831 protein-coding genes, 8 tRNA genes, 3 rRNA genes, 2 other RNA genes and 6 pseudogenes (2 of these 850 cut by a window edge) are annotated in these 909,618 nt (G+C 72.0%); 364 read left to right on the plus strand and 486 right to left on the minus strand.

The window, feature by feature from the left end; genetic code table 11:
• From ACSMTC_RS13875 to ACSMTC_RS13885, 3 genes are all read right to left on the minus strand, one after another.
• Positions 1–1,205, minus strand: partial view of a beta-N-acetylhexosaminidase gene (locus ACSMTC_RS13875; RefSeq protein WP_436559996.1) — the 5' portion only. Its footprint begins 442 nt before the window's first position; only the first 1,205 of its 1,647 coding nucleotides appear in the window; its start codon is at positions 1,203–1,205; its stop codon lies off the left edge, out of view.
• 79 nt (positions 1,206–1,284) lie between these two features.
• Positions 1,285–1,557, minus strand: coding sequence for a DUF3039 domain-containing protein (locus tag ACSMTC_RS13880; protein WP_436559997.1), 273 nt, complete (start codon positions 1,555–1,557; stop codon positions 1,285–1,287).
• A 54-nt stretch (positions 1,558–1,611) separates the two neighbouring features.
• Positions 1,612–2,181: a YqgE/AlgH family protein gene (locus ACSMTC_RS13885; protein ID WP_436559998.1), complete on the minus strand. Its 570-nt coding sequence runs from the start codon at positions 2,179–2,181 to the stop codon at positions 1,612–1,614.
• A 281-nt stretch (positions 2,182–2,462) separates the two neighbouring features.
• On the opposite strand from ACSMTC_RS13885, the gene murA reads away from it, so the two are divergent.
• Positions 2,463–3,803: a UDP-N-acetylglucosamine 1-carboxyvinyltransferase gene (murA, locus tag ACSMTC_RS13890; protein ID WP_436559999.1), complete on the plus strand. Its 1,341-nt coding sequence runs from the start codon at positions 2,463–2,465 to the stop codon at positions 3,801–3,803.
• A 94-nt stretch (positions 3,804–3,897) separates the two neighbouring features.
• Here murA and ACSMTC_RS13895 read toward each other — a convergent pair whose 3' ends face one another.
• The 9 genes from ACSMTC_RS13895 to ftsE all read right to left on the minus strand — a co-directional run bounded on the left by ACSMTC_RS13895 (position 3,898) and on the right by ftsE (position 14,755).
• A complete protein-coding gene (locus tag ACSMTC_RS13895; protein ID WP_045303480.1) occupies positions 3,898–4,179 on the minus strand; it encodes an HU family DNA-binding protein in 282 nt (93 codons plus the stop codon).
• A 493-nt stretch (positions 4,180–4,672) separates the two neighbouring features.
• Positions 4,673–6,145 (minus strand): NAD-dependent malic enzyme, encoded by a 1,473-nt coding sequence (locus ACSMTC_RS13900; RefSeq protein WP_436560000.1) that lies wholly within the window; start codon positions 6,143–6,145, stop codon positions 4,673–4,675.
• A gap of 682 nt (positions 6,146–6,827) precedes the next feature.
• Positions 6,828–9,173, minus strand: a complete 2,346-nt coding sequence (locus ACSMTC_RS13905) for a HelD family protein (protein WP_436560001.1) — start codon at positions 9,171–9,173, stop codon at positions 6,828–6,830.
• Positions 9,174–9,477: 304 nt separating this feature from the next.
• Positions 9,478–9,856: a transfer-messenger RNA gene (gene ssrA / locus ACSMTC_RS13910) on the minus strand.
• Positions 9,857–9,970: 114 nt separating this feature from the next.
• Positions 9,971–11,275 carry an alpha/beta hydrolase gene (locus tag ACSMTC_RS13915; RefSeq protein WP_436560002.1) on the minus strand — a complete coding sequence of 435 codons (1,305 nt, stop codon included), beginning with the start codon at positions 11,273–11,275 and terminating at the stop codon, positions 9,971–9,973.
• A gap of 80 nt (positions 11,276–11,355) precedes the next feature.
• A complete protein-coding gene (gene smpB, locus ACSMTC_RS13920) occupies positions 11,356–11,832 on the minus strand; it encodes an SsrA-binding protein SmpB (RefSeq protein ID WP_436560003.1) in 477 nt (158 codons plus the stop codon).
• An 85-nt stretch (positions 11,833–11,917) separates the two neighbouring features.
• Positions 11,918–13,021, minus strand: coding sequence for a S41 family peptidase (locus ACSMTC_RS13925; protein WP_436560004.1), 1,104 nt, complete (start codon positions 13,019–13,021; stop codon positions 11,918–11,920).
• 82 nt (positions 13,022–13,103) lie between these two features.
• The gene (gene ftsX / locus ACSMTC_RS13930; RefSeq protein ID WP_436560005.1) at positions 13,104–14,012 is read right to left on the minus strand and encodes a permease-like cell division protein FtsX; all 909 of its coding nucleotides are present in this window, start codon (positions 14,010–14,012) and stop codon (positions 13,104–13,106) included.
• A 53-nt stretch (positions 14,013–14,065) separates the two neighbouring features.
• Positions 14,066–14,755 carry a cell division ATP-binding protein FtsE gene (gene ftsE, locus ACSMTC_RS13935; RefSeq protein WP_436560006.1) on the minus strand — a complete coding sequence of 230 codons (690 nt, stop codon included), beginning with the start codon at positions 14,753–14,755 and terminating at the stop codon, positions 14,066–14,068.
• A 364-nt stretch (positions 14,756–15,119) separates the two neighbouring features.
• Between ftsE and ACSMTC_RS13940 the strand changes: the two genes are divergently transcribed.
• Positions 15,120–15,314, plus strand: coding sequence for a hypothetical protein (locus tag ACSMTC_RS13940; RefSeq protein WP_436560007.1), 195 nt, complete (start codon positions 15,120–15,122; stop codon positions 15,312–15,314).
• Positions 15,315–15,426: 112 nt separating this feature from the next.
• Here the strand turns inward: ACSMTC_RS13940 and prfB are convergent, their stop codons facing one another.
• The 3 genes from prfB to ACSMTC_RS13955 form a co-directional block, all read right to left on the minus strand.
• Positions 15,427–16,539: a peptide chain release factor 2 gene (prfB, locus tag ACSMTC_RS13945; RefSeq protein ID WP_436560008.1), complete on the minus strand. Its 1,113-nt coding sequence runs from the start codon at positions 16,537–16,539 to the stop codon at positions 15,427–15,429.
• Between the two features lie 35 nt (positions 16,540–16,574).
• Complete coding sequence (locus tag ACSMTC_RS13950) at positions 16,575–17,882, minus strand: serine/threonine-protein kinase (RefSeq protein ID WP_436560009.1); 1,308 nt, start codon at positions 17,880–17,882, stop codon at positions 16,575–16,577.
• 158 nt (positions 17,883–18,040) lie between these two features.
• Entirely contained in the window at positions 18,041–19,948 is a 1,908-nt protein-coding gene (locus ACSMTC_RS13955; RefSeq protein ID WP_436560010.1) for a serine/threonine-protein kinase, read from the minus strand.
• Between the two features lie 402 nt (positions 19,949–20,350).
• Between ACSMTC_RS13955 and ACSMTC_RS13960 the strand changes: the two genes are divergently transcribed.
• Together ACSMTC_RS13960 and ACSMTC_RS13965 are read left to right on the plus strand one after the other, a co-directional pair.
• The gene (locus tag ACSMTC_RS13960; protein ID WP_436560011.1) at positions 20,351–23,212 is read left to right on the plus strand and encodes an FtsK/SpoIIIE domain-containing protein; all 2,862 of its coding nucleotides are present in this window, start codon (positions 20,351–20,353) and stop codon (positions 23,210–23,212) included.
• A gap of 112 nt (positions 23,213–23,324) precedes the next feature.
• Entirely contained in the window at positions 23,325–24,173 is an 849-nt protein-coding gene (locus ACSMTC_RS13965; protein ID WP_436557617.1) for an IS5 family transposase, read from the plus strand.
• A 418-nt stretch (positions 24,174–24,591) separates the two neighbouring features.
• Here the strand turns inward: ACSMTC_RS13965 and ACSMTC_RS13970 are convergent, their stop codons facing one another.
• From ACSMTC_RS13970 to ACSMTC_RS13985, 4 genes are all read right to left on the minus strand, one after another.
• On the minus strand, positions 24,592–29,538 hold the full coding sequence (locus ACSMTC_RS13970; protein WP_436560012.1) for an NAD-glutamate dehydrogenase: 4,947 nt from the start codon (positions 29,536–29,538) through the stop codon (positions 24,592–24,594).
• Between the two features lie 369 nt (positions 29,539–29,907).
• Positions 29,908–30,564 carry an HAD family hydrolase gene (locus ACSMTC_RS13975; RefSeq protein ID WP_436560013.1) on the minus strand — a complete coding sequence of 219 codons (657 nt, stop codon included), beginning with the start codon at positions 30,562–30,564 and terminating at the stop codon, positions 29,908–29,910.
• Positions 30,565–30,615: 51 nt separating this feature from the next.
• Positions 30,616–31,125 carry a DUF6912 family protein gene (locus ACSMTC_RS13980; RefSeq protein WP_436560014.1) on the minus strand — a complete coding sequence of 170 codons (510 nt, stop codon included), beginning with the start codon at positions 31,123–31,125 and terminating at the stop codon, positions 30,616–30,618.
• Positions 31,126–31,322: 197 nt separating this feature from the next.
• Complete coding sequence (locus ACSMTC_RS13985; protein WP_436560015.1) at positions 31,323–32,561, minus strand: patatin-like phospholipase family protein; 1,239 nt, start codon at positions 32,559–32,561, stop codon at positions 31,323–31,325.
• A gap of 327 nt (positions 32,562–32,888) precedes the next feature.
• On the opposite strand from ACSMTC_RS13985, the gene ACSMTC_RS13990 reads away from it, so the two are divergent.
• Positions 32,889–33,533: an Rv3235 family protein gene (locus tag ACSMTC_RS13990; protein ID WP_436560016.1), complete on the plus strand. Its 645-nt coding sequence runs from the start codon at positions 32,889–32,891 to the stop codon at positions 33,531–33,533.
• Between the two features lie 271 nt (positions 33,534–33,804).
• Here ACSMTC_RS13990 and secA read toward each other — a convergent pair whose 3' ends face one another.
• Together secA and ACSMTC_RS14000 are read right to left on the minus strand one after the other, a co-directional pair.
• Positions 33,805–36,582, minus strand: a complete 2,778-nt coding sequence (gene secA / locus ACSMTC_RS13995; protein ID WP_436560017.1) for a preprotein translocase subunit SecA — start codon at positions 36,580–36,582, stop codon at positions 33,805–33,807.
• Positions 36,583–36,787: 205 nt separating this feature from the next.
• The gene (locus ACSMTC_RS14000; protein ID WP_436560018.1) at positions 36,788–37,150 is read right to left on the minus strand and encodes a hypothetical protein; all 363 of its coding nucleotides are present in this window, start codon (positions 37,148–37,150) and stop codon (positions 36,788–36,790) included.
• An 81-nt stretch (positions 37,151–37,231) separates the two neighbouring features.
• Between ACSMTC_RS14000 and ACSMTC_RS14005 the strand changes: the two genes are divergently transcribed.
• Complete coding sequence (locus ACSMTC_RS14005; protein ID WP_436560019.1) at positions 37,232–38,494, plus strand: winged helix-turn-helix domain-containing protein; 1,263 nt, start codon at positions 37,232–37,234, stop codon at positions 38,492–38,494.
• Between the two features lie 129 nt (positions 38,495–38,623).
• Here the strand turns inward: ACSMTC_RS14005 and ACSMTC_RS14010 are convergent, their stop codons facing one another.
• The gene (locus ACSMTC_RS14010) at positions 38,624–39,391 is read right to left on the minus strand and encodes a response regulator (protein ID WP_436560020.1); all 768 of its coding nucleotides are present in this window, start codon (positions 39,389–39,391) and stop codon (positions 38,624–38,626) included.
• Positions 39,392–39,621: 230 nt separating this feature from the next.
• The gene (hpf, locus tag ACSMTC_RS14015) at positions 39,622–40,326 is read right to left on the minus strand and encodes a ribosome hibernation-promoting factor, HPF/YfiA family (protein ID WP_436564679.1); all 705 of its coding nucleotides are present in this window, start codon (positions 40,324–40,326) and stop codon (positions 39,622–39,624) included.
• Positions 40,327–40,685: 359 nt separating this feature from the next.
• On the opposite strand from hpf, the gene ACSMTC_RS14020 reads away from it, so the two are divergent.
• Positions 40,686–41,525, plus strand: coding sequence for a ComF family protein (locus ACSMTC_RS14020; protein ID WP_436560021.1), 840 nt, complete (start codon positions 40,686–40,688; stop codon positions 41,523–41,525).
• A 249-nt stretch (positions 41,526–41,774) separates the two neighbouring features.
• On the opposite strand, the gene ACSMTC_RS14025 is transcribed toward ACSMTC_RS14020, so the two are convergent.
• From ACSMTC_RS14025 to mtrA, 3 genes are all read right to left on the minus strand, one after another.
• The gene (locus ACSMTC_RS14025) at positions 41,775–43,772 is read right to left on the minus strand and encodes an LpqB family beta-propeller domain-containing protein (RefSeq protein WP_436560022.1); all 1,998 of its coding nucleotides are present in this window, start codon (positions 43,770–43,772) and stop codon (positions 41,775–41,777) included.
• The gene (gene mtrB, locus ACSMTC_RS14030; RefSeq protein ID WP_436564680.1) at positions 43,744–45,894 is read right to left on the minus strand and encodes an MtrAB system histidine kinase MtrB; all 2,151 of its coding nucleotides are present in this window, start codon (positions 45,892–45,894) and stop codon (positions 43,744–43,746) included. The genes ACSMTC_RS14025 and mtrB overlap by 29 nt, the downstream gene beginning before the upstream one ends.
• A gap of 70 nt (positions 45,895–45,964) precedes the next feature.
• Positions 45,965–46,642, minus strand: coding sequence for an MtrAB system response regulator MtrA (gene mtrA / locus ACSMTC_RS14035; protein ID WP_436560023.1), 678 nt, complete (start codon positions 46,640–46,642; stop codon positions 45,965–45,967).
• Between the two features lie 251 nt (positions 46,643–46,893).
• Here mtrA and ACSMTC_RS14040 point away from each other — a divergent pair, with 251 nt between their 5' ends.
• The 5 genes from ACSMTC_RS14040 to ACSMTC_RS14060 are packed head-to-tail and all read left to right on the plus strand — an operon-like array spanning position 46,894 to position 52,476.
• The gene (locus tag ACSMTC_RS14040; protein ID WP_436560024.1) at positions 46,894–48,210 is read left to right on the plus strand and encodes a DUF7847 domain-containing protein; all 1,317 of its coding nucleotides are present in this window, start codon (positions 46,894–46,896) and stop codon (positions 48,208–48,210) included.
• 5 nt (positions 48,211–48,215) lie between these two features.
• Positions 48,216–48,911 carry a DUF4129 domain-containing protein gene (locus ACSMTC_RS14045; protein WP_436560025.1) on the plus strand — a complete coding sequence of 232 codons (696 nt, stop codon included), beginning with the start codon at positions 48,216–48,218 and terminating at the stop codon, positions 48,909–48,911.
• A complete protein-coding gene (locus tag ACSMTC_RS14050; RefSeq protein WP_436560026.1) occupies positions 48,908–50,131 on the plus strand; it encodes a DUF4350 domain-containing protein in 1,224 nt (407 codons plus the stop codon). Before ACSMTC_RS14045 ends, ACSMTC_RS14050 begins: the two co-directional genes overlap by 4 nt.
• Positions 50,128–51,123 carry an AAA family ATPase gene (locus ACSMTC_RS14055; protein ID WP_436560027.1) on the plus strand — a complete coding sequence of 332 codons (996 nt, stop codon included), beginning with the start codon at positions 50,128–50,130 and terminating at the stop codon, positions 51,121–51,123. Before ACSMTC_RS14050 ends, ACSMTC_RS14055 begins: the two co-directional genes overlap by 4 nt.
• A gap of 42 nt (positions 51,124–51,165) precedes the next feature.
• Positions 51,166–52,476, plus strand: a complete 1,311-nt coding sequence (locus tag ACSMTC_RS14060; RefSeq protein WP_436560028.1) for a DUF58 domain-containing protein — start codon at positions 51,166–51,168, stop codon at positions 52,474–52,476.
• 48 nt (positions 52,477–52,524) lie between these two features.
• Here ACSMTC_RS14060 and ACSMTC_RS14065 read toward each other — a convergent pair whose 3' ends face one another.
• Positions 52,525–53,088, minus strand: coding sequence for a GNAT family N-acetyltransferase (locus tag ACSMTC_RS14065; protein ID WP_436560029.1), 564 nt, complete (start codon positions 53,086–53,088; stop codon positions 52,525–52,527).
• Positions 53,089–53,197: 109 nt separating this feature from the next.
• Here ACSMTC_RS14065 and ACSMTC_RS14070 point away from each other — a divergent pair, with 109 nt between their 5' ends.
• Complete coding sequence (locus ACSMTC_RS14070) at positions 53,198–53,749, plus strand: putative glycolipid-binding domain-containing protein (RefSeq protein WP_436560030.1); 552 nt, start codon at positions 53,198–53,200, stop codon at positions 53,747–53,749.
• Between the two features lie 58 nt (positions 53,750–53,807).
• Here ACSMTC_RS14070 and rrf read toward each other — a convergent pair.
• The 4 genes from rrf to ACSMTC_RS14090 all read right to left on the minus strand — a co-directional run bounded on the left by rrf (position 53,808) and on the right by ACSMTC_RS14090 (position 60,499).
• A 5S ribosomal RNA gene (gene rrf, locus ACSMTC_RS14075) occupies positions 53,808–53,924 on the minus strand.
• 81 nt (positions 53,925–54,005) lie between these two features.
• Positions 54,006–57,116, minus strand: a 23S ribosomal RNA gene (locus tag ACSMTC_RS14080).
• Positions 57,117–57,400: 284 nt separating this feature from the next.
• Positions 57,401–58,924: ribosomal RNA gene (locus ACSMTC_RS14085) — 16S ribosomal RNA — on the minus strand.
• The 16S, 23S and 5S rRNA genes sit together here, the layout of an rRNA operon.
• Before the next feature lie 570 nt (positions 58,925–59,494).
• A complete protein-coding gene (locus tag ACSMTC_RS14090; RefSeq protein ID WP_436560031.1) occupies positions 59,495–60,499 on the minus strand; it encodes a stage II sporulation protein M in 1,005 nt (334 codons plus the stop codon).
• A 288-nt stretch (positions 60,500–60,787) separates the two neighbouring features.
• Here ACSMTC_RS14090 and ACSMTC_RS14095 point away from each other — a divergent pair, with 288 nt between their 5' ends.
• Positions 60,788–61,744 carry an RDD family protein gene (locus tag ACSMTC_RS14095; protein WP_436560032.1) on the plus strand — a complete coding sequence of 319 codons (957 nt, stop codon included), beginning with the start codon at positions 60,788–60,790 and terminating at the stop codon, positions 61,742–61,744.
• Between the two features lie 44 nt (positions 61,745–61,788).
• Here ACSMTC_RS14095 and ACSMTC_RS14100 read toward each other — a convergent pair whose 3' ends face one another.
• The 7 genes from ACSMTC_RS14100 to ACSMTC_RS14130 all read right to left on the minus strand — a co-directional run bounded on the left by ACSMTC_RS14100 (position 61,789) and on the right by ACSMTC_RS14130 (position 68,883).
• On the minus strand, positions 61,789–62,427 hold the full coding sequence (locus ACSMTC_RS14100) for an SDR family oxidoreductase (RefSeq protein ID WP_436560033.1): 639 nt from the start codon (positions 62,425–62,427) through the stop codon (positions 61,789–61,791).
• A gap of 93 nt (positions 62,428–62,520) precedes the next feature.
• Entirely contained in the window at positions 62,521–63,969 is a 1,449-nt protein-coding gene (gene ahcY, locus ACSMTC_RS14105; protein WP_436560034.1) for an adenosylhomocysteinase, read from the minus strand.
• A 245-nt stretch (positions 63,970–64,214) separates the two neighbouring features.
• The gene (locus ACSMTC_RS14110; RefSeq protein ID WP_436560035.1) at positions 64,215–65,213 is read right to left on the minus strand and encodes a cation diffusion facilitator family transporter; all 999 of its coding nucleotides are present in this window, start codon (positions 65,211–65,213) and stop codon (positions 64,215–64,217) included.
• A 102-nt stretch (positions 65,214–65,315) separates the two neighbouring features.
• Positions 65,316–66,539 carry an SIS domain-containing protein gene (locus ACSMTC_RS14115; RefSeq protein WP_436560036.1) on the minus strand — a complete coding sequence of 408 codons (1,224 nt, stop codon included), beginning with the start codon at positions 66,537–66,539 and terminating at the stop codon, positions 65,316–65,318.
• Between the two features lie 87 nt (positions 66,540–66,626).
• Entirely contained in the window at positions 66,627–66,809 is a 183-nt protein-coding gene (locus ACSMTC_RS14120) for a Trm112 family protein (RefSeq protein WP_436560037.1), read from the minus strand.
• 121 nt (positions 66,810–66,930) lie between these two features.
• Positions 66,931–68,316 (minus strand): phosphomannomutase/phosphoglucomutase, encoded by a 1,386-nt coding sequence (locus ACSMTC_RS14125; protein ID WP_436560038.1) that lies wholly within the window; start codon positions 68,314–68,316, stop codon positions 66,931–66,933.
• Positions 68,317–68,415: 99 nt separating this feature from the next.
• Positions 68,416–68,883, minus strand: coding sequence for a DUF3499 domain-containing protein (locus tag ACSMTC_RS14130; RefSeq protein ID WP_436560039.1), 468 nt, complete (start codon positions 68,881–68,883; stop codon positions 68,416–68,418).
• 145 nt (positions 68,884–69,028) lie between these two features.
• Here ACSMTC_RS14130 and ACSMTC_RS14135 point away from each other — a divergent pair, with 145 nt between their 5' ends.
• Positions 69,029–69,376, plus strand: a complete 348-nt coding sequence (locus ACSMTC_RS14135; RefSeq protein ID WP_436560040.1) for a metallopeptidase family protein — start codon at positions 69,029–69,031, stop codon at positions 69,374–69,376.
• A 94-nt stretch (positions 69,377–69,470) separates the two neighbouring features.
• On the opposite strand, the gene ACSMTC_RS14140 is transcribed toward ACSMTC_RS14135, so the two are convergent.
• From ACSMTC_RS14140 to ACSMTC_RS14150, 3 genes are all read right to left on the minus strand, one after another.
• Complete coding sequence (locus ACSMTC_RS14140) at positions 69,471–71,177, minus strand: DUF5719 family protein (RefSeq protein ID WP_436560041.1); 1,707 nt, start codon at positions 71,175–71,177, stop codon at positions 69,471–69,473.
• Between the two features lie 9 nt (positions 71,178–71,186).
• Positions 71,187–75,038, minus strand: coding sequence for a glycosyltransferase (locus ACSMTC_RS14145; RefSeq protein WP_436560042.1), 3,852 nt, complete (start codon positions 75,036–75,038; stop codon positions 71,187–71,189).
• A gap of 341 nt (positions 75,039–75,379) precedes the next feature.
• The gene (locus ACSMTC_RS14150) at positions 75,380–75,652 is read right to left on the minus strand and encodes a WhiB family transcriptional regulator (protein WP_436560043.1); all 273 of its coding nucleotides are present in this window, start codon (positions 75,650–75,652) and stop codon (positions 75,380–75,382) included.
• 850 nt (positions 75,653–76,502) lie between these two features.
• Between ACSMTC_RS14150 and ACSMTC_RS14155 the strand changes: the two genes are divergently transcribed.
• The 3 genes from ACSMTC_RS14155 (at position 76,503) to ACSMTC_RS14165 (ending at position 79,339) form a co-directional block, all read left to right on the plus strand.
• On the plus strand, positions 76,503–77,006 hold the full coding sequence (locus ACSMTC_RS14155; RefSeq protein WP_436564681.1) for a cysteine dioxygenase: 504 nt from the start codon (positions 76,503–76,505) through the stop codon (positions 77,004–77,006).
• A gap of 87 nt (positions 77,007–77,093) precedes the next feature.
• Positions 77,094–78,053: a 2-phospho-L-lactate transferase gene (gene cofD, locus ACSMTC_RS14160; RefSeq protein ID WP_436560044.1), complete on the plus strand. Its 960-nt coding sequence runs from the start codon at positions 77,094–77,096 to the stop codon at positions 78,051–78,053.
• Positions 78,050–79,339, plus strand: a complete 1,290-nt coding sequence (locus ACSMTC_RS14165; protein ID WP_436560045.1) for a coenzyme F420-0:L-glutamate ligase — start codon at positions 78,050–78,052, stop codon at positions 79,337–79,339. The genes cofD and ACSMTC_RS14165 overlap by 4 nt, the downstream gene beginning before the upstream one ends.
• A 165-nt stretch (positions 79,340–79,504) precedes the next feature.
• Here ACSMTC_RS14165 and ACSMTC_RS14170 read toward each other — a convergent pair whose 3' ends face one another.
• Positions 79,505–80,413, minus strand: coding sequence for a DNA-3-methyladenine glycosylase family protein (locus ACSMTC_RS14170; RefSeq protein ID WP_436560046.1), 909 nt, complete (start codon positions 80,411–80,413; stop codon positions 79,505–79,507).
• A gap of 116 nt (positions 80,414–80,529) precedes the next feature.
• On the minus strand, positions 80,530–81,699 hold the full coding sequence (locus ACSMTC_RS14175) for a peptidoglycan recognition protein family protein (RefSeq protein ID WP_436560047.1): 1,170 nt from the start codon (positions 81,697–81,699) through the stop codon (positions 80,530–80,532).
• Positions 81,700–81,802: 103 nt separating this feature from the next.
• Between ACSMTC_RS14175 and ACSMTC_RS14180 the strand changes: the two genes are divergently transcribed.
• The 3 genes from ACSMTC_RS14180 (at position 81,803) to ACSMTC_RS14190 (ending at position 85,958) form a co-directional block, all read left to right on the plus strand.
• Entirely contained in the window at positions 81,803–82,594 is a 792-nt protein-coding gene (locus ACSMTC_RS14180) for a TIGR03089 family protein (protein WP_436560048.1), read from the plus strand.
• Between the two features lie 37 nt (positions 82,595–82,631).
• The gene (locus ACSMTC_RS14185) at positions 82,632–84,089 is read left to right on the plus strand and encodes an LCP family protein (protein ID WP_436560049.1); all 1,458 of its coding nucleotides are present in this window, start codon (positions 82,632–82,634) and stop codon (positions 84,087–84,089) included.
• Between the two features lie 222 nt (positions 84,090–84,311).
• A complete protein-coding gene (locus ACSMTC_RS14190; RefSeq protein WP_436560050.1) occupies positions 84,312–85,958 on the plus strand; it encodes an LCP family protein in 1,647 nt (548 codons plus the stop codon).
• 31 nt (positions 85,959–85,989) lie between these two features.
• Here ACSMTC_RS14190 and ACSMTC_RS14195 read toward each other — a convergent pair whose 3' ends face one another.
• Entirely contained in the window at positions 85,990–86,601 is a 612-nt protein-coding gene (locus tag ACSMTC_RS14195; RefSeq protein ID WP_436560051.1) for an acyltransferase, read from the minus strand.
• A gap of 124 nt (positions 86,602–86,725) precedes the next feature.
• The gene (locus tag ACSMTC_RS14200; protein ID WP_436560052.1) at positions 86,726–87,769 is read right to left on the minus strand and encodes a glycosyltransferase family 2 protein; all 1,044 of its coding nucleotides are present in this window, start codon (positions 87,767–87,769) and stop codon (positions 86,726–86,728) included.
• A gap of 175 nt (positions 87,770–87,944) precedes the next feature.
• Here ACSMTC_RS14200 and ACSMTC_RS14205 point away from each other — a divergent pair, with 175 nt between their 5' ends.
• Entirely contained in the window at positions 87,945–89,621 is a 1,677-nt protein-coding gene (locus tag ACSMTC_RS14205) for an LCP family protein (protein ID WP_436560053.1), read from the plus strand.
• Between the two features lie 135 nt (positions 89,622–89,756).
• Here ACSMTC_RS14205 and ACSMTC_RS14210 read toward each other — a convergent pair whose 3' ends face one another.
• The 4 genes from ACSMTC_RS14210 to ACSMTC_RS14225 all read right to left on the minus strand — a co-directional run bounded on the left by ACSMTC_RS14210 (position 89,757) and on the right by ACSMTC_RS14225 (position 94,264).
• Positions 89,757–92,324 carry an ABC transporter permease gene (locus ACSMTC_RS14210; protein WP_436560054.1) on the minus strand — a complete coding sequence of 856 codons (2,568 nt, stop codon included), beginning with the start codon at positions 92,322–92,324 and terminating at the stop codon, positions 89,757–89,759.
• A gap of 13 nt (positions 92,325–92,337) precedes the next feature.
• The gene (locus tag ACSMTC_RS14215; RefSeq protein ID WP_436560055.1) at positions 92,338–93,126 is read right to left on the minus strand and encodes an ABC transporter ATP-binding protein; all 789 of its coding nucleotides are present in this window, start codon (positions 93,124–93,126) and stop codon (positions 92,338–92,340) included.
• 294 nt (positions 93,127–93,420) lie between these two features.
• On the minus strand, positions 93,421–93,999 hold the full coding sequence (ssuE, locus tag ACSMTC_RS14220; protein WP_436560056.1) for an NADPH-dependent FMN reductase: 579 nt from the start codon (positions 93,997–93,999) through the stop codon (positions 93,421–93,423).
• Positions 94,000–94,177: 178 nt separating this feature from the next.
• Positions 94,178–94,264 (minus strand): putative leader peptide, encoded by an 87-nt coding sequence (locus tag ACSMTC_RS14225; RefSeq protein WP_436564682.1) that lies wholly within the window; start codon positions 94,262–94,264, stop codon positions 94,178–94,180.
• A 163-nt stretch (positions 94,265–94,427) separates the two neighbouring features.
• On the opposite strand from ACSMTC_RS14225, the gene ACSMTC_RS14230 reads away from it, so the two are divergent.
• A complete protein-coding gene (locus tag ACSMTC_RS14230; RefSeq protein ID WP_436560057.1) occupies positions 94,428–95,765 on the plus strand; it encodes an LCP family protein in 1,338 nt (445 codons plus the stop codon).
• Between the two features lie 85 nt (positions 95,766–95,850).
• Here the strand turns inward: ACSMTC_RS14230 and ACSMTC_RS14235 are convergent, their stop codons facing one another.
• Positions 95,851–97,014 carry an acyl-CoA dehydrogenase family protein gene (locus tag ACSMTC_RS14235; RefSeq protein WP_436560058.1) on the minus strand — a complete coding sequence of 388 codons (1,164 nt, stop codon included), beginning with the start codon at positions 97,012–97,014 and terminating at the stop codon, positions 95,851–95,853.
• Positions 97,015–97,128: 114 nt separating this feature from the next.
• A complete protein-coding gene (locus ACSMTC_RS14240) occupies positions 97,129–98,289 on the minus strand; it encodes an LCP family protein (RefSeq protein WP_436560059.1) in 1,161 nt (386 codons plus the stop codon).
• A 225-nt stretch (positions 98,290–98,514) separates the two neighbouring features.
• On the opposite strand from ACSMTC_RS14240, the gene ACSMTC_RS14245 reads away from it, so the two are divergent.
• Both ACSMTC_RS14245 and ACSMTC_RS14250 read left to right on the plus strand, forming a co-directional pair.
• The gene (locus tag ACSMTC_RS14245; RefSeq protein ID WP_436560060.1) at positions 98,515–99,858 is read left to right on the plus strand and encodes a UDP-glucose dehydrogenase family protein; all 1,344 of its coding nucleotides are present in this window, start codon (positions 98,515–98,517) and stop codon (positions 99,856–99,858) included.
• Between the two features lie 29 nt (positions 99,859–99,887).
• Complete coding sequence (locus ACSMTC_RS14250) at positions 99,888–100,295, plus strand: CoA-binding protein (RefSeq protein ID WP_436560061.1); 408 nt, start codon at positions 99,888–99,890, stop codon at positions 100,293–100,295.
• Between the two features lie 95 nt (positions 100,296–100,390).
• Here the strand turns inward: ACSMTC_RS14250 and ACSMTC_RS14255 are convergent, their stop codons facing one another.
• From ACSMTC_RS14255 to ACSMTC_RS14265, 3 genes are all read right to left on the minus strand, one after another.
• Positions 100,391–101,590, minus strand: a complete 1,200-nt coding sequence (locus ACSMTC_RS14255; protein ID WP_436560062.1) for a dipeptidase — start codon at positions 101,588–101,590, stop codon at positions 100,391–100,393.
• A gap of 181 nt (positions 101,591–101,771) precedes the next feature.
• Positions 101,772–102,305: a 5-(carboxyamino)imidazole ribonucleotide mutase gene (purE, locus tag ACSMTC_RS14260; RefSeq protein WP_436560063.1), complete on the minus strand. Its 534-nt coding sequence runs from the start codon at positions 102,303–102,305 to the stop codon at positions 101,772–101,774.
• On the minus strand, positions 102,302–103,441 hold the full coding sequence (locus ACSMTC_RS14265) for a 5-(carboxyamino)imidazole ribonucleotide synthase (RefSeq protein WP_436560064.1): 1,140 nt from the start codon (positions 103,439–103,441) through the stop codon (positions 102,302–102,304). The genes purE and ACSMTC_RS14265 overlap by 4 nt, the downstream gene beginning before the upstream one ends.
• A 247-nt stretch (positions 103,442–103,688) precedes the next feature.
• On the opposite strand from ACSMTC_RS14265, the gene ACSMTC_RS14270 reads away from it, so the two are divergent.
• Positions 103,689–104,210, plus strand: coding sequence for a GtrA family protein (locus ACSMTC_RS14270; protein WP_436560065.1), 522 nt, complete (start codon positions 103,689–103,691; stop codon positions 104,208–104,210).
• Between the two features lie 165 nt (positions 104,211–104,375).
• Here the strand turns inward: ACSMTC_RS14270 and ACSMTC_RS14275 are convergent, their stop codons facing one another.
• Both ACSMTC_RS14275 and ACSMTC_RS14280 read right to left on the minus strand, forming a co-directional pair.
• Positions 104,376–105,617 (minus strand): ATP-binding protein, encoded by a 1,242-nt coding sequence (locus ACSMTC_RS14275; RefSeq protein ID WP_436560066.1) that lies wholly within the window; start codon positions 105,615–105,617, stop codon positions 104,376–104,378.
• Between the two features lie 68 nt (positions 105,618–105,685).
• Positions 105,686–106,360: a response regulator transcription factor gene (locus ACSMTC_RS14280; RefSeq protein ID WP_375930273.1), complete on the minus strand. Its 675-nt coding sequence runs from the start codon at positions 106,358–106,360 to the stop codon at positions 105,686–105,688.
• Between the two features lie 792 nt (positions 106,361–107,152).
• Here ACSMTC_RS14280 and ACSMTC_RS14285 point away from each other — a divergent pair.
• Positions 107,153–108,661 (plus strand): peptide MFS transporter, encoded by a 1,509-nt coding sequence (locus ACSMTC_RS14285; protein ID WP_436560067.1) that lies wholly within the window; start codon positions 107,153–107,155, stop codon positions 108,659–108,661.
• A gap of 87 nt (positions 108,662–108,748) precedes the next feature.
• On the opposite strand, the gene hutI is transcribed toward ACSMTC_RS14285, so the two are convergent.
• The 5 genes from hutI to ACSMTC_RS14310 form a co-directional block, all read right to left on the minus strand.
• Entirely contained in the window at positions 108,749–109,918 is a 1,170-nt protein-coding gene (gene hutI, locus ACSMTC_RS14290) for an imidazolonepropionase (RefSeq protein ID WP_436560068.1), read from the minus strand.
• A gap of 217 nt (positions 109,919–110,135) precedes the next feature.
• Positions 110,136–111,491 (minus strand): formimidoylglutamate deiminase, encoded by a 1,356-nt coding sequence (locus ACSMTC_RS14295; RefSeq protein ID WP_436560069.1) that lies wholly within the window; start codon positions 111,489–111,491, stop codon positions 110,136–110,138.
• On the minus strand, positions 111,479–112,681 hold the full coding sequence (locus ACSMTC_RS14300; RefSeq protein WP_436564683.1) for an allantoate amidohydrolase: 1,203 nt from the start codon (positions 112,679–112,681) through the stop codon (positions 111,479–111,481). The genes ACSMTC_RS14295 and ACSMTC_RS14300 overlap by 13 nt, the downstream gene beginning before the upstream one ends.
• A 20-nt stretch (positions 112,682–112,701) precedes the next feature.
• Positions 112,702–114,393, minus strand: coding sequence for a urocanate hydratase (gene hutU / locus ACSMTC_RS14305; RefSeq protein WP_436560070.1), 1,692 nt, complete (start codon positions 114,391–114,393; stop codon positions 112,702–112,704).
• Positions 114,394–114,591: 198 nt separating this feature from the next.
• Positions 114,592–115,329, minus strand: coding sequence for an SDR family oxidoreductase (locus tag ACSMTC_RS14310; protein WP_436560071.1), 738 nt, complete (start codon positions 115,327–115,329; stop codon positions 114,592–114,594).
• 120 nt (positions 115,330–115,449) lie between these two features.
• Here ACSMTC_RS14310 and ACSMTC_RS14315 point away from each other — a divergent pair, with 120 nt between their 5' ends.
• Entirely contained in the window at positions 115,450–116,076 is a 627-nt protein-coding gene (locus ACSMTC_RS14315) for a TetR/AcrR family transcriptional regulator (RefSeq protein ID WP_436560072.1), read from the plus strand.
• 24 nt (positions 116,077–116,100) lie between these two features.
• Here ACSMTC_RS14315 and ACSMTC_RS14320 read toward each other — a convergent pair whose 3' ends face one another.
• The 3 genes from ACSMTC_RS14320 to hutH all read right to left on the minus strand — a co-directional run bounded on the left by ACSMTC_RS14320 (position 116,101) and on the right by hutH (position 119,474).
• Positions 116,101–116,481, minus strand: coding sequence for a hypothetical protein (locus ACSMTC_RS14320; protein ID WP_436560073.1), 381 nt, complete (start codon positions 116,479–116,481; stop codon positions 116,101–116,103).
• Between the two features lie 200 nt (positions 116,482–116,681).
• The gene (locus ACSMTC_RS14325; RefSeq protein WP_436564684.1) at positions 116,682–117,551 is read right to left on the minus strand and encodes a MurR/RpiR family transcriptional regulator; all 870 of its coding nucleotides are present in this window, start codon (positions 117,549–117,551) and stop codon (positions 116,682–116,684) included.
• Between the two features lie 348 nt (positions 117,552–117,899).
• On the minus strand, positions 117,900–119,474 hold the full coding sequence (hutH, locus tag ACSMTC_RS14330) for a histidine ammonia-lyase (protein ID WP_436560074.1): 1,575 nt from the start codon (positions 119,472–119,474) through the stop codon (positions 117,900–117,902).
• A gap of 208 nt (positions 119,475–119,682) precedes the next feature.
• Between hutH and fdhD the strand changes: the two genes are divergently transcribed.
• The gene (gene fdhD / locus ACSMTC_RS14335) at positions 119,683–120,594 is read left to right on the plus strand and encodes a formate dehydrogenase accessory sulfurtransferase FdhD (protein WP_436560075.1); all 912 of its coding nucleotides are present in this window, start codon (positions 119,683–119,685) and stop codon (positions 120,592–120,594) included.
• Here the strand turns inward: fdhD and ACSMTC_RS14340 are convergent.
• Entirely contained in the window at positions 120,579–121,775 is a 1,197-nt protein-coding gene (locus ACSMTC_RS14340) for a macrolide family glycosyltransferase (protein ID WP_436560076.1), read from the minus strand. The two genes, fdhD and ACSMTC_RS14340, sit on opposite strands and share 16 nt — an antisense overlap.
• A 126-nt stretch (positions 121,776–121,901) precedes the next feature.
• On the opposite strand from ACSMTC_RS14340, the gene ACSMTC_RS14345 reads away from it, so the two are divergent.
• Positions 121,902–122,501, plus strand: a complete 600-nt coding sequence (locus tag ACSMTC_RS14345; RefSeq protein WP_436560077.1) for a TetR/AcrR family transcriptional regulator — start codon at positions 121,902–121,904, stop codon at positions 122,499–122,501.
• A gap of 15 nt (positions 122,502–122,516) precedes the next feature.
• Here ACSMTC_RS14345 and ACSMTC_RS14350 read toward each other — a convergent pair whose 3' ends face one another.
• The 4 genes and pseudogenes from ACSMTC_RS14350 to ACSMTC_RS14365 all read right to left on the minus strand — a co-directional run bounded on the left by ACSMTC_RS14350 (position 122,517) and on the right by ACSMTC_RS14365 (position 127,197).
• Positions 122,517–122,876 carry a hypothetical protein gene (locus tag ACSMTC_RS14350; RefSeq protein ID WP_436560078.1) on the minus strand — a complete coding sequence of 120 codons (360 nt, stop codon included), beginning with the start codon at positions 122,874–122,876 and terminating at the stop codon, positions 122,517–122,519.
• Between the two features lie 730 nt (positions 122,877–123,606).
• A pseudogene (locus ACSMTC_RS14355) lies at positions 123,607–124,767 on the minus strand (GGDEF domain-containing protein); the annotation flags it as partial.
• 229 nt (positions 124,768–124,996) lie between these two features.
• Positions 124,997–126,031, minus strand: a complete 1,035-nt coding sequence (locus tag ACSMTC_RS14360) for an adenylate/guanylate cyclase domain-containing protein (RefSeq protein WP_436564685.1) — start codon at positions 126,029–126,031, stop codon at positions 124,997–124,999.
• A 272-nt stretch (positions 126,032–126,303) separates the two neighbouring features.
• Complete coding sequence (locus ACSMTC_RS14365; protein ID WP_436560079.1) at positions 126,304–127,197, minus strand: biotin--[acetyl-CoA-carboxylase] ligase; 894 nt, start codon at positions 127,195–127,197, stop codon at positions 126,304–126,306.
• 320 nt (positions 127,198–127,517) lie between these two features.
• On the opposite strand from ACSMTC_RS14365, the gene ACSMTC_RS14370 reads away from it, so the two are divergent.
• The 5 genes from ACSMTC_RS14370 (at position 127,518) to ACSMTC_RS14390 (ending at position 133,061) form a co-directional block, all read left to right on the plus strand.
• Entirely contained in the window at positions 127,518–129,107 is a 1,590-nt protein-coding gene (locus ACSMTC_RS14370; protein WP_436560080.1) for an acyl-CoA carboxylase subunit beta, read from the plus strand.
• A gap of 52 nt (positions 129,108–129,159) precedes the next feature.
• Positions 129,160–129,378, plus strand: coding sequence for an acyl-CoA carboxylase subunit epsilon (locus ACSMTC_RS14375; RefSeq protein WP_436560081.1), 219 nt, complete (start codon positions 129,160–129,162; stop codon positions 129,376–129,378).
• A 457-nt stretch (positions 129,379–129,835) separates the two neighbouring features.
• Positions 129,836–129,964: a morphogenic membrane protein MmpB gene (mmpB, locus tag ACSMTC_RS14380; RefSeq protein WP_436560082.1), complete on the plus strand. Its 129-nt coding sequence runs from the start codon at positions 129,836–129,838 to the stop codon at positions 129,962–129,964.
• A gap of 91 nt (positions 129,965–130,055) precedes the next feature.
• Positions 130,056–130,652, plus strand: a complete 597-nt coding sequence (locus tag ACSMTC_RS14385) for a nucleoside triphosphate pyrophosphatase (protein ID WP_436560083.1) — start codon at positions 130,056–130,058, stop codon at positions 130,650–130,652.
• 627 nt (positions 130,653–131,279) lie between these two features.
• Positions 131,280–133,061: an acetyl/propionyl/methylcrotonyl-CoA carboxylase subunit alpha gene (locus ACSMTC_RS14390; RefSeq protein ID WP_436560084.1), complete on the plus strand. Its 1,782-nt coding sequence runs from the start codon at positions 131,280–131,282 to the stop codon at positions 133,059–133,061.
• 194 nt (positions 133,062–133,255) lie between these two features.
• On the opposite strand, the gene ACSMTC_RS14395 is transcribed toward ACSMTC_RS14390, so the two are convergent.
• Both ACSMTC_RS14395 and ACSMTC_RS14400 read right to left on the minus strand, forming a co-directional pair.
• Positions 133,256–134,182 carry a DeoR/GlpR family DNA-binding transcription regulator gene (locus ACSMTC_RS14395; protein ID WP_436564686.1) on the minus strand — a complete coding sequence of 309 codons (927 nt, stop codon included), beginning with the start codon at positions 134,180–134,182 and terminating at the stop codon, positions 133,256–133,258.
• A 235-nt stretch (positions 134,183–134,417) separates the two neighbouring features.
• Entirely contained in the window at positions 134,418–135,926 is a 1,509-nt protein-coding gene (locus ACSMTC_RS14400; RefSeq protein ID WP_436560085.1) for an NAD(P)H-quinone dehydrogenase, read from the minus strand.
• A gap of 123 nt (positions 135,927–136,049) precedes the next feature.
• Between ACSMTC_RS14400 and ACSMTC_RS14405 the strand changes: the two genes are divergently transcribed.
• From ACSMTC_RS14405 to ACSMTC_RS14415, 3 genes are all read left to right on the plus strand, one after another.
• On the plus strand, positions 136,050–136,487 hold the full coding sequence (locus ACSMTC_RS14405; RefSeq protein WP_436560086.1) for a gamma-glutamylcyclotransferase family protein: 438 nt from the start codon (positions 136,050–136,052) through the stop codon (positions 136,485–136,487).
• Between the two features lie 285 nt (positions 136,488–136,772).
• Positions 136,773–137,606, plus strand: a complete 834-nt coding sequence (locus ACSMTC_RS14410; protein ID WP_436560087.1) for a purine-nucleoside phosphorylase — start codon at positions 136,773–136,775, stop codon at positions 137,604–137,606.
• A 242-nt stretch (positions 137,607–137,848) separates the two neighbouring features.
• Complete coding sequence (locus ACSMTC_RS14415) at positions 137,849–139,552, plus strand: phospho-sugar mutase (RefSeq protein WP_436560088.1); 1,704 nt, start codon at positions 137,849–137,851, stop codon at positions 139,550–139,552.
• A 481-nt stretch (positions 139,553–140,033) separates the two neighbouring features.
• On the opposite strand, the gene ACSMTC_RS14420 is transcribed toward ACSMTC_RS14415, so the two are convergent.
• The gene (locus ACSMTC_RS14420; protein ID WP_436560089.1) at positions 140,034–140,720 is read right to left on the minus strand and encodes a PH domain-containing protein; all 687 of its coding nucleotides are present in this window, start codon (positions 140,718–140,720) and stop codon (positions 140,034–140,036) included.
• Positions 140,721–140,980: 260 nt separating this feature from the next.
• Between ACSMTC_RS14420 and deoC the strand changes: the two genes are divergently transcribed.
• From deoC to ACSMTC_RS14445, 5 genes are all read left to right on the plus strand, one after another.
• On the plus strand, positions 140,981–141,967 hold the full coding sequence (deoC, locus tag ACSMTC_RS14425) for a deoxyribose-phosphate aldolase (RefSeq protein ID WP_436560090.1): 987 nt from the start codon (positions 140,981–140,983) through the stop codon (positions 141,965–141,967).
• A gap of 4 nt (positions 141,968–141,971) precedes the next feature.
• Complete coding sequence (locus ACSMTC_RS14430) at positions 141,972–143,453, plus strand: aldehyde dehydrogenase family protein (protein WP_436560091.1); 1,482 nt, start codon at positions 141,972–141,974, stop codon at positions 143,451–143,453.
• The gene (locus ACSMTC_RS14435) at positions 143,446–144,348 is read left to right on the plus strand and encodes an aldehyde dehydrogenase family protein (RefSeq protein ID WP_436560092.1); all 903 of its coding nucleotides are present in this window, start codon (positions 143,446–143,448) and stop codon (positions 144,346–144,348) included. The genes ACSMTC_RS14430 and ACSMTC_RS14435 overlap by 8 nt, the downstream gene beginning before the upstream one ends.
• 205 nt (positions 144,349–144,553) lie before the next feature.
• Positions 144,554–144,967 carry a hypothetical protein gene (locus ACSMTC_RS14440; RefSeq protein WP_436560093.1) on the plus strand — a complete coding sequence of 138 codons (414 nt, stop codon included), beginning with the start codon at positions 144,554–144,556 and terminating at the stop codon, positions 144,965–144,967.
• Positions 144,968–145,024: 57 nt separating this feature from the next.
• Entirely contained in the window at positions 145,025–145,666 is a 642-nt protein-coding gene (locus tag ACSMTC_RS14445; RefSeq protein ID WP_436560094.1) for an ATP-binding protein, read from the plus strand.
• A gap of 36 nt (positions 145,667–145,702) precedes the next feature.
• On the opposite strand, the gene ACSMTC_RS14450 is transcribed toward ACSMTC_RS14445, so the two are convergent.
• A complete protein-coding gene (locus ACSMTC_RS14450) occupies positions 145,703–146,689 on the minus strand; it encodes a zinc-dependent alcohol dehydrogenase family protein (protein WP_436560095.1) in 987 nt (328 codons plus the stop codon).
• A gap of 156 nt (positions 146,690–146,845) precedes the next feature.
• On the opposite strand from ACSMTC_RS14450, the gene ACSMTC_RS14455 reads away from it, so the two are divergent.
• Complete coding sequence (locus tag ACSMTC_RS14455) at positions 146,846–147,796, plus strand: AraC family transcriptional regulator (RefSeq protein WP_436560096.1); 951 nt, start codon at positions 146,846–146,848, stop codon at positions 147,794–147,796.
• A 205-nt stretch (positions 147,797–148,001) separates the two neighbouring features.
• Here ACSMTC_RS14455 and ACSMTC_RS14460 read toward each other — a convergent pair whose 3' ends face one another.
• On the minus strand, positions 148,002–148,934 hold the full coding sequence (locus tag ACSMTC_RS14460; protein ID WP_436560097.1) for a SigE family RNA polymerase sigma factor: 933 nt from the start codon (positions 148,932–148,934) through the stop codon (positions 148,002–148,004).
• 274 nt (positions 148,935–149,208) lie between these two features.
• Between ACSMTC_RS14460 and ACSMTC_RS14465 the strand changes: the two genes are divergently transcribed.
• Together ACSMTC_RS14465 and ACSMTC_RS14470 are read left to right on the plus strand one after the other, a co-directional pair.
• Positions 149,209–149,892, plus strand: a complete 684-nt coding sequence (locus tag ACSMTC_RS14465; RefSeq protein ID WP_436560098.1) for a response regulator — start codon at positions 149,209–149,211, stop codon at positions 149,890–149,892.
• A gap of 111 nt (positions 149,893–150,003) precedes the next feature.
• The gene (locus ACSMTC_RS14470) at positions 150,004–151,623 is read left to right on the plus strand and encodes an ATP-binding protein (protein WP_436560099.1); all 1,620 of its coding nucleotides are present in this window, start codon (positions 150,004–150,006) and stop codon (positions 151,621–151,623) included.
• Here ACSMTC_RS14470 and ACSMTC_RS14475 read toward each other — a convergent pair.
• Positions 151,616–151,762: a hypothetical protein gene (locus ACSMTC_RS14475; protein WP_436560100.1), complete on the minus strand. Its 147-nt coding sequence runs from the start codon at positions 151,760–151,762 to the stop codon at positions 151,616–151,618. The two genes, ACSMTC_RS14470 and ACSMTC_RS14475, sit on opposite strands and share 8 nt — an antisense overlap.
• 522 nt (positions 151,763–152,284) lie before the next feature.
• Here ACSMTC_RS14475 and ACSMTC_RS14480 point away from each other — a divergent pair.
• A complete protein-coding gene (locus ACSMTC_RS14480; protein ID WP_436560101.1) occupies positions 152,285–152,905 on the plus strand; it encodes a VanZ family protein in 621 nt (206 codons plus the stop codon).
• 151 nt (positions 152,906–153,056) lie between these two features.
• Positions 153,057–153,239 (plus strand): PspC domain-containing protein, encoded by a 183-nt coding sequence (locus ACSMTC_RS14485; RefSeq protein WP_436560102.1) that lies wholly within the window; start codon positions 153,057–153,059, stop codon positions 153,237–153,239.
• A 158-nt stretch (positions 153,240–153,397) separates the two neighbouring features.
• Here ACSMTC_RS14485 and ACSMTC_RS14490 read toward each other — a convergent pair whose 3' ends face one another.
• The 3 genes from ACSMTC_RS14490 to ACSMTC_RS14500 all read right to left on the minus strand — a co-directional run bounded on the left by ACSMTC_RS14490 (position 153,398) and on the right by ACSMTC_RS14500 (position 155,775).
• On the minus strand, positions 153,398–153,820 hold the full coding sequence (locus tag ACSMTC_RS14490) for a hypothetical protein (RefSeq protein ID WP_436560103.1): 423 nt from the start codon (positions 153,818–153,820) through the stop codon (positions 153,398–153,400).
• 276 nt (positions 153,821–154,096) lie between these two features.
• Positions 154,097–155,245, minus strand: a complete 1,149-nt coding sequence (locus tag ACSMTC_RS14495) for an adenosine deaminase (protein ID WP_436560104.1) — start codon at positions 155,243–155,245, stop codon at positions 154,097–154,099.
• A 110-nt stretch (positions 155,246–155,355) separates the two neighbouring features.
• The gene (locus tag ACSMTC_RS14500) at positions 155,356–155,775 is read right to left on the minus strand and encodes a MarR family winged helix-turn-helix transcriptional regulator (RefSeq protein WP_436560105.1); all 420 of its coding nucleotides are present in this window, start codon (positions 155,773–155,775) and stop codon (positions 155,356–155,358) included.
• Positions 155,776–156,015: 240 nt separating this feature from the next.
• Here ACSMTC_RS14500 and ACSMTC_RS14505 point away from each other — a divergent pair, with 240 nt between their 5' ends.
• Positions 156,016–157,209 (plus strand): MFS transporter, encoded by a 1,194-nt coding sequence (locus tag ACSMTC_RS14505; RefSeq protein ID WP_436560106.1) that lies wholly within the window; start codon positions 156,016–156,018, stop codon positions 157,207–157,209.
• Positions 157,210–157,233: 24 nt separating this feature from the next.
• On the opposite strand, the gene ACSMTC_RS14510 is transcribed toward ACSMTC_RS14505, so the two are convergent.
• A complete protein-coding gene (locus ACSMTC_RS14510) occupies positions 157,234–158,187 on the minus strand; it encodes a LysR family transcriptional regulator (protein ID WP_436560107.1) in 954 nt (317 codons plus the stop codon).
• Positions 158,188–158,253: 66 nt separating this feature from the next.
• On the opposite strand from ACSMTC_RS14510, the gene ACSMTC_RS14515 reads away from it, so the two are divergent.
• Positions 158,254–159,567 carry an MFS transporter gene (locus tag ACSMTC_RS14515; RefSeq protein ID WP_436560108.1) on the plus strand — a complete coding sequence of 438 codons (1,314 nt, stop codon included), beginning with the start codon at positions 158,254–158,256 and terminating at the stop codon, positions 159,565–159,567.
• The gene (locus tag ACSMTC_RS14520; RefSeq protein ID WP_436560109.1) at positions 159,564–160,118 is read left to right on the plus strand and encodes a Uma2 family endonuclease; all 555 of its coding nucleotides are present in this window, start codon (positions 159,564–159,566) and stop codon (positions 160,116–160,118) included. Before ACSMTC_RS14515 ends, ACSMTC_RS14520 begins: the two co-directional genes overlap by 4 nt.
• Positions 160,119–160,160: 42 nt before the next feature.
• On the opposite strand, the gene ACSMTC_RS14525 is transcribed toward ACSMTC_RS14520, so the two are convergent.
• The 7 genes from ACSMTC_RS14525 to ACSMTC_RS14555 form a co-directional block, all read right to left on the minus strand.
• Positions 160,161–161,444 (minus strand): thymidine phosphorylase, encoded by a 1,284-nt coding sequence (locus tag ACSMTC_RS14525; RefSeq protein ID WP_436560110.1) that lies wholly within the window; start codon positions 161,442–161,444, stop codon positions 160,161–160,163.
• Positions 161,445–161,652: 208 nt separating this feature from the next.
• Complete coding sequence (locus ACSMTC_RS14530) at positions 161,653–162,048, minus strand: cytidine deaminase (RefSeq protein ID WP_436560111.1); 396 nt, start codon at positions 162,046–162,048, stop codon at positions 161,653–161,655.
• Entirely contained in the window at positions 162,045–163,316 is a 1,272-nt protein-coding gene (locus tag ACSMTC_RS14535) for an ABC transporter permease (RefSeq protein WP_436560112.1), read from the minus strand. The genes ACSMTC_RS14530 and ACSMTC_RS14535 overlap by 4 nt, the downstream gene beginning before the upstream one ends.
• Positions 163,313–164,464 (minus strand): ABC transporter permease, encoded by a 1,152-nt coding sequence (locus ACSMTC_RS14540; protein ID WP_436560113.1) that lies wholly within the window; start codon positions 164,462–164,464, stop codon positions 163,313–163,315. Before ACSMTC_RS14540 ends, ACSMTC_RS14535 begins: the two co-directional genes overlap by 4 nt.
• 3 nt (positions 164,465–164,467) lie before the next feature.
• Positions 164,468–166,021 (minus strand): ABC transporter ATP-binding protein, encoded by a 1,554-nt coding sequence (locus tag ACSMTC_RS14545; protein ID WP_436564687.1) that lies wholly within the window; start codon positions 166,019–166,021, stop codon positions 164,468–164,470.
• A 335-nt stretch (positions 166,022–166,356) separates the two neighbouring features.
• The gene (locus ACSMTC_RS14550; RefSeq protein ID WP_436560114.1) at positions 166,357–167,418 is read right to left on the minus strand and encodes a BMP family lipoprotein; all 1,062 of its coding nucleotides are present in this window, start codon (positions 167,416–167,418) and stop codon (positions 166,357–166,359) included.
• A 311-nt stretch (positions 167,419–167,729) separates the two neighbouring features.
• On the minus strand, positions 167,730–168,995 hold the full coding sequence (locus tag ACSMTC_RS14555; protein WP_436560115.1) for an amidohydrolase: 1,266 nt from the start codon (positions 168,993–168,995) through the stop codon (positions 167,730–167,732).
• Positions 168,996–169,387: 392 nt separating this feature from the next.
• On the opposite strand from ACSMTC_RS14555, the gene ACSMTC_RS14560 reads away from it, so the two are divergent.
• Positions 169,388–171,463: a S53 family peptidase gene (locus tag ACSMTC_RS14560; protein ID WP_436560116.1), complete on the plus strand. Its 2,076-nt coding sequence runs from the start codon at positions 169,388–169,390 to the stop codon at positions 171,461–171,463.
• Positions 171,464–171,527: 64 nt separating this feature from the next.
• Here the strand turns inward: ACSMTC_RS14560 and ACSMTC_RS14565 are convergent, their stop codons facing one another.
• The gene (locus ACSMTC_RS14565; RefSeq protein ID WP_436560117.1) at positions 171,528–173,117 is read right to left on the minus strand and encodes an acyl-CoA mutase large subunit family protein; all 1,590 of its coding nucleotides are present in this window, start codon (positions 173,115–173,117) and stop codon (positions 171,528–171,530) included.
• 150 nt (positions 173,118–173,267) lie between these two features.
• Here ACSMTC_RS14565 and ACSMTC_RS14570 point away from each other — a divergent pair, with 150 nt between their 5' ends.
• A complete protein-coding gene (locus ACSMTC_RS14570) occupies positions 173,268–174,011 on the plus strand; it encodes an SDR family oxidoreductase (RefSeq protein ID WP_436560118.1) in 744 nt (247 codons plus the stop codon).
• A gap of 326 nt (positions 174,012–174,337) precedes the next feature.
• Positions 174,338–174,940, plus strand: a complete 603-nt coding sequence (locus ACSMTC_RS14575; RefSeq protein ID WP_436560119.1) for a 2-oxo-4-hydroxy-4-carboxy-5-ureidoimidazoline decarboxylase — start codon at positions 174,338–174,340, stop codon at positions 174,938–174,940.
• A 28-nt stretch (positions 174,941–174,968) separates the two neighbouring features.
• On the opposite strand, the gene ACSMTC_RS14580 is transcribed toward ACSMTC_RS14575, so the two are convergent.
• Complete coding sequence (locus ACSMTC_RS14580) at positions 174,969–175,691, minus strand: hypothetical protein (protein WP_436560120.1); 723 nt, start codon at positions 175,689–175,691, stop codon at positions 174,969–174,971.
• A gap of 246 nt (positions 175,692–175,937) precedes the next feature.
• Here ACSMTC_RS14580 and sdhC point away from each other — a divergent pair, with 246 nt between their 5' ends.
• From sdhC to ACSMTC_RS14600, 4 genes are read left to right on the plus strand one after another with little or no spacing between them, the layout of a single operon-like run.
• Positions 175,938–176,318 carry a succinate dehydrogenase, cytochrome b556 subunit gene (gene sdhC, locus ACSMTC_RS14585; protein WP_045305386.1) on the plus strand — a complete coding sequence of 127 codons (381 nt, stop codon included), beginning with the start codon at positions 175,938–175,940 and terminating at the stop codon, positions 176,316–176,318.
• A gap of 5 nt (positions 176,319–176,323) precedes the next feature.
• Positions 176,324–176,815: a succinate dehydrogenase hydrophobic membrane anchor subunit gene (locus ACSMTC_RS14590; protein WP_436560121.1), complete on the plus strand. Its 492-nt coding sequence runs from the start codon at positions 176,324–176,326 to the stop codon at positions 176,813–176,815.
• A 34-nt stretch (positions 176,816–176,849) separates the two neighbouring features.
• Positions 176,850–178,592 carry a succinate dehydrogenase flavoprotein subunit gene (sdhA, locus tag ACSMTC_RS14595; RefSeq protein ID WP_436560122.1) on the plus strand — a complete coding sequence of 581 codons (1,743 nt, stop codon included), beginning with the start codon at positions 176,850–176,852 and terminating at the stop codon, positions 178,590–178,592.
• Positions 178,592–179,365: a succinate dehydrogenase iron-sulfur subunit gene (locus tag ACSMTC_RS14600; RefSeq protein ID WP_436560123.1), complete on the plus strand. Its 774-nt coding sequence runs from the start codon at positions 178,592–178,594 to the stop codon at positions 179,363–179,365. The genes sdhA and ACSMTC_RS14600 overlap by 1 nt, the downstream gene beginning before the upstream one ends.
• 78 nt (positions 179,366–179,443) lie before the next feature.
• Here the strand turns inward: ACSMTC_RS14600 and ACSMTC_RS14605 are convergent, their stop codons facing one another.
• Entirely contained in the window at positions 179,444–179,689 is a 246-nt protein-coding gene (locus ACSMTC_RS14605) for an SCO4848 family membrane protein (protein ID WP_436560124.1), read from the minus strand.
• A 137-nt stretch (positions 179,690–179,826) separates the two neighbouring features.
• Between ACSMTC_RS14605 and ACSMTC_RS14610 the strand changes: the two genes are divergently transcribed.
• Positions 179,827–181,056 carry a D-alanyl-D-alanine carboxypeptidase family protein gene (locus ACSMTC_RS14610; RefSeq protein WP_436560125.1) on the plus strand — a complete coding sequence of 410 codons (1,230 nt, stop codon included), beginning with the start codon at positions 179,827–179,829 and terminating at the stop codon, positions 181,054–181,056.
• Positions 181,057–181,132: 76 nt separating this feature from the next.
• Here the strand turns inward: ACSMTC_RS14610 and ACSMTC_RS14615 are convergent, their stop codons facing one another.
• The 5 genes from ACSMTC_RS14615 to ACSMTC_RS14635 all read right to left on the minus strand — a co-directional run bounded on the left by ACSMTC_RS14615 (position 181,133) and on the right by ACSMTC_RS14635 (position 188,343).
• Positions 181,133–181,999 (minus strand): class I SAM-dependent methyltransferase, encoded by an 867-nt coding sequence (locus ACSMTC_RS14615; protein WP_436560126.1) that lies wholly within the window; start codon positions 181,997–181,999, stop codon positions 181,133–181,135.
• A 57-nt stretch (positions 182,000–182,056) separates the two neighbouring features.
• The gene (locus ACSMTC_RS14620; RefSeq protein WP_436560127.1) at positions 182,057–182,968 is read right to left on the minus strand and encodes a YihY/virulence factor BrkB family protein; all 912 of its coding nucleotides are present in this window, start codon (positions 182,966–182,968) and stop codon (positions 182,057–182,059) included.
• A gap of 130 nt (positions 182,969–183,098) precedes the next feature.
• Positions 183,099–184,853, minus strand: a complete 1,755-nt coding sequence (locus ACSMTC_RS14625; protein ID WP_436560128.1) for a hypothetical protein — start codon at positions 184,851–184,853, stop codon at positions 183,099–183,101.
• Positions 184,854–185,038: 185 nt separating this feature from the next.
• A complete protein-coding gene (locus ACSMTC_RS14630) occupies positions 185,039–187,111 on the minus strand; it encodes a hypothetical protein (protein WP_436560129.1) in 2,073 nt (690 codons plus the stop codon).
• Between the two features lie 215 nt (positions 187,112–187,326).
• The gene (locus ACSMTC_RS14635; protein WP_436560130.1) at positions 187,327–188,343 is read right to left on the minus strand and encodes a glycosyltransferase family 2 protein; all 1,017 of its coding nucleotides are present in this window, start codon (positions 188,341–188,343) and stop codon (positions 187,327–187,329) included.
• Between the two features lie 317 nt (positions 188,344–188,660).
• Here ACSMTC_RS14635 and ACSMTC_RS14640 point away from each other — a divergent pair, with 317 nt between their 5' ends.
• The 3 genes from ACSMTC_RS14640 (at position 188,661) to ACSMTC_RS14650 (ending at position 195,682) form a co-directional block, all read left to right on the plus strand.
• A complete protein-coding gene (locus ACSMTC_RS14640) occupies positions 188,661–189,326 on the plus strand; it encodes a class I SAM-dependent methyltransferase (RefSeq protein WP_436560131.1) in 666 nt (221 codons plus the stop codon).
• A 131-nt stretch (positions 189,327–189,457) separates the two neighbouring features.
• Complete coding sequence (locus ACSMTC_RS14645) at positions 189,458–193,045, plus strand: bifunctional glycosyltransferase/CDP-glycerol:glycerophosphate glycerophosphotransferase (RefSeq protein WP_436560132.1); 3,588 nt, start codon at positions 189,458–189,460, stop codon at positions 193,043–193,045.
• A gap of 249 nt (positions 193,046–193,294) precedes the next feature.
• Positions 193,295–195,682 (plus strand): CDP-glycerol glycerophosphotransferase family protein, encoded by a 2,388-nt coding sequence (locus tag ACSMTC_RS14650; protein ID WP_436560133.1) that lies wholly within the window; start codon positions 193,295–193,297, stop codon positions 195,680–195,682.
• A gap of 73 nt (positions 195,683–195,755) precedes the next feature.
• On the opposite strand, the gene ACSMTC_RS14655 is transcribed toward ACSMTC_RS14650, so the two are convergent.
• The 6 genes from ACSMTC_RS14655 to ACSMTC_RS14680 form a co-directional block, all read right to left on the minus strand.
• Positions 195,756–196,313 (minus strand): 2'-5' RNA ligase family protein, encoded by a 558-nt coding sequence (locus ACSMTC_RS14655; RefSeq protein ID WP_436560134.1) that lies wholly within the window; start codon positions 196,311–196,313, stop codon positions 195,756–195,758.
• Between the two features lie 7 nt (positions 196,314–196,320).
• Entirely contained in the window at positions 196,321–197,358 is a 1,038-nt protein-coding gene (trpS, locus tag ACSMTC_RS14660) for a tryptophan--tRNA ligase (protein WP_436560135.1), read from the minus strand.
• A gap of 30 nt (positions 197,359–197,388) precedes the next feature.
• The gene (locus ACSMTC_RS14665) at positions 197,389–198,702 is read right to left on the minus strand and encodes a hemolysin family protein (protein ID WP_436560136.1); all 1,314 of its coding nucleotides are present in this window, start codon (positions 198,700–198,702) and stop codon (positions 197,389–197,391) included.
• Between the two features lie 141 nt (positions 198,703–198,843).
• Positions 198,844–199,833, minus strand: a complete 990-nt coding sequence (locus ACSMTC_RS14670; protein WP_436560137.1) for a malate dehydrogenase — start codon at positions 199,831–199,833, stop codon at positions 198,844–198,846.
• Between the two features lie 205 nt (positions 199,834–200,038).
• Positions 200,039–200,467: a DUF3017 domain-containing protein gene (locus ACSMTC_RS14675; protein ID WP_436560138.1), complete on the minus strand. Its 429-nt coding sequence runs from the start codon at positions 200,465–200,467 to the stop codon at positions 200,039–200,041.
• 5 nt (positions 200,468–200,472) lie between these two features.
• Entirely contained in the window at positions 200,473–201,330 is an 858-nt protein-coding gene (locus tag ACSMTC_RS14680) for a bifunctional methylenetetrahydrofolate dehydrogenase/methenyltetrahydrofolate cyclohydrolase (protein WP_436560139.1), read from the minus strand.
• 248 nt (positions 201,331–201,578) lie between these two features.
• On the opposite strand from ACSMTC_RS14680, the gene ACSMTC_RS14685 reads away from it, so the two are divergent.
• The 3 genes from ACSMTC_RS14685 (at position 201,579) to ACSMTC_RS14695 (ending at position 203,297) form a co-directional block, all read left to right on the plus strand.
• Positions 201,579–201,989: a hypothetical protein gene (locus ACSMTC_RS14685; RefSeq protein ID WP_436560140.1), complete on the plus strand. Its 411-nt coding sequence runs from the start codon at positions 201,579–201,581 to the stop codon at positions 201,987–201,989.
• 23 nt (positions 201,990–202,012) lie between these two features.
• On the plus strand, positions 202,013–202,435 hold the full coding sequence (locus ACSMTC_RS14690; protein ID WP_436560141.1) for a DUF2752 domain-containing protein: 423 nt from the start codon (positions 202,013–202,015) through the stop codon (positions 202,433–202,435).
• A 151-nt stretch (positions 202,436–202,586) separates the two neighbouring features.
• Complete coding sequence (locus ACSMTC_RS14695; protein ID WP_436560142.1) at positions 202,587–203,297, plus strand: RDD family protein; 711 nt, start codon at positions 202,587–202,589, stop codon at positions 203,295–203,297.
• Between the two features lie 97 nt (positions 203,298–203,394).
• Here ACSMTC_RS14695 and purH read toward each other — a convergent pair whose 3' ends face one another.
• Both purH and purN read right to left on the minus strand, forming a co-directional pair.
• Positions 203,395–204,975: a bifunctional phosphoribosylaminoimidazolecarboxamide formyltransferase/IMP cyclohydrolase gene (gene purH / locus ACSMTC_RS14700; RefSeq protein ID WP_436560143.1), complete on the minus strand. Its 1,581-nt coding sequence runs from the start codon at positions 204,973–204,975 to the stop codon at positions 203,395–203,397.
• Complete coding sequence (gene purN / locus ACSMTC_RS14705) at positions 204,972–205,631, minus strand: phosphoribosylglycinamide formyltransferase (RefSeq protein WP_436560144.1); 660 nt, start codon at positions 205,629–205,631, stop codon at positions 204,972–204,974. Before purN ends, purH begins: the two co-directional genes overlap by 4 nt.
• 467 nt (positions 205,632–206,098) lie before the next feature.
• Between purN and ACSMTC_RS14710 the strand changes: the two genes are divergently transcribed.
• Positions 206,099–206,749 carry a hypothetical protein gene (locus tag ACSMTC_RS14710; protein WP_436560145.1) on the plus strand — a complete coding sequence of 217 codons (651 nt, stop codon included), beginning with the start codon at positions 206,099–206,101 and terminating at the stop codon, positions 206,747–206,749.
• A gap of 358 nt (positions 206,750–207,107) precedes the next feature.
• Here the strand turns inward: ACSMTC_RS14710 and ACSMTC_RS14715 are convergent, their stop codons facing one another.
• Positions 207,108–208,559 carry a cell division protein PerM gene (locus tag ACSMTC_RS14715; RefSeq protein ID WP_436560146.1) on the minus strand — a complete coding sequence of 484 codons (1,452 nt, stop codon included), beginning with the start codon at positions 208,557–208,559 and terminating at the stop codon, positions 207,108–207,110.
• Positions 208,560–208,676: 117 nt separating this feature from the next.
• Here ACSMTC_RS14715 and ACSMTC_RS14720 point away from each other — a divergent pair, with 117 nt between their 5' ends.
• Positions 208,677–210,287 carry a sigma factor-like helix-turn-helix DNA-binding protein gene (locus ACSMTC_RS14720; RefSeq protein ID WP_436560147.1) on the plus strand — a complete coding sequence of 537 codons (1,611 nt, stop codon included), beginning with the start codon at positions 208,677–208,679 and terminating at the stop codon, positions 210,285–210,287.
• 97 nt (positions 210,288–210,384) lie between these two features.
• On the opposite strand, the gene sucD is transcribed toward ACSMTC_RS14720, so the two are convergent.
• From sucD to ACSMTC_RS14745, 5 genes are all read right to left on the minus strand, one after another.
• Positions 210,385–211,275 (minus strand): succinate--CoA ligase subunit alpha, encoded by an 891-nt coding sequence (gene sucD / locus ACSMTC_RS14725; protein ID WP_436560148.1) that lies wholly within the window; start codon positions 211,273–211,275, stop codon positions 210,385–210,387.
• A gap of 16 nt (positions 211,276–211,291) precedes the next feature.
• A complete protein-coding gene (sucC, locus tag ACSMTC_RS14730) occupies positions 211,292–212,467 on the minus strand; it encodes an ADP-forming succinate--CoA ligase subunit beta (RefSeq protein ID WP_436560149.1) in 1,176 nt (391 codons plus the stop codon).
• Positions 212,468–212,811: 344 nt separating this feature from the next.
• A complete protein-coding gene (locus ACSMTC_RS14735) occupies positions 212,812–214,041 on the minus strand; it encodes a VWA domain-containing protein (protein ID WP_436560150.1) in 1,230 nt (409 codons plus the stop codon).
• Positions 214,042–214,336: 295 nt separating this feature from the next.
• Positions 214,337–216,862: a DUF5682 family protein gene (locus tag ACSMTC_RS14740; RefSeq protein WP_436560151.1), complete on the minus strand. Its 2,526-nt coding sequence runs from the start codon at positions 216,860–216,862 to the stop codon at positions 214,337–214,339.
• Positions 216,863–216,893: 31 nt separating this feature from the next.
• Complete coding sequence (locus tag ACSMTC_RS14745) at positions 216,894–218,030, minus strand: ATP-binding protein (RefSeq protein ID WP_436560152.1); 1,137 nt, start codon at positions 218,028–218,030, stop codon at positions 216,894–216,896.
• Positions 218,031–218,267: 237 nt separating this feature from the next.
• Between ACSMTC_RS14745 and ACSMTC_RS14750 the strand changes: the two genes are divergently transcribed.
• Both ACSMTC_RS14750 and ACSMTC_RS14755 read left to right on the plus strand, forming a co-directional pair.
• Positions 218,268–219,593 (plus strand): SWIM zinc finger family protein, encoded by a 1,326-nt coding sequence (locus ACSMTC_RS14750; RefSeq protein ID WP_436560153.1) that lies wholly within the window; start codon positions 218,268–218,270, stop codon positions 219,591–219,593.
• 136 nt (positions 219,594–219,729) lie between these two features.
• Positions 219,730–221,385: a DUF5691 domain-containing protein gene (locus ACSMTC_RS14755; protein WP_473965316.1), complete on the plus strand. Its 1,656-nt coding sequence runs from the start codon at positions 219,730–219,732 to the stop codon at positions 221,383–221,385.
• 121 nt (positions 221,386–221,506) lie between these two features.
• Here ACSMTC_RS14755 and ACSMTC_RS14760 read toward each other — a convergent pair whose 3' ends face one another.
• Positions 221,507–221,914, minus strand: a complete 408-nt coding sequence (locus ACSMTC_RS14760) for a coenzyme B12-dependent isobutyryl CoA mutase small subunit (RefSeq protein ID WP_145790664.1) — start codon at positions 221,912–221,914, stop codon at positions 221,507–221,509.
• Positions 221,915–222,360: 446 nt separating this feature from the next.
• On the opposite strand from ACSMTC_RS14760, the gene ACSMTC_RS14765 reads away from it, so the two are divergent.
• Complete coding sequence (locus ACSMTC_RS14765; protein WP_436560154.1) at positions 222,361–223,161, plus strand: esterase/lipase family protein; 801 nt, start codon at positions 222,361–222,363, stop codon at positions 223,159–223,161.
• 55 nt (positions 223,162–223,216) lie between these two features.
• Here ACSMTC_RS14765 and pcrA read toward each other — a convergent pair whose 3' ends face one another.
• Positions 223,217–225,847, minus strand: coding sequence for a DNA helicase PcrA (pcrA, locus tag ACSMTC_RS14770; protein WP_436560155.1), 2,631 nt, complete (start codon positions 225,845–225,847; stop codon positions 223,217–223,219).
• A 291-nt stretch (positions 225,848–226,138) separates the two neighbouring features.
• On the opposite strand from pcrA, the gene ACSMTC_RS14775 reads away from it, so the two are divergent.
• Entirely contained in the window at positions 226,139–227,170 is a 1,032-nt protein-coding gene (locus ACSMTC_RS14775) for a C40 family peptidase (protein ID WP_436560156.1), read from the plus strand.
• Positions 227,171–227,290: 120 nt separating this feature from the next.
• On the opposite strand, the gene ACSMTC_RS14780 is transcribed toward ACSMTC_RS14775, so the two are convergent.
• Positions 227,291–228,796, minus strand: a complete 1,506-nt coding sequence (locus ACSMTC_RS14780; protein WP_436560157.1) for a glycosyltransferase family 39 protein — start codon at positions 228,794–228,796, stop codon at positions 227,291–227,293.
• Positions 228,797–228,845: 49 nt separating this feature from the next.
• On the minus strand, positions 228,846–230,093 hold the full coding sequence (locus ACSMTC_RS14785; protein ID WP_436560158.1) for a hypothetical protein: 1,248 nt from the start codon (positions 230,091–230,093) through the stop codon (positions 228,846–228,848).
• 211 nt (positions 230,094–230,304) lie between these two features.
• On the opposite strand from ACSMTC_RS14785, the gene ACSMTC_RS14790 reads away from it, so the two are divergent.
• On the plus strand, positions 230,305–231,603 hold the full coding sequence (locus ACSMTC_RS14790) for an acyltransferase family protein (RefSeq protein WP_436560159.1): 1,299 nt from the start codon (positions 230,305–230,307) through the stop codon (positions 231,601–231,603).
• A gap of 74 nt (positions 231,604–231,677) precedes the next feature.
• Here the strand turns inward: ACSMTC_RS14790 and ACSMTC_RS14795 are convergent, their stop codons facing one another.
• Entirely contained in the window at positions 231,678–232,409 is a 732-nt protein-coding gene (locus ACSMTC_RS14795) for a LuxR C-terminal-related transcriptional regulator (protein WP_436560160.1), read from the minus strand.
• Positions 232,402–233,850 (minus strand): PspC domain-containing protein, encoded by a 1,449-nt coding sequence (locus tag ACSMTC_RS14800; protein WP_436560161.1) that lies wholly within the window; start codon positions 233,848–233,850, stop codon positions 232,402–232,404. Before ACSMTC_RS14800 ends, ACSMTC_RS14795 begins: the two co-directional genes overlap by 8 nt.
• A 135-nt stretch (positions 233,851–233,985) precedes the next feature.
• Here ACSMTC_RS14800 and ACSMTC_RS14805 point away from each other — a divergent pair, with 135 nt between their 5' ends.
• Together ACSMTC_RS14805 and ACSMTC_RS14810 are read left to right on the plus strand one after the other, a co-directional pair.
• Positions 233,986–235,596: a PspC domain-containing protein gene (locus ACSMTC_RS14805; protein ID WP_436560162.1), complete on the plus strand. Its 1,611-nt coding sequence runs from the start codon at positions 233,986–233,988 to the stop codon at positions 235,594–235,596.
• Complete coding sequence (locus tag ACSMTC_RS14810; RefSeq protein ID WP_436560163.1) at positions 235,593–235,796, plus strand: hypothetical protein; 204 nt, start codon at positions 235,593–235,595, stop codon at positions 235,794–235,796. The genes ACSMTC_RS14805 and ACSMTC_RS14810 overlap by 4 nt, the downstream gene beginning before the upstream one ends.
• Before the next feature lie 22 nt (positions 235,797–235,818).
• On the opposite strand, the gene ACSMTC_RS14815 is transcribed toward ACSMTC_RS14810, so the two are convergent.
• From ACSMTC_RS14815 to ACSMTC_RS14865, 11 genes are all read right to left on the minus strand, one after another.
• A complete protein-coding gene (locus ACSMTC_RS14815; protein WP_436560164.1) occupies positions 235,819–236,847 on the minus strand; it encodes a Rieske 2Fe-2S domain-containing protein in 1,029 nt (342 codons plus the stop codon).
• Positions 236,848–237,007: 160 nt separating this feature from the next.
• Positions 237,008–238,582, minus strand: coding sequence for a glutamine-hydrolyzing GMP synthase (guaA, locus tag ACSMTC_RS14820; RefSeq protein ID WP_436560165.1), 1,575 nt, complete (start codon positions 238,580–238,582; stop codon positions 237,008–237,010).
• A 991-nt stretch (positions 238,583–239,573) separates the two neighbouring features.
• Positions 239,574–241,340, minus strand: a complete 1,767-nt coding sequence (locus ACSMTC_RS14825) for a GMC family oxidoreductase N-terminal domain-containing protein (RefSeq protein ID WP_436560166.1) — start codon at positions 241,338–241,340, stop codon at positions 239,574–239,576.
• A gap of 42 nt (positions 241,341–241,382) precedes the next feature.
• Positions 241,383–243,014, minus strand: coding sequence for a succinic semialdehyde dehydrogenase (locus ACSMTC_RS14830; protein WP_436560167.1), 1,632 nt, complete (start codon positions 243,012–243,014; stop codon positions 241,383–241,385).
• Between the two features lie 86 nt (positions 243,015–243,100).
• Complete coding sequence (locus ACSMTC_RS14835) at positions 243,101–244,873, minus strand: serine/threonine-protein kinase (protein ID WP_436560168.1); 1,773 nt, start codon at positions 244,871–244,873, stop codon at positions 243,101–243,103.
• Between the two features lie 209 nt (positions 244,874–245,082).
• Entirely contained in the window at positions 245,083–246,186 is a 1,104-nt protein-coding gene (locus ACSMTC_RS14840) for a protein kinase family protein (protein WP_436560169.1), read from the minus strand.
• Positions 246,187–246,285: 99 nt separating this feature from the next.
• Entirely contained in the window at positions 246,286–248,160 is a 1,875-nt protein-coding gene (locus ACSMTC_RS14845; RefSeq protein ID WP_436560170.1) for a serine/threonine-protein kinase, read from the minus strand.
• Between the two features lie 386 nt (positions 248,161–248,546).
• On the minus strand, positions 248,547–249,674 hold the full coding sequence (locus ACSMTC_RS14850; protein WP_436560171.1) for a GuaB3 family IMP dehydrogenase-related protein: 1,128 nt from the start codon (positions 249,672–249,674) through the stop codon (positions 248,547–248,549).
• A gap of 322 nt (positions 249,675–249,996) precedes the next feature.
• Positions 249,997–251,499 (minus strand): IMP dehydrogenase, encoded by a 1,503-nt coding sequence (gene guaB, locus ACSMTC_RS14855; protein WP_436560172.1) that lies wholly within the window; start codon positions 251,497–251,499, stop codon positions 249,997–249,999.
• Between the two features lie 284 nt (positions 251,500–251,783).
• Positions 251,784–252,470, minus strand: a complete 687-nt coding sequence (gene shbA / locus ACSMTC_RS14860; RefSeq protein ID WP_436560173.1) for an RNA polymerase sigma factor ShbA — start codon at positions 252,468–252,470, stop codon at positions 251,784–251,786.
• A 305-nt stretch (positions 252,471–252,775) separates the two neighbouring features.
• On the minus strand, positions 252,776–253,387 hold the full coding sequence (locus tag ACSMTC_RS14865) for a response regulator transcription factor (RefSeq protein WP_014136228.1): 612 nt from the start codon (positions 253,385–253,387) through the stop codon (positions 252,776–252,778).
• A gap of 536 nt (positions 253,388–253,923) precedes the next feature.
• On the opposite strand from ACSMTC_RS14865, the gene ACSMTC_RS14870 reads away from it, so the two are divergent.
• Complete coding sequence (locus ACSMTC_RS14870) at positions 253,924–254,256, plus strand: WhiB family transcriptional regulator (RefSeq protein ID WP_436560174.1); 333 nt, start codon at positions 253,924–253,926, stop codon at positions 254,254–254,256.
• Positions 254,257–254,341: 85 nt separating this feature from the next.
• On the opposite strand, the gene ACSMTC_RS14875 is transcribed toward ACSMTC_RS14870, so the two are convergent.
• From ACSMTC_RS14875 to groES, 3 genes are all read right to left on the minus strand, one after another.
• The gene (locus ACSMTC_RS14875; RefSeq protein ID WP_436560175.1) at positions 254,342–255,364 is read right to left on the minus strand and encodes a LysR family transcriptional regulator; all 1,023 of its coding nucleotides are present in this window, start codon (positions 255,362–255,364) and stop codon (positions 254,342–254,344) included.
• Between the two features lie 269 nt (positions 255,365–255,633).
• On the minus strand, positions 255,634–257,262 hold the full coding sequence (gene groL / locus ACSMTC_RS14880) for a chaperonin GroEL (protein ID WP_436560176.1): 1,629 nt from the start codon (positions 257,260–257,262) through the stop codon (positions 255,634–255,636).
• A gap of 96 nt (positions 257,263–257,358) precedes the next feature.
• Entirely contained in the window at positions 257,359–257,667 is a 309-nt protein-coding gene (groES, locus tag ACSMTC_RS14885) for a co-chaperone GroES (RefSeq protein WP_436560177.1), read from the minus strand.
• A gap of 261 nt (positions 257,668–257,928) precedes the next feature.
• On the opposite strand from groES, the gene ACSMTC_RS14890 reads away from it, so the two are divergent.
• Positions 257,929–258,363 (plus strand): DUF6234 family protein, encoded by a 435-nt coding sequence (locus ACSMTC_RS14890; RefSeq protein WP_436560178.1) that lies wholly within the window; start codon positions 257,929–257,931, stop codon positions 258,361–258,363.
• Positions 258,364–258,395: 32 nt separating this feature from the next.
• Positions 258,396–259,586, plus strand: a complete 1,191-nt coding sequence (locus ACSMTC_RS14895; protein WP_436560179.1) for a class I SAM-dependent methyltransferase — start codon at positions 258,396–258,398, stop codon at positions 259,584–259,586.
• A gap of 94 nt (positions 259,587–259,680) precedes the next feature.
• On the opposite strand, the gene ACSMTC_RS14900 is transcribed toward ACSMTC_RS14895, so the two are convergent.
• Genes ACSMTC_RS14900 through tsaB form a run of 5 tightly spaced genes read right to left on the minus strand, consistent with a single transcriptional unit; the run spans position 259,681 to position 263,167 of the window.
• Positions 259,681–260,559, minus strand: a complete 879-nt coding sequence (locus tag ACSMTC_RS14900; protein WP_436560180.1) for a polysaccharide deacetylase family protein — start codon at positions 260,557–260,559, stop codon at positions 259,681–259,683.
• Between the two features lie 50 nt (positions 260,560–260,609).
• Positions 260,610–260,870 carry a hypothetical protein gene (locus ACSMTC_RS14905; RefSeq protein WP_436560181.1) on the minus strand — a complete coding sequence of 87 codons (261 nt, stop codon included), beginning with the start codon at positions 260,868–260,870 and terminating at the stop codon, positions 260,610–260,612.
• Complete coding sequence (gene tsaD / locus ACSMTC_RS14910) at positions 260,867–261,949, minus strand: tRNA (adenosine(37)-N6)-threonylcarbamoyltransferase complex transferase subunit TsaD (RefSeq protein ID WP_436560182.1); 1,083 nt, start codon at positions 261,947–261,949, stop codon at positions 260,867–260,869. The genes ACSMTC_RS14905 and tsaD overlap by 4 nt, the downstream gene beginning before the upstream one ends.
• Positions 261,942–262,457, minus strand: a complete 516-nt coding sequence (gene rimI, locus ACSMTC_RS14915) for a ribosomal protein S18-alanine N-acetyltransferase (protein WP_436564689.1) — start codon at positions 262,455–262,457, stop codon at positions 261,942–261,944. Before rimI ends, tsaD begins: the two co-directional genes overlap by 8 nt.
• A gap of 56 nt (positions 262,458–262,513) precedes the next feature.
• Positions 262,514–263,167 (minus strand): tRNA (adenosine(37)-N6)-threonylcarbamoyltransferase complex dimerization subunit type 1 TsaB, encoded by a 654-nt coding sequence (gene tsaB / locus ACSMTC_RS14920; protein ID WP_436560183.1) that lies wholly within the window; start codon positions 263,165–263,167, stop codon positions 262,514–262,516.
• A gap of 133 nt (positions 263,168–263,300) precedes the next feature.
• On the opposite strand from tsaB, the gene ACSMTC_RS14925 reads away from it, so the two are divergent.
• Entirely contained in the window at positions 263,301–263,897 is a 597-nt protein-coding gene (locus tag ACSMTC_RS14925; RefSeq protein ID WP_436560184.1) for a L,D-transpeptidase, read from the plus strand.
• A gap of 159 nt (positions 263,898–264,056) precedes the next feature.
• Here the strand turns inward: ACSMTC_RS14925 and ACSMTC_RS14930 are convergent, their stop codons facing one another.
• The 6 genes from ACSMTC_RS14930 to ACSMTC_RS14955 form a co-directional block, all read right to left on the minus strand.
• Positions 264,057–264,242 carry a hypothetical protein gene (locus ACSMTC_RS14930; protein WP_436560185.1) on the minus strand — a complete coding sequence of 62 codons (186 nt, stop codon included), beginning with the start codon at positions 264,240–264,242 and terminating at the stop codon, positions 264,057–264,059.
• A gap of 190 nt (positions 264,243–264,432) precedes the next feature.
• Positions 264,433–264,939, minus strand: coding sequence for a tRNA (adenosine(37)-N6)-threonylcarbamoyltransferase complex ATPase subunit type 1 TsaE (gene tsaE, locus ACSMTC_RS14935; RefSeq protein ID WP_436560186.1), 507 nt, complete (start codon positions 264,937–264,939; stop codon positions 264,433–264,435).
• Between the two features lie 92 nt (positions 264,940–265,031).
• Positions 265,032–266,408, minus strand: coding sequence for an alpha/beta fold hydrolase (locus tag ACSMTC_RS14940; protein ID WP_436560187.1), 1,377 nt, complete (start codon positions 266,406–266,408; stop codon positions 265,032–265,034).
• The gene (gene alr, locus ACSMTC_RS14945) at positions 266,405–267,598 is read right to left on the minus strand and encodes an alanine racemase (RefSeq protein ID WP_436560188.1); all 1,194 of its coding nucleotides are present in this window, start codon (positions 267,596–267,598) and stop codon (positions 266,405–266,407) included. Before alr ends, ACSMTC_RS14940 begins: the two co-directional genes overlap by 4 nt.
• A gap of 249 nt (positions 267,599–267,847) precedes the next feature.
• Positions 267,848–269,359: an NAD(P)H-hydrate dehydratase gene (locus tag ACSMTC_RS14950; protein ID WP_436560189.1), complete on the minus strand. Its 1,512-nt coding sequence runs from the start codon at positions 269,357–269,359 to the stop codon at positions 267,848–267,850.
• Positions 269,360–269,374: 15 nt separating this feature from the next.
• Positions 269,375–269,773 carry a holo-ACP synthase gene (locus ACSMTC_RS14955; RefSeq protein ID WP_436560190.1) on the minus strand — a complete coding sequence of 133 codons (399 nt, stop codon included), beginning with the start codon at positions 269,771–269,773 and terminating at the stop codon, positions 269,375–269,377.
• A gap of 60 nt (positions 269,774–269,833) precedes the next feature.
• Here ACSMTC_RS14955 and cspE point away from each other — a divergent pair, with 60 nt between their 5' ends.
• Positions 269,834–270,043: a transcription antiterminator/RNA stability regulator CspE gene (cspE, locus tag ACSMTC_RS14960; RefSeq protein WP_436560191.1), complete on the plus strand. Its 210-nt coding sequence runs from the start codon at positions 269,834–269,836 to the stop codon at positions 270,041–270,043.
• A 94-nt stretch (positions 270,044–270,137) separates the two neighbouring features.
• Here cspE and glmS read toward each other — a convergent pair whose 3' ends face one another.
• Entirely contained in the window at positions 270,138–271,994 is a 1,857-nt protein-coding gene (glmS, locus tag ACSMTC_RS14965; RefSeq protein ID WP_436560192.1) for a glutamine--fructose-6-phosphate transaminase (isomerizing), read from the minus strand.
• A gap of 100 nt (positions 271,995–272,094) precedes the next feature.
• On the opposite strand from glmS, the gene coaA reads away from it, so the two are divergent.
• Positions 272,095–273,084, plus strand: coding sequence for a type I pantothenate kinase (gene coaA, locus ACSMTC_RS14970; protein WP_436560193.1), 990 nt, complete (start codon positions 272,095–272,097; stop codon positions 273,082–273,084).
• A 73-nt stretch (positions 273,085–273,157) separates the two neighbouring features.
• On the opposite strand, the gene glmM is transcribed toward coaA, so the two are convergent.
• The 4 genes from glmM to ACSMTC_RS14990 all read right to left on the minus strand — a co-directional run bounded on the left by glmM (position 273,158) and on the right by ACSMTC_RS14990 (position 277,560).
• Positions 273,158–274,522 carry a phosphoglucosamine mutase gene (gene glmM / locus ACSMTC_RS14975; protein ID WP_436560194.1) on the minus strand — a complete coding sequence of 455 codons (1,365 nt, stop codon included), beginning with the start codon at positions 274,520–274,522 and terminating at the stop codon, positions 273,158–273,160.
• Between the two features lie 177 nt (positions 274,523–274,699).
• Positions 274,700–275,203 (minus strand): 30S ribosomal protein S9, encoded by a 504-nt coding sequence (gene rpsI, locus ACSMTC_RS14980; RefSeq protein WP_436560195.1) that lies wholly within the window; start codon positions 275,201–275,203, stop codon positions 274,700–274,702.
• A 48-nt stretch (positions 275,204–275,251) separates the two neighbouring features.
• Positions 275,252–275,695, minus strand: coding sequence for a 50S ribosomal protein L13 (gene rplM, locus ACSMTC_RS14985; RefSeq protein ID WP_436560196.1), 444 nt, complete (start codon positions 275,693–275,695; stop codon positions 275,252–275,254).
• A gap of 206 nt (positions 275,696–275,901) precedes the next feature.
• Positions 275,902–277,560, minus strand: coding sequence for an ABC-F family ATP-binding cassette domain-containing protein (locus ACSMTC_RS14990; RefSeq protein ID WP_436560197.1), 1,659 nt, complete (start codon positions 277,558–277,560; stop codon positions 275,902–275,904).
• Between the two features lie 106 nt (positions 277,561–277,666).
• Between ACSMTC_RS14990 and ACSMTC_RS14995 the strand changes: the two genes are divergently transcribed.
• Positions 277,667–278,806 carry a hypothetical protein gene (locus ACSMTC_RS14995; protein ID WP_436560198.1) on the plus strand — a complete coding sequence of 380 codons (1,140 nt, stop codon included), beginning with the start codon at positions 277,667–277,669 and terminating at the stop codon, positions 278,804–278,806.
• Positions 278,807–278,851: 45 nt separating this feature from the next.
• Here ACSMTC_RS14995 and truA read toward each other — a convergent pair whose 3' ends face one another.
• The 38 genes from truA to rfbB form a co-directional block, all read right to left on the minus strand.
• Positions 278,852–279,766 carry a tRNA pseudouridine(38-40) synthase TruA gene (gene truA / locus ACSMTC_RS15000; RefSeq protein WP_436564690.1) on the minus strand — a complete coding sequence of 305 codons (915 nt, stop codon included), beginning with the start codon at positions 279,764–279,766 and terminating at the stop codon, positions 278,852–278,854.
• Positions 279,767–279,851: 85 nt separating this feature from the next.
• Positions 279,852–280,334: a 50S ribosomal protein L17 gene (gene rplQ, locus ACSMTC_RS15005; RefSeq protein WP_436560199.1), complete on the minus strand. Its 483-nt coding sequence runs from the start codon at positions 280,332–280,334 to the stop codon at positions 279,852–279,854.
• 125 nt (positions 280,335–280,459) lie between these two features.
• On the minus strand, positions 280,460–281,482 hold the full coding sequence (locus ACSMTC_RS15010) for a DNA-directed RNA polymerase subunit alpha (RefSeq protein ID WP_030263446.1): 1,023 nt from the start codon (positions 281,480–281,482) through the stop codon (positions 280,460–280,462).
• Positions 281,483–281,631: 149 nt separating this feature from the next.
• Positions 281,632–282,039: a 30S ribosomal protein S11 gene (rpsK, locus tag ACSMTC_RS15015; RefSeq protein WP_014136257.1), complete on the minus strand. Its 408-nt coding sequence runs from the start codon at positions 282,037–282,039 to the stop codon at positions 281,632–281,634.
• Positions 282,040–282,110: 71 nt separating this feature from the next.
• The gene (gene rpsM, locus ACSMTC_RS15020; protein WP_436560200.1) at positions 282,111–282,491 is read right to left on the minus strand and encodes a 30S ribosomal protein S13; all 381 of its coding nucleotides are present in this window, start codon (positions 282,489–282,491) and stop codon (positions 282,111–282,113) included.
• A gap of 174 nt (positions 282,492–282,665) precedes the next feature.
• Positions 282,666–282,779, minus strand: coding sequence for a 50S ribosomal protein L36 (gene rpmJ / locus ACSMTC_RS15025; RefSeq protein ID WP_003956441.1), 114 nt, complete (start codon positions 282,777–282,779; stop codon positions 282,666–282,668).
• A 35-nt stretch (positions 282,780–282,814) separates the two neighbouring features.
• On the minus strand, positions 282,815–283,036 hold the full coding sequence (gene infA, locus ACSMTC_RS15030) for a translation initiation factor IF-1 (protein WP_003956442.1): 222 nt from the start codon (positions 283,034–283,036) through the stop codon (positions 282,815–282,817).
• Positions 283,037–283,207: 171 nt separating this feature from the next.
• Positions 283,208–283,633 carry a large conductance mechanosensitive channel protein MscL gene (mscL, locus tag ACSMTC_RS15035; RefSeq protein ID WP_436560201.1) on the minus strand — a complete coding sequence of 142 codons (426 nt, stop codon included), beginning with the start codon at positions 283,631–283,633 and terminating at the stop codon, positions 283,208–283,210.
• Between the two features lie 101 nt (positions 283,634–283,734).
• Positions 283,735–284,574: a type I methionyl aminopeptidase gene (map, locus tag ACSMTC_RS15040; RefSeq protein WP_436560202.1), complete on the minus strand. Its 840-nt coding sequence runs from the start codon at positions 284,572–284,574 to the stop codon at positions 283,735–283,737.
• 131 nt (positions 284,575–284,705) lie between these two features.
• Positions 284,706–285,365, minus strand: a complete 660-nt coding sequence (locus tag ACSMTC_RS15045; protein ID WP_436560203.1) for an adenylate kinase — start codon at positions 285,363–285,365, stop codon at positions 284,706–284,708.
• Positions 285,365–286,672 carry a preprotein translocase subunit SecY gene (gene secY / locus ACSMTC_RS15050; protein ID WP_436560204.1) on the minus strand — a complete coding sequence of 436 codons (1,308 nt, stop codon included), beginning with the start codon at positions 286,670–286,672 and terminating at the stop codon, positions 285,365–285,367. The genes ACSMTC_RS15045 and secY overlap by 1 nt, the downstream gene beginning before the upstream one ends.
• A 264-nt stretch (positions 286,673–286,936) precedes the next feature.
• On the minus strand, positions 286,937–287,389 hold the full coding sequence (gene rplO, locus ACSMTC_RS15055; RefSeq protein WP_436560205.1) for a 50S ribosomal protein L15: 453 nt from the start codon (positions 287,387–287,389) through the stop codon (positions 286,937–286,939).
• Position 287,390: 1 nt separating this feature from the next.
• Positions 287,391–287,573: a 50S ribosomal protein L30 gene (rpmD, locus tag ACSMTC_RS15060; RefSeq protein WP_030300409.1), complete on the minus strand. Its 183-nt coding sequence runs from the start codon at positions 287,571–287,573 to the stop codon at positions 287,391–287,393.
• On the minus strand, positions 287,573–288,193 hold the full coding sequence (gene rpsE / locus ACSMTC_RS15065) for a 30S ribosomal protein S5 (RefSeq protein WP_045305885.1): 621 nt from the start codon (positions 288,191–288,193) through the stop codon (positions 287,573–287,575). Before rpsE ends, rpmD begins: the two co-directional genes overlap by 1 nt.
• 48 nt (positions 288,194–288,241) lie before the next feature.
• A complete protein-coding gene (gene rplR, locus ACSMTC_RS15070; protein WP_030280785.1) occupies positions 288,242–288,625 on the minus strand; it encodes a 50S ribosomal protein L18 in 384 nt (127 codons plus the stop codon).
• A gap of 3 nt (positions 288,626–288,628) precedes the next feature.
• A complete protein-coding gene (gene rplF / locus ACSMTC_RS15075; RefSeq protein WP_436560206.1) occupies positions 288,629–289,168 on the minus strand; it encodes a 50S ribosomal protein L6 in 540 nt (179 codons plus the stop codon).
• Positions 289,169–289,190: 22 nt separating this feature from the next.
• Positions 289,191–289,598 (minus strand): 30S ribosomal protein S8, encoded by a 408-nt coding sequence (gene rpsH / locus ACSMTC_RS15080; RefSeq protein ID WP_436560207.1) that lies wholly within the window; start codon positions 289,596–289,598, stop codon positions 289,191–289,193.
• A 258-nt stretch (positions 289,599–289,856) separates the two neighbouring features.
• Complete coding sequence (locus ACSMTC_RS15085) at positions 289,857–290,042, minus strand: type Z 30S ribosomal protein S14 (RefSeq protein WP_344634811.1); 186 nt, start codon at positions 290,040–290,042, stop codon at positions 289,857–289,859.
• A gap of 4 nt (positions 290,043–290,046) precedes the next feature.
• Complete coding sequence (gene rplE, locus ACSMTC_RS15090; RefSeq protein WP_207810339.1) at positions 290,047–290,616, minus strand: 50S ribosomal protein L5; 570 nt, start codon at positions 290,614–290,616, stop codon at positions 290,047–290,049.
• Positions 290,616–290,927, minus strand: a complete 312-nt coding sequence (gene rplX, locus ACSMTC_RS15095) for a 50S ribosomal protein L24 (RefSeq protein WP_436564691.1) — start codon at positions 290,925–290,927, stop codon at positions 290,616–290,618. The genes rplE and rplX overlap by 1 nt, the downstream gene beginning before the upstream one ends.
• A gap of 15 nt (positions 290,928–290,942) precedes the next feature.
• Positions 290,943–291,314: a 50S ribosomal protein L14 gene (rplN, locus tag ACSMTC_RS15100; RefSeq protein ID WP_030232481.1), complete on the minus strand. Its 372-nt coding sequence runs from the start codon at positions 291,312–291,314 to the stop codon at positions 290,943–290,945.
• A gap of 103 nt (positions 291,315–291,417) precedes the next feature.
• Positions 291,418–291,690 (minus strand): 30S ribosomal protein S17, encoded by a 273-nt coding sequence (gene rpsQ, locus ACSMTC_RS15105; RefSeq protein ID WP_014136278.1) that lies wholly within the window; start codon positions 291,688–291,690, stop codon positions 291,418–291,420.
• The gene (gene rpmC, locus ACSMTC_RS15110; RefSeq protein ID WP_403062834.1) at positions 291,690–291,914 is read right to left on the minus strand and encodes a 50S ribosomal protein L29; all 225 of its coding nucleotides are present in this window, start codon (positions 291,912–291,914) and stop codon (positions 291,690–291,692) included. Before rpmC ends, rpsQ begins: the two co-directional genes overlap by 1 nt.
• Complete coding sequence (gene rplP / locus ACSMTC_RS15115; protein WP_344634813.1) at positions 291,914–292,333, minus strand: 50S ribosomal protein L16; 420 nt, start codon at positions 292,331–292,333, stop codon at positions 291,914–291,916. Before rplP ends, rpmC begins: the two co-directional genes overlap by 1 nt.
• A 4-nt stretch (positions 292,334–292,337) precedes the next feature.
• Complete coding sequence (rpsC, locus tag ACSMTC_RS15120; RefSeq protein WP_344634814.1) at positions 292,338–293,159, minus strand: 30S ribosomal protein S3; 822 nt, start codon at positions 293,157–293,159, stop codon at positions 292,338–292,340.
• Entirely contained in the window at positions 293,159–293,506 is a 348-nt protein-coding gene (gene rplV / locus ACSMTC_RS15125; RefSeq protein WP_030232471.1) for a 50S ribosomal protein L22, read from the minus strand. The genes rpsC and rplV overlap by 1 nt, the downstream gene beginning before the upstream one ends.
• Positions 293,507–293,574: 68 nt before the next feature.
• Positions 293,575–293,856 carry a 30S ribosomal protein S19 gene (rpsS, locus tag ACSMTC_RS15130; protein WP_110670521.1) on the minus strand — a complete coding sequence of 94 codons (282 nt, stop codon included), beginning with the start codon at positions 293,854–293,856 and terminating at the stop codon, positions 293,575–293,577.
• 11 nt (positions 293,857–293,867) lie between these two features.
• Positions 293,868–294,704, minus strand: a complete 837-nt coding sequence (gene rplB / locus ACSMTC_RS15135) for a 50S ribosomal protein L2 (protein WP_436560208.1) — start codon at positions 294,702–294,704, stop codon at positions 293,868–293,870.
• A 43-nt stretch (positions 294,705–294,747) separates the two neighbouring features.
• On the minus strand, positions 294,748–295,068 hold the full coding sequence (gene rplW, locus ACSMTC_RS15140) for a 50S ribosomal protein L23 (protein ID WP_436560209.1): 321 nt from the start codon (positions 295,066–295,068) through the stop codon (positions 294,748–294,750).
• Positions 295,068–295,745, minus strand: a complete 678-nt coding sequence (rplD, locus tag ACSMTC_RS15145) for a 50S ribosomal protein L4 (RefSeq protein ID WP_375930655.1) — start codon at positions 295,743–295,745, stop codon at positions 295,068–295,070. The genes rplW and rplD overlap by 1 nt, the downstream gene beginning before the upstream one ends.
• A 4-nt stretch (positions 295,746–295,749) precedes the next feature.
• Entirely contained in the window at positions 295,750–296,397 is a 648-nt protein-coding gene (rplC, locus tag ACSMTC_RS15150; RefSeq protein ID WP_436560210.1) for a 50S ribosomal protein L3, read from the minus strand.
• Positions 296,398–296,411: 14 nt separating this feature from the next.
• Entirely contained in the window at positions 296,412–296,720 is a 309-nt protein-coding gene (gene rpsJ, locus ACSMTC_RS15155) for a 30S ribosomal protein S10 (protein WP_012785157.1), read from the minus strand.
• Positions 296,721–297,195: 475 nt separating this feature from the next.
• The gene (locus ACSMTC_RS15160) at positions 297,196–298,503 is read right to left on the minus strand and encodes a hypothetical protein (protein WP_436560211.1); all 1,308 of its coding nucleotides are present in this window, start codon (positions 298,501–298,503) and stop codon (positions 297,196–297,198) included.
• 44 nt (positions 298,504–298,547) lie between these two features.
• Positions 298,548–299,429 (minus strand): glycosyltransferase family 2 protein, encoded by an 882-nt coding sequence (locus tag ACSMTC_RS15165; protein WP_436560212.1) that lies wholly within the window; start codon positions 299,427–299,429, stop codon positions 298,548–298,550.
• Complete coding sequence (locus ACSMTC_RS15170) at positions 299,430–300,230, minus strand: glycosyltransferase family 2 protein (RefSeq protein ID WP_436560213.1); 801 nt, start codon at positions 300,228–300,230, stop codon at positions 299,430–299,432.
• Positions 300,227–300,592, minus strand: a complete 366-nt coding sequence (locus tag ACSMTC_RS15175) for a DUF2304 family protein (protein ID WP_436560214.1) — start codon at positions 300,590–300,592, stop codon at positions 300,227–300,229. The genes ACSMTC_RS15170 and ACSMTC_RS15175 overlap by 4 nt, the downstream gene beginning before the upstream one ends.
• A gap of 224 nt (positions 300,593–300,816) precedes the next feature.
• The gene (rfbD, locus tag ACSMTC_RS15180) at positions 300,817–301,674 is read right to left on the minus strand and encodes a dTDP-4-dehydrorhamnose reductase (protein WP_436560215.1); all 858 of its coding nucleotides are present in this window, start codon (positions 301,672–301,674) and stop codon (positions 300,817–300,819) included.
• The gene (rfbB, locus tag ACSMTC_RS15185) at positions 301,671–302,657 is read right to left on the minus strand and encodes a dTDP-glucose 4,6-dehydratase (protein ID WP_436560216.1); all 987 of its coding nucleotides are present in this window, start codon (positions 302,655–302,657) and stop codon (positions 301,671–301,673) included. The genes rfbD and rfbB overlap by 4 nt, the downstream gene beginning before the upstream one ends.
• Positions 302,658–302,753: 96 nt before the next feature.
• Here rfbB and rfbA point away from each other — a divergent pair, with 96 nt between their 5' ends.
• Together rfbA and rfbC are read left to right on the plus strand one after the other, a co-directional pair.
• The gene (gene rfbA / locus ACSMTC_RS15190; RefSeq protein WP_436560217.1) at positions 302,754–303,629 is read left to right on the plus strand and encodes a glucose-1-phosphate thymidylyltransferase RfbA; all 876 of its coding nucleotides are present in this window, start codon (positions 302,754–302,756) and stop codon (positions 303,627–303,629) included.
• A complete protein-coding gene (rfbC, locus tag ACSMTC_RS15195) occupies positions 303,626–304,216 on the plus strand; it encodes a dTDP-4-dehydrorhamnose 3,5-epimerase (protein WP_436560218.1) in 591 nt (196 codons plus the stop codon). The genes rfbA and rfbC overlap by 4 nt, the downstream gene beginning before the upstream one ends.
• A 92-nt stretch (positions 304,217–304,308) precedes the next feature.
• Here rfbC and tuf read toward each other — a convergent pair whose 3' ends face one another.
• The 5 genes from tuf to ACSMTC_RS15220 all read right to left on the minus strand — a co-directional run bounded on the left by tuf (position 304,309) and on the right by ACSMTC_RS15220 (position 309,703).
• Positions 304,309–305,502, minus strand: a complete 1,194-nt coding sequence (gene tuf, locus ACSMTC_RS15200; protein WP_436560219.1) for an elongation factor Tu — start codon at positions 305,500–305,502, stop codon at positions 304,309–304,311.
• A gap of 195 nt (positions 305,503–305,697) precedes the next feature.
• Positions 305,698–307,803, minus strand: coding sequence for an elongation factor G (gene fusA, locus ACSMTC_RS15205; protein WP_436560220.1), 2,106 nt, complete (start codon positions 307,801–307,803; stop codon positions 305,698–305,700).
• Between the two features lie 39 nt (positions 307,804–307,842).
• Complete coding sequence (rpsG, locus tag ACSMTC_RS15210; RefSeq protein ID WP_030457432.1) at positions 307,843–308,313, minus strand: 30S ribosomal protein S7; 471 nt, start codon at positions 308,311–308,313, stop codon at positions 307,843–307,845.
• A 2-nt stretch (positions 308,314–308,315) separates the two neighbouring features.
• Positions 308,316–308,687 carry a 30S ribosomal protein S12 gene (gene rpsL / locus ACSMTC_RS15215; RefSeq protein WP_014144289.1) on the minus strand — a complete coding sequence of 124 codons (372 nt, stop codon included), beginning with the start codon at positions 308,685–308,687 and terminating at the stop codon, positions 308,316–308,318.
• Positions 308,688–309,061: 374 nt separating this feature from the next.
• A complete protein-coding gene (locus ACSMTC_RS15220) occupies positions 309,062–309,703 on the minus strand; it encodes a DUF1707 and DUF4190 domain-containing protein (protein ID WP_436560221.1) in 642 nt (213 codons plus the stop codon).
• A 250-nt stretch (positions 309,704–309,953) separates the two neighbouring features.
• On the opposite strand from ACSMTC_RS15220, the gene ACSMTC_RS15225 reads away from it, so the two are divergent.
• The 3 genes from ACSMTC_RS15225 (at position 309,954) to ACSMTC_RS15235 (ending at position 313,892) form a co-directional block, all read left to right on the plus strand.
• Entirely contained in the window at positions 309,954–310,868 is a 915-nt protein-coding gene (locus tag ACSMTC_RS15225; protein ID WP_436560222.1) for an ABC transporter ATP-binding protein, read from the plus strand.
• Complete coding sequence (locus ACSMTC_RS15230) at positions 310,865–312,478, plus strand: transporter (RefSeq protein ID WP_436560223.1); 1,614 nt, start codon at positions 310,865–310,867, stop codon at positions 312,476–312,478. The genes ACSMTC_RS15225 and ACSMTC_RS15230 overlap by 4 nt, the downstream gene beginning before the upstream one ends.
• Positions 312,479–312,617: 139 nt before the next feature.
• Positions 312,618–313,892 (plus strand): DUF2786 domain-containing protein, encoded by a 1,275-nt coding sequence (locus ACSMTC_RS15235; RefSeq protein WP_436560224.1) that lies wholly within the window; start codon positions 312,618–312,620, stop codon positions 313,890–313,892.
• Between the two features lie 112 nt (positions 313,893–314,004).
• Here ACSMTC_RS15235 and ACSMTC_RS15240 read toward each other — a convergent pair whose 3' ends face one another.
• The 16 genes from ACSMTC_RS15240 to ACSMTC_RS15315 all read right to left on the minus strand — a co-directional run bounded on the left by ACSMTC_RS15240 (position 314,005) and on the right by ACSMTC_RS15315 (position 334,190).
• Positions 314,005–315,213: a cytochrome P450 gene (locus tag ACSMTC_RS15240; RefSeq protein ID WP_436560225.1), complete on the minus strand. Its 1,209-nt coding sequence runs from the start codon at positions 315,211–315,213 to the stop codon at positions 314,005–314,007.
• 172 nt (positions 315,214–315,385) lie between these two features.
• Complete coding sequence (locus tag ACSMTC_RS15245) at positions 315,386–316,066, minus strand: response regulator (protein WP_436560226.1); 681 nt, start codon at positions 316,064–316,066, stop codon at positions 315,386–315,388.
• Between the two features lie 44 nt (positions 316,067–316,110).
• Complete coding sequence (locus tag ACSMTC_RS15250; RefSeq protein WP_436560227.1) at positions 316,111–317,397, minus strand: sensor histidine kinase; 1,287 nt, start codon at positions 317,395–317,397, stop codon at positions 316,111–316,113.
• Between the two features lie 100 nt (positions 317,398–317,497).
• The gene (locus ACSMTC_RS15255; RefSeq protein WP_436560228.1) at positions 317,498–318,181 is read right to left on the minus strand and encodes a DUF4097 family beta strand repeat-containing protein; all 684 of its coding nucleotides are present in this window, start codon (positions 318,179–318,181) and stop codon (positions 317,498–317,500) included.
• A gap of 217 nt (positions 318,182–318,398) precedes the next feature.
• On the minus strand, positions 318,399–319,172 hold the full coding sequence (locus tag ACSMTC_RS15260; protein ID WP_436560229.1) for an SIR2 family NAD-dependent protein deacylase: 774 nt from the start codon (positions 319,170–319,172) through the stop codon (positions 318,399–318,401).
• Between the two features lie 163 nt (positions 319,173–319,335).
• A complete protein-coding gene (locus ACSMTC_RS15265; RefSeq protein WP_436560230.1) occupies positions 319,336–323,229 on the minus strand; it encodes a DNA-directed RNA polymerase subunit beta' in 3,894 nt (1,297 codons plus the stop codon).
• Positions 323,230–323,328: 99 nt separating this feature from the next.
• Positions 323,329–326,805 carry a DNA-directed RNA polymerase subunit beta gene (gene rpoB / locus ACSMTC_RS15270; protein ID WP_436560231.1) on the minus strand — a complete coding sequence of 1,159 codons (3,477 nt, stop codon included), beginning with the start codon at positions 326,803–326,805 and terminating at the stop codon, positions 323,329–323,331.
• A gap of 734 nt (positions 326,806–327,539) precedes the next feature.
• The gene (rplL, locus tag ACSMTC_RS15275; RefSeq protein WP_436560232.1) at positions 327,540–327,923 is read right to left on the minus strand and encodes a 50S ribosomal protein L7/L12; all 384 of its coding nucleotides are present in this window, start codon (positions 327,921–327,923) and stop codon (positions 327,540–327,542) included.
• A gap of 93 nt (positions 327,924–328,016) precedes the next feature.
• Positions 328,017–328,580, minus strand: coding sequence for a 50S ribosomal protein L10 (gene rplJ, locus ACSMTC_RS15280; RefSeq protein ID WP_436560233.1), 564 nt, complete (start codon positions 328,578–328,580; stop codon positions 328,017–328,019).
• A gap of 566 nt (positions 328,581–329,146) precedes the next feature.
• Positions 329,147–329,965 carry an SCO4651 family lipoprotein gene (locus ACSMTC_RS15285; protein WP_436560234.1) on the minus strand — a complete coding sequence of 273 codons (819 nt, stop codon included), beginning with the start codon at positions 329,963–329,965 and terminating at the stop codon, positions 329,147–329,149.
• Between the two features lie 29 nt (positions 329,966–329,994).
• Entirely contained in the window at positions 329,995–330,921 is a 927-nt protein-coding gene (locus ACSMTC_RS15290) for an SCO4651 family lipoprotein (RefSeq protein ID WP_436560235.1), read from the minus strand.
• Between the two features lie 225 nt (positions 330,922–331,146).
• Positions 331,147–331,869 carry a 50S ribosomal protein L1 gene (gene rplA / locus ACSMTC_RS15295; protein ID WP_436560236.1) on the minus strand — a complete coding sequence of 241 codons (723 nt, stop codon included), beginning with the start codon at positions 331,867–331,869 and terminating at the stop codon, positions 331,147–331,149.
• 81 nt (positions 331,870–331,950) lie between these two features.
• Positions 331,951–332,385: a 50S ribosomal protein L11 gene (rplK, locus tag ACSMTC_RS15300; protein WP_207809812.1), complete on the minus strand. Its 435-nt coding sequence runs from the start codon at positions 332,383–332,385 to the stop codon at positions 331,951–331,953.
• A gap of 159 nt (positions 332,386–332,544) precedes the next feature.
• Entirely contained in the window at positions 332,545–333,399 is an 855-nt protein-coding gene (gene nusG / locus ACSMTC_RS15305; RefSeq protein WP_436560237.1) for a transcription termination/antitermination protein NusG, read from the minus strand.
• Positions 333,400–333,607: 208 nt separating this feature from the next.
• Positions 333,608–333,967 (minus strand): preprotein translocase subunit SecE, encoded by a 360-nt coding sequence (gene secE, locus ACSMTC_RS15310; protein ID WP_436560238.1) that lies wholly within the window; start codon positions 333,965–333,967, stop codon positions 333,608–333,610.
• Positions 333,968–334,117: 150 nt separating this feature from the next.
• A tRNA-Trp gene (locus ACSMTC_RS15315) sits at positions 334,118–334,190 on the minus strand.
• Positions 334,191–334,449: 259 nt separating this feature from the next.
• Here ACSMTC_RS15315 and ACSMTC_RS15320 point away from each other — a divergent pair.
• Both ACSMTC_RS15320 and ACSMTC_RS15325 read left to right on the plus strand, forming a co-directional pair.
• The gene (locus tag ACSMTC_RS15320; RefSeq protein ID WP_436560239.1) at positions 334,450–335,715 is read left to right on the plus strand and encodes a pyridoxal phosphate-dependent aminotransferase; all 1,266 of its coding nucleotides are present in this window, start codon (positions 334,450–334,452) and stop codon (positions 335,713–335,715) included.
• Positions 335,716–335,806: 91 nt separating this feature from the next.
• Positions 335,807–336,826, plus strand: coding sequence for an adenosine deaminase (locus ACSMTC_RS15325; protein WP_436560240.1), 1,020 nt, complete (start codon positions 335,807–335,809; stop codon positions 336,824–336,826).
• 142 nt (positions 336,827–336,968) lie between these two features.
• Here ACSMTC_RS15325 and ACSMTC_RS15330 read toward each other — a convergent pair whose 3' ends face one another.
• From ACSMTC_RS15330 to ACSMTC_RS15355, 6 genes are all read right to left on the minus strand, one after another.
• The gene (locus tag ACSMTC_RS15330; RefSeq protein WP_436560241.1) at positions 336,969–338,009 is read right to left on the minus strand and encodes a UDP-N-acetylmuramate dehydrogenase; all 1,041 of its coding nucleotides are present in this window, start codon (positions 338,007–338,009) and stop codon (positions 336,969–336,971) included.
• Positions 338,010–338,128: 119 nt separating this feature from the next.
• Positions 338,129–338,551: a MaoC family dehydratase gene (locus ACSMTC_RS15335; RefSeq protein WP_436560242.1), complete on the minus strand. Its 423-nt coding sequence runs from the start codon at positions 338,549–338,551 to the stop codon at positions 338,129–338,131.
• 5 nt (positions 338,552–338,556) lie between these two features.
• Positions 338,557–339,015, minus strand: coding sequence for an FAS1-like dehydratase domain-containing protein (locus ACSMTC_RS15340; protein WP_436560243.1), 459 nt, complete (start codon positions 339,013–339,015; stop codon positions 338,557–338,559).
• Positions 339,016–339,167: 152 nt separating this feature from the next.
• Positions 339,168–339,332 carry a 50S ribosomal protein L33 gene (rpmG, locus tag ACSMTC_RS15345; protein WP_006604855.1) on the minus strand — a complete coding sequence of 55 codons (165 nt, stop codon included), beginning with the start codon at positions 339,330–339,332 and terminating at the stop codon, positions 339,168–339,170.
• A gap of 82 nt (positions 339,333–339,414) precedes the next feature.
• Positions 339,415–339,487: transfer RNA gene (locus ACSMTC_RS15350), tRNA-Met, on the minus strand.
• 43 nt (positions 339,488–339,530) lie between these two features.
• A tRNA-Thr gene (locus ACSMTC_RS15355) sits at positions 339,531–339,603 on the minus strand.
• Positions 339,604–339,859: 256 nt separating this feature from the next.
• Here ACSMTC_RS15355 and ACSMTC_RS15360 point away from each other — a divergent pair.
• The gene (locus ACSMTC_RS15360; protein WP_436560244.1) at positions 339,860–341,161 is read left to right on the plus strand and encodes an amidohydrolase family protein; all 1,302 of its coding nucleotides are present in this window, start codon (positions 339,860–339,862) and stop codon (positions 341,159–341,161) included.
• Positions 341,162–341,508: 347 nt separating this feature from the next.
• On the opposite strand, the gene ACSMTC_RS15365 is transcribed toward ACSMTC_RS15360, so the two are convergent.
• From ACSMTC_RS15365 to ACSMTC_RS15380, 4 genes are all read right to left on the minus strand, one after another.
• On the minus strand, positions 341,509–343,551 hold the full coding sequence (locus ACSMTC_RS15365; RefSeq protein ID WP_436560245.1) for an APC family permease: 2,043 nt from the start codon (positions 343,549–343,551) through the stop codon (positions 341,509–341,511).
• Positions 343,552–343,804: 253 nt separating this feature from the next.
• Positions 343,805–345,676, minus strand: a complete 1,872-nt coding sequence (locus tag ACSMTC_RS15370; protein ID WP_436560246.1) for an APC family permease — start codon at positions 345,674–345,676, stop codon at positions 343,805–343,807.
• A gap of 437 nt (positions 345,677–346,113) precedes the next feature.
• Complete coding sequence (locus tag ACSMTC_RS15375) at positions 346,114–346,515, minus strand: hypothetical protein (protein ID WP_436560247.1); 402 nt, start codon at positions 346,513–346,515, stop codon at positions 346,114–346,116.
• Between the two features lie 10 nt (positions 346,516–346,525).
• The gene (locus ACSMTC_RS15380) at positions 346,526–347,107 is read right to left on the minus strand and encodes a universal stress protein (RefSeq protein ID WP_436560248.1); all 582 of its coding nucleotides are present in this window, start codon (positions 347,105–347,107) and stop codon (positions 346,526–346,528) included.
• Between the two features lie 940 nt (positions 347,108–348,047).
• Here ACSMTC_RS15380 and ACSMTC_RS15385 point away from each other — a divergent pair.
• Entirely contained in the window at positions 348,048–349,340 is a 1,293-nt protein-coding gene (locus ACSMTC_RS15385) for a PIN-like domain-containing protein (RefSeq protein WP_436564692.1), read from the plus strand.
• 59 nt (positions 349,341–349,399) lie between these two features.
• Here the strand turns inward: ACSMTC_RS15385 and ACSMTC_RS15390 are convergent, their stop codons facing one another.
• Together ACSMTC_RS15390 and ACSMTC_RS15395 are read right to left on the minus strand one after the other, a co-directional pair.
• Positions 349,400–350,086 (minus strand): HAD family hydrolase, encoded by a 687-nt coding sequence (locus ACSMTC_RS15390; RefSeq protein WP_436560249.1) that lies wholly within the window; start codon positions 350,084–350,086, stop codon positions 349,400–349,402.
• The gene (locus ACSMTC_RS15395; protein ID WP_436560250.1) at positions 350,083–350,931 is read right to left on the minus strand and encodes a GntR family transcriptional regulator; all 849 of its coding nucleotides are present in this window, start codon (positions 350,929–350,931) and stop codon (positions 350,083–350,085) included. The genes ACSMTC_RS15390 and ACSMTC_RS15395 overlap by 4 nt, the downstream gene beginning before the upstream one ends.
• Positions 350,932–351,495: 564 nt before the next feature.
• Between ACSMTC_RS15395 and ACSMTC_RS15400 the strand changes: the two genes are divergently transcribed.
• The 16 genes from ACSMTC_RS15400 to ACSMTC_RS15475 all read left to right on the plus strand — a co-directional run bounded on the left by ACSMTC_RS15400 (position 351,496) and on the right by ACSMTC_RS15475 (position 362,114).
• Entirely contained in the window at positions 351,496–351,783 is a 288-nt protein-coding gene (locus tag ACSMTC_RS15400) for a hypothetical protein (protein WP_436560251.1), read from the plus strand.
• A gap of 79 nt (positions 351,784–351,862) precedes the next feature.
• A complete protein-coding gene (locus ACSMTC_RS15405) occupies positions 351,863–352,888 on the plus strand; it encodes a DUF2637 domain-containing protein (protein ID WP_436560252.1) in 1,026 nt (341 codons plus the stop codon).
• Positions 352,885–353,223 (plus strand): hypothetical protein, encoded by a 339-nt coding sequence (locus tag ACSMTC_RS15410; protein WP_436560253.1) that lies wholly within the window; start codon positions 352,885–352,887, stop codon positions 353,221–353,223. Before ACSMTC_RS15405 ends, ACSMTC_RS15410 begins: the two co-directional genes overlap by 4 nt.
• A 44-nt stretch (positions 353,224–353,267) precedes the next feature.
• The gene (locus tag ACSMTC_RS15415) at positions 353,268–353,597 is read left to right on the plus strand and encodes an RRQRL motif-containing zinc-binding protein (RefSeq protein ID WP_436560254.1); all 330 of its coding nucleotides are present in this window, start codon (positions 353,268–353,270) and stop codon (positions 353,595–353,597) included.
• 17 nt (positions 353,598–353,614) lie between these two features.
• Positions 353,615–353,881: a hypothetical protein gene (locus ACSMTC_RS15420; protein ID WP_436560255.1), complete on the plus strand. Its 267-nt coding sequence runs from the start codon at positions 353,615–353,617 to the stop codon at positions 353,879–353,881.
• A 206-nt stretch (positions 353,882–354,087) separates the two neighbouring features.
• The gene (locus ACSMTC_RS15425; RefSeq protein ID WP_436560256.1) at positions 354,088–354,222 is read left to right on the plus strand and encodes a hypothetical protein; all 135 of its coding nucleotides are present in this window, start codon (positions 354,088–354,090) and stop codon (positions 354,220–354,222) included.
• The gene (locus tag ACSMTC_RS15430) at positions 354,215–355,252 is read left to right on the plus strand and encodes a hypothetical protein (protein ID WP_436560257.1); all 1,038 of its coding nucleotides are present in this window, start codon (positions 354,215–354,217) and stop codon (positions 355,250–355,252) included. The genes ACSMTC_RS15425 and ACSMTC_RS15430 overlap by 8 nt, the downstream gene beginning before the upstream one ends.
• 12 nt (positions 355,253–355,264) lie before the next feature.
• Positions 355,265–355,729, plus strand: coding sequence for a hypothetical protein (locus ACSMTC_RS15435; RefSeq protein WP_436560258.1), 465 nt, complete (start codon positions 355,265–355,267; stop codon positions 355,727–355,729).
• Position 355,730: 1 nt separating this feature from the next.
• Complete coding sequence (locus ACSMTC_RS15440; protein ID WP_436560259.1) at positions 355,731–356,867, plus strand: hypothetical protein; 1,137 nt, start codon at positions 355,731–355,733, stop codon at positions 356,865–356,867.
• Positions 356,868–357,129: 262 nt separating this feature from the next.
• A complete protein-coding gene (locus ACSMTC_RS15445; protein ID WP_436560260.1) occupies positions 357,130–357,366 on the plus strand; it encodes a hypothetical protein in 237 nt (78 codons plus the stop codon).
• Positions 357,367–357,420: 54 nt separating this feature from the next.
• Positions 357,421–357,552, plus strand: a complete 132-nt coding sequence (locus tag ACSMTC_RS15450) for a hypothetical protein (RefSeq protein WP_436560261.1) — start codon at positions 357,421–357,423, stop codon at positions 357,550–357,552.
• Entirely contained in the window at positions 357,549–357,908 is a 360-nt protein-coding gene (locus ACSMTC_RS15455) for a hypothetical protein (RefSeq protein ID WP_436560262.1), read from the plus strand. Before ACSMTC_RS15450 ends, ACSMTC_RS15455 begins: the two co-directional genes overlap by 4 nt.
• A 17-nt stretch (positions 357,909–357,925) precedes the next feature.
• A complete protein-coding gene (locus ACSMTC_RS15460) occupies positions 357,926–358,201 on the plus strand; it encodes a hypothetical protein (RefSeq protein WP_436560263.1) in 276 nt (91 codons plus the stop codon).
• Between the two features lie 75 nt (positions 358,202–358,276).
• On the plus strand, positions 358,277–360,271 hold the full coding sequence (locus tag ACSMTC_RS15465) for a YfjI family protein (RefSeq protein ID WP_436560264.1): 1,995 nt from the start codon (positions 358,277–358,279) through the stop codon (positions 360,269–360,271).
• A 257-nt stretch (positions 360,272–360,528) separates the two neighbouring features.
• Positions 360,529–360,714, plus strand: coding sequence for a helix-turn-helix transcriptional regulator (locus tag ACSMTC_RS15470; RefSeq protein ID WP_436560265.1), 186 nt, complete (start codon positions 360,529–360,531; stop codon positions 360,712–360,714).
• Positions 360,714–362,114 carry a tyrosine-type recombinase/integrase gene (locus ACSMTC_RS15475; RefSeq protein ID WP_436560266.1) on the plus strand — a complete coding sequence of 467 codons (1,401 nt, stop codon included), beginning with the start codon at positions 360,714–360,716 and terminating at the stop codon, positions 362,112–362,114. The genes ACSMTC_RS15470 and ACSMTC_RS15475 overlap by 1 nt, the downstream gene beginning before the upstream one ends.
• 166 nt (positions 362,115–362,280) lie before the next feature.
• On the opposite strand, the gene ACSMTC_RS15480 is transcribed toward ACSMTC_RS15475, so the two are convergent.
• Positions 362,281–362,361 (minus strand) — tRNA-Tyr (locus ACSMTC_RS15480).
• 226 nt (positions 362,362–362,587) lie between these two features.
• Here ACSMTC_RS15480 and ACSMTC_RS15485 point away from each other — a divergent pair.
• On the plus strand, positions 362,588–363,076 hold the full coding sequence (locus ACSMTC_RS15485) for a YajQ family cyclic di-GMP-binding protein (protein WP_436560267.1): 489 nt from the start codon (positions 362,588–362,590) through the stop codon (positions 363,074–363,076).
• Between the two features lie 160 nt (positions 363,077–363,236).
• Here the strand turns inward: ACSMTC_RS15485 and ACSMTC_RS15490 are convergent, their stop codons facing one another.
• Entirely contained in the window at positions 363,237–363,710 is a 474-nt protein-coding gene (locus ACSMTC_RS15490; RefSeq protein ID WP_436560268.1) for a hypothetical protein, read from the minus strand.
• A 219-nt stretch (positions 363,711–363,929) separates the two neighbouring features.
• Here ACSMTC_RS15490 and mug point away from each other — a divergent pair, with 219 nt between their 5' ends.
• Entirely contained in the window at positions 363,930–364,490 is a 561-nt protein-coding gene (gene mug, locus ACSMTC_RS15495) for a G/U mismatch-specific DNA glycosylase (RefSeq protein WP_436560269.1), read from the plus strand.
• On the opposite strand, the gene ACSMTC_RS15500 is transcribed toward mug, so the two are convergent.
• Entirely contained in the window at positions 364,424–365,368 is a 945-nt protein-coding gene (locus ACSMTC_RS15500; protein ID WP_436560270.1) for a LysR family transcriptional regulator, read from the minus strand. The genes mug and ACSMTC_RS15500 overlap by 67 nt on opposite strands.
• A 136-nt stretch (positions 365,369–365,504) precedes the next feature.
• On the opposite strand from ACSMTC_RS15500, the gene ACSMTC_RS15505 reads away from it, so the two are divergent.
• Positions 365,505–366,506 carry an NADP-dependent oxidoreductase gene (locus tag ACSMTC_RS15505; protein ID WP_436560271.1) on the plus strand — a complete coding sequence of 334 codons (1,002 nt, stop codon included), beginning with the start codon at positions 365,505–365,507 and terminating at the stop codon, positions 366,504–366,506.
• A gap of 15 nt (positions 366,507–366,521) precedes the next feature.
• Here ACSMTC_RS15505 and ACSMTC_RS15510 read toward each other — a convergent pair whose 3' ends face one another.
• From ACSMTC_RS15510 to ACSMTC_RS15530, 5 genes are all read right to left on the minus strand, one after another.
• Positions 366,522–366,893 (minus strand): nuclear transport factor 2 family protein, encoded by a 372-nt coding sequence (locus tag ACSMTC_RS15510; protein WP_436560272.1) that lies wholly within the window; start codon positions 366,891–366,893, stop codon positions 366,522–366,524.
• Between the two features lie 266 nt (positions 366,894–367,159).
• The gene (locus ACSMTC_RS15515) at positions 367,160–368,062 is read right to left on the minus strand and encodes a squalene/phytoene synthase family protein (protein WP_436560273.1); all 903 of its coding nucleotides are present in this window, start codon (positions 368,060–368,062) and stop codon (positions 367,160–367,162) included.
• Positions 368,063–368,185: 123 nt separating this feature from the next.
• The gene (locus ACSMTC_RS15520; protein WP_436560274.1) at positions 368,186–368,587 is read right to left on the minus strand and encodes a YccF domain-containing protein; all 402 of its coding nucleotides are present in this window, start codon (positions 368,585–368,587) and stop codon (positions 368,186–368,188) included.
• An 87-nt stretch (positions 368,588–368,674) separates the two neighbouring features.
• Complete coding sequence (locus ACSMTC_RS15525; protein WP_436560275.1) at positions 368,675–369,151, minus strand: hypothetical protein; 477 nt, start codon at positions 369,149–369,151, stop codon at positions 368,675–368,677.
• A 169-nt stretch (positions 369,152–369,320) separates the two neighbouring features.
• Positions 369,321–369,728 (minus strand): BlaI/MecI/CopY family transcriptional regulator, encoded by a 408-nt coding sequence (locus tag ACSMTC_RS15530; protein WP_436560276.1) that lies wholly within the window; start codon positions 369,726–369,728, stop codon positions 369,321–369,323.
• Positions 369,729–370,118: 390 nt separating this feature from the next.
• Between ACSMTC_RS15530 and ACSMTC_RS15535 the strand changes: the two genes are divergently transcribed.
• The 4 genes from ACSMTC_RS15535 to ACSMTC_RS15550 all read left to right on the plus strand — a co-directional run bounded on the left by ACSMTC_RS15535 (position 370,119) and on the right by ACSMTC_RS15550 (position 372,456).
• Positions 370,119–370,694: a TerD family protein gene (locus ACSMTC_RS15535; RefSeq protein WP_436560277.1), complete on the plus strand. Its 576-nt coding sequence runs from the start codon at positions 370,119–370,121 to the stop codon at positions 370,692–370,694.
• A gap of 66 nt (positions 370,695–370,760) precedes the next feature.
• Positions 370,761–371,384, plus strand: a complete 624-nt coding sequence (locus tag ACSMTC_RS15540; RefSeq protein ID WP_436560278.1) for a hypothetical protein — start codon at positions 370,761–370,763, stop codon at positions 371,382–371,384.
• A 64-nt stretch (positions 371,385–371,448) separates the two neighbouring features.
• On the plus strand, positions 371,449–371,838 hold the full coding sequence (locus ACSMTC_RS15545; RefSeq protein WP_436560279.1) for a hypothetical protein: 390 nt from the start codon (positions 371,449–371,451) through the stop codon (positions 371,836–371,838).
• A gap of 159 nt (positions 371,839–371,997) precedes the next feature.
• Positions 371,998–372,456 carry a DUF7144 family membrane protein gene (locus ACSMTC_RS15550; RefSeq protein WP_436560280.1) on the plus strand — a complete coding sequence of 153 codons (459 nt, stop codon included), beginning with the start codon at positions 371,998–372,000 and terminating at the stop codon, positions 372,454–372,456.
• 33 nt (positions 372,457–372,489) lie between these two features.
• Here the strand turns inward: ACSMTC_RS15550 and htpX are convergent, their stop codons facing one another.
• The 11 genes from htpX to ACSMTC_RS15605 form a co-directional block, all read right to left on the minus strand.
• Positions 372,490–373,353: a zinc metalloprotease HtpX gene (gene htpX / locus ACSMTC_RS15555; protein ID WP_436560281.1), complete on the minus strand. Its 864-nt coding sequence runs from the start codon at positions 373,351–373,353 to the stop codon at positions 372,490–372,492.
• Between the two features lie 234 nt (positions 373,354–373,587).
• Positions 373,588–375,135, minus strand: a complete 1,548-nt coding sequence (locus tag ACSMTC_RS15560) for an NADH-quinone oxidoreductase subunit N (protein WP_436564693.1) — start codon at positions 375,133–375,135, stop codon at positions 373,588–373,590.
• Between the two features lie 51 nt (positions 375,136–375,186).
• On the minus strand, positions 375,187–376,737 hold the full coding sequence (locus tag ACSMTC_RS15565; protein WP_436560282.1) for a complex I subunit 4 family protein: 1,551 nt from the start codon (positions 376,735–376,737) through the stop codon (positions 375,187–375,189).
• A 52-nt stretch (positions 376,738–376,789) separates the two neighbouring features.
• Complete coding sequence (locus ACSMTC_RS15570; protein WP_436560283.1) at positions 376,790–378,808, minus strand: NADH-quinone oxidoreductase subunit 5 family protein; 2,019 nt, start codon at positions 378,806–378,808, stop codon at positions 376,790–376,792.
• The gene (gene nuoK / locus ACSMTC_RS15575; RefSeq protein WP_436560284.1) at positions 378,805–379,173 is read right to left on the minus strand and encodes an NADH-quinone oxidoreductase subunit NuoK; all 369 of its coding nucleotides are present in this window, start codon (positions 379,171–379,173) and stop codon (positions 378,805–378,807) included. Before nuoK ends, ACSMTC_RS15570 begins: the two co-directional genes overlap by 4 nt.
• A gap of 6 nt (positions 379,174–379,179) precedes the next feature.
• Positions 379,180–379,863 (minus strand): NADH-quinone oxidoreductase subunit J family protein, encoded by a 684-nt coding sequence (locus ACSMTC_RS15580; protein ID WP_436564694.1) that lies wholly within the window; start codon positions 379,861–379,863, stop codon positions 379,180–379,182.
• A gap of 5 nt (positions 379,864–379,868) precedes the next feature.
• Positions 379,869–380,441 (minus strand): NuoI/complex I 23 kDa subunit family protein, encoded by a 573-nt coding sequence (locus ACSMTC_RS15585; protein WP_436560285.1) that lies wholly within the window; start codon positions 380,439–380,441, stop codon positions 379,869–379,871.
• Positions 380,441–381,394 (minus strand): NADH-quinone oxidoreductase subunit NuoH, encoded by a 954-nt coding sequence (nuoH, locus tag ACSMTC_RS15590; protein ID WP_436564695.1) that lies wholly within the window; start codon positions 381,392–381,394, stop codon positions 380,441–380,443. The genes ACSMTC_RS15585 and nuoH overlap by 1 nt, the downstream gene beginning before the upstream one ends.
• Before the next feature lie 2 nt (positions 381,395–381,396).
• The gene (locus tag ACSMTC_RS15595) at positions 381,397–382,632 is read right to left on the minus strand and encodes an NADH-quinone oxidoreductase subunit C (RefSeq protein ID WP_436560286.1); all 1,236 of its coding nucleotides are present in this window, start codon (positions 382,630–382,632) and stop codon (positions 381,397–381,399) included.
• Entirely contained in the window at positions 382,629–383,291 is a 663-nt protein-coding gene (locus ACSMTC_RS15600; protein WP_436560287.1) for an NADH-quinone oxidoreductase subunit B, read from the minus strand. The genes ACSMTC_RS15595 and ACSMTC_RS15600 overlap by 4 nt, the downstream gene beginning before the upstream one ends.
• Positions 383,282–383,689, minus strand: a complete 408-nt coding sequence (locus ACSMTC_RS15605; protein WP_436560288.1) for an NADH-quinone oxidoreductase subunit A — start codon at positions 383,687–383,689, stop codon at positions 383,282–383,284. The genes ACSMTC_RS15600 and ACSMTC_RS15605 overlap by 10 nt, the downstream gene beginning before the upstream one ends.
• A gap of 312 nt (positions 383,690–384,001) precedes the next feature.
• Here ACSMTC_RS15605 and ACSMTC_RS15610 point away from each other — a divergent pair, with 312 nt between their 5' ends.
• Positions 384,002–385,201 (plus strand): sensor histidine kinase, encoded by a 1,200-nt coding sequence (locus tag ACSMTC_RS15610; protein WP_436564696.1) that lies wholly within the window; start codon positions 384,002–384,004, stop codon positions 385,199–385,201.
• Between the two features lie 106 nt (positions 385,202–385,307).
• Here ACSMTC_RS15610 and ACSMTC_RS15615 read toward each other — a convergent pair whose 3' ends face one another.
• The 4 genes from ACSMTC_RS15615 to ACSMTC_RS15630 all read right to left on the minus strand — a co-directional run bounded on the left by ACSMTC_RS15615 (position 385,308) and on the right by ACSMTC_RS15630 (position 392,820).
• Complete coding sequence (locus ACSMTC_RS15615; protein WP_436564697.1) at positions 385,308–386,405, minus strand: S1C family serine protease; 1,098 nt, start codon at positions 386,403–386,405, stop codon at positions 385,308–385,310.
• A 322-nt stretch (positions 386,406–386,727) separates the two neighbouring features.
• Positions 386,728–387,870 carry a glycosyltransferase gene (locus ACSMTC_RS15620; protein ID WP_436560289.1) on the minus strand — a complete coding sequence of 381 codons (1,143 nt, stop codon included), beginning with the start codon at positions 387,868–387,870 and terminating at the stop codon, positions 386,728–386,730.
• Positions 387,867–390,773, minus strand: coding sequence for a bifunctional glycosyltransferase/CDP-glycerol:glycerophosphate glycerophosphotransferase (locus ACSMTC_RS15625; protein WP_436564698.1), 2,907 nt, complete (start codon positions 390,771–390,773; stop codon positions 387,867–387,869). Before ACSMTC_RS15625 ends, ACSMTC_RS15620 begins: the two co-directional genes overlap by 4 nt.
• 424 nt (positions 390,774–391,197) lie before the next feature.
• Positions 391,198–392,820, minus strand: a complete 1,623-nt coding sequence (locus ACSMTC_RS15630; protein WP_436560290.1) for a glycosyltransferase family 2 protein — start codon at positions 392,818–392,820, stop codon at positions 391,198–391,200.
• Between the two features lie 229 nt (positions 392,821–393,049).
• Here ACSMTC_RS15630 and galE point away from each other — a divergent pair, with 229 nt between their 5' ends.
• Positions 393,050–394,033, plus strand: coding sequence for a UDP-glucose 4-epimerase GalE (galE, locus tag ACSMTC_RS15635; protein WP_436560291.1), 984 nt, complete (start codon positions 393,050–393,052; stop codon positions 394,031–394,033).
• Positions 394,034–394,129: 96 nt separating this feature from the next.
• Here galE and ACSMTC_RS15640 read toward each other — a convergent pair whose 3' ends face one another.
• Positions 394,130–396,409: an outer membrane protein assembly factor BamB family protein gene (locus tag ACSMTC_RS15640; RefSeq protein ID WP_436560292.1), complete on the minus strand. Its 2,280-nt coding sequence runs from the start codon at positions 396,407–396,409 to the stop codon at positions 394,130–394,132.
• 337 nt (positions 396,410–396,746) lie between these two features.
• On the opposite strand from ACSMTC_RS15640, the gene ACSMTC_RS15645 reads away from it, so the two are divergent.
• Positions 396,747–397,388, plus strand: coding sequence for a TetR family transcriptional regulator (locus ACSMTC_RS15645; protein WP_436560293.1), 642 nt, complete (start codon positions 396,747–396,749; stop codon positions 397,386–397,388).
• A gap of 178 nt (positions 397,389–397,566) precedes the next feature.
• Here the strand turns inward: ACSMTC_RS15645 and ACSMTC_RS15650 are convergent, their stop codons facing one another.
• The 6 genes from ACSMTC_RS15650 to ACSMTC_RS15675 all read right to left on the minus strand — a co-directional run bounded on the left by ACSMTC_RS15650 (position 397,567) and on the right by ACSMTC_RS15675 (position 403,437).
• The gene (locus ACSMTC_RS15650; RefSeq protein ID WP_436560294.1) at positions 397,567–398,508 is read right to left on the minus strand and encodes a beta-ketoacyl-ACP synthase III; all 942 of its coding nucleotides are present in this window, start codon (positions 398,506–398,508) and stop codon (positions 397,567–397,569) included.
• A gap of 381 nt (positions 398,509–398,889) precedes the next feature.
• The gene (locus tag ACSMTC_RS15655; protein WP_436560295.1) at positions 398,890–399,816 is read right to left on the minus strand and encodes a L,D-transpeptidase family protein; all 927 of its coding nucleotides are present in this window, start codon (positions 399,814–399,816) and stop codon (positions 398,890–398,892) included.
• A gap of 147 nt (positions 399,817–399,963) precedes the next feature.
• Positions 399,964–401,127 (minus strand): aminofutalosine synthase MqnE, encoded by a 1,164-nt coding sequence (gene mqnE, locus ACSMTC_RS15660; protein WP_436560296.1) that lies wholly within the window; start codon positions 401,125–401,127, stop codon positions 399,964–399,966.
• A gap of 47 nt (positions 401,128–401,174) precedes the next feature.
• On the minus strand, positions 401,175–402,137 hold the full coding sequence (locus ACSMTC_RS15665; RefSeq protein WP_436560297.1) for a threonine ammonia-lyase: 963 nt from the start codon (positions 402,135–402,137) through the stop codon (positions 401,175–401,177).
• Between the two features lie 17 nt (positions 402,138–402,154).
• Positions 402,155–402,616, minus strand: a complete 462-nt coding sequence (locus tag ACSMTC_RS15670) for an Lrp/AsnC family transcriptional regulator (RefSeq protein ID WP_436560298.1) — start codon at positions 402,614–402,616, stop codon at positions 402,155–402,157.
• A gap of 179 nt (positions 402,617–402,795) precedes the next feature.
• Positions 402,796–403,437 (minus strand): UbiX family flavin prenyltransferase, encoded by a 642-nt coding sequence (locus tag ACSMTC_RS15675; protein ID WP_436560299.1) that lies wholly within the window; start codon positions 403,435–403,437, stop codon positions 402,796–402,798.
• 156 nt (positions 403,438–403,593) lie between these two features.
• Between ACSMTC_RS15675 and ACSMTC_RS15680 the strand changes: the two genes are divergently transcribed.
• Together ACSMTC_RS15680 and ACSMTC_RS15685 are read left to right on the plus strand one after the other, a co-directional pair.
• Complete coding sequence (locus tag ACSMTC_RS15680; RefSeq protein WP_436560300.1) at positions 403,594–404,334, plus strand: cyclase family protein; 741 nt, start codon at positions 403,594–403,596, stop codon at positions 404,332–404,334.
• Between the two features lie 57 nt (positions 404,335–404,391).
• Positions 404,392–405,102, plus strand: coding sequence for an MOSC domain-containing protein (locus ACSMTC_RS15685; protein WP_436560301.1), 711 nt, complete (start codon positions 404,392–404,394; stop codon positions 405,100–405,102).
• A 68-nt stretch (positions 405,103–405,170) separates the two neighbouring features.
• Here the strand turns inward: ACSMTC_RS15685 and ACSMTC_RS15690 are convergent, their stop codons facing one another.
• From ACSMTC_RS15690 to ACSMTC_RS15700, 3 genes are all read right to left on the minus strand, one after another.
• A complete protein-coding gene (locus ACSMTC_RS15690) occupies positions 405,171–405,548 on the minus strand; it encodes a VOC family protein (protein ID WP_436560302.1) in 378 nt (125 codons plus the stop codon).
• Positions 405,549–405,630: 82 nt separating this feature from the next.
• Entirely contained in the window at positions 405,631–406,524 is an 894-nt protein-coding gene (mqnP, locus tag ACSMTC_RS15695; protein ID WP_436560303.1) for a menaquinone biosynthesis prenyltransferase MqnP, read from the minus strand.
• The gene (locus ACSMTC_RS15700; protein ID WP_436560304.1) at positions 406,521–407,972 is read right to left on the minus strand and encodes a menaquinone biosynthesis decarboxylase; all 1,452 of its coding nucleotides are present in this window, start codon (positions 407,970–407,972) and stop codon (positions 406,521–406,523) included. Before ACSMTC_RS15700 ends, mqnP begins: the two co-directional genes overlap by 4 nt.
• Positions 407,973–408,051: 79 nt before the next feature.
• Here ACSMTC_RS15700 and ACSMTC_RS15705 point away from each other — a divergent pair, with 79 nt between their 5' ends.
• The 3 genes from ACSMTC_RS15705 (at position 408,052) to ACSMTC_RS15715 (ending at position 410,857) form a co-directional block, all read left to right on the plus strand.
• On the plus strand, positions 408,052–408,453 hold the full coding sequence (locus tag ACSMTC_RS15705) for a PLD nuclease N-terminal domain-containing protein (protein ID WP_436560305.1): 402 nt from the start codon (positions 408,052–408,054) through the stop codon (positions 408,451–408,453).
• A 527-nt stretch (positions 408,454–408,980) separates the two neighbouring features.
• Positions 408,981–410,582: an acyl-CoA carboxylase subunit beta gene (locus tag ACSMTC_RS15710; protein ID WP_436560306.1), complete on the plus strand. Its 1,602-nt coding sequence runs from the start codon at positions 408,981–408,983 to the stop codon at positions 410,580–410,582.
• A 65-nt stretch (positions 410,583–410,647) separates the two neighbouring features.
• Positions 410,648–410,857 carry an acyl-CoA carboxylase subunit epsilon gene (locus tag ACSMTC_RS15715; protein ID WP_436560307.1) on the plus strand — a complete coding sequence of 70 codons (210 nt, stop codon included), beginning with the start codon at positions 410,648–410,650 and terminating at the stop codon, positions 410,855–410,857.
• A 93-nt stretch (positions 410,858–410,950) separates the two neighbouring features.
• Here ACSMTC_RS15715 and ACSMTC_RS15720 read toward each other — a convergent pair whose 3' ends face one another.
• From ACSMTC_RS15720 to hemL, 7 genes are all read right to left on the minus strand, one after another.
• A complete protein-coding gene (locus tag ACSMTC_RS15720; RefSeq protein WP_436560308.1) occupies positions 410,951–411,337 on the minus strand; it encodes a hypothetical protein in 387 nt (128 codons plus the stop codon).
• Between the two features lie 125 nt (positions 411,338–411,462).
• Positions 411,463–412,602 (minus strand): c-type cytochrome biogenesis protein CcsB, encoded by a 1,140-nt coding sequence (gene ccsB, locus ACSMTC_RS15725; protein WP_436560309.1) that lies wholly within the window; start codon positions 412,600–412,602, stop codon positions 411,463–411,465.
• Between the two features lie 3 nt (positions 412,603–412,605).
• Complete coding sequence (resB, locus tag ACSMTC_RS15730) at positions 412,606–414,486, minus strand: cytochrome c biogenesis protein ResB (protein ID WP_436560310.1); 1,881 nt, start codon at positions 414,484–414,486, stop codon at positions 412,606–412,608.
• 3 nt (positions 414,487–414,489) lie between these two features.
• Positions 414,490–415,281, minus strand: coding sequence for a cytochrome c biogenesis CcdA family protein (locus ACSMTC_RS15735; protein ID WP_436560311.1), 792 nt, complete (start codon positions 415,279–415,281; stop codon positions 414,490–414,492).
• A complete protein-coding gene (locus ACSMTC_RS15740; protein WP_436560312.1) occupies positions 415,278–415,877 on the minus strand; it encodes a TlpA family protein disulfide reductase in 600 nt (199 codons plus the stop codon). The genes ACSMTC_RS15735 and ACSMTC_RS15740 overlap by 4 nt, the downstream gene beginning before the upstream one ends.
• Positions 415,878–416,023: 146 nt before the next feature.
• The gene (locus ACSMTC_RS15745) at positions 416,024–416,671 is read right to left on the minus strand and encodes a histidine phosphatase family protein (protein WP_436564699.1); all 648 of its coding nucleotides are present in this window, start codon (positions 416,669–416,671) and stop codon (positions 416,024–416,026) included.
• A 26-nt stretch (positions 416,672–416,697) separates the two neighbouring features.
• The gene (gene hemL / locus ACSMTC_RS15750) at positions 416,698–418,032 is read right to left on the minus strand and encodes a glutamate-1-semialdehyde 2,1-aminomutase (protein ID WP_436564700.1); all 1,335 of its coding nucleotides are present in this window, start codon (positions 418,030–418,032) and stop codon (positions 416,698–416,700) included.
• 436 nt (positions 418,033–418,468) lie between these two features.
• Between hemL and ACSMTC_RS15755 the strand changes: the two genes are divergently transcribed.
• A complete protein-coding gene (locus tag ACSMTC_RS15755; protein WP_436560313.1) occupies positions 418,469–419,077 on the plus strand; it encodes a hypothetical protein in 609 nt (202 codons plus the stop codon).
• Between the two features lie 503 nt (positions 419,078–419,580).
• Here the strand turns inward: ACSMTC_RS15755 and ACSMTC_RS15760 are convergent.
• A complete protein-coding gene (locus ACSMTC_RS15760) occupies positions 419,581–419,967 on the minus strand; it encodes an alpha/beta hydrolase (protein WP_436560314.1) in 387 nt (128 codons plus the stop codon).
• A 42-nt stretch (positions 419,968–420,009) separates the two neighbouring features.
• Entirely contained in the window at positions 420,010–420,576 is a 567-nt protein-coding gene (locus ACSMTC_RS15765; RefSeq protein WP_436560315.1) for an alpha/beta hydrolase, read from the minus strand.
• A gap of 346 nt (positions 420,577–420,922) precedes the next feature.
• On the opposite strand from ACSMTC_RS15765, the gene ACSMTC_RS15770 reads away from it, so the two are divergent.
• A complete protein-coding gene (locus ACSMTC_RS15770) occupies positions 420,923–421,054 on the plus strand; it encodes a hypothetical protein (RefSeq protein ID WP_436560316.1) in 132 nt (43 codons plus the stop codon).
• A gap of 22 nt (positions 421,055–421,076) precedes the next feature.
• On the opposite strand, the gene ACSMTC_RS15775 is transcribed toward ACSMTC_RS15770, so the two are convergent.
• The 3 genes from ACSMTC_RS15775 to ACSMTC_RS15785 all read right to left on the minus strand — a co-directional run bounded on the left by ACSMTC_RS15775 (position 421,077) and on the right by ACSMTC_RS15785 (position 424,139).
• Positions 421,077–422,192, minus strand: coding sequence for an alpha/beta hydrolase (locus ACSMTC_RS15775; protein WP_436560317.1), 1,116 nt, complete (start codon positions 422,190–422,192; stop codon positions 421,077–421,079).
• A 325-nt stretch (positions 422,193–422,517) separates the two neighbouring features.
• Positions 422,518–423,594, minus strand: coding sequence for an alpha/beta hydrolase (locus ACSMTC_RS15780; RefSeq protein ID WP_436560318.1), 1,077 nt, complete (start codon positions 423,592–423,594; stop codon positions 422,518–422,520).
• Entirely contained in the window at positions 423,591–424,139 is a 549-nt protein-coding gene (locus tag ACSMTC_RS15785; RefSeq protein ID WP_436560319.1) for a SigE family RNA polymerase sigma factor, read from the minus strand. The genes ACSMTC_RS15780 and ACSMTC_RS15785 overlap by 4 nt, the downstream gene beginning before the upstream one ends.
• A 201-nt stretch (positions 424,140–424,340) precedes the next feature.
• Between ACSMTC_RS15785 and ACSMTC_RS15790 the strand changes: the two genes are divergently transcribed.
• Positions 424,341–424,508, plus strand: a complete 168-nt coding sequence (locus ACSMTC_RS15790; RefSeq protein WP_436560320.1) for a hypothetical protein — start codon at positions 424,341–424,343, stop codon at positions 424,506–424,508.
• A gap of 252 nt (positions 424,509–424,760) precedes the next feature.
• On the opposite strand, the gene ACSMTC_RS15795 is transcribed toward ACSMTC_RS15790, so the two are convergent.
• Positions 424,761–425,276 (minus strand): GNAT family N-acetyltransferase, encoded by a 516-nt coding sequence (locus tag ACSMTC_RS15795; RefSeq protein WP_436560321.1) that lies wholly within the window; start codon positions 425,274–425,276, stop codon positions 424,761–424,763.
• Between the two features lie 254 nt (positions 425,277–425,530).
• Between ACSMTC_RS15795 and ACSMTC_RS15800 the strand changes: the two genes are divergently transcribed.
• On the plus strand, positions 425,531–427,771 hold the full coding sequence (locus ACSMTC_RS15800) for an FUSC family protein (protein WP_436560322.1): 2,241 nt from the start codon (positions 425,531–425,533) through the stop codon (positions 427,769–427,771).
• Between the two features lie 50 nt (positions 427,772–427,821).
• Positions 427,822–428,697, plus strand: a complete 876-nt coding sequence (locus ACSMTC_RS15805; protein WP_436560323.1) for a DMT family transporter — start codon at positions 427,822–427,824, stop codon at positions 428,695–428,697.
• 64 nt (positions 428,698–428,761) lie between these two features.
• On the opposite strand, the gene ACSMTC_RS15810 is transcribed toward ACSMTC_RS15805, so the two are convergent.
• From ACSMTC_RS15810 to ACSMTC_RS15830, 5 genes are all read right to left on the minus strand, one after another.
• Positions 428,762–429,040 carry an acylphosphatase gene (locus ACSMTC_RS15810; RefSeq protein ID WP_436560324.1) on the minus strand — a complete coding sequence of 93 codons (279 nt, stop codon included), beginning with the start codon at positions 429,038–429,040 and terminating at the stop codon, positions 428,762–428,764.
• Entirely contained in the window at positions 429,037–429,816 is a 780-nt protein-coding gene (locus tag ACSMTC_RS15815) for a DUF72 domain-containing protein (RefSeq protein ID WP_436560325.1), read from the minus strand. Before ACSMTC_RS15815 ends, ACSMTC_RS15810 begins: the two co-directional genes overlap by 4 nt.
• Before the next feature lie 19 nt (positions 429,817–429,835).
• Positions 429,836–431,104: a diaminopimelate decarboxylase gene (gene lysA / locus ACSMTC_RS15820; protein WP_436560326.1), complete on the minus strand. Its 1,269-nt coding sequence runs from the start codon at positions 431,102–431,104 to the stop codon at positions 429,836–429,838.
• Between the two features lie 441 nt (positions 431,105–431,545).
• A complete protein-coding gene (locus ACSMTC_RS15825; RefSeq protein ID WP_436560327.1) occupies positions 431,546–433,204 on the minus strand; it encodes an RICIN domain-containing protein in 1,659 nt (552 codons plus the stop codon).
• A gap of 306 nt (positions 433,205–433,510) precedes the next feature.
• Entirely contained in the window at positions 433,511–433,762 is a 252-nt protein-coding gene (locus ACSMTC_RS15830; protein WP_436560328.1) for a chaplin, read from the minus strand.
• Between the two features lie 287 nt (positions 433,763–434,049).
• Between ACSMTC_RS15830 and ACSMTC_RS15835 the strand changes: the two genes are divergently transcribed.
• The 4 genes from ACSMTC_RS15835 (at position 434,050) to ACSMTC_RS15850 (ending at position 435,794) form a co-directional block, all read left to right on the plus strand.
• Positions 434,050–434,292, plus strand: a complete 243-nt coding sequence (locus ACSMTC_RS15835; protein WP_436560329.1) for a chaplin — start codon at positions 434,050–434,052, stop codon at positions 434,290–434,292.
• A 331-nt stretch (positions 434,293–434,623) separates the two neighbouring features.
• A complete protein-coding gene (locus ACSMTC_RS15840) occupies positions 434,624–434,887 on the plus strand; it encodes a chaplin (RefSeq protein ID WP_436560330.1) in 264 nt (87 codons plus the stop codon).
• A gap of 97 nt (positions 434,888–434,984) precedes the next feature.
• Positions 434,985–435,287 carry a chaplin gene (locus ACSMTC_RS15845; protein ID WP_436560331.1) on the plus strand — a complete coding sequence of 101 codons (303 nt, stop codon included), beginning with the start codon at positions 434,985–434,987 and terminating at the stop codon, positions 435,285–435,287.
• A 120-nt stretch (positions 435,288–435,407) separates the two neighbouring features.
• Entirely contained in the window at positions 435,408–435,794 is a 387-nt protein-coding gene (locus ACSMTC_RS15850) for a hypothetical protein (RefSeq protein WP_436560332.1), read from the plus strand.
• 106 nt (positions 435,795–435,900) lie between these two features.
• Here the strand turns inward: ACSMTC_RS15850 and ACSMTC_RS15855 are convergent, their stop codons facing one another.
• Complete coding sequence (locus ACSMTC_RS15855; protein WP_436560333.1) at positions 435,901–436,569, minus strand: hypothetical protein; 669 nt, start codon at positions 436,567–436,569, stop codon at positions 435,901–435,903.
• Positions 436,570–436,897: 328 nt separating this feature from the next.
• Here ACSMTC_RS15855 and ACSMTC_RS15860 point away from each other — a divergent pair, with 328 nt between their 5' ends.
• Together ACSMTC_RS15860 and ACSMTC_RS15865 are read left to right on the plus strand one after the other, a co-directional pair.
• Entirely contained in the window at positions 436,898–437,242 is a 345-nt protein-coding gene (locus tag ACSMTC_RS15860; RefSeq protein ID WP_436560334.1) for a rodlet layer protein, read from the plus strand.
• Positions 437,243–437,363: 121 nt separating this feature from the next.
• Entirely contained in the window at positions 437,364–437,711 is a 348-nt protein-coding gene (locus ACSMTC_RS15865; protein ID WP_436560335.1) for a rodlet layer protein, read from the plus strand.
• 286 nt (positions 437,712–437,997) lie between these two features.
• Here the strand turns inward: ACSMTC_RS15865 and hemB are convergent, their stop codons facing one another.
• From hemB to ACSMTC_RS15900, 7 genes are all read right to left on the minus strand, one after another.
• Entirely contained in the window at positions 437,998–438,978 is a 981-nt protein-coding gene (gene hemB, locus ACSMTC_RS15870) for a porphobilinogen synthase (protein WP_436560336.1), read from the minus strand.
• 61 nt (positions 438,979–439,039) lie between these two features.
• Positions 439,040–440,689, minus strand: coding sequence for a bifunctional uroporphyrinogen-III C-methyltransferase/uroporphyrinogen-III synthase (locus ACSMTC_RS15875; RefSeq protein ID WP_436560337.1), 1,650 nt, complete (start codon positions 440,687–440,689; stop codon positions 439,040–439,042).
• A 73-nt stretch (positions 440,690–440,762) separates the two neighbouring features.
• Complete coding sequence (hemC, locus tag ACSMTC_RS15880) at positions 440,763–441,761, minus strand: hydroxymethylbilane synthase (RefSeq protein WP_436560338.1); 999 nt, start codon at positions 441,759–441,761, stop codon at positions 440,763–440,765.
• A gap of 41 nt (positions 441,762–441,802) precedes the next feature.
• Positions 441,803–443,212 carry a glutamyl-tRNA reductase gene (locus ACSMTC_RS15885; RefSeq protein WP_436560339.1) on the minus strand — a complete coding sequence of 470 codons (1,410 nt, stop codon included), beginning with the start codon at positions 443,210–443,212 and terminating at the stop codon, positions 441,803–441,805.
• 55 nt (positions 443,213–443,267) lie between these two features.
• Positions 443,268–444,164 carry a redox-sensing transcriptional repressor Rex gene (locus ACSMTC_RS15890; protein WP_436560340.1) on the minus strand — a complete coding sequence of 299 codons (897 nt, stop codon included), beginning with the start codon at positions 444,162–444,164 and terminating at the stop codon, positions 443,268–443,270.
• A gap of 125 nt (positions 444,165–444,289) precedes the next feature.
• A complete protein-coding gene (locus tag ACSMTC_RS15895; RefSeq protein WP_436560341.1) occupies positions 444,290–444,763 on the minus strand; it encodes a 3'-5' exonuclease in 474 nt (157 codons plus the stop codon).
• A 147-nt stretch (positions 444,764–444,910) separates the two neighbouring features.
• Complete coding sequence (locus ACSMTC_RS15900) at positions 444,911–445,186, minus strand: glutaredoxin family protein (RefSeq protein ID WP_436560342.1); 276 nt, start codon at positions 445,184–445,186, stop codon at positions 444,911–444,913.
• Between the two features lie 117 nt (positions 445,187–445,303).
• Here ACSMTC_RS15900 and ACSMTC_RS15905 point away from each other — a divergent pair, with 117 nt between their 5' ends.
• The 4 genes from ACSMTC_RS15905 to ACSMTC_RS15920 all read left to right on the plus strand — a co-directional run bounded on the left by ACSMTC_RS15905 (position 445,304) and on the right by ACSMTC_RS15920 (position 450,637).
• Positions 445,304–446,278, plus strand: a complete 975-nt coding sequence (locus tag ACSMTC_RS15905; RefSeq protein WP_436560343.1) for an HAD family hydrolase — start codon at positions 445,304–445,306, stop codon at positions 446,276–446,278.
• A 519-nt stretch (positions 446,279–446,797) separates the two neighbouring features.
• Entirely contained in the window at positions 446,798–447,685 is an 888-nt protein-coding gene (locus tag ACSMTC_RS15910) for an ECF subfamily RNA polymerase sigma factor, BldN family (protein WP_436560344.1), read from the plus strand.
• Positions 447,686–447,935: 250 nt separating this feature from the next.
• Positions 447,936–449,198, plus strand: coding sequence for a DUF5667 domain-containing protein (locus ACSMTC_RS15915; RefSeq protein ID WP_436560345.1), 1,263 nt, complete (start codon positions 447,936–447,938; stop codon positions 449,196–449,198).
• Positions 449,199–449,374: 176 nt separating this feature from the next.
• Entirely contained in the window at positions 449,375–450,637 is a 1,263-nt protein-coding gene (locus ACSMTC_RS15920) for an ISL3 family transposase (RefSeq protein WP_436557592.1), read from the plus strand.
• Positions 450,638–450,691: 54 nt separating this feature from the next.
• Here ACSMTC_RS15920 and ACSMTC_RS15925 read toward each other — a convergent pair whose 3' ends face one another.
• The 9 genes from ACSMTC_RS15925 to proC all read right to left on the minus strand — a co-directional run bounded on the left by ACSMTC_RS15925 (position 450,692) and on the right by proC (position 458,575).
• Complete coding sequence (locus ACSMTC_RS15925) at positions 450,692–451,711, minus strand: lysophospholipid acyltransferase family protein (protein ID WP_436560346.1); 1,020 nt, start codon at positions 451,709–451,711, stop codon at positions 450,692–450,694.
• A gap of 7 nt (positions 451,712–451,718) precedes the next feature.
• On the minus strand, positions 451,719–452,768 hold the full coding sequence (locus tag ACSMTC_RS15930; protein ID WP_436560347.1) for an NAD-dependent epimerase/dehydratase family protein: 1,050 nt from the start codon (positions 452,766–452,768) through the stop codon (positions 451,719–451,721).
• Between the two features lie 218 nt (positions 452,769–452,986).
• The gene (locus tag ACSMTC_RS15935) at positions 452,987–453,103 is read right to left on the minus strand and encodes a 30S ribosomal protein bS22 (protein ID WP_425311139.1); all 117 of its coding nucleotides are present in this window, start codon (positions 453,101–453,103) and stop codon (positions 452,987–452,989) included.
• Positions 453,104–453,205: 102 nt separating this feature from the next.
• The gene (locus tag ACSMTC_RS15940) at positions 453,206–453,415 is read right to left on the minus strand and encodes a helix-turn-helix domain-containing protein (protein ID WP_344634926.1); all 210 of its coding nucleotides are present in this window, start codon (positions 453,413–453,415) and stop codon (positions 453,206–453,208) included.
• Positions 453,416–453,531: 116 nt separating this feature from the next.
• Positions 453,532–454,386 (minus strand): phosphatase, encoded by an 855-nt coding sequence (locus ACSMTC_RS15945; protein ID WP_436560348.1) that lies wholly within the window; start codon positions 454,384–454,386, stop codon positions 453,532–453,534.
• A complete protein-coding gene (locus ACSMTC_RS15950) occupies positions 454,383–455,582 on the minus strand; it encodes an acetoin utilization protein AcuC (protein WP_436560349.1) in 1,200 nt (399 codons plus the stop codon). Before ACSMTC_RS15950 ends, ACSMTC_RS15945 begins: the two co-directional genes overlap by 4 nt.
• Positions 455,583–455,757: 175 nt before the next feature.
• Positions 455,758–456,930 (minus strand): MFS transporter, encoded by a 1,173-nt coding sequence (locus tag ACSMTC_RS15955; protein ID WP_436560350.1) that lies wholly within the window; start codon positions 456,928–456,930, stop codon positions 455,758–455,760.
• A 139-nt stretch (positions 456,931–457,069) separates the two neighbouring features.
• Entirely contained in the window at positions 457,070–457,726 is a 657-nt protein-coding gene (locus tag ACSMTC_RS15960; RefSeq protein ID WP_436560351.1) for an HAD family hydrolase, read from the minus strand.
• Positions 457,727–457,750: 24 nt separating this feature from the next.
• Entirely contained in the window at positions 457,751–458,575 is an 825-nt protein-coding gene (proC, locus tag ACSMTC_RS15965) for a pyrroline-5-carboxylate reductase (protein ID WP_436560352.1), read from the minus strand.
• Between the two features lie 229 nt (positions 458,576–458,804).
• On the opposite strand from proC, the gene ACSMTC_RS15970 reads away from it, so the two are divergent.
• The 3 genes from ACSMTC_RS15970 to ACSMTC_RS15980 all read left to right on the plus strand — a co-directional run bounded on the left by ACSMTC_RS15970 (position 458,805) and on the right by ACSMTC_RS15980 (position 460,341).
• Positions 458,805–459,191 carry a VOC family protein gene (locus ACSMTC_RS15970; protein ID WP_436560353.1) on the plus strand — a complete coding sequence of 129 codons (387 nt, stop codon included), beginning with the start codon at positions 458,805–458,807 and terminating at the stop codon, positions 459,189–459,191.
• Between the two features lie 176 nt (positions 459,192–459,367).
• A complete protein-coding gene (locus ACSMTC_RS15975; RefSeq protein ID WP_436560354.1) occupies positions 459,368–459,817 on the plus strand; it encodes a hypothetical protein in 450 nt (149 codons plus the stop codon).
• Between the two features lie 101 nt (positions 459,818–459,918).
• The gene (locus ACSMTC_RS15980) at positions 459,919–460,341 is read left to right on the plus strand and encodes an SCO2583/SCO2584 N-terminal domain-containing protein (protein ID WP_436560355.1); all 423 of its coding nucleotides are present in this window, start codon (positions 459,919–459,921) and stop codon (positions 460,339–460,341) included.
• Between the two features lie 36 nt (positions 460,342–460,377).
• Here the strand turns inward: ACSMTC_RS15980 and ACSMTC_RS15985 are convergent, their stop codons facing one another.
• From ACSMTC_RS15985 to ACSMTC_RS16005, 5 genes are all read right to left on the minus strand, one after another.
• Entirely contained in the window at positions 460,378–460,869 is a 492-nt protein-coding gene (locus ACSMTC_RS15985; RefSeq protein WP_436560356.1) for a hypothetical protein, read from the minus strand.
• 159 nt (positions 460,870–461,028) lie between these two features.
• On the minus strand, positions 461,029–462,873 hold the full coding sequence (gene ilvD / locus ACSMTC_RS15990) for a dihydroxy-acid dehydratase (RefSeq protein WP_436560357.1): 1,845 nt from the start codon (positions 462,871–462,873) through the stop codon (positions 461,029–461,031).
• Positions 462,874–462,992: 119 nt separating this feature from the next.
• Positions 462,993–463,775, minus strand: coding sequence for a class I SAM-dependent methyltransferase (locus tag ACSMTC_RS15995; RefSeq protein WP_436560358.1), 783 nt, complete (start codon positions 463,773–463,775; stop codon positions 462,993–462,995).
• 31 nt (positions 463,776–463,806) lie between these two features.
• On the minus strand, positions 463,807–464,610 hold the full coding sequence (locus ACSMTC_RS16000; protein ID WP_436564701.1) for a sugar phosphate isomerase/epimerase family protein: 804 nt from the start codon (positions 464,608–464,610) through the stop codon (positions 463,807–463,809).
• Positions 464,611–465,347: 737 nt separating this feature from the next.
• Entirely contained in the window at positions 465,348–466,304 is a 957-nt protein-coding gene (locus ACSMTC_RS16005) for a Ppx/GppA family phosphatase (protein WP_436560359.1), read from the minus strand.
• A gap of 187 nt (positions 466,305–466,491) precedes the next feature.
• On the opposite strand from ACSMTC_RS16005, the gene ACSMTC_RS16010 reads away from it, so the two are divergent.
• Complete coding sequence (locus ACSMTC_RS16010) at positions 466,492–467,247, plus strand: alpha/beta fold hydrolase (protein WP_436560360.1); 756 nt, start codon at positions 466,492–466,494, stop codon at positions 467,245–467,247.
• Positions 467,248–467,389: 142 nt separating this feature from the next.
• Here ACSMTC_RS16010 and ACSMTC_RS16015 read toward each other — a convergent pair whose 3' ends face one another.
• The 3 genes from ACSMTC_RS16015 to ACSMTC_RS16025 all read right to left on the minus strand — a co-directional run bounded on the left by ACSMTC_RS16015 (position 467,390) and on the right by ACSMTC_RS16025 (position 472,361).
• Entirely contained in the window at positions 467,390–468,703 is a 1,314-nt protein-coding gene (locus ACSMTC_RS16015) for an SUKH-4 family immunity protein (RefSeq protein ID WP_436560361.1), read from the minus strand.
• Positions 468,700–471,855, minus strand: a complete 3,156-nt coding sequence (locus ACSMTC_RS16020; RefSeq protein ID WP_436560362.1) for a toxin glutamine deamidase domain-containing protein — start codon at positions 471,853–471,855, stop codon at positions 468,700–468,702. The genes ACSMTC_RS16015 and ACSMTC_RS16020 overlap by 4 nt, the downstream gene beginning before the upstream one ends.
• A 143-nt stretch (positions 471,856–471,998) precedes the next feature.
• The gene (locus ACSMTC_RS16025; RefSeq protein ID WP_436560363.1) at positions 471,999–472,361 is read right to left on the minus strand and encodes a WXG100 family type VII secretion target; all 363 of its coding nucleotides are present in this window, start codon (positions 472,359–472,361) and stop codon (positions 471,999–472,001) included.
• Between the two features lie 309 nt (positions 472,362–472,670).
• Between ACSMTC_RS16025 and ACSMTC_RS16030 the strand changes: the two genes are divergently transcribed.
• Positions 472,671–473,465 (plus strand): DUF3109 family protein, encoded by a 795-nt coding sequence (locus tag ACSMTC_RS16030; RefSeq protein WP_436564702.1) that lies wholly within the window; start codon positions 472,671–472,673, stop codon positions 473,463–473,465.
• A 109-nt stretch (positions 473,466–473,574) separates the two neighbouring features.
• Here the strand turns inward: ACSMTC_RS16030 and ACSMTC_RS16035 are convergent, their stop codons facing one another.
• A complete protein-coding gene (locus ACSMTC_RS16035) occupies positions 473,575–474,738 on the minus strand; it encodes an NADH-quinone oxidoreductase subunit D (RefSeq protein ID WP_436560364.1) in 1,164 nt (387 codons plus the stop codon).
• 10 nt (positions 474,739–474,748) lie between these two features.
• The gene (locus ACSMTC_RS16040) at positions 474,749–475,756 is read right to left on the minus strand and encodes an SAM-dependent methyltransferase (protein ID WP_436560365.1); all 1,008 of its coding nucleotides are present in this window, start codon (positions 475,754–475,756) and stop codon (positions 474,749–474,751) included.
• A gap of 105 nt (positions 475,757–475,861) precedes the next feature.
• Between ACSMTC_RS16040 and ACSMTC_RS16045 the strand changes: the two genes are divergently transcribed.
• From ACSMTC_RS16045 to ACSMTC_RS16110, 14 genes are all read left to right on the plus strand, one after another.
• The gene (locus ACSMTC_RS16045; protein WP_436560366.1) at positions 475,862–477,052 is read left to right on the plus strand and encodes a sensor histidine kinase; all 1,191 of its coding nucleotides are present in this window, start codon (positions 475,862–475,864) and stop codon (positions 477,050–477,052) included.
• A gap of 47 nt (positions 477,053–477,099) precedes the next feature.
• Positions 477,100–477,789, plus strand: a complete 690-nt coding sequence (locus ACSMTC_RS16050) for a response regulator transcription factor (RefSeq protein WP_436560367.1) — start codon at positions 477,100–477,102, stop codon at positions 477,787–477,789.
• A 159-nt stretch (positions 477,790–477,948) separates the two neighbouring features.
• Positions 477,949–478,896, plus strand: a complete 948-nt coding sequence (locus tag ACSMTC_RS16055; protein ID WP_436560368.1) for a Rossmann-like and DUF2520 domain-containing protein — start codon at positions 477,949–477,951, stop codon at positions 478,894–478,896.
• Positions 478,896–479,804: a pantoate--beta-alanine ligase gene (panC, locus tag ACSMTC_RS16060; protein ID WP_436560369.1), complete on the plus strand. Its 909-nt coding sequence runs from the start codon at positions 478,896–478,898 to the stop codon at positions 479,802–479,804. Before ACSMTC_RS16055 ends, panC begins: the two co-directional genes overlap by 1 nt.
• Positions 479,805–479,899: 95 nt before the next feature.
• Positions 479,900–480,373, plus strand: coding sequence for an aspartate 1-decarboxylase (gene panD, locus ACSMTC_RS16065; protein WP_436560370.1), 474 nt, complete (start codon positions 479,900–479,902; stop codon positions 480,371–480,373).
• A gap of 17 nt (positions 480,374–480,390) precedes the next feature.
• Positions 480,391–482,061 (plus strand): L-aspartate oxidase, encoded by a 1,671-nt coding sequence (locus ACSMTC_RS16070; protein ID WP_436560371.1) that lies wholly within the window; start codon positions 480,391–480,393, stop codon positions 482,059–482,061.
• A 246-nt stretch (positions 482,062–482,307) separates the two neighbouring features.
• The gene (gene nadC, locus ACSMTC_RS16075) at positions 482,308–483,273 is read left to right on the plus strand and encodes a carboxylating nicotinate-nucleotide diphosphorylase (RefSeq protein WP_436560372.1); all 966 of its coding nucleotides are present in this window, start codon (positions 482,308–482,310) and stop codon (positions 483,271–483,273) included.
• Positions 483,274–483,461: 188 nt separating this feature from the next.
• Positions 483,462–484,250: a type III pantothenate kinase gene (locus ACSMTC_RS16080; protein ID WP_436560373.1), complete on the plus strand. Its 789-nt coding sequence runs from the start codon at positions 483,462–483,464 to the stop codon at positions 484,248–484,250.
• A gap of 177 nt (positions 484,251–484,427) precedes the next feature.
• Positions 484,428–485,183: a hypothetical protein gene (locus ACSMTC_RS16085; RefSeq protein WP_436560374.1), complete on the plus strand. Its 756-nt coding sequence runs from the start codon at positions 484,428–484,430 to the stop codon at positions 485,181–485,183.
• A 409-nt stretch (positions 485,184–485,592) separates the two neighbouring features.
• Positions 485,593–487,176, plus strand: a complete 1,584-nt coding sequence (lysX, locus tag ACSMTC_RS16090) for a bifunctional lysylphosphatidylglycerol synthetase/lysine--tRNA ligase LysX (protein ID WP_436560375.1) — start codon at positions 485,593–485,595, stop codon at positions 487,174–487,176.
• 5 nt (positions 487,177–487,181) lie between these two features.
• Positions 487,182–487,352 (plus strand): hypothetical protein, encoded by a 171-nt coding sequence (locus ACSMTC_RS16095; protein ID WP_436560376.1) that lies wholly within the window; start codon positions 487,182–487,184, stop codon positions 487,350–487,352.
• A 105-nt stretch (positions 487,353–487,457) separates the two neighbouring features.
• Entirely contained in the window at positions 487,458–487,892 is a 435-nt protein-coding gene (locus tag ACSMTC_RS16100; RefSeq protein ID WP_436560377.1) for a BlaI/MecI/CopY family transcriptional regulator, read from the plus strand.
• Between the two features lie 9 nt (positions 487,893–487,901).
• Positions 487,902–488,438 (plus strand): amino-acid N-acetyltransferase, encoded by a 537-nt coding sequence (locus ACSMTC_RS16105; RefSeq protein ID WP_436560378.1) that lies wholly within the window; start codon positions 487,902–487,904, stop codon positions 488,436–488,438.
• A gap of 115 nt (positions 488,439–488,553) precedes the next feature.
• Positions 488,554–488,904: a histone-like nucleoid-structuring protein Lsr2 gene (locus tag ACSMTC_RS16110; RefSeq protein ID WP_436560379.1), complete on the plus strand. Its 351-nt coding sequence runs from the start codon at positions 488,554–488,556 to the stop codon at positions 488,902–488,904.
• An 8-nt stretch (positions 488,905–488,912) separates the two neighbouring features.
• Here the strand turns inward: ACSMTC_RS16110 and ACSMTC_RS16115 are convergent, their stop codons facing one another.
• Positions 488,913–489,431 (minus strand): hypothetical protein, encoded by a 519-nt coding sequence (locus tag ACSMTC_RS16115; protein WP_436560380.1) that lies wholly within the window; start codon positions 489,429–489,431, stop codon positions 488,913–488,915.
• Positions 489,432–489,891: 460 nt separating this feature from the next.
• Here ACSMTC_RS16115 and ACSMTC_RS16120 point away from each other — a divergent pair, with 460 nt between their 5' ends.
• Entirely contained in the window at positions 489,892–492,408 is a 2,517-nt protein-coding gene (locus ACSMTC_RS16120; protein ID WP_436560381.1) for an ATP-dependent Clp protease ATP-binding subunit, read from the plus strand.
• A 384-nt stretch (positions 492,409–492,792) separates the two neighbouring features.
• Complete coding sequence (locus tag ACSMTC_RS16125) at positions 492,793–495,153, plus strand: immune inhibitor A domain-containing protein (protein ID WP_436560382.1); 2,361 nt, start codon at positions 492,793–492,795, stop codon at positions 495,151–495,153.
• A gap of 93 nt (positions 495,154–495,246) precedes the next feature.
• On the opposite strand, the gene ACSMTC_RS16130 is transcribed toward ACSMTC_RS16125, so the two are convergent.
• Positions 495,247–496,401 carry a threonine aldolase family protein gene (locus ACSMTC_RS16130; protein WP_436560383.1) on the minus strand — a complete coding sequence of 385 codons (1,155 nt, stop codon included), beginning with the start codon at positions 496,399–496,401 and terminating at the stop codon, positions 495,247–495,249.
• Between the two features lie 622 nt (positions 496,402–497,023).
• Between ACSMTC_RS16130 and ACSMTC_RS16135 the strand changes: the two genes are divergently transcribed.
• Positions 497,024–497,998 carry a peptidoglycan DD-metalloendopeptidase family protein gene (locus tag ACSMTC_RS16135; protein ID WP_436560384.1) on the plus strand — a complete coding sequence of 325 codons (975 nt, stop codon included), beginning with the start codon at positions 497,024–497,026 and terminating at the stop codon, positions 497,996–497,998.
• A 53-nt stretch (positions 497,999–498,051) separates the two neighbouring features.
• Here the strand turns inward: ACSMTC_RS16135 and ACSMTC_RS16140 are convergent, their stop codons facing one another.
• Positions 498,052–498,660, minus strand: coding sequence for a TetR/AcrR family transcriptional regulator (locus ACSMTC_RS16140; RefSeq protein ID WP_436560385.1), 609 nt, complete (start codon positions 498,658–498,660; stop codon positions 498,052–498,054).
• A 243-nt stretch (positions 498,661–498,903) separates the two neighbouring features.
• Between ACSMTC_RS16140 and ACSMTC_RS16145 the strand changes: the two genes are divergently transcribed.
• Positions 498,904–500,496: an MDR family MFS transporter gene (locus ACSMTC_RS16145; RefSeq protein ID WP_436560386.1), complete on the plus strand. Its 1,593-nt coding sequence runs from the start codon at positions 498,904–498,906 to the stop codon at positions 500,494–500,496.
• Between the two features lie 73 nt (positions 500,497–500,569).
• On the opposite strand, the gene ACSMTC_RS16150 is transcribed toward ACSMTC_RS16145, so the two are convergent.
• Entirely contained in the window at positions 500,570–501,463 is an 894-nt protein-coding gene (locus ACSMTC_RS16150) for an HhH-GPD family protein (RefSeq protein WP_436560387.1), read from the minus strand.
• A 357-nt stretch (positions 501,464–501,820) separates the two neighbouring features.
• On the opposite strand from ACSMTC_RS16150, the gene ACSMTC_RS16155 reads away from it, so the two are divergent.
• The gene (locus ACSMTC_RS16155; protein WP_436560388.1) at positions 501,821–502,669 is read left to right on the plus strand and encodes a hypothetical protein; all 849 of its coding nucleotides are present in this window, start codon (positions 501,821–501,823) and stop codon (positions 502,667–502,669) included.
• 147 nt (positions 502,670–502,816) lie between these two features.
• On the opposite strand, the gene disA is transcribed toward ACSMTC_RS16155, so the two are convergent.
• From disA to ACSMTC_RS16180, 5 genes are all read right to left on the minus strand, one after another.
• On the minus strand, positions 502,817–503,923 hold the full coding sequence (gene disA / locus ACSMTC_RS16160; RefSeq protein WP_436560389.1) for a DNA integrity scanning diadenylate cyclase DisA: 1,107 nt from the start codon (positions 503,921–503,923) through the stop codon (positions 502,817–502,819).
• Between the two features lie 127 nt (positions 503,924–504,050).
• Complete coding sequence (radA, locus tag ACSMTC_RS16165; protein WP_436560390.1) at positions 504,051–505,571, minus strand: DNA repair protein RadA; 1,521 nt, start codon at positions 505,569–505,571, stop codon at positions 504,051–504,053.
• Between the two features lie 130 nt (positions 505,572–505,701).
• Positions 505,702–506,406 carry a GAP family protein gene (locus ACSMTC_RS16170; protein WP_436560391.1) on the minus strand — a complete coding sequence of 235 codons (705 nt, stop codon included), beginning with the start codon at positions 506,404–506,406 and terminating at the stop codon, positions 505,702–505,704.
• Positions 506,407–506,431: 25 nt separating this feature from the next.
• Entirely contained in the window at positions 506,432–507,769 is a 1,338-nt protein-coding gene (locus ACSMTC_RS16175) for a DUF1254 domain-containing protein (RefSeq protein ID WP_436560392.1), read from the minus strand.
• A gap of 65 nt (positions 507,770–507,834) precedes the next feature.
• Positions 507,835–509,157: a DUF1254 domain-containing protein gene (locus ACSMTC_RS16180; protein ID WP_436560393.1), complete on the minus strand. Its 1,323-nt coding sequence runs from the start codon at positions 509,155–509,157 to the stop codon at positions 507,835–507,837.
• Between the two features lie 295 nt (positions 509,158–509,452).
• On the opposite strand from ACSMTC_RS16180, the gene ACSMTC_RS16185 reads away from it, so the two are divergent.
• On the plus strand, positions 509,453–510,454 hold the full coding sequence (locus ACSMTC_RS16185; protein ID WP_436560394.1) for an NAD-dependent epimerase/dehydratase family protein: 1,002 nt from the start codon (positions 509,453–509,455) through the stop codon (positions 510,452–510,454).
• A 115-nt stretch (positions 510,455–510,569) separates the two neighbouring features.
• Here ACSMTC_RS16185 and ACSMTC_RS16190 read toward each other — a convergent pair whose 3' ends face one another.
• The 4 genes from ACSMTC_RS16190 to ACSMTC_RS16205 all read right to left on the minus strand — a co-directional run bounded on the left by ACSMTC_RS16190 (position 510,570) and on the right by ACSMTC_RS16205 (position 514,753).
• Positions 510,570–511,328, minus strand: coding sequence for a bestrophin-like domain (locus ACSMTC_RS16190; RefSeq protein ID WP_436560395.1), 759 nt, complete (start codon positions 511,326–511,328; stop codon positions 510,570–510,572).
• A 206-nt stretch (positions 511,329–511,534) separates the two neighbouring features.
• Complete coding sequence (locus ACSMTC_RS16195) at positions 511,535–512,584, minus strand: family 2 encapsulin nanocompartment cargo protein polyprenyl transferase (protein WP_436560396.1); 1,050 nt, start codon at positions 512,582–512,584, stop codon at positions 511,535–511,537.
• A 187-nt stretch (positions 512,585–512,771) separates the two neighbouring features.
• Positions 512,772–514,199, minus strand: coding sequence for a family 2B encapsulin nanocompartment shell protein (locus ACSMTC_RS16200; protein ID WP_436560397.1), 1,428 nt, complete (start codon positions 514,197–514,199; stop codon positions 512,772–512,774).
• 320 nt (positions 514,200–514,519) lie between these two features.
• Positions 514,520–514,753 carry a hypothetical protein gene (locus ACSMTC_RS16205; protein WP_436560398.1) on the minus strand — a complete coding sequence of 78 codons (234 nt, stop codon included), beginning with the start codon at positions 514,751–514,753 and terminating at the stop codon, positions 514,520–514,522.
• A 208-nt stretch (positions 514,754–514,961) separates the two neighbouring features.
• Between ACSMTC_RS16205 and ACSMTC_RS16210 the strand changes: the two genes are divergently transcribed.
• Both ACSMTC_RS16210 and ACSMTC_RS16215 read left to right on the plus strand, forming a co-directional pair.
• A complete protein-coding gene (locus ACSMTC_RS16210; RefSeq protein ID WP_436560399.1) occupies positions 514,962–515,498 on the plus strand; it encodes a DUF6197 family protein in 537 nt (178 codons plus the stop codon).
• 208 nt (positions 515,499–515,706) lie between these two features.
• Positions 515,707–516,330 (plus strand): TetR/AcrR family transcriptional regulator, encoded by a 624-nt coding sequence (locus ACSMTC_RS16215; protein ID WP_436560400.1) that lies wholly within the window; start codon positions 515,707–515,709, stop codon positions 516,328–516,330.
• A 61-nt stretch (positions 516,331–516,391) separates the two neighbouring features.
• Here the strand turns inward: ACSMTC_RS16215 and ACSMTC_RS16220 are convergent, their stop codons facing one another.
• Positions 516,392–517,618: an FAD-dependent oxidoreductase gene (locus ACSMTC_RS16220; protein WP_436560401.1), complete on the minus strand. Its 1,227-nt coding sequence runs from the start codon at positions 517,616–517,618 to the stop codon at positions 516,392–516,394.
• A 222-nt stretch (positions 517,619–517,840) separates the two neighbouring features.
• Between ACSMTC_RS16220 and ACSMTC_RS16225 the strand changes: the two genes are divergently transcribed.
• Complete coding sequence (locus ACSMTC_RS16225; protein ID WP_436560402.1) at positions 517,841–519,046, plus strand: 4-hydroxybenzoate 3-monooxygenase; 1,206 nt, start codon at positions 517,841–517,843, stop codon at positions 519,044–519,046.
• A gap of 88 nt (positions 519,047–519,134) precedes the next feature.
• Here ACSMTC_RS16225 and ACSMTC_RS16230 read toward each other — a convergent pair whose 3' ends face one another.
• The gene (locus tag ACSMTC_RS16230) at positions 519,135–519,821 is read right to left on the minus strand and encodes a response regulator (RefSeq protein ID WP_436560403.1); all 687 of its coding nucleotides are present in this window, start codon (positions 519,819–519,821) and stop codon (positions 519,135–519,137) included.
• Positions 519,818–520,942 carry a sensor histidine kinase gene (locus ACSMTC_RS16235; RefSeq protein WP_436560404.1) on the minus strand — a complete coding sequence of 375 codons (1,125 nt, stop codon included), beginning with the start codon at positions 520,940–520,942 and terminating at the stop codon, positions 519,818–519,820. The genes ACSMTC_RS16230 and ACSMTC_RS16235 overlap by 4 nt, the downstream gene beginning before the upstream one ends.
• A gap of 313 nt (positions 520,943–521,255) precedes the next feature.
• Between ACSMTC_RS16235 and ACSMTC_RS16240 the strand changes: the two genes are divergently transcribed.
• The 3 genes from ACSMTC_RS16240 to ACSMTC_RS16250 all read left to right on the plus strand — a co-directional run bounded on the left by ACSMTC_RS16240 (position 521,256) and on the right by ACSMTC_RS16250 (position 525,495).
• Complete coding sequence (locus ACSMTC_RS16240) at positions 521,256–521,948, plus strand: ABC transporter ATP-binding protein (RefSeq protein ID WP_436560405.1); 693 nt, start codon at positions 521,256–521,258, stop codon at positions 521,946–521,948.
• A gap of 71 nt (positions 521,949–522,019) precedes the next feature.
• Entirely contained in the window at positions 522,020–524,380 is a 2,361-nt protein-coding gene (locus tag ACSMTC_RS16245; protein WP_436564703.1) for an ABC transporter permease, read from the plus strand.
• Between the two features lie 146 nt (positions 524,381–524,526).
• Complete coding sequence (locus ACSMTC_RS16250; RefSeq protein ID WP_436560406.1) at positions 524,527–525,495, plus strand: nuclease-related domain-containing protein; 969 nt, start codon at positions 524,527–524,529, stop codon at positions 525,493–525,495.
• 98 nt (positions 525,496–525,593) lie between these two features.
• Here ACSMTC_RS16250 and ACSMTC_RS16255 read toward each other — a convergent pair.
• Positions 525,594–525,667, minus strand: a tRNA-Thr gene (locus tag ACSMTC_RS16255).
• 298 nt (positions 525,668–525,965) lie between these two features.
• On the opposite strand from ACSMTC_RS16255, the gene ACSMTC_RS16260 reads away from it, so the two are divergent.
• From ACSMTC_RS16260 to ACSMTC_RS16270, 3 genes are all read left to right on the plus strand, one after another.
• On the plus strand, positions 525,966–527,057 hold the full coding sequence (locus ACSMTC_RS16260) for an ABC transporter ATP-binding protein (RefSeq protein ID WP_436560407.1): 1,092 nt from the start codon (positions 525,966–525,968) through the stop codon (positions 527,055–527,057).
• A gap of 259 nt (positions 527,058–527,316) precedes the next feature.
• Positions 527,317–527,754, plus strand: coding sequence for a peptidylprolyl isomerase (locus ACSMTC_RS16265; RefSeq protein ID WP_436560408.1), 438 nt, complete (start codon positions 527,317–527,319; stop codon positions 527,752–527,754).
• A 101-nt stretch (positions 527,755–527,855) separates the two neighbouring features.
• Entirely contained in the window at positions 527,856–528,602 is a 747-nt protein-coding gene (locus ACSMTC_RS16270; protein WP_436560409.1) for a nucleotidyltransferase family protein, read from the plus strand.
• 208 nt (positions 528,603–528,810) lie between these two features.
• Here ACSMTC_RS16270 and ACSMTC_RS16275 read toward each other — a convergent pair whose 3' ends face one another.
• The 7 genes from ACSMTC_RS16275 to ACSMTC_RS16305 all read right to left on the minus strand — a co-directional run bounded on the left by ACSMTC_RS16275 (position 528,811) and on the right by ACSMTC_RS16305 (position 535,954).
• On the minus strand, positions 528,811–530,607 hold the full coding sequence (locus ACSMTC_RS16275) for a DoxX family membrane protein (protein ID WP_436560410.1): 1,797 nt from the start codon (positions 530,605–530,607) through the stop codon (positions 528,811–528,813).
• A 152-nt stretch (positions 530,608–530,759) separates the two neighbouring features.
• Entirely contained in the window at positions 530,760–531,752 is a 993-nt protein-coding gene (gene rlmB, locus ACSMTC_RS16280) for a 23S rRNA (guanosine(2251)-2'-O)-methyltransferase RlmB (protein WP_436560411.1), read from the minus strand.
• Between the two features lie 156 nt (positions 531,753–531,908).
• Entirely contained in the window at positions 531,909–533,303 is a 1,395-nt protein-coding gene (gene cysS / locus ACSMTC_RS16285; RefSeq protein WP_436560412.1) for a cysteine--tRNA ligase, read from the minus strand.
• Positions 533,304–533,399: 96 nt separating this feature from the next.
• A complete protein-coding gene (locus ACSMTC_RS16290; RefSeq protein WP_436560413.1) occupies positions 533,400–533,792 on the minus strand; it encodes a PPOX class F420-dependent oxidoreductase in 393 nt (130 codons plus the stop codon).
• 130 nt (positions 533,793–533,922) lie between these two features.
• Positions 533,923–534,411 carry a 2-C-methyl-D-erythritol 2,4-cyclodiphosphate synthase gene (gene ispF, locus ACSMTC_RS16295; protein ID WP_436560414.1) on the minus strand — a complete coding sequence of 163 codons (489 nt, stop codon included), beginning with the start codon at positions 534,409–534,411 and terminating at the stop codon, positions 533,923–533,925.
• Positions 534,401–535,156 carry a 2-C-methyl-D-erythritol 4-phosphate cytidylyltransferase gene (ispD, locus tag ACSMTC_RS16300; RefSeq protein WP_436564704.1) on the minus strand — a complete coding sequence of 252 codons (756 nt, stop codon included), beginning with the start codon at positions 535,154–535,156 and terminating at the stop codon, positions 534,401–534,403. The genes ispF and ispD overlap by 11 nt, the downstream gene beginning before the upstream one ends.
• Positions 535,157–535,471: 315 nt before the next feature.
• The gene (locus tag ACSMTC_RS16305) at positions 535,472–535,954 is read right to left on the minus strand and encodes a CarD family transcriptional regulator (RefSeq protein ID WP_014136563.1); all 483 of its coding nucleotides are present in this window, start codon (positions 535,952–535,954) and stop codon (positions 535,472–535,474) included.
• Between the two features lie 471 nt (positions 535,955–536,425).
• Between ACSMTC_RS16305 and ACSMTC_RS16310 the strand changes: the two genes are divergently transcribed.
• Positions 536,426–537,088 (plus strand): DUF461 domain-containing protein, encoded by a 663-nt coding sequence (locus ACSMTC_RS16310; protein WP_436560415.1) that lies wholly within the window; start codon positions 536,426–536,428, stop codon positions 537,086–537,088.
• 65 nt (positions 537,089–537,153) lie between these two features.
• Here ACSMTC_RS16310 and phoP read toward each other — a convergent pair whose 3' ends face one another.
• Positions 537,154–537,849 carry a two-component system response regulator PhoP gene (gene phoP / locus ACSMTC_RS16315; protein WP_344634991.1) on the minus strand — a complete coding sequence of 232 codons (696 nt, stop codon included), beginning with the start codon at positions 537,847–537,849 and terminating at the stop codon, positions 537,154–537,156.
• Positions 537,846–539,129 carry a sensor histidine kinase gene (locus ACSMTC_RS16320; RefSeq protein ID WP_436560416.1) on the minus strand — a complete coding sequence of 428 codons (1,284 nt, stop codon included), beginning with the start codon at positions 539,127–539,129 and terminating at the stop codon, positions 537,846–537,848. The genes phoP and ACSMTC_RS16320 overlap by 4 nt, the downstream gene beginning before the upstream one ends.
• Positions 539,130–539,438: 309 nt before the next feature.
• Between ACSMTC_RS16320 and phoU the strand changes: the two genes are divergently transcribed.
• Both phoU and ACSMTC_RS16330 read left to right on the plus strand, forming a co-directional pair.
• Positions 539,439–540,119: a phosphate signaling complex protein PhoU gene (gene phoU / locus ACSMTC_RS16325; protein ID WP_436560417.1), complete on the plus strand. Its 681-nt coding sequence runs from the start codon at positions 539,439–539,441 to the stop codon at positions 540,117–540,119.
• Between the two features lie 221 nt (positions 540,120–540,340).
• A complete protein-coding gene (locus ACSMTC_RS16330) occupies positions 540,341–540,517 on the plus strand; it encodes a hypothetical protein (protein WP_436560418.1) in 177 nt (58 codons plus the stop codon).
• A gap of 88 nt (positions 540,518–540,605) precedes the next feature.
• Here ACSMTC_RS16330 and ACSMTC_RS16335 read toward each other — a convergent pair whose 3' ends face one another.
• Positions 540,606–541,193: a lytic polysaccharide monooxygenase gene (locus tag ACSMTC_RS16335; RefSeq protein WP_436560419.1), complete on the minus strand. Its 588-nt coding sequence runs from the start codon at positions 541,191–541,193 to the stop codon at positions 540,606–540,608.
• A gap of 409 nt (positions 541,194–541,602) precedes the next feature.
• Positions 541,603–542,361, minus strand: coding sequence for a phosphoglyceromutase (locus ACSMTC_RS16340; protein WP_436560420.1), 759 nt, complete (start codon positions 542,359–542,361; stop codon positions 541,603–541,605).
• A gap of 145 nt (positions 542,362–542,506) precedes the next feature.
• Here ACSMTC_RS16340 and ACSMTC_RS16345 point away from each other — a divergent pair, with 145 nt between their 5' ends.
• Entirely contained in the window at positions 542,507–543,805 is a 1,299-nt protein-coding gene (locus tag ACSMTC_RS16345) for an MDR family MFS transporter (protein ID WP_436560421.1), read from the plus strand.
• Between the two features lie 55 nt (positions 543,806–543,860).
• On the opposite strand, the gene ACSMTC_RS16350 is transcribed toward ACSMTC_RS16345, so the two are convergent.
• Both ACSMTC_RS16350 and mshA read right to left on the minus strand, forming a co-directional pair.
• Positions 543,861–544,427: a type III secretion system chaperone family protein gene (locus ACSMTC_RS16350; protein WP_436560422.1), complete on the minus strand. Its 567-nt coding sequence runs from the start codon at positions 544,425–544,427 to the stop codon at positions 543,861–543,863.
• Positions 544,428–544,531: 104 nt separating this feature from the next.
• On the minus strand, positions 544,532–545,902 hold the full coding sequence (gene mshA, locus ACSMTC_RS16355) for a D-inositol-3-phosphate glycosyltransferase (RefSeq protein WP_436560423.1): 1,371 nt from the start codon (positions 545,900–545,902) through the stop codon (positions 544,532–544,534).
• Between the two features lie 213 nt (positions 545,903–546,115).
• Here mshA and ACSMTC_RS16360 point away from each other — a divergent pair, with 213 nt between their 5' ends.
• A complete protein-coding gene (locus tag ACSMTC_RS16360) occupies positions 546,116–546,937 on the plus strand; it encodes a class I SAM-dependent methyltransferase (RefSeq protein WP_436560424.1) in 822 nt (273 codons plus the stop codon).
• A 157-nt stretch (positions 546,938–547,094) separates the two neighbouring features.
• Here the strand turns inward: ACSMTC_RS16360 and ACSMTC_RS16365 are convergent, their stop codons facing one another.
• On the minus strand, positions 547,095–547,661 hold the full coding sequence (locus ACSMTC_RS16365) for an O-acetyl-ADP-ribose deacetylase (RefSeq protein ID WP_436560425.1): 567 nt from the start codon (positions 547,659–547,661) through the stop codon (positions 547,095–547,097).
• 530 nt (positions 547,662–548,191) lie between these two features.
• Between ACSMTC_RS16365 and ACSMTC_RS16370 the strand changes: the two genes are divergently transcribed.
• Positions 548,192–549,754 carry a PP2C family protein-serine/threonine phosphatase gene (locus tag ACSMTC_RS16370; protein WP_436564705.1) on the plus strand — a complete coding sequence of 521 codons (1,563 nt, stop codon included), beginning with the start codon at positions 548,192–548,194 and terminating at the stop codon, positions 549,752–549,754.
• Positions 549,755–549,855: 101 nt separating this feature from the next.
• Here the strand turns inward: ACSMTC_RS16370 and ACSMTC_RS16375 are convergent, their stop codons facing one another.
• From ACSMTC_RS16375 to ACSMTC_RS16385, 3 genes are all read right to left on the minus strand, one after another.
• Positions 549,856–550,185, minus strand: a complete 330-nt coding sequence (locus tag ACSMTC_RS16375; protein ID WP_436564706.1) for a DUF2516 family protein — start codon at positions 550,183–550,185, stop codon at positions 549,856–549,858.
• A 244-nt stretch (positions 550,186–550,429) separates the two neighbouring features.
• Positions 550,430–550,972 carry a hypothetical protein gene (locus tag ACSMTC_RS16380; protein ID WP_436560426.1) on the minus strand — a complete coding sequence of 181 codons (543 nt, stop codon included), beginning with the start codon at positions 550,970–550,972 and terminating at the stop codon, positions 550,430–550,432.
• Between the two features lie 89 nt (positions 550,973–551,061).
• Positions 551,062–551,475, minus strand: a complete 414-nt coding sequence (locus ACSMTC_RS16385) for a helix-turn-helix domain-containing protein (RefSeq protein ID WP_436560427.1) — start codon at positions 551,473–551,475, stop codon at positions 551,062–551,064.
• Between the two features lie 274 nt (positions 551,476–551,749).
• Here ACSMTC_RS16385 and ACSMTC_RS16390 point away from each other — a divergent pair, with 274 nt between their 5' ends.
• Positions 551,750–552,400 (plus strand): class I SAM-dependent DNA methyltransferase, encoded by a 651-nt coding sequence (locus ACSMTC_RS16390; protein ID WP_436560428.1) that lies wholly within the window; start codon positions 551,750–551,752, stop codon positions 552,398–552,400.
• 33 nt (positions 552,401–552,433) lie between these two features.
• Here the strand turns inward: ACSMTC_RS16390 and ACSMTC_RS16395 are convergent, their stop codons facing one another.
• Positions 552,434–552,637, minus strand: coding sequence for a hypothetical protein (locus ACSMTC_RS16395; RefSeq protein WP_436560429.1), 204 nt, complete (start codon positions 552,635–552,637; stop codon positions 552,434–552,436).
• Positions 552,634–556,371 carry an SNF2-related protein gene (locus ACSMTC_RS16400; protein ID WP_436560430.1) on the minus strand — a complete coding sequence of 1,246 codons (3,738 nt, stop codon included), beginning with the start codon at positions 556,369–556,371 and terminating at the stop codon, positions 552,634–552,636. The genes ACSMTC_RS16395 and ACSMTC_RS16400 overlap by 4 nt, the downstream gene beginning before the upstream one ends.
• 161 nt (positions 556,372–556,532) lie before the next feature.
• Here ACSMTC_RS16400 and ACSMTC_RS16405 point away from each other — a divergent pair, with 161 nt between their 5' ends.
• Positions 556,533–557,123, plus strand: a complete 591-nt coding sequence (locus ACSMTC_RS16405; protein ID WP_436560431.1) for a DinB family protein — start codon at positions 556,533–556,535, stop codon at positions 557,121–557,123.
• Between the two features lie 173 nt (positions 557,124–557,296).
• Positions 557,297–557,911 (plus strand): YceI family protein, encoded by a 615-nt coding sequence (locus tag ACSMTC_RS16410; protein WP_436560432.1) that lies wholly within the window; start codon positions 557,297–557,299, stop codon positions 557,909–557,911.
• A gap of 128 nt (positions 557,912–558,039) precedes the next feature.
• On the opposite strand, the gene ACSMTC_RS16415 is transcribed toward ACSMTC_RS16410, so the two are convergent.
• Positions 558,040–559,005 carry a LysR family transcriptional regulator gene (locus ACSMTC_RS16415; RefSeq protein ID WP_436560433.1) on the minus strand — a complete coding sequence of 322 codons (966 nt, stop codon included), beginning with the start codon at positions 559,003–559,005 and terminating at the stop codon, positions 558,040–558,042.
• Positions 559,006–559,155: 150 nt separating this feature from the next.
• Between ACSMTC_RS16415 and ACSMTC_RS16420 the strand changes: the two genes are divergently transcribed.
• Together ACSMTC_RS16420 and ACSMTC_RS16425 are read left to right on the plus strand one after the other, a co-directional pair.
• Positions 559,156–560,397: an MFS transporter gene (locus ACSMTC_RS16420; protein WP_436560434.1), complete on the plus strand. Its 1,242-nt coding sequence runs from the start codon at positions 559,156–559,158 to the stop codon at positions 560,395–560,397.
• A 10-nt stretch (positions 560,398–560,407) separates the two neighbouring features.
• The gene (locus tag ACSMTC_RS16425) at positions 560,408–560,902 is read left to right on the plus strand and encodes a macro domain-containing protein (protein WP_436560435.1); all 495 of its coding nucleotides are present in this window, start codon (positions 560,408–560,410) and stop codon (positions 560,900–560,902) included.
• 38 nt (positions 560,903–560,940) lie between these two features.
• On the opposite strand, the gene ACSMTC_RS16430 is transcribed toward ACSMTC_RS16425, so the two are convergent.
• Positions 560,941–561,474, minus strand: coding sequence for a GNAT family N-acetyltransferase (locus ACSMTC_RS16430; RefSeq protein WP_436560436.1), 534 nt, complete (start codon positions 561,472–561,474; stop codon positions 560,941–560,943).
• A 234-nt stretch (positions 561,475–561,708) separates the two neighbouring features.
• Here ACSMTC_RS16430 and ACSMTC_RS16435 point away from each other — a divergent pair, with 234 nt between their 5' ends.
• Positions 561,709–562,551 (plus strand): TetR/AcrR family transcriptional regulator, encoded by an 843-nt coding sequence (locus ACSMTC_RS16435; RefSeq protein ID WP_436560437.1) that lies wholly within the window; start codon positions 561,709–561,711, stop codon positions 562,549–562,551.
• A 98-nt stretch (positions 562,552–562,649) separates the two neighbouring features.
• Here the strand turns inward: ACSMTC_RS16435 and ACSMTC_RS16440 are convergent, their stop codons facing one another.
• From ACSMTC_RS16440 to ACSMTC_RS16460, 5 genes are all read right to left on the minus strand, one after another.
• Positions 562,650–563,930, minus strand: a complete 1,281-nt coding sequence (locus ACSMTC_RS16440) for a GNAT family N-acetyltransferase (protein WP_436560438.1) — start codon at positions 563,928–563,930, stop codon at positions 562,650–562,652.
• Between the two features lie 171 nt (positions 563,931–564,101).
• On the minus strand, positions 564,102–565,349 hold the full coding sequence (locus ACSMTC_RS16445) for a C40 family peptidase (protein ID WP_436560439.1): 1,248 nt from the start codon (positions 565,347–565,349) through the stop codon (positions 564,102–564,104).
• A 248-nt stretch (positions 565,350–565,597) separates the two neighbouring features.
• Positions 565,598–566,785: a hypothetical protein gene (locus ACSMTC_RS16450; RefSeq protein WP_436560440.1), complete on the minus strand. Its 1,188-nt coding sequence runs from the start codon at positions 566,783–566,785 to the stop codon at positions 565,598–565,600.
• A 54-nt stretch (positions 566,786–566,839) separates the two neighbouring features.
• On the minus strand, positions 566,840–568,612 hold the full coding sequence (locus ACSMTC_RS16455; protein ID WP_436560441.1) for a threonine/serine exporter family protein: 1,773 nt from the start codon (positions 568,610–568,612) through the stop codon (positions 566,840–566,842).
• Between the two features lie 118 nt (positions 568,613–568,730).
• Positions 568,731–569,378, minus strand: coding sequence for a DedA family protein (locus ACSMTC_RS16460; protein WP_436560442.1), 648 nt, complete (start codon positions 569,376–569,378; stop codon positions 568,731–568,733).
• A 156-nt stretch (positions 569,379–569,534) separates the two neighbouring features.
• Between ACSMTC_RS16460 and ACSMTC_RS16465 the strand changes: the two genes are divergently transcribed.
• Positions 569,535–570,215, plus strand: coding sequence for a DUF6445 family protein (locus ACSMTC_RS16465; RefSeq protein ID WP_436564707.1), 681 nt, complete (start codon positions 569,535–569,537; stop codon positions 570,213–570,215).
• 405 nt (positions 570,216–570,620) lie between these two features.
• On the plus strand, positions 570,621–570,857 hold the full coding sequence (locus ACSMTC_RS16470) for a hypothetical protein (protein ID WP_436560443.1): 237 nt from the start codon (positions 570,621–570,623) through the stop codon (positions 570,855–570,857).
• Between the two features lie 142 nt (positions 570,858–570,999).
• Here ACSMTC_RS16470 and ACSMTC_RS16475 read toward each other — a convergent pair whose 3' ends face one another.
• The gene (locus ACSMTC_RS16475; RefSeq protein ID WP_436560444.1) at positions 571,000–572,169 is read right to left on the minus strand and encodes a TetR/AcrR family transcriptional regulator; all 1,170 of its coding nucleotides are present in this window, start codon (positions 572,167–572,169) and stop codon (positions 571,000–571,002) included.
• A gap of 253 nt (positions 572,170–572,422) precedes the next feature.
• Here ACSMTC_RS16475 and ACSMTC_RS16480 point away from each other — a divergent pair, with 253 nt between their 5' ends.
• Positions 572,423–573,580: an acyl-CoA dehydrogenase family protein gene (locus ACSMTC_RS16480; protein WP_436560445.1), complete on the plus strand. Its 1,158-nt coding sequence runs from the start codon at positions 572,423–572,425 to the stop codon at positions 573,578–573,580.
• 118 nt (positions 573,581–573,698) lie between these two features.
• Entirely contained in the window at positions 573,699–575,390 is a 1,692-nt protein-coding gene (locus ACSMTC_RS16485) for a class I adenylate-forming enzyme family protein (RefSeq protein WP_436560446.1), read from the plus strand.
• A 65-nt stretch (positions 575,391–575,455) separates the two neighbouring features.
• On the opposite strand, the gene ACSMTC_RS16490 is transcribed toward ACSMTC_RS16485, so the two are convergent.
• Positions 575,456–575,728, minus strand: a complete 273-nt coding sequence (locus ACSMTC_RS16490; RefSeq protein ID WP_436560447.1) for a hypothetical protein — start codon at positions 575,726–575,728, stop codon at positions 575,456–575,458.
• Positions 575,729–575,882: 154 nt separating this feature from the next.
• On the opposite strand from ACSMTC_RS16490, the gene ACSMTC_RS16495 reads away from it, so the two are divergent.
• Positions 575,883–576,227: a cupin domain-containing protein gene (locus ACSMTC_RS16495; RefSeq protein WP_436560448.1), complete on the plus strand. Its 345-nt coding sequence runs from the start codon at positions 575,883–575,885 to the stop codon at positions 576,225–576,227.
• A 46-nt stretch (positions 576,228–576,273) separates the two neighbouring features.
• Here ACSMTC_RS16495 and ACSMTC_RS16500 read toward each other — a convergent pair whose 3' ends face one another.
• Positions 576,274–576,861 carry a TetR/AcrR family transcriptional regulator gene (locus ACSMTC_RS16500; RefSeq protein ID WP_436560449.1) on the minus strand — a complete coding sequence of 196 codons (588 nt, stop codon included), beginning with the start codon at positions 576,859–576,861 and terminating at the stop codon, positions 576,274–576,276.
• A 383-nt stretch (positions 576,862–577,244) separates the two neighbouring features.
• On the opposite strand from ACSMTC_RS16500, the gene tatA reads away from it, so the two are divergent.
• Positions 577,245–577,529, plus strand: coding sequence for a Sec-independent protein translocase subunit TatA (tatA, locus tag ACSMTC_RS16505; RefSeq protein WP_436560450.1), 285 nt, complete (start codon positions 577,245–577,247; stop codon positions 577,527–577,529).
• 111 nt (positions 577,530–577,640) lie between these two features.
• On the opposite strand, the gene ACSMTC_RS16510 is transcribed toward tatA, so the two are convergent.
• The 3 genes from ACSMTC_RS16510 to ACSMTC_RS16520 all read right to left on the minus strand — a co-directional run bounded on the left by ACSMTC_RS16510 (position 577,641) and on the right by ACSMTC_RS16520 (position 581,678).
• Positions 577,641–579,308: a protein kinase domain-containing protein gene (locus ACSMTC_RS16510; RefSeq protein WP_436560451.1), complete on the minus strand. Its 1,668-nt coding sequence runs from the start codon at positions 579,306–579,308 to the stop codon at positions 577,641–577,643.
• 553 nt (positions 579,309–579,861) lie between these two features.
• On the minus strand, positions 579,862–580,803 hold the full coding sequence (locus tag ACSMTC_RS16515) for a hypothetical protein (RefSeq protein WP_436560452.1): 942 nt from the start codon (positions 580,801–580,803) through the stop codon (positions 579,862–579,864).
• Entirely contained in the window at positions 580,800–581,678 is an 879-nt protein-coding gene (locus ACSMTC_RS16520; RefSeq protein WP_436560453.1) for an RNA polymerase sigma factor, read from the minus strand. Before ACSMTC_RS16520 ends, ACSMTC_RS16515 begins: the two co-directional genes overlap by 4 nt.
• 278 nt (positions 581,679–581,956) lie before the next feature.
• On the opposite strand from ACSMTC_RS16520, the gene ACSMTC_RS16525 reads away from it, so the two are divergent.
• Positions 581,957–582,613, plus strand: coding sequence for a hypothetical protein (locus tag ACSMTC_RS16525; protein WP_436560454.1), 657 nt, complete (start codon positions 581,957–581,959; stop codon positions 582,611–582,613).
• Positions 582,614–582,713: 100 nt separating this feature from the next.
• Here the strand turns inward: ACSMTC_RS16525 and ACSMTC_RS16530 are convergent, their stop codons facing one another.
• The 3 genes from ACSMTC_RS16530 to ACSMTC_RS16540 form a co-directional block, all read right to left on the minus strand.
• The gene (locus ACSMTC_RS16530) at positions 582,714–583,286 is read right to left on the minus strand and encodes a GNAT family N-acetyltransferase (RefSeq protein ID WP_436560455.1); all 573 of its coding nucleotides are present in this window, start codon (positions 583,284–583,286) and stop codon (positions 582,714–582,716) included.
• Between the two features lie 101 nt (positions 583,287–583,387).
• A complete protein-coding gene (locus ACSMTC_RS16535; RefSeq protein ID WP_436560456.1) occupies positions 583,388–583,882 on the minus strand; it encodes an NUDIX domain-containing protein in 495 nt (164 codons plus the stop codon).
• A 137-nt stretch (positions 583,883–584,019) separates the two neighbouring features.
• Positions 584,020–584,295: a hypothetical protein gene (locus ACSMTC_RS16540; RefSeq protein ID WP_436560457.1), complete on the minus strand. Its 276-nt coding sequence runs from the start codon at positions 584,293–584,295 to the stop codon at positions 584,020–584,022.
• Positions 584,296–584,494: 199 nt separating this feature from the next.
• Here ACSMTC_RS16540 and ACSMTC_RS16545 point away from each other — a divergent pair, with 199 nt between their 5' ends.
• Entirely contained in the window at positions 584,495–586,879 is a 2,385-nt protein-coding gene (locus ACSMTC_RS16545; RefSeq protein ID WP_436560458.1) for a lysylphosphatidylglycerol synthase domain-containing protein, read from the plus strand.
• 55 nt (positions 586,880–586,934) lie between these two features.
• Here ACSMTC_RS16545 and ACSMTC_RS16550 read toward each other — a convergent pair whose 3' ends face one another.
• Together ACSMTC_RS16550 and ACSMTC_RS16555 are read right to left on the minus strand one after the other, a co-directional pair.
• Entirely contained in the window at positions 586,935–587,165 is a 231-nt protein-coding gene (locus ACSMTC_RS16550) for a hypothetical protein (protein ID WP_436560459.1), read from the minus strand.
• A gap of 153 nt (positions 587,166–587,318) precedes the next feature.
• Positions 587,319–588,320 carry a helix-turn-helix transcriptional regulator gene (locus ACSMTC_RS16555; protein WP_436560460.1) on the minus strand — a complete coding sequence of 334 codons (1,002 nt, stop codon included), beginning with the start codon at positions 588,318–588,320 and terminating at the stop codon, positions 587,319–587,321.
• A 75-nt stretch (positions 588,321–588,395) separates the two neighbouring features.
• Between ACSMTC_RS16555 and ACSMTC_RS16560 the strand changes: the two genes are divergently transcribed.
• Positions 588,396–588,653, plus strand: coding sequence for a hypothetical protein (locus tag ACSMTC_RS16560; protein ID WP_436560461.1), 258 nt, complete (start codon positions 588,396–588,398; stop codon positions 588,651–588,653).
• 55 nt (positions 588,654–588,708) lie between these two features.
• Here ACSMTC_RS16560 and ACSMTC_RS16565 read toward each other — a convergent pair whose 3' ends face one another.
• The 9 genes from ACSMTC_RS16565 to ACSMTC_RS16605 all read right to left on the minus strand — a co-directional run bounded on the left by ACSMTC_RS16565 (position 588,709) and on the right by ACSMTC_RS16605 (position 596,933).
• Positions 588,709–589,407, minus strand: coding sequence for an alpha/beta hydrolase (locus ACSMTC_RS16565; protein WP_436560462.1), 699 nt, complete (start codon positions 589,405–589,407; stop codon positions 588,709–588,711).
• 53 nt (positions 589,408–589,460) lie between these two features.
• Complete coding sequence (locus ACSMTC_RS16570; RefSeq protein ID WP_436560463.1) at positions 589,461–589,715, minus strand: hypothetical protein; 255 nt, start codon at positions 589,713–589,715, stop codon at positions 589,461–589,463.
• Positions 589,716–589,817: 102 nt separating this feature from the next.
• Positions 589,818–590,630, minus strand: a complete 813-nt coding sequence (locus ACSMTC_RS16575; RefSeq protein WP_436560464.1) for a helix-turn-helix transcriptional regulator — start codon at positions 590,628–590,630, stop codon at positions 589,818–589,820.
• 79 nt (positions 590,631–590,709) lie between these two features.
• On the minus strand, positions 590,710–591,726 hold the full coding sequence (locus tag ACSMTC_RS16580) for a DMT family transporter (RefSeq protein WP_436560465.1): 1,017 nt from the start codon (positions 591,724–591,726) through the stop codon (positions 590,710–590,712).
• A 203-nt stretch (positions 591,727–591,929) separates the two neighbouring features.
• Positions 591,930–593,720, minus strand: a complete 1,791-nt coding sequence (locus ACSMTC_RS16585) for an FAD-binding protein (RefSeq protein WP_436560466.1) — start codon at positions 593,718–593,720, stop codon at positions 591,930–591,932.
• A gap of 31 nt (positions 593,721–593,751) precedes the next feature.
• Complete coding sequence (locus ACSMTC_RS16590) at positions 593,752–594,072, minus strand: (2Fe-2S) ferredoxin domain-containing protein (protein ID WP_436560467.1); 321 nt, start codon at positions 594,070–594,072, stop codon at positions 593,752–593,754.
• 16 nt (positions 594,073–594,088) lie between these two features.
• On the minus strand, positions 594,089–594,961 hold the full coding sequence (murI, locus tag ACSMTC_RS16595; protein ID WP_436564708.1) for a glutamate racemase: 873 nt from the start codon (positions 594,959–594,961) through the stop codon (positions 594,089–594,091).
• A gap of 170 nt (positions 594,962–595,131) precedes the next feature.
• Entirely contained in the window at positions 595,132–596,106 is a 975-nt protein-coding gene (locus ACSMTC_RS16600) for a TauD/TfdA family dioxygenase (protein WP_436560468.1), read from the minus strand.
• A gap of 149 nt (positions 596,107–596,255) precedes the next feature.
• On the minus strand, positions 596,256–596,933 hold the full coding sequence (locus ACSMTC_RS16605; RefSeq protein ID WP_436560469.1) for a DUF3050 domain-containing protein: 678 nt from the start codon (positions 596,931–596,933) through the stop codon (positions 596,256–596,258).
• Between the two features lie 238 nt (positions 596,934–597,171).
• On the opposite strand from ACSMTC_RS16605, the gene efeU reads away from it, so the two are divergent.
• The 4 genes from efeU to ACSMTC_RS16625 all read left to right on the plus strand — a co-directional run bounded on the left by efeU (position 597,172) and on the right by ACSMTC_RS16625 (position 602,660).
• On the plus strand, positions 597,172–599,172 hold the full coding sequence (gene efeU, locus ACSMTC_RS16610) for an iron uptake transporter permease EfeU (RefSeq protein WP_436560470.1): 2,001 nt from the start codon (positions 597,172–597,174) through the stop codon (positions 599,170–599,172).
• Positions 599,172–600,458: an iron uptake transporter deferrochelatase/peroxidase subunit gene (gene efeB / locus ACSMTC_RS16615; RefSeq protein WP_436560471.1), complete on the plus strand. Its 1,287-nt coding sequence runs from the start codon at positions 599,172–599,174 to the stop codon at positions 600,456–600,458. The genes efeU and efeB overlap by 1 nt, the downstream gene beginning before the upstream one ends.
• 252 nt (positions 600,459–600,710) lie before the next feature.
• Complete coding sequence (locus ACSMTC_RS16620; RefSeq protein WP_436560472.1) at positions 600,711–601,829, plus strand: helix-turn-helix domain-containing protein; 1,119 nt, start codon at positions 600,711–600,713, stop codon at positions 601,827–601,829.
• A 183-nt stretch (positions 601,830–602,012) separates the two neighbouring features.
• Entirely contained in the window at positions 602,013–602,660 is a 648-nt protein-coding gene (locus ACSMTC_RS16625; protein WP_436560473.1) for a ScbR family autoregulator-binding transcription factor, read from the plus strand.
• Positions 602,661–602,972: 312 nt separating this feature from the next.
• Here ACSMTC_RS16625 and ACSMTC_RS16630 read toward each other — a convergent pair whose 3' ends face one another.
• The 11 genes from ACSMTC_RS16630 to ACSMTC_RS16680 form a co-directional block, all read right to left on the minus strand.
• A complete protein-coding gene (locus tag ACSMTC_RS16630; protein ID WP_436560474.1) occupies positions 602,973–604,343 on the minus strand; it encodes an MFS transporter in 1,371 nt (456 codons plus the stop codon).
• 359 nt (positions 604,344–604,702) lie between these two features.
• Positions 604,703–605,905, minus strand: a complete 1,203-nt coding sequence (locus tag ACSMTC_RS16635; RefSeq protein WP_436560475.1) for a 3-hydroxybenzoate 6-monooxygenase — start codon at positions 605,903–605,905, stop codon at positions 604,703–604,705.
• Positions 605,906–606,169: 264 nt separating this feature from the next.
• On the minus strand, positions 606,170–606,493 hold the full coding sequence (locus tag ACSMTC_RS16640) for a response regulator transcription factor (protein ID WP_436560476.1): 324 nt from the start codon (positions 606,491–606,493) through the stop codon (positions 606,170–606,172).
• Between the two features lie 55 nt (positions 606,494–606,548).
• Positions 606,549–607,523, minus strand: a complete 975-nt coding sequence (locus tag ACSMTC_RS16645; protein ID WP_436560477.1) for an amidohydrolase family protein — start codon at positions 607,521–607,523, stop codon at positions 606,549–606,551.
• Positions 607,524–607,551: 28 nt separating this feature from the next.
• Complete coding sequence (locus ACSMTC_RS16650; RefSeq protein ID WP_436560478.1) at positions 607,552–607,899, minus strand: hypothetical protein; 348 nt, start codon at positions 607,897–607,899, stop codon at positions 607,552–607,554.
• Complete coding sequence (locus ACSMTC_RS16655) at positions 607,887–609,770, minus strand: anthranilate synthase family protein (protein ID WP_436560479.1); 1,884 nt, start codon at positions 609,768–609,770, stop codon at positions 607,887–607,889. Before ACSMTC_RS16655 ends, ACSMTC_RS16650 begins: the two co-directional genes overlap by 13 nt.
• Positions 609,771–609,787: 17 nt before the next feature.
• Positions 609,788–610,444, minus strand: a complete 657-nt coding sequence (locus ACSMTC_RS16660) for an isochorismatase family protein (protein WP_436564709.1) — start codon at positions 610,442–610,444, stop codon at positions 609,788–609,790.
• 58 nt (positions 610,445–610,502) lie between these two features.
• Positions 610,503–611,273 carry a 2,3-dihydro-2,3-dihydroxybenzoate dehydrogenase gene (locus tag ACSMTC_RS16665; RefSeq protein ID WP_436560480.1) on the minus strand — a complete coding sequence of 257 codons (771 nt, stop codon included), beginning with the start codon at positions 611,271–611,273 and terminating at the stop codon, positions 610,503–610,505.
• Between the two features lie 42 nt (positions 611,274–611,315).
• A complete protein-coding gene (locus tag ACSMTC_RS16670) occupies positions 611,316–612,488 on the minus strand; it encodes a 3-deoxy-7-phosphoheptulonate synthase (RefSeq protein WP_436560481.1) in 1,173 nt (390 codons plus the stop codon).
• Positions 612,489–612,548: 60 nt separating this feature from the next.
• Positions 612,549–613,037 (minus strand): cupin domain-containing protein, encoded by a 489-nt coding sequence (locus tag ACSMTC_RS16675; protein WP_436560482.1) that lies wholly within the window; start codon positions 613,035–613,037, stop codon positions 612,549–612,551.
• A gap of 29 nt (positions 613,038–613,066) precedes the next feature.
• Positions 613,067–613,825: an SDR family NAD(P)-dependent oxidoreductase gene (locus ACSMTC_RS16680; RefSeq protein WP_436560483.1), complete on the minus strand. Its 759-nt coding sequence runs from the start codon at positions 613,823–613,825 to the stop codon at positions 613,067–613,069.
• Between the two features lie 191 nt (positions 613,826–614,016).
• Here ACSMTC_RS16680 and ACSMTC_RS16685 point away from each other — a divergent pair, with 191 nt between their 5' ends.
• Positions 614,017–614,412 (plus strand): SRPBCC family protein, encoded by a 396-nt coding sequence (locus ACSMTC_RS16685; protein WP_436560484.1) that lies wholly within the window; start codon positions 614,017–614,019, stop codon positions 614,410–614,412.
• Between the two features lie 356 nt (positions 614,413–614,768).
• Here ACSMTC_RS16685 and ACSMTC_RS16690 read toward each other — a convergent pair whose 3' ends face one another.
• The 10 genes from ACSMTC_RS16690 to ACSMTC_RS16735 form a co-directional block, all read right to left on the minus strand.
• Positions 614,769–615,965 (minus strand): MFS transporter, encoded by a 1,197-nt coding sequence (locus tag ACSMTC_RS16690; protein WP_436560485.1) that lies wholly within the window; start codon positions 615,963–615,965, stop codon positions 614,769–614,771.
• Between the two features lie 38 nt (positions 615,966–616,003).
• On the minus strand, positions 616,004–616,795 hold the full coding sequence (locus ACSMTC_RS16695; RefSeq protein WP_436560486.1) for an arylamine N-acetyltransferase family protein: 792 nt from the start codon (positions 616,793–616,795) through the stop codon (positions 616,004–616,006).
• Between the two features lie 21 nt (positions 616,796–616,816).
• On the minus strand, positions 616,817–617,833 hold the full coding sequence (locus tag ACSMTC_RS16700; RefSeq protein ID WP_436560487.1) for a 3-oxoacyl-ACP synthase III family protein: 1,017 nt from the start codon (positions 617,831–617,833) through the stop codon (positions 616,817–616,819).
• An 848-nt stretch (positions 617,834–618,681) separates the two neighbouring features.
• Positions 618,682–619,368 carry a hypothetical protein gene (locus ACSMTC_RS16705; protein ID WP_436560488.1) on the minus strand — a complete coding sequence of 229 codons (687 nt, stop codon included), beginning with the start codon at positions 619,366–619,368 and terminating at the stop codon, positions 618,682–618,684.
• On the minus strand, positions 619,365–623,450 hold the full coding sequence (locus ACSMTC_RS16710) for a CHAT domain-containing protein (protein WP_436560489.1): 4,086 nt from the start codon (positions 623,448–623,450) through the stop codon (positions 619,365–619,367). Before ACSMTC_RS16710 ends, ACSMTC_RS16705 begins: the two co-directional genes overlap by 4 nt.
• 108 nt (positions 623,451–623,558) lie before the next feature.
• Complete coding sequence (locus tag ACSMTC_RS16715) at positions 623,559–624,695, minus strand: hypothetical protein (protein ID WP_436560490.1); 1,137 nt, start codon at positions 624,693–624,695, stop codon at positions 623,559–623,561.
• A 9-nt stretch (positions 624,696–624,704) separates the two neighbouring features.
• Positions 624,705–625,379 (minus strand): histidine phosphatase family protein, encoded by a 675-nt coding sequence (locus ACSMTC_RS16720; protein WP_436560491.1) that lies wholly within the window; start codon positions 625,377–625,379, stop codon positions 624,705–624,707.
• Between the two features lie 10 nt (positions 625,380–625,389).
• Complete coding sequence (locus ACSMTC_RS16725; protein ID WP_436560492.1) at positions 625,390–626,385, minus strand: nucleotidyltransferase domain-containing protein; 996 nt, start codon at positions 626,383–626,385, stop codon at positions 625,390–625,392.
• A 34-nt stretch (positions 626,386–626,419) separates the two neighbouring features.
• On the minus strand, positions 626,420–627,322 hold the full coding sequence (locus tag ACSMTC_RS16730; RefSeq protein WP_436560493.1) for a phosphotransferase: 903 nt from the start codon (positions 627,320–627,322) through the stop codon (positions 626,420–626,422).
• Positions 627,319–628,029 carry an ATP-binding protein gene (locus ACSMTC_RS16735; protein WP_436560494.1) on the minus strand — a complete coding sequence of 237 codons (711 nt, stop codon included), beginning with the start codon at positions 628,027–628,029 and terminating at the stop codon, positions 627,319–627,321. Before ACSMTC_RS16735 ends, ACSMTC_RS16730 begins: the two co-directional genes overlap by 4 nt.
• 17 nt (positions 628,030–628,046) lie before the next feature.
• Here ACSMTC_RS16735 and ACSMTC_RS16740 point away from each other — a divergent pair, with 17 nt between their 5' ends.
• From ACSMTC_RS16740 to ACSMTC_RS16755, 4 genes are all read left to right on the plus strand, one after another.
• On the plus strand, positions 628,047–628,193 hold the full coding sequence (locus tag ACSMTC_RS16740; protein WP_436560495.1) for a hypothetical protein: 147 nt from the start codon (positions 628,047–628,049) through the stop codon (positions 628,191–628,193).
• A 364-nt stretch (positions 628,194–628,557) separates the two neighbouring features.
• Complete coding sequence (locus tag ACSMTC_RS16745) at positions 628,558–629,832, plus strand: helix-turn-helix domain-containing protein (protein ID WP_436560496.1); 1,275 nt, start codon at positions 628,558–628,560, stop codon at positions 629,830–629,832.
• Positions 629,829–630,380 carry a flavoprotein gene (locus tag ACSMTC_RS16750; RefSeq protein WP_436560497.1) on the plus strand — a complete coding sequence of 184 codons (552 nt, stop codon included), beginning with the start codon at positions 629,829–629,831 and terminating at the stop codon, positions 630,378–630,380. Before ACSMTC_RS16745 ends, ACSMTC_RS16750 begins: the two co-directional genes overlap by 4 nt.
• A gap of 3 nt (positions 630,381–630,383) precedes the next feature.
• Positions 630,384–630,794, plus strand: coding sequence for an NUDIX hydrolase (locus tag ACSMTC_RS16755; protein ID WP_436560498.1), 411 nt, complete (start codon positions 630,384–630,386; stop codon positions 630,792–630,794).
• Between the two features lie 69 nt (positions 630,795–630,863).
• Here the strand turns inward: ACSMTC_RS16755 and ACSMTC_RS16760 are convergent.
• Positions 630,864–631,418, minus strand: a pseudogene (locus tag ACSMTC_RS16760) (mobilization protein); the annotation flags it as partial.
• 846 nt (positions 631,419–632,264) lie between these two features.
• Between ACSMTC_RS16760 and ACSMTC_RS16765 the strand changes: the two are divergent.
• Positions 632,265–633,083 carry a DUF5655 domain-containing protein gene (locus ACSMTC_RS16765; RefSeq protein ID WP_436560499.1) on the plus strand — a complete coding sequence of 273 codons (819 nt, stop codon included), beginning with the start codon at positions 632,265–632,267 and terminating at the stop codon, positions 633,081–633,083.
• A 214-nt stretch (positions 633,084–633,297) separates the two neighbouring features.
• Here ACSMTC_RS16765 and ACSMTC_RS16770 read toward each other — a convergent pair whose 3' ends face one another.
• The 6 genes from ACSMTC_RS16770 to ACSMTC_RS16795 all read right to left on the minus strand — a co-directional run bounded on the left by ACSMTC_RS16770 (position 633,298) and on the right by ACSMTC_RS16795 (position 638,888).
• Entirely contained in the window at positions 633,298–634,113 is an 816-nt protein-coding gene (locus ACSMTC_RS16770) for a tetratricopeptide repeat protein (RefSeq protein ID WP_436560500.1), read from the minus strand.
• 148 nt (positions 634,114–634,261) lie between these two features.
• The gene (locus ACSMTC_RS16775; RefSeq protein WP_436560501.1) at positions 634,262–635,077 is read right to left on the minus strand and encodes an SPDY domain-containing protein; all 816 of its coding nucleotides are present in this window, start codon (positions 635,075–635,077) and stop codon (positions 634,262–634,264) included.
• Between the two features lie 168 nt (positions 635,078–635,245).
• Complete coding sequence (locus ACSMTC_RS16780) at positions 635,246–635,809, minus strand: hypothetical protein (RefSeq protein ID WP_436560502.1); 564 nt, start codon at positions 635,807–635,809, stop codon at positions 635,246–635,248.
• 19 nt (positions 635,810–635,828) lie between these two features.
• Positions 635,829–636,662, minus strand: a complete 834-nt coding sequence (locus tag ACSMTC_RS16785; protein ID WP_436560503.1) for an SPDY domain-containing protein — start codon at positions 636,660–636,662, stop codon at positions 635,829–635,831.
• A gap of 117 nt (positions 636,663–636,779) precedes the next feature.
• Positions 636,780–637,655, minus strand: coding sequence for a hypothetical protein (locus ACSMTC_RS16790; RefSeq protein ID WP_436560504.1), 876 nt, complete (start codon positions 637,653–637,655; stop codon positions 636,780–636,782).
• A 459-nt stretch (positions 637,656–638,114) separates the two neighbouring features.
• Positions 638,115–638,888: a DNA-methyltransferase gene (locus ACSMTC_RS16795; RefSeq protein WP_436560505.1), complete on the minus strand. Its 774-nt coding sequence runs from the start codon at positions 638,886–638,888 to the stop codon at positions 638,115–638,117.
• 722 nt (positions 638,889–639,610) lie between these two features.
• Here ACSMTC_RS16795 and ACSMTC_RS16800 point away from each other — a divergent pair.
• The 58 genes and pseudogenes from ACSMTC_RS16800 to ACSMTC_RS17085 all read left to right on the plus strand — a co-directional run bounded on the left by ACSMTC_RS16800 (position 639,611) and on the right by ACSMTC_RS17085 (position 687,860).
• Complete coding sequence (locus ACSMTC_RS16800) at positions 639,611–640,768, plus strand: C40 family peptidase (protein ID WP_436564710.1); 1,158 nt, start codon at positions 639,611–639,613, stop codon at positions 640,766–640,768.
• A 98-nt stretch (positions 640,769–640,866) separates the two neighbouring features.
• Positions 640,867–641,190 carry a DUF6112 family protein gene (locus ACSMTC_RS16805; protein WP_436560506.1) on the plus strand — a complete coding sequence of 108 codons (324 nt, stop codon included), beginning with the start codon at positions 640,867–640,869 and terminating at the stop codon, positions 641,188–641,190.
• Positions 641,190–641,894 (plus strand): hypothetical protein, encoded by a 705-nt coding sequence (locus ACSMTC_RS16810; protein WP_436560507.1) that lies wholly within the window; start codon positions 641,190–641,192, stop codon positions 641,892–641,894. The genes ACSMTC_RS16805 and ACSMTC_RS16810 overlap by 1 nt, the downstream gene beginning before the upstream one ends.
• Before the next feature lie 83 nt (positions 641,895–641,977).
• Complete coding sequence (locus ACSMTC_RS16815) at positions 641,978–643,402, plus strand: SCO6881 family protein (protein ID WP_436564711.1); 1,425 nt, start codon at positions 641,978–641,980, stop codon at positions 643,400–643,402.
• A 69-nt stretch (positions 643,403–643,471) separates the two neighbouring features.
• The gene (locus ACSMTC_RS16820) at positions 643,472–644,926 is read left to right on the plus strand and encodes an SCO6880 family protein (RefSeq protein ID WP_436564712.1); all 1,455 of its coding nucleotides are present in this window, start codon (positions 643,472–643,474) and stop codon (positions 644,924–644,926) included.
• Positions 644,927–644,940: 14 nt separating this feature from the next.
• Positions 644,941–645,384 (plus strand): DUF6238 family protein, encoded by a 444-nt coding sequence (locus ACSMTC_RS16825; protein WP_436560508.1) that lies wholly within the window; start codon positions 644,941–644,943, stop codon positions 645,382–645,384.
• Between the two features lie 15 nt (positions 645,385–645,399).
• Positions 645,400–646,908: an ATP-binding protein gene (locus ACSMTC_RS16830; protein ID WP_436564713.1), complete on the plus strand. Its 1,509-nt coding sequence runs from the start codon at positions 645,400–645,402 to the stop codon at positions 646,906–646,908.
• Between the two features lie 96 nt (positions 646,909–647,004).
• Complete coding sequence (locus ACSMTC_RS16835; protein ID WP_436560509.1) at positions 647,005–647,811, plus strand: hypothetical protein; 807 nt, start codon at positions 647,005–647,007, stop codon at positions 647,809–647,811.
• Between the two features lie 50 nt (positions 647,812–647,861).
• Positions 647,862–648,263 carry a hypothetical protein gene (locus tag ACSMTC_RS16840; RefSeq protein ID WP_436560510.1) on the plus strand — a complete coding sequence of 134 codons (402 nt, stop codon included), beginning with the start codon at positions 647,862–647,864 and terminating at the stop codon, positions 648,261–648,263.
• A 14-nt stretch (positions 648,264–648,277) separates the two neighbouring features.
• Positions 648,278–649,042 (plus strand): hypothetical protein, encoded by a 765-nt coding sequence (locus ACSMTC_RS16845; protein WP_436560511.1) that lies wholly within the window; start codon positions 648,278–648,280, stop codon positions 649,040–649,042.
• 525 nt (positions 649,043–649,567) lie between these two features.
• Positions 649,568–650,365, plus strand: coding sequence for a hypothetical protein (locus ACSMTC_RS16850; protein WP_436560512.1), 798 nt, complete (start codon positions 649,568–649,570; stop codon positions 650,363–650,365).
• A 253-nt stretch (positions 650,366–650,618) separates the two neighbouring features.
• On the plus strand, positions 650,619–650,876 hold the full coding sequence (locus ACSMTC_RS16855) for a hypothetical protein (RefSeq protein WP_436560513.1): 258 nt from the start codon (positions 650,619–650,621) through the stop codon (positions 650,874–650,876).
• Positions 650,877–651,085: 209 nt separating this feature from the next.
• Positions 651,086–651,730, plus strand: coding sequence for a hypothetical protein (locus tag ACSMTC_RS16860; RefSeq protein ID WP_436560514.1), 645 nt, complete (start codon positions 651,086–651,088; stop codon positions 651,728–651,730).
• Entirely contained in the window at positions 651,727–652,029 is a 303-nt protein-coding gene (locus ACSMTC_RS16865; RefSeq protein WP_436560515.1) for a hypothetical protein, read from the plus strand. The genes ACSMTC_RS16860 and ACSMTC_RS16865 overlap by 4 nt, the downstream gene beginning before the upstream one ends.
• Before the next feature lie 228 nt (positions 652,030–652,257).
• Positions 652,258–652,854 (plus strand): hypothetical protein, encoded by a 597-nt coding sequence (locus ACSMTC_RS16870; RefSeq protein ID WP_436560516.1) that lies wholly within the window; start codon positions 652,258–652,260, stop codon positions 652,852–652,854.
• Between the two features lie 15 nt (positions 652,855–652,869).
• On the plus strand, positions 652,870–653,322 hold the full coding sequence (locus tag ACSMTC_RS16875) for a hypothetical protein (protein WP_436560517.1): 453 nt from the start codon (positions 652,870–652,872) through the stop codon (positions 653,320–653,322).
• 12 nt (positions 653,323–653,334) lie between these two features.
• Complete coding sequence (locus ACSMTC_RS16880; protein ID WP_436560518.1) at positions 653,335–654,201, plus strand: SPDY domain-containing protein; 867 nt, start codon at positions 653,335–653,337, stop codon at positions 654,199–654,201.
• A 312-nt stretch (positions 654,202–654,513) separates the two neighbouring features.
• Positions 654,514–654,945 carry a hypothetical protein gene (locus tag ACSMTC_RS16885; RefSeq protein ID WP_436560519.1) on the plus strand — a complete coding sequence of 144 codons (432 nt, stop codon included), beginning with the start codon at positions 654,514–654,516 and terminating at the stop codon, positions 654,943–654,945.
• 221 nt (positions 654,946–655,166) lie between these two features.
• Entirely contained in the window at positions 655,167–656,930 is a 1,764-nt protein-coding gene (locus ACSMTC_RS16890) for a type IV secretory system conjugative DNA transfer family protein (protein WP_436564714.1), read from the plus strand.
• A 62-nt stretch (positions 656,931–656,992) separates the two neighbouring features.
• On the plus strand, positions 656,993–657,826 hold the full coding sequence (locus tag ACSMTC_RS16895) for an adenine nucleotide alpha hydrolase family protein (RefSeq protein WP_436564715.1): 834 nt from the start codon (positions 656,993–656,995) through the stop codon (positions 657,824–657,826).
• 118 nt (positions 657,827–657,944) lie between these two features.
• On the plus strand, positions 657,945–658,118 hold the full coding sequence (locus ACSMTC_RS16900; protein ID WP_436560520.1) for a hypothetical protein: 174 nt from the start codon (positions 657,945–657,947) through the stop codon (positions 658,116–658,118).
• The gene (locus ACSMTC_RS16905) at positions 658,115–659,275 is read left to right on the plus strand and encodes a DnaB-like helicase N-terminal domain-containing protein (RefSeq protein ID WP_436560521.1); all 1,161 of its coding nucleotides are present in this window, start codon (positions 658,115–658,117) and stop codon (positions 659,273–659,275) included. The genes ACSMTC_RS16900 and ACSMTC_RS16905 overlap by 4 nt, the downstream gene beginning before the upstream one ends.
• Positions 659,247–659,897 carry a hypothetical protein gene (locus ACSMTC_RS16910; RefSeq protein WP_436560522.1) on the plus strand — a complete coding sequence of 217 codons (651 nt, stop codon included), beginning with the start codon at positions 659,247–659,249 and terminating at the stop codon, positions 659,895–659,897. Before ACSMTC_RS16905 ends, ACSMTC_RS16910 begins: the two co-directional genes overlap by 29 nt.
• On the plus strand, positions 659,894–660,484 hold the full coding sequence (locus ACSMTC_RS16915; protein ID WP_436560523.1) for a hypothetical protein: 591 nt from the start codon (positions 659,894–659,896) through the stop codon (positions 660,482–660,484). The genes ACSMTC_RS16910 and ACSMTC_RS16915 overlap by 4 nt, the downstream gene beginning before the upstream one ends.
• Complete coding sequence (locus tag ACSMTC_RS16920; RefSeq protein ID WP_436560524.1) at positions 660,481–661,128, plus strand: hypothetical protein; 648 nt, start codon at positions 660,481–660,483, stop codon at positions 661,126–661,128. The genes ACSMTC_RS16915 and ACSMTC_RS16920 overlap by 4 nt, the downstream gene beginning before the upstream one ends.
• A 152-nt stretch (positions 661,129–661,280) precedes the next feature.
• Entirely contained in the window at positions 661,281–661,772 is a 492-nt protein-coding gene (locus ACSMTC_RS16925; RefSeq protein ID WP_436560525.1) for a hypothetical protein, read from the plus strand.
• Between the two features lie 61 nt (positions 661,773–661,833).
• Positions 661,834–662,475, plus strand: coding sequence for a hypothetical protein (locus tag ACSMTC_RS16930; RefSeq protein ID WP_436560526.1), 642 nt, complete (start codon positions 661,834–661,836; stop codon positions 662,473–662,475).
• 102 nt (positions 662,476–662,577) lie between these two features.
• Positions 662,578–663,006 (plus strand): annotated as a pseudogene (locus ACSMTC_RS16935) (DNA cytosine methyltransferase); the annotation flags it as partial.
• A gap of 552 nt (positions 663,007–663,558) precedes the next feature.
• Positions 663,559–663,723 (plus strand): hypothetical protein, encoded by a 165-nt coding sequence (locus tag ACSMTC_RS16940; RefSeq protein WP_436564929.1) that lies wholly within the window; start codon positions 663,559–663,561, stop codon positions 663,721–663,723.
• A gap of 96 nt (positions 663,724–663,819) precedes the next feature.
• Positions 663,820–664,398 carry a DUF4913 domain-containing protein gene (locus ACSMTC_RS16945; RefSeq protein ID WP_436560527.1) on the plus strand — a complete coding sequence of 193 codons (579 nt, stop codon included), beginning with the start codon at positions 663,820–663,822 and terminating at the stop codon, positions 664,396–664,398.
• Between the two features lie 12 nt (positions 664,399–664,410).
• Complete coding sequence (locus ACSMTC_RS16950; protein WP_436560528.1) at positions 664,411–665,157, plus strand: hypothetical protein; 747 nt, start codon at positions 664,411–664,413, stop codon at positions 665,155–665,157.
• Entirely contained in the window at positions 665,154–665,642 is a 489-nt protein-coding gene (locus ACSMTC_RS16955) for a hypothetical protein (RefSeq protein ID WP_436560529.1), read from the plus strand. Before ACSMTC_RS16950 ends, ACSMTC_RS16955 begins: the two co-directional genes overlap by 4 nt.
• A 43-nt stretch (positions 665,643–665,685) precedes the next feature.
• Positions 665,686–666,564, plus strand: coding sequence for a winged helix-turn-helix transcriptional regulator (locus tag ACSMTC_RS16960; protein ID WP_436560530.1), 879 nt, complete (start codon positions 665,686–665,688; stop codon positions 666,562–666,564).
• 60 nt (positions 666,565–666,624) lie between these two features.
• Positions 666,625–667,083 carry a hypothetical protein gene (locus ACSMTC_RS16965; protein ID WP_436560531.1) on the plus strand — a complete coding sequence of 153 codons (459 nt, stop codon included), beginning with the start codon at positions 666,625–666,627 and terminating at the stop codon, positions 667,081–667,083.
• On the plus strand, positions 667,077–668,273 hold the full coding sequence (locus tag ACSMTC_RS16970) for an MFS transporter (protein WP_436560532.1): 1,197 nt from the start codon (positions 667,077–667,079) through the stop codon (positions 668,271–668,273). The genes ACSMTC_RS16965 and ACSMTC_RS16970 overlap by 7 nt, the downstream gene beginning before the upstream one ends.
• Positions 668,274–668,301: 28 nt before the next feature.
• A complete protein-coding gene (locus ACSMTC_RS16975) occupies positions 668,302–669,219 on the plus strand; it encodes a DUF4259 domain-containing protein (RefSeq protein ID WP_436560533.1) in 918 nt (305 codons plus the stop codon).
• Between the two features lie 127 nt (positions 669,220–669,346).
• A complete protein-coding gene (locus tag ACSMTC_RS16980; RefSeq protein WP_436560534.1) occupies positions 669,347–670,048 on the plus strand; it encodes an HAD family hydrolase in 702 nt (233 codons plus the stop codon).
• Positions 670,049–670,056: 8 nt separating this feature from the next.
• Complete coding sequence (locus ACSMTC_RS16985) at positions 670,057–670,884, plus strand: hypothetical protein (RefSeq protein ID WP_436560535.1); 828 nt, start codon at positions 670,057–670,059, stop codon at positions 670,882–670,884.
• A gap of 66 nt (positions 670,885–670,950) precedes the next feature.
• Positions 670,951–671,958 (plus strand): DUF4259 domain-containing protein, encoded by a 1,008-nt coding sequence (locus ACSMTC_RS16990; protein ID WP_436560536.1) that lies wholly within the window; start codon positions 670,951–670,953, stop codon positions 671,956–671,958.
• Positions 671,959–671,967: 9 nt separating this feature from the next.
• On the plus strand, positions 671,968–672,690 hold the full coding sequence (locus ACSMTC_RS16995; protein WP_436560537.1) for a hypothetical protein: 723 nt from the start codon (positions 671,968–671,970) through the stop codon (positions 672,688–672,690).
• Positions 672,691–672,756: 66 nt separating this feature from the next.
• Entirely contained in the window at positions 672,757–673,503 is a 747-nt protein-coding gene (locus ACSMTC_RS17000) for a hypothetical protein (protein WP_436560538.1), read from the plus strand.
• Positions 673,504–673,613: 110 nt separating this feature from the next.
• A complete protein-coding gene (locus tag ACSMTC_RS17005; RefSeq protein ID WP_436560539.1) occupies positions 673,614–673,937 on the plus strand; it encodes a hypothetical protein in 324 nt (107 codons plus the stop codon).
• A 212-nt stretch (positions 673,938–674,149) separates the two neighbouring features.
• Entirely contained in the window at positions 674,150–674,800 is a 651-nt protein-coding gene (locus ACSMTC_RS17010; protein ID WP_436560540.1) for a hypothetical protein, read from the plus strand.
• Positions 674,797–675,678, plus strand: coding sequence for a hypothetical protein (locus ACSMTC_RS17015; protein ID WP_436560541.1), 882 nt, complete (start codon positions 674,797–674,799; stop codon positions 675,676–675,678). Before ACSMTC_RS17010 ends, ACSMTC_RS17015 begins: the two co-directional genes overlap by 4 nt.
• Positions 675,679–675,700: 22 nt before the next feature.
• Complete coding sequence (locus ACSMTC_RS17020) at positions 675,701–676,468, plus strand: hypothetical protein (protein WP_436560542.1); 768 nt, start codon at positions 675,701–675,703, stop codon at positions 676,466–676,468.
• Between the two features lie 31 nt (positions 676,469–676,499).
• A complete protein-coding gene (locus ACSMTC_RS17025) occupies positions 676,500–677,411 on the plus strand; it encodes an SPDY domain-containing protein (protein ID WP_436560543.1) in 912 nt (303 codons plus the stop codon).
• Entirely contained in the window at positions 677,408–677,899 is a 492-nt protein-coding gene (locus ACSMTC_RS17030) for a hypothetical protein (RefSeq protein ID WP_436560544.1), read from the plus strand. Before ACSMTC_RS17025 ends, ACSMTC_RS17030 begins: the two co-directional genes overlap by 4 nt.
• Before the next feature lie 13 nt (positions 677,900–677,912).
• Positions 677,913–678,701, plus strand: coding sequence for a hypothetical protein (locus tag ACSMTC_RS17035; RefSeq protein WP_436560545.1), 789 nt, complete (start codon positions 677,913–677,915; stop codon positions 678,699–678,701).
• 131 nt (positions 678,702–678,832) lie between these two features.
• On the plus strand, positions 678,833–679,666 hold the full coding sequence (locus tag ACSMTC_RS17040) for a hypothetical protein (protein ID WP_436560546.1): 834 nt from the start codon (positions 678,833–678,835) through the stop codon (positions 679,664–679,666).
• Between the two features lie 62 nt (positions 679,667–679,728).
• Complete coding sequence (locus ACSMTC_RS17045; RefSeq protein ID WP_436560547.1) at positions 679,729–681,360, plus strand: DUF317 domain-containing protein; 1,632 nt, start codon at positions 679,729–679,731, stop codon at positions 681,358–681,360.
• Positions 681,361–681,381: 21 nt separating this feature from the next.
• Positions 681,382–682,242, plus strand: coding sequence for a hypothetical protein (locus ACSMTC_RS17050; RefSeq protein ID WP_436560548.1), 861 nt, complete (start codon positions 681,382–681,384; stop codon positions 682,240–682,242).
• 169 nt (positions 682,243–682,411) lie between these two features.
• Positions 682,412–682,588, plus strand: a complete 177-nt coding sequence (locus ACSMTC_RS17055; RefSeq protein ID WP_436560549.1) for a hypothetical protein — start codon at positions 682,412–682,414, stop codon at positions 682,586–682,588.
• Between the two features lie 156 nt (positions 682,589–682,744).
• Complete coding sequence (locus tag ACSMTC_RS17060; protein ID WP_436564716.1) at positions 682,745–683,890, plus strand: AAA family ATPase; 1,146 nt, start codon at positions 682,745–682,747, stop codon at positions 683,888–683,890.
• Positions 683,887–685,686, plus strand: a complete 1,800-nt coding sequence (locus ACSMTC_RS17065; RefSeq protein WP_436560550.1) for a hypothetical protein — start codon at positions 683,887–683,889, stop codon at positions 685,684–685,686. The genes ACSMTC_RS17060 and ACSMTC_RS17065 overlap by 4 nt, the downstream gene beginning before the upstream one ends.
• A gap of 311 nt (positions 685,687–685,997) precedes the next feature.
• The gene (locus tag ACSMTC_RS17070; RefSeq protein ID WP_436560551.1) at positions 685,998–686,603 is read left to right on the plus strand and encodes an SPDY domain-containing protein; all 606 of its coding nucleotides are present in this window, start codon (positions 685,998–686,000) and stop codon (positions 686,601–686,603) included.
• A 112-nt stretch (positions 686,604–686,715) separates the two neighbouring features.
• On the plus strand, positions 686,716–686,988 hold the full coding sequence (locus ACSMTC_RS17075; protein ID WP_436560552.1) for a hypothetical protein: 273 nt from the start codon (positions 686,716–686,718) through the stop codon (positions 686,986–686,988).
• Positions 686,989–687,078: 90 nt separating this feature from the next.
• Positions 687,079–687,495: a hypothetical protein gene (locus ACSMTC_RS17080; protein ID WP_436560553.1), complete on the plus strand. Its 417-nt coding sequence runs from the start codon at positions 687,079–687,081 to the stop codon at positions 687,493–687,495.
• Positions 687,492–687,860 (plus strand): hypothetical protein, encoded by a 369-nt coding sequence (locus tag ACSMTC_RS17085; protein ID WP_436560554.1) that lies wholly within the window; start codon positions 687,492–687,494, stop codon positions 687,858–687,860. The genes ACSMTC_RS17080 and ACSMTC_RS17085 overlap by 4 nt, the downstream gene beginning before the upstream one ends.
• Positions 687,861–688,335: 475 nt before the next feature.
• Here ACSMTC_RS17085 and ACSMTC_RS17090 read toward each other — a convergent pair whose 3' ends face one another.
• From ACSMTC_RS17090 to ACSMTC_RS17130, 9 genes are all read right to left on the minus strand, one after another.
• Positions 688,336–688,734 (minus strand): hypothetical protein, encoded by a 399-nt coding sequence (locus tag ACSMTC_RS17090; RefSeq protein WP_436560555.1) that lies wholly within the window; start codon positions 688,732–688,734, stop codon positions 688,336–688,338.
• Positions 688,735–688,840: 106 nt separating this feature from the next.
• Positions 688,841–689,827, minus strand: coding sequence for a hypothetical protein (locus ACSMTC_RS17095; RefSeq protein ID WP_436560556.1), 987 nt, complete (start codon positions 689,825–689,827; stop codon positions 688,841–688,843).
• A gap of 106 nt (positions 689,828–689,933) precedes the next feature.
• Positions 689,934–691,193: an ATP-grasp domain-containing protein gene (locus tag ACSMTC_RS17100; protein ID WP_436560557.1), complete on the minus strand. Its 1,260-nt coding sequence runs from the start codon at positions 691,191–691,193 to the stop codon at positions 689,934–689,936.
• Between the two features lie 51 nt (positions 691,194–691,244).
• Positions 691,245–692,555, minus strand: a complete 1,311-nt coding sequence (locus ACSMTC_RS17105; RefSeq protein WP_436560558.1) for an MFS transporter — start codon at positions 692,553–692,555, stop codon at positions 691,245–691,247.
• Between the two features lie 104 nt (positions 692,556–692,659).
• On the minus strand, positions 692,660–693,373 hold the full coding sequence (locus ACSMTC_RS17110) for a hypothetical protein (RefSeq protein ID WP_436560559.1): 714 nt from the start codon (positions 693,371–693,373) through the stop codon (positions 692,660–692,662).
• A 396-nt stretch (positions 693,374–693,769) separates the two neighbouring features.
• Positions 693,770–695,503 (minus strand): relaxase/mobilization nuclease domain-containing protein, encoded by a 1,734-nt coding sequence (locus ACSMTC_RS17115; RefSeq protein WP_436560560.1) that lies wholly within the window; start codon positions 695,501–695,503, stop codon positions 693,770–693,772.
• The gene (locus tag ACSMTC_RS17120; RefSeq protein WP_436560561.1) at positions 695,493–696,161 is read right to left on the minus strand and encodes a plasmid mobilization protein; all 669 of its coding nucleotides are present in this window, start codon (positions 696,159–696,161) and stop codon (positions 695,493–695,495) included. The genes ACSMTC_RS17115 and ACSMTC_RS17120 overlap by 11 nt, the downstream gene beginning before the upstream one ends.
• A gap of 20 nt (positions 696,162–696,181) precedes the next feature.
• The gene (locus tag ACSMTC_RS17125) at positions 696,182–696,406 is read right to left on the minus strand and encodes a hypothetical protein (protein ID WP_436560562.1); all 225 of its coding nucleotides are present in this window, start codon (positions 696,404–696,406) and stop codon (positions 696,182–696,184) included.
• The gene (locus ACSMTC_RS17130) at positions 696,403–696,600 is read right to left on the minus strand and encodes a hypothetical protein (protein WP_436564930.1); all 198 of its coding nucleotides are present in this window, start codon (positions 696,598–696,600) and stop codon (positions 696,403–696,405) included. The genes ACSMTC_RS17125 and ACSMTC_RS17130 overlap by 4 nt, the downstream gene beginning before the upstream one ends.
• Before the next feature lie 70 nt (positions 696,601–696,670).
• Between ACSMTC_RS17130 and ACSMTC_RS17135 the strand changes: the two genes are divergently transcribed.
• Entirely contained in the window at positions 696,671–697,777 is a 1,107-nt protein-coding gene (locus ACSMTC_RS17135) for a hypothetical protein (RefSeq protein ID WP_436564931.1), read from the plus strand.
• Between the two features lie 131 nt (positions 697,778–697,908).
• Here ACSMTC_RS17135 and ACSMTC_RS17140 read toward each other — a convergent pair.
• The 5 genes and pseudogenes from ACSMTC_RS17140 to ACSMTC_RS17160 form a co-directional block, all read right to left on the minus strand.
• Positions 697,909–698,184, minus strand: a pseudogene (locus tag ACSMTC_RS17140) (DUF2637 domain-containing protein); the annotation flags it as partial.
• Positions 698,181–698,714, minus strand: coding sequence for a WhiB family transcriptional regulator (locus ACSMTC_RS17145; RefSeq protein WP_436560563.1), 534 nt, complete (start codon positions 698,712–698,714; stop codon positions 698,181–698,183). The gene ACSMTC_RS17145 and the pseudogene ACSMTC_RS17140, both read right to left, overlap by 4 nt.
• A 114-nt stretch (positions 698,715–698,828) precedes the next feature.
• Complete coding sequence (locus tag ACSMTC_RS17150; RefSeq protein WP_436560564.1) at positions 698,829–699,497, minus strand: DciA family protein; 669 nt, start codon at positions 699,495–699,497, stop codon at positions 698,829–698,831.
• Entirely contained in the window at positions 699,497–700,876 is a 1,380-nt protein-coding gene (locus ACSMTC_RS17155) for a helix-turn-helix domain-containing protein (protein WP_436560565.1), read from the minus strand. The genes ACSMTC_RS17150 and ACSMTC_RS17155 overlap by 1 nt, the downstream gene beginning before the upstream one ends.
• 185 nt (positions 700,877–701,061) lie before the next feature.
• A complete protein-coding gene (locus ACSMTC_RS17160; RefSeq protein ID WP_436560566.1) occupies positions 701,062–701,403 on the minus strand; it encodes a hypothetical protein in 342 nt (113 codons plus the stop codon).
• A 323-nt stretch (positions 701,404–701,726) separates the two neighbouring features.
• Here ACSMTC_RS17160 and ACSMTC_RS17165 point away from each other — a divergent pair, with 323 nt between their 5' ends.
• Complete coding sequence (locus ACSMTC_RS17165; RefSeq protein WP_436560567.1) at positions 701,727–702,182, plus strand: helix-turn-helix domain-containing protein; 456 nt, start codon at positions 701,727–701,729, stop codon at positions 702,180–702,182.
• A 346-nt stretch (positions 702,183–702,528) separates the two neighbouring features.
• Here ACSMTC_RS17165 and ACSMTC_RS17170 read toward each other — a convergent pair whose 3' ends face one another.
• On the minus strand, positions 702,529–703,347 hold the full coding sequence (locus ACSMTC_RS17170; RefSeq protein ID WP_436560568.1) for a helix-turn-helix transcriptional regulator: 819 nt from the start codon (positions 703,345–703,347) through the stop codon (positions 702,529–702,531).
• A gap of 399 nt (positions 703,348–703,746) precedes the next feature.
• Between ACSMTC_RS17170 and fabG the strand changes: the two genes are divergently transcribed.
• The 4 genes from fabG (at position 703,747) to ACSMTC_RS17190 (ending at position 707,498) form a co-directional block, all read left to right on the plus strand.
• Positions 703,747–704,454 (plus strand): 3-oxoacyl-ACP reductase FabG, encoded by a 708-nt coding sequence (gene fabG / locus ACSMTC_RS17175; RefSeq protein ID WP_436560569.1) that lies wholly within the window; start codon positions 703,747–703,749, stop codon positions 704,452–704,454.
• A 71-nt stretch (positions 704,455–704,525) separates the two neighbouring features.
• Positions 704,526–705,044 carry an ImmA/IrrE family metallo-endopeptidase gene (locus ACSMTC_RS17180; RefSeq protein ID WP_436560570.1) on the plus strand — a complete coding sequence of 173 codons (519 nt, stop codon included), beginning with the start codon at positions 704,526–704,528 and terminating at the stop codon, positions 705,042–705,044.
• Positions 705,045–705,083: 39 nt separating this feature from the next.
• Positions 705,084–706,301, plus strand: a complete 1,218-nt coding sequence (locus ACSMTC_RS17185; RefSeq protein WP_436560571.1) for an MAB_1171c family putative transporter — start codon at positions 705,084–705,086, stop codon at positions 706,299–706,301.
• 12 nt (positions 706,302–706,313) lie between these two features.
• Entirely contained in the window at positions 706,314–707,498 is a 1,185-nt protein-coding gene (locus tag ACSMTC_RS17190; RefSeq protein WP_436560572.1) for a cytochrome P450 family protein, read from the plus strand.
• Positions 707,499–707,663: 165 nt separating this feature from the next.
• Here ACSMTC_RS17190 and ACSMTC_RS17195 read toward each other — a convergent pair whose 3' ends face one another.
• From ACSMTC_RS17195 to ACSMTC_RS17205, 3 genes are all read right to left on the minus strand, one after another.
• Positions 707,664–708,551, minus strand: coding sequence for a hypothetical protein (locus ACSMTC_RS17195; protein WP_436560573.1), 888 nt, complete (start codon positions 708,549–708,551; stop codon positions 707,664–707,666).
• Positions 708,552–708,687: 136 nt separating this feature from the next.
• Positions 708,688–709,014 (minus strand): DUF397 domain-containing protein, encoded by a 327-nt coding sequence (locus tag ACSMTC_RS17200; RefSeq protein WP_436560574.1) that lies wholly within the window; start codon positions 709,012–709,014, stop codon positions 708,688–708,690.
• Positions 709,011–709,973 (minus strand): helix-turn-helix domain-containing protein, encoded by a 963-nt coding sequence (locus ACSMTC_RS17205; RefSeq protein WP_436560575.1) that lies wholly within the window; start codon positions 709,971–709,973, stop codon positions 709,011–709,013. The genes ACSMTC_RS17200 and ACSMTC_RS17205 overlap by 4 nt, the downstream gene beginning before the upstream one ends.
• Before the next feature lie 100 nt (positions 709,974–710,073).
• Between ACSMTC_RS17205 and ACSMTC_RS17210 the strand changes: the two genes are divergently transcribed.
• From ACSMTC_RS17210 to ACSMTC_RS17255, 10 genes are all read left to right on the plus strand, one after another.
• A complete protein-coding gene (locus ACSMTC_RS17210) occupies positions 710,074–710,505 on the plus strand; it encodes an ATP-binding protein (RefSeq protein ID WP_436560576.1) in 432 nt (143 codons plus the stop codon).
• Positions 710,506–710,549: 44 nt separating this feature from the next.
• Entirely contained in the window at positions 710,550–710,939 is a 390-nt protein-coding gene (locus tag ACSMTC_RS17215) for a hypothetical protein (RefSeq protein WP_436560577.1), read from the plus strand.
• A gap of 57 nt (positions 710,940–710,996) precedes the next feature.
• Positions 710,997–712,142 (plus strand): glycosyltransferase family 2 protein, encoded by a 1,146-nt coding sequence (locus tag ACSMTC_RS17220; protein ID WP_436560578.1) that lies wholly within the window; start codon positions 710,997–710,999, stop codon positions 712,140–712,142.
• 46 nt (positions 712,143–712,188) lie between these two features.
• A complete protein-coding gene (locus ACSMTC_RS17225) occupies positions 712,189–713,769 on the plus strand; it encodes a carbamoyltransferase C-terminal domain-containing protein (RefSeq protein ID WP_436560579.1) in 1,581 nt (526 codons plus the stop codon).
• Between the two features lie 173 nt (positions 713,770–713,942).
• Positions 713,943–714,878 carry a putative RNA methyltransferase gene (locus ACSMTC_RS17230; protein ID WP_436560580.1) on the plus strand — a complete coding sequence of 312 codons (936 nt, stop codon included), beginning with the start codon at positions 713,943–713,945 and terminating at the stop codon, positions 714,876–714,878.
• Positions 714,875–716,008 carry a glycosyltransferase gene (locus tag ACSMTC_RS17235; protein WP_436560581.1) on the plus strand — a complete coding sequence of 378 codons (1,134 nt, stop codon included), beginning with the start codon at positions 714,875–714,877 and terminating at the stop codon, positions 716,006–716,008. Before ACSMTC_RS17230 ends, ACSMTC_RS17235 begins: the two co-directional genes overlap by 4 nt.
• Positions 716,005–716,313 carry a response regulator transcription factor gene (locus ACSMTC_RS17240; RefSeq protein WP_436560582.1) on the plus strand — a complete coding sequence of 103 codons (309 nt, stop codon included), beginning with the start codon at positions 716,005–716,007 and terminating at the stop codon, positions 716,311–716,313. The genes ACSMTC_RS17235 and ACSMTC_RS17240 overlap by 4 nt, the downstream gene beginning before the upstream one ends.
• Positions 716,310–716,951, plus strand: a complete 642-nt coding sequence (locus ACSMTC_RS17245; protein ID WP_436560583.1) for an HAD family hydrolase — start codon at positions 716,310–716,312, stop codon at positions 716,949–716,951. Before ACSMTC_RS17240 ends, ACSMTC_RS17245 begins: the two co-directional genes overlap by 4 nt.
• 2 nt (positions 716,952–716,953) lie before the next feature.
• Positions 716,954–718,192, plus strand: a complete 1,239-nt coding sequence (locus ACSMTC_RS17250) for a glycosyltransferase family 4 protein (RefSeq protein ID WP_436560584.1) — start codon at positions 716,954–716,956, stop codon at positions 718,190–718,192.
• Between the two features lie 36 nt (positions 718,193–718,228).
• Positions 718,229–718,735, plus strand: coding sequence for a GNAT family N-acetyltransferase (locus ACSMTC_RS17255; protein ID WP_436560585.1), 507 nt, complete (start codon positions 718,229–718,231; stop codon positions 718,733–718,735).
• A gap of 22 nt (positions 718,736–718,757) precedes the next feature.
• Here ACSMTC_RS17255 and ACSMTC_RS17260 read toward each other — a convergent pair whose 3' ends face one another.
• Together ACSMTC_RS17260 and ACSMTC_RS17265 are read right to left on the minus strand one after the other, a co-directional pair.
• A complete protein-coding gene (locus tag ACSMTC_RS17260) occupies positions 718,758–719,351 on the minus strand; it encodes a hypothetical protein (protein ID WP_436560586.1) in 594 nt (197 codons plus the stop codon).
• Positions 719,352–719,469: 118 nt separating this feature from the next.
• Positions 719,470–721,311 (minus strand): alpha-galactosidase, encoded by a 1,842-nt coding sequence (locus ACSMTC_RS17265; protein ID WP_436560587.1) that lies wholly within the window; start codon positions 721,309–721,311, stop codon positions 719,470–719,472.
• 129 nt (positions 721,312–721,440) lie between these two features.
• Between ACSMTC_RS17265 and ACSMTC_RS17270 the strand changes: the two genes are divergently transcribed.
• Positions 721,441–722,373: an NAD-dependent epimerase/dehydratase family protein gene (locus ACSMTC_RS17270; RefSeq protein ID WP_436564717.1), complete on the plus strand. Its 933-nt coding sequence runs from the start codon at positions 721,441–721,443 to the stop codon at positions 722,371–722,373.
• Positions 722,374–722,382: 9 nt separating this feature from the next.
• Here ACSMTC_RS17270 and ACSMTC_RS17275 read toward each other — a convergent pair whose 3' ends face one another.
• The 4 genes from ACSMTC_RS17275 to ACSMTC_RS17290 are packed head-to-tail and all read right to left on the minus strand — an operon-like array spanning position 722,383 to position 725,411.
• A complete protein-coding gene (locus ACSMTC_RS17275; protein WP_436560588.1) occupies positions 722,383–723,243 on the minus strand; it encodes a hypothetical protein in 861 nt (286 codons plus the stop codon).
• Entirely contained in the window at positions 723,224–724,069 is an 846-nt protein-coding gene (locus ACSMTC_RS17280; protein WP_436560589.1) for an aldo/keto reductase, read from the minus strand. Before ACSMTC_RS17280 ends, ACSMTC_RS17275 begins: the two co-directional genes overlap by 20 nt.
• A complete protein-coding gene (locus tag ACSMTC_RS17285) occupies positions 724,066–725,256 on the minus strand; it encodes a cupin domain-containing protein (RefSeq protein WP_436560590.1) in 1,191 nt (396 codons plus the stop codon). The genes ACSMTC_RS17280 and ACSMTC_RS17285 overlap by 4 nt, the downstream gene beginning before the upstream one ends.
• A 14-nt stretch (positions 725,257–725,270) precedes the next feature.
• Positions 725,271–725,411, minus strand: a complete 141-nt coding sequence (locus tag ACSMTC_RS17290; RefSeq protein WP_436560591.1) for a hypothetical protein — start codon at positions 725,409–725,411, stop codon at positions 725,271–725,273.
• A 252-nt stretch (positions 725,412–725,663) separates the two neighbouring features.
• Here ACSMTC_RS17290 and ACSMTC_RS17295 point away from each other — a divergent pair, with 252 nt between their 5' ends.
• Positions 725,664–726,701: an NAD-dependent epimerase/dehydratase family protein gene (locus tag ACSMTC_RS17295; RefSeq protein ID WP_436560592.1), complete on the plus strand. Its 1,038-nt coding sequence runs from the start codon at positions 725,664–725,666 to the stop codon at positions 726,699–726,701.
• 66 nt (positions 726,702–726,767) lie between these two features.
• Here the strand turns inward: ACSMTC_RS17295 and ACSMTC_RS17300 are convergent, their stop codons facing one another.
• On the minus strand, positions 726,768–728,093 hold the full coding sequence (locus ACSMTC_RS17300) for an NsdA family TPR-like regulatory protein (RefSeq protein WP_436560593.1): 1,326 nt from the start codon (positions 728,091–728,093) through the stop codon (positions 726,768–726,770).
• Between the two features lie 395 nt (positions 728,094–728,488).
• Between ACSMTC_RS17300 and ACSMTC_RS17305 the strand changes: the two genes are divergently transcribed.
• The 21 genes from ACSMTC_RS17305 (at position 728,489) to ACSMTC_RS17405 (ending at position 752,136) form a co-directional block, all read left to right on the plus strand.
• On the plus strand, positions 728,489–728,881 hold the full coding sequence (locus ACSMTC_RS17305; protein ID WP_436560594.1) for a roadblock/LC7 domain-containing protein: 393 nt from the start codon (positions 728,489–728,491) through the stop codon (positions 728,879–728,881).
• Positions 728,878–730,344 carry a Mur ligase domain-containing protein gene (locus tag ACSMTC_RS17310; protein ID WP_436560595.1) on the plus strand — a complete coding sequence of 489 codons (1,467 nt, stop codon included), beginning with the start codon at positions 728,878–728,880 and terminating at the stop codon, positions 730,342–730,344. Before ACSMTC_RS17305 ends, ACSMTC_RS17310 begins: the two co-directional genes overlap by 4 nt.
• 55 nt (positions 730,345–730,399) lie before the next feature.
• Positions 730,400–730,927 (plus strand): helix-turn-helix transcriptional regulator, encoded by a 528-nt coding sequence (locus ACSMTC_RS17315; protein ID WP_436560596.1) that lies wholly within the window; start codon positions 730,400–730,402, stop codon positions 730,925–730,927.
• The gene (locus ACSMTC_RS17320) at positions 730,927–731,133 is read left to right on the plus strand and encodes a hypothetical protein (RefSeq protein ID WP_436560597.1); all 207 of its coding nucleotides are present in this window, start codon (positions 730,927–730,929) and stop codon (positions 731,131–731,133) included. The genes ACSMTC_RS17315 and ACSMTC_RS17320 overlap by 1 nt, the downstream gene beginning before the upstream one ends.
• A gap of 159 nt (positions 731,134–731,292) precedes the next feature.
• The gene (locus ACSMTC_RS17325) at positions 731,293–733,200 is read left to right on the plus strand and encodes a glycoside hydrolase family 15 protein (RefSeq protein WP_436560598.1); all 1,908 of its coding nucleotides are present in this window, start codon (positions 731,293–731,295) and stop codon (positions 733,198–733,200) included.
• The gene (locus tag ACSMTC_RS17330) at positions 733,200–735,302 is read left to right on the plus strand and encodes a tetratricopeptide repeat protein (RefSeq protein ID WP_436560599.1); all 2,103 of its coding nucleotides are present in this window, start codon (positions 733,200–733,202) and stop codon (positions 735,300–735,302) included. Before ACSMTC_RS17325 ends, ACSMTC_RS17330 begins: the two co-directional genes overlap by 1 nt.
• Positions 735,303–735,552: 250 nt before the next feature.
• The gene (gene fxlM, locus ACSMTC_RS17335; RefSeq protein WP_436560600.1) at positions 735,553–736,776 is read left to right on the plus strand and encodes a methyltransferase, FxLD system; all 1,224 of its coding nucleotides are present in this window, start codon (positions 735,553–735,555) and stop codon (positions 736,774–736,776) included.
• A 52-nt stretch (positions 736,777–736,828) separates the two neighbouring features.
• A complete protein-coding gene (locus ACSMTC_RS17340) occupies positions 736,829–737,026 on the plus strand; it encodes an FxLD family lanthipeptide (protein ID WP_436560601.1) in 198 nt (65 codons plus the stop codon).
• 94 nt (positions 737,027–737,120) lie between these two features.
• The gene (locus ACSMTC_RS17345) at positions 737,121–740,168 is read left to right on the plus strand and encodes a lantibiotic dehydratase (RefSeq protein WP_436560602.1); all 3,048 of its coding nucleotides are present in this window, start codon (positions 737,121–737,123) and stop codon (positions 740,166–740,168) included.
• Positions 740,165–741,286 (plus strand): lanthionine synthetase C family protein, encoded by a 1,122-nt coding sequence (locus ACSMTC_RS17350; protein ID WP_436560603.1) that lies wholly within the window; start codon positions 740,165–740,167, stop codon positions 741,284–741,286. Before ACSMTC_RS17345 ends, ACSMTC_RS17350 begins: the two co-directional genes overlap by 4 nt.
• Positions 741,287–741,303: 17 nt before the next feature.
• The gene (locus ACSMTC_RS17355; protein ID WP_436560604.1) at positions 741,304–742,092 is read left to right on the plus strand and encodes a thiopeptide-type bacteriocin biosynthesis protein; all 789 of its coding nucleotides are present in this window, start codon (positions 741,304–741,306) and stop codon (positions 742,090–742,092) included.
• A gap of 1 nt (position 742,093) precedes the next feature.
• Positions 742,094–743,188 carry a hypothetical protein gene (locus ACSMTC_RS17360; protein ID WP_436560605.1) on the plus strand — a complete coding sequence of 365 codons (1,095 nt, stop codon included), beginning with the start codon at positions 742,094–742,096 and terminating at the stop codon, positions 743,186–743,188.
• A 7-nt stretch (positions 743,189–743,195) separates the two neighbouring features.
• Complete coding sequence (locus ACSMTC_RS17365) at positions 743,196–743,798, plus strand: 3'-5' exonuclease (protein ID WP_436560606.1); 603 nt, start codon at positions 743,196–743,198, stop codon at positions 743,796–743,798.
• 119 nt (positions 743,799–743,917) lie between these two features.
• On the plus strand, positions 743,918–744,244 hold the full coding sequence (locus tag ACSMTC_RS17370; RefSeq protein WP_436560607.1) for a MazG-like family protein: 327 nt from the start codon (positions 743,918–743,920) through the stop codon (positions 744,242–744,244).
• Complete coding sequence (locus tag ACSMTC_RS17375) at positions 744,241–746,175, plus strand: ABC transporter ATP-binding protein (protein ID WP_436560608.1); 1,935 nt, start codon at positions 744,241–744,243, stop codon at positions 746,173–746,175. Before ACSMTC_RS17370 ends, ACSMTC_RS17375 begins: the two co-directional genes overlap by 4 nt.
• A gap of 154 nt (positions 746,176–746,329) precedes the next feature.
• Positions 746,330–747,298: an endonuclease/exonuclease/phosphatase family protein gene (locus tag ACSMTC_RS17380; RefSeq protein WP_436560609.1), complete on the plus strand. Its 969-nt coding sequence runs from the start codon at positions 746,330–746,332 to the stop codon at positions 747,296–747,298.
• A 42-nt stretch (positions 747,299–747,340) separates the two neighbouring features.
• A complete protein-coding gene (locus ACSMTC_RS17385) occupies positions 747,341–747,955 on the plus strand; it encodes a 2'-5' RNA ligase family protein (RefSeq protein ID WP_436560610.1) in 615 nt (204 codons plus the stop codon).
• Between the two features lie 121 nt (positions 747,956–748,076).
• Positions 748,077–748,739, plus strand: a complete 663-nt coding sequence (locus ACSMTC_RS17390) for a 2'-5' RNA ligase family protein (RefSeq protein ID WP_436560611.1) — start codon at positions 748,077–748,079, stop codon at positions 748,737–748,739.
• Between the two features lie 119 nt (positions 748,740–748,858).
• On the plus strand, positions 748,859–749,806 hold the full coding sequence (locus ACSMTC_RS17395; RefSeq protein WP_436560612.1) for an NUDIX domain-containing protein: 948 nt from the start codon (positions 748,859–748,861) through the stop codon (positions 749,804–749,806).
• A 129-nt stretch (positions 749,807–749,935) separates the two neighbouring features.
• Positions 749,936–751,078 (plus strand): hypothetical protein, encoded by a 1,143-nt coding sequence (locus tag ACSMTC_RS17400; RefSeq protein WP_436560613.1) that lies wholly within the window; start codon positions 749,936–749,938, stop codon positions 751,076–751,078.
• Between the two features lie 185 nt (positions 751,079–751,263).
• Positions 751,264–752,136 carry a hypothetical protein gene (locus ACSMTC_RS17405; protein ID WP_436560614.1) on the plus strand — a complete coding sequence of 291 codons (873 nt, stop codon included), beginning with the start codon at positions 751,264–751,266 and terminating at the stop codon, positions 752,134–752,136.
• Positions 752,137–752,298: 162 nt separating this feature from the next.
• Here the strand turns inward: ACSMTC_RS17405 and ACSMTC_RS17410 are convergent, their stop codons facing one another.
• Both ACSMTC_RS17410 and ACSMTC_RS17415 read right to left on the minus strand, forming a co-directional pair.
• Positions 752,299–752,781, minus strand: coding sequence for a hypothetical protein (locus ACSMTC_RS17410; protein WP_436560615.1), 483 nt, complete (start codon positions 752,779–752,781; stop codon positions 752,299–752,301).
• Positions 752,782–753,106: 325 nt separating this feature from the next.
• The gene (locus ACSMTC_RS17415; protein ID WP_436560616.1) at positions 753,107–753,538 is read right to left on the minus strand and encodes a hypothetical protein; all 432 of its coding nucleotides are present in this window, start codon (positions 753,536–753,538) and stop codon (positions 753,107–753,109) included.
• Positions 753,539–753,640: 102 nt separating this feature from the next.
• Between ACSMTC_RS17415 and ACSMTC_RS17420 the strand changes: the two genes are divergently transcribed.
• The 5 genes from ACSMTC_RS17420 to ACSMTC_RS17440 all read left to right on the plus strand — a co-directional run bounded on the left by ACSMTC_RS17420 (position 753,641) and on the right by ACSMTC_RS17440 (position 756,835).
• On the plus strand, positions 753,641–754,285 hold the full coding sequence (locus ACSMTC_RS17420; RefSeq protein WP_436560617.1) for a helix-turn-helix transcriptional regulator: 645 nt from the start codon (positions 753,641–753,643) through the stop codon (positions 754,283–754,285).
• Between the two features lie 104 nt (positions 754,286–754,389).
• Entirely contained in the window at positions 754,390–755,793 is a 1,404-nt protein-coding gene (locus ACSMTC_RS17425; RefSeq protein WP_436560618.1) for a tyrosine-type recombinase/integrase, read from the plus strand.
• Between the two features lie 100 nt (positions 755,794–755,893).
• Entirely contained in the window at positions 755,894–756,142 is a 249-nt protein-coding gene (locus ACSMTC_RS17430) for a hypothetical protein (RefSeq protein WP_436560619.1), read from the plus strand.
• 96 nt (positions 756,143–756,238) lie between these two features.
• Positions 756,239–756,649 (plus strand): Rossmann-fold NAD(P)-binding domain-containing protein, encoded by a 411-nt coding sequence (locus tag ACSMTC_RS17435; protein WP_436560620.1) that lies wholly within the window; start codon positions 756,239–756,241, stop codon positions 756,647–756,649.
• A 51-nt stretch (positions 756,650–756,700) separates the two neighbouring features.
• A complete protein-coding gene (locus ACSMTC_RS17440; RefSeq protein ID WP_436560621.1) occupies positions 756,701–756,835 on the plus strand; it encodes a hypothetical protein in 135 nt (44 codons plus the stop codon).
• Between the two features lie 275 nt (positions 756,836–757,110).
• Here the strand turns inward: ACSMTC_RS17440 and ACSMTC_RS17445 are convergent.
• The 9 genes from ACSMTC_RS17445 to ACSMTC_RS17485 form a co-directional block, all read right to left on the minus strand.
• Positions 757,111–757,184 (minus strand) — tRNA-Thr (locus tag ACSMTC_RS17445).
• 114 nt (positions 757,185–757,298) lie between these two features.
• Positions 757,299–757,964 carry a leucine efflux protein LeuE gene (gene leuE, locus ACSMTC_RS17450; protein ID WP_436560622.1) on the minus strand — a complete coding sequence of 222 codons (666 nt, stop codon included), beginning with the start codon at positions 757,962–757,964 and terminating at the stop codon, positions 757,299–757,301.
• 87 nt (positions 757,965–758,051) lie between these two features.
• Positions 758,052–759,635 (minus strand): alpha/beta hydrolase, encoded by a 1,584-nt coding sequence (locus ACSMTC_RS17455; RefSeq protein WP_436560623.1) that lies wholly within the window; start codon positions 759,633–759,635, stop codon positions 758,052–758,054.
• 161 nt (positions 759,636–759,796) lie between these two features.
• Positions 759,797–760,909, minus strand: a complete 1,113-nt coding sequence (locus tag ACSMTC_RS17460; RefSeq protein ID WP_436560624.1) for a hypothetical protein — start codon at positions 760,907–760,909, stop codon at positions 759,797–759,799.
• A gap of 238 nt (positions 760,910–761,147) precedes the next feature.
• On the minus strand, positions 761,148–762,359 hold the full coding sequence (locus ACSMTC_RS17465) for a DNA polymerase III subunit delta' (protein WP_436560625.1): 1,212 nt from the start codon (positions 762,357–762,359) through the stop codon (positions 761,148–761,150).
• Between the two features lie 45 nt (positions 762,360–762,404).
• Entirely contained in the window at positions 762,405–763,592 is a 1,188-nt protein-coding gene (locus tag ACSMTC_RS17470; RefSeq protein ID WP_436560626.1) for an acyltransferase family protein, read from the minus strand.
• A gap of 293 nt (positions 763,593–763,885) precedes the next feature.
• Positions 763,886–767,062, minus strand: a complete 3,177-nt coding sequence (gene tmk / locus ACSMTC_RS17475) for a dTMP kinase (RefSeq protein ID WP_436560627.1) — start codon at positions 767,060–767,062, stop codon at positions 763,886–763,888.
• Positions 767,063–767,219: 157 nt separating this feature from the next.
• Positions 767,220–770,081 carry a type I DNA topoisomerase gene (topA, locus tag ACSMTC_RS17480; RefSeq protein ID WP_436560628.1) on the minus strand — a complete coding sequence of 954 codons (2,862 nt, stop codon included), beginning with the start codon at positions 770,079–770,081 and terminating at the stop codon, positions 767,220–767,222.
• A gap of 406 nt (positions 770,082–770,487) precedes the next feature.
• On the minus strand, positions 770,488–770,970 hold the full coding sequence (locus tag ACSMTC_RS17485) for a hypothetical protein (protein WP_436560629.1): 483 nt from the start codon (positions 770,968–770,970) through the stop codon (positions 770,488–770,490).
• A gap of 238 nt (positions 770,971–771,208) precedes the next feature.
• Here ACSMTC_RS17485 and ACSMTC_RS17490 point away from each other — a divergent pair, with 238 nt between their 5' ends.
• Positions 771,209–771,436 (plus strand): hypothetical protein, encoded by a 228-nt coding sequence (locus tag ACSMTC_RS17490; RefSeq protein ID WP_436560630.1) that lies wholly within the window; start codon positions 771,209–771,211, stop codon positions 771,434–771,436.
• Between the two features lie 66 nt (positions 771,437–771,502).
• Here the strand turns inward: ACSMTC_RS17490 and ACSMTC_RS17495 are convergent, their stop codons facing one another.
• The 4 genes from ACSMTC_RS17495 to ACSMTC_RS17510 all read right to left on the minus strand — a co-directional run bounded on the left by ACSMTC_RS17495 (position 771,503) and on the right by ACSMTC_RS17510 (position 775,450).
• Complete coding sequence (locus ACSMTC_RS17495; protein ID WP_436560631.1) at positions 771,503–773,035, minus strand: DUF7059 domain-containing protein; 1,533 nt, start codon at positions 773,033–773,035, stop codon at positions 771,503–771,505.
• Between the two features lie 235 nt (positions 773,036–773,270).
• Positions 773,271–774,035: a small secreted protein gene (locus ACSMTC_RS17500; protein WP_436560632.1), complete on the minus strand. Its 765-nt coding sequence runs from the start codon at positions 774,033–774,035 to the stop codon at positions 773,271–773,273.
• A 529-nt stretch (positions 774,036–774,564) separates the two neighbouring features.
• Positions 774,565–774,981, minus strand: coding sequence for an ATP-binding protein (locus ACSMTC_RS17505; protein WP_436560633.1), 417 nt, complete (start codon positions 774,979–774,981; stop codon positions 774,565–774,567).
• A gap of 127 nt (positions 774,982–775,108) precedes the next feature.
• Positions 775,109–775,450 carry an STAS domain-containing protein gene (locus ACSMTC_RS17510; RefSeq protein ID WP_045299370.1) on the minus strand — a complete coding sequence of 114 codons (342 nt, stop codon included), beginning with the start codon at positions 775,448–775,450 and terminating at the stop codon, positions 775,109–775,111.
• A 199-nt stretch (positions 775,451–775,649) separates the two neighbouring features.
• Between ACSMTC_RS17510 and ACSMTC_RS17515 the strand changes: the two genes are divergently transcribed.
• Entirely contained in the window at positions 775,650–778,013 is a 2,364-nt protein-coding gene (locus tag ACSMTC_RS17515) for a DEAD/DEAH box helicase (RefSeq protein ID WP_436564718.1), read from the plus strand.
• 254 nt (positions 778,014–778,267) lie between these two features.
• On the opposite strand, the pseudogene ACSMTC_RS17520 reads toward ACSMTC_RS17515, so the two are convergent.
• From ACSMTC_RS17520 to ssd, 7 genes and pseudogenes are all read right to left on the minus strand, one after another.
• Positions 778,268–778,969 (minus strand): annotated as a pseudogene (locus tag ACSMTC_RS17520) (Rv3654c family TadE-like protein); the annotation flags it as partial.
• Positions 778,966–779,469: a TadE family type IV pilus minor pilin gene (locus ACSMTC_RS17525; RefSeq protein ID WP_436560634.1), complete on the minus strand. Its 504-nt coding sequence runs from the start codon at positions 779,467–779,469 to the stop codon at positions 778,966–778,968. The gene ACSMTC_RS17525 and the pseudogene ACSMTC_RS17520, both read right to left, overlap by 4 nt.
• Positions 779,426–779,596, minus strand: coding sequence for a DUF4244 domain-containing protein (locus ACSMTC_RS17530; RefSeq protein WP_436564719.1), 171 nt, complete (start codon positions 779,594–779,596; stop codon positions 779,426–779,428). The genes ACSMTC_RS17525 and ACSMTC_RS17530 overlap by 44 nt, the downstream gene beginning before the upstream one ends.
• A gap of 188 nt (positions 779,597–779,784) precedes the next feature.
• Positions 779,785–780,408: a type II secretion system F family protein gene (locus ACSMTC_RS17535; protein ID WP_436560635.1), complete on the minus strand. Its 624-nt coding sequence runs from the start codon at positions 780,406–780,408 to the stop codon at positions 779,785–779,787.
• A 236-nt stretch (positions 780,409–780,644) separates the two neighbouring features.
• A complete protein-coding gene (locus ACSMTC_RS17540; RefSeq protein WP_436560636.1) occupies positions 780,645–781,472 on the minus strand; it encodes a type II secretion system F family protein in 828 nt (275 codons plus the stop codon).
• Positions 781,473–781,818: 346 nt separating this feature from the next.
• The gene (locus tag ACSMTC_RS17545) at positions 781,819–783,027 is read right to left on the minus strand and encodes a TadA family conjugal transfer-associated ATPase (RefSeq protein ID WP_436560637.1); all 1,209 of its coding nucleotides are present in this window, start codon (positions 783,025–783,027) and stop codon (positions 781,819–781,821) included.
• 296 nt (positions 783,028–783,323) lie between these two features.
• On the minus strand, positions 783,324–784,439 hold the full coding sequence (gene ssd, locus ACSMTC_RS17550) for a septum site-determining protein Ssd (protein WP_436560638.1): 1,116 nt from the start codon (positions 784,437–784,439) through the stop codon (positions 783,324–783,326).
• Between the two features lie 767 nt (positions 784,440–785,206).
• On the opposite strand from ssd, the gene ACSMTC_RS17555 reads away from it, so the two are divergent.
• Positions 785,207–786,007 carry an HAD family hydrolase gene (locus tag ACSMTC_RS17555; protein ID WP_436564720.1) on the plus strand — a complete coding sequence of 267 codons (801 nt, stop codon included), beginning with the start codon at positions 785,207–785,209 and terminating at the stop codon, positions 786,005–786,007.
• A 413-nt stretch (positions 786,008–786,420) separates the two neighbouring features.
• Here ACSMTC_RS17555 and ACSMTC_RS17560 read toward each other — a convergent pair whose 3' ends face one another.
• Positions 786,421–787,305, minus strand: coding sequence for a Fic family protein (locus ACSMTC_RS17560; protein ID WP_436560639.1), 885 nt, complete (start codon positions 787,303–787,305; stop codon positions 786,421–786,423).
• Positions 787,306–787,497: 192 nt separating this feature from the next.
• Here ACSMTC_RS17560 and ACSMTC_RS17565 point away from each other — a divergent pair, with 192 nt between their 5' ends.
• On the plus strand, positions 787,498–788,499 hold the full coding sequence (locus tag ACSMTC_RS17565) for an ATP-binding protein (protein ID WP_436560640.1): 1,002 nt from the start codon (positions 787,498–787,500) through the stop codon (positions 788,497–788,499).
• A 401-nt stretch (positions 788,500–788,900) separates the two neighbouring features.
• Positions 788,901–790,217: a carbonic anhydrase gene (locus ACSMTC_RS17570; RefSeq protein WP_436560641.1), complete on the plus strand. Its 1,317-nt coding sequence runs from the start codon at positions 788,901–788,903 to the stop codon at positions 790,215–790,217.
• A gap of 119 nt (positions 790,218–790,336) precedes the next feature.
• On the opposite strand, the gene ACSMTC_RS17575 is transcribed toward ACSMTC_RS17570, so the two are convergent.
• On the minus strand, positions 790,337–790,801 hold the full coding sequence (locus ACSMTC_RS17575; RefSeq protein ID WP_436560642.1) for a hypothetical protein: 465 nt from the start codon (positions 790,799–790,801) through the stop codon (positions 790,337–790,339).
• Positions 790,802–791,408: 607 nt separating this feature from the next.
• Between ACSMTC_RS17575 and acs the strand changes: the two genes are divergently transcribed.
• The 6 genes from acs (at position 791,409) to ACSMTC_RS17605 (ending at position 799,110) form a co-directional block, all read left to right on the plus strand.
• A complete protein-coding gene (acs, locus tag ACSMTC_RS17580) occupies positions 791,409–793,370 on the plus strand; it encodes an acetate--CoA ligase (protein WP_436560643.1) in 1,962 nt (653 codons plus the stop codon).
• Positions 793,371–793,712: 342 nt separating this feature from the next.
• On the plus strand, positions 793,713–794,990 hold the full coding sequence (locus ACSMTC_RS17585; protein WP_436560644.1) for a sensor histidine kinase: 1,278 nt from the start codon (positions 793,713–793,715) through the stop codon (positions 794,988–794,990).
• Between the two features lie 63 nt (positions 794,991–795,053).
• Positions 795,054–795,692: a response regulator gene (locus ACSMTC_RS17590; protein WP_436564721.1), complete on the plus strand. Its 639-nt coding sequence runs from the start codon at positions 795,054–795,056 to the stop codon at positions 795,690–795,692.
• Between the two features lie 478 nt (positions 795,693–796,170).
• Complete coding sequence (gene nhaA / locus ACSMTC_RS17595; RefSeq protein WP_436560645.1) at positions 796,171–797,481, plus strand: Na+/H+ antiporter NhaA; 1,311 nt, start codon at positions 796,171–796,173, stop codon at positions 797,479–797,481.
• Positions 797,482–797,595: 114 nt separating this feature from the next.
• Positions 797,596–798,075 (plus strand): phage holin family protein, encoded by a 480-nt coding sequence (locus ACSMTC_RS17600; protein ID WP_436560646.1) that lies wholly within the window; start codon positions 797,596–797,598, stop codon positions 798,073–798,075.
• A 75-nt stretch (positions 798,076–798,150) separates the two neighbouring features.
• Positions 798,151–799,110, plus strand: a complete 960-nt coding sequence (locus ACSMTC_RS17605; protein WP_436560647.1) for an alpha/beta fold hydrolase — start codon at positions 798,151–798,153, stop codon at positions 799,108–799,110.
• 421 nt (positions 799,111–799,531) lie between these two features.
• Here ACSMTC_RS17605 and ACSMTC_RS17610 read toward each other — a convergent pair whose 3' ends face one another.
• From ACSMTC_RS17610 to nth, 4 genes are all read right to left on the minus strand, one after another.
• Positions 799,532–800,230 carry a metal-dependent hydrolase gene (locus ACSMTC_RS17610; RefSeq protein ID WP_436560648.1) on the minus strand — a complete coding sequence of 233 codons (699 nt, stop codon included), beginning with the start codon at positions 800,228–800,230 and terminating at the stop codon, positions 799,532–799,534.
• Positions 800,231–800,518: 288 nt separating this feature from the next.
• Positions 800,519–801,703 (minus strand): MarP family serine protease, encoded by a 1,185-nt coding sequence (locus ACSMTC_RS17615; RefSeq protein WP_436560649.1) that lies wholly within the window; start codon positions 801,701–801,703, stop codon positions 800,519–800,521.
• Between the two features lie 165 nt (positions 801,704–801,868).
• Positions 801,869–802,573, minus strand: a complete 705-nt coding sequence (locus tag ACSMTC_RS17620) for an NUDIX hydrolase (protein ID WP_436564722.1) — start codon at positions 802,571–802,573, stop codon at positions 801,869–801,871.
• Between the two features lie 5 nt (positions 802,574–802,578).
• On the minus strand, positions 802,579–803,460 hold the full coding sequence (gene nth / locus ACSMTC_RS17625; RefSeq protein ID WP_436560650.1) for an endonuclease III: 882 nt from the start codon (positions 803,458–803,460) through the stop codon (positions 802,579–802,581).
• Positions 803,461–803,708: 248 nt separating this feature from the next.
• Here nth and ACSMTC_RS17630 point away from each other — a divergent pair, with 248 nt between their 5' ends.
• Positions 803,709–806,372, plus strand: a complete 2,664-nt coding sequence (locus ACSMTC_RS17630) for an ATP-binding protein (protein ID WP_436564723.1) — start codon at positions 803,709–803,711, stop codon at positions 806,370–806,372.
• Positions 806,373–806,401: 29 nt separating this feature from the next.
• Here ACSMTC_RS17630 and mca read toward each other — a convergent pair whose 3' ends face one another.
• Entirely contained in the window at positions 806,402–807,292 is an 891-nt protein-coding gene (gene mca, locus ACSMTC_RS17635; protein ID WP_436560651.1) for a mycothiol conjugate amidase Mca, read from the minus strand.
• A gap of 150 nt (positions 807,293–807,442) precedes the next feature.
• Here mca and ACSMTC_RS17640 point away from each other — a divergent pair, with 150 nt between their 5' ends.
• From ACSMTC_RS17640 to ACSMTC_RS17650, 3 genes are all read left to right on the plus strand, one after another.
• The gene (locus ACSMTC_RS17640) at positions 807,443–808,084 is read left to right on the plus strand and encodes a TetR/AcrR family transcriptional regulator (RefSeq protein ID WP_436560652.1); all 642 of its coding nucleotides are present in this window, start codon (positions 807,443–807,445) and stop codon (positions 808,082–808,084) included.
• A 168-nt stretch (positions 808,085–808,252) separates the two neighbouring features.
• The gene (locus ACSMTC_RS17645) at positions 808,253–809,476 is read left to right on the plus strand and encodes a sensor histidine kinase (protein ID WP_436560653.1); all 1,224 of its coding nucleotides are present in this window, start codon (positions 808,253–808,255) and stop codon (positions 809,474–809,476) included.
• Entirely contained in the window at positions 809,473–810,129 is a 657-nt protein-coding gene (locus tag ACSMTC_RS17650; RefSeq protein ID WP_436560654.1) for a response regulator, read from the plus strand. Before ACSMTC_RS17645 ends, ACSMTC_RS17650 begins: the two co-directional genes overlap by 4 nt.
• 17 nt (positions 810,130–810,146) lie before the next feature.
• Here ACSMTC_RS17650 and ACSMTC_RS17655 read toward each other — a convergent pair whose 3' ends face one another.
• Together ACSMTC_RS17655 and ACSMTC_RS17660 are read right to left on the minus strand one after the other, a co-directional pair.
• Positions 810,147–811,319 carry a serine hydrolase domain-containing protein gene (locus ACSMTC_RS17655; protein ID WP_436560655.1) on the minus strand — a complete coding sequence of 391 codons (1,173 nt, stop codon included), beginning with the start codon at positions 811,317–811,319 and terminating at the stop codon, positions 810,147–810,149.
• A 184-nt stretch (positions 811,320–811,503) separates the two neighbouring features.
• Positions 811,504–812,337, minus strand: coding sequence for a sulfurtransferase (locus tag ACSMTC_RS17660; RefSeq protein ID WP_436560656.1), 834 nt, complete (start codon positions 812,335–812,337; stop codon positions 811,504–811,506).
• A gap of 147 nt (positions 812,338–812,484) precedes the next feature.
• Here ACSMTC_RS17660 and ACSMTC_RS17665 point away from each other — a divergent pair, with 147 nt between their 5' ends.
• Both ACSMTC_RS17665 and ACSMTC_RS17670 read left to right on the plus strand, forming a co-directional pair.
• Positions 812,485–813,324 carry an NRDE family protein gene (locus ACSMTC_RS17665; protein ID WP_436560657.1) on the plus strand — a complete coding sequence of 280 codons (840 nt, stop codon included), beginning with the start codon at positions 812,485–812,487 and terminating at the stop codon, positions 813,322–813,324.
• A 158-nt stretch (positions 813,325–813,482) separates the two neighbouring features.
• Positions 813,483–814,490, plus strand: coding sequence for a sigma-70 family RNA polymerase sigma factor (locus ACSMTC_RS17670; RefSeq protein ID WP_436560658.1), 1,008 nt, complete (start codon positions 813,483–813,485; stop codon positions 814,488–814,490).
• Positions 814,491–814,529: 39 nt separating this feature from the next.
• Here ACSMTC_RS17670 and ACSMTC_RS17675 read toward each other — a convergent pair whose 3' ends face one another.
• Positions 814,530–814,823, minus strand: coding sequence for an STAS domain-containing protein (locus ACSMTC_RS17675; protein WP_436560659.1), 294 nt, complete (start codon positions 814,821–814,823; stop codon positions 814,530–814,532).
• Between the two features lie 188 nt (positions 814,824–815,011).
• Between ACSMTC_RS17675 and ACSMTC_RS17680 the strand changes: the two genes are divergently transcribed.
• The 4 genes from ACSMTC_RS17680 (at position 815,012) to ACSMTC_RS17695 (ending at position 818,164) form a co-directional block, all read left to right on the plus strand.
• Entirely contained in the window at positions 815,012–815,641 is a 630-nt protein-coding gene (locus ACSMTC_RS17680; protein WP_436560660.1) for a maleylpyruvate isomerase N-terminal domain-containing protein, read from the plus strand.
• A gap of 195 nt (positions 815,642–815,836) precedes the next feature.
• On the plus strand, positions 815,837–816,634 hold the full coding sequence (locus tag ACSMTC_RS17685; protein ID WP_436560661.1) for a COG4705 family protein: 798 nt from the start codon (positions 815,837–815,839) through the stop codon (positions 816,632–816,634).
• Positions 816,635–816,769: 135 nt separating this feature from the next.
• Positions 816,770–817,618: an alpha/beta fold hydrolase gene (locus tag ACSMTC_RS17690; RefSeq protein ID WP_436560662.1), complete on the plus strand. Its 849-nt coding sequence runs from the start codon at positions 816,770–816,772 to the stop codon at positions 817,616–817,618.
• 39 nt (positions 817,619–817,657) lie between these two features.
• Positions 817,658–818,164 carry a peptidylprolyl isomerase gene (locus tag ACSMTC_RS17695; RefSeq protein ID WP_436560663.1) on the plus strand — a complete coding sequence of 169 codons (507 nt, stop codon included), beginning with the start codon at positions 817,658–817,660 and terminating at the stop codon, positions 818,162–818,164.
• Between the two features lie 111 nt (positions 818,165–818,275).
• Here the strand turns inward: ACSMTC_RS17695 and ACSMTC_RS17700 are convergent, their stop codons facing one another.
• The 4 genes from ACSMTC_RS17700 to ACSMTC_RS17715 form a co-directional block, all read right to left on the minus strand.
• The gene (locus ACSMTC_RS17700; RefSeq protein WP_436560664.1) at positions 818,276–818,887 is read right to left on the minus strand and encodes an NAD-binding protein; all 612 of its coding nucleotides are present in this window, start codon (positions 818,885–818,887) and stop codon (positions 818,276–818,278) included.
• A 209-nt stretch (positions 818,888–819,096) separates the two neighbouring features.
• Complete coding sequence (locus ACSMTC_RS17705; RefSeq protein WP_436560665.1) at positions 819,097–819,813, minus strand: response regulator transcription factor; 717 nt, start codon at positions 819,811–819,813, stop codon at positions 819,097–819,099.
• 50 nt (positions 819,814–819,863) lie between these two features.
• On the minus strand, positions 819,864–820,493 hold the full coding sequence (locus ACSMTC_RS17710) for a TetR/AcrR family transcriptional regulator (RefSeq protein ID WP_436560666.1): 630 nt from the start codon (positions 820,491–820,493) through the stop codon (positions 819,864–819,866).
• Between the two features lie 63 nt (positions 820,494–820,556).
• Positions 820,557–824,519, minus strand: coding sequence for a type I polyketide synthase (locus ACSMTC_RS17715; RefSeq protein ID WP_436560667.1), 3,963 nt, complete (start codon positions 824,517–824,519; stop codon positions 820,557–820,559).
• 309 nt (positions 824,520–824,828) lie between these two features.
• Here ACSMTC_RS17715 and ACSMTC_RS17720 point away from each other — a divergent pair, with 309 nt between their 5' ends.
• On the plus strand, positions 824,829–825,503 hold the full coding sequence (locus ACSMTC_RS17720; RefSeq protein WP_045303663.1) for a Crp/Fnr family transcriptional regulator: 675 nt from the start codon (positions 824,829–824,831) through the stop codon (positions 825,501–825,503).
• A 203-nt stretch (positions 825,504–825,706) separates the two neighbouring features.
• On the opposite strand, the gene ACSMTC_RS17725 is transcribed toward ACSMTC_RS17720, so the two are convergent.
• The 5 genes from ACSMTC_RS17725 to ACSMTC_RS17745 all read right to left on the minus strand — a co-directional run bounded on the left by ACSMTC_RS17725 (position 825,707) and on the right by ACSMTC_RS17745 (position 828,375).
• Positions 825,707–826,528, minus strand: a complete 822-nt coding sequence (locus ACSMTC_RS17725) for an MBL fold metallo-hydrolase (protein WP_436560668.1) — start codon at positions 826,526–826,528, stop codon at positions 825,707–825,709.
• On the minus strand, positions 826,525–826,719 hold the full coding sequence (locus ACSMTC_RS17730) for a hypothetical protein (RefSeq protein ID WP_436560669.1): 195 nt from the start codon (positions 826,717–826,719) through the stop codon (positions 826,525–826,527). The genes ACSMTC_RS17725 and ACSMTC_RS17730 overlap by 4 nt, the downstream gene beginning before the upstream one ends.
• A 63-nt stretch (positions 826,720–826,782) precedes the next feature.
• Positions 826,783–827,643 (minus strand): NUDIX hydrolase, encoded by an 861-nt coding sequence (locus ACSMTC_RS17735; RefSeq protein WP_436560670.1) that lies wholly within the window; start codon positions 827,641–827,643, stop codon positions 826,783–826,785.
• A gap of 103 nt (positions 827,644–827,746) precedes the next feature.
• The gene (locus tag ACSMTC_RS17740; protein ID WP_436560671.1) at positions 827,747–828,217 is read right to left on the minus strand and encodes a RidA family protein; all 471 of its coding nucleotides are present in this window, start codon (positions 828,215–828,217) and stop codon (positions 827,747–827,749) included.
• Positions 828,217–828,375, minus strand: a complete 159-nt coding sequence (locus tag ACSMTC_RS17745) for a Sp36 family protein (protein WP_095874066.1) — start codon at positions 828,373–828,375, stop codon at positions 828,217–828,219. The genes ACSMTC_RS17740 and ACSMTC_RS17745 overlap by 1 nt, the downstream gene beginning before the upstream one ends.
• A gap of 342 nt (positions 828,376–828,717) precedes the next feature.
• Here ACSMTC_RS17745 and bagA point away from each other — a divergent pair, with 342 nt between their 5' ends.
• Both bagA and bagB read left to right on the plus strand, forming a co-directional pair.
• Positions 828,718–829,734 (plus strand): ATPase BagA, encoded by a 1,017-nt coding sequence (gene bagA, locus ACSMTC_RS17750; RefSeq protein ID WP_436564724.1) that lies wholly within the window; start codon positions 828,718–828,720, stop codon positions 829,732–829,734.
• Positions 829,731–830,924, plus strand: a complete 1,194-nt coding sequence (gene bagB, locus ACSMTC_RS17755; RefSeq protein WP_436560672.1) for an ATPase BagB — start codon at positions 829,731–829,733, stop codon at positions 830,922–830,924. Before bagA ends, bagB begins: the two co-directional genes overlap by 4 nt.
• Before the next feature lie 151 nt (positions 830,925–831,075).
• Here bagB and ACSMTC_RS17760 read toward each other — a convergent pair whose 3' ends face one another.
• Positions 831,076–831,399, minus strand: a complete 324-nt coding sequence (locus ACSMTC_RS17760) for a WhiB family transcriptional regulator (protein ID WP_436560673.1) — start codon at positions 831,397–831,399, stop codon at positions 831,076–831,078.
• A 399-nt stretch (positions 831,400–831,798) separates the two neighbouring features.
• Between ACSMTC_RS17760 and ACSMTC_RS17765 the strand changes: the two genes are divergently transcribed.
• Positions 831,799–834,078, plus strand: coding sequence for a transglycosylase domain-containing protein (locus ACSMTC_RS17765; protein WP_436560674.1), 2,280 nt, complete (start codon positions 831,799–831,801; stop codon positions 834,076–834,078).
• Between the two features lie 114 nt (positions 834,079–834,192).
• On the opposite strand, the gene ACSMTC_RS17770 is transcribed toward ACSMTC_RS17765, so the two are convergent.
• On the minus strand, positions 834,193–834,648 hold the full coding sequence (locus tag ACSMTC_RS17770; RefSeq protein ID WP_436560675.1) for a GatB/YqeY domain-containing protein: 456 nt from the start codon (positions 834,646–834,648) through the stop codon (positions 834,193–834,195).
• Positions 834,649–834,845: 197 nt separating this feature from the next.
• On the opposite strand from ACSMTC_RS17770, the gene ACSMTC_RS17775 reads away from it, so the two are divergent.
• The 3 genes from ACSMTC_RS17775 (at position 834,846) to ACSMTC_RS17785 (ending at position 836,747) form a co-directional block, all read left to right on the plus strand.
• Positions 834,846–835,493: an O-methyltransferase gene (locus ACSMTC_RS17775; RefSeq protein WP_436560676.1), complete on the plus strand. Its 648-nt coding sequence runs from the start codon at positions 834,846–834,848 to the stop codon at positions 835,491–835,493.
• 118 nt (positions 835,494–835,611) lie between these two features.
• Positions 835,612–836,553, plus strand: coding sequence for a metallophosphoesterase (locus ACSMTC_RS17780; RefSeq protein ID WP_436560677.1), 942 nt, complete (start codon positions 835,612–835,614; stop codon positions 836,551–836,553).
• A gap of 120 nt (positions 836,554–836,673) precedes the next feature.
• Positions 836,674–836,747: transfer RNA gene (locus ACSMTC_RS17785), tRNA-Pro, on the plus strand.
• 158 nt (positions 836,748–836,905) lie between these two features.
• On the opposite strand, the pseudogene ACSMTC_RS17790 reads toward ACSMTC_RS17785, so the two are convergent.
• Positions 836,906–837,022, minus strand: a pseudogene (locus ACSMTC_RS17790) (GNAT family N-acetyltransferase); the annotation flags it as partial.
• Between the two features lie 444 nt (positions 837,023–837,466).
• Positions 837,467–838,921, minus strand: a complete 1,455-nt coding sequence (locus ACSMTC_RS17795) for a YVTN family beta-propeller repeat protein (RefSeq protein WP_436560678.1) — start codon at positions 838,919–838,921, stop codon at positions 837,467–837,469.
• A gap of 343 nt (positions 838,922–839,264) precedes the next feature.
• Here ACSMTC_RS17795 and ACSMTC_RS17800 point away from each other — a divergent pair, with 343 nt between their 5' ends.
• The 5 genes from ACSMTC_RS17800 (at position 839,265) to ACSMTC_RS17820 (ending at position 845,877) form a co-directional block, all read left to right on the plus strand.
• The gene (locus ACSMTC_RS17800; protein WP_436560679.1) at positions 839,265–839,438 is read left to right on the plus strand and encodes a hypothetical protein; all 174 of its coding nucleotides are present in this window, start codon (positions 839,265–839,267) and stop codon (positions 839,436–839,438) included.
• A gap of 67 nt (positions 839,439–839,505) precedes the next feature.
• Positions 839,506–840,138, plus strand: coding sequence for an RNA polymerase sigma factor (locus tag ACSMTC_RS17805; protein WP_436560680.1), 633 nt, complete (start codon positions 839,506–839,508; stop codon positions 840,136–840,138).
• On the plus strand, positions 840,135–840,926 hold the full coding sequence (locus tag ACSMTC_RS17810) for a hypothetical protein (RefSeq protein WP_436560681.1): 792 nt from the start codon (positions 840,135–840,137) through the stop codon (positions 840,924–840,926). Before ACSMTC_RS17805 ends, ACSMTC_RS17810 begins: the two co-directional genes overlap by 4 nt.
• 412 nt (positions 840,927–841,338) lie before the next feature.
• A complete protein-coding gene (locus tag ACSMTC_RS17815) occupies positions 841,339–841,686 on the plus strand; it encodes a CU044_2847 family protein (RefSeq protein WP_436560682.1) in 348 nt (115 codons plus the stop codon).
• 3 nt (positions 841,687–841,689) lie between these two features.
• Positions 841,690–845,877, plus strand: coding sequence for an nSTAND1 domain-containing NTPase (locus ACSMTC_RS17820; RefSeq protein WP_436560683.1), 4,188 nt, complete (start codon positions 841,690–841,692; stop codon positions 845,875–845,877).
• Positions 845,878–845,990: 113 nt separating this feature from the next.
• Here ACSMTC_RS17820 and ACSMTC_RS17825 read toward each other — a convergent pair whose 3' ends face one another.
• Positions 845,991–848,039, minus strand: a complete 2,049-nt coding sequence (locus ACSMTC_RS17825; protein WP_436560684.1) for a phosphocholine-specific phospholipase C — start codon at positions 848,037–848,039, stop codon at positions 845,991–845,993.
• 360 nt (positions 848,040–848,399) lie between these two features.
• Between ACSMTC_RS17825 and ACSMTC_RS17830 the strand changes: the two genes are divergently transcribed.
• Entirely contained in the window at positions 848,400–848,696 is a 297-nt protein-coding gene (locus ACSMTC_RS17830; protein WP_436560685.1) for a hypothetical protein, read from the plus strand.
• A 97-nt stretch (positions 848,697–848,793) separates the two neighbouring features.
• Here ACSMTC_RS17830 and ACSMTC_RS17835 read toward each other — a convergent pair whose 3' ends face one another.
• On the minus strand, positions 848,794–850,053 hold the full coding sequence (locus ACSMTC_RS17835; protein ID WP_436560686.1) for a tryptophan 2,3-dioxygenase: 1,260 nt from the start codon (positions 850,051–850,053) through the stop codon (positions 848,794–848,796).
• A 240-nt stretch (positions 850,054–850,293) separates the two neighbouring features.
• On the opposite strand from ACSMTC_RS17835, the gene ACSMTC_RS17840 reads away from it, so the two are divergent.
• Entirely contained in the window at positions 850,294–851,691 is a 1,398-nt protein-coding gene (locus ACSMTC_RS17840) for a preATP grasp domain-containing protein (protein WP_436560687.1), read from the plus strand.
• A gap of 48 nt (positions 851,692–851,739) precedes the next feature.
• Here ACSMTC_RS17840 and ACSMTC_RS17845 read toward each other — a convergent pair whose 3' ends face one another.
• Positions 851,740–854,706, minus strand: coding sequence for a LuxR C-terminal-related transcriptional regulator (locus ACSMTC_RS17845; RefSeq protein ID WP_436560688.1), 2,967 nt, complete (start codon positions 854,704–854,706; stop codon positions 851,740–851,742).
• Between the two features lie 187 nt (positions 854,707–854,893).
• Between ACSMTC_RS17845 and ACSMTC_RS17850 the strand changes: the two genes are divergently transcribed.
• Together ACSMTC_RS17850 and ACSMTC_RS17855 are read left to right on the plus strand one after the other, a co-directional pair.
• Positions 854,894–855,256 (plus strand): nuclear transport factor 2 family protein, encoded by a 363-nt coding sequence (locus tag ACSMTC_RS17850; protein WP_436560689.1) that lies wholly within the window; start codon positions 854,894–854,896, stop codon positions 855,254–855,256.
• A gap of 174 nt (positions 855,257–855,430) precedes the next feature.
• A complete protein-coding gene (locus ACSMTC_RS17855; protein WP_436560690.1) occupies positions 855,431–857,323 on the plus strand; it encodes a S9 family peptidase in 1,893 nt (630 codons plus the stop codon).
• Positions 857,324–857,388: 65 nt separating this feature from the next.
• Here the strand turns inward: ACSMTC_RS17855 and ACSMTC_RS17860 are convergent, their stop codons facing one another.
• The 10 genes from ACSMTC_RS17860 to ffs form a co-directional block, all read right to left on the minus strand.
• Entirely contained in the window at positions 857,389–858,222 is an 834-nt protein-coding gene (locus ACSMTC_RS17860; protein ID WP_436560691.1) for an SURF1 family protein, read from the minus strand.
• Positions 858,223–858,416: 194 nt separating this feature from the next.
• Positions 858,417–859,475: a hypothetical protein gene (locus tag ACSMTC_RS17865; RefSeq protein ID WP_436560692.1), complete on the minus strand. Its 1,059-nt coding sequence runs from the start codon at positions 859,473–859,475 to the stop codon at positions 858,417–858,419.
• Positions 859,476–859,770: 295 nt separating this feature from the next.
• Positions 859,771–860,292, minus strand: a complete 522-nt coding sequence (locus tag ACSMTC_RS17870; protein ID WP_436564725.1) for a SigE family RNA polymerase sigma factor — start codon at positions 860,290–860,292, stop codon at positions 859,771–859,773.
• 426 nt (positions 860,293–860,718) lie between these two features.
• Positions 860,719–861,771, minus strand: coding sequence for an aspartate-semialdehyde dehydrogenase (locus ACSMTC_RS17875; protein ID WP_436560693.1), 1,053 nt, complete (start codon positions 861,769–861,771; stop codon positions 860,719–860,721).
• Positions 861,768–863,048, minus strand: a complete 1,281-nt coding sequence (locus ACSMTC_RS17880; protein ID WP_436560694.1) for an aspartate kinase — start codon at positions 863,046–863,048, stop codon at positions 861,768–861,770. The genes ACSMTC_RS17875 and ACSMTC_RS17880 overlap by 4 nt, the downstream gene beginning before the upstream one ends.
• Positions 863,049–863,339: 291 nt before the next feature.
• Positions 863,340–864,011: a DUF5063 domain-containing protein gene (locus tag ACSMTC_RS17885; RefSeq protein ID WP_436560695.1), complete on the minus strand. Its 672-nt coding sequence runs from the start codon at positions 864,009–864,011 to the stop codon at positions 863,340–863,342.
• The gene (gene recR / locus ACSMTC_RS17890; protein ID WP_436560696.1) at positions 864,004–864,603 is read right to left on the minus strand and encodes a recombination mediator RecR; all 600 of its coding nucleotides are present in this window, start codon (positions 864,601–864,603) and stop codon (positions 864,004–864,006) included. The genes ACSMTC_RS17885 and recR overlap by 8 nt, the downstream gene beginning before the upstream one ends.
• Before the next feature lie 215 nt (positions 864,604–864,818).
• A complete protein-coding gene (locus ACSMTC_RS17895) occupies positions 864,819–865,130 on the minus strand; it encodes a YbaB/EbfC family nucleoid-associated protein (protein WP_436564726.1) in 312 nt (103 codons plus the stop codon).
• Between the two features lie 98 nt (positions 865,131–865,228).
• Positions 865,229–867,445, minus strand: coding sequence for a DNA polymerase III subunit gamma and tau (locus ACSMTC_RS17900; protein WP_436560697.1), 2,217 nt, complete (start codon positions 867,443–867,445; stop codon positions 865,229–865,231).
• Between the two features lie 71 nt (positions 867,446–867,516).
• An RNA gene (gene ffs, locus ACSMTC_RS17905) (signal recognition particle sRNA small type) lies at positions 867,517–867,613 on the minus strand.
• A gap of 129 nt (positions 867,614–867,742) precedes the next feature.
• Between ffs and ACSMTC_RS17910 the strand changes: the two genes are divergently transcribed.
• Positions 867,743–867,827 (plus strand) — tRNA-Ser (locus tag ACSMTC_RS17910).
• A 349-nt stretch (positions 867,828–868,176) separates the two neighbouring features.
• A complete protein-coding gene (locus ACSMTC_RS17915) occupies positions 868,177–869,043 on the plus strand; it encodes a GNAT family N-acetyltransferase (protein WP_436560698.1) in 867 nt (288 codons plus the stop codon).
• Between the two features lie 350 nt (positions 869,044–869,393).
• On the opposite strand, the gene ACSMTC_RS17920 is transcribed toward ACSMTC_RS17915, so the two are convergent.
• A complete protein-coding gene (locus ACSMTC_RS17920; RefSeq protein ID WP_436560699.1) occupies positions 869,394–869,528 on the minus strand; it encodes a hypothetical protein in 135 nt (44 codons plus the stop codon).
• A gap of 141 nt (positions 869,529–869,669) precedes the next feature.
• On the opposite strand from ACSMTC_RS17920, the gene ACSMTC_RS17925 reads away from it, so the two are divergent.
• The 5 genes from ACSMTC_RS17925 to ACSMTC_RS17945 all read left to right on the plus strand — a co-directional run bounded on the left by ACSMTC_RS17925 (position 869,670) and on the right by ACSMTC_RS17945 (position 874,453).
• A complete protein-coding gene (locus tag ACSMTC_RS17925; RefSeq protein WP_436560700.1) occupies positions 869,670–870,116 on the plus strand; it encodes a DUF5994 family protein in 447 nt (148 codons plus the stop codon).
• Positions 870,117–870,387: 271 nt separating this feature from the next.
• Positions 870,388–870,750 (plus strand): hypothetical protein, encoded by a 363-nt coding sequence (locus ACSMTC_RS17930; RefSeq protein ID WP_436560701.1) that lies wholly within the window; start codon positions 870,388–870,390, stop codon positions 870,748–870,750.
• A 132-nt stretch (positions 870,751–870,882) separates the two neighbouring features.
• A complete protein-coding gene (locus tag ACSMTC_RS17935) occupies positions 870,883–871,344 on the plus strand; it encodes a prevent-host-death family protein (RefSeq protein WP_436560702.1) in 462 nt (153 codons plus the stop codon).
• Positions 871,341–871,697, plus strand: coding sequence for a hypothetical protein (locus ACSMTC_RS17940; protein WP_436560703.1), 357 nt, complete (start codon positions 871,341–871,343; stop codon positions 871,695–871,697). Before ACSMTC_RS17935 ends, ACSMTC_RS17940 begins: the two co-directional genes overlap by 4 nt.
• Before the next feature lie 386 nt (positions 871,698–872,083).
• Positions 872,084–874,453, plus strand: a complete 2,370-nt coding sequence (locus ACSMTC_RS17945; protein ID WP_436560704.1) for a helicase C-terminal domain-containing protein — start codon at positions 872,084–872,086, stop codon at positions 874,451–874,453.
• A 26-nt stretch (positions 874,454–874,479) separates the two neighbouring features.
• On the opposite strand, the gene ACSMTC_RS17950 is transcribed toward ACSMTC_RS17945, so the two are convergent.
• The 3 genes from ACSMTC_RS17950 to ACSMTC_RS17960 all read right to left on the minus strand — a co-directional run bounded on the left by ACSMTC_RS17950 (position 874,480) and on the right by ACSMTC_RS17960 (position 876,002).
• Positions 874,480–874,758, minus strand: coding sequence for a type II toxin-antitoxin system RelE family toxin (locus ACSMTC_RS17950; RefSeq protein WP_436560705.1), 279 nt, complete (start codon positions 874,756–874,758; stop codon positions 874,480–874,482).
• Between the two features lie 3 nt (positions 874,759–874,761).
• Positions 874,762–875,043: a type II toxin-antitoxin system Phd/YefM family antitoxin gene (locus ACSMTC_RS17955; RefSeq protein WP_436560706.1), complete on the minus strand. Its 282-nt coding sequence runs from the start codon at positions 875,041–875,043 to the stop codon at positions 874,762–874,764.
• Positions 875,044–875,336: 293 nt separating this feature from the next.
• Positions 875,337–876,002 carry a hypothetical protein gene (locus ACSMTC_RS17960; RefSeq protein ID WP_436560707.1) on the minus strand — a complete coding sequence of 222 codons (666 nt, stop codon included), beginning with the start codon at positions 876,000–876,002 and terminating at the stop codon, positions 875,337–875,339.
• Between the two features lie 108 nt (positions 876,003–876,110).
• Here ACSMTC_RS17960 and ACSMTC_RS17965 point away from each other — a divergent pair, with 108 nt between their 5' ends.
• Positions 876,111–876,737, plus strand: coding sequence for a TetR/AcrR family transcriptional regulator (locus ACSMTC_RS17965; protein ID WP_436560708.1), 627 nt, complete (start codon positions 876,111–876,113; stop codon positions 876,735–876,737).
• 252 nt (positions 876,738–876,989) lie between these two features.
• Here ACSMTC_RS17965 and ACSMTC_RS17970 read toward each other — a convergent pair whose 3' ends face one another.
• Positions 876,990–877,382, minus strand: coding sequence for a nuclear transport factor 2 family protein (locus ACSMTC_RS17970; protein ID WP_436560709.1), 393 nt, complete (start codon positions 877,380–877,382; stop codon positions 876,990–876,992).
• 105 nt (positions 877,383–877,487) lie between these two features.
• Here ACSMTC_RS17970 and ACSMTC_RS17975 point away from each other — a divergent pair, with 105 nt between their 5' ends.
• Entirely contained in the window at positions 877,488–878,003 is a 516-nt protein-coding gene (locus ACSMTC_RS17975; protein ID WP_436560710.1) for a MarR family winged helix-turn-helix transcriptional regulator, read from the plus strand.
• A gap of 123 nt (positions 878,004–878,126) precedes the next feature.
• Here ACSMTC_RS17975 and ACSMTC_RS17980 read toward each other — a convergent pair whose 3' ends face one another.
• From ACSMTC_RS17980 to ACSMTC_RS17995, 4 genes are all read right to left on the minus strand, one after another.
• Positions 878,127–879,161 (minus strand): zinc-binding alcohol dehydrogenase family protein, encoded by a 1,035-nt coding sequence (locus ACSMTC_RS17980; protein ID WP_436560711.1) that lies wholly within the window; start codon positions 879,159–879,161, stop codon positions 878,127–878,129.
• 45 nt (positions 879,162–879,206) lie between these two features.
• A complete protein-coding gene (locus tag ACSMTC_RS17985) occupies positions 879,207–880,004 on the minus strand; it encodes a glycine betaine ABC transporter substrate-binding protein (protein ID WP_436560712.1) in 798 nt (265 codons plus the stop codon).
• Positions 880,005–880,985 carry an alpha/beta hydrolase gene (locus ACSMTC_RS17990; protein WP_436560713.1) on the minus strand — a complete coding sequence of 327 codons (981 nt, stop codon included), beginning with the start codon at positions 880,983–880,985 and terminating at the stop codon, positions 880,005–880,007.
• Between the two features lie 73 nt (positions 880,986–881,058).
• A complete protein-coding gene (locus ACSMTC_RS17995; protein WP_436560714.1) occupies positions 881,059–881,358 on the minus strand; it encodes a YciI family protein in 300 nt (99 codons plus the stop codon).
• A gap of 131 nt (positions 881,359–881,489) precedes the next feature.
• Here ACSMTC_RS17995 and ACSMTC_RS18000 point away from each other — a divergent pair, with 131 nt between their 5' ends.
• Both ACSMTC_RS18000 and ACSMTC_RS18005 read left to right on the plus strand, forming a co-directional pair.
• The gene (locus ACSMTC_RS18000; protein WP_436560715.1) at positions 881,490–882,416 is read left to right on the plus strand and encodes a LysR family transcriptional regulator; all 927 of its coding nucleotides are present in this window, start codon (positions 881,490–881,492) and stop codon (positions 882,414–882,416) included.
• Between the two features lie 486 nt (positions 882,417–882,902).
• Positions 882,903–884,030 carry an NADH:flavin oxidoreductase gene (locus tag ACSMTC_RS18005; protein WP_436560716.1) on the plus strand — a complete coding sequence of 376 codons (1,128 nt, stop codon included), beginning with the start codon at positions 882,903–882,905 and terminating at the stop codon, positions 884,028–884,030.
• A 72-nt stretch (positions 884,031–884,102) separates the two neighbouring features.
• Here the strand turns inward: ACSMTC_RS18005 and ACSMTC_RS18010 are convergent, their stop codons facing one another.
• Both ACSMTC_RS18010 and ACSMTC_RS18015 read right to left on the minus strand, forming a co-directional pair.
• Positions 884,103–884,954 (minus strand): ATP-grasp domain-containing protein, encoded by an 852-nt coding sequence (locus ACSMTC_RS18010; RefSeq protein WP_436560717.1) that lies wholly within the window; start codon positions 884,952–884,954, stop codon positions 884,103–884,105.
• Positions 884,955–885,079: 125 nt separating this feature from the next.
• Positions 885,080–886,261, minus strand: coding sequence for an IS701 family transposase (locus tag ACSMTC_RS18015; protein ID WP_436560718.1), 1,182 nt, complete (start codon positions 886,259–886,261; stop codon positions 885,080–885,082).
• Positions 886,262–886,559: 298 nt separating this feature from the next.
• Here ACSMTC_RS18015 and ACSMTC_RS18020 point away from each other — a divergent pair, with 298 nt between their 5' ends.
• Positions 886,560–887,165 carry a TetR family transcriptional regulator gene (locus tag ACSMTC_RS18020; RefSeq protein ID WP_436560719.1) on the plus strand — a complete coding sequence of 202 codons (606 nt, stop codon included), beginning with the start codon at positions 886,560–886,562 and terminating at the stop codon, positions 887,163–887,165.
• Positions 887,166–887,227: 62 nt separating this feature from the next.
• Here the strand turns inward: ACSMTC_RS18020 and ACSMTC_RS18025 are convergent, their stop codons facing one another.
• Both ACSMTC_RS18025 and ACSMTC_RS18030 read right to left on the minus strand, forming a co-directional pair.
• Positions 887,228–888,127 (minus strand): NAD-dependent epimerase/dehydratase family protein, encoded by a 900-nt coding sequence (locus ACSMTC_RS18025; RefSeq protein WP_436560720.1) that lies wholly within the window; start codon positions 888,125–888,127, stop codon positions 887,228–887,230.
• Positions 888,124–888,735, minus strand: a complete 612-nt coding sequence (locus ACSMTC_RS18030) for a ScbR family autoregulator-binding transcription factor (RefSeq protein WP_436560721.1) — start codon at positions 888,733–888,735, stop codon at positions 888,124–888,126. Before ACSMTC_RS18030 ends, ACSMTC_RS18025 begins: the two co-directional genes overlap by 4 nt.
• 197 nt (positions 888,736–888,932) lie before the next feature.
• On the opposite strand from ACSMTC_RS18030, the gene ACSMTC_RS18035 reads away from it, so the two are divergent.
• Positions 888,933–889,844 carry a ScbA/BarX family gamma-butyrolactone biosynthesis protein gene (locus ACSMTC_RS18035; RefSeq protein ID WP_436560722.1) on the plus strand — a complete coding sequence of 304 codons (912 nt, stop codon included), beginning with the start codon at positions 888,933–888,935 and terminating at the stop codon, positions 889,842–889,844.
• A gap of 60 nt (positions 889,845–889,904) precedes the next feature.
• On the opposite strand, the gene ACSMTC_RS18040 is transcribed toward ACSMTC_RS18035, so the two are convergent.
• A complete protein-coding gene (locus tag ACSMTC_RS18040) occupies positions 889,905–890,756 on the minus strand; it encodes a 2OG-Fe(II) oxygenase (RefSeq protein ID WP_436560723.1) in 852 nt (283 codons plus the stop codon).
• 423 nt (positions 890,757–891,179) lie between these two features.
• Between ACSMTC_RS18040 and ACSMTC_RS18045 the strand changes: the two genes are divergently transcribed.
• The 4 genes from ACSMTC_RS18045 (at position 891,180) to ACSMTC_RS18060 (ending at position 896,521) form a co-directional block, all read left to right on the plus strand.
• A complete protein-coding gene (locus ACSMTC_RS18045) occupies positions 891,180–892,022 on the plus strand; it encodes an AfsR/SARP family transcriptional regulator (RefSeq protein WP_436560724.1) in 843 nt (280 codons plus the stop codon).
• 231 nt (positions 892,023–892,253) lie between these two features.
• Positions 892,254–893,810 carry an amino acid permease gene (locus tag ACSMTC_RS18050; RefSeq protein ID WP_436560725.1) on the plus strand — a complete coding sequence of 519 codons (1,557 nt, stop codon included), beginning with the start codon at positions 892,254–892,256 and terminating at the stop codon, positions 893,808–893,810.
• Positions 893,811–893,901: 91 nt separating this feature from the next.
• On the plus strand, positions 893,902–895,227 hold the full coding sequence (locus ACSMTC_RS18055; protein ID WP_436560726.1) for an MFS transporter: 1,326 nt from the start codon (positions 893,902–893,904) through the stop codon (positions 895,225–895,227).
• Positions 895,228–895,261: 34 nt separating this feature from the next.
• Positions 895,262–896,521: an ATP-grasp domain-containing protein gene (locus ACSMTC_RS18060; protein WP_436560727.1), complete on the plus strand. Its 1,260-nt coding sequence runs from the start codon at positions 895,262–895,264 to the stop codon at positions 896,519–896,521.
• A 71-nt stretch (positions 896,522–896,592) separates the two neighbouring features.
• On the opposite strand, the gene ACSMTC_RS18065 is transcribed toward ACSMTC_RS18060, so the two are convergent.
• The gene (locus ACSMTC_RS18065) at positions 896,593–897,654 is read right to left on the minus strand and encodes an alpha/beta fold hydrolase (protein ID WP_436560728.1); all 1,062 of its coding nucleotides are present in this window, start codon (positions 897,652–897,654) and stop codon (positions 896,593–896,595) included.
• 127 nt (positions 897,655–897,781) lie between these two features.
• On the opposite strand from ACSMTC_RS18065, the gene ACSMTC_RS18070 reads away from it, so the two are divergent.
• Positions 897,782–898,507: a TetR/AcrR family transcriptional regulator gene (locus tag ACSMTC_RS18070; protein ID WP_436560729.1), complete on the plus strand. Its 726-nt coding sequence runs from the start codon at positions 897,782–897,784 to the stop codon at positions 898,505–898,507.
• Between the two features lie 95 nt (positions 898,508–898,602).
• On the opposite strand, the gene ACSMTC_RS18075 is transcribed toward ACSMTC_RS18070, so the two are convergent.
• The gene (locus ACSMTC_RS18075; protein ID WP_436560730.1) at positions 898,603–899,265 is read right to left on the minus strand and encodes a response regulator; all 663 of its coding nucleotides are present in this window, start codon (positions 899,263–899,265) and stop codon (positions 898,603–898,605) included.
• A complete protein-coding gene (locus tag ACSMTC_RS18080; RefSeq protein ID WP_436560731.1) occupies positions 899,262–900,491 on the minus strand; it encodes a sensor histidine kinase in 1,230 nt (409 codons plus the stop codon). The genes ACSMTC_RS18075 and ACSMTC_RS18080 overlap by 4 nt, the downstream gene beginning before the upstream one ends.
• A 223-nt stretch (positions 900,492–900,714) precedes the next feature.
• Between ACSMTC_RS18080 and ACSMTC_RS18085 the strand changes: the two genes are divergently transcribed.
• Together ACSMTC_RS18085 and ACSMTC_RS18090 are read left to right on the plus strand one after the other, a co-directional pair.
• On the plus strand, positions 900,715–902,721 hold the full coding sequence (locus ACSMTC_RS18085) for a glycoside hydrolase (RefSeq protein WP_436560732.1): 2,007 nt from the start codon (positions 900,715–900,717) through the stop codon (positions 902,719–902,721).
• 200 nt (positions 902,722–902,921) lie between these two features.
• Positions 902,922–903,875 carry a hypothetical protein gene (locus ACSMTC_RS18090; protein ID WP_436560733.1) on the plus strand — a complete coding sequence of 318 codons (954 nt, stop codon included), beginning with the start codon at positions 902,922–902,924 and terminating at the stop codon, positions 903,873–903,875.
• Between the two features lie 60 nt (positions 903,876–903,935).
• On the opposite strand, the gene ACSMTC_RS18095 is transcribed toward ACSMTC_RS18090, so the two are convergent.
• Complete coding sequence (locus ACSMTC_RS18095) at positions 903,936–904,775, minus strand: hypothetical protein (RefSeq protein WP_436560734.1); 840 nt, start codon at positions 904,773–904,775, stop codon at positions 903,936–903,938.
• A 205-nt stretch (positions 904,776–904,980) separates the two neighbouring features.
• Between ACSMTC_RS18095 and ACSMTC_RS18100 the strand changes: the two genes are divergently transcribed.
• The 4 genes from ACSMTC_RS18100 to ACSMTC_RS18115 all read left to right on the plus strand — a co-directional run bounded on the left by ACSMTC_RS18100 (position 904,981) and on the right by ACSMTC_RS18115 (position 909,583).
• A complete protein-coding gene (locus ACSMTC_RS18100) occupies positions 904,981–906,255 on the plus strand; it encodes an MFS transporter (protein ID WP_436560735.1) in 1,275 nt (424 codons plus the stop codon).
• Positions 906,256–906,414: 159 nt separating this feature from the next.
• Positions 906,415–907,419 carry a permease gene (locus ACSMTC_RS18105; protein ID WP_436564727.1) on the plus strand — a complete coding sequence of 335 codons (1,005 nt, stop codon included), beginning with the start codon at positions 906,415–906,417 and terminating at the stop codon, positions 907,417–907,419.
• Positions 907,416–908,180 (plus strand): TIGR03943 family putative permease subunit, encoded by a 765-nt coding sequence (locus tag ACSMTC_RS18110; protein WP_436560736.1) that lies wholly within the window; start codon positions 907,416–907,418, stop codon positions 908,178–908,180. Before ACSMTC_RS18105 ends, ACSMTC_RS18110 begins: the two co-directional genes overlap by 4 nt.
• A gap of 149 nt (positions 908,181–908,329) precedes the next feature.
• Positions 908,330–909,583: a polysaccharide deacetylase family protein gene (locus tag ACSMTC_RS18115; protein ID WP_436560737.1), complete on the plus strand. Its 1,254-nt coding sequence runs from the start codon at positions 908,330–908,332 to the stop codon at positions 909,581–909,583.
• 27 nt (positions 909,584–909,610) lie between these two features.
• Here ACSMTC_RS18115 and ACSMTC_RS18120 read toward each other — a convergent pair whose 3' ends face one another.
• Positions 909,611–909,618, minus strand: the 3' portion of a protein-coding gene (locus ACSMTC_RS18120; protein WP_436560738.1) for a transglycosylase domain-containing protein. 2,014 nt of this gene lie beyond the right edge of the window; 8 of the gene's 2,022 nt are visible here — the last part of the coding sequence; the start codon falls outside the window, past its right edge; it ends in the stop codon at positions 909,611–909,613.

Here is a 909,618-nt window from a genome sequence, read left to right on the forward strand (position 1 = left end):
CAGATCACCACGTCGTGCCCCGCGATGGCGGCGGCCACCCCGCCCGCGTACCCGCGCCAGGACGACACCGCCGCGCGCGGTGCGGCCCCGCCCTCCAGGATCTCGTCCCAGCCGATCAGCCGGCGCCCGCGGTCGGCCAGCCAGCGGTCGAAGTGCCGGACGAACCAGCCCTGCAGCCCCTCCTCACCGACCAGCCCGAGCTCCCTGATCCGGGCCTGGGCCGCCGCACTGGCGCGCCACTGGTCCTTCGGGCACTCGTCCCCGCCGAGGTGGACGAACTCGGACGGGAAGATCTCCAGCAGTTCCTCCAGCACGCCCTCGAAGAAGCGCAGGGTCGCCTCGGAGGCGTTGAGCACGTTGGGGCTGACCCCCCAGTCGGTCCAGACGCCGAGCGCGGCGGTGTCCACCACATCGGTGTTGCCGAGCTCGGGGTAGGCGGCGATGGCCGCCTGGGAGTGGCCGGGGAGGTCGATCTCGGGGACGACGGTGATCTGCCGCCCGGCGGCGTACGCGACGATCTCGCGCAGGTCGTCCTGGCTGTAGTACCCGCCGTGCGGCCGGTCGTCCCGGCGCCCGCCGCTCCGGAACCCCACCATCGACCGCTCGCGCCAGGCGCCGACCTCCGTCAGTCGGGGGTACCGCCTGATCTCGGCCCGCCAGCCCTGGTCGTCGGTCAGGTGCAGGTGCAGGACGTTCAGCTTGTGCACGGCCATCAGGTCGAGGAAGCGCAGCACGTCCGCCTTGGGCAGGAAGCGCCGGGCGACGTCCAGCAGCACCCCGCGCCAGCCGAACCTGGGGGCGTCCTCGATCTCGCAGCCGGGCAGGGCCCAGCCGGTGCGGCGCAGCGGCGCCCGCCGGTAGGCGTCGGGGCCGAGCAGCTGGCGCAGCGACTGCGCGCCCCAGAACGCCCCGGCGGGGCCGCCCGCGGTGATGACGGCCCGCGGGCCGGCGACGGTGAGCCGGTACGCCTCCGGGGCGAGTCCGCCGTCCTGCCGCAGCTCGATGCCGTCGGCGGCACCGGGGGACCCCGGGTGCAGCGGCAGGCCGGTGGCGGCGGTGAGGGCGGCCCCGAGCCAGGAGCCGACGTCCGCCAGGGCGGCCTCGGCGGTCAGGGTGGTGGCGGGACCGAGCGGGAACTCCTCGGCGCTCCCGGTCCGGACAGCACGCAGCGGGGCAGGGACGAGATCCGCGATGACGTCGGCCATGCGGACCATCCTGCCCCGTCCGGTCCGATTGGTACAGACCAATCACCGGTCCCGCCGGCCATCGCGACCGCGGGCGGGACTACTGCTCGTCGCCGCCCTGCGGCTTGTCGATCCCGTCGAAGATCTCCTTGCACATCGGGCAGACCGGGTACTTCTTCGGGTCGCGCCCCGGCACCCAGACCTTGCCGCAGAGCGCGACCACGGGAGTGCCGGACAGGGCACTCTCCATGATCTTGTCCTTCTGGACGTAGTGGGCGAAGCGCTCGTGGTCGCCGTCCCCGTTGGACACCTGGGGGACGGGCTCGACCAGGGTGCCGGTGCCGAGGCCGCGCTCGGGCTCAAGAGTGCTCATAGGTGCCTAGTCTATGGGGGCGGCTCGGAACGCGGCCAGCTTCCCGGGGCCGGGTCAGTTCAGGGTCGGGTCGTCCGGGTACGTGGCGAGTATCGCCAGCGGGCCGCGCTGGCGGCGCAGCACCGAGCGCCAGAGCCGCTCGGGCTCCGGGCAGGAGATGTCGCCGGGTTCGGCGTCGACCAGGTGCCAGGCGCCCTCGGCGACCTCGTTCTCCAGCTGCCCCGGCGACCAGCCGGAGTATCCGGCGAAGACCCGCAGACCGCCCAGCTCCCCCGCCAGCACCTCGGGCGGCGCCTCCAGGTCGACCAGGCCGATCGCCCCGTGCACCCGCCGCCAGCCGAGCGGTTCGGCCTGCCCGGGCTCGCCGGGCACCACGGCGACCGCGAGCGCCGAGTCGAGCGCCACCGGACCGCCCTGGAAGACCACCGCGGGCCGGCCGGTCAGGTCCGCCCAGCCGTCCAGCACGCTGCCCACCTCGATCGGGGTCGGCCGGTTGAGCACGACGCCGAGCGCCCCCTGCGCGTCGTGGTCGAGGATCAGCACCACCGACCGGGCGAAGTTCGGGTCGGTCAGCAGGGGCGTCGCGACGAGGAGTCGGCCGGTGTGCGAGAGGGCCGGTGTCATGCCCACATGATCCCGCAGTCGGCGCCCCGGCGGGCGCCCAACACGAAAGCCCGTAACGTTGGCCGGACACCCGTACGGACCAACCCGGCCGCCATGCCGGGCCCGCAGAGGCCACGATCACCAATAGGGCGCAAGGGAACCAATCGCCCGGCCATTACCATCTACGTGGTGGTGGCCCCCTTGTCTCGATCGAGCCATGGTTGCCGCGCGCCTGCTGCCACCCGTACAGCGCCTCCGCAGGCCCCTGCCCCTTCCCATGGCATCCCGTGATTGCGAGAACGATGACCGACGACGTCCTGCTGGTCCACGGCGGTAACCCGCTTGAGGGCGAGATCCAGATCCGCGGCGCGAAGAACCTGGTCCCCAAGGCGATGGTCGCCGCGCTGCTCGGGCAGGGCCCCAGTCGACTGCGCAACGTCCCGGACATCCGGGACGTCAAGGTCGTACGCGGGCTGCTCCAGCTGCACGGTGTGACGGTGCGCACGGGCGACGAGGACGGCGAGCTCATCCTCGACCCCTCGCACGTGGAGAGTGCCAACGTCGCGGACATCGACGCGCACGCCGGCTCCTCGCGGATCCCGATCCTCTTCTGCGGCCCGCTGCTGCACCGCCTCGGCCACGCCTTCATCCCCGGCCTCGGCGGCTGCGACATCGGCGGCCGCCCGGTGGACTTCCACTTCGACGTGCTGCGCCAGTTCGGCGCCACCATCGAGAAGCACCCCCAGGGCACCTACCTGGTCGCCCCGCAGCGGCTGCACGGCACCAAGATCGAGCTGCCCTACCCCTCGGTCGGCGCGACCGAGCAGGTGCTGCTGACGGCGGTGCTCGCCGAGGGTGTCACCGAGCTGCGCAACGCCGCCATCGAGCCCGAGATCGTCGACCTGATCTGCGTGCTGCAGAAGATGGGCGCGATCATCTCGATGGGCACCGACCGCACCATCCTGATCACCGGTGTGGACGAGCTCGACGGCTACACCCACCGCGCGCTGCCGGACCGCCTGGAGGCCGCCTCCTGGGCCTGCGCCGCGCTGGCCACCAAGGGCGACATCTACATCCGGGGCGCCCGCCAGCTGGAGATGATGACCTTCCTCAACACCTTCCGCAAGGTCGGTGGCGCCTTCGAGGTGGACGACGAGGGCATCCGCTTCTGGCACCCGGGCGGCGAGCTCAAGGCGATCGCCCTGGAGACCGGCGTGCACCCCGGCTTCCAGACCGACTGGCAGCAGCCGCTGGTGGTCGCCCTGACCCAGGCCACCGGGCTGTCCATCGTGCACGAGACCGTGTACGAGTCGCGGCTCGGCTTCACCGGCGCGCTGAACCAGATGGGCGCGCACATCCAGCTCTACCGCGAGTGCCTGGGCGGCACCCCCTGCCGCTTCGGCGCCCGCAACTTCCAGCACTCCGCGGTGGTCTCCGGGCCGTCCAAGCTGATCGGCTCCGAGCTGGTCATCCCGGACCTGCGCGGCGGCTTCTCGTACCTGATCGCGGCGCTGGCGGCCGAGGGCACCTCGACCGTGCACGGCATCCAGCTGATCAACCGCGGCTACGAGAACTTCATGTCGAAGCTGCGCGACCTCGGCGCCCACGTCGAGCTGCCCGCGGAGCGGCTCGCCACGGTCTGACCGCAAGGGCCGGCAGACGACCGATGGCCGGTCTCCCCGAGGGGAGACCGGCCATCGGTCGTCTGCGCTGGACGCGGCTCCGAGGAGCCCGGCGTCACTTGCCCTTGGCGGCTTCCTTGAGCTTCGAACCAGCGCTGACCTTGGCGCTGTAGCCCGCCGGGATCTGGATCGGGTCACCGGTCTGCGGGTTACGGGCGGTACGGGCGGCACGGTGGGTGCGCTCGAAGGTCAGGAAGCCGGGGATGGTGACCTTCTCGTCACCCTTGGCAACAACCTCACCGACGACCTCGGCGAAGGCGGCCAGCACGGCGTCGGCGTCCTTGCGGGTCACCTCGGCACGGTCGGCCAGAGCGGCCACCAGCTCACTGCGGTTCATGTGTACTCCTGTGGTCTGTTCGCGTTGCGTGCGCGGGGGCCCCTTCGAACACCCTCCGGGGGTACCCGGCGGGCCGCTGGTCCGCGCACTGTGCTCGTTCAGGCGAGGGTTGGTCAGGGGTCGGGCTTGCACCCCGAAGCGCCTCAAACCGCACTGCCTGGGTACGAATCCTGCCCCGACCGGCACTGAGAAAGCCAATCGGGCTCCGGTGAGATTGACCCGAACAGCGCCCGCCGGACGGAGTTGTGACACTCCGTCGGCTCCGGTGGACCGGAGCGGGCGGCGGTCGGGACGACACGCCGGGATGCCGGTAGGGACGTTCCGTACTTGTCGGACACGCCGCCCCGTGCATGGCTACCGTACGCCCTGGCACCGACAAGCCCAAACACGCCCCTTCCCCTTGTGTCGCAAGGGGAAGGGGCGTGTGTGGGAGGGTATGGTGGCTATTCGCACATTTGACCGACTGCGCGACACGCCGAGCCCGACACTCCGGTCAGATCTTGATGGCCGGGAACGAGGTCGTGTCGAGCGTGCCGACGATGCCGGGGGTGGGCTTCGCCGGAGCGGGCTCCCCCTCGCGGGCCGCCAGCGCGGCCTCCCGGACGGCGGCGGCCACGGTCTTGGCCACGTCCGGGTGGAACACGCTCGGGATGATGTAGTTGGCGTTGAGCTGGTCGTCCGACACGGTGGTGGCCAGCGCCCGGGCGGCGGCGATCATCATGTCGGTGTTGACCGTCTTGCTCTGCGCGTCCAGCAGGCCGCGGAAGACACCCGGGAAGACCAGCACGTTGTTGATCTGGTTCGGGAAGTCGCTGCGGCCGGTGGCGACCACCGCGGCGGTCTGGCGGGCCACCCCCGGGTCGACCTCCGGGTCCGGGTTGGCCAGCGCGAAGACGATCGCGTTCTCGGCCATGGTGGCGATGTCGTCGCCGTCCAGCACGTTCGGGGCCGAGACGCCGATGAACACGTCCGCGTCCGCCACGGCCTCCTTGAGGCTGCCGGTGCGGCCCGAGCGGTTGGTGTGATCGGCGATCCAGCGCAGGCTCTCGTTGAGGTCGTCACGGCCGCCGTGCACCACGCCGCGGACGTCCGCCACGGTGGCGTGCTCGACACCGGCGGCCAGCAGCAGCTTGAGGATCGCGGTACCGGCGGCGCCGGCCCCCGACATCACCACCCGGATGTCGCCGATCTCCTTGCCGACCACCTTCAGCGCGTTGGTCAGCGCCGCCAGCACCACGATCGCGGTGCCGTGCTGGTCGTCGTGGAACACCGGGATGTCCAGGGCCTCGCGCAGCCGGGCCTCGATCTCGAAGCAGCGCGGGGCGGAGATGTCCTCCAGGTTGATGCCCGCGAAGCCCGGGGCGATCGCACGGACGATCTCGACGATCTGGTCGGCGTCCTGGGTGTCCAGGCAGATCGGCCAGGCGTCGATCCCCGCGAAGCGCTTGAACAGGGCCGCCTTGCCCTCCATCACCGGCAGCGCGGCCTGCGGGCCGATGTTGCCCAGGCCCAGCACGGCGGAGCCGTCGGTGACCACGGCGACGCTGTTGCGCTTGATGGTGAGGCGGCGGGCGTCCTCGGGGTTCTCGGCGATGGCCATGCAGACCCGGGCGACACCCGGGGTGTAGATCATCGAGAGGTCGTCACGGTTGCGGATCGGCAGCTTGGACGACATCTCGATCTTGCCGCCGAGGTGCATCAGGAAGGTGCGGTCCGAGACCTTGCCGATCGACACCCCGTCGATCGCCCGGAGCTTCTCGACGATCTCCTCGCCGTGCGCGACCGAGGAGGCCGCCACGGTCACGTCGATCCGCAGGGCCTCCAGGCCCGAGGCGGTCACGTCCAGACCCGTCACCGAGCCACCGGAGGACTCGACGGCGGTCGTGATCGAGCTCACGGCGTTGCCGGTGGCCGGGACCTCCAGACGCACCGTGATCGAGTTCGAGACACTTGGCACCGTCGCCATCGACGTCCTTCTTCCATCCACTGAGGGGGTTGGCAACAGGGACCCCGCTTCAACATTCTGTTGCAGTCGTGGCCCAGCGCATGCTAGACCTCGATCGTCGCACCTACCAGTGGGTAGTCAGAAATATCGGTCATTAATTGCACAGGCCCCACAACGGACCCTCCGGCCCCTGGCGCCGGACCGGGAAAATCTGCCACGGGCGGCTGGCCTTCCCCCGGTGATGCGTTACATTGGACGGGACACCGGCTCGATCCAAGCCCCCGGGCCCAACCTTCGTCGCTTCGAGCGACCACTTGCCGCGAGGCGAGCATGGCGGGTCGGTGTCGTCTACGTGATGGCGAAGGCCCCCACCACCGGTGGGGGCCTTCGTCGTTGTCGGCCCGTCAGCCGCAGCGTCGGCTCGTCGCCCGCGGCGGCTCGTCCGCCCGGCGGGCGGGTGCCTTCGGGTGGACGGGTGAACCGGCCCGCCAGGGGCGCCACAGGCTCGGCGGAACGCTCCCGGGACCCGGCGGGCCGGCCGCACCCCGGGAGCGGCCGGCAGGGGCGGTGCGAGGTGCTCCGGCGGGGCCGGGGCCGCGCCGTGTCCATCGGCACCGTGTCACCGCCCGGGCCCCCGCCGCGCGGCCCGCCACGCCCCTGCCGGCCTGCCCGTGCGGGCCGCGTCTCCCCCGCCCGGGGCCGCTCAGCCCTGGAGCAGGGCCGGGACCCCGTCCGAGTCCGGGAGGTCGTCCGGGCCGGAGAGCACGGTGAGCCGCTGGGTGGCCCGGGTCAGGGCGACGTACAGCACCCGCAGGCCCGCCTCCGACTCACCGGCGATCCCGGTCGGGTCGGCCACCACCGTGGCGTCGTACTCCAGGCCCTTGGCCTCCAGACTGCCCAGTGCCACCACCCGGTCGCCCAGGCCCTCGGTCCAGGCTGCTGCCTCGGCCCGGCGGTCCATCGGGACGACCACCGCGACCGTGCCGTCCACCTCGGCCAGCAGCCGGGTCAGCTCGGCCCTGGCGGCCGCGGCGAACGCCTCCGGGGCCGGGTCGTGCACGGCCGCGAAGCGCGGTGTGACCCCGGTCGAGCGCACCGCGCTCGGCGACGGCGTACCGGGCGCGGCCAGCGCCAGCACCTTGGCCGCGACCTCGGCGATCTCGGCCGGGTTGCGGTAGTTGACCGTCAGGGTGTGGCGGCGGCGCGGCTTTCCGGACAGCACCTCGTCCATCGCGCCCTGCGCCTCCTGCGGGTACGGCCAGGACGACTGCGCCGGGTCGCCGACGATCGTCCAGGTCGCCATCCGGGCGCGGCGGCCGATCATGCGCCACTGCATCGGGGTGAGGTCCTGCGCCTCGTCCACGATCACGTGGGCGTACTCGCGGCGCTCGACCGGCACGCGCTCCCGCTGGCGGGCGGTGCGGTCGGCGAAGGTGGTGACCTCCTCCAGCCCGGTCAGCAGGTCGACCGCGTCCACCTCGCGCACCTTCGGGCGGGCCGGCTCGCCGAGCAGCAGCTGCAGCTCGTCGACCAGCGCCACGTCGTGGGCGGAGAGCGCGCCCTCGCCCCGGTCGCCCAGGTGGCGCCAGGAGGCGGCGAGCAGCCTGGCCTCGTCCGGGGTGACGGCGCGGCGGGCGATCCGGTTGGTGTGCCGGGTGTGCTTGAGCGTGGCCAGCACCCCGCGCGGGGTCAGCGCGGGCCACCAGGCCTCCAGGAAGTCCAGGAAGGACGCCTCGTCCGAGACGTACTCGTCGAAGGCCTCCTTCTCCTCCTGGCGCTGCTCGCGGCCGTAGTGGTCGGTGGGCTTGGGCAGGTCGCGGGTGGCCTCCAGCCAGAGCGCGTCCAGCAGCAGACGGCGGGCGCGCGGGCGCAGCAGGTTGAGCGGGGTGCCTCCGCTGCCGATCACATTGCCGCGCACCGCCTTGAGGCGCCCGGCGTCCAGCCGCAGCACCTCGCCCCGGGCGAGGACCTTCAGCTCGGTGGGCGTGTTCAGTTCCACCGCGGCGCGGGCCGCCCGGCGCAGCAGCTGCACCATCCGGGCCGAGCCCTTGACGTGGGCGGCCTCGGGGGTGTCGTACCGCTCCGCCTCGATGCCGTCCACCAGGCTGCCGACCGCGCGGATCGCCACCTGGCCCTCCTCGCCGAGGGAGGGCAGCACGCCTTCGGTGTAGGAGACCAGCAGCGGGGTCGGGCTGACCACCAGGATGCCGCCGGCGTAGCGGCGGCGGTCCTGGTAGAGCAGGAAGGCGGCACGGTGCAGGGCGACGGCGGTCTTGCCGGTGCCGGGACCGCCGGTGACCAGGGTGGCCCCGGCCGCGGCGGCGCGGATGACCTCGTCCTGCTCCTTCTGGATGGAGGAGACGATGTCACGCATCGAGTGGCTGCGGGCGCGTCCGAGCGAGGCCATCAGCGCACCGTCGCCGACCACGGCCAGCTCACGGCCGTCCAGGGTGGGGGTGAGGTCGGGGCGCAGCAGGTCGTCCTCGACGCCGATCACCTTGCGCCCCTTGGATCGGATCACCCGGCGGCGGATCACCCGGCCGGGCTCGACCGGGGTGGCGCGGTAGAACGGCGCGGCGGCGGGGGCCCGCCAGTCGATCACCAGGGGGCCGTACTCGGCGTCCAGCACACCGAGGCGGCCGATGTGCAGGGTCTCCGCGACGGCCGGGTCGGCCGGGTCCATCGGAGTCTGCGACGGGATGCCGTGCTCCTCGGGCGCGTCGGCCTGCTGGAGGTCGATCCGGCCGAACAGGAAGTCCTCGAACTCGCTGTTGAGGCGGTGCAGGTGGGCCCCGGCCCGGTAGACCTGGGCGTCACGTTCGGCGAGGGCGCCGGGCGTGCCGACCTGGACCCGCTTGGCGGCGTCCTCCAGGATGTACTCGGCCTCGGCCAGCTTCTCCTCGAGACGGTGGTAGACGGTGTCGAGGTGGCGCTGCTCCTCGGCGATCTCGCGGTCGCGGACGGTGTCGCCGTCGCTGTCGAGGGTGCCGGTGGTGGTCGCGGCGGTGGATTCGGCGGTGCTGGTGCTGTGCATGGCGGTGCTGTGCATGGCCTCGGTGGTTGCGGCGGTGAACTGCTGGGCTGAGCCGTGCGCGCCCAAAGAGCCCCCTGAGGTGCGTCTGCGGGTGATGGATCGCCGCTCTTCGGGAGAGAAGGCGGACGGATGATCCTACGCCAGGCCACCCCGCAACGGGATATGCCTCGGAGGCGCAATCGATCACGCTCCCGGGTGCGACCGGACACCCGGGCCGCCGCGCCGGACCCTGCTCGACCACGGCGTGCGCGAGGTGGCGGTGCCCGGAAACACGAGAGCCGCCCTCCGGTGACGGAGGACGGCTCATGTGCACATGGGATGGTGGAGATGCCGGGAATCGAACCCGGGTCCAGTGGAGTGGATTCAGGGCTTCTCCGAGCGCAGTCCGCTGTGATTTTCTCGGCCCTGGCGGTCACGCGGACAAGCCGCCAACAGGCCCAGCTGCTGTTTGATTTCCCCGCCTCCCCCGCAGCCCGGGAGGAGGGTTGAGTTCCCTAGATTATGCCAGGATCCGGGTCGGGAACGCCCCGGGCTGACACCCATTCACTGTCGCTGATCAGGCAGCGAGAGCGAACTGCTGGGAATCGCGCTTAGAGTTGGCGATTATTTTTTTGCGACAGATGGTTAACGAGATCATTGCCGCGTTCCTCGGCTCGCTTCCCCTGTTTCGACTTCCCCTGTCGAAACCGATCATCCCCATGTTTTGTTGAGAAACAGCTCCGCGGGAGCGGACCCCTGCGGTGTTGCTTGGGCCATGGTACGCGCAGCGACCGGCAGGGGTCCAGCTCATTAAGGCGGGGGGTGGCCGGCCCCTAGGGCAGGGCCGGGGCGGGCTCCGGCTTGGCGGCGGTGGCCGGGCGGGAGCCCGGGGTGCCGACCTGCTGGGCGAGCAGCGAGAAGTCGTGCTCGAAGCCGGTGGCGGCGAACTGCCAGACGTGCTTGCCGGGCAGCACGGTGGTGTGGACCAGGTAGCCGGCCTTGTGCAGGGCGGGTTCCAGCTGCTGCTTCATCTGGGTCGTCTGCCGGGTCTCCTGGTCGCCGGCCATCAGCATCCCGGTGACGCCCTTGGGGTACTTCGCGTGGTGCGCGAGCACGGTCATCGGGTCGTTGGCGGCCCACGCCTCGGCGTCACCGCCGTACAGCTTGGCGATGGTCTGCTCCTTGTTGCCGGTGTTCGGCCCGAGGTCGCCGGAGATGTCGAGGAAGTGCGCGAAGACCTCCGGGTGGGTCACCGCCATGGTGAGGGCGCAGGTGCCGCCCATGGACCAGCCGGCCACGCCCCACTTGCGCGGGTCGGTGGCGGTGCCGAAGGTGCTCTCGACGTACGGCGGCACGTCCTTGATCAGGTGGTCCTGGGCGTTCCCGGCCGGGCCGTTGGCGCACTCGGTGTCCACCTTGAAGCCACCGCTGGGGTCCACGAAGACCAGCACCGGCGCGAAGCCCTTGTGCTTCTTGGCGTAGGCGTCGGCGGTGTGCGTCGCGTTTCCGATCCGCACCCAGTTGTCGGGGGCGGAGAACTCGCCGCCGATCATCTCCACCACCGGCAGCTTGGGCCGGGTCTTGCTGCGGAACCAGGCCGGGGGCAGATAGACCAGCTCCTGGCGGTGGGTGAAGTTGCTCGCCGTGGACGGGATGTCCACCGTGACGATCCGGCCGGTGCTGGTCTTGCCGGTGATGCTCTTCGCCTCGTCCACCGTGATCTGGCTCGGCAGCGGCTGGTTGGTCAGCTCCCCGATGGCGTCGCCGACGGTCGGGTAGTAGCCCGTCTCCTGGTTGATCACGTTCGCGCCGGTGGCGACCGCGAGCAGGACGGCCACCGGCACCGACGCGCGCTGCAACCAGCGTCCGCCGCGCCAGCCGACGACGAGGACCGCCAGCGCCATGACCGCGACGCCCAGCCAGACCCACAGGCTGAACGGCAACGGATCGGTGATCCCGGACAGGTTGATCACGCCGAGGGCCACCGCCGCCGTCAGCAGCACGGTCACGCCGAGTGCCACGGGCAGTCGGCGCAGCCGCCAGCGGGAGTCGCGCCAGCCGATCGCCGCCAGCAGCGCCAGCGCGGCCACGACCTTCATCGCGACCGGGAGCCAGCCTTGAAGCAGGGAGACATTCACCGGGCGATCGTACTTACGATCCGCTGCGGCTCTGACCGGCAGGTGGCCTTGGGACGAAACTGCGACAGTCCCGCGACGTGTCAGCGTTGACGGCGGCGGGCCGCGGCGACCGCGCGGTCGGTCTCACGGCGGTCCTGCTTCTCGCGCAGCGTCTGGCGCTTGTCGTACAGCTTCTTACCGACGGCCAGCGCCAGTTCCAGCTTGACCCGGCCGTCCTTGAAATAGAGGGAGAGCGGCACCAGGGTGTGGCCGGTCTCCTTCGCCTTGGACTCGATCTTCCGGATCTCGATCTTGTGCAGCAGCAGCTTGCGCTTGCGGCGGGCGGCGTGGTTCGTCCACGTTCCCTGGGTGTACTCGGGAATGAAGACGTTGTCGATCCACGCCTCGTGCCCCTGGATGTACGCGTAGCCGTCCACCAGATTGGCACGACCCTCGCGCAGCGACTTCACCTCGGTACCGGTGAGCACCAGGCCGCACTCGTAGGTGTCGAGGATCGTGTACTCGTGCCGCGCCCGCTTGTTCTGGGCGATGAGCTTCTGTCCCTTTTCCTTTGCCATAGCGCCGATATTCTCGCACCTCGCGGCGCCTGTCGGCAGCCCCTTTCTCTCCGCCGGACAGACGTCGGGGCCGGATGCGTCCCGGTCAGCCCCGGCCCAGCCCGGAGAGGACGGTGTCGGCCAGTGCCAGCGCGTCCTGCGGGGTGCCGCCGACGGGCAGCGGGACGTCGGGGGTCAGGCCGGTGCCGTCCGGGGTGCGGCCGGCGGGGGTGTGGTACCGGCCGACGGTCACTTCCAGGACCGAGCCGTCGGCGAGGCGGCTGGGCTGCTGGACCGTGCCCTTGCCGAAGGTGCGGGCGCCGACCAGCACCGCCCGGCAGCGGTCCTGCAGGGCGCCCGCGAGCAGTTCGGCGGCGCTCATGGTGCCGCCGTCGACCAGGACCACCAGCGGGGTGGCGGTGTCGCCGCCCCTGGCCGCGGTCAGTTCGCGCCGCTCGCCCCGCGAGTCGTACCAGGCCACCGGGCCCCCGTCGAGGAAGACCGAGGCGGTCCCGACCGCCTCCTCGACCAGGCCCCCGGAGTTGCCGCGCAGGTCGAGCACCACACCGCGGGCGCCCTGGACCGCGGCCCGCACCTGTTCGGCGACACCGTCGGTGAAGCCCCGGACGGCGACCCGCACCACTCCGGGGCGCGGGTGCTCCACCGCCACCTCCTGCGCCGCCAGCAGCCTTCGGTGGAGCACCAGTTCCCGTACCGGGCCGCCCTGGTGCCGCACGCCGAGCGTGACGGTGGAGCCCGCCCGGCCCCCGCCCCCGGCCCGGCCGCGCAGCCGGGCCACCACCTCGGTGACCGGCAGCCGGTCGGTCGGCACGCCGTCGACGGACAGCAGCAGGTCACCCGCCGCGATCCCGGCCTGCTCGGCGGGCCCGGCGGGCTGCACCCGGGAGACGGCGGTGCCGCCGTCCTGCGCCCGTCCGACCGTCAGGCCCACTCCGGGATAGCGGCCCTGGGTGAAGTCCCGGTACTCCTCCGGGCTGTAGTACGCGGCCCACGGATCACCGCCCGCGACGGCGTACTGCTCGGCCTGCCGCGGGGTCAGGTCCGCCGGACCGCGCGCGCCGTCCGCCGAGGGCGGCCGGGGCGGCACGGGCGACTCGCCCCAGGCACCGGTGGCCGCGCCCGCCAGCAGCACGGCGCCGAACACCAGGGTGAGTGCGGCATCCTGCCGTAGCCCGCTCGGTGTCCGCATGGCACCGGAGTCTAGGGCGTGTCAGACACAGAGCGGCCCCGGAACGGCACAGTGCCGTTCCGGGGCCGCGACTGACGCCGGATCAGACCTTCAGGTACTTCCGCAGGGTGATGAAGGCCGCGATACCGGCCATACCCATACCGACCACGACCAGCAGCGGGATCACGGTCAGCACCGAGGAGAGCCCGATGAAGGTGATGAACTGAACCCGCTGGGCCAGGAAGTTCTGCACGAAGAAGTGTCCGGCCAGCAGCAGCCCGGACGCCATGATGGCCCCCAGCAGCGCGGCGAACGCGGCCTCGGCGATGAACGGCATCTGGACGTAGAAGTTCGACGCACCGACCAGGCGCATGATCCCGGTCTCGCGCCGCCGGCTGAAGGCCGACACCCGGACCGTGTTGACGATCAGCAGCAGCGCCACGAAGAGCATCAGCACCATGATCACGAAGGCCGCGGTCTGGAGGCCGTTCAGCAGACCGAACAGGTTCTCCAGGATCTTGCGCTGGTCCTCGACCGACTTGACGCCCGGCTTGCCCGCGAAGGCGCTCTGCACGACGTCGTACTTCTCCGGGTCGTTCAGCTTCACCCGCCAGGACGGCGGCATCGCGTCCGCGCCGACCGCGGCGAGCAGCGGGTTGTTCGGGTTGGTGTCCTTCCAGCGCTTGTACGCCTCCGCCGAGCTCTCGAAGGTGGACGACTTCACCAGCGGCATCTTGTCCAGCTGCGTCTTGACGTCCTGGATCTGCTGGTCGGTGGCGGCACCGGCCGAGCACTGGGCGGAGGTCTTGGCTTCGGACTTGGTGCAGAAGTAGATGCTCACCTCGACCTTGTCGTACCAGTAACCCTTCATCGAGTTGACCTGGTCCCTGACCAGGAGGCTGGCACCGGCGAGGGCGAGCGAGAGCGCGACACTGACGACGACCGCGATGGTCATCGTCAGGTTGCGGCGGAGACCGACACCGATCTCCGACAGGACGAACTGGGCGCGCATGCTTTTCTCACTCCAGGGTCAGTGCGGGTGGGCGACGTGGCGGGCGGTGCGTCTCAGTGCTGGTAGCCGTAGACGCCGCGGGCCTGGTCGCGGACCAGCAGCCCCTTGTCGAGCTCGATCACCCGCTTGCGCATCTGGTCGACGATGGCCTGGTCGTGAGTGGCCATCAGGACCGTCGTCCCGGTGCGGTTGATCCGGTCCAGCAGCTTCATGATGCCGACCGAGTTCTGCGGGTCGAGGTTGCCCGTGGGCTCGTCCGCGATCAGCAGCATCGGACGGTTGACGAAGGCCCGGGCGATCGCCACGCGCTGCTGCTCACCACCGGAGAGCTCGCCGGGCATCCGGTCCTCCTTGCCGCCGAGGCCGACCAGGTCGAGCACCTCGGGCACCACCTTGTTGATGGCGCTGCGCGGCTTGCCGATGACCTCGAGGGCGAAGCCGACGTTCTGCGCCACGGTCTTGTTCGGCAGCAGGCGGAAGTCCTGGAAGATCGTGCCCAGTTGGCGCCGCATGTGCGGCACCTTCCAGTTGGAGAGCTTGCCGAGGTCCTTGCCCAGCACGTGCACCGCGCCGGTGCTCGGGCGCTCCTCGCGCAGGCACAGTCTCAGGAAGGTGGACTTGCCCGACCCCGAGGAGCCGACCAGGAAGACGAACTCGCCCTTCTCGATCTCTAGCGAGACGTCCGACAGGGCGGGACGGTTCTGCTTGGGATAGGTCTTGGAGACGTTGTCGAATCTGATCACGGCTGCATCACGGGGGCCATCCTAGGTGGAACGGCAACCGGCTCGGCCAAACCTCCGTGACCCGATCGTTAGACTCGGGGCCGGAGGGCGCGCCCCGCGGCGCCGTTCCTCGGTCGGCAGGAGCGGCCGTCTGCCCCTCCTTCAGCCTGGGACCATACGCGACCGGTGTGAGGACTCGCAGTTTCCACCCGCGAGCGTGAGGGGAATGTCGGATTTTGCCCCGAAAATTGCGAGCGATTTCACAGCCCACGGGCCGTACTGTGCGAAACCTGGCACAGTGGAGAGGAGTGCCGATCGGCGGCTCCGCCGCGGAGGAACCGAAGCCGCGTCCGGTGCGTTGGCTTAGCAGCAAGGAGGAGATCGCATGACCTGCGACCATCTGGTGTGCGCCAACTGCAACGGCCGCGTGAGCGAGGGCCGCTGCCCGGTGTGCCGTGCCAACCGCGCCCGGCTCCAGCAGGAGCAGAGCCCGTTCGCCGCACTGACCCCCGCCACCCTGATCGCGCTGCTGATCGGGCTGCTGGCGGTGGCGCTGCTCGCCCGGCAGGCGCTGGCCTAGGACCGGCCCGGCGGAGTCCGCAGCCACCCGATCACGCAGTAGGGCCCCCGGTCACCCGGGGGCCCTACTGTCAGGTCTCGGTCGGCGCCAGGTCCTGGACCGACCGGCGGTCTCAGCTCGCGGCGGTCTCGCGCTGCTTGCGCCACCGGATGCCGGCCTCGATGAAGCCGTCGATGTCGCCGTCCAGCACGGCCTGCGGGTTGCCGACCTCGAACTCGGTGCGCAGGTCCTTGACCATCTGGTACGGGTGCAGGACGTAGGAGCGCATCTGGTTGCCCCAGGAGCTGCCGCCGTCCTTGAGCGCGTCCATCGCGGCCTTCTCCTCCTGGCGGCGCCGCTCCAGCAGCTTGGCCTGGAGCACGTTCATCGCGGAGGCCTTGTTCTGGATCTGCGAGCGCTCGTTCTGGCAGGAGACCACGATGCCGGTCGGCAGGTGGGTGATCCGGACCGCCGAGTCGGTGGTGTTGACGCCCTGGCCGCCGGGGCCGGAGGCGCGGTACACGTCCACCCGCAGGTCGCCCTCGTCGATGTCGACGTGGTCGCTCTGCTCCACGACCGGGAGGACCTCGACACCGGCGAAGGAGGTCTGGCGGCGGCCCTGGTTGTCGAAGGGCGAGATGCGCACCAGGCGGTGGGTGCCCTGCTCGACCGAGAGGGTGCCGTAGGCGTACGGGGACTTCACGGTGAAGGTGGCGGACTTGATGCCGGCCTCCTCCGCGTACGAGGTGTCGTAGACCTCGGTCGAGTAGCCGTGCCGCTCGGCCCAGCGCAGGTACATGCGCATCAGCTGCTCGGCGAAGTCGGCGGCGTCCACGCCACCGGCCTCGGCGCGGATGTTGACCAGGGCCTCACGGGCGTCGTACTCGCCGGACAGGAGGGTGCGGACCTCCAGCTCCTCGACCGCCTTCTTGACGGCCACCAGCTCGTTCTCGGCCTCGGCGCGGGTGTCCGCGTCGTCCTCGGACTCGGCCAGCTCGAACAGGACGGCCAGATCGTCGACGCGGCCGCGCAGGGTCTGCACCTTGCGCAGCTCCCCCTGCAGGAAGGAGAGCCGGCTGGTGACCTTCTGCGCGTTCACGACGTCGTCCCACAGGTCGGGGGCGGCTGCCTCCTCCTCCAGGCGTGCGATGTCGGCCCGGATCTTGTCCAGGTCGAGGACGGCCTCGATCGACCCCATGGTCGACTCGAGGTTCTTGAGCTCTTCGGAAGGATCGACGGCTGCCACGTAACCAAGACTAATGGCTCCGCGGGCAAGCTCGGCTACAACGGGAGGTTCAAGGGCTCGCCGAGGGGGTTCCGGGCCGTCGGAACGCTCCCCGCCGGGCTCACCGCGCCGGCCCTTCCGCCCTCCCGGCCACCAACGTGCCCCCCGCCGCCGGCGAAGGCGGCGTAGGCCGCCGCCGCTCCCGCCACCAGCAGCACCACCGCGATCAGCACCGCGATCGTCCGGCGGCGCCGCACCAGGGCACGGCGGCCCTTGCGCTGGGCGCCCGCGGCGCTGCCGCGCTGGGCGTCGGACTCGGCCGCGTAGGAGGCGAGCTCGTTCGGCGAGGGCCGGCGCAGGCTGGTGTGGGTGTCCCGGGTGGAGTCCGGGGACGGGCCGGGGACCAGCGGCACGGCGGGGCCGCGCCGGCGCCGGTGGGCACCGGGACCCGCGTCGACCTCGGCGTAGACCGCCTCACCGGGGGTGAGGGTCTCCTCCGCGGGCGGCTTGCCCTGGGCCGGGACGGCCAGCGGCGGCAGCTCGCCCAGCGCGGGGAGCTGCGCGCGCAGCCGCTCGGCCAGCTCCGCGGCGCGCAGCCGGGAGGCCGGGGCCTTGGCCAGGCACTCGGCGATGATCCGCCAGAGGCCGTCCGGCATCCCGGGGACGGGCGGCACCGACTCGGTGACGTGCCGGCGCAGTACCGCCCCGGTGTGCCCCCCGCCGAACGGGGTGAAGCCCGCCAGCACCTCGTACAGCACGGTGGCCAGGGCGTAGATGTCGACGGCGGCCCGGGGCTCCAGGCCCTCGATGATCTCGGGGGCGAGGTAGTCGGGGGTGCCGATGATCCGGGTGGCACGGGTGCGGCGCGGGGCGTCGACCAGGCGGGCGATGCCGAAGTCGGTGAGCTTGGCGCGCGGGGCGCCGCCGGGCCCGGGCGGGGCGGCGAGGTCCAGCAGCACGTTCTCCGGCTTGACGTCGCGGTGGACGATCCCGGCCGCGTGGGCGGCCGCCAGCCCGTCCGCCACGTCGGCGATCACCGAGACGGCGTGCTGCGGGGTGAGGACGCCGTCGCGCTCCAGCCGGGTGCGCAGGTCGGTGCCCTGCACCAGTTCCATCACCAGGGCGAGATCGCTGCCGTCCACCACCATGTCGTGCACGCCGACCACCCGGGGGTGGTCCAGGCTGGTGAGGGCGGCCCGCTCCTGGACGAAGCGGCCGACGAGTACCTGATCGGATGCCAGGTCCTCGCGCAGCAGCTTCACTGCGACCGGCCCGTCCGGTCCCTCGCCGAGCCAGACGGTCCCTGCGGACCCCCGGCCGATCACCTGGTGGACGGTGTACCTGCTGCCGATCTTGCGTGCCAATGCTGCTCCGTGGGCTCGGTAGGTCGGTGCTCAGCGACCAACCTACGCGCCCCGGAGCCCTCCGGGAGACGCCGGGAGGGCTCCGGCGGACACCGGTTGACGACAGATCACGTGAATTGTCGACATGCCGACAGAGTCGCGAACCGCCGGGGAATCGACTAGTTCGTGAACCTGGTGATCCAGCCGGCCACGGTCTCGTACCAGCCGTGCACGGTGTCCCAGTAGTGCGGAAGCGGGGTGAAGTTCCACAGCGCCACCCCGGCCACGACGAGGATCAGCAGCACCATCAGACAGCCCTTGAGGCAGCCCAGGCCGGGGATGTACATCCGGTTCGGGCTGCGGCGGCGCGGCTCACGCGACTCACGCCGGGGCTCGCGCTCCCGGGGCTCGGGCTCGCGCGGCCGGGGGGCCGGCGGCTCGGCCCGGCGCGGCGGCTCAGGCTCGGCGCGCCGGGCCGGCCTGGGCGCGGGCGCGGGGGCCTGCGCGGGCTGGGGAGCGGGCGCCGGGTAGCCCTGCGGGGACCTGGGCTGCTGGTACGGCTGCGGCGGCTGGTAGCCCTGCGGGTACGGCTGCCGCCCCCCGTACGGCTGCCCGCCGGGGCCGCCCTGGCCCGCGCGGTAGGGCGGCGGGGCGACCGGCGGACGCTCCGCGTAGCCGGGGCGCTGCTGCCCCCGCGGGGGGCCGTACGGCGGCTGCTGCGCCGGGCGGGGCGCCTGGTACGGAGGCGGTGCCACCTGCGGGGCGGCCAGTTCCGCGGGGTCGAGATAGCCGATCTCGGTCCGCTGGTTGCGGTCGCGGGCGGCCCGCAGCTGGGTCTGCCACGGGTGCGGCGCCTCGGCCTGCGGCGGGGTGCCGGGCCCGGCCGGGGGCACCGGCGGCATTACGGCGGTCCGGTCCGCGGGCGGGCCGGGCCGGGTGCCCATCAGCTGGGTGCGGTCCTCGGTACCCGGTTGGGTGCCCATCAGCTGCGTACGGTCCTCGGCACCCGGCTGGGCGCCCATCACCTGGGTGCGGTCCTGCGCCCCGAACTGCTGCGGCGCCCCGCCGAAGAGCTGGGTGGCGGCCGCCGGGTCGTAGCCGGCCGCGTTGGAGGGCAGCACCTGGGTCGGGGCCGCCTCGTCGAGGCCGGGCGAGGCGGGCGCCGCGACCGACAGCGGGTCGGGCAGCAGCAGGGCGCCGACCTCGATCGCCGCGTCCACGGCGGCCGGCGAGGAGTGCACCCCGATCCCGGCGGCGACCACCCGCAGGGCCTTGGCCAGCGAGACCGCGCTGGGGCGCTCGGCCGGGTTCTTGCGCAGGCAGCGCTCGATCACCGTCCAGAGCGGCTCGGGCATGGTGCGCGGACGCTGCGGCTCCTCGCGCAGGTGCGCGGCCAGGATCGCCACCGGGCTGTCGCCCTCGAACGGCGGACGGCCGGTGACCAGCTCGTACAGCATGATCCCGGCGCCGTAGACGTCCACCGCGGCGGTCTGCGGCCGGCCGTCGGCGGACTCCGGGGCGACGTACGCGGGCGTGCCGACGAACTCGTGGCTGCGGGTGATGCCCGGGGAGTCTGCGAGCCGGGCGATGCCGAAGTCGGTGAGCATCGGGTGCATCTGCTCGGCGCCGTCCACGGCGACGGTGGCGAGCAGCACGTTGGCCGGCTTGAGGTCCCGGTGGACGATGCCGTCCAGGTGGCTGGCGGCCAGCGCGTCGGCGACCTGGGCCATCAGCAGCGCGCCCGCGACCGGGCTGAACGGCCCGTTGGCCCGCAGGTAGCGGAACAGGTCCGGACCCTCCACCAGGTCCATCACCAGCGCCAGCAGCTCACCCTCGACCACCAGGTCGCGGACCCGGACGATGTTCGGGTGGGTGAGCCGCAGCAGCACCGAGCGTTCGCGCAGGAAGCGCATCACCACGTCCGGGTCGGCCGCCAGCTCCTCGCGCAGTATCTTGATCGCGACCGGCCGGCCGGGTTCGATCCCGGGTACCGCGGCGTCCTCCCGCACCTGGGCGCGCCACACGGTGCCGGTGGCCCCGCGCCCGAGGGTCTCCTCAAGCAGATACTTGCTGCCGACTGGCCGCACCTGTGACTCTCCCTCCGCGCCCTCCATCGGCCGAGGAGGGGGCCCGTTCGCGACGGGCTGAGGGCCCGTGTTTTCGGCAACTCTAACGGTGACCGCGCGGCTTTCCGAGGCAGCCGCCTGGCCGCGCCGCCGACCGGGCGCGGCGGGCCTCAGGGGTCTCCCCTAAGGGGCGGAACGAGGGCGGGTTGACCTGACTGCCCGTCGGCTCCACCATGGCGATCATCGCAAGATCGTCAAATCCGGTACCGGGCGCGCACTGTCCCTCCCTGGTGGCAGGATGGCATGCGCCACGCGTGTGACGGCAGGCGAGGGTACGGCCCCGGCCGGGCGCCGGCCGGTCGATCTTTCGCTGACGGCCACCACCCAGAGGCGCGGGGCTCTGGACAGTGCCCGGCTGATCACGTGCCCGAGGTCGACCGGCAGGGCCTAGACGAGCAGAAGGGACCGGGCGAGATGCAGATCCGGCTGACCGTCCTCCGACCCCGCAGCGGCTCGGCCGCCGCCGGATCCACCACCGACGTCCTGGTCACCGCCCCCGAGGGCACGGCGCTCGGCGCCGTATCCGGTGCCCTCGCGGGCGCCGTGGGCGTACGCGGCCCGCGCTCCGCCACCCATGTGCACCTGTACGCGGGCGTCCAGCGCCTCGACGACCAGGCGCCGCTCGGCCACCCCCCGCTGCTGGACGGCGCCGTCCTCTCCCTGAACGAGCCCGACCCCGACGCCGACGAGCCCGCCGACGGCGCCCTGCCCGAACTGCGGATCGTCGGCGGCCCGGACGCCGGCGGCGTGCACCGGCTGCACGGCGAGGAGATCCGGGTCGGCCGCTCCAGCCAGGCCGACGTACCGCTCGACGACCCCGACGTCTCCCGGCTGCACCTCGCCCTGCACCTCTCCCCCGACGGCCGGGTGACGGTCCGTGACCTGGGCTCGACCAACGGCACCACGGTGGACGGACGGTTCCTCCGCGGCGCCGCCGCCGACCTGTCCGAGGGCGGGCTGGTCCGCCTCGGCGAGTCCACCCTCCAGGTCGCCCGGCCCGACTTCGGCGGCCACCCGGGTCTAGGGGAGAACTCAGGGTCCGCCCGGCAGGCCGTGCCGGACGGGCAGGGCCGCCTCCGGCTCGCCCCCGCACCGCCCGCCAGGCCGCTTCCCGCCGAGCCGCCGGCGCCCGAGGCCCCCGAGGCGCCGTCCCCCGGCGGGCGCGCCCGGGCGCTGCTCTCCCGCACGCTCGGGCGCCCCGCCGCGCCCGAGCCGCCGCCCAGCGCCGCCAGGCAGCACGCTGCCGCCCGGCTGTGGCAGACCGCCGCCCAGCGCGAGCGCTGGCCCGACCCGGCCCGGCTGCTGCTCACCGCGCTCGGCACCGGCCCCCGGCTCTGGGAGCGCGGCCCGTCCCACCCCGACGCGCTCACCCTCCGGCTCGGCACCGCCGACCGGCCCGGCGGCGCCGGCACCGCTCCCGGCACCCTGCTGCCCGCCGTCCCGGTCACCGTGGACCTGCGCGGCACCGGAGGCCTGGGCCTGACCGGGCCGCGTACCCGGCTGCTCGGCCTGGCCCGCGCGGCCGTCGCCCAGCTCGCCGCCCTGCACCCGCCGAGCGCCCTGAGCCTGGTGCTGGTCAGCGCGGACGAGGCCGCGGCCGCCGACTGGTCCTGGGCGCTGTGGCTGCCGCATCTGCGGCCCGCCCACGGGCAGGACTGCCGGCTGCTGGTCGGCTTCGGCCCCGAGCAGACCGAGGCCCGCCTCGCCGAACTCACCGCCCGCACCGGCCCGGACCCCACCACCGCACCGCCCGCCACCGTCCTGCTGGTGGACGGCGACCCCGGAAGCCCCGCCGCCCGCCACGCCCTGGAACTGCTGCTCGCCCGGCGCCGGGCGGTCTTCCCGCTCTGCCTCGCAGAGCACCCCGGCGAGCTGCCGCTCGGCCTCGGCGCCACCGCCCACATCACCGGCGAGGTCGCCACCCAGCTCACCGTCGACCGCCCCGCCGACGGAGGCCGCGAGGTGGTCGAGGAGGTCTCGCTGGACGCCGTCTCCGCCGCCTGGGCCGAGCGGCTCGCCCGGGTCCTCGCCCCGCTCAGCGAGGCCTCCCCCGCCAGCCGGGGCCCGCTGCCGGACGCGCTGCGCCTGCTCGACCTGCTGCGGCTGGACACCGTCACCCCCGCCAAGCTCTCGGCCCGCTGGGACGCCCTGCCCGCCAGCCCGGGCACCGCCACCGCCCTGCTCGGCACCACCCGCGACGACCACTGCACCATCGACCTCGCCGACCCCGACCTGGCCGGTCCACTGCCCTTCGCCGGCGGTGAGGCGACCGGGCCGCACCTGCTCGTCGGCGGTGCGAAGGGCTCGGGCAAGACCGAGCTGCTGCGTACGCTGATCGCCTCGCTCGCCGTCTCCGAGCGGCCCGAGCGACTGCGGATCACGGTCGTCGAGGGACGCGGCTCGACGGGCCCGGACGATCCGTCCAGCCTGCGCAGCTGCACCGACCTGCCGCATGTGACCGAGCACCTGGACGCCGCCGCCGAGCCCCGGCAGGCCCTGCTCACCGCCGAGTGGCTGCTGGACGAGCTGGACCGGCGCGAGGCGGTCCTCGGCGAGCTCGACTTCACCTCCTGGCACACCACCCGCGCCCTCGGCGGCACGCCGGGCGCCGCCCTGGTCACGGCGGGCGGCGTCAGTCCCGCCGCCCTGGCCGGCGCCGGCACCGCCGGCGTCCGGGCGTCCGGGCCTCGCACCGGGGCGGATGTCCGGCCACCGGCACCCGCCCGGCTGGTCGTGGTGGTGGACGACTACGACGCGCTGCTCGCCCCCACCTCTCCCGCCGGACGGCCGCTGGCCCGCGCGCTGGCGGCCGTCGCCCGGCGCGGCGGGCGACTCGGAGTGCACCTCGCGGTCAGCACCGGCTCACCCGAGGAGACCGCCGGCACGGAGGTGGACGAGGCGGCGCGGCTGCGGATCGCCCTGCGGACGGCCGACCCGGCCGACTCCGACCTGCTGATCCACCTCCCGGACGCCGCCGCCCTCCCCGAGACCACCCCCGGCCGGGGCTACCTGAGGCGGCCCGACGGCGGGGTGACCGCCTTCCAGGCCGCCCGGGTCAGCGGGCGCATCCCGCGCACCGCGACCCTCCGGCCGACCGTCGTCGCCATCGACCCCGCCCAGCTCGGCGCGCCGCCGACCCGCCGACCGGTCCGCGAGCTGGGCAACGGCCCCACCGACCTCGCCCTCCTCGCCAGCGCCCTCCAGCGCGCCGCCACCGCTCCCTGAGAGGGTGTTCGATAGGGGATTCCCCCCAACTGTCCGGCTTTGGTTCTTGCGGCGCGGACTCGGTTCCAGGATCTCGTGGCGGCCGGGTCCGTGTCCGCGATATTGATCAACTGTGACGGAACGACGCCGGTATCCCTCGGACCTGAAGGACGATCAGTGGGAGCTCATCGAGCCCATGCTGCTGGAGTGGCGACGCACCCGCGCCGAAGGACGTGAGCCCACGACCGGGCTGCGCGAGGTGGTCAACGCGATCCTCTACGTCGCGCGGACCGGCATCGCATGGCGCTACCTTCCGCACGACTTCCCACCCCACACCACCGTCTACGGCTACTTCAAGGAATGGGAACGAGACGGCACCACCGAGCGGATCCACGACACACTCCGTGACCAGCTCCGGGCGAAGAAGGGCCGCCGCATCCTGCCCAGCGCCGCGATCATCGACGCCCAGTCCGTGAAAGCCTCACCGAACGCCCCGGCCGACAGCCAGGGCTACGACGGCGGCAAGCGGGTCAAGGGCCGCAAGCGCCACATAGCCACCGACACCCTCGGCCTGCTCCTGGTTTTGATCGTCACCGCCGCCGGCGTCCAGGACTCCGCCGGCGGCAAGCAGGTCCTGGACACCCTCGCCGCCCAGTGGCCCACCGTGACCAAAGCGTGGGTGGACGCCGGCTACAACAACGCCGTCGTCAAGCACGGCGCCGCACTCGACATCGACGTCGAGGTCGTGGCCCGGGACAAGGAGCAGAAAGGCTTCGTCGTCCAGCCGATCCGCTGGCGCGTGGAGCAGACCTTCGGGATCATGTCCCGGTACCGGCGGCTCCACCGTGACTACGAGGAACTGCCGGACCGGTCACGCTCGATGATCCAGTGGGCCATGGTGAACTCCATGACCGACCGCCTGACCGCCAGCCCGGACAGAACCGGGCAATACCTCCGTCCGAAACCGCCTGCGGCAGCCTAAATCGGTATCGAACACCCTCTGAGGGGCCCGAGAGCACCGGACAGCGCCCTCAGTGCGGCCAGCCCTCAGGGCTCACGGGCATGCCCCTCAGGACGCACGGACATGCCCTCAGGGGCGCGGGGAACTGCGCGAGAAACCGAGCACGGCCGTAGTGGGCTGAGCGCGCGGTTCCCCGTGCCCCGGGTGGTGCGACTCGGGCAATCGGGTTCGCTGCGGCACAACCGCCTTCCGACTCGCGCAGTTCCCCGCGCCCCTGAAGGCTCACCCGCTCCCCGGGGGGCTCGTCGGTTCCCGGGGGGGCTCACCCGCTCCCTGAAGGCTCATCGCCTGCCCCCAGGGCTCACCCGCCCGCCCCCGGAAACCGCGAGGGCGGCACCGGGAGGAACCCGGCACCGCCCTCGTCAGGCTGTCGGCAGACTCAGCGCATCGAACCCGTGCGCAGCAGCGTACGGATCACCCGCATCGCGACCGAGAGGCTGGACAGTTCGTAGTTGTCCGAACCCCTTATGTCGTCGAGGGTGGTGCGCGCCCGGCTCAGCAGGGTGCCGTTCTCCTCGGCCCAGGCCTCGTACCGCTCCTCGGGGGTCGCGCCCTCGGGGCCGCAGGCCAGGATGTCGGCGGTCAGCGCCGAGTGGGCCGCGAACAGGTCCTCGCGGATGGCCGCGCGGGCCATCGAGGACCAGCGGTCGGTGCGGGGCAGGTCGATGATCCGGTCCAGCAGGTAGCTGATCTGCAGGCGGTCGGCGAGGTCGTAGTAGAGCTCGGCGACCTCGGCCACCTCGGCACCCGTGCGGTCCGCGACCCCGACCATGTCCAGGGCCGGGAAGGCCGAGGACAGACCCGCGATCCGGGTGGCCAGGCTCTCCGGGACACCGGCGTCGGCCAGCTCCTGGTACACCGAGTCGAACCAGGTCAGGTCCTCGCCGCGGAGCGGCTTGGGCAGGCTGCTCCAGACCTGCTCGACACCGTCGCGGAAGAACTCGATGGTGACGGCGATGTCCAGCGGGTGGCGCCGGTTGTTGAGCATCCAGCGGGTGGCGCGCTCGACCAGCCGGCGGGAGTGCAGCCGCATCTTGGTCTGGATCCGGGCCGACACCTGGTTGTCCAGGCCCTCGACCTCGTCCCAGATGCTCTCCAGACCGAAGATGGCGCGCGCCGCGGTGTGCGCGCGGGCGATCTCGGCCATGGTCGCCCCGGTCTCCTCGCGGAGGCGGAAGGCGAAGGTGCAGCCACCGCGGTTGATCGTGTCGTTGACGATCAGCGTGGTGATGATCTCCCGGCGCAGCGGGTGCCGGTCGATCGCGTCGGCGAAGCGGGTGCGCAGCGCGGTCGGGAAGTACTCGTGCAGCAGGCTGCGGAAGTACGGGTCGTCCGGCAGGTCGGTGGCGAGCAGCTCCTCGGCCAGCACGATCTTGGTGTACGCGAGCAGTACGGACAGCTCGGGCTGGGAGAGCCCGCGGCCGGCCGCCTGGCGCTCCCTGATCTGGCGCTCGGTCGGCAGGAACTCCAGCGCGCGGTCGAGCTGACCGTCCGCCTCCAGGCGGTTGATCATGCGCGAGTGCACGTTGACCAGGCTGTGCGCCTGCTTGACGGCGTTGGCCAGCACCACGTTCTGCGCGTAGTTGTTGCGCAGGACCAGTCGGCCGACCTCGTCGGTCATCTCGGCGAGCAGGACGTTGCGCTGCTTGACGGTCATGTCACCGTCGGCCACCAGCTGGTTGAGCAGGATCTTGATGTTCACCTCGTGGTCCGAGGTGTCCACACCGGCCGAGTTGTCGATGGCGTCGGTGTTGATCCAGCCACCGGTGGCCTCGGGGCCGCCGACCGCGGCGTACTCCACCCGGCCGAGCTGGGTGCAGCCGAGGTTGCCGCCCTCGCCGATCACCCGGGCGCGGACCTGGGCGCCGTTGACCCGGATGGCGTCGTTGGCCTTGTCGCCGACCTCGGCGTTGCTCTCCGCGGCCGCCTTGACGTAGGTGCCGATGCCGCCGTTCCAGAACAGGTCGACGGGCGCCTGCAGGATGGCCTTCATCAGGTCGGCCGGGGTGAGCTTGACCGCGTCGATGCCGAGTGCCGCACGGACCTGCGGGGTCAGCTGGATCGACTTGGCGCTGCGCGGGAAGACCCCGCCGCCCGCCGAGATCAGCGACCTGTCGTAGTCGTCCCAGGAGCTGCGCGGCAGGTCGAACAGCCGGCGGCGCTCGGCGTACGAGGTCGCGGCGTCCGGGTTCGGGTCGAGGAAGATGTGCCGGTGGTCGAAGGCGGCGACCAGGCGGATGTGCTCGCTGAGCAGCATGCCGTTGCCGAAGACGTCACCGGACATGTCGCCGATGCCGACCACGGTGAAGTCCTGCGCCTGGGTGTCCACGCCCAGCTGGCGGAAGTTGCGCTTGACCGACTCCCAGGCACCGCGGGCCGTGATGCCCATGCCCTTGTGGTCGTAGCCGGCCGAACCGCCGGAGGCGAAGGCGTCGCCCAGCCAGAAGCCGTACTCCTCGGCGACACCGTTGGCGATGTCGGAGAAGGTCGCGGTGCCCTTGTCGGCGGCGACGACCAGGTAGGTGTCGTCCCCGTCGTGGCGGACCACGTCGGCGGGGTGGACGACCTTGCCGGCCTTCAGGTTGTCGGTGATGTCGAGCAGCGCCGAGATGAAGGTCTTGTACGAGGCGATGCCCTCGGCCAGCCAGGCGTCGCGGTCCACCGACGGGTCCGGCAGCTGCTTGGCCACGAAGCCGCCCTTGGCTCCGACCGGGACGATCACGGTGTTCTTGACCATCTGGGCCTTGACCAGGCCGAGGATCTCGGTCCGGAAGTCCTCACGCCGGTCGGACCAGCGCAGACCACCGCGGGCGACCTTGCCGAAGCGCAGGTGCACACCCTCGACCCGGGGCGAGTAGACCCAGATCTCGAAGGCCGGGCGCGGGGCCGGCAGGTCGGGGATGGCCTTAGGGTCGAGCTTCATCGAGACGTACGAGTGCCAGTTGCCCTCGGCGTCGTGCTGGAAGAAGTTGGTCCGCAGGGTGGCCTTGATCAGGTTGAGGAAGGAGCGCAGGATGCGGTCCTCGTCCAGCGAGACGACCTCGTCCAGGGCGCCGGCCAGCTCCTCCAGGATGCCCTCGGTCAGCTCCCGGGCACCCGACTGGTGGCCGGGGCTGAGGCGGGCCTCGAAGAGGTTGACCAGCAGCCGGGTGGTGTGGGTGTTGTTGCGGAGCGCGTCCTCCATGTAGTCCTGGGAGAAGGTGCTCCCGGCCTGGCGGAGGTACTTGGCGTAGGCGCGCAGCACCATGGCCTGGCGCCAGTTCAGCCCGGCGGTCATGACCAGCTCGTTGAAGCGGTCGTTCTCGGCCTTGCCGGTCCAGGTGGCCGCGAAGGTCTCCTGGAAGCGCTCGCGGGCCTCGTCGGAGAGGCCGGTGGCCTCGCGCAGCCGCAGGCCGAAGTCGACCACCCAGGCGGTGCTGCCGTCGGCCCGGGTGAGCGCGTACGGGTGCTCGTCCAGCACCTCGACGCCCAGGCGGGAGAGCACCGGCAGGACCTCGGTGAGCGAGATCGGGCCGCCGACCCGGTAGATCTTGAAGCGGCGCTCGTCGTCGCCGGCGCCGACCGGCTGGTACAGGTTGAGCCGGAAGTCGCCCTCGCCGCTCAGCGACTCGATCTGCTTCAGGTCGGCGACGGCGGTGCGCGCACTGAAGTCGGCACGGTAGCCGTCGGGGAAGGCGCCGGCGTACTTGCGGCCCAGCTCGGCGGCCTTCTCCTCGCCCAGCTCCAGGTGCAGCTGGTCGAGGAAGCCGTCCATCCAGAACCGGGCGGCCTCGGCCAGCTTGGCCTCGATCCGCTCGACGTCGGCGTCCGAGAGCTCCGGCAGCGTGCTGCCCTTGGCGACCCGGACCACCAGGTGGAGACGGGTGAGCACGGACTCGGTCGAGTAGATCGTGTAGTCGATCGCGTCGCCGTTGAGCTCGTCCTTGAGGATCGCGGTGATCTGCTCGCGGACCCGGGTGTTGTACCGGTCGCGCGGCAGGTAGATCAGCGCGGAGAAGTAGCGCTTGTACTCGTCCTGGCGCAGGAACAGCCGCAGCCGGCGGCGCTCCTGCAGGTAGAGCACGCTGGTCGCGATGGAGAGCAGGCCCTCGGCCGGGGTCTGGAAGATCTCGTCCCGGGGGAAGGTCTCCAGGATCTGCAGCAGGTCACGGCCGTCGTGGCTCTCGCTGCTGAAACCCGAGCCGGCCAGCACCTCCTGCACCTTGCGGCGGACCACCGGGATCCGGGTGACCGACTCGGTGTACGCGGCGGAGGAGAACAGGCCGAGGAAGCGGCGCTCGCCGATGACCTCGCCGTTGGCGTCGAACTTCTTGACGCCGACGTAGTCCAGGTAGGCCGGGCGGTGCACGGTCGCGCGGCTGTTGGCCTTGGTCAGCACCAGCAGCTTCTTCTCGTGCGCCTTGGCCCGGACCGGGGCGGACAGCCGGCCGAAGGCCTCGCTGACCGGGTGGTGGTCGGCGTCGTGGCTGAGCGGGTCGGAGCGCAGGACGCCCAGGCCGGTGCCGGGGACGGCGCGCAGCACCTCCTCGCCCTGGTGGTCGGCCAGGTCGTACTCGCGGTAGCCGAGGAAGGTGAAGTGGTCGTCGGCCAGCCAGCGCATCAGCTCCCAGGCCTCGCCGACCTCCTGCTCGGGCAGGTGGGCCGGGGGCTGCTCGGCGAGCTCGTCGGCCAGGCGCAGCGCGCTGTCGCGCATCTTGGCCCAGTCCTCGACGACCTCGCGGACGTCGCCCAGGACGCGGCGCAGGTTGGCCTCGATCGAGCGGAGGTCCTCGCGGTCCGTCTCACGGTCGATCTCGATGTGCATCCAGGACTCGACCGTGGCGTCGGCGGGCCATTCGGCACCGGCGGCCTGGCTGCGGGAGCAGGCGTCGATGTCCAGGATCTCCAGCAGCTTGCCGGTGATGTCGCGCCGGACCACCAGCTGCGGGTGGACCACCACGTGGATGCCGCGGTCCTGGCGGGTCAGCTCATTGGTGACCGAGTCGACCAGGAACGGCATGTCGTCGGTGACCACCTCGACCACGGTGTGGCCGCAGGACCAGCCGTTCTCTTCGACGGTCGGGGTGTACACCCGGACCTCGGCGGTCCCCTGGGGCCGCTTGAGCCCCAGTCTGTAGTGGGAGGCGGCCGCGCCGTAGACGTCGACCGGGTCCCGGTCGATCAGGTCTTCGGGCGCGGTGTGGAGGTAGTAGTGGAGCAGGTACGCGGTCAGAGCACCGTTGCTCAGGCCCTCCCCCTGCGCCGCTCCCCCCACCTGGCTGTTCTCAGCGGCTGCTGCTGCCTTGGTCAGCAGTTCGGCCTTGGCTGTGTCCAGCTTGGTCTGCATGGCTGTCTGGCTCCTGTCGCGCGCCGTTGCGTGACTCGGTGGTGTCGGGTGCACCGCCGGGTCTGTCTGCAATCCTCCCTCATGATCCAGATTCCGCCCTAATGGGTGGTTACGAAAGGCGGCCATGTCACGCATGACTTGCCCTCCATCTGGGTACGTGAGGTCGTTTGGCCCGGATTGCAAAACCCGACGACGCCAGAAAGCCTAGCCGCACCAAACGAAGGTGTCAGGGGACACCGAGGCACAAACCCTTAGGAAGATCGATCCCACCTGGACATCTTGTCCAAAGTGCCCTGCCGGGCCCTCAGGCTCTGTCAGGTCAGCGCCCCGGTGCCCGCTCCACACCCCGCCGGGTGCTCCCGGCCCGGGTCAGGCGGCGATCCGCTCCGCCAGCTCAACCGCCTCCGCGAGGCTGTCCACCACCGGCACCCCGACCCGCTCCAGTTTGGCCCTGCTGTGCGAACCGCCGGTGTAGAGCACCGCGTGCGCCCCCGACTCAAGCGCCGCCAGCGCGTCGTCCACCGCGTCCCCGATCAGTACGGTGCGCCCCGGCTCGACCGCGGGGGCCAGCACCGCCAGGTGCCGCGCCAGCATGCCCGCCTTCCGCCCGCCGGTCCCCTCGATCCGGCCGTCCACCCGGATGAAGTGCGGGGTGATCCCGAAGCCGTCCACCACCGGGACCAACTGCCCGTGCTCGTACATCGACAGCAGCGACTGCGTGTTGCCCGCGGCCTGCCACTCGCGCAGCAGCGCCGGTGCGTCCTCGGTGAGGCCGCACCGGCCGCGCAGCTCGGTGTACCGGTCGTGGAAGACACCGTCCAGGTGCTCCCACTCCGCCTGGCTCGGGGCGCGGCCGAGCAGCCGCTCGTAGAAGCGCGGGATCGGGATCTCGTACGAGTCCCGGTACTGCTGCAGGCTCATCGGGGCGATCCCGACCGTGGCGAAGGCGGCGTTGCTCGCTTCGAGCACCGCCTCCATGTCGTGGAAGAGTGTTCCGTTCCAGTCCCAGACGATGTGTGTACGCACCCGGGAACGGTAGCCGAACCGACTGACAGGCCCGCGCCCCGGGCCCGCGGCTCAGGCGAGCAGGGCCGGGATCTCCTGGGTGGCGAACCAGAGCAGGTCGTGGTCCTCCGCACCGTCCACGGTGAACTGGGCGTCGGCATCGCCCTTGTCGGCGGCCGCGATCGCCTCGACGGCGGCCGCCACGTCCTCGACCACCTCGGCGTCGGCGACATCGGCGTGCACGGCGGCGGCCTTGGCCAGCCGCACGGGGCCCAGCAGCTCGACCCTGCCGAGCGAGGCCTGGTCCTGGTACTCGTCGCCGGGGAACGGGGCGACCGCGGAGTCGGGCAGGTCGACCGCCACCACCACCCGGCGGCGCGGGGCCTGCGGATCGGCGGCGAGCAGGCGCAGCGAGCCCTGGGCGGCGCGGTTGAGCGCCGCGTACTCCAGCTCCTCCAGGTCGTCGCTGACATACCACTCGCGCAGGGCGGGGGTGACCGCGTACGCCGCCGACTGGTCGAGTGCACCGCCCTGGTGCGCCGCCGCCAGACCGTTCAACGTGGTGGGCACGTACACGCGCATCGGGGGCACTCCGGTTCTTCGGCTTCTTCGGACGGCTGATCAACACCGCGCACCAAGAATACGGCTCACACCCCGTCCGTCCCCTCCGGGCAGGCGGGCCGGGCCCCGGAGCGCGGGGAACGGCGTGCCGGATCCGTACCCGGCTTCCCCTCGCCCTCGCCCGCCCCTTTTGACCGCCCGGCCACGCGGGCGGGACGTCACCGCACCGACTCCAGGGCCACCCGGCTGGTCCGCAGCGCGGTCTCCAGCACCTCGGGCCGCCGGGCCGGGTCCATCATGTTCGGCCCCATCACCGCCAGGTCCTCCAGCGTCGGCGCGAGCAGCCGCACCCGGACGCCCGAGTCGCGCAGACGGCGGGCCTCGCGGAGCATCTGCCGGGTCACCGCCCTCCGGTAGCGGCTGACCAGCTGTGCCAGGACGCCCTTCGGGCGGTCCCTGGCCCGCCATTCGCGCAGTGCGGCCACCGTCCCGCGCCCCGCGTCCACCCGCGCCGAGCCCGCCCACGCGGGCCGCAGCGCCATCGGCGCCAGCACGTACACCTCGTCCAGTTCGCGCTCCGCCATCAGGTCGGCGTTGGTGGCCGACCAGCAGCCGCCGTCCACGTACGGGCTGCCCGCCACCTCCACCGGCGCGAACCAGCCGGGGATCGCACAGGAGGCCATCACCGCCTCGGCCACGCCCGCCTCCGGCGCGTCCGGATCGCCGAAGACCACCCGGCGGCCGGTGCGGTAGTCCACCGCCGCCACCCGCAGCCCGGACCCGAGCGGCCAGCCGTCACCGTCGACCAGCCCCCGTACCAGCTCGCCGACCGGAGCCACCGAACCGCGGCCGGTCGGCACCACGGCCGAGACCATGGTCAGGAACGGGTACTCGCGCGGGTGCCGGACCGCGTCCCGCAGCAGGCCGGGCGAACCGATCCCGGGACGGGGGCGCGGCGGCAGCGCGCCCCCGACGGCGGTGTCGTAGTCGAATTCCACTCCGGCCAGCGGGCCGGTGCGGATCGGCAGACCGCGCTGATGGTCCCGCAGTTCCTCGGCGCGCACGCCGGCGGCCAGCATCGTGCCCAGGATCGAACCGGCGGAGGTCCCGAGGATCACCTCGGCCCCTCCGGGCTGCCAGCCGGTGCTCTCCTCGATCGCGCACAGCGCCCCGATGGTCCACGCCGCGCCCAGCATCCCGCCACCGCCGAGCACCAATCCGCGCCGCACCCCGTCCGCGCCCGGCCCGGCCGCCGCCCCGCCGGTCCGCGCGGCCACGTCCACGACCGCGCCGTTCGCCGCCCCGACCCGCCCGGCGCGGGCCCGCCCGCCCCCGTCGGCGTCCGTCTCGGCCTTACCGGTCCCGGCACGCGCGGCACCGGCCGCCGAGGACGCGCCGGATGTCCCGGCGGGCCCCGCCGCCGTTCCCGCCGACTCGGCCGAGGGCTGAGTCACCATCACGCTGCCGCCTCTCCGGTCTCCGGATCGTCTTCCCCGATCCTCCCGGCTACCGGCCGGTAGACCCGGTACGGCGCCCGGCCCGTGCCACGATTGCCACCCAGCGTACGTCCCCCTTCGAGCGCCCCCGAGCGGCCTCCGGCGTCAACCCGCGGCCCGGCCGCCCGGTCCCAAAGCCCTCGGGCCGCAAGGGGCATCACCCGGATAGGTGACTCGCCGGGCGGCCCCGGCGGAGCGCCGACGGGTGATTGCCGCCCCGTGGCGGCGCGGGTACCAAGGTCTCCGACAGGCCCAGCCACCCACCGACATCCGCCGGAGGTACCGTCCATGGTCGAGCCCGCAGCCGTCCCGCAGCTCGCGACGCTCCGCGCCCCGCGCGTACGCCCCCTGGTTCACACCGCCGGACACCCGCACGCCCGACGTCCGCTCCCGCAGCCGCGCACCTGCACCACACCGGCGCCGACCACCGCCACCGCCCCGCTCACCGGCGGCGTCCCGCTCACCGGCACCGCTCCGGACGGCCCCACCGGCGCCGCCCCGCACGGGCCGGCCGCCGCACCGGCACCCCGCCACACCCCCGCGCGCACCCTGGGTGAACCGCGACGTCCACGCCACCCGCGCGCCGCCTGCGCCCCCGCGCACGGCGGCGGACACAGCGAGCTCGCCGCCCGCTTCGCGCACCGCCTGGTGGAAGTCCTCACCGGCCGCCGCCCGGCCGGGCAGCTCCAGCGGCACACCACCGTCCCCGCCTACCAGCAGCTCACCGCCCTGGTCAGGAGCGGCCCGCTGCGCCCGCGCGGCCAGGTCGTCGGCCACCGGCTCGGCCGGGTGTACGACTCCGCGCCGGGACCCGGCGCACTGGAGGTCTGCGTCCGGGTCGAGTTCGGACAGCGGCACCACATGGTCGCCTTCCGCCTCGAACAGCACCGCCGCACCGAGCAGTGGCAGTGCGCCGCCGTCGAAGCCCGCTGAGCACGCAGTAAGGGAGCGGGTACCCCGCGCCGGGCCGTGGCCGTCCCGGGCCGCCCACTCGGTGCGCCGCGCCTCGGGGACGGTCGGGAAGCGGATACCCGGAACCGGTACAGAAGCGCGGGGGCATCCGCACCCGCGAGCGACCGGGCAGCGCCCCGTGCCTTCGAGGAGCCGTCACCGGCGCCGGAACGCCAACGGGCGCCACCCCCGCGGAAGCGGTGAGTGGCGCCCGGTCGAACGGAGTTGACGGAGCCTTGGATCCGGCGGAGCGTCAGGCCTTGCGGCGGCGCCCCTTGGCCGCCTTCGCCGCCTTGCGGCGCTCGGCACGGGTCAGGCCGTCGCCCTCACCCTCGCCCTCGGACTCGTCGAAGTCGCCCTCGATGACCGTGTCGTCGCCGTCCACCGTGGGAGCGGTGTAGTGCAGCCGCTGCGGCTTGGGCGCCTCCAGGCCCTTGGCCTTGATCTCGGGCCGGACACCGGAGTCCTTGGCGAGCCCGGCCTCCTCGGCCTCGGCCTCCGCCTGCTCCTCGTCCTGGACCGGCACCTCCTCGACCTGCTGCTCGACCTGGACCTCCAGGTTGAACAGGTAGCCGACGGACTCCTCCTTGATGCCCTCCATCATCGCGGTGAACATGTCGAAGCCCTCGCGCTGGTACTCGACCAGCGGGTCGCGCTGCGCCATCGCCCGCAGGCCGATGCCCTCCTGGAGGTAGTCCATCTCGTAGAGGTGCTCGCGCCAGCGGCGGTCGAGGACCGAGAGCACCACCCGGCGCTCCAGCTCACGCATGATCTCCGAGCCGAGCTGGTCCTCACGGGCGCCGTACTGGGCCTGGACGTCCTCCTGAAGCACCCGGGTGAGGAACTCGGGGGTGAGCCCGCCCTGCTCGCCGGCCTCCTCCTCCAGCTGCTCCAGGTCCAGGGTGATCGGGTAGAGCTGCTTGAGCGCGGCCCAGAGCTTCTCCAGGTCCCAGTCGTCCTCGAAGCCCTCTCCGGTCGCGGCGTTGACGTACGCCTCGACGGTGTCGTCCATGAAGTGGGTGACCTGCTCCTGCAGGTCCTCGCCCTCCAGGACGCGCCGGCGCTCGCCGTAGATGACCTCGCGCTGGCGGTTGAGCACCTCGTCGTACTTGAGGACGTTCTTGCGGATCTCGAAGTTCTGCTGCTCGACCTGGGTCTGCGCGGAGGCGATCGCGCGCGTCACCATCTTGGACTCGATCGGCACGTCCTCGGGCACGTTGGCCATCGAGAGCACGCGCTCGACCATGCCGGCCTTGAACAGGCGCATCAGGTCGTCGCCGAGCGAGAGGTAGAAGCGGGACTCGCCCGGGTCGCCCTGGCGGCCGGAGCGACCGCGCAGCTGGTTGTCGATCCGGCGGGACTCGTGCCGCTCGGTGCCCAGCACGTAGAGGCCGCCGAGCTCCTGGACCTCGACCTGCTCGGCCTTGACGGCCGCCTTGGCCTTCTCCAGCGCGCCCGGGAAGGCCGCGTCGTACTCCTCCGGGCTGTCCGGGGTGATGCCGCGCTGGGCCAGCTCGGCTGCCGCCAGGTGCTCGGCGTTGCCGCCGAGCATGATGTCGGTGCCGCGGCCGGCCATGTTGGTGGCGACGGTGACAGCGCCCTTGCGGCCGGCCTGGGCCACGATCAGCGCCTCGCGCTCGTGGTGCTTGGCGTTGAGCACCTCGTGCGGGACACCGCGCTTGCGCAGCTCCTGGGAGAGGTACTCGGACTTCTCGACCGACACGGTGCCGACCAGCACCGGCTGGCCCTTCTCGTGCTTCTCGACGATGTCCTCGACCACCGCGGCGAACTTGGCCGGCTCCGACTTGTAGATCAGGTCGGGCTGGTCGATGCGCAGCGGCGTCTTGTTGGTCGGGATCGGGACGACGCCGAGCTTGTAGATCTGGTGGAACTCGGCCGCCTCGGTGGTGGCGGTACCGGTCATACCGGCCAGCTTGTCGTACAGGCGGAAGAAGTTCTGCAGGGTGATGGTGGCCAGGGTCTGGTTCTCGTTCTGGACCTCCACCCCTTCCTTGGCCTCGATCGCCTGGTGCATACCCTCGTTGTAGCGGCGGCCGGCCAGGATACGGCCGGTGTGCTCGTCGACGATCATGACTTCGCCGTTCATGACGACGTAGTCCTTGTCGCGCTTGTAGAGCTCCTTGGCCTTGATGGCGTTGTTCAGGAAGCCGACCAGCGGGGTGTTCACCGACTCGTAGAGGTTGTCGATGCCGAGGTAGTCCTCGACCCGGCCGACGCCCTCCTCCAGCACGCCGATGGTGCGCTTCTTCTCGTCCACCTCGTAGTCGCGGTCGCGCTTGAGGCGCACCACCAGCTTGGCGAAGTCGCCGTACCACTTGGTCGCCTGGTCGGCCGGGCCGGAGATGATCAGCGGGGTGCGGGCCTCGTCGATGAGGATCGAGTCGACCTCGTCGACGACCGCGAAGTTGTGGCCGCGCTGGACCAGTTCGTCCTTCGACCAGGCCATGTTGTCGCGCAGGTAGTCGAAGCCGAACTCGTTGTTGGTGCCGTAGGTGATGTCGCAGGCGTACTGGCGCTTGCGCTCGGCCGGCGACATGTTGCCGAGGATGACACCGACCTCCAGGCCCAGGAAGCGGTGCACCCGGCCCATCCACTCCGAGTCGCGCTCGGCGAGGTAGTCGTTGGTGGTGATCAGGTGGACGCCCTTGCCGGTCAGCGCGTTGAGGTACGCGGGCAGGGTGCCGACCAGAGTCTTGCCCTCACCGGTGCGCATCTCGGCGACATAGCCGAAGTGCAGGGCCGCGCCGCCCATCAGCTGGACGTCGTAGTGCCGCTGGCCCAGCACGCGCTTGGCGGCCTCGCGGACGGTGGCGAACGCCTCGGGCATGATGTCGTCCAGGCTCTCGCCGTCGGCGAGGCGCTGCCTGTACTCGTCGGTCAGCGCGCGCAGCTCGTCGTCCGTGAGGTTGACGAAGTCCTCTTCGATGGAGTTGACCTGGGCAGCAATCCGCTGCAGCTTGCGAAGGATCTTGCCTTCGCCGGCGCGCAGGATCTTGTCGAAGACGGACACTTGAGCGGGCTCCTTGCCTGGATCGGCTCTGGACTACTGCGAGGCGGGACACCCCACCGTACGGGCCATCGTATGCGAGGAGGCCAATACGGTGGGAGGTGCGTCAGCACGGTATTCCCGTGTCACCCGCGAGAGGAATACCCCGTGGCCGCACGCCGTAGGACAAAAGGGGCACCACCGAGGGAAGTTCGGCGCGGATGAGAATTCAGCGGGGGTCGACCAGCTGCGCCGCGAAGACGGTGCCCAGCGGCTCGGGGCCGACGTACTGCTGGCAGTTGCAGGGCCGCGCCTCGTAGCGCAGCGGCCTGCGGTCCCCGTCCCAGGCGACCGGGGTCTCGGCCTCCTCGTGGCAGCGGCCCGCCCTGTCGTGCTTGGCGAGGTGGTGGGTGCAGCCGCAGACCGGCTCCGGCGGCCGGTTCGCCGCCTCCAGCTCGCGCTGGTGCCGCTCGGCGGCCTGGATCAGCTCCAACTTCCGCCTGTGCCTGGTCTTCAGCGCGTGACGCGCGTTCCGCTCGATCCAGCGCCCGCCGAAGATCACGGCCGGGATCGCCATCCACAGGTAGTACATGCCCCGTCCCCCTCCATGGTGGCCACAGAGTATCGCCGCCGGGGGCGGGCGCTGTCATTGCCGGGCCCTATGCTCGCGCGCATGACCGCCTCCGCGACTCTCTCCGCCGACCAGGCCCGCCGGATCGCCCTACGCGCCCAGGGGCTGCTCGGCGCCCCGTACCGCAGGGCCGGGGCGGCCCCCCGCCCCCGGACCTCGGCCGAAGTCGCCCCCACCCGGGGGCGGGCGAGCGGGCCGGGCGCATCCGGAGCCGAGCGGGCGGTCGACCGGGTGCTGCGGCACCTGGGCGCGGTGCAGTTGGACACCATCTCCGTGCTGGCCCGCTCGCACGAACTGGTCCCGTACGCGCGCCTCGGCGCGGTGGGGCGCCCGGCGGTGGAGTCCGCTTATTGGGGCACAGCGAACACCTTCGAGTACTGGTCCCACGCGGCCTGCATCCTGCCGGTCGAGCAGTGGCCGCTGTTCGCCTTCCGGCGCCGCCGCTACCGCGACCGCGGCCACCTCTGGGGCCACCAGGTGCCGCCGGAGACATACCGGGGGATAGTGGACAGGCTTCGCGCCGCGGGGCCGCTCACCTCCACCGAGTTGGGCGGCGCCAAGAAGACCGGCGAGTGGTGGGACTGGTCCGACGCCAAGATCGCGGTCGAGCGGGCGCTGGCGTTCGGCGATGTGGTCTGCACCGAGCGGCGCGGCTGGAAGCGGGTGTACCGGCTGGCCGAACAGGCCATACCCGCCGAGCTGTTCGAGCAGGATCCGAGTGACGAGGAGTGCCTGCGGCGGCTGGTCGCGCAGGCCGGGGCCGCGCTCGGGGTGGCCACCAGGGCCGACCTGATGGACTACCACCGGCTCAGGGCCGAGCAGCTCGACTCGGTGCTGGCCGACTCCGGTCTGGTACCGGTCGAGGTGGCGGGCTGGCCCGCACCGGCCTGGGCCGATCCGGCGGCGCTGGCGGGCGAGGGGTCGGTCAGCGGCTCCGCCGCGGGGCGCGGGCGGCACCGGACGACGCTGCTCTCCCCCTTCGACTCACTGATCTGGGACCGTGCCCGCACCGAGCGGATCTTCGGCATGGCGCACCGCCTGGAGGCGTACACCCCCAAGCACAAGCGGGTACACGGATACTTCGCCATGCCGCTGCTGGCGGGCGGCCGACTGGTCGGGCGGGTGGACCCGGCCCGTGAGGGGCGGACGCTGGTCGCCCGTCAGGTCTCACTGGACGCGCCGAAGTACACCGAGGCGCTGGCCGGGGCGCTGCGCGAGGCCGCCGAGTGGGTGGGCTGCGACGCCGTCCGGATCGAGGCCCTGTCCGACGAGAAGCTGCGGCCCGCCCTGGAGCGGTTGCTGTGACCCGGCGCGCGGCCGCCACGGTGCCGCGGCCGTCACGGTGCCGCGGCCGACGCGGCGCACGGTTGACCAGGTGCGCGGTCGATCGCGGTGGGCGGCCGGTCGCGGCGCGCGCGGCAACACGGCCGCGGCTCAGCCTATTTCGAGGATCTTCTCCCGCATCGCGTAGACCACCGCCTCCATCCGGGAGTGCAGCTGCAGCTTCTCCAGGATGTTCCGCACGTGGTTCTTCACGGTGTTCTCGCTGATGAACAGCTCCTTGGCGATCTCCCGGTTGTTCATCCCGGTCGCCACCAGCTTGAGCACCTCCAGCTCACGGTCGGTGAGCCGCGGAGCCGGCACCAACTCCCGGTCGTCCGAGCGCCGTTGGATCATCGACTTGAACTCGGTGAGCAGCTTGGCGGCCATCGACGGACTGATCTGCGACTGGCCGTCGGCCACCGCCCGGATCGCGGTGGCGACCTCGTCGGTGGAGATCTCCTTGAGCAGGTAGCCGGTGGCCCCGGCCTTGATCGCCTCGTAGAGGTCGGCTTCCTCGTCGCTTATCGTCAGCATGATGATCTTGGCGCTGGGCACCACGTCCTTGATCGCGGTGCAGGCCTCGATACCGCTGCGCCGGGGCATCCGGACATCCATCAGGATGATGTCGGGCAGCAGGTCGGCGGCCTTGAGGACGGCCTCGGCACCGTCGCCGGCCTCGCCGATGACCTTGATGTCCTCCTCCTCGGCCAGCACGATCTCCAGCCCGCGGCGGAACAGCGCATGGTCGTCGACCACCAGGACCCGGATCGGTTCGACCTGGTTCGGTGGGCACCCCGGTTGCGTGAACTCCCCTGCCCGTTCCCGGCCTTGCCCGGCACCGATGCCTCCCCCCGCGCCGGGCCTGAAGTGCTCCCCCATCCGATCCTCCCCCTCGTCGGTCAGTGTCCGGGCCATCATTCCACGGCGGACCCACCCCACGGTCACCCTCCGGCACCGGACCGCCCAGCTGGGTGACCCCGGCAGCCTGGGCCGCCGGGGTCACCCGAACCGTCGATCTGTTCCGTTGTACCGGTGGCGGCCTGCGGCCGCCGCCGGTCGTGGGTGCGGTTGGACCGGCGCTGTGCGCGGTCAGCGTCTACCGGCCGAGGTCACTCCTCGTCCGGCTCCCCGATCGCGCCGCCGGCGCCGCCGACACCGCCGATCTCGCCAACGGCCGAGCCGTTGGGCTCCAGGTGGATGACGCCGTAGTGGTAGCCGTGCCGGCGGTAGACCACGCTCGGCAGTCCGCTGTCCTTGTCCACGAACAGGTAGAAGTCGTGGCCGACGAGCTCCATCTCGTACAGCGCCTGGTCCAGCGACATGGGCGCGGCGGGGTGCGTCTTCTCTCGGACGACGAGCGGTCCTTCGCCCTCCACCTCCAGGGATCCCATCATGGTCTTGCGGACCGCGCCGTTGGTCACGCCCGCGGTCGCCTCGGTCTCGGGGAGCGCGGCCAGCGCGGCCGTCGCCTCCGAGACACTGACCGGAGTACGGCCACCGGTGCCGCCCTTGTGCACCCGGCGCCGATCAGCGGACTTGCGCAGCTGTGCCTCAAGCTTCGCCGAGGCCAGGTCGAGCGCGGCCCACGGGTCGGTGGCGGCGGCCTCGGCCCTGATCACCGGGCCCCGGCTGCGAAGGGTGATCTCCACCCGGTCGGACCGGTCGGCCTGCCGCGGGTTGTGCTCCTTGGACACCTCGACATCCAGGCTGATCGCCTTGGTGTCGAACTTCTGGACCTTCTCCAGCTTCTCGGCCACGTGCTCGCGGAACCTCTTGGGCACCTCGGTCTTGCGGCCCTTGACGACGATGTCCACGCAGAACTCCGATCCCTTGTGCTGACGCCGATCCGGAGTGCTCACCGGATCGGGCTGAGACCCAGCCGGACCAGCCCTGCTGCCGAACCCCCGCCTCGCCGGGGGTGGCGATCGCGACTGGTCCTCACCTCACTTCCTCCCCACCAGAAACGCTTGAAACCCCTTGGAGCCTCATAGAACACCTGCTGAGGGGTTTTCGCCTCCCCAGTCGAACAACGTAGCGGCGGAGTATCGCCGGTCCGGCTGTTTCACCCTGTTTACCCTCCTGCGGGTGAAGCCACGGTAAAGAACTGGACAACGACACCCGGGCCATCCACCGTAAGGCGCAGTCTCCGCTCCTGGAAGCTCTCGGGGGAGTCATGACCGAACTCGTGCCTGCCCACACCGCCGCCCACACCGCCGGCTCACCAGGTGACTCCCCGGGCGAGTCCCCGGCCGCCCCTCCTGCCGTCCGGGCCCTGCGGGAGCTGCTGGACCTACTGCTCCCGGCCCGCTGCGCCGGCTGCCGCACCGGGCGCAGCCCGCTCTGCCCGTCCTGCCGGGCCGAGCTCCGTACCGCTCGCGCCGGGCCCGCAGGCCCGCAGCCGCCGCCGGCCGGGCTGCCGCCGCTGTACGCCGCGGCACCGTACGCGGACCCGGTACGGCAGTTGCTGCTCGCCCACAAGGAGCGCGGCGCGCTGTCACTGGCCGGGCCGCTCGGCGGGGCGCTCGCCGCCGCGGTCCGTGCCGCACTCGGGCACCCTGGGGACGGGCTCGCGGCAGGGGCGGGAGCCGGGCCCGTGCTGCTGGTGCCGATGCCCTCCGCCCGCCGGGCCGTCCGGGCCCGCGGGCACGATCCCACCCTGCGGCTGGCCCGCGCGGCGGCCCGGGAGCTGCGCCGGGCCGGGCTCGCGGCCGCGGTCGCCCCGGTCCTGCGGCACGGGCGGACAGTGGCCGACCAGTCCGGGCTCTCCGCCGCCGAGCGGCAGCGGAACCTCCACGGCGCGCTGCTGGTACCCGCACGCCGTGCCGCCCGGCTGGCGGGCGCCCGCCTGGTCCTGGTGGACGACCTGGTCACCACCGGTGCGAGCCTCGCCGAGGCGGCCCGTGCCCTGCGTGCGGCCGGTTGCCCGCCACTGGCCGCGGCCACCGTCGCCGCGACCGTCCGGGGCACCTCCAGAGGCAGCGGGAACCGCACGGGCGACCACGCACCGCCCTGAGCCCGAGGCGCCGGTCGGCCGGGCACCGCCCGGAGCGCGGCCGGCCGCACGACCGGCCCGCTGCACGGGTGCGGGGCACGGGCACGGGCGCGGGCACGGGCGCGGGCGCCCCAGGGTTCGCCATCAGGCCCCGCGGTGCGCCATCCGGCCTGGTTCAGGCAGGCCCTGACGCAGGTCGGCGAGGCCGCCGGGACGAGCGCCTCCGTCCCCGAAGGCGCGGTACGGCCGACGCCCCGCACCGGCGGCCGCTCACCCCGGGTAGCTGAAGGACGTCCCGTGGTGCTGGGGAGCGGCCTCGCGCCACTGGCTGCCCTGGAGCCGGTAGATCTCGTTGTCCTTCGACACGGCCAGCACCGGCAGGGTCTGCTCGCCAGGACGGGCCTGCGTCTGGTCGCCCGAGCGGACTTCGGAGGCCGAGACCGAGATCATCGACTCACCGCCCTGCAGCGGGGAGTCGGTGTTCTGCGACCCGTCCGTGCCCACGTAGTGCAGCTGCTGCAGCTTGCCCGGCTCCTTGCCGAGCACCAGCAGCTGGTCGGTGTCCGCCCAGGAGACCGAGGCGATCTCGCTGAGCAGCGGCGCCACCGGCCGCAGCCCGGTGATCGCCGCCGCCGGCGCCGCCGACGTGCCCGAGTGCTCCACCAGCCCGACCACCAGCGTCCGCGCACCGGAGCCGTCCACCAGCACCAGCGCCACCCGTACCCCGTCCGAGGACATCTTGAGCGCCTGCACGGTCCGCGCGCCGAGCCCGCCGATCGAGACCGGGACCACCGAACGTCCGCGCACCATCAGCACCTTGGATGCCGCCGGGTCGCGGTCGACCACCCACAGGTCCCCCCGCCCGTCCCAACTGGGCGAGGTGAGGCCCTGGTTGGGCTGGGCCGAACTGGTGAGAACCGGGCTGCCGAGCTTCCCGTTCGCGCCGAGACCGGCCACGAAGAGCTGCCGCTGGTCGGCGCTGACGGCCGCCGCCATGGTGCCGTCCCGCCGCACCGCGACCGATCCGATCTGCGGCTGACCCTGCTTCGGCTGCCCGAGTTCACCGAGCACCGGTGTGCCCTCGCCGGCACCCTGGGTCTGCATCAACTTCCCGGTGTCGGACAGGTAGTAGGCCTGCGGCGCGGCGCTCTGCGCACCGGCGGCCGGACCGCCGACGGCCAGACCGCCGGGAGCGACCGACTGGGCCTGAGCGGCGTTCACCGAACAGCCGCCCTTGGCCCCACTCAGGTCGAGCCGGTCGACCTGCCCCTTGCCCTGCTGGTCGAGCAGGGTGAAGTAGAGCTGACTGGCCATCTGCTGACAGAGCTTCGGCTGGGCGCCGAAGTCGGGGACGTCCACCTTGGCCGAGATCACCCGGCTGTCGTTCACCGAGACGTCGCCTACCAGCTTCGCGCCGTTGAAGGCCGAGTAGACCGCCTTGCCGAGCCAGGCGGAGGGGCCGTCGGCCAGCGCCCGGGCGGCGGCGGTCAGCGGGTCGGTCCGGCGCCGCAGGTAGATCGGGTCCGGTACCAGTACCGGCTGCTGCGCGCCGGCCGACGGGTCGGGGGTCGAGTAGAAGTAGCGGTGGGTGGCGCGGTAGCCGTTCCTGAAGCCGGTCTGGTCCACGATCAGCCCGTTCGGCAGCTGATCGATCCGCCACTCCCCCTTGTCCGGCCCGTCCTTCTCCTTCACGAAGGTGAACTTCTCCTGGTACGGCTCGTTCGCCACCGCCCGGTAGGTGTGTGCCGCGTCGATCTGCCCGACCTTGGTCCCGGTGACCGGGACGTCGATGCGCAGATCGTCCGACTTGGGCTCGGTGATCAGCCGGCTGGGTGCCTTGACCAGCACCGTCACCCCCGCGTCCGGGTTCCACCGGTGCTGGCTGCGGGCGGCGGCGCTCAGGTACTTGGAGGCGGTGGTGTACTCGGGCTCGTCGGCGCTCGACGCGTCCAGGAAGCCGGTCAGCAGATTGGCCAGGTCCTCGCCGGGGTGCGGCGGGACCGGGAAGACCCGGACCTGCAGGTTCTCCGCCCCGGCCGCCTGCATCACCTCCACCCGCGAGGACGGGCCGTCGGCGGGCATCGACACGCAGCCGCTGAGCACCAGGGCGCCCAGGGCGGCCGTCAGCGACCAGCCGAGCCTGCGGGCGCCCCGGCCGGCGGGTATCCGACCGCCACCGGAGGCCGACCCGGTACGGACGCCCGCAGCGGCCCCCACGGCGTCGGCCCCGGGGCGCGCCTCAGTGGTCCTGCCATCCGTCCCCGGCATACCGCGCCCCCTCCGTATCGCCGTTCGCGGCACCGTCCCTGTCGGCACCGTGCCCTGCCGCACCGTGGCCCACGGCGCCGTCCGCAGGCTCTGCTCCTGCCGTCTCACCCTCGGCGCTCTCGCCCTCCGCCGCGGACTCCGGGCGGGCCGACGACCGGTCCACCACCACCTGGGCGCCGGTGGCACCGTACCCCGCCGCGGCCGACCGGACGTCGGAAGGGTCCGCGACCGGAGCCGACGGCAGCCTGCCCAGCCCGGGTCCGAGGTTCAGTACCCCGCCCAGACCGCTGCCGAAGCCGTTCCCGCCGCTCTCCGGCGCCTCGGGCGTCTGGGCGGGGGCGCCGGTGTCCTCCCTGGCGGCGGTGAGCGCGGTCGCGCCCGCAGGGCGGGCGGGCCGCCGGTACGGGGCGCCCCGGGTGCCCAGGCCCAGGTTGTGCCGGGAGTCCTCGGGCTCCAGGCGGAACGGTGCCCGGCCGACCTCGCCGCCCCTGGTGCGGGGCAGCGTGAGCCGGAAGTGCGAGCCGCCGCCCGGCTCACCCCAGGCCTGGAGCCAGCCGCCGTGCAGATGCGCGTCCTCGACCGCGATGGACAGGCCGAGACCGGTACCGCCGGTGGTCCGCACCCGGGACGGGTCCGCGCGCCAGAACCGGTGGAAGACCCGGGAGGCCTCGCCCGGCTTGAGTCCGATCCCGTAGTCCCGGACGCCGATCGCGACCGCGCCCTCGGCCGAGCCCAGCCGGACCACCACGTCCCGGCCCTCGCCGTGCTCCAGCGCGTTGACCACCAGGTTGCGCAGGATGCGCTCGATCCGCCGGGAGTCCACCTCGGCGACCACCGGGTCCTCGGCACCCCGGATGATCACCGCACTGCCCTTGGCCTGGGCCAGGGGGTCGGCGGCCTCCACCACCCGGGTCACGATGTCCCGCAGGTCCACCGGCTCGGCGTCCAGGATCGCGGCGCCCGCGTCGAACCGGCTGATCTCCAGCAGGTCGGCGAGCAGCGACTCGAAGCGGTCCAGCTGGTCCTGGAGCAGCTCGGCGGAACGGGCCGCCATCGGGTCCAGGTCCTCACGGCTGTCGTAGATCAGGTCGGCGGCCATCCGGACCGTGGTCAGCGGGGTGCGCAGCTCGTGCGAGACGTCCGAGACGAAGCGCCGCTGCACCCGGGAGAGCTCCTCCAGCTGGCGGATCTGCGCCTGCAGGCCGTTGGCCATCCGGTTGAAGGCGTCGCCGAGACGGGCGATGTCGTCCGTCCCGGTCACCTTCATCCGCTCCTCCAGGTGCCCGGCGGCGACCCGCTCGGAGATCCCGGCCGCCATCCGGACCGGGGTGACCACCTGGCGGACCACCAGCCAGGCGATCCCGCCGAGCAGGATGACCACGAACACGCCGGCGGTCGCCAGGGTGCCGGTGACCAGACCGAGGGTCTTGGTCTCCTGACCGAAGGAGAAGACGTAGTACAGCTGGTAGGGCAGGCCGTCGGGCCCGGTGAACTGCTTGCCGATGACCAGGCCGGGCTCGCGGTAGACCGGGCCGCCGTCACCGCGCTGGATGTCGGTGACCTTCTCGTGCGCGGCCGACGGATCCTCGGCCACGTCCTTGCGCAGCTGGTCGGGGATGCTGCTGGGCAGGATGTTGCCGGAGTACCAGGCCCCGCGCAGGCCCGCGCTCGGGGCGTTCTCCTCCTTGTCCCCGTTGGGCACCAGGGCTACCACCGAGTAGACGCCGCTGCCGCCGCTGGCGAGGTCCGAGACCTGCTTGATCAGCCAGGTGCTGAGCTCGTCGGCGGTCGAATCGCCGCCGCTCCCGGCCTTCGCCTGCAGGTTGATGGCCTCGTTGATCTTCTCCTGCTCGATCTGGAAGCCGCCCCTGGCCTGGCTCTTGGCCGAGTTCTCCTTGGCTTCCAGCAGCCCGGCGCGGACCTGGGCCACCACCACCACGCCGAGCACCAGCACCACGGCGAGCGAGAGCAGCAGGGTCGCGGCGACCACCCGTACCTGGATGGAGCGGCGGTACAGGGCGAGCAGCCGGTGCAGCGGGCGTCGGAACTGACGCGCCACCAGGGCCAGCAGGGCCGCCGGACCGCGCCTGGACCGCTGGCCCTGGACGGTCGAGCTCAGCACGGCCCCGGGCACGGCGGACTCCCCGTCGGCGGTGGAATCCGACGGGGAGTGGTCGGCGTCGTACGTCACGTCAGCTGGGCCCGGCCTTGTATCCGACGCCACGGACGGTCACCACGATCTCGGGCCGCTCGGGGTCCTTCTCGATCTTCGAGCGCAGGCGCTGCACATGGACGTTGACCAGGCGGGTGTCGGCGGCGTGCCGGTAGCCCCAGACCTGCTCCAGCAGCACCTCGCGGGTGAACACCTGCCAGGGCTTGCGGGCGAGCGCGACCAGCAGGTCGAACTCGAGCGGGGTCAGCGGGATGCCCCGGCCGTCCCGCTTCACCGAGTGGCCCGCCACGTCGATCACCAGGTCGCCGATGGTCAGCTGCTCGGGCGTGGGCTCCTCGGCGCGGCGGAGCCGGGCACGCACCCGGGCCACCAGCTCCTTGGGCTTGAACGGCTTGGTGACGTAGTCGTCGGCGCCGGACTCCAGGCCGACCACGATGTCCACCGTGTCGGTCTTCGCCGTCAGCATGACGATCGGCACGCCGGACTCCGAGCGGATCTGCCGGCAGACGTCGATGCCGTCCCGGCCGGGCAGCATCAGGTCGAGGAGCACCAGGTCGGGCTTGGTCTCCCGGAACACGGCTAGCGCCCTGTCCCCATCCGCGACGAAAAACGGCTCAAAACCCTCACCACGCAGCACGATACCGAGCATCTCGGCCAGTGCGGTGTCGTCATCAACGACGAGGACGCGTCCCTTCATGCGTCCATCCTCTCATTACGGGATTGTGACCTGCCGCACAGCCGTGCCATTTCGGCGTGGAACGCACTGCCAACTCGGTCATAACGTCGCAAAGTTCGCAGCTCGTCCGGGCCGTGCGGGCCGTTGCCGATCAGCAATGGGAACACCTCTGGGGCCGGTCGCACCACCATGGCACGATGGGCGGCACAGGCACCGCTCGGCGATCACCGCGAGCGCCCGTGATCTTCCGCAGAACCGTACGAGGAGCGTTGATGACCGACACCCCGGGCTGGGCGCCGCCCGGCTCGCCCGAGCCACCCCGTGAGGCCGCCGGGCCGTCGGCAACCCCCTCGAACCCCGCTCCGGAGCCGGGCGCCCCGCAGACCGGCCCGCAGACCGGCCCACAGGCTGGCCCGCAGACCGCCCCGAAGGACACAGTGCCCCCGGGGTGGAGCGCCCCCGGCCCGTACGGCGGCGGCTACGGCACCCCGCCCGGCCCGCAGCCCGGCCCGCAGCCCGGCTGGGGCGCCCAGCAGGCCCCGGGCGGCCACCACCCCGGCTGGGGCGCACCGGGCGGCTACCAGCAGGGCTGGGGTGCGCCCCCGAGCCCCAAGCCCGGCGTCATCCCGCTGCGCCCGCTCGCTTTCGGCGAGATCCTGGACGGCGCCGTCTCCACGGTGCGCCGCCACTGGCGCACCGCCCTCGGCCTCTCCTTCGGCGTCGCCGCCGTGGAGCAGACCATCTCCGCGATCGCCCGCTGGTGGGCGTACGAGAGCCCGCACTCCGCCGGCCCGATCATCGCCGTGTTCGCCGGATACCCGGTGAACTTCGTCCTGGGCCTCATCGCGACCGGCCTGCTCACCATGGTGGTCAGCAAGGCCGTCCTGGGCCGCTCGACCACCCTGGGCGAGGTGTGGCGGGACGCCAGGCCACAGCTGCTGAAGCTGGCCGGCGTCACCTTCCTCACCGGCCTGATCATCGCCGGCGTCTTCCTGGTGGCCGCCATCCCGCTGATAGCCGTGCTGGTGAGCGGCAGCCCCGCACCGGGGGTGATCGGGCTCGCCTTCCTGCCGATCCTGGCGGCCGTTCCGGTCGCGCTCTGGCTCAGCATCCTGCTCTACCTCTCCGCGCCCGCGCTGATGCTGGAGAAGCAGGGCGTGCTGACCGCGCTCACCCGGTCCCGACGACTCGTCAAGGGCTCCTGGTGGCGGGTCTTCGGCATCGTCCTGCTCAGCCAGATCGTGATCGGCATCGTCGGTACGGTGATCGCGATGCCGTTCGTCGTCATCGGCATGTTCCTGAGCCCCGACGACCCCACCTCGCCCGGCAACCCGTTCGGTGCGCTGGCCGGCGCACCGCCCGGGATGCTGGCCAGCCTCGCCGTCGGCGGCACCCTCGTCGCCACCGTCACCATCCCGGTGCTGTCCGCCGTCAACGTCCTGCTCTACGTCGACCAGCGGATCCGCCGCGAGGCCCTGGACATCGAGCTGGCCCGCGCCGCCGGTCTGCCGGAGTTCGACCGCACCGGCTGGTCCGGTCCGGCCGGCCCGCAGGGCCCGACCGCCCAGGGCGGACCGCAGAGGATCTGACGAAGATGGCCTTCTGGGGGGAAGGGGTGCTGCTCGCGAGCGGCGCCCCGGTCACCGTCCCGCGCGACCCGGCCCGTGACGACGCCCGCCGGGAACTCCTCAACCCCGTCTACCACCAGCACGACCCGAGCCTGCTGCAGCAGCTGATGACCTGGGTCCAGGACCAGCTCGGCCACCTCCTGGCCAAGGTCGGATCGATCGGCGGCAGCGGCGTCACCGGCCTGGTGTTCTTCCTGGTGGTGGCCGGGCTGATCGGCGCCGCTCTGTGGTGGCGCCTGGGCACCCCCGGCCGCCGGGCCCAGAGCGCCGCGACCCTGTTCGCCGCCGACGGGCCGCGCACCGCCGCCCAGCACCGCGACGCCGCCGCAGCACACGCCGCCGCGGCCGAGTGGTCCGCCGCCGTCCGGGAGCAGATGCGCGCCCTGGTCCGCGCCCTGGAGGAGCGCACCGTACTCGACGTACGCCCCGGGCGCACCGCCGACGAGGCCGCCGCCGAAGCGGGCCGCGCGCTGCCCGCCCACGCCGTCGCGCTCGCCGACGCCGCCCACACCTTCGACGACATCGCGTACGGGGACAGGACCGCCGACCAGGCCGCCTACCGGTCCCTGCTCGACCTCGACCTGGCCCTGCGGCGGACCACGCCCGTCCTCACCCCGACCGCCGCCCCGGCGGCCGCCCCGACCGGCCGAGGCACCGCATGACACTCACCACCGACCGCCCCGAGCCCGCCACCAGCGTCTCCCCGACCCGGCGCCAACTCTGGCTCCGCTCACGCTGGTTCCTCCTCTTCGCGGTCCTGCTGCTGCTCGTCGGCCTGCTGATCGCCGGCCTCGGCGGCCCGGGCCAGTACCCGCCGCTCGACCCGCGCTCCCCCGACCGGGACGGCGCCCGCGCCGTCGTCCACCTGCTGGAGCAGCACGGCCTGGCGACCCGCACGGTGGACACCGAGGACACCCTGGCCGCCGCACTCGCCGAATCCGACAGCACCGTGGTCCTCCCCGAACCCGACCTGCTGTCCCCCACCCAGCTGCGCCGGCTGGCCCAGATCCGCCGTGGCAGCGACAGCCGCCTGGTGCTGATCTCCCCCGAGAGCCCCGCGCTCGACGCCTTCGCCCCCGGCATCACCGTGGCCACCACCCCGGGCGGCATCCCGAAGAGCGCCGGCTCGACCGGCGTCCCCGCCGACTGCCGGCTCCCCGAGGCCGTACTGGCCGGCCACGCCGAACTCGGCGGCCTGCTCTACCTGCCCGGAGCCGGCGACACCGGCTGCTATCCCAGGTTCGGCGGCTACCCGCTGGTCCGGCACACCGACCCCGACTCCCGTGAACTCGTCGTCCTCGGCTCCGGACGCCTGCTGAGCAACGAACGGCTCGCCAAGGACGGCAACGCCGCCCTCGGCCTGAGCCTGCTCGGCTCGCACCGCCAACTCGTCTGGTACCTCCCCGACTACGCCGCCGCGGCCTCCGGCGCACCCGCCCAGCCCCAGCGCACGCTCACCGACTACGTCCCCGAAGGCTGGTACTGGGCCGGACTCCAACTCGTCCTCGCCGCACTGCTCGCCGCCTTCTGGCGCGGCCGCCGCCTCGGACCCGTGGTGACCGAGAACCTCCCCTCGGTGGTCCGCGCCACCGAGACCACCGAGGGCCGGGCCCGCCTCTACCAGCGCGCCAAGGCCCGCGGCCGCGCCGCCGACGCACTGCGCCAGGCCGCCCGGCACCGGCTCGCCCCGCTCCTCGGCGTACCGCTCACCGCGGGCGAACCCGACCCCGCCACGCTCTGCGCCGCCGTGGCCGACCGCTCCGACCGGCCCGCCGCCGAGGTCCACGAGCTGCTGTACGGCGCCCCGCCCACCGACGACGCCGCCCTGGTGCGGTTCACCGACGACCTCGACGCCCTGGAAAGGCAGGTACGACAGCCGTGACCGAACAGGTCTCCACGACCCCGGCAGCCCCGACCGACCGCCCCGACGACCCGCGCGCGGCGCTCACCGCCCTGCGCGCCGAGATCGCCAAGGCCGTGGTCGGCCAGGACGCCGCCGTCACCGGCCTGGTCGTCGCCCTGCTCTGCGGCGGCCATGTACTGCTCGAAGGCGTCCCCGGCGTGGCCAAGACCCTGCTGGTCCGCACCCTCTCCACGGCCCTGAGCCTGGAGACCAAGCGGATCCAGTTCACCCCCGACCTGATGCCGGGCGACGTCACCGGCTCGCTGGTCTACGACGCCCGCACCGCCGAGTTCTCCTTCCAGCCCGGCCCGGTCTTCACCAACCTGCTGCTCGCGGACGAGATCAACCGCACCCCGCCCAAGACCCAGTCCTCGCTGCTGGAGGCCATGGAGGAGCGGCAGGTCACCGTCGACGGCGAAGCGCGCCCGCTGCCCGTCCCGTTCCTGGTCGCCGCCACCCAGAACCCGGTCGAGTACGAGGGCACCTACCCCCTCCCCGAGGCCCAGCTGGACCGCTTCCTGCTCAAGCTGATCCTCCCGCTGCCCGACCGCGACCAGGAGTTCCAGGTCCTCAGCAGGCACGCGGCCGGCTTCGACCCGCGCGACCTCACCGCCGCCGGCGTCCGCCCGGTCGCCGGCCCCGCCGACCTCGCCGCCGCCCGGGACCGGATCGCCAAGCTGACCGTCTCGCCCGAGGTGCTCGCCTACATCGTGGACATCTGCCGGGCCACCCGGCAGTCCCCCTCGCTCTCCATCGGCGTCTCCCCGCGCGGCGCCACCGCCCTGCTGAACACCTCCCGCGCCTGGGCCTGGCTGGCCGGCCGCGACTACGTCACCCCCGACGACGTCAAGGCCCTCGCCCTGCCCACGCTGCGGCACCGGATCCAGCTGCGCGCCGAGGCCGAGATGGAGGGCGTCACCGCCGACTCCGTCATCCAGGCCGTCCTCGCCCAGACCCCGGCCCCGCGCTGACGCCCACCGTCGAATCTCCGCACCACCAAGGGAGTACACCCCATGGCCCTGACCGGCCGCACCGCCCTGCTGGCCGCACTCGGCGCGCTCGTCGTGGGCCTGCTGCTGCCCTCCTGGGCGGGAATCGGCACGGTCACCCTGCCCGTACTCCTCGGCGTCCTCGTCGACCTGGCGCTCGCCGCTCCGGTCCGCACCCTGCGCTTCGACCGGAGCGGCGACACCACCGTCCGGCTCGGCGAGAGCGCCGCCGTCGAACTCACCGTCACCAACCCGTCGTCGCGGCCGCTGCGGGCCCAGCTCCGCGACGCCTGGCCGCCGACCGCCTGGCACCCCGGCACCGCCGTCAAGGGCTCCCGGCACGCCCTCACCGTCCCCGCCGGGGAACGCCGCCGCCTCACCACCCGGCTCGCCCCGACCCGCCGCGGCGACCACCACGCCCACCGGGTGACCGTACGCTCCCTCGGACCGCTCGGCCTCGCCGGTCGCCAAGGCTCCCACCACGTACCCTGGACGCTCCGCGCCCTGCCGCCCTTCACCAGCCGCAAGCACCTGCCCTCCCGGCTCGCGCGGCTGCGCGAACTCGACGGCCGCACCTCGGTGCTGGCACGCGGTCAGGGCACCGAGTTCGACTCGCTCCGCGAGTACCTGCCCGGTGACGACGTACGCTCCATCGACTGGCGGGCCAGCGCCCGCCGCAACACCGTAGCCGTCCGCACCTGGCGGCCCGAGCGCGACCGGCACATCCTGATCGTCCTCGACACCGGCCGCACCTCGGCCGGACGCGTCGGCGACGCCCCCCGCCTGGACGCCGCACTGGACGCCGCACTACTGCTCACCGCCCTCGCCACCCGGGCTGGCGACCGGGTCGACCTGCTCGCCCACGACCTGCGCCGACGCGGCAGCGTCGTCGGCCGCTCCCCGAACGAGATCCTGCCCGCGTTCACCAACGCCATGGCCGGCCTGGAACCCGCACTGCTCGAAACCGACATGCGCGCGCTCACCTCCAACGCGCTGCGCCTCGCCCCGCACCGATCGCTGATCGTGCTGTTCACCGGCCTGGACGCCCGCCCGATCGAGGAGGGGCTGCTTCCCCATCTTCCGTTGCTGACCCGGCGTCACGAGGTCCTGGTGGCCTCGGTTGCCGACCCCCGCCTGGAAGAGCTGGCCACCGCCCGCGGCACCGTCCAGGACGTCTACGGCGCCGCCGCCGCCGAGCAGACCCGCACCGATCGCCGCCGCACCGCGGAGCGCCTGACCCGGCAGGGTGTGACCGTCCTGGACGCGCCGCCCTCCGCCCTGCCGCCGGCCCTCGCCGACGCCTACCTGGCGCTCAAGGCCGCCGGGCGGCTCTGACCGCGGCGCCCCGACCGCCCTCCGGCTTCACTCCCGCCGACTCCTCTGCTACGCCCCCGACTTCATCTCGTCCGCCAGGTACTCCGAGGCCAGCAGCGACCACATCTCCAGATCCCGCCGACCGTCGTGGAACCGGAACACCTGCCGCAACAGCCCCTCACGGGTCATCCCCAACCGCCGCGCCACCGCGATGCTCCGCAGATTCGCCGGCTCGGTACGCCACTCGACCCTGGCCATCCCCCGCTCCACGAAGGCCCACTCGACCATCCGCCGCACCGCCGCGGTCACCAGCCCGCGCCCCTCCGCCTCCGGCGCCAGCCAGGCCCCCACCTCGCAGACCCCGGTCCGCGCCCTGAAGGTCTGGAACACCACCCCGCCCACCAACTCCCCGTCCAGCCAGATCCCGTAGATCCGGCCCTCGTCCCGGGCCTGCTCCTCAGCGCAGTACTTCAACCAGCGCCGCGCGCCGTCCACATCGGTGATGCTCGTGGCCCACGGGATCCAGGGCGCCAGATGCTCGCGCGCCCGCGTTATGAACACGAAGAACTCCGCCGCCCGCCATGGTTCCAGGGCACGGAGCTCCGCACCGGGCGCGAGGGGGTAACTGAGCATCACCGACTCCAAGTTCAGGACTTCGCCAGGTCCCCGGAAGCGCCCTGGCAGGGCCGTGCGGCCAGTTCCGCACGACCCTGACGTCACAGCCGCCGCCTAGGGTGGGCCCATGATCACCGCTATCGGCAGTACCTGGGAAGTCCTGGAGAGCAGAGGTTACGAGACCTCCTGGATCACCATCGGCGACCGCACCCTCAAGGCCCACGGCCGCGTGGTGGGCACCGTCCCCCAGCCCTACTGGATCACCTACGAGCTGACGACCGGAGACGCCTTCGTCACCGAACGCCTCCGGGTGACCGTCGAGTCCCCATCAGCCGAGCCCCGTGAGCTCGACCTCCGGCAGGACAACGGCCACTGGACCGCCAACGGCCGCCACCTGCCCGAGCTGGACGGTGCCCTGGACTGCGACCTCGGCCTCTCCCCGCTCACCAACGCGATGCCCGTCCTGCGCCACCGGCTGCACCAGGTTCCCGGCGAACAGGAATTCCTGATGGCCTGGGTCTCCGTCCCCGACCTGACCGTACGGCCGTCCCGGCAGACCTACACCCACCTCGCGCCGGCTCGCGTCCGCTACTCCGCCGGCGACTTCCGCAGCGACCTGACCTTCGACCGGGACGGCGTGGTCCTGGAGTACCCGGGCCTCGCCCGCCGGCTTCCCTGAGAAACAGAAAAGCCGTGGCTCCCAGTGAAATCACTGGGAGCCACGGCTCTGAATAATTGTTCGGCGGCGTCCTACTCTCCCACAGGGTCCCCCCTGCAGTACCATCGGCGCTGTAAGGCTTAGCTTCCGGGTTCGGAATGTAACCGGGCGTTTCCCTCACGCTATGACCACCGAAACACTATGAAACTATCAACCGCACCAACCCACACAGGGTCGGGGTCGTTGTTTCAGAACAACACAGTGGACGCGAGCAACTGAGGACAAGCCCTCGGCCTATTAGTACCGGTCAACTCCACCCCTCACGAGGCTTCCATATCCGGCCTATCAACCCAGTCGTCTACTGGGAGCCTTACCCTCTCAAGGAGGTGGGAGTGCTCATCTCGAAGCAGGCTTCCCGCTTAGATGCTTTCAGCGGTTATCCCTCCCGAACGTAGCCAACCAGCCATGCCCTTGGCAGAACAACTGGCACACCAGAGGTTCGTCCGTCCCGGTCCTCTCGTACTAGGGACAGCCCTTCTCAACACTCCTACGCGCACAGCGGATAGGGACCGAACTGTCTCACGACGTTCTAAACCCAGCTCGCGTACCGCTTTAATGGGCGAACAGCCCAACCCTTGGGACCTACTCCAGCCCCAGGATGCGACGAGCCGACATCGAGGTGCCAAACCATCCCGTCGATATGGACTCTTGGGGAAGATCAGCCTGTTATCCCCGGGGTACCTTTTATCCGTTGAGCGACGGCGCTTCCACAAGCCACCGCCGGATCACTAGTCCCTACTTTCGTACCTGCTCGACCCGTCAGTCTCACAGTCAAGCTCCCTTGTGCACTTACACTCAACACCTGATTGCCAACCAGGCTGAGGGAACCTTTGGGCGCCTCCGTTACCCTTTAGGAGGCAACCGCCCCAGTTAAACTACCCACCAGACACTGTCCCTGATCCGGATCACGGACCCAGGTTAGACATCCAGCACGACCAGAGTGGTATTTCAACGGCGACTCCACCATGACTGGCGTCACAGCTTCAAAGTCTCCCACCTATCCTACACAAGCCGAACCGAACACCAATATCAAGCTATAGTAAAGGTCCCGGGGTCTTTCCGTCCTGCTGCGCGAAACGAGCATCTTTACTCGTAATGCAATTTCACCGGGCCTATGGTTGAGACAGTCGAGAAGTCGTTACGCCATTCGTGCAGGTCGGAACTTACCCGACAAGGAATTTCGCTACCTTAGGATGGTTATAGTTACCACCGCCGTTTACTGGCGCTTAAGTTCTCAGCTTCGCCCGACCGAAATCGGACTAACCGGTCCCCTTAACGTTCCAGCACCGGGCAGGCGTCAGTCCGTATACATCGCCTTACGGCTTCGCACGGACCTGTGTTTTTAGTAAACAGTCGCTTCTCGCTGGTCTCTGCGGCCACCCCCAGCTCAGAGTGCAAGACTCATCACCAGGAATGGCCCCCCTTCTCCCGAAGTTACGGGGGCATTTTGCCGAGTTCCTTAACCATAGTTCACCCGAACGCCTCGGTATTCTCTACCTGACCACCTGAGTCGGTTTGGGGTACGGGCCGCCATGAAACTCGCTAGAGGCTTTTCTCGACAGCATAGGATCATCCACTTCACCACAATCGGCTCGGCATCAGGTCTCAGACTATTGCAGGGCGGATTTGCCTACCCTACGTCCTACACCCTTACCCCGGGACAACCACCGCCCGGGCTGGACTACCTTCCTGCGTCACCCCATCGCTCACCTACTACCACCTCGGGTCACCGGCTCCACCACTCCCCATTGTCCGAAGACTCCGGGACGGCTTCACGGGCTTAGCATCAGAGGGTTCAGCGTTGGCGCTTCAAAGCGGGTACGGGAATATCAACCCGTTGTCCATCGACTACGCCTGTCGGCCTCGCCTTAGGTCCCGACTTACCCTGGGCAGATCAGCTTGACCCAGGAACCCTTGGTCAATCGGCGCAAGAGTTTCCCACTCTTGTATCGCTACTCATGCCTGCATTCTCACTCGTATACCGTCCACGACTCGATTCCTCGGCCGCTTCACCCGGCACACGACGCTCCCCTACCCATCACAGCCCCCGTTAGGAGTATTGCTGCAATGACACGACTTCGGTGATGTGCTTGAGCCCCGCTACATTGTCGGCGCGGAATCACTTGACCAGTGAGCTATTACGCACTCTTTCAAGGGTGGCTGCTTCTAAGCCAACCTCCTGGTTGTCTCTGCGACTCCACATCCTTTCCCACTTAGCACACGCTTAGGGACCTTAGTCGGTGTTCTGGGCTGTTTCCCTCTCGACCATGGAGCTTATCCCCCACAGTCTCACTGCCGCGCTCTCACTTACCGGCATTCGGAGTTTGGCTAAGGTCAGTAACCCGGTAAGGCCCATCGCCTATCCAGTGCTCTACCTCCGGCAAGAAACACGCGACGCTGCACCTAAATGCATTTCGGGGAGAACCAGCTATCACGGAGTTTGATTGGCCTTTCACCCCTAACCACAGGTCATCCCCCAGGTTTTCAACCCTGGTGGGTTCGGTCCTCCACGTGGTCTTACCCACGCTTCAACCTGCCCATGGCTAGATCACTCCGCTTCGGGTCTTGGGCATGCAACTCAAACGCCCTATTCGGACTCGCTTTCGCTACGGCTACCCCACACGGGTTAACCTCGCTACACACCGCAAACTCGCAGGCTCATTCTTCAAAAGGCACGCAGTCACGGCCACCGAAGTGACGACGCTCCCACGGCTTGTAGGCACACGGTTTCAGGTACTATTTCACTCCGCTCCCGCGGTACTTTTCACCATTCCCTCACGGTACTATCCGCTATCGGTCACCAGGGAATATTTAGGCTTAGCGGGTGGTCCCGCCAGATTCACACGGGATTTCTCGGGCCCCGTGCTACTTGGGTATTCTTCAAGCGAGCCGTACAGATTTCGTCTACGGGGGTCTTACCCTCTACGCCGGACCTTTCGCATGTCCTTCGACTACCCATACGGTTTCTGACTCGCCGACCGGCCGGCAGACCGATCAAGAAAAAACCCACGACCCCTCAAGCGCAACCCCTGCCGGGTCTCACACGCTCAAGGTTTAGCCTCATCCGGTTTCGCTCGCCACTACTCCCGGAATCACGGTTGTTTTCTCTTCCTGCGGGTACTGAGATGTTTCACTTCCCCGCGTTCCCTCCACACTGCCTATGTGTTCAGCAGCGGGTGACAGCCCATGACGACTGCCGGGTTTCCCCATTCGGAAACCCCCGGATCAAAGCCTGGTTGACGACTCCCCGGGGACTATCGCGGCCTCCCACGTCCTTCATCGGTTCCTGGTGCCAAGGCATCCACCGTGCGCCCTTAAAAACTTGGCCACAGATGCTCGCGTCCACTGTGCAGTTCTCAAACAACGACCAGTCACCCACACTCCGAAACCCCACAGGGCTCCATCACATGAGACCGGCATCCTCGAGGTAACAGCCATACAGCCGTTCCCTCAGGACCCAACAACGTGCCCGACACAGTCCAGTCACACACCACGTTCCACGCCCCAAAGGGCAGTACTAGCGGAAGCTTCCGAACCGTGCCGAATAGTCAACGTTCCACCCATGAGCAACCGTGCGAGACATGCGCTCGCAGTCGGCTATGTGCTCCTTAGAAAGGAGGTGATCCAGCCGCACCTTCCGGTACGGCTACCTTGTTACGACTTCGTCCCAATCGCTGGTCCCACCTTCGACGGCTCCTCCCCTTACGGGTTAGGCCACCGGCTTCGGGTGTTACCGACTTTCGTGACGTGACGGGCGGTGTGTACAAGGCCCGGGAACGTATTCACCGCAGCATGCTGATCTGCGATTACTAGCAACTCCAACTTCATGGGGTCGAGTTGCAGACCCCAATCCGAACTGAGGCCGGCTTTTTGGGATTCGCTCCGCCTCACGGCATCGCAGCCCTTTGTACCGACCATTGTAGCACGTGTGCAGCCCAAGACATAAGGGGCATGATGATTTGACGTCATCCCCACCTTCCTCCGAGTTGACCCCGGCAGTCTCCTGTGAGTCCCCATCACCCCGAAAGGCATGCTGGCAACACAGAACAAGGGTTGCGCTCGTTGCGGGACTTAACCCAACATCTCACGACACGAGCTGACGACAACCATGCACCACCTGTACACCGACCACAAGGGGGCTGACATCTCTGCCAGTTTCCGGTGTATGTCAAGCCTTGGTAAGGTTCTTCGCGTTGCGTCGAATTAAGCCACATGCTCCGCTGCTTGTGCGGGCCCCCGTCAATTCCTTTGAGTTTTAGCCTTGCGGCCGTACTCCCCAGGCGGGGAACTTAATGCGTTAGCTGCGGCACCGACGACGTGGAATGTCGCCAACACCTAGTTCCCAACGTTTACGGCGTGGACTACCAGGGTATCTAATCCTGTTCGCTCCCCACGCTTTCGCTCCTCAGCGTCAGTAATGGCCCAGAGATCCGCCTTCGCCACCGGTGTTCCTCCTGATATCTGCGCATTTCACCGCTACACCAGGAATTCCGATCTCCCCTACCACACTCTAGCCTGCCCGTATCGAATGCAGACCCGGGGTTAAGCCCCGGGCTTTCACATCCGACGCGACAGGCCGCCTACGAGCTCTTTACGCCCAATAATTCCGGACAACGCTCGCACCCTACGTATTACCGCGGCTGCTGGCACGTAGTTAGCCGGTGCTTCTTCTGCAGGTACCGTCACTTTCGCTTCTTCCCTGCTGAAAGAGGTTTACAACCCGAAGGCCGTCATCCCTCACGCGGCGTCGCTGCATCAGGCTTTCGCCCATTGTGCAATATTCCCCACTGCTGCCTCCCGTAGGAGTCTGGGCCGTGTCTCAGTCCCAGTGTGGCCGGTCGCCCTCTCAGGCCGGCTACCCGTCGTCGCCTTGGTAGGCCATTACCCCACCAACAAGCTGATAGGCCGCGGGATCATCCTGCACCGCCGGAGCTTTCCACCAACCCCCATGCAGAGGAAGGTCATATCCGGTATTAGACCTCGTTTCCAAGGCTTGTCCCAGAGTGCAGGGCAGATTTCCCACGTGTTACTCACCCGTTCGCCACTGATCCACCCCGAAGGGCTTCACCGTTCGACTTGCATGTGTTAAGCACGCCGCCAGCGTTCGTCCTGAGCCAGGATCAAACTCTCCGTGAATGATTACCCGTGATCGGGTGAACACTCGCGTTGAGCGGCACGGCAACCACCGGAATGAGGTGATCCCGCGCACTGCGTCCTCGCTGTGTATTACAAAAGGAATCTCCAACAAGACCGGATGGTCTCGCCGGGGATGTCAACATATCTGGCGTTGACTTTTGGCACGCTGTTGAGTTCTCAAGGAACGGACGCTTCCTTCGAGCCGCCTTCCAGCGAGCCCTCCGGGCGCTTCGTTCTTTCGTGTTTCCAGTTTATCAGATGTTTTCCGCTCCGTTTTCCGGAGTTTCGCTTCTCTGAATTCCCACTGGGGGGATTTCCTTCAACTTCGCGGTGAAGCCTATCAAAGGTTTCGGACTGCTCAGTCTCGGGGTTTTTGCCTGGCCGGGCGCTCCGTCCGTGGACGTTGCACTGCCTCGACTTGGCTGTGTCGTAGACACTAGCGCTTGAGGGGAGCCTTGTCCAGCCCCTGTCTCAACCGTTCAAACCTACTAGCCCGTCAAGACCTCGTCAATGGCTTACCGGGATGATCACGAGACTACCAGGTCACCCGGGTGACCAGCGCATCTCCGCTCAGGCGGCGACCGGTTGCCGGTCCGCCCGGTCGGCCTCCTCCACGTCGCCGAGCTCGCCGAGGGCGGCGCTGCGGCGGCCCAGTACGAGCGCGTAGCCGAGGAAGAGCACCTCGACCAGTACACCGATGCCGATCCGGGCCCAGGTCGGAAGGCCGGACGGCGTCACGAAGGCTTCCAGGATGCCGCTGGTGAACAGGACGGCCGCCAGGCCGAGGGCCATACCGACGGTGGCGCGGCCCTCCTCGGCGAGCGCGGTGGAACGGGGGCGCGGGCCGGGGTCGATCACGGTCCAGCCGAGGCGCAGGCCCATGCCGGCGGCGATGAAGACGGCGGTCAGTTCGAGCAGTCCGTGCGGGAGCAGCAGGCCCAGGAAGAAGTCCAGGCGGCCGGCGGAGGCCATCAGGCCGAGGCCCACGCCGAGGTTCATGACGTTCTGGAGGAGCACCCACAGCACCGGGATGCCCAGGGCGACCCCGAAGACCAGGCAGGTGGCGGCGATCCAGGCGTTGTTGGTCCACACCTGGAAGGCGAACGAGCTCGCGGGGCGGTCGGAGTAGTAGGTCTCGTACTGGCCGCCGGGCCTGGTCATGTCGCGGATCTGCTCGGGGGCACCCAGGCTGTCCCGTACCTCGGGATGCGCGGCGATCCACCAGCCGATGAGGGCGGAGAGCAGCAGGGAGATCACGGCGACCGGCAGCCACCAGCGCCGTGACCGGTACAGGGCCGCCGGGAAGCTCACGGTGAAGTAGCGGCCGGCGTCCCGCCAGGACGAGTTCCGGCTGCCGGTCACCGCGCTGCGGCCGCGCGCGACCAGGGTGGTGAGCCGGCCCTCCAGCGTCGGATCGGGTGCCGCGGCCTGGACCTGGGCGAGGTGGCTGGTGGCTCGCTGGTAGAGGGTGACGAGCTCGTCCACCTCCTCACCGCTGAGTCTGCGCTGCTTGCCGAGGACCTCCAGACGGTGCCACTCCGCCTGGTGGGAAGCGACGAAGACGTCCAGGTCCATGCGGCTCACTCCAGGGCAGAGGCAGTGTCAGGAAACGGCAGGGGCAGCAGGAAACGGCCGAGCGGGCATGCGTCCGCCGGGGCTAGCTTGCCAGAGGGCGTGCGCGCGTAGGCATCGGATACCCGCCGGGTACGGGTCCGGGGCTACCGGTGCCCAACGGGTCACCGTATGTTTGCGGCTGGAGATCACGGGGCCGCCGGTCGACGGTGTACGCGGGGGGCGCGCGGGTGCCCGGACGGACCGGGGATCAGAGCGGGTCAGGGTCGAGGAAGAAACGGGCGGGGTGCGGTGGACAACCTTGTGACGGGCGAGGCGGTCGTCCTCGGGCTGCGGGCGGCGAAACTGCCGAGCCGGGCGCTGGCGATCGCCCTGGACCTGCTCGTGGAGGTGGTCGCGCTCACCGTCACCCTGATCGCGGTGACCGCGCTGACACCTCATCTCGACGCGGCGGCGGGGGCCGCGATCTCGCTCGGGCTGCTGGTGTTCTTCCTGGTCGGGCTGCCGATCCTGGTCGAGACGCTGTCGCGCGGGCGGTCGCTGGGCAAGCTCGTCCTGGGCCTGCGGGTGGTGCGCAGCGACGGCGGGCCGGTGCGGTTCCGGCACTCGCTGGTGCGCGGGCTGGTCGGGTTCTTCGAGATCATCTTCTTCACCGGCGTCCCGGCGGTGATCGCCTCGCTGGTGGATGCGCAGGGCCGGCGGCTCGGCGACATCTTCTCGGGCAGTCTGGTGGTCCGCGAGCGGGTGCCCGGCGCGGGCCGGGGGCGGGAGGCACTGCCCGCGCTGCCGCCGCAGCTGTTGCAGTCGATGGGCGGCGAACTGGTCTCGCTGGACCTCTCGGCGGTTCCGGACGGCCTGTGGCTGGGCGTCCGGCAGTACCTCGCGCGGCTGGGCGAACTCGATCCGGCGGTGGCGCTGGGCATGGCGCAGCGGCTGGCCGGGGACCTGGCCTCGTACACCGGGCGCCCGGCACCGCACGGGGTGCATCCGGCGGCCTACCTGGGGGCGGTACTGGCGGAGCGGCAGCGGCGCGAGTGGGCGCGGGCCGTCGGCACCTCCGGGGTCGGGGCGCAGCCGCAGGCGCCGTACCAGCCCTACCGGCCTCCGCAGCCCCAGCCCGCGGCACCCGTGCAGCCCCAGCCCCAGCCCCAGCAGGCTCCACAGCCGTCGGCCCCGCAGCCCGCGCCCCGGCCGACGCAGGAGCCCCAACCCCCTTACCCGGCAGGCGGTTTCGCACCGCCCTCCTGAGCTACTCGGCCGTCCTGGGCCGGGCGGCCCGGGCGGCCCAGGGCTCAGCCCGAGTAGCCGGCGGTGGGCCAGGGGTTCGGCGGGGACTCCAGTTCCTCCAGCTCGATCCCGGCCGCCGAGAGCACGACGTCCCCGGCGAGGTGCACGATCTGCTGTTCGCCGGTCGCCAGGTCGGCGATCTGGTACTGCTCCACCGACAGCGGCCCGCTGTCGGTCTGATGGGTCTCGACGGAGTCCAGCCGCCAGCCCTGGTCCAGGGTGCGCGGGGCGAGCACGGGCTCGGTGAAGGCCACCAGCCGCACCCGCGCACTCGCGCCGGGGTCGAGGCGGAGCAGCCGGGCGGTGGCGATCAGGAAGGCCGGGGAGCTACCGGTGAAGGCATGCGCCCGGTCGTGGCCCTCCATAGCCTGTTCGCCCGCCGGGTCGGCGGCGTCCGCCCGTACCCAGGTGACGCCGTCCACCGCTCCCCCGCGCACCTGCCAGCCGCCGGCCCGCAGTTCGAGGCGGAGCGGGCGGCTGCGGGAGTCGAGGGTGAGGTCGGTGGTGCCGGTGACCGCGCCGTCGGGGCCGTACGTCTTGGACACGTAGCGCCAGCCGGCCGGGCCGGGGGCGCAGCTGAAGCGTTCCTCGCCCAGCAGGACGTGGTCGTGTGTGTCGTGCAGCGAGTAGCGGCCGTTGGGCATGGTCCGAAGCCTACGTCGACGGGCTCCCGCGCCACCAAGGCCGTACGGCCGGTGCACCACGCGGGTGCACCGGCCGTACGGGTGGAGGTGGGATCAGTAGCGGTACTGCTCGGACTTGTACGGGCCCTCGACCGGGACGCCGATGTAGTCGGCCTGCTCCGGGGTCAGCGTGGTGAGCTTGACGCCCAGCGCGTCCAGGTGGAGCCGGGCGACCTTCTCGTCCAGGTGCTTGGGCAGCACGTACACCCCGATCGGGTACTGCGCGGTCTTCGTGAACAGCTCGATCTGCGCGATCGTCTGGTTCGCGAAGGAGTTGGACATCACGAACGACGGGTGGCCGGTCGCGTTGCCCAGGTTCAGCAGACGGCCCTCGGAGAGCACGATGATCGTGCGGCCGTCGGCCTTGCGCCACTCGTGGACCTGCGGCTTGATCTCCGTCTTCACGACGCCCGGCAGCTTCGCCAGGCCCGCGATGTCGATCTCGTTGTCGAAGTGGCCGATGTTGCCGACGATCGCCTGGTGCTTCATCCGCTCCATGTGCGAAGCCAGGATGATGTCCTTGTTGCCCGTGGTGGTGACGAAGATGTCGGCGATCTCGACGACCTCGTCCAGCGTGGTGACCTGGTAGCCGTCCATCGCCGCCTGCAGCGCGCAGATCGGGTCGATCTCGGTGACGATGACCCGGGCGCCCTGGCCGCGCAGCGACTCGGCGCAGCCCTTGCCCACGTCGCCGTAACCGCACACGACCGCGACCTTGCCGCCGATCAGCACGTCGGTGGCCCGGTTGATGCCGTCGATCAGCGAGTGACGGCAGCCGTACTTGTTGTCGAACTTCGACTTGGTCACCGAGTCGTTGACGTTGATCGCCGGGAACAGCAGCTTGCCGTCCCGGTGCATCTCGTACAGCCGGTGGACACCGGTGGTGGTCTCCTCCGTCACGCCCTTGATCGTCGCCGCGATCTCGGTCCACTTGGACGGCGAGGAGGCCAGGGTGCGGTTGAGCAGCTCCAGGATGATCCGGAACTCGTCGTTGTCGGCGGTGGACGGGTCCGGAGCCTCGCCCGCCTTCTCGAACTCGACGCCCTTGTGGATCAGCAGGGTGGCGTCACCGCCGTCGTCCAGGATCATGTTCGGGGTCTGGCCGTCCGGCCAGGTCAGCGCCTGCTCGGTGCACCACCAGTACTCCTCCAGCGTCTCGCCCTTCCAGGCGAACACCGGCACACCCTGCGGGTTCTCCGGGGTGCCCGCCGGGCCGACCGCGATCGCCGCGGCGGCGTGGTCCTGGGTGGAGAAGATGTTGCAGGAGCACCAGCGGACCTCGGCGCCCAGGGCGGTGAGGGTCTCGATCAGCACCGCGGTCTGCACCGTCATGTGCAGCGAGCCGGTGATCCGCGCGCCGGCCAGCGGCTGCGAGGCGGCGTACTCCTTGCGGATGGCCATCAGGCCGGGCATCTCGTGCTCGGCCAGCTCGATCTCCTTGCGGCCGAACGGCGCCAGGGAGAGGTCGGCGACCTTGAAGTCACCGGTGATGTTCGACGACATGCGTCGCTCCTCGCTGCGCGGGGGTTGCGCGTGGTTCAAGGGTTTTTCGGGTGTGCTCGGCGGCAGAGTGCCGGACGGCCCTGCGCTCTGCTGCGGCACAATCCGTCGGAGGACCTCTCTCCCTCGACCGGTGCGCTCGGTATGACGTCCACGCGACCGAATCGACCGCCATCAGCAGCGACGTTTGGCTCTGGTGACGAATCTACACCGAGGTCGCGCGGGAGGGCCGGTACGGGGTGACGAGGTCAGTGGCGGGTCGGGCCGTCCTCAGGCCGGTGCGAGGGGCCGGGGCCGCCGGGGGTCGCCTCCGGGTCGGGGCCCGCCGCGGCCTTCTCCTCGCTGAAGACGTCCGGCTCCAGGTAGATCGCCCGGGCGATCGGGACGGCCCGGCGGACCCGTGCCTCGGCGGCGTCGATGGCCTCGGCGACCCGGGCGGCGCTGTCCTGGGCGTTGACCCCGATCTTCGCGGCGACCAGCAGCTCCTCCGGGCCCAGGTGCAGGGTGCGCATGTGGATCACGCTGGTCACCGAGTCGTGGTCGACCAGTGCGTCACGGATCCGCCCGACCACCGTCCGGTCGGCGGACTCACCGATCAGCAGCGACTTGGTCTCCAGGGCCAGGACGGCCGCGATGACCACCAGCAGTACGCCGATGCCCAGGGTGCCGACGCCGTCCCAGATCCCGTTCCCGGTGAGGACGGTCAGGCCGACGCCGCACAGCGCGATCAGCAGCCCGATCAGCGCGCCGGTGTCCTCCAGCAGCACCACGGGCAGCTCGGGGGCCTTGGCCCGGCGGATGTACTCGGGCCAGCTCTGCGCCCCCTTGGTCGCGGCGGCCTCCCGGTAGGCGGTCAGGAAGGACCATCCCTCCATCAGGATGGCGAAGACCAGTACCCCGACCGCCCATGGCCAGCTCTGCAGCTCGTGCGGCTCCCTGATCTTCCGGTAGCCCTCGTAGCAGGCGAACAGTCCGCCGGCGCTGAACAGCACGATCGCGACCAGGAAGCCGTAGACGTACCGCTCGCGCCCGTAGCCGAAGGGGTGCTCCTGGTCCGCCGCGCGGGCGGCCCGCCTGCCGCCGACCAGCAGCAGCACCTGGTTGCCGGAGTCGGCGACCGAGTGGACGCCCTCGGCGAGCATCGACGAGGAACCGGTGAAGGCGAAGGCGGTGAACTTGCCCGCCGCGATCGCCAGGTTGGCGGACAGTGCCGCGACCAGTGCCTTGGTACCGCCTTCGGTGCTCATCCCGGTCCGGTCTCCCTACGGCCGGGCGTCGCGCCGGCCCTCGCTGGGTCTGGTGAGCGCACACGGTATCCCGGGGCGTCCTGTGAGCGGCCGGGAAACGCCTCAGCCCGAGGCGGCGGTCAGTCCCAGGTAGACGGCGGCGAAGTCGGTGAGCGCGATCAGCTCGGCCAGCGCCCGCAGGGGGTCCAGCTCGCCGCTGGTGTACTCGGTGAGCCGTACCTCGTGCGCCTCGGCGAGCCGGTGGGCGCGCCGGACGCTGTGGCCCGCCGAAGACGCCTCCTCGGTGTGCTCGCCGTTCTCCCCCGGGGTCCGGCGCAGCAGCAGCACCTGGAGCTGGAGCGGGTCGGGCTCCTCCACCCGGTCGCGGAAGAAGTCGTCCGGGTCGGCGGCGGCGGAGGCCAACTGGCCGACGAACATGCCCCGGTGGTCCGTGATCGCCCCGGGCAGCAGTCCGGTGAGCGCCGGGCGGCCCGCCCGTTCGGCCAGCATCGCGGCGAACCGCTCGGCCGCCGCACCCGCCACCGGGCCCTCGGCCCAGACCAACGGGACGGTACCGGCGACCCGGGCCGCCAGCTCCTTGGCCGGATTGAGGTAGAGGGCGGCATCCGGACGGCACCGCACGGCGACCTCGTCCAGCAGGTCGGCGGCGGCCTCCAGCGAGCCGGAGGGCAGCTGGGTGACCCCGATCTTCTCGGTCAGGGCCAGCAGCGGCGCCAGCAGCGCCCAGAGCACCCCCGGGTCCTCGGCGGGGAGGTCCGGCTCGTTCCCGGCCCGGTGCCCCTCGTCCCCGGCCGCCCCGGCCAGGGCGGGCGGGACGTACGGCAGCGGCAGGCCGCGCACCTGGAGGGCGGCCTCGGCCAGCGGGCTGCCGTCCGGTGCGATCACCACGATGGCGCAGCCGCGCGCGTACGCCTGCTCGGCGAGACCGATCAGACCCTGCTCGCCACCGTGCGCGGAGGCCAGCACCACCAGGTCGAACGAGCCTGCCCAGCCCGGCAGTTGCCAGACCAGGCCGGCGGTGAAGGCGGTGGTCCCGCGCTCGCCGCGCTCGACCGCCGTGACGTCCGAGGGCGCCAGCGGGAGGATCTGGCAGCCGGTGACGGCCAGCGCCGCCAGCACCTTCCCGGCCGTCAGGGCGCTGCCGTGGCCGGCCACCAGGACCGTGCGCGGGCGGCCGTCGGGCCGCAGCCCGGCGAGACCGGCCGCGTCGGCCTGCCGCAGCGCGGTACGGACCCGGGCGCCGGCACCGGCCAGGGCGAGCAGGGCGTGGTCGCGGTCGGCGCGCTGGAGGGCGGCCGGGTCGTCGAGCAGGGTGTCGTCGAACATGCGGCTGGCCTCCCAGCGAGCCTCAGTACCGACCGGCGGTCGGCGCCGCAGGCCCGTTCACCGGTCGGTCTTGCGTCGGACGGGATGTCAGGAAGGGCGCCGGGCCTCGTCCACCAGCAGCACCGGAATGCCCTCGCGAACCGGGTAGACCAGGCCGCAGGTCTCACCGGTGCAGCGCAGCTCGTGCTCCTCGTCCTGTCCGGACTCCACCAGCGCCGAGTGGCACTCGGGGCAGACCAGGATCTCCAGCAGGAAGGACGGCAGGCTCATGGACGTTCGGCTCCTCGGGAAAGCTCGGTCGTACGGGGGGCACACGGCACGGTGCCCCGGCCGGTAGCAACCCTACCGGCCGGGGCACCCGCGGGGTCATAGCCCCGCTCGATCAGGCTCCTCAGCCGCGGACGAGGGCGAGCACCGCGTCCCGGAGCTCGGCCATCTTCGCCGGGTCCTTGGCCTCGACGTTGAGGCGCAGCAGCGGCTCGGTGTTGGACGGGCGCAGGTTGAACCACCAGTCGGCCCCGGCGACGGTCAGCCCGTCGAGCTCGTCCACCGCCACGCCCTCCAGGTCCGCGTAGGCGGCCCGGACGGCCGCGGTCGCGGCGGCCTGGTCGCCGACGGTGGAGTTGATCTCACCGGAGGCCGCGTAGCGGTCGTACTCGGCGGTCAGCTCGGAGAGGGTGCCCGGCTGCCCGCCGAGGGCGGCCAGCACGTGCAGTGCGGCGAGCATGCCGGTGTCCGCCCGCCAGAAGTCGCGGAAGTAGTAGTGCGCCGAGTGCTCGCCGCCGAAGACCGCGTCGGTGACGGCCATCTCCTGCTTGATGAAGGAGTGGCCGACCCGGGTGCGGACCGGCTTGGCGCCGAGCTCGCGGACCACCTCGGGCACGGTCCACGAGGTGATCAGGTTGTGGATGACCGTCGGCTGCTCCTCGCCCGCCGCCCTGGCGCGGGCGATCTCCCGGGCGGCGACCAGCGCGGTGATCGCGGACGGGGAGACCGGCTCGCCGCGCTCGTCGACCACGAAGCAGCGGTCGGCGTCGCCGTCGAAGGCCAGGCCCAGGTCGGCGCCGGCCTCGACCACCTTGGCCTGCAGGTCGACCAGGTTCTTCGGGTCGAGCGGGTTGGCCTCGTGGTTGGGGAAGGTGCCGTCGAGCTCGAAGTAGAGCGGGACCAGGTCGAGCGGCAGCCCGTCGAACACGGTCGGCACGGTGTGCCCGCCCATGCCGTTGCCGGCGTCCACGACCACCTTGAGCGGCCGGATCGCGGTCAGGTCGACCAGCGACAGCAGGTGGTCGGCGTAGCCGCGCAGGGTGTCCTCGGCGCTCAGCTTCCCCGGCGCCGCGTCGGCGGACGGGATCTCGACGGTGCCGTCGGCGGCGGTCCAGGACTCCACCAGCTCGCGGATCTCGGACAGGCCGGTGTCCTGCCCCACCGGGGCGGCACCCGCCCGGCACATCTTGATCCCGTTGTACTGGGCCGGGTTGTGCGAGGCCGTGAACATGGCCCCGGGCAGGTTCATCGAACCGGAGGCGTAGTACAGCTGGTCCGTCGAGCACAGGCCGATCTCGACCACGTCGGCCCCGTAGGCGGCCGCGCCCTCGGCGAACGCCCGCGACAGCGACGGCGAGGAGGGCCGCATGTCATGGCCCACCACCACGGCCGAAGCCCCCGTCACCCGGACGAAGGCCGCGCCGAACGCCCGCGACAGCGACTCGTCCCACTGGTCCGGCACCACACCCCGGACGTCGTACGCCTTCACCAGCTGCGTCAGGTCACGCACAACCGCTCCACCAGAATGTCGGGTACTCAGGACGTACCGCAGCGTACCGGGCTCGGATGGGAGCAAGGTGAACACGGCGGGACGGGGGGCGGTATCCCGTCAGTTGTCCGGCGAGCGAAGCACCCGAAGGTGTCCGCGGCGGCCGACCTCGGTCGGGTCACCCTCGGAGCCGCGGCTCTGCCGCGGCGTCCGCTCCTGGGGCCTGGCGGCCTCCCGGACGGCGTTGGCGAGCGCCTCCAGGTCGTCGCTGGTACGGCGCAGCGGCCCGGCCTCGGCGGCGAGCCTGACCACCTCCCAGCCCCGCGGGGCGGTGAGGCGCTCGGCGTGCTCGGCGCACAGGTCGTAGCAGTGCGGCTCGGCGTAGGTGGCGAGCGGGCCGAGGACGGCGGTGGAGTCCGCGTAGACGTACGTCAGCGTCGCGACGGCCGGTCGGCCGCACGCGGTCCGCGAACAACGACGTACAGAGCTCACGAGGGTGGACGGTACAGCACTCCCGACCGGGCCGCGAAGACCCTCCCCCTGCCGAGTGTCGTGTGTCGCCGACGCAAGCCTGCCGGTGTGGTCCACTTCCGGGCGCGAGAGGACTACGCTCGGTACTGATATGGACAGCTCCGCACCCCGTTCACCGGCAGAGCCGACCGGCCCGTCACGGCGCTCAGGGCACCGCGACCGGCACGGCCGTGGCCTGCGCGGGCCGCTGGCACCGCCTCAGGTGCCCATCTCGCTGACCCGATCCGAGCTGTTCGACGACTACGTGCGCGAGTCGGTCGAACGGCTGGAACGGCGCTGGCCCCAGCTGGTGGACGTGGAGTTCGCCGTCCAGGAGGTACCGGTGCCCGAGCCGGGCGCGCCGGAGCCGGACACCGTGCCGCTGGGCCGGCTGATCCCGGCCGGGCAGGGGCGCAAGAGCCGGATCGTGGTGTACCGGCGGCCGGTGGAGATCCGTGCCAAGGGGCGGGACGAGCGGGCCGCGCTGGTCCACGAGATCCTGATCGAGCAGGTCGCCGACCTCCTCGGGCTCTCCCCGGACACCATCGACCCGCGCTACGACGAGGACTGAGACCGGGGCGCGGGAGAACGCCGCGGCCGCCCGCGCACGGTGGTGCCCGGCCGGCCGCGCCGTTTTCCCGCGCCCCGTCCGTCCGGTACCCGCCCTACGGGCGGTTGAGCACGCCCGGGTCCTGGGCGGCGTGCGGGACCTGGACGGTGCTGTGGTCGTCGGAGAACGGCTGGATAGTGAACATCGGGATGTCCTTGGTGTTCGCCGCGAGCATCCGGGCCGCCACCACCGGGCCGCCGGAGACGGTCTCCACGGTGACACCGAAGACCCCGTTCAGACCGCCGGGCTCGGGCGCCGGGAGGCCGACCGTCGCACCGGCCGGGATCTGGACCTGCTTGGTCACCGGGGTTCCCCCGCCGCTCCCCGCCGACGCGGTGATCCGTACGGTGGCCGCGTCGCCCGTCGAGGTGAGGTAGAGGGTGGACTCCCCGGTCCGGTTGTCCGCGATGCTCGCCCGCTTGCCGACCGGGCCGCTGCCGGCGATCCAGGTGGCGTCGGACTTGCCGTTCTGGGTGCGGTCGACCCGCAGACCGGCCACCACCGGCGTCGGGTGCGTGGGGTCGCTCGGGCTCAGCCGCAGCGCCCCGACCTCGCCCCGGGTGACATTGCCCAGGTCGACGGCGGCGATCATGCCCGCCTTGACGTGGATGGTCTCGTGCCCGGCCGGGGTGAACCAGCCGTTCTTGCCGGAGACCTGGATCTTCAGGTCGGCGTCGTCCGCACCGGGCGCGGCGACCACCAGCCGGGCCGAGGCCGCGTCGGCGGGCAGGCCCGGCAGCACCTGGACGGGTGCGGGGGCGGCGGAGGCCGGGACGTAGTCGGCGCCCTTGCCCTCGTCGATCGCGTGCAGGGCGGCGGCCACCCGTCCGCTGCGGGCCACCACCTCGACCGCGAGGTCGGTGACCTGGTCCTTGAGCAGTGAGGAGAGCCGCAGCGACTGGGTGCTGCCGGGGGCGACGGTGAGCCCGGTCGCGGCGTCCACCTCGATCTGGCCCTTGTCACCGAAGAACTTGAGGTCCACCACGGCGGGGGCGGTGTCGGCGTTGACCAGGTTGACGTAGTCGGTGCGGGAGCCCACGGTGCTCGCGCCGGCGAACCAGAAGTCCGTTCCGGCCGGGCCGCAGCGCAGGCCCGACATGCCCGCGGTGCGGGAGTCGGTGACGGTGGTGGTCTGGCTGACGGTGAAGCCCGGCGCGTAGGCGCCGGTCGCCACGGCGGCGGCACCGGGCGGGCTGTCGCCGGAGGGCGCGCCGCCGGTCACCGGGACACCGACCTTGCCCAGCGAGAGCCGGGCCCCGCCGGGAGCGGTGGAGGCGGCCGCGGAGGCCGGGGCGGACGGGTTCGCCGAGGGGGAGCCCGAGGCCGAGGCCGCGTCCGACGGCGCGTCACCCTGGCCGCCGACGTCGGTGAGCGACGCGCTGCCGCCGCTCGCCGCGCCGCCCGCCGGGGTGAACATCGTCAGGTCGGTGTTGCCGGTGACGCCCTGGAACGGGGCCGGGCAGACCACCGCGGTGCGCTCGACCTGCGCCGAGGTCGTGCTGCCGACGTTCCCGGTGCTGCCCGGCGAGACCGGCGAGCGCAGCTCGGCGATCCCGAAGACCGCGGCGAGCACGGCCGCCGCCGCGAGCAGGGAGATGCCGGTACGCGGGCCCGCGCCGGACGACGGCCGGGGCCCGGCGGGCTTGGCCGCCACCGGCTCGGCGGCTGCGCCCGCGGCGTTCCCGGCCGCGCCGGAGGACTTGCCGGGCTTGCCGAAGGACGGCTTCTTCAGGCTGGGGGCCTTGAGGCTGGGCTTCTTCATGAGCTCGGGTCAGCTCCCCGTTCCGTTGTGGTGCGGGTGACCGCCGGTGCCGTAGGGGCCGTTGGGGTCGTAGTAGGTCTCGGGCTGCGGCTGCCCCGGTGCCCAGGCCTGCTGCTGCGGCTCGGCCTCCGGGTAGCCCTGGTAGGGCTGCTCGTAGCCGTACTGGCCGCCGTACGGGTCCTGGTAGGGCTGCTGGCCGTACTGCGGCTGCGCGGCCGGCTGGTCGGGGTACGGCTGCCCGTACGGGGCGTCCGCGGGCTGGGCGTACTGGTCCCAGCTGTAGGGATCGGCCTGGCTGTACGGGTCGGCCTGCTGGTACTGGTCCTGGAACCGCTCCGGCTGGAACTGCTCCTGGGAGTACTGGACCGGCTCGGCGGGAGCTGCGGCGGGCACCGGCTCGCCGGTCGGCTGGGCCGGGATGTCCACCGCGTAGACGCCGTTCTCCGGCTCCTCGCCCTCGCCCTCGCCGCGCTCGGCGAGGCGGCGGGCCCGGCGGCTGCCGGGCGCCGGAGGCGCCGCCTGGACGGCGGCCTGCGCCTGGACGGCGCCCGCGTCGTCGGGCAGGTCGTCGTCGTTGTGGTTGCGGCGGCCGGGCAGGGCGAGCACCAGGACGGTGACGCCGAGCAGCAGCTGGAGGGCGATCCAGCCGCCGTGCGCCAGGCTGCCGCTGCGGGTGACCTCCAGCCGGCCCCCGTTGGCGGGGAGCTCGAAGCCCTGGGCCCAGCCGTCCACGGTGACGCGCTTCAGCGCGGTGCCGTCGAGGGTGGCCTGCCAGTCGGGGTCGGCGTTCTCGGCGAGGCGCAGCACCCGGCCGGCCGGGCCGGCCGGGACGGTGGTGTAGATGTCGTGCTCACCGGCGGGGACGGAGACCGGTGCGCCCTTGGGGCTGGTGATGACCGCCCGGGTGGCCACGGCGCCGGTGACCTGCCAGAGGGCGGTGCCGTTCTCCTCGCTGAGCTTGGTCAGGCCGGGGGTGGTGCTCAGGACGTCCCTGGCCTTGCCGGTCAGCGGGGCCTGGGTCTCGACGTACCCGATGCCGTACCCGGCCAGGGCCTTGGCCTGTTCGCCGCCGGAGCCGGCGAGCAGGCTGCCGACCAGCTTGGTCAGGCTGTCCTGGACCGCGTCGTCGCTGTCCACGGTGGACTCGGCCTGGCCGAGGGTCAGGCCGGCGCCCCTGATCAGGTTGTAGCGGACGTCGGTGCCGCTCTTGTCGCCGGTCAGCAGCAGGGTGCGGGGACGGTCGCTGGTGACGGCCTCCTCGGCGACGAAGGCGGGGACCTGGGTGGCGTCGCCGCGGCGCAGCGGCCAGTCGGCGCCGGCCACGGACCACCAGACGGCGGTGCCGAGCGGGGCGAGGGCGGCGGCGGCCAGCACCAGTGCGGCGACCGGCTGGCGCCAGCCGAAGGCGATGCCGGAGACGCGGGCGTTGGCGCCGTCCGCGCCGATCGCGGCGGCGGCCAGCAGGGCGACACCGGTGAGCAGGGTGGCCGGTCCGGCCCAGGCGGCGGTGGCGGGTCCGCCGGAGGCGGGGGTGACGGTGGTGCCGGCCACGAGGACGCTGAACAGCAGTCCGGCGGCGGCCGCGGCCCAGGCGGCGAGCACCGCGCGGCGCCGGTCGGCGCGCAGCAGGGCGGCCAGGGCGGCCAGCACGATGCCGGCGGAGAGCCAGACCGGCGGGACGCCGTTGCCGCCGGGGTTGACCAGGACCAGTCCGAGCGGGGTGGCGGCGTGCCCGCTGAAGCCGGGCAGGCCGGCCTCCAGCAGCAGCCGGGAGGGGTGGCCGAGCACCTGGAGCGACCAGGGGGCGAGCACCAGTACGGGCACCCCGAGGATCACCAGGACGCGCAGGCCGAGCAGCCGCAGCGCGGTGAGGCCGGAGCCGAAGGCGCCGCCCCGCACCACCGCGTACAGCAGTGCGGCAAGGCTCAGGGGTACCGCTATGGCCCAGGTCAGCGGTACGAAGGCGGTACCGATGGTGAGCATCAGCACGGTCGTCCAGGCGCTCCGCCAGCCGGGGCGGCCGCCGCGCGCGGCGGTCTCGGTGCGGATGCCGAGGCCCGCGGTGACGGCGGCGGCGCGGGCCAGCGGCGGGAGCACCACGGCGAGGACGGCGGTGCCGATCCGGCCCTGGGCGAGTGCGCCGGTGGCGGCGGGCAGCAGGGCGTAGCCGGCGCTGGCCCAGGCGCGGACCAGCCTGGAGCCGATCAGCGGCCGGGAGACCAGGTAGGCGCTGACGGCGGAGAGCGGGACGGAGAGCACCACCAGCAGGGTGATCGCCAGGTCCGCGTGGTCGAACAGCAGCCAGGAGAGCACCGAGAGCACGGCCAGGTACGGCGGCGCGGTGGCGGTGGAGCCGGTCCCGATCGGATGCCAGGAGTCGGCGTACATGTGCCACAGGCCCGACGCGCCGTCGGCCGCGGGCAGCAGGGCGCCGCCGAGCAGGTAGCCGCTGCCGAACAGGCTGCGGCAGGCGATCAGGGAGAACAGCAGCAGGCCGGTGAAGAGCAGCGGTGCGGGGCGCCGGGCCAGCTTCTTGAGCAGTGCGAACTGCTCGACCACCAGGTCGTCGCTCTCGTCGTCGCCCGGCCCGGACTCGACCGAGCCGTGGCGGCCCGCGCCGGAGCCGTCGGTGCTGCCGACGCCGAGGGAGCTGATGGCCTGTTCGACGGCCAGGCGGGCGGTGGCGCCGGGGGCCGGGAAGAGCCCGCGGTCGTCCAGGGCGTCGGCGCTCCTGGTGCGTTTGCGCTGTTTGCGGGCGGCCAGCACCCGGGGCAGCCGGACCAGTTCGTGGCCGAGGCCGGCGAGTTCGTCGAACGCCTGGCGCGGGTCCTTGCCGATCAGGCCGGCCAGTACCCGCAGCAGGGTGCCGATCACCAGCCGGAGCACCACGTACGGGAACAGTGCGCCCTTGCAGTTGGCGAGCAGGGTGTAGACGGCGCCGGCCTTGTCGACCCGGTGCGGGTGGGCCGGTCCGCAGTCGATCGCCCGGCGCTCGCGGCTGGCGGCCTCGGCGTGCCGCAGCACCGCGTCGGGGGCGACGACCACCCGGTGTCCCGCGGCGTTGACCCGCCAGCAGAAGTCGGTGTCGTCGCGCATCAGCGGCAGGGCCTTGTCGAAGCCGCCGAGCTCCTCGAAGACGTCCCGGCGCACCAGCATGCCCGCGGTGGAGACGGCGAGCACCGGCCGGACCTGGTCGTGCTGGCCCTGGTCCTGCTCCCGGCGGTCGAGGCCGGTCCAGCGCCGTCCGGAGCGGGCGATGGAGACGCCGACCTCCAGCAGCTGCCTGCGGTCGTACCAGCTGCGCAGCTTGGGCCCGACGACGGCGGCGCTGGGGGTGGAGTCGGCGACCTGGAGCAGTCGGCGCAGGGCGTCGGTCTGCGGCTCGCAGTCGTCGTGCAGCAGCCAGAGCCACTCGATCGGGCGGGTTTCACGCGCACTGCCGTGGCCGTGGTCGTCCTGGGCGCCGAGCGGGTCGCCGTAGTCGTCCCAGCCGCCGGTGACCGGGTCGTAGCCGGAGGGGTCGAGGCTGTAGGACAGGTCCTCGGGTCGCAGCGGGGGTGCGCTCGCGACGGCCTGGCCGACGGCGGTACCGAAACCGGCGCGGCGGCCGAGGACCAGCGGTCCGCTCTCGGGCAGCCAGTCGCCGAGGGTGTCCCGCAGCAGTTGGGGTGAGGTGTCGGTCGAGCCGGTGTCGACTGCGAGGATGCGCTGCACCTGGCGGTCCTGGCCCAGCAGGCCGGCCATCGCCTGCGGGAGCCAGCGGGCCCCGTCGTGCGAGACGATCACGGCGGTGACCAGATGGCGCGGGTACGCGGGCGGCCTGGCGGCGGAGAAGCCGCTCTGGTGGCTGTAGACAGTCATCGAGTGCGCGGACCCCAAGTTTTCAGTGGACGCAGCCAGTGGACGCAGCCAGTGGACGGCGGGTGGTGTGCGTTGCCGTCCTGACGGGCCGTGGGGCACGGACCGGACGGCGGCGCGCGACCCGGATGCCAGGCACCCGGATGGCCCACCACACTAACGGCTCTCGATGGCGGGGTCGCTCCCGGAGTCATGGAGATGGTGGTCCGGGAATGCGAAAGCGCCCCACCGTCCGGGTGAGGCGCTGGCAGAGCTGCTGCGGCGGACCCGGCCTGCTACGGCGGGTCGACCGGCGGGGCCGCGCAGGTGTGACCGGCGGCCGGGTGGTGCCGTGGCGGCGCGATTCAGACCGCGCTCTTCTTCAGCCGACGGCGCTCACGCTCGGAGAGACCACCCCAGATTCCGAAACGCTCGTCATTTGCGAGCGCGTATTCGAGGCATTCCGAACGGACTTCACAGGCAAGACACACCTTCTTGGCCTCGCGAGTGGATCCGCCCTTCTCCGGAAAGAAGGATTCCGGATCGGTCTGGGCGCACAACGCCCGCTCCTGCCAGCCGAGTTCCTCTTCGCCCTCTTCGATTCCCGCACCGATCAACAGCTCAAAGAGCTCGCTCATTTGGCGCGCCTCCTCTGCCCCTTTTGGCGTCCCCGTGGTGTTGCCGTTGCCTGGAGCGGCGGAACGACACGAGTGAAATTACATGTGCGTCACTCTGGCCCAGTCAAGCCGAGCTCTGGTATTGGGCCGAGGATTCACTCCCCGGAACCAAGGCGCTACGACAAGTGTACATATCCGGACATTCGAGACCTATGGCACCAATCGCCGTCAATCGCCCGGAACCACCCGTCCGCTGACTTGCAGTCAACACGGCGCACCGCGAACCTGACCACCCCCTGAACGGGGGGACGCCGGGCGCAGCCGCCCGGTTGCCAGGTCATTCGGCTGCCTTCCCGGCGTTCCACGCATCGAAACCTAGAGGGTGATTTATCACTCCATCCGGTGGTTCGTAGCGGGTATGTCCCATATGTCGGACGGCGCGGGTTGACACTGTCCGCCCTCTTGCGGTCTCCTTGCACCCATGTCAGAGTCCGCCACCCTCCGGAGCGCCCACCGGGCGCCGCTCCGCCGTGCCGCGAACTCGCTCTGTTGTCGCCTCTGTTCCTGCTGTATCTAGGCGCCCGCGTCCCACCGCGCGCCGCCCAGCAGAAGCACAGAGGCCGCCCGCGACGACAGTCCCCCTGGTTTCCCCGCGGATCCGGCTGATCCCCAGACCACGACCAGCCGTCCGAGGATTCCCATGCGAATGCCGCGCATCCGCAAGCGCAACCGAGACCGCAGCAAGCTCGCCCACCGCCACGCCCTCCCCGTCGCCCCGCCGCGCCGCCCGGAGACCGTGCACCAGGCCCCTGAGCCCGCGCACACCCCCGAGCCCGCACTCCGGGGCGCCCGGTCCGGCTGGGCCGACGGCCTGAGCGACGTCTCCATCGCCGGCGACCCGCTCGCCTTCCCCCACCTCGTCCGTACCGACCTGCCCCGGCACCCCACCACCGTGGCCGGGTACGCGCAGCTCGTCCGCGAGATCGCCGCCGACCGCGACCGCTGGGCTCCGCTGGTCCGGTACGACGCGCTCACCCGCTGGTACGCCCGGCTGGAGACCGGGCCCGGGTACGAGGTCTGGCTGCTCAGCTGGCTGCCGGGCCAGAGCAGCGGCTTCCACGACCACGGACAGTCCTCCGGGGTGCTGGCGGTCGTCCAGGGCGAGCTGGTCGAACGCTCGCTGACGCACTCGGGCGAGGGGGCACGCACCCTGCGCCCCGGCGTCCGGCGCGTCTTCTCCCCCGGCTACCTGCACGAGGTCGTCAACGCCTCCCTCGAACCGGCCGTCAGCATCCACCTCTACTCGCCCGGCCTGGTCGAGATGAACCAGTACGCCGACACCCCGGTCCCCGAGCGGCAGCCCGAAGCCCGCTGAGCCGCGGCGAAGCGCCGTCCGGTTCCGCCCGCCGGTTCCCCTCCGGGGAATTCAGCGGTGCGTCAGACGGCCTGGCAGGATGGGCCCATGCGCATCGTGGCACTGGCAGGCGGGATCGGTGGGGCGCGCTTTCTGCGCGGGCTGAAGGCGGCCGTCGCCCCCGGGGACGAGATCACCGTCATCGGCAACACCGGCGACGACATCCACCTCTACGGTCTGAAGGTCTGCCCCGACCTCGACACCGTGATGTACACCCTCGGCGGTGGCATCCACGAGGAGCAGGGGTGGGGCCGGACCGACGAGACCTGGTCGATCAAGGCGGAGATGAAGGAGTACGGCATCGGGCCCGAGTGGTTCGGCCTCGGTGACCGGGACTTCGCGACCCACCTGGTGCGCAGTCAGATGCTCACCGCCGGCTACACCCTGAGCCAGGTCACCGAGGCGCTGTGCGTGCGGTGGAAGCCAGGGGTCCGGCTGCTGCCGATGAGCGACGACCGGGTCGAGACCCATGTGAGGATCACCGACGAGGCCGGCACCCGGGCGATCCACTTCCAGGAGTACTGGGTCAAGCTGCACGCCGCCGTGGACGCCGAGGCGATCATCCCGATCGGCGCCGACACCGCCAAGCCCGCGCCCGGTGTGCTGGACGCGATCGCCAAGGCGGACGTGATCCTCTTCCCGCCGTCCAACCCGGTGGTCAGCATCGGCACCATCCTGGCCGTCCCCGGTATCCGGGGAGCCGTCGAGGCGGCCGCCGCGCCGGTCGTCGGGCTCTCCCCGATCATCGGCGGCGCGCCGGTGCGCGGGATGGCCGACAAGGTGCTGGCGGCCGTCGGTGTGGAGACCACGGCCGAGGCGGTGGCCCGGCACTACGGCTCCGACCTGCTCGACGGCTGGCTGGTGGACACCGCCGACGCGGACGCGGTGGAGGCCGTGGAGGCGGCCGGGATCACCTGCCGGGCGATCCCGCTGCTGATGACCGACGTCGAGGCCGCGGCCGCGATGGCCCGCACCGCTCTGGACCTCGCCGAGCAGGTCCGCAAGTGATCCGACTGCTGCCGGTCACCGGGCTGCCCGAGATCACCGCCGACTCCGACCTGGCGGGGCTGATCGCCAAGGCGGGCGACTTCGAGGACGGCGACATCCTGGTGGTCACCTCCAAGGTGGTCAGCAAGGCCGAGGGCCGGATCCTGCGGGCGGGCGACCGCGAGGCGGCGATCGACGCCGAGACCGTCCGGGTGGTCGCCCGGCGCGGTCCGGTGCGGATCGTGGAGAACCGCAACGGCCTGGTGATGGCCGCCGCCGGGGTGGACGCCTCCAACACCGCACCCGGCACCGTCCTGCTGCTGCCCGAGGACCCGGACGCCTCGGCCCGCCGACTGCGCGAGGGGATCGGGCGGCTGACCGGCCGCCGGCTCGCCGTGCTGATCACCGACACCTTCGGCCGGCCCTGGCGCACCGGGCTCACCGACGTCGCCATCGGCGCCGCCGGACTGCCCGTCCTGGAGGACCACCGGGGCCGTACCGACAGCCACGGCAACGAGCTGGCGATGACCGTCACCGCGACCGCCGACGAACTCGCCGCCGCCGCCGACCTGGTGAAGGGCAAGGCCACCGGAACCCCGGTCGCGGTGGTCCGGGGCCTCGGCCACCTGGTCACCGACGAGGACGGCGACGGCGCCCGGCCGCTGATCCGGCCGGCCGCCGACGACATGTTCCGGCTCGGCACCTCCGAGGCCGTCCGGGAGGCCGTGACCCTGCGCCGGACCGTCCGCTCGTTCACCGCCGAGCCGGTGGACCCGGGTGCCGTACGCCGCGCGGTGGCCGCCGCCGTCACCGCGCCCGCGCCGCACCACACCACTCCCTGGCGCTTCGTCCTACTGGAGACGCCCGAGGTGCGGACCGGGCTGCTGGACGCCATGCTCACCGCCTGGCAGCGCGACCTGCGCGAACTCGACGGCTGGGACGAGCATCGGATCGCCCGCCGCACCGCGCGGGGCGATGTGCTGCGCGACGCCCCGTACCTGGTGGTGCCCTGCCTGGTGATGGACGGCTCGCACGCCTACCCGGACGAGCGCAGGTCCTCGGCCGAACGGGAGATGTTCACCGTCGCGGCCGGGGCCGCCGTACAGAACCTGCTGGTCGCCCTGGCCGGCGAGGGCTACGGCTCGGCCTGGGTCTCGTCCACCATGTTCTGCCGGGACACCGTCCGCGCCGCCCTCGACCTGCCGGCCGACTGGGACCCGATGGGTGCCGTCGCCGTCGGCCGGCCCGCCGAGGCCCCTCGGGCACGGCCGGGACGCACCGCGGAGGAGTTCATCACCGTTCGCTGAACGGGCGCTCCGTCACGGCGCGGGGGACGGCGTGCGGTGGCGGACGAGACCGTCCGAGGCACACGAGGGAGCCGGTTGCGGACCCCTCGCCCCGGTGGGGCGGTGCAGCCCGCTCCGCGGGAGGCGGAGCAACTTCCCGACGTCCCCGAGGGCTTGACCCTCGCCTCAGCGGCGGCGGTGGTCGTTCGGGGTCAGGCGGGGGCCGTAGCGGGGGGCGTAGGGACAGGTGAGGGCGATCAGGCGGCAGACCCGGTGGCGGTGGCCCGCGTAGGGGGCCAGCAGGTCGAGCATCTGCTCGTCGGTGCTGCGCGGACGTCCGGCGAGGGCCCAGCCGACCAGGTTGGGGAGGTGGTAGTCGCCGACCGAGACCGCGTCGGGATCGCCGTTGCTGCGCTGGAGGGTCTCGGCCGCCGTCCACAGGCCGACGCCGGGGACGGCGGTGAGGCGGGCGAGCGCTTCGGTGTGGCCGAAGGCGGACGCCTCCTCCAGCCGGGGCGCCAGCCGGACTGCCCGCACGACGGTCGCCGAACGCTTGGGGTCCACCCCCGCCCGGTGCCACTCCCAGCTCGGGATCCGCGCCCACTCGCGGGCCGACGGTGCCACCCGCATCCCCTCAACCGGCCCGGGCGCGGGCGTACCGAAGTCGCGCAGCAGCGTGCGCCAGGCCCGGTACGCCTCGTCGGTGGTGACCTTCTGTTCCAGGATCGCGGGCACCAGGGACTCCAGCACCAGGCCGGTCCGTCCCAGCCGCACCCCGGTGTGGACGCGCTGCGCCTCGCGCAGCTGCCCCGGGGGCAGCACCAGCCCGGAGGGATCGTCCTCGGCGCCGAGCAGCGCGGGCACCCGGTCGAGCAGCCAGTCGGCGCCCGGCCCCCACGCCCGCGCGGCCACCCCGCCCGCACGGGTGGCGAGCCGCAGCGTGCCGGGGCCGTCGGGCGTACGGGAGGCCCGCCAGATCGCGCCGTCGCCATCGGTCCGGTACGCCGGGTCGGCCGGACCCCGGCGCAGCGGCAGCAGGGTGCGGGCCAGGTCGAGCGGGTAGCCCGGACGCCAGTGCCGTTCCGTTCCCGGCATGCCGCTCACCGCCTCTCGTCCCAGCGCCTCGGCGCACGGTCCGGGCACCTGAACCATACGCGCGCGGGCGGGGCGCACGACGGCCGCCCGGGGGCGGCCGTGGGAGCAGCGGGTGATCACCTGCCCTGGAGGCGGGCGGCGGCCGACCGGATGGCGGGAAGGCGGGCGTAGAGCTCGTCTCCGGGGCAGTCGGTGACGAAGGCGTCGCGGTGGCCGGAGACGGTGTTGAAGCGGACGGTCCTGCCCTTGGGGTAGCGGCTGTTGCCGGAGGCGGAGACCAGGGTGGCGGTGCCCCTGGCGTCGATGCCGGCGAGGCCGAGCTTCCAGGCGGCGATCCTGGCGATGCCGTCCTGCTGGTCCCGCGGAACGGCGTGGTCGCTGTAGGTGCCGATCGCGGCGACCCCGGCGCTGTCGGCGTTGAAGCCGAGCGTGTGCGCGCCGAGGACCGGCCGGTCGGCCCCGCCCGCGCGGCCCTCGTAGACGGTGCCGCACTTGTCGACCAGGAAGTTGTAGCCGATGTCGCGCCAGCCGTTGGTCTTCACGTGGTACCGGTACACCGCGCGGATCAGCTTCGGGGAGTCCGCGCAGGTGTACCCGTTGGCGGTGTCGGTGTGGTGGACGAAGACCACCCGGACACTGCCCGTGTAGACGTGGCCGGGTGGGCGCAGCGACTCGTCGGCGCCCCAGCCGGAGCGGGTGACGATCCCGGGGCGGGGTGCGCCGTCGGCCTCCCGCCCGAGCGGGCCGGGCGTTCCCGCCGCGGGCTGGTCCGCGGGATCGGCTCCGGGGTCGACGAGTTCGACCCGCAGTCCGGCCGGCAGCCGGCCGCCCGGGGCGGTGGCCCGGACCGCGATGCCGTCGCTGGGGCCGACCCAGAGCGGCGCGGTGGCGCCCCGCCTGGAGTGCTCGTCGGGGTCGGGGCCGTCCTCCGACTCGGCGGTGAGCCGGTGCCAGTCGCTCCACCCGCCGGTCGCCGCGCTGTGGGTACGGACCTCGACGCTACCCGAAAGGGTGAGCCGCGGATCGTCCCAGCTGACACCGACCAGGGCGAAGGACCCGGTGCCACGGGACTGGATCTCGCGCGTCTCGCCTGCTGCGGACGACTGCGCCGACCGGGGCCCGGCCGCCGTCCCGCGCCGGTGTTCCGACCCCGGCCCGGGCGGCTCCAGTGGCAGGGTGGTGGTGCTCCCCGAGTCCGGCCGGGCCGTTGCCGGACCCGCGACGGCGGTCGGAGCGAGCAGGGCGGCGGCGGTCGCACCGAGGGCGGCTAAGAGAGAGATACGCATAAAGGGGATATTGGCGGCAAATCACTTCTGACGCCATGCCACCGGGTGAGGGCGCGGCCTCCCTCCCGGAGGCTTCCGGAGAGGTCGTAGGCTGGACGGCACCATGACTGCGCCTTTCGCTGCCGACGCCCGCACCCCCGCTGAGCTGCTGCACGCTTACCTGCGCGCAGGGGCCCCCGATGCGGATCCCTCCCGTCCCCTGGTCACCTTCTACGACGACGCCACCGGCGAGAGAGTCGAGCTCTCCGCCAAGACCTTCGACAACTGGGTGGCCAAGACCGCCAACCTGCTCCAGGACGAACTCAACGCCCAGCCCGGCGACCGGGCCGCCCTGCTGCTGCCCGCGCACTGGCAGAGCGCCGTCTGGCTCCTCGCCTGCTGGTCGGTCGGTGTCAGCGCGGTGCCCGGCGGCGACCCGGCCGCCGCCGACCTGGTCATCAGCGGCCCGGACGGCCTGGAGTCCGCCCAGACCTGTGAGGGTGAACGGGTCGCCCTCGCGCTGCGCCCGCTGGGCGGCCGCTTCCCGCAGCGTCCGGACGGCTTCCTCGACTACGCCGCCGAGGTGCCCGGACAGGGCGACCGCTTCGCCCCGTACTCCCCCGTCGACCCGGAGAGCCCGGCGCTGGAGACCACCGTGGACGGCCTGCCGCTCAGGCTGACCGGTGAGCAGACCGTCCAGCTCGCCCGCGAGGGCGCGCTGCGGCTCGGCCTCGGCACCGGCAGCCGGGTGCTCAGCACCCTCTCGTACCAGGACTGGGCCGGCCTGGAGGCCGGGCTGCTGGCCCCGCTGGCGGCCGGCGCCTCGGTGGTGCTCTGCCGGAACTCCGACGAGCTGACCCCCGAGCAGTGGGACAAGCGGATCGAATCCGAACGGGTGACTCTGCGACTGGGCTGACCCGGCCCACCTGACCCCGGGGGTAGGCATCCCCGACATGGCAGCGGATGACCCGAGGGACGACTCCAGCGCGAACGGCCCCGGCAAGCGCCCCCCGACCTCGAAAGGCGGGGGGCGCCGCCGATTTCTGCAGGTCCTGGCCGGTGCCCTGGCCTTCCTGCTGCTCACCGCGGGCGCCCTGGCCTGGCTGGCGTACCGCAAGCTCGACGGGAACATCGGGACCGACGACGTCACCGGGCGCCGGCTGTGGAACGACGAGTCCAACCGGCCCGGCCGGGACGCCCGGGCCGGGAAGGCGCTGAACGTGCTGCTGATCGGCAGCGACTCCCGGGCCGGCGCCAACGCCGAGTACGGGTCCGACGGCACGCCGGGCTCGGACGGCGGGCAGCGCTCGGACACCACGATCCTGCTGCACCTCTCGGGCGACCGGCGGCACGCCGCGGCGGTGAGCATCCCGCGCGACGCGATGGTGACCGTGCCGCCCTGCCAGCTGCCTGACGGCACCCGCTCGGCCACCCGGCTCATGCAGTTCAACTGGGCCTTCGAACTGGGCGGGGCGGCCTGCACCATCCGGGCCGTGGAGAAGTTCAGCGGGATCCGGATCGACCACCACCTGATCCTGGACTTCACCGGCTTCAAGAAGATGGTGGACGCGGTGGACGGGGTGGACGTCTGCGTCTCCAAGCCCGTCCACGACCGCGACGCCAGACTGGACCTGCCCGCCGGGCGGCAGACCCTGCACGGCGAGGAGGCGCTGGGCTACGTCCGGGTCAGGGAGACCCTGGGCAACGGCAGCGACACCGAGCGGATGGGGCGCCAGCAGCAGTTCCTGGCCTCGCTGGTGCGCAAGGTCCAGTCCCAGAACGTACTGCTCAACCCGGTCCGGCTCTGGCCGCTGCTGGACGCCGCGACCTCCGCGATCACCGCCGACCCCGGGCTGAGCAAGCTGAGCTCGCTCTACGACCTGGCGGAGGAGCTGCGCGGCATCCCGCCGGAGAACATGGTGCTCCTGACCACCCCGCGCCGGCCGTACCCGGGGAACTCGGACCGGGACCAGTTCGTCCAGCCGCAGGCCGACCAGCTGTTCGCGGCGCTGCGGGCCGACCGGCTGGTCGCGGTGGCCCCTGACGCACCCGCACCCACGGCCACCGCCCCGGCCTCCGGTGCCACCGCCTCCGCCGGCGCCACGGCGACACCGGGCGGCGGCTCTCCCGGCAACAGCGCGAGCCCGCTCCCAAGCCCCGGCGAGGAATTCGAGCTGAACCCCGGCGCGAGCGCCCTTGCGAGCGCCCCGGTAACCCCCGGCGCGAACCTCATCGGGGGCGGCAGGGACGAGACCGACACCGATGCGAGCGCGAGCCCCGCGGCAGGCAACTCGCCCTTCACGCCGCCCAGTTCCTCCGGCAGACCGTCGGCCTCGGGCAGTGCCGCCCCCGACACCGGTCCGACCCTGCGGGGCAACACCGCCGACCTGGACCTGTGCAGCATGCACTGACACCCCGGCGGATCCGGCGGGGCAGCCTTTTCGGAGTGCGAAGGGCACGGAAAACGCGACCGAAGGTATTCGCCGGGTGACCCATCGTCCTACCCGTGGTCAAGCACGCCCAAGGGCGAAGTTCTGATCATGTAACAGAATTCAGCGCAGCTCGTGATGTCAGGTAGGTTCCCGTGGGGCGGCCGACGGGGGCCCGATTCACGAGAGGCGGCTGACCAGCCAATGACCAACGTCCAGCCGGTGTCCGGCGAGCCTTCGGACGACTCCGGCATACCCGGGCTGGGCGAGCGGACCACCGCCCGACAGGAGGCCGAGCCCGGTGGGGGCAAGCGCAGACGCCGCTGGATACCCGTCACCGCGGCCGTCCTCGGACTGACCCTGGTGGCGGGCTGCGGTGCCGCGTACTTCTACTACCAGCACCTCAACGACAACATCCAGTCCGGCAGCAAGAACCTCAGCGATGCCAAGGGCGCCAAGACCGCGCCCAACGCGGCCGGCCAGACCCCGCTGAACATCCTGCTGATAGGCACCGACAGCCGCGGCTCGGCCGCCGACATCGCACTCGGCGGGTCGGCCGACGACGCCAACCGGCCGGGCCTGGCGGACACCCAGATGCTGCTGCACGTCTCGGCCGACCGCAGCAACGCCTCGCTGATCAGCATCCCCCGCGACACCCTGGTGGACATCCCGACCTGCCACAGCGAGGACGGCAAGACCACCTACCGCGCCATGAAGCACGCGATGATCAACGAGGCGCTGCCCAACGGCGGCCCCGGCTGCCTGGTGGGCACCTGGATCAAGCTGACCGGTCTGGAGATCGACCACTACATGATGGTCGACTTCGCGGGCGTGGCGAACATGGCCGACGCGGTCGGCGGGGTCCCGGTCTGCGTCAACATGAACGTCTACGACCGCTACCAGCCCGGCATCGGCGGCACCGGCCTCAAGCTGCCCAAGGGCACCACCTACGTCAAGGGCGAGCAGGCCCTCCAGTGGCTGCGCACCCGCGACGCCTGGGGCGACGACATCGGCCGGACCAAGGCGCAGCACCTCTACCTCAGCGCGATGATCCGCCAGTTGAAGAAGAGCGGCTCGCTCAGCGACCCCGGCCAGCTGATGTCGCTGGCCGAGGCCGCCACCAAGTCGATCCAGGTGGACAAGCCGATCGCCGACATCAAGAAGCTCTACGACCTCGGCAACGACCTCAAGGCCGTTCCCACCGAGCGGATCACCACCCTGACCGTGCCGGTGGACACCGCCCCGACCGACGAGAACCGGCTGGTGCTCAACCCGGACGCCGCGCAGATCTGGAAGATGCTGCTGGCCGACGTCCCGCTCGACGGCAAGTCCCTGAAGGCCGCCGGGGGCGCCTCCGGCGGTGCGTCCGCCGACCCCTCGGCCGGTGCGTCCGCCAGCCCCTCGCCCAGCGGCACCACGGCCGCCGCTCCGGCCCGGGAGGTCGACAAGAGCACGGTCGCGGTCACCGTCCAGAACGCCTCCGGGGCGGCCGGCCGGGCCACCGAAATCAAGAACGCCCTGGTCGACGCGGGTTTCGGCAGGGCGGCTACGACCGACAACGGCGACGCGCAGGAGAGCACCCAGCTCACCTACGGCAGCGGCCACAGCGCCCAGGCCCATGCGATCGCCGCGGCGCTCGGCCTGCCCGAGAGCGCGCTCACCGAGTCCGGCAGCGGCAAGACCCTCAGCCTGGTGATCGGTTCCGACTGGACCAGCGGGACCGGCTACCCGGCCTCGGGCGGTGCGAAGGCCGCGCCGACCAGGCTGCCGAAGTCGGTGGAGAGCACCACGGCGGACGACGACAAGAACTGCATGACCGTCAACCCGCAGGGCGGCATCTACACCTACTGAGACCTGCCGGAAGGGGCGCCGGACCGGGGCGTCACCGGGCTTCGGTCAGCACCCCGTCGGTCTCGACGTACTCCTCGCCGGTGCGCGGACAGCGCCAGCGTCCGCCGCCGGCGTCGGTGAGCGGTTCACCGGCGCGGCCGACCCACTTGATCCGGCGCGCCGGGACGCCGGCCACCAGGGCGAAGTCCGGGACGTCCCGGTGCACCACCGCACCGGCGGCCACCAGCGCCCAACGGCCCACCGTCACCCCGGCGACCAGTACCGCCCGGCCGCCGACCGAGCACCCCTGGCGGAGCGTCACCCCCTGGGCGTGCCAGTCCGCACCGCGCTTCAGCCTCCCGTCCGGGTCCACCGAGCGCGGGTACATGTCGTTGGTCAGCACCGCGGCGGGACCGACGAAGACACCGTCCTCGACCACTGCGGGCTCGTAGACCAGAGCGTGGTTCTGCAGCTTGACCCGGTCGCCGATCCGTACGCCCGGGCCGACGTAGGCGCCGCGTCCGATGATGCAGTCGGCACCGATCTCGGCCCCTTCGCGGACCTGCGCCAGATGCCACACCGTACTGCCGGGGCCGATCACGGCCCGCTCGTCCACGTCGGCGCTGGGCTCGATACGCGCCGATGCTCCGTCGGAAATCGCCATGCCGCCGAACATAGCGGCCTGCGGCCGGGCGGCGCGGCGTTATCGGGTACTTCGCCGGACGGACGCCGAGGGGCGCGGTGACCGGCCTGATCGGACCGGGCCCCGCGCCCCTCGGCGGTGACCGCTAGTTGGGGTTGGCGGCGCTGGTGTTCATCGGGGTCGGACGCTTGCTGCCGATGACCCGGCGGGCCAGCGAGCGCGGGGAGGTGAGGAAGCCGAAGCCCCAGCTCATGTGCATGGTGGCGAGTGCCACCGGCAGCTGGATGCGGGCCCTGGCGGAGAGTCCGCGTCCCTCTACCACCGAGCCGCCGAGTATGCCCAGCAGGTAGCCGCCGGGCACGACCAGGAAGGCGGGGTGCACGGCGGCCCCGAGCACCAGGCCGGCGACCACACCGGCCAGCGCGGCCGGCGGCGCCAGGTAGCGCAGGTTGACCGAGCCCCGGTGGTACCGGGTGACCACCCGGCGCCAGCGGCCGTAGTCCTTGTACTGCTTGGCGAGCGCCCGCACGCTGGGCCGCGGCCGGTAGGTCACCCGCAGCTGCGGGGTGAACCAGATCAGCCCGCCGTCCTGGCGGATGCGGTAGTTGAGCTCCCAGTCCTGGGCGCGGATGAACTCCTCGTTGTAGCCGCCCTGCTTCTCCAGCACCTCGCGGCGGAAGACGCCGAGGTAGACGGTGTCCGCCGGGCCGGCCAGGCCGCCGGTGTGGAAGGCCGCGTTGCCGACCCCGATCTTGGAGGTCATGGCGGCGGCGACCGCGTTCTCCCACTCGGTCTCGCCCTCGGCGTGCATGATGCCGCCGACGTTGGCCGCGTCCATCTCGCCGAGCAGGCGCACGGCGGTGGCGATGTACCCGGGGGTGAGCAGGCCGTGGCCGTCCACGCGCACCACTATCGGGTGGCGGGAGCCGCGGATCGCCGCGTTCAGGCCTGCGGGGGTGCGGCCGGTGGGGTTGGGCACGGTACGGACCCGGGGGTCCTCGGCGACCAGTTCGGCGGCGATCTCGTCGGTACGGTCGGAGGAGGGACCGAGTGCGATCACCACCTCCAGATCGCCGGAGTAGTCCTGCTCCAGGATGCGCCGGACGGCGGTGCGCAGGTGACGTTCCTCGTTGAGCACCGGCATGATCACGGAGACCGCCGGCAGCTCCTCAGCAGCCTTGGTGTTCATCGTGGCCAACCGTACCGGCGGCCGACCTGCGTTGTCAGATTCGGGTGGGCCTGGACGATCATCCCGTTGGGCCCTTGCCGACCAGCGGTGCCTTGGCGGAACGTTCCGCCGCACGGCCCGCCCGTCCCGGCGCGCCCCCGACCGGGCCCGTGGTGGCGCGCCTACCATCCGAGAGATGGCCTCCTTGCCCCCTCGACCCCGTACTTCCTCCGGTGCGGCCGCCGCCAGGACCGGGGCCGCTTCCACGTCCAGGGCCGGTGCCGCGTCCAGGGCCGGTGCCGCGTCCGGAGGCGGTCGGCGCCGGGCGGGGCTCTGGCTGGCCGGATCGGTGGCGGCCTCGGTGCTGGCCACCTCGGGTACCGGGTGGGCGGTGCTCAACGGCGTCGGCGGCTCGATCGACCGGGTGGACGCCTTCGCCGGGGCCGACGACCGCCCCGAGGACGACGGGGGCACCACCATCCTGGTGGTCGGGACCGACAACCGGGACGGCATCCCGGAGGCCACCCTCAAGAACGTGCTGCACGCGGGCGGCGAGGGCTGCCGCTGCAGCGACGCCATGATGCTCGTTCAGCTCGCCAAGGACGGCGGCCGGGCCAGCGTGGTCAGCATCCCCCGCGACTCCTATGTGACGATCCCGGCCCACCTGGACCCGGCCACCCACCGGAGGGTGCCGGCCGCCAAGGGCAAGATCAACGCGGCCTTCGGGATGGGCGGCGCACCGCTCGCCGTCCGTACCGTGGAACAGGCCACCGGCCTGCGGATCGACCACTACCTGCAGGCGGACTTCCTCGGCTTCGTCGCCGCCGTGGACGCGCTGGGCGGGGTCGAGGTGTGCACCGCGAAACCGCTGAAGGACGAGTTCTCGGGCCTGGACCTGCCCGCCGGGCGGACCAGGCTGGACGGCGTCGGCGCGCTCAGGTACGTCCGCGCCCGGCACGTGGACGGCAGCTCGGACCTCGGCCGGATGCAGCGCCAACAGCGCCTGCTGGCCCAGCTGTTGAGGCAGGCCACCGACACCGGAACTCTGCTCAACCCGGGGCGGCTCGGCCGGGTGGTGGACAGCGTGCTCAGCTCGGTCAAGGTCGACAAGGGGCTCTCCGGAGAGGAACTGCTCGCCCTGGCCGCCCGGTTGAAGGATCTCTCGGCGGCCAACACGGACTTCGCGACCGTCCCGCTCGCCGTGGTGGACCACCAGGTCGGCGGCTGGGGCTCGACCGTGCTGTGGGACCAGCGGGCGGCCAAGGCGCTGTTCGACGCGGTACGGGAGGGGCGTCCGCTCACCGAGCACCCGGAGCCCTCCACCTCACCCTCGTCCTCGCCCTCACACGCGCCCTCCCCCTCGCCCTCCCCCTCGCCCGGTACGCCCGCCTCCGCCGCTTCCGGGCTGAGCGTGCCGCCCGGGCAGATCCGGGTCCAGGTGCTCAACGGCGCCGGGGTGCCCGGGCTCGGCGCGCGGGTGGACGGGGATCTGCGCAAGCTCGGCTTCGCCACCACCGGGACGCCGGCCAACGCCGAGGGCGGCGGCAGCGCGGCGAGGACGGTCGTCAGATACGACCCGCGGTGGGACGAGTCGGTGCGGACGGTCGCGGCCGCACTGCCCGCAGCGCAGCTGGTGCGGGTGCCGGGGCTGGGTGCCACCCTCCAGGTGGTGGCGGGCGGTGACTACCTGGGGGTCACGGCGCTGCCCGGTTCGACGGCGGACCCGACGCCTGATCCGTCGTCGTCCTCGCGGTCAGCGTCGTTCTCCAGGTCACCGTCGCTCTCCAGGTCACCGTCGCTCTCCAGGCCGCGGCAGGACACACCCGTTCCGGTGGTCTCGGCCACCCCGGGGAGCGAGATCGGGTGCCGGTGAGGGAGCCCGGGCCGGTTGTGGGCCCGGGCTGCTCAGCGGGCACCGAGGGCCGCGGTGGCACAACGGGTGGCCGGGTGCTCGTGCACCCGGCCACCCTTTCCCCCGATCCGGCCTGGTCGGCCGGTCGCTGTGCGGTCAGTCCGTGGCGATCGCCGCGAGCACGTTCATCCGGCCGGCCCGGAAGGCCGGGAGGACCGCGGCCAGCAGGCCGATCACGGCCGAGGCCAGCAGGACCTCGACGATGGTGCCGGTCGGGACGGCCAGGGTGTTCAGGCCCTTGGTGGAGAGGACCCGCTGGGCGGTGACGCCCCAGCCGAGGCCGAGGCCGGTGCCGAGCACGGCGCCGAAGACCGCGATGACCACCGACTCCAGCCGGATCATCCGGCGCAGCTGACGGCGGGACAGGCCGATCGCCCGGAGCAGGCCGATCTCGCGGGTCCGCTCGACCACCGAGAGGGCCAGGGTGTTCACCACACCGAGGACGGCGACCACGATGGCGAGGAGAAGCAGCCCGATGACCATGTAGAGCAGGGAGTTGACCTGGTCCTGGACGATCTTCTTGTACCCGGCCTGGTCCTTCACGATCAGCTGCGGGTACGCCTTGAGGGACTCCTGCAGCGCGTCGAGCACCTTGGCCTTGTCGGCACCGGCCTCGGCCTTGCCGTACAGCGCGGCGTCCTGCGGGAGTTCTCCGGCCGGGACGGCCTTGGCGACGGTGTCGATGCCGGTGAAGAAGTTGCCGTCGAACAGCGAGTTGCCCTTGGCGGTGATCAGGCCGATTTCGAGGCTCTGGGTGCGGCCCCGGCCGTAGTCGACGGTGAGCTTGTCACCGACCGAGAGGTGGTGGTCGGTGGCGAAGGCCTCGTCCACCGAGATGCCGCCGCCGGTGATCGCCGTGGCCGAACCGGCCTTGACGGGGAGGCGGAAGTCGTCGACGAAGGTCGGCGAGACGGCCGTCAGCTGGGCCTCGCTGCTGCTGCCGTCCGGCAGGGTGAGGCCGGCGGCGACGGTCTTCTGCTCGGTGAGGTGGTCGAGGCCCTTGACGGACTTCGCGGCGCTCAGCATGGCCGGGGTGAGCCCGGTCCGGCCGCCGTCCACGATGTAGTCCGCGCCGACGCTCTTGTCGATCTGCTCGTTGGTCGAGCTGACCATCGAGGAGGTGAAGACCGAGGCTCCGACGACCAGTGCCAGTCCGATCATCAGCGCCGCGGCGGTGGCCCCGGTGCGGCGGGGGTTGCGTATCGCGTTCCGCTGGGCGAGGCGGCCGGCCGGGCCGAAGAGGGCGGGCAGGGCCGCGCCGAGCACCCGGACCAGGCCGCTGGCGAGCAGCGGGCCGGTGACCACGAAGCCGACCAGGGTCAGCACCACGCCCAGGCCGAGGAGCGCGCCGCCGGTGGCGGCCTTGCCCGCCTGGGCCGCCGCCACCAGCAGGGCCGCGCCGCCGGCCGTCAGCACCAGGCCGACCGCGGCCCGGATCCGGTTGGCCCTGGCCTCGCTCGGCGTGCCGTGGTCGCGCAGGGCGGACATCGGGGAGGTCCTCCCGGCCCGGCGGGCCGGTACGAAGGCCGCCAGCACGGTGATCAGGATGCCGACCGTGTAGGAGGCGATCGGTACGGAGGCGCCGACCTCCAGGCCGGCCGAGGTCAGGTTCATCCCGACCGCGCCCATCAGCCGGATCAGCAGCGTGGCCAGGCCGATGCCGCCGAACAGGCCGAGGGTGGAGCCGAGCACCGCGAGGATCAGCGCCTCGAGAAGTACTGAGGCGTTGACCTGGGCCCGGCTGCCGCCGATGGCGCGCATCAGGCCGATCTCGCGGGTGCGCTGGGCCACCAGCATGGAGAAGGTGTTGATGATCAGGAAGCCGCCGACCAGCAGGGAGATCCCGGCGAAGCCGAGCATGGCGTACTTCATGAAGTCGAGGAAGGAGCCGATGCCCTTGACGTTCTCCGCCTTCTGCTCGGCCGCGGTCTTCAGGTCGAGGCCGGTGCCGACGGCGGTGGCGGCCTCGGCCTTGAGGTCGTCGTTGCCGCGGCTGCCGTCACCGAAGAGTTCGACCGAGGTGTAGGCGGTGGCTCCGCCGAGCAGCAGCTTCTGGGCGGTCGGGGTGTCCAGGAAGGCGAGTGCCGCACCGGGGTTGGTGGTCCTGAAGGTGGCGATGCCGGAGATCTTGAGGTCGTGGTCGCCGGACGCGGTGATCAGGCGGAGCCGGCTGCCGATGCCCAGACCGGCCTTCCTGGCGGTGTCGGCGTCCAGCAGGACCTGGCCGGAGCCCTGGGGGGCGTGGCCGGAGGTGAGCTCCAGGGACGGGCGCGGGGTCTCGGTCCAGTTGCCGGTGAGGGTCGGGGCGCCGGTGGTGGGACCGACCGGCTTGTTGGTGGCCGGGTCGACCAGGACGGCGTTCGACACGAGGACGTCGCCGACGGCGGACCTGACCCCGGGCAGCCCCGAGACCTTCTCCACCGTGTCGACCGGGACCGTCCTGACCTGGCCGCGGACCTGCTGGTCGGTGGTCCTGTCGCTGTGCGGGCGGATGGAGACGTCGGAGGCGGTGGAGGCGAAGAGCTTGTCGAAGGTCGAGGTGGCGGTGTTGGAGAAGACCAGCGTGCCGGAGACGAAGGCGACCGAGAGCACCACGGCGACCAGGGAGAGCGCCATCCGCCCCTTGTGGGCGAGGAAGCTCCGCAGTGAGGTCTTGAGCAGCATCGGATCGCGCCCCTCAGCTGGTGCGCTTGCCGTCGAAGCGGCGCATGCGGGCGAGGACGGAGTCGGCGGTGGGTGCGTGCATCTCGTCGACGATCACGCCGTCGGCGAGGAAGAGCACCCGGTCCGCGTAGGAGGCGGCGACCGGATCATGGGTGACCATGACGATGGTCTGGCCGAGCTCGTCCACCGAGCGGCGCAGGAAGGTCAGCACCTCGGCGCCGGAGCGGGAGTCGAGGTTCCCGGTCGGCTCGTCCCCGAAGATGATCTCGGGACGGGCGGCCAGCGCCCTGGCCACCGCGACGCGCTGCTGCTGGCCGCCGGAGAGCTGGGTCGGACGGTGCTTCAGCCGCCCGGCCAGACCGACGGTGTCAATCACCTGGTCCAGCCAGGCCTGGTCGGGTCTGCGGCCGGCGATGTCCATCGGGAGGGTGATGTTCTCCAGCGCGTTGAGCGTGGGGAGCAGGTTGAACGCCTGGAAGATGAAGCCGATCTTGTCCCGGCGCAGCCGGGTGAGCTGCTTGTCCTTCAGACCGGTGATCTCGGTGTCGCCGACCCAGATCCGGCCGGACGAGACGGTGTCCAGGCCTGCCAGGCAGTGCATCAGGGTCGACTTGCCCGACCCCGACGGCCCCATGATCGCGGTGAACCGGCCGCGCTGGATGTCCACGTCCACCGAGTCGAGTGCCGTGACCCTGGTCTCCCCCGCGCCGTACGCCTTGGTCAACTGTCGTGCGCAGGCTGCCGGAGCGCTGTCGCCGCCGGGGAGGCGAAGGTCCTGTACGGCTGTCGCTGCCGTCGTCACTGGGGTCTCCTAGATCCGTGGTCCGTCCGTCGCCCCGAGCCTGACGCAGATCACCCGCCCGCCGACATGGTGCGGACTTCCGTCTTCATCCTCGGGTTTGCCCCACCCTCGACCTGCGGCCGGCCTTACCGCCGACCGGGTGAACGGGTGAGTAAGCACCACGTTAGGAGCCCCCGGCAGCCGGATCGTCATACGCCGGGAGGAAGCCCGACGACCTCCGCTGTACGGGATACGGGGCCCCCACCCCTAGGGGACCCCGCCATCCGTCTCGGGGTTGTCCGGGACCTCTCCGGGTCAACCCGCCAGGGCCGGCCTGGGGCTGGTATCCCGGGCGGAACCGGTGTGCCGGGTCAGGGCGGCGGCGAAGGCGTCCACCACCGGGGTGAGCAGGACGTCCGTCTCGTGCTCGATCTCGGTGCCGCCGTCCTCTCGGAGGACGATGTGCCGGTCCAGCACGAACCAGCCCTGGGTGATGTGCCCGGCCCCCATCGAGGCGAGCACCGGGCGCAGCGCGTAGTCCACCGCCAGGACGTGGGCGGCCGATCCACCGGTGGCCAGCGGCAGCACGGTCTTGCCCGCCAGGGCGTACTGGGGCAGAACGTCCAGCAGGGTCTTCAACAGGCCCGAGTACGCGGCCTTGTAGACCGGTGTGCCGATCACCACTCCGTCGGCCTGCGCGAACAGCTCCAGGGCTCGGGCCAGTTCGGGGTGCGAGGTGTCGGCGGTGAGCAGTGCCTCGGCCGGGAGGCTGCGGACCTCGAACGGGACCACCCGGTGACCGTGGGCGGTGAGCCGGGCGTCGACGTGGCGCAGCAGGCGGGTGGTGCGCGAGGTCGGGGAGGGGGAACCGGAGACGGACAGGACGGTGGCCATGGAATTCACCTCGGGACTGGGCGCGGTGAGGACCGCGCGGGAACGCCGGCCCGAGCCGTCCGGACCGTGGGGGTCCGGGCAGCCGGGCGGGCGGCGGTCGGCAGGACGCGGGGCAGCCGGGCGCCGGAGGTACCGGGCGCGGCCGCGGGATGCGCGAGGGTCGAACGGTGGCGAGCGGTCAGCCACGACACAGCGCACAGGACACCCGCAGCAGGTCGACGTGCCGCCGACGGGTGAGAATCCAGCGCTGTTCCATGCCCGCCATGCAAACACGCGCCGTCAGAACCGGTCAAGGTTGATCCCACCGGGTGAACTCGCCGGTGACCATGCGGCGAAAGCATCCGACACGTGCATCAAATCTGCTACAAGCGGGCCGCCCGGGGGCCCGATGGCACTGCCGATCACGGCTTTGGGGCATCCTTCACCCCATGAACACGTGGCAGGAAGACCGCCCGAGCGGCGGCGGCAGCTCGTACGGTCGGGGCAACGGCGCCGGCTCCTACGGCCGGGGGGACGGCGGTTCGGCCGCCGAGCCGCCGCTGCCGTCCTCGCTCAACCCGCGCGGGCCGGGCGCGCCCCGCCGGCCGCAGCCCGTCCCCGCGCAGGGCGGGTACGGCGCGCAGTCCGGCTACCCGCCGCCGCCCGGTGCGGTGCCGCCCGGTGCCATGCCGTCGGGCCCGATACCCCCGGGTCCGATACCCCCGGGCGCGGTTCCGCCGGGTGCCGTCCCGCCGTCGGCCCGGCCGGGGTCCGGGGGTGCGGCGAACTCGCGCTGGCCGCGCCGCCGGAAGATCAAGGTGACCGCGCTGGCCGTGGTCGGCGCGCTGCTGGCGACCGGTGTCGGCACCTACGTCTGGGCCGACTCCAAGCTCAACCACGAGAACACCCTGGCCTCGTACCCGGGCCGTCCGCCCGCCGGCAAGGGCACCAACTGGCTGATCGTCGGCTCCGACAGCCGCGACGGGCTCTCCGACGCGCAGAAGGACGCGATGCACACCGGTACCGACTCCGGTAAGCGCAGCGACTCGATGATGATCCTGCACATCGGGGACCACGGGAACACCCTGATGAGCGTCCCGCGCGACTCCTGGGTGCCGATCCCGCAGCACCTGAACACCAACGGGAACGGCAAGACCGTTCCCGCCACCACCTCGAAGATCAACGCGGCCTTCAACAACGGCGGCGGCCAGCTGCTGGTGCAGACGATCGAGTCCAACACCGGCATCCACATCGACCACTACGCCGAGATCGGCTTCGCCGGATTCGTGGGCATCGTGGACTCGGTCGGCGGTGTGAACATGTGCATCGACAAGGACATCTCCGACCAGGACTCCGGCCTCAACCTGAAGGCCGGCTGCCAGACCCTGAACGGCACCCAGTCACTGGCCTTCGTCCGGCAGCGGCACCAGATGGCCGACCAGGACCTGGGCCGGATGCGCAACCAGCAGAAGTTCCTCTCCGCACTGGCCAAGCAGGCCGCCTCGCCGACCACCCTGCTCAACCCGTTCACGCTCTACCCGCTGATCAGCTCGGGCCTGGGCACCCTGATCGTGGACAACGACACCGGCCTGACCGACCTGGGCTCGTTCTTCCTGGCCATGAAGGGCATCTCGAGCGGCAGCGGCAAGACCGTCACCGTGCCGGTCGGCAACGCCAACTACCGCGCCCCGGACGGGGAGTCGGCGCTGAAGTGGGACCCGGAGAAGTCCAAGGAGGTCTTCGACGCCTTCAAGAACGACACCCCGGTCCCCGATGTGAAGCAGTAACTCCGGGCGCGCGGTGGCGACTCGGAGCGCGGAGCGACGCGAAGGGCCCCGCCGGAACCGGCGGGGCCCTTCGACTGCCTTGTGACTACGGCAGGTTGCGGGCCATGACGATCCGCTGGACCTGGTTGGTGCCCTCGTAGATCTGAGTAATCTTCGCGTCCCGCATCATGCGCTCGACCGGGTAGTCGCGGGTGTAGCCGTAGCCGCCGAGCAGCTGGACGGCGTCGGTGGTGATCTCCATGGCGACGTCCGAGGCGAAGCACTTGGCGGCGGCGCCGAAGAAGGTCAGGTCGGCGTCGAGGCGCTGCGACTTGGCGGCGGCCGCGTAGGTGAGCTGGCGGGCGGCCTCCAGCTTCATCGCCATGTCGGCCAGCATGAACTGGACGCCCTGGAACTCGGCGATGGCCTTGCCGAACTGCTTGCGCTCCTTGACGTAGCCCTTGGCGTAGTCGAGGGCGCCCTGGGCGATGCCGAGGGCCTGGGCGGCGATGGTGATGCGGGTGTGGTCCAGCGTCTTCATCGCGGTGGCGAAGCCGGTGCCCTCCGCGCCGATCATGCGGTCGGCCGGGATCCGGACGTTGTCCAGGTAGACCTCGCGGGTCGGCGAGCCCTTGATGCCGAGCTTCTTCTCCGGCGCGCCGAAGGAGACGCCCTCGTCGCCCTTCTCGACCACGAAGGCCGAAATGCCCTTGGAGCGCTTCTCGGGGTCGGTCACCGCCATGACGGTGTAGAACTCGGAGACGCCCGCGTTGGTGATCCAGCGCTTCACGCCGTTGAGCACCCAGAAGTCGCCGTCACGCACGGCGCGGGTCTTCATGCCGGCGGCGTCCGAGCCGGCGTCCGGCTCGGAGAGGCAGTACGAGAACATGCCCTCGCCGCGCGCCAGGGCGCCCAGGTACTTCTGCTTCAGCTCCTCGGAGCCGGACAGCTGCACCGGCAGCGAGCCCAGCTTGTTGACGGCCGGGATCAGCGAGGAGGAGGCGCAGACCCGGGCGACCTCCTCGATCACCAGCACGGTGGCCAGCGCGTCCGCGCCCTCGCCGCCGTACTCCGTGGGGACGTGGACCGCGTGCAGGTCGTTGGCCTGCAGCGCGTCCAGCGCCTCCTGCGGGAACCGGCCCTGCTCGTCCACCTCGGCCGCATACGGGGCGATCTTCGCCTCGGCGAGCGAACGTACCGCCTCGCGGAGCATCTCGTGCTCGTCGCTGAGCCGGAAGAGATCGAAGTCCGCCCCAGAGTTGCCCGCCATCTGCCTCGCCCCTTGACCGTGTTAGTTACTGTTAAGTAGCACTATTGATCCTAATTCTAGGATCGCTCCCTGCCTACCCTGTACGTGACGTCCGCGACACCCCCCGGAGCGCGGTCAGCGGACGCTGTCGCCCAGCATGTCGCTGGTGGTGCGGTGCTCGGTGAGGTACTGGTCCATCCGGTCGTTGCGGATGGCCTCCCAGAGCGGGGCCGCCGCGTTCTGGTCCAGCTTCACCGCGGCCTGGCCGTTGACGGTCTCGAAGCCGCCGAAGGGCGCGTTCATGAAGCTCACGTCGCCCACCCGCAGGTTGCGCATGCTCCAGGCGAGGTCGTACAGGTCGCTGTTGCTCAGCTTGTCGTCCACGCTGACCACGTCGCCCACCGACTTCAGCAGGCCGCCGAGCCTGCTCGGGCTGGAGAGGGTGCCCGAGCTCAGGGTCTGCTTCATCAGGGCGCGCAGGAAGTTCTGCTGGCGCTTGGTGCGGTCCAGGTCGCCGTTGGGCAGACCGTGGCGCTCGCGCACGTACTGCAGCGCGGTGTCCCCGTCCATGTGCTGGGTGCCGGCGTCCCAGTGGCGGGCGCCGCCGACCGCCTCGATGGTCTTGGGGATGGTGATGTCCACACCGCCGACCGCGTCGGTCAGCGAGCGGAAGCCGTCCCAGTCGATCACGCCGATGTGGTCGATCCGGATGCCGGTGAGGTTCTGCACGGTCTGGATCATCAGCGCCGGACCACCCCAGGAGTAGGCGGCGTTGATCTTCGCCTGGCCGTGGCCCGGGATGTCCACCCAGGTGTCCCGGGCGATCGAGACCACCGACACGCTCCTACGGTCGGCGGCTATGTGCATCAGCATCATGGTGTCGCTGCGGGCCGCGCCCACCTTCCAGGCCGGCCCCTTGGCCTCGGCGCCGGTGGTCGGCACGTCCGAGCGGGCGTCCAGGCCGACCAGCAGGAAGGTCGTCCCGCTGTTCGGGACGGCCTTCGGCTGCGCGTCCGCCGACAGGCTCGGGAAGGCGTTCGGGATGCGCTGCACCGAGGACGCGTAGTGGTTCGCCGTCCAGTAGAGCGCGCCGATCCCGCCGCCGAACACCACCAGCACCGCCACCAGCGCCCAGAGCAGCACCCGCCGGGTACGGCGCTTGCGCTTCCCGCCGGCAGCGGCCGGCTCCGGCAGCCGGGATCCGTCGGACTCAGCGGCGGGCCGGTCGTTGAACAGGCTCAGGTGGGGGGATTGCTCCGCGGCCGGCTCGGGCGGCATGTCGTCCTTCGAATTCATGCGGGGCATTCTGCCGTCAATCGCATGGATATCCGTCATCGGAATGGCAGTTCGAGGCGCTCCGCAACCGGCCGGGAACCACATCGTTACCGACCGGCGGCCTCACCCCTCCGACCACCGGATACGGACCGCCGCGGAGCTTCCCGGGCCGCCGGATACCATCGACCCCTGCGGCCGGACGCAGACCGCACGGCTCCGGCAGAACCGACCCAAAAGGGGAAGCACGTGACCCTCCGCATCACGGTGATCGGCACCGGCTACCTTGGCGCGACGCACGCCGCCTGCATGGCGGAGCTCGGCTTCGAGGTGCTCGGCCTGGACATCGACCCGGAGAAGGTCGCCGCGCTGTCCGCCGGACGGGTGCCGATGTACGAGCCGGGCCTCGGCGAGTTGCTCCTCAAGCACGTTGCGGGGCAGCCGAATTCGACCGGGCGGCTGCGTTTCACCACTTCCCCGCAGGAGGTGGCCGACTTCGGCGACGTGCACTTCATCTGTGTCAACACCCCGCAGAAGAAGGGCGAGTTCGCGGCCGACATGTCCTATGTGGACGCCGCCGTCGAATCCCTCGCCCCCCACCTGACCCGGCCCACCCTGGTGGTCGGCAAGTCCACCGTCCCGGTCGGCAGCGCCGCCCGGCTGGCCGACCGGCTGGCCGAACTCGCCCCCGCCGGAGCCGATGCCGAACTCGCCTGGAACCCCGAGTTCCTGCGCGAGGGCTACGCGGTCGGCGACACCCTGCACCCCAACCGGCTGGTGGCGGGCGTACGCAGCGAGCGGGCCGAGCGGCTGCTGCGCGAGGTGTACGCGACGCCGATCGCCGAGGGCGTGCCGTTCGTGGTCACCGACTTCCCGACCGCCGAGCTGGTCAAGGTCGCCGCCAACTCCTTCCTGGCCACCAAGATCTCCTTCATCAACGCGATGGCCGAGGTCTGCGAGAGCGCGGGCGCGGACGTGGTCCAGCTCAGCCAGGCGCTCGCCCACGACGACCGGATCGGCGGCAAGTTCCTCGGCGCCGGGCTCGGCTTCGGCGGCGGCTGCCTGCCCAAGGACATCCGCGCCTTCATGGCCCGCGCCGGGGAGCTGGGCGCCGACCAGGCGCTGACCTTCCTGCGCGAGGTCGACTCGATCAACATGCGCCGCCGCTCCCGGATGGTCGAACTGGCCCGCGAGCAGTGCGGCGGCGGCTTCCTCGGCCGCCGGGTCGCCGTCCTCGGCGCCGCCTTCAAGCCCAACTCGGACGACATCCGGGACTCCCCCGCGCTCAACGTCGCCGGCCAGATCCAGCTCCAGGGCGCCCAGGTCACCGTCTACGACCCCAAGGCCATGGACAACGCCCGGAAGATGTTCCCGGGCCTGTCCTACGCCACCTCCGCGCTGGAGGCCGTCGAGGGCGCTCACGTGGTGCTGCACCTGACCGAGTGGCAGGAGTTCCGCGAGCTGGACCCGGCCGAGGTGGGCTCGCTGGTCGCCGAGCGGCGGCTGCTCGACGGGCGGAACGTGCTGGACGGCGCGAAGTGGCGCGCCGCCGGATGGACGTACCGGGCGATGGGGCGGCCGGGCACGGAATGAGCCGGCCCCCGCGCCCGTTGCAGACAGGCATGACGTACGGAGACGAGGCGACGGTCCGCCGGATCCTGCAGGGCGGCGGCGACACCTGGGCGGTGGTCGGGCTGTCCAACAACACCGCGCGGGCCGCGTACGGCGTGGCCCGGGTGCTGCAGCGGGCGGGCAAGCGGGTGGTGCCGGTGCACCCCAGGGCGGAGACGGTGCTCGGCGAGCAGGGGTACGCCTCGCTCGCCGAGATCCCGTTCCCCGTCGACGTGGTCGACGTGTTCGTGAACTCCGGCCTGGCCGGGGAGGTCGCCGACCAGGCGGTCGCGGTGGGCGCGAAGGCCGTCTGGTTCCAGCTGGACGTGGTCGACGAGGCGGCGTACGAGCGCACCACCGCGGCCGGGCTGGACATGGTGATGAACCGCTGCCCGGCGATCGAGCTGCCGCTGCTGTAACGGCACCCTCACGGTCGGGGCTCCGCCCGTGAGGGTGCCCCGCTGCGTCTCCGACGGTTCCCGCCGGACGCCCGGCGGGAACCGTCGGAGACGACCTAGCGGCCCGCTCCGTCGAGCTGGGCGATGGTGGCGATCGAGGGCTTGCGGGTGCGCTGGAGGCCGGCGGCGGCCGACTCCGCGTCGCGCAGCACACGGACGGCGTTGTGCCAGGTCAGCTTCCCGAGGTCGGCCTCGGACCAGCCGCGGTGCAGGAGTTCGGCGATCAGGTTGGGGTAGCCGGAGACGTCGTCCAGGCCGGCCGGGAGGAAGGCGGTCCCGTCGAAGTCGCCGCCGAGACCGATGTGGTCGATGCCCGCGACCTCCCGCATGTGGTCGAGGTGGTCGGCGACGGTGGCGGGGGTGGCGACCGGGCGCGGGTGCTCGGCCTCGAAATCGTGCTGGCAGGCCATCCCGGCGGGCGTGGTGTCCAGCGGGTGGAAGCCGTGCGCGCGCATGTTCTCGTCCGCGGCCCTGGTCCACTCGATGGCGGCGGGCAGGATGAACTTGGGCACGAAGGTGGCCATCGCCACGCCGCCGTTGGCGGGCAGCTGGGCGAGTACGTCGTCCGGGATGTTGCGCGGGTGGTCGCAGACCGCACGCGAGGAGGAGTGCGAGAAGATCACCGGCGCCTCGCTGACCCGCAGCGCGTCCCGCATGGTGTCCGCGGAGACGTGCGAGAGGTCGACCAGCATGCCGAGCCGGTTCATCTCCCGGACCACCTCCTCGCCGAAGGAGGTCAGCCCGCCCGCCGCCGGCTCGTCGGTGGCGGAGTCCGCCCACGGCACGTTCTCGTTGTGGGTGAGCGTCATGTAGCGGACGCCCAGCTGGTACAGGGCGCGCAGGGTGGCGAGCGAGCAGTTGATGGAGTGGCCGCCCTCGGCGCCCATCAGCGAGGCGATCCGGCCCTCGGCGCGGGCGGCCTCCAGGCCGTCGGCGGTGAACGCGAGCCGCAGCCGGTCCGGGTAGCGCTCGGTCAGCGCGCGGACGAAGTCGATCTGTTCCAGGGTCGCGCTCACCGCCTGGTCGCCCGCGTAGTCGCCGCGCACGTACACCGACCAGAACTGTCCGCCGACCCCGCCCGCACCGAGCCGGTCCAGGTCCGTGTGCAGCCGGGAGCGCTGGTCGGTGGCCAGGTCCAGCGCGTCGAGGTCGTAGCCGACCTGGGCGCGCATCGCCCAGGGCAGGTCGTTGTGGCCGTCCACCACCGGGGTGTCGCGGAGGAGGGCGCGGGCTCGGTCGAGCAGCTCAGGAGTCATGCCCTCTGTTCTATACCGCTCCGGCGCTCCACGAGGACCGGAGCCGCCGAGCCGCCTGCCGGGCTCGGGGCCTCCCCCGTCCCCCGGCACGGCGGCCGAAGAGCACGCCGGGCCCCGCACACCGGGCGCCGACGGCGTACGGCGGGCGGGGCCCGGTGTGCGGGAGGGCGTGCGGCAGGCGTCAGCCGGTGAAGCCGAAGGCGGTGGAGCCGGCCACCTTGGCGCGCAGCTTCTTGCCCTTCTCGGTGGCCTGGTTGTTCAGCTCGGCCTGGAACTCGACCATCTTCTCGGCCAGTTCGGGGTCGAAGGCGGCGAGCATCCGGACCGCCAGCAGCCCGGCGTTGCGGGCACCCGCGACCGAGACGGTGGCCACCGGCACCCCGGCCGGCATCTGGACGATCGACAGCAGGCTGTCCATACCGTCCAGGTAGCGCAGCGGCACCGGGACACCGATCACCGGGAGCGGCGTCACCGAGGCGAGCATGCCCGGCAGGTGGGCCGCGCCGCCCGCGCCGGCGATGATCGCCTTGAGCCCGCGCCGGTGGGCGTTCTCGCCGTAGGCGACCATCTCGCGCGGCATCCGGTGGGCCGAGACGACGTCCACCTCGTAGGAGACGTCGAACTCGTCGAGCGCCTGGGCGGCGGCCTCCATCACGGGCCAGTCGGAGTCCGAGCCCATGACGATGCCGACAACGGGGTTGGAACTGCTGCTCATTCGGTGATCGTCCCTCGCAGGTAGGCGGCCGCGTGGCGGGCGCGCTCGCGGACGTCGTCGAGGTCGTCCCCGAAGACGTTGACGTGCCCGACCTTGCGGCCGGGCTTCACGTCCTTTCCGTACATGTGGATCCGCAGGCCCGGGTCGCGGGCCATGCAGTGCAGGAAGGCGTGGTACATGTCCGGGTAGTCGCCGCCGAGGACGTTCACCATGACGGTCCACCTGGCGCGCGGACGCGGGTCGCCCAGCGGCAGGTCGAGTACGGCGCGGAGGTGGTTCTCGAACTGCGAGGTGACGGCACCGTCCATTGACCAGTGGCCGGAGTTGTGCGGGCGCATGGCCAGCTCGTTGACCAGGATGCGGCCGTCCCGGGTCTGGAACAGCTCGACCGCGAGGTGGCCGGTGATGTCCAGCTCGCCCGCGATCCGCAACGCCAACGCCTGGGCCTCAGCGGCAAGTTCGGGGTCGAGGTCGGGCGCGGGGGCGGTCACCTCGGCGCAGACGCCGTTCTCCTGGACGCTCTCCACCACCGGGTAGGCGACCGCCTGGCCACTGGGCGAGCGGACCACGTTGGCGGCCAGCTCGCGGACGAAGTCGACCTTCTCCTCGGCCAGCACGGGCACCCCGGCCAGGAACGGCGCCGCCGCCTCCTGCTCGTCGTCGACCACCCAGACGCCCTTGCCGTCGTAGCCGCCGCGCACGGTCTTCAGCACGACCGGGTAGCCGGAGCCCTCGGCGGCGAAGGCTGTCACATCGGCCGGGTCGGCGACCAGGCGGTGCCTCGGGCAGGGGACGTCGATCGAGTCCAGCCTGGCCCGCATCACGCCCTTGTCCTGAGCGTTGACCAGCGCGTCCGGGCCCGGCCGCACCGCGATGCCGTCGGCCTGGAGCGCGCGCAGGTGCTCGGTGGGGACGTGCTCGTGGTCGAAGGTGATCACGTCGCAGCCGGCCGCGAACCGGCGCAGGGTGTCCAGGTCCCGGTAGTCGCCGATGACGACGTCCGAGACCACCTGCGCGGCGGAGTCCTGCGGGGTGTCGGCGAGAAGCCGGAAGCGGATACCCAACGGGATCCCGGCCCCATGTGCCATCCGCGCCAGCTGCCCGCCGCCGATCATGCCTACCACTGGAAAATTCACATTGCCCGCGAAAGTCACGCTGCCCAGGATATCCGGGCCGGTCAAGGCCGGTACGTGCCGTTGAACAGCCCGTGAACGCAGTACCCGGGAGCCGCCCTGGGCACCGGCGGGCTCATGGAGAACGAGTAGCCTGGTGGGCCGGGCCCCGGGGAGCACTATCCGATCTTGTACACGAGGGGTCCTGTCGCGCTGCGCCCTGGCGAGCGCTCACCTACCTCTCGTACGCGAGCACAGGAGACTGCCGGGCATGACCGCGACCACCAGCACCAGGCCCTCGCTGATCCGGCGATTGCGTGGACTCTCCGGCGAGGTAGTCAAGTTCGGGATCGTCGGCGCGGCCGGTGTGGTGGTCAACGCGGCGGTCTTCTGGGCCTGCCTCCAGGGCGAGGGCCTGATCCACTCGTTCGCGGGTTTCATCGCCACCGCCGTCGCGATCGGGACGAACTACCTCGGCTACCGGTACTGGTTGTACCGCGACCGCGACGCGGCCTCCCGCAAGCGGGAGATCACCCTCTTCCTGATCTTCAGCGGGATCGGGATGCTGATCGAGAACGGCATCCTGGCCTTCTCGGTGCACGTGCTCCACTACACCTCCTCCGGCAGCCAGCTGATCGCCAAGAACGTGGTCGGCCTGGCGGCGGGCACGGTCTTCCGCTTCTTCTCGTACCGCACCTGGGTGTTCAAGGCGATGCCGGAGCTGGCGGAGCCGCAGGTGGTGGGCGAGGCCGAGCTGCTCCTCGCGGCCGAGCAGCCGCAGTACGCCAAGTAACCCGCAGTACGCCAAGTAAGCCGTAGGCCGGCTGAGTAGGCCACACGCCGGGCAGGCCACACGCCGGGCAGGCCACACGGCGCGTGAGCCACACCCCGAGCAGACCGCGGTACGCCGACGGGAGAGCGGGGAGGCACCCGGTGCCCGGCCCCCGGCCGGCCTTCCTCAGCGGACGCCGCTGCGGCTCAGGAAGAGGGCGAAGACCGGGGGTTGGAGCGACAGCAGCTCCAGGCGGCCGCCGTCGGCCTCGGCCAGGTCGCGGGCCACGGCGAGGCCGATGCCGGTGGAGTTGCGACCGCTGACAGCGCGTTCGAAGACCCGGTTGCCGAGCTCGGGCGGGACTCCGGGCCCCTCGTCCTGGACCTCCGCGACGATCGAGTTCCCGGACGGGCGCACCCTGAGCGTGATCGTCCCGGCGCCGTGCATCAGGGAGTTCTCGATCAGGGTGGCCAGGATCTGCGCGACCGTGCCGGGAGTCCCCATCACCGAGACGCTTCTGAGGCCCTCGATCCGCAGGCTGCGACCGGTCTCGCGGAGTGAGGGGCCCCACTCCTCGATCTGCTGCTTGATGACGTCGTCCAGGTCGAAGACCACGGCGGTCGGGCTGTGCGGGTCGCGCTGGTTGGTGAGCAGCCGCTGCACCACGTCGGTGAGCCGCTCGACCTGCTGGAGCGCGATGGTCGCCTCCTCGCGGACCGTGTTGGGATCCTCGGCGAGCGCGGTGATCTCCTCAAGGCGCATGGAGAGCGCGGTGAGCGGGGTGCGCAGCTGGTGCGAGGCGTCGGCGGCGAGGCGGCGCTCCGCCGTGAGCATCCGGGCGATCCGTTCGGCGCTGGTGTCCAGCACCTCGGCGATCCGGTCGAGTTCGGGGACCCCGTAGCGGCGGTCGCGGGGGCGGGGGTCGCCGGAGCCGAGGCGTTCGGCGGTCTCGGCGAGGTCGGTGAGCGGCTGGGCGAGCCGCTTGGCCTGCCAGACCGCGAGGGCGACCGCCGCCTGGACCGCCAGCAGGGCCACCAGTCCGAGCAGCAGCAGCATGTTGCCGATCTCGTGGTCCACGTCGGCCCTGGACTGGACGACGGTGACGCTCTCCCCGCTCAGGCCCTGCTCGGTGGCGGTGAGCGCCGGACCGGTGACCGGACGGCCGACCGCGATCAGCGGTTGCCCGGGGATGGAGACGGTGACGAAGCTGCCGTCGGTGACCTGGGCGGCGAACTTCTCCCCGGTGACCGGCTCGCCCGCCGCGAGCCGGCTCTCCACCAGCCCGAGCACCCGGACGGCCGCAGCGTCGACCCGGTCGTTCGCGGCGTAGACGATGCTCTGCTTCTCGATCAGGGCGAGCGGGACGCAGAACACCGCCACCACCACCAGGACCACGCCCAGCAGCGAATTGATCATTCTGCGCTTCACGCCGGGATGCCCTCTGGTCGACTCACTTGGACGGTCCTGATGGGGTCAGCTCTTCCCGGAAGGCCGGGTCAGTTCTTCTCGAACCGGAAGCCGACGCCGCGCACGGTGGCGATGTAGCGGGGGTTGGCCGCGTCGTCGCCGAGCTTCTTGCGCAGCCAGGAGATGTGCATGTCCAGGGTCTTGGTGGAGGTCCACCAGGTGGTGTCCCAGACCTGGCGCATGATCTCCTCGCGGGTGACCACTCGCCCGGCGTCCCGGACCAGGACCCGGAGCAGCTCGAACTCCTTGGCCGAGAGGGTCAGCTCCTCCTCGCCGAGCCAGGCGCGGTGCGACTCGATGTCGATCTTCACGCCGTGCGCGCCGGTGGTGAGCTGGTCCACGTTGCCGCGCCGGAGCAGCGCCCGGACCCGGGCGAGGAGCTCGGCCAGCCGGAAGGGCTTGGTGACGTAGTCGTCGGCACCGGCGTCCAGGCCGACCACGGTGTCCACCTCGTCGGCGCGCGCGGTCAGCACCAGTACGGGGCAGCTACGGCCGTCGGCGCGCAGCCGGCGGCAGACTTCGAGGCCGTCCATCTCGGGCAGGCCGAGATCGAGGACGACGAGGTCGACCTCCTCGGTCAGGGCGGCGCCGAGCGCGGCCGGGCCGTCCTCGCGTACGAGGACCTCGTAGCCCTCGCGGCGCAGCGCGCGGGCCAGCGGTTCGGAGATTGCCGGGTCGTCCTCGGCCAGCAGCACACAGGTCATGGGGCGATGGTAGTCGGCTTGGCGGCCCGCGATCAGGCCCCCCGGACTGCGGATTCTCCTCAAACGGCGCAATCCCGCCCCGTCCTGCCCGGGCGCGGGGCACCGGATCCCGGCGCGACGAGTCACCGGCGGCGAGCCCGGGAGGACGGTTGGCAGACGGAGCGGCCGGGCTGCGGGGGCGGACGGGGCTCCGACCGGCTTCCCGAGCCGGGCGCACCACCGGGGGCAGGGCTGCCTTCTACAGGCATCCGCGCGCACCGGCTGCCTTCTCGCGACCGGTTCGGCCACTGTGGGAGGCGCCCGCCGTCGGCTCCCCCGCTCCCGCCGTCCGCCGACCGGGTGCGGGATCGGTCCCGTTCGGGTGACGGCGGCCTCGCCGGGGGCACGCTCATCCGCGGGCCGGCGCACGCTCGCCGGCGGGCCTGCGGTCCCGGGCGGCCGGGCCGTTCTCCGGCTCCCGGGGGCCGGTCCCGGCCGCCGCCTGACGCTGTGAGGTAGTTCACAGAGCGTGATTGTTATCAAGCGTTACCAGGGCGTTGTCATGAACCCCCTCGGCCCGGGGGCCGTTCGGGCATGGCCGAAAAACTCCCCCCTTAAACCTGCGGTTCGAAGGAATATTTAGGCGATTGCCATCGAACTTAGCGGTCAAGCGCCTTGATCCTTTACCTGGACAATACGCTCATAGCCCGTTTTGTCCTTCGAATGAGTGGAATACCGCCACGTACAGTGGTCTGGTACCCGTCCGCCCCAACCCCCCTCTGGGCGGACGCTTCAGGCAAGGAACCACTACCTATGGCGTCTACGACCGTGGCTGCCGACGTCCAGTCGGCTCCCCACAGCGGCAAGACCTTCCTCGGGCACCCCCGGGGCCTCGCCACGCTCTTCATGAGCGAGATGTGGGAGCGCTTCAGCTACTACGGCATGCGTGCCCTGCTGGTGCTCTACATGACCGCCTCCATCACCGAGGGCGGCCTCGGCATGAAGGTGGCGGCCGCCAGCGCCGTGTACAGCGTTTACACGGCCATGGTCTACCTGCTGGCCCTGCCCGGTGGCTGGATCGCGGACCGCTTCCTCGGCGCCCGCAAGACGGTCGCGATCGGCGGCACGATCATCATGATCGGCCACTTCCTGCTCGCCGTCCCGGCCTCCGTGTCGTTCTTCGTCGGTCTGGCGTCCATCGCCATCGGCTCCGGCCTGCTCAAGGCCAACATCTCCACGATGGTCGGCCACCTCTACGACGGCCCGAACGACCCGCGCCGCGACGGTGGTTTCACCATCTTCTACATGGGGATCAACCTCGGCTCGTTCTTCGCCCCGCTGGTGGTCGGCACCGTCGGCCAGAGCGTGAACTGGCACCTCGGCTTCGCCCTCGCCGGTGTCGGCATGGCACTCGGCCTCGGCCAGTTCCTGCTGGGCACCCGCCACCTGAGCGCCAAGAGCGACGTGGTGACCTCGCCGATCTCGGCCGAGGAGAAGAGCGCGATCTTCCGCAAGGCCGGCCTGTGGCTGGGCGCGGCCGTGGTCTTCTACGCCATCGTCGTGGCGACCGGCCACTTCACCATCAACTGGGCGGTCTGGCCGCTGTCGATCGCGGGCCTCGCGATCCCGGTCTTCGTCTTCACCAAGGTGAAGCGGGACAAGGACCTCAGCTCGGACGAGCAGTCCAAGATGAGCGGCTACATCTGGTTCTTCGTCGCCGCCGCCGTGTTCTGGATGATCTACGACCAGACCGGCTCGACGCTGAGCGTCTTCGCCAGCAGCAACACCGCCTCGGACCTGTTCGGGTTCAACTTCCCGTCCAGCTGGTTCCAGTCGCTGAACCCGCTCTACGTCATGGCGCTGGCCCCGGTCTTCGCCTGGCTCTGGATCTGGCTCTCCAAGCGCGCCAAGAACCCCAGCACCACCATGAAGTTCGCCATCGGTCTGCTGATGATCGGCGCCTCGTTCTTCGTGATGATGCTGGCGATGGCCGCCGCCTCCGGTGGCGAGAAGGTGAGCCCGCTGTGGCTGGCCACGGTCTACCTGGTCCAGACCGTCGGTGAGCTGACCCTCTCCCCGGTCGGCCTCTCGGTCACCACCAAGCTGGCCCCGGTCAAGTACGCCAGCCAGATGATGGGTGTCTGGTTCCTCGCCGTCACCGCCGGTGACTGTGTGGCCGCCATCTTCCAGCTGGTCCTCGGCGACAGCGTGGTCGGCAGCACCTGGTACTTCGCGATCCAGGGCGCGATGGCCCTGGTCGCCGGTGTCGCCCTGGCGCTGTACCGCAAGAACGTCGTCAGGCTGATGGGCGACGTGCACTGACGCACCGCTGATCCCCCACGGCGAAGGGCCGGCACCCCCACGGGTGCCGGCCCTTCGCGTACCCCGGGCGAGGCCGGGAGGCCCTGCTCAGACCATCCGTACGCCCGCGCGCCAGACCGCCGCGGTGAGCGGCACGCCCGGACGGTAGGCCAGGTGGACGTGCGAGGGTGCGTCCAGCAGCTGCAGGTCGGCCCGGGCGCCGACGGTGATGCCGCCGACATCGGTGCGCCGCAGCGCCCGGGCGCCGCCGGCGGTCGCCGCGTACACGGCCTCGTCCGGGGTCATGCCCATCTCGCGGACCGCCACCGCGATGCAGAAGGCCATCGAGCTGGTGAAGCTGGAGCCCGGGTTGCAGTCGGTGGAGAGCGCGACGGTGGCGCCCGCGTCGAGCAGGCGGCGCGCGTTCGGGTACTTCGCGCGGGTGGAGAACTCCGCACCGGGGAGCAGGGTGGCGACCGTCTCGGAGTCCGCGAGCGCGGCCACGTCGGCGTCGGTGAGGTGGGTGCAGTGGTCGGCCGAGGCGGCGCCGAGCTCCACGGCCAGCTGCACCCCGGGGCCGTACGAGAGCTGGTTGGCGTGCACCCGGGGGATCAGCCCGCGCTTCGCCCCGGCGGTGAGCACGGCCCGGGCCTGGTCCCCGTCGAAGGCGCCCTGCTCGCAGAAGACGTCCACCCAGCGGGCGTGCGGCGCGCAGGCGTCCAGCATCTCGCCGGTCACCAGGTCCACGTAGGCCGCCGGGTCGTCGGCGAACTCGGGGGCCACCACATGGGCGCCGAGATAGGTGGTCTCGGGGGTGTGCGAGGCGGCGATCCGCAGCGCCCGCGCCTCGTCGGCGACCGTGAGGCCGTAGCCGGACTTGCACTCGACGGTGGTGGTGCCCTGGCGGAGCGCCTCGTTCAGGAAGCGGACCAGGTTGGCGTCCAGCTCCTCGTCGCTCGCGGCACGGGTGGCGGCGACGGTGGTGCGGATGCCGCCCGCGCTGTAGGACTGGCCGGACATCCGCGCGTTGAACTCGGCGGTACGGTCGCCGGCGAAGACCAGGTGGGCGTGCGAGTCCACGAACCCCGGCAGCAGCGCCCGCCCGGCCGCCTCGTACCGCTCGTCGGCGGCCGGTGCCGATCCCGCCGGACCGACCCACGCCACCCGCCCGGCCTCGACCAGTACGGCGGCGTCCGTCACCAGGCCGAGCGGGCCGGTGCCCCGCGCGGGGTCGTTGGTGACCAGGCTGCCGATGTCGGTGATCAGGAGAGTGCTCATGGGAGGCCTTTCGGGGGTTCTGGGTTGTCGGACGCGGGTTTCCAGACGCGGGACGGGTGAACCACCAGGGGCGCGGGGAACCGCGCGAGGCGGAGGAGCACTGCCGCACCCGGCCCCGGCCCCGCTGCCCCTGGTGGGGCGGTTCAGCGTGCCCCACAGCAGCCGCGTGCGGGCAGTGCCGTTCCGTCCCGCGCAGGTCCCCGCTCCCCTGACGGCGTCAGGACCGCAGTGCGGCGATCGAGTCGCGCAGCGCGCCCGGTACGTCCGCGACCAGCTGGTGCACTCCGTCGCGGACGATCTGCCGGCCGCCAACCACCACGTGCCGGACGTCGGCGGCCGAGGCCGCGAAGACCGCCGTCTCGGCGCCGAGCTCGGGCTCGGGCCCCGCGGTGCGCACCGAGTCCAGCGCGACCACGGTGAGGTCCGCCGGCGCACCGGCCTCGATCCGGCCGGCCTCGGGCCAGCCGAGCGAGGCGTGGCCGTCCTCGGTGCCGGCCCGCAGCAGCGCGGTGGCGGTCCAGTGGCCCCGGGTCCGGCTGTGCAGGCGCTCGTTCAGCTCCAGCGCCCGCGCCTCCTCGAACGGGTCGATCACGGCGTGGCTGTCACTGCCCAGGGTGATCGGGCAGCCGCCGCTGGCCAGGCGCCGGGCCGGGCCGATCCCGTCGGCCAGGTCGCGCTCGGTGGTCGGGCACATGCAGATCCTGGTCGAGGAGTCGGTGAGCAGCCGGACGTCCTCGTCGGTGAGGTGGGTGGCGTGCACGGCCGAGGTACGCGGGCCGAGGACGCCGTGGTCGGCGAGCAGCCGGGTCGGGGTGACCCCGTGGGCGGTGAGGCAGGCGTCGTTCTCGGCGGTCTGCTCCGAGAGGTGGACGTGCAGCGGTGCCTTGCGCATCGCCGCCCAGTGCGCGACGGTGGCCAGCTGCTCGGCCGGGACGGCCCGGACCGAGTGGATGGCCGCGCCGATCCTGGCGTGCCCGCTCTCCTTGAGCCCGTCGGCCCGGGCCGCCCAGGCCTCGGCGTCGCCGTCGCTGAACCTCAGCTGCGGCGTGGTCGGCTCGGCGCCGAACCCGGAGGAGAGGTAGCAGGTGTCCAGCAGGGTGATCCGGATGCCGGCCCGGGCCGCCGCCTCGATCAGCGCCTCGCCCATGGCGTTGGCATCGCCGTAGCGGGCGCCGCCGGGCGCGTGGTGCAGGTAGTGGAACTCGCCGACGGCGGTGATCCCGGCAAGCGCCATCTCGGCGTACACGGCGGTGGCCAGCGCCAGGTAGCTGTCCGGGTCGAGTGCCCCGGCGAACCTGTACATGGTGTCCCGCCAGGTCCAGAAGGTGCCGGAGCCGATCTGGACGCTGCCGCGCAGGGCGCGGTGGAAGGCGTGCGAGTGGGCGTTGGCCTGGCCCGGCAGGGTCAGACCGGTCAGCCGGACGGCGTCCGCCGGGCAGGGCCCGCTGCCCGGGCGGACCTCGGTGATCCTGCCGTCGGCGCCGACGGTGATCAGCACGTCCCGCTCGACCACCGGACCGCCGGCGTGCGGCAGCCAGGCGTGCTCCGCCCAGTACGTGGCTACGGCTGGCATGCGAGGTCCTCCAGTACGTCGGCGAGGGCGGCCACTCCGGCGAGGCAGTCGGCCTCCTCGGCGTGCTCGGCCGGGGAGTGCGAGACTCCGCTCGGGTTCCGCACGAACAGCATGGCGGTCGGAACCACCGATGCCAGGATTCCGGCGTCGTGTCCCGCGCCGGTGGGGAGCACCGGCACCCCGCCGCGGCCCCGCCGGCCGAGGGTCCGGGCCAGGCGGTCGCGCAGCGGGCCGTCGAACTCCACGACCGGGGTGAAGGACTCGGCTGTCAGCTCGACCCGGACGCCGTCGCGCTCGCCGCGCTCGTACGCCGCCTGCCGGATCTCCTCGACCAGGGCGGCGAGGGTCTGCTCGTCGGCGGCCCTGGAGTCCAGCCAGCCGCGGACCAGGGAGGCGATGGCGTTGGTGCCGTTGGGCTCCACCGCGACCTTGCCGAAGGTGGCCAGCGCGCCCGCCAGTCTGGCCTTCTTGCGGGCGGCGAGCACGGTGTTGGCGTAGGTGAGCATCGGGTCGCGGCGGTCCTCGATGCGGGTGGTGCCGGCGTGGTTGGCCTCGCCGTGGAAGTCGAACCGCCAGCGGCCGTGCGGCCAGATCGCGCTGGCCACCCCGACCGGCTGGTCCTCCGCCAGGTAGCGGCCCTGCTCGACGTGGAGTTCCACGAAGGCGCCGATCCGGGCGAGCCGGTCGCCGTCCGCACCGATCGCGGCCGGGTCGCAGCCCGCCCGCTCCATCGCGTCGGGCAGCCGGACGCCGTCGGCGTCGCGCAGCTCCAGCGCCTGCTCGCGGCTCAGTACCCCGGTGCTCAGCCGGGAGCCGACGCAGGCCACGCCGAACCGCGCACCCTCCTCGTCGCCGAAGTTGACGATCGCCAGCGGCCTGCTGAACTCGGCTCCGCGGGAACGGAGTTCGTCCAGGGCGGCGAAGGAGGAGACCACGCCCAGCGGGCCGTCATAGGCGCCGCCGTCCGGGACCGAGTCCAGGTGCGAGCCGGTGACGACGGCGCCTTCGGCCTGCGGATCCCCCAGCCAGGCCCACTGGTTGCCGTTGCGGTCCAGCTCGTAGGTCAGGCCGCGCGAGTTGGCCTGCTCCTCGAACCAGGCGCGGCACTCGGCGTCGGCGGAGTTCCAGGCGAACCGGCGGTAGCCGCCGGAGGAGGCGGAGCGGCCCACCGGGAGCAGCTCCGCCCACATCCGTTCGAAACTGTCGAAGGTCACAGCTCGCCCGTCGGGCCGTGCTCGGTCATGGGGATGCGCACCCCGCGCTCGGCCGCGACCTCGGCCGCGCGGTCGTACCCGGCGTCCACGTGCCGGATGACGCCCATGCCCGGGTCGTTGGTGAGCACCCGGCGGATCTTCTCGCCGGCCAGCGCCGTACCGTCGGCGACGGTGACCTGGCCGGCGTGGATCGAGCGGCCGATGCCGACGCCGCCGCCGTGGTGGATGGAGACCCAGGAGGCACCGGAGGCCACGTTGACCATGGCGTTGAGCAGCGGCCAGTCGGCGATGGCGTCCGAGCCGTCCAGCATCGCCTCGGTCTCGCGGTACGGGGAGGCGACCGAGCCGCAGTCCAGGTGGTCGCGGCCGATCACGATCGGGGCGGAGAGCTCGCCGGAGGCCACCATGTCGTTGAAGCGCTCGCCGGCCTTGTCCCGCTCGCCGTAGCCGAGCCAGCAGATGCGCGCCGGGAGGCCCTGGAAGTGCACCTTCTCCTGGGCCATCTTGATCCAGCGGGCCAGCGACTCGTTCTCCGGGAACAGGTCGAGCACGGCCTTGTCGGTCTTGTGGATGTCCCGGGCGTCACCGGAGAGCGCGGCCCAGCGGAACGGGCCCTTGCCCTCGCAGAACAGCGGGCGGATGTAGGCGGGGACGAATCCGGGGAACTCGAACGCCCGCTCATAGCCGGCCAGTTGGGCCTCGCCGCGGATCGAGTTGCCGTAGTCGAAGACCTCGGCGCCGCGGTCCTGGAAGCCGACCATCGCCTCCACGTGCCTGGCCATCGACTCCCGCGAGCGCTGGGTGAACTCGGCGGGCTTCTCGGCCGCGTAGTCGGCCATGTCGTCGAAGGCCACGCCGATGGGCAGGTAGCTCAGCGGGTCGTGGGCGCTGGTCTGGTCGGTGACGATGTCGATCGGGGCGTCCATCGCCAGCAGCTGCGGGACCAGCTCGGCGGCGTTGCCGAGCACACCGATGGAGAGCGGCTGCTTCTTGTCCCGTGCGGCGGTGGCCAGTTCGAGCGCGTGGGCGAGGTCCTTGGCCTCGACGTCCAGGTAGCGGTGCTCGATCCGGCGGGCGATCCGGGACGGGTCGCAGTCGATACAGATCACCACGCCGCCGTTCATGGTGACGGCCAGCGGCTGGGCGCCGCCCATGCCGCCGAGGCCGGCGGTCAGGGTGATGGTGCCGGCGAGCGAGCCGTTGAACTTCTTGGTGGCGACGGCGGCGAAGGTCTCGTACGTGCCCTGGAGGATGCCCTGGGTGCCGATGTAGATCCAGGAACCGGCGGTCATCTGGCCGTACATGGTGAGCCCGAGGCTCTCCAGCCGGCGGAACTCCTCCCAGTTGGCCCAGTCGCCGACCAGGTTGGAGTTGGCGATCAGCACGCGCGGCGCCCACTCGTGGGTCTGCATCACGCCGACCGGGCGGCCCGACTGGACCAGCATGGTCTCGTCCTGCTTGAGCGTCTGCAGGGTGCGGACCATGGCGTCGTACGAGCGCCAGTCGCGGGCGGCCTTGCCGGTGCCGCCGTAGACGACCAGCTTGGACGGGTGCTCGGCGACCTCGGGGTCGAGGTTGTTCATGAGCATCCGCATCGCGGCTTCCTGCTGCCAGCCCTGCGCGGTCAGCTGCGTCCCGCGCGCCGCACGCACCTCACGCGGACCACTGCCCGCCTGCTGCTGAACCATGCTCCCGGCCTCCTTGCGGATGGATTCATTCAGGATTGAGCACGCTGAATATAACCAAACAAGGAGGCCGGGACCAGAGGGCGATCCTGAATAAATTCATGCAGCGGGTGAGGGGAGTCCGGTGGCCGGCGACTCAGCGGGCGGGCCGGGCGGCACCAGAGGAGCCGCCCCAGGGCCGAAAGTCCCCAGCCCGGCGACTCAGCGGCCGCTGGCGAGGGTGGCGCCGCCGGCGCAGTCGAGCACGGTGCCGGTGACGAAGCCGTTGCCCGCGAGGTAGGTGATGGCCCGGGCGACCTCCTCGGGGCGGCCGATCCGGCCGACCGGCAGCCCCTTGGCGATGCCCTCGAAGAGCGCGGCGCGGTCGGCCTCCGGGACCCCGGACCACCAGGCGGTGTCGATCACGCCCGGCGAGACCGCGTTGACCCGCAGCGGCGCCAGCTCGGCCGCGAGCGGCGGGACGGCCGACTCCAGCGCCCCGTTGACCGCCGCCAGCCCGGCCGAGCCGGGGAGCGCGGCCCGCGCGGAGGCCGCGGTGATCAGCGTGACCGAACCGTCCCGGCGGAGCTTGGGCAGTGCGGCCTGGAGGATGCGCAGGTGCGCGAAGACCTTGCCGTCGAAGGCCGCGCGCAGGTCGGCCTCGGCGAGCTCGGCGAACGGGGCGAGGCCGATCGCACCCGAGCTGAGCGTGATCACCAGGTGGTCGAGCGGCTCGACCTCGGCGAAGAAGGCGGCCACCGAGTCCGAATCGGTGGCGTCCAGCTCGGCGACGGCCACCGGGTGGCCGATCCGGGCCGCGGCGGCGTCGAGGCGCTCCTTGGACCGGCCGGCGATGATCACCTGGGCGCCGGCCTCGGCGAACTCCCGGGCGGCGGCCTCGCCGATGCCGTGGCTGGCGCCCATGACGGCGACGCGCTGGCCTGCGAAGGACACGGACATGGTGACTCCCCCATTACGTGATGGCCGACCCCCGGAGAGCGGGCCGAACCTTGTTAAGACGATCCGTCTCGACAATTGTTTGTCGAGACTCATGGTCTCGTCAAGGTGTATCGTCGATGCATGGAAGAACCCCAGGTCAGCGCCGCAGAGGAGCCCCGCCGGCCGGTCGCAGGCCGCCCGCACACCGGCCGCAGGCGTAACGAGGCGGCCCGGCAGGCCGTACTGACCGCAGCCATGGAGCTGCTTCGCGACCCCGGGCGGCAGGACCTCACCATCGACGGGATCGCCCGCGCGGCGGGCGTCGGCAAGCAGACCATCTACCGCTGGTGGCCCACCAAGGGCGCGGTGGTCGCCGAGGCGATGGCGGAGTCCGCGGCCACCTCCGTCGGACTGCCCGACACGGGTTCACTGCCCGGGGACCTCACCGAGTTCTTCCGGGCCAGCTTCGCCGCACTGGAGAGCCAGGGCATGACCCGGCTGCTCGTCGAGGTGGTGTCCGGGGCACAGCGCGAAAAGGCGGTCGCCGGCGTCTTCGCCGACTTCACCGCCCGCCGCCGGGAGGCGCTCCGGACACTGTTCCAACGCGCCCAGGAGCGAGGCGAGTTGAGGCCCGGCGCCGACCCGGCCGTACTGGTCGACCTCGGCTACGGCTTCCTCTGGTACCGACTGCTGGCCGGCCACGCACCACTGGACGCGACGGCGGCCGAGTCACTGGCCGAGCACCTGACGGCCGCCGCGCGGGGCTGATCCGAAGGCTTCGGCGAGCCCCGCTCAGGCCGCCGCGCCGCCGTCCCAGTCGATGCCGATCTCGGCCAGCCAGGCGCGGTCCTGCGCGTCCGGTGCGGCGGGATCGGGTGTGGCGGCGCCGGGCGGCGTGGTGCCCGGGCTCGCGGCGGCGTCGGGCCCGCCGGGCTGGGGCGTACCGGCGCCGGGCGGCCGGGGGATCTCCTGGATCGGGCCGAGACCGTACCTCTCCGCAGCCGCAGCGGCCGCCTCGTCCGGCTCGATCAGTCCGACATGGACGGCGGCCTCGTCGCCGGCGTCCAGGACCACCACTTCGGGGTCGGGCGGACGCCGCAGCCCGATGCGGCGTCCGCAGGTGGGGCAGGACCACTCGTCGGCCCCCGAGGCGAGGCGGCCGGTCAGTCTCATCTGATGGATCGGACGCATGGCTGACACCCCCGTCCGGCCCCTGCACCGGGGCCTGTTGATGGGATGCCCGCCAACCGGCCGTCAGCAACCGCCGGTTCGGACCCGGTTCACCCGGATCGTGCCCGGGCACGGGAAGCGCACCGGCACCGGGCCGCCTCCCGGCCGTGCCCGTTCCAGGTCGTGCCTGTTCCAGGCCGTGCCTACTCCAAGAACAGGCCCCGGGCCGCCGCCGAGTGCTCGATGGCCTCCAACCTGGCCTCCGCGCCAGGGAGTTCGTCACACATGCTCTGCAGCAGGACCCGGCCGAGCATCATCGGCGCGCAGGCGGTGTCGAAGACCAGGCCGGTGCCGACGGCCGCCGGAAGGAGGAGGTCGGAGAGCTTGGCGACCGGGGCGAAGGCGCTGTCGGCGACGGTGAGGACGGTCAGTCCGCAGTCCCTGGCGACGGTGAGGGCGTCCATGAGTTCGCGCGGATAGCGCGGCAGGGCGAAGCAGAGCAGTGCGGTCGCCCCGGCTGCGGCGGCCTGTTCCAGCCGGTCGGCGAGCATGCTGCCGCCCTCGTCCAGCAGCCGGATGTCCGGGTGCACCTTGGCCGCGAAGTACGCGAAGCCCCTGGCCTGGGCGGAGGCCGCGCGCAGTCCGAGCACCGGCAGCGGACGGGAGGCGGCCAGCAGCCGGGCGGCGCGGACGATCGGTTCGGGGTCGGCGAGCAGCTCGGCCAGGTGGCGCAGGTGCTCGATCTCGGCGAGTACGGCCTGCTGGTGCTCGTTGCGGACCGCGTCGTCGGGCGTCTCGGGCGGCGCCTGCTCCCCCGCGCCCAGCTCGCGCAGCTGTCGGCGCAGCGCCGGGTAGCCGTCGAAACCGAGCGCGACCGCGAAGCGGGTGACCGAGGGCTGGCTCACCCCGGCGAGTTCGGCCACCTCGACGCTGGAGAGGAACGGTGCCTCGGTGGCGTGCCGGACCAGGGAGTGCGCGATCCGCCGCTGGGTCGGGGTGAGCCGGTGCCCCTCGAAGAGCTGCAGCAGGCGGGCGGAGGGACCGGCACTGCCGGTCTCGTCCATGGCGGTCATCAGCGGTACCTCCGAGCTCTGGTTGCAGCGCACGCCGTCGGCCACGGGAGCGGTCACGGCGGCTGGGACGACTGTGGCGCAGTCCCGCCGGGCGGGCAACGACGTATCGAACACCGGGAAAGCCGTCCCGGGGAAATCGGGCGGCCTCCCGGGGCTGCCGGGCGGCGGCACGGGGCTCCGCCCGGCGAACCCCGTGCGCGCCGCGGAAGGCGTCGGCGGCGCTCCGCCGCGGCGGAGCGGGCCCGGTCGCCTTCCGGCTCGCTCACCCGGTCGGCCGACGGCATCCCGCACCCCTGCCGACCGACCGGCCCGGGCCCTGTCCAGCGGGCCCGGGCCCCGCCCGGCGGGTCAGGCCAGCGGCCCGGCCACCCGCTCGACGGCCCGGACCAGCTCGCCCGAGGCGACCATCGCGGCGGCGGCCTCCAGGTCGGGCGACAGGAAGCGGTCCCGTCCGGGCCCGCCGACACCGGCCGCGCGCGCGGCCGACACCGCGGCGGCAGTGGCGGGTGCGGTCGGCCCGCTGCCGTTGTCGGTACGGATCTCCAGCGCGCGGGCGGCGGCGGTCAGCTCGACCGCGAGGATCCGGCCGAGGTTGTCCACGGCCTGGCGCAGCTTGCGGGCGGCGGACCAGCCCATCGAGACATGGTCCTCCTGCATCGCCGAGGAGGGGATGGAGTCCACCGAGGCCGGGACGGCCAGGCGCTTGTTCTCGCTGACCAGGGCGGCCTGGGTGTACTGGGCGATCATCAGGCCGGAGTCCACGCCCGGGTCGTCCGCCAGGAAGGCCGGCAGACCGTGCGAGCGCGCCTTGTCGAGCAGCCGGTCGGTGCGGCGCTCGGAGATCGAGCCCAGGTCGGCGGCGGCGATGGCGAGGAAGTCCAGCACGTACGCGACCGGGGCGCCGTGGAAGTTGCCGTTCGACTCGACCCGGCCGTCGGGCAGCACCACGGGGTTGTCGACCGAGGCGGCCAGCTCGCGGGAGGCCACCAGCTGGGCGTGCGCGAGGGTGTCACGACCGGCGCCGGCCACCTGCGGGGCGCAGCGGATGGAGTACGCGTCCTGGACGCGCGGCTCGTCGTCCCGGTGGTGTCCGGTCAGCTCGGAGCCCTGGAGGACGGCGAGCATGTTGGCCGCGCTGAGCGCCTGGCCGGGGTGCGGGCGGATCGGAGCGTGCAGCTCGGGGGCGAGCACCCGCTCGCTGCCGAGCAGTGCCTCCAGGCTCATCGCGGCGGTGATGTCGGCCGTGGTGAACAGGCGGGCCAGGTCGGCGATGGCCATCACCAGCATGCCGAGCATGCCGTCGGTGCCGTTGATGAGGGCCAGGCCCTCCTTCTCCAGCAGCTCGACCGGCTCGATCCCGGCCTCCGCCAGCAGCTCACCGGCCGGACGCGGCTCGCCGTCCGGGCCGAAGGCCTCGCCCTCGCCCATCAGGACCAGTGCGCAGTGCGACAGCGGCGCCAGGTCGCCGGAGCAGCCCAGCGAGCCGAACTCCCGCACCACCGGGGTGATTCCGGCGTTGAGGATGGCGGCCATGGTCTGCGCGACCAGCGGGCGGACACCGGTACGGCCGGAGGCCAGCGTCTTCATCCGCAGGAACATCAGCGCCCTGACCACCTCGCGCTCCACCACCGGCCCCATTCCGGCGGCGTGCGAGCGGACCAGTGACCGCTGGAGCTGTGCCCGCAGCTCGGGGCTGATGTGCCGGACGGCGAGCGCGCCGAACCCGGTGGAGACCCCGTAGACGGGACGCGGCTCGGCCGCGAGAGCATCGATCCGCGCGCGGGCGTCCGCCATCTCGGCGAGCGCGTCCGGCCCGATCTCGACCCGGGCATTGCCCCGCGCGACGGCAACCACGTCCTCGGCGCTTACGTCGGCCTTGCCGACCAGCACGAGCGGCGCGTCGGGGGCCACAGCACTGTGCATATCCATATACATAATCACAGCAGGTGAATGAAGATATGACAACCATGGTTCGGGGAGATCTCGTTCCGCGGCACCCGCAACCCAGGGCGGCGGCAGCGGCGGACACCGGCGTCCCCCGGGCGGCGGAGCCCGGCGGGCCCGGTGGATTTCCCGCCCGGCCGCGGCGTGACGCAAGCTGGGCGAGGAGACAAGGGGAGGCGGAGGGCTGATGGCACGGGCGACGGTGCGGCGGCGGGTGGTGCGGCTGCGCGGAGACGAGCGAGGGGCGCGGCCGGACGCGCTGGCGGCGGAGGAGCCGCTGGAGATCCGGGTCGGCGGCCAGTCGCTGACGGTGACCATGCGCACCCCCGGACACGACTTCGACCTGGTGGCCGGGTTCCTGGTCGGCGAGGGCCTGCTGGACCGCGGCGAGCAGCTGGCCGCCCTGCGCTACTGCGCCGGGACCGAAGCCGACGGCGAGAACAGCTACAACGTGGTGGACGCGACCGTACGCGGCGCCGCCACCGCCCTCTCCAGCCACCGCAACCTGCTGACCACCAGCGCCTGCGGCCTCTGCGGCCGGGACACCGTCGACGCGGTCCGGATGCACATCCGCCATCCGCTCGACCAGGACCCGCTGACCGTCCCCCCGGAACTGCTCTACGCCCTGCCGGACCGGCTGCGCGCGGCGCAGCGGACCTTCGAGTCCACCGGCGGACTGCACGCGGCGGGCCTGTTCACCCGAAGCGGCGAACTGCTCTGCGCCCGCGAGGACGTCGGCCGGCACAACGCGGTGGACAAGGTGATCGGGTGGGCGCTGCGCGAGGGGCGGCTGCCGCTGACCGGGCATCTGCTGCTGGTCAGCGGCCGCGCCTCGTTCGAGCTGACCCAGAAGGCGGCCCTCGCCGGGATCCCCCTGCTCGCCGCCGTCTCGGCACCGTCCTCACTCGCGGTGGACCTGGCCGAGGAACTGGGCCTCACCCTGGTCGGCTTCCTCCGCGGCCACAGCGCCAACGTCTACACCCGAGCGGACCGTGTCGAGGCGACCGGCCGCCCGGACCGCGTCGAGGCGGCCGGCCGCCCGGAGGCCGCCGAGGACGCGGACCCGGCCTCCGCCGGCGGGCGTCAGCCCGGCAGGTAGGCCTCGATCAGGTCGGCGGCCCTCGCGGTGCCGCCGTGCGCGCGGAGTTCGCCGCGGATCGCCGCCAGCCGCTCCGCCACCTCCGGGTCCGCGGTGAGCTCCACCAGGGCGGTGCGCAGTGCCGAGGCGGTGGCCTCCGCGGTGTCGAGCCGCCGCCCGACGCCGAGTTCGACCAGCTTGTCGGCGTTGGAGAACTGGTCCGCCGCCTGCGGTACGGCGATCATCGGCAGCCCGCAGTACAGCCCCTCGCTCGCGCCGCCCATCCCGGCATGGGTGATGAACGCGTCGGCCTGTTCCAGTACGGCGAGTTGGGGCACCCACGGGTGCACCTCGACGTTGCCGGGGATCCCGCCCAGCTCCGCGGGGTCCACATGCCGGCCGATCTGGAGCACCACGTGCCAGCCGGGCAGCTCGCCGAAGGCCTTCAGGCACTCCCGGTAGAACGCGGGCTGCTGGGTGAAGGCCGAGCCCAGCGAGATCAGCAGCACCCGCTCGGCGCCCGGCGGCCGCCCCCAACTCCCTTGCCCGGAGCGGTCGCCGAGGCAGGGTCCGAGGAAGGTGTACCGCCCCGGATCGACCCGGTCCGCGTTGGGCTGCAGGGCGCGCGGGACCAGTACGAGACTGCGGTCCGGCCGGCCGGTGAACGCCTTCGGGTCGGGACGGTCGCCGCCGGCGCCGTTCGCGGTGAGCCAGTCGGCGAAGCGCGCGTAGTGCTCGATGCCGCGAGGGCTGCCCATCACCGGCTCGAAGACCGGCGCCATGTCCTGCTCGTAGCCCTCCCAGGCGACATAGGTCGGCGAGAGCTGGACGATCGGCGCCTCCAAGCTCTCGGCCAGCACCCGGGCGGCGTAGGCGGCGATGTCGCACAGCACCAGGTCCGGCGGGTCGCCGTCGAAGGCGGCGCGCAGCTGCGGGAGCATCGCGATCGCGTCGTCCAGGAAGAGGTCCTGCACGTCGACCAGGTCGTCGGGCCAGCCCGACGGATCGCCGGTGAGCGGCAGGGTGGAGTCACACGGCACCAGGCGGGCGCCGGTGGACTCCACGACGGCGGCGAACGACGGGTCGTTGGCGTAGCTGACGCGGTGTCCGCGCGCCACCAGCTCGCGGATGACCTCCAGACTCGGGTTGACGTGGCCGTGGGCCGGGATGGAGACCATGGCGATGTGCGCGGGGCGGGGCATGCGTCCTCCAGATCGGGGATCGATCCCGGCGAGACGATCCGTCTCGCCGCCGCTCCAGAGTGCACAACCCCGGCTGATCACGTCAAGACGATACGTTCCGTCTCGTCAGCCGCTAGAATCCCGCCCATGGCACGCAGCAGCAGCACCCCGGACCCGGCCCGCCGCAGCGAACGCTCCAGACAGGCCATCCTCACCGCCGCCGCCGAGCTGGCGACCGAGCTCGGCTACGCGAAACTCACCATCGAGGCGATCGCCGCCCGGGCGGGCGTCGGCAAGCAGACCATCTACCGCTGGTGGCCCTCGAAGGGGGCGGTGGTCTTCGACGCCTTCCTGGCCGCCAACGAGAACGAGGCCGGCAGCCTGGACCTCCCCGACACCGGGGACCTGGCCGCCGACCTGCGGGCACTGCTCCGGCCGGCCGCCGAACAGCTCGCCGACCCGGCCTTCGAGCGGGTCGGCCGCGCCATCTCGGCCGAGATCCAGCTCGATCCCGTCCTGCTCCGGGAGTACCGGACCCGGCTGCTCGAACCCCTGCTTGAGGTCACCAAGGAGCGGCTGCGCAGCGCCCAGCGGGCCGGGCAGCTGGCCGAGGACCTCGACCTGGACCTCGCCGTGGACCTCGTCTACGGCCCGCTGCACTACCGCTGGCTGCTGGGCACCGGCCCGATCGACCAGGCGTACGCGGACGCCATGGTCGAGGCGCTGCTGCGCGCGCTGCGCCCCTGACCGGGTACCCCCGCGTCAACCGCGGCCCGGCCGACGGCCGCCGCGCCGCACTACGATCACCAGCACGAGGACGACGAACAGCACCACGAACAGCGCGACCAGGCCGAAGACCGCTCCGACCAGCCTCCCGAAGAGACCCCGCCGCTTCCTGCTCCTGGACCTGCCCCTCGCCAGCTGCTCGGACGGCCGCGCCCGCGCCTCCACCCGCACCCGGCCCTGGCCGGCCGCCGCGGCATCCCGGCCGACCGCCGGAGCCGGAGCCGCACCCGGAGCGGCCGCGGCCGTACGCGGCGCAGCCGACGCCGGTCCCGTCAGGGCGGCCCCGCCGACGGCCAGGGCCAGTGCGAGCAGTACCGCGGCCGGACGTGTACGCATGGCTCCCCCCGTTCCCCGCTCCGGCCCCACGGCCGAAGCCGACGTAAACTCTCGCATCACGCACGGCCGTTACGACAGCACCGGGCGCCGTGCCACGAGCACGCCGCACCGGGGCGGGACCGGTCCGCCACCGCGCACACGCCTCCCGCCGGGTGGTCCGGGCTCAGGGCGGCGGCGAGGCCGGCCCGGAGAGGGCGACCGCGGCCAGGGCCCGGAGTGCGGCGGTGACCGGGCCGAACGGCAGGGTGGACTCGTCCGCGAACAGCTCCACCAGCCAGCCGCCCGCCGCGTTGCCGCCGCCGGCCGCGAGTATGCCCTTGTAGCCGCTGACCACCATCATCGCCTCCTCCGCCGGGTCGTTCCCGGCGGCGCCGGAGCGCAGCGCGAAGGCCCCGCCGCGCACCGCCCGGCGGGTGAGCGGGTAGTAGCCGAGGTCGAAGACCGCGTCGGGGGCCTCGACCCGGGCCCGCTGGGTCTCGGCGCCGCCGCCGGTCGGCCCGCTGGTCATCCGGTAGACGGCGTGCCGGGCGGTGCGCATCTGCTGCGAGCCCGGCGGCACGTAGCTGACCCGCCAGCCGACCGCGTCCAGCAGCCGGGCGGCGGCCTCCGCGACGGTGACCAGCCGGCTGAGGGTGTCGGCGGGGTGGTGGGTGCGGACCGAGCCGTACCGGTCGAGCGAGGCGAGCACCACGGCGAGTAGCTGTCCGGGGTCGGCGCTGTGGACGGCCGCGCCGCGGAACCTGCGCCGGTCGCCGAAGTGCGCGCGGCCCGGGACGGGGCGGCGGCCCTCCGCGCGGTGGTGCGGGTCGGCGGAGTCGGCCAGCAGCACGGTCGGGTCGGGGGTGAAGCCGGGGCCGTGGCCGCGCCCGGCGACCACCGGGCGGTCGGCCCGGGCGGCCTTGGCCCGGTACTGGGCTGCGTCGGCGAGCCGGAACAGCCGGTCCGGGGTGGTGACCGGGCCGATCGGGTCGCCGGTGGAGGCCACCCCGCAGGCGACCCCCTCGCCGTCCGCCAGGTCCAGCGCACGGGTGCACAACTCCTCGGCCACCGCGACGACTTCGTCCGACTTCTGTCCCTCGGCCAGCAGGCAGAACTCGTCACCGCCGAGCCGGGCGGCCAGGCTTCCGGGGAGCCTGGCGGCGGCCAGCGAGAGCTGGTGGGCGAACCGTTCGAGCAGCCGGTCGCCGACCTCGTGGCCCAGCTGGTCGTTGACCCGCTTGAGCCCGTTGACATCGCAGACCACCAGGCTGACCACGGTGTTGTCCCGGTTGTGGGCCGCCAGGGCGCTCTCCAGCCGGGCGTCCACGGCCCTGCGGTTGGCGAGGCCGGTGAGCGGGTCGGTGAAGGCGAGGCGGCGCAGGTCGGCCAGGCGCTCGGTCTGGGCGAGCCCGGCGGAGATCTGGGCGGCCAGCAGGGTGGCGTAGTCGGCGTCCGAGTCGGTGAAGAGCGGCAGACCGGCCGTCCGGGCCAGGTAGAGCTCCCCCCAGGCCTGGCCGTGCAGCACGATCGGCGCGACCAGGCAGCACTCCCGGCCGCGCCGGCGCAGTCCGACGGCGCGCTGCCCGCAGAACGCGCCGGCGCCCGGGTGCGCGTGCACGGAGCGCTGCGCGTCGGCGTTCTCGGTGGTCTGCACCCAGGCGCGCGGCAGGCGGCCGGTGGCCCAGTGCTCTTCCAGATAGGCGACGATCTCGGGGAAGTCCGCCACCGGGTAGGACTCGTTCTCCGGCAGCTCCTCCTCACCCGGGGCCAGGTCGCCGTGGTTGACCAGCACCCGCAGCCGGCCCGACTCGCGGTCCCACACCGAGACGGCGGCCATGGTGGCGTCGAGCGCGGCGGCGGCCGAGGCGGCGGCGGCCCGGACGGCGTCCAGCGGGGCGAGAGCGGCGGCCATGTCCTGGGCCAGCTCGACGACCGCCTGCAGTCGCGGGTCGAGGGCCGGCGGCAGGGACACGTGCACGGGTTCCGTCATTGGTCGCCTCGCCTCATCCCTGGCCCCCGGGCCCGTCCCGGAGCACCCCGAACGCTCCAGGACTGCCATCCTGGACCAAGGTTATGGTCATTTGCCGGGACTTGGCCCCATTTGTCCGAGCGAATCCGTGCGAATCCGGGGAGGCCCGGTCTCAGAGATCGTGGACGTGACGGCTCAGCAGCCAGGGCTCCACCAGCCCCAGTCCACGCACCGGACGGCGCCACATCGGCTGCAGGTGGAACCGGTGCTCGGCGGAGCCGGCCGCCTGGTGCTCGTCGAGTCCGTCCACCGAGGCGCAGACCGACGGCGGCACGACCCCGCCGTTCTGCTCCAGCGCGACGGCGAACTCGCCGTCCACCAATACCGCGTCCTTGGGTGCGATCGAGGTCAGCCGGCTGGCCAGGTTCACCGTGGTGCCGAAGACGTCGCCCATCCGGGAGGTGACGGTGCCGAAGGCCATGCCGACCCGCAGGGCGGGGATGGAGTCCTCCTTGGCCAGCGTCTCGACCAGGCTGAGGGCGATCTCGGCGGCGGTGGCCGGATCCTCGGTGACGTAGAGGATCTCGTCGCCCAGGGTCTTGATCACCCGGCCGCCGAATCCGGCGATCAGGTCGGAGCAGGTGTTCTCGAAGCTCTCGACCAGCGTGCCGAGTTCCTCCTCCTCCAGGCGGCGGGAGAGCCGGGTGAAGCCGACCAGGTCGGCGAAGCCGACGGCGAGCCGGCCGCTGGTGATCTCGGTGTCCTCGGCGGCCTGCACCACCCGGCCGGTGACGGCGGCCAGCTGGCGCCGCCAGACGTAGACCAGGAACTGCTCCAGCTCCGGCAGCAGCAGTTCGACCAGCGGATAGGCGACGTCGGCCCTGGTCATGCCGGGTTCGATGGACTGGGTGAGGTTCTCCAGGAAGGTGTCCATCTGCCAGCCGGCCAGCCGCGCGGTGGTCTGGCCGGTGGAGCGGGCCACCTGGATCGCCATCGGCTCGCTGATCAGCCCGGACTCCACCAGGCCCGCCAGCCTGCGCAGCGCGATCACGTCGCCGTCGGTGAGGGCCCGGGACTGGCCGATGTCCGGGAAGCCCATGGCCCGCCAGAAGCGGGTGGCCAGCTCCATCGGCACGTCGGCGGCCCGGGCGGCCTGGTACGGCGTGTACCGGCGTGGCGCGTCGAGGATCAGCCGTTCCAGGTCCAGCGCGACCGTCTGCTCGTCCGAGCCCGCCGCGTCGCCGCCGTCGCCACCGACGTTTTCGTCTACCACCGGTCCGTCCCCGTGCGGTTGCCGCACTTGTCTCTCGCCCTGCCCTGTCCCAGGGGCGCCCCGACCACCGCGCGGGTAGTGGCGCGCCTCACACCGCTGCCAGGTGGAATGTTCGCACGGAATCACGCGATCCGGGGCATCCGGCCGGGACAAGGCCGGATCAGGACTCCGTCAGGACCCCGGTGTCCCACCCGGCCGGGCCGCACTCACGCCCGGTCCGGCCGTACGTGCACGACGTCCCCGGCGGCGACCGGGTGGCGCTCGCCGTCAGGGGTGCGGACCACCAGCCGGCCGAGGCCGTCCACCGCCACCGCCTCGCCGACCAGTTCGCGGTCGCCCGGCAGCTGGACCCGCACCGACCGGCCCAGGGTGGTGCAGCGGGCCGCGTAGGCGGGCAGCAGTCCGCTGGCGTGCGGATCGCCCGCCGCCGCCACCCACTCCCCGTACAGCTCGGCGAACTCCCGCAGCAGGGCGCGCAGCAGGGTCTCCCGGTCGGCCACCCGGGCCCCGGCCAGGACCAGTGAGGCGGCGGTGGGGACGGGCAGCTCGGACTGGCGCAGCGAGACGTTGACGCCGAGGCCGGCGATCACCGCGCCGCCGCTCAGCTCGGTGAGGATGCCGCCCAGCTTGCGCTCGGCGCCGTCCACGGTGACCAGCAGGTCATTGGGCCACTTCAGGCCGATCTCGACCTCCGAGACCCGGCCGAGCGTGCTGGCCGCCGCGACACCGACCAGGATCGGCAGCCAGCCGTACCGCTCCATCGGCACGGCGGTGGGGCGCAGCAGCATGGAGAGGAAGAGGCCGGACCGCGCGGGGGCGCTCCACACCCGGTCCAGACGGCCGCGGGCCGTGTTCTGCACCTCGGCGATCAGGACGGCGCCCTCCGGCTCGCCCGCCCTGGCCCGGGCGGCGAGGTCGGTGTTGGTGGATCCGGTCTCGGTGACCACGTCGACGGCGGTCCAGAGTCCTTCCGGGACCACGAGGTCGCGGCTCAGCCCGGCGGCGTCCAGCGGCGGGCGTTCGAGGTCGGTCCAGGGGGAAGGTCCGTCGTGGCCGAAGCCACGCAGACCGCTGCGGCGGGGGCGAATCGGCTCGGTCACCAGGTCAGCGTACGACGGCGGGGCGGTCAGGGCCGCGCGTGAGCGCGCGAGTCGGAAGGCTGCCGCGTCCGGCGGGGCCCGCTGCGGCCTCGGAGCGCCCGTGCGGCGGGGTGCATCCCGCAAACCCCTGCCCGGTACTGGCCGTAGGCCGCCCCATCGTCCCGCAGAAGACCGGATGAACACACTGTGTCGATGGCCATAACCGCAAGCCGCCCGCGCTGGCTACGCTACCCAACGGTAGTTCGCAGCGCCGCCCTGCCCGCACGCGCCCTCACGCGTCCCGAACAGGTCGCGGCCCATGGACCAGGGAGAGCCACCGGATGACCGAGGCGCCGTACGACCCGCACACCACCGCCGGAAAACTTGCCGACCTGCGGCGCAGGCTCGACGAGGCGGTGCACTCCGGCTCCGCCGCCGCGGTCGAGAAGCAGCATGCCAAGGGCAAGCTGACGGCCCGTGAGCGGGTGGCCGAACTCCTCGACGAGGACTCCTTCGTGGAGTTCGACGAGTTCGCCCGCCACCGCTCCACCAACTTCGGCCAGGAGAAGAACCGGCCGTACGGCGACGGCGTGGTCACCGGCTACGGCACCGTCGACGGCCGCCAAGTCGCGGTGTTCGCACAGGACTTCACCGTATTCGGCGGATCGCTGGGCGAGGTCTTCGGCGAGAAGATCGTCAAGGTGATGGACTTCGCGCTGAAGACCGGCTGCCCGATCATCGGCATCAACGACTCCGGCGGCGCCCGGATCCAGGAGGGCGTGGTCTCGCTCGGCCTCTACGGCGAGATCTTCCGCCGCAACGTGCACGCCTCGGGTGTCATCCCGCAGATCTCGCTGATCATGGGCCCGTGCGCGGGCGGCGCGGTCTACTCCCCCGCCGTCACCGACTTCGTGGTGATGGCCGACCAGACCTCGCACATGTTCATCACCGGCCCCGACGTCATCAAGACGGTCACCGGCGAGGACGTCGGCATGGAGGAGCTGGGCGGCGCGCGCACCCACAACACCAAGTCCGGCAACGCGCACTACCTGGCCGCCGACGAGAAGGAGGCCGTCGAGTACGTCAAGAGCCTGCTCTCCTACCTGCCGTCCAACAACCTCTCGGACCCGCCCTCCTACCCGGAGCAGGCGAACCTCTCGGTCACCGAGGAGGACCTCGAACTCGACACCCTCGTGCCGGACTCGGCGAACCAGCCGTACGACATGCACACGGTGATCGAACACATCCTGGACGACGGCGAGTTCCTGGAGACCCAGCCGCTGTACGCGGGCAACATCATCACCGGCTTCGGCCGGGTCGAGGGGCATCCGGTCGGCGTGGTCGGCAACCAGCCGATGGACCTGGCGGGCTGCCTGGACATCGCCGCCAGCGAGAAGGCCGCGCGCTTCGTGCGCACCTGCGACGCCTTCAACATCCCGGTGCTCACCTTCGTCGACGTCCCCGGCTTCCTGCCCGGCACCGGCCAGGAGTGGGACGGCATCATCCGCCGCGGCGCCAAGCTGATCTACGCCTACGCCGAGGCCACCGTCCCGCTGATCACCGTGATCACCCGCAAGGCCTTCGGCGGCGCCTACGACGTCATGGGCTCCAAGCACCTGGGTGCGGACCTCAACCTGGCCTGGCCGACCGCGCAGATCGCCGTGATGGGAGCCCAGGGCGCGGTCAACATCCTGCACCGCCGCGAGATCGCCGAGGCGGAGGCCGCGGGGAACGCCGAAGCCCGGCGCGCCGAACTGCTCGCCTCCTACGAGGACACCCTGCTCAACCCCTACCTGGCCGCCGAACGCGGCTACGTGGACGCCGTGATCGCGCCGAGCGAGACCCGTCGGCACATCGTGCGCGGGCTGCGCGCGCTGCGCGGCAAGCGCGAGGTGCTCCCGCCCAAGAAGCACGGCAACATCCCGCTGTAGTCGGACCTTTCGCGCACTTCCGGTCCGGTCCGAACAGGAAGAGGATATGAGCATGCCTCCGATTCAGGTGCTGCACGGGCAGCCGACCCCCGAGGAGCTGGCCACCGTCCTGGCGGTGGTCCAGACCCGGGCCGCCGCCGCACAGGCCGCGCTCGACGCGGCCCGGCGGGCGAGCGGCCCGGCCTCCGCGTGGAACGACCGGGCCAGGCTGATGCGCCGCATGCCCCGGCACGGCGGCCATGCCTGGCGCACCTCCGGCTGGGCCGGCTGACCAGGTGGTGGCCGTCCGCTCCCCGTGCCCACGGCGCGGGGAGCGGACGGCCGCCACTCCGGTGTCATGGGCGCACCGGAGAACGCGGACGAACTCAGACCGACCGGCAATAGGGCCCGCGGCGTCGCGTGCCGATAGCTCTCTCTCCCTCCTTGCCCGCCATCGGGCAGGAGGGGCCGTCCTTGCCCGCCATCGGGCGGGGGCACCCCCGGCCGAAGGCTGGGGGCGAGGGGCCCTCGAACGCACATCCCTCGTCGCGCGCAGCGCCGCTGCGCTCTCTTCCCCCAGCCTGGCGGCTGGGGGTGCCCCCGCACGATGCACGCCCAGACTCGGCTCTCGCCCCTCCCCCAGCCTTCGGCCGGGGGGACCCCCTTCTTCATCCACGCTCCCTATTGCCGGTCGGTCTTAAGTACGGATACCCAGACGTCCGGCACGCCCGCCGCCGCAGGCTGGACGGATGCTGCGGTCAACCCCTCGGGACGAGCCCCCGCCCGAAACCCGACAGGCGCAGGAGCGCCCGCGCCGGGCCGGTCCGGTGATCACTGCTCTGCTGCCGGCGGCCGGCATCGTGCTGAGGGCGGTCTGAGCCCGGGTCCCGGAACCGCCGCCCGGGACCGGCCGCACCGCATCCGCCGTTCCGGACCGGCCGCTCCGCCGGACCGCATAGGCTTGGCCGCATGACCAAGCGCGCCCTCGTCCTCGCCTCCGCCTCCCCCGCCCGGCTCGGGCTGCTGCGCCAGGCCGGCCTGGACCCGCAGGTGATCGTCAGCGGGGTGGACGAGGACGCACTGACCGCGTCGACCCCCGGCGAGCTGGCGCTGGTACTGGCCGAGGCCAAGGCCCGCGCGGTCGCCGAGCAGCTCACCGACGGCCAGCTGGTGGTCGGCTGCGACTCCGTCCTGGAGCTGGACGGCCAGGCCCTGGGCAAGCCCGCGGACGCCGCCGAGGCGCTGGCCCGCTGGCAGTCGATGCGCGGCCGGGACGGCGTGCTGCGGACCGGTCACTGCGTCATCGACACCGCCACCGGCAAGCAGTCCTCGGCGACCGCCTCCACCACCGTCCGCTTCGGCACCCCGGACGACGCCGAGGTCGCCGCCTACATCGCCTCCGGCGAACCGCTGCACGTAGCCGGGGCGTTCACCCTGGACGGCCGCTCGGCGCCGTTCATCGACGGCATCGACGGGGACCCGGGCAACGTCATCGGCCTCTCCCTGCCGCTGCTGCGCCGTCTGCTGGCCGACCTGGACATCCGGCTGACCGACCTCTGGAGCTGACACCGGTTCGGCCCGCGCTGCCGGCCCGCCGCTCCCCCGGCGGAACGCCCGCCCCTCGGCGCGTTCCACGGCGGAGCCGCCGACCGTCCGGGGCCGCACCACGCCCGAACGGGGCCCCGGCCGAGAACTCGGGTGGCGAGGCCCCCAGGCACCCGTCTCCCCTCCGTTCCGACCGCTTCCTCACTTGCTCCCGGATGGCGGAGCCTCAGCTCGCCGCCGCGCCGCCGGTGCCCTTCGGCGTGGCGCCCTCCGTGGTCTCCGCCCGTACTCCGGGCGCGGCCGGGCATTCGGGTCGTTCCCGCGACCGCGCTGCGGATCCGGACAGATCCCGGCCCCGACATCTGTCACTCCGACCCAGTCCCGCCGGGGGGCGCGGCCGATAGGCTGGCGCCGCTGCCGTCGAGCGACTGTGGCGAAGACCACGGCGCCCGGCGAGGAGCCGCGGGCTTCCGCAGGCCGCCGACGACCACCACCCGAAGCCTCCCCCACCTGCAGGGCGTGCCGCTCCGTGCTCAATCGATCACGAATCAGTGTCACGCTCCGTGTGGGCAAGCTCACCATCTGGGGCTACTCGCCGGTACGACCCGGCAATCCCTAGACTCAACGAGGTTCAAGAAGGGAGCCACAGTGCGCAAGGTGCTCATCGCCAATCGCGGGGAAATCGCCGTCCGCGTTGCCCGGGCCTGCCGGGATGCCGGTATTGCCAGCGTCGCCGTGTACGCCGAACCGGACCGGGACGCGCTGCACGTCCGCGCGGCCGACGAGGCCTACGCGCTCGGCGGCGACACCCCCGCCACCAGCTACCTGGACATCGCCAAGGTCCTCCAGGCCGCCGCCGACTCGGGTGCGGACGCGATCCACCCGGGCTACGGCTTCCTGTCGGAGAACGCCGAGTTCGCCCAGGCCGTGATCGACGCCGGCCTGACCTGGATCGGCCCGCCGCCGCAGGCCATCCGCGACCTCGGCGACAAGGTCACCGCCCGCCATGTGGCCCAGCGCGCCGGCGCGCCGCTGGTCGCGGGCACCCCGGACCCGGTCTCGGGTGCGGACGAGGTCGTGGCGTTCGCGACCGAGCACGGCCTGCCGGTCGCGATCAAGGCCGCGTTCGGTGGTGGCGGCCGCGGTCTGAAGGTCGCCCGCACGCTGGAGGAGATCCCGGAGCTCTACGAGTCGGCGGTCCGCGAGGCCGTGGCCGCGTTCGGGCGCGGCGAGTGCTTCGTCGAGCGCTACCTGGACAACCCCCGGCACGTGGAGACCCAGTGCCTGGCCGACCAGCACGGCAACGTGGTCGTCGTCTCCACCCGTGACTGCTCCCTGCAGCGCCGCCACCAGAAGCTGGTGGAGGAGGCTCCGGCGCCGTTCCTCACCGAGGAGCAGAACGCCGAGCTGTACCGCGCTTCCAAGGCGATCCTGCGCGAGGCGGGTTACGTCGGCGCCGGCACCTGCGAGTTCCTGGTCGCCCAGGACGGCCTGATCTCCTTCCTGGAGGTCAACACCCGTCTGCAGGTGGAGCACCCGGTCTCCGAGGAGGTCACCGGGATCGACCTGGTCCGCGAGATGTTCCGGATCGCCGACGGCGAGCCGCTCGGCTACGACGACCCGGAGGTGCGCGGCCACTCCTTCGAGTTCCGCATCAACGGCGAGGACCCGGGCCGCAACTTCCTGCCGGCCCCGGGCACCGTCACGCTGTTCGCCCCGCCGTCGGGCCCGGGTGTCCGGCTGGACGCGGGTGTGGAGAGCGGCTCGGTCATCGGCCCGGCCTGGGACTCCCTGCTGGCCAAGCTGATCGTCACCGGCGCCACCCGTAAGCAGGCGCTCCAGCGTGCCGCCCGCGCCCTGGCCGAGTTCAAGGTCGAGGGCATGGCCACCGCCATCCCGTTCCACCAGGCCGTGGTCACCGACCCCGCGTTCGCTCCCGAACTCACCGGTGGCGAGGGGCCGTTCACGATCTACACCCGCTGGATCGAGACCGAGTTCAACAACACCATCCCCGCCTTCACCGGCGCGGGTGGCGAGGGCGAGGAGCCCGAGGGCCGCGAGACCGTCGTGGTCGAGGTCGGCGGCAAGCGCATCGAGGTCTCCCTGCCCGCCTCGCTCGGCGTCGGCTCGGCCCCCATGGGCGCCGCCGCGGGTGCGGGCAAGGCCGTGGCCAAGCGCCGGGTCGGCGCCAAGAAGGCCGGCTCCGCGATCAGCGGTGACAGCCTCGCCTCGCCGATGCAGGGCACCATCGTCAAGGTCGCCGTCGAGGAGGGCCAGACCGTCGCCGAGGGCGACCTCATCGTCGTCCTGGAGGCGATGAAGATGGAGCAGCCGCTCAACGCCCACAAGGCGGGCACCATCGTCGGCCTCAAGGCCGAGGTGGGCGCCAGCGTCAGCAGCGGCGCCGCCCTCTGCGAGATCAAGGACTGATCCGCCCCGGCACCACCCGCGACCGGTCCGTACGCCTGAGCGCGTGCGGACCGGTCGCGTTTACCCGCCGGGCCGCGCGGACGAGTACCGGTGGCCCGGCGCCGCGCGGCCGGAAAGCTCCGCCGGGCAGGCCCTGGGGCGTGTCAGACAATTCGCGTCGGATCAGCGCCCCGGCGGGAATTGTCGGACACGCCCTAACGACCGCGAGGAGCGCCCAACTCCGCCAGCCGTCCGGGGAGTTGCGCGGGCGGACCGCCGTGCACACCGGGCCGCCGCTGGCCGGGCAGCGGGGCGGGACCGGGCGGCGGACCGCTGCGGCGCGGCACCACCGCGGCCGAGGGCACCGGCTGGTGCACGGGCGGCTCGGCGGGCAGCCCGAGCGGCGCGACGGCGATCTGCACGCCGCAGTCGGCCAGCGCGTCCAGCTCCCGCGCGGTCGGGTCCTCCGAGGCGGCCTGCTCGTCCGTCACCAGCCGGGTGATCGCCTCGGTGGGCACGGTCTGGAACATGGTGTCCGCGCCGAGCTTGGTGTGGTCGGCGAGGACGATCACCTCGGTGGCCGACTGCACCAGTGCCCGGTCCACGCTCGCGGAGAGCATGTTGGTGGTCGACAGGCCGCGGTCGGCCGTCAGCCCACTGCCGGAGATGAAGGCCTTGGAGACCCGCAGGCCGTGCAGCGACTGCTCGGCCCCGCTGCCCACCAGCGCGTAGTTGGAGCCGCGCAGGGTGCCACCCGTCATCACCACCTCGACCCGGTTGGCGTGCGCCAGGGCCTGGGCGACGAGCAGCGAGTTGGTGACCACCGTCAGGCCGGGGACCCGGGCCAGGCGGCGGGCCAGCTCCTGGGTCGTGGTGCCGGCGCCGACGACCACGGCGTCCCCCTCCTCGACCAGTCCCGCCGCGAGATCGGCGATGGCGCTCTTCTCGGCCGCGGCGAGATGGGTCTTCTGCGGGTAGCCGGGCTCCCGACTGAAGCCGCCGGGGAGCACCGCGCCGCCGTGCCGGCGGTCGAGCAGCCCTTCGGCCTCCAGGGCCCGGACGTCTCGGCGTACGGTGACTTCGGAGGTCTGGACGACGCGGGCCAGCTCGCGGAGCGACACGGCTCCGTTGGCGCGCACCATTTCGAGGATCAACTGGCGACGTTCTGCAGCAAACACAGAACCGACGGTAACCTGAATGACCGTCTGCTTTCAGGCGTTTGCTCCTGGTAACGGGAAATGCTCACGTCGGAGCAGCGTGCGACCGTACAATACGCGCCGCCGACAAGGCCCGACCGCGCTCCGCCGGCCGGGTGACGGCCTGGAACGGCGAGTCGGGGCGGCCGCCGCTGCGGCCGCCCCAACTCGCTTTCGCAGCTCAGGAGTCCGGGATCTCCCGCTTGCGGATGTGCAGCTGCCGCGCGGCCTCGGCGGTGGAACCGGAGACGGACGGGTAGACCGTGAACGCACTGGCCACCTGTTCGACCGTCAAGTTGTTGTCCACGGCGAGCGAAATCGAATGGATGAGTTCGCTGGCACGGGGTGCGACCACCACGCCGCCGACCACGATGCCGGTGCCGGGGCGGCAGAACAGCTTCACGAAGCCGTCCCTGATGCCCTGCATTTTCGCCCGCGGGTTGCCGCGCAGCGGGAGCTTGACCTCGACCGCGTCCATCTTGCCGCAGGAGACGTCGGCGGCGGTGTAGCCGACGGTGGCGATCTCCGGGTCGGTGAAGACGTTGGAGGCCACGGTCTTGAGGTTGAGCGGCTGCACCGCGTCACCGAGCGCGTGGTACATCGCGATCCGGCCCTGCATCGCGGCGACCGAGGCGAGCATGAAGACACCGGTGCAGTCACCGGCCGCGTACACACCGGGGGCGGAGGTGCGGGAGACCCGGTCGACCTGGATCTGGCCCCAGTCGTTGAGCTTGACCCCGGCCTCCTCGAGCCCCATGTCGGAGGTGTTCGGGATCGAGCCGACCGCCATCAGGCAGTGCGTGCCGGTGATCACCGTGCCGTCGGCCAGGGTGGCCTCGACCCGGTCGCCGACCCATCCCTCCTCGCCCGCCTCCGGCGAGGAGGGTCCCTGTGCGCCTTCCGTCCGCGCCGAGATCCTCTTCACCGAGACGGCCCGGGAGCGGCTCAGCACGTTCATGCCGCGGCGGCGGAAGACGCCCTCCAGCACCTCGGCGGCGTCCGGGTCCTCGCCCGGCAGCACCCGGTCGCGCGAGGAGACCAGGGTGACGTCCGAACCCAGCGCCTGGTACGCACCGGCGAACTCGGCGCCGGTGACACCGGAGCCGACCACGATCAGCTCGCGCGGCAGCTCCTCCAGGTCGTAGACCTGGGTCCAGGTGAGGATCCGCTCGCCGTCCGGCTGGGCGTCCGGCAGCTCGCGCGGGTGGCAGCCGGTGGCGATCAGCACGGCGTCCGCCCGCAGCGACTCGGTGGTGCCGTCCTCGTGCTCGACGATCACCTCGCGCGAACCGTCCACGTGCTGGCCACCGGCGCCCAGCCGGCCCTTGCCGCGCAGAATCGTCACGCCTGCCCGGGTCACGGACTGGGTGATGTCGTGGGACTGGGCGATCGCCAGGCGCTTGACCCGGCGGTTGACCTTGCCGAGGTCCACGCTGAGCACCCGGGAGGAGGCCTGGGTGCAGTCGGCGATGGTGATGCCCAGTTCGTCGTAGGAACTGTCGAAGGTGGTCATCACCTCGGCGGTCGCGATGAGGGTCTTGGACGGAACGCAGTCCGTCAGCACCGCCGATCCGCCCAGACCGTCGCGGTCGACGACGGTCACCTCCGCGCCGAGTTGGGCAGCGACCAGCGCTGCCTCGTATCCGCCGGGCCCACCACCGATGATCACGATCCGAGTCACGTGCACCATTGTCCCGCACGACGGAACCAAAGCCACGCCGGGGGCGTTGGAAGATGCCGGTCCCCGGGTCGGTGTGACGATGGACACTCCCCGCCCCGCACGCGCGCGAGTACCTCACGTAGGCTGGCGGCCATGCCCCTCTACGCCGCGTACGCCACCAATCTCGACGCCCGGCAGATGAGCCGCCGCGCACCTCACTCCCCGCTACGCGGCTCGGGCTGGCTGGCCGGCTGGCGGCTGACCTTCGGTGGCGAACACCTCGGCTGGGAGGGCTCGTTGGCCACGGTGGTGGAGGACGACGACCACCAGGTGTTCGTCTCCCTCTACGACGTGGCGCCCATGGACGTGGACGGCCTCGACCGCTGGGAGGGTCTGCAACTCGGCATCTACCGCAAGGTCCGACTGCGCGCCCTGACCCTGGACGGGGACGTCCCGGTGTGGACGTACGTCCTCAACGACTACGAGGGCGGCCTGCCCGCCGCCCGCTACCTCGGGCTGATCGCGGACGCGGCGGAGAGCGCGGGCGCTCCCGACGACTACATCCTGGATCTGCGCCGCCGCCCCTGCTGAGGCCCGTCCGGGAGGACACCCCGCCGAACGCCTCCCGGGGCGCCCCTCGGGGGCGCCTGCCGCCCCGCAGGTCCGCCGCCCCGACCTCGGCCGGCCGAGTCGCCCCGCGCCCCGGGGAGCCGCCCCGCGCCGAGGGCACCCGGCGCCCCCCTTCGGAGGTTCCGACAAGCCGGAAGCCCCAAAACCCGGCCGGGCCCGTCGTTTCGGGTCAGCCTGGTAACAATCCGGCATGGCTTGGGCGAACTGTCTACGCGCGTAGGCAGAACTTTGTCTATCCTCGGCGACGTGAACGCAATTCCTCAGTCGGTCGTTACCGCCGACCCCTACGCCGCCGCCCAGGCCGCCGCCGCGCGCCTGCGCGAGCTGACCGGTGCCGAGCGCCACGACTTCGCCCTCGTCATGGGCTCCGGCTGGGTGCCGGCCGCCGACGCCCTGGGCGACCCGTCGGCTCCGGGCAACTTCGAATTCCCCGTCACCGAGCTCCCCGGCTTCCCGGCTCCCGCCGTCGCGGGCCACTCCGGCAAGATCCGCTCCGTCAAGATCGGCGACAAGCGCGCCCTGATCTTCCTCGGCCGCAACCACTACTACGAGGGCTACGGCGTGGCCACCGTGGTCCACGGCGTCCGCACCGCCGCCGCCGCGGGCTGCGAGGTCATCGTGCTGACCAACGGCTGTGGCGGCCTCCGCCAGGGCTGGACCCCCGGCCAGCCGGTCCTGATCAGCGACCACATCAACCTGACCGCGGACTCCCCGATCGTCGGCGCCAACTTCGTCGACCTGACGGACCTGTACTCGCCGCGCCTGCGCCAGCTCTGCCGCGAGGTGGACCCGTCGCTGGACGAGGCCGTGTACGTCCAGTTCCGCGGCCCGCACTACGAGACCCCGGCCGAGGTCAACATGGCCCGGGTGCTCGGCGGCGAGCTGGTCGGCATGTCCACCACCCTGGAGGCCATCGCCGCCCGTGAGGCCGGCACCGAGGTGCTCGGCATCTCGCTGGTCACCAACCTGGCCGCCGGCATGACCGGTGAGCCGCTCAACCACGAAGAGGTGCTGGAGGCCGGCAAGGCCAGCGCCGAGCGGATGGGCGCGCTGCTGGCCAAGGTCCTTGAGCGGATCTGAGCCCGAGCTGACGCAGAATCGGTAGCCAAGGGCCGTCGGAGCGACGACGGACGGCCGACAGCGGACTCCAGGGTCCGCTGCCGGTTGTCCGCCATCGGTCCGACGGCCTTGTGCCGACTGTTCTCGCACCACCTCCGCCCGGGCCCACCACGGCCCCGACCCGCACCTCCTTCGACCCCGACCGGTCCAGGACCCCACAGCGTCCCGGACCCCACCGACCCTCAGATGGAGCTGGCAACGCTATGGCGCAGGCATCCACTTCCGACCTCCTCACCCGGGCCCGGACCTGGCTCGCCGAGGACCCCGACCCGCAGACCCGCCAGGAGCTGACCGAGCTGCTGGCCGCGGCCGAAGGCCCCGACGCCGAGAGCGAGGAGCGCATCGCCTGGTCGCACCTGGCCGAGCGCTTCGCGGGCCGCCTGCAGTTCGGCACCGCCGGGCTGCGCGGTGAACTCGGCGCCGGCCCGATGCGGATGAACCGCGCGGTGGTGATCCGCGCCGCCGCCGGCCTCGCCGCCTACGTCAAGAAGCAGCAGCTCGGCGACCTCGTGGTGATCGGCTACGACGCCCGCCACAAGTCGTACGACTTCGCCCGTGACACCGCCGCCGTGATGGTCGGCGCCGGACTGCGCGCCGCCCTGCTGCCGCGCCCGCTGCCGACCCCGGTGCTGGCCTTCGCCATCCGCCACCTCGGCGCCGCCGCCGGCGTCACCGTGACCGCCAGCCACAACCCGCCGCAGGACAACGGCTACAAGGTCTACCTGGGCGACGGCTCGCAGATCGTCCCGCCGGCCGACGCCGGTATCGCCGACGAGATCGACGCCATCGCCTCGCTCGCCGACGTGCCCCGGGCCGAGAGCGGCTGGGAGGTGCTCGGCAAGGAGGTCATCGAGGCCTACCTGGACCGCGCCGTCTCCACCGTCGACGCCGGTGGCGCCCGCGACCTGAACGTCGTCTACACCCCGCTGCACGGCGTCGGCCGCGACATCCTGCTGTCCGCCTTCGAGCGCGCCGGCTTCCCGGCCCCCACCGTGGTCGCCGAACAGGCCGATCCGGACCCGGACTTCCCGACCGTGGCCTTCCCCAACCCGGAGGAGCCGGGCGCGATGGACCTCGCGTTCCGCACCGCCGTCGCCGTCGGCCCTGACATCGTCATCGCCAACGACCCGGACGCCGACCGCTGCGCCGTGGCCGTCCCCACGCGCGACAACGGAGCGGGCGGCGGCTGGCGGATGCTGCGCGGCGACGAGGTGGGCGCGCTGCTCGGCGAGGTCCTGGTCGCCAAGAAGGCGGTCGGCACCTTCGCCACCACGATCGTCTCCTCCACCCTGCTGGGCCGGATCGCCGCCGCCGCCGGCCTGGACTACGCCGAGACGCTCACCGGCTTCAAGTGGATCTCCCGCGCCGACGGCCTGCGCTACGGCTACGAGGAGGCGCTCGGCTACTGCGTCGACCCGGAGGGCGTCCGCGACAAGGACGGCATCACCGCCGCCCTGCTGGTCGCCGAGCTCGCCGCCACCCTCAAGCAGTCCGGCCGCACCCTGAACGACCTGCTGGACGACCTGGCGCTGGCGCACGGCCTGCACGCCACCGACCAGCTCTCCGTCCGGGTGCAGGACCTCTCGCTGATCGCCGACGCGATGCAGCGCCTGCGCGAGCAGCCGCCGACCGTACTGGCCGGTCTGCAGGTCACCCGGGCCGACGACCTCGCCGCCGGTTCCGCCGAGCTGCCGCCCACCGACGGTCTGCGCTACTACCTGACCGGCGAGGGCGTGCGCTCGGCCCGGATCGTGGTCCGGCCGTCCGGCACCGAGCCCAAGCTGAAGTGCTACCTGGAGGTCGTCCTCCCGGTGGCCGCCGCCGCCGAGCTGGACGAGGCCCGCGGACGGGCCGCCGACCTGCTGGCCGCCATCAAGCGCGACCTCGCCACCGCGGCCGGCATCTGACGGCGGTCCGAGCCGCCGGGCAAGAGCGCCCGGCGGCGAGCGGGCGAACGGCACCGCCCCGAGCCAAAGGGCGCGCCGACGCCGAAAGCGACGAGCGACAAGCGAGCGCAGCGAGCGCGGGAACGAGGAACGTCGGCGTCGGGTAAGAGCGCCCGGCGGCGAGCGGGCGAACGGCACCGCCCCGAGCCAAAGGGCGCGCCGACGCCGAAAGCGACGAGCGACAAGCGAGCGCAGCGAGCGCGGGAACGAGGAACGTCGGCGCCGGGCAAGAGCGCCCGGCGGCGAGCGGGCGAACGGCACCGCCCCGAGCCAAAGGGCGCGCCGACGCCGAAAGCGACGAGCGACAAGCGAGCGCAGCGAGCGCGGGAACGAGGAACGTCGGCGCCGGGCAAGAGCGCCCGGCGGCGAGCGGGCGAAAAAACGGGCCCGGTACTCCGACCTGGGAAGGTCGGGGTTACCGGGCCCGCCGCGTCCCCCGCTCTCAGGAGGCCGCGATCAGCGTGACGAAGGCGACCAGGCCGACCAGCGTGGGCGCGATGACCCACCAGCACCAGCGGACCACCACCGGGCCGGCCGCGTCCGGCCGCCCCGCATTGCGCTCGGCGATCTCCTGCAGGGTGTCGACCACCTGGTCCGACCAGGCGCGGGTCGGGTCCGAGTCGCCCTGCCGCAGCCCGCGGCGGGCCTGGGCCGGCCCGCTCGGAGCCCGCGTCCCGCCCGAGAACGCCTCGGCGGCGGAAGCGGCCCGGTTGGCCGCCCGGTTGGCCCGCTTGCGCTGGCGGAGCGACACCGGCACGGCCCAGACCTGGTACTTCTTCCCGCCCGCCAGCAGCTCCACCGAGTACCCGGCCCGCAGCGCCTCCACCGACGCCCAGGGCGCCTCCACGGTCCGCAGCGGGTTCCTGACCAGCAGCCGGCGGTCGTTCGCGTACACGACGGGCCGCAGGGTGTAGGCGGCCACCGGGAACCCGAAGACCGGGGCGGCGGCCAGCGCGATCCACGGTGTCCGGCCGGTACCGCTCGCCACGGCGTCGATGATCAGCCACCCCGCCACGGCGAGCAGCAGCACCCCGGAGATGACACCGGGAACGGAGCGGTAGACGCGGTCGGCGTACTGCCCCTCGGGAGCGGCGTTACCCGGCTCGGGCGTGCCGTCGGATTCGGTCATGGGGACGATTCTGCCCCATGGAAACCGGCTTCCCCATGGGCCTGACATCACGAAATGCCGACACTCTCGGCCTGCGCGGGCGCCCTGGAGCACGGGTCGCGGGCCGTACCCGAGGAGCCGCCGACCAGGGGCGCGGACGCGCGCCGTCCCCGCGCACCGGAGCGGAGCTCCACCGCCGGGCGCCCAGGTCTCGGTCCGGCATCGATGACTGCCCCCCTCTATCGCCTAGCTACGCGCGTAGATATGCTGCCCTTGTGACTATGTCCACTGTTGCAGCCAACGCCCTCGGCGCTGCGGGCGGCGGCCTTCAGGACGTTGCGGCGTCCGAGGCCTCGCTCCGTCGCTTCCTGCACGGCCTGCCCGGCGTCGACGCCGTCGGCCTGGAAGCCCGCGCCGCCTCCCTCGGCACCCGTTCGATCAAGACCTCGGCCAAGGCGTACGCCATCGACCTGGCCATCTCGATGATCGACCTGACCACGCTCGAAGGCGCGGACACGGTCGGCAAGGTGCGCGCACTGTGCACCAAGGGCCGGAACCCCGACCCGACCGACCGGACCACCCCCCGCGTCGCCGCGATCTGTGTCTACCCGGACATGGTCGCCACCGCGAAGGAGGCGCTGAAGGGGACCGACATCCAGGTCGCCTCCGTCGCCACCGCGTTCCCGGCCGGGCGCGCCGCGCTCCCGGTCAAGCTCGCCGACACCGCCGACGCGGTGGCCGCCGGCGCCGACGAGATCGACATGGTGATCGACCGAGGGGCCTTCCTCTCCGGTCGCTACCTCGACGTCTACAACGAGATCGTCGCCGTCAAGGAGGCGTGCAAGCGCCCGGACGGCACCTCCGCCCACCTCAAGGTGATCTTCGAGACCGGCGAACTGCAGACGTACGACAACGTCCGCCGCGTCTCCTGGCTGGCCATGCTGGCCGGGGCCGACTTCATCAAGACCTCCACCGGCAAGGTCGCGGTCAACGCGACTCCCCCGGTGACGCTGCTGATGCTGGAGGCCGTCCGCGACTTCCGCGCGCTGACCGGCATCCAGGTCGGCGTGAAGCCCGCCGGTGGCATCAAGACCACCAAGGACGCCATGAAGTACCTGGTGATGGTCAACGAGACCCTCGGCGACGACTGGCTGACCCCGCACTGGTTCCGCTTCGGCGCCTCCAGCCTGCTCAACGACCTGCTGATGCAGCGTCAGAAGCTGACCACCGGCCGGTACTCCGGTCCCGACTACGTGACGGTGGACTGAGACCATGGCCAAGAACAACAAGAAGGCGGAAGAGACCGTGACCCCCAAGGGCCGCCTCTTCGAGTACGCCCCCGCCCCCGAGTCCCCCGCCGCCGCGGGCGACATCGCGACCTCGTACGGCCACTTCATCGGCGGCGAGTTCGTGGACTCCAGCGGCAGCGAGGCGCTGAAGACCGTCAACCCGGCCACCGAGCAGGTGCTGGCCGAGTTCGCACAGGGTACCGACGAGGACGTCGACCGCGCGGTCGCCGCCGCCCGCAAGGCGTTCGCCGACTGGTCGGCGCTGCCGGGCAGCGAGCGCGCCAAGTACCTGTTCCGGATCGCCCGGATCGTCCAGGAGCGCTCCCGCGAGCTGGCCGTGCTGGAGTCGATCGACAACGGCAAGCCGATCAAGGAGACCCGCGACTTCGACCTGCCCATGGTCGCCGCGCACTTCTTCTACTACGCGGGCTGGGCCGACAAGCTGGACTACGCCGGCTTCGGCCCGAACCCGAAGCCGCTGGGCGTGGCCGGCCAGGTCATCCCGTGGAACTTCCCGCTGATGATGCTGGCGTGGAAGATCGCCCCCGCGCTCGCGACCGGCAACACGGTCGTGCTGAAGCCGGCCGAGACCACCCCGCTGACCGCGCTGCGCTTCGCCGAGATCTGCCGTCAGGCCGGTCTGCCCAAGGGCGTCGTCAACATCGTCACCGGTGATGGCCGGACCGGCGCGGCGCTGACCGCGCACCCGGACGTCAACAAGGTCGCCTTCACCGGCTCCACCCCGGTCGGCCGGGCGATCGCCCGCCAGGTGGCCGGCACCCGCAAGAAGCTGTCGCTCGAACTCGGCGGCAAGGCCGCGAACATCGTCTTCGAGGACGCGCCGATCGACCAGGCGGTCGAGGGCATCGTCAACGGCATCTTCTTCAACCAGGGCCACGTCTGCTGCGCCGGAAGCCGCCTGCTGGTCCAGGAGTCGATCCAGGACGAGCTGCTGGACGCCCTGAAGCGCCGGATGGCCACCCTGCGCATCGGCGACCCGCTGGACAAGAACACCGACATCGGCGCCATCAACTCGGCCGGCCAGCTGGCCCGGATCACCGAACTGGCCGCCTCCGGCGAGGCCGAGGGCGCCGAGCGCTGGGCCCCGTCCTGTGAACTCCCGTCCGCCGGCTACTGGTTCCGGCCGACCCTGTTCACCGGTGTCAGCCAGGCCCACCGGATCGCCCGCGAGGAGGTCTTCGGCCCGGTGCTCTCCGTGCTGACCTTCCGCACGCCCACCGAGGCGGTCGAGAAGGCCAACAACACCCAGTTCGGCCTCTCCGCCGGTATCTGGACCGAGAAGGGCTCGCGCATCCTGTGGATGGCGAACCAGCTCAAGGCCGGTGTGGTGTGGGCGAACACCTTCAACAAGTTCGACCCGACCTCGCCGTTCGGCGGTTACAAGGAGTCGGGCTACGGCCGCGAGGGTGGCCGCCACGGTCTGGAGGCCTACCTCGATGTCTGAGCTCATGCCGCGTCTTGACGTCCTCAAGACCTACAAGCTGTACGTCGGCGGGAAGTTCCCGCGCTCCGAGAGCGGGCGGGTGTACGAGGTGAGCGACAGTAAGGGCCAGTGGCTCGCCAACGCCCCGCTCGGCAGCCGCAAGGACACCCGGGACGCCGTCCTCGCCGCCCGCAAGGCGGTCAAGGGCTGGTCGGGCACCACCGCGTACAACCGCGGCCAGGTGCTCTACCGCGTCGCCGAGATGCTGCAGGGCCGCCGCGAGCAGTTCGCCGCCGAGGTGGCCACCGCCGAGGGCGTAGGCGCCAAGAAGGCCGCCGCGCTGGTGGACGCCGCGATCGACCGCTGGGTCTGGTACGCGGGCTGGACGGACAAGGTCGCCCAGATCGCGGGCGGGGCCAACCCGGTCGCCGGTCCGTTCTTCAACCTGTCCACCCCCGAACCGACCGGCGTGATCGGCATCGTGGCGCCGCAGTCCGGGTACGGCTTCTCCTTCCTCGGCCTGGTGTCGGCGATCGCCCCGGTGATCGCCACCGGCAACACGGTCGTGGTGGCCGCGGCCACCGACGCACCGCTGCCGGCGCTCTCGCTGGGCGAGGTGCTGGCCACCTCCGACCTGCCGGGCGGCGTGGTCAACGTGATCTCCGGCCGTACGGCGGACATCGCGCCCACCCTCGCCTCGCACCAGGACGTCAACGGCCTCGACCTCTCGGGCGCGATCGCGACCGAAGGCCCGGGCTCCGCCGCCGAGTTGGAGGCCGCGGCCGCCGAGAACCTCAAGCGAGTGGTCCGCCCGGCCGTCGACCCGGCCGCCCTGGACTGGACCAATGCGCCCGGTACCGAGCGGCTACTCTCCTTCCTGGAGACCAAGACGGTCTGGCACCCGATGGGTATCTGACCGCTCCCCACGGACCGGCCGTCCCCAGTGCCCCACCCCCCGGGGCCCGGACGCGCCGAAGACGGACCCGCACCTCCCCCCTGGTGCGGGTCCGTTGCCGTTCACGCCCGCCGCCCTGCGGGGGTCGGAACCCGCCGGTCGGCGGGCAACCCGAGCCGCCCACCGGTGGTCCTCCCTCACGGAATCCAGAACGTGGGGAGAGACCGTGTGGGAGATCCTGGGTGACCTTGCCGTGCTCACGGGGGCCGAACTGGTGCCGGCGCTCCGCGCCCGCCGGGCGCGACGCCGGCTGGCGGCCGGGCTGCCGGCCCGGATCCCGTGCTCCGTCCGCTCCGAACGCCCCGGCTGGCCGGCCCGGTACACCAGCGGCAGCCTGCTGTTCACGCCCGCCGGGTCCACGGCGGCCTTCGGCTCCCGGCGGTACCCGCACCTGGAGGTCGTACCCGGCGGCGAGTTCCTCGGCCCCGACCGGAGCTCCCCAGGCGGCCAGGCCTGGTCGGCCGCCGTCTACCAGCCGCCGGGCGACGGGGCGGCGGTGAACATCCAGGTGCACACCCGCTATCTCCCTTCCATGCGGCTGGCGTTGGGCGGAGGACGAAGCCCGCGCAGCCGGACGTGAAGAGGTGACGTACGCCCGGTTTCGGCATCGGTGCCGGATGCGTCAGACTGGTGTCCCGTGAGTGACTCCCCGCTGAATCCGCCGTCGGTCCCCCCTGCCCGCGTGGTACTTCTCTCCGGCCCCTCCGGTTCGGGCAAGTCCTCACTCGCCGCCCGGAGCGGCCTGCCGGTGCTCCAGCTGGACGACTTCTACAAGGACGGCGACGACCCCACCCTCCCGCTCCTGCCGGACGGCGGGGTGGACTGGGACTCACCGCTGGCCTGGCACCGCGACCAGGCGGTGGCGGCCATCCGTCGGCTGGCCGAGTACGGCCGGGCCGAGGTGCCGGTGTACTCCATCCCCGACAACGGCCGGATCGGCACCCACACCCTGGACCTCGACGGCGCCCCGGCGTTCATCGCCGAGGGGATCTTCGCCGCCGAGATCGCCGCGCAGTGCGCGGCCGAGGAGCTGCTCGGCGACGCGCTCTGCCTGCGCAACCACCCCCTCACCACGGCCTGGCGGCGCCTGAAGCGGGACGTCCGCGAGGGGCGCAAGTCGCTGCCGGTGCTGCTGCGGCGCGGGTGGCGGCTGATGCGGGCCGAACACGGCATCGTGTCCCGGCAGGTCGGGCTCGGCGCGTACGCCTGCGGCGGGCCGGAGGCCGAGCGCAGGGTGCGGACCGTGGCCGCCCGGACGCCCGCGGCGCTGACCGCGTGAGGCGCTGCCACCCGCCCGCCCCGGGTGCGCCCGGGGTCAGTGCCGGACGGTGACCACCACCTTGCCGACCTGGCTGTTGGACTCCAGGTGGCGGTGGGCGTCGACGATCTCCGAGAGGTCGAAGGTGCGGTCGATCACCGGGACCAGGGTGCCGGCCCGCAGCCCGGCGTTGATGAAGTGCGCGGTACGGCGGCGGGCGGCCGGGTCCGCGAGCACCTCCAGGTGGGCGTAACCCAGGATCCGCAGACCCCAGTTGAGCGGCAGCGGCGCGGGACGCGGGTCCAGCCAGCCGTAGACGATCAGCAGGCCGCCTGCGGCCACCGCCTGGGCGGTGGTCTGCAGTCCCGGACCGGCGACCGGGTCGAAGACGAACTCGGCGCCCCGGCCGTCCGTGATCTCCCGGACCCGGTCGAGCAGGTCCTCCTCGTCCAGCGCGATGACGTGCGCGGCCCCCAGGTCCAGCAGCTGCTCGCGCTTGCCCGCGCTGCGGGTGACCGCGACGGGGATCGCCCCGAGATGGTTGGCGATCTGGATCGCGGCCACACCGACGCTGCTGGAGGCGGCGGTGACCAGCACATGGTCGCCGGGCCGCAGCCCGCCCTTCTCGACCAGGGCGCCGTACGCGGTGCCGTACGACAGCCAGACGGCGGCGCCGGTGACGGCGTCCACGCCCGCGGGTCGGTGGACCAGGTCGGCGGCGGCGGTGACGACGTGGTCGCCGTACACGCCGCGCTCACTCATCCCACCGAGCACCGTCGAGGTGACCTGGTCACCGGCCGCGAAGCCGGTGACGCCCTCGCCCACGGACAGGACCTCGCCGGAGGCCTCGTAGCCGAGCCGCGAGCCGGGCAGGGTCGGCTGGTAGTAGTAGGTACCGGCGCGGAACAGCGCCTCGGCCCGGTTCAGTCCGATCGCGTCGATCCGGACCAGCACCTCACCGGGCCCCGGCTCCCCCAGCGCGACCTCGACGGTCCGCAGCACCTCGGGACCGCCGATCTCGTCGAACACGACTGACTTGGCCATGGTGGATCTCCCCATCAGTGATCTGGCGCGGTCTCAGTCCGACCGCGCCGCCGACCACTTCACCGTACGGAGCGCGGACCGGGGCGGCCCATGCCGGAAGCGCTCGTGATCATGTCCGATCGTCCACCGGACCGGCCGCGGGCTACCCTGCCGGACATGGACGCACTGAGCGACGCGATCACCGCGATGCGCACCGGCAGAGCGCACGCCGGCCGCTCCCGCAGGTCCGCTCCGTGGGGGATCCGCTTCCCCGACTCCGAGGGCACCGGGGTGCACGTGGTGCTGGAGGGATCGTGCTGGCTGCTCCCCGAGGACGGCACACCGCCGGTGCGGCTCGGCATCGGTGACGTGGTGCTGCTGCCGCACGGCGGCACGTACGGGCTGGCCGACCACCCAGACACCCCGCTGGAGGACGTGGTGCTCCGGCCCGACGGCACCCTGCCGAGTCACCCGGACGAGCCCGAGGACACCCACCCTTGTGCCCGACTCCTGTGCGGCGCCTACCAGTTGAACCGGGCTCGGGCCCACCCGCTGCTGAGCTGCGTCCCCGCGGTGGTCCACCTGCCCGCCCGGGTCGACCGCCACCCGGGGCTGCGCGCCGTGGTCGACCTGCTCGGCTACGAGGCCGCCAACCGCAGGCCGGGCGCGGACGCGGTCATCCCCGCGCTGCTCGACACTCTGCTGCTGCTGGTGCTGCGGGCGTGGTTCGAGGAGGAGTCCGACCGGTGCGCCACCGGATGGGCGGCGGCACTGGGCGATCCCGCGGTCGCCTCGGCGCTGCGCGACATCCACGGTGACCCGGCCCGCCCCTGGACGGTCGAGGAACTGGCCGCCCGGGCCGGACTCTCCCGGGCCGCCTTCGCCCGCCGGTTCGCCGCGCTGGTCGGGCAGCCGCCGCTCGGCTACCTCACCTGGTGGCGGATGACCACGGCCGGCCGGCTGCTGCGCGCCGACGACGCCCCGCTGCGGGTCGTCTCCCGCCGGACCGGCTACACCTCGGAGTTCGCCTTCGCCAAGGCCTTCAAACGCGAGTACGGCCTCTCCCCCGGCCAGTACCGCGACCAGCACCGCCCGGCGGCCCCGGCGCCCGCCCGCTCCGTCCGCTGATCTCCCCCGCCCCGCAAGGGCCTTGCCCCTGCCCGGGTGTGGGAACGCGCCCCGGGCGTGAGAACGCGGAAGGCCCGGTGCCTCTCCCCGGCACCGGGCCTTCCGCTGGTCACACCTCGGGCGCTCTCCCCCGTCAGCCGCCGCTCCCCCGAGCCGGCGGCCTCGCCCCTCGGCCTGACCACCCGTCCCCCGACGGGAGTCCTTCTCAGGCCACGAGCTCCCCGAACGCGAGCACGGTGTCGCCCGTGCGGTTCAGCTGCTCGTCGTCGCGCAGCCGGCGCAGCGCGCGCCAGATGCTGCTCTTCACCGTGCCGACGCTGATGCCGAGGATGTCGGCGATCTCCGGGTCGGTCCGGCCCTCGTAGTAGCGGAGCACCAGCATGGTGCGCTGGTTCTCCGGCAGCTTGGCCAGCGCCTGCCAGAGCACGGCGCGCAGCTCGGTGCCGCCCATCGCGTCGGTGTCGCCGACCGTCTCCGGCAGCTCCTCGGTCGGGTACTCGTTGACCTTGCGGCGGCGCCAGGCGGAGATGTGCAGGTTGGTCATGGTGCGGCGGAGGTAGCCGCCGACCGCGGCCTTGTCGGTGATCCGGCCCCAGGCGCGGTAGGTGCTGAAGAGCGCGCTCTGCAGCAGGTCCTCGGCCTCGTGGCGGTCACCGGTGAGGTGGTAGGCGGTGGCGTACAGCGAGGCCCTGCGCTCGCGGACGTACGCGGTGAACTCGGTGATGTGGTCCGCCTCGGCGGCGGCCACGGGCTCGGCCTTCTCCGCGACCGGCAGGCGGAACACGCTCGCGCCGGGTGCGGTGGCGGCGCGGCCGACCGGCTCCCCCGAGCCGGAACCGACCGCGACGCCCGTGCCCGTCGCACTCCCCTTGCCCGTCACGCGGACGGGGAGGGCTCCCCGCAGCGTGAGGGTCGAACCGGTCTCGGCCGCCGCCCCTCGATGGCCGATCCCGAACAGGTCCCCCGACCTGCTCCCGCCGCTGATGCGGCGGTTCCCGGTGCTGTGTGCGCACCCCCGTACGACCACGGCACCGGAAGTCTCGTCCGTCCGTACCTCGAAGCGGGTCCTCGCGGCGACTGCCGACGAACGCGCGTTACGGACGGCCGCGGTGCTGCGGGTCTTGAGCGTGGCGTTCATCGAGACACCCCCATGATCGGTACGAGCGGTTCACTGTCATCCGCCGCGCTCAGGGCCGGTGGGGCCGGGGCGTCGTCGCGGTGACAAGGAAAATCCTGCCTGCCGGTCGTCATGGCGCTGTCCGCCGACTGTCACAGGGCTGTCACAGCGGCAGGGACTTTGGTCCGCGTCTCCTCGCACCAGCCTGGACGCCCGGGGCCGTGTTCCGGTTCCCTCCCCTGGCGGCAGCGGCACGGCAGGTGATTCGATCCGCCGAGTGGGCCAGAATGAGCCCGTGCCATACCTCCTTCTGATCGAGGACGACGACGCCATCCGGACCGGCCTCGAACTCGCCCTCACCCGCCAGGGTCACCGCGTGGTGACGGCCGCCTCCGGCGAGGACGGACTGAAGCTCTTCAAGGAGCAGCGTCCGGACCTGATCGTGCTCGACGTGATGCTGCCCGGGATCGACGGCTTCGAGGTCTGCCGCCGGATCCGCCGCACCGACCAGCTGCCGATCATCCTGCTGACCGCCCGCTCGGACGACATCGACGTGGTGGTCGGCCTGGAGTCCGGCGCGGACGACTACGTGGTGAAGCCGGTGCAGCCGCGGGTGCTGGACGCCCGGATCCGCGCGGTGCTGCGCCGGGGCGAGCGGGAGAGCTCGGACTCCTCGGTGTACGGCAGCGTGGTGATCGACCGCTCGGCGATGACCGTCACCAAGGACGGCCAGGACCTCCAGCTCACGCCCACCGAGCTGCGCCTGCTGCTGGAGCTGAGCCGCCGGCCCGGCCAGGCGCTGTCCCGGCAGCAGCTGCTGCGGCTGGTCTGGGAACACGACTACCTGGGCGACTCCCGGCTGGTGGACGCCTGTGTCCAGCGGCTGCGGGCCAAGGTGGAGGATGTACCGTCGGCGCCGACCCTGATCCGGACGGTACGCGGGGTGGGCTACCGGCTCGACCCGCCGAACCAGTCCTGACGGCCGTCGGCGACACTGTCCGACGGGCCGCCGGCCCGACCCCGACCGATCGAGCACCCAGCCCTTGACGACCAGCGACCCGGCTCCGAACGACATTGGTGAGACCTCCTGTTGACTGTTGACCCCCATACCTCGCGCCGTCCGCGCCCCTGGCGGTGGCGGCAGCTGCGTTCACTGCGGGTACGGCTGATCGCGGTGTTCGCCGTCGTCGCGCTGTGCACCGCCGTCTCGGCCTCCGGGATCGCGTACTGGCTCAACCGCGACGCGGTGCTCAAGCGCGCCCAGGACACCGCGCTGAACGACTTCCGGTACTCCCTCACCCGCAATGTCTCCGACCTGCCGCTGAACGCCAGCTGCCCGCAACTGACCAACCTGGCCAACCTCATAGCCACCTCCGGCCTCAACTACCAGGTGGTGGTGGCCGACGAGAACCAGCCCGACTGCTCGGCCTCCTCGGCCCCTTCGAGCTTCACCCTCGCCCAGGTGCCCCAGGCGCTGCGCACCACGGTGGCCAAGCCGCGCGAGACCGGCTCGGGCAACCCGTTCGCGTACCACCTGTACTGGCAGCGGGTGAACCTGGACGGGAAGCCGTACCTGGTCGGCGGCACCAAGGTGGTGCCGACCGGGCCGACGGCCTTCATGTTCAAGTCGCTGGACAACGAGCGGGCCGACCTCAACACGCTCGGCTGGTCGCTGGCGATCGCCACCCTGCTCGCGCTGATCGGCTCGGCGCTGCTGGCGCAGGCCGCGTCGGCCACCGTGCTGCGGCCGGTGAAGCGCCTCGGCGAGGCGGCTCGGCGGCTCGGCGAGGGCAAGCTGGACACCCGGCTCGACGTCGAGGGCGGTGACGAACTCGCCGACCTGGCAAGGACGTTCAACCGGGCGGCGGAGTCGCTCTCCGAGCAGGTGGAGGAGCTCAGCGCGCGCGAGGCGCAGAGCCGGCGGTTCGTCGCCGACATGTCGCACGAGCTGCGCACCCCGCTGACCGCGATGACGGCGGTGACGGACATCCTGGAGGACGAGGCCGAGCTGCTCGACCCGATGATCGAGCCGGCCGTCCGGCTCGTGGTCAGCGAGACCCGCCGGCTCTCCGACCTGGTCGAGAACCTGATGGAGGTGACCCGTTTCGACGCGGGCACCGCCAAGCTGGTCGCGGACGAGATGGACATCGCCGACCTGATCATGTCCTGCATCGACGGCCGGGCCTGGTACGACGCGGTGGAGGTGGACGCCCCGCGCGGCATCCAGGCCGTGGTCGACCCGCGCCGGCTGGACGTGGTCTTCGCCAACCTGATCGGCAACGCGCTCAAGCACGGCGGTTCGCCGGTACGGGTGAAGGTCCGCCAGGTCGGCGGGACCGTGGTGGTCGAGGTCTCCGACAGCGGCCCGGGCATCCCGGAGGACGTGCTGCCGCATGTCTTCGACCGCTTCTTCAAGGCCGACAAGGGCCGCGCCCGTTCCGAGGGCAGCGGGCTCGGGCTGTCCATCGCGATGGCCAACGCCCAGATCCACGGCGGCACCATCACCGCCGCCAACGGCGAGGCCGGTGCGGTGTTCACGCTGACCCTGCCGCTCACCCCGGGCGGGCCGCTGGACGGTGGACCGGACGCCGCCGCCCCCGGCGCGGCCGTGGATCCGGTGCCGACCCCGGGTTCGGCGCCGGACGGGGACTCGGCGGGCGCCCCGACCGCTCAGCAGGCCGAGGCGGCCGGTCAGGAAGGTGTCAAGTGAACGTACGCAGGACCGCGGCGGCGGCCGCAGTGCTGGCGGCCGTCCTGGCCACCGCGACGGGCTGCGGCATCCGGCCGACCGCCGTGCCGGTCGACGCGGGCGCCCCGGCCAGCCGGACGGCCTGCCCCAACCAGGACACGGCCCCGACCGCGGTGCTGGCGCCGCCACCGAACACCGGGCCTCAGCCGTCCGCCTCGCCGGGAGCCCCGTCGCGCACACCTTCGGCAGCCCCCTCGGCCACGCCTTCCTCCGGCGCACCGAGCGCACCGAGCGCGCCGAGCGCGCCGGCGAGCGTGGCCCCGAGCCCCACGGCGAAGGGCCCCAGCAGCGAGTTCAGTGCGATCCCCTCACCTGGAGCGTCGTCCTGCCCATGACCGGGTCAGCCGAAACCGGCGCAGCGCGGCGCGGAACCGCAGACGACGGGCCGGGCGTCCTCCCCGGCGTGCAGCGAGATGGCACCACCACGCGCCACGATCGCGGAACCGGCGCACAGGCCGGGAGCAGCCCCACCGAGGGGGCGTGCGCTCCGTCCTCCACGCCGGAATCTTCCCGATCCGGACTTCCGCGACAGCAACAGGACGCACCGCAGGACGCGTCCCCGGACGGACCAGCCGAACAGCCGCAGCTCCCGGCGGGCCCCGGTCCGAACTCCCCTCCCGAGGTGTCGCTCCGCCTCCGGCGGATCGGCCTGACCGCTCTCGCCGCCTACCTGGCGGTGGTCGGGTGGCTCGCCCTGCGGCCGGTGACGGTCGGGTGGACGCCGGCGGCCAATCTGACCCCGTTCGCCTCGGTCGGCCAGGCACTGGCCGTCGGCGGACTGGCGGGCGCCCGGCAGCTGGCCGGCGGGCTGCTGCCGCTGGCGCCGCTCGGTGTCCTGCTCCCGCTGGCGGGCGGACGGCTGCGGACCGGCTGGCTGCCGTCCTTCCTGCACACCGTGGGCGGTTCGGCGCTGCTGGCCACCGCACTGGAGATCTTCAAGGTCTGGACCCCCTGGCACGTCCTGAACGTGGACGACATACTGCTGGGCACGCTCGGCGTCGCCGCCACCCATCTGGCACTCGTCCCGGCCGGCCGGAACGCGCTGTGCAGGCGGGCCGCCGGGGCGTCCGCCGCGCCCGAGTCCTCGCCGGCACCGGCGCCCGGGTCCGCGCCGGCCGCCGTGAACGCCCCCGCGCCCCAGGCCGCCGCCGCGGTGAACGCCCCCGCGCCGACGCCCCAGGTCGCCACGGTGGCCGCCCCGCTGGGCGCCGCACACCGGCCGGTTCTCAGGGGGCACCCCTGAGCCGACCCTGAGCTGCGGCTACACCGGCCCGGTGAGAGCCCAGGGGGCCGGATCACCATCGCGGGGGACGTTCCGGGCGGCGCCGGATCCGAAGATTGAGACATGCCCGCCGGAGATACCGGCACCGGGCAGGAAGACTTCGGAGAACCCCATGAGCGTCCTTGCCCGCCCTCGCCACAACCGCGTCATCGCCGGCGTCTGCGCCGGGATCGCCAACCGCTTCGGCCTCACCCCGTGGACCGTCCGGCTCATCTTCCTGGCCTCCTGCCTGCTGCCCGGACCGCAGTTCCTGATCTACCTGGCGCTGTGGCTGCTGCTCCCCCAGGAGCCGTGAGCCACCGGCGCCGACGGCTCCTTGCCGCCGGCTCTTCGCAGCACACGACAGCGCCCCGCGAGGCCGCCGATCCAGGCGGTTCGCGGGGCGTCCTTGCGTTCGGGCGTTCGGGCGTTCGGGCGTGCGGAGTACCCGGGTCCGAAGCTGTCGGGGGCGGCTCAGCCGGTGACGCCGGGCAGCTGGGCGTGGCCGAGCGCGCCGGCGAGCACTCCGGCGCCGGGCACCTTGCCGAGGGCGTCCGCGCCGGGCAGGCCGCGGGTCGCGTTCTTGGCGGCGGCCGGGGTGTTCGCGCCGGGTGCCCCGGCAACGGCGGCCTCGGCGGCGGGCGCCTGCGCGGCCGGGGCCAGCGAGGAGCCGACTCCGGAGTTGAGGTCGCCGACCGCGTTGGTGACCGGGGCGGTCGGAAGCTTGCCGGCCGCGCTGGTGGCGGCACCGGTCAGCGCCCCGGACTTGTCCAGCACGCTGACCGGGCTCCCGAACCCACCGCTGGCACTGGCGGCGGAGGCGGAACCGGCGGCGGTCGCCGCGAGCACAACGCCGAGTGCCGCGGTTCCGGCAACCTTCAGAGTGGCCTGCTTCATGAGTTGGTCCTCGGTCCTCGTCGGTGGGCAGCGCGCGGGCGCGCCCGGGGGACGCGCACCGCTACACCGTGTCAACAGTGACTGGCTCACCGTAGTGACAAGGTTCCCGGAGGTTCAACGACCGTTAACTCACAGGAGTGACCGGGCGGATGGGTACGGGGCCCGGGTCAGGGCCCCGTACCCGCCCGAGGGCTTGTCAGACGCCGTTCCCGGCGACCCGCGACCGCGTCAACGCACCGCGCGGTCCACCGGGAGCACCCGGGCGCCCGGCCGCGTTCAGGAGCCGGTGCTGAACAGCCACTCGGCCTTGAGCTCGGCATAGCCCGGCTTGATCACGTCGTTGATCATCGCGAGCCGCTCGTCGAACGGCAGGAAGGCCGACTTCATGGCGTTCACGGTGAACCACTCCATGTCGCCCAGGGTGTAACCGAAGGCGTCCACGAGGTGCTCGAACTCACGGCTCAGGCTGGTGCCGCTCATCAGCCGGTTGTCGGTGTTCACGGTGACCCGGAACTTCAGCCGGCTGAGCAGGCCGATCGGGTGCTCGGCGTACGAACTCGCGGCCGCCGTCTGCAGGTTGGAGGTGGGGCACATCTCCAGCGGGACGCGCTTGTCGCGCACGTAGGCGGCCAGGCGGCCCAGCTCGACCCGGCCGTCCTCGTGCACGGTGATGTCGTCGATGATCCGCACGCCGTGGCCGAGCCGGTCGGCGCCGCAGCACTGCAGGGCCTCCCAGATCGACGGCAGGCCGAAGGCCTCACCGGCGTGGATGGTGAAGTGGTTGTTCTCGCCCTTGAGGTAGTCGAAGGCGGCCTGGTGGCGGGTGGGAGGGTAGCCGGCCTCGGCACCGGCGATGTCGAAGCCGACCACGCCCTGGTCGCGGTAGCGGTTGGCCAGCTCGGCGATCTCCTGGGAGCGGGCGGCGTGGCGCATCGCGGTGACCAGCACACCGACCCGGATCCGGTCGCCGTTGGCCTTGGCCCTGGCCTCACCGAGGCGGAAGCCCTCGTTGACGGCCTCGACCACCTGCTCCAGGGTGAGGCCGGCCTCCAGGTGCTGCTCGGGGGCGTACCGGACCTCGGCGTACACGACGCCGTCGGCGGCCAGGTCCTCGGCGCAGTCCGCGGCGACCCGGATCAGGGCCTCACGGGTCTGCATCACGGCGCAGGTGTGGGCGAAGGTCTCCAGGTAGCGGACCAGCGAGCCGGAGTCGGCGGCCTCGCGGAACCACTCACCGAGCTTCACCGGGTCGGTGGTGGGGAGCGCGTCATAGCCGCAGGCGGCGGCCAGTTCGATGATCGTCTGGGGGCGGAGCCCGCCGTCGAGGTGGTCGTGCAGGAGCACCTTCGGGGCGCGGACGATCTGGTCAGCGGTGGGAATGCGGGGGCCGGCGGTGCCCGCAGCGACAGGGATCTGCTTCTCCATTGCGGGAGTGTAGCCCCTACGCGCGTAGACACACCACGCCGGTCACCCGTCCAGCGCAGAAGCGCAGTTCAGCGCCGCGGGGCACCGAACCCCGGCCCGTTCCCGGCGGACTACAGGGTGCGGACGACCTCCACCAGCGGCACCAGTTCCGGACGGCGGCTCGCCTCGTCCAGGGCCTGGCGCAGCGCGGCGTCATTGGTCGGCCGGGCCCGCTCCAGCAGCTCCAGGCCGGCCGGGCTGACCTCGGTGTAGATGCCGCGACGGTCGTCCGGGCAGAGGTACCGCGACAGCAGTCCGCGGTCCTCCATCCGGGAGACCAGCCTGGTGGCCGCCGACCGACTGAGCATCACCGCCTCGGCCACCTCGCCCATCCGCAGATGTCCGCCCCCTCCGGAGTACTGCCGGCTCAGCACCTCGAGCAGCCCGAACTCCCGGACGCTCAGCCCGTGTTCGGCCTGCAGCGCACGCTCGACGTGTGCCTCGATCCGGCCGTGCAGCTCGATGAGCAGGCACCAGTTCTGAGCCAGCATGCGACCGGACCGGCCGGAGGACCCGCCCTCGCCCCCGCGCCCGTCCCCGTGCCACTCCTGACCGCCGGGCCCCGCAGCTCCCGCCCTGTCGCCGTGCCACACCGCACAGACCTCCTTGCCGCATCCCGCGGACCAGGATAGCCCCGAGGTGAAATAGTCAGCACTTGCAAGTATTCGGTGTCTGCATTTATTGTCTTAGCCCGTTAACACCGTATGCAAGTACGCCTGGAGGACGGCTCCATGCCCCTAGCACTTCTGGCCCTGGCCATCGGTGCCTTCGGGATCGGCACCACCGAGTTCGTGATCAGCGGTCTGCTGCCGCAGGTGGCCCACGACTACGGGGTGTCCATCCCGACCGCGGGCATCCTGGTCACCGGCTACGCGCTCGGCGTGCTGGTGGGCGCCCCGCTACTCACCGCGCGCGGCACCCGGGTACCGCGCAAGCGGATGCTGATGATGCTGATGGGCCTGTTCATCGCGGGGAACGCACTCTCCGCGCTGGCCCCCACCTTCGGCCTGATGCTCACCGGACGGGTGGTCGCCTCGCTCGCCCACGGCGCGTTCTTCGGCATCGGCTCGGTGATCGCCGCCAACCTGGTCGCGCCCGACCGCAAGGCGGCGGCCCTGGCACTGATGTTCACCGGTCTCACCGTCGCCAACGTGGTGGGTGTCCCGCTCGGCACCGTGATCGGCCAGCACTTCGGCTGGCGGGTGACCTTCGGCCTGGTCTCCGCGATCGGCGTGGCCGCCATGGCCGGGATCGCCGCGCTCATCCCCGAGCAGCCCCGCGCCGAGGTCACCACCCTGCTCCGGCGCGAGCTGACCGCCTTCCGCAACATCCAGGTGGTGCTGGCGATGGCGATGACCGTGCTCGGCTTCGGCGGAGTGTTCGCCGCGGTCACCTACCTAGCCCCGATGATGACCGGCCCGGCCGGCTTCTCCGAATCCTCGGTGACCTGGCTGCTCGTCCTGTTCGGTGCGGGCATGGTGGTCGGCAACCTGCTCGGCGGACGGTACGCCGACCGCTCGCTGATGCCGCTGCTGTACGTCTCGCTCGCCGCGCTCAGCCTGACCCTGGCGCTGTTCACCGTGACCGCGCACAGCCGGATCGCCGCCGCGATCACCCTGCCGCTGCTCGGCGTCTTCGGCTTCGCCACCGTGCCCCCGCTCCAGAAGCGGGTGCTCGACCAGACCGCCGACGCGCCCACCCTGGCCTCCGCCGTCAACGTCGGGGCGTTCAACCTGGGCAACGCGCTGGCCGCGTGGCTCGGCGGCGTGGTCATCAGCGCCGGGTACGGCTACACCGCGCCCAACCTGGCGGGTGCCGCGATGACCTTCGCCGCCCTCCTCCTGGCCGTGCTGTCCGCCTCCCTCGAACGCCGCACCGCCGGGGCCGTGGCCGCCGACACCCGCCCGCTGGTCCCCCAGCCCTGACGAGGGCCCCGGCCTTCCCTCCGGTCAGTCGTGATCGAGCAGCCGCCCCCGGCGGGAGAGGACGAAGTCGCGGAACGCCGCCGTCGGCGCGGTCAGCGGTCGGCCGGCCACCCAGGCCAGGCCGATCGCCCGGCGGGTACGCGGGGCCGTCACCTCCAGTTCGACCACTCCGGGGCGCGGCACGAGACCGGGTGGCAGCAGTGACACCCCCAGCCCGGCCGCGACCAGCCCCCGCAGCGTCTCCGCCTCCTCCCCCTCGAAGGCGATCCTGGGCGTGAACCCGGCCTCCGCGCAGAACGCGTCCGTGATCGCGCGCAGGCCGTACCCCTTCTCCAGCGCGACGAACGGCTCGTCCGCCACCTCGGCCAGCCGGATCCGGCGGCGCCCGGCGAGCCGGTGGTCGGCCGGGACCGTCAGGTAGAGCCGCTGTTCGTCCAGCGGGCGGGCCGTCAGATCGGGCGCGTCCGGCAGCGGCGAGACCAGGCACAGGTCCAGCTCGCCCGCGCGCAGCCGCTCCAGCATCGCCGCGACGTAGTCCTGCACCAGCTGGAACCGCACCTGCGGGTGGTCCGCCCTGAAGCCCCGCAGCAGCGCCGGCACCGCGTCCGTCCCCATGGTGTGCAGGAAGCCGAACGCCACCCGCCCGGCCACCGGGTCGGTCTCCGCGCGGGCCTGCTCGACCCCGCGCTCCAGTTCGGCCAGCGCCCGTTCGACCGAGCCGAGCAGCAGCCGGCCCGCCCGGGTGAGCCGGACCGTACGCCCCTGACGGACCAGCAGGTCGACGCCCAGCTCCGCCTCCAGCCTGGCCACCGCCCGGGAGAGCGTCGGCTGCGGCATGCCCAGCAGCTGCGCCGCCTGGGTCACGTGCTCCAGCCGGGCCACCGCCGCGAACTGGACCAGCTGCGGTGCCAGTCCGGCGACGGACGAGTCCTGGCCGAGCTCGGCGATACGCACAGGCTGTGAACTGCTCTCATACATCACGGCATGAATTCTCGGCCATTCATGTATTGGACGCATCAAACGGCGCGGTCCTACCTTCTAACCATGTCGCCTGCCAGTGAGGGGGCATCCGCAGCAGCACGACCGGGTGCCCTTGCCCAGCCCGCTCCCACCGCTCCCACCGGGGCCGAGCCCGTCTACCTCCGCCACCGTCCCGGCGAGCGCGGATTCCGCCGCGCCAACCTCGCGCTGTTCGCCGCCGGTATCGCGACCTTCGTCCTGCTGTACTCCACCCAGGGCCTGCTGCCGATCCTCTCCGCCGACCTGGGCCTCACACCGGGGCAGGCGAGCTGGATCTCCTCGGCGGCCACCCTGGGACTGGCCCTGGCGCTGCTGCCGGCCAGTGCGCTGTCCGACCGGTTCGGCCGTACCGCCGTGATGACCGCGTCGACCGTGGCCGCCTCCGTACTGGCCCTGGCCCTCCCCTTCGCGCCGGACCTGTCCACCATGGTGGTGCTGCGGGTGCTCCAGGGCGCCGCGCTCGCCGGACTGCCCGCGACCGCGATGGCCTACCTCGCCGAGGAGATCCACCCGAGCGCGCTGGCCTCCGCGATGGGCCTGTACGTGGCGGGAAACAGCATCGGCGGCATGGGCGGACGCCTGGTCTCCGGCTGGGCGGCCGCCGCCTGGGGCTGGCGCTGGGGCCTCGCCGTCTCGGCCGCGATGGCCCTGCTGGCCACCCTGGCGTTCCGCCTGCTGATCCCGGCCGCCCGGAACTTCCGCCGCGCCCCGGTGGACCCCCGCGCGCTGGCCCGTACGGTCTCGGCCCATCTGCGCAACCCGCTGCTGCTGCGGCTGTACGCACTCGGGCTGCTGTTCATGTCCGTGTTCGGCGCGGTCTACAACACCGCCGGATACCGGCTCATCGCCGCGCCCTTCCACCTGCCCGAGTCGCTGGCCGCCTCGATCTTCGCGGTGTACCTGGTCGGCACCGCCACCTCGGCCTACGCCGGGAAGCTCGCCGGCCGCGTCGGCCGGCGCGGCGCGCTGTACGTCGCGATCGGCACCACCGCCGCCGGGCTGCTGCTCTCGCTCGCCGACTCGCTGGTCTGCGCGCTGCTCGGCCTGGTCCTGATCACCGCCGGCTTCTTCGCCGGGCACGCCACCGCCTCGTCCTCGGTCGGCCGCACCGCCACCCACGGCCGCGCCCAGGCCTCCGCGCTCTACCTGATCGCCTACTACCTCGGCAACAGCCTCGGCGGCACCATCGGCGCCGACGAGTACCACGCCACCGGCTGGAGGGGCGCGGCCGCCGTAGGCCTCGTCGCGATGACCCTCGCCGCCGCCGTCACCCTCTACGCAACCCGCCAGGCGATCGCCGCCCGGCGGTCGGCCCCCGTCGGTACACTCCGGGCATGAGCATCGATCCGGCTGTGTACGCCCGGCTGCGGGAGATCGCCGACCAGTTGCCGCGGATCCCCGGGATAAGCAAGGTGGAGATCGCCGACGGCGAGATCGTGATGATGATGTCGCCCGTCAGGCGGCACGAACTGGCAGTGATCCGAATCGCCCGCCAGCTGAACGCGCAGCTGCCGGGCACCCACCCCGGGTACATCGCACACCCGGGCGCGGATCTCGAGGATGTCGGACTCGGCCGACTCCGCTGCCCGGACCTCATGGTCTTCGCCGAGAAGGCGATGGAGGAGACACAGCCCGCCCTCCTGCCCCATGAGGTGCTGCTGGTCGTCGAGGTCGTCTCCAAGTCCAACCCCGAGAACGACTACGAGAACAAGGTCCGCGACTACGCGGCCATGGGCATCCCGCTCTACCTGCTGGTCGACCCGCGCAAGGGCACCGGCATCGTCCACGACCGGCCCGGCTACGCCTCCCGCAGGGAGTTCGCGTTCGGCGACACGGTCACCGTCGGCCCCTGGACGATCGACACCTCGGTCCTGCTGACGTACGCGTGAAGCACACCGGCATCAGACACGTACGTCAGCAGGACCGGGGGATCACGCGATCCGGTCGAGGACGATCGGGTTCGGGGTGAACTCCGTACCCGCCGGGGAGATCTCGACGCCGCCGGCCAGCGCCTCGATGGCGTAGTCGTAGCGCTCGGGGGTGTCGGTGTGCAGGGTCAGCAGCGGCTGGCCGGCCGTGACGGTGTCGCCCGGCTTGAAGTGCATCTCGACACCGGCCCCGGCCTGCACCGGGTCCTCCTTGCGGGCGCGGCCGGCACCGAGGCGCCAGGCGCAGACACCGACGGCGTAGGCGTCCAGCCTGGTGAGCACGCCGCTCTCGGCGGCAGTGATCACGTGCTGCTCGCGGGCGAGGGGGAGCGGGGCGTCCACGTCGCCGCCCTGGGCGGTGATCATGCGGCGCCAGTGGTCCATCGCGGAGCCGTCGCGCAGCGCGTCCGCCGGGTCCTTGCCGTGCACACCCGCCGCGGCGAGCATCTCGCGGGCCAGCGCGACGGTCAGCTCGACCACGTCGGCCGGGCCGCCGCCCGCCAGCACCTCGACGGACTCGCGGACCTCCAGCGCGTTGCCGGCGGTCAGCCCGAGCGGGGTGGACATGTCGGTCAGCAGGGCGACCGTGTTGACGCCCGCGTTGGTGCCCAGGCCCACCATGGTGCGGGCGAGCTCCTGGGCGTCGGCGAGGTTCTTCATGAACGCGCCGGAGCCGACCTTGACGTCCAGGACCAGCGCACCGGTGCCCTCGGCGATCTTCTTGGACATGATCGAGGAGGCGATCAGCGGGATCGCCTCGACCGTGCCGGTGACATCGCGCAGCGCGTACAGCTTCTTGTCGGCCGGGGCGAGGCCGTCGCCCGCCGCGCAGATGACGGCGCCGGTGTCGCGCAGCACCTGCATCATCTCGTCGTTGGAGAGCAGCGCCCGCCAGCCGGGGATGGACTCCAGCTTGTCCAGGGTGCCGCCGGTGTGGCCGAGGCCGCGGCCGGAGAGCTGGGGGACGGCCGCGCCGCAGGCGGCGACCAGCGGGGCCAGCGGCAGCGTGATCTTGTCGCCGACGCCGCCGGTCGAGTGCTTGTCGGAGGTCGGCACGCCCAGCTCGGAGAAGTCCATCCGGACCCCGGAGCGGATCATCGCGTCGGTCCAGCGGCTGATCTCCCGGAGGTTCATGCCGTTCAGCAGGATGGCCATGGCCAGGGCGGACATCTGCTCGTCGGCGACCTCGCCGCGGGTGTACGCGTCGATCACCCAGTCGATCTGAGCGTCAGTCAGCTCACCGCGATCGCGCTTGGTCCGGATGACGGAGGGGGCGTCCATGGACATGGAATCTCCAAAGGGTGGGTCAATAACTCACATGCATGCGATCGGCGACTCGTTTACCGGATTCGCCATGGGAAACATCGCCGCGAAAAACGGAGAGTGCCGCGAAAAGACCGGATTCCGGTCTTCTCGCGACACTCTACGCGCGTAACAAGAGCCCTTGCCAGGGCTTGCCCGACAATTCGCTTCCGGCGGGAATGCCAGACGGGTTCTAGAGCCGTTCGGGCCCGAATGCGTCCGGCAGGACCTCGGCCATGGTCTTCACGCCCGAGGGCAGGTCGACCAGCAGCCCGGGACCGCCGTGCTCGTACAGCAGCTGGCGGCAGCGGCCGCACGGCATCAGCAGCTCACCGGCGCCGTCCACACAGGTGAACGCCACCAGCCGGCCGCCACCGGATGCGTGCAGCGCGGAGACCAGGCCGCACTCGGCGCACAGGCCGAGCCCGTACGAGGCGTTCTCCACGTTGCAGCCGGTGACGGTGCGCCCGTCGTCGACCAGGGCCGCGGCCCCGACCGGGAACTTGCTGTACGGCGCGTACGCGCGCGACATGGCGTCCCGGGCGGCGGCGCGCAGTTGCTCCCAGTCCGGGGTCGGTACGGCGGTCACTTGCCCTGGCCCTTGCGGTAGATCTGTCCGTCGGCCTTCGGCGGTCGCAGCCGCTGCGAGGCCAGTGCGAGCACCACCAGGGTGATCACGTACGGCGTGGCGACGATCAGCGGGCGCGGCACCGAGTCGGTGGTCGTGAACCAGAGTGCCAGGCCGCCGGCCACCACGAAGCTGACGATCGCGCCGGTGAACTTGCGCCGGTACAGCTGCCACAGGGCCATCAGCGCCATCGCCACGGCGACCACGATCAGGAGCACGTGGACCGAGTCGGCGTCGCGCAGCTGGAGGCTGTCGGTGAAGCCGAACAGGCCGGCACCGGCGGCCAGGCCGCCCGGCAGCCAGTTACCGAAGATCATCGCGGCCAGACCGATGTAGCCGCGGCCCTGGGTCTGCCCGTCCTTGTAGAAGTGGGCCGCCACCAGCGAGAGGTACGAGCCCGCCAGGCCCGCGAAGGCGCCGGAGACGATGACCGCGATGTACTTGTACTTGTACACGTTGACGCCCAGCGACTCGGCGGCCGTCGGGTTCTCGCCGCAGGAGCGCAGGCGCAGACCGAAGACGGTGCGCCAGAGCAGGAAGTAGCTGGCCACGATCAGCGCGGCGGCGATCAGGATGACCACCGAGAGGTTGGTGACCACACCACCCAGGATGCCCGCGATGTCGGAGACCAGGAACCAGTGGTGCGACTCGACGGTGTCCAGCCAGTGCGACAGCCCCGGCACCGTGAAGTTCGGCAGCGAGTTGGCCGGCGGGGACTGGTTGGCACCGGCACCGTCGGCGACGTAGTCGGTGTAGCAGATCTTGTTGACGTACGCGCAGATACCGGGGATCAGCAGGTTGATACCGACACCGGAGACGATGTGGTCGACACCGAAGGTGACGGTGACGAGCGCGTGCAGCAGACCGCCGAGCGCGCCGCCCGCCATACCGGCGAGCAGGCCGACCCAGGGGTTGACCAGGTAGCCGGCCCAGGCGCCGCAGAAGGTGCCGGCGACCATCATTCCTTCGAGACCGATGTTGACCACACCGGCCCGCTCCGCCCACAGACCGCCGAGACCGGCGAGGGCGATCGGCACGGCCGAGCCGAGGGCGGCGGCGACCTGGCCGGAGGAGGTCAGGCCGTGGTTGCCGGTCAGCATGCCGACCACGGAGAACAGGGTGATGACGCCGGCGATCAGCAGCAGCACGACCGGGGTCGAGAGCTTGGTCTTCCCGGCGGGCTTGCCGCCCAGGGCCTTGGGCTTAGCGGCAGCGGTTGCGGTGCTCATGCCGCCACCTCCTTCTTGGCGGCCACGGCGGCCTGCGCGGCGAGCTGGGCGCCGACCCTCTGCTGCTGGCGCTTCAGACCGAAGCGGCGCACCAGCTCGTAGGCGACGACGACACAGATGACGATGACACCCTGCATGACCTGGACGATCTCCTGCGGGTAGCCGGCGAACGGCAGCTGGACGGCGGTGACGTCCAGGAAGGCGAACAGCAGGGCCGAGAAGGCGATGCCGATCGGCGAGTTGCGGCCGAGCAGGGCGATGGCGATACCGAGGAAGCCCAGGCCGGGCTGGAAGTTCTGGCCGTAGTAGTACGAGTTCTGCAGCAGGTCGGGCAGACCGATCAGACCGGCCAGCGCGCCGGAGACCAGCATGCTGGTGAGCACCATGCGCTTGACGTTGACGCCCGAGGCGTGCGCGGCGCTCTCCGAGCGGCCGGTGGCGCGCAGGTCGAAGCCGAAGCGGGTGCGGGTGAGCACCAGCTGGAAGACCACGCCGGCCAGGACCGCGATGAAGACGAAGCCCCACAGCGGGCCGCCCTGGGTGGTCAGCGAGAAGAAGTGGCTGGAGGCCGAGACCGGGTCGGTCTGGATGGAGTTGCTGGTGCCGCTGACCTTCGGCGCGAAGACGCCGGGGACGAGCAGCAGGCCGACCACCGCGGTGGCGATGGAGTTCAGCATGATGGTCGAGATGACCTCGCTGACGCCCCGGGTGACCTTCAGGACACCGGCGATACCGGCCCAGATGGCGCCGACCAGCATGGCGACGACGATCAGCAGCGGGATCTGGATGAACGCGGGCAGGTTCACCTGGGTGCCGACGAAAGCCGCGAACAGCGCAGCGATCTTGTACTGGCCCTCGGCGCCGATGTTGAACAGGTTCATCCGGAAGCCGAAGGCCACCGCGATGCCGGCGAGGTAGTAGGTGGTGGCCCGGTTGAGGGTCAGCACCTGCGCGTCGGACTTGGTGCCGTAGGTCAGCATCGTGTTGAACGCGTTGAACGGGTCCCGGCCGGAGACGGCGAGCAGGACCGCGCACAGCACGACCGAGAGCAGCACGGCCAGCAGCGGCGCGGCGAGGCCGAGCAGGACGCGCTCGCCGTCGAAGCGCTTGGCCGCCGGGCGCTTGGCGGTGTCAGGACTACTGGTCATGGGTTACTCCCCCGCCTGAGTGTTGCCGTCGGCGGTGTCGGTGGGCTCGTCGGACGACTCGCCGTGGTGCGGGTGCTCGGCCTCGGTCTCGGTGCCCTCGGCGGCGGTGGCCCTGTCCTCCTCGACGGCCTCCGCATCGGACTCGATGTGGCCGGTGGCCGCACCGGTCATCGCGGTGCCCAGGTCCTCGGCGGTGACCGTGGCCGGGTCGGCGTCGGCGACCAGGCGGCCGCGGTAGATGACCCGGATGGTGTCGGAGAGGCCGATCAGCTCGTCCAGGTCGGCGGAGATCAGCAGCACCGCCAGGCCCTCGCGCTGCGCGGTGCGGATGTGCTCCCAGATCTGCGCCTGCGCGCCGACGTCCACACCACGGGTGGGGTGGGCGGCGATCAGCAGCTTGGGGTCGTGGGCCATCTCGCGGCCGATGATCAGCTTCTGCTGGTTGCCACCGGAGAGCGAGGCGGCGGTGACGTCGATCCCGGGGGTGCGGACATCGAACTCCTCGACGATCCGCTGGGTGTCCTTGCGGGCGGCGGCCGGGTCGAGGAGGACGCCCTTGGAGTTGGGGGCCTCGGTGACGTGGCCGAGGATGCGGTTCTCCCAGAGCGGGGCCTCCAGCAGCAGGCCGTGCCGGTGGCGGTCCTCGGGGATGTAGCCGATGCCGGACTCGCGGCGGGCCCGGGTGAGCTTGCCGGAGAGGTCCTGGCCGTCCAGCAGGACACTGCCCGCGTCCAGCGGCAGCATGCCCATGATGGCCTCGACCAGTTCGGCCTGGCCGTTGCCCTCGACACCGGCGATACCGAGGATCTCGCCCTTGCGGATGCTCAGCGAGATGTCGTCCAGGACCACGCGCTCGATGCCCTCGGCGTCCGCCTTGGCGATCCGCAGGCCCTCGACCTTGAGCATCTCCACGTCGGTGACGGTGGACTCGCGGCTCTCCGGGGAGGGCAGCTCGGCGCCGACCATCAGCTCGGCGAGCTGCCGGGCGGTGACGTTCTTCGGGTCGGCGTCGCCGACGGTGGTGCCGCGGCGGATGACGCTGATCGCGTCGGCGACCGAGAGCACCTCGTGCAGCTTGTGCGAGATGAAGATGACGGTGACGCCCTCGGACTTGAGCTCGCGGAGGTTGTCGAAGAGCGCGTTCACCTCCTGCGGCACCAGGACGGCGGTGGGCTCGTCCAGGATCAGGATCTTGGCGCCGCGGTAGAGCACCTTGAGGATCTCGACGCGCTGCCGGTCGGCCACGCCGAGGTCCTCGACCAGCGCGTCCGGGCGCACGCCCAGGCCGTACTGGTCGGAGATCTCCTTGATCTTGGCCTTGGCCTTGGCGCCTATGCCGTGCAGCTTCTCGCCGCCGAGGACGACGTTCTCCCAGACGGTGAGGTTGTCGGCCAGCATGAAGTGCTGGTGCACCATGCCGATGCCGCGCGCGATCGCGTCGCCGGGGGTGTGGAGCTCGACCTGCTCGCCGTTGATGGCGATGGTGCCCTCGTCGGGCCGCTGCATCCCGTAGAGGATCTTCATCAGCGTGGACTTGCCGGCGCCGTTCTCGCCCATCAGGGCGTGGACGGTACCGGGCTGCACGGTGAGGTTGATGTCGTGGTTGGCCACGACACCGGGGAAGCGCTTGGTGATGCCGCGCAGTTCGACGGCCGGTATCGCCGTCCCCGCGCTGGGGTTGCCGCTCTTGCTGAGAGCGGGTTCGGAAGCGGTGATGGCGATCTCCTGATGGTCGGGAGGCGCGTCGTTGCGCTGGAGGGCCAAGACGGGGGGTTGAGGGGACGGGACGGGGCCCGGTGGAGCGCGTCATGCGCGACCCGCCGGGCCCCTCCCTGATGGTGCGTCAATCATCTCCGCTGCCCGACAGGCGGCAGCGGCAGGCGAGGCTGGTGTCAGTTCTGCGGAACGGTCGGGACCTTGGTGGCACCCGAGGTGATCGCCTTGATGGCGTCGTCCAGCTTGCCCTTGATGTCGTCGATGTGGTTGCCGGTGGTGGACAGCAGCACACCGTCGCTCTTCAGGTCGAAGTTCTTGATGCCGGTGAGCGGGTTGCCGTCCTTCGCCGCCTTGATGTACTGGAACACGGCGACGTTCACGTTCTTCACCATCGAGGTGAGGATGACGTCCTTGTACTTCGCCAGCGCCGGCTGCTTGGCCTGGTCGGAGTCGACACCGATCGCCCAGGCGTCCTTCTTCTGCGAGACGGCCTCGATGGCACCCGAGCCGGAGGAACCGGCGGCGGCGTAGATGATGTCCGCGCCCTTGTCGAGCTGGCCCTGCGCGGCCTCCTTGCCCTTGCCCGGGTCGTTGAAGCCCGTGGTGTCCGGCGGGGTGGAGAGGTAGGTGGTCTCGACCTGGATCTTGGGGTCGACCGAGGCGACACCGGCCTTGTAACCGGCCTCGAACTTCTTGATCAGCTCGGACTGCACACCGCCGACGAAGCCGACGTGCTTGGTCTGGGTCTTCAGCGCGGCGGCGACACCGGCCAGGTACGAGCCCTCCTGCTCCGAGAAGGTCAGCGAGGTGACGTTGCCGGGCTGGGTGGTGGAGGAGGAGTCGATGATCGCGAACTTGACGTTCGGGTTGTCCTTGGCGACCTTCTCGACCGCGCTCTGGTACACGAAGCCGACCGCGATGATCGGGTTGTAGCCGTTGCTGACCAGAGTCTTGAGGCGGGTCTCCTTGTCGGCCTCGGCCTCACCGGACTTGGCCTCCTGCTCGGCGACGTTCACGCCGAGCTGGGCCTTGGCGTCGTCGAGACCCTTGGCGGCGGAGTCGTTGAACGACTGGTCACCACGGCCACCGATGTCGTAGGCCATACCGACCTTGAGGGTGGAGCCGCTGCCCGAGCCGGAGGAGGTGGTGTCGGTGCTCTTTGCGCCGCAAGCGGCGAGCGAGGCGATGCCCAGGGAACCCGAGAGCACTACCGCGGCGAGCTTCATTGAACGGCGCAAGGGAATTTCTCCTTCTCACACACCCGTTTGGCGTGGTCGAGCGCCACCGTAACGCGCGTAGAACACAGTTGGGTTACAGCCTGCGGAGGCCTTCGGGTTGTTACCAAAACGTGGTCCTATGCCCGGACGAAGCGGACAAAACCCGGCCTTCGCACCTCCCGAACTGTCAATATCGGGTGCGGAAACGAACACCCTGCGCCAGTGCTTGAATACCCTATGCCAAGGCCCCCATTCCGCACAGTCCGTTCACCGCCCGCCGGTTGGCCACCTGGCGGTCCAACAGCCGCTCCGGGCCCGACCGGACGCCCCTCTCACACCCGGGCGTACTCCAGCGCCAGTGCCGTGAAGAGCTCGACGCCGATCCCGATCGCCCGCTCGTCCACGTCGAAGTCGCCCTGGTGCAGGTCCCGCACCCCCTTCTCGTGCGGGGCCCTGACGCCGAGCCGGGCCAGCGCACCGGGGGCGTGCTCCAGGTACCAGGAGAAGTCCTCGCCGCCGAGGCTCTGCTCGGTGTCCTCGACCACCGGGCCGCCGTCCTGGGCGAAGCGGGCGTTCATCGCCGTCTCCAACTGCCCGATCGACTCGTGCTCGTTCACCACCGGCGGGACGCCGCGGTGGTAGTCGAGGCTCCACTTGGCGCGGTAGGTCTCGGCGATCTTGGCGATCAGCTCGTGCATCACGTCGGGCGCCTCGCGCCAGCCCGCCAGCTCCAGGCAGCGGACCGTACCCTCCAGCTCGGCGTGCTGCGGGATGACGTTCGGTGCCGAGCCGGAGGCGATCCGGCCCCAGACCAGGCTGACGCCCCAGCGCGGGTCCATCCGGCGGGCCAGCGCGGCCGGCAGGTCGGCGGCCATCCTGGCCACCGCCGTCACCAGGTCGGTGGTCAGGTGCGGGCGGGCGGTGTGGCCGCCGGGGCCGTCCAGGTGGAGTTCCAGGCGGTCGCAGGCCGAGGTGATCGCACCGATCTTCAGGCCGATCCGGCCGACCTCGACCCTGGGGTCGCAGTGCACCGCGAAGATCCGGCCGACCCCCTTCATGCCGCCCGCCTCGATCACGTCCAGCGCGCCGCCCGGCATCACCTCCTCGGCCGGCTGGAAGATCAGCCGCACCGGCTGCCTCAGCTCCCCCGCCTGCAGGGCCTCGGCCAGCACCAGCGCGGTTCCCAGCACGACGGAGGTGTGCACGTCGTGCCCGCAGGCGTGCGCCCGGCCCGGAAGGGTGGAGTGATAGGGGACGTCGGCCTTGGCGTCGTCGATCGGCAGTGCGTCGATGTCCGCGCGGAAGGCCAGGAAGGGCGTCCCGGGCCGGGCCCCCGGCGGCACGAGGTCCACGATCATGCCGGTACCACCGGGGAGCACCTTGGGCGCGAGCCCGGCCGCCACCAGCCGCTCGCGCAGCAGCCGGGTGGTGCGGAACTCCTGGCGGCCGAGCTCGGGGTGGCGGTGCAGGTCCCGGCGGAAGGCGATCAGCTCGGCCTCGTACGCCCGCACCCGGGCGCGCAGGTCGGACCCGGTACGGACGGCACCGGGGCGGGCGGAGGGCTTGGGTGCGGACTCGACGGCCTGAGGTTGGTTCACCTCAACAAGAGTAGGCCGGTGACGGGGATTTGGCCTGACTTCCGAGGAAGTCATGCTTACCGGCCGTGCAGGTGGGTATGACATACCGTTTCAGCCGCCTTCCCGATGATCACTGCTCTGTGCAACGAGTCCGGGACCGGACGGACACGGTGAGCTTCCCCACCTTCCGCAATCCACCTCTCTGCCCGGATTGCCCCGTGCTGGGACCCCGCCCGCGGGTCATGCGATGGCAAAGCTTTGGCATGAACTCTTGAGCGGCGCACGCGCGTCCGAATAGACAACTACCGCACAGTCAACTTCCCTGCCACGACTAGGTGAACAAGTCGTGGCTCTCTCCGTCATGCCCTGGTGAAGGTGTTCTGACGGACCGTTCAAAGAAGTGGGGACCTTACGTGCCTGCAGCACGAACCCTGCGTACTCGGGCGGCGGTGGCGGCTCCGGCCGTCGCCGCGCTGATCCTGGGAACGCTCGCGGTCGCGACTCCCGCCGGGGCCGCGACTCCGGTCAGCGAGCAGTCCGCCAAGGAGCTTCCGGGCAGCCACCCGGCGTGGGCCACCGCCCAGGCCGACACCGGTGCCGTCGCCGACTCCGCCCAGGGCACCGCCCGCGTCTACCTGGCCGGCCAGAACACCGCCGCGCTCGCCGCGCTCGCCCAGGCCGTCTCGGACGTCAACTCGCCGGACTACGGCAAGTTCCTGTCCGCCGAGGACGTCAAGGCCAAGTTCGGCTCCACCCCGGCCCAGGTCAAGGCGGTCACCGCCTGGCTGACCGGCGCCGGCCTCAAGGTCACCGACCAGACCGCGCACTACATCGAGGTCTCCGGCTCCACCGGCCAGCTGACCAAGGCGTTCGGCGCCCCGATCCACACGTACCGGACGGCCGACGGCACCCACCGTGCCCCCGCCCACGACGTGGTGGTCCCCGCCGCCGTCTCCAGCGCGGTCCTGGGCGTCGCCGACCTGACCGACGTCCAGCACAAGGCCGTCTCGCAGGCCGTCTCGGTCAAGGACGCCGAGCAGGCCGCCGCCGGTGCCCAGTCCCGGGCCGCCGCCGCGCCCGAGGCCGCCAAGCCGTCCGCGCTGCCGACCGTCCCGACCTGCTCGGACAACGGCTACGCCTCCAAGATGGCCAAGGGTGCCCCGGCCGGGTACGAGAAGAACGAGCCCTTCGCGCCGTGCTCGTACACCACGAGCCAGCTGCGCAAGGCGTACGGCATCACCGACGCCAAGGTGACCGGCAAGGGTGCCCGGATCGCCATCGTCGACGCCTACGCGCTGGGCACCATGGAGCAGGACGCGAACAAGTTCGCGCAGGCGCACGGTGACAAGCCCTTCGCCAAGGGCCAGTACACCGAGGTCGTCACCAAGGACAAGTGGAACCACCAGACCGAGTGCGGTGACTGGTCCGGCGAGGAGGCCCTGGACGTCGAGATGGCGCACGGCCTCGCGCCCGACGCCAAGGTCGTCTACGTCGGTGCCAACTCCTGCCAGGACGGCGACCTGAACGCCGCGCTGGCCAAGATCGTCGACGGTCACCTGGCCGACATCGTCTCCAACTCGTGGGGCGAGATCATGCACGGCAAGAGCGGCGACCTGGACCCGGCCGTCATAGCCGCCGACACCCAGCTCTTCCAGCTCGGTGCCGTCGAGGGCATCAGCTTCACCGTCTCCAGCGGTGACTGCGGCGACGACTCGCCGCAGGCCGCCGCGACCGGTGTCAACTGCGAGAAGGACACCACCCAGGCGCAGACCCAGTGGCCGTCCTCCTCGCCGTGGGTCACCTCGGTCGGCGGCACCGCCCTGGAGCTCGCCAACAAGGCCGGCAAGTACGGCCACGAGGTCAACATGGGCGACGTGCGCTCGGTGCTCTCCGCCGACGGCAAGTCCTGGACCCCGCAGCCCGGCGCCGGCACCTTCTACTTCGGCGGTGGCGGCGGCGTCTCCAAGGACTTCCCGCAGCCCTTCTACCAGAAGGGCGTCGTCCCGGCCCGCATCTCGCACGTGGCGGCCGACGGCACCAAGTCCCTCACCCCGCTGCGTGCCACCCCGGACGTCGCGATGAGCGGTGACCTGGTCGCGGCCACCCTGGTCGGCTACACCGACCCGGCCACCCACACCTACAGCGAGGGCGGCTACGGCGGCACCTCGGTCTCCTCGCCGGAGTACGCGGCCGTCCTGGCCGACACCATCCAGGAGCGCGGCGGCCGTGCGATCGGCTTCGCCAACCCGGCCATCTACGACCGGGCCGGCACCAAGGCGTTCCACGACGTCAACGACGCCGCCGTGCACACCGCGCGCGGCAACGTGGTCGACCTCGGCATGATCGGCGGCTCGCTCAAGGTCCGCCTGTACAAGATCGGCGCCGACTACGGCCTGTCCGCCGCGAAGGGCTACGACACCGCTACCGGCGTCGGCTCCCCGAACGGCGCGGACTTCTTCAAGTCCTTCAAGCTGGCCAAGAAGAACTGAGCCAGCGGGTGATCCGGACGCCCCCAGGCCGACTGCGGCCCGGGGGCGTCCGCCTTCGCGCGGATCAGAAGCGCTCGACGGGTTCGTACGTGCCCCAGACCTCGCGCAGCGCGTCGCAGACCTCACCGACGGTGGCCCTGGCCGCCAGCGCCTCCTTCATCGGGTACAGCGTGTTGTCGCGGCCCACGGCCGCCCGGCGCAGCGCGGTCAGCGCGCGCTCCACCGCCGAACCGTCGCGCCGCGCGCGGAGGTTCGCCAGCCGCTCGGCCTGCCGGGCCTCGATCGCCGGGTCCACCCTGAGCGGCTGGTACGGCTCCTCGGCGGCCAGCCGGAACCGGTTCACCCCGACCACGGTGCGCTCGCCGGACTCGGTCTCCTGCTGGATCCGGTAGGCGGTGCGCTCGATCTCGGCCTTCTGCCAGCCCCGTTCGATCGCGGCCACCGCGCCGCCCATCTCCTCGACCCGGCGCATCAGTCCGAGCGCGGCCGCCTCCACCTCGTCGGTCATCGACTCCACCGCGTAACTGCCCGCGAACGGGTCCACGGTGGCGGTGACGTCGGTCTCGTAGGCGAGCACCTGCTGGGTGCGCAGGGCGAGCCGGGCGGCCTTCTCGGTGGGCAGCGCGATCGCCTCGTCGAAGCTGTTGGTGTGCAGCGACTGGGTGCCGCCGAGCACCGCGGCGAGCGCCTGCACCGAGACCCGGACCAGGTTCACCTCCGGCTGCTGGGCGGTGAGTTGGACCCCGGCGGTCTGGGTGTGGAAGCGCAGCATCTGCGACTTCGGGTTCCTCGCGCCGAACTCCTCGCGCATCACCCTGGCCCAGATCCGCCTGGCCGCACGGAACTTGGCGACCTCTTCGAGCAGGGTGGTGCGGGAGACGAAGAAGAAGGACAGCCGCGGTGCGAACTCGTCCACGTCCATCCCGGCGGCGACGGCGGTGCGCACGTACTCGATGCCGTTGGCCAGGGTGAAGGCGATCTCCTGCGCGGGGTCCGCCCCCGCCTCGGCCATGTGGTAGCCGGAGATGGAGATGGTGTTCCACCTGGGGATCTCGGCCCGGCAGTAGCCGAAGACGTCGGCGACCAGGCGCAGACTGGGCTTCGGCGGGAAGATGTACGTCCCGCGCGCGATGTACTCCTTCAGCACGTCGTTCTGGACCGTGCCGGTGAGCCTGCCGGGGTCCACGCCCTGCGCCTCGCCGACCAGTCGGTACAGCAGCAGGAGCAGGGCGGCGGGGGCGTTGATGGTCATCGAGGTGGAGACCTCGCCCAGCGGGATGCCGCCGAACAGGACGTCCATGTCCTCCACCGAGTCGACCGCCACCCCGACCTTGCCGACCTCGCCGGCCGCGATCGGGGCGTCCGAGTCGTACCCCATCTGGGTCGGCAGGTCGAAGGCGACCGACAGGCCCGTGGTGCCGTGGGCGATCAGCTGCCGGTAGCGGGCGTTGGACTCGGCGGCGGTGCCGAACCCGGCGTACTGGCGCATGGTCCACGGCCTGCCGGTGTACATCGTCGGATAGACCCCCCGGGTGAAGGGGTACTCGCCGGGCCCGCCGAGCCTGGCCCGCGCGTCCCAGCCGGCAAGGGCCTCGGGGCCGTACACCGGCGGGATCGGGAAGCCGGACTCGGCGCGGCGGGGATCGGCTGCCATTCGGGGTCCTCCACGGAATGGAAGGTGCGTCGAACGCGACGTCGTCGACCGCAATGTAGTGCGGACTGCGGGGTGGGGGACGGAAGACGCCGCCGGATGCGCGGGTTGAGATGATCGTTCCAACGACCGGATCTCTCCACAGGAGTGGCAATGACCGAGCAGAAGGTGGCCGTGGTCACCGGTGCGAGCAGCGGGATCGGCGCGGCTACCGCCAGGCGGCTGGCGGCGGACGGCTTCGAGGTGGTCCTCACCGCGCGCCGCACCGAGCGGATCGAGGCCCTGGCCAAGGAGATCGGCGGCCGCGCCTACACCCTGGACGTCACCGACCGCGCCGCCGTGAACGACTTCGCCACCGAGGTCGGCCGGGTGGACGTCCTGGTCAACAACGCGGGCGGGGCGATCGGCGCGGAGTCCGTGGAGACGGGCGACCCGGACGACTGGCGGGCCATGTACGAGGTCAACGTGATCGGCGTGCTGCACATGACCCAGGCGCTGCTGCCGGCCCTGCGGGCGACCGGGGACGGCACGGTGCTGGTGCTCTCCTCCACCGCCGCGCTGGCCGCCTACGAGGGCGGCGGCGGGTACGTCGCGGCCAAGCACGCCGCGCACACCATCGCGGCGACGCTCCGGCTCGAACTGTGCGGGGAGCCGATCCGGGTGATCGAGATCGCCCCGGGCATGGTCAGGTCGGAGGGCTTCGCGGTCACCCGGTTCCGGGGGGACGAGGAGAAGGCCGCGGCGGTCTACGCGGGCGTGGCCGAGCCCCTCACCTCCGAGGACATTGCGGACACCGTCTCCTGGGCCGTCACCCGGCCCTCCCACGTCAACATCGACCTCCTGGTGGTCCGCCCGCGGGCGCAGGCCGCCAACCACAAGGTCCACCGCGTGCTGTAGCAACCGGTCAAGTTCCGTGTGGCGTGCGGGAGTTGTCCCGCACGCCACACGGGGGCCACGTGCGGCGGCGGCCCGGCCCGCACCGGGCGCCCCCGCCGCCTCCGCAGAGGGCCCTGCCTCCGGTGCACCCGGACATGACCCGTTGATCTCAACGTCACAACTTGATAGCTCGGTCGGATGAATTCTGCGCGCCGTCTCCACAATTGATGAGCCCTCAACTACCGTGGTGCCGCTGCCGGGCCGGACTCCTGACACCCGGCCCGGCCCGCTTCCACAGGTCAGTCGTGCCGTCGCACCGCACGCACCTCCGTCCGCGCACCCACCTCATGCCTGTCTCCCCTCACGAGGAGGACCCGCTGGCCAGCGACATCCCGCCGCAGCGACCCGGCCCGGCCCCGGACTCCGTCCGGGGAAACCCCCGGTCATCGGCGTCCCTGCTCGGGCTTCACCGCTTCAACGAGGCCGATCCCGGCGCGGCCGAGGAGGCCCTGCTGGCCTGCTGCGGCAGCCATCTGTGGGCCCTGCGACTCGCCGCCCACCGCCCCTACCCCGACATAGAGTCCCTGCTCGCCGCCGCGAGCGAGGCCTCGTACGACCTGCGCCCGGCCGATCTGGCCGAGGCACTGGCGGACGAGAGCTGGATGCCGCAGCCGCTGCTCGGCATGCGCGCCCCCGGCAGCCAGGCGGCCCATACCGCTCTGCGGGCCGCGCACGCCGCGTACGAGGCGCGGTTCGGCCATGTCTTCGTGGTCTGCCTGGACGGCATCGACCCCGAGGAGATGCTCGACGCCGTACTGAGCTCGATCCGCACCCGACTGGCGAACGACCCCGACGAGGAGCGGCTGATCGCCGCCGAGGAGCTCCGCCGGATCGCCCTGACCAGGCTCGAACACCTGGTCGCCACCCATGAGGCCAGCCCGACCCGCTAGGACGCGTCGCACACCCCGGCGATCACCGTCACCGCCCCTGCTGAGCCTTCCGCACCTTGGCCACCTGCACCCGCACCAGCCCCGCGTCCGGCGCGGGTGCCGGGCCCTTGCCCGTCCCTGTCGTGCTGAACACCGCCAGTACCGTGCCGGTCCGCGCGAGCAGGGCGCGCCGGACCGGCGATGTGGAGTCGGATTCATCCGTGAGGATGAACGCGGTCGCACCGTCCGCTCCCTCAGGGGTGGGCGTGTCGAGCCTGGCCAGCCGGTGCCTGGTGCGGACCACGGCCCCCTTGCGGCCCGCCGCCGTGACGCCCTGCGCGGTCGAGGTGAAGCTGCCGCACTGCGCCGGCACCCGGTCCAGCTCGGCCTGGATGTCGGCGGCCCGTCCCGGCCCGAAGGCCAGCAGACCGGTGTGGACGCTTCCGCCGGGGTCGGCGGCGAGCGTCACGCTGAGGTCGGTCTCGGCGATCGGGCCGGAGGCCGGGCCGCCGGGGTCCACCGCGTCGAGTACCGGCTGACAGGCCGCCACATCGGAGGTCCGACGGCCGGTGCCCTGCACGCCCTCCCGGCCGGGGGCCACCGGGGTGACGTGGTAGCCGGGGCCGAGATCGCCGTCGGTGACGGCGGCGGCCCTCAGCCGGTCGGCGGTGAGCGGCCGGTCCGTCCACTCGGACGACGGAGTGACGGTGGCGCAGCCGGTCGCCAGCGCGAGCAGCGCGCAGCGGAGGACTCGAAGGGGGCGGTGCGGCACGGCGGTCCTCGGCGATCAGGTGGCGGGCGGCGGTCGTTTCGCACCGTAACGTAGTTACGCGACCACAGAGCGTCAGAGTTCCCGGCTCCACTAGCCCGTACGTGCCTGATTGATCACACCTGACACCCCGGGCGGCAGTTGGCGACGCGGCGTCGATAGGATGCTGGCGGCCGGTGGACCGTACCCGGCCGGGCTGACCGACAAGAAGCCGGCCGAGCCCCCGAATCCGCTTCCGGAGGGTTTTCCGTGCCGGCTGGAACGCTGTACCGCGGCCGGGAAGGCATGTGGAGCTGGGTGGCTCACCGAGTCACCGGCGTCCTCATCTTCTTCTTCCTGTTCGCACATGTCCTCGACACCGCACTGGTGCGGGTGTCGCCGCAGGCGTACGACTCCGTCATCCAGACGTACAAGACGCCGCTGGTGAACCTGATGGAGTACGGCCTCACCGCCGCCATCCTGTTCCACGCCCTGAACGGCCTGCGCGTCGTCGCCGTCGACTTCTGGGCCAAGGGCCCGAAGTACCAGAAGCAGATGCTCTGGACCGTCGTCGGCGTCTGGGTCGTCCTGATGGCCGGCGCTTTCTACCCGATCCTGCAGCACACCCTTCGCACCTGGTTCGGGGGCTGATCCTGATGGCTACTGAGACCTCCGAGACGCTGGTGGTTCCGTCCGCCCAGGCCCACACCGGCCAGGGCCTGGGGACCGGCAACCCGGCCGACGCCTTCGTCGTCGAGCCGGCCCGCGCGCGCACGAAGAAGACCCCTCGGCGCACCCGGACCAACTTCGAGATGCTCGCCTGGCTGTTCATGCGCCTGTCGGGTGTCGTCCTGGTCGTTCTGATCCTGGGCCACCTGCTGATCAACATCGTCCTCGACGGCGGTGTCTCGAAGATCAGCTTCGCCTTCGTGGCGGGCAAGTGGGCTTCGCCGTTCTGGCAGGGCTGGGACCTGCTGATGCTGTGGCTGGCCATGCTGCACGGTTCCAACGGCATGCGCACGGTCATCAACGACTACGCGGAGAAGGAATCCACTCGCCTGTGGCTGAAGCTCCTCCTTGGTGCCGCGACCGTCTTCACGGTCCTGCTCGGCACTCTGGTGATCTTCACCTTCGACCCCAACATCTAAGTCGGTAGCGAGCCGGACGAGGCGACTAACCCCCATGCAGATTCACCAGTACGACACCGTCATCGTCGGCGCGGGCGGCGCCGGCATGCGCGCGGCCATCGAGTCGACGCAGCGCAGCCGCACCGCCGTGCTGACCAAGCTCTACCCGACCCGCTCCCACACCGGCGCGGCCCAGGGCGGCATGTGCGCCGCCCTCGCCAACGTCGAGGAGGACAACTGGGAGTGGCACACCTTCGACACGGTCAAGGGTGGTGACTACCTGGTCGACCAGGACGCCGCCGAGATCATGTGCAAGGAGGCCATCGACGCGGTCCTCGACCTGGAGAAGATGGGTCTCCCCTTCTCCCGGACCGACCAGGGCCGGATCGACCAGCGCCGCTTCGGCGGGCACTCCCGCAACCACGGTGAGGCCCCCGTCCGCCGGTCCTGCTACGCGGCGGACCGCACCGGCCACATGATCCTCCAGACGCTGTTCCAGAACTGCGTCAAGCACGGCGTGGAGTTCTTCAACGAGTTCTACGTCCTCGACCTGCTGATCAACGAGGGCAAGACCGCGGGCGTCGTCGCCTACGAGCTGGCCACCGGCGAGATCCACGTCTTCCAGGCCAAGGCGGTCATCTTCGCCTCCGGCGGCACCGGCAAGATGTTCAAGGTCACCTCGAACGCCCACACCCTGACCGGTGACGGCCAGGCCGTGGCCTACCGCCGCGGTCTGCCGCTGGAGGACATGGAGTTCTTCCAGTTCCACCCGACCGGCATCTGGCGCATGGGCATCCTCCTCACCGAGGGTGCGCGTGGCGAGGGCGGCATCCTGCGCAACAAGGACGGCGAGCGCTTCATGGAGCGCTACGCCCCCGTCATGAAGGACCTCGCGTCCCGTGACGTCTGCTCGCGCGCCATCTACAGCGAGATCCGCGAGGGTCGCGGCTGCGGTCCGGACGGCGACCACGTCTACCTGGACCTCACCCACCTGCCGCCGGAGCAGCTGGACGCCAAGCTCCCGGACATCACCGAGTTCGCCCGCACCTACCTCGGCATCGAGCCCTACACGGACCCGATTCCGATCCAGCCCACCGCGCACTACGGCATGGGCGGCATCCCGACCAACGTCGAGGGCGAGGTGCTGAAGAACAACACCGACATCGTCCCGGGCCTGTACGCGGCCGGCGAGGTCGCCTGCGTCTCGGTGCACGGCGCCAACCGCCTGGGCACCAACTCGCTGCTGGACATCAACGTGTTCGGCCGCCGCGCGGGCATCGCCGCCGCCGGCTACGCCGATAAGCACGACTTCGTCGAGCTCCCGGCCGACCCGGGCAAGCTCGTCCAGGACCTGGTCGACGGCCTGCGCGAGTCCACCGGCACCGAGTCGGTGGCCACGCTCCGCAAGGAGCTCCAGGAGTCCATGGACGCCAACGCGTCCGTGTACCGCACCGGCGACACCCTGAAGCAGGCGGTCAAGGACGTCCGCAACCTGCGCGAGCGCTACAAGAACGTCGCCATCCAGGACAAGGGCATGCGCTACAACACGGACCTCCTGGAGGCCGTGGAGCTGGGCAACCTGCTCGACCTGGCCGAGGTGCTGGTCGTCTCCGCGCTGGCCCGCGAGGAGTCCCGCGGCGGTCACTACCGCGAGGACTTCCCCAAGCGCGACGACGAGAAGTTCATGCAGCACACCATGGCGTACCAGGAGGTTGCCGCTGACGGCAGCACCTCCATCCGCCTCGACTACAAGCCGGTCGTGCAGACCCGCTACCAGCCGATGGAGCGTAAGTACTGATGAGCACTCCGACCGTGGAGAAGCACTCGGCCGCTCTGGACGCGGCCGAGTCGGGTGCCACCCAGCTGATCACCGTCACCCTCCGGATCCGCCGGTTCAACCCGGAGGAGCACCCGGACCCGGTGTGGGTCGACTACCAGCTGGAGATGGACCCCAAGGAGCGCGTCCTGGACGCCCTCAACAAGGTCAAGTGGGAGCAGGACGGCACCCTCACCTACCGCCGTTCCTGCGCGCACGGCATCTGCGGCTCCGACGCCATGCGGATCAACGGCCGCAACCGGCTGGCGTGCAAGACCCTGATCAAGGACGTCAACCCGGAGAAGCCGATCACGGTCGAGGCCATAAAGGGCCTCGCGGTCCTCAAGGACCTGATCGTGGACATGGACCCGTTCTTCCAGGCGTACAAGGACGTCATGCCGTTCCTCATCACCAAGGGGAACGAGCCGACCCGCGAGCGCCTGCAGTCCCAGGAGGACCGCGAGCGGTTCGACGACACCACCAAGTGCATCCTGTGCGCCGCGTGCACGTCGTCCTGCCCGGTCTTCTGGAACGACGGCCAGTACTTCGGCCCGGCCGCCATCGTCAACGCGCACCGTTTCATCTTCGACTCGCGTGACGAGGGCGCCGAGCAGCGCCTGGAGATCCTCAACGACCGTGAGGGCGTGTGGCGTTGCCGCACGACCTTCAACTGCTCCGAGGCCTGCCCGCGTGGCATCGAGGTCACCAAGGCGATCCAGGAAGTGAAGCGGGCCCTGGTGACCCGCCGCTTCTGATCCCTGTGCGGTAGACGCCGAAGGGCCCGTCCGGTACGACCGGACGGGCCCTTCGGCGTCTCACCGGAACCCGGTGGGTCAGGCCTTGCGGGCCGCGCGCAGGCCGCGCACTCCGATGCCGCCGATCAGCAGTCCGAGGACCAGGGAGGTGACGGCGAGCAGCAGGTGGATCCAGAAGAAGGCGGTGGGCTGGGAGTGGTCGCCGCCGACGAAGGCCTGGCCGCCGGAGTCCTTCCAGAGGTTCTTCACGAAGGTGGTCCAGATGATCACGGACCAGACGCCGAAGGCGGCGAGGAACCAGGAGACACGGCTGCTGAGCTTCATGGGACGTCCTTGGAGGCGGGGAGGGCGATCTCGTCCCAGTATGAGGAGTCTGCCGACCGGCCCAGAGACCGGCACTCGTCGGAGGGACGGATGCGGCGCGGCGACCGACCTTCCGGCGCCCTGGGTACGGTCACTCGGTGCGCTCATCCAGTCACCTCACGTACCGTTGCGCGGTGGTCGCCGCCGCCGTCTCGCTCTGTGCCGCCGCGGCGGCCCCCCTGGACGAGCAGCCCCCGCCGGGTCTGTCGAAGATCGGCGGCGCCCGGCTCGCGCTGACCGGGGTCCAGGTCTCCCCCCTGGCCGGGGCGCCCGCCCTTCCGGCGGACCTGACCGGCCGGTCCTGGCTGGTGGCGGACGCCGGGAGCGGCGAGGTGCTGGCGGCCCAGAACGCGCATGTGCGGCTTCCCCCGGCCAGCACGCTGAAGATGCTGTTCGCGGACACCGTGCTGCCCAGGTTCCCGCGCTCGACGGTGCACAAGGTCTCCCACGGGGAACTGGCGAGCCTCGGCGCGGGCAGCAGTCTGGTCGGTGTGAAGGAGGACCTCGAGTACCGGGTGGAGGACCTGTGGCGCGGCGTCTTCCTGAGCTCGGGGAATGACGCGGTCCACGTGCTCGCCCACATGAACGGCGGGCTCGACCGCACCGTCGCCCAGATGCAGGCCCGCGCGGACGCGATGGGCGCGCACGACACCCATGTGGTCTCGCCCGACGGCTACGACGCGGACGGCCAGCTCTCCTCGGCGTACGACCTGACGCTGTTCGCCCGGGCCGGTCTGCGCAACACGGACTTCCGCTCGTACTGCTCGACCAAGCAGGCCACCTTCCCCGGTGCCTACGACAAGACCACCGGTCAGCGCGCCAGCTACGGCATCGCCAACACCGACCGGCTGCTGGGCCGCTACGCCGGCCTGATCGGCGTCAAGAACGGCTACACCACCAACGCGGGCGCCACCTTCGTCGGCGCCGCCGAGCGCAACGGGCGGACGCTGCTGGTGGCGGTGATGCACCCCGAGTCGTACATGAAGGTGTACGACGAGACGGCGGCGCTGCTCGACTGGGGCTTCGCGGCGTCGGGGAAGGTCGCCCCGGTGGGGCGGCTGGTGGACGAACCGGCGGGGGCCGCCGCCCAGGGCGGCCGGGGGGCGCAGGGCGCGGCCGGGGCGCACGGCGCCCGGGCCGGGCGCGAGGAGGTCGGTTCGGACGGGTGGATCGCCGCCGGGCTGTGCGGGGCGGCCGGGGCGGCCGCGCTGTTCGGGCTGCTGCTGCGCCGCCGTCGCAACCGGGCCGGGCGGGTCTGGGCCGCGGTCCCGTCGGGGTCCGGCGGCATGGAGCAGCCCGTGGGCGCGACGCCCGTACAGGGCGACTGACCGGCACGGGTGTCGCCTCGACGTCCCGCCCCGCGGCAGTCGACCGGGCCCCGCACCCCCGTACCGCCCCGGCGCGCTACCTCCCCAGGTGCCGTCTGACCCGGCGGAGGGCTCGGGTGGCGATCGGTGGGAGGAGGTCGAGGGCGAGACGGCGGGGGACGGAGCGGTGAGGGGTGGCGCACCGGGGCGACTCGGGGGCGAAGGCGGGGGGTTCGTCCCAGGCGAGACGGTGGACCGTGTGGTGGGCGATGGTGTCCTGGTCCATGCGGAAGCCCTCGCCGCGCCAGTCGCGGGCACACAGCTCCTGTCCGAGGGCTCCGGCGTCGCCCCAGGTGCCGTAGAACTTGTCGGGTGTCAGGCAGACCGGCCGCAGCCCGTGTTCGAAGACGGCTTCCCAGACCGCCGCGGCCACTCCGGGGGTGTGCTCGGCGCGGTAGTCGTCCAGGGCGATCACGCCGTCCGGGACGAGGGCCGCTCTGGCCACCCGGATGTCGTCGACCACGTGCTCGTACAGGTGCGAGGCGTCCACGTGGACGAAGCGGCAGCTCCCGGCGGGGATGCGCCCGTCGGCGAGGGCCGAGGTCGGGGCCTGGATCACCGTGGGCAGACGGCCGTGGAAGGCCAGGTAGTTGGCCTCGAAGGCGCGGCGGGTGAGCGAGCCGCGGTACGACATGGCCATCTCGGCGGAGTTGTCGTCGTCGGGTGCGTCGGAGTCGAAGAGGTCGCAGACCGTGAGGGTCTCGCCGGGCCGGAGGTGGCTGCCGAGCAGGATCGCGCTGCGGCCGAGGTAGGTGCCCAGTTCCAGGATGTCGCCGCCGGTCCCGGCGGCGCTCTGGCGGTCCAGCAGCCAGCCGAACACCTGCTGGTCGGTCTTCCAGAACCACCCCGGCACATCGTCCGGGGTGCGGGGTGCGGGAGCGGGAGCGGCGTCGGCGCTGGTCATGGTGGCTCCAGGCGGGGCGGGGGGCGGGGTCAGTCCCGGGTGGCGGCGAGGGCGGGGTCAGTCCCGGGTGGCGGCGAGGGCGGCCCTGGCCTGTTCGGCGGCGCGTTCGCGGGCGGCCGCGGGATCGTCCAGGGCGGTCCAGGAGACGCAGTACATCAGCAGCCGGGAGACGAAGTTGATCCAGAGCAGCAGGGCGATCGGGACGCCGAAGGCCCCGTACAGGCTCCGGCCCGCCACCTTGCTGAGGTAGGAGGCGAGCGCCACCTTGAGCACCTCGAAGCCGATCGCGCCGATCAGCGCACCGGACAGTACGGCCCGGCGGCGCTGCCCGCCGATCCTGGGGAACGGGCTGAGCAGGTAGGCGAACAGGAGCAGGTCGCAGGCGACCGCGATCACGAAGCCGACCACGGCCAGCAGATAGTGGCCGGGCCCCTTCTGGGACAGGCCGAGCCATCCGGCGAGGTGCTGGGCCAGGGTGCTGCCGACCGCGGAGGCGCCCAGCGAGACGGCGGTGACCACGCCGAGGCCGAGCAGGACCACGCAGTCCCAGACCCTGACCAGGATGAAGTTGCCCTTCTCCTCCGGGAGTTGCCAGATGTCGCGGATCGAGCCGCGCATGGTGTTCACCCAGCCGAGACCGGAGAGCAGCAGCACCACGCCGCTGATCACCCCGATGGTCCCGGCGTTGGAGGCCACCTCGTTGAGGTCCAGCGCGCTGGAGATGCCGGGGAGCTGCCTGGCGATGTCGCCCTGGAGCTGCTGCACCCGCGCGTGCGTGAGCGTTCCGGCGGCGACCGCCAGTGCCACGGTGAGCAGCGGGAAGAGGGCGAGGAAGCCGAAGAAGGTGACGGCCCCGGCGAGGCGGTTGCCCTTGAGGGCGTTGAAGTGCTCGTAGGCGAGGTAGGGGCGGCTGCGCAGCATTCTGGCGACCAGCGGGCCGATCACCGGCAGTCGGGTCAGGAAGTCCATCGGCGCGCTCCGCCCGGCTGGGGTGGTCGTATGGTCGGAAGGGTCAAGCCCTGTATATCCCGATGAACGGTCGGGATCTAGGAGGGCGCTCCGGGAGCGCCCCGGCGGCGAGGCCCTGGCGGGGCCGGTCTCAGCCGGACAGGTCAGTGAACGGAGCCCGGCCGCCGCAGTAGGCCGGCCAGTCCTTGGCCGGGACGTCGCCGCACCAGAGCCGGGTGCCCTTGCTGTCCTGGGGCCGCCAGTCGGGGTGCGGCGCGGCGCAGGTGTGCCCGGGGGCGTACAACGGGCAACTGCCGTCGGCCCGTTGGAGCAGGTGCGAGCGGTAGGCGTCGATGCCCATGGTGTCGCTCCGCGGGTCGGGCATGTACCGGTTGGCGGACCAGGATGCGGCCATCGCCCCGAACACGGCGAGGGAGCAGAGCGAACCCGCCGCCAGGCGCCGGCCGAGGAAGCGCGGCAGGCGGATGTGCCGCTCGGCGGTCAGCCGCGGCCAGGCGGTGCCGGCGCCGCCGGAGAGCAGCATCGCGGCCAGCACGGTGAGGGCGATCAGCGCGTACAGGATCAGCCAGGTGGTGCGCGGGTAGAGCATCACCGCCTGGTCGCGCTGCATGTGCCCGGCGAACCAGAAGCGCAGCACCCAGGCGCTGGCCAGGCAGCCGACGGCGGCGAGCACCGGGGGACGGCGCAGGCCGACGGCCAGGGCGAGGCCGAGGCCGGTCAGCACGAGCAGCGAGAAGGTGGTCTGTCCGGCGAGTTCGCCGGGCGGGGGCCAGGCCCAGGCGGCGGGCCAGCCGGAGCGGTCGGAGCGCCAGCCGAGGACGTACGCCGGGTCGGTGTAGACGTCGAAGTAGGCGTAGCGGTCCACGGTGGTGGCCCCGTGCTCGGCGAGTCTGACCAGCAGCGGTGAGCCGACGGCGGCGGCGGTGGCGGCGGTGGTGCCGAGCAGGACGGCCGCCCGGGTCAGGGCGGCCCGGCCCCGGCGCCAGGGTACGAGCAGCAGTACGGCCGCCAGGACGCCGGGCGCGGACCAGAGGAACCATCCCGAGTAGAGCAGGAAGAGCAGTCCGAGGACGGTGCCGAAGACCGCGCCCCGCAGCGCCGCGGTGCGCCTCGACAGCCGTGCCACCTGGGCGAGTTCGGTGAGCAGGCGACCGATCAGCGGGAGCAGCACCACCATCACCAGGTGGCTGTACGGCCGGATCGGGTCGAGGAAGAGGATCGCGGCGGGCAGGGCGGCGGCCAGCGCCCAGGCGGGGCGGAGCAGGGTGCGCCAGGCGAGGTAGCAGAGCGGCCCGAAGACGGCACTGAGCAGCAGCTGGAGGTCCTTGAGGGCGTAGCCGACATGGCCGCCGCGCAGGTACCGGGCCCATTCGGCGAGCAGCACGACGAAGCCGGGCGGGTAGACGTCGGGCAGCCCCTCGCCGCGCAGGAAGGAGGCGGCGTAGCCCAGCAGGGTGCCCGGGTCGCCGTCCTGACCGCCGAGGCCCCAGGGGGTGCCGCGCAGGGCGACGGCGATACCGCCCGCGACGATGCCGGTGCCGAGCCCGGCGACGGCGGCGCAGCCGAGGCGGAGCGCCGGCTGCCAGCGGTGGCTGCGGGCGCGGTGGGCGGCCCACAGGACGGCGGTCAGCAGCGGGATGGCCAGCAGGGCGGCCCGGAACTGGAGCTCGGCCAGGCCGCTGACCTGGCCGACCCTGACCAGCGGGTTCACCTGGATGTCGCGGGCCCAGAGCATGAAGCCGACGGCGACGGCCAGGGCCAGGGCCGCCTCCGCCGCGGCTGCCGCTGCCGCCGCCACGGCCGGCCGGCGGGTCCCGTACCGGGGGGTGGCCGGCCGCGGGCCGGGTTCGGCGAGCTGCGGTTCGTCGGGTACCTCGGTGGCCACGTCGGGCATGCTGCTTCGCTTCCGTCGGGGAGAGGATGCGTAGTGCGGGTACCCGGCCGGACCGTCGGGCGGCGCCGGGCGGTCCTGCGACACTGCCTTCGGCGTAACGGGGTGTCACCCGGGTGGGGCATCCGCCAGTGATCCGATCCGCCCGGACGCGGGACGCGGCGCCGACCGCCGACGGTCTATCGGACGGTCGGGCCGACCACCGGGCGGCCGTCGTCGGCGTAGCTCACCAGGACGATCTCCAGACGGCCGCGACGGCCGGGCCCGGCGAGCCGTGCGGTGGCGGTCGCGAGGGCGGGGTCGTCGAGGTAGACCCGCATCGGGACCGGGGAGCCGTCGGCGAAGTCGACGATCTGCTGCGGGGTGTGGCGCCAGCGGCCCCAGATCCACGCCCGCCAGGAGCGGCCGTTGTCGCGGGCGAGCACGCCGAGCCAGAGGTTGCCCTCGTAGAAGCGCGGGTCCTCGCCCTGTCTCGGCTCGGTGAGCAGCACACCGATCCTGGGGTCGGGCACCGGGCGGGTGGCGTGGACCGCGGTGACCAGGGCGGCGCTGAACGGGGCCGCGCGGTCCCCGTGCAGGTAGCCGGCGGCCCGGCTCTCCTGCCAGCCGCTGCGGGTGATCCAGTCGTCCGGCTGGGAGTTGAGCACCAGTGCGGCCAGCACCGCCAGGGCGGCGGTGGCCGCCCACGCGGCCCGCGCCGGGCCGCCACGGGCGGGCGTGGCGCGGCCGGCCACCCGGTGCCCGGCCCCGGGATCGGTGCGGCCGGCACCGGTGGGCTCCTGTGTTCGGGCCGGGCGGCGCCCGGGTGGGCCGAACAGCGGGACCACGGCGGCGCCCAGCGCGATCAGGCCGACCACGACCAGCTGGTGCAGCAGCTTCTCGTAGTAGTACTCGGTGTGTCCGGTGCTGGCGAGCTGGTACTGCCTCAGGGCGACGACCAGCCCGGCCACCGCCAGCACGGCGCCCAGCGCGGCCCGCCGGACCGCGTTGCGCCGGGCCGCCGCGGTGAGCAGGCCGAGGACGGTCAGCGCGAGCAGCGGCAGCAGCAGGTGCCGCACCACCGGCAGCACGCCGCCCGGCATGGCCAGCACGGTGGGCGAGTTGGCCTGCCGCCAGTTGGCCAGCACGGGCAGCGCGGCGGCCGCACCGGTGAGGACGGCGGCGGCCAGGGCGGCCCGTGGGGCCGGCCGGAGGCGGCGGCGGTGCACCACCGCCCAGATCAGCAGCAGCGGCACGGCGGCGGCCAGCAGCAGGTAGTACGAGAAGGACACCCCGACGGTCAACGCGCCCAGCAGCAGCAGCTGTTCGCCGGGTCGGGCGAGCGGGCGCAGCACCAGGGCGGTGAGCAGGGCGAACAGGGCAAGCCCGAAGATCTCGCTCTCGAAGCCCGCGAGCAGCAGCGGGGTCGCCTCGTCCAGCACCAGGTAACCGCCGGTCAGCGCGCACAGCGGCAGTACCGCCCAGCCGCCGAGCGCCGGCCCGGCGGCCCGGCAGGCCGCCCAGAGCACGGCCGCCACGCAGGCGGTGAGCGCGGCGCCGGTGAGCAGGGTGAAGGTGCCGAGGGAGGCGAGTGCGGGCGGCGCGCCGGTACCGCCGCGGACGAAGGAGGTGAGCGCGGCCAGCACCAGGTGGCTGCCCTGCGGGTAGCTCTGGAAGCCGTCCTGCAGGGCGACGGCGGCCTGCTCGGGGTGGAAGACCAGATAGCCGCCGAGCCTGAGCACGGCGTCGTAGAGCGCGAAGTGCCTGGCCAGGTCCTCGCCGTGGAACAGGGTGGCCAGCCGGCCGGTGGCGTTCTCGGTGAGCAGCGGGCCGAGGTAGCACCAGCCGACGGCGGCGAACGCGAGCAGCTGCAGGCGGTCGGCGAGCGGGACGACGGGGCCGGGCAGCGGCCGCGGACGGATCAGTGCGAGTACGGCCAGCGGGAGGGCGGTGGCCTCGGCGAGGGCGACGGGGTGCAGGCCCCAGGGCCAGAGCGAGGCGAGGACGCCGAGCAGGCAGCACCAGCCGGTCAGCAGACCGGCGGAGAGGACCAGCCGGTCGAGTGTGGTGAGCTTGGAGCGGAACCGGGCGGCGGTGGCGCACCAGAGCAGGGCGAGGGTGAGCCAGTCGGCGTGCAGCAGGTGGAGCAGCGGGGGCGCGAGGAGGAGTACGGCCGCGAGGGGCGGTCCGGGCGCGGGCAGCCGGACGGAGCGGGTGCGGCGGGGCCCCGCGCCCTGGGAGTCCTGGGGGGCCTGGGTCGCCGCGTCGGGCATGGTGATCCGCTTCCGTCGGGTCGTCGGGGGGCGGAGGCCGGGCGTGCTCCGCCTGTGGGAAGGCCCCTGGGCACCGAGGTTGGCACAGTCCCGACCCGCCCTCCACCACCGTCCGTCCCCTCCCCGCGACGACCACCCGCATGGACGACTGACGACGACGCGGCGAGGTACCCGCCCGAACGCCGCGCGCCCGGCGGGGACCGGTCGGGCACGCCCTAGCGGATCCGCCGGGTGGCGAGGGTTGCGACGTGGCGGGTGCGGGCCAGGGTGCGGATGGTCTGGTAGGCCAAGTAGCGTCCCTGGCTGAGGAGTTCGGCGCGGATGCGGCCGCTGCCCGGGGTGGGCCGGTAGCCGGCGGGGCGAAGGCGGGCGCAGTGCCGGGCGGCCCGGCGGAAGTACTCGCGGCGGTCGCCCGCGGGGATCCGGCCCGGCTTGCTGACCACGGTGTTGAGGTGGTGGAGCATCCGGCCGTAGACGACGGGACGCCAGTGGGCGAGGCCCGGGCGGCGGTCCAGGAAGGCGAAGACCCGGTCGTACTGGTCGAAGACGTCGAAGTGCTTGCGGCTCGCGGTGGCGAGTATGTTGCCGCCTCCCTCGCGCTGGCGGTAGTGGACGCCGACCTGGTCGAGCATGGTGATCGAGCGGGCGGCGAGCAGCGCGGGGAAGGTCCAGGGGGTGTCCTCGTAGTAGCCGGCCGGGAAGGTCAGGCCCTGCTCGTCGACGTAGGCGCGGCGGTACGCCTTGTTCCAGACCACCATCAGCAGTTCGAGCAGGTCGGGACGGTCGTCGAGGGTGAAGACCTCCGGCCCGGGGCGGGCGAAGACGGGGGCGGAGTTGCTGCGGACCACCCGGCCGTCCCAGTAGGTGCGGGCGTAGTCGTAGACCAGGATCTCGGGGTCGGCGCAGGCTTTCAGCCGTTCCTCGACGGACTGGAGCAGACCGGGGGTGAGGGTGTCGTCGCTGTCGAGGAAGATCACGTAGTCCCCGGTGGCGACCTCCAGGCCGGCGTTGCGGGCGCGGCCGAGTCCGACGTTCTCCGCGAGGTGCAGCACCCGTACGCGCTCGTCTCGCTCGGCCGCCCGGTCCAGGATGGCTCCGCTGCCGTCGGGTGACCGGTCGTCGACCGCGATCAGCTCGAAGTCCGCGCAGGACTGGGTGAGCACCGAGTCGAGGCACTCGGTCAGGTACTCCTCGACCTGGAAGACCGGGACGATCACGCTGAAACGGGGCATTGGACTCTTTCCCACGGGGACACGAGGGCCGCCGGAGATCACCGGTCCGCCGACGGACGCAGGCCTGGTGCGGCCTGGGGAGACCGGTCGCGGAACAGCCCGGATTGGGGCATGATCCGCACCCCCGAGCGGCCTCGACCGACTCTCCCACCAAGCGCGTAACGAATTGGCGGAATCTCGGTTACCAGCGTCGTACCTTCGGGTGAATCGCGCGGGCGGCGGCTTCGCCGCCCCTCTACTCTCCGTCACACGTCGATCTCGTATCAACCCTGCCGCGCCGCGGTCCGACCGGCGGCCAGCCCGGAGAGGCCACTTCCATGCCCGAAATCCACCAGTCGCCGCAGTCCGGGCCCACCGGGCCGGACCCCGCCTCCGGCCGTACCGGGGGCGGGGAGGCGACCGCCGGCGCCTCGTACACCGAGCGGCTGGTCACCCTGGAGCGGTCGGGGTTCAGACGCCTGCTGCCGACCCAGGCGCCGTACCGCTGGAACCTGCGGCGGCTGAAGCTCGGGCGGGTGCTGGACGTCGGCTGCGGGGTCGGCCGGAACCTGCAGCACTGTGCGCCGGGCAGCGTCGGCGTGGACCACAACGGGACCTCGGTGGCCACCGCCCGGGCGCGGGGTCTGGAGGCCTACACCGCGGCCGAGTTCGGGAGCGACGCGGGGCTGGCCCGGCCGGGCTCCTTCGACAGCATGCTGGTCGCCCATGTGCTGGAGCACCTGGACGCGGCGACGGGTGCGCGGCTGCTGGAGGGCTATCTGCCGAGCGTGCGTCCGGGCGGGCGTGTGGTGATGATCACCCCTCAGCCGGCCGGGTACCGCTCGGACCCGACGCACGTCCGCTTCGTGGACTTCGGCGCTCTGCGCGCTCACGCCGAGAGCGCCGGACTGACCGTGCTGACCAGCTACTCGTTCCCGCTGCCGGAGGCCGCGGGGCGGGTGTTCAGGTACAACGAGTACGTACTTGTCGCCCGCGTGCCCTGAGCGACGGCCTCGCCCGGTCTCCCCGAATCGGTCACTTTCGGACGGTACTATCCGCCCGTGTGCCGACCGGGGCCTTCCGCGGTCGGCCCGAGACCGGTCGCCAAGCCCCCGATGAAAGGCCCGCGCAGCCGATGGCCCCCCGCCTCTCCGTCGTCGTCCCGATCTACAACGTCGAGCGCTACCTGGAAGAGTGTCTGGACTCGATCGCGGCACAGACGTTCTCCGATTTCGAGTGCGTCATGGTGGACGACGGCTCCAAGGACGGCAGCGCGGCCATCGCCGAGGCGTACGCCGCCAAGGACGCGCGGTTCCGGCTGGTGCGGCAGGAGAACCAGGGCCTGGGTGCGGCCCGCAACACCGGCTACCGGCACATCTGCGAGGGCTCCGCCTTCCTGGCCTTCGTGGACAGCGACGACACCCTGCCGCCCAGCGCGTACGAGCTGATGATCGGCACCCTGGACGAGACGGGTTCGGACTTCGCCACCGGCAACGTGCTGCGTTTCCGCGCGGTGGGCTACTACCAGTCGGGCGGGCACCGCAAGCCGTTCAAGGAGACCAGGCTGCGGACCCACATCACCGAGATCCCCTCGCTGGTGACCGACCGCACCGCGTGGAACAAGGTGTACCGCCGCTCGTTCTTCGACGCCGCGGGTGTGCTCTACCCCGAGGGCATCCTGTACGAGGACGCCCCGGTCAGCGTGCCGCACCACTACCTGGCCCGCAGCGTGGACGTGCTCTCCGAGCCGATCTACCACTGGCGCGAGCGCGAGGTCGGCGAGATGTCGATCACGCAGATGCGGACCAACCCCAAGGGCCTGGTCGACCGGGTGAAGTCGATGGAGCTGGTCCGCACCTGGCTGCTGGCGCAGGAGGACCCCGTCTTCCGCCGCCACCTGCGCTCCTACGACGAGAACAACCTGGTCGAGGAGATCCCGATGTTCTTCTCCTCGGTGCTGGAGGGCGACCGGGACTACCGGGACGCCTACCGCGAGAGCGTCAGCCGGCTGCTGCGCGCGATCGGTCCCGAGCAGGTCCGCAGGCTGCGCGCCCCGCTGCGGCTCAAGTACCACCTGACCCTGCAGGGGCGGATGGACGAGCTGGTCGAGCAGCTGCGCTTCGAGAAGGACAGCAACGGCGCCGCCCCAGCGCGCGGCCTGCTCCGCCCGTACGCCGACTACCCGTTCCTGCGCGGCGGCCGCAGGAGCGTGCCCACCGACGTGCTGCGGCTGGACAACGCGCTGGTGATGCGCAGCCGGCTGTACGACTCCACCTGGGAGGACGGCAGGCTGCGGATCACCGGGCACGCCTTCCCCGAGCACCTGGGTGCCGAGCACAAGCACGACATGGTCAAGGTGCTGGTGCTGCGCGAGGCCAAGGGCCACCGGGTGCTGGCGGTGCAGACCAGGACGATCTACAGCCCGGAGGCCACCGCCTCCTCCCCGCACGACCTCTACAGCTGCGACTGGGCCGGGTTCACCGCCGTGATCGACCCCAAGCGGCTGAAGAGCCGGGGCCGTTGGAAGGACGGCTCCTGGCGGGTGCTGATCGCCGGGGTCGGCAAGGGCGGCGTCTACAAGGGCCGGATCTCCGGCGGCTGGAGCGACACCGCCGAGTACCCGCCGGTGCACTGGGTCGAGGACGACGTCCGGATCGTGCCCTGGCTCAAGGACAACCACGTCTACCTGCGGGTGGAACTGGTCAGGGCCCGTGCGGTGCAGGTGAGTTCGGCCGGCGGCGAGGTACGGGTGACCGGCTCGGTGCGCTCCGGGGCCGACCTGGCGGGGGCCAGGCTGCGGCTCAGGCACGTCGAGTCGGAGCGGGAGCTGTTCTTCCCGCTGGAGCTGGGCGCGCCCACCGGGCCGACCGTGCCGTTCAGCGCGAGTTTCCCGATCGCCGAGCTGACCGCCGTCCGCGAGGCCTGGGACGCGCTCGACCCGTCCGCCGCCGAGCGGACGCGCGACCGCTGGGACACCGAGCTGCAGCTGGACTCCGGCGCCACCGTGCCGGTGGTGATAGACGATCGCCGGGCGCCGGCCCAGCTGGACGTACCGATCGAGGCCCGGCCGGCCGATGAGGCCGCGGGTACCGCGCACGGCAGGCGGCGGGCGCTGTACTCCAAGCCCTCCCCCAGCGGCTACCTCCAGTTCTGCGACCAGGTGCTGCAGCCGGTGGTCGAGGAGATCACCGCCGCCCGGGACGACGACGGATTCCTGCTCAGCGGCAGCTTCCCGCTCCCGGGCACGCACCGGTACGAACTGGTGATCCGGCACAACTGGCTTGAGGAGGAGCACAGTTACCCGGTGGAGATCACCGAGGGCCGGTTCCGCGCCGCGCTGCCCGCCGTGCCCACCGCCTCCTTCGCCGGACAGGTGCCGCTGCACCGGGGCACCTGGGAGGTCTTCTTCCGGCCGGTCGGCGCCGCGACCGGCAGCGCCTGGCCCCGGGTGCTGCTGGCACCGTCCTGCCACGGCTCGCTGCCGCTGGAGGTGGAGGCCAGGGGCAAGCGGATCGGCCTGGAGCGCCGCCGCCACGACCTCCTCTCCCTGGAGTCGCACGCCGACCTGCTGCCGGAGGAGCGCAGCGGCTACCGGCAGCGGCAGCTGCGGAACGAGTTCCCCGCCTTCCAGCGGCTCCCGCTGACCGACACGGTGGTCTACAACGTCACCTCCGGCGGGCAGTACGGCGGTTCACCGCGCGCCGTGCACGAGGAACTGGTCCGCCGGGGCACCGGGCTGCGCCACCTGTGGGCCACCGACGACCGGCAGGCCGACCTGCCGCGGACCGCCGAGTCGGTCCGGCAGTGGTCCACCGAGTGGTTCGAGGCGCTGGCCACCGCCAGGTACGTGGTGACCAACACCCATCTGCCCGAGTTCTTCGAGCGCCGCCCCGGCCAGGTGGTGCTGCAGACCTGGCACGGCACCCCGCTGAAGCGGATCGGGCACGACTTCGAGAAGGTCTGGTTCACCGACGCCCAGTACCTGCGGCACCTGGAGCACGAGGTGCCGCAGTGGAGCCTGCTGGTCGCGGCCAACCGCTGGTCGGCGCCGGTGCTGCGGCGGGCCTTCCGCTACCAGGGCGAGATCCTGGAGAGCGGCTACCCGCACAACGACCTGCTGTTCGCCTCCGACCGGGAGAAGACCGCCGAACGGGTCCGCGAGCGGCTCGGCCTGCCCGAGGGCAAGAAGGTCGTGCTGTACGCGCCGACCTTCCGCGAGGACCGGCGCCGCCCCCAGGACGGCTACCAGCTGGACCTGCGGCTCGACCTGGCCGCCGCCCAGGCCGCCCTCGGCGAGGACCAGGTGCTGCTGGTCCGCAGCCACGAGGTGATGTGCGGCCAGATCCCGGGGGCCGGCAACGGCTACCTCTGGGACGTCGGCACCTACCCCGACACGGCCGAACTGCTGCTGATCGCCGACGTCCTGGTCACCGACTACTCCTCGGTGATGTTCGACTTCGCCAACACCGGCCGCCCGATGCTCTTCTTCACCCACGACCTCGCCCACTACCGCGACAACCTGCGCGGCTTCACCTTCGACTTCGAGACCGAGGCCCCCGGCCCGCTGCTCACCACCTCCGACCGGCTCATCGAAGCCCTCGCAAAGGTGGACACGGTCACCGCCGAACACGCCGACCGCTACGCGGCCTTCCGCGAGCGGTTCTGCGACCTGGAGGACGGCCAGGCCTCGGCCCGGGTGGTCGACGCCCTGCTGAAGGACTGAGACGAAAAGCCGAAAATATGCCATCCGGGCCATCTGATGAATTCTTGGACGGCATATTTTCGGCTTCATTTGAAAATTGACCCACCCGATGGATGTGGTGTGGAATAGCGGGATATCAGAAGGGCTCTCGACTCCCGCAGCGCGAAGGGCATTCCGGTGCCTCGACCTTCCTTTGCCAGATCCCTCGGATTCTCCGTCCCGCTCCCCCGCCGCACGGCGCTCGCGGGCCCGGCCGGCCCCGCCCCCAGGATGGGGATCCGCACCGCCGCCTGGGTCGACGGACGGCTCGAACTGGTCGGCCACGCCCATGTCCGCGGACGCAGTGCCGACCGCCTCGGCGCCGCCCGCACCCTGATCACCCTGTACCGCGCCGACCGGCGCCGCCTCACCGTGCTGCGCACCATCCCCCGCTATCTGCCCGAGATCACCGACGACCTGGCCGAACCCGAGCTCAACCTCGACTGGGCCGGGTTCGCGGTCCGGATCGACCCGGCGCTGCTGCGGCGCGGCGGGCACTGGGAGGACGGCGTCTGGCGGATCGGCGGCCTGCTGCTGAACGGGCTGCGCCCCCGGCCGGGCGACTTCACCGCCCACTGGTGCGGCTCCGGCGAGTACCCGCCCGCCGCCTGGGTGGCCGAGGGCGTGCAGGCCGTCCCGTACTTCCGGGGCGGCCACCTGTACCTGCGGGTCGAGACCGCCCGCGCCCGGGTCAGCGCCACCCGGACCGTCGGCGACAGCGTCGAGCTGGCCTGCCTGAGCAGCGGGCGGGCCGAGGGGGCGACCGTCCGGCTGAACCACCGCCAGTCCCCCGCGGTCATCGCGCTGCCCGTGCTGCCCGGCCCCGGCCGCAGCCTCACCGTCCGGATCCCGCTCGGCGCCTTCGAGCTCAGCGGCCGGCCCGAGCCCGACCCGGCCGGCACCGCGCACTGGGACCCGGTCCTGCACTACCCGGACGGCCGGGCCGAACCCCTGGTGCTCGACCACCACTCGGGCGCCCTGGCCGCCCAGTTCGCGCTCCCCGCCCCCGGCCGCACGCTGCGCCTCAAGCACCTCTTCGACAGCCACCTGCAGCTGTGCGAGCAGCGCAGCGTCCCGGTGGCGGACACCCTCGCCACGACCGCCGAGGGCTTCCTGCTCACCGGCCACTTCCCGCGGCCCGGGGCCGGCCCGTACGAACTCGTGCTGCGCCACGGCGGCGGCCTGGGTGAGCAGCTGCTCGGCGTCGACCCGCTGCCCGACGGCCGGTTCCAGGCCCGGGTGCCGGTCACCGCGCCCACCTCGTACGGCGGACGGCTGCCGCTGCGCAAGGGCGTCTGGGACGTCCTGATCCGGCCCGTCGGCGACCCCGGGGGCGAGCAGCGGGTGATCCTGGCCCCCGACGTGCTGCGCGTGCTGCCGCTCACGGCCGAGGCCCGGGGCAAGCGGATCCTGCTGCAGCGGCGCTGGCACGACACCCTGATCGTGGACTCCACCCCCGTCCTGCCCGCCGCCGAGCGCAGCGCCCACCGCCAGCTGCAGCTCCGCTCCCGGCGCTACCCCGCGGCCAGGCGGAGCCCGCTGCGCGAGGCGGTGCTCTACGACGTCTTCGGCGGGCGCGGATACGCCGACTCCCCGCGCGCGGTCCACGCCGAGCTGGCCCGGCGCGCCGACGGGCTGCGCCACCTGTGGACCGTGGACGACGCGCAGGCCGAACTCCCCGACGGCGTCGAGGCGGTGACCGTCTGGAGCCCCGAGTGGTACGAGGCGCTGGCCACCAGCCGCTACCTGGTCGGCAACACCCACTTCCCCGAGTTCGTCCGGCGCCGGGACGGCCAGGTCCTGCTGCAGACCTGGCACGGCACCCCGCTGAAACGGATCGCCCACGACGTCGGCACCGGCTGGCTGGACGGCGACGGCTACCTGCGGCGCCTCGCCCTCGAAGTGCCCCAGTGGAGCCTGCTGCTGTCCCCCAACTCCTTCAGCACCCCGATCCTGCGCCGGGCCTTCCGCTACGACGGCGAGATCCTGGAGAGCGGCTATCCGCGCAACGACCTGCTCGTCCGCCCGGACGCCGGGGCGGCCGCGCGCGTACGGCGGCGCCTCGGCATCCCCGACGGCAGACGGGTCGTCCTCTACGCGCCCACCTGGCGGGAGGACGCCCGGAGCGGCGACGGCTACCGGCTGGACCTCCGGCTGGACACGGAGGCCGCGCGGCGGGCGCTGGGAACGGACCACGTGCTGCTGGTCCGGCCGCACTCGCACGTGCTCCAGCGGCCGCCCGGCGGCGGCGACGGCTTCCTCCGCGACGTGGGCGACTATCCCGACACGGCCGAACTGCTGCTGATCGCCGACGTGCTGGTCACCGACTACTCCTCGGTGATGTTCGACTTCGCCAACACCGGCCGCCCGATGCTCTTCTTCACCCACGACCTCGCCCACTACCGCGACAACCTGCGCGGCTTCACCTTCGACTTCGAGACCGAGGCCCCCGGCCCACTGCTCACCACCTCCGACCGGCTCATCGACGCCCTCGCAAAGGTGGACACGGCCACCGCCGAACACGCCGACCGCTACGCGGCCTTCCGCGAACGGTTCTGCCACCTCGACGACGGCGGGGCCGCGAAACGCGTCGTGGACGCGCTGCTCGGGTACGGCTGACGGCGCGGGTGGACCGCGCGGCTCCTCTGCGCCGCCGACGGCTACCCGCGTGTCCGGGCGCCGCCCCGGTGGTTCACCCCTGTCCGAAGAGGTAGCCGCGCCAAGGGCGCCAGACCCCGTCCGCGTCGAACCGGGACAGGCAGAACCCCGGTACGGCGAAGGCGGCGTGGAAGGCCCTGGCCTTCTCGTGGGCCAGGTCGAGGACCTCGTCGGGCAGGCCGTGGGCGACCGTGACGTGCGGGTGGTAGGGGAAGGCGAGTTCGCGGGCGAGCGGCCCCGAGCGGATGGCGGCCTCCAGCACCCGGCACTCCTGGGAGCCCTCCTCCACCCGGATGAAGACCACCGGGGAGACGGGCCGGAAGGTGCCGCTGCCCTGGAGCAGCATCCGGAAGGCGGAGTGTCCGCCGGCCACCGCGCTCAGATGCTTCTCGATGTCGGGCAGCAGGTCGCGGGGGACCTCGGTGGGCGGCAGCAGGGTGACATGGGTGGGTATCGAACGCGCGAGCGGGTCGCCGTGGCCGTCGCGGGTGTCCTGGATGGCGCTGCCGTACGGCTCCGGGACGGTTATGGACACCCCGATGGTGACGACCTCCGGGAGGTCGCCACCATCGGGGAGTGAGCGCGAGGGCATCAGCGCGTCAGCGCTTCGGCGCCAGGAAGCCGATGCGGTCGTAGACCGTGGCCAGGGTCTGCGAGGCGACCTCGCGGGCCTTCTCGGCGCCGAGGCCCAGCACCCGGTCCAGCTCGGCCGGGTCGTCCAGGTAGGTCTTGGTGCGGGCCTGGAACGGGGTGACCCACTCGGTGAACAGCTCGGCCAGCTCGGTCTTCAGGGCGCCGTACATCCTGCCCTCGAAGTGCTCGACCAGCTGCTCGATGCTCTGGCCGCTGAGCGCGGAGTGGATCCGCAGCAAGTTGGAGACACCGGCCTTGTTCTCCTCGTCGTAGGAGACCACGGTGCCGGTGTCGGTGACGGCGCTCTTGAACTTCTTGGCGCTGGCCTTGGGCTCGTCCAGCAGGTTGACCAGGCCCTTGGGCGAGGCGGCCGACTTGCTCATCTTCGCGGTCGGGTCCTGGAGGTCCAGGATCTTGGCGGTCTCCTTGAGGATGTACGCCTTGGGGACCGTGAAGGTGGGCGCGTAGCGGGTGTTGAAGCGCTCCGCGAGGTCGCGGGTGAGCTCCAGGTGCTGGCGCTGGTCCTCGCCGACCGGGACCGCGTCGGCCTGGTACAGCAGGATGTCCGCGATCTGCAGGATCGGGTAGGTGAACAGGCCGACCGAGGTGCGGTCGCTGCCCTGCTTGGCGGACTTGTCCTTGAACTGGGTCATCCGGGACGCCTCGCCGAAACCGGTGAGGCAGTTCATCACCCAGGCGAGCTGGGCGTGCTCGGGCACGTGCGACTGCACGAAGAGGGTGCAGTGCTCGGGGTCGAGCCCGGCGCCGAGCAGCTGGGCGGCGGAGACCCGGGTGTTCCGGCGGAGCGTCTCCGGGTCCTGCTCGACGGTGATCGCGTGCAGGTCGACCACCATGTAGAAGGCGTCGTTCTCCTCCTGGAGGGAGACCCACTGGCGCACCGCGCCCAGGTAGTTACCCAGGTGGAAGGAGCCTGAGGTGGGCTGGATGCCGGAGAGCACCCGGGGACGGTCCTTCACCGGACCGGTGACCGCTGCGTTGACCATGAGCGCCATTGTTCCAGCTCCACCTCCCGGTCAGGAAACGTCTGAGCCAGGAGCGCCGGACAGTGTGACCGCACTCACCCTGATCCGTTCGATCCGGCGGCCGTCGAGCCTGACCACGGTGAGCCGCACCCCGTCCTCGGTGACGGTCTGGTCGCCCGCCTCCGGCAGCCGTCCCAGCGCGCTCACCAGGTAGCCGGCGACGGTCTCGTACGGGCCCTCGGGGAGAGTGACACCGGTCTCCTCGGTGAAGTCGGCGAGGTTGAGCAGGCCGTCCAGCTCCATGCCGCCGCCGGCCAGCCGGCGGGTCGCGGTGGTGTCCTGGGCGTCGTACTCGTCGCGGATCTCGCCGATCACCTCCTCGACCAGGTCCTCCAGGGTGACGATCCCGGCGGTGCCGCCGTACTCGTCCACCACGATGGCCAGGTGGTGGCCCTCGCGGCGCATCTCGCTCATCGCCTCCAGCACCCGCTTGGTGGCGGGCAGCAGCTTGACCGGGCGGGCGATGTCGCGGATCCGCACCGCCTGCCCGCCCTTGGCCCCGTACAGGTCGCGGACGTGCACGAAGCCGACCACGGCGTCGTACGAGCCCTCGACCACCGGGTAGCGGGAGTGCGGGGCGGAGGCGGCCTCCTCGCGGACCTCGGTGAGCACACGGTCGGCGTCCAGGAAGGTGACCTCGGTGCGCGGCACCATCACCTCGCGCAGCTGGCGCTCCCCGGCGGCGAACACATCGGCGATCAACGCCCGCTCGTCACTGCCGAGTTCGGTGTTGGCGGCGACCAGGCCGCGCAGTTCCTCCGAACTCATGCTGCCGCGCCCGGCCTTGGGGTCGCTGCCGAGCAGCCGGACCATGAGGTTGGTGGAGTGCCCGAGCAGCCAGATCACCGGGCGCAGCACCACGGACATCACGTCCACCACCGGTGCGGCGAGCACCGCGATGGAGTCGGCGCGCTGCAGGCCGATCCGCTTGGGGGTCAACTCGCCCAGCACCAGCGAGACATAGCTGATCACCAGGGTCAGCCCGACCAGGGCGGCGGCATCCGCGACGCCCTTGGAGACGCCCAGCCCGGCGATGTAGGGGGCGGCCTTTCCGGCCAGCGTGTCCGCGCCGAACGCGGCGGACAGGAAGCCCATGCAGGTGACCCCGACCTGGACGGCGGCCAGGAACCTGTTGGGATCGGCGGCGAGGTGTGCGGCCCGGACGGCGCCCCTGGTGCCGCGCGCCTCCAGCTCGCGGATCTGGCCCTCGCGCAGCGAGATCAGCGAGATCTCGGCGACGTTGAACAGACCGCCCAGCATGATGAAGACCAGGACGAGGGCGGCGTCCTGCAGGGTTTCACTCACATTGGCTCAGTCTACGGCCGGCCGGGTGGCACTCTCATGCTCCTCACCCGCCAAAGGGGCTCGCGAGGGGCCATCCGCCCCCTCACGAGCCAAAGGGCGCGCGAGGGGGCGGACGGCACCCGGCCGTACCGCGGGTCCGGCTCAGATGAGGCCGAGCTCCTTGACCGCGTCGCGCTCCTCGACCAGCTCGCGGACCGAGGCGTCGATGCGGGTGCGGGAGAACTCGTTGATCTCCAGGCCCTGGACGATCTCGAACTTGCCGTCCTTGCAGGTGACCGGGAAGGAGGAGATGATGCCCGGCTCGACGCCGTAGGAGCCGTCGGAGACGATGCCCATCGAGGTCCAGTCGCCCTCGGCGGTGCCGTTGACCCAGGTGTGCACGTGGTCGATGGCGGCGTTGGCGGCCGAGGCGGCGGAGGAGGCGCCACGGGCGTCGATGATGGCGGCGCCGCGCTTGGCGACGGTCGGGATGAACTCCTCGGCCAGCCACTTCTCGTCGTTGACGGCCTCGGCTGCGTTCTTGCCCGCGACCTCGGCGTGGAAGACGTCCGGGTACTGGGTGGCCGAGTGGTTGCCCCAGATGGTCATGCGCTTGACGTCGTTGACGGTGACGCCGAGCTTCTTGGCCAGCTGGGCGACCGCGCGGTTGTGGTCCAGGCGGGTCATCGCGGTGAAGCGCTCGGCCGGGACGTCCGGCGCGTTGCGCTGGGCGATCAGGGCGTTGGTGTTGGCCGGGTTGCCGACGACCAGGACCTTGATGTCGTCCGCGGCGTTGTCGTTGATGGCCTTGCCCTGCGGGCCGAAGATGCCGCCGTTGGCCTGCAGCAGGTCGCCGCGCTCCATACCGGCGGTGCGCGGACGGGCGCCGACCAGCAGCGCGACGTTGGCACCGTCGAAGGCCTTGTTGGCGTCGTCGGTGATGGTGATGTCGCGCAGCAGCGGGAACGCGCAGTCGTCCAGCTCCATCGCGGTGCCCTCGGCGGCCTTGAGGCCCTGCGGGATCTCCAGCAGACGGAGGTTCACCGGCACGTCGGCGCCGAGCAGGTGGCCCGAGGCGATGCGGAAGAGCAGCGCGTAGCCGATCTGGCCGGCCGCTCCGGTGACGGTGACGTTGACGGGGGTGCGAGTCATTTGACCTTCTCCAGCTAATCGCCAGTGCCCCAGGCACATCGGCGCTCTGGAGCCGAGGATGATCTCTCGACATCGAGAGATCCGCCGTCAGGTTATCGCAAGGCGGCCTTCCGGACCGCGTACGGGCCTGGCTATTGCGTCACAACCGACACCGGGCCCCGCCCGCGGCGCGGACGGGGCCTGGTGTTCGGCCAAGGGCCTGAGCTCAGCGGTGCGGGCGGCCGATGAGCTGGCCGATGTTGTCCAGTACCGACAGGTGCAGCCAGGGGGCCGGCTGGGTCACCAGGGTGAGCAGCACGATCACGGCGCCGAGGAAGCTCAGCACGGTGATGTCGGTGAACCGGCTGCGCACCGCCAGCATGCCGACCTCCGGCAGCAGCAGCCGGAGCACGGCGGCCAGCAGCAGCGAGCCGCCGACCGTGAGCAGCCCGACCTTGGTCAGCAGTCCGGCCTTGGAGTCGCCGAACCAGGCGATGGCGAGCCCGGCGCAGGCCACCGCCAGGACCAGCGTTATGGGCCACTGCCGGACCGGCAGCGGATGGCTGTAGTGCAGCGCCGTCCCGGAGCCCTCGGGGGGCAGGGTCCCCGTCGTCTTCACCGGCCGGCGGCGCGACCGGCTCACCTTGATGGCCATCCGGCTCAGCGGCCGGCGCGGCGCTCGGCCGCCTCGACGATGTTGTTGAGCAGCATCGCGCGGGTCATCGGACCGACACCGCCGGGGTTCGGGGAGATCCAGGCGGCCACCTCGGCCACACCCGGGTCCACGTCACCGACGATCTTGCCCTCGGCGTTCCGGCTGACGCCCACGTCCAGCACGGCCGCGCCCGGCTTGACGTCCTCCGGCTTGACCAGGTGCGGCACACCGGCGGCGGCCACGATGATGTCCGCCTTGCGCAGGTGGTAGGCCAGGTCGCGGGTGCCGGTGTGGCAGAGGGTGACGGTGGCGTTCTCGCTCTTCCGGGTGAGCAGCAGGCCGATCGAGCGGCCCACGGTGACGCCGCGGCCGAGCACGACCACCTCGGCGCCGTTGATCTCGACCTTGTGCCGGCGCAGCAGCTCCACGATGCCCAGCGGGGTGCACGGCAGTGGGCCCTCGATGCCCAGTGCGAGGCGGCCAAGCGAGGTGGGGTGCAGACCGTCGGCGTCCTTGTCCGGGTCCATCAGTTCCAGGACCGGGTTCTGGTCCAGCCCCTTGGGCAGCGGCAGCTGGACGATGTAGCCGGTGCACGCCGGGTCGGCGTTGAGCTCGCGGACGACGTCCTCGACGTCCTGCTGGGTCGCGGTGGCGGGCAGCTCGCGCTGGATGGAGGCGATGCCGACCTCCGCGCAGTCCCGGTGCTTGCCGTTCACGTACCAACGGCTGCCCGGGTCGTCGCCGACCAGGACGGTGCCGAGGCCGGGAACGACGCCCCGCTCCTTGAGGGCCGCGACGCGCACGGCCAGTTCAGACTTGATCGCGGCGGCGGTGGCCTTGCCATCGAGAATCTGGGCAGTCATGGCCCCATTGTCGTGGATCGGCCCGGTGGTCGCGCCACCGCCCCGGCGATGCGGAACGTACCGGTGGGACGTACGGAGCGTGGGCGCCGGGTTTCGGTTGCGCCACAGTTGGGCGGCGCGCCGGAACTCGGCTGGACACCGCCGCGCGAGCCGGTCGACGATAGGGGCCTTGTAATCTCCGCCGCCGCCCGCTGCGTCCGTGACGGGCCGTAGGAGACGACGGGGAGATCCCGGGGGAAGAGAAGCACGTGAGCAATCCGTACCAGACGCCGCCGTCCGATCCGTACGGCGGATACGGCGGGCAGCAGCCGCAACAGCCCTACGGCGCACCGCAGTACCAGCAGCAGCCGCAGCCGCAGCCCGGCTACGGCTACCCGCAGCAACCGGCGCCGCAGCCGTTCGCGCCGGTGCCCACCGCGCCGCAGCCCAACTCGCTGGCCACCGCATCGATCGCGCTGGGCTTCATCGCCGTGCTGCTCTCCTGTGCCTACGGCGGTTTCCTCGGGCTGGTCGGCCTGGGCCTCGGCATCGCCGGGCTGAACCGGTCCAACACCACCGGGGTCGGCAAGAACGCCGCGATCGGCGGGATCGTGCTCAACACCCTGGCCGTGCTGATCTCGATCGCGCTGGTCGTCTTCTACCTGGTCCTCGCCAAATAGCCGTGGCTGCCGCGGGTATGAGCGTGACGAACCTCGTGGGCGGCCTGACCGACCGTTGGCGACGGTCGGCCGACCGGCTCTCGGGTGGCCTGCTACGGGTCGCCCTGCGCCTTGCCGGCGGTGCCGCGGCGGCGCTGGCGGTGGCTCAGCTGCACGATGCGCACGACCCCGGCGCACTCTGCCTGCTGCGCCGGTTCACCGGCATCCCGTGTCCCGGTTGCGGCAGCACCACGGTCTTCATCGAGGCCGGTCACGGACACTTCTCGGCCGCGCTGGCCGCCAACCCGGTCACGGTGGTGGCCGCCGTCGGGCTGCTGGTGGCCCCGCTCGGACCGGGGCGCTGGTGGTGGCAACTGTCCAGCAGGCACCGGAACCTGCTGATCGGCGCGGGCCTGGTGGTCGCCTGGGCCTGGGAGTTGCACCGGTTCGGCATCATCCGCCCCTGATCTCCGCGAAGTACCGGCGCAGACAATTCCTGTCTGGATGTCAGGCCGGTCCGCTAGTGTCCCACCCGGTCGGCAGGCTCAACTCCCCGTCCGTCCCGAGGACTCTTCCCTGTCCCACCCGTCCCCTGTCCCATCCTGCTCGGAGGCATCCATGAGCTACCCGCCCGACCCGAACAACCCGTACGGCCAGCAGCCGCAGGCCGGTTACGGTTACCCGCAGCAGCAGCCCCCGGCCCCGGGCTACGGCTACCCGCAGCAGCAGCCCCCGGCTCCGGGTTACGGCGCGCCGCAGCAGCCGGCCCCGGGCTACGGTGCGCCGCAGGGCTACGGCATCCCGCCGCAGCAGGGCGCGCCGTACGGCGGTGCGCCGTACGCGCAGCCGTCCTACGCCGGTTGGGGCTCGCGGGTGGTCGCGCGCATCATCGACCAGTTCACCATCTTCCTAATCCCGGCCATCGTGACCGGCATCGGCTACAGCAAGATGGCCAGTGACACCGTCAAGAACCTCAACTCGAACATCAATTCGATCAATGCCACGGGCACGGTGAGCACGGCACCCGTGGCCCACAGCAACTACGGGATGTTCTTCGCGATCGGCGGTGTGCTGGGCCTCCTCGCCCTCCTGCTGTACGCCTTCCTGCAGGGCAGCAGCGGCCAGAGCCTGGGCCAGCGCGCCGTCAACATCCGCCTGGTGAGCGAGACGACGGGTCAGCCGATCGGTATGGGCATGGCCTTCGTCCGCCAGATCTGCCACGTCCTGGACGGCATCTGCTGCATCGGCTACCTGTGGCCGCTGTGGGACGGCAAGAAGCAGACCTTCGCCGACAAGATCATGAGCTCCGTGGTCGTCAAGGCGCAGTAGGCGACCGGGCCGTCAGGCCGCAGCGCCCGAGGGCCCGCACTCCCTGTGGAGTGCGGGCCCTCGGTGTTCGTCCCGGCCGGTCGGGTGTCCGCCCCGGTCAGTGGAAGAAGTGGCGGGTGCCGGTGAAGTACATCGTCACCCCGGCCTCGGCGGCGGCCGCGATCACCACGTCGTCGCGGATCGAACCACCGGGCTGGACGATGGCCTTGACGCCGGCGGCGATCAGGATCTCCGGACCGTCCGGGAAGGGGAAGAAGGCGTCGGAGGCCGCATACGAGCCCTTGGCCCGCTCACCGGCGCGCTCGACCGCCAGCTTGCAGGAGTCCACCCGGTTGACCTGGCCCATGCCGACACCGACCGAGGCGCCGTCCTTGGCCAGCAGGATGGCGTTGGACTTGACGGCCCGGCAGGCCCGCCAGGCGAAGGCCAGCTCCGCCAGCTCGGCCTCGGACAGGGCCTCACCGGTGGCCAGGGTCCAGGTCGAGGGGTCGTCGCCCTCGGCGTTGATCCGGTCGGTCTCCTGCAGCAGCACGCCACCGGAGATCGGGCGGGCCTCCCTGCGGGTGGAGGGGGCGTCCGGAGCGACCAGCACCCGGATGTTCTTCTTCCGGGCCAGCACCTCGACCGCGCCGTCCTCGTACGCCGGGGCGACCACGACCTCGGTGAAGATCGGGGCGATCTGCTCGGCCAGCTCGACGGTGACCGGGCGGTTGACCGCGATCACGCCGCCGTACGCGGAGACCGGGTCGCACTCGTGCGCCTTGCGGTGCGCCTCGACGACGTTCTCACCGACGGCGATGCCGCACGGGTTGGCGTGCTTGATGATCGCGACGGCCGGCTCGGCGTGGTCGTACGCGGCCCGGCGGGCGGCGTCGGTGTCGACGTAGTTGTTGTACGACATCTCCTTGCCGTGCAGCTGCCGGGCACCGGCCAGCCCGCCGCTGCCGTCGGTGTAGAGGGCCGCCGCCTGGTGCGGGTTCTCGCCGTAGCGGAGCACGTTCTGGCGCTCGAAGGCGGAGCCGAGGAAGGCCGGGAAAGCCTCCTCGCTCTCGGTGTAGCCCGAGGCCTCGAACCAGTTGGCGACGGCCACGTCGTACGCGGCGGTGTGCGCGAAGGCGGCGGCCGCCAGGCGCTTGCGGGTCAGCAGGTCGAAACCGCCGGAGCGGACGGCGTCCAGGACGTCGCCGTAGCGGGCCGGGTCGACCACCACGGCGACCGAGGGGTGGTTCTTGGCGGCGGCGCGGACCATCGAGGGGCCGCCGATGTCGATCTGCTCGACGCACTCGTCCGGGGTGGCACCGGAGGCGACGGTGGCCTTGAACGGGTAGAGGTTCACCACGACCAGGTCGAAGGGCTCGATCTCCAGCTCCGCCAGCTGGGCGCGGTGCGACTCCAGGCGCAGGTCGGCGAGCACGCCGGCGTGCACGCGGGGGTGCAGCGTCTTCACGCGCCCGTCCAGGCACTCCGGGAAGCCGGTCAGCTCCGAGACCTCGGTGACCGGGACACCGGCGGCGGCGATCCGCCCGGCGGTCGAACCGGTGGAGACGATGGCGACCCCGGCCGCGTGCAGGCCCTGGGCCAGCTCCTCCAGACCGGTCTTGTCGTACACGCTGATCAGCGCGCGGCGGATCGGCCTCACGTTCTCGGAGACGGGGGGCGTGGTGGAGCTTGCACTCATGCCGGGATCCATACCTTTCGGTCCTCGATACGGTGACCTTCGCGGGCCAGGCGGCCCACGACGTCGACGAGCAGGGTGCGCTCGACAGTCTTGATGCGCTCGTGCAGTGCTTCGCCGCCATCCGCGTGGTCGGCGTCCTCGACCTCGACGACGCCCTGCGCGATGATCGGCCCGGTGTCCACACCGGCGTCGACCAGGTGGACGGTGCAACCGGTGACCTTCACTCCGTACGCCAGCGCGTCGGCGACGCCGTGGGCTCCGGGGAAGGAGGGCAGCAGGGCGGGGTGGGTGTTGACGATCCGTCCGGCGAAGGCCGCGAGGAACCCGGCCCCGAGGATCTTCATGAAACCGGCCGAGACCACCAGGTCCGGTCCGTACCCGAGGACCGAGGCGGTCAGCGCACGGTCCCAGTCGGTGCGGTCGGGGTGGTCCTGGACCCGGTGGACGAAGGTGGGGATGCCCGCCCGCTCGGCGCGCTCCAGCCCCGCGATCCCCGTCCGGTCGGCCCCGACGGCGACGATCTCGGCGCCGAACGCCGGGTCGGCCGCGGCATCGATCAACGCCTGCAGATTGGTACCGGAGCCGGAGACCAGGACCACCAGACGGGCCGGTCCGGGCGTACGCGGCGGGAAGACCTGGGCGGAAACAGCGGCCACTGCGCATTTCTCCGTACGTCGTTGCTCGCTGGTACATCCACCGTCGGTGGGGCCACTACGAGCGGCGAACTTGTCATACGCGGATGTCCGGCCGCCGGGACATGCGCTGCGCTGCGGGACCCCGGGAACCCTTCCGAGCTGCTGACCGTCACCACGATAACGGCTGGTCGGGCGCCTCCTGTACGCACCTACCGGCGCTACGCGCGTAGTTGAGACGGGGATCTCGAAGATCCGTGAGGATCCGCGGAGTCCCGGCCCAGGGCGCACGGCTCCGGCCGGCCGGGCCGTCCTCGCCCACCGCCCGGTGGCGCGGGTCGGCAGGGTGGCGTCGGGCCTGTGGCGGCCTGCGGGATCATTGGTTCCGCGGGACCCGCTCCGCCCCGTCCGAGGCGGCGCGCCGACCCGCACCGATCGACCGATCGGACCGATCACACCGGTCGCACCGACGAGAAGGAATGGCTGACCCGATGAGCAGCGGCGACGACACCGGCGAGCGCAACCCCTTCGCGCCGCCGCCGGCGGGCACCCCCGATCAGCCGTGGCAGCCGCGTGCCCCGCAGCAGCCCCCGGCCCCCGAGGACGGGGACGACCGCCCCGCCGTACCGCCGCCGCACCCCTGGAGCCCGCACTACCAGGGCCGCTGGTCCGCCCCGCAGCCGCCGCAGGCACCGAAGTTCGACCCGAACGACCCGCTGCAGCGCCGCTCCAGGTACGCCCTCAGCGCGGGCATGGGCGCACTGTTCTGCGTGGTCACCGGCCTCGCGTACGTGGCCCTGCTGCTCGGCGCACTCGCCCTGTACTGGGGCATCAGCGCGCTGCGGGCCCCTCGGCAGGCCGCCGCGGCCGCGGCCGCCGCCGACCGAACCGCCGGCACCGGCACCGCAGGCGCACCGCCGATCGGGCCCCAGCCGGTCCGCCCGCAGACCCCGGCGGCGGTGGGCGGCCTGGTGACGGGGGGTGTCGCGGTGCTCTTCGTGCTCGGCTTCCTCGGTGTCAACCTCTACTACCAGGACTACGTGACCTGCGTGAACGACGCCCTCACGGCGGAGGCCCAGCAGGGCTGCAGCCCGCTCGGCCCGAAGATCCTGGTCGACCTCTACAACGGCGCGAACCAGTAACGGGACGCCCCTGGCGCGGAGAGCGGCGCGGCCGACCCGCCCGAAGCGCGCCGGGTTCACCACGCGCGGGTTGCGGCTCCCCGGCGGTACGGGCAGTCGCGCCGCCGCGAAGTCGCGTGGTTTCCCGCTCGGTTGTGCACGGCCCGGGCGGGAGTGAGGGCCGGTCCACCGAAGTCCGGTACGGGAGTGCGGGGTTGCCCGCGTACTCCCCCGGCGCCCCTGCGGGCACACCCGACCGCCTCCCGGGAAGGTGTCGCAGCGGGGTCGCTGAAGTCCGCTGTCCCGCCGCACAGTTGACTGCCCGGTTACCCGGGGACTCCAGAGGGCGCCGTGGACAGTGCCCGCTCGGGCGGGGTGTTCAGCGGCGGGGAGGCAGGAGGTCGGCGGCCCGGGTCAGGGTGCGGTGGAGGGCCAGCCGGGCGAGGGCGGCTCGGCGGTGGGCCAGGACGGTGCACCGGTCCCACCAGGTGGGCGCGGTGCCGCGGACCAGCCACCAGCGGCCGAGCAGCGCGCCGGGCAGCGTGACCGCGGCCAGCCACCCGGCGGCGGCCGCTCCGGCCAGCCACGGGACGGGCCCGAGCCCGGACATCCGCCCGCCCGCGAGCGCTCCGCCCGCGAACCAGGCGCAGAGCGCGGCCCCGGCCCCGGTCAGCACGGCGCTGCCGAGCGCGGCGAGCGCGGTGGCCACCGGATGCCACGGCCGCCCGCCGTCCTCCGCTTCGGCCGGTTCCGCGGGGTCGGCGTCGAGACCGATGCCGTCCTCCGTACCCGTACCGTCCCCCGCCGGGGTCCGGCTCCGGTACCCGGCCGCCGCACGGCCGATCAGTACGGCCGGAACCACCCCCGTGAACAGCGGAAGCGCACACGCCGCCAGCCGCCACCCCGCCCCGCCGGCCTCGGGCAGCAGCGCGAAGAGCGGGAAGTCGGGCAGCGGTCCGAGCCGGGTACCGGTCGGCGCGACAACCGTGCCGGTACCCACGGCGAAGCCCGGCCCGAGCGCGTACGAGGCGGCCCACAGCATCGCGTTGGGGAGCAGCAGCAGGCAGGCGACGAGCAGTCCGACGTACCCGGCCACGCTCGCGTCCAGGGTCCGGGCCGAGCGCCCGGCGGCGCCGAGGCCGACCAGCAGGGCGGCGACCAGGACCAGGCCGCCGGCCGCCAGCAGGCCGAGCCCGCCGGCCGCGGCGGCCCGCCGGATCGCCGGGCCGGCGCCCGCCGGCGCGACCCAGTCCGGCAGCCGGCTCCGCAGGCCGCGGCCGGAGCGCGCCGACTGCTTCGGCCGTCGGCCGTGCTCGGGATGCGCCCCCTCGGCGACCGTCCCGCCCAGCAGCGCGGCGGCGGCCAGTCCGGCGACGGCGGCCAGGTCGGGCAGCGGGCGGGCGCGGAACGGTCCTTCGTTCGCGCACCCGGCCACCACGGCCACCGCGACGCCCAGGTATCCGGCGCACACCACCAGGGGTGCGCGCCACGGGACCGGCTCGCGCCGTCCGACACGTGCCCCGGTCCGGTAGAGCAGCACCACGGTGAACAGGGTCGGCAGCAGTGGGGTGAGGGTCACCGGGGCCGTCCGGTCGGCGCCGGTCAGCGGCCCGCCGTGGCCGAGCAGCCAGAGCGCGCAGACCAGCCGCCCCGCGCCGGAGGCCGTGTCGTCCGCGTACGGGGTGAGCACCCAGAGCCCGAGGACGGGGACGCCGATCGCGGCGAGGGTGAGCAGTCCCGCCCGCACTCCGGTGAGCAGGTCGGCGAGGACCGGACGGGCGCCCAATTCACCCGGTACGCCCAGAATCGGACGGCCCATCAGCTGCGTCATGGGCCTCATGGTCCCAACTCGGACCCGTTGCGCCCCGTCAAGCGGCAAAAACTCGACGTGTCCCGGATTATTTGCTTATGTTCCAATTCCTCACGCCTATCCGCGCCAGGTGATGCCGTGACGACGACACCCACAACGGCACGCAGGCATCCGGAGGCGGACAGGCTGCTCCAGGTGCTGTCGCCGCGTGAGGCCCAGGTGCTGGCCATGCTGGCCGCCGGCGCGGAGCTCCACGTCGCGGCCCGGGAGCTCGGCATCGCCCCCGCCACGGCGCGCAGCCACCTGAGCCGGGCCGTACGGAAGCTGGGCCTGCGGACCAGGGAGGAGGCCGTCGCCCTGGCGGCGGTACTCGTCTCCCCGGGCCCTGCTCCGGCCGCCGCGTCGGAGCCGACCCCGGCACCGCCGCCCGGCACCAGGCCGTCCACCCCGGCGGGCGGCCCGGTCCGGACGGCTGCCGGCGACACACGGCAGGCGCGCGGCCCGGCGGACCCGCAGGAGGCCGCCCGCCCCCCGGAGGCGCTCTGGGGCGCCGGCTGGACCCCCGGCAGGGCCAGGGCCCCGAAGGACTCGAACGGCATCCTGTTCGACCCGCTCGACGGTCCGCCGCGGCTCGTCTTCACCGACTTCGACTCGCTGTGCGCCATCACCCACACCCGGCTGGTGCAGCAGACCTTCCTGCTCACCGGCTGCCGGCACCGCGCCGTCCACATCGTGCATCTGGCACTCGGCGCCGCCGGGCGCCGGTGGCAGCAGGTGTCACGGCTGCCGGACCCGGAACGCTGGGTGCGCGCCCACGCCTTCGAGACCGCGCTCTCCCCCTGGCGCCGGGGCGGCCCCCGGCGTGCCAACCGGCTCTGGCAGCTGCCGCGTCCCCGGATCAAGGTCCACCCGGCGGGCCGGGACCGCCAGGTGGACCCCGAGCAGGAGCGGCTGACCTCCCGGGACCGCGCGCTGCTCAAGGCGCTCCGGCGGCTCTCCCGCCCGCAGCGCCGCGCACTGGTGCTGCACGACGCGCTCGGGCTGCCCGTCGCCCAGGTCGCGGCGGAGGTCGAGTCGAGTACGGCGGCGGCGGAGAACCGGGTGCGTGGCGCGCGGGCCGCACTGGTCCGGTCCGTCCCCGATCTGGTGGGCCGGGACCCGTCCGCCCCGGGGTTCGGCGAGCAGCTGGCCGCCCTGCTGCACCGGGCGGCGGTGCACGGCTGCCCGTCGCCGCGCCGGCCCTCGGCGCTGCGGCTGAGGGTGCAGACCAGGCTGCGCAGCGGGCTGCAGGCGGCCTCCGCCGGGCTGGTGGTGCTGGTGGTGGGCGGGGCGATCGTGGTGGTCGCGACCGGCTACAGCCCGTCGCGGCTGATGCGGCCGCCCGCCCCGGTCCCGCCGCCGCTCTGCACCAGGCCGGGCAGCGGCAGTGCGGGGCCGCTGCTGCCGGGCGGCGAGCCCGGACTGCGTACCGTCTGGTGCGGGCCGACCCCCGGTCGGCCGCTGCCGCTGGTGGCCCCGCCCCCGCTGCGGGTACGGCCGCCCAGGACCATGCCGGCACCCGGGCTCGGACCGCGGCGGCCCGCACCCGGCGCGACCGGCGGGCCGGGCACGTCGAGCGCCGAGGAGGTACCGCAGCCGGGGCTCCCGGTCACGGTGCCGACCGCGCTGTGCGACGGGCTGCGGCTCTGCCCGGCGGCCTCGCCCGCCAAGCCGCCGCTGCCGATCTGGCCGACCGCCTGGGAGGAGTGACGGCCTCGGGAACGCCAGAGGCGCCCCTGCCCGGTGGGCAGGGGCGCCTCTGTGCGTGCTCGGTCACGGCCCGGCGGCTAGCGCCGCGCCGCACGGCTCACTTGTTGGCGTCGAACAGCTCGCGGGCCAGGCGGGCGGTCTCGGACGGCGTCTTGCCGACCTTGACACCGGCGGCCTCGAGGGCCTCCTTCTTCGCCTGGGCGGTGCCGGAGGAGCCGGAGACGATGGCGCCGGCGTGGCCCATGGTCTTGCCCTCGGGGGCGGTGAAGCCCGCGACGTAGCCGACGACCGGCTTGGTGACGTGCTCGGCGATGTAGGCCGCGGCACGCTCCTCGGCGTCGCCGCCGATCTCACCGATCATGACGATGAGCTCGGTCTCCGGGTCCTCCTGGAACGCCTTGAGGGCGTCGATGTGGGTGGTGCCGATGACCGGGTCGCCACCGATGCCCACCGCGGAGGAGAAGCCGATGTCCCGCAGCTCGTACATCAGCTGGTAGGTCAGCGTGCCGGACTTGGAGACCAGACCGATCTTGCCGGCCTTGGTGATGTCCGCCGGGATGATGCCCGCGTTGGACTGTCCGGGGGAGATCAGGCCGGGGCAGTTCGGGCCGATGATGCGGGTCTTGTGGCCCTTGGCACCGGCGTACGCCCAGAAGGCGGCGGTGTCGTGGACCGGCACACCCTCGGTGATGACGACCGCGAGGCCGATCTCGGCGTCGATCGCCTCGACGACGGCGTCCTTGGTGAACTTCGGCGGCACGAAGATGACGGTGACGTCGGCACCGGTCTTCTCGATGGCCTCGGCGACGGAGCCGAAGACCGGGACCTCGGTGCCGTCGACGTCGACGGTGGTGCCGGCCTTGCGCGGGTTCACGCCACCGACGATCTGGGTGCCCGAGGCGAGCATGCGGCGGGTGTGCTTCATGCCCTCAGAGCCGGTCATGCCCTGGACGATGACCTTGCTGTCCTTGGTAAGGAAGATAGCCATGTTGAAGTCCCCTTCCTTACTTGGCGTTCGCCAGCTCGGCGGCGCGGTCGGCCGCACCGTCCATGGTGTCCACCTGCTCGACCAGCGGGTGGTTGGCGTCGGTCAGGATCTTGCGACCCAGCTCGGCGTTGTTGCCGTCCAGACGGACGACCAGCGGCTTGGTGACCTGCTCGCCCTTCTCCTCGAGGAGGGCCAGGGCCTGCACGATGCCGTTGGCGACCGCGTCACAGGCGGTGATGCCGCCGAAGACGTTGACGAAGACCGACTTGACGTCGGCGTCGCCCAGGATGATCTCCAGGCCGTTCGCCATGACCTCGGCGGAGGCGCCACCGCCGATGTCGAGGAAGTTGGCGGGCTTGACGCCGCCGTGCTGCTCACCGGCGTAGGCGACGACGTCCAGGGTGCTCATGACGAGACCCGCGCCGTTGCCGATGATGCCGACCTCACCGTCGAGCTTGACGTAGTTGAGGTTCTTGGCCTTGGCGGCGGCCTCCAGCGGGTTGGCCGCGGCGTGGTCGACCAGCGACTCCATCTCCGGCTGACGGAACTCGGCGTTCTCGTCCAGGGAGACCTTGCCGTCGATCGCGATGAGCTTGCCCTCACCGCTCTTGACCAGCGGGTTGACCTCGACGAGGAGGGCGTCCTCGGCGACGAAGGTCTTCCACAGGGTCTGCAGAACCTCGGCGGCCTGCTCGGCGATCTCGGCCGGGAACTTGGCCGCGGCGACGATCTCGGCGGCCTTCTCCGGGGTCACACCCTCGTTGGCGTCGACCGGAACCTTGGCGAGGGCCTCGGGCTTGGTGGCCGCGACCTCCTCGATGTCCATGCCGCCCTCGACGCTGGCCATCGCCAGGAAGGTGCGGTTGGTGCGGTCGAGCAGGAAGGAGACGTAGTACTCCTCCTTGATGTCCGCGGTCTGGGCCAGCATCACCTTGTGGACGGTGTGGCCCTTGATGTCCATGCCGAGGATCGCCCCGGCCTTGGCGACGGCGTCCGCCGGGTCCGAGGCGAGCTTGACGCCACCGGCCTTGCCCCGGCCACCGACCTTCACCTGCGCCTTGATGACGGCGCGGCCACCGAAGCGCTCTGCGATCGCGGCAGCGGCCTCGGGGGTCTCGATGACCTCGCCGTCCAGCACGGGCACGCCGTGCTTGGCGAAGAGGTCCCTCGCCTGGTACTCGAACAGGTCCACGTGTGTTCGTCCTTGTTCGTGGTCGCGGATTGTGTTCTACGAGCGTGCCACGGCAGGATCTTCGCTGCGGGTCGTCGGGGCTGGGCAGGTACACAGATGTACGGTCTTGCGGCCTGCGGAGCCTCGGGCGCACACGTCAATCAACACGCGCGTCACGTCCGTCTGGCAGGTTATCCCCGGACGACGGCCGTGTTTCGCCCCGGGCCCGCTCCGCTTTGGTGAGAACCGTCACAACGGGCGTATCCGAGCGTGTCGCGCACCGGGCTCACACCGGATCCGCCGACCGGGTGAAGGCCGGTGCGCAACCTTCACACGCGGGTGACACGTGCCGTTCCACCCGGCCCTCAGTCCCGGTTCGGTACCGGCAGGGGCCGCTTCTCGATCGCGGCGGCCATGATCTCCGGGAAGACGTCCGGTGTGCAGGCGAAGGCCGGGGCGCCGAGCTCGGCCAGCGCGGCGGCGTGCGCGTGGTCGTACGCCGGGGCACCCTCGTCCGAGAGCGCCAGCAGCGCGATGAACTGGACGCCGGCCGCCTTCATCGCGGCCACCCGCTTGAGCATCTCGTTGCGGATCCCGCCCTCGTAGAGGTCGCTGATCAGCACGACGATGGTCTCGGACGGGCGGGTGATCTTCGACTGGCAGTAGGCGAGGGCGCGGTTGATGTCGGTACCGCCGCCGAGCTGGGTGGCGAACAGGACGTCCACCGGGTCGGTCAGCTGCTCGGTCAGGTCGACCACCGAGGTGTCGAAGACGACCAGCCGGGTGTCCAGGCTCTTCATCGAGGCCAGCACCGCGCCGAACACCGCCGAGTGCACCACCGACGGGGCCATCGAACCCGACTGGTCGATGCAGAGGATGACGTCCTTCTTCACCGCCCGCTGGGCCCTGGCGTACCCGATCAGCCGCTCGGGGACCACCGTGCCGCGACCACCGGGCCCCGCCTCGGGCAGGTAGTTCTTGAGGTTGGCCCGGATGGTGCGGCCCCAGTCGATGTCCCGGTGGCGCGGACGGTTGACCTTGGCACTGCGGTCCAGGGCACCACCGAGCGTGGCCCGCGTCCGGTCCGCGAGGCGGCGCTCCAGCTCGGCCACCACCTTCCCCACCACCATCCGGGCCGTCTCCCTGGTGGTGGCGGGCAGGGCGTGCTTCAACGAGAGCAGCGTGCCGACCAGGTGCACGTCCGGCTCGACCGCCTCCAGCATCTCCGGCTCCAGCAGCAGCCGGTCGAGCCCGAGCCGGGTGATCGCGTCCTGCTGCATCAGCTGGACCACGGAGGTGGGGAAGTACTCCCTGATGTCCCCCAGCCAGCGCGCCACCTGCGGCGCCGACCCGCCGAGCCCCGCGCTGCGGGCACCCTGCCGCCTGGCGCCGCCGGCCGGGTCACCCGCGCCGCGGTAGAGCGCGGCGAGCGCGCCGTCGATGGCGACGTCCCGGCGGGTGAGCCGGCAGCCGGTGCCGTCGGACTCGCCGCCGAGGACGAGCCGCCAGCGGCGCAGCCGTTCGGCGGCCGGGTCGGGGAGGGTGCCGGTGGGGGCCGTGGCGGGGCCGGCGGTGGGATCGGCAGTGGTGGGCATCTCGGTCTCCTCGTCTGGGGAGCTCTCGGGTTCGGGCACGGGTGCTCGGCGGCTGGGGCTCGGTGGCCGGCGCTCGCTGGCCGGCGCTCGCTGGCCGGCGCTCGCTGGCCGGCGCTCGGCGGCTGGGACTCGGCGGCTGCGACTCGGCGGATGAGGCACAGCCGATGGGACTCGGCGGCCGGGCTCGCTTCGGATTCCGGCCACACTGCGTCAGCTTCCCGGACGGCACTGACATCTGCGGCCGCGCCGACCGGGCGCCTGCCCGGTTCGCGCCACCGGGCCCCGCCCGGTCGGGTCAGGAGGCTCGGCGGTCGGACTGGCGTGGGAGGTGGGGCTTCTGTGGTTCGGCGGACGGGGCCGGGAGGCCGAGCAGGAGGGCCAGGACGGGAAGCGCGGCGTCGGCCCGGGAGAGGTCGATCCGGACATCCTCGGCCGCCTTGGCGGTTGGGGATCCGTCCAGGCGACCGGCGGCGACCCGCTCGCCGACCGTCCGCCGGACGCCGGCCTCCAGCTCGGCGAACGTCCGCCGGAGCAGCGGCAGTACGTCGACGAACACCTCGCCGCTGACCCCGCTCAGCCACTCGTCCAGCAGGCCCAGCAGCCGGGTGTCGTGCAGCAGCAGCGCACCGCCGCCGGAGAGGAAGCCCTCCACCCAACCCGCCGCGTCCGCCGGGGTGTTGGCCGCCGAGAGCACCAGCCCCATCCGGCGCCCGGCCTCCTCGGAGTCGATCCGGCCGTCGTCCAGCAGCAGCCGGACGGCGCGGCCGCGCAGCAGCCCGGGCACTCCGGTGGCCGGACCACCGGCGGGCTCTCGCCGGGAGAGCGAGAGCAGCGCGGCGGCCCACCGCCCGGCCGGCGAGTCGGACCCCTCGGGTGCGCCGGGCGCGGCCGGGGACTGGGGCGTGCCTTCGCCGCCGTGCTCCGTCGCACCCTGGCCGGCGGCGGACTCCGTGGCGTCCGTACCGTCGGTGCGCTCCGCGCAGTCCGCCGCCCCGGGCTGCGCCGGTGCCGCCGATGCCAGGAGGCCGACGGCGGTGTGCACGGCGTCCAGCCGACCGCGCATGGCGGCGGCGCCGTCCGCGTCGAGGCCGGTGCAGGCGGGCGGGAGGCCGACGCAGACGCGGTCGGCGAGACCACGGGCGACGCCCTCCAGGGCGCTGCCGTCGGTGCCCCGGACGTCGCCGTAGCGCAGGGCCCGGACCAGCGCGGGGAGCGCGTCGGCGAGGTGGGCGACGTCGGTGTCCAGGGCCGCCCGGTCGGCCAGGACCCGCATCACGGCGGGCAGTGCGGTGGACAGCCCGGCGAGCAGGCAGCGCTCGGCGAGGCCGGTGAGCCGGGCGAGTTCGGCGGTGCCGACGGCGGTGTCGACGGCCTTGCCGGTCGCGGCGTCCTCGACGGTGGTGCCCCACTGGGCGGCTTCGACGACGCGCACCGCGAACTCCGGCTCCCAGCGAAGCAGCCAGCTCTCCCGGAAGGTGCCGGTGGAGTTGACGGCGGAACGGGCCGGGACGCCCCAGTCGATGCCCAGCAGGCGCAGCCGGTGCAGGAGCCGGGACCGGGCGGCGTCCAGCTCCTTGCGCAGATCGAGGTCGAGCCGGCGCTCCTCGGGCTCCGGTTTGAGCCTGAGGCTGCGCTGGAGCCGGGCGAGGTCGCGCTGGAGCGGTACGGCGGGCGCCGCCTCGGGGACCTCGCCGAGGGCGTCGCCGACCACCAGCCGGTCGTGTACCAGCGCGAGGGCGACGTCGGAGCCGTCGCACATGACCGAACGCACGGCGTCGAGGGTCTCGGTGAGCCCCGCGAGCGGACGGCCGCGCATCACGGCGAGCGAGTCGGCCAGCCGGACGGCCTCGATGACGTGGGCGGAGGAGACCGGGTGGTCCTCCGCGCGGAGCAGCTCGGCGACCGTGGTCATCCAGCGGGCCACCGGCTCGGAGCCGGCGGTGAAGAGGTGGTGGTACCAGCCGGGTGAGTCGATCCCGGCGCCGTAGCCGGTGTGCTGGGAGAGCCTGCGGTGGGTCCAGGGCACCCAGGTGATGTCGGTCTTCGCCTTCTTGGGCAGCCCGGCGAGCAGGGCCCGGTCGTGGGCGACGGTCGGCATGGTCTGCAGGGCGGGGACGTGCCAGGCGCCGCAGACCACGGCGATCCGGGTGTGGCCGGCGCGGCGGGCGGCGCGGATCTGCTGGCGCATGTGGGCCTCGCGCAGCTCGTCCCGGCGGCCGACGGCCGCGGCCGTGCCGGGGCCGACCGGCTCGCGCAGGGCGGTCATCGCCTCGGCGACGGCCTCGAAGGGGGCGAGGGCGTCGGCGCCGGGCGCGCGGTGCTCGATCACGTCCTCCCACCAGCGCTCGGGGTCGTCGTGGCCGGCGGCCTCGGCGAGGGCGCGGATCGGGTCGAGGACGACCGGCGACGGGTCGGCCGGCCCGGCCGGGGCGCCGGTGTCCGCTCCGGTGCCCGGAGCCGGGGACGTACCCTCCGGCACTCCCGGGGCGTTCTCCGCCAGGGCGAAGGTCTGCGCGGCGGGCAGGTCGATGAACCTGACCGGGATCTCGCGCTCGACCGCGTGCCGGATGGCGACCCATTCGGGCGAGAAGGCCGCGAAGGGCCAGAACGCGGCCCTGGCCGGGTCGTCGACGACGTGGGCGAGCAGCGCGACGGGCGGCACCATGTCCTTCTCCGCCGCCAACGCGATGATCTGGTCGGCCTCCGGCGGGCCCTCGATCAGGACGGCGTCCGGCCGCAGCTGCTCCAGCGCGGCGGCCACCGCGCGGGCCGATCCCGGCCCGTGGTGTCGTACGCCCAGCAGGGTCACCTCGGTACTCATGGTGTCCTCCCCTCTCAACGGATCCGGTGGCTCAGCGGGAGTGCTCGCGGGCGGCGCGGTAGAAGTCCTTCCAGCCGTCCCGCTCGCGGATCACACCCTCGACGTACTCGCGCCAGACCGCCTGGTCGGCGACCGGATCGCGGACCACGGCCCCGGCGATGCCGGTGGTGATGTCGGCGGCGCGCAGCACGCCGTCGCCGAAGTGGGCGGCCAGGGCGAGGCCGTTGGTGACGACCGAGATCGCCTCGGCCGTGGAGAGGGTGCCGCTGGGTGTCTTGACCTTGGTGCGGCCGTCGGCGGTGATGCCGTCGCGCAGCTCGCGGAAGACGGTGACCACCCGGCGGATCTCCTCGGCGCCGCCGGGCAGTTCGGGCAGGTCGAGGGAGCGGCCGAGCTGGTTGACCCGGCGGGTGACGATGTCGACCTCCTCGTCCAGGGTGGCGGGCAGCGGCAGCACCACGGTGTTGAACCGGCGGCGGAGCGCGCTGGAGAGCTCGTTGACGCCGCGGTCGCGGTCGTTGGCGGTGGCGATCAGGCTGAAGCCGCGCACGGCCTGCGCCTCGGTGCCGAGCTCGGGTATCGGCAGCGTCTTCTCGGACAGGATGGTGATCAGGCTGTCCTGGACGTCCGCCGGGATCCGGGTCAGCTCCTCGACCCGGGCGATCTTCCCGTCGGCCATGGCCCGCATCACCGGGGAGGGCACCAGGGCCTCGCGGCTGGGGCCCTGGGCGAGCAGCTGGGCGTAGTTCCACCCGTAGCGGACGGCCTCCTCCGGGGTGCCCGCGGTGCCCTGGACGAGCAGCGTGGAGTCGCCGCTGATCGCGGCGGCGAGGTGCTCGGAGACCCAGGTCTTCGCGGTGCCGGGGACGCCGAGCAGCAGCAGCGCGCGATCGGTGGCCAGCGTGGTGACGGCGACCTCGACGACCCGGCGCGGGCCGATGTACTTGGGGGTGATCACGGTGCCGTCGGGCAGCTCACCGCCCAGCAGGTAGGTGGCGACGGCCCAGGGCGAGAGCCGCCAGCGCTCGGGGCGCGGCCGGTCGTCGTGCGCGGCGAGGGCGGCCAGCTCGGCCGCGAAGGCGTCCTCCGCGTGCTGCCGGAGGACCTCGGCCGGGGCCTCGCCCCGCCCCTCGGACCCGACGGCGGCATCACTCGAAAGGGTGGTCATCACAGGCTCCTCGAAGTCGTCCGCCGAGGCCCTTCCAGAGGGGCCCCTGACGGTGGTGGATCGGTGGGGAGCATCGGCGCAGATGTCTTCTGACGTGCGAGAACGGGTGGGTTGTACGTACGTTCCCGGCTCGCAGGAACAACCATGCACCCACCCACTGACAACGGACGTCCGAGCGGTGACCGGACGTCAGTTCACCCGGCCCGGCTGTCAGTGGCCCGTCCTAGCGTCGTCGCCATGGAGGAACGCTGGAGCACCGAACACATCCTGTCCCTCGCGCCCGACCAGGCGTCGTGCAAGGCGGCCGGAAAGCTGTCCGCGCCCGCGCCCTGGTCGCAGGCCGGCTGGGGCGGGGGCGCGCTGTGGGGGCAGTGCAAGGGCAGCGGCAGCACGCCCTACCGGACGGTGGTCGAACTGGCCACGCCCGCGTACAAGTGCACCTGCCCCAGCCGGAAGTTCCCGTGCAAGCACGCCCTGGGCCTGCTGCTGCTCTGGAGCGGCAGCCCGGAGACGGTCGCCGAGGGAGCCGAGCCGCCCGACTGGGCCGCCGAGTGGCTGGACGGCCGCCGGCAGCGCGGCGAGCAGGCGACCCAGCGGCTGGCGGCCCGGGCGGAGGCCGAGGCGGCCGACCCGGCGGCGGCCCGGCGGAGGGCCGACCGGCGGGCCGCCCGGGTCGCGGCGGGCGCCCAGGAGCTGCGGCTGCGGCTGGCCGACCGGATCCGGCACGGTCTCGCCGACCACACCTCGGCCGCCGGCGGCTGGGACGAGGTCGCGGCCCGGATGGTCGACGCCCAGGCCCCCGGACTCGCCGCCCGCGTACGGGAGTTGGACAACGCCCCGCAGCATGCCCTGCTCGCCGAGTACGCACTGCTGCACCTGCTGGCCGGCGCGTTCGGCCGGGTCGATCAGCTGCCCGACCCGCTCGCCGCGACCGTCCGGGCCCGGGTCGGCTACACCACGGACACCGCCGAGCTGCTCGCCGGGCCGACGGTGCGGGACCGCTGGCTGGTGCTCGGCGCCCGCGACACCTCGGACGAGCGGCTGACCACCCGTCGGATCTGGCTGCGCGGCGCCAAGACCGGCCGTCCGGCCCTGCTGCTCTCCTTCGGCCGCCCCGGCCAGGCACCCGACCTGGTCCTTCCCACCGGCCGCCTGCTGGAGGCCGAGCTGGCCTTCCACCCCGGCGTCCGCCCGCTGCGGGCCGTCCTCGGCACCAGGTACGGCGCCCCCGAGCCCGGTCCGGCCCAGTCACCCGGCGGGCTCTCGGTGGCCGAGGCGGTCGCCGAGTACGGCGCGGCGGTCGCGGACGATCCGTGGCTGGAGTCCTGGCCGACCACGCTGAGCGGTGTCGTGCCCGTCCTCGACGCCGAGGGCTGGCAGCTGACGGACGGTCTGCACAGCGTCCCGGTCCGCCGCGGGAGTGTCCCGGAGTCCGCGCTCTGGCGGCTCGCCGCCGTCTCGGCCGGCCACCCGGTGACCATCTTCGGCGAGTACGGCCACGCGGGCTTCGCCCCGGTCACCGCCTGGGGCCACGACCACCGTCCGACGGGGGTCGCCCAGTGACCCTCCGCCCCGCCCGGCCGGCCGGCGCTCCGCCCACCGAGGGCCGCACCGGCGGCGCCCGCCCGCACCCGGCGCCACGCACCGCCGCACCCACCACCGCAGGCCGACCGGCCCGCCCGAGCAGAGGAGCCGACCAGTGACCGCCTTCACGACCGCCAGCGACAGCTGGGAAGACCTCCAGACCACCGCCATGCTCGGCACCGACCGCCGCCCGCTGCCCGGCCTGACCGGTTCACCGGCGTTCAGCGCCGCGGCGCAGGCCGTGGACCGTACCGACGCCGCCACCGCGCTGCTGGAGCTGGCCGCGCTGGAGGCGGTCCGCCGCAGGGCCGGGGCCGTGGCCGCCGAGTCCGGCGGTCTGCCCGGGCCTGCCGCGCCCGACCCGCGCCGCGAGCTGCCCGAGGCGGCCGCCAGGCGGCTCGCCGTCCTGGTCGGCGGGCGGAGCGGCGCGGGCATGGTGGCCAACCTCGGCGAGCTGCTGCCCCAGTGGCTCGCCACCGCCAGGGAGCGGGACTTCAGGGTGCCCGCCGCACTCGTGCCCGCCCTGCTGGAGGCGGCGCGGGCCCGCAGCGAGCTGCGGGCCGACACGGTGGCGCTGGCCGGCCCGCTCGGCCGCTGGCTGGCCGAGCGGAACCCGGACTGGCGGTTCGTCACCCGCGTCGCGGTGGAGCCGGGCACCCCCGCCACCGGCGGAGAGGCCCCGGTTCCGGCCGATCCGGGTGACCGGATCTGGCAGGAGGGCCTGTTCGCCGAGCGGGTCACGCATCTCACCAGGCTCCGCCGCAGCGACCCGGCCGCCGCCCTCGACCTGCTGCGCGGCACCTGGTCCACCGAGCGCGCCGAGGACCGCCTGCTCTTCCTGGACGCCCTGCAGGAAGGCCTCTCCCAGCTCGACGAGCCTTTCCTGGAGGCCGCTCTCTCGGACCGCAGCAAGAACGTCCGCGGCACCGCCGCCGAACTGCTCTCCACCCTGCCGCAGTCGGCGCTCGCAACCCGGATGGCCGCGCGCGCCCGTGCCGCCGTGCGCCTGGTCCGCCCGGCCACCGGTGCCGGTGTCATCCGACTCGCCGTCAGCCCGCCCGCCGAGTGCGACGCGGCGATGCAGCGGGACGGCATACCGCCCAAGTCGCCCACCGGGCGCGGTCAGCGGGCCTGGTGGTTCGGCGAGATCATCGCCGCGGCGCCGCTCGACCTGTGGACCGCCGACACCGGTCTCACCCCCGAGGAACTGCTGCGGCTACCCGTCGTCGACTCCGACGCGGGCCACGACCGCGAGGGCGCCGACCATCCCGGACAGGCCGGGAGCTGGGCCGACGATCTGCGGGAGGGCTGGGCGCGGGCCGCCGTCCGCCAGCACCACGTCGAGTGGGCCCGGGCGCTGCTCGGTCCGAGCCCCGGTCCCGGCCAGGCGGGCGGTACCGCGGGCGCGCCGGCCAAGCTGCTCGCGGTCCTGCCGTCGGCCGAACAGGCGGCCTGGACGGCCGAGTTCATCGACGGCCACGGTCTCGGTGAGGCGTTCCAGCTGCTGGGTGCCTGCGCCACTCCCTGGACACCGCCGCTGAGTACCGCCGTGGTGGCGGCACTCGAGCGCTCCGCCAGGTCCGGCGCCTACCCGTGGAGCCACAGCGGGGTGCTGGGCATGACCGAGCGCGCGCTCGCGCCCGAAACCGCCCCGGCCGTCGAGGCGTTGGCGTCCGGCGCCGCACCGGACAGCGCCTGGGCCGACACCTTCAGCCGGCTGGCCTCGACCCTGCGCTTCCGGGAGGCGATGCTGGCCGAACTGAACGGCTGAGAGCCGTCATCGCTCCGACGGCCGCCCCCGGCTCGGCCGTGCGACCGCCCCAGGGGCGCACGGCGGCAGCCCTGGGGCGGTGGGGTCCGGAGTACGGCGTGGCCGAAGGCCGCGCCCGGTCTCAGCCCGCGGCGCGGAGGTTGGCCTCGACCCAGGCCACCACGTCGCGGGTCGGGGTGCCCGGGGTGAAGATGTCCGCGACGCCGATCCGCTTGAGTTCGGCGATGTCCTCGTCCGGGATGATCCCGCCGCAGAAGACCTTGATGTCGGCGGCGTCCCGCTCCTTGAGCAGCTCGATGACCCGCGCGCACAGCGTCATGTGCGCGCCCGAGAGGATCGACAGTCCGATGCCGTCCGCGTCCTCCTGGATCGCGGTGTCCACGACCTGTTCCGGTGTCTGGTGCAGGCCGGTGTAGATGACCTCCATACCGGCGTCGCGCAGCGCCCGCGCGATGACCTTGGCCCCTCGGTCGTGACCGTCCAGCCCCGGCTTGGCGACCACCACTCGGATCGGCCCTGACACACCCATGACTGCCTCCTGGACCACGTTGTCCACCACAGCGGCCGACCGGATCGGGCACGCGCGCGGTTAACCACCGATAACAGATCTGAGGGGAGGTTAGCGCCACCGGGGCCGGATGGCTGTTTCGCCCGTCAAGAGGAGGGGAAAATCACAGCACCACCCACCATTCACCCTCGTACGTACCCACTTCCGCGCGGTGCGTACCCCCTGCCGCGCCCCGCCGGCGCCCGGGTCGGCTCCAGCCGCACCGCCGAGTGCACTGCGCGCGCCCGTATGTGCACTGCCCACTCCCGTCCGGGCACCGCAGACTCCTGGGTGAGCGCTGTCGCACCTGCCCGTCCGGGTACCGCGCGTACGGGCACCGCCCGTACGGACACCGGCCAGGTGGGCACCGCCCGCCCCGGCGCCGGCCGGCCCGGGGGCATCCGTGCCGCCCTGCCGGGGAGAGCCGAATGAGCATCCCGTTCCAGCGGACCGCCGCCACCGTCCGTGGCGCGGGCGCGGAGGCCGCCGCCCCCGTCGGCCGCCCGCTCCGCTGTCCGACCGGTGTCCCGTCCGAGCGGCAGCCGCGCCCCTGCCCGGCCCGGTACTCGGCGGCGCCCGCGCACCACGGTCCGGTGCTGCTGCTGCACGGCCTCAACGACAACCGAGCGGTCTTCGCCCCGCTCCGCCGCACACTGCGCCGCCACGGCTGGACCCATCTGCACGCCCTCAACCACTCCCCGCTGACCGGGGACGTGCGGGCGGCCGCCGTCCTGCTGGCCCGGCACGTCGAGTGGGCCAGGCAGGCCCACGACGGCGCTCCGGTCGCCCTGGTCGGGCACGGCCTGGGCGGGCTGATCGCCCGCTACTACGTCCAACTCCTGGGCGGGGACGAGCTGGTGGACACCCTGGTGACCCTGGCGACCCCGCACGAGGGGACGATGGCCGCGCTCCTTCCGGCCCCGTTCCCGATCACCCGCCAACTGCGCCCGAACAGCCCGCTGATGGCCGAGCTGCGGCTGCCCGCGCCAGGGTGCCGCACCCGGTTCACCGCCGTCCGGGGCGAGTTGGACGAACTGGTGCTGCCCGGCCCGCACGGCTGGCTGCACCACCCGGACCTGACCTCGGACAACCGACTCGTCGCGGGCGCCGGGCACATCGGCCTGCCCTCGCACCCCCGTGCGGTCGAGTCCGTACGGCGCGCGCTGGAGACGGCGGAGCGGAGGCGGGCCGGCGCACAGGAGCCACAGACCGGACGCCACGCCTCCTGAGAGGCATGCGCGCCAGGCTCCCGGGCCTGCCGGCCCACCCCTGTTCCGGGGACGGTCAGAGCTTCTCCACCGGCGCGTACCGGAGCAGCAGCTGCTTCCGCCCGGACGCACCGAAGTCGATCGTCGCCTGCGCCCTGTCGCCCACGCCCTGGGTGGCCACCACCGTGCCGAGGCCGAAGCTGTCGTGGGTGACCCGGTCGCCGACCGCCAGCGCGGCCACCTCGCGTTCGACCACCCGCCGCGCGGACTGGCCCCAACCCGCCTTGGGCCCGGCCGCCGTACGCGAGGACGGGGAGGAGGACGAGGAGCCGTAGGACGAGGACCGCGAGGAGGAGGACGAGCGCGAAGAGGAGGACGAGAAGCCGCGCGAGCCCGGCGCCGACGCCGCGCCCGTGCGCTTCCACTCCACCAGCGACTCCGGGATCTCCTCCAGGAAGCGGGATGCCGGGTTGTACGAGGGCTGGCCCCAGGCGCTGCGCAGCACCGAGCGCGTGAGGTAGAGGCGCTTGCGGGCCCGGGTCAGTCCGACGTAGGCGAGGCGGCGCTCCTCCTCCAGCTCCTTGACCTGGTTGAGCGCGCGCATGTGCGGGAAGATCCCGTCCTCCATGCCGGTCAGGAAGACCACCGGGAACTCCAGGCCCTTGGCGGTGTGCAGGGTCATCATCGTGATGACGCCCGCGCCCTCCTCGTCCTCGTCCGGGATCTGGTCGGAGTCGGCCACCAGCGCGACCCGCTCCAGGAAGTCGGAGAGCGAGCCGACCGGCGGCGCGCCCTCGTCCTCGGCGTCCGGCCGCTCGCCCGGGTCCTGCTCGTACTCGAGGGCGACCGAGGCGAGCTCCTGGAGGTTCTCCACCCGGGTCTCGTCCTGCGGGTCGGTGGAGGACTGGAGTTCGGCCAGGTAGCCCGTCTCCTCCAGGACCGCCTCCAGCACCGCGGCGGGGCCCGCGCCCGACTCGACCACCTGGCGCAGCCCCGCCATCAGCGCGTTGAACTTCTTCACCGCGTTGGCCGAGCGCGCGGCCATCCCGTACGCCTCGTCCACCCGCAGCAGCGCCTGGGCGAAGCTGATCCGCTCGCGCGCGGCGAGGGCGTCGACCATGGCCTCGGCGCGCTCGCCGATGCCGCGCTTGGGCACGTTGAGGATCCGGCGCAGCGGCACGGTGTCCTCGGGGTTGGCCAGCACCCGCAGGTAGGCCAGGACGTCCCGGACCTCCTTGCGCTCGTAGAAGCGGACACCGCCGACGACCTTGTACGGCAGGCCGACCCGGATGAAGACCTCTTCGAAGACCCGGGACTGGGCGTTGGTCCGGTAGAAGATCGCCACGTCGCCGGGCCTGGCATCGCCCGCGTCGGTGAGCCGGTCGATCTCGTCGGCGATGAACTGGGCCTCGCCGTGCTCGTCGTCGGCGACGTAGCCGACCACCTTCTCGCCGTGCTCGCCGGCCGTCCACAGGTTCTTCTTGCGGCGGTTGGTGTTGCGCTCGATGACGGCGTTGGCGGCGCCGAGGATGGTCTGGGTGGAGCGGTAGTTCTGCTCCAGCAGGATGGTGGTGGCGTCGGGGTAGTCCTCCTCGAACTGGAGGATGTTGCGGATCGTCGCGCCGCGGAAGGCGTAGATCGACTGGTCCGCGTCACCGACCACGCAGAGCTCGGCGGGCGGCACCTCACTGAGGCGGCCGGCGGCCTCGTTGACCCAGTCGCCGTCCACGGTGCGCTTGGGGGCGGCCGCCACCGAGCCGCCGCTGAGCTCGCGCACCAGCATGTACTGGGCGTGGTTGGTGTCCTGGTACTCGTCGACCAGGATGTGCCGGAACCGGCGCCGGTAGTGCTCGGCGACGTCGGGGAACGCCTGGAGCAGGTTCACCGTGGTCATGATGATGTCGTCGAAGTCCAGCGCGTTGGCCTCGCGCAGGCGCCGCTGGTAGAGGGTGTACGCCTCGGCGAGCTTGCGCTCCATCGGGTTCGCGGCCTGGCCGGCGTAGGTCTCCTCGTCGATCAGCTCGTTCTTGAGGTTGCTGATCTTCGCGGTGAAGGACTTCGGCGGGAACTGCTTCGGGTCCAGGTCCAGGTCGCGGCAGACCAGGGACATCAGCCGCTGCGAGTCCGCGGAGTCGTAGATGGAGAAGCTGGAGGTGAAGCCCAGCTGCTTGGACTCGCGGCGCAGGATCCGCACACAGGCGCTGTGGAAGGTGGAGACCCACATCGCCCGGGCGCGCGGGCCGACCAGGGCCTCGACGCGCTCGCGCATCTCGCCGGCCGCCTTGTTGGTGAAGGTGATCGCCAGGATCTCGCCGGGCTGCGCCCCGCGCGCGGCCAGCAGGTGCGCGATCCGGTGGGTCAGCACCCGGGTCTTGCCCGACCCGGCACCGGCCACGATCAGCAGCGGGGAGCCGGCGTGCAGCACGGCCTCGCGCTGCGGGTCGTTCATGCCCTCCAGCAGCTGCACCGGGTCGACCACGGTGCGGGCGGCGCCGTTGCGGTGCCAGGCGTCACGCTCGGTGGCGGCGGCGTAGTCGGTCTGGAACAGGCCGTCGGGGAGCTCCTCCTCGTACGGGGCCTCGTCGTACGGCTCGTAGGGCTCGTACGACTCGTCACTGCCGTACGGCGGCTCGTCGGCGGTCGGCTTCGACCCGGCGGCAGGAGCCTCGAAACCGGGGAGCGGGAGGTCGTCAAAGAGGCTAGTCATGGCCCTTCGAGTCTATGGCCCGGCGCCGACAGTCCCCGGGGCAATCCCGGACCTCCGCCGTCCGGCTCGTTCACAACCACTGCGGCACCGTTCCGTTCACAATCCGCTCCCGGAACGGACAGTTCCGCAGAACTACGCTCAGAGCCGTGACTCTCGGCCCAGCGTGCCCACCCGCCGACTAGCGTCCCGCTCCGAAGCCGGTCCACGGCGGGCTCCCACCCGCACCAGGCCCCACCAGCACCAGGCACCGCCCGCACCGCCCGTGGCCCGGCTCGAAAGGAGACCGCCGCCATGGCGTCGCACAGGAAGCCCCGCCCCGGCCGGTTCCGGTCCAGGGCGGTGGCCGGGGTGGCCACCGGAGCCGCCGTCTCGGTGACCGCCTCCGTCACCGCGCTCGCCGCCCCCGCCCAGGCCGCGCCACCGCCCACCGCCGAGCAGGTCAGATCCCGGGTGGACGGGCTCTACCGGGAGGCCGAGCAGTCCACCCAGCGCTACGACGGCGCCAGGGAGCAGGCCGACGAACTCCAGCGGCGGGTGGCCCGGCTCCAGGACGAACTGGCCCGCAAGGTCGCCGCGATCGAGGCCACCCGCACCCGGCTGGGCGCCCTCGCCGCCGAGCAGTACCGCAGCAGCGGCCTGCCCACCGCCCTCCAGCTCGCCCTCGCCGACGACCCGCAGCAGTTCCTGCAGCGCGCCGGGATGCTCGGCCAGGCCGGCGCCATCGAGCAGCAGGCGCTCCAGCAGTACGGCCAGCAGCGCATCGCCCTGGAGGCGCAGACCGCCGAGGCCCGCTCCCGGCTCGCCGAGCTGGCCGGCCGGCAGCGGCAGCTCGCCGCCGAGCGGACCGCCGTCCAGGAGAAGCTGGCCCAGGCGCAGGCGCTGCTCGCCGGGCTCACCGGCGCCGGACGGGGCGCGGGCCCCGGCGGCACAAACCCTGGCGGCGCGGGCCCCGGCGGCATGACGCTGCCGGCCGCTGGGCGGGCCTCCGCCGCGATCGCCTTCGCCCGGGCCCAGCTCGGCAAGCCCTACGTCTGGGGAGCCACCGGCCCGGACTCGTACGACTGCTCCGGCCTGGTCCAGGCCGCCTGGCGGTCCGCCGGGGTGTCCCTGCCGCGCACCACCTACGCCCAGATCGGCGCCGCCCCCAGGATCGGGCGCGGCCAACTCCAGCCCGGTGACCTGGTCTTCTTCTACTCGGGCATCAGCCATGTCGGCCTCTACACGGGCCATGGGCGCATGATCCACGCACCGCACCCGGGCGCGCCGGTCCGCTACGAGTCGGTCGACGCCATGCCCTACGCCGGGGCCGTCCGCCCCGCGTAATGCCCTGGGGTGCGGGGAACCGCCCGCCCGGCCGGGCACGTTGGTGCCTTCTCAGGTACCGCCCGGCCGGGCCCCGTCAACTCGCGGGGTCCACCGGGCGGTTCCCCGCACCCCGCCGGTTCACCGCTCGAAGAGCGTGACCACCATCCCCCGCACCGCCGTCGAGGTCCGCTTCGGGAACAGCCGCTCCAGCGCCGAGGCCTGCGGCTCGCCGTAGTGGTCCAGCGGCTTGTCCAGCGAGGAACCGTCGGTCAGCACCCACACCCGGCGCGTGTCACCGATGCAGGCCGCCGGATCCGCGCACAGCTGCGGGTAGATGTCGCCGACGGCCGCCGCGCTGCGCTCCACCAGCACGTCCTTCAACTGCACCGAGCGCGGCAGGTAGTAGCTCAGCGCGCTGTCCAGCTGGATGTACGCGTCCTGGCTGCCCCGCAGCGCCACGATGCCGTCCCCGGGCCGGTAGCCCTTGACGATCACCGCCGCGGCCGCCTTGGCGTCCAGGCCGGTGTGCGCGAACTCGCGGCGGATCTCGCGCTGGTCCTGCGCCCCGAGGAGCAGGACCAGCACCAGCCCCAGCGGCGCCAGCAGGCGCGGCCGCAGCGCGGTCAGTCCGGCCCCGGCCAGGACGCTCCAGGCGGGCACCGTGAAGAGCAGGTAGCGGTCCAGGAAGTACGCGGTCGATCCCTGCGACACCAGCCAGACCAGCACGATCGGCAGCACCGCCATCAGCCCGATCTCGACGGCGGAACGCCGCCCGGCGGGCCAGGCCAGCGGCAGCGCCGCGAGCGCCAGCACCGCCAGGCTCACCGCGGCCGAACCGAACAGCATGTGCCAGAAGGAGTCGAACACGTACTGGAAGGTCGGCGCGGTCAGCCAGTTGAGCTGGCGTCCGACCTGGCGGTGGCCGAGCAGCGCGAGCGGCACCACCGGCAGCAGCGCGGCTCCCACCGAGAGCACGAAGCCGACCAGCACGGGGTGGCGCCGCTGCTGCCACCAGCGGCCGAGCACCACGATCCCGTGTGCGGCCAGGAAAACCAGCGAGATCATGTGGAAGAACCCGGCGGCCAACACCGCACCGCCGTACGCCGCCCAGCGCAGCGGCCGGGGCTGCTCCAGCGCGCGCAGCAGCAGCCAGGTCGCCGCCGCCGCCGCGAGCACCACGAAGGCGTACCCGCGCATCTCCTGGGCGTACCGGGAGACGGACGGCACCAGCGCGAACAGGCACCCGGCCGCGAGTCCGGCCCGGCTTCCGAACAGCCGCTCGCCGGTCAGCGCGACGAACGCCGCCGCGCCGGCCATCGCCAGCACCGAGGGCAGCCGCAGTACCGCCAGCGAGTCGCCGAACAGCGCCACCCAGTAGTGCATCAGCAGGTAGTAGAGGCCGGTGACCGCGTCGACGTGGCCGAGCAGGTCGAACAGCTCGCCGGTGCTCCGGCGGGCGGCGTTCCAGCTGACCAGTTCGTCGCTCCACAGCGCCGGCCGCCAGCTGCCGTAGCCGCCGACCACCAGCATGAGCAGGGCCGGCCAGAGCCACCGGAGGCGGCCGCCGGCCGCACTGCGGGCGTCCGAGTCCTGGCCGGACGTCCGCCTGGCTATCGGTACGGCGGCCGTAGCGCTCGCGGTCATCACAGACTCCCCTTCGACGTGACCCAGTGAACCGACAGTCGCCTTTGCATCAGGGCGAGTTGGTGTAGACGAAGACGACATAGCCGCCGTAGGCCGCGGAACAGAGCGCGGCGAAGCCGAGAACGGCTGCCGCCGCTCCCCTGGTCCGCAGTCTGGCGAGCCCCGCGGCCAGCGGCAGCAGCAGGGCGAAGGCCGGGATCAGGAAGCGGGCGCGGGAGTTGAAGTACGCCGCGTCACCGAGCGCCAGCAGCAGCATCATCCCGCTGAACACCAGCAGGGTCAGCGGTTGGCGCTGGAGCAGGCAGACCACGAAGAGCAGCACCGACGCCGCGAGCGTCCCGGCCACCACCACGTCGGTCAGCCAGACCGGCCCGGCGTCCACCAGCATCGACCGGAGCACCCGGTAGGTGGAGCGGCCGAAGTCGAACTGGGACTCCCAGGCCTCCTGGACCTTGAAGTACCCGTCCCAACTGCCCTTCCGCAGACCGACCCAGGCGATGAAGCCGGCGAAGCCGAGCGGCGCGATCGCCGCCCCGAGCAGCGGCCGCCACCACGCCAGGGCCTCGGCACCCCGGTCGCGGCGGCGCCACCGGTGCGCCGCGAGCGCGCCCAGCGCTCCGAGGCCGACCGCCACCGCGACCGCCACGCCGGTCGGTCTGGTCAGCCCGGCCAGGGTGCTGAGCGTCCCTGCCCAGAGCCAGCGGTGCGTCACCGCCGCGTACATCGCCCAGGCGGCGAAGGCGGTGAACAGCAGCTCGGAGTACGCCATGTTCTCCACCACGGCGTACGGGGTCACCCCCCACAGGACCGCGGCGATCACGCCCGTCCGCCGCCCGTACAGCCGGGCCGCCACCGCGAAGACGCCCCAGGCCGCGAGCAGTGCACCGGCCCAGGCCACCAGCAGCGCCGCGTAGTTGACCGGCAGCGGCAGCAGCCACCAGGCCGCTTTGATCAGCGCCGGATAGACCGGGAAGAACGCGTACGCCTGGTATGGACCGTGCGGCCCGGGTACCGGCTTGGAGCCCGCGTAGCCGTGCACCGCGATGTCCTGGTACCAGTACGCGTCCCACATGGTGCTCAGCCGGTGCAGGCTGTGGGTGCCGTGCTTGACGTCCCACAGCACCAGCAGCGCCAGCCCCACTGCCCGCACCGCCGCGTAGCCGAGCAGGGCGGGTGCCGCGTAACGCGCCGCGGCGAGCAGCTTGTTGAGCGGTCTGCGGCGGTGGGGGCTCGGCGCGGCCGGGGCGGCGGCCACCACCGGTGCGCGCGCCGCGCCGTCGACCGAGGTGTCTGCCATCATGCTCCGTCGTTCGGGCCGGTACGGGCGGCGGCGATCATGCCAGCGCGCGGCACTCCCTGAATCAATCCGGGTGCACGGCCGCGCGCACCCATTATGACCCCGGAAGAAATCGGCCCTTCACCCACCCGATGATGCGGGATTGTGCCCGGCGGCAAGAGAGCGGGCAATGGGTGTACATACCCGGTATGCATGGACTAACGTGCGAGTCGTGACTGCAATCGAACAGCAACGTGCCAGCACGGTCGACGGTACCGGCGAGTCGCCTGTGAGCCAACCTGCCCTGCGTATGGGCTGGTTGGACGCGCTCAGAGGCGTGGCGGCGCTGCTGGTCGCCGTCCACCATTTCGGATTGATCCATCTGATCCCGTATGGAGGAACAATTAACCGGGAGTTCGATCTCGGTATATATGCCGTCATGCTGTTCTTCCTGGTCAGCGGTTATATTGTTCCCGCTTCCCTGGAACGGCGAGGTGATGTCCGGGGCTTCTGGATCGGCCGGATCTTCCGGATCTATCCGCTGCTCATCGTGGTCATCACGGCCGCGCTGCTGATCCTGCCGAAGGCCCAGTCCGCCGTGCCCGACGTGGTCCGGAACGCCCCGGTACAGTCCGCCGTCGCCAACGGCCTGCTGCTGCACGAGATGCTGAACGTGCCGAGCGCACTGGGCGCGATGTGGACGCTCTGCTACGAGATGGTCTTCTACTTCTTCGTGGGCGCGCTCTTCGTCCAGAACCGGCACCGGCTCAGCGCTCCGATCGCCGCGGCCTTCGCCGCGCTCGCCCTGCTGCTGGGCGGCGTGGTGCCGTCCGCCATGATCACGACCGACGAGGGCTCGACCCTGAACATGATCGCCGCCACCGCCGTGGTCATGGTGGCGGGCCTGGTCTGCGTCCTCACCGGACGGGCCGCGCTGGTCCGGATCGGCTCCCTGGTGCTGGGCGGGCTCGGCGCGGTGCTGCTGTTCCTCAACGCCAGGTCGACCTTCTTCGAGTCGATGACGATCCTCGCGACGATGTTCGCCGGCACCGTGATCCACCGCGTCGAGCGCGGCCAGACCGCCCGCCGGTGGGGCCTGGTGTGCTGCGGGTCCGTCCTGGTCTGCGGTGTCCTGGTCGGCTTCCTGTACGACCACGGCGACGCCTTCTACCGGACCTGGACCACCAGTTGGGTGGGCTTCTCGCTCCCCTACGCCGCCGCCTGGGCCACCTTCGGCCTCGGCATGCTGCTGCGCGACCGCCGCTTCCCCCGGGTGCTGACCTGGCTCGGCGCGATCAGCTACTCGGTGTACGTGGTGCACATCCCGGTGCTGCACGCGGTCCGCTGGCTGCTTCCGGACGACGCGTTCCCGCACCACGGCCCGGGCAAGTTCGGCCCCTCACTGGTCTTCCTGGCCGCCGTACTGCTACTCAGCCACCTGACGTACCGTCTGGTCGAGCTCCCCGGCCAGAACCTGGGCCGCCGCCTGCTGAAGTCCCTGAACGCCCGCCCGGCCCGGTCCGGGATCTGACCTGCGAACCCCTGAAGCGGGCGGAGCCCGGACGCGCGGCGGTGCGCGTCCGGGCTCCGCCCGCTCGGCAGTGCTCAGACCAGACGGCGCGCCGTGGCCCAGCGGGTCAGCTCGTGACGGTTGCTCAGCTGGAGCTTGCGCAGCACCGCCGAGACATGGCTCTCCACGGTCTTGACCGAGATGAACAGCTGCTTGGCGATCTCCTTGTACGCGTAGCCGCGCGCGATCAGCCGCAGCACCTCGCGCTCGCGCTGGGTGAGCCGGTCGAGGTCCTCGTCCACCGGCGGGGTGTCGGTGGCGGCGAAGGCGTCCAGCACGAAACCGGCCAGCCGCGGCGAGAACACCGCGTCGCCGTCGGCGATCCGGAAGATCGCGTTCACCAGGTCGGTGCCGGTGATGGTCTTGGTGACGTACCCGCGCGCACCGCCGCGGATCACGCCGATCACGTCCTCGGCGGCGTCCGAGACCGACAGCGCCAGGAACCTGACTCCCGCCCGTCGCCCACCACCACCCTCAGCCGAGGCGCTGCGCGCCGCCCCTTCTGAACTTGAGTCCCCCATCAGCGGGGCCGAGCGCCGCAGCACCTCCACCCCACCGCCGCCGGGCAGGTGGACGTCCAGCAGCACCACGTCGGGCCGCTGCTCGGCGACGACCTGGACGGCCGACTCCACGTCGTCCGCCTCGCCGACCACGTCGATGCCGGTGAGCTCCGTCCGGCCGATCTCCGCCCGGACCCCCGTACGGAACATCCGGTGGTCGTCCACCAGGACGACCCTCGCCACCCGCTCCGGTGCAGCGTCAGTCATGAACCCTCTCCATCTCCAGCTCGACCTCGGTACCGCCGTCCGGCGCCGGCCGCACCCGAGCGGTGCCGCCGTTGCGCTTCATCCGGCCGATGATCGACTCCCGTACGCCCATCCGGTCCTCGGGCACGGTGTCCGGGTCGAAGCCGGGGCCGTGGTCACGCACGAACACCGACACCGTCCTCCCCTCCACCTCCGCGTACACCTGGACCGGTCCCCCGCCACCGTACTTGGCCGCGTTGACCATCGCCTCCCTCGCGGCCTGCATCTGGGCCGCGATCCGCTCGTCCATGGGGCAGTCGCCGACGCAGACCAGCTCCACCGCGACACCGTGCCGGTCCTCGACCTCGGCGACCACCTCGCGGATCCGCTCGGCCAGGGTGTCGGGTGCGGACTCGGCGGCGGCCTCCGGGCGATAGAGCCACAGCCGCAGCTCGCGCTCCTGGGCGCGGGCCAGCCGCAGCACCTCCTTGGGGTCCTCGGCACGGCGCTGGATGAGGGTCAGGGCGTGCAGCACGGAGTCATGGATGTGGGCGGCGATCTCGGCGCGCTCCTGGGCCCGGATGCGCGCGGTCCGCTCGGCGCCGAGGTCCTGCCACATGCGCAGCACGTACGGGCCGACCAGCACCAGCACACCGGCCAGCACGGCGACCGAGGCCTCGATCACGGCGGCCAGGGTGGAGCTGCTGTTCTGCAGGATCAGGAACCCGACGATGCCGGCCGCCACCAGCAGCACACCCGCGCCGACCCGGGTGTACGCGGCCCGCCGCTTGGTGCCCTCCAGGCCGAACCAGCGCTGCCAGCGCGAGTCGTCGGCCTGCCGCCAGACCAGGGCGACACCGACGCCGATGGTGAGCAGCGGCCAGACGTACGGCTTGGCGGTCTGGATGTGCAGGGCGCTGAGCAGCGCCATGATGCCGACCACCAGCAGCAGCAGGGCGAACAGCTGCCCGAGGCCGCCGCGCCCGCCCGCCGCCGGGAGCCCGATCGCCTCGGACGGTGTGGAGCCGTCCTCGGCCGGCTCGCCGTGGAAGGTGCGCTGGAGCAGTTCGCGCAGCTTGCCGAGCCGCTGCGGCCCGCCCTTGCGGAGTTCGCCGAAGCCGTCGTCGCCGCGCACGAAGGTGCCGTTGTGGTAGACCCACTGGGGGCCGCGGCGCGCGGGTTCGCCGATGCCGATCGGCACCACGAACCAGAACGCCGCGTACAGCAGCCCGCCTATGCCCTGGGTGAAGAAGAGCAGGATGAACGCGGCCCTGACCCAGGTGACCGGCACTCCGAGGTGCACCGCGAGCCCGTGGGCGACGCCGCCGAGCATCCGCCCGTTCGGGCTGCGGTACAGCTTGCGGAAGGGCGGACGCTGCGGATCGTGCACGGTCGGATCGGGCCCCGACGCCGACGGGCTGTCAGGGATGAGGGGCTTGGGGTCGGTGCCGGGTGCTGCCACGCCACAGATGGTCACACGTTTGCACGTCCGGGCGCATCAGGGTACGCCCCCGAGCCGCGTCTCAGGGGGAGATCAGGGTCGGCCCCGGGCTGCCGGCGGTTGGGCTCGGCCGCTTCGGACGGGAGGATGGTGCACATGACGGACGAGCAGAGCACAGCGGCACAGGACACCGCCGCCCCCCGGCCGGAGCAGCGGCCCCCGCTGACCCGCAGCGAGAGCCACCGGGTGGTGGCGGGAGTGTGCGGCGGGCTCGGCCGGCATCTGGACATCGACCCGGTGGTCTTCCGGGTGGTCACCGCCGTGCTCTGCCTCTCCGGCGGGCTCGGGCTCTTCCTGTACGGGCTGGCCTGGCTGGTCGTCCCCAGGGAGCCGGCGGACGGGAAGCCCGGCCAGACCGAGCTGCAGCGCGTGCTGACCGGCCGGGTGGACGGGCAGTCCATCGGAGCGGTGCTGCTGACGCTGATCGGCACCGGGGTGTTCTTCTCGTCCATGGGCGACAAGGACCAGATGTTCCCGTTCCTGCTGCTGGCCGGGATGATCTTCCTGGCGGTCCGCCACGATCCGGAGCGCCGCCGCCGTGCCCAGGGCAAGGGCGACGACCGCCCCGGCGGCCCGTACGACCGGCTGGTGGACCAGCCGGACGGACAGTACGACTGGTCCCAGTGGCGGGAGCGGTTCGCCAAGGACTTCATGACCGGGTGGGAGCAGCGCAAGGGCGACTGGGACACCTACCGGACGACCTGGGACGCCTTCAAGACCGACTGGGACGAGCGCAAGGCGGAGTGGAACGGCCGGCCACGGGTCGACCTCACCAAGGAGGGCGGACCGGCCGGGGGGCCCGAGGACGCCACCGACGGGACCCGGTCGGCGTACGAGCGGCACGAGCAGGCTCGCGCCGCAAGCTCCGCGCCGGCGGACACCCCGCCGCACGGCCCGTCCGGCTACCTGTGGGACCCGCGCCACCCGGAGCGCAACCCGTACGCGGCGCACACGCCCCCGCCCGGGGCGGGCCTGCCGCTCGGCGCACCGGCGCAGGCCTGGTGGCAGCGCGCCGATCTGCCGCAGGGCGATCCGCTGCGCAAGTCCGGCTCCGCGCCCGGTGCGGCGCGCGCCGCGACCGCGGTGGCCCGGCCGCGGCAGCGCTCCTTCACCGGTCTGCTGGGGCTGCTGATCGCGCTCGGCGCGGGTGCGGTGGCCTGGGCGATCCCGCACGCCAACGGCGACGACGCGCGGATCTCCACCGTGCTGGCGGCCGCGCTGCTGGGCCTCGGGATGTCGATGCTGATCGCGGCGAAGGCCGGCCGGGTGCGCGGGCTGCTCGTCCCCGCGCTGGCGCTCACGCTCGCGCTGTCCGCGCTCTCCGGCTCGAGGGCCACCGTCGAGTCGTCCTTCGGCAACCGCTTCTGGGCGCCGGCCTCGGTGTCCGAGCTGCAGAGCCGCTACGTCCTCGGCGCCGGTGACGCCCAGCTCGACCTGAGCCGGCTCGACCCGGCGGGCGGCACCCTCAGCACCGATGTCCGGATGGGCACGGGCGAGCTGCAGGTGACCGTCCCCTCCGACGTGGAGGTGCGCCTGACGGTGCGCAACGCCCTGGGCAACGTCCAGACCCCCAACGGTGAGTCCGACTCCGGTATGGGCAACAACCGGGAGTTCGTGATCCACCCGACCAACGGCCAGAAGTCCAAGGGGACTCTGGACCTGACCGTGAAGCTCGCGATCGGCGACATCCAGCTGGAGCAGGCATGAGGAAGAACCGACTCGACCCGTTCTCGCTGATCGCGGGCGCACTCTTCACCGTGATCGCGGTCGTCTACCTGGTGGCCTCGATCAACGGCCGCTCGGTCAACGGACGGATCGTCATCCCGGTGACCTTCATCGTCCTCGGTGTGGCGGGCCTGGCCGGTGCGGTCACCGCGATGTCCCGCCGCAACCGCGAGGACCGCTGACCCTGCCGCTCCGGGCCCGGGTTCAGCTCTGGGCGGGCCCGAGGTCGAGCCGGTCGCCGTCCCTGGTGACGGTGTACCTGGGCAGCGGCCTGGTCGCCGGTCCGTTGACCACCGCACCGGTCGCCGCGTCGAATCGCGAGCCGTGGCAGGGGCAGTACAGCTGCCCGTTCCTGGGGGCGTTGACCGTGCAGCCGGAGTGGGTGCAGATCGCGGAGAGGCCGCAGTACTGCCCCGCCTTGGGCTGCACGATGTAGACGGTGTCGCCGCTGGCCGGGTCCGCGACCTGAGCCGATCCCCCGACCGGCACGGCCGAGACGGCGACCGAGGCCTTCTTGCCCGCGGACGCGGAACCGGTGGCGCCCGCGGACGGCGACGGCGCCCCCGCGGCGGTGCCGGCGGCCGTCTTCCGGGGCCGCCCGAAGGTGGCCGTCAGCGAGCCGGCCAGCAGCCCGCCCCCGCCGAGCGCGATGGCCGCGATCCCGCCGTCCATCAGCGAACGCCGGTTCACCTGCCCCTCGACCAGCCCGCGCGCCCGGTCCCGTTCGGCCCGCCGCAGCAGGTAGCCGTCGACCGAGAGGTACGGCGTGCCGGCCAGCACCAGCGGGGTCCAGGCCGCCAGGTAGGCGAGGTCGTTGCCGAGGTAGTACGGCGTGACGTTCCAGCTGACGGTCAGGCAGAGCAGGAGGCTGATCGCCGCGCCGCCGAGCGCGGCCAGCCGGCCCCAGAGCCCGAAGAGCGTGCCGAGCCCGACCGCCAGTTCCCCGAAGGCGACGAGCAGGGCGAAGAAGGTCGGCGCGTGCAGGGCGGGGCCGAGCAGGAAGCCGATCGGGCTGGACGGCCTGACCGCCAGGGTCTGGGAGTAGAAGGAGGCCGGGTCGGCCGCGCCCGCCAGGTAGTGCGGGTCGGAGAGCTTGTCGAAGGACGCGTAGACGAAGGTGGCCCCGAGGAAGATCCGGAGCAGCAGCAGTGCGTGGCCGGAGGCCACCACCCGCAGCTCGGCCAACCGCTCGGCTCTGCCCGGGCTCTCCGGTTCCTCGTGCGCCGCCGTCATGCCGACCCCTCTGTTCAACCGCCTGTCAACTGCTGACAGGTCCGGTCCGATTCTGCCCTGTTTCGCCCGGCTTTCCCGGATACCGTCTGCGCAGCAGACGGCCGCGCCGCCGCTCCCGCGGGTACGGGAGCGGCGGCGCGGCCGTTCGAAGCCGGGGAGATCACTCCCACTCGATGGTGCCCGGCGGCTTGCTGGTGCAATCCAGCACGACGCGGTTCACGTCGCGGACCTCGTTGGTGATCCGGGTGGAGATCCGGGCCAGCACCTCGTAGGGCAGGCGCGACCAGTCGGCGGTCATGGCGTCCTCGGAGGACACCGGGCGCAGCACGATCGGGTGGCCGTAGGTGCGGCCGTCGCCCTGGACGCCGACGCTGCGGACGTCCGCGAGCAGGACCACCGGGCACTGCCAGATCTCGCGGTCCAGACCGGCGGCGGTCAGCTCCTCACGGGCGATGGCGTCGGCCTCGCGGAGCAGGTCCAGGCGCTCCCTGGTGACCTCGCCGACGATCCGGATGCCCAGACCCGGGCCCGGGAACGGCTGGCGGTGGACGATCTCCTCCGGCAGGCCGAGCTCCTGGCCGACCATCCGGACCTCGTCCTTGAACAGCTTGCGCAGCGGCTCGACCAGCTTGAACTCGAGGTCCTCGGGCAGGCCGCCGACGTTGTGGTGCGACTTGATGTTCGCGGTGCCGGTGCCGCCGCCGGACTCCACCACGTCCGGGTACAGGGTGCCCTGCACCAGGAACTCGACCGGCTCGCCCGAGGCGCCGGCCTCGGCGATGATCTCCGCCTGGGCCTGCTCGAAGACCCGGATGAACTCCCGGCCGATGATCTTGCGCTTCTCCTCCGGGTCGCTGACCCCGGCGAGCGCGGCCAGGAAGCGCTCCTGCGCGTCCACGACCTTCAGCTGGACGCCGGTCGCGGCCACGAAGTCCTTCTCGACCTGCTCGGTCTCGCCCTTGCGCATCAGACCGTGGTCCACGTAGACGCAGGTCAGCTGGTCACCGATGGCCTTCTGGACCAGCGCGGCCGCGACGGCGGAGTCCACGCCGCCGGACAGGCCGCAGATGGCGCGCTTGGTACCGACCTGCTCCCGGATCAGCGCGACCTGCTCGTCCACCACGTTGGTGGTGGTCCAGGTCGGGGCGATCCCGGCGCCGCGGTACAGGAAGTGCTCCAGCACCTGCTGGCCGTGGTCGGAGTGCAGCACCTCGGGGTGGTACTGGACGCCGTACAGCTTCTTCTCGTCGTTCTCGAAGGCGGCGACCGGCACCACGTCGGTGGACGCGGTCACGGTGAAGCCCTCGGGGGCGGCCGAGCAGGCGTCGCCGTGCGACATCCAGACGGACTGCTGCGCCGGGGTGCCCTCGAACAGGGTGGAGCCGGTCTTGGCGACGGTCAGCGGGGTGCGGCCGTACTCCCGGGCACCGGTGTTGTCCACCGTGCCGCCGAGGGTGATGGCCATCAGCTGGAAGCCGTAGCACATACCGAAGACCGGGACACCGGCCTCGAACAGGGCGCGGTCGAGCCGCGGCGCACCCTCCTCGTAGACCGAGGACGGGCCACCGGAGAGGATGATCGCCTTCGGGTTCTTGGCGAGCATCTCGGCGACCGGCATGGTGCTCGGCACGATCTCGCTGTAGACCCTGGCCTCACGCACCCGACGGGCGATGAGCTGGGCGTACTGGGCACCGAAGTCGACGACCAGGACGGTGTCGAGCTCGTGTGCGGACATGTCGGGAATAGCAGAGGACACAGACGGCCTTCCGGCAGCGGTATCGAGAGGCGTCGCACGCGGCACGCCCTGGGCAGGGTGGCGGGCGACTGTGGGGGTGTCTGCATTTCAGTCTACCGGGCGGCCGGAAGACTGTGCTTTCACCCAGTTGCCGACGCCTAGCCCCGTGACCCCGCGGTGCGGCGTCTCGTTGCACCGGACGACCGTACGAGCGCTCGCACCCCCCAGGTTCGGGCCGCCCGGTACGGGCACCGAACCACGCGTGGATCTCATCTCAGTCCACCCGCTCGCGTGGCGCTGCCGCTCTCGGGCCAGACCGGGTGCGGCCCGCCGTGGGACCGTGCGCGGGTGCAGTGACCGGGCGGCAGGGGACAGCCTCCGGTCACGACTGACCAATGGAGGTGCGGCGGCCGGAGCCGGGGACGCCCGGCTGCGCCCGCCGCACCACCCGGGGTCGGCACCGCCCGCGCCGACCGCCCCCGGCTCACAACCGTGCGCCGCCACCTCGGCGACTACTACGGAACGTAGTCGAGCTGACCTGCCCGCTCGGTACGGCCCGCCGTGCGGCGGACAGGGTACGGCAGGTCCAGGTCCGGAAAATTGGACTGTGCCGAACTGCGTCGAATCGGTTGCACAGTAAGGGCTCCGTCCCCCACGATGCTGGAGGCGGGGGTCAGCCGGGCCCTCGTACGGCACACCTTCCCGGCGCCGGGCGACCGCCCCGGGCGCTGAAGAACACGGTTGTCACCTCACGCTCCGTGAGGGATGAACCGACTCGTTTCCCCGCGCCGCGCCTTGGCCCACCCCTGCCGAGTGTCCGGCGCGACCCACAGACCAACCGTCCGGACGGCGCCCCTCCCCCGGCGCCGTCCCCCCAGCACCGGTGCTGCCCTGACACCGTGTGCTGAGCGACAAAGGGCCCCGTTCCCCCGCGGGGCCCTTTGCCCGTCTCCCCGGACCCTTCGAACACGCGCCGCCCCGGGACGCGCTCCTAGCCGCGCCGCACCCGCGGCATCGGCAGCAGCAGTGCGCCGAAGGCCCCCGCCGGCACCGCCGGCCGCACCGGCGCCACCGGCTCCACCCGCCGGTACGGCTCGCCCTGGGCGGGCCTCAGGTCGGGCTCGCCCCGGTTCGGCCACATCGACATGGCCCGCTCGGCCTGGGCCGTGATGGTCAGCGACGGGTTGACCCCGAGGTTGGCGGAGATCGCGGAACCGTCCACCACGCTGATCCCGGGGTAGCCGTGGAGCCGCTGGTACGGGTCGATGACCCCGCCCTCCGGGCGGTCGGAGATCGGGCAGCCGCCGATGAAGTGCGCGGTCATCGGGATGTCGAAGATCTCCCCGACGGAGCTGCCGGCGAAGCCGTTGATGGACTCGGCCAGCGCCTTGGCGCCTTCCTCCGCCGCCGGGATCCAGGTCGGGTTCGGCGTCCCGTGCCCCTGCCGGGAGGTGAGCTTGCCCTTGCCGAGCCCGGTCTTCTTCAGCGAGACCGTCAGCGAGTTGTCCAGCGACTGCATCACCAGGCCGATGATGGTCTTCTCCGACCAGCGGTACTGGTTCACCGACTGCGCGAAGATCAGTGGATGCCTGGCCGCCGTGAGGGCGAACCGCAGCCAGCGCGGCCCGCGCCCGGTCCCCGGCACCTGCTGGATGCTCAGCGCCCCCATCGCGTTCGACCCCTTGCCGTACCGCACGGGCTCGATGTGGGTGTTCTCGTCCGGGTGGATCGAGGAGGTGATGGCCACCCCCTTGGTGAAGTCCACCCGCGAGCCGTAGCGCCGGTCGGAGGTCGAAGCGCCCACCAGCGCCTCGGAGTTGGTGCGGGTGAGCTCGCCGAGCCGGGCGGAGAGCGCGGGCAGGTGGCCCCGGTCGCGCATCCGGTGCAGCAGCGTCTGGGTCCCGTACGTCCCGGCCGCGACCACCACCTCGGCGGCGGTGATCGTCCGCGCACCGGCTCTGACCCGGTCCCGGGAGGGCGCGTTGGTGCGCCGTACGTCCACCGCGAAGCCGCCCGCCGCCAGCGGCCTGATCCGCTCCACCGTGGTGAGCTGGTGGATCTCGGCGCCGTTCCGTTCGGCGAGGAAGAGGTAGTTCTCGGTGAGCGTGTTCTTGGCGCCGTGCCGGCAGCCGGTCATGCACTCGCCGCACTCGATGCACGCCTTCCGGCGCGGGCCGGCTCCCCCGAAGTACGGGTCCTCGACCTCCTCGCCCGGCGCGGCCTTGGCGCGGCCGTCCGAGTCCTTGCCGTCACCGAAGAAGACCCCGACCGGGGCGAGGTGGAAGGTGTGCCCGACGCCCATCTTCTCGGCGGCGGCCTTGAGATGGACGTCGGACGGGGTCACGGTCGGGTTGGTGCGCACCCCGAGCATCCGCTGCGCCTGGTCGTAGAAGGGGGCGAGCTCGTCCTGCCAGTCGGTGATGTGCCGCCACTGCCGGTCCTCGAAGAACGGCTTCGGCGGGACGTAGAGGGTGTTGGCGTAGTTGAGCGATCCACCGCCGACGCCCGCGCCGCCGAGCACCAGGACGTTGGCCAGCAGGTGGATCCGCTGGATGCCGTACAGACCGAGCGCCGGCGCCCACAGGTAGTTCCTGATGTCCCAGGAGGTTCTGGGCAGTTCGTCCGGGCCGAACCGCCGGCCGGCCTCCAGGACGGCGACCCGGTAGCCCTTCTCGGTCAGCCGCAGCGCCGCGACCGAACCGCCGAACCCCGAGCCGACCACCACCACGTCGTAGTCGTGCGCACCCTCGACCGCCATACCGCTCTCCTCTTCAAGTGCCTTGTCGGACAACCGGATCGACTACTTCAGCCGGAAGGCCTTCATGGCCTTCAGCCCGGTGGTGAAGAGCGCGGCGAAGCGCTCGTCGTCCAGCCCGAAGGACGGTGCGAGCGGCACCAGGCGCTGGGTGGCGATGGTCTGCGCCTCGGTGTAGCGCAGGATGCCCTCGGCGCCGTGCCGGCGGCCGAGCCCGGAGTCGCCCATCCCGCCCATCGGCGACGCCACCGAGCCGTATGCCGCCGCGTACGCCTCGTTGACGTTGACCGTACCGGTGTGCAGCCGGGCCGCGATGGCCCGGCCACGGCGTGAATCCCTGGTCCAGACACTGGAGTTGAGGCCGTAGGGGGTGGCGTTGGCGGTGGCGACGGCCTCGTCCTCGGTGTCGAAGCGGTAGACCGAGACGACCGGGCCGAAGGTCTCCTCGGCGCAGACCGCCATCTCGGGGGTGACACCGTCGAGGACGGTGGGCTCGTAGAAGAGCGGGCCGAGATCGGGGCGGGCCCGTCCGCCGGTGAGCACGGTGGCCCCGGCCTTGACGGCCTCCTCGACGTGCCGGGTGACGTTCTCCAGCTGCCGCTCCGAGACCAGCGAGCCCATGTCCGCCCCGTACGCCAGGCCGCCGCCGAGCCGCAGCGCGGCGGTCCGGGCCACGAAGCGGGCCAGGAAGTCGTCGGCCACCGAGCGGTGCACCAGCAGGCGCTCGATCGAGATGCAGAGCTGGCCGGCGGAGGAGAAGCAGGCCCGGACGGCGCCCTCGGCGGCGCGGTCCAGGTCGGCGTCGGCGAGCACCAGCATGGCGTTCTTGCCGCCGAGTTCGAGCGAGGCGCCGACCAGCCGGCCGGCGGCCTGCTGGGCGACCTGGCGGCCGGTGCGGGTGGAGCCGGTGAAGGAGACGTAGTCGGCGTGCTCGATCACGGCGGGGCCGACCACCGGTCCGTCGCCGATCACGATCTGCCAGAGGTCGGCGGGCAGCCCGGCCTCGACCAGCAGCTCGCGGGCCCACAGGGCGGTCAGCGCGGTCTGCGTGTCGGGCTTGTTGACCACCGCGTTGCCGGCCGCGAAGGCGGGCAGGGCGTCGCCGACGGAGAGCTCCAGCGGGTAGTTCCAGGGGGAGATCTGGCCGATCACACCCTTGGCACGGCGGGACTCGACCGCGTGGGTGAGCACCGGGACCGCGCCCAAGCGGCGGCGGTCGCGCAGGTAGCCGGGTGCCGTGCGGCCGTAGTGCCGGGCGGCCATCGCGACCGCCAACACCTCCTCGAAAGCGTGCAGCCTGGCCTTGCCGGTCTCGGCCTGGACCAGGTCGAGCACCTCCTCCTGCCGGCGCAGCAGCAGGTCGTGGAAGCGCAGCAGGACGGCGGCACGACGGCGGACGGGCAGCGCGGCCCAGCTGCGCTGCGCACGCCGGGCCAGCTGGTAGGCCACCTCGACGTCGGCCGGGGTGGACCGGGGCAGCGAGGCGAGCCGCTCCCCGGTGAGCGGCGCGATGGTGTGCACCAGCTCCGGTTCACCGGTCGCGGTGACGCCCCGCGCCAGCCGGGCCACCAGCGGGGCCGGTACCACCGAGGCGACCGTACGGGCGCCGCCGCCGGCGGCCGGGTTGCGCTGCTCGCCCCGGACGGGGGCCTGACCGTCTGCCGTGTTGTCCGTCATGGGCGCAGCCTAGGCGCTCGGCCGCCGGTTCGGTACCCGCCGGTAACAGCCGATCGCAACTGGCCGGTTCAGCCCTGCGGACGGTGTCAGCGCAGCGCGGTGAAGTTGTTCATCACCGTGGTGAACCGCCGCTGCCCGGTGAGCCAGTCCTTCTCCGGGGTGGAGATGTAGACGCCGTAGGAGGTGCCGCTGTCGGCGAGGAACTCCACCTCCTTGGCGTGCCGCCGGATGCCGTCCTGACTGCCGGTGAAGGTGAACTCCCAGGACGCGGCCTCGTGTCCGTTCACCTTGGCGTCCACCAGGTTGACCCGGTGGTAGTCCTTCAGCTTCCGCTCCTTGACGATGTCGCCCTCCATCTCCAGGAAGTGCTGGCGCGGGGTGAGCGACTGCGCGACGGTGACCGAGAACTGGATGAAGTGCACCCCGTGGTCCGGGCTGTAGATGATCTGGTTGTTGCCGTCCATCGTGCGCACCCACGGCGCGCTGTCGGTCGGCACCGGGAAGCGGAAGCCCATCGGGTCGTCCACCCAGGCGTAGCCGTCCGGAGCCGGACCGGTGGCGGGCGCCGCGGTGATGGTCACCGCGGGGCCCGGATCCGGCTCGGGCGCCGCGGTCGGGTTGTGGTGCAGCAGCTTGGGTGCCGCGTACGCGGCACCCGCGGCGAGCGCGGCCAGGACCACCAGCACCACCGCGATCTTCAGGCCCCTGCGCCGCCCGGGCCCGGCCGCGGCGGGCGGCCTGGCCTCTTTGGACGCGGATATCGCCGTCTCCGTGGGGACCGACTCGACGGCGGAACCGGCGGGGACGGACGTGGCGGAGTCGGCCGCGGCAGGGGCCGCCGTGGCAAGGGCGGCAGGGGCGGCTGCGGCAGGAGCCGCGTCCGGATCGGCCTCGGCGGCCGGCTGGGCGCTCTCCTCGGCGGCCGGTACGGCACTCTCGGGCCGGTCCACCACCGGCACGCTCTGGGTCGGCATCCGGGGCTCGCTCTTCGGCACCGCCCTGATGCCGATGGTGTGCCCGGCGGTCACCTCGGTGAGCATCCGCATGGCCTCGTCCGCGCTCGGCCGCTCCGCCGCGTCCTTGGCCATCAGCGCGGCCAGCACCGGGCCGAGCGCCCCGGCCCGGCGCGGTTCCGGCAGCGGCTCGCCGACCACTGCCGCCAGGGTGGTGATCGGCGAGGTGCGGCGGAACGGCGACTGGCCCTCCACGGCCGCGTACAGCGTCGCCCCGAGGCCCCAGAGGTCGGAGGCCGGGCCCGGGCGCTCGCCCTGGGCGCGCTCGGGAGCGAGGTAGTCCGGCGAACCGACCAGGTCGCCGGGCCGGGTCAGCTCGGTGGAGCCCTCGAAGGTGGCGATGCCGAAGTCCAGCAGCACCACCCGGCCGGTGTTGTGCTCCAGCAGCACGTTGGCGGGCTTCACGTCGCGGTGCAGCACACCCAGCTGGTGGCCCCGGTGCAGCGCGGCGAGCACCTGGACGCCGACCTCGGCGGCCTCCCTGGGCTGCAGGGTGCCGTCCTGGCTGATCACGTCAGCCAGCGAGCGGCCGTCGATCAGCTCCATCACGATCCACGGGCGGCCGTCCTGCTCCACCACGTCATGGATGGTGATCACACCCGGGTGCTTGATCCGCGCGGCGGCCCTGGCCTCGCGCTTCATCCGGGACTGGAGGATCTCCAGGTCCTCCTCGGGGAGGTGGTTGACCGTCAGCTCCTTGACCGCCACCTCGCGGTCCAGCATCTCGTCCCGGGCCCGCCAGACCGTGCCCATACCGCCGCGGCCGAGCCGCTCGCCCAGTGCGTAGCGGCCGACCAGCAACCGCTGCGCGTCTCTGGCCTGCGCCGACTGGTCCTGCACGCCCATGGCGACCGTTCCCCCTCATCAGCCCACCGTCACCTTGACGGAGGTGGTTCCGGTGCACCGTTGACTCACCGATAGGACAACTTCCATGCACAGGTTAGGCGCCCGGCTCCGCACCCGTTGTCTCGACCCGGCCAGGTGACCTCCCTGTGACCTAGGCCTCATGCCGCGCCGTTCCGTGCTACCGAGCGGTGCGCCCGCCCGCGGGCCGCTCAGCCCGCCAGTGAGACCACCAGCACCAGCGCCACCACCAGCAGCGCCAGCACCCCGGCCACCAGCAGCGGCCCCAGCAGCGCGGGCGGCAGGGCCGGCCGTGTGCCCGACTGCGCCAGGTCCGGCCTGCCCCGCCGGACCGCCGCACCGGGGTGGCGCACCAGCGGGCCGCGCGGCCGGCGCACCGGCAGCTCCTGCGGGGCCTGCGGCCGTGCTTGCCGCGGCTCCGGCGCCCCGCCGATCAGCTCGGCCAGTTCCCGCCGGATCTCCGCCGCCCCGGGCCGGGCGGCCGGGTCGGGCCGCAGCAGCCGCTCGACCAGCGGGGCCAGCGGCCCGCAGCCGTCCAACGGGCCGGGGCGCCCGGACCGGATCGCGGCCAGCAGGACCGGCAGGTCGTCCTCGGGGTACGGGGCGCGGCCGGTCAGCATCCGGTACAGCAGGACGCCGAGCGCCCAGCAGTCCCCGGCAGGGCCGGTCTCCAGTGCCCAGCGCTCGGTGCTGGGACCCAGCAGCAGGGATCTGGCATCCAGGATCCGCCGGGCCTGCAGCGGGGTCGGCGCGGCGTCGCGGGGGCCGCCCAGCGCCGCGCAGAGCTCCTCCTCGGCCGCCCCGGACAGCAGACCGCCGAGCAGCGCCGCACCGTCCTCGCAGACCACCACGCTCTGCGGGGAAACGTTTCCGTGTGCCTGACCGGCGCGGTGCAGCGCGTGCAGTGCGGCCGCCAGGTCGGCGGCGATCTCCGCGGCCCGGTACGGCGGGAGCGGGCCTGATCCGGTCAGCTCGGCCAGCGCCCGGCCCGGCGGACGTTCCTCGGCCACCCAGAGCAGGTCCTCCTCGGCCACGGCCTCGACCGGCCGGAGCAGCCTCGGGTGGTCCGGCGTGTCCTCGGCCACCGAGCTCACCAGCCGGGCGATCCGCTCGCCGTACGCGGGGTCCGGATCGACTGCCGACGGCCCCCCGGGCACCAGCAGTTCGGGCAGCTCCAGCGCGTGCAGCAGGACCTGGTCGCCGGTCTGCTGGTCCCGTGCGAGCATGCCACGGCCCTCCGGACGGTCCGTCAACCGGTACCGTCCGGCCACCACCTGGCCGGGGGCCACTCGCATGCGCCTTCCTCGGGAACTTAAGGATCTCTGGTCCGGGGCCGCTCGTCTCCCGCCTTCCTCAAGGACGGCGGGCCGGCGCCGCCGGTTGCACGGTGCGCCTCAGGGGGCGGGCTGGAAGGTGTCGAAGCCGACCTGCCTGGCCTGCACGTTGGCGGCGGAGTTCCAGTCGGTGTCCGGCGTGATCCAGTAGAGCGCGTAGCCGTACTTGCCGGTGACGAAGCCCCGGTTGAGCGAGTGCAGTACGGGGTTGCTGCTGCTGGTCCACTCCCAGTCGGCGGCGTTGTTCCACTGCCGGTAGCTGATCTGCTCGAGCCGGACGCGGTGGTAGTTGCTCATGGTGTTGGTGCGCTCGGAGTCCTGCCAGTCCGCGAGCGCGCTCTTGCCCGGCTCGGTGGTCCAGTCCACCACCAGCTTCACGCCGTTGCCGCCGAACTTGCGGCTGGTGGCGCGGTAATCCTCCCCCTGCTCCTTCATCCAGTCGGGGAGCACGATCGAGAAGCCCGAGTCGTCCTTGTACTGGTGGAACCCGGCCGGCACTCCCGCGTCGGCGGCGGACGGGCTGCCGCTGGGCGAGGCGGGTGCGCCGCTCGGCGAGTCGGAGGCACCGGCGGAGGCACCGGCGGAGCCGCTGGGGCCGGCGTCCGGCACCGGAGCGGCGGCCTTGGTGAGCGGCGGCGAGGAGGACGCGGAGCTCTGGGAGGCGGAGCCCTGCGTGGTGGAGCCCGCGGCGGCATGGCCCCGGTCCCGCAGTACCGCGAACAGCACGGCGATCACCAGCAGGACGATCACCAGCGCGGCCCCCGCGAGCACCGCCGGGCGGCGGAGCCATCCGGGCAGCCCGGCCGCGGGCCCGGTGGCCGAGGGCACCGCCGTGGTCTCGGGCTCGGCGGCCTGGACGGGTGCGGGCGCCGGCTCGGGTACGGGCGCCGCCACGGGCTGCTCCGCCGCCCGGCTGCCGACCCGGACCGTCCCCAGCAGCCCGCTCACCCCGCGCTTCGGGCTCTCGGCCTCGTCCGCCCGTTCCGCCTTCACGGCCTGCCGGGGCTTCGCGGCGGCCTCGGCCGACGTCTTGGGCGCGGCCGGCGGCACGTCGGTGCCGGGGGCGGGTACGGCCTGCTGGGTGGTGGACTCCGCCCTGCCGGTCGCGTCGGCGACGATCCGCCTGAGCATCGACCGGGTGGTGGAGGCGTCCAGCCGCTTGGCGGGGTCCTTCTCCAGCAGGCCGTCGATGACGGGCTGCAGCGGCCCGGCCTTCTCGGACCTCGGCAGGGACTCGGTCATCACCGCGGTGAGGGTGGCCAGCGCCGACCCCCGGTCGTACGGGGGCTTGCCCTCGACCATCGCGTACAGCGTGCCGCCCAGCGACCAGAGGTCGGCGGGCGGTCCGGGCTTCTGCCCGCGCGCCCGCTCGGGCGAGATGTACGAGGGCGCGCCGACCAGCATGCCGGTGGAGGTGATCGAGACGTCGCCCTCGACGCTGGCTATGCCGAAGTCGGTGAGCACGACCCGGCCGTCCTCACCGATCAGGACGTTCGACGGCTTGACGTCCCGGTGCAGGATGCCCTGGCTGTGCGCGGCGCCGAGCACGCCCAGCACGTCGAGCGCGATCTCGGCGGCCCGGGCCGGACTCAGCGTGCCGTCCTCCTTGATCACCTCGGCCAGCGAGCGCGACTCGACCAGTTCCATCACGATCCACGGCCGCTCGTCCTCCTCGACCACGTCGAAGACGGTGACGGCGGCGGTGTGCCGGATCCGCGCGGTCGCCTTGGCCTCGCGCAGCGTACGGACGATCAGACGGTGCTTCTCGTCCTCGTCCGTACCGCCCTGCATCCGCAGTTCCTTGACCGCGACGACCCGGCCGAGCAGTTCGTCCTCGGCCCGCCACACAGTGCCCATCCCGCCCCGGCCGAGCACCTCGTTCAACCGGTAACGGCCGGCGAGGAGACGTCCGGTGGAACCCTGCGGCTGGGTCATTGGTGCCTCTTCCCCCTTGTGCGGCGGCGTTCGGGATGACGGCGCGTCGGCAGGAGCCGTGGGCAGACCGGCCGGGGCCGTGTACTGCGCCCGGCGGCGGGGCTCCGAACGCCAAGCCTCCATCATCCCCTGTCCCGGGGCCGCCTCACCACCCGCCCCGGGGTTGATCGTCGGGTTCCGGCCGGTAACACGATGCTACGTGTCCGATCGGCCATCAGAATTGACCGTGCGAGCGCGCATTGACCACCCCGAGGCGTCCGCCGCCGTTCACGGAATCTCCCGGCAAGGCCACCGGGATCACCACACCCGCGCCCGGAACGCGGCAGGGCCCCCGCCGAAGCGAGGGCCCTGCCGCTGTGCCTACGGTCCGTCAGCGAGGACGGCGCTTACCGGTGGTTGAGCGCCGGGTTGACGGTGACCTCGACCCGCTGGAACTCCTTGAGCTCCGAGTAGCCGGTGGTGGCCATCGCGCGGCGCAGCGCGCCGAAGAGGTTCATGGTGCCGTCGGAGGTGTGCGACGGGCCGGTGAGGATCTCCTGGGTGGTGCCGACCGTGCCGAGGTCCACCCGCTTGCCGCGCGGCAGCTCGCCGTGGACGGCCTCCATGCCCCAGTGGAAGCCCTTGCCGGGGGCGTCGGTGGCACGGGCCAGCGCGGCACCGATCATCACCGCGTCCGCGCCGCAGGCGACGGCCTTGGCGATGTCACCGCTGTAGCCGACACCGCCGTCCGCGATGACGTGCACGTAGCGGCCGCCGGACTCGTCCATGTAGTCGCGGCGGGCGGCGGCCACGTCGGCCACGGCGGTCGCCATCGGGACCTGGATGCCCAGCACGTTGCGGGTGGTGTGCGCGGCACCGCCGCCGAAGCCGACCAGCACACCGGCGGCGCCGGTCCGCATCAGGTGCAGCGCGGCGGTGTAGGTGGCGCAGCCGCCGACGATCACCGGGACGTCCAGCTCGTAGATGAACTGCTTCAGGTTCAGCGGCTCGGCCGCGCCCGAGACGTGCTCGGCGGAGACCGTGGTGCCCCGGATCACGAAGACGTCCACGCCGGCGTCGACGACGGCCTTGGAGAACTCGGCGGTCCGCTGCGGCGAGAGCGCGGCGGCGGTCACCACGCCGGACTCGCGCACCTCCTTGATCCGCTTGCCGATCAGCTCGGCCTGGATCGGGGCCGCGTAGATCTCCTGCAGCCGGCGGGTCGCGGCGGCCTCGTCCTTGATCGCGGCGATCTCGTCCAGCAGCGGCTGCGGGTCCTCGTACCTGGTCCACAGGCCTTCGAGGTTCAGCACCCCGAGGCCGCCGAGCTGGCCGATCGCGATGGCCTGCGCGGGCGAGACCACGCTGTCCATCGGGGCCGCCAGGAACGGCAGCTCGAAGCGGTAGGCGTCGATCTGCCAGGCGATCGAGACCTCCTTCGGGTCCCGGGTGCGACGGCTGGGGACGACGGCGATGTCGTCGAAGGAGTACGCCCGGCGGCCGCGCTTGCCTCGCCCGATCTCGATCTCAGTCACTTCGAGCCCTTCTGCTGCTTGCTTCACTCGCGCCGGGTCACCCCGACCGCACCCCAGTATCCCGCAAAGTGGGAGCAATCAGGGGCTCGGGGAACCACGCGGGGCGGAAGACACCGGAGGGCGACTGCCCCCGGCGGACCCGCCCACGACCGCCGGCACACCCCCGGTACGACCGGCCCCGGGGTCTGACCGGCCGCGATGCCTTCCCGCCGGGCGCGGCTGCGCGCACCTCCCGGGGCACTCCCCGGGTACCCGCAGGACCCGCCGCCGTCCCTCTCGGACGGCAGCGGGCCCCGGCCTCGGCTCAATGCCCGGCGAACGCTCAGCGGCTGTTGTAGTTCGGCGCCTCGACGGTCATCTGGATGTCGTGCGGGTGGCTCTCCTTGAGACCCGCCGAGGTGATCCGGACGAAGCGGCCCTTGGTCTGCATCTCCTCGATGGTGCCCGCACCGACGTAGCCCATGGTCTGCCGCAGGCCGCCGACCAGCTGGTGCAGCACCGCGCCCAGCGGCCCGCGGTAGGGCACCTGGCCCTCGATGCCCTCGGGCACGAGCTTGTCGTCCGAGGCCACCTCGGCCTGGAAGTAGCGGTCCTTGGAGTACGAGCGGCCCTGGCCGCGCGACTGCATGGCGCCCAGCGAGCCCATGCCGCGGTACGACTTGAACTGCTTGCCGTTGATGAACAGCAGCTCACCCGGCGACTCCTCGCAGCCGGCCAGCAGCGAGCCGAGCATGACGGTGTCGGCACCCGCCGCCAGCGCCTTGCCGATGTCGCCCGAGTACTGCAGGCCGCCGTCGCCGATGACCGGCACCCCGGCCGCCTGGCAGGCCAGCGCGGCCTCGTAGATCGCGGTGACCTGCGGCACGCCGATGCCGGCGACCACGCGGGTGGTGCAGATCGAGCCGGGGCCGACGCCGACCTTGACGCCGTCCACGCCCGCGTCGATCAGCGCCTGGGCGCCGTCCCGGGTGGCGACGTTGCCGCCGATGACGTCCACGTCCACAGCCGCCTTGATCTTGGCGATCCAGGCCAGCGCGTTGTGGCTGTGACCGTGCGAGGTGTCCACGACCAGGAAGTCGACACCGGCGCCGACCAGCGCCTGGGCGCGGTCGAAGGCCTCGGCGGAGGCACCGACGGCGGCACCGACCAGCAGACGGCCCTCGGCGTCCTTGGCGGCGTTCGGGTACTGCTCGGCCTTGACGAAGTCCTTGACGGTGATCAGGCCCTTGATCCGGCCCTCGTCGTCGACCAGCGGCAGCTTCTCGATCTTGTGGCGGCGGAGCAGGCCGATGGCCTCCTCGCCGGAGATGCCCACCTTGCCGGTGATCAGCGGCATCGGGGTCATGATCTCGCGGACCTGGCGGCTGCGGTCGGACTCGAAGGCCATGTCACGGTTGGTGACGATGCCGAGCAGCTTGCCCTCCGGGTCGGCGACCGGAACGCCGCTGATCCGGAACTTGGCACAGAGCGCGTCCGCCTCGGCCAGGGTGGCCTCCGGGCCGACCGTGATCGGGTCGGCCACCATGCCGGACTCGGAGCGCTTGACCAGGTCGACCTGGTTGACCTGGTCCTCGATGGACAGGTTGCGGTGCAGCACGCCGACACCGCCCTGGCGGGCCATCGCGATGGCCATCCGGGACTCGGTGACCTTGTCCATGGCCGCCGAGAGCAGCGGGATGTTCACCCTGACGTTGCGGGAGACCCGCGAGGAGGTGTCGACCTGGTTCGGCAGCACCTCGGAGGCCCCGGGCAGCAGCAGGACGTCGTCGTACGTGAGCCCGAGCATGGCGAACTTCTCGGGTACGCCTGCGGCGTTGTAAGACATGGTGTTGGGGACCTTCCGTGGCGGGCCGTCGATCTCGATCGCGCCGGTGAGGGGTTCCGGACGCGTAGCTCTCAGCAGGGCGGAGGGTCGGCCGTGGTCACCGGCCCCATCCACCCGCGCGCACCGGCACAGGATCCAGGCCACCAGCAACGCTCGGCGTTTGGAGGTTCATCCGAGAGAACCCCGCGCACACCCACGGAACTTTGGGCGACCTGACCAGGCGCCGATACCCCATGGTACTGGTGTCCCGGGTATCGGGACGCGCCTCCTTGACAACGCCCCCGCTACGAGGACTCTTCCGCCAGCGCCCGCAGCCGGCTCAGCGCCCGGTGCTGGGCGACCCGGACGGCGCCCGGCGACATGCCGAGCACCTCGCCGGTCTCCTCCGCCGACAGCCCGGCCGCCACCCGCAGCAGCACCAGCTCGCGCTGCCTGGCGGGCAGGTTGGAGAGCAGTTCCTTGGCCCATGCGGCATCGCTGCTGAGCAGCGCCCGCTCCTCCGGACCGAGCGCCTCGTCGGGCAGCTCGGGCAGGTCGTCGGGCGGGATGACGGTGGATCCCGGCCCGCGCATCGCGGCCCGCTGCAGGTCCGCGATCTTGTGCGCGGCGATCCCGTACACGAAGGCCTCGAAGGGGCGGCCCTCGTCCTTGTAGCGCGGCAGCGCGCAGAGCACCGCGACGCAGACCTCCTGGGCCACGTCGTCCACATGGTGCCGGGCGCCGCCGGGCAACCGGACCAGCCGGCCACGGCAGTAGCGCAGTGCGAGCGGGTGGACGTAGGCGAGCAGCGCGTCGATCGCGGGGCCCTCGCCGCGCACGGCGGCGGCGACCAGCCCGCCGAGCTGCGCCGAACCGCCGGTGCCGAGCACCGGCCGACGCGCCTCGTCCTCCTCCGGGTACGACTGATCGGCCTGATCCACCGCGGGAGCGCCGGGCGGGGGCTCTTCGGACCGGGCCTCGTCGTCGTACATCGGTCCATGGTGCCTGGTCGAACCGGAAAACGCGGCACCGCGTCCGGAGTTGTGCATCGGAACGTTATGCACCGCACCACCGTGCGTCGCCACCGTGCGCACCGCGCCGCCTCCCGCCCCGCCCTCCGAAGCCACCGCCGGCCCGGAGGGGCCTTGTCCCGTTCCGCTCGCCGAGCCTCCTGCGGCCGCACTCTTCGCCGCAGTCCCTGTCCGCCGGTCCCCGAGGTGCTCCACTACTCCATGGTGCAGCCTCGGGACCTCAACGTCATACGTCTGAGCGATCGAGGCGGCCGGGCGGCCGCCTCTCAGCGGACCAGGCCCCAGCGGAAACCGAGGGCCACCGCATGGGCGCGGTCCGAGGCGCCCAACTTCTTGAACAGGCGCCTGGCATGGGTTTTGACGGTGTCCTCGGACAGGAAGAGCTCCCGGCCGATCTCCGCGTTGCTGCGCCCGTGGCTCATGCCCTCGAGCACCTGGATCTCACGCGCCGTCAACGTGGGTGCCGCACCCATGTCGGGACTGCGCAGCCGGCGCGGGGCGAGCCGCCAGGTCGGGTCGGCCAGCGCCTGGGTGACGGTGGCCCTCAGCTCGGCGCGCGAGGCGTCCTTGTGCAGGTAGCCGCGGGCGCCGGCGGCGACCGCGAGGGCCACCCCGTCCAGATCCTCCGCGACGGTGAGCATGATGATGCGCGCCCCCGGGTCCGCCGACAGCAGCCGCCGGACGGTCTCCACACCGCCGAGGCCCGGCATCCGGACGTCCATCAGAACGAGATCGGAGCGGTCGGCCACCCAGCGGCGGAGTACCTCCTCACCGTTGGTCGCAGTGGTCACCCGATCGACACCGGGCACGGTCGCCACCGCGCGGCGAAGCGCCTCCCGGGCAAGGGGGGAATCGTCGCAGACGAGTACGGATGTCATGACCGTCCTCCGCAGCTGATCCGCGTCACGTTGAGCCTCCTGGCTGGTTCGAACTCTCTCCGACACGGCCGATCGGCGACGGACTTCGTCTGGATCGTGGATCTCCCGCGACCGTTCCCGACGCCCGGCGCCCGCTAACCGCCTCCGCACAACCAACGACCGTCACTCGAATGAGTTACGGCCCTCAGGGCCATCTCCACCACTGTACGTGGCCAACCCATTACGGATCAGCCACCTCGCGGTGCACACGCCGCACTTTTGTGCTGCTCGTGCGCGGTCCGCGCACCCTGTGCGCACCACATGGCCCGCTCGCGCCCCCGCGGCCACCCGGTTGCCACAGCGACACCGCCAGACACCATGCCCGAATTTGGCCGTTTTTATAGCTTCCGTACGGTCATTGACTGTTGTGCCACTCTGTGGGTGACTTGTCCCAGTGGTTGCCGTAAGTCATATTTCCAGGTGTCCATACCGGCTCGGTCGCGACCGGGCCGAGCCGACGAGTCTCCCGGCGTCGAACCCCTCGAAGGGAATGAGCCATGGCAGATTTCTCCCGCCTCCCCGGCCCCAACGCGGACCTCTGGGACTGGCAGCTCTCCGCCGCCTGCCGCGGCGTGGACAGTTCGCTCTTCTTCCACCCGGAGGGCGAGCGCGGGGCCGCGCGAAGCTCGCGGGAGGCAAGCGCCAAGGAGGTCTGCATGCGGTGCCCGGTGAGGGCCGAGTGCGCGGCGCACGCGCTGGCCGTACGGGAGCCGTACGGCGTCTGGGGCGGACTGACCGAGGACGAGCGCGAGGAGCTGATGGGCCGCTCCCGCAACCGGCTGACCGAGGTCCAGGTACCGCTCAGCATGCCGACGGCGAGTGGCCACTGATAGTCCGATACCTCGTGGAGAAACGTTTCTTCACGAGGCTTCCGCATGCCACCAGCCCGCCCCGTTCACCCGTACGGAGCAGAGGTCAGCCGGCGGCCGCGACAACAGAGACCTGGTCCACCGAGGCAGAGAGCTGGTCCAGCATCAGCGAGACGGCCGGCACCTCGGCGAGGTCCGGCAGGGTCAGCGCCACCACCTGACGGGCCGCCGTCTCGCCACCCGCCGCCCGCACCGGCACCGCCGCGATGCCCGCCTGGCTCACCGAGCGCAGCGCGAGACCCGGCAGCACCGCCACCCCGAGGCCGGCCGCGACCAGACCGACCACCGCCGGGTAGTCGTCGGTCGCGAAGTCGATCCGGGGATCGAAGCCGGCGGCGGCACACAGCTCCACCAGGTGACCCCGGCACTGCGGGCAGCCCGCGATCCACTGCTCCTGCGCCAGCTCGGCCAGGTCCACCGGGCTGCTCTCGTCCCGCCCGGCCAGCGGGTGCCCGGCCGGAACGAGCCCGACCAGCGGATCGTCCAGCAGGGGCCGGACCACCAGGTCGGACCAGTCGTTGACGGCCAGCGCGGCGGCCGCCTCCAGGGCCGCCTCGGCACGGGCCTCACGCGGCGAGCCGTGCGCGGGGGCCGGGAAGACGCTGCCCTGGGACTCCGGATAGCGGAAGGCCAGCGCGACCTCGCACTCGCCGCCGCGCAGCATCGCCAGGGACTCCGGCGGCTCGGCCTCGACCAGGGACACCCGCACCCCCGGGTGCGCACCCCTCAGCCGGGCGACCGCCGGCGGAACCAGGACGGAACTGGCCGTCGGGAAGGACACCAGCCGCACCCGGCCGGCCCGCAGTCCGGCGATCGCGGCCACCTCCTCCTCGGCGGCGCAGAGGCCGGCCAGGATGCCGGTGGCGTGCTTGAGCAGTACCTGTCCCGCCTCGCTCAGCTGCATGCCCCGGCCCGAGCGGACCACCAGCGGAGTGGCGACGGACTTCTCCAGCGCCTTCATCTGCTGGCTCACCGCGGGCTGGGTACAGCCGAGCTCGCGGGCCGCGGCGGAGAAGGAGCCGGTCTTGGCGACAGCGCGCAGGACACGCAGGTGGCGGGCCTCGATCATGCCTCAGTTATAAGGCAGACTTTGGCCATCGCAAAATTTCCCTGATAACCAGCGGCTTCTGGGGCATTCGGGGCAGCCAGGACATTCGGGGCAACCGGCCCGGCGAGCCCGGCCGACCGCGGTCGCCTCCGCCTCGGGCGGCTCCCCGCGCCGACCGGCCGGACGCCCCTCGCACCGTTCGGGAGAACGGCGCTGGTCCGGAAAACGCCGGAGGCCCGGCTCACACCCCTCAGGGTACGGGCCGGACCTCCGGTCACTGAAAGCGAGCGTCAGTGGGCGTGGCCGTGGCCGCCGTGCGAGTGGCCGGCGGCGGCCTCCTCCTCCACCTTCTTCTCCACCACGAGGGTCTCGGTGGTGAGCAGCAGGGAGGCGATGGAGGCGGCGTTCTCCAGGGCGGAGCGGGTGACCTTGACCGGGTCGATGACGCCGGCCTTGACCAGGTCGACGTACTCGCCGGTGGCCGCGTTGTAGCCGTGGCCGGCCTCCAGCTCGGCGACCTTGTGGACGATGACGTAGCCCTCCAGGCCGGCGTTCTGGGCGATCCAGCGCTGCGGCTCGACCAGCGCGCGGCGGACGACGGCGACACCGGTCGCCTCGTCGCCGGCCAGGCCCAGGCCGTCCTCCAGCACCTTGGCGGCGTGGACCAGGGAGGCGCCGCCACCGGCGACGATGCCCTCCTCGACCGCGGCACGGGTCGCCGAGATGGCGTCCTCCAGGCGGTGCTTGCGCTCCTTGAGCTCCACCTCGGTGGCGGCGCCGACCTTGATGACGCAGACGCCGCCGGCCAGCTTGGCCAGTCGCTCCTGCAGCTTCTCGCGGTCCCAGTCGGAGTCGGTGACGGCGATCTCGCCCTTGATCTGGGCGACGCGGCCCGCGACGGCCTCGGTGTCACCGGCACCGTCGACGATGGTGGTGTCGTCCTTGGTGATGGTCACGCGGCGGGCGCTGCCCAGCACCTCCAGACCGGCCTGGTCGAGCTTGAGGCCGACCTCCTCGGAGATGACGGTGGCACCGGTCAGGGCGGCCAGGTCGCCGAGGATGGCCTTGCGGCGGTCACCGAAGCCCGGGGCCTTGACGGCGACGGCGTTGAAGGTGCCGCGGATCTTGTTCACCACGAGGGTGGAGAGCGCCTCGCCGTCCACGTCCTCGGCGATGATCAGCAGCGGCTTGGAGCCGCCCTGCAGGATCTTCTCCAGCAGCGGCAGCAGCTCCTGGATGGAGGAGATCTTGCCCTGGTTGATCAGGATGTACGGGTCCTCCAGGATCGCCTCCTGACGCTCGGCGTCGGTGACGAAGTACGGCGAGAGGTAGCCCTTGTCGAACTGCATGCCCTCGGTGAAGTCCAGCTCCACGCCGAAGGTGTTCGACTCCTCGACGGTGATGACACCGTCCTTGCCGACCTTGTCGATCGCCTCGGCGATCAGCTCGCCGACCTGGGTGTCCTGCGCGGACAGCGAGGCGACGGCGGCGACGTCGTCCTTGCCCTCGATCTCGCGGGCGATGGAGAGCAGGTGCTCGGAAACGGCGGCGACGGCCTTGTCGATGCCCTTCTTCAGGGCGGCCGGGCCGGCACCGGCGGCGACGTTGCGCAGACCCTCGTTGACCAGGGCCTGGGCCAGCACGGTGGCGGTGGTGGTGCCGTCACCCGCGACGTCGTTGGTCTTGGTGGCGACCTCCTTGACCAGCTGCGCGCCGAGGTTCTCGTACGGGTCGTCCAGCTCGACCTCGCGGGCGATGGTCACACCGTCGTTGGTGATGGTCGGGGCGCCGAACTTCTTGTCGATGACGACGTTGCGGCCCTTGGGGCCGATGGTCACCTTGACGGTGTCGGCCAGCTTGTTGACACCGCGCTCCAGCGAGCGGCGGGCGTCCTCGTCGAACTGCAGGATCTTCGCCATGGTTCCGTTTCCTCAGGATTTCTGCGTACGTGAGCCAACAACCACGCCCCGGACCCCTGTCAGGGCTGACACGGATCCGGGGCGGGTCGGTACGACTTACTTCTCGACGATCGCCAGGACGTCGCGGGCCGAGAGAACGAGGTACTCCTCGTTGTTGTACTTGACCTCGGTGCCGCCGTACTTCGAGTACAGGACGACGTCGCCGACCTTCACGTCGAGCTCGACGCGCTTGCCGTCCTCGAAGCGGCCCGGGCCGATGGCCAGGACGACGCCCTCCTGGGGCTTCTCCTTGGCGGTGTCCGGGATAACCAGGCCGGAGGCCGTGGTGGTCTCGGCCTCGAGCGGCTGGACCACGATGCGGTCCTCAAGCGGCTTGATGGCAACCTTGCTGCTGACGGTGGTCACGTCCGAGCTCCCCTTCGGAGATTACGGGGTAGTTCTACAGGTAGGTGGCGATGCCTGCGGGCCTGCCGTCGCGGGGGTCAGGCACGCTCCATCGCATTAGCACTCTCCCGGTGGGGAGTGCCAGGAACGACCATAGGGGGCCGTTAGCACTCAGTCAACCAGAGTGCCAACGGCGCGCCTCGGTGTTCCGCGAAACCCGCCGATGCGTTCTGAGTAGCCGTACTCATGTACGACCGCCCCTCACTCGGACAGACTCCCCCCATGGCTACCGATCGCTCATCGGACCGGCCCGGTCTGCTCGCCGACGCGGCCCTCGCCGTCGCACTCGCCGTCCTCGTCGGCGTGGGCGGCGCCTGCACCGCCCTGTACCTGGGGCTGCGCGCCTGGGCCGGGGCGGACGCCGCGGCCTTGGCCCCGGCGAACGACCGGCCACCGCACCCGGCCGCACCGCCGTACGACTGGACACCGGTGGTGCTGTTCTGGGTCTTCGTCCTCGCACTGCTGCTGATCACCGTGCTGTCGGCACGCGGCCGGCTGCGGATCACCCCGGTGCTGCACGGGCTGCTGCTCGCCGCCCTGCTGCTGGGCGGCAGCGCCGGCTACGCGTACCAGCACCGGCACGACGGGGACTACAAGCCCCGGCCGCTGCCCTCGGACTACCACCCCTGCTACAGCGGCAGCAACGACTGCGACTGAGGCGAGCCGCCCGGAGCGGGGAGAATGACCCCGTGGAGATCGAATCGTTCCGGGCCCTGCTGACCGACGAGGGCCAGACGCTGCTGGCCGCACTGCGCGACTTCAAGCCCGGCGAGGAACTGGCGGTGGCCACCCGGCTGCGCCGCGAGCACCCCGCCGAGCTGGTGTCGGCCGCGCTGGCCCAGGCGCAGCTGCGGCAGCGGGCCAGGGCGAAGTTCGGCGATCTGGCGGACCTGCTGTACTTCACCCCCAACGGGGTCGAGCAGGCCACCCGTCGCAGCGTGGCCGAGTGGCGCGCGCGGCGCTTCGCCGAGCTGGGGGTGCGCCGGCTGGCCGACCTGTGCTGCGGGATCGGCGGCGACGCGATCGCGCTGGCCAGGACGGGAGTCGCGGTGCTCGCGGTCGACCGCGATCCGCTGACCTGCGCGGTCGCCGAGGCGAACGCCGCCGCGCTGGGCCTGGCCGGGCTGATCGAGGTGCGCTGCGCCGATGTCACCGAGGTGGACGTGACCGGGTACGACGCGGTCTTCACCGACCCGGCCCGCCGCACCGCGCGCGGCAGGGTGTTCGATCCCCAGGCGTACTCGCCGCCGCTCTCCTGGGCGATCGAGGCCGCCCGCCGTACTCCGTTCGGGGCGCTCAAGGTCGCCCCCGGCATCCCGCACGAGCTGGTGCCGGAGGACGCCGAGGCCGAGTGGGTCTCCGACCACGGCGAGGTGAAGGAGGCCGCGCTCTGGTTCGGCACCCGGGCCGCACAGCCGCACCGGGCCACCCTGCTGCCCGGCGACCACACCCTGACCGGCGGGCGGCGGCCCGATCCGCAGGCGGGTGAGGTGGGCCGCTATCTGTACGAGCCGGACGGCGCGGTGATCCGGGCCCATCTGGTCTCCGAGGTGGCCGAGCAGGTGGGCGGGCGGCTGATCGACCCGATGATCGCCTATCTGACCTCGGACCGGCTGGTGCCGACCCCGTACGCGCACGCGTACGAGATCAGCGACGTCATGCCGTTCAACGTGAAGAAGCTGAAGGCCCTGCTGCGCGAGCGCGGGGTCGGCACCGTGGTGATCAAGAAGCGCGGGATCGGCATCACCCCGGAGGAGCTGCGCCGCCAGCTCAAGCCCAGCGGCCCGAACGAGCTGACGGTGATCCTCAGCCGCACCGACCACGGCCCGCTGATGATGCTGGCCCAGCCCGTGACGGCGGCCCGGCCGGTGGGCGCCTGAGTCCGGCCGGCGGGCGCCCGGCCGGACTCAGGCGCCCGGCCTGCGGTCCGCCCGGGGAGGGGTCCGCCCGGGGAGCGGTCCGCCCGGGGAGGGGTCAGCCGGCGGGTGCCTGGATGTAGTCCTCCAGGCGGGCGACGGCGAAGCCCTGCTCCTGGATCCGGCTGAGCAGTTCGCCGAACATCTCGGTCATGGTCTCGCCGTGCAGCTCGGAGGGGCCGCGGAAGTGGGCCAGGATGATGTCACCGGGCTTCAGCTTCTTGTCGCCGGTCTGGTACTGCATGTCGTGGACCTGCATCGACTCCTGCCACAGCACCACCGCGCGCGGCCCGCACTCCTGCACGGCGGTGTTCAGCGCGGCGGAGTGCGCGCCGTCACCGAACGGCGGGCGGAAGAGCAGCGGGGCCTTGCCGTACTGCTCGGTGAGCGTCGCCTGGTCCTCGCAGACCTCGGACTTCTGCTTGGCCGGCGAGATCCTGCTCATCTGCGGGTGGTCCACGGTGTGGTTCTGGATGTGGTTGCCGAGGGCCTGCAGCGGCTTGAAGTAGCCGTAGTCGTTCTTGATGATGTCCTTGGTCAGGAACATCGTGATCGGGACCTTGAGGTCGGTCATCATCTCGACGAACTTGGGGTCCTTCTCCGCACCGTCGTCGATGGTGACGAAAACGATCTTGTCCTTGGTGGGGACCGTGCTGAAGACCGGGACCTGGCCCTTCGCCGTCAGCTTGATCGGCTTGTCGGCCGGGGCGGCGGGCGCCGCGGGCAGCGGCTTCAGCTTCCACTTCTCCCAGGCCGCGGCATCGGCCTGGGTCGCCGCCGGGGAGGCGGACGCCTGCGGTGCGGCGGAGCCCTGCGCCGAGTGGGCCGCCGAGGCCTGGGGTGCCGCGCTCGTGCTGTCCCCGCCACCGCTACTGCAAGCGGTCAGCGCCGATATGAGCACCGCCGCCCCGGCCACGTACCTGCTGTAGTTCTTCACCGCGCCGCGCTTCCCGTCGTCGTCCTTCGAACACTTGACGGGACGCCACGCTATTCCACGTGGTTGCTGGTGAAACTCCAGCGGTGGGCCGGACGGGCCAGCAGCTCGGCCGGCGGATCGGGGACCGGCACCGGCTGCGCCGTCCACCAGGTGATCAGCAGCACCCGGTCCCCGGCGGCGGTGAACACCTCGGCACGGGCCAGCCCGGCCGAGCCGCGCAGCGCGGGCAGGGCGGCGTCGTGCACCCAGCGGTGCAGCTCGCCGCCCCGGCCCTCGGCCGCCCGGGCCTCCCACATCTGTGCGAGGGTCATGCCTTCAGCGCCTCGTGCGCGGCGGAGTGCAGGTCCTTGTGCGGCACCGAGACCTCGGTGACCGGCAGCGAGGAGTCCGCCGAGAGGTCGAAGGCGGACGGCGCCCGGTTGCGCCAGACCATCTCGGCACCGAGCGCGGCGACCATCGCCCCGTTGTCGGTGCACAGGCCCGGACGCGGCACCCGCAGCACGATGCCCGCCTTGTCGCAGCGCTGCTGGGCCATCTCGCGCAGCCGCGAGTTGGCCGCCACACCACCGCCGATCATCAGGTGATCGACACCGTTGGCCTTGCACGCCTTGACGGCCTTGCGGGTGAGCACGTCGGTGACGGCCTCCTGGAAGGACGCGGCGACGTCGGCGACCGGCACCTCCTCCCCGGCCCGGCGCCTGGCCTCCACCCAGCGGGCGACGGCGGTCTTCAGGCCGGAGAAGGAGAAGTCGTACTCGGGGTCCTTGGCCCCGCTCAGGCCGCGCGGGAAGGCGATCGCCGCCGGGTCTCCCTCGCGTGCCCTGCGGTCCACCACGGGACCGCCGGGGAAGCCCAGGCCCAGCACCCGGGCGACCTTGTCGAAGGCCTCGCCCGCCGCGTCGTCGATGGTCGCGCCGAGCGGGCGGACGTCGGTGGTGATGTCCTCGCTGAGCAGCAGCGAGGAGTGCCCGCCGGAGACCAGCAGCGCCATCGTGGGCTCCGGCAGCCGGCCGTGCTCCAGCTGGTCCACGCAGATGTGCGAGGCGAGGTGGTTGACCCCGTACAGCGGCTTGTCCAGCGCCCAGGCGTACGCCTTCGCCGCGCTCACCCCGACCAGCAGCGCGCCGGCCAGGCCGGGCCCGGCGGTGACGGCGATGCCGTCCAGGTCGGACGCCTTGATCCCGGCGGTGTCCAGGGCGCGCTGGATGGTCGGGACCATCGCCTCCAGGTGCGCGCGGCTGGCGATCTCGGGGACCACACCGCCGTACCGGGCGTGGTCGTTGACGCTGGAGGCGACCGCGTCGGCCAGCAGGGTGGTACCCCGGACGATGCCGACGCCGGTCTCGTCGCAGGAGGTCTCGATACCGAGGACGAGCGGTTCGTCAGCCATGATCGGGTTCCTTCACGTCGTACTGCTTCACGTCGTACTGCGGGACGTCCCGCTGCGGGGCGCCCTCCTGCGGGTGGTCGAGCCGCATGACCAGCGCGTCCACGTTGGCCGGCTGGTAGTAGCCGCGCCGGACGCCGACCGGCTCGAAGCCGAAGCGCTCGTAGAGGTGCTGGGCGCGCGGGTTGTCCACCCGCACCTCCAGCAGCAGTTCGGCGCAGCCGCGCCGGGCGGCCTCGGTGACCAGGTCGGCCAGCAGCGCGGCCCCGAGGCCCGCGCCCTGGCGGTCCGGCGCGACCGCGATGGTCTGCACATCGCCCTCGCCGGCCACCGCCATCAGCCCCGCGTAGCCGACGACGGTGCCGTCCGGGGTGGTGGCGACGGTGTAGTGGCGGCTGCCGCCGGGGTGCGCCTCGGCCAGCTCGGACCAGTACATGCCGTGCGACCAGGCGTCCTCGGGAAAGAGCCGGAGCTCCAGCTCCATCACCGGCTCGATGTCCCACCAGCGCATCGGCCGGAGGGTCACCGCATCGCGGCGCGGTGCCGCGCGCTCGGTGCGCACAGTCGTCACGCCGGGAGCACCGCCTTGTAGCCCGCGGGCACCTGGGCGTCCGGGCGACGCAGGTAGAGCGGCACGTTGGGCAGCAGTTCGCGCCCGGCGGCCAGCTCGGTGACCGCGAAGTCGGCGAGCGCACCGGCCGAGACGTGCTCGGGCCCCTGCGCACCGGGGAAGGTCTCGGGGTAGAGCAGCGCGCCGGCACCGACCGAGCGGGCCTCGGGGGTCAGCTCGGCGGGACGGTCCACGGCCGGGCCCTGCACACGGGTGCCGGAGGCGTCGTACGAGGCCCAGTAGACCTCCTTGCGCCGCGCGTCCGTGGCGACCGTGAACGGCCCGGTCAGCCCCTCGGCGCGGGCCTGGTGGGCGATGGCGTCCAGGGTGCAGACGCCGTACACCGGCAGGCCGAGCGCATGGCCGAGCGCGGCGGCGGTGACCAGGCCGACCCGCAGGCCGGTGTAGGGGCCCGGGCCGACGCCGACCGCGATGGCGGTCAGCTGGTGCTTGTCGACGCCTGCGGCGCCCAGTACCTCGTCCACGGCGGGGAGCAGCAGCTCACCGTGCCTTCTGGCATCGACCTGGAAGGTCTCGGCGAGGACGGCCGTACCGTCGTGGACGGCGGCGGTGACGGCGGGGGTTGCGGTGTCGAACGCGAGCAGCAGCACGGAGTCAAGGTTAGAGGGTCGCCGGGGTCGACTTTTCGTACCGGTTCGGAACACACGTCCGGATCGGGCCTGCCCGGCCCGGCGGACCTGGCACGATGGGCCCGGACAGCACGAGGCGGCGATCGGAGCACACGTGGCGAGCACGCGTCCTGGAGTGGTGGTCACCGGCCTGACCGTCGGTGCCCTGGCGGTGGTCGGTCTGCTGGCCTTCCAGGCCGACGGCGCTCAGACCCGGGCCCTCGCGGCGAAGCCCTCGGCCGGTGCCGGCACCGCGACCGGCTCGACGGCCTCGCCGTCCCCCGGCGCCAGTCAGGCCCCGCCCCAGCTGCCCGCCGCCTCCGGTACCGGCCTGCGGGTCGTCTACTCGCTCGGCAGCCGCACGGTCTGGCTGGTGGACCCGAAGAAGACACCGCCGGTGCAGGCCGCCTTCAGGGTCACCCCGGGCACCGCCGACCCGACCGCCGGGAACTACACCGTCTACAGCCGTACGGTGACGACCACCGGCACCGACGGGCTCCGCATCGAACACGTCGTACGGTTCGCCCAGCAGAACGGGACGGTCTTCGGCTTCAGCGCCGCCGTCGACACCCCGAGCGCCTCCCCGGCCCCGACCCCCTCCGAGGCCGACCCGACCAGGCCCAAGACCGGCGGCATCCGCTCCACCCGCGCCGACGGCCAGACCCTCTGGGACTTCGCCCCGACCGGCACCAGGGTGGTCGTCGTCCCGTAGGAGTCCCGTAGGAGTCCGGTCGCGGGCCCGGTCGCGGGTCCGGTCGCGGGTCCGGTCGCGGCCGACGGCACGAAAGCGAGCAGGGCCGACTCCGCAGCGGACTCCGGAGAGCCGGGCGCGACCGCCCGGGAGCGCACGGCCCCGGACGAGGACGACGGGTCAGGCGGCCCGGGGCGCCGTCGCGGGTGGCTCGGCGTCCGGCTTCGGTGGGGTGGACACGGCGGCGGCGGCCGCGCAGGCGGCCAGCAGGCTACGCATCCCGGCGGCCCGCTCTTCCTCGGCGGGTCGGGGCGTCTCGCCCCTCGGGTGCGGGGCGGGCTTGGCGGCGGGGGTGGTGCTCGGCATGGCGCCTCCCTAGTTAGGCAGACCTAACCGCGAGACCATCCCACCACGTCGGACCACCCGGCCGCAACATCTTCCCGACAGCTTGTCGGAAACCTCCCCCGTAGGTGCGACGGGCTTCACCCGATCCGGTGGCGGACCGTGGCGGATCGGGCCGGCCGGCCCCCGGCCGTTCACCGCTCCGCCGGCACCGTCAGACCGCCGCCAGCGCCGAGAGGTCGACCCCGGCCCAGCGCCCGCCGATCCCGGTGAGCGTCACCTGGCGCGGGTCGGTGTCGTCGTCGGCCGCGGCCGTGCCGCCGATCGCCCGCTCGATCCGGACTTCGAGCCGGTCCTCGGTCAGCTGCTCGACCTTGCCCTCGCCCCACTCGACCACGACCACCGACTCGGGCAGCGAGACGTCCAGGTCGAGGTCCTCCATCTCGTCCAGGCCGCCGCCCAGCCGGTAGGCGTCCACGTGCACCAGCGCGGGGCCGCCGGTCAGCGAGGGGTGCACCCGGGCGATCACGAAGGTCGGCGAGGTGACCGCCCCCCGTACCCCGAGGCCTTCGCCGAGGCCCCGGGTCAGGGTGGTCTTCCCGGCGCCCAGCTCGCCGGAGAGCAGCACCAGGTCACCCGCTCTGAGCAGGGCGGCGAGTTCCCGGCCGAGCCGGTTCATCCGCTCGGGCGAGGCGACGGTGATGGCGGTCTGCGAACCCATCGGGGTCACGGTTTCCTTCCGGGGGATCGGTCGTGCGTCAAGCAGGTCAGGTCCGGCCGGACCGGGTCGGGTCCGGCCGCCTTGGGCCGTGGTCATGCTTCGGGGCTGCCGTCCGCCCGCGCGAGGTCGTGCACGGCCTGCGGCAGCGCCGCCGCGCCGACGTGTTCGACGGCCTGCCCGAGCAGCGCGGCGAGCCGCTGGTCCAGCAGCCCGGGGCGTTCCAGCATCACCAGGTGGCCGGCGTCCTGGACCAGCACCAGCTCCGCGTCGGGCAGCTCACGGGCGATGGCCTCGCTGTGCTCGGGTGGGGTGAGCAGGTCCTTGGTGCCGGCCAGGACCAGGGTGGGGATGGAGCGCAGGTTGACGAGCGCGGCGGTCTTCTCGTGGGTGCTGAAGGCCGGGTAGAACTCGGCGACCACGTCGATCGGGGTGGCGTCCAGCAGCTGCTCGGAGAACCGGACCACGGCCGGATCCACGTCCTTGGTCCCGAAGGAGAACCTGCGGTACAGCACGCTGGTCAGGTCCGCGCCGAGGCGGCGGGTGGCCTCGACCAGTTCGACCTGGCGGCCGAGGAGGCGCACCACCCCGGGGGCCAGCCGGCGCAGCAGCTTGGCGCCGGCCACCGGCAGGCCGAGCGTGACGGAGTCCCAGTCACCGGCCAGGGTGCTGATCAGGGCGACCGCGGCCACCCGCTCACGGAACAGTTCGGGGTACTGGTCGGCGAGGGCCATCACGGTCATGCCGCCCATCGAGTGGCCGACCAGGACGATCGGGCCCTCGGGCGCGACCTCGTCGATGACGGCCTTCAGGTCGCCGCCCAGCTGGTCGATCGAGGCCTGCTCCCCGGCCAGGTAGGACCGGGAGCGCTCGGAGCGGCCGTGGCTGCGCTGGTCCCAGAAGACCAGCCGCATGCCCTCGCGCAGCGCGGCGCGCTGGAAGTGCCAGCTGTCCTGGGCGAGGCAGTAGCCGTGGCAGAAGATCACGGTCAGCGGGGGCCGCGGCTCATGGGTGGCCCCGAAGCTGCTGCGGCCCGCCTCCCCCGCCAGCGAGCCCGGGTCCCCGAGCACACCGGGCAGCCCGGTCCGGTCGGCCCGGCTCTCGCCGCGCCCGCGGGTGAACCAGCCGCGACCGGTCCGGTCCTCCTCCGGGTGCACCTGGACCGTCTCCGGCCAGCCGGTGCCGTCCAGCTCCACGTACAGCCGGGTGCCGTCCGGGGCGGCCACGGTACGCGGGCGACCGCGCAGCGAGCCGTACGGCGCGGCGGCGTCCAGTTCCTGGCGCGCCCGGCGGCGCATGGTCCGGCCGACCGTCAGCCGTTCTATCGCCACCCCGGCGGCCGCACCGGCCGCGACCACACCGAGCGAGATGCCGATCAGCCCGGCCCGGCTCACCCCGGCCGACGCCGACTCGGCGGCCTTGGCGGCCTTCGCCACCGCGGCCACCGGGCTGCCGCCGGTCGGCTCGGTCACGGCCGTGGACCCCATGAGGCGCCCACGTAGCGGCGGGGCACCCGGGCGCCGATCCGGGTGACGATCTCGTACGCGATGGTGCCGCTGGCCAGCGCCCAGTCCTCGGCGGTGGGCTCGCCGCGATCGCCGGCGCCGAACAGCAGCACCTCCTCGCCGATCTCGGGCGTGTCGCCGCCCAGGTCCACCACGAACTGGTCCATGGCGACCCGGCCGGCGACGGTCCGCCACTTGCCGCCCACCAGCACCGGTCCGGCGCTGCTCGCATGGCGCGGGATCCCGTCGGCGTATCCGAGCGGGATCAGGCCCAGGGTGGTGTCACCGGGGGTGGTGTAGTGGTGCCCGTAGCTGACACCGTGGCCGCCCGGAACCGACTTCACCAGCGCCAGCCGCGCGGACAGCGCCATCACCGGACGCAGCCCGAAGTCGGCGGGCGAGCCGACCTCGGGAACCGGCGAGACCCCGTACATCGCGAGCCCGGTGCGGACCAGGTCGTAGTGCGACTGCGGGAGCAGCAGCGTCGCCGGGGAGTTGGCGATGTGCCGTACCTCCGGGCGCAGCCCGCTGCCCTCGGCGTACGCCAACGCGGCGGCGAAGCTGTCCAGCTGCGCCTGGATGGACGGGTGGCCCGGCTCGTCCGCGGCCGCGAAGTGCGACCAGATGCCGGCCACCTTGATCTGGCCCTCGGCCTCGGCGCGCAGCGCCCGGGCGACCAGCTCCGGCCAGTCGTGCGGCTGGCAGCCGTTGCGGCCCAGGCCGGTGTCGGCCTTCAGGTGCACCCTGGCGCTGATGCCGGTCTCCCGGACCGCCGCCAGCAGCTCGTCCATGGCCCACTGACCGCTCACCGAGACGTCCAGCTCGGCGCGGAGCGCCTGCCGCCAGGGGCCGCCCGGCGTCCACAGCCAGCACAGCACGCGCGCCTGGTCCGGGCCGATCCCGGCCGCGCGCAGCGCCAGCGCCTCCTCCGGCGTGGCCGCGCCCAGCCAGTTCACGCCCGCCGCGACCGCCTCGCGGGCACACTGCACCGCGCCGTGGCCATAGGCGTCCGCCTTGACCACCGCCATCAGTGCGGGGCCGCCGGCGCGCTCCCGCAACGCGGTCAGGTTCCCGCGCAGGGCGGCGAGATCGATGGTCGCCTCGGCCCGGACCCCGTGCGTGAGCAGGGCCGGATCGGTCGTGTTCGCAGTTGTCATCGCGTAACAGTCTCCCAGACCCGCACGGCGCCACCGGCGAACCCCTGGATCGACGCGGCGGCAGGACTCCTGAAGACGCTTCCGGACCGCCCGGCGGTTCCCGTTCCGGACCGTCCGGGTGAACCCCCGGGGCACCGGGGGAAGCCGTGCGGAAAACCCACGGCGACGGCCGCCCCGGCCGCATCGTCCGGGGCCGGCCCGCCGGTCGCGGTCGCGGTCGCGGTCGCGCCGATCGGGGGCGCCGCCCCGTCACTCGGGCCGGTCGGCCGCCCGTACGGTCCGCCAGGCGGCCGGGAGAGCCGCGGCGACGTCCAGGGCGGTGGCCGGGGCGCCGCCCGCGGCGGCCTCACGGCCGGCCAGGCCGTGCAGATAGGCGGCGGCCGAGGCGGCGTCGAGCGGGCCCAGGCCGGCGGCGAGGAGCGAACCCGCCAGGCCGGAGAGGACGTCGCCGCTGCCCGCCGTGGCCAGCCACGAGGTGCCGGTCGGGTTCACCCGTACGTCGCCCTCGGGCGTGGCGATCACCGTCGTGGAGCCCTTCAGCAGCACGGTCGCCCCGTACGCCTCGGCCAGTCGCCGCGCGGTGGCCAGCCGGGCCGCGGCCAGTTCCCCGGCCGCGGGCGGCGAGGCCGCGGCCCGTGCCCCCCGCCCCGCTACGGCGTCCTCGGCTGCTGCGGCCCCGCGCTCCGCTCCCGCCAGGAGGCGGGCGGCCTCGCCGGTGTGCGGGGTGAGCACGGTGGGTGCGGTCCGCCCGGCCAGCGCGGCGGGTCCCAGGCGGGCGAGTTCGGTGAGGCCGTCGGCGTCGACCAGCACCGGGACCTCGCTCGCCAGGGCCTCCTGCAGGGCGCGGGCGGCCCCGTCCCCGGAGCCCGGCCCGACCACCCAGGCCTGCACCCGCCCGGCCCCGGCCGGGGATCCCTCGGTGACCAACGTCTCGGGAAAGCGCCGGACCACCTCCTCGGCGGCCGTGCCCACGTACCGGACGGCTCCCGCCCCGCCCCGCAGCGCGCCCGCCACCGCGAGCAGCGCCGCGCCGGGGTACCGCGCCGACCCCGCGGCGACCCCGACCACGCCCCGCCGGTACTTGTCGCTCTCCACCGACGGCACCGGGAGCAGCGCGGCCAGATCCGGGTGCTGAAGGACCGTCACCGCCGGGCTGGGCGCCGTCAGCCCGATGTCCACCAGCTGGAGCACACCCGCGTACGAGGCGCCGGGATCGATCAGCAGCCCGGGCTTGTAGGTGCCGAAGCACACCGTCACATCCGCCCGCAGCGCGACGCCGGGCACCTCGCCGCTGTCCGGGTCGACCCCGCTCGGTACGTCCACGGCGACCACCACACCGCGCCGCTCGGCCCGGGCGAACGGCTGCGCCTCGGGCCGCAGTCCGCCACGGCCGCCGATACCGACGATGCCGTCGAGGACCAGGTCCGCCCGTTCGAAGGCGCGCTGATCGGACGTCACCCGGCCGCCCGCGGCCAGCAGCGCGGCGAGAGCGCCCCGGTGCGCCTTCTCGGGCGCGAGCAGGATCGCGCTGACCGCCGCGCCGCGCCGGGCCAGCCGGGCGCCCGCGTACAGGGCGTCGCCGCCGTTGTCCCCGCTGCCCGCGAGGACGAGGACCCGGCTGCCGTACACCCGGCCGAGCAGTCGGGCGCAGGTGGCGGCGAGTCCGGCCGCGGCCCGCTGCATCAGGGTGCCTTCGGGCAGCCGGGCCATCAGCTCGGCCTCCGCCGCGCGTACTTGCTCGACCGTGTGTGCGTGGCGCACGGTGCCCTCCCCGGCTCAGCCTTCGGCGATCACTACTGCCGACGCTACGCCCGCGTCGTGGCTGAGCGATACGTGCCACGACGTCACGCCCAGTTCCGCCGCCCGGGCCGCGACCGTACCGGTCACCCTCAGCACCGGCCGGCCGGAACCCTCGGTGTGCACCTCGGCGTCGGTCCAGCGCAGTCCCGGCGGTGCGCCGAGCGCCTTGGCCAGTGCCTCCTTGGCGGCGAACCGCGCGGCCAGCGAGGCCGCCCCGCGCCGCTGCCCGGACGGCAGCAGCAGTTCGGCCGCGGTGAACAGCCGTTCGGCCATGCCCGGTGTCCGCGCCAGGGAGGCCTCGAAGCGCTCGATCCCCGCGACGTCGATCCCGACCCCGATGATCACCTTTTGGACTCCTTGCGCGATGTCCCACATGGAACGCGGATCCCTGGAAAGGATTGCGGTCACATCCGTACCACGCAGAGGAAATCATCGATGGCGAAGATCAACGGTCAGGTCAAGTGGTTCAACGAGGCCAAGGGCTTCGGCTTCATCTCCCCCGCTGACGGCAGCAAGGACGTGTTCGTCCACTTCAGCGCCATTCAGGGCAACGGCTTCAAGACCCTTGCCGAGGGGCAGTACGTGGAGTTCGAGATCGAGGCCGGTGCCAAGGGCCCGGCGGCCGTCAACGTGGTCGCGCTCTGAGACGCGCGGGGCCCGTCCCTCCCGGGGTTCCGGGAGGGACGGGCCCACGTGCGCGGTGGCCGACCGCGTCGTCGGTCGGCTCGTTCGCCGGTGGCTACTCCACCGTCACCGACTTCGCCAGGTTGCGCGGCTGGTCCACCTCGTGGCCCTTGGCGGTCGCCAGCTCGCAGGCGAAGACCTGGAGCGGAACGGTCGACACCAGCGGCTGCAGCAGGGTCGGGGTGGCCGGGATGCGGATCAGGTGGTCGGCGTACGGGACGACGGCCTCGTCGCCCTCCTCCGCGATCACGATCGTGCGGGCGCCACGGGCCCGGATCTCCTGGATGTTGGAGACGATCTTGTCGTGCAGGATCGAGCGGCCGCGCGGCGACGGCACGACCACGACGACCGGCAGACCCTCCTCGATCAGCGCGATCGGACCGTGCTTGAGCTCGCCCGCCGCGAAGCCCTCGGCGTGCATGTACGCCAGCTCCTTGAGCTTGAGCGCGCCCTCCAGGGCCACCGGGAAGCCGACGTGGCGGCCGAGGAACAGCACCGAGCGGGCGTCGGCCAGCGAGCGGGCCAGCTCGCGCACCGGCTCCATGGTCTCCAGCACCTGCTCCACCTGCTTCGGCGCGTCGCCGAGCTCGCGGATGATGTCGAAGATCTCGTCGCCCCACTTGGTGCCGCGCACCTGGCCGAGGTACAGCGCGACCAGGTAGCAGGCCACCAGCTGGGTCAGGAACGCCTTGGTGGACGCGACCGCGACCTCCGGGCCGGCGTGGGTGTACAGCACCGCGTCCGACTCGCGCGGGATGGTCGAGCCGTTGGTGTTGCAGATCGCCAGCACCTTGGCGCCCTGCTCGCGCGCGTGCCGCAGCGCCATCAGGGTGTCCATGGTCTCGCCGGACTGCGAGATGGCGACCACGAGGGTGCGGTCGTCCATGATCGGGTCGCGGTAGCGGAACTCCGAGGCGACCTCGACCTCGCAGGGGATGCGGGTCCAGTGCTCGATCGCGTACTTGGCGATCATGCCCGCGTGGTACGCGGTACCGCAGGCGACGATCACGACCTTGTCGATCTCGCGCAGCACCGAGTCGGAGATGCGCAGCTCGTCCAGGGTCAGCCGGCCGTCGGTGCCGATCCGGCCGAGCAGGGTGTCGGCGACCGCCTTCGGCTGCTCGGCGATCTCCTTGAGCATGAAGTAGTCGTAGCCGCCCTTCTCGGCGGCGGAGGCGTCCCAGTCGACGTGGTACTCGCGGACCTCGGCCGGGGTGCCGTCGAAGTTGGTGACCGTCACGCCCTCGCGGCGCAGCTCGACGACCTGGTCCTGGCCCAGCTCGATGGCCTCGCGGGTGTGCGCGATGAAGGCGGCGACGTCGGAGGCGAGGAAGTTCTCGCCCTCGCCGCGGCCGACCACCAGCGGGGAGTTGCGGCGGGCGCCGACCACCACGTCCGGGGCGTCCGCGTGCACCGCGACCAGGGTGAACGCGCCGTCCAGCTGGCGGCAGACCGCCCGCATGGCCTCGGCCAGGTCACCGTCGTAGGCCTCGGCCAGCAGGTGGGCGACCACCTCGGTGTCGGTCTCCGAGCGCAGGGTGTGGCCGCGCTCGGAGATCTCGGCCCGCAGCTGGGCGAAGTTCTCGATGATGCCGTTGTGGACGACGGCGACCTTGCGGTCGTCGTCCAGGTGGGGGTGGGCGTTCGCGTCGGTCGGACCGCCGTGGGTGGCCCAGCGGGTGTGGCCGATTCCGGTGGTGCCGGCGGGCAGCGGCGTCTCGGCGAGGGACTTCTCCAGGTTGGCCAGCTTGCCGGCCCGCTTGTCGGTGGCGAGGCTCCACTGCCCGTCGGCGCCTCGGGTCTGCACGGCCACACCGGCGGAGTCGTACCCGCGGTACTCCAGCCGCTGCAGTCCTGCGATCACTACGTCGAGGGCCGTCTGAGAGCCCACATATCCAACAATTCCGCACATGTGAGCCAGCATAAGCGTGCGAGGACCCGCCTCGTTCCAGCCAACCGGCCACAGCCCGTGACCGACACCACACCGCCCAGGTGGTCGACGACGGCTCACAATGGAGCATGTGCTGACCGAACTCTGTACCCGGGGCGCCTCCACGCCGACCCCTTCCCCGTACGTGGATCTGGACCGGGCCGAGTGGAGCGCCCTGCGCGAGCGCACGCCTCTGCCGCTGACCGCCGACGAGGTCGAGAGACTCCGGGGCCTGGGCACGGCGCTCGACCTGGACGAGGTCAGGGACGTCTACCTGCCGCTCTCCCGGCTGCTCAACCTCTACATCCACGCCACCCACGAACTGCGCGGCGCCCTGGGCACCTTCCTTGACACCCCGGACACCGAGCGCACCCGCACCCCGTTCGTGATCGGAGTGGCCGGCTCGGTCGCGGTCGGCAAGTCCACCACCGCCCGCCTGCTGCAGGCCCTGCTCGCCCGCTGGCCCGAACACCCCCGGGTCGAGCTGGTCACCACCGACGGCTTCCTGCTGCCCAACGCCGAGCTGCGCCGCCGCGGCCTGATGGCCCGCAAGGGCTTCCCCGAGTCCTACGACCGCCGGGCGCTGATGCGCTTCGTGGCGGATGTGAAGGCGGGCAAGGAGCGGGTCTCCGCGCCGGTGTACTCACACCTGGTGTACGACATCGTGCCGGACCAGCGGCTGACCGTGGAGCGCCCGGACATCCTGATCGTCGAGGGCCTGAACGTGCTCCAGCCCGCCCTGCCGGGCACGGACGGCCGCACCCGCCTGGCGGTGGCCGACTACTTCGACTTCTCGATCTACGTGGACGCCCGCACCGACGACATCGAGAGCTGGTACCTGGACCGCTTCAAGAAGCTGCGCGACACCGCCTTCCAGGACCCCAACTCCTACTTCCAGCGCTTCACCGAGGTGCCCGAGGAGGAGGCGATGGAGTACGGCCGCCAGGTCTGGCGCACCATCAACCGCCCCAACCTGCTGGAGAACGTCCTGCCCACCCGCGGCCGGGCCACCCTGATCCTGCAGAAGGGCCCGGACCACAAGGTCCGCCGCGCACTGCTGCGCAAGCTCTGACCCCTGGACCGGCAGCCCCCTGCCCGGCGGGCAGGGGGCTGTTGACGCCTCGTCGGTCCTACCTGACGCCGGTTCAGCCCAGGTGGGTGCGGACGGCCTCGGCCAGCCGCTCGGCGACCGCCTTGGCCTGCTCCGGGTCGGCCGCCTCGACCATCACCCGGACCAGCGGCTCGGTGCCCGAGGGGCGCAGCAGCACCCGGCCGGTGTCGCCCAGCTCGGTCTCCGCCTCCTTGACCGCCTGGGTGAGCTCCTCCGAGGCGTTCACCCGGGTGCGGTCCACGCCCTTGACGTTGATCAGGACCTGCGGCAGCCGGGTCATCACGGCGGCCAGCTCGGCCAGCGGCTTCCTGGTGGCGGCCAGGCGGGCGCCCAGCATCAGGCCGGTCAGGGTGCCGTCGCCGGTGGTGGCGTGGTCCAGCAGGATGACGTGGCCGGACTGCTCGCCGCCCAGCGCGTAGCCCTCGGCCTTCATCGCCTCCAGCACGTACCGGTCGCCGACCGAGGTCTCGACCACCTCGATGCCCTCGCGCCGCATCGCCTGCTTGAACCCCAGGTTGGACATCACGGTGGCGACGGCGGTGTTGCGGCGCAGCGTGCCGGCCTCCTTCATGGCCAGCGCGAGGATGGCGATGATCTGGTCGCCGTCCACCTCGTTGCCCTCGGGGTCGGCGGCCAGGCAGCGGTCGGCGTCGCCGTCCAGGGCGATACCGAGGTCGGCCTGGTACTCCTTCATCGCGGCGCGCAGCTTGTCCAGGTGGGTGGAGCCGACGCCGTCGTTGATGTTGAGGCCGGTCGGCTCCGTCCCCAGGGTGTGGACGACCTCGGCGCCCGCGCGGGCGAAGGCCTCGGGGGCGACCCGGGCGGCCGCACCGTGGGCTCCGTCGATGACGACCCGGATCCCGTCCAGACGGTTGGGCAGCACACCGATCAGGTGGGCGACGTAGCGGTCGAAGCCCTCGTTGTACGAGCGGACCCGGCCGACGGCCTCCCCGGTGGGGCGCTGCCAGTTCTCGTCGCCGACGCCGTAGCGGGCGTAGTGCGCCTCGATGGCGTCCTCGATGGCGTCGTCCAGCTTGTGGCCGCCACGGGCGAGGAACTTGATGCCGTTGTCGGGCATGGCGTTGTGGCTGGCGGAGAGCATCACGCCGAAGTCGGCGCCGAGCGCGCCGGTCAGGTACGCCACGGCGGGCGTCGGCAGCACGCCGACCCGCAGCACGTCGACACCCGCGCTGGCCAGACCGGCGATCACCGCGGCCTCCAGGAACTCACCGGACGCTCGCGGGTCGCGGCCCACCACCGCGATCGGGCGATGCCCCTCGAAAGCCCCGGCATCACCGAGTACGTGCGCCGCGGCCACCGAGAGGCCGAGCGCCAGTTCGGCGGTCAGGCCCTCGTTGGCCACACCGCGCACACCATCCGTACCGAAGAGTCGTCCCACGTTCCTGGTCCTCCGTCGCCAAAGTTACTGGCCAATTTCTCGCGGCTCCCCCGCCTCCGCACCGGCGTGAATGGGGAGAAAAGCACGACGCCCCGGAGCACACGGGGTGCTCCGGGGCGTACGACTGCACCCAAGGGTGCGAACCATCGCAGATGGTACGCCCCCCGGCGGAGGTGCTTAGCGCTTGCTGTACTGCGGCGCCTTGCGGGCCTTCTTCAGACCGGCCTTCTTGCGCTCGACGGCGCGGGCGTCACGGGTCAGGAAGCCGGCCTTCTTGAGGGCGCCGCGGTTGTTGTCCACGTCGGCCTCGTTCAGGGCACGGGCGACGCCGAGGCGCAGCGCGTAGGCCTGACCGGAGACGCCGCCACCCGAGATGCGGGCGATGACGTCGTAACGGCCGTCCAGCTCAAGCAGCTTGAAGGGCTCGTTGACGGTCTGCTGGTGCACCTTGTTGGGGAAGTAGTTCTCCAGGGTGCGACCGTTGATCTTCCACTGGCCGGTGCCCGGGACGATGCGCACGCGGGCGATCGCCTCCTTGCGGCGGCCGAGGCCGGCGCCCGGGTTGGCCTCGCCGAAGCGGCCGGCCAGCGACTCAGAGGTGTACTCGGTCTCCGAGGTGTACTCTTCGACGTTCTCGTCGAAGTCGACCTCGAGGGTGTTCTCGATGGCAGTCTCGGCCACGGTGTTCCTCAGCTCCTGTTATTCAGTGATGGGGTTGGGTGGCCGGAATTACTGCGCGACCTGGGTGATCTCGAACGGCACCGGCTGCTGGGCAGCGTGCGGGTGCGTCGAGCCCGAGTAGACCTTCAGCTTCGAGAGCATCTGGCGGCCCAGGCTGTTCTTGGGGATCATGCCCTTGATGGCCTTCTCGACGGCCTTCTCCGGGTTCTTGTCCAGAAGGTCGTCGTAGCGGACCGAGCGGAGACCGCCCGGGAAACCGCTGTGGCGGTAGGCCAGCTTCTGGGTCTTCTTGTTACCCGACAGGTGCACCTTGTCCGCGTTGATGATGATGACGAAGTCACCAGTGTCAACGTGCGGCGCGTAGATCGCCTTGTGCTTGCCCCGGAGGAGGTTGGCGGCCTGGGAAGCCAGGCGGCCGAGCACGACGTCGGTCGCGTCGATGACGTGCCACTGACGCTGGACGTCGCCGGGCTTGGGGCTGTACGTACGCACGGTCGTAGCCTTCGCTTTTCAGTGAGTGGGTCCTGACAGGAGCACCCGGACGAAGAGATCAGCCTGGTCCCGCTTGGACGCAATCAAGGGGAGCCGCTGATCGACGGCCTGGTTGTCTCCGGCGTACCGACCTCTCACGTGAGATGGAGCGAGCCAATACGCACAACAAGCACCCACAATACCGTTCATCCGCCCGTGGGCCAAAATCAGCGCTCCCGTACCACCCGGGTCTCGTCCCAGACCGGCTCCGGCGCCTCGTAGACCCTGCCGTCCGAGCCGAAGACCAGGAAGCGGTCGAAGGTGCGGGCGAACCAGCGGTCGTGGGTGACGCAGAGCACCGTGCCGTCGAAGGCCTCCAGGCCCTCCTGCAGCGCCTCGGCGCTCTCCAGGTCGAGGTTGTCGGTGGGCTCGTCCAGCAGCAGGGCGGTCACACCGGACAGCTCCAGCTTGAGGATCATCAGCCTGGCCTGCTGGCCACCGGAGAGCGACTCGAACTTCTGCTCCTCCTGGCGGTCCAGCTCGTAGCGGCGCAGCGCGCTCATCGCCGCCTTGCGGTCGAGGGCGTGCTCCTCCTCGATGATCGAGCGGACGGTACGGCCGAACAGCTCCGGGTGGGCGTGGGTCTGCCGGAAGTGGCCGGGGACCACCCGGGCGCCGAGCTTCCAGGAGCCGGTGTGCGCCACCGACTCGTCGCCCGCCAGCATCCGCAGGAAGTGCGACTTGCCGGAGCCGTTGGAGCCCAGCACCGCGACCCGCTCGCCGTAGTAGACCTCGAGGTCGAACGGCTGCATGAGGCCGGTGAGTTCGAGCTTCTCCAGGGTGACCGCGCGTACGCCGGTCCGGCCGCCCTTGAGCCGCATGCTGATCTTCTGCTCGCGCGGCGGCGCCTCCGGGCGGCCCGCCTCCTCGAACTTCTTCAGCCTGGTCTGCGCGGCGGCGTACCGGGAGGCCATGTCGTGGCTGACCGCGGCCGCCTGGCGCAGGGTGACCACCAGCTTCTTCAGCTTGGCGTGCTCCTCGTCCCAGCGCCGGCCGAGCTCCTCGATCCGCTCGAAGCGCTCCTTGCGGGCCTCGTGGAAGGAGTCGAAGCCGGAACCGTGCACCCAGACGCTGCTGCCCGCCGCACCGGTCTCGACGCTGACGATCTTGTCGGCGCTGCGCGAGAGCAGCTCGCGGTCGTGCGAGATGAACAGGACGGTCTTGGGGGTGGCCTTGAGCGCCTCCTCCAGCCAGCGCTTGCCCGGCACGTCCAGGTAGTTGTCCGGCTCGTCCAGCAGCAGCACCTCCTCGGGGCCGCGCAGCAGCGCCTCCAGGACCAGCCGCTTCTGCTCACCGCCCGAGAGGGTGTTCAGCCCGCGCCACTGGGCCTTGTCGAACGGCATGCCGAGAGCCGCCATGGTGCAGACGTCCCAGTCGGTCTCGTAGTCGTAGCCGCCGACGTCCGCCCAGTCGGAGAGCGCCTGGGCGTACGCCATCTGGGTCTTCTCGTCGTCCTGGGCCATCATCGCCAGCTCCGCGGCGTCCACGGCACGGGCGGCGGTGGCGATCCGCTCGGGCGCGATGGAGACCAGCAGATCGCGTACGGAGGCGTCCGGAGGGAGTGCGCCGGGCGTCGCACGCTGGTCCTCGCGGCCGGTGGTACCGACGAACTGGCGCATCACACCGAGGCCGCCGCTGACCGTGACCGAGCCGCCGTGCGGCTGGATGTCCCCGGCGATCATGCGCAGCAGGGTGGTCTTGCCTGCGCCGTTCGCGCCGACCAGGGCCACGTTGGCCCCCTCGCCCACCCGGAAGGACGCGTCGTCGAACAGCACCCGCCCGTCCGGCAGGTAGTACTCCAGGTGCGAAATCTCGACGTGTCCCATAGGTCGGATTTTGCTACGCCGCCCCTCCTCGGCCCAAACGGATTTCGGTACCGATCCGGTTGCGCCTGCCGGGCGGGGACGGTGCCATGCCCTAAAATTCGCGCTTATGAACGATGGGGCGGGAACCACACCAGGACCGGGCGGGCAGCAGTCGGGCGCGCAGCAGCCGCAGAACCCTGCGGTGCCTCCGCAGACGGCGCCTCCCGCCTCTCCGTTCCCCGCCCATGTCCAGCCGCAGCCGCCGGCGGGACAGCAGCCGATACCTCCCGGCCAGCCCGGTGGCTTCCCCCCGCCGGCACCCGGCCAGGGCTTCCCCTCCGGCCAGCCCAGCTACGGCTACCCGCCCCAGGGCGGCGGCTACGGCTACCCGCCGCAGAGCGGTTACGGCTACCCGCCGCTCGCGCACCCGGGCGAGCCGGACTGGGCGGAGCTGGCCGACCAGAACGAGGCGGCCACCCGTCGCCGCAAGCGGCTGCTGATGATCAGCGGCGGTGTGCTGGCCCTCGCCGCGGTGGTCGGGATCGTGGCCACCACACTGCTGCTCTCCGGCGGCAAGAAGGACGACAAGACGGTCGCCGCCCCGTCCGCGAGCGCCAGTCCGTCGGCCGCCGACGACGGCGGCGACGGCACGCCGGGCCCCCCGCCGACCACGCCCGAGGGCTTCCTGAACCAGGCCAGGACCGACACCGCGCCGCTGACCCCGCAGACCCTGTTCGCCGAGAACCAGATCACCGAGGGCAACCGCCAGTACACCCTGGCCGCCAGCGGTGTCACCGCGACCAAGGACTGCTCGGCCGGCTTCGACTCCGACCTGGCCGCGATCGCCAAGACCTTCGGCTGCCTGAACGTCTTCCGCGCCACCTACGTCAACGGCTCGACCGCCGTGACGCTGGCCATCGCGGACTTCCCGAGCAGTGTGAGCGCGGACAAGACGGCCAAGGCCGCCGCCTCGATGACGATCAACGCTCTGGTGGACGGGGGCAGCGCCCCGAAGTTCTGCCAGGGCGACGCCGCCTGCCGCAGCAGCCGCACCTCCTTCGGCCGCTACTACATCAGCACGCTGGCCGGACGGGCGGACGGCAAGTCCGCGACCGCCGCGGACAAGCTCGTCCCGGTGGCCGCCCGCGACCTGGCCAAGTACGGGGGCGACGTCCTGGCGGCCCGCGGCAAGGCCGCCATGGCCGCCGCCGGCGTCACCGCCCCCGCGGGCGGTTCCCCCGCCCCGAGCTCCTCGCCGACCGGCTGACGGAGCAGCGCGAAGGGGGCGCGGCTTCCCGCGCCCCCGGCCGGCTCAGCCCTGCCCGTGGGAGACCGGCTCCCCCGGGAGGGTCCGCATCCGGCGGGCCGCCCGGTTGCGCTCGGCGAGCTGGTCGTCGGCGGGATAGCCGACCTCCTCGAGCGTCAGCCCGTACGGCCGGACCACGTTGACCGCGCTGTTGCGCACCCGGCCGGCCAGCACCTCACCGGGGAACTCCAGCGGCCGGTGCCCGTCCCCGACCAGAAGCATCGCCCCGACCAGCGACCGCACCATGTTGTGGCAGAACGCGTCCGCCCGGACCGTGGCCACCGCCAGCGTGCCCTCCTGGGCCGCGTAGGTGTCCACCGGCACCCGGTCCCAGCGCAGTTCCAGCAGGGTGCGGATGGTGGTCGCGCCCTCACGCTTCTTGCAGTACGCCGCGAAGTCGTGCTCGCCGAGCAGCAGCCGCGCCGCCTCGTTCATCTTCTCGATGTCCAGCGGCCGGTCGTGCCAGAGCACATGGCCGCGCAGCAGCGGGTCCACTCCGCCCGGGTGGTCGGCCACCCGGTACGCGTACCGGCGCCAGATCGCGGCGAAGCGGGCGTCGAAGCCGTGCGGCGCCTCGCCCACCCGGTAGATCCGGATGTCGGCGGGCAGCCGCCCGGCCAGCCTGCGGAGCAGTTTCTCCCCGTGCTCGGCCCACAGCTCCACCGGCAGGTCGACATGCGCCACCTGGCCGCGCGCGTGCACCCCGGCGTCGGTCCGCCCGGCCACCGTCAGCGGGTACGGCTCGCGACTGCGGGTGACGACCTGCAGCGCGCTCTCGATCTCCTCCTGCACGGTCCGGCGCCCCCGCTGCCGTGCCCAGCCGGAGAACTCCGCGCCCTGGTACGCCAGATCGAGCCTGATCCGTACGTACCCGTCGGCCGGACCGTCCTGCTGCGGCGCCGGCTGCTCGCAATCCTTCAGCACTGCTGCTCTCTCCAGATCAGAAAAGGAACGGGCCCGCTCCCCCATTCCTGGGAGAGCGGGCCCGTCACTACACCCAAAGGTGTCAGGCGTTCTCGCCCTCGGCAGCCTCGGTGGTCTCGGCAGCCTCGGTGGCCTTCGCCTCGTCGGCCTCCTTGACGGCACGCTTGGTGGCGGCCTCGGCCTCGCCGACGGCGGTCTGCGCGACGGTCAGCGCCTCGACCAGCTCGATCACGGCCATCGGGGCGTTGTCGCCACGACGGGGACCGATCTTGGTGATACGGGTGTAACCACCCGGGCGGTTCTCGTAGCGCGGCGCGATCTCGGTGAAGAGGGTGTGCAGCACGGCGACGTCGGTGATGGTCTTGCGGACCAGACGACGGTTGTGCAGGTCACCCTTCTTGGCCTTGGTGATCAGCTTCTCCGCCAGCGGGCGCAGGCGACGGGCCTTGGCCTCGGTGGTGGTGATGCGGCCGTACTGGAACAGCTCACGGGCCAGACCGGCGAGCAGCAGCGGCTCGTGGTGCGGGCCACCGCCGAGGCGGGCACCCTTGGTGGGACGCGGCATGGAATTTCTCCTTGAATCTCCGACTGCGGCCGTACCAGGTACCGCAGCGGGCGTACGGGCACTGTGCCCGTACGACTTGCATGAAGCGGGGACGGCTCACGGGGAGCCGCCCCCACGACAAACTCTTAGTACTGCTCGGTCTCCGCGTAGCCCTGGTCGTCCAGGTCGTCGGCGCCGAAGGCGTCGGCGGCAGCGGTCGGGTCGAACCCGGGCGGGCTGTCCTTGAGGGCCAGGCCCATGCCGGCCAGCTTCGCCTTGACCTCGTCGATCGACTTCGCACCGAAGTTGCGGATGTCGAGCAGGTCGGCCTCGGAGCGGGCGACGAGCTCACCCACGGTGTGGATGCCCTCGCGCTTGAGGCAGTTGTAGGAGCGGACGGTGAGCTCCAGCTCCTCGATCGGCAGCGCCAGGTCGGCGGCCAGGGCGGCGTCCGTCGGGGACGGGCCCATGTCGATGCCCTCGGCGTCGATGTTCAGCTCGCGGGCGAGGCCGAACAGCTCCACCAGGGTCTTGCCGGCCGAGGCCATGGCGTCGCGCGGACGCATGGCGGGCTTGGTCTCGACGTCGACGATCAGCTTGTCGAAGTCGGTCCGCTGCTCGACACGGGTGGCCTCGACCTTGTAGGTGACCTTCAGCACGGGGCTGTAGATCGAGTCGACCGGGATACGGCCGATCTCCTGGCCGGAGGCCTTGTTCTGGACGGCGGAGACGTAGCCGCGACCGCGCTCGACGGTCAGCTCCATCTCCAGCTTGCCCTTGCCGTTCAGGGTGGCGAGGACCAGCTCGGGGTTGTGCACCTCGACACCGGCCGGCGGCGCGATGTCGGCGGCGGTGACGACACCCGGGCCCTGCTTGCGCAGGTACATCACGACCGGCTCGTCGTGCTCCGAGGAGACGACCAGCTGCTTGATGTTCAGGATGAGGTCGGTGACGTCCTCCTTGACACCCGGCACGGTGGTGAACTCGTGCAGGACACCGTCGATCCGGATGCTGGTGACAGCAGCGCCGGGGATCGAGGAGAGGAGCGTACGGCGGAGCGAGTTGCCGAGGGTGTAGCCGAAGCCCGGCTCCAGCGGCTCGATCACGAACCGCGAGCGGAATTCGTCGACGACCTCTTCGGTCAGCGACGGGCGCTGAGCGATGAGCATGTTGCGATCCTCCAGTCTCCGGCGCCCACTATTTGACGCCGAACGAATGGCCTTGAGGCGGTGGCCTCACGCCAAGCGTACGGGCTCCCGAGGGAAACGGGAGCCCGTACGAGGTTTAAAGCGTTACCCGCGTGCCCGAAGGCGCTGCGTCAGACGCGGCGGCGCTTCGGCGGACGGCAGCCGTTGTGCGGGGTGGGGGTGACGTCCTGGATCGAGCCGACCTCCAGGCCGGTGGCCTGGAGCGAGCGGATCGCGGTCTCGCGGCCGGAGCCCGGACCCTTGACGAAGACGTCAACCTTGCGCATGCCGTGCTCCTGCGCGCGACGGGCAGCGGCCTCGGCGGCCATCTGCGCGGCGAACGGGGTGGACTTGCGCGAGCCCTTGAAGCCGACGTGGCCGGCAGAGGCCCAGGAGATCACGTTGCCCGACGGGTCGGTGATCGAAACGATGGTGTTGTTGAACGTGCTCTTGATGTGCGCGTGGCCGTGAGCGACGTTCTTCTTTTCCTTGCGGCGGATCTTCTTCGCGCCGGCAGCCTGACGACCCTTGGGGGGCATAAGTCTGTTCTCCTACTGAGGTGGTCGGTCCGCTAACCCGCGGGCCGGAGGGATGTCCGGTTACGGGCGGACTACTTCTTGCCCGGCTTCTTCTTGCCGGCAATCGCGCGACGCGGGCCCTTGCGGGTACGCGCGTTGGTGTGGGTGCGCTGACCGCGGACCGGCAGGCCGCGACGGTGACGCAGACCCTCGTAGCAACCGATCTCCACCTTGCGGCGGATGTCGGCGGCCACCGCACGGCGGAGGTCACCCTCGACCTCGAAGTTCGCGTCGATGAACTTCTGCAGCTTGACGAGGTCTTCCTCGGTGATGTCACGGACGCGGATGTCCGGGTTCACACCGGTCTCGACCAGCGTCTGCTGGGCGCGGGTGCGGCCGATGCCGTAGACGTAGGTGAGGGCGATCTCGATCCGCTTCTCGCGGGGGAGATCAACGCCGGAAAGGCGTGCCATTGATGGCTCCTGTGGTTCTTCAGAGGTCTGACGTGCCGCCTACTCCGACACCTCACGGTGAGGGAGCCCCGGCCTCTGCCCGGGGGTGGCAGTCCAGCCTCCCGGCTGGATCGGACGGCCCGCTTATGACGTTTTCGCGTCGCGCGAAGTACTACGAGAAATGCTGGGGAGAGATCAGCCCTGGCGCTGCTTGTGGCGCAGGTTGTCGCAGATCACCATGACCCGACCGTGGCGGCGGATCACCTTGCACTTGTCGCAGATCTTCTTGACGCTCGGCTTGACCTTCATGGTTCAGGTTCTCCGGGTCTAGATCTGACGGTTGTTTACTTGTACCGGTAGACGATCCGGCCGCGAGTCAGGTCATAGGGGCTGAGCTCCACCACGACCCGGTCGTCCGGGAGGATGCGGATGTAGTGCATACGCATCTTGCCGCTGATGTGCGCGAGGACCTTGTGACCGTTCTGCAGCTCGACCTTGAACATGGCGTTCGGAAGAGACTCGATCACGGTGCCCTCGATCTCAATGGCGCCTTGCTTCTTTGCCATGAACTGCGAGATCCACCTTCCGGGGCCGGCTACCGCATGCGGCACGCTCGTGCGAGCCTGGGTCCACCCCACCCCTACCGGAGGTTTAGCCCCGTGGGAAGAGGGCGTGCCGAAGCACGCTACGAGTGAGCCGACGCACCATCGTAAACCAAGCATCGGCCCAAGACGAAATCAGGGCCGACTCAGCGCCGCCTGCGGCTGCACCTGGGCGGTGCAGGCCGAGCAGCGGGTGGCCGCCTCGGGGATCTCGGTCAGGCACTCGGGGCACGGCCGCAGGGCCGCCTTGGGCTTCTTCGGCAGGTAGCGGGCGGTGGCCTTGCTGACCGGGAGCACCACGCAGAAGTACAGGACGGCGGCGGTCATCACGAAGGCGATCAGCACGTTGAGGAACTGCCCGTACGGGAAGGTGACGTCCGCCACGGTGGCCCGGTAGCTCCCGAAGTCGCCGGCCGCACCGACCACCACACCCACCAGCGGGGTCAGGAAGGCCGAGACGAAGCCGTTCACCACGCCCGTGAACGCCGCACCGATCACGACACCGACCGCCATGTCGATGACGTTGCCGCGCATCATGAAATCCCGGAACCCCTTGAGCACTGCTCTCCTCTTTTTCTGCTGTGAAGCCGTTACCGACAGACCAAAATAGGACAAAGGGGCCCGGAGGTCTAAACCTCCGGGCCCCTGAACGCGTATCAGGCTCAGGCCAGCGGGTCCGGAGCCGCCGTGATGCCCAGCTTGGCCAGCGCGGCCTTGCCGCCGTCGAAGGCGGTGAGGACCAGCGGGCCCTGCTCGGTGATGGCCACCGAGTGCTCCCAGTGCGCGGCCCAGGTGCCGTCGTTGGTCACGACCGTCCAGTCGTCCTCCAGCACCGCGGTGTGCGGGGTGCCGAGCGAGACCATCGGCTCGATCGCCAGCACGGTGCCGGGGATCAGCTTGACGCCCTTGCCCCGGCGGCCCTCGACGTAGTTCAGCACGTGCGGCTCCATGTGCATCGCGCTGCCGATGCCGTGGCCGCCGTACCCCTCGGTGATGCCCCACTTGCCCTTGGGGGGCAGCGGCTGGCGGCGGATGAAGCCCTCGATCGCCTTGGAGACGTCGACCAGGCGGTTGCCCTTCTTCATCTGGGCGATGCCGGCCCACATCGAGCCCTCGGTCACCCGGCTGAGCATCTCGACCTCGGGACGGACCTCGCCGACCGGAACGGAGATCGCCGCGTCGCCGTGCCAGCCGTCCACGATCGCGCCGCAGTCGATCGAGATCAGGTCGCCCTCCATCAGCACCCGGTCACCGGGGATGCCGTGCACCACCTCGTTGTTGACCGAGGCGCAGATCACACCGGGGAACCAGAGGCCACCGTGGTCGGCACGGAAGTTGGAGGTGGCACCGTGCGAGGTGATGACCTTGTCCGCGATGTCGTTGAGCTCGCCCGTGGTGATGCCGGGGGCGACCGCCTCCCGGCATGCCTTGAGCGCCTCGGCGACGACCAGCCCGGCCACCCGCATCTTCGCGATCTGCTCGGGGGTCTTGATCTCCACCATCTGGTCACGCCTTCCACTGTTCGTCGCGCGCCCGGTCCTTGCCGGGCGGCCGTGCACTCATACCACCGTACGACGCCGAGACGGCCGGGAATCCCCGTAGGTGGGGTCTCCCGGCCGTCTCCAGGGCGTTCTCAGGCGTTCTTCTTCTGCTCCAGGGCGGCGACCGCGCGCTCGGTCACCTCGTCGACCTTGCCCAGTGCCGAGATGGTCACCAGCAGGCCCTGGTCGCCGTAGTAGCCGATGATCGGCTCGGTCTTGGAGTGGTACTCCTCCAGCCGGACCCGCACGGCCGCCTCGGTGTCGTCCGAGCGCTGGTAGAGCTCGCCACCGCACTCGTCGCAGACGCCCTCGGCCGCCGGCGGGTTGTAGACCACGTGGAACACGTGGGCGCCGTCCTTGCGGCACAGCCGGCGACCGGCGATCCGCTTGACGACCTCCTCCTCGGGGACCTCCAGGTCGAGCACACCGTCGAGCCCTATGCCCTGCTCGGCCAGGAACTCGTCCAGCGCCTTGGCCTGGCCCAGGTTGCGCGGGAAGCCGTCGAGCAGGAAGCCGTTGGCCGCGTCCGGCTGCAGCATCCGGTCCTTGGCCATGCCGATGGTGACCTCATCCGGCACCAGGCGGCCCTCGTCCATGTACGCCTTCGCCTCCAGCCCCAGCGGGGTGCCCTGGCTGATGTTGGCGCGGAACAGGTCACCGGTGGAGATGTGGGGGATGGACAGGGTCTTGGCGAGCACGTGCGCCTGAGTACCCTTCCCGGCCCCGGGAGGTCCGACGAGGACGATACGCATCAGCGGAGGAACCCTTCGTAATTACGCTGCTGGAGCTGGCTCTCGATCTGCTTCACAGTTTCGAGTCCGACGCCGACGACGATGAGGACGCTGGTGCCGCCGAACGGGAAGTTGGTCTGCTGTCCGAAGGCGACCAAGGCGATCATCGGGATCAGCGCGATCATGCCCAGATAGAGCGCACCAGGCCACGTGATACGGGTCAGCACGTAGTTAAGGTACTCGGCCGTCGGGCGGCCTGCCCGGATGCCCGGGATGAACCCACCATACTTCTTCATGTTGTCGGCAACTTCTTCGGGGTTGAAGGAGATGGCGACGTAGAAGAAGGCGAAGAACACGATCAGCACGAAGTACGTGACCATGTAGACGGGGTGGTCACCCTTGACGAAGTTGGTCCGGATCCAGGTCGCCCAGCCCGCCTGGCTGTTGGTCAGCTGGACCACCAGAGCCGGGATGTACAGCAGCGACGAGGCGAAGATGACCGGGATGACACCGGCCTGGTTCACCTTCAGCGGGATGTAGGTCGAGGTGCCGCCGAAGGCCCGGCGGCCGATCATGCGCTTGGCGTACTGGACGGGGATCCGTCGCTGGGCCTGCTCGACGAAGATCACCAGGACCACCACGACGATGCCGACCGCGATGACGCTGAAGAACTCGCCCCAGCCGCCGAACAGCTTGCCCGACTGCTTGATCGCCCACATCGAGCCCGGGAAGCCGGCCGCGATGGAGGTGAAGATCAGGATGGACATGCCGTTGCCGATGCCGCGGTCGGTGATCAGCTCACCCAGCCACATGATCACCGTGGTGCCGGCGGCCATCGTGATGACCATGACCGCGATCCGGAAGACCGACTGGTCCGGCACGATCTGGTTGGCGGCCACGCAACCGGGGAACAGCGCACCGCTGGAGGCCGTGGCCACGATGCCGGTGCCCTGCAGCACCGCGAGCGCGATGGTCAGGTAACGGGTGTACTGGGTGATCTTGGCGGTGCCGGCCTGGCCCTCCTTCTTCAGCGCCTCGAGCCGCGGGATCACCACGGTGAGGAGCTGGAGGATGATGCTGGCCGTGATGTACGGCATGATGCCGAGCGCGAAGATCGTCAGCTGGAGCAGCGCTCCACCGCTGAAGAGGTTGACCAGGCCGAACAGACCCGAGGTGGTCTGCTTGTAGCACTGGTTGACCGCGACGAAGTTGACGCCCGGCACCGGAATGTGTGCGCCCAGCCGGAACAGCACCATGATGCCCAGCGTGAACAGCAGCTTTTTGCGCAGGTCGGGCGTCTGGAACGCCCGCGCGAACGCACTGAGCACGGTGCCTCCTGCGCCTCCCGCCCATGACGGCGGGAGGGTCGGTCCTGATGGGGGAGATGAACTGTTCCCTCTGCGGGTGGCGCGGGCAAAACTCGCGCCAGCGTACAAGGGAACTCCACGGACTCTAACAGTGTGTGGCCACCCGGAAAAAGCAGATCCCGCCGCTCCCCTTCTTATGGGGTACGGGATGCCCGGATTTGACACACAAAGAGAACGGGCCCGGCACCCCCTTTCGGGAGGTGCCGGGCCCGCGAGTCACCGGTCTCAGATGAGCTCGGTCACGGAGCCGCCGGCGGCGGTGATCTTCTCGGCGGCCGAGGCGGAGACGGCGTCGACCGTCACCTGCAGCGCCACGGAGATCTCGCCCTGGCCCAGGATCTTGACGAGCTCGTTCTTGCGAACGGCGCCCTTCTCGACCAGGCCGGCGATGGTGACCTCGCCACCCTGCGGGTAGAGCTCGGCCAGCTTGTCCAGGTTCACGACCTGGAACTGCTTGTGGGCCGGGTTCTTGAAGCCCTTCAGCTTCGGCAGGCGCATGTGGAGCGGCATCTGGCCACCCTCGAAGCGCTGCGGAACCTGGTAGCGGGCCTTGGTGCCCTTGGTACCACGACCTGCGGTCTTACCCTTCGAGCCCTCACCACGGCCGACACGGATCTTGTCGGTCTTGGCACCCGGGGCGGGACGCAGGTTGTGGATCTTGATCGGCGAGTCCGCCATGTCAGTCCACCTCCTCGACCGTGACGAGGTGACGCACGGTCTGGGCCATCCCGCGGATCTCGGGACGGTCCTCCTTGACGACCACATCGTGCATGCGCTTCAGACCCAGCGAGCGCAGCGTCTCGCGGTGGTTCTGCTTGCTGCCGATGTAGGACTTGGTCTGCGTGATCTTCAGGCGAGCCATCAGGCGCTCACCCCTGCAGCACGAGCCCGCAGCAGAGCGGCGGGAGCCACGTCCTCCAGCGGCAGGCCACGGCGGGCAGCGATCTCCTCGGGGCGGACGAGGCCCTTCAGAGCAGCCACGGTGGCGTGCACGATGTTGATCGCGTTGTCCGAGCCGAGCGACTTCGACAGGATGTCGTGAACGCCGGCGCACTCCAGGACGGCGCGCACCGGACCACCGGCGATAACACCGGTACCGGGGGACGCCGGCTTCAGCAGCACGACGCCGGCGGCCTTCTCGCCCTGGATGGGGTGCGGGATGGTGCCCTGGATACGGGGAACCTTGAAGAAGTTCTTCTTGGCCTCCTCAACGCCCTTGGCGATGGCGGCCGGAACCTCCTTCGCCTTCCCGTAACCGACACCCACGGTGCCGTCACCGTCGCCCACCACGACCAGCGCGGTGAAGCTGAAGCGACGACCACCCTTGACAACCTTGGCGACACGGTTGATCGCGACGACGCGCTCGACGTAAGCGGTCTTCTCGACAACCTGGGCGGCGCCCCGGTCGTCACGCTTACGGTCGCGCCGCTCGCCGCCGGTGCCGCCGCCGGCGCCGCTACCGCGGCGCTGGGGTCCAGCCATTGGAATTACCTCTCTCGTTTACGTCCGTCGACAGAGCCGACGAGCGGCTTAGAAGTCGAGCCCGGCCTCACGAGCCGCGTCCGCCAGAGCGGCGATGCGGCCGGCGTACCGGTTGCCCGCGCGGTCGAAGACGACCGACTCGATGCCGGCGGCCTTGGCGCGCTCGGCGACCAGGCTCCCGACCTTCTTGGCCAGCTCGGTCTTGTCGCCCTCGGCGCCCTTGATGGACACGTCGAGGGTGGACGCCGACGCCAGGGTGTGACCCTTGGCGTCGTCGATGACCTGGGCGACCATGTGACGGTTCGAGCGCGTCACAACGAGGCGCGGACGCACCTCGGTGCCGACGACGCGCTTGCGAACGCGGATCGCGCGGCGCTTGCGAGCGGCGCTCTTGTAGGCGTTACCCTTGCCGATCTTGACAGAGACGCTCATCGCTTACTTACCACTCTTTCCGACCTTGCGGCGGATGACCTCGCCCGCGTACTTGACGCCCTTGGCCTTGTACGGGTCGGGCTTGCGCAGCTTGCGGATCTTGGCGGCGACCTCGCCGACCTTCTGCTTGTCGATGCCGTCCACGTGGAACTTGGTGGGCGACTCGACGACGAAGGAGATGCCCTCCGGCGCCTCGACCAGGATCGGGTGGCTGTAGCCGAGCGAGAACTCCATGCTGGAGCCCTTCGCCGCGACGCGGTAACCAACACCGCTGATCTCCAGCGACTTGCGGTAGCCCGCGGTCACGCCGGTGATCATGTTCGCCACCAGCGTGCGGCTCAGGCCGTGCAGGGCCTTCGACATACGCTCGTCGTTCGGGCGGGTGACGACCACAGTGCCGTCCTCGCCCTTGCCGATCTCGATCGGCGCGGCGACGACGTGGGTGAGGGAGCCCTTGGGGCCCTTCACCGAGACCGTCTGGCCATCGATGGTGACGTCCACGCCGGCGGGAACCGAGATGGGCAGCCGTCCAATGCGCGACATTGCTGTACCTCCGTTTCCCGAATTACCAGACGTAGGCGAGAACTTCTCCGCCTACGCCCTTCTTGGCGGCCTGCTTGTCGGTCAGGAGGCCGGACGACGTGGAGATGATCGCCACGCCCAGGCCGCCGAGAACCTTCGGCAGGTTGGTGGACTTTGCGTAAACGCGCAGACCCGGCTTGCTGATGCGCTTGATGCCGGCGATGGAGCGCTCACGGTTGGGGCCGAACTTGAGCTCGACGGTCAGCTTCTTGCCGACCTCGCCCTCTGCCGGGTCCTCAACCTTGTAGGAGGAGATGTACCCCTCCTGCTGCAGGATCTCGGCGACGTTCGCCTTGATCTTGCTCGACGGCATCACGACGGTGTCGTGGTACGCCGAGTTCGCGTTACGCAGACGCGTGAGCATGTCTGCGATGGGGTCGGTCATGGTCATGGTGGCCTCAGGCCTCTCTCGCCGTGGTTTCTCCGCACCAGGTCCCCCTCCGCGCACTCGGAGAGTGCGAAAGGGGCACAAGCGCAGGGGACCTACGACGTAGTAAGACTGGGTTGCGAGCCCTCACAGGAGGACCGCAGACACCTATGGAGGTGCCGCGGCAGGGGGCCCGACCCCACCACCTTACGGGATTCCCAATGGAAGCCCAAAAGTAGGGGCCGGGCACCACTGCTTCGCTGGATGCCTAGAACTCGCTGATTACCAGGAGCTCTTGGTCACGCCCGGCAGCTCGCCGCGGTGGGCCATCTCACGGAGGCACACACGGCACAGGCCGAACTTGCGGTACACCGAGTGCGGACGGCCGCAGCGCTGGCAGCGGGTGTAAGCCCGGACAGCGAACTTCGGCTTGCGCTCGGACTTAGCGATCAGGGACTTCTTCGCCATTGGCTCACGCCTCCTTGAACGGGAAGCCCAGGGCACGCAGGAGCGCCCGGCCCTCGTCGTCGGTCTGAGCGGTGGTCACGACGGTGATGTCCATACCGCGCTGACGGTCGACCTTGTCCTGGTCGATCTCGTGGAACATAACCTGCTCGGTCAGACCGAAGGTGTAGTTGCCACGGCCGTCGAACTGCTTGGGGGAGAGACCACGGAAGTCACGGATACGCGGCAGAGCCAGCGAAACCAGACGGTCCAGGAACTCCCACATGCGGTCACCACGGAGGGTGACGTGGGTGCCGATCGGCTGGCCCTCGCGCAGCTTGAACTGCGCGATGGACTTGCGAGCCTTGGTCACGGCCGGCTTCTGACCGGTGATCGCGGTCAGGTCGCGGATCGCGCCCTCGATCAGCTTGCTGTCACGGGCAGCCTCGCCGACACCCATGTTGACCACGACCTTGACCAGGCCGGGGATCAGCATGACGTTCTCGTACTTGAACTGCTCGTGCAGCTGGCCCTTGATCTCGGAGTTGTAACGCTCCTTGAGACGCGGGGTCACCTTCTCAACAGTCGTCTCAGACATCAGATGTCCTCACCGGTCCGCTTGGCAACACGGATCTTGTTGCCCTCGTCATCGAAGCGGTACCCAACACGGGTGACGACCTTCTTGCCGTCCTTCTCCACGACCAGCTGGACGTTGGAGACGTGCACCGGGGCCTCGACGGTGACAATGCCACCCTGAGTACCCGGGCCCGGCTTGGTGTGCTTCTTGACCCGGTTCACACCCTCGACCAGGACCTTCTGCTCAGCGGGGATGGCCTTGATGACCTTGCCCTGCTTGCCCTTGTCCTTGCCGGTGATGACCTGAACCAGATCACCCTTCTTGATCTTCATGCTGTTCGCCATGGGTTAGAGCACCTCCGGCGCCAGCGAGATGATCTTCATGAACTTCTTGTCACGCAGCTCGCGGCCCACGGGGCCGAAGATGCGGGTACCACGGGGGTCACCCTCGGTGTTCTTGAGGACGACGGCGGCGTTCTCGTCGAACCGGATGTAGGAACCGTCCGGACGACGGCGCTCCTTCACGGTGCGGACGACGACGCACTTGACGACGTCACCCTTCTTCACCGAACCACCGGGGATCGCGTCCTTGACGGTCGCGACGATGACGTCCCCGATACCGGCGTAGCGGCGACCGGAGCCACCGAGAACGCGGATGCAGAGAATCTCCTTGGCACCCGTGTTGTCGGCGACGCGCAGTCGCGACTCCTGCTGGATCACAGCTTTCTCCTGATCGTCAACGAGAGTTGACCGGCCGGCCGCTGCTCACACCGGCGTCCCGTGAGGGACCCGCTGCACATACGGCCGTACCGCATCGACTTCGTTACTTGGCCTTCTCGAGGATCTCGACGACGCGCCAGCGCTTCGTCGCGGACAGCGGGCGGGTCTCCATCAGGAGAACCCGGTCGCCCACGCCGCAAGCGTTCTGCTCGTCGTGCGCCTTCAGCTTGTTCGTACGGCGAATGACCTTGCCGTACAGAGCGTGCTTGACGCGGTCCTCGACGGCGACGACGACGGTCTTGTCCATCTTGTCGCTGACGACGAGACCCTCACGGGTCTTGCGGAAACCGCGCGTCTCGTTGGTGTTCTCAGTCATCAGGCGTTCTCCACCGTCTCGATGCCCAGCTCGCGCTCGCGCATCAGGGTGTAGATCCGCGCGATGTCCTTGCGGACGAGCTTGAGCCGTCCGTGGTTGTCGAGCTGCCCGGTCGCCGCCTGGAAGCGGAGGTTGAACAGCTCCTCCTTGGCCTCGCGAAGCTTGGCAACGAGAGCCTCGTTGTCCAGCGAGCGAAGCTCAGCAGCCTTGGTAGCGGCCGACATCAGCTCTCACCGTCCTCGCGCCGGACGATCCGGCACTTCATCGGCAGCTTGTGCGCGGCGCGGGTGAGCGCCTCGCGAGCAACCTTCTCGTTCGGGTACGACAGCTCGAACATGACCCGACCCGGGTGCACGTTCGCGATCCACCACTCCGGCGAACCCTTACCGGAACCCATGCGGGTCTCGGCCGGCTTCTTGGTGAGCGGGCGGTCCGGGTAGATGTTGATCCAGACCTTGCCACCACGACGGATGTGACGGGTGATCGCGATACGAGCGGACTCGATCTGACGGTTCGTCACGTAGGCCGGGGTCACGGCCTGGATGCCGTACTGGCCGAACGCCAGCTCGGTGCCACCCTTGGCGGCGCCACCACGCTTGGGGTGGTGCTGCTTGCGGTGCTTGACCCTGCGAGGGATCAGCATGGGGTCAGGCCTCCGTTCCGGTGTTCTCAGCGGCCGGCGCCTCGGTCACCTGGGCCGGAGCCTCGGTGGCGGCGGGACGACGACCACGGCCACCGCGCTCGCCACCACGGCGCTCGCCACCGCGGGCGGGACGACCGCCCTCGGGACGGGCCGGGCGGTTGCCCGAGCGGGCAGCGGCGTTCTCGGCGCGGACCTCGGCGATGTTCTTGACGTCGCCCTTGTAGATCCAGACCTTCACGCCGATGCGGCCGAAGGTGGTCTTGGCCTCGAAGAAGCCGTAGTCGACGTTCGCGCGCAGGGTGTGCAGCGGCACACGGCCCTCGCGGTAGAACTCCGAACGGCTCATCTCGGCGCCGCCGAGACGACCGGAGCACTGGACCTTGATGCCCTTGGCGCCGGACTTCATGGTGCCCTGCATGCTCTTGCGCATGGCACGGCGGAAGGAGACGCGGGAGGACAGCTGCTCCGCGACGCCCTGAGCCACGAGCTGGGCGTCCAGCTCGGGGTTCTTGACCTCGAGGATGTTCAGCTGGACCTGCTTGCCGGTCAGCTTCTCCAGGTCGCCGCGGATGCGGTCGGCCTCGGTGCCACGGCGACCGATGACGATGCCGGGGCGAGCGGTGTGGATGTCAACGCGGACGCGGTCGCGGGTGCGCTCGATCTCAACCTTCGAGATGCCGGCCCGCTCCATGCCCTTCGTCATCATGCGACGAATGGCAACGTCTTCCTTGACGTAGTCCTTGTACAGCTTGTCGGCGTACCAGCGGGACTTGAAGTCCGTGCTGATGCCGAGGCGGAACCCGTGCGGGTTAACCTTCTGGCCCATTACCGGGTCCCTTCCTTGCTGCTGACGACCACGGTGATGTGGCTGGTCCGCTTGCGGATCCGGTAGGCACGGCCCTGGGCGCGCGGACGGAACCGCTTCAGGGTCGGGCCCTCGTCAACGTACGCCTCAGAGATGTAGAGGTCGTCCACGTTGGAGTGGTTGTAGTTGTGCGCGGCGTTGGCAATGGCGCTGTCGAGCACCTTGCCGACCGGCACGGTGGCGGCCTGCGGAGCGAAACGCAGGACCGCCTGGGCCTCCGTGGCGTTCAGGCCACGGATGAGGTCCACCACGCGGCGGGCCTTCATGGGCGTCACGCGGATGTACCGCGCCTGAGCCCTGGCTTCCATGGTTGTCCCCTTAATGGAGTAAGTCACTTAGTCGTTCTGACGCTCAAGCTCGAAGCCTGAAGGGTCGACTAGCGACGCTTCGACTTGCGGTCTTCCTTCACGTGCCCCTTGAAGGTGCGCGTGGGAGCGAACTCGCCGAGCTTGTGGCCGACCATCGACTCGGTGACGAACACCGGGACGTGCTTGCGGCCATCGTGAACCGCGATCGTGTGACCGAGCATGCTCGGGGAGATCACGGAACGACGGGACCAGGTCTTGATGACGTTCTGGGTACCGGCTTCGTTCTGAGCGTCCACCTTCTTGATGAGGTGGCCGTCGATGAAGGGGCCCTTCTTGAGACTGCGCGGCATCTGACCTGCTCCTAGCGCTTCTTGTTGGTCTTGCGGCGGCGCACGATGAGCTTGTCCGACGCCTTGTTCGGGCGACGGGTACGGCCCTCGGGCTTACCCCACGGCGAGACCGGGTGGCGACCACCGGAGGTCTTACCCTCACCACCACCGTGCGGGTGGTCGATCGGGTTCATGGCGACACCACGCACGGTCGGGCGGACGCCCTTCCAGCGCATACGGCCGGCCTTGCCCCAGTTGATGTTCGACTGCTCGGCGTTGCCGACCTCGCCGACGGTCGCGCGGCAGCGCGCGTCCACCAGGCGGATCTCACCGGAGGGCATGCGCAGGTGCGCCATGCGACCCTCACGGGCGAGCAGCTGGATGCCGGAGCCGGCGGAGCGGGCCAGCTTGGCACCGCCACCGGGACGCAGCTCCACCGCGTGGATGGTGGTACCGACCGGGATGTTGCGCAGCGGCAGGTTGTTGCCCGGCTTGATGTCGGCGCCAGCGCCGTTCTCGATCCGGTCACCCTGAGCAACACCGCGCGGGGCGATGATGTAGCGCTTCTCGCCGTCCGCGTAGTGCAGGAGCGCGATGCGCGCGGTGCGGTTCGGGTCGTACTCGATGTGCGCGACCTTGGCCGGCACGCCGTCCTTGTCGTGACGACGGAAGTCGATCACACGGTAGGCGCGCTTGTGACCGCCACCCTGGTGGCGAGCGGTGACACGACCGGCGTTGTTACGGCCGCCCTTGCTGTGCAGGGGGCGAACCAGCGACTTCTCCGGCGTGGACCGCGTGATTTCTACGAAGTCGGCCACGCTGGAGCCACGACGGCCCGGCGTAGTCGGCTTGTACTTGCGGATGCCCATTGGCTTCTCTCGTCCTCGTCCTTATCGACGATCACGTTCTCCGTCAGGCGGAGACCGGACCACCGAAGATGTCGATGCGGTTGCCCTCGGCCAGCGTCACGATGGCGCGCTTGGTGTCCTTGCGCTTGCCGAAACCGGTGCGGGAGCGCTTGCGCTTGCCCTGGCGGTTGATCGTGTTGACGGCCTCGACCTTGACCGAGAAGACCGCCTCGACGGCCTGCTTGATCTGGGTCTTGTTGGCGCCCGGCGACACGATGAACGTGTACTTGTTCTCGTCGAGGAGCGCGTAGCTCTTCTCGGAGATGACCGGCTTCACCAGGACGTCACGGGGGTCCGTGAACGTCTTGCTCGTAACGTCGCTCATCAGGCGGCGCTCCCTTCGAGCTCGCCCTCAGCGGCAACGGCCTTGGCGGACGCGGCCGGACCGGCCACGAAGCGCTCGAAGGCGGCCTGGGTGAAGACCACATCGTCGGAGACGAGCACGTCGTAGGTGTTCAGCTGACCGGCGTCCAGGATGTGGACGTTCGGCAGGTTGCGAGCGGACTTGAGGCCCAGCTCGTCCTCGCGCTCGACGACCAGGAGGACGTTCTTGCGCTCGGTGATCTTGCCGAACAGGCCCTTGGCGGCCTTGGTCGACGGCGCCTCGGTCGCGGTCACGGCGGTGATGACGTGGATGCGCTCGTGGCGGGCCCGGTCGGTGAGCGCGCCACGCAGAGCGGCGGCGATCATCTTCTTCGGGGTCCGCTGCGAGTAGTCACGCGGCACGGGACCGTGCACGACGCCACCACCGGCGAACTGCGGCGCGCGGGTCGAGCCCTGACGGGCGCGGCCGGTGCCCTTCTGGCGGTACGGCTTCTTGCCACCGCCGCGGACCTCGCCACGGTTCTTGACCTTGTGAGTGCCCTGACGGGCCGCAGCGAGCTGCGCCACGACGACCTGGTGCATCAGCGGGATGCTGACCTTGGCGTCGAAGATCTCGGCGGGCAGCTCGATGCTGCCGGCCTTGTCGCCAGCCGGCGACAGGATGTCAATGGTGCTCATTTCCTCACAGCCCCTTCGCCGCGGTGCGGACGAGGACGAGGCCGCCGTTCGGACCCGGGATTGCGCCCTTGATGAGCAGCAGGCCCTTCTCCGCGTCGACCGCGTGCACGGTCAGGTTCTGGGTGGTCACACGCTCGTGACCCATCCGACCAGCCATGCGCATGCCCTTGAACACGCGGCCCGGGGTGGCACAGCCACCGATGGAACCGGGCGAACGGTGCTTGCGCTGGGTGCCGTGACCGGCGCCGAGGCCCTTGAAGTTGTGACGCTTCATGACACCGGCGAAGCCCTTGCCCTTGGAGGTGCCGGTCACGTCGACCTTGACACCCGCCTCGAACAGCTCGGCGGTGATCTCCTGGCCCAGGGTGTACTCGGAGGCGTCCGAGGTACGGAGCTCGACCAGGTGGCGGCGCGGGGTGACACCGGCCTTGGCGAAGTGACCCACGAGGGGCTTGTTCACCTTGCGCGGGTCGATCTCGCCGAAGCCGATCTGCACGGCGTCGTAGCCGGCCGGGCTGTCGGCGGTGTGGACCTGGGTCACGACATTCGGCCCGGCCTTGACGACGGTCACCGGGACGACCCGGTTGTTCTCGTCCCAGACCTGGGTCATGCCGAGCTTCTCGCCCAGGATGCCCTTAATCTGCTTAGCCATCTTCGGTGCGCCTCTCAGAGCTTGATCTCGATGTCGACGCCGGCCGGCAGGTCGAGACGCATCAGCGAGTCAACCGTCTTCGGCGTGGGGTCGAGGATGTCGATCAGACGCTTGTGAGTACGCATCTCGAAGTGCTCGCGCGAGTCCTTGTACTTGTGCGGCGAGCGGATGACGCAGTACACGTTCTTCTCAGTGGGCAGCGGCACCGGGCCCGCGACCTGCGCACCAGTGCGAATCACCGTCTCGACGATCTTCTTCGCCGAGGAGTCGATGACCTCGTGGTCGTAGGCCTTGAGCCGGATGCGGATCTTCTGTCCCGCCATGGCTACTTCGTAGTCCTTCTGTCGTCTGCTGCTTCTGCGACCGGATTCGTCCGGGTGGACTGGTCCGGCGGCCCCCTGGGGTGGTTGCTTCTCCGACCCACGCGGTCGGGCGTGTCGCCCTTCCGCTTGCAAAAAACCGGACAAGATGCTCTCTTGTTCGGATTTCCGCTCTCGATCGGTGAGGCCTTGCACCCACCAGGCGCCGGATCGAGGCCCCGCCCACGCTTCCCGGAAGATTCCCGTACTTTCGCCCCGCAGCTGCCGCGGTGTCGCTTACACACCACTGCATTCACACAAAGCACGTGAACACATGAACGGCCATCACGGGAACGACGAGTACATGGGACTCGCTTCCAGTCCTCCCGGCGGGAGGCGCGCAGCATCGGCACTCAACCGAGCAACTTGGACATACTGCCACAGGAGTGCACCGGAACGCCAATCGGAGTGCGGAAGGTTACCCAGGTCACGCGGACTGTCAAACCGCGTCGAGCGTCCGGGTGGACTCACCGGCCCGTACCGGCGCCCCGGGACGGCGGCGCAGGCCGAGCAGCATCCCGGCGACGGTGCTCACCGTGCCGGCCGCGTAGGCCAGGCACACCAGGGTGGCCAGCCGGCCCGGCAGCAGGGTGACGGCGACCAGGGCGGCGGTGCCCAGCACCCAGCAGGCGAGCTGGACCCGGTGGCGGTGCAGCACGATCAGGCCCTGGCCGAGCACCATCGCCTGCAGGTAGCAGAGCGTACCCAGTGCCAGCCAGAGGAAGTCCGCCCTGGTCAGCGCCGGCGGGGCGGCGAACAGCAGCCGGACCAGCCAAGGGCCGAGCGCGACGGCGGGCAGGCCCAGGCCGAGCGAGAGCAGGGCCACCGCCAGGGCGGCCCGGCGCAGCAGCGCGGCGAAGGCGGCGTGCCGCCCCCGGGCGACCGAGGCGGCGAGGCCGGAGAGCAGGGAGGCCTGCAGCGCGCCGAAGACGAAGATCGGGACCCGGGCCAGCACCAGTGCGCCGAGCAGGGCGGCGATCAGCCCCACGTCGGCCGCGTCGAGCAGCTGGACGCTGACGACGGCGGCGCTGACCATCCACTGCGCGAGCAGCGTCGAGCAGGTCAACAGGCCGAGTCCGCGAAGAAGTTCGGACCATCCGACGGGTGGCCCCGGGCGGGCGCCGCGGACCGTGGCCGGCAGGGTGGCGAGCAGGGCGAGCAGCGGCGCGGCGGTCAGGACCAGGCTGAACGCGAGCGCGGAGTGCGCTCCGGCCAGGGCGCAGCCGAGGGCGAGCAGGATCCTCAGCGCCCCGTCCAGGCCCAGCTGGGTCCCGTACGCGCCGAAGCGGCCGAGGCCGGCCAGGATGCCCCTGGTCAGGTAGCAGCAGGCCATCGCGGCGAAGGCGGTGCCGAGCGCGGTCACCAGGGCGCGGTCACCGTGGAAGAGCAGGCCGGCCAGCGGGCCGGCGGCCGCGGCCAGCAGGCCGAGTACGGCGGCCAGCACGCCGCCGGTGAGCAGCGCGGCCCGGCGCAGCACCGGCCCCACGCCCTCGCCGCGCACCGCGCGGGCGGCGACGATCCGGGTGAGCTCCTGCTCGATCGGGAAGAACAGGCCGATGCCGACCGACATCAGCACGGTCCAGAGCACCGAGACGCCCGCCATGTCCCGGGTGGACAGGCTGTGTCCGGCGACGGCCAGGTGCAGGTACGAGGCCCCGCCGAGCACCACCGTCCCGGCGGCCACGGCCTGGGTGCCGGGTGGCAGCGCACCGTGCGGCCCAGCGGCCCGTCCCGTCCGTGCTCTCACCATAACTCCCCTGCTGCCACTGAGTGTTGAGACGATCGAGGGCGCTATCGAAGGGCGTGCCTGAGCATCGCCGCCGCGCCCGGGGCACCGGCGTGGCGGGTGGCCGCGGGCAGCAGGGTGAGGGCGTGCAGCCGGGAGGAGAGGTGCCGTCGGGAGACCCTGGCGGCGCGCGGCCAGCCGAGGGCCGCGAGCCGGTCGGCGGTCTCCCGGAAGAAGCGCTTGGCCTCCTCGAAGCGGTGTCCGGTGTACGCGGTGGCCGAGGACTCGCTGGCCGGGTGCCGCCGGTAGCCGAAGCAGACCTCGGGGGTGGTGGCCAGGCTCTCCCCCGCCACCAGCAGGTCGATGACCAGCGCGAGGTCCTGGATCACCCCGAGGTCGGCGCGGAAGCCGAAGCGCCGCACCGCCTCGGTGCGCCAGCAGACGGACGGGAAGTAGAGCCAGTTGCCGCGCAGCAGGCTGACGGCCAGCTCCTCGCCGCCGAGCAGGCGCCCCGGCCCCCTGGGGGCGTAGAGCCTGCGCTTGGTGCGGTCGGCGAGGGTGTCGTACGGGAGCCCGTCGCCGCCGATCACCCGGACGCCCGGCTGGATCATCGCGGCCCCGGGCTCGCGCTCGGCGGCCCGGCGGACCACGGAGAGGTAGTCGGGGTGCATCAGGTCGTCGCTGCCTATCAGCACCAGGTACTCGTACTCGGCGAGCTCGACGCAGCGGTTGAAGTTGCCGGTGACGCCGAGGTTGCGCTCGTTGCGGTAGTACCTGACCCGGGGGTCGGCGAGGTGCTCGAACCACTCGGGGACGCCCGGCTCCCGGCCGTCGTCCACCACGGTGAGCCGCCAGTCGCCGCCGTCCTGGGCGAGCACGCTGCGGACGGCGTCCCGCATCAGGGCGACGTCGCCGTAGTACGGCAGGGTGATCTCGAAGCGCGCCACTCAGCCCTCCCTCGCCAGCGGGCGGCGCGCCGCCTGCTCCGCCAGGTAGGCCTCGTAGGCCACGGAGCCGGGGGCCAGCTCCTTCAGCTCCCCGGGCATCCGGCGGATCACCGCGAGCAGCAGCACCAGACCGGCCCGGACCAGGTAGACCATCGCCTTCAGCGGTGAGGCGCTCGGCCGCCCGGTGGTGCGGGCCCGCATGGCCACCGGCACCTGGCGGACCGAGAAGCCGCAACGGGCCGCGCCGACCAGGCTCTCCACGGTGTCGCCCAGGTACTCGACGGGGTACCAGCGGGCGAAGAACTCGATCAACGGCCGGTTGCAGGCGCGGAATCCGGAGGTGGTGTCGGTGAGGCGGGTACGGGTGAGCCTGGAGAGGATCACCGAGAGCAGCGCCATGGCCCAGCGCCTCGGACCGCGTACCCGGTACTCGCCCTCGCCGCAGAACCGGGCGCCGATCACCAGGTCGGCCTCACCGAGCCGCTCCAGCAGGGCGGGGATGTAGGACGGGTCGTGCTGGCCGTCCGCGTCCACCTGGACCGCCACGTCGTACCCGTGCTCCCGGGCGTAGCGGTAGCCGAGCCGCATCGCACCGCCGACGCCGAGGTTGAACGGCAGCCGGGCCACCGCGGAGCCGGCCGCCGCGGCCACCTCGGCGGTCCGGTCGGCGGAGCCGTCGTCCACCACCAGGGTGTCCACGTAGGGCAGTTGGCGCTTGATCTCGCCGAGCACCGCCGAGAGGCCGTCGGCCTCGTTCCAGGCCGGGATGATGATCAGGACACGGCGGCCGTCGGGGGTCACCGGGCGCTTCCTTCACCGGAGTTCCCCGGAAGCTCGGTGAGCCGGGAGCGGATGAGCGCGATGTCCTCGGCCAGTGTGCGGGTCTTGGCCTCCAGCCTGCTGGCCTCCCAGCTGAGGTGCAGGCTGACCAGCAGCACCAGGACGAACCCGGCGAACAGCACCAGGCTCACTCCCGAGGCCACCCCGACACTGCGGGCGGTGGAGTCCAGCAGCGACGGGAAGAAGCCGAGTGGGGCCACCACCAGGCCGATACAGAGCCAGATCGCCGCGTACTTCTCGCGCAGCTGCTGCCGGCGGAGGAGTTCCAGGATGTAGGCCAGCACCACGATGCCGGTGATCGAGGTGAGGGTCGAGAGTTGCACAGCCGTTGACGCCTTCCGTGGCCCGGGCGGTCCCCCGAAGGGGAACGCCGGCCACGGACGCGGGGTAACGCGGCGAACGGGTGAAGCCGCCGCGGGGGTGGCCGCGCACCCCCGTGAAGGGCTCCCCGCCCCACTCATGACGTGATGTCAGCAGGCCCACCGGGGCGTGGATCCGGACGCACCCAAGGAAGGCGCCTGCCGGCCGCGGGGAATGCCGGGGAGGTTCACACCGCGCTGAAGGCGGACCGCTGGAAGGCCTCCGCCAGAGAGTCACGCCAGTGCGGCAGTGGAGGCAGGCCCGCCTCGGACCAGCGCTCGTGGCTGAGGACGCTGTAGTTCGGGCGGAGGGCCGGGCGGCGGAAGGCGGACGAGTCGGTCGGGCGCACCCGCTCCGGGTCCAGGCCGGCCAGCTCGAAGGCGGCGCGCGCCAGCTCGTACCAGCTGGCCTGCCCGGAGGCGGTGCCGTGGTAGATCCCGGGCGGGGCGGCCTTCGACCGCCCCAACTCGGCTAGCCGGAGGGCGAGTCGGTAGGACCAGGTGGGCTGCCCGTACTGGTCGTCGACCACCTGGACGGTCTCCTGCCGGGCGGCCAGCGCCAGCATGGTGGCGACGAAGTTCCGTCCGTGCTCCCCGTACAGCCAGGCGGTGCGCACGATGTACCCGGCCTCGGGCAGCAGCCGGGTGACCGCCCGCTCGCCCGCCAGCTTGCTGCGCCCGTAGGCGTTGACCGGTCCGGTGGCCGTGGACTCGGCGTACGGCTGCGAGGCGTCACCCGGCAGCACGTAGTCCGTCGACACCTGCAGCAGCCGCGCCCCGGCCGTGGCACAGGCCCGGGCGAGGTGCTCGACCGCCGTACCGTTCACGGCGGTCGCCGCGTCCTCCGCGCTCTCGGCGCCGTCCACGTCGGTCCACGCCGCGCAGTTGACCACGACGTCGTGCCCGGCGACGGCGGCCCGGACGGCCTCGGCATCGGTGATGTCCAGGGCGGCCCGGTCCAGCGCGGTGACCTGCTCACCGGCCAGCACGTCCAGCAGGTCACGCCCGAGCATCCCGCCCGCGCCGGTGACCAGCCAGCGGGTCACCCCTGCACCGACCCGGGCTTCAGGCCGGCCTTCAGCGGCTCCCACCAGGCCCGGTTCTCCCGGTACCAGTCGATGGTCGCGGCCAGCCCCTCGGCGAAGGAGACCTGCGGCTCGTACCCGAGCTCGGTGCGGATCTTGCTGATGTCCAGCGAGTAGCGCAGGTCGTGCCCCTTGCGGTCGGCCACCCGCTCGACCATCTCCCAGCCGCGGCCGGTGGCCTCCAGCAGCAGGCCGGTCAGCTCCTTGTTGGTGACCTCGGTGCCGCCGCCGATGTTGTAGACCTCGCCCGCCCGGCCGCCGCGCAGCACCAGGTCGATGCCCCGGCAGTGGTCCGAAACGTGCAGCCAGTCGCGGATGTTGGCGCCCTCGCCGTAGAGCGGCACCTTCTTCCCGTCGATCAGGTTGGTGGTGAACAGCGGGATGACCTTCTCGGGGAACTGGTAGTGCCCGTAGTTGTTGGAGCAGCGGGTGACCACCACGTCCATGCCGTGGGTGCGGTGGTAGGCCAGCGCCAGCAGGTCACTGCCCGCCTTGGAGGCGGAGTACGGGGAGTTGGGGGCCAGCGGCCACTCCTCCGTCCAGGAGCCCTGGGGGATCGAGCCGTAGACCTCGTCCGTGGAGACGTGGACGAAGCGCCCCACGCCGTGCTTCCGGGCGGCGTCCAGCAGGACTTGAGTGCCCGTCACGTTGGTTCGTACGAACGGTCCGGCGCCCGCGATCGAGCGGTCGACGTGGGACTCGGCGGCGAAGTGCACCACCGCGTCATGACCCGGCATCACATCGTCGACCACCTCGGGGTCGCAGATGTCGCCCTGGACGAAGGTGTAGCCCGCGTGGCCGGCCACGGGGGCCAGATTGGCCTCCACGCCCGAATACGTGAGCTTGTCCAGGACCGTGATCCTGGCCCCGCCGTCCGCGCCGAGCTGCGACCGGACGAACTCCGAACCGATGAACCCGGCACCGCCGGTTACGAGGATGCGCATAGTGCGTGCAGCTTACCCCCCGGTACGGAGCACTTCGGCCAAGATCGGCGAAATCAAGCCGGGACACTTCGCCCTCGAACGCATACGCTGCCTCACATGCGAGGAATTCTCCTGGCGGGGGGCACCGGGTCACGACTGTGGCCGCTCACCCGCGCGGTTTCGAAGCAGCTCCTGCCGGTGTTCGACAAGCCGATGATCTACTATCCGCTCTCCACGCTGGTGATGGCGGGGATCAGCGAGATACTGATCATCACCACCCCGCAGGACCAGGCCCAGTTCCGCCGACTCCTCGGCGACGGCTCCCAGTTCGGACTGAGACTGGAGTACGTCGTCCAGGAGCGTCCGGAGGGGATCGCCCAGGCCTTCGTCCTGGGTGCGGAGTTCATCGGCGACGAGCCGGTCGCGCTGATCCTGGGCGACAACATCTTCCACGGCACCGGGCTCGGCACCCGGCTGGCCGACCACACCGACCTCACCGGCGGACTGGTTTTCGCCTACCCGGTCGCCGACCCCCGCGCCTACGGGGTGATCGAGTTCGACGCGGAGGGCCAGGCCCTCTCCATCGAGGAGAAGCCCGAGTTCCCCCGGTCCCGCTACGCCGTACCGGGGCTGTACTTCTACGACAACCGGGTGGTGGAGATCGCCCGGGGCCTTCACCCCAGCGCCCGTGGCGAGTTGGAGATCACCGCGGTCAACGAGGCCTATCTGAAGGCCGGCGAGCTGCACGTCACCAAGCTCGACCGGGGCACCGCCTGGCTGGACACCGGCACCTTCGTCTCGCTGATGCAGGCCTCCGACTTCGTCCAGGTGATCGAGGAACGCCAGGGCCTGAAGGTCGGCTGCCTGGAGGAGACGGTCTGGCGCGCCGGGCTGATCGACGACGACCAGCTCCGCGCGCTGGCCGAACCACTGCTCAAGAGCGGGTACGGACGGTACCTGCTCGATCTGCTCGACGAGGAGAACTCCCAGTGAAATTCCGCGAGTTGGCCATCGAAGGAGCCTTCGAGGTCACCCCGCAGCTGCACGGCGACCCGCGGGGCCTGTTCACCGAGTGGTACCGCTTCGACAAGCTGGCCGAGGTGGTCGGCCACCCGCTGCGGCTGGCCCAGGCCAACCTCTCGGTCTCGGCCCGCGGCGTGGTGCGCGGCGTCCACTTCGCCGACGTACCGCCGGGACAGGCCAAGTACGTGACCTGCGTCCGGGGCGCGGTACTGGACGTGGTGGTGGACCTGCGGGTCGGCTCCCCCACCTTCGGCCGCTGGGAGGGGGTCCGGCTGGACGACGTGGACCGCCGCGCCGTCTACCTCCCCGAAGGTCTCGGCCACGGCTTCTGCGCCCTGACGGACGACGCCACGCTCTCGTACCTCTGCTCGGCGACCTACAACCCGACCGGCGAGCACGGCATCCACCCGCTCGACCCCGACCTGGCGATCGACTGGCCCGCCGGGACGCCGCTGCTCTCCGCCAAGGACGAGAGCGCGCCCGGCCTGGCCGAGGCCCTGGCGCAGGGGCTGCTCCCCTCCTACCAAGCCTGCAAGGACTACACCGAGAGCCTCTGACCGAGAACGCGAGAGGGCCCTCCCCGTCCTGGTGGACGGGGAGGGCCCTCTCGTGTCGAGCCTGCGGTGCAGAGCTCAGGTCAGACCGTCAATTACTTGAGGATCTTGGTGACCTGGCCGGCGCCGACGGTGCGGCCACCCTCACGGATGGCGAACTTGAGGCCCTCCTCCATGGCGATCGGCTGGATCAGCTGAACCGTCATGGCGGTGTTGTCGCCCGGCATGACCATCTCGGTGCCCTCGGGGAGGGTCACAACGCCGGTCACGTCCGTGGTACGGAAGTAGAACTGCGGGCGGTAGTTGTTGAAGAACGGGGTGTGGCGGCCACCCTCGTCCTTCGACAGGATGTAGGCCTGGGCCTCGAACTCGGTGTGCGGGGTGACCGAACCCGGCTTGATGATGACCTGGCCGCGCTCGACGTCCTCGCGCTTGATGCCACGGAGCAGCAGACCGACGTTCTCACCGGCCTGGCCCTCGTCGAGCAGCTTGCGGAACATCTCGATGCCGGTGACCGTGGTGGTGGTCTTGGCTTCCTTGATGCCGATGATGTCGACGGTCTCGTTGACCTTCAGGACACCACGCTCGATACGACCGGTGACGACGGTGCCACGACCGGTGATCGTGAAGACGTCCTCGATCGGCATCAGGAAGGGCTGGTCGACGGCGCGCTCCGGCTCCGGGATGCTCTCGTCGACGGCCTTCATCAGGTCGAGGAGCTTGGCGCCCCACTCGGCGTCGCCCTCGAGCGCCTTCAGCGCCGAGACGCGGACGACCGGCAGGTCGTCGCCCGGGAACTCGTACTCGGACAGGAGCTCACGGACCTCGAGCTCGACGAGCTCCAGGATCTCCTCGTCGTCGACCATGTCGGCCTTGTTCAGGGCGACGACGATGTAGGGAACGCCGACCTGGCGGGCCAGGAGGACGTGCTCCTTGGTCTGCGGCATCGGGCCGTCGGTGGCGGCGACGACGAGGATCGCACCGTCCATCTGGGCCGCACCGGTGATCATGTTCTTGATGTAGTCCGCGTGACCCGGGCAGTCAACGTGGGCGTAGTGACGCGCCTCGGTCTGGTACTCGACGTGCGCGATCGAGATGGTGATACCGCGCTGACGCTCCTCCGGCGCCTTGTCGATCTGGTCGAACGGCGTGAAGGGGTTGATCTCCGGGTACGCGTCGTGCAGCACCTTGGTGATGGCCGCGGTCAGCGTGGTCTTACCGTGGTCAATGTGACCGATGGTGCCGATGTTGACGTGCGGCTTCGTCCGCTCGAACTTCGCCTTCGCCACTTCAGTCCTCCTGAGGACAGTTCTGTACGCCGTACGACGTCAGTTGGTCTGGATCGGGTTTGGGTGCGGGGCGCTGGTCGCGCCCCGTGCCGTCCCGCGGGTGGGGTGCCGGAGGGCCTGGAGGGATCCGGTGGATCCCTCCAGGTTCGCCTCCTAATAGCCTAAAGGGTCTGATTCATCCCGAAAGACGGGATGTCACTCGCCCTTGGCCTTGGCGATGATGTCGTCCGCCACGTTCCGCGGAACCTCGGCGTACGAGTCGAACTGCATCGAGTAGCTTGCGCGACCAGAGGTCTTGCTGCGCAGGTCACCGACGTAGCCGAACATCTCGGACAGCGGAACCAGCGCCGAAACGACGCGGGCACCGTGACGCTCGTCCATGGACCGGATCTGGCCACGACGAGAGTTGATGTCGCCGATCACGTCGCCCATGTAGTCCTCGGGGGTGGTGACCTCGACGGCCATCATCGGCTCGAGCAGAGCCGGGCCGGCCTTCCGGGCACCTTCCTTGAACGCCATGGAACCGGCGATCTTGAACGCGAGCTCGGAGGAGTCGACGTCGTGCGAGGCACCGTCGAGCAGGGTCACGCGGACACCCTGGAGCGGGTAGCCGGCGAGCACACCGAACTCCATGGCCTCCTGGCAACCGGCGTCGACCGAGGGGATGTACTCCTTCGGCACGCGGCCACCGGTGACCTTGTTGACGAACTCGTAGCCCTCGCCGGACTCGATCGGCTCGATCGCGATCTGGATCTTCGCGAACTGGCCGGAACCACCGGTCTGCTTCTTGTGCGTGTAGTCGATACGCTCGACGGCCTTGCGGATCGTCTCGCGGTACGCGACCTGCGGCTTGCCGACGTTGGCCTCGACCTTGAACTCACGCTTCATACGGTCGACCAGCACCTCGAGGTGCAGCTCGCCCATACCCGCGATGATGGTCTGGCCGGTCTCCTCGTCCGTGTTGACCTGGAAGGACGGGTCCTCCTCGGCGAGACGCTGGATGGCGACACCCAGCTTCTCCTGGTCACCCTTGGACTTGGGCTCGATCGCGACGCGGATAACCGGGGCCGGGAAGTCCATGGACTCCAGGATGACCGGGTTCTTCTCGTCGGACAGCGTCTCACCGGTGGTGGTCTGCTTCAGGCCCATGACGGCGATGATGTCGCCGGCGCCGACCGACTCGATCTCCTCACGCTTGTTGGCGTGCATGCGGTAGATCTTGCCGATGCGCTCCTTCTTGCCCTTGACGGAGTTCAGCACCGAGGTGCCGGACTCCAGGCGGCCGGAGTACACGCGGACGAAGGTCAGCTTGCCCAGGTGCGGGTCAGACATGATCTTGAACGCGAGGGCGGCCAGCGGCTCGTCGTCGGAGGCCTTGCGGGCGATCTCGACCGACTCGTCGCCGGGCTTGTGGCCCTTGATGGACTCGATGTCCAGCGGCGACGGCAGGTACTTCACGACGGCGTCGAGCAGGGGCTGAACACCCTTGTTCTTGAACGCGGTGCCGCAGAAGATCGGGGTGAAGTCCGAGTTCAGCGTGCCCTTGCGGATCGCGGCGACCAGCAGCTCCTCGGGGATGTCCTCGCCCTCGAGGGCGAGCTCCATCACCTCGTCGCTGATGTTCGACACGGTGTCGAGCAGCGCCTCGCGGTACTCGGCGGCCTTCTCGGCCAGCTCGGCCGGGATGTCGACGGTGTCGTACATCTCGCCCTTGGTGGCCTCGGGCGACCAGACCAGAGCCTTCATCTTCACCAGGTCGACGACGCCGACGAAGTCGGACTCCGCGCCGATCGGGAGCTGCATGACCAGCGGGGTGGCGCCGAGGCGGTCCACGATGGTCTGGACGCAGAAGTAGAAGTCCGCGCCCGTGCGGTCCAGCTTGTTGATGAAGCAGATGCGCGGGACGCCGTAGCGGTCAGCCTGCCGCCACACGGTCTCGGACTGCGGCTCGACACCGGCGACACCGTCGAACACCGTCACGGCACCGTCGAGGACGCGCAGCGAACGCTCCACCTCGACGGTGAAGTCGACGTGACCCGGGGTGTCGATGATGTTGATGGTGTGGTCGCTGTCGTCCAGCGTCCAGTGGCAGGTCGTCGCGGCCGACGTGATCGTGATGCCGCGCTCCTGCTCCTGCTCCATCCAGTCCATGGTGGCAGCGCCATCGTGGACCTCACCGATCTTGTACGAGACACCGGTGTAGAACAGGATCCGCTCGGTGGTGGTGGTCTTGCCCGCGTCGATGTGCGCCATGATCCCGATGTTGCGGACCTTGGCGAGGTCAAGGGAGGTTGCAGCCATGGTGGCTCGTTCTCTCTCTGTCTAGTGACGGGGTACGGACTACCAGCGGTAGTGCGCGAAGGCCTTGTTGGACTCGGCCATCTTGTGGGTGTCCTCGCGACGCTTGACCGAGGCGCCCAGACCGTTGCTGGCGTCCAGGATCTCGTTCAGCAGACGCTCGGTCATGGTCTTCTCACGGCGAGCGCGCGAGTAGCCGACCAGCCAGCGCAGCGCCAGGGTGTTGGCGCGGCCCGGGCGGACCTCGACCGGCACCTGGTAGGTGGCGCCACCGACACGGCGGGACTTGACCTCAAGGGTCGGCTTGACGTTCTCCAGCGCGCGCTTCAGCGCGACAACCGGGTCGGCGCCGGTCTTCTCACGGACGCCCTCGAGGGCGCCGTAGACGATCCGCTCGGCGGTGGAGCGCTTGCCGTGCAGCAGGATCTTGTTGACCAGCGAGGTCACCAGCGGGGAGCCGTAAACCGGGTCAATGATGACCGGGCGCTTCGGGGCGGGGCCCTTACGAGGCATTCTTACTTCTCCTTCTTGGCGCCGTAGCGGCTGCGGGCCTGCTTGCGGTTCTTGACACCCTGGGTGTCGAGGGAGCCGCGGATGATCTTGTAGCGGACACCAGGAAGGTCCTTCACACGTCCACCGCGGACCAGCACGATGGAGTGCTCCTGCAGGTTGTGGCCCTCGCCCGGAATGTAAGCGGTGACCTCGATCCCGCTGGTGAGGCGCACACGGGCGACCTTACGGAGAGCCGAGTTCGGCTTCTTCGGGGTGGTCGTGTACACACGCGTGCAGACACCGCGGCGCTGAGGGGAGCCCTTCAGTGCGGGAGTCTTGTTCTTCTCGACCTTGTCCTGCCGGCCCTTTCGGACCAGCTGCTGGATCGTAGGCACCGTTTCTCCGTTTTCTGTGTGCCAAGGCTGCGTCAAACTAACCTGCGGTGACCCCAACTCGCCGACCCACGCGGTCGGGTGTGTTGAGCCTCTTTGATGGAGGAATCGCGGAATCCCATGATGCTGATGTGCAGCGACGGCGCTCACGCGCACAGAGCGTGTTGCGACGCTCCGGTATGGCGCGGCAGCCGGTGTGCATGCACGCACAAGGACCCGGGGACACCCCAGGCACAAGGTCAGAGCGTACCTAGCGCATCGGCGCCGGTCAAAACAAATGCAACGCCGCAGCTCAGCCCTGAAGGGGGCGATACACCCGGACGGCGTAGCCTGGCTCTGCCGTCATACCACAGATGGGCGAAAGCTGCGAGTCACCGCTACCCGGCGCTACCGGGGGCACCACTGCTCGCGGCGACCAGGATCGCGAGGATCATCGCGATCCAGCCGGCGGTCACCACCCAGCCGAGCACCAGTCCGACCGTGGCCATCCCGTCCGCCTGCTCGCCGCGGCGGCGCGCCTGGGCCCTGGCGACATGGCCGGTCACCACGGCCGGGATCGCCGTCATCCCCACGGTCGGGATGGCGAGCAGGCCCAGCACCATCGAGGTGACCGCCACCGGGTTGGTGCGCGGCTTCGACGGGGGCAGGAAGGTCGGCGGCACCGCGGGGCCCGGGGCCCCCGGCGCGACGAAGGGGCCGGCCGGCAGGTCCGCCACCAGGCCGCTCAGCTCCCCGTACGTCCTGGCCCGGTGGGCCACCTCGAAGCGCTGCGCGTACTCCTCGGCGTCCAGCCGCCCCTCCGCGTAGGCCGCCTTCAGCACGTCCACCGTGCGCTCGCGGTCGGCGTGCGCGGCTCGCATCGCAGACTGGCCGGCGGCCGGGGCGGCCGCGGGCTGCGCGGCGGGCGCGGGCGCGGGCGGCCAGGAGTAGGGCTGCCCGGACGCCGGACCGGCCGGCGGCCAGGGTCCGGCGGAGGGCCCGTCGGACGGCTGCTTCGTCTCCCACGGCTCCACGGCCATCCGGCCACCTCCCGACACCTCTGGCGCGCGGCCCCCGCGCGCTGCTTCACCACTGAGCTTCGCTACTGAGCCAGACGAACCGCGCCGCGTAGTGGTTTCCGGTCCGCGGGCCCAATGTGCATGAGGGCTCGGGGATATCACGCATTCAGCCCGGAAACGCCCGATTCGCAGGCACCCTGGGCCAATTACCCCGAAAGTGAGAGGCTGACGGCACATCTGTTCCCATGCACCGCAGGAGGAGACCCCCGCAATGCAGGCGTCCACAGCCCAGTCAGCGCCGTCCGCTTCACCCTCCTCCGCGGTGAGCATCCGCGGTCTGTGGAAGACCTTCGGTCAGCAGGCCGCCGTGGCCAACCTCGATCTCGAACTGCCGGCCGGCTCCTTCATCGGCCTGGTCGGCCCCAACGGCGCGGGGAAGACCACCACCCTCTCGATGGTCACCGGGCTGCTCAGGCCCGACCACGGCACCGTCCTGATCCACGGCGCGGACGTCTGGAGCGACCCGGTCGCGGCCAAGGCGCGGATCGGCATCCTGCCCGAGGGGCTGCGGATGTTCGAGCGGCTGAGCGGGCGTGAACTGCTGCAGTACAGCGGCCGGCTGCGCGGACTGCCCGGCGCGGAGGTCGACCGCCGGGCCGAGGAACTCCTCACCGTGCTCGACCTGCTGGCCGCCGGCGACAAGCTGGTCGCCGACTACTCCACCGGCATGCGCAAGAAGATCGGCCTCGCCGTCGCACTGCTGCACAACCCCGACGTGCTGTTCCTGGACGAACCCTTCGAGGGCGTCGACCCGGTCTCCGCCCAGACCATCCGGGGCGTGCTCAAGCGCTACGCCGCGGCCGGTTCGACCGTCATCTTCTCCAGCCATGTGATGGAGCTGGTCGAACAGCTCTGCGACTGGGTGGCCGTGATGAACGCGGGCCGGGTCATAGCCCAGGGCCCGCTGGACTCGGTGCGCGGCGACCGCTCGCTGCACGCCGCCTTCCTGGAGCTGATCGGCGTCCGCGAGGACGACGGGCAGGCCCTGGGCTGGCTCGGCGCGGCTGGCCGACGGCCGGAGCGGTCCGCGGCGGCGGACGGGAGCTCCCCGGCTGACGGGACCTCGCCGGTGAACGGGACCTCCCCGGCGGACGGGACCTCCCCGGTGGACGGGGCCGAGCGATGAGCCCCGCCGTCCCCCAGGACAGGGTGGTCGTCCGGACCATCGTCTCGCTCAAGCTCCGGCTGCTCTCCAACGCGCTCAGGCGCAACCCCCGGAGCAGGGTCGTCTTCATCCTCGGCTCGGTGCTCGGGCTCGGCTTCGCCACCCTGACGGCGCTCGGCCTGTCGCTGCTGCACGGCCGGCCGGGCGCGGGCGACGCGGCGGTGATGCTCGCCACCGCACAGGCCATCGGCTGGGCCGCCCTGCCGCTCTTCCTGTTCAGCACCGACGAGAGCTCCGACCCGACCCGGCTCACCATGCTGCCGCTGCGCCCCGGGCCGCTGCTGCGCGGCACCCTGCTGGCCTCGCTGATAGGCCCCGGGCCGGTGATCGCCCTGGTCCTGATGACCGGAGCGGCGATCGCCGCGTCCACCGGTGCCGCCTCCGCCGCGACGGCGGTGCTGGGCGTACCGCTGACGGTGGTGGCGCTGGTGGTGCTGTCCCGGTCGGTCGCGGCCGGGAACGCCCGGATGCTCTCCAGCCGCCGCGGCAAGGACTTCGCCGTGCTCGGCGGACTTCTCTTCGCGATGCTGATCCAGCTCGGGAACCTCGCCTCGCAGAGCGTCTTCAACCGCTCCGGCAGCCACGGCAGGCTCGACCTGTCCCCGCTCAAGCCCTTCGCCGCGGTGCTGCGCTGGGTGCCGCCGGTCAGTTCGATCGACGCCATCCGCTCGGCCGGGGACGGCTCGTACGCCGTGGCGCTGGCGCAGCTCGCGCTCACGGCCGGGCTGCTGGTCCTGCTGCTGCGCTGGTGGCGCGGCAGCCTCCAGCAGATGATGGTGACCGCGGACGCCTCCACCCTGATCACCGTCAAGGGGGTCGGCCGCTCGCGCACCGCCGGGCTGCTGCCCGAGGGCCGCATCGGCGCGGTGATGCAGCGTCACCTGCGGTACGCCTGGCGGGAGCCCCGGGCCAAGGCGGCCGTCTTCACCGGCATCGGCATGGCCCTGGTGTTCTCCGTGCTCTCCGTGGTCCAGGGCTGGGCCTCGGTCTACGTGGTGGCCATCGCCGGGGTGATGCTCGGCCTGCAGATGGTCAACCTGTTCGGCATGGACGGCTCCGCGTTCTGGATGGTCGCCTCCACCCTCACCACCCGGGCCCAGGCCCGGGCCGAACTGGTCGGGCGGGCCTTGGCCGTGCTCTCCTACGCCGTCCCGGTCTCGCTGGTGCTCGGTGTCGGACTGGCCGCCGCCAACGACGACTGGGGCAACCTCGCCCCCGCCCTCGGCGTCACCTTCGGCCTGCTCGGCACGGGCATCGGCCTCGGAGCGGTGCTCAGCGTCCTCGCGCCGTACGCCATGCCCGCGGACAGCAACCCGATGCGCAGCGCCGCCCCCGGCCAGAGCGGGCTGGTCCTCCTCAACGGCTTCGGCTCGATGATCGGCGTCGCCCTGCTGAACCTGCCGCTCGGCGGTGTCCTCGGCTGGCTGCTGGTCTCGCACGGCCCCAGCTGGGTCGTCCTCCCGATCGGTCTCTGCTACGGCGCCGCCGTCGCCGCGCTCGGGGTCGCCCTGGCCGCCCCCCGCCTGCTCAGCCGCCTCCCGGAGATCCTCAACACGGCCATCGAACGCTGAGCGCCCCGGGGGCCCGCCCCCGGGTGCGTGACCGCGGCCGGACCCGCCGTGGGAGCGGTCCGGCATCATGGGTCGGGGGTTCGTACGAGGCGGAGGCAGGGACACCGTGGGCAAGCGCAAGGGCGAACGGGGTCCTGGCATGGACGCCTTGGTCGAGCAGGCGGCGTACCAGGTGATCGGGGCGCCCGCGGAGGGGCTCGATCTGGCGCTGGACACCGGGGCCTCACTGCTGGCGGCCTCGCCCGAGCAGTGGCCCGAGATCAGCCGGGCGGTGCTGGCCTTCGCGGAGCGCACGGTCGCACGGACCTGGGCCGGCGGCTGGCGTCCGGCGGATCTGGCCCGGGTGGTGCGGCGCGGGCTCGGCCCGGTGCACCAGGCGCTGGCGGTGGACCTGATCGCCGCCGAGGGCCGCCGGCACCCGGCCGCCACCCTGGACCGCCGCTGGCAGGAGCAGCTGCGCGAGCTCTCCGCCGAGGTCTGGTGGGAGGGCGACGACCGCTACCTGCCGGGCTTCGCACAGCACCACCGGCTGGACCGCTTCGCCCTGGCCACCGCCGTTCTCGAGCTGCTGCGGTCCTGGAGCCACCTGCCGCCGATCGCGCCGGTCGGGCCCGTCCCCGGTACCGCGCCGCAGTCCCCGGCCGGGCCGGTGCGGGGTGAGCCGAGGATGCTCTCGCGGATCCGGGCGCTGCTGGCGAAGGCGGAGTCGACGGAGTACCCGGAGGAGGCCGAGGCGCTGACCGCGAAGGCACAGCAGCTGATGGCCCAGCACAGCATCGACGAGGCCCTGCTGGCGGCCGCCCGGCCGGCCGAGGACGTTCCGGCGGCGCTGCGGATCGGGGTGGACAGCCCGTACGAGGGGCCGAAGACGATGCTGCTGGACGCCGTCGCGGCGGCGAACCGCTGCCGGGTGGTGTGGGCCAAGGAGTTCGGCTTCTGCACCGTCGTCGGCTTCGATCCGGACCTGGACGCGGTCGAGCTGCTCTACACCTCGCTCCTGGTCCAGGCGACCTCGGCGATGCAGCCCCGCCGGGCCGGCCGCCCGGGCGGTGCGGACGGCGGAGCGCACCCCGGCAGTGCCTCCCGCACCAAGTCCTTCCGGCAGTCCTTCCTGGTCGCCTACGCCGCCCGGATCCGGGAGCGGCTGACGAGCGCGACCGAGCAGGCCACCAGCGACGCCGCCGCCGGCCGGCACCTGCGCGAGGACGGTACCTGTGAGCTGCTGGTGCCCGACGAGCGGCTGCTGCCCGCACTCGCGGCCCGCGAGGAGGCGGTGGACGACACGGTGGACCGGATGTTCCCCAAGCTGACCTCCCAGCGGGTACGGGTCAGCGACGGCGAGGGCTGGGCGGCCGGCCGGGCCGCCGCCGACCGGGCCTCGCTGCACGGCCGCGCGGGTGCCATCCCCCGCTGAGGAGCGGTGAACGCCGGCGGCCGACTCCGGCCCGGGAGGCCGGAGTTCACGCCGGGGTGCCGGCGGTCACCGGGCCAGCGGGGGGGCACCCGGCCCGTTCCCCGTCACATCCTCAGACCTCGACGATCAGTTCCCGCAGCCCCCGGATGACGTACCCGGGCTGCCACTCGGGCTCGCGGACCAGCCGCAGCCCGGGCGCGCGGCGCAGCAGCGCGCCGTAGGACTCGGTGAGCTCCAGTCGGGCGAGCGGAGCGCCCAGGCAGAAGTGGATCCCCGCGCCGAAGGTGATGTGCGGGTTGTCGGTGCGGCCCAGGTCGAGGTGGTCGGGGTCGGTGAAGCGGTCCGGGTCGCGGTTGGCGGAGCCGAACAGCAGGGCGATCTCGGCTCCGCGCGGGATCGTCGTCCCGGCGATCTCGATGTCCTCCAGCACCCAGCGTTCGAACATCTGCAGCGGGGTGTCGTAGCGCATCAGCTCCTCGATGGCGGTGGGCAGCAGCCCGTCCACCGCGCCGCGCAGCCGGGCGAGTTCGCCGGGGTTGCGAAACAGCGCCAGCCAGCCGTTCCCGGTGGTGTTGACGGTGGCCTCGTGCCCGGCGTTGAGCAGCAGCACGCAGGTCGAGACCATCTCCTGCTCGCTGAGCGCGTCCGAGCCGTCGGCGACCTGGACCAGTGCGCTGACCAGGTCCTCACCCGGGGTGGCCCGCCGCTCGGCGATCAGCTTGCGCAGGTACTCGGAGAACTCGACGCTCGCCCGTACCGCCCGCTCGGCCACCTCGGCCGAGGGGTTGAGCTCGAACATCCCGGTGATGTCGGCCGACCAGGGGCGCAGCAGGTGCCGGTCGCCCTCGGGTACCCCCAGCATCTCGGCGATCACGGCGACCGGCAGCGGTTCGGCGACCTTGGCGATCAGGTCGCCGCCCCCGTCCGCCAGCAGCCCGGCGACCAGTTCGTCCGCGAGCCGGGCCACGGTGGGCCGCAGCGACTCCACCATGCGCGGGGTGAAGGCCTTGGAGACCAGCCGCCGGATCCGGGTGTGGTCCGGGGCCTCCAGGTCGAGCAGCCCGTGCTCGTTGAGGGTGTGGAACGGCTCGTGCGCGGGGTCGGGCGCCGGGCGGCCGAACTCCTCGTGGGTGTACCGGTGGGTGTAGGTGCGGCCGAGGCGGCGGTCCCGCAGCAGCGCGCTGACGTCCTGGTACCGGGAGACCAGCCACTGGCCGCTGGGCTCGTAGTAACTGACCGGTGCCTGCTCGCGCAGCACCGCGTAAGCGTCGTAGGGGTGCGCCACGAACTCGGCGGACCAGGGATCGAACTGCGCGGTCATGATCACTCCTGCTGGTCGGGGGGCCATCGTAATCAGGCCGGTCCCCTCCCGGGAGTGGCGGGTACCGGCTCCTCACCCGGCACCCGGCCTGGCGGGGATCGGCCGGCCCGCGCCTCGGCTTCCCGCGCGGAGAACGGTGCCCCCCGGCCCGCGCTCCCCCGTGCGCGGGCGCCTACGCCTCGCCCGCCACCACCGCGCCGGCCTCGTACGCGAAGACCACCGCGTGCACCCGGTCGCGCAGTTGGAGCTTGCTCAGCACATTGCTGACGTGCGTCTTCACCGTGTGCTCGCTGACCACCAGCTCGGTCGCGATCTCGGCGTTGGACAGGCCCCGGGCGAGCAGTCGCAGGGTCTCCCGCTCGCGGCCGGTCAGCTGGTCGAGCAGCCGGGAGGGCGCGCGCACCGCGGCCGTCGGTCCGGCCGGCCTGCGGGCGGTGAACTCGGCGATCAGCCGGCGCGTCACCGAGGGCGCCAGCAGTGCCTCGCCGGAGGCCACCATGCGGACACCGTGCACCAGGTCGTCCCGGCGGACGTCCTTGAGCAGGAAGCCGCTGGCCCCGGCGTAGAGGGCATCGTAGACGTAGTCGTCGATGTCGAAGGTGGTCAGCATGATCACCTTGGTGCCGGGGAACTCGGCACAGACCCGGCGGGCGGCCTCCAGTCCGTCCATCACCGGCATCCGGACGTCCAGCAGCAGCACATCGGGACGGTGCTCCCGGACCGCCTCGATGGCCTGCGCGCCGTCCACCGCCTCGGCGACCACCTCGATGTCCGGCTGCGCCTCCAGGATCATCCCGAAACCCGCGCGCACCAGCTCCTGGTCGTCGGCGACCACCACTCGTATCGGGTCCATGCCCACAACTCCCCTCTCCCTGCCCGCCGTTCCCCGGCCGGGCCTCACAGTACGGCCGCGCCCAGCGGCAGCTGCGCGCTCACCAGGAACCCTCTGCCCTCCGGCCCCGGACCGGCACTCGCCCTGCCCCCGCAGGCCGCAGCGCGCTCACGGATACCGACCAGTCCGCGCCCGCCCGACCAGCCGTCCACCGCCGTGCCGTTCGCCACCCTGCCGTCCGCGTTCCCGCCGTCCGCCTTCCCGCCGTTCGGCACCCGGCCACCGGGCGCCCCGCCACCGAATGCCCCGCCCGCCGTACCCCGGCCGTCGTCACAGACCGCGATCTCCAGCGTCTGCCCGGCCTGGACGACCCGGACCACCACGCGGTCCGCCCCCGAGTGCTTGACCACGTTGGTCAGCGCCTCCTGGACGATCCGGTAGGCCGCCGCCTCGACGTCCGCCGGGACCGGACGCCCCGGCTCGGCCAGCTCCAGCTCCACCCGGATGCCCGCCTGCCGCACCCGCTCGACCACGCCCGGCAGTTCGGCCAGCGTGGGCTGCGGGGCGAGTTCGGGGCTCGCGCCCTCCTCCTTGAGCACTCCGAGGACCCGGCGCAGCTGCACCATCGCGTCGCGCCCGGAGTCGGCGATGGTGTCGAAGGCCCGGATCGCCCGCTCCGGATCGCTGCGCACCACCAGCGGGCCCGCCTCCGCCTGAATGACCATCAACGACACCGCGTGCGCCAGGATGTCGTGCATCTCGCGGGCGATCCTGGCGCGCTCCTCGGCCACCGCCCGGGCCGCCTCGGCCGCGGCCCTCAGGCCCAGCTGGTGCGCCCGTTCGGTCTCCGCCCTGGCGAGAGCGCGCCAGTCGCGGACCAGCGCCCCGAAGGTGAAGCTGCCGACCGACATGATCAGGCTGAACAGCATGCCGTTCGGTGAGTGGGTGCCGATGATGTTGGCGATCACGGTGACCACCAGCAGCGGCCAGCGCTGCCAGTCCCGGCCGCGGTCGGCCAGGCTGTACAGCGCCAGCACGCTGGAGATCGAGACCTGCGGCTGCGCGGAGTGCGCGACATAGGACAGCACCAGCGACGGCAGCCCGGTGAGGAGGTAGACGGCACAGGGGAAGTTCCGCCGCCAGGGCAGGGAGAAGGAGGTGGAGGCGGCCAGCAGGTAGATCCACCAGGACCAGCCCTTGTCGTCGAAGAACACCGCCCAGACCGAGACCAGGACCGAGAACACCGTCAGTCCGATGTCCACCGTGTACGGGTTGATCCGGCCGAGGCGTCCGTCCTGCCAGCGCCGCCCGAGCCCGATGATCCACGCCTGTGCGCGGGTGACCCGCTCCACGCCCGTTCCTCCCCCGTCGCTCTCCGGGAGACGATCTTGCCGTATCCGGCGGCCGAGCGCCCTTCCGGCATCCGCGGCCGGCGCGGGCCCGGGCAGGAGCTCACGCATTGGTGACCGTCACGTCACCGGTGTTGGAGTGGGCGGTGATGGTGCGCCTGGCGCCGGGCTGCTGGCTGACCGTCTGGCGGACGTTCCCGGTGTCGGCGCCCGCCGTGACCGTGTACGGGTCGCCGCTGGGCACCTTCACGGTGACGCTGCCGGTGGAGGTGGTGGCCTTGACCGTCTCCGGCTGGGCCACGAAGTCGGCCGAGACGTCACCGGTGCTGGAGCTGAGGTCGACGCTGGTGGCACTCATCCGCTTGGCCTCGACGTTGCCGGTGCCGGTCTCCGCCTTGACCTCGGCGGTCAGCCCGGAGAGGTGCACGTCGCCGGTGCCGTCGCTGACCCGGACCACGGTGCCCGCCGGCACGTTCACCTCGTACCCGACGCTGCAGTCCCCGTCCGGGCACTTGTAGTCGAGGGTCAGCGTGCCGCCCGCGGTGCTGTGGACGGCGGCGGGAGCGGTGGAGTGGTACTTCTGGTGCTCCGTCACCTGGACTCCGGTGCCGCCGCCGACCACCCGGATGTCTCCGGTGGCGCCCTCGATCACCAGGGTCCGCACGGTCCCGGGGACCTCGTAGCTCACGTCCTTGGTCTGGTCGTCGTCCAGGAACGAGAAGCAGCCGGACATCCCGCCCACGACGGCGGCGGTGACGGCGATGCGGGTCAGGACGCGAAAGGACATCCGGTTCACGGCAGTTCTCCTCGATCGGCTCGCCGGACCGGCCTCCGCGACCCGACACCAGGAGCTTGCCGGAGTGCCCCCTGCCCCCACCTCCCCCGGCCGAGCGGTCTTCTCCGCTCCCCCGCACGAGCGAGGCTCCGCGCCCACGACTGCCCCACGACTGCCCCACGGCTCCCCCACGGCGGCGAGCGGCTCCCCCGTACGGGCGAGTCAGCACTCACTCCCTCCCGGGATCCCCCACCGGCTCCCCCGTGAACTCCCCGGCGATGATCCGCCGCACCAGCGCGGGCAGCGCGAGCGAGATCGGCTCCCGGATCACCTCGTGCGCCACCGGGTCGTACGGCGTGGGCTCGGCATTGACGATCACCAGCCGGGCCCCGGCCTCCAGCGCCGCCTGCGGCAGGGCGGCCACCGGGTACACCTGCAGCAGCGTCCCGACCGCCACGAACAGATCACAGGCCTTGGCGATCGCCTCCGCCTGGTCCAGCACCACCGGGTCCAACGCCTCGCCGAACATCACCGTGCACGGCTTGAGCACACCCCCGCACTCCTCGCAGGCCGGGTCCGGCTCCCCCGCGGCCACCCGCTCCAGCGCCCGCGCCATCGGACCGCGCACCCGGCAGCGGACGCACTGCACCTGCTGCGCCGTCCCGTGCAGTTCCAGCACCTTCCGCTCGGGCAGCCCCGAACGCCGGTGCAGCCCGTCCACGTTCTGCGTCAGCACCCGCACCGGCAGCCCGCTGCGCTCCAGCTCCACCAGCGCCAGATGCCCGGCGTTCGGCTCGGCCCCCACCGCCCCGGCGTCCCGCCGCATCAGCCAGGACCGGCGCCGAACCCGCGGATCGGCCAGGTACGGCCCGATCGTCACCAACTCCTGCGCCCCGGGATCCCGTTGCCACAGCCCCTGGGGCCCCCGGTAGTCCGGAATCCCCGAATCGGTGGAAATCCCGGCCCCGGTCAACACCGCGATCAGCGGCCGCTTCGCACTCATGGCCGGACCGTACGGCCCGCCGGCCATCCCGCGCCACCGGAAATACGGGTGCCCGCACGGCCCGACGCGGACGGCGTCCGCCCGCAGCGGCCCCGTCGACACAAACGCCGCAGGGCGGCCGCCCCATACGGGGTGGCCGCCCTGCGGCGTGCGGAGCTGACTGTCAGCCGGTGTACGGGCCGTAGTCGTAGTCGTCCAGCGGGACCGCCTGGCCGGAGCCGGCGCCGAAGGGCGACATGTCGTAGTCGTCGTAGCCGACGGCCGAGTACATGGCGGCCTTGGCCTCCTCGGTCGGCTCGACCCGGATGTTGCGGTAGCGGGGCAGACCCGTACCGGCCGGGATGAGCTTACCGAGGATGACGTTCTCCTTGAGGCCCAGCAGCGGGTCCGACTTGGCGTGGATCGCCGCGTCGGTGAGGACCCGGGTCGTCTCCTGGAAGGAGGCGGCCGACAGCCAGGACTCGGTGGCCAGCGAGGCCTTGGTGATACCCATGAGCTGCGGACGACCGGAGGCGGGGTGACCGCCCTCGGAGACCACGCGGCGGTTCTCCTGCTCGAAGCGGCCGCGCTCGACGAGCTCGCCCGGGAGCAGCTCGGCGTCGCCCGACTCGATGATCGTCACGCGGCGGAGCATCTGCCGGATGATGATCTCGATGTGCTTGTCGTGGATCGACACACCCTGCGAGTTGTAGACCTTCTGGACCTCGGCGACCAGGTGGACCTGGACGGCACGCTGGCCCATGATGCGCAGGACGTCGTGCGGGTTGGTCGCACCGACGGTCAGCTTCTGGCCGACCTCGACCGCCTCGCCCTCGCTCACCAGGAGCTTCACACGCTTGGAGACCGGGTAGGCGATCTCGTCGGTGCCGTCGTCCGGGGTGATGACGATCTTGCGGGTCTTCTCGGTGTCCTCGACGCGGACCCGGCCGGACGCCTCCGAGATCGGAGCGACACCCTTGGGGGTACGGGCCTCGAAGAGCTCGACGACACGCGGCAGACCCTGGGTGATGTCGTCACCGGCCACACCACCGGTGTGGAAGGTACGCATGGTCAGCTGGGTACCGGGCTCACCGATGGACTGGGCGGCGATGATGCCGACCGCCTCACCGATGTCGACCAGCTTGCCGGTGGCCAGCGAGCGGCCGTAGCAGTGGGCACAGGTACCCACGGCCGACTCACAGGTCAGGATCGAGCGGACCTTGACCTCGCCGATGCCGTGGCGGATCAGCTCGTCGATCAGCACGTCACCGAGGTCGGTGTTGGCGGTGGCCAGCAGCTTGCCGTCCACCGAGATGTCCTCGGCGAGCATGCGGGCGTAGACGCTGGTCTCGACGTCGTCGGCCTTGCGCAGGACGCCGTCCGCGCCGACCGCACCGATCGACAGCTTCAGGCCGCGCTCGGTGCCGCAGTCCTCCTCGCGAATGATGACGTCCTGGGAGACGTCGACCAGACGACGGGTGAGGTAACCGGAGTCGGCGGTACGCAGAGCGGTGTCCGCGAGACCCTTACGGGCACCGTGGGTGGAGATGAAGTACTCCAGCACGGAGAGACCCTCACGGAACGACGCCTTAATCGGCCGCGGGATGGTCTCGTTCTTCGCGTTGGACACCAGACCACGCATACCGGCGATCTGGCGCATCTGCATCATGTTTCCTCGAGCTCCCGAGTCCACCATCATGAAGATGGGGTTGGTCTTCGGGAAGTTCGCGGACATGGCCTCGGCGACCTCGTTGGTCGCCCGGGTCCAGATGCCGATGAGCTCGCTCTTGCGCTCGTCGTTGGTGATCAGACCGCGCTCGTACTGACGCTGGACCTTCTCCGCCTGCGCCTCGTAGCCCTCGAGGATCTGGGGCTTGCTCGGCGGGACGATGACGTCCGAGATCGAGACGGTGACACCGGAACGGGTCGACCAGTGGAAGCCGGCCGCCTTCAGGTTGTCCAGCGTCGCGGCGACGACGACCTTCGGGTAGCGCTCGGCCAGGTCGTTGACGATGGCCGACAGCTGCTTCTTGCCGACCTCGTAGTCGACGAAGGGGTAGTCCTCGGGCAGCAGCTCGTTGAAGAGCGCACGGCCCAGGGTGGTGTTCAGGCGGAAGGACTCGCCCTCGAACCAGGTCGACTGCCCGTCCTCGTCCACCGGAGCGACCCAGCCGCGCGGCGGCACGGTGCCGACCGGCAGACGCAGGTCGATCGGGGCCTGGACGTCCAGCTCGCGGGCGTCGAAGGCCATGATCGCCTCGGCGGTGGACGAGAAGGAGCGGCCGGCGCCCTTCACGTTCTCGCGGTCCGAGGTGAGGAAGAACAGACCGAGCACCATGTCCTGGGTCGGCATGGTGACGGGGCGACCGTCGGCCGGCTTCAGGATGTTGTTCGAGGACAGCATCAGGATGCGGGCCTCGGCCTGCGCCTCCGCGGACAGCGGCAGGTGGACGGCCATCTGGTCACCGTCGAAGTCCGCGTTGAACGCGGTGCAGACGAGCGGGTGGATCTGGATGGCCTTGCCCTCGACCAGCTGCGGCTCGAAGGCCTGGATGCCGAGGCGGTGCAGGGTGGGCGCACGGTTCAGCAGAACCGGGTGCTCGGCGATGACCTCTTCGAGGACGTCCCACACGACCGGGCGGGCACGCTCGACCATGCGCTTGGCCGACTTGATGTTCTGCGCGTGGTTCAGGTCGACCAGGCGCTTCATCACGAACGGCTTGAAGAGCTCCAGCGCCATGGCCTTGGGCAGACCGCACTGGTGCAGCTTCAGCTGCGGGCCGACGACGATGACCGAACGGGCCGAGTAGTCGACTCGCTTACCGAGCAGGTTCTGACGGAAGCGACCCTGCTTACCCTTCAGCATGTCGGACAGCGACTTCAGCGGACGGTTGCCGGGGCCCGTGACCGGGCGACCACGACGGCCGTTGTCGAAGAGCGCGTCGACGGCCTCCTGGAGCATGCGCTTCTCGTTGTTCACGATGATCTCGGGGGCACCGAGGTCGAGAAGCCGCTTCAGGCGGTTGTTGCGGTTGATCACACGGCGGTACAGGTCGTTCAGGTCGGAGGTCGCGAAGCGGCCACCGTCCAGCTGCACCATCGGACGCAGGTCCGGCGGGATCACCGGGACGCAGTCCAGCACCATGCCGTTCGGCTTGTTGCTGGTCTGCAGGAAGGCGGAGACGACCTTGAGGCGCTTCAGCGCACGGGTCTTCTTCTGGCCCTTGCCGGTACGGATGATCTCGCGGAGGCGCTCGGCCTCCTCCGCCAGGTCGAAGGTCTCCAGGCGGTCCTTGAGGGCCGCGGCACCCATCGAGCCGGAGAAGTACGTGCCGAAGCGGTCGCGCAGCTCGCGGTAGAGCAGCTCGTCGCCCTCGAGGTCCTGGACCTTGAGGTTCTTGAAGCGGCTCCACACCTCGTCAAGGCGGTCCAGCTCACGCTGGGCGCGGTCGCGCAGCTGCTTCATCTCGCGCTCGGCGCCCTCACGCACCTTGCGGCGGACGTCGGCCTTGGCGCCCTCGGCCTCCAGCTCGGCCAGGTCGGTCTCGGCCTTCTTGGCCCGGGCCTCGAGGTCGGCGTCGCGGCGGTTCTCGATCTGCTGGCGCTCGACGGAGACGTGCGCCTCCAGCGACGGCAGGTCGCGCTGACGGCGCTCGTCGTCGACCCAGGTGATCATGTAGGCGGCGAAGTAGATGACCTTCTCGAGGTCCTTCGGCGCCAGGTCCAGCAGGTAGCCCAGGCGGGACGGGACACCCTTGAAGTACCAGATGTGGGTGACCGGGGCGGCCAGCTCGATGTGGCCCATCCGCTCACGGCGCACCTTGGCGCGGGTCACCTCGACGCCGCAGCGCTCGCAGATGATGCCCTTGAAGCGGACGCGCTTGTACTTACCGCAGTAGCACTCCCAGTCCCGGGTGGGGCCGAAGATCTTCTCGCAGAAGAGGCCGTCCTTTTCGGGCTTCAGGGTGCGGTAGTTGATGGTCTCCGGCTTCTTGACCTCGCCGTGCGACCACTGGCGGATGTCGTCGGCCGTGGCCAGGCCAATGCGGAGCTCGTCGAAGAAGTTGACGTCAAGCACTGGTCGTCAAGCCCTCTTTCGTAAGTCGAGGTTTGTCTGTGGTCTGAGGGGGGCCTGGGGGCGGGCCGGCCCAGGGTCGCTGGGCCGGCCCAACCTCCGTCAGACCTCTTCGACGCTGCTCGGCTCGCGCCGGGACAGGTCGATGCCGAGCTCCTCGGCAGCGCGGAACACGTCTTCGTCGGAGTCCCGCATCTCGATGGACTGGCCGTCCGAGGACAGCACCTCCACGTTGAGGCAGAGCGACTGCATTTCCTTGATGAGGACCTTGAAGGACTCGGGAATGCCGGGCTCGGGGATGTTCTCGCCCTTGACGATGGCCTCGTAGACCTTGACTCGGCCGAGGACGTCGTCGGACTTGATGGTGAGCAGCTCCTGGAGCGCGTACGCGGCACCGTACGCTTCGAGGGCCCACACCTCCATCTCACCGAAGCGCTGACCACCGAACTGCGCCTTACCACCCAGCGGCTGCTGGGTGATCATCGAGTACGGACCGGTCGAACGGGCGTGCAGCTTGTCGTCGACCAGGTGGTGCAGCTTGAGGATGTACATGTAGCCGACCGAGATCGGCATCGGGAACGGCTCGCCGGAGCGGCCGTCGAACAGCTGGGCCTTACCGGTGGAGTTCACCAGGCGGTCGCCGTCCCGGGTGGGGATGGTGTTGTCCAGCAGACCGGTGATCTCGTCCTCGCGGGCACCGTCGAAGACCGGGGTGGCGAGGTTGGTGCCACCGTCGACCTGGTCGGCGCCGATCGACTGCAGGCGCTGGGCCCACTCGTCGGCGAGGCCGGAGACGTCCCAGCCCTGCTTGGCGAGCCAGCCGAGGTGGATCTCCAGGACCTGTCCCGGGTTCATTCGGGACGGGACACCCAGCGGGTTGAGGATGATGTCGACCGGGGTGCCGTCGGCGAGGAACGGCATGTCCTCGACCGGCAGGATCTTGGAGATGACACCCTTGTTGCCGTGGCGGCCGGCGAGCTTGTCACCGTTGGTGATCTTGCGCTTCTGGGCCACGTAGACGCGGACCAGCTGGTTCACGCCCGGGGGCAGCTCGTCGCCCTCTTCGCGGTCGAAGACGCGGACGCCGATGACCTTGCCGGACTCACCGTGCGGGACCTTCAGCGAGGTGTCGCGGACCTCACGGGCCTTCTCACCGAAGATCGCGCGCAGCAGGCGCTCCTCGGGGGTCAGCTCGGTCTCACCCTTCGGGGTGACCTTGCCGACCAGGATGTCGCCGGTGACGACGTCGGCGCCGATGCGGATGATGCCGCGCTCGTCGAGGTCGGCGAGGACCTCCTCGGAGACGTTCGGGATGTCCCGGGTGATCTCCTCGGGGCCGAGCTTGGTGTCACGGGCGTCGACCTCGTGCTCCTCGATGTGGATCGAGGAGAGGACGTCGTCCTGCACGAGGCGCTGCGACAGGATGATCGCGTCCTCGTAGTTGTGACCCTCCCACGACATGAACGCCACGAGCAGGTTCTTGCCGAGGGCCATCTCGCCCTCGTCGGTGCAGGGACCGTCGGCCAGCACCTGGCCGGACTCGACCCGGGCACCCTCGTCCACGAGCACCTTCTGGTTGAAGGAGGTGCCCTGGTTGGAGCGGGTGAACTTGGCGGCCCGGTAGGTGGTGTAGGTGCCGTCGTCGTTGGCCACCGTGACGTAGTCGGCGGAGACCTCCTGGACCACACCGGCCTTCTCGGCGGTGATCACGTCGGCGGCGTCGACCGCGCAGCGGTACTCCATGCCGGTACCGACCAGCGGAGCCTCGCTCTTCAGCAGCGGCACCGCCTGGCGCATCATGTTCGAGCCCATGAGCGCGCGGTTGGCGTCGTCGTGCTCGAGGAACGGGATCATGGCGGTCGCGACCGACACCATCTGGCGCGGCGAGACGTCCATGTAGTCGATCTCGGTGCCCGGGATGTAGTCGATCTCGCCGCCACGGCGGCGGACCAGGACACGCGGCTCGGCGAAGTGCAGGTCCGCGGTCAGCGGCGCGTTCGCCTGGGCGATGACGTAGCGGTCCTCCTCATCGGCGGTGAGGTAGTCCACCTGCTCGGTGACCACACCGTCGATGACCTTGCGGTACGGGGTCTCGATGAAGCCGAAGGCGTTCACCCGGCCGTACGAGGCCAGCGAGCCGATCAGACCGATGTTGGGACCTTCGGGGGTCTCGATCGGACACATACGGCCGTAGTGCGAGGGGTGCACGTCACGGACCTCGAAGCCGGCGCGCTCACGGGAGAGACCACCGGGACCGAGGGCGGACAGACGGCGCTTGTGGGTCAGGCCCGACAGCGGGTTCGTCTGGTCCATGAACTGCGACAGCTGGCTGGTGCCGAAGAACTCCTTGATGGAGGCGACGACCGGCCGGATGTTGATCAGGGTCTGCGGCGTGATCGCCTCGACGTCCTGGGTGGTCATGCGCTCGCGCACGACGCGCTCCATACGGGCGAGACCCGTACGGACCTGGTTCTGGATCAGCTCGCCGACGTTGCGCAGGCGGCGGTTGCCGAAGTGGTCGATGTCATCGACCTCGACCACGATGTCGCGGCCCTCGTCATCGCGCCAGTCGACCTCACCGGCGTGCAGCTTGACCAGGTACTTGATGGTGTTGATGATGTCCGGCTCGGTGAGCACGCCCGAGTCCAGCGACTCGGCGTTGCCCAGCTTCCGGTTGACCTTGTAGCGGCCGACCTTGGCGAGGTCGTAGCGCTTCGGGTTGAAGTACAGGTTCTCCAGCAGCGTCTGCGCGGCCTCACGCGTGGGCGGCTCGCCCGGGCGCAGCTTGCGGTAGATGTCGAGAAGCGCGTCGTCCTGGCCCTGGGTGTGGTCCTTCTCCAGGGTGGCGCGCATCGACTCGTACTCGCCGAACTCCTCGAGGATCATCTCGTTGGTCCAGCCGAGAGCCTTGAGCAGAACGGTGACCGACTGCTTGCGCTTGCGGTCGATGCGGACACCGACCATGTCGCGCTTGTCGATCTCCATCTCCAGCCAGGCGCCGCGAGACGGGATGATCTTGGCGGAGTAGATGTCCTTGTCGGACACCTTGTCCAGCGTCGAGTCGAAGTACACGCCGGGCGAACGGACCAGCTGCGACACGACGACGCGCTCGGTGCCGTTGATCACGAACGTGCCCTTGTGGGTCATGAGCGGGAAGTCGCCCATGAAGACCGTCTGAGACTTGATCTCACCGGTCTCGTTGTTGGTGAACTCGGCCGTGACGAAGAGCGGAGCCGCGTACGTGAAGTCGCGGTCCTTGCACTCGTCAATGGAGTTCTTCGGCGGCTCGAAACGGTGGTCGCGGAAGGTCAGCGACATCGACCCGCTGAAGTCCTCGATCGGGGAGATCTCCTCGAAGATCTCTTCCAGACCGGACTTGGTGGGGACGTCCTGACCACTCTCCAGGGCCGCCTCGACCCGGGCCTTCCAGGCCGCGTTGCCGAGCAGCCAGTCAAAGCTCTCGGTCTGCAGGGCCAGGAGGTTCGGGACCTCAAGGGGCTCCTTGATCTTCGCGAACGAGACGCGGAGCGGGGCGGTGGATGCGGCGGAATTGTTCGAGGCGTTGCGCGAGGCGGCCAAGAGGGGGGTCCTTCCGAGGGCTCGGAGCTCACTACGCGCGTACCAGCCGGGCCTGGAAAGGCTTGGAGCCACCTCCGGCGCCGAGGGTCTCAGCCGGGAATAAATCCCAGGTCAGAGCCGCTTTGCGGAGGCGGTGCCAGACCCCTTCAGGGCAACGCAGACTCCGGGCGACGAGTCACGGAGCAGCTAACAGGCAGCGCAAAGGGACAGTGTAGCCAAAAGGCACACTGCTGACAAGCCCTGATTCGGAGACCGAATCGGACGCTCCCTCCGGTAGCTGCCCACCGGACCGGCCCCCTCCCGGGGAACCGTGCCGCAGGCGGCGCCTGCCTCGCACAACCACGGCCCGGACTACGCCGGGCCATCGCACCTCACATGCAGTCACTTCCCGTCGGGGCCACTGAATATGCATCCAGGGCCGCTCCGACTTGGAGCGTGCTCTCCACGCTGGGCGCGCGCCTTGAGAATCGCGCGCCCGGTGCCGTTCGTCAAGGCCCGTGCCGGAGCGTGGACCTCGCACTACTCATCGTGCGACACCCCCAGGGCGTTACAGCCCGCCGCGGTGTCGTTCGCGATCACAGCGATCACCATACCGGTCCGCACCGACAGCGGCCGAGTGCGCGACCAGGCGGGCCCTGCCGGGCCGATCCGGCCCCGGAAACGAAACAGGCCGGGCCGACCACCCGCAAGGGTGATCGGCCCGGCCCGTGAGCCCCCTCAGAGGGGGCGCGGGGTCACTTGACGACGACCTTGGCGCCGGCGCCCTCGAGGGCGGCCTTGGCCTTCTCGGCAACGTCCTTGGCAACCTTCTCCAGGACAACCGCGTTGGCGGTGTCAACGAGGTCCTTGGCCTCCTTCAGGCCGAGGGAGGTCAGGGCGCGCACCTCCTTGATGACCTGGATCTTCTTGTCGCCAGCGCCCTCGAGGATGACGTCGAACTCGTCCTTCTCCTCAACGGCCTCGGCGGCCGGGGCGCCCGGAACACCGGCGGCAATGGCAACCGGAGCGGCGGCGGTGACGTCGAACTTCTCCTCGAAGGCCGAGACGAACTCGGACAGCTCGATGAGGGTCATCTCCTCGAACTGCGCGAGCAGCTCGTCCTGGGTCAGCTTCGCCATGATGGCGTCCTTCCACTAAATCGGCAGGTGGTGCCGGGATGTACGGGATGTGGCGGGCACGGGCCCGCTGCGAGGGCGTGAGCCCGTCGCCGATTACTCGGCGGCGGCGTCCTCGGCGGGAGCCGGCGTACCGGCACCGCCCTGCTCGGCCTTCTTCTCGCGCAGCGCGTCCACGGTGCGGACGAGCTTGGAGGGCAGGGCCTGGAAGACCGCGGCAGCCTGGGACGGCTTGGCCTTCAGGGCACCCGCCAGCTTGGCGAGCAGCACCTCGCGGGACTCGAGGTCCGCGAGCTTCTTGATCTCATCGGCGGACAGCGCCTTGCCATCAAGGACACCGCCCTTGATGATCAGAGCGGGGTTCTCCTTGGCGAAGTCACGCAGAGCCTTCGCCGACTCCACCGGGTCACCGGTGATGAAGGCGACAGCCGTCGGACCAGCGAACTGGTCGTCGAGCTCGGTGATCCCGGCCTCGTTGGCAGCGATCTTGGTCAGCGTGTTCTTCACCACGGCGTACTGGGCGTTCTCACCCAGCGAGCGACGCAGAGTCTTCATCTGCTTCACCGTGAGACCGCGGTACTCGGTCAGCACGGCCGCGTTGGACGCACGGAACTTGTCCGTGATCTCCGCGACATCAGCCGCCTTGTCAGGCCTTGCCATGGGCTTACGCCTCCTTCCGTGATGTCGAAGTCGGGCCGACCGTGAAGTCGACCATTCAACGCCGCGGACCGGCCGGCCGGAAGGAAGCCCTGCAGAAACAGTGAGAGCCCCAGTGCGCAGTCGCACGGGGCTCAGTACGGACCTCGACGGTCGCACGGCGAACCGCACGGACCGGAAGTCCAAGCTCCAGACACTCCTGCGCGGGCCGTCCGTGATGAGATCACGGATCCTTCGGTGCTTCGCGTCCTCACGGACACGGTGCAACGACCAGCGGTCTTTGGCAGGCACCACCGTAACCGGACATCCGCGAAACCTCCAAATCGATGGTGGCCGGCGCTGTCGGTCTAAGACCGACCGGCAATAGGGAGCGTGGATGAAGGAGCGGGTCGAGAGCCGAGTCTGGGCGTGCATCGTGAGGAGAGCGCAGCGGCGCTGCGCGCGACGAGGGATGTGCGTTCGAGGGCCCCTCGCCCCCAGCCTTCGGCCGGGGGTACCCCCGCCCGATGGCGGGCAAGGAGGGAGAGAGCTATCGGCACGCGACGCCGCGGGCCCTATTGCCGGTCGGTCTAAGGAGCCAGCGGCGGCAGGCTGCCGGTGCCGGCGTCCGCGGTGTCGCCGTCGGCCGGGGCCTGCACCGAGAGCTCACCGCCGAACTCGCTGTAGCGGACGGTGTCGTCGGCCGCGCCCGAGGGGCCGGGGCCCGAGCGGTGCACCTCGGTCAGCTGGTCCTTGTCGTTCAGCAGCAGGTCGAGCACCACCGGGCCGGGGCCGAGCTCAGCCTTGAGCGCCGCCCGCCGGTCGGGGCTCAGCCGGGTCTGGGCGGCGACGTACGCGTCGGTGGTCAGGCTCACCCGGTAGTGCTGGAGGGTCGCGTCGGCGGTCTTCTCCTCCCCCACCAGCACGGGGTCAGGGGCCGCCGCCGCCGCGGTGAGCGCCACCATCGGGTTGAGCCGGTCCACCAGCGCGGAGTACGGGACCTCGCGACGGCCGTCCGCGCCCGGGGCGGTGGTGAACTTCTCCCAGTGCCGCCCGCCCAGCCGGGCCGCGGTGGCCTGGTCGCCGCCCAGGTAGGCGGTGGTGTCCAGCACTATCAGCTGCTCCGGGTCACCGGCCCGGTCGAGCACCAGAACGGTCTTCGGGGCCCAGAACAGCATCCCGGTCGCACTCCGAGCGCCCAGCCGGTAGCTGAACTTCGCCCGGCGCGCGGTGTCCATCTGCAGCTTCGCGGAGAGCAGCACCCCGTGCGGCGAACGGTCGGTGGGGGTGGCGGACGGGCTGTCCGCCGAGGCGGGCGGCGATGCCTTCCCGTCGCCCGCACCGCTGCCGCACCCGGCCAGCAGGCAGGCGGCAAGCAGCGCGGTCACGGCCCGCCGTACCAACGCCATCCGTACTCCTCCGCTCGTTCGCCGTCCGCTCAGCTGCCCAGGTTCTTCACCATGTCCGCGAAGTCCATGACCTCGCCGGCGGCGGGTGCCTTGACCTCGGGGGCGCTGCCGATCTCGCGGTACCTGAAGGTCTGCGGGCCGCCCAGCCCGGCGCCCGTGTTGCTGTTGGTCTGCTGGAGCAGCTCGCCCCTGCCGTTGATCCAGAAGTCGACGACGGAGGCGTCGCCGTCCTTCTTCAGCAGGCCCGACACAAGATCGAACCGGTCCTTGCCGATCGGCAGCAGCTTGGCCAGCTCGTCGATCGGGGCCTCGCTGCGGTAGTGGACGGTGTCCACGCCGTCGATCTTCTCCTCACCGACCGTGCTCAGCCTGCCCGCCCCGGCGTTGGCGGTCAGCTGGGCGGCCGGGTCGAGGGCCACGAGCATGCTGGCGATCGAACCGTAGTCCTCGGTGCCGCCGGGCCCGCCGTCGCCGCCGGCCGGGCTCGGGTCCAGCTTCAGCCACTTCTTGCCGTCCACCAGTGCGGCGGTCTCGGCGTCCAGGCCGGTGTAAAGGGCGTGGCCGGCGACCAGCATCCGGTTCTCCGTGCCCTTGTCCTTCAGCGAGAGGTCCAGGCCGGGTGCGGAGGGGTCCCAGGTGTACGAGCCGGAGCCGCCGTCCCCGGTGGTCCTGACCAGCTTGGCCCCCCGGGCCTTGGTCATGACGGCGGCCGAGGCCAGCAGGGCGGCCTTCGGGTCCCGGTCGGCGTCGGGCTTCGCCGTCGCCGTCCCGCCGCCGGGGCCGGTGCTCGCGGCACCCGCGGCACCCGCGGCGCCCCCGCTGCCCGAGGCCGTGGCACCGGCGGACGCGGCGGCGTCCCTGCCGCCGTCGCCGCCCCCGGAGCTGCTGCAGGCGGTCAGCCCGCCCACCAGGAGTGCGGCCGCGGCGATGGCTGAGGCAAGGCGCGGAGTGCGCACAGGAGTCCCCCCTCATATCTCATGCTCATCAGATTGGGTCGGACTCTAACCGATCACCCTGAGGCCGGGACAGGAGGTACGCCGACGGGCCCGCACCCCGAGGGGTACGGGCCCGTCGTACGGACTTCAGTCGCGCCCAGGACGCGGCTGCCCAGAGCTCTGCGCTCGGACGGCGGCCCCGCCCTCAGGCCGGTCCTGCCGCCTCGCTCGCGAGCTCGCCCAGCGTCAGACCGACGCCGGGTCCTCCTCGACCAGGAGGTTGCGGGTGCGGTTCGGGTCCACCTGGACGCCGGGGCCCATGGTGGTCGAGAACGCGATCTTCTTGATGTAGCGGCCCTTGGCGGCGGCCGGCTTGGCCCGGAGGATCTCCTCCAGCGCGGCGCTGTAGTTCTCGACCAGCTGCTCGTCGGTGAAGGAGGCCTTACCGATGATCAGGTGCAGGTTCGAGTGCTTGTCGACGCGGAACTCGATCTTGCCGCCCTTGATGTCGTTGACAGCCTTGGCGACATCGGGGGTGACGGTGCCGGTCTTCGGGTTCGGCATCAGACCACGGGGACCGAGCACGCGGCCCAGGCGGCCGACCTTGCCCATCAGGTCCGGGGTGGCGACGACGGCGTCGAAGTCCAGCTTGCCCTTGGCGACCTCGTCGATCAGCTCGTCGGCACCGACGATGTCGGCGCCGGCAGCACGCGCGGCCTCGGCACGCTCGCCGGTCGCGAAGACCAGGACCCGAGCGGTCTTACCGGTGCCGTGCGGGAGGATCACGGTGCTGCGGACCATCTGGTCGGCCTTGCGCGGGTCGACACCCAGGCGCATGGCAACCTCGACGGTCGCGTCGAACTTGGTGGTGGAGGTCTCCCGGGCGAGGCGGACGGCCTCGAGCGGGGCGTAGATGCGGCTGCGGTCGACCTTGGCGTCCGCGGCCTTGAGAGCCTTGCTGCGCTTCACTGCTTCTCCTGAAGGTGAATGGAAAAGTCGTGGTGTGTACGGGCCGCGCGTGGCCCTACCACGGGGGGACGACTAGGACTTTCAGCCCTCGACGGTGATGCCCATCGACCGGGCGGTGCCGGCGATGATCTTCTCCGCGGCGTCCAGGTCGTTGGCGTTCAGGTCGGGCATCTTGGTGGTGGCGATCTCGCGGACCTGGGCGCTGGTGAGCTTGGCGACCTTGGTCTTGTGCGGCTCGCTGGAGCCCTTGTCGATACCGGCGGCCTTCAGGATCAGGCGAGCGGCCGGCGGGGTCTTCGTGATGAAGGTGAAGGAACGGTCCTCGTAGACCGTGATCTCCACAGGCACGATCATGCCGCGCTGCGACTCGGTCGCGGCGTTGTAGGCCTTGCAGAACTCCATGATGTTGACGCCGTGCTGACCCAGCGCCGGGCCGACCGGCGGGGCCGGGTTGGCCGCACCAGCGTTGATCTGGAGCTTGATAAGCCCCGTGACCTTCTTCTTCTTGGGAGGCATTTCTCTCCGGGTCCTTCCGAGAGGTGATTGCTGGTGTGTACGGACCGGGGCGACACCCGGCCGGGAGTACACACATCGGACCAGGCTAACGCGTGTACGCCGCCTGGCCAAAACGGGTCCGGGGCGGAGCCGAAGCCCCGCCCCGGACCCGAAGACCTGTTAGTTCTTCTGGATCTGGTCGAAGGACAGCTCGACCGGGGTCTCCCGGCCGAAGATCTCGACCAGGCCCTTGACCTTCTTCGAGTCGGGGTTGATCTCGTTGATGGTCGCCTGCAGGGTCGCGAACGGGCCGTCGGTGACGGTGACCGAGTCGCCGACCTCGAAGTCGAGCACCTGGACCTCGACCGGACGGACCGGCGAAGCCTTGCCGGCCTCCTTGGCCGCCTTGCGCTCCACGTCGGGGGCGAGCATCTTGACGACCTCGTCCAGGGTCAGCGGGTACGGGTCGTAGGCGTTGCCGACGAAGCCGGTGACACCCGGGGTGTTGCGGACGACGCCCCAGGACTCGGGGGTCAGGTCCATGCGCACCAGGACGTAGCCGGGCAGCTTGTTCTGGCGGATGGTCTTGCGGTCGCCGTTCTTGATCTGGACGACCTCTTCCTGCGGCACCTCGGCCTGGAAGATGTACTCCTCGACGTTCAGCGAGACCGCGCGCTGCTCCAGGTTCTGCTTGACCCGGTTCTCGTAGCCCGCGTAGGTGTGGATGACGTACCACTCGCCCGGCATGAACCGCAGCTCCTCGCGGAACTTGGCGACCGGGTCGACCTCGGCGGCCTGGGCGGTCTCGACCTCGGCCACGGCCTCGGCGAACGCCTCGTCCGCCGCAGCCTCGCCCTCGGTCACCTCGTGGACCGCGGCGCTCTCGGCCGGCACGCCCGCCTCGGACTCGTCCGCAGCCTCGACCTCGTCCGTATCGGCGTCCGCCGCGTCGAGGATCTGCTCGGCAGCCTCGTCAGCCTCGGCGGCGGCGGCCGCGTCCAGCTCGGCGGCGTCGTACAGGGGGGACTCAGACACGGTGGCTGCTTCTTTCCTGGGATGTGGAGATGGAACGGCTCCGGAGCCACCCGGCGCCCTCGCGGGCCCGTGTGGATGAAGTCTCGGATACCTCAACAGTACCGAGTCAACGGTAGCGGGCTCCTCCGGTCGGCGCCGACAGCTCGACCCGGGCACCCTGCGCGGTGGCGGGTGTCCCGGGTCGGAGGCGGTTCGTGGCGGCCGAGGATCAGCCGAAGATCAAGAAGGAGAGCTTGCCGAAGCCGGTGTCGAGGCCGTACACCAGGCCCATGATCACGACCACGAAGGTCACCACGACGCTGGTGTACTGGATCAGGTCGTTCCGGCTGGGCCAGACGACCTTGCGCAGCTCGGCGATGATCTGGCGGTAGAACAGGCCGATCCGGGCGAACAGGCCCTTCTTCGCCCGCTTGCCGGACTTCTGGTCGCCGCCTGCCGCCTTGTTGGCCCGCTTGCGCTCGCGGCGGGAGAGCGTCTTGCCCTCGGCAGCCGTGGTCTCGCCCGCGTTGTCGGCCCCCTCGGGGTTGCCGCTCTCAGGCGTTGCGGTGGAGCCCGTGGTCTCCGTCACTCGTCCTCACCTGAATCCGGGTCCTGCCGAGCGTCGCTTGCGTGCCTGTAGTAACACGGGCGAACCGGCGAAAGCATTGCTGTTTGGGGCCCTCTCCGCATCAAGCCCGCTCGCTCTGCGGAGCGAACGGGCTTAAGTCGGATCAAGCAGCAGGGCAAGAGGGACTCGAACCCCCAACCGCCGGTTTTGGAGACCGGTGCTCTACCAATTGAGCTATTGCCCTACGGTGCCTTGCGGCCCCGCGGATGACCCCAACCTACCGCATCCGGACCGCTGCGTGCTGTACGCCCCGGAGGATCCGCAGTTCGGGAGCCATCGAGCGTTGAGTGTACGGGTTCTTCGGCGATTGGTCGAACCCCTTCGGATCCGGCTCCGGCCGAGGCGCCGTCAGGCCCGCGGGTTCACCGCACACATCGTGGACGCGGCCGCACACATGCTGGAACCGTCGAACCGGCTGCGGCGGACTCTGCGACGATGCTGGTATGAGCGCTTCCACCTCCGACCCCATCCGCCCCCAGCCTCCGGCCGGGGGGACCCCCGCCGCTGACCGCCGCGTCTCCGCCCGGATCGGCGCCATCGCCGAGTCCGCGACCCTCGCGGTGGACGCCAAGGCCAAGGCCCTCAAGGCGGCCGGCCGTCCCGTGATCGGCTTCGGCGCGGGCGAGCCCGACTTCCCGACCCCCGACTACATCGTCGAGGCCGCCGTCGCCGCCTGCCAGGACCCGAAGAACCACCGCTACACCCCGGCGGGCGGTCTTCCCGAGCTGAAGGCCGCGATCGCCGCCAAGACGCTGCGCGACTCCGGTTACCAGGTGGAGGCCTCGCAGGTCCTGGTCACCAACGGCGGCAAGCAGGCGATCTACAACGCCTTCGCCGCGATCCTGGACCCGGGCGACGAGGTGATCGTCCCGGCGCCGTACTGGACCACCTACCCGGAGTCGATCCGGCTCGCCGGCGGTGTCCCGGTCGAGGTCGTCGCGGACGAGACCACCGGCTACAAGGTCTCGGTCGAGCAGCTGGAGGCCGCCCGCACCGAGAACACCAAGGTCGTGCTGTTCGTCTCGCCGTCCAACCCGACCGGTGCGGTCTACACCGAGGCCGAGGCCCGGGCGATCGGTGAGTGGGCGCTGGAACACGGTCTGTGGGTGCTCACCGACGAGATCTACGAGCACCTGGTGTACGGCGACGCCGAGTTCACCTCGCTGCCCGCGCTGCTGCCCGCGCTGCGCGACAAGTGCATCGTGGTCAACGGCGTGGCCAAGACCTACGCGATGACCGGCTGGCGGGTGGGCTGGCTGATCGGCCCCCAGGACGTGGTGAAGGCCGCCGCCAACCTGCAGTCGCACGCCACCTCCAACGTCTCCAACGTGGCCCAGCGCGCCGCCCTGGCCGCCGTCTCCGGCAGCCTGGACGCCGTCGCCGAGATGCGCACCGCCTTCGACCGCCGCCGGCAGACCATCGTCCGGATGCTCAACGAGATCGACGGCGTGGTCTGCCCCGAGCCGCAGGGCGCCTTCTACGCCTACCCGTCCGTCAAGGGCCTGCTGGGCAAGGAGATCCGGGGCAAGCGCCCGCAGAGCTCCTCCGAGCTGGCCGCGCTGATCCTGGACGAGGCCGAGGTCGCGGTCGTTCCGGGCGAGGCCTTCGGCACCCCGGGCTACCTGCGCCTGTCCTACGCGCTCGGCGACGCCGACCTGGTCGAGGGCATCAGCCGGATGCAGAAGCTGCTGGGCGAGGCACGCGACTGACGTCTTCTCCGCCGTGGCGCCCCCTTCACCCCTTCGGGGGACCTGAAGGGGGCGCTTCCCGTTCCAGGCCCCGATGCGGCAGGATTCGTGAATGGATCCCCTGCGCGACGTACGGGCGCTTCCCAAGGCCCACCTGCACCTGCACTTCACCGGTTCGATGCGGCCCGCGACCCTGCTGGAACTGGCCGCCAAGCACGGCGTCCGACTGCCCGAGGCGCTCAGCTCGGGCCGGCCGCCGAAGCTGCGGGCCACCGACGAGCGCGGCTGGTTCCGGTTCCAGCGGCTGTACGACACCGCCCGCTCGGTGCTGCGCGACGAGGAGGACATCCGGCGCCTGGTGCTGGAGACCGCCGAGGACGAGCGGCGGGACGGCTCCCGCTGGCTGGAGATCCAGGTCGACCCGACCTCGTACGCGCCCCGGCTCGGCGGTCTGATCCCGGCGCTCGAACTCATCCTGGACGCCGTCGAGGACGCCTCCGAACGGACCGGGGTGGGGATCCGGGTCCTGGTCGCCGCGAACCGGATGAAGTCCCCGATGGACGCCCGGACCCTGGCCCGGCTCGCGGTCCGCTACGCCGACCAGGGCGTGATCGGCTTCGGGCTCTCCAACGACGAACGGCGCGGCCTGGCAAGGGACTTCGACCGCGCCTTCGCCATCGCCCGCAAGGCCGGACTGCTGGCCGCCCCGCACGGCGGCGAACTGTCCGGACCCGAGTCCGTCCGCGACTGCCTGGACGACCTCGGCGCCGGCCGGATCGGCCACGGCGTCCGGGCGGCCGAGGACCCCCGGCTGGTGCAGCGCCTGGCCGACCGCCAGATCACCTGCGAGGTCTGCCCCTCCTCCAACGTCGCGCTCGGCGTCTACGAACAGGCCGAGGAGGTCCCGCTGCGGCGGCTCTTCGAGGCCGGCGTCCCGCTCGCCCTCGGCGCCGACGACCCGCTCCTGTTCGGCTCCCGCCTGGCCGCCCAGTACGACCTGGCCCGTACCGCCCACGGCTTCACCGACCCCGAACTCGCCGAGCTGGCCCGGCAGTCCGTCCGCGGCTCCCGCGCCCCCGACGACGTCCAAAAGCTCCTCCTCGCCGACATCGACGCCTGGCTGACCTCCTGACCGGCCGGCGCGGCCGCTTGGGGCGGGCCGTTCCGTGCGCGGCCGGGGCGAGGGGAACCGCGCGAAGGGGCGCCCGGCCGAAGGCCGGATGAGCGCGGCGCCGTACCGGCCCCTGCTGCCCGCCCCTCCGCGGACGGTGCGGCTACAGGCTGACGCCCACCATCACCGGCTCGTTCACCAGCTCCACGCCGAAGGCGTCCCGTACGCCGTCCCGGATCGCCCGGGCCAGCGCCAGCAGGTCCTCGGTGGTCGCTCCGCCCCGGTTGGTCAGCGCGAGCGTGTGCTTGGTGGACAGCGTGGCCGGCCCGCTGCCCCAGCCCTTGCCGAAGCCGGCCTGGTCGATCAGCCAGGCGGCGGAGGTCTTGGTGCAGCCGTCCGGCGCGGGATACACGGGGGCGGTGCGCCCGTCGAGCCGGGCCTGGAACGCGGCGAACTGGTCGGCCGTCAGGATCGGGTTGGTGAAGAAGGAGCCCGCCGACCAGGTGTCGTGGTCGGCCGGGTCCAGCACCATGCCCTTGCCCGCGCGCAGCCGCAGCACCGTCTCGTACGCCGTCCGCAGGTCCACCCGCTGCCCGGCCTCCACGCCCAGGGTCCTCGCCACCTCGGCGTACTTCACCGGCGAGGACTGGCCGGCGGCGTCCTGGAGGGCGAACCGCACCCGGAGCACCACGTAGCGCTCCGGCTCTGCCTTGAACCGGCTGTGCCGGTAGGAGAACTCGCACTCGGCGCCGCTCAGCGTGACGGTCTCACCGGCCGCGCGGTCGTAGGCGACGACCTCGGTGACGGTGTTGGCCACCTCCTGGCCGTACGCGCCCACGTTCTGCACCGGGGTGGCCCCGGCCGAGCCGGGGATGCCGGCCAGGAACTCGATGCCCGCCAGCCCCTTGTCGACCGTGCGGGCCACGGCGTCCGCCCAGACCTCGCCGGCGGCGAGCTCCAGGGCCGCGCCGTCCAGCTCGAAGCCGGTGGTGGCGATCCTCAGCACGGTGCCGTCGAACCCGGCGTCCCCGATCACCAGGTTGGAGCCGCCGCCGATGACCAGCAGCGGCCGGCCGGCTTCGTCGGCCTCCCGGACGGCGGTGACGACCTCGGCGTCGGTGGTGGCGGTGACCAGACGGCGGGCCGGTCCGCCGAGCCGGAGGGTGGTCAGCGGGGCGAGCGGGGCGTCGTGTTCTACAAGCACGCGCCCCACACTACGGGGTGGCTGCTCTTCCTCACTCGCCTCCGGGCGCTCCACCCGGCGGGCGGAGCCGGGGCCCGGGCGGCGGCGAAGCCTCCGCGGGCCCCGGATACGGGGAGCCCTCAGCCGAGCTGGACCACGGCCCGGGACATCCCGAGGACCTTCTGGCCGCCGCTGGTCGCCACCAGGTCGACCCGCACCCGCCGGTCGTCCAGCAGCGCCGCCACCTTGCCGGTGACCTCGATCACCGCGCCGACGCCGTCGTTGGGCACCGGCACCGGCCTGGTGAAACGCACGCCGTACTCGACCACCGCGCCCGGGTCGCCGACCCAGTCGGTGACCACGCGGGCGGCCTGGGCCATCGTGAACATGCCGTGCGCGATGACGTCGGGCAGGCCGACCTCCAGCGCGAACTTCTCGTTCCAGTGGATCGGGTTGAAGTCGCCCGAGGCGCCCGCGTAGCGGACCAGGGTGGCCCGGGTGACCGGGAAGGACTGGGCCGGCAGCTCGGTGCCGACCTCGACCTCGTCGAAGCTGATCGCCATGGCTGCTACTCCCCCGCCTCGTCCGCGGCGCGCGCCACCAGCGTCATGAACGCGGTGACCACGTGCTCGCCACTCTCGTCGTGCACCTCGCCGCGGACCGACAGGACGTCGTTGCCCGCCAGCGACTTGATGGAGTCGATGGCCACGGTGACCGTCAGCCGGTCACCGGCCCGCACCGGGCGGGTGTAGGCGAACTTCTGGTCGCCGTGCACCACCCGGGAGAAGTCCAGGCCGAGCTCGGGGTCGTTGACCACCTGGGCGGAGGCCTGGTACGTGATCACGAACGGGAAGGTCGGCGGGGCGATCACATCCGGGTACCCGAGCGCCTTGGCGGCCTCGGAGTCGGTGTACACCGGGTTGGCGTCACCGATCGCGACGGCGAACTCCCGGATCTTCTCCCGGCCCACCTCGTACGGCGGGGTGGGCGGGTACGTCCGCCCGATGAACGAGGGGTCGAGCGCCATGGGCAACTCCTCCGACTACTGATCAGGACTGTTCACGGCCCTCTGGAAAGCCGCGCGGAAGCCATGCAAAAAAGCTCCAGGCCGCGCCCCTTGCGGGATGCGGCCTGGAGCCAGAAGCCTATGTCACACAGGCCCGACGACGCCCTGAGGGGTCAGCGGGTCTCGCGGTGCGCGGTGTGCGAGTTGCAGCGGGGGCAGTGCTTCTTCATCTCAAGACGGTCCGGGTCGTTGCGCCGGTTCTTCTTGGTGATGTAGTTCCGCTCCTTGCACTCCACGCAGGCCAGCGTGATCTTCGGGCGGACGTCGGTGGCAGCCACGGGAGTGCCTTCCTTGGACAACGAATAAGAACACAACAAGAGTAGCCGATCGGGAGTTCGATCTCCCGATCGACTACGCGGGTAGCGGTGACCGGACTTGAACCGGTGACACAGCGATTATGAGCCGCTTGCTCTACCAACTGAGCTACACCGCTTTGATGATCAGGCCTCACACCGGGGTGCGAGCCCTCTCACCAGAGCCCCCAAACGGAATCGAACCGTTGACCTTCTCCTTACCATGGAGACGCTCTACCGACTGAGCTATAGGGGCGAACGAGGAAGACATTACACGGTTCCGGGCCAGAGGTGAAATCCGCATCCGACACGGAAGATCCCAGGTCGGCGAAGCGGACGGACACTTCGATCCGAGACTCGCGTTCGATCCCCGCCTGGGAACCCACGGCCCGACCCGATACGACTTGCGGCCGCTTCCGAGCGCCCCGGCGCCGTTCCCCCTAGGCTCGATCCTCAGTGGTCTTGCGGCTCGCGGGGCGCCCCTGGGCCGCCGGACAGCGAGGAGCCGGCCGATGAGCACTGACCGCACACCTGGCGACGGCCCCGGGCCCGGGTGGGCCGGCCGACCGCCCTCCCCTCCCCGCACCGGGCACGAGGGGCCGCTCAGCCACGGCCCCGTCCTGCTGCTCACCGGCGCCAGACTGACCGACGGCCGGATCGTGGACGTCCGGATCAGCGGCGACCGGATCCAGGCCGTCGGCACCAGCGGCAGCCTCGGCCCGCTGCCGGCCCTCCCCGGCACCCCGACCGCCACCACCGGCGCCCGGATCGACCTGGGCGGCTACCTGCTCCTCCCGGCCCCCGCCGAGGCGCACGCCCACTACGACGACGCCTTCTCCTTCTCCGCCGCCCTGGCCGCCCCGCCCCCCGAGGGCCCGGCCGACCTGGTGCGCCGGGTCACCGAGGCCGCGCTCACCTCGCTCGGTTACGGCGCGACCGCCCAGCGCACCCACGTCCGGATCGGCGACGTCCACGGCCTGCGCCGGCTGGAGGCCGTCCTCCGCGCCCGGCAGGCGCTCAGCGGGCTCGCCGAGCTCCAGGCGGTCGCCATGCCCCGGCTGCTGACCGGCCTGGCCGGGGCCGACGGGCGCGCCCAGCTGCGCGAGGCACTGGGGCTCGGCGCGACCGCCGCCGGGGGCTGCCCCGATCTCGACCCCGACCCGGTCGGGTACGTCGAGGTGCTGCTGGAGGCCGCCGACGAGGCCGACTGCCCCGTCGACCTGCACACCGCCGCCGCCGATCCGGCCGAACTCGCCCGGCTCGCGGGCGCGCTGGCCCCACTGCGCCCCCGGGTCGTGTTCGGTCCGTGCAGCGCCCTCGCACCCGGGGCCTCCACCGTGCTGGCCACCAGCGGAATCCGCCTCGTCTGCCTGCCGCAGAACGGCTGCTGCACCGGTATCGAAGACCGGACGCCAGGCCTGCGGCCCTCGCTGGTGAGGGAGTTGGCCGACGCCCGGGTACCGTTCGCGGCCGGCAGCGGGGCCCTGCGCGACCTCAGCAACCCGGTCGGCCGGGCCGACCCGCTGGAGTCCGCGTACCTGCTGGCGGCAGGCGGCGTGCTCGACGCGGAAGCCGCGTACGAGGCGGTCAGCAACCAGGCCAGGATCACCCTCGGACTGCCGCTGGTACGGGTGGACGCGGGCTTCCCCGCCGAGCTGCTCGCGGTGCGCGGCGACAGCCTCGCCGGGGCGCTGGCCGGCGGGCACAGCCGCCTGGTGGTGCACTGCGGACGGATCGTCAGCCGCACCAGCGCGGTCCGCGAGTTCGCGGACACCGTGGCCCTCGTGCTGCCCCGCCAGTGCGGGCCGCGGTAGACGTATCCGGCATCAGGGCAGCGGCGGTCAGCCGTGGCACCCGCGGTCTCGTCGGTTCGCCCCGCCCGGGGGCCGCCGTACGCGGTGACTCGTCTGCCCGGTACGGCGGCGCCCTCATCTGCCCGACAGGGCGACGCGGCCGGTGGGCCCCCACGCCCACCGCGCGGCCGGCGGCGGCATCCCCCACGGAGCAGCGCCGGCCTCCGGGCACGACGCTATCGGCGGACCGCCTCGCCACCCACCGCCCTGACGCGCTCTTGGCGGACACCCGGCCGCCCTTGACGCATCGTTGACGGGCGGAGCCCCGACTGCGCGCAGTCGGGGCTCCGGAGGCGGGTACGGGTGGCTCAGACGTTCTCGGGTGCCGGGAGCTTCTCGTGCTCCGCCGGTACCCTCGGCTCGCCGCGGCGGACCGAGCCCGGGGCGCGGCGGGTGGGGTGGTACGCCCGGCCGGCCGAGGTGAGCTGCCAGGGAACGCTGATCACCATCACTCCGGGGGTGAACAGCAGCCGGCTCTTCAGCCACAGTGCCGACTGGTTGTGCAGCAGGTGCTCCCACCAGTGGCCGACCACGTACTCGGGGATGAAGACCGCGATGGCGTCGCGCGGGCTGGTGCGGCGGATCGAGCGGACGTACGCGACGACCGGCTTGGTGACCTCGCGGTACGGGGAGTCCAGCACCTTCAGCGGCATCTGGATGTCGTACTCGTCCCACTGGTCCTGCAGGGCCTCGGTGTCCTCCTTGTCGACGGACACCGTCACCGCCTCCAGCAGGTCCGGGCGGAACGCCTGGGCGTAGCCGAGGGCCCGCAGGGTGGGCCGGTGCAGTCTGGAGACCAGGACGATGCCGTGCACCTTGGACGGGCGTACCGCCTCCTCGCGGGGGTCCGCCACGGCCAGTTCCTCGGCGACCGAGTCGTAGTGGTGGCGGATGCCGCGCATCATCACGAACAGCACGAGCGCCGCGACCACGGCGAGCCAGGCGCCCTCGGTGAACTTGGTGGCCATGACGATCACCAGCACCAGACCGGTGGTGACCGCGCCGAAGGCGTTGATCACCCGCGAGCGCTGCGCCGCACCGCGGGCCGAGGGGTCGGTCTCGGTCTCCAGGGTCCGGTTCCAGTGCCGGACCATGCCGATCTGGGACAGGGTGAACGAGGTGAACACACCCAGGATGTACAGGTGGATCAGGTTGTTGACGTTCGCCTTGTAGGCCCACAGCAGCGCGATGTTGACCACGGCCAGCGCGATGATGCCGTTGGAGAAGGCCAGCCGGTCGCCCCGGGTGTGCATCTGCCGGGGCAGGTAGCTGTGCTGGGCGAGGATCGAGCCGAGCAGCGGGAAGCCGTTGAAGGCGGTGTTCGCGGCCAGGACCAGGACCAGCGCGGTGGCCGCCTGGATCACGAAGAACATGACGCTGTGGTCGCCGCCGAAGATGGCGGCGGCCAGCTGGGCGATCACGGTCGGCTGGGAGTAGCTGTGGCAGTCGCCCACGTACCCGATCAGCTGGCAGCTGTCGGTGGTCTTGTGCACCCGGGCGACCAGCGCGAGCACGGTCACGCCGACGAACATCACCACGGCGATGAGGCCCATCGCGCTCATGGTCCTGGCGGCGTTCCTCGACTTCGGCACCCGGAAGGCCGGCACGCCGTTGGAGATCGCCTCGACCCCGGTCAGCGCGGTACAGCCGGAGGCGAAGGCGCGCAGGCCGAGCATCAGCAGGCCGATGCCCTTCAGGGTGTCGTTGTGGTCGATCGGCGCGATGCCGTACTGGGCGCTGGCGGCCACCGGGGTGTGCCCGAAGGCCATCTTGATCAGGCCGGTCACGATCATCACCAGGATGCCGCCGATGAACAGGTACGTCGGCGCGGCGAAGGCCTTGCCGGACTCCCGTACCCCGCGCAGGTTCATCGCGGCGAGCAGTGCCACGAAGCCGACGGCCATCGGAACCCGGTAGTCGCTGATGCCGGGGAAGGCCGAGATGATGTTGTCCACGCCCGAGGCCACCGAGACCGCGACGGTCATCACGTAGTCGACGAGCAGTGCGGCCGCCACCACCAGACCCGGCTTGGCCCCGAGGTTCCTGGTCACCACCTCGTACGAGCCGCCGCCGCCCGGGTAGGCGTACACCACCTGGCGGTAGGACATCACCACGACCGCCATCAGCGCGACCACGGCGGCCGCGATCCACGGGGTCAGGTAGAGGAAGGCGGTGCCACCGACGGTGAGCACCAGCAGGATCTCCTCGGTGGCATAGGCCACCGAGGAGAGCGGGTCGGAAGCGAAGATCGGCAGGGCCAGGCGCTTGGGCAGCAGCGTCTCGCCCAGCTCCTCACTGCGCATGGCCTTACCGATCACAAGGCGCTTGAGCGCCTGGGGCACGTTGAACACATCAGCGAGCGTAGGGCTCGCATACGGGGCCTTAACGGGCTCAAGCGGTACACGGCGCGTCGTCCGATCGCCCGTTGGGAGCAGCGTTTCCCCAGGTCGGAGCAGTCGGCGCAGCAGAATCGAGCCGGGCCCGCGATGGCGTGCGGGCCCGGCGTTAAGGGTGCATCAAGATGTCGAGCTGTAATCGGGCATATGGGCTAACAGTTATCTTTCAGCCCGTTTCCAGCCGATTCCCAGGTCTGCCGCCGGTGCGCTACATCCGCAGCCGCAGCCGGCAGACCGCGGCGTCGGTGCGGCGGCGCAGCGCCCGGTCGATCACCGCGCCGCGCTGGTTCTGCAGGGCGCGCTGCCAGAACTTGGCGGGCTCGACCTCGGGGATCAGGACGGTGATCCGCTCGTACGAGCGCTCGACGCTGAGCTCGTTGACGTACGCGGCCAGCGGGGCGCCGAGCCTGCGGTGCGCGTCCGGCACCTCGACCAGCGGGACACCGGGCTCCCACAGCTCCCAGTCGCGGCGCAGCGCCTCGGCGGCCTGCCGGTCCTCGGCGTCCGGGTTGGTGTGCACCACGGTGACGGCCATGACCTCGTCGCCGAGCGAGACGGCGGCCGAGAGGGCGTCCCTGGTCAGCCGGGAGATCGCGGTGACCGGGACCAGGACCAGCGAGCGCTGCCGGGTCACCGGGCCGGGCATGCGGCCCAGCTCCAGCCGCTCGCCGATCCGGCCGTAGGTGCGGTGGACCAGTTCGAACAGCGCGACCAGCAGCGGCAGTGCCAGGCAGATGCCCCAGGCGCCCTCGGTGAACTTGGTGCCGGTGACCACCACGGTGGCGGTTCCGGTGAGCACCGCGCCGAAGCCGTTCACCAGCGCCTTGCCGCGCCAGCCGGGCCCGCGCTCGCCCCTCCAGTGCCTGACCATGCCCACCTGGCAGATGGTGAAGCCGACGAAGACGCCGATGGAGAAGAGCGGCACCAGGCTGTTGACGTCACCGCCGGAGCCGACCAGCAGCACGGCCGAGACCAGGGAGAGGAAGAGCACGCCGTGCCGGTGCACCTGGTGGTCGGCGCGCAGCGCGAAGACGTGCGGCAGGTTGTTGTCGCGGGCCAGCAGGCGCATCAGCACGGGCAGTCCGCCGAAGGAGGTGTTGGCGGCCAGTCCCAGCAGGATCACGGTGGAGAACTGCACCAGGTAGAAGCCGAAGCCGTGGCCGAGCGAGGCGTCCGCCAGCTGGGCGAGCACGGTGACGCCCTCGACCGGCTGGAGGTGGAAGCGGCCGATCAGCACGGCGAGGCCGATCAGCATCACGCCGAGCAGCGCGCCGAGCGCGACCTCGGTGTGCTGGGCGCGCCTGACCCGGGGCGTACGGAAGGACGGGACGGCGTTGGCCACCGCCTCCACGCCGGTCAGTGCCGAACAGCCGGCCGCGAAGGCCTTGAGCAGCAGCAGCGCACCGACGGTGGTGGCGTTGTCCGCCAGCGAGGAGGCGTGTCCGGCGGCGGCCGCGGTGCTGGCGGGCGCGGACCGGAACAGTCCGGCCACGATGATCGCCAGGATGGAGAGCACGAAGACGGCCGTCGGGGCCATGAACCAGCGGGCGGACTCGGCGACCCCGCGCAGGTTCACCAGGGTGACCAGGGCCAGTACGCCGAGGCAGAGCCAGACCCGCTGGTCGTACAGCTCGGGCACCGCGGAGGTCAGCGCGGCGACGCCGGCCGTGACGGAGACCGCCACGTTCAGGATGTAGTCGATCACCAGCGAGGCGGCCGCGGTCAGTGCGGCCCGGCGGCCGAGGTGCGCCTTGGCGACCGCGTACGAGCCGCCGCCGTCCGGGAAGGCCGCGATCACCTGGCGGTAGGAGGCCACCAGCACGGCCAGCAGCACGGCGATGGCGACGGTGACCGGGAGCGTGAAACCGAGGCCGTACGATCCGGCGGCGGCCAGCACCAGCACGATCGACTCCGGGCCGTAGGCCACGGAGGCCATCGCGTCCAGCGACAGGGCGGCCAGGCCGCCGAGGGCGGTCAGCTGGTCGCGGGGGTGCGCGTCATCCTGCGGGGCGCCGGTATCCGGTGGCTTCTCGTCCACGGCGGGGAAGTTCGCCGCACGCTGCATGTCGGTGCCGGACATCGGCCTGACCTCCATTGTTCGGTGTGCTCCGATCGTCACCGGGTCCGGAGCACCAACACCGCTTCCTGACGCCTTCTTGACGCACCGGCCAGGTGAACTGACGCGGCGTTGACGGCTTCTGCCCGCGCACCGGCGGTACGCCTCGGCACCCGGGCCGAAAACGCTCCCGGGAGGGCGGGCAGCGCCGACTCGGTGTGAGTGGGCGGGGCCATCGCGGCGCGAGCGCCTTCGCAGGGACCGCGCGCCCGGGACGCCGTGAAGTCACCGGGTTCCGCGAGCGGTTGACCGCGCCCGCAGACCGCGCGACCGCCGGTTCACCGAAAGGCTCCACGGAGGTGCTGAGTTGGCCACCTCACACCCCCGCCCCCGAAGAGAGGCTCCCGGCCGGCCCTGACGGGGTTCCTCGTCGCCCTGGTCCGCAAGGTGCGAAGTCCGAGTCAGGCCAGGAGTTCGACGCGTATCCGGCGGCGCGGCAGGGCGCCCGGGAGCGAGCCGATCAGCGCGGCGGCGGTGAGGAGCGCGAAGCGGGCCAGTTCGGTTCCGAGGCCCGCCCAGCCGAGCTGGGCGTAGCGGTGGACGACGAAGCCGTCGTAGAAGAGCCAGCCGGCACCGGCGATCAGCGGTGCCGCCGGCGGGCGCGAGGCCGTGCCGAGCGCGGTGCACAACGCGGCGTACGCGCCCAGCGCGAACCAGCTCGGCCGCAACTCCCCCACCCCGGCGAGCGCGAAGGCCAGCGCGGCGCCGCCGACCAGCCCGAGCGCGAGCGACATGTCCGGGGCGAGGCGGAAGGTGACCGGCCGGTACCAGTGACTGCCGGGCCTGGCCCGGTACAGCTGCACGGCCCGCCCCTCAGCGCCTGAAGGCGAGTTCGAGTTCCTCCTCGACCGATTCGGGCGTTCGCGGGTGCCAGAGCGTGCGGAGATCACGGAGACCGCGGACCGACCAGTGCCGGCGGCGCTCCAGTTCGCGCTGGAGCGGGGGCCGGGGCACCGCGAGCACCGGGCAGGTGGCGTGCCGCAGGCAGTACCGGGCGACCGAGGGGCGCAGCCGGCTGCCGTGACCGGCACCGACCACCAGGACGTCGCCCGGCCGGTCGGCCAACCGCACCAGGGCGTAACCGGGTTCACTGCGGACCGCCTGGGACTGGAAGCGCGCCCCGAGGCCGGTCGGCGCACCGCCGAAGGCCTCGTCCAGCGCGGTGCGCAGCCGCTCGACGGCGGCGTCCCGAAAGGAGGAGAGCAGCGGCGGGCAGGGCGAGCGCCGGTAGCCGTGTTCCCCGCCCGGCGGCTCCCAGACGAGCACGGCGAGCACCTCGGCGTCGGTCCGGCGGGCTTCGGCCACGGCCTGGTGCAGTGCGGCCAGGCTGCCTAGCGATCCGCTGACGCCGACCACCAGGCGGCGCCGCGCTCCGTACTCCCGGCTGTGCTCCATCTCCGCCCTCCGCTCGGTCCGGCCCGTCCGGCTCGGTGGGTCCCAGCGAAGCAGTGGCGGCGGGCGGCGCGGTTCTCCTTGACGAAGCCCTGACGGGGCGGCGCGGGATCCGTACGCGACCCTGACGGTGCGTGGACGGAGCAGTGACCGGCGCGGCGCGCGATGGTGGCGACGGGGCGGGGCGGGCGGCCTGGTGTCCCGGCGGGCGCCGGTTGGGAAGACGATCAGCTCGGACAGAGGACCCCCAGCGGCGCGCCGGGACGGTCTTCAGCGGGGAGGCTGACTGGCCGCCCGCCCCGGGCAACACTCTCCTGCCATTCAGATGTAATTGCAAGCTATACGCAATAGTGCTGTCCGGGCATGGCGAGCACCTGTGAAGCACGGCCGAACCACCGCGACCGGGAGTCACGTCACCCGCCCTGGGACGTCGTCAACTGGCGGGGCGTCTCCACCCGCTTCACCGCGCCCCGGGGGACTGACCCCGCGCGGCCCCGGCACCCGCCGGCGGCGTCCGCAGACACGACGAAACGGCCCCCGATCCGCATTTCTGCAGATCAGGGGCCGTTTCTCTATCCTGTGGCTGGTGCAGGGTTCGAACCTGCGTAGCTTGCGCGACAGATTTACAGGCCGCTGCCCAGGGGCGCTCTGACCAGGCAACTCCTGCCCACGGACCGGATCTGGTCCGCACCTGGTCCGGATCATGCTCTCGGAGCCCCGCTCACCCCGACCAATGGCAACTCAGAGTAGCCATTTGATCACTGTGAGGGAGAGTGTGCCCGCCCCTCCTCGCGCGTCGCCAGCCTGCGCCGCCCCGCCCCCATGCCCAAGCGCCGGCGCCGTCGATCCCGATCCGCAATCAACATGATTGAACGGGCCAACTTCCGCCCCAACTGCCGATAGGATCCCGCGCATATTGCATCCAGGAGGGGACCGAGTGACAATGCGCGAACAGTTCAGCGAATACTACTCACCATCCGACGAGGAGTATCTGAAGTATCTCTCCAATGGAGTGATATCGCTAGACACCAACGTCCTACTCGCTCCCTATAGAATGGACAACCAGGCCAGGGGGCAACTCTTTTCGATCCTAGAGGCTCTAGCCGAGCAAATCTGGATTCCCCATCAGGCCGCATGGGAGTTCTTCAATAACCGACCAAACGTACTTGCGGGAGAGGATAAGGTCTACCAAAAGCTTGAGACGCCACTAACGGCAGCAAAGAAGCAGCTAGAGGATCACATTAAGACCCTCCGGGGCCATTCAATCGTCACTACCGAAAAACAACAAAAGATCATTCGCGGACTGGATGACCTGATCGAAGAAGTAAGATCACTCAGCAATCAGCGAGATTCAAAGCTGGAGGAGGCGCTTCGCGTCGATCCAGTCCTCAACCGATGGGAACTTCTCCTATCCGGAAAAGTCGGAGAGCGCCCAGATGTCGCCCGCCACGCAGAGCTCGACACTCTTGCCAAGGAACGAATTAAGTCCGGACTCCCCCCGGGCGGCAAAGATGCGGATAAGGGGGTCAATGCAAACGGCGACGCCGTCCTCTGGCTTCAGCTAATTGATCACGCAAAAGAGGCCCACAGGCCAGTCCTCCTGGTGACTGATGACACCAAGGAAGACTGGTACAGGCGCCAGAGCGGCCAGACTATCGGCCCTCGCACCGAGCTAGTTCGAGAGATGCGGTCTACTGCTGGAGTAGCGTACTACCAGCAGCCCCTCTCGGGCTTTCTGCGGCGCGCTGGAAAAGTGCTGTCCAAGCCTGTCTCGGAAGAGACTATCAAGCAGACGAAGCATCACAGCATACATGCAGCCGCAGCGCACTACGAAAGCATCGTAGTGAGCGAAATTCTCAGCCTCCACGAGCAGGGACTTGCGCCAATGGTGCAGCGACTTGAGGCGGACGATGGGATTGACCTGATTGTAACGGTCGATTCGACGACTTTTGCTGTCGTCATCAACTATCACAAACACGCCTTCAGTACGGCAGCCGCAATGCGCGCGATCAGCAGCCTGCCGCGACAGCTCTATGCACTGCCAATCGTAATTAGCAATGCACCTCTTACCATTCAACCCTCGGAACTCATCGCAGAATGGCGCGGCCCCCGCCATCAAAACCCGCAGTGGATCCATTGGGATCCTTCAACGATGTCGTCGGCCGCATTCCGTTTGAGCTTCCTTGCCGCGCTTCAAGAAGCAACAGCAGGCCGCCTCAACAGCAAGTGGACGTAGAGGCCCTACTTGCGCGTGAGCGGCTCCAGCCCGCCACTCGCGCGCAAGAATTCCTGACATCATGCAAGAATATCCGCCAGCTCCTGCATCGAGTCAATTATCGCAATAGAGCCAGCCGATGCCAGCTTTGCATTCTTTCCAGGTTTATTGGCGAAGCCAATCGTGGGAACGCCGGCAGCCAGTCCCGCTTCCACATCCCGGGCCGCGTCGCCGATGAAGATGCAGCGCTCCGGCCCTGTGCCCGCGGCTTCCATGGCTTCGAGCAGGAGGCGCGGGTTCGGCTTCATGGAGGAGGGGTCTCCCGGGACTCGCCCGAAGATGCCGGCCACGTAATCGCTGAGGCCATGCTCGGCGAGGTAGGCCTCGATTGCCTCGCCCGCGTTGTTGCTGACCACCGAGACCAGCCGACCGGAGCGGGCAGCAGTGCGCAGAACCGATTCTCCGCCCAGGGTCGGGCGGGCCACCCGGACAGCCTCGGTCTCCAGCGCGGCCAGCGCGGCGTCCATGCTCTCCGTGAGATCGGGCTGGGCGTCCGCGACCAGGCGGAGCAGGGCGAGTGGGTCGCTCTCCCTCTCCGCCCCGACCGGGGCCCGCTCGCCGGTGGCGAGCAGGCCCTCACGGAGTCGGCGCGCGACCTCCGGGGCGGGGAGGCCAGCGAAGACTGAGCACACCGGGCCATCGAAGTCGAGAAGCACGTGCTTCACGGGCCGCAGTACGTCGGCGAGTTGCTGAGGGGCGGTGGTCATGGCTGCCGCTCGTAGGCAATCGTGCCCCACACACTGTCGAACCACATCTGGGCCTGCTGGACGTACTGCGATCCGAGTGAGGCGTCGTCCGGGCCGGCGGCGTGATGGAACAGGGTGGTGTCCTTGCCGGTCACGTCATAGAAGGTGTGTGTGGCGTCGTCGATCGTCACGGTCCGCTCGCGGAGCGGGTAAAAGCCGAAGAAGGCCTCCGACCTGTTCAGGATGTACAGCTTGAACAGGCTGGACGCCCGGTGGACCTTGACCTCGACGCTCGCCTTCTGGACGAGCCCCAGCTCTGCCAGCATCTCCACCGAGTGTGCGATCCCGCCGGCGTTCGTCAGCGCGATGTTCCGAGCGCGCGCCCGGAGTGCAACCTCGTCTTGGAGACCGTCGACCAGTACCGGCACGGCCATCGGCACCGTGGTGTCCGGCAGCAGCAGCCGGACCATGATGGACTCCGGTGCCAGCCGACCAGAGCGAACCTTGTCCAGCGGTTCCTGCAGCGCGTTGTGCAGCGTCTCGCTAGAGAACCCGGCGAAGTCCAACGTCACCTGCTGCTGCTCGAAGGCTGCTTCGAGGTGGGGCCGCAGCCCGACCGGCCGAGAGGTGCGCTCACGGACGAACGAGCCGCTTCCCTGGCGGGTCACGATCAGCCCCTCGGTCCGGAGCTGGTCCAGCGCCTTGTCCACCGTGCCGCGCGCCACGCCGAAGTGCTTCGCCAGTTGAGGGCCGGAAGCAAGTTTGTCGCCGGGTTCGAAGCCCGGCTTCTTCGTGAGGATCGAGGCCCGCAGAGAGCTGCTGACCTGCTGATACGGGGGGCGAGAGTCATCCGGGTCTAGGGCCATGGACCAATGCTAGGACAGGTACCCAACAGACGCGAGAAACCCAACTCTCTTGACCTGCCTAAGCAGGTTCTCTATGTTGTGAGTGCCGCACCAAGTGAGACAGGGGCGACACAGAGGGGCCTTCTTTGGGCTGCTCTGAGCTGCACAAATGCATGTTCATTCGACAACTCAAGAGTGTGATCCACCACCGCAGTCCGTCCGTGACCATGCCGGTCGGGGTGAGTGGAGACCAGTCGGCCGAGAAGGGGCTCATAACCCCGACCCCTCCGTGTGGGGGACAACGCAACCGACTCAAAAGAACGGCGCGGCTGACCTTAGCCAGCGACGACCTCCGGGAGGGATCTCCCCGGGGCGAGCGGTCCGCGTCCAGCTGAGAGCCAACATCTTGCTTCACCAGTGACCACGGTCCCCGACACCCGCCCGCGATAAGGCGGCGCGTGCCGGGGTGCCGTGGCTGCTCGTAACAGGCAAGCAGCTTGGGCCGGTTGAGTCAGGCCGCCGCGCTCCGGCCAAGGATCGCGCGGCGGCCCTGGGGCCCACTCACCTACAGGAAGAGGTAGACCCGTGAGGTCGATTGTTGCAGGCCAGACGGCCATGAACGAGGACGAGTTCGCCGAGCTAGCGCTCGGCGTGGACTCGGAGTTCACCCGGCTGTTCACCGGGGTGCCCGGTGAGAGCGAGGAGGAGCGGGGCGCTCGGGTGGACGCTGCGGCTGGGATCCTGGCGGATCTGCGTCGGGAGGACCCGGTGCTGGCCGCGTACGCCGAGCGGCTGCTGATGATGGCGCCGGCGCCGCTGCGGCGCCCGGCGGTCATCCGCCGCGCGGCGAGCGTCGAGCGGGTCGCGGCATGACGGGGGCGCTCACGGTCACCGTGATCGCGCTCACCGGCCGCTCGTCGCAGCCGGGACGGTGGTCGGAGTGAAGGCCCCGATGAGTCCGGCCCAGATCCGCTCGGCGGAGCGGGCGCTCGCCGTCGGGACGTGGACGATCACGTTCGGCGCGGTGCTCTACAGCGTGCTCACGGTGACCCCGCTCATGTCCGGGCACACCCCGAAGGGGTGGCAGTGGACGGCTCCGATCCTGCCGCTGGTCGTGGACGCGGCGGTGGTGATCGTGGTCCGTATGGACAGCACGCTGGCCCGCCTCGGCGGCAACGGCGGGCGCTGGCCGGCGGTGCTGCGGTGGATGACCGGCGTCATGACGGTGCTGCTCAACGTGGGTCTGAGTGCGCTTCAGCACGATCTGGTGGGGGTGGCGGTCCACTCGGTGGCGCCGCTGCTGCTCATCGTCACGGCGGAGACCTCCCTGGCCTACCGGCGCGCGATCGCCGCCGCGCTGGCCGCCCGTGAGGCCGCTGAGCACGCTGAGCGGGCCGAGCGCGAACACCGCACCGAGGAACAGCGGCAGCAGGCGCGAGCGGACCGCATGGCCGAGACCGAGGCCGCCGAACGACGCGAGCGTGAGCGCCGCGAGCACGAAGCCCGCGAGGCGCGAGAGCAGCGTGAGCACGAGGAGCGGATGGTCCGCGAGGAACGGGAGGAGAAAGCCCGCCGTGAGGCCGTCGAGCGCACGGAGCGGCAGCAACGGGAGGCCACCGAGAAGGCCGACCGCGAACGGCGTGAGCGCGAGGCGAGCGAGCGTGAGCGCCGTGAGCGGGACGAGCGGCGCGACCACGACCAGCGCGCGAAGCAGGAAGCCGAGCGGCTGCGGCAGGAGCTTCTCACCGCGCCACCGGCGACCGAACGGCTGCCGGAGGAGCAGGCCCGGCTGACCGTCCAAGCCGCGGCGGCCGCTGGTCTGCCGCAGCGGCGGGCGATGGAGCTGACCGGCTGGTCGGCCGGATGGGTCGCCGCCCGCTACCAGGACCTGCGAGACACCCGGCCCGCCCTGCACGCCGTGCCCGTCACCACCGACGCGACACCCACCATGGACTCTGCCGAGGAGAAGGCATCGTGACCACCAGCATCGAGACCAGCACCACCGCCAGCGACCAGATCGGCGCCGCCGGCACCCTGCTGTCCATCCTCTCCGCCCACCGGGACCTGCCCGCCGTCACCATCAGCCTGCAGAACTTCAGGACAGAGAGCCTGTGGGGCCTGCGGATCGACGTCCACGACGGCCTCACCACTTTCGAGCGGTGGCGCGAGGCCCTCGGCTTCGACCCGACCGAGGTCACCCACGACCAGGCCGGGAGCCTCGGCTGGCTGAAGGTCCACGCCGCCTTCGCGGGCGTGCCGGTCGAGATGTACGGCTACTACGACGTACTCGACAACGACGAGCAGGCGGCGTGAGCCGACCGCGCTTCTGGGACCCGGACGGGGGCCGGCATGGGGGCATGCCCACCTACCCGTGGCGCATGGCCCCCGACGGTCTCCTGGCTTACCGCCAGTTGCGTGCCGCCGGGCTTCGGCCCGGCGGTCAGCCGGTGGCCGCGCAGGTCCTGTGGCGCTCCCGTCGCTCCAAGGATCTGCGGGCCGCCTACCTCTACCGCCGCGAACTCGCCTTGCCTGTCCGGCCGATGACCGCCGCGAAGCGGGCCGCGCTCGCCGCCGCGAACCGGGCCCGCCGCCTGTGCCCCGTCTGCGGGCTGGATGCGGGCTACGTCCTGCCTGCTCATCTGGGCACCTGCCTGTCCTGCGCCGATGCCATGCCGACCGCGGCCTGACCCGAGAAGAGGATCCGATGCCCGCCAACATCGTCCACGCGAACCCGGCCACCGGCCTGCCGGTCGGCACCGTCGCCGTCTTCCTGACCCAGGGCGCCGCCCTGGTCGCGCTCTACCCGAGCGGCGGCAGCACCGGGCACGGCTGCCCCACCTTCAAGTGGCTGTGCCTGGGCTGCGGTGAGGCCAGTTACTACGAGGACGAGCGGGGTCCCGTCCGCAACAGGGCCAACGGCCACGCCACCGACTGCCGCGCCATCCCCTGGCCCCGGCCCGCCCAGCTCTGACCGCCACCCCCGCCCGGTTCGACTCTCCGTCGCTCACTCCCGAGCACCTATCTGGCATGGCCATGTCCAGAGTGGTGCTCGGGAAGCGGCGCCGCCGGTAGCCCGTGGCTGCCCTGAGCCCCCGCCCGCCGGCCGCCCGGGCCGGACCCCGGCTTGCCATCACCTCGCCGCCCGCCGTCTGCGGGCCCGGCCCAGAGAGGCCGCACATGTCCCCTGACCTCGCGTTCTTCGTGTTCTTCGCGGGCAGCGCGGCCACCTCCGGCTGGACGCTCCTGGCGATAGCCGCCCGCCGCCTGCTCACCGACCCACACCGCCCGGAAAGGAAGTCCCACGATGCCTGACCCCAGCAAGCCGAAGCTGCCCGCGTGGCTGTGGGACTCCACCCCCAAGACCGAGAAGCCCGAGCCCGAGCCCGAGGTGATCACCCCGACCCGGGTCATCCCCGCCGGCGAGCAGGTCCCGCCGAAGCCGGACTACCCGCCGCTGACCGCCCAGGACCACCAGCGGGCGGACCGGCTGACCGAGCCGCCGCACGACCCGGCCCCGACCTGGTTCACGGCCCTGCGGGACAAGGCCCTGGCCCACGACATCACCACCCTGCCCGCCGCCCGGCAAGGCGCGACGCCGGACGTCGAGGACGTCGAGCCCTGGTACCTCCGCCGCCCCGGCCCCTCAACTCCAGGGGCAGGGGAGGGAGATGACGGTTCGGGGCCGGTCATGCCCGAGGTGTCGGCGAAGGTCACCGTCACCACGAAGATCCCGCAGAAGCCCTCCACGTCCCCCGCCCGCTCCAACCCGCAGCCCGGCGGAGGCGGCGGATCCTCCCAGCCGCCGACCGGCACCGGTGGCGGCTGCGGGGGCGCCGAACCGCCCGCCGACGGCGGGGACGGCGAGGGCTGTGGCGGGTGCACCTTCCGGTGCAACGCCGTGTGCAACTACCCGGCCGGCGGCGGGGAGCCACCCGCCGACCCTGAGCCCGCCGAGCCGGTGGAGCAAGAGGTCAAGGTCGAGGTTGAGGTCAAGGCCAGCGACCCGAAACAGCCGCGGAAGAAGGGTCGCCTACCCGAGGTCTTGCAGGGCACCCCGCCCGGCACCGGCAGCGGCTGGCACGGCCCGCGCGTGCGCTGGGCCTTCAAGTGGATCGCCCCCGGCATCGTCGGCTGGGGCTTCGACTGCCTCGACAAGGCCGAGCACCTGATCGTCTGGTTCCACGACCCCGGCACCCAGTTCTGGATGGGCGCGGTCTTCGTCGCCGCCGGCGGCTGGATCGCCTGGAAGACGCGTGGGTGGTGGCCGCCCCTGGCCTGGCTCCTGCGCGTCCCGATGGCCACCACCATCCTCGCCGTCCTGCTCACCCCCCTCTCCCACTGACCGGAGGAAACGATGCTCAGCTCTGCCGTGCCCGCCACGTTCCTCGCCGCCCCCGCCAGCGACCTCGGCGGCTTCAGCCTGGGAGCCATCACCGCCGGGGGACTGGCCGCCGTCGCCAGCGCCGCCGTGATCTTCCTGCTGAAGAAGGGCGTCAACCCCAAGATCGACCGGCACATCAAGTGGGAACACCTCGCCGGAGCCGGATTCGTCACCGGCAACCTCTACGCGGCGGCCGGATGGGACGCGATCGCCGCCCTGATCCACGGCCTCACCAGCGCACCCGCCGCCGCCTGGGGCTCCGGCGCCCTCGCCCTGATCATCAGCGCCTGGATCGGACTGCGCACCCACAGCCGCTGGCGCGCGACCATCCTCGGCTTCACCGCCTCCGTCCTCTTCGACACCGCCGGCGGCTGGTGGAGCTTCGGCGCCATCATCATCGTCAAGGTCGTCCACTCCATCCCCGGCCTGGGCGGCTGACATGCCCATCGACCTCGACAAACACACCACCGCACCCGAGGACACCGCACCCGAGGACGAGCAGGTGGAAGAAGCGCCCGACGACATCGAGGACATTGAGGATGCGGGCGAGGGGACGAGCGAGGAGGCGACGGAAGTCCGGCGCCGCCTCTCCGAAGCGGCCGCCTGGACCCGCCCCTACCTGATCAACGCGCACAGCATTAAAAGCCTGGTCATCGGCTCGGTGGTCCTCATCAGCAAGACCTGCACGTGGGTCGTGGAAGGCGACGCGCTGCGGGTCTTCTTCCCGCACGGGGCTGACAAGCGGGACGCCAAGAAGGCCGCCGCCGAGGCCGCCCGCAAGGCCAAGCAGGCCAAGAAGACCGCGAAGAAGTCCAAGACCGAAGAGCCCGAGCCGGAGAAGCCGGACAGTGCGGCCGACAGCGGGCACGGCGAGCCGCCGGCCTGGCTGATCCGGCTCGGCGGACTCGGCCTCGGGATCTACCTGATCATCTACACCGGCTGGTCCTCCCCCGCCTGGTCCGTCCCCGCCGTAGCCATCCCCTGGTGCGCGCTCGCCTGGATGTACTCACCCACCACCCCGGCCGCCGCCGAGGAGGCCGCGGGTGAGGAAGACGCGGGTGGGGACAGCGTGTACGAGGACGAGCCGTACGACGAGGACGACGAGGTCGGTGAGGAGGAGGACGAGGAAGAGCCCTACGACGAGGCAGGGGAGGAAGGGGAGGAGGACGCCGTGGTGGAGGCTCCCCCGCTCAGCCCGGAGGAGATCGCCGACCGGTTCCGCCGCTACGTCGAGCACATGGTCGCCGCCCGCTGGGCGGAGGGGGTCCGGGGGCGACGTCAGGGAGTCCACGTCGAGGACATGCTGACCGACCTGAAAGAGCGCGGGCTCATCACCGACGAGCAGTGGGACACCCCCTCCCTCGGCGCCTACCTGCGGGCGCTCGGAATCCCCCTGCGGGACCCGCTGTCACTGACCGTCAACGGCCGCAAGGTCAACCGGGTCGGGGTCCACTACGAAGAGCTCACTCGACACCTCGGCCGGACCCCCCATCTGCCCCCTCATCTGGTCCCCGACCGGACCGCCGAAGAGCCCCCCGTCGGCCCCGCCCCGGCCACCCCCACAGCGGCCGCCTAACACCCCACGCCCGGCCCCTCCAGCAGCCTTCTCCGAGGCGCCAGATGAGGGGGCATCAAGCCCTCTCCGCACCCCTTTCGAAGGGGCCCCACAGAGGGCCCGGCAGTCCCTCCCCTCCCCTGCCGGCCAGAGGCCCCTACCAGGGCCCTACCGGCCGCCCTACCAATGCTCTGACCTGCACACCTACCGAACGCCCTACCGAGCCCTACCGCCCCCTACCGCAAACGGTAGGCCGCGCATACCAGACCGAAACGGACATCTGTTGCCGTACTCCTACCGCTGCGGATCATGCTCCGCCTCCTCCCCTCCCGGCCACTACGACGACGCCCTCGCCGCCCGCGACGAACACCGCCGAACCGCCCACGGCGGACTGATCCCCGACGGCGAATCGATCACCGAAGCCGACGACCCCGACCGACGGGGACTCGACCCCAAGACCATCGCCGCCGTCGCCGGACTCGGCCTCCTCGCCGCCCTCTACCGGTGGATCACCCACTGAACCCACTCCACCCCCGCCATCACCCCACGTAACCGAGCTTCGAAAGGCCGTCACATGCACGACGAGTACGACACCCGGGACCGCGACGACGTCGAGCACCCCGCCCGCGAGGAGGAGAAGGCCGCCGAGATCGCCCTCGACCGCGCCACCGCCAACGGTGCTGCCGAACTGGAGGTGACCGCGTGAACCGGATCCCGCCGCTCGGCGACCAACAGGGGCTATGGCAAGCCGTTATGGCCGCCGCCTCCGGTCGTTGTCAGTGCCGCGGCACCTGCGGCAAGAACCACGCCAAGACCGGCGGCCGGTGCGACCGCGTCCACGGCGGCTACAACAACCGGCACGGCGGCGGCACCGTCCACCTCATCGCCGCCCCCGCCGACCCGGCCGACATGCTCCTGCCCGCCCACAAGGCCGCCGCCCTGCCCAAGCACCAAGTCTCCGCCTGGTGCCCGGCCTGCCACGACGCCACCCACCGCGCCGCCCACAAGGCCCAGCAGGCGAGCGTCCCGGCCACCGGGCCGGACTCCCTGTTCGACCTCTGACACGCCAGGGAGAACCTGTGCCCATCAAGACCGTGACCTGCCACGTCGCCGAGTGCGACGTCTGCGGCACCGCATACGGATCCGACAGCGGCGACCAGCGCGCCGTCCACGCCACCACCTGCGAATCCGCCGCCGAGCTGGTCCACGAGGACCCCGAGTGGCTGATCACCGCCGATGGGCGCGTGATCTGCCTCGCCGACGACGAGCGCCACCAGGCCGCCCTCGACGCGCTGATGCCGCCCGCACCGCAGTCCGTGTGCGACGGCCAGATCCCGCTCCCGATCGACCTCTGACCTTCACCCCCTCGCGGCCCGTACCCGTCTCCTGCCCGGGTGCGGGCCGCTCCGCTCCGCATGAAAGGAGCCCGCGTGACCACCGAGTACGCCCCGAACGTGATCCCGTTCCGGCCCGAACCCGCCGAGGTGAAGGCCGCCGAACAGGCCGTCATCGGCGCCGCCCTGCTCGACCCCGCCCAGATCCCCGCCCTCGCCGCCCAGCTCGGCCACCCCGGCGTGTTCCACCACCCCGCCCACGAGACGATCTGGCGCACCATCACGCGCATGGCCGGCGGTGAGCGGCCGGTCGACCCGCTGCTGCTGACCGGCGTCCTGCGCGCCCAGGGCGACCTGGGCCGCGTCGGCGGGCCCGCCTACCTGCACACCTGCATCGAGGCCACCCCGAGTGCCGCCAACGGCGACTACTACGCCGAGATCGTGCGCGTCGCCGCCGAGCGCCGCCGCATCGGCACCGCCACCAGCCGCCTGGCCCACATGGCCGGCGACGGTGAGGCCGACCTGGACGCCGTCCGCACCGCCGCCCTCGCGGCGCTGGTGGACCTCGCCGCCGGGGACACCTGGCTCGACCCCGTCCCGCTCGGCTCCCACGCCGCCCTGCCGACCTTCCCCGTGCAGGCTCTGCCCGGGTGGGTCGGCGCCTACGTCGAGGCGGTCGCCGAGTTCACCCAGACCCCGCCCGACGCGGCCGCCACCATGGCCCTCGCCGCCCTGTCGACCGCCGCCGGCGGCCGGGTGAACGTGGAGATCCGGCCCGGCTGGCGCGAGCAGTCCAACCTCTACTTGACCTGCGCGATGCCCCCGGCCAGCCGCAAGTCCGACGTCTTCGCGTTCACGATGGGCCCGGTCTACAAGGTCGAGGCTGAGCTTCAGGCCGACGCGAAGGCGGCGATCATCGAGGCCGAGACCGCCAAGGACACCGCGCTCGCCGAGGTAGAGGCCCTGATGGCCAAGGCCCGCAAGAACCCCGACCTCGACCGCGCCCAGCTCGTCGCGGAGATCTCCGCCGCCAAGATGCTCGCCGAGGAGATCACCGTCCCGCCGAGCCCGCGCCTGACCCTGTCCGGGGACATCACCTCCGAGACCGTCACCAGCCAGCTCGCCGTGCACCGCTGCCTGGCTGCGCTCTCCCCCGAGGGCGACCTGTTCGACAACATGGTCGGCCGCTACAGCAGCAAGCCGAACCTCGGCGTGTTCCTCCAGGCCCACAAGGGCGAGCGACTCCAGACAGACCGCATCACCCGCGAACAGCCCACCGTCGACCGCCCGGCGCTCACCATCGGCGTCACCCCGCAGCCCGCCGTCCTCCAGGAACTCGGCGCCGCCCCCGGTGCCCGCGACCGCGGCCTGCTCGCCCGCTTCCTCTACTCCCTCCCACCCTCCAACCTCGGCTACCGCAAGGTCCGCACCACTCCCATCCCCGACAAGGCCGCGAACGCCTACGACCGCAACCTCACCCGCCTGCTCCGCGCCATGACCGACCTCACCGAACCGGTCACCGTCGTCATGAACCAGGCCGCCGACCTCGCCATCGAGAAGCTGCAGGAGCGCGTCGAGGTCCAGCTCCGCCCCGACCAGCCGCTCTCCCACATCAAGGACTGGGCTGGCAAGCTCGTCGGCCACATCGCCCGCATCGCCGTCCTGCTCCACCTCGCCGACCACATCGCCGCCGACCAGGACCAGAGTGCCTGGCGCGCCGACCTCGAGGCCGCCACCGTCGAGCGCGCCGCCCAGATCGCCGACTACTACACCGCCCACACCCTCGCCGTCTTCGACCTCATCGCCGCCGACCCCGCCACCGAGGACGCCCACGCCATCCTCCAGTGGCTCCAGCGCCCCAAGAAGGACGGCACCCACCGCACCCACATCAAAGCCCACGACGCCGTCGCCAGCAGCCGCCGCTTCAAGAAGGTCGCCGACGTCGAACCCGCCCTGAACCTGCTCGAACAGCACGGCTACCTCCGCACCGACCAGCCCCCCACCGACGGCCGCCGAGGCCGCCAACCCGCGACTACGTACCGTATCCACCCCACCCTGGACACCCCCGTGGACGCGACGGAAGCCCCGTAACCGTCAGGGATGTCAGGGAAAATCCCTGACCTGCGAAAACACCGCCTGACCGCCTGTCAGGGAACGTCAGGGATGTCAGGGAAAAGGCGAATTTCCCTGACATCCCTGACAATCCCTGACGCCCCGCCAGGAGCCAAAACCCCAGGTCAGCGATTTTCCCTGACATCCCTGACACTTTCCGGCCTCCAGCCCCGTCCACGCGCGGAGGTCGTGACGCTCCGCAACCACCATCCGCACTCACAGCCGGAGACTTCGCCATGCCCAAGCGCGAACTGCTCAAGCTCCCCGCCGTGCTCGCCGAACTCGACATGTCCCGCGCCGCCTTCTACCGGATGCGGGCCCGAGGCAAGGGTCCGCGCCTCATCAAGCTGCCCAACGGTCAGGTCCGGGTCGACCGGGCCGACCTGGACGCGTGGCTCGACTCGTGCGAGGTCGCCGCCTGATGCCCACTTCCTACAAAGTCACCTTCTGGGAGCACCGCCACCGGCCCGACCGCCGCAAGCCGTGGATGGTCCGGTGGGTCGTGGACACCAACGAGTGCTCCGAGTCTTACCTAACCAAGACTCAGGCGGACGGCCGGAAGGCCGAACTGCTCATGGCGGCGGCCTCTCACCAGCCCTTCGACGTCGAAACCGGTCTCCCGCTTGCTGAGCTTCGCAGGCGCCAGGAGGAGCAGAACTCCGTTACCTGGTACCAGCACGGGCGGAACTACGTCGAGGCTCGATGGGACGGCGCCCCGGCCAAGACGCGGACGACGTGGGCGGACGCCCTGGCGAGCGTCACGTTCGAGCTGGTCAAGAGCAAGACCGGGATGCCGGACAAGCTGCTGGTTCGACGCGCGCTCTACAGCTGGGCCTTCAACGTGAACCGCTGGACCGATGAGCCGCCGGCCGAGGTTGCCAGAGCCCTGGCGTGGGTGGCGCGGAACTCGGTGGACGTGTCCGAGTTGGCGGACCCGAAGATGGTCCGACGCCTGCTCGCCGCCCTCTCGGTGAAGCTGGACGGCACCAAGGCCGCCGCTGCCACGACGCTCCGGAAGCGCCGGATTCTGAACCACGTCCTGGGACGCGCCGTTGAGGACGGCCTGCTGACCGCCAACCCGCTGCCGTCGGTGCAGTGGCAACCGCCTCGAACCGAGGAGGAGGTCGATCCCGAGTACGTCATGAGCCCCGAGCAGGCCGCCGCGATGCTGGAGGCCGTCGGCCGGCAGGGGCGGCGCGGGCCGCGGCTGGTGGCGTTCTTCGCGTGCATGTACTACGCGGGCATGCGCCCGGGTGAAGTGGTCCACCTCCGCAAGGACCGGTGCGTCCTGCCGGCGGAGGGCTGGGGGAAACTCAACCTCAACGGGAACAGCCCCCGCGTCGGGTCGTCCTGGACCGACAACGGCACGTCGCACGACCCCAGGGGCCTGAAGCACCGGCCGGAGAAAGCCACCCGGCCTGTGCCGATCCCACCCGAGCTGGTGAAGCTGCTGCGGGGGCACATCGAGCGGTACGGCACCGCACCCGACGGCCGTCTGTTCCGGACCTTCCGCAACGGCATGGTGCAGGAGAGCGGATACGGCGTCGTCTGGGCCGCCGCGCGAGCCGAAGTGCTCAGCGAGGAAGAGCAGGCCACCCCGCTCGCCAAGCGCCCCTACGACGCCCGGCATGCCGGGATCTCGCTCTGGCTGGCCTCCCGAGTGTCACCAGCGGAGTGCGCCCGGCGGGCGGGCCACAGCATCGCCGTCCTGCTCCGGGTCTACGCCAAGTGCGTCCACGGTGACGAAGATCATGCGAATCAGCTCATCACCGAGCGCCTCAATCGGCGGACCTCACCCCCGCCGACAAACGCGAGTCCCTAATCTTGGTCCGCGCCTGGTCCGTAACTGCTGGTCAGGACTGGGATCCGAGCGAAACAGGGTGAGACAAACCGCCCAAAACGACCATCCGGCGCGACCCGATGTTCGAGCACAACGAAACGGCCCCTGATCCGCATTTCTGCAGATCAGGGGCCGTTTCTCTATCCTGTGGCTGGTGCAGGGTTCGAACCTGCGTAGCTTGCGCGACAGATTTACAGTCTGCTCCCTTTGGCCGCTCGGGCAACCAGCCAGGATTTTCGCCTCCCGGGGTCTGCCCCGTTCGACGTGGTAAACCATACCTGATGGATGGGGGTGGTCCGCCACTCGATAGGCGGGCGGCGGCCCGGCCGGTGATCGCGGGCGCCGCGTGGCTGCCGGGGGCGGTCGGGGGCTGCGCTGGATAGGCTTGGGCGGCACCTGCCCCGCGCGGGTGGGCGCGGACAGTGAAGCCAGAGCATCAAGGAGACCAACACACCATGGCCGACTCCAGTTTCGACATCGTCTCGAAGGTCGAGTGGCAGGAGGTCGACAACGCGATCAACCAGACCTCCCGCGAGATCGCCACCCGCTTCGACTTCAAGAACGTCGGCGGCGAGATCAGCCGGTCGGGCGAAAAGATCGAGATGAAGGCCAACGGCGAAGAGCGGGTCAAGGCCATCCTGGACGTGCTCCAGAGCAAGTTCATCAAGCGCGGCCTCTCGCTCAAGGCGCTGGACGCCGGCGACCCCTACCTCTCCGGCAAGGAGTACAAGCTCTCCGCCAACGTGAAGGAGGGCATCTCCCAGGAGGACGCCAAGAAGGTCGCGAAGATCATCCGCGATGAGGGCCCCAAGGGCGTCAAGGCCCAGGTCCAGGGCGACGAGCTGCGCGTCACCTCGAAGAGCCGGGACGACCTGCAGGAGGTCCAGGCACTGCTCAAGGGCAAGGACCTCGACTTCGCGATCCAGTTCGTGAACTACCGCTGACCCGGCGGGGCGCGGGCGCACCGTCGACCACGCACCCCCTGCCGCACGCCTCGGCCCCGGACCGCACGCGGTCCGGGGCCGAGGTGCGTACCGGCGGCCGGCGCCTCGGTACCGGCCGACGCCAAAGCGCGCGGCGCCAAACCGCTCGGCGCCGCCCGGGTCAGCGCTCCAGCCAGTCCTCCGTGTGCCGGTGCCTGCCGAGGCCGACCGCCTCGAACTCGTCCGCCCCGTGCGGGCGGCGTGCGCCGAGGCGGCGCAGCACCTGGGATATCGGGCTGCCCTCGGTGGGGAAGCCTTCGCCGATCTCGATGCCGAGCGGACCGAGTTCGATCTTCCCGTCCATCCAGACCGCGCCCCGCTGGCTGCCCTGGCCACCGAAGTAGTCGGCCTCGGCGTAGGCGATCGGGCCGGCCTTGGACCAGGCGCTCAGCCGGTGGCCGAGCCCGCGGGGGAAGAATCCGAAGCCCGCCACCACCGCGCCGTCGGGCTGTTCGAGGGAGTCCAGGAGCTCGGCGGTCAGCGGGATCAGGGCCAGGCCTTGCTCCAGCGGCACGGCCCGAGCGAGCCGGACCTCCGCGGCCACCACATTGGCCAGTTCGACCGAGGCGAGCAGCGCTCTGAGTTCGTATGACACTCAGTCATTCTGCGCTACTTACGGCTTACCGGGCCACAGGAATAATCGAACTGACTATTTATTCGATCTTATGTCAAGTACTGACCGATGACGTCCGGCACCACGCACCGGGGGCCGGGATGCCGGGTACCCGACGGCGGGCGCCAAGTACCGTACGCCGGGCGCCCGGAGCGCCGGGCCGCCTGCCGGTGCCGCGCCCCGGCCCGGCAGACTGGCCCGATGACCAAGCCGATCCGACCGACCCCCCAGCAGCTCGCCGCCGCCCATGACACCACCATCGGGGACGTCACCGCCCCCGGACTGCGGGTGCTGTTCTGCGGGATCAACCCCGGCCTCTGGTCGGGCGCCACCGGTCACCACTTCGCCCGGCCGGGCAACCGGTTCTGGCCCGCGCTGTACCGCTCGGGATTCACCCCGCGGCAGCTCCGGCCGGACGAGCAGGAGGAGTTGCTGGCGCTGGGCCTGGGCATCACCAACGTCGTCGCGCGCACCACGGCCAAGGCGGACGAGCTGACCGCCGAGGAGTACCGGCAGGGCGGCGCGGCGCTGGTGGAGCGGGTGGAGCGGCTGCGCCCTTACGCGCTGGCCGTGTTGGGGATCGGCGCCTACCGGACCGCGTTCCGCAGGCCGCGCGCCCGGATCGGGCTCCAGCCGGAGCGGATCGGCGGCGCGGAGGTGTGGGTACTGCCCAACCCCAGTGGCCTGAACGCCCATTACACGCTGGACGGGCTGGCGGCGGAGTTCCGTACGCTGCGCGAGGCGCTGCCACCCACGGTCTGAATCCCGGCCGGGAGTTCGGCGGAACGGAGTTCCCTGACCAGGGCCCGGACGGCCACGGTGCGGGCGAGTTCGGGCGTGGTGACGTAGCCGACCGAGCGGGTGGGCGGCCGGGGGCCGAGGTCGGTGACGGCGAGCCCGGCGGGAGCGCCGAGCAGGGCGAGCCGCGGCACGATCGACATCCCCAGGCCCTGGGCGACCATGGCGAGCGTCGCGGTGTCGTCCTCGACGTTCAGCGTGGCGGGCGGGATCCAGTCCTGACGGGACCACCAGTCCCGGGTGTACGAGGCGCAGTTCTCGTCCCAGTCGACCAGCGGGAGGGTGTGCGGCTCGGCCCGGCCCGCCGGGTGGACCAGGGCGTACGGCTCCTCGAAGAGCCGCCCCGAGACCAGCCCGGGACCCGGGGCGGCCGCGGTGTCGAGAGTGGCGATGCCCAGGTCGGCGCGGCCGTCGGCGACCTCGCCCGCGGTGCCGCGGCCGACCTCGCGGACGATCCGCACCCGCGGGACGATTCCCGGGTGCGCGGCGGTCAGCCTGGCCAGAACGGCGGGCAGCAGATGGACGGCCGCGCTGCGGAAGGCGGCGATCCGCAGCGGCCCGCTGACCGTACCGGACTCGGCGCCGCGGGCCTCGGCGGCCATGGTCTCCAGCAGTTGGAGGATCCGCCGGGCGTGCAGCACCACCCGCGCGCCCGCCGGGGTCACGCGCGCCCCGTGGCGCCCCCGGTCGAAGAGCACCGCGCCGATCTTGCGTTCGCACACCCGCACCGCGTGCGAGACGGCGGACTGCGACATGTCCAGCGCGACGGCCGCGGCGGTGAAGCTGCGCTCGCGCTCGACGGCCAGGAGAATCCGCAGCTCGTGCGGGGCGAGGTCGGTCATCCGGGCAATCTACGCCAGCCCCGCGCCTTCCATGAGCGGAATCGATGGATCGGCCGTCCTCCATCGACGCCGGCCCCTGCCAGGCGATCCACACGCTCCCTACGGTTGGGGCCAACCGATCCCAAGGAGCGTTCCGATGACCCGCACCGCCATGCTCGTCCACCAGGTCTCCCGCCCGCACGGCTTCCCCACGGCGGACAACTTCGCCTTCGTCGAGGCCCCGATCCCGGCACTCACCCCGGGCACCGCACTGGTCGAGAACGTCTACCTCTCGGTCGACCCCTACATGCGCGAGGAGATGGACGAGGGCGGGCGGGAGCTGCACGAGCCGATGGAGGGCCGCTCGATCGGACGGGTGGTGGAGTCCCGCGCCCCCGAACTCGCCGTCGGCACCCTGGTGTTCCACCGGCACGCCTGGCGCACCCACGCCGTGGTGACCCCGGCCGAGGTCCGGGTGCTGCCGCGGCCGGACGGCGTACCGGTCAGCGCCTTCCTGAACGTGCTCGGCGGCACCGGCCTGAGCGCGTACGTCGCCCTCACCCGGATCGCCAAGGTGCAGCCGGGCGAGACCGTCTTCATCACGGCCGCCGGCGGCGGTGTCGGCAGCGCGGCCGGCCAGATCGCGCGGCTGCTGGGTGCCGGACGGGTGATCGGCAGCACCGGCTCCGCCGCCAAGGCCGAGTACCTGACCGAGCACCTCGGCTTCGACGCCGCCTTCGACCACCACGAGGGCCTGGTCGGCGAACTGCTCGCCCAGGCCGCCCCCGAGGGCGTCGACGTCTGCCTCGACAACGTCGGCGGCGACCACCTGGCGGGAGCGATCGAGGTGCTCAAGGAGCGCGGCCGGATCGCCTGGTGCGGCGGGATCGCGCAGTACAACAGCACCGAACCGCCCGCCGCGCCGCGCAACCTCTTCGACATCGTCGGCAAGAGTCTGCGCCTGGAGGGCTTCCTGGTCCGCGACTACGGGCATCTCCAGGGCGAGCTGGAGGAGTTCCTGATCCCGCACCTGCGCTCCGGGCGGGTGCAGGCCTCGCACACCCTGGTCCAGGGCCTCGAGAACGTCGTCGACGCCTTCCTCGGCATGCTGCGCGGCGAGAACACCGGCAAGATGATCGTCCAGACCGCCGACCTCTGAGCCGGGCCGGGGCGCTCAGCCCCGAGGGTCCTGCGCCTCCAGTGCGGCCAGCAGCGCGCGCGGGTCGAAGGCGGCCCGGATCCGGGTGATCCGGCCGTCCTCCACCCGGCTCCAGTTGGTCACCGGGAACGGGCCCGTCACGGTGGTGTGCAGGTCGAACCAGGTCAGCACGTCGGTGCCGTCGCCGCACATCCGCTGGACGACGAGGTCCTCGGTCAGCCGCCCGAGGCCCTCCAGACCCTTCCGGCAGTCGTCCGCGCCCTCCGCGCGGCCGAGCGGACCCTCGAAGGTCACCTCATCGGCGAGCAGCGAGCGGAGTGCGTCGAAGTCCTTGGTCCGCCAGGCCTCGAAGTAGGCGGCGGCAACCTGCACGGCGGTGTCGGCCATCTGGGACATCCCTTCCCGTCAACTCCCTTGCGGTGGCGGCCATCCGGCCCGCCTCCCCCGAACACCTCCCACTCTGCGCCCTTCCCCGGCCATACGTCCAACATCTGGATCTTCTGGTTATCAGCACCTCTGGTTATGGAACTGCGCCGACCGGAGCACCTGGTCGCCATGGCCGGGGAAGGCGGCTTCACCACCGCACGACCGGCTCGCCCCGCCCGGCCCCGCGGGCACCCCGCGCGCCGGGCACCGCGCCGCCGGAGAGCCGCCTACGCAAAGGCCCGCCGCGCCCGCCCCAGCACCCGCAGCGGCGCCACCACCCCGTACCCGACGTCCCGCCGGAGCGCCCCCGCCCCCGCGCGCTCGACCGCCCGCAACTGGCACTCCATCAACTCGACCATCGCCCGCACCACCGGCCGCAGTCCGGGCACACTGAGCTCGACCACGTCCCGGGCCTCCTCCAGCGCCGCGCCCGCCTGCCCGCGCAGTTCCGCGAGCAGTGCCCGCACCGCCGGGCCGTCCGCACCCCGCTCCAGTTCGGCGCGGGTGATCCCGTGCCGGTCCAGCCGGTCGCGCGGGATGCAGAGCCGGCCCTCCCGCAGGTCCCCGGCGAGGTCGGCCAGGAAGTCCACCCGCTGCGCCGCGTCCACGAACCGCCGCCAGCCGGCCACCGCCGCCGCGTCCGGCCCGTCCTGGTACTGCAGCCCGGCGAAGACCAGCACCCCGGGGCAGGCGTAGTCGTCCAGGTAGGCCTGGTAGTCGTCATCGGTGCCGAAGCCCGCGAACGCCGCCTCGACGGTGGCCGCCCCGTCCAGGAAGGCCGACACCCGGTCGGTCGGCAGCCCTCGCGCGGCCACCGCGTGCGCATAGGCCGCCAGCACGGGCTCAGAACTGCGCCCGGAGGCCAGCACCCGGGTGGTGCACTCGCCCAACTCTCTTAGATCCCGGACCCGTTGGTCGAGCGTGCCGTTCTCGGCCACATCGTCCACCAGGTTCATGAACGCCAACCCGGCCACCAGAAAGGGCACCAGCGCGGGCTCCGCCAGCAACCGCAGTGCCAGGTACGGGGCCTGCTCCCGCCGCACCACCCGCCGGGCGGCGGCGGTGTAGGCCGCGCGCACCGGCGCCTCGGATATTCCGGCGGCGGTCAGCGTGCGGCGCCAGGTGGGCACGGCGGTGTCCTCTTCGTTCGGCAGACGGGGCGCCCCACCGTACCGAGACCGGGCGGCGGCCCCGCCGGTCGGCCTACGCCACCCTGCACCGGCCGCCCTGCCCTGCCGCCCCCGCGGGCCGCCTCAGCGCCCGCCGAACCGCTCGCCCGTGGGGACGACCTCGCGCCCCAGCGGCATCAGCGAGATCGGGATCATCTTCAGGTTGGCCCAGCCGAACGGGATCCCGATGATCGACAGGAACAGCGGAATGCTGGTCACCAGGTGCCCGATCGCCAGCCACCAGCCCGCGAAGACGAACCAGATCACATTGCCGACGCACGACCCCGCCCCGGCGTCCGGACGCTCCACCGTCGTCCGCCCGAACGGCCACAGTATGTAGCCGGCGATGCGGAAACTGGCGATGCCGAAGGGAATGGTCACGATCAGCACACAGCAGACGATCCCGGCGATGGCGTAGCCGATGGCCATCCAGATCCCGCAGAAGACCAGCCAGAGGACGTTGAGCACAAAATCAATCAGCTTCACGCCCTCCAGCTTCCCACCCGGCGACGCGTCGAACCGCCGGGTCTGCCGGGGCCCACCACACCCGCCGGCCCGGCCGGGAGCCGTCGGTCAGATGCCCATCGAGGCCATTTCGACGGCGGAGCGGTAGTTCAGGGCCGTCGCCTTCACACAGGCGCCGTACGTCCGGTCCTTGGCGACCACCAGGAAGTAGTCCCGCAGGTTCTTCCAGTACCCGACCAGGTAGCCGATGCCGGGCACGAACCCCGGGGGCCTGGGGACCAGCGCGAACGCGGCGGAGCACTTGAGGATCTCGCCGGTGGCCTGCGACAGGACGTCGGCCACGTCGCCGTTCATGGTCCAGCCGGCGGCCAGCGAGTCGTCCCAGATGGCGCCCGCCACCTTGCGCAGGGCGTCCTGCTGGTCCGGCGTCGGGTCGCCGGTGAGCGCGACGGCCGCCGAACCGGCCTGCCGGAAGGGGGAGTCGGCGGGACGGGCCTGGGCCGTCCCGGCCGCGCAGACGGCCAGGGTCGTTCCGGCGAGGACCAGGGCGATCGAGGACACCGTCCGGGGCAACCGTCGTTCCACCGCTTCTCCGCCTCTCCAGGGAGCGCTCGAAGACCATGAAGTCACCGGGGTCCGCCCGCGCACGGGACGTCCCCACGATGCCGACCGAGCGTCCCACTTTCGACGATGTACCGTCAACAGCCCTGCGGGAAAAGGACGTGCGGCGGGAGGGGGGCGGCGCTTCGGCCGCTCAGCCCTCGCCCTCCTCCGAGGTGCTGTCGAGCAGGGACCGCAGCAGGTCCTCGTCGTGCGGAAGGAGGGCGCTGACGAAACTGGCCAGCACCGCACCGCGGTCGTCCTCGTTGTCGAGCACCTTGCGCATCCGCAGGGCGGCGAGCCCGGCGGCGTCGGCGGAGGCGAGCCAGAGATAGGAACGCCCGGACCGGGTACGGGAGACGGCGTTCTTGGCGTGCAGCCGGGAGAGGATGGTCATCACCGTGGTGTAGGCGAGACCTCCGTCGAGGTGCTCCTGGACCCAGCTCGCGGTCACGGGGGCCGGCGCCTCGCGCAGGACGGCGAGCACCTGGGCCTCCAACTCGCCCTGCCCCCGCCGGCGGACCCGGGGGTCCCTCGCCGGTGCGTTCAGCTCCCCGTCCATGGCGATGACCCCATCCCTCCGCTGCTGCCGCCCCGCCGGGCCGGGGCACCGTTCTCATCCTACTGAGCGGGCCCGGACCGCGAGCGGATCAAGGCCGGACCGAGGCCGCGGCAACCGGCGGGCGGACGCCGGAAGTCGGGCCCGAGGCCGCCGGCGGAGCGGACGCGATCACGGACCGCCGTACCGCGAGAGCCGCCGCACGGCCGGCCGGCCACCGGCGACCAGGGCCGATGCCATGTCAAGCGCCGGCAAAACAATTCCCGCGTCGTCGCATTCTCGCTATCTCTACACTGATGTAGATTCATTGACCGGGTCGGCCGCACCGGGACCGGCCGCACCGCGGAGGTCCGTGCCTGCCGGACCGATGCCAGGAACTCCAGGAGGGGCATCATGGGAGTCACGCTCTCCAAGGGCGGCAACGTCTCGCTGACCAAGGAGGCCCCGGGCCTGACGGCCGTCGTCGTCGGTCTCGGCTGGGAGGTCCGCTCCACCACCGGCGCCGACTTCGACCTCGACGCCAGCGCGCTGCTCTGCACCGAGGCCGGCCGGGTGCTCAGCGACCAGCACTTCGTCTTCTTCAACAACCTGCGCAGCCCCGAGGGTTCGGTCGAGCACAGCGGCGACAACCTCACCGGCGGCGGCGGTGGCGACGACGAGCAGATCAAGGTCGACCTGACGGCCATTCCGCCCGGGGTCGCCAAGGTCGTCTTCCCGGTCTCCATCTACGACGCCGACACCCGGGGACAGAACTTCGGCCAGGTCCGCAACGCCTTCATCCGCGTCGTCAACCAGGCCACCGGCACCGAGATCGCCCGCTACGACCTGACCGAGGACGCCTCCACCGAGACCGCCATGGTCTTCGGCGAGCTGTACCGCCTCGGCACCGACTGGAAGTTCCGCGCCATCGGCCAGGGCTACGCCTCCGGCCTGCGCGGCATCGCGCTGGACTACGGCGTCAACGTCTGAGCGGACCGGCGGGCCAGGACAAGGCCGACGGTCGCTCCCTTCACTTCCATGATTCCGGGGGATCGCATGGACCGACTCAACCGCCCGCCACAGCTGAGCAATCTGCCCCAGCAGGACCGGGCCGACTTCGAACTGGCCCTCCGCCAGGCCCTGGCCCGGCCGGAGATCCGGGAGGCACTGCAGCGGAACCCGGCTCTCTGCCCCGAGCAGCTCCAGACCCTCGCCCGCACGGCGACCGGCGAGATCACGGCTGCCGCCGCCGACGAGTACCTGGAGTACCTGCGGGTGCGCGGTGCGGCCGGGAGCACCAAGCCCGGCCCCGCCCGCGGCGTCGACCAGGACTGGGCGGGCGGCCTGATGGGCGTACTCGCCGTCCTGGTCCCCCTGCTCACCGGAACCGCCGCGGCGATCCTGCTGCTCCTCGGGTACGCGCTGGGGCTGGCCAGGTCCCAGCGCCACCTGGCCGACTCGCTGCTCACCGCGGGCTGGGCGGCCGTCGTGGTCGCCGGGATCTGCGTCGTCGCCGGGGTCGCCGGTCTGCTCACCACCGCGGCCCGCCGCCGTTCCGCCCAGTCGGACGGGCCGGCCGGCAGCACCCCGGCCGAGGAGCTCAGGCAGGCCCGCGAGGCCTGGCGGACGGCCCTGCTGGAGCGTGGTCTGCTTCCCTTCCTCCACCTCCGTCTCCAGTAGCCTCAGGCCGGACCGGCCGGGGAGCCGGTCCACCTACGCGTACGAAAGACCAGGGGACCAGATCGTGAACATACGCCGTATCGCAGGGGCCGTGCCCGCTCTGCTGCTGGCCGCGCTGCTGCTGGGACAGCAGACCGCGGCCCAGGCGGCCCCTGCCGCGGTCCGTACCGTGGCCGCCGCTCCCGCCGCCGCCGCGCCTGCCGCCGTCCAGGCCCAGGGAGAGTCGTCGGCCCGGGTTCAGTCCTCGGACCGGGTGCAGTCCTCGGACCAGGTGCGGCAGGGTGACCGTCAGCTCGCCATGGGCAAGAACAGCACGGGCACCAAGAAGAAGGGCGGCTTCTTCAAGAAGCTGGGTATCGCGGTGATCGTGGTGATCCTGCTGATCATCCTCTTCGCGATCGGCCTGATCGTCGCGATCGTGCTCGCGATCAAGCGGATCTTCCGCCGGCGGTAGCCTCCACCGGCCGGTCCGGACACTTCGGCCGCTCGGGGTGCCCGGGCCCCTCCGGCCGGTCGCCGGCCCGACGAGTTGCGAGGTCGCGGACGCCTCCTACGCTGCAGATACGGACGACTCATCGAATGCCGAAGCGTCCACGGCAGCAGGGAGGCAGCCATGTCTCAGGCTTCTGGTCCGCCCCGTGACCCGTCGGGCCCGGCCCCCGCCCCGAACGTACCGCCGTCCTGGCCGCACCGCGCGGACACCGTCGTCGGACTGGTGCTGTTCGCCGGGGTGATGATGCTGGTCAACGGGGTGCTGGAGATCCTCCAGGGCATCGTCGCGGTGGCCAGGGACAGCATCTACGTCACCACCCCGCACTACACCTTCGAGTTCAGCCTCACCGCCTGGGGCTGGATCCACATCGTGTGGGGCGTGATCCTGGCCGCGGTCGGCTTCGGCGTGGTCAAGGGCGTCCCATGGGCGCGTGTGGCCGCCATCCTGGTGGTCGCCGTCAGCCTGGCGCTGAACTTCATCTTCCTGCCGTACTACCCGCTCTGGTCGCTGGTGGTGATCGCGATCGACGGCTTCGTCCTCTGGGCGCTGTGCACCTACCACTCCCACAACATCGAGTGACCCGCGCTCGGCGGCACTCCGGCGGCCGTACGCTCAGCGCTGGTAGCCGGCCATCCGCTCCAGGCGGGCGATCCGCTCGGCCATCGGCGGGTGGGTGGAGAAGAGCCGGGCACCGGCCTCACCCGGACGGAACGGGCTGGCGATCATCATGTGGCTGGCCGTCTGGAGCTGCGGCTCCGGCGGCAGCGGCAGTCGCTGGGTACCGAGCTCCAGCTTGCGCAGGGCGCTGGCCAGGGCGAGCGGGTCGCCGGTGATCCTGGCGCCGTCCGCATCGGCCTGGTACTCGCGGGAACGGCTGACGGCCAGCTGGATCAGGGTGGCGGCGAGCGGGCCGAGGATCATGATCAGAAGCATGCCGATCAGCCCGGGCCCCTCGTCGTCCTCGTCCCGCCCGAACGGGATCAGCCAGGCGAAGTTCACCAGGAACATGATCACCGAGGCGAGCGCCCCGGCCACCGAGGAGATCAGGATGTCCCGGTTGTAGACATGGCTGAGCTCATGGCCGAGCACCCCGCGCAGCTCCCGCTCGTCCAGCAGCTGCAGGATGCCGTCGGTGCAGCAGACCGCGGCGTTGCGCGGGTTCCGGCCGGTGGCGAAGGCGTTCGGCGCCGGGGTCGGCGAGATGTACAGGCGGGGCATCGGCTGGCGGGCGGAGGTGGAGAGCTCACGGACGATCCGGTACAGCTGCGGCGCCTCGATCTCGCTCACCGGACGGGCCCGCATGGCGCGCAGGGCCAGCTTGTCGCTGTTCCAGTACGCGTACGCGTTGGTACCGAGGGCGACCAGCAGGGCGAGCACGAAACCCGTGCGCCCGAAGAAACTGCCGATCACCAGGATCAGCGCGGACAGGCCGCCGAGCAGCGCGGCCGTTCTCAACCCGTTGTGCTGGCGGTGCACGGCAGGCCCTCCAAGTGGTGCGGTGGGAAGCCTTCGGTTCACATCCCTCTGCTGGGATCAACGGCGGGGTGCGCCGACTTCGTTCCCTTGTGCACACAAACCACCCGGAGGCCGGGCGGACGTCCGGGGGCACGGGGTCCTGCCCGACCGGCCGCCCGCGCGATCAGCCCACCGCGGAGCCGCACGGTTTCCCGTGCCCCAGAGCGTCGCCCGCCCCGCGCTCGCCTTCCGTACTCAGAACAGGCTGCCGCCGGCGACCTGGAGGACCAGCTGCGGAGCCACCGAGAGCACGGCCGCGACGACCGCGGTCAGGCCCAGGGTGGCCGCCAGCGGAGCCGGCAGGCGGCGGTCGGTGACCGGCCGCTCCGCCGGGGCGAACAGCTTGGCGGTCCAGACCAGGTAGTAGTACAGCGCGATCACGACGTTCACCGCCATCACCACCGCCAGCCAGCCGAGACCGGCGTCCACGGCCGCCCGGAAGACCACCACCTTGCCGAACAGGCCGACCACGCCCGGCGGCAGACCGGCCAGGCAGAGCAGGAAGAAGGCCAGCGCGAGCGCCGTCCAGCGGCGCCGGGCGAACAGGCCCGCGTAGTCGTCCAGTCGGCTGCCCGCGCTCCGGCCGACGGCGGCCACCACGGCGAAGGCGCCGAGGTTCACCACGCCGTAGATCAGCGCGTACGCGACGGTGGCCCCGATCGGCTGGTCCGAGCCCGCGTAACCGGCGGCGGCCAGCGGGACCAGCAGGTAACCGGCCTGGCCGATCGAGGACCAGGCGAGCAGCCGGACGGCACTGTGCGCGGTGCTCCCGCGCTGGCGCAGCGCCCCCACGTTGCCCGCCGTCATGGTCAGCGCGGCGAGCACGGCCAGCGCCAGGCCCCAGGTGTGGCCGTACGGGCGGAAGCCGATGGTGGTGATCAGGGCGAGGCCGGAGAGGCCGGCGGCCTTGCCGACCACCGAGAGGTACCCGGCGACCGGGACCGGCGCACCGGTGTAGGTGTCCGGCAGCCAGAAGTGGAACGGGACGGCGGCCACCTTGAAGGCGAAGCCGACCAGGGTGAGCGCGGCACCCGCCTCGGCGAGCGGCTTGAGCTGTCCCGGGGCGTGGCTCAGGCCGTCGGCGACCGCGGCCAGGTGCAGGCTGCCGGTGGCGGCGTAGACGAAGCTGACGCCGAGCAGCATCACGGCCGTCGCGGTGACCGAGGAGAGGAAGAACTTCAGCGCGGCCTCGGCTCCCCGGCCGTCCCGGCGCAGGCCGACCAGCGCGAAGGCGGGCAGCGAGGTCACTTCCAGGGCGATGATCAGCGTCGCCAGGTCGCGGGAGGCGGGCAGCAGGGCGGCCCCGGTGGCGCTGCTGAGCAGCAGGAACCAGTACTCGCCGCCCGGCAGCTTCTCCTCCTCCACGGTGTGGACGGAGAACAGCGCCGCGATCAGCGCACCGCCGAGCGCCAGCAGCTGGAAGGCCAGCGCGAAGTCGTCGGCGACGTACGAGCACAGCCCGTTGTCGGTGGCGGCTGCTACGGTCCGCAGACAGAAGGTCGACCGAGTGTGACCGGTGGCCAGTGGGAGGAGCGCGATGAGGGCGAGGGCGAGTCCGCCGGCGGTGAGCCAGCCGAGGGCCTTCTTCCGGCCGGCCGGGAGGAAGAGGTCGGCGAGCAGCACACCGAGCGCGGCCAGGGCGGCGATCAGCGGGGGCGCGATCGCCACCCAGTCGATCGACTGCACGAGCGTGCCCGGGTTGGCGACGGCCAGCGAGGTCGCATCAGGCGCGGACAGGGTCATGGCGGGCTGCCCCAGGAGGAGGTGAGAGCCGAGCGGGGTGCCGAGCATCGGTCAGCCACCCCCGAGGAGGTGCTTGACGGCGGGGTCGGACAGGCTCAGCAGGAGGGCCGGCCAGAGCCCGGCCACCACGGTGAGCGCGGCGAGCGGGGTCCAGCTGACGGCCTCGTACGGGCGGATGTCGGGGATCTCGGCGACCACGGCGGGCTGCTTCGGGTCACCCATGCAGACGCGCTTGACCACGACCAGCAGATACGCGGCGGTGAGGAGGGTGCCGAGTCCGGCGATCACCATGTACGTCACGAAGGCGGGGCGCGAGAGCCCGGCGGCCGGGTCGAAGGCGCCGAACATGGCGAGCAGCTCGCCCCAGAAGCCGGCCAGCCCGGGGAGGCCGAGGCTGGCGACGGCGGCGAAGCCGAGCAGCGCGCCCAGGCGCGGTGCCCGGCCGTAGAGGGCCGCGCCGGTGGCACCCGAGAGGGTGTCCAGGTCGGCGGTGCCGTAGCGGTCCTTGACCGCGCCGACCAGGAAGAACAGCAGGCCGGTGATCAGTCCGTGGGCGATGTTGGCGAACAGCGCGCCGTTGACGCCCACTGGGCTGAGGGAGGCGATGCCCAGCAGCACGAAGCCCATGTGGCCGACGGAGGAGTAGGCGATCAGGCGCTTGAGGTCGCCCTTGGCGCCGGGCCGGGCGAGCGCGAGGCAGGCCAGTGAGCCGTAGAGGATGCCGACGGCCGCCAGCGCGCCCAGGTACGGGGCGAAGGTGGCGGTGCCGTCCGGCACGATCGGGAGGAGGACGCGGACCAGACCGTAGGTGCCCATCTTCAGCAGCACACCGGCGAGCAGCACCGAGCCGACGGTGGGCGCGGAGGTGTGCGCGTCCGGGAGCCAGCTGTGCAGCGGCCAGGCGGGTGCCTTCACCGCCAGGCCGGCCAGGATGGCCAGCGCGGCGATCACCTGGGTGGTGTGGCCGATCCCCCTGCCGTGCGCGGCGGCGAGCTCGGTCATGTCGAAGGTGCCCGCCTGGAGCCCGACCAGCAGGAAGCCGAGCAGCATCACGGCCGAGCCGAGCAGCGTGTAGAGGATGAACCGGTTGGCGGACATCACCCGCTGCCCGCTGCCCCACCGGGCGATCAGGAAGTACATCGGGATCAGCACGATCTCGAAGGCCAGAAAGAACAGCACCAGGTCGAGCACCGCGAAGGTGGCCAGCATGCCGACTTCCAGGAGCAGCAGCAGCCCGGTGAACGAGCGGGCGCTCGGGGTGCCCTCGCCGTCGGGCAGGCGCTTGGTCGAGTACACCGCGCACAGGAAGGTGAGCAGGGCGGTGAGCACGATCAGCGGCAGCGAGATGCCGTCCACGCCGAGGTGGAAGCGCACTCCGATGGCCGGGATCCAGCGCAGGTCGGTGACGGCCTGCATCCGGTTCGGCGCGCCGTGGTCGAAGCCGGCCGCGAGCACGACGGTGAGCAGCAGGACGGCGCCGGTGACTGCCACACCGAGCCGCAGCGCGCGCCGCTCGGCCTGCGGGCCGGTGCCGAGCGGCGCGAGGGTGGCGGCGGCACCGAGCAGGGGCAGCAGCAGGAGGGCGATGAGGACTGCGTTCATCGGTGGCTCCAAGGACGTGCTGCGGTGGACGGGACGGAGGAGGGTGTACGGGTCATGTGCCGACCGCCACCAGGACGGCGAGCACGACGACGCCGGCGAGCAGGACGCTCACATAGGCCTGCGCGTTGCCGTTCTGCGCCCGCCGGACCAGCCAGCCGAGCACGTTGGCGCCGCCGCCCGTGCCGCGTACGTAGGTCTCGATGACCTCGCGGTCCAGGAAGCGGACCAGTTGCGCGGCGGCGGTCGTCGGACGGACGAACAGCGCGCTGTAGAGCCGGTCCACGTGGAAGCCCTGCCGCGCCGCGCCGAAGAGCGGACCGAGCAGGGTCCGCCCGGGGTCGGCGGCCTCCGCGGCGGCCGGCGCCTCCCCGGCCGGTGCCGTGCGGACGGCCGCGGCGGCGCGGGCGGTGGCCGAGCGCCAGGCGGCGTACGCGATCAGGATCCCGGCCAGGGCGAGGGCGGTACCGATCACCGCGGTGGTGGTGGAGGGCCGCAGCGAGCCGCCGTCCAGCAGGCCGGGCAGCCAGTCGGAGCGCAGCCCCGCGACGCCGAACCCCATGGTCGGGACGGCGAGCACCCAGAGCGGCCAGCGCATGGCGTGCGGTTCGAGCTGCGTCCCCGCCTCGTCGATCTCGGGCGAGTACGGCGCGCCCTCGGCGTGCCCGGCGGTCCGCCCGGCGGCCGGCGCGACGGCCGGCGCGCCCGTCGGCGAGTGGAAGGCCACCAGCCAGAGCCTGGTGGCGTACGCGGCGGTGAGCAGCGCGGTGAGCGCCCCCGAGACCAGCACGATCCAGCCCGCGGCGGAGGGCACCGCCGAGGCGGGGCCGAGTCCGTGGGTGGCGGCCTCGCCGGTCGCGGCGTGCTCGGCGGCGGTGAGCACCGCCTCCTTGCTGAAGAACCCGGAGAACGGCGGCAGTCCGACCAGGGCGACCAGGGCGATGCCCATCGTCCAGTAGGCGTCGGGGACCCGCCGGCGCAGGTCCGGCATCCGGGACATGGCGGAGATGGAGTTGGTGTGCGCGGCGTGGATCACCACACCGGCGGTGAGGAACAGCAGGGCCTTGAAGGCGCCGTGGCTGACCAGGTGGAACACGGCCGCGTCGCGGTCGCCGCTGGCCAGCGCACCGGCCATGTAGCCGAGCTGGCCGACGGTCGAGTAGGCGAGGACCCGTTTGAGGTCGTCCTGGGCGAGCGCGCACAGGGCGGACCCGACCATGGTGACGGCCGCCATCACCGAGAGCACCAGCAGTGCGGCGCCGGAGAGCAGGAAGACCGGCAGCAGCCGGGCGACCAGGTAGATACCGGCGGCGACCATGGTGGCGGCGTGGATCAGCGCGGAGACCGGCGTCGGACCGGCCATCGCGTCGGGGAGCCAGGTGTGCAGCGGGAACTGCGCGCTCTTGCCGGCGACCCCGGCGAGCAGCAGCAGCGCGATCAGGGTCGGGTGGCCGAGCTTTCCGCCGGCCGCCGCCTCCAGCACTCCGCTGATCCGGAACGTCCCGGTGTCCGCGCCCAGCAGGATGATCGCGAACAGGAAGGGGACGTCACCGAGCTTGGTGACCAGGAACGCCTTGAGCGAGGCGGAGCGGGCGTCGGCGGTCTCCCAGTGGTGGCCGATCAGGAAGTACGAGCAGATGCCCATGATCTCCCAGCCGACCAGCAGCACCACCAGGTCTCCGGAGTACACGACCAGGAACATCGCGGCGGTGAAGAGCGAGACCAGCGCCGCGTACGAGGGGTAGCGCGGGTCGTCCTTCAGATAGGCCGTGGAGTAGATCTGCACGCAGGTGGCGACCAGGCCGACCAGCAGGGAGATCAGCGAGCTGAAGCCGTCCAGGTGGATGGCGAGCGAGATGTCGGGGCCGCCGGTCGGGGTGAGCCGGGTGGCGGCGTCCAGGCTCTGGCCGCCGCCCAGCTGGAGGGCGACGATCAGGGCGAGCACGGCCGAGGCGGCCACCGGCAGGATGGCCAGCGGCCGGGCGAAGCCGGGTGCGCGGCGGCCGGTGGCCAGGGTCGCGGCGGCGCCGAGCGCGGGCAGCGCGGGTACCAGGGCGGGGAGGGCGAGGTTCATGCGGCGGCCCTGTCGTTCGGCACGGCGGCCTCCGCGGCGGCCTCGGGGACGTCCTCGTGCGGGTCACCGAGCGCGGTGAGCCGGTCGATGTCCGCGGTGCCCTTGGTCCGGAAGACCAGCAGGACGATGGCGAGACCGAGGCCGATCTCGGCGGCGGCGACCGTGATGGTGAAGAGGGTGAGCGCCTGCCCGGCGTGCAACGAGTCGCGCAGCCAGGCGTCGAAGGCGACCAGGTTCAGGTTGACGGCGTTGAGCATCAGCTCGACGGACATCAGCACCAGGATGGCGTTCCGCCGGGCGAGCACGCCGTAGACGCCGACGCTGAACAGCAGCGCGGCGAGGACGGCTGGGTACACGAGGTGCATCGGCGGTCAGCTCTCCTGCGCGGGGGTCGTCGGGGCTGCGGCAGCCGTGGCACCGGTCTGCCCTGCGGTCGCGCTCGCGCGCCCGTTGGTGCCGACCGGCTTGCCCGCGCGCAGCTTCCCGGCACGCGGCTTCGGGAGCCGTCCCTTCCCGGTGCGGGAGAGCACGATCGCGCCGACCAGCGCGGCCAGCAGCAGCACGGACAGCGCCTCGAAGGGCAGCACCCAGTGCCGGAACAGGTACTCGCCGGTCGCCGCGGTGGATCCGCCGCCGGCCCCGAGGTCCAGCCAGGAGGTCCGGAAGGCGTCCACGACCAGGGTGACCAGGGTGCCCGCGGCGGCCAGGGCCACGCCGAGCGCGACCCACCGGTTGCCGGAGTCCGCGTCGGGCGAGCGGCCGATCGGCGCCTTGGTGAGCATCAGTCCGAAGAGCACCAGGACGATCACCGAGCCGAGGTAGATCAGCACCTGTACCCAGGCGATGAACTCGGCCGTCAGCAGCAGGAACTCGATCGCCAGGCCGCCGAGCGCGACGACCAGCCAGAGCGCGGCGTGCACCAGCTGCCTGGTGGTCACCGAGATCACGGCGGAGCCGAGCACGGCGATGCCGACCAGCAGGAAGACGATCTCCACACCGGTCGGGGAGAGGAAGGAGCGGGCGGCCGGGTCCAGCGGACCCGCCGCGGCGAGCAGCGCGGTCACTCCGTCCCACCCCCGCCGGCCTCGGCCTGGGCGGCAGCCTCGGCCGCCGCCGCGGCGGCCAGCTTGTCGGCGGCCTTGCGGGCCATGGCGATCTCCTTGGGTTCCTCGGCCCCCGGGTCCAGCGCGGGCGGCGGCGGCACCGTCCACATCCACTCCCGCAGCCGGTCCCGCTCGTGGGTCAGCTCCAGGATGTCGGTCTCCGCGTACTCGAACTCGGGCGACCAGAAGAGCGCGTCGAACGGGCAGACCTCGATGCAGATGCCGCAGTACATGCAGAGCGAGAAGTCGATCGCGAAGCGGTCCAGCACGTTGCGGGTGCGGGCACGGGCGTTGGGGTCGGCGGCGGGCAGCGTCTCCTTGTGGGAGTCGATGTAGATGCACCAGTCGGGGCACTCACGGGCGCAGAGCATGCACACCGTGCAGTTCTCCTCCAGCAGCGCGATCACGCCGCGGGTACGCGGGGGCAGCTCGGGCTGCACGTCCGGGTACTGCGCGGTGACCGACCGCTTGGTCATCGTCCGCAGGGTGACGGCCAGGCCCTTGGCCAGACCACTGCCTGGAATGTTCATCAGGAGATCGCCACCTTGACGACGCCGGTGATGGCCAGCTGGAGCAGGGCGAGCGGGATCAGGCAGGTCCAGGCGAACCGCATCAGCTGGTCCTCGCGCAGCCGGGGGTAGGTGACCCGGAGCCAGATCACCACGAAGGCCAGCGCGAAGGTCTTGAGCAGGGTCCACAGCCAGCCGAGGCTCTCCGGCAGCGGGCCGTGCCAGCCGCCGAGGAAGAGCACCGTGGTGAGCGCGCAGATCACCAGGATGCCCGCGAACTCCGAGAGCAGGAAGAACGCGAAGCGCAGCCCGGTGTACTCGGTGTACGCGCCGAAGATGATCTCCGAGTCGGCCACCGGCATGTCGAACGGCGGGCGCTGCAGCTCGGCCAGCCCGGCGGTGAAGAAGACGAACGCGCCGATCAGCTGCCACGGCACCCACCACCAGTGGAAGGCGTCCACGATGCCCGGCAGCGAGAGCGTGCCCGCCGCCATCGCCACCGAGGCGGCGGCGAGCAGCATCGGCAGCTCGTAGGACATCAGCTGCGCGGCCGTCCGCAGACCGCCGAGCAGCGAGAACTTGTTGGCGGAGGCCCAGCCGGCCATCAGCGAGCCGAGCACGCCGACGCCCATGACGGCCAGTACGAAGAACAGCCCGGCGTCCACCGCCTGGCCGACGAAGCCGTTCGGTCCGACCGGGACCAGCAGCAGGACGATCAGGTACGGCAGCAGCGCGACGACCGGCGCCACCTGGAAGACCCGCCGGTCCGCGTCGCGCGGGACCACGTCCTCCTTCTGCGCGAACTTGACGCCGTCGGCCACCAGCTGTGCCCAGCCGTGGAAGCCGCCCGCGTACATCGGGCCGAGCCGCCCCTGCATGTGGGCCATCACCTTGTGCTCGGTCTGGCCGATGACCAGCGGGAAGACCAGGAAGACGACCAGGACCGCGACGCAGCGCAGCAGCGTGTCCAGCAGGTTCACGTGCCGTCTCCGTTCTGGGCGGGCTTCTGGGTGGGCTTCTCGACGGGCTGCTCGGGCTGCTCGGCGGGCCGCTCAGCGGGTTCGCCGGCTTCGTCGGCGGCGGACGGCTGCTCCGTCTGCGCCGGTGGGGTCTCCGGGACAGGTGGGGTGGTCTCGGGCCCGGTGGCGGGCACCGGGGAGTGCCACGGCGCGTCCGAGGACTGCGTACGGGCCACCGCCGGCCGGGCGGGCGCCACCGGCTCCTGCTCCGGCTCCGGCTCCGGCGCGGCCGCCTGGCTCACCGAGCCGTCGCTCACACTGCGCGTCCGACGCGCCCGAACCGGAGCCGCACCCTCGGCACCCGCTGCGGCACCCTCGGCAGCACCCTCGGCCGCCTGGCTCACCGAGCCGTCACTCACACTGCGCGTCCGACGCGCCCGAACCGGAGCCGCACCCTCGGCACCCACTGCGGCACCCTCGGCCGCACCCTCGGCAGCCTGGCTCACCGAGCCCTCGCTGATGCTGCGGGTCCGGCGCGGCCGGTCGGCCCGTACGGCGGGTCCGCCCTCGGCCCCGGCACCGGCGGCAGCGCCGGCACCGGCGGCACCGGCGGCACCGGCGGCAGCCGCGGCCGCGCGCGGCCCGCGGGCGGCGCGGGCCGGACGCTCGGCGACGGCCGGCAGGGTGCCCTTGAGGGGGCCCCACTCGTTGGGGTCGGGCACACCGGCGGGCTGCATCTTGCGCCGGGCCGGGCCGCCGCCGTGGTCGCTCTCGCCCGGCTCCTTGGCGCCGGGCCAGTCCTTGGCGACCCGGGCCGCCAGCACGAACTCCTTGCGCAGCGGGTGGCCCTCGAAGCCGTCCGGCAGCAGCAGGGTGACCAGGTGCGGGTGGCCGGTGAAGTCGATGCCGAACATCTCGTGGGTCTCACGCTCGTGCCAGGCGGCGCCGGCGTAGACCCCGACGGCGCTCGGCAGTGCGGCGGCGGCGCGCGGGATGCGGGTGCGCACCACCAGGTGCCGTACGCCCGGCGCGCCGGGCGCGGCCAGGTGGGCGGCCACCGAGAAGCCCTCGGCCAGCTCGTCCACCGCGCTCAGCCAGTCGAAGAAGCCGAGTCCGAGCGCGTCCCTGGCGGTGGTGAGCGCCTCGATCCAGTGCTCGGCCGGCACGTCCACGGTCAGCAGCTCGTACGCCTCGGCGGCGGTGGCCCACTCGCCGATCGCGGCCGCGACCTCTTCGGCGCTGCGGGGGATCACTTCTCGCTCCCCGGGGTCTGCGCGGGCACGGGGACCAGCGGACGGCGCAGCGCGGAGGCGGGCGCCGTGTACCGGGCGGGCAGCGACTCGGCCGCGATCTTCTCCTGCAGCTTGAGGATGCCCTGGAGCAACGCCTCGGGCCGCGGCGGGCAGCCGGGCACGTAGACGTCGACCGGGATGATCTGGTCCACGCCCTTGGTGACGGAGTACGAGTCCCAGTACGGGCCGCCCGAGTTGGAGCAGGCGCCGAAGGAGATCACGTACTTGGGCTCGGGCATCTGCTCGTAGAGACGCTTGACGGCCGGGGCCATCTTGTCGGTCACCGTGCCCGAGACGATCATCAGATCGGCCTGGCGCGGGCCCGGGGCGAACGGAATGACACCCATCCGGATGAAGTCGTGCTTGGCCATCGACGCCGCGATGAACTCGATCGCGCAACAGGCGAGACCGAAGTTGAAGCACCAGAGGCTGTAGCGGCGCCCCCAGTTGAGCACCACCTTGACCGGGTCCGGGGCCAGCCGGGCGAGCGGGCCCAGACGGCGCGGCTCGACCGCGCCCGGGCGCGCCGGGTCGGGCACACCGAGCTGGACCGGTCCGCCGGCCGAACCGTGCGAGTGGCTGTGCGTCGCGCTGTGCGTCACGTTGCGGGTCACGTCCATTCCAGAACGCCCTTCCTCCAGGCATAGAGCAGCCCGACTGCGAGGAAACCGATGAAGACGAACATCTCCACCAGGGTCGTCATACCGAACCCGGCGGCGGCGAAGACCGTCGCCCAGGGGAAGAGGTAGATCGCATCGACTGCGAAGATCACGTACAGGAAGGCGTAGACGTAGTAGCGGACCTGGGTGTGCGCCCAGTCCGCGCCGACCGGGTCGACGCCGCACTCGTAGGTGAGCAGCTTCTCCGGCGAGTACACCACCGGCCGCAGCAGACGGTTGGCGGTGAAGGCCACCGCGACGAAGAGCACGCCGACGACGGCCAGCAGGCCCACCGCCGCATACGCGTCGAAGTAGCCGTCGCCCACAGCGGGGTCGACAGCGGCCAGCGGCCCCTCCATGCTTCTTCGCCTCCAGATCGGCCTCGGCCCCACCGTTCCCGGTGGGCTCACCCGGCCTCTTTTTTTACGCGCACATAACCATCGCTACGGCGCGAGTCTAAGCGCAGCGGCGTGCTGTCCCACACCCTGCCCGATCTTCAAGACACCTTGTGGACACCGGCCGGGACCGAGCTCCCCGCCGCCGTACGCTCGATGCCAGGTCGGCCGAGGGGTGGGGATAACCCCCTGCCCCGGACGCCGATCACCCCCATGGCCCTCGCCGGTGCCGACCCGGAATGCTGGTACCGACAGTCCACCGAGAGGGCCAACGCCATGAACGACGCTCCGCCGAGCCGACAGCCGACCCGTCCACCGCTGTACGGGGCGGCGATGTGGGGGCAGGTCCAGCATCTGCTGCTCAACCTGCCGATCGGCTTCGTCGCCTTCTCCTTCACCGTACTGACGCTGACCGCCGGACTGGGATTCTCGATCACCGTGATCGGACTGCCGCTGCTGGCCGGCGGGCTGGTCGGCTGCCGTGCGCTCGGCGCGGTGGCCCGCGGCCGGGCCCGGGCCGGTCTCGGCCTCGACCTTCCCGAGCCGGGTCCGGTGGTGGTCTCCCGGCCGGGCCTGGCGGGCTGGGTGATCGCCGCCCTGACCGACTGGCTGAACTGGCGCAGCGCGCTCTACGCGATCCTGCTGCTGCCCTGGGGCATCCTCAGTTTCACTCTGACCCTGATCCTGCTGGTCGCCGGCTGGCCGGTGCTGCCCTACGCGATGCGCCTGCTGGGCGCGGTGGACGGGATGCTGATCGGCAGCCTGCTCGCCCCCGGCGCGCTCACCGAGCGGGTGAAGGAGCTGGAGGAGGACCGGGGTGCGGTGGTCGACACCGCCGCCGCCGACCTGCGCCGGATCGAGCGGGACCTGCACGACGGCGCCCAGGCCCGGCTGGTCGCCCTCGCCATGGACCTCGGCCTGGCCAAGGAGAAGCTGGCCGACTCGGTCGAGAGCGAGGATACCGAGGGCGTCCAGGCCGCCGCGAAGATGGTGGGCGCCGCGCACGGCGAGGTGAAGCTGGCCCTCCAGGAGCTGCGCGACCTCGCCCGGGGCATCCACCCGGCCGTGCTGACCGACCGCGGCCTGGACGCCGCCCTCTCGGCGGTCGCCGCCCGCTGCACCGTCCCCGGCGGGGTCAAGGTGCACGTGGACCTGGCGCACCCGGACGGCACCGTCCAGCGGCCGGACTCCGCGGTGGAGGGGATCGCGTACTTCACCGTGAGCGAGCTTTTGACCAACATCTCCAAGCACTCCGGTGCCCGTACCGCATCGGTGGAGGCGTGGCGGTCCGGCGAACGGCTGATGGTGGTGGTCCAGGACGACGGCCGGGGTGGTGCCGTGGCCTATCCGGGCGGCGGCCTGGCCGGCCTGGGCGAGCGGGTCGGCGCCGTGGACGGTGTCTTCGTGGTGGAGAGCCCGGCGGGCGGACCGACCAAGGTCACGGTCGAGCTCCCCTGGCGGACCAGGGCCCGCTGACCCCGTACGGACACGACCGGGCCCGGCGGGCCGCGACCCTTGCGCGGTGCGGCTGCCGGGCCCGGGGTCGTGACGGAGCCCGGAGGTCCTGGACCGACCGGCGGTCTCAGCTCCCCAGGGTTCCCAGGGTGACGTCGGCGGTCCTGCTCTGGCCGTCCCGGACGAAAGTGACGCCGACCTTGCTCTCCGGCTGGAGCGAGGCCAGCGCGGTGGTCAGCGCGTTGAGCGTGTTGATCTGGGTGTCGCCCAGCTTGATGATCACGTCGCCCGGCTGGAGCCCCGCCGTGGCGGCCGGACCGCCCGCCGTGGTGCTGACCACCACCGCACCGGCCGGCTGGAAGCTGGAGTTGAAGTACGTCCGGGCGGTGATGCCGAGGGCGGCCCGGCCCGAGTTGGTGACCTTGCCCTGCTTGATCAGCTGGTCGGCGATGCTGGTCACGGTGGAGGCCGGGATGGCGAAGCCGATACCGGGCGCGGCACTGCCGTTGGCCTCCTGGTCCACCGCCCCCAGCGTGTTGATCCCGATCACCTGGCTGTTCAGGTTGACCAGTGCCCCACCGCTGTTGCCCGGGTTGATGGCGGCCGAGGTCTGCACCATGTTCCCGATCGTGACCCCGGGGGACTGCGGGCTCCTCGGCTCGGTGACGGTCCGGCCGATGGCCGAGACGATCCCCTGGGTGACGCTGGAGGAGAGCCCGAGCGGGCTGCCCATGGCCAGGGTGATCTGGCCGACGTCGACCTTGGCGCTGTCCCCGAACGCGGCCGGCCTGAGGCCGCTCGGCGGGTTGGTCAGCCTGATCACCGCGAGATCGGAGTCCGGGTAGCTGGCGACCAGGGTGGCGTCCAGGGTCTTGGTGCTGTTGGCCAGGCTGACGGCGAAGGTCTGGGCGGCGCCGACCACGTGGGCGTTGGTGACGATGTTGCCCTTGGTGTCGTACACGATCCCGGAGCCCAGGCCGCTCGGGGTGGTGATCTGCACCACCGAGGGCAGTACGTTGCCGATGACCCGCTGGTAGTCCTCCTGCAGCTGCACCCCGCCGTTGCTGCCGGGGACGGCGGAACCCGTGGGGCTGGCGGAGGCGTTGGAGACGGTCGAGGAGGACGAGGAGCCGCTGGTGCAGCCGCTCACCAGCAGGCCGGCCACCGCGAGGGCGGCCCCGGGGAGCAGCAGCCGCGGGCCGGTGGGGCGGGGGCCTGCCGGGATCGGGCGGGTGAGTTCCTTCTTGGGGTGCACCTTGGGCAGCCTCCGGTTCCGGACACGGTGAGACCTCGGCGAGCAGCCGAACTTTGCCAGGATTCCACCGATATGTCCGTTTATCCGGATGGCGCGCCACTTATCCGGATGGCGCGCCACGCCGGTTCCCTCCGGAGGCGGGCCCGCACCGGGAGAGCCGGCCCGGCACGGGGAGGCGCTCAGGCGGGCACCGGAGATCCCCGGCCGCCGGGGTGAGCGCCCGACGGCTCGGGGAACCGCGTGCCCGCAGGGGGTACGCGGCTCCCGGAACCGCGGGACCCGCCGACGGCCGCTACGCGTCGAGCAGGTCGAAGAGCTGCTCCCAGCGCACCGTCACCTGCTCCGGCGAGTAGCGGACGATCGCCTCGCGCGCCTTCTCCCCCATGGTGTCGCGCAGCTCCTGGTCGTCCATCAGGCGGCCGAGCTGCCTGGCCAGGGCGGTGGTGTTGCCGGTCGGCGCCAGCAGACCGTCCTCACCGTCGCGGATGATCTCGCGGACGCCCGGCGCGCAGTCGAACGACACGCACGGCACGCCGCAGGCCATGGCCTCCATCAGCGAGATCGGGAAGCCCTCGCCGCGCGAGGACATCGCGAAGACCGCGGCACCGGCCAGTGCGCCCGGCACGTCGTCGGTCCGCCCGGGGAACTCCACCGAGTCGTCCAGGCCGAGCTCGGTGCAGCGCGCCCGCAGCGCCGCCTCCTCCTCGCCCAGGCCGTAGACCTTCAGCCGCCAGCCGGGCCGCCCCTGAACGACCGCGGCCCAGGTCTCCAGCAGCAGGTCATAACCCTTCTCCTGGGCCAGCCGCCCGATGCTGACCACGGTCTTGGTGGCGGGCGGCACGGTCTCGGGCAGCGGGAAGGGCAGCGGGTTGGGGATGCCGCAGGTGCTGTTCATGCCGTCGCGGATCCAGGCGTCGGCGTCCTCCTCGGTGAGCGCCACCAGCCGGTCGACGTCCGCGTAGTAGCGCTTGACCCGGCCGTACCGGGAGGTGGCCCGGCAGGTCTCGTACGACTCATGGGTCATGCCGATCACGCGCAGGCCCGACAGGTCGGCCCTGGCCACCCACTCCATCGCCCACACCTGGGTGACGATGACCACCGCGCCCGGGCGGGCGTCCTGGAACATCCGGCTCATCCGGGCGGCGGCGGCGCGCACCCCGGCCGCCCGCTTCGCCTCCTGGCGGCGGGCCCTGGCGTCCAGGTGCTGCCACGGGTAGCGCGGGCTCCAGGAGGACGGTGGGCGCTCCCGGTACAGGGTGGTCATGCCGTACGGCAGGCCGTCGCCGAAGTCCTTGTGCAGGACGGCGGGGGCGATGCCGATCAGCTGCACCCGGTGGCCCCTGGCGCTGAGCAGCTCGGCCATCCGGTGCGACCAGCTGGCGACACCGCCCAGCTCGTCCACGCTGTTGCTGACGATGAAGACGTCGCGGCTCATCGCCCGGCCTCCTGCTCGGTCCCGTCGGCTGCGCCGAACATCAGATCGGCGATCCTCGCCGCCGCGTCACCCTGGTCGTACTCGCCGTACTCGGCCACGAACCGCTGCCGGGCCTCGGTGTACTCCTTGCCGACCCGGTCCAGGTCGCCGAGCGCCTCGAAGAGCTCCCCGGCCTCGCGCAGCACCGGGCCCGGCGCCTCGCGCAGCAGGTCGAAGTAGGTGCCGCGGAGGTCGTCGGCGTACTCCTCCCAGTCGTAGGCGAAGAAGAGCATCGGCCGGTCCAGCAGCGCGTAGTCGAACATCAGCGAGGAGTAGTCCGTGATCAGCGCGTCCGCCATCAGGTAGAGCGGGGTGACCTCCTGGACCTCGGAGACGTCGATCACCTTGCCGGCCACCGAGGGCGGCAGCACCACCCTGTTGAGGTAGTGGCAGCGCACCAGCAGGGTCATCCGGTCGCCGAAGCGCTCCGCGAACTCCTCGACGTCAAAGGGCAGTTCGAAGGGCCGCACCCGGCCGGAGGCGTCCGCGCGGAAGGTCGGCGCGTACAGCACCACCGGCCTGGTCAGGTCGATGCCCAGGTCCTCGGCCAGCTGGCGGTCCTTGGCGGCGCCCTCGTCCCGCAGGACGTCGTTGCGCGGGTAGCCGACCCGCAGCAGCCGGTCCTCACCGATCCGGTACGCGGGCGCCAGGGTCCGCACGTCGTGCTCGGAACGGACCACGAAGTGGTCGAAGCGCTCCAGCCCGGCCAGGTACAGCGCCTGCTGGTCGGGGGTCTGCCGCTTGAGCGAGGCCAGGTCGAAGCCCATCTTCTTGAGCGCCGAGCCGTGCCAGGTCTGGATGTAGGTGGTCTCGGGCCGCTTGCGCAGCCGGTACGGGAAGCCCTGGTTGTCCACCCAGAACTCGGCCTGGGCGAGCGCCTTCAGGTAGTCCCAGGACCAGCGCTTGACCAGGGTGGCGCCGGACGGGAAGCCCGCCGTGCCGCCGGCGTACGACCAGACGGCCTTCATCGGCGCACCGCGCCGCACCAGCTCCTCGTAGACCGCGCGCGGGTTGTCGCTGTACTGCTTGCCCTGGTGGCTCTCGAAGACCACCTGGCCCTTGACCACCGGCAGCCGGTGCAGCAGCTGGTGGTAGACCTTCAGCTTGGTGTCACCGTTGTTCAGCTGCCGCTTGAACCTGAGCGCGCCGCGCAGGCTGCGCCGGGCCCGGTCCATCGCGGTGTTGGCGATCGGGCCCGCCTCGCCGCGCATGGCGCGCTCGATCAGGTCGGTGCCCCGGCGGGCCAGGGCGCCCTCGGCGGCTAGCTCGAAGGACAGGTGGCCGCGGGCCGAGCGGTGCGGTTCCAGGCGGTCCCCGGTGAGACGGGTGAGCCGGGGGCGGACCGGCGGGGCGGGGAACGCGGCCAGGTCGAGGTCACCGACGGTGAGCCGGGTGGTGGTGCGTTCGCCGTCCACGGTGAGCACGCAGCGGACGTCCCAGACGCCGTCCAGCACACCGAGCGGCCGCAGCGCCCTGGCCAGGTCGGCGGTGGCGGACCAGACGATCCCGTCACCGTCGTGCCTGATCTCGCCGACCGGGAAGGTGATCTTGGACTTGAGCGTCTTGCGGCGGGCGGAGAACTCCAGCTTGGCGGAGATCCTGGCGTCGGCCGCGATCCGGCCGAGCGGGTTGACGATCCGCCCGGCCAGCTCGACGCCGCGCGGGCCGACCGCGTAGCGGGTGAGCTGGTTGCGCAGGAAGAGCCGGCCGACGGCCTTGGCGTGGTAGCCGTGGCCGGTGACCTCCAGCACCCGGCGGCCCTCGGGGTCGTCCAGGTGCTCGGCGCACCAGAACACCCGGCCGTCCCGCTCCGTCAGCGGGCTGGAGAGCTTGTCCCGGTTGAGCAGGGTGTCGATGGCCGGGAGCAGGTTCGCCCAGTCGTCCCGGGAGAGCAGGTAGGCGCAGATCCGCTGGATGAACGGGCTCTCGGCGACCGCCTCCGGGTCCAGGCCCGCCAGGTAGCCGCGGGCGTGCTCGGCGAACTCCTTGCGGAAGTCCTCCGGCAGGAACGGCAGATCGCGCAGGTGCAGCACCAGGTCGTGCTTGAGGAACTTCAGGTCCTTGCGGTACCTGAGCTCGGCCATGTCCCGGTCGGCCAGCATCGCGTCGATCCGGCGGTGGATCTCCAGCCGGTCGGTGAAGTTGCGGATCTCGTGGCGCCGGTTGGAGAGTGAGGCCCCGCCCTTGTCCCCGGTCCTCGGCCACTGGTCCCAGAAGTAGACCCGGTTGGGGATCAGGGTGATCCGCTCGGCGGCCAGGTACGCCTGCGCGGAGAAGAGCAGGTCCTCGTAGAGGATGCCGAGCGGGAACTGCAGCCGGGTACGGGTCAGGAAGCTGCGCCGGTACGCCTTGTTGGTCGAGAGGGTGTCCCAGACCAGCAGGTCGGGCAGCTCGGCGATGGAGTCCAGGGTCCGGGTGCGCGAGTAGATCCAGGGGTACCAGCGGTCGATCTTGCCGTTCCGGTTGCCCACGAAGCGGCGTACGCTCAGGCCCGACACCAGCTCGGCGCCGGTCCGCTCCCCCGCCTCGTAGAGGTTGCGGCAGGCGTGGTCGTCCAGCTCGTCGTCGCTGTCCAGGAACATCACGAACTCGCCCCGGGCCTCGGCGATGCCGTGGTTGCGCGGGCCGCCGCAGCCGCCGCTGTTCTCCGGCAGACGCAGCGCGCTGACCCGGTCGGGGTGCTCGGCGGCCAGCCGCTGGGCGACCGCGAAGCTGTCGTCGGTGGAGCAGTCGTCCACGATCAGCACCTCGACACCGCGCAGCGACTGGCGCAGTACGGAGGCGACCGCCCGCGGCAGCCGGGCCGCGTCGTTGTAGACGATCACGATGACGCTGACCAGCGGCTTCGCCTGGCTGGAGGGCATGGAACGAAGGTCCTTGTCGTCGGTGAGCACAGCTCCCGGCAGCGCCGGGACCTCGGTCGTTGTCGCCCGGGCGGCGTACCACCGGGCGATGTCCGCTTGGCAGGACATGGGCGGATCCCGGTAACGGAATCCCATAAATTCTGCCATCCGCCGGACCCCGCTCCCGCCCACCGGTCACGGGCGGCCGGGCCCGGGCGGCCGGGCCCGGGCGGCCGGGCCGGGACCGCGGGCCGCGGGGAGTGCGGGCGGACGGCCGGAGCCCGGTGAGGGCGGGTGCCGTACGGCCGTTCCCGGCGGCGGCGCGCGCGACCTGGGACTTCACCCGCCGGCCCCGCTCGCGGCCTGGAGGGACCTCGGCCCGCCGGCCGCGGGGAGGAACAGGGCGGCCGGAGCGGGAGGCGGGCTCCCGTACGGCCGGTGCGGTTCAGCCCCGGCGGGCCAGAACGCGGCGCAGCCGGCTGCGGACGACCTCCCAGCCGCCGCGGACGCCGTCGGCGACCCGCAGACCCAGCTCGCCGTTCCCGGTCTCGTACACCTGGACCAGGGCGATCCGCAGCGGCGCACGGAACACCACGTGCCGCTTGGCGGGCGTCGCCGAGCGGACCGCGGTGATGGCACGGCTGCCGTCGGCGTAGCGGACCTTGACCCGCATCGCCCAGGCGGTCATCTCGCCGACGTCCCGCAGCTCGAAGGTGTCCACCGAGGTGGTGGCGATCCAGCCGTCCTCGGGGTGCGGGGTCAGCTGGAGCGGGTGGCGCAGGGTCAGCGGCGGGCCGACCCGGGTCCGCAGCTCCAGGATGGCGCTGACCGGCTCGGCGGCGGAGACCAGTCCGTACGCGTCGTGCACCCGCAGCCGTACGCCGCAGGAGGAGGCGAGCCTGACGACGCCGTCCACGGCCAGCGGGAGCTGGGCCGGGGGAAGCTCGGTGAGACCGGTCAGCGGGACGCCCTCGGCCAGCTCCGGGCGGCCGTCCGCGTCCACCGGGTACGGCGGGGCGAGTCTGGGCGGGTTGGCGGCGAGCTCACCCATCCGGCGCAGCTCGGCGCCGGTCACCGGCTCGGGGCGGGCCAGCAGCAGCTCGGCGACCCAGCGGCCCGCCGGGGTGGCGGCGGCCAGCGCGGCGGAGTCGAAGGAGCTCAGGTGGGCCCGGGCGATCTGCCACCACTCGGCCCGGTAGGAGGCCGGCTTGTGGCGGAGCTCACGGACGTACATCCGCAGGTCGTGGTCGACGAACTTGGTCCTGGCCGCGCGGGCCAGCTCGGGCTGGTCGGAGTCGAGCAGGATCCGGACCACCTCGGTGTGCGCGTCCACCCGGTCCTGCCAGTTGCGGACCTCGTCGCGGCGGAGCGAGATCGACTGCCGCCCGGCGGCGCGGCGGACGTGCCAGAGGTACACGGTGTCGGCGATCGCGACCAGTCTGGGCCGGGCGGCGTACAGCAGGGCGGTGAAGACGAAGTCCTCGTAGTGCACCGCGCCCTCGGCGAAGCGCACCTGGTGGCGGTCCAGGAAGTCACGCTCGTAGAGCTTGTTGACACAGAGCGTGTCGCGCAGGAACTCGGGCCGGCCGCCGATGCCGTCGTAGCGCTCGGGCGGGGCGCCGTCGGCCGGGAACAGGTCGCGCTGCCAGGGCGAGTCGGTGCCGGCGGGCAGCTCACGGCGGACGCAGACACCCGCGACCACCTCGGCCCGCTCGGCGACGGCGGTGTCCAGCAGGGTGCGGGCGGCCTCGGGGGGCAGCACGTCGTCGCTGTCCAGCAGCATCACGTACCGCTCGCGCGCGGCGCTCAGGCCCTGGTTCCTCGGGGTGCCGCAGCCACCGCTGTTCTCGGTTCTGGTGATCACCCGCACCCGGCCGTCCGCGGCCGCCAGCCGGGCCAGCCGCTCCGCAGTGGCGTCGGTGGAGGCGTCGTCCACCACCACGACCTCGCCGACCGCGTCGCCCTGGGAGAGCGCGGACCGGACGGCGGTGGCAATCCGCTCGGCGTCGTTGAAGACGATCACCACGACGCTGACCCGAGGAGGTTTGCCGAAATTGCTACTGGCCATTCGGGCCCCTACCCCCTCCATCACAGCCATTATCCGCGTCACTCAGGGGAAGGGACGGGCCGCCCAGTGATCCCAGTAATCGCTTGCGATCGTACCGGACCGTCCATGTCAGCCGTCCGATTCCCCCGGGGTGCCGGACGCGCCCGGCCGCCGCCCGTTCACTCGTGACCCGCCCGCGCGCCTCTGGGCACCCGGCCCCGCCGTCGCCACCCGGCATAGGATTCCCGCCATGACATGGTTGATCACCGGCGGAGCCGGATACATCGGCGGACATGTGGTGCACCAACTGGTCGCGGCCGGTGAGCGGGTCGTGGTACTGGACGACCTGAGCAGCGGTTCCCGGGACCGGCTGCCCGAGAGCGTCCCCCTGGTGGTCGGCTCGACCCTGGACCGGGCCGCCCTCGACGAGGCGATCCGTGCCCACCGGGTCACCGGTGTGCTGCACATCGCCGCCAAGAAGCAGGTCGGCGAGTCGGTGGCCGAGCCGCTGCACTACTACCAGGAGAACGTGGAGGGCCTGCGCACCGTGCTGGCCGCCGCGGTCGCCGGCGGCGTGAAGAAGGTGCTGTTCTCCTCCTCCGCCGCCGTGTACGGCATGCCGGACGTGGACCTGGTGACCGAGGACACGCCCTGTGCGCCGATCAACCCGTACGGCGAGACCAAGCTGGTCGGCGAGTGGCTGCTGAACGCCTCCGCCAAGGCCTACGGGCTCTCCACGGTGTCGCTGCGCTACTTCAACGTCGCGGGCGCGGCCTCGCCGGTGCTGGCCGACGACGGGGTCACCAACCTGGTCCCGATGGTCTTCCAGCGGCTGACGGACGGGCTGCCGCCGCTGGTCTTCGGCGCCGACTACCCGACCCCGGACGGCACCTGCATCCGCGACTTCATCCACGTCTCGGACATCGCCTCCGCCCACGTCGCGGCCGTGAAGCGGCTCGACGCCGCGAGCGAGCCGGTCTCGCTGACGCTGAACATCGGGCGTGGCGAGGGTGTGTCGGTCAGCGAGATGCTCGCCGTGATCGCCCGGGTCACCGGGCGGGACACCGCGCCCGAGGTCACCCCGCGCCGTCCCGGCGACCCGGCCCGGGTGGTGGCCGCCGCCGACCTGATCCGCAAGGAGCTCGTCTGGAGCGCCGAGTACGACGTCGACGCCATGGTCGCCTCGGCCTGGGAGGGCTGGCTCACCCGCCACCCGGAAGCCCGCCAGGGCTGAGGAACCCCCCAGGGGTTGCTTTTCGGGGGTGCGGGGCTCTGTTCGGTCGAGCAGAGCCCCGCACCCCCGAAAAGCGCCCCGAAAAGCGCCCCCGCCTCAGCCCTGGGGCACGGCGGTGCCGTAGAAGGCGTCGAGGGCGTAGACGCAGCGGTCCTTGCTGCCGACGAAGACCCGGCCGCCGACGGCCACCGGGGAGCCGGTCAGTTCGCCCTTGGTGCCGAGTTCCCAGCGGAGGCGCCCGGAGGCCAGGTCCAGGGTGTGCAGCGAGTGGTCCCGGCTGCCGAGGTGGACCAGGCCGTCCGCGGTGGCCGGGGAGCCGACGATCTCGCCCCTGGCGGTGTAGCGCCAGCGCTCCCGCCCGGAGGCGGTGTCGAAGGCGTGCAGGGTGTCCCCGGCCCCGACCAGGGCGGTGCCGTCGGCGACCACCACCGGCTCGGCGCCCTGCCGGCTGCCGGTGCGGCCGCGCCAGCGCTCCCGCCCGGTGGCGGCGTCCAGCGCGTACACGGTGCCGAGGTAGTCCGCGACGTACACCGAGCCGCCGTCCAGCGCGGGCGGGGTGAAGAGCACCACCGCCGCGTCGAACCGCCAGAGCTCCCGCCCGCTGAGGACCTCCAGCGCGTGCACCCGGTGCCCGGCCGTGACGTACAGCACGCCGGCCTGCTCGACCGGCCGGGACGGGACGTCCTCGCCGACCGGCACCGCCCAGCGCTCCCCGCCGCCGTGCGTGTCGACGCAGTGCAGCCGCCCGCCACCGTGGTAGTACGCGGCGCCGGACACCAGCACGGGGCCGGACTGCGGGTTCTCGTAGACCTGCTGGGCGTCCTCGGCGCGCCACAGCTCGGCGCCGGTCGCCGCCGAGCGCAGCTGCACGCCGCCGCCCCTGATGCCGCAGCAGAGCACGCCGTCTGCGGCGTCCAGCGAGTAGGCCCAGCCGTCCAGGGAGTGGCGCCAGCGCTCGGTGCCGTCGGCGACGTCCACGGTGTACAGGTGCGGGCCGTCCGCGGCGTGGACCCGGCCGGAGTCCACGGCGAGGGCCCAGGCGACGTCGCGGGTCTTGTAGCGGCGCTGCCCGGAGCCGATGTCCAGGGCGTGCACCTCGAAGCTGGAGACGAACAGGGTGCCGTCGGCGACCAGCGGGGTGCCCCAGACGTCGTTGGACATCCGGAACCGCCAGGGCCGCCAGCGGGTCGCCTGCGGCGGGACGGCCCGGCGGACCCAGTCCGCACCGGGCACCGCCCCTTCGGCCGCACCGGTCTGGTGGGCCTGCGGGCCCGGCCCTATCCGTACCGCCGCGCCGGAGAGCCGCACCTCGGCCGAGCCCTGGCCGGCCTGCTGGCGGCGGCGGGCGGCCAGCTTCTCGGTGGCCACCTCCTCGTCGAAGACGCCGCTGCGGGCGGGCGCCACCGGGGCCGCCATGGGCGGGGTGGCGGGCCTGGGCGGCACCACGGGGGCCGGCGGCACCGGCGGCGGGGGCGGTGCCGCCGGACGGCGGCCGCGCTTGCGCTCGATCAGGGCGATGGCGCTGGCGGGCAGCCAGTCCCCCGCCTCGCCGGAGGCGTCGTCCCGGGAGAACAGGTGCGGAGCCAGTTCGGACTGGATCTGAGCGGGTGTCGGCCGGTGTTCGAGCGCGGGCCGCATGCAGGCCCGGACCAGGTCCACCAGTTCGACCGGCAGCCCGGAGAGGTCCGGCTGGTCGCGCAGCAGCTGAAAGACCGTCTCGACGGGGTTGCCGCCCCGGTAGGGCGGGTGGCCGGTGGCGCAGAAGACCAGCAGCGAACCGAGCGAGTAGACGTCGCTGGCGCCGGTCACGCTGCGGCTGTCCCTGGCCTGCTCGGGGGACATGTAGGCGGGGGTGCCGACCGCGACGTTGGTCATGGTGAGCCGGGCGCTGGAGACCCCGGCGGCGATCCCGAAGTCGATCACGCGCGGGCCGTCCTCGACCACCAGCACGTTGGACGGCTTCAGGTCGCGGTGCACCAGGCCGGCCGTGTGGATGGACTGCAGTGCCTCGGCGATCCCGGCGATCAGCCAGCGGACGGCGTCCACCGGCAGCGGCCCGCACTCGGTGACCAGGTCCTCCAGCGAGGGCGCGGGCACGTACGCGGTGGCCAGCCACGGCACCGGGGCGTCGGCGTCGGCGTCCACCACCGCCGCCGTGTAGAAGCCGCCGACCGTCTTGGCCGCGGCGATCTCGCGGGCGAAGCGGACCCGGAACAGCTCGTCCTCGGCCAGTTCACCCCGGACGGTCTTGATGGCCACCCGTCGGCCGGACGCCGACCGCGCCAGGTAGACCAGGCCCATCCCGCCCGCGCCGAGCCGCCCCAGCACCTCGAAGGGCCCGATCCGCCTCGGATCGTGCGCCGTCAGCTGGTCCACTCCGCTGCCTCCTCCCCGTCTGCGGCGCCCTGACCGGGCCGCCGCCCCGATTCTCCAATGCCCACCCCGCCGGATCCAATCTCCCCCGTCAGGGACACGCCCGGGCCCCCGGGGTCCGGCCGTCGCCCGGAGCCGACCTTGACGATCACTCTGAGCGACCCGATCACCCCTCAGCCGACCGGCCGTCACGCTGTGGGGTCATCAGCACACGGGGGGGCTTCGGATGCACTCGGAATATCGCTCCGAGCGCCCCGATGAACGCCTCGAACCACCCCCGGGCGGAGTAATAGTCGCATCACCGAATCGCGACAAGATCGTGCCACGGTAAGCTGACGGCATGACAGGACAAGTTCGCACCGTCGACGGTCGCGTCGCCGGGCGACGCGGACAGGAGACGCGGCAGAAGCTGCTCGACTGCCTCCGCGAGATGCTCAGCACGTCGCCTTACCGGGACGTCAAGGTCATCGACGTCGCCCGTATGGCGGGTACCTCCCCCGCGACCTTCTACCAGTACTTCCCGGATGTCGAGGGCGCAGTCCTCGAGATCGCAGAGGAAATGGCCGAGGACAGCGCCGGGCTCAAAGAGCTCGTCGCAGTAAAGTCCTGGGCGGGAAAGCCCGGTTACACCGCTTCGGAAGAACTGGTGGACGGATTCCTCGCCTTCTGGCGCAAGAACGACGCCATTCTCCGAGTCGTTACTCTCGGTGCAGCCGAGGGGGACAAGCGGTTCTTCAAGATCCGCATGAAGGTCCTCAACTCGGTGGCGTCGGCTCTGACCGAGGCAGTCAAGGCAAACCAGGCCAAGACCGACAAGACGGTCGATCCGGCCGCCGTCTCTGGCGCGCTGGTCTCGCTTCTCGCCTCGGCCGCAGAACATTCGAAGGCCTTCACCTCCTGGGGCGTCAAGGTCAAGGACCTCAAGCCGAACCTGGCTCTGCAGGTCTACCTGGGCGTCACCGGTAAGAAGCCGCCCAAGTAGCAGGCAAGCTGTCCCACCATCCACTCAGCGCGCAGCTCCGGCCTCCTGTCCGGGGCGCGTCGGACGGCGGTTGTGTCCTCGGGGGAGGTTCGCCGACGTGCCGCGACGCGCTGGAAACCACTGTGGGGCGGCCGGAATCACATGATTCCGGCCGCCCCACGGCCATGTCCCGGCCCGGTCACGGGCAGCGTACGACCTGCCCCGCGTAGGCGAGACCGCCGCCGAAGCCGAAGAGCAGCACCGGGTCGCCCGAGCGCAGCTCACCGCGCTCCACCAGCTTGCTCAGCGCCAGCGGGATGGAGGCCGCCGAGGTGTTGCCGGAGTCCACCACGTCGCGGGCGACCACCGCGTCGGGCGCCCCCAGCTTGCCCGCGATGGCGTCGATGATCCGCAGGTTGGCCTGGTGCGCCACGAAGCCCTTGAGCTCGGAAGGATCCAGACCGGCCTTCAGGCAGGTCTCCCTGGCCAGCGGCGCGATCTTGGTGGTGGCCCAGCGGAACACCGACTGGCCCTGCTGGCTGATGGTCGGATCCCAGCCGGTGATCACCACCGCGTCGGTCTTCTCCGGCTCGGTGCCCCAGACCACCGGGCCGATCCCGGCCTCCTCGTCCGGCACCGCCTCCACCAGGGCGGCGCCCGCGCCGTCACCGAAGATCACGCAGGTGGTGCGGTCGGTCCAGTCGATGGTGTCGGACATCCGCTCGGCGCCGATCACCAGCGCCCGCTTCGCCGCGCCGGCCCGGATCGCGTGGTCGGCGGTCGCCAGCGCGTACGAGAAGCCCGAGCAGACCGTGTTGATGTCGTACGCGGCGGGCGCGGTCATGCCGAGCCGGGCGGCGACCGAGGCCGCCGTGTACGGGCTGCGCTCCACCGCGGTGCAGGTGGCGACCACCACCAGGTCGACCTCGACGGCCTGCCGGCCGGCGGCCGCCAGCGCCTTCTGGGCCGCCTCGGTGGCGAGGTCGACCAGCGTCTCCTCGACCGCGATGTGCCGGGTGCGGATGCCCACCCGGCTGCGGATCCACTCGTCGTCGGTGTCGACCAGCTTCGACAGGTCGTCGTTGGTGAGGACCTTGGCCGGCTGGTAGTGGCCGAGCGACACGATTTTCGAGGCGGTCATATTGCCACTCAACCCGGTTACCGGCCGGTCGGGGACTCACGCCTGGGTACAACGTCGCAGGCCAGAACCTGTAGAGCTCGGACAACGGCCCTTGCGGCACAAGACCGCCGACGACCGGGGCACGGTCCTAAGACCGACCGGCAATAGGGAGCGTGGGTGAAGAAGGGGGTCCCCCCGGCCGATGGCGGGCAAGGACGGCCCCTCCTGCCCGATGGCGGGCAAGGAGGGAGAGAGAGCTATCGGCACGCGACGCCGCGGGCCCTATTGCCGGTCGGTCCAAGACCGGACCGTGCCCGGGCGTGCGTCGTGCGAAGGTGCCGCCGCACGCCCGGGGGCCGTCGGCACGCGATGCCGCGGGCCCTGCCGTCGACCGGCCGGGGATCAGGTCGCCAGGGTGGGGGCGTCCGCCATGGCGATCATCGGGTGGGCCGCCGGGTCCAGGGTCTTGAGCAGCTCGACCATCTGCTCCTGGGGCAGCGAGACGCAGCCGTGGGTCGGACCGCCGTGGTCCACGTGCAGCCAGATGCCGCCGCCCCTGGACTTGCCGTCGGGGAAGCGGTTGTCGAGCGGGGAGACGCCCTGCACCCGGTTGTAGTTGATCGCCACCACGTAGTCGAAGGACCCGGCCAGCTGTTCGCCGTTGAAACCGGTGCCGCCGACCACGAAGTGCGAGTCCTGGTCGTACGGGAGCTTGCTGCCCGGGTCGGGCAGCCGGCCGCCCGCGTCGGTCAGCGAGAAGACGCCGATCGGGCTGTGCAGGTCGTCCGCGTGCTTGTCGGTGGTCCAGCCCTTGTACGCGTTGTGGCCCTGCCAGGCGGTGCCGGGCTTCCAGCGGTTGTCGGGCGTGCGGGTCCACAGGACGACCGTGGTGTCGGAGGAGTTCCGGTCCTTGCCGGAGGCCACCAGCAGCTGGCGGGTCTGCGCCGGGACCTTCGCGCTGAAGGTCGGGCCGAGGCCCGGTATCGAGGCGTAGGTGCCGTCGTTGCGGTCCGAGCGGTTGGCGGCGGCCGAGTCGTTGCGGATCGCCCCCGCCTGCGTGGTGCCGCCCGCCGACGCGGGGTCAGCCTCCGGCTTGTCGGGGGCGGCCGCGGAGGCGTGCGGGGAACTCCCGGCCCCCGGGCCCACCGTGAACCAGCCCGCGGTGGCCGCCAGCAGCATCGCCGTACCGCCCATGAGTGCCTTGCCCCGCCGCTTGCGCGGCTTGCGCCGGCGCCCTCTCGGGCGTCGCGACTCATCTCCGTCGCCGTGGACCGCCTCGGGGCGGACCTCGTTGTAGGGCTGGACGGTGACACGATGAGAACCGGACATGCTGACGATCCTTCCAAAGCCAGCGGGATGATCGGAACCCGTGGCGCGTGGTGAGCCTGTGAGCATCGGCACACCGCGGTGTTACCGATACCAGGGCTAGGGACGCCTGGCACCCCCCTGCGGTTGGGGGGTGCCAGGCGTCCGTGATCAGAGTCGCATCGACTGCGGGGTCTCCCGGCGCTGCAGGTCGGGGCCGTCGTACTCGCGGATGACCTCGTAGCGGGTGTTGCGCTCGACCGGGCGGAAGCCCGCGTCCCGGATCAGGCCGAGCAGGTCGTCGCGGTTGAGCTTGTTCGGGGTGCCGAAGTTGTCCGCGTCGTGGGTGATCTTGTACTCGACCACCGAGCCGTCCATGTCGTCCGCGCCGTGGCTGAGCGCCAGCTGGGCGGTGGTGACCCCGTGCATGACCCAGAAGACCTTGACGTGCTGGACGTTGTCGAACAGCAGCCGGGAGACGGCGAAGGTCTTCAGCGCCTCGGCGCCGGTGGCCATCTCGGTGCGCTCCATCAGCCGGTTGCGCACCACTCCGTCCTTGGAGTCGTGGAAGTCGTGCTGGTAGCGCAGCGGGATGAAGACCTGGAACCCGCCGGTCTCGTCCTGCAGCTCACGCAGCCGCAGCACGTGGTCGACCCGGTGGCGGGGCTCCTCGATGTGGCCGTACAGCATGGTGCACGGGGTCTTCAGACCCTTCTCGTGCGCCAGGCGGTGGATCCGCGACCAGTCCTCCCAGTGGGTGTCGTGGTCGACGATGTGCTGGCGGACCTCCCAGTCGAAGATCTCCGCGCCACCGCCGGTCAGCGACTCCAGACCGGCGTCCATCAGCTCGTCGAGGATCTCGCTCGCCGTCAGGCCGCTGATCTTCTCGAACCAGTGGATCTCGGTGGCGGTGAACGCCTTCAGCGAGACGTTCGGCAGCGCCGCCTTCAGCTCGCGCAGGCTGCGCGGGTAGTACCGCCACGGCAGCGTCGGGTGCAGGCCGTTGACGATGTGCAGCTCGGTGAGGGAGTCCACCTCCATCGCCTTGGCCAGCCGGACGGCCTCCTCGATCCGCATGGTGTACGCGTCCTTCTCGCCCGGCTTGCGCTGGAACGAGCAGTAGGCGCAGGAGGCGGAGCAGACGTTGGTCATGTTGAGGTGGCGGTTGACGTTGAAGTGGACGACATCGCCGTTCTTCCGCGTCCTGACGTGGTGGGCGAGACCGCCGAGCCAGGCCAGATCGTCGCTCTCGTAGAGCGCGATGCCGTCCTCGCGGGTCAGCCGCTCACCCGCGTAGACCTTCGCCTCCAGCTCGCGCTTGAGCCCTGCGTCCATGCGGTGACCCGCCTCCTCGATCCTGCCGACACTGTGCCGGAACGAGACTACGCCTGAAGCAGCTCGGCAAGGAGTTCGGGTTCGACGTTGCCACCGCTCACCACGGCCGCGAAGACCCGGCCGTCCAGCTCCCCGGCCCGGTGGAAGTACGCGGCCGGTGCCACCGCCCCCGAGGGCTCGGCCACCAGCCGGCCCCGGCGCGCCAGCAGGGCCACCGTGTCGCGGATCTCCTGCTCGGAGACCGTCACGATGTCGTCCACGTACGCCTGGAGGTGCTCGAAGGGCAGCTCGCCCACCGACGGCGTACGCAGGCCGTCCGCGATCGTCCGGTAGGTGTCCGCCGCCGGCCAGGCCGTCAGCCGCCCGCTGCGCAGGCTCGCCTGAGCGTCCGCCGCCAGCTCCGGCTCGACGCCGATCACCTTGACGCCCGGGCAGATCAGCTTGATCGCCGCCGCCACGCCCGAGATCAGACCGCCGCCGCTGACCGGGACCAGCACGGTGTCGAGACCGTCCGGGGCGTCCTCCGCCACCTCCAGGCCGACGGTGCCCTGACCGGCGATGATGTACGGGTCGTCGTAGGGCGGAACCCAGACGTAGCCGTGCTCGGCCGCCAGCTCGGCGGGGAGGGCGTCCCGCTCGGCGGGAGGGACCAGGATCACCTCGGCGCCGAACGAACGGGTGTTGTCCACCTTCACCGCGGGCGAGGTGTCCGGCATCACGATCACGGCCTTGATGCCGAGCAGCTGCGCGGCGTACGCCACCGCCTGGGCGTGGTTGCCGCTCGACTGGGCGACCACGCCGCGCGCCCGCTCGGCGTCGGTCAGCGCGGCCAGCCGGTTGTACGCGCCACGGGTCTTGAACGCCCCGGTGGGCTGCAGGTTCTCCGGCTTCAGCCAGAGGCTGCGCGCGCCGTCCGAGGCCCATGGACACGGCATCAGCGGAGTCCGTACCGCCACCGTGGCGATCCGCTGCTGCGCGGCGCGCAGCTCCTCCAGTCCGACCAGTGCCATGGGCCCCTCCCCTGTCGCTACTCCAAGGCATCCAGCGGGAGTTCGCTCACCCTGTTCTCCCACTTGGTGGAGAGTACAACCGTGGTCCTGGTGCGGGCCACGCCTTTGGTGCTCGACAGCCGCTTGACCACCGACTCCAGGCCCTCCACGTCCGGCACCCGGACCTTGAGCATGTACGAGTCGTCACCCGCGATGAACCAGCAGTCCTCGACCTCGGCGAGGTCCTTCAGCCGGTGCGCGACGTCCTCGTGGTCCGCCGCGTCGGTGAGTTGAAGACCGATCAGCGCGGTGACGCCGAACCCCAGCGAGGCCGGGTTGACCGTGGCGCGGTAGCCCGTGATCACACCGGCCTGCTCCAGCCGGTTGATGCGGTCAGTCACGCTGGGGCCCGACAGGCCCACCAGGCGGCCCAGCTCGGCGTACGAGGCGCGGCCGTTCTCCCTCAGCGCCTGGATGAGCTGTCTGTCAACCGTGTCCATATATCCGCCTGCGTCCTTCCGAACCGCTACAGACCCACAGATCATTATCCGGAATCAAAGGCGCCATGCGCGGATCAACCCGGATATCGCAAAGAACATACTCTCCCGTGCGGCGCGGCTTTACGCGCCCGTGCCGCCGGGGCCGTCGTGCCCCGGGCTCACGCCGTCGTGCCCGGGGCTCACGCCGTCTTGCCCCCGGAGCCGAGCTCACCCTCCCAGCGCCGGTACAGCCCGTGCCGCACCCCCACCGCGTCCAGCACCCGGCCCGCCACGAAGTCGACCATCTCCCGGGCGGTCGAACCGCCCGCGTAGAAGCCCGGCGAGGCGGGGAGCACCACGGCGCCCTGGGCGTCCAGCTCCACCAGGTGCTTCAGCGTCACCCCGTCGAGCGGCGCCTCACGGACGCAGACCACCAGCGGGCGACGCTCCTTCAGGGTCACCGCGGCGGCCCGCTGCAGCAGGTCCTTGCTCAGCCCGAGCGCGATCCCGGCCACCGCACCGGTGGTCGCCGGCACCACCAGCATCCCCTTCGCCGGGTACGAGCCGCTGGACGGGCCGGCCGCGAAGTCGCCCGCCGACCAGTAGCGGACGTCACCCAGGTCCTCGACACCGGTCCAGGCCGTCAGGTCCTCCTGCCAGTGCGCGTCGCGGAACGACACCCCGGTCTCGTCCAGGATGGTCAGCCGCGCCGCCCGGCTCACCACCAGGTCCACCGCCTCGCCCGCCGCCAGCAGCGCCCGGATCACCGAGGCCGCGTACGGCGTCCCCGACGCGCCCGAGACTCCGACCACCCACGGCTGACGTGCCCTCTGCTGCTCCATGCCCCGCACCCTAGCTCCGATCACCGGCGGCGGGCGGGAGAGCCTCCGGGCGTACGGGGAACCGCCCCCTGTCGGCCGCCGTGCGAACCCGGGGACCGACTCCTGCCCCGGGGCCAGAGCCTGCGGGAAGACCAGAGCCTGCGGGAAGATGGGTGCATGGCGCCGACGCTGATCGACCTCACGCATCCGGTCACCACAGGTATGCCCGTGTACCCCGGGGATCCGGAGGTGGAGCTGCGGCCCGCGCTCACCACGGCCACCGCCGGGGTCAACGTGCTCGGCCTGCACCTGGGCTCGCAGTCGGGCACGCATGTGGACGCCCCGTACCACGTGGACGTCACCTGGCCCACCCTGGACGGGCTGCCGCTGGAGCTGTTCACCGGACCGGCCGTGGTCGCCGACCTGCGCGGGCTCGAACCCCGCACCGGAGTGACCCCGCAACTGCTCGAACCCGCACTGGAGTCGGCGGCCCCGGGCACGATCCTGCTGCTCGCCACCGGCTGGCCCCGGCACTGGGGCAGCGACCGCTATCTCGCCCACCCGTGGCTGACTCCCCGTTCGGCGGAGGCGATCGTCGCGGCGGGCATCCGCACTGTCGGCGTGGACGCCCTGAGCATCGACCCCACCCCCGACCCGGGCCCGGGCGACCCCGCGGTCGCCGCGCTGCTCGCCGACCTCTCCGACGAGCACGACCCCGCCGCCGAGTCCACCGCGCTGGCCGCCCACCGGATCCTGCTCGGCTCCCGCGGCGGTGCGGTGATCGCGGAGAACCTCACCGATCTGACCCCGCTGCTCGACGCCCAGGAGGCGGGCCGCCCGATCGAGCTCTCGCTGTTCCCGCTCCGCCTGGTCGCCGCCGACGGCGCCCCGGTCCGCGCGGTCGCCCGGCTGGGCTGATCCGTACACCTCATCTTGGTCTGGATCATCTCCGGAGTGCGCCGCTAGGCTCCCGCCATGGCAGAGCTCATCGGCGTGGTCGAGGCCCTCTGGCGCTACCCGGTCAAGTCCACCGGCGGCGAGCGGCTGGACGCCGTCGAGGTGGACGGGCGCGGGCTGGCCGGGGACCGGCTGTACGCGGTCCGGGACGGGGACGGGAAGCTCGGCTCGGGCAAGAACACCCGCCGCTTCCGCCGGATGGACGGGCTGCTGCGGCTCTCCTCCCGGCTGGGCGGCCGGCTCGGCGCACCCGAGCTGTTCGATCCGCTGGGCACTCCCGTCGCCGACCCGGACGCCTTCCTGCGCGCCTACCTCCAGCGCCCGGACGTCGGCCTGGCCCGGGAGGACGAGGTCTCCCACTTCGACCAGCTGCCGGTCAGCGTGCTCAGCACCGCCACCCTGGACTGGGTCCGCCGGGCGGTACCGTCCGCGGTCGTGGACGAGCGGCGGTTCAGGCCCAACATCCTGCTGCGCACCCCGCCGGGGACCCCGCCGTTCGTCGAGGACGAGTGGTTCGGCCGGGTGGGACGGGTGAGGGGCGGGGTCGCTCTGGCCTTCATCCGCTCCAGTGAGCGCTGCGCGATGACCGGCACGGCGCAGCCGGGTCTGCCGCACGCCCCCGAGATCCTCAAGGCCGTCGCCCGGGCCCATGACACCCGCCTCGACGCCCTGGCCGAGGTCGCCCGGCCGGGGCGCCTGCGGGTCGGGGACGCCGTCGCCCTCGCCTGAGCCGCTCGGCGTCTCAGCGGTGCGAGCCCTCGGCGGGCCTTCAGGGGTGCGGGGGCGTGCCCCGCGCGCTACTTCCCGGAATGCTGGACCAGGCAGAACGGGTGCCCCGCCGGGTCCAGGTAGACCCGCCAGCCGGTCTCGGCGTCCTTGAGTTCGGCACCGAGTGCGAGGACCCGCTCCCCGGCCGCGTCCAGGTCCTCGACCTCGATGTCCAGGTGCAACTGCTGCGGGTGCGCCGGGTCCGGCCACATCGGCGGGCGGTAGTCCTCGACGCGCTGGAAGCCCAGCACCGTACCGTCGGGCAGGTGGACGGTCGACCACTCCTCGTCCGGCGACCACCTCGGATCGGGGCGGTCGACCTCCCCGCCCAGCACGGTCCCGTAGAAGTGCGCCAGCCCGGCCGGGTAGTGGCAGTCCAGGACCACGCACTGCAGCTTGCCGATCATCGTTCCTCCTCGCCGACCGCACCCGCCCCTCTGCTCGGCAGCATAGGCACTGCCCTCGACGGGTGCGGCCGGAACGGGAGGATCAGAGTCCGAGGCCCCGGATGACCAGGTCCAGCAGGGCGAAGGCGAAGAGCGAGATACCGACGAAACCGTTGGTGCTGAAGAAGGCCCGGTTGAGCCGGGACAGGTCGCCCGGCCGGACGATGGTGTGCTCGTAGAGGAAGGCGCCGGCCACCACCGCGAGGCCGACCCAGAAGACCGGACCCGCATGGGTGAGGACGGCGTACCAGACGAGCAGACCGGTGGTGACGGCGTGGCAGACCCGGGCGCCCCAGATGGCGGCGGCGACGCCGAAGCGGGCGGGCACCGAGCGGACCCCGTCGGCCCGGTCGGAGGCGACGTCCTGGCAGGCGTAGATCAGGTCGAAGCCGCCGATCCAGATGCCGACGGCGAGGCCGAGCACGGCCGCGTCCCAGGACCAGGTGCCGGTGACCGCCAGCCAGGCGCCGACCGGGCCCATGGCCTGGGCGAGGCCGAGGATCGCCTGCGGGAAGTCGGTGAACCGCTTGCCGTACGGATAGACCACCATCGGGATGACGGCGATCGGCGCCAGCACCAGGCAGAGGGTGTTGAGCGCGGCGGCCGCGCCGAGGAAGACCAGCAGGGCGATCGCCGAGCCGGTGTACGCAGTGCGCAGCGAGACCGCGCCGGTGACCAGTTCGCGGCCGGCCGTCCGGGGGTTGCGGGCGTCGATCTCGCGGTCGATGATCCGGTTGGCGGCCATCGCGAAGGTGCGCAGGCCGACCATGCAGACGGTGACCAGGAGCAGCTGGCCCCAGTGCATCCGGCGGTCGTCCAGGAACATCGCGGTGAGCGCGGCGATGTACGCGAAGGGCAGGGCGAAGACCGAGTGCTCGATCATCACCAGCCGCAGGAAGGCCCGGGTCCTGCTCTGCGGGACGGCGGCGGTCGTCACAGTCCGTACTCCTTCCAGCGTCGGGAGACCAGTGCGGCGGTGGCCGGGTCGGAGCTGACCATCTCGGGCCAGCCGCCGTCCCGGGTGTAGCCCTCCTCGGGGAGCTTGCGGGTGGCGTCGATGCCCGCCTTCCCTCCCCAGAACTGCTGGTAGGAGGCGTGGTCGAGGTGGTCGACCGGGCCCTCGACCACGGTGAGGTCCCGGCTGTAGTCGACGTTGCCGAAGGCGCGCCAGGCGACCTCGTGGTAGTCGTGCACGTCGCAGTCGGAGTCCACCACGATGATCAGCTTCGTCAGCGACATCATGTGGGCGCCCCAGATGGCGTGCATGACCTTCTGGGCGTGCTTGGGGTACTTCTTGTCGATCGAGACGATCACGCAGTTGTGGAAGCCGCCGGCCTCGGGCAGGTCGTAGTCGACGATGTCCGGGATGATGATCTTCAGCAGCGGGAGGAAGAAGCGCTCGGTGAACTTGCCGAGCGGCCCGTCCTCGGTCGGCGGGCGGCCGACCACGATCGACTGGAGCAGCGGGCGGCGGCGCATCGTGACGCAGTCGATCGTCAGCGCCGGGAACGGCTCCTGCGGCGTGTAGAAGCCGGTGTGGTCGCCGAACGGCCCCTCCGGCAGCATCTCGCCGGGCTCCAGCCAGCCCTCCAGGACCACCTCGGCGTCGGCCGGGACCTGGAGCGGGACGGTCTTGCAGTCCACCATCCGCACCCGCTCGCCCGCCACGAAGCCGGCGAACAGGTACTCGTCGATGTCGCCGGGCAGCGGGGCGGTCGCCGCGTAGGTGACGGCGGGCGGGCAGCCGAAGGCGATCGCGACCGGGAGCTTCTCCCCCCGCTTGGCCGCGACGGCGGCGTGGTTGCGGCTGTCCTTGTGGATCTGCCAGTGCATGCCGATGGTCCGCCTGTCATGCCGCTGCAGGCGGTACAGGCCGAGGTTGCGGATGCCGGTGTCCGGGTCCTTGGTGTGGGTCAGGCCCAGGTTGAAGAAGGAGCCGCCGTCCAGCGGCCAGGTGAAGAGGGCCGGCAGCTCGTCGAGGTTGACGTCATCACCGGTGAGGACGACCTCCTGGACCGGGGCGTCCTTGACGTTGCGCGGCGGCACGTGCGCCATCGAGGCGAGCTTGCCGAAGGCGTCCCGGAACCCGGTGAAGCCCTGCGGGAGCTCGGGCTTCAGCAGCCCGGCGATCTTCTCCGAGATGTCGTCGGGCGACTTCAGGCCGAGCGCCTTGGCCAGCCGGCGCTCGGTACCGAAGACGTTCATCGCCAGCGGCATCGAGGCGCCCTTGACGTTCTCGAACAGCAGCGCGGGGCCCTTGGCCTTCTGAACGCGGTCGACGATCTCTCCGATCTCCAGATAGGGGTCGACCTCGGCCTTGATGCGCTTGAGGTCGCCCTCTCGCTCCAGCGCCCGGAGAAACGAACGGAGATCGTCGTATGCCATACCTGTCAGTATCCGACACCCACTACCCTGGGCCCGCAAAGAGGGCCCTACCTGTCATCGCCCGGGGGAGATCGCCGCTGTGCTGAGGATTCTGCCGCCACTGCTCGTCCTCGCCCTGTGGATCTGGGCCTTCATCGACTGCCTGACCACTCCCGAGGAGGAGGTCCGCCACCTGCCGAAGGTGGCCTGGGTGATCATCGTGCTGCTCTTCCCGCTGGTCGGCTCGATCGCCTGGCTGGTGGTGGGCAGGCGGCGCGGCCAGATGGCGGCCCGGACGGCGGGCCCCCGACAGGGCCGCCCGACGGCCCCGGACGACGATCCCGAGTTCCTGGCCTCCCTCGGCACTCCGGCCGACAGGGAGACTCCCCACAAAGACACCCGTCAGCACGAGGACATGCTCAGGCGGTGGGAGGCCGACCTGCGCCGCCGCGAGGAGGAGCTGCGGGGCAGGGAGCGGCCGGAGGAGGACCCGCGCGGCTGAGCGCTCCCCGGCCCGGTGATGGCCCGGTGATCCCGCCCTGAGGAGGTCCGGCGGACGGCGGACGGCACCGGGGCGCGACACGCGGGCCTGGCTCGGAACCACCCGTTCGGAGCCCTGGTCCTCCGTATGTGGCACGGTGGGCCGCTTTGGCGCATCCCTACCATCCGGCGCCGGGAGGGAGCCCTTCCCCGGCGCCGCCCCGGCTTTCCCGGCCGTCCCACCCGACAACCGCCGGAGCCGCCGCCACGCGCCCGCCCGACCCCGCTGACCTGCGGAATCGACGCATTCCACCGATCATCGACCGCTTCCGCCGGTAACCGGGCCCGAGCTGCGAGTGACCGGCGGGCCCCTCATGCTTTCTGTACGGCTTTCACATGTTCTCGGGCCCGACCTTGTACGGAATCGACGCCGAAACCCGGGCCCGATCCCTCGTAGTGTCGTAGGTGAAGAAGTGTTCGCAGCAGCAGCCGCCGCCACAGCAGGCCGGCTGTCGGACAGTTCCCTCACACTTGGAGTGGTGGTTCGAGATGACGGTTCTGCACGAGGCGCCGGTCGGCGACGAGATCCCCGAGATCCCGGCCGACGTGCGCGGGCGGGTGGCCGAGCTGCACGACCTCAGGGAGAAGGTCCGCCGGGGCCCGAGCGAGAAGGCGACCGAGGCGCAGCACGCCAAGGGGAAGCTGACGGCTCGCGAGCGGATCGACCTGCTGCTGGACGAGGGCTCCTTCCACGAGGTCGAGCCGCTGCGCCGGCACCGCGCCAGCGGCTTCGGGCTGGAGGCGAAGAAGCCGCACACCGACGGTGTCGTCGTCGGCTGGGGCACGGTGCACGGGCGGACGGTGTTCACCTACGCCCATGACTTCCGGATCTTCGGCGGCGCACTGGGCGAGGCCCATGCGCAGAAGATCCACAAGATCATGGACATGGCCATCGCGGCCGGCGCGCCGCTGGTGTCGCTGAACGACGGCGCCGGCGCCCGGATCCAGGAGGGTGTCACCGCACTGGCCGGTTACGGCGGCATCTTCCAGCGCAACACCAAGGCCTCGGGCGTGATCCCGCAGATCTCGGTGATGCTCGGCCCGTGCGCGGGCGGTGCGGCGTACTCGCCGGCGCTGACGGACTTCGTGTTCATGGTCCGCGAGACCTCGCAGATGTTCATCACCGGCCCGGACGTGGTCCAGGCGGTGACCGGCGAGAAGATCACCCAGAACGGGCTCGGCGGCGCCGACGTCCACTCGGGCGTGTCGGGCGTGTCGCACTTCGCGTACGACGACGAGCAGTCGTGCATCGAGGAGGTGCGCTACCTGCTGTCGCTGCTGCCGCAGAACAACCGGGAGATGCCGCCGTCCGTGGTGAACGACGACCCGGTCGAGAGGCGCTGCGAGGCGCTGCTCGACCTGGTGCCGGTGGACGGCAACCGCCCGTACGACATGCGCAAGGTGATCGAGGAGATCGTCGACCACGGCGAGTTCCTGGAGGTCCACGAGCGGTGGGCGACCAACGTGCTGTGCGTGCTGGCGCGGATCGACGGCCAGGTCACCGGGATCATCGCCAACCAGCCGCAGTCGCTGGCCGGTGTGCTGGACATCAACGCCAGCGAGAAGGCGGCGCGCTTCGTGCAGATGTGCGACGCGTTCAACATCCCGCTGGTCACCATGCTGGACGTGCCGGGCTTCCTGCCCGGTGTCGACCAGGAGCACGGCGGCATCATCCGGCACGGCGCCAAGCTGCTGTACGCGTACTGCAACGCCACCGTGCCCCGGATCTCGCTGATCCTGCGCAAGGCCTACGGCGGCGCGTACATCGTGATGGACTCCCGCTCGATCGGCGCGGACCTGTCCTACGCCTGGCCGACCAACGAGATCGCGGTCATGGGCGCCGAGGGCGCGGCCAACGTGATCTTCCGGCGGGACATCAACGCGGCCGAGGACCCCGAGGCGATGCGCGCGCAGAAGATCAAGGAGTACAAGAACGAGCTGATGCACCCGTACTACGCGGCCGAGCGCGGCCTCGTGGACGACGTCATCGACCCCGCCGAGACCCGCTCCGTGCTGGCCTCCGCCCTCACCATGCTCCGCACCAAGCACGCAGACCTGCCCAGCCGCAAGCACGGCAACCCGCCGCAGTAGCCGGCGGCCGCCGAGGCCCGTCTGTCCCACTCCAGACTTCTTGAACCGGGGGAGAAACCACAACCATGAGCGCTTCCGCCGAACCCCTCGTCCGTATCGTCCGCGGCTCCCTCACCGACGAGGAGCTGGCCGCCCTCACCGCCGTCCTGATGACCCGCGCGGCCGCCGCCCAGGCCGCCGTCCACACCGCCGTGGTCGAGCCGATCGCCAACTGGCAGCGCCTGGAGCGCCGCCCGGCGTACTTCTCCCCCGCCAGCTGGCAGCAGGCGGCCTGACGGCCCACCGGCCGCCCGGACGACAGCGCCCGCCCCGCAGCCGACTCCATCGGAGTCCGGCCGCGGGGCGGGCGTTTCTCGTGCCGGGCCCGCTCAGGCGGCCGCGAGGGCGGCCGGACGGCCGGCGTGCATGACGGCGAGGTTGGTGGCGAGGCGCTGGGGGTCCTGGGAGAGCCAGAGCCGGACGGCGCCGCCCAGCATGGCGCTGGCGGAGCCGAGACGGACGCCGGTGGACTGGGCGACCCGGCCGGCGGCCAGGACGAGCAGGTCGGCCAGCGGGGCGGGAAGCCAGACGGTCTGGGCACAGGGGGCCGGCTGGGTCAGCGCCGCCAGCAGCCGGTAGGCGTCGGCGGTGCAGTGCAGGGTGGGCAGGACGTCCAGCAGCCCGTCGGCGACGACCTCGGAGACGTCGCTGCGGTGGCCCTGGGCGAGCCGGCGGAGCAAGGCTCTCTCCGTAGCGGTGATTCGGACGGTCAGCATGACCTCATCGCACTCCATCGTGCGGCCCTCCTCGCGGCCTTGGGACTGGCGGAAACGGTTGGAACGGTAAGTGCCGATACGAACCGCCCCGCCGCAGCGGGCGGCAGGGCGGCCGGGACGGACTGTCAGCCGACACCGGCGTAGGAATGCTTGCCGGTGATGAAGATGTTGACGCCGTAGAAGTTGAACAGGTAGAAGCCGAAGGCCAACAGGGCCAGATAGGCCGCCTTTCGGCCCTTCCAGCCGGCCGTGGCCCGGGCGTGCAGGTACGCGGCGTAGGCCACCCAGGTGATGAAGGACCAGGTCTCCTTCGGGTCCCACTCCCAGTACTTGCCCCAGGCCGCCTCGGCCCAGATCGCGCCCGCGATGATGGTGAAGGTCCACAGCGGGAAGACCATCGCGTTGATCCGGTACGAGAGCTTGTCCAGCGTGGTGGCGGCGGGCAGCCGCTGCCAGACCGAGGCCGGGGTGCCGAGCGGGCCGGTGGCCAGGCCCGCCGCGACGCGCTGGTCGTAGCGGTCCTTGCCCAGGTAGAGCAGGGTGGAGACGAAGGCCGCGTACAGGAAGCCGCCGCAGATGATCGCGGTGGAGACGTGGATGGCCAGCCAGTAGGAGTGCAGGGCCGGGACGAGCTGCTCGGAGTCGGTGTAGAGCACGCTCACCGCGAGTCCGAGGGTGAGCAGCACGGCCAGCATGACCGGCAGGCCGAGCCAGCGGGCCTTCTTCTTGGCGGCGAGCAGGCCGAGGTAGGCGAGCACCATGGTGAGGCCGAAGGCGCAGGAGAACTCGTACATGTTGCCCCACGGCCAGCGCATCACCGAGAGGCCGCGGCTGGCCACGGCACCGGCGTGCAGCAGGGCGCCGAGGACGGTCAGGGAGACCGCGATCCGTCCGGCCAGGTCGCCCTTGTCGCTGGTGCCGGCGGCGCCCGGGCCGTCGGCCGCGTCGGCCTCACCGCGGCCGCTGGTGACCACGGTGGCGCCGGCGTCGGCCAGGGCGGTGCGGGTCAGCGTGGTGGTCCCGCCGTTCGCCGAGGCGACGGTGACGGTGACCTGCTTGGCCGCCTTGGCGGGCTCCGTGGCGGCCGCCACGGTCTCGGCCAGGCTCGACTGCTCGACGGAGCGGACCGCGACCGCGCCCTTGCTTCCGAACGTCCACTCGAACATGTGGGCGAACATCGCGATCAGATACACGGCCATCGCCGAGTAGATCAACTTGTTGGAGAGGTCGGCCAGCTGTAGGTCGACTCCCGAGGCGAGATGCACCGTCTACTCCTTGGAGCTCGGGTCTGCGGGGGATGTGGGGCCTGACGGTCCGTCCGAGACGGGGGTGGACTCGGCGGGGGTGTCCTCGGTGGCGGGGACTGCTGCTTCGTCCCGGGCGTCCTCGCTCCGTGCTTCGGACTCCGTCGCGGGCTCGGAAGCGGGCTCGGGCTCGGAGGCGGACGCGGACTCAGCCGCGGACTCGGAGGCGGGATCGGAGGCGGGATCGGAGTCGGAGTCGGAGGCAGGCTCGGACTCGGACGCCGGGGCGTCGTCCTGGAGGTCCACGGCGAGTTCGGCGAGCTCCTCGGCGATCTTGGCGGACTCGCTCCTGGCCAGCCCGGCGACCTCGACCAGGGTCCGGCCGTCGGGGGTCGTGACGGCCCGGACCCAGATCCGGCGGCGCTGCACGAACAGCGAGCCGATCAGGCCGAGGATCGCGCAGACCGCACCGGTCAGGGCGATCGCGTTGCCCGGCCGGTGGGAGATGGTGAAGCTGGCCCACTCCTGGTAGCCGTCGAAGGTGAGGGTGCCGTAGCCGTCCGGGAGGACCCAGCCCTGACCGGGCTTCAGCCGGGCCCTGGCGATGTCGCCGTCCTGCTTCAGCTGGGTCAGGTGCTGGGTGTTCAGCTGGTACACGTTCTGCGGCAGACCGGAGTCGGTGCCGAGGTCACCCGCGTACGCGGTGAGCACCAGCATCGGGTCGGCGGCTTCCGGGAAGAGCGAGATCGGACCGGTGTGGGCGAAGTCCGACGGCGCGGTCGGCAGGAAGTAGCCCTGGAAACCGAGCTGGGTCTTCTTGCCGTCCTTCTCACCGTAGTCGTTGACCTTGATGACACCGGTGGAGGTGAGGTTGCCGTCCTGCGGGAGGAAGGCGGTCGGGCCCGCGTACACGGTCTCGCCCTTGGCGTTCTTGATCGTGACCATCGGGGCGTAGCCGTGGCCGATCAGGAAGACCTTGCTGCCGCCGATCTCCAGCGGGTGGTTGACCTGGATGTCGGCCTTGGTCAGCTTGGTGTCGTCGGAGCCCGTCCAGTACCGGATGTGGGCGGCGAACTCGCGGGGGGTGCCCATCTGGTCGCCGCTGCTCTGGTACTTGGCGGTGAAGCCGTCCAGCTTGAACCCGAAGGCGTCCAGGTCGTCGCTGGTGTAGAAGGCCGAGCCGGTGAAGTCGTCCATCTGGGTCATGGTGTTGGAGTAGCCCTGACCACCGATCACCAGCTTGCCGCCCTGGCCACTGGCCAGGCTCGCCCAGGCGAAGCCCGCGAGCAGCGCGAAGAGCGAGAAGTGGAAGAGCAGGTTGCCGACCTCGCGCAGGTAGCCCTTCTCGGCCGCGACGGCTGTTCCGTCCAGGTGCGCCCGGAAGCGGCGCTTCTTCAGGAGCGCGTGCGCGGCCCGGTTGACCGCCTCGGGGTCGGCCTCGGTGTGCCAGGCCGCGTAGACCGGCATCCGGGTCAGGTTGCGCGGTGCGGCCGGGGGCCTGGCCCGCAGCACACCGACGAACTGCCAGGTGCGCGGGATGATGCAGCCGGCCAGCGAGACGAACAGCAGGATGTAGATCGCCGAGAACCAGACCGAGCTGTAGACGTCGAACAGCTGGAGCTTCTCGTAGACCGGGGTGAGCGACTTGTGCGCCTGCTTCCAGGTGTCGACCTGGAAGGAGTTCCGGCTGGTCTGCGGGATCAGCGAGCCGGGGATGGCGGCCAGCGAGAGCAGGAACAGCAGGATCAGCGCGACGCGCATGGAGGTCAGCTGGCGCCACATCCAGCGGAACCAGCCGAGCACTCCTATGCCGGTCGGGGCGTCCGATTCGGCGGGCGCGCTGCTGAGCCGCTCGGCTTCCGCGTCGGTGACGTCCTCGGGTGGGCGGGTTCGGGTGTCGCTCACGGGTCAGATTCCGATCGAGAAGTTCTGGGTGGCGTACTGGAGCTGGTTCACCAGCGCGTCCCAGGCGCCGGTGATCAGCAGCAGGCCGACCGCGACGAGCATGCCGCCGCCGATCCGCATCACCCACTGGTAGTGCTTTTTGATCCAGCCGAAGGCGCCGAGCGCCTTGCGGAAGGCGAGCGCGGCCACGATGAACGGTACGCCGAGGCCGAGGCAGTACACGGACATCAGCAGGGCACCGCGCCCGGCGTCGGCCTGCCTCATCGACAGCGACTGGATCGAGGCCAGGGTCGGGCCGATGCAGGGCGTCCAGCCGACCCCGAAGACGATGCCGAGCAGCGGCGCCCCGGCCAGGCCGATGGCCGGACGGCGGTGCGAGCGCAGTTCGCGCATCGAGAAGCCGGGCAGCAGTCCCATGAAGGCCAGGCCCATCACGACGGTCACCGCGCCCAGCACGATGCTGATGGTGTGCCGGTAGCCGAGCAGGTTCTGGCCGAAGTAGCCGAAGAGCGCCCCGCCGGAGACGAACACGGCGCTGAACCCGAGCACGAACAGCAGCGAGCCGAGCAGCATCCGGCCGCGCTGCGAGCCCTTGGCGTCCGCCAGGTCGGCGGCGGAGAAGCCGGTGACGTAGGAGAGGTAGCCCGGGACCAGCGGCAGCACGCAGGGCGAGAAGAAGGAGACCAGCCCGGCGGCGAGCGCGATCGGGACCGCGAGCAGGATGGCGCCGCTGGCCACCGTCTCGTTGGTCTCCCCGAGCGCGAGCGGGACCTGCGCGAGGAGAGCCGCGCTCACTGGGACTTCTCGTCGACGACGGGCTGCAGCAGCGACTCCAGGTCGTCCGAGGAGATCGCGCGCATCGACCGGGCGGCGAGCCGGCCCTCGCGGTCCACGATGATCGTGGTCGGGATCGACTGCGGGTTCAGGCTGCCCTTGGGGAACTTGAGGATCTGGGTGCCCTCGGGGTCGTAGATGCTCGGGTAGGTCACCCCGAAGTTCTGCTCGAAGCGCACCGCGAGCGACGGGTCGGTGTCGCGGGTGTTGATGCCGAGGAACTGGACGCCCTTGTCCTTGTACTTCTGCGAGACCTCCTGGAGGCCGGGCGCCTCGGCCCGGCACGGGCCGCACCAGGAGCCCCAGATGTTGAGGACGACGACCTTGCCCTTGTAGTCGGCGAGTGCCGCGTTGCCGCCGTCCAGGGTCTTGCCCGAGATCGCGGGGGCGGCGGTGCGGTCGGCGACCGGGGCGGTGTCCAGACCGCTCTTGCCGGTGACGAAGCCGGTCTGGCCTCCGCCGCCGGACGAGCCGGAACTGCAGCCGGTGAGGGCGAGAACGGCGACGGCGCCGAGGGTGGCGGCGAGGCGGATACGGCGGCGGGTCGTCCCAGACATGTGAAAAGTTTCGCATGGGACTTCAGGCGGTTTCAGGGGGGTCCGGCCTTGTCTGCCGGACCCCCTCTGACCTGCTGTTCCTGTCCTTATGATCCATTTATTTCGGGCAATGTCCGATTGGATCCGAGGAACGGCCGGGACGTCGCTCAGGCGCCGAAGCTCTTGCCCACCGGCTTGCCCTTGCCGCCCTTGCCGACCAGGTGCGCCGGCAGCAGGTCGCGGGCCGGTTCCCGGTAGCCGATCGAGACGATCCGGTCACCCTCGTAGGTGAAGCTGGTCAGCGACGCCAGCGAGCACTGCCGGCGGCGCGGGTCGTGCCAGAGCCGGCGGCGCTCGGCGAAGGAGCGGACGATCCAGATCGGCAGCTGGTGGCTGACGCAGACCGCCTCGTGCCCGCGCGCGGCGTCCCGGGCCGCGGCGAGCGCGCCCATCATCCGGACCACCTGGTCTATGTACGGCTCGCCCCAGGACGGCTTGAACGGGTTGGTCAGGTACTTCCAGTACGAGGGGTTGCGCAGCGAGCCGTCGCCGACGCCGAAGGTCTTGCCCTCGAAGATGTTCTCCGCCTCGATCAGCCGGTCGTCCACGGCCACCTCCAGGCCGTGCGCCTTGCCGATCGGCTCGGCGGTCTCCTGCGCGCGGGTCAACGGCGAGGCCACCACATGGGTGATGTCGTGGTCGGCCAGGTACTCGGCGACCCGGTCCGCCATCTGCCGGCCCAGCTCCGAGAGGTGGTAGCCCGGGAGGCGCCCGTACAGGACGCCCTCCGGGTTGTGCACCTCGCCGTGCCGCATCAGGTGGACGACGGTGGTCTCCTTGCTCACTTGCTTCCCTCCGTGGGCTGGGCCTCGGCCGCCGCGCGGGCGGCGGCGGGCAGGGCGGCGGCGATCCGCTCGATCGCCCGCTCGTCGTGCGCGGCCGAGACGAACCAGGACTCGAAGGCCGACGGCGGCAGGTAGACGCCCTGGCTGAGCATCGAGTGGAAGAAGCCGTTGAAGCGGTACGCCTGCTGGCGCCGGGCCTCGTCGTAGTTGGTGACCTGCTCCTCGGTGAAGAAGACCGAGAACATGTTCCCGGCCTTCTGCAGGCGGTGGGCCACGCCCTCCTTGGCCAGCGCGTCCGTCACCAGCCCGCAGACCTCGGCGGCGACCCGGTCCACGGTGGCGTACACCTCGTCGGTGCAGCCGCGCAGCTGGGCGAGGCCGGCGGCGGTGGCGATCGGGTTACCGGAGAGGGTGCCGGCCTGGTAGACCGGTCCGGCCGGGGCCAGCTGGGCCATCACATCGGCGCGGCCGCCGAAGGCCGCCGCCGGGAAGCCGCCGCCCATCACCTTGCCGAAGGTCAGCAGGTCCGGGGCCCAGCCCTCGTGAGCCGCCTCCAGGCCGTACCAGCCGGCCTTGGAGACGCGGAAGCCGGTCATCACCTCGTCCGAGATGAACAGCGCGCCGTCGGCCCGGCAGAGCTCGGCCAGGCCCTTGTTGAAGCCGGGCAGCGGCGGGACCACGCCCATGTTGCCCGGCGACGCCTCGGTGATCACACAGGCGATCTCGCCGGGGTGCGCGGCGAAGGCCGTACGGACCGCGTCCAGGTCGTTGTAGGGGAGGACGATGGTGTCGCCCGCCTGGGCACCGGTGACACCCGGGGTGTCGGGCAGGCCGAAGGTCGCGACGCCGGAACCGGCGGCGGCCAGCAGCGCGTCCACATGGCCGTGGTAGCAGCCGGCGAACTTGATCACCTTGGCGCGGCCGGTGAAGCCGCGGGCCAGCCGGATCGCCGACATGGTCGCCTCGGTTCCGCTCGACACCAGGCGGACCTGCTCGACCGGGGCCACCCGGGCCACGATCTCCTCGGCCAGCTCGACCTCGCCCTGGCCGGGCGTGCCGAAGGAGGTGCCGCGGGACACCGCCTGCTGGACGGCGTCGATCACCGCCGGGTACGCGTGCCCGAGGATCATCGGCCCCCAGGAGCACACCAGGTCGACGTACTCGCGACCGTCGGCGTCGGTGAGGTAGGGGCCGGTGCCGGACACCATGAAGCGCGGGGTGCCGCCGACCGCGCGGAAGGCGCGCACCGGGGAGTTCACGCCGCCGGGGGTCACGACCGAGGCACGGTCGAACAGCGACTGGGACTGAGGGGCCTCGTACGGGTAGCTCATCGGGTTGGTCACCTGCACATGGTCTCAAATCGTGTCCTTTACCTCCGCATGTCGGGCCCGATCATCTGGAACGATGATCCGTGTACTGCGGCCGCCTCGGCGGACGGCCCTTCCTGCCCGTTCGCGGTCGGGAAGGGACGCTGTCCCGCTCCGGATTCGGACCTGACGGGAGAACCCGTCCGCCAGGGGCCGAACAGCCTGTACGGTCTGTAGGGTTTGTAGGGTTTGTGCGGTTATCCGTACTACCGCCGCACCGTGCAGGCGGCACGGGTCACGGGGCACCTGTCACGGGTGACGGCCGGGGCGGGCGGGTACGGACAGCGCAGGTGCGCGCGGGGCAGCTGACGCGTGTACGGCGACGCAGGACGGGTAAGGGGCACGTTCGGAGGACGCCGAGCGTGCGGGGGTCTGTCGATTCCGGCGAATTCCGGTGAGGATGGTCCGAGTGTCCGAGACGCAGGACGGTTTCGAGGAGGCCGCGGGTGCATCCCGCAGGTCCACCGGGGCCGCGGGCGGGGGAACGGGTGCGGGCAGGGGAAAGCGGGGCGAGGGAAGAGTGGGGGTCACCTACAAGTACTTCGGCGCACCCGACCGAGCCACCGCCGCCAGAGTCCCGACCGCGCTCGGCCCGGGCGGCCTCGGCCTCGACGCCGGGGAGCTCGGCTCCCTCGGCCGCCTCGGCGACCTGATGGAGACCAGCGGCTCGCCCAACGGCCACCTCTCCACCAAGATCAAGCCGGAGACCATGAGCGCCATGGTCCTCACCGGCATCAAGGGTGTCCCGCTCCACCAGGTCCCGCCGCTCGAACTGGTCGTCCTCCACCCCGACTACGCGGTGGTCCAGCTCCCCCACACCGTCGTCGAACCCCTGCGCAAGGCCGACGAGACCGAACTCGGCGCCGCCGCCTTCATCTGGTCCACCGTCCCCGACCGGCGGGGGCCGCGCGACGCGTACGTGATCTACACGATGCTGCACGAGTGGCAGGACTTCGCCAACCGGCTGCACGACGCCGGGCACCAGCTGTACTGCCTGGTCTGGCCGTGACCTGCGGCTTCGCCGTCTCCTGAGGGCTGTCCGACAGTAGTCCGGCGGGCCCTCAGGAGGTGGTCTTCGGGCTGCCGGGGCACATTGAGGGCACATCGCTGCGAAAGTGCCCCGAGGGGTACCGACCGCCCCGGTCTCACGCACAGGTGATCGACCACCGTACTCCCGCCACCATGGATCTTTCCGACCGCGGCTGCCTGCTCCGCGACACGGCCGGCGCCCCTCCGACTGGGATGCGCGCGACAGCCGCATCGCGGAGAACATCCGCGAGTACGACTGGCGCGTCATGGGGGTGGCCGGCCGCCGTGACGACGTCCTGGGTTCCCGCACACGTGCGCGTCCTGCGGGAGCGCGATGACGCTGCTGTTCACGGTCGCGAGTAACGACGAGACGGGAGTGGTCGTCTGGCGGTGGGGCGATCCGCGGCTCTTCGTATGCCCGACCGGCCCTCAGCACCCTTTCCAGGTGGACCCGCACTGACCCTTGCGAGTCAGGACGGGTCGTCAGCTGTCGGTCTGCGGACCGGTGAGGTTCTTGGTGAGCCACTCCAGGGCCATCGGGATCATCTTCGCGAAGTCCACGGTTTTGTGCTTGCCGCCGGGCTGCTCGTAGTACTCGACGCTGGTCGGGGAGACGGCGCTGTGGACCCACTTGTTGACCAGGTCGACCTCGTAGGAGCTGCCACCGCCGGCGGTGGCGAGCATCTTGACGTCGGCTTTGCTGGTGGAGATCAGCTTGTCGGGGCTGTTGGCGGCCTGCTCGGCCCCGTGCCCCTTCCAGAGCGTGGAGTCTGCCTTGAAGTCGCCGTCGATCGGCCCGGCGGTCTTGTAGATGTCGGGGTGCTGCATGGCCAGCTTGGCGCTGCAGTCGGCGCCGCTGGAGGCGCCCATCAGGCCCCAGCTGTCAGGGCCCTTGAGGGTGCGGAAGTTGGCTCAAATGAAGTCCGGGATGTCCTGGGACATCCAGGTGCCCATCTTGGGCTGGCCGGGGATGTCGGAGCAGTCCAGGGACTGGTGCTCGTCGCCTGTCAGGTTCTGCAACGGCATGATCATGATGAAGGGGTGCGCCTTCTGCTCCTGGACGAGCTGGGCGTCGATCTCCTGGATCGGCAGCTGGTTGTCCGTCCAGGTGTTGTAGCCGTTGCTCTGACCGCCCGCGTAGAGGGTGAGCACGGGGAAGCCGAACTTGGCATACTTCGGGTCGTTGTACTGCGGCGGCACCCAGCCCCAGACATCGGCGGAGACGCCGGATTTCCGGCCCGCCAGGGTGGTCATCATGATCGGACCGGCCTTGGTGTCACGGACCTTCTTCAGGTTGGCGGCCGGACCGGTCGGCATCACGACCTTGGAGTCCTTCGGCACAGCGCTGCTCGCCGCCGGGACCGGGGTGGCCGCCGCCGCGTTGTCGCCCGCCTTGGCGTCGGGGGCCGGCTTGCTGCCACTGCTGCAGGCCGCCAGGGCGGCGGACAGTGCGAGCGCGGTGACACCGGCCAGGACCACACGGGTGCGTGTGGGCTGCGACTGCGGCTGTTGCGCGGTGAAAACTCTCCGATCGATATCACGCCCGGCCGGACGGAGCCGGGCAATGCCCCCGGGTGAGGCCGCCGAGGAGGTCGCGGGCAGCGTTCCGGCGCACCGGCGGCGGGCTGCCGGGGGATGCGTCCTCCCTGCCGCAGGACGGCGCAGCTGCTCCGGGTGGAGTGGCACACCGTCCTTGACCGATGACGCTGCTTCAGTCTTCGGTGGTTGCCCGGTCTCGCCATCCCGTTCGGGAATCCGCTCGCGGATCTGCTCCCGCCCCTTCCGCGGCCGTTCCCAGCTCGGAAGGGATGCTCCGTATGCGGTTGTGAGCCTGAGAACCTCGCACTCCGCGGGGCCGGTGCTGGTCTGGGCCGCCCTGTTCGGGGTGGTGCTGGCCTTCGTGGACCAGGCGGTGCAGCGGTTGCCGGACGCGCCGACGCTGCACTGGGTGCGCTGATCGCGGTGCCGGCGGGGGCCGGTCAGGGCTTGACGTACTGGCTGAGCCAGGTGAAGGCGGTCGGCACCATCGGCTTCCAGGTGGCGGTCGCGTGTGGGCCGGTGGTCTCCACCGGGTTCACCGTGGTCGGTGACTTGGCAGCCTTCTGCAGTGCTTGCGCGTCGTCCAGCCCTTCGCCCTTGCGCCCCCCGGTCAGGTAGAGCGCGACGTTCGGCGGGGTCTGCGCGTGGGTCAGCATGTAGAGCGGGTTGTCGACCTCGTCCAGGTGCGGGTCCTTGGCGGTCAGCGAGTCCGACTCGCCCTTCGGGTCGTTGTAGCCGGACATCGCGATCGCGGCCCGGTACCGATTCGGGTGGGCGATGGCCAGGCGGGTGGCGCAGTGCGCGCCCGCCGAGTAGCCGGCCACCGCCCAGTGGTCGGCCACCGGGTCGACCCGGAAGTTGTCCAGCACCATCTGCGGCACGTCCCGCCACAGCCAGGTCTCCGCGTTGACCTTGCCCGGTACGTCGGCGCAGCCGGTGTCCACGTGCCCGGGCAGCAGGGTGACCCGCGGCGATACCAGGATGAACGGCGCCACCTGACCCGACTTCATCAGCGGCGCCAACTGCTTGGACACGTCCATGCTGCCGAACCAGGCACTGGCCGAGCCGGGGAAGCCGGCCAGCAGCTCGACCACCGGGAAGGTCTTGCCCTGGTACGCCGGATCGTCGTACTGCGGCGGGGTCCAGACCAGGACCTCGCCGTCCACTCCGGAGAGCTGGCCCTTGAGCTGGGTCTCCTTCACGTCCTTGGGCACCGCCGGGTCGTCCACCGCCGTGAACTGCTGGATCACCTTCTGGTGGCCCGGCGAGGTGGCCGTCGCCGGGCCGTCCGCCGGGGGCGGCGGGGGCACCGCACGGACGTGGCTGTCCGAGCCGAGCAGGTCACCCCAGGTGGCGTACAGCTGGTTGGCGTTGTTCACGAGCACGAACACCATCACCACCGCGGTCACCTGGGCGAACAGCACCAGCCCGAGCCGCCCGGCCGCTCGGACGGCCTTGGGCCCGCCCACCCGGCCCCACAGCGCCATCAGCAGCACGATGGAGAGCGGGACCAGGAGGGTGGAGAGGATGAGGAACGGAGTACCCGTGAGTTTCATATGAGTAATGACTTTCGCAAGTGAAGGGCCGATTCCCATGAGTCGCACGGGTTTGCTCCGATGGATCCATTGGGGGTGCTTCATCCTGTGCGGGGCGCTCAGGCAACGTGGTGGGTCTGGTTGTTCGGTGCACAGAGTGCGCAGGGGCCGTCGCCGGAGACGGGGCGGGCGCAGGGCTCGCCGAGGCGGCTGCTCGCGGCCCGAACACACCGACCACGCGGGTTGCGACGACCGTGAGAGCCTGTGTCCACGCTGCCGCTGGGTGCGCTTGTCGGGGCGCTGGCGGGACCGACCGGCGGTCAGCCTCCCGATGGGTGATGGACCCTCAGGGCTTGACGTACTGGCTGAGCCAGGTGAAGGCGGTCGGCACCATCGGCTTCCAGGTGGAGATCATGTGCGGGCCGGTGGTCTCCACCGGGTTCACCGTGGTCGGTGGCTTGGCCGCCTGGGCCAGGGCTTGGGCGTCCTCCAGGCCGTCGCCCTTGCGGCCGGTCAGGTAGAGCGCGACGTTCGGCGGGGTCTGGGCGTGGGTCAGCATGTAGAGCGGGTTGTCGACCTCGCGCAGGTGCGGGTCCTTGGCGGTCAGCGAGTCCGACTCGCCCTTCGGGTCGTTGTAGCCGGACATCGCGATCGCGGCCCGGAAGCGGTCCGGGTGGGCGATCGCCAGGCGGGTGGCGCAGTGCGCGCCCGCCGAGTAGCCGGCCACCGCCCAGTGGTCCGCCGCCGGGTCGACCCGGAAGTTGTCCAGCACCATCTGCGGCACGTCCCGCCACAGCCAGGTCTCCGCGTTGACCTTGCCCGGTACGTCGGCGCAGCCGGTGTCCACGTTCCCCGGCAGCAGGGTGACCCGCGGCGATACCAGGATGAACGGCGCCACCTGACCCGACTTCATCAGCGGCGCCAACTGCTTGGACACGTCCATGCTGCCGAACCAGGCACTGGCCGAGCCGGGGAAGCCGGCCAGCAGCTCGACCACCGGGAAGGTCTTGCCCTGGTACGCCGGATCGTCGTACTGCGGCGGGGTCCAGACCAGCACCTCGCCGTCCACCCCGGACAGGCGACCCTTGAGCTGGGTCTCCTTCACGTCCTTGGGGACGCCGGGGTCGTCGACGCCGTGCCACTGCTGGGTGACCTTGGGCTGGTCGGGGCTGTTGGCGGCCGGTCTGGGCGCGGGAGCCGGGTGGCGGCCCGGGAGCAACGCGAGGGTGAGGGCGGGGACGACGACCATCGTCACGGCGAGCGTGGTACGCAGTGTGGTCCGGCGCCGTCGCAGCCCGCGGCCGTCGCGGACGATCGCCGCGTACGGCGCCGGGGAGACGACGAGGTCCGCCGTGCCTTGAGCGAGGGCGTGGCGCAGCCCGGCTTCGTCGGTGGGGGTGTGGCTCTCGTCAGGCCAGGTCATGTGAGCACCTTCGATCGGGAGTCGGTCATCACTGGCGTGCTGAGGTCGGTGAGGCCGTGGTGGGCGCGTAGCTTGGCCAGCCCCTTGGCGGCCTGGCTCTTGACGGTGCCGGCGGAGCAGCCGAGCGCGGCGGCGACCTGCGCTTCGGAGAGGTCCTCCCAGTAGCGCAGCACCACCACGGCTCGCTGCCGCGCGGGCAGCGCGGCGAGAGCGGCGAAGAGCACCTGGCGCTGGTCGACCTGCGCGCTGGCGTCTGTCGGGTGCGGGCCGCTCGGCTCCAGTAGTTCGTCGGTCGGGTACTCCGCCAGGCGGCGCTTGCGGAAGCGATCGATGTTGCTCGTCACCAGGATGCGGCGCACGTACGCGTCCGGACTGTCGCTGCTGCGGACGCGTCGCCAGGACGCGTACACCTTGGCCAGCGCGGTCTGCGCCAGATCCTCCGCGTCGTGCTGGTTCCCGGTCAGCAGGTACGCCGTCCGGACCAGCCCGTTCCACCTGCCCTGTACGAAGCCACTGAACTCCGCCTCCTCGTCGTAGCTGCCCATCAGCATCACCCCCCTCACCTGTTCAGACCACGAACTCCGTGGATCAGGTTGCCTGGCGGGGCTACTCAGTGCTCCGGTGGGAGTTCTAGCCGATTTCTCCATCGCCGCGGCCGAGCGAGAAGTCGTCGCCGGCCGAGCGGCTCCGCCCCTCGCTGCTCGGCATGAGTGGGTACAGGTCCGCAGCGTGAAGCCCGGGTCGCAGTGGCCGAGGTAGACGGCCAGGGCCTCGACGCGGCAGTGCGAGCGGGCGGGATTCGAGCGCTCCGGACGCTCGGCGACTCGGCGCTGCGCGGCGAGGACGAGGAGACGGCCCGCGAGGTCTGGCTCAAGGCCGCTCAGGCAGGCGACGCCGAAAGCGCCGTGCGGTAGGGCGACTGGCTGCGGCGCAATCTCGACTCCATCATGGGTGGGCGGGCCGTCTGACTGGGGAGCGCGGCCGATCAGGGGCTGCCAGCAGACCCCAGGTCACGGGCTTGCAGGGACCAATAGCTGCACGAGTGGCAGGACTTCGCCAACCGGCTGCACGACGCCGGGCACCAGCTGTACTGCCTGGTCTGGCCGTAGGCCGCGGCCGGCCCGGGCCGCGTGACCATCCGTCAGGCGTGGTGCGGTGCTGCGGCGTCACGGGCGGGCGGCCCGGTGGCCGGCGCGGTCCAGGACGTGGACGGTGAGGGGGCGGCCGGCGAGTTCGTCCTCGCGGAGCCGGGTGAAGCCGAGGCGGCGGGCGACGGCGGTCGAGCCGTCGTTGCCGTGGTGGATCATCGCGGTGATCGTGGGCAGGGAGAGCCGCTCGAAGCCCCAGTCGAGCACGGCGCGGGCGGCCTCGGTCGCGTAACCGCGGCCCCAGTGGGCGCGGGCGAGGGTCCAGCCGGCCTCGGTCTCGTCGAACTGCTCCCACCAGAACAGACCGGCCCGGCCGATCGTCTCGCCCGTCCCGGTGAGTTCGACCGCGCACAGGCCGTGACCGCGCCGCTCCCACTGCTGCTCGATGGTGTGCAGACGGGCGGCGGCCTGCTCCCGGGTGTAGCTGCCGACGAAACGGCCCACCTCGGGGTCGGCGTGCAGCCGCACCCACCAGTCGGTGTCGGCCGTGGAGAGCGGGCGCAGCCGCAGGCGGTCCGTGGTGATGACGTACATTCAGCCCTCTTCTCGGGTCGTACGGGTGTCGTGCGGCCGAAGGCCCCTGCGGGCACTCCGTGATCTTGCAACGTCGGGCCCGCGCGGTTTGCTCCTGACCGGGTCCACCGGGGCCCGGGCGGGCCCGCCTGCCCGCCGTGTGCGGGTGAATCCCGGCGGTGCGATGCTGGAGCGCGGGGGCCGACCGAGCGCAGAGGCCTATGGAGAGCTCATCCCCTGGTCGTGGCCCCGGAGGCCGGCCGACCCCCGGGGCGGTGCGCCGGCTGCTGCCCGGGGTCCTCTCCGGTGCGCCCGCGGCCCTCGCCGCACGGAACGCGGCACGGGTGACGCTCGCGGCCTGCGCCGGCTTCTACCCCTGCCTGTACGTGCTCCACCAGCCGGTGACCGCGACCTACGCGCTGTTCGCCGTGGTGTCGATGGGCACGCCCTCCCGGATCCCCGGTACCGGACGGCAGCAGGCCCCGGTGATCGCCCGTGCGCTGCCGGTCGGGTGGGCGCTGGTCACCGCCGGGACACTTCTCGCCGTCAACACCTGGGCGGCCGTCGCGGGCACGCTGCTGGTCAGTTTCGTGCTGGCCTTCGCGGCGGCGGCCGGACCCAGACCGGCCGGGGCGGCTCCCGGACTGCACCTCCTGTACATCCTGCCGTGCTTCCCGCCGTTCGCGCCGCAGACGCTGGGCCAGCGGCTCGTCGGGGTGACCGTCGGGGTGGCACTGCTGGTGGCCGCCGACACACTGCTGTTCCGCGACCCGGCTCCGCCCGGGTACCGGGCGCTGCTGGCCGATGCGACGGCGGCCGCCGCCGGGTGCGCCGAGGAGCTGGCCGGCGGGAGGGGGCTGCGGCCGGTGACCCGGGAACGGGCGCACCGGGCGGGTGAGGCGCTGAGTCCCGGTGCGGTGCCTCCGGCGGAGCGGCCGGCGGCTCCCGGGCGGCACGAGCGGGCGCTCTCCTATGCCGGCGGTGCGGTGCGTCAGCTGCTCGCCCGGCTGTCGGCCCTGCCGCCGCCGGCGGCGGGGCCAGGCGGGGCGGCGGTCGGGCGGGAGACCGCGGTCGCGGTCAGAGCGGCCGAACGGCGGTTGCTGGAGAGCATCGGCGCGGTGGTGGGGCAGGCCGCGCAGGCGTTGCGGGCCGAGGGTCCGGTGACCGCGGTTCCGCCCGCGTCCGCCCTGGACGGGGCGTTGGCGGACTTCCGGCGCGAACGGCTCTTCGGGCCGAGTCCCTCCGACCGGCCCGCCCTGCGGGCGGCGATGCTTCGCCAGGCGGCGCTGGTGGAGGCCGGAGAGGCGGCCCGGACCCTGCTGGGATCGATCGCCGTGGCGGCCGGGGAGGGCGACCGTACGGAGCTGCCCGAGGACCTGGCGGCCGGGCCGCTGTGGTTCGCGCGGGTGGAGACCTGGGAGCTGTGGGCGGTGCGGCTGACCAGGAACGTCAACCGGCGGTCCGTGTTCTTCCAGAACGCCGTCCGGACCAGCCTCGGCCTGGCTGCGGCGCGGGCGGTCACCGGAGTGGTCGCCATCCCGCACGGCTTCTGGGCGATGCTCGCCGCGCTGACCCTGACCCGCACCAGTACCACCCAGACCGGCCGGACGGTCCGCCGGGCGCTCACCGGCACCCTCCTCGGCGCCCTGGCCGCGGCGGGTCTGCTGGTGGCCGCCGGGCAGCACCACGTCGCGTACGCCGTGGTGCTGCCCGTGGTGATGCTGGCGGCCTTCCTGTTCGGTCCGCTGCTCGGGGTCGGCTGGGCGCAGGGGCTGTTCACCGTGGTGGTGTCCATGGTGTTCGCCCAGCTGGCACCGGCGGGCTGGCAGCTGGCCGAGGTCCGCTTCCTGGCCGTCCTCACCGGCAGTCTCATCGGTCTGCTGTGCGGGCTGCTCGCCTGGCCGCACGGGGTGCGCGGCGAGCTGCGGCGCGACGTCGCCACCGTGCTGCGGATCGTCGCCTCGACGATCACCGACACGGTCATGGTGCTGACCGGCAGCCGACGCGAACCGTCGCTCTCCCAGGCCCGGGTGATCCACAGACTGACCCTGGCCGAGGCCACGTACGCCCAGTGCCAGGGCGAGCCCGCCGACCTGCGGGCGGACGGGATCGACTGGCAGGCCGCGCTCATCGCGGGTCACCACGCGGTCCGCGGTTCGAACCGGCTGCTCGGTTCGCGGACGGCCCCGGGCCAGGGGCCGGGAGCCCTCCGGGAGCACCGTGACGACGGTCTGTGCGAGACCGCGACGCGCGTCGCCAACGAGTACCTGGCCCTCGCCGAACAGCTCGACCCGGTGGGAGGGGACCCGGCGCGCTCGGAGCGGCTGGAGACGGCGCCGTACGGCTTCGCCGGGATCGGGCCGCGGGTCGTGACGACGGAACGGCTGACCGAGGGGGCGGACGGGTTCCCGGCGCAGCGCCTGCTGCTGTTCGACACCGGGGTCTGGCTGCAGGGGCTGGCCCTGGATCTGGGACGGATCCGTACCGGGCCACCGCGGGGGACGGAAACGGCGTGACGGGGGCAGCCGGGGTTGCGGGACGCCTCTGACCGAGGCAGAACGGGAGCATGCAGGTAGTGCTGCCCGTCCTGTTCGCGCTGTGCGCCGCCCTGAGCAACGGCTTCGCCGTGGTGATGCAGCGGGTGGCCGCGCTCTCGGTGCCGCGTTCGGACCGGTTCCGGCTGGGGCTGATGTGGGACCTGCTGCGGCGTCCGGTCTGGCTGGGCGGCATCCTCGCGGTGATCGCGGCGGCCGTGTTCCAGGCCTCGGCGCTGGCCACCGGGCCGATGACCGTGGTCCAGCCGCTGTTCGTGACGGAGCTTCCGCTGGCACTGATCATCGGCTCCCGGGTGCTGCGCCGGCGGCTGCCGCCGCGCGGCTGGCTCGCCGTGGGGTGTGTGGTGGTCGGCCTGGCGGTGGCGATGGCCGCGCTCTCGCCGTCGGCCGGGACCGACCATGCGTCGATGGTCCGCTGGATGCCCGCGCTGGCGGGCTGCGGCGGGGCGGTGGTCCTGCTGTCGCTGGTCGCGCTGCGGCAGCCGGAGGGCCGGGTCAGGGCGGGGTGCCTGGGCGCGGCGGCGGCCATCGCCTACGCGCTCACGGCGGCCCTGATGAAGTCGTCGATGTTCGTCCTGGGCGAGGACGGCGTCCCGTCCTTCTTCCTGGCCTGGCAGACCTACGCCTTCGCGCTCGTGGGAATGTCCGCGCTGTTCCTGCTGGAGAACGCGATGCAGGCCGGGCCGCTGGTGGCCTCGCAGCCCGCGCTGACCCTCGGGGACGCCCTGGTGAGCCTGGCCCTCGGGGTGGCACTGTACGAGGAACGGGTGCGCGGCGGCTGGTGGTTGGTGCCCGAGCTGCTCGGTGCCACCCTGGTCGCGGTGGGGGCCGTCACCCTGGCCCGGATCCCGCTGGCCGCACTGGTCCACGTGCAGGCGCCGCGCTGATCCCGGGGGTGGGAGCGGAGAACCGGGCCCATGACAGGGCCTCGCGGCCCCGGGGTACCGCCGCCTACCAGGGGGTCGGGTGGATCTCGAAGGCGGTGAGCCCCTCCGGGGCCTCCTCGTGCTGGCGGACCCCGTTGACGACGGCCGACTCGGGACCGTGGTGGGCCCACCGGAGCAGCTGGGCGACGGCGGCGGGCGGGCCCTCGAAGACCGCCTCGACGGTGCCGTCCGGGAGGTTGCGCACCCAGCCGGCCACACCGTGCCGCTGGGCGACCTGGCGGCAGGTGTCGCGGAAGAACACGCCCTGGACCTGGCCGGAGACGATCACTCGGCTGCGGATCACGGATGCCTCGCCAGGGTGGTGACCGGGGTGCGGCTGACCGTGTGGCCCGAGCCGGCGGCGAGGGTGGCGAAGGCGGTCGCGTCGAGCACGGCGGCACCGCCGAGGTCGTTGTTGAAGTACACGTAGACGTCGTCGTAGTCGTCGGGCCAGGCTTCGGTCAGGCGGCCCAGCCAGTGCGTGAGGCACTGCCTGCCGTACCTGGGGAAGGGCTGTGCGAGGCCGGCGTGGAAGCGCAGGTAGCCCCAGTCGGCGGTGCGCCAGAGCGGGGTCACCGGGCGGGCCTGGCGGTCGGCCCAGCAGAGGGCGGCGCCGTGCCGGGTGAGGACGTCCCGGATCTCGGGTGTCCACCAGGACTCGTGGCGCGGTTCGACGGCCACCCGGGTGCCGGCCGGGAAGCAGGCGAGGCAGGCGTCGAGGAGTTCGGCGCCCGCCCGCAGGGTCGGCGGGAGCTGCAGCAGGATGGGCCCGAGCCGGGGGCCGAGACCCGAGGTGGCCGTACAGAGCCGCTGGACCGGCTCCTGCGGGTCGTGCAGACGCTTGATGTGGGTCAGGTAGCGGCTCGCCTTGACCGCCATCACGAAGTCGTCGGGGACCCGGGAACGCCAGTCGGCGAAGGTCTCGGGCGGCGGGAGGCGGTAGAACGCGTTGTTGTTCTCCACCGTGGCGAACCGCCGGGCGTACTCCTCCAGCCAGATCCGCCGCGGCACCTCCTTCGGGTAGAGGCGGCCGCGCCAGTCGTCGTACTGCCAGCCCGAGGTACCGACGAACAGGGCCATGTCTCCATGGAAGCACGCCCTATCCGGGAAGGCCGCTCTCCAGCGCGAGAAGGTCGGCGACGCTCTGGCGGCGGCGGATGAGGCGCGTGCTGTCGCCGTCGGTGAGGATCTCGGGGATCAGCGGCCGGGAGTTGTATGTGGAGGACATGCTGGCGCCGTACGCGCCGGTGTCGTGGAAGACCACCAGGTCGCCGATCTCGGTGCCGGGCATCGGGATCGGCTCGACGTCGCCGCCGGCGGCCTGGGTGAAGACGTCGCCGGACTCGCAGAGCGGCCCGGCCAGCACGGTGTCGCGGCGCTCGGTGAGCCGGGGCGCACCGGACGGGTCGAGCACGGTGACCCGGTGGCTGCTGCCGTACATCGCGGGCCGCATCAGGTCGTTGAAGCCCGCGTCGACCAGCACGAAGTGGTTGGCGCCGACCGGCTTCTGCGCCCGTACCTCGCTCAGCAGGACCCCGGAGGAGGCCACCAGGAAGCGGCCCGGCTCGATCTCCAGCCGTACGGGGTGGCCGAGTTCGGCGGCGAGCTCCCGGCGGGCGGAGTCCCAGAGGCGGAAGTAGCGGTCGGTGTCGACCTCGGGATCCTGCGGCGTGTACGGGACGGAGAGGCCGCCGCCGGCCGAGACGGCGCGGATGTCGTGGCCGGACAGCCGGACCTGCTTGACCATGGTCTCGCAGACCGCCTCCAGGTGGCCGTAGTCCACCCCGGAGCCGATGTGCATGTGGAAGCCGATCAGGTCCAGTCCGTAGCGGTCGACCAGGGCGAGGCTCTCGGCGAGGTGCTCGTGCCAGATGCCGTGCTTGCTCTGCTCGCCGCCGGTGTTGGTCTTGCGGCTGTGGCCGTGGCCGAAGCCGGGGTTGATCCGGATCCAGACCGGGTGGCCGGGGGCGGCGCGGCCGATCTGGTCGAGCATCTGGGGCGAGCCCGCGTTGACCGGGACGCCGAGTTCGACCACCCGACGCAGGGTCGGCCGGTCGAGCAGGTCGGCGGTGAAGACGATCGGCTCGTCGGGCCCGTCCGGCTGGAAGCCGGCGGCCAGGGCGCGCTCCAGCTCGCCGAGCGAGACGGCGTCCACGGCGACGCCCTGCTCGCGCATCAGCCGCAGGATGTGGGTGTTGGAGCACGCCTTCTGCGCGAACCGGATCTGGTCGAAGGCACGCAGCCTGGCGATCTGGGCGCGGATCGGCGCGGCGTCGTAGACCCAGGACGGGGTGCCGTACTGCTCGGCGATCCGGGCGAGCCGGGGGCCGTCGAGGGCGCCGGGAAATGCGGGGGCAGGGGTCGTCATGGTCCGGTCCGTCTCTCGCGCCGCTGGGAATCGCTGCACCTCGAATCCTGCTTGAACGGGCCCGTTGATCGCAGCGCTGTCCACGCCTCGGAAGCCGAAAGACCGGGACTCGGGATGGGCGAAATGCCCAGTTCAGACGGGGTGCTGGAAACCTTGCGGCCGCGTCCTGGCGGCGGCGCAGGGTTTCTTGCACAGCTGTCGGCCGCCCTGAAAAACAGGGCTTTCCCGGCGGTCCGGTCCGCTTCGGCGGCGGGCCGCGGAACGGGGTGTTCCGGGGGCGGCGCGGAGTGCGTGGTGGGCGGACGGACGGGAGACGATCGCCCCGGGGGCGGGGAGCGTGCGACCGGCGTCGCGTGCTCCCCGCCCCCGGACCGTGCGTGTTCGGGCTCGGCGGGACCCCCTGCGAAGGCGCCCCGCCGTGCGCGCGGTTCCTCGCGCCCCTCAGCCCTGCACGTAGACGATGCCGAGCTTGGTGAGCTGCCAGGACTGGTTGGCGGCCGAGGTGTCCTGGGCCAGGACGACCTGGGGGTTGCCCTGGGCGTCGAGTTGGGCCGAGGCGGTGGCGACCTTGGTCGGGTCCTGGGAGTCGGCCAGCTCGTAGGTGCCGTTGGCGCCCGGCCTGAGGATCCAGTGCTGGTTGCCGCCGCCGTTGCAGCCCCACTGCTGCAGACGGGTACCGGGCGCGGTGGAGGCCGCGTCGGCGTCCAGGCACATGGTGCGGTTGCCGCTGAAGTCCAGCTCGTAGCTGCCGCCGGACTTGGCCTCCAGCACGAAGGACTGGTTCAGTCCGCCGGTCGCCGGATAGGTGATCGCCCCGCGCCCGTTGGTGCTGTCGCCGTACGTCCCGCCGCCCGAGAGGTCCAGGGCCTGGCCGTTGGCGGCGTTGGTGAACTGGTACCAGGCACCGTCCTCGGGCCGGTCGGGGAAGGGCCGGCCGGGCGTCAGCGGTTCGACGGAGGTGGTGTTCTGCTGGTTCAGGCTGCAGAACGCCTCCTGCTGGTCCGGCAGTTGGTAGAACTGGGCCAGGCAGCGCGCCTCGGCCGCGTAGCCGGCCACCCGCAGGTGGTACGACTGGCGCACCATGTTCATGCAGACGCCCGGGATGCTGATCTGCGAGTCGCAGCCGTTGCGGGTCTTCTCCGAGAGGTCGATGACGTCACCGTTGGTGTACTCGTACGGTGAGCTCGTCCACTCCGCGCAGACCTCGTGGCCGTAGCTGACCCGCCGCTGGTCCAGGTACCGCACCCCGGGCACCTGGGAGGCCGCCTGCCGCAGGGCGTCGCTGAACGTGGGCACCACCCAGTTGTGCCCCCAGGCGAGGTCCTCGGGGAAGGCCGGGCAGCCGTCGGTGATCTTGCCGAGGTAGTCGTTGCGGCGGATGTCCGGGGTGATCGGGGTGAAGTACGACTGGTAGACCAGCTGGTACGAGGAGTCCGGGTAGCCCGCACCCCGCATGGCGTTGCGGACGCTGGTCAGCGCGGCCACCACCTTGGGGACGACCTTCACCGCGCGCTGCCTGATCGTGTCGCTGCCGATGGTGTCGCGGCAGCCCTGCGACTTGGGGATCGGGAAGTACTGGGCCAGGCAGCCGAGCATGATGCCGCTGAAGTCGAAGTCGTCGTTGGCGCCGATCGTGACGACCACCATCTTGACGTTGTACTTGCCCGCCACGTCGGCGAGTTGGACGTCCTGCTTGGGCTCGCCGAAGTCGCCGCTGCCACCGCCGGTGACCTTGGCCAGCTCCGGGTCGCTGACCAGGTCGCCGGTCTGGGCGCCGGAGCAGGCCAGGTCGATCGGGGTGACGCCGGGCAGGCCGGTGACGAAGATCTCGGACTTCTCGTGCCGATGGCAGTAGTCGGTGGGGCTGTCGGTGCCCGCGACGTAGGCGTCGCCGGTGTCGGTGCCCGCACCCTCGCCGGAGATGGCGCTGTCGCCGAGGGCGACGATGGCGGCGGGCTTGTCGGTGTGCGGGACCGAGGGCGTGGCGGCGGCCAGAGCGCCCGGGGCGCCCGCGAGGGTGAAGGTCGCGATCAGTCCGGCGGCGGCCAGCAGGGCCCCTGGCCGGTATCTGCGCGCACCTGACAGGTGTGACCTGGTCACGCATGACTCCTTGGCGGTGGGGGACCGTCCGACGTGCGCCGGACGGCGCGGAGCATGGAGCGTGCTTCGCCGCCCGGGGGGACCTGGGGGCGCACTGGGTCCTGTCGGGCCGCAAAAGGTGAGTCGGCCTCACATGTTAGGTACTGACAAGTAGCTCAACAAGGGTCAGAACGGACTTCCCCACGGTCTGTCAACTCGGCCCGGCAAAGCGGCGGAGCCGCCACCCTGCACGCCCCAGGAGGGGGAGGCGGAGGATGGCGGCTCCGAGTGACGAACCGACCGGGGGGAGCGCCGGCTCCCCGGGCGTCAGGCGCCGGCGTCCGCGTTGACGCAGGTGTTGCCGAACGTCGGGTTCAGCACACCGATGAGGATGTCGACGCTGTTGCCGCACAGGTTGACCGGGAGGTGGACCGGCACCTGGATGTTGTTGCCGGAGGCGACACCCGGGGAGTTCACCGCGGCACCCTCCGCCTCGGCGCTCGCCATGGCGGTACCGGCTCCGACCGCGGCCAGGCCGACCACGGCGGCGCCGACGGCTGCGGCCTTCTTGATGCTCATATTGAGTCTCCTCGTTGAATCAGATCTTCCAAGCGCCACCGCAGAATTGGGCCACGGCCTGGAAAGCGCACAGGCATGCGTCAGTCCCAACGAACCCCTGGTGGTCCAGTTGCGTGCCCTGGTTCGCATTCACCCGTTGGCACTAATACACGGCGTTCGGGTGATCGCGAAATTCGCCCGTTTCCCACCGCCCACCCCGTCGTTCTTACTGGCGAAACACGCTTCACCACCCGGCAGGAACCGCAGAGCAGGACCTGCCGCAAGACCGGCAAGAAATGAGACACATCATGCGCAAGCTCGCCTACGGCGCGTTCGGCACCGCGGCTGCCGCGGCCCTGCTGCTCAGCGGCGCCGCCACCGCCTGGGCCCACGGCGCGTCAGCGGAGGGCGTGGCCGCCAAGTCGCCCGGTGTGCTCTCCGGCAACAACATCCAGGTGCCGCTCCACATCCCGGTCAACCTGTGCGGCAACACCGTCGACGTCGACGGCCTGCCGAACCCGGCCTTCGGCAACCTCTGCCTCAACAGGTGACCACGGGCGGTTCCCCGCTCGCCACGGCCCCGCCGGCCTCCGCCCGGCGGCGGCCGCGCCCGTGAACTCCCGGGGGAGGCGACCCGCCACCGGACTCCCGTCCACCGGGCGGCCTTCCCTGGATGCCCCGCAGAACGCCTGCTCCCGGCCGTGCGAGAGCAGGCGGCGGGGCGCCGAACAGAGCGGCCAGGCACCGCCCAAGCCACGGGCGACCCGAGCGCCTCCGGCCGCGTGAACGAAGACCACGGCCCATCCGAAAACCACCGGGCGATGGTTCCGATTCGCCCGTGCCCCGACCGTCAGACGTCGGGCAGAAACGGAGGAAACCCCTATGCGCAACGTCAAGAAGGTCGCCGTCCTCTCGGCGGCCGCGGCCGGCCTGGTCCTGGGCTCCGCCGGTGCCGCCAGCGCCAGCGCGGACGCCCACGGCGCGGCCGTCGGCTCCCCCGGCGTGCTCTCCGGCAACAACGTCCAGGTGCCGGTCCACGTCCCGATCAACCTGTGCGGCAACACCGTCAACATCGTCGGCCTGCTGAACCCGGCGTTCGGCCACACCTGCATCAACGCCGACGGCAAGCACGGCTTCCACGACTGAACCGGCCGCAGCCGAGCCGGCTGCGTCCATGCCGCGTGAGGATTCCTGCCGAACGCGGCGCCCCCTCCCGTGTGTGTGATCTAGGAGATCTTCCCCCATGCAGAACATGAAGAAGGCCGTCGTCCTGACCGGTGCCGCCGCCGGTCTGGTGCTGGCCGGTGCCGGTGTCGCCAACGCCAGCTCGGACGCCCACGGCATCGCCGCCAACTCCCCCGGCGTGCTCTCCGGCAACCAGATCCAGGTCCCGCTGCACGTCCCGATCAACCTGTGCGGCAACACCGTCGACGTCGTCGGCCTGCTGAACCCGACGTTCGGCAACACCTGCGCCAACGTGGACATGAAGCACGAGCACGACCACGACCACGACCACGACCACGACCACGACGGCGACGACTGCTGAGACGTCCCAGCCGCACATCGACTGCCCCTCGGCCCCAGGGCCGGGGGGCAGTTCGCTTCGGCCCGGCCCCCTGCGGCCCGGCCGGGGCGCTCGAACCCACCGATCCGAAGGACTCGCCCCATGCCTCGAATCACCGTCGGCGCCGGCCTGTTGACCGCGCTGGGCGCGGCGCTGCTGCTGGGCGCCGCGGCACCGGCCGCCTCCGCCGCTCCCGCCACGACCGGCCCCGCCCTGCCGAAGCCCTCGACCGAGCTGCAGAACGTCGAGGTGGCCCCCGCCCTGGCCGGCGCCCTCGGCGCGCTCGGGTACGCCGTGAAGCCCGCCAAGGAGCTGCGGCTCGACCCATGGGCCAACTCCGGGGCCGATGTGCTGAACAACGGGGTCTCGCTGGAGCCGGACGGCGTGAAGCCCGTCCAGAGCTCCGCGCTGACCGGCCCGCTGAGCGCCGGCGGCGGCCCGAAGGACCTGGCGGGGGTCGGCCCGCTGCTCGGCGTCCTCCCCGGCTGACACGCCCCGGCCGACACGCCCCGGCCGACACACGACGGAGCCCGGCACCTCGTCCAAGGTGCCGGGCTCCGTGCACTGCCGGGCTCCATGCGCTGCCGGGCGACGGTCAGAGGTCGGCCTGGTCCACCACCTCGGTGACGGTGGCCCCGGTGGTCGCGGTCAGGTTGCGCAGCGCGTCGGTGACCGAGATCCGGTCGTTCTCCCCGCCGAGGGACGCCTTGGCACCCGGAATCATCTGCACCGGCTTGGTGATCAGCTGCGGCTTGATCTCGCCGAACTCCATCTGCCCGCTGGTCAGTTCACTGCTGGTGCCCTCGACGTAGGAGACCGGCTGCCCGAGCTCCAGGGCCGGCCCCGCGGCCCTGATCGGGATCGCGGGGACGTCCGCCGCCAGTTCGCCGAGCCTGGTGGAGCGGTCGGCGACGGGCAGCGGCAGGTCGGCGTCGAGCGCGGGGCCGACCCGGCCGGCGGTGAGCGAGGGGACGACCTCCTCCGGCAGCACATGGGTGCGCGGCCGCTCCCTGGGGACCGGCGGCATCACCAGCGAGCTCGGGATACCGCCGCTGATCCTCCCGCCCTCGGGCAGCAGCGGAAGGCGGTCGGTGGCCGCGCCGAGCGGGATCTCGAAGGGCACCTCCTGGGTGGACAGCTGGTCCTCCAGGGCCGCGACCTGACCGGGCGTCATCGGTTCGGCAGCGGCGGCCGTGCCCTGCGCCGTCAGGACACCGGCCCCGGCCGCCAGCAGCAGCGCGCCGGCCCGCTTCGAGAGCTTCATGCTGATTCACCGTTCTATGAGGAGTCTCGCTGTAATCTGCCTAAACGACCCACTTCGGCTCTGGTAATGCGTCAGTTAACCAGTATGGCCTAATAATCCGACCGGCCGGCGACGGCCCCGCGCGCCCCTCGACAGTCCTCGAAGAATCTCCGTAACCTTTCCGGCCGCCATTCTTTGATCTGAACGTCGCAGCCACGACGGCGGCAGGATCCGGGAATCCGCCCTGACGGGCTAACAACCGAAAGCCAGCCGAGGTCGTTGAAGACAACGACTGGTTGGTCAGACGAACAAGACGGCGAATATCCAAGAATTTCAGAGAGGTACCCCCATGCTCAAGAAGACTTTCGCGACCATCGGCCTGGCTGCCGCCGCCGTGGCCGCGGTGGCCACCCCCGCCGTCGCGATCGGCGACTCGGACGGCCACTCCGCCTCGATGCAGGGCAACGGCGGCACCAACGCCACCGGCACCGTGGGCAACCACAGCCCGAACTTCCACTTCCTGGACAACCCGAACATCTGCCTCCCCGAGATCGACAACATCGGTGTCGCGGTGCTCGGCGTGGCCGTCCCGGTCAAGGTGGACGCCCTCAACACCAACCCGAAGCAGACCTGCGTCGTCGGCCAGGGCACCCAGGGCAGCGGCGACGGCGGCGTGTCGCACCTGATCGGCTGATCGGGCGCCGCCCCGTACTCCCTCTGAAGCAGTTCCGCACCACCCGAGGCGGCCGGGCCGCCCGCTCGGCCGCCTCGGCAGCTCTCCGGCTCCACCCCATCAGATCCGCAAAGGAACAGAGATGATCAAGAAGGCTATCGCCACTCTCGGCGCCGCCGCGGCCGGCCTCGCCATGGCCGCCGCCCCGGCCATGGCCATCGGCGACTCGGACGGCTCCTCGGCCTCGGTCCAGGGCAACGGCGGCACCAACGCCACCGGCACCACCGGCGAGCACAGCCCCAACTTCCACACCCTCGACAACCCGAACATCTGCCTCCCCGAGATCGACAACATCGGTGTCGGCGCGCTCATCGGCATCGCGATTCCGATCAAGGCCGGTGTCCTCAACACCAACCCGCAGCAGACCTGCGACGTCGGCCAGACCACCCAGGGCAGCGGCGACGGCGGCGTGTCGCACCTGATCGGCTGATCACCCCGCGGCAGTCGGCCGCCGGGCCCGGGGAGAGCCTCTCCTCCCGGGCCCGGCGGCTTTTCGCGGGCACCGGCGACACACCCACCCGTTCGACTGCGGCGCGTTCGGGTGTTCCGGACGAGCGGTCCGGCACCCACCGCCGCTGGTGTCGCGGCCCCGGCCCACACCCGTGTCCGTGTCGGCGGCGGCGAAGAGGGCGTCATCCACATCGGCCGAACCCGCGCCGGACAGGCGGAAGGCCGGGCCACGGAGTGTTCCGTGCCCCGGCCTTCCGCCTGTCCGGCTACTTGAGCATCCGGGCGGCCTCGACGGCCCAGTAGGTGAGGATCTGCTCGGCACCGGCGCGACGGATCGAGGTGAGCGTCTCCATGATCAGGCGCTCGCGGTCCACCCAGCCGTTGGCGGCCGCGGCCTCGATCATCGAGTACTCGCCGGACACCTGGTACGCGGAGACCGGCACCGGGGAGACGTCGGCGATCTGCCGCAGGATGTCCAGGTAGGCCATGGCGGGCTTGACCATCACCATGTCGGCACCCTCGGCGAGGTCCTGCTCCAGCTCGCGCATCGCCTCACGGGCGTTGGCCGGGTCCTGCTGGTAGGTCTTGCGGTCGCCCTTGAGCGAGGAGCCGACCGCCTCGCGGAACGGCCCGTAGAAGCCGGAGGCGTACTTGGCGGTGTAGGCGAGGACGCCGACGTCCTGGTGCCCCGCCTCGTCCAGCGCCTGGCGGATCACACCGATCTGGCCGTCCATCATGCCGGAGGGGCCGACCAGGTGGACGCCCGCCTCGGCCTGGACCAGGGCCATCTCCCGGTAGCGCTCCAGGGTGGCGTCGTTGTCGACGCTGCCGTCCTCGGCCAGCACGCCGCAGTGGCCGTGGTCGGTGTACTCGTCCAGGCACAGGTCGGACATCACCACCAGGGCGTCGCCGACCTCGGAGACCACGTCCCGGATCGCCTGCTGCAGGATGCCGTCCGGGTTGGTGCCCTCGCTGCCGACGGCGTCCTGCACCTCGGGCACGCCGAACAGCATGATGCCGCCCAGGCCCGCCTCCGCCGCCTCCACGGCGGCCTTCCGCAGGGTGTCCCTGGTGTGCTGGACCACGCCGGGCATCGAGGTGATCGGCCTCGGCTCGGTGATGCCCTCACGGACGAAGGCGGGCAGGATCAGCTCGGCCGGGTGCAGACGGGTCTCGGCGACCAGTCGGCGCATCGCCGGGGTCGAACGCAGCCGGCGCGGGCGTACGTACGGGAATTCAGCGGACACTGGGTATCTCCGAACGGGTGCGGAAGGCCCGGGAAGGCGAACCGCCTTCCCGGGCGGTGGTTCAGCGGGCGGCCTTGCGGCGCGAACCGGGTCGGCGCTCACTGGGACGGTAGACGGGCTCACCGGCCGCCATGGCGGTGTCCCGGCGGCCGGCCCCGAACTCGGCCAGCGCCTGGGCCAGCGCCGAGGCGGACGGCGCGGGCGCCATCACGTCCACCCGCAGGCCGTGCTCCTCGGCGGTCTTGGCGGTGGCCGGACCGATACAGGCGATGATCGTGACGTTGTGCGGCTTGCCGGCGATACCGACCAGGTTGCGCACGGTCGAGGACGAGGTGAAGAGCACCGCGTCGAAGCCGCCGCCCTTGATCGCCTCGCGGGTCTCGGCCGGCGGCGGCGAAGCGCGCACGGTGCGGTACGCCGTGACGTCGTCCACCTCCCAGCCGAGCTCGACCAGGCCGGCCACCAGCGTCTCGGTGGCGATGTCGGCACGCGGCAGCAGCACCCGGTCGATCGGGTCGAAGACCGGGTCGTAGGGCGGCCAGTCCTCCAGCAGACCGGCCGCGGACTGCTCGCCGGACGGCACCAGGTCGGGCTTCACCCCGAAGTCCACCAGTGCCTGGGCGGTGGTCTCGCCGACCGCGGCGACCTTGATCCCGGCGAACGCGCGGGCGTCCAGGCCGTACTCCTCGAACTTCTCCCGGACGGCCTTGACGGCGTTGACCGAGGTGAAGGCGATCCACTCGTAACGGCCCGTCACCAGGCCCTTGATCGCGCGCTCCATCTGCTGCGGGGTGCGCGGCGGCTCCACCGCGATGGTGGGCACCTCCTGCGGCACCGCGCCGTACGAGCGCAGCTGATCGGAGAGGCCGTGCGCCTGCTCCTTGGTGCGCGGGACCAGCACGTTCCAGCCGAACAGCGGCTTGGTCTCGAACCAGGAGTGCGAGGAGCGGTGCGCGACCTGCTCGCCCACCACGGCTATCACCGAGGTCGCCGGGTCGACCGGGGCCGACACCGGGGAGGGCAGCACCCGGGCCGCCTTCAGCTCGGCCGCGATGGTGGCCAGGGTGGAGCTGAAGGTGCGCTGGCGGGTGGTGGTGCCCGAGAGGGTCGCGCAGAGCGCGGCATCGGGCTTGCGGCCCCCTGCCACCAGGGCGTTCGCGGTGGCGGGCAGCTGGCCCAGGGTGGTGCGGACCACCAGGGTGGTCTCGGGCGCGCCGAGGTCCACCGGACCGCCGGCCAGCAGGGCCGCGCCGTCCACGAAACGGACGTCCGCCCCCTGGCGGCCGCGCAGCGGCACACCCGCGTACGCCGGGACGCCGACCGACTGGGCGACGCCCGGGATCACCTCGAACGGGATCTCGGACTGGGCGCAGCGCAGCATCTCCTCGGCGGCGCAGCCGTCCAGGCCCGGGTCGCCGTCGACGGTGCGGACCACGTGCTTGCCCGCCCGGACGGCCTCGGCGACCAGCTTGGCCACGTCGAGGTCGTTCTCCTCGGCCGGGCTGTGCACCTGGACGCCCGCCGGGCAGTGGGTGCGCACGGCGGCCGCGGTGAGCGGATCGGCGATCAGGACGTCCGCGGAGGACAGCTCGTCGACCGCGCGCAGGGTGAGCAGCCCGGGGTCACCGGGGCCCGCGCCCAGGAAGGTACAGCGCCCGGTCGGGGCAGCCGGGACAGCGGCGGCAGCGGTCGGACTGGTGGCGGGGCTCATGCTCCTGCCCTCTCTTCGCTCGGGCAGTGGCTTCGCCAGGCCCCGTACTTTCCGGTTCGCTCGCTCCACTCGCTCACTGGGCTCGCTCCCCCATCAGCTTGGCCGCTCCCGCGTCGAGCAGCCGGGCGGCGAGGGCGCGGCCGAGGGCCGTCGCCTGCTGCTCGGCGGTCTCGTCGAGGACGAGCGGACCGTTGGCGGTCATTCTCAGCAGGGTGGCGCCGTCGACGGTGCCGACCACGCCTTCCAGCGTCAGTTCCCGGCCGTCCCAGGTCGCGAGTCCCGCGACCGGGGCGGAGCAGCCGGCCTCCAGGGCGGCCAGCAGCGCGCGCTCGGCGACCACGGCGGCCCGGGTGGGGGCGTGGTCGAGGGCGCGCAGCTCGGCGGCGAGGCCGGCGTCGACGCACTCGACGGCGAGGGCGCCCTGGCCGGGGGCCGGGAGCATCAGCTCGGGGTCGAGGTGCTCGGTGATCTCGTCGGCGCGGCCGAGCCGGTTGAGCCCGGCGGTGGCCAGCACGACGGCGTCCAGCTCGCCCTTGGTCACGAAGCCGATCCGGGTGTCCACGTTGCCGCGGATGGCGACGGTCTCCAGGGCGGTGGCGTTGGCCGCGGCCCAGGCGTTCAGCTGGGCCATCCGGCGCGGGGAGCCGGTGCCGATCCGGGCCGGCCGCCCGGCACCGGCGGACTTCTCGACCAGCTCGGACAGCGCGAGGCCGTCACGGGCCACCAGGGCGTCGCGGACGTCCTCGCGCTCGGGGACGGCCGCCAGCACCAGGCCCTCGGGGGGCGCGGTGGGCAGGTCCTTGAGCGAGTGCACGGCGAGGTCGATCCGGCCCGCCAGGAGCGCGTCGCGCAGGGCGGAGACGAAGACGCCGGTACCGCCGATCTGGGCCAGCGACTCGCGCGAGACGTCGCCGTAGGTGGTGATCTCGACCAGCTCGACGGGGCGCCCGGTGACCCGGGTCACCTCGCGGGCGACCATGCCGGACTGGGCCATGGCCAGGGCGCTGCGGCGGGTACCGAGGCGTAGGGGCTGCGCCGACTCGTCCTGAGTGGTGCTCGGTTGAGCATTCATGAGGTGATCGTCCCGGTCGTGCTGATGGGATGGCTGGGGGTTCATCTGGCCGCTCCGGTGGACGGGGCGGCGCCGGCCTGTGCGGCGGAGCCCCCGATGTTGAGGGCGGCTCCGGCCGGGACGCTGGCACCGGCCTGCGTTCCGATCGGGGTACCGGTGACGGCCTGCACCGCCGCCGGGTCCAGGTCGAACAGCTCGCGCAGGGCGTCGGCGTAGCCGGCCCCGCCGGGCTCGGCGGCGAGCTGCTTGACCCGTACGGTCGGCGCGTGCAGCAGCTTGTCCACCACGCGGCGGACGGTCTGCGTCACCTCGGCCCGGGAGCGGTCGTCCAGGTCGGGCAACCTGGCTGCCAGGCGGGCGAGTTCGCTGCTCACCACGTCGGAGGCCATGGCCCGCAGGGCGACCACGGTGGGGGCGATCCGGGCGGCGCGCTGGGCGGCGCCGAAGGCGGCCACCTCGTCGGCGACGATGCCGGTGACCGCGTTCACGTCCCCGGCGCCGGGGGTGGCGGCGTGGGCGTGGGACAGGCTCTCCAGGTCGACCAGCAGGGCGCCGGGCAGCTCGTGCACCGCGTGGTCCACGTCCCGCGGCATCGCCAGGTCGAGGAAGGCCAGAGGAGTGGAGGCCCGCTCGCCGGTGGCGCCGCGCGCCGCGACGGCGTCCGCCACCACGCCAGCCGGGATGACCACCCCGGCGGCGCCGGTGCAGGAGATCACCAGGTCCACGTCGGCCAGTACCTCGGGCACCTTGGCGAAGTCCACCGTACGGGCGCCCAGGTTGGCGGCCAGCCGCTCGGCGCGCTCGGGCGTCCGGTTGGCGATCAGGAGGTCGGTGACACCGGAGCGGACCAGGGTGGCGGCGGCCAGCGAGCTCATCGAGCCCGCACCGACCACCAGTGCCCGCTTGCCCGCGATCTCCCCGGTCACCGTCGCGATCTGCTCCAGGCCGAAGGTGACCAGCGACTGCCCGGCCTTGTCGATCCCGGTCTCGCTGTGGGCCCGCTTGCCGACCCGCAGGGCCTGCTGGAACAGCTCGTTGAGCCCGCGCCCGGCGGTGTGCTCGTCCTGCGCCCTGGCCAGCGCGTCGCGCAGCTGGCCGAGGATCTGGCCCTCGCCGACCACCATCGAGTCCAGGCCGCAGGCCACCGAGAAGAGGTGGTGGACCGCGCGGTCCTCGTAGTGGACGTACAGGTGGGCGGTGAGCTCCTCCAGGTCCACCCCGCTGTGCTGGGCGAGCAGTTGGGAGAGCTCGGCGACGCCGGCGTGGAACTTGTCCACGTCCGCGTAGAGCTCGATCCGGTTGCAGGTGTTGACCAGGGCGGCCTCACCGACCGTCGCCGAGGCGGCGGCGGCGTGCAGCAGCCGGGTGGGGACGTCACCGGTCAGCGCGGCGCGCTCCAGCACCCCGACGGGTGCCGTCCGGTGGCTCAGCCCAACGACGAGAAGACTCATGCCCACCCCTTGCCCATCCGGGTGCCGGTACTGCTGCCGCGAGTGCCGATGCCGCTCATGCCGGCATCACCGCGGAGAGATCGCCGTCCGTGCCCTTGGGCGCGGACTTGCCGCTCTTGGCCGTCTCCGCCTTGTCCGCGCGCTCGGCCCGCTCGGCCTTGCCGGAGCCGCCCGCGGCGCGGCGCAGCCTCGCGGCGGCGGCGCGCACCGGACCGGGCGCCCGGTCCAGCATCGAGTCGCCCGGCTCGGGCTCCTCGCCGGCCTTGCGCTGCTCGTGGAAGGCCAGGATCTGCAGCTCTATGGAGAGGTCCACCTTGCGCACGTCCACACCGTCCGGGACGGTCAGCACGGTCGGCGCGAAGTTCAGGATGCTGGTGACACCCGCCTCGACCAGCCGGTCGCAGACCTGCTGCGCGGCGCCCGGCGGGGTGGTGATCACACCGATGGAGACCTGCTGGCTCTCCACGATGGATTCGAGCTCGTCCATGTGCCGGACCGGGAGTCCCGCGGCGGTGCTCCCCACCACGGCCGGGTCGGCGTCCAGCAGGGCCGCCACCCTGAAGCCACGGGAGGCGAAGCCGCCGTAGTTGGCCAGCGCGTGCCCCAGGTTGCCGATGCCGACGATGACGACCGGCCAGTCCTGGGTGAGGCCCAGCTCACGGGAGATCTGGTAGACGAGGTACTCGACGTCGTAGCCGACCCCACGGGTGCCGTACGAGCCGAGGTAGGAGAAGTCCTTGCGCAGCTTCGCGGAGTTGACCCCGGCCGCGGCGGCGAGTTCCTCGGATGAGACGGTAGGAACCGAACGCTCCGAGAGTGCCGTCAGGGCCCGTAGGTAGAGCGGGAGCCGGGCGACCGTCGCCTCCGGGATGCCGCGGGCGCGCGCAGGTCGGCGCGCGGCGCCCTGGTCGGGCGTCTGCGAACTGCTTTGGTTGGATCGGCCGATTGCCACGGTGCTCCTGTGGGTGAAGCTGGGCTTTGGCAGCCAGGCTATGCGTTTGTGAACGTGTGCACAAAGATGGTGTCCGTTTTGTCCCCACACAGTGATGCGCATCACGTCATGTCCGGCGCCCGTCATCACTCGCCTCCGAGGGCGGTACGGACCGGCCCGGACGGGTGCGCACCCAGCGGCCACGGCCCGAACGGGGCCCGCCTGAGCACCAGCGGCAGCCCACCCGAACGGCGGCGCGACAGCGCCCGCGTCAGCCGCGGCCACGGCACCTCGGCCGCCTCGCGGAGCGGGCCGGCCCACTCGGTCGGCGCAGCCGACGGCGTCCGCATGCAGTGCCGCAGCAGAGCGACGGTGGCACGGGCGTCACCCAGCGCGGAGTGCGCGGGGTACCAGCCCAGGCCGGCCGCCGCCACGCAGGCCGCCAGGCCCAAGCCGCCCGCGCCCGGGAGGTGGCCGCGGGCCAGGCGCCGTGTGCACAGCAGCGGGACGGGCGGCAGCCGCACCCCGATCCGGGCGAACTCGCGCTCCAGGAAGGCCTGGTCACAGCTGACGTGGTGGCCCACCAGCACCCGCGAGGGGACCTGTCGGCCGGGAAGCATGCGCGCACTCCTGTGTCTGCGGCCCCCGGCGGACAGAAACCATTCGATCGTAAACCGACAAAACGGACCGACGTGAACCCCGCGGCCCGGCGGCACCGCACCGATTGCGCGGCGTCCCGGTCGGTGGCGTCCCGGCCGGGCGGCGGTCTACGCGGTGAGCGCCGTGCGCAGGCGCCGTTCGTCCACCCGCCAGAAGTCGTGCTGGCGGCCGTCGATCAGAGTGACCGGGATCTGCTCCGCGTACTTGCGGTAGAGCTCGGCATCCTGGGTGATGTCCTGCTCCTCGAAGGACGCCCCCAGCTCGCCGGTCACCCGCAGGATCGTCTCGCGGGCGTCGTCGCACAGATGGCAGCCCGGCTTGCCGATCAGGGTGACGGTACGGTCGGCCGGGTTCTTCGGGGCACGTCGCAGCAGTGGGCTCACCCGGCCATTGTGCTCCCGCGCCCCGCCGGCCCGGCAATGGGCCGGACGCGAGGCATTAACCCGTCCTGCACATCGCCGTCACGGGGAGATGCGGCCCGGCTGACTATGCTCGATGCCATGGCCGCGCTTCGAAGGCTCCAGCAGGCAGGGCGTACCTCCACCGAACGGTCCGCCCTCGCGGGCGAGGCCGCCGCCGACGCGGCAACCGCCGACCTCAACCGGCCCGCCGGGCCCGCCGGGGAGGAGCGCCCCGCACCGGAGCCGAAGCGCCCCAAGCCCCCCAAGGCCCCCGCCGAGGACCACACCCCGACCCCGGGCGACCCGCAGGCCGCCGCGTTCTTCGACTGCGACAACACCATCCTGCGCGGCGCGGCGATCTTCTACCTGGGCCTCGGCCTGTACCGGCGCAGGTTCTTCACCCGCCGCGACGTGGCGCGTTTCGCCTGGCAGCAGACGTGGTTCCGGCTGCACGGCACCGAGGACCCGACCCACATCTCGGACGCCCAGGACACCGCCCTCGCCCTGGTCGCCGGGATGCGCACGGCCGACCTGGAGCAGATCTGCGAGGAGATCTTCGAGCCGGTCATCGCGGAGAAGATCTGGCCGGGCACCCGGGCGCTGGTGCAACTGCACCAGAACGCCGGCCAGCAGGTCTGGCTGGTCACCGCCGCCCCGCAGGAGGTGGCCCGGATCATCGCCCGCCGGCTCGGGATGACCGGCGCGCTGGGCACCGTCGCCGAGACGGTGGACGGCGTCTACACCGGCCGCCTGGTGGGCGGGCTGCTGCACGGCCCGGCCAAGGCCGCGGCGGTCGGCGCGCTCGCCCGCCGCGAGGGGCTGGACCTGGCCCGCTGCGCGGCGTTCAGCGACTCGGCCAACGACATCCCGATGCTGACCCTGGTCGGCCACCCGTACGTGGTGAACCCGGACACCGCACTGCTGCGGCACGCCCGAGCCAACGGCTGGCGGGTCAGGGACTTCAGGACCGGGCGCAAGGCCGCCAGGATCGGCCTCCCGGCCGCGGTCGCGCTCGGCGTACTGGCGGGCGTGGCGGCGGCGGCCGTCGCGAGCCGCCGCAGGCAGTACTCCTGACGCGGACCGGCCCGCCGTCACCCCCCGCACGCGCGGCTGACGCCACGTCAGCACGCCGCCGCGCACACCACCTGCGGGTTGTCACCCGCAGGCGTCATCCTGCGGATCGGCGGATCGAGCCGATCACGCTTCCGGGCTAACCGAAGTCACCGAGCGCAGCCTCCGATCCGGTTCGGCCGTGACCGGATTCGATCGCTCGATACTTCGGGAAAGTCTGGGGTTGCCGGAGCCCAGGGCAGGGAAACCCGGCCCACCGCTCACAAATTGCTCACTCCGCGCACATGACCGGTCACGTTGAGCCGAGCGGCTGACGGCACGTCCGGTCAGTTTCAGCTGAAAATATGCGAGAAGCGGATCCCAAACGACCACTTCGGCCACAGGGTGTAGCTGTCATTGCACAAAGCGTTATTCTCTCCTGGATGCACGCCGCCCATGCGTGCCCCGTGACGGGCGCCCTGGGAGGTGTGCGCTCCGCGCAGGCGGAGGTGATCCGTCCACAGTTCTGCCTCTGGGAGTCCCGTGTACCCACCCGTCCGGAACGACGCGCCTGCCACCTCCCGCCCGTCGTCCGCCACCCTGCGCCCCGGTTCCGGCTCCGGTACACCCGGCCGGCCCGGCAGGCAGCTCGACCGGCTCTGGGGCGCGATCCGCGAGTTCGAGCTCCTCCTGCCCGGCCCGGTGCTCGCCGGCCCCGCGCTGGCGCCCGCCGCCGGCCCGCTCTTCGGCCAGGCCGCCCGCCGGCCCGGGGCGCTGCTGCGCTCCACCGCGACCAGCGGACCCGGCACCCGCAGCCGCACCGTCCTCGGCGGCCCCAGCCGCAGCCGCACCAGGACCGCGCCCGGCAGCGGCGTCGAGACCGAGCACAACCCGATCATGGACCTGGTGGAGCGGGCCCAGAACGGCGAGAGCGAGGCGTTCGGCCGGCTGTACGACCACTACGCGGACACCGTCTACCGGTACATCTACTACCGGGTCGGCAGCCGTGCCACCGCCGAGGACCTCACCAGCGAGACCTTCCTGCGCGCGCTGCGCCGGATCGGCACCTTCACCTGGCAGGGGCGGGACTTCGGCGCCTGGCTGGTGACCATCGCCCGCAACCTGGTGGCCGACCACTTCAAGTCCAGCCGGTTCCGGCTGGAGGTCACCACGGGCGAGATGCTCGACTCCAACGAGTGCGAGCGCAGCCCCGAGGACTCGGTGCTGGAGTCGCTCTCCAACGCCGCGCTGCTGGACGCCGTCCGGCGGCTCAACCCCCAGCAGCAGGAGTGCGTCACGCTCCGCTTCCTGCAGGGGCTCTCGGTCGCCGAGACGGCCCGCATCATGGGCAAGAACGAGGGCGCCATCAAGACCCTCCAGTACCGCGCGGTCCGCACCCTCGCCAGACTGCTGCCCCCCGACGCGCGATAAGCCCGCCCGGCGGTCCGAACGGACCGTCACCGTACGCGCGGCAATCCGGACACGTCCGGGTGAATGGGCGGTCACATGATCAGCCGTGCGTAACCGACCCCCGGCACTGCTCGTTGGCCAGCGTGCAAACCCCCACCGGGCCCACGGTCAAGCAAGTTCAGGCCTCGTCACCCGATGGAGTGCTATTGGCTCGCCGTGGCAACCGTCCGGCAGGCCGGGGTGTCGACAACGACGAAGGGAGGTGTGGCCCGTGACGGCAAACGTGCTGGAGCACCGGCGGGCGAGGGCCTTCGCCGAAGCGCTGGAGGCCCACCGAGCGGAGACCAGACCCAGCAGCGGTTCGGCCGGTGGCGGCCTGCTGGACGGTGGCTCACCGGACGGCGGCCCCGAGCGCGGTTCCACCGCGATGGCGGAGCTGCTCGACCTGGCGGGAGCGCTCGGCTCACTGCCGGCGCCCGAGCTGAGCGGCGAGGCCAGATCGCTCCAACGCGCCCAGCTGATGGCCGCGTTCGAGCGGGAGTGGGCCGGCAGCGCGGCGCACGGCGGCGGTCTCGAGGCCCGGGTTCCGCAGCAGCGGCGCCACCGGGCGGTCAGGGCCCTGCGGAACAGCCGCTGGGGACGGCGGCTGGCGATCGGCGGTCTGGTCGCGGGTGTCGCGGTCGGCAGCCTCGCCGGTGTAGCCGCCGCCAGCTCCAACGCCCTTCCGGGAGACGCGCTCTACGGGATGAAGCGTGGCCTGGAGGGCATCCGGCTGGACTGGGCCGACTCGGACGCCGAGCGCGGCTCACTGCTGCTCGACCAGGCCTCGACCCGCCTCCAGGAGGCGCAGGGTCTGCTCGGGCGGTCGAGTCCGGCCTCCGGGCTGAGCGCGAGCACGGTCGAACAGCTCCGCCGGGCGCTGGACGACATGCACGCCGAGGCCATCCGCGGCAGGGAGTTGCTGCGTTCGGTGTACCGCAGCAACGGCTCGCTGGCCCCGATCCGCACGCTGGCCTCCTTCGCGGACGGCCAGGACGAGCGCTGGGCCGCCCTGCAGGGCCGGCTGCCGCAGCAGCTCACCAGCCAGGCGAGCAAGGTGGACTCGCTCTTCAGCGAGATGAGCGAGGACGTCGCCCCGCTTCACCTGGAGCAGCCGCCCGCCCTGGGTCCCGTCGGCTCCGGTCCCGGCGCCGGGACGGGTCAGCAGGCCCCCGGCAGTCCGGCGGCCGACCCGGCGCAGAGCGGTACGGCCCAGGGTCCGGCCGGCCGGCCGAGCGGATCCGCCGACTCCGGCCCGGGTGCCACCGGTTCGAAGCAGGGTCAGGCCCCCGGCACGGTCGGCGGGCTGGTCGACAACCTGACCAGCTCCCTCACCGGCCACGGCTCCTCGCCCACCGCCCCGGCCGCCGGTCAGCCCGCCAGGCCGGCCGGTACGCCCACGCCGTCGCAGTCGCCCGGCGGCACCACCGACGGGCAGGGCGTCGTCATTCCCCCGCTCCTCCCCGACCTCCTGCCCGGCCTGAACCTGGGCTGAGGCCGGAAAACCGGCGGGGGTCCGTGAGTTGGCGCACTCACGGACCCCCGCCGGGCTTTTTGGGGCTCTTCTGCTCCATCTGTGGGTCGGTGCGGAGCGCCTGACACAGCACACGCCGTCCCCTGTGCAGATCTTGAGGTGTTGAGGCCCGAGATCGGTTGCGCAGGGAGAACGGCGTGCGGTTCACCACGGTATTGAAGTCGCTGGTCGGATGCGAGCAGGCGGTGCCGGAGGACGCCTGGTTCGATGAGGAAGCGCAGGTCATGGTGGTGGCGGTGCGTCCGCGGTCCCGGGCGCGTCGCCGGTGCGGGATCTGTCGCAGTCGCTGTCCGCGGTTCGATGCCGGGGCAGGACGCCGGCGGTGGCGACACCTGGACGCGGCAGGGCTGCAACTGTTCCTGGAGGCCGATGCCCCACGTGTGTCGTGCGAGCGGCACGGGGTGGTGGTCGCGGCGGTGCCCTGGGCCCGGCACGACGCCGGGCACACGCGCGACTTCGACCAGCAGGTCGCCTGGCTGGCCACCGAGTGCTCCAAGTCGGCCACCGCGCAGTTGATGCGGGTCGCCTGGCGCACCGTCGGCGCGATCCTCACCCGCTACCAGCGTGACGCGGACGCCGGGATCGACCGCCTCGCCGGGCTGCGGCGGATCGGCGTCGACGAGATCTCCTACCGCAAGGGCCAGAAGTACATGGCCGTGGTCGTCGACCACGACACCCGGCACGTGGTGTGGATGGCCGACGGCCACGGCAAGGACGTCCTGCGCTCGTTCTTCGACGCCCTGGGCGCCGAGCGCGCCCACCGGCTCACGCACCTCAGCGCCGACGGCGCCGAGTGGATCGCCGACGTGGTCGCCGAGCGGGCCCCGAACGCCGTGCGCGCCATAGACCCCTTCCATGTAGTGGCCTGGGCCACCGAGGCCCTGGACGAGGAGCGCCGCGCGAGCTGGAACCGGGCCCGCCGCCAGGCCGCGGACCCGGACCTGGCCCGCAGGCTGAAGCACTCCCGCCACGCGCTGTGGAAGAACCCCGAGGACCTCACCGAGCGGCAGAGCGCGAAACTCGCCTGGATCGCCGCCAACGACCCGCGCCTGCACCGCGCCTATCTGCTCAAGGAAGGACTACGCACCATCTACCGGATCGCCCGCGCCGAAGGCGTCCACGCTGCCGTCGCCGCGCTGGACCGCTGGCTGTCCTGGGCCAGGCGCTGCCGCATCCCCGCCTTCGTCGACCTCGCCCGCAAGGTCCGACGCCACTACGACGCCATCCTGCACGCGATCGTCGAGGAGCTGAGCAACGGGCTGATCGAATCCACCAACACCAAGACGCGCCTGATCATCCGACGAGGGTTCGGCTTCCGCAGTGCCGAGGCCGTCATCGCGCTCGTCATGCTCTGCCTCGGCGGCAACCGCCCCGAACTGCCCCGCCGCCAAGTCGCCTGATCACACCCACAGGTCCAGCAGAAGAGCCCTTTTTGGGCAGGGCGCCGGAAGGCGTCAGAAGAAGACCGAGCGCCGTTGGACCAGGAGCTTGTACAGGGTGTGCTGGATGGTCTCGCGGACCTGGTCGGTCAGGTTGAAGACGAGCATCGGGTCGTCCGCCGCCTCCGGCGGGTGGCTGTCGGTCGGGATCGGCTCGCCGAACTGGATGGTCCACTTGGTGGGCAGCGGCACCGCCCCGAGCGGTCCCAGCCAGGGAAAGGTCGGTGTGATCGGCATGTACGGCAGCCCGAGCAGCCGTGCCAGCGTCCTGGCGTTGCCGATCATCGGGTAGGTCTCCTCGGCCCCGACGATCGAGCAGGGCACGATCGGCACCTGCGCCCGCAGCGCCGAGGCGACGAAGCCGCCGCGTCCGAACCGCTGCAGCTTGTACCGGTCCGAGAAGGGCTTGCCGATCCCCTTGAAGCCCTCGGGCCAGACGCCGACCACCTCGCCGCGTTCCAGCAGCGCCTGGGCGTCCTCGTTGCAGGCGAGGGTGTGCCCGGCCTTCCTGGCCAGTTCGTTCACCACCGGGAGCACGAAGACCAGGTCGGCGGCGAGCATCCGCAGATGGCGCTGCCGGGGGTGGTGGTCGTGGATGGCGACCTGGGTCATCAGGGCGTCCAGCGGGACGGTGCCCGAGTGGTTGGCGACGATCAGTGCGCCGCCCTCGCTTGGGATGTTCTCGATGCCCCGCACCTCGATGCGGAAGTACTTCTCCGCCAGCGGGCGCAGCACCGAGAGGAGGACCTCCTCGGTGAGTTCGCGGTCGAACCCGAACTCGTCCACCTCGTAGTCGCCGGTGATCCGGCGGCGCAGGAAGGCGAGGCCGCCCGCGGCCCGCTCCTCCCAGCCCTTGCCGAAGGCGCGGGTGGCGGCCGAGCCGAGCTTTCCGGTCAGGGCGCCGCCGACGGCCTCGGCGACGCGGTCGGCGAACCGTTCCGTCGCCGCACCGCCCTGGCCGCCGTGCCAGCTGGGCGCGGACTCGATCGGGATGACCTTGGCCTCGCTGCTGGCGTACTCTCTCGCGGCGGTCATGGCGGCCTCAGCTCCTCGGGGCGTCGGGGTGGTCGGTGCCGAGCAGCCCGGTCAGCCGGTCGGTGACGGCGGTGAGGCATTCGGGCGGCAGCAGGCCGGGCGACTGCGCGGCGGCGAAGTCGGCGAACGCCTCCGGAGTGGTGAACTTCGGTGTGTACCCGAAGGTTTCGCGCAGCAGCGTGGTGTCCACCACCCGGCCGTGGGTGAGCAGCCGGATCTGCTCGGGCGAGATGTCGGCCAGCCGGGTCTGCCGGGCCACGCTCGCGACCAGGCCGAGGGCGGGCAGCAGCAGCGGCACGGTCGGCCGGCCGAGGCGGCGGGCGCACTGGGAGAGCAGCAGCACGCCCTCGCCCGCCACGTTGAAGGTGCCGGTGCGGGTGGTACCGGACCCGGCCGGGGCCGCGGCCAGCCGCAGCACCTCGACGGCGTCGTCCTCGTGGATGAACTGCAGCCGGGGGTCGCGCCCGAGCACGGTCGGCAGGACGGGCAGCGCGAAGTACTCGGTGAGCGGGGTGTCCCCGGCCGGGCCGACGATGTTGGCGAAGCGCAGCACGGTGACCGCGACGTCGGGGCGGCGGCGGGCGAAGCCGCGCACATAGCCCTCGACTTCGGCGGCGTCCTTGGCGAAGCCGCCGCGCGGCAGGTCCTTGGGCTGCATCCGCTCGCCGAAGACGGCGGGGTCGCGGGGCGTGGAGCCGTACACACCGGTGGTGGACTTCACCACCAGACGGCGCACGCCCGGGGCCTTCTGGCAGGCACCGAGCAGCTGCATGGTGCCGATGACGTTGGTCTCCTTGACCGTGGCCCGGCCGCCGGGTCCGCTGGCGCTGACGGTGAGGTGGACCACGGTGTCGACGTCGTGTTCCGCCATCACCCGCGCGACGGACGGCCGGCGCAGGTCGACCTGGACGAACCGGCAGCCGGCCGGCAGCTCGTGGTACGGGGGGCGGAGGTCCACACCCACGACCAGGTCCACTCCGGGGTCGCGGCTGATCTCCGCCGCGAAGCGGGCACCGAGATGGCGCGCCACGCCGGTGACGAGCACGACCCTGCCCACGTCCTCGTGCCCTCCTCGCCGTCCTCCGGGGCCCGGGCCCCCTGACTGCACCGTACCGTGCGGCCGTTCCGGCGCCGAAAACGCCACCGCCCGCCCGGACGAAATTCGTCTGGGCGGGCGGTGGCTCACCTGATGCCGACGCGCTGCCTCCCGCCGCGCCGCGGAACGCGTGCGCGCGGGGCCCCCGCGTACGCGGGGAGACGCGCCGACAGCGGGTGTTACTTCTTGTTGCGACGCTGGACCCTGGTCCTCTTCAGAAGCTTGCGGTGCTTCTTCTTGGCCATACGCTTGCGACGCTTCTTGATGACAGAGCCCACGGAACAACCCTCGCTCACTCAGACTCTCGCCCGTGAGAGACGGAGTCCATACGACTGACGGACGGCCTAGCCTACCGTCCGCGCGCCCTGCACCGTAATCGGCGTGTTCCGGTGTCGTTCCTACGCGCTCTCAAGGCGCACGTAGGACTCCTTCAGGTACTCGTGGACCGCCTGTTCCGGCACCCGGAAGGAGCGGCCGACCCGGATGGCAGGCAGCTCTCCGCTGTGCACGAGGCGGTACACCGTCATCTTCGACACCCGCATCACCGCGGCGACCTCCGCCACGGTCAGGAAGACGACCTCCTGCAGGGGGCGTTCGCCAGCACTCATGACCTCACCCGACCCTTACCCGTGTGCAAGGCACCGGCTTCCCCTCCGGTGACTCCACCGGCACACGTGTATCCCCAGAGTAGTTATGGGTGGTACCAGTGGGAAGAGGGGGAAGCTCAGTCTCTGTACGGTGCGAGATCCGCCTGTTGCAGTACGTAGTCGCTCAGCGCTCTGTAGCAGTCCGGGTGCGCCCCATCGTCCACCGGCACCACGACGGCGACCGCTCCCTCGGCCTCGCCGACGAACGGTGCCGGGTCGTTGGAATCCGCGAGCCCGCCCGCCGCGATGCCCAGCCGGCCGGCCCCGCAGAGCCAGCCGTGGTCGCCCAGTACCAGGTCGGGCGGTGCCTCGCCGGCTGCGGCGAGGGCGCTCAGTGCCAGCCGCACGGGCTGCGGGGAGTGGGTGTGCAGCAGGCCGCCGGTGGCACCGGCGGGGCTTCTGCCGGTCCGCGCGGCAGCGTCCTCGGCAGATCTGACCACGGCTACCGGACCGAGGTAGTCGATGGTGCGGTTCCGGGTCCCGTCGGGGGTCGGCTCACGGAAGCGCGCGCCCCGCGCTGGTGTGAGCACGGCGCACCCGGATGCCTCCAGCGCCCGTACGAGCGCCCCGTGGAAGCCGGGCAGCCTGGTCGGGTGTCCGGTGCCCGCGAGCACCCGTCCCCGGCTGCGGGCGGTGCGGCGCAGCAGTGCGGCGAGCCGGTCCAGGGCGTCCAGGGTGAGTTCGGGGTCGATGGTGTCCTGGCCGTGGCCGTGGGAGAAGTCCGGCCGGACACCGCAGCGTTCGGCCATCAGCCCCAGGACCGCGCCCGGGCCCCAGCGGCGCTCCGGGTCGAGTCCCATCAGCGCCTGCGGGTCGCCCTGGCCGAACAGGCGGTAGCTGCGGAGGTTCTTCTGCCGGGAGGTCGGGATCCGCGGCCCGGCCAGGCGGTGGCGCAGCAGGTGGGCGCGGAGTTCCGTCCTGGCCGCCGTCACGGCAGCAGGCCGTGGTGCGGGTAGACCGCCCGGCGGGCGGCCAGGATCGCCTGGTCGAGGCGGTCGGCGGGGTCGTAGCCGCCTTCGTGGAAGTCCCGCCAGTGCGGCTCGGCGCCGTCGGTCATCCGCAGCGGGGCCTGCTGTCTGGTGCGGCGGTAGACCTCGGCGCGCCAGTCCCCGGGGGTCTCGGTGGCGGGGTCGATCGGGTGCCCGGCGGCGGTGGCGACCAGGTGGGTCCAGGTGCGCGGGACCACGTCCACCACCGCGTAGCCGCCTCCGCCGGTGGCGATCCACCGGCCGTCGGCGTACCGGTGGGCGAGTTCGTGCACGGACTCGGCGATCATGCGCTGGGCGTCCACGGTGACGGCCAGGTGCGCGAGCGGGTCCTCGACATGGGTGTCGGCGCCGTGCTGGCTGACCAGCACCTGGGGGCGGAAGGCGGCGAGCAGCTCGGGCACCAGGGCGTGGAAGGCGCGCAGCCAGCCGCTGTCGGCGGTGCCCGCGGGCAGGGGGAGGTTGGCCGCCGATCCCGGCGCATCCGGCCCCCCGGTCTCGGTGGACCAGCCGGTCTCCGGGAAGAGCGTGGCCGGGTGCTCGTGGATCGAGACGGTCAGCACCCTGGGGTCGTTCCAGAACGCCCGCTGCACGCCGTCCCCGTGGTGTACGTCCACGTCCACGTACGCGACCCGCTCGGCGCCCAGTTCCAGCAGGCGGGCGATGGCCAGGGCGGGGTCGTTGTAGACGCAGAAGCCCGAGGCGCCGGCCGGCATGGCGTGGTGCAGCCCGCCGGCGAAGTTGACGGCGTGCCGGGTCTCGCCTTTCCAGACCGCCTCGGCGGCGGCCACCGACTGGCCCGCGATCAGCGCCGAGGCGGTGTGCTGGGCCGCGAACGCCCAGTTGTCGGCGGTGCCCAGACCGTGCCGCTGGTCGGTGGTGCCCGGGTGGGCGGCGACGTACCTGACCGCCTCGATGTACTCGGCGCTGTGCACCAGTCGGAGGGTGGAGTCGCCGGCGGGGGGCGCGGAACGCACGGTCACACCCGGGGCGGTGGTCAGGCCGAAGGCCTCGACCAGTCGCATGGTGAGCGCCAGCCTGGTCGGGTCCATCGGGTGTCCGGGGCCGAAGTCGTAGGCGGTGACGGCCTCGTCCCAGTAGAGGTGCAGGCCGCAGGGGGTGTCACGCTCGGCTTCGGGCATGTCCCCACGGTAGTGCACGAGCCCGACCCCCAAGGGCCGGCACATGCCCCGGGGCGTGGCGGAGAGCGCGGCAAGCCCCGCGCCGCGGTGGCGTGTTGGCTCCCCGCGTCCCTGCAGGGCACGGGACCGGGTGCTGCTCGGCAGGCGCGGGGCCGGCGGCGCGCTCTCCGTGCCGCTAGAGGCTTCGCGCGGGGGCGAAGTGGCGCGCGAGCGGGGCGATCAGGAGGACCAGGACGAGCGGGGCGAGCAGGGCGACGCGGTAGGAGGCGGCGTCGGCGAGGGCTCCGACCAGGGGTGAACCCAGCAGGAAGCCAACGTAGTTGAAGAGGTTGAGTCGGGCCACCGCGGCGTCGGAGTCGTCCGGGAAGAGGCGGCCGCCCGCCGCGAAGACCTGAGGGATGATCGCGCAGATGCCGAAACCGAGCAGGGTGAAGGCGGCGATGCCGACCGCGGGCCCGGGGGCCGCCGCGGCGGTCGCGAACCCCAGTCCGGCCACCGCGGCCCCGGTCCGCACCACGGCCACCGCTCCCCACCGCTGCACTCCCCGGTCGCCGAGGGCGCGGCCGAGCAGCATCGCCACCATGTAGCCGAGGTAGGAGAGCTTGGCCGTGTCGTCGGCGCTGTGCAGGCCGTCGGTGAGGTACTTGACGCTGTAGTTGGAGACCGAGGCGTCCGCGATGTAGGCGGCGGCCATCGCCAGGCAGAGCGGCAGCAGCGGTCGCCAGGGGATGGACCGGGCCGCCGCCTCGGCCGCCTCCCGTACGGCGTCGCCGAGTTCGGCCCGCCCGGGGAACCGGGTGCCGGCCAGCAGCGCCGGCGGGATGAGCACCGCCGCGGTGATCCCGAACAGGGCGGGCAGCCCCGAGTGGTGGTGCGCGCCGAACCAGGAGACCCCGCCGCCGAGGATGCCGCCCAGGCTGAACGCGGCGTGGAAGCCGAGCATGATGCTGCGTCCGTAGCGGCGCTGGAGGCCGACCCCCAGCATGTTCATACTCGCGTCGAGCGCACCGACCAGCAGGCCGAACAGGCCCAGGGAGACGGCCAGTTGCCAGAGCCGGTCGCCGAGTCCGGTCGCGGCGAGGGTGAGGCAGACGGCGGGTTGGACGACCCGCAGCACCCCGCGCGCGCTGGTGCGCTTCACCAGCCGCTCGGAGCCGATCGACCCGACACCGGCCAGGACCGGCACCGCCGCGAGGAACACCGGCAGCAGTGCGTCGCTCAGCCCGTACCGGTGCTGGATCTCGGGTATGCAGGACACCAGCAGGGCGAAGGCGGTGCCCTGCAGCAGAAAGCCGACCGCCAGCGCCGCCCGCGCCTGGCGCAGTCTTCCGTCCAGGACCTGCCGCATCGCCGCCCCCGCTCCCCCGCCGCTACCGGCCGGTACGAAAGATGTCGGCCGCGAGCGTAGGTCCTGCGGGGCGGTTACGGGAGGGGGCGGGACGGATTCTCTTCCGGAAGCAGGGCCCGCCGAAGCCCCGGCCGGGTGCTCAGACCGCGGCCACCAGGTCGAGCAGCTGCGGGAGTTCGGTGATCAGCCCGGTCGCCCCGGCGGCGGTGAGCTTCGCCGGGTCGGTGAGGGCCGCGTAGCCGTACACGTCCATTCCGGCGGCGCGGGCGGCCAGCACGCCGTTGCGGCTGTCCTCGATCACCAGGCAGCGCGCGGGGTCGGCCCCGAGGGTGCGGGCCGCGTGCAGGAAGAGGTCGGGCGCGGGCTTGCCCACGCCGACGTCCTGGGCGCTGAAGATCCGTTCCTCCTGGTGGTAGCCGAGCAGACCGGTGAGGTCGAGCGCGGTACGGATCCACTCGTGGTGCGCGGAGGAGGCCAGGCAGTACGGGATCCCCGACTGCCGCAGGGTCTTCAGCACCTGCTCGGCCCCGTTCACCGCGGTGAGTTCGGTCTGGAAGGCGGCGAACACCCGGCCGTGGAAGAGCTCGTCGAAGCCCTCCGGCAGCCGGGCCCCGTAGCGCTCGCCGATGACGTCGTGCACGGTGTGCGGGGCGCAGCCCATGAAGTCCCGGTAGGAGTCCTCGACGCTGGTGGGATGGCCGAGTTCGGTCAGGTACTCCGCCAGCACCCGGTTGGAGATCGGCTCGCTGTCCACGAGCACACCGTCGTTGTCGAAGATCACCAGGTCGTAGTTCACCGGCCCCAGGCTACTGGCCTGCACTCATCTGCCGCCGCCCGCGAGCTCGCGGGACCGGTCGCGGGCCGCCTCCAGCGCGCCGAGCAGCGCGGCCCTCACCCCGTGGTTCTCCAGCTCGCGGATGGCCGCGATGGTGGTCCCGGCCGGGGAGGTGACCGCCTCGCGCAGCTTGACCGGGTGCTCGCCGGAGTCGCGCAGCATCACCGAGGCGCCGATCGCCGACTGGACGATCAGATCGTGCGCCACCTGCCGGGGCAGGCCGAGCAGGATGCCCGCGTCGGTCATCGCCTCCACCAGGAAGTAGAAGTACGCCGGGCCCGAGCCGGACAGCGCGGTGGCCGCGTCCTGCTGGGACTCCGGCAGCCGCAGCACCTTGCCGACCGAGCGGAAGATCTCCTCCGCCCAGCGCAGGTGCTCCTCCTGGGCGTGCGAACCGCCGGAGATCACGCTCATGCCCTCGTCCACCAGCACGGGCGTGTTGGGCATCACCCGGACCACCGGGGTGCCCGCCGCCAGCCGCGCCTCGAACCAGGCGGTCGGGATGCCGGCCGCGGCCGAGACCACCAGCTTCTCGGCGGCGATGTACGGGGCGAGCTCGTCCAGCAGGGTGCCCATGTCCTGCGGCTTCACGGCCAGGATGACGGTGTCGGCGAGCTTGACCGCCTCGGTGTTGGAGACGGCGGTGACCCCGTAGCGCTCGGTGAGCTCGGCCGCACGCTCCGGGCGGCGGGCGGTGATCAGCACGTCCGCCGGGTCCTTGCCCGCCCGCAGCAGACCGGAGAGCAGCGCCTCCCCGATCTTGCCGGTGCCGAGGAAGGCGATCTTCTGTCCGTGTGCGATACCGCTCATGGCCGCTCCTTGCCTGACGTACGGTGTCCGGACGTACGGTGTCCGGCCATCCTCGCACTCCGCGGCGGTGCGGTGGCGGTGCGTCCACGCTGTGGGCGGGAGAGCGCGAAAGCGCTCGACGACGCTCGGCCCCACTGTCTACGATCACAGGAGTGCGGCAATCGCGTGTCGGTCACCGGCTGGGTGAGGCATGGAGGTGGCCGCAGATGCCTTACGGAGGCATTCGCTCATGTCAGTCGAACTGAACCACACCATCGTCCACTCCCGGGACAACCGGAGTTCCGCCGAATTCCTGGCGGGCATCCTGGGTCTCGAAGTCGGGGCCGAGTGGGGCCCGTTCATACCGGTCGCCACCGGCAACGGGGTCACCCTGGACTTCGCCACCATCCCCGCCGAGTCGATCACCCCGCAGCACTACGCCTTCCTGATCTCCGAGCAGGAGTTCGACGCCGCCTTCGAGCGGATCAGGCAGGCGGGGATCACCTACTACGCCGATCCGCACCGCAAGCAGCCCGGCGAGATCAACCGCAACGACGGCGGGCGCGGCCTGTACTTCATGGATCCGGCCGGTCACGGCATGGAGATCCTCACCGTTCCGTACGGCGGCTTCAAGTAACACACCCGGGTGACACACCCGGCTGACACCAAGTCACCCGTGATCCCGGGTGGTTGATCCACGCTGCCCGGCGGCCCGGCGGCCGCCGGGCGGTCCGGCCCCGGTGCGCCCCCTTACGGGGAAACTCAGGGTCGGCCGCTCTGGCGCCCGGGGCCGGCCGGGAGCACCGTGGACACATGGGACACGCAGATTTGTCGCGAAACGAGACCCGGCAGCTCGCCGTCGCATCGGCGACGCTCGGGCCCTGGCGGACGGCTGCGGCCGTCGGCGTGGTGGCCGGCGGAGCAGCTCTCGGGGTCGACCTGGTCACCGGTCACTGGTCCATGGACATCCTGGCGGGGCCGGTCGGCCTGGCTCTGTTCTTCTTCTTCCTGGTCGGCACGGTGGGCGGCAAGCTCCGCCGGGACACCTCCGACCGGCGGCTGGCCCGCTGGGCCGACGAGCACCCGTGGCGCTCGGCGCTGCCCGCGGCGGGTGCGCTGCTGGTGCTGAACACCCTGGCGCTCACCCTGCTGGGCAGTTGGGGGCTGTTCGGCGCGTTCTTCACCTCGCTGCTGCCGGCGGGCATCCTGCTGGTGGTCGCCGGGGTGGTCGGCTCGGTGAAGCGCGCCAGGCGCGGAGCGTAGCGCCGGCGCGGCGGATGCCGGCCTCGCGGGGCGGTCACGGTTCCTGCACAACTGACCGCCCCGGCCGCGTGTTTGTCCCTCCGGCTCGACATACTGACCGTGTGCCGACAGCCGAAGACCCAGAGCCTCGTCCCGGGGACGAGCCGCAGAGCGACCCGTTCGACAACCTGGTCCTGGACGAGGAGTTCGTCCGGTCCGCGACCGTGAAGGAGCAGTCCGGACGGGCCCGGATGCTCGCCGCCAAGTGGAAGCGCGAACCACCGGAACCCACCTGGCCGGAGACTCCCGTGCGGCCGGCGCGGGGCCGTGGCGGCCGGCTGCGCAGCCGTGTCGGCAAGCGGTGGCAGTCGTGGCTGATCATCGTGGTGGTCATCGGCCTGGTCCTGCTCAGCCTCAGGCTCGCGAAGGGCGACAGGCCCGCGCCGCCGCCTCCGGCCGTCCAGCAGACCCAGACCCAGCCTCCGCCCACCCCGGCCCCGGACCCCACCGCCCCGGTGGCGCACCCGGTCGTCTGGACGGGCTGAACCACGGGAGACGGGCGCTGCCCCGCACCCCGGGGGTCACCGCTTGCGCTTGGCGGCCCTGCGCCGCTCGTACTGCATCCGTGCCTGGTCGTAGACGGCGCGCTTGACGCCCTCGCCCGGCGCCTCGACCAGGCTGCGGAGGAAGTACGCGAGGAGCGCGCCCACCGACCCGATCAGCCAGACCGCACCGAGCGACCTCTCCTCGGCCATCCAGCCGGTGAGGGACTCCCGGCCCTCGGTGAGCAGCTTCCAGTTGCGCACGGCGGCGAGGCAGGAGCAGACCGCGATGGCGGCGATCAGCAGGCCGTTGACGAAGCCGCCGGACTTGGACATCTCGACGCCCGTGACGGCGAAGCGCAGCACCGCCGCACCGGCGGCGGCGCAGACCAGCGCACCGATCGGCACCACGGCCCGGCGCACCCAGTAGTCCGCGCCGCGGTCGACCCAGCTGGTGCCGAACCAGCGGATGGGCTCAGGCTCGGGGGCGCCGGACGGGGACTTGCCGGGGGTGGTGCGCTGCTCGGTCACGGGTCCGATTATGGCCCGAGGGCCCCTCGGAAGCGCGAAGCCCGACGGCCGGGCGGAACGGCGGGCGGACCGCCGGGGCGGAACGGCGGCGTGCGACGGCGAAGGGGACCGCCCGTGCAGCGGAAGCGGTCCCCCTCGCCGAAGACCGGGTGAAGGGCGTCAGCCGAGCCTGCTCACGTCCCGGACCGCGCCCTTGTCGGCCGAGGTGGCCATCGCCGCGTACGCCCGCAGTGCGGCGCTGACCTTCCGCTCGCGGGACTTGGGCCGGTAGCCGCCCCCGGCCTCCAGCCTGCGGCGCCGCTCCTGCAGCTCCTCGGCGGAGAGCCGCACGTCGATCTTCCGTCCCGGGATGTCGATCGAGACGATGTCACCGTCCTCGATCAGCGCGATGGCGCCGCCGGAGGCCGCCTCGGGCGAGACGTGGCCGATCGAGAGGCCCGAGGTGCCGCCGGAGAACCGGCCGTCGGTGATCAGGGCGCAGGCCTTGCCGAGGCCCCGGCCCTTGAGGAAGGACGTCGGGTAGAGCATCTCCTGCATGCCCGGGCCGCCCCTGGGGCCCTCGTAGCGGATGACGACGACGTCGCCCTCCTTGACCCGCTTGGCGAGGATCGCCTCGACCGCGTCGTCCTGGGACTCCACGACCACGGCCGGGCCGCTGAAGGTCCAGATGGACTCGTCCACACCCGCAGTCTTCACCACGCAGCCGTCCTCGGCGATGTTGCCGTACAGGACCGCCAGACCGCCCTCGACGGAGTACGCGTGCTCGATGTCGCGGATGCAGCCGCGCGCCGCGTCGGTGTCCAGCGACTCCCAGCGCTCGGACTGCGAGAAGGCGGTGGCCGAACGGACGCAGCCGGGGGCCGCGTGCCACAGCTCCACGGCCTCGGCGGAGGGCGAACCGCCGCGCACGTCCCAGGTTTTGAGCCACTCGGCGAGCGAGTCGGAGTGGACGGTGTGGACGTCCTCGTTGAGCAGCCCGGCGCGGTAGAGCTCACCCAGGATGGCGGGGATGCCGCCGGCCCGGTGGACGTCCTCCATGTAGTAGCTGCCGTTGGGAGCGACCTTGGAGAGGCAGGGCACCCTGCGCGAGACGGCGTCGATGTCGCGCATGTCGAAGTCCAGCTCGGCCTCCTGGGCGGCGGCGAGCAGGTGGAGGATCGTGTTGGTGGAACCGCCCATGGCGATGTCCAGGGCCATGGCGTTCTCGAAGGCGGCCCGGGTCGCGATGGAGCGGGGCAGGACGGAGGCGTCGTCCCGGCCGTAGTACCGGCCCGCCAGCTCGACCACGGTGCGGCCGGCGCGCTCGTAGAGCGCCCTGCGGGCGGTGTGGGTGGCCAGCACCGAGCCGTTGCCGGGCAGCGAGAGACCGATCGCCTCGGTGAGGCAGTTCATCGAGTTGGCGGTGAACATGCCCGAGCAGGACCCGCAGGTCGGGCAGGCGTTCTCCTCGATGATCGCGATGTCCTCGTCGGAGACGTTCTCGTTGACCGCCTGGGAGATCGCGTCCACCAGGTCGAGCTTGCGGACCGTGCCGTCGACCAGGGTGGCCTTGCCGGCCTCCATCGGGCCGCCGGAGACGAAGACGGTCGGGATGTCGAGCCGCAGCGCGGCCATCAGCATCCCGGGGGTGATCTTGTCGCAGTTGGAGATGCAGATCAGCGCGTCCGCGCAGTGCGCGTTGACCATGTACTCGACCGAGTCGGCGATCAGGTCGCGCGAGGGCAGCGAGTAGAGCATCCCGCTGTGGCCCATGGCGATGCCGTCGTCCACCGCGATGGTGTTGAACTCGCGCGGGATGCCGCCCGCCTCCTTGATCGCCTCGGAGACGATCCGGCCGACCGGCTGGAGGTGGGTGTGCCCCGGCACGAACTCGGTGAAGGAGTTGGCCACCGCGATGATCGGCTTGCCGAAGTCCTCGCGGGCTACGCCTGCGGCCCGCAGAAGCGCCCGGGCGCCTGCCATGTTGCGACCGTTGGTGACCGTACGGGACCTCAGCTCGGGCATTCGCTCCACTCCTTCGGCGGCTGCGCGCGGCCGGCTGCTTCGGTCTGAGGGTGCAGCACCGCGTCGCTACCGAGCGTACGCGTCGGCCCGCTCGGCCGCACAGCTCGTCCGGCATGCGGTCAGTCGGCCGTGACCCCGACCGCCAGCCGCACCGTGAAGGGCTCGGGGAGCAGGCCGTCCGGGAACTCGGCCAGCAGCGCGGCCCGTTCGGCGGCGATCACGGACTCCCGTTCGCGGTCGGACAGCACCGCGATAAAGGACTTGGACCGCAGGTCGTCGAGCGCGGTCTCCAGCGGCACCTCGCGCCGCCAGGCCACCTCGGCCGTCGCCACCCGCAGGCCGTGCCCGGCCATCAGCTCGCCGACCTTCGCGATGTCGACCCGCTCGACACCCGTGGGCCGGACACTCAGCGTGGACACTCCGGCCAGCAGCCGCCCCAGTTGGGCGTCGATCCACGGAGTGCCGGCGTCCCGGTCGTTGCGCCAGACCGCGAGGGCACCGCCGGGGCGCAGCACACGGATCGCCTCGGGGATGGAGCGGCCCGGGTCGGTCCAGTGGAACGCCTGCGCGTAGGTGACCAGGTCCACCGTCGAGTCGTGGAACGGCAGCTCGTCACCGCCGGCCTTGACCAGCGGGATCCGCGGACTCACGGCATGCAGCCGGGCCGCCATCCCCGCACTGGGCTCGACCGCGGTCACCCGGGCGCCCCGCGCCGCCAGCAGCCGGGTCGCGATCCCGGTCCCCGCACCGACGTCCAGGACGGCGGCGCCCTTCAGCGGGGTGCCGGCCAGCCGCTCGATCTCGTCGAAGAGCGCGTCCGGGTACGAGGGCCGCGCCGCGTCGTAGACCTCGGCCACCGCTCCGAATGACCGTGCCCGCTCGTGATACTGACGATACGTCATCTCTCGCCCCCAGCGTCCGGTGTGCTCGCCTTCAGCGTACGCGCGCCGGGGTGGCCAGGTGCAGGCGAGTGAAGGCGAGGGCCTCGGCGAGGTCGGCCTCGCGTTCGGCGGGGGACGCGGCGCGGCGGGTGTTGACCTCCAGCACCACATGGCCGCCGAAGCCGGTGCGGGCGAGGCGTTCCAGCAGCTCGGCACAGGGCTGCTTGCCCCGGCCCGGGATCAGGTGCTCGTCCTTGCCGGACCCGGAGCCGTCGGCCAGGTGGACGTGGGCGAGCCGGTCGCCCATCCGGTCGACCATCGCGAAGGCGTCGATCCGCGAGGTGGCGACGTGCGAGAGGTCGACGGTGAAGTGCCGGTACTCCTCCTCGGTGACGTCCCAGCCGGGCGAGTACGCCAGCACCTCGCGGTCCCGGTAGCGCCACGGGTACATGTTCTCCACCGCGAACCGGACATCGGTCTCGCCCGCCATCCGGCCGATGCCCTCGACGAACTCCCTGGCGTACTGGCGCTGCCAGCGGAACGGCGGATGCACCACCACGGTGTCCGCGCCCAGCTTCTCCGCGGCGGCACGGGCCCGGACCAGCTTGGTCCACGGGTCGGTGGTCCACACCCGCTGGGTGATCAGCAGGCAGGGGGCGTGCACCGCCAGGATCGGCATCCGGTGCAGGTCGGAGAGCCTGCGCAGGGCCTCGATGTCCTGACTGACCGGATCGTTCCAGACCATGACCTCGATACCGTCGTAGCCGAGCTTGGCGGCCAGCTCGAAGGCGGTGGCGGTGGTCGCGGGGTAGACCGAGGCGGTGGAGAGCACCACCTTGGTGTCCGGGACGTGCAGCTCGGGGTGCGGCGGGAGCACCAGGCGGTCGGTGGTGCGCAGCAGGGGGGCGGGCTCGGACACCTTGCGGCGGGCGGCCTTCCCGGGCCTGGCGGCCTTCGTGGCTCCGGCGGCCCCGGCCTGCTTGGTGATCCCGGCCTGCTTGGCAGTCCCGGCGTGCTTGGCAGTCCCGGCGTGCTTGGTGGCCCTGGCCGGCTTGGCGGCCTCGGCCCGCTTGGTGGCCCTGGTGGCCTCGGCGGTCGCGGTGGGCCCGGCGGCCTCGGCGGTCGCGGTCTTCCGCTGCCGGGTGGCCTTGGCGGCCTTCGCGGTGGTCGCCGACTTCACGGCCTTGACCGCCTGGGCGACCTTCGCGCCCTTCGCCGCCGTGCTCTTGGCCGCCTTCACGGTCCTGGCCGCCCGGGATCCGCTCCCCGGTTCGCCCTGCTCGGGCGCCGGTGTCCGCTTAGGCGCGGCGCTCGCCCTGGCTCGGCGCGGCCTGCCCGGCCGCGGCTGCCCGGCGTCCTCACCAGCAGCGCGGCCCGCCTGCGTACCGTCCTCGTCCGCTGGTTCCGCCACGGGAGACAGCGTAAGCGGCCCGGCGGCCGAATGGGGCCGTGTCCCGCGAGGGTGTGGGCGTACTCACCCCGCCCCGCCCCGCTCCGGAGCGGCCCCGGACACGGCGGCGGGATGTCCCCCCGGGCAGGCGTCACGCCCTCCCGGACGCGCGGGGCCCCGTGCCCCGGCCGGAAGTAGGCGGCTCACCCCGTGAGGGCCGGGCGGCGGTCCGCCGGGGTGTCCATGGCGTCCAGGCGGCGGAGGATGATGCCCTCGCGCAGGGCCCAGGGGCAGATGTCGAGCCCGTCCAGGCCGAAGAGGTCCATGGCCGCGTCGGCGACCAGCGCACCGGCCAGCAGCTGCCGCGCGCGCCCCTCCGAGACCCCGGGGAGCTGGGCGCGCTGGGCGACGGTCATCCCGGCCAGCCGGGGCACCCAGGCGGCCAGGCCGGACCTGGTGAGTCTCCGTGTCACCAGCGGACCGGAGTCGGCGGGAACGGCACCGGTCATCCGCGCCAGCTGCTTGAAGGTCTTGGAGGTGGCGACCGCGTGGTCGGGGGTGCCGAGCCGGGAGAACTCGCCGACCGCCTGGGCGATCTCGGCCCGGATCTGGCGCCGCAGCTCCCGGACATCGTCGGGGTCGGCGACGTCCCCGGGGAGCCGGGCGGTCAGCCGGCCGGCGCCGAGCGGGAGGGAGCAGGCGACGTCGGGCTGCTCGTCCAGACCGCAGGCGATCTCCAGCGAGCCGCCGCCGATGTCGAAGTTGAGCAGGCGCCCGGAGGACCAGCCGAACCAGCGGCGGACCGCGAGGAAGGTCAGCCGGGCCTCGTCCTGACCGGAGAGCACCCGCAGCTCCACACCGGTCTCCTCGGCGACCCGGCGCAGCACGGCCTCGCCGTTGGCCGCCTCCCGGACGGCCGAGGTGGCGAAGGGCAGCATGTCCACCACGCCCTTGTCCTCGGCCACTCTTATCGAGGAGGCCACCATGTCGATCAGCTTGTCCACTCCGGACTTGGTGATCGCGCCGTCCGCGTCGAGCAGTTCGGCGAGGCGGAGGTCGGCCTTGTGCGAGTACGCGGGCAGCGGGGCAGCACCGGGGTGGGCGTCCACCACGAGGAAGTGGACGGTGTTGGAACCTACGTCGAGCACACCGAGTCGCATAGCTCTCCACGCTACGCGATGCCCGGCCCCGACCAGGCCTGCTGTACCGAGGCGGTGGATCAGCGCACTCCCGGACGGCCGGTCACTTCCCGACCGGTGCGGCGGGGCGTCCTTGTGGACGGGAGGGTTCCCGGGTGCCGCCGGCGGGGAGGGACTCCGGTGCCACACCACCCACCCGGAGCGTGACATGACGATCAGCCATCGGACCATCGGCGACGGCGGGCACAGGGCCATCGTGCTGCACGACTGGTTCGGCACCAGCGCCGGCTGGGGCCCGTTCCTGGACCACCTGGACGGCGCGGCGTTCACCTACGCCTTCCTCGACTACCGGGGCTACGGCCAACGGGCGGACGTACCCGGCGACTTCACGCTCGCCGAGATCGCCCAGGACGTCCTGGCGCTGGCCGACCAGCTGGGCTGGGACGGCTTCTCGCTGGCCGGCCACTCGATGGGTGCCAAGGCGGCGCAGCTGGTGCTGGCCCAGGCTCCGGACCGGGTGCGCAGACTGGCCGGAGTCGCCGGGGTGCCGGCCGGCGCGTACCCGCTGGAGGGGGAGGCGTACGAGCTCTTTCACGGCGCACCCGACCGGCCGGGCAACCGCCGTGCCATCCTCGACCTGGTCACCGGGCACCGCGCCCCGGCCGCCTGGCTCGACCGGGTGACCGCCCAGTCCCTCGCCGACTCGCGACGCGACGCCTTCGCCGCCTATCTGGACGACTGGACCACCCGCGACTTCGCCGCCAAGATCACCGGCGCCCGCCTGCCGGTCCGGGTCTTCGCCGGCGAACACGACCTCGCCCTCACCCCCGAGGTCATGCGGGCCACCTGGCTCACCCACTACCCGGAGGCCTCCCTCGAAGTCCTCCGGAACTGCGGCCACTACCCGATGTACGAGATCCCGGTGGCCTTCGCCGCCGCCCTGGAGGCCTTCCTCGCCGCCTGACCCGGGGCAGGGCCGGTGGCACGAAGGGCGTGCGCGAGAGCGCCCGACGCAACCCCGTCACCGGGCCGTCCGTGCCCGGGGCGGCCGCACCACGGCGGTCGGGCCTAGACCGGTCAGGCTCCGACCGCCGTGCGCCGCCGTGTCAAAGGAGTCCGTGCCAGAGCTGTTCCACCACCACCGCCCACCAGTTCTCCGGGTCGGTGAACACGGTGCGGTCCAAGGCGGCCAGGCCCCACTGGAGTTCGGCGACCAGGGGGCCCGCCGCGTAGGGCGGGAGGCCGCTCAGGCGGGGCAGGTGGTCGGTGAGGAGGGTGAGGGAGCGGACGAAGGCGGTGAGGTCGGCGTTGCAGTGGCGGGCACTCGCGGTGTCGGGGTCGATCGCGCGGACCCGGCCCCGGGCGGGGTCCACGGTGATCAGCGCCCAGCCGTCGGTGCCGACCACCCGCTGCCCGGACAGGTTCCGCCAGGCGTCCTCGGTGGCCCGCAGGCCGCGCCCGAGCCCGGCCAGGTAGCCGCCGGCCTCCGGCAGCGCCGTCTGTGCCCGGCTGCCGTCCAGGACACCCTCGGCGACCGGGCGGTGCAGGGTGAAGAAGCCCTCGACCACCGAGGGCAGGCCGATGTCGATCAGCGGCACGGCCGCCGAGTCCGGCAGACCGGCCGCCAGCACCTCCCCGGCCTCGAAGCGCTGGACGCCCTCGGACCCGAAACGCTCCACCAGACCGGCGGCCAGTGCCTGGGCGGCCTCGGGCAGCACGGGCGGCACGGCGGCCGGGAAGGGCATCCGGTTGGGCCGGGGTGCGGCGGGCCGGCCGTCCGGTCCGGCGGCCGGGATCCGGGCGGCCAACTCCCGTACCGCCTCCGCCCGGTGGTCGAAGTACGGGCCGTACCGCAGCTCGTGGCTGAACCGCGTGGACGGCAGCTGCTCGGCGAGCGCCTGTGCGACGTACCCGCCGGGCAGCATGGCAAGGCTCAGATCGGTGTGGACCGACAGCACGTCCTCGGCCTCGACGCCCTGCCGCTCGAGCTGCCGCCAGGCGCGCAGGGCGGGGTGCGAAGCGCCCGCGACCGAGTGCATGACCAGCGTCTGCGACTCGCCGTGCTCGTCGCGCCAGGTCAGCTCGGCCCGGACGCCCGGGCCGGTGACCGGCGGCAGCGTGGGCTCGTGCAGGCCGGCGCCCAGCTTGTCGCGGTAGAGCCGGATCACCTCGGCCACGGGGACGGACGGCCAGACGCTCAGCTCGCCGGTCGTACGGTCCACCACCGCGCAGGCCGCACCGATCTCCTCGGGGGCCCGGCGGGCGCCGGTCAGCGGGTCCACCTGGACGGGTGCGGGCGCGGGCCAGAGCACCCAGCCCAGGTCGAACTCATGGCACTGGACCGGGCGGGCCGCCTCCTGCGGAAGCTCGCCGTTGATCCAGCGGTAGGCGGCGTCGATCGCCTGTTCGCGGGTGGTCATCGCTTGGTGCTCCTCGCGCTGTTGCCCGCGGGGGCTCGGTGGACGGTCAGCCGGGAGCGCGGCGGCGCGGGCTGCTCGGGGGTGGCGGGCGCCGGGTCGGCCGGCTGGGCGGGTTCGGGCTCCACGGTGGCCGCGGGTTCGGGCTCCACGGTGGCCGCGGGCCCGGGCTCCACGGTGGCCGCGGGCCCGGGCTCCACGGTGGCCGCCGGCCCGGACTCGGGCCCGGGGACGGCGAGTTGGAGGTCCGACAGATCGAGCGGGCGGGAGTCGGCGTCCACCGCGATCGCCCACAGACCGTGGTCCGCGCCGTAGAGCGGGGCGGACGACCGGCGGCCGGTCTGGTGGTCCAGATAGCCGAGCACACCGTTGTGCACGACGGCGTTCCAGGTGTGCGACCGGCCGAACTCGTCCATGGTGAGCAGCACCGCCTGCGCGCCGTGACCGGTGCGCAGCAGCACCTCCGCCAGCCGCCGGTGCGCCTGCTCGCCGTCGCCCAGGTCGCGGAACTGGGTGCCGAGTTCACGCTCGGCGCGGTCCCGTCCGCCGCGCTCGCCGGCGGGGCCGTCCGGCAGTCGCGGAGCACCGCAGGTCGGGTGCCCCGCGTAGCTGTCGAGGCCGGAGAGCGAGAGCTCGACGCAGTTGTTGGCGCGGCCCTGCTCGCGGTAGCCGCCGCCGTTGAGCACCTCGGTCCAGGTCCCGCCGCGCGGGTCGGGGTGCGGGGCCGCGAAGCCCTCCGGCGTTACCGGCGCCCGGAGTTCGGCCTCGGCCTGGTGCGCGGGGTCGACCGGGCCGAGACCGCCGGGGACGCCGTACGGACGGCTGTCGGCGATGGTGCGCACCTGCTCCCGCTCACCCTGCGGCGGCACGACCTGGCGGCGCCCGGTCCGGGCGAGCAGGAACGCGGCGCCGAGCTCGCCCGCGGGTACGGCGGTCCAACCGGACGTCCCGGATGCGGCGGTGGGGAGCAGTTGCTCGGGACGGACCCGGAAGTCCGCGACCGGGCCGGTGTACGGCCGCAGGAGCGCGTGCGCGGCGGCGCCCGGGTTGGCGCCGAGGCCGGCGCCCGGCAGCGGGGTGCCGACGGGCGTCCGGGGCACGGCCGCGCCCGACCGGCCGTCCTGCGGCGGTATGCCGAGGCCGACCCCGACCACACCGCCGACGGGCGTGCCCGCCGTACCCGGCGCGCCCGCGCCGATCGGACCGCCCACGGGGGTGCCGGGCACACCGGGGGCACCCGGCACGCCCTGGACCCCGCCGACCGGGCCGGTGACGAGGGGGCCTCCGCCGATCGAACCGCCGACCGGGCTGCCCACCGGGCCACCTACCGGGCTGCCGCCCACCGGACCGGTGACCACCGGAGCACCGGGCGAGCCGCCGCCGACCGGGGTGCCGCCGACCGGCCCGTAACCGCCCGGGGCCGGCACCGGTGGCACGGACCCACCGGTGGGGTCCGGACGCCAGCCGCCTCCACCGGAGTAGCCGCCGCCCGACCCGTCGCCGGAACCGGACCCGTAGCCCGAGCCGTAGCCCGAGCCCGAGCCTGAGCCGTAGCCCGAACCGGAGCCGCTCCCCGGGTCGTAGCCGCCCCGGGAGCCGTAGTCCGGTGCCGTCTGCGGCGGCTCCACCAGGACCGAGTCGGTCTGCAGCGAGACCGGCCCGGTCCGCAGCGAGGAGTGGTACGAGACGGACGGGCTGTCGTCCTCGGAGTAGCCGGAGTAGTCGGAGTAGTCGGATCCCCCGACCCCGCCCCCGCCGCCGTAGTCGAACGAGTCCTGCCGGTACCGGTGTCCGCCGCCCGGACCGGAGTGCCCGGACAGGCTCCCGTACGAGCTGCCGCTCCCGCTATCGCCGGAGCCCGAGTCGTAGCCGTCCCCGCCGCCGTCGCCGAGCAGGTCCGCCTCGCCCGTACCGGCCTGGGTGGTGCGCAGCCCGAGGCCGCTCACCGCCGAACGCTCGTGCAGGTCCGTGTCCGCTTCGGCCGACAGGTCGGTCGGCAGCCCCGCCGTCCGCACGCCGGTCCGCACGCCGGGCTCCCCGTCCGGGTCCGCCACCGGCTGCCCGTCCGGGCCGAGCACCACCGGGCGGCCGTCGGCGCCGACCAGCGGCCGGCCGTCCGTACCGAGCGCCACCGAGAGCCCGCTGCCGCCGAGTCGGCCGTCGGCGCCGACCGTCACGGGGTTGCCGCCGGCGTCGGTGAGCGGCTTGCCGTCCACCCCGACGGCCACGCCGACCAGCGGCTGACCGTCCGCGCCGAGTACCTCGACCTTGCCGTCCGCGCCGACCACCGGCTTGCCGTCCGGGCCGACCGGGACGGTGACGCCCTCGACACCGGCCACCAGCTTGCCGTTCTGGTCGCGCAGCAGCGGGTTGCCCTCGTCATCGGTGATCAGCCTGCCGTGCGAGTCGACGGCCGCGCTCAGAGTGCGGACGCCGCCGACCGCGGCGGCCCCGGCCGCCGCGCCGCCGAGCGGCCCGGCCGGCTGTCCGTCGGCTCCGACCAGGGCGCTTCGCGCGCTCAGCTCGGCGGAGCGGCCGTGTGCCTTCCCGTCCGTCTTCGCCAGCCGCTCCAGGGCGATGACCGCGGGTTCCGCCAGCGCGGTCTGCAGGCCGTGCTTCATGGCCCGGCCCAGTTCCTCCAGCAGCTCGCCGATCTTGAGCTTGGCGGCCACGATGTCGATCGCCTCACCGGCCTCGGCGACGACGGTGTCGACCACCTTGGTGACCGCGCCGGCCAGGCCGCCGCCCTTCTCCGCCTTCGCCTTGGCCTCGGCGGCCTCGGCCGCCTTGAGCTTCTCGGCGAGTTCGGTGAGCTCGGCGACCAGCTCCGCCTTGCAGGTGTCGGTGGCCCCGGCCGCGCCCTCGAAGGCCTTGGCCAGCAGTTCGGCGGCGCTCTGCGCGTCGTCCAGGTAGCCGCGCCCGCCGCCCGAGAAGTCGGTCCAGTGCCGGCCGAAGGCCTCCACCGCGGCCCCCGAGTTCTCCCCCGTGACCCGCTGCGCGGACTCCTGGCCCCGGCGGCCCAGCCGCTCGGCCTCGGTACCGAACTCGCGCCACAGCGCGGCGGCCTGCCGCAGCGCGTCCTCGTCGGCCTCGGGCCAGTGGTGGCCGACCTTGGCCAGGACCGGGACGAGTTCCTCGGGCAACTTCCGGGACACGCGGTCCCCCCTTCGCGTTCTACGGATTGAACGCCGTCACGGTTCGAACGCCGCGAGCGGTCCGTCCACCCGGCACGGGCCGCAACCGGCGTTCGGTGCGGCGAAAGCTCTGTCCGCCCCCGGCGGACACCCCTCCCGGGGACTCAGACCGTCCGCGGGCCCGCCACGGTTCCGCCGTCGGGGTGCTGCCGGTTGAAGTCCGCGGCGATGTCCTGCTCGGTCCGGCTCGCCTGGTCCGCCATCGTCCGCAGTCCGGCGCCGATCCCGGCCAGCCGGTCGGCCAGGCCGTTCAGCCCGGCCAGCAGTCCGTGCTGCGCCTGGTCGTACTCCTTGCCGAAGCCCTCGCCCGGCTCGTCCCTGCCCCACGGGGTGCCGAGCCCGGCCATCCCGTGCTCCAGCGCCAGTGCGGCCCGCGCGAAGTCACTCGAGAGCTGCTCGAACTCCCGCCCCTCGCCCTGTACTTCCCACGGTTTGATCCGGAACTGGTCCGATCCACCCGTCGCCATCGCCACTCCCCCGTCCTGCCAGGTCCACCGAAACCGTCGTGTCGACCGCCCCGTACACGCCCAGCGGCGCCGCCATCCTAGGGCCCGGGTCCAAGCCCTCCGCAGCGCCTCTGGACGTTCCTCACCTCAACTTCACACCGGGCCGCGAGCCGACGCCATCGCCCGTCGAGGCCATACCCTTGCCGAGTGGCAGCAGAGACTCCCAAGAGCACCAAGAAGACCAAGCACTCCACCGGCGGCGGGACCAAGGGCGGGGCCAAGGCCGGGGACGCCGAGCGCGCCGGGTCCGCGACACCGGTCGACCTCCCGATGCCGACCGTGGGTCCGGCACCGGAGATCCGGCTCGACTTCCCGCGCGCCTGGGTCGAGTTCGCCGACCCGGCCGACGACGAGCAGGTCTTCCGCTGCGACCTGACCTGGCTGACCTCCCGCTGGACCTGCATCTTCGGCAGGGGTTGCCAGGGCATCCGCGAGGGCCGGGGCGAGTCCGACGGCTGCTGCACGCTCGGCGCGCACTACTCGGACGAGGACGACGAGAAGCGGATCGCCGGGCACGCCGCCCGGCTCACCCCCGAGACCTGGCAGCTGTACGGGCACGGCACCGACGCCAAGGGCCGGATCAAGCTCGACGGCGGCATCACCATGCTCGACGAGGACGGCGACCGCCAGACCCGCCGGGTGGACGGCGCCTGCATCTTCCTCAACCGCCCGGGCTTCTCCGGCGGGCAGGGCTGCGCCCTGCACACCCTCGCGCTCAAGGAGGGCAAGGAGCCGCTGGAGACCAAGCCGGACGTCTGCTGGCAGCTGCCCGTCCGCCGCACCTACGACTGGATCGACCGCCCGGACGACACCCGCTACCTCCAGGTCACCATCGGCGAGTACGACCGCCGCGGCTGGGGTCCCGGCGGCCACGACCTGCACTGGTGGTGCACCAGCAGCCCCGACGCCCACACCGGCTCCGACCCGGTGTACATCAGCTACCGCCCCGAACTCACCGAACTGATGGGCCCGGCCGGCTACGCGGTCCTCGCGGACCTCTGCGAACAGCGCATCGCCGCCAAGGGCCACCGGAAGTTCGCCCCCCACCCGGCGGACCGCAAGTAGCGGCTTCGGCAAGTCCCCACGGGGGCGGGCGGGTTGCTCCTCCGGGTGTTATCCGCGTGCCGGTACCGCACGGTGCCGGTACGCGGATAACACCCCTGGAGGCCGTGCGCTACTTGTCGATGTCGCCGACGACGAAGAACATCGACCCCAGGATCGCCACCATGTCCGCGACCAGCGTGCCGGGCAGCAGCTCGGTGAGCGCCTGGATGTTGTTGTACGAGGCCGACCGCAGCTTGAGCCGCCAGGGCGTCTTCTCGCCGCGCGACACCAGGTAGTACCCGTTGATCCCGAGCGGGTTCTCGGTCCACGCGTACGTGGTCCCCTCGGGGGCCTTGAGCACCTTGGGCAGCCGCAGGTTGACCGGCCCCGGGGCGATTTGCGCGAGCCGGTCGAGGCAGGCGTCGGCGAGGTCGAGGGAGTTGGCGGTCTGCTCCAGCAGGCACTCGAAGCGCGCCAGGCAGTCGCCCTCCTCCCTGGTGACCACGGTGAGCACGTCCTGCAGTTCGCCGTACGCGAGGTAGGGCTCGTCCCGCCGCAGGTCGAAGTCGACCCCGCTGGCCCGCGCGATCGGCCCGCTGACCCCGTACGCGTGCACGTGCTCGCGCGAGAGCGCGCCGATGCCGGCCGTACGGCCGCGGAAGATCTCGTTGCCGAGCACCAGGTCCTCGAAGACCGGCAGCTGCGAACGGACCGTCGCGACCGAGGCGCGCACCCGCCCGAGCCACCCGGCCGGCAGGTCCTCCTTCAGGCCGCCGACCCGGTTGAACATGTAGTGCATCCGGCCGCCGCTGGCCTCCTCCAGCACGTGCTGGAGCTCCTCGCGGCCGTGGAAGGCGTGGAAGACGGGGGTGATGCCGCCGAGCTCCAGGGGGTAGGAGCCGAGGAACATCAGGTGGTTGAGCACCCGGTTGAGCTCGGCGAGCAGGGTGCGGATCCACACCGCGCGCTCGGGGACCTCCATACCGAGCATCCGCTCGACGGCCAGGACGACGCCCAGCTCGTTGGAGAAGGCGGACAGCCAGTCGTGCCGGTTCGCCAGCATGATGATCTGCCGGTAGTCCCGGGCCTCGAAGAGCTTCTCCGCGCCCCGGTGCATGTAGCCGATGATCGGCTCGGCGGAGACGATCCGCTCACCGTCCAGCACCAGCTTCAGACGCAGCACACCGTGCGTGGACGGGTGCTGCGGGCCGATGTTGAGCACCATGTCACTGGTGCCCAGCTCGCCCGTGAGCTCTTGCGCGCCTGCGCCGATGCCGACCGTGGTCTCCCTCATGGCACAGAGGCTACCGAGTCCGCCGGGCTCCCAGGCCCGCCAGGCTGGGCGGCTGTGGCATGCGGACGGTCTGGACCAGCCAGCCGAAGCCGCCCAGACCGGCGGGATCGGTGAGTTCGGCGGCCGCTGTGGCCCGGCTCAGCAGGCGCAGGTACTCCGCCGGATCGCTCGCGGCCAGCGCCAGCGGCGGGCGGGCGCCGCTCACCCCGAGCGCCCGCAGCGCGTCCCGCTGCGTCGTCCACAGGCTGTGGAAACCTGGGGCCGCGGCCGCGTCCAGGGCCACGTGCGCGGTGATGTCGCAGGAGCCGTCGGGCACCGGCCGCACCTCGCGTCCCGCCCGGAAGCCGGTCAGCGTACCGAACACCGGCCGCCCGGACCGCACGTGCGCGTAGTCCACGGCGACCGCGAGTCCGCCGGCCAGCGCGCCGACCGCCGCCGCCCAGGCCGCGTCCCGGCCGCCGCCCAGCTCCACGCGCTCGCCCGGCTCCGCCGCCGGCCACCAGTCGGCCGCCCAGCGGGCGTCGGCCTCGTCCAGCCGGCCGCCCAGGCGCTCCGCACCGTCCGGCGCGACCTCGACGTACCGCAGCACACCGTCCTCGTCCACCTCGGCGACGTCCAGCGGCACGTTGTCCAGCCACTCGTTGGCGAACAGCAGGCCGCTGGCACCCTGGGGCACCCGGTCCGTCCACACCACCTCCCCGGGCAGCCCGGCCGGCCGGTCGGCGATCTCCACCGCGTACGGGCGCAGCCGCCCGGCCAGCGCGGGACCGACGGCCGCGAGCACTCCGGTGAGCAGCTCACCGCGCCCGGCCCCGACGTCGATCAGGGCCAGCTCCGCCGGATGGCGGAGTGCCTCGTCCACCTCGTGGAGAAGGCGGGCGACCGCCTTGGCGTATCCGGGTGATGCGTGCACGGAGGTCCTGAAGTGCCCGGCCGGCCCCTCCGACCTGCGGTAGAAGCCGCCGGGCTCACCGTAGAGGGCCTGTTCCATGGCGGGCCGCCAGCGCATCCAACTCATATGGGGGACGTTACCGCCGGTAGGGGACGTCTCCACCCTGCGGAGTAGACAGGATCGCCCCTACGGCGGACCTGAGCGGTTGGACCGGCTGCCTAGGCTGGAAACGTGCATCGACTCAACGCCTGGCTCCGACGACACCCGATGGTGGTGGACTCCGTCTGGGCGCTGCCGGTCCTCTTCCTCGGCCTGGTCTCGTCCGTCGAACAGGAGCGGGGCCTCGCGGGCACGGTGCTGATGGCCGTCCTGCTCCCGCTGCTGATGGTCTTCCGGCGCCGCAGGCCCAACCTCACCACGGTCGCCGTCGTCGGCCTCGGGCTGGTCCAGGTCGCGCTCAACATCCCCCCGGGCGCCTCCAGCATCGCGTACCTGGTCTTCGCCTACACCGGCGCGGCCTTCGGCACCGAGTGGACCTCCCGCCTGGCCCTGGCCGGCGGGGTCGCGGCCGGGCCGCTGACGCTCTGGCGGTTCGACGAGAACGCGCACGAGCCCTACAACTGGCTCCGGGTGATCTTCTTCTCCGGGCTGATGACCACCCCCTTCATCCTCTCCTGGGCCTGGGGCCGGCTGACCAGGGTCCGGCGCGCCTACCTGATCGAGCTGGAGGACCGGGCCGCCCGGCTGGAGCGGGAGCGGGACGCCCAGGCCAAGGTCGCGGTCGCCGCCGAGCGCGCCCGGATCGCCCGCGAACTGCACGACGTGGTGGCGCACAACGTCTCGGTGATGATCGTCCAGGCCGACGGCGCCGCCTACGTCCTGGACAACTCGCCCCAGCAGGCCAAGGAGGCCCTGGGCACCATCGCCAGCACCGGACGGCAGGCGCTGGTCGAGATGCGCCGCCTGCTCGGTGTGCTGCGCACGTCCGACACCGCGGAGGAGTACGTGCCCCAGCCGGGCGTGGAGGAGCTGCCCGAACTGCTGGAGCAGGTCCGCACCGCCGGCCTGCCGGTCGAGTACACCAGCACCGGGGACCCGGCCGAGCTGCCGCGCGGCGTCGAGCTCACGGTCTACCGGATCGTCCAGGAGGCGCTCACCAACGTCCGCAAGCACGGCGGCCCCGACGCCCGGGCCAGGGTCGCGGTGGACTTCCGCGACCGCGACCTGGAGGTGCTGATCGAGGACGACGGCCGCGGCACCACCGAGGAGCAGATGGCCGCCGGCGGAGCCGACGGCCAGGGCCACGGCCTGATCGGCATGCGCGAGCGGGTCGGCATGGTCAGCGGCAGCCTCGACATCGGCCCCCGCCCCGGCGGCGGATTCCGGATCCGGGCGGTGCTCCCGCTCAGAACCGCCAAGTAACGTCACGCACGCTCGACCCCCCGACCACGGCGACAACAGGAGTGACATTGACCATCCGGGTGATGCTGGTGGACGACCAGGAGCTGCTCCGCACGGGCTTCCGGATGATCCTCCAGTCGCAGGGCGACATCGAGATCGCCGCCGAGGCGGGTGACGGCCAGCAGGCCCTGGCGATCCTGCAGACCACCCCGGTCGACGTGATCCTGATGGACGTCCGGATGCCCCGTCTGGACGGCGTCCAGGCCACCCGCCGGATCTGCCTCGACGCCGACGGCGCCCCGGTGCCGGACGCGCCGCACGTGCTCATCCTGACCACCTTCGACCTGGACGAGTACGCCTTCGCCGCGCTCAAGGCCGGGGCGAGCGGGTTCCTGCTCAAGGACGTGCCGCCGACGGAGCTGGTCGCGGCCATCCGCGCGGTGCACGCCGGGGACGCGGTCGTCGCCCCGACCACCACCCGCCGCATGATCGACCGCTTCGCCGAGGTGCTCCCCACGCCGAAGGCCGCGCCCGGCACCACCGTGCTGGCCCCGCTCACCGACCGCGAACGCGAGGTCTTCCTGCTGGTCGCCCAGGGCCTTTCCAACGGCGAGATCGCCGCCAGGCTGTCCCTCTCCGAGGCCACCGTGAAGACCCACGTCGGCCGCATCCTCGCCAAGCTCGACCTCCGCGACCGGGTCCAGGCCGTCGTCCTCGCCTACGAGGCCGGCCTCGTCCGTGCGGGCGCCACCGACTGACCGGCCGCGCCTTCCGGTTCGGGGCGGCCGGGTCGGCCGACGGGAGCGCGGGCGCCGCGAAGCCACCCCTCGGGGACGCCCGGCGGCGCCCGTAGAATGGGTCGGTACGTCTGGTACCCGCAGAGGACCGGAACGGAGAGTTAGGACGAAGGCCGAGCCGTGAGCACGTCCGACCACGCAGACTTCGGTGTTCTGAACGACCCCTTCGGCGACCCTTCCGATCCCGGCAACCGGCCCGCGCGGCTGGCCGTCGGTGTGATCGGCACCGGGCGCGTGGGCCCGGCCCTGGGCGCCGCCCTGCAGCTGGCGGGCCACCGGGTGGTGGCCGCCTCGGGCGTGTCGACGGCGTCCAGACGGCGCGCCGAGGCGCTGCTGCCCGGCGTCCGGCTGGTGAGCCCCCCGCAGGTGATGGCCGCCGCCGATCTGGTGCTGCTGACCGTCCCCGACGACGCGCTGGCCGAGCTGGCCGCGGGCCTGGCCGCGACCGGCGCCGTACGGCCCGGGCAGATAGTCGTGCACACCTCGGGGGCGCACGGCGTCGCGGTGCTGGAGCCCGCGACGAGGGCCGGTGCGCTGCCGCTGGCGCTGCACCCCGCGATGACCTTCACCGGCACCTCCGTGGACCTCGACCGGCTGGCCGGCTGCCCGTTCGGGGTGACCGCGCCCGAGGAGCTCAGGCCGGTCGCGGAGGCCCTGGTGGTGGAGATGGGCGGCGAGCCGTCCTGGATCCCCGAGGAGGTCCGCCCGCTCTACCACACGGCGCTGGCGCACGGGGCGAACCACCTGGTCACCCTGGTCGCGCAGGCCCTGGAGCTGCTGCGCACGGCGGGCGTCGCCGAACCCGGCCAGATGCTGGGCCCGCTGCTGGGCGCGGCCCTCGACAACGCACTGCGCTCGGGCGACACGGCCCTCACCGGCCCGGTCGCCCGGGGCGACACGGGCACCGTGACCCGGCACCTGGACCGGCTCAGGGCCGCGTCCCCGGACATCGAGCAGGCCTACCGCGCGATGGCCAGGGCCACGGCGCAACGGGCGGTCCGCAACGGGTCGCTCAAGGAAGAGGCGGCGGCGGCGCTGCTGGACGTACTGAACGAGGAGACACACTGATGGCGGGCAAGTACCAGCGAGGCAAGCAGCAGGCCAAGGCGCCCAAGGCCCGCAAGGTGGTCCTGACCCACACGGTGGCGGACTTCGAGTCCGCGTTCTGGCCGGACGAGCAGCCGGTGGACAACGCCGTGGTGATGACCATGGGCGCACTGCACGAGGGCCACGCCTCGCTGATCCGGGCGGCCCGCAAGCAGGTCGGCCAGCAGGGCCGGGTGGCGGTGACGGTCTTCGTCAACCCGCTGCAGTTCGGCCCGGGCGAGGACCTGGAGCGTTACCCGCGCACGCTGGCCGAGGACGTGCAGCTGGCCGAGGCCAACGGTGCCGACGTGGTCTTCGCGCCCTCGGTGGCGGAGGTCTACCCGAACGGCGAGCCGCAGGTGCGCCTGAGCGCCGGCCCGATGGGCGAGGGCTTCGAGGGCGCTTCCCGTCCCGGGCACTTCGACGGCGTGCTGACCGTGGTGGCCAAGCTGCTGCACATCACCGACCCGGACTTCGCCTTCTTCGGCGAGAAGGACGCCCAGCAGCTGGCGATCATCCAGCGGATGGTGGCCGACCTGGACTTCGACGTCGAGGTCGTCGGTGTGCCGACCCTGCGCGAGGAGGACGGCCTGGCCCTCTCCTCCCGCAACCGCTACCTCTCCGAGACCGAGCGCGCCCAGGCGCTCACCCTCTCCCGGGCGCTGTTCGCCGGCCGCGACGCCGCCGCGAAGGGCCCGAAGGCGGTCCGCGAGGCGGCCGCCGCCGTCCTCGACGGCGCCGAGGGTGTCACCCTTGACTACCTCGCCCTGATCGACCCGGACGCCTTCACCGAGGCCCCGGACGACTTCCAGGGCGAGGCCGTGCTGGCCGTCGCCGCGAAGGTGGGCTCGACCCGCCTGATCGACAACGTCCGCATCATCGTCCGATAGACCCGTCGGGATCGTCCGGCAGACCCGTCGGGCGCCCCGTCCGATCAGCACGTAGCCGAAGTACGGCATGCACTCACCTCTGGAGGCGTGACCCCATGCTCCGCACCATGCTCAAGTCGAAGATCCACCGCGCCACCGTCACCCAGGCCGACCTGCACTACGTCGGCTCGGTGACGGTGGACGAGGACCTGCTCGACGCCGCCGACCTGCTCCCCGGAGAGCTGGTCCACATCGTCGACATCAACAACGGCGCCCGCCTGGAGACGTACACGATCGCGGGCCCGCGCGGCTCGGGTGTGATCGGCATCAACGGCGCCGCGGCCCGCCTGGTGCACCCGGGCGACCTGGTGATCCTGATCGCCTACGGGCAGATGGAGACCGCCGAGGCCAAGGCCTACCAGCCGAAGGTCGTCTTCGTGGACGGCGAGAACCGGGTCACCGGCCTCGGCTCGGACGCCGCCGAGGCACCGGAGGGCTCCGGCCTGCTCCGCGGCGATCTGGGGGCTCCCCCGGCCGCCGGGTCCGAGGGCGCGTACGGTGGGGCCGACCGCGTGGCCGCCGCGCACTGAAGGAGCCACTGAACGCCATGTCCGTCTCCCATCGCCTGACCGCCCCCGCTCCCGGCTGGACCACGAGCACCGACGTGGTCGTGGTCGGCTCGGGCGTGGCCGGGCTGACCGTCGCGCTCAACATCCGCAAGGCCGGCCTGCGGGCCATGGTGGTCACCAAGGCGATGCTCGACGACGGGTCCACCCGCTGGGCCCAGGGCGGCATAGCCGCCGCCCTGGGCGAGGGGGACACCCCCGAGCAGCACCTGGACGACACCCTGGTCGCCGGCGCCGGGCTCTGCGACACCGAGGCCGTACGCACCCTGGTCACCGAGGGCCCGGACGCGGTCCGGCGGCTGATCGGGGTCGGCGCGGCGTTCGACCTCGATGCGGACGGCGAGATCCTGCTCACCCGCGAGGGCGGCCACCACCGCCGCCGGATCGCGCACGCGGGCGGCGACGCGACCGGCGCGGAGATCTCCCGCGCACTGGTGGCGGCCGTCCGCGAGGACCCGGGGATCGAGCTGATCGAGCACGCGCTGGTGCTCGACCTGCTCACCGACACCGAGGGCCACGCGGCCGGGCTGACCCTGCACGTGATGGGCGAGGGCCAGCGCGACGGCGTCGGCGCGATCCGCGCCCGCGCCGTGGTGCTGGCCACCGGCGGCATGGGCCAGGTCTTCTCGGCCACCACCAACCCGGCGGTCTCCACCGGCGACGGCGTGGCGCTGGCGCTGCGCGCCGGCGCCGAGGTGACCGACCTGGAGTTCGTCCAGTTCCACCCGACCGTGCTCTGGCTCGGTCCGGAGGCCGAGGGCCAGCAGCCGCTGGTCTCCGAGGCGGTCCGGGGCGAGGGCGCGTACCTGGTGGACGCGGACGGGACCCGCTTCATGGTCGGCCGGCACGAACTGAACGAGCTGGCACCCCGGGACATCGTGGCCAAGGCGATCACCCAGCAGATGCAGCTCAAGGGCACCGAGCACATGTACCTGGACGGGCGGCACTTCGGCGCCCGGATGTGGGAGACGCGCTTCCCGACCATCCTGGCCTCCTGCCGGGCGCACGGCATCGACCCGGTGACCGGGCTGATCCCGGTCGCCCCGGCCGCCCACTACGCCTCCGGCGGCATCCGTACCGACCTGCGCGGCCGGACCACCGTGCCGGGCCTGTACGCCTGCGGCGAGGTCGCCTGCACCGGGGTGCACGGCGCCAACCGGCTGGCCTCCAACTCGCTGCTGGAAGGACTGGTCTTCGCCGAGCGGATCGCCGCCGACCTCACCGCGCTGCACCACGCGGGCGAACTGCCCGAGCGGGCGGTGGACGTGGCGGCCACCCGGGCGGCGCACGCCGTCCCGCTGCCCGCCCCCGAGGCGCGGGCCGAGATCCAGCGGCTGATGTCGCGCGGCGCGGGTGTGCTGCGCTCGGCCGAGTCCATGGCCGCGACGGCGGCCGGGCTGGCCAGGCTCGCCGAGCAGGCGCGGGAGTACGCCGCCGAGGGGAAGCCCGGCGATCCCCGGGTGGAGACCTGGGAGGCCGCCAACCTGCACCTGGTGGCCTCGGCGCTGGTGGCGGCCGCCGCACGGCGCGAGGAGACCCGGGGCTGCCACTGGCGCGAGGACTTCCCCGACCGTGACGACGCCGACTGGCAGCGCCACCTGGTCACCGCCCTCGCCCCCGCCACCGGAACCCCGGTCACCAGGAGCGAGTAGCCACAGCGGCGGCGGGCCCTCGGCGGCCCGGGCGACCGGGCGACCGGGCGCCGCGGAGGGCAACCGGGGATCGGCCGGGCCCGCCGGGCCCCGATCGCGGCGCGGCCTTCGGGCGGGGCCGTACGACCTGCTCCACCGCGGCAGGCACGGCCCCGCACCGTCCGCTCCGCGCGGCTCGCACCGCCCCTGGGACCCCGCGCCCATCCCCGAACACCTCTCCCGCGTCCAAGAACCAAGGAGCAACTGATGACCCACTCCCACGAGGAACTCCCGCTGGCCTCCGGCGGCTGCGGCGACGGCTGCGCCTGCGGGGACGGCGAGGCGTACGAGACCGGGCTCGACCCGGCGCTGGCCGAGCTGCTGGAGGCGGCCGGCCTCGACCCCATCGAGGTCGAGGACATCGCCACCCTGGCGCTGGCCGAGGACCTGGCCGGCGGCGAGGACGTGACCTCGGTGGCGACCGTCCCCGAGGACGCGGTGGCCACCGCTGACTTCACCGCCCGCCAGGCCGGTGTGGTGGCGGGCCTGCGGGTCGCGGAGGCCGTGGTCTCGCTGGTCTGCGAGGAGGAGTTCGAGGTCGAGCGGCACGTCGAGGACGGCGCCCGGGTGGAGGCCGGCCAGGTGCTGCTCTCGGTCCGCAGCCGTACCCGCGACCTGCTGACCGCCGAGCGCAGCGCGCTCAACCTGCTCTGCCACCTGTCCGGCATCGCGACCGCGACCCGCGCCTGGGCGGACGCCCTGGCGGGTACCGGCGCCACCGTACGGGACACCCGCAAGACCACGCCGGGCCTGCGCGCGCTGGAGAAGTTCGCGGTCCGCTGCGGCGGCGGCACCAACCACCGGATGGCGCTCTCGGACGCCGCACTGGTGAAGGACAACCACGTGGTGGCCGCGGGCGGGGTGGCCGAGGCCTTCCGCGCGGTCCGCGCGGCCTACCCCGAGCTGCCGGTCGAGGTCGAGGTGGACACCCTGGAGCAGATCCCGCCGGTGCTGGAGGCCGGGGCGGACCTGATCCTGCTGGACAACTTCTCGGTCGACCAGCTGAAGGAGGCCGTCGCTCTGGTGGCGGGACGGGCCAAGCTGGAGGCTTCCGGCGGCCTGACTCTGGCCACCGCGCGCGAGGTCGCCGAGACTGGTGTCGACTACCTCGCCGTCGGGGCTCTGACGCACTCCTCGCCGATCCTGGACATCGGCCTGGACCTCCGCGACTGAGACCGCCCGGCGACAGGGAGCGTGGACGAAGGAGCGGGTCGAGAGCCGAGTCTGGGCGTGCATCGTGAGGAGAGCGCAGCGGCGCTGCGCGCGACGAGGGATGTGCGTTCAGGCGAGAGCTATCGGCACGCGACGCCGCGGGCCCTATCGCCGGTCGGTCTGATCCCCACTCGTACAGAAAGCGCCTCATGCTCCTCACCATCGACGTCGGCAACACCCAGACCACGCTCGGCCTGTTCGACGGTGAGGAGATCGTCGAGCACTGGCGGATCTCCACCGATCCGCGCCGCACGGCGGACGAACTGGCCGTACTGATGCAGGGCCTGATGGGTTCGCACCCCGTCATCGACGCCGCGGACCGGGTGGAGGGCCTGGCGATCTGCTCCTCGGTGCCCGCCGTGCTCCACGAGCTCCGCGAGGTGACCCGCCGCTACTACGGCGACGTCCCCGCGGTGATCGTGGAGCCGGGGGTGAAGACCGGGGTGCACGTCCTGATGGACAACCCCAAGGAGGTCGGCGCCGACCGGATCGTCAACGCGCTGGCCGCCAGCCATCTCTACGGGGGGCCGTGCATCGTGGTGGACTTCGGTACCGCCACCACCTTCGACGCCATCAACGAGCGCGGCGACTACGTCGGCGGCGCGATCGCCCCCGGGATCGAGATCTCGGTGGAGGCCCTCGGCGTCCGGGGCGCCCAGCTGCGCAAGATCGAGCTGGCCCGCCCCCGGAACGTGATCGGCAAGAACACCGTCGAGGGCATGCAGTCCGGCATCCTGTACGGCTTCGCCGGCCAGGTGGACGGCCTGGTGGAGCGGATGTCCAAGGAGCTCTCCAAGGACCCGGAGGACGTCCAGGTGATCGCCACCGGCGGGCTCGCCCCGCTGGTCCTCGGCGAGGCCACCGCGATCGACGTGCACGAGCCCTGGCTCACCCTGATCGGGCTGCGCCTGGTGTACGAACGCAACCGCCCCAGCTGACCGGCGAGTTGGCGAAGTGGCGCACCCCCGGCCCGCCGCACCGGCGGCGCCGGGGAGAGACCCGGCCCAGGCCGGCCGCATCCACGACGATGCGTCAGATCAGCACCAGATAGGCCAATCGGTACAGACACGTCATCAATCGTCATAAATCAGACGTACGCCACGTAATGTCAAGCCATGCCTACGCCACACGGATCGCGCGGCGGCATGGCCTTCAGCGCCGATGAAGTCCGCGTGCTGCGCCGCGCCCTCGCCCAAGCTCTCCACCCGGTCCACTCGCCGTACCCAGCCTCGCTGGGCGAACTGTGGGCCGAGGACGTCCAGGAGACACTGCGCCTCGCCGAAGCGGTCGACGAGGCGGTCAGGGAGGGTGGAAGGCTGCGCGCCTTCCTGCTGGCCGACCTGGCCCGCTATCGCTCCGCCCTTCCCGGCAGCGCCTCCGGCTATCTGGAACGCCTGGAGGAGGCGGTCTCCGACGGCTACCTCCCGCTCCCCGAGGACCTGACCGCGCTGCGCTCGCTCTCCCGGCTGCCCTGCGGCAGCACGGAACGCTCCCGCCGCTCCCGGCTCTCCGGCCGCTGTCACGCCATCGCCGAGGCGGAGGTCCGCGAGCGGCTCGCCCTCGGCTCCGGCCAGCGCCATCTCATCGCCCTGCCGAGCCCGGCCTCCGAGCCGATCCCCGCCGTGTCAGTGACCCCCATCCCAGTTGGAGGACGGATCCCGATGAGCAACACCGCCGGTGCCCCCAGCCCCAAGGCCTCCCCCGCCACCGACCGCGGCCAGCAGACCCAGAAGCCCCACCAGCCGCAGCCCCACGAGCCTCGCCGGATGCCCACCCCCGCCGAGCTGTTCGGCCGCCGCCCGCGGCCGCACACCCAGCCGCAGACCCCGCTCCCGGGCGACGGCGAGGACCTCGAACTCGCCACCGGCTGAGCCACGCCTCGGAACGGTCCGCATCCCCGGCGGGGGAGGCTGCGCAGGGCAGCCTCCCCCGCTATCGATGTGTCGACATTGTGTGGGTTGGCCGAAATTTTCCGAACCCATTGCGATCGGCTCCGGCAGCCATGCGGCGGCGCTCATGCCGAATCATCCGATGAACATCCCTTTCCCTCCCGGGAAACGGCACGGTGTGCCGCGAGGAAATCCCAGCGCCCCGAAGAGCCGCCGCCCGGACCACCCGCATCCGGCACGCGGAAACCCGCGGAAAACCGTCGCCGTACCGCCCCGACCGCCCCGGCGCCGGGGCGGGGACGGCGGCCGCTCCCGGACCCCGTCCCGGACGGAGCCCGGAGAGCACCCGGCCGCGCGCTGGGAAGCTGTGAACGGTGGCTACCCTGGTGGGGTGAGCGATCAGATCCCCGCCATTCCCGCGACCGACGACCTTCCTGAGCAGATGCGCGTCCGGCGCGAGAAGCTGGACCGGCTTCGGGCGGCCGGCGTCGACCCGTACCCGGTCGGCTTCCCCCGTACCTCCACCATCGCCGACCTGCGTGCCAAGCACCCCGACCTGGAGCCGGACACCGCGACCGGCGAGCGCGTCGGCATCACCGGCCGGGTCATCCTGGCCCGTACCGGCGGCAAGCTCTGCTTCGCCACCCTGCGCGACGGCTCCGGCGACCTCCAGGTGATGTTCTCCCTGGACAAGCTGGGCGAGGAGCGGCTGGCCGCCTGGAAGTCCGACATCGACCTCGGCGACCAGGTGGGCGTCGAGGGCGAGGTGATCACCTCCCGGCGCGGCGAGCTGTCCGTGATGGTGGACCGCTGGGAGCTCACCGCCAAGTGCCTGCGCCCGCTGCCGGACAAGCACAAGGGCCTGACCGACCCGGAGGCCCGGGTCCGCCAGCGGTACGTCGACCTGATCGTGAACCCCGAGGCGCGCGAGATCCTGCAGCTGCGCAGCAAGGTGGTCCGCTCGATCCGCCGCACCTACGAGGAGCGCGGTTACATCGAGGTCGAGACCCCGATGCTGCAGCCGGTGCACGGCGGCGCCAACGCCCGCCCGTTCACCACCCACATCAACGCGTACGACATCGACCTCTACCTGCGGATCGCCCCCGAGCTGTACCTCAAGCGGCTCGTGGTCGGCGGCGCGGAGAAGGTCTTCGAGATCAACCGCAACTTCCGCAACGAGGGCGCGGACTCGACCCACAACCCCGAGTTCACCTCGCTGGAGTCCTACGAGGCCTACGGTGACTACGACACCCAGGCCGAGCTGATCCGCGCGACCATCATCAACGCCGCCCGGGACGCCCTCGGCACCACCGTCGTCAAGGGCGTCGGCCCGGACGGCGAGGAGCACGAGATCGACCTGGCCGAGCCGTGGGAGGAGGTCTCGGTCTACCCGGGCGTCTCCGCGCACCTGGGCGCCGAGATCACCCCGGAGACGGGCGTCGAGGAGCTGCGCCGCCTCGCCGACGGGGCCGGCATCCCCTACGAGAAGGAGTGGGGCCACGGCCAGATCGTCCTGGAGATGGTCGAGCGGCTGCTGGAGCACCACGCGATCAAGCCGACCTTCATCAAGGACTACCCGACCGAGGTCTCGCCGCTGACCCGCCAGCACCGCTCGATCGCGGGCGTCGCGGAGAAGTGGGACCTGGTGATCTTCGGTACCGAGATCGGCACCGCCTACTCCGAGCTGGTCGACCCGGTCGAGCAGCGCGCCCGCCTCACCGCCCAGTCGCTGCTGGCGGCCGGCGGTGACGTCGAGGCGATGCAGGTGGACGAGGACTTCCTGCGCGCCCTGGAGTACGCGATGCCGCCGACCGGTGGCCTGGGTCTGGGCGTGGACCGCCTGATCATGCTGCTGACCGGCAAGAACATCCGTGAGACCGTGCTGTTCCCGCTGGTGAAGCCCGAGGCCAAGAGCGCCAGGGCCGAGGCCGGGGACGCAACCGGGAGCGAAACCGAATCGGACACCGAGGAGTGATCTGAATGGATTACGTCGCAGCGATCGTGCCGCCGCTGGTCATGGCCATCGCCTTCGGCTTCCTGGTGCGGGCCATCATCCGCACCCAGGGCGGCGCCATGAAGGGCAAGGAGGACGCCGCAGCCGAGCTGATGGCCGACCGCGCCGCTGCTGCCGCTCCGGCCGGTGCCGAATAGCAGAGCCCTGATACCCGGCGCGCCGTCACCCCACCGGGTGGCGGCGCGCCGGTTTGCTGGTTAATCGCCAATTTTGTCCGAATCAGTTCCTATCCTGGCCGGACTATGGTGCGGCAACTCGGAGAACTTGAGAACGACATCATGACCAGGGTCTGGCAGTGGAACCGCCCGGTCACCGTTCGCGAGGTTCTGCAGGATCTGCAGTCGGAACGCGATATCGCGTACACCACCGTCATGACGGTGCTCGACAAGCTCTACAGAAAGGGCTGGCTGCGCCGGGAGCAGGTGGGGCGGGCCTATCGATATGAACCCGTCTCCTCGCGCGAGGCATACACCGCCGCCCTGATGAACGATGCGTGGGCGACCAGCGACAATCCGGCCGCCGCTCTGGTCCACTTCTTCGGGCTGATGTCGCCGGAGCAACGCGAGGCGCTGCGCGACGCACTGCGGGTGGCCGCCGTGTTCCCGGATCCCGAACCGGATCGACTTCCCGATCCGCATCCCGATACCGGAGAGACTCCGGGGCCTTCGGCACGATAACGTCCCGCCATGGAGGTCACCATCCGCCGGGCGCGGACCACTGACGTGCGGGCGGTACGCCGGCTCATCGACGCCTACGCGCGCGACGGCATTCTGCTCGACAAGCCCACCGTGACGCTGTTCGAATCCGTGCAGGAGTTCTGGGTCGCCGAACGCGACGACAACGGCACGGTGGTGGCCTGCGGCGCCCTGCACGTGATGTGGGAGGACCTGGCCGAGGTGCGCACCCTCGCCGTGGATCCGAGCTGCACCGGCCACGGCATCGGCCACCAGTTGCTGCAGAAGCTGCTGCAGACCGCACGCTGGCTGGGCGTACGTCGGATTTTCTGCTTGACGTTCGAGGTGCCGTTCTTCGCGAAACACGGTTTCGTCGAGATCGGTGAGACCGGGGAAACCGACGATGGTACGACAGACCCGGCGGCCATCGCTACGGATGTCTATGAGGAACTTCTGCGTTCGTACGACGAAGGCGTCGCCGAGTTCCTCGACCTGGAGCGAGTGAAGCCCAACACCCTGGGCAACTCACGCATGCTGCTGCACCTCTGAACGGAGCTTGTGCCGACGGCAGTGGAGCACACGACCGGCAAGGGTTTGTGTTTTCCGGGAAAAGGCGGTTTCCTTTCCCTTAGGCAATGGATCGTTTACGCGGAAAGGGAAGCCCGTGGCACAGAGGGTGCAGGTCATTCTTGAAGACGATCTCGAAGGCGGTTCGGCGGACGAGACCGTGACGTTCGCTCTCGACGGCGTTGCCTACGAGATCGATCTGAAGAGCACCAACGCGGACAAGCTTCGCGGTCTGCTGGCCCCGTACGTCGAGAAGGGCCGTAAGCAGAGCGGCCGCCTCACCACCGCTCGTCGCGGCACCGGCCGTGGCGCGGGCCGCCCGGCGGCCGGCGCTCCGGACACCGCGAAGATCCGCGCGTGGGCCAAGGAGAACGGCTACGAGGTCAACGACCGCGGCCGGGTGCCGAGCAACGTCCGTGAGGCGTACGAGGCGGCCAACGCCTCCTGACGTAATCGTCAGCGGGTCGGCGCCAGACCCCACAGGTCCCGGGCGCAGGCCTCCGCCAGGCAGTCGAGCAGTCGCAGCAGATCGGGAGAGCGCAGGTCCAGACCCGGACCCTGCTCCCCGCGCCGCAGCCAGACGGCCTGCGGCCCGGCCGGTCGCCGATCGGGGCGCGGGGACAACCTCTCCGCGCCTCGCGGCCGTGGCGGCCGCACTCGCGCGGCCTCGCGGGCCCCGGTCCTGGCGGTGAGACCCAGGCCCAGCTCGGCGCCCCAGCCGAGCCACTGCAGAAGCTCGGGGACGGCCTCGCCGGCCCCCTGGGCGAGCAGGAAGGCCGCCAGCTCCCCGCGGGCCACCACGGGCCCGCAGGGGCGCCGCAGGCGGTCCAGCCGCCGCAGCGCGGCCAGCGCCACCGGCAGGCGCAGTTCGACCCGGTCCGAGGCCAGCAGCGCTGTCGCGGGGTCCGCCGGCGGAACGGGGTGGGGGCACGGACCGGCACCGGCGGGGGAGGTCCGGGGCGGCACGGCTGTCACGGGCTGTGCAACGCTGAACGGGGGCGGGCGGTCACGCCGCACCACCTGGACGGCGTTCGCTGATCCACCGTCACTTCGGGCGGCGAGGCGTCCGTCGGCAGACTTCTCGCGAGGCGAACACGGCCGATGCGGAAACTGCGCGAAACTCACCTGAACACCGGGTATGAATGCAGGTGGACGGGACCATCTGGTTCCGCCCGTGCGATCTGTCAAGACCAGTTGCTCCGCCTGCAGCGGCTCTGTTCGCCGATGGCGTAGCGGTAACCGGTGCAATGGGCCCACCTGTGGGAACACCGTCTCCCAGCATCGGGTTGGGATAGGTGTCGGCTGGTCGCGCAGCAGTTGCTCCCACGTAAGTAGGAGCAGTCCGTGAGCCGCGCCGCTGAGCGGGACTAGCATGCGGAAGGACAGGGCGGGGACAGTCCCCGAACTGCCCGACCGCTCTGAGGAGCGATAAACGATGTTCGAGAGGTTCACCGACCGCGCGCGGCGGGTTGTCGTCCTGGCTCAGGAAGAAGCCCGGATGCTCAACCACAACTACATCGGCACCGAGCACATCCTCCTGGGCCTGATCCACGAGGGCGAGGGTGTCGCCGCCAAGGCCCTGGAGAGCCTCGGGATCTCGCTCGAGGCCGTCCGCCAGCAGGTCGAAGAAATCATCGGCCAGGGTCAGCAGGCCCCGTCCGGTCACATCCCCTTCACCCCCCGGGCGAAGAAGGTGCTGGAGCTGTCGCTCCGCGAGGCCCTCCAGCTCGGCCACAACTACATCGGCACCGAGCACATCCTGCTCGGCCTGATCCGCGAGGGCGAGGGCGTCGCCGCCCAGGTCCTGGTGAAGCTGGGCGCCGATCTCAACCGGGTGCGCCAGCAGGTCATCCAGCTGCTCTCCGGCTACCAGGGCGGCGGCAAGGAGTCGGCCACGGCCGGCGGGCCCGCCGAGGGCACGCCGTCCACCTCGCTGGTCCTCGACCAGTTCGGCCGGAACCTCACCCAGGCCGCCCGCGAGGCCAAGCTCGACCCGGTCATCGGGCGCGAGAAGGAGATCGAGCGGGTCATGCAGGTGCTGTCCCGCCGCACCAAGAACAACCCCGTTCTGATCGGTGAGCCCGGCGTCGGCAAGACCGCCGTGGTCGAGGGCCTGGCCCAGGCCATCGTCAAGGGCGAGGTCCCCGAGACGCTCAAGGACAAGCAGCTCTACACGCTGGACCTGGGCGCGCTGGTCGCGGGCTCCCGCTACCGCGGTGACTTCGAGGAGCGCCTGAAGAAGGTGCTCAAGGAGATCCGCACCCGCGGCGACATCATCCTGTTCATCGACGAGCTGCACACCCTGGTCGGCGCGGGCGCCGCCGAGGGCGCGATCGACGCCGCGTCGATCCTGAAGCCGATGCTGGCCCGTGGCGAGCTGCAGACCATCGGTGCCACCACGCTGGACGAGTACCGCAAGCACCTGGAGAAGGACGCCGCGCTGGAGCGCCGCTTCCAGCCGATCCAGGTCGCCGAGCCCTCGCTGCCGCACACCATCGAGATCCTCAAGGGCCTGCGCGACCGGTACGAGGCGCACCACCGCGTCTCGATCACCGACGCCGCCCTGGTCGCCGCCGCCACCCTGGCCGACCGGTACATCTCGGACCGCTTCCTGCCGGACAAGGCGATCGACCTGATCGACGAGGCCGGTTCCCGGATGCGCATCCGCCGGATGACCGCGCCGCCGGACCTGCGCGAGTTCGACGAGAAGATCGCCGAGGTCCGCCGCGAGAAGGAGAGCGCGATCGACGCGCAGGACTTCGAGAAGGCCGCCTCGCTGCGCGACGACGAGAAGCAGCTGCTCCAGGCCAAGTCGAAGCGCGAGAAGGAGTGGAAGGCCGGCGACATGGACGTCGTCGCCGAGGTGGACGAGGAGCTCATCGCCGAGGTCCTGGCCACCGCCACCGGCATCCCGGTCTTCAAGCTGACCGAGGAGGAGTCCTCCCGCCTGCTGCGTATGGAGGACGAGCTGCACAAGCGCGTCATCGGCCAGGAGGACGCCATCAAGGCGCTCTCCCAGGCGATCCGCCGTACCCGTGCGGGCCTCAAGGACCCGAAGCGCCCGGGTGGTTCGTTCATCTTCGCCGGCCCGTCCGGTGTCGGTAAGACCGAGCTGTCCAAGACGCTGGCGGAGTTCCTGTTCGGCGACGAGGACGCCCTGATCTCCCTCGACATGTCGGAGTTCAGCGAGAAGCACACCGTCTCCCGGCTGTTCGGCTCGCCCCCCGGCTACGTCGGCTACGAGGAGGGCGGCCAGCTCACCGAGAAGGTGCGCCGCAAGCCGTTCTCCGTGGTGCTCTTCGACGAGGTGGAGAAGGCCCACCCGGACATCTTCAACTCGCTGCTGCAGATCCTGGAGGACGGTCGCCTGACCGACTCCCAGGGCCGCGTGGTCGACTTCAAGAACACCGTCATCATCATGACGACCAACCTCGGCACCCGGGACATCTCCAAGGGCTTCAACCTGGGCTTCGCGGCCACGGGTGACACCCAGACCGGGTACGAGCGGATGAAGGCCAAGGTCGGCGAGGAGCTCAAGCAGCACTTCCGCCCCGAGTTCCTCAACCGTGTCGACGACATCGTGGTGTTCCACCAGCTGACCGAGGACAACATCATCGAGATCGTCGACCTGATGATCGACAAGGTGGACGGCCGGCTCAAGGACCGCGACATGGGCCTGGAGCTCAGCATCGAGGCCAAGAAGCTGCTGGCGAAGCGCGGTTACGACCCGATCCTGGGTGCCCGTCCGCTGCGTCGCACCATCCAGCGCGACATCGAGGACCACCTCTCGGAGAAGATCCTCTTCGGCGAGCTGCGGGCCGGCCACATCGTGGTCGTCGGCGTCGAGGGCGAGGGCAAGGAAGCCAAGTTCACCTTCCGGGGCGAGGAGAAGTCCCCGGTGGCGGACACCCCGGCGGCGGTCGCCTCGACCGGCCCGGACCTGACGAAGTAACAACAGCACAGCGCACCAGAGGCCGTGGCCCCCGACTTCCGAGTCGGGGGCCACGGCCTCTTGCTGTTTGGGTTTTGTTGACGCAGTGTTGCCGAAGTACGCCCTGGGCTTTGCCCGCCCTGTGACATAGCGCACGGTAACTACCGCCATCCGGAGGGTTCCCAGGCAAGTTCGAGCACGATGGATGTGCTCCACGACTGACCTTGAGCCGAATCTGACGCGTGATCAGCTGATTGGATTTCGGCGGAGCATAGCGCCGTGCCCATGTCATGGTCAAGGACTATCTTTATTAGCCCATCCTTCGGTCAAATGTCCTCCACCTGTCTTTCATTGGCACCCCGGCAGGGCCAACAGCTGTGCCGGCATGGGGAGGACGTCACAACCTTGAAGATATCCACGAGGGCTGTCGCGGCCGCTGCGGTCGTGGCGGTCTCCGCCGCGCTCGGCGCCGGGCTGCTGCCCGCGGCCGCTGTGGCCGCACCGGTCTCCATCACCCAGGACCCGGCAGACGCCGCCCTGTCCCAGGCCGCCAAGGTCGTCCACGACCTTCCCGGCCCGATGACCGAGAAGGTCAAGGCCGAGCAGAAGGCCGCCACCGAGCAGCTGCTGGCCGGCACCGCGAAGGTCGAGAAGCACGGCAGCAGCACCAGCATCAAGCTGGGCCGCGACAGATACGTCGAGCTCGCGCGGCAGCGCACGGACAAGATCTTCACCATCCTGGTCGACTTCGGCGACCAGGTGGACAACACCACCAAGACGCCGGACGGCAAGATCAAGTACGGCGGCACCCCGGGCCCGAAGCACAACGAGATCGAGCAGCCGGACCGCAAGACCAACAACTCCACCGCCTGGCAGGCCGACTACAACCAGGCCCACTACCAGGACCTCTACTTCAGCAAGGACAAGCCCTCGCTGAAGACCTACTACGAGAAGCAGTCCTCCGGCCGCTACTCGGTGGACGGCGTGGTCTCCGACTGGGTCCGGGTGCCGTGGAACGAGGCCCGATACGGTTCCAACTTCTGCGGCCAGCACGTCTGCTCCAACGCCCAGGACCTGATCCGCGACGCCGTCGACATCTGGTACAAGGACCAGAAGGCCAAGGGCCAGACCGACGCCCAGATCAAGGCCACCCTGGCCCAGTACGACCAGTGGGACCGCTACGGTTCGCACCACGACGGCAACTTCAACCAGCCCGACGGGTACATCGACCACTTCCAGATCGTGCACGCCGGTGAGGACGAGTCCGCCGGCGGCGGCAAGCAGGGCAGCGACGCGCTCTGGGCCCACCGGTCCTACGTCTACGGCAACCTGTCCGGCCAGGCCGGCCCGGACGGTAACAAGCTCGGCGGCGTCCAGATCGGCAACAGCGGCTTCTGGATCGGCGACTACACCATGCAGCCGGAGAACGGCGGCCTCGGCGTCTTCGCCCACGAGTACGGCCATGACCTCGGACTGCCGGACCTCTACGACACCTCCGGCTCGGGCGAGGACAACTCGGTCGGCTACTGGTCGCTGATGTCCTCCGGCTCGTGGCTGGGCACCGGCAAGAACGAGATCGGCGACCGCCCGAACGACCTGGACGTCTGGAGCAAGCTCCAGCTCGGCTGGCTGAAGTACGACAAGGCCAAGGCCGGCCAGGACTCGGTCCATCTGCTCGGCCCGGTGGAGTACAACACCGCCCGCCCGCAGGCCCTGGTCGTCAACCTGCCGAAGAAGACGGTCACCACCGAGATCAACACCCCGTTCGAGGGCAAGAGCGAGTGGTGGAGCGGCAGCGCCGACAACCTCAACGTCACGCTGACCCGCGACCTCGACCTCACCGGCAAGACCTCCGCCAGCCTGAGCGCCAAGGGCTGGTACGAGCTGGAGCAGGACTTCGACTTCGGCTACGCCGAGGTCTCCACCGACGGCGGCGCCAACTGGAAGGCCCTGGACGGCACCTTCGACGGCAAGGCCATCCCGAAGAACAGCGCGGGCGCGGCCGCTCTGACCGGCAACTCCGGCGGCAAGTGGGGCGACCTGGTCTTCCCGCTGGACGCCTACGCGGGCAAGGCCGTCAAGATCCGCTTCCGCAACACCACCGACGGCGGCGTGCACTTCAAGGGCCTCGCCCTGGACAACATCGCCGTCACGGCGGACGGCAAGGTGGTCTTCTCCGACGGCGCCGAGAACGGTGACAACGGCTGGACCGCCGGCGGCTTCTCCCGCATCTCGGGCAAGTTCTCCAAGGACTACGACCAGTACTACCTGGTCGAGAACCGCCAGTACGTCTCGTACGACTCGACCCTCAAGGTCGGCCCGTACAACTTCGGTTCGGCCGCCCAGCCCAACAAGGTCGAGCACTACGCCTACCAGAACGGCGTGCTGATCTGGCTCTGGGACACCTCGGCGTCCGACAACAACACCAGCACCCACCCGGGCACCGGTCTGATCCTCCCGGTCGACGCCCACCCGACCCCGCTGAAGTGGTCCGACGGCAAGTACATGCGCTCGCGCATGCAGAGCTACGACTCCACCTTCGGTCTGGAGAACACCGACGGCCTGAAGCTGCACAAGGCCGACGCCCTCACCGTCATCCCGTCGTCGAAGGCGGTCCGGACCTTCAACGACCACACCACCAAGTACTGGGACGCCGCGACGCCCACCGCCAGCGTCAAGGTCCCCGACACCCACACCAGCATCTCGGTCGTCTACCAGAGCCTCAACAAGCTGGAGACCGTGATCGCCGTCCGCCCGGTCAAGTGACCTGAGCGGCGGATGCCCAGGGCCCTCGGCGGAGACTCTCCGCCGAGGGCCCGTCGGTTTGCGGGCGGTCCGATCGGCGGGGTCGGCTCACGGTCAGAGCAGGGCGAGGAAGGCCGCCATGGCCTCGGTGATCTCCTCGGGCTTCCAGCTCAGGGCTTCGGCGGCCACGGTCACCTCGGTCACCGAGTATCCGCACAGGCCGGGTTCGCCGGGTTCGAGCCAGCCCCAGAAGAGGGCGAGGCCCCTCTCCTCGGCGAGGCGCAGTCCGGCCTCGTCCAGCTTCCTGGCGGGGTGCGGGAGCCAGAGCTGGAACTGGTGGGTGTGCGGCGGCTCGGGGAAGACCCGGGCGCCGGGCACCTCGGCCAGCGCGGCGGCGACGGTCCTGGCGTGTGCCACGTACTCGTCCAGGTGCGGGAGTTCCCGGTCCAGGCCGGCCAGCGCGGCGAGCGCGGCGGGCCACTGCTGGTAGAGCTGGCCGCCGTAGCGGTGCCGCCAGGAGCGGGCCTCGCGGATGAAGTCCCCGGCTCCGGCCAGAGCAGCGCCGCTGATGCCGCCGAGGGTCTTGTAGAAGGAGACGTACACCGAGTCCACCAGGGCGGTGATCTCGGGCAGGGTCCGGTCGAAGTGCCGGGCGGACTCCCAGAGCCGGGCGCCGTCGAGATGGATGGCGGCACCGCGCTCCCGGGCGGCCCCGGCCAGCTCGACCAGATCGCTCCAGGCCGGTAAGAGGAATCCGGCCTCACGGAGCGGGAGTTCGATCATCAGGCTGCCGAAGTGCTCACCCAGGGAGCGGAGTTCGGCAGCGGTGGGGAGCCGGGGAGCCGTGGTCGGCCAGACCGCCTCCAGGCCGCTCAGCCGGGCGTACGCGCGGCGCTCGTGCACCTCGGGGTGGGCGAGCGGGTGCATGGCCACCGTCCGGTTGCCGCCGCGCTCGGCCCAGATCCGCAGGGCGGCCTGCTGGGCCATGGTTCCGGTCGGGAAGAAGACCGCATCGGGTTTGCCGAGCAGGCCGGCGACCCGGAGTTCGAGCGTCCGGACTATGCCGTCGCCGTAGAAGTCGGGGCGCTGGTCGAGGTCGTACGCCGCGAGGCCGTCGGTGGACGGCTCGTGCAGCGCGGACAGTTGGGTCAGCCGGTCGCGGATGCTCTTCGGGCGGTCGCCCGAGAGGAGGCGCTCGCTACGGCGGAACGCGGCGAACCGGCGGTCCCGCAGCCTCTCGGCGGAGCCGGTTTCAGGTTGGTAACCCATCCGCCGATAATCCCCGATCCCGGGTCGGCGCAACATGCCTCGGACACAGATCAGTTGAGGGAATCCGCCGGGGACGGCGGGGCGCTCCCCACCGGCGCGGGGAATCGCGCGACCGGCCCTCCGTGAAGGTGCGGCGGGCCCTTGGCGGGCGGGTCGAGGAGGGCGGCGGGAGGCTCTCCGGTCGGACGGGGTGCTCGAAGCGGACGGGTGCGGCCGGAGTGGGCCGACGGATCGGGCGAATCCGGCTCACGGGGCCGGCCCAGCAGACCGCCTGCCGGACACCGTTGGTGTTGCTGGTCACAGTCCCCGGGGCCGGTACGAGGCCGGGTAGTAGGCATCGGCCACCGGATGGGCCACGGATTCACCGGAGCCGTCCAGGGACTTCCGGCCCCCGCCGTGAGCTCGTCAGAGTCCGATAAGAAAGGGATAAAAGGGATGATCCACTCGAAAGATCACCGAACCGGCGGCCCGAAGATCACCGGCCGCGGGGACTACCCGCCGTAGTAGCGGACGGGTTTGAGGGCCGGCCGGGCCGACGGCTTAGATCTGTCTGTCCCCAGGCCCGGCGCGCCCTCAGCGGTTCCGCACCGGGCTGTTCCCGTCCCCGAGGTGCTGCGACCCGATGCCTTCCCGCCATACCGTCCGCCGCCGGCTCGCCGAAGCGATCAGTGCCGGAGGTGCCGGCGCCGCGGTCGGCGCCCGCAGACTCGCCGACGCCGGACGTACCGGTGCCGCAGTCGGTGCCCGCAGGCTCGCCGAGGCGACCGCCGCCGGCCGCACCAACGCCGTGATCGGCGCCCGCCGGCTGTACCGCGCCGCCGACGCGCGTACGCCGGACCAGCTCCGCCCGGCCGTCCGCTGGGTGCGGCAGAACCGGTCGACGACCGCCTGGAGCGCCACCCTGACGGTGGCCTTCGGCGCCCTGCTGCTGCCCAGCTACGCCTCGGCGCACATCGTGCACCCGACCACCCCGGGCAACTCGGCCTTCACCTCGGTCTCCACGCCGTTCCACCAGCCCGCCACGGTCCAGGTGGCCCAGCCCGCCCCGTACCAGCAGCCGCGCTCGGTCGACTCGCAGCATTCGGTCGCGGTGGCAGCCAACCTGGCACCGAGCACCGCCCCGGCCCCGGTCCCGGCGGCCGAACCCGCCGCTCAGCCCGCCCCCGACTCGCCGCCGGCCCCGGGCGCGGCCTGGTCCGCCCCGGCCCCGGGCGCGCCGATCAGCAACCCGTTCGGCAAGCCGAACCGTGCGTACGCCGCCGGCTACCACACCGGCGTGGACTTCGCGGTGAACTCCGGCACCCCGCTGCGCGCGGTCGGCAACGCCACCGTGGTCTCGGCCAAGTGGGACGGCGCGTACGGCAACGACGTCGTGCTGCGTCTCCCGGACGGCCACTTCGCCCTGTACGCCCACATGTCGTCGCTGAAGGTCCGGGCGGGGCAGAGCGTGTCGGCGGGCCAGGTGATCGGCTACTCGGGCACCACCGGCAACTCCACCGGGCCGCACCTGCACTTCGAGATCCGCACCGCCAACCGGTACGCGGCGGTCGTCGACCCGATCTCCTACCTCTCGGCCCGCGGGGTCACCGACTTCTGATCCCCCGCACGGAGCCCCTTCCGCCTCCACCCGCGCGGAAGGGGCTCCGTGCGTCAGGCCTCGGATCGCTCGATCCGGCCGGAGATCTCCAGCGCGACCGTCAGCGCCGCCTCCATCGCCTCCGCCACCGTCGACACCTTGGGCTCGGTGCACTCGAATCCGCCGCGGACGGACTCCTTGAGCAGGAAGAACGCGGAGTTGATGGTGAACAGCGCCATGGTGGCGCGCAGCCGGTCCTCGAAGGCGGCCTCGGGCCCCTGGACCAGGCGGATCATCGCCAGCAACCGGTCCTTGAACTCCAGCCCGGCCTTGGACTCCCGCAGCGCGGGCTGGTTCTCGTGGAAGAAGCGCAGCAGCGGCGCCCGCGAGGCCATGCCCGCGGCGAAGCGGCGGACGAGCTCGTCCCGTACCAGGGGTGACCAGGTCTCCTCCTGCCCCCAGGCGATCACCTCGTCGATCGGTGCGGCCATGCTCTCCACGATGCCCTGGACGATGTCGTCCTTGGTCTTGAAGTGGTAGTAGAGCGCGGCCTTGGTGACCCCGAGCCGGTCGGCGATCTCGCGCAGCGAGGTCTTCTCGTAGCCCTGCTCGGAGAAGAGCTCCAGCGCCACGTCGAGGATCCGCGCCCGGGTGTCGGTGCGGGGGCTCTGCGTCGTACTCATGCCGTGCGGCCTGCCTTGTGACTGCGGTGGTGGGGCGGGCGCACACCGGTTGCGGCGCACGCCTCGGGCTGCATTCTCCCTGCCCAGGGCCGTGCCGCCGAAACTGGCTTGACGCCCGGCTAGTAAACAACTTACCGTGCCAACTGATAATTCACTAGCCGGTCGTCAAGTAAGTGAGCCGAGGACCCCGCCGCCGGCGGATCCCGAGGCCGCGGCCGACAGAGCGCTTCCGGGAGACGCACCATGTCACAACAGCAGGTCGAGGCTTCGGCGGACAAGCCGCCGACGGCCGAGGGGGCGACCGAGCCCATGCCGAGGTCACCGCGCGAGATCCGCCTGGTGATGATCGGCCTGGTGGTCGCGATGCTGCTGGCCATGCTCGACAACCTGATCGTCGGCACCGCCATGCCGACCATCGTCGGCGACCTGGGCGGCGCCGAGCACCTGTCCTGGGTGGTCACCGCCTACACCCTGGCCACCGCCGCCTCGACTCCCATCTGGGGCAAGCTCGGCGACCTCTACGGCCGCAAGGGCACCTTCGTCACCTCGATCGCGATCTTCCTGCTCGGTTCGGCGCTCTCCGGCCTCTCGCAGTCCATGACCCAGCTGATCGCCTTCCGCGCCGTCCAGGGCCTGGGCGCCGGCGGTCTGATGGTCGGCGTGATGTCGATCATGGGTGCGCTGGTCCCGCCGCGCGACCGCGGCAAGTACCAGGGCATGTTCGCCGCCGTGATGGCCCTCGCCACCATCGGCGGCCCGCTGGTCGGCGGTTTCATCACCGACCACCTCAGCTGGCACTGGACCTTCTACATCAACCTGCCGCTCGGCATCCTGGCGCTCGGCTTCATCGTGGTCACCCTGAAGCTGCCCACGGTCCGCTCCAGCGCCAAGATCGACTACGTCGGCGCGATCCTGCTCACCGTCGGGATCACCTCGCTGGTCCTGATCACCACCTGGGGCGGCCAGCAGTACGCCTGGGGCTCCAAGCAGATCCTCGGCCTGGCCGCGCTGGCCGTCGCCTCCCTGATCGCCTTCTGCTACGTCGAGCAGCGGGTCGAGGAGCCGATGCTCCCGCTCGGCCTGTTCCGCAACCTGAACTTCGCCATGGTCTCGCTGATCGGCTTCATCGTCGGTTTCGCGATGTTCGGCGCGGTCACCTTCCTGCCGCTCTATCAGCAGACCGTCCAGGGCGCCTCGGCGACCAACTCCGGGCTGCTGCTGATGCCGATGATGTTCGGCATGCTGGTGGTCTCGCTGGTGGTCGGCCAGGTCGTCACCAGGACCGGCAAGTACCGGATCTTCCCGATCATCGGCACCCTGGTGATGGTCGGCGGTTCGGTGCTGCTCTCCACCCTCTCCACCGACACCACCCGGTTCACGTCCTCCTGCTACATGGTGGTGCTCGGCGCCGGCATGGGCTTCCTGATGCAGATCACCATGCTGGTCGCGCAGAACAGCGTGGAGCTCAAGGACATGGGTGTGGCCAGCTCCACCGCGACCCTGTTCCGGACCATCGGTGGTTCCTTCGGCGTCGCCCTGTTCGGCGCGCTCTTCAACAACCGGGTCACCGAGACCATGAAGGAGCGCCTGCCCAACCAGGCCTCCGGGGCCAAGGGCGGCGGCATGAGCCAGGCCAGCCCGGAGGCGCTGCGCGCCCTCCCGGCGCCCGTCCAGGACGCGTACCACCACGCCGTCTCCAACGGCATGCACACCGTCTTCCTGTGGGGCGCCGTGATCAGCGTCGTCGCCGTCGCGGCCTCGCTCTTCCTGCGTGAGGTTCCGCTCCGCGGCGCGGGCAAGCCCGACGAGCAGTCGCTCGAAGCGGCAGCCGTCTGACCCGCACCCGAACAGCCGAACGGCCCTGTCGCGCGATCAGCGCGGCAGGGCCGTTCGGCTGTACCCCCGGCCGTCAGCGGGGAAGCCGGTACACGCCGGGGGCGACCGGCTCCACCAAGCCGTCCGCGACCAGGCCGTCCAGTGCCCGCGCCCGCTGCACCGGCTCCGGCCAGACCGCGTCCAGCCGCTCCTGCGGCACCTCGCCGTGCGCGTCCCGCAGGACGGCCAGCAGCTTGCCCCGCACCTGCCGGTCCGTCCCCTCGTAGGACTGCCCGCGCCGGGCCGGGCCCTCGTACGGCGGACGGCCTGCCCGCTGCCAGGCGCAGTGGCGCAGCAGCGGGCAGGCCCCGCACTCAGGGTTGCGGGCGGTGCAGACCAGCGCGCCCAGCTCCATCACACCGACCGCCCAGGTGGCGGCGGTCTCGGCGGTGGCGGGCAGGTACTCGGTGGCGGTCCGGCGTTCGGCGGCGGTGGTCGCCTGGGCCGGGTACTCGACACCGGTCACGGCACGGGCGAAGACCCGGCGGACGTTCGTGTCCAGCACCACGTGCCGCTGGCGGAAGGCGAAGGAGGCGACGGCGGCGGCTGTGTACTCGCCGACGCCCGGCAGCGCGAGCAGCGCCGCGTGGTCGTCCGGCACCCGGCCGCCGTGCTGCTCGGTGATCGCCACGGCGGCGGCGTGCAGGCGCAGCGCCCGGCGCGGATAGCCGAGCCGGCCCCACATCCGGACGGCTTCACCCGGGGCGTCGGCCGCCAGGTCCGCCGGGGTGGGCCAGCGTTCCAGCCAGGCGGCGTACGCGGGCAGCACCCGCTTGACCGGCGTCTGCTGGAGCATGAACTCGCTCACCATGACCGCCCAGGGCGAGGCGTCTGCCGTCCGCCAGGGGAGGTCGCGGGCGTTGGCCTCGTACCAGTCGAGCACGGTCGAATGGAGCAGCGGGGCGGGGGTGGAGGTGATGGCAACCATGGCCCTTCGATCCTCCCACGCCGTTCCGCCCCCGCTTCCCCCGGAGCACCCTCGGGGTCCGGGGCGCCCTCGGGGTCCCGGGGCGCCCTCGGGGTCCCGGGCACCTCCCGGCGCGAGCGAGCGCCGCCGAACGGGGGTGCCCGGGGGTACGACCGGCCCAGCGGGGGCCGACCGGCCGCGGTCACCGTCCACGGCCCGGGGCTCCCGGTATCCCTGGGGTTTCCCGGTGGCGCCGACGGACGGGTGCTCCGACCGCCTCTTCCCTCATCCGGGTCATATGACGGATGATGTGAATGAAACGGCGCAGGGTCAGTGTTGATGCATCAACAGGTGCATACAGTCTCGTAGAGTTTGCGCGTGCCCTCTCTGCGTCAACCCGTCGGACCGCTGCCCGCGTCGATCTACTGGCGGCGGCGTGTCGTCGTGTCCGCTGTCCTGCTCGCCGTGATCGCGCTCGTCGTCTGGCTGACGACCGCCCAGGGCGACGGGAAGAAGCCCGTCGACAAGACCGCACAGCCGGCCCCGGCCCAGTCGATCACCCCGGGTGCCTCACCGACCGGCCCCGCGATCACCAGCCGCCCCGGCGGCGGTTCGGGCGGCAGCGGCAGTGTCTCGGGCGGAGGCGGCGGCGAGGTCAGTCTCACCGGGGGCACCACCGGATCGGCGGGCTCCTCCGCCGGCGGCGCGTCCGGCGGCTCAGGCTCCTCCGCCGGCGGCGCATCGGGCGGCTCCAACGGCGGCGGCTCCAACGGAGCGGCCGCATCGCCTCCGGTGAACACCGCCGCGGTGATGGCCCTCCCGATCTGCAGCGCCTCGCAGGTCGCCCTGGAGCTGGCGGGCACCCAGAACTCCTTCGAGAGCAACGACAAGCCGCGGCTCGCACTGACCGTCCGCAACAGCTCCGGCGCCAACTGCCGCGTGGACCTGGGCCGTACGGCCTCCGCGATCGTGGTGACCTCGGCCGCCAACGAGCGGATCTGGTCCTCCGCCGACTGCCCGACCGACAAGCAGGCCAACTGGGTCGAGATCGCGGCGGGCAACGGCCTGACCGAGACGTTCACTTGGGACCGCAGCCGCAGCAAGCCGCAGTGCGCCTCCCCGGACGGCTCGACCGCCCAGGCGGGCAACTACCTGGTGCAGGCGACCCTGACCGGCCCGTCCGGCGGCCCGATCACCGCGCGGACCTCGATCCGCCTCGACGGCTGAGCCCGGCTCGGACCGTCCGCGACGGCCCCGACACCAGCCCCGACGCCTAGAGCCGCCCGCCGCACCTCCCGTGCGGCGGGCGGCTCCCGGTTGCGGCCCCACGCCGCACAGACCACCTGCCGCGCAAGGGAGTTGACGCCGCAGCGGTCAGACGTACCGCTCCAGGATGGAGGACTCCGCGAGCCTCGACAGCCCCTCACGCACCGACCGGGCCCTGGTCTCGCCGACGCCCTCGACGGTCTGCAGGTCGTCGATGCTGGCGGCGAGCAGCTTCTGCAGTCCGCCGAAGTGCTCCACCAGCCGCTCGATCACGGTGTTGGGCAGGCGCGGGACCTTGGCCAGCAGCCGGTAGCCGCGCGGCGAGACCGCCGAGTCCAGCGACTCGGGCGAGCCGGAGTAGCCCAGCGCCTTGGCGACCGTCTGCAGATCCAGCAGCTCGGCGTGGGTGAGCGCCTCCAGGTCGTCGAGCACCTCGGGCACGGTACGGCCCTTCTTGGCGGCCCGCTCGGGGAAGTAGTCGCGGGCGACCAGTTCGCGCTCGGGCTCGACTCCGGCGATCAGTTCGTCCAGCTGGAGGGAGAGCAGCCGACCGTCCGTCCCGAGTTCCAGGACGTAGCCGGCGATCTCGGCGGCGATCAGCCGGACCATCTCCAGCCGCTGGACCACGGCCGCGACGTCCCGGACGGTGACCAGGTCCTCGATCTCCAGCGCGGAGAGGGTGCCGGCGACCTCGTCCAGGCGCAGCTTGTACCGCTCCAGGGTGGCCAGCGCCTGGTTGGCCCGGGAGAGCACGGTGGTGGAGTCCTCCAGCACCCGGCGGGTGCCGTTGACGTACATCGCGATCAGGCGCATCGAGTGCGAGACGGCGACCACCGGGAACCCGGTCTGCCGGTTCACCCGCTCGGCCGTCCGGTGGCGGGTGCCGGTCTCGTCGGTGGGGATGGCGGCGTCCGGCATCAGGTGCACACCAGCTCGGACGATCTTGGTGCTGTCCTTGTCGAGCACCACCGCGCCGTCCAGCTTGCACAGCTCGCGCAGCCGGGTCGCGGAGAACTCCACGTCCAGCACGAAACCGCCGGTGCAGAGCGACTCGACGGTGCGGTCGAAGCCCAGCACCACCAGGCCACCGGTGTTGGCGCGGAGCACCCGCTCAAGGCCGTCCCGCAGCGGGGTGCCGGGGGCGATGGCCTGGAGGGAGGCCCGTAGCAGGGCCTCTTCGCGGGAGGACTTGTCCGCCCGGTCGCTGGCTGCCACGTGACTCCTCCGGTCGCCCCGGACCGTGTGGCGTGGCGCCCGACGGTCTGTCGCTGCTCAATTACTGCACTTCATGCCAATTGGACAGGTCAGAGTCTAACTGTGCACGGCGATATCGGGACCGGGGTCAGGCCAGTTCGTCGGAGTCCACCGGCTCCCACCCGGCCATCAGCTCGTCCGGGTAGGCCGCGACGGCCGGCGCGGGAACCGACCGGGAGGCCGAACGCCCTTGCGGAGCAGTCCTGTTGTCACCCTCGGTCTTCGGCCGGGCGGACCTGCGGCGGCCGGGGATGGCCCGCAGCGCCTCACCGATGTCGGAGACCTCGACCACCTTCATGCCGGGCGGCACCTTGCCCGGGTCCGGCGGGACGAGCGCGTGGGTGAAGCCCAGCCGGTGCGCCTCGGCGAGCCGCCGCTGCACGCCCGTGACCCGGCGGACCTCACCGGCCAGACCGACCTCGCCGATCGCCACCAGGTTGCTGGGCAGCGGGGTGTCGGAGGAGGAGCTGGCCACCGCGAGCGCGATCGCCAGGTCTGCGGAGGGCTCGGTGAGCCGGACCCCGCCGACCGTCGCGGTGTAGATGTCCTGCTTGCCGAGCTTCACTCCGCCGTGCCGCTCGACCACGGCCAGGATCATCGCGATCCTGGGGGACTCCAGGCCGGAGGTGGTCCGGCGGGGGGAGGGGATCTGCGAGTCCACCATCAGCGCCTGCACCTCGGCGACCAGCGGACGGCGGCCTTCCAGGGTCACCGTCAGGCAGGTGCCGGGAACCGGCTTGTCACGCCTGGTCAGGAACAGGCCCGACGGGTCCGCCAGGCCCTCGATGCCCTCGTCGTGCAGCTCGAAGCAGCCGACCTCGTCGGTGGCGCCGTAGCGGTTCTTGACGCCCCGGATGATCCGCAGCCGGGCGTGCCGGTCCCCCTCGAAGCTCAGCACCACGTCGACCAGGTGCTCCAGCAGCCGGGGGCCGGCGATCTGGCCGTCCTTGGTGACATGGCCGACCAGCAGGGAGGCCATGCCGCGCTCCTTGGAGGCACGGATCAGCGCGCTCGCCACCTCGCGGACCTGGGCCGGACCGCCGGGGGCGCCGTCCAGCTCGGCGGAGGCGATGGTCTGCACCGAGTCCAGGATCAGCAGCCCCGGGTTGACCGCCTCGATGTGGCCGAGGACCGCGCCGAGATCGGACTCGGCGGCCAGGTAGAGGTGGTCGGAGAGCGCGTTGATCCGGTCGGCGCGCAGCCGGACCTGCCCGGCGGACTCCTCGCCGGTCACGTAGAGGGTGCGGTGCCGGTCGCTCGCGGCCTTGGCCGCGACGTCCAGCAGCAGGGTGGACTTGCCGACGCCCGGCTCACCCGCGAGCAGGACCACCGCGCCCGGGACGATCCCGCCCCCGAGCACCCGGTCCAGCTCGGGCACGCCCGTGCTGCGGGCGGTGGCCACCTGGCCGTCCACCTGGCCGATCGGCTTGGCGGGCGAGCTGACCGGCCCCGCGGCCGTGGTCCGGATCGGCACCGCGCCGTACTCCTCGACGGTGCCCCAGGCGTTGCACTCGGGGCAGCGGCCGACCCACTTGGGCAGCTGGTTGCCGCACTCGGTGCAGCGGTATGCCGGGCGCGGCTTGGCGGTGGTCTTGGTGCGGGCAGCCATGCCGCCAACCGTATCCGCTGCCTCCGACAACCCGGACACCCGAAGCTTCCGAACGCCCGTGAGGGTGCCGGGGCATGGCCGGCTTGACGCCCGGAACCGGGCCGGCCCCGGGATCAGGCCGGTCCCGGGATCAGGCCGTCAGGCCGGAGATCGCGGCGCCGACGTAGTCCGCCCCCAGTACGGCCGGCAGTACGGTGGCGATCGCCGCGTTGTGGGTGGACATCCAGGCCTTCCACTCGCCCAGCACCTTCTCGGCCCCGGCCCCGCCGAACAGCCGGACGGCGAGCGGCACCAGGGTGCACAGCGACGCCACCAGCACCATCAGCACCAGCGCCAGCGCCCGGTCCGCCGCATCGCCACCGCTGGTCGCGATCGCGACCGCGCCGCCGACCGCCAGCAGGACGTTCTTCGCGTCGGCCGCGACCAGGGCCACGGCCAGTTGGGCCGACCGGCCCGGGGTGAGGCGGCCCGCGGCCGCCATCCAGCGCGGCGGGCGGTGCACATGGCCCTCGCGCGGGCGTTCCCGCCACCGCCGGGCTCCGAGGAGCAGGAGCAGCACGCCCGCGGCCAGCCGCACCCACCACGGCCAGGAGGGCCTCGGCCCGCCGCCCGCACCGAAGGCCGTCCCCCCGGCCCCGCCCGTGCCCGAGACCACCACGAGGACCACGACCGCCGTGGTCACCGCCGCCAGGGTGGCCGCCCATCCGAGGGCGAAGGCGGCACCGTTCCGCCGTCCACGCGGGGTGGCCAGCAGCAGGACCGTCGCGACCAGCGGCATCGGGCCGATCGCGATACCGGCCGCCGACACCAGCATCTGCCCGATCGCCTCGCCCACCCACGCTCCCTGTTGCCGGTCGGTCTCAGCGGGGTTCGATCGGCGGCAGCCGGTACGAGCCGTCCAGTACGGCGGCCCTGGGCTGGTACATCCGCAGGATCGGCCGGAACTCGCCCGGCGGGGTCGGCAGCCAGTTCGCCGTCTCGGCCGGGTCGGCGGGCCGCTCGTGCTGGAGGACCAGGGTGAGCGAACCGTCCTCCCCGTACGCCAGGCCCTGGGTGCGGTCGCCGACCGAGTACCGGCCGATCGGGTTCTCGCACAGGCGGCGCTCGGGCAGCCGGTAGACGGTGAGCGACCAGAACGCGTCGACCGGTGGCGGACCGTCCAGGCGCAGGGTGTAGGAGTGGGCGCCGGTGAGCGGGCGGCCCGCGGCGTCCTCGTGGGCGACGGCGTAGGTGGCCTCGTACGCGTGGTTGCCCCACAGGCCGGTGTGCGCGGCGGCCGCCCTGATGAGGTAGGCGGCCCGGCGGTCGGCGGTCCGCCACTCGCGGGAGGCGATGGTGCCGGGGCCGAAGTGGTCGAGGTTGTAGTCGAAGAGGTGCAGGCTGATCGCCCACTCCCCGGCGCCGCGTTCCTCGGTCGGCCCGGTCACGGCCTCGACCCGCTGCCGGCCCGCCGCCAGGCCGTCGGCCAGGGTCCGGGCCCAGACGGGGTCGGGGGCCAGGTACGGGGAGGTTCCGGTGTCCAGCAGGCCGAGCGGCGCGAAGCGCCGCTGGTACTCCTGGTCGGGCTCGGCCGGCGGGAACGCGGCCATCCACTTCCGCAGCCGCTCCAGGAAGCGCAGGTCCCCCTGGACGGCCGGGTCGGGCTCGGGGATCCCGGCGTACACCCCGCCGAGCTCCAGCGGGGTGAGGGTGAGATGCCGCTGGAGGTCGAGCACCCGGGGGAGGTCGGCCGGGCCCGCGCAGGCGTAGCGGCCGATGATGCTGGCGACCGTGGTCGGCGAGACGATCACCTGCACGTCCTCGGGCGGCGTGCCGTGCCAGTGCGGCGGGGCGACCAGCCAGGTCTGCTCGGCGGTACCGGTGGAACGGCGGCCCAGGTAGGCGAAGTTGTTGGTCCAGGCGTCCACGAACTGGAGCACGTAGTAGCTGCCCCGGCTGTCCGGGACGTGCAGCAGGATCGGCCCGCCGGAGAGGTCGAGCTGGGCGAAGGAGTAGAGGGTGTCGCTGTTGACCGAGGGGAACTCGGTCCGGTGCGTGGCCGGTTCCCTGGCGTGCGCGAAGCGGTTGAAGGGGGTGGGTGGCAGACCGCTGCCCATGCCGCGTGCCACGAAGGCGCCGACCGTGGTGAGGTCGCGGACGATCGGGCTGCCGTAGACGTAGGCGTCGGCCGCCAGCGCCTCCAGGGCGGCATCGGACATGCGGAACTCCCTTTCCGGATCAGTACGGGTGCCAGTGGGCAGGTCGGTCGGCAGCGGTCGGCAGGTCAGTCGCGGATGTTGAGCTGCGGCAGCTGCCAGCGCCCGTCCAGCACCGGCGGCTCGGGTCCGTACACCCGGAGCACCACGGTGAACGGTCCCGCGGGCGCCGGAAGCCAGTTGGCCTCCTGCGCCGGGTCGGCGGGCCGTTCGTGCTGGAGGAAGAGGGTGAGCGAACCGTCCTGACCGTGCACCAGCCCGGGGGTGCGGTCACCGACCGAGCAGCGGCCGGCCGGGTTCGGCACCAGCAGGCGGTCGGGCAGCCGGTACACGGTCACGGACCAGAAGAACCGGGCGGGCGGGAGCTGTCCGGCCGGGAACTCCAGGGTGTAACGGCGCTCGGCGGCGTCCAGCGGACGGTTGTCCTGGTCGTCGGCGAGCCAGTCGGTGCTCCAGACCTCCTCGACCGGCAGCGGGTACCTGCCCTGCTGGGCACCGACCGCGCGGGCCAGGTAGTCGTCACCGAGCTGGGTTCTGGTGCCGAACCAGGCGGTGGCCTCCGGGCCCTTGGCCGTCTCCGCCGCCAGTCTGGCCCTGCCGTCCGCGATGCCCCTCAGCATCGCCTCCCGGACCTCCAGCGGCAGTGTCGCGGGCTCGAAGTCGCCCGCGCCGATGTCGAGTTCGGACAGCCGGCCGCGCAGCGCGGCCTCGGCCGGCAGGACCGGGAAGAACCCGAGCAGGAAGTCCAGCAGGACGAAGAACTCCAGCGTGTCCAGCACCTCGTCGTCCCGCCACACCGGCCAGTGCGGCTCGGGAGCGGCGGGTGGCGGCTCGGCACCGAGGTACGCGCTGAGCGGTCGGAGCGCGTACTGCGCCTGCAGCTGCCGCAGCGCGGGCGTGTCCTGCGGGCCCGCCAGGTAGCTGCGGCCGAGGATCCCGACCAGGTCGGTGTCCGCCCTTAGTACGCCGTCGAAACCCCGGCCGGCGTCGCCGGTGAAGCGCGGCCCCGCGATCAGGTAGCGGCCCGCCCCCTGCCCGGTGGTCCGGGAGCCGACGAAGCCGACGTACGAGGTGTCGAGGTCGTGCAGCGCCAGGACGTAGTAGCGGTCCGTGGCGGGGACCTCCAGCACCCACGGCTCGGCCCGCAGGTCCAGCCAGGCGCAGGAGTACGGGGTGTCGGCACTGGGCGCCACCTGGTCGACGTCCGCCGGGGTGAAGGGGTTCGGGTAGTGGCGGAAGACGCCGAAGCCGCCGACGAAACGCGGGTCCGCGTCGTCGACGGCCTGCGGGTACATGGTCCGGTAGTTCGCCAGCAGGGCGGAGCCCCAGATCCACGCCTCGGCGGCGGTCTCCCTGATCGTCGCCGGGTCCACGAGCGCCGGGTTGCCCATGCTGCCGTACTCCCCACTGCCTGGCCGGACCACTGCCCGGTCACGCCGAGGTGGTCGCGCTGGTCACACCGAGGTGGTCGCGCCCACGGCCGGCTGACCGATGACGAGACATTCGGACATTACCGCACAAAGGGGACGTCGGATGCGGTCCTGGGCCTTGGCACGCCGGACGCACGAGGAGCATGCCGAGCACGACCCGCCGCGGCGACACACCGCACTCCGCTGCGAGTGAACGGAGTCCGCCGGAAGTGAACGCCCATACGGCTAAAGGATGGTGAGGACCAGTCTTGCCGGTATGAACATCCTCGTGCTCGGCGGCACGTCCTTCCTCGGACGCGCCTACGTCATCGAAGCGCTGCGCCGCGGCCACCAGGTCACCACCTTCAACCGCGGCCTCACCGGCCCCGACCAGGACGGTGTCGAAGCCGTCCGGGGCGACCGCGACTCGGCCGCCGACCTGGAACGGCTGATCGACGGCCGGCACTGGGACGCGGTGGTGGACACCTCCGCCCAGCAGCCCGCCTCGGTCGCCCTCTCCGCCCGGCTGCTGCGGCCGCACACCGGCCACTACGGCTTCGTCTCCTCCGTCCACGCCTTCGCCGACTGGCCCGCTCTTCCGGTCGGCGAGGACTCCCCCACCAACCCCTGCCCGGCCGACACCCCGCCGGGCCAGCCGATGAGCACCGCGCTCAAGGCCGGCTGCGAGCGCGCCCTGCTCGAACAGTTCGGCGCGGAGCGGTCGGTGGTCCTCAACTGCGGTCTGCTGATCGGCCCCCACGAGAACGTCGGCCGACTGCCCTGGTGGCTGGAGCGGATCGCCCGGGGCGGACAGGTGGTCGCACCGGGCAACCCCGACCGGACGATGCAGCTGATCGACGCGCGCGACTTCGCCGCCTTCGGGCTCGACCTGGCCGAGCGCGGCGCCTTCGGGCGGTACGTCACCACCGCGCCGCCCGGCTCCACCACCATGGGCGAGTGGCTGGGCGCCTGCGTGGCGGCCACCGGCAGCGATGCCGAACTGGTCTGGATCGACGACGAGGCGCTGCTCGCGGCCGAGGTCGCCCCCTGGGTCGGGCTGCCGCTCTGGGCTCCCGAGCAGCCCGACTGGCAGGGCATCTGGCAGGCCGACACCACCAGGGCCCAGGCGGCCGGGCTGGTCTGCCGCCCGATCACCGAGTCCGTCCGCGACACCTGGGCCTGGATCCGGGAACGCGGCCCGCGCACCGAGCCCTACACCCAGGGCGGTGTGCCGCTCGGCATCGACCCGGCCAAGGAGCGCGAGCTGCTGGGGCTCTAGGGAGGACGCCGAGCGGGGCGCGGGGAACCGCGCTCCCCGCGAAAGGGCTGTTCACGCCGTTCCCCACGCCCCCGGGCGGCTGTCCCACCGGCCTGGCCCGGCCCGGCCGAACGGCCTACCGCGGCGTGGGCAAGCGGTTCAGGAAGACGTCGAAGGCCGTCGGTTTGACCGCCGTGACCCCCGCGAACGGGAAGTCCATCTCCTTGATGACGATCAGTGAGATCACCACCAGCCCGCTGAGCGCCAGCACCATCAGCCCGTGCGAGAAGGTGTTGGAGAGTCCGAACAGGAAGGTGAACCCGACCGTCAGCACACCTCCGATGATCAACGCCGCCCAGAGCAGCGGCGGTACGTCCTCGTCCACCTGGCTCAGCCGGGAGCGGCGCTCGGAGGCCAGGTTCTCCAGGTGGCTGACCGCGTGGTCGTAGAGCACCCGCTGCTGGTCGTTGCTCGCCTGGATCGCGAAGACGTCACTGCGCATCTGGTAGACGAGGTCGGTCGCGGCCGGGCTGGACTCGTGATGGGCCATCAGCGGCCACTCGGTGTCCTTGACCATCTGGGCGTAGTCGAGGGTGTGCCGTTCCAGCTGCGGGCCGAGCGGGGCCGGCAGCTGGCGGGAGATCCAGTAGATCCCGGCCAGCGAGTCGGCCTCCTTGAAGGTGGTCTTGCGGGCCGCGTCGTTGTTGTCCCAGACCGCGATCACCACGAATGCCAGCAGTACCGCGTAGAGCACGCCGACGGCGGCGAAGATGAAGCCGGCCACGTCGTTGTGCGCCTCGCGTACCGGGTGCGGAATGAAGCGCTGCACCAGGTACAGCACCGCCGAGACGGCCAGCATGATGCCGACCAGGAGTCCGATGTCCAACAGGCTCATACGCTGTGCTTCCCTGCCCTTGCGGTTGTGCGGACGTGCGGACGTGCGAAGGCGGTTTCGGGTGCGAGGACGCGGTCGGAGCCGAGTCCGGGGACGGACCCGCGCCGCCCACTCGTCCTCGGGCTCCCCTCCTCCGCCGGCCGCCTGCCGCTCGTCCTGCGGCAGAGCCGCTCACGGGGCACGGTCGGCACCGGCGCGCCCATCGCTCAGTGGTTGCGGCGGGTGACCAGTTCGGCCAGCGCCAGCAGGTCGTCGGCGGCGGTCGGATCGGGGACGGCGGCGGAGAGGTGGCCGATCGCGGCCGACATCCGGGTGCAGGACTCGGCCTGCGCCCAGGCCCGCCCGCCGGCGCCGTCCACCGCCGCGGCTGCGGCCAGCAACTCCTCCGCGCTCAGCGGCCGTTCGAGCGCGTAGAGCTCCGCGAGCACCGTGGCGTCCCTGGTCCCGGAGGACAGCGCGTGGACCACGGGCAGCGACTTCTTCCGGGCGGCGAGATCGGCTCCGACCGGCTTTCCGGTGACGGCCGGGTCGCCCCAGATGCCGATCAGGTCGTCGATCAGCTGGAAAGCCAGGCCGATCTCCCGGCCGAAGGCGTCCATCGCCTTCGCCGCGCTCTCGTCGGCACCGGCGTAGAGCGCGCCGATCGCACAGGCGCTGCCGAGCAGGGCGCCGGTCTTGGCCTCGGCCATGACCAGGCACTCGGCGAGCGAGACGTCGTCCCGCCGTTCGAAGGCGCAGTCGCTCTGCTGGCCCGCGCAGAGTTCGACGACGCAGTCGGCGAGACGGCGGACGGCCCCCGGGGTGGCGGGGTGGTCGTCCTCGGCAAGGGTGCGCAGCGCGAGCGAGTGCATCGCGTCGCCGGCCAGGATGGCCTCGGTGGTGCCGAACACCCGCCAGGCCGTGAGGCGGTGCCGCCGGGTCTGGTCCCGGTCGATGACGTCGTCGTGCAGCAGGGTGAAGTTGTGCACCAGTTCGACGGCCGCAGCAGCCCGGACGGCCGCCGTCGGCTGCCCGCCCAGGGCCTGCGCGGCCGCCAGCACCAGGGCCGGACGGATCGCCTTGCCCGAACCGGCGTCCGCGGGCGTGCCGTCCGGCTCCCACCAGCCGAAGTGGTACCCGGCGATCCGGCGCATCGACTCGGGCAGTGTGCCGACCGCGGAGCGCAGCGCCGGGTCGACCAGCGCCCGGGCGCGGGCCAGCACCTCCGCGGCCTGGTGCCCCTCCCGGCTTCGGCGTTCGAGCGTGAAGATCCCCATGTGTGTTTCTCCCCCGGTTCGTCGGGCCTCCCGGCCGGGCCTCCCACGAGGCCGCGCCGAGCCCTTCCCCCGGCCCCGGGCGGGGGAAGGGGATGCAGGCGGTCGGCGGGGTGCGGTCGTATGAACTCACCGGCCACACCCCGGTTTCCGTCAGATTCCGTATCGACTGGAAACGGATCGGACGGAATCAGTCACGCGGGCGCGCGATATCGACGTTCTCCAGCACGCCGATTGCGTCCGGCACCAGAATGGCGACCGAGTAGTAGGCGCTCACCAGGTAGGAGATGATCGCCTTCTCGTTGATTCCCATGAAACGCACCGAGAGGCTCGGCTGGTACTCGTCCGGAATTCCGGTCTGGTGCAGGCCGACGACCCCCTGGTTGTCCTCCCCGGTGCGCAGCGCGATGATCGAGCTGGTATGCCCGTCCACGATCGGAATCTTGTTGCAGGAGAAGATCGGCACACCGCGCCAGGCCGGGACCTGCTGACCGTGGACCTCGGTCGGCGTCGGGTACAGACCGCGCTTGCTGCACTCCCGGCCGAAGGCCGCGATCGCCTTCGGGTGGGCGAGGAACATCTTGGTGCCCCGGCGGCGGCTGAGCAGGTCGTCCATGTCGTCCGGGGTGGGCGGGCCGGAGTGGGTCTGGATCCGCTGGTCGTACTCGGCGTTCTGCAGCAAGCCGAACTCGCGGTTGTTGATCAGCTCGTGCTCCTGGCATTCGCGGAGCGCCTCGATGGTCAGCCGCAGCTGCTGCTCGATCTGGTTCATCGGCTGGTTGTAGAGATCGGCCACCCGGCTGTGGACCTGGAGCACCGTCTGCGCGACGCTCAGCTCGTACTCGCGCGGAGCGAGCTCGTAGTCCACATACGTGGCGGGGAGCTCGATCTCGCCCTCGTGGCCGGCGGCCAGCTCGATCTCGGCCTCGCCGTGCTTGTTCTGCGACTGCTGGGCATCGGCCAGGTACGCGGTGATCTGGTCGCGCAGCGCCTCCGAGCGGCTCACCAGCTGCTGGAAAGCGGCCCAGGACAGCGAGAGCGCCGTACCGGCGGTGGCGGCCTTGACCGAGTACTCCCAGAGCGCGTCGGCCTGGCGGACGGCCTCGTCGCCGAAGTGGTCGCCGTCGGCCAGCACGCCGAGCACGGTGGTCTCCCCGTACTTGCCGGTGCCGATCCTGTTCACCTTGCCGTGCGCGACCAGGAAGACCTCGTCGATCGGCTGGCCGGCCTCGACCAGCACCTCACCGGCCGCGAAGTCCCGCTGGGTGAACCGGCCCGCGAGCTCGTCCAGCACCGCGTCGTCCTCGAAGCCCCGCAGCACGGGCACCTCACGCAGCGACGGCGGGACGATCCTGACCTCCGCACCGGTCTTCACGAAGCTCACCCGGCCGCGCCCGACCGCATAGCTCAGCCGGCGGTTCACCCGGTAGGTACCGCCGGAGACCTGCACCCAGGGCAGCATCTTGAGCAGCCAGCGGGAGCTGATGCCCTGCATCTGCGGCTCGGACTTGGTGGTCGTGGCCAGGTTCCGCGCGCCGGCGGTGGTCAGGCTGGTCTGCTGACGGTTCTGCGGCTGGCCGCTCTGAGCAGGAATACCGAGATTTGTTTCGGTCGTCATCGGACGGAGCCTCCACATGGGCGCATGAATTCACGATGTGTCGCGTTGCTCCACACATGCTGAGCCCAAATGGAGTGATCTGCAATCACTCTTTCGAGTGGCGGGAATAGGTGCCAAATTAGTACGACTAGTTCATTCGATCGATAATGACTCGCTCACCTGATCGAATCGACGGCAACCCGGCACGTCAACGCACCGGGAAGGCCTACGGAAGATCGAACAGTCGCATCCGAACGGCCGGGGCCGCGAACCTCGCCGCCGCCCCGGCCGTCGGCGCACACCCGCCCGCCGGCACCCCGCCGGCACTCCCGTGAGCGCTCCTACAGGTGGTTCCTCAGGTACTCCGCGACACCCCGGCTCCACCCGGCGAGCTCCTCGCGGTGGTGCAGCCGGCCCTGGCACAGGGCGGAGACCTGGGCGTCGGTGAGCCGGTCGGGGCTCCGCACCTCCAGCAGCTGCGCGATCTCCCGCAGCGTGGCGGACAGCCGCTCGGCGTCGGCGTGGCTGAGCATGACCAGCGCGTCGGTGTGGCCAATCGTCATGGAACCAGGCATCTCGCCCTCCTACAGTCGGCCCCCTGCCCGATCGGATCCCAGTCCACCGGGACCCCCGGTCGGACGGACCCGGCCCGTCCGGACCCCCGTCCACGGTACGGCCGCCGACACGACGGCTGCATCCGGTGCGCGCCTCCGGCGCCGGGAACGACCGCCGCGCTATCAACAGAAGGGCAAACAGGGACAAAATCTCCCATTGGAGCCCGTCGTGCCCCTTCTCGCCCCAGCCCCTCAGCGCTTCCTGCTCGACCCCGGGGAATCCGGTCTGATCGCCGAGATCGAGGCGTACCTGGCCTCCCTGCCGGTCCCCGCGCGCACCGCCGTCCCGTACGTCTGCGTCCACGGGAGCGTCCTCCAACCGTGGAACGCCGGCCATCCGCTGCCCCGGACGACCCTGCTCGACCGGGTCGTCCGCCGCCCGCCCCGCCCGGTCCCGGTCAGCGTGGCCGACCACCTGCGGCTCACCTCGCGCTACATCACCTGCCACGGCTGGCTGCAGGGCGGGATGTGGGACGGCGCCGGGCGGGTCTGCCTGCTCGGCGCCCAGGCGGCGGTCCTCGCCCACGGCTACGGCGCACCGGAGCACGCCCGCCGCGGCCGCGTCCAGCTGATGGAGGTGCTGCGTGCCGCCGGGCACCCGGTGGTCTCCCCCGACGAGTACAACGACGCCCCGACCACCCGCCAGGCCGACGTCCACCGCCTGCTGGACCGGGCCGCGACCAGGGCGGCAGGCCTGGGCATCTAGCGGGGCGGCCGGCCGGTGCCCGTCACCGCCTGCCCGCGCGCGGGCTTCCCGCCGGCACGAGTCCTCCGCCCGCGCGCTGCCGCAGCACCGGGCAGGCCGCCCCCGCACCGCGGGACCTCACACCACCGCTTCGCCAGCCCGCGCCCGCGCGGTGTACGGTCGGGTGTCGTTCACAGGACCGGGGAGAACGTGAGGGGGTGGAGTGCCGATGGCCGCGCGCCGGAGCACCGACCCCGCGGCGCGGACCTTCGTCGAGGAGGCCCGCCGCCGCCAGATCATCGAGTGCACGATCGACCTGATCTCCACCCGCGGCTACCCGGCGACCTCGCTCTCGGCCATCGCCGAGGAGGCCGGCATCTCCAAGTCGGCGGTGCTGTACCACTTCTCCTCCAAGGACAACGTCACCAGGGCGACGCTCGACCATGTCTTCGAGCAGTTCACCGGGTACGTCCGGGAGCGGGTGGAGGCCAAGTCCGATCCGCTCGACGCCGTGATCGCCTACCTGCGGGCGATGATCGGCTACCAGCAGGCCAACCGGCGCCATGTCCGGGTGATCACCGAGATGCTGCTGGACGACCACGGCGGCACGCGGCTGAAGACGCCCGGCTCCCATGACACCCACGGCCGCTGGCAGGAGCTGGCCGCCCTGCTCGCCGCCGGCCAACGTGCGGGCCGGCTGCGCGAGTTCGACCCCCAGGTGACCGCGCTGGCCATCGGCGGCGCGATCGACAACGTCATCTCGCACTGGCTGGTGCACCCGGAGCTCGATCTCGACGCCGCCGCGGCCGAGTTGGAGACCTTCGTACTGAACGCCGTCCAGCGGCGCGACTGACACGCTCCGGGTCGGCACCGGCCGCCGGTGGTGATGCGGAGGTGCGCCCGGCCGGGGAAGGCTACCGCCGGGCGAAGGCCGGGGCGTGCTCGGGACGGATGCCGATACCGCCGAGGTAGCCCGCCACTCCGCGCAGTGCGGGCAGCCGTCGCATCAGGCGGAACGGGACCGGCAGGCGCTCGGTGTCGAGAGTGCCGTTGAGCGCGGGACCGTGCATCGTCCTGTGGTCGCCCAGCTGCGTCTTCTGGATGAAGGCCATCGGCAGCCAGCGCCGCTTCTGCACCCGCGCCAGATCGGCGAGCCCGACCGTGCCCCGGCGCAGCGGGCCGGCGAGGATCCGGGCGGCGGCGACGGCGTCCTGGACCGCGAGGTTGACCCCGACACCCCCGACCGGGGACATGGTGTGGGCGGCGTCACCGATGCACAGCAGGCCGTCCCGGTACCAGCGCGGAAGCCGTCCCATCGTCACCTCCAGCAGCTTGACGTCCTCCCAGGACCCGATCGCGTCCGTCACCCCGCGCCCCCAGCCGAACAGGTCGGCCAGCTCGTCGCGGAACCACTGGATGCCCTGGGCCCGCAGCTTGGCGTCGCCGCCCTTGGCTATGAGGTACGAGGTCTGGTAGTAGTCGCCCCGGTCCATGGTGACCGCGATCTGCCCGTTGCGGACCTGCCCGAAGACCCGTCCCTCCTTGGCGCTGTCGGGCCGCCGGACCGGCACCCGCACCTGCCAGACGTCCATCGGCACCTCGAACCAGTCGGGGCGCAGCCCCGCCTCCCGGCGGACCGGTGAGTCCCGCCCGTCGCAGGCGACCACCAGGTCGGCCGCGATCTCGCCGGGCACCCCGTCCCCGTCGACGCAGTGAACGCCCGTCACCCGGCCGCGCTCGATGCGCAGGCCGGTGAAGGCCGTCCGCATCCGCAGGGTGAAGGAGGGCTCTTCGGCGGCCGCGTCGGCGAGCAGGTTGAGGAAGTCCCACTGCGGGACCATCGCGATGTACTTGTACGGGCCGGGGATGTAGCGGAAGTCGGCCATGGTGACGGTGTGGTCGCCGATGTTCATCCGCATCTCCTCCAGCCTGCGGGCCGGGAGCCGGGCGAACTCCCGGCCGAGCCCGAGCTCGTCCAGCAGCCGCAGGGTGGAGGGGTGGATGGTGTCCCCCCGGAAGTCCCGCAGGAAGTCGCCGTGCTTCTCCAGCACGGTGACCTCGACACCGGCCCTGGCCAGCAGCAGCCCGAGCATCATCCCCGCCGGTCCGCCGCCCACCACACAGCACGTGGTCCGTTCCATGTCCATGCTCCCCTCACAGCGAAGTATCTGACCGAGCGGTCAGTTAACTGACCGCTCGGTCAGACTAGCACCGCGACCCGGTGCGCACGGCGGCATGTGAGTGAGCGTCATCTCATGGCCGTTCGGACCGCGCCGACCTGTCGTGGGTCCTCCGCCACGGCTACGCTCTGGGCGGGGCGCCTGTCACAACCTCGGCGCCCGCACCATTGATGTGGGGGAACTGTGCGTCTTGGTACCCGGGTGGCCATCGTGGGCGCCGGCCCGGCCGGTCTCGCCCTGGCGAACGTCCTGCAACAGGCCGGCATCGACTGCGTCGTGGTGGAACGCCAGTCCCGCGCCTATGTCGAGGCACGCGCCAGGGCGGGTGTGCTCGAGCATCGGACCGTCGAGTTCCTGAACGACCACGGCCTCGCCGACCGCCTGCTCGCCGAGGGCGCCCGGCACGGCAGCTGCGAGTTCCGCCACCTGGGCGAACGGTTCTCGGTCCGCTACCGGGACCTCACCGGGGGCCGGGAACACCACGTCTACCCGCAGCAGTTCCTGGTCCGCGACCTCATCTCCGCCTACCTCGCCGGCGGCGGTCAGCTGTTCTTCTCCCACCCGGCCGTGGCCCTGGACGGCCTGGACGGCGACCGGCCCGTCCTGCGCTGCCAGCCGGACGGCGACGCGGAGCCGCTGGAGCTGGAGTGCGACTTCGTCGCGGGCTGCGACGGCTTCTACGGCGCCTCACGCCAGGCGGTGCCCGCGGGCCGCCTGCGCGCCTACGAGAAGCAGCACGAGTTCGGCTGGCTCGCCCTCCTGGCCGAGACCCCGCCGGCCGGCGACGAGATCATCTACGCCCTGCACGAGGACGGGTTCGCCGGCCACATGCTCCGCACCCCGTCGGTGACCCGCTTCTACCTCCAGTGCCCGGTCGGCGACCACCCGGAGAACTGGCCCGACCAGCGGATCTGGTCCGCGCTCCACCGCAGGCTCGGCATGACGGACGCCGAGCTCGCGCCAGGGCCGATCACCGAGAAGAACGTCCTGGACATGCGCAGCTTCGTGGTCGAGCCGATGCAGTACGGCCGGCTCTTCCTGGCCGGCGACGCGGCGCACATCATCACCCCGGCAGGCGGCAAGGGCATGAACCTGGCCCTCGCCGACGCCGAGGAACTGGCGACCCGACTGCTCGCCCACTACCGCGGCGCGGGAACCCACGCGCTGGACGGCTACTCCGCCGCCTGCCTGCCCCGGATCTGGCAGGCCCAGGAGTTCTCGCACTGGATGCTGCACCTGCTGCACAGCCCGGCCGCCGGGCAGGACGACTCCGCCTTCCTCCACCGGCTGCAGCTGTCCCGGCTGACCCAGCTGCGGGACTCCCCCGCGTACTCGACGATGTTCTCGGACAGCTACGTGGGCTCCTCCGGCCGGCCCACCGCGCACTGACCCCGCCCGTACGGGCCACCGCCCGACTCCCGTCCCGTACCCGGGACTTCGGCGAGGAGGGGCGGGTGAACGCCGCGCCGCCCCGGTGTCACCCCGGACCGTTCGCGTGGTCCCCGCCGGGGCTGACCAGACCGCTCTCGTAGGCGACGACGACCACCTGGGCGCGGTCACGGAGGCCGAGCTTGGCGAGGATTCGGGCGACGTGGGTCTTGACGGTCGCTTCGGACAGGAAGAGCCGGCCGGCGAGTTCGGCATTGCTCAGGCCCCGGGCGAGCAGGCCCATGACCTCCAGTTCGCGCGGGGTCAGCGCGGCCAGGTCGCGATGGATCGACGCGCCCACCGGGTCGGGGCGGGCGAACCGTTCGACGAGACGGCGGGTGATGGCCGGGGCCAGCATCGCGTCACCGACGCGCACCAGACGGACGGCGGCGGCAAGATGCTCCGGGCTGACGTCCTTGAGCAGGAAGCCGCTGGCCCCGGCCGAGATCGCGGCGTAGACGTACTGGTCGAGGTCGAAAGTGGTCAGAATGATCACGCGCGGAGCGTCCGCGTCACCGGTGACGATCCTCCGGGTGGCCTCCAGGCCGTCCATCTCCGGCATCCGGACGTCCATCAGGACCACGTCGGGCCGGGTGCGCCGGACCGCCTCCACCGCCGCGGCGCCGTTGTCGGCCTCGGCCACCACCTCGATGCCCTCGGACATCAGGATCAGCTTGAAGCCGGTACGCACCAGCGCCTGGTCGTCGGCGACCACGACGCGCAGTGACTCGGTCATGCCGCCTCCAGCGGGATCAGTGCTCTGACGAGGTAACCGCCGCGCGGGCGGCGTCCGGTGTGCAGGGTCCCGCCGTGGACGGCGAGGCGCTCACGCAGGCCGATCAGCCCGCGCCCGTTGCCCGAGCCGGCGGAGGCGGTCGGCAGGCCGCCCGTGTCGGCGATCTCCACCCGCAGCTGGTCGACGGCGTATTCGACGGTGACCGCAGCGGTCGCACCGCCCGCGTGTTTCACGGTGTTGGTCAGCGCCTCCTGCACCACCCGGTAGGCGGCGAGTTCGACTCCGGGCGGCACCGGGCGCCGCTGCCCGGTCACGGTCAACTCGACCGGCATCCCCGCCTCCCGCACCCCTGCGATCAGAGCCCCCAGGCGGTCCAGGCCCGGCTGCGGCGCGAGGTCCTCCGTCGCGACCGTGCCGGATCCGTCGCCGTCCATCATCAACAGCCCCATGACCTGCCGCAGTTCGGCCATCGCGGCCCGGCCGCCGTTCTCCACCGCGAGGAGGGCCTCACGGGCCTGGTCGGGGGCGATGTCCATGATCTTGCGGGCGGCACCGGCCTGGATGACCATCACGCTGACGTTGTGCGTCACCACGTCGTGCAGTTCGCGGGCGATCCGGGCACGCTCCTGCTCCACCGCACGGTTCAGCGCTTCGACCTGCTCCCGTTGCAGGGCCGACAGCCTGGCCCGCCCCTCGTCGACCCGGCGCCTCCACATGTGCATCTCGTGGGCCACCGCGAGGACCGGGATCAGAACCAGGAGCGCGACGGTGCCGTTCGGGAAGCTCGGCAGCTTCGCGTCCGTGAACAGGAACACCAGCACCACGGCCGCCACCGGCAGGCTCAGGACCGTCGGCAGCCGGTAGGGGCCGTAGGACGTGGCGCTGTAGGCGGCGACGAGGCAGATCATGCCCGTGTAGTAGGCGATGTCCGGTGAGTCGTGCCCGATCAGGGGGGCCGTCACCAGCACGGTCCAGAGCACCGCCAGCGGAAACCGGCGGCGCAGGGCCAGGGGAACCGCCGCGAGCGGTACGAGAACGGGCGGTCCGAACCAGTCGACCGCCCCGAAGGGCTCCGTGACCGTGGCGTAGTGCGCGCCGCCGATGACAAGCCACAGTGCCAACGCGGCATCGAACACCACGCCACGCACGGAGATCCGCGGCGGGCCGCCGGAACGGCGCGTCAGCCTATCGGCGGCCTCTCGCAGTCGCTCCCCCATCGGCACATTCGTCACCAGGGCATTCTTGCGGACGGCCCGGCCCCCTCACATCCCCTTGGTGGCCACCCCGGGTGCACCCCTCGACTACATCGCAGGGATGACACCGGCGGGGATCGTCCCGACGCGGTACCGGAAATGCCTCGCCCGGTCGACGTGCCTCTCCGGCGCCCGCCCCTAGCTTCGGACCACCCAGCCGGGGCGATCGAGGGAGACGACGATGACCACACCGGTGATCGAACTGAGCGGCGTCAGCCGCAGGTTCGAAGCGGGGCCCGCGGCCCTGGACGATGTTTCGCTGACCGTGCACCCGGGGGAGTCGGTGGCGATCCTGGGGCCGTCCGGCAGCGGCAAGTCCACACTGCTCAACCTGGTCGCCGGCCTGGACCGGCCGAGCACGGGGACCGTCACGGTGGACGGCGTGCGCGTGGACAGGCTGGGCGAGGCCGGCTCGGCACGCTACCGGCGAGCCAAGATCGGCATGGTGTTCCAGTTCTTCAACCTGCTCGACGACCTGACGGTGACCGACAACGTGACACTCCCCGCGGAACTGTGCGGGACGGAACGGACACGGGCACGTCACCGGGCGGCGGAACTGCTCGAAGCCCTCGGAATCGCCCAGCACGCCCAGGCCTACCCGGGACGCCTCTCCGGTGGCGAGCGCCAACGCGTCGCGGTGGCACGGGCACTGATGAACCGTCCGCCGCTGCTGCTCGCCGACGAGCCGACCGGGGCGCTGGACTCCGCCTCCGGCGAGGAGGTCAAGGCACTGTTCAACGACCTCCGGGACGACGGCCAGACCATCGTGACGGTCACCCACGATCTGACGCTGGCCAGGGCCTGCGCGACCCGCACGGTCAGGATCGTCGACGGCCGGATCGCCGCCGACCTCCCGATGGAGGCGACCCGGTGAGCCTCGGCAGGGTGGTGCGGTCCGGCGTGCGCCGCCAAAGGACCCGGACACTTGTCACCGGTCTGGCCACGATGACGGCGGTGACCGCGTCCGTACTCGGCGGATCGCTGCTGGCGGCGTCCGAAGCCCCCTTCGACCGGGCCTTCGCCGGGCAGCACGGCGCCCACCTCACCGCGCAGTTCGACGCCGCCAGGACCACCGCCGAGCAGCTCTCGAAGTCCGCGCACGCGGCCGGGGTCACCGCGGCCTCCGGACCGTTCCGGACCACGACGGTCGACCCGCACGGCGGCCCCGAAGCCGGTCTCCCCGCCGACGTGCACCTGTCCCCCATGACGGTCGTCGGCCGCGCCGATCCGGGCGGACCCGTCGACGACGTCACGCTGGTCCAGGGGGCCTGGGCGTCCGGCCCCGGCCAGGTCGTGCTGTCCACCGGCTACGAGATCCCGGGCGGGCGGCTCGGCACGGTCCTGCGGTTCCCCGGCCTGCCCGGTGATCCGGCGCTGTCCGTGGTCGGCTTCGCCCGGTCGGTCAGCCGGACCGCCGACGCCTGGGTCGCACCGTCCCAGATCACCTCGCTCACACCACCCGACGGCACGGGCGCCGGCTACCAGATGCTCTACCGCTTCACCGCGGCGGACACCACCGCACAACTCGCGGACGACCGCGCCGCGGTGAGGACCGCCACCCCTGCGGGCGCCCTGCTCGGCTCGCAGTCCTGGCTCGTCACCAGACAGGGCAGTGACCACAACACCGCCTTGTTCGTGCCGTTCCTGATCGCTTTCGGCCTGCTCGGCCTGCTCATGTCGGTACTGGTCGTGGGCAACGTCGTCGCCGGCGCGGTAGGCGCGGGGACGCGGCGGATCGGCATCCTCAAGGCCCTCGGCTTCACCCCTGCCCGGATCGTGCGCTCGTACATGGGGCAGGCCCTGATCCCGGCAGTGGTCGGCGTGGCGCTCGGAGCCGTCGCGGGCAACGCCCTCTCCGTCCCGGTGCTGTCGGTGACCGCTGAGGTGTACGGCACGACGACATCGGGCGTCGCCCCCTGGGTCGACCTCTCCGTGATCGCGGGAGCTCTCGGCGTCGTCACCGTCACGGCCTGGGCGGCGGCGCTGAGGGCCGGACGGCTGCGCACCGTCGACGCGCTCGCCGTCGGCCGGACCCCACGGCCCGGCCGGGGCCGTCGCGCCGCCCGGCTGACGGCCCGGCTCCACCTGCCCCGGCCGGTCGGCCTCGGCCTGGCCCACGCCTTCGCCCGCCCCGCCCGCGCGGCCGCCATGGTCGCGGCGGTCGTGTTCGGCACCGCCTCCACCACGTTCGCCGTCGGCATGGGCTCCACACTGGACTGGGTACAGGCCGCCAAGAACCACGGCACCGCCGACGTCGTCGTCCACGCGTACGGCCCAGCGCCCGGCCCCGCACACCCCGGACAGCCGACCGGGACGCCTGCGACCGGCCCTGCCGTGATCGACCCCGCCGTGATCGACCCCGCCGCGATCACCGCGGTCGTCAACGCCCGACCGGGCGTGGAGAAGTACTACGCCGTCACCGACACCGATGTGACCGTCGCCGGGGTGTCCGGAGCCACCACGATCTTCGCCTTCACGGGCGACGCGTCCTGGGCCGGCTACCGGATGGTCTCGGGAACCTGGTTCCACCACCCGGGCGAGGCCGTCGCCCCGGCCACCTTCCTGACCGCGGCCGGTGCCCGGATCGGCGACACCGTCACAGTGAACGCCCGCGGCAAGACGGTCCCGGTCCGGATCGTCGGCGAGGTCTTCGACCCCCACACGCAGACCGATGAGCTCCTCACCGACACCGCGACGCTCGACGGCGCGAAGCTCGACACCGCGACGCTCACCGGCGCGAAGTCGGACCCGCACCCCGCGAGCTACTACCTCAAGCTGAAGCCCGGCACCGACGCCGCCGACTTCATCCGCAGGCTCGACACCGCACTGGCACCGCTCGGCGGCTCTGCCGAGAGCGGCCGGGCCCAGGGGTCCAGCGACGTGATCCTCGCCCTCGACACACTGACCGGCGTCCTCACGCTGCTGCTGGTCTCCGTCGCATGCCTCGGCATCCTCAACTCGGTGGTGCTCCAGACCCGCGAACGCGTCCGCGACATCGGCATCGGCAAGGCCCTCGGCATGACACCCCGCCAGACCATCTCCATGGTCCTCTCGTCAGTCACCGTGATCGGCCTGGCCGGCGGCGCCATCGGCCTTCCGCTCGGCCTCGCCCTCCACCACGTCACCGTTCCCGCCATGGCCCGCAGCGCCGGTCTCCGCTTCCCCGCGCCGGCCCTCGACGTCTACCCCGACCCCGAACTCCTCGCCCTCGCCCTCGGCGGCCCGCTCATCGCCGTCCTCGGTGCCCTGCTCCCGGCGGGCTGGGCCGCCCGCACCCGCACCGCGACCGCCCTGCGCACCGAGTAGCCGCATCCCGGCCGGCCGCGGGACACGCTCCCTCCCCGCGCCCCCTCCCCCACCAGCTGCGGCGGATGCCCGGCCGTCACGTTCCTGCCCGCCGGCGCCTGGGCATGCTGACCTCGTATCAGGGGAGGTGCGCTGGAGGGGGCCGCGTGGAGGAGCTGACGGTCAAACCATGGCGGGTGCCGGGCAAGTGGCGGCTGTACGTGAACAAGCCCGGCGTCCGCGGCGACTCCGTCGCGTGGCTCGACTGCCTGTCCGGAGTGGTCACCATCGACATCCCCGAGTTCGAAGCCGTCGCGCTGGCCCGGATCGAGGAGTGGTGCCGGTCTTCCGGGAACACCGTCCCGCCCCGGACCGTGCGGCGCCGCGAGGAGGGTGCTCGGTCGAGAACGAAGCCCTCCGCCTCGCAGCCGCAGCCGCAGCCGCAGCCGCAGCCGCAGCCGCAGGTGAGCGTGCCGTTCCTGCCGCCCATGCCGGACGAGGACGATCTGGCGCGGAACCTGCCCGGTGCCGGCCTGGAGAGCCTGGTCCGCGAAGGCGAGGAGCGGTACAGCCTGCTGGTACGCCTGGCGGCCAGGGTCTCCCGGCAGCGCCTCGCGGACATGGCCACTCTCCGGGGCCTTGAGGGCGAGCAGCTCGTCGGCGCCCGTCTGGAGCCGTTGAAGGCCGTCGGCTGGAGGGTGCTGCACGGGATCCCGCTGCCGTCCGGGTCGGACATCGACCACGTGGTGATCGGCCCGCCGGGCGTCTTCACGGTCAACTCGAAACACCACCCCGGCGCCACGGTGTGGGTGGGCGACAAGATCGTGAAGGTCAACCGGAACGGCTTCCCGTACCTGGAGAACTCGGAGTTCGAAGCGCGCCGCACCGCCAGGCTGCTGACCGAGTGGTGCGGCTTCGAGGTCCCGGTGCACCCGGTGATCGCCGTGGTGGGAGCCCAGAAGATCACCTATGGCGCCACCCCCGCCGTGGAGGTCGTCGACGGCGAACAGATCGCCTCGGTCCTGGCGGCCCACCAGGGGGAGTTCCCACCGAACAGGGTGGACCGGATCTTCACGATCGCCCGCCACCGCCATGTCTGGAGCCAGCTGGGCGGGCACGGCAAAAAGTCCCGGTAGCCCGCCCGACCAGCACCCCGACAACGGCGAAGGGCCAGCCCCCGAGGATCACCCTCGTGAGCCGGCCCTTCGTACGTGCCGTGGCACTGCAAGCAGAGAGCCCCCTGTCGGGTTCGAACCGACGACCCCCGCTTTACAAGAGCGGTGCTCTGGCCAGCTGAGCTAAGGAGGCGTGGTGGCCGTCCGCGGTTGACCACGGCGGCACCAGGGGCAGTCTACCGGGACGGGGGCCCGTGGTGGCGGCGGATATCAAGGTGCCCGGTATGACCGGGCTGTCCCGGTTGTGATCGGATCGATGCCGAAATCGGGTGCTGTGGGGGGCTGACAGGGGGGTGAACCGGCGGGTAGCGTCGCCGGAAGTCGGCTCCCGCGCAGTGGTTCAGACCACTGGCGGCGGGGTGGCGACAGGACAACCCAACCCTTTACTCGGATCGTCCGGCACGTTCCTGCCGGTGAAGGAGAGCACAGTCATGGCTTCTGTGACGTACGACAAGGCGACCCGCCTCTACCCGGGCGGGACCAAGCCGGCCGTCGACGCGCTGGACCTGCACATCGAGGACGGCGAGTTCCTCGTCCTGGTCGGCCCGTCCGGCTGCGGCAAGTCGACCAGCCTGCGGATGCTGGCGGGCCTGGAGGACGTCAACGGCGGCGCCATCCGGATCGGCGACCGGGACGTGACCCACCTTCCGCCGAAGGACCGGGACATCGCGATGGTGTTCCAGAACTACGCGCTGTACCCGCACATGACCGTCGCCGACAACATGGGCTTCGCGCTGAAGATCGCGGGTGTCAACAAGGCCGAGATCCGCACCAAGGTCGAGGAGGCCGCGAAGATCCTCGACCTCACCCAGTACCTGGACCGCAAGCCGAAGGCGCTCTCCGGCGGCCAGCGCCAGCGCGTCGCGATGGGCCGCGCGATCGTCCGCGAGCCGCAGGTCTTCCTGATGGACGAGCCGCTGTCCAACCTGGACGCCAAGCTGCGCGTCTCCACCCGCACCCAGATCGCCGGCCTCCAGCGCCGACTGGGCATCACCACGGTGTACGTGACGCACGACCAGACCGAGGCCATGACCATGGGCGACCGGGTCGCCGTGCTCAAGGACGGCCTGCTGCAGCAGGTCGACACCCCCCGGGCGATGTACGACAGGCCCTCCAACGTCTTCGTCGCCGGCTTCATCGGCTCCCCGGCGATGAACCTGGTCGAGGTCCCGCTGGTGGACGGCGGTGTGAAGTTCGGCGGCTCGGTCGTCAACATCTCGCGCGAGGACCTGGCCGGCGCGGGCAGCGACAAGACCGTGACCGTCGGCATCCGGCCGGAGCACTTCGAGATCGTCCCCTCGGGCGGCATCGAAGGCGTCGCGGTCACCGTCAACGTGGTCGAGGAGCTCGGCGCGGACGGCTTCGTCTACGGCACCACCAAGATCGGCGGCGAGGACAAGGACATCGTCGTGCGGGTGCACGGCCGCCAGGTCCCGCAGAAGGGCGAGACCATCCACGTGGTCCCGACCGGCGGCGAGGCGCACGTCTTCTCCAGCAGCACGGGCGAGCGCCTGAGCTCCTGAGCGACCGGACGGGCCCCCGGCGGACGGTGTCCGCCGGGGGCCCGTGCTTTGGGCCCGCGCCCCACCCCCACCGCGCACAACGCCCTACGCCCCGCGCACCGTCCGACGCGTTCGCGCCCCGTCCGACGCGTTCGCGCCCCGCCTCCGCGCCTCGCGCTGCCCTTCGCGTCAACGCGCCGAGCGGACGAACCAGGACACGACTCACTCGATGGTGTAACGGAGTGCGATCCATAGCCCACTCAGCGCTACTCTCCTGAGCGTGAAACAGCTCGTGCGCCGTATCGGCCAGACCGTCGCCCTCACCCTGCCCGTGATCCTGGTGACCACCGGGACCCTCGCGGTGACCCATGTCCCATGGGCCCAGCCGACCAGGCTCGACCAGCAGGTGGTCGCGGCGTCCAGCGGCGACGGCACCATCGGCCGCACCACCACGGCCACCGGCACCGAGGGGCTCTCCCCTCAGGACGCCCTCCGCGCCGACCTGATGGACGAGCTGCGCAACCACAACCCGGGCACCGCGCTCGACCTGCTGGAACGCACCATGCGCGAGAAGCCCGCCCTCACCCCGTACTGCAGCAACCTCGCCGCGGACCTCGGGCGCGCCGCCGTCCGCAAGTACCAGGGTGACGTCCAGCGGGCCCGTTCCTTCGCGCGTCCGGTCTGCGACGGCTCCTTCGCGGCGGGTGTGGTCGGCTGACCGCCTGACCGGCGGCGGGGCCGTACCGGCTGACCCGGCGGCTGCCGGCACGGCCCCGCCGCCCCTCCACGGACCGAGCCGGGGACCTTATCGTTCTCACCATGACCGCCGTGTCCCCCACCGCACCACTCGCCGTCCCTCCGACCGTGACCCAGGCCGTCATCCTGGCCGGCGGTCAGGGCTCGCGGCTGCGGCCCTACACCGACGACCGGCCCAAGCCGCTGGTCGAGATCCCCGGTACCGGGATGCCGATCGTCGGGCACCAGCTGGCCTGGCTGGCCGCCGAGGGCGTCACCGACGCGGTGATCTCCTGCGGGCACCTGGCCGGAGTGCTCCAGGAGTGGCTGGACCAGGCCGACCTGCCGCTGAACGTCAGTACGGTCGTGGAGGCCGAACCGCTCGGCCGGGGCGGCGGTCTGAAGTACGCCTCGAAGGCGCTGCCCCGTCCGGACGAGCCCTGGTACGCCGCCAACGGCGACGTCTGGACCCGCTTCAGCCTCCGCGACATGGCCGCCTTCCACCATGAGCGCGACGCCGTCGCCACCCTCGCGCTGGCCCGGCCGCGCATCCCGTGGGGCGCCGTGGAGACCGACCGGTTCGGCAATGTGCTGGACTTCATCGAGGCTCCGCCGTCCCCGTTCCTGATCAACGCCGGGGTGTACGTCTTCGGTCCGGAGTTCCACGAGCTGCTCCCGGACGTCGGCGACCACGAGCGCACCACCTTCCCGCAGCTCGCCCGCGACAGGCGGCTGGCGGGCTACCAGCTGCCGCAGGGCTGCTGCTGGCGGGCCATCGACACCGCGAAGGACCTCAGCGAGGCCGCCAGGGAGATCGCCTCCGGCGCCTGACCGCAGGAGCGGCCGCTTCCGAACCGCAAGCGCCCGATGCCGCAAGCCCCCGACCGTCCGCTGCGCGGGCAACCCACCGGTGATCCGCCGCACAGGCCCGCGGACCCGCCGCCCCTGAGTGCCACGGCCCGAGCGGGGGCAGACGACGGCTGCCGGGCCCCTCCGAGTGGAGGAGGCCCGGCAGCCGTCGCCGGGAGAAGCCGTACGGTCAGACGACGGTGCCTCCCGGCTGGCCGGCGCCGCCCACGTGGTGACCGCCGTTCATACCGAGCGCGGGGAGCGGAGCGCTGCCCAGGACACCGCCGAGCAGGCCTCCACCCGAGGAGCCCGGCTTCGGGGTGGCCCGGCCCGTGCCGGAGCCCGATCCGGGCGAGCTCCCGCTGCGGCCACCCGCGCCACTGCCGGTAGCGGACCCCGTACCGGTGCCGGAACCCTCGCCGGATCCGGTCGAGCTCCGGTCCGGCTTGGCGGTGTGCGCCTTGCCGCTCCTGCTCGCGGAGGCGGACGGGGAGGCGGTCGTGGCGGAGGGCGTGGACGACGGGGACTGCGAGGCCGAGGGCGCCGAGTGGGGCACGGGCGCCGGTACCACCGGGGGCACGGGCACCGCGGTCGGGCCGTTGGCGGGCCACACCGGCGTGCCGTAGTCGGCCGGCGGCTTGGCCGGGCCGGGGCCGGGCCTGCCACCGGTGCGCACCGCGGCGCCCAGCGTGGAGCCGGCCAGCAGGGTCGTCCCGATCACCAGGGTGGTGACCACCGCGCCCCGGCGCAGGATCCGGCGGCGCAGCGCGGCCGGGTCGTCGGAGCCGTACCGGCGCCACGCCTCCAGCGCGATCCGGCCGTCGAGCGAGCCGAACGGGGCTCCGGCGATCAGCAGCGGGCTCCAGGCCGCCAGGAAGATCAGGTCGGGTGCGTCGTAGACCGGCACGGCCCGCCAGCTGACGGTGAAGAGCAGGGCGGCGGAGAGCAGCATCGCGGCCCCGGCCGCGAGCCGCTGCCAGAGGCCGAGGATCGACAGGACACCCACCACGACCTCGGTGAACGCCACGCCCAGGCCGGAGCCGACGGGGTGCGCCATGGCGAAGTCGAGCAGCGGCTGCGCGACCTTCCAGGGGTGCAGCGAGCCGAGCCAGCGCATCATCGAGCCGCGCTGGCCGCCGTCGAAGTACACCGGGTCGCAGAGCTTGCTGAACCCGGCGTAGACCGAGAGCGAGCCGAGCAGCACGCGCAGCGGCAGCAGTACCAGGCCGAGGTCGACCTTCCGGCCGGGGTACCAGGCGTGCCTGTTCTCCCCGCCGACCGGGTAGCCGGCCTCGGGCAGCTCGCCGCCGGGCGTCCACGGGGGCCGCATCCGCATGCCGGGGACCGGCGCGGAGCCCCCGTAGGAGCCGCCCGCACGGCCGCGGCCGCCGCCCTCCGGCGAGCCCGGCTGCCTGGGCACGGCCTGCCCGTACTGCTCGGTCTGCCCGTACGGGTCCGAGTACGGACCGGTCTGCGGGAACGGCTCCAGCCGCTGGGTGTCCTCCAGCCCGAGCGAGCCCGAACCGCCGCCGGGCGCGGCCGCCGGGGCGGGCACGGTGTTGAGGCGGACGGCCTCCAGCAGCTGGCTCGCCGCCGGGTCGCCCGGCGCGGCCTGCCCGGTCCAGGTGACGGCGGTGACCCGGCCCTTGCGCCGCGCCGACGAACCGACCGAACCGACCGAACCGACCGACCCGGCCGCCCCGACACCCGCCAGCGCCGCCGCGAACGCCGAACCGTCCGCGACCACGTGCGGGGTGACCTGCGACCTGCCGCCGAGGCTCTGCATGCCGTACGGGTCGCCGAACGCCGCCCCGGCCGGGCCGTCGATCAGCGAGGCCACCGGGGCGGTGAGCCGAACTCGGAAGCTGGCCTGGGTGCTGCTCAGCCGGGCCGGGTCGGACGGCACCTTGACCGTGTTGAGGCTGGGCTCGTCGTCTATCCCAGCCGTGCCGCCCTGCCTCGGGCGCCGAGGTGTTCTGGTGTCCACACCCGTCTAACCGGGTGACGGCCGTTTAGGACACTCTCGCGAGTGGATTCCTGGCGGCGCTTGAAGTGATCATGCGCAAACCGATCGGGCCCGGTCAGGCCCGATCGGTTGACGGTCACAAAAGTCGCCGGCGGGGAAACCGGCCCCGCGGGTCAGCGCTTGGCGCGCAGCCGGGCGGCCTCGTACAGCACGATGCCCGCCGCGACACCGGCGTTCAGCGACTCGGTCTCGCCCGGCATCGGGATCCGCACCCGGATGTCGCAGGTCTCGGAGACCAGCCGGGACAGGCCACGGCCCTCGCTGCCCGCGACGATCACGACCGGGCCGGTGAGCGCGTCCAGGTCCCCGATCTCGGCCTCGCCGTCGGCGGCCAGGCCGACGACCATCAGGCCGGCCTTCTGGTACGCCTCCAGGGCCCGGGTGAGGTTGGTGGCCCGGGCGACGGGCAGCCGCGCCGCCGCGCCCGAGGAGGTCTTCCAGGCGCCCGCCGTCATACCGGCGGCCCGGCGCTCGGGGATGACCACGCCGTGCGCGCCGAAGGCGGCGGCGGAGCGGACCACGGCGCCGAGGTTACGGGAGTCGGTGACCCCGTCCAGCGCCATGATCAGCGCGTCCTGGCCGACCTCGGCGGCCCCGTCCAGCAGGTCCTCGGGGTGCGCGTACTCGTACGGCGGGACCTGGAGCACCAGGCCCTGGTGGTTCAGCCCGCCGGTCATCTGGTCCAGCTGCGCACGCGGGGCCTCCATCAGCGGGACGCCACGCTCGTTGGCGGCCTGGAAGGCGTCGCGGACGCGGTCGTCCGTGTCGATGAACTGCATCACGTACAGCGCGTTGGCCGGGACGCCGCCCTGCAGCGCCTCGACCACCGAGTTGCGGCCGACCACCAGCTCGGCCGCGCCCGCGCCGCCGCGGCCGCCCCGCCCGCCGGCTCCGGCGCGGCGCATGCCAGCGCGCGCCTTGGCGTCCCGCTCGCGCTTCAGCGCGGCGTTGGCGGCGCGCTGCTTGGGGTGGCCCTTGCGTGCCTCACCGGGCGGGGTCGGGCCCTTGCCCTGGAGCGACTTCCGGCTGTGGCCGCCGGTCCCGACACTCGCGCCCTTCTTGGATCCGGGGTTGCGGCGGTTCCTGCGCTGGCTGTTGCCGGCCATGGCTGTACTTCCTGTCTGTCCGTCATGCCGGACGGCCGATTACCGTCTGCGGCATGCTCTGCGTCATGTGGGCCCCTCCCGGTCCGCTGCCGGACAAGGAGGGAGGGCCGCACCGGTCCGGTACGGCCCACCCTCACCCCTCCGGCGTCGGAGGGGTTACTGGTTGTTGATCATCCAGCGCGGGCCGGACGGGGTGTCCTCGATGGTGAGGCCCGCCTGCGAGAGCTGGTCGCGGATGGCGTCCGCCGTCCCGAAATCCTTGCGGGCGCGGGCCGCCTGCCGCTGCTCCAGCACCAGCCGGACCAGCGAGTCGACCACACCGTGGAGGTCGTCGCCCCGGTCGGTCCCGGCCCAGTGCTCGTCGAGCGGGTCGAGACCCAGCACTCCGAGCATCGCACGGACCTCGGCGAGACGCGCCATCGCGCTCTCCTTGTCGTCCGCGGTGAGCGCGCTGTTGCCCTGTCGGACGGCGGTGTGGACGACCGCGAGCGCCTGCGGCACCCCGAGGTCGTCGTCCATCGCCTCGGCGAAGGCCAGCGGCACCTCGGGCGCGGCGTCCACCAGGCCGCAGCGCTCGACCGCGCGCTCGATGAAGCCCTCGATCCTGGCGAAGCCGGTCTCCGCCTCGCTGATCGACTCCTCGCTGTACTCGATCATCGAGCGGTAGTGCGGAGCGGCCAGGTAGTAGCGCAGCACGATCGGCCGCCAGCGCTGGACCATCTCGGAGACCAGCACCGAGTTGCCGAGCGACTTGCTCATCTTCTCGCCGCTCATGGTGACCCAGGCGTTGTGCACCCAGAAGTTGGCGAAGTCGTCGCCGAAGGCGCGGGACTGGGCGATCTCGTTCTCATGGTGCGGGAAGATCAGGTCGAGCCCGCCGCCGTGGATGTCGAAGGCCTTGCCCAGGTACTTGTGCGCCATGGCGGAGCACTCCAGGTGCCAGCCCGGGCGCCCGCGGCCCCACGGGGTGTCCCAGCTGGGCTCACCCGGCTTCGCCGCCTTCCACATCGCGAAGTCGCGCGGGTCGCGCTTGCCGGTCTCGCCCTCGCTCTCGGGCTGCAGCAGGTTCTCCAGCCGCTGGTTGGACAGCCCGAGGTACTGGGGGAAGGTGCCGACCGCGAAGTAGACGTTGCCCTCCGCCTCGTACGCGTGCCCCTTCGCGATGAGCTTGCGCATCATCTCGATCATCTCGGGGACGTGGCCGGTGGCCCGGGGCTCGACCGAGGGGGGCAGGCAGCCCAGTGCCGTGTAACCCTCGTTGAAGGCACGCTCGTTGGTGTACGCGATCTCGAACCACGGGGTGCCGAGCTCGCGTTCCTTCTTGATCACCTTGTCGTCGATGTCCGTGACGTTGCGGACGAAGGTGACCTGGTAGCCCCGGTAGGTGAACCACCGGCGCAGCACGTCGAAGTTGAGGTTGGACCGGATGTGTCCGATGTGCGGCGCCGCCTGGACGGTCGCTCCACACAGGTACATCGAGACACAGCCCGGTACAAGCGGGACGAAGTCGCGTACCTGGCGGGTGCTGGTGTCGTACAGGCGAAGGCTCACAGCGTCAAGCGTAGTGGGCGGCGGGGGGTGCCCCGCCACCTTTCCCCGCCCAGGCGACCACTTCTCGATCAGGTACGCGCCCGCAGGCCCCTCGGTTCAGAAGTGGCCGACCACCTTGTGGGGCTTGATCCGGACCACCACCCGGACGTCCTCGGGGCTGTCCATGTCGTAGTCCTTGCCCATGTACTTGCGGGCCAGCTCGTTGATCAGCTCCCGGGCGCCCTCGCTGCTCAGACTGGCCTCGCCGCGCAGCTCGAGGTAGGTGTAGGGCTGCTCGGGCGGGTTGATCACGACCGAGACCCGCGGGTCCCTGAGCAGGTTGCGGTGCTTCCGGCGGCCCTCGACGGTGGAGAACAGCACGTCGTCGCCGTCCCGCTTCACCCAGACGACGGACGACTGCGGGCTGCCGTCGGGCAGCAGGGTGGTCACCACGGCGAAGCTCTTGCCGTCGATCAGCGACTTCGCCTGGTCGGGGAGTTCTGCGGCCATGTGCTCGACCTCTCGTCTGGTGCGTGACGGCTGGGCGGGCGGCCACCCGCCGCCCGCCCACGCTACCGACTCTCCCGCCATTCGGGCGGATTGAACACCCGTCAGACGATTAATCGTCCCGGCCGGCCCGTCAGGCCCGGTACACCAGCGCGGTGGCGATCGCGGCCAGGCCCTCGCCCCGGCCGGTGAGGCCGAGACCGTCGGTGGTGGTGCCGGAGACCGAGACCGGGGCGCCGACGGCGGCGGACAGCGCGGCCTGCGCCTCGTCCCGGCGCTTGCCGATCTTCGGGCGGACGCCGATCACCTGGATCGAGACGTTGCCGATCGCGAAGCCGGCCTCGCGGACCAGTCGGGCCGCCTCGCCGAGCAGGGTCACCCCGGCCGCGCCGGACCACTCGGGCCGGTCGGTCCCGAAGTGCGCCCCCAGGTCGCCGATCCCGGCGGCCGAGAAGAGCGCGTCACAGGCCGCGTGGGCGGCCACGTCGGCGTCCGAGTGCCCGGCCAGGCCCACCTCGGAGTCCGGCCAGTCGAGGCCGGCAACCCGGAGCGGGCGGCCCGCCTCGAAGGCGTGCACGTCGGTGCCGATGCCGATCCGTGGAATCAGCGGTTCAGAAGCCATCGGAGGCCCTCCGTCGGGCGAGTACGGCCTCGGCGAGTACGAGGTCCAGCGGGCGGGTGACCTTGAAGGCCTCTTCGTGGCCGGGTACCACGACCACCTGGCCGCCGTAGCGCTCGACCAGGCCGGCGTCGTCGGTGACCGGCGGCAGGCCGCCGTCGGCCTCCTCGGCCAGCGCCTTCCGGTGCACCTCGTGCAGGGTGTCCCGGCGGAAGCCCTGCGGGGTCTGTACGGCGCGCAGCGTGGCGCGGTCGGGCGTGTCGAGCACCGGCTCCGGCGCCCCCGGCGCGGCGGCCGGGGCGACCCGCTTGACGGTGTCGGCCAGCGGTACGGCCGGCACGACGGCCTCTGCGCCCGCCCGGACGGCGGCGGCGACCGCGTCCACCACCTCCACCGGGACCAGCGGCCGGGCCGCGTCGTGCACCAGCACGATCTCGGTCTCGGCCGGGATCGCGGCCAGGCCCAGGCGCACCGACTCCTGCCGGGTCGCGCCACCGGCCACCACCCGGACGTCCTTGCCGTCCAGGCCGTGGCTGTCCAGCAGCGCGGCCACCTCAGACTCACCACCGGGTGGCGCGGCGACCACCACCAGGCCCACCGCGCGGCTGCGCGCGAGCGCCCGGACCGCGTGCACCAGCAGGGGTACCCCGCCGAGCTCGCGCAGGGCCTTGGGCGCGCCCGGACCAAGCCGCTCGCCCCGCCCGGCGGCGGGTACGACGGCTGCTGCAACTGCTGCTGTGGCGTTCAGGTTTCACTCCTTCGCCGAAGTGGGTATGGCCATGGCGTGCGCGGCAGGTGCACAGCGCGGACCCCTTCCAACCGCAGGCCCGTGCACCTCCGCGAGTTCACCGGCACTCCGCACGGCCCGGGTATCGGACCACCCGGTCCGCCTCGGGGTCCGGACCGACGCACCGTCACACCGGGTTCCACCGAACCAGGGCGCCCGGGCGCGGGTACGCCGAAGCGCCCGAGGTGCCGCCGCACCACCCGCCCGGGCGTACCGGGTCGTGGTGGCGCGCCGTCATCGGGCGCCGTGGCATTGCGGACTGCCGTGAGGCCGGCCTCAGGAGGCCAGGACCTCGTCGAGCAGCGTCTCCGCCTTGTCCTCGTTGGTGTTCTCGGCCAGGGCCAGCTCGCTGACCAGGATCTGCCGGGCCTTGGCGAGCATCCGCTTCTCGCCGGCCGACAGGCCGCGCTCGCGCTCGCGACGCCACAGGTCGCGGACAACCTCGGCGACCTTGATAACGTCACCCGACGCCAGCTTCTCCAGGTTCGCCTTGTAGCGGCGGGACCAGTTGGTGGGCTCTTCGGTGTACGGTGCACGCAGCACCTCGAAGACGCGGTCCAGACCCTCCTGGCCTACTACGTCGCGCACGCCGACGAACTCCGCGTTCTCGGCGGGCACCCGCAGCGTCAGGTCTCCCTGCTGCACCTTCAGCACCAGGTAGGTCTTGTCCACACCTTTGATCTGGCGAGTTTCGATGGCCTCGATCAGCGCAGCCCCGTGATGGGGGTAGACCACCGTGTCGCCAACCTTGAACGTCATGTGACAGGACCCCTTCCGTGGCTTTCCAGAATAACACGCTTTTCGGCGCACCCGAAGGGCGTTTTCGCAGGTCAGGGCCGGTCTCAGGGCTTGACAAGCACCCCCTTCACGTGCTGCGACCGGTGTTCGACCAGAGCTTCCCGCAGGTCGGAGGCGGTATGGGCGACCTGACGAAACCTCTGGCGGCACTCCGAAAACCATGATTGGATCTTGAGTTTTCGCCGCGTAACGCGCCACGCCCCGATAGCGATTCCGGTCACACTCCGGCCCGACCGGCCGCGGACCGGCTGCGGACCCGCCGCGGGTGATCATCGTTCGTGAACGGTGCACCCGTACGGGGGACGGCCGAGCGGTACCGGACCGGTGCTCCGGATGCGACACGGGGCCACCCCGTGAGAAGCGGATAAGTGTGGTCGGTAGTCTGAGCCCTGACTGACCACCCGACCCGTGATCCAAGGAGAAGTCGCCGCCGTGAGCCGGAGCCTTCGACGCGGCGCCATCGCCGCCCTCGTCCTCGCAGCGATCGTCCCGCTGTCCGCCTGCGCCGCCGGGAACTCCCCGGACACGCTGCAGATCAAGCCGGACAACGCGGCCACCCACCTCGGGGACCACCTCAAGCTCAACAACATCGTGGTGGTGACCAAGGCGGACGCGGTCGGCGACCAGACCGGCCCGGCCAACGTCTCGGTCAACATCGCCAACAACGGCACCACTCCCGAGACGCTGCAGTCCGTCACGGTCGGCGAGGGCAGCGCGGCGACCTTCACCGACGCCAAGGGCGCTCCGGTCACCGAGATCGTCATCCCGGCGGGCGGCGCGGTGCTGCTCGGCGGCCAGGGTCAGCCGGCCGCGCACGTCGCCTCGGCCAAGACCACGGTCGGCGGCTTCGTCCCGGTCGCCTTCGCCTTCGCCCAGAGCGGCAAGGTCACCACCCAGGCCCAGGTCAGCCCGGCCACCGGTCTGTACGCCTCGTACGGCCCGACCGTCGCCCCGGCACCGGTCGTCCCCTCGGCGCCGGCCTCCGCTCCGGCTTCCGCCCCGGCCTCCGGCGCCGCCTCGGCACCCGCGTCGGCCCCCGCCTCGGCCCCGGCGAGCCCGAGCGGCAGCGCCTCCGGCGCGCCCGCCGCGCACTGACACCGGCACTCCATGGCGAAGGGCCCCTGCTCGGCAGGGGCCCTTCGGCGTAGGTACCGCGGGGTTTACGGCTCGAACTTGTAGCCGAGGCCGCGGACCGTGACCAGGTAGCGCGGGGCGCCCGGGTCCGGCTCGATCTTGGCCCGCAGGCGCTTGACGTGGACGTCCAGGGTCTTGGTGTCACCGACGTAGTCGGCGCCCCAGACCCGGTCGATCAGCTGCATCCGGGTGAGCACCCGGCCCGCGTTGCGCAGCAGCATCTCCAGCAGGTCGAACTCCTTGAGCGGCAGGTCGACCTTGGCGCCGTCCACCGTGACCACGTGCCGGTCCACGTCCATCCGGACCGGGCCGGCCTCCAGCGCGCCGGGGCCGCCGCCGTCGCCGTTGCCGCCCGCGTCCTCACCGCGGCGGCGGAGCACCGCGCGGATCCGGGCGACCAGCTCTCGGGTCGAGTACGGCTTGGTGACGTAGTCGTCGGCCCCTATCTCCAGGCCGACCACCTTGTCGATCTCGCTGTCCTTGGCGGTCACCATGATCACCGGGACGTTGGAACGGACCCTCAGCTGACGGCAGACCTCGGTGCCCGGCAGTCCGGGGAGCATCAGGTCGAGCAGCACCAGGTCCGCACCGTTCCGTTCGAACTGCTCCAGCGCGTCGGGCCCGGTGGCGGCGACGGCCACCTCGAAGCCCTCCTTGCGGAGCATGTACGAGAGGGCGTCGCTGAACGACTCCTCGTCCTCGACCACCAGTACTCGGGTCACGTTCGGGCCTCCGGGGCAGGAATGGGGGTTGTGGTTTCGGGGGTTCGGTTCGACAGCGGGGTGCTCGGCGGCTCCACCGGGATCCGCCCGGCGGGAAGCCGCACGGTGAACGTGGAGCCTTGGCCCTCGACGCTCCATACGGACACGGTGCCACCGTGGGAAGCGGCGACGTGCTTGACGATGGAGAGGCCGAGACCGGTTCCTCCGGTCGCCCGGGAACGAGCCGGATCGACGCGGTAGAACCGCTCGAAGATGCGCTCGCGGTCCTTCTCCGAGATGCCGATGCCCTGGTCGGTCACCGATATCTCGATCAGTTCGCCGTCCGCCTCGCCCAGCGCCGCGGCGCTGGAGATCCGGCGGGTGGCGATGGCCACCCGGGTCCGCGGCGGGCTGTAGTTCACCGCGTTCTCGACCAGGTTACCGAGTGCGGCGGCGAGCTGGCCGCGGTTGCCGTGCAGGTAGAGGCCCGCGACGCCGCCTGAGGCGATGTGGATCTGCTTGGCGGCGGCGGGCTGGCGGCAGCGGTCCATGGCCTCCGCGATCAGCTCGTCCACCGGCACCGGCTCCGGGTCCATCAGCAGCCGGTCGTCCTGGACCCTGGAGAGGTCGATGATCTCCTGGACCAGGCTGGCCAGCCGGGTGGCCTCGATCTGCATCCGGCCGGCGAAGCGCTGGACCGCCTCGGGGTCGTCGGCGGCGTCCGCGACGGCCTCGGAGAGCAGCGAGAGCGCGCCGACCGGGGTCTTGAGCTCATGGCTGACGTTGGCCACGAAGTCCCGGCGGACCGCCTCGATCCGGCGGCGCTCGGTCAGGTCCTCGACCAGCACCAGCACCAGCCGGGAGCCCAGCGGGGCGACCCGGACCGAGACCGCGAGCGGCTCGGCCGCACGGGCACCTCCCGGTCTGGGCACCTCCAGCTCCACCTGCCGGATCTCACCGTCGCGGCGGGTGGAGCGGGCCAGCGAGAGCATCTGCTCGACGACCACCCCGCCGCCCCGCACCAGGCCCATCGCATAGGCCGCCGAGCTGGCCTTGACCACCTCGTCGGCCTCGCCGAGCACGATGGCGCAGGAGCGCAGCACCGACAGTACGGTGTCCACGCCGGGCGGCAGCACCGGCTCGTGCACGGGTGCGCTGCTCGTACTGATCCTGCCTCTGCCGCTTCCCCTGCCGCTCCGGCTCTGCTCGCGCTCGCTCCAACGGAAGGCTATGGCGGCGGTGAGGCCGACACCGAGCCCGGCTATGGCGCAGGCAGCGGCGGCGGCCACATTCACGTCCATACGGCCAGCCTAAGCGCTAGGTGAAGACCTCTCTCAAGCTCGCGATCAAGGGATTGGCCTTACGTTGCCGAGAATTCACCTTCAGGCTGCCGCTGGTTCACTGCTGCGGCCGTGCGGCGTCGCCCGGACAGCCCAGTCTGGGTGGCGCAGCCCGTGCGGCCGGTGACGCGCGTACGATTCGCGCCACCAGCAGCGGCCTCCCGGCCCCTCGTGCGCGTGCTCACGGACGGATGTCCACGGGTGCGGGCGCACGGGACGACGGGACGACCGGTCGGCACCGCCACCGACACAGCTACTGAGGGAGAGAGCATGCGCGACGCGTACCACGAGGAACTCGACTCGATCAGCGACGGACTGGTCGAGCTGGCCCGGCTGGTCGGTTCGGCCATGGGCCGGGCCACCACCGCGCTGCTCGACGCCGACCTGGAACTGGCCGAGAAGGTCATCGCCGCCGACGAGAAGATCAACGAGCTGCACCACGACCTGGAGAACCGGGCCATCGACCTGCTGGCCCGCCAGCAGCCGGTCGCCACCGACCTGCGGATCGTCGTCACCTCGCTGCGCATGAGCGCCGACCTGGAGCGCTGCGGCGACCTCGCCCGGCACGTCGCCAAGGTGGCCCGCCTGCGCTACCCCGCGACGGCCGTCCCGGGCGACCTGCACCCGATCGTGCTGGAGATGGGTCAGCTCGCCCAGCGCCTGGTCGCCAAGGCCGGACAGGTCATCTCCACCAAGGACGTGACCAAGGCGCTGGAGCTGGAGCAGGACGACGACGCGATCGACGCGCTGCACCGCGAGCTCTTCTCGCACCTGCTGGACGACCGCTGGCAGCACGGCATCGAGACCGCCGTGGACGTCACCCTGGTCGGCCGGTACTACGAGCGGTTCGCCGACCACGCGGTGTCCGTGGCCAAGCGCGTGGTGTTCCTGGTGACGGGCGAGCACGCGAGTGAGTTCGCCGCCACGTACGAGGCCGGCCAGGCCCAGTAGGCGGGGCCGGACCGCCTTCGGCGGGGCCGCCTGTGCCGTCGTCCAGGGGCGGGGGTGCTCCTCCAGGGCACACCCGCTCGCCCCTGGAAAGACCCGACAGGGGGGCGCGCGGAGCACCGCCCGGTAGCCCCCGCGCGCCCGTTGACGCCCCGTCACGGGAGGGCTTCACTCATGGAGTAGGCACACCGCCGTGTGCCCGTCCCGAGGAGGGCCCAAGCGCGATGAAGGCAACCCCGACCCCCACCACCCCACCGCCGAGCGTCATAGAACCGCCCGCACCGGCCCTGCTGCCGATCCTCGCCGCCGGCTGCGGCTGCGGCCCCGGCTGCGGCTGCGGCTGCCAGTCCGGAGCACCGTGCCAGTGCGGCGGTGTCAGTGGCGGCTGCTGCGGCCACTGAACACTCACAGCCCACTCATGACCGGGTGCCCCGCCGCACGGCGGGGCACCCGGTCCGGCTTTCCCCGGCGGCTCACGCAGGCGCGGCGTCAGAAGTCGACGTCGGTGCAGGAGTAGAAGGCGTTGCCGGTGTCGGCGATGTCCCAGACCGCGAGCACCACCTGGTGGCCGGTCCGGCCGGCCGGCAGGGTCGCGGTGTGGCTGACGGTGCCCGGAGGCTGGGCGCCGCCGTAGGGGACGCTGAGGAAGGGCGTGGTGTCCAGGCTGTCGCGGGTCAGCGGCTGGGAGGCGTCGTAGCCGGGATTGGTGAGGAAGTACCGGAACGAGGTGGTCGCGTGCCGGGCGGTGAACGTCCAGGTGAAGGTGAGCTGCTGCCCCGCGGTCACATGGGTGGTCGGCCAGTCGCCGCCGCGCGAGTCGTCCAGTTCGGCGAACCTGGCGTTCCCGCCCGAGCAGAGGGTGCCGTCGGCGGGCCCGCTCTCCGGGAAGCCCTTCGGACCCTCCACGCTCTGCGGTTCCCACTGGATCTGACCGCAGTCGGTCACGGTTCCGGCGGCGCACAGGGCGGACCTGCTCGGCGGATCCGAGATGTACCCGTGCGACTGGGCGGGAACCGCGAGGGCGACCGGGACGGCCGCCGCGACGGCCGCCGCCACCAGGGCATGGCGCTTGCGCATGGTGCTCCTTCCTGAACCCGCTCGCGGGCATGCCGAAGCGGGGCGTGGGGGGTGGATGGAGTACACGACGGACGCGGGCGGCTGTGGGGAGGGATCCGGGACGGACCGTGGCGCGCCCGCGCCGGCTCCGCACTTACGCTAGAAGCGCCGTACGCGACCGTCAATGGTCTGAACCACCTTGGGCGCCAAGGGAGTTGTCCGCTCGCTGCGGCGGCCCTGGGCACTCCGGCGGCCCTGGCGCGGCCCGGCCGACGGGCCGACGGCGGCCCGCGCATGCCGCTCACCGGTCCGCTGTACCCGTGCCTGCCCGCCGGTCCCGCCCCGGAAGGACCCGCCGCACACGACCGAGCCCCCCCGCCGCGCGGTGGGACCGCGGGCGGGGGGCTCGGTGGCGGAGCGGGTGTGCGGGCTACTTCTTGCCCTGGTTCTTGACCGCCTCGATGGCAGCCGCGGCGGCCTCGGCGTCCAGGTAGCGGCCGCCCTTGGCGACCGGCTTGAAGTCGGCGTCCAGCTCGTACACCAGCGGGATGCCGGTGGGGATGTTCAGGCCGGCGATGTCCTCGTCGGAGATGCCGTCGAGGTGCTTGACCAGCGCCCGCAGGCTGTTGCCGTGGGCGGTGACCAGCACGGTCTTGCCGGCGGCCAGGTCCGGGACGATCGCGTCGTACCAGTACGGCAGCATGCGCTGGACGACGTCCTTGAGGCACTCGGTGCGCGGGCGCAGCTCGCTCGGGATGTCCGCGTAGCGGGCGTCGTGCGCCTGCGAGTACTCGGCATCGTCGCTCAGTGCCGGCGGCGGGGTGTCGTAGGAGCGACGCCAGAGCTGGAACTGCTCCTCGCCGAACTCGGCCAGGGTCTGGGCCTTGTCCTTGCCCTGGAGAGCGCCGTAGTGCCGCTCGTTCAGGCGCCAGCTGCGGCTGACCGGGATCCAGTGGCGGTCGGCCTTGTCCAGGGCGATCTGGGAGGTGCGGATCGCACGGCGCAGCAGCGAGGTGTGCACCACGTCGGGGAACAGGCCCTCGCTGGCGAGCAGCTCGCCACCGCGCGCGGCCTCCTTCTCACCCTTCTCGTTGAGGTCGACGTCGACCCAGCCGGTGAAGAGGTTCTTCTGGTTCCACTGGCTCTCGCCGTGGCGGAGCAGGATGAGTCGGTACGTGGTGTCAGCCATGGTCCACAGCTTAATGGAGCCGAATAACCGGTAGCCGGGCCGAAAGTCCATCGGTAATATGCGGTTGCCCAAAAGACCACTTACATGCCCGTCGGGCAGCCCCCACAGCCCGCTCGGCGAACTCCTGCTGCCCTCGGAGCCTCCATTGCCCGGATCCGCCCGAATATCCGCCGCCTTCTCGAAGACCGTCGGCGGCCTGCCGAGACAGTTCTGGTGGCTCTGGACGTCCACGCTGGTGAACCGCCTGGGCGGCTTCGTGGTCACGTTCCTGGCCCTGTACCTGACCGCCGACCGCGGCTACTCGGCCTCGTACGCGGGGCTGGTCGCGGCGCTGTTCGGGCTCGGCGCGGCCATCGCGGCGGTCGGCGGAGGCGTGCTCGCCGACCGGATCGGGCGGCGGCCGACGGCGCTGGTCGCGCAGCTGTCCACAGCGGTCTTCACCGCCGTGCTCGGCTTCACGGACGGTCCGGTGGCCATCGCGGTGGTCGCCTTCCTGGTCGGCCTGGCGAACAACGCCTCACGCCCGGCCATCTCGGCGATCATCGCCGACGTGGTCCCGGCGAAGGACCGGGTCAGGGCCTACTCGCTGAACTACTGGGCGATCAACATCGGGTTCGGCGTCTCGGCGGCGGCCGCCGGGCTGATCGCGAGCCATGGCTACCTGACCCTCTTCGTGCTGGACGCGGTCAGCACGCTGCTCTGCGCGGTGGTGGTCTTCGTCAAAGTCCCCGAGACCCGGCCGGGGGACACCACCCCGGCGGCCGAGGCCGCCGACGCCCGGGGCGAAGCGCGGGTCGGGCTGGGAACGGTCTTCCGGGACGGCCGGTTCATGGCGGTGGTCGGCGCCAACCTGCTGCTCGCCGTGGTCGCGCAGCAGGGCAGCACCACGCTCGCGGTGAGTATGGGGCAGGCGGGAATCTCCACCACCGGGTACGGCTTCGTCATCGGCCTGAACGGTCTGCTGATCGTGCTGCTCCAGCTGCCGCTCACCCAGCTGACCAGCGGCCGCAACCGGACCGCGCTGCTGGTCGCCGGTGCCCTGCTGACCGGCTGGGGCTTCGGACTGACCGCGCTGGCCGGGTCCTCGGCCGCCTTCTACGCCGTCACGGTCACCGTCTGGACGATCGGCGAGATCATCAACGCGCCGACCATGATGAGCCTGGTCACCGAGCTCTCGCCGGCCACGGCGCGCGGCCGCTACCAGGGTGTCTACTCGCTCTCCTGGTCGCTGGCCTCCTTCCTCGGCCCGGCGGCCGGCGGATACCTGCTCCAGCACGCGGGCGGCGGTGCCGTGTGGGGCGCGTGCGCGGTCTGCGGGACGGCCGCCGGCCTCGCCTTCCTGCTGCTCGGGCGGCACAGTGCGATCCAGCCGGGTGCGGCCGTGCCCGACGCCCTCGGTGGGTCGGAGACCTCTAGCGCCCCGGTGGCGTCCTCTCCGGCCTGAGACCGGCCGGCGGCAGGGCCCGCGGCGTCGCGGGCCTGCTGCCAGCCGGCCCGGCTCAGGCCTCCCCGTGCGCGGCGTCCTGCTGCGATCCAGCCCCGGGAGCGGCGGGTCCGGCAGCGGCGGGTCCGGCGAGGTGGGCGAAGGCTTCGAGGTTCCGGGTCGACTCGCCGCGCTTGGTGCGCCACTCCCACTCACGCCGGATCGCCGAGGCGAAACCGAGTTCGAGCAGGGTGTTGAAGGGTTCGTCGGCGTTCTCCAGGACGGCGCCCAGCAGCCGGTCGACCGTCTCCGGGGTGAGCGCGTCCAGCGGGAGGCGGCCCGCGAGGTAGACGTCACCGAGCCGGTCGACGGCGTAGGCGACCCCGTACAGCCGGGTGTTGCGCTCCAGCAGCCAGCGGTAGACCGCCTCGTGGTTCTCGTCGGGGCGGCGGATCACGAACGCGTTCACCGACACGGTGTGGTCGCCGACCCGCAGCGCACAGGCGGTCGCCAGCTTCCGGCTGCCCGGCAGCGAGGCGACCAGGGTGTACGGATCATCGGGGGCCGGTTCCCAGGCCACTCCGGTCTCGTCCAGTGCGGCACGGAGCAGGTCGAGGGCGTCGTCCTTGGTACGGATTGCCATGGAGGAGACGCTACTCGGCGGTAGGCCGGGCTTCCAGCGACACCTGGCGCGCAGCCCCGGGGCGCGGGGAACCGGTCGGGCCCCGCGCCGCCGAAGGCCGTCCGTCAGCCGAGGCGCACCCGGGAGCGGGCCAGGCGGCCCGCCCGTTGGGCGAGCGCGCCGGCGTACACGTCGGCGGTGGCGGCGGCGGCCGTGCGCCAGCCGAAGCCCGCCGCGTGCCGGGCGGCGGCGGCACCCTGCCGCCCCGACAGCTCGGGGCTGGCGGCGTACTGGAGCAGAGCGTCGGCCCAGGCCTGCGGATCGTGGCCGTGCACCAGCGTCCCGGTACGGCCGCCCTGGACCGCGACCGGGAGGCCGCCGACCGCCGCCGCGATCACCGGCGTGCCGCAGGCCTGGGCCTCCAGCGCGACCAGCCCGAAGGACTCGCTGTGCGAGGGCATCACCAGCGCCGACGCGGCCCGGTACCACTCGGCGAGCTCGGGCTGCCCGACCGGCGGATGGAAGCGGACCACGTCCGATATGCCGAGCTGGGCGGAGAGCTTGTGCAGGCTCTCCGGCCTGGCCAGCCCGGACCCTGAAGGCCCGCCGACGACCGGGACCACCAGCCGCTCGCGCAGGCCGGGCTCGCGGTCGAGCAGCACCGCGACGGCCCTGAGCAGCACGTCCGGCGCCTTGAGCGGCTGGATCCGCCCGGCGAAGAGCAGGACCACGGCGTCCTGCGGCAGCCCGAGCCTGGCACGGGCCGCGACGCGGTCGCCGGGCCGGAAGGTGTCCAGGTTGACGCCGGGGTGGACCACGGCGAGCTGGTCCTTCCGGGCGCCGTAGTGGTGCGAGAGCTCCTCGGCCTCCTCGGCCGTGTTGGCGATCAGGCGGTCGGCGGCCTCGACCACCTGGGTCTCACCGATCACCCGCGCGGCCGGCTCCGGCGTGTCACCCTCGGCGAGGGCGGCGTTCTTGACCTTGGCCATGGTGTGCATGGTGTGCACCAGCGGTACGCCCCAGCGCTCGGCGGCCAGCCAGCCGACCTGTCCGGAGAGCCAGTAGTGCGAGTGCACCAGGTCGTAGTGGCCCTGCCGGTACCCGGCCTCCGCGCGCAGCACGCCGTGGGTGAAGGCGCAGAGCTGCGCGGGCAGGTCCTCCTTGAGCAGCCCCTCGTACGGCCCGGCGGTGACGTGCCGGACCAGGACCCCGGGCGCGAGCTCGACCAGGGGCTCGTCCTCGGAGCGGATCGCCCTGGTGAAGATCTCGACCTCGATGTCCAGCTCGGCCAGCCGCTTGGCCAGCTCGACGATGTAGACGTTCATCCCGCCCGCGTCGCCGGTGCCGGGCTGGTGCAACGGCGAGGTGTGGACGCTCAGCATGGCTATCCGCCGAGGCCTGCGCGGCCGCCCGCCCACCAGTGACTGCAGGCGGCCACGGGCGGGCGTGAGCGCGTACTGGCCACGGCGCGCCTTCCGTACGGGGTGCTGGGTCACCGGGCTGAAGCCTCCTCTTGCTCCCCGACTGCCGAGGGCCGTGCTGGTACCTGTGGACCGTGCTGCTCCGGACTTGCTGGACGTCCGCCCAGGTGGCCCCGCCGAGCGGCGGCCCCGCGTGGGCATTCGTCCAGTGTGACAACCCAGGGGTCGAAGGCCGGTATTCCCGTCTGGGCGGATGACCTGCGGTGCGATCCGCGTAGGCTGCCTGGCATGGCCGCCTCGTTCGATCCCTCCGCCGCCCGTGGGCGCTCCGCCCGCCCGGTCGGGACGGTCACCCGGGGCACCACCAACACCAACCGGCTGCGCCGGATGGACCGCTGGACGGCCCACGCTCTCGGTCCGGCACTGCGCCGCGCCGACCGGCCGCCGATCGCGGTGGACCTCGGCTACGGTGCGGCGCCCTGGACCGCCGTCGAGCTCTCCGCCCGCCTGCGGGCGGTCCGCGCGGACGTCCGGGTGGTCGGCATCGAGATCGAGCCCGAGCGGGTCGCGGCCGCCCTCCCCTACGCCGATCCCCCGCTGCTGACCTTCCGGCGCGGCGGCTTCGAGATCCCGCTGGACGGTGCCGCTCCGCTGCTGATCCGGGCGGCGAACGTGCTGCGGCAGTACGAGGAGTCGGCGGTCGCCGCGGTCTGGGAGCGGCTGTGCGGACGGCTCGCCCCCGGCGGACTGCTGGTCGAGGGCACCTGCGACGAGATCGGACGGCGGCACGTCTGGGTGGCGCTCGGTCCCGAGGGCCCCCGGACGGTGACCTTCGCGGCCCGGCTCGGCAGCCTCGACCAGCCCTCCGACCTGGCCGAACGGCTGCCGAAGGCGCTGATCCACCACAATGTGCCCGGTCGCCCGGTACACGCCTTCCTCACCGAGTTCGACCGGGCCTGGGCCGCGGCGGCGCCGTACGGAGCCTTCGGGGCCCGCCAGCGCTGGGTGGCCGCGTGCACCGCGCTGTCCGGGAGCTGGCCGCTGGTGGACGCGCGCGGACGGTGGCGGCAGGGCGAGGTCACGCTGCCATGGAGCGTCCTGGCGCCCTAGCCGGACCTGGCCGTTCCGGAGTCCGGACCCGCTGCGGCGCGCGGGAGTTCACTCGAACGAGTTATCGAATACCTCTAGCATGTTGACGCCACACCAGGTCACCATAGGGACGGTCGCACGAGCCGACGGTGTTCGACGAGGGGCACCTGAACACCCGTCAGCTCCGCTGCCCCAGGGCGCGCCACACCTGCTCGAACACCCCGTACGCCTCCGCTCCGAACAGCACGAACCGCACCTCGGCCAGACTCGCAGACCCGACCGGCCCCGATTCGGCCGGCTCGGCCACCGCTTCCGTCACCGCCGTGAGGGCGATCCTCGCCGCGTCCTCCAACGGCCAGCCGTAGATCCCGGCCGAGATCGCCGGGAACGCCACCGTCCGCGCCCCCAACTCGACCGCCAGCCGCAGCGATTCGCGATAACAGGAGGCCAACAGCTCAGCCTGCCGCTCGTACTCCTCCAGCCGGTGGACCGGTCCCACCGTGTGCACGACCCATCGGGCCGGCAGGCGGCCGGCCGTCGTGGCGACGGCCTGGCCGGTCGGCAGGCCCTTCCCGTAGTGCGAGGCCCTCAGCCTGCGACAGTCCGCGAGGATCTCCGGGCCGCCCCTGCGGTGGATCGCGCCGTCCACCCCACCACCACCGAGCAGAGAGGAGTTGGCGGCGTTCACGATCACGTCCACCCGCTGCTCCGTGATGTCACCCTCGACCAGCGTGATCTGTGTCACCACATCGGACCTCCCATCACACCGCGTCCACAGGGCGCCCACACTAACCACCCCGGCCGCTGGGAGCGTGGCAATAACCACATCGACGCCGGTCGGTCAGAGAAATCCTCGGAGATCACGTTATGGTCGCGGGAAGCTCCCCGACACACGGTGCCATGCGGGCACTGAGCACGGCTCCCAACCGTTGCCCAGTCGGGGAAAGGGAGGATCGACCAATGCCCGCAACGGGAGACGGGCGGGCACCGCGTGCCTCGTACCGGCCGGGCAACACCGGCGGAGTCCTGACCGAGCATGCCGTCGGCACCGGCGGTGTCCTGACCGAACAAGCCGTCGGCACCGCCGAAACCGCCCTCGGCCACACCGCTGCCTTCGCCGCCGACCAAGCGGAAGACAGTGATGAGACCGGCCGCTCGGCCAAGCGGACGGGCGGGCTGGCCACGCTCCGCTCGGACAGCGCCACCGGCGGCCGACCCGACGGACAGACCGACGACCAACTCGACGGACCCTCCGACCCCCGGAGCGACCACCCCGTGGGCGGGCGGCCCGGCGACCGCGGCAGCTTGCCGAACGGCGCTCCAGGCGGTCGCGTCAGCCTCACCTCCAACCCCATACCGCGCCCTCGGAACACCCATGGCGGCCCCGGCACGCCCTCGCGTGGCGAGCCGTTCCGACTGCTCGTGATCGAGGGCGACGTCTCCGACGCGGTCCTGATCGAGCAGCTGGTCGCCGACAGCGGTTCCCCCATAGAGATCCACTGGGCGCACGGCATCGACCAGGCCGTCGGCCTGCTCTCCCCCACGCTGCCCGGTGCCCGGCGCGGCCGCCCGCGCGGCTCCGACTTCAGCTGCGTCCTGCTCGACCTGGCCGCCCCCGGTGACCTCGCCGCCCACAGCGGGCTGGTCCCCACCGCCGAGACGGCCCTGCCAGGCGATCCGGCCGGTCAGCCGGACGCTCCCGTCGGCCTGCCCCTCTCCGGTGTGGGCAGCGGTCCGGACAGGTTCGACGACCCCGACGGGCTCGACGGCCTGCGCGCGGTGCTGCGCCGGGCCCCGCACACCGCCGTCGTGGTCCTGACCGACGCCGCCAGCGCGGAGCTCGGAGCCGCCGCGGTGGCCGCGGGCGCCCAGGACTTCCTGGTCAAGCACGAGACGGACGGGCCTCTGCTGGCCCGCGCCCTGCGCTACGCGGTCGAACGCAAGCGGGCCGACGAGTCGCAGCGGCGCCTGGTCGAGGCCGAGCTGCGCGGCCAGGAGAACGCCCGGCTGCAGCGCCATCTGCTCCCCACCCCGCTGCTCGACGGCGCCGGGCTCGCGTTCACCCGCCGCTACCGCCCAGGCCGCCGCCGAGCCCTCCTCGGCGGCGACTTCTACGACGCCGTCCGTACCTCCGACGGCACCGTCCATGTGGTGATCGGCGACGTGTGCGGCCACGGTCCGGACGAGGCGGCCCTCGGCGTCGCCCTCCGGATAGCGTGGCGCACCCTGGTCTTCGCCGGGCTCACCGGTGAGGCACTGCTCAGCACCCTCCAGCACGTGCTGGAGCACGAGCGCCGCAGCGACGAGATCTTCGCGACGCTCTGCATGCTGGTGCTCTCCCCCAAAGCGCCACCGTCCACCGGCCCGGCGGTCTCCACCAGCCAGGCCGTACCCGCGGGTCCGGCGGCTTCCACCGGGCCCGGCAAGGCCGAGCACGCCCTGCTCTACCTGGCCGGGCACCCGGCGCCGCTGCTGCTGAGGACGGACGGCCGTCCGGTGCTGCTCCCGGCCGACCAGGCCGGCCCCGCCCTCGGGCTGGTCCCGTGCGACGACGGCCAAGCGGTCTGGCCGGCCCAGGAGCTCGAACTCCACCCCGGCTGGCGGCTGCTGCTCTACACCGACGGGCTGGTCGAGGGCCGGGTCGGCGCGGGGTCCCGCCGGCTGGGCCAGGACGGCCTGGTCGAGCTGATCGGCGACCACCAGTCCGCCGGCCTCACCCGGGGCCGGCTGGTGGACAGCGCCATCGCAGAGGTCGAGGAGCTCAACGGCGGCGCGCTCGCCGACGATGTCGCCGTCCTGCTGCTGGAACGCAACCCGGTGCCGCTCATCATGGGGTGACCGACCTGTGTGAACGCGGTGGGCGCGGTACCCGATCGGGTACCGCGCCCACCGCGTTCACACGGGTCCACCACCTGGTGCCGGCCCGTACGGCTCGGCGGTCACCAGGGACCGTACGGCCCCACGTTCCGCCGGCCGCCCTTGCCCCGGCCGTCGGTCAACTGCTTGATGGCGGGCCGGACATCGACCATGTAGACGATCGCGGCCACCAGGCCGGCCAGCGACAGCATGCCGAACAGGCTGGACCCGAGCAGCAGGTCGAGCACCAGGGCGAGACCGAGGATGATCAGCCAGAACTGCTTCGTCTTCTTGTCCGCCGCGCGATAGGCGTCCTCGCGACGGGTGGCGGCGTCCACGAAGGCGAAGAGCTTGAAGCACACCATCGCGGTGGTCAGCCACCAGAACGGGTTCAGGTAGGCGAAGTCCAGGATCTGTCCCACTGCGGTCTCCTCACTGCGGCTTCGGCGGAACCGGCCCCGGCGCTACCGGGCCGGGCAAAGGCCACTTCCCATCGTGACACGGCCGCCGCCACACGTACCGGACAACGAACCGGCCCGGCCCGACGTGCCCGGCCGCCCTGGCGGTGCTCCCGGCAACTCCCCGGCGGCACTCGGGGTACCCCCCGGCCCGGCCGTCTCCCCTGCGCTCGGCTCTCGCCGCGTCCCGCTCGGCGGCCTACTCTGCGGACTTCTCGCCGGACTTCCGTGCCCGCGGAGCCTTCTTGGCGTCCTCCGGGTCGCTCTGCGCCCCGGGCTCCTCGACCAGTTCGGCGTCGACGGCCTCGTCCTCATCGACCGCGACCACCGCGGGCCCGGTCTTCACCGGCTTGTGCTCGGCCCCGCTCTGGCCCTTCTCCACGACCGCCTTGCCGCGTACGGCCAGCTCGTCGTAGACCTCCTTCGCCTTGACCGCGAACTCCGCCGCCCGGCCGACCTGCTGCAGCGCGAACTCCTGGGCCTTCTCCTGCAGCCCCTTGAGGTCGGTCGGCAGGGTGGTGACCGTCTCGGTCACCTTGGCCTGCGCCTCGACCAGCCTGGTCTGCGCCTCCTGGAGCCGGACCGCCGCCTTCTCCTGGGTGCCCTTGCGGTCCGCCGCGAGCGCCTCGACCTTGCCCGGCACCTCGCGCAGCTTCTCGTAGGCGAGGTCGCCGGCGCCCGCGAGGGCGTACAGCGGGGTCGGGTCGCTGAGGGTCTTCTTGATCTCGTCAGTGATCGGCATGACCGGTTCTCCCTTTGCGTCGACAGCCGGTGACCGGCCTGTCGTGGGTCTTCGCCCGGTGACCGCCCGGCCGGGCAGCCACCCCGTGTTCAGTCCTCGTCGGCCTTCGGTCCTGGTCCGCTGGGCCCGGCCACCGTCACGCCGTCCGTGGACGCCCCTTCCTTGTTCTCCTTCAGGAAGGCGTCGTAGACGGCGAGCAGCGCCTGCTTCTGCCGCTCGTTGATCAGTGGATCGGCCAGGATCGCGGCCCGCAGTTCGAGCCCCTCACCCTGCCGTTCCTCCAGAATCCCGGCCTGGACGTACAGCGTCTCCGCCGAGATCCGCAGCGCCTTGGCGATCTGCTGCAGGATCTCCGCGCTCGGCTTGCGCAACCCGCGCTCGATCTGGCTGAGGTACGGGTTGGACACACCGGCGGCCTCCGCCAGCTGCCGCAGCGAGAACTGCGCGTTCCGCCGCTGCTCCCGGATGTACTCGCCCAGTGAGCCAACGTTCAGTGAGGCCATACCGGCAGTCTCCCCCGCGGTGCTTGCAAATGCAAGCAGAGCGCTAACACCAGCAACCACAGGCCCGGGCGTGCGCTGCACCATGGCCGGATGACCGGGTGTTCCGGTCAGCGGATCACGAGAGCGCCGCAGGTGCGGCCGCCCCGGCTGCCCCCGCGCTCCTTCTTCCGCGCCCGTCGCGCCCGTCCGCGTCCTTGCACTCCCGTCCTTCTCCGGGCCTTCTCCCGTCCTTCTCCGGTCCGGGTGCCGCAGGCGACGGATAGTGTGCTCGGCCATGACCGAACCTTCCTTTCCGCACACCACGCAGGCCGCCTACGACGCCATCGCCGCCGTCTACGCCGAGCGCTTCAGAGACGAACTGGAGCGGCAGCCGCTGGATCGCGCGATGCTCTCCTCGTTCGCCGAAGTGATGCAGGCCGCCGGCATCGGGCCGGTCGCGGATCTCGGCTGCGGTCCGGGGCGGGTGACGGCGTATCTGGACTCACTGGGGTTGGACGTCTTCGGTGTCGACCTGTCGCCGTCGATGGTCGAGCTGGCCCGCCAGGAACACCCGGGCCTGCGGTTCGAGGTGGGGTCGATAGCCGCCCTGGGGCAGGCGGACGGCGCTCTCGGCGGGGTGCTCGCCCGCTACTCCATCATCCACACCCCGCCGGAGCGGGTCCCGGAGGTCTTCGCCGAGTTCCACCGGGTGCTGGCTCCGGGCGGCCATCTGCTGCTCGCGGTCCAGGTCAGCGATGAACCACTCATCCCTGTACAGGAGTTCGACCACAAGGTCTCGCTCGCCTACCGCTGGTCACCGGACCGGCTCGCCGAGCTGCTCCGCGCGGCGGGACTGGTCGAGGTCGCCCGACTGCTGCGGGAGCCGAACGAGGGCGAGAGGTTCCAGCAGGCGTATCTCCTGGCCCGTAAGCCTGCTCAGGCGTAGCCGTCGGACGGAGCCATACCGTCGGACCGAGCGTCAGTCGGCGGTTCCGGTCAGGCGCCGGTAGGCAGGGGCGAGCAGGGCGGCGAGGTCGCGGCCGGCGATCCGGATGCCCGAGGGCCCGAGGCCGGCGAGGGCCGACCCGGCGGCGGTCTCGGGGCCGGGCGGGCTCGGCTGGAGAGTGAACTCGCCCTCCCAGAAGGTGTCCAGGAGTTCGGACAGCGGCTGTGCATCGGTCATCGTTCGATCGCTCCCTCGGCCGCGTGGCCTGCGCTGGTACGGCTTGCGGTCTGTTCGTCCGGCACTCCGGGTGCGCCGGACGCTTCCGGCTCCCCGCCCGTCTCGGCCCCGGCGCCCGCCTCCGACGGCTCCCGCTCCCCAGGCCCGCCTCCCGCCTCGGGCCCGCCACCCGCCTCAGCCCTGCCACCCGCCTCGACCTCGCCGATCGCGTCGGCGGAGAGGGAGACCAGTTCGCGCAACGCTTCGGTGGACAGGTCGCCGAGCCACTGCTCGCCCTCGCCGACCACGGCTTCGGCCAACGCCCGCTTGGACTCGATCAGTTCGGCGATCCGCTCCTCTACGGTGCCGACGCAGACCAGGCGCCGCACCTGGACGTCCCGCCGCTGGCCGATCCGGAACGCCCGGTCGGTCGCCTGGTCCTCCACCGCCGGGTTCCACCAGCGGTCGAGGTGCACCACATGGTTGGCGCTGGTCAGATTGAGCCCCGTGCCACCCGCCTTGAGCGACAGCAGGAACACTCGGGGCCCGTCCGGCGACTGGAACCTGGCGACCATCTCCTCACGCCGGCGCTTCGGTACGCCCCCGTGCAGATAGAGCACCTCCTCGCCGAGCCGGGCGGCCAGGTGGGGCTGGAGCATCCGGCCGAACTCCGCGTACTGGGTGAAGACCAGGACTCGGCCGCCCTCCGCGAGCGCCTCCGCCAGAATCTCCTCCAGGCGTGCCACCTTCCCCGATCGGTCTCCCAACTCCGATCGGTCGTGCAGCAGTTGGGACGGATGGTTGCACACCTGCTTGAGCCGTCCGATCGCCGCGAGGACGGCGCCCTGGCGCTCCACCCCGCGCGCACCCCGGAGGCGCCGCATCAGGTCGGCCACCACCGCCTGGTAGAGCCCGACCTGCTCGGCGGTGAGGTTGCAGTAGACCGTGATCTCCTGCTTCACGGGCAGCTCGGCCGCGACCGCCGGGTCCGACTTGGACCGGCGGAGCATGAACGGTCCGGTGAGCCTGCGAAGTTGACCGGTCGCCGCCGGGTTCGCATTGAGCTCGACCGGAATCGCGTAACGCTCCTTGAAGGAATCGGCGGAGCCGAACAGGCCCGGGTTGGCGAAGTCGAGCACGGCGTGCAGCTCGGCGAGCCGGTTCTCCACCGGCGTACCGGTGAGGGCGATCCGGTGCTCGGCCCGCAGTGAACGGACCGCTCGGGACTGGGCGGTGGCCGCGTTCTTGATGGACTGGGCCTCGTCCACGATCACCCGTCGCCAGGAGATCCGGCCCAGTTCCCCGGCGTCCCGCTGTACCAGCCCGTACGTGGTGATGACCAGATCGACCCCGTCCGCGACGGCCTCGGCGACCGAGCCCTCCACCCGGTCCGCGCCATGGTGGACGTGGACGCGCAGCATCGGGGCGAACCTCTCGGCCTCCCGCTGCCAGTTGCCGACCAGGGACATCGGGCAGACCAGGAGGTTCGCCCTCGCGGCCGCCCGGCCCCGCGCGGGCCGGCCGGCCGCTTCGACCTGTTCGGCTTGTTCGGCCTGTTGGGTCTGTTGGGCCTGTTCGGCTTGTTCGGCTTGTTCGGCCGCGAGCAGGGCAAGGGTCTGCACCGTCTTGCCCAGCCCCATGTCGTCGGCCAGCACCGCACCGAGGCCGAGCCGGGTGAGGCTGCGAAGCCAGGCCACGCCCCGTTCCTGATACGGGCGCAGGGTCGCCCCGAAGCCGGGTGGGAGAGCGGGCGGCACTGTGCGCTCCCCCTCGGCAGCACACTCGCCACTGCCCGAGGAACCGGCGCCACCCGTACGGCCGGCCAGGAGGTCGCCCAGCGGACCGGCCGCCTCGACCCGGGTGACCGGCAGCCCGGCGACCCGCGCGGACGGGTCAAGTGCCAGCTTCAGCACGTCCGTTGCGGCCATGGCCCCGGCTCCCCGGTGGGCCAGGAAGGCGAGCGCGGCGGCGATCTGCTGCGCGTCCACCTCGATCCATCGGCCGCGCAACCGGACCAGGCCCTGCTGGGCAGCCCCCAGTTCCGCCAACTCCTGTTCGGTGAGGGTGAGTTCGCCGAGAGCGACGGACCAGCGGAAGTCCATCACCGCGTCGCGGTCGATCCGGCCGGTCCGCTCCAGCGCCCCCGCGACCGGCGTACGGGCCGTCTTGAGCACCAGGCCGAGGCGGGGGCGGCGCTGCCACCACGCGGGAAGCAGCACGCCGAACCCGGCTTCGGCCAGGGCCGGGGCGGCATCGCGGAGGAAGCCGAGGGCTTCGGCCCGGTCGAGAGTGAGGCCGGTGGGACGGGAGGTGCGCAGCGCCGCGCGGAGTTCGGGGCGGCGAAGAACGGCCCGGTCGAGCTCTGCGGTGTAGTCGCCGACGGGGTCGGCGACCTGCCGGGAGAACGCGGCCCAGGCCGGGCCGCCGGACCAGAGGTCTGCCGCGGCGACCAGGAGCGAGGGCTGGTCGACGGACTGGAGGAGGAAGTCGAGCCGCCAGTCGTCGTCACCGGCCGTCCTGTCGCCGCCGGGCGATCTGTCGGGGACGGCCGACCCGTCGGGGACGGCGCCGGGGCCCGGCAGGTCGGGCAGACCCGCGTCATGGCCGAGCGGTTCGGAGAGGCGGAAGCAGAGGCGCAGCGCCTGGTCGGGGGCGGGCGTCCCGGCGTACCAGGCGGCCAGCCGCTCCGCGAGGTCCGCGGCGGTCCGCTCCGCCGCGTCCGCAGCCGAGTCGTCCGGAGCGGACGGATCTCCCCGATCCGGGAAAGCCCCGGCGGCCGTGCCCTTGGCGGCCGACCCCGGCACGGGGCCGGGGCCCGGGCCTGCGGTGGCCGCCGGGACCTGCGGCACCACCGGCGCGAGACGCCCGTCGGCGGTGTGGAGTGCCGCCAGCCAGGCTTCCTCGATGGTGGCCGGGGCACGGTGCAGCGGAGGCGGCGCGCCGTCCAGGGCGACCCGGGCCTCGCGGTCGACCAGGACGTCCAGCACCTCGGCAAGCAGGTCAGCGCCGGTCCTGGCAGCGGCGCCGGGGCGGCGCTCGGCGCGGCAGACCGGCGGGCACCCGGCAGCGAGCGCCTCGGCCTCGCGCCGGGCGGCCGCGTCGGGCGCGGGCTGCCAGCGCGCCTGGAACATGCCGTCCTCCGCACGGAGCACCGGCAGCACGCGGCCTTGGCCGACCATCCGCCAGGCGAGGTCGTGGACGGCGGTCAGCCAGCGCAGCGAGGCACCGTACGCGACCTCGACCGGGCCTCTTCCCGGGAGCTCGGCCATGGCCACCGAGCAGTGCGGGTCGAAGAGTTCACCGAGGAGCTGGGCCGCCTCCGGGGCTTCGAAGAGCAGCACCGGGATCCGCCAGGGGGACAGTGCGACACCGCGCCCGACGGTGCCGACGGGCAGCTGCGGCGAGGGGGTCGGGGTCGCGCCGAGCCCGGGGAGCAGCAGGGTGGCCCACCGTTCGAGGGCCTGCTCGGCCAGCCAGCCGAGCCCGGGGCCGATGGCGCCGAGGAGGCGTGCGAGTGCGTCGGCGGGGCACGCGTAGGGGTGTGCGACCGTGTGCGCGCCCTTGCGCGCCCGGCGCACGGCGCCCGTCGGGTATTCAGCGGCCAGCGAGTGTTCAGCACCCGGCGCCTGCACGCCGCCCGCCGGGTACGGGTCCGCCGCGCGCGCCTGGTGAGACGGCCTGCCGAACGCCCGCGCGTCCTCGGCCCACAGGGCCAGTCGGCCGCCGGCCTGCCAGAGCGCGTGCAGGGCGTACATCGGCCTGGCCTCCCCGGATGCGAATGCGGACTCGATCGACCCTAACCGGAGCCGAGGAGCGCACCGCTCCGGAAAGCGGAGTAGCGGACCGTTCCTGTCCTGATTGCTGGCTACCGTCGGTTTCAACGAGGCGGGGAAACCCACGACGAGAGGGAGTCGACATGCCCACCCTGGTACACGCGGAGCACGACGAGCGCGAGGGCCTGCTGGCCTTCCTGGACGCCCAGCGCGGCGCGATCCGCCGTGCGGCGTTCGGCCTGACCGAGGAGCAGGCGGTGGCCACGCCCACAGCGAGCAGCCTGTCGGTGGCAGGACTGGTCAAGCACGTGGCCCGGTGCGAACGGTCCTGGATCCGCGGCGTCCTGCTGGATGACGAGCGCGCGATGATCGCGCCGGACCAGTGGGCGGACGAGCACCGGCTGCTCGAAGGCGAGACCCTGGCCGGCTGGCTCTTGGAGTACGAGGCGGTGGCCGCCGAGACCGAGGAGATCATCCAGGGCCTGCCCGGCCTGGAGGTGGACGCGGCACTGCCGACGGCCCCCTGGTTCCCGCCGAACAGCCGGCGCACGGCGCGCTGGATCCTGCTCCACCTGATCGAGGAGGTGGCGCGGCACGCGGGACACGCGGACATCATCCGGGAAAGCCTCGACGGCCGGACGGCCTTCGAGCTGGTGGCCGCCGTCAATGGGCCGATCGGCGATGAGCCGGCCGACGATGAGCCGGTCAACGACGGGCCGGCCAACGAGGACTGACCGGCGCGGACCGAGCGGGCGGCAGCCCCGAGACGGCACGGCGGAGCGGACCGCACCCGGGAGGGTTCTCCGGGACTCCCCTCAGCTCATGGTTGAACGTTGAACGAATCCCGGTTATGGTGGAGCCAACAAGTTGAAGCCTAAACAAATGGCTTCGGATCTCAGGAGGAGCCATGGGCATCTTCGGCCGCAACAAGAACGCCACCACCACCGCAGTCCGCACCGCGCCGGCCCCCGCCGGACCGGACCTGTCCCACCTGACCGGCGAGTACACCATCGACCAGGCCCACAGCCGGATCGGCTTCGCCGTGCGCCACGCCATGGTGACCAACGTCCGCGGCGAGTTCGCCGAGTACCAGGGCAAGCTGCGCCTGGACGGCGGCAACCCGGCCAACTCCTCGGCCGAGCTGGTGATCAAGGTCGCCAGCATCGACACCAGCCAGGCCCAGCGCGACGAGCACCTGCGCACCGGCGACTTCTTCGCCGCCGACGTCCACCCGGAGATCGTCTTCCGCAGCACCTCCGCGGAGCGGCTGCGGGACGACTCGTACCGGATGACCGGCGATCTCACCATCAAGGACACCACCCGCCCGGTCACCCTCGAGCTGGACTTCACGGGCAGCGCCACCGACGTCTACGGCGCCGAGCGGGTCGGTTTCGAGGGCTCGACCACCATCGACCGCACGCAGTGGGGCCTGACCTACAACGCCGCCCTGGAGACCGGCGGCGTGCTGATCGGCGAGAAGGTCAAGCTGTCCTTCGACATCTCCGCCGTCCGGGCCTCCTGACCCGTTCCACCCCGCTGCCTACAGCCCCACGTTCAGCCTCCCGACCTGTCCCCGCCGACCCCGGCGGAGGCGGCTCGGGAGGCTGAACGCCGTCATCCCCCGGCGGGGCAGGCAGACCTTGGCCGGCGTCACCCGCCCAGCAGCGCGGCATCCTCGCGCGGCAGCCAACTGCCCGGCACCCGCCGCAGCCAGCCCTCGCGCGCCCCGAACTCCGCCGCGGCGGAGCGCAGTGCGTCCAGCCCGGGGTGGCGCAGCTCCGGACGGTGGACCAGGCCGACCAGGCTCAGCGGTACCGGGTCGGCCAGCGGACGGGTGACCGAGCCCGGGATCGCGGGGCCGCCGACCGTGGTGAGCACCGCTTCGCCGTGCCGCGCCAGATAGTGGGCCATCTCGTCCGCGCCGACCGGCGGGGTGTGCGGCGGCGCGGTCACCAGGCCGTGCTCGGCGGCGAGCCGGCGCCCCAGATCGGCCCACTCGGTGGTCGCCTGGTTGCCCGCACAGACGTCGAGCGGATGGCCGGCCAGAGCGGCCAGCGGTATCTCGGACCGACCGGCGAGCGGGTGAGCGGCCGGCACCAGAACCGCCATGCGTTCCAACCGCACCGGCGTGTGGACGAGTTGGGACCGCACCGGCGCAGGCAGTCCGGCAAAGCGCCCGAACGAGACGTCCAGCCGGTGCGCCAGCAACTCCACCGCGGCACCGGCGAGTCCACCGCAGTAGCGGGCGAGGAGTTCGCAGCGGGGCAGCGCGGCACGGGCGGCGGCCAGCAGCCGGTCGGCGGTCAGGTCTTCGCCGTCGACCGCGCTGTTGAGGTCGACCAGCAGGGCCCGGTCGGCGGCGCCGGTCACGATCTCGTCGTGCAGCGCCAGCAGCCGGCGCACCTTCGGCAGCAACTGCTCGCCCGCTGCGGTGAGTTGGACGGTCCGGGTGGTGCGGCTGAACAGTGCCACGCCCAACGCCCGCTCCAGCGCCCGGATGTCCCGGCTGAGCGCCTGCTGCGCGATGTGCAGCCGCTGGGCGGCCCGGCCGAAGTGCAGCGTCTCGGCAGTGGCCAGGAAGCCGCGCAGCAGTCGCGGGTGCAGGTCGACGGGCATGCGGGCAGGTTAGCAACGCCGTTCACCGCCCCGCCCGCCGACGGTGATTGACAACACATCCGCGTCAATCGGGCAGAACAGGTGTTGGACCGCCCCGGTCCGGCAGCACGAGGCTTGCGGTACACCACCCATCGCTGCCCCGGGAGACCCGTGCTCACCTCGTACCGCCGCCTCTTCGCCCCGCCGGGGACCGTCGCCTTCACCCTGGCCGGGCTGTTCGGACGGCTCTCGATCTCGATGACGGGCGTCGGGGTGGTGGTGATGATCGCCACCCGCCGGGACTCCTACGCGCTGGCCGGCGCGGTCTCGGCGACCGGCGTGGCCGCCGTCGCCCTCGGACTGCCGCTGCTGGGGCGGTTGGTCGACCGGTACGGACAGCGGAAGGTCGCGGTGCGCGCCGTGCTGGCCGCCGCCGTTCCGTACACCGGGCTACTGCTCTGCGTGCACTACGGCGCGCCCGCCTGGACGTACTTCCTGTGCTGGCCGGCCGCCTCGGTGCAGCCGAACTTCGGCGGCATGGTGCGGGCCCGCTGGGCCCACCTGTACCGGGATGACCCGGACGCCCGCCATCTCGCCAACTCCTTCGAACAGGCCCTGGACGAGCTCTGTTTCATGGCCGGACCGGTGCTGTCGATGCTGCTGTGCACCTCGTTCTTCCCGGAGGCCGGGCTGCTGGCCGCCGGGCTGCTGTCGGGCGTCGGCGCGCTGCTGTTCGCCGCCCAGCGCCGTACCGAACCGCCGGTGCGGCCGGTGGCGCGCGGAGCGGGCGGGGTCTGGCGGTCGGGCGGGCTGCGGGCGGTGCTGCCGGTCTTCCTCGCGACCGGTGTGGCCTTCGGCTCGATGGAGGTCACCACCATCGCCTACTCCGACGCGCTCGGCCAACGGGCGGCCGGAGGCGGCCTGCTGGCGCTGGTGGCAGCCGGATCCTGCGTCTCAGGGCTGGCCTTCGGACTGATCCGCCTCCGGCGCTCGGCGCCGGCCCGGCTGCTGGCCGGGACGGCCGCGATGGCCGTACTGCTGCTCCTTCCGACGGCCGCGGCGCTCTCGGGTGCGGGGCTTGCGGTACTGGCGGCCGCACTGTTCGCGGCCGGCTCCGGGACGGCGCCGACCATGGTCGCGGGTATGACGGTGGTCCAGGAGGCGGTACCGGAGAGCAGGTTGAACGAGGGCATGTCGCTCGCGGTGGCCGGCATCGTGGTCGGGATCTCCGCCGGGTCCGCACTCGGCGGCGCGATCGCCCAGCACTCCGCCCCCGGCACCGGCTACCTCGTCCCCGCCGCGGCCGCGGCGTCGGCCCTGCTGCTCACCCTGCTCGCCTACCGCCGCCTGCGGCAGCCCGCATCCGCACCCGCGGCAGGGAATTCGGCGGTGCCTGTCGGTGCGGGTCGCTAGCGTTGCGGCCATGGGGGAAGAGAGCAGCGCGGGGATCAGATACCTGCGGGGAGACGCCACGGCGCCGCAGGGCAAGGGCGTCAAGGTGATCGCGCACGTCTGCAACGACCTGGGCGGCTGGGGCAAGGGCTTCGTACTGGCGCTGTCCCGCCGCTGGCCCGAGCCGGAGGCGGCGTACCGGCGCTGGCACCGCGAGCGCTCCGGCAACGACTTCGGCCTCGGTGCGGCCCAGTTGGTGCAGGTCGAACCGTCTGTGTGGGTGGCCAATCTGATCGGCCAGCGGGGCATCAGGACGGGCCGCTCGACGGGCGTGCCGGTCCGCTACCAGGCGATCGACTCGGCGCTGGCCAGTCTCGGCGGGCATGCGCTCCGGCTCGACGCGTCCGTGCACATGCCCCGGATCGGCTGCGGCCTGGCCGGCGGCCGCTGGGAGCTGGTCGAGCCGCTGGTCACCGCCCGCTTGACTGGTCGGGGGGTGCCGGTGACGGTGTACGACCACGACTGACCGCCGCTGAGCGCCCGCGATCGAGCGGGCGCCCGCGCTCAGTCCTCCGCCTCCCGAGCACCCGGCAGCCAGGTGTACTCGTACTCGGGCAGGACGCACCCGCCCGGGAAGTGGCCCTCGCGCTCGTCGGTCCGGACACCGCCCTCGCGCTCGTAGAAGGCGACCGCGCGGGTGTTGCCGCGCAGTACCTCCAGATAGAGCGGGGCGTGCGGAGTGCGCGCCAGCGCCTCGCGCAGCAGTGCACGCCCGACACCGCCACCGGTGAGCGCGGGGCGGACGTGCAGGCTGTCCAGCAGCACCCGGCCTTCGCCGGTCTGCGGGACCAGGTAGGCGAAGCCGGCCGTCTCCCCGTCCAGCTCGGCGATCAGGAGCAGCGGGAGGTTCGCGCTCTCGCCGTAGTCGGCGGTCAGGCGGATCGCCCACACCTCGCGGCGCTGTTCCGCCAGTCCATCGCCCAGCGCCTCGGGGGGAACGATGCCCTCGTAGGCGGTGCTCCAGCTCTCGGAGTGCAGGGCGGCGACGGTCTCCGCGTCGGCGGCGCCCCCTACGCGGATGGCGGGCTGTCGGTTCATGTGACGAGCCTCCCACACTGCCCACTTGAACACGTTCAGAGATGTCTCTAGAGTCATCCCCGGGCGGTTTTGAACATGTTCGAAACCGCGGGGTTTCCGACTGGACACCGGAAACCCCGGGGCAACAGAGGGGGTATCAGGCCGTGTGGCACCGGGCATGCCGGGGGGATCCGGTGCCACACGACCGGTCACGGCGGGCGGTGCCGCCATCGCGTCCCGCTAGGCTCGGGAACCGTGGACGACGCGGCAACGACGAACGGCGGAAGCGACGCGCCCGGCGCGGAGCGCCTCACGAGCACGGACAGCCCCACAAGCACGGACATCCCGGACCGCCGGCTGCCCGTCGCCGGGCCGCCGCCCGTCGAGGTGCGCGGCGGGCGGGCGCAGCCCAAGACCGACAAGAGCGAGCAGACCCGTGCGCTGATCCTCGAAACCGCGATGCGGCTGTTCCAGGAGCGCGGCTACGAGAAGACCACCATGCGCGCCATCGCCGCCGAAGCCGGCGTCTCGGTCGGAAACGCCTACTACTACTTCGAGAAAAAGGAATTCCTGATTCAGGGGTTCTACGACCGGATGACGTACGAGCACGCCGCCGACGCCCGTACCCGGATGGCCGGAACCGGCGATTTCGCCGAGCGGCTGGAGATCGCCCTCATCTCGTGGATCGACTGCGCGGCCGAGTACCACGAGTTCGCCGCCCAGTTCTTCCGCACGGCGGCCGACCCGACGAGTTCGCTGAGCCCGTTCTCCAACGAGTCCCACCCGGCCCGCAAGACGGCGGTCGAGCTGTTCGGCGAGGTGCTGAGCGGCTCCGAGCTGGCACCGAAGCTGGACGCCGAGCTCGCCGAGCTGCTGCCCGACCTGCTCTGGCTGCACCTGATGGTCGTCGTCCTCTACTGGGTCTTCGACCGGACCCCGGACACCGAGCGCACCCGTGAATTCGTCCACCGCTCGACCCCGATGGCCGCGCGCATCATCAACCTCTCCCGCTTCCGGGTCTTCCGCCCGATCGTCCGGGACGCCAAGGGGCTGATCCAGGACTTCATCCTGCCGACGATCGGCCGCACCACGAAGTAGCGGCCGCGCAGGAGAGCGCCCGCGAAGACGGCGGCCGCGTGGAATCGGCAGAGCCCTGCCCCGGGAGGGACAGGGCTCCGGCGGTATGGACGGCCCGGTCAGAAACCGTCCGGATTCCACGGTGCCAGGGGCGTGCGCAGCAGCAGATCGGCTGCGGCGACCCCGCCCGGGCGCAGTTCGGTGACCAGTCCGGCGGCGGCCAGCCGGGGCGCCGTCTCACCGCCGAGGTAGAGCGAGGCGAGGGCGCCCGCGTCGAGCGCCAGGTCCGGCTCGTCCTCGGTCGGCGTGCAGCGGCCCCTTCCGTCGGCGCCGGCCTCCAGGGCCCAGCGCCCCTCCACGTACCGCTCCGGGTCGCTGACCTGGAACACCACGCGGCCGGGTGCGGCACAGGTGCGGGCGGCGAAGGCGGCGGGCAGGTCGAGCAGGCGCAGCCAGGTGTGGTCGCCGTTCTCCGGGTGCGGGGTCGCCGCGCGCGGCTCGTTCAGCAGCAGCGGCAGCGGGTCGTCCGGGGCGAGGTTCAAGACCACGATCCTGCTCACCCAGTCCACCGAGCACAGCAGCCGCCACAGCGCGACGGCGGTGCCCGGGTCGAGCGCGAGGAAGTCACTGACCGTCAGCGTGCAGTCGGGGTAGTTGCCGTCCCAGACGTCGTCCACGTGGTAGACCGCCAGGCCGGTGACGGTGCCCTCGGCATTCCGGTGTACGACGGCGAACGGCTCCTTCCACTCGGTTCCGGGCCGTACCAGCTCACCGGTGGCGAACTGCCAGCCGATCGGGGAGCGCCCGATCGCGCCCGGCTGAGTCGGCTGCCAGCGCTCGTGCAGTTCGGGGCCGAGCCTGCGGAGCTCCTCCATGGTCACGAAACCGATCCGGCCGCCGGGCGAGTCGGGCAGGCCCGGACGGAGCCCCCCGGCCCGGCCCAGGTCGATCTGCCAGCCGTGCCGCCGGGTCGCGGGGCCGAAGCCGTAGCGGCCGTAGATGTTGTACTCGGCGGCTATCAGGATCGCGGCCACCGAGCCGCGCTCACGGGCGGCGGCGAGGTCCCGGCGCATCATGCCGCTGAGCAGGCCGCGTCGCCGGTGGGTGGTGCTGACCGTCACCGAGGTGACGGCGTCGACCTCGATGACGGCGCCACCGGGAACCGTGAGCCCGGTGTCGAAGCTGCGGAACGTCCCCACGCAGCGCCCGTCGTCGGAGTGGTCGAACGCGCCCTGCAGCCGCCCCGGCTCGAACAGCCGGCGGCGCACCTCCGCGCCGTCCCCCGCGTGCGGCCGGAGGAACCCCAGGTTGAGCGCCCGGCCCCAGGCCGGGATTTCTTCCTCGACGATGTATCTGATCTCTATGTCCTGGCCGGACCGACCGTGCGCGTCGTTGCCCATCCGGCCACCGTACGCGCGCCCTCCGGCCCCCGCACCGGATTTTTTTACCCGCCCTTGGGCATTCACCGCCCCTGGCGGACTCCGCGGAACACGCCGCGCGGGGGCCGGATCGCCGGCGGCGGACGCCTCCGGGTGGTGCGGGCCACGCCGTCGACGGCACCGGACGCCCTGTCAGGGGCGCGCGTAGAAGTCCGGCCGGCCCATGATCCAGAGGCTGGCCTGTTTGATCGCCACGCCGGGGCGCGGTGCCTCGATCATCTGGTCGTCGCCGATGTACATGGCCACGTGGTAGATGTCGGCCGCGCGGCCGGTGTGGGTCCAGAACACCAGGTCGCCAGGCCGGAGTTGGTGGTAACCGATGGGGGTGGACTCGGCGTACTGGGTGGCCGCGAAGTGGGTGAGGGACTTTCCGCCGCGCCGCCAGGCCATCATGGTGAGGCCGGAGCAGTCGTAGCCGTCCGGGCCCTCGCCGCCCCAGATGTAGGGCAGCCCGATCTTGGAGCGGGCGAAGGTGATGGCGGCCTCCGCACCGCCGGCCGACCACGCGTGGTCCGCAGCCGGGTTCAACGCGCCGGCGGCGGCCTCGGTGGCCGCCTTGGCCGCCTCCTCCGTCGTGCGCTCGGCGAGCGACTCCGCGTCCTCGCGCCGCTGCCGCTCCTGCTCGACGGAGGTGTTGCGGGCGGCGGCCAGCTCGGCGAGCAGGTCCTCACGGCGCTTGGCGATCTCGTCGACCCGCGACTGCTGGGCATCGACCCCGGCCTGCGCCTGCTCCTTGGTCGCCCGGACGGCTTCCGCGGCGCGGGCGGCACTCTGCTCGGCCTCGCGGGCGGCGGCGGAGGTGCGGGCCGCCGCCGCGGCGCTGGCGGTGGCCTGCTCCAGGATGTCCCGGGCACGGGCCCCGACCACGCTGACCGCGGCGGCCTGGTCGCCGACGGCGCGCGGGCCCTTGGAGCCCAGCAGGGCGTTGATCGCGGAGAGTTCGGCGTTGGTGCCCTGACGGTAGGTCTCGGCGGCGAGCTGGGCGGCGCGTTCGGCGGCATCGGAGCGGACCGCCTCGGCCGCGGCGGCGCGCTTGGCCGCCTCGGCCGACTCGGTACGGGCCTTGGCCAACTGCGCCTGTGCTCCGTTGTAGGCCTCCACGGCCTGTTCGGCGACCCGGCCGGCGGCCGCGAGGTCGGCCTGGGCGGCGGTCAGCCGGGCTTCGATCGCCTCGGCGCTGTCGGCCTTCGCGGTGGCGTCGGTCTGCGCCTGGGCGTCCCCCTCGTCCGGGGGGCGGGGGTCGTCGGCGGGGGCCACCGGCAGGCGCGGGACGTTCGCCGCGGCACCCGGGGCCGCGCTTGGCGCGGCGGCGGCCGCGGGGAGCAGTCCGAGCAGACCGGAGCAGGTCAGCAGGAGTGTCGGCAGGAGTCTACGTGCCATGCGCGGGCCCTCTCTCACGGTGCCTGACATTCCGTCAAATATCTCATCAGGTGACAATTCGGTCACTCGACGCAATATCTCAAATCCGGCGACAGGCCCGCGTCATCCTCGTGCGCCCGGTCGGGTGAGATACCGGATCCGCCACCCGGGGCCGGTGCTCCCGGGAGCGCGGGGCAGCTCCCCTGAAGGGCCCGAGCGCCTCCGGGCCCGCGCTTCCGGTACGTGCCCCGTGGGCACCGGCCGCGCGGTCAGCGCCGGAGCGCCGGATGAGGCAGCCGGGGGTGCCCGGGGTGGCGGAACGCGGAGCGGGCCTCGGGCCCGACGGCGCTCGGCTCGCCGTGGCCGCCGCCGGGTGAACCGCCTTCACCCCGGCGGGTGTCTCCGGCCGTACCCGGTCGGCCGATCCGAGTTGCCGGGCGCACGGAGTAGCCGCGACTGCGCCCGGCGCGTACCGTGCGGCGGCGCTGCTGCGCGCGCCCCTGCCGTGCGGGGTCGGTCGCGATGGTGGCGGCGGTCGCCCCGGCCGGGACGGCGGCGGACTGGGCCGGTCCGGACGAGCGGCGGTCGGCGAGCCGGGCGGAGCGGCGGGCGAGCGCGCGGGCCGCGTGGGCGTCGAGGTGGGCGGTGGCCCGCGCCGCCATCCGTTCGGCGACGCGGTGGGTGGCGGTGTGGTGGGCCGGCACCTTGTCGGGCGCCCCGGCGATCAGGTCGAAGAGCCAGGTGCGCGCCCGGTCCGCACGCTGGTGCAGCAGGCGCTCGCGCCGCAGCGCACGCGCCGCCCGGCGAGGCCTGCCGGAGTACCACCAGCGCGCCCAGGGGCTGCTGGGCCGGGCGAGCCGGACGGCACCGATCCAGGACAGGCCGGGCACCAGCATGCCGAGCAGCCCGGTCCACACCTTGCCCTTCAGCAGGGTGACGACCGAGACCAGGGCGTTCACCGTGATCACCGCGACCAGTCCCCAGCGGCCGGACCCCGCGGCCGTGGTCTGGCCGGGCACCACCCCCAGCGGCACGTATCCGGTGAGCAGCAGGGCGGTGCCCAGGATGCCGAGGATGACGGCGTCCACGGACTTGCGGCCCTGCTCGCTCCAGTAGACGTCGTCCAGGTGCAGGATCAGCGCGAACTCGTCCAGCACCAGACCGCAGCCGATCCCGAAGGCCAGGCCGAACCAGTCGATCCAGGGATGGCCGCCGTTGGCGGCGAACACGCCGATGCCGCCGACCAGCAGGAAGCCGAGTCCGAAGACCATGTGGTGGATGTGCAGACCGCCGGGCGTGATGTTGCCCGGCCACCAGCGGACCTTGGCGCGGATCATCCGGACGCTGAACCTGATCATCACGAAGGAGCAGATGAACCCGACCAGCAGCAGGAACAGCGGCTGCTTGTGCGCGGCGACGATGTGCGTGCGATAGCCGTCCAACAGCATGCCGGTCATGGGTCGCGGTGCCTTCGTTCCGTAGTCCTCCGGGTGCCCCCGGCTAACGCCCGGTCAGAATCCCCGGGTGCGCTTGGCGGCCCGGCGCGGCACGCCGAGCGAGGTCGCGAGGGACAGCTCGGCGCCCGGCTGCTTGAGGAAGAGCCGGGCGATCTCGCCTCCGAGGTTCACGCCGACGGCCAGCGCCAGGGCGAGCGCGGCGGCCCGGCCGACCGCGACCAGTCCGGTGACGGGCTGGTTCTGGGTGAACGAGAGCATGCCGAGGTAGATCGCCGATCCGGGCAGCAGCGGGCCGATCGCGGCGGTCACATAGGGCAGCGAGGAGGCGTGCCGGTAACGCGCCATCAGCTGGCCGAACAGACCGACCATCCCGGCGGCCACCCCGGTGGCCACCACCGGGGAGATGTGGGCGTTGACGGTGAGCACCCCGTAGGTGGACCAGCCGATCAGGCTGTTGAGGGTGACCAGCGGAAGCTTTCTGCGGTCGGTCTGCAGCAGTATCGCGAAGGCGAAGGTCACCAGCATCGCGGCGATCAGCTGCACCGGCGGGTGGCTGTAGCCGGCCAGGCTCTCGCTCGGGTTGAGTTTGGCGCCGAAGTTCAGCCCGAGGTAGAGGATCAGCATGACGCCGATGATGATGCCCGCGACCAGATAGAGCACTTCCAGCAGCCGGGCGGCCGCGGTGATGTAGAAGCCGGTGAGGCCGTCCTGCACCGCGGCCATCAGCGCGCGTCCGGGCAGCAGGGCGAACAGTCCACCGGTGATGACCACGGAACCGCGCAGGCCGAGGTGGTTGAACGAGAGGATGATGCCCGAGGCCGCGGCGGGCATCGCGGCGACCACGAACTGGTAGAACTCCGGCAGGCCGTGGCGGGCGATCAGCGAGGCGAACCGGTCGCCGAGGATGGCGGCGACGAAGGCGCTGACGAAGACCAGCCAGGCCTTGGCGTCCAGCCGTCCGCCCACCAGGAACGAGGCCGATCCGGCCAGCAGTCCGGTGGCCAGCGCCAGCAGCCAGGTCGGGTACGGGTGCCGGTTGCGGCGGATCTCTGCCAGGCGGCGGTAGGCGTCGTTGACCGAGATCTTCTCGGCGGTGATGTCCCCGACCAGGTTGTAGACGGCGGCGAGCCGGGTGTAGTCGGTGGTCCGGCGGCGCACCACCCGGTCCGCCGTGACCGGCGGCTCGACCAGCGAGGGCAGGTGCGAGATCCCGATCAGGGTGAAGGTCACCTGCGGCTCGCAGTGGTCCAGGCCGTAGGCGTGGGTGATGCCCAGCATCGCGGCCTCGACGTCCTCGGCCGCCTCGCCGCTGGCGAGCAGCAGCTCGGCGATCCGCAGGGTCAGGTCGAGCACGCGCGGGATGTTCTTCTTGACCGCCGCCTCGGGCTTCTCGCGCTGGGTGCGCTCGAAGGCCGGACGCTCGGCCATGGGCGTGCGCAGCAGGGTGCGCATCCGGTCCGGCCAGGGCGCGGCACCGGGCGCGCCGGGGCTGAGGCTCGGCACGTCCAGTCCGGTGGGCAGGCTGTAGCCGACGGCGCGCCAGACCTCGGGGGTGAGGGTGTCCTCGGGGCCGGGCTGCGGCCGGATGTCCTGCGGCCCGGGCTCGGCCGGTGCGGGCTCCACCGGGCGCAGCAGCCCCTCGGTCTCCATCGGGGCCGGTGCGAGCGGGATGACGGTGGGCCGCTCGAGGGGCGGCGCGGCGGAACCGAGCAGCCCCTCGGTGGGCGGCGCCTCGCGCGGCGGTACGGGCTTCGGCTCCGGCCTGACCGACCGCCCACCCCTGACCTTCTTGCCGCCGCCCGATCGGACTCGGCCCCGCTTAGGCACTACCACTCCTTGCCGCCCCTGGTGGCGTCCGGCCACCGGTGTGAACTTCTGTCCCACCTTGCCTGATCGAACGCGCGAACGCACATATGCCCGGCGGCGGCCCTCTCGCCGGTCGGCCTCAGGCCGGCCCGCGCCCGGCCGCACGCTCCGCCCGGCGGGCGCGCAGCAGCTCGACCGCGACCGGGACCACCGACACCAGGACGATGGCGACCAGGATCGCCTCGATGTTGTCCCGGACGAAGGCGATGCGGCCGAGCGCATGGCCGAGGACGGTGACACCGCCGCCCCAGAGCACCCCGCCGATCACGTTGAACAGGACGAAGGTCCGGTAGTTCATCCGGCTCGCGCCCGCCACGATCGGGGTGAAGGTACGGACGATCGGGACGAACCTGGCCAGCACGACCGCCTTGGCGCCGTGCCGGTCGAAGAAGGCGCTCGCCTTGTCCACATTCTCCTGCTTGAACCAGCGGGAGTCGGGGCGCCGGAACAGAGCGGGCCCGACCTTCCGTCCGAACAGGTAGCCGACCTGGTCGCCGGCCACGGCCGCGGCCACGATCAGCGGGCAGACCACCCAGAGCGGCTGGCCGAGGTAGCCGCCGTCGGCGACCAGCAGGCCGGTCGTGAACAGCAGCGAGTCGCCGGGCAGGAAGAAGCCGATCAGCAGGCCGGACTCGGCGAACACGATCGCGAGGATGCCGAGCAGTCCGAAGGTGGAGATCAGGGACGTGGGATCGAGCCAGGACGGGCCGAGGGCGAGGCTGGTCACACTGAAACTCCTGACGGGCGGCGTTTTGGTATTGCAATGGCAATGAAATAGTAAAGTACACACCAAGACATCGATCAACTCCCTTGAGTTGACCGAAGATTGACCGTTCCGTTGGGGCTGGATGACCTGGCCGAACTGTATGGTCTGCCCATGCCAATGCCTCCGAGGCCGCAGAGGACCCCGGCGCTTCCGGTCCTCCCCTACCGCAAGCCCACACCCGGACGGGACTACTGGGTGCTGGACGACGTGCTGCCCGACGTGGACGCCGTCCGGGCCCGCTGCCTGGCCAAGGACGACTGGACCGAGGGCTACCCGTACAAGCCGGAGAGCTGGCCCGGGCTGCGCGCCATGCCCGGCCTGGAACCTGACGAGCTCGCCCGTGTCGAGCGGCTGGTGCTGAAGGCGACCGGTGCGCGCAGGCTCTGGCAGGAGACCGCCCCCGGCGGCGCCACCCTCAACCACAACTGCGTCCAGGTGGTCGGCCGGGACGAGGGCCAGGCCCGGCCGCACGCCGACTCCCGGGCGCTGTGCCGGTACGCCGCGGTGCTCTACCTCAACCCGGAGGTGCCCAGGGACTGCGGCACCAGCTTCTTTCGGCAGAGCCTGCCCGGCGGCACCCTTGGCGGCAACCTGGTGACCGCGCCGCACAACAACCTGGTGGACGCCCTGGGCACCCGCTTCGTCTCCCCCGACGCCTTCACCGAGGACGTGCGGGTGGCGAACAGGTACAACCGCCTGCTGCTCTACACCTCCAACATGATCCACAGCGCCACCGAGTACTGGGGCAGCACCCTGGAGGACAAGCGGATGACCGCCGTCTTCTTCTGGATGGCATAGCCCCACGAGGGGCGCCGGGGGCCGAGCGGCCGACCAAAGACACCTGCGGCCCCAAGGCCCCGGCCCGCCGGTACGACGATCCTTCGACCACCGTTTTCAACCGCGGTTCGCACGACGTGAATCGGTCAACTCCCCATTGACGCAAGGGTGACCTCGGGCCGATCCGGCAGAGCGGGGGAAATCGCCGGTATTCAGCGACGTTCCGGACCGAACCACCCGCCCGGACCGGCCCCGGACCGCCGGTGACTCTTCCATCCGGGTGGCACGAACGAGGGAATCCGACGGCAATTCATTGAAGTCAATCGGCCGATCAGGGAATGCTTGTGCCGTGACGTCAGGACCAGAGCCGCCGAGACGGCCGGCCGCGAGCGCCACGATTCGCACCAGCCAGGCAGGGAGACCGCCGTGTCCCGTAGGCGCGCAGCCGCCGTCGTCACCGCCCTCGGCGCGTTCCTCCTCGCCGGAGCCGGTGCCGCCCAGGCGGGCAACGGCTCCGGCGCCGAGCGCCACTGGGGCGGCAGCATGGTCAGCGACCTCCGCGGCGGCAAGAACAGCAGCGGCGGCGCGAGCCGGCAGACCGCCACCGGGTCGGGCGACGGCAGCCTGGACCGCCGCGTCTACTACCCCTTCGTGCTCTACTGAGCCGCTCGGCCCACCGGCCCGCTGCGCTCACCCCGCCCCGGCCGGCCGGCGCACTCCCTCCCCGGCCCGACGGGCACACCGGCGCCACGGGCCCCGGCACACGGCTCCGCCGCAGGCCGCTCCCGGGTGCGTGCACACGGAATCAGGGCGTCAGTCCCAGCGCGGCACGGCCCAACTCGACCAGGCAGCCCGCCAGATCGGGCCTCGCGCAGCCGGGCCGGTTCCGCACCCCGTCGTTGACCAGCGCGAACATCGCATGCACCCGGATCCGGGCCTCCACACTCCCGATGGCGGGCCGCACCTGGCAGAGCAGGGCGACCCAGGTCCGCAGGAAGTTCCGCCGGAAGTCCACCGCCGCCCTGCGGTCGGGATCGGCCAGCCGCTCGGTCTCGCTGAGCATCACGCCCAGGTAGTGCCGGTGGCGCAGCGCGAAGTCGACGTACGCGGACAGCCCCGCGGCGAGCGCCTCACCCGGTGTGCCGCCGCCCGCGATCGCGGCCTCGACCTCGTGCCACAGCCGCTCCCGGCTGCGCACCAGGGTGGCGGCGAGCAGTTCCGCCTTGGTGTCGAAGTGCTTGTACACGCTGGGGCCCGAGATGCCGACCGCGGCGCCCAGCTGGTCGGTGCTCACATTGTCGAAACCGCGTTCATGGAACAACCGGACCGCGGCGGTGAGCAGTTCCTCGCGCCTGGACTCCGGCGCCGCGGCGGCGGGTCGGGCCACCGTCCTGGACTCGGGCAGGCCGGACGGGGTGACCGCGAGCACCGCGCCGCCGATCCGCCGCAGCAGCCGCTCGAAGCCGCGCCTGGGCGGTGCGAAGGTGTGGTACGAGAGGCTGCCGTACGCGGACAGCAGCGACCAGCAGATGAACTCGGCGTCCTCCGCCGGGAGTTCGGGCCTGGCAGCGGCGAGCGCCCCGGTCATCACGCCGACGTCCGCACGCAGCCGCCCCCACAGTTCGGCGCGCTGGCCGGACGGCAGCAGCCTGGCGTCCCGCTGCCACAGCGTGCCGAGCGCCCGGTGCTCCACGGCGACGGCGGCGAGCGCGGCGCAGAGCCCGTCCAGGTCCCGGTGGCCGGCGTGCACCGCCGTGTGGACCGCGGCGAGGTCCGACTCGACGGCCCGGAGCAGGAGTTCGGGCTTGCTGCGGTAGTGCCGGTAGAGCGCGGGGGCGGTGATGCCGACCTCGGCGGCCACCTCGGCCATCGAGATCTGGTGGTAGCCGCGCCGGTGGAACTGCTCGCTCGCCACCGCGAGGATCTGCGCCCTGCGTCCGGGCGGCCGGCGCACGACCTCCCGTTCCGTCGTCACCCAAGTCCCCTCGCGGTCGGCCCGGGTGATGCACCCGGTGGTTCGCGCCGTCGGTCCCGGCAACGAACCGCTGCGGCGAATCGTCCCGGCGGGTCACCCCGGTGAACCGCTCCGGGTGATTCGCCACAGGTTAGCAAGGATTCACTTGTCCACCCCTGATCGACGAGGAGGCAATGCTCCGACGCTGGACAGCCATGGCTACCCGAGATTAACTTGTGGGGCGATCAACGGGCACCACGAAGGGAGCTCCACCGTGCGCCGCACCGTGTTCACCGAGGACCACGAGGCGTTCCGGGAGACCATCCGGAGCTTCATCGCCAGGGAGGTCGTCCCGGTCTACGAGAGCTGGGAGGCCGAGGGCCACCCGCCGCGCGACTTCTACCGCAAGCTCGGGGAACTGGGCGTCTACGGCATCGAGGTGCCCGAGGAGTACGGCGGCGCGGGCGAGACCGGCTTCAAGTACCAGGCGGTGATCAGCGAGGAGTGCGCCCGCGCGGGCGTCACCTTCGGCTCCTCCGGCGTGCACACCGGCCTGGTGCTGCCCTACCTGCTGGAGTACGCCGACGAGGAGCAGAAGCGGCGCTGGCTGCCGGGCTTCGTCTCGGGCGACATCATGACCGCGATCGCGATGACCGAGCCGGGCGCGGGCTCGGACCTGGCCGGGATCGCCACCACGGCGAAGCTCTCCGAGGACGGCACCCACTACGTCCTCAACGGCGCCAAGACCTTCATCACCGGCGGCGTGCTGGCCGACCTGGTGCTGGTGGTCTGCCGCACCTCCCCGTACGACCCGGCGAACCGCCGGGCCGGCCTGTCGATCCTGTGCGTGGACACCACCTCCCCCGGCTACGCGGTCGGCCGCAAGCTCCAGAAGATCGGCCTGCGCACCTCGGACACCGCCGAACTCTCCTTCACCGACGTCAAGGTGCCGGTGGAGGACCTGCTGGGCGAGGAGGGCAGGGCCTTCGAGTACCTCACCCACAACCTGGTGCAGGAGCGGCTGGCGATCGCCGTCGGCGCGTACGCCGCGGCGGCCGCGGCGGTGCGCTTCGCGGTGGGCTACGTCAAGGACCGCAAGGTCTTCGGCCAGCCGGTGGCCGAGTTCCAGAACACCAAGTTCACCCTGGCCGACTGCGAGGCCCAGGTGGTGGCCCAGCAGTCGATGGTCGACCGGGCCCTGGAGCTCTACCAGAACGGCGAGCTGACGGTCGCGGACGCCGCTGCCACCAAGCTGTTCTGCACCGAGTCCGCCTCCCAGGTGATCGACAAGTGCCTCCAGCTGCACGGCGGTTACGGCTATATCCTGGAGTACCCGATTGCCCGCCTGTACACCGACAACCGGGTCTTCAGAATCTACGGCGGCACCAGCGAGGTCATGAAGACCATCATCGCCAAGTCCCTGGGCCTGTAGGGTCCAGCACACGCGCGGCGGCCGTCCCCCACCGGACCGCCGCGTCCCCGGCAGCGGGCTTCCCCCATGGGCCCGCTGCCGGCCCCTCGACCTCCCGAGCCGCCGGACTGAGGACGCCATGACATCCGTGCTCGCCAAGCTGGTCCGTGTCCGGGCCGCCCTCAGCGCGCCCGGCGCCCCCTTCGAGACCGTCGACACCCCCGACGGCCCGCGCTACCGCCAGGGCCCGCACACCCTGCGGGAGTTGCTGGACGCCACCCTGGCGCACGGCGAGGGCACCTTCCTGCTGGCCGGCTCCCGCAGGCTGAGCTACGCCGAGCACCACACGGCCGCCACCGCCCTCGCCCACCACTTCCGCGCCGGGTACGGTCTGCGGCCCGGTGACCGGGTAGTGATCGCCATGCGGAACCTCCCCGAGTGGCAGATCGCCTTCTGGGCCGCCCAGTCGGCCGGGCTGGTGGCCGTCCCGCTGAACGCCTGGTGGGAGCGCGAGGAGCTGGCGCGGGCGCTGGACGACTGCGCACCGGGGCTGATCGTCGCCGACCGCGAGCGCACCGAGCGGACCGAGGACTGGGCCGCCGCACACGGCGTACCGCTGCTCACCGTCGGAGCCCCCGGGCACGGCCACGACCGGTTCGAGGAGCTGCCGCCGGACGGCCGGGCCGCGGCCGAGGCGGGACCACCGCCGGCCGGGCCCTCCCCCGGGGACCAGGCCACCCTGATCTACACCTCCGGAACCACCGGCCGCCCCAAGGGAGTTGCCGCCACCCACCAGGCCTGGTGCGCGGCGGCGCAGACTCCCCGCTTCTTCGCGCTGAGCTCGATGCTCTGCGCGGGCCTGGACCCGGCCGCGGCACCGCGGCACACCGCGCTGGTGACCTACCCGTTCTTCCATGTCGCGGCGTTCACCTCACTGTTCCCGCTGATGGCGAGCGGCGGCACCGTGGTCCTGATGCCCAGGTGGGATGCGGCCGAAGCGCTCCGGCTGATCGCCGAGCACCGGGTCACCGCCTACTACGGGGTCCCCACCACCGCACTCGGCCTGCTGGACGCGGCCGACGCCGCCGGGGACCCGCTGCCCACGCTGCGGGCGGTCAGCACCGGCGGCTCCGCGGCACCGCCCGAGCTGGCCCGGCGGATCGCCCGCCGCTTCGGCGGGCGGGTGGAGGCCCGCAACGGCTACGGGCTCACCGAGACCTGCGGCGGGGTGATCGCCAACCTCGGCGCCCGCTACGTCGAACGGCCCGACAGCATCGGCCGCCCCGCCCCCGCCGTCGAGGTCAGGATCGCCGGCCCCACGGGCGCCGCCCTCCCGGACGGCGAGATCGGCGAACTCTGGCTGCGCGGACAGCAGGTTTTCAGCGGCTACCGCGACAACCCCGAGGCCACCGCCGCCGCGTTCACCGACGGCTGGTTCCGCACCGGCGACCTGGCCCGGATCCAGGACGGCGAGGTCTATCTGATGGACCGGCTGAAGGACATGGTGATCCGGGGCGGCGAGAACGTGTACTGCGTCGAGGTCGAGGGCGTGCTCTTCGACCACCCCGAGGTCGCGGACGCCGCCGTGGTCGGCGTACCGCACCCGCTGCTCGGCGAGGAGGTCGCCGCCGTGGTGGTGCTGCGGCCGGGTGCGGGCGTGGACGCGGACGGGCTGCGCGAGCACGTCGCGGCCCGGCTGGCCGCCTTCAAGGTCCCCGCCCATGTGTTCCTGCGCGGCACCGAGCTGCCCCGCAACCCGACCGGGAAGGTCGTCAAGCACGCCCTGCGCGCCGAGCTCATGACCCGGGTGGGCCTTCCCGGCCCGGCCTGAGCCGTGCGTTCACCCGGGGGTCGCCGGCCGGTCGAACGGCTGCGCCGCGAGGGCCGGCCGGCCGTTCAGTCGGCCGAACCGGGCCCGGCCTGGGCCCGCCAGGCCTCGAGTCCCGCCTGGGAGGCCGCCCTGGCCTGCTGGAGGGTGCGGGCCGCCAGCTCGCCGGGCGGGGTCTCCATCTGCCGCACCCAGCCCCGTCCGGCGGAGGCCAGCGCCACGCCGACGAGTACCGTGCCGGTCAGCCCGATCAGCGCGCCGATCCCGGTGAGCGCCGCCCCGGCGGTGAGCATGCCCCGGTTGATCTGGAATCCACCGAAGTACTTCTGATAGGTCGCCATGGCATCCACCTTCCAGGAGTGCCGTGCCGCCCGCACCCGGAGGCGTCCGGCCGATGAGCCGGGCCGCGTGCACGGTTGCCATCCACGGAGGGACCCGCCTAGGGTCGCGGTCGACAGGACCCTCCGGCAGGAGGGCGCGAACCAGGAGGACGCGATGGCCGATCCAGCTCCCGCCGACACTCCCGTCGATCTGGTGGCACTCGCCGACGAGCACGCCGCGAAGGCCGCCGCCGAACCGCACGGCCGCAGCGCACACCTCCTCGTCCGCGACGGTGTGCTGCGGCAGACCATGATCGCCCTGCGGGCGGGGACCTCGCTGGACGAGCACAACGCACCGCCCGCCGCCAGCCTCCAGGTCCTGCGCGGACGGGTGTCGCTGACCGTCTCGGGCCGGAAGATCGAGCTCAAGGCCGGCCAGCTGCGCACGATCCCGCAGGAGCGGCACGGCCTGCTGGCCCACCAGGACTCGGTGGTCCTCCTCACCGCCGTCACCAACTGACGGCACCGTACGGGCGGGCCCCCCGGCCACCCGCCCGTACCGGGCTTCAGGACGCCGGCGCTCCCAGCACCGTCGTGCCGACCAGCCGCAGCCCGCGCAGGAGTTCCCGCCCGTCCGGGGCCTGGTCGGGGGCCGCGAACCACTGGACCGCCAGCCCGACCAGGAGCGACTGGTAGAAGGCGCCCCGGGCGAGCTCCTCCGGGGTGTCGGGCACCTCCTCCAGGCCCTGGAAGATCGCGGAGAGCCCGAGCCGCGCCTCCCGCTGGGTGGCCGCGAAGGCCTCCGTCAGCTCGGGAGAGCTCACCACCTTGGTGGAGATCTCCAGCTGCACCGCCCACAGCTCGCGGTGGACCACGAAACTCTCCAGCACCCGGTCCCAGGCGGCGACGAAGCGCTCCTCGGGGGTCGCGGCGTCACCCAGGTCGGCCAGTGCCTTCTCGATGGCGTCGCCCCACTCGCCCATCGCCTCGATCATCGCCTGGACCAGCAGGGCGTCCTTCGAGCCGTAGTGGTAGCCGATGGCGGCCAGGCTGACCCCGGCGGCGGAGGCGATGTCCCGGGCGGTGGTGCGCCCGTAGCCCTTCTCGTACAGGCAGCGCTTGGCCCCCGCCAGCAGATCCTCGCGATTTCCCATGGCCCGATGCTACGCCGGAGATGGACAATCGTCTTGGACGAATGAATAAGACGTTTGATTCATGCGCCTGCGCGAGACGATCGCCCCGGCTCCCCGCGCCCGCCGACCGGGCCACCCGCCCGGCCGTCAGGACACCTCGCGGGCCACGCCCACAGCTGATGAGACGTCAGCCGAACCCGTGCCGCCGGATCGCTGCCGGGGCAGACCTGACAGACGTGGTCAAGACCACATACCCCGCCCCACCAAGCAGAACACTTGGTTTTTGACCACCGTTTCCCGGCCGGTGTATACGTTCTGCGCCCGCGCCAGGCATACTGGCCAAGTCGGGCAAGCCCGCCCGGCCCTGATAACGGCGAGATTTCCGAAGGGACCGGTGGTCAGGGATGCTGCGCAACGGTCTGGAGCCCTGGCACCTCCTTGTGGTGCTGGCTGTCATCATTCTGCTTTTCGGCTCGAAGAAGCTGCCCGAAATGGCCCGTGGCCTCGGGAAGTCCATGCGCATCCTGAAGGCGGAGACCAAGGCGCTGCGCGAGGACGAGACCCCGGCCGACCAGGCCGCCCAGAACTCGACGGCCGCCAGCACTGCCACCGAGCAGTCCCGACCGGCGGTGAACCCCACCAACATCACCAAGGCCACGGAGACCGACAAGTCGGCCACCACCGCCTGATCCGGCCACCGCGCCGCAACCGGAGCCTCCGGTCCGTCGACTGACGGGCCGGAGGCTCCGGCCGTTGTGCGGTCCGGCCCGCCGGCCCGCCGGGGAGCGACGGGCCGGGTGTCAGCCGTCTCCGTCGTCGCCGCTGTCGGCGTTGTGGTCACGGGCCTGCTGACCGTGCAGGGAGTTGACCAGTGTGCCGAGGCGGCCCTGCCAGCTCTGGGCGGTGGCGCCGTCGACCGCGTGCTTCTTGGCCAGGTCCTTGACGGTCTTCTGAGCGTTGCGCAGCACTGACTCGGCATCCTGCGGCCGGTGTGCGGCGATCGCCCCGGCCGCGGCGTCCAGCCGGTCCAGCAGCTCGCCCTGCCTGTCCTTCTCCTTGCCGAACGGCTGCGCCGCGACATCGGCGCGGAGCGCGGCCAGCGCGGCGGCCGGGCCGTTCTTGGCGGCGGGCGGGGAACTGGCCGCGGTGTCCGGCGAGGGTGACACCGGGGCGACGGCCGTGCCGGGCGGCGTGGACGCCGCCGCGGCCGGCGAATGGGTGGCCGGGGCCGCGGCCTCGGCCGAACTGTCGGAGGAGCCGCTGAGCGCGAAGGCCCCGATCCCGACCACGCCCGCCAGCACGGCGGCCCCGATCGCGATCGGCACCAGCGGACGCCGGCGGCGCTGCCGCGGTTCGGCCCCGGGGTACGACGGGAGGGGTGCCATCAGCGAGGTCGCCGGGCCGGCCGCCGACGGCCCGCTCGGGGGCTGGCCCGGCGGGGCGTACGAGGGCTGGGCGGACGGCGGCTGGGCGAACGGCGGTGGAGCCGTCGGCGGAAGCACGGCGGTGCGCTGCGGATCGGCGTACCCCTGGCCCGGGGCGTCCGCCTGTACCCCGGCGACCGGCGGCAGCATCCGGGTGGCGGCGAAGGGTTCGGCGCTCTGCCCGCCCGCGGCCAGCAGCTCCGCCGTGCGGTCGGCGGCCGTGGCGACCGGTACGGCGGCGAGCAGCTCCAGCCGGGCGGCGGCCGCGTCGGCCGGACGGTCGGCGGGCTTCTTGGCCAGCAGCCGCAGCACCACCGCGTCCAGTGCGGGCGGTACGTCCGGGCGGCGGGAGGCGACCGGGGCCGGCTGCTCGCTGACGTGCTTGAAGGCGATGGCGACCGGGGTGTCGGCGTCGAACGGCGGCTGGCCGGTGAGCATTTCGACCAGGACGCAGCCGACCGCGTACAGGTCGGAGCGGCCGTCCAGCGCGGCGGCGGTGGCCTGCTCGGGCGAGAGGTAGGCGGCGGTGCCCAGCACGGAGGCGGTCTGGGTCAGCCGGGAGCTGGAGGAACCGGCGCGGGCGATGCCGAAGTCCACCACCTTCACCCCGCCGTCCTGGGTGATCATGATGTTGCCGGGCTTGATGTCCCGGTGCACGAGCTCGGCCGCGTGGGCGACCTCCAGCGCCTCGCAGACGGCGGCGGCGATGCCGACGGACCGCTCGACCGGCAGCCGTCCGAGTTCGGCGATCAGGCGGCTGAGCGGCTGGCCGTGCACCAGCTCCATCACGATGTACGGGGAGCCCTGGTCCACGCCCGAGTCGAAGACGGTGACGATGCGCGGGTGGACCAGCAGCGCGGCGTGCTGGGCCTCGCGGCCGAAGCGCTCGGCGAAGCGCGGGTCGTCGGCCAGGCCGCCGTTGAGCACCTTGACCGCGACCGCCCGGCCGAGCACCCGGTCGTGGCCGCGCCAGACGGTGGCCATCCCACCGACGCCGAGTATCTCCTCCAGTACGTAACGCCCGTTCAGCGCACGTCCGATCACCTGGCACCACTCCCCTCGGGTCCACCGGCCGGAGGCTTCGGGCCGCCTCGTGCACCTGTGCACGATAGCCGCCGATTCCAGGCGCCGTGCACCGTGCCACCGGATCGCCCCCGGGGCGGACTCCCGCCGGGAGGCGGCACCGGGCCGGGTGCCGGGACAGGGCGCCCGGGCCGGGTGCCCGGGGCGGGGACCCGGGTGGACGGCGGGCCCGGGGGAACCCGCCGACCCACCCGGAGCTTTCAGTACGGGCGGCCGGTGGACACGGGGGAGCCCACCGACCGCCCGGGGCCGGGGAGTTGACTCCCCCACCGGCGGGGAGGTCCGGACGGCCGACGAGCCCGGGGGTGCGCCGTCGGCCGTCCGGAGCGAGCCGGGCGTGCGGTGGGCACGGGGGAGCCCACCGACCGCCCGGAGCCTGGCGGTTGCCACCGGTACCGCCGGCTCGGAGCCGGGGTTCAGCGGTGGCGCGGTTCAGCGGTGGTCGGTACATCGGTTCACCGGACGGACGGTGTGCCCGGGGGGTGTCGCACACCGTCCGTCCGGAGTTCTCGGGTCACCTGGCAGGGCCGTCGCCTCCGACGGTGCCGTTCCCACCGGGCGGGCCGCCGGGCCGGGTGGGCTGGCCCGGCGGGAACGGCAGCCCGGTGAGGAACCTGTTCCTGAGGCCCTTGGTACGGTCCGGTGCCTGGTCCGTACCGGGGTCGCCGTCGTTGCCCTTGGCGCTGTCGCCGGCGTTGACGCTGCCCTTCGGCCTGGCGGCGACGGCCGCGCAGTAGCCGTCCACCCGGTCCGCGTCACCGGCGGCCTCGACCAGCGGGGCCAGCTGTGTGTCGGCGAGCACCGTGCGGGCCGCCGCTCCGGCCGCCAGCCGGTCCGCGTACAGCCGGCAGAGCCCGGCCGAGCGCTCGGCCACGGCGTCCGTACCCCGCGCGGCCGGGCTGCCCGGGCTCTCGCTCGGATCGGCCTCCGGGTTCCGGCTCCGGCCCGCGACCGGCGAGACGACGCCGTTCAGCCGGGGCCGTCCCGAGGCGACGACGCCGGGGCCGGCGTACCGGGCCGTACCCGCCGAGGAGGCGGGTGTCGTGGCGGGCGCGGCCGTCCCACCACGGGCGGGACGGCCGCCCAGCGCCGAAGGCAGGTGACCGGTGCCGGCGGCGACGGCCACTCCTGAGAGAGCCGTGGCGGCGAACGCGGCGGCGAGGGCCTTCGCACTGAAGGCCCGCGCCAGCGCGGTGCTCGCCATCGTTCTTCTCCGGGGTAGTGGTGCGGGGTTGCGGCGCGCCTCCCGGAACGCGGCCAGTGCCGCCTCCTCTCCGGGCAGTACGCCGTCCGTCCGTCGCTCGTCGCCCGCCGTGGTCCGGGCGGCGGCGAGCAGCCCGGCGAGGGCGGCATGACCGGTGAGGGCGGCCTGACCGGCCGACGTGCCGACCCCGGTACCGTCGAGCAGTCGCTCGGCCGTGCTGGGGTCGATCCGGCGGGATCGGTTGGTGCTCATCTCATGTCCTTCAGCGTCACTGCCCCGGCGTGTGTCACACCCTGCGCGGAATTTTTCGGGGAATCCTTCTCCGAGCCCGGATCCGGCCCCGGATCCGGCCCGCCGTCGGCTCCTCGTCCCGGCCCTCGCCCCGGCCCTCGCCCCGGCTCGGGACGCGGTGCCGGCTCTGGGCGCGGCACCGGCACGGTCCGCCCGGGTATCCCGAAGGCGATGCCGCCGGCCTGGTCGAGCATCCTGGCGAGGCGGCGCAGACCTCGGTGGGCGGCCATCCGCACGCTGCCGGAGCGCTTGCCCAGGACCCGCGCGGTGCTCTCCGCGTCCAGATCGAGCACCACCCGGAGCAGGACCGCCTCGGCCTGGTCCCGGGGCAGCCGGGCGATCAGGGCCAGCGCGTCGGCGGTGGAGACCGTGGCGATGGCGGTCCCCGCGGTGTCCTCGGCGGCGGCCAGTTCGGCCAGGTACTCGACCGGGAGGTCGGCGACCGGGCGGCGGCGGACCCGGCGCAGGTGGTCCATGGCCCGGTTGCGGGCGATGGTGGCGGCCCAGCCCCGGAAGCCGTCCGCGTCACCGGTGAAGCCGCCGAGGTCCCGGGCGATCTGCAGCCAGGTCTCGGAGGCGATGTCCTCGGCGTCCTCGGGTCCGCCGCCGACCAGCACCCGCAGATAGCGGAGCAGCCCCGGCTGGACGGCGCGGAACAGCTGCCGGAACGCGTCCTCGTCCCCCTGCTGAGCCGCCCGTACGGCGGCGGACAGATCGGCCGGACGGCCGGTGGGCGGCGGATCGTCCGGCGGCCCCGGCCGGCCCGTGTGGCCGGGTGTCGTCGGGCCGCCGGCGGAGTGGTCGGCGCCCGTCCCGTGAGGTTCTGCACTGTGCACCCGCCACATCATGGGCCATCCCCGCGGAGCCGGACCCCGGCCGTACGCCTCCCCCCGTGGCAGGTCGCCCCCGCTCCGGCGGGCGGCGCGGGCCGCAGGACCCGGGCGGGGAGGGCATCCCGGACGCTGCCGTCCTTCGCCCGCGCCCGCCGGGGCGAACGGTCATACCTTGGCAGGGACGGGGAGTTTCCCCCGTCCCCGTGCCGGCTTCAACGGCCCGCCCGCCCGGCCGGACCCCGGCGCGGCCGCATCCCCTGCCGAGCCCCCAGGACGACGCGATGGCCACCGCCCAGGAACTGTTCGCCGAGGGGATGCGCGCGCACATCGCGCCGTCCCTCCGGGCGATGGGCTTCACCGGTGGCGAGCAGCACGTCTTCCGGCTCCCGGACGAGGAGTACCGGGCGCTGCTCGGCGTCCGGTTCGGCGCCGTGAGCGAGTACGCGGTCCGGTACACCTTCGAGCTCAGTCTGACCGTCGCGGCGGCCGGGGAGTCCCCGGGCGACGCCGGGCTCTGGCGGGCTTCGATCGGCGAGCTGATGCCGGTCGGCGGCGAGGTGTGGTGGGAGATCACGCCCGGGCCGCGCTGGCTGGTGGCCGTGGAGGACTCGATCGCGGCCGTGCGCCACTACGGTCTGCCGGAGCTGCGCCGCAGGCTCACCACCGCGCGGGCGGCCGGCCCCGGCACCACGACCTATCTCTCGCCCGCCGAGCTGGAGGAGGTCAACGCCGCGCTGCTCACCGCCGCCGTGGCCCGGATCCAGCGCGCCGAGCTGGTGGACGGGGACCTGGTGCTGACCGGCGCCTGGAGCCGTGCCGACCCGGTCGCGCGTGAAGTCCTGCAGGGCGCGGCCGAGGGCTTCCTGTCGGCCGGGGACGGGCGTTTCGGCCGGGTCCGCTGCCAGGACACCCGCGGCCGCGGACTGTGGACCTTCTGACGCACGCCTTCGCACCGGACGGAGGCCGGCGGCAGGCCCGCAGGGCCCCGCCCCCGGTGGTAGAGGCTCGGCGAGCCGGACCGAGCCGCCGAAGGCCCGCTCACCACAGCCGGTCGACGGTGCCCGGGTAGAGGCCGATCCTGGCTCCGATGAAGCTCCGCCTGGCCGCCCCGGCCCGCCGGGAGCAGAATCCGGCCATGGTGACCTTGTCGAAGCCGGGCTGGTCGCTGGGGAAGGGATCCTCGGGGGTGCCGCCGACCAGCACGGTCCCAGGCAGCGTCTCCCAGCCGGCGCTCTCGTAGAAGCCCCGCAGGACGCGGTCGCAGGTGAACAGGCCGAGGTCGGCACCGCTGTCCTCGACGGCCCGGCGCGCGGCGGCGACCAGCCGCCCGCCGTGGCCGTGGCCCCGGTGGGCGCGGTCGGTGACCACGCAGCTCAGGCCGCGGGCGGTGAACACCCCTGCGGCATGGGCGAGTTCCTTGCCGAGCAGGTCGAGGGCGGCGAGCACCCGGCCGCCGTCGTCCACCAGCAGCATCGACCGCGCGTCCAGCGCCGGGTCATGGCTCAGCCCGGGATCGGGCAGACCGCTGGGCCAGGCCTGCTCCTGCAACTCCCACACCTGCGAGCGGAGTTCGGTCGGCAGCTCGGCCTCGGGACAGGACAGGATCCGCAACTGGGAAGCTCCCGGGTCGACTTGACATCACTGATCGGACACCCGCCGCGGCGGGCGGGGCGCGGTAGCCCGTGCGGTGCCGCGCACCAGCCGACGCGCCCTCAGAATCCCACGACAGGAGTGGTGATCACCCGGGTGCGGCCGTCCGCACGGGCCGCGAGGCCGGCGGCGAGGCGCGGTGAGCGGCTCGGGCCGAGCAGGACGAGGGCCTCCTCGGGGGTGGCCCAGCGGTAGGCGTCGAGTTCGCCGGGCGGCAGGGTGATCGGGGTGTCGGCGGGGACGGTGCCGAGGTCGAAGAGGAAGTGGCAGGCCGGGTGGTCGAGTTCGGCCGAGGGGTGGGTCCAGCCGACGGCGAGCAGCGCGCCCGGTTCCTTCACGATGCCGGTCTCCTCCAGGAGTTCGCGCCTGGCGCACTCCTCGGGGTTCTCCCCCGGGTCCACGGTGCCGCCGACGAACTGCCAGTGCTCACGGTAGCCCGCCTTGACGATCAGCAGCCGCCCGTCGGGGTCGCTGATCAGGCAGCCGGAAGCCGTGTAGGCGCGCCGCAGTGAGGCGAGCCACTCGTCGCGGGTCTGGAGCAGCGGGGTGTCCGACATGGCTGTCCCTCCGGAGGGTGTCGCGGACCGGGTGTCCGCGCCCACTCTCCCACTCCGGCCCCGCCGCCGGGCAGTGGGTACGGACAGCGGTCCGGGGCGGCGCCGGTCACCCGGGGCCGTCCCGGCCGGGAGCGTGGTCAGTGGGCGGAGTGCTTCTCCGCGCCGCGGTGGCGGTGGCCCGGGAGTTCCGCGTGGTGGGCCGTTCCCGCAAGGGGGGTGGCCGAGGCGGTTCGGCGGCCGCCGTGGCTGAAGACGGCGTCGCCGAAGTACGGCGCGGGCTGGGTCGTCTTCGGCCCTCCGGTACCGAGGACGGGCGGGAGTCCACCGGGATTGGCGGCCATGCCGCGGCGTTCGAGGAGTTCCTGGGTGCCACGGCGGAGCCTGGTCATCTTCCCCGTCGGTTGCCTGGTCATCGTGGGCCTCCCTCCGGCGGCCGCTCGTCGCGGCGGAGCGCGCGGCACTGCGGGCGCATGGGCGTTATGACCGGATTCTAGCGTTTTGGCCCGGTGCAGGCCCGGCCTCGTACCCGGTCCGCGACGCCCCCGGTACCGACACCGACACACCTGGCCCATCGGCCGGACGCCGAAGGGCACATGTGGGAGCATGCGCCGCGTGGCAACGGTGATACGGAACGACAATCAAGCGAGGGCACAGGACGACTCGTCCACCCCGGGGGTCCACCGGGTCCGCTATCCGGGCTCGCTGATCCGCTGCGTCCTCGGCCTTACCGCCGCCGCGCTCACCCTGCTGATCGCCACGGGCGCGCACGGCACCGCCGGCGGTCTGGAAGCCGATGTCGCCGAGGGCGCGGAGCACGTCCCCTGGCCGCCCGGGCAGTTCGCCGGGGTGGCCTCCGCCGTCGCCCTGCTGCTCGTCCCGCTCGCCTTCGCCGTCGACCGGCTCGTGCGCCGGGCCGCGCTCCGGGTCGCCGACGGGGTCTTCGCCGCCGTCGTCGCCTACGGGCTCTCGCTCGGCCTCGACGCCGTCTTCGGCGACCTCGCCACCCTGACCCACGCCTCCCCCGACGGCCTCGGCCGGACCGACGCCGTGTACGGGCACCTGGCCCCCGTGCTCGCCTTCATGACCGCCGCCGGCCTCGTCGGGCTGCCCCGCTGGCGCACCGCGCTGACCGCCGCCCTCGCCGTGGCCGGGCTCACCGGCCTGGTCACCGGCTGGGCCACCCCGCTCTCCCTGGTGCTGGCCCTGCTGGTCGGCTGGGCCGCCGCCCACGGCACGGTGTACGCGATCGGCACCCCGATCGTCCGCCCCAGCACCGAGCAGCTGCGGCACTCCCTCGGGCAGGCGGGCGCCCGGCCGGACCTCGTCCGCCGTACCGGCTTCCGCCGCTACCTGGTCACCCAGCACGACGGGCGTCCCGACCTGGACGTGCGGCTGCTCGACCGCCATGCCCAGGCCACCGGCCTGTTCCACCGGCTGTGGCTGCTGCTGCGGCTGCGCACCGCCCCGCGCCCGCGCGGCCTGCGCTCGCTGCGCTCCGGTCTGGAGCACGAGGCCCTGCTCGCGTACGCGGCCTGTGCCTCCGGTGCCCGCACCCGCCGGCTGGCCGCCACCGCCGAGCTCGACGCCGACCGCGCCCTGGTCGCCTACGAGTACCTCCCGGGCCGGACCCTCGCCGAACTCGACGACGCCGAACTGACCGACGAACTGCTCACCGACGCCTGGCTCCAGCTGGACCTGCTGCAGCGCCGCTGCCTGGCCCACCGCGCCCTCGCCCCCGAGAACGTGCTGGTGGGGCCGGACGGCGCGGTCCATCTGATCGGGCTCACCGACGGCGAGATCGCCGCCGGTGAGCTGCTGCTCCACCTCGACGTCGCCGGACTGCTCACCACCCTGGCCCTGCGGGTCGGCGCCGAGCGCGCGGTGGCGACCGGCACCGCGGTCCTCGGCGAGGCCGCGATCGGCACCGCCCTGCCGCTGCTCCAGCCGATCGCGCTCCCGCGCGGGACCAGGAACGCGCTCAAGGGCCGGCCCGAACTGCTCACCGCGATCCGGGAGGAGGCCCTGCGCGGACGTCCGCAGGCGCCGGTCGAACCGGTGCGGCTGGAGCGGCTGCGCCCGCGCACCCTGCTGGCCCTGGTCGCCGGGGTCTTCGCCGGCTACCTGCTGCTCCAGTTCCTGTTCAGCTCGAAGACCAACCCGATCTCCACGGTCGCCCATGCCGATCCCGGCTGGCTGGCGCTGGCCGCGCTGGCGGCCGTCGCCAGCCACTTCGCGGCCACCATGGGCTTCGTCGGCTTCGTGCCCGAGAAGCTGAGCTTCCGGCGCACACTGGCCGCCCAAGTGGCTGGCTCCTTCGTGAAGTTGATCTCTCCCGGCGGGGTCGGCGGGGTCGCCCTGAACACCCGCTTCCTGCAGTGCAGCGGTGTTCCCACCGCGCAGGCGCTGTCCAGCGTGGGCGCATGCCAGGCGATCGGGGCGGTGCTGCACCTGATGCAGCTGGCGGTCTTCAGCGCGGTGCTCGGCCAGAGCCAGGGCACCGAACTTCCGGACTCACCCGTGCTGGTCGCCGCCCTGGCCGTGGTGGCCGTCCTCGCGGTGCTGGCGCTGTCCGTGCCCTGGGTACGCGGGCGGCTGGCCGGGCTGCTGCGGCCGCTGCGCGCGGAGGTGCTGCCCCGGCTGCTCGACCTGCTCCAGCAGCCCCGCAAGCTGGCCGTCGGCCTGCTCGGACAGCTCATGGTGTCGATGACCCTGGTCATCTGCCTGTACTGCTGCACCCGGGCGGTGGGACCGCACCCGGCCTTCGCCGCCACCGCGGTCACCTACCTGGCCGGGAACGCCGCCGGGAACGTCGCCCCGACCCCGGGCGGCTCCGGCGTGGTGGAGGGCCTGCTCGCCACGGCCCTGGCCGGCACCGCCTCGATCGACCAGGGCACCGCCCTGGCCGCGGTGATCCTGCTCCGGGTGCTGACCTTCCTGCTCCCGATCCTCCCCGGCTGGGTGGCCTTCACCTGGCTCCAGCGCCGCAAGGCGCTCTAGCCGAGGATGCGCGGCCGGCCCCGCGGTGCGGACGGCCGGCCATCGCGCGGAAGTATCAGCGGTACTCGTCCTCGTCGAGTTCGACGACGCGGGCCTGTTCGACCGCGTCCGCGTCGTTGGCGTCGTCCGAGCCGAGTGAGCGGCGTTCGCTCAGCTGCTCGAAGTCGTCGCCCGGGTGGCCGTCGACGTTCCGCTCCTCGTCCTCCGTCTCCAGGACGAGCGGGGATTCGTCGGCGAAGTCGTCGAAGTCCTCAGGGAACTCGGGGTTCTCGGGGTTCTGCCGCATGGCGTCCGTCCCTGCTGCTCGGAGCCCTTCTGGGCCCAGGTCGGTACTGGAAGTATCCGACGGTGACGGCCCCGCCGCGCGCCCTCATCGCCCCGTCGGCATTTTGTCCGCTTCTCGCACAGTAGACCGATCCACGGCCCCGGGCCCGGTCGGTCACCCGAGCGGTCCCCCGGCCTCCTTCGGGGGTGCCGCCGCCGCGGCCGCCCGGGCGGCGAGCGAGCCGAGCCGCTCGCGCAGGGCCGCGGGCTCGTGGACCTCGAAGTCGCAGCCCAGCATGGCCAGTCGGATCGCCAGCCACTCCAGCGACTCGGAGCTGGTGCGCAGCCGGCAGGTGTGCTCGTCGATCGCCTCCAGCCGGTCGGACGGGCCGGCCAGCCAGGGCGACACCTCCTCGAAGGGGGCGTGCAGGGTCACCTGGGCGACATGGGTGGTGGTGAGGTCGGCGAGCTTCCGGGCGACGTACGCGGCAGCGTCCTCGGCGGGCAGCTCGCGGGGTGCCACCCGGGCCCCGGTGAGCTGGGGATCGCGCAGGCGGTCCACCCGGAATATCCGCCAGTCCTCCCGCTCGTTGTCGTACGCGACCAGGTACCAGCGCCGTCCGGCGGCGACCAGGCGGTGCGGTTCGACCAGGCGGCGGGTCTCGGCACCGGCGCCCTGGGGCCGTCCCCAGCCGGCCCGGTACGTGAAGCGCACGCGTTCCCTGGCGGCGACCGCCGTGGCGAGCACGGTGAGGGCCTCGGGGTCGACCCGGGGGCCGCCCGCGTCCAGCCGCACGGTGGCGGAGCCGAGCGAGCCGACCCGGTGCCTGAGTCTGGACGGCAGCACCTGGACCAGCTTGGCGAGCGCCCGTACCGAGGCCTCCTCGATGCCCTCGACGGCCTCCCCGGCGGCCGCGCGCAGCCCGACCGCGATCGCCACCGCCTCCTCGTCGTCGAGCAGCAGCGGCGGCATCGCGGTGCCCGCGACCAGGCGGTAGCCACCGATCGGGCCGCGCGTCGCCTCCACCGGGTAGCCGAGGTCGCGCAGCCGCTCGATGTCGCGGCGGATGGTGCGCGGGGTGACCCGGAGCCGCTCGGCCAGTTCGCTGCCCGGCCACTCGCGTGGGGTCTGCAGCAGGGAGAGCAGATTCAGCAGGCGTGCGGGGGTGTCCGTCATGGTGGCCAGCATGACGGACGAAGAGGACAGGAACTGACCTGTACGGCGACTACCCTCGCGACGTCCGGGGCACCGATGATCAACACCACCGGCCAGCTGGGTGTCGCGCTCGGTCTCGGCCTCTCCTCGCTGGCCTTCTTCTCCGTGGTGGACGGCGCCGCGCCCGCCCAGGCGGCGGGTCCGGTCTTCGTGGACGCCTTCACCCACGCGCTCTGGTGGGTGGCGGCAGGCCTGCTGGCCGTGTTCGCCCTGGTCTTCGCCCTTCCGGGCCGGGCCGCCCGGCCCGTGGCCGTCACGCCCGAGCCCGCCGCGGAGCCGGCCCTGGCCGGCTGAGCCGGGCACCCGACGCCAGGGAGCCGGGCCGGCGCCGGACCGGCGCCGGACCGTCTCAGCCCAGCAGTGCGTCCAGCAGACGGCGGCGGTCCTCGGGGTGCCGGCTCAGCCAGTGGCCGAGCCGGTGCTCGGCCTGCTCGAAGAGGATCCGGGTGAAGCCCGGCCCGCCGGAGAGGGCCTCGGCGAGCGCGGCGGTCACCTCCGCGGGGATCACCGCGTCGTCGCCGGGCACCCCGAGCACCGCGCGCGCCGTACAGGCCCGGTACACCTCCAGGGCGCGCGAGTCCTTCCAGCTGTCCGGGGTGCGGATGATCCCGGTGAAGCCGTCGGCGAACGGCACGTCCCAGGCGGCCCGCGCGTAGACGGCCGGGGCGAGCAGCCCGATCGCGGCCACCCGGGGCCCATAGGCGTCGAGCAGGTCGGCCACGGTCTGGCCGCTCATGCTGAAGCCCACCAGCACCAGCCGGTGCCCGGCCGGCACATGGCCGTCGATCAGCGCGCGGGCCTGCCGGTACCGGCGCCGCAGACTCAGCTCACCGAGCCGGCCGGTGCTGGCGCCGTGACCCGAGAAGTCCAGCGCTAGCGCCGGTACCCCGCGCCTCGCGAAGTCGGCCATCAGCTCGAGGGAGCGGGACAGCTCGGCGGTGCCCGCACCGTGCAGCAGCACCGCGGTCCGCCCCGCCGGGTGGGAACCGGCGCCGATCTCCTCGCAGTTGAGCGTCTCGCCGTCGGCGTCGAGGGTGAAGCTGGTCAACGAAGCTTGTCCTGTCTCTTCGTGAACTCTCGCCGGGAAAGCGAGAGTTCCGGTCACGGGCTGCGGAACAGCAGCCCGAGTGCCAGTGCGTTGGCCACGGCCTGGGTCGCGCTGGTCGCCCGGAGCTTGCGCCTGGCCTCCAGGACGAGCCCGGTCACCTGGCCGTGCGGCAGACCGGACCGGCAGGCGACCTCGCCGGTGGTCCAGCCGCGGGCCAGCCCTTCCAGCACCCGGATTTCGGATGCCGACAGCGGCGAGCGCCGTTTCCTGACTCCCAGAGCCAGCGTGAGCAGTGTGGGGTGTCTCATCGCGGGAACTCCTTTCCAAGCTGGTACGGCCAAAACTCCAATCAGATACGGCGGGAACCGACCGGTCCCGCCTCCGGGGAGTGAGGCGGGACCGGTCCGGGGTCACGAGGAGAACAGCAGCCGCAGTTCGAGAGCCTTCGCGACCGCGTGGGTACGGTTGGCGGCCTGCAGTTTCCGCCTGGCGCCTTCGAGGTGGAATTCGACGCCTTTCTCCGAGATTCCCAGGCCGCACGAGATCTCGCGGGTGGTCTTGCCACGGGCGGTCCACTCCAGCGCCTCGGTCTCCCGGGGGGAGAGCAGGGACCGCCGCCGGGCGGAGGTGGCCATCGCCACCTCCACCAGCGGTCGACGGGCCTTCTGGTGCAGGTAGTGCGCCATCAGGTAGAGCTGCCGGCTGTTGCTGTACATCTGTCGGGCGAGCAGGTCGGCCGGAATCAGGTTGAGGGCCGCGATCTCGCCCTGCGAGCGGATCGGGATGGTCAGCCCCCGGCCGAAGCCGGCTGCCTGCGCCTCCTTGAAGAACTGTCGTTCCCGCTGGCCGAGTTCGGGGGAGGAACCGAGCTCGGACCAGCTGAACGGGGTGGAGCTGGCCAGGCACCCGGAGAGCAGCGGATCGACGTCCGCGTACTCCTCGTCGGTGTACCGGCGCTGCCAGTGCTCCGGGAAGGTGCTGATCGCGGGTGCGATCGGGCCGGCCTGGCTCATGAGGGGGCAGCGGATGATCTGGTACGAGAAGTACCGGACACCCACCTTCTCGGCGGACTTGGCGAACAGCTCGCGGATCGCGTCGAGTTGGGCCGTCCAGTCCTGGTCGGCGACTCCGTCGAGCGAACCCTGGCAGGCGATGAACGCCTCCCGTGCGGTGCTGTCGAGGTACTCCGGTTCGACGAGCGGCAGGTCGGAGGTGATGGTCATCGCGTCTCCGCTCTGTCGCCCGAGGGTATCCAGCCGTCGAACCACCTGCCGCCGAGCGCCGTTCGGCCGCTTTGGCGGCTCATCGCGCCACCGCCCCGGCAGCGGCCGCGGGCTTGGCGGCCTCGGCCACGGGCTTGGCGGCCTCGGCCGCGGGCTTGGCCGGGCCGGCCAGCGAGGCCTGGCGGCGGCGCAGGTACATGTTGTTCAGCACCAGGGCGATCGCACTGATCAGAGCGCCGATCAGCTGCATGGCACCCGGCCTGTTGCCCTGGAAGGCGCTGATGGTGAACGCGGTGATCGGCACGACGTCCATGAACAGCACGCCGTTGAGCGGGCCGATGGCCTTGTTGCCGAGGTTCCAGAACAGCACGCCGATGACGCCGGCCGCGATGGACATGTACGCCAGGTGCGGCAGGATGGTGACCACGTCGTGGCCGGTGGGCATCTTGACGGCGCCGAAGGCGAGCAGCGCGGCGGTGATCACGTAGGTGCTGGTCAGGCCGAGGCCGGTGGTGACGGTGGTGTACTTGACCGGGGACCAGTTCGGGTAGAACGAGCCGCCCATGGTGTAGATCACCCAGCACAGCGCACCGAGGATGATCAGGCCGTCGGCGCCGTACGCCTGCGGCCGCTGGACCAGTACGCCCAGGTGGCCGTTGGTGATCACCAGCAGCACTCCGACCAGCGACATCGCGATGAACACGAACGCGCCGCGCGGCGGGGCGACCTTGCGGACCACCCAGTTGGTCAGGAAGCCGAGCAGCGGCTGCAGCACCATCATGATCGAGGCGATCAGTGCGCCGTCCGGGCCGACCAACTTCTGGCCGAGGAAGACCAGGAACTGGAAGCCGGCGAAGCCGGAGGTGCCCAGGAACCAGGCCAGGCCGACCCGCTCCCCCTTGAGGTTCAGCGCGGACTTGCCCTCCAGCGTCAGCAGCAGCGCCAGGAAGGCGACCCCGGCGATGGTGTAGCGCAGGCAGGTGAAGGTGAAGGGGTCGATGTGCTTCAGCGCACCTGTCATGACGGGGAACATGCCACCCCAGGATGCCGCCGCGATGACGCACAGCAGCACGCCGCGGGAGTACTTCGATGTCATCGGTAACTCTCCGGGTAGGAACGGCCGTTGGCCGAGAGCGAATGGAACTGCGGAGCCTCGTGCCCGCGGTTCAACGCTAGGAGCGGCGGCCCGGGCACAACGTTCTGAACGCGCATGCCCTGTGGCGTATTCACGCATGGCGTGGGCCGGACACAACGGCGGCACCGCCCGAAGCCGTGCTTCGGGCGGTGCTTGACTACTGGTCAGATACCGGCTGGGACGGCGGCCGTCGCCCGGGCCGAGCGGATGGCTTCGACCAGGTGCGGAACGGCCTCGCGCCAGTCCGCGACCAGGCCCACGTCCGCCGCCTCGAACACCGGGGCGGCCGGGTCGTTGTTGACGGCCAGGATGAAGTCCGCGCCGCGCGCGCCGACCAGGTGGTTGAAGCGTCCGCTGGTGCCGATCGCGACGAACAGCCGCGGGGCGACGCTGCGCCCGGTGATGCCGATCTGGCGGGCACGCGGCTGCCAGCCCCGGTCGGTGACCTTGCGGGTGGCGGCCAGCTCGGCGTCCAGGACGTCCAGCAGCGGTTGCAGCAGCGGGTACTCCTCCGGCGCGACCCCCGCGCCGACCGCGACCACGACCCTCGCACGGGCGAGGGTGTCCAGGTCGTCGTCCCGGGTACGGCGGGTGACGGTGATCCGCCCGCGCGGGGTCACCCTCAGTTCCGGTTCCTGCCGGGCCGTGGCGGCGCGCGGGGGCGCCGCGGGCAGGACTCCGGACCGGACGGTGGCCAGCTGGATCGCGGAGCGGAAGGTGACGGCGGCCAGCAGGGCGCCGCTGAACGCCGGCTTCCAGCAGACCAGGCCGCGCCGGTCGGCCTCGATCTCGACCGCGTCGGCGGCGAGCCCGGCCCCGAGCCGGGCGGCCGCCCGTCCGGTGACCTCGCGGCCCCACATGGTGGAGGGCGCCAGTACGGCCCAGGGGGCGTGGTCGAGGCACCAGGCGGTGACGGCCGCGGCGACGTCCTGTTCGGCCTCGGCCCCGGTGATCGGGACGACCAGGTCGGCGCCCCAGGAGCCGGCCTCGGCGGGGTCCAGCGGTTCGGTGGTCAGGACGGCCACCCGGTCGGCCAGCCGGGCGGCGGCGCCGAGCAGGTCCCGGGTGGCGGTGGGGCGTCCGGGCTCGGCGAGCACGGCGACCGTACCGGAGGCGATCCGGCTCGCCGGGAGCGGTGCCCGGTGGGCCGCGGGGTCCTGGCCGAAGGCCTCGTGGCAGGCCAGCAGGGAGACCACGCACCGGACTTCGTCCCGGTCGCCGCCGTAGCGCAGGTTCCACCGCTCGGTCTCGGCGGCGCGGATCTCCTCCACGGCGGTGGGGCTGGCCGCCTCGCCCCACGGCCCCGGGCCGAGATCGGCGGCGGTGAGCCGCCGGATCCGGTCGGCCGGGACGGCGGCCCGGCCCTCGGGAGGCACCTTGGCCGGATCGGTCAGGCGTTCGGCGCAGGTCAGCAGGGCGGGCAGGGCGAGCTCGGCGTCCAGGAAGCCGTCGTCGTGCTCGCAGTGCACCTGGACCGCGTCCCGGGCGAGGGTCAGTTCGCGCACCCCGGCCGCCATCGGCAGGTCCAGCAACTCGGCCACCTGGGCGGGCAGCTGGCCGGTGTCGGCGTCGACCGAGTTGCGTCCGCAGAGGACCAGGTCGAACGGGCCGAGCCGGTCCAGGGCGGCGGCCAGGGCGCGGGCGGTGGCCAGGGTGTCGCTTCCCGCGAACGCCGGGTCGGTGACCAGGACGCCCTGGTCCGCGCCCCAGGCCACGGCCTCGCGCAGGCAGTCCTCGGCGCCCGGGGGTCCGAGGGTGACGACGGTGCAGCTGCCGCCGGTCTCCCGGGCGGCGGCCACACCGGCGGCCACCGCCCGGCGGCAGTAGGGGTTCATCTCGTGGTCCACGCCTGCCCGGGACAGCCGGTTGTCCGGGCCGAGCCGGAGCTCGTCCAGCCGTGGAACCTGTTTCACGAGTACGGCGACCGCCAGCGGTCGGGTCGGTGTCGCAGCCACGTCGGGCCTCGCATCCTTGGGTGGGGCGGGGTCAGGCCGCCTTGGGGGTGGGGAGCTTGAGCGTCAGGCGCTCCACCTGGCGACCCTGCTGGAGGTGCTCGGACACGATCTCGGCGAGGTCGTCCTCGTCCTCGTACGTGTACCAGGCCTTGTCCGGGAAGACGCCCATCACCGGCCCGTACTGGCACTTGCCCAGGCACCTGGACTTGCGGACGTCGACTTCCAGGCCGGCTTCCGCCAGCAGCCCGGACAGGTGGTCGGCCATGCCCACGGCGTCCTGCCGGAGACCGCAGGAGACCGGTTTCTCGCGCTTGTTGGTGCAGACGAAGATGCGCTGGACGCCAGCGGACATGACTGGACCTCGTTCCTCAACCGGTTTGCAGGGACAGGAGTTGCTCGTTCGCGGAGAACGGAAGGCTCGGGCCGGCCCAGAAGCCCTGGCGGGCGAAGACCGGCCGGAGTTCCTCCCGGTTGTGGTCGCTGGTGAGATACAGCACCCGGGCCACGTCCTCCCGGGTCGGCCGGACCCGGACGGGTATCTGCTCCAGCACCTGCTCGGCCGTCTCGCGGGCCGGATCGCTCCACACCAGGGCTCTGGGGAAGGCCGTGCGGAGCTCGTCCAGCAGCCACGGAAAGTGGGTGCAGCCGAGGATCACACCGTCCACCTCGTCCCGCCGGGAGCTCGGGATCACCTGGTCGAGCGCCTCCACGACCTCCTCGGCGGTGACCTGGTGCCCGGCCAGCTTGCGCTCGGCCAGGTGCACCAGGTCCATGGCGCCGACCAGTTCGAACCGGCTGACGGCGCTGTGCTCGTTCACCAGGCGGCGGACCATCGAGCGGCGGACCGTGCTCGGGGTGGCCAGCAGCACGACCGTGCCGCCCGCGACCGCCTTGGCGGTCTGCTCTATCGGCGGGGTCACCGTGAACACCGGGACGTCGGTCGCCAGGTCGCTCAGGGTGGCGATCAGCGCGGTCGAGGCGGTGTTGCAGGCGATCACGATCGCGCGCGGGTCGGCGGACTCGATCACCGCGTCCAGCACCCCGTAGATCCGCGACCGCAGCGCCATGTCCCGCTTGTCGCCGTAGGGGAACCACCCGTTGTCCGCGACGTACAACAGGTCTTCGGATGGGCGGAGTTGGACCAGGTGGCGGGCCACGGTGAGCCCGCCGACGCCCGAGTCGTAGATCACGATGGGCCGGCTGCGCGGCGGCAGCGCGCCCGGCAGGTAGGTGGTGTTCATGCTCACGCCCTCTCCCCCGGCCCGCGAGGACTGCTCGGCCGGCGGCCGGGGGGCGGCGGAAGGCGCCCCCACCGCTCCGGCGGCGGCACCTTCACCGGGCACCCTGTCTGTCGATTCGACCCCCCGGCCCCGGCGGCCGGGAGGTGCCCCCCATCTCTCGCTCATCGGTGTCAGGCCGCGATCGCGCGGGCGACGGTGTTCTGCCGCAGCTGCCGGGACTTGCGCAGGTCGGTGGCGAAAACCACCCGCGACAGCCAGCGGGACCGGCCGGCCGGCAGCGGCTCGAACGCGTCCCGGGCGTGCGCGCAGCGGAAGTTGTCGATGTAGACGCAGTCGCCGGTCTTCAGCATCAGCTCGACGCGGTTGTCCTCGAAGTGCTGGCGCAGCTTCTCCAGGGCGGTGCGCGGCACGCCGTCGTACTTCTCCAGCTCCAGGGTGGCGAAGTTGATCCGGACGTACGGGCGTTCGCGCGGGCCGAAGAGCACGCTCAGCCGGTCCTCCTCGATCACCCCGGAGGTGGCGTGGATCGGGTTGTGGCCGATGTCGAACTGCGGCTCGAACAGGGCGTCCAGCTCCTCCTCGGTGAGCTCGATGCCGTCGACGCAGGACACCGTGGTGGCGGCTTGCTCGTCGTTGCGCATGCAGGTCAGACCGATGAACTCGGCCCGGGTGGGGTGGAAGGCGTCCTCGATGTGGAAGCCGAAGTCGAACATCGAACCGGAGCTGGAGTTGGCCACCTGGGACAGCCGGGGCAGCGGGGTGATCGTGGTGAAGATGCTGCCCTTGCGCTGCGAGGTGAAGCTGATCGGCTCACCGAGCAGGCTGCCGTACAGGCCGTGCAGCAGCTGGGCGTCGTTCAGCAGGTACCCCGGCCGCTCCTCCGGGTAGTCGGTGGGGGTCGGTCCCGGGCCGTCGGCCAGCACGGGGTTGCCGGTGACGTGCAGGGCGGAGGAGGTCTCGGAGCGGTTGAACCCGTAGAACGCCGCGCGGACCCGGCGCGGCAGCTCCTGAGCCAGGACGTGCGAGTGCTCGACGAAGTGGAACTGGTCGAGGTTGCGCGGGTCCGAGCTGATTTCGTCCAGGAGCGCCCGGATCTGGGCGGCCTCCTCCTCGTTGATGACGAGAGTGGAGATGTGCGTCGGCATGGGTCTCACCTCTGGGCAGGGCGGGAGGACCGGGCGGACCTCCGGCGGCGGGGTTCGGGAAGACGACCGGTCGGCCCGGCCTCACCCCCGGGGAAGAGCGGGGACGGGCCGACCGGTACGAGCGGTGCGATCAGCTGCGGGTGGGACGGTCAGGCGTCGTACGCGCCGCTGGCGGCCAGGCTCGGGACCAGCCGGAAGGTCTCGAAGCGGGCCTCGAAGAACGGCGACACGCTGTCGTCGATCACGAAGTCGCTGGTCAGGTCGTGGTGTCCGCCCTCGCTGGAGTCCAGCACGATGTGCGTGGTCAGGTAGTGCTTGAAGGCGTACAGACCGTCGTGCTCCCAGTTCTCGGCCGGCGAGTCCAGGAACCGGGCGAAGATCCCGGACAGCTCCTCCTCGCGGGAGAAGACCGTCATGGCCCGGGTGTGCGGGTCCAGGGCGCGGCAGGCGGCCAGGTACTTCTCCGCGTACTCGCCGAGCTCGGCCTCCATCTCCTCCATCACGCCGTGCTTGCGCAGGAAGTGGGCCAGGAACTCGTGGTGGTCCTTGGCGTCCTGGAAGTCGTCCAGCGCCAGGTTGGTGGTCTCCAGCTCGCCGAGGATCATCTCCTGCAGGCCCGGGTGGTCGGGGTGCAGCTTGTCGGACAGCCGCAGCGCCTCGCCGAACTCGACGGCCGCGACCCAGGACAGGTACCAGACCTGCTTGAGCTCGTGAGTGCTGAGGTTCTCGAACGGCAGCCCGAGGATCCTGTCGACGAAGGTCTTGTAGCGGAACTGCTCGGTCTCGGCGGCCGGGCTCTGCTCAACGGTGGCGGTCTGCGCAGTCATTGTGACGACCTCTCGGGTAGTGGCTCATCGGCTGTTGCGAGATCCATAACAGCCGACCCCGCCAGGGCCGGACAATCTCTGAAATCCCCCCTGCGGCAGGACCCCTGGGGCTTTTCCCAGATAGTCGCGGAGCCCTGGGGCAGCGACAGTCGGGCGGAGATGTCCCGACCGGTCGTCCGGAGGAATTCCCATGTGGCAAACGGCATTTCCGAGTTTTCTGATCGGGCTGAGAGAGGGTTTGGAAGCCGGCCTGATCGTCTCCGTCCTGGTCGCCACCGTGGTGCGGTCCGGGCGGTCCGGCGGGCTGGCGCGGATCTGGACCGGGGTCCTGGCGGCCGCCGCGCTCGCGCTGAGCTTCGGCGCGGTGCTCACCTTCACCGCCGCCGGGCTGCCCGCCGGGGCGGCGGACACCTTCGGCGGGTCACTGAGCCTGGTCGCGGTGGCCTTCGTCACCGCGATGGTGTTCTGGATGCGCCGCTCGGCCCGTACGCTCTCGGGCAACCTGAAGGAGCGGGTGACGGCGGCGCTCGGCCTGGGCGGCGGCATGCTGGTCGTCACCGCGTTCCTGGCGGTGGCCCGGGAGGGGCTGGAGACCTCGCTGTTCCTGTGGACCACCGCGCAGGCCGAGCAGCAGACGGCCGGGCCGATGATCGGCGCGGTGACCGGGCTGGCGGTGGCGGTGGCGCTCTGCTGCGGGCTGTACCGGCGAGTGCTGAAGATCAACCTGACCCGGTTCTTCACCGTCACCGGCGCGGTGCTGGTGGTGATCGCGGCGGGCGTGCTCGCGTACGGCCTGGGCGACCTCCAGGAGGGCGGGGTGCTGCCCGGCGGGCAGGCCTACGCCTTCGATCTGAGCCGCAGCGTGGACAGCGGGTCGTGGTACGCGACCCTGGTCCAGGGCGTGTTCAACCTGTCGCCGCGGATGAGCCTGCTGCAGGTGGCCGGGTACGTGGTGTACCTGGTGCTCGCCATGGGGTTCTTCCTGCGCGGGATCGGCCTGGCCAGGGTGGTCTTCACGCTGGTCGGCGGGGGCTCCCCGGCCCCCGGGCCGGTGGCGGAGCAGACCGCGGTCCGGCGGCGGCCCGCATGGGCGGTACCGGTCCTGGTGGTGGCCGTACCCGGCGCGGTGGCGGCCTCGGCGATCGCCGTGGGCGGCGGACAGACCGCCGGGGCGGGCGCGGTCGCGGTCTCCGCGGCCGACTGCGGGAAGGGGTTCACCGCACCGCAGCCCGGCCGGCAGGTCTTCCAGATGCGGAACACCGGTGACCGGGCGGCGGAGGTGTACCTGATCGATCCGGCCGGCGGTGCGGTGTACGGGGAGATCGAGGGCCTGGCGCCGGGGACGACGCGGGCGCTGACCGCGACGATCGGCGCGGGGGACTACGCCTGGCGGTGCATCCCGAACGGGCAGCAGGCGGTCACCTCGGCCACCGTGCACGTCGGCGGCACCGCCGCGGCGGTGGCGGCGGTGCAGCCGGTCGGCAGGGAGGACCTGAAGGCACCGCTGGACGCCTACCGGCAGTACGTGGCACAGGGGCTGGCCGACCTCGGATCGCTGACCGCCAAGGTGCAGGCGGACGTTCACGCCGGCGACCTGGCGGCCGCCCGGGCGGACTGGCTGACCGCGCACCTGCGGTACGCCGGTCTCGGCGCCGCCTACGGCACCTTCGGCGACTTCGACAAGAAGATCGACGGACGTCCGGACGGCCTGCCCGCCAGAGCGGACGACGACGCCTTCACCGGCTTCCTGCGCCTGGAGTACGGCCTGTGGCACGGCCAGAGCGCCGACCGGCTCGCACCGGTGGCCGACCGGCTCGCCGCCGACGTCACCGGCCTGGCCCAGGCCTTCCCCACCCAGGACTTCGACCCCACCGACCTTCCCCTGCGCACCCACGAAATCCTGGAGAACACCCTGCAGTTCGAACTCACCGCCGACACCGACCAGGGCAGCGGCACCAACCTCGCCACCGCCCAGGCCAACCTGGCCGGCACCAGGGAGCTGCTGACCGTCCTCACCCCGCTCATCCGGCAGCGCAGCCCGCAGCTGCTGGAGACGGTGAACGCCGATGTGCAGCGGGTCGCCGACCTGCTGGCCACCGCCCGCCACCCGGACGGCGGTTGGACCCCCGTCCAGCAACTCGACACCACCGCCCGCACCCGACTCAACGGCGCTGTCGGGCAGTTGCTCGAAGACCTCGCCCCCATTCCCGACCTGCTCGAGATCCGGAAGGCCGCCTGATGACCGACCAGCCCACGACCACCGGTTCCTGCCCGTTCACCGGTCCCGCCGACGGACGCGCCGGATCCACCGGCCGCCGCAGCTTCGTCAAGGCCGCCCTCGGCGCCGGCGCCGCCGGCCTCGCCCTCACCGCCACCGCCGGCCCGCAGGCCAAGGCCTCCCCACCGGGCACCGGCGACGGCGGCACGGTCCCGTTCCACGGCCTCCACCAGGCCGGGATCACCACCCCCCAGCAGACCTTCGCCGCGTTCGTCTCCTGCCAGGTCATCGCCCCCGACAGGCCGGCCCTCCAGCAGCTGCTGCGCACCCTGACCGAGCGGATCAGGTTCCTCACCGCCGGCGGCACCCCGCCCGACCTCGGCGTCGGCGCGCCCCCGGCCGACAGCGGCATCCTCGGCCCCACCGTCCCCGCCGACCACCTCACCGTCACGGTGGGCGTCGGCGCCTCCCTCTTCGATGACCGCTACGGCCTGGCCCGCCTCAAACCCGCGCGGCTGACCCCGATGCGCACCTTCCCCAACGACAACCTCCAGGCCGCCGAGTGCCACGGCGACCTGTCCCTGCAGATCTGCGCCGACCGGCAGGACACCGTCCTGCACGCCCTGCGCGACATCACCCGCCACACCCGGGGCGGCCTGCAGGTCCTCTGGCGGATCGACGGCTTCCAGAACCCCGCCCGGCCCGACGGCGCCCCGCGCAACCTGCTCGGCTTCAAGGACGGCATCGCCAACCCCGACGCCGCCTCCGCCCGCGCCATGGACCAGCTCGTCTGGGTCACCGGCGCCACCGCCGAACCCGCCTGGGCCGTCGGCGGCACCTACCAGGTCATACGCGTCATCCGGATGCTCGTCGAGTTCTGGGACCGCGTCTCCCTGGTCGAACAGGAGAAGATGTTCGGCCGCCGCAAGGACACCGGCGCGCCCCTCGACGGCGCCCGCGAATCCGACGCACCCGACTACGCCAGGGACCCCCACGGCACCGTCATCCCCCTCGACGCCCACATCCGCCTAGCCAACCCCCGCACCCCCGCCACCGACTCCACCCGCATCCTGCGCCGCGGCTACAACTACGACCGCGGCGTCGACTCCGTCGGCAACCTCGACATGGGGCTCGCCTTCTGCTGCTACCAGCAGGACGTGGTGCGGCAGTTCGAAGCCACCCAGACCCGCCTGATCGACGAACCCCTCGTCGACTACATCTCCCCCACCGGCGGCGGCTACTTCTACGTCCTCCCCGGCGTCCGCGACAGCAACGACTGGCTCGGCCGCTCCCTGCTCGCCGGCTGACCCGTCCGCCAACCGCCGCGCTCCGGCACCGATCCCCGGTGCCGGAGCGCTGCCGTGTCGCCCCCCTCGCGCGAGTCGGCTCCAGTTTGATACCGTCCGGAAGGAATGTTTGACTGGGCGCCAGCTGACAGACTCGTAGATCACCATTTGAAACCTTCTCGGAGGTTTGTTTCCCTGGGGTCAGGCTCGCAGGCTTGGAGCCGCAGTAGGACGCACCCCGCAAGGTGCGTCCGCGCACTCTCCGGAGGGGCAATGCAGACACTGGACTCCATCGATGCCGCACTCGCCCGTCTGCACGTCCTGCCGATCGGCGAAGTCCCGTTGCCCGGCACGGTCTTCCAGGCCACCCTGGGCAGCGCGCGGATCGCGCTGCTGGAGAGCGGTCCGGGGGCGTTCTCACGGCCCGGCCTGCACAGCTGCGGACGCCCGTGCGGCAACCTGACCGTCTGCCAGCCGCGGCAGGGCGAGGTCCTGATCGAGCAGGACGGCCGCCAGGCGATCGCCGCCGCGGGCGAGTTGATCGCGATCGACACCTCCCGCGACCACCGGATGGTGATCCCCGGGACGCTCCGGATGGCCCTGCTGAGCCTGCCGCACAGCGCGGTCGGCCTGGCGGCCGGGCACACCGACACGCTCACCGCCGTCACCTGGCCCGGCACCCGGGGCGCCGACGCCGTGCTCGGCCACCTGCTGGACGGGCTGGTCACGTACGTGCGCCACCTGGAGCCGGCCACCGCCGAGCAGGTGGGGGCCGGGCTGGCCAACCTGTTCGGCGCGCTCGCCGCCGAGCACTTCCGCAAGAACAACCCGTCCCGGACGGACCGCCAGGAGCTCCTCCAGCGCATCCAGGCGTTCGCCCGGGAGCACCTGGCCGACCCGCGGCTGACCCCGGCGGAGCTCGCCCGTCGGCACCACGTCTCGCTGCGGTACTTACAGAAGCTGTTCCATGAGCAGGGCACCAGCCCGGCCAGCTGGATCAGGGACGAACGGCTGGCCCGGTGCCGGACCGAACTGCACGATCCGCGCTTCGCACACCTGGGCGTCGGCGTGATCGGGGAGCGCTCGGGCATCATGGGCTCCTCGCACTTCACCCGGCTGTTCCGCGAGCGGTACGGGATGACGCCCGGCGAGTACCGGCGCCGCCCGCCCCCGATCGCCATCGAGCCGCCCCGGTGGCGCCGCCCGGGCACCAGGCAGCTGGTGGACGCGCCCGACCCGCCCGCCGGCCCGGAGCACGGTGCGACCGCACCGTCCGACGGCATCCCGGCCCAGGACCGCACGGGCCGCGACCGCATGGACGTCGTACCGGCGGTACTGGAGGGGGTCGGCCGCGCAGCCGGTACGGGGGAGAAGTTCGGTCCCGACCCGTAGGACCCTACGGGCGCAGCCGAGGGCCGGGGGTACTCCCAGCCCGCCGACCGGGCGGGCCGGGAGTACCCCCAGCCCCGAGTCGGCGGGCAAAAATATACCGGCTGGAAGGTATTTTGCAAAGCAGTTCTTCCCTGCCATCGCCGCTCCGGGAGCGGCAGGCACCTAGAGCAAGGAGTGCGCCAGATGGCCGGCAGGACCAGGGGAACCACCGCCGTCCTGGAGACGTTCGCCTCCGACCGCGGCGGAGCCGGACTCAAGCAGACCAGAGCCATCCAGACCCGCGTCCAAGTCCTCAACGCCGCAGCCGAGTTGTTCGCCGAACAGGGCTTCTCATCGGCCACCCTGCAGGACATCGCGGAGCGGGCCGGGGTGACCAAGGGGGCGGTGTACTTCCACTTCCCCAGCAAGGAGGCGGTGGCCAACGCCGTCGGCGACGAGTTCTACAGCCGGTGGCTGCGGCTGGCCGACGAGCTGAGGGCGCTGGACGCGGGGCCGCTGGAGGCGCTGGCGGAGTTCCTCCTGCGCAGCGCGGCGATGTTCCGCAACGATCTGGTGATCAAGGCCGGGGCGCGGCTGCAGATCGAGCGGACGTTCGTCGGCCTCGACCTGCCCAGGCCGTTCGTCGGGAACATGGAGCTGATCCAGCGGTTCCTGGTCGAGGCGCAGAAGTGCGGCGAGCTGTCGGCGGAGGCGGACATCGAGGCGATGACACGGGTGCTCATCTCGGCCTCGTTCGGGGCGCAGCACATCTGCTGGGTACTGAACGACCGGGCGGAGCTCGATGCCTGGGTGCGGGACATCCTGCGGCTGGTCCCGCTCAGAAGCGGCTGAGCCTGGGCAGGGGCGGCCGAGCCCGGCGGGGGCGGCTGAGCCTGACCGGGGCGCGAGGAGGCCGCTGGAGACCCCGCCCGAACTCCCCTCGCCGACACCCCCTCGCTGACGCCCCCGCGCCGGCCGGCCGTCCGATGCCGCGACCCGGGTCGCCACCGTCCTCCTCATCCCCGCCCCCGCCCCGCCCCCGGGCGTCCGTACCGCCCGCTCCGACAGGCCGGGGCCGCACGCTCGGCGTGCGGCCCCGGCTTCCGGGTTGTCGGCCTCCCCCGCCGCGCCCGGAACGGGCTGGCGCTCAGCGGCGTCCGGCGGTCAGGCCGGCACCGACTCGCGCCGCCCGGCCGTCCGGGGGTCGGCGGCGACCGTCGAGCCCAGTGCGGCGCCCTTGGTCTCCTCGGCCCACAGCACGCACACCACCAGGCCGAGCGCGGTGACACCCGCGGCGATCAGCATGGTCGGGCCGGTGCCCAGCCCGGTGAGCGAGAGCGGCAGCAGGTAGGTGCCCACGGCGGCGCCGATCCGGCTGACCGAGGTGGCCACCCCGACGGCGGTGGCCCGGATCTCGGTCGGGAAGAGCTCGTTGGGGTAGGTCCAGTCGAGGACGTTGGGGCCGCCGCACAGGAAGGCGTACGCGCACAGCGCGAGCATCGCGACCGCGGCCGGAGCGGCGGGCCAGACGCCGAGCAGCGCCAGCGGAACGATCATCAGGGCGAAGGACCAGATGATCGTGGGGCGCCGGCCGACGGTGTCGATCAGGCGCAGCGCCGGGTAGCAGCCGATCAGGAAGACCAGGCTGATCACCGCGGTTCCCAGGGTGTCCAGCACATGGCCGCCGGACATCCCGAAGGAGCTGAGGATCTGCGGGCCGAAGGTCAGCATCGCGAAGAGCGGGCCGACCTGACAGAGGAAGAAGAGGCCGCAGAACAGCGTGCGGCGGCGGTACGGCGGCGTGAACAGCCGGCGCAGCTCACCGCCCTGGTCGGCCGTCGAGCGGCGGTCGGGCATCAGCTCACGGCCGTTCACCCGGACGCCGAGGTGCTTCTCGACCACCGCGACGGCCTCGCCGACCCGGCCGTTGGCCGCCAGCCAGCGCGGCGACTCCGGCGAGCCGCGCCGGATCACCAGGAACACGGCGCACAGCACGGTCGAGCTGGCCAGCATCCAGCGCCAGCTGCCGGGGCCGCCGAACTCCAGGAAGAGGTAGCCCACCAGGTAGGCCAGCACCGAGCCCGCGTACCAGGCGACGATCTGCTTGCCGAGCAGCCGGCCGCGGTGCTTCACCGGCAGCCACTCCGCGAGCAGCGAGGTCGCGATGGGGTAGTCGGCCGCGACCGCCATGCCGAGCACGAACCGCAGCACCGCGATCGCCCACACACCGTCGACCCAGAAGGAGAGCACCGAGCAGACGATCATGACCAGCAGGTCGGCGGTGTACATCACCTCGCGGCCGATCCGGTCGGTCAGGAACCCGAAGAGGGCTCCGCCGACGAACATCCCGATCAGTGCGGCCGCACCGATCAGGCTCACCGCCGCGGTGCTCAGGCCGAGGTCGGGACGCATCCCGATCAGCGCCACACCGACGATGCTCAGGATGTATCCGTCGAGCAGCGGCCCACCGGAGCAGGCCAGGGCGAGCCGTTTGTGGAAGGCGGTATAGGGGGCGTTGTCAATGGTGCTGGACATGCCAGATCCTTTGGCGCACCGCCGCCCGGGGCGGACGGCGACACGCGGGTGTCGGGGTCAGAACGGTCCGGATCGGCCTGTGGGAGACCGGTCCGGTCACCCGTCGAAAGGGCGACCGTTCAAACCTTTCGCGACTCGGCCGCTCAGATACGGGTCGAAGGACAGAACTCGGAAGGACCTTGGAACTACCGATTCAGGACCTTCGACCCGGTATACCCGACGTCATTTCGGCCACCCGACGGGAAGCGCGCGGTCACGGAGAGCGACCTGCGCCCCCTGCGAGGGTCCTCTCCGCGGCCTGGCGACCCGCCCGATCCGGCGACCGTGCGGCTCCCCAACCGTCAGCCGGCGCGGCCTGCTCAGCGGCGGCTCCCGACGAGTGCACCCGGTCCGCCGACCCGGGCCCCGTGCAGCCACGACACCTTGTCGTAGAGGTCTTCCGCGCAGAAGGCGGACAGCATCTCGTTGCGCGCCACGGCCTCGGCGCCCGCCGCGTGGTAGAGCTGCCTGCCGATCTCCCGGGCCACCAGTTGGACCCTGGCCGTGCGTTCGCGACGCTCGGCGTTGTACTTCTCCAGCCGCTGCTCGACGTCCTCCGTGTGGCCGTCGAGCAGTTCACCGAGGAGCACCGCGTCCTCGAGTGCCATGCACGCGCCCTGGGCCGCGTACTGGAGCATGGGGTGGGCCGCGTCGCCGAGCAGCGTCACGCGCCCCTGCGTCCAGCACTCGACCGGGTCCCGGTCGCACAGCACCCACTCCCGCCAGTCCTCGCCCAGCTCGAGGAGTCGCCGTGCGGAGTGCCCCAGCTCCGGGAACTCGTTGAGCACGTGCGCCTTCGCGGCGGGCCTGCCGACCACCACCTCGCGCGCGCCGTCGTCCCGGGTCGCGGCGAGGTTGAGGAGCTCGCCGCCCCCGATCGGATAGTGCACGAAGTGCCATCCGGGCCCGGCCCACAGCGTGACCGTGTTGGAGCGCAGCCGCTCCGGGACGCATTTCATCGGGATCACGGAACGGTAGATGGTGTGCCCCGACACCCGGGGCTCCCCGTCGCCGACGAGCTGCCGGCGGACCGCGGAGCGGATGCCGTCGGCACCGATCAGCGCGGCACCGGTGAAGCTCTCGCCGGCGTCGGTGTGTGCGGTGACACTCACCGCGTTCTGCTCGTAGGAGGTCACGCCGGCACTGCCGACCAGCGTGACGCGCCCGTCCGCGCGGCAGGCGTCCAGCAGCCCCTGGTAGAGGCCGCCCCGGTGGACCACGGCGTAGGGGTTGCCGAAGCGCTCGCGGTACGCGCCGGTGAGCGGCATGCCGGCGACGTACTCACCGGTGGTGCCGTCCATGAACCTGAGCTCGTCGATGTGCACGGAGTGTCCGCGCACCGCCTCGCCCACGCCCAGCCGGTCCAGGGCGTGGAAGGCGTTCGGGCCGAGCTGGATCCCCGCGCCCAGTTCACTGAAGGTGTCGCGGCGCTCCAGGACCGTCACATGATGGCCTCGGTCCGCGATGGCGATGGCCGCCGCGAGGCCGCCGATTCCGCCGCCGGCGACGAGTATCTGCGCCATGTCGTCTCTCGCTGCTCTCTGTCTGGGCCTCATCGGCCGTTCGGGGCTGGCTCGTTGCGGGAGGACGCGCCGCTTTCGGCGCCGCGTCGTGCGGGCATGGTTTCCCCCCGTTTCTTCGTGTCCGATATCCGCATCGGAACCCGTCACACGCCGGCAGCCGCCCCGAATATCGGCGAAAATGCTGAGACAATTCCTTCACAAGGCGGCCAGAATTTCTCCACACCGGACTCGCCACAGTTATTGCGGGCGGCATCCGGACATGGGTCAGGCGGTTTTCGCCTGCGTGGCGCCGAGAAATTCGTGGCGCAGCACCAGGGCAGCCAGAGACACCCGGCTGGAAATGCTCAGCTTGACGTAGACATGGCGCAGATGGCTGTCCACCGTATGCGGAGAGACCGCGAGGGCACGGGCGACAGCCCGGTTGGTCAGCCCTTCGGAGACCAACCGGGCGACGCGCAGTTCCGCTGGCGTAAGGCTCGACCAGCCGAACCGGCAATCCGGTGAATTATGCTTTGCGGTGGCGGAATATACGGGACTGTCGGCCTGTTCCAGCCGACGTTCTTGGTATTCGGCTTTGGCTCCGTTCACCTGTCCGACTCTGCCCGCTGCACAATGCCGCGGCAACGGCGGACGGTCAACTTCGTCAGGTAGCCGAGTGCCCCGCGGAGGCGAATCGCGGGAACAGCTTGAGCGAGTTCGCCCAGCCTATAGCGGTGCGCTGCTCGTCGTTCCAGCCGGGATAGGCATTGAATCCGGCCACGGTCTCGGTGGTGTGCTCGGCGGGCATGAAAGGGAAGTCGCTACCGAAAAGGATCTTTTCGGGATCGGCGAGCCGGGTGAGTGCGGGCAGCGCGTACTCGTTGGCCGACATGGCGATGTCGTAGTACAGGCCGCGCAGCGACGCGATCACGTCGGCGGGGGCGCGCTCGGTGAGGTACTTGCCGATCGTCGGCCCGTAGGTGAGCCGCTTGGCCAGGAAGGGCAGGGTGCCGCCCGCGTGCGAGACGATCAGCTTCAGGTGCGGGAGCCGCTCCAGGACTCCGTTGAACAGCAGGCTGACCACGGTACGGGTGGTCTCGAAGGTGAAGTCGTACAGCGAAGGCGGCAGGTCGAAGGTGGCCAGGTCCTTGGCGGGCGGCGCCGCGGGGTGGACGTGCAACGGGAGCCCGCGTTCCGCGATCTCGGCGAGCAGCGGCTCGAACTCGGGGTCTCCCAGGTAGCGGTTGCCGTAGCTGGTGAGCATCCCGACGCCGTCGAGGCCGAGTTCGTCGATCGCGTAGCCCAGCTCGTCCTTGGCGGCCGCGACATCGGGCAACGGCAGGATGGCGAACGCGCCGAACCGGCTGGGGTGTTCGGCGATCAGACCGGCGTAGAACTCGTTGACGGCACGCGCCAGACGGATGCGCTCGTCTCCTTCGAGGAAGCCGACGCCGGGGGCTGTGACGGACAGGACGGATGCGGCGATGCCGTGCCGGTCCATGACCTCGAGACTCGCCTGCGGGGTCCAGGTCGGGTAGTCGACGCCGGGTATGGCGACGCTGTCCCCGAGCGCCGCACGGTAGACCGGCGGAATCGCGTGGTGGTGGACGTCGATCAGGCCGGCCGACGGGGTGGTCATCAGGTTCTCCTTGTATCGCGGCGGTGTGTCAACTGCTCGGGTCGTGGAAGGCGAGACCGCGTCCGGCCAGCCGGGCCGTGCTGAACAGGCCTTCGGTGGTGGCCTCGACGTCGAAGGACGAACGGTGGGCGGGCGGGCGGCCGATCAGCTCGCCGGCCCTGGTGGGCAGCGGCTGCTCCGCGGCCTCGGCCGACTCCCAGAGGAAGATCGCGCCCCAGCGTTCCCGCCCGCCCTCGCTGTCGGAGATCCACAACTTCAGGCGCAGGCCTCGGACCCGGGCCCAGGACTCCACCGCCTCCTCGCGCAGGAAGCTCCGCAGCGAGGCGACGGTCTGTCCGGAGCCGTCGAGGTCCCACCAGACGACTACCGCACGCATGACCGCAGTACCTCCGCCAGGAGGTCGCCGACGATGCGCACACCGTCCTTGGTCAGCACGGACTCCGCGTGGAACTGCATCGACGCGAAGCCCGCGCCGCGCAGCGCGTGCACCTCGCCGCTCTCGATGTCCCGGCACACCTCCACGACCCCCGCGACATCCGACTCGATCTTGTCCTCGGAGCTGACGGCGGCGAAGGTGTTGTAGAAACCCACCCGTTCGCGCCTGCCGAACAGATCGATCTCGCGCTGGATCCCCTGGTTGGGGACGTCCCTGCGCACCACGTCGAGTCCGAGCAGCATGCTCAGCACCTGATGGCTGAGGCAGACGGCGAGGAAGGGCTGCCGGTCGGCGAGCAGCGTGCCGATCGCCTCCCGCAGATGCGCGATCTTGGGGTGGTCGGCCTCGCGCGGATCGCCCGGCCCCGGCCCCATCACGACGAGGTCGTAGCGGTCGAGCGCGTAGCCCTCGTCGAACCGCCGCACCGTCACCGTCAGCCCGAGCGACCGCAGTTGGTGGTCGATCATCGCGGTGAAGGTGTCCTCCGCGTCGACGACCAGCACCTTCCGGCCGGCGAGTTCGGACACCGGCTTGGACCTGGCGTCGCACTGCTCCAGCCAGAACCCCGCGATGTTCTCGTTGCGGGACTCCAGGGCCGAGCGCACGCTCGGGTGGTCGCCGAAGCGCTCCGGCCCGTCCGCGCCCAGCGCCGCCAGCAGCCCGGCCGCCTTCGCCCGGGTCTCCCCGGCCTCGGCCTCGGGATCGGAGTGCCGGACCAGGGTGGCGCCCACCCCGATCCGCAGCCGCCCGCCGGCGTCGATGTCGGCGGTGCGGATGACGATGGCGGAGTCCATGGTGCGTCCGCCCTGCTCGTCCCGGCCGATGAGGGCCACGACGCCGCTGTAGTAGCCGCGTCCCTCCGGCTCGTAGCGGCTGATCACCTGGCACGCGCTCTCCAGCGGGCTGCCGGTGACGGTGGGGGCGAAGAGCGTCTCGCGCAGGATCTCGCGCACGTCGCGCGAGGTGCGCCCCTCGATGAGGTACTCGGTGTGCGCGAGCCGGGCCATCTCCTTGAGGTAGGGGCCCACCACCCGGCCTCCGCTGTCGCAGATCCGGGCCATCATCTTCAGTTCCTCGTCGACGACCATGTACAGCTCGTCGGTCTCCTTGCGGTCCGCGAGGAAGTCCATCACCTCGGGCAGCTTCGGCCCGGACGGCGGATAGCGGTACGTGCCGCTGATCGGGTTCATCACGGCGGTGCCGTCGAAGAGGCTGACGTGCCGCTCGGGGGTCGCCCCGACGAAGGTGCGCTCCCCGGTGTGGACGAGATAGGTCCAGTAGGCGCCCGACTCCTTGGCCAGCAGCCGGCGGAAGAACGTCAGTGCGCTGTGCGGGGTGTAGCCGGTGATGTCGGCGACGTAGGAGCGCTTGATGACGAAGTTGGCGCCCTGCCCGGTCCCGATCTCGTCGGCCTTGACCCGGCGCACCGTCTGGGCGTAGGCGTCGTCGGCCACGTCGAAGTGGCCGTCCGCCAGCTCGATCGGAACGTCCGGGAGCCGGCGCAGCGCCTCCTCCACAGGGACCGTGCCCTGCTCGGTGACGGTCATGGTGATCAGCGGTTCGCCGTCGTCGGCGCAGGCGAAGCCGCGTTCGGCGATCTGCCGGTACGGGACGATCGCCAGCACCTCGTGGCGGGCCGCACCCGGCTGCGGGAGAGCGACCGGCAGCGGTATGCCGGCCAGCGTCTCCACCTCCGCCGTCTCGCCCACGAGGACTTCGAGCACCTCGGACCCCGTCACCTCGGGGCGGTACAGCAGGGCGAACGCCGGCGGGCGGGCGGCGAGCACCCGCTCCAGCAGGTCGTGTGCCATGGGAACTCCTTCCTCGCTCACGGCCGCTCCCGGGCCGAGTCCAGATCCGTGCACACGGACCTGGTGGTGGTGACCACCGCACAGCGCCGGGCCGCGTACTCCAGGGCCTGCCGGTGCTCGGCCTCAGAGAAGTCGGCGACGGCGTCGGCCACCAGGAACGGCTGGATGTCGTGGGAGAACGCCTCTACGGCGGTGCTCAGCACGCCGATGTTGGCGTACACCCCGCACAGGATGAGCTGATCGCGTTCGGCGGAGCGCATCCGCTCCAGCAGGTCGGTCCTGAAGAAGGCGCTGTAGCGCCACTTGGTGAGCACCCAGTCGGCCGGCTCCGGGGCCAGCGGATCGATCACCGCCCGGTGCTCCGGCGACATCCGCATGCCCGGCCCCCAGAAGTCCTTGAGCAGACCGCGTTCGTCCTCGGTCATGCCGCCGGGCTGCGCGGTGTAGGCGACGGGGATGCCGAGCCCGGCGCAGTGCTCGCGCAGTGCGGTGGCGTTGCGCACCAGGTCCGTCCCCGGGGCCTCACCCTGCGGGAACGGGCTGAGGAAGTACCGCTGCATGTCGTGGACCAGCAGGACGGCACGGTCCGGATCGGGCCGCCAGTGGGCGGTGTTGGGCGGGATGTCGCCCGACGTGGGCATCGGGTAGGGGGCGATGGCCGGGATCCCCGGCATGAGGTTCCTCTCGTCGCGGTGTACGTCGCCGGTCACGTCGGCGTGTTCCTCTCCGGTCCTAGGCACCGAGCGCGGCACCGCCGTCCACGGTGAGGACGTGCAGGGTGATGTGCGACGCCTGGTCGGAGAGGAGGAAGACCACCGCCTGTGCGATGTCCTCGGGGAGAGCGATCCTGCCCAGCGGGATCCCGACCCGGTAGGTCTCCGGATCGCCCTTGATCGTGGCCCTGGGACCGCTCTCGTCCTGCCACATGGAGCTGAGCATGGGGGTGTCCGTGGAGCCCGGGGCCACGACGTTGCACCTGATGCCGTGCCCCGCCACCTCCAGGCCGAGCGACTTGGTGAACATCGTCGCCGCGGCCTTGGACGCCGCGTAGCCGGACATGTTCGCGCGCGGTACGTCGGCGGCGTTCGAGGCCACGGTGACGACGGCTCCGCCGCGCCGGGGGATCATCCGGGAGACCACGGCCCGGGAGGTGACGAAGACGCCGGTGGCGTTGACCTCCATCATGATCATCCAGTCCTCGTCGCTGAGCGCCGTGGCCTGACCGAGCCTGAGGACGCCGGCGGCATTGACGAGGAAGTCCAGTGGGCCCAGGCCCTGTTCCACGGCCTCGACGACCGCCTCGATCTCCCTCGCGTCGGCGACGTCGGCGGGGAAGCCGTGAACCGCCAGGTCGTCGGCGGTGAGCTTCTCGACCGTCTCCGCGAGCCGGTCCGCGTCCCGGTCCACCGCGGCGACCGTGACGCCCCTTTCGCCCAGGGCGCGCGCGATCGACGCCCCGATTCCTCCCGCTGCCCCGGTGACCAGCGCAGTCTTTCCGTGCATGTCATGACCTCCGTATCCACTGCCGTTCGGGGTCCCGGCTCCTCACGCGTGCCAGGCCGCAGCGACCTGAAGGGCCTGCTGCGGATTGAGGCGGGGGTCGCACAGGCTGGTGTACTTGTTGCCGACCTGCCCGAACCCGGTGATGTTGCAGACGCATTCGGTGACGTCGTCGGGGGTGGTCTCCAGGTGCAGCCCACCCGCCCTGCCGCCGCCCTCGGCGACCGCCGTCTGGAAGCCCACGACCTCGCGGATCACGGTCTCCAGGAAGCGGGTCTTGAGACCGCCCGGTCCGACGACGGTGTTCCCGTGCATGGGGTCGGTGAGCCAGATGACCGGGTGCCCCGCCTCGCGGACGGCCGCCACCAGCGGCGGCAGAGCGCGCGCGACGTTGTCCACGCCCATACGGGCGATCAACGTGAGCCGGCCGGGCTCGCGTTCGGGGTCGAGGCGTTCGCACAGCCGGAGGAGTTCGGCCGGCTCCATGGACGGTCCGACCTTGCAGGCGACCGGGTTGTCCACCATGGCGAGCAGCGCGACGTGCGCGCCGTCCACCTGCCGGGTCCGCTCGCCGATCCACGGCCAGTGCGTGGAGGTGAGCAGCAGCCTGCCCGCCTCGTCCCTGCGCACCATCGGGAGTTCGTAGTCGAGCAGCAGGGCTTCGTGGCTGGTCCACACCGACGGGCCGAACCTGCGCGGCAGGTCGTCGCCGCCCCACCCCAGGCAGTCCATCGCCTCGCTCGCCGCCTGGTAGCCGGCCAGCAGGCGGTGGGGGTCGGGCCGCCGGAGCTCCGGATCGGGCTCCGGGTGGTTGACCATGTGGCCGCGGTACACGGGCAGTTCCCGGCCGCCGACCGTCTCGGTCGGCTTGGAACGCGGCTTGCCGAACTGCCCGGCGATCCGGCCCACCCGCAGCACGGGTCTGTGCGAGTTCATCATCATCGCGCCGGCCAGCATGTCGAGCAGCGCGACCTTGCGGGAGACATAGCCCGGAGTGCACTCCCCCGGGTCCTCGGCGCAGTCGCCCGACTGCACCACCTGCACCGATCCGGCGGCCGCGGCCGCGAGGCTGGAACGCAGCGCGGCGACGTCCTCGCCGTTCACCAGCGCGGGCCTCCCGCTCAGTTCGTCCCGCACCCGGGCGATGTCGGGATGGCTCTCCCAGTCCGGCTGCTGACCGGCCGGAAGAGTCCGGAGGCGCACTAAAGCGCTGTCCACTGAAAACCTCCATGGTGAATAGGCGCCACCCGGTGAAGGAATCTGTCGGGCGGGCGCCGGCTATACGTACTCGGCACCGTATTTCTTCACGATCCGCATGGCCCGCTCGAAGTCTTCCTGGTACTGGCTCGGCGGCGGTGGCGGGGTGTCGTCGTCGGCCGGCACGCCGAGTTCCAGGAATGCCTGCTCCACCCCGCCCGGCAGGAACATGATGAGCATCTTGCAGGGCTCGTCGCTGACGTTCTTGAAACCGTGCACGGTGCCGCGCGGCACGAAGACGAACGATCCGGGCTCCGCGACGAGTTCGCGGTCTCCGTTGAGCAGCTCCAGCCGGCCGTCCATGACGTAGAAAGCCTCGTCGACCTCGTGGTGGATATGGGCGGGCGGGCCGCCACCCGGCGGAACAATGGCTTCCATGAGGCCGAGTGAGCCATTGGTGGAGTGCACATCGGCCTTGATGGTGTAGCGGTCGCCGAACACCCACCGGCTCAGCCCGGAACCCGGGGGCACGTAGATCGCCCGGGGCGCCCGGGAATGGTCGAAACTCATGGCGAGGTCCTTTCTCGAACTCGAGGCCGTCAGACGCTCATACCGCCGTCGATGACCAGGTCGTGGCCGACCGCGAAGCCGGACTCGTCCGAGGCCAGCCACAGCACCGTGGCGGCGGCCTCCTCGAGCGTTCCGGGCCGGCCGAGCGGAAGGTGCGCCGCCATCCGGGCGGCACGCTCCTGCACCGTCTCGTCGGGGAGGTACGGCCACATCGGGGTGTCGGTCGGACCAGGGCTGACGGCGTTGATGCGGATCCCGTCGGCGATGTACTCCCTGGCGGCGGAGCGGGTGAGCGCGGACACCGCCGCCTTGGTCGCGGAGTATCCACCGGTGCCGGGGACGGTCATGTGGCCCAGGTTCGAGGAGTTGTTGACGATGACGCCGCCGCCGTGCTCCCGCATGTGGCGGATCTCGTACTTCATGGACAGGAAGACGCTCGTCAGATTGGTGGCGATCAGCGTGTCCCAGTCGGCCTCGTCGTAGTCGGCGACATTTCCGAGACCGAAGATCCCGGCGTTGTTGAAAGCGATGTGCAGCCCGCCGTGGTGCGTCACCGCGGCGTCGACGGCCGCCGTGACCCCTTCGACCGTGGAGACGTCCGCGGTTACCGCCGTCGCCGTTCCGCCCTCGCTCTCGATGAGCTTCACGGTCTGCTGCACCTTTTCCGCCGTGCGGCCGGCCACGACGACCGCGGCACCCTCCCTGGAAAAGGCCAGCGCGGTTTCCCGGCCGATACCGGAACCGCCGCCTGTGACCAGTACGACCTTGCCGGAGAAACGTGCGGGCATGGATTTGACCTCCTCGACTCGTGGGCGCCGCGACGGAATGTGCCGGGACCACCGGATTCGAGAATGCAGCACAACTCGCCGCCGCACATCGCGTATTCATGTGATGACGGGAGCGGGGTCCTGCTGCCACTGTCTGCTCTTGGGATGAGGAATATCCCGACTGTCGTCCTTCTCACAGAGGAGCCCCCGTGATGGGAAGCGTTACCCGGACCGCCACCCTCCCCGCGTCCGCCGACGAGGTGTTCGCGATCGTGTCGGTGCCCGAGCAACTCACCGGCTGGTGCGCCGACTTCGCCCGTGAGGTGCGCAGGGACGGCGAGGACTGGACGGTGGTCACCCCCATCGGGCCGGTCCGGCTGTACTTCTCGGCCGACGCCGCGGCGCGGACCGTCGACCTTCGCGTGACGTACGACATCAACGGCGAGCACGGTGACCACCGCGCCTGCACCCGGGTGCTCGACAGCGGCGAGGGCGGCTCGGAGTACGTCTACACCCGGATCTTCGGGGTGGGCGAGGACGAGTCCGACGCACCCGAGCTCGCCTCGGTGATCGAGACGCGGCTCAAGGCGCTGTCGGACCTGTTCTGACCCCACAGGAGGGCCGGAGGGCAGGGCGGAGGCCGACACCACCGCGGGGACAGCCGGCGTACACGCCAAAGGCCTGGGGCCGCACGGTCGTTGACCGTGCGGCCCCAGGCCTTTGGCGTGTGCCTCGGCCCAGCGTCCTGGAAGGCTGACGATGGCGCCGGCCTCCGGCTCCACCACATCAACCAGGGCCCACCATCAGATTTCTGATGTGCCATCAGACACACGCCGACGGCGGTCCTCCCGCCCCCGGTTTCGGGAGGAGAGGACCGCCGTCGGCGTCCGGCCCGCACGAGGTGTCACTCGTGCGCGCCGCCGGGCCGGTGGATCGCAGCGGCCCGGAGGGCCAGGGAGGCGGATTACGCCACCCCTGAGTCCACGGGCTCCTTGACCAGGCCGGGAACCGGCCGGCTGATGAGCTTGCGGTCGTCCTGCCAGCTCCACGCCGCGATCAGGGTCGCCACCGCGACCAGGGCGGCCGCGGCGAGGGTGATGGCGCGGACCCCGGACCCGTTGATGACCACGCCGCCGAGCCACGAGCCGAGCGTCGCGCCGACCTGGAGCGCCGCCACGTTGACGGTGACCGCGAAGGTCGGGGCCGCGGCGGCCTCGCTGAGCACCCGGCCCTGCAGGGCGGGCAGGATCGCGAACTGGGTGATCGCGAAGAGGAAGAAGAAGAGCCAGGCCAGCACCTGGATGGGGCTGGCGAACCAGAACGCGGCGCAGGTGACGGTGAGCGCGAGCTCGGTCCACACCAGGGCGGGCATCAGTCCGCGGTCGGCGGCCTTGCCGCCCAGCCAGTTGCCCACGATCGAACCGACGCCGTAGACGACGAGCATGGCCGGCACGGATCCGGTGGACAGCCCGCTCACCTTCGTGGCCAGCGGCACCATGTACGTGGTGACGGTGAAGAAACCGCCGGTCGCGAGAGCGGTGGTGACGATGCCGACCAGGATCTTCTTCCGGCCGAAGACCCGCAGTTCGTCCTTGACGGACGTCGGGGGGATCGCCTCGGTCTTCGGGGTGACCGCGGCCAGCAGGAGAACGCAGAGCAGCGAGAGCACGGCGGTCGTGCGGAACGGCGCGTGCCATCCGAAGTGCTGGCCGATCATGGTGCCGAGCGGGACACCGACCACGGCGGCGAGGTTGAAGCCGAGCAGCACGCGGGAGACCGCGGTGCCCGCCTTCTCCGGCGGCACCATGCTCGCCGCGACCACGATGCTCGCCGCCGCGAAGGTGCCGTGGGACAGCGCGGCGACGACGCGCCCGACCACCAGGATCCAGTAGTCGGAGGCGAACGCGGCGATCGCGTTGCCCAGGGTCGCGGTGGCCATCAGACCGATCAGGAGCGCCCGTCGCGACACCCTCGTCGTCAGGCCGGTCACGATCGGGCCGCCGAAGACCACGGTCGCCGCGTACGCGGTGATGACCAGGCCGGCCGTGGAGATGGACACGCCCAGGCCACTGGCGAGGTTTTCGATGACGCCGCCGGGGAGGAGCTCACCTGTACCGATGACGAAGAGCGAAAGGATGATCGCGAAAAATCTCAAGAACATGGAGGGAATCTCCTTGCACCGTGGTTTGGGTGCCTCGATCAGCTGTCTACAGCTGGCGGTGTGGGCAGAGTGTCGAGCTCGAACCCGAAGTGGGCCCGGTACGCGTCGCGCACCGCGGCGTCGTCGGCGAGCGTCTCCTTCGTACGCTGACCGTTCTCGACACGGATGAGGGTCCGGCCGTGGATGGAGACCCGGCCCGCGGGGGTCGGCAGCGTGCAGAAGAACTGCGTGAAGAACGGCGAGTCGGGCACGTTCTCGAACCACATCAGGGTCGGCCGGAAGTCGTCCAGCACTCTGGGCCGGGTCTCCAGCCGGTACTGCAGGACGCCGTTGCGGAAGACGTCGATGTCGCCTTCCGGCGCGTCGGCGAGCTGGAAGGTGCCCTGCGGATCCTCCTGCGGATCCCGGGAGTCCAGCCGCAGCGGGAAGCGGAATCCCCGGCCGTAACCGACGTCGAACAGCCACGGGTGCGGCGAGTCCACCGTGCGTACCCGGATGACCATATGGGCCATCAGCGGGCCCGGCTCGTCGTTCTCGTAGACGCGGGCGGCCATGAGGTGCACGTCGTAGCCCAGCGAGCGGAGCACCTCGATGAAGCCGCCGTTGAGCTCGTAACAGCCGCCGCCGCGGCGGCGCCCGACCACCTTGTCGAACGCGTCGGGGCCGACGGCCAGCCGCACCTGTCCGCCGATGTGGAAGTCGATGTTCTCGAACGGCACGGAGAGCACGTGGCGTTCGTGCAGTTCGCGCAGTGACGCGATGTCCGCCGTCGCGGGGCGTTTGGTGCCGATGCGCCGCAGGTACGCCTCTACGGTTGCGTCATCCAGCATGGTTCTCTCCTCCACTTTCCGTCACCAGCGCAGCAGTGCGAAACCGGCCGCCATACCGCCGCCGAATCCGGCGAGCAGCACCGTCTCGCCGGGCCGGATCGCACCGGACCGCACGGCGGCGTCGAGGGTGATGGGCACGGATGCGGCAGCGGTGTTTCCGTACCGGTCCACGGTGGTGTGCATACGGGCCGTGGGAATTCCGAGTTCCTGCTGCAGCTCCTCCAGCATCCGGCCGTTCGCCTGGTGCGGTACCAGGTGGTCGAGTTCGCCGGCCGGGAGTCCGATGTCGTCCAGGAATTTCCGGATGGCCGACGGCACGTTCTCCATCACGAAAGCGCGGACGCCGCGCCCGTCCATGGTGAAGTAGTGGAGCCCGTCCTCGACCGTCCGGACGCTGGCCGGAATCCGACTGCCACCGGCCGGTATGCGAGTCAGGTCGCGCTGTGCGCCGAAGCTGAGCAGGCGGGTGGCGACAATGCCGCGGCCTTCGCCGACCGGGCCGAGCACCGCGGCCCCGGCCCCGTCGCCGAGTAGCGGGGTGGTCCTGCGGTCGGCCGGGTTCAGCACCCGGGAGTAGACATCGGAGCCGATGACCAGGGCATGGCCGCCACCCGCCGCGAGCAGGCTGTGCTCCGCCATGGCGAGAGAGAAGACGAAGCCGCTGCACAGGGAGTTGACGTCGAAGGCGGCGGCCTGCGGGGGAGCGTCAAGCTGATGCGCCACCGCGGTCGCGGTCGGCGCGTGCGGCTCGTCGGGGGTGGAGGTGGCGACGAGGATCAGCGACAGCTCCGCCGCCGTGATGCCGGCCCGCTCCAGCGCGGCGCGCCCGGCGATGACCGCCAGGTCGGACGCGGCCTCGTCCGGCTTGGCCCAACGCCGCGTCCTGATACCGGTCTTCCTCGTGATCCACTCGTCATCGACCCCGGCCGGAGCCCCTACCTCGTCGTTGGTCACCACATGCCCCGGCAGGTAGGAGCCGGTGCCGAGTATCCCGATCGACAGCGGCTTCCCACCACTGCCCTGGCTTGTCGATGTCATACGGTTCCCTCGTTCGCGAGAATATCGGGGACGATTGCTCCAGTTACGACTCTGAATGCACGGCGTCAAACCGGTCAACGTCGCTAATGACACTTCGTCAGGTATACGGACGACATCGAACTGGATATCTCTTACCGCGAATTGGGGAATATCCGGCGAGACGCCGCCGCAGCCGTCGACATGACGGAGTCGGAGACGGGGAGTTGACCCGCACGGCGGGACCGCTTACGGTCCCCCGTCGCGCTTCGCCGCCACCGTCCAGCAGCAGGGGATCTGCCACGGCCGACGGACCACGGGACTGCGCCACCCATCACGGCCCGCCACCGCGAGCCGGCACGGCGGGTGCCCCCTTCCCGGAACTCCGCCGTTTCCGCGCCGTCCATCCACGCCGAGCTCTCCCCGCCCCCCGACGGACAGCTCCTTCCGGGCCCTGAACGGGCTGCCCGCAGACCGCGGCGTCCGGCACGCCATCCGGACCCGCGCGACGCCTGGTCGCCCCTCCTGCAGCCGCACCGGAGCGGCGGCCGCACAGAGCCCGGGCATCCGATTCGCCCGAGCTCCAGGGCATGCAGAAACCCCAGGTCAGAGAACTAACCTGGGGTTTTCCATGGAGCCGCCTACGGGATTCGAACCCGTGACCTACGCATTACGAGCCCGAGAGTGATCATGTTGGCTGCTACCGACATCGACCACTTGGTGACATTTCCACAGGTCAGAAGGTTGCACCATGCTCCACGATCCCGTCCGAACCGGCACGTGCCGCCCCGTCCGCTCACGCATCGCTCACGCACTCCGTTGCTCGTAGCTCGCTGCAGAGGTGCGTCAGCGGCGCGGCTCGGGCAGGTAGTTCATTGAAGATCGATTGTCCGTAGCGTGGACGGCAGCTCCGCGCGGTAGGGGATCAATCCCAGGCGTCGCTGCCTGACGGTAGCGGCGACGGAGACGTGCGCTCGCACGGCAGCACGGGCTGGGGCCTTGACCACGATAGTCAGTGTCTCGTCCCCGATCAGCGGAACCGAGCTCGTCGCCTTGAACCGCCATTCGGGGTCGCTGTCGCGCTCCCCCATGCCCACCAGGAACAGGTGCTCTTGCTGCTGGTTGGGAGTGACGTCCAGAGTGGACTCGACGATGGCGAGTTTGGCGGTCAGCGCGATCCGTCCCACTCGTCCGGCAGGGCTGGCCCGCTTCTTGGGGGCGATGGACCACGCGATCGGCTGTCGGTCCTCGGGCTCGTCAGGGGCCTCCAACTGGATTCCGACGCCGGCGTCGACGAATACGTCGTCGTTGTCCGCCGGCCGGAAGGCACAAACCAGGCTGAGCAGCAGGTAGTCGCTGTGGGCGGACTCCGACTCCAGGAAGTCGAGCCACTCCTCGTCGCCCTGGGCCGCCTGCTCAGCCGTGAGCCGACGAACCACAGCCACCCCCAAGGACACCCGTCCCCGCAACGGGGCTGACGTGGTCGGGGTGTTGAGTCGCGGTACCGGAGAGAGCTCGACATCCCTCAGGACAGGTACGTCGATGCTGACGTGGTTCACTGCGCTACTCCTCGGGGTGTGTGCGGCGCGCGCCAGTCGCCGATGAAACAGAACGCACCCCAGTCCCGGTACGCGGGGTGCTTGGTACGCGTATGGCACTGGGCGGCACGGAACGCGGCCCGCCGGTCACCGTTGCCAGTCAGTTGTCGGTACAACTCGGCGAAGAAGTCGGTGGCCACGTCCGGATGGACCGGCCACAGGCAGCCGACGACGGCCGAGGCCCCGGCGGCCAGGAATGCAGCCGGCAAGCCGCGCAAGTTGTCGTTCACGTCGTAGCGACCCAGAGCCGACTCGCACGAGCTCATGGTGACGAGTTCGACGCCACGCAGGTCGGTCCTGAGGATGTCGTGCGCGAAGACCCGGCCGTCGTTGTCGGGATCGGGCGACAAGTACAGGCACTGGTACCAGGAGGCCCACTCGTTGTGCGCGCCGTGCGCCGCCACGTGCACGTAGCGCGAGGTGCCGAGCTCGCACAGGAAGCGGCTGGGCGTGGCGGCGGCTCCGAGCACGGCTCGGCCACCCATCGACGCCGCCACGGAGGACGCATGGTGCTCCAACGCCGTCTCGGCAACCAGGCCGTGCCGCACACCGCCGCTGGCCGACCCGAACGCCACGAGCTCATGGCGTGCTGTGGGCGGTGTGAGCTCTGCGGTGGTGGTGCGGAGCGAGGCAAGGCTCGAAAGCTGTGTCACGGTCCAGTCGTCCGCCACCAGCCCGTCTGCGACGGGAAGTAGCGGAAAGGGGACGAAGTGGAGTGGCCCGTTCGGCCAGATGCACAGATGCCGCTTGCCTTCGTCCTGCCAGCGCCCCATCAGCTCCGTGAAACCGGCCAGGCATTGTGCGCCGGCGTGGTCCAGAGCGGTGCCCGCCTCGCGGCTCACTAGGCGGTGCAGCGGATCGGCGGTGACGGCTTGTCGCAGCACGGAAACGGGGCTGGCCACCGGGTGGATCAGCATCGTGTGGAGACCGCGGGTGAGGCGGAGCAGATCGCCGCCGACGTCGTTGAACGCGACGGTCCGGAGACGCACCTCCTCTCGTGTCACCGCCAGGCCCACCGTCCCTGTGCGAAGGCCCGTCGCGTTCGGTCCCGGGAATTGCCCGAGGAACAACGACAACAGCACCGTGTCCTCCGGGAGCAGAGCTTGGACATCGTCCAGCCCCAGGAGGGCGTTGCGTGGGAGATTCCGACTCAGGTGGAGTTCCATGCTGATCCGGCGGTCGACGGCCCGCTGCAGGTTGCGCTGCCGGGCGTCAGGGTCGCTCTCGGGTTCGGCCTCGCCAGTTCCGACGTAACAGAGGATAGCGTCGCCCGGGCTCAGCGCCCCTTCCGCAGGCGGAGGTTGGGCGGCGTCGAGGCTCGCCCGGTCGATCGCGGCGGCGAGCGCACGTGATGGGGTGAACGGACCGGAGCGCTCGGCCGCGATCGAGAAGTCCATGCCCTTGGCCACCTGGTGCAGCAGGAGAACGGTGCTCGCATCGACACGGGCATGCGCAGACAGAAGGCTGCCGAGGGTGAGGCACAGCTCTCGAAGCTTCCAGGCGATTCCCTCGTCCGTGCTCGCTCGGAGCGAAGTCATTCTGCTGAGCAGTGCGTTGGCAGCACTGCTTGCCGCCGGATGGTCACAGCGCCTGACGCTGGCCAACCCGGCTTCGAAGGCGTCCAGCGCCAGGTCTTCCTGGTCGGCCATCGTGTACTGCGCGCCGGCCACGGCGAAGCACTCCGCTGCTTCAGCCCAGTCCGCCGCATGGTCGGCACGCACGGCCAGGTCGTAGGACAAGCGGCCGTACAGGTGCGCCACCATCTCGACGTGCTGGTCCACCCAGTCCGGAGCCGATCGGGCGGCCTCCAGGAGCAGGGTTCGGCCCAGGGCCTGCTCGTCGTCCTCGCCGCAGTGCGCGGCGAGGTGGACCAGTGCCGCGGCCCGCTCGGCCGGCTCCCGGGTCGGGTCTGTGGTGAGCTCCTCCGTCGCGGCCGGGACCCCGCCCGGCACCGGGCAGTCGAGCGTGTCCTCATGGAGCAGGTGTACCTCGCTTGCCCAGCGCACCCGCTGCTGATCGGGCTTCCGGAGCCGGAGACCCGCCCCGTCAGCGGCCTCGATGAGTGCGACCTCCAGATCCCGGTGCCCCGTCTCGGTGGCGAGGGCCAGTGCCTCGGTGAAGAGGCTCGCCGCCTCGTGCTCGCCCTGGCACTCGCGGACTTCGTCGAGCGGGACTGGCAGCAGGCCGTCCAGCTCGCGGGGCAGGACCAGTTCACCGAGCAGGGCGAGGATCTTCAGCAGGTACAGGTAGCCGAGCGGATCGCGGAACGGGTCCAGGGTCCCGACGGCCTCCCGGGCTGCCTCCCTCGCCTCCTGGTCGTACAAGGTTCCGGTCAGACCGGCAAGCATGGAAAGGGCCTCGATCAGGGCCTTGAGCGTTCGGCCGCGCCGGTGGCCGGTGGCGAGCGCCGCCGCTTCCCTGAGCCGGGTCACGGCTTCCTCGACCGCATGCCGCGGGTCCGGCATGGTGACACCCTCCCACCGCATGGTGTGGACGCCCATGTACCGGGCCTCACGGTCGCGCCGGAGTTTCTGGGCCGAGGCGAACGACAGGTCCACCAGCCCCCCGGTGTACGGGGTCAGGCACAACAAGCCGTCTGCAAACAGGGTCTCGGCGAGTTCGGCGACGTCCTGAATGGCGTCACAGCCGCGTAGTTCGTCGATCTGTCGGCCGGCCACCTCACGCGCATGCTGGAACAGCACCGCATCCGACTGCTCAGCCAGGGTCAGCCGGGCCACCTCGACGTACGTGTCCGCTGCCCACCACCACGGGCTATCCCGGTCGGCCCCCCAACGCTGCTCGGCCGCTGCCAGCGTCAGAGCCAGCACGGAAATCGCTCGCCGAGGCGTGCCAGTCCTGACCAGGCCGACGGCCACCCCCACCACGACCCGCACCGCGGCCTCCGACAGTTCACTGCCCGACTCGCCGACGCGCCGCAGCGCCTCCTGCTCGGTGACGACCCGTTGGTCCACCTCATCGCCGAGGGCGATCAGGCGACGTGCTTGCGCTGCCTCGGCCTCGGTCGGTGGCGGTGCTGGAGCTGGCGCGTCCTGTGTGCCCTGGTCGGTGGCGGCGTCGCCGTCGCGCCTCAGTCGGAGTGTGTGCTCCAGCAACAGCCCGGTCGCCTTGGCCAGGTTCGCACGGTCGGGCCGCCGACCGTACTCCAGGTCGAGGTCCGCTGCCCGACGCAGCCAGTCGACCGCCTCCCGCAGGAGGGCGACCACGTCGCTCCGCTCGGTGCCTGGCACCTCAGCCCGGCGGCCGAGCCCCGTCCCCACACCGATCATCGCCGACACCTGCTCGGTGGACCCTGGTGCTGCCAGTTCTAGGGCCCGACGGTACGAGCGCTCGGCGTCAGCCAGATCCGCCGGGAGCCCAGTCAGCTCGAAGCGGCCGACCTGGGCACTGCCGAGAGTCAGCAGACGCGTGACGGTCCGTGAAGCCGACGGCTCCGGCAGCGCCGCCACAGCGCTCAATAACTCGACTGCCCGGTCCGCGTCGGCCAGCCGCGCCCGTTCGTCCCGCACCAGAGCCGTCGCACGGAACTGGTGGGCCATGCCCAACAGGGTGTCCTGGTACGCACTGTCCCCGCCCCGGGGAATGCTCTGCAGTAGCCCAAAAGCCTCGTCCAGAGCGGCCCAGTCCTGCTGCTGCTCGAAGTCCACCACCAGGTCAGCCGCGTGCTCAAGCGGATCGGCCCACGGGTCGTGCCCGGTCTCGGCTATCAGCCTGGGCCAGAGCTCACGCGGGACCTTCCTGCGGTCTGCAAGGAACAGCAGGCCGAAGAGATGGATCGCCGTCTCACGCTCCACCTGCGCGCGGCCACCATCGCCAAGCGCAACTGCTCGTGCCCAGTGGAATGCGGCCGCTGTGTACAGAGCCTCGGTATCGACGTTGCGTGACGCCTGAGCTTCCTCGGCGATGAGGGCTACGAGTCGCATGGCAGACTCGCGCCCCGCTTCGTCGAGTAGCGCTTCCGTCTCCGACCGATAGGCGTACTCGGCAAGCCGAGCGTCCAAGTCCTCGACAAGTGCGTCCCGCATGGCTCCCCCGTGGTGACCGACCGCCATCGTGACACGATCCGGCTCACATCGCGGCAGAATCCAGGAGGGGCACTCCCGGACAGCGTTCAAGCCGAAAGTAATCGGCAGTCAGATCTCCGCGGGGACGACCGGCGCTGTCACGCAGGCAGCCATCACGTTGGCCAGCGCCTGCTTGCTCGCGATCCATTCCGTGTCGCCGGTGGAGACCGAGTTCTGTACAGCTTCGAACGCGGCTCCGTCGGCCGCAGCGGGCTTGGCCAGGTGTGCCCGCATGTACTGCTTGAAGAGCGCGGGCAACTGTTCCGGCCCGGTTACGGCCTTGGTCCTCAGGGAGAAGAGCGGCAGGAACCACGCTTCGAAGCCGTCCTTGACCTCCTGGGTGACTCGGTACGCCTCGTGCAGCGGCTGCAGGCTGGCCATGTGGTCGTAGGGGAGGTGGCCGTGTAGGGCGTACTGAAGCCGGGTGCCGTCGTGTTGGCGGAAGTGCTGACCGTGGGCGGCAACGTGGTTGGCCGCGTTCTCGGTGATGGTCATGACGGCCGTGTCCGCTTCGTGCCGCCGGGCCGCGGCGAGGACAGTGGCGTGGACGCCGACGCGCGGGTCGAGGACGAGGCCGTTGAGGCCGAGGGGCGAGAGGTCGATGCCGTGGTCGCGGGTTCGGGAGAGGATCAGGCGCTCGGCGACGTTGGCGGCGGTGTGCTGGAGGTGCTTGGGCTGCTGGCGATGGCTGGCGTGGATGTCTGAGCGGTCGAGGACGGGGCGGTCCTTCGCGAGTTCGGCGACGAGGTGGAGGCCCGGGCGGTCTTCGGTGTCGGTGCTGCCGCAGGTGTTGCAGCGGTGGCTGCCGGTGCCAGTCATGTGACCGCAGGACCGGCAAGTGGGGACGGTCTCGCGGCTGATGCCGAGGGTGCCGGCGCGGAGGTTGTTCTCGATCATCTCCAGCGCGAGGTTGGCGACCTCCGCGTCGGTGTCGGTCATGATGCCGCCCACCGGGAACTGTCCGGGCGGGTACTTGTCGGTGATCAGGTCAGCCTCGAACCGCTGGCGGGGGATCTTCGGGCCCTCGGCCTGGCGGTGGCGGAGGTCTCCGGCGAGGGTGACGGTGTTCCACAGGTGTGGTGCGGGCGGTAAGCCCAGGATGGCGTTGAGGGCGGCGGCAAGGCGGATGCCCACGGCCTTGCCGGGGCGGGTGTCGAAGGTGAAGGGCCCGTTCTGGACGGGCCCGTTGAGGAAAAGGTGTCGCACGGGCTCCTCCTAGATCGGCGGGGTGGTGGTTCCCGTCCGGATGAACCGGCCGTCTCGCAGTTCGTAGTGGAGGATCGCGGCGTTGGGCATCTTGCCCTTCCGCTCCTCGGCGAGGATCTCGGGCAAGGTGCAGGCTTCGAGCAGGGATCGAAGGGCCACCGCGGCGGTCTGGTGGGTGAAAGCGACGACGGTGCGGGATTGCTGGAGTTCGGCCTGGGCGAGGGCGGCGAACTCGGTGGCCCGCTTGAGTACGCCCTCGGCGAGCGACTCGCCGCCGCCCGGCGCGGTCCAGATGTGCTTCCGCAGGCGGCGGTCCTCGGCGAGTTCGGGGTAGCTGTCGTACAGCTCGCGCTTGGTCATGTAGGTGGCGTCGCCGTAGTGCTGCTCGTCCAGGAGTGCGGTCTGCCGGGGCCAGCCATCAGGGAGGGCGGGCAGGGCGATCGCCGCGGTGTCGATCGCCCTGCGGTAGGTCGAGGTGTAGACGTGCGGCTCGGGGCCCGCGAGCTGCGGGAGGACCTCGGCGAGCCATTGGGCCTGCCGGAAGCCTCGCGGGGTCAGGCCGACGATGGTGCGGGAGATGGCGTGCGCGGCGGCCCCGGTGTAGGGGCGGGGGTCCTGGTAGAAGCCGTTGTACTTGTCGGCGTTCTCGACGGACTCGGCGTGTCGGATGACGAGCAGGGGCAAGACGAGGCTCCTATCCGGCGAGGTTGGCGACGTAGGAGCCGCTGACGGTCCAGGGAGTGAGTTCGATGCCGAAGCCGCTGTGTTCGCCGTCCTGGGTGTGGACGAGCTTGCCGGACAGGTGCACGGTGTCGCCGGACCTGAAGGCGCCGGTGTAGGCGCCGAGGTAGGAGCGCATGTGGGTGATCCGGCGGGCGAAGGAGTCGGCCTCGTCGATGGTCGAGCTGAGGATGGTCTTGACCTTGATCCCGTAGACGGCCGGGGTGGTGAGACCCTCGGCGTGGTCGGTGATCTTGGCGAGGAGCGAGATCTCGCCGATCTCCTTGGAGGAGATCCGGGCGAAGGTCCTGTCACGGTCGGAGCGGATGGGTTCGCAGTTGATGTGCGCGCCAGCGCTCGCGGTGAGCCCTTGGAGCTTGCGGCGTTCCTGCTTGATGAGGGCGTCGAATGAGCTGCCCTCCATGTACTTGGCCCGGCGGATGTACAGCCGGGTGAGGTCGTCCCCGTCATACGGTCGGATCAGGTCGGTCTGCTGGAACAGCTCCTGCGCGGCCTGGTAGCCCTCCGGCCCGTAGCAGACCAGGTCGATGTCGGAGCGCTCGTTGAAGCAGCCGACGAGGAAGGAGCCGGTGACGCCGATCAGGCCCTGGGCGTCGTTCGCGGTGATCCACTCGGTGATCGCCAGGAGGTCCTTGCCTGCCGGGTTGTCGGCGACCGCGCCGGGAGCCTCGTGGATGGCGGCGAGGGCCTGGCGGCAGGAGTAGTGGACGGCCACGTCCTCGCGCGGGATACCAGTGATGACGCAGCCGAGGGTGTCGGAGTAGACATAGCACTCCGGCCTGCCGGCGAGGATGCCGAAGGACTTCGACACGACGCTGTTTTGCCGGTAGGTCCGGTCGAAGAGCCGGCGGTCGCCCTTCTCGTCCGGGTGGTACTTGACGTAGCCGAGGTAGTGGCTGCCGGGGTGGCTGTCGCCGATGACCTTGAAGACGACTCCGTGGTGGTCCATCAGGTAGTCGCGGTCGCGAACGGTGGGAACCGGCCTACCGGTGTTCAGCGGTGAACCGTTCCAGAGTGGGGAAGGTGCCGGTGTCGATCGTGTTGGACGACTCATACTGATCAAGTCCCATCGTGAAGAGGGTGCGGCGGTACTGCCACTTGATGTGCTTGTCGTGCCGTGTGGGGTCGGTGGGCCGCATGAGGGCGAGGAAGAAGAAGCACTTGACGAGCAGGAAGTCGCCCAGATGCTCGCTCACCCGCTGCCCGATCAGGGATGCGGTGGTCTCGTCGAGTGCGCCGGTGTAGGCGGCGCGCTGTTCCGGGGTGATGCTGTAGCCCTTGCCTCCGCCCTTGAAGGCCACGATGTCGAGCGCGGGGTAGACGTCGTAGCCGAGCGGGACCGGTCCGTGGTGCTGCCAGTCGATGACGCCGGCCTGGAGGACGTTGGGCAGGCCGTAGTCGAGATGTCCGTGCACCATCGGGAGCTGGGCCAGCCGGTCGAGGGCGTGCTTGACCGCTTCGTGGACGCGCGGGGTGTCGAGGTCCGGGTTCTCCTCGAAGACCTCTGCCGCGAAGGCCGCCTTCTCGAACCACGGCGTAACCGGGAGGGGGTGCCTCGCCTGGGCCTGCATGAGCTTCGATGCGACGGCCGCTGCCGTGCTGATCACCTGGTAGCTGACCTGACCGCCCTGCCTGGCGTCGGCCAGCGCCTCCTCGTGCAGCGAGCTGTCGCCGATGGCGCGCTCGATGACGAAGTAGCTCTCGTTCTCAGAGCCGCTGTCGACGATCTCCGGCACCGGGTAACCAAGGCCGGCGGCCAGCTGCTGGAACTCGGTCTCAACCCGCAGATCCTCACCCCCGGTCCGCTTGTAGAGCAGGCCGTCGGCGGACCTCCACACCGCGCCCTGCGTGGCCGTTCTGTCCTTCACGAACTCCCAGTCACTCATCCATCCATCCTTCCGTAGAGCAGAGTTCGGGTGGAGCACGGCTGCTCCGCGCGAGTCGGACGGGGTGGGGCCGGCCGCTCCCGGGGGAAAGAGCGACCGGCCCCCGTCACCGCCCGGCCGGTGCGCCTGGACCAGCACGGGCGGAGTCGGTAGGCGCGCGGCGAGCGGTGCTGCGAGAACCATCTGTACGCGCGGGCGGGTGGCCAGGTGGGCGCGTGGGGACGGGGCCTGGGACGGTCGGTGCGGACGAGGCTGGCGATGAGTGCCGCCCGGCGGGCCGAGCGAGGGTGCTCGGGTACCGCGACAGCGGGCACCGCCAGTTCGGCCCAGACCTTCTTGCCATGGGTCGTCGGTTCCGCGCCCCAGGTCTCCGACAGGCCCTCGATCAGCAGCATGCCTCGACCGGTGGTCAGTTCGTCGTTGCCGAAGTTCGCGGCGCCGGTGGGCATCCGGCGCGACGGGTCGTACACCTCGATCACCACCCGGTCCCCGTCCGGTGACAGGTAAATGCCGGCGAGCAGTCTCCCCGGCGCGTGGATGACCGCGTTGGCGAGCAGCTCGTCGGCGACCAGAGCGATGTCGCCAAGCGAAGTCGGGTCGATCCCCCACGAGCGGGCGACTCGGACGACGGCTTCTCGGGCTGGTGGGACGTGGTCACGCCTGGTGCCGATGAACGAAATACGCCGAGCGTGGGTGAAGGCGGTCACCGGTCACCGTCGCAGGCTTGGACAGCATCGACGACGCTGTTGCACGGCCAGGGGCCGCAGCCGTCGCTGCACCGACCGTCCTCGAACTGGTGGCGGTCGAGGACCTCTCGGGCGTGGGTGCCGGCGGTGGCGAGGCGCTCGCGACGCGCGGCGGCACGGTCTGAGTGGCTCGCGCTTGCGTTCGACGCCCGGCCGTCTTCCGAAGCGAGAGGAACGGCCACTGCGTCCCGCTGGTGCGCGGTGTCGCCCCTCTGTGCGTCCGAGCGGAGGGTCATCGGCGCTTCTCCTTAGCCACTGGGTGAAGCCGCGCATGCGAGAGACCGCAGATGGGCCTCGGTCATGCGGGAGCGGGGAACCGCAAGCTGCGAGGGTGGTCGAGCTGCTGACGACCAGACAACTCCATCTCGATGCACCACGGTTAGGGCACGGGCTCCGCGTGCATGATCCATGCAGACCGTGCATGACGGGTTGTCCTGGTGCGGCTACGCTCGGCTCGCCAGGGCAGGATCAGCATTGGCAGGAGAAGCCATGTCGCGGACGGCCAAAGGACACTCCGCTGCGGGTGGGATCGGAGAGGTGATCCGCCGCGCACGAGTGTTGAGCGGCCGGTCTCAGGCGGACGTGGCCACCGAACTGGGCTACCACCAGTCGAAGATCAGCCGGTTGGAGAGCGGCAAGGGAACGCAGGACATCGACGTCCTGCGCGCTGTCGCAGCTGTGCTCGACATCCCGCTGGGAAGCCTCGGCCTGTCCTCCCATACCAGTGCGGACAGCAGGACGGACGACATGCACCGTCGCAACTTTCTGGCCGCGAGCGTCGCCGCGCTCGCGCCCCCGACACCCCGTCCCCGCGTGGGGATAGAGCTGGTCCAAGCGCTGCTGCCTGGCCCTGTGCCGGCCGAGCACGCGCCACAACCCCGGGCCGCACTCGCGGCCCGGCTGTCCCATGCCCGGAGGCTCTTCTACACCTGCCGGTACGCCGAACTCGAAGGCGCGCTGCCGTCGTTGATCGCCGACCTTCGCCAGGCTCAAGAGGCCGTCCATGGCGGCGACCAGGTCCTGTCTGGCCTCCTCGCGACGGCCTACCAGACCGCGGTGAGCCTGCTGCTCAAGCTCGGCGACCACGGCAACGCCTGGCTGGCGGTCGGCCGTGCCATGGCCGAGGCCGAACGGAGCGCCGACCCCGTCGTGATGGCCTCCAGCGTCCGAGTCCAGGCGCACGTCCTCGCGCGCGACCGGCACACCGCACCCGCCGTCACCCTCATCAGGCACACCGCCGACCAGCTCTCCGGCAGCTACGACCGGCGCCCACCCGAGTACCTCGCCGCGCTGGGGCTCATGCTCCTTCGCGGGGTGACGGCCGCAAGCGCCGGCGGCGACCGTGCCACGACCGCCGACTTCCTCGCCGAGGCCCAGGAGGTCGCGCGCTACGTCGACCTCGACAGCCCCGAAGCCTGGGCAAACTTCAGTCCAACCAACGTCGCGCTCCACTCGGTGAGCGCCTCGGTCGTCCTGGGCGACGCCGGAGCGGCGCTGGAAGCCGCCCAGCCCCTGATGCGCAGGCGCATCCCGGTCCCCGAGCGCCGGGCAGCACTGTGGGTGGAGGCCGCACGGGCCTACAGCCAGCAGGGCAGACCGGCCGAGGGATACAAAGCGCTCAGGATCGCGGAGAGCTGTGCCTCGGAGGACATCCGCCGACGGCCCAGCGTGCTCAAGCTGGCCGGTGACATGGCCGCTCGCGACCGGCGCGGCGCCGTCCCGGAACTTCGCCGTTTCTGCCAGGAGTTGGGAGTCCAGGTTTGACTGAGCATCGCGAGCCGTTCCTCTACGTCGTCGTCTGCGCGTCGGGCATCGCCGACGGAGTGGGCGAACTGATCACCGCTGCCCACGCCGAGCGCTGGGGAGTCGGCGTGATCGCGACCCCGAACGGGCTCGGCTTCATAGACCAGGAGGCCGTCGAAGCCCAGACCGGCTACCCGATCCGCTCCGCCTGGCGCACGCCGAGCATCCCCCAGCCGCTGCCCCCGGCCGACGCGATCGCCGTCGCGCCGGCCACCTTCAACACCATCAACAAGTGGGCCGCCGGCATCTCCGACACCCTCGCGCTCGGCATCCTCTGCGAGGCGTACGGCCTCGGCATCCCCGTGGCCGTCCAGCCCTATGTCAACTCCGCCCAGGCTGCCCACCCCGCGTACGAGGAGAGCCTGGCCCGGCTCCGGTCGATGGGCGTCCTGATCGGTGACTACGTCCCCCACAAGCCCAAGGCCGGCGGGGGTCGCGACAAGTACAACTGGACCCACGTCCTCGAGCTGCTCCGCCCCGTGGCGGCCTCAGCGGCGGAGAGGGATTAGCCGATGCTCCCGCCGTCAGACGGGCCGCCAGGTGTCGCTGCCGCGATCGTGATCCGGGAGGGTCGGGTGCTGATGGTCCGGCGCCGAGTCAGCGAGGGCCAGCTCTTGTGGCAGTTCCCAGCAGGCAAGATCGAGCCCGGCGAGTCTCCCGAGCAAGCGGCTGTCCGCGAGACCGCGGAGGAGACGGGGCTGAACGTGGCCGTCGTCAAGGTCCTCGGCGAGCGCGTCCACCCGGAGACTGGCCGATGGATGTCGTACATGGTCTGCGAGATCGTCAGCGGCACCGCTGCCGTCGGTGACCCACGAGAACTGGACGCACTGGCGTGGGTGGCGCTTACAGAGATCCCCGAATACGTCCCGTACGGGATCTTCGAGCCAGTACAGGCATACCTGGATATCGCGCTCAAAGACTGAGTGAACAGCTGTGGGCGACCACCAACTGGTGGCCGCCCACAGCGGCAGCAGAATTCCGGTCGCTGGTGGTCAGCGATGTCGGGGCTGGGTGCCGGGGCGCTGCAGGGCAGTCGTGGTGGATGACGGGTTGGTCGTGGGGTGGCGGACGAGCGGGGCGGCAGACGAGCGCAGGAGTGCCGCCTCGACGGTGCGGTTGGGTGCGGGGTTGTAGCTGGTGTGCTGGATACGCGCGATGAGGACCTTGGCGGGCAGGCGAGCGCTGCCGAGTTCGCGGCGGGCAGCGGCCTCGGTGAGGAGCTGGTGGGGCACGTAGCCGTCGGCCTCGGCGTCGGCGAGCACGGTGGCGAGGGCGGGCCAGTTGGGGTCGGCGAGGATCCGTGTCGCGTGGTCGGGAATGGCGGCCCGGACGTCGCTGGCGAGGGTCTTGCGGGTCTGCTCCTTGGGCTGGCGTTGGACGAGGAACGCGAGCTGGTCGGCGGCGGCCTGGTCGTAGGCGGCCTGGAGGTGCTGGACGGTTCGGCGCGCGGCTTCGGCCTGCTGGGCGTGACCCTTGGCAGCGTGCCAGCGTTGGGACAGGATCGCGGCCCAGACGAGGGCCGCGACGAGGACGGCGAGTATGCTGCCGTAGACCGAGGCTCACGCCAAGGCAGCAGCCGAAGCCGAGAAGGCGAAGCGGAAAGCGGCGAAGAAGGCAAAGTCCAAGGCCAAGAAGGCCAAGGGCTGACCCTAGATCAACACCAGCGCTCACGCATCGCTCACGCAAGCGATCTTATAGCGCGTCACTGACGCCTGCCCGCACGCCAGGAAACAGCAAAAGGCCCAGGTCAGCGGCTATCTGACCTGGGCCTATTTGAGCCGCCTACGGGATTCGAACCCGTGACCTACGCATTACGAGCCCGTCACAGAGCGTGCCCGCTAGTCCCAACCGGCGGACCTTCGTCCCTGTTTTGCCTGATCAGCGCATGTGTCGCCGTGACCACCAGTCCCACGGGGGACCGTCCGTCCCACGGGTGCCCGAACATCCCGGGCACTTCGCGGGCACCCCTGGCCCTCGTGAAGTTCTTACCGTCCAGCTTACACCTCACCTGAGCCGCCACCACTCTCAGTGATCGGCAGCGTCGTCCGTGCGACCGCTGCCCTCGGCGCCCCTGCTCTTCACCAAGGCGGTCGGCAGAGAATCCGGCTACACCCTGTCGGGCGGTGCGCCGCCCGACGCCAGAGCTCTCTGAGGCCGCCGCGTCACCCTCTATTCCCCGCTGGCACAAAGTGCGATAAACGCAACAAGGTCTAGATTGTCCGATTCCTGGCATGTAGTCTGCTCGGTCCATCGTCGGGCGGGCCGACGGATGGTGTGCTGGGGGGTACGTGGCGGGGCTGCAGGTGTTTCGGGTTTCTGGTGGGGACGTTCGCCGTGTTGAGGGCGAGACTGTCGCGTTCGAGCGCGAGCTGCAGCGGCTCGTGGAGGCGAACATGTCAGAGATGCTCGGCGGTGTGCGCTTCCTGGCGTCCGAGTACTCCACCGGACCGGTCCATCGAGGTCGAATCGACAGCCTCGGTTTGGACGAAGACGGGAGCCCGGTCCTGGTCGAGTACAAGCGGACGAGCAGCGAGAGCGTGCTTTCGCAGGGACTTTTCTACCTGTCCTGGTTGACGGCGAACCGCCAAGAGTTCGAGGCGCTCGTCCAGCAGCGGCTGGGGCGAGCTGCCGCCGAGCAGGTCGACTGGAGCAGCCCGCGGGTGGTCTGCATCGCGGCGGACTACACGCGCTACGACCTGGTGGCGGCGGGGATGTCCCACCACCGCGTCGACATGGTGGTCTACCGGAGGTACGGGGACGACCTGGTGACGCTCGAGCTGGCCGCGTCGGTCGCCGGTGGCTGCGGCTCCTCGGTGGCACGCCAGCCGGAAGGTGCGCGGTCGGCTTCGCCTGCCCGCCGAGCGGTCAGCGAGGTGCTGACGCAGGTGGGCGGTGCGGTCCAGGAGCTGTACGACGAGCTGGACACCCGTCTGCTCGGCCTCGGTGAGGGCCACTCGGTGGCGCTGCAGCACTACGTCGCCTACCGGCGCCGGCTGAACTTCGCCTGCGTCCGGGTGCTCGCACGTGAGCAGGCGCTGGTCGTCTTCCTCCGCGTCGACCCGACGACGGTGGAGCTGGTGCCCGGCTGGACCCGAGACGTCCGGCGGATCGGCCACCACGGAACGGGCGAGCTTGAGGTCCGGATTGGGACGGTGGTCGACCTCGACCGGTCGATGTCGCTGCTGCGGAAGAGCTACGCCGCAGCTGCCTGATCGCGTACGGCAGCGGGCCGCGCACCCTTCGAGGGTGCGCGGCCCGCTGCCGTTTCGTGGGTTGCTGCAGCCGAAGGCGGGGGCCTCGTGTCGGCGGCGGCCTGGCGGGTCGTGGAACCGCCTCGGTTCGACGCGCCGACCAGCTCGGGCCCGCAGGGGCGGGTCGGCGGCCGGCCGACTTGGGTACCGCGCCCTGGTGGGGCGCTCGTCGTGATCAACGACGCGGAGCGCTCTCAGGCACGGTCGCCGGCATGGCGGTGATGAGGGTTCGCTCGCGCACGAGGTCGGCGTGGACGTCGGGTTGGTTCGGCGCCAGGGCTTCGAGGGCGTCGTCGATCGCGGTGAGGGCTTCGGTGCGGCGGCCGAGGGTGCGCCAGGCGGTGGCGGTGCGGAAGAGCGCGATGGGGTCGTTGTCGTCGAAGGTGGGCCAGGCGGCCAGCTTCAGGATGTGCTCGGCCTGGCCGGGCAGGTTCTCTCCGAGCCAGAGACCGTGGAGCAAGGCGTGGCAGACCTGCGGGTTGTCGCCGGCTTCGGCGAGGGTGCGGTTCATGGCGTCGAGGGCGCCGGGGGCGGAGCGGCCGAGCAGTGCGAAGGTGCCGAGGGCGCGCGTGTACGGATCCCAGCGGGTCCGCTCATGGTCGGGGGCCTGGTCGAGGAGCTGCTGGATGCTGCGGCACCGGAAGTCGTAGCGCAGCGCGACGAGGTGAAGGTGCCGAAGGGCCTGGGCGTGGGTGCGGTCGGTGCCGGGCTGGGTCAGGTGGTCGGTGCCGGCGAAGTGGAGCAGTGCGCTGTTGTGGCGGCTCCGGGCGTACCAGGCGAGGCGGTTGGCCAGGGTCGCGCTGGTCTGCCAGTCGGCGTCGGCACGGCTGAGCCAGCGCGCGGCTTCGGTGGTCCAGGGCTGGCCGGCGTCGATGGCCTGCTCGATCAGGGTGCGGACGGCGGCGAGCGCGGCGGGGCGCAGGTCGTCCCGGCGGATGGCTGCGGCGAGGGCTGCGTACGAGCCGGGGGTGTCGAGGAGTCCGCGGATCATGATGCGCTGGGTGGGTGGGTAGGCCGCGGCGCGGGCGATGCGTTCGATGGTGTCGAGGGGTGTGGTGGTCAGGTGGCGTTCCGATCATCGTGGTGCCGCTGCGGGGCTGGTCCTGCTCGGCGTCATCGGGTATGCGGTCTGAGGTCGGTCAGCGACGGCGCGCGCCGAGGTCGGCGGTGGAGGGGTAAGCGGCAGCGGTAGGCGCGTCGATGGGTGCTCGCGTGCGGATGCCCTGCTCGGTGTGCTGGGGGCTGCGGCTGCGAGCGGCGAGAACCCGGTGCACGTCCAACGGGGTCGGTGTGGAGGGGAGTTCGGCCAGCTCGGCAGCGCCGATCACAGCGGCGCCGATGGTGAGGTCGCCCAGTTCCGTGACGTTGCGGGTTGCTGGGGCGAGCATCGCGGCGGCGATGGCGTGCATGATCCGGTCGGGGGTGGCGGTGCTGGCGGCAGCGGTCCACCCGTCGTACTCCTCGGCGATGGTGACGGTCCAGAAGCCGTCCTGGCCGGCTTCCTCCCAGTCGCCCGTTCCGCCCCGGGTATCGAGGACGATGCGGTCCTGCGGATCGTGCTCCGAGGCCACCGTCTCCTGTCCCGTCCAGGCGTCCCAGTGGGTGGTCCACGCCGGTGGATGGAACAGCTCGCGCCACTCACGGTCATGGGCTGACCCGTGCAGGCGGGCGCCGGTGTACAGCGTGGAGGCGAGGTCGGTGGTGACGGCCTCGACGATCTCGACGGGTGTCTGGTCGGTGAGGCACACGGTCCACTGGGGAGGCTCGAACGGGGAGTCGTGCACCGCGATCTTCCACATCACGTTGGTGCCGTTTGCAGGCTCGAAGCCGAGCCGGACCCTGCCGTCGGGGGAGACGATGAACTGGTTGCCGCGGCCGTCGTCGAGGCGCACTGCACCGGTGTCGATCAGGGGGCGGATCCCCCGCTCGGTGTCCAGGACGGGCCCGGCGTACATGGCCGGGGTAACGCTCAGCTGCAGCCATGGCTGCTCGCTGGCCTTCTCGGCCCAGTGGGGGTTGGTCGTGGTCAGGGGTTACTCCAGGCGACTGAATGGCTGAGGTGCTGTGCGGCGGTACCCGCAGCGCTCGCGTGCGCGAGCGGGAGTTCTCGCGGCCGGCACCCGCTACCTGCCGCGCGCTGCGGTGGCTCGCTGGGCCTGCGGAACACCGTCGGGGCGTGCGTCCCGCTGGACGCCGCGCACCCGGGATTCCGCCCGGCCTGCGGCGGGGATCGGCGCGGGCGTGGGGGCGCTGAACACCGCGGTGTAGCGGGCGATGGCGTCCCGGATCGGTCCGGGTTCCAGCTCGCCGAAGCGGTGCAGGTCGGCGAGGGCGCGGACGGTGTGTACGAATCCCGGGTTGGGAACCGTCTTGTGTTCGTCGAAGTCGAAGAGGTTGGAGCCGAGTTCGGCCCCGGTGCTGCGCAGCACCACTTGGACGCGGATGCCGCGGTAGGTGTCGCTGCGGATTCCGCCCGGCTCCAGCGCGGCGGTGATGAGGACGTCCGCGCGGCGTGCGAGCTGCTGCCGGCCGGTGGTGATGCCGTCCGGCAGCGGCGCCAGGGTCGTCAGGATTTCAGCGTGATCGACGATGTCGGTTCCTCGGTGACGGTGCGGCCTCGGGTCTGGCCGGGCGGTCGTGTGCCGCCCTGTTGGCCAGTCGGGCTGGGCGGTTGGTACGGGTGACAACTGGTAAGCCCGGGGCAGGTCACCGGGCAGGGCGGGACACTGCGGGCTCTTGGGTAACCGTCGCGGCCGGTGCGACAACGACGGGGGCGCTGCCGGCCGCCTGGACAGCGAGCGAAGCCGTGCGCGCGGCCCGGGCACGCGGGCTGGCCTGCTGCTCACTGGGGACACTGGTGAGGTAGGACAGGACCTCGGGCGCGAGGTCGGTGAGGTACCGCCGTACGGGGGCCGGTGAGGTCATGGATCGGGTGACTGCGGCGATCACATGGAGCGGGGTGCTGTTGGTGAAGTGGGCCTCCCAGTACGCGCGGGTGCCCTTCGGGCCGGCCCAGAGCTTGACGGTCTCGTCGTACGGGCCGAATTCCTTGGCCAGGCCCGTCGGCACGCGCTGGACCTCGAGCCCGGCGAGGCCGCCCGGCGCGGTGAGAGGAATCACGTTGGCCGTGAACTCGCGTTTCCATCCAGCCTGTTCGACGATCCTGGTGGCATCCCTGACGAGGTAGCTACGGCGGTTGAACACCTCTTCCGGGTGCTGCTCGAGGTTTCCGGCGATGGTCTCCAGGAAGGCGCCGACGATCTCGACGGGAGTGTTGCCTCCGAAGCGGGCGAGCCAGTCCGGTGCGTCCATTGGTTCGCGGCTGGCGACGAGCTGCCAGGGGTCCAGGTAGTCGCCCATGAAGGCGACGCGGATCCGGTGGCAAGGGCTGGAGATGAAGAGGCTGCTGGTCTCGGGATCGGTGTGGTGGGGCCAGGCCCGCTTCTCCATGAGCAGGTCGAGGGCGTCGCCGGGCTCGTCTCCGGCTCCGGCCAGGTAGCGGGGGGCAACGTCGATCTGGGTGTCGTGGAGTGTGGGCATTGGCCTCGAGGGGATCGGTTCGGGCGGTCTTCGCGGTGGCGCTCAGCCGAGCCGAGCCGAGCCGGGGCGACCAGCGGGCGGCGCATACCTTCGAGTCGCCTCTGATGGTGATTCGTTTCAGCGTCCGGGACTTGTGGTGTGGCGCGGCTGTGGTGGCGGCGGTGACGGATGTCCCGGACCGGTTCCGCCCGCCCGGGTGCGGGTCGCTGCCGCCTGCGCACGGGAGCCGGTGCTCGGCACGAAGGTGGCGTGGGTGGGGATGGGCCGGAAGGTGAACGACTCCTCGTAGCCGTAGCCGGGATCATTACCGACCCAGGCCGCGTCGATCGTACGGGTCCACTCTTGGACTTCCTGGAGGGTGGCGAAGGCGTGCTCGCTAAGGGAGTACCAGCCGGGGCCGGGCGCGATGTCCGTGGCGTCGAATCCGCGAGCCCAGAAGGCTTGGATGTCGAGGGTGATGGCCTCGTCGACGTGCTGGTGGAAGACGCGGTAGGGCAGGCCCGGATCGGGGGCGTGCTGGTCCAGCGCGAGCACCCACGAGGGAGAGGGTTCCCAGCCGTACGTGAAGTGAGCGAGGACCTCATAGCGTCCTGGCGTGCGCAGTCGTTCCTCGACCTGGCGGGTAGCCGGGCTTGCGGGCTTGGCATACACGCCCCCGGTGTAGGTGACGGCGTCCGGGTCCGCGCCGCGCTCGATGAGCCAGCGCTCCGCGAGCGCGATCATCGGCAGGCTCTCGTACTCAGCGGTGTAGGTGGCGGTGGTCGGGTCGCGTTGGACGTGTGCAGCGACGAACTGCGGGGCGGGCAGGTCCGGGCCAATGCAGACCTCGTCCTGGAACAGGTAGTAGCTGTGCCTCGGTGAGTCACTCGACGGGGCGTGCTGCAATCGCAGGGCCGGGGTGTCGAGCAGGAAGTCGAGCGTATAAACGGCGTGTGCCGCTTCCGGAGTGGCCGGGGCGAAGTCGTCCAAGGCGAACGGGTCGAAGTCGTCCAAGGGATAGGTGTCGATGATGTCCTCGCTTCGGCGAACGGCTTCGTGCTGCCGTCCGAGGCGGTGGGCTGGCGAAGGCGTACCCAGTGGCAGGCAGTTGTGTCAGCGTGTGCAGCCGGGGACCTGCTCCGGGGCGGCGCGGCAGCCGTTCCCGGAGAGCCAGCAGCTCCCATGGCAACGCGCCCGGGGCTGTCCTGCTGGACTGCAGCCGTGCGGGTGCGGGCGGCGCCGGCCCGCGGCGAGCGGCTGACGCCCAGTCGGCTCACGGCGTGGTCGCCCGCCTCGCGGCCAGCGTCGATGATGGCGGCCGTGAGCTGGAGGGACTCGCCGGCATTCCGGTGATGAGTTGCCCATCCGCCTGCCGCTCGCAGGGTTCGGGGGTTGCGGGCCATCACGCCGCCGTTCCTGGTAGGCGGGCCGGGTGGGCCGGGCCGACCGCGGGATGGCGGCCCGGCCCGGCGGTCACGTCCCGTGCGGCTCCGAGTCCGCGGCAGCGGGATCGAGCGTGCCCGAGGCGATCTGCTGCTCGGCCTCGGCGAGGCGGTGTTCGGCAATCTCGGCATAGTGTGAAGTCACCTCGACGCCAACGAAGTTGCGGCCTTCCATAATGGCGGCCACTCCCGTCGAGCCGGAGCCAGCGCAGAAGTCGAGAACGGTCCCGCCGGGCTTGCAGATCTTCACCAGCTCCCGCATCACGCTGACCGGCTTCTGCGTGATGTGGACGCGACCGGACCGGGGCTGCGAGGCGGTGTACAGGCCGGGCAGGTAGACGGGGTGGGCGTCGCCGTCGATGGGGCCCTTGCTGCCCCACAGAACGAATTCACAATTCTGCGTGAAACGTCCCTTTTGCGGTCGTGCGGCGGGCTTGTACCAGGCGAGCGCACCACGCCAGATCCAGCCGCCGGCCTGTAGAGCGTCGCTGGTGGCGGCCAGCTGGCGCCAATCCGTGAAAACGAGTGCGACGCCACCGTTCTTGGTCGCACGATAGGACTCAGCGAGCAGCTGACTCAACCAGTACGTGTAAGAACGCTGGTCCTTGTTCTCGCCGGGGAAATCGGCGAGGGTGTGGGCGGCGTCGGCCGAGGTGTACTTCGCGCGGGCCGTCCGTCCGGTCCTTTCCTGCGTGGTACGCCCGCCCGAATTGTACGGGGGGTCGGTGATGACGCAGTCGACGGAGTTCGAGGGGATCGCGGCGAGCCGGGTGAGGGCGTCGCCCCGGTGGATTTCGTAGGGCAAGGGGCGGGCTGTCCTCCTGGTCGGGGAAGGGGAAGGCAGCCGAATCACGGTCTCCGACCTGGGCGTTGATGCCGTAGGCGGGCGGGTGAAGCGGGCGCTCGGACTGTGCGGATCCGGCTGCGGTGAGGAACCTAGCCCACGTGCGGCTCGCAACCTAAAAAGAGCCACCTCCGACCGTCGCAGAAGATCGTTTTAGGTTGCGAGCCGCACCTCGCCTATCGTCGCCTGCGCCACGGGAAGGTCTGCCGGTCTGGCTGATCTTCGTTTTAGGTCGCGAGCCCTTTCGGACCTACTGTGGGCACCCGGCTGGGACCTTCCCTCCGTTAACCCTGGCGACCATCGTGCTTTTTAGGTCGCGAGCCTCGGAGGCACTAACGTCCTACCGGTCCGTCGCCGGAATATCTCTGATCGGAGCGTTCGCTTCGTTTTAGGTCGCGAGCCTTCGATTCGGTAGCTTCGGTGACCTCAAGCGAATTCCACCTATCCACTCCCGGGGACACCTATGCCCTTTTCGAGATTAGGAGCGCGGCTTGCTGCCGCTCCAGTCGGCCCGCCCTCATCAACAGGAGGGCGGGCCCCTCACCCCGCGCTCGGTCGCATGATCCGACAGGAGACCCCATCATCCGCTCCCTCACCGAACGGACGCCGATTACCAGCTCCCGGCCTCCGGACACCCCCGCCACCGCTCCGGCGGAAGGTGGCGCCCTGGAGACGCGATGAGCCTGAAGAAGGTCGTCGGCCTCGGCACGGCCGGCCTCCTGCTCACACCGTTCGCCGCGGCGTTCCCCGCGCTGGCCGTAGCCGCCAACGACGAGGCCACCAAGGCCACCAGCAGCACCTGCACGTCCGGCACCGGCCCACAGTCTGTGGACACCGCCGCCGTCGCCGCCCAGGTCAAGCTGATCCTGAGCGGAGCCGCGGGACCGGCCGGCTCGGTCGCCGGCCTGGACGCCCCGAGCATCCAGATCCCCAACGCGAAGACGATCGTGGCGACCGGCATCGCACTGAAGGTCCCGGCTCGCGGTCAGACCATCGCGCTGGCAACCGCCCTGCAGGAGTCGGGACTTCGCAACTTGTCCTCCGGGGACCGAGATTCGCTCGGCCTCTTCCAGCAGCGCCCGTCACAGGGCTGGGGCACGGCCGAGCAGATCCAGGACCCGGTCTACGCCTCCACCAGCTTCTACAAGGCCCTGCTCAACGTCTCCGGCTGGGAACAGCTGCCGCTGACCCAGGCCGCGCAGAAGGTCCAGGCGTCCGGCTTCCCCGACGCGTACGCGAAATGGGAGGGCCTGGCGAGCGCCCTTCAGCAGTCCATCTCCCAGACTCTGTCCGGGAGTTCGCCCCCAGGCGGCTCCCCTTCCCCGACCGCGACCCCCGCACCTTCGCCCTCTTCGGGCGGGTGCGGAACCGGCGCGGGAACGGGGACGGACTGGGGCACTATCCCCCCGGGCGTCCTGCCCGCCGGCTACCAGATCCCCACCGACGCTCCGCCCGCCGTCCAGAACGCGATCAAGTTCGCGCTCGGCCAGTTGGGCACGCCCTATCAGTGGGGCGGCGACTGCACCGCACCACATGGCCCGGACCCGCTGGCCAGGTGTGACTGCAGCTCGCTGATGCAGCAGGCGTACAAGGCCGGCGGCGTGACGCTCACGCGCACGACCTACACCCAGGTCAGCGAGGGCACCGCCGTGTCGGTGGACGCCTTGCGCCCCGGCGACCTGCTGTTCATCGAGCCCGGCCCGCAGGGCCCAGAACACGTGGGCATGTACATCGGCCAGGGCCTCGTGGTTCACGCGCCGAAGACCGGCGACGTGGTCAAGATCTCCACGCTCGACTCCTGGAAGGCGGGCATTATCGCCGCCCGCCGAGTCGCCACCTGACGGCAACTGCTCTCCGTCTCAGCGCACTTCGCGCATTCTACCCCTCCCTCGCGCGGCCCGGCCGCGCACCTTCCCGCCCCTCTAGCCGTGGAGTGTGATTGCTCACCTACCTCGCCGCTTCCGCCGCCACGACCCAGCAGCTGGCCTTCGACCCCGGCATCACGCCCAGCCAGGGCGGTCTTCCCGGCCTGGACGTCCTCAAGTCCACCGTCGGCTCGATCAACTTGTTCGCGATCATCGCGGTGGTCGGTGCGCTGTGCGTCAGCGGCATCGTCTGGGCCTGGGGCCACCACACGGGTTCGCACGGCAGCGAACAGAAGGGCAAGCAGGGCGCGCTCGTAGCGGCCGGCGCGGCCCTCCTGCTGGGCGCCGCCAACGGGATCGTGTCCTTCTTCAGCGCGGTTGGGACCAACGTCCACTGATGCTCAAGTCGTCCTCGCCGTTCACCGGGCAGTCCGCGCTGCTGCGCCGGCTGCTGATCGGCCTGGGCGTGCTCGTGGTCGTCGCCCTGCTGGCCGGGCTCACCGCCCGGCTGGCGGGCGGCGGCCACCGCACCCCGAGCGCCGCCAACTCCCCCTCCGCCCATGCCGTTTCGACGCGTTCCGCTCCGCCATCGCCGCGAACCGACGCCAGCCCCTCGGTCGGCCCGACCGCCAGCACCGCCCCCGTCGTCGCCGCTCCGCCGCACACCAGCGACCCGATCGCGTTCGCGAAGGCGTTCACCGCGGCGCTGTGGACCTACGACACCCGCACCGCGACCCAGCCGCAGCAGCTCGCCGGCCTGCGCGCGTGGTTGACCGGCGAGAGCCAGTACGCCGACCCGGACGCGCTCGCCGCGCAGGTCCCGGACCCGACCCTGTGGGACCGGATGCGCGACAACGGCCAGTTCGCCGTCGGCGAGGTGGCCGAGGCGCACCTGCCCGCCGCCTGGCAGCAAGCCATCGGCCAGGACCCGACGCAGCTGACCGTCGCCTACATCTACGCGGTCACCGTCACCGGCAAGCAGACCGTGACCTGGCGCGACGGCGGCCGGGGCGCCGAGGACCGTTCCCTCACCCTGGCCGTGCAGTGCCGGCCGGGCCGCGACTGCGCGCTGGCCTCCATCGCCACCACCGTCTACCCCTGACCTTCCCCATCGGTCCCAACCAGAGGAGCTGATCGCCCATCGGCTTTTGTGATCTTCCCGGCTCCGGCCTGCTCTGCGACGTCATCGTCGGCGGCGTCAGCGACTCGGTCACCGACTCCATCGGCAAGTGGATCGCCAAGTCGGCCGGCGACCTCGCCAAGAGCTCCGTCGACCTCGCCTCCCGCGCCGTCGACAAGACCACCAGCATCGACTTGTCCGCCGAGTGGTTCCGCACCAACTACGCCACGATCCTGCCGATCGCGCTGACGATGCTGGTGATGACCTTCATCTTCCAGCTGATCAGGGCGGCCTGGCGCAGGGACGGCCAGGCACTCGGCCAGGCCGTCACCAGCACCGTCTCGGCGACGCTGTTCGCGATGTGCGCGAGCATCTTCACCGGTGTCGCGATCGTGATCGTGGACGCCCTGTCGCGGGGGCTGTTCCAGATCGCCAACACCAACATGGACGACGCGGTCCGGCGGATCGTCCGGGTGTCGATGATCAGCGTCACGTCACCCCTCGGCTGGGCCATCCCCGCACTGGTCGCGCTCGGCTGCGCGGCCGGAGCGATCCTCTACTGGGGAGCGATGGTCCTGCGCAAGGTCACGGTCCTCGTGCTCGTCGTGCTTGCCCCGTTCGCGGCGGCCGGCGGCGCCTGGGAGCCGACCCGCGACTGGCGACGCAAATGGGTCGAAGCCACCGCCACCGTCGTCTTCAGCAAGCTGATCATGACGGTGATCATGCTGGTCGGCGTCTCCGCCCTCGGCGAGAGCAACACCAAGGACGGCGTGCAGGCGCTCTCGGACATCATCTCCGGCTTGGTCATCATGGCGCTGGTGCTGCTCAGCCCGATGGCGCTCTACAAGTTCGTGCACTGGGCCGGTGACGGTGGGCAGAGCCACGACCTGCACCGCTCGACCGCGGCCGGCCTCCAGGCCGGCGCCGCAACCGCCCAGAAGGGTGCCCGGATGGCCATGACCGCGGCCAGCGGCGGCGCAGGCGCCGCGGCGATGGGCGGCGGCGCCGCGGGTGGTGCGGCGATGGGCGGCGGTGCCCCGCAGGGCCCCGCGCAGGTTCCCGGCCAGGACAGCCCCGCCGGTGACAGCAGCACCAACTCCGGCGGCGGCGAGTCCTCCCCGTCGCAGAGCACCTTCCGGTTCCCCGGCACGTCCTCCGGCAACGGCGGTGACGCGATCAGCCAACCGCTGATCACCCGGCGCGGCTCGCGCAGCGGCGGCGACCAGGGGCAGCCCCTGATCTCCCGGGCCCCGGCCTCCGGCCAGCAGCCCGGAACGCCCACCGAGGGGTCAACGACCAAGGCGAGCAGCGCCGTTACCGCCGCCACCGCAGCGGGCGGGTCCAGCGCACCGCAGATCGTCCTCGGCGCCGCGCGGACCACCGGCTCAACCTCCTCAGGTGGGCGAGCAGAAACGTTTCCCTCTGCCGCCGCCGGTCCCGCCTCCGCACCGACCACCCCCGTCGGTTCGTCCACCCCGCCCACCTCCTGACCGCCACCGGCCGGGGCCGCCCTCCGCCCGGGCCCCGGCCGGCCGCCTCCCTCACCGAAAGAGTCGCCCCTGTCGGCCTCCGAACTCCCGACCGTCCGGTTCCCCAGCCGATCCCGCCGCGGCGTGCTGCTCGGGCTCAGTGCCGCCCAGCTCACCGTCGTCGCCACGGCAGGCGCCCTGCTCCTGGCGACCATGGTCGCCACCGGACTGGCCGGCGCCGCCCTGGCCACCCCCGTCTGGGCACTGGCCGCCGCACTCGTCCTCGTCCGCGTCCACAGCCGCTCCATCGCCGATTGGTCCCCTATCGCCACCCGCTACTACCTGCGCCGTGCCAAGGGCCAGCTCGTCTGGCTCGCCCGCCCCTCCACCCGGCCCCGCCGTGACGGCCTCCTCCACCTGCCCGGCACCGAGGCGAGCCTGCGCGCCGTCACCTCGCCGGACGGCACGCTCGGCGCGGTCCACGACCCGCAGAAGAACACCCTCACCTCCGTCATCCGTGTCAGCTCTCGCGCGTTCGCGCTGCTCGACCCGCCGACCCAGTCCGCCAACGTGAGCGCCTGGGGCCGGTGCCTGGCCTCGCTCGCCCGCACCGGCTACATCACCACCGTGCAGGTCATCGAGCGCACCGTCCCGGACAGCGGCGACGCCCTGCAGCGCTACTGGGCCGAGAACGGCCACCCCGAGGCGACGGTCGCAGGACCCGTCTACGAGGATCTGCTCGCCGCCGCGGGACCGACCGCCGCGCCGCACGAGAGCTACATCGCGGTCAGCCTCGACCTCAAGGCGGCCCGCCGCCTCATCGGGGAGGCCGGCGGCGGCCTGGTCGGCGCCTTCACGGTGCTTGCCCAGCTGGTCCCCGGCTTCGAGCAGTCGCTGCGCAACGCCGGTCTGAACCCTGGCGGTTGGCTGACCACCGGGGAGATCGCCGCCGTGATCCGCAGCGCCTACGACCCGAAGGCCCTCGCCCACCTCGAGCAGTGGTCCGAGACCGGCCAGCCCACCGCCGACCCGGCCGCCGCCGGCCCCGTCGTCGTCGTCGAGGAACCCACCCGGCTCACCACCGACACCGCCTGCCACGCGGTGTACTGGATCGAGCAGTGGCCTCGCTCGGAGGTCGCCCACAGCTTCCTCCACCCCCTGGTTTTCGCCGGCGGAGCCCGCCGCACGCTCTCCCTCACCTACGGCCCGCAGGCCCTCGACGCCGCGCTCAAGGCGGTGCAGCGCACCAAGGCCAGCATCATCGCCGACGCCGCCGAGCGCGTCCGCAAGGGCCAAGTCGACTCCGAGGCCGACTCGATGGAGTACGCGGACGCCAAGCAGCACGAGCGCGAGCTGATCAGCGGCCATGCCGACGTCGACCTGACCGGCCTGGTGGTGGTCTCGGCCGACACCCCCGAGGAACTGCGCCGTTCCTGCGCCTCCATCGAGACCGCCGCCGCCGGCACCGGCCTGGACCCGCGGCTCCTGCGCTGGCAGCAGGCCGAAGCCTTCGCCCAGGCCGCCCTGCCGCTCGCACGCACCTGACGGGAGGCCCCGCCGTGCACCACCCGCCCACCGGCGACCACCGCCTGCTGCGCTTCGCGACCGCCGGCCTCGACGTCCACCACCACACCGCCCTCCCCGAGCAGGAGCCCGTCTCCCGCGCCGAGTTGGACGCCCTGCACGCCCACTGCGTCGCGCTGTTCGCCCTGCTCGACACCCACACCGGCACCACCAGGCCCCACGCTCCGGCCGAGGCCGACCACCTCCACGCCGCCCGCATCCGCGTCTGGCAGACCTGCGAGGCGCTCCACGGCGCCTACCATCGCGCCCCGCGCGCCGACGGACGCCGCCCCACCCGCGAGGCGTGCGCGCTGCGACTGCCGGAAGGGGCACCGGACATGGCGATCTGCCAGCGCCACACCATCACCGCCGGCCGCGTTCGCCGCATCGCCACCCCCTCCGAGCTGCGCGGCACCCCCACTGCCTCCTCCCGCACCTGATCTGGAGAAACGTTCCTGCGCTCCGCCAGTGCCACCCCCCTGTTCACCCCGACCCGCTCAGACCGCGCCGCCCGCCGCCAGGCCAAGCGCGACCTCGCCGCCGCCCGCCGCACCGCCCGCGAGGCCGGCCAGCCCCACCGTCCGAAGAACCGCCGCGAGGAGAACGCCGAACTCCTCCCCACCTACCCAGTCTCCGGCCGGCCCGGCCCGGCCTCCCTGCGCGGTGGCAAGCTGCGGCTGCCGGCACACCGGATGACCACCGCGACCGCCAGCGCGGCCTACCCCTTCCTCGCCGAGGGCGGCCTCGGCTCCTCGGGCGTCCTGATCGGCCGTGATGTCCATGCGGAAGCCTCGTTCGTATTCGATCCTTTTGCCCTGTACGGACGAATCGAACATTTCACCAACCCGAACTGCCTGATCGCCGGCGTCATCGGCCAGGGAAAGTCGGCGCTGGCGAAGTCAATTGCCTTGCGGAGTACGGCCTTTGGCTACCGCGTCTACGTGCCATGCGACCCGAAGGGCGAGTGGTCGTCCGTCTCAGAGGCGATCGGCGGGACCACCATCGCCTTGGGCCCGGGACTGCCCGGCCGGCTGAACCCGCTGGATGCCCCGCCCCCGCCGGCGGGCGTGGATCCGGCCGACTGGGCTGGCGAGGTCCGCAAGCGCCGGCTTCTACTGCTCGGCTCGTTGGCGCGCACCGTGCTGCACCGGGATCTGCACCCGATGGAGTACACCGCGCTCGATGTCGCCCTGGACGCGGTCGTCACCCGCACCGAGCAGACCGGCCAGGTGCCGCTGCTCGGCGACGTCGCCGCCGTCCTCGGGCAGCCAGCCGTCCTCGACGCCGCGCTCGGCGACCCCACCCGCCGGGTCGGCGCCGCCGCCCAGGACCTCTCCCACGCGCTGCGCCGACTGGTTCTCGGGGACCTCGCCGGGATGTTCGACGCCCCGTCAACCGCAGCCTTCGATTCGCGCAGCCCGATGCTGACGATCGACCTGTCCAGGCTCGGCTCCACCGGCGACGACACCGCGCTGGTCCTCGCGATGACCTGCGCGTCAGCCTGGATGGAGGCCGCGCTCAGCGACCCCTCGGGAGGTCGCAGGTGGGTGATCTACGACGAGGCGTGGCGCGTCATGCGGCACGCGGCGCTGCTCGAACGAATGCAGAGCCAGTGGAAGTTGAGCCGCGGGTTGGGCATCGCCAACATGCTGATCATCCACCGGTTGTCCGACTTGCTCAGCGCCGGTGACGCCGGATCGCGCACTCGCGCACTCGCTGAGGGCCTGCTGACCGACTGCGCGACGAGGATCATCTACCGCCAGGAGGCTGATCAGCTGACCGCCACCGCCGGCCTGCTCGGCCTGAGCGGTGTGGAGACCGCTGCCATCGCCCAGCTGGGCAAGGGCCGCGGGCTGTGGCGGGTGGCCGGGCGAAGTTTCGTTGTTCAACATCTGCTCCACCGAGCCGAGTTGAGCCTCTTCGACACCGACGCACGGATGCACGAAAGCCGGACCGCGGCGTGAGCGTCACCACGTGACCGCAGGCACCTCCGGCAGTCGGCGACTCGGCCCCGGACGGAGATGACGACGAAGTCATCGTCTCACGGACCGATGCTTTCCGTGGCTGCAACTCACAGAACATGCCGAGGACTTCTGCCTCCGGCCGGTGACGGCCAGCCGCTCGCCCCGCGCCGCATCTTCTCCGTCTGTTCCCGTCCGGTCGACCGTCTAGGAGCGTTCATCGCCCACGTCACCATCGCTCACCTGCCCGACCGGGACACCGTCGTCGCCGACCCGCCCGACCGGCGCAGCGCGTACTGGCTCGAACAGGCCGGCTTCATGCGCGACGACGCGCTGCAGCTGCACCGCATCCGCCGGGACACCGACGCCTCGACCACGCGGCGGCAAATCCTGGAGGCCGAGCGGCTGGTCACCGTCGCCGGCTACGGCTTCACCCGGGTGTACAGCAAGGACGAGCAGCGCCGCCGCGTCGAGGCGGTGCCGCCCAAGTTGCGCTCGGATTCGCCGGAGCCGCGGACTCTGGGTGACCGCACCGTCTGGGTGCACCTGGTCAGCGACGATCTCGACAACGGTCACCTGGTGCTCCACGCGCACCACCGGGCCCCCGAAGGTGCGCTCGAGATGCTCGTCGACTACCCGGGCGCTGGGGAAGCGGCTGTGTTCTACACGGAGCCGGGCAGCAGGCACTACGGGCCGGACCGCCACCCCAGCCTGGCCGCCGCCCGCGAGGCGTGGGCCAGGCTGGGCTACGAGGCCGACCCGCCCGAGCCCGGCATCCGGCGGGCCGCCGCCCGGCGGACGTCCCCGCTGCTGCTCGGCCGCCCTGGCCCGCTTCCGCCCGCGCCACCGCGCGTTGCCACCCCCGCTCCGTCCCGTACCTCGGGCTCCAACCTCTCCCCGTTCTGATCGTCGCTAGCCGCGCCAACTCCACCTCTCTGACTACCTCTTGGAGACACATGCCGACCATGACCCTCACCCGCCAGGACGCCCGCCTGGAGGCTGCCCTCGGCCAGAGCCTCACCTCCCTCGTCGCCACCGAGGCGCGGGCTGACGCGGCAACCTCCCGCGTGATCGAGACGCACCGCGCGCTGGTCGCGGCCGAGACCGCGGTGTCCTTCCAGCGGGTCCGGCTGATCAACATCGCCGCCGCCAAGCGCCGGGTCGACGACGGCGTCCTCGACGAGCTGGACGCGCAGCTGGAGAAGCTGGAGGTGGCGGCCGAGGAACGTGACGCGCTGGAGGCCGACCTCGTGCGGCTCCTTCAGGAGCGCGAGGAGGAGACGAAGCGGCAGGCGGACCAGGTCGCCGCCGTTGCGGTTCCCGTCGTGGTCGTGCAGGGCGCGGCCCGCCGCCGCTGACCCGGAGCCCAGAGATGTCCGTACCCACGAAAGCCGACGCCGCCGGCTCGGTCGCGTTCGGCTGGACCTTCGACCACGGCGAGTTCGCCGTGCTGACCGGCCGGGTGCCGCAGAAGGCGCGCGATGTCCTCTACGAGGCGGGATTCTGGTACTGGGCTGACGAGTTGGACGGCTGGCACCAGCGCCCGAGCGTCGAGCGGGACGATCAGATCCACAACGCCGCTCAAGCCATCGACCAGCTGGTGAAGGCGAGGTTTCCGGTCACGAACTGGCACCGGCCCGAGCAGCGCAACGCCGACTTGGTCGAGCACTACCGGTGGCTGCTGGACGGCGGCCCGTTCCCGGACGCCGCCATCACGGCCGCCAAGGCCCGCACGGTCATCTCCGATGCGCTTGCCGCCGGCCACCTCGGCGCGCGGGATCGCGACGCTGCCGAGCAGGTGGTGTCCGGCGCCCTGGTGGTGGAGGCGATGAGCGCCGACTTCGACGGCGTGCAGTGGTGGCTGGCCAGCGACCCCGCGGAGGATGACCTGCACTCGTGCGTGTGGCTGCGCTACGAACCCAGTGCCGGTCGCCTCGACGTCACCGACTACTACGCCTCCTTCGCCGGAGCCGAGGCCCGCCGGGACTTCCGGGTGACGATGCTGCGGGACACGACCGTGCCGACCACTGCCCGGGCGGAGGCCGCGCGGCCGTCGCGCCGCCTGCGGATGTCCGCCGCCCCCTCCACTCCGCCCCTGCCCCCGGGGCCCGCATCCGGCCGAGCAGCTTCCCGCTGACCCCGTCGAGACAGCCAGCGCTGCCGTCTCGCCCTCGGCGGCGCGTGACGGCTCCGCCACCTCCGATCAGGCCCGCCCCGCGGTGCCGGTCCCACCTCCGCCGGCACCGGCCACCCGCCGCTGACCGCGTCCACCCCCTGCCCCGAGGAGCAGCGCATCACCCCCGAGCACGTCTCCATCACCCGCGACCCGCAGTACGGCGTCGTCGCCGACGTCGGCCCCGACGCCTCGCCGACCGCCCACACCCTGCTCGCCCGCGCCGGGTTCCGTCAGCTCGACGACGGGCGGCACGCCCTCGACCCGGCGACCGAGCAGAACGTCTTCCTACACGCACGGCAGACCGTCGCCGCACTGCGCCGTGGCGGAGTCAAGGTCAGCGCCGACCCCGCCTTCGACTACAACGAGGCGACCCGGCCCGTCCTCGACAGCCCGGCCGCCCGCGCCGCCGGCCCCGGTGCCGTCGTTCAGGCCAGCGCCCAGCGCCAGCACGACGTGCACATCGGCCGGCACCCGCGGCTGGGTATCGTGGCCACCAACCCGCACAGCCACCAGCAGGCCGCGTTCGCGCTCGCCGAGGCCGGCTTCGTACGCACCCGCGAGCACCCCAGCCTCTACGTCCTGGACGAGCCCGAGTACGAAGGCGTCCAGCGGGCCACCACCGCCGTCTCCACGCTGCGCGGCCAGGGCCTGCGGGTCGCCACCGACCTGGCCTTCGAACCGCTGGGCGGCCCGTACGAGAGCACCGACCCGTTCGCCACCCGACTGATCGAGGCGATGGACCGCACCCCACCCTCGCCCGCCGTGTCGCCGCGTGCCGCCACGGCCGAGGACCCGTTCGCCACCCGCGTGTTCAAGGCTCCCGACCTCGGACCCGTCACACCGGCCGCGACGACCGATCCGTTCGACACCGTCGTCCACCCTCCGGCCCGGCCGAGCCGCGACGAGCGGCGCGCCGACGCCCTGCTGCACGACCGCGCAGCGATGACCGCCGAGATCGCCTCCCGACTGCGGGCCATCGAGGAGCAGGTGCGCGCCGACCCCGGCAGCGTCGACCTGGCCCGCGTCGAGGCGGTGATTGGCGAGGCCACCACGGTTCTCGCCGGGGCCGGCAAGGACCTCGCCGCCGTCGCCGCCACTCCCGCCCCGCCGGCCGCCCGCACGAGCGCACCGGCCAGCCCCCGCGCCCGCGCAGCACTCGCTACCAGCGGCCGGGTCCGCACCGCCGCCGCCCTGCACGCCACCGGCGCCGCCGCCACTGCCGCGTCCGCTCAGGCCGTCGACCCGCGGATCGCCTGGGCCGCTGGACACACCAACTCCCGCTGATTGAAGGAGAATTACCCTGGCCGTCAAGAAGAACTGGACCGTCGAGCACGACTGCGGACACGAGGTCGACCACGATCTGTCCGCCCGTCCCGCCGACAAGCGCGCCGGCTACGCCCGCTGGCTGGCGACCCGCTCCTGCCGCGACTGCTGGCTGGCCGAGCGCAAGGAGGACACCGCCGAGCGCGAGGCGTGGATCGCCGCCCGCCGCGCCGAGGAGCAGCAGGCAGCCGCCGAGTGGGCCGGCCGCTTCGAGATGCCCCCGCTGGAGGGCCCCGAGCGTGCCATCGCGTGGGGCGAGCGCTGCCGGCACCAGCTGGTGACCGCCTCGTACGAGGCGCTGGTGGTCGAGGGCGTGGTCGCTGAGGAGGACTGGCTGGCCGTCGAACGGCAGCTGCGCACACTGGACAAGGCGTCCTGGTGGATCGATCAGCGTGAGAGTGCGCCGGCCGACCTGCCCGAGCTGGCCGCCGCCGCCACCAGCGCCGACCGCGTCACCGAGAACCCGAACTGACCACCGACCCGTCTGCTCGACGACCCCAGCCCCCGACCTTCACCAGCGTTCTCAACCGCTTCGACCTCTCCCAGGAAGAGCTCGCCCAGACGGCGGCTTGGGCACTGCGCAAGCTCCGCCAGCCCCTGCTCGACGACCCCGGCGCTGGCAACCGAGATGTCCTCGCCGGGCTCGTCCCGGTCGTCAAAGAGCTGACCCGCACCATCGGGTTGGTCGCCGAGGAAGCCGACTTCCAGCAGCATCCCTCCGCCTCTGGCCTGGCCCAACAGCTCTACCAAGCCAAGTGGGACAGCGACCAGCTGGGCGCCCGGCTGCAGGCGGTCGACATCCGCCTTCGCGCCATCAGCGGCGACAATTCTGCTGGCCTGGCCCGCCTGCGCGAGACCGGCGACATGCCAGAGCTCCCCGTCCCCGCCACCGAGTCGGTGGCGGGGACGGATCCGGCGGCAGGTGTACTAGCCCTGATCGACCGGTTGAAGGGCACCGAGTCCGTCCAGGAAGCAGGTCCGCTCATCGCCGCGGTGTTCACCGCGGACACCGGTGTGCTCGCGCGCGTGCAGGAATTCGCCGAAGCGGGCGCCGAGTGGGTCCGTGACAACGCCCCCGACAGCGGCCTCGAACTGCACGACTGGCTGGACGAAGCGTCAGCAGACCTCCACCAACTCGCCGAAACCCTCGCAGACGTCCCGGCCTACTTCACCACCCTGACGGTCGAGCACCAGCCCGCCTGCGATCGAGCGAACGCTGCCCGCTCCACTTCGACTCCCAGGCCGCTCCCGGCCCAAACCCGCCCGACCACCCCACCACCGGCGGCACCCGTGCCGCCCAACACGCCTACCCGGAGGCTCATTTGACAAACGCCGACCTCGTCCTCGCCGCCGGACACCTGCAGAAGGTGACGGAGCAGTTCCAGAAGACCTTCTCCGAGAAGGAGGCCCGACGCCTCCTGTACGAGCTGCGGGATGTGGGCGACGGCGGTGTCTTCGGAGCGCTCAGCAAGCTGCTGACCTCGGTCGCCGTGACCCCGTGCAGCTGCACTCCGGCGCACAAGCTGGGCGAGCAGATGCTCGACCGGTTGTGGGATCTGAACCACGCGATGGAGGAGACCCAGCTCGCCCTTGACGACCCGGACGCCCCGGTAGACACTCCGTGACCGCCGCTGCCCGGCGGTCACCGGTGCGCCTGCCGGCTACCCGCGATGCGGCACCCAGGCGTGGTCGTCCGGCCTCAGTGTCCAGCCTCGCTGTCCAGGTGCTTCGGTGGGAGTACGACCACGGCGGCACCACAACGGCGCGGGGCGGGGCGCAGGACGACGCCCGCCCCAGCCTCCCGTCCCCGCCGCCGGCTGCGGTGACGGCAACTCCCGTAGCGGGAGGGTGAGGTGCACCCGACGATCTCGCGGTACGCCTCCACCTCCGACCTGCTCGCCGCCGTCACCGCAGCCGCTGCCCTCCACCAGGCCCGTCCCCGCCTGATCGACGCCTGGCGCCCTGTCGAGGACCTGCCCGTCCCCGAGCAGGAGGCGTTCGCGGCGGAGCTGGCCGCGCACCTGCCGGATTCGACCCATCCGGCCTCGGCCCTGCGCAACCGGCTGGTGTGGCAGTGCACCCTTCGCACCGATCCCGATGCCGCCGCCCCCTCGGACCACCACTTCCGCGAGACTGCGCGGCGCATCCTGGCCGCCACCGGGATCGCCTCCGAGGACGGCCCGGCCTCGTGCCGGTGGGCGTTGCTGCGAGTCGGGGACCACGAGGTTCGGCTCGTCGCCCCGCTCGCCCGGCCCGACGGCACAATCGCGGACACCGGCCGCGACCGCTCCCTGGCCCTTGCGGTGTGCCACCTCGCCCAGACTCGCAGCACCGGCCTTCAGGGACGCCCGCGCGCGGCGCTGGCCGGCAGCACCGGCCACCATCCCGGGCTTCTCACCGCCCACCCGCCAGTCACCACCACCACGGCCCGCCCCGGCCGGCGCCCGTAGAAAATGGACCGCCCGTTGCCCGAGACCCGCACCACCAGGACCCTCGACGTCGCCAACGACGCCATCGCCCGCGCCAGCCGGGCCCTGGCCGAAATCACCGACCTCGCCCCCTTCCTGACCGCTCACGAGGCGGCGGAGGTCCTCCAGGGGCTGACGCTGATGCCAGGGACCGCCCACCAACTCGCGGGCACGATCTCGGAGATCGGGCGGCAGGTCGCCCAGGAGTACGGTGAGCGCCCGCCGCTGTGGGAGCCGCTGCTCATGGAGGCCACGGCGATCTCCGCCGCCGCCTTTCGCACTGCCGCCACCTCCGACGCCATCGCCGAGGCCGCGGACGAGACCACGCGCAGCCGGGCCGCCACCGCGCAGTCCCCAGCGCTGCGGGCAGCTGGCACCGGCGCCTCGGTCCACTACGCCCCGGCCGCCGCCCCTCCACACTCCCGCATCGTTGAACCGCCCCACCGTTGACCTTGGAGCTCCATGCCCACCACTCCAGACGAGCTCCTCGTCCACCCGCGCTACCTGGCGGGCGCCGGGGAGATCGCCCGCGTGCTCCAGCCCGTCGTCCAGGTCCACGGCTGGCCGTACGAGAACAACCCCGCCGGCAACAGGGTCGCGGCTACCAGTCCGTGCGGCCGGATCGAGGTCCTCGCCGAGCACGCCGTCTTTCACCTGTGGAAGATCAGCATCCGGACCCGCCCCGGCGACGCCCAACCGCTATGGCAGGCCACCTTCACCAAAGAGACGCCGGCCGAGATCGTCGGCGCGCTCGTCCAAGCCCTGGCCGCCGACCGGTACGTGGCACCCGAGGAGATCGTCGCCGAGTGGCCCGGCCACCCGAGTGTCGCCTGGCGCCCCCTCCTCACGGCTGGATGGACGGCCTCCGACCGGACCGGTGTGCGCCTCGCAGACGGGAACGGCAGCACCGTCACAGTTGACGCGCCCGGCTCCGAAGGTATCTCCACCACAGCCGTCGACGGCATCCGCATCACCTCACCGGACGGTACCGCCACATTCGAACAGTCTCCCTCGCCGGACCACTGCTTTTCCGGCGGCTACGTCGGCCATTGGATGATCAACGTCCAGTTCGGCCCGAACTGGACGGACCACTGGAACGCGGTTCTGACTGCGGCCACCCCGGTGCGGTACCTGAACATGCTCACGTCCGCCGTTGCCGACCCTACGCCCGTCGTACGCGCCCGCGACCAGATCAGCAGCGCCACCCGTGCCGCAGCCACCATCCGCACCGTGCCGCCGTCGAGGAACTCGAACCAGTTCCGCGTACTTGAGACCGAGATGGCCACGCTCAACCCCCGCCACCCCTACCAAGGACACCCACGCCGCTGACCTGGAAGGACCCCTCTGTCCGAACCCGCCCCCCCGATCGTCTTCACCCGCTTCCCGCTCCGCGAGGGCTCCGCCACCACCGGCAGCGCCTGGACCCAGGCCCCCGACCTGGCCAGCCGGGTCCTCCTCGCCCGCGCGGGCTTCCTCAACGACGGCCCCGGCCCGATCTTCACCGCAGAGCACGCCATCTTCAGCGACGTCGACCAGCGCATCCATCTCGCCGAGCAGCTGCTCGGCGACGCCGGTTACACCACCCAGGTCGTCCCTCCGCTCCGTCGCAGCCCGCCCGAAGCTTCCCTTAGCGGAAGGGATGTGGCCTACATCCAGTCCCGGTTGCTGGCGGCCACAGCCCAGGTCCACCGGGCCGACACTGCGGATGACGTCACCTCCGTGGTCCTCATGGTGATGGACCCCGAGGTCGGGCTGCTGGATCGGCTCACGGCGTTTCTCGACACCGCCTCGCAGCGCCTCGACGCCCTCGCCGAAGTGGACCTCCTGCCCGCCCGACCGCCCATGGCCGCCGCGCTGCAGGCCGCTAGCGCCCAGCTCACCACGGTGGGCTACCTCCTCGCCGAGGCTGACCTGGCCCGGCCCGAGGAATCCGCCGAACAGCCAACCGTTCCGACCGCCGCCCGGGCGTCCGCCGCCCTCGCCCGCACGGCACCGGCCGGCCCCCCGCCCACCGCCACGCCGAACCCCGCGCCTGCGCTGGCCGCCGGCTCGGTCCGCGGAGCGGCACGGTGACCCGGCCCGCCCCAACTACGCCCCCGTCAAAGGCCCCCACCGCCCGACGCTGAGCACGCCGCACCCCCGCCGGCTGATCGCCCGCCGGCCACCGGGCTGATCACCCACGTCTCGGGCTTCCGTCCCGCAGTGATCGCCACCCGGCTCCCCGCCCGCTCCGGGCCCCCTGCCGCAGCACACCCCGGCCCGGCAGGCCACCATCCCCTGCAAGGACCGCACTTCTGCCCGCCTCCCCCAAATCCCCTTCCACAAGCCCCGGTTCGGACGCCCTCCTCTACGCGATCCTCTGTGCAGGCATCGCAGTTGCTGTCTTCGGCTCCCTCGCCTGGCTCGGCGGGAACGCCGCCACCGCCGCGACCACCGCAGCCCCGTGGGCGCCGTACCAGCCGGTCGACGCAGCCCTGCACCCCGACCGGCTCTTCCCCCATCTCAGTCCGCTCCTCCTGCTGATCAGCACCCGGATCGCACCGGCGCTGATCTCCCTCGCCCTGGCCGCCACCGGACTGCTGCTGTGGTCCAAGCACCGCAGCAAGCCGACCGGCCTCGCGGGTCGCACCGATCTCGCCCCGCTGCTACCGGCGGAGATCACCGCCAAGGCCCGCGACCTGCGGCCCAGCCTGTCCAAGGCCAAGCCGCGCGAGATCCGCCCGGACGACACCGGCATCCTGCTCGGCGACCTCGCGCCCAACGGCCCCGAGGTCCGCTCGAATTGGGAAGACGTCGCGGTCGCGATCATGGCGCCGCGCTCCGGCAAGACCACCTCCATCGCCGTCCCCGCGATCCTGCGCGCCCCCGGCCCGGTGCTGCTCACCTCGAACAAAGCGGCGCGCGATGCCTACACCGCCTGCTTGGAAGCCCGCTCCGAGGTCGGCCGGGTCTGGACCATGGACCCGCAGCAGATCGCCCACACGCCACAGGCGATGTGGTGGGACATCCTCTCCGACGCGAAGGACCTGCCGGGCGCACGGCGACTGGCCGGCCATTTTGTTGCCGCAGCTGTTGACGAGTCGTCGCAGGGCGATTTCTGGAGCACCGCTGCTCAAAATACGCTCTGCGCCTTGTTCCTGGCGGCGGGTTGCGACCGCCGACCGATCACCGATGTCCTCAAGTGGCTCGCGGTGCCGAGCGACCGCACCCCGGTCGACATTCTCCGCGACCACCGGATGATCGCCATCGCCGACCAGCTCCAGGGCACGGTCTCCGGTGCGGTTGAAACCCGTGACGGCATTTATGAAACCGCCCGGCAATATGCGGCCTGCCTCCTGGACCCGCAGATCTCGAAGTGGGTCACGCCGAACCCCGACCTGCCGGAGTTCAAGCCGGAGGAATTCGTCACTCGCAGGGACTCCCTGTTCCTTCTGTCCAAGGACGGCGGCGGCTCCGCGAGTGCGCTGATCGCAGCTGCCGCAGACTCCGTGATGCGCACCGCGGTCATCGAGGCCGAACGCGCCGGAGGCCGCCTCGACCCACCCCTCCTCGCCATTCTGGACGAGGCCGCGAATGTCTGCAAAATCGGCGACCTGCCGGACCTCTATTCCCATCTGGGGTCTCGTGGTGTCATCCCGATCACCATTCTCCAGTCCTACCGCCAGGGCCAGAAGGTCTGGGGCGAGGCGGGCATGGACGCTATGTGGAGCGCGGCCACCATCAAACTGGTGGGCTCGGGAATCGACGATGCCGATTTCGCCGATAAATTGTCCCGCCTAGTCGGCGACCACGATGTGGAGACGGTTTCGCATTCCACGTCGGAATCCGGCCGGTCCACCTCGGTCAGCATGCGCCAGGAGCGCATTCTCCCGCCCGATCAGATCCGTGCCCTGAAAAAGGGGTCGGCCCTTCTCTTCGCGACCGGCCTGCGCCCCGCACTGCTGACCCTGCGCCCCTGGTACAAGGAGCCCGGTGCCGCCGAGGTGGGTGCGGCGTCCTCTCGGCAGACCGCGTTGATCACCGAGCGTGCGATGGCCAAGGCCGGTGGTGCCGAATGAACTACACCACCGAACCGGCTACTCGAATCCTTTCACTCGGCGCCGGAGTGCAATCCACGACGCTGCTTTTGCTGTCAGCGCTTGGCGAGCTCCCGAAACTCGATTACGCCATTTTCTCTGACACCGGCTGGGAACCGTCCAAGGCCTACCTGCACCTGGATGAGGTTGAGCGCCGGATCGCCCGTCCGGCGAACATACCGATCCTTCGGGTCTCCTCCGGGAACATTCGTGAGGACGCACTCGATCCGGCTCACAGGTTCGCGTCTATGCCACTGTACATTCTCAACCAGGACGGCAGTCCGGGAATGACGCGACGCCAATGCACGGGCGAATATAAGATTAAGCCGATAAAGCGGCAGGTTCGCCAGCTCCTAGGGTATCCACATCCCGTACGCGTTCCCCGCGGTGTGTACGCCGAGCAGTGGATCGGCATCAGCACGGATGAATTTCATCGAGCCAAGGACGCTGATGTCAAGTACACGCGCCACACCTTTCCTCTGCTGGATCTCGGAATGTCTCGCGACGACTGCCTCAAGCTGCTCGCCGAGCACGGATGGGGGTCCACTCCCAAGAGCAGCTGTCTCGGCTGCCCATTCCACGGAAATGCCCAGTGGCGGGATATCCGTGACAACTCTCCCAAGGAGTGGGCGGACGTCGTGGAATTCGATGCCGCGATCCGGGCCGGTAACGCCAGGGCGAACGCCGATGGAAGGCCGCTGCTGGGGCAAGCATATCTGCACCGCTCCCGGCTTCCGCTCGACCTCGCGCCGATCGACAAGCTCACCCGGGCGGAGACCCGCGCCCAGCAGCTGCAACTGGACCTGGACGAGGAGGAGCTGGAGAACGGCTCGGATGCCGGCTGCTCCCCCTTCTCCTGCCGAGGCGACGCTGCCTGACCTCCCACCTGCCCGGCGGGCCTCCCGCGCACCGTCTCCTGACCTCTTCGCACCTGCGTGCACCACCGGGCGCCCCCGGTGAACGGACTCATCCTTCCTTCTGCTCAACGGAGTTGACATGAGCGACGATCCCCTCGGCTTCCTGCCGATCACTCGGACCGGCGGGGGCTGGCACCTGTCGATAGGCGCCGGCCAGGTACCGCTCCGCGACGAGGCGCTCGTCGAAGACCTGGACCAGCTGGGCGCCCTGCTGGCCCCGGGCCGCCTCCAGAAGGAGGCGATACCCGAGTGACGCCGGTCAACCGGGACATGAGCCCACAGCTGGAGGCCGAGCAGGCGGTGCTCGGCGCGTGCCTACTCGACCCGGCCCAACTCGGCCTGCTGAAGGAGTGGCTGGGGCCGCGGCACTTCTACCGCCCCGCGCACGAGAGCTTCTTCGCGATCCTGCTCGCTCAGCACACCGCCGGCCACCCGGCCCTTGCCCTGGACGCCGGCAACGAGGTGAAGCGCGACTGGGCCATCACGGCCATCACCACGGCCACCCGGGAGGTCCCCGGTTTCAGCGCGAGCTACGGCCACACGCTGATCGCCACTTGCCCCAGGCCATCGCACGCCGCCGCCTACGGACGGATGGTCCTGGAGACGTCGGTGCGCAGGTCCTTGGAGGAACACGCCCATCGACTGCTGCACGCCGCCGAGACCGAGGCGGCCGAGGCCGCCGTCGAGCTGACCGCAGCACTGCACAACGTGATCGCACGCCTTGCCGATGCCTGGGGGACGATCGACCAGCGCTCCCACCAGCCGCTGCCCACCCCGCCCACGCGGCCCGCCGCTTCCAGGGCAGCCGAAACCGCCCGGCACAACGAGCAGCTGCTGCTGTCCAGCCTGGTCAGCTCCGCCGAGCAGATCCCGCAGATCGCCTCCTGGCTCAAGGGCGAGGACTTCGTCGACAGCGGCCACCGCGCGGTCTTCAACGCCATGGCCGCGCTCGCGCACCGGCGCGAACCCGTCGACGAGCTGACGGTGCTGTGGGAGGTCCAGCGACGCGGCGCGCTCGCGGGCGGCGTGATCACCGTGGCCCAGGTGCGCGACCTCTGCTCGGACGGCTTTCCGGGCGATCCCGCCTACTGGGCTGAGCACGTCCTGCGCGCCGCGCTGCTGCGGGCAGCGGCCACCTCAGCAGGAATCGTACGGGTGATGGCGCTGGACGCCTCCATCGCCGCCGGCTCACTGCTCGGGTCGGCCGTGCGGGCCCTCGCGCCCACCGACCACGTGCAGGAACGGCTGCGCTCCGCGGCTTCCACCCCGGCCGCGCGGACCGCACCGGTGGTCCTCGGCGCCGCCCGGCGTAAGGGGGCTGCCCTGAGCCGCAGCCCAGTGCCGCCGGCCACCTCCACCGCCAGGCCCCCCGACCGCACGGGTGAGACCACCGCCCGTCCCCGCCGCTGACCACCGGAGAACCACACTGCCTCCCACCAACCCCCGCGCCCAGTCCGTAGACCGGCTGCGCTCCGCGGCTGACACCATTGACGTCCTCGAGGCCGCGCTCCCGCGCGCCTACCGCGAGGAGGGGCTGCCGGGCCTTGACGAACTGGCCGAGCACACCCGTGCCCTGCGCGACTGCCAGGACGACATGCTGCACCTCGCCGCTGCGCTGCACCACCCGCACGCCCCGACCGCCGACCGGATCGCGGTGCGCTCCCTGACCACGGCGGGCGCGCAGCTGGGCGAGGCGCTCGGCGCGATCGGCCGGGCCACCGCGATGGCCGGCCGGCTCTACGAGGTCGACGGCCTGGGCGGCCGGCGCGCCGACGAGATCCGCGAACGCGGTGCCCAGCAGCTGAACGTGGCGCTGTCCCGGACCCGGCTCGCTCTCCACAGCGCCGCCGAGAACCTGCGCCGCGACGCTGCGGTGCTCACCGGCCCCGCCGCCGCTCTCGCACACCGGCCGGCTCAGCGCGTCCTTGCCGCCACCGCCCGCACCGCCGCCGGGAGGACCGCACGCACGATCGCCTCACCGCCGGTGCCGGTCGGGCAGCGGGCCGCCGCTCTCCCGGGGCGGCGCCGATGAAGCCGCTCGCCACCGCTGGCCCGGCCACCTTCGGCGGTGCCCTGTCCGGCTTGGCCGCCTCCTACCGCAGCGACTTGGAGGTGGTCGCGGGGATGCTGCGCGCCCTGGGCCACAACGCCGCCAGCACCCCGTCCGGTCCGGTTCCCAGCGTCCCGGACCGCAACGCCCTGCTGGAACAGGCCCGCCAGGCGGCGGCGTTCATCCGGCACTGCGGCGACAACGCCGAGCACTACGGGCGCCAGCCGGCCGACAACCCGTCTGCGGCCCCGCTGGCCGAGGCGTACGGCGTCGCGATGAGCCACGCGGCAACCGTCCACCGGCACCTGGGCGCGGCTCTGGACCTCACCATCAAGGTCGCCGTGTCGGCGGCAGCCGAACCGGGCAGCCAGGCCGAGGCACTGCGCCGTCGCCGTACCGAGCACGCCTGCACGGCGCTGGACAACGCCGATCAGTGCGCGGCGCAGGGAGCCGAGGCGGTGCTCGCCCACCTCGACCGGCTCCCGCCCGGTTCAGCCCGTCCTTCGCCCGGCGCGACAGCGCACGTGATCAACTCGCCCGCCACCGCCGCCACCAGGAACCGCCGTTGACCATCAACCCTCCTCCTCCGCCGCCTGCGACCGGGCTCAGCGAGGCTGACCTCGACAGGCTGCGCTCGCTCGCCCAGCAACTGGCGGCCTTCGCGCCGGCGATCCCCGTGCCCGCCCCGCACGAGCCGCTGCCCGAGGTGCGGGACCTGTCCTGGCCGATGGTGCGTCTGCACGAGCTGGTCGCTTCCCCGCTCGATGAGGTGTTCTTCCGGTCGACGAGTGCGAGGCCGGACGCCGGCCTCGGTGTCTTCACGGCCACGACCACCGCTCTGACCTTCGCGCAGGCCAGCCTGGCCAGGGCCGCAAGCCTGCTGTCCGAGCCGGCGCCGGCTCCTCAGGAGCAGACCAGCGCCAGGAGTGCGCTCATCACCGCCCAGCTCACGGTGCGCTCAGCGGCGCTGGCACTGTTCGACGCCGTCGCGGCCACCTCTGATGTCCCCCACGTCACCCACCTCGCCGCCCGTCGCCCGTCGGCGGCGCCGGCCACGGACCGCCCACCGGCGGCAGGGGAGTCGGAGCGCCGGGTGGACGCCGCCCTGCGCCGCTCGCCCGCCCTCGTCCTGGTCTCCCCACCCGCCGAACCCCCCGCAGCGGCGGCCTCCAACTCCCCTCCCGCAACGGTCGTTCCACTGCGCCGCACCTGACCACGACGCCGGCCCGTCCGGCCCTACGATCGGAGGCCACCGCGCCCACCGTCACCATCAACGACCACCAGCAGCGCCTGCTGCTGGCCGCCCGACAGATCGAGGCTGTTGCGGCCACCCTGCCGAACCCGTACGACCGGTACCTCAACGAGGTGCCGGACGTCCTCGACGTTCGCCGACACCTCGTGGCGCTGCAGGAGGTGCAGACCGCCACGGTCAACGCCGCTACTGAGTACGCGCCGAGCATCTCGCTGGACCCGACAGCGACGACTGCGGCCCGCCGCACCGCCATCGCGCTGGCCGGTGCGACCAACCGGATCGCGACGGCCGAGCGGCAGGTGCTGGCCGTCTTCAACGTCGCGATGAGTGCGAACGTCTGGGCCATCCCCGCCGCCGACAGCCCGAGGCCAGCCGATCTCTACCACGAGGCATACGCCCAACTAGCCACAGTTACAAGGGAGCTGCGCGCAACAGCCGAACAGCTTCCCGCCTCCGGCCAGTCCCAGCGCCCGCAGTCGGCCGACCGCGCGAACGCTGCCCGGACCTTCACCGGCCGGCTCCGCTCGGCGTTCCGGCGCCGCCCCGCCGAGGAACCTCTGCCGGTCGCCGCCCTTCCCCGCACCGCCGCCAAGCCCCGGCGCTGACCTCTACCTCCGCCCCACCAGGAGCCCCGCCCTGTCCCTGTCCGTCGAGCACCAGTCCGGCATGCTGCTGCAAGTCGCCAGCGGCTTCCACACCGCCAGCGAGCAGCTCTTCCACATCTACTGCTACCGAGATCCGCAGCGTGAACGCCTTGCCGAGGTGTTGGAGCAGCTCTCCGAGTTGCAGCAGACCCTCCTCACAAACTCCTCCGACGAGATGCCGCCGACCAGCGCCGATGCGCCGCCCGAGGACGTCGCCTGGCACCGCAGCACCATCGCTTACGGCTACGGCAGCCTGCTCATCAGCAAGGCCCTGCTGCGCGCCCACCCGGCGCTGATCGCCGCGATCCAGATCGAGCTGGCCCCGGAACGCCCCGCCAGCAGCGCCGGGCGCATCCAGTACTTCCGCTCGCTCGGCGCAACCCGCGACGTCCTCCAGGAGGGCGCCTGGAAGCTGGCGCAGATCGCGCACGGTCTCACCGGCCCCGAGCCCGAGGCCCTGCAGGCGATCACCTCCGCGCCTATGGGCGAGTACGCCCACAAGGCCGTCCGCTCGGCCGCCACCCCCTACCCGCCCGAAGCCGCGCCCGCCACGCCGAAGACCGCCGCCGAGGCCGCCGGCCCGAAGGCCCCAGTCGCCGTCTCCCCAGCGGCCGTCTCCTCCCCGGCCGCCGCCGCCCGCGCAACCTCCGGGGCGCGCCGATGACCCGGCACGCCCACCTGCCACCGCGGATCGGCAGCATGTGCTCCGGCTACGGGGGGCTGGACATGGGCGTCCAGGCCGCCCTCGGCGGCCACGTCGTGTGGCATGCCGAGACGAACCCCAACGCCGCCGCGATCCTCACCCACCACTGGCCTAGAGACGCCAAACAACGGCGATATCAGCACAGTTGACTGGGGCACCGTCGAGCCGATCGATGTCCTGACGGCGGGCTTCCCCTGCCAGGACCTGAGCGTTGCCGGCCGCAGGGCCGGCCTCGTGGAGGGCACCCGGTCCGGACTGTGGCACACCATCGCCCGCGCGATCGACGTCCTCAAGCCGAAAATGGTGATCATTGAAAACGTCCGCGGAATTCTCTCCGCCAGCGCTTCCTCGCCAGCCGATGGCGACCTGGAATGCCCGTGGTGCGATCTGGGAGACGGCGGAGGCGAGCCTGCTCTGCGGGCACTCGGCGCGGTACTCGGAGACCTGGCCGACCTCGGGATGGATGCGCGATGGACAGTGCTACGCGCCTCCGACGTCGGTGCGCCCCACAGGCGGGAGCGACTTTTCCTCGCCGCGTGGCCTTCCGACACCGAAGGCACGCGATGCGAAGGGCCCGGATGCGAAGCGGGAGGACCTGGGGCACGCGGTCACGCTGCTCAAGACCCCGACCAGCAACTTGGGCCAGATCGGGGGCAGCCAGCACCCGGACAAGAGGCGCTCGAACGGGCACGGCCCGAATCTGAGCGACGAGGTGGAACACCTCCTTCTCCCGACCCCGAAAGCCTCGGACGGCGCCCATGGCGGGCCCAACAGCCGGGGATCGAAGGGCGATTTGACCCTCCCCTCCGCAGCCGTGCGGCTGAGGGCGACGCCGGACACAGGAACTCCCGGGCGCCAGGCCGAGGCAACGTCCCGCCCGCCGCTTCCCCTGGTGATCCTGCCGATCTGGGAGCAGAGCGCCACGGACTGAACCGGTGGGGCCCGTACGGACCGGCCATCGCCCGCTGGGAGCGCGCGACCCGCCCCGCACCGGAGCCGACCAACGAGCGCGGGCGGCTCGATCCGCGGTTCGTCGAGTGGATCATGGGCCTCGCCCCCGGCCATGTCACCGGCGTTCCGGGCCTGTCCCGCTCCGCCCAGCTGACCGCCCTCGGCAACGGCGTTGTCCCCCAACAAGCAAGTGCTGCTTTGGAGTTGCTCGACGCCCCTGCTCTGCTCACCGCCGCCCGCTGCTGCGGGCGGCGGTGAGCAGAGCGTGCTTATACACCAAGTCCGGCTCGCTGGAGCGAGCCGTCGAACGCGCATTCTCGTGTCATCACCCGCCGACGAGAGGCACCCGCCCTTTTGACCACCCCCGAGCCCGACCCGGACGCCGCACCGGCCGGCTACACCAACGCCCAGATCGACGTCCTGACGGCGAAGCTGGCCGCGCTCGCGGCGGGTTTCGACCTGCAGGCCGAACAGCTGGCCAGCATGACCACCGCCCTCGACCCCGAGGACGGCGACGATCCGGACGCCCCCGGCGGCGGCGAGCCGCTGTTCATCCTCGCCTTCGACGACCCGCAGTACCTCAAAGAGCTGGAGCTGATGACCCCATGGGTAGACGAAATCTTCACCAAGACCTACGGCCCCGAGACCACTGCCGGCAAGCCCTGGTGCCCCCGGTGGAAGGAGCATCCGGAGGCCGTCGCTCGGCTGCACGCCCTGTGGCTGGCCTGGCAGGCCGCGATCGACCCGGAGTCGGGTGCCGCCGGGCCCAGCTCGTGGCAGCGGGACCATCTCGAACCCGCGCTGATGAAGCTGCGCTCGGCAGACGGTCCGTTCGCCGCCTGCACCTCCAGCGGAGGCCACCTCAGCCACCGCCTGCTGCCGCACCCCGCTCTCACCGACCCCACCCCGCCCACGCTCCCCCTCGCTGCCTGATCGGACCCGACCTTGCCCGACTTCAACCTGCCCGGCCACCGCCCTGCGGACGCCGCCTCCGCCGAAGCCCAGGTTCACCTCCTGGCCGCCGAAGGCTCGTACGAGCTGCTCAACGAGAGCACCGTGCCCGACGGCCTCGGCGGCAGCGACAACTTCCTCCTCTTCGAGGGCTACAACGAATGGGGGATGCCCGCCGTAGCAGCGCACCTGCACCACAACGAGGACGGCGAGACCTTCGCCCTGGCCGCCGAGCCGATGCCCACCTTCGCCGCCGCCACGGCCTGGCTCGTGCAGCGCGGCGCCGACCCGGAGCAGTTCCTCCAGCATGCTCGCGGCGCCGGTGCGCCGGCCGACGCCCGAAGCGCAGCCGCCGCCGCCCGGATCGTGGAGTCCGGCTCCCGCTACCAGCTCGTCGAGCACGGCATCGAGTACGGCGAGACCTGGGCGCTGCTGCGCGACAGCTCCGCCGCCAGCGCCGAACGCCCCTTCCTCCTTCAGCTGGAATCCGCCCACCACAAGCGCGGGTACATCCTGCGCGAGGGCAGTTTCAGCAGTCCGCAGGAGGTCCAGCAGTGGCTGGAGAACCGGCGCACGCCGCTGCCGCCGGTCGTCGGTGACGAGGTGACCGTCGTCGTCAGCCCGCAGGCCAGTGCCGCCCGTGCCCGCACCACCGGCGCCGGCCAGCGCGGCTCCGGTGCACCGGAGCCCGCCGCGGTCCTCGCCGGGGCGGCAGCGGTCTCCCGCAGGGCCGTGCGGTGAGCGCACCCGCCCGGCCGCTGCCCGGCTTCAGCGCCCACCCGGAGGCGCTGGCCGATCTGCTGACGGTGCCGGGCCACGTGCGGACGCTGGCACTGAGCTACCTCGACCGGCTGGTGCGGGCCGAGGTGCGCGGCCCGCTCCTCGAAGAGCAGGGCGAGCGCGATCTGCGAGGCGCGAGGAAGGTCTACCTCGACGACGCGATGGCCTACCGGCTCGTCTACACCGAGCGCCGGGCACCGCACAACCCGCGCCACCTGCTGGGCATCCACCTGGTCGCCGTGGGCGAGCGCCGGGGGGTCGCGGTCTACGAGACCGCGGCCCGCCGCCTGCGGCAGGTCGCGCTCCAGGAGGCGGGGCGCGGAATGCCGGCCCGCTTCCAGGCCGCCCTCGCCTCCTCCTCCCGCCCTTCCCCCGCCCAGGCCGCCGCCACCACGGCCACGGCGTCACCCGCCGTCGTCCTCTCTCCCGCCTCCCGCCAGCGCTGAACCCGCCCGACACCCAGCCGAACGCCCGATCGGAGATCACCGCATGTCCTCGACCGTCACCACGACCGCCACGCCGCAGACCCTCCCGAACGCCGTGCACCACGCCGCCGAGGTCCTCTCCACCCGGTGGGCCACTCGGGTCGTGCACGCGCTGCGGCGGGGACCGATGACCGCCGGTGATCTCCTGGCGGCCGACCCGATCGTGCCGGTGAGCAGCCTCTACTCGGCGTCCCGCTCGCTGGCCGGGGCCGGGGTCATCACCCGTACCCCGGCCGGTGCCGGCGGGAACGACCTCGCCCTCTCGCAGTCCGGCCAGGCTCTGACGCCGCTGTACACCGCCGCTCTCGCCTGGGCCCAGCACTACCCGCGGCCCTGGCGGGCGCCGGCCGCGCAGGCCCCGGAGATGATCGAGGAGACGCTGGGGCTGCTGGCTGGCTCGCACGCGATCCCGCTGCTCACCACGCTGGGTCAGAACGACGGACTGGCCTACCCGCAGATGGTCGCCTCCCTCAACTCCCGGGACAAGGCTGCCGCCTACCAGCGGCTGCTCACCCTGGAGGAGCGCGGCCTGGTCGTCCGTAGCGGCACGCGCCGCTCCTACCGGTGGGATCTCGGCGAGGCCGGTGTCGCGCTCGGCCGTGTGTACGGCGAGCTGTCGGACTGGACCGCCCAGCACCAGGTGGCCGCGGCGGCCCCGGTGCGGGCCGGCACCGCGCTGGCCGCCGCCGGCAACCGCGCCGTCGTGGTGGCAAGCCCGGCCCGCACCGCCGCCTTCTCCTCGCCCCAGGCTCCGGAACGGCCGCTGGCCGCCCGCGCGTCGGCCGCCACGCTGCGCGGCGTCACCCTGCAGCTCACCTTCTCCGACGCCCCCGGCCCCCAGCCCGCGTCCCTCCTCGTCACCGCGGCTGCCCGCTCGCGCTGACCCGGGCCCGCCGTCGCCGAGTCCTTCCCGCCTACCCCGAGGTACATCATCTTGCCTTCCGTGCCCATGCCGTCCGGTGCCGCCCCGAAGCTGCCCGAGGAGCTGCTCGACCTCCTCGACGAGGACATCACCCTGCTGACGCAGACCGCCACCGTGCTCGAACTTCCGCTCAGGGCCACCGATCTCGACACGATGCTCTGGGCCCACGAGCTTGCCATCGCGTGCTGCCACGTCACCCTGGCGATGTTCGTTCCGCAGGTGACCGCGGCCGAGAACCTTCCGCGGTGCGCGGCGCGCCACGGCATCGAGGTCATCGGCGTCTCCGTCCAGCACCTCACGTCCGCCATGGGCGCACTGGCCACCGCCCGGGAGGAGATGGCCAAGCCGGAGTACGACGCGGACGGGCGCTTCAACCTGGCACGCGCCGCGCGCATGCGCGCCGCTGCTCTGGCCAGCGTCGCGTTGCAGCGCACGACCGAGCTGCGCTCGCTCCTGGCCACCGGGTCCTGCACGTGCTGAATCCGACCTCCACTAGGCCGAAGGTCGGGCGGTCGATCCTGCGCGCCCCGCACGTCGCCCCGCTGCTCTCGGGCACCCTCATCGGGCGACTGCCGGCCTCGATGGCCCCCATCGGCCTCCTCCTGGCTGCCCGGGCCGACCACGCCTCCACCGCGCTCGGCGCGCTCTTGGCCGCCCTGTACGCGCTGGCCGGCGCGGTGGGCCAGCCGCTGCTGGGTCGCGCGGTCGACCGCTCCGCTCTGTCCGTCGTCGCGCCCGCCGCAGCGGGGGTGTCGTGCGCCGCGTTCACTGCCCTGGCCAGCGTGGACTTCGCCGCGCAGCCGCTCGCCGCCGCCGTCCTTGCGGCTGTCGCGGGCCTGGCAACTCCGCCGCTGGAGGCCGGACTTCGGGCAATGTGGAAGCGCCTAGTCGCCCCGATCGACCACCATCGGGTGTTCGCGCTCGACTCCGCCTCCCAGGAGCTGGTGTTCGTCGCGGGCCCCCTGCTGGCCACCGCAGTGTCCCAGTTCGCCTCTCCTCACGGGGCGTTGACAGCCTGCGCGGTCGCCACCGCCGCGGGCACCGCCGCCGTCGCCGTGCACCGCCCGGCCCGGGTACGGTCCGCGGCGCGGCCCGTTCACTGGCTCGGGCCGCTGCGCTCCAGGGGCCTGCTCGTCCTGCTGGCCGCGGCGCTGTTCCTCGGGGTGACGCTCGGCTCGTTCCCCGTGCTGGCGCTCGGCATCGCCGACCGGCACCACGACGGGTGGCTCGCCGGCCTGCTGCCGACCGCCCTGTCGCTCGGCAGCCTGATCGGCGGCACCGTGTGGGCCAGGCTCCGGCAGCCGTGGCCAACCAGCAACGCCCTGACCATAGTTGCCGCCGGATATGCCTGCGCGTTCACTACCCTGCTCGTGCCCGCCCCGGCGTGGCTCACGGTCACGGCGAGCATCCTGCCCGGGCTGCTCCTCGCCCCGTTTCTGGCCTGCGCCTTCCTCACCTGCGACGGCCTGGCGCCGAGCGGGACCGCCGCCGAAGCCGCCGCCTGGCTGATCTCGGCCATCGGCCTCGGCCAGGCCGCCGGCGCCGCCGCCGCGGGACAGCTCTCAGCGTTCGGCCACACCGCCACGGCCGCCGTTCCGCTGCTCGGCGCCGCCACCGCTGCGCTCGTACTGCGTCTGGGGCATCGCCGGCTCGCCCACCGGCCGGCCTGAGCCCGACCACCACGAGAGGAGGTAACCCGTGGGTAGCTGGGACACCGGCCCGTTCGACAACGACGATGCCATGGACCTCGCCGACGCCCTCGACCGCGCCCGCTCGCACCAGCGCGCCGGCATCATCACCACCCGGTTGCAGTCCTTCGTGGACGCCGGAGCACCCCCGTGGGACACGGACCGGCTGACGGCAGTCGCGGCAGCCGCCCTGGTCGCCTCCCAGTGCCCGGGCGGTCCTCAGCGGACCGCGTACTGGCCCAAGAAGGCGATTCCCGAGCTCCCCTCCGAGGTGCGGACCTTGGCCACGACGGCCCTCGACCTCCTCCTGTCCAACGTCCAGTCCAGCGTGGACTCCTGGTTCGTGCGCAGCAGGGGCGAGCAGTGGCTGGAGAACATCGAGCAGCTGCGTTTGGTGCTCGACCCGGACCGGCCGCTCACCACCGTCTACACCCCGGCCCTACCGGGTCCCACCGAGATCGGCACCCGCATGCTGCACGCGATGGTGGGAGTGGAGCGGCTGCGCGAGCTCGCGGGTCCTCGTCTGGCCGGTGCGCCGCGCATGCTGATGCGCCAGCTGAACGACGCCGCTGGCCAACTCGACGCCGCGCACGCCGAAGTGCTGCGCGCCGCCCAGGAGTCGATGACCTCGCTGGACCACACGCGAACCGCCCTGCGGCACATCGTCGACGACCCCGACGGCGTCGACCGGCCTCACCTGCCTGTGCCCGGCGGCACCGGGCCGCTCCACGCGGCGCTGGCGGTACGGGCCGCCCGGCGCGAGCATCTTGCCGGGCTGCTCGAACTGCAACTGGCACTGATCGGCCCGGCGCCGTACAACCGGGCCTCCGCCGCGCGCCGGCGCTCCGCCACCACCGGCCCAGCGGTACCGCTGGAGCTCTTGGCCTCGCCGACCACCCCTGGCAAGCAGCCGAGCCGCTCGCACTGACCACCGCTCCGCCCCACCCCACCGCGGCCACCGGCGCCGCAGGCCGCCGGAACGGACCTCGTCCGGCCCATACCGTCGACCGGGGCCAGCCCCTGCGGCTTCCCACCATCCTTATGGAGACTTCCACTTGATTAACCGCACCGCCCGCGCCACGGCCCCCATCACGGTGGTCTGGGACTGGAACGGCACCCTGCGAAACGACCTCGCCGATCACGTCGCAGCCCTGAACGCGACCCTGCCCGCACTCGGCCGGACCGAGCCGGTCACCGTGGAGACCTACCAGGCTCTTCACCGGATGCCGATCCGGGACTTCTACACCGATGTCCTCGGCCGCGCGCTCGACGACGAGGAGTGGCACGCCGCCGACACGGCGTTCCTCACCGAGCTCGCCCGTCGGCCGGTACGGCTCCAGGACGGCGCTCGGCAACTGATGATGCGGCTTCGGGCCCGGGGTGTGCGGCAGAGCCTGCTGTCGCTCGCGCCGCACCAGCGGCTCCTCGCCGAGGTCAGCCAGGTCGGCATCTCCGGACTGCTGGAGCGGGTCGACGGACGCCCCGGACCGTCCGTGCCGAGCAAGGCCCCGGCCATGGCCGCGCACCTGCGGGCTCTGGGCCCGTGGGTCGACCCGGCCCGCACCCTGGTGATCGGCGACAGCGTCGACGACGCGGTTGCCGCTAAGGCGGTCGGAGCCGTCCCGGTGCTGCACACCGGCGGCCTGCATGGCGCCGCCCGTCTGGCCGCCGCCGGCGTTCCGCTGGTGGACACGCTCCAGGACGCCGTCGCCGCCGGCATCACCATCATCTCCGAGCGGCGACTGGCCGCCGCGTGAGTGCGTCCATGGGACGCCCGATCGGCAACTGGAAGCCGCGGGTACCCGGGAACATCGACCTGGGCACCCGCCTGGTGTGGGCGGAGCTGCAGGTCGAGCGCGTGCACGACGTGCCCGGTCACGGCACCGACACCCCTCACGGGGCCGTCGCCGACCAGATCGCCGCCACCGCACAGAAGCTGGACTACGTGCAGACCCGCATCGTCGAGCTCGCCGCCTCGCTGAGCCGCGACCTCCAGCGCGTCGCCGCCGGTCAGGACGCCGATCTCCCGGTTACCAACGGCATCGTGCGCACTACCGGGCTCGACCTCGATCTCCTCGTCACCCGCCGCACCGAGCTTCGCCAGTCCCTCACCGCGCTCATCGATGTCTACAAGACGTTCCCCGCCTACGTCCCGGCACCGGCCCCAACTCCCGTACGCGCCGCACAGACGAAGAGCCGAGCCCGCACGGGCTCGGCCCGGCCCGCGCAGGACACGCTGACCGCCCGCCAGCAGACGGCGTTGCAGGCCATCGGCGATGGCAGCGTCACGATCTACCGGGGCCTTGCCAGCGGCAGGCTTCGCATCGTCTCTCCCGGGACTGTCAGCGTCACCACGGTCAACGAACTGGTCGACAAGAAGCTGGTGCAGAGCTACCCGGGGACAGGGCTGGCCGAGGGCCACAAGCTCGACCTCACCCCCGCCGGACAGACCCGGTTCGAGGCGCTGCCGGCCGCGGGCGGGCGCGTTGCCGCCGCCCGGACCCGGCCAGCCGCCGCCGCGGGCGAAGCAGCGCCTTCGCCCGCCGGCACCAGCGTCGCAGTGTCCCCGCCCCGCATCCGCTCTCGCAGCTGACGCCGCTCCGGGCCGCAGCTCGGGCAGCGTCCGTGATCCCCGATTCACGACAAGGAGGTTCTTCTCATGAGCAGTTGGGACACCGGCCCGTTCCACAGCGACGCCGCCGTCGGCATCGCCGAGCGCTTCGACAGCCTCTTCCCCGACGAACTGCCCCCGTTCCTCCACCGTCTCTTCGACACCGCCGCCTGCGCGCCGCAGGGTGAGCTCGACAAGGAGCTTTCACGGCAGGTCATCGCCGCCGCGGCCGTGATCGCCTCCCAGCTCCCCGCCGGCGCCGGCATCGTCCTTTCCGGCGGCCCGTGGGAGCCGGTCCCCACCCTGCCGCCCGAACTCCGGCCCAAGGCGGTGGCAGCGCTCGACCGCGTCCTCGCGCACGCCGACGAGGAGGTCGGCCACTGGTTCGACCGTGCGAAGGGCGAGCGGTGGCTGGCCAATGTGGTGCAGATCCGCCTGGCCATCCAGGACGAACCGCCACCCGTCATCAACTTCACACCCTCAGTCGCCAGGCCGAGTACCTCAAGCGCTGTGGCCCCGATTCCTCAACTGGCCTCTGCTCAGCCCGCCGAGGCCACCACGACGGTGTCCTCCCGCCGCGAGCGAGCAGTGTTCGCCGGCCAGCAACACCTTCAGGCCCGGTTCGGCGTCGACCGCCCTTGGGGCCTGTCCGACCGACACCCAGAGGGGACTCTCGCCCACGCTCTGGCCGAGATGGTCGAGCGGCAGGCGAGCGAGGTGGACACCCTCGACCGCGAACTGCGCGCGGTCGCTGTGCGCGCCAGCGAGGCTCTCGCCCCGGTCTCCCAGGGGAACTACACCGGAATCCAGCACAACGGCGTCCTACGGTTCACCGGCGTCGAGTTGGAGACCCTGGGAGCCCGCTACGACCTCGGCCACCAGGCGCTCCAGGACCTGGTCGCCCGCTACGAACGCGCCGCCGCGGAGGCCCTCACCGCGGGCCCGCGCGAAGCCGCGGCCCGCTCGCACGGCACGGCCCGACCCGTCGGCGCGCCAAGCCCTCCGCCAACAGCGGTGAGCACGCTGCCGGCTTCCCACCGCTCGCTCCGCCCCTAGGGGAACGCCTTGCCCACATCCGCCAGCCGGGACGCGTGCGTCACCCGGGCCCTCGACCTGCTCGCACCCCCCGGGACCGTCCGTACGCTGCTTTCCGTCCGACTCACCGAGCACCCCACCGAGGTGCAGAACTCCCTGCGGGAAGCCCTGGGCGACCCGGTCGACGGCATGGATCTCGGCGAAGTCGCTTGGCAACGCGAACGCCTGGAGCAGGGCGGCCTGCTACGCACGGCCCCCGCCGGCCTGGAGGCCACGCCCCCCGCGAAAGAGCTGGGGCTCGTCTTCCTCGCCGCTTCCAGCTGGGCGGCGAGGTACCGGCCTGAGACGGGCGCCGCGCAACACATCGCCGTCACCGTCGAGGAGGTTCTGCTCCTTGGCGCGCACCCGCTGACGGCCCCCGTGCTGGACCAGCTGCGCGACGGGCCCGCCACGCAGGAGGACCTCGCCAGGCCGATGACCGCCTCGGCCCGCGCTCAGCTGCCCGACCAACTGGCCGTCCTCGTAGAGCAGGAGCTGGTCGTCCGGCTGCCGGACGGGGCTCTGCGGACCACCCCGGCCGGCACCGCGCTCGCCGGCGTCCAGGACCACCTCGCTGCCTGGTATAGCGAGAGCCTAGGCGCCAGCCGTTCGCAGGCCGCCGCCACCCGCAGCCTCCCCGCCGGCAGCAGCCTCTCCCAGACCCCGCCGCCCCGCTCGGGTAACCCCGTTGAACGCCCGGGCCTTCGCCTCTGACCGGAAGGACTGCCCATTCCCACCCGCCTCACTGATCCCGGATACGGTGTCGACGGCCTCGAACCGGTGAGCGCCGAGGATGAGGCGCGGCACGACCGGCTCCCCATCGGCGCGGACGTGCTCCAGTCGCTGGCCGTCCAACACGTGACGAGCCCTCACACCTCGCTCGTCACGGACAGCTTCTATCTGGCGTTCGACCGCACCATGACCTGGGACATCCCGGGCTCCCCGCAGTACGCGGGCGTCCACGTCCAGCGCGATCTCGCGGCCGGCACCTACCGGTTCGACTACGCCCGCCACCCCATCGCCGCGCTCGCCCAGAACTGGTTGGCCGCCCGCGGCGCGGACCCGGCGGCTCTGGTGCCCGACATCGAGGACCCGCTGGACACCGACCAGGCCACCCGCGAGCTGGAAGCTCTCCTGGCCCGCGCCGGCGAGCGCTTCCAGGTCCTCGACCAATACACCTACGACCAGTACGACTTCTACAAGACGTGGATCATCGTCAAGGACACCCAGCCCGAGCCGGGCCAGCAGCCCGTGCGGGTGTTCTTCGAGGACACCGACCTGCCGGGCGGCTCGTACAGCCTGCGCGAGGGCGGCTTCCCCACGGTCGGTGCGGCGATGGAGTGGATCGAGCGAGTGGGCGAGGACGACAACCCCCTGCCGCCGCTGCTGGTCGCTCCGCCCAGCGCCCGAGCCGCCGGGGCGCTGGCCGCCGGCACGGCCGCGGTCTCGTTCTCGTCCCCGCGCTCCGCGCCCGCAACCGTCCCGGACGCCGCCGACAGCCGCACCCCACGGCCGAAGAGCCGTTGACACCGAACCTCCCTGGAAGGAACCGAACTCCCATCCCCCCGAACGACAGCGCCCCGCGCCCCCCGGCCCCGGATCGGCGGCACCGCCCGCGGACCGCGGACCGCCGCAGCGTGCAGACCACGGTGCGGTTCACCCCCGCCGCCATCGACGTGATCCGCGAGCGTGCCTTCGCCGAGCGCCTGACCGTGGCCGGGTTCGTCGGCAACGCCGCCCTGGCCGCCGCACAGTCCAGCGATCCGCTGGGCCGACCCGACAGCGATCCACGGCGGCCCCTCGTCGAGGCCCTCGACCGCGTGGCCGGCGAGCTCCACACCGCGGTCGCCACCGTCCAGGACGCCGAGCCCGGGCCGGCTCGGCAAGCCGCTCTCGCGGCGCTGCCCGCCGTCGCCGTGCGCACCTACCTCGCCCTCGACGCCGTCCTGGAGTCGTCCTGATCCCCGACGTCACAACGGGCAACAACATCCGCCCGCTGCTCGCCTACCTGTTCGGCCCCGGCCGCCGAGAGGAGCACACCGACCCGCACCTCGTCGCCGCCTGGGACCTTCACGGTGCGCCCGATCCCGGACGCAACCGAGCTGCCGACCTGAGCCATCTCGCAGCCCGGCTCGACCAGCACGCCCGCCTGCGCGCCGCTGAACTCGGCGCGATGCCGCCCAGCAGGGTGTGGCACTGCTCGGTGCGCGCCGCCCCCGAGGACCCGCTGCTGTCCGACCAGCAGTGGGCGACGGTGGCCCGGCGCATCGCCCACGCCACCGGCCTGGCCCCGTTCGACGGCCCCGGCTGCCGGTGGGTCGCGGTGCGCCACGCCGAGCACCACATCCACCTCGCCGGCGTCACCGTCCTGCCCGACGGCTCCCGGCCCGGCATGCACCGCGCCGCCGTCCGCGCCCAGGCCGAGTGCCGGGCCATCGAAGCAGAATGGGGCCTGCGGCCGGTCGGCCAGGACAAGGGCGTCACCACCAGCTACCCGACCACCGCCGAGATCATCAAGGCCGAGCAGCACGGCTGGACCGAGCCGACCCGCGTCTGGCTCCAGCAGCAGATGCGCCAGGCCCTGCAGGAGGCCACCACCCTGGAGGGCTACGCCGAAGCGCTGACCGAGCGCGGGGTATTGGTGCGCTGGCGCACCGCTGCCGACGGCGGTGCCGTGGGCTACAGCCTCGCCCGCCCCGGGGACACCGGCACCGGCGGCGCCCCGCTCTTCTTCGCCGCCGGACGGCTGGACTCCGCGTTGACCCTGCCCCGCGTCCTGAACCACCTGTCCACCAAGAAGTCCAACGAAGGAATCCGATCATGAGCCCGCAGAGCCCCCTGGCAAACTTCGCCCACGCCCTGGCCGACCGGCTCCCGGACCGGTGGGAGGCCACCGGCCTGGACCTGCGCGACGACGCCGACCTTCGCCACCACTTCTACTACCGCGTGTGGGACCGCCGCCGTGCCCAGGACCTGGGGCTGGACCGCGACACCATGGCGGAGATCGCCGTGCTCGACGGCCCGGACGGCCGCCGGCTCCTGGTACTGCCCACCACCGAAGCGAACCGGCCCTTCCTGATCTGCCCCCTCATCGCCTTCGACGTGCCCGTGTACAGCAGCACCTCCCCGCTCAGCTCCGTCGCCGTTCCCGCCGACCCGGCCACGGCCGCCGACGAACTCGCCGACTCGCTGCTGCCCGTCTACGAGAGCGAGCTGCGGGACATGCTCGACCACGTCGTCGGCACCCTGGACGCCACCGAGGCGACCATCGCCGCGTGCCTGGCCGCCGATGCCGAGCACTCCGACGACCCCGAACTGGCCCAGGAGCTTTACGAGATGAGGGGGGTGCGCTGGCTGTCCCACCCGGAGGACATCGACCTGCTGCGCTTCGCCGCCGAAGACGTACTCGCCGCTCTGAGCCTGCTGCTGGGGCACCGCGGAACGCTGTCCGAAGCCCTGGTCGGCGTCACCACCCACGTCCGGATCTACAGCGAAGTGCACGACAGCTGCGAGGCGCTGATCGAGGCCGAGGTGATCGGCCGGATCCTCACCGCCGCCGGTCTGGCCGACACCAGCAGCGGCATGTTCGATCCCGCGATCAAGGAGAAGATCGCCACAATCGACGCCCTCCCGATCGAGCACCAGCGGGCCCTGGTACGGGCCGCCGCCGCGGCCTACACCCGGCGGACCGACGCCGGCTGACCTGACCAGAAGGACCATCCCGTTGTACATCGCCTCCTTCCACGACGCCCGCGACGACCTCGATCTCGACGAGTTCAACGCGGCCGACCCCGAGTCCTCCCGAACCATCAACCGGCTCTTCAACCCGGAGAGTTCACTGTGGATCATCGCCCATTGCGCGGCGGCCCCACTTCGCCGCCCAGGGCCGCGGTTGCACGACTACTTCCTCCTGCTCGACTCGTACGCCTGCTACACCGAGCGCCCCGGAGCACCGGAGATCGTCGCCGCCCACTTCGACCGCGACCCGAACACCCTTATGATCCGGGCCACCATGACGTCGCACGCGCTGGTCCCGCTGGCGCAGAACTGGCTCGTGGGCCGCGGGGCGGAGCCCGGCAGGGTCTTGGAGCCGGAAGGCTGGAGCGATCCGCTGGATGCGGAGACCGAGCGGCTGGAGGAGTTCCTGCGCGGCAGCGGTGAGCGGTTCGAGGTCCACGACACATTCACCCGCCACGAACCACCGTACGAGACCTGGGTGATCGCCACCGACACCGAGCAGTCGCCCGGCCCGGCGCAGGTCTTCTTCTGGCAGCTGCCCGACGACAAGAGTCCCGCCTACACGGTCCGCAGCGGGCAGTTCGACAGCCTCGACGCCGCGTACGAGTGGACCCGGGACACCTCCGCGCCCCTTCCGGCCGCCGCCCGCGCCCAGGCGGCCCGGCTTCGCGCAGCACCGATCCAGCCCTCACCCACGCAAACCCCCACACCGCCGCCGACCGCCACCAACACCCGCCGACCCCAAGGCCGTTGACTGTTCCCGTACCCACTGGAGGCTCTAGCCCTTGCCCGACACCTACCTGCCGCACCACGACCCCGACGTCGAGACCCTGGTCCGCCCCCGCTACCTCGCCGGCCCCGGCGACCGGGCGTCCGTCGTCACCGCCTTCGAGCCGTTGCGCGGGTGGCGGGTCGAGGCCCTCGGCCCGAGCCGGGCCGAGGTGATGGCCACCAGCCCGTGCCACCGTGTCCGCGTCGGGTACCGTCCCGACCAGCCGCAGGCGTGGCAGGTCGCCGCCTCCCCGGAACCGTTCGCCGGCCCCGCCTGGCGCGGCGGATTCAGCCGGGCCACCCCGCCGGAGATCGTCGAGGCGTTCCTCGGCCAGCTGGCCGACTCCCTCCAGTTCGACGTGGTCAGCGACCACACGGGCACCTTCGTGTCGCTGGAGGGATCGCTCGCGGACGCCAACGAGGCTCTCACCGACGCAGGTTGGTCGACGTCCCGCTCCGACGGCCACTGGCTGACCAGGTCGGGCGACGGCGCGGTCGAGTACGACGTCGCACCGCTCGCCGATCCGGCGGTCGAGCTGGCGGCCGACGTGCAGTGCGGCTTCACCTGGCGCATCTCCCCGGACGATCCGGACGTGGGATGGAGTGCTGCCTTCAGCTCGTGCACGCCGCTGCACCTGATCGCTGCGGTGAACGGCGCCGTCACCGACGACAGCCCGGTCGTCCGTACCACCGACGAGCTGCCGCAGCGGGTGGTCGCCCGGGCCCGCACCGAGCAGGCCGAGGTCGACCGGCGCGCTGCCGAAGCTCGTACAGCGCTGCCGACCGCCGTCGAACTCCTCGCCGACCAGCGCTCCAGCGCCGCCCGCTCGGGCACCGCCCCGGCCCCCCGCGCCCCGCTGCGCGACCAGGCCGGACCGCTACGGGCCGGCTTCCCGGCACCTGGGAGTCGGCGCTGGAGGATGTGAGCACGTCGGCGGCGCTGACCGAGGTGTACGAGCGGCTCTGGGACCTCGGGATCACCCAGTGGGCCCTGCTGGAGTTCGCCAACGACCGTCTCGGGATGCTGCGCGACGGCCGGGGCCGGGAGCTGGTCGTTCTCCCACGCCCGTTCCGTGCGGGCCGCTATCTGATCGCACCGCTGGTCCCGGCCGGAACGGAGCCCGGCGCGGTGGAGGACCTGACGCCGTTCGGTCTGTCCGTCAGCTCTACACCGGCGCGGGCGGCCGAGACGGCCCGCCGTCGACTCCTGCCCCGGCTCGACTACGCCCTGCTGCGGGCCGAGGAACGTGGGGCCTGTCCCGGACCGCCTTCCGACGAGGGACGCCGCAGGGTCCACGCCGCCACCGCCCGGACGAGCGTGCCGGCATGCACCCCACCGGCCGTCGTCTACTCCGCTGGCCCGCTGCGTCCAGCCACCCCGCTTGCGGGCCGAGGCCGAGTCCCGGCCCCCTGACCGAACGAGATTTGTGCCCACTGCTTCCTCTGTTGTCTCCACCGAGCCGCTCCTCTCCGTCCGCCCCACCCACCTCGCCGGGCCCGGCGACGCCGACCTGCCGTCGCTCCTCGCCGAGCGGCACGGCTGGTTCCGCCCCTACGACGTCTCGCCCCGCGTCGTCCTCATGAGCGGCACCGACGGCATCGCCCTCTCCAACGAACCAGGGCCGACACCCCTGTCACTGAGCGGGGCCGACTGGTCGGTCGCCTTCTGCCACCAGGTACCGGCAGAGATCACCCAGTCCCTCGTCGACGAGGCCGCCACCGGCCTCCTCCACCGCCCGGACCTCTTCACCGGCACCGGCCGCCTCGTCGGCCACCACGCCCGCGCGGCCCTGCTCGCGGCCGGCTGGTCCGGCCACCACCGCGACGGCTACGAGCTGGTCTCCGCCCCCGACCGCCGCGCCGCCCTCTCCTTCCCGCTGGAAGCCCCCGGCAGCGAGGTGATGCTGACCGGCGCCGCCGAGAAGGGCACCTGGACGGTGCGGTTCGGCGCGACCGCCCCCGAGCGACTGCTGACTGCCGCGACCACCGCCCTTCTGGCCCCGGCCGTCCGCCGGGCCGGGCAGCTCCCGGCGCGGCACCGGAACCTGCTGACCACCCAGACGCTCGCCGAACGCCCGCCGCGCACCGGACGGTTCGGCGCGGCCCGCGCCCGGAGCACCGCGTCCCTTCCGGTGTCCACCGCTCTTCCGCTCGCCGACCGCCCGCGCACCGGCAGCAGCGCGTCCGTGCCGGCACCGCGGCACCGCCCGTCCTGACCTGACCCCTCTCACTCCTGGAGACCTCGCTGCCCGCCGATCCCGACCCCGACGACCTGGTCGCCGTCCGCCCGCTGGAACTCGCCGGCTCGACCGAGGCCGGTGCTGAACGGCCCAGTCCGCCAACGGCGTTGGTCGCGGTCACCCCTCGCCACTACGCCGGGCCCAGCGTCGACGCCGTCGACCGGCTTCGCCAACGTCTCCAGGCCGAGGGATGGGTTGATGCGGAGGGCGTCCTCACCAGTGCGTGCGGCCGGCTGGGCGTCGCCTGGCCCACCGAGTCGGACAAGCCACGCGGTTGGGGACGCGAGCGGACGTACGCGCCGTGGCGGGTCTGGGGCACCCAGCGCGCCGGCGCGGGCGTCGCCTGGCGGGTCACCGGCTGGCGCCTGGTCCCCCAGGAGATCGTCGAAGGTCTGATCGGCGAGGCGACCACGATGCTGGACGAGGCCGACAAGGCCGGCCGGATACCGTTCGAGTCGGGCGTCCTGGCGCTGGGGTTCCTGCCGTTGGCAGCCGCGGGCTGGACCAGTGAGGTGACCCCCAAGGGCGCCGCCACGTTCGAGTCGCCCGACGGACTCCTCAGCGCCCGTTGCGGGCCCCCGGACGCCCTGTACGAACTCCGCGGCCGACCGGCCGCTCGCATCTCCTGCCGGCGGGCGCTCGGATTCTGGGAGGTCGAGATCAGCGCGAACACCCCCTCCCGGCTGGCCGCCGCCCTGTGCCGCGACGTCTCCGACCCCGGGCCCCTGATCCGCAATCCCGATCACCTGCGCCTGGACGCCACCGACCGGGAGGTCGCCGTCGTCACCCCGGTCACCGCACAATCCCTCACCACCGCGACCAGCCGCCGGGCCGCCGCCATCACCCGTTCCCTGCCCAGCCTGTCCACCACGAGCACCACCGCGCCCGCCGGCAACCCGGCCACCGCTCACCCCGCGACCGCGAGCGCCTCACGGCGGTGACCGCCGACGGAGCCCCGCCCGACGAGGCGCCGTTCCGCCCACCCCTCTGCTTGGAGCCCGAGTTGCCCACCGACCCCGACGAACTGGTCGCCGTCCGCCCCTTGGAACTGGCCGGCACCGGCACCGCGCCCAGCGACCTGGGCGACCACCTCGTCTCCGCGTACGGGTGGGAGCACGATCCGGACAGCACCGCCGAGGAGCCCCTGCTCGTCAGCCCCTGCCGCCGCATGGCCCTGGAGCACGGCGACTTCCCTCTCGGCCGCCGCAACCTCCGCAACCACTGGCGGCTCTCCACCTACGCCAGCGGAGAGCCGGATGCCATGGGACTCTGGTGTGTCTGGTTCAGTCCCAGGACGCCCTACGAACTCACCCACGGCCTCGTCCTGGACGCCGCGGGCCGACTCGACAGCGATCCGTCCTCCGTCCTGGCCGACCGCAGGGCCGGTGACGACATCGCGCGGATTCTCTCCGACGCCGGATGGACGATCAAGCAAGGACCCTGGCGGACGTTCATCCACGCGCCCGGCGCCGCCACCCTCCTGGTGCCCTCCCACCCGGAGCGCACACTCGCCTTCAGCCTGGGCAACACCAGCTCCGACCTGGCTTGGGAGGTCATCGCCTCGCCGTGGGCTCCCGAAGCAGTCCTGCGCACGGCCGCGGTGACGCTGGCCTCGGACGCGGCGCTGCGCCGCCGCAGCGAGATCCCCGCCCACCACCTGGCCCGCGTCACGATCGAACCCGCCGCCGTCGCCACCCTGCCACGGTGGCGCCCCCTGCTCGAGACCCCGACCCGACCGACCGATCTGGAGAACCCCCTGCCGGCCACCACCGCACCGACCGCTGCCGAGCAGCTTCGCCCAGCCGACCCGGAAGCGGACCTGGTCACCGTGACCCCCCGCCACTACGCCGGACCCGGCCGTGGTGGCGCCGAACAGGTCAAGGGCCAACTCACCGCCCAGGGCTGGACGGTGGGCACCGACTCGATGACCAGCCCATGCGGCAGGCTCGGCCTCGCCTGGCCCGACGGCACCAACACCCCGACCCGGCAGAGCGCCGCCTGGCGGGTCTGGGGCGCCCAGCACCGGGGAGGGAGCGTCGCTTGGCGCATCACCAGCGGTGATCTCGTCCCGCCCGAACTGATCGCCGGCGTCGTCGACGAGGCGCTCGCCATGCTGGATGAAGCCGGACCGGACTCCCGTCAGCCCTTCCAGGCCGGAGTCCTGGCCCTCGGTCTCCTGCCCCTTGCCGAGGCGGGGTGGCAGAGCACCGTCGAGCCCCGCGGCTCCGTCTCCTTCCGCTCGCCCGACGGCTACGTCGCCGTCCACTGCGACGTCCCAACGGCTCTCCATGACCTGCGCGGCAAACCCGCTGCCCGAATCAGCTGCTACCGGGCCCGCGGGTACTGGATGGCGGAGATCAGCGCGAACACCCCCTCCCGCCTCGCCGCCGCACTCTGCCGCGACCTCGCCTCCCCGGAGCCCCTGCTGCGCAGCACCACCGGCCTCCACCTCGACGCGACCGACCGGAAGGTCGCCGTCATCACCCCGGTGGATGCCGAGGCCCTCACTGCTCCGGCCCAGCGGCGCGCTGCGGCGCTCGCCCACGGCACCCAGCTGCCCCGGCCGAGCGCGGAGCCCGGCACCGCCACCACCAGCACCCCGGTCAGCACCCCCGCCCCCGGCCAGCGGCGCTGAACCCATCACGTAGAAGCGACCATGACCGCCTCCCCACACCCCGCACTCCTGGACAGCCGCCGCCTGCTGAATGCCGCCTACGAGGGCCTGGGCAGCGCTCCGGTCGCCGACCTGCTGGTCGCCGCGAGCCGGACGCTGGAGCCGTCCAGGGGCTGCCTGGCCCTCGCCGACGCCGGCTTCCGCCTCGCCCAGCAGGTGTACCCGCGTCCGCAGAACCCGTTCGACCCTGCCGTGCTGACCGCCTTGGCCAACGCCGACACCCTCAAGGGCACGGCGCGGCTGGCATGCTTCTGGCGGGCTCTCGCCACGACCGCTGGCCCCGACGAACTGGTCATCGAGCTACCGGAGCTGCCCGCCCCTACCCCCGGCCCGCAGCAGCGGGCAGTCGCCTGGCTGCACAACGGGCACCTCTTCTCCCGCCTGGGGGCCGCGTCGTACACGGCCCTTGAGGTGGCCCTCATGGCAGCCGTCGACGACGAGGCCCCCTTGCCGCGAGCCCTCGCCAACCTGGGACCGACGGTCTGCGGCATCGTGCCCGAGGGCCCGGACCTGCCGACGGCGTGGTCCGCCACGATCGAGGCGACCGCCCGCCATGCCGTCGCCTCCGTGTACGGGCTGCCTCGCGAGGCCGGCCTGCTGGACGCACGCATCCCCGAGATCCTGGCCGATGCCGCCCGGGCACCCCAGCGGATCCAGGCCGAGCTGCTGGAGGACGCCGCCGGCGCGTTCCGCTACGCGAGCGACGAGCTGTTCACCACCCCAGCGGAACGCCGGCGTGCGGACGCGGCCCGTGCGCGCACCACGACCAGGCGCCCCCGGGCAGCCCCGCAGCCGGCCCCGGCTGCACCACGGGCGCTGCCGCAGCAGCGCCGCGTCCGCTGACCGTCGAGTCCCGTACCCCGGAACACGGCTGGCACCGGACGCCAACACCCCCAAGTCCCGACCCGAACACCACGGAGAAGTCCTGACCTCGCATCCTCTCGACTCCGCCCAGGAACCCTCGCCCGTCCACGAGGCGGGGGCGTCCGCAGAGCGCACAGCCCAGCGGTTCGTGCCGATCCGGCACGCCGGCACCGGCGAGACCACCACCACGAGCTACAACGCCGCCGCGTTGCGGATCCTGCTCCGGGCTGGCTTCGAGGAGGCTCCTGACCCGGCCGAGGCCCCGGGCGAACTGGCCCGGACAGAGCCCGTGAGCGGGCTGGCCACGCCCCCACGGTCCCGGTGATCGTCCCGCCCGTGATCCGCTCCGGGAGCGGCCCCGCCATCCCGGCATATTGCCAACCCCGCCTGCCCGCATACCCGTTGGAGGTTCCTCGCTTTGACCACACCTGCACCGCCCGTCAAGCCAGCACACGCCAAGCCCGGCGAGCTGCGGGCCAAGGTGGCCCAACTGCTGGCCGACCGGCCGACGGACCCGCTCACCATCGGGGAGATTTCCAAGGCGCTGGGCCACTCCCACGGTGCTGTCCAGCAGGCGGTCAACACCCTGGTCCAGCGCGGGGAGGCCGACCAGCTGGGCACCGGACGGCAGTTCCGCGCGAACGGGAAGACCGCCTTCGCCGCGGCAGTCGTGGTGATCAGTCCACCGGGCACCCACTCTCCCCGGGCCCAGGCGGCCACGGCCCGCACGACCCCGCCCGCACCGAAGACACCGAGGCAGGTCGGTCCGATCCGCCGCGCGGGCGGTCAGCTCTACTACCCCCGGGAGCTGGCCTCCCTGCCCGACGTTGAGGCGCTGGCGCGGCTGCGTGCCGCCGACGTGCCGGTGCTGCTCTACGGTCCCCCGGGCACTGGCAAAACCTCGCTGATCGAGGCGGCCTTCCCGGACTTGATCACCGTCGCCGGTGATGGGGACACGACGGTCGGCGACCTGATCGGCGATTACACGCTGGACGACAGTGGGGGCTACGTCTGGCAGAACGGTCCGCTGGTCACCGCGATGACCGAGGGCCGCGCCTTGCTGATCGACGACGCGACCTTGGTCTCACCCAAGGTCCTGGCCTCGATGTATCCGGCGATGGACGGGCGCCGCCAGATCCAGGTCAAGGCCCACCAAGGCGAGACCATCACGGCCCAGCCCGGCTTTTTCGTGGTCGCGGGCCACAATCCCGGCGTCCACGGGGCGGTCTTGACGGAGGCGCTCGCAAGCCGGTTCTCGGTCCAGATCCAGGTCGGGACCGACTACGACCTCGCTCAGGCGCTGCGGGTCGATGCCCGGGTTGTGCGCGTCGCCCGGCACCTCGCCGGTCAGGTCGAGCTGGGTGAGCTGGGTTGGGCCCCCCAGCTGCGGGAGCTGCTCGCCTTCCAGCGGACCGAGGCCGTCCTCGGCAGCCCGGCCGCATGGGCGAATCTGATCGGGATCGCCCCGTTGGAGGACCGCGATGTCGTCGCCGCCGCCGTCAGCAAGATCGCCGGCATCAAGAACGTCCGGCCGCTCACCCTTGGCCGGCAGCTGCCCGCCACCACCGCCACGGCCGCCCAGCAGCCCCCGGGCGGCACCAACTCCGCACGCCGGGGCTCGCGATGAGCGCCCATCACCACGTCCTGCCCCCCGTCACCACGCCCGACGACGACGCCGACCTGGCGCGGTGGGACGACGACGGTGCCCCGCCCGCACAACCCCGTACTTCCCCAGCCGCCTGGCTGCGCGTGGGCGCCGAACTCGGCGACCGGCTGGTCGACTTGTCTGGCCGCCAGGACCTGCTCGTCACCTGCCGCCCCGGCACCCGCAGCGGCGCACCGGCCGCCTACTACCCGCGTGGCGGCGAGATCGAGTTCGACTCCGACCTGTTCGGTGCCCTCCAGCCGCACGAGATCCGTCCGCGGATCGTGGGCGATGAAGAGCGCTATCCCGCCGCCTGGGGCGTGTTCGTTCACGAGGCCGCCCACGCGGCCCACTCCGTGTGGGTGGAGCCGGGCGACGCGGACCCGCGCGTCGTCGAGGCGGCGCTCCTGCTGGAGGAGAGCCGGGTCGAGGGCGCCCACCTGATCAGGCGGCCGACGGACCGCGCGTACCTGCGCGCCTCGGCCCGGACCCTGGTCATGCCCGACATCGCCAACCCCAGCGTCCAGGGCATCAGGCACGCGGCCAGCGTGGCGGCCCTCATCCTCGGCCGCCGGGACGCCGGCGTGCTCGACCCCGGCGAGACCCGAGCCGTCGCCGACCTGTGCGAACAGGTTCTGGGCGACGAGCTGCTGGCCACCCTCACCAGCATCTGGACCGCGGCCCAACGAACCGCCGACCAGGACGGCGACACCATGCTCGCGCACGGCAAAGCGTGGTGCGACGCCCTGGACACCGTCTCCCCTTCTCTGCCCCTGCCGCAGGGCCTCACCGATCTGCTGTCCGACGCCGTAGGGGTCGTCATGGACAGCATGGACGCCAACGACGCCGCCGACGCCGCGGCCCAGGCTGCCGCGGACAACGCCCTGGCCACGCAGGCGGAGGCAAAGGCCCAGGGCCGCGCCCAGCAGGCCGGCCAGCGGCGCAAGGCCGCCGCCACCGCGAGGTCTGTTTTCAACCCGAGCGGAACCACCGTCAGCCCTGGCGGCGCACCGAGGCCATCCCGGAGCCCGGTGACCGGTACCCGCAAGCCGACCGCTGCCGAGCAGACCGCCGCCGCGCGCCTGAGCCGCGCGCTTCGCGCCGCGGCCTTTCGTGAGCGGACCGAGGAGCGGACCACCAGCCCCACCCCGCCCGGCCGGCTCAACGTCCGCCAGGCCCTCGCCCGCGACGCCCAGCTCGCGAGCGGGTCGATCCCCACAGCAGAGCCGTTCACCGCCACCCGCCGCCGCAGCAGCGCGACCCCGCCGCTGCGGGTGGGCATCGCGGTGGACGTCTCCGGCTCCATGTCGGCCGCCTGCGGGCCCGTCGCATCCGCTGCCTGGATCGTGGCCCGCGCCGCTGCCCTGACCGGCCCCGACTCCCGCACCGCCACCGTCGCGTACGACTACGACCTCACAGCACTGACCCGACCCACCCACCGGGCTCCGGACAGGGTGACAACGTTCGCCGCCCGCGGCGCCAGCCACAACCTCGCCGATGCCTTGGACGCGCTCGACCACGGCCTCGACCTCAGCCGCCCCGGCACCGGCCGCCTCCTCGTCGTCGTCACTGACGCCCACTACGACCCGGACGAGACCGCCGAGGCGCTCACCCGCATCAACCGCCTCACCACCACCGGCTGCGCCGTACTCCAGCTCACCCTCACCACGAACTCCCTACACCTGCCCGGGACTACCCTGCTCCACCTGCCCCGGCCCGACAGCGCCCCCGCCGCCATCGCCCAGGCCGCCACCACCGCCATCCGCAAAACACGCTGAGCCGCCCTGTCCGCCGACGTCGCCAACCTCACCGACTCCGCCGTGTTCATCGAGGCAGGCCCCCGGTTCGCGGCAGGGCCCAACCTTCAGCAGCCAGCCGCCGCCGTGTTCGCCTGCGGCAGACAGCCAACCCCTGTACGGACTATGCGAAACCGGGCAGTCCAAGTCAACATGGACGACCACCGCAGCCCCTCAATGAGGAGGACGTTCCCCTGCCCATCGTGATCTCCGCCCCGGTTGTTCGCGGTCCGCGTCCTGGCGAGGACATTCCACACCGAGACTGGCCTATCGGCGAGGGCAACACCGACATCGTGAACGCGTTCCTCCACGAGCATGGCTGGACCTGGGGCATCGAAGCCGACGGCGGCCTGCACGCCGCGTCGCCGTGCACCCGGGTCCACTTGGGCCATCGGCCTGACAACCCGAACGCCGACACCTGGACCATCGCCGTGGACGGTACCGCCCGCCAGCCCGGCTGGAGAGCCCGCTTCAATCGGCACACCCCCGCCGAACTCGTCCTCGACCTGCTGACCGCACTGGTCAGCCGCTCCACGCCCCGCCCGGATGTCCGCGGTCGGCGGACCGGCGACACCGTTCCCCGCTGCAAGTGGCCCACCGGCGAGGGCAACGCCAACATCGTGAACGCGTTCCTCTACGACCATGGCTGGGCCTGGGTTGTTGACGCCGACGGCGGCCTGCATACCGCGTCGCCGTGCACCCGGGTCTACGTGGGCTACCAGCCCGACAACCCGAATGCCGACACCTGGACCATCGCCGTGGACGGTACCGCCCGCCAGCCCGGCTGGAGAGCCCGCTTCGATCGGCACACCCCCGCCGAACTCGTCCTCGACCTGCTGACCGCACTGGTCAGCCGCTCCACGCCCCGCCCGGTTACCGCCACTTCCCTTGCTGCCTGAGAGCGCACGTCGATGAGGCGAGTCGCCCTGCTGCGCGGTTGACCGACTACCGAGCAGACGCCCTCCTCGCCCGGTGCGTCGGCGGGAACCGCCGACTCCTACCACCGCCGATATGCCATCGCGGCCCGTCGCCCCCGCCGTTCCTCCGAAAGGACTCGTCATCACCCTCCGTCTTGATTCCCTCGCCTTCGCCAGGATCCTGGTGGCCGCCTCGGCCTTCGATCTCGTCTACGACGCCGTCTGGGCACACCGCACCACCCTCGGCGGAACGGTTCTGACGGTTGCCCAGCTGGCCGTCGCATGGATGCTGATGTCGCGCGTCCCGGCCCCGGCCGTACCCTGCCGTCTCGACCACGTGCCTCGTCCGCGCGGCCCGCAGGACTGATCTGCTCGTGTTCGCACTCCGCCGCGCCTCGGCCCGGCGGCCAGTCACCGACGCCGTTCCCGCGTCGGACAACGCGAACACGGAGGCCCGTTGGACCCTGAAACCCTCGATCTGCGCGGCACCCGAGTCGCCATCGCGCGCGCCTTCGGCACCGCCTACGGCCCTACGAACAGTGCCGGCGAGCGTACCCGGTACCACGTCCTGGCCTACCTCGCCCCCTCGGACCTCTACCTGGTGGCGGTCGGCGGCATCGACGCCCACCGCCGCGCCGCACGCGCCCACCCGCTCGAAGGCCGCTGTGGCTGGACCAGCCCCGACCGCCTCTCCGCGCTCGTCGTCGCCCACCCGGTGCGCGCTCCCCGCGAAGGGCGCACCTTCTGCCACCACCACGTCGTCCCGGCAATGCCCGAACTCCCCTGCCGGGTCTGTCTGATCCGTCCGCCGCGAACCGACTGCGACTTCTTCGCCCGCTCCCGCTACGCTCCGCTGCCTCTGGAGGGCCTGTGACCACCACCTCAACGATCTCCCGCCGCGGGCTGCGCCGCGCAGCGATCCTGCTGATTGGCCTCACCGCCCTCTCGGGCGCCGAGGCCGTGGCAGGCTCCGGACTGCGCAGCCCGGCACTGGCCGCCGTCCCGCTCACCGTGTGCGCGGTGTCCGTCTTCTCGGTGTACGCGGTGTCCCGGCTGCTCGACTCCGACGCCGACCGTGCGGTGCTGGGTGAGCTGGCGCAGGGCGCGGCTACCTGCGACGAGTTGGCTGTCCGCCTCGGTCTGCGGACGGCCGTGGTGCGGCTCAGCCTCACCCGGCTGCTCAGATCCGGGCAGGTTCACGAGGACATCCCCGGCAGCTTTCGTCAGCTCACGCACTGAGAGGCGGCGCCTTACGGGGTAATACGAAAGAGGCGGTGCCGCGAATCCTCGCGGCACCGCCTCTTTCGTGGTTCGGCTGCCAGCCCTCAACACCAGCTATGAGAAGCCCAGTCAAGGTCTCCTCGGCATCGGGATCGGCTACGAGCCGTCGGCTGCCAGCCACCTGCGGGCCTCCACTCGGCGGGCCCTGCGCCGGCGAATCCTCGCGGCCCGCCGACCGAATTCGCCGGTGTAGTAGAAGCAGGTGCACCCGCGCCCGGCGTACCGGCACTTACGCCGATATCCTGGCAGTTCGCGTCCCGACATCGACGTCATCAGGTCCTCTCCGATCACTTCACGTTCGGCCGCGCAATGCCGAGTTGCCCATCTGCCGGCGGACCTGCGAGGCTGGACCGTGGTCAGTACCTGACCGAGCGCGAATCCCGCTCGGATAAGGCCCTTGCGGCCGGCGCGACTCGGCCGACGATTCGCCGGCTCAGTTGAAGTAGATCCCCGCGAAGGTGCCGTCATAGCCGGCCGAGGTCATGGCGGTATCGAAGTCATCCCACACCTTCTCCGGGTGCGAGTAGTGCTGGTCGAAGTAGTCGACCGTCAGGTCCCGCTCCGGCCACTCGTGAGAGCAGCGGCAGCGGACGAAAACCTGGTCCCCGAAGTTGAGGAGCAGCCAGTCACGGCGGGCCTTGCAGTGCTCGCAGGTGATCACGATGCCGCGCGGGTTCAGCTCGCCGGCGTGGGGAACGGCCCGAATGATGGGCTTGCCCGGCTCGGGTTCCGGGGCCATCAACGGGGTGTCGGGGATGTGGAGTTCAACTTCAGACAGCGGCGGGAGGAACGTCGGCTCGTGGTCGTCGCGGCGTCTCGGCAGATCCGACAAGTACAGCCCTTTCATCAGACGTGGCGGCTATAACCACGAAAAGTCCGTTTTTATTCCCGAAGCTGGATTCCGTTACCCAGGTGTGACTTTCCAGGGCATCGGGCGTTCACCGTCGCTGTTCCGCACCTCGCTTGGCAGCCGTTGCGCTGGGAGGCGGCTCGGCGTGCCCTGCCGGGTCGCCGCTGGTCTGCCGGGGTGAGCGCGCTTGTGCGGCAGCGCGTCGAGCCGAGCCGTCGGGTTCAGCAGCGTCTCGCAGCAGCGCGGCGAGGGCCGGACCGTGGCTGAGCCAAGTGTGCACGTCGTGCCACGCTTCGGCGTTGCGCTCTTCCAGCGCCTCCTTGTAGCCGTCGACCGTGGTGGTCCTCGTCAGGATGTCCTGCCACCGGTGGAGGATTTCGCCGACGCCCGCGAAGGCGCCCTCCAGCTCGCCCAGCTGCCAGTTGGCCCGGTCTGCGGCCGGCCCTGGCGGCAGGCTCGCCTGGGCGGTCCGGCCGTTCTGCAGGAGACCGTCGACATGCGGCAGGACCTGTTGGAGGTGGGCGAGCGCGAAAGCATCGCGGCGGACGACGCCATCACCGTACAACTGGTCGTCCAGTGGCCAGCCCTGCTCATCGCTCAGGCCGTCGGAGATCGAGTCCCAGTGGTCGACAGCCAGTTGGGCTCCCTGCAGGGCACCTTCCATGACGGTCAGGCGGTGGTCGGCGACGAGTCGGTCGTGGCGGGGCAGCAGGTGCTTGGCGATGTCGGTAGCTGCGGTGGACGGGTCGGCGGGGACGGCGAGTTCAAGCTGCGCGCCGTCACCTGCGTGCTCGATGTAGGAGCCAGCGTCGGCCAGGGCGATCGAGCGGATCGTGAAGGCAGGCTCGGTGGACTGCCGGCCCCTGGTAACCAGCAGGCTGATCGGCCGGGTGGGATCGGTGAGAACAGCGGCATCCCCCAGGTCGGCCACCGGGGGCACCGGTCCGAGAACGAACAGGGAGAAGGTGTAGGCCCAGTCGGGGTCTCGGGCGAGGTCCTGATGATCGACCTCCCATGTCCCCCACCTGCCGGGCAGGTGTGCGGTGAGAGCGGCGGTGTAGGAGCGAAGGTCCACGGGTTGGTCCTGACTGCTTGTCCCGACGGGTCGTCGGGCCGGGCGGGCGAGTACGGTGTCGGCGGGTCCGGTGTGAGCAGCGCACCGGACCCGCCCGCAGCCGGTGTCAGCCGATGGTCGGCTGGGGGTCGACCGCGATGTCGAGCAGGCCCTCGGCGTGAGCGAGGCGCTCGTGCACTTGGGCGGCGTCGGCGCCGGTGACCACCAGGTGCCCCAGGCGGGCGGTGCCGAGGTCGCCGCGCGGCGGCAGCAGGGCCTGCTGGCCGGGCCGGAGTTCCCACACGAGGCGCTCCAGCCAGTCGGGGGTGCCGAGTTCGGGGCGGGGCTTGGCGGCGCGGACGGTTCCGGAGCCGGCCGGGTGGAGCAGGCGGATGCCGGCAGCCGCTGCCCGGGTGGGGGTGAGGTCGGGTTCCCGGCCCAGGGCGATGTCGACCGCTGCGGCGGCGAGGTCGATCCCGGTGGCGAGGTTGATCAGGTGGCCCACCAGGTCTCCGCCGATCCTGGCGTTGACCTCGAGCAGCTTGGGGCCGGCGGTGGTCAGGCGCATCTCGACGTGGGAGATAGCGCTGTTGACGCCGAGGGCGTCCAGCGCCGCCTCCGCAATCGGCCCGACCTCGGCGAGGAGCGGGTCCCCGGCGGCGACGATGTGGCCGACCGCCTGGAAGTGCGGGCCGGCGAGTTCCGTGCGGGTGACGGCGACGGCGGTGGTGATGCCGTGGGAGGTCACGCACTCCACCCCGATCTCGGGGCCTTCCAGGAGTTCCTCGACGAGGATGCCGCTGCCCTCCGGGCCCTGGTCCTCGGCGCTGGCGCTGGCGTAGGCGAACGCGGCCGGCAGCTCGTCGAGCCGATCGACCCTGACGACGCCGACGCCGCCGGTGCGGGCGGCGGGCTTGATGACCACGGGCAGGCCGATGCGGCGGGCCGCGGTGGTGGCGGTCACCAGGGAGGTGACGCGGATCGACTGGGCGGAAGGCACGCCCTCGGACACCCACACCGCCCGCGAGGCGGCCTTGTTACGGCAGGCCGTCGCGGTCGCCGAGGACTGGCCGGGCACCGCGAGGTCGGTGGCGATGTGCGCAGCCGGGACGAGGGCGTGCTCGTCCCACGTCACCACGCCCTTGATCTCGTGACGGTCGGCAAGGCGGGCGACCGCCCACCGCAGCTCCTCGAGGTCGCCGAGGTCGGCGACCTCGTGGTCGCGCAGGTAGGGAAGCTGCCAGGTCGGCTCGGCCTCGGCCACCAGGACCAGCGGGCTGCGCGTGGCGGCTGCGGCGAGGCAGTACGAGCTGAACGCCTTGTCGCCCGAGCCGAGGACCAGGAGCACGCCCTTGTCGAGGGTGTTGTCCGGAAGGGAGGCGGTCATGGTCATGTGGTGCTGTTCTCCAAGAGGTGGAAGGGAGTTGGGACTGGAGGGTCAGGCGGCCTGAGTCTGGAGGTCCTCGGCCTTGTGCGCGGTGGGCTCGGCGGCCGGGTGTTCGTAGGCGTCCCGGTGACCGTGGAGGCCGACCAGGCAGAAGGCTGTGGCGACCGCGGTGGCCACGGCGGTGGCGAACAGCAGCGCCCTGACGTTGGCCGCCGGAACGGCGAAGACCAACAGGCCGGCCAGCGGCAGCGGCACCAGGACGAGCAGGACGCAGGTGGCCAGTGTCGCGGAGAAGCGCCGGGCGGGGATCAGCCGGGCCCGGGCGGTGCGCAGGGCGACGGTGGCCGCGCCCTCGGCGGCCATCACGGTGCCCACCGCCGCGGTGTAGGTGGTCAGGGTCGGGGCGATGGCGGCGGCGCCGGCCGCGGTACAGGCGACGACGGAAGACGTGAGGATCACGGCGAACACACCGAAGCGGTCGATGGCGGGCTTCGCGGCCAGGGCGGCCAGCAGGGAGGCGCCGGCCGCGACGCTCCAGACCAGGCCGGTGGCGGCGGTACTGCGGTGCAGGTCCTGGGCGACGGTGATCGGCGTGGAGACCTGGAGGACTCCGAGGACGAAGTTCGCCGCGGCGAGCGTGCCGATCAGCCAGGCGAGCGCGGGGGTGCGCAGGACGCCGTCGATTCCGCCCGCGAACACGTCGCGGGCCCGTTCGCGGCGGGCCTCGGCGGCCAGCCGCAGGCGGGTTCGTGGGGTGTGCATGACCAGGGCCATGGTGATGGTGACACTGGACAGGACCGCGACGGTGGTCAGCAGGAGGGCGGGCCCGGCGAGCAGGAGCGCGCCGCCGATCAGCGGTCCGAGCAGGGCGGCGCTGCGGTCGATGGCGGTGCACCTGGACTGCACGCGGTGGATCTGGGTGCCGGCGCGTCGGCTCGCCTCGGAACCGAGGGATTCGACCGCCAGAAAGCTGCCCTCGGCCAGCATGCCGGCGGCGATGCCGAAGGCGAGCACGACCGCCACGCCCAGTCCGACGCTCATCCCCACCAGGGTGAGCAGAGCGGCTGCACCGCGCGCCAGGCTGGTTGCCAGGACGGCGGTCTGCGGGCTGTAGCGGTCGACCATCGCTCCGCCGAGCACGACCGCCGCCAGCCTGGGCAGCCACTCCAGCAGGAAGGCCAGCCCGGTCCACATCACCGAATGGGTGAGGGTGAGGACCAGCAGCGGCACGGCGTAGGTGATCACCGATCCCGCCAGGGCGTCGGCGCCGCGCAGCACGTAGCAGCGCAGCAGCCAGTCCCGGTCGCTCTGCCGGGGACGGCGCGGGACACGGCGGGCCGGCTCCAGGAGCGCGGGCTGCATGATCGAAAGGGGCAAGAGGGTGCTCTCCGGCTTGGGCGTGGTGCGGGGCGGAACAGCTGTTGCCGTCCGCTCGTGGAGGTGTCAGGCGGTCGCGTTGAAGGCGGTCAGCGGTGGTGGGAGACCGGCAGGGCTGCGCCTCCGGCCGGGCCGGCGAGGACGACCGGTTGCCCGACTGCGGGCTGGGGGTCGAGGTGGGGTGTCGGGCAGGTGACGCCGTACCCCTCGGCGCGCAGTCCGTCCACGGCGCGGGCCACGGCGGCCCGGCGCTGCGCCGGCTCGGCGAGGGCGACGGGCAAACGGTACGAAGTGCGTTCGGCAGAGGGGTTCTTGATGAAGCCCGCCTGCCGGAGCAACTCCTCTGCTCGAAGCAGGGTGGTCTCTGCCCCCTGCCAGCCCGGATCGATGTGGTCCAGGTATCCGTACACCCCCACCAGGAGGTCCGGGACGCTGCCGCCGTTCTCGGCGTGCGGACCGTGCGGCTCACTGTCGTAGGCGACTTCGAACTGGTCAGGGTCGTCCGGATGGTCGCGGATCACGAGCCAGCTGGGCGGCGATCCGGGGCGGTAGTCGCCGCCGTCCTCCGACGGGGAGATCGTCAAGTGGCTGCCGTCCGCCAGCAAGACGTTGACGACGTAGTCGCTCGCGCCGTAGTCGACGACGCACTCCAGGCCGTGGCTCTCCAGCGGGTCGATGAAGCCGCGGTACCGCTGCGCGGGGTCGTCGGCGTCGTACACCCGGGGCGTGAGAGGCCCCATGACGTGGGCGGTCACGTCGAAGCCGGTCTCAGTGATCAGGACGGTGACCTGGTCGGTGCGCACGGCGGGTCCTCCTGCTGCTCTCGGGCGGTGGCGCGCCCGCCGACGAAGCGTCGATCGCGTCCGTCGGCGGGCGGATCACCAGAGTCCCGGCCAGCGGGCTCGCTGCAGCGAGCCGATCTTGTGCTATGCCCTCTGCACCGCGCCTGGCGGTGGCCGATTCTGTCCGCGCACGGGCCCTCCTGCGACGCTGACCCGTCCGGATTCCCACCCCACGAGAAGGGGGCCAGCACTTCGGTGCTGGCCCCCTTCTCGCATTTCTGGGGCCGGGCGCAGGGCCCGCCCCAGGAAGGAACCTCCACGTGAGCAACCACATGCTCCTGCTCGCCACGCTCGGCGCGGTCTGGGCCGTGCTGAACGTCGGCCACACCCTGGCCGACCACGTCCTCGGTCCGACGTTCAGCTTCGGCCGCTCCGCCCCCGGCGCTGCGACCCAGGAGCCGGGGCAGCGGCCCCTGCGGCCCTGGGGCGGCTGCCGGCCCTTCCGGGCTCGGCCGCCGGCACGGCCGACAGCTTCGCGATCCGGCGCACCCGCCAGACCATGACGGCGGCGACGGACTCCGCCGTGTCGAGTTCACGACGGTTGCGGGCTCGCTCGAGGAGCGCGGCCGGGTCGTGGCCGGCAGCCTCCGCTTCGGCGAGGGTGGCCGCGAGCGCGTCCCAGTCCTGCCTGCCGGGCTCTGTGTTCACTGCCTCGGGCAGCTTGTCGCGGATGACCGCGTCCTGCCGTTCGCGAACCGGTGCCGGCAGAGAGCGGCCTCGCGAGGCCATGGCCGCCATCGGGCGGGCAGCCACCGTGGTGTACGCCGCGCGCAGTTGCTCGGCAGCGGCGCTGGCGGCGGCGGCCTGTTGGGCGTGGGCTCGCGCCGAGTGCCACCGCGCCGATGCGATGGCCAGCAGGATCAGGGCGGACAGCAGCATGGCTGCTGTGCCTCCGTCCTCGCCCCTGTTCCCCGCATAACCGTTGCTGAGCAACTGGCGGGCCGCCGTGCGGACGGCCCGGTTGTCGGCCCGCTCGGCGCGGACGTGAGAGCGCGACGCCCGCTCGAAGGCCCTTGCCGCCGAGAGGAGTTGGGCCTTGGTGTCGGCCGGGGCGCGCACGGCCAGGACGTCGATGATCTCGATGGCGCCGACCAGCTGTGCCGCCGCGTCTTCGTCGGTGCCTTCCTGGATCGTGCGGGTGGCGTCGTCGACCGCGGCGGCGGCGTCCCGGCGGGCACGGGCGGCCTTGGAGCCGGGCACCCGCGCCTTGCCGGAGCTCGGGTCGCCCACTTGGGCCTCGCCCGTCACGTCGGCCCGGACACCGCCGTTCAGCCGCTTGCGGATGCGCGGAAGGGAGAGGTCCGGCGCCAGCTTCGAGCCGCTGAAGAAGATCGGCTTGCCTTGGGCGTTACGGTCGTCCGGGTGGGCAACCGAGTAGCCGAGAACGTCGCCGGACGGGCCGACCCTGCGCTGCACCAGTAGGCCGGTGGCTTCGAGGTGGCTGAGGAACTCGGCTTCGTCGGCGGCGCCGGCGACGGCCTGGCGCACCCGGTCCCTGAGCTGCAGTCGCATGGGCTCCGGGCGGCCGAGGCGCTCCGCCTTGTGCCCTTCCGCACTGGTGGGCCGCTTGGCTGCCGTCTTGTCGCCCGGGTTGAGCTGACGTAGCCCGAGCTCCTTCTCGATCAGGCGGCATTCGTCCTGCGCGCGCTGGGCGTCGTTGTGGAGGCGGGCACCGCGCAGGTCGCCGCGCACCACGGTGGCCATGATGTGGATGTGGCGCGGGTCGTGGCGTACCGCGATCCAGCGGCAGCCGTCCGGGTCTCCGGGTTCGGCGAGGCCGGCGGCGGCGACGACCCGGCGGGCGACATCGCCCCACTCCTCGTCGGAGAGCAGCCGTTCGTCCGGGTCAAGACTGACCGGGCAGTGCCAGACGTGGTTCTTCAGACGGGGACGACCGCGCTGGTTGACCCGTAGGTCGAGTGCCTGCTCCAGCTGCTTGAGGGTCGCGTTCGGATTGCGGCCCGGGTCCGGCGCGAAGCCGTCCCAGGAGGCCACCAGGTGGGGGTCGAAGTGCTCGTCGCGCCGGCCCGGGCCGTAGAGGTAGGCCAACAGGCCATACGTCTTGTTGCCGCGGCTGACGTCAGGGACCAAGCGGACCGCCGGTCACCAGCTTGGCAGCGGTGTCGTCGACCACGGCCACGGCCTGGCGGACGGCGCCGAGGGTGAGGGCCAGCTCTTCCGGCTCCGCGTAGCCGGAGGCGTGGAACCCGAAGGTCAGCTGGTTGAGATTGTTGCCGACGCGGGCGAGCTGCGCTCGGCTGGCGGCGAGTTCGTCGACGGCACGGTCGAGGCGGTCTTGCGGATCGGTGGCGGCGCTGTGACCGCGGGCGGCGCTGATGGCACTGGTCGCGATGAAGCGACCAACGGTCACAGCACGGCTGGCGGCGGCAGCGGCGATCTCGGCTTCTTCATCTTCGTTGAGACGTACAGTCAGCTTGCGCGTACGGCTCTGGGGATTGCGGTGACGGCGGCGCGGTCGACGTACGGGGCGTGCGTCGCTGCTCGGTTCGGCGGCGGACGGATCGGCGGCAACGCTCGGCGTCTCGATCTTCTTCTCCTCCTTCTCCTGCCGGCACCCCCTGGTGCCGGTGACCGAGGACGAGTCGAGCGCCCCCGCTCGACTCGTCCTCGGTCCTCCCTCGTCCCCACCGGGGGCGAGGGCAAGTGCCAAAGTCGGGCGTAAGCCCGGCTTTGGCGATAGCTTGCTGCGCCGTAGGGGCCAAGCCGTCAGCCGCAGAACTGCGGTCAAGAGCAAGGCACTTGGTGCACTCAGGCGGCGGTGGCCTCCAGTTCGAGCTTCGCGTCCAGGAGGACGCCGAGCCCGTAGTCCATGGCCTCGACCGGGCTCTCCAGGACGACCTTCGGCCCGCCGACGGTCCGGCGGACCAGCCAGCTGCCGTCGCTGGCGGCCTTGGCGGATCGGACGAGCCGCTGGTCCAGGAGGAGCTGCATCAGGGCTTCCGGGGTGCTGGTCTTCGACTTGGTGCTGGTCATGAGCGCTTCCTTGGAACGGAGTTGGGCGTGGGAGTGGGCCGTTGTGCGGCGAGGTGCTGGGGGTTCGGGGCGCCGATCGCGGGTGTCGGCGGAGGTTTGGTGTCGTCGATCATCTGCAGCAGCTTCGTCATGCGCTCGTTGCTGATGGAGTAGCCCTGGTCACGCAGGCCGTCGCCGACGACGTCCCGATTCACGCGGCCAGCCTTCGCGGCGGCCTCCCTGGCGACCGGCACCAGCGTCTCCAGCGGCACTCCCCTTCGTCCGATGGGCGGCACCGGACCGGACGGACCCGCCGAGGGCACCGGACCGGACGGACCCGCCGAGGGCACCGGACCGGACGGACCCGCCGAGGAGACCGGACCGGACGGACCCGCCGAGGGCACCGGACCGGACGGACCCGCCGAGGGCACCGGACCGGACGGACCCGCCGAGGAGACCGGACCGGACGGACCCGCCGAGGGCACCGGACCGGACGGACCCGCCGAGGGCACCGGACCGGACGGACCCGCCGAGGGCACCGGACCGGACGGACCCGCCGAGGGCACCGGACCGGACGGACCCGCCGAGGGCACCGGACCGGACGGACCCGCCGAGGGCACCGGACCGGACGGACCCGCCGAGGGCACCGGACCGGACGGACCCGCCGAGGGCACCGGACCGGACGGACCCGCCGAGGGCACCGGACCGGACGGACCCGCCGAGGGCACCGGACCGGACGGACCCGCCGAGGGCACCGGACCGGACGGACCCGCCGAGGGCACCGGACCGGACGGACCCGCCGAGGGCACCGGACCGGACGGACCCGCCGAGGGCACCGGACCGGACGGACCCGCCGAGGGCACCGGACCGGACGGACCCGCCGAGGGCACCGGACCGGACGGACCCGCCGAGGGCACCGGACCGGACGGACCCGCCGAGGAGACCGGACCGGACGGACCCGCCGAGGGCACCGGACCGGACGGACCCGCCGAGGAGACCGGACCGGACGGACCCGCCGAGGAGACCGGACCGGACGGACCCGCCGAGGAGACCGGACCGGACGGACCCGCCGAGGGCACCGGACCGGACGGACCCGCCGAGGAGACCGGACCGGACGGACCCGCCGAGGAGACCGGACCGGACGGACCCGCTTGGTCACTGCTGACCAGCCGCAGGCGGGGCTGGTCGGTGAGGGTCTTGTCGTGGTCGAGCTCCGGAGTCTCCGAGCGGATTCGGCGGAATCGGTCTCGCCGCCAGGTGCGGACAGTGCTCGGTGTGGCGGGGTCAGTCAACTCCGTGCCGGCCGTTGGCGACTGGTTTTCCGTGGCCTCGGCGTCGTCCGGCTCGCTGTGCGCCGCAGCGGGGGCTGCGTGCCGCGACATGACGATATAGAGGTGGGTGGCGCCGCCGAGCACCAGCGGAGCGATGGTGCTGAGCGCCCCCACGGCCGTGTTGGTCAGGTGGAGTCCCTGGCCGGCGGCGGTGCTCTCGTTCAGTCGGACAGCGTGAGTCCAGTTGGCCCAGACGCTGGTGGCCGTAGCGCTGCCGAAAACCGACCAGGTATAGGCCCGGGCGCGCCACGGGGCTTCCTTCAGAACGACCAACGCCCTTACGCCATAGGCGATGAACCCGTCGATCGCAACAGGGAAGAGGTAGGAGAGCTCGGGGCGCACGTGCATGGCGACAGCCATCTGCTGCAGTGCGTCGTAGCTCAGGGTGCCGCCCACCGCACCCATCACTCCGATCGCGGCCTTGTCCCATCCGGACATGCGATTCGGTGCACTGCCAGGCGCGTTCATGCCGCCACCGCCGCCGGCTCCGAGTTGAACTGGGCGGCGATGCGCTGCTCGCGGCGCAGCAGGAAGGGCTGCTTCTCCAGCTGCGCGCGGGCTTCGCGCAGTCGGGTGAGTGCCCTGGTGCGGCCGATGCCGAGCGCGGGTGCCCAGATCCGCGGGTCGAGGCCGAGGATGGCGGCGACGACGCCGACGCTGTCGCGCTCGGCCCGGGAGAGGGAGACCGGGCTGCCCTTCAGTGCGGCGATGACGCGGTCCTCTTCCCAGCGGCCGTTGGTGTTGAGCTTGTGCAGGGCGAGTCGCTCGTTCTCGTCGAGGCCGGCGCGGATGCCGTAGCGGTCGTTGGTCTCCAGGGCTTCGGTGAGGCATTGGTCGCTGACGGGGCAGCCGCCGCACAGGGCCTTGGCGGCTTGGTTCTTCGCGGTCTCGTCGGGCGAGGGGTAGAAGAGGTCCGACTGCGTGCTGTCGGCGCAGGCGGCCCGGCGTACCCAGGTGTGGTCGCGTCGGCTGGTGATCGAGATGATGGTGCTGGACACGGGGGCGGTTCTCCGGATGGGTCCGCTGCCTTGGGGCGCGGACGTGCGAGGCGTCGGCTTCAGCGCGACCGGGGTCGGGGCGGGGTGGTCGCGCTGGTGCCGGCCGTTCGGTGGCTAGCGAGGTCGCGGGCCGGAGAGACGGAAAATCGTCTCTCTGGCCAGCGTTCTGATCCGCCGCTCGACGGCCGGGCTTGTCCTCGAGTCGGCCGGCGCGCTCGGACGGCTGGCCTGCAGCTGTGCGAGGGCACGCAGGTATCCGGGCGAGGCGTCCTCGCGAGTCTTGATCTTGGCGTCCTGGGCGGCGCCTCCGCCGTACCCGGCAGGTCGGCGGGGCTCTTCGGCGGACCTGGTGTCGTACGCGCGCAGCACGCGGATGCTGCGCAGGATCGTTTCTCCGTGCGCCTGGTTGATCTTCGCGACGAGTGCCGGGGCGAGGGCTCGTACGTGGGTGGCGTAGGCGGGAGAGGTGGCGCGGACGACCAGCTGGCCGCTCTTGTGGTCGAAGCTGACGGCGGCGACGTGGTCGGCCAGGTCGCCCACGGTCGTTGGCCAGAGGTCGAGCAGTCCGCCGCCGGCCAGCGGCTCCTGCCAGGCGTGCTGGGTCACCAGGTCGGACAGGGCCGTTCCCAGCCCCACGGGGTCGAGTCCGCCGCGCCGCGGGCCGGCAGTGCGCCCGGTGGTCGGGGCCTTGGTCGCGCCGGCGGGGCGCTTGCCGGCGTCGGCGCGGGCCCGACGCAGGGCGAGGCGGGCGAGGTCGATGCCGGTGTTCTCGGTGTGGCTCATCAGGCGGTTCCTGCTCTCAGGTGGCTGCTGGTGGTGCGAAGGCGCAGGACGCGCTCGACGAGGTCGCGCCCGTAGATCTGCTCGGCCTGGTCGCGGCCGGCCAAGGTCAGCGCGGAGGTGACGAGTTCGGGTCTTCCGGCGAGGTACTGGCGCCACGCGGCGGTACGGGCCTCGCGGTGCTCGTCGCTGGTCGGCTGCTCGTCGAGGGCCACCAGCGGCTGGCGGCGGGTTGCTCTCGCCCAGGCGTCCCGGAAGAGGTGCTGGACGACGGTGCTGCGCGGGGCCTGCCAGGTGCCCTGCCACTCGGCGTGGCGCTCCCTGGCCGCCTGCGGGCTGTCGCGCCACCAGGCGACGATCGCGTCGCGCTTGGCCTGGGTGTCGTAGAGCAGCTCCGCTCCGGCGAGGCGGGCGGTCAGGAAGCCGACCGGGCGGTGGACGCGGCGTGCGGGCGCCCGCTGGGCCAAGACCGCGATGACCTCGTGCGCGGTCCACCCGGCGTCCGCGAGGTGGCGAACGGCCCAGGCGACCCGGGCAACCGGGCTGCCGCTGAGCCAGGGGACCTGCCGGACGAGTTCGAGGGCCAGCTGGTGACGCCGGCCGACCGTGTTCAGCACCCGACGGGTCCGCTTCCCCGGTCGATCCCGCTGGTCTTTCCCGTTCCCGCCCTCAGAGGGATTGTTGGTAGGTGCTGCAGGAGAAGACGTTTCAGCACCGACCCCCATTGGGGTGCAACGGGAGGATTTCACAGGCGAGTTGATGTCGGCCTTCCTGGTCGCCCGTCGCCTGGTTCGGCGTGCGGTTCGCGCGGCCTTCTTGCCGAGCCGGGCGAGGGTGAGGCGGCTCTCCTCGGAGGCGACGCCGACGACGGTGCGGATGAAGGTCTGGGACGTGGTGGTCCGCAGGCCGACGGAGTCGTCGAACAGCACCGGGATGGTGCGGACGAACTCGCTTGCCCTGGCGGCGGCCTGGCGTATGCGGGTGCCCCTGGCGGTGTAGGTGAGCAGTCCGGACTCCCGGAGGATCGACAAGTGGTACTGCACGGTGCGCTCGGACACCTTGAGCATCCGCACGAGGTAGGCGATGCCCGGTCTGCACGGGGTGAGCTGGGCGAGCAGTTCGGCGATGCGGATCGTGGTGCTGCCGAAGCGGGGGCCATGGGTGCGGGCCGGGCTGTGGGCCTGGCTGTCGTGCGCCCAGTGGACGGCCTGGAGCCAGGTGTACGGGTCCGGTGCAATGCGTCCGGAGGTGGTCGATATCCACTGCGCGGGGTCGGGCACGAGCAGGCCGGAGCCGCCCGCCGTCTTCTGTGCCTCCGGCGCTTCAGGGGCGCGGACGGGCATGGTGGAGCTGGGCACGGAGTCCTGGGTTTCGCTGGGCACGGCGGCCTGGCGCCACGAGCTGTCGCAGTTCGGGGCACGGCGCTGGCGGATTCGGACGCGGTACGCGCAGGGCGCGTTCGGCGCGAGGGCAGACGCCTCGTGCGAGTCGAGGCAGGGGTGATCGCCGGCAGGCGCCGCTCGGTAGGCGGCGGGCCGGGTGTCGGGCTGCTGAGAAGTGCCCCGGGTCAGGCCGCGATGGCGGCGGGCTCGTCCTCGGCCGCGGCGGTCAGCCGGCCGGTAGCGAGGTCAAGTTCGTGGGCGAGGTACGGGTCGAGTCCGGGGAAGTGCTGGACGATCCAGCGGGCCGCCATCTGCCGCTCGGCAAGCAGCTGGGGCACGTGCCGCCGGTGAGCGTCGAAGGCGCTGGCCGTGCGGGGAAATCCATGCGATCCGCGGTCCAGCCGTACGGCGGCGGCGGTCGGCGGGAGGAGACTGGCGAGCGCCTCGACGAAGGAGCTGGAGGCGGTGGCGATCTCGGTGTCGGCGGTCCGGGTCGGCGCCGCGGTTGTACGCGAGAAGGAGGACATGGGAGACTCCCGAGCTGGAGACGCCCGGCTGCGTGGTCAGATACGAAGGCCGGTCATCTTCGGACGTGATCGACGTCCTCGTGGTACGAGGAGCCCGGGAGCGCCAACTCCCGGGCCCTCGACGAGAACGGCCGGCGGCCCGACCAGCGGGCCAGTGGGCCGGTCAGCGCCCCGGCAGAACGCACCTAAGTGGCGCCCCGCCGGAGATCAGACACTTTATTGCCCCTTTGGCGTGATCAACGTACACCAAAATGCCCTGGCCGTGGGCAATAGATTGACCCCAAGATGTGCGCATGGGCACGATCAGGCACTAAAGTGTCCACGTGGGACGATCTGACACGGGAGGAGCGGCGATGGCCGAGCACACCGAGGCCGACGCGGGGGCGGCGCGCATCGCAGCGCGACTGGGCTACCTCTTCGAACACCGACACCCTGAGGGACGCGGCCCGTACACGATCGCCGAGGTCGCGGCCGGCACCGGCATCAGCGAGTCCTCCATCAAGCAGCTGCGAGGCCGCGACAGGGCGAACCCGACGATCAACACCCTCACCAGGATCAGCACGTTCTTCAACGCACCCCCGACGATCTGGGTCGTACCCGACGAGGAGCTGGAGGAGGTGCTCGCCAAGCGCGACCTCACGACCGCCATGCAGGAGTCCGGCGTCCAGTCGATCGCGCTGCGCAGCCAGGGCCTCAACGCGAAGAATCTGTCGCGCATCACGGAGATGATCGACATGGCGAGAGAATCCCAGGGGCTCCCCCCGATCCCCCCCACGTAACCCCCGAGGCGCCAAGAACGGGGGCCCTTTATTTTTCAACCGTGTCTATGCGCATAGACCGGTCGACACTTCTCCTTCGGAGCCGCCCGCCTAGGCGACAGCATGAGGCTCCCGGCGCACAGGGCCGCCACAGGCCAGCCGCGCTCGCGCTTCCCCGGCCGGCGCGACACCCCAGCTCCGAAGCCCCGGCGGCGACCGGCGCGCACCCCGAGGGAGCCTCGAGCTTGCCGGAGCCGACTTCTGTCACACGCCGGAGGCCAGCCGACGCCCCCGTTCTCGCAGCAGCGTCGGCGGGCCGAAGGTCTCCGGCCCGCCGGCGGCCCCGGCCGGCTCGACGCAGAACGGTTCAGGAGCCGTGAAACGAGACGATGAACCGGAGCTTCAGGTTTCTCAGCGGCGCCAGCGCCATGATCCGGCAAGGCACCTTGTCGTCGCCGCCGTGGGGCATACGCATGTATCGGACGTCGCCGTCCGGGTGGACGTAGTAGTCGTGGCGGTCCCAGAGCTCCTGTGCCTCGGGGCAGCCCTCCATGATGTCCCGGACGAGCTCCTTGAGCTGTTCGTTGTCCGGGTGCTGCGCCGCCGCGGTTCGGATCTGTGCCAGGAAGGGGACGGCCCAGCCCTCCTTCCAGTCGACCAGCTGCTCGCGCGCCTCCGGATACAGGAAGCTCCAGCGCATGATGTTGCCGCTGTACACCCACGGATACATCACCCGGTCGGGGCTGTTGTGGGCAACAACATTCCAGGCGACGTCGGAGATGTAGGCGGGATTCGGCAGCATTTTCGCCAGGAGGCGCTGCATGTCAGCGTCCATCGCCGCCATCGCGTCCGGCTCCGCACCGCGCTCTGTGGGCCCACGCCCGATCGCCTTGTGGAACAGCGCCAACTTCTCGGCGTCGTTCAGGCGCAGCGAATAGGCCAGTCGATCCAGGAAGTCCTCGGAGAAGCTGGCTTCCTCGCCGTTTTCGAGCTTGCTGTACCAGCGAGGACTCACGCCGATATAGCGGGCGATTTCGCTCTTCGAGACCTCGGTGGTGCGGCGGGCGGATCCAGTCGTCTTTACCAGGCCCGGGAGTGCATTCGGATCGAGGCGCCGGCGCCAGCGCTCCACCATGCCCGCCAAGGTCTCATCACGGGCAACAAGGCGTTCGTGGTCGGTCTTCATGAGCGTCGAGTCTAGGCAGCCGCCGACGCTCGGTCATACCAGGAACCTGTGGCGAACACCACACCTTCGCCAAAGTCGAAGCTATGTAACGAAGTGATTTCAGCGCCCGTTTTCGGATGATGATCCGTCAGAAAAAGATGATCATGCAGCCCGTTTTCGACAACGCGTCAGATTCCAGTATCTACGGCCCCTGGGGTCAATTGATTACCTTCCGTTAACCCAAGCCAGTGGTAACGCAGCGGAGTCGATGCGCGTAGCACGAACTGGCACTTCCGGAACTGCTAGTTCCGGAAGTGCTAGTTCCGGAACTGCTTGTTCCGATCACGGTTTGGCATGGTGGAGCCACCGGCCGCCGCGAGGTTGCGCCGCCCCCCCACACCCCCCGTTTGGAGTAGACCCATGTCTCGATCCGCCCTCGTCGTCGGCGGCAACCGCGGTATCGGGCTGGCCGTAGCGCGCCAGCTCCGCGAGCAGGGCCACCGGGTCGCTGTCACCTCCCGCAGCGGCGACTGCCCGGAGGACGGTCTCCTCGCGGTAGCCTGCGACGTCACGAGCCCCGAGTCGGTCGACGCAGCGCTCTCCGCGGTAGAGGCCGCTCACGGACCGATCGAGATCGTCGTGATCAACGCGGGCATCACCCGCGACACCCTGCTGCTCCGAATGAGCGAGGAGGACTTCGACGCCACGCTCCAGACCAACCTCGCCGGCGCCTTCCGAGTCGCCAAGCGGGCCGTGAAGGGCATGCTGCGAGGCCGGTTCGGCCGCCTGGTGTTCATCTCCTCCGCCGGTGCGATGACGGGAGAGGCCGGCCAGGCCAACTACGCCGCCTCCAAGGCGGGCCTGATCGGCTTCGCCCGCTCCCTCGCCCGCGAACTGGCCTCACGCGGCATCACCAGCAACGTGGTCGCGCCCGGCCTGACCGAGACCGACATGACCGCGGTGCTGACGGACTCCCAGCGCGAGTCGCTGCTGCAGCGTGTTCCCATGGGCCGCATGGCCCGGCCGGACGAGGTCGCGGCTGCGGTCGCCTTCGTGACCTCCGACGAAGCCTCCTACGTGACCGGTGCGATCATCCCGGTCGACGGCGGCGTCGGGATGGGGCACTGACCCCGGCTTGAACCCGGGCCCTGGGCGCACGAGGGGACGCCCAGGACCCACCCACAACTCCAGCGGAATCTTTGATCATTCTGGGAGGTGCCGTGCATGCGGGTTCACTCCGGAACGCCTGCGAAGATCGACTCGGACGCCTGAACCTGGCACACCGGTTCAGCGAGGACGACCTGATAAAAGCGGTCGCCTCATTGGTCGGGCGGACAATCGTCTGCGAGCCTATCGACATGAGGGGTGCATTCTCATGCGGGCTGCGCAAGAGGTATGCCGACCGTGAAGTCATCTACTACGAACAGAACGCATCGGCGCTGCACCGGCGCCAGATTATTGCCCATGAGCTCTCCCATATCCTCTGGGAACACAAAGGCGAGATCGACCTCGCCGACCTGATGTCAGACGAGGAACTCGCCGGCCTGATGGACTGGAGCGTCCTTGGAGTTTCCGCCCGCACGTCGTACGAAACCGACGCGGAGATCGAGGCGGAAATGATGGCCACCCTCATACTTCAGCGCATGTACCGCGGGACCGTGATGCCCGCCGCTCGCCCCAGCGTCGCCGATGAGCGCTGGGACGCGATCTTCTCCTGACCCTCAAGGAACGTCGTGATCAACATCATTTTCGGCGGCATGCCTCTCATTCTGCTCGCCGCCTCGCTCTATTGGGCATTCCGGCGACGCCCGGGCAGACGGCCCGCAGGAACTCTGAGTTTGTCCGCCCTCTTGGCCTGCTTCGCACTCGCCTTCAGCGCCTACCAGCCGACGGTTCGGGCGTTGGAGGATGCCGTCGCCCCAGACCTCTCCCGACTGATCAGCAACAGCGCGACCCTGTCCGCGGGAGCCGCCGTCTCCGCCGTGCTCCTCTACCTCAACTACGACGCCCCCGAGGCCCGTCGGCGGATCCGCTGGCGTCTTCGCCTCCTGGCGTTGGCCCTCGCCACCATGGCCACGACCTTCGCGTTCACGCCCGACGAGCTGACGTGGAACGCGGTCGAGACGCACGGCGGCCCGGCTGAGGGCCCCACGTCCCTTCACATCTACGCGGTGGCATACGTCGCCTACCTCTCGTACGCCGTCGTCGACTGCCTCACCGAGACCTGGACCAGGGCCCGCACGGCGACCCGGACCACTCAGCGGATCGGCCTGCGCACGACCTCCGTCGGCTGCGTCGTCGCCCTGCTCTACACCACCTACAAGACCGTCAACGCCGTGGCGGCGCTGTTCGACTGGACCGCCTTCCCCGGCGGCCCCCGCTGCACGAGCCCGGTCACGCCGGTGAGCTGCGCGTTCAGCGTGACCGCGCCGGCTGTCAGCGTGCTGCTCATCACGACGGGGCTGACCTTGCCGGCCATCGTCTGGCCGGTGACGCAGTACCTGCGGCGCCGTTGGGAGCGCCAGTCCGTCGCGGACCTCACCCCGCTCTGGCACGACCTGACCCAGGTCTGCCCCAGCGTCGTCTTCCGGACGGTCGGCGGTGAGACCGAGACCGACCTCGTCCTGCACCGCAGGGTCGTGGAGGTCTGCGACGGGATCCTCACCCTGGACGAGCACCGCTCGCGCGCGGTCCAACAGGCGGCAGCAGCGGCCGTCGCCGCCACGCGGCACGCCGGGACGGATCGCGGCGCCGCGATCGTCGAGGCCGCCATCGTCGCGGGAGCGATCCAGGCCGCCCGCGCCGGCGCCCCCGCCCAGGACGACCCAGCCCCGCAAGCCGCCGGCGCCGACGCCCGCGAGGCAGACCTGCGCGCCGAGGTGCTGTGGCTACGCTCGGTCTCCCGGCAGTACGCGACCAGCAACATCGTCCACCACGCCGCCGACCACCAGGTCCCGGCACTCACCGCGGCCTAGGAAGACAGCGACATGGCCCCCTCCCCCTTCGCGGACCCGGAGTTCTACCGGGACCGCTACCCGACCTATGCAGCGCTGCGCGGTCGATCCCCGGTCCTCCGGATCCCCCTGGGCGGGAGCGCGGGGCCGGCGGTCGCCGTCACCGGCTACGAGCAGGCACGCCAGGCACTCAGCGCGGACCTGTCCAAGGACACCGCCGCCTACTTCGCCGACCGCCCCTCCGGACGCTCGCTCCACCCCGCGGTCGCCCACACCATGCTGCACACCGACCCGCCAGCGCACACCCGCCTGCGCCGGCTGGTCGTCAGGGCCTTCACCTCCTCCACCGTGGACGGCCTGCGGCCCTGTATCCGTCACCTGGCCGAGCACCAGACCAAGTCCTGGGAACCGGGCAGCGAGGTCGACCTGATCGCGGACCTCGCCGGTCCGCTCCCGGTCGCCGTGATCTGTCAGCTCCTGGGCGTCCCGGTGGCAGACTGGGGTGTGGTTCGCGCCCTGTCCACCGACCTGTTCGCCACCGGCGACAACTCCCGGATCGACGCGGCCTCCCACGACCTCGCCGACTACATGGTCCAGCTGATCGCCACCAAGCGCTCCCGGCCGGACCAGGCCCTCCTCTCCGGCCTGATCGCCGTCCGCGACGCCGACGGCGACCGCCTCAGCGAGGAGGAACTAGTCTCCCTCGGCCTGCTGCTCCTGCTCGCCGGCCACGAGACCACGACGGCAGCGATCGGCAACGCCGTCCTGGCCCTCCTGCAGAACCCGGCCGAGCTGGAGGGCCTACGGGCCCACCCGCACCTCATCCCCGCTGCCGTGGACGAACTCCTGCGCTACGACGCACCCGTGAGCATCGCCACCTGGCGCCACGCCGCTCACACAGTGCAGTTGGGCGAGGTCGAAGTCGCCGCCGGCACCCCGGTCCTGGTCTCCCCCGGGGCAGCCAACCGCGACCCCGGGAAGTTCACCGATCCGGACCGACTCGACCTCCGGCGCCCGGATGCCGCCAGCCACCTCTCGTTCGGCCACGGCATCCACCGCTGCCTCGGCGCACCGCTCGCCCACGCGGAGATCGAGACCACGCTGCAGGTCCTGCTCAAGCGCTTCCCCGACCTCCGGCTGGCCGTCCCCGCCGACGAACTGCGTTGGCGCCACTCCCGATTGATCCGAGGGCTGGAGTCTCTGCCCGTCCTCCTGTAGGCGTCACCCGGTGCTGCCGAGAACGCTCCTCGGCAGCACCGGCACCGTCCCAGGGCTGTTGCCGATCCGGCGTGCCGACGGCGGCCAACAGGGCCCCAACGGGCGCCGAATCCGCGCCCCCGGCACTCCCGCGCCAGCTCGTACAGGCAGGGCCGACAGGGCGCCCTACGCGGCCGAACCAGCCAGCGCAGCACGGACCTTGGCCATGCCCCGTGCCGTCACCTCGGCTCCTCGCTCCCCGCCGGTCCGATGACGCGCCGCACCGCTGCACCGCCCGCACAGTCCCGGCTGCGGCAGCGGATCACGGCACTCCGCGCACTCAGCACCGCGCGGACGAGGCGGTTCTACCGGCCGCTCCACGGGCATCTTCCGCTCCAGCCGCGTGCGCAGGACTCCGGCCGGGGAGTAGACCACCTCCGGCAGCCCGGACAGCAGCGCTGCCCGCAGCTGGTCCTCCGACCCGCCTCGATCCATCCACTCCCGCACCAGCGGAGCCAGTGCAACCGCCTCCGCCGCGCCGAGCGGCAGGCGCCGCTCCGGCCGGACCGCGCGCAGCAGCACGTTCATCGCCTCGAGAGTCGCCTCGTCCAGCTCCTCCACCGGCTTGGCGGGCCGGAGTACCGGAGCGGGAGCGTCTTCCTCCCGCCCTCCCCTGTCCCCCTCGTCGCCGTTCTCGGCGACCGGTTTCACCGCAGCGGGGAGGGAGGGTATTTTCACCAGGTCCTTTGGAAGGGTGTCACACGCAGCGGTGTCCGACTCACCGGAGCCCGGCACAGTGGCACCCGGAAGCCCCGGGGTCTGCGGCCGGTCGAAGAGGTGCGCCTCCGTCCGCAGCCGCCCGTTAGCGAGGCGGACCACCTCCACCCGGTAGTACCCCCACGCCTTCAGCTCGTCCAGTGCCGCCTCCAGGGCCTTGCGGCCCTGTGGGCTCGAATCCGCCATCTGTCGGCACGTCTCCCGCCAGTCGCCCGGACGGGACAGGAGATCCACCAGCAGGCCCCGCGCGGTGTAGCTCATCGCGCGGTTCTGCGCCAGCGCGTTCGGGATGATCACATATGACGACGGATGCGAGCTGCGGTGGATACGCAGGAGGTCCTCCTCGAGCCTCGGCCGGGCCAGTCCCAGCCGAGGGACGACGGACCATAGCCGCAAAGGTCCCGCAAGTGAAGCGGCTCCAGAGTGGCCTTGATCACATCGACTGACGGCCGGTCTCGCGGCGCTCCACCCACATCAGGAGCCTGCTGGCAATCAGCGCCGGCACGCGGGTCCAAAGGGTGGTGCGGCGTCCGGGCCTGCGGAGTTCACCACGCAGGATGCCCGCGACGAGTGCCTCGTACTCGGCGTCGTAGTAGATCTGGGGAGGGTCCTGCCGATTCTTGGAGTCCCGCACTGCCAAGATCCCTTCGTCGAGGAAGGCCAGCTCGAAGCAGGTGCTGCCGCCGCTGCTGGCGGTTTGCCAGTCGGCGCTGCTGAGTTGACCGGCGAGCCAGCTGGGATCGACGTCGTTCTTGTTCACGGTGCGAGTTCCTTGGCGATGGACTGGAGGAGTTTCAGGGTGGCTTTTTGCCCGAGGGCATCGGTCTTGAGGTAATCAGCGGTTGTCCGGTACCACTCGACGGTCTCGGGCTGGTTCAGGTGGAGCAGCGCACGGGCGGCCTCGATGGTGACGGTGTCGGGTCCCTTGGGGTATCTCATCAGCATGAAGGGCCCGTCCATGCCGGAGTGGGCGCCGGCCGCCGACGGAAGCGCCTGGATGGTGTAGTTGGGGTCGGTGTGCATCAAGTTGATCAGGTGCTGGACCTGTGCTGCTGCGACTTGCCGCCCGCCGACTTCCCGCCGAAGCAGTCCTTCCGGAATGACGGACCAGAGCTTGAAGGGCTTACTGCGGTCCTGCATCGCCGCGCTGTGCTCGCGGCGAGCCCGGATGAACCGGTCGATGTCCTCCGTGGTCCTCCACGTCCGGTTGGCCTCGACGACGGCGCGCTCGTATTCCGGGATCTGCAAGAGGCCGTGCAGGACGGCCGGACTCCAGTGGAAGACGCTCTCGGCCTGCTCGATCTCGGTGAGGTGCTCACTGAGTGGTGCGTCGACAACGCCCTTGAACCGCTGGTGCCAGTCAGGCTCTGCGGCACGACGGACCAGTTCGCGCCACTCCTCGCGGGTGGCCTCGTCCGTGATGCCGAGCACCTCGAAGAAGTGGGCCAACTGTTGGAGTTTGAGGCCCTGGGTGCCGGCTTCGATCTTGCTGACGGTTGAGAGAGACCGATACCCGAGGTGAACGGCCGCTTCCTCTTGCGTCCATCCCTTCGCGTCTCGGGCGCGCCGAAGCTCGGCACCGAGGCGCCTGCGACGGGGAGTTGGCTCAACGGGCATCCGACGCCTCCTTTCTCGAAAGGAAGCGTAGCCCGCGGGGAGTCCGAACGTATGGCAAATCGCAGAAAGGAAAACTTTCCTCTTCGGGGTCTTGCCCTTCATCCAGCAGGGCGTCCATCATCAAGGCTCGACATGCGGAGAGTACTCCGGCAAGTACGGAGTGCGACATTCCGTGTGGCCTCGCCTGCCTGCTGGAGGGTCGATGCCTGTCACCCCCGTCACCCGGGAGCGCCGCTTCTTCACCGTGCTGGTCGCGACCGCCGCCCAGGACGTCCGACCGATGCGAACGGTCGCCAAGGCGCACCTAGTCCTCTGGGACAAAGCCGAGTTGACCGACCTGGTCCTGCTCGGCCTATCCGAGCTGCTGTCCAACGTGGTCAAGCACGCCCCAGGCGACTGCGAGGTGCGGCTTCGGGATGTTGCGGCCGGCGTCGAGGTCGCGGTGACCGACTTCGCCGTGGGCCTTCCGGTGGTCAAGGAGCCCACGGAGGAGGAGCCCGGGGGCCGGGGGCTGTTCCTGCTGTCGCAGCTGGTGCAGGAACTGACGGTCGAGCCGCTCGACTGCGGCAAGCAGGTACGGCTGCTGATGAAACTGCCCGACGTCGACGATCAGGAGATGGACCCACGGTGCTGACCGACTTAGCCCCGACGACTCCGCTGGCTCTGTACCCGTATGGGGTGAAGCCAGCGTTGCTGCCGGCCGTGCTCTACCGCTGCACCTCGTACTTCGACATCGAGGGCACCGAGCACGAGCTGGTGTTCAGCTGGGAGATCCTCAGTTCCTGCGCCGAAGCCTTCCGGCACATCCGGTCGGCAGCGAGCGGCATCACCCAGGCCCTGCCGCAGGAAGCCGATCAGGTGGTGCGTCCCTGGCTGGCTGACCCGCTCGCGATGTCCAAGCTCGAACGGGACCTCCAGCAAGGCCGCCTCTACGAGCTGGAGCTGCCGGGATCGGGAAGCCGGATCGTGCTCTCCCTTCGGCCAGTTCTGCTCCTGCCGATGCTGCCGCAGCGACCTCGGCTCTGCCCTGCGGACCTGCTTCTGGGCCGTCGCACCTGGGCCAGGTAGCACCCCCGACAGACCTTCACGACCGACCGGCCACCGGCCAGACGGGAGCACAACCTAATGACCAGCACCATCGCGAGCCTCACGACGGGGAGAGCGTCCGACCTGCCCAGCCCTGAGCACTCGGAGCCCACCGCCTCGGTAGCACCGGGCGTCGGCGTCGTGATCCCGGTGTGCAACCGCCGCGAGAACCTGTCGCTGCTGCTCTCCTCCCTGTCCCGGCAGACCACCGGTGCGTTTCACGTGGTCGTCGCCGACGATGGGTCCACCGACGGCACGCGCGCCATGGTCGAGTCCCTGGCGGCCACCGAGCAGTGGGGCGGCCGACTCTCCTGGATCGGCTGTGGCCCGGACCTCGGCGTCCGCACCGCCCGCGCCCGCAACATCGGTGTCGCCAACCTGCACGCCGACACCAGCCTGGTCGTCCTCCTCGACAGCGACCTGGTCGTCCAGCCGAACGCGATGGAGAGCTTCACCGCGCTCCACCAGCGCCACCCCTCCACCGTGATCTCCGGCCTGGTCGACTGGCTGCCGCCGAGCCCGCACACCGAGGTCGAACAAGCCGTCGCCACCCGCAGCCTGGCCCGGCTCAGGGGCTCCGTGCCCCAGGGCATCCCCCGGCGCGTCGGCGGAACGTTCGTCGGCCCCGAACTGCGTACCGGGCTGTTCGAGAAGGGCGCGGAGGAGCCGGTGCCGCTGCGGCCCGAGTGGGCGCTTCCGCTGAACTCGGCGTGGCCGGTGGACGTCTACTGGAGCCTCGGCGGCTTCGATGAGGCGATGACCGGCTACGGCTACGAGGACAACGAGTTCGGGGCCCGCGCTCTGGCCGCCGGCGTCCAGTGCCTGCCCCGGCCGGAGCTGTGGGCCCTGCACGTGTGGCACCCGAAGCCGGACGCCGCGATGTCCGAGAACCAGAAGAACCTGGACTACTACCTCCGCCGGCACGGCCGGAACCAGCTCATGGAGACCGACGTCGACTGGACGCTGTGGTTCCACTACCACGCGGAGCGCGGCGGCACCGTCGTCCGGGGCAGCAGCACCCTGTGGGCGCTGGACGCCGACGGTGCCCGCCGCCTTGCCCTGCCCGACCTGTCCTGGCTCGCCAGGCTCGGCCACTACGTGGACGTCCACCAGCTGCCGTGGGCGGACCCCGATCTCCTGGTCAAGGCGCTCGACCACGGCACCGCGCAGCTAACCGAGTCCTGATCCGACCGGCACCACCACCCACCACACCCATGAACAGGGGAGACCCATGCTCGTAGTGGCCTTCAAGCCGGGGCACGACGGCGGCGTGGCCGCCATCCGCAACGGCCGGCTGGTGTACTCGCTGGAGTCCGAGAAGGACTCCTTCGCCCGCTACTCCTTCCTCACCCCCACCACCTTGCTGGAGCTGGCCGAGCGTCTGGACGAGGTCCCGGACGTCGTCGCGGTCGGCGGCTGGCAGGAGAAGGGCATCAGCATCAAGGGCCAGGTCGGGGCCGGCTACCACGGCGCCGAGTCGGTGGTCACCCGCAGCAGCCGCTTCTTCGGCAAGGACGTCACCTTCTTCTCCTCCTCGCACGAGCGCTCGCACATCCTCGGTGTGCTCGGTATGGCGCCGCGCCGCTCGCACCGTCTCCAGGCCGTGCTGGTCTGGGAGGGCATCACCGGCGCGTTCTTCCTGGTGGACGACAAGTTCCGCGTCGTGAAGACGATCGAGGTCATGGACCAGCCCGGCGCCAAGTACGCCGCGCTGTTCGCCATCCTGGACCCGACCTTCCCCGCAACCGGCGGCTTCCCCCGGCTGAGCGACGCCGGGAAGCTGATGGCGCTCGCCGCGTACGCCAACCCGGACGACGCCGGCCCTGAGATCAACGCCGCCGTCGACCGCGTGCTGGCCATCGGCAACGCCTACCCGGTGCCCAAGGACGACTTCCGCGACAGCGTCCTGTTCGACGCCGGCCTCACCACCGAGATCGGCACGTTGGCGGCGGCGGTCATCACCCGCAAGATCTTCGACGCCTTCGCCGACGTCGCCCGACGCGACCTGCCGTCCGGCCTGCCGCTGCGCATATCCGGCGGCTGCGGCCTCAACTGCGACTGGAACCAGCAGTGGCGCGAGCTGGGTCACTTCTCGGAGGTCTTCGTGCCGCCGTGCCCGAACGACTCCGGCTCCGCCATCGGCACGGCCGCCGACGCGCTCGCCACCCTCACCGGCAGCCCGTCGATCGAGTGGGACGTCTACTCCGGCCTCGACTTCGTCACCGACACCCTGCCCGACCCCGCCCGCTGGCAGCGGCGCCCCCTGGACGACGCCGCCCTTGCCTCCGCCCTCGGTGCCGGCCGAATTGCCGCCTGGTGCCAGGGACGCTGGGAGATCGGACCGCGGGCGCTCGGCAACCGCTCGCTGCTGGCCGACGCCTGCAGCGCGGCCAGCAAGAACCGGCTCAACGTGATCAAGCAGCGGGAGACCTATCGGCCGATCGCCCCCGTGGCCCGGGTTGAGGACCTGGCCGCCGCCTTCGACGCGGACTTCGAGGACCCGTACATGCTGTACTTCCGGCGGGTCCGCGACCAGCGTCTGGCGGCCGTCACCCACGTGGACGGCTCCGCCCGGGTTCAGACCGTCTCCCACCAGAGCAACCAGCGCCTGCACCGGCTGCTCGGCGCGGTAGCCAGCGACACCGGCCTCGGAGTGCTCTGCAACACCAGCCTCAACTTCAACGGGCACGGCTTCGTCAACCGGATGACGGACCTGATCGCCTACTGCGAGAGCCGGGGTGTCACGGACATGGTCGTCGGTGAGGACTGGTACCAGGACCGGATCGGGCTCGCCGCCGGCCAAGCGGCGTGAGCCAGGCCGCCCGGGGCCCGCGCACCCGTACCGGCGGCGGCTCGCCCGTCTCCGACCGTGCCCGCGCGGGCACCGCGGCGGCGCTCGTTACCGTAGACGGGCACGGTCGGCGCGGCGCCGACCGTAGGCCCCCTTCCCGCCACACACCCGCGGGAGCCCACGGTAAGGACGCCATGTACTCGAACATCTCCGCTGCCGCCCCGGTCTTCCGCTGCCCGGTGTGCGAGGAACCCCTGGTTCGCGAGGACCGCTCCTTCGGGTGCGTCAACGCACACAGGTACGACGTTGCCCGCGAAGGCTACGTCAACCTGCTGCTCGCCCAGCACCGGCACTCCAAGGACCCCGGTTACAGCAAGGAGATGATCGCCGGCCGCCGCGACTTCTTCGACGCGGGCCACTACCAGAAGCTCGCCGACGGCGTCGCCGACGTCATCACCTCCTATCTGCCCGAGGGTCCGGCGCTCGTCGCCGATGCCGGCTGCGGGGAGGGCTACTACCTGCGGCGCCTGCGCAACACCCTCGCCGGCCTCGGTCGGGAGGACGACGTGCTGTTGTGCGGGATGGACATCTCCAAGCACGGCGTCCGCGTCGCTGCCAAGCGCGACCCGCAGGGCCTGTACGCCGTTGCCGGGACCTACCGCATGCCGGTGATGAGCAACCGGGTGGATGTCATGCTCACCCACTTCTCCCCGGTGTCAGCCGCCGACTTCCGCCGCACTGTCAAGCCGGGCGGCACCGTCCTGGTCGGCGGTCCCGCCGAGGGGCACCTCTACGCCTTCAAGGAGCTGCTCTACGACACCCCGGCCAAGCACGAGCCCTTCGACCGTCTCGCGGGTGAGGCGGGGTTCGAACTGACCGGTACCCACAGCATCCGCTACCCGCTGAGCCTGCGCGGCCCCGGCCAGGTGGCGAACCTGCTGCTGATGACTCCCTTCTACTGGTCCGTCGGCGACGAGACCCGCGCCCGGCTCGCCGCCATGGACCAGCTCGACACCGAAGTGGACGTGATCGTCCACGCCTACCGTCGCACCGCCGACGCCCTGGCCGAGGATGCACCCGAGGCCGAGCCCGAGGACAACGGCGACGCAAGGAGTTCCGAAGACTGGTGAAGATCCTCTTCGACGGCCAGGTGACGGGAGCGGACGGCATCGCCCGCTCCACCCGCCACCTGGCCGCCGCCCTCCAACGACTCGCCCCCGAAGCCGGGCTGACCCTGATCGTCGCCCCGCCCACCACCGTCCCCCGCTACAGCGTCGCCGAAGGCCGGCGCCTGCTCGCTCTGGCCGCCGAGCACGACGCCGACGCCATCCACCTGCTCGACTACCGCGTGCCGATCGGCGGCAGCTCGCTGCCGGTGCTGGCCACCGTCCACGATCTGCTGCGGTTACGGCACCCCGAACACTGCTACACCGACGATCAGTTCACCGACCGATTCGGCTCCGCAGGTCTCACACGGCTGCGCGAGGCCGTAAAGCAGTTACGGGCCACGGCCTCGCCGCCGCCCGGCACCACTCGACCGCCCGAGTCGCTGCACGAAGAGTTCTACGCGCTGATGACCGCGTACACCGCAGGCTCGGCCGCCGCCGTCCTCACCCCGACCAGGACCGTCGCCGACCACCTCGACCAGGCCGTGGGCCGCCGGGTGAACGCCACCGTCGCGCCGTGGGGAGTCGACCACCTGACATCCCCGGCCGACCAGCTACCCGAAGGGCTTCGGCCCGGCCAGTACCTGCTCTACGTCGGACAGGCCCGCTCCCACAAGGGCCTCCACCAGCTGCTGGACGCCTACCGCGCCTCCACCGCAGCGCGCAGCGGCTACCCCCTGGCACTGGCCGGCCGCGACTTCACCACCGCCCTCGCCCGCGATCTCGGCCTGGAAGACAGCATCGTCCCGCTGGGCGAGGTATCGGAGCCCTCTCTGGCCCGCCTGTACGCCGACGCCACCGCGGCCGTTCATCTCGCCGAGCACGAAGGCTTCGGCTTCACCCCATTGGAGGCCCTGAGCCTCGGCGCCCGGGTCCTAGTCTCCGACCTGCCGGTGCTGCACGAGACCCTCGGCGTGCACGCCCGCTTCACCGACCCTGGCGACCGACACGCCACCGCGCGGGCCATCGACCGGCTTCTGGCCGAGCCCGACACCGAACCGGAGCGCCGCCGGCGCGCCACCCACGCCTCCCACTTCCGCTGGGACACCTGCGCCCGCGTGGTCTTGGCGGCCTACCGGAAGGCGACCACGTGACCGCCACCATCCCCGAACGCACCGCTCCGGCCGACCAGAGCGCCCGCGGTGCACCAGCGCTCACCCCACGCCAACTCGACATCCTGCGGTGCATCGCCAACGGCAGCAGCGTCAAGGAGACCGCGAAGGAGCTGTGCATCTCGACCAGCACGGTCAAGACCCACTCCCGCAGCCTGTACGACGCTCTCGGAGCCGGTGACCGCGCGCACGCCGTGGGCCTCGGCTTCCGCCTCGGCCTTCTGGACAGCGCCGACGTCCGCCTCCCCAAGACCGAAGCCACCCCGCCCCAAGGAGCCGCCGCGTGAACCAGCTGCTCGTCCTCGACCTCGGCGACGTCCTGGTCCGCACCGCCCCCGGCGCGCAGTACCAGGCGCTGCACCGGCTCACCGGCACCCCGCCGAACCACTGGGCGGAGGCCGCCGACCCCACCGGCCTCACCGAGGAGCTGGAGCGCGGCGAACTCGACTTCGCCGCCTTCGCCGCCACCCTGTGCGAACGCACCAGCACCCCGCTCGAGGCCGCCCCGCTCAAGCGGATGCGGAAGGCGTTCAACAAGACGGTGCACAGCCTCGACCCCGCGATGGCGTGGGCCGTGCGGCCGTTCGCGCAGCAGAACCGCCTGCTGCTGGCCAGCAACACCAGCGAGCCGCACTGGCAGCGCATCCGCGAACTGCTCACCGCCGACGGCTTCCCGGACGTACCCGCCTGCCTGTCCTTCGAGATCGGCCACCGCAAGCCCGCCAACGAGTTCTTCCACGCGCTGGCAGCGCTAGACCCGCGGGTAAGTGACAGTGCCGTGTTCCTGGACGACCGGCCCGAGCACGTCGCCGCCGCCAGCCGGCACGGGCTCACCGGCATCCGTCACTACGACACCGCGACCAGCGCCACGTACCTTGCCGGACTTCTCGCTGGCCCACCCACCACAACCCTCCAAAGGAGCTGATCGTGCCGCTCGTCGCAGTCGATATCCGCGCCAACCACGACACCGGCGTGGCCCGCTACGGCCGGTCCGTCCTCGCGGCCGTCGCACCCCTCGCCCGGGAAGACGGCATCAAGATCCTCACCGTGGTCCGCCCCGGCCATGGGCACACGGCCGCCGCCGCGCTCGACCACGGCCACGAGGTGATCGAGATCGGTAGCGACACCGGCTTCGTTCGGGACAACCCGGAGCTGCGGGACCTGCTCACCGCCCGCGGCGTGGACCTCTACTACACGTCGCACTACACGGTGGACCGCCAGTGCCCGGTGCCCTTCACGTTCACCATCCACGACCTCACCCGCATGCGGATGCCGCACCTCAGCTACACGGACCGCACGTTCGCCGAGCGGTTCGGAACCGAGGAGGCTGACCGGGTCCGCGCCGAGCTGTCCGACCTCGCCGACCTGGACACCATCAGCGACAGCGAGGAGACGTTCACCCGCTACTTCACCGCGCTGAACCGTGACCTCGCGGCCCGTGCCCACCGCATCACCACTGTCTCCCGCTCCACCGCGGCCGACATCACCAGCCTTCTCCACTACCGGGACGACCGGCTCGACCTCGTCCCCTGCGGCGTCGATGTCGAGAGCTTCCGGCCACGCCCCCGGACCGAAGTGACCTCCGTGCGCGCCAAGTTCGGCCTGACCTATGGCCCCTACCTGGCGTTCGTCGGCCTGACCCACCCCAACAAGCGGTTCGACTGGCTCGCCGACCAGTTGACTGCCGCCCGCCAGCAGCTGCCCGCCGGCGCCCGCCTGGCCGCGATCGGCGGCCACGCCGACCAGGTCCCCGCCGTCCGGGACATGCTGCGCGACCGTGGGGCCGAGGACTTCGTCGTCTTCACCGGCCGGGTGAGCGACGACGAGCTGGCCGCGCTCTACAGCGGCGCCGCTGCCTGGGTCACCGCCTCGCTCAACGAGGGCAACAACCTGCCCCCGCTCGAAGCCCTCGCCTGCGGCAGCGAGGTGATCGCCACCGACATACCCCCGCTGCGCGAATCCCTCGGCGAGCACGCCCACTTCTACTCGCCCACCGACCCTGCCGCCCTCGTCGACCGCGCCGCCGCCGTCCTGGCCGGCACCGCGGATCGCCGCCAGCCTGGCTTCCGCGTGCCGTCCTGGCACGATGCCGGCCAGGCCCTGCTCGCCTCCTGGAGGGCAGCGCTGCACGGTGACCGCCCGGCGGCGGGCAGCCCCGGAAACTGACCTGCCCCAGCGCCCTTGGCCCGGTACGGTCGCACTGTGCCGGATCTGGACCTGCCCACGTACGACGTCCACGCCTCCTTCCTGGGGGCCGTCGCCGAGTACCGGGCCGAGGGCTGCTTCCCCGAGTTCGACCAACTCGACGTGCAGAACCCCGACGCCTTCGCCGCCTACGTCGACCAACTGCGCGACGACCCGCGGGTCCTCTACCAGCCGGGGCTGCCGCCGCTGACCATCCTGTGGTGGACGGAGGGCGAGCACTACCTGGGCCGGTTGTCCATCTGGCACCGACTCCACCCCGACTGGGCCCACAGCGGTTACATCGGCTACGACGTCCGGCCCACCGCGCGCCGCCGGGGCCACGCCACCGCGATGCTCGCCGCCGCGATGCCCACCGTCCACGCGCTGGGCATCGACCCCGTTCTGGTGACCGTCAGGGCGCACAACACCGCCAGCCGCCGGGTGATCGAGGCGAACGGGGGTCAGCTGGTCCAGCAGGACGGCGACCGGCTGCGCTTCCACCTGCCAGCCGCACGGTCCGCGTAGCCGGGCTGCTCTCCGGGGCTGCTCAGCCGAGCACCCGTACGTTCCAGCGCTTCAACGCCTTCGCGTCGCCGTCCCGGAGGACGTGACCGGCAGCCTCCAGAGCGGCCCTCGCCGCCTGTTCGATGCCCTCCGCGTCGATCTTCGGCGTCTCCATCACGGTCAGGCGCGCGAGCAGGTCCCACACCACCACCGGCCCGTGGGTGAACAGGTTCATCCCGTCGCACCCGACGTAGGCGGCACGCTGGTCCAGGGCGGCGTCAACTCGCTTGGCGAACTCCTCGTAGTTCGAGCAGGCGTCGAGCACCAAGCCGTGACAGCGCAGGCCGCCAAGGTCGCAGCGAAGCTGATCGAGGTTGATCCACCGCTCGGCGTCGGCGACGTTCTCCCCCGCCCAGGCGACCCCGTCGTCCGAGAAGCCGCCGTGGCCGGCGAACACGATCAGATCGGCCGGCGCCCGCAGGGCCTCCAGCGCCTCCGCGGCCGTGCGCGGAGTCCGAACGTCGATCTTGAGGGGATCACGGCTCTCGTCCGGGTACCAGCGGCGCCGGACCGTCCGCAGCTGGTATCCCAGCCCCCAGACGTACTCCACCATCGGTTTGTCGCCGGCGAACGCCATGATCCGGATCGTGCTCACTTCCGCCCCCCGTCCGTGGTGAACCAACTTCGTCACGAAGACTAGGCGTTCCGCCCCGGGGCACCGGAGCCGCGCCCGGGGCACTGCCCCGGGCGCGCCCTCACAGGGTGCGCCACGTCCTGCGGAGGAGGGCGAAGTCGTCGGCGGTCAGGGCTTCGCCGGTGGTGTCCAAGTGGCTGGCGTAGTACAGGCTCGGAACCCCGAGGGACGGCTGGGCGGCGGTGTACTCCCGCCACGCGGCCAGCGAGGGCAGCGGCCAGCCGTCGGTGTCGATCAACGCCGTGGGGTCGGCGACCCTGGCCATCTCGGCCCGGAACGTCATCTCCGGCAGGACGCTCTCCGCCCGATGGGAGTAGATGTCACCGAGCCGCACCATGTCCTGCACGCCGGAGAAGTACGGGTTGGGCGACTGCCCGACGATCAGGGCGTCCGGCTTGGCCTCCTTGGCGGCCTCGTAGATCACGCGCTGCATCTCGAAAGCGGCCTCGATGCCGAACAGCCGGTCCGAGTCGACTGGGAACGCCATGCCGTAGATGCCCGGGACTGCGGACTGGTGGTCCAGCTTGAGGCCGTCAGCGTTGGCGCAGCCGGGGCCGGCGCCGAGCAGCTGGTGCACCTGGCTGCGGATGCGTTCCCGCACCGTTGGCAGGGTGATGTCGATGCCGAGCTTCGCCCCCGCGGCCGGGGTGCCGAACTTGGAGAGGCGCCCGGGTCGGTTGGTGTGCAGCTGGCGGTCCGGCCACCAGCGCACGCACTCCTCGGCGTCGATGCCTTCGGTGTCCCACGGCCCCCACCACAGCAGCACCTTGCGGCCGGCATGATGCTGCTCGGCGACGAACCCGGGCAGGTCGGGCCACCGCCCGGTGTCGATGTTCTTGAGACCTCCGGCTAGGAACCACCGCGCGTCGACCACGACGGTGCCGAAGGGGAGTGACTCGGCTTCCAGCCGGGTCACAATGTCGCGGTAGTTCGTCTCGGTGCACAGGGTGTAGACGGCGGTGTCGGGCCCGCGTTCCCGGGTGGAGCGGATGCGGAAGAGGTCGCCCTGCCAGGACTGGTGGCCCCAGCCGCAGACGATCGGCCGTGCCCACCACGATGCCGGCCGCCGGGCGGGCCGGGCGACGAGTCCCGCGTTCAGCAGTGCGTGGACGTAGGCGGTCAGCGCGGCGGTGGCGCCGACGCCGGGCACCAGGATGATGCCGGGGGGCTCGTAGGTGCCGACGGCTGGGGCCGCGCCCCAGCAGTTGAGGCCGAGGGCGAATCCCTCCGGGCCCCCCAGGTACTCCAGCTCGGAGAAGAGGTGTCCGCCGGGCTTCACCGCAAGCCCGATGGCCCACCACTGCTCCTGCCCCGCGGCGTTGACCGCGAACGCGAGCAGCCCCGGGTTGGCCATGAAGTTGCCGCCGCCGTGGTCGAGGTCGGCGTTCACGCTGACCTGCGCGTATTCGTGCGGCGCGGTCAGCTGTCGGGCGTAGGTGTTCGGTTCGGGGCAGAGCACGTGGGTGAAGGCTGCCGGGGAGCCGGTGGAGTAGGCCCGCGCGGGCGTGCGGCCTCGGTCGTTGAAGTGCTTCGTCAGCGCGAAGTGCTCGCCGAAGCCGTCGGCCGCGATGGTGTCGAAGTAGCGGACCGAGTCGATCGAGCCGGAGCCTTGCGCTGTCACCGAGAAGACCAGGTGAGCGGCGAACACGTCTACGCTGTAGCGCTTGGTCCCCCACCCGGTGGACCGCGCGGTCCAAGTGATCCGCTCGAAGTCCGTGTGCTCCACACGCTCCGGGGCTTCGGCGAGCACCGCCCTGTCGATGCCGCCCGCGGTGTCGATCGCGATCTCGGGGATGAATTCCTGCCGCAGGCCGGCGGACTCCACCACCATCCGGAGCGGGCTTCCTCCGACCGACACCCGGAAGTCCTTGCGGACGACCTCGATCCCGTCGTTCGTGCTCACGCCGAACACCCCCTCCGACCTCGTGAAATGTGTTTCAGCGAGCCACACGCTATCGAGGTGAAAACGCTTACGGTATCGACCAGTTGGCTATAACCTCACCCCGACCGACCGCCCAAGGAGCAAGGAGTGATGATGCGTCAGGTATTAGTCACCGGAGCAGCCGGCCTTCTGGGGGTGTGCCTGCTGACCGAACTTCGTCGTTCGGGCGCCGAAGTCCTGGCGGTGGACGACGGCAGCGCCGGAACCTGGCATCGGCTGGCCCGGTTCGACGCCGACCCGGGCGTGATCACCCACCGGGTGGATATCTGCGACCGCCGTGCGCTGGCGGCCGTTTGGCCCCGCGATGGCGTGGACGCGGTGGTCCACCTGGCCGCCCGGCACTTCATCCCCGACTGCCAGGCCAACCCCGAGAAGACGTGGCAGACCAACGTCGTCGGCACGTCGAACGTCCTGTCCGTGGCGGCCGAGCGAAGGGCTACCCGCTTCGTGCTGGCCTCCACTGCCGACGTCTACGAGGCGAGCGTGGACCCCCACCACGAGGGATCTGCTCTCGGCCCCACCAGCGTCTACGGCCGCACGAAGCAGTTGGACGAGGTCATGCTGAGGCACGCCGCCGCCCTCGGCGCCACCACGGAGTACCTCGCGGTCCGATTGTTCAACTTGTACGGACCCGAGCCGACCGTCGACCACCTGATCCCCGCCATCACCGCCCAGGCTCTCGCGGGCGGCCCGCTCTTGCTCGGCAATCTCGACTCACAGCGCGACTACGTCTTCGTCGCCGACGCTGCCGCCGCGGTCGCCGAGCTGCTGCATGCACCGATCACCGGCGTGGTGAACGTCGGAACCGGTATCGGCACCACCGGCCACTCCGTTGTCGAGCACGCCGGGAGTTCTCTCGGACGCGAACTCGTCGTGACCTCCGACCCTCGCCGGATGCGTCCCTCGGACCGTACACACCTGGTGTCCGATCCAGCTCGCTTGGTGCAGCACGTGCCGTGGTGGCCGGCGACTTCCGTCCGCGACGGCATCGAAGCGGTAGTGGCCGCTGGCTCCGGGGCGTAGCTTTCCGGCTCAGCCGCAGCCGCCAAGTTGGGCACCCTCAGCGATGCCCTGGGGGAGGGCAACGCCGGTCAGTTCCCGTGCGCGGGCGGTCAGGATGGGGGCCAGTTCCAGGTAGTACCCGCGGTCAACCGCTTGGAGCATTTCCGCCAGAGCGACCAGTTGGCCGACTCGGCCGGCCGGGGACTCCAGAACCTCCCCGAACTCTTCGCGGATGCGCAGTGCGACGTCGGGCACCAGCAGACTGCTGACCCACAGGACCGCGGGGTCGTAGCCGACCGGCACCAAGCCCCAGCGTTCCCAGTCAAGGATCTTGAGTGGCGCGGCGGTCACGTTGGCCCACTGGAGATCGCCGTGCCCAGTGGTCCGCTCGATCTCTGCCGGAGCCGCGATGCCGAGGTACCTGGGGAAGGCGTCGTCGATCCAGCTCTGGCGCGGGGTGGCCTTCGTGCCGGGCGCGGTCGCGATGCTGGCGAGCGCGTCCTTGAGCGCGGTCCACCAGGTGCCGTCCAGATCGGGGTCGTCGCGGAGGTCCGGCGTCGGGGACACCGCCGGGCCGACGAGGTCGAAGACGTCGGCCTGGTAGAACCACGTGGTGTCGGTCCAGTCCAGGGTGTTGTGGAGCCGGGGGCGCGGAACGGCTGGGGGGACCAGCTGTTCGGCGCCGAGGGCACCCTGGCCAGCCGACCGGGGCGCCCGTTTGCGGCTGCCTCTGGAGACGCGGAGCCAGAGGTTGCCGGTTCTGCGGCCGGCGGTGGTGCCGGAGGTGCCGAAGACCAGTGGCCCAGCGCACGCGAGGCCGAGGAACTGCGCGGCCCTGCGGTGTGCTTGGGTCAGGTCGTGCCGGGTGTCGTCATCCGGCTGAAAGGACATCGAGCACCGTCCGAAGTCGGTCGTCGGGAATCGGTTGGGCGAGGGCTTCCCTGGCATCCTCCCAGTGCCGGCGGGTGCTGGTCGAGGTGAGCACGACGTCCAGCGCCGGACACGCGCCGATGAGCTGGTACGCGGCAGCGTGCGGGGTCGCACCGGGGCTGATGAGGTTCACCAGTTCGGGGGTCATCAGGCCGGGAAGTTCGCCGCCGTGCAAGGGTGCGGAGGCGAAGGTGGTGAGTCCGGCGTCGCGCGAATGGACGAGTGGCCCGGCGCCGTCGAGGGCCTGGGCGATGGGTTCGGCCATGACGAGGCTGACCGGCATCTGCACGCCGGCGAGGTGGTGGTGCGCCGCCCCGGCGGCGGTACGGGCGAGTCCGGTCAGTTCGGCGACCGTGAACGCCCCCTCGGTGAACCCGGACCAGGTGGCGACGCCGTAGCCGCCGATGCGCCCGGCGTGCGCGAATTCCTCCAGCACGGCGAACGCGGCGAGGACGGCGCGGTGCAACTGCTGCCGGTCGTGGCCGGTCCGCTCGGGGTTGTGCACGAACACGAGGTCGGCGCGTCCCAGGACGGCGAGGGACTCCTCGGTCTGGGCACGGACGTCCTCGCGGGCGAGGCTGTGGCGGCCAGCCGGGTCGAATCCGGTCTTCGTCGTCACCCTGGCGGCCGGGTGCTCGGCGAGGACGGGGGCGAGGTCGCGGTGTGCGCGGCCGTGGCCGTAGTTGGGGGCGGTGTCGATCCACTCGGCTCCGGCCGCGAGGGCAGTGCGCGCCGCGTCGCCTGCGGCGCGCACCCGGTAGGTCCCCAGGCCCAGGGCCGGGCTCACCGCGGGGCCTTGACGACGGCGAGGGCCTGGCCTCGGAGAAGGGCGGTCAGCAGACCGGCCACGTCCTTTACCTCAAGGCCGGCGGCATCGGCGAGTTCCCCGAGGCTAGCGGTCTCCCCGGTGAGCAGGATCTTCAGGGCCGGTGCGGCGCGCTCCGCGAAGTCCCACGCGGTACCGGCGGCGGACAGCGTGACGGTTCTGGCCTCCGGATCGGCAGTGAGGCTGGCTCGTGGGGCGGTGATCCGAACCTCGATCTCCCGGTCGGTGGGAAGGGCGTCCACGTAGGGCAGGGACGGGGCTGGGCGGCCGAAGTGGGTGGTGCCGGTGGACCGGGCCCAATGGTCGATCAAGCCGGGGTCCGACAGCGCCGTGATCACTGCGGTCCGCAGGGCGCCGAGGTAGGCGGCCTTCTCGGTCACCGAGCCGTGGAGTGGGAGGTCCGCCCGTACGGCGGCACTCTCGTGCAGCTCATCTACCAGCCACCCGAGCAGGGTGGCGCCGGTCTGGGCGACGAGCCCGAAGGTCAGGTGGAGGGATTCGGTCCCCTGGTCGGCGGTGACGCTGTGCCACCATCCGCGCGGCAGGTACAGGACGTCGCCAGGGTGGAGGACGAAGTCGGCGACCGGGTCGCCCTCGGGTTCCTCCGGGGATTCCACGTCACGGAAGGTGGGCACTGGCCTGGTGGGTTCCCACAGCTGCCAACGTTTGGCACCGTACTGCTGGACCACGACCACCGCGTGGTCGTCCCAGTGCCGGCCGAAGCCTGACTCCTCGGTCCAGGACGCGTAGGCGTTGGTCTGCACGGGTGTGCCGGTGAAGCGTTCCAGGGCGTCGGCGGCGGCGCGGATCGGCGGGTGGATCTCGTCGATCGCGTCCACGACGAGGGAGGCGCCGTCGGCGAGCTGGGCGTGGAGCTCGGCAGGGTGCAGCCGGTTCCACGTCACCCCGCGCCGGTTGGTGGTGGGGGTCGAGTAGCGGCCGACCGGTACGGTCTGCCCGTCCTTCGACAGCCGCAGTCGCGGCGCGTCGAGGCGGTGGGTGGCGAGGATGGCGTTCAGGTCGTCCCAGGGCAGGAGGGGCTCGGCGTCGGCACCTCCGGCGGGGAAGACGGCGTAGGAGCGGTGGAGCACCTGGGCGAGGAACTGGTCCCCGCCCAGGCGCACCGCCCACGAAGCGGCGTCAGGCATCGTGGGCGTCCTTCTCAGGTATCGTTCTGGTCGGACTTGCCGCCGGTGTTGTCGGACGGCACGTCAGCCCGCGAACGCGCGGCCCGGATGTTACGGACGGCGACCAACAGGCCGCCCTCCTGCTCCGGCTGGGCCGCAGGTGCGATGCTCTCCATCGGGACTCCTCTCCTCCTGCCGCTGCTGAACCTTCCGCGAGTCGGAACAGTCCGCAGTGGCTGAGTGACCTAGTGTTGCGACCAGGGCTTGGCGGGGCCATGCCGTCCGACTGTCATCTCGGGCGCCGCTTCGCACACAGGTGTCATTGGGGTGTCATCTTCGCCACGATCACGGTTACGACCTGGGACGTCTGGCTCTTGCCAACGTACCGGGGTGGCCAATGGGCAGCCGTCCTGGGCAGGATTCCGGGCATGGACATCTTGGTGATCGGCGGAGGCTGGTTTCTTGGCGCGGCCGTGGTCGAGGAGGCGCTGGGGCGAGGGTGGAGCGTCACGACGTTCAACCGAGGGCGCTCCGGAGTGCCATTGGCCGGTGTGCAGCAGGTGGTCGGCGACCGGACGTCGGTCGAAGACCTCACCCGGCTGGCGACGCAGGGCCCGTGGGATGCGGTGATCGACACGTCCGCGGCGGAGCAGCCACCGAACGTGGTGCTCGCGGGAGCCAAGGCGCTGGAGAACGCCACCGAGCGCTACGTCTACATCTCGACCGTGTCCGTTTATGCCAGCTGGCCGGACCACCCACTCAAGGTGGGCGATCCGGTGCTGGACGGACCCGCCGACGCCGATCGCGAGTACGGCAGGAACCCCGAGGGCTGGCGAGGACCCAACCTGCACTACGGGCGGCAGAAGGCCGGCACCGAGCGGGCAGTCGTCGAGACCTTCGGTCCGCAGCGGTCCTGGCTGGTACGCCCCGGCGTGATCCTCGGACCCCGTGAGTACGTCGGCCGGCTCCCGTGGTGGCTGCGGCGGGCCGAGCGGGGCGGGCAAATCCTGGCACCCGGGTCTGCGAGCAAGAACATCCAGCCGGTCGATGTCCGCGATGTCGCACGCTTCGCCGTCGATCTCGCTGAACGGTCCGGCGGAGGCGTCTACAACGCGACCGCGCCGATCGACCGCAACACCATGGGCAGCTTCCTGGGGGCCTGTCTCGCGGTGACGGGCGGCCAGGGCGAACTGCTGTGGGTGCCGGATGAGGTGCTGTTGGAGCACGGCGTCCGGCAGTGGACGGAAGTGCCGCTTTGGCGGACGGGCAAGGGCGTCTGGCTGGTCGACTCCACCCCGGCCCACGCGGCCGGGTTCCGGTGCCGCCCCTTGGAGGAGACGGTCCGGGACACCTGGGAGTGGCTCCAGGCCGGCAACGCCCCTGTCCCGCACCCACGAGCAGCCGCTCTCGGAATCGACGCGGATCGGGAACGGGCGATTCTGGCGGCTGCCGGGTCTCTTCGCTGAGCGGGATGCGACGGACAGGGCGACCAACACCATGGCGGTCGCCCCGTCCGTCGCGGTTCTGTGGTGCTACTCGATGGCCAGCCGCGCAGCGGCGCCCCCGAACTGTCGCGGGGCGGCGACTCGGGTGTACTCCTCCAACCCCTCTCGAAGGGTGTCAGCAACCGGTGACGTCCGGACGGACTCGGTGGTGAGCAGCTTGCCGACGTGGACGACCCGCTCGACCAGGCCCTTGGCGCGCCGGTCGGGTGCAAGGTCCGCGATGGGCTTGAGGATCTCGGCTGCTTCCTCCACCTCGCCGTTGAGGATCAACGCTGCGGCGAGGTCCGTCCTGGCCTCGGCGTCGATCCGGGAAATCCTCTGTCCAACAGGCAGGCTGGCTTGCAGCTCCAGCACCCGTCGGGTGTGCTCCAGCGCGCTGGTGCCATCACGCAGGAGCACGAACGTGGTGCCGTAGGACCGGGCGAGCCGCTCCGGACCGTGAAGGAACTCGCCGGCCACGTCATCGTGGAGGTCGTCTCGTTCGACGGTGTCCACATCGAGGAAGCGCGCGACCGCCGCTGCGGCCCTGCGCTGGTCGCCGAGGTGCCCATAGGCTCTGGCCTCGATCGAAGCGATGCGTGCTTGGCCGGCCGTACCGACACCGGGGTACGACTGCGCCTGCCGGATGAAGCGGATCGCCTCACCCGGCCGCCCTTCCCAGTAGGCGAACATGCCGAGCGTGCCGGCCGCGAACGCGGCCAGCGGGGTGAAGCGGGTGACCTCGGCGTACATGCCTGCGGAACGGGCGAGCCGACTGGCCTCGCCAAGGGAGCCAAGTCCGAAAGCGGCCAGGGCGAGCAGCGCGGTCGTCTCGCCGATTGCGATCAGCAGAAGTTGCCGCTGCTCGGGGATGTGGGTGCGGTCCAGAAGACCTTCGGCGTTCGTCCGAAGCTGCCGGGCTTCACGGAGCACCTCGAAGGGTGCCCTGTTGTTGTAGGTGCGGGCGAGGTGGCGAACGTCGTCCTGGACCTGGTCTATGGACAGGTCCGAGAGGAAGGCGGACGCGACGGAAGCGGCGTGGTCGGATGCTTCGCGTGCAGTCATCGCGAGTTCTCTTTCGAGGTCTTGCCGGGATACTGCCGTCGGGTCTCCCTCACGCGGCGGCGCCAGGAGTTCGGCAATCGTCCGATCGAACATGTGCTGGATCGTCTGCGAGAAGACGGAGGTTGGCCGGCTCACAGTTCCGGCGACCCAACGCCTGAACGTCGCCTCCGACATGTCCAGGTTTCGAAACCTCGTGTCCTTGAGGCTGCGCGCCAGCTCGTTCCCCGCGGCTCTGAGTTCCCTGTGGAAGTCCGGGAATTCCCATCCCGCCTTCTCAACCAGGGCACCCAGTAGCGTCTTACTCGCCATGCCGCACGCCTCCGCCCCCGGGGTCTCAACCTGGCCCAACCGCCTCCGTGGGGAGGGCCTGGTCTAGCAATACCCGACAAATGCGCTTCTCACCTGCATGTCTGACGAGATGACACCTCAATGACAGGGCTACGACTCCGCAGGCCGTCAGATGACACCCGGCTGCCGTAGCGCTGTTTGAGCCACGGCGCGACAGTAGGTGGCCGATCACCGAATCAGAGCGCAATGTGACTCGGCTTCTCCTCAGCGTGCTCGGTTCCCGTTCGCGCCGGCTTCCGCCGACCGCCTGGTCGGCAGCCTCGGAATCGGAAAGCGGCCCCGTGATCACGTGCTGGACGGCGTCCTGCCGTACCTGCGCGGTCTTCCACCGCCCATCTCTGGCCAAGGAGCAACCCGTGCAGCCCCACCCGCACCCGCCCTTCCTCAGCGACTTGGTGGCCGGCATCCCCGGTGCCGTCGCCGCCATCCACGTCAGCCCCGAGGGGCTCGTCACGGGCACCTCGACCGGGGTCGACCGCGACCGGGCCGACAAGTGGGCCGCGGCGATGGCGGCGATGGCCGCCGTGAGCAACGAGAGCGTCGGCATCGCCGGCGCTCTCACGTCCGGTGAACACCCGTGGGGTCACAGCATCATCGAGGACCGGCACGGACAGAATCTCGTTCTGGTCGGCTCGCCCGACCATTCGATGCTCGCCGTGGTCGGCGCGAAGGGCATGGACCTGGGCCAGGCGCTGGCCCTGATGATCGCGCTCGCGGACCGGGGCCTGCCCGTGGCGGTGGCTGCGTGAGCGCGGCACCGGACAGGCGCACCCGGCCGGGTCGCCCGCTGCCGCTGCCGGATGTCCTGCTCGCCCCGCACTTCCCCGACCCGCACAGCCCCGGTATGGCCGGCCTCGCCTCCTACCTCGCCCGGCGCGGTGCTCGGGTGACGGTCTCACCTCAGCAGGACGGCCGCAGCACCGAGCTGCTTCAGCGGCTTGACCGTGCCGGGGCCATGCTGCACCCCGTGGTACCGGGCACAACGACGGCGCTGGTCTGGGGTGGAGACGACGCGGCGGTACCGTCGATCCTGGATCTCGCGACCGGCCGGGGTCTGCCGACGGTGAGCCACTCCCGGGCCGTCGAGCTGCTGGGCGCCACGGCGCCGACCGTCGTGGCCGTCGCCGGCAGCCACTCCACCGCGACGGCCGCCGCCGCGCTGACCTGTGCGCTCACCGCGCGCGACCCGGGCTGGATTCTCACCGCTGCCCCGCACGGCGACGCGCCCGGCTACGACGGCGGCGGCGAGGTCTTGGTGGTGGACCTGTGCCCGGACACCGCACTGCACGAGGCCGCCCCGCCCGGCTGGTTCCACCGTTCTCCGGGGGCGGGACTGCGTCCGGCGGTCACCCTGGTGACCGCTGTGGACACGGCACCCCCGGCATTCGCGACCGGGGAAGGGGCGATGGACCATGTCGAGTCCCTCGCCCGCAGCAGCGAGGCCGTGGTGGTGTGGACCGGGCAGCCGGGCTGCGACGAGCTTCTGGATCGCCTGAACCGGACTCCGGGCCCCCGCGTGGTGACGGTCGGGCGGGGCGCGGGCACGGACGTAGCCGTTCTCGGGCTGCTGTGGACCGGTCAGGACCACCACCTCACCGTTCAGGCCGGCACCGAGCGGGTTACTCTCACCGTGCCTGTCACCGGCACGAAGTCCGCGCTCGGCGTCGCGGCGGCGTTCGCGACGGGATGGGCGCTCGGGCTCCCCTGTTCCGAGCTGGTCGACGGGCTCGAGGCGTTCTCGGGGGTCGAGCGGTCGTTGAGCCGCCTGGGCACGGCCGGCGGCGTCAGCGTCGTGGAGTCCCGTGCACAGCACCCGGAGGAGATCGCCGCCGACCTCCAGGGCGCTCGAATGCTCACCGAGGGTGCCGTGGTCGCGGTGTTCGAGCCGGTCGGCCACCTGCGTACCACGGCGCTCGCCCCGAGAACTGCCCAGGCGCTGGCCGCCGCCGACCACACGGTACTGCTGCCCGTGCACTCCACCCCGGCCCGTTCGCCGCACCAAACCGAGAGCGGCATCGAGGCGCTCGTCCGCGCGGCCCCCGAAGGCCAACTTGTGGTTCCCGCGCCCGGATCGGGCCAGGTGGGCCCCGAGGCGCTGGTTGCCTCCCTCGCCCGCAGCGGCGACCTGATCCTCACCATCGGCCCCGACGCCGCCCGCCGGATCGGACCTCGGCTGCTGGCCGCACTCGACCGGCCCCAACCGGCCCGATAGCGGCCCGCCTCGCTTCCCCCTGTTCCACCTGCGTCTTTCTACGAGGAGCTGTGCCATGTCCGCCGCCCTGCCCGACAAGCCGGACCTGTCCGACGTCGAGGTGCTGCTGCTGCGCCAGGTGGCCGGTGGCCGCCTGATCTCGGCCGTCAGCCGCGCCACCGGCATCAAGGAGGCATCGGTCAACTCCGCTGTCACCGAGCTGACGATGTCCAAGTTCGGCACGCCGTATCGCCACCGCGCCGCCGCACTCGGCGTGGCCTGGGGCTGGGTGCGCGAAGAGGACGTGCCGGTGTCCAGCCCGACCGGCCTGCCGCTGACGCCGAGCCAACGGGAGGTCCTGGTCGGTCTGGTCGCGGGCGAGACGCCGCGGGCGACCGCGACTCGGACCGGCTTGGCCGAGACCACTGTCCGCACCTACATCCAGAAGATCATGACCACCCTCGGGGTCCGATCCCGCCAACAAGCGGCGGCCCGAGCCGTCCTCGACGGCCTTGTGTTGCTGAGCAGCCTGGGTGATGGCTGGCCGGACACCGTACTCGCCGACGCCAAGGAACCGGCGCCGCAGCCGGCTGGGGCGAGTTGATGCCGGGCAGCCCGCGGCTTTGGACGGGCATCCTTGCCGGGGCGGCCTGCCTGCTGCTGACGCTGGCAGCCCTGGCCGCCGTGACCGCGACGCTGCTCCACCACGACCAGGCGGTGCACGGGCCGGTGGTACTCGCTGGCATCACCTACGCCCTGGGCCTGGCGCTGCTGCTCGCCGCCGGCCTGCTCGCCGTCCGCCGGCCATGAGCCCCGGGACGGTCGCGGCGCCAAACCCCCGGGCCCGCGACCGTCCCGGTCCAACCCGAACCCCATCTAGCAGCACCCAGCACCCCGGAACACCTGTAGCAACCCATGGCGGCCGTTCGGGCCAGGGCCGCACCCCTTCTACCTCAAATGAGATCCTGTATGCGCACTTCCGCTACATGGCGGATCGAGGACCACGCGCTCCTCGGCAACACCGTGTCTGCTGCTCTGGTCCGTCCGGACGGCGCCATCGACTGGGCGTGCCTTCCGGCCTTCGATTCGCCGGCGGTGTTCGCGTCGCTGCTGGGCACCGACGAGCACGGCCTGTGGCGGGTGGGACCCGCCGTCTACGACGGCACGCTTCCCTCGGCTGCGGACCGCCGCCACTACGTGGGCAACTCCCTGGTCCTGCGCCAGGAGTGGGACACGGCCGACGGCTGTGTCTCGGTCACCGACTTCATGCCGGCTCCCACGGTCAGCGACCGCGCGGACCCTCGGATCTACCGGATCGTCGAGGGGATCAGCGGTGAAGTCCGCGTCGCCAGCGTCTTCCGGCCCCGCCCCGGCTACGGCGCCACCCGCCCGTACTTCGAGCGCAGCGCCCACGGCGCCCAGCGGCTGCTGGCGAGCGCGGATCCGGACTCGTACTGGCTCGACGGCCCCCAGCACACGGCCAACGTGCACGGCGTGTGCCGGGCCGACTTCACCGTCCGCGCCGGCCAGATCGTCGTGCTCTCGCTCACCTGGGCTCCCGCCAAACGCACTGCCGTCCCCATGCCATCCGACGCCTTCACCGAGCTCGACGCCACCACCGAATGGTGGGAGCAGTGGGCGGCCGGCTGCATCTACGAAGGCCCGAGTCGCGGGGCCGTGGTGCGCTCCGCCCTCACCATCAAGGCCATGTGTGATCCGGGCGGCGGTGTGGTGGCGGCGCCGACCACCTCCCTGCCCGAGCAGGTCGGCGGCGAACGGAACTGGGACTACCGCTTTGTCTGGCCTCGGGACAGCGCGCTGGCCATCGCCACGCTGCTGCGGCTCGGCCAGCTCGACGAGGCCCGCCGGTGGCGCGACTGGGTCTGTGACACCATCAACCCAGAGCGCCTCCAACCGGTTTACCGCGTCAATGGCGACTCCGACCTCGACGAGGAGATCCTCACTCACCTTCCCGGCTACGAGAACTCACGGCCGGTGCGCATCGGGAACGGCGCCGCCGGCCAACTCCAGCTCGACGTCTACGGCGAACTCGCCGACACGCTCCTGCTCGCCGAGGACGCCGGCCTGCCCCCCTCCCCGCGGTGCGACGCGCTGCTCCTGGCGCTCGCCGATCAGCTGGAGCAACGCTGGAGAAGGCCGGACGAGGGCATCTGGGAAATCCGCGGTCCGGCCCGACACTTCACGCACTCCAAGATCCTCGCCTGGGTGTTCTTCGACCGGCTCGTCAGGCTGCTGGTGCGCCGGCACCAGGCCGACCAGGCGCGGCTGGATCACCTGCGCGCGGTGCGCGACGAGATCCACACCGACGTGTGCACCAACGGGATCGACCCGCAGCGCGGGGTGTTCACCCAGTACTACGGAGGGCAGGATCTCGATGCGGCCCTCCTACTGATTCCCACGCTCAAGTTCCTGCCTGGCGACGACAAGCGAGTGATCGCCACCGTGGAGGCCATCCAGCGCGAACTCGCCACTCCTGACGGCCTGGTCCACCGCTACCCGACCCAGGAACGCCGCGGTACGAACGTCGACGGCCTGTCCGGACGGGAGGGCGCCTTCCTGCCCTGCGCGTTCTGGCTCGCCGACGCCCTCGCCGAGATCGGACGTGTCAGCGAATCCCGCGAACTCCTCGACCGGCTCCTCCTCCTGCCCAGCGACCTCGGGCTGCTCGCTGAGGAGTACGGCCCGGTCAACCGTCGCCAACTCGGCAACTACCCTCAGGTGTTCAGCACGCTCGCCCTCGTCGACTCCTGCCTCGCCCAGCGGCGGGCGGTATCGCTGCCCGCCCAGGGCAGACCCGCACCGGCCCGGATCGGCGCCACACCGGCACCAGCCGTCCTCACCGCGGCGGAGGTGTAGTGACCCACAGCACGGTCAGCAACCGCATCGACGGCTCCTCCCAGGTCCGCACCTCCGTTCAGGCACGGGACATCCAGGCCATCCACTTCCACCCCGACCGGGTCTGGCCCATCCCGAGGCAACTCCCGGCCGTGACCAGGGTGTTCACCGACCGCCTGGAGGGGCTGGACTTCCTGGACTCGGCGCTGGCCGACCCGGCCCCGACCACCGCGTCGGTGGCGGTGATCAGCGGTCCGGACGGCATTGGGAAGCGGACCCTGGCCGCCCGCTGGGGGCATCGGGCGGCTGACCGGTTCCCGGACGGTCAGCTCGTGGCCCGTCTGCGCGGAGCCGGCCGCCCGGCCCCGCTCGCCGAGGTGACCCGGTCGCTCCTGCGGGCACTTGGCCTCGGCGAGACCGAGACGCTGCCATGGGACACCACCGAGCTCCTGGCCCTGTGGCGCTCCGTGAGCGCCACCCGCCGACTGCTGCTGGTCCTGGAGGACACCAACACGGCCGAGCAGGTACTCCCGCTGGTGCCCGCCAGCGCGCAGTGCGCCGTCGTCGTCACCAGCGCCGCCCCGCTGCCCGCCCTCGCCGCCCACGGCGCGCGCCACCACCGCCTGGAACCGCTCGCACCCGAGCACGCCCTCCTCCTGTTGGGGCGGATCGTCGGCGAGCAGCGCGTGCACGCCGAGCCGCAGGCCGCTGCCGCGCTCGCCTCGGCCTGCGGCGGCATGCCGCTGGCGATCGGCCTCGCCGCCGGGGCAGCCAGCCTCGACCCGGCCCGGCCGCTCGGCGAGCACCCGGCGCTGGCCGCGCCCGCACCCTCGGAGGCCGTCACGGTGGCGACCACCGTCGTCTACGAGTCGCTGCCCGAGCCCGCGGCCCGGCTGCTGCGACTGCTGGCGCTGGTGCCGGCGCCCGACATCGACACGCTCACCGTCGCCGCCGCGACGGCTACGCCGATCGTCCAGACTGCTCAGCTGCTCCAGGAACTCACCGCTCGGCACCTGCTGGAGCACTCCGGCCGAGTCGCCGGCCGGGGCGAGGTGTACCGGCTGCGTCCCGCCGTCGCCGAGCAGATGCGGGCCACCGCCGCCCGCACCGACTCCACCGCGATCCGGACCATGGTCGTCCAGCGCTATCTGGACGTCCTGATCGCCACCGCGCACGCCACCGTCCAGCGGCTCACCCCGCACCACCGCGTGCTGCCCCGTCAGTACCGCCACCTGCCCAGCGAGCCGCCCCGTTTCGCCTCCGACCACAGCGCGCTCGCCTGGTTGGAGGCCATCGCGCCGGCCGTCCAACCCGCCCTCGACGTTGCCCGTGAACTCGGCGAGCACCGGGCGCTCGTCACCCTGGTCCACGACCTTTGGCCGCTGTTCCACCGGCTGCGCCGACTGGACCTGAGCGTCGTCGCCCACGAGCAGGGCCTGCGCTCGGCGATGATCTGGGGCGACCGGATGGCGATCCGCGAGATGACCACCACCCTGGCCCTCGCGCTCAAGGGGACCGGCCGCCTCGACGAGGCCGGCCAACGCTACGCGGAGGCCCGCGCCCTGGCGAACGCCGACAAGGACCGCAGCGGGGTCGCCCAGTGCACGATGGGCATCGGCTCATGCCTGTGGGCCGGCGGGCAGTACACGGAGGCGAAGCCCCACCTCAGCGAGGCGGCCCGCATCTACGACGACCTCGACGACCTGCGCGGCACCGCGCTGGCGGACATCCTCCTCGGCTCGGCCGCCACCCGCCTGGGCGGGCCCGACGACGGCGTGGCCCTGCTCTCGGAGGCCCACGCGAGCCTGGCCCTGCTCACGCCGCCCGACCCGCTCAACGCCGCGCGGGCCCTGGCCTTCCTCGGCGAGGCCCACTCCCTGGCCGGACGGCATGAACTCGCCGTCGCCACCCTCACCGAGGCACATCAGACCTTTGAGGACCTCGGCCACGGCCACTGGCGCGCCCACACCACCGAGCTCCTCGGCCAGGACGCCGAACGCTCCGGGGCGAAGCAGGCCGCGCTCGCCTGGTACGGCGCCAGCCTCGACCAGTACGCCGCGCTGGCCAGTCTCCGGGACATGGATCGCCTCGACGCCCGGATCACCCAGGTGAACGCCCAATGAGCGCAATCCCCGACGACTCCGGCTGCCCCAGCCGTTCACCGGAGGGTGTGACTCCCAGGGCAGCCGGTCCCCGGACACCTCAGCCGGTCCCGCTTCTCCTTGGCCGGGATGTCCGTCGGTGGCCGGCGGGCGGCGCCAACGACGCCGCCACCCGCCGGCCACCACCGACAGTGGCGACCCATACGCTGTCAGCTCCGAACTGCACGGTTGATTCGTGCAGTTGACCGATCATCACACGAGAGAGAGCCCCATGCCCGACACGGTGGAGACCGACGTTACCAGTACCGACACCCCCGAACAGCTCCGCTCGGCGATGACGGAGAAGCTGCTCGCGGAAGGCAAGATCACCAGTGCAGGCGTCGAGCACGCGTTCCGCACGGTGCCGCGCGAGGTCTTCGTCCCCGAGGCGCCCGCCAAGCAGGCGTACGACGTCGACGACGTCGTGATCACGAAGCGGAACGAGCACGGCGTCGCGATCAGCTCAGTCTCCGCCCCCCGCATCCAGGCGTTCATGCTGGAGCAGGCCGACCTCCAGCCCGGCCACCACGTCCTGGAGATCGGCTCCAGCGGCACCAACGCCGCGATGATCGCCGAGATCGTCGGCGACAAGGGCGAGGTCACCACCCTGGACATCGACCAGGATGTCACCGACCGGGCCACCCGGGGCCTGGCCGCCACCGGCTACGACCGGGTCAACGTCGCCCTCGGCGACGGCGAACAGGGCTGCGCCGAGCACGCCCCCTTCGACCGCATCCTCGTCACCGTCGGGGCTTGGGACATCCCGCCGGCCTGGGTGAACCAGCTCACCGAGCACGGCACCATCACCGTCCCGCTGCGGATGCGCGGCGTCTCGCGCTCGATCACCCTGCGCCGCGAAGGCGACCGCCTGGTGAGCGTGTCCGCCGAGATGGCCGGCTTTGTGCGAATGCAGGGCGAGGGCGCGCACGAGGAGCAGCTGCTGCTCCTGCACGGCGAGGAAGTCGGACTGCGCTTCGACGAGGAGCCTCCGACCGGCGCGGAGCTGCTGACCGGCGCGCTGGACACCGAGCGCGTGGAGGAGTGGGCCGGGGTGACGGTTGGGCAGACCGAGCCGTTCGATTCCCTTCACCTGTGGCTGGCCAGCGCTCTGCCCGGGTTCTGCATGCTGTCCGCCGCTCCGGACACCACGGTCGTCAAGCCGCAGAACCGCGTGGCGTGTCCGGCGATGACCGACGGGGCGAGCCTGGCCCACCTCGCGCTGCGCAAGGTCGGCGACGACCCGAAGACCTTCGAGTTCGGCGCGCACGGCTACGGGCCCGAGGCCGCGAAGCTCGCCGCCGAGCTGGCCGAGCAGGTCCGACTCTGGGACCGCAGCCACCGATCCGGCCCCGGTCCGCAGTTCACCGTCTGGCCCGCTTCGACGCCGGACGACCAGCTGGGTGAAGGCCGCGTCATCAACAAGCGGCACACCCGCATCACGATCTCCTGGCCCTGATCTACCGGGCCAGGTCGAAGAAGGTAACCACCCACCCAAGGAGGGGATCAGCATGGCGCCTCAGACGCTCATCGTGCCGGAGACCGAGACCGTCTCGGTCACCAGCCTCGGCGCGTCGGAGTTCGACCTCGACCCGACCATCGTCGAGAGCGGCGACGTGTTCGCCAACCTGCTGCGCGACACGAACGACAACTGCGGCAGCACCTGCTCGGGAACCGCGTGCGCCAGCGGCGGCGGCAACGTCGCCTGATCCGAACACCGAGTGATCGGTCGGCGTGCGGGCCGGGACAGCCTCCCGGCCCGCACGCCGGGCTTCCGTCTGTCTTCTCTGGGGGTGACGAGCGTTGTACCGCGCCGTAGATGCAGTCCTGCTCAGGGCCGGAGCCGTACCGGTCGGGCAAGAGTGGCCGGACCTGGCCGGCGGGGACGCCGGCCAGTGGCGGGCCTGGCTGCAACAGGTCTGGTCGAACGAGCAGTTCGCCGAGGCCCTGGCGGTAGCCAGCCCGGTGGCCACCGACCGCGTCACGGCAGTGCTCGCCGGCCAGGACCTACCGCAGCGCCAACTGCGCCGCCTGACGGTGTCGGTACTGCGCTACCTGCTGAGGGCCCAGGGCCGGGCAACGCCCTTCGGCCTGTTCGCCGGAATCGCCCCGGCCCGGATCGGGGACCGGCTCGCGCTGTCCCTCGGCGAGGCACACCGGCCGCTCGCCCGGCCGGACGCCAGCTGGCTGACGGCCGCCATCGCCCGCCTGGAGGCCGAACCGCAGCTGCTGGACCGTCTGCCGGTGGTGGCGAACCGGATGTGCTTTGCCCGAGGGGACCGCCTCGTGGTGCCGTGGCAGGCCAACTCGAGTAGCGGAGGTGACCCGGTGGAGGTTGCCGTGCGCCGCACCCGGCCCGTCGAAGCGGTGCTCAATGCGGCACGCATCCCGGTGCGCGTCGAGGTGCTGGCCCAGCAGCTCGACGCCCGCTTCCCCACGGCAGGCCCCGGCGCCGTGCGGGCCCTGCTGGCCGGGCTGGTCGCCCAGCGGGTGCTGCTGACCTCCCTCCGGCCGCCGATGACGACCACCGACCCGCTCGCGCACGTCCTCACCGTGCTCGATGAGGCCGGAGCCGACGCGGTGCCGGCCGTCGCCGAGCTGCTCGGCCTGCTGCGCGAGACCCGTCGTGCACTGGACCACCACAACACCGCAGCCGCCCCGCCCGAGCGGCAGGGCCTTCGGGCCGACGTCGCCCACACGATGGCGCAGGCCCTCGCCTGCGAGAAGCCGCTGATGGTCGACCTGCTGCTCGACGCCGCCCTCACCCTGCCCGGCCAGGTCGCCGCCGAGGCCGAGGCCGCAGCGGGCGCGCTGACCCGGCTGGCCCCACAGCCGGACGGGCTCCCGGCGTGGCGGGACTACCGTGGCCGCTACCTGGCCCGGTACGGCACCGGGGCCGTCGTGCCCCTCCTGGAGATCACCAACCCGAACTCCGGACTCGGCTTCCCCGCCCGCTACCGCGAGTCCCTGCACGAGATCCCCCGCCCCTCCCTGAACGGCCGCGACGCCCAGCTCCTCGCGATGGCCCAGGCCGCCGCCGTCGAGGGCCGCACCGAAACCGTCTTGGACGACAAGACGGTCAACGACCTCGCCCGCGTGAGCGCCGGTCACCACGCCCAGCCCCACGCGGAGCTGACGGTCACCATCACCGCGCCGACCCGGGCGCTCCTGGACGGCGGCCAGTTCCTACTGACGGTGACCGGCACGCCCCGCGCGGCCGGGACCACCACCGGCCGCTTCCTGCCCCTGCTCGACCCCGCCGACCGCGACCGGATGGCCGCCACCTTCGCCGCCCTGCCGACCTTCGCCGCCGATGCGCTCCCCGTCCAGCTGTCCGCCCCGCCCCTGCACCACCGCGTGCAGAACGTCGGCCGCGCCCCCGCCGTTCTCCCCCAGCTCTTGTCCCTGGCCGAGCACCCCGCGCCCGCCGGCCCCGGGCTGCTGGACCTTCACGACCTCGCGGTGTGCGGCGACGACGAGCGGATGTGGCTGGTCTCGCTGTCCACCGGCCGGCCGGTGGAACCCCGGGTGATGAGCGCGGTCGAGTTCCGCAACAACACCCAGCCCCTCGCCCGGTTCCTGTGCGAGATCACAACTGCCCACACCCCCACCTACACCGGCTTCGACTGGGGCGCGGCCAGCCAACTGCCCTTCCTGCCCCGCATCCGCTACCGCCGCACCGTCCTATCCCCCGCCCGCTGGCACCTGCCCGCCGCCGCCCTGCCCCCAGCCACCACCGCGTGGACGAAGTGGCGCGAGGCCGCCGAGCAGTGGCTGACCCAGTACCGCGTGCCCAACCGGGTGTTCCTCACTCAGCACGGCGACCTGCGCCTACGCCTGGACCTGGACGAGGCCGCCCACCTGGTCCTGCTGCGCGATCACCTGGCCGCCCACCCGACCGCCGAGCTGACCGAGGCCCCCGCCGACGACGCGTTCGGCTGGATCGACGGCCGACCCCACGAGATCACGATGCCGCTGGCCAGCACCCTGCCGCCCGTCTCAACCGCCACCCGCCGCCAGGCCCCCCTGCCCACCCGAGGCCACCTGCCCGGCTCGACCCCGTACCTGTCGGCGAAGGTCTACAGCCACCCCCACCGGCACACCGAGATCCTGACCGCCCACCTGCCCGCCCTGCTCGACCAGTTCGACACCCCGCCCGCCTGGTGGTTCCTGCGCTACCAGGACCCCGACCCGCACCTGCGACTGCGCCTGCCCCTGCCCGACACCGCCGCCTACGGCCCGGCCGCTCTGCACGTCGGGGCCTGGGCCGCCCGACTGCGCGACCTCGGCCTCATCACCCACCTCCAGCTGGACACCTACCAGCCCGAGGCCGGCCGGTACGGCCACGGCCAAGCGCTGGCCGCCGCCGAAGCGGTGTTCGCCGCCGACTCCCGCGCCGCCGTCGCCCAACTGCACCACACCGCCGCCAGCAGCGACGACCCGCAAGCGGTCACCGGCGCCAGCATGGCCGCCCTGGCCACTGGCTTCCACGGAACCGCCGCCGGGACGCGCTGGCTGACCCGCGCCATCCCGCGCAGCTCCCCGATCCCGGTCCCACGCGAGGTGCACCGGCAGGCCGTCCGCCTCGCCAACCCCGACCACGACTGGGCGACCCTGCGCGAGACGCCCACCGGCACAGCCGTCGCCGACGCCTGGGCGCAGCGCACCGAGGCGCTGGCCGCCTACCGCGACCAGCTCACCGCCGCCGACCCCGACGACGACCAGCCGCTCCTGTCCCTGCTCCACATGCACTTCGTGCGGGCACTGGGCATTGACCGCGACGGCGAACGGCTCTGCCACCGCCTCGCCCGTGCCGCCGCGCTCTCCTTCACCGCGAAGGCCGCGCGGTGAACCGGGCAGCCCAGTCCCTGGCCAAGGGCTCGGCCGGCCTGGCCCTGCTGAGCATCGAGCAGGCCGCCGCCGGCCAGGCCAGCTGGAACACCGTGCACACCCACCTTGCCCAGGCCATGCACGGCGGCGTCAGCACAGGCCCCGGGATGGGCCTGTTCTACGGAGCACCCGCCGCCGCCTACGCCGTCCACACCGCGACCCTCGGCCCTGGCCGCTACGAACGCGCGATCCAGGCCCTGGACGACGCCGTGGAGACGACGACCCGCACCCGGCTCACCGCCGCCCACGCCCGCATCGACCGCGGCATCACCCCGGAGTTCGCCGAGTACGACCTGCTGTTCGGGCTGACCGGGATCGGCGCACACCTGCTGCGCCACCAGCGGGACGGGCGGCTGCTGCGCGACGTCCTCGCCTACCTGGTCCGCCTCACCGACCCGCTGCCCAACGGCCTGCCCGGCTGGTGGACCCACCTCTCCCCCTCCGGCGAGCGCTCCCCGGAGTACCTGGGCGGCCACGGGAACCTCGGACTCGCCCACGGCATCAGCGGCCCCCTGGCCCTGCTCGCGCTGGCCACCCGCCACGGCGTCACCGTCCTCGGCCAGCCGGTGGCGATGCGCCGGATCATGGCCTGGCTCGACGCCTGGCGCCAGGACGGACCCACCGGAACGTGGTGGCCCGAAGCCGTCACCCGGTCCGAGGAAGCCGCCCGCCGCACCCACCAGCGCGGGCCGCTGCGCCCGTCCTGGTGCTACGGCACCCCCGGGCTGGCCCGCGCTCAGCAGCTCGCCGCCCTCGCGCTCGCCGACACCCGCCGCCAGCAGCTAGCCGAAGCGGCGATGCTCGCCTGCCTCGCCGACCCGGTCCAGCTCGCCCGGGTCACCGACGACGGGCTGTGTCACGGAACGGCCGGCCTCTACCAGAGCGTGTGGCGCATCGCCCAGGACAGCCCCGGCGCGGCCTTCGCCAGGCATCTGGAGGCGCTGGCGGCGCGGCTCCCGGCGCCGGGAGTTGAGCTGGTGGGCCTGCTCGAGGGAACCACCGGCACCGCGCTGGCCCGGAGCACCGTGAGCACCGACATGGCGCTGTCCGGCTGGGACTCCTGCCTGCTCCTCAACTGACCGAAGGGGGAACCGCCGTGACCGAGGGCATGCTCCAACTGCACGTCCGCTTCACCAACCAGGAGGCCGCCGAGCCAGCCGCTCTCGCCTGCCTGCGCCCGGCCCTGCTCGATGCCGAGGCTGCCGGGCACGTGACGAGCTTGCACTTCATCCGCAAGGGCGACCGGTGGCGGGTGCGCTACCAGGTGGCCGACCGCACCGACCCGGCCAAGGTCACCGCCGCGATCACCGGCTCCCTCGCCGACAGCAGGGTGACCGGCTGGACACCGGTCATCTACGAGCCCGAAGTCCACGCCTTCGGCGGCGAGTTCGGGATGGATGCCGCCCATACGTTCTTCCACGAGGACAGCCGCCAGGTGCTCGACTACCTCGCCGCCCCCGGTGAGCGGGACCGGCGGTGCGAGCTGGCGATCCTCCTGGTGACCGCCCTGCTGCGCGGCGCCGACCAGGAGTGGTACGAGCAGGGCGATGTCTGGGCCAAGGTGGCGGCCCACCGGCCCGCCGGCGACGCCCCGGAGCAGGTGGCCCGGCTCGGCCCGGCCCTCCAGCGGCTGGTGAGCGTCGATACCGGACCGAGGAGCGTCCTGGCCCACGGTGCGCTCGCCTTCGCCTCGCCGTGGCTCGACGTCCACGCCCGTGCCGGCCGACGGCTGGTGCACCTGGCCCACGACGGGCAGTTGACCCGCGGTCTGCGCTCCACCCTCGCGCACCACGTGCTGTTTCACTTCAACCGCATGGGCCTGCCCCCCGCCGTCCAGGGCGCCATCGCGGCCACCGCCAGCAGCCTCGTGTTCGGCAAGGAGTGACATGGACTACGACCGTCTTCGCTCGATCGCCGCCCGCTTCCCCCTCGCTCCCCGGCACCGGCCCCCATGCCCGCCGATGCCGGTCCGGATACAGCGCCTGAGCGAACAGGCCCGCAAGGCCGAGGAGGCCGGCGACTCCACCACCGCCTCCGCCGTTCACAACCTCGCCGCCCTCATCGCCAGCGACATCGGCCTGCCCGGCCTCGCCCGCGAGCTGTGCGCCGACCACGCGCAAATCTTCTTCGCCGCTGTGCCCTTGGCGGCCAAGGACGCCTGCCACTGCCTCGCCCCGATCGTCAACCTGGCCAACCTCCTGATCCGCGAAGGCGATCCGGACCGCGCGTTCGGCGTCCTCCAGGCACTCCACGAAGCCGTCGTCACCCGCACCGACACCACGGTGGAGGGCATCGCCGTGCCGGTGACGGTCCTGGCCGCCAGCGAGGAGGACCACCAGGAGATCGTCCAGTGGATGCGTGGGACGTTCCTGGTCGATGGAACCCGCTCCCTGGCACGCGCCGGCCGTTGGAAGGAGGCCCATGCCCACTTGGAGAAGCCCGGGACGATCGGTCGGCGCATGTTCGAGGGCCGCCAGGTCGCCGTGCTCGCCACGGCCATCAGCGGCGACACCGCCGCCGCGCTCGCGCTGCTGGCCGCCACCCTTCCCGGCGACCCCTGGGAAGCCACGGTCACCGCCTGCCTGACCGCCCTGTGCCGGCCCGCCACCGATCCGGCCGAGATGCTGAGCTCCTACGAGCAGCACGCGGTGGGGCCGCAGTTCGCAGTCTTCAACACCCGCCTCGGCCTCGCACTGATCGACGCCGCGGGCGGCACCGGCCATCCCCGCGCCCAGGACACTGCCCGGTTCCTGATCGCCCAGACGCTGGAGCACGGTGACGGCTACGCGGCCCGCGACGTCCTCTCCCACCCGGCCGTCGCCGCCGCCCTTGCCCCCGCCGAGCGGCAGCAGCTCACCGAGGCCGTGACCTCCTGCGGCCTGGACCAGGGCGAGCTGCCGGCCGACCTGCACGAGACCTTCGCCGCCGCCCTCAACCGCGCCGCCTCGGCGCTCACCGGCAGTCTGGCCGCGAGCCGATAGGGAGCTCATGGACTACACCACTTGGCCCCGAGTCGTCGTCGTGGACGTGGAGGGCAACGGCGCCCAGCCGCCGGACCTGGTGGAGCTGGCCGCCGTCCCGGTGGTGAACGGCAGCCCGGTGTCCGCCTCCGTGCGCTCCACCCTGATCCGACCGCCCCGGCCGATCAGCCCGATGGCCGTGCGGGTGCACGGCATCACCAACCAGGCCGTCGCCGACGCCCCGCCCTGGGAACGGATCGGAGAGCAGGTGCGCGCCGATCTGGAAGGCGCGTGGATCGCGGCGCACAACGCCCACGTGGACTACGGCGTGCTGCTGCGGCACCTGCCGGGGTGGCAGCCGGCCGGGGTGCTGGACACCCTGCGCCTGGCCCGCGCGACCTACCCGCAGGCCGCCGGGTACGGCCTGGACGCGCTGATCGAGCTGTGCGGCATCGACCTGTCGGCCGTCCATGGGAAGCGCCACCGCGCCGCCTTCGACGCCCACGCAGCCGCCCTGCTGCTGATCCACCTCGCCGGGCGCCACGCCACCTGGACCGCCTTGCTGACCGCCGCTGTCCCACCCGGCCTGCCCGGCCACCCTCACCCGCAGGAGGACCCGACCTTGTGGTGAGCGGCCCGGCCCGAATCGAAAACGTGGTCTTCGGGGTCTTCGACCCGGGCTCGCCGAGAACCGCCGGGAACCTCCCGGCGCTTGGATGCGAAATCGAACAGGGAGCAGGATCAACCCCCATGGAAGAGCTGCTGCAAGTCGCCAACTTGGTTGCTAACAAGCTGAGTTCGCGTTTCAAGGACGACCCCGAAAAGCTCCGGATGCTGCAAGGGCTCAAGGTCCAGGAGGAGGCCGGCGAACTCGCCGAGGCCATCATCGGGGCGCTCGGACTCAATCCGAACAAGGGCAACTCCCACACCTGGGACCACGTGCGCGCGGAGGCGTGCGACACCGCCCTCACCGCACTCGTGCTGCTCCACATGATGGGCGGCGACCCGGAATGGTTCCTCGCCGAGCACCTGCGCGGCATCAAGGCCAAGGCCGAGGACTGGGAGGCCACCGCTTGACCACAACCGCCACAACCGAGCCGGCTCCGACCGAGGAGCTGGAGTTCAACGCCGACAAGCGCCGTGTCGAGGCGACCCGGGCCATCACCGTCACCGCGATGGCCCGCCGCCTGCCTCAGATCGTCGCCCGCGCCTACGCCCTCACCTGGCGCATCGAACCCCGCTCCGCCGCCCTCTTGCTCACCTGCCAGATCCTGTCCGCCGCCCTCGGCGCGGGCGGCCTGTTCGCCACCGCCAACGGCATCAGCGCGGTGTTCGCGGGCGGGGCGACGACCGCCCGCCTGACTGCCGCCCTGCCCTCCATCCTGGTCATCGCCGCCACCACCGGGCTGCGCCGCCTGCTCGGCATCGTCAACCAGGCCATCACGGTGCGCCTGTCCCCCCGCATCGCCCTCGAAGCCGAAGCCACCGTGCTGCGCGCCACCCTGGGCACCGAGCTGACGGCCTACGACCACTCTGGGTACTCCGACGACCTGGAGGCGGCCGACCGGGGCGCGGAGCAGTGCGCCGAGATCCTGGGCGAGGCCCAGAACCTGCTGGCCTCGATCGGCTCGCTGATCGGCGCGGCCTCCGTCATCGCCTACCTGCACCCGCTGCTGCTGCCCCTGCTGGTCCTGGCCGCCCTCCCCCAGGGCCTGGCCTCGGTGCGCGCCGCCCGGGTGCAGTACCTCGCCAGCCGCGACACCATGGCCGACCGGCGGGTCATGGCGAACTTGCGCTGGTACATCCACGTGAAGGCGCAGGCCGATCAGATCCGCTCCGACACCATGAGCAGCTTCCTGCTGGCCAAGTACAACCAGGTCGGCCAGCGGTTGGACCGCACGGCGAGGGAGGCGGCGACGGCCACGGCGAAGGTGTCGATCGTCGGGGCGCTGGCCTCCGGCATCGGCGCCGCGATCGTCTGGGCCACGATGGCCTGGCTGGTCATCACAGGCCGGATGAGCCTGCCCCACGGCGGCGCCGCGGTCGTCGTCCTCACCGCCGTCTCCAACAGCCTTGCCGGGATCGTCGGTTACGGGGCCTACCTGTTCCGCATCGGCATGTACCTGGACGACTTCTTCCACTTCCTCGACTCCGCCGGCGGTTTCGCCCTGCGCACCGGCACCCACCAGCCGGAGCCGCCCCGGCAGGTGGCCGTCAAGGAGCTGACGTACAGGTACCCGGCGAGCGAGCGCACCGCCCTCGACGGCGTGACCCTGCACGTCGACCGGGGCGAGATCGTCGCGCTCGTCGGGGAGAACGGCTCCGGCAAGACCACGCTCGCCAAGTGCCTCGCCGGCCTCTACACCCCGGCCGAGGGCGACGGCGCGGTGGAGTGGGACGGCACCGACACCCGGAGCATGGACCCGCAGGCGATGTGGCAGCAGGTCGCCGTTGTCCCGCAGAACTACGCCAGGTGGCCGATGACCGCCCGGGAGAACATCACTCTCGGTCAGCCCCGCCAAGACGACGGCGACGACGAGGCGCTGTGGGCTGCCGCCCGCGCCTCCGGGGCGGACGAGGTGCTGGCCGAGCTGCGTTCCGGGCTGCGCACGCTGCTCGCGGTGGAGTGGCTGGGCGGCGAGGAGCTATCCGGTGGCCAGTGGCAGCGCATCGCGCTCGCCCGCGCCTTCTACCGCCAGGCCGGACTGCTGGTGATGGACGAGCCGACCGCGGCGCTCGACCCCCGCGCGGAGCACCGGATCTTCACCAACCTGCGCGAAGTCGCGGCAGACCGGGCGGTGGTGCTGGTGACGCACCGGCTCACGAACGTGGCCATCGCCGACCGGATTGTGGTCCTCGACCACGGCCGGATCATCCAGTCGGGGACGTTCGACGAGCTGGTGGCTGACGGGGGTGGCCGATTCCGGGAGCTGTGGGACCTCCAGAACGACCGCACCGGTATCCCGGCTCAGCAGCGCACCGACCCGAAGGAGCGCACCACCCCGTGATCTCCTACCAGCTAGCCGAGCGGTCCGTCGCCCCGCCACGCCCTGCTGTCCTCGCCCGCCCGCGCCCACGCAGAGAGCCGTCAGCTCGTCCTGCACAACGGGCATCCGATGTAGCACCGGTGACACCGCAGCCACACCCTCTGAGGAGCCGACCTTGATCCGAATCGCCAACCTCAACGCCTACAAGCTCACCTCCGGCCAGCCGCAAGAGCGTTGGGAGGCCAGGGTCACGGCGATCCAGGAGATCGCTCCCGATGTCCTGGCCCTGCAAGAGGTTCTCGTCGACGAAGCGCTCCGCCACGGCGAGACCGAAGCCGAACGGGCTCAGCGGTGGCGTGTCGAGGCCGCCGAGATCATCAGGCGGCTTGCAACCGACTGCGGGCTGACCGCAACCACCATCCAGGCCGACGGGGCACCCGGTGAAATCGCGATGGCGAACAACCAGCACCGCGGATGGTTCACCGCCGTCCTCTGGAACCCGGCCACGGTCCAGGCAGTACCCGGCGGGTTCCGCGCCTTCGGCGCACCGGACTTCTGGCACGGATTCACCACGATCCAGCTCGACATCGGCGCCGTCGTGCCGGTCGTCATCGGCTCGTACCACGGCGACCCGTTCCGCCCCGACTTCCGCGCCAACGAGGCTCGCCGCCTCAAGGGGATTCTCCGTCGAACCGGCGGTGCGAAGCCCGGGTTCCTCCTCGGCGACTTCAACGCGATCTCCGCCGCCACCATGACCGCTGCAGACGGCACGGCGTCGTTCTACGACGCCGAACCGTACACCGAGCAGGATCACGACGACCTGGAATACCAGGTCGTCGAGGGCACCATCAGCAAGGGGAATGTCGCCGACCGCCGGCAGACCGAAATCCTCCTGCGGCGGGGCTTCACGGTCGACGCCGCCGCCCACCTCAAGGCGGCGTGGGAGCCGACCGTCGGCCACTGGGCCGACGGGCAGGGCGACCCCGATCCGTGGGGACCGCGCCGGATCGACCTGGTGCTGGCAACCCGTCCCGCTGCGCCTGCTGTGGTCGCCTACCGAACCCACCGCAGCCCCGCTGCCCTGGCCGCCGCCGACCACCTGCCGGTGGTCGTGGACGTCAACGAACAAGAAGTCCAGCCCTAAGTTGCGCGCTCGTACGTGCAGCGGCCCGACGGAGGGAAGGCCATGGAGAATTTCTTCGACCCGCAGCGAATCTGGCACAACGGACCGTATCCGCACTTCCTGATCCTTCTGGACCGTCATCCCGAGTGTGTCGCCTTCGCCGAAGCCCACGCCGACATCCTGCGCGGTTTCGCCCACCTGACACCGGTCCCGGCCGAATGGCTGCACATCACCGTGCAGGGAGTCCACCACCCTGCCAGCCCGGAGCAGGTGAAGCAGCTGGCGGACGAGGCCCGCGCGGAACTCTCCGCCGTGGCGCCGTTCACCCTGCAGCTCGGACCGACGTGGCCCGGCGTCAGCGCCATCACCGCCGCCCTGTACCCGGAGGAGCCGATGGCTGCGCTCAACCGGGCGGTTCGCACGGCGGCCGGCCGGGTGGAGGGCATCGCCCTGCGCCCGCCGGAGCACAAATTCTGGCCGCACACCACCCTCGCCTACGCCCGAACCGCTTCCAGCCAAGCACAGGACTACCTCCTGAACCGGGCCCTGCGGCAGCTGCGGCCCGCCCGGGCCGCCATCACCGTCGATACCGTGCACCTGGTGATGCAGGGCCAGGACCCGGACAACGGGTACCGATGGGAGCCGGTGGCCGAACTGCCGCTCCGCGCTACTGCCTGACCACCGTCGGCACCCCACACAGCCTGCCCCGGGCCGCAGTGCCCAGGCCGAAGTCGCACTGACAGCCCTGCGGCCCGAACGCAGCACAACCCCAGCACCCTTGACGACCGGAGAAACGACCATGCAGAAGTTCGTGCCCTCCTTCCAGGGAGCGCCGTGGCCCGACGGCGCCCGCGTCCTGCACGTCTACGCCCGTCCGAACCGGAGCGAGCCTGCCTTGGCCCGCCTCCTGGCCGCGTGCACCGAGGCGATGGCCCCGTACCCGATCACCGCGCAGGCCGAGCTGCTGCACTGCACGATCGAGATGGTCGCCGACACCACCAGCGACACGATCACCGGGCCGGACCGCACGGCGCTGACGGCGGCACTGAACCGGCACCTCGCCGGAACCGCGCCGCTCCAGCTCACCGCCGGCTCCCCGATCGCCAACCGGGCCGGAGCCCTGCTCGACCTGCACCCCGACGATGAGCTTCTCGCGCTGCGCGAGCGGGTGCGCGAAGCGATCCGGGAGACCCGCGGGCCCGGCGCTCTCCTCCACCACGGCGGCCGACCCCACATCACGCTCGGCTACGCCTGGGACCACAGCGACTCCGACTCCCTGCAGAGCGCGCTGCGCCGGATCTGCCCCAGCCACGTCCCCCTCACCATCAGCGCGGTCGAGCTCCTCGACGTGACCTGGTCCCAGCAGCCCCGGCCCGGCGGCCAGAGCGGCTGGACGATGTCTTGGACCCCGGTGGCGACGATCCCCCTGCCCGGACCCGCCACCGAGCCCGAGAGCGCGTGAGCGCTTCGACTCGGCTCACACCGAACAGCCACGCCGGCGAGCAGCACCCGGTGTGCTGTCGCACGGCGGCGACTAGCCTCGTGCTCGCCGAAGGTGACGTCACCACGTGGGGGTTTCAGATGAGTTGGACCAGTGATGCGCTGCGCCAGGCGGCGTGGTCAGCGTGCGTCGAGATGGCGACCCGCCCACCGATCGCCCCCAGGTCCGAGGCGGCCGACCCTCCCGGGCAGATCTTCCACGACGCGCTGACGCTCGCCGAGCGGCTGAAGGCCGTAGCTGCCGCCGAGCCGCCCGTGCTGCTGGCCCGCACCGTCGACCAGGCCCTCGAGCAGCTCGCCCTGGTCCTGAACCTGGCGGAGCAGTTCGAACGGTGGCAGACCGGACAGCCAACGGCGTATGCGGTGGGCGGCTCCGACTTCACCTGGCCGCTGTACCCCGAGCTGGTGCAGGCAGCCGATGCGACGCTCCCGGTGCTCCACCGCGCCTACGCGGCGTTGGAGGAAGCCGCCCGTACCGAGGCCGGCTCCGGCTGGCAGTCGCTTGGCAGCGAGGTCCTCTTCCGAGGGCCGCGCCTGACGCTGCACCGCGACCGGGTCATCGAGCCCCACGGCAGGCCCGGCGTCTACGACCACATCGACGTGCGGGACGCGGTGCGGATCGTCGCCCTCAACGCGTTGGGCGAAGTCGCCTTGGTGGAGGACGACTTCTATCTTCAGGACGGGCGCCTAGTGCACGTGCCCGGTGGCGGGATGGAGCCCGGCGAGGAGGTCGACGTGGCGGCAGGGCGCGAGTTGGAGGAGGAGACGGGCTGGCGCGCCGGCCAGCTGCGCCGACTCGGTGCGATCTATCCACTGCCCAGCTCCACCCGCGCCGTCACCCACCTGCTGCTGGCGACCGATCTGAAGCGCGGCCGGCTACACCGGGATGGAACCGAGGCCGGGATGACCGTGCATTGGGAACCGCTGGCAGGCGCAGTGGAGCTGGTCGCCACCGGGGCGATCCGCGAGGCCGGTAGCGTCGCCGCCATCCTGCTCGCCGACCGGTCGCTCCAGCGTGACGCGGTCTGACCGCCCCCTGCGCACCGTGCGCTGCCGGGTCCGGAGTCGCCAGGCTCCGACGCGTCGTCAGCTACGCTCGAGGGCCCGCTGCCTGCCGGCCAGCAGGGCCTTGAATCGATCGCCGGAAGGGAGCATTCAGTGCCCGCTAGTACCGAAGCATGGGACGAGGCCGCCCGGCGGGCCACCGCGGCTGTCGCCGAGAATGAGCCCGGCGGCATGGACGAGTTCTGCTGGGATGTCGTCGCGGCCCGGGATATCACCGCTCTGGTGGTCTACTCCCTGCACGTGCGCGGCGGCGTTCCGGTAAAGGCCGTTCGGTGGCCGGACGTGTTGTGGCACCTGTGGGACGACCGTCGGGTGGCGGCCCTGGTCGAGGAGGTACTGCCGGCCGCCGGCCACGACCTTGCCGACGGCGAGGACCGGGTGGGCGAGCGGTGGCGGTGGCTGACCAGGACGTGGGATCCGGACGCACCGATCGGGCCGCGCCCCGGGGTGCCACCCCGCACTCCACTGGAGGAGCTGCTGCTCCTCGCGCGCGCCAGGTCGAGCGAGCCGGCGCCCGAGCCCCGGTGGGGTGGGATGAAACGCGGTGTCGCCCCCGGGTTGCCCGATCCGGCCGTCGAGGTCTGCACCGGCTGGGCCGCGAGCGCCGTCGAGGCCGCCATCGTGCGGGAGCAGGCCAGAGGCCGGTACGACCGGTTCGACCGGGTGAAGGTCACCGGCGGCCCGTTCAAGGGGGAGCGCGGCTACGTCATGGTGCGCGCCTGGGTGTTGGACGACACTGTCCAGAGCGCCCACGGACCGGTCGGCTTCGAGGTGTCCCTCGACAACGCCGAGGGCGAGCAGCAGATCGAACCCCGCCACCTGCGCCCCGCGTCCGACCGCCGGTGGCCAGGCCGGCCGAAGGGCAGTCCCAAGGCCGAACTGCCGGCGCTCGACGTCGAGCCGCGCCCAACCCCCACCCCGGCCGAGCACTTGCTCACGCTCCTGGCCAAGGCCGTCAACCCTGAGGCCGTTCCGACACAGCTTCGCGATGCCGTTGCCTCAGCGGCGTACCACGGCGGAGTGCTAGAGAACCACCAGGCGAGTGCTGTTCCTCGCCGCACGTGGAAGATCGTCCGCCATTCCTACCGGACGAACCCATTTGCCGGTGACGAGGTAGCCGTGTTGTGGGAGGTGCGAGTCACGACTCACCTGCACGATCCGGCTCCCACCACTCATCTCGCCATCGACGAGGACGGTGTGTCGGCGATCGTCTCCGCAACGACGGGCGGGACGTAGGACGTGAAGTCGGGGAGCCCGCAGACCTTGGACGCCGACGCGACTACGCAATAGGGTCTGATCATGCCCCAGCGTCACGATCCCCGATCTGGTCAGCTGGGTGCTGCTGCGCCGAACGATCGGCGTCAGCGGCCTGGCGCAGCAGGGCACCAGGGAGTGCCGAAGTGGCAAGGGAGGGACAGGCCGTGAACGATCTGTTGGGACAGCTACCGCGTCCGCTGGTCGAGCGGATGGGCCGGATGAGCGGCATGGCACTGCGCGGGGTCATCGCACTGGTGGACGATGAGCCGGAGACGTTCGCCGCCCTGGTGGAACGGATCGGCACCTGGGACGACGATCCGGGCCGCTTCCCCTACCCGGGCCCGCGCTACAAGTTCGCGATCACCGAGACGCTGCGCCTGTTCAACGATGCCATCGGCATCGTCGAGCGGAACGGCCCGATCCCCAACGAGGTACTGACCGAAGGCGCCCGCCCGCTGATCGAGGCGCTCGCGCCCGAGGAGTTCCGGGAGGCCGCCCTCCAGAAGTTGGCCACCATCCCTCCCGGCACGGCACCGATGGACCTCTCCAGCGATGGCGACGTCGGACCCGTGGACTACATCGTCGCCGCCGCGGCGACGGCGTGGTTGGCCCGCGGCGCGGGCGGGCGCGTGGCGATGCAGCAGAACATCCGGCTGTCGCTGCTGAAGGAGGTCCGCCGCTCGGAGAGCGCGGCCACCGGGGCACCGGAGCGTGAACAGGTCAACGACGTCAGCGACGCCGACGCGCTCGCCCTGCTCACTGCTCTGTATGACGAGGACTACGTCCGGCTGATCCCCGGTCCCCGCGACCGGGGCCCCTGGGAGTGGGACATGCTGGCCATCCTCAAGGCGCACCTGTTGGAAACCCCCGCGGACGCCACCACTCCCGAACAGGCCCACGCGCTCAAGCTCAAGCTCGTGAAAATCCTGCAAGCCGCCGTGGCCACGCTCGACGAGCCGAAGGCGCCCATGGTGCGCCCGGCCGGCAAGCGGGTCCAGCCCAAGCGCCAGCCGAAGAGCAAGCGGAAGAACAAGTAGCAGCCATCGGCAGAGGGCCGTGGGCTCTGCCCGGAATCTGGTGGTGCCGTCTCCGGTGGGATCGGCACCACCGCTCCTGCCGACGGGATTCGCCAGAGAGCCAGAGGCGTTCCCCGCCAGCATTCCCGCGCGCGAGGTCCGTAGCCTGGGCCCTGCCGCGCCCTACGATGGCCCTTGGACTGCTGCTTCGGCGACCTGCCCAGCCAGGTGCGTCGCCGCACTGGCGTAGTCGAGTGCCAGCCCTACCCCCGCCAGCACCGCGCTGGCGAAGCGTGGATCCTGCTTGTCGGCCGCAGCAACAACGTAGGCGGCCGGGAAGATCACCTCCGGACGTGGGTTGGTCATCTCCCACTCGACGTGGCCGCGCACCGGTAGACCCATCACCTCGGTGGCCAAGAGGACGGCGACCGCACGGACCTCGCATTGAAGCGACTCGTCTTCGGGGTCGTCGTTCAGGTGGCTGGGCTGTCCTACCTGGACGTGCACCTCGTAGCCCTTCCAGGCATAGCGGGCCTTGCCGCTCGCCTCCACCTGGACATCGGCCAACCGATTGCCGACGCTGAACGGATGCCTCTGGCGCAGGCCGGGGTACGCGGCGGCCACGGCGGCGGCGGTCTGTTCAGCAACGCTGAGCTGCTCGGGCACGGCGGTGTTCCTCTCGGAATCGGGGCACATCTCTGAACACCACGGCTTGGCGCGGGTGTTGTCCCTGGCTCAGGCAGGGAGAGTTACTGGCATCGCAGGACGGTGCCGATGTGCCCCGCGCACGCGGGGAGGGTTTGCCGAGCACCACATTAGCGCTCCGGAGCCGGCCTGCGAGGGCCATTGCCGAATGCCCCCGCGCACCCGGAAGGCTCGCGGCTTGGTCCCACCATGCTCGGTTTGGCGCGACCGCGGAGAGCGTGGGGCGGTCGCAGCACGTCTCCAAGAGCGGGCAACCAGGTTGGCGGTCCGGAAAGCCGGCTACGGCCTACGCCGCGGCCCGGCTGAACGTCTCCCCGATGTTCAGCAGCCGCTGCAGCTCGTTCTTCCGGACCCGGTACTCGGCCCCCAACCGCAGCACGGCGCACGGGTACCGGCCGGTCCGGGCGAGCTTGTACCCCGTCGTGCGGCTGAGCGACAACAGCGAGTTGGCCACCGGCAGGGGGATGGCGGGCGGGAGCGTGGCGAAGGAGCTCCTGATGCCGCTGTCGTCCAGTCCGAGGAGCTGCAGCAGGTCGGTCGTGATGACCCGGTGGCCGTCCCCGACCTGGATGATCCCGCACGGGTAGTGGCCGTCACGGGCCATCCGGTAGCCCTTGGTCCGGCTCAGGGCGAGCAGTTGGTTGGCGTCGGCCAGTAGGAGTGCTGGCGGAAGGCTAGCGAGCGCTGCTCGCGAGTACCGCGCCCTACCGGCAGTCACTGCTTCCCTCATGTCGCCCGCCCTGGTGTCGTACGTTCTCTGTGAGAGAAACATCTACCACATCTTCCACCAGAGAAGCATTTCGCAAGTTATACTGCTCTCATGACAATGCAGCCCGCCTCCCAGGAGCTCACCGCCCGGATCGGCGAGACGATCAAGGCAGCCCGTGCGGCACGCGGCCTCAGCGCGCCGGAACTAGCCTCCGCGTGCTCCGCGCTCGGAGTCCCGGTCACCCCGAACGCGATCAACAAGATCGAGACGGCCCGCCGGGAGTCCCTCCGGCTGGAGGAGGCCCTCGCCTTCGCCATCGCGCTCAACTTGCCGCTCGTCAGTCTCATCGTCCCGCTCGACGGAGACGCCGAGGTGGATCTCCTCCCCGCCCTCAGACTGCCGGTCTGGGAGGCAGCGGTGCTGATCACCGGCGAGGACCAGCCCGATGACGCAGTCGAAGGCAGCGCCCACGCCCTCCTCGCCGTCTACCGCGAGCACGTCGTCGACGTACGAACGGCGCTGATCTCGACCCAGGCGGCCCACGAACGGCGTTCCCAGGCAGCGCGCAACGAACTCGGGTCCGAGCGCTACCAGCAGTTGTCGCGCCAGGCATCCGAGTTCGAGCGAATCGCGCACGAGGACTGCCAGCGACTGCGGGACACCCGCTCTCGCATGCGCACGCAGGGTCTGCACCCCGCGCCCCTCCCGGCCGTCCTGGCCTTCCTTGACCCCGACGAAGAGGAGAGCACCACCTGAAAGGCTCCATAAACCGGCGCTGCTCGTGCCGGAACCCCGCCACCGGGGCGCACTACTACTCCGCCTGCCCCAAGCTCACCTCCCGCAAGCACGGCGTCTGGTCCGTGCGGCAGGAGGTTCACCCGGATGAGGACGGCAGGCGGCGGACCTTCCGCCGGTCCGGCTTCTCCGGGGCCCCGGACGCGCAGAAGGAGCTGGACCACGTCCGGGCACTCCTCGCGCTCGCCGACAAGGACGACCCGGACACCCGCAAGCTCGTCAGCGACATGATCATGTCGTGCGTCCGGACCAAGTCGGCCCTCCCCGATGTCGAGGAGACCAGTCGGAAGGTCAAGGCCGGCCACAGCCTGACCACGCTGATCACGGTCGCCGAGTGGCTCGACACCTGGCTCGCCGGCCGGAAGAAGCTCCGCCCCACCGGCGTGTCCCGCTACGAGACGGACATCCGCGTACACCTCAAGCCTCACCTTGGGCACATCCGGCTGGACCGGCTCCGGGTCGAGCACCTGGACACGATGTTCGAGTCGATCAACGACGCGAACGAGGAGATCGTCGAGCAGAACGCCCAACGGCGTCAGGCTGTCAACGATCTCAAGCTGATCGTCGACCGGCTCGCCCGGCGGGCCGCCCGCGAGGCCATCGCCGCGATGCCTCCCTTCCGCCGCGTCACCGGGCTGTCGACCCAACAGCACATCCGTGCGACGCTGCGGGCTGCGCTCAACGTCGCCATCGCACGGCAGCTGATCACCTTCAACCCTGCCGCCCACGTCGAACTCGAAACCGCCCCCAAGCCGAAGGCGCTGGTCTGGACAGCCGCGCGCATCGCGGAGTGGCGGCGCACCGGCCTCAAGCCCTCCCCGGTGATGGTCTGGACGCCGGCTCAAGCGGGCCAGTTCCTCGACTACGTCGACGGCCACCGGTTGTACGCCCTTTGGCACCTGCTCGTCTTCCGGGGTCTGCGACGTGGTGAGGGAGTCGGCGCCCGGTGGGTCGACTTCGACAGGGACTCTCTGTCCCTGACCGTCGAGACCCAGCTCGTGCAGCTCAACTGGGAGGTGCTGGAGGGCACCCCCAAGACCTCCAGCGGTGTGCGCATCGTCGCACTCGACGGCGAAACCGCCGACGTCATCGTCGTCCACGGGCGCCAGCAGAAGCTGGAGCGGCTCCGGTGGGGACCTGCCTGGGTGGACACCGGCCGGATGTTCACCGCCGAGGACGGCACCTGGCTACACCCGGCATGGGTCAGTGAGGAGTTCCTCCGCCTCGCTGCCTCCGCCGGTCTGCCGCCCGTCCGGCTGCACGATCTGCGGCACCTCGCCGCAACACTCGCCCTCGCGGCGGGCGTGGACCCCAAGGTCGTGTCCGAGATGCTCGGCCACAGCGACACCTCGATCACCCGCGACGTCTACCAGTCCGTCCTCGAGGAGGTGGCGCGCGAGGCTGCGGAGGCGGTCGTCCAGCTCGTCCCCCGGCAACGGCGGCCCCGCACCAACGCGGCCAGCGCCTGAGTCCGCCGATGATCATCGGGGTACCAGAGCAGTAGCCTCACGCCCTGCGCGCCGCCGGCGCGCAGGGCCAGACAGCGCCGCACAACCTCGGCGCCTGCCCATGTCGAAGACCAATCTCTGGAGGACCGTGTCCATCGCCGAACGCCCCATGCCGACCCCCGAGCAGCTCGAGCAGCTTCTCGCCGACCCCTCGATCCCGGAGCCCGCACGGGCACTCTGCTCGCTGCTCGCCCGCCGCGGCGGGCGCACCGGCGACTACCTCGCCATGACCTTCGGTGGCTACCCCGCCCGCAGGACGCCGCGTCAGCTCCCGTCCAACGGACCCGATTCTCCGACCACCACCAGCTGACCGCCCCTCCGTCAACGCCTTGCCCGCCTCGGACACCGAGTTCCCCGGCGGACGGCACGCCCGTTCGCCATCGCCCCGATCAGGAGACCCCACTGCATGCGCCTGCGCCAGGCCCACGCCATCATCGAAACCGCGAACCGGCTCACCGAGATGGCGCCCGACCTCGAATTCGAACTGTGGCCGCACGCCAAGGACGATCCCGACGGCACCCCCGGCCTGCCCGACTTCATCTCCGGGGTGGCCCAGATCGGTGCCGCAGACGGGGCGACCTCTCTCTGCACCTACGACGTGACCATCGAGCCCGGTCCCGCCGACAACGAGATCACTGTTGGACTCGAAGCGTCGCAGGACTCCCACCTCGGCGACGACACCGTCCTGGTCGACCTCATCGCCACTGTCTTCGACCCAAGTTGGGGGTACGACTCCCCCTTCCGGCCTGTCGGCACGCTCCTCGCGCAGGTGATCATCGACGCGATCCGCACCCGCGAGGCCACGCGGCCACGCTAGACCTCGGCGCGCTTCCCGCCCTCCCCGGCAAGGGTGCGGGATGGTGCCTCCATGAGCCTGCCGTCTTCTGACCGCGCCTCCGACGAGGTCGACGCTGACCTGCTGCAGTTGCTGCCCGACCCGGAGGAACCCGGCCTCGCCACCTGGTGGGGAGATGACGAATACGACTACGAGCCCCGGCGCTGAGCGCTGGGGCTCGTAGTGCTGTCCGACCCCAACGGCTTGTCCCGCCGGCCAAAATTGTCACGGCGCGTAACGGCGGCCAGGAGCAGAAACCTGGCTGCGGCACCCTCCCGGGAAGGCGACTGGAGCACCCCCCGAACACGGCCAGGGACGCGCGGGCACCCCTTGGGCACTTTTGCGTCGTGAGCACGTCAAAATCACCGGACTCTGACGCGCCCAACTTGACCGCGAACACACAAAAGGCCAGGTCACGGGCTATGTGACCTGGCCTTTCTCGGAGCCGCCTATGGGATTCGAACCCATGACCTACGCATTACGAGTGCGTTGCTCTGGCCAACTGAGCTAAGGCGGCACCGCCGTCATGCGGGATCCGACCTGTGATGGTTGATCGTCGCACCGACAACGGGCGCAAGTCTACACACATTCCGGGTGTGGTCCGTAACCGCGCCCGTCCGGGGCGGGAGGCTCAGACGGAGGAGACGGCGAGCTTGGCGGCGAAGCCCGCGAAGAGGACGGCGACGGCGCCGGTCAGGCCGGCCGAGAGGCGCTTGCGGCGGCGGAAGGCGCCGGCCAGCGAGGTCCCGGCGAAGATCAGGGTGGAGAGGTAGAGCACGCTGAACGACTGCAGTATGCCGCCGAGCAGGGCGAAGGAGAGCACCGGCTGCCCGTACGAGGGGTCGACGAACTGGGTGAAGTAGGAGAGCAGGAAGAGGATGGCCTTCGGGTTGAGCAGGCTGATCACCAGGGCCCGCCGGAACGGGTGCTCCGTGCCGGGCTCGGCGGTGCCTGCCGCCTCCGCCCCCTCGGCCCGCTCCGCGGCGGCCCGGCGCTCACGCCACAGCTGACGGGCGGCACGCAGCATCCCGAAGCCGATCCAGAGCAGGTAGGCCGCGCCGCCGAACTTGACCACCGCGAAGACGGCCGGGTTGGCCCGCAGCAGCGAGGCGGCGCCGAGCGCGGTCAGCGATATCAGGACGAGATCGCCGGTGAAGACCCCGGCGGCGGCCCGGTAGCCGACCCGTATGCCCCTGCGGGCGGCCACTGAGGTGACGTACAGCGAGTTCGGCCCCGGCAGCAGGATGATGACGAGGGCGCCGAGTACATACGTCGCCAGGTCGTGGACTCCGAACACGGTGCGCTCCCGGGGCGGATACGGGGGTGGGGGACGCGCCATCGTATCCACCCCCGTCACCGCCCTGGAACGCGATCACGGCGGGACCTACTTGGCGCAGCGCGCCCCCTGGCCCGGGTCGTTCCCGGCCAGCAGGTAGCCGTTGACCGCACTGTCGATGCAGGCGTTGTTCCGCTGGTAGGCGGTGTGGCCGTCACCGTCGTAGGTCAGCAGCCGGCCGGACTCCAGCTGGCCCGCCAGCGCCTGCGCCCAGACGTACGGGGTCGCGGGGTCGCGGGTGGTGCCCACCACCACGATCGGGGGTGCTCCGGCGGCGCGGATGGTGTGCGGCATCCCGGTGGCCTTGTACGGCCAGTAGGTGCAGCTGAGGGCCATCCAGGCCATGTCACGGCCGAAGTGCGGGGACGCCTTCTCGAACGTGGGCAGCGCCCGCTGGACGTCCTCCGGGCCGGTGAAGGGCGCGGGCGTGTCGAGGCAGTTGATCGCGGTGTTGGCGGGCATCAGGTTGGCGTAGCTGCCGTCCGCCGAACGCTCGTAGTAGTTGTCGGAGAGCTTGAGCAGCGCGCTGCCGTCACCCGCCTTGGCGGCGGCCAGTGCCGTGCGCAGCGAGGGCCAGAGGAAGTCGGCGTACATCGCCTCGATGACTCCGGCGGTCGCCAGCGACTCGGTGAGCTTACGGCCGGAGTCGGTGTTCAGCGGCTGGGCGTCCAGCCGCTTGAACAGGGCGTCGATCTCCGCCCCGGCCTGCTGCTCGGTCCGGCCCAGCGGGCAGTCGTCGTGGGTGACGCAGTCCTTGGCGAAGGCGGACCAGGCGATCTCGAAGCCGCTGGCCTGGGTCTGGTTGCCGGCCAGCGCGTCGAGGGACGGGTCGATCGCCCCGTCCAGCACCATCCGGCCGACCCGGGTGGGGAACAGCCCGGCGTAGGTGGCGCCGAGGAAGGTGCCGTACGACTTGCCGAGGAAGTTCAGCCGGCTGTCGCCGACCAGGGCGCGCAGCACGTCCATGTCCCGGGCCGACTCCGTGGTGCTGACGTGCCCGAGGAACCCACCGGACTGCTTCTGGCAGGCGGCGGCGTACTCCTTGTCGGCGGCGACCAGGGCGTTGATCTGCTTCTGGTCGTCGGGGGTCGTGTCGGTCGCGGTGTAGTCGTCCATCTTCGGACCGTCCAGGCAGACCACCGGGGAACTGCGGCCGACACCGCGCGGGTCCAGGCCGACCATGTTGTACGCGGCGCGCAGGCCGGGGTCGAAGCTGTTGATCGAGCTCTCCAGGTACTCGATCGCCGATCCGCCGGGACCCCCCGGGTTGACCAGCAGCGAACCCTGCGCCTTCGTCCCGCCGCCGGCCGGCTTCCGGGCGGCGCTCAGGGTCATGTCGCCGCCCGCCGGGTTCGCGTAGTCGAGCGGCACCTTGAAGGTGGCGCACTCGAACCCCTGGTCGCAGGACTGCCAGTCGAGCTTCTGCGCGTAGTACGAGGACAGGTTGGCCGGGATCGCGGCGGGGAGCGGTTGGAGCGCGGTCGCGGTCCGGCCCTGCGCGGCGCCGCCCTCGGTACCCACCGCCGAGCCGGCGCTGGAGTCCGAGGCCCCACCGCCCGAACTGCAGCCCGCCAGCAGCAGCGCGGCGGCCGCCATGGCGGGCAGAACACGGGTCGACCGGACAGCTCGCATGGAGGCTCTCTCCCATCGGACACCGACCACGAGGTCGCTCGGGTCGCCGGGTCGGTGATCACCCGGCTGTACAGAGCGTAACCGCCCGCATCCGCCACGCCCCGCAACCGTCGAGGGCCCGGCGGGGAACAGCCCGTCCGGCGGCACCCCGTCCACCGGGGTCACCTCGGCTGCTTGGTGAGGCTCTCCGCCAGATACTGCACCGCGACCCGGACCAGCCGCAGCCGGATCCGCTCCGGTGTGTAGTCCTGGACGATGTCGGAGACCCTCACCTCGGCCTGGGCGGCGCGGCCCCGACCGGCCCGCAGCGCGGTCTGGAGCCTGCGGGCGGAGTCCAGCCCGGCGGTGTCGGCCTTGGCGGCGGCGAGCAGCAGTCTGGCGGTGGCCGTGCCCGGCGCGTCGGCACCGGTCTGGGCGAGGGCCGCCGCGTCGTAGCGGCCGGAGACGGCGGCGGCCGCGCCGTACAGGTCGGGGCGGGCCAGTCCCGCGGCGACCGCGCACGGTGCCCCGTCCTCGATGCCCAGGGTGCCCCAGTCCCCGGGACCCGGCGGGAGGGTACGGAAGGCGGCCCCGACGGCGGTCCGCAGCGCGGTGTCGTCGGCCACCGCCTGCGGCGCGGCGGCCACCAGGTCGCAGGGCTTGGCGGTACCGGTCGGCGACTGGGGCACGACCACCACGAACGGCCGGGACCGGCCCAGCTTCACCGCCGAGGCGACCCCGTCGAAGACGTCCGGAAGTTCGGCGTCGGCGGTGGTCCTGGCACCGCCCGCGTGCAGCACGATCACCGGGAACCGGGCGTTCGGGTCCTCCTTGTACTGCGCCGGCAGCCAGACCCGCACCGTGCGCGGACGCCCGTCGGGGCCGGCCACCGCGCCCTCCCGAAGCTCGCCCCCGGCCGGCTGCCCGACCTCCCTGAAGGGGGTGGCCACCGGCTGCGCCGAGTGGGAGGGCGGCGGGGACGGCGGGGCGGGCGGGGCGGCGTTCGGCTGGGCACTGCGCTCGGCGGCGGCGGTCCCGGTCGCCGCTTCCGCCCTGGCCTCGGGCACGGACCGCGCGCCGCGTCCGCCCAGGACCAGCACCACGGCAAGCGCCGTGGCGCACATCCCGCAGACCATCGCCCCGCCGACCCGCAGCAGCAGCGGTCTCTGCTCAGCCGCCAGCTCGTACGTCTGGGCCGCCCGGAGGTCGCGCCAGCGGAGCAGGGCGGACCTGAGCAGCCAGATCCCGGCGGCGACCGCCAGCAGCAGGGCAGCGGCGAGGAGCGGACGGGTCATGGGACGCACCACCTCGGGAGAACCGGCACCGCCCGGCTCCGGCCCTCAGCGGCACGGACCACCACGGCGTACTCGGTCCACAGGGTGCAAGACGATCCGGCGCCCGGACCGCCAGGCTCCCTGCCCCACTCCGACGTTCACTCGAACGAGTGAGCCAGGCGCCACCTCATGGGCAACCCGATCGGGGCCGCCCGCCCACGAGGAGCGGTTCGGTCCAGTCGGCGGAGCATCGGGCGGTTCAGCCGGCCCGCAGGGCCACCGTCATGGCCTCGACCGCCAGCAGCGGGTCCACGTTCCGGTCCAGCGCCTCCCGGCAGGCGAGCACCGCCTCGATCCGCCGCAGCGTGTTCTCCGGTGCACCCGCGGCCGCGACCTTGGCGAGCGCGGGCCGCTGGTCCTCGTTGGCCAGGGCTCCGCCCGCCCCGAGCTGGATGGCGAGCACATCCCGGTAGAACCCGAGCAGGTCGAGCAGCGCCACCCCGAGCGTCTCGCGCCGGGTCCGGGTCGCCCGGCTCTTCTGGCGCTTCTCCAGCTCCTTGACGGCACCGGCCATACCGCGCGGCGCCCGACTGCCCTCGGTGGCACCGTACGCGGCCCTGAGGTCGTCGGTCTCCTTGGCGTCCTGGGTCTCGGCCAAGGCCTCGGCGTCGGCCTTGGCGGTGTCCACCAGCCGCTGGGCGGCGGCCAGGCAGCCGCCGATGTCGCCGACCTCCAGCGGGATGCGCAGTACGTCGAGCCGACGGGTACGGGCCTGCTCGTCCACCGCCAGCCGCCGGGCACGCTCCACGTCACCCTGTCCGGCCAGCGCCGCCAGCCGGGCCGTCTCCGGCTCGACGCCGTCCCGCTGGACCAGCATGTCGGCGACCGCCTCGGCTGCCGGGGTGCGCAGCACCAGCAGCCGGCAGCGGGAGCGGATGGTGGGCAGCACGTCCTGCACCGAGGGAGCGCAGAGCAGCCAGACCGTCCGGGGCGAGGGCTCCTCGACGCCCTTCAGCAGCGCGTTCGCCGCCGCCTCGGTGAGCCGGTGGGCGGCGTCGACCAGGATCACCGACCAGCGGCCACCGGTCGGGTAGCTGGAGGCGCGCAGCACGAGGTCGCGCATGTCGCCGACACCGATCGACAGTCCGTCGGTCCGGACGAACTTCACATCGGCGTGGCTGCCGGAGAGCACGGTGTGGCAGCCATCGCAGAACCCGCAGCCGGGAACCCCGCCGAGCTCCAGATCGGGGCTGGTGCACTGCAGCGCGGCGGCGAAGGCCCGGGCGGCGGTGGTCTGCCCGGCCCCGGGCGGGCCGGTGAACAGCCAGGCGTGCGTCATCAGCGAGGCGTTCCCGCCGGCCTCGGCCGCAGCCGTACGGCCCGCGGCCACCGTGGCCCGTGCGGCCTGGGCAGCCGCCGTCAGCTGCTCGACCACCCGATCCTGGCCGACCAGGTCGTCCCACACACTCACGCCGCGCTCCCGCCGACCACCGGTACTCCTCGCTTCCGGTCGAGCCTAACCCCGGAGGCCGACAACCGACTCCGCCGCCGTCCGCTGCTCCGACAGCGGCCCGCGCGCGACCGGCTCGGCCGCGGCCGGCACCGCCACCGCCCGCCCGTCGGCGGCCCGGACCCGCGCGAAGGAGTCCCTCAGCTGCCGCTTCATCCAGCGGGAGACCGGCTGCTCGACCCAGCGGTGCACCAGCCAGGACGCCGCGACCATCACCACCAGCAGCCCGCCCGCGAGCAGCCACGGGCTCACCCGGAAGCGGAGCTTCTCGATCACCGCCCACCCGATGTACTCGTGCAGCAGGTAGAGCGGGTAGGTGACGGCCCCGGCGGTGGTGAGCCAGCGCCAGTCGATCCGGTCGAACCAGCCCAGCGCCACCCCGGCCATCAGCAGGTAGAACACCGCGAGCACCACCGCCACGACGGGGCTGGGCAGGTGGTACGCGGTGTTCTTCTGCACGAACTGGAAGGTGGGCTGCACCACCCGCAGCCCGACCAGGTAGCTGAAGCCGACCAGCAGCCAGAGCAGCAGGTCGGGGCCGAACCGCCGGATCAGGTAGAAGGCCATGCCGCCGATGAAGAACCAGCAGTGCTCCGGCATCACGATCGCCTGCAGCCAGGCCTCGTTCGGCAGCGCGTACGTCAGCACCCCGGCGGCCGACCAGACCATGCAGAAGGCCAGCACCCGGCGGTAGGTCAGCCCGCGCCAGACCATCAGCGCGAAGATCAGGTAGAACCTGGCCTCCACCCACAGGCTCCAGTACACGGCGTCCACGTACGGGGCGCCGAAGGGGTGCTCGAACATGGTGAGGTTGGTGAGCACGTCCTGCCAGGACCGCGGCGAACCGCCCGGGATCAGCGCCAGCACCAGCGTGGTCACCAGTACCGCCAGCCAGTAGGCCGGGAAGAGCCGGATCACCCGGGAGGTGAAGAAGTCGGAGACCGAGCGGCCCCAGCCGCTCAGGCAGATGACGAAACCGCTGATCAGGAAGAACAGCTGCACGCCCAGCCAGCCGTAGGAGGCGGGCAGGTGCAGCACCGGGAACACCTCCGACCGCGGCCGTCCCCAGTCGGAGCCGAACGCCACGTAGTGGTACATCACCACCAGCAGCGCGGCGATGAACCGCAGCCCGTCCAGCACGGCGAGCCGCCCGCCACGCGATGGCGTCTTCGGGGCAGGGTCGGTTGCTATCACGTGTGATGACTTCCTAGGCGCCGGACGGAACGGGACGGGCGTAGCAGTCTCTCAGAATCCGACGCCGCCCCCTGCCGCCGGGGCCGGAGCGCATCGACTCGGCCGGGCACCGCCCCGCCGCTGTCGTCACCCGGCCGAGGGCCCCCGGGCGCGCGATCGGCCGGGCAGCACACAGGGGCGCGGGAAACCGTGCGAGCGGCCACGTGCCTCGTGACGCGCTGGTCAAACGGTTCCCCGCGCCCCTTGGTGGTTCGCGGCTGATCGGGCGGAAGCCCGGAGAAGGGCGGCGGGTGCTAGTCCCGGCCTCCGCGCCACCTGCGGCCCTTGCCACGACCGCCCTGCGGGTCCTCCTGCCGGCCGCCCCGCTCCCACTCCTTGCGGGAGCCCAGCAGGGTGTCGGTCAGGCTGGGGGCCTCATCCGGCTCGACCGGCGGCAGTTCCCTGGTCATCTCCGCGGCGGTCTCCTCACCGGACGGCTGCTCGCCACGCCACGGCTCCTGCGGCGTCCGGTCCTCGACCGCCCCGGAGCCGGCCCGCGAACCGCCCGTCCTGCCCCAGGACGTCCGCGCTCCGCCACCGGCGGCTCCACCGGAGCGCGCCGTCGGCTCGACCCGCGGCAGTACGGCGGTCTCGTCCGCCGCGCCGACCGCCGGCAGCACCGCGGTCTCGGCAGCCGGATCGGCCTCCAGCGCCTCCGCCGCCCGGACCGCCGCCCGGCGCTCCGGCTCGGGAATCTCCCGGGTGACCTCCTCGGTGCCGCCGACCTTCGGCAGCTCCACGGTCGAGGTCACCGCAGGCACCTCGGTGGCCTCCGCGGCAGCCGCGGCGGCAGCCGCCCGGGCCTCCTCCGTGAGCCTGGCGGCCTCGGCCCGCTGGAGCGCCTCCTCCGCCCGGCGCCGCTGTTCGGCCCGCTGCAGCTCACGCTGCCGCTGGAGCTCCGCCTGCGCCGCCGCCTCGGCGGCGAGCCGCTCCCGCTCGGCCTCCTCGGCCTTCCGCTTGGCCTCGAGCTCGGCCTGCCTGGCGGCCTCCTCCTCGGCGCGGCGCTTCGCCTCGGCCTCCGCCTTGAGCCTGGCCTCCTCGGCCGCCTTCCTCGCCTCCTCGGCGGCGACCCGCTCGGCCTCCTCCCGGGCGAGACGCTCCTTCTCGGCCTGCTCGGCCCGCAGCTGCTCCAGCAGCTCCTGGCGCTTGCGCTCGGCGGCCTCCTCCTCGGCCTTCTTGCGGGCCTCCTCGGCGGCACGCCGGTCGGCCTCCTCGCGGGCGAGCCGCTCCTGCTCGGCCTTGGCGGCCCGCTCCTGGACGGACAGCGGCAGCTCCCGGTCGAGCCGGTGGCGGATCGCGGTGGTGACGAAGGCGGGCTGCTGGCTGCCGTCCACCACCAGGTAGCGCGCGGGGTCGGCGGCGGCCAGGGCGAGGAACCCGGCCCGGACCCGGGTGTGGAACTCGGTGGGCTCGGACTCAAGACGGTCCAGCGCCTCGGTGAAGCGCTCCCGGGCCTTGGTCGGGTCGACGTCCAGCACCACCGTCAGGTCCGGGACCAGGCCTCCGGTGGCCCAGCGGGAGATCCGGGCGACCTCGGTCGCGGCCAGGTCGCGGCCCGCGCCCTGGTAGGCGATGGAGGAGTCCATGTAGCGGTCGGTGATCACCACCGCGCCGCGCTCCAGCGCGGGGCGGATGACGTTCTCGACGTGCTCGGCCCGGTCGGCCGCGTAGATCAGCGCCTCGGCGCGGTGCGAGAGGCCGGTGTTGCCGACGTCCAGGACCAGTGCCCGCAGCCGCTGCCCGATCGGGCTGCCGCCGGGCTCGCGGGTGAGCACCACCTCGTGGCCCTTGCTGCGGATCCACTCCGCCAGCGCGTTGGCCTGGGTGGACTTGCCCGCACCGTCGCCGCCCTCCAGCGCGATGAAGAAGCCGGTGCCGCTCATCCGGTGCGGGGCCAGCGGCGCTCCGCCGCGCAGCGACTCCATCAGCTCGCGGCCGAGCGGGACGCTGCCCCGCTGGTCGTCGGTCTTCAGCAGCACCACCGCGGCCAGTGCCATGGTCAGCAGCCCGGCGGTGGCGATCGCCAGCGCGGCCCCGTCGTGGATGAAGGTGAAGCTGCCGGGCTTGACCTGGCCGTACTCGATCTCGCCGTAGGCGGCGGCGAGCAGCGGGACGACGATCAGCGCGCCGCCCACCACGGCCCGCAGCACCGCGTACAGGTGCTCGGTGACCTTGGGCAGCCGGATCTCCTCGACCTCCTGGGCGAGCAGCGTCCGGCCGGTGGCGATCACGACCCCGGCGGCCAGTCCGGCCAGCACGGTGAGCATCAGCACCAGGACGAAGTCCAGCACCAGGCCGGCCAGGATCAGCGCCACGCCCTCGGTGAGCAGCGCGAGGACGAGCAGGCGGCGCCGGGAGAGCGACGGCAGGGTGGCCCGGGTGATCCGGACGCCCAGCGCGGGGGCCCCGGCCGCGGCGAGCACCAGCAGTCCGAAGCCGATCGGCCCGGCCCGGTGGCCGGTGGCGGTCAGCAGCCCGAGTGCGGCGACACCCGCCATCGAGGCGTAGGCGGCGGCGACCGCGAAGGTGAAGTACGGGGCGGAGCCGGTGCGGCCCTTGCGCAGCGTCGGCCCGGGGGTGGCGTCGGTGGGGGCGCGCAGACCCTGGAGCGGGGAGCGCGGAGCGGCCGGCGTGCCGCCGGGCAGCTCCTGCAGGAAGATCAGCACGGCGGAGCCGGCCAGCAGCAGGGCCGAGCCGATCCCGGCCGCGGTGACCTGGTGGGTCCGCAGCCAGTGCGAGCCGAGCGCGGCGAAGACGTTGTTGACCAGGGTGAACGCCACCAGGGCGACGGCCGCGAGCGGAACGGTGGCCCAGCCGGTGCGCATGTCCAGGGTGCGGACGGCGTCCAGGCTCGCCGCGGACGGCCGCTGCTCGGACGGCGCCGCGCCGGCGTCGGCGGGCGGCAGCAGCGACGGTACGGCGGCCGCCTTGGCTACGGACCAGACCCGCTCGGCGGCACCGGTCAGGAAGACCGTGCCGAGCAGCAGGTAGGTGGCGGAGCCTGGGCTCCAGTCGAGCCACCACGGCGCGATGCCGATCAGCACGGCACGCAGGGCGTCGGCCCCGAAGAGCACCCAGCGGCGGTCGAGCTTCCCGGCCACCAGACCGTGCACCGGACCGAGCAGCACCGCCCCGAACAGCAGCGTGGCGAGCACCCGGACGCCCAGCACTGCGGCCAGCGCGAGCGCCTGCGCCCGGTAGCCGTGGCCGAACTGACCGCCGAGGACCGCCGCCGCCCAGGTCAGTGCGAGCAGCACCAGCAGGCCCAGCCGGTCCCCGGTGCCGCCGACGAGCTGCGCCGTCCAGAGCCTGCGGTAGGGGCGCAGCCGCAGCAACGCGCGGGCCCGCTCGCCGGGAGTCCCGGCGGGGGTCGCCTCGGGGAGTCCGGGTCGGCCGGCGCTCGTGCTGGTGGGCTGCTCCTCGCTCGTCATACCGTCAGGGTAGCGGGCGGGTCCTGCGGCAAAGCCCTGGAACGGGGCTCGACAGACCCTCATGACACGGTTGTGACGCGCGTGACGCGGTCAGCCGGACGGCCGAGGGGGCCCGTGCGCCCCGGTGTCGGAACGCACGGGCCCACCGGTGGACCGCTCAGCCCTCCTCGGGCGCGACGGCGGCCTTCTTGGCCGCGGTCTTCTTGGCCGCCGCCGTGGTGGTCTTCTTGGCGGCCGTCTTCTTCGCTGCGGTCTTCTTGGCCGTCGTGGTCTTGGCGGCCGTCTTCTTCGCCGCCGCCTTCTTGGCCGGGGCCTTCTTGGCGGCCTTCTTCACCGGCCCGCGCGCCCGCTTCTCGGCGAGCAGCTCATAGCCGCGCTCGGGGGTGATGGTCTCGACCGAGTCGTCCTTGCGGAGCGTGGCGTTGGTCTCGCCGTCGGTGACGTACGGGCCGAAGCGGCCGTCCTTGACCACCACCGGGCGCTCGCTGACCGGGTCGGTCCCGAGCTCCTTGAGCGGCGGGGCGGCGGCGGCCCGGCCGCGCTGCTTCGGCTGGGCGTAGACGGCCAGTGCCTCGTCGAGGGTGATGGTGAAGAGCTGGTCCTCACTGGTGAGCGAGCGCGAGTCGGTGCCGCGCTTGAGGTACGGGCCGTATCGGCCGTTCTGCGCGGTGATCTCGTTGCCCTCGGGGTCGGTGCCGACCACCCGGGGCAGCGAGAGCAGCCTGAGCGCGTCCTCCAGGGTGACGGTGTCCAGCGACATCGTCTTGAACAGCGAGGCGGTGCGCGGCTTGACCGCGTTCTTGCCGGTCTTGGGCGTGCCCTCGGGCAGGATCTCGGTGACGTACGGGCCGTAGCGGCCGTCCTTGGCGACCAGCATGTTGCCGCTGACCGGGTCGGCGCCCAGCTCGAAGTCGCCGCTGGGCTTGGCCAGCAGCTCCTCGGCGAGCTCGACGGTCAGCTCGTCCGGCGGCAGGTCGTCGGGGACGTCGGCACGCTGGCCGGGCTCGTCCGCGGTCTTCCCGGCCTTTTCGACGTACGGGCCGTACCGGCCGACCCGCAGGACGATGTCGCTGCTGACCGGGAACGAGCTGATCTCCCGGGCGTCGATCGCACCGAGGTCGGTGACCAGTTCCTTGAGGCCGCCGAGGTGGTCGCCGTCGCCGTTCCCGGCCTCGGCGGCGCCGCCGGCGCCCTCGCCCTCACCGAAGTAGAAGCGCTTCAGCCACGGCACGGACTGCGCCTCGCCCCGGGCGATCCGGTCGAGGTCGTCCTCCATCTTCGCGGTGAAGCCGTAGTCGACCAGCCGGCCGAAGTGCTTCTCGAGCAGCGCGACCACGGCGAAGGAGAGGAAGGACGGGACGAGCGCCGTGCCCTTCTTGAAGACGTACCTGCGCTGGATGATCGTGTCGATGATCGAGGCGTAGGTCGAGGGGCGGCCGATCTCGCGGTCCTCCAGCTCCTTGACCAGCGAGGCCTCGGTGTAGCGGGCGGGCGGCTTGGTGGCGTGGCCCTCGGGGGTGAGCTGTTCGGCGGCCAGCGGGTCGCCCTCGGCGACCTGCGGCAGCCGGCGCTCGCGGTCGTCCAGCTCGGCGTTCGGGTCGTCGGCGCCCTCGACGTAGGCCTTGAGGAAGCCGTGGAAGGTGATGATCTTGCCGGAGGCGGAGAACTCGACGTCCCGGCCGTCCGCGGCCCGGCCGCCGACCTTGACGGTGACCGACTGGCCGACCGCGTCCTTCATCTGGGAGGCGACGGTCCGCATCCAGATCAGCTCGTAGAGCCGGAAGTCGTCACCGGACAGGCCGGTCTCGGCGGGCGTGCGGAAGCGGTCCCCGGAGGGGCGGATCGCCTCGTGCGCCTCCTGGGCGTTCTTGACCTTGGAGGCGTAGGTACGCGGCGCGCTCGGCAGGTAGTCGGCCCCGTACAGCTGGGTGACCTGGGCACGGGCCGCGGTGATCGCGGTGTCCGAGAGCGTGGTGGAGTCGGTACGCATATAGGTGATGAAGCCGTTCTCGTACAGCTTCTGGGCCACCTGCATGGTCCGCTTGGCGCCGAAGCCCAGCTTGCGGCTGGCCTCCTGCTGGAGCGTGGTGGTGCGGAACGGCGCGTACGGCGAGCGGCGGTACGGCTTGGACTCGACGCTGCGGACCGAGAACGCGGTCTGCTCCAGAGCGGCGGCCAGCGCACGGGCGGCCGCCTCGTCCAGGTGCAGGGTGTTGGCGGTCTTGAGCTGCCCGTCCGGCCCGAAGTCACGGCCGCTGGCGATCCGCTTGCCGTCGACGGCGGCCAGCCGGGCACCGAAGCTCTCCGGGTCCGCCGCATCGAACGGGCGACGCGAAGCGTCTCCGCCGAAGGCGGTGGTGCCGGTGGTGAAGACGCCGGTCAGATCCCAGTACGAGGCGCTGGTGAAGGCGATCCGCTCGCGCTCGCGCTCGACCACCAGGCGGGTCGCGACCGACTGCACCCGGCCGGCCGAGAGCTTCGGCATGACCTTCTTCCAGAGCACCGGCGAGACCTCGTAGCCGTAGAGGCGGTCGAGGATGCGGCGAGTCTCCTGGGCGTCCACCAGGAGCTGGTTGAGCTCGCGCGGGTTGGCGACGGCCTCCTGGATGGCGGCCTTGGTGATCTCGTGGAAGACCATCCGCTTGACCGGCACCTTGGGCTTCAGCACCTGCTGGAGGTGCCACGCGATGGCCTCGCCCTCGCGGTCCTCATCGGTGGCGAGGTAGAGCTCGTCGGACTCCGCGAGCAGACCCTTGAGCTTGGTGACCTGCGACTTCTTGTCCGCGTTGACGACATAGATAGGGGCGAAGTCATGGTCGACGTCGACCCCGAGGCGGCGCACCTCACCGGTGTACTTGTCCGGGACCTCGGCTGCAGTGCCGGGCAGGTCGCGGATGTGCCCGACGCTGGCCTCGACGACATAGCCGGGGCCGAGGTAGCCCTTGATCGTCTTCGCCTTGGCCGGCGACTCGACAATGACGAGTCGCTTGCCGTGCGCGGTCTCGCTGCTCGGGGACACCTTCGCTCTTCTCTCCCGGTCGTTTCCTGTGCTGGGCGGCGCACCGGCGAAGGAAGACGTCCCGCCTGACCATCGCCGTCCGGAGCTGCCGCTGCGCGACGGCCCCACCAGCGGAGTGTGACCGTACCCTGGCCACCCTTGTCAAACGGACGGTTCCCACTATTTCACCGGCAAGGTCGACCCACGCCACTCGAACCGTAACCCGACGATGCTCCCTCGCGCCGCGCGGAGGGGTGGCGAGGGCCTGCCACCGGCCGGTTTCGGCCGCCGGACCAGCCGGTGTCCGGATGGCGACGGGACCGGGACTTCCGCGGCCGTGCCCGCGACTCCCGGCGCCCCCGAGGAAGACCGTGCGCGACCGACCGCCCGACCGGTCAGCCGGAGACGGCCCGCGGTTCGGACGGGATCAGTCCGGGAGCACGGTCGCGATCAGGCTCAGACCGACCGCGAGCGTACTGGTGCCGAGCAGCGCCCAGAAGACGTCGCTGGGCAGGCAGGGCCTGGTCTCGGAGGCGGCGAGGACCACCCGGCTCGGCCGCCGGGCGTCGTACGCGACCTGGACGACCGCTCCGGGAGCGAGCCCGGCGGGGCGGCGCAGCATGGTGTGCCCGCGCGGCCGGGAGAGCACGGACTCGGCCTCGCCCGCGCCCGCCGCTCCGACGGTCGGCAGGGTGGAGTACGACAGCAGCGGGGCGGTGTCGAGCTCGCCGTACGGATCGCCGTAGAGCTCCCCGTACGGATCGCCGTCCAGCACCACTTCCGCCGTGGCCGGAATGCCATGGCGGTGCAGCTGGTGGCGAAGGCGCAATTCAAGGGCGCACCAGACGAGCAGCGCGCCGCCGAACAGGACGAAGACAGACCCTGCCGCGGTCGCCGTCGGCGTATCCATGTACATCCCCGTCCGCGCCGTGCACATCACCGGTGTCCGCCCGGCCACTTGGACCGGTGCACGGGAGCGTGGCAGCCCGGGGACAACCTGGGGCTGACGCTCGAAGTACGGTTGAGAACACCGGGGGGACGGGCGGGTGAACTGCCGTCCCACGGGCCGCACGGACCTCACCGACCGCACGGAGGAAGCTTGCGGCCGGCTGCCCGGTACTTCCGGGGAGCTTCGGCGGGACACGGACGTGTTCGTTCACCGAGCGGTGCTCAAGGCCGCCGCCCTTGCCCTGCCGTGCCGACTGGCGCCACCGCCGGTGGCGTGGGCCGGCGGCTCAGGGATGCCGGTGACTGCGGCCGCCGCCGTTCGGGGGCCACCCGCCGTACGCCCGCTCCGGGCGTTCCGGCTCGACTTCGGGGTCACGGTGGGCGGGCCGAACCGCAGCACCCGCCTCACCGGGTTCCACCGCCTGTGACCGAGCCGGGCCGGCCGCCCTCTCGCCCCTTGGCCGCAGGGCCCTTCCCTGCGGCCAAGAACCGTCTCAGAGCACGGGGTTGACGAATCCCTGCTCGGTCAGCAGACGCAGCGACTCCGGCACCCGGTCACGCAGCATCACCCGGTCCTCGCCGAGCAGCTGCGCGATCGCGTCGATGATCTCGCCGGCCGCGAGCGTCCCGTCGCACACCCCGACGAAGCCCGCACCGACCGTGTCCACCTTGGTCGCCCGCCGCATGCCGCGGTTGTGACGGAGGATCACATGCTCCGGGTCCTCCGCCCCGGGCGGTCCGACCTGCTCCTGGACGACCTCGTCGGCCAGCACGTAGCGCGCGGCCAGCAGAGCCGCGTCATCGTGCGACCGCAGGAAGTCCTGGCGCGCGAACCAGCTCTCGATGTGCGGGCCAAGAGGCTGCTCCACCGGGTGCGGCCACTCCTCGATCCGTACCGTCGGCCGAGTCGCGCCGCCGGCCCGCAGGGTGATCCAGCCGAAGCCGATGCTCTCGACGCCGGCGGCCTCGAAGGTGTCCAGCCACTCGCCGTACCGGGTCTGGTAGTCGGAGTCGGCACCACGGTGGTCGCCGCCGTCCCTCAGCCACAACTCGGCGTACTGGGCGATGTCCTGGACCTCGCGCTGCACCACCCAGGCGTCCAGGCCGGTACCGGCCACCCAGCCCGCCAGGCGGTCGTGCCAGTCCTCGCCCTTCACATGCTGCCAGTTGGCGAGCAGGTGGCAGTACCCGCCGGGCTCCAGGTGCGCGGCCGCGCCCCGGACCAGGCCGCGGCAGAGGTCGTCCCCGGCCATCCCGCCGTCGCGGTAGACGAAGCGGCTGCCGGGCGAGATCACGAAGGGCGGGTTGGAGACGATCAGGTCGAACTTCCGGTCGGCCACCGGCTCGAACAGGCTGCCCTCGGCCATCTCGACGTTCTCGAATCCGGAGAGGGCCAGGGTCAGCCGGGTGAAGTGCAGCGCACGCGGGTTGAGGTCGGTGGCGGTGACCCGCTGTGCGTGCCGGGCGGCGTGCAGCGCCTGCACTCCGGAACCCGAACCGAGGTCCAGCGCCGCCCGCACCGGCCGCCGTACGGCGAGGTTGGCCAGCGTGGTGGAGGCGCCGCCGACACCGAGTACGAGATCCTTCCGGGCCACACCGTGCGCGGTCTCCCCCGAACCGATGCCGCCCGCACCGCCGACCGCGCACCCCAGATCGGACACCACCCAGGCGTCCGCGCTCGGCAGCCCCGCGACCTCGTTGGCGTACGGGCGGACGTCCACGGTGGCCCGCACGGTCTCGCCGTCCCGGGTCAGCCAGCCGTCCGCCAAGCAGTCCTCGACCGGCAGCGCGGCCGCGGCGGCCGCATACTGAACCGGCTGCTGGAGCAGGAACAGCCGCACCAGCGTCTCCAGCGGGCTCCCGCCGCGCGTCGCGCGCAGCGCGGGCACCGCCTCGCTGCGGGCCAGCGCCGCGTAGCCGGTCGGCCCGAGCAGGTCTAGGCAGCCATCGGCGGTGTACGAGGCGGCGAGCAGCGCCTCGCGAAGCTTCGAGAGGCGGCCGGGGTCAAGAACGGGGCTACTGGTCACCGGCCCATTGTCCCCCGTCCTCCACCACCGCCCGCCCTGCTGCGCTGCGCCCGAACCACCCGGCCGGTCACCGGACGGACCGGCTACCGGACTGCCCGGTCACCGGACCGCCTGATCGCCTGATCGCCTGATCGCCCGGTCGCCCGGTCGCCCGGTCGCCTGATCGTCGAAGCACCCGTCGCCATGCCAACCGTCGCCGGCGCTCGGTTGCGGGGCTGCTCAGTCGCCGAGCTGCTCAGTTGCCGGAAGCAGAGGCCGACGGCGACGCCGAGGCCGAGTCCGAGGCACCGTCCGAAGGAGCCGCGCTCGAAGCCGCGACCGACGGGGAGTCGGACGCAGAGGCCGACGGAGAGCTGCTCTGGGCCCCGGCCTGCGCCGAGGCGCCGGAACCGGCGGCACCGGTGGCACCGGTGGCCGCTCCGGTCGCCGCACCCGTCGAGGCGCCCGTCGCCGCCGCGCCCGGCTGGGCCTTGCAACCGGGCTGCTTGCCGATCGCCGTCCCGAGATCGCCGCTCTGGATGTTCTTCAACGCGGTCGTGGACTGCTGGGCAAGCCGCTGGACCTGGTCACCGACGCTCCTGAGGCCGTCCGCGAAGCGCGCCTGGTCGTCGTTGGGCAAGGCGTTCAGCTTCTTCTGGACGTCGAGGTAGCCCTGGCTCGCCTGCTTGAGCTCGTCCACGGCGCCCTGCTGCAGCTTCGCACCGTCACTCACCTTCGGCGCGCCCGCCTTGTCGATCGCGTCGGCCAGCTGCTGGTTGGCGGTCGCGAGCGTCGCGAGGTCGGTCGACAACCGCTTCTGGAGGTCCGCCGGGGCCTCACCCGGCTTGACCCGGCCGGTGTCGGCGAGTGCGTCACTGGACTTCCCGATCGGGCCCTGCGCGCTCTCGCAGACGCTCTTCGCCCAGTTGTCGAGCGCGGCGCTGTCGTCGCCACCGCACCCGACGGCGCCGAACGCCAGCAGCACACCGAGCGCGGATACGGTCAGCAGTCGCTTCTTCACCGGGAAGCCCTTTCGGTGTCGGTCATCGACCTGCGAACCTACACGGCCACCGCTCCGGCCCGCAGGCACCCGGCTCCCCTTCGGCCCGCTCCGGGCGGTCCGGGACGGACGGACCGCAACGACCGGCACTCGTCAGGCCCGCTCACCCGGATCGGACCACGTTGCAGGCGGTGCGCGGCACCTGCGGTTCACCATCCGATTCGCCTGACCGGCACCGACCACGCACTAACCGACACGGTCTCGGCGGCGTTTCCCGGAGCGCCCCGGAGACGGGCATCGACCGCACCGTCGCCCCCATCGGTCCCGTCGGCACCGGATGCGTATCCGCACAGGGGCGTCCCCTTGTACCGGACGGAACCGATTTGTCCCGGACCGCACCAATCGCACCCGAGAGCAGGGAACAGCCGTGTTCAACAACCTGCCGACCGGCCGGACGGCCGAGCCACGCGGGAAGGACCTGGACGGACCGGGCCTGGGCAGGTCGGAACCACCGACCGCCGGAACCGGTCCGAACCGGGAGCCTCGGCGCTCAGTCGTCCACGGACGGGTCGGCCACCGGCCAGCTCATGCGGATCAGGCCGCCATCGGCACCGCTGGTCACCTCGACGTCCTCGACCAAGCCGGTGATCACCGCGAGACCGAGCGCGTCCTCGTCAGCCTCGGCACCATCGCCTTGATCGGCGGGCATCCCGGCAGGACCGGCCTCGTCCTCCACCTCGATGAAGAAACGCTTCTCCTGGTCGATCAGAGCGACCCGCACCGCACCGTCGACGCCGCCCCGGCGGTGCAGACCGACCGCGCGCGAGCATGCCTCGCCGACCGCGAGTCGCACCTCGTCGAGCACCGACTCATCGACACCGGCACGTCTCGCCACCGCAGCGGCCACCAACCGGGCCGTGCGCACGTGCTCGGGAAGCGGACTGAATCGAAGTTCGACGGTTGCCATCTCTCCCCCTCCGGGGTAACTCCCCAACACCTCACCGCTCACTGGGCACCGGGTCTGCCCCGGTCCCGCGCAGCCGGCGAGGCACGGGGCCCCGCCGGTCCGCTCACGTCGGCGTGCTGAAGGTGGATCAGTCGGTCGCGGAGACCGCTTCCTCGACCGAGTTGTGGATCGGGAAGACCTTGGTCAGGCCAGTGATCCGGAAAATCTTGAGAATGCGCTCCTGGTTGCACACCAGTCGCAGCGAGCCCTCATGCGCCCGCACTCGCTTCAGGCCACCGACGAGGACGCCCAGACCGGTCGAGTCGAGGAAGTCCACGCCCTCCATGTCCACGATCAGGTGGTAGTTACCGTCGTTGACGAGCTCGACCAGCTGCTCGCGCAGCTTGGGGGCGGTGTACACATCGATCTCGCCACCGACCTCGACAACCGTGCGGTCGCCGATCGTGTGGGTCGACAGGGACAGGTCCACGGAACCTCCAGCACCTTGCCTTGCTACGTCATTGCAACCTCGGCCGGTCGGCCGCCGTCGCTTGGTCGCAGACCGGGCACGCTGCCACGGCAAATCGCACCCCGGCGTTGCGGCCCTCGGCCATGCGGCCGTCACGGCTTCATTCAACCACCTGCGACCATGCCCGCACGATGGCTTGGAGCGATTCTCCGTCACGCCAGTGACACACTGGGTCCTCGTGCCGCCCCACCATCGCCCACCCGAAGCCCTGTTGACCGCCCTTGCCAGCGGCCGGTCCCGTTCCGATCGCCTCACCCATACGGAGCACCTACCGGCTCGTCAGGCACGTTTCTCGCCGTGGCCGGCCAATATCCGCGCGGAAATCGTGGCGTCCGCGCGGGCTCTGGGGGTCGACCTGCCCTGGGCGCACCAGGCTGAGGCAATGAATCTGGCTAAAAACGGTCAAACTGTGGTGATTGCCACAGGGACCGCCTCAGGCAAGTCGCTCGGGTATCTGGCACCGGTGCTCAGTGACCTGCTGGACGGCACCGAGGCCCCGAACGGGCGCGGCACGACCGCGCTCTACCTGGCCCCGACCAAGGCGCTCGCCGCTGACCAGCGCAGACGCGCCGCCGAACTCGCACCGGACCGGGTCCGCCCGGCCCTCTACGACGGCGACACACCGCCCGAGGAACGCGAGTGGGTCCGCCAGTACGCCTCCTACGTGCTGACCAACCCGGACATGCTGCACCGCGGCATCCTGCCCGGCCACGCACGGTGGTCCTCCTTCCTCAAGGCACTGAAGTACGTCGTGATCGACGAGTGCCACAGCTACCGCGGCGTCTTCGGCTCGCATGTCGCTCAGGTACTGCGACGGCTGCGCCGGATCTGTGCCCGGTACGGCTCCGAACCGGTGTTCCTGCTCGCATCGGCCACCACCGCCGATCCGGCGGCCACCGCCGAGCGGCTCACCGGCCTCCCGGCCGTGGCGGTGACCGAGGACGCCTCACCGCGCGGTCCGCTGGTCTTCGCCCTGTGGGAGCCGCCGCTCACCGAGAACGTCGGCGAGAACGGCGCGCCCGTGCGCCGCACCGCCACCGCCGAGGCCGGTTACCTGCTCACCGACCTGGTCGGGGCCGGGACCCGGACCGTGGTCTTCGTCCGCTCCCGCCGCGCGGCCGAACTGGTCGCACTGCAGACCCAGGACCAACTCGGTTCACCGCTCGCGGCCCGCGTCGCCGCGTATCGGGGCGGCTACCTCGCCGAGGAACGCCGGTCACTGGAACGCGACCTGCACTCCGGGCGGCTGCTCGGCCTCGCCTCCACCTCCGCGCTCGAGCTCGGCGTCGACGTCTCCGGTCTGGACGCCGTACTGATCGCCGGCTACCCGGGGACCCGGGCCTCCCTCTGGCAGCAGGCCGGGCGGGCGGGACGAGAGGGCCAGGGCGCACTCGCCATGCTGATCGCCCGGGACGACCCGCTGGACACCTACCTCGTGCACCACCCGGAGGCTCTGTTCGCCAACCCCGTCGAGGCCACCGTCCTCGACCCCGACAACCCCCACATCCTGGCCCCGCACCTGTGTGCGGCCGCCGCCGAGCTCCCGCTCGGCGAGAGCGACCTCGCGCTGTTCGGACCCTCTACCGCCCAGTTGCTCCCGGTGCTGGAGAAGCGCGGGCTGCTACGGCGGCGCGGTGCCAACGCCTGGTACTGGACCAGACGTGAACGCGCGGCGGACGCGGTCGACCTGCGGGGCAGCGGCGGCAGCCCGGTGCAGATCGTCGAGGGCTCCACCGGGCGGTTGCTCGGCACCGTGGACGCGGCCGCCGCCCACACCACGGTGCACACCGGCGCGGTCCATCTGCACCAGGGCCGTACGTACCTGGTGCAGAGCCTCAACCTGGAGACCTCTGTAGCGTTGGTCGAACTGGCGGACCCGCCCTACACGACAGCCGCCCGGGACATCACCTCCATCTCCATCCTCAGCACCGACACCGTCGTCGAGTGGGGTGAGGCGCGGCTCTGCTTCGGCTCGGTCGAGGTGGTCAACCAGGTGGTGGGATACCTGCGGAAACGCATCGCCACCGGCGAGATCCTCGGTGAGAGCAAGCTCGATCTGCCGCCCAGGACACTGCGGACCCGGGCCGTGTGGTGGACCGTCACGGAGGACCAACTTCTCGACGCGGAGATCCCGGTCGACCAGCTCCCCGGCGCCGCCCATGCGGCGGAGCACGCGTCCATCGGCCTGCTCCCGCTCTTCGCCACCTGTGACCGCTGGGACATCGGCGGAGTGTCCGTGCCGCTCCACCCCGACACCCAGCTCCCGACGGTCTTCGTGTACGACGGACACTCCGGCGGCGCCGGCTTCGCCGAACGCGGGTTCCGGCGGGCGGAGCAGTGGCTGACGGCGACCCGGGACGCGATCGCGGCGTGCGAGTGCGAACGGGGCTGCCCGTCGTGCGTGCAGTCCCCCAAGTGCGGGAACGGCAATGACCCGCTCGACAAGGCGGCGGCCGTAAGGCTCCTGGACGTCCTGCTGGCCGGGGCTCCGGGGCAAGCCACCGCGGCCGGGGGTGGTGACTGAGCCTCCGGGCATGCCCGGGGCGTCGTCGGTGTCCGGTCCAGACCGGGCAGTGACGTGCTGCTCGTACTCGTCGTCGACGTCCGGTCCACGCGCGGCGGTGACGCAACGCTCGCCCTCCTCACGGATGGATGGTCCGTTCCCCTCGCCGGCGGGCGCACCGTACCCGCCGGTCCGGCCGCGGCCGGACCTTCACAGGCCGAGGCTGCCGTCACCGCCGACTCGTCGGCTCCCCAGGACCAGACCGGCCCGGCCCTGGCCCGGGCCTGAGCCGGCCCGACCGGAAAGGGCAGTACCCCGCGGGGGACGTCGACCCTGACCGTCACCGCGACGGCATCCGCCCCGGGATCCACCGAGCAGGACACCAGGGCCGCCCGGTGTTCGTCCGCGATCCGGGAGGCCCAGCCGCAGCCACCATCCGGGTCCAGCAGGAGTCGGTCGGCAGCGGCGAGCGCGGCGAGGTCCGCTGCCGACTCCGCACGATGCCGCGCGGCCACCACCGATCCGACGGCCAGGCTGGCCGCGAAGACCACGCAGCCGAGCATCATCAGCGCCACCAGCCAGACGGTGGCCGAACCCGCGTCGGGCACGGCCCGCGGCAGGACCGCGCGCGACGAGACGGCGCGCGGTGCAGCGGGGCGCTGGGGGGCCGGGCACTGGGGGACCAGGCACTGCGAGACGGGGCGCGGCGCGGTACACGGGGCAGGCCCTGTCCGGGCCGGCTGCCGCGTGGTCCGCCTGGTCAACCCGACCGGCCCGGCCCGCCGGGTCGACCGGCACAGTTTGGCCGACTTGGCCGGACCGGGCGATCTCACCAGCATGGCCAGCCCGGTCGGTCTGACCAGCCCGGTCGAATCGGCAGACCGGATCCCGGACGATCCGATCTCGCCGCAAGCGCTCCGCCCGAAGGCCCGGAGACCATGAGACACGTATGTGCCTGGGGCTCGGACCGTCATCATCCACCGCCGTCCGTCGTGCCGATGATGTCCTCTCGCGCCGCCACCGCCGTGGCCCTCAACCGGACCGTGAGGGCCGAAGCAACACGCCCAGGCCCCGGGCAGGGCGCATCGATCGCCACCCGTACGGTCTCGCCGTCCCGGGAGACCTGGACAGCGGCCCCGGCCGGTGCCGCAGCTCGTGCCAGCTCAGTGGCGTTCGCATCACCCCGTGCGGCCGCCCTCGCGCCGATCCGAGCGGCGTCCACACACCGGATCTGAGCGGCCGCCGCCACAACTCCCCACATCAGCACGGCTGCCAGGAACACCAGGGCGGGTAGCGCGACGGCAGTCTCGGCGGTCACGAACCCGCCGTCCCCGGACATCCCGCCCTTGTGCCACCGAGAGGTGCGGCCGCCCGGCCGGACCGGCCGGGGATCCCGCTGCCGAGGCGGCCGGGGCCCCCACCGCCGGGGCGGGTCAGATGACATGGAACGCCTTGTTGACCAGTTCGGTGAAGGCATCGGTGAACACCCCGCTGGTCACCAACTTGTAGAGGGCTGCCGCGATCGCGCAAGCGGCGACGGTGCCGATGGCGTACTCGGCCGTCGACATCCCCGCGTCGCTTCGTGCACCCCGCAGCCTCCTCAACCTCGCGGACAGCCACCTCCGCGCCCTCCGGACCGGCGGGTTGGGGTGAACGGGTCCTTGGCCGGTCGCAATCGCAATGGAAACGGTCATGGCGGATCTCCTTCGGTTTGTTCCTGATTTCGACTTCAGGGACGGCTCGAGAACGGTTCTTCGAGGGCGCCCCGGAAGCGGGTCAACCAGAGAGTGCGTCAGATTCGTTTGGCGAAGAGCGAGGTCAACCCGATGACGACGGGAACGACCCCGATCAGAATGAAGGCGGGGAGGAAGCAGACACCGAGCGGAGCGGTGGCGAGAACCCCGGCTCGACGGACACGGCCGTGCGCGGCCCGGCGGACGGTCTCCCGCTGGGCCTGGGCCAGTCCGATGAGGGGAGCGGCAGGCGGCGAGCCGCTGATGCTCGTCCGCACCAGACAGCGAGCCAATGGGGCGAGCGTCGGGCAGTCCGCGCCGAGCCTCTCCCAGCAGACCTCAGGCGGTGCCCCGAGCGCCAGCTCGGCCGCCGCACCCGCGAGCCGGCCGCTCATCGGCGGACCGACACTCGCCGCCACGGCCGCGGCGGCCTCAGCCGGCGACGAACAGGAACCCAGGCAGGCGGCCAACAGTTCGGCGGTCAGCGGCAGTTGCCTGGCCAGCTGGTCCTGTTCCAGTGCGGCCTGCCGCTCGGCCGGAGAGCGCACCCTGGGCAGCCACCGCTTCGCGGCGAGGGCGAGCAGGGTGCCCGCCGGCAGCCCGACCGGACCGCCGACCACCACCGCCGCACCGACCCCCACCACGATCGGTACCGTCCATTCGGCTTCCGCCAGTTCGGTCACGCGGGCTCTCCAGCTCCGTGCCGGGGCTCCATGGCTGGTGCGGCCGAAGCCACGCGCCGGCCATCGGCGGCCTCGGCCGGGTTGCCGCCCCAGGCCACCGTCCCGCCCGGGGGTGCCGGCGATCCACCGGCCCGCCCGGCGCCGAGCGGCTCGGCGCCGCCCCTTCCTTACCGCCTCCCCGACAGCCGCGACCGCCACCACCGGCAAGGCCAATGACAACACCGGGACTCCCGTGCTCACCGCGCCACCTCCACCCTGCCGAACCGAGTTCGTGAGATCCCGCACTCAACCGCGCAACCCGGCCCGCTCATTGCTCCTCGCCGACTCCCGGCATCCCGCACCTCCGCTTCTCCGGCAGCCCGGTCCGCTTCCGTCACCAGGCCTCGGGAAGGAGATCTCGGACCGCTCGCCGGTCCCCCTCGGACCGGCAAGCCCTCGGCGGCCTCCGCGGCGCGTACGATCCGTGCCGTCCACGCCAGCCCGGCCGCCTCCAGCAGCACCCCCGCAGCAAGGCAGCCCAGGCCAATCGGCCTGTGCAGCAGGACCTGTACGGGCTTCGCCCCGAGCGCCGCGCCGAGCAGCAGGCCGATCAGCGGGAGAGCGGCGAGTACGGCGATGGTCGCTCGCGGACCGGCCAGCTCTCCGGCGATCTCCTCGGTCAGCGCCTGCTCCGCCCGCAGCGCGTCCGTGAGTTGGTCCAAGCCCGCGGCCAGGCCGGTCCCGCTCTCCGCCGTCACCTCCCAGCAGGCCGCGACGGCCGCGGCACCCTGCCCTCCGGGTGACTCCGCCACGAATCTGAGCGCGGCCGGAATGTCGGCACCGTACCGGCCGGCGGCCAACCGGGCGGTGGGCTCCGCGCCCAACCCCGCCCGCAGGGATGTCGTACGGGCGGTCACCGAACCCAGGGCCTGGTCCGGTGTCGCTCCTGCGCGCAACTCCGCGGCGAGGCCGGTGCAGAGCTCGATCACCGCCGCCGCCCGGCTGCGCGCCTGTGCCGTCTGCCTGCGGTGGTGTCGCCACCGTCGCAGCGGCACCACCGCGGCGGCCGCGACAACCACCGGCACCGGTGAGCTCGTGTCCAGCCCGAGTGCCAACCCGACCGGAAGGAGGAGGAGTTCCGGGAGGAGTCGGCCTAGCCACCCCGACCGGGCCCGGGCCAGGAGACGCTGCGGCACCCCGGCTCCGTCACCTCCCGCAGCCGTGCCGAAGAGCCCTCGGGCCCGCTCCGCCGCTCGTGCCCTCCTCGCCAGACCCAACCGGAGTCCGGTCGCCGCACCGACCAGTCCGACCGCCCACAGCAGCTGATCGCCGGTCACCGCAACCCCCTTCTGGCCGACTGCAGCAGCCACCAGGCGCCGAACGCGGCACCGCACAGCAGCAGCACCCAGAGGACCTCGATCTGCCGCACGTTCATCGGATGCTCCCGGGCAGTTCCACCCCACGGACCGCACAGCGCTGCCGCAGCCTCTCCCAACCGGGGCCGGGCTCACAGGTGCCACCTGACCCGAAGGTGACCGCGGGAGTGGTCGTCGCGAGCCCTCGCTCATCGCCCGTGAGCATGTGGATCTCGGCGACCCGACGCAGCCCGGTGTCCGGCTCACGCACCAGGTGGATGATCACATCGAGGGCTGCTCGCAGCTGGCTGTGCAGGGAGAGCCGGTCCAGGCCCGCGAGCGAACCGAGTGCCTCCAACCTGGCCGGGACGTCGGCCCCGGTGTTGGCGTGAACCGTGCCGCAGCCGCCCTCGTGACCGGTGTTGAGCGCGGACAGCAGGTCGACCACCTCGGCGCCTCTGACCTCGCCGACCACCAGGCGGTCCGGGCGCATGCGCAGTGCCTGCCGCACGAGGTCCCGCAGGGTCAGTTCACCGAGCCCCTCCTGGTTCGGCGGTCTGCTCTGGAGCCGCACCACATGGGGGTGGGCGGGCCGGAGTTCGGCCGAGTCCTCGGCCAGGACGATCCGTTCGCCCGGGCCGACCAGCCCCAGCAGCGCCGCCAGCAACGTGGTCTTGCCGGTGCCGGTACCCCCGCTGATCAGCAGCGAGAGCCTGGCATTCAGTACGGCCGAGAGCAGGTCGGCTCCGGTCTGGGGCAACGCGCCTCCCGCGACCAGCTCCGCCAGGGTGAACGGCCGGGAGCGGGAGATCCTCAGCGAGATATGGGTGCAGCCCGCTGCGATCGGTGGGAGCACGGCATGCAGACGAGTCCCGTTCGGCAGCCGGGCGTCGACCCACGGCCTGGCGTCGTCGAGCCGCCGACCGGCCGCGGTCGCCAGTCGGTGTGCGAGATGGCGAACGGCGGCGGCATCGGGAAACCGGATGCCGGAGACCCGTTGCAGCCCGAACCCTCGGTCGATCCACACCTCATCGGGGCCGTTCACCAGGACGTCGGTCACGTCCGGCTCGCCCAGCAGTTGGTCGAGCGGCCCGGCGCCGACCAGCTCGGAGCGGAGCATCCGTACGGCGTCGAGGACATCGTCGCCGCCCAGCGGCGGCCTCGCGGCCCGCACCGCCGCCGCCACCGACCTCGCGGTGGGCTGTGCACCGGCCTCGGCCAGCCGCAGCCGTACCGCGTCGAGCAGGGCCGCGGCCCGCGGGTCGGTCCGTCCCCGGGATGTCACCGGCCCGGTCGGTCCTGACCCACCGGGCTCCGCCCGACCGGGCCGCTCACGCCCGAGGGAGCCGGTGGCCGCGCCCAGGTCCAGCCCGGTGTCCTGAGCCCCCGCGCCCTGAACTCCCACGGCCGGGTCCGCTTGCCCCGCCTCCGCTCGGCCCGGATCCGCCCGCCCGGGGTCGGCGCGGCCCGGTCCGTGCGACCGCCCGACAAGGCGTGTGCCCAGGCCGAGCGGCCGTCGGTGCGGGCCGGTCGCGGCCCTGCCGTACTCCCCCGGCCGACTCGGCCCCCGCAGACTCCCCGTCACCGTGCACCTCCTCCGTCCGCCGGAACCGGCGGCATCGCCTCGTTCAGGAAACTGCCGCAGAAGCGCGCCAGAGGCCCCTTGGCGCGAATGCCGGGCGGTGCTCCCCGCTCCACGTCGGCGCCCAGCCCCGGCTCCTGTGCCAGCTCACCGGCCAGCCTCAGCCCGAGCCCGCGTGCGATCTCCGGGCCTGCCAACCCGGCCGGCCCCGGCACCCGGACCACCGCGCGCAGATCCGAGAGCCGCATCCTGGCGGCCGAGGCCACCCGCTCCGCCGCCGCCATCGCACGCAGCTCCGCCGGTACCACCAGCAGGCCGGTGTCGGCCTGCTCGAGCGCCTGTCCGGCGGCCGAGTCGAGGTGCCTGGGGAGGTCCAGAACGACCAGCCCACCGCGCCGACGAGCGGCCGCGAGCACGCTGCGCATCGCCTCGGGCGGCACCGCGAGCGTGTCGCCGCGATCCCAGGACAGGGCGGTCAGATGGTGCAACTCGGGTAGGGCTTTGGCGAGTTCGGCGCCGTTGACCCGCCCTCGGGAACCGGCCAGATCCGGCCAGCGCAGGCCGCCCGCACCCTCGCCACCGAGCAGGACGTCCAGCCCGCCGCCCAGGGGGTCGGCGTCAATGAGCATGGTGCGGCGGCCCGTTCGAGCCGCAGTGATCGCAAGAGCACAGGCCAGGGTCGAGGCACCGGCCCCGCCGCGGCCGCCGAGCACGGCGATGGTCAGTGCGGGTGGGCCGATGCCCTCGGCCGCATCGGCGATCCGGTCCAGCAGCCACGCCTGTGCGTCCGGCAGGAACAGAACGTGCTCCGCCCCGAGCCTGACGGCTCTGACCCAGACCTCGCAGTCATCCAGGTCGAGGCCGAGCAGTAGGACACCGGCCCGGCGGGCCAGGCCCGCGCAGCGCTCCGCCTGGTCGTCTCCGACCAGCACCAGCGGTGCGCTCTCCCACAGGTCTCGGGACGGTGGAACTCCGCACAGCAGGTGCGGGTCGGTGCCCGCGGCGGCACAGAGCCGGAGCAGGTTCTCGGCGAGGGATTCGTTGTCGGTGACGATGAGCGGCCCCGACGGGGCCGTTCGATCGGCCGGGTGGTGGTCTGCGGTGGGTGTTGACATGGCTGTCTCCCCCGGTGAGGTGCTGTCCAGCTGCCGGGACCGTGCGCCCCGACACCTGCCGGTGGGTTGCCAGCGGCCTCCCCGCGATGGAGTCGGCCGCTGCCCGAGGACCAAGGTCGCGGACCCGGCGGAATCCGTCATCCCCCTTCCGATTACCTGTGGATAAGTCGGGCCTGTGGATAACTTTGTTCACCCGCGCGGGGGGCTAATGGCCAAAGAATTGACACCTTCGAGGCTGCCGAGAAGCCGGAGAACGCGGTGGCCGCACCTCATCCGAGACCCACCGCTAGGGGGCGGAGTCGCGCCTCACCGATCAAGGCTCAATAGATACGGAGAGTGACCAAGTGGTCCCTATGGGCCGCCCGAGAAGATCACCCGCACCCGCCGCGAAAAGCGTCGGCGAGCCTCCCCCGACACCCCCAAGAAGCCCGGAAAATGGCCCCGGACGTGCGACGACCCCCGCCGGGGGGGAGAGCGGGGGTCGTCTATCCACAGCCCGACTCGGGGGGGAGGAGCCGGACCGGGTTAGCACGGTCGCGAACGATCCGTGACTTCCATGGTGTACCCGAGCGGCCAGAAACACAAACCCGCACGCCCACGAGTACACCGAATGGCGGGGTGTTTTGCCAGGCCCTCTATCCTCGGATCCCGTGGACACCACCGAGAACGCCGACATCGCCGAGCACGACGGGAACTCCGCTCACCGTTCCGCACCGGACGCCGCCGACCCGGCCCCCGCAGCCGCCCCTCGCCGCCAGTATGGCGCGGTGCGAACCGCCGCTTTCTTCGATCTCGACAAAACGATCATTGCCAAGTCGAGTGCCCTGGCGTTCAGCCGCCCGTTCTACCAAGGCGGCCTGATCAACCGTCGAGCCGTGCTGAAGAGCGCCTACGCCCAGTTCGTCTTCCTGGTCGGCGGCGCGGACCACGACCAGATGGAGAAGATGCGCGAGTACCTCTCCGCGCTCACCCGGGGCTGGAACGTCCAGCAGGTCAGGGAGATCGTCGCCGAGACCCTGCACGGACTGATCGACCCGATCATCTACGACGAGGCCGCCTCGCTCATCGAGCAGCACCACGCGGCCGGCCGCGATGTCGTGATCGTCAGCAGCTCGGGCTCCGAGGTGGTCGAGCCGATCGGCGCGCTGCTCGGCGCGGACCACGTGATCGCCACCCGACTGAAGATCGAGGACGGCCGGTACACCGGCGAGATCGAGTACTACGCCTACGCGGAGAACAAGGCCGCGGCGATCCGCGAACTGGCCGAGACCGAGGGCTACGACCTGGCCAACTGCTATGCGTACAGCGACTCCTCGACCGATCTGCCACTACTGGAGGCTGTCGGCCACCCCTCCGCGGTCAACCCGGACCGCGCTCTGCGCAAGGAGGCCCTGGCTCGCGACTGGCCGATCCTGGTCTTCAACCGCCCGGTCGAACTCAGGCGCCGGCTGCCGGACTTCAGCACGCCCAGCCGTTCCGTGGTGACCGCCGTGGCAGTCGGCACGGCACTGCTGACCGCCGGCGTGCTCTGGTACGCGGCGGCCAAGCGGCGCCGCCCGTCCGCCTGATCCGACCAGACGATCTCGGGCATCGCCGGGCCGGACGCGCTTTCACCAGCCGCTGTGCGTCCACTCCGAGCTCTCGACCGTTTGGGACAAAGCGGACAAACAGCAAAGACTTCTCGTTTCGGGTTCCGCTTTCCGGCAAACCGCGATAGAAATGAGGTACGGCCCGCGAGACCCGGTCAGGACCCAGGAGGGTCGTTCCGACAACGCAGTTCAGGCCCCACGGACCGCGTACAGATAACTGAGCACCCACATGCAGCCGACCCGCTGTCGGGCCGCCGCACCAGGTGAACGGGCAGGATCCCCGCCTGATGGGCACATACGGTGCATGCTTGGTAACCCGGTACCTGTACCAGCGGCGGCACCCAGCAGGATCAGGTGCCGCCGCAACTCTGCGCCGAGATGCGCTCGACCGCTCAGACCATGCCGCGCTGCATCGCCTCGCAGACCGCCGTACTCTCCCGCACGCCCAGGCGGAGCGCCCGAGCACAGTGCCCGATCCAGGCGGCCATCCCCTCGGGCGTGCCGCTGAGATACCCGCGCAGGGCCTCCCGGTACGCCGCCGTGCCCAGCTCCGCGAAACCGACCTCGGCCGGGCAGATGGCCTTGGGATCGAGCCCCTCGGCGATCAGAACGATCCGCTGCGCGGCACGGGCGATCACGCCGTTGTCCGAGGCGAACGGCCGCAGCGCCAGCAGCTCGCCATGCACCACGGCGGCCACCACCAGGGCAGGGGCACCGCCCACCGCGCCCTCGGTGCGTGCCACCAGCAACCGGGAGAGCTGGTCGAGTCGCGCCGCGACCTCCTCGGCGTCCGGTGCGGCCGGGAGTTCCCCCGTGCCGGACTCCGCCACCTCCACGCCTTCAGCGGCCGCCAGCTCCCCCGGGAAGGCGTCGGCCGCCCCCTCCCCCGCGCGTCGGGGCCGCCCGGCGGACTCATCCGCATCACCGACCGCCAGCAGGTGCAGCCGAGCCAGGACCTGGAGTGGAGCATGGCGCCATACGCTCAGCAGCTGCCCGGCCTCGGCGGAGATCCGCAGCGCGCCGCCGACCGTACGAGCCTCGGGATCACCCCCGAAGTCGCTGCGGCGGCGCACCTCCTCCAGCGGCCAGTCGGCCCCTTCCAGGGCTGCGGAGGCGCGCGCCCCGCGCAGCGCGGCCTCCGAGGTCACCTCGGAGGAGCGGCGGCGCATCACTCGGTGCCCGTACAGCCGGTCCACGGCCTTGCGCACCTCGGCGACGGCCTCGGGTACGCCGGGGAGCTCTGCCAGCGGCGCGAGGGGATCAGTTCCAGTGGTCACCTACCCGAGAGTAATGAACCGCGCCTACACCCCGGTACAGCAACCCCGGTATCACCCGTTCGAAGCAATCCCCGATCCCCGCCCCTCCGGAGCCCCGGACCGCCGTTAACATGAACGCTATCGGTGACGATAACGATTTCCAACAACTGTCCGGCGGTGCACGGCCCGCCGAAGCGAGAGTCGGGGTCCCAGATGAAGATCGCCTTCGTCGGCAAGGGCGGCAGCGGCAAGACCACACTGTCGGCACTGTTCATCCGACATCTGGCCGCCGCCGGGCGTCCGGTCATCGCCGTCGATGCCGATATCAACCAGCACCTGGGCACCACACTCGGACTGACCGACATTCAGACAGCGGCCATGCCCGCGCTCGGCGAGCACCTGATGCAGATCAAGGAGTACCTGCGCGGCAGCAATCCGCTGATCGGCTCCGCGGAGGAGATGATCAAAACCACTCCGCCCGGCCGGGGTTCACGTCTGCTGCGGATCGTCGAGGAGAACCCGGTGTACGCCGCCTGCGCCCGTCCGGTCGCGCTCGACGAGGGCTCGGTCCGCCTGCTGGCGACCGGCGCCTTCGCCGAGGAGGACCTGGGCGTCGCCTGCTACCACTCCAAGGTCGGCGCCGTCGAGTTGCTACTGAACCACCTGGTCGACGGTCCGGACGAGTACATCGTCACCGACATGACGGCAGGCTCGGACTCCTTCGCCTCCGGCCTGTTCACCCGCTTCGACCTGACCTTCCTGGTGGCCGAGCCGACCCGCAAGGGCGTCTCGGTGTACCGCCAGTACAAGGACTACGCGCGGGACTTCGGCGTGGCCCTGCGGGTCGTCGGCAACAAGGTCCAGGGCCCTGACGATCTCGACTTCCTCCGGCGCGAGGTGGGCGACGACCTGCTCACCGCCTTCGGCCAGTCCCCCTGGGTCCGCCGCCTGGAGCAGGGGGCCGAGCCGGAGCTGAAGACGCTGGAGCCCGCCAACCGCGCGGTACTCGCCCAACTCAAGGCGGCGGCGGACGCGGCCTTCGGGCTGCGCGACCCTCAGCGCTACACCCGGCAGGCCGTTCATTTCCACCTCCGCAACGCCGAGACCTGGGGCAACGACCGGACCGGAATCGACCTCGCGTCGCAGGTCGACGACGGCTTCGTACTCGGCGCCGAAACAACCGCCGACCGGCTGAACGCCGCAGCCCACGCCTGACAGCCGAGAAGGGCGGCAGCACCAAGGAACCACGCGAAGGCCGGCACCCCCAGGGGTGCCGGCCTTCGCGCCGTCGGCCTCACACCGTCGGCCTCACACCGTCGACCTGGCGCAGGTGGCCCCGCGCAGTCGGCCTCGCGCCGCTCAGGGCCTATTCCCGGACTACCCGGCCACCACCCATAGGGATGAATCCAGGGCCACCCCCTTCCAGTCGTTCTCACCTCGTGCAAAGATTTCATTACTCTCGGTTTACTGATTCTTGATGGTTCATGGGCCGCCCGTGCCACTCCCCGCCGAGCCCACGCCATCCCGCCACACCGTTGCAACCCACGACAGCCGTCCGACTCCGAGCCCCACCCACCGGACCTGACTGCGTTCGTTCCCCGGAAAGACGGGAAGACATGACCCTCGACATCTCCAGCGCGCCGATCGCCTCCGACACCACCGACCACGCGCCTCCAGCGACCGCCGGCAAGTTCGCGGCGAAACCCTCGACCCTGCCCCACAACCTCGCGGTGCCCCTGGCGGCCTTCCTGGTCTCCCTCCCGGTCTCGCTCGGCATCGCCCTGGCCACCGGAGCCCCGTTCACCTCGGGTCTGGTGATCCTCTTCGGTGTCCCGGTCGGCCTGGCGCTGGGCGGATCGGCGGCCGTACTGCTGGCCCTGTACCGGCTGACCCGAGCCCATGTGGACGTCTCGGCCGCGCCCGACGGCTCATACCTGGTCCGCACCCAAGGGCCGCTCACCTTCGCCGCCGTCCCCAGGCTGAACAGGGCACTCGCTCTGGTCCCTCAGGGCGCCCATGTGACGGTGCATCATGACGGATCGTTCCTGGACCACGCGGCGTACAAGCGAGTGCACTCCTGGCGGGTCGGCCACCAGGCCAAGGGCGGCCGGGTCTCGGTGCTGACGGAACGCCACGACAACGAGGGGCCCGGCCCGGACGGCACCGCACGTTCCGGCAGCGCCCCGGGCCCGCACCACTGCCGGGCCTGGACACCCTGGGGCGGCCGCCACCGCATCGAGCAGAGCGACGACGACCCGCACGGTCGGCTGCTGGACGGAGTCCGCGGTTTCCAGCAGCACACCGCACCCCTGATCCGCCACGAACTGGCCCGGCTCGCACGCGAGGGCCAGGCGCCCTCACAACTCTTTCTGACCTGCGCCGACTCCCGCCTGGTCACCAGCATGATCACCGACAGCGGCCCCGGCGACCTGTTCACCGTGCGGAACGTCGGCAACCTGGTGCCGGCACCGTACGAACCGGGGGCCGCGGACGACTCGGTGGCGGCAGCGGTGCAGTACGCCGTCGAGGTGCTGGAGGTCCGCAGCATCACCATCTGCGGGCACTCCGGGTGCGGCGCGATGAAGGCCCTGCTGGACGGGGTCCATGAGCGGCCCGGGCCGCCGACACCGTTGACCCGCTGGCTACGCAACGGGCGCGGGTCGCTGGCCCGGCTCAAGCGGGCGCCCGCCGAGTTCGCCGACCGCCCGGTGGTCGATCTCGCCGAGCAGCTCTGCATCACCAACGTGGTCCAGCAGTTGGACCAGTTGCTGACCAATCCGGCGGTGGAGCGCCGGGTCAACGCGGGCACCCTGCGGCTGGTCGGCATGTACTTCGACTTCGCCACCGCCCAGGCGTACGTCTTGGACCGAGAGAAGAGCCGGTTCGTGTCCGTGTCGGAGGAGCAGCACGACGAACGGCCAGTGGCAGCCTGACGTCGCAAGCCTCCTCCGGCGCCTGCCGGGTCCGGTCGGACAGGGCCGGGCCCGGCCCCGGGAAGCGATTCCCAGCTCTGGCTCCCGGCGCGGTAGTTGTGAGGACGGGCAGAGAAGGTTCAGGGCCGTATCAGGTTGGCCAGGTCGGCCGGTGTGACATAGCCGGGCCAACGACCGTCGCGGAACAGCTGTATGCCGGCATCCCGGTAGCACTGGTCCACCAGTTGAGAGCAGATCATGTGCTTGCTGTCCGCGACATAGGCCTTGATCAACACTCCCACCGGGAGGTGGAAGTGGTGTGCGGCGAGTGCGAAGTAGTCGGCCGAGCTGTAGGGGACACCGAGGTAGCCGCGCGCGGCCGTGACCACGGCCTGACGCTGCTCCTCGGTCAGCTGGAATCTGCCGGTCGACCAGCGGATCGGCCGGCCGTCGTACTCGGTCAGCGGCCCGAGTCGGGCACCACCGGGTTCGGCCTCCACCAGCTCGCCGCCGCCGACATAGACGAAGGCGTGCTCGAAGTCGGCGAATCCGTTGCCGTTGAGCCACTGTCCGATCCTGATCAGGCGACCGACCTGACCAGCCATCCGGACAACGGCGAAGTCCCCTGGGAGGGGCTGGGGTAGGGGCGCGTCGGGGTGAGCCGAGGCGGCGGGGGTATCGGAGGTTCCGGGCATGGTTCATCCCCCCAATGCGGAGCGGTGCGCTGAGGAGCGGGCCCGCGAGTGGCGGCAGCAGGCCCGTACCGTCAGTGGAGTACCGGCTGGACGAACCGTCAAGACTCCTCGCACCAGGAGATATCCGGCAACCGGCGACCACGACCGGCGGTCGCCGGTCGAGCCGATCGGCAGTCAGCGGTCGCCGGCCAGCAGTCGCCGGTCGTGGTCGACAGTCGCCGGTCGTGGTCGACAGTCATCGAACGCCGACTGGAAAGCGGGAAGCGGCGCAGAGCCACCACGGATCCCGGTCGGCGCCCGGTCGGTCATATGGCGCGGGATGTTCACCGGAGCGGGTAACGGCCGCCGAGCCGACGTGATCCACGCAGGTCGGGGCCGCCCGGGCAAAGGTCTACACCAATTGAAAGGAGCCTCTTGTCAACATGGCGGTTCGCCTGGTGAGCTGTGCGCTGGGACCCACGGGACAATCCCTCCGCACGGGATCCCCTGGCACATGAAACTCGATGAGGAGTGCGCGTTGAGCAACGAGAGCCTGGCCAACCTGCTCAAGGAGGAGCGCCGCTTCGCTCCGCCCGCGGAGCTCGCCGCTGCCGCCAACGTCACCGCGGCCGCGTACGCGCAGGCCTCCGAGGACCGGCTCGGTTTCTGGGCCGAGCAGGCCCGCCGCCTGGACTGGGCCGTCGAGCCCACCGAGACCCTGGACTGGACGAACCCGCCGTTCTCCAAGTGGTTCGCGGACGGCAAGCTGAACGTGGCGTACAACTGTGTCGACCGGCATGTCGAGGCCGGCCACGGGGACCGCGTCGCTATCCACTTCGAGGGCGAGCCGGGCGACAGCCGCTCGATCACCTACGCCGAGCTCAAGGACGAGGTGTCCAAGGCCGCAAACGCCCTGCTGGAGCTGGGCGTCACCAAGGGTGACCGGGTCGCCGTCTACCTGCCGATGATCGCCGAGGCGGTCGTGGCGATGCTCGCCTGCGCCCGGATCGGTGCCACCCACTCGGTGGTCTTCGGCGGTTTCTCCTCCGACGCCGTGGCCTCCCGGATCCAGGACGCCGACGCCAAGTTGGTGATCACCGCCGACGGCGGCTACCGCCGCGGCAAGCCGTCCTCACTGAAGCCCGCCATCGACGAGGCGCTCACCCGCTGCCCGCAGGTCGAGCACGTCCTGGTGGTCCGCCGCACCGGCCAGGAGGTCTCCTGGACCGAGGGCAGGGACGTCTGGTGGCACGAGATCACCGAGCGCCAGTCCGCCGAGCACACGCCCGAGGCGCACGACGCCGAGCACCCGTTGTTCATCCTCTACACCTCGGGCACCACCGGTAAGCCCAAGGGCATCCTGCACACCTCCGGCGGCTACCTCACCCAGACCAGCTACACCCACCACGCGGTCTTCGACCTCAAGCCGGAGACCGACGTCTACTGGTGCACCGCCGACATCGGCTGGGTCACCGGGCACTCGTACATCGTCTACGGCCCGCTCTCCAACGGCGCGACCCAGGTGATCTACGAGGGCACCCCGGACACCCCGCACCAGGGCCGGTTCTGGGAGATCGTCCAGAAGTACGGCGTCACCATCCTCTACACCGCCCCCACCGCGATCCGCACCTTCATGAAGTGGGGCGACGACATCCCGGCCAAGTTCGACCTCTCCAGCCTGCGGGTGCTGGGCAGCGTCGGCGAGCCCATCAACCCGGAGGCCTGGGTCTGGTACCGCGAGCACATCGGTGCGGGCAAGACCCCGATCGTGGACACCTGGTGGCAGACCGAGACCGGTGCCATGATGATCAGCCCGCTGCCCGGAGTCACCGAGACCAAGCCCGGTTCCGCACAGCGCGCACTGCCCGGTATCGCGGCCACCGTGGTCGACGACGAAGGCCGCGAGGTGCCCAACGGCTCCGGCGGCTACCTGGTGCTCACCGAGCCGTGGCCGTCCATGCTGCGCACCATCTGGGGCGACGACCAGCGCTACATCGACACCTACTGGTCGCGTTTCGAGGGCCGCTACTTCGCCGGTGACGGTGCCAAGAAGGACGAGGACGGCGACATCTGGCTGCTCGGCCGGGTGGACGACGTGATGCTGGTGTCCGGCCACAACATCTCGACCACCGAGGTCGAGTCGGCACTGGTCGGCCACCCGGCCGTCGCCGAGTCGGCGGTCGTCGGCGCCACCGACGCCACCACCGGCCAGGCGATCGTCGCCTTCGTCATCCTGCGCGGCACCGCGGCCGACAGCGAGGACCTGATCGTCGAACTGCGCAACCACGTCGGCAAGACGCTCGGACCGATCGCCAAGCCGAAGCAGATCAAGGTGGTCAGCGAGCTCCCGAAGACCCGCTCCGGAAAGATCATGCGACGCCTGCTCCGTGACATCGCCGAGGGCCGCGAGGTGGGCGACACCACCACGCTGGCCGACTCCTCGGTGATGAACGTGATCCAGTCCCAGCTTCCGTCCAACGAATCGAACGGCGAGAGCTGAGCCGCTGCTGGTCGACAACCCCAGCCGCTGAGAGGCCGGGCTGGTGGGGTGCTGTCGAGCGCTCCCACCAGCCCTCGCCCCGGCCGGTTCCACCTGCACCTGCCGGGTTGAACCCGACGTAGCCGGAGAGGTCATGCTTCACCCCCAGGGAGCCACAACTCTCCGTTCCACAGCCGGAGCTGATCCAAGATTGGCTTGATCTCCAAGCTCCGAACACCACAGCTGGATCCGAGGCCGCCGGCACCTCGAAGGACCGGCCGTTCCGGTGGCAGAACGTGTGACGACATCATGGGCACGGTGGAGAAGAGCGAACGCACAGGCCGGCGATCTCCGGGCGGGCGGATGACCCGCCGGATCCTGCGGGAGCCGTTCACCGCGCAAGCCTGGCGCGGGGTGCTGTACTCGCTGCTGAGTCTGCCGCTGGCCCTGCTCGGCCTGGTCTCGGTGGTGCTGACCATCGCGTTCGGCATCCTCTCTGCCGGGCTGCTGGTCTCGCCGCTGCTGGCGCTCGTCCTCAGCCTGGACCGCTGGTTCGGCACCCTGCACCGGCTGCTGGCCCGCCTGCTGCTGAAGCTGGAGATCCCGTCCCCGCGACGGCCACCGCGCTCGCCCGGCCTGTCCGGCTTCCTCGGCCACCACCTCGGGGACTCGGTGGCCTGGCGTTCCGTGGCGTACCTGGCACTGCGAGTGCCGCTGGGTCTGGTGCAGTTCACGCTCGGCTTCGCCTGGTGGGCGTACGGGGTGCTGTTCCTCTGCTATCCGGTGCTGTGGCAGCTGGAACCGATCCGGGAGACGGACGCGCACGGAGTCAGGCACAGCTTCGGTCTCGAGACGAACGGCTTCTACTTCGACACCTGGCCCCGCGCCCTACTGGTCAGCGCGGTCGGCGTGATGATCCTGCTGATCGCTCCCTGGCTGGCCCGGGGGCCGCTGGCGCTGGACCGCTGGCTGCTCCCCCGGCTGCTGGGGCCGACCGCGACCTCGCTCCGGCTGGCCCAGCTGATCGAGACCCGTGAGCACGCCATCAACGAGGCGGCCGCGACGCTGCGCCGGATCGAGCGCGATCTGCACGACGGTGCGCAGGCCCGGCTGGTGGCGCTCGGCATGCGGATCGGGCGGGCGGAGAGCCGGCTCGCCAAGGGGGACGCCGCGAAGGCGCAGGAGCTGCTGAAGGAGTCCCGGCAGGAGACCAAGGAGATCATCCAGGAGCTGCGCGAACTGATCCGCGGTATCCACCCGCCCGCGCTCGACTCGGGTCTCGGACCCGCGCTCAACACCCTGGCGGCACGGTCGGCGATCCCGACCACGGTACGGATCGAGACGCCCGAACGGCCGCCCGCCGCGGTCGAGACGATGCTGTACTTCGCCGCCGCCGAACTGCTGGCCAATGCGGGCAAGTACAGCGGCGCCGAGCGGATCGCGGTCTCGGTGCTCGACCACGGGGGCGGGCTGCGGCTGCGGGTGACGGACGACGGCCGGGGCGGCGCCCGGTTGGACGGCTCGGGAAGCGGGCTGCGCGGCCTGGCCGAGCGGGTGCGCACGGCGGACGGCGCCCTGACGGTGGACAGCCCGCCCGGTGGGCCGACCACGGTGACGGTCGATCTTCCAGGCACACTGTGACGGCGGCGCGGCCGAGTACGCGCCATCGATCCGAGGAATCAACAGGGGGCGGGTTCCGTGCGAATTGTGGTGGCCGAGGACACGGCGATCCTCAGGGCCGGTCTGGTGCAGCTGCTGGAGGACGAGGGCCACGAGGTGGTGGCCGCCGTCGCCGACGCCGAGCAGCTGAAGGCGGCGGTGGCCGAGCACCGGCCCGACGCGGTCGTGTCCGACATCCGGATGCCGCCCACCCACACCGACGAGGGCCTGCGCGCGGCGATCGAGCTGCGGGCCGCCCAGCCCGGCCTGGCGGTGCTGATCTTCTCCCAGTACGTGGAGACGGACTATGCGGCCCGGCTTCTGGCCGGCGGCTCGGCCGGGGTCGGCTACCTGCTCAAGGAGCGCGTACTGGACGCCCAGGACTTCGTGGACGCGCTGGAGCGGGTGGCGGGCGGCGGTACGGCGCTGGACCCCGAGGTCGTGACCCAGCTGGTCGGGGCGAGCCCGAGCCGCAGGACGGTGGACGGGCTCAGCCCGCGTGAGCGCGAGGTCCTCGGGCTGATGGCGGAGGGACGGTCCAACCGCGCCATCGCCGCCCAGCTGGTGGTGACCGAGCGGGCGGTCGAGAAGCACGTGGCGAACATCTTCCTGAAGCTGGACCTGCCGGTCTCGGCCGCCGACCACCGGCGAGTGCTGGCCGTACTGCGCCACCTCGGCGCCTGATCTTCGCCCTCCGGGTCGCGGGCTTCACAGCCACCCGGCGTCCCGCACGCCCGGCCCTGCCCACCAACCGACGCTCCGCGCCCAGCGCTGCCCACCACCCGCCGTCCCGCACGCGCGCCTCTTCACAACACCCGACGCCCCGTGCTGCCCGCTGCCCGACGCCCTGTGCACCCGGCGCTCCGTGCACCCGGCGCTCCGTGCTGCCCGCTGCCCGACGCCCCGTGCACCTGATGCTCCGCCCCGTCGCCGCGCGCCCGACCCTTCACCCGCGCCCACCGCCCCGCACCCCCAACGCCCCACCCCCACGAGCCCCACCAGAAAGGGATATAGAGAATAAAATATGAAAATCCGGATATCGCGCTGAAGTTCCCGGTAGACTGTCAAAAACGCAACAAGATCTCTGAGGCGCGCCGGGAAGTCTGGTCGGCACTGCACCACCGGTGCATCCACCCGCCACCCCCGCCCTGGAGGTCCCATCGTGGCCACGCCGCCGCCCACCGATCGTCGCCAGTTCCTCGGCCTGCTCTCGCTTCCCGAGCGCAGATACATCACCGACGCGCTGCGCACCGAGACCGTCGGCGGCATCCTGCTCCTGGCCGCGGCCGTGATCGCCCTCATATGGGCGAACGTCTGGCCGCACGCGTACCACAGCCTCCAGGAGCTGACCGTAGGCCCCTCGGCCCCGCTCCACCTCGACCTGAGCCTGGAGACCTGGGCCAAGGACGGGCTGCTGACCATCTTCTTCTTCGTCGCCGGGATCGAGCTCAAGCGCGAGTTCGTCTCCGGTGAACTGCGCAGCCCCCGTGCCGCGATCCTGCCTGTGATCGCCGCGGTCTCCGGGGTGGCGCTCCCGGCGATCGTCTTCGCCCTCGCCAACAGCGGCCCGGGCGGCCATCCCGCGGGCTGGGCCATCCCGACCGCCACCGACATCGCCTTCGCCCTCGGCGTGCTCGCCGTGGTGGGAACCCACCTGCCCTCCGCGCTGCGGGCGTTCCTGCTCACCCTCGCGGTCGTGGACGACCTGATCGCCATCCTGATCATCGCGATCTTCTACAGCCACGGCATCAAGTTCTGGGCACTCGGGCTCGCCTTCGCCGGCCTGGTGCTGTTCTGGTTCCTGCACCGGCGCGGTGTCCACGGCTGGTACCTGTACGTGCCGCTGGCCCTGGTGATCTGGGCGCTGATGCACGAGAGCGGGATCCACGCCACGGTCTCCGGCGTCGCCATGGGCCTGATCCTGCGCTGCCACACCGAGGGAGACGAGAAGCACTCTCCCGGCGAGCACATCGAGCACCTGGTGCGTCCGTTCTCCGCCGGGTTCGCGGTGCCGGTCTTCGCCCTCTTCTCGGCCGGGGTGGCCCTCTCGGGCCCCGCGCTGTACCAGGTCTTCACCCAGGCAACGCCGCTCGGCATCATCCTCGGCCTGCTGGTCGGCAAGACCGTCGGCATCTTCGGCGGCACCTGGCTGACCGCCCGGTTCACCAGGGCCGAGCTCAACCCGCAGCTCAAGTGGGCCGACATGTTCGCGGTCTCCACGCTCGCGGGCATCGGCTTCACCGTCTCACTGCTGATCACCGAGCTGGCCTTCCCGGGGGACCCGGCCCTCGCCGACCGCGCCAAGGCCGCCGTCCTGGTCGGCTCGGTGCTCTGCGCGCTGGTCGCCACCGTGCTGCTGAAGCTGCGCAACCGGCACTACCGGCAGCTGTGCGACGAGGAGGACCTCGACTCGGACGGCGACGGCATCCCGGACGTCTACCAGCGTCAGGCGGGGCTGGCCCGGCCGCAGTGACACATCGCCTGGGAGAGCCCCCGGAGTGGTGCCTGACTGACCGGTAGAGGCATGATTCTGAGCTGTAGAGCAGACCGTGTTGACCATGTTGACCGCGTTGAAGGAGAACAGCTGATGCCCTCAGGAACCGCAGACCCGTCCAGCAACGGCCGGGTGCCCTACGAGGGCGAGCGTTCGGTGGGCCAGCTCTTCGCCGCGGCCACCGCCGACCTCTCCTCCCTGCTGCACGACGAGATCGCGCTCGCCAAGGCGGAGATCCGGCAGGACGTCAAGCGCGGTGTCTCCGGCGGCGTCTCACTGGCCGTCGCGGGTGTGGTGGCGCTGGCCGCCATCCCGATGCTGAGCTTCGCCGCCGCGTACGGTCTGCAGGCGCTCGGGCTGACGCTGGGCTGGTCGTTCCTGATCGTGGGCGGGGCCTACCTGGTACTGGCCGCCGTGCTCGGGCTGCTGGCGCTGCGTTCGTTCAAGAAGATCGAGAAGCCGCACCGCACCATCGAGGGTGCCCAGGCGACCGCGGACGTACTGAAGAACGCCCGCCCGCGCCCGGCCACCAAGGAGGAGATCGACCGGGCCCTGGGCCGCATCCCGCAGTAACCGGGAGGGCGGCCCGACAGCGGCCCGGCGAGTGCCGGGGACGTGTTCCGCGCCAAGGTGTGACAGGCTCTCGGTATGCCGTTGGACCAGAAGCCCGTGCCCGCCCCGGCCCCCGACCCCGGGCCCGCCGAGACCGCCTGGACCGTCCGCTCGGACGGTCCTTGGACACACCGCGACCTGGCGGCCAACGGTGCCCGCTTCCACATCGCGGAGGCCGGCGAGGGACCGCTGGTCCTGCTGGTGCACGGCTGGCCCGAGTACTGGTGGACCTGGCGGCACCAGCTCACCGCCCTCGCCGAGGCCGGATTCCGGGCGGTCGCTCTCGACCTGCGCGGCGTCGGCGGCAGCGACCGGACCCCGCGCGGCTACGACCCCGGCAACCTGGCGCTCGACATCACCGGGGTGATCCGCTCGCTCGGCGAACGGCGGGCCCACCTGGTCGGCCACGCCAGCGGCGGTTCGCTGGCCTGGGTGGCGGCCGTGATGCGCCCCTCGGTGATCCAGAGCCTGACGGTGGTCTCCGCCGCACACCCGCGCCGACTGCGCCGGGCCCTGCTGACCGACCGGCGGCAGATGGCCGCCTTCGACCACGTGCTCGGTTTCCAGCGGCCGTGGATACCGGAGCGCCGGCTGGTCGCGGACGACGCCGCGCTGGTCGCCCAGTACCTGGACGCCTGGACCGGTCCGAACCGGCTGCCGGCCGACGCCGTCCGGGCGTACCGGCAGGCGATCCAGATCCCCAGCACCGCGCACTGCTCGATCGAGCCCTACCGCTGGCTGCTGCGCTCGATGGCCCGGCCCGACGGGATCCAGTTCGCCCGGCGGATGAAGAAGCCGATCACCGCGCCCACCCTGCACGTCCAGGGCGCCGCCGACCCGGTGCTGCTCTCGCACACGGCGCTCGGCTCGGGCGAGTACGTCGAGGCGCCCTACCGGTGGCGGCTGCTGCCGGGGATCGGGCACTTCCCGCACGAGGAGGTTCCGGAGCAGTTCTCGGCCGAGCTGATCAGCTGGGCGCGGGAGAACAAGGCTTAGACCGACCGGCAATAGGACCCGCGGCGTCGCGTGCCGGTCGGCCTTAGTACGGCGCGACTGACAGCCCGCCAATGTGGCGGCTGATCATATGACAACCGCATAGGACAAATGGACCGCCCGTATGCGGTTACCTCCCTCGGCCGACGGGCATCCATCCGGTATGACCTGGATGCCCGATCGCGAAGCCACGCCGCGCCGAGGCCGCAGCAGCTCGCAGCACCCCGTTCAGCAGCCCGAATGGTCGCTCGACGATGCCGGGCGGCCACGACGGACAGGGGCGCACCGGATGGGCATCCCACGCATTCTGGGGCGGCGCGCTCGCTGGGTGAGCGCGCGCCTGCGGCGCGACGGCTGAGGGGCGCGCCCCTGGTCTGGAGCGCGCCCCTCGTGTTGCCGACCGGTCCCGGCCGGTTCGCGGCGGTCAGTTCACGACCGTGGGCCCCAGGCAGGCGAACCCCAGCATCACGAAGGTCACCGCACTCATGATCGGGACCAGGACGTTGGTCTCCATCTTGTTGCCGGTGCGCTTGATCAGGACGATCTCGTAGCGCTCCTTGTGCGGCCAGAGCAGTGGCGCACCCATCTTGGTGAGGCAGTCACCCAGCAGGTGCGCCAGCGTGCCCAGGGCCACCGCGTAGGGCAGCCAGCCGGGCGCGTCCGGCATGAAGCGGTCCAGGACCACCGTGCCCAGCACGGCCAGTCCGACCACCGTCAGCCAGGTGTGGTGCCCGTGGCCGGGCGCGTGGGCGTTGAGCGCCTTCAGCGCCATCGCCAGCAGGAAGAACGACATGCCGATGGTGAACCAGCGCCCGCCGAAGGTCACACCCGCCCAGGTGCCGCCGCCCATCAGCGCGACGAACAGCAGCGAGTGGGTGGCGTGCCGGTGACCGCCGGAGGCCCAGGCGACGAAGCGGCAGAGCGCTTTGGAGACCGGGCCCAGGAAGTTGGCGATGGTGCCGTCGTGGTGGTCCAGGTCCGGCAGCAGCGCGGCGCCCGCGCTGAGCACCGTGCCCATCAGTATGGCCGCCGGCCCCAGGTGGATGCCCAGCAGCAGCGGAGGCAGGAACGGCGCGGAGACCGCGTACAGCATCGCGCCGCTGACCGCATGCGAGTGACCCATCATGACGTTCTCCTGACCTCCCGTCGGCCCCGTTCCGGTACTGCTCGGTTGAGCCGAACGGGTGAGCCCGGCCGACGCTACCAGGACGAACTGACGCACCGCCGGATCCTGGATCCGGCGGTGCGTCAGGTGCGGTGCGTCAGGTGCGGTGCGTCAGGTGCGGTGCGTCAGGTGCGGTGCGTCAGGTGCGGTGCGTCAGGTGCGGCGCGTCAGGTGCGGCGCGTCAGGTGCGGCGCGTCAGGTGCGGCGCGTCAGGTGCGGCGGGTCCGGTGCGGCGGGTCCGGTCGGTCAGAGTGCGCAGCCCTGGGTGTCCACCCGGGTGTTGGCCGTGCTGCCGATCGCGGCGTCCTCGCGGACCTCGTCGGCGGTCAGCACGTACCCCGTGTCCGAGCTGTCCAGGGACTTGGCGAAGACCACCCCGTAGACCCGTCCCTCCGGGCTGAGCAGCGGGCCACCGCTGTTGCCCTGGCGGACCAGGGAACGGACCGAGTAGACGTCGCGGACCACCTGGCCCCGGTGGTAGATGTCCGGGCCGTTGGCCTGGATGCGGCCGCGGATCCGGGCGGGCTGGACGTTGAAGCCGCCGTTCTCGGGGAAGCCCGCGACGATGGCGCTGTCGTTGGTCCTGGCCTCGCCGGCGAAGTCCAGTGCCGGGGCGTTCAGCTTCGGGACGTCCAGGATGGCGATGTCCCGCTGCCAGTCGTAGCGGACCACCGTGGCGTCGTACAGCTGGCCGATACCGCCGATCTGCACGGTCGGTTCGTTGACGCCCCCGACCACGTGGGCGTTGGTCATCACCCGGTGCGGGGCGAAGACGAACCCGCTGCCCTCCAGCGTCTTGCCGCAGGCGGTGGCGGTCCCGACCACCTTGACCAGGCTCTGCCTGGCCCGCGACACCGCCGGGCTGCCCGCCAGTGCCGGGTCCGGCGCCTCGACCTCGGTGATCGGCTCGTGCTCGAAGGGGTTGAAGACCTGCGGGAAGCCGTTGCGGGCCAGCACCTTGGTGAAGTCGGAGAACCAGTTCGGCGCGTCGGAGGGCAGCGTGCTCTGCACCCCGCCGAGCACCTTGGACGTGCGCACCTGCTTGGAGATGGTCGGCAGCGAGGTGCCGGCCAGCGCGGAGCCGATCAGCCAGGCGACCAGCAGCATCGAGACCACGTTGACCACCGAGCCGCCGAACGCGTCGAGGGCCCTGGCCTGGCGGCGGCCGATGTGGCCGCGCAGCTTCCAGCCGAAGTGCGTGGTCACGGCCTGGCCGACCGCCGCGAAGACGATCACCACCAGCACCGCGACCACCGAGGCCGTGGTGCCCGGGCTGAGATGGCGCAGCAGCAGGGGCAGCACCTGCACCGCGATCAGGCCACCGCCCAGGAAGCCCACGACGGAGAGCACGCCCACCACGAAGCCCTGCCGGTACCCCGACACGGCGAAGCCGAGCGCGGCGGCGATCAGCAGCAGATCCAGGACATTCACCCCGATACCCTCCCATGAGCACCCACGCGGAGGGCGGCGGCCCCGGTCGTCGCGGCCGTGGCGCCCGGGCCCGGGCTCATGACCTGGCCTGTTCCCGGTTTCACGGGCCGGCCGGTCTCGGACGCGACACGACGGTGCGCACCTTCGGGCCGGCGGCCGTGGCCGTCAGCCGCGCGGGCCGGCGGCGCTGCGCGTGGCGAGGCCGGCGGCCTCGTCGGAGAGGATGAGGGTACGGGTGGTGTCCCACGGGCGCTCCAGTCCGCTGTAGTGAAGCACGCGGTCGATCACTCCGGCCGTGAAACCCCAGACCAGCCGTCCCGCCACCTGGAAGGCCGGGCCGAGGTGACCCGAGGGGTGCTTCAGGCGGACCCGGTTCCCCGGCTCCGCCAGGTCGGCGATCGGCACCCGGAACACCGCGCCGGTCTCCGCCGGATCCACCGGCGCCACCGGTGTCTCCCTGCGCCACCAGCCGAGCACCGGGGTCACCACGAATCCGCTGACCGGGATGTAGAGCGCGGGCAGCGTGGCGAAGACCTGCACACCCGACGGGTCCAGGCCCGTCTCCTCCTCCGCCTCACGCAGCGCGGCGGCCACCGGCCCGGCGCCGTCCGGGTCGCCGTCCTCCGGGTCCAGCGCACCGCCCGGGAACGAGGACTGGCCGGCGTGCGAGCGCAGCGACCGGGCCCGCTCGATCAGCAGCAGGTCGGGCCCCGACGGCCCGTCGCCGAAGAGCATCAGCACCGCCGAGCGCCGGCCGCCCTCGGCCGGTGGCAGGAACCGGCTCAGCTGCTCGGGCCGGACGGTCTCCGCGGCCGCCCTCACCGGCAGCAGCCACTCCGGCAGTCCGTCCCGTTCCACCAGCGCGGTCATGCCCGTCACGCGGCACCCTCCGTCGTCGCCCTGCCCACTGCCCCTGTAGACGCCGGAGCGGCGCCGTTCGTTGCGGGTGCGGCCGCCTGGCCCGGATAGTCGGCCGGCGGCCTGAGCCGCTGCCCGGGCTGACCGCCCAGTTCGTACTTCAGCAGCTTCCGCGCCTTCTCGGGGTCGGTCTCCCCCACCCCGTACGAGGGGCAGAGCGGGGCGATCGGGCAGGCGCCGCAGGCGGGCCTGCGGGAGTGGCAGACCCGGCGGCCGTGGAAGACCACGCGGTGCGAGAGCATCGTCCACTCGGACTTCGGGAAGATCTCGGCGACCGCCGCCTCGACCTTCTCCGGGTCCTCCTCGGTCGTCCAGCCGAACCGCCGGGCGAGCCGCCCGAAGTGGGTGTCCACGGTGATCCCGGGGACGCCGAAGGCGTTGCCCAGCACGACGTTGGCGGTCTTGCGGCCCACGCCGGGGAGGGTGACCAGGTCCGCCAGGCGGCCCGGGACCTCGCCGTCGTAGCGGTCGCGGATGGCGGCGGAGAGACCGAGCAGCGCCTTCGCCTTGTTCCGGAAGAAGCCGGTCGGCCGGATCAGCTCCTCCAGCTCCTCCGGGTTCGCCGCCGCCATGTCCTCCGGCGTCGGGTACTTCGCGAAGAGGGCCGGGGTGGTCTGGTTGACCCGCAGGTCCGTCGTCTGCGCCGACAGCACCACCGCCACCAGCAGCTCGAACGGGTTCTCGAAGTCCAACTCCGGGTGCGCGTACGGATACAGCTCCGCCAACTCCCGGTTGATCTTCCGCGCGCGCCGCACCATCGCCAGGTGCGACTCCGGCTTGCCCGCCTTCACGGCCGGTTTCGCCTTCTGCTCGGCCTTGGGGACCTTGCTCTCTGCCATGCACGAAGGCTACGCCCGACCGACACCGGCCTGCGGCCGATTCACAGGCGACGGTTCGTCCGGCGAGTCCGTGGCGGAGCCGCGTACAGACCCGCGGTGGCATATGCAAATGCCGTCCCGCCGCCGCCCGTACGGCGCTAGCCTCGGCGGGGGAGGGGACGGACATCGAGGAGGGGCAGGGACATGCGGTGGCCGAGCAACTGAACGGACTGCCACGGCAGGATCACGAGGCCGTCGGGACGAGGAGCCTGGTCCAGCATCCGCTCTACGAACGCGAGTCGGAGGTCGGATCGGCCGCCAGAGCGATCCAGGCCCTCTGCCGGGCCTCGGACGAGGCCGACGGTGTCGGACTCGGCGAACTGCTGGTCTACGTCGGCCCTGCCGGTCTCGGCAAGACCGCTCTGCTCACCGAGGCCCGTCGGCTGGCGAAACTCGCGCACTGCACCGTGCTCTTCGCCCGTGGTGGCGAGCAGCGCCGCCACGAGCCGTTCCACGTGGTGCGCCAGCTGCTGCAGCCCGTGCTGGCCGAACTTGCGGACAGCGAGCGGGAGCAGGTCTTCGGCCACTGGTACGACATCGTCGGACCCGCCGTGGGCCTGCTCCCGCCCGCCGGCCGGCTCGACCCGCAGGGCGTCCGGGACGGCTTGGACTTCGTACTCATCCAACTCGTCCAGCGCCGCGCGCCGTTGGTCGTCATCGTCGACGACCTGCACTGGGCGGATCCCGAGTCGCTCGGCTGGCTGGCCTGCTTCGCGCTGCGCGCCCGGGAGCTGCCGGTCCTGCTGGTGTTCGCGTGCCGTGACGAATTCCCCGATGAGGCTCTGGCCTTCCAGCGGAGCATCGTCCACCGGGCCGGCCGGCTGCACGAACTCCGCCCGCTCCAGCCCGACTCGGTCGCGAGCCTGGTCCGCGCCTGTCTGGGGGACGAGGCCGAGGATGCCTTCTGCCGCCATGTGTGGGCGGTCACCGGAGGCAACCCGTACGAGACCGCCGCGCTGCTGCGCGAGGTCCGGGACCAGCGGCTGGACCCGGTCGACGGCAACTCCGACCAGCTGCGTGAACTGGCGGCGGACGCCCGTGGGATGACCCTCGGCCACTGGCTCGACAAGCTGGGGCCGAGCACCCTCCAGTTCGCCTGGGCGGCCTCGATGCTCGGTACCGGCATCCGCCCCGAACTCGCGGCCGCCATCTGCGCCCAGGGGCCCGACACCGCGGCCGAGTCCGTCAGGGAGCTCCGCAGGCTCCGTGTGCTGACCACCACGGCCGAGGGGCGGCTGGAGTTCCTCCATCCGCTGATCGCCACCTCGATCTACCAGTCCATGCCGCCGGGCACCCGCACCGGCATGCACGGAGTCGCCGCCACCGCGATCGAGAACGCCGGCCTCGGTCTGCTGGCCGCCTCCCGGCACCTGCTGGAGACCCTTCCGGACGGCGACGACGAGACGGTGCGCAAGCTGCGCCGGGCCGCCGCCGAGCACCTGGCCATCGGCGCGCCCGAAGCGGCCCAGCGCTGCCTGCGGCGGGCGATGAGCGAGCCGCCGGACGACGAGGACCGGGCCGGTGTGCTGTACGAACTCGGCTGCTCGGCGCTCCTCACCGACCCGGCCACCACGGTGAACCAGCTGCGTCTCGCCCTCGACGAGGACCGCGGGCTCACCCCGGAGCTCAGGGTGGACGCGACCTTCCGGCTCGCCCAGGCACTGGCGCACAGCAACCGGCTGGGCGAGGCCGCCGAGGTCTGCGCCGAGGAGGCCGCGCGTACCGCCCCGGGCCCGGGCCGGCTGCGGCTGGAGGTGGCGCACTTCATGTTCGCGGCCTTCCAGGCCGAGGAGCAGGACGGCCCGGGCCGTTCCCGGCGGCTGGAGGAGTTCGGCCTGGGCCTGCCCGGACACGACTCACCGGCCGGGGCCGTGCTGGTGCTGCGCTGCTGGGACCTCACACTGCGGGGCGGTGACTTCACCGAGGCGATCGCCCTGGGGGAGTCGGCCCTTGAGAACGGCCGGCTTCCTCAGGAGCTGGGCTGGACCAACACGACCTGGGGCTTCGAGCTGCCCGGCATCCTCGGGATCAGCTACCTCTACGCCGACCGGGTGGACCGCGCGGAGGCGCTGTTCGGCGAGGCGGTGCTCGCCTACCAGGTCGCCGGGTGGAGCGGCGGCCATCTCGGGTTCGCGCTCTTCCTGATGGGTCTCCTCCGGTTCAGGTGCGGCGTTCTCGACGAGGCGGAGGACTTCCTGCGGCGCGCGCTGCGGACGGCCGAGCGCATCGCGCCGGGCATCCCGCTGCAGTGGTTCGCCGTCGGGGTGCTGGCCGACACGCTCCTTGCCCGGGGCAAGGCCGAGGAGGCCTGGGAGCTCGCGCAGAAGTACTCCTTCGGCCCGCCGTACCCGACGGTGATGGTCCTGCCGGACGCCCCGACGCTGTACGGCAGGCTGCTGCTCGCGAAGGGCGATGCGGCGGGAGCGGCCGAGGCCTTGTCAAAGGCGGGGGCCGCCCTGGACGCCCGCGGCTGGCGCAACACGGTGTGGGCGCCCTGGATCGGCCATCTGGCCCTCGCCATAGCACCGCAGGACCCGGACAGGGCACGGGAGTTGGCGGCCGAGGCGGTACGCCGCGCCGAGGAGTTCGGCCCCGACTCGGCGGTCGGCAGCGCCCTGCGGCTGTGCGCGGCGGTCCACGACGGGCCGCGCGCCCTGACCATGCTCGAGGACGCCGTCCGCCGACTGGAACGCTCCCCCAGCCGCTACGAACACGCCCTCGCCCTGGTCGACCTGGGATCGGCGCTGACCGAGGCGGGCCGCCCGGCCGACGCGCGCGGCCGTCTCGGCCAGGGTCTGGAACTGGCCCTGCGCTGCAAAGCCGACGGGTTGGCGGATCGGGCGCGCAGCGAACTGTCCAGGCTGGCGGGCTGATGCCCTGAAGGGGAGTCGATCCGAAGCGGTCAGACGCCGGGCCCGGCCGACCCGCGCCGCGCGGCGGGCCGGAGGCCGGCGAAGAGGTCGGTCTCGGGGAGCGGGGTGCCGACCAGGGTGCGGGCCAGGTGGTAGTCCTCGGTCGGCCAGACCCGGCGTTCGATGTCGCGGGGGTGGGCCATGAAGCCCGTGTCGGGGTCGATCTGGGTGGCGTGGGCGAGCAGGGCCCGGTCCCGGGTCTCGAAGTGGTCGGCGCAGTGGACCCGGGTGGTGGTGGCGAGGACGGGCGCGGTGTCGGGCCAGTCGGCGAGGACGGGCGCCATGGCCGAGTCGACGCCTGCCGCGGTCATCGCGTCGTGGAGGGTCTGGAACCACTGCCGGGAGAACGCGGCGTGGTAGTAGAGCTTCAGGGGCTGCCAGGGCCGGCCCGCGTCCGGATAGCGGGCGGGGTCGGCCGAGGCGTCGAAGGCCGCGCTGGTGATCCGGTGGGTCTTGATGTGGTCGGGGTGGGGGTAACCGCCGGTCTCGTCGTAGGTGACGACCACGTGCGGGCGGAACTCGCGGATGAGGGCGACCAGCGGCTCGGCGGCGGTCTCCAGCGGCTGGAGGGCGAAGCAGCCGTCCGGGAGGGCTTCGCCGTCGGCGGGCAGACCGGAGTCGACGAAGCCGAGGAAGCGCTGCCGGACGCCGAGGATCTCGCGGGCCGCGGCCATCTCGGAGCGCCGGACGGCGGCGAGGTCCGCCCTGACCTCCGGACGGTCCATCCGCGGGTTGAGCACCGAACCGCGTTCGCCGCCCGTGCAGGTGGCGACCATGACCTCGACGCCCTCGGCGGCATAGCGGGCCAGGGTGGCCGCGCCCTTGCTGGACTCGTCGTCGGGGTGGGCGTGGACGCTGAGCAGGCGGAGTGCGTCGGCCATCAAGCTTCCTTCGGTCACGTGGCTGTGCTGGTAGGCCAGTTGGCGGGGTGCCGGGTACGACGGCCATGAACGCAAATGTAGGCCGGACCTAATTTTTATGTCAAGCATAATTATTGGGCTCGACCCATCCCGCTGGGTAGGATCGAGGCCATGGCAGCAGGAACCCCGAGCGTGCGCGAACTCAACAAGCAGCGGACCCGCGAGGCGATCTCGCACGCGGCCACCAGGCTGTTCATCGACCGCGGCTTCGACCGGACGACGATCGCCGATGTCGCGAGCACCGCGGGGGTGGCCAAGATGACCGTCACCAACTACTTCCCGCGCAAGGAGGACCTGGTCCTCGACATGCACGAGGAGCTGGTGGCCGGCCCGGCCCGTGCGGTGGCCGAGCGCGCGCCCGGCGAGTCGGCGCTCGCCGCGCTCCGCCGCGACTGCCTGGCCGAACTGGAGCGGTGCGGGCCCGCCCTCGGCTTCTCCGGGCCGGAGTTCATCGGCATGATCACCGGCAGCCCCGCACTGCTGGCCCGGCTCCGCGAGATCCACGAGCAGCGGGAGGAGGCGCTCGCCACCGCCCTCGCCCGGGAGACCGGCGACGAGTTCACCGCCCGGCTCGCAGCCGGGCAGCTCGACGCGGTCCGCCGGGTCCTGTTCAACGAGGTCCTCCGCCGCACGCTCGCCGGACAGGACAACCGGACGATCGCAGCCGGGATGGCCGAACCCGCCCGCCGGAGCTTCGAGTTGCTGGACCCAGCGCTCGGGGACTACGCGGTACGGGCCGACGGGGCCGCCTGACCCAGGACCGGCCCAAGGCCGCCGAAGCGGGCGGAGCGGACGAGTGCCGTCCACCGGACGCGGCAGCCGCCTCGGCGTCGCCGGGTGCACGGCTCACGGCGCAGTCACCCGTGGTCGTACAACCCTGGTCCGATGCCCTGGCCAGAGTCCCGTCGCTACGATCCCCGCATGTACGAGACGCCGCCCCTCCCCCTGCTGAAACGCGTGCCGCCGGGCATGTGGACGGCGCTGGCCTGGTGCGTCGCCGTGGCCTATCCCTCGGTGGTCTCCGGGGCGTCGCGCTACACCCGCGGTCCCCATGCCGGTGACGCGATGCCGACCCACCGGGACCTGTCGCTCGCCCTCCTGGCCAGCGTCATCGCCTTCGCCTCCTGCGCCGTACTGCGCCGGCTGCCGCTGACCGCGCTCGCCCTGCTGCTCGTCGCCTCACTCGCCGCCACCAACGCCTGGACGTACGGGGCCGAGCTCTCCCCGGTGCCCCTGCTGGCGGTCTACGTCGCGCTCTGCCTGGTCACCGCCACCGCCTCCCGCCGCAGGGCGCGCGCCGCCGCGGCCATGGTGTTCACGGTGCTGTTCGGCCATCTGACCCTGCTGCCGGAGCTGGGCGGCCACCTGTTCCTCACCGGCCGGAGCATCGGCCCCTCGGACGCCGGTCTGCTGGTGGCCGTCATCGCCTGGCTGGCCGGCCGGTCGATGCGCCAGTCCCGGGACCACGCCGAGATGTTGGGCGCCCATGCGGCCACCCAGGCGGTGACCGCCGAGCGGCTGAGGATCGCGCGGGAGCTGCACGACATGGTCGCGCACAGCATCGGCATCATCGCCCTGCAGTCCGGTGCGGCCCGGCGGGTCATCGACACCCAGCCGGCCCGGGCGCGGGAGGCGCTGGGCGAGATCGAGACCGCCAGCCGGGAGACGCTGTCGGGGCTGCGCCGGATGCTCGGGGCGCTCAGGCAGGGCGAGTCGGACACGGGAGCGGAGGAGGTGCCGCTCCACCGGATGCCCGGTCTGGCGGACCTCGACCGGCTGGCCGCCGCGACGACGGCCGCGGGCGTCCGGGTCGACGTCCACTGGCAGGGTGAGCGGCGGGCACTCCCGCCCGACGTCGACCTGTCGGCGTTCCGTATCGTCCAGGAGGCGGTCACCAACGTGGTGCGCCACGCCGGCAGCGGATCCTGCCAGGTGTCGATCGACTGCCGGGAGGACGAGTTGGCCATCGAGATCGTCGACGGCGGACGCGGCCGGGGCAGCGGCACCGACACCGGTACCGGTTACGGTCTCGCCGGGCTGCGCGAGCGCGTCGCCCTGCTGCACGGGGAGTTCTCCGCCGGACCGCGTCCCGAGGGCGGCTTCCAGGTGGCGGCCCGCCTGCCCGTACCGACAGGAGTCCGATGACCGTCCGTGTGCTGCTCGCCGACGACCAGCCCCTGATCCGCGCCTCGCTGCAGATGGTCATCACCGACGCCGACGACCTGGAGGTGGTCGGGGAGGCCGGGGATGGCATCGAGGCGGTCCGGCTGGCCGGGGAACTCCGCCCCGACGTGGTGGTGATGGACATCCGGATGCCCGGCATGGACGGGATCGAGGCCACCCGGCGGGTCACCTCCGGGCCCGGTGCGGCCCATGTCGTCGTGCTGACCACCTTCGACGACGACGACTACGTCTACGCCGCGCTGCGCGCGGGAGCGTCCGGGTTCCTCGTCAAGGACATGGCGCTGGACGACATCCTCGCGGCGATCCGCGTGGTCGCCGCCGGAGACGCCCTGATCGCACCGGGGGTGACGCGCCGTCTGATCGCCGAGTTCGCCGAACGCCCCGCCCCCTCCCGGCGACGGAGGCCGGTGGACGGCCTCACCGACCGGGAACGCGAGGTGCTGACCCTGGTCGGCCGCGGCCTGTCCAACCCCGAGATCGCCACCGAGCTGGTCATCAGCGTGGCCACCGTGAAGACGTACGTGACCCGACTGCTCGCCAAGCTGGACGCCCGCGACCGGGTCCAACTGGTCATCATCGCCTACGAGACGGGCCTGGCCGCACTGCCCCGGTGAAGGGTCGCCGCACCGCGCTAGCGGGAGCACAGGCCCAGGGTGAGGATCCTGGTGATGGTGTCGTCGCCCCGGGGCCCGGCGGTCAGGTTGCGGTTGAGCGAGAAGGTGATCTGCCGCCTGCCGTCGGCGGTGGTGAAGCTGAAGGTCTCATAGCCGGCGACGCTGCCGCTGTGGCCCCAGACCGGGGTGCCGTCGGCGCAGTAGGTGCGGCTCTCCAGGCCCAGGCCGTAGGCGCGGCCGGTGTCGACCGGGTGCGGGGTGCGCATCTCCTTGAGCAGGTCCGCCGGGAGCAGCCTGCCGTCGAACAGGGCGCGGTAGAAGCGGTTGAGGTCGTCCGCGGTGGAGATCATCGTGCCCGCGCCCCAGACCGCGTTCGGGTTGAAGGTGGTGAGGTCCACCGGCGGGGCGGTGGGGCCGTCGGCCCACTCGTAGCCGTGCATGTGCGGGCCGGGGAGTTCGGCGGTGGTCGGGAAGGAGGTGTCGCCCAGGTGCAGGGGGCGCACGATGCGCCGGGCGATCTCCTGGTCGAGCCGGTGGCCCGTGATGTGCTCGACCAGCAGGCCGAGGACGACGTAGTTGGTGTTGGAGTACGCCCAGGAGGTGCCGGGGGCGAACCGCGGGCCGAGCCCGCTGGAGATGGCGACCAGCTCGCGCGGGGTGTAGGTGGCGGCCTGGGCGGAGCGGAGCGGGTCGGGCTGGGCGAGCACCTTGGTGAGGTAGTCCGCGAGTCCGCTGGTGTGGGAGAGCAGCTGACGCACCGTGATGTTCCGGCCGTTCGGGACCAGCCCCGGCAGGTCCTGCTCGATGGGGTCGTCGAGGCCGATCCTGCCCTCCGCCACCAGCTGGAGCACGACCGTCGCCACGAAGGTCTTGGTCACGCTGCCGATCCGGAACCGGTCCTCGGCCCGGGCGCGCTGCCCGTCGGCCAGATCGGCCGTGCCGCCGGCCGCGCGCCAGACGCCCCGCCCGTCGCGGAGCTCGGCGACCACACCCGGTACGCCCTCCGCCACCGCCTCGTCGAGCGCGTGCTGGACGGCGGCCCGGTCCGCGGTGTCCGACCGGACCACGGCCTCGGCGGCACCGCTCTGTGCGAAGGCGGGGCAGGTTCCGCCGGTGAGTGCGGCGGCGGCGAGCAGGACGGTGGCCAGTCGGACACCGGTGCGGTGTCCGGGCTTTGCGGTGGTGAGCACGGTGGTGGGCCTCTCCGGGTGTTTCTGTGCGACGGGAAGGATCCTGCCGAAAGCCCACCCGGCGGTCATCGCCGGTGACGGTGATCCCGCGGCTCGCCCGTGCGGGGGATACGCCCGCACGACTCCCCCCGCACCGGGGATGCCGGTGCGGCCGCGCCACCGGACCGTCAGCCGTTCACCCGGCCTAGGCCGGCGCCACCACGGGCAGGTCGCCGGGCAGCCCCCACTCGCTCCAGGAGCCGTCGTAGACGGCGAGGTCGCGGTACCCGGCCAGGTCGGCGCCCAGGGCCAGGACGCAGGCGGTGACCCCGGAGCCGCAGTGGAGCACCAGCCTTCGCCGATCACCGGCCAACTCACCGAAAACTGCTCGGAGTTCGTCCACGGGACGCATCCGCCCCGCCACCTGGAGGTCGCCGAACGGCAGGTTCAGCGCACCGGGCAGGTGACCGCGCCGCAGTCCGGGGCGCGGCTCCTCGGCCTGCCCCGCGTAGCGTTCCCGGCTCCGGGCGTCCAGGACCACCGAGGCGGGGTCGGCCAGCGCCGCCCGCACCGTACGGCTGTCCACGATCAGGCCCTCACGCGGGTTCGCCGTGAAGTCTCCGGGTGCCGGCACGGTGGGCTCCGCGGGCCGCACGGGCAGTCCGGCGGCGGTCCAGGCCGGCAGGCCGCCGTCCAGCACGGCCGCCCGGTCGAATCCCAGCGCCCGCAGCATCCACCAGGCGCGGGCGCTGGAGTAGATCCCGGCGCCGTCGTAGGCCACCACGGTGCTGCGGTCGTCCACCCCCAGCTCCCGGAGCCGCTCGGCGAGGTACCCGGCGTCAGGCATGGTGTGGGGCAGTGGACTTGACCCGTCGGAGAGCGCGCCGTCGATGTCGAAGACCCGCGCGCCCGGGATCCGCGCCTTCGCATCGCGGTGGGCGCCGACACCGGCGTCGAACACCACCAGACCGGGGTGGTCCAGCCGTTCCGCGAGCCATTCGACGGTGACCAGGGGCCCGGGAACGGGCAGTGGACTCATCGCACACCTTCATCCTCCGTCGGGGCCAGCCAAGATCGCAGCGCCCGCCGAGACGTGTCAATCCCCAGACTCCGCCGATCGGTCCTGCTCGCACAGGGTTTCGGTACACAATTGCAGGCAGCGGAAGCTCAAGCCGAGAGGTCAGCCGTGTGTACCGCGTTCGTCAGCATAGATCCGCGCTCCACCACGCCGGTCGTCGTCCTCGCGGTACGGGACGAGTACGTCACCCGGAGCTGGCTGCCACCGGACCGGCACTGGCCGTCACGGCCCGCCCTGGTCGGCGGCCGTGATCTGCAGGCGGGCGGCACCTGGCTCGCGGTGAATCCGGGCGGCGGCACCGAGCCGCCCGGGATGGCGTGTCTGCTCAACGGGTTCGGCCCGGCCGCCGATCCTGCGATGCGGATGTCGCGCGGCGACCTGCCGCTGCTGGCGGTGTCCGACGGCGGCGCGCTGGAGGCGCTCGACCTGGCGCGGTACGACCCGTTCCACCTGGTCCGCGCCCAGGCCGACGAGGTCCGCGTACTGAGCTGGTCCGGGCGTGAACTGCGGGACCGGCTGCTGCCGCCCGGACTGCACGTCGTGGTCAACGACGGGCTGGAGGGCGAGGCCGACAACCGTACGTCCTCGCAGCGGGCCGGCCGGATGATGGCCGCCCGGATCGGACACTTCCGGCCCCGGCTGGCGGCCGCCCGGCGGCCCGAGCCGACCGTCGGCCCGGCCGGCCGCCCGACCGGCGAGGTGTGGGACCAGTGGCTGCCGATCGCCGCCGGCGACGGCCTGGAGCTCGACGCGCCGGCCGCGCTGATACAGCGCCGCGACTTCGGCGACGGCCGGATCTGGGGAAGCACCTCCGTCTCACTGGTCGCACTCGCGCCCTCCGGCGTGCGGTACGACTTCAACTCGGCTCCGGGCAGTGCCGACTGGCACCAGGTCCGACTGGGCGGGCAGGCGGTGGCGGCCCAGCCGGCGGGGCTGCCCACCGCCTGACGCGGAGCCCGTCCCACCCCGGTGGCCCGGGACGTCCCCGCCCGTACCGACCTGCGGCGCGGGGCCCACGACCCGGCCGGTCGGTGCGGCCGGCCGGGACGGCTGTCGGAGGCTTCCGGTAGGTTCCTCGCGAACGGGACACGAGGCGGGGGCTTTCGATGGCTGATCTCATGCTGGCTGCGGACGAGGACACGGCAGACCTTGCCGACCAGCCCCTGGAGCTCCAGCTGGAGCGGTACCGGCGGGAGTTGACCGGCTACTGCTACCGCATGCTCGGTTCCTCCTTCGAGGCCGAGGACGCCGTGCAGGAGACGATGATCCGGGCCTGGCGCGGCTACCAGGGCTTCGAGGGGCGGGCGGCGCTGCGCTCCTGGCTGTACCGGATCGCGACCAACGTCTGCCTCGACTCGCTGAACGGCCGTAACAACCGGGCCCGCCCGATGGACCTGGCCGGTCCCTCCACCGTGGCCACGGCGAGCCTCGCGCAGCTCCCGGAGGTGGCCTGGATCAGTCCGGTGCCCGACGGCCGGGTGGTGGCCGAGTCCGGCGACCCGGCGGAGCTCGCCGCGCAGCGCGATTCGGTCCGGCTGGCGTTCGTCTCGGCCCTGCAGCGGCTGGCGCCCCGGCAGCGGGCGGTGCTGATCCTCCGCGAGGTGCTCGGCTGGCGGGCGAACGAGGTCGCCGAGCTGCTCGGCACCACGGTGGCCTCGGTCAACAGCGCGCTGCAGCGGGCGCGTTCGACGCTGGCCTCGCACCAGAGTGCGGCGACCGACCCCCTCCGCCCGCTGGACCGGGAGCAGACGGCGCTGCTGGCCCGCTACGTCGCGGCGTTCGAGGGCTACGACATGGACGCACTGGCCGCGCTGCTGCACGAGGACGCCACGCTGTCGATGCCGCCGTACGAGCTCTGGCTGCGCGGGCACGCCGACATCCGCGAGTGGATGCTCGGCCCCGGCAGCGGCTGCCGAGGCTCCCGACTGGTCCCGACCACGGCCAACGGCACCCCGGCCTTCGGCCAGTACCGGCCCGGCCCCGGCGGCGGGTACGAGCCCTGGGCCCTCCAGGTGATCGAGATCTCCGCGGGCCGGATCGTCGGCCTCAACTCCTTCCTCGACACCGACACCCTGTTCCCGCTCTTCGGCCTCCCCGCCCGCCTGGACGCCTGAGGCCCGGCGGAGGAGCGGCCGCGGACGGCAGGCTGCGGCTCACCGGCCCAACACGTCGCCGAGGCCGGTGAGTTCCATGAGCTCCAGCAGTTCCCGGGGAGCGCCGCGCAGCCGGATCTCACGGCCGTCGCGCCGGGCCGCGAGCTGCAGCCGGGCCAGTTGGCCGAGGACGGCGAGTGCCCCGCGGTCCACGGGGTCGAGCGCGCTCACGTCGCACTCCACCACCCGGGGGCCGTCCGCGCGGGACTCCCGCAACCGTCGGTGCAACCGGTCCCAGTCCGCCGGGCCCGGCCGGGCGACGAGGACCAGCGCCTGTGTGTCTCCGTTCTCCACGCAGAACAGACTTCTCCGGCCGCCCCGACTCATCGGTGGCGGAGGAATTCCCTGTTCGCCGACCGGCTGCGCCAGGCGTACGGACTCGGCGCGTGTGAGGCCCGATCCGGCCGTCCCGGCGTTCGAAGTACGGCCGGGACGCCCGCCCGGACGGGCCGTAGGCTGGCACTCCACCCGAGGAGGTAGTGATGAACCGTCAAATCGATCCGAACGGGCAACTGTTGATCGACCTGTGGCTCTCCTGGGCCGAGCGTGGTGAACGGCTGGAGCCCGGTGACTGGGCGACTCGGACCCGACTGCCCGGCTGGTCGGTGCACGCGCTGTTCGGCCACATCGCCCCCGACGCGGCGATGCTCGCCGGCCTGCGTGACGTCCTGACGGAGGAGCCGGCCGCCGTCACCAGCGGGGCGGAGATCCTCCGGATCTTCAACCGGCCCGGGGGTGTCGCCCATGCGGCGGCCGGGGACATCGAGCAGCAGGCCCGCCTGACGGCCGAGTCCGTTGCGCCCAAGGAGCTGATCAGGCGGTTCGCCGTCGACGGGCCCGAGGCCATCGCCGGGCTGGCGGACGTGCCGCCGACCGCGGTGCTCGCGTACCCGGCACTGGGGACGGTGACCTTCGGGGCGCTCGGCGAGGTCGCCGTCATGGAGGCCACGGTCCACCTGCTCGACCTGATCGCGGCGGTCGGCGGCCCGCAGCCGCCGGCGGCAGCCCTGGTGGCGACCCGCGAGCTGCTGGCCGGGGTGCCCGACCCGGTCTCCTTCATCGAGGCCGCGACCGGCCGGGCCGAGGGCCCGGTGCTGCCCGTCATGCGGTGACCGCTCCGCCCGACGGACGGTCGCGTTCGGGGGTAGGCCCCGCGAGCACGCTCGTCCGTCGGGCGGTGAAGCCGGCGGGGCCGAACCCGGCCTCGGGGCCGCCCGCGGGCACGTTCAGGACGCGGGCACCGTCGACCCCTCGGGCGGCCTCCGTCTTCAGGTTGGCTTCAGAATCGGTGTGCGACCCTGCGGCCCATGACGACCGCCCAGCTCCACCAGAACGGCCCGCAGCCCCCGACCCGGCACGCGACGGCCCGCCACGCGATGAGCAAGGTGCCGGAGGTGACGGCGCTCTTCTGGGTCATCAAGGTGCTGACCACCGGGATGGGCGAGACCGCGTCGGACTTCCTGGCGCACGTGATGAACCCGATGATCGCGGTCGCGCTCGGCGGTGTCGGGCTGGTGGTCTCGCTGGCGGTGCAGTTCGGCGTCGGCCGGTACGTGGCGTGGATCTACTGGACCACCATCGTCATGGTCAGCGTGTTCGGCACCATGGCGGCCGACGTCCTGCACGTCGCCCTCGGTGTGCCGTACCTGGTGTCCGCCCCGTTCTTCCTGCTCGCGCTGGCGGTCGTCTTCGGCGTCTGGTACGCGACCGAGCGGACGCTGTCCATCCACAGCATCCGCACCCGGCGCCGCGAGGTCTTCTACTGGGCCACGGTGCTGGCCACCTTCGCGCTCGGCACCGCCGTGGGCGACCTGACCGCGACCACCATGAACCTGGGCTACCTGGGGTCGGGGATCATGTTCGCGGTACTGATCGCCGTTCCGGCCGCCGCCCACAGGTGGCTCCGCCTGGGCGCGGTCCCGTCCTTCTGGATCGCCTATGTGCTGACCCGCCCGCTGGGCGCCTCCTTCGCCGACTGGATGGCGGTCTCGCACGAGCGCGGCGGCCTGGACCTCGGCCTCGGGCCGGTCACCGCCGTCTGGACGGCGGCGATCCTGGCCCTGGTCGGCTACCTGGCGGTGAGCCGCAAGGACGTCTCCCGCTGACGCACCCGCCCCTCTTCCGGTCCCCGGTGTGAACCCCGTGTCGTGGCGCGGGGATCCACCGGGGATCGCCGGTTGCCCGGAGTAGCGTTTCGCTCCAGGCGTCGACCCAGGTGTCGACCCAGGTGGGAGGCCGGGATGACGACGGGTGCGGAGCACACGGGCCATGGCGACACGGCGCACATGGGCCACGGCATGACGAGCGGTTACGCGGAGGTCCACGGCCTCCGGATGTACTACGAGGTCCGGGGCGGCGGGCGGCCGCTGGTGCTGCTGCACGGCGGGATGCACACCATCGAGCTGACCTTCGGGCCGCTGCTGGACGAACTCGCCGAGAACCACCGGGTGATCGCCGTCGAGTTGCAGGGCCACGGCCGCACCGAGGACATCGACCGGGAGATGACCCTCGGCGGCCACGCGGCCGACGTCGCCGCGCTGCTCGGCGAACTCGGCGTGGCGCAGGCCGACTTCTTCGGTTTCAGCCTCGGCGGCATGGTCGCCCTGGAACTGGCGGTGACCAGGCCGGCGCTGGTGCGCAGGATGGTGCTGGCCGGCGTGCCGTACCGGCCCGAGGGATACCACGAGCTTCCCCCGGGTTCGGACCGGCTGCCCACGGAGGCCGACTACCGGGAGTGGGAGCTGGCGTACCGGCGGGTCGCACCGGAGCCGGACCACTTCGCCGAACTGCTCACCCGCACCTCGGCGATGGCGGCGGCGCTGGAAGGCTGGTCGGCCGAGCAGCTCCGGGCGCTCCGTTCGCCCACCATGCTGCTGCTCGGCGACCACGACCTCGTCCGGCTCCCGCACGCCGTGGAGATGTTCGACCTGATCCCCGACGCCCGGCTGGCGGTGCTCCCCGGCGCGACGCACATGGACCTGGCCCGGCGGCCGGAGCAGGTGCTCGCACTGATCGGGCCCTTCCTGGCGGCAGACGACGAGGGTGTCGCGGCACGTTCCGATGATCTGCCGGGAGCGACCGGTCCGTGACAAGCTGTTTCCGCTTGCCCACCGAGCAAAGGGAGAATCATGACCACCGTTCGGCTCACCACCAACGCCGGCGACATCGACATCGAGCTCGACGAGGCCAAGGCCCCGAAGACCGTCGAGAACTTTCTGGGTTACGTCCGCAGCGGCCACTACGACGGCACGATCTTCCACCGGGTCATCGGCGGCTTCATGATCCAGGGTGGCGGTTTCACCGAGGGGATGTCCCAGAAGCCGACCCAGGCCCCGGTCCAGAACGAGGCGGACAACGGCCTGACCAACGTCCGTTACAGCATCGCGATGGCCCGGACCAGCGACCCGCACTCGGCCACGGCCCAGTTCTTCATCAACGTGGCGGACAACGACTTCCTCAACTTCAAGGCGAAGAACCCCCAGGGCTGGGGTTACACCGTCTTCGGCAGGACCGTCGCGGGCACCGAGGTCGTCGACCGGATCGCCGCGGTCCGTACCGGCTCGCGCGGCGGCCACGGTGACGTCCCGCAGGAGCCGATCGTGATCGAGAAGGCCGAGATCGTCTCCGCCGGCTGATCCTTCGGGCACCCGGCGCCGCCTGTCCGGCCGCGCGCGGCCGGCCCGCCACGGCGGCTCCCGCACCCGTGGCCGGTCGGGCAGGGCCCTGAGGATTCCCGGGGCTCCTCCTCAGGAGCCCTCAGGGCGGCGCTGGCGCGGTACGAACCCCCGGCCGCCACCGACCGCGCAGGCTCCCGGCTCACCCCCCAGCGCACAGCCGCCGGGCTCGGCCTCCCGCACCGTCCCCAGGAAGCTCCGGTAGAAGGCGGCGGCCGCCGAGCCGCAGTGCGGCGTCAGCCCGGTGACGGTCTTCGGCGCCCGGCTGTCCGGGTCGACCCAGCGGGGCGACCAGGCCAGCCGGAAGTCGGTGCCGGCGGACAGCCCGGACCGTTCCAGGATCGGCCGCACCACCTCGTCGGCGATCCTGGCGCAGACGACGGACTCCAGCACGATCAGCGCGCCCGGCCGCAGATACCGGCTCACCGCCTCGGCGGCCCGCTTCACCGCACCGAGGTCCGGCCCGCCGGCCCGGGCCCGCAGCACCGACGCGCAGATCACCACGGTCGTGACGGTCCTCAGCACCCGTTCGTCGGTGGTCGCGGCGAAGCCCTCGCGCAGCATCCGGTCCGCGGCGTGCTCGTCCTGGTCGAGAAGGACCACCCGCCACCCCGCGTGGCGCGCCGCCCGGGCGAGCGCGCGGCCGACGCGCCCGAGTCCGACGACGACCAACCCCTCGCGCACTACCCTCTCCCCTCTATCAGACCTGATGTCAACTCGCTTGACATCACAGCCTGTTACGCGCCCCAGCGGGTTTCCGCCTCAGGTTAGGGATCACACCGGCCAAAGTGGCCCTGGGCTTTCGGGGAGTTTTCACGCCATGTCGAAGATTTTGCATTCCAGGCCCCGGCGAGCCGGGCGGCCGGAGGGATCCCGGGGATCCGGACCGCCGGTCAGCCGTGCCCGAAGCGGAAGCCCACCCCGCGCACCGTGACGATCCAGGCCGGGGAACCCAGCTTGTTGCGCAGGCTGTTGACATGGGTGTCGATGGTCCGGCTCCGGCTCACCTCGGCGTTGCCCCAGACCTCGCGCTCGATCCGCGCCCGCGAGACCACCGTGTCGGGCTGCGACGCCAGCAGGTACAGCAGGTCGTACTCCTTGCGGGTCAGCTCGACCTGCCGCCCGTCCACGCTGACCTCCCGGCAGCCGGACTCGATGTGCAGCGCACCGCGGGTGATCGGCCGGGCGACCGCGGGACGCGGCCTGACCCGCCGCATCACGGCCTCCATCCGGGCGATCAGCTCCAGGAAGCCGTACGGCTTGACCAGGTAGTCGTCCGCACCGGACTGCAGCCCGAGCACCCGGTCCAGCTCGGTTCCCCGGGCGGTCACCGCGATCAGCGGGGTGTCACCGGCGGCCCTGATCTCCCGGCAGACCTCCAGGCCGTCGAGGTCGGGCAGGTCGAGGTCCAGCAGCACCATGTCGGCACTGCGGTACGTGCGGAGCGCCTTGCCGCCGGTGTCCACCCGGACCGCGTCGTGACCGTGCCGGCGCAGGCCCTGGACCAGGCTCTCGGCGGCGTGCGGATCGCTCTCCACCACCAGCACCCGCCAGCCGTCCCGGCCCGCCGGTGTGCGGCGGGCCGGCGGCTGGGTGTGTTCTCGCGGCATTGACTCCCCCATGCGCATTCGCCCTGAGGCGCTCCCTCCCGAGGCACGGCTCAGGAGGAGCCCGTGCCGGGGCTCCTCCTGATGCCGTTCAGGACGATGGCGAGGATCTCGTCCAACTCGCTGTGCAGGGGCCGCTGTTCCTCGGCCCTGGTCCAGCGGTAGAGCGCGCCCAGGTAGGTGTCCCGCAGGATGTTCCCCACCCGGACCGCGTCGATGTCGGGGGCGAACTCCCCTCCAGCCCGCCCCCGTTCGACGATCTCGGCGAAGATGAGTGCGGCGTACGGCTCCTCCAGCAGCGGCTGGCCGGCCTGCACCCAGGCCTTCAGCATGGCCGGGGTGGTGTGCCGCTCCTCCTCGTTGATCCGGCTGAGCACCGTCATGCAGCGCTGCAGCCGGAGTTCGAACTCGCCCCCCTCCGCGAACACATCCCCCTCCAACTCGGCCTTCAGCCGGGCACGGCGTCGCTCGCCCCACTCCGTGATGAGGTCTTCCTTGCGCTGGAAGTGGTTGAAGAACGTGCCCCGCGCGACATCGGCACGCTCGGCGATCGCGTCGACCGACGTGGCGTCATACCCCTGCTCGGCGAAGAGCTCCAAGGCGGCCTGGTAGACCCGCTCCCTGATCCGCTGCTTGTTGCGCTCGCGTCGCCCTGGTGCCGCTGTCGCGGTCGGCCGCTCCATCCGCTGCTCCTCCCCTGTGCCTCGGTGGTGTTACCGGCCGACTACTGACAGCCCCTGCGCAAGTTATACCAGAAGACAATCTTGGTCTGCAGTACATGTTTGACCCGCAGCCTCTCTCGCCTCCGCCGCGCCCGTCGCGGGAACCAGTCCGGCGGAGAGCTCGGCCGCGCTCTCCGGCCCCAGCAACCGGTCCGCCGAGACCCGTACCGCGCACTCCCGCTCCAGGCGGCGGCGCAGCTGGACCGCCATGATCGAGTCCAGCCCCTGCTCCCGCAGTGACCTGCGCCGGTCCAGCCGCGTCAGCGGCAGTCCCAGCACCGCGGCCGCCCTGGCCAGCACCGCGTCCCGGCCCGCCGGCGAAGGGTCCTGCTCACCGGAGAGCAGCAGCAGCTCGATCTCGGCCGGGGCCGAGGGCTGCTGCGGCACCCGGCCCGGCTCGGCCGCGGCGGCCCGGGACGGCCCGGGGACGTGGGCGGCCGCGGCGGGAGAGCCGTCGAGGCGGTGCAGCGTGATGCCGGAGAACTCCGCCAGCACCACGCCGTCCAGGCCGATCAGCGCGACGTCGGCGCGGTCGGGACCGTCCTGGTCAGCGGGCAGGAACCGGGCCAGGCTCCAGTACTCGGCCGGCAGTTCCGGTACGGCCAGGCTCACCCGGGTTATCCCGGTCGGCACATAGGCGGCCCGCTCCCCCTCGGCGGCCCCCGGCCAGGTGGCCAGCAGCGGCTGGAGGGCCGCCTCCCAGTGCGCCCCCTGCCGCGCGACGCCGCCGAGGGCGTCGTCCGCGTCCGGCTCGGCGGTGTCCGGCCGGGACATCCGGGCCACCGACTCCCCCTCGGTGCGCCACATCCGCCGGACGGTCCGCAGGTGGGGCGGTATCTCGTACCCGCGCTCGCGCGCGACGGCCAGGAAGGCGTCGGCCGAGAGGTAGCCGGTGCAGCGGGCCAGCGCGCCGTCCAGGCAGTACTCGCTCCCGGCGGAGAGCCGGCCGCCGACCCGGCCGTCGGTCCGCAGCCGGGCGTGCAGGCCGAACACGGCGTTGCCGCCCGGTCCGACGACGTGCACGGTGGTCTCCCACAGCTCGGCGCCGGCCTCCTCGACGACGGCGGTCGGCCGCCAGCGCACCCGCAGCCCTTCGGCCCAGCCCTCCTCGATCAGCTCGGAACCGAACCTGACCTCCTCCAGCGCCCACTGCCCCTCGGCGCCGGGCGCACCGGCGGAACGATTCAGCGCGCCCAGCAGGTACACCGCCCCGGGCAGCGGCAGGCTGCCCCGGAAGGAGGTGCCGCCGACCCGGGCGAGCGGCAGGAAGAGGTTCCGCTCCGACGAGTCGCCCCGGCGCTGGCTCCGGTCGTCCGGGGCGGGCTCCTCCCGGTGCTGCTCGGTGTCCCAGGTGTAGCCCGGCAGCGGCGCCCGCCGGGTGTCGCCGTACCAGCGCCGCCAGTCGATCCGGGCGCCGTGGACGAACAGGCGGCCGGCCGCTCTGGCCATCGCCGTCGGCTCCGACTGCTCCCGGTACAGGCTCGGAACCACCCGGGGCACCGCCCCGGCCGCCGCCAGGGTGTCCTCGGTGGCGGCCGTCAGCAGCGGGTGCGGGCTGATCTCCAGGAAGACGTGCTCGCCGCGCCGGGCCAGCGCCGCCACCGCCTCGGCGTACCGAACGGGTCTGCGCAGGTTGTCCATCCAGTACGCCGCGTCCAGCTCGCCGCCCTTCACCGGACGGCCGTGCACGGTGGAGTACAGCTCGACCCCGCCGGGCTCCGGCCGCAGGTCGGCGAGGGCGGCGAGCAGGTCCTCGCGCAGCACGTCCATCCCCGGTGAGTGCGAGGCGACGTCCACCTTGACCGGGCGGCAGAACACCCCTTGGGCCCGCAGTTCGGCCGCGACGGCGTCCAGCACCCCGCGGTCGCCGGCCAGCACGCTGGAGGTGGGCGAGTTCTCGACGGCCAGCTCCACCCCGGTGCCGAACCGGGCGGCCAGCGCCCGTGCACGCTCCCCGGGCAGCTCGACCAGCAGCATCGCGCCCTGGCCGGACAGCCGGGCCATCAGCGCACTGCGCCGGCAGATCACCGCGGCCGAGTCCGCCACCGTCAGGGCCCCCGCGACCCGGGCGGCGGCGCTCTCCCCCATGCTGTGGCCGAGGCAGACCCGCGGTTCCACGCCGTGGCTGCGCCAGGCCTCGGCCAGCGCCACCTCCATCGCCCAGAGCACGGGCTGCACCGCCGCCACCCCGCCGCCCACCGCGCCCTCCTCGGCGGTCAGCGCGGCCAGCGGCGACCAGCCGGTCTCGGCCGAAACGGCCCGGTCGCACTCGGTCATCGCCGCCCGGAAGGCCGGCCACCGCTCCAGCAGCTCGCGGCCCATCCCGACCCACTGGGAGCCCTGGCCGGGGAAGACGAAGACGGTCGGCGCCCCGTCCGCCGCCGGCACCTCCGCAACCGCGCCGCCCGGGGTCTCCTCCCCGGCGCCCAGCGCCCGCAGCGTCTCGGCCAGCCCGTCGTGGTCCGTACCCACCGCCCACAGCCGGTACGGCTGCGCATCGCGGTGGAGCGCGGCGCTCGCGCTCAGATCGCGCAGCGGGTAGTCGCGTCCGGCCCCCGTCAGGTGCCCGGCGTACGCGCGCGCCAGCCGCCGCAGCGCCCGGGGCGACCGGGCCGACAGCACCAGGAGCTCGGGGTCGTCCGACGCCGGGCGCTCGGGTTCCGGGGCGTCGGCGGGCCGGTACGCACCGACCACGACATGGGCGTTGGTCCCCGAGAGGCCGAAGGAGCTCACCCCCAGCAGCGCGGCCGGGCCGCCCGGCCGCAGCGGTTCGCGCTCAGCCGCCACCCGCAGCGGCAGGGTGTCCTCGGCCAGCAGCCGGTGCGGGGTCCGGTAGTGCAGCGAGGCGGGCACCTGACCGTGCCTGGCCATCAGCACCGCCTTGATCAGCCCGGCGATCCCGGCCGCCGCCTCGGCGTGCCCGATGTTGGACTTCACCGAGCCGATCAGCAGCGGCCGCCCGGCCGGCCGTGCTCCGTCCATCGCCTCCGCCAGGGCGCTCAGCTCGACCTCGTCCCCGGCCACCGTCCCGGTGCCGTGCGCCTCCACGTAGTCCAGCTGCGCGGGGGTGATGCCGGCGCTGTCGCAGGCCTCGCGGAGCATCTGCACCTGGCCGTCCACGGCGGGGCGGAGCAGGAAGCCGCTGGCCCGGCCGTCGTTGGTGACCGCGCTGCCGAGCAGCAGGGCGTGCACCTGGTCGCCGTCCCGCAGGGCGTCGTCGAGCCGCTTGAGCACCACCACGCCGATGCCCTCGCTGCGTACGAAGCCGTCCCCGGCGGCGTCGCCGAACTTGCACCGGCCGTCCGCGGCGAGCATCCCGGCCTGCGAGTACGCCACCGCGTCGTCCGGGGCCAGGATGACGTTGACGCCCGCGGCGATCGCCAGGTCGCTCTCCCCGGTGAGCAGGCTCTGCCGGGCGGAGTGCACGGCGACCAGCGAGGACGAGCAGGCGGTGTCGGTGACGATGCTCGGGCCGCGCAGGTCCAGGACGTAGGAGAGCCGTCCGGCGGTGACCGCGCGGATCCGGCGGCCCGCGGAGTCGTGGATCCCCCGCCTGGACAGCGGCTGCGGCAGGTCGGCGTACTCGGCCGTGGCCTGCCCGACGAAGACCCCCGACCGGCTGCCCGCCAGCGAGGACGGGCGGATGCCCGCGTCCTCCAGTGCCTCCCAGGCGACCTGCAGCAGCAGTCGCTGCTGCGGGTCCATGGTCCGCGCCTCGGCGGGCGAGATGCCGAAGAAGGCGGCGTCGAAGCCGAAGACGTCCGTCAGGAAGCCGCCGTGGCGCGAGACCGTCTTGCCCGCGGTGCCGGGCTCGGCCTGGTAGTACGCGTCGATGTCGAAACGGTCCGCCGGGACCGGTGTCACGGCGTCCGTGCCCGCCAGGAGCAGCGACCAGTACCGATCGACCCCCTCGGCCTGCGGAAACCGGCACCCCAGGCCGACCACCGCCACCGGCCGGCTGAGCTCCCCTTGCCTGCCATGCGCCATAGCCACAGATCTTCCGTTCCGAAAGGACGACTCTCGTCGATTGATGTGCTGGAGTCCAAAGATGGACTCGACTGCATGTTATTGGCCCGGTCGCGACCTCGACACAGCCGCCTTGACCATCTCTTTACCGGACGTGTACGCACGCTCAGGGGTGCCGCGCCCGGGATTCAAAGGTCACGGTGAGTACAAATGGCCGCGTACCACGCCCCGCCCCCCACCCCCTCCTCATATGATCGGAGCGACATGCGTCATCCTTGGTGATGCAGTCTTGACGAGTAGGACCGCCCCACACCCAGCAGGAGGAAGCTCGTGGACGACGTTCTGCGGCGTGCCGCGCTCTTCGCGGCTCTCGACGACGATCAGGCCGCTGAGCTGCGCGCTTCCATGACCGAGGTGACGCTCGCCCGCGGCGAGTCGCTGTTCCACGAGGGCGACCCGGGCGACCGCCTCTACGTCGTGGTCGAGGGCAAGGTGAAGCTCCACCGCGCCTCGCCGGACGGCCGCGAGAACATGCTCGCCGTGCTCGGCCCCAGCGAGATGATCGGTGAGCTCTCGCTCTTCGACCCGGGCCCGCGCACCGCCACCGCGACCGCGCTCACCGAGGTCAAGCTGCTCGGCCTCGGGCACGGCGACCTGCTGCCGCTGCTGCACGCCCGTCCCGAGGTGTCCATCGCGCTGCTGAGGGCCATCGCCCGCCGCCTGCGCCGGACCAACGACGTGATGTCCGACCTGGTCTTCTCCGACGTGCCCGGCCGGGTGGCCAAGGCGCTGCTCGACCTCTCCCGCCGCTTCGGCGTGCAGTCCGAGGAGGGCATCCATGTCGCCCACGACCTCACCCAGGAGGAGCTGGCCCAGCTGGTCGGTGCCTCCCGCGAGACGGTCAACAAGGCCCTCGCCGACTTCGCCGGCCGCGGCTGGCTGAAGCTGGAGGCCCGCGCGGTCGTCCTGATGGACGTCGAGCGGCTCTCCCGCCGCTCGCGCTGAGCGTTCCCGTCCAAACGTCTCCAGGGGCGCGGGGAACCGCGCGATCCGGAAGGCACCGGCCCGCACCGCCCACCGGCGGGTAGTGGGGCGCGGCCGGCCCGGCAGGTCCGACCGGCCGGCAGTCGTCTTCCCTCGCGCGCGGTACTCCGCGCCCCTGTGCGCCCGCCCCCGTCTCCGGGGGCGTTGGCATGCTCCGCCAGGAGCTAGATCAGACCGTGGTCCTCCAGGTAGCTGAGCTGGGCCTGGACCGACAGCTCGGCCGCGGGCCAGAGGGCGCGGTCCACGTCCGCGTACACCCGGGCCACCACCTCCGCGGCCGTCCGGCAGCCGTCCTCGACCGCCGTCTCCACCTGGGCGAGCCGGGTGGCCCGGTGGGCCAGGTAGTAGTCGACCGCGCCGAGCGCGTCCGCGAGCACCGGACCGTGCCCCGGCAGTACGGTCCGTACGCCGCGCTCGGCCGCCATGGTGTGCAGCCGCCGCAGCGAGTCCAGGTAGTCGCCGAGCCTGCCGTCGGGGTGGGCGACCATCGTGGTGCCCCGGCCGAGCACGGTGTCGCCGGTGAGGATCGCGCCGTCGGCCGGCAGATGGAAGGTCAGCGAGTCCGCGGTGTGCCCGGGGGTGGCGACCACCCGCAGCTCCAGACCACCGATGTCGAGCACCTGCCCGCCGTGCAGCCCCTCGGAGCCCAGCCGGTGCGCCGGGTCCAGGGCCCGCACGTTGGTGCCGGTCAGCTCGGCGAAACGGGTGGCGCCCTCGGCGTGGTCGTGGTGTCCGTGGGTGAGCAGCGTCAGCGCGACCCGCTTGCCGCGCTGCTCGGCCGTGTCGATGACCCGGCGCAGATGGCCCTCGTCCAGCGGCCCGGGGTCGACCACCACCGCGAGGTCGGAGTCCGGTTCGAAGAGCAGCCAGGTGTTGGTGCCGTCCAGCGTCATCGGCGACGGGTTGGGCGCCAGCACGCACAGCGCGCGAGTGGTGGCCTCGCCGCCGATGGTGGCGGCGGGGTCGCCCGGCAGCAGACCGCTCACCGGCCGCCCTCGCTGTTCCGGATCAGCGCGCGCGCCGGCAGGGCACGCTCCAGCGGGCGCCTGCCGGCCTCCTCCGCCGGTACGGCGTGGGACTGCAGGCCGGCCGGGGTGCGGGCCGGGAGCGTACGGATGAGCGGGGCGCCGCCGGTCAGGGCGCGTGCCGGGCGTGGAGCCACTTCGTCGTGGTTCATCGGGTGGGGGTCCTTCCTGGGGTCGCACGGTGGCCGGGGAGCACGGACCGGTCCATCAGCCGGTCACGGCGGGAAGTGGCCGTCGATGGTCAGTTCCTCGTACCCAGACCATCGCACCGTCAGCCGGTCGCCGGCCACCGTGGCCCGGCCGAGGACGGGTTCGATCCGCCGGTCCGCCGCCACGCTGAGCGCCTCGGCGGCCGTCCGGACCGGCAGCAGTTCGCGCAGCACGGTCACGGTCGGCGGCAACATGCCGTACCGGCCCTCCGCGTGGCCCCGGACGGCCTCGGCGGGCGACAGCCAGGCGACCCGGTCGGCCTCGCCGACCTGGAGTGCGGCCTGCTGGTCGGCGGGCAGCGCGGCCACGAAGAACCAGGTGTCGTACCGGCGCTCCTCGAAGGCCGGGGTGACCCAGCGGGCCCAGGCCGCCAGCAGGTCGCTGCGCAGCAGCAGTCCGTTGGTCTGCAGGAAGTCGGCGAAGGAGAGTTCGTGGGCCTCCAGCGCGGCCCGCTCGGCGCTCCAGTCCCGGGGGGCGGCGGTGCTGTGCGCGTCCGGCCCGGCCAGCAGCACACCGGCCTCCTCGAAGGTCTCCCGGACGGCCGCGCAGACCACCGCCTGCGCGGTGCGGGCGTCCACACCGAGCCGCTCGGCCCACTGCCGGGGGGAGGGTCCGGCCCAGGCGAGCTCGGCCTCGGCGTCCCTCGGGTCCACCCCGCCGCCCGGGTAGGCGTACATCCCACCCGCGAAGGCCATGGAGGTGCGGCGGCGCAGCAGGTAGGCCTGCGGGCCCTCGGCCGTGTCGCGCATCAGCACCACCGTGGCGGAGGGCTTCGGCACAAGCGGGGTCAGCTCGCCCGACTCGACCGCCCGGATCCGGGCGGGCCAGGACGGCGGCATCGGGGCCGACGGTGCTCGATGATCCATGCCCGGATGCTAAGCGGGCAGGGCCCGGCTTGGACAGAGCCCGAAGGCGGAAGGGGCGGCCGGGGTCGGACCGTGACCGGCCCCGACCGCCCCGCGCCGGGCGTCAGGCGCCGGCCTTGACCCTGACCTGGAGCTCGACCTCGACCGGGGCGTCCAGCGGCAGGACCGCGACGCCGACCGCGCTGCGGGCGTGCACACCGGCCTCGCCGAGCGCCTCGCCGAGCAGCTCGCTGGCACCGTTGATCACGGCGGGCTGGCCGGTGAAGTCGGGGGCGGAGGCGACGAAGCCGACCACCTTGACGACCTGCTCGATCCGGTCCAGGTCGCCGATCACGGACTTCACCGCGGCCAGCGCGTTGAGCGCGCAGGTCTGCGCGAGCTGCTTGGCCTCGTCCGGGTCGACCTCGGCGCCGACCTTGCCGGTCTTGGGCAGCTTGCCCTCGACCACCGGCAGCTGGCCGGAGGTGAAGACGTACTCGCCGGAGCGGATCGCCGGGACGTACGCGGCGACCGGCTTGGCCACCTCGGGGAGGGTCAGACCGAGCTCGGCCAGCTTCTCCTCAACCTTGCTCATCAGCTCTTCTCCCGCTTGAGGTAGGCAACCAGCTGCTCGGGGTTGTTCGGCCCCGGGACGACCTGGACGAGCTCCCAGCCGTCCTCGCCCCAGGTGTCGAGGATCTGCTTGGTGGCGTGCACGAGCAGCGGCACGGTGACGTATTCCCACTTGGTCATGGCGCTGACTCTAGACGAGGACCGGCCACTGCCCGTGCCGTACGCACCACGTCCGCGGGAGCGCCGCCGCGGGGTGTGAGGTGGGACACAAAGCGGGCATGAATCCGCCGGGCTGCCAGGGTGCTCCCCGCATCGCAAGCCGCCGCTGGTTACGCTCGCGGGAAGGGCACCCAGGGGTGCCGGCCAACGGACGGACGGAGACGGAGCGTGGCGAGCACTCCCGGCCCAGCGGACCGACCCACCGCCGAGGAGGCCCCGGCAGGGCACTCCGGGGCAGGGCCCGGCGCACCGGACGGGGAGAGCGCACCACCGGACGGCACCGGCGGCCCGGACTGGGAGGGCGTGCGGCTGCACGTCGTCAGCGGCAAGGGCGGGACGGGCAAGACCACGCTGGCCGCCGCGCTGGCCATCGCCCTCGCCGCCGAGGGCGGCCGGACGCTGCTGATCGAGGTCGAAGGCCGGCAGGGCATCGCCGAACTGTTCGGGATCGCCGCCCTGCCGTACGAGGAACGCAAGATCGCCGCCGTCACCCCCGCCCAGCTCGGTCTGGAGGGCAAGGGCTCCGGGGAGATCTTCGGGCTGGCGATCGACACCGAACTGGCGCTGCTCGAGTACCTCGACATGTTCTACAAGCTCGGCCGGGCCGGGAAGGCACTGCAGAAGGTCGGCTTCGTCGATTTCGCGACCACCATCGCACCGGGCGTCCGGGACGTCCTGCTGACCGGCAAGGCCTGTGAGGCGGCCCGCCGCAAGGGCCCCGACGGGCGCCGCGCCTACGACGCGATCGTGATGGACGCGCCGCCGACCGGGCGGATCACCAGGTTCCTGAACGTCAACTCCGAGGTCGCGGGCCTCGCCCGGATCGGGCCGATCCACGGGCAGGCGCAGGCGGTGATGCGGGTGCTCAGGTCGCCGGAGACGGCGGTGCACCTGGTCACCCTGCTGGAGGAGATGCCGGTGCAGGAGACCGTGGACGGCGTCACCGAGCTGCACGAGGCCGGGCTGCCGGTCGGCGGTGTGCTGGTGAACATGGTCCGCCCGCCGGTGCTCGACGCCGCCGCGGTCGCGGCGGTGGACGGGGACCACCGTGAGGAGGTCGCCCGGGCACTCGGCGAGGCCGGCCTCGGCGGCCGCTCCCGGTCGGCCGCCACGGTCCGCACGGCGGTCGAGCCGCTGCTGGACCCGCTGCTCGAACAGGCCCGCGAGCACGCCGAACGGGTCGAGCTTGAGCGTGAACAGCGCTCGGCACTACAGCAGTTGAGGATGCCGACGTACGAACTCCCGCTGCTCGGCGAGGGCGTGGACCTCGGCGGTCTCTACCGGCTGGCGGGCGAGCTGAAGCGACAGGGGGCGGCATGACGGCACGGCTGGCGATCGACACGCTGATCGACGACCCGAAGACCCGGATCGTGGTGTGCTGCGGCTCCGGCGGGGTCGGCAAGACCACCACCGCGGCCGCGATCGGCCTGCGGGCGGCGGAGCGCGGCCGGAAGGTGGTCGTGCTGACCATCGACCCGGCCCGCCGACTCGCCCAGTCGATGGGCCTCACCGAGCTGGACAACACCCCCAGGCTGGTCAAGGGCACCCGACAGACGGAAGGGGCGCTGCAAGGCTGCTCGGTTGAGGGTGGCGGTGGGCGACGGGCGGGCGAACTGCACGCCATGATGCTCGACATGAAGCGGACCTTCGACGAGGTCGTGCTGGCCCACGCGGAGCCCGAGCGGGCGAAGGCGATCCTGGAGAACCCCTTCTACCAGTCCCTGTCGGCCGGTTTCGCCGGTACCCAGGAGTACATGGCGATGGAGAAGCTCGGCCAGCTGCGGGCGGCCGACGAGTGGGACCTGATCGTGGTCGACACCCCGCCGTCCCGGTCCGCGCTGGACTTCCTGGACGCGCCGAACCGCCTCGGCTCCTTCCTGGACGGCAGGGTGATCCGACTGCTGACCGCACCGGCCAAGGTCGGCGGGCGCAGTGCGATGAAGTTCCTGAACGTCGGCATGGGCCTGCTGACCGGCACGCTGGGAAAGATCTTCGGCGCCCAGCTGCTGACGGACGTTCAGACCTTCGTCGGCGCCATGGACTCGATGTTCGGCGGCTTCCGCGAGCGGGCGGACCGTACGTACCAGCTGCTCAAGGCGCCGGGCACGGCCTTCCTGGTGGTGGCGGCGCCGGAGCGGGACGCACTGCGCGAGGCGGCCTACTTCGTGGACCGGCTGGCCGCGGACGAGATGCCGCTGGCCGGGCTGGTGCTCAACCGGGTGCACGGCACCGACGCGCCGCAACTCACTTCGGAGCGCGCGCTGGCGGCGGCCGAGGCCCTGGAGGAGAACGGCGCTCCGGACTCGGCGGCTGCCGAGACACTGGCCGCGGGACTGCTCAGGCTGCACGCCGAACGGATGCAGATCATGGACCGGGAACGGCGCACCCGGGACCGCTTCGTGTCGGTCTACCCGGACGTGCCGATCGTGGAGGTCGGCGCGCTGCCGGGCGACGTACACGACCTGGACGGCCTGCGCGCCATCGGTGACCGCCTCGGCAGGACGGAGTGAGCTGCCGCCGCCGCGATCGCGACGGATCCCGACAGGATGGAGCTCCGCATGGCGGAGCTCGACGGAGCGGCGTTCGGCGGAGCGGGGTTCGGCGGAGCGGAGTTCGGCGGGACGGGGTGAGCCACCCGCCCGTGGGCCGGCCTGCTCTCGCTCAGCCCGCCTGGGCGTAGTCGGTGAGGATGACGCCGGTCGCGAGCGACTGCTCGTACTCCGTGCGCGCCGTCTCCAGCAGTCGGCGCCAGGACATCACCGTCGGGCGGCGGCGCAGCAGCGCACGGCGCTCGCGCTCGGTCATCCCGCCCCACACGCCGAACTCGACCCGGTTGTCGAGCGCGTCCGCCAGGCACTCGGTGCGCACCGGGCAACCGCTGCACACCGCCTTGGCGCGGTTCTGCGCCGCCCCCTGAACAAACAACTCGTCCGGATCACTCGTGCGGCAGGCAGCCTGCGCACTCCAGTCGTCCACCCAGCCCATGCTGGCGCCGTCCTCTCCCGAATCGGGGCTCCCCCACGGCGGCAACGGCATATTCACCGTTGCCAGTTGAGGACGTTACGGAAGAACGACAGCGCGCAACAGCCCCTACGGGCTCAATCTCAAATGACCCGATCGGACTATGGGTATCTGACTTCTCACTCGTTGGAGTGATCGCAGGTCGCAGTGCTTGTCAGAGCCACTTGGACCACTTTCGTCACGCTGCGCCATCAGGCCACCGGAGCGGTCCGATTTCAGCCACCTCAAACCATGGCGAATCGGACAAATCTCATCACTCACAAGAGTGATGCCGATGAACGGAGCGAAGCTGTCGCAGTCTTGTGACAAGCCTAGGCGAACACCTGCCCCCTCGCCGGGTATTTCGCAACGTAGGGTTTCCCCATGGCACCTCAGCGACCCTCCGGACCTCCCATCGACAAGGCCGGCCTCGGACTCAAGTTCCTGGGCACCAGTGTGGTGGCCGGTCTACTGGTCGCGGGCATGGCGATGCCCGCCGTCGGCGCACTCGGGCTGACCGCGAAGGACACCGCCGAGAGCTTCAACAACATCCCGGACGACTTCAAGACCCCGCCGCTCTCCCAGGCCTCGTACATCTACGACGCCAAGGGCGGCGTGATCGCCAAGGTCTTCGACCGGGACCGCACCGTCCTCACCAAGGACCAGATGGCCCCGATCATGCGGCAGGCCCAGGTCGACATCGAGGACAACCGCTTCTTCGAGCACGGTGCCATCGACCTCAAGGGCATCATCCGCGCGGCCAGCAAGAACGCCGAGTCCGGCTCCGCCGCCCAGGGTGCCTCCACGCTGACCCAGCAGTACGTCAAGAACGTCAACGTGGAGAAGGCCGGCGACGACCAGGACGCCTTCCTGGAGGCCACCAGGAAGAGCATGGGTCGCAAGATCCAGGAGCTGAAGTACGCCATCAAGCTGGAGGAGGACCTGAGCAAGGATCAGATCCTCACCAACTACCTGAACATCACCTTCTACGGCCACCAGGCCTACGGCGTCGAGGCGGCCGCCAACCGCTACTTCAGCAAGAGCGCCAAGGACCTGACCATCCCCGAGGCCGCGATGCTGGCCGGCCTGGTGCAGAACCCGACGGCGTACGACCCGGTGCTGCACCCGCAGGCCGCGCAGAACCGCCGCAACACGGTGATCAACAAGCTGCTGGAGTACAAGCACATCACCCCCCAGCAGGCCAAGGACGCGCTGGCCGCCCCGCTGGGCATCAAGTACAAGGAACCGCTGAACGGCTGCATCACCGCCCAGGCGGGCATGGGCTTCTTCTGCGACTACGTCCGGCACGTGGTGAAGATGGACCCGGCTTTCGGCAAGACCCAGGCCGACCGGCAGAAGCTCTGGAGCCAGGGCGGTCTGAAGATCTACACCACCCTCGACCCCGAGAAGCAGGCGGCCGCGTACAAGGCGGTCACCACCAAGGTCAACCCGACCGACACCGTCTCGGCGGCGATGACCATGATCAAGCCGGGTACCGGCGAGATCCTGGCGATGGCCCAGACCCGCCCCTACGGCCTGGACGCCAAGCAGAACCAGACCGTGGTCAACCTCAACGTCGACGCGGCGATGGGCGGCGGCAACGGCTTCTCCCCCGGTTCGACCTTCAAGCCGATCCTGGCGGCGGCCGCGCTGGAGGCGGGCACCCCGATCACCAAGGAGTACCCCTCCGAGTTCAAGATCCCGTACCCGACCATGACCACCTGCAACGGCACCTGGAAGGCCGACGGCAGCACGGTCGAGAACGAGAACTCCTCGGAGGTCGGGCCGTTCGACATGAAGGACGCGATGGCCAAGTCGGTCAACACGTACTTCGTGGAGCTCGGCAAGGACGTCGGCCTCTGCCCGATGAAGCAGATGGTCAACAAGCTCGGCATCAAGACCCTGGCCAGCGGGGCGCCGCTGGTCCAGCAGCCCTCGACGATCCTCGGCGCGGTCGAGGTCAGCCCGATGCGGATGGCCGCCGTCTACGCCACCTTCGCCGCCCGCGGCCTGTACTGCGAGCCGATCGCGATCAGCTCGGTGGTCGGCGCCGACGGCAAGAAGATGGCCGTCCCGCAGGCCAACTGCACCCAGGCGATGACCGGGAACACCGCCGACGGGGTCAACACCCTGCTGAAGACGGTGACCGAGAAGGGCACCGCCTCCAACATCAAGATCAATGACGGCCGCGAGTTCGCCGGCAAGACCGGTACCACCGACAACCGCTACGCCGCCTGGTTCAACGGCTACACCCCCGACCTGGCCACCGCCGTCTGGCTCGGCGGCCCCGGCGGCAACGTCTCCATGCGCAACATCACCATCGGCGGCCAGTACTTCAGCTCCGTCTACGGCTCCGACGGCCCCGGCCCGATCTGGCAGACCGCCATGAACGACGCCGTGGTCGGCACCCCGAAGAGCAGCTTCCAGCTGGTCTCGATCCCCGACAACACCCCCGCCACCACCACCCCCGCCGGCGCCGGCGGCGGCACCGAGCCCACCAACCCCGCCCCGCCCGCCGGGGACGGGACGGCTCCCGGCGGCAACGGCAACGGCGGCGACACCGGCCTGATCAACGGCGGCTTCACCCTGCCGCCGGGGGTCATCGGCGGCGACACCCCTGGTGGGAACGGCGGCGGGAACGGAAAGTCCGGCAAGCACCACTGACACCCTCGGTACAGCGAAGGGGTGCCCCGTCCGGGGCACCCCTTCGTCATGTCCGTCCCGGTCGCGCCCGCCGTGCGGTCCCGCGCCCGGGCTCCGGCCGGCCGGAGCGGCTGGTCAGCTCGACAGCGCGGCCTTCACCGCGGCGGCGACCCGGCCGCCCTCGGCGACGCCCTCGACCTTCGGCCGCACCAGCTTCATCACCGCGCCCATGCCCTGCGGTCCGGTCGCCCCGCTCTCGGCCACCGCGGCGGCCACGATCGCCTTCAGCTCCTCGTCGCTGAGCTGCTTGGGCAGGTAGTGCGCCAGCAGCTCGCCCTCGGCCAGCTCCTGCGCCGCCGAATCCGCGCGGCCGGCCTTCTCGAACGCCTCGGCCGCCTCCCGGCGCTTCTTCGCCTCCCGGGCGATCACCTTCAGCACCTCGTCGTCCGTCAGCTCGCGCTTCTCCTTGCCCGCCACCTCCTCACTGGTGACAGCGGCCAGCGTCAGCCGGAGTGTGGACGCGCGCAGCTCGTCCCGGGCCTTGATCGCAGCCGTGAGGTCCTCGTGCAGCTGCTCCTTGAGCGTTGTCATGCAGAAGAGTGTCCCACCTGCACAAACCCGACGCCTTCGAATAACCTCCCGAGGTTCTCGCGTCGCTCCGGCGGGAGCACCGCTCGCGGCCCCGACGGGGCGTCACGCGGGCCCTCCCGCCCCCGGGTCCTTCCATTCCCGATCCGGGTCCTCCCGCCTCCCGGCCAGGCCGCGGTGCCCCCGACGAGAATGCCGACATGTCGCTCGACGGAACCAGCGCCCACCTGACGGAGACCGACCTCCCGCCCCTGGTGGCCCTGGCGGTCGCCGCCGCCCGCACGGCCGGCTTCGCGAACTCCTGCCGCCCGGAACAGGGCCGGCTGCTGCACGCACTGGCCGGGGGTGCCCGCGCCCGGATCGGTGAGAGCGGGACCGGCCTCGGCGTCGGGCTGGCCTGGCTGGCCGCGGGGGCCCGCGCGGGCGTCCGGCTGATCAGTGTCGAGCGCGACGCGGCACGGCCCGTGGGCGCGCGACGGCTCTTCGCCGGGCACCCCGCCGTCCAGGTCCTGCACGCGGACTGGACCGAGCTGTACAGGCACGCCCCGTACGACCTACTGGTCCTCGACAGCGGCGGTCAGGCCAAGGGCGGCTCCCCGGCACATCCGTCGGGCGGCCCCGAGGACACGGCCGATCCCGTCCGGCTGCTCACGCCGGGCGGCGTCCTGGTGATCGACGACTTCACCCCGTCCGCCTCCTGGCCCCCGCTGCACCGGGGGAGGCCCGACCACGCCCGGCTGCACTGGCTGCGGCATCCGGCGCTGCGCACCGTCGAACTGCCGCTGGCAGCGGACCTCAGCACACTCCTCGCGGTCCGTACGGCAGCCGGCGCCGACTCGCCCGACTGACCGTCAGATCGGCGCGCCCGCCGGGGTCCACCGGGGGGGGTGCGCGGCCCGGGAACACCCGGTCGGACCGGGGTGCCGCGCGTTCACACGTGCTTTCGGCGTCTGCGACCATGGACCGATGCGACCGCTGTACTCCGTCCCCCTCGGAATCGCCGCCACCGGCGCCGCCTGTCTCGTCTACTCCGTCGGCTACGAGGTCCGCTCGTTCCGGCTGCGCCGGGTCGACGTCCCGGTCCTGCCGAAGGGCGCACGGCCGATCCGGGTGCTCCAGGTCTCCGACATCCACATGGTCGCCGGACAGCACAAGAAGCAGCGCTGGCTGCAGAGCCTGGCCGCGCTCCGCCCCGACCTGGTCGTCAACACCGGCGACAACCTCTCCGACCCGGACGGCATCCCGGCCACGCTGGACGCCCTCGGGCCGCTGATGGAGTTCCCCGGTGTGTACGTCTTCGGCTCCAACGACTACTACGGCCCCGCCAAGAAGAACCCGGCGCGCTACCTGAAGGCGCTGCGCACCGGCGTCCACGGCCTGAACAACCCCGACGGGACCGGGCGGCGCGGTATCACCGGCGCCTGCCACATCGACTGGAAGCAGCTCCGGGACGGCTTCGACGCGGCCGGCTGGCTCAACCTCACCAACACCCGGGGCCGACTGAAGGTCGCCGGACTCGACATCGAGTTCACCGGCCTGGACGACCCGCACATCCGCCGCGACCGCTACGCCGAGGTGGCCGGCGGCCCCTCCGCCGACGCGGACCTCTCGCTCGCCGTGGTGCACGCGCCCTATCTGCGGGTGCTCGACGACTTCGCCGCCGACCGCTACCCCCTGATCCTCGCCGGGCACACCCACGGCGGCCAGCTCTGCATCCCCTTCTACGGCGCCCTGGTCACCAACTGCGACCTCGACACCGACCGGGTCAAGGGTCTCTCCACCCACCAGGCCGGCGGCCACCGCTCCTACCTGCACGTCTCGGCCGGCTGCGGCACCAACCGCTACACCCCCGTCCGCTTCGCCTGCCCGCCCGAGGCCACCCTCCTCACCCTCACCCCCAAGCCCTGAGCAGCCCAACCCGGCGATCCGCCCCTTTTGCCCCTATTGGAGGGGCGGATTTCACCTCTCGGCACTCGTCCGGTAGAGTTCTACTCGTTGCGACGGAGACGGAAGCAACAAAGGAAAGACCGGGGTGTGGCGCAGCTTGGTAGCGCGCTTCGTTCGGGACGAAGAGGCCGTGGGTTCAAATCCCGCCACCCCGACCCAGGTCAGAGGCCCTATCGGAGAAATCCGATAGGGCCTCTGGCGTATCTGCCAGCGCGAAAGTACAGCAACCGCCCTGGCCCTCTCTGACCGCCAGCAACGGGTGCTGAGGAAGTGTCGGCGGAGCCGGAGTACTCCGCCGACATCATGGCGTGATTCAGGTCACAGTCGGACTGTGGCGCTCAAGGAGCGTGACGTCGCGCCAGATGCCGCGGTGCTTGCCGATGTGCTCACGGGTGCCGATGACGCGGAAGCCGGCACGGGTGTGGAGGGCGAAGCGGACGGCCCTGACCGGAAGTCCTGGACCGTCGCCCTCGCCCCGGTCGCCCCCACCGCGTCCGGGAAGACCGCTGGGTCGACCAGCATCACCGCCTGGCCCTGACCGGGCCCGACCAGCCGGGGCCGGCGGTGGCCGATGTCGGTACCGACTCGCGCAGGTCGTAGAGGCCGAAGGTGCCCTTGCGGCCGTACGGGCTGGCGGCGGTGATACGGCCCCGCGCCGGGCCGCCTGGCAAGGCGGGGCGAGCTCGGCGAACTGGGCTCGGGTGACCGGGTGTGGGGAAAGATTGCAGCCATCTGGCAGAGCCGAAGCGTGGCCCGCAGCAAGCGGCCCGACATGCCGGCATCCACGCTCGTTGGGGTCGAGCGTGGATGCCGGTGAAGCATTCGACTGTTCAGATGTGCCGGCCTTGTGGGCCGGGTGGTTGGGGTGAGGCGGTCACCAGTGGTGATGGTCGTCGCAGGGGTCGATGACGGTGGGATCGGTGGCGGTGGCCATGCCGTCGCCGCCTCCGCTGACAGTCGCGGTGTTGGTGAGGGTGCCGGTGGCGGTGCGGGCGACGCGGACCCGCAGCGTGATGGGCGGGTAGGTGTTCCCGGGGTTGAGGACGTCGCTGCGGGTGCAGGTGAGGGTGGCCCGCGTGCAGCGCCATCCCCTGCCGGTGATGCTGAGGGCGGTGAGCCCGGCCGGGAGGGTGTCCTTCATGGTGACGGTGGTCCCGTCGGTCGGGGCGGTTCCGTTGTTACCGACGGTGATGGTGTAGACGCCCGGCCTGCCCGGGGTGAAGTTCCCGGTGTGGGTCTTGGTGATGGTCAGGGCCGGCCCCGGCGGGGTCGGGGTGATCGCGACCCCTTGGGGGGTGGTGCCGACGCCGACGGTGGCGGTGACGGTGTTGGTGGCGGTATCGATCACCGACACGTTGTTCGAATTGGCGTTGGCGACGTAGACGTGCTTGCCGTCCGAGGTGATCGCCAGACCGTCCGGGGCGGTGCCGACGCCGACGGTGGTGGTGACGGTGTTGGTGGCGGTAGCGATCACCGACACGCTGTTCGAGCCAGCGTTGGCGACGTAGACCTGCGCGCCGTCGGGGGTGATCGCCACAGCGAACGGACTGGCGCCGACGCCGATGTTGGTGGTGACGGTGTTGGTGGTGGCGTCGATCACCGACACGTTGTTGGAGCTGACGTTGCCGACGTAGACGTGCAGGCTGTCCGGGGTGACCGCCACACCGATCGGGTTGGTGCCGACGCCGATGTTGGTGGTGACGGTGTTGGTGGCGGTGTCGATCACCGTCACACTGTTCGATTGAATGTTGGTGACGTAGGCGTGCAGGCCGTTCGGGGCGATCGCGATACCGGATGGGTCGGCTTGGGCCGGGACGGTGGTGGTGACGGTGTTGGTGGTGGTGTCGATCACCGACACTCCACCGCTGCCCGCGTTGGTGACGTAGACGGTCAGGCCGTTCGGAGTGACCGCCACACCTCTCGGCGTGTTACCGACGGGGATGGTGGTGGTGACCGTGTTGGTGGCGGTGTCGATCACCGACACACTGTTCGAGCCCGCGTTGGTGACGTAGACGTGTTTGCCGTCCGGGGTGACCGCGGCACCCGTCGGGGTGCCGCCGACGCCGATGGTGGCGGTGACGGTGTTGGTGGCGCTGTCGATCACTGACACGGTGTTGGAGCTGCGGTTGGTGACGTAGACGCTCGGGGGTGTGGCGGCCCAGGCATGGGACGGGGCGACGGCCGGCAAGGCCAGTCCCGCCAGCATGGCCAGCCCCACCACATAGGCCCGCACCCACGCCCATGGCCCGGGCCGGGGCCCACTGCTCTCGGCCTCCGGGCCGCGACGTTCGGGCTCCCCCGCGGAATCGTGTAGACCGGCCAGACGCATCGCTCTCTCCTCGCAACCGGCGCCACGGCCCCGCGCCCCGACAGCGAGCCGCGATGATCTGGGATCGGCAGAACCGTGAGCTGTGAAGAACTGGGAACAAGCGATGTATACGTCACATTGACGAAGAGCCGGCGAGACACGCCCCCGCCACGGCCGAACGAGGGATCACCCCTGCATCCTGGCCACTTGAAGTCCCCTCACCATCAGGGGCAGGCCCTGGAAGGATCTGCAAGGAACGCACTGTCCTGCGGCTCGCCGGCCAACGGAGAGCCGCAACGGCGAAGACGCCCACGGCATCATCCACGACCAGGAGCGCACGGGACTGGCCGAACACGAGCACCTGGTGCGCTGGAAGCTCTCCCCCTACGAGGCGAAGCCCAGTGCCAGCTACGTCAGCATCGAGCTTGAACTGGATTGCGACTGCACCATCGAAGATCTGAGGACCTTCGCCAGCCAGATGCGAGACCAGCATGGATGGGACATCGCCATATCCGGCGGCTGGGGTCGAGCCATGTGACGTGCGTCATGGGAACTGGCTTGAGTCGTCGCACCAGATAGCGGGCGTGGACTATTCGGATCCAGACATGCGGACTCGGGTGCGGGCCGGCGACCGGGACGCGTTCGGGCAGCTCTTCGACGCGTACGCGCACGCGGTGTACAACCATGCGTACCGGCTCACCGGGGACTGGTCGACAGCGGAGGACGTGATGTCGCTGACCTTCCTGGAGGCATGGCGTCAGCACGGCCGCGTCAACGCCGAGGGCGGATCACTGCGGCCCTGGCTGCTGGGCATCGCCACCAAGCTGGTCAGTAACCAGCGCCGGGCCGCCCGGCGGCACCGGCAGGTGATGGCCCGACTGCCGCCCGTGCCCGAGGGCGTCCCCGACTTCGCGGAGGAGGCGGCCGGGCGGATCGACGACGCGGCGCGGATCGCCGCCCTGCAGGACGCGTTGGCGCGGCTGCGGCGCCCGGACCGCGAGGTGCTGGCCCTGTGCGTGTGGGCCGGCCTGGAGTACCACGAGGCCGCCGAGGCGCTGGGCGTGCCGGTGGGCACGGTCCGCTCACGGCTGTCTCGCGCCCGGGCCAAGCTGCAGCGTCTCACCGAGACGGCCGCGCGCCGAGCCCACCGGAAAAAGCGGGAACCCCGGTGCGACCCGTACCAGATGAAGAGTGGGCCCGCGAGTGCGGCCCCGTCCCCCAAGGAGGCACACCAGTGAACGCCGACCAGCGGCCGGATCCGGTCGAGCGCGCCGAACCGCTCGGGCAACTGCCCCTGCCGGCCGAGCGCGACCTCCCGCCGGGACGCCACGCCCTACATCGGGAGCGCCTGATGCGCCGGATCGACCTCGACACCCCCGCCACCTCGCCCACCAAGCCGCGCTTCCGGCGACGGATGGCCTTCACGCTCGCCGGCGCCGTCGCCGCGGGCGCGGCCGTGGTGGGAGTAACGCTGTACGACAGGGCCAACAGCGGGCCGCTGAGCTCCGCCGAGCTCTCCAGCTGGACCAGCAACCCGACCCCCGTGGACACCTCGACGGGCCGAGGCGCCACCACCCTGAAGTGGTGCCTGAAGGAGATGCCGGGCGCCGGCGAGCCCGCCACGATCACCAACGCGGACCTCCGCGGCAAGGTCGCCTCCATGGTGGTCGCCCGCGGCGGAACCGTCATGCTCTGCTACGTCGCTTCGGAGCGCAGCGGTCTGGCGATGTCGATCGGTACTGTGAAGCCCGTCGCGCACGATGTGATCACCTACGACACGGGTGGCTCCCACGGCAGCGGCTCGGCCACGTTCAACTACGCCGAGGGTCTCGTCGGGGCCGACGTCAAGGCGGTCACCATGAAGGACGCCGGGCGGACCTTCGAGGTCACCCTGGACAACGGCCGCTGGACCGCGTGGTGGCCCGGCTCCGACCACGACAACGGCGGCGTGCCCGACTCGGTGACCCTCACCCTCGCCGACGGCACCACCCGCACCGTCACCGGGGACTCGCTGTTTCCCAGGTAAGCCAGGGCGGCCGGGGAGAAGCCGGTGTGGGCGCCGTACGCGGCGGTGCCGTGAGCGCGTTCACGGGAAGGCGCCGGTGCGGTCAGGCTCTGCGCCCGGTGGCGCGTGGGAGCGCGGACCGGCTCAACGTGCCGGTGCGGCGGGTGTCTCCGGTCTCTGACCATCTGTTGGGCCGAGGCCCGGCCTGCAAGGCCCTCGGGCGGTCTCGTCCCACGGTGGGGTGTCCGGTAGGCGCTGTCGTTCGTACGGCTGCCTCCGGATGCGGGACGTGCCGGATGCGATGACGATTCAAGGCGGGCGTGCTCGGCGCGTCCCAAAGGCGGCACCCTGCCGTGGCGGCGGGCCGGCGTCGATGGCGCCGGCCTTCCGCCCGTCAGTGCCGGCGGCGGGTGGGACAGGCGAAGGAGTGACCTTGGCAGCTCTGGCTCGGATGCCGTTGGAGGGCGGGGGCTGCGTCCTGGTTGAGGCCCCGGCAGGGCCGGAGGGGCCGGTGAAGGCCGGTCGTGTCGGCGACGCCGTCCATGAGCTGCCGGAGAGTCTGCAGGGAGCTCTGCGGCCGGTCGCCGAGGCGGCGCGGGCCACCCTCGACGAGCTGCGCAGGGCCTGCCCCGACGAGATCACGGTCGAGTTCGGTGTCGACCTCGCGGTCGAGGCCGGGGCCGTGATCACCAAGACCGGTGCCACCGGTCATCTGATGGTGACCATGACCTGGAAGAGGGACGCGGCCGGCCTCCCGGGTGCGGGCGAGAGTTCGGGGTGACCGGTGGACATCGCCGGCGAGGGGCCGGACGGCGACCGTACGCCGGGACTGCTCTCCGCCGTGGCCCAGGTCCTCGGAGCGGGCGGTGAGGTGGTCGGGGCGGGCTTCCTGGTGGCCGACGGCCTCCTGGTCACCTGCGCGCACGTGGTGGCCGCCGCCGGAAGCGGGCCCGGTGGGCGGGTACGGCTGGTCTTCCCGCATGTGGACGCCGCACCGCAGGTAGCCGGTGCGCCGCATGTGGACGCCGCACCGCAGGTAGCCGGTGCACCGCAGGTGGAGGGGCAGGTCCTGGACGAGGCGTGGCGTGCCCCGGAAGGCGACGACGTCGCCGTCGTACGCCTGGACAGGACCACCGAGGGCATGAGGCCGTTGCCGCTGGGCTCCGCGGCCGGCTGCCGGGGCCACCGGGTGCGCTCGTTCGGGTTCCCAGCGCAGGCCCCGCCGGGCGGGCACTTCGGCTTCGGGAGGGCCGGTGATCTGCTGCCGTCCGGTGCGGGCAGGGGCGCGCTGCTGCAGTTGACCGATGCCAACGACCTGACCACCGGGTTCAGCGGCGGCCCGGTCCTGGACGAGGTGACCGGCCTGGTCGTCGGCATGGTCACCGAGATCACCGCCCCCGACGCCTTCGAGCGGGGGCAGGGCATCGCCTACGCCACCCCGACGCGGACACTGCGGGAGGTCCGGCCCGACCTCGCCGAGCGGGACGTGTGCCCCTACCGGGGGCTGGAGCCGTTCACCGCGGAGCAGGCCCGGTGGTTCGAGGGCCGCGGGGACGCCGTGCGGCAGGTACTGGCGAACCTGGCCCGGCACAGGCGGCTGACGCTGCTGCTCGGCCCCTCCGGATCGGGCAAGTCGTCCCTGATCCAGGCCGGCGTCCTGCCCGCACTCGCCGCAGGCGAACTACCTGGCAGCGAACGGTGGTTGACCGTGCTCGCCAGGCCGAGACAGGACCTCGCGGCCGAACTCGAACACGCCGGCCTCCCCGGGGCCGCCACCGACGGGATCGCCACCGCCGTCACCCGCAGACTCGCGGCCGGTCCCGGTGACCGGCGCATCATCCTGATCATCGACCAGTTCGAGGAACTCCTCGCCCAGCCGGCCGACGGCCGACGGCCGGACCGCCCGGCCGTCGCGGAACAGCTCACCGCGGCGGTCGACTCGATCGCCCGGCTCCAGGTGATCCTGATCATGCGCGATGACTTCTATCACCAACTCGCCTCACTGGCACCGGAGTTGCTCGACGCCGCGATGCCAGGACTCCTCAACGTACCGGGCAGCCTGAGCCCGGACGACCTGCGCGACATCATCACCCTGCCCGCCCGGGACGTGGGCGCCCACTTCCAGGCCGGACTGCCCGAACGGATCGTCACCGACGTCCTGGCCACCACTCCCGAGGCCCGCCAGGCCCCCGTCACCGTCCTGCCCCTGCTGGAGCTGACCCTCAGCCAACTCTGGCACGGCCGCCAGGACGGCTACCTCACGCACGACGCCTACCGGCGCATCGGCGCGGTCACCGGAAGCCTGACCACCTGGTGCGACACCGCCCTCGACCGGCTGTCCCCCGGCCACCGGCCCATCGCACGGAGGATCCTGACCTCCCTGGTGCGCCCGGCCGACCCGAGCCACCAGATTCCGGCCATCCGGGCACAGGTCCCCCTGCGGGAGCTGCGCGACCTGGCGGCCGACCCCGGTGCCGCCCCCGGCGGCGAGCGGGCCTTCGACGCCGTCCTCGCCGCGCTCACCGGCCAGCGCATCATCACCACCTACACGCCCCGCGCGCCCGTAGGATCCGACGCCCCGGCCGGGCAGCCGGTGGCCGAACTCATCCATGACGCACTCATCCGCGACTGGGGCACGCTACGCGAATGGGTGGGCCAGGACCATCGCTTCCAGGAGTGGCTCGAACACACCCGGGAACGGCGGGCCCGCTGGGCCGAGCAGAAGGACCCTGGAGACCTGCTCGGCGGAACGGCGCTCGCGGAAGGCCTCGAATGGTCCCGGCACCGCCGCCTGCCGGGTGGGATCGCCGCCTTCCTCACCGCCAGCAGGCAGCGCCAGCAGGCCGTCATCCGGCGCAGCAGACGGCTCAACGCGGTCCTGGCCGGTGTCCTCGTCCTCGCGCTCGCCGCCGCGGGATACGCCGTGTGGCAGCAGCGGACGGCCGTCGCCGAACGGCAGACGGCCCTCTCCCGACAGCTCGCCGTCCAGTCCGGCACCCTCATCAGCACGGACCCCGACCTCGCCTCGCTGCTGGCCGTCCAGGCGTACCGCACCGGCCACACGTCCGAAGCCGTCGAGAGCCTGGACGACGCCGCGGACCTCCCGCTGCGGCGTCGGCTGTCCGGTCACACCGACTCGGTCCACTCGGTGGCGTTCAGTCCCGACGGTCGCACCCTGGCAACCGGCAGCAGTGACAGGACAGTTCGGCTGTGGGACATGGCCGCCGGTACGACTCGCGCCACCCTGACCGGCCACACCGGCGAGGTCTACGCGGTGGCGTTCAGCCCCGACGGCCACACCGTCGCCACCGCCAGCGCCGACAGGACAGTTCGACTGTGGGACGCGGCCGCCGGTACGACTCGCGCCACCCTGACCGGCCACACCGGCGAGGTCTACGCGGTGGCGTTCAGCCCCGACGGCCGCACCCTCGCCACCGCCAGCGCCGACAGGACAGTTCGACTGTGGGACACGGCCACGGGTACGACTCGCGCCACCCTGACCGGCCACACCGGCGAGGTCTACGCGGTGGCGTTCAGCCCCGACGGGAAGACCCTCGCCACCGCCAGCGCCGACAACACCGCACGGCTGTGGGACACGGCCACCGGCAGGAGCCTCAGAACCCTGACCGGCCACACCAACGCGGTCTACACGGTGGCGTTCAGCCCCGACGGCCGCACCCTGGCAACCGGCAGCCGCGACTACACGGCGCGGCTGTGGGACGCGGCCACCGGCACCGCCCGGCTCACCCTGACCGGTCACAGTGACGCGGTGGTCTCGGCCGCGTTCAGCCCCGACGGCCGCACCCTCGCCACCGGCAGCGGCGACAACACCGTACTGCTGTGGGACGTGGCCACCGGTGCCACCCGCACGCCTCTGACCGGCCACACCGGAGAGGTGTACTCGGTGGCGTTCAGCCCGGACGGGAAGACCCTCGCGACCGGCAGCGGCGACAGGACCGCGCGTCTGTGGGACGTGGGTGCCCGCTCGATGCTGACGGGGCACACCGGACCGGTCTGGTCGGTGGCGTTCAGCCGCGACGGCCGTACCCTCGCCACCGGCAGTACCGACAGGACCGCGAAACTGTGGGACGCGACCACCGGCGCGGCCCGCACCCTGAGCGGCCACACCGGAGAGGTGTGGTCGGTGGCGTTCAGCCCCGACGGTCGCACCCTGGCGACCGGCAGCGGCGACAGGACCGCGAAACTGTGGGACGTGGCCACCGGAACCGCCCGCGCCACCCTGACCGGCCACACCGACATGGTGATGTCGGTGGCGTTCAGTCCCGACGGGAGAACCCTCGCCACCGCCAGCCGCGACCACACCGTGAAGCTGTGGGACGTGGCCACCGGCACCGCCCGCACCACCCTGACCGGCCACACCAACACGGTGTTCTCGGTGGCCTTCAGCCCCGACGGGAGGACGCTCGCGACCGGCAGTCTCGACAGGACCGCACGGCTGTGGGACCTGGCTACCGGCGGGAGCCTCAGAACCCTGACCGGCCACACCAACGCGGTCTGGTCGGTGGCGTTCGGCCCCGACGGGAAGACCCTCGCGACCGCCAGCGGTGACAACACCGCACGGCTGTGGGACGTCGCCACCGGCAGGAGTCTCAGAACCCTGACCGGCCACACCAACACGGTGTTCTCGGCGGCCTTCAGCCCCGATGGGAGAACCCTCGCCACCGCCAGCCGCGACCACACCGTGAAGCTGTGGGACGTGGCCACCGGCGCCGCCCGCGCCACCCTGACCGGCCACACCGACATGGTGCTGTCGGTGGCGTTCAGCCCCGACGGGAGAACCATCGCCACCGGAAGCTACGACGACACCGCACGGCTGCGGGCGATCGTCCTTCCGCAGCCCGCCGCGGCGATCACACGGATCTGCCGGGCCGTCGACCGCGGTCTCACCGGGGAGGAACGGGCGGCGTACCTGCCGGGCCAGTCGGCCGACCCGGTGTGTCCGCCCGGCTGAACCCTGGGATCGGTCACCGGCCGCCGGGGGCCCCGGAGCGTTGACGCCCCAGGGCCCCCGGCCGCTCCCGTACCCGGGCAGGCGCTTCGCGCACCGGCTCGGATGGGGTCTGATCAGTCGGTGACGATCGCCGGGTCGCTGGTGCCGGGGCGGCCGGTCTCCAGGTGGCCGGCCAGCCGGCGCACGAAAGCGGCGTCCTGGTCGGAGTGGACCGTGAGGTCGTACCAGCCGTGGTTGCGGCCGGGGTTGGCGGTGTGCACCACGTGGGCGCCCGGGCGGAGCCGGTGGTCGGCCCGGTGGTCGCCGCCGTAGGCGTCCGTGACGGTGAGGCGCACGGTCGTCGGGCCGTTGTTGGTGAGCACCAGCTGGAGCTGCCCGTCTCCGTCATGCCGGCAGGTCAGCTCGACGCCAGCGCCGGCGGCCTGGCCCTTGAACCGGCGCAGGAAGCCGTTCGGTCCGTGCACCGAGAAGTCGTACGTGCCCTTGGCGTCCCAGCTGCCGGTGAGCTTGCGGCCGGCCTCGACGGTGTAGGTCCAGGGGCCGCTGCCGTCGGTCGCGGAGGTGACGTGGAAGGTCGCGCCGGCGGCGCCGTGGCTGGCGAACTCCAGGGTGAGGCGGCCGGCCCGGGCGGTGCCGTCGACGGTCAGCTCGTAGGGCAGCGGGCGGGCCCGGCGCAGGCCGCGCTCCTGCTTGGGCAGCGCCGGGTGGGCCGGCGGGGTCGGGACGTAGTCGGGGTGGCGGTTGTGGTCCGGCGGGAGGTAGCCGCTGGTGTCCGGCAGCTCCGGTACGCGGGCGTCGCGGTGGGAGAAGTCGAAGGCCGAGGTCAGGTCGCCGCATATGGCCCGGCGCCAGGGCGAGATGTTCGGCTCGTGCACCCCGAAGCGCCGCTCGATGAACTGGATGATCGAGGTGTGGTCGAAGGTCTGCGAGCAGACCCAGCCGCCCTTGCTCCAGGGCGAGACGACCAGCATCGGCACCCGCTGGCCGAGGCCGTACGGGCCGGTCATCAGCGAGCCGTCACCGGTCGCGTGGTAGATCTCGGTGCTGGTGTCGACGGTGCTCTTCCCCTGCGCCGCCGAGGCGGGCGGGACGGGCGGGACGACGTGGTCGAAGAAGCCGTCGTTCTCGTCGTAGGTGATCAGCAGGGCGGTCTTCGCCCACACGTCCGGGTCGGCGGTGAGGGCGTCCAGCACCTGGGCGATGTACCAGGCGCCGTAGTTGACCGGCCAGTTGGGGTGCTCGCTGAACGCCTCGGGGGCGACGACCCAGGAGACCTGGGGAAGCCTGCCGGCCAGGACGTCGGCCTTGAGCCGGTCGAAGTAGCCCTCGCCGTTCTTGGCGTCGGTGCCGGTGCGGGCCTTGTCGTAGAGCGGGTCGCCCGGCTTGGCGTTGCGGTAGTTGTCGAAGTAGAGAAGGGAGTTGTCGCCGTAGTTGCCGCGGTAGGGGTCCTGGAGCCAGCCCCAGCCGCCGGCCGCGTCCAGGCCGTCGCCGATGTCCTGGTAGATCTTCCAGGAGACGCCGGCGCGCTCCAGACGCTCGGGGTAGGTGATCCAGCCGTAGCCGGCCTCGGCGTTGGTGATGACCGGTCCGCCGCCCTTGCCGTCGTTGCCGACGTGCCCCGTCCACATGTAGTAGCGGTTCGGGTCGGTGGGGCCGAGCAGCGAGCAGTGGTAGGCGTCGCAGATGGTGAACGTGTCGGCCAGGGCGTAGTGGAAGGGGATGTCCTCGCGGGTGAGGTAGGCCATGCTGGTGGTGCCCTTGGCCGGCACCCACTTGTCGTACCGGCCCTGGTTCCAGGCGACGTGGCCGCTCTCCCAGTCGTGCGGCAGGTCCTGGAGGAACTGCAGACCGAGTTCGTCGGCCTCCGGCCGGAACGGCAGCACGTCCTTGGCGCCGTCCGACTGGTACCAGACCGGCTTGCCGCCCGGCAGGCTCACCGGGTGCGGGTCGCCGAATCCGCGCACACCGCGCAGGGTGCCGAAGTAGTGGTCGAAGGAACGGTTCTCCTGCATCAGGACGACGATGTGCTCGACGTCCTTCAGGGTGCCGGTCCGCCGGTTCGCCGGTATCTCGGCGGCGCGGGCGATGGTGGTGGACAGTGCGGACATGGCGGCGGTGCCGCCCGCGAGCTGCAGGAAACGTCGACGGTTGAACGCGGTCATGTAGGGCCGGCCCTCCAGGGTCGTCCGAGGTGCTGGTGCTGCGGTGACAGTGTCATCAAGCGCATGTCAACCTCCCATGGCGTCGGGCTGAAGCCAAGGCGAAGTCTGTGTTAACCGCGTTACCTCAACTCCGTCCGCGGTCCGCGGTGCTGACGGAGCGGCGGGAGCGGCGGGAGCGGCGGCCGAAGGCGGGTCCTGCGCCCGCGGGATCACCGGCCCCGCCAGGTGGGCCGGCCGTCGACCCGCCGGAAGCACGGGCCGGCCGAAGAACGCGCGAGCCACCGGTGCGCACGGGTGGTGGACGTCCGGCGGCAGCGGGATGCTGAGAACACGGCGTCCGTACCGAGGAAGGTGAGCACGATGACGTTTCTCCAGCTCATCGAGTACGAGACCACGCAGAAGGCCCGGGTGGACGATCTGATGAACGAGTGGCTGCAGGCCACCGAGGGCAAGCGCACCGCCACCCACGAGATGCTCGGCCAGGACCGGGACAAGCCGTCGCACTTCGTGAACATCGTGGAGTTCCCCAGCTACGAGAAGGCCATGGCGAACAGCGCCCTCCCGGAGACACAGCACATAGCCGAGGAGATCCGCGGTCTGTGCGACGGCGAGCCGCGCTTCGTGAACCTGGACGTCGTCAGGGAGGAGAAGTGGTAGGAGGCGAGCGGTAACGGGGGGCACGGGGCGGTGGTGACCCGGACCGCCCGGCCCGCGTGGACGTGACCGGGCAGCCGGCCGGCCCGCCCCGGACGGCCTACGGTCGATGGTCCGGCTCCCGGGACACGGGCAGGTACCGCTCGCCGAGGCGCCAGAACAGCCGGTTGCCGAGGCAGTCGTCGAGGTACGGGACCCCGGACGTGTAGCCCGAACCCGTGGCCTCCCCGATCATCCGGGCCGCGAGCGAGTGGTGGGTCGCCTTCCAGTGCTGGTGGCTGTGTTCCAGCCGGGCCAGCGCGGTGTCGAGGGCCGACCACTGCGCTGCGGTGAAGGCCTTCGACTCGCGAGCCGCGAGATAGGCGAGCGAGATGGTGTCGGGGTCGGCGGCGGTCTGCTCGGCCACCGACGGCACGCTGCCGAAGGCGGGCGAGGACCAGCGGTCCTCGCGCGGCCTGCCGCAGAGGCACTCGAACCTCTTGTAGCGCGCGGACTGGATGGCGCTGGACCCCTCGGTGTACCGCCTGAAGCGCCGGAACCCGCCGATGTCCATGGTCGCCAGCAGGCTGAACAGCAGGCCCGTCCGGTCCAGCTGCCCGGCGGCCTCGGTCAGCGCCGCGACCGCGCCCTCGGGGCGGCCCCGCCTGAGCAGGTCCCGGGCCTGCCGGGCACTGCCCACCAGGGCGGCGAACACCGTCTCGTAGCTCTGCAGGACCCGGAGGAAGAGGTACTCGTCGTGCAGCACGTGGACGGGCTGCATGCTGAGCGCGAGCCGCTGGGCCACCACCGGATCCGCCTGTGCCGCCGGCGAGTCGAGCACCTTCTCCAGTTCCGGCAGGTCCGGCCCGTCCGCGTGGCTGAGCCGGTCCACGTCCAGCGCCTCGGCGCCCGCCGGCGCGTACCCGTTCAGCAGCCGCAGGCCGTACCGCAGCCGCTTGTGCCGGACCGTGGCGTCCGGACGCCCCCGCGGCAGGGTGGCCGGACCGTCGCGGTCCGCGGCCAGCTCGTACCGCAGCGCGTCGGCGACCAGCAGCCCGACCAGCTCGGTGGAGGCGCCCCGGGGCCGGGGAGCGTCGAGGAGATCCTCCAGCAGGGGCAGGCAGAGGTAGCTGCGGTAGCTGTAGCGGCCGTCCCTCTTGTCGAGCGCGCAGTCGAGGAACGCCCGCAGCAAGGGGGCGCCGTCCCGGCAGGCCGCGCGGGCCCGGTCCAGCTCAGCGGCCAACCGCCCCGGGAGGAAGTGCTTGCCCGAGGTCTGGATCTCGTGCAGGACCGCGTCGAACGGGAACAGCTCGCGCTCGGGATCGCGGAGCCAGCCGTTCACAGCCGCGAGAGCGCCGTCGAGCGGGGTGTCACGCATCATCGGGCCCAGACTGTCGGCTGCTCGGACGGTCTGCGCGGCGGACGGTACGAAAGGGTGACGTCCCGAGCGCCGCCGAGTGGCCGACCGGACGGGACCCGTCCGCCGTGCTTGGCTGCGCGCATGCGCGACAGGGCTGGCGGAAACGGCAGGGCCGACGGGAACGGCATCGGCGGCGGCACGGGTCCCGACGGCGGAGGCGGCCGAGGCGGCCGAGGCGACCGGGCTCGTGGACCGCTCCTGGTGTTCGCGAACTTCGTCTCCGACGTGGTCTGCGGCCGGGAGGCGGCCGAGTTGAACCTGCACGGGATGGTGCAGTCCTCCCGGAAGGTCTGGCTGACCCGCCCCGGGGACATCCTGGTGACGCAGTTCCCGGTGAGCCGGGAGTTCCGGCGGTACGCCTGCGGCCTGCTCGGGATGGCGGCCGAATCGGTCACCGTGCTCACCACCGAGGCCGACCCGACGCTGCCGCTCGCCGAGGCGATCGGCCGGACTCCCGGGCTGACGGGCCGGCTGCGCTCCCTGGTCGCCGAGCGGCCCGGTATCGAGCTGCTGCCCATCGTGCTGGACCGGTCCACGGTCAAGCTCGCCGCCGAACTCAGCCTACCGGTGTCCGGCTACGGGCCGGGGAGCGGGGGCGGCGACGGCGGCCGGAACAGCACCGGCTGCCGACCGGGGAGTTCGGGCCCGTCCTGCCCGGACGGCGTACCGGAGAGCGCACTTGAGGCGGTCGACCGGCTCAACACCAAGAGCGGCTTCAGACAGGCCGCGCGGAGGCTGCGCATCCGGGTGCCGGCGGGCCGTACGTGCCACGACTGGTCCGAGGTCGCGGCCGGTGCCGGCGAACTGCTCGAGCGGTACCCCCGGGTCCTGGTCAAGCCCGCCAGGGCGGCCGGCGGGGACGGCTTCCGGATCCTCACCCGCGCGGATCTGCCGGTTCTGACCGATCACGGAGCCGTCCGGCAGCGGGCCGAAGGGTGGGTGGTCGAGGAGTACGTCCCGTTCGTCCGCGATGTCAGTGTGCAGATGGAGGTGGGGCCGGGCGGCCCGGCCGTCGTCTACACCGGCGAGATGCGCACCCGGGACTGCAGCTACCACGGATTCGCCTCGCCCCTGGCCGAGTTGGAGCGCGGCAGCGGATGCGCGGCCGACGAGGGCCCCGGCGGCGATGTGCGCGGGGAGCTGGAGCGCGCCGGGATGGCTCTCGGCGGCCACCTCGCGGACTGCGGCTACCGGGGCAGGTTCAGCATCGACGCCGGGGTCACCGAGGACCGTACGGTGTACGCGGTGGAGAGCAACGTCCGGCGTACGGCCACCACCGCGCGGCAGGCCATGGTGCAGCGGCTGGCCTCGGTGAGCGGCCGGACCGGCCGCGCCTGGCTGAGCGACACCCGGCCCGGCCCGCACGCCACCGATCTGGCGGCGGTCCAGGCGCTGCTGCGGGACGCCGGACTCACCTACTCCCACCGGCGGGGCGAGGGCGTGGTGCTGTCCGTCGAATCGGTTTCCCCCGAGGCCGGTTGGCACTATGCGGCGATCGCCGCCGACCTCCGGCGCGCCACGGAACTCGAACGCTCCTTGCAGGCCCTGCTGGAGGCCGCTCCCGACACCCCGGCCGCCGCCCCGCCCGGCACCGGCTGAGCCGGATCACGCCCCCTGGCGGCGGCCCGTCGTGCCCGCCGCCCCGGCTCAGCGTCCCGTCAACACACCGTCCAGCTCGCCGAGTTCGACGCGCGAGGCGACACCCAGCTTCGGGTACGCCTTGTAGAGGTGATGGCCGACCGTGCGCGGGCTGAGGAACAGCTGTGCGGCGATGTCCCGGTTGGTGAGGCCCTGCGCCGCGAGCCGGACGATCTGCAACTCCTGTGGGGTGAGGGCCGCGAGCGGCCCGGCCGCCTTCCCGGCGGGGGCGGTGGAGCCGGTGGCGGTCAGCTCGGTGCGGGCGCGGTCCGCCCAGGGGCCGGCGCCGAGCTGTTCGAAGATCTCCAGGGCGGTGGCGAGTCTGGTGCGGGCCTCGGTCCGGCGCCGTTCCCGGCGCAGCCACTCACCGAACAGCAGTGCGGTCCGCGCCAGTTCGAACGGGCGGTTGTCCCGCTCGTGCAGATCGAGTGCGGACCGGTACGCCGACTCGGCCAGCTCCGGCGGCCCGAGCAGCGCCTGGCAGCGCAGCAGGAGCGCCTGTGCCCAGGGCCGGCCCGTGACCTCGGCCCAGCGCGCGAAGCGCTCGTACGGCCCGGCCGCGCGCTCCGGTTCACCCAGCCGCACCGCCGCCTCCACCAGGTCGGGCACGGCTCGGGTGGCGGAGACATGGTGCCGGAACTGGCCGCCGGTGAGCCGTTCGAGCCGGTCGGCGGCCAGCCCCGCCCTCCCCTGCCCGAGGTCGAGCAGCCCCAGCGCCCACTGCGCCCAGGGGTAGCCGGCCGCCGGTGCGGCGCCCGGCCCCTCCAGGGCGGCCGCGGCCAGCTCCGCACAGCGTTCCTCGGCACCGGAGATCCCCGCCACGTAGGCGAGCAGACCGCTCACCTGGCTCACCCACTGGCGCTGTTCGGTGTCGGCCGCCAGCGCCAGGGCCTCGGCCGCGGTGACCTCGGCGTCCCGGTGACGGCCGTGGAAGAGCTCGGCCTCCGCGAGGAAGTACAGCAGGGTCGGCAGCTGCCCGACCGCGCCCTCGGCCCTTGCCTCGGCCACCAGCTCCGCGGCCAGCCGGTACGTCTCCTCGTCCCGCCCGAGGATCAGGGTCGCACCGCAGACCTGGACCAGGTCCCGGATGGCGTCCGCACCAGCAGCCCGGGCCGCGGCCGCCGTCTCGCCGACCTCCGGCGGCTCCGGGGCCGGGCGGCCGACCACCGGCAGCCCGGCGGCGAGCAGGTACCGGGCCGGCGGCCCGACCGGATCCCCCTCCGGCAGCTCCAGCGCGGCCAACCGGTCGAGCACGGCGGCCAGTTGCTCCTCCCCCAGGTACCAGGCGGCGTGGAACGCCTGGAACAGCATCCGGGCGGCATGCGTGGGCTCGATGTCGGACGCCGCGGCCGCCATCAGGAGCTCGTACGCGGCCGGATAGGCGCCGCGCCAGAACTTCGCGGTCGCCCGGACGTGCTCCAGGAGGGCCACCGCGAGGGGCCGCCCCCGGCCGGAGAGGTGCGGAAGGTCGTCCGTACGGGCCAGTGCGCGGTCGGCGAGCGCCGTGGCCCGGTCCAACTCGCCCGCGTCGGTGGCGGATTCGGCGGCCAGGACCAGGCGCCGGGTGGCCCCGCCCCGGTCCGGGGTCAGCCGGGCGGCCCGCTCGTACGCCGAGGCCGCACCGCTCGGACCGCCCCGGGCTCCGGCCCGTACGGCCGTACGCTCCAACGCGTCGGCGAGACCGGCATCCGGCCCGGTCGCGGCGAGGGCGAGGTGCCAGGTGCGTCGATCGCCCTCCTGTGACACCTCACCGATGGCCCGGTGCACGGCCAACCGCTGCGTCAGCGGGGCGCGTTGCATGATCGCGGCACGGATCAGCGGGTGCCGGAACGCCACCCGCTCGTCGGCCGAGAGCCGGAGCAGCCCCTGCCGCTCGGCCGGCGGCAGGCTGTCGGGCCCGGCCCCGAGCACGGCCGCGGCGGCCAGTACGACACGCAGGTCCCCGGCCTCCTCGGCGGCGGCGACCAGCAGCAGGGTCTGGGTGGCGGCGGGAAGCCTGGACACCTGTCCGTGGAAGGCGAGTTGGAGGCGGCTGGTGAGCGGTACCGCTCCCACGGCACCGGCCTGTTCGCCGGCGAGCGCGGCCGGCAGTTCGGTGAGCGCGAGCGGGTTCCCCTGCGCCTCGGCCAGGACCCGCTGGTGGACGGCGGTGAGCCGGGCGGCGTCCTCGATGCCTCCGGCCGCCTCGGCCGCCCCCGGGGCCCGGCCCGCCGGCAGCGCGGCGAGCAGGGCGGCCGCGGCCGCCGGGGACAGCGCCGCGAGCGGGAGCTCGGGCAACCCCGGTGCGGGAAAGGAGCCTTCGCCGTCACGGGCGGCGATGAGCAGCACGATCCCTTCGGTTCCGAGGCGCCGGGCTGCGAGCAGCAGCGCTTCGGCCGAGGCGCGGTCCAGCCACTGGGCATCGTCGATCAGGCACAACAGCGGCCGGTCGGTGGCGAGTTCGGCGAGCAGGGCCAGTGTGGCGAGCCCCGTGAGCAGCCGGTCGGCCGTCCGGGCCGCCGTCCCGGACGGGCCGGCCGCGGGTTCGGCCGCTCCCGCGGCCGCCTCGTCGGTCAGCCCGAACGCCGCTTCCAGCGCCCGTCGTTGCGGGGCGGGCAGCGCGCCCAGCCGGTCGAGCCCCGGGGCCAGGAGCAGGCTGAGCCCGGCGAACGGCAGATCCGCCTCGCTCTCGACCCCCGTGGCCCGGATCACCCGGAACGGCACCGAACCCGCCGTATCCGCGGCCGTCCCCCGGCCGCCGGCCGCGAACTCCCCGTCAGCCGGCGGGCTCGGGCTGGAGGCGGCCACCGCGCCTTCGGCCCCTGCGCCGGGTTCCGGGCGCGGCCTCTCCAGTGCCGCGCGCTCCGCGTAGTCCAGCAACGCGCTCTTCCCGATACCGGGTTCGCCCCGCAGGACCAGCGTCCCGCTACGGCCCGTCCGTGCCCCGTCGAGCAGCCGGTCGACAGCCGCCTGCTCCTCCGCCCTCCCGAACAGCATGACTTGCACCCTACCCACGCCCCTGCGGACACCGGCCGCCGCGATGACCTATGGCTGACTGATTCGCCGCCACCCCACCCCGCCGTAGCTTCGTGTCATCGGCGGAACGCACCGCCGAGAACACCCCGGCGAGCGCCCCGGGAAGAGCCCCGGAAGACATCGCCGAACGAGCCGAAGGAGCAGGAAGATGACCGACCTCCAGCAGGTGGCCGAGCGCTACATCGCCGTCTGGAACGAGAGCGACCAGCCCACCCGCCGCAAGCTGATCGACGAGCTGTGGGCCGAGGACGGCGGCTACACCGACCCGTTGGTGGACGTCCGGGGGCGGGAGGCGATCGACGCGACCATCGGCGCGGCCCAGGCGCAGTTCCCCGGCCTGGTCTTCACCCTCGGCCCGGTGGACGCCCACCACCACCTGGCCCGTTTCACCTGGGACCTCGGTCCGGCCGGTGCCGAGGCGCTGGTGGTCGGTTTCGACGTCGTCACCGTGGACCAGGACGGCCGGATCACCGCGGTGCTCGGCTTCCTCGACAAGGTTCCCGCCGCCTGACCGCGGTGCCCGGTCCCGCCTCCCTCCTGCCCCGTGCCCCTCGTCGCCGCCCCGCCGGCCCCCGGCGGCGCGGCGGCGCGGGGCGGCCGCCGGGACGGAGCGCGCACCGGGCGGACCCCCGGCCGGGATCTCCCGGCATTCCGCTCGACGCCCGGCATCGGGTTGGATAGGGGGATGAGTGAGCAGCAGAGCGCAGTACCCGTGTGGGAGCAGAGGTTCCGGGCGGCGCGGGTCTCGCTGCCGGACTGGGCCGAGGACGCCCCCGAGCGGGCCCTGTACGTGTCCAACGCCACCGGCACCTACGAGGTCTACGCCTGGGACCGGTCCACCGACCGGCACCGGCAGGTCACCGATCGCCCGAACGGGACCACCGACGCCGAGCTGAGCCCGGACGGCGAGTGGATCTGGTGGTTCGACGACACCGACGGCGACGAGTTCGGCGTCTGGCGCCGCCAGCCCTTCACCGCCGGTCCGACGGCCCGCGCGACCGGCGGCGAGGACGGCACGGACGGCGCCGGGGAGACCGGGCGCACCGACGAGGAGGCCGTCCCCGGGGTGCCCGCCGCGTACTCGGCCGGCCTGGCGATCGGCCGCGACGGCACGGTGGTGGTCGGCACCTCCACCGACGACGACGGCACCACCCTCTACCTGCGCCGCCCCGGCGGTACGACGGTCGAGACCCTGTACCACCACGTCGAGTACGGCGGCGTCGGCGATCTCTCGTACGACTCCGCGCTCCTGGCCGTCGAGCACACCGAGCACGGCGACGCGATGCACTCGGCGATCCGGGTGGTCCGCGTCCTCGACGGTTCCACCGTCGCCGAACTGGACGACGTGACCGGCCGCCGGAACCCGTCCGGCGTCTCCTGCCTGGGCTTCGCCCCCGCCGAGGGCGACACCCGGCTGCTCGTCGCCCACCAGCGGCGGGGCCGCTGGGAGCCGATGCTCTGGGACGTCGCCACCGGCGAGGAGACCGAGCTGGCGATCCGTGACGACCAGGGCCGGGAGTTCCCCGGCGACCTCTCCGCGCAGTGGCGCCCCGGCGCCCGGGCGCTGCTGGTGGAGCACGAGTACGAGGCGCGCAGCGAGCTGTTCTCGTACGACCTGGAGAAGGGCGAGCTGGTCCGCCTGGACACCCCGCGCGGCACGGTCTCGGGGGCGACCGCCCGGCCCGACGGGACGGTCGAGTACCTCTGGTCCTCCGCCGCCGAGCCCTCCGCCGTGCGCTCCACCGCCGGCACGGTGGTCCTGCGCGCGGCCGGACCGGTACCGCCCGGGTCGGTCCCGGTCGAGGACGCGTGGGTCGAGGGGCCCGGCGGCCGGGTGCACGCGCTGGTCCAGCGGCCGCAGGGCGAGGGCCCGTTCCCGACCGTCTTCGAGGTCCACGGCGGCCCGACCCACCACGACAGCGACTCCTTCGCCGCCGGTCCCGCCGCCTGGCTGGACCACGGCTTCGCCGTCGTCCGGGTCAACTACCGCGGCTCCACCGGCTACGGCCAGGCCTGGACGGACGCGCTGAGCGAGCGGGTCGGCCTGATCGAGCTGGAGGACATCGGCGCGGTCCGTGACTGGGCGGTGGAGTCCGGCCTCGCCGACCCGTCGAGGCTGGTGCTCTCCGGCGGCTCCTGGGGCGGCTATCTGACCCTGCTCGGCATCGGCACCCAGCCGGAGAGCTGGACGCTCGGCCTGGCCGCCGTCCCGGTGGCCGACTACCTGACCGCGTACGCCGACGAGATGGAGGCCCTCAAGTCGCTGGACCGGACCCTCTTCGGCGGCACCCCCGAGGAGGTCCCGGACCGCTGGCACGCCTCCTCCCCGCTGACCTACGTCGAGCAGGTCAAGGCGCCCGTCTACATCAGCGCCGGGGTCAACGACCCGCGCTGCCCGATCCGCCAGATCGACAACTACGTCGAGCGGCTTGAGCAGCTCGGCAAGGTGCACGAGGTCTACCGCTACGACGCCGGGCACGGCTCGCTGGTGGTGGAGGAGCGGATCAAGCAGCTCCGGCTGGAGATCGACTTCGCTCTGCGGCACCTGCCCGGCGGGGACCGTCCCGCCGACCGGTGAGCCGTCGGCCCCGGGTAGCGGTCACTCCCCGCTCACCCGGGGCCGGTGCGGTCCCCGGAAAGCGCTCAGTCCAGGGCCGGGTCGAGGCCCAGCGCCCGGTCCTGGACCAGCTCCGCCTCCCGGCGCACCAGGCGGAACCACATGAAGACGACGAAGCCCGCGAAGACGAACCACTCCAGCGTGTAGCCGAGGTTCTGGAACGCCCGCAGGCTGAGCCCGTCCCCGCCCTGCGGCTGGATGGTCGGCACCACGGTGAGCCCGGCCGGCGCGGCGTCGGCGGCCACCCATCCGTCGTACGAGCGGTACGGCAGCATGTTGACCAGGGTGGCCGGGCTGATCGTGCCCAGCTGGCCGGTCGGCAGTCCGCCGGCCACCGCACCGCCGCTGCCGCTGTTCTCCGGGGCCTGCAGCCGGCCCGTGACGGTGACCTGGCCGGTCGGTGCCGCGGGCACCCCGGCCACCGCACCGCTCCCGGTACCGCTCGATCCCGCCGCGCCGTCCGTACCGGCGGAACCCGGTGCGCCGGGCGCCCAGCCGCGGACGACGGCCACCGCCGGTCCGTCCGCGGTGCGCAACGGGGTGAGCACGTAGTAGCCGTTCCTGCCGTCCACCGTGCGGTTGGGGACCAGCAGCTGGTGCGCGGGGTCGTAGCTGCCGGTGACGGTGACCTCGCGGCCGACCGTGTCGGTGCCGACCTGCGCCGTGCCGCCCTTCAGTACGGAGGACAGCGGGGCGGCCGCCTCCGGGGCCTTGGCCGAGCTGCCGCCGTCCTTGTGGGTGGAGACCCGGTCCTCGAACCGCCCGAGCTGCCAGGAGCCGAGCCAGAGGCAGACCGCGATGGCCACCAGGGCTACCACGGTGCCGCCCAGCCAGCGCGAAGTCAGGAGAAACCGGTACACGCCCACCACGGTAACCATTCCTCACACCCTGCCGGTGCCCAGGGGGGCGTCGCGTCCGGGATCACGACAGCCGCCGAGTCCGCGGTCCGGCGCACCCGCCTGTGGACCCGGCGCCCCGGACCGCGGACTCAGCGGCCTACGGTGCCCCCGGCGGGGCCGTACCGCTCACTCCGCCGGCCTCCTTCGCCCACCGCCTACGGACCGGTGTGCGCCGCCGTGGGGCTGCCGGACGGCGGCGCCGGGGTGGCTGCCGGGACGGCCTCCGGAGCGGTGCGGTACACCGTCCCGGTGCAGGCGCCGCTGACCTCGGCGGTCGCGGCGGCCGGCGCGCCGGCCTGCGGGGTGTGTGCCAGCGTGATGCCCGCCGGTGTGCTGGGCGGCGGGGAGCTGCTGGGGCTCGGGGCCGCGCTGGTGGGCGCCGGGGCCTGGGGAGAGGCGTCGGCGCCCGGTGCGGCCGCGGCCGCGGGGGGTGCCTGCGGGGCCGGTGCGCCGGCCGGTGCGCCGGGAGTGGCACCGCCGCCGGCGTTCTGGCACTGCGAGTCCGGTACCCAGCCGAAGCGGACCTGGTAGCCGCCCTTCGGCGGCAGCACCAGCGGAACCGGCACCGGGGCGGGGTCGGGGAGGCCGACCGCCGGGTCGCCGGCCACGTGGTCGACCACCTTGACCTTGACCGGGTCACCGCCCCCCACCGAGCTGGCCTCGACCGTGCCCGGACCGGTGAGCTCGCAGCTGCGTCCGGAGGTGTTGAGCACGGTGAACCAGCCGTACACCTTGCCGCTGCCGTCCGCCGCGGCCAGGTGGGAGCTGCCCTCACCGAGGTCGGCCCGTTCGCAGTCGGGCACCGACGCGGTTCCGACCGGGCTGCCGTCCGCCCCCGGGGAGGGGCTCGCGGTTTCCGAGCCGGCCGCGGTGCCGGGCGTGGCGGTGCCCGACCCGCCGACCGAGCCGGTCGGCCGAGGCAGGTGCGAGAGGCCCGCCCCGCTGTCCTCCGACGGCGAGGCCGCGCTCCGGCCGTCGGAGTCCGCGATGGTGTGGCCGGCGGCCGGACCGTCGGAGAGGTCGAACTGCCGGACGCCCTTGATGGCCGGTACGGCGGCGACGACGAGCAGCGCGGCGGCGGCCGTACCTGTCCAGAGGTTGCGGTGCCGGGCCCGGCGGCGCGGGACCGCCTGCCGGATGCGCAGCAGCGCGGCGGGGTCCGGCTGCACCTCGGTGACGGAGCGGTGGAGCATCTCGCGGAGCCGTTGCTCCATCAGCTCCTCGCCCGATCCGGGCGGGGCCTGCTCCGCTCCCCCCGTGTCCGGCCGCGGCTCGGCCGCACCCGGCCCCGGGGCCACCGCTCCGCCTTCCGGTAGCGGGAGCTCGCCCGCCTCGTCGCCGGTCCGGCTCCGGCCGTCTGACAGTCGATCAGCACCCTCAGGCCGCTGCGGCTTCCGCCCGGCACCGGCGGCATCTTCGCCGACCGGTCCGGCTCCGACCGCTCCGTCACCGGCCGCGTGTCCGTCGACCGCGTATCCGTCGGCCCGCCTCTCGCCAGGCATGCGCTCGTCAGTCATCCTTGGCCTCCATCAGGACTCGCAGGGCGGCCAGGCCGCGCGATCCGTACGCCTTCACCGAGCCGAGGGAGATCCCCAGCGCGTCGGCCACCTGCACCTCCGTCATGTCCGCGTAGTAGCGCAGGACGAGCACCTCCCGCTGACGGCGCTGCAGCCCCCGCAGAGCGTTCTTCAACTGGTCGCGCTCCAGCGCATCGTAGGCACCTTCCTCTGCACTGGCCATGTCAGGCATTGGCTTGGGCAGCAGGCGCAGGCCGAGAATGCGCCGCCGGAGCGTCGAGCGGGAGAGGTTGACGACGGTCTGCCGGAGGTAGGCGAGGGTCTTCTCCGGTTCGCGGACCCGGCGGCGGGCGGCATGCACCCGGATGAACGCCTCCTGGACGACATCCTCGCAGGTCGAGAGGTCGTCAAGGAGCAGGGCGGCCAGGCGCAGCAGGGAACGGTAGTGCGCCTGGTACGTCTCGGTGAGGTGGTCGACGCTGGCTCCCGCCGCGTCCTCTGCGGCCGTGCCCATCCGGCTATCGACCAGCAACCCTGCTAGGGACGGCGGAGCCACCGCGGGCACCACCGAAACCGCGGGCACCACGGACACCGACACCACGGACACCGACACCGCGGGCACCACAGGCACCACCGGCGCCGCCGACACCACCATCACGGGTGCCACGGGCACCACGGAGACCGCCCCCACTACGTTCGCCACGCCTGTTGGACACTCGCTCCCCTGTCATGGTTGCCCGGCCGGAGGCACATTCTCCCGCACACGCAGAATCCCCCTCCAGTGCCCTGGAGGGGGATCCGGACCGCCCGATTCCACAGGACGGCACTTGCCATGGGACTCACCATGGGACTCACCCGGCGCGGACAGCGCAGCGGACGACCCGTCAGCCGCCATGCCGCAGCCGCAGCGCCGCAGCCACAGTGCCTCGGCCGCAGCGCGTCAGCCGCTGAGCTCCGCCGCGATCAGTTCGGCGATCTGAGCGGTGTTCAGCGCGGCACCCTTGCGCAGGTTGTCCCCGCAGAGGAAGAGGTCCAGCGCGTTGGGGTCGTCCAGCGAGCGGCGCACCCGTCCGACCCAGGTGGGGTCGGTGCCCACCACGTCGTTCGGGGTCGGGAACTCCCCGGCCGCCGGGTTGTCGTAGAGGACGACGCCCGGTGCCTCCCGCAGGATGTCCTGCGCGTGCTCCTGACTGACCTCCCGCTCGAAGACCGCGTGCACGGCCAGCGAGTGCGCGGTGATCACCGGGATCCGGACGCAGGTCGCGGAGACCCTGAGGTCCGGAATTCCGAGGATCTTGCGGGACTCGTTGCGGACCTTGAGCTCCTCGGAGGACCAGCCGTCCGCCGCCGGCGAGCCCGCCCAGGGCACCGCGTTCAGCGCCAGCGGGGCCGGGAACGGGCCGTTGTCGGTGATCACGGCGCGCAGGTCGCCGGTCTGCTCGCCGACGCCGGTGCCCGCGACCTGCTTGAGCTGGTCGCGCAGCACGTCCACGCCGGACTGCCCGGCGCCGGAGGCGGCCTGGTACGAGGCCACCACCAGTTCCCTGAGCCCGTACTCGGCGTGCAGCGCGGCCAGGCCGCAGATCATGGTGAGCGTGGTGCAGTTCGGGTTGGCGACGATGCCGCGCGGGCGGAGCCTGGCCGCCGGTGCGTTCACCTCGGGGACGACCAGCGGCACGTCCTCGTCCATCCGGAACGCGCCGGAGTTGTCCACCACGACGACACCCTTGGCCGCCGCGATCGGCGCCCACTGGGCGGAGACCTCGTCGGGGACGTCGAACATCGCCACGTCGATGCCGTCGAACGCCTCCTCGCGGAGCGCGACGACCTCGACCTCCTCACCGCGTACGGTCAGCCGGCGGCCGGCCGACCGCGGTGAAGCGATCAGCCGGATCTCGCCCCAGACGTCCTCCCTCGCGGAGAGGAGGCCCAACATCACGGTCCCTACGGCGCCGGTGGCACCGACGACCGCGAGGTTGGGCTTACCACTCATCGGCCGGTGCCGCCGTAGACGACGGCCTCGTCGGTGGTGCTGTCCAGACCGAAGGCGGTGTGCACCGCCCGGACAGCCTCGTTCACGTCGTCGGCACGGGTGACCACCGAGATGCGGATCTCCGAGGTGGAGATCAGCTCGATGTTCACGCCCGCCTCGGAGAGCGCCTCGAAGAAGGTCGCGGTGACACCGGGGTTGGAGCGCATGCCCGCGCCGACCAGCGAGATCTTGCCGATCGCGTCGTCGTAGCGGAGCGACTCGAAGCCGATGCCCTCACGGACCCGGTTGAGTGCGTCGATCGCCTTCTGGCCCTCGGTCTTCGGGCAGGTGAAGGAGATGTCGGTAAGGCCGGTGGACGCGGCGGAGACGTTCTGCACCACCATGTCGATGTTGACCTCGGCATCCGCGATGGCGCGGAAGATCCGGGCCGCCTCTCCCGGCTTGTCGGGCACGCCGACGACCGTGACCTTGGCCTCGGACGTGTCGTGGGCGACTCCGGAGATGATCGCCTGCTCCATTTCGCCCCCTTCGGGCTTGGTCGGGTTGGTCCCACTCACAATCGTCCCCGGAAGCCCGGAGAAGGATGAGCGTACGTGAATCGGGATGTTATAGCGCCGGGCGTACTCGACACACCGGTCGAGCAGCACCTTGGAGCCGGACGAAGCCAGCTCCAGCATGTCCTCGAACCCGATCCAGTCGATCTTGCGGGCCTTCTTCACCACGCGCGGGTCGGCGGTGAACACGCCGTCCACGTCGGTGTAGATCTCGCAGACCTCGGCCTCCAGCGCCGCCGCGAGGGCGACCGCCGTGGTGTCCGAGCCACCTCGGCCGAGCGTGGTGATGTCCTTGGAGACCTGCGACACGCCCTGGAATCCGGCCACGATCGCGATGTTGCCCGCTTCCAGGGCGTTGCGGATCCGGCCAGGCGTCACGTCGATGATGCGCGCCTTGTTGTGGACCTGGTCCGTGATGACACCGGCCTGGCTGCCCGTGAAGGACTGGGCGTCGAAACCCAGCGTTTTGATCGCCATGGCCAGCAGTGCCATGGAGATCCGCTCTCCAGCGGTCAGCAGCATGTCGAACTCGCGGCCGGACGGAATCGGGGTTACCTGTTCCGCGAGTTCGATGAGCTCGTCCGTCGTGTCGCCCATCGCGGACACCACGACGACGACCTCATGGCCGGCCTTCCTGGTGTCGACGATTCGGCGGGCTACGCGCTTGATGCCTTCGGCATCCGCAACGGATGAGCCGCCGTACTTCTGCACGACAAGGCCCACGTGCGCTCCTCGACTTGTGTCGTTCAGGGGGACTGGGTGGCCCCTTCTGCGGTCCGAGCCAGTCTATCGAGCGGTTTCGGCACCTCAGCTGGGTTCCGAATGCTGAGACGCGTATATCGCCTGGTGGTCAGCGGCTTTCGTCAGGTCTTCGGGCCCGCTCCCGGTGGCCGACAAGAATTACCGGGGCCGCGGCCGATCGGCTCCGAATTTTTCCGGCCGGACGATCCATGAATTCTTCGTCACACTCTCCGGGCGCCCCGCCGCCGCACCCGCCGCGCCCCGGGGCACGGCTCAGAGGCCCAGTTCGGCTGCCATGAGGTCGCCGGCCTGCTGCTCCAGCTGCTCGTCCGTCAGCCCGTCGTCATCGGTGTCCGCGCCCTCCACCGCCGCGCCGATCGGACTGTCCAGCCGCACGTGCGCGACCAGCGACTGCAGCGCCCGCAGCACCGCCGAGCAGGTCGAACCCCAGTTGGACAGGTACGAGAACTGCCACCACCACAGCGCCTCGCTGACCCGCCCCTCGCGGTAGTGGGTCAGCCCGTGCCGCAGCTCGTTCACCACACCGGCCAGGTCGTCCGAGATCCGGAAGGCGTTCGGGCGCGCGGGCGGACCGTACGGGTCGAAGACCTCGTGGTACACGTCGATCGGCGCCAGCAGCTCGGCCAGCCGCTCGCGGAGCTCGACCCCGTCGGGCTCGGGGCCGGCGTCCGGCTCGAAGCGGTCCTCCGGGAGGACGTCCTCGATCGCGCCGAGCCTCCCGCCCGCCAGCAGCAGCTGGGAGACCTCCAGCAGCAGCAGCGAGATCGCACTGCCGGGCTCGTCCCCCTTGGCGACCTCGGTCACGGCGAGCACGAAGCTCTCGACGGAGTCCGCGATCTGCACCGCGAAGTCGTCCGGGGCTTCGGCCTGGGTGTGCGGGTGCCGGGCGTGCGAGTGCGCGTCCGCGCGGGTGTGGTCAGACATCGAGCAGTCGTCTCCCTTCGAAGGCCCGGCCGAGGGTGACCTCGTCGGCGTACTCCAAGTCCCCGCCGACGGGCAGTCCGCTCGCCAGCCGGGTGACCTTCAGACCCATCGGCTTGCAGAGCCGGGCCAGGTAGGTGGCGGTCGCCTCCCCCTCCAGATTGGGGTCGGTCGCCAGGATCAGCTCGGTGACCGTGCCGTCCGCGAGCCGCCCGAGCAGCTCGCGGATCCGCAGGTCGTCCGGGCCGACGCCTTCGATCGGGCTGATCGCGCCGCCCAGCACGTGGTAGCGGCCGCGGAACTCCCGGGTGCGCTCGATCGCGACGACGTCCTTGGGCTCCTCGACCACGCAGATCACCGCCAGGTCGCGCCGCGGGTCCAGACAGACCCGGCACTGCTCGGACTCCGCGACGTTGCCGCAGACCACGCAGAACCGGACCTTCTCCTTGACCTCCAGCAGCGCCTGCGCCAGGCGGCGGACATCCGTCGGGTCGGCCTGCAGGACGTGGAAGGCGATCCGCTGCGCGCTCTTGGGCCCGACGCCGGGCAGCCTGCCCAGCTCGTCGATCAGGTCCTGAACCACGCCCTCGTACAACTTCGCGCCTTCCCTCGTGCCGTCGCGTGCTCTCGTCTTCGCTCCCGCGCGCGCTCGTACGGCGGCTCTCGCGCCTGCTCCGACGCGCGCTCTCGCGGTGCCATCATCCAACGAATCGGGCGCCGGACACACCGTCCGACGCCCGACTCACCCATAAATCACACAGCGTGTCCAGGGCTCTGCTACCAGTCAGCCACCGGACCGATGCCGCGCCGTCAGAACGGCAGGCCGGGAATGCCGCCGCCGAGGCCCTGGGTCAGCGGGCCCATCCGCTCGGCCTGGAGCTTCTGGGCCGCCGCGTTGGCGTCCCGGACCGCCGCCAGCACCAGGTCGGCCAGGGTCTCGGTGTCCTCCGGGTCCACGGCGGCCGGGGCGATGGTCAGTGCCACCAGCTCACCGGCGCCCGTCACCGTGGCCTCGACCAGGCCGCCGCCCGCCGTACCACTCACCTTCGTCTCGGCCAGCTCCCGCTGAGCCTTGCCGAGCTCCTCCTGCATCTTCTGCGCCTGCTTGAGCAGCTGCTGCATGTTGGGCTGGCCACCAGGGAACACGGCTCACTCCTGCCTGTGCACGGAAATGTCACCCTGAGCCTACGCGCCGCCGCCCGGCGCGCAGGCTCCCCCGGTCACCTGTTGTGGTGGATCTCCTCCAGGACCGTGGCCCCGAGCTCGCGGATGATCAGCTCCTGCCCCGAGTACGTGTCCTCCTTGAGGTCCGGATCGTCGTCCTCGGGGATGTCGTCCTCGGGCGCCACCATCGGGGCGGGCGGCATCGGCGGCGGTGCCACCGGCTGTTGCCGCACCGGCGGCGCGGCGGGCGCGGCGGGCGGCGGCACCTGGCTCGGCGCGGGCTGGACGGGCGCCGGAGCCTGGGCGGGCGCCGGAGCCTGCGGCGCTGCCATCGGCGCGGCCGGCCTGGGCGCCTGCGGGGCGCCACCGCCCCAGCCGCCGCCACCGCCGGACTGCGGGGCCGACTGCGTGTACGAGGACCCGCCGCCACCGCCGCCGCCACCGGACGGGTCGACGATGCACTCGACCCGCCAGTCCACGCCGAGGGCGTCGGCCAGCGCCTGCCGCAGCACGTCGTCGCTGTTGCTGCTGACGAAGCTGTCCCGGGCGCCCGCGTTGATGAACGAGACCTGGAGCACACTGCCGTCGAAGCCGGCGACCTGGCCGTTCTGGCTCAGCAGGATCCAGGTGAACCGGCGGCGGTTCTTCACCGCCTCCAGGATCTGCGGCCAGAGCTGGCGCACCTGCGCCGCACCCTGCTGCGCGGCGACGGACGGCTGACCGCCGGAGGGCTGCGGCGCGGAAGCGGGAGCCGGCACCGGGGCGGGCGCGGGTGTGGGCGCGGGCGCGGGCGCGGGCTGCTGGGCGTACGCCGGCTGCTGCGGCGCCGGAGCCGCAGGAGCGGACTCGGGTGCGCCCCCGGCGGGCGGGAAGCTGCGCGGGATCGGCCACGCGCCGGGGGCGGGGCCGGTCTGCGCGGGGGGCGTGGGAGCGGGCGCGGGCGCCGCCTGCTGCGGTGTGGGCTGAGGCGCGAACTGCGGTGCGAGCTGCGGTGCCGGCTGCTGAGGCGCGGGTGCCACCGGTGCCTGCACCTGCGGCGCTGCCGCTGCCCCTGCCATCGGCGCCATCTGCGCCATCGGGGCCATCGGGGCCATCGGGGCCGCCAGAGCCCCGGCCGAGACCCGCCGTTCCAGCTTGTCCAGCCGTGCCTGCAGCGACAGCTCGTCGTCGTACGCGCCGGGCAGCATCACCCGCGCACAGATCAGTTCCAGCTGCAGCCGGGGCGCCGCGTTCCCCCGCATCTCGGTCAAGCCGGTGTTGACGATGTCGGCGGCCCGGCTCAGTTCGGCCGCCCCGAACCGGTCGGCCTGCGCCTGCATCACCGCGACCCGGTCGGCCGGGGCGTCGATCAGCCCCTTCTCCCCGGCATCCGGCACTGTGGCCAGGATCACCAGGTCGCGCAGCCGCTCCAGCAGGTCCGTCACGAAGCGGCGCGGGTCGTGCCCGCCCTCGACCACCCGGTCGACGACCTGGAAGACCGTGGCCCCGTCCTGTGCGGCGAAGGCGTCGACCACCTCGTCCAGCAGCGCCGAGTCCGTGTACCCGAGCAGCGCCGTGGCCATCTGGTACGTCACACCGGCCTCGCCCGCACCCGCGAGCAGCTGGTCCATCACCGACATCGAGTCACGCACCGACCCGGCGCCGGCCCGCACCACCAGCGGGAAGACCGCGTCCTCGACCTGGATGCCCTCACGGCCGCAGACGTCCGCCAGGTAGTCGCGGAGCGTGCCGGGCGGCACCAGCCGGAAGGGGTAGTGGTGGGTACGGGACCGGATCGTCCCGATCACCTTCTCCGGCTCGGTGGTCGCGAAGATGAACTTGAGGTGCTCCGGCGGCTCCTCGACCACCTTCAGCAGCGCGTTGAAGCCGGCCGAGGTCACCATGTGCGCCTCGTCCAGGATGAAGATCTTGTACCGGCTGTGCACCGGCGCGAAGAACGCCCGCTCGCGCAGCTCGCGCGCGTCGTCCACACCACCGTGCGAGGCGGCGTCGATCTCGATCACGTCGATCGAGCCGGGCCCGCCCGTCGCCAGGTCACGGCAGGACTGGCACTCGCCGCACGGCGTCGGCGTCGGCCCCTGCTCACAGTTGAGGCAGCGGGCCAGGATCCGGGCACTCGTCGTCTTGCCGCAGCCGCGAGGGCCGCTGAAGAGGTACGCGTGGTTGACCCTGTTGTTGCGCAGGGCCTGCTGGAGCGGAGCGGTCACGTGCTCCTGCCCGATGACCTCCGCGAAGGTCTCGGGGCGGTAGCGGCGGTACAGGGCTAGGGACACGCCACCGACGATATCGGGACGCGCCGACAAACGCGTCGTCCCACCGGGGTCCCACCGAACGTCCCCGGGAACGCAAGGACCCCTCGCGCACCCGCCAGAGCTCTCCTACCCTTGCTGCCTTCCGGCCCTGGGGGGGTTCAGAGAGATAACGCCACACGAGGGGCTGCCCCAAGAGTAGCGGATCCGGGCCCCGTACCCCGCACTCCACCCCCATCTCAGATCCGTAGGCAGCCACCCCCGACCACCTACGAGACAGCGGTTCGCGAGCACCCCTCAACATGTACTAAGCTCTCCCACGGAGGATTCGCCTAGAGGCCTAGGGCGCACGCTTGGAAAGCGTGTTGGGGGCAACCCCTCACGAGTTCGAATCTCGTATCCTCCGCCTCTGCCCAGCTGGGCAGACGAGGGCCCCGACCGCACTGCGGTCGGGGCCCTCGTCGTTCTCCAGTTGCAGTTTTGGTTGCAGTTCCTGCCCCACGCCTTGGGCGCGACCAATCCGCTGGCGCAATCGGAAGCGTCCGTGACCGGGCCCACTGCATGGATGTTCCAGGTCACTGGTCAGGTGGCCGGCGAAGTGCGAGGTGTGCCGGGCGGGAGTCGAGGGTGATCCCCCGCCCGACAGACAGTCGAACCATTCAGAGTTCTTCGGCTAGGGCGTGTCCTGTCGATCTGACTGGCTCAGTGAAAAACCGGGTGCGGCCGGTCACCGCGATGGTGTGGGATGCGGGGACATGACGATCGTTTTGAATGAGCCCGGCGTCGACGGACTGACCGGGGTCGTGGACGCGCTCCGCGCATGGCAGGACGACCGGACGCCGCTGCAACTCCATCCGGGGGACCTCGGCTGGGCCTGGGCGCTGGGCGCGGAGAGGCTGGCCGCGGCCGTCCGCACCTGGAGCACGGACGGGCGGATCATTGCCGTCGGATACCTGGACGCCCCCGATGTGCTGCGTCTGACGACCGCGCCGGACCTGCGACAGGACGAGGATCTTGCGCGTCAGCTGCTGGCGGACCTCAACGATCCGGAGCGTGGGGTCCTGCCGCCCGGGAAGGTCGGTCTCGAGATCCCCAACGGCGCCCTGCTCCGCGAGGTCCTCTTGGAGGCGGGCTGGAATCTGGACGAGCCGTGGACGCCGCTGCGCCACGACCTGTCCGAGCCGGTGAAGGACTCCGGCCTGCGGATCGAGGTGGCCGGTCCGGAGACGGCGAAGGTGCGGACCGCGGTGCACCGCTCGGCGTTCGGCAGCCCGAGGTTCACCGAGGAGATCTGGCACGTCCTGGCGGCCGGGCCGGTCTACGCCGACGCCCGCTGCCTGATCGGCTACGACGACCAGGACAACGCGGTGGCCGCGGTAACGGTCTGGTCAGCCGGTCCCGGCAAGCCCGGCCTGCTGGAGCCGGTGGGCGTCCACGCCGACCATCGCGGACACGGCCACGGCACCGCGATCTGCGTCGCCGCCGCTGCCACGCTGCGGGACATGGGTGCATCGAGCGCGCTCGTCTGCACCCCGAGCTCGAACACTGCCGCCGTCGCCACCTACAGGGCGGCTGGATACGAACCGTCGCCCGAACGGCTGGACGTCAGCCGACCCGCCTGAATATGTCCAGGCTGCGGCATCGGACAGAGCCGCGTCGTGACCCCGGCCGGGGCCGAACGCCCTTTGAGGACATGGGTAGGCCGGGGTTCGATGATGGTCGGACGGCACCTACGCGGAAGACCCCTCCCCCATGATCATCCCGAGGACGCAGGCGGTGCCTCCGAAGACCGTAATCCTCCGAAGACCGTAATAGCGGCGGCACCTGCGAGGTCACCCATCGCGCTGTCGGTGCCCCGCTGAACAGCATCCCGCATGATCGCCCTTCGGGCCTTGCGCCTCAGAACATCGCACTCGCCCGGCGTCAGTCAGTCCGACCGGATCTCACCGAGCAACGGGGAGCATCGACGGCTTCACGGAGTCGGGGTGGCGGTGGGGAAGCCGGTGGCACGGTCCGCCGTAAGCACGCCGAGGATGTAGCCGCCCTTCCCGACGACCGGCCGGACCGCCAGGTACCTGATCCGCATCGCGATCGCGGCCAGGGCCATGGCCAGGGTCGGGCGGCCCGGCGGAGACCGTGGCGGAGTAGCGTGGGAGACAACCGAGGACATTCCGCACACCGGCATCAGCGCCGATGTCGCCCTGGGTCGTGATGGGTCCCTCATGGACCAGACGGGCGGCTTCGCATGATGCCGATTCCTTTCCCCAGCTCTTCCACTCCCGGGCCGTGGTCGGTGCCCGGCACCCCGCTGCTGCCGCGGCTGGAACTGGAGCCGACGATGTCGCGGGAGGGCGTCTTCGACGGCGCCTGGTGGCCCCGCTCGAACCACGTCCTCGCCGAGCTGCCCGACTTGATCACCGCGCTCGGTGCCCACTTCGGGCGTATCGTCCGGGTCGGCCTCGACACCTCGGCCTGGGACGGCGTGCCCCGGTCCGTCGCGGCGAACGGCCTGACGATCAGGATCAACTGGTTCGCCGGCAGCGACGCGACGATCAGCATCACCCGGGGTTTCCAGGACCACTTCCTGCTGCTGGTGGTACCGCCCGGCACCGCCCCCGCGACGGCCGCTTCTGCGATGGCCGGCGCCTCGGCGACCGGGAACCACACCCCGGCGGCAGAACTCCTGCTCGGCTGAGCGGTCCGGCACCGCCGCGCGCAGGACCACTCCGACCGAGGTCTTCTCCGCCGGGCTGCACGGCGCTTCCGCCGTAAAATCGGTGCCCCCGACGATACGAGTCGGCACGCCGAGCAGGAGGAGGACGGTCGAGGCGACGGGCGGGGAGACGTCCGTCGCGAATGCCGGGCCTCCGGCGCGAACCGGCCGTCGTCGCTCGTCCGGGCGGGCGACCACACCGGGGTCGGCCGTTGATGGAAGTCCGGGAGCGCGCGACGTCCGAGAGCAGCGTATGGCTGTATGGCATGTCCGGGACTTCACACCGGACGACCTCGCAGCGGTGGTCCGGCTCGACGCCGAGAGCGCCACCACGGACCGCGCCGCCGTCTTCCGCCTCTCCGACGTGGTCGTCGCGTTGCAGGCACGGAATCCGAGCGTCGTCGTGGTGGCCAACGGACATCTCCCTCAGCGACGTCCGTCGGCTGGTCCACGCGGCCAGGGAAGGCCTGGCGGTCACATTGAGTACACCGCCGACTCCGGCAGCGGGACCGTCCGCACCATCGGCCGTCTCGATCTCGACCCGCCCTACCTCCAGGCCTGGTGCCACCTACGCGACGACGAGCGCGTGTTCCCCTCTCCCGCATCCACGGAGTGACGCCCGCGTAGCCCGGGGCAGAACCAGGTCGCCACTGCCGCGGGGACTCTGAGCGTCGACCTGCTCCGCAGCCGGCCGACGGCGCCCTGCATCCATTGACTTCGGAACATATTCCGAAGTATCGTCGGTTCTATGTCCATCCTTACCGTGTCGTTCTCTGACCTGTCGAAGAACTCCAAGCGGGTCGCGGACACCGTCGAGCGTGCCCAGCGCGTTCACGTCACGCGGCGTGATGGCGAGGACCTCTACCTCACCACTGCCCGCCACGATCAGCAGCGGGAGGAGACCGCCGACGTCACCGCCCGTCTCTTCGCCGCTCTGATCCGCAGCGATGAAGGCGCGCGGGCCGTACTGCTGGCCCTGCCCGAGGTGTTCCCGTGGAGCAGGCACCTGTCAGCCGAGGAGGTGCGCGAGTTCGTGGTGGACCTCGTCAACGCGACCCGGGACGCCGCCGAACTGGATGTCCACTCCAACCTCCACCGCGTCATAGTCGAATGGCGCGCCACCGCCAGGATCCTGGCGGACCCCGACCTCACCGCCCAGCTGACCCGGGCCCTCCCCGACGAGGACCACGGCGAGGTGCCTGCCCCGTGAGCCCCAAGCGCGGTGATGACGTCCCGCCCCCACCCATCGCCGACGAGTGGCGCCTGCGATTCGCCACGAACGAGGCGGCCAAGGGGTGGGGGGAGCTTTGTGCTGAAGCGCCTGGCAACAGCCGGCGCTGTTTCGAGGCGTTGCGCAGTTCCCCGGCCTCGAGCAGCGACCCCGACCGGCAGCACCGACTGCGCGGCCGGCTTGCCACCGCGACGCTCGGCGGCACGGCCTATCCCCAGTGGGAGTACGAGGTGACGGCCGGAGGCCGCGTGCGATACCTCGTCGACGAACCCCGCCACACAGTGCACCTGGTCTACGCGTCCGCCCGGCACCCGAAGGACACCGACGGCTGATCTCCGGACCGGCTCGATGCGGTCTCAGCTCCGGTCTCGTTCAAGGCCGTTCAGACAGGTTCAGTCGCTCCTCTCGACTGCCGGGAAGGCGCAGGTCGAAGCACGTGCGGACAGTGCCGGACGGCGCCGGGGAGAATTGGAAAGCGTGTTTTGGGCAACCCTCACGAGTTCGAATCTCGCATCCTCCGTCTTCGGCGTTCCTCCGGCTCGGGCCGGCCGGCCCGCTCCGCTGCCGGAAAAGACCCGCGTCCTCCGTGTGGTGCGGCATTCTTGACTGGCCCGGCTGACGCCGGGAAAGGACGGCTCCTACCCGGCGAGGTGTTCCCATCAGCAAGAAGAGCGGATCGACCCTGGCCACCTGGCTGCGCGGTCTCGACGCACCCGAGTTGGAACGGATCCTGGCGGCGCGCCCGGACGCGGCATCCGCTCCGGAGCCGCAGTCGGCCGGTGAACTGGCGGACCGTCTTCAGCGCCCGGCGTCGGTCGCGCTCGCACTGCCCCGGCTCGGGCTGCCGCACCTGCAGGTGGCGGAGGTTCTCGCCGCACTGGCTGCCGCATCGCGGGACGTCCTGGGAAGCCTCCTGGACGTGGCCGACAACGACCGCGCCGACGACTTGGACGCAGTCCTGGAGGCGCTGGCCGACCATGCCCTCGTGTGGCCGGACGGCAACGGGCTGTTGCGCATGGTGGCACCGCTGCGGCAGGTATGGGACACGCCGCTGGGGTTGGACGCGCCGCTGGCGCAGCTCCTGGCGAACACCGCCTCCGACGAACTGGGCCGCATGCTGGCGACCCTGGGCATCAAGCCTTCCGGCAACAACAAGCAGCAGCGGCTGGCAGCGCTGATCGATCATCACAGCGATCCGGACCGGGTCACCGCGCTGGTGGCCAAGGCCCCCGCAGCCGCCCGGAAACTCCTTGAGCAGCAGGCGGATCGGGCTCCGGAGCGATCGGGCTTCATCCTGTTCGGGGCTCCGTCGCCCGACTCCGGGCCGGGCGAACGATGGGCGCTGGAGCGGGGGTTGCTGATCCGGGAACGCCACCGGTACGGGCCGGCCCGGATGCCCGCGGAGGTCGCGCTCGTGTTGCGCGGGCCCGACTGGCGCCCTCCGTTCACGCCCGTCCCGCCCGTCGTGCGGTCGGTGTCCGTCACCACTCCGGAGATCGAACGAGAGGCCGCAGCCGCCTCGATGGCATTCGCCGCCCTTGCCGCGTCGGCTCTCAGGGTGTGCGCCGCCAATCCTCCGGCTCGGCTGAAGGCCGGTGGGATCGGCGCACGCGAGTTGTCCCGGGTCGGCAAGGCGGCGCAGTGCGACGAGACCGTGGTGCGCCTCGCACTGGAGGCGGCGAGCGAGGCCGGGCTGCTGGCCCGGGACGGCGACCGGGTCGCGGCGACTTCCGCCTACGACACCTGGGCCGAGGAGGAGCCGGCCGACCAACTCGCCGTCCTGCTCCGGGCCTGGTGGAAACTGCCGCTGACCCCTGGCGGGAGCCGCGACGAGGACGGGAAGGCCCTGCCGGCCCTCGCGGGGACACCACCCTGCGGAGGCTGCGTTCAGGCCCGCCACGGGCTGCTCACGGCAGCGGCGCAACTCCCGGCGGGCGAAGGTGCGGCAGACCCGCGGGAACTGGGGCCGGTGATCGTGTGGCGCCGTCCGCTCGCAGACGAACTCCCCCAGGACGCCACACCGTTCGCCACCCTGATCCGTGAAGCGGAACTGCTCGGCGTCCTCGCCCTCGGAGCCCTGTCCCCGATCGGGGCCGCCCTGCTCGCCGATGACGCCCAGGCGCTGGTGGACGCCTGCCGGCGCCTGCTGCCCACCGCCAGCGACTCCGCCCGCTTCGGCAGCGATCTCACGGCCGTGGTGACCGGAACGCCGTCGACGGCCCTGGTCACACTGCTGGATTCGGTCGCGGACCGGGAGACCAGCGGTGCGGCATCCGTATGGCGGTTCAGCCCGGGAAGCGTCCGCCGCGCGCTCGACGCGGGGCTCACCCCCGAGGCCATCGCGGCCGACCTGGCCGCCGTCGCCGTCGAACCGCTTCCCCAGCCGCTCTCGTACCTGATCCACGACACCGCGCGCAGCCACGGCCGGGCCCGCGTCGTCTCCGCAGCCTGTGTGATCCACGGCGATGAGCCGGCCCTCCTGGCCGAACTCGCCGCCCACCGCAAGCTCACCCGGCTCGGTCTGCGGCAACTGGCACCGACGGTGCTGATCTGCCAGACCTCATCGGACAAAACGCTCGCCGCACTGCGGTCCGCGGGCTACGCCCCCGTCGGCGAGAAGCCCGACGGGTCCGTCCGCATCGAGCGCACACAGCGCCCCCGCGCGGCAAGCCCGGTCCCGCCCCCGCGCCTGCCCGGCGGCAGGTCCCGCCCGCAGCGGCCGGAGCCGAGTACCTCCGCCACCCGGACGGCCGTCGACCTGAGCGCCCTCGCCGCCCGACTGCTGGCCGGCCCGCAGGACATCCCGGAGCCTGATCCCTGGGACGGCCGCCCCTACGGCAGCGACACCGAGGAGATCATCGCCGGGTACGCGCGCAACCTGCCCTACACCGACGTCCGCCAACTGGCCCACGCCGTCAACGAAGGCCTGGCTGTCACGATCGAGTACGTCGCCTCCTCGGGCAGCGAGACCATCCGCACCCTCAGCCGGCTCGAACTGGATGCTCCCTACCTCAACGCCTGGTGCCATCTGCGGAGCGACGGACGCGTGTTCACCCTGTCCCGCATCCACGGGGTGATGCCCGCGTAGCCGGTGCTCCGGTCGATGTACCAGCTCTACAGGTTGCGACAGACGTCGCGGCGGTTGCCGACGGTCATGACCCAGACGATCAGCCGGCCGTCCTCGATGGTGTAGACGACGCGATAGTCCCCGACCCTGAGACGCCACCTCGAGCCGTGCCCTTGGAGAGCCTTGATATCGAAGGCGGTGGTGTCCCCCTCGTCCAGAGCCTTCTGCAGCTCGGTGAGGCGGTAGAGGACCCTCAGGGCGTCCGGCCGGGGGATCTTGAGCATGTCCCGCTGGGCGTGCGGTGTGAACCGCGTGACGTGGCCCATGGCTCAGGCGTGGTGGTCGCGGAGCATTGCGGCCATCTCCTCGAGCGACACGGATCCGTCGAGTCCTTCGGTCTCCGCCTCGTCGGCCAACCGGTTGAGCCATGCGTCTTCAGCCTGCTCCGCCAGGCTGCGCAGGCGCTGGTACTCGCGAATGTCGATCACTACGGCTTCCTGCTTGCCGCGCCGCGTGATGATCGTCGGGGTTTCGTCCCTGCGCGCGCGATCGAGGACGTCCGCGAGGTGGCTGCGGACCTCGGCCATGGATTCGATCACCGGCTCACTCATGCAACGAATGTAGCAGATGTACATCTGTGCCAATTTTTGGAAAGCGTGTTGGGGGCAACCCCTCACGGGCTCGAATCCTCCGCCCCTGCCCGCCAGGGCAAGCGAAGGCCCGGACCGCTCAGCGGTCCGGGCCTCGTCGTCTCGTGGTCGCAGTTGTCGTCCCGCGCAGGTCCCAGCCGACCCACGCGGGCCCGTCCCGGTGCCACCTCGTCGGACCGGGTGCAGCTCTCTTCGGCGGTGACCGGCGGAGAGGCTTGCCGTGGCGCCGTGCGAGGCCGACGGAACGTCGAGGGTCAGGCTGCCTGACCGGCCGGCCGGGCCAGTCGGCGGCGGACCGCCCATGCCACTGCGGCGAGGAGGAACCCGTAGACGGACACCAGCCCGTGGCCGTTCTCCTGGGCGAGCCACATCGCGAGGCCGAGCGCCGGAACGCCGGCCGCCAGGGCGATCTCCTTGGGGAGGCGGGTGCGGGTGAGGAAGGCGAGGGCGAGGGTGGCGCCGAGGAAGTAGGTGGCGCCGGAGCTGCCCGCGAAGTTGCGGGGATCGGTGCTGGGGCCGTCGCCGAAGCCGAGCAGGTTGTCGATCCGGCCGGGCAGCAGGATGCCGGCGAGGAAGAAGCCGAGGGTGAGCGGGCCACCCCAGTACCACTGGGCGAGCGCGGCGATGGCAGCGAGGGTGACGAGGTTCCACAGGCCGCCGAAGAGGCCGCCGTTCTGCATGAACACCGAGGTGAATTCGCGCCACCAGCCGGACTTGGCGGGGTCGGAGTCCAGCGCGTCCATGGCGCCGGACCAGACCAGCTGGAGCAGGACGCCGCCGACGGCGAGCGCGGTCAGGGCGACCGCCGCCCACGGGATCGGCCGACCGCGCAGGGTGTCGCGGCCGACCACGCCGAGCCCGCAGTTGACCATCATGACCATCAGCGCGGCCGTGGTCACGTTGAACAGGATGGCCCCCATGCCTGCCCCTCCCCCGGTTGCGGCGTTTCCAACGCCGTTCGAAAACCTGATGGCGCAAAGCTAGCACAGTTTTCGAACAGCGTTGGAAAACGTTGTACGGTGGACCGCATGAAGCTCACCAAGGAGCGCATCGTCGACGCGGGCATGGCCGTCTTCGCCGAGGTCGGCTACCAGAACCTGTCCATGCGCCAGGTCGCCGACCGCCTGGACGCCCACGCGGGCAGCCTCTACTACCACGTGCGCGGCAAGGACGAGTTGCTCGCCCTGATGGCCGACCGGGTCTGCCGCCGGGCGTACGACGCCGGCACCGAGGCCCTGGCCGCCCTCCCGTCCGCCGCCACCTGGCAGGACCGCATCCACGCCCAGGCCACCACCCTGCGCCTGAGCATCAAGCAGCATCCCGGCGGCGCCCAACTCCTCGCCGAGAGCCCCGGCGTGCTCAGCCTCGGCGCCCTCTCCCTGATGGAACGCCTGCTGCGCACCCTCATCGACGCCGGCCTGCCCGCCGACCACTGCGGCATCGCCGCCGACACCCTGCTCAGCCACGTCACCGGCTTCGTACTCCAGGAGCAGAACCAGCCGGCGACGCCGCCACCCGTCACCGCCGAGCTCTACAAGGAACTGTGCGAGCGGTTCCCCCTGGTCATGAGCCCGTTGGTGCCGCGCCTGAGCCAGGACGAGAAGTTCGCACAGGGCATCCGCCTGCTCTGCACCGGCTTCGCGGCGCTCTCCTAGCCGCCGGCGCCTCGACGGCGACATGCCGGCGAACCGCTGCCGAACGGCCGGCCGGCGGTGGCCAACCGAACCCGACCGCCCCGCGCGGCGACGGCGCGAGCCCCTGACGGCGGGGCTCGCCCCCTCGGCATCCGCATCGCCCCGGTCGGGCCGGTCGCCCCGGTCGTGCACGCCGCCGCCCGGGCAATCCACCCTTCGGCTTCCGCACCGGAGCTGACTTACTGTCGGCCGTCCCGCGCCGGCGGCTGGTGCCTACCGGGCGCTACCGAGGTTCCGGTCGCCCTCGGCGCCTTCGAGCATGAGGGTGGTCTCCTCGATCCGGCGGAAGCGGCCGTCCGGGGCGAACTCGCCGAAGAGGTAGACCTCCATGCGGACGGCGGAGCCGTCGGTCTTGGTGATGTTCACCGTGTGCCGGTCGGCGTAGCGGTCGCCCTGCGCGAGTTCTTCGTGGACCTCGATCGAGCCGGTGGCCACGACCCCGCGCAGGTGGGCGATGTGGGTGAGGAACTCCTGCCGGTCGTCCCAGCGGCCGTCGGTGCGCTGGCGGTAGTCGGGGGCGAAGTGGCGGTCCACGGCCTCGTCCAGGTCGAGCCCCGGGGTGAGGAGCAGGTCGGTGAGAGCGGCGCTGATGTCGGTGTGGTTCATGGGTTTCCTTCGATTCGCAGGAAGACTGCCGGAGAAAATGCGTGCCTCAAGCACGCATCTGAACCGTAGCGTAAAAGCGTGCTCGGCGCACGCTAATCTGGACGCGTGACGAACACGACGGGATACGAGATCGCGGATTCACTGGGACTGCTGCTGCGGCGGACCACCCGCGCCCGCCTCTACGCCCACCTGACCGAGGGGTTGGGGGAGGCGGTGGACGAGCTCACCTATCCGGTGCTCAGCGGGCTGGCGCGGACCGGCGCGTGCAGCGCCGCCGACCTGGGCCGCGAGGTCGGCCTCGACCGGTCCACCGTCACCCGGCGCGCCGACCGGCTGGAACGCGCCGGCCTGCTGCGGCGCGAGCCGGACCCGGCCGACGGCCGTGCGACCCTGCTGGCGCTCACAAGCGAGGGGCACGACCTCGTGGCGGTCACCAGGCGGCGCCTGGCCGCTCGCATCGAGGACTCGCTCACTTCCTGGCCGCAGGCCGATGCCCGGACCTTCGCCCACTGGCTGCGGCGGTTCGTCGACGAGGGTCCGTTCGCCGCGGGCGAGGAGCCGGCGGCGGGCGACGAAGGGGAAGCGGGCGCCCCGAAGGCGTCCGGCCCGGCCCCGGGTTAAGACGGCGCGGGCTTACCGATATCTGACTGACCGTCAACTGGACCTGGGCGAGCTGACATTGAAGAAAATCCCGCCTCCCCGGGACAGGGGAGGCGGGATGTGGCCGTGCCGCTCGGAGGCGGGTCAGAAGCCGGTCAGGGTGATCTTGCCGATGGTGCTGCCGGACTCCAGGATGCGGTGGGCTTCACGGAGGTTGGCGGCGTTGACCGGCCCGAGGTCCCGGGTCGCGGTGGTGGTGATCAGCCCGGCGTCGACCAGTCGGGCGATCTCGGCGAGGATGCGGTGCTGGGTGGCCTGGTCGGGGGTCTGGAACATCGAGCGGGTGTACATGAACTCCCAGTGGAAGGAGATGCTCTTCGCCTTGAGCGCGCCGATGGCGAGGCTGTCGAAGTCGTCGATCGCGACGATCTGCCCGAAGGGGTTGAGGACTTCGGCGTAGGCGTCCAGGTTGCGGTCGGTGCCGGCGGTGCTGAAGACGTAATCCACCCCCTTCGGCGCGGCCTGGGCCAGCTGCGGCACCAGCGGCTGGTGGTGGTCGATCACGTGGTGGGCGCCCATCTTCCGGGCGAAGCCGGTGCTCTCGGGCCGGGAGGCGGTGCCGATCACGGTCATGCCGGTCAGGGTGCGGGCGAGCTGGGTGGTGATGGCGCCGACGCCGCCCGCGGCGGCGGTGACGAGCAGGGTGCCGGTCTGCTCCAGGGTGCCGTGGCGCAGGCCCAGGCGCTCGAACAGACCCTCCCAGGCGGTGAGCGAGGTCAGCGGCAGGGCCGCTGCCTCGGCGAAGGAGAGGGTGGCCGGCTTGGGGCCGACCAGCCGCTCGTCGACCGCGTGGAAACGGGAGTTGGCGCCGGGCCGGTCGAGTGCGCCGGCGTAGTAGACCTCGTCGCCGACCTGGAACAGCTCCACCCGCTCGCCGACCGCGACCACGGTGCCGGCGGCGTCCCAGCCGAGCACGCGGGGCTCGCCGCCCGGGTCGGCGTTCTGGCGGACCTTGTAGTCGACCGGGTTGACGGCGACGGCCTCCACCCGGACGAGCAGGTCGTGGGGGCCGGGCTCGGGGACGGGCAGTTCGACGTCCTCCAGGCTGGCGGGGTCGTCGATCGGCAGGCTGGTGCGGTAGGCGACGGCGGGCATCGTGGTGCCGGGGTGCTGGTTCATGGTGGCTCCGGGCCGGTTGTCGGGTCGGGTGGCGTGGGGTTCGGGCTACGGGAGCGGCGGGTGGGCCGCGAGGTAGCGGTCGGCGGCCTGCAGGGGGGTGAGGCCGTCGGCGTTGATCCAGGTGTCGAGCTCCTCGACACCGTCGTTGCCCAGGTGGAGGGCGTCGAGCCGGGCCAGTGCCTCGGGATGGATGAGGTCGAGGCTCGCCCGGCGGATGACGGGCGCTGCGGCGTCGACGGTGCCGAGCAGGCCCTTGGGCTCGGTCAGCGCTCGCAGGCCGTGGCGGCGGTTGAGGTACTGCGGGCGCCAGAGCGGGATGACGAACCACTCCCGGTCGGCGATCCCCTGCTCGACGCGGGCGAGGAACCCGGCCTCGGTGCCGGGGGTGAAGGTGTAGCCGGCCCGGTCGAGTCCGTAGGCGGTGACCATCCGGGCGGAGAAGCGGCTGATCCCGGCACCGGGGTTGATGCCGTCGATGGCGCGCGTCATGCGGGCGGACACCTCGGGCCGGGCGAGGTCGGCGACCTCGCGCACCGCGTCGGCCGGCACGTACGGCGGCACCGCCCACACGCAGTAGGGGTGGTAGTGCGGCGCGAGCAGGTGTGCCTGGTCCCGGTAGGCCGACAGGTAGGCCTCGTGGCTGGAGGGCAGCCAGGCCGAGACCAGGACGTCGACCCTGCCGTCGGCCTGGAGCCGGAAGAGCTGCTCGTGCGGGGCCTCGATGTTCTCGACCCGGTGGCCGTGGGCCTCCAGCACCCGGCGGGTGACGGCCGCGGCGGCGCGGTGGAAGGACAGGGCGATGTTGCCCACGGTGATGGCGGGCCCGGGGGGCGGGGTGTTCACTCAGATCTCCAGTCGTGGATGGAGCGCCTCGCGCAGGGTCGACACGATCTGCGCGAGCGCGGCGCGGGCGGCACCGGTCGCACGCAGGGCGTCGAGGACGACGAAGGCGTGGATCGTGCCCTGGTAGCGCACACAGGTGACCGGCACGCCGGCCGTACGGAGCTTCGCGGCGTACGCCTCCGCCTCGTCCCGGACCACGTCCGCCTCGGCGGTGATCACCAGTGCCGGCGGCAGTCCGGCCAGCTGCCGGGGATCGGCGTTCAGCGGTGCCGCGGTCGGCTCGGTCCGCCGGGCCGGCTCGGGTACGTACTGCTGCCACAGCCAGCGCAGGTAGTCGGCGCTCTGGAAGTACCCCCGTGCGAACTGGCGGTAGGAGGCGGTGTCGCAGTCCGCCGACAGGGGCGGGTGGAGAAGCACCTGGTGGCGGAAGGAGAACTCGCCGTACTCCTTGGCCAGCAGGGTCAGGGCCGCGGCCAGGTTGCCGCCGGCGCTGTCGCCGGCCACCGCCATCCGCGTCGCGTCCAGCCCGTGTCCGCGGCCGTGGCCGGCCACCCAGCGGGCCGCCGCGCGGGCCTGCCCGAGGGCGGTGGGGTACGGCGCCTCGGGGGCGAGGTCGTAGTCCACGAAGACCACGGCCGCACCGACCCCCACCGCCAGTTCCCGGACCAGCCGGTCATGGCTGACCACGCTGCCGGCGACCCACCCTCCGCCGTGCAGGTAGAGGATCGCCGGCAGCGGAGCCGGGCCGGGGGCGGCCGGCCGTACCAGCCGGACCCGGACCGCACCGTCGGACCCGGGCAGGCACAGGTCCTCGATGTGGGCGTCGGGGCGCTCGACCGGGCCGGACTGGGCCAGGTCCAGCCGGGCGCGGATCTCGGACAGCGGCAGCCGGCGGGGGTCGGGTCCGCCCGCCACCTGGTCGGCGAGCGCACGGGCGGCCGGGTCGAGGACCGGCACGGGCGGCTCGGTCGGATGGGGCATGGAAGGCTCCTCCAAGCTTCCGGGAGCGGCCGGGCACCCCGGATTCGGCGGTGCCCGGCCGTCCGGCGGTCCGTCAGGCCTGCGGCAGCTGCAGCGGGACCAGCGGGATGACCGACTCGGTCTCGATCAGGCCCGCCGCGACCGCGGGGAAGGTCGCGATGATCTCGTGCGCGGCCTCGACCGTCGCGGCGTCGAGGACCAGCGCCGCACCGACGCAGTCCGCGCGGTGGTAGCCGTGCACGATCACGCCCTGGTCGACCAGTTCCCTGGCCCGTGCCAGCTCGGCGTCGATGACCTTCGCGAAGTCCTCCTCGGTGGCGTGCGCCGCCGCCTTGAAGACCGCGAGAACACCGGCGCCGGATTCGTTCGACATGGGGACAGCTCCTTGATAGCGGGGTGCCGGCGAGAACTCGGTACCGCCTCGCCGGACATGTCCCCCATCCTGCGAAGCGAGCCCGCCATGCGTCCAAGGACTGTTTCCTATGAAACCCATAGGCTGAGCGCATGCCGACGCTACGACAGCTCGAGTACCTGGTGACGATCGTCGACGAGGGTTCCTTCACCCGCGCGGCCGAGCTCCTGCACATCACCCAGCCCGGCCTCTCCCACCAGTTCCAGGCCCTGGAACGGGAGATCGGCAGCCCGCTGCTGGAACGCCTGCCCCGCACCGTGCGCCCCACCCCCACCGGGCGGGCCATGCTCCCCCACGCCCGCGCCGCCCTCGCCGAGGCCCGGCGCGCCACCACCGCGGCCCGCCGGGCCGCCGGCCTCGCCACCGGCGAACTCCACCTCGCCACCCTCTACTCCATCAGCTACGGCCTGCTGCCCGCCGCGCTCGGCGCCTGGCGCCGGAGCCACCCGGGCGTACGCGTCCGCCTGTTCGAGCACCGCCGCGCCGACGAACTGGCCGCGGCCATGAACGCCGGTCAGGCCGACATCGCCGTCGGACCGCCACCGCCCGGCTGGGAGGGGCCGGTCCGCCACCTCGGCACCGAGGAGTTCCTCGTCGTCACCCGCACCGACGACCCCGCGGCCGGCTCCGCCCGCGCACCCCGCGTCCACCTGGCCGACCTCGCCGAGCGGGAATGGGTGCACTTCACCCCCGACAGCGGCCTGGCCGACCTCCTCGACCAGGCCTGCGCCGCAGCGGGCTTCCGCCCCCGTGTGGCGGTCCGCACCGAACAGGCCCCCGCCGCGGCCAACTACGCCGCCACCGGACTCGGCCCCACCCTCGTACCCGCCAACACCATCCCGCCCCACTTCAACGGTGCCGTCCTGCGCCCCGACCCCCCGGTCAGCCGCCCCCTGACCGCCTACACCCGCACCACCCCCGACCCGGTCACCGCCGCCTTCCTGGACATCCTCACGGACCGGTCCCTGCTGACCCCGCGCCACATCCTCAGGCGGCTCGGCCCGGCCGCGTCGGGGTGAGGCGGCCAGGGTCAACTGGAGCCGCAACCAGGGATGTTGGGACACCCGCCAAGGCGGTGCCGACAGGTGGACCGTCTTCGGGCGCCCGTCGCTGACGCGCACGAAAAAACCGGTCCGCATCATCCGGGCTTGACCCTGACCCTGCGTCAACCTCCGAGCATGAAGGCATGACGAAGGCGACGGGGAAACCACTCCCCCACCCCGTGACCGGGGAGAACCACTCCGACCCGCGGGTTCCGGTTCTGGCGGCCACCGGTCTGCGCAAGCCCGTCTCGGCGACCACTCCCCCGCCTGGGCCCGGCTGCGCGAACTCGTCGGCCGGCGGATGCAGGCCCTCGGCTAGCGGCGGCGCCCCGCTCCGAGCGCGTTGCCCGGATCACAGAGGAGAACGCCGAACGGGCGAAATACCCTGACCGCCGGAGCGGTTGGCACCTGCACGCATGCGCCGCACGCGCGCATGACGTCCGGTACCTGTGAGGAACACCCATGAACGTCACCGCATCCTCCGCCTCCCGCGCGTCCGAGATCCTGTCCCGGCCCGTCGAGCTGAACGGTCTGACCGTCCCCAACCGCATCGTCATGGCACCGATGACGCGCATGTTCTCCCCGGGCGGTGTCCCCGGTGAGGACGTGCGCTCGTACTACGCCCGTCGCGCCGCCGCGGGTGTGGGCCTGATCGTCACCGAGGGGACCTACGTCGGCCATGAGTCGGCCGGGGGGAGCGACCGGGTGCCGCGCTTCCACGGTGAGGAGCAGCTGGCGGGGTGGGCGAAGGTCGCCGAGGCCGTCCACGCGGCGGGCGGCACGATCGTGCCGCAGCTGTGGCACATCGGCATGGTGCGCGAGCCGGGCGCCCCGCCCTACGCCGACGCCCCCGCCGTCGGCCCGTCCGGCATCCGCCCCGACGGCACCGAGGGCTCCGGCAGGGCGATGACCCGGCGTGACCTGGACGACGTCATCGGCGCCTTCGCCGAGGCCGCCGCGGCCGCCGAGCGCATCGGCTTCGACGGCGTCGAACTGCACGGCGCCCACGGCTACCTCATCGACCAGTTCCTGTGGGCGGGGACGAACCGCCGCACCGACGCCTACGGCGGCGACCCGGTGGCCCGTACGAAGTTCGCGGCCGAGATCGTGGCCGCGGTCCGCGAGACCGTCTCGCCCGCCTTCCCGGTGATATTCCGGTACTCGCAGTGGAAGCAGGACGCCTACGACGCGAGGCTCGCCGGGACCCCCGAGGAGCTGGAGGCGATCCTGGCCCCGCTCGCCGAGGCCGGCGTCGACGCCTTCCACGCCTCCACCCGCCGCTACTGGGCCCCGGAGTTCGAGGGCTCGGACCTGAACCTGGCGGGCTGGACCAGGAAGCTCACCGGCCGGCCCGCCATCACCGTCGGCTCGGTCGGCCTCGACGGGGACTTCCTCCGCACCTTCGCGGGCGAGGGCTCCTCGGTCCAGGGCATCGACAACCTCCTCGACCGCCTGGAGCGCGACGAGTTCGACCTGGTCGCCGTGGGCCGCGCCCTGCTCCAGGACCCGGAGTGGGCGGCCAAGGTCCTGGGCGGCCGGTTCGAGGAGTTGGAGCCGTACGACACGGCGGCCCTGAAGGCGCTGGTCTAGTAGTGCTCTGTCAGGTGGTGCCGTAGGTCTGAGCGGCCGGCGCGGCAGGCGCGTCCGCCCTCGCCCGTACGGTCAGGCCGGTCGCCGCGGAGTGCGGTCCTCGGCGGCGAACCGGTGCAGCGACGCCTTCACGGCCGCGACGAAGGCGTCGCGGTCGTGCGGGGTGAGGAGGTCCAGCGACAGGTACGGGTTGAGGTCCTCCAGCTCGACCAGCAGCAGCCGGCCGTCCCGGGTGCGGCAGGCGTCGACGCGCTGGATGCCGTGGTCGATCTCGTTCCAGTCGACGAACCGCTGTGCGAAGGCCAGGTCCTCTCCGGTGGGCCGGTACTGCTCCAGCTCCCAGCGCCGGTCCGGGCGGGGCGCGTGGAGGGCGTACTGGAAGGTGTGGTCGACGAAGTAGAAGGAGAGCTCGTAGCGGAAGTCGACGCGCGGCTGGACGAGGACGTCGCCGTACTCGAGCCCGTCCAGCTCGTCCCGGGTGACGAACCGCAGGCCGAGCGAGTCGGCACCGGCCTTGGGCTTGACCACGTACGCGTCCGCGTCCGGCAGCCGCAGGGCCCCGTCGCGGTCGTCGGCGGTCGGTATGACGGGGTAGCCCTCGGCGCTCAGGTCGAGGAGGTACTGCTTGCCCGTCATATCGGCCTTGCCGGTGAGCTGGTTGTAGACGCGCGCCCCCTGCCGCAGCGCCCGGGTGCGGAACTCCTCGTACGCGACGGGGTAGTTCAGCACGGGGCCGCTGTTGCGGACCACGACCATGTCGAAGGCGTCCATCAGCGCGGCCGCGTCCAGCGGGTGGCAGAGTGCGATGTCGAAGTCCTCGCGCAGCCTGGAGCTGAGGAAGACGTCCTCGTCGCCGTACCGGCGCCCGCGGGCCTCGTAGGCCAGGTCGGTGACGAACAGGACACGGGGCTTGACGGACGGCATCGCTCTCCCGGGGTTGACTCCCGTCAACCTACCCGCCGGGGCCGCCCCCGTGCGCACGGATCCCGGCCGTCGGCTCCGGGCCCGGGCGCCCGTCCCCGCGTACGGCTTCCGGCCCGGCCGGCGGCTCACGCGGCGGACGCCGCCGGGGCCCTGCGCTCGCCCGCCCCCGTGAGACGGCTGAACGCGCAGGCCGCCGAGGCCAGGGTGGCGTGGTGGTGCCAGCCGGGGTAGGACCGGCCCTCGAAGTCGCCCAGCCCGAAGTCCTCGGCGAGCGAGTCCATCGTGGCCGACAGGTCGTGCCGGGCGGCGAGGGACAGCAGACGCGGCATGCGCTCGTGGGCGAGGTTGGTGACCCAGACGCGGGTCACCCTGCGGCTCGCGGTGTCGTACGGGGCGAAGAGCCGGTGGACCGCTCGCGCGGCGGGCAGCCCCGGCAGCCTCACGAGGCAGGTCAGCACGTGCACGCCCCGACCCCGGCCGTCCCCGGCCCGGTGCAGTGCAAAGACGGCGCTGCCGAACCGGTCCAGCAGCGGCCCCGCCCCGAGCGCCTCGCCCGGGAAGGGCCGGCCGTCCGGCGACGGAACACCCGGCTGGAGCGGCGCCAGCGGCAGCGCCGGGGGCACGGCGACCACGAAGTCGTGGCGGCGGCCGCCCAGGGCCCGCAGCAGCCGTCCCGCGTCCCGCTCGTGGCTCATGTCGGCCACCACCGGCAGCGGGGCCCCGCCGCTCGCCTGGGCCAGGGAGTCGACCAGGTCGAGGACCTGGGCGGTGAGCGGCCGGTCGCGGTGGTGTTCGGGGATGCGGGTGCGGGCCCGCAGCTCCTCGTCCTCACTCCACCGGCCGGGCAGCAGAAGGCGCCAGTCGACGGGCACGTGCAGGTCCGGTCCCGACAGGAACGCGCCCATGCCCGCCTGGCAGTTGATCGTGCGTCCCAGGGCGGGGACGAAGCGGCGGTGCACTCCGGCCGAGTGCTCGCCGCGCTTGGGCACGGTGGTGAGCGCGATGGTCCAGGCCTCGGCCGCACCCCGCCGCTCCGCCCAGTTCAGCAGTGCCGCACGGACCGGCTGCCAGTCCCAGGGGCTCGCGTTCACGAACTGCTGCAGGGACAGCGCCGCCGCCGGCTGGCCGGAGGCGGCCGCCAGGTGGCGGATGGACTTCTTGCCCGGTGCGGACAGCAGCCCTTCCAGGTAGACCCGCGCCCAGCGGCGCTGATCGGCCCGGGGCAGCCCGGCGAAGAGGTCCTGCACGAAGGACGTGAAGGCGTCGTCGCTACGGGGGCCCGGCAGCGGTGTCACATGCGCGGCCATGGATGTGCTCCCTCCCGGTGGTCGGAAGAAAAATACATAACGCTCTCTTTTTTTTCCAGCCCCCCGGCGGCGGGAGCCCGCGCGGCCGGCTCCCGGACGGGCTCCGGCCGGGCGGCACGGCACGGCGCAAACGGGATGCGGTTGTGGCAAGTGGCCCTTCAACAGCGGGCGATCGGATGCCAAGCTGGCCGGTGATCCACCGGTGGCCAGGCCGGGTGGGACGGCGCCAGGGGGAACCCCGTCCGCCCGGAAGCGGCCACCGTGACACGACGGGAACAGGCCGTGCGAGAAGGAGAGCATGAGCAGACAGGACAGAGCGGTGCGCACCCGCGCGGCGCTCATCGAGACGGCTGCGGACGAGTTCGCGCGCGAGGGGTACGCGGGCGCGGCGCTGAGCCGGATCAGCAAGGCCGCCGGGACCTCGGTCGGCGCCCTGACGTTCCACTTCGACTCCAAGGCCGACCTGGCGGCCGCCATCGTGGACCAGGCCGTCGCGGCCGGCCGCGCCGTGGTCGACCGGGCGGCCGCCGCCGAGGGCTCGCCCCTGCGGCAACTCACCGCCGTCGTCCTGGGGCTGGCGCGGGAGGCCGACGCCGATGTCGTCGTCCGGTGCGCGGCACGGCTCGAACGCGACGCCGTCGGCGACGCCGGACGATGGCGGGACACCTGGTGGCCCGCCGTGTGCCGGTTAGCTCAGGAGGCCCATCGCAGCGGCGACGTGCCCGCCACGGCGTCACCCGGCGGCATCGCGGACCTCGCGGCGCTGTTCATCCGCAGCATAGGGATGCACGCCGATGGCCCGGGCGCGGCCCGTACCGGCGACGGGTCGGGGGCCGCCCACCTGGAGCGGCTGTGGCGCATCACGCAGCCGGGCATGGGTGAGCGGGGGCCCGGGGCGGGCTGAGCCGGCCCCGGGCCCGGTCGGCCGTCGGGGCGCGTCCGACGATCCGCGCCCGGCGGGAACCGTCAGACGCGCCCCGGCAGTTGGGCGACGGGCCCCGGCCCCGGGTCGGCGCCGGCCGCGCTCCACACCGCGTCGCTGCGGTACCAGTGGTCCTCGGCGAACAGCCTGAACTGGCGCTCCGTCACCCGCCCCGGAGTGCCGCGCAGCGCTTCCAGGCACCTCGACAGGGGCCAGCTCCGCTCCGGCCGGTCCACCAGGCCGCACCGGGCGAGCCCGGCGATCACGTCCCTGAGCGCGACGGGGCTCGGATGGCTCGCGTCGTACACGCCCGGGGGCAGCGCGCCCTCGGCCGTCGCGATCCGGGCGGTCAGCCGGGCGAGATCCGAGACGTGGACGAGGGAGAGCAGGGCGCGTCCCGCGTCCCAGTGGGCCGGGACGCGCCGCAGCGCTTCCTGCAGCGCTGGAACCACCCAGCGGTCCCCCGGCCCCAGGATCAGCCCCGGCCTGAGCACCACACCGCCGGCGCCCAGCACCGGCTCCTCGGCGGCCAGCCGGCTGCGGCTGACCGCCGAGACCGGTTCCGGCGTCAACTCCCCTGCCGTGCCACCCCGATGGGGGCCCGCGCCGTAGACCGCCGCGGTGGACAGCAGCACGATCCGGCGCGTGCCCGCGCGCCGCGCCTCGGCCACCGCGGCGCGGGTGCCCAGGACGTTGACGGCCCGGCAGCGCTCCTCGTCCGGCCCGATGTAGGACGCGAAGTGCAGCAGCACCTCGCTGTCCTCGCACAGCCCGTGCAGGGACGCGGGATCGGCCAGATCGGCCCGTACCCACTCCACCGAGGCCCCGGAGGCCTGCTCCGGTATGCCGCGGGCCACCGCCCGGACCCGGACCCCCGCCCCGGTCAGCTCGCGCAGGACGGCCGCGCCGACGAACCCCGTGGCGCCGAGCAGGGTGACCCTCACCGCCCGCCCCGCTTCCCGTCCGTACCGGCCCTCGCACCGACGCGCAGCGAACCCCGGACGCCGGCGGTGGCGACGCCGGGCAGCAGGTAGCGCCACAGCAGGACGATCCGCTGCGGCAGGTCGGCGCGGTCCGTCGAGATCTGCGAGAAGAGCTGGGTACCCGAGAAGCAGCTCACCAGCAGCCAGGCCAGATCGGCCACGTCGACGGACTCCTCCAGCTCACCGCGCTCGCCCGCGGCGGTCAGCTGCTCGCGGAAGACCTCGACCCACTGCTGGTACGCCTGGTCGTCGCGGAGCCCGAACTCGCCCTGCTCCACCGCGAGCCGCACCCCGCCGCGCAGCACGGGGTTGGTCTGGAGCTGCTCGGCCAGGTACAGCGTGATGTCGATGAGGCGCTGCAGGCCGTCGGTGCCGCCGGGCATCTCCAGGTCGTCGCCCTGACCGATCATCACCGCCCGGGCGAGGCCCTCCTTCGAGCCGAAGTGGAAGTAGACGGCCCCCTGTGTCACCTTCGCCCGCTTGGTGATCTTCGCTACGGAGGCCCCGCTGAAGCCGTACTCGTCGAACACCTCCGCAGCGGCGCGCAGGATGTTCTCTCTTGTCCTCAATGCCCGTTTCTGGAGGGTCCGTTCGGTCTGGTCCCCCGGTTCGCGCACCATGCCGGCTACCTCTCGACAAAAAAACGATCGTTCTTTATCTTACCGGCAGCGCGACACAACGCCGCAGTTCCGACCTGGAACACGGCCGTCCCCCACCCACACACGGACGGCCTCGCGTCAACGCTTTCGGGGGAGACACACCACCCATGCTTGTCCTCACTGCGCAGCACCCACAGGCCGCGACCGCCATCCCGCGTCAGTACGTGCACAAGGCGGCCCAGAGCGAAGTCCTGCTCACCGGCTGGCAGGCCCTCGGCGACGACTCCTTCCTCATCACCGCCCAGTGGCCGCGCGCCCACAGCTACTACGGGGCGTTCGACGGCCGGCACGACCCGATGCTCCTGGCCGAGACCGTCCGCCAGGCCGTCCCCCTGCTCAGCCACCTCGGCTACGACGTCCCGTTCGGGCACCGCCAGATCTGGGACCACCTCGACTGGACCATCGACCCCGGTGCCATGTCCTGCGCCATGGTCCCGGCCGAGATCGAACTGCACGTCCGGTGCAGCGAGGTGACGCGTCGCGCGGGGCGCCTCGCCGCCCTGCGCATGGACATCGAGCTCACCCGCGACGGTATGCCCCTGGGCACCGCGAGCACCCGCTTCACCAGCCAGGCGCCGAACCTCTACACCCGCCTGCGCGGCCGCTACGCCGACCTGGAGCAGGCGATCGCCCGGTGCGTCCCGCTGGCGCCCCCGGCATCGGCGCGGCGGGTCGGCCGCACCGGTTTCGCGGACGTGGTCCTCTCCCCCAGCGACACCGTTCACCGCTTCCAGCTGCGCATCGACCTCAACCACCCGGTGCTCTTCGACCACCCCGTCGACCACGCGCCGGGCATGCTCCTGCTGGAGGCCGCCCGCCAGGCCGCCCACGAGATCCTCCACCCGCACCGGGCGCTGATCACGGGCATGGAGAGCGCCTTCCACCGGTACGTCGAGTTCGACGCACCCTGCTGGATCGAGTCCGAGGTGCTGGGTACCGGGCCGGACGGCACCGCCGTCCGCGTCACCGCCTCGCAGCACGGCCACGAGGTGTTCACCGCCACCGTCGTCGCCTCATAGGCGGGGCCCCGAGCGGCAGGGGGCGGTCCGACACGACCGCCCCCCTGCGCTTCGGGCGGATCAGCTCCAGTAGGTCAGGGGCTGCTCGGTGCCGCGCACACCGATGAAGAAGCTCACCGCGGCACGGTCGCGGCCCTTGGACGGCCGGACCGCGTGGATGCGGGACGCGTGGGAGAGGATGAGCATGCCGGCGGTCGGCTTGAGCGCCACGGTGGGCTCGGGGATGAGCTCGCGGTTGAGGCCGTAGCTGTCGGCGGTGATGCGCAGCGCGTCGTACTCCGCGTGCTCGTAGCCGCGGGACCACAGCTCCAGCTCGCCGCCCTCCTCCGCCGTCTGGAGGTAGAGGTTGGCGGTCATCTGGGTCAGCAGCTCGGGCTTGCCGTCGACCCGGGCGGCGCGGCGCAGGTCCTCGAGCTCCCAGGAGAGGAAGTCCTGGTGCGGGATGGCCCCGTTGCCCTCCTGGAAGACCCGGGCCTGGCCGACGAAGAGCGGGTTGCCGTCCAGGTGCTCCATGTTGGCGCCGCCCGGCCAGCCCTCCTGGAGCTCCAGGCGCAGGCGGTCGATCGGCGACAGGTAGGGGGACCAGGCGTCGCGCAGCGACTGCACGGCCTGCACCGCCTCGGAGAAGTAGCGCTTCTCGCGCTCCTCGCTCGACAGGCCCTCGTAGGTGTTCAGGCCCCACTTGTGGACGCCCGGGACGTTCGCGTACTCGCCGTAGAGGCGGTCGTGCATCAGCTGCTCGGTGGCCCGCTGGCAGAGGTCCTGCGGGCAGTAGTCGCGGACCACGATGGCGATGGCCTCGCCGTGGGCCAGGTCGAGCAGGTCCTCGCGGGTGATGCGGTCGGCCTCGATGACACGGGGGTTCGCCAGCTCGCCGAAGGGCGAAATGACGGGGTCGGCAGTAGCAAGCATGTGAGGTCCTTTTCCATGGGATTCCGGCGTTTTCCCGCCTGGCGAAAACCTGCGGAGAACGGGTCGCCGGTGATCGGTTGACGTGATCGTAGAACAGGTCCGAATGCTCTGGCACGACCCGGAAATCGGCGCGAATCCCAGCCTTCTGCGGCGCTTTGGCGGCCCTTTGGATTCACTCTGGAGCATCCGCCGCCGCACCGGTGGGCCGGCCGGGCCGGATCGCCCCGCTCCGGGGCGGGGCGGGAAGTTGCCAAAGTGGTGGTGCGCTTCCGGAGCCGGCTGGCCGCCTTTCCTTTGCGGCGCCTCGGCCGAGTGCCCGGCGGGCTGCCGCGGGCGGTGGAGCGGAACCCCGCGGCGGTGTACGTTCATGGCGTCTGGATCCGTCCCAGAAGGACGACGCTTTCAGAGCCAACGAGGGGTCCGATGCCATCCGAACACCACCCGCCCGAAATACCGGGCGAGTCGTACGTGGAATTCCGAGTACTTGGCCATTTCGAGGTCGTGACCGGCGGCGGGGCCGTCTGCACACCACGGCCGCTGAAGCAGCGGGCGCTGCTCGCACTGCTGGTGTCCAAGCACGGCCAGTGCCTTTCCGTCAACGAACTCGTGCACCTCCTCTGGGACGGCCAGGCGCCGCCCACCGCCCGCGCCGCGCTCCAGGTCTACATCTCCAAGCTGCGCAAGCACCTGGCGGAGACCGGGTGCGACGCGGGCAGCCTCTCCACCAGCCTCCCCGGCTACGTCCTGCACCTGGGCCGGAACGCGCTCGACCTGCGGGAGTTCGGGCGGCTCACCCGCGAGCAGGGCGCCGCCCACCCCAAGGACCGGGCGGGCCTGGAGCAGGAGTCCCTGAACCTGCGGCAGGCGCTCGCCCTGTGGCGGGGGCCCGCGCTGGCCGACCTGAGGGACGTCGCCGCGCTGGGCGAGCTGGGCGTGGTGCTCGACGAAGCCCGGATGGCCGCCTGCGAACGGAAGCTGGAGATCGACCTCCTGCTCGGCAGGGAACTCGCGGTGCTCAGCGAATTGCGCGGACTGGCGCTCCGGTACCCCGAACGCGAAAAGATCCAGGGCCTTTTGATGACCGCCCTCTACCGGAACGGCCGGGCCGCCGAGGCGCTCGCCGCCTACAACGGTCTGCGCAGGGCCCTGGTCGACCGGCTCGGTATGGACCCTGGCCACCGGCTCAACCGGCTGCACCATGCCATCCTCAACCGCGAGAAATGGCTCGAAGAACGCAGGGACGGGCTCTTCGCCCCTGCGGTGTGAACATCCTGAAAAAGCTGCCGCCCAGTTTTTCACATACGGCCCGCCGGATTTCCGGCGGGCCGTATGCATGATCGGGAAAAGTCCACTAAAGCGCGGCTAAAAGCACCCCGTAGACCCGCTGAAAAACCGGCCCTCAGGCACCGGAACGGCTATGCGCGGGGCGGGATTGGCAAGTACGGTTTTCCGGAACTCCTTCCACCGAGCCGGATCTCCAGACGCCGGTTCTCCGCAATGGGACGGATCACCGTGCGAATAAAAACAGTCGAGCAGACTCTCCAGGACCTGCAGGGCACCGGCGGCGTCGGACGACTGCGTCGGGACCTGGGCTGGTTCGACCTCGTCGTGACCGGCGTCGGAATGGTGCTGGGCACCGGAATCTTCGTCTTCACCGGCCAGGTGGCCAAGCAGATGGCGGGCCCCGCGGTGGCCGTCTCCTTCGTACTGGCGGCGGTCATCTGCGGCTGTGCCGCGCTCTGCTACGCGGAGCTGGCCTCGTCGCTCCCGGTCGCGGGCTCGGCCTACACCTTCGCCTACACGACCCTGGGCGAGACCATGGCCTGGATCATCGGCTGGGCCATGATGCTCGAACTCACCCTCTCCGCCTGCGTGGTGGCCGTGGGGTGGTCCGGCTACCTCCAGTCGATGCTGGACACCGTCGGCGTCCACCTGCCGACCGCGATCAGCGGAGGCCACGGGTCCGTGGTCAATCTGCCGGCCGCACTCCTGATCATGGCGCTCGTCGGGGTGCTGGTGGTGGGCGGCTCGGTCTCCAAGGGCGCCACCCGGGTGCTGGTCGCCGTCAAGATCGCCGTCGTGCTCGTCGTCGTCGGTGTGGGCGTCTTCTTCGTCAAGGCGTCCAACTACTCGCCGTTCGTGCCGCATTCGGCACCGAGCAACGCCGCGTCGGGTATGAGCGAGCCGCTGCTGCAGTGGCTCGGTGGCGGGGTTCCGACCGCCTTCGGCATCGGCGGCGTGGTGACCGCCGCCGCCATGGTGTTCGTCTCGTACATCGGGTTCGACGTCGTCGCGACCTCCGCCGAGGAGACCCGCAGGCCGCAGCGCGACCTGCCGATCGGACTGCTCGGCTCCCTGCTGGTGGTCACCGTGCTGTACGTGGCCGTCAGCATGGTCATCACCGGTATGCAGTCCTACCGGGACCTCTCCGTCGAGGCACCGGTGGCCGACGCCTTCAAGTCCGTCGGGCAGCCGGTCGTCGCGGGCCTGATCAGCGTGGGCGTGGTGGTCGGCCTGGTGACCGTGTGCATGGTGAGCATCCGGGGACAGAGCCGCGTGCTGCTCGCGATGAGCCGCGACCGGCTGCTGCCGCCCTCCTTCGCCGCCGTCCACCCCCGGTACGCCACCCCGCACCGCAGCCTGCTGCTGCTCGGTGCCGTGATGGCGGTGCTCTCGGGCTTCGTCGACATCGGCGTGCTGGCCGACCTGGTGAACATCGGCACCCTCTTCGCCTTCATGCTGGTCTCGGTGGGCGTGGTCGTCCTGCGCCGCACCCGGCCCGACCTGCCGCGCCCCTTCCGGGTGCCCCTGGTCCCGCTGCTGCCGGGCGTCTCCTTCGTCGCCTGCCTGTACCTGATGCTCAACCTCCAGCTGCTGACCTGGGTGACCTTCGTGGTCTGGCTCGCCGTCGGCCTGGTGCTGTACGCGGCGTACGGCCGGCGCCACAGCCGCCTCGCCGCGCCCGCCGACGCCTCCACGCTCGCCGACCCGTCCACCGGCCCGGCGCCCGCCGTCCAGGGCGAGCGCGTCCCGGACGCCCCCGCACCGGTGTAGCCGCACGGGTACACCGGCGCCGGTTCCGGCGGCGGACCGACCGAACGAGATTCCCGAACCGGGGATCGACGACATGAACAGGCTGTGATCAATGCGCCTCCCGAAAGCGTTCTGGCTGCTGTGGTTCGGCCAAGCGTGCAACCGGATCGGCACGCTGGCCCCCGCTTTCCTGGTCCTCTACCTGGAGCAGGGCAAGCTGGTGAACTCCCAGACGACGCCCCTCATCGTGGGACTCTTCGGAGCGGGCGTCGTCACCTCCGGACTGGTGGGCGGCGCCGTCGCCGACGCCATCGGCCCCCGGCGCACCATCATCTCGGCCCAACCCGCCGCCGCGGCAACGGCCTTGGCGTTCCTGGCGACGAGCAACATGTACCTGCTCTGCCTGCTCTCCCTGCTCACCGGGTTCCTGTCCGCCGTGGACCGCCCGGCGGGTGCGGGCCTGATCGCCAAGATCGTGCCGCAGGAGGACTTCTCGCGGGCCTACAGCCTCTACATGGTGGGGTTCAACGTCGGCATGTCCCTGGGCCCGGTACTGTCCGGTGTCCTGCTGTCGTCCTGCCCGCCCGCGCTCTTCGTCGTCTGGGCGGTCTGCAGCGGTGTCTACGCCCTGCTGGTCTGCGCGCTTCCCGCCGACGACACCCGGCGGACGGCCGGCGGCGACGGCACGTCGGTGCTCCGGAGCGCCGTGAGGGGCGTCGCCGAGCCCTTCCGCTCACGCGTCATGCTGGTCTTCCTGTCGCTCACCTTCCTCATGGCCTGCGTCTACCTCCAGGTGAACTCGACGCTGCCGCTGGGCATGCGCGAGGAGGGGCTGAGCCCCGGGGAGATCGGCATGGTGCTCGCCGTCAACGCCGTGCTCTCCGTAGTACTGCTGCCGCTGGTGCCCAGGGTCATCGAGGGGATGGCCGAAATAGTGCCGGTCATGCTGGCCAGCGGCCTCGTCGCCGTGGGCTTCGGGCTCAACGTACTGGCGCACGGCATCCCGATGTTCGTCGTCAGCACGGTGGTCTGGACGCTCGGCGAGGTGCTGTGGACGACCGTCTCCGCGGCGTTCGTCGCCAAGCGGGCCCCCTCCGGCCGGGTCAGCACGTACCAGGGATCGTTCTTCTTCGCCTGGAACGCGGCGTTCGTGGCCGGCGGCCCCGTCGGCATCGCCCTGGCGAAGTCGTACGGATACACCACGCTGTGGCTCGCCGCCCTCGCCCTCGGCCTCCTCGTCACGATCGGCTTCAGGGTCCTGGTCAGGATCCCCGGCTTCGAGCCGGAGGCCGGCGCGTCCGCCGACGGCCCCACAGTCACCCCCGCCGCCCCCGCCGCATCCGCCGACCCTGTCGCATCCGCCGCATCCGCCGCATCCGCCGACCCTGTCGCATCCGCCGCCTCCGCCGTCCGGTCCGGCGAAGCGCACACCCACTGACTCCCCGCCCCCAGCCCGAGCTGAAAGGCCGACCATGCACTCCGCAGACCCCAAGCCCGTCGCCGTCGTCGTCGACGGATACTCCGCCGGGAACTTCTACTTCGCCGCCTTCGCGCGGCTCGGCGCCGACCTCGTCCATGTGCAGAGCACACCGGACCTGATGACCTCGATGGCCCCGCCCAACTTCGCGGACTACCTGGCCAACGTGGTCGGCTCCGACGAACAGGAGCTCGTCGAGCGGCTCCGCGCCTACTCCCCCGTCTGCGTGGTGGCGGGCCAGGACGGTGCCGTACCGATGGCGGACCGGCTGGGCGAACTGCTGGGCGTCCCGTCCAACGGCTCCGCGTTCTCCCGGGCCCGGCGCGACAAGTACGAGATGATCGAGACGCTCCGCAGGGCCGGGGTGCGCTGCGCCCAGCAGTTCAAGAGCACGGACCCCGCCGCCGTGGCCGCGTGGGCCCAGGAGCACGACAGCTACCCGGTGGTCGTCAAGCCGCTGAGCTCGGCGGGTTCGGACGGCGTGCGCGTCTGCCAGAACGCCGACGAGGTCCTCGCGGCCGCCGAGAACATCCTCGCGTCGCAGAACATCTTCGGCCTCTCGAACACCGAGATCCTGGTGCAGTCCTACCTCAGGGGCACCGAGTACATCGTGGACACCGTCAGCTGCGACGGGCGCCACTACACCTGCGGCGTCTGGGAGTACGAGAAGACGCTGCTGCCGTCCGGCCGGAACATCTACAACCGGGACATCCTGGTCGACCCGGACGGGGAGCTGGTCCCGGCGCTCACCTCCTACATCGACGAGGTCCTGAAGGCCCTGGACGTGCGCTGGGGCCCCGCGCACGCCGAGGTCATCGTGACGGAGGACGGCCCCACCCTCGTGGAGATCGGCACCCGGCTCAACGGGCACCTCCACGCGGACTTCCACGACCGCTGCCTCGGCCACAACCAGGCGGGCCTCACCGCGGAGGCGTACGTGCACCCGGAGCGGTTCCTGGAGCGGTACGCCGACCGCACCTACCGCAAGCTGCAGCCCGCGGCCGTCTACGACGCCCCCACCGCCCTCGAGGGCGTCGTGGCCTCCGTCGACCAGTCGGTCGTCGACGAGATCGCCGGCCTGGACAGCGTCTTCAGCCTCGGCGTGAAGCTCAAGCCCGGAGCGCGGATCACGCCGACCGTCGACCTGATGACCAGCATCCTGCGGGCGCACCTCACCGCGGAGCGCGACGAGCAGCTCACGGCCGACTACGAGCGGCTCGCCAAGCTGAAGGACCAGGTCTACCGGCTCGCGTGACCCGGCCTCCCGAAAGCGCGCACGGGGCCCGGTCGACCTGACCGGGCCCCGTCGCGGGTGCCAGCCTCCCGTCACCGGGCGGCGGCGGGCCGCCGGCCGGTGAGCTGCGGCCGGACCTTGGTCAGCATCAGCTCGAGGAACCGCTCGGGGTGGCGGAACGACGCGAAGTGGCCGGCGTCGCGGATCAGCGCGAAGTCCTTGACCGGGGCCTGTACGTCGTCGAGGAAGCGCTTGGCGAGCTCGGGCGTGGTGAACACGTCCCCCTCGCCCTGGAAGATGAAGAACGGCAGCTCGAAGCGGGTGCCGTCGGCCCGGTCGTCGAACCCGGCGACCTCGGGGACGATCCGCTCGGACAGGCTCATGCCCTTGAAGGCGTCCCTCAGGTCGCGCAGCGAGTGCAGCGGGGAGAACCACAGGGACCGCACCACCACGGTCTTCATGGTGTCGTAGGTCAGCGGGTCGCTGGTGACGACCAGCTTGGCGTAGGCGCCGTACTGCTCGGCGGTCCAGGCGGTGCGGTCGGGGCTCATCCGCTCGACGAGCGCGACGTCCCTGTGCCGGCCGGCGGCGCGCAGCCGGGCCAGGAGCGCCTGGCGGGCGGAGTCCTCGCCGACGCCGAGGATGTTCTGGTCGGTGCCGACGTAGGCCGAGTACAGCTCGGGGTGCCGGCGGGCCAGCCGCAGCCCGAAGACGCTGCCGAAGGAGTTGGCGACCAGGACGACCTGGTCGACGCCCAGTCGGGCGCGGACGTGCCGGGTGACCTCCAGGGCGTCCCGGTACAGCCGGTCGAAGCTCAGCTCGCCCTGGCCGTCGGCGCCGCCGCGGCCGAGGGTCTTGCCGGTGCCCCGCATGTCCCAGCGGACGATCGTGAAGTGCCTCTCCCACTCGCGGGTGCGCGGCCCGTAGGCCGAGTTGGTGGCGCCGGGACCGCCGTGGATCTCCAGCATCACCGGGTTGCCGAGGTCCTCGCCGCGGATCGAGATCCACTGGTCGATCCCGCCGATGCGCACGAAGCCCTGCTCGTCGATGCCGTTCGGAGTGTCGATCCGCATCAGCCGGGCGTTGCGGAGCTGCTTGAACCGCCGGTAGCCCAGCAGCCCCATCGCGGGCGCGGCCAGGGCCGCAGAGGTCATGAGAACGATGCCGATCACAGCTACCCCCATAAACTGTTTATCGCTTACGCAATTGAGTGTATGTTATACACAGTTCATGAGTGGCCGTCAACAGCCGGTCCGCCGCCGACCGTCGAGGAGGGCCCGCATGGCCGGGAGCAGGGAGAAGAAGCGCGATCCGAAGGCGGTCCTGGCCCTGCTGTGGGGGGAGCAGGAGCAGCCTCGGCGCGGCCCGAAGCCGTCGCTGACCGCCGGGCGCATCGTCGCCGGCGCCATCAAGATCGCCGACGCCGAGGGGCTGAACGCGGTCTCCATGCAGCGGGTCGCCGCCGAACTCGACGTCACCACCATGGCGCTGTACCGGTACTTCCCCGGCAAGCCGGAACTGATCGACCTGATGGTCGACGCGGCCCTGGGCACCCCCGTCGCGACCGCCGGCCTCCCGGACGACTGGCGCCCCCGACTCGCCGACTGGGCACGGCAGTGCTGGGCGCTCTACCGCCGCCACCCGTGGATCCTGGCGGCCACCACGATGCGCCGACAGCTCATGGGCCCCAACCAGCTGGCCTGGCTGGACGCCGCGCTGGCCGTACTGTCCCGGGCCGGGCTGTCCGCGCCGCAGCAGCACGAGGCCTTCCTGCTGGTCATCGGGCACATCCGCAACCTCGCCCAGCAGTTCACCGACGCGGACGAGGCCGGCGAGCAGGAGTGGAACGGGCTCACGGCCGAGATCCTGGAACGCCACGGACACCGGTACCCGGCGCTGACCGCCGCCATCGCCGCCGGAGCCTTCGTCCCGCACGGCGACGACCCGCTCGACTTCGGCCTGGAGCGCATCCTGGACGGAATCGCCGCGCTGACCGACCGGCCCTGAGCCCGGCGCCGGCCGGCCCGGTCTCCCCCGGCGGGGCGCGGCGGCACCGGACTCCCGCGAACGGGCCTCACCGGTACGGCGTCACCGGTATGGCCTCACCGGTACGGCGTCACCAGGCCGGCCTCGTAGGCGGCGATGACCAGCTGGATCCGGTCCCGGGCGCCCAGCTTGGTCAGCAGCCGGGCCACATGGGTCTTGGCGGTCGCGGGGCCGATGTAGAGCTCGGCGGCGATCTCGGCGTTGGACATGCCGCGTCCCACCAGGGTCAGCACCTCGCGTTCCCGTTCGGTGATGCCGTCGAGCGGCCGGGCGGGGCCACGCGCCGGGGTCTCGGGCCGGTCGGCGAACTCCTCGATCAGGCGGCGGGTGACGCTCGGTGCGATCAGGGCGTCGCCGGCGGCCACCACCCGGACCGCCGCGATGATGTCCAGCAGCGCCATGTCCTTGACCAGGAAGCCGGACGCGCCGGCCCGCAGGGCGGCGTAGACGTTGTCGTCGTCGTCGAAGGTGGTGAGGATGAGGACACGCGGCGCACCGGCGGCCGCGGTGATCTCCCGGGTGGCCTCGATGCCGTCCATCTCGGGCATCCGGATGTCCATCACGACGACGTCGGGGCCGAGTTCCCGGACCAGCCGGACCGCTTCGGCGCCGGTGCCGGCCTCTCCCGCGATCTCCAGGTCCGGGAGATCGGCGATGACCATGGTGAGTCCGGCGCGCACCAGCGGCTGGTCGTCGGCGAGTACCACGCGGATCGTCACAGCGGCAGCCTCGCCGCCACCCGGAAGCCGCCCTCGGGCCTCGATCCGGCGCTGAACCGGCCGTTCAGCAGGCCCACCCGCTCGCGCATCCCGGCGATCCCGTAACCGGTGCCCGCCGCCGGGGCGGTGCGCGCCCCGCCGTGCCCGTCGTCGGTGATCTCGATGGCCAGCTCCTCGTCCAGGTACTCCACGGACACCCGGCAGTGTCGCCCGCCCGAGTGCCGGACCGCGTTGGTGACCGACTCCTGGATGATCCGGAAGGCGGCCAGGTCGAGCTCCGGCGGCAGCGGGCGCCGCGTTCCCAGCCAGTGCACATCGAGCCGGAGTCCCGCGCCGGCCGTCGTCTCGGCCAGCCGGTCCACGGCCTCCAGGCCCACCGCCGGGGCGGCGTCCACCGGGTCCTGGCCGGCCTGGCGGAGTGAGACGAGCATCCGCCGCAGTCCGGCCAGCGTCTCCCGGCTGGTGCTCTCGATCGCCTCAAGCGCCTTGCGCGCTCCGGCCGGCTGGGTGTCGATGACCAGGCTCGCCGCACCCGCCTGGATCGCGATGACGCCGATGCTGTGCGCGACCATGTCGTGCAACTCCCGTGCTATCCGCAGGCGTTCGGCCGTCAGCGCCTGGGCCGCCGCCTGCTCGTGCAGGGACTTCGTGTAGTCGCGTCGCTGGCGGACCAGGTTGCCCGCCAACCGGACCGAGGTGCCGGCCAGCCAGGCGATGACGGTCCCCGAGGCCATCAGCGCGAAGACCAGGATCCGGCTCTGCTCCCAGCCGTGGTTCATGATCAGCCAGCTGCCGAGCTCGGCGGCCAGCGTGCCGGCCGCCGCGGCGAGGTCCGCGCGGGACCGGCGGGCCGTACCCGCCGCGGGCCTGGGAAGGGTGGCGGCGACGTAGCAGACCAGGGCGTCCGCCGTCATCAGCAGGAACAGCCACGGCCATGGGCCGAGTACCGTGGCCGCCAGCGATTCGGCCAGCACCAGGGCGAGGACCGGCAGCGGCCGGCGGTGGGCCAGACCCAGGGGCGCGGCCAGCACGACGGAGACTCCCGCCCAGGCCCAGACGCTCAGGTGCAGCCAGGAGGCCGGGTAGGCGACGTCCGGCGGCGGGTCGGCCGGCCGGCCGCGCCAGCACAGCAGCGCGAGCAGCGCGGCCGCGCCCCAACTGAGCACCGGTCGGGCGGCCTTCGATATCCGTCCCGGCAGCGGGGGACGCGGTATGGCTTCATCCACAGGCCGATGCTAGCCACGCGATCTTGTCCGCGGCGTCGCCCCGCAGGCGTACGCCCCGAGGGCTACCGGGGCCGGTCGGTGACGGACGGCCGAAGCTCCGGGCCTCGCGGGCGGCCGGGCTCTTCACGGCCACGGGCCCCCGGGGCGGCCGGCGCGGCCACGGGGGAGGACTTTCATAAGGAGGACTCTTAACCCGGGGCGCCACGATCCACGGATGGAATTCATGACACCCCGTCAGCAGGCCCGCCTCCGGCGCCGCCGCGCCGCGCTGGCCGCAGCGCTCGTCGTGACCGGCACCGTCGCACTGTGCGGCGCGGGCGGGCCGCCCTCGTCCGGGGCGGGCGCCCGGACCGGGATCCGGCTGCACGCCGGGCAGGTCGAGATACCCGTCAGCGGCGGCACGGCCGAGGTGCGGGCCGATTCGCTGGCCGTGAGCATGCGCGCCGACGACGGCGGCGAGCTGACCCTGTCCGCGCCCGTCGCACAGTCACTGGGCCGGCCCGGGCCCGTCAAGGTCGGCCGCGATTCGGCGAGTTGGACGCTGCCCGAGCGCGGTCTCACCGTCACCGCGGGGGCCGAGCGGGGCCGGCTGCGGATCACCGTCCACGGCGCATCGGACGGCTCCACGCTGTCCTGGCCGGTCACCGGTACCGACCAGGCCGCCTCGCAGGTGCAACTGCCGCGCGGCGAGGGGCTCGGGGTCCCGGTCGCGGACCCGTTCTGGAACTCGGACTCCACCGGCCTGGCCGGGCACGCCTACGACCTCACCGCCGACCTCACCATGCCGCTGTGGGGCTACACCCTGGGCGGCCACGGCGTCAGCTACCTGGTCCCGGAGCCGGAGGGCACCTCGCTCGGCTTCGCCTCCGACGGCGGGCGGCTGCACGGAACCGGCACGCACACCTTCTCCCGGCACGCGGGCACCACGGACTACACCGTCACCTTCGCCCTCACCGATCCCTCCCCGGTCGCGCCCGCACTGGACTACCGGCGCTGGCTCACCGACCACGGCCGGCTGGTCACCCTCAAGAGCAAGATCGCCGCCAATCCGGAGGTCGGCAAGCTCCTCGGCGCCTTCCACGCCTACACCTGGGGCACCGCCAGGACCGCCCAGGGCGTCGCACAGTTGCGGGCGCTCGGACTGAGCCGGCTCTGGCTCGGCTACGACGCCGACGACCAGCCGATGGACGCGCAGGCGGTCGCGGCCGCGAAGCGCGCCGGCTACCTGGTCGGCCCCTACGACTCGTTCGCCAACGGGCAGGACCCGGCGACCTCCGACGCGCCGACCTCCTCCTGGCCGTCCCCGGTCTATCCGGACTTCTGCATCCACGAGCAGAACGGCCAGGTGAAGGCGGGCTTCCACGACCGCGGCTGCTACCTCAGCTCGCAGGCCTTCGAGCAGAGCGCGGAGGGCCGGCAGTACCTGGCCGATCGCACCGCGCGGATGACCGCGAACGGGGCGGACAGCTACTTCCTCGACGTCGACGCGGCCGGCGAGCTGTTCGACGACTACAGTCCCGCCCACCCGATGAACCAGTCGCAGGACCAGGCCAACCGGCTCGCCCGGATGGGCCGGCTGTCCGGTCCCGACAAGCTGGTGCTCGGCTCGGAGAGCGCGGGCAGCTGGGCGAGCCCGGTCATCGCCTTCAGCCACGGCTCGTCCACCCCGGTGGCCGACGGGATCTGGCCGCTGGAGCGGGACAAGGCCACCTGGGGCGGCTACGCACCCGCCGGCGCCCCGGGCACGTTCTTCAAGCCGGTCACCCTGCCGTCCGACCTCACCAAGGCGATGTTCGACCCGGCGTACCGCATCCCGCTGTACGAGACCGCGCTGCACGACTCGCAGATCAACCTCGACCGCTGGGAACTGTCGTACACCAAGTTCCCCGCCCTGGAGACCGACCGGGCGCTGCTCGCGATGCTCTACAACACCCCGTTGAACCTGGTCCTGGACGGCCCGGCGATCACCGCCCAGGGCAAGGGACTGGCCGACCTGCAGCGCTACTTCGCGCCCCTGCACCAGGCCGCCGGCACCCAGCCGATGACCGGCTTCCGCTGGCTCACCTCCGACCACCAGGTCCAGCAGACCACCTTCGGCGACTCGGTGCTCCAGGTCACCGCCAACTTCGGCACCAAGTCGTACGGCTCCCTCCCGCCCGGCTGCGTCGACGCCCGGCTCAAGGGGGGCTCGCCGCAGCGGCTCTGCCCGACGGCCCTCCCGGCGAGGTAGCACCCGGCTCCGCCGGCCCAGGGCCGCGACCGCCTCGGCGGCCCTGGGCCGCGGACGCCCGCGGTTCCCCGGGCTCCGCGATAAGGAACGGCTGATCGGCGTCGCACGGCGGTGGCATCCCGACCGTCCGCGCGTCAAGACCGTGTAGCCGGTGCCGAATCGAGACCCACGCCGCACCCGGCGTGGTGCAGGATGGCCGCATGACGGCTGGGAGCGGTGAACTGGCGGCTGTGAGCGGTGAACCGGCGATGCCGCCGCGGCGGGCACGGCCGGCGGCCGGGGCCCGGGTGGAGGCGGTCGAGAGCGCGGCGGAACGGGCTGCCCGCTGGCGGTCCTTCCGGCACTCGCGGAGCGCGCCCGCCCGTCTTCGCCCCGCCTGGCTGGAGGGCCTCGCCGGCAACCCGGCGGCACCCGCCTCGGTCCTGCTGCGGCTGCTGACGGAGGACCCGGCGGAGCGGTCGTGGTCCGCCCTGCTCGACCGGGAACTGCCGCCGGAGGTGGTCACCGCGTGGCTGGCGCACCCGGAGTGGACGGTACGGCGGCGGCTGGTCGAGAGCCGGCACCTCGGCGCCCCGGAGCGGACGCGGCTGCTGGCCGACGCCGAGGGTGCGGACCGGCCGGTCCTCACCCTGCTGACCGCCGCCATGGGCCAGCCGCTCACCGAGGACGGTTACGCGGCTCTGGCGACGGACGCGGATCCGCGCGTCCGGGCCCGGATCGCCCGCCACCCCGAACTGCCCCTGCACCTGCTGGCCGCGCTGGCCGCCGATCCCGACTCCCGGGTCCGGGAGTCGGCCGCCCTGCCGCCCCACCCGCGTCCCGGGGCGCCCGAACCAGCCGGTCCCGAGCCGGAGTCGACCACGGCCGCGGTCGAACTCCGCAGCCTGGACGGGGATCCCGAGATCCGCTACCGGGCGCTTCGGGACAGCAGGCTCTCCCCCGCCTCGGTGGTGCGGCTGCTCGACGACCCGCAGGAGTGGATCCGCGACGCCGCCGCCGGTGACGCCCGGCTCCCGGCCCGTGTGCTGACCACCCTGCTGCACGACCCGGAGACCGCCCGCGCCGCCGCCGGGAACCCCGCCGTACCCGTCAGCGCCATGCACCACCTGCTCGACCGCGTCGGGGTGGCGCACCCGCCGACACCGCCTCGGTAGTCGCGGCCGGCCGTCCCTCCGCCGCGTACGCCACACGGGCACCCCGCACGCGGCGCGCGGTCACCCCGCGCCCCGGCCGCCGCGGGCGCCCGGCCCCGGGGCCGGGCGGAGCCTGCGCAGGGTCCAGCCCCGGCCCCCGGGGTCGAGCGGGCGGGTGGCGGCGGTGAACAGCTCGGCGGCGCGGCGGTAGGAGAGCCGGCCGCGACCGCTCTGCGGGCAGCGGTCGGCGGCGGGTGTGCCAGTGGCCGTCCGGCGGTCGGTGAGCAGCAGCGGGCCGCCGGTACGGCCGACGAGCAGCAGCGGCAGCAGCCGGGCGGTGCCGGCCCCCCAGTGCAGCACCGGCCGGCCGGGGCGGTGCCGGGTGCGGCGACGGGGCAGGTCGAGGTCGTCCACGTCGAGGGAGAGGACGTCCCCGACGGTGCCACCGGTCTCGTGCAGCAGGTGCCAGGTGACCTGTTCGCGCAGCGGGAGGCGGAGCGCGAACAGGGCCCGCAGCTGCTCGGGTCCGAGCGGCTGCGGGCTCGCCACGGCCTCCTCGGCCGGATCCCGCGGGCGCAGCCCGGCCGACGGGTCGGTGCGGATCCACCCCTGGGCGCACCACCACGCCACCGCACCGCGCAGGATGGACAGTTCGCGGTTCAGGGTCCGCGGGTCGGTGTCGGCGGCCCGCCGGGCGAGCGCGGCGGCCAGCCGCTCGGCGGCCCGCGGGCCCTCCAGCACGGCCAGCGGGACGACCGGCGGCCGCGCGCCGCGCCGCGCGCGGCCGACCGGGACCGGACGCTCCACCAGCAGCCAGGCCCAGCTCGCCAGGGCGATCCGGTAGACCCGGTGGGAGCCCGCGCCCAGCCCGGCTGTGGCGAGGTACCGCTCGACGGCGACCGCGTACTCGACAGGTTGCATCCGTTCCCCCTTTTACCGCAGTAAATAACCGACTGACATACACCGCGGAAATCCGGTCGATCGCGCTCTGATCACTGGTCAGAAGCGCTGTGGCACACCATTTACTGCGGCAGTGAGCCACTCTCCCAGAATTGCTCCGCCAGCACTCAACTTTTTCGTCGAAATGCTTGTGGAGCCGACTTCCCCGGCGGCAGACTTGCCGCCCATGGCAACGGAAACCAAGCCGGTGCCGGAGTCGAAACCGACGTTCCGGGACCGTCTCTCAGTGCTGTCCGAACACGACTTCCGCTGGTTCTTCGCCGGCTACACGATCTCGCTGTTCGGCTCTTCGATGGCTCCCGTCGCGGTGGCGTTCGCCGTGCTCGACAGCGGGGGCGGCGGCTCGGAACTGGGCTGGGTGATGGCGGCCAGGATCCTGCCGATCGTGCTGGTGCTGCTGGCGGGCGGGGTCATCGCCGACCGGCTGGGCAGCAAGCGGGTGATGCTGGCGGCGGATCTGCTCCGGCTGGGCACCCAGGCGGTGTTCGCCGCCGTGCTGATGGCCGGGCATCCGCCGGTGTGGGCCATGGTGGCGCTGGTCGGGGTCTGGGGCGTCGGGGAGGGCTTCTTCCTTCCCGGGCTGGGCGCGCTGGTCCCGGAGCTGGTCAGGCGGGAGCGCGGTCTCGCCGATGCCAACACCCTGCTGGGGCTGGCCGGTTCGGTGAGCAAGGTCGCCGGTCCGGCCGCCGCCGGGCTCCTCACGGCCGTCCAGGGACCCGCCTCGGTCCTGATCGTCGACGCGGTCACCTACGGGGTCGGCGCGCTGGCCCTGGCCAGGCTCTCCCTCCCGATGCGCAGGGCGGTGGCGCCCGGCGAGCGGCGGGAGTCCGTCCTGGCCGACCTCGGGCAGGGCTGGGCGGAGTTCCGTTCGCGGACCTGGCTCTGGACCTCCACGGTGCAGATGAGCCTGTTCAACCTGCTGGTCTGGGCGCCCTTCCTGATCCTCGGTCCGCTCACCGCGCAGCAGCGCCTCGGCGGCGCCCGGGCCTGGGGTCTGATCATGGCCTGCTACGGCGCCGGGGCGGTCCTCGGCGGGCTGGCCATGCTCGGCCGCCGGCCGCGCCGGCCGCTGGCGGTGGCCATGCTCTTCGGTATCGGGTGGGCGCTGCCCTCCGCCGCCCTCGCCGCCCGGCTGCCACTCACCGTGACCGCCTTCGCCGCGCTGCTCGCGGGCTGCTTCTCCTCCGTGGTCAGCACCCTCTTCACCACCACGACCCAGCAGAACGTACCGCCCGGGGTACGGGCCCGGATCAGCTCCATCGAGACCCTGGGCGCCTTCGGCCTCGGCCCGGTCGGACTGGCCCTCGCAGGCCCGGTCGCCGCCCGCGTCGGCGCCTCGGCGGTCCTCGGCTTCGGCGCCGGGTGGCAGGTGGTGACGGCCGTCGGCTGCCTGGCCATCCCCTCCGTGCGCAACCTGCGCGGCGGCTCCCGGCCCCGGTGAACCGATCCGATCGGACACGCCGTCATCCGCTTCACCGCCCGCACCGGCGGGCGGCGCGGCCCGCCGGCGCCGCTCCCCCGCCCGGTCAACTGCCGTGAAGAAACGCCCTCTACACTTCGGCGCGTGCTTACCCCGGGCAGCCCGGCTGCCGATCCGACCATCGCGCCCGAGCACCCGCCCGAAGGCGGCCCCACCCCACCGCCGAGCGTCAGACGCCGCGTCGGCTCCCTGGAACTGGTGGTCGCCGGACTGGCGGTACTGCTGCTCGCGCAGCGCCTCGCCGGCGACTGGAGCGCGCCGCCCTGGCTGCAGACCTGGACCACCGTCTTCGTCGCCATCTGCGTCCAGGCGCTGCCCTTCCTCCTCTTCGGGACGGTGCTCTCCGCCACCATCGCGGCCTTCGTCCCGGCCTCCTTCCTGCAGCGCGCGCTGCCGCGCAGCCCGCTGCTCGCGGTACCGGTCGCGGGCGTCGCCGGCGTGGTCCTGCCCGGCTGCGAGTGCGCGTCCGTACCGGTGGCGGACCGGCTGATCGCCCGCGGTGTGGCCCCGGCCGCGGCGCTGGCCTTCCTGCTCTCCTCGCCCGCGATCAATCCGGTGGTGCTCGCCGCGACCGCGGTCGCCTTCCGGGGCCATCCGGAGATGGTGCTGGCCCGGTTCGTGGCCTCGCTGGCGACCGCCGTGGTGATGGGCCTGCTCTGGGCGCGGTTCGGCCGGCCCGAGTGGCTGCGGCCCAGGACCCGGCGCGAAGTGCCTTCGGCCACGGGGAAGTTCGCGGTGTTCCGCTCGACCCTGGAGCACGATCTGCTGCACGCCGGCGGGTTCCTGGTGATCGGCGGGATGACGGCGGCCACCCTCAACGTAGTGGTCCCGCGCCAGGTGCTGAAGGGCGCGGCGGGCCTGCCCGTGGTGTCCGTCCTGGTCCTGGCGCTGCTCGCGGTGGTGCTGGCGGTCTGCTCGGAGGCGGACGCCTTCGTCGCCGCCAGCCTGAGCGTCTTCCCGCCCACCGCCCGGCTGGCCTTCATGGTGGTCGGCCCGATGGTGGACACCAAGCTGATCGCCCTCCAGGCGGGCACCTTCGGGCGGGCGTTCGCGTGGCGGTTCTCGGCCGCCACCTTCCTGGTCGCGATCGCGGCCTCGGCACTGCTCGGGTGGTGGCTGCTGTGAGGCGTGAGGTGCAGGCGATTCTGCTGGTGCTGCTGGGTACGGCACTGCTGCGGATATCGCTCTTCAGCGACAGCTACCTCAGGTACGTCCGGGCGGCCCTCGGGCCGTACCTGGTCGCCACCGGCGGTGTCCTGGTGCTGCTCGGCGTGGCGAGCGCCGTCGCCACCGTACGGGCCCTGCGCGCCGATCCGGACCGGACGCACCCCGAACCGCACGACCACGGGCACGGGCACGACCACGGCCATGGCCACAGCCACCACGGCGGCTCCAGGATCGCCTGGCTGCTCACCCTCCCAGTGCTGGCCATCGTGCTGATCGCGCCGCCCGCCCTGGGCTCGTACACCGCGCAGCGGTCGGAGAGCACGACGGTCAAGCCCGCCGGCACCCAGCCCACCTTCCCCCCGCTGCCCGCCGGGGACCCGCTGACCATGACGCTGGGTTCGTTCGACGTCCGCGCCGTCTGGGACACCGCCGCGCCGCTGCGGGGCCGCCGGGTGAAGCTCACCGGCTTCGTCACGGCCGGGAAGGGCGGCGGCTGGTACCTGACCAGGCTGACCATCAGCTGCTGCGCGGCCGATGCGCTGGCCTCCAAGGTGGAGATCCGCGGCGCGGCCGCCGAGCCCGTCCCGCCGTCGGGCAGTTGGGTGGAGGTGGTCGGGACCTGGCTGCCGGACGGCAAGGAGGCCGAGCCGGACACGATCCCGCTGCTCACGGCCGCCCAGGTGACCCGGGTCCCGGAGCCCAAGGATCCGTACGAGTAGGAACCGACCGGCGGCGGGGGAGCGTGGAACCAACGTACGCTCGCCTGCCGCCGCCTCGACACATAAGAGCCTAAGTGTTCTCATATTCGGGCGGTATGACTGATTTTCAGACCATTATCTAACCGTAATTCGGAGAAACGGGGGCGACGGTGCGGACTGCCCGCGGCGCGGCCGTCCTGCTCGCGGTGGGGGTCGTCGCGGCCCTCGCCCTGGCCACTACGGGAGGCTCCGGCTCCCACGACAGAACGACCGCCGCCGACACCTCGTCCCCGAGCCCGGCACCCGCCCGGAGCGCGGACCCGTCCGGCAGTCCGAGCCCCTCGGCGAGCTGGGACGGCAAGGTGCGAATACTCGGCGACGGCTCCACCTCCGACACCGGTCCGCAGCCCAAGCAGCCCAAGCCCGAGAAGCTGAAACCGGGCGAGAAGCCGCCGCAGTTCGTGGTCTTCTCCTGGGACGGCGCGCTGGAGAACGACGACCACCTGTTCTCCCGCTTCCGCGAGCTGGGCGAGGAGAACAACGCCCAGATGACGTTCTTCCTGAGCGGCATCTACACCGTGCCCAACTCCAAGCGGGCGCTCTACCACCCGCCGCAGCACGACGTCGGCGCGGCCGCCATCGACTTCCCCACCGACGCCCACGTCAAGGAGACCCTGGAGCAGCTGCGCCTGGCCTGGCAGGACGGGGACGAGATCGGCACCCACTTCAACGGCCACTTCTGCGGCGCCAAGGGCGGCGGCGACTGGAGCACGGAGGAGTGGAAGAGCGAGCTCGACCAGGCGATCTCCTTCGTGAACAACTGGAAGACCAACACCGGCTTCACCGACCTCCCGCCGCTGCCCTTCGACTACACCAAGGAGCTGATCGGCGGCCGCGCCCCCTGCCTGGAAGGCCAGAAGACCCTGCTCCCGGCCGAGAAGGCGGTCGGCTTCCGCTACGACGCCAGCTCGCCGGGCGAGTTCCAGGTCTGGCCCTCGAAGAAGGACGGGATCTGGAACTTCCCGCTCCAGATGCTGCCCTACCCGGGCAAGTCGACCCAGGGCCTCTCGATGGACTTCAACTTCCTCGCCAGCCAGTCCGGGGACAGCACCAACGGCGACCCGAAGAAGTACGCCGCCTGGGAGAAGGAGGCCCGCGACAGCTACCTCGCCGGCTTCGAACGGGTCTACAACGGCAGCCGGGCGCCGCTGTTCGTCGGGAACCACTTCGAGACCTGGAACGGCGGCATCTACATGCAGGCCATCGAGGACGTGATGAAGAACGTCTGCAAGCGGGACGGCGTCCGCTGCGTCTCCTTCCGCCAGGTCGCCGACTGGCTGGACGCCCAGGACCCCAAGGTGCTCGACAAGCTGCGCCAGCTGGACCCCGGGCAGCCCGGCGACTGGTCCCGTCTGTCGAAGTGATCCGCCGGACGGGCCCGGCCGGCCGGACTACCGGC

Origin of the sequence: Kitasatospora sp. HPM-01-4 (assembly GCF_051374625.1) — a bacterium.
Lineage (GTDB): Bacteria > Actinomycetota > Actinomycetes > Streptomycetales > Streptomycetaceae > Kitasatospora.

Bases quoted from the DNA above. Each gene is read 5' to 3' on its own strand.
- ACSMTC_RS13880 (WP_436559997.1), bottom strand. From the start codon at position 1,557: ATGAGCACTCTTGAGCCCGAGCGCGGCCTCGGCACCGGCACCCTGGTC.
- ACSMTC_RS13885 (WP_436559998.1), bottom strand. From the start codon at position 2,181: ATGACACCGGCCCTCTCGCACACCGGCCGACTCCTCGTCGCGACGCCC.
- murA (WP_436559999.1), top strand. From the start codon at position 2,463: ATGACCGACGACGTCCTGCTGGTCCACGGCGGTAACCCGCTTGAGGGC.
- ACSMTC_RS13895 (WP_045303480.1), bottom strand. From the start codon at position 4,179: ATGAACCGCAGTGAGCTGGTGGCCGCTCTGGCCGACCGTGCCGAGGTG.
- ACSMTC_RS13900 (WP_436560000.1), bottom strand. From the start codon at position 6,145: ATGGCGACGGTGCCAAGTGTCTCGAACTCGATCACGGTGCGTCTGGAG.
- ACSMTC_RS13905 (WP_436560001.1), bottom strand. From the start codon at position 9,173: ATGCACAGCACCGCCATGCACAGCACCAGCACCGCCGAATCCACCGCC.
- smpB (WP_436560003.1), bottom strand. From the start codon at position 11,832: ATGGCAAAGGAAAAGGGACAGAAGCTCATCGCCCAGAACAAGCGGGCG.
- ACSMTC_RS13925 (WP_436560004.1), bottom strand. From the start codon at position 13,021: ATGCGGACACCGAGCGGGCTACGGCAGGATGCCGCACTCACCCTGGTG.
- ftsX (WP_436560005.1), bottom strand. From the start codon at position 14,012: ATGCGCGCCCAGTTCGTCCTGTCGGAGATCGGTGTCGGTCTCCGCCGC.
- ACSMTC_RS13940 (WP_436560007.1), top strand. From the start codon at position 15,120: ATGACCTGCGACCATCTGGTGTGCGCCAACTGCAACGGCCGCGTGAGC.
- ACSMTC_RS13970 (WP_436560012.1), bottom strand. From the start codon at position 29,538: ATGCAGACCAAGCTGGACACAGCCAAGGCCGAACTGCTGACCAAGGCA.
- ACSMTC_RS13980 (WP_436560014.1), bottom strand. From the start codon at position 31,125: ATGCGCGTGTACGTGCCCACCACGTTGAACGGTCTGGCGGCGGCGCAC.
- ACSMTC_RS13985 (WP_436560015.1), bottom strand. From the start codon at position 32,561: ATGGTGACTCAGCCCTCGGCCGAGTCGGCGGGAACGGCGGCGGGGCCC.
- ACSMTC_RS13990 (WP_436560016.1), top strand. From the start codon at position 32,889: ATGGTCGAGCCCGCAGCCGTCCCGCAGCTCGCGACGCTCCGCGCCCCG.
- ACSMTC_RS14000 (WP_436560018.1), bottom strand. From the start codon at position 37,150: ATGTACTACCTGTGGATGGCGATCCCGGCCGTGATCTTCGGCGGGCGC.
- ACSMTC_RS14005 (WP_436560019.1), top strand. From the start codon at position 37,232: ATGACCGCCTCCGCGACTCTCTCCGCCGACCAGGCCCGCCGGATCGCC.
- ACSMTC_RS14010 (WP_436560020.1), bottom strand. From the start codon at position 39,391: ATGGGGGAGCACTTCAGGCCCGGCGCGGGGGGAGGCATCGGTGCCGGG.
- ACSMTC_RS14020 (WP_436560021.1), top strand. From the start codon at position 40,686: ATGACCGAACTCGTGCCTGCCCACACCGCCGCCCACACCGCCGGCTCA.
- ACSMTC_RS14025 (WP_436560022.1), bottom strand. From the start codon at position 43,772: ATGCCGGGGACGGATGGCAGGACCACTGAGGCGCGCCCCGGGGCCGAC.
- mtrA (WP_436560023.1), bottom strand. From the start codon at position 46,642: ATGAAGGGACGCGTCCTCGTCGTTGATGACGACACCGCACTGGCCGAG.
- ACSMTC_RS14040 (WP_436560024.1), top strand. From the start codon at position 46,894: ATGACCGACACCCCGGGCTGGGCGCCGCCCGGCTCGCCCGAGCCACCC.
- ACSMTC_RS14045 (WP_436560025.1), top strand. From the start codon at position 48,216: ATGGCCTTCTGGGGGGAAGGGGTGCTGCTCGCGAGCGGCGCCCCGGTC.
- ACSMTC_RS14050 (WP_436560026.1), top strand. From the start codon at position 48,908: ATGACACTCACCACCGACCGCCCCGAGCCCGCCACCAGCGTCTCCCCG.
- ACSMTC_RS14060 (WP_436560028.1), top strand. From the start codon at position 51,166: ATGGCCCTGACCGGCCGCACCGCCCTGCTGGCCGCACTCGGCGCGCTC.
- ACSMTC_RS14065 (WP_436560029.1), bottom strand. From the start codon at position 53,088: ATGCTCAGTTACCCCCTCGCGCCCGGTGCGGAGCTCCGTGCCCTGGAA.
- ACSMTC_RS14070 (WP_436560030.1), top strand. From the start codon at position 53,198: ATGATCACCGCTATCGGCAGTACCTGGGAAGTCCTGGAGAGCAGAGGT.
- ACSMTC_RS14090 (WP_436560031.1), bottom strand. From the start codon at position 60,499: ATGGACCTGGACGTCTTCGTCGCTTCCCACCAGGCGGAGTGGCACCGT.
- ACSMTC_RS14100 (WP_436560033.1), bottom strand. From the start codon at position 62,427: ATGCCCAACGGCCGCTACTCGCTGCACGACACACACGACCACGTCCTG.
- ahcY (WP_436560034.1), bottom strand. From the start codon at position 63,969: ATGTCGTCGAACATCACCGGTGACTTCAAGGTCGCCGACCTCTCCCTG.
- ACSMTC_RS14110 (WP_436560035.1), bottom strand. From the start codon at position 65,213: ATGAGCACCGAAGGCGGTACCAAGGCACTGGTCGCGGCACTGTCCGCC.
- ACSMTC_RS14115 (WP_436560036.1), bottom strand. From the start codon at position 66,539: ATGTTCGACGACACCCTGCTCGACGACCCGGCCGCCCTCCAGCGCGCC.
- ACSMTC_RS14120 (WP_436560037.1), bottom strand. From the start codon at position 66,809: ATGAGCCTGCCGTCCTTCCTGCTGGAGATCCTGGTCTGCCCCGAGTGC.
- ACSMTC_RS14140 (WP_436560041.1), bottom strand. From the start codon at position 71,177: ATGAAGAAGCCCAGCCTCAAGGCCCCCAGCCTGAAGAAGCCGTCCTTC.
- ACSMTC_RS14145 (WP_436560042.1), bottom strand. From the start codon at position 75,038: ATGACTGTCTACAGCCACCAGAGCGGCTTCTCCGCCGCCAGGCCGCCC.
- ACSMTC_RS14150 (WP_436560043.1), bottom strand. From the start codon at position 75,652: ATGAGCGAGCTCTTTGAGCTGTTGATCGGTGCGGGAATCGAAGAGGGC.
- cofD (WP_436560044.1), top strand. From the start codon at position 77,094: ATGCGCATCGTGGCACTGGCAGGCGGGATCGGTGGGGCGCGCTTTCTG.
- ACSMTC_RS14170 (WP_436560046.1), bottom strand. From the start codon at position 80,413: ATGCCGGGAACGGAACGGCACTGGCGTCCGGGCTACCCGCTCGACCTG.
- ACSMTC_RS14175 (WP_436560047.1), bottom strand. From the start codon at position 81,699: ATGCGTATCTCTCTCTTAGCCGCCCTCGGTGCGACCGCCGCCGCCCTG.
- ACSMTC_RS14180 (WP_436560048.1), top strand. From the start codon at position 81,803: ATGACTGCGCCTTTCGCTGCCGACGCCCGCACCCCCGCTGAGCTGCTG.
- ACSMTC_RS14185 (WP_436560049.1), top strand. From the start codon at position 82,632: ATGGCAGCGGATGACCCGAGGGACGACTCCAGCGCGAACGGCCCCGGC.
- ACSMTC_RS14190 (WP_436560050.1), top strand. From the start codon at position 84,312: ATGACCAACGTCCAGCCGGTGTCCGGCGAGCCTTCGGACGACTCCGGC.
- ACSMTC_RS14195 (WP_436560051.1), bottom strand. From the start codon at position 86,601: ATGGCGATTTCCGACGGAGCATCGGCGCGTATCGAGCCCAGCGCCGAC.
- ACSMTC_RS14200 (WP_436560052.1), bottom strand. From the start codon at position 87,769: ATGAACACCAAGGCTGCTGAGGAGCTGCCGGCGGTCTCCGTGATCATG.
- ACSMTC_RS14205 (WP_436560053.1), top strand. From the start codon at position 87,945: ATGGCCTCCTTGCCCCCTCGACCCCGTACTTCCTCCGGTGCGGCCGCC.
- ACSMTC_RS14210 (WP_436560054.1), bottom strand. From the start codon at position 92,324: ATGCTGCTCAAGACCTCACTGCGGAGCTTCCTCGCCCACAAGGGGCGG.
- ssuE (WP_436560056.1), bottom strand. From the start codon at position 93,999: ATGGCCACCGTCCTGTCCGTCTCCGGTTCCCCCTCCCCGACCTCGCGC.
- ACSMTC_RS14225 (WP_436564682.1), bottom strand. From the start codon at position 94,264: ATGGCGGGCATGGAACAGCGCTGGATTCTCACCCGTCGGCGGCACGTC.
- ACSMTC_RS14230 (WP_436560057.1), top strand. From the start codon at position 94,428: ATGAACACGTGGCAGGAAGACCGCCCGAGCGGCGGCGGCAGCTCGTAC.
- ACSMTC_RS14235 (WP_436560058.1), bottom strand. From the start codon at position 97,014: ATGGCGGGCAACTCTGGGGCGGACTTCGATCTCTTCCGGCTCAGCGAC.
- ACSMTC_RS14240 (WP_436560059.1), bottom strand. From the start codon at position 98,289: ATGAATTCGAAGGACGACATGCCGCCCGAGCCGGCCGCGGAGCAATCC.
- ACSMTC_RS14250 (WP_436560061.1), top strand. From the start codon at position 99,888: ATGACGTACGGAGACGAGGCGACGGTCCGCCGGATCCTGCAGGGCGGC.
- ACSMTC_RS14255 (WP_436560062.1), bottom strand. From the start codon at position 101,590: ATGACTCCTGAGCTGCTCGACCGAGCCCGCGCCCTCCTCCGCGACACC.
- purE (WP_436560063.1), bottom strand. From the start codon at position 102,305: ATGAGCAGCAGTTCCAACCCCGTTGTCGGCATCGTCATGGGCTCGGAC.
- ACSMTC_RS14270 (WP_436560065.1), top strand. From the start codon at position 103,689: ATGACCGCGACCACCAGCACCAGGCCCTCGCTGATCCGGCGATTGCGT.
- ACSMTC_RS14280 (WP_375930273.1), bottom strand. From the start codon at position 106,360: ATGACCTGTGTGCTGCTGGCCGAGGACGACCCGGCAATCTCCGAACCG.
- ACSMTC_RS14285 (WP_436560067.1), top strand. From the start codon at position 107,153: ATGGCGTCTACGACCGTGGCTGCCGACGTCCAGTCGGCTCCCCACAGC.
- hutI (WP_436560068.1), bottom strand. From the start codon at position 109,918: ATGAGCACTCTCCTGATCACCGACATCGGCAGCCTGGTCACCAACGAC.
- ACSMTC_RS14295 (WP_436560069.1), bottom strand. From the start codon at position 111,491: ATGCCAGCCGTAGCCACGTACTGGGCGGAGCACGCCTGGCTGCCGCAC.
- ACSMTC_RS14300 (WP_436564683.1), bottom strand. From the start codon at position 112,681: ATGTGGGCGGAGCTGCTCCCGGTGGGCCGCTCCGCCTCCTCCGGCGGC.
- hutU (WP_436560070.1), bottom strand. From the start codon at position 114,393: ATGGTTCAGCAGCAGGCGGGCAGTGGTCCGCGTGAGGTGCGTGCGGCG.
- ACSMTC_RS14310 (WP_436560071.1), bottom strand. From the start codon at position 115,329: ATGTCCGTGTCCTTCGCAGGCCAGCGCGTCGCCGTCATGGGCGCCAGC.
- ACSMTC_RS14315 (WP_436560072.1), top strand. From the start codon at position 115,450: ATGGAAGAACCCCAGGTCAGCGCCGCAGAGGAGCCCCGCCGGCCGGTC.
- ACSMTC_RS14320 (WP_436560073.1), bottom strand. From the start codon at position 116,481: ATGAGACTGACCGGCCGCCTCGCCTCGGGGGCCGACGAGTGGTCCTGC.
- ACSMTC_RS14325 (WP_436564684.1), bottom strand. From the start codon at position 117,551: ATGACCGCCATGGACGAGACCGGCAGTGCCGGTCCCTCCGCCCGCCTG.
- hutH (WP_436560074.1), bottom strand. From the start codon at position 119,474: ATGCACAGTGCTGTGGCCCCCGACGCGCCGCTCGTGCTGGTCGGCAAG.
- fdhD (WP_436560075.1), top strand. From the start codon at position 119,683: ATGGCACGGGCGACGGTGCGGCGGCGGGTGGTGCGGCTGCGCGGAGAC.
- ACSMTC_RS14340 (WP_436560076.1), bottom strand. From the start codon at position 121,775: ATGCCCCGCCCCGCGCACATCGCCATGGTCTCCATCCCGGCCCACGGC.
- ACSMTC_RS14345 (WP_436560077.1), top strand. From the start codon at position 121,902: ATGGCACGCAGCAGCAGCACCCCGGACCCGGCCCGCCGCAGCGAACGC.
- ACSMTC_RS14350 (WP_436560078.1), bottom strand. From the start codon at position 122,876: ATGCGTACACGTCCGGCCGCGGTACTGCTCGCACTGGCCCTGGCCGTC.
- ACSMTC_RS14370 (WP_436560080.1), top strand. From the start codon at position 127,518: ATGACCGAGGCGCCGTACGACCCGCACACCACCGCCGGAAAACTTGCC.
- ACSMTC_RS14375 (WP_436560081.1), top strand. From the start codon at position 129,160: ATGCCTCCGATTCAGGTGCTGCACGGGCAGCCGACCCCCGAGGAGCTG.
- mmpB (WP_436560082.1), top strand. From the start codon at position 129,836: ATGCTGCGGTCAACCCCTCGGGACGAGCCCCCGCCCGAAACCCGACAG.
- ACSMTC_RS14385 (WP_436560083.1), top strand. From the start codon at position 130,056: ATGACCAAGCGCGCCCTCGTCCTCGCCTCCGCCTCCCCCGCCCGGCTC.
- ACSMTC_RS14395 (WP_436564686.1), bottom strand. From the start codon at position 134,182: ATGGTGCGCGCCAACGGAGCCGTGTCGCTCCGCGAGCTGGCCCGCGTC.
- ACSMTC_RS14400 (WP_436560085.1), bottom strand. From the start codon at position 135,926: ATGGTGCACGTGACTCGGATCGTGATCATCGGTGGTGGGCCCGGCGGA.
- ACSMTC_RS14405 (WP_436560086.1), top strand. From the start codon at position 136,050: ATGCCCCTCTACGCCGCGTACGCCACCAATCTCGACGCCCGGCAGATG.
- ACSMTC_RS14415 (WP_436560088.1), top strand. From the start codon at position 137,849: ATGGCGCAGGCATCCACTTCCGACCTCCTCACCCGGGCCCGGACCTGG.
- ACSMTC_RS14420 (WP_436560089.1), bottom strand. From the start codon at position 140,720: ATGACCGAATCCGACGGCACGCCCGAGCCGGGTAACGCCGCTCCCGAG.
- deoC (WP_436560090.1), top strand. From the start codon at position 140,981: ATGTCCACTGTTGCAGCCAACGCCCTCGGCGCTGCGGGCGGCGGCCTT.
- ACSMTC_RS14430 (WP_436560091.1), top strand. From the start codon at position 141,972: ATGGCCAAGAACAACAAGAAGGCGGAAGAGACCGTGACCCCCAAGGGC.
- ACSMTC_RS14435 (WP_436560092.1), top strand. From the start codon at position 143,446: ATGTCTGAGCTCATGCCGCGTCTTGACGTCCTCAAGACCTACAAGCTG.
- ACSMTC_RS14450 (WP_436560095.1), bottom strand. From the start codon at position 146,689: ATGGCCAAGTCAGTCGTGTTCGACGAGATCGGCGGTCCCGAGGTGCTG.
- ACSMTC_RS14455 (WP_436560096.1), top strand. From the start codon at position 146,846: ATGGACGCACTGAGCGACGCGATCACCGCGATGCGCACCGGCAGAGCG.
- ACSMTC_RS14460 (WP_436560097.1), bottom strand. From the start codon at position 148,934: ATGAACGCCACGCTCAAGACCCGCAGCACCGCGGCCGTCCGTAACGCG.
- ACSMTC_RS14485 (WP_436560102.1), top strand. From the start codon at position 153,057: ATGAGCGTCCTTGCCCGCCCTCGCCACAACCGCGTCATCGCCGGCGTC.
- ACSMTC_RS14490 (WP_436560103.1), bottom strand. From the start codon at position 153,820: ATGAAGCAGGCCACTCTGAAGGTTGCCGGAACCGCGGCACTCGGCGTT.
- ACSMTC_RS14495 (WP_436560104.1), bottom strand. From the start codon at position 155,245: ATGGAGAAGCAGATCCCTGTCGCTGCGGGCACCGCCGGCCCCCGCATT.
- ACSMTC_RS14500 (WP_436560105.1), bottom strand. From the start codon at position 155,775: ATGCTGGCTCAGAACTGGTGCCTGCTCATCGAGCTGCACGGCCGGATC.
- ACSMTC_RS14505 (WP_436560106.1), top strand. From the start codon at position 156,016: ATGCCCCTAGCACTTCTGGCCCTGGCCATCGGTGCCTTCGGGATCGGC.
- ACSMTC_RS14510 (WP_436560107.1), bottom strand. From the start codon at position 158,187: ATGTATGAGAGCAGTTCACAGCCTGTGCGTATCGCCGAGCTCGGCCAG.
- ACSMTC_RS14515 (WP_436560108.1), top strand. From the start codon at position 158,254: ATGTCGCCTGCCAGTGAGGGGGCATCCGCAGCAGCACGACCGGGTGCC.
- ACSMTC_RS14520 (WP_436560109.1), top strand. From the start codon at position 159,564: ATGAGCATCGATCCGGCTGTGTACGCCCGGCTGCGGGAGATCGCCGAC.
- ACSMTC_RS14525 (WP_436560110.1), bottom strand. From the start codon at position 161,444: ATGTCCATGGACGCCCCCTCCGTCATCCGGACCAAGCGCGATCGCGGT.
- ACSMTC_RS14535 (WP_436560112.1), bottom strand. From the start codon at position 163,316: ATGAGCACCGCAACCGCTGCCGCTAAGCCCAAGGCCCTGGGCGGCAAG.
- ACSMTC_RS14540 (WP_436560113.1), bottom strand. From the start codon at position 164,464: ATGACCAGTAGTCCTGACACCGCCAAGCGCCCGGCGGCCAAGCGCTTC.
- ACSMTC_RS14545 (WP_436564687.1), bottom strand. From the start codon at position 166,021: ATGGGCGAGAACGGCGCCGGCAAGTCCACGCTGATGAAGATCCTCTAC.
- ACSMTC_RS14565 (WP_436560117.1), bottom strand. From the start codon at position 173,117: ATGGCAGCCGATCCCCGCCGCGCCGAGTCCGGCTTCCCGATCCCGCCG.
- ACSMTC_RS14570 (WP_436560118.1), top strand. From the start codon at position 173,268: ATGACCGAGCAGAAGGTGGCCGTGGTCACCGGTGCGAGCAGCGGGATC.
- ACSMTC_RS14575 (WP_436560119.1), top strand. From the start codon at position 174,338: ATGCCTGTCTCCCCTCACGAGGAGGACCCGCTGGCCAGCGACATCCCG.
- ACSMTC_RS14590 (WP_436560121.1), top strand. From the start codon at position 176,324: ATGGCTACTGAGACCTCCGAGACGCTGGTGGTTCCGTCCGCCCAGGCC.
- sdhA (WP_436560122.1), top strand. From the start codon at position 176,850: ATGCAGATTCACCAGTACGACACCGTCATCGTCGGCGCGGGCGGCGCC.
- ACSMTC_RS14600 (WP_436560123.1), top strand. From the start codon at position 178,592: ATGAGCACTCCGACCGTGGAGAAGCACTCGGCCGCTCTGGACGCGGCC.
- ACSMTC_RS14605 (WP_436560124.1), bottom strand. From the start codon at position 179,689: ATGAAGCTCAGCAGCCGTGTCTCCTGGTTCCTCGCCGCCTTCGGCGTC.
- ACSMTC_RS14615 (WP_436560126.1), bottom strand. From the start codon at position 181,999: ATGACCAGCGCCGACGCCGCTCCCGCTCCCGCACCCCGCACCCCGGAC.
- ACSMTC_RS14620 (WP_436560127.1), bottom strand. From the start codon at position 182,968: ATGGACTTCCTGACCCGACTGCCGGTGATCGGCCCGCTGGTCGCCAGA.
- ACSMTC_RS14630 (WP_436560129.1), bottom strand. From the start codon at position 187,111: ATGCCCGACGCGGCGACCCAGGCCCCCCAGGACTCCCAGGGCGCGGGG.
- ACSMTC_RS14635 (WP_436560130.1), bottom strand. From the start codon at position 188,343: ATGCCCCGTTTCAGCGTGATCGTCCCGGTCTTCCAGGTCGAGGAGTAC.
- ACSMTC_RS14640 (WP_436560131.1), top strand. From the start codon at position 188,661: ATGCCCGAAATCCACCAGTCGCCGCAGTCCGGGCCCACCGGGCCGGAC.
- ACSMTC_RS14645 (WP_436560132.1), top strand. From the start codon at position 189,458: ATGGCCCCCCGCCTCTCCGTCGTCGTCCCGATCTACAACGTCGAGCGC.
- ACSMTC_RS14650 (WP_436560133.1), top strand. From the start codon at position 193,295: ATGGGGATCCGCACCGCCGCCTGGGTCGACGGACGGCTCGAACTGGTC.
- ACSMTC_RS14655 (WP_436560134.1), bottom strand. From the start codon at position 196,313: ATGCCCTCGCGCTCACTCCCCGATGGTGGCGACCTCCCGGAGGTCGTC.
- trpS (WP_436560135.1), bottom strand. From the start codon at position 197,358: ATGGTCAACGCAGCGGTCACCGGTCCGGTGAAGGACCGTCCCCGGGTG.
- ACSMTC_RS14670 (WP_436560137.1), bottom strand. From the start codon at position 199,833: ATGACTCGCACCCCCGTCAACGTCACCGTCACCGGAGCGGCCGGCCAG.
- ACSMTC_RS14675 (WP_436560138.1), bottom strand. From the start codon at position 200,467: ATGGCCATCAAGGTGAGCCGGTCGCGCCGCCGGCCGGTGAAGACGACG.
- ACSMTC_RS14680 (WP_436560139.1), bottom strand. From the start codon at position 201,330: ATGACTGCCCAGATTCTCGATGGCAAGGCCACCGCCGCCGCGATCAAG.
- ACSMTC_RS14695 (WP_436560142.1), top strand. From the start codon at position 202,587: ATGAGCTACCCGCCCGACCCGAACAACCCGTACGGCCAGCAGCCGCAG.
- purH (WP_436560143.1), bottom strand. From the start codon at position 204,975: ATGAGTGCAAGCTCCACCACGCCCCCCGTCTCCGAGAACGTGAGGCCG.
- ACSMTC_RS14710 (WP_436560145.1), top strand. From the start codon at position 206,099: ATGAGCAGCGGCGACGACACCGGCGAGCGCAACCCCTTCGCGCCGCCG.
- ACSMTC_RS14715 (WP_436560146.1), bottom strand. From the start codon at position 208,559: ATGACGCAGCTGATGGGCCGTCCGATTCTGGGCGTACCGGGTGAATTG.
- sucD (WP_436560148.1), bottom strand. From the start codon at position 211,275: ATGGCTATCTTCCTTACCAAGGACAGCAAGGTCATCGTCCAGGGCATG.
- ACSMTC_RS14735 (WP_436560150.1), bottom strand. From the start codon at position 214,041: ATGCCCACCACTGCCGATCCCACCGCCGGCCCCGCCACGGCCCCCACC.
- ACSMTC_RS14740 (WP_436560151.1), bottom strand. From the start codon at position 216,862: ATGAGTACCGAGGTGACCCTGCTGGGCGTACGACACCACGGGCCGGGA.
- ACSMTC_RS14745 (WP_436560152.1), bottom strand. From the start codon at position 218,030: ATGACCACCCTTTCGAGTGATGCCGCCGTCGGGTCCGAGGGGCGGGGC.
- ACSMTC_RS14750 (WP_436560153.1), top strand. From the start codon at position 218,268: ATGGAGGAACGCTGGAGCACCGAACACATCCTGTCCCTCGCGCCCGAC.
- ACSMTC_RS14760 (WP_145790664.1), bottom strand. From the start codon at position 221,914: ATGGGTGTGTCAGGGCCGATCCGAGTGGTGGTCGCCAAGCCGGGGCTG.
- ACSMTC_RS14765 (WP_436560154.1), top strand. From the start codon at position 222,361: ATGAGCATCCCGTTCCAGCGGACCGCCGCCACCGTCCGTGGCGCGGGC.
- pcrA (WP_436560155.1), bottom strand. From the start codon at position 225,847: ATGACTAGCCTCTTTGACGACCTCCCGCTCCCCGGTTTCGAGGCTCCT.
- ACSMTC_RS14775 (WP_436560156.1), top strand. From the start codon at position 226,139: ATGGCGTCGCACAGGAAGCCCCGCCCCGGCCGGTTCCGGTCCAGGGCG.
- ACSMTC_RS14780 (WP_436560157.1), bottom strand. From the start codon at position 228,796: ATGACCGCGAGCGCTACGGCCGCCGTACCGATAGCCAGGCGGACGTCC.
- ACSMTC_RS14785 (WP_436560158.1), bottom strand. From the start codon at position 230,093: ATGGCAGACACCTCGGTCGACGGCGCGGCGCGCGCACCGGTGGTGGCC.
- ACSMTC_RS14795 (WP_436560160.1), bottom strand. From the start codon at position 232,409: ATGACTGACGCTGCACCGGAGCGGGTGGCGAGGGTCGTCCTGGTGGAC.
- ACSMTC_RS14805 (WP_436560162.1), top strand. From the start codon at position 233,986: ATGACGGACGAGCAGAGCACAGCGGCACAGGACACCGCCGCCCCCCGG.
- ACSMTC_RS14810 (WP_436560163.1), top strand. From the start codon at position 235,593: ATGAGGAAGAACCGACTCGACCCGTTCTCGCTGATCGCGGGCGCACTC.
- ACSMTC_RS14815 (WP_436560164.1), bottom strand. From the start codon at position 236,847: ATGACGGCGGCGCACGAGGAACCGGAGAGCCCGGGCAGAGCCGAGCGG.
- guaA (WP_436560165.1), bottom strand. From the start codon at position 238,582: ATGTCCGCACACGAGCTCGACACCGTCCTGGTCGTCGACTTCGGTGCC.
- ACSMTC_RS14825 (WP_436560166.1), bottom strand. From the start codon at position 241,340: ATGGCGGTCGAGGGTGCGCACGACTACGACGTGGTGGTGGTCGGCTCG.
- ACSMTC_RS14830 (WP_436560167.1), bottom strand. From the start codon at position 243,014: ATGACGGACAACACGGCAGACGGTCAGGCCCCCGTCCGGGGCGAGCAG.
- ACSMTC_RS14835 (WP_436560168.1), bottom strand. From the start codon at position 244,873: ATGGGCGTGCAGGACCAGTCGGCGCAGGCCAGAGACGCGCAGCGGTTG.
- ACSMTC_RS14840 (WP_436560169.1), bottom strand. From the start codon at position 246,186: ATGCGAGTGGCCCCCGGCCAGGTGGTGGCCGGACGGTACCGGTTGACG.
- ACSMTC_RS14845 (WP_436560170.1), bottom strand. From the start codon at position 248,160: ATGACCCAGCCGCAGGGTTCCACCGGACGTCTCCTCGCCGGCCGTTAC.
- guaB (WP_436560172.1), bottom strand. From the start codon at position 251,499: ATGTCTTACAACGCCGCAGGCGTACCCGAGAAGTTCGCCATGCTCGGG.
- shbA (WP_436560173.1), bottom strand. From the start codon at position 252,470: ATGTACGACGACGAGGCCCGGTCCGAAGAGCCCCCGCCCGGCGCTCCC.
- ACSMTC_RS14865 (WP_014136228.1), bottom strand. From the start codon at position 253,387: ATGACATCCGTACTCGTCTGCGACGATTCCCCCCTTGCCCGGGAGGCG.
- ACSMTC_RS14870 (WP_436560174.1), top strand. From the start codon at position 253,924: ATGGCAGATTTCTCCCGCCTCCCCGGCCCCAACGCGGACCTCTGGGAC.
- ACSMTC_RS14875 (WP_436560175.1), bottom strand. From the start codon at position 255,364: ATGATCGAGGCCCGCCACCTGCGTGTCCTGCGCGCTGTCGCCAAGACC.
- groL (WP_436560176.1), bottom strand. From the start codon at position 257,262: ATGGCGAAGATCCTGCAGTTCGACGAGGACGCCCGCCGCTCGCTGGAG.
- ACSMTC_RS14890 (WP_436560178.1), top strand. From the start codon at position 257,929: ATGGCTACCGATCGCTCATCGGACCGGCCCGGTCTGCTCGCCGACGCG.
- ACSMTC_RS14905 (WP_436560181.1), bottom strand. From the start codon at position 260,870: ATGACCCTCGCACAGATGTGGGAGGCCCGGGCGGCCGAGGGCCGGGGC.
- tsaD (WP_436560182.1), bottom strand. From the start codon at position 261,949: ATGGCTGACGAACCGCTCGTCCTCGGTATCGAGACCTCCTGCGACGAG.
- rimI (WP_436564689.1), bottom strand. From the start codon at position 262,457: ATGCGCTGGTGGGACATCGAGCCGGTGATGGAGCTGGAGCTCCGGCTC.
- ACSMTC_RS14930 (WP_436560185.1), bottom strand. From the start codon at position 264,242: ATGCCGAGCACCACCCCCGCCGCCAAGCCCGCCCCGCACCCGAGGGGC.
- tsaE (WP_436560186.1), bottom strand. From the start codon at position 264,939: ATGGGTTCGCAGACCGCCATCACCGTCGCCTCGCCCGAGCGGATGAAC.
- alr (WP_436560188.1), bottom strand. From the start codon at position 267,598: ATGACAACTGCGAACACGACCGATCCGGCCCTGCTCACGCACGGGGTC.
- ACSMTC_RS14955 (WP_436560190.1), bottom strand. From the start codon at position 269,773: ATGTGGGACATCGCGCAAGGAGTCCAAAAGGTGATCATCGGGGTCGGG.
- cspE (WP_436560191.1), top strand. From the start codon at position 269,834: ATGGCGAAGATCAACGGTCAGGTCAAGTGGTTCAACGAGGCCAAGGGC.
- glmS (WP_436560192.1), bottom strand. From the start codon at position 271,994: ATGTGCGGAATTGTTGGATATGTGGGCTCTCAGACGGCCCTCGACGTA.
- coaA (WP_436560193.1), top strand. From the start codon at position 272,095: ATGGAGCATGTGCTGACCGAACTCTGTACCCGGGGCGCCTCCACGCCG.
- ACSMTC_RS14990 (WP_436560197.1), bottom strand. From the start codon at position 277,560: ATGGGACACGTCGAGATTTCGCACCTGGAGTACTACCTGCCGGACGGG.
- ACSMTC_RS14995 (WP_436560198.1), top strand. From the start codon at position 277,667: ATGAACGATGGGGCGGGAACCACACCAGGACCGGGCGGGCAGCAGTCG.
- rplQ (WP_436560199.1), bottom strand. From the start codon at position 280,334: ATGCCGCGTCCCACCAAGGGTGCCCGCCTCGGCGGTGGCCCGCACCAC.
- ACSMTC_RS15010 (WP_030263446.1), bottom strand. From the start codon at position 281,482: ATGCTCATCGCTCAGCGCCCGTCGCTGACCGAAGAGGTCGTCGACGAA.
- rpsK (WP_014136257.1), bottom strand. From the start codon at position 282,039: ATGCCCCCCAAGGGTCGTCAGGCTGCCGGCGCGAAGAAGATCCGCCGC.
- rpsM (WP_436560200.1), bottom strand. From the start codon at position 282,491: ATGGCACGCCTTTCCGGCGTTGATCTCCCCCGCGAGAAGCGGATCGAG.
- rpmJ (WP_003956441.1), bottom strand. From the start codon at position 282,779: ATGAAGGTCAAGCCGAGCGTCAAGAAGATCTGCGACAAGTGCAAGGTG.
- infA (WP_003956442.1), bottom strand. From the start codon at position 283,036: ATGGCAAAGAAGCAAGGCGCCATTGAGATCGAGGGCACCGTGATCGAG.
- map (WP_436560202.1), bottom strand. From the start codon at position 284,574: ATGGTGGAGATCAAGACCCCCGAGCAGATCGCGAAGATGCGGGTGGCC.
- ACSMTC_RS15045 (WP_436560203.1), bottom strand. From the start codon at position 285,365: ATGCGTATCGTCCTCGTCGGACCTCCCGGGGCCGGGAAGGGTACTCAG.
- rplO (WP_436560205.1), bottom strand. From the start codon at position 287,389: ATGGCGGACTCGCCGATCAAGATCCACAACCTGCGTCCCGCCCCGGGT.
- rpmD (WP_030300409.1), bottom strand. From the start codon at position 287,573: ATGGCTCGCCTGAAGATCACGCAGACCAAGTCCTACATCGGCAGCAAG.
- rpsE (WP_045305885.1), bottom strand. From the start codon at position 288,193: ATGGCTGGACCCCAGCGCCGCGGTAGCGGCGCCGGCGGCGGCACCGGC.
- rplR (WP_030280785.1), bottom strand. From the start codon at position 288,625: ATGAGCGTCTCTGTCAAGATCGGCAAGGGTAACGCCTACAAGAGCGCC.
- rplF (WP_436560206.1), bottom strand. From the start codon at position 289,168: ATGTCGCGCATTGGACGGCTGCCCATCTCGGTTCCCGCCGGCGTGGAC.
- rpsH (WP_436560207.1), bottom strand. From the start codon at position 289,598: ATGACCATGACCGACCCCATCGCAGACATGCTCACGCGTCTGCGTAAC.
- ACSMTC_RS15085 (WP_344634811.1), bottom strand. From the start codon at position 290,042: ATGGCGAAGAAGTCCCTGATCGCTAAGTCCGAGCGCAAGCCGAAGTTC.
- rplE (WP_207810339.1), bottom strand. From the start codon at position 290,616: ATGTCTGAGACGACTGTTGAGAAGGTGACCCCGCGTCTCAAGGAGCGT.
- rplX (WP_436564691.1), bottom strand. From the start codon at position 290,927: ATGAAGATCAAGAAGGGTGATCTGGTTCAGGTCATCACCGGCAAGGAC.
- rpsQ (WP_014136278.1), bottom strand. From the start codon at position 291,690: ATGACTGAGAACACCAACGAGACGCGCGGTTTCCGCAAGACCCGTGAG.
- rpmC (WP_403062834.1), bottom strand. From the start codon at position 291,914: ATGTCGGCCGCTACCAAGGCTGCTGAGCTTCGCTCGCTGGACAACGAG.
- rplP (WP_344634813.1), bottom strand. From the start codon at position 292,333: ATGCTGATCCCTCGCAGGGTCAAGCACCGCAAGCAGCACCACCCCAAG.
- rpsC (WP_344634814.1), bottom strand. From the start codon at position 293,159: ATGGGCCAGAAGGTTAACCCGCACGGGTTCCGCCTCGGCATCAGCACG.
- rplV (WP_030232471.1), bottom strand. From the start codon at position 293,506: ATGGAAGCCAGGGCTCAGGCGCGGTACATCCGCGTGACGCCCATGAAG.
- rpsS (WP_110670521.1), bottom strand. From the start codon at position 293,856: ATGCCGCGCAGTCTCAAGAAGGGCCCCTTCATCGACGGCCACCTCATC.
- rplB (WP_436560208.1), bottom strand. From the start codon at position 294,704: ATGGGCATCCGCAAGTACAAGCCGACTACGCCGGGCCGTCGTGGCTCC.
- rplW (WP_436560209.1), bottom strand. From the start codon at position 295,068: ATGAGCGACGTTACGAGCAAGACGTTCACGGACCCCCGTGACGTCCTG.
- rplD (WP_375930655.1), bottom strand. From the start codon at position 295,745: ATGAGCACCATTGACATCCTGTCGCCGGCTGGCGACAAGGCCGGCAGC.
- rplC (WP_436560210.1), bottom strand. From the start codon at position 296,397: ATGGCTAAGCAGATTAAGGGCATCCTGGGCGAGAAGCTCGGCATGACC.
- rpsJ (WP_012785157.1), bottom strand. From the start codon at position 296,720: ATGGCGGGACAGAAGATCCGCATCCGGCTCAAGGCCTACGACCACGAG.
- rfbB (WP_436560216.1), bottom strand. From the start codon at position 302,657: ATGCGCATCCTCGTAACCGGCGGTGCCGGGTTCATCGGTTCGGAGTTC.
- rfbA (WP_436560217.1), top strand. From the start codon at position 302,754: ATGCGAGGAATTCTCCTGGCGGGGGGCACCGGGTCACGACTGTGGCCG.
- fusA (WP_436560220.1), bottom strand. From the start codon at position 307,803: ATGGCTGCAACCTCCCTTGACCTCGCCAAGGTCCGCAACATCGGGATC.
- rpsG (WP_030457432.1), bottom strand. From the start codon at position 308,313: ATGCCTCGTAAGGGCCCCGCCCCGAAGCGCCCGGTCATCATTGACCCG.
- ACSMTC_RS15220 (WP_436560221.1), bottom strand. From the start codon at position 309,703: ATGGCCGTGGAGCCGTGGGAGACGAAGCAGCCGTCCGACGGGCCCTCC.
- ACSMTC_RS15225 (WP_436560222.1), top strand. From the start codon at position 309,954: ATGCAGGCGTCCACAGCCCAGTCAGCGCCGTCCGCTTCACCCTCCTCC.
- ACSMTC_RS15230 (WP_436560223.1), top strand. From the start codon at position 310,865: ATGAGCCCCGCCGTCCCCCAGGACAGGGTGGTCGTCCGGACCATCGTC.
- ACSMTC_RS15235 (WP_436560224.1), top strand. From the start codon at position 312,618: ATGGACGCCTTGGTCGAGCAGGCGGCGTACCAGGTGATCGGGGCGCCC.
- ACSMTC_RS15240 (WP_436560225.1), bottom strand. From the start codon at position 315,213: ATGACCGCGCAGTTCGATCCCTGGTCCGCCGAGTTCGTGGCGCACCCC.
- ACSMTC_RS15245 (WP_436560226.1), bottom strand. From the start codon at position 316,066: ATGGACCCGATACGAGTGGTGGTCGCCGACGACCAGGAGCTGGTGCGC.
- ACSMTC_RS15255 (WP_436560228.1), bottom strand. From the start codon at position 318,181: ATGTCCTTTCGCGTCCTGACCCGCATCGCCGTCACCGCCGCCGTCGTG.
- ACSMTC_RS15260 (WP_436560229.1), bottom strand. From the start codon at position 319,172: ATGAGTGCGAAGCGGCCGCTGATCGCGGTGTTGACCGGGGCCGGGATT.
- rplL (WP_436560232.1), bottom strand. From the start codon at position 327,923: ATGGCGAAGCTGACCCAGGACGAGCTGCTCGCGCAGTTCGAGGAGATG.
- rplJ (WP_436560233.1), bottom strand. From the start codon at position 328,580: ATGGCAAGGCCTGACAAGGCGGCTGATGTCGCGGAGATCACGGACAAG.
- ACSMTC_RS15285 (WP_436560234.1), bottom strand. From the start codon at position 329,965: ATGGCGTTGGTACGGCGGGCCGTGACCGCGCTGCTTGCCGCCTGCCTG.
- rplK (WP_207809812.1), bottom strand. From the start codon at position 332,385: ATGCCTCCCAAGAAGAAGAAGGTCACGGGGCTTATCAAGCTCCAGATC.
- ACSMTC_RS15320 (WP_436560239.1), top strand. From the start codon at position 334,450: ATGAGCGCTTCCACCTCCGACCCCATCCGCCCCCAGCCTCCGGCCGGG.
- ACSMTC_RS15325 (WP_436560240.1), top strand. From the start codon at position 335,807: ATGGATCCCCTGCGCGACGTACGGGCGCTTCCCAAGGCCCACCTGCAC.
- ACSMTC_RS15335 (WP_436560242.1), bottom strand. From the start codon at position 338,551: ATGGCGATCAGCTTCGACGAGGTCGAGGTCGGCACCGAGCTGCCGGCC.
- ACSMTC_RS15340 (WP_436560243.1), bottom strand. From the start codon at position 339,015: ATGGCGCTCGACCCCTCGTTCATCGGGCGGACGTACCCGCCCACCCCG.
- ACSMTC_RS15360 (WP_436560244.1), top strand. From the start codon at position 339,860: ATGAGCACTGACCGCACACCTGGCGACGGCCCCGGGCCCGGGTGGGCC.
- ACSMTC_RS15370 (WP_436560246.1), bottom strand. From the start codon at position 345,676: ATGTCCGGCACCGACATGCAGCGTGCGGCGAACTTCCCCGCCGTGGAC.
- ACSMTC_RS15380 (WP_436560248.1), bottom strand. From the start codon at position 347,107: ATGGAGCACAGCCGGGAGTACGGAGCGCGGCGCCGCCTGGTGGTCGGC.
- ACSMTC_RS15385 (WP_436564692.1), top strand. From the start codon at position 348,048: ATGCGCGAACAGTTCAGCGAATACTACTCACCATCCGACGAGGAGTAT.
- ACSMTC_RS15390 (WP_436560249.1), bottom strand. From the start codon at position 350,086: ATGACCACCGCCCCTCAGCAACTCGCCGACGTACTGCGGCCCGTGAAG.
- ACSMTC_RS15395 (WP_436560250.1), bottom strand. From the start codon at position 350,931: ATGGCCCTAGACCCGGATGACTCTCGCCCCCCGTATCAGCAGGTCAGC.
- ACSMTC_RS15405 (WP_436560252.1), top strand. From the start codon at position 351,863: ATGAGTCCGGCCCAGATCCGCTCGGCGGAGCGGGCGCTCGCCGTCGGG.
- ACSMTC_RS15415 (WP_436560254.1), top strand. From the start codon at position 353,268: ATGCCCACCTACCCGTGGCGCATGGCCCCCGACGGTCTCCTGGCTTAC.
- ACSMTC_RS15420 (WP_436560255.1), top strand. From the start codon at position 353,615: ATGCCCGCCAACATCGTCCACGCGAACCCGGCCACCGGCCTGCCGGTC.
- ACSMTC_RS15425 (WP_436560256.1), top strand. From the start codon at position 354,088: ATGTCCCCTGACCTCGCGTTCTTCGTGTTCTTCGCGGGCAGCGCGGCC.
- ACSMTC_RS15430 (WP_436560257.1), top strand. From the start codon at position 354,215: ATGCCTGACCCCAGCAAGCCGAAGCTGCCCGCGTGGCTGTGGGACTCC.
- ACSMTC_RS15435 (WP_436560258.1), top strand. From the start codon at position 355,265: ATGCTCAGCTCTGCCGTGCCCGCCACGTTCCTCGCCGCCCCCGCCAGC.
- ACSMTC_RS15440 (WP_436560259.1), top strand. From the start codon at position 355,731: ATGCCCATCGACCTCGACAAACACACCACCGCACCCGAGGACACCGCA.
- ACSMTC_RS15450 (WP_436560261.1), top strand. From the start codon at position 357,421: ATGCACGACGAGTACGACACCCGGGACCGCGACGACGTCGAGCACCCC.
- ACSMTC_RS15470 (WP_436560265.1), top strand. From the start codon at position 360,529: ATGCCCAAGCGCGAACTGCTCAAGCTCCCCGCCGTGCTCGCCGAACTC.
- ACSMTC_RS15475 (WP_436560266.1), top strand. From the start codon at position 360,714: ATGCCCACTTCCTACAAAGTCACCTTCTGGGAGCACCGCCACCGGCCC.
- ACSMTC_RS15485 (WP_436560267.1), top strand. From the start codon at position 362,588: ATGGCCGACTCCAGTTTCGACATCGTCTCGAAGGTCGAGTGGCAGGAG.
- mug (WP_436560269.1), top strand. From the start codon at position 363,930: ATGACCAAGCCGATCCGACCGACCCCCCAGCAGCTCGCCGCCGCCCAT.
- ACSMTC_RS15500 (WP_436560270.1), bottom strand. From the start codon at position 365,368: ATGACCGACCTCGCCCCGCACGAGCTGCGGATTCTCCTGGCCGTCGAG.
- ACSMTC_RS15505 (WP_436560271.1), top strand. From the start codon at position 365,505: ATGACCCGCACCGCCATGCTCGTCCACCAGGTCTCCCGCCCGCACGGC.
- ACSMTC_RS15510 (WP_436560272.1), bottom strand. From the start codon at position 366,893: ATGGCCGACACCGCCGTGCAGGTTGCCGCCGCCTACTTCGAGGCCTGG.
- ACSMTC_RS15530 (WP_436560276.1), bottom strand. From the start codon at position 369,728: ATGGACGGGGAGCTGAACGCACCGGCGAGGGACCCCCGGGTCCGCCGG.
- ACSMTC_RS15535 (WP_436560277.1), top strand. From the start codon at position 370,119: ATGGGAGTCACGCTCTCCAAGGGCGGCAACGTCTCGCTGACCAAGGAG.
- ACSMTC_RS15540 (WP_436560278.1), top strand. From the start codon at position 370,761: ATGGACCGACTCAACCGCCCGCCACAGCTGAGCAATCTGCCCCAGCAG.
- ACSMTC_RS15550 (WP_436560280.1), top strand. From the start codon at position 371,998: ATGTCTCAGGCTTCTGGTCCGCCCCGTGACCCGTCGGGCCCGGCCCCC.
- ACSMTC_RS15560 (WP_436564693.1), bottom strand. From the start codon at position 375,135: ATGACCCTGTCCGCGCCTGATGCGACCTCGCTGGCCGTCGCCAACCCG.
- ACSMTC_RS15565 (WP_436560282.1), bottom strand. From the start codon at position 376,737: ATGAACGCAGTCCTCATCGCCCTCCTGCTGCTGCCCCTGCTCGGTGCC.
- ACSMTC_RS15570 (WP_436560283.1), bottom strand. From the start codon at position 378,808: ATGAACCTCGCCCTCCCCGCCCTGGTACCCGCGCTGCCCGCGCTCGGC.
- nuoK (WP_436560284.1), bottom strand. From the start codon at position 379,173: ATGCACCTCGTGTACCCAGCCGTCCTCGCCGCGCTGCTGTTCAGCGTC.
- ACSMTC_RS15585 (WP_436560285.1), bottom strand. From the start codon at position 380,441: ATGAACATTCCAGGCAGTGGTCTGGCCAAGGGCCTGGCCGTCACCCTG.
- ACSMTC_RS15600 (WP_436560287.1), bottom strand. From the start codon at position 383,291: ATGGACGTGACCCGCAACGTGACGCACAGCGCGACGCACAGCCACTCG.
- ACSMTC_RS15605 (WP_436560288.1), bottom strand. From the start codon at position 383,689: ATGGAGGGGCCGCTGGCCGCTGTCGACCCCGCTGTGGGCGACGGCTAC.
- ACSMTC_RS15610 (WP_436564696.1), top strand. From the start codon at position 384,002: ATGAACGACGCTCCGCCGAGCCGACAGCCGACCCGTCCACCGCTGTAC.
- ACSMTC_RS15620 (WP_436560289.1), bottom strand. From the start codon at position 387,870: ATGAGCCGCGACGTCTTCATCGTCAGCAACAGCGTGGACGAGCTGGGC.
- ACSMTC_RS15625 (WP_436564698.1), bottom strand. From the start codon at position 390,773: ATGCCCTCCAGCCAGGCGAAGCCGCTGGTCAGCGTCATCGTGATCGTC.
- ACSMTC_RS15630 (WP_436560290.1), bottom strand. From the start codon at position 392,820: ATGGCCAGTAGCAATTTCGGCAAACCTCCTCGGGTCAGCGTCGTGGTG.
- galE (WP_436560291.1), top strand. From the start codon at position 393,050: ATGACATGGTTGATCACCGGCGGAGCCGGATACATCGGCGGACATGTG.
- ACSMTC_RS15645 (WP_436560293.1), top strand. From the start codon at position 396,747: ATGACAGGACAAGTTCGCACCGTCGACGGTCGCGTCGCCGGGCGACGC.
- ACSMTC_RS15650 (WP_436560294.1), bottom strand. From the start codon at position 398,508: ATGACCGCCTCGAAAATCGTGTCGCTCGGCCACTACCAGCCGGCCAAG.
- ACSMTC_RS15655 (WP_436560295.1), bottom strand. From the start codon at position 399,816: ATGTCCGGTTCTCATCGTGTCACCGTCCAGCCCTACAACGAGGTCCGC.
- mqnE (WP_436560296.1), bottom strand. From the start codon at position 401,127: ATGGACGCAGGGCTCAAGCGCGAGCTGGAGGCGAAGGTCTACGCGGGT.
- ACSMTC_RS15665 (WP_436560297.1), bottom strand. From the start codon at position 402,137: ATGGCACTGGTCGGACTGGAGGAGCTGCGCGCCGCGCAGCAGCGGATC.
- ACSMTC_RS15670 (WP_436560298.1), bottom strand. From the start codon at position 402,616: ATGGACACGGTTGACAGACAGCTCATCCAGGCGCTGAGGGAGAACGGC.
- ACSMTC_RS15675 (WP_436560299.1), bottom strand. From the start codon at position 403,437: ATGGAGCAGCAGAGGGCACGTCAGCCGTGGGTGGTCGGAGTCTCGGGC.
- ACSMTC_RS15680 (WP_436560300.1), top strand. From the start codon at position 403,594: ATGGCGCCGACGCTGATCGACCTCACGCATCCGGTCACCACAGGTATG.
- ACSMTC_RS15685 (WP_436560301.1), top strand. From the start codon at position 404,392: ATGGCAGAGCTCATCGGCGTGGTCGAGGCCCTCTGGCGCTACCCGGTC.
- ACSMTC_RS15690 (WP_436560302.1), bottom strand. From the start codon at position 405,548: ATGATCGGCAAGCTGCAGTGCGTGGTCCTGGACTGCCACTACCCGGCC.
- ACSMTC_RS15700 (WP_436560304.1), bottom strand. From the start codon at position 407,972: ATGGCATACGACGATCTCCGTTCGTTTCTCCGGGCGCTGGAGCGAGAG.
- ACSMTC_RS15710 (WP_436560306.1), top strand. From the start codon at position 408,981: ATGACGGTTCTGCACGAGGCGCCGGTCGGCGACGAGATCCCCGAGATC.
- ACSMTC_RS15715 (WP_436560307.1), top strand. From the start codon at position 410,648: ATGAGCGCTTCCGCCGAACCCCTCGTCCGTATCGTCCGCGGCTCCCTC.
- ACSMTC_RS15720 (WP_436560308.1), bottom strand. From the start codon at position 411,337: ATGCTGACCGTCCGAATCACCGCTACGGAGAGAGCCTTGCTCCGCCGG.
- ACSMTC_RS15740 (WP_436560312.1), bottom strand. From the start codon at position 415,877: ATGTCTGGGACGACCCGCCGCCGTATCCGCCTCGCCGCCACCCTCGGC.
- ACSMTC_RS15745 (WP_436564699.1), bottom strand. From the start codon at position 416,671: ATGCGGCACGGCGAGGTGCACAACCCGGAGGGCGTCCTGTACGGGCGC.
- hemL (WP_436564700.1), bottom strand. From the start codon at position 418,032: ATGAGCTACCCGTACGAGGCCCCTCAGTCCCAGTCGCTGTTCGACCGT.
- ACSMTC_RS15755 (WP_436560313.1), top strand. From the start codon at position 418,469: ATGGTCCGAGTGTCCGAGACGCAGGACGGTTTCGAGGAGGCCGCGGGT.
- ACSMTC_RS15760 (WP_436560314.1), bottom strand. From the start codon at position 419,967: ATGGGCGCCTCCAGCGGCGCCGACTGCAGCGCCAAGCTGGCCATGCAG.
- ACSMTC_RS15775 (WP_436560317.1), bottom strand. From the start codon at position 422,192: ATGAAACTCACGGGTACTCCGTTCCTCATCCTCTCCACCCTCCTGGTC.
- ACSMTC_RS15780 (WP_436560318.1), bottom strand. From the start codon at position 423,594: ATGACCTGGCCTGACGAGAGCCACACCCCCACCGACGAAGCCGGGCTG.
- ACSMTC_RS15785 (WP_436560319.1), bottom strand. From the start codon at position 424,139: ATGGGCAGCTACGACGAGGAGGCGGAGTTCAGTGGCTTCGTACAGGGC.
- ACSMTC_RS15795 (WP_436560321.1), bottom strand. From the start codon at position 425,276: ATGTACGTCATCACCACGGACCGCCTGCGGCTGCGCCCGCTCTCCACG.
- ACSMTC_RS15805 (WP_436560323.1), top strand. From the start codon at position 427,822: ATGCAGGTAGTGCTGCCCGTCCTGTTCGCGCTGTGCGCCGCCCTGAGC.
- ACSMTC_RS15815 (WP_436560325.1), bottom strand. From the start codon at position 429,816: ATGGCCCTGTTCGTCGGTACCTCGGGCTGGCAGTACGACGACTGGCGC.
- lysA (WP_436560326.1), bottom strand. From the start codon at position 431,104: ATGACGACCCCTGCCCCCGCATTTCCCGGCGCCCTCGACGGCCCCCGG.
- ACSMTC_RS15830 (WP_436560328.1), bottom strand. From the start codon at position 433,762: ATGAGCATCAAGAAGGCCGCAGCCGTCGGCGCCGCCGTGGTCGGCCTG.
- ACSMTC_RS15835 (WP_436560329.1), top strand. From the start codon at position 434,050: ATGCGCAAGCTCGCCTACGGCGCGTTCGGCACCGCGGCTGCCGCGGCC.
- ACSMTC_RS15840 (WP_436560330.1), top strand. From the start codon at position 434,624: ATGCGCAACGTCAAGAAGGTCGCCGTCCTCTCGGCGGCCGCGGCCGGC.
- ACSMTC_RS15845 (WP_436560331.1), top strand. From the start codon at position 434,985: ATGCAGAACATGAAGAAGGCCGTCGTCCTGACCGGTGCCGCCGCCGGT.
- ACSMTC_RS15850 (WP_436560332.1), top strand. From the start codon at position 435,408: ATGCCTCGAATCACCGTCGGCGCCGGCCTGTTGACCGCGCTGGGCGCG.
- ACSMTC_RS15855 (WP_436560333.1), bottom strand. From the start codon at position 436,569: ATGAAGCTCTCGAAGCGGGCCGGCGCGCTGCTGCTGGCGGCCGGGGCC.
- ACSMTC_RS15860 (WP_436560334.1), top strand. From the start codon at position 436,898: ATGCTCAAGAAGACTTTCGCGACCATCGGCCTGGCTGCCGCCGCCGTG.
- ACSMTC_RS15865 (WP_436560335.1), top strand. From the start codon at position 437,364: ATGATCAAGAAGGCTATCGCCACTCTCGGCGCCGCCGCGGCCGGCCTC.
- ACSMTC_RS15875 (WP_436560337.1), bottom strand. From the start codon at position 440,689: ATGAGCCCCGCCACCAGTCCGACCGCTGCCGCCGCTGTCCCGGCTGCC.
- hemC (WP_436560338.1), bottom strand. From the start codon at position 441,761: ATGAATGCTCAACCGAGCACCACTCAGGACGAGTCGGCGCAGCCCCTA.
- ACSMTC_RS15885 (WP_436560339.1), bottom strand. From the start codon at position 443,212: ATGAGTCTTCTCGTCGTTGGGCTGAGCCACCGGACGGCACCCGTCGGG.
- ACSMTC_RS15895 (WP_436560341.1), bottom strand. From the start codon at position 444,763: ATGCTTCCCGGCCGACAGGTCCCCTCGCGGGTGCTGGTGGGCCACCAC.
- ACSMTC_RS15905 (WP_436560343.1), top strand. From the start codon at position 445,304: ATGGCCGCGCTTCGAAGGCTCCAGCAGGCAGGGCGTACCTCCACCGAA.
- ACSMTC_RS15925 (WP_436560346.1), bottom strand. From the start codon at position 451,711: ATGACCGCCGCGAGAGAGTACGCCAGCAGCGAGGCCAAGGTCATCCCG.
- ACSMTC_RS15940 (WP_344634926.1), bottom strand. From the start codon at position 453,415: ATGAGTGCTGGCGAACGCCCCCTGCAGGAGGTCGTCTTCCTGACCGTG.
- ACSMTC_RS15950 (WP_436560349.1), bottom strand. From the start codon at position 455,582: ATGCCCGAAGCCGAGCGTGACACCCCCTGCGGCCTGCACCTCTACTGG.
- ACSMTC_RS15955 (WP_436560350.1), bottom strand. From the start codon at position 456,930: ATGCGGCAGGTCCTGGACGGAAGACTGCGCCAGGCGCGGGCGGCGCTG.
- proC (WP_436560352.1), bottom strand. From the start codon at position 458,575: ATGAGCGGTATCGCACACGGACAGAAGATCGCCTTCCTCGGCACCGGC.
- ACSMTC_RS15970 (WP_436560353.1), top strand. From the start codon at position 458,805: ATGTCAGTCGAACTGAACCACACCATCGTCCACTCCCGGGACAACCGG.
- ACSMTC_RS15975 (WP_436560354.1), top strand. From the start codon at position 459,368: ATGGGACACGCAGATTTGTCGCGAAACGAGACCCGGCAGCTCGCCGTC.
- ilvD (WP_436560357.1), bottom strand. From the start codon at position 462,873: ATGCCCGAGCTGAGGTCCCGTACGGTCACCAACGGTCGCAACATGGCA.
- ACSMTC_RS15995 (WP_436560358.1), bottom strand. From the start codon at position 463,775: ATGACGTATCGTCAGTATCACGAGCGGGCACGGTCATTCGGAGCGGTG.
- ACSMTC_RS16005 (WP_436560359.1), bottom strand. From the start codon at position 466,304: ATGCGACTCGGTGTGCTCGACGTAGGTTCCAACACCGTCCACTTCCTC.
- ACSMTC_RS16010 (WP_436560360.1), top strand. From the start codon at position 466,492: ATGACGATCAGCCATCGGACCATCGGCGACGGCGGGCACAGGGCCATC.
- ACSMTC_RS16015 (WP_436560361.1), bottom strand. From the start codon at position 468,703: ATGACCACCCGCGAACAGGCGATCGACGCCGCCTACCGCTGGATCAAC.
- ACSMTC_RS16025 (WP_436560363.1), bottom strand. From the start codon at position 472,361: ATGGCGACGGGTGGATCGGACCAGTTCCGGATCAAACCGTGGGAAGTA.
- ACSMTC_RS16030 (WP_436564702.1), top strand. From the start codon at position 472,671: ATGCCGACCGTGGGTCCGGCACCGGAGATCCGGCTCGACTTCCCGCGC.
- ACSMTC_RS16035 (WP_436560364.1), bottom strand. From the start codon at position 474,738: ATGAGGGAGACCACGGTCGGCATCGGCGCAGGCGCGCAAGAGCTCACG.
- ACSMTC_RS16040 (WP_436560365.1), bottom strand. From the start codon at position 475,756: ATGAGTTGGATGCGCTGGCGGCCCGCCATGGAACAGGCCCTCTACGGT.
- panC (WP_436560369.1), top strand. From the start codon at position 478,896: ATGGCGGGCAAGTACCAGCGAGGCAAGCAGCAGGCCAAGGCGCCCAAG.
- panD (WP_436560370.1), top strand. From the start codon at position 479,900: ATGCTCCGCACCATGCTCAAGTCGAAGATCCACCGCGCCACCGTCACC.
- ACSMTC_RS16070 (WP_436560371.1), top strand. From the start codon at position 480,391: ATGTCCGTCTCCCATCGCCTGACCGCCCCCGCTCCCGGCTGGACCACG.
- nadC (WP_436560372.1), top strand. From the start codon at position 482,308: ATGACCCACTCCCACGAGGAACTCCCGCTGGCCTCCGGCGGCTGCGGC.
- ACSMTC_RS16080 (WP_436560373.1), top strand. From the start codon at position 483,462: ATGCTCCTCACCATCGACGTCGGCAACACCCAGACCACGCTCGGCCTG.
- ACSMTC_RS16085 (WP_436560374.1), top strand. From the start codon at position 484,428: ATGCCTACGCCACACGGATCGCGCGGCGGCATGGCCTTCAGCGCCGAT.
- ACSMTC_RS16095 (WP_436560376.1), top strand. From the start codon at position 487,182: ATGGATTACGTCGCAGCGATCGTGCCGCCGCTGGTCATGGCCATCGCC.
- ACSMTC_RS16100 (WP_436560377.1), top strand. From the start codon at position 487,458: ATGGTGCGGCAACTCGGAGAACTTGAGAACGACATCATGACCAGGGTC.
- ACSMTC_RS16105 (WP_436560378.1), top strand. From the start codon at position 487,902: ATGGAGGTCACCATCCGCCGGGCGCGGACCACTGACGTGCGGGCGGTA.
- ACSMTC_RS16120 (WP_436560381.1), top strand. From the start codon at position 489,892: ATGTTCGAGAGGTTCACCGACCGCGCGCGGCGGGTTGTCGTCCTGGCT.
- ACSMTC_RS16130 (WP_436560383.1), bottom strand. From the start codon at position 496,401: ATGGGTTACCAACCTGAAACCGGCTCCGCCGAGAGGCTGCGGGACCGC.
- ACSMTC_RS16135 (WP_436560384.1), top strand. From the start codon at position 497,024: ATGCCTTCCCGCCATACCGTCCGCCGCCGGCTCGCCGAAGCGATCAGT.
- ACSMTC_RS16140 (WP_436560385.1), bottom strand. From the start codon at position 498,660: ATGAGTACGACGCAGAGCCCCCGCACCGACACCCGGGCGCGGATCCTC.
- ACSMTC_RS16145 (WP_436560386.1), top strand. From the start codon at position 498,904: ATGTCACAACAGCAGGTCGAGGCTTCGGCGGACAAGCCGCCGACGGCC.
- ACSMTC_RS16150 (WP_436560387.1), bottom strand. From the start codon at position 501,463: ATGGTTGCCATCACCTCCACCCCCGCCCCGCTGCTCCATTCGACCGTG.
- radA (WP_436560390.1), bottom strand. From the start codon at position 505,571: ATGGCTGCCCGCACCAAGACCACCGCCAAGCCGCGCCCGGCATACCGC.
- ACSMTC_RS16175 (WP_436560392.1), bottom strand. From the start codon at position 507,769: ATGTCCGATGCCGCCCTGGAGGCGCTGGCGGCCGACGCCTACGTCTAC.
- ACSMTC_RS16180 (WP_436560393.1), bottom strand. From the start codon at position 509,157: ATGGGCAACCCGGCGCTCGTGGACCCGGCGACGATCAGGGAGACCGCC.
- ACSMTC_RS16185 (WP_436560394.1), top strand. From the start codon at position 509,453: ATGAACATCCTCGTGCTCGGCGGCACGTCCTTCCTCGGACGCGCCTAC.
- ACSMTC_RS16190 (WP_436560395.1), bottom strand. From the start codon at position 511,328: ATGAGCCTGTTGGACATCGGACTCCTGGTCGGCATCATGCTGGCCGTC.
- ACSMTC_RS16195 (WP_436560396.1), bottom strand. From the start codon at position 512,584: ATGGGGATCTTCACGCTCGAACGCCGAAGCCGGGAGGGGCACCAGGCC.
- ACSMTC_RS16200 (WP_436560397.1), bottom strand. From the start codon at position 514,199: ATGACGACCGAAACAAATCTCGGTATTCCTGCTCAGAGCGGCCAGCCG.
- ACSMTC_RS16205 (WP_436560398.1), bottom strand. From the start codon at position 514,753: ATGCCTGGTTCCATGACGATTGGCCACACCGACGCGCTGGTCATGCTC.
- ACSMTC_RS16215 (WP_436560400.1), top strand. From the start codon at position 515,707: ATGGCCGCGCGCCGGAGCACCGACCCCGCGGCGCGGACCTTCGTCGAG.
- ACSMTC_RS16220 (WP_436560401.1), bottom strand. From the start codon at position 517,618: ATGGAACGGACCACGTGCTGTGTGGTGGGCGGCGGACCGGCGGGGATG.
- ACSMTC_RS16230 (WP_436560403.1), bottom strand. From the start codon at position 519,821: ATGACCGAGTCACTGCGCGTCGTGGTCGCCGACGACCAGGCGCTGGTG.
- ACSMTC_RS16240 (WP_436560405.1), top strand. From the start codon at position 521,256: ATGACCACACCGGTGATCGAACTGAGCGGCGTCAGCCGCAGGTTCGAA.
- ACSMTC_RS16245 (WP_436564703.1), top strand. From the start codon at position 522,020: ATGACGGCGGTGACCGCGTCCGTACTCGGCGGATCGCTGCTGGCGGCG.
- ACSMTC_RS16260 (WP_436560407.1), top strand. From the start codon at position 525,966: ATGGCTTCTGTGACGTACGACAAGGCGACCCGCCTCTACCCGGGCGGG.
- ACSMTC_RS16270 (WP_436560409.1), top strand. From the start codon at position 527,856: ATGACCGCCGTGTCCCCCACCGCACCACTCGCCGTCCCTCCGACCGTG.
- rlmB (WP_436560411.1), bottom strand. From the start codon at position 531,752: ATGGCCGGCAACAGCCAGCGCAGGAACCGCCGCAACCCCGGATCCAAG.
- ACSMTC_RS16290 (WP_436560413.1), bottom strand. From the start codon at position 533,792: ATGGCCGCAGAACTCCCCGACCAGGCGAAGTCGCTGATCGACGGCAAG.
- ispF (WP_436560414.1), bottom strand. From the start codon at position 534,411: ATGGCTTCTGAACCGCTGATTCCACGGATCGGCATCGGCACCGACGTG.
- ACSMTC_RS16305 (WP_014136563.1), bottom strand. From the start codon at position 535,954: ATGACGTTCAAGGTTGGCGACACGGTGGTCTACCCCCATCACGGGGCT.
- ACSMTC_RS16320 (WP_436560416.1), bottom strand. From the start codon at position 539,129: ATGGACGTGAATGTGGCCGCCGCCGCTGCCTGCGCCATAGCCGGGCTC.
- phoU (WP_436560417.1), top strand. From the start codon at position 539,439: ATGCGCGACGCGTACCACGAGGAACTCGACTCGATCAGCGACGGACTG.
- ACSMTC_RS16330 (WP_436560418.1), top strand. From the start codon at position 540,341: ATGAAGGCAACCCCGACCCCCACCACCCCACCGCCGAGCGTCATAGAA.
- ACSMTC_RS16335 (WP_436560419.1), bottom strand. From the start codon at position 541,193: ATGCGCAAGCGCCATGCCCTGGTGGCGGCGGCCGTCGCGGCGGCCGTC.
- ACSMTC_RS16340 (WP_436560420.1), bottom strand. From the start codon at position 542,361: ATGGCTGACACCACGTACCGACTCATCCTGCTCCGCCACGGCGAGAGC.
- ACSMTC_RS16350 (WP_436560422.1), bottom strand. From the start codon at position 544,427: ATGGCAATCCGTACCAAGGACGACGCCCTCGACCTGCTCCGTGCCGCA.
- ACSMTC_RS16360 (WP_436560424.1), top strand. From the start codon at position 546,116: ATGGCCGCCTCGTTCGATCCCTCCGCCGCCCGTGGGCGCTCCGCCCGC.
- ACSMTC_RS16380 (WP_436560426.1), bottom strand. From the start codon at position 550,972: ATGCCGATCACTGACGAGATCAAGAAGACCCTCAGCGACCCGACCCCG.
- ACSMTC_RS16385 (WP_436560427.1), bottom strand. From the start codon at position 551,475: ATGGCCTCACTGAACGTTGGCTCACTGGGCGAGTACATCCGGGAGCAG.
- ACSMTC_RS16390 (WP_436560428.1), top strand. From the start codon at position 551,750: ATGACCGAACCTTCCTTTCCGCACACCACGCAGGCCGCCTACGACGCC.
- ACSMTC_RS16395 (WP_436560429.1), bottom strand. From the start codon at position 552,637: ATGACCGATGCACAGCCGCTGTCCGAACTCCTGGACACCTTCTGGGAG.
- ACSMTC_RS16400 (WP_436560430.1), bottom strand. From the start codon at position 556,371: ATGTACGCCCTGCACGCGCTCTGGCAGGCCGGCGGCCGACTGGCCCTG.
- ACSMTC_RS16405 (WP_436560431.1), top strand. From the start codon at position 556,533: ATGCCCACCCTGGTACACGCGGAGCACGACGAGCGCGAGGGCCTGCTG.
- ACSMTC_RS16410 (WP_436560432.1), top strand. From the start codon at position 557,297: ATGGGCATCTTCGGCCGCAACAAGAACGCCACCACCACCGCAGTCCGC.
- ACSMTC_RS16415 (WP_436560433.1), bottom strand. From the start codon at position 559,005: ATGCCCGTCGACCTGCACCCGCGACTGCTGCGCGGCTTCCTGGCCACT.
- ACSMTC_RS16425 (WP_436560435.1), top strand. From the start codon at position 560,408: ATGGGGGAAGAGAGCAGCGCGGGGATCAGATACCTGCGGGGAGACGCC.
- ACSMTC_RS16430 (WP_436560436.1), bottom strand. From the start codon at position 561,474: ATGAACCGACAGCCCGCCATCCGCGTAGGGGGCGCCGCCGACGCGGAG.
- ACSMTC_RS16440 (WP_436560438.1), bottom strand. From the start codon at position 563,930: ATGGGCAACGACGCGCACGGTCGGTCCGGCCAGGACATAGAGATCAGA.
- ACSMTC_RS16445 (WP_436560439.1), bottom strand. From the start codon at position 565,349: ATGGCACGTAGACTCCTGCCGACACTCCTGCTGACCTGCTCCGGTCTG.
- ACSMTC_RS16450 (WP_436560440.1), bottom strand. From the start codon at position 566,785: ATGACCGGCATGCTGTTGGACGGCTATCGCACGCACATCGTCGCCGCG.
- ACSMTC_RS16465 (WP_436564707.1), top strand. From the start codon at position 569,535: ATGCCTCCGAGGCCGCAGAGGACCCCGGCGCTTCCGGTCCTCCCCTAC.
- ACSMTC_RS16485 (WP_436560446.1), top strand. From the start codon at position 573,699: ATGACATCCGTGCTCGCCAAGCTGGTCCGTGTCCGGGCCGCCCTCAGC.
- ACSMTC_RS16490 (WP_436560447.1), bottom strand. From the start codon at position 575,728: ATGGCGACCTATCAGAAGTACTTCGGTGGATTCCAGATCAACCGGGGC.
- ACSMTC_RS16495 (WP_436560448.1), top strand. From the start codon at position 575,883: ATGGCCGATCCAGCTCCCGCCGACACTCCCGTCGATCTGGTGGCACTC.
- ACSMTC_RS16500 (WP_436560449.1), bottom strand. From the start codon at position 576,861: ATGGGAAATCGCGAGGATCTGCTGGCGGGGGCCAAGCGCTGCCTGTAC.
- tatA (WP_436560450.1), top strand. From the start codon at position 577,245: ATGCTGCGCAACGGTCTGGAGCCCTGGCACCTCCTTGTGGTGCTGGCT.
- ACSMTC_RS16515 (WP_436560452.1), bottom strand. From the start codon at position 580,803: ATGAGCACCAACCGATCCCGCCGGATCGACCCCAGCACGGCCGAGCGA.
- ACSMTC_RS16525 (WP_436560454.1), top strand. From the start codon at position 581,957: ATGGCCACCGCCCAGGAACTGTTCGCCGAGGGGATGCGCGCGCACATC.
- ACSMTC_RS16535 (WP_436560456.1), bottom strand. From the start codon at position 583,882: ATGTCGGACACCCCGCTGCTCCAGACCCGCGACGAGTGGCTCGCCTCA.
- ACSMTC_RS16540 (WP_436560457.1), bottom strand. From the start codon at position 584,295: ATGACCAGGCAACCGACGGGGAAGATGACCAGGCTCCGCCGTGGCACC.
- ACSMTC_RS16550 (WP_436560459.1), bottom strand. From the start codon at position 587,165: ATGCGGCAGAACCCCGAGAACCCCGAGTTCCCTGAGGACTTCGACGAC.
- ACSMTC_RS16555 (WP_436560460.1), bottom strand. From the start codon at position 588,320: ATGACGGACACCCCCGCACGCCTGCTGAATCTGCTCTCCCTGCTGCAG.
- ACSMTC_RS16560 (WP_436560461.1), top strand. From the start codon at position 588,396: ATGATCAACACCACCGGCCAGCTGGGTGTCGCGCTCGGTCTCGGCCTC.
- ACSMTC_RS16570 (WP_436560463.1), bottom strand. From the start codon at position 589,715: ATGAGACACCCCACACTGCTCACGCTGGCTCTGGGAGTCAGGAAACGG.
- ACSMTC_RS16575 (WP_436560464.1), bottom strand. From the start codon at position 590,630: ATGACCATCACCTCCGACCTGCCGCTCGTCGAACCGGAGTACCTCGAC.
- ACSMTC_RS16580 (WP_436560465.1), bottom strand. From the start codon at position 591,726: ATGACATCGAAGTACTCCCGCGGCGTGCTGCTGTGCGTCATCGCGGCG.
- ACSMTC_RS16590 (WP_436560467.1), bottom strand. From the start codon at position 594,072: ATGTCCGCTGGCGTCCAGCGCATCTTCGTCTGCACCAACAAGCGCGAG.
- murI (WP_436564708.1), bottom strand. From the start codon at position 594,961: ATGAACACCACCTACCTGCCGGGCGCGCTGCCGCCGCGCAGCCGGCCC.
- ACSMTC_RS16600 (WP_436560468.1), bottom strand. From the start codon at position 596,106: ATGCCGACGCACATCTCCACTCTCGTCATCAACGAGGAGGAGGCCGCC.
- ACSMTC_RS16605 (WP_436560469.1), bottom strand. From the start codon at position 596,933: ATGACTGCGCAGACCGCCACCGTTGAGCAGAGCCCGGCCGCCGAGACC.
- efeB (WP_436560471.1), top strand. From the start codon at position 599,172: ATGACCGACCAGCCCACGACCACCGGTTCCTGCCCGTTCACCGGTCCC.
- ACSMTC_RS16620 (WP_436560472.1), top strand. From the start codon at position 600,711: ATGCAGACACTGGACTCCATCGATGCCGCACTCGCCCGTCTGCACGTC.
- ACSMTC_RS16625 (WP_436560473.1), top strand. From the start codon at position 602,013: ATGGCCGGCAGGACCAGGGGAACCACCGCCGTCCTGGAGACGTTCGCC.
- ACSMTC_RS16630 (WP_436560474.1), bottom strand. From the start codon at position 604,343: ATGTCCAGCACCATTGACAACGCCCCCTATACCGCCTTCCACAAACGG.
- ACSMTC_RS16635 (WP_436560475.1), bottom strand. From the start codon at position 605,905: ATGGCGCAGATACTCGTCGCCGGCGGCGGAATCGGCGGCCTCGCGGCG.
- ACSMTC_RS16645 (WP_436560477.1), bottom strand. From the start codon at position 607,523: ATGACCACCCCGTCGGCCGGCCTGATCGACGTCCACCACCACGCGATT.
- ACSMTC_RS16650 (WP_436560478.1), bottom strand. From the start codon at position 607,899: ATGCGTGCGGTAGTCGTCTGGTGGGACCTCGACGGCTCCGGACAGACC.
- ACSMTC_RS16655 (WP_436560479.1), bottom strand. From the start codon at position 609,770: ATGGCACACGACCTGCTGGAGCGGGTGCTCGCCGCCCGCCCGCCGGCG.
- ACSMTC_RS16660 (WP_436564709.1), bottom strand. From the start codon at position 610,444: ATGCCGGGGATCCCGGCCATCGCCCCCTACCCGATGCCCACGTCGGGC.
- ACSMTC_RS16665 (WP_436560480.1), bottom strand. From the start codon at position 611,273: ATGCACGGAAAGACTGCGCTGGTCACCGGGGCAGCGGGAGGAATCGGG.
- ACSMTC_RS16675 (WP_436560482.1), bottom strand. From the start codon at position 613,037: ATGAGTTTCGACCATTCCCGGGCGCCCCGGGCGATCTACGTGCCCCCG.
- ACSMTC_RS16680 (WP_436560483.1), bottom strand. From the start codon at position 613,825: ATGCCCGCACGTTTCTCCGGCAAGGTCGTACTGGTCACAGGCGGCGGT.
- ACSMTC_RS16685 (WP_436560484.1), top strand. From the start codon at position 614,017: ATGGGAAGCGTTACCCGGACCGCCACCCTCCCCGCGTCCGCCGACGAG.
- ACSMTC_RS16690 (WP_436560485.1), bottom strand. From the start codon at position 615,965: ATGTTCTTGAGATTTTTCGCGATCATCCTTTCGCTCTTCGTCATCGGT.
- ACSMTC_RS16695 (WP_436560486.1), bottom strand. From the start codon at position 616,795: ATGCTGGATGACGCAACCGTAGAGGCGTACCTGCGGCGCATCGGCACC.
- ACSMTC_RS16700 (WP_436560487.1), bottom strand. From the start codon at position 617,833: ATGACATCGACAAGCCAGGGCAGTGGTGGGAAGCCGCTGTCGATCGGG.
- ACSMTC_RS16710 (WP_436560489.1), bottom strand. From the start codon at position 623,450: ATGCGGGACGCACTTGTCGAGGACTTGGACGCTCGGCTTGCCGAGTAC.
- ACSMTC_RS16725 (WP_436560492.1), bottom strand. From the start codon at position 626,385: ATGGACCACCACGGAGTCGTCTTCAAGGTCATCGGCGACAGCCACCCC.
- ACSMTC_RS16730 (WP_436560493.1), bottom strand. From the start codon at position 627,322: ATGAGTGACTGGGAGTTCGTGAAGGACAGAACGGCCACGCAGGGCGCG.
- ACSMTC_RS16745 (WP_436560496.1), top strand. From the start codon at position 628,558: ATGTCGCGGACGGCCAAAGGACACTCCGCTGCGGGTGGGATCGGAGAG.
- ACSMTC_RS16755 (WP_436560498.1), top strand. From the start codon at position 630,384: ATGCTCCCGCCGTCAGACGGGCCGCCAGGTGTCGCTGCCGCGATCGTG.
- ACSMTC_RS16765 (WP_436560499.1), top strand. From the start codon at position 632,265: ATGTCAGAGATGCTCGGCGGTGTGCGCTTCCTGGCGTCCGAGTACTCC.
- ACSMTC_RS16770 (WP_436560500.1), bottom strand. From the start codon at position 634,113: ATGATCCGCGGACTCCTCGACACCCCCGGCTCGTACGCAGCCCTCGCC.
- ACSMTC_RS16775 (WP_436560501.1), bottom strand. From the start codon at position 635,077: ATGTACGCCGGGCCCGTCCTGGACACCGAGCGGGGGATCCGCCCCCTG.
- ACSMTC_RS16785 (WP_436560503.1), bottom strand. From the start codon at position 636,662: ATGCCCACACTCCACGACACCCAGATCGACGTTGCCCCCCGCTACCTG.
- ACSMTC_RS16810 (WP_436560507.1), top strand. From the start codon at position 641,190: ATGCTCAAGTCGTCCTCGCCGTTCACCGGGCAGTCCGCGCTGCTGCGC.
- ACSMTC_RS16840 (WP_436560510.1), top strand. From the start codon at position 647,862: ATGCCGACCATGACCCTCACCCGCCAGGACGCCCGCCTGGAGGCTGCC.
- ACSMTC_RS16845 (WP_436560511.1), top strand. From the start codon at position 648,278: ATGTCCGTACCCACGAAAGCCGACGCCGCCGGCTCGGTCGCGTTCGGC.
- ACSMTC_RS16855 (WP_436560513.1), top strand. From the start codon at position 650,619: ATGCCCCCGCTGGAGGGCCCCGAGCGTGCCATCGCGTGGGGCGAGCGC.
- ACSMTC_RS16880 (WP_436560518.1), top strand. From the start codon at position 653,335: ATGCCCACCACTCCAGACGAGCTCCTCGTCCACCCGCGCTACCTGGCG.
- ACSMTC_RS16900 (WP_436560520.1), top strand. From the start codon at position 657,945: ATGAGCGACGATCCCCTCGGCTTCCTGCCGATCACTCGGACCGGCGGG.
- ACSMTC_RS16915 (WP_436560523.1), top strand. From the start codon at position 659,894: ATGAAGCCGCTCGCCACCGCTGGCCCGGCCACCTTCGGCGGTGCCCTG.
- ACSMTC_RS16930 (WP_436560526.1), top strand. From the start codon at position 661,834: ATGCTGCTGCAAGTCGCCAGCGGCTTCCACACCGCCAGCGAGCAGCTC.
- ACSMTC_RS16940 (WP_436564929.1), top strand. From the start codon at position 663,559: ATGGGCCTCGCCCCCGGCCATGTCACCGGCGTTCCGGGCCTGTCCCGC.
- ACSMTC_RS16960 (WP_436560530.1), top strand. From the start codon at position 665,686: ATGTCCTCGACCGTCACCACGACCGCCACGCCGCAGACCCTCCCGAAC.
- ACSMTC_RS16985 (WP_436560535.1), top strand. From the start codon at position 670,057: ATGGGACGCCCGATCGGCAACTGGAAGCCGCGGGTACCCGGGAACATC.
- ACSMTC_RS16990 (WP_436560536.1), top strand. From the start codon at position 670,951: ATGAGCAGTTGGGACACCGGCCCGTTCCACAGCGACGCCGCCGTCGGC.
- ACSMTC_RS17010 (WP_436560540.1), top strand. From the start codon at position 674,150: ATGCCGCCCAGCAGGGTGTGGCACTGCTCGGTGCGCGCCGCCCCCGAG.
- ACSMTC_RS17015 (WP_436560541.1), top strand. From the start codon at position 674,797: ATGAGCCCGCAGAGCCCCCTGGCAAACTTCGCCCACGCCCTGGCCGAC.
- ACSMTC_RS17050 (WP_436560548.1), top strand. From the start codon at position 681,382: ATGACCGCCTCCCCACACCCCGCACTCCTGGACAGCCGCCGCCTGCTG.
- ACSMTC_RS17065 (WP_436560550.1), top strand. From the start codon at position 683,887: ATGAGCGCCCATCACCACGTCCTGCCCCCCGTCACCACGCCCGACGAC.
- ACSMTC_RS17075 (WP_436560552.1), top strand. From the start codon at position 686,716: ATGCCATCGCGGCCCGTCGCCCCCGCCGTTCCTCCGAAAGGACTCGTC.
- ACSMTC_RS17100 (WP_436560557.1), bottom strand. From the start codon at position 691,193: ATGACCGCCTCCCTTCCGGACAACACCCTCGACAAGGGCGTGCTCCTG.
- ACSMTC_RS17105 (WP_436560558.1), bottom strand. From the start codon at position 692,555: ATGCAGCCCGCGCTCCTGGAGCCGGCCCGCCGTGTCCCGCGCCGTCCC.
- ACSMTC_RS17125 (WP_436560562.1), bottom strand. From the start codon at position 696,406: ATGACCAGCACCAAGTCGAAGACCAGCACCCCGGAAGCCCTGATGCAG.
- ACSMTC_RS17135 (WP_436564931.1), top strand. From the start codon at position 696,671: ATGGGCGGCACCGGACCGGACGGACCCGCCGAGGGCACCGGACCGGAC.
- ACSMTC_RS17150 (WP_436560564.1), bottom strand. From the start codon at position 699,497: ATGAGCCACACCGAGAACACCGGCATCGACCTCGCCCGCCTCGCCCTG.
- ACSMTC_RS17160 (WP_436560566.1), bottom strand. From the start codon at position 701,403: ATGTCCTCCTTCTCGCGTACAACCGCGGCGCCGACCCGGACCGCCGAC.
- ACSMTC_RS17170 (WP_436560568.1), bottom strand. From the start codon at position 703,347: ATGAAGACCGACCACGAACGCCTTGTTGCCCGTGATGAGACCTTGGCG.
- fabG (WP_436560569.1), top strand. From the start codon at position 703,747: ATGTCTCGATCCGCCCTCGTCGTCGGCGGCAACCGCGGTATCGGGCTG.
- ACSMTC_RS17185 (WP_436560571.1), top strand. From the start codon at position 705,084: ATGCCTCTCATTCTGCTCGCCGCCTCGCTCTATTGGGCATTCCGGCGA.
- ACSMTC_RS17190 (WP_436560572.1), top strand. From the start codon at position 706,314: ATGGCCCCCTCCCCCTTCGCGGACCCGGAGTTCTACCGGGACCGCTAC.
- ACSMTC_RS17205 (WP_436560575.1), bottom strand. From the start codon at position 709,973: ATGAAGGGCAAGACCCCGAAGAGGAAAGTTTTCCTTTCTGCGATTTGC.
- ACSMTC_RS17210 (WP_436560576.1), top strand. From the start codon at position 710,074: ATGCCTGTCACCCCCGTCACCCGGGAGCGCCGCTTCTTCACCGTGCTG.
- ACSMTC_RS17220 (WP_436560578.1), top strand. From the start codon at position 710,997: ATGACCAGCACCATCGCGAGCCTCACGACGGGGAGAGCGTCCGACCTG.
- ACSMTC_RS17225 (WP_436560579.1), top strand. From the start codon at position 712,189: ATGCTCGTAGTGGCCTTCAAGCCGGGGCACGACGGCGGCGTGGCCGCC.
- ACSMTC_RS17230 (WP_436560580.1), top strand. From the start codon at position 713,943: ATGTACTCGAACATCTCCGCTGCCGCCCCGGTCTTCCGCTGCCCGGTG.
- ACSMTC_RS17260 (WP_436560586.1), bottom strand. From the start codon at position 719,351: ATGGCGTTCGCCGGCGACAAACCGATGGTGGAGTACGTCTGGGGGCTG.
- ACSMTC_RS17270 (WP_436564717.1), top strand. From the start codon at position 721,441: ATGATGCGTCAGGTATTAGTCACCGGAGCAGCCGGCCTTCTGGGGGTG.
- ACSMTC_RS17275 (WP_436560588.1), bottom strand. From the start codon at position 723,243: ATGTCCTTTCAGCCGGATGACGACACCCGGCACGACCTGACCCAAGCA.
- ACSMTC_RS17285 (WP_436560590.1), bottom strand. From the start codon at position 725,256: ATGCCTGACGCCGCTTCGTGGGCGGTGCGCCTGGGCGGGGACCAGTTC.
- ACSMTC_RS17290 (WP_436560591.1), bottom strand. From the start codon at position 725,411: ATGGAGAGCATCGCACCTGCGGCCCAGCCGGAGCAGGAGGGCGGCCTG.
- ACSMTC_RS17295 (WP_436560592.1), top strand. From the start codon at position 725,664: ATGGACATCTTGGTGATCGGCGGAGGCTGGTTTCTTGGCGCGGCCGTG.
- ACSMTC_RS17300 (WP_436560593.1), bottom strand. From the start codon at position 728,093: ATGGCGAGTAAGACGCTACTGGGTGCCCTGGTTGAGAAGGCGGGATGG.
- ACSMTC_RS17315 (WP_436560596.1), top strand. From the start codon at position 730,400: ATGTCCGCCGCCCTGCCCGACAAGCCGGACCTGTCCGACGTCGAGGTG.
- ACSMTC_RS17320 (WP_436560597.1), top strand. From the start codon at position 730,927: ATGCCGGGCAGCCCGCGGCTTTGGACGGGCATCCTTGCCGGGGCGGCC.
- ACSMTC_RS17325 (WP_436560598.1), top strand. From the start codon at position 731,293: ATGCGCACTTCCGCTACATGGCGGATCGAGGACCACGCGCTCCTCGGC.
- fxlM (WP_436560600.1), top strand. From the start codon at position 735,553: ATGCCCGACACGGTGGAGACCGACGTTACCAGTACCGACACCCCCGAA.
- ACSMTC_RS17340 (WP_436560601.1), top strand. From the start codon at position 736,829: ATGGCGCCTCAGACGCTCATCGTGCCGGAGACCGAGACCGTCTCGGTC.
- ACSMTC_RS17360 (WP_436560605.1), top strand. From the start codon at position 742,094: ATGGACTACGACCGTCTTCGCTCGATCGCCGCCCGCTTCCCCCTCGCT.
- ACSMTC_RS17365 (WP_436560606.1), top strand. From the start codon at position 743,196: ATGGACTACACCACTTGGCCCCGAGTCGTCGTCGTGGACGTGGAGGGC.
- ACSMTC_RS17370 (WP_436560607.1), top strand. From the start codon at position 743,918: ATGGAAGAGCTGCTGCAAGTCGCCAACTTGGTTGCTAACAAGCTGAGT.
- ACSMTC_RS17385 (WP_436560610.1), top strand. From the start codon at position 747,341: ATGGAGAATTTCTTCGACCCGCAGCGAATCTGGCACAACGGACCGTAT.
- ACSMTC_RS17390 (WP_436560611.1), top strand. From the start codon at position 748,077: ATGCAGAAGTTCGTGCCCTCCTTCCAGGGAGCGCCGTGGCCCGACGGC.
- ACSMTC_RS17395 (WP_436560612.1), top strand. From the start codon at position 748,859: ATGAGTTGGACCAGTGATGCGCTGCGCCAGGCGGCGTGGTCAGCGTGC.
- ACSMTC_RS17420 (WP_436560617.1), top strand. From the start codon at position 753,641: ATGACAATGCAGCCCGCCTCCCAGGAGCTCACCGCCCGGATCGGCGAG.
- ACSMTC_RS17430 (WP_436560619.1), top strand. From the start codon at position 755,894: ATGTCGAAGACCAATCTCTGGAGGACCGTGTCCATCGCCGAACGCCCC.
- ACSMTC_RS17435 (WP_436560620.1), top strand. From the start codon at position 756,239: ATGCGCCTGCGCCAGGCCCACGCCATCATCGAAACCGCGAACCGGCTC.
- ACSMTC_RS17440 (WP_436560621.1), top strand. From the start codon at position 756,701: ATGAGCCTGCCGTCTTCTGACCGCGCCTCCGACGAGGTCGACGCTGAC.
- ACSMTC_RS17455 (WP_436560623.1), bottom strand. From the start codon at position 759,635: ATGCGAGCTGTCCGGTCGACCCGTGTTCTGCCCGCCATGGCGGCCGCC.
- ACSMTC_RS17460 (WP_436560624.1), bottom strand. From the start codon at position 760,909: ATGACCCGTCCGCTCCTCGCCGCTGCCCTGCTGCTGGCGGTCGCCGCC.
- tmk (WP_436560627.1), bottom strand. From the start codon at position 767,062: ATGACGAGCGAGGAGCAGCCCACCAGCACGAGCGCCGGCCGACCCGGA.
- ACSMTC_RS17485 (WP_436560629.1), bottom strand. From the start codon at position 770,970: ATGGATACGCCGACGGCGACCGCGGCAGGGTCTGTCTTCGTCCTGTTC.
- ACSMTC_RS17505 (WP_436560633.1), bottom strand. From the start codon at position 774,981: ATGGCAACCGTCGAACTTCGATTCAGTCCGCTTCCCGAGCACGTGCGC.
- ACSMTC_RS17525 (WP_436560634.1), bottom strand. From the start codon at position 779,469: ATGCCTTCACCGAACTGGTCAACAAGGCGTTCCATGTCATCTGACCCG.
- ssd (WP_436560638.1), bottom strand. From the start codon at position 784,439: ATGTCAACACCCACCGCAGACCACCACCCGGCCGATCGAACGGCCCCG.
- ACSMTC_RS17565 (WP_436560640.1), top strand. From the start codon at position 787,498: ATGAAGATCGCCTTCGTCGGCAAGGGCGGCAGCGGCAAGACCACACTG.
- ACSMTC_RS17570 (WP_436560641.1), top strand. From the start codon at position 788,901: ATGACCCTCGACATCTCCAGCGCGCCGATCGCCTCCGACACCACCGAC.
- ACSMTC_RS17575 (WP_436560642.1), bottom strand. From the start codon at position 790,801: ATGGCTGGTCAGGTCGGTCGCCTGATCAGGATCGGACAGTGGCTCAAC.
- ACSMTC_RS17585 (WP_436560644.1), top strand. From the start codon at position 793,713: ATGACCCGCCGGATCCTGCGGGAGCCGTTCACCGCGCAAGCCTGGCGC.
- ACSMTC_RS17600 (WP_436560646.1), top strand. From the start codon at position 797,596: ATGCCCTCAGGAACCGCAGACCCGTCCAGCAACGGCCGGGTGCCCTAC.
- ACSMTC_RS17605 (WP_436560647.1), top strand. From the start codon at position 798,151: ATGCCGTTGGACCAGAAGCCCGTGCCCGCCCCGGCCCCCGACCCCGGG.
- ACSMTC_RS17610 (WP_436560648.1), bottom strand. From the start codon at position 800,230: ATGGGTCACTCGCATGCGGTCAGCGGCGCGATGCTGTACGCGGTCTCC.
- ACSMTC_RS17620 (WP_436564722.1), bottom strand. From the start codon at position 802,573: ATGACCGCGCTGGTGGAACGGGACGGACTGCCGGAGTGGCTGCTGCCG.
- nth (WP_436560650.1), bottom strand. From the start codon at position 803,460: ATGGCAGAGAGCAAGGTCCCCAAGGCCGAGCAGAAGGCGAAACCGGCC.
- mca (WP_436560651.1), bottom strand. From the start codon at position 807,292: ATGGCCGACGCACTCCGCCTGCTCAGCGTCCACGCCCACCCCGACGAC.
- ACSMTC_RS17640 (WP_436560652.1), top strand. From the start codon at position 807,443: ATGGCAGCAGGAACCCCGAGCGTGCGCGAACTCAACAAGCAGCGGACC.
- ACSMTC_RS17645 (WP_436560653.1), top strand. From the start codon at position 808,253: ATGTACGAGACGCCGCCCCTCCCCCTGCTGAAACGCGTGCCGCCGGGC.
- ACSMTC_RS17650 (WP_436560654.1), top strand. From the start codon at position 809,473: ATGACCGTCCGTGTGCTGCTCGCCGACGACCAGCCCCTGATCCGCGCC.
- ACSMTC_RS17660 (WP_436560656.1), bottom strand. From the start codon at position 812,337: ATGAGTCCACTGCCCGTTCCCGGGCCCCTGGTCACCGTCGAATGGCTC.
- ACSMTC_RS17670 (WP_436560658.1), top strand. From the start codon at position 813,483: ATGGCTGATCTCATGCTGGCTGCGGACGAGGACACGGCAGACCTTGCC.
- ACSMTC_RS17680 (WP_436560660.1), top strand. From the start codon at position 815,012: ATGAACCGTCAAATCGATCCGAACGGGCAACTGTTGATCGACCTGTGG.
- ACSMTC_RS17685 (WP_436560661.1), top strand. From the start codon at position 815,837: ATGACGACCGCCCAGCTCCACCAGAACGGCCCGCAGCCCCCGACCCGG.
- ACSMTC_RS17690 (WP_436560662.1), top strand. From the start codon at position 816,770: ATGACGACGGGTGCGGAGCACACGGGCCATGGCGACACGGCGCACATG.
- ACSMTC_RS17695 (WP_436560663.1), top strand. From the start codon at position 817,658: ATGACCACCGTTCGGCTCACCACCAACGCCGGCGACATCGACATCGAG.
- ACSMTC_RS17705 (WP_436560665.1), bottom strand. From the start codon at position 819,813: ATGCCGCGAGAACACACCCAGCCGCCGGCCCGCCGCACACCGGCGGGC.
- ACSMTC_RS17710 (WP_436560666.1), bottom strand. From the start codon at position 820,493: ATGGAGCGGCCGACCGCGACAGCGGCACCAGGGCGACGCGAGCGCAAC.
- ACSMTC_RS17715 (WP_436560667.1), bottom strand. From the start codon at position 824,519: ATGGCGCATGGCAGGCAAGGGGAGCTCAGCCGGCCGGTGGCGGTGGTC.
- ACSMTC_RS17730 (WP_436560669.1), bottom strand. From the start codon at position 826,719: ATGAACCACGACGAAGTGGCTCCACGCCCGGCACGCGCCCTGACCGGC.
- ACSMTC_RS17735 (WP_436560670.1), bottom strand. From the start codon at position 827,643: ATGGATCATCGAGCACCGTCGGCCCCGATGCCGCCGTCCTGGCCCGCC.
- ACSMTC_RS17740 (WP_436560671.1), bottom strand. From the start codon at position 828,217: ATGAGCAAGGTTGAGGAGAAGCTGGCCGAGCTCGGTCTGACCCTCCCC.
- ACSMTC_RS17745 (WP_095874066.1), bottom strand. From the start codon at position 828,375: ATGACCAAGTGGGAATACGTCACCGTGCCGCTGCTCGTGCACGCCACC.
- bagB (WP_436560672.1), top strand. From the start codon at position 829,731: ATGACGGCACGGCTGGCGATCGACACGCTGATCGACGACCCGAAGACC.
- ACSMTC_RS17760 (WP_436560673.1), bottom strand. From the start codon at position 831,399: ATGGGCTGGGTGGACGACTGGAGTGCGCAGGCTGCCTGCCGCACGAGT.
- ACSMTC_RS17765 (WP_436560674.1), top strand. From the start codon at position 831,799: ATGGCACCTCAGCGACCCTCCGGACCTCCCATCGACAAGGCCGGCCTC.
- ACSMTC_RS17770 (WP_436560675.1), bottom strand. From the start codon at position 834,648: ATGACAACGCTCAAGGAGCAGCTGCACGAGGACCTCACGGCTGCGATC.
- ACSMTC_RS17775 (WP_436560676.1), top strand. From the start codon at position 834,846: ATGTCGCTCGACGGAACCAGCGCCCACCTGACGGAGACCGACCTCCCG.
- ACSMTC_RS17780 (WP_436560677.1), top strand. From the start codon at position 835,612: ATGCGACCGCTGTACTCCGTCCCCCTCGGAATCGCCGCCACCGGCGCC.
- ACSMTC_RS17795 (WP_436560678.1), bottom strand. From the start codon at position 838,921: ATGCGTCTGGCCGGTCTACACGATTCCGCGGGGGAGCCCGAACGTCGC.
- ACSMTC_RS17805 (WP_436560680.1), top strand. From the start codon at position 839,506: ATGCGGACTCGGGTGCGGGCCGGCGACCGGGACGCGTTCGGGCAGCTC.
- ACSMTC_RS17825 (WP_436560684.1), bottom strand. From the start codon at position 848,039: ATGACCGCGTTCAACCGTCGACGTTTCCTGCAGCTCGCGGGCGGCACC.
- ACSMTC_RS17830 (WP_436560685.1), top strand. From the start codon at position 848,400: ATGACGTTTCTCCAGCTCATCGAGTACGAGACCACGCAGAAGGCCCGG.
- ACSMTC_RS17835 (WP_436560686.1), bottom strand. From the start codon at position 850,053: ATGATGCGTGACACCCCGCTCGACGGCGCTCTCGCGGCTGTGAACGGC.
- ACSMTC_RS17845 (WP_436560688.1), bottom strand. From the start codon at position 854,706: ATGCTGTTCGGGAGGGCGGAGGAGCAGGCGGCTGTCGACCGGCTGCTC.
- ACSMTC_RS17850 (WP_436560689.1), top strand. From the start codon at position 854,894: ATGACCGACCTCCAGCAGGTGGCCGAGCGCTACATCGCCGTCTGGAAC.
- ACSMTC_RS17855 (WP_436560690.1), top strand. From the start codon at position 855,431: ATGAGTGAGCAGCAGAGCGCAGTACCCGTGTGGGAGCAGAGGTTCCGG.
- ACSMTC_RS17865 (WP_436560692.1), bottom strand. From the start codon at position 859,475: ATGGAGCAACGGCTCCGCGAGATGCTCCACCGCTCCGTCACCGAGGTG.
- ACSMTC_RS17870 (WP_436564725.1), bottom strand. From the start codon at position 860,292: ATGGGCACGGCCGCAGAGGACGCGGCGGGAGCCAGCGTCGACCACCTC.
- ACSMTC_RS17875 (WP_436560693.1), bottom strand. From the start codon at position 861,771: ATGAGTGGTAAGCCCAACCTCGCGGTCGTCGGTGCCACCGGCGCCGTA.
- ACSMTC_RS17885 (WP_436560695.1), bottom strand. From the start codon at position 864,011: ATGTCTGACCACACCCGCGCGGACGCGCACTCGCACGCCCGGCACCCG.
- ACSMTC_RS17895 (WP_436564726.1), bottom strand. From the start codon at position 865,130: ATGCAGCAGCTGCTCAAGCAGGCGCAGAAGATGCAGGAGGAGCTCGGC.
- ACSMTC_RS17915 (WP_436560698.1), top strand. From the start codon at position 868,177: ATGACGATCGTTTTGAATGAGCCCGGCGTCGACGGACTGACCGGGGTC.
- ACSMTC_RS17920 (WP_436560699.1), bottom strand. From the start codon at position 869,528: ATGGCCCTGGCCGCGATCGCGATGCGGATCAGGTACCTGGCGGTCCGG.
- ACSMTC_RS17925 (WP_436560700.1), top strand. From the start codon at position 869,670: ATGCCGATTCCTTTCCCCAGCTCTTCCACTCCCGGGCCGTGGTCGGTG.
- ACSMTC_RS17930 (WP_436560701.1), top strand. From the start codon at position 870,388: ATGGCTGTATGGCATGTCCGGGACTTCACACCGGACGACCTCGCAGCG.
- ACSMTC_RS17935 (WP_436560702.1), top strand. From the start codon at position 870,883: ATGTCCATCCTTACCGTGTCGTTCTCTGACCTGTCGAAGAACTCCAAG.
- ACSMTC_RS17950 (WP_436560705.1), bottom strand. From the start codon at position 874,758: ATGGGCCACGTCACGCGGTTCACACCGCACGCCCAGCGGGACATGCTC.
- ACSMTC_RS17955 (WP_436560706.1), bottom strand. From the start codon at position 875,043: ATGAGTGAGCCGGTGATCGAATCCATGGCCGAGGTCCGCAGCCACCTC.
- ACSMTC_RS17960 (WP_436560707.1), bottom strand. From the start codon at position 876,002: ATGGGGGCCATCCTGTTCAACGTGACCACGGCCGCGCTGATGGTCATG.
- ACSMTC_RS17965 (WP_436560708.1), top strand. From the start codon at position 876,111: ATGAAGCTCACCAAGGAGCGCATCGTCGACGCGGGCATGGCCGTCTTC.
- ACSMTC_RS17970 (WP_436560709.1), bottom strand. From the start codon at position 877,382: ATGAACCACACCGACATCAGCGCCGCTCTCACCGACCTGCTCCTCACC.
- ACSMTC_RS17980 (WP_436560711.1), bottom strand. From the start codon at position 879,161: ATGAACCAGCACCCCGGCACCACGATGCCCGCCGTCGCCTACCGCACC.
- ACSMTC_RS17990 (WP_436560713.1), bottom strand. From the start codon at position 880,985: ATGCCCCATCCGACCGAGCCGCCCGTGCCGGTCCTCGACCCGGCCGCC.
- ACSMTC_RS17995 (WP_436560714.1), bottom strand. From the start codon at position 881,358: ATGTCGAACGAATCCGGCGCCGGTGTTCTCGCGGTCTTCAAGGCGGCG.
- ACSMTC_RS18000 (WP_436560715.1), top strand. From the start codon at position 881,490: ATGCCGACGCTACGACAGCTCGAGTACCTGGTGACGATCGTCGACGAG.
- ACSMTC_RS18005 (WP_436560716.1), top strand. From the start codon at position 882,903: ATGAACGTCACCGCATCCTCCGCCTCCCGCGCGTCCGAGATCCTGTCC.
- ACSMTC_RS18010 (WP_436560717.1), bottom strand. From the start codon at position 884,954: ATGCCGTCCGTCAAGCCCCGTGTCCTGTTCGTCACCGACCTGGCCTAC.
- ACSMTC_RS18015 (WP_436560718.1), bottom strand. From the start codon at position 886,261: ATGGCCGCGCATGTGACACCGCTGCCGGGCCCCCGTAGCGACGACGCC.
- ACSMTC_RS18020 (WP_436560719.1), top strand. From the start codon at position 886,560: ATGAGCAGACAGGACAGAGCGGTGCGCACCCGCGCGGCGCTCATCGAG.
- ACSMTC_RS18035 (WP_436560722.1), top strand. From the start codon at position 888,933: ATGCTTGTCCTCACTGCGCAGCACCCACAGGCCGCGACCGCCATCCCG.
- ACSMTC_RS18040 (WP_436560723.1), bottom strand. From the start codon at position 890,756: ATGCTTGCTACTGCCGACCCCGTCATTTCGCCCTTCGGCGAGCTGGCG.
- ACSMTC_RS18045 (WP_436560724.1), top strand. From the start codon at position 891,180: ATGCCATCCGAACACCACCCGCCCGAAATACCGGGCGAGTCGTACGTG.
- ACSMTC_RS18050 (WP_436560725.1), top strand. From the start codon at position 892,254: ATGGGACGGATCACCGTGCGAATAAAAACAGTCGAGCAGACTCTCCAG.
- ACSMTC_RS18055 (WP_436560726.1), top strand. From the start codon at position 893,902: ATGCGCCTCCCGAAAGCGTTCTGGCTGCTGTGGTTCGGCCAAGCGTGC.
- ACSMTC_RS18060 (WP_436560727.1), top strand. From the start codon at position 895,262: ATGCACTCCGCAGACCCCAAGCCCGTCGCCGTCGTCGTCGACGGATAC.
- ACSMTC_RS18065 (WP_436560728.1), bottom strand. From the start codon at position 897,654: ATGACCTCTGCGGCCCTGGCCGCGCCCGCGATGGGGCTGCTGGGCTAC.
- ACSMTC_RS18070 (WP_436560729.1), top strand. From the start codon at position 897,782: ATGGCCGGGAGCAGGGAGAAGAAGCGCGATCCGAAGGCGGTCCTGGCC.
- ACSMTC_RS18085 (WP_436560732.1), top strand. From the start codon at position 900,715: ATGACACCCCGTCAGCAGGCCCGCCTCCGGCGCCGCCGCGCCGCGCTG.
- ACSMTC_RS18090 (WP_436560733.1), top strand. From the start codon at position 902,922: ATGACGGCTGGGAGCGGTGAACTGGCGGCTGTGAGCGGTGAACCGGCG.
- ACSMTC_RS18095 (WP_436560734.1), bottom strand. From the start codon at position 904,775: ATGCAACCTGTCGAGTACGCGGTCGCCGTCGAGCGGTACCTCGCCACA.
- ACSMTC_RS18100 (WP_436560735.1), top strand. From the start codon at position 904,981: ATGGCAACGGAAACCAAGCCGGTGCCGGAGTCGAAACCGACGTTCCGG.